The sequence below is a fragment of the Halorubrum ejinorense genome (assembly GCF_055389685.1).
In genome coordinates this window covers 2,031,194-2,918,387 of the sequence record NZ_AP043777.1, presented here as the reverse complement: position 1 = coordinate 2,918,387, position 887,194 = coordinate 2,031,194, and the positions used below count along the sequence as shown (strand labels likewise).

The window sequence follows — 887,194 nt, the reverse complement described above, 5'->3', positions numbered from 1 at the left end:
AGGTCCAGCTCCCGCCCCCCGGCGAGCACGTCCAGCGAGAGGTAGTCGCGGAACCGCGACCGACCCGGGAGGACGAACCGTTCCATCCCGGCGTCGTACGCCTGTTCCGCGTCGGCGAGGTACTGTCGGAACGCCGCTCCCGCCCCCTCCTCGTACGACTCGAACAGGTCGGCGGCCGCCGCGGGATCGGCCGGCACGTCGGCGCGGTCGCCGTCGTCCCAGAACACGCGGTAGTGCGGGTCGAGCCGCGCGAGGTCGTAGAACTCCGCCGGCGACCGCCCGAAGTCGTCGAAGAAGCGCTCGAACAGGTCCGGAAGGAGGTACCACGACGGCCCGGTGTCGAACTGGAACCCGTCTACTTCGAGTCGGCCGGCGACGCCGCCGACGCGCTCGCCGCGCTCGTACACGGTCACCTCCGCGCCGGCGGCCGCGAGGTAGGCCGCCGCGGAGAGCCCGCCGATCCCGCCGCCTACCACCCCGATCGACTGCCCTCGGAGTGCGTCATCGCCCATACGCCCAGTACGCACTCGGGCCGTGTGAGCGGTTGCCAACTTTCGACGGGGCTTTATGAGGACCGCCGACGCGGCGGGCGGACGCCTACTCGTTCGGCTCGCTTTTTTTCCGGCTCCGAACACACGATCGATGTATGGAACGGCGGTCACAGTCGTCCGACTCCGGCTCCGTGGACCGCCTGCGCTCCGGGTCGACCGGCGCCGACGCCGCCGGCCGCGCCGACCGGGTCGACGCCGCCGCGGTCGACGCCGCGACGGACGACGGGGGAACCGTGACGGACGCGAGCGCCGGGCCCTCCGAGACGCCGCGCGGCGCGTCCGGGGACGCGGGGGTCCGCGTCGAGCTCGTCGTCCGCGACCCGGCTCCCGCCCCGGTCGCGGAGGCGCTGCCGCCTGGAGCGGTCGCGGAGGACGTCGACCGCGTGCGCGTCGACGACGCGGTCGTCTCGCAGTTCCGGGCCGACAGCGCGGTCGACGCCGAACTCGTCTTCGACGGGGGCGGCGAGTTCGTCTACCGGTGTCGGAGCCGAGCGACGGGTCCGTACCCGGCCGACGCCGTCGAGTCGCTCGGCTACCCGGTCTCGACCGTCTCGGTCCGGACGGCGCCCGATCGGGTCCGGCTCGGGCTCTCGCTGCCCACCGCCGACCCCCTCGGCGACGTCGTCGACGCGCTGGAGGCGACCGGCGGGTCGGTGCGGCTCGAACGGCTCACGCGCTCCGGCGGGGCGGACACCCGGTCGGACCCCGTCGTCGTCGACCGCGCGCGGCTCACGGAGCGACAGCGCGAGGTCGTCCGCACCGCACAGCGGCTCGGCTACTTCGAACACCCCCGCGGGGCGAGCGCGACCGAGGTCGCCGACGCGATCGGTATCGCCCGGGCCACCTTCTCCGAGCACCTCGCGGCCGCGCAGCGCCGCGTCTTCGAGGAACTGGTCGGCGGCTGAGACCGACCCGCGGCCGGCGAGCACTCCTTCCCAGTCGGCGGGGGCGACCGCGATATTGAAACGGCTCAGGCCCCGAGTCATGGTATGTACCGGAGACGGTTCCTTCGACGGGCCGGCGCCGTCGGGAGCGCGGCGACGACCGTCGGTCTCGCCGGGTGCGCGGGCGTGGGCGGCGAACCGGACTACGACGTCGGCATGCTCGCCGCCGCGTACCAACCCCGACAGATCACGGTCTCGACCGGCGACACCGTCATTTGGGAGAACACGAGCGCGCGGGGGCACACCGTCACCGCCACCGAGGGCGGCATCCCGGACGCCGCCGAGTTCTTCGCCTCGGGCGGATTCGACGACTACCAGTCCGCGAAGACGGCGTGGGACGCCGACTTCGGCGGGCTACTGGAGAGCGGCGACCGGTTCGAACACACGTTCACCGTCCCGGGCGTCTACGAGTACGTCTGTATCCCGCACCGCGAGGGCGGGATGTTCGGGACGGTCGTCGTGGAGGAGTGACCGACCCGAATGACCCTCTCCGCGCTCCTCGGGGCCGACGTCCTGCTGTTCCTCGCCATCGGGCTGCTCGGCGGCGCACACTGTATCGGGATGTGCGGCCCGCTCGTCACGGTGTACGCGAGCCGGATGGACGCCGACGCCGGGCGGACCGACGGCGGCGCGAACGCCGCCGGGACCTCGGGCCGGACGGGGGCTCGCGACGGCCACCTCACCACCTACGAGGTCCGCCAGCACGCGCTGTTCAACGTCGGCCGCGCGGCGAGTTACGCCACCATCGGGACGGCCCTCGGCGCGCTCGGCGGCGCGGTCCTCGTGACCACCGCGACCCTGACCGGCGCCGCCGAGGCCGTCCGCGGCGGGGTCGGTCTCCTCGTCGGCGCGGCCGTGATCCTCGTCGGCGTCCGCTATCTCCTCGGCGGCGCCACCGGCGGCGTCCATCTCCCCGGGCTCGAACGCGTCACGGGCTGGCTCACGGGCCACGTCGACCGCTTGGCGAACGGCCCCGGGATCGTCGCGCTCGGCGCGGTCCACGGACTCCTCCCCTGTCCGATCCTCTACCCGGCGTACCTGTACGCCTTCGCGAGCGGCTCGCCGGCCGCGGGCGGCGTCGCCCTCGCCGCGCTCGGGCTCGGGACGATCCCCGCCGTCTTCGTCTACGGGACGCTGATCGAGGGCATCGACCCCGTCCACCGTCGCCGGGTCCACCGGCTGCTCGGCGTCGCGTTCGTCGCGCTCGGCTACGTGCTGTTCGCGCACGGACTGATGGCGATCGGGGTCCAGATCCCGCACCCGCGGCTCCCGTTCTGGAACCCGCTCGACGTCGCCGGCGCCGGCCACGGAGGGATGTGAGATGAGCGAGACGACAGCCGGCGAGTGTACCCTCTGTGAGCTGCCGACCGAGGGGGTCGACGTGACCGACGGCGACGGCAACCGGTTCTGCTGTACCGGCTGTCGCGACGTGTACGGCGCCCTCGGCGACGTGGACGTCGACGCCGACGCGGTCCGCGAGCGCCGGCGGGCGGATGAAGGGGCCGTCGAGACTGACGCGGGTGATCTCGACGACCGCGACGTCCCCGACGACCACGAGGCGACGTTCCTCGAAGTCGACGGGATGCACTGCGCGACCTGCGAGGCGTTCATCGAGACGGTGGCGACGGGCGCCGACGGCGTCAGCGCGGCGAGCGCGAGCTACGTCACCGACACGGTCCGGATCGACCACGACCCGACCGCGATCACCATCGACGACCTCACGGAGACGGTGAGCGGGCTGGGGTACAGCGCGTACGCCCGCGACGACGCCTTCTCGCGCCGGCAGGCGAGCAACATGGCGACAGCGCGGCTCGCGGCCGGCGTCCTCGTCGGGATGGCCGTCATGCTGCAGTACATCGTCCTCATCTATCCGACGTACTTCGCGTTCCCCTTCTACAACCAACGGACCCTCGACTACCTCAACGAGGCGATGGCCTCGACCTCGGGCACGTACTTCTTCATCGTCATCGCCGTGTTGACCACCATCGTCCTCTTCTTCACCGGGAAGCCGATCTTACGCGGGGCGTACGTCAGCGCGAAGACGCGCTCGCCGAACATGGACCTCCTCGTCGCCATCGCGGCGGTGAGCGCCTACCTCTACAGCACGCTCGCGGTGATATTTGTCGACTCCCCGTCGATCTACTACGACGTGACCGTCGCGATCATCGTCATCGTCACCGTCGGCAACCACTACGAGGACTCGGTGAAGGACCGCGCGACGGAGCTGCTCTCCGAGATCTCCGCGGTCCAAGTCGACGACGCCCGGCGGCTGACCGACGCGGGGGAGACGGAGTCGGTCGCGGTCGACGCGCTGCGGCCGGACGACCGGATCCTCGTCCGCGCCGGCGAGCGGATCCCCGTCGACGGCGAGGCGGTCGACGGCGACGCCGCGGTCGACGAGTCGGTCGTCACCGGCGAGTCGCTCGCGGTCCGGAAGGTCGCCGGGGACGCCGTGGTCGGCGGCTCCGTCGTCGCCGACGGCTCCCTCACGGTCGCGGTCGGCCCGGACGCGACCTCCAGCCTCGACCGCGTCGCCGAGCTCGTCTACGACCTCCAGAGCGGGAACCACGGCGTCCAGAAGCTCGCCGACCGGCTCGCGACGGTCTTCGTGCCCGCCGTCCTCGTCATCGCGGCCGTGGCCGCCGGCGCGTCGCTCGCGCTCGGCGGCGGCCCGACCGACGCGATGCTCGTCGGGCTCACGGTGCTCATCGTCTCGTGTCCGTGCGCGCTCGGGCTCGCGACCCCGCTCGCGGTCGCCGCCGGGATCCGCGACGCCTTGGAGCGGAACATCGTCGTCTTCGACGACACCGTCTTCGAGCGCATCCGCGACGCGGACACGGTCGTCTTCGACAAGACGGGGACGCTGACGACCGGCGAGATGCGACTCACCGCCCGCGAGGTCGACGACGACCTGCTTCGGCTCGCGGCCGCGCTCGAATCGCGCTCCGCGCACCCGGTCGGACAGGCCATCGCGGCGGCCCGGGCCGACCTCGAAGCCGCGGGCCCCGACGCGGACCCGACGGCCGGCGCGTCGCCCGCGGTCGCCGACGGCGGCACGGAGTCGGCCGAGTCGGCCGCGGCGGGCGACGCTCAGCCCGACGCGCCCGCGGTCGAGTCCTTCGAGAGCCACGCGCGGGGCGTCTCAGGCGTCGTGGACGGGACCGAAGTCGTCGTCGGTCACCCGGACCTCTTCGACGAGCGCGGGTGGGCCGTCCCCGGCGACATCCGCGAGGCGGTCGCCGACGCGCGCGACGTGGGCCGCGTCCCGGTCGCGGTCGGGCGCGACGGCGCCGCCGAGGGGTTCGTCGTCGTCGGCGACGAGCTGCGCGACGGCTGGGAGGAGACGGTGACGGCGCTCGACGAGTCGGGCGTCGAGGTTATCGTCCTCACCGGCGACGACGAGCGCGCCGCGACGGTGTTCGCCGAGCACGACGCCGTCTCGTCGGTGTTCGCCGGCGTCCCGCCGGAGGGCAAAGCCGAGACGGTCGAGCGGCTGAAGGCGCGCGGCGTCACCGTGATGGTCGGCGACGGGACCAACGACGCCCCGGCGCTCGCGGCGGCCGACCTCGGGGTCGCGCTCGGCGGCGGCACCGCGATGGCGGCCGACGCCGCCGACGTGGCCATCGTCGACGACGAGCTCGGCTCCGTGGCGACCGTCTTCGAGCTCTCGCGCGCGGCCGGCCGCCGCGTCAAGGGGAACATCGGCTGGGCGTTCTGTTACAACGCGGTCGCCATCCCGCTCGCGGCGACCGGCCTCCTCAACCCCCTCTTCGCCGCGGTCGCGATGGGGGCGTCGAGCCTGCTCGTGGTCACCAACTCCTCGCGGGCGCTGCTGGACGACTGAGGCGCGACGGCCGCCGCACCCGATCGCGACCGCCGCCCGGTCGCCCGCGCCGCTTCCGCGGCGGCCCCCGCCCCTACCGCAAACGGTTTTCGGCTCACGCGAGTAGGAGCGATCGATGACAGACCAACAGCAGCAGCCGGCGGTGCCGACCAGCAACGGGATGCCCGTGTTCGGGCTCGGCACGTGGGAGAACGACGACCCGGCCCAGTGTACCGAGTCGGTGACGAACGCGCTCGACGCCGGCTACCGCCACGTCGACACCGCACAGATCTACGGCAACGAGGCGGCCGTCGGGAAGGGAATCGCGGAGAGCGAGGTCGACCGCGACGAGATCTTCCTCGCGTCGAAGGTGTGGATCGACCAGCTCTCGCCCGCGGACGTGGCCTCGTCGACCCGCGAGAGCCTCGACAAGCTCGGCGTCGACTCGGTCGATCTCATGTACGTCCACTGGCCGGCCGGGGAGTACGAGCCCGAGGAGACGCTGCCGGCGTTCGCCGAACTGCGTGACGAGGGGCTGATCGACCGGATCGGCGTCTCGAACTTCGAGCCGCACCACCTCGACGCCGCGACCGACGCGCTCGGGGAGGCGCCGTTCGCGAACCAGGTCGAGTGTCACCCGCTGCTCCGACAGGAGGAGCTCCGCGAGTACGCGGACGCGAACGACGTCGAACTCGTGGCCTACTCGCCGCTCGCCCGCGGGAACATCCTCGACGACCCCACGGTGTCCGACATCGCCGAGAAACACGGCGTCAGCGCGGCACAGGTGAGCCTCGCGTGGCTGCGCGAGTCCGGGATCACCGCCATCCCGAAGGCGACCGGGATCGACCACATCCGCGATAACCTCGCGAGCCTCGACCTGGAACTCGACGACGAGGACGTCGAGGCCATCGACACGCTCGGCCGCACCGACCGCCAGCTGAACCCCGACTTCGGGCCCGACTGGGAGTGAAGTCGCCGGTCAGTCGCGCCGTCGCGGAAGGCTGACCGTGATCTCGTTGCCGTCGGCGGCGTCGGCGTCGACGGCGATCGATCCGTTCGAGAGCTCCACGCTCCAGTAGACGAGCCAGAACCCGAGCCCGCTGCTGTGGTACACGTCGGTCATGTCGTGATCGCCGGTGAGCACGCGTCGCTCGACGGCGGGTATCGGCGCGTGGCTGTCGCTGACGACGAGTTCGGCGTCGTCCTCGGTGCGCCGGAGGGCGACCGTCACGGTCGGGTCGTCCCCGTCCGCGTGTCGGATCGCGTTCTCGAGCAGCTCGATCACCGCCGACCGCAGCTCCGCGCGGCCGTCGACGACGGCGGCGTCGAGCGCCTCGGCCACGACCGTTCCGTCGGGATACCGCTCCCGGACGGTCTCGGCGCAGTCGGCGACCACCTCGTGGAGGGCGATCCGTTCCGTCTCCGCCTGTTCGGTGATCAGCTCGATTATCTCGCGTTCCTTCTCCGCGGTCTCGAGCAGCCGCTCCCCGACCCGTCGGATCACCGCAGTCTGTCCGTCTACGCCCGGGACCTCGGACTCGAGGACCTCGACCTGCCCGAGGACGACGTTGAGATCGTTCCGGAGGTTGTGGCGGAGGAGGTTGTCCATCACGACGAGCTGTCGTTCCCGACGGCGGCGGTCGGTGACGTCCTTCGTGAACCCCGTGATGCGGACGACCTCGCCGTCCTCGATTATCGGCTCGCCTTGGACCCACACCCACCGGTTGTAGTTCTCTTCGGGGTTCACCCGGTACTCCATGTCGACGGAGTCGCCCTCGGCGAGCCGGTCCATCGCGTCCGTGACCGCGGGCACGTCGTCGGGGTGGACCGTTTCGAGGAACGCCTTCGGGTCGCCTTCGAGCGTGTCGACGGACGACCCGTATATCTCCTCGTAGGAGGGGTTCACGAACAGGAGCTCCGACCAGTCGGCGTTGAACATCCAGAGGGCGTCACTGGAGACGGCGGCGAGCTCCTGGAGGTGCGACGCCGTCTCTCTGCGGTCGCGTTCGGCCTGAACGCGGTCGGTGACGTCCCGCGAGCTGACGACGTACCCGTCGAGTTCCTCGTCGGTGAGATTCGACATCCGGCTCTCCAGCCAGACCCACGACCCGTCCGCGGTGCGGTGGCGGTACTCGACGGTCTCCTCGGCGAACTCGTCGCTGGTGATCGCTCGCTGGAACGCCGCACGGATCGCCTCGCGGTCGTCCGGGTGCATGTACTCGAAGGAGATCTCGCCCACGAGCTCCGCCGGCGGGATGCCGAGAATCCGCTCTGAAGCCCCGTTGACGAACGTGAACCGCCCTTCGTCGTCGACCAGGGCGATCTTGTCTCGGGCCTGATCGAGAAGCAACCCGAGCGGTTCGGACCCGTTCATTCCCTCATGCTCCTCCGCGCGTGCGTATAACCGTCACGGCCGTTCGTGTCCGTCGGCGGTCACGGACGAACTACGGCACCGGAAGGGACCACGGCGTGTCGGGACGCAACCGGACGGTCCGAGTGGACTCCGTTCAGTCGTCGCTCGCCGAGAGCGCTTCTCGAATCTCTTCCAGCTTGAAATAAGACGCGAGACCGAGTATCGTCACGGGCCACAGCCCGACGAACTGCCCGCGCTGCTTGTCGCCGCGCACGTAGTAGAAGTACAGCGCGAGTGCCACCGACCCCACTGACGCGAACACCGCGGGTCCGAGTCCGTCACTACCGACCTCTTCGACAACTTCGGCCGCCGTTTCCTCTGTTGTATCGCTCACATACAACGAACGCCCCAGACGGGCATATGTGTTTCCTTGCTGTGAGCTCTACTTCGGGCCGTATCCGTCTCACGTCGCCGGCGGCGGCGTCACGATGACCGGGACCGCTCGCTCCGAAACACGAGCACGAAGATCAGGACCGACAGTACGATCATGACCGCCGCGAACACGCGCTCGTCGTCTATCACGGCGTCGACCGGATCTTGGAGCATACTTCCGGTACGGCCCCCACCCTAATGTATCTCGGTATCGGCGACGAACGCGCTTCGTCCCCGTCAACACTGGCGACTCCGCACGAGCGGACGCCGTCTCTCGACCGCCGACGGCCGGCCCACCTTCCCACGAACCGCACGAAACGATTTGAGGCCGCGGACCGTACTGTGAGCATGCGTGACATTGATCCGGACACGCTGATGTTGGTAGCGGGTGTGGCGATCTCGCTGATCGCGCTCTTGGAGCTGTATCCGCTCTGGAAAAATCGGAGAGACGAACGACGGTGACAGCCGTCCCGTCCACACCGGGCCCGCATTCGGCGGCCACGGGACGGGCGTGCCGGTCCTGAGCGCGGCGACGAGGGACCGGACGGCGACCCTTCAGACGTGTTCGGCGAGGAAGTCGACGATCCCGCGGTACGCCTCGATCCGGTTGTCGAGCTTCGCGAAGCCGTGCCCCTCGTCGTCGAAGATGAGCTTCCGGACGGGGACGCCCTGTTCCCGCGCCTTCTCGACGATCTGTTCGGCCTCGCCGACGGGCACCCGCGGGTCGTTCTCGCCGTGGAGGACGAACAGCGGGGTCTCGATCCGGTCGATGTTGTTGATCGGGGAGACGGATTCGAGGAACTCGCGGTCCGCGTCGAGCGAGCCGTACTCGGCCTCGCGGAGCGAGCGCCGCCAGTCGCCGGTGTTCTCCAAGAACGTGACGAAGTTCGCGATGCCGACGATGTCGACGCCCGCGGCCCACAGCTCCGGGTACTCGGTGAGCGACGCGAGCACCATGAACCCGCCGTAGGAGCCGCCCATCGCGACGACGCGGTCGGGATCGACCTCCGGGTGGTCGTGGAGCCACCCGACGCCCTCGCGGATGTCCTTCACCGAGTCCATCCGATTTTCCACGTCGTCGAGCCCGGAGTACGCCTTCCCGTACCCCGACGACCCGCGGACGTTCGGCTCGAAGACGGCGTACCCGTTGTTCAGCAGGTACTGCGTGACCGACGCGAAGGAGGGGCGCCGCTGCGACTCCGGGCCGCCGTGGATGTCGACGACGACCGGGTACCCCGACTCGGGCGGCTCCGTCTCCGGCACGGAGAAGAACGCCGGGATGTCCCGCCCGTCGAAGGTGGGGTAGTGGACGAGCTCGCGCTCGACGAACGAGTCCGCCGGGATCCCGGCGGTCGAGGCGCGCGTCCACCGCTCGGCCTCCCCGGTGGCGGCGTCGACGACGTAGACGTTCGCGTTGTGCGTGCTGCCCGTCGCGGTCACCGCGAACCGCTCGCCGTCCGGGCCGAAGCTCACGCCGCCCGCGACGCCCTCGGGCAGGTCGGGCGCGCGGAGCTCGTCGATCCGACCGGGACCGTCGAGTTCGCCGACGGTGAGTTCCGTGTAGCCGTCGACGTTCCGGGAGTAGACGAGCCGCCCCGAGTCCTCGTCTATCGCGATGCCGTCGACGTTCCACTCGTCGCCGTCGACGACGACGGCGAACTCGCCGGTCGCGAGGTCGAGCCGTTCCAACCGGAGCGTGTCGCTCCCCCGGTCGGTGACGAGGTAAATCCCCTCGCCGTCGGGGCCCCACTCGGGGCTGGCGTACCGCACGTCGCCCTCGTGGGGAGTGTGGTGGGTCAACTCGCCGCTCTCCAGCTCCAGGGTGTACACGTCGTGGTCGAACGAGGAGGACGCCTCGTGGACGATCAGGCGGTCGTCGCTCGGCGACCACCCGGCGACCGAGAGCCAGCCGTCGCCCTCGTGGACCAGTTCGGCGTCGTCGCCGGTCTCGTCGCGGCCCTGGACGTACACGTCGAAGACGGCCTCGTCGCGGCGGTTCGACGCGAACGCGAACCGGTCGCCCGCGGAGTCCCAGCCGCCCCACCGGTGCTTCGACTCCGGCTTCGCCGTCAGGTCGGTGATCGCCCCGGACTCGTAGTCGAGCCGGTAGAGCTGCGCGCGCTCGTTGCCGCCCTCGTCCATGCCGAAGACGGCCTCGGAGCGCTCCGGCGAGGAGTCGACGAAGGAGACGGACTCCTCGAAGAAGGTGTGCTGTTCCGGCCACGACTCGGTCTCGCGGAGCGACCACACTTGCCCCGTCCCGGTCGTGTTGAGGAGGAAGGATAGCCGTCCGTCGGGACCGAGGTCGGCGCCGCCGGCGTTCCGCACGTTGAGGTAGCGCTCGATGTCGTACTGTCGCATGTCACTCGGTTCCGCGCGTGACCGGAAACCGTTTCGGGTGGCGGTGCCCCGCTCGGTCGGTGTTCGACGCGCCGTCGACGGGCCGGCGGCACGCCGTCTCCCGCCCGGATGCCGTGTCTTTTTATCGGCGCCCGCCGTCCGGTCGGCGTATGCGCGTCGCGTTCGTCTCGCTCTTCGCTCCCGGACACGGGGAGACCCCGGCACGAACGCGAACCCTCCGGACCGCCCGGCGCCTCGCCGACCGCGGCCACGAGGTCGTCTGGCTCTGTGCCCGCTGGTGGGGCGGCGACCACGACGCCTTCGACGAGGACGGCATCGAGTATCGCTCCGTCACCGCCGAGCCCGCGCCGGGCGCCTTCTCCGCCCGGCTCCCGGGGGCGCTCCGTCGCGCCGCCCCCGACGTGGTCCACGCGGTCAACACCCCGCCGACCCCGGCGCTCGCCGCCACGGTCGGGGGAACGCTCTCGCGGACGCCGGTCGTCGTCGACTGGTGGCGCGACCACCCGGCCGACGCCCGTCGCTGGTACCGCCCGCTCGCGCGGCGCGCGGACGCGGTCACGACGCCGTCGCGGACCACGAAGACCCGCGTCCGCGAGTACGGCGCCGACGGCGACGACGTCCGCGTCGTCCCCGAGAGCATCGACTTCGGCGCGGTCGAGGACGCGTCGGTCGACGACCGGTTCGACGCCGTGTACTCGCGCCGGCTCGACCGCCACGCCAACGTCGAGACGTTCCTCCTCGGCCTCGCCGAGCTCCGCGGTCGCGACTGGACCGCGGCGGTGATCGGCGACGGCCCCGAGCGGGGTCGGATCGAGGCGACCGCCCGCGACCTCCGCATCGAGGACCGCGTGACGTTCCTCGGCGACCTGCCGACGGCGGAGCGGATACCGATATTCAAGGGGACGCACGTCGCGGTCGCCACCGCCACGTGGGAGACGTTCGCGACCGACCTGCTGTGGGCGGTCGCGTGCGGCTGCGTCGCCCTCGTCGAGTACCAGGCGGACTCCAGCGCCCACGAGCTCGTCGAGGGACGCGAGCGCGGCCGGCTCGTGACCAGTCCGGCGGAGCTGGCCGACGAGTTCGTCGCGGTCGGCGACTTGGAGCGCCGCTCCGTCGACCGCGACTTCGCCGGCTACGACCACGACGCGGTGATCGACCGCTACGTCGCGCTTTACGAGGCGCTCGCCGCCGACGACTGAGCGCGTTGCCCCCGCTCTCCGGTGTCTTCGCGACTTCGAGTCGTGGAAAACCGGAACGAGTCAGAAAACGCCCGGGCCGGAAGTCGACCCGGAGTCAAGAATCGGCCCCGAGCCAGGAATCGGCCCGGAGTCAAGAATCGGCCCCGGGTCGGGTCACACCGGGGTCGGGAGTCGAACCGGCTCGGCTACGCTTCGTCTCCCCGCCTGATCGTGCCGCCGTACTTCATGAAGACGAACGCCAGCCCCAGCGTGCTCACCATCGCGATGAACGTCGCGATACCGAGCGCGCGGGCGGCGTCCGGGACGAACACGGCGTCAGAGCTGCCGCCGCCGACCTCGACGGTGGCGATGTCGCCGCCGACGGCGATGCCGCCGTGCATGCCGACCGCGGTGTGGGGAACGCAGTGGTAGTGCGTGATGCCGGCGTCCTCGCCGGAGGTCTCGTACTCGTAGGTGGTCCCCTCCTCGCCGACGGGGTTGCCGCTGTCGAGGCTGGCCGGGCCGCCGCCCTCGACCGTCTGGACGTTGTGGCTGCCGCCGGCGCCCGTCCACTCCCAAGTGATCGTCGTCCCCTCGTCGACCCACACGAGCGTCGGGTCGAACGCGAGGCCCTGGTCCCCGGCGCCCACCGAGATGGTCACCGAGTCCTGCCCGCGAGCGTCCGTGTAGGACCCGACGTTCCCGCTTGAGGCACCGCTCGGCCAGTCGGGTTCAACTTCCTGTGCCGCCGCCGTCCCCGCCGTCGCCGTCGCCGCGCCGGCGGCGACCGTCGCACCGCCGGCCGTCCGCATGAACGCGCGCCGAGAGACGTCGTCCGAGCTCATACTGCCCGGTTCGTGATGACCCGTAGTGAATATGTTGATCCGACCGCGGAGCGGGTCATCTCACGCCCGCCCGGCGTCGGCCCGTTTCACGCGTCTCTCGCGGCCGATCTCGGTCGAGGGATCGTCAAAAGCCAACGTCGCGGAGCGACCGAGCCCCGATCACCGGCGAACGCGGTCGAGGTCGTCGAGGAACGCTCGCAGCGCGGACCGCGTCACGTGGGGCATACACACCACGCGCAGCTCGTCCGCGCCGGTCCGCGAGACCTTCCACCCGGCGTCGCGGAGCGCCGCGAACTCCGGCTCGGGGACGGCCGCGGCGACGAGCGGGAGCTCGGGCTCGACGACCTCGTACCCGCGGTCCGCGAGCCCCTCGGCGAGCCACGCGGCGTTGTCGGCCGCGCGCTCGGCGGCCTCGCGGTAGCCGGCGGGCCACAGCTCGTCCATCGCCGCGACCGCTCCCGCGACGCCCGCCCCGCTCCGGGTCCCGGTCAGCGTCGCCTGCGACCGGCTCTCGAGGTACGGCGTGTCGACCGCGAGCGCGTCGAGGGCGGCGTCGTCGCGGGCGAGCAACCCGCCGGCGGGGACCGGCGCTTGGCCGAACTTGTGGGGGTCGACGGTCAGCGTGTCGACCGCGGCGTCGCCGAACGACCACGCGTGGTCGGTGAACGGCAGGACGAAGCCGCCCCACGCGGCGTCGACGTGGAGCCGCGCGCCCGCCTCGTCCGCGATCGCGGCCAGCTCCGGGATCGGGTCGACGCGGCCGTACTCGGTGCTGCCGGCGACGCCGACGACGAGCGCGGTCGCGTCGTCGACCGCCGCCGCGACCGCCGCCGTGTCGGCCCGGTACGCGTCGTCGACGGGAACCGTCCGGAGCTCCACGCCGAGCACCTCGGCCGCCTTGGTGAACGAGAAGTGTGCGCTCTCCGGGACGACGACGTTGACGTCGCTCCGGTCGTGTCGGTTCCGCGCCGACCGCACCGCCTGAACGTTCGCCTCCGTGCCGCCGCTCGTGACGTACCCCGCGGCGTCGCTCGGGCTCGGGTGGTCCGCCAGCGTCGCGAGCCGCTCGACCGCGCGCTCCTCCAGCGACGCCACCGTCTCGTAGGTGGCCGGGTCACCGGGATTCGTCGCGAGGAACCGTTCGGCGGCCGCGCGGGCCGCCGGATGCGGCTCGGTACACATCGACGAGAGCACCCGGTCGAACGACTGCGGTCGCGGCTCCGGCTGTTGCATCCGCCCTCCCGTTACAGGGGACGGGTCTTACCCGTTCCGCTCTCTGACCCGCCGTCTCGGACCCACGTCACGTCGTCAACGGACGGAATCGAGCAGCAGGCGCTGTTCGGTCCGTTTGACCTCGTGTTGAACGTCCCGGACCGCGTCGATGTTCGCGGAGATGGAGGAGACGCCCTTCTCGACGAGGAAATCGACCATCTCGGGCTTCGAGCCGGCCTGTCCGCAGATGCTGGTGTCGACGCCGAGCTCGCGGCACGCCTCGATGGTGTCGCCGATGAGCCGCAGCACGGCCGGGTGGAGCTCGTCGAACCGGTCGGCGACGTGTTCGTTGTTGCGGTCGACCGCGAGCGTGTACTGCGTGAGGTCGTTCGTGCCGAAGGAGGCGAAGTCGATGCCGGCGGCAGCCAGCTCTTCGATCTGGAGCGCGCTGGCGGGCGTCTCGATCATCACGCCCCAGCGGTGCGTCTCGGGGTCGATCCCGGCCTCGCGCATGTGGCGCGTGATCCCCTCGACGTCGGCCGCGTCGTTGACCAGGGGGAACATCACCTCCAGGTTGTCGTACCCCATCTCGTAGAGGCGCGCGAACGCGGCCAGCTCCTGCCGGAACGGCTCCGGCTTGTCGAGGCTCCGCCGGATCCCGCGCCACCCGAGCATCGGGTTGTGTTCGGCCGGCTCGCCGTCGCCGCCCTCCAACTCGCGGAACTCGTCGGTCGGCGCGTCGATGGTCCGCACCCGGACCGGACGCGGGTAGAACTCGTCGGCCACCTGCCGGACGCCCTCGATGAGTTCGTCCTGGTAGGCGCGGGCGCCGTGGTCGGCGATGTACTTCTCGGGCGTCTTCCCGAGCGACAACACCATGTGTTCGATCCGGAGCAGGCCGACGCCGTCGGCGCCGGTCGCGGCGGCGCGCTCTCCCGCCTCCGGGATCGAGACGTTCACTTTCACCTCCGTCGCCGTCATCGGCTTGACGGGCGTCTCGGGCCGCGCGGCCTCCACCGGCTCGAACTCCTCGCCCGGTTCGGCGGACTCGTCTTCGCCCGCCCGGATCGTCCCCTTGTCGCCGTCGAGGGTGACCTGTTGCCCGTCTTCGAGGACCCGCGTCCCGTTACCGGTCCCGACGACGGCCGGGACGCCGAGCTCGCGCGAGATGATCGCCGCGTGGCTCGTCATCCCGCCCTCGTCGGTGACGATGCCGGCCGCGCGCTTCATCGCGGGCACCATGTCCGGCATCGTCATCTCCGTCACCATCACGTCGCCCTCTTGGACCTGATCGAGGTGGTCGAGCTTGTGGACGATCCGGACGGCGCCCGAGACAATTCCCGGGCTGGCGCCGAGTCCGTCGACGAGGACGTCGGCGTCGTCGGCCTCGCCGCCGTTCGGGACGCCGGTCGCGCCCGGCCGACCCGACGACGCGTCGCCGGCGGTCGACTTCTGCGGGGTCTTGCCGCCGGTGCCGGACGCGTCAGCTTCGCCCTCGCCCTCGCGGATCGTCGTGATCGGCCGCGACTGGAGCATGTAGATCTCCCCGTCGTAGATCGCCCACTCGACGTCTTGGGGGGTCTCGTAGTGCGCCTCGACCTGCTCGCCGAGCGCGACGAGGTCGCCGATCTCCGCGTCCGAGAGCACTCGCTCGCTCCGCCGGTCCTCGTCGACGTCGAGCTGGACCGTCTCGCCCGTCTCCGGGTCCTTCATCATCTCGACTTTCTTGTCCGCGATCGTGACCTCGTCGACCTCGCCCCGCCCGCGGTCGTACACGTAGTTGTCGGGCGAGACGGTGCCGGAGACCACCGCCTCGCCGAGCCCCCACGCGGCCTCGATGGTGACCTGCGGCTCGCCCGTCGAGGGGTGACTCGTGAACATGACGCCCGACTTGTCGGCGTCGACCATCCGCTGGACGACGACCGCGATGTCGACGTCGGCGTGCGGGAACCCCCGCTGTTGACGGTAGTAGATCGCTCGCTGGGTGAAAAGCGAGGCCCAACACTCCTTGACGCGCCGGAGGAGGTCGTCCTCCCGGACGTTGAGGAACGTCTCCTGTTGGCCCGCGAACGAGGAGTCGGGCAGGTCCTCGGCCGTGGCCGACGACCGGACCGCGACGAACGCCTCCGCGCCGTCCTCGCCCATCGACCGGTACCGTTCGAGGATCTCCTCACGCACCTCCTCGGGCAGCGGCGTGTCGAGGATCAGGCGTTCCGCCGTCGCCTCGGCCTCGCGGAGCGCGGCGGAGTCCTCCGGGTCGACGTCGACCGCGTCGAACAGCTCCTCGTCGATTCCGGCCTCCTCGATGAAGGTGCGATACGTGCCCGCGGTGACGACGAACCCCGGCGGCACCGGAAGCCCCGCACCGATGAGTTCGCCGAGCGACGCCGCCTTCCCGCCGACGGTACCGACGTCGTCGGCGTTGACGTCCTCCAGCAAGAGTACTGCCATTCGTGTACCCGGACGATCCGCGAGACGACGTATGAAGCTTCCGGCAGGAACAACACTGAATAAAATGTTACTCGCCGGCGAGTTGTCTCCTGACGACGCGAAGGCCGCTCGCACCGGAACGCCGTCCACAGAAACCGTGAGTGTCCTGAGAGACGCGACGCTCACGGGAACGAACGAAGGGGAGGGCCGAAGCGCGGGGACGCCGACCGAAGACGAGGGCCGAAGCGTCGGAGACAGCGAACCGCCCTGCGGTTCGTACTCTCTCTGACGGGCCGTTTCCGCCTATACTTATCCACCGTTCCACGAACAGGTCCTAACACGTGTTACAGGTGTTGTAACACATCCGCGCGGCGGCGAACGCCGCCGACACCGCCTCGCTGCGGCTACGCGTCCTCGAGCCGTCGTCGCTCGTCGCGTAGCAGTCGCTCCCAGAGGCCGAAGAGGCGGCTGTCGAGGTCGTAGGCGTCGTCGACGCGTCGAACCCACGCGTCGTCGGCGAACAGGTGGCGTTGGAACCGCCGCACCTCCGGGGAGAGTCGGTCGCGGTCGCCGCCGTAGTACGACAGCGACTCCTCGCGGGTCCGGGCGACGAGGTCGGCGGGCACGTCGATCTCGTCGGCGGCGGCGACGTGGTCGAACCACTCCAAGTGAAGCAGCGAGTCGGCGAGGAGGAACCGCCCACGGAAGCCCGAGACCCGCGACAGCGCCGGTTCGCCGTCGATGAAGACGTCGGCGGGACGCGAGAACCGGGGTGCGGTCGCGGTCACGGACGCGCCCGCGGCGACCCTACCGGCGACCTTCCGAAGCTGCCGGTCGGCGTACCGGACCGGAGCGATCAGCGCGAGCTCGTACCACGTCGGCAGCCACTCGCAGTACGGCTCCGAGAACGCGCCGTCCGCGAGCAACGTCGCCGCGACTGACCGGGCGGCCGCCGGCGTCAGTTCGTCGGGCGCCGTTCGGAGCCGCTCGACGGTCCGGTCGTCGTCGAGGGCGTCGACCCCGGAAAATCCCATGCCCTCGGCGACCTCGGTCGTGTAGGCGCGACCGGCGGCGTACCAGGCGGCGAAGTCGGCGGGCGTCGTCAGTCGCAGGAGTCGGAGGACCGTGATACCGGAGGGAGGGGTCGAGTCGAAATAACCGTTCTGGAGGGGTCGACACGCGACCCGTCTCACTCGCTCGAATCGCGCCCGAACCGGGGCGAACCGCCCCGGCCTTCGAATGGGTCATCGGTCGGGGCCGGCTCTCCCGTGTCCTCGCCGGCCCCACCGGAATCGTCGAGGGCGTCGTCGAGGCCCCACTCGGCGGCGCGGTCGCGGGCCTCCGCCCGCGCCTGTTCGCGGATCGCCTCGATCCGGTCGTCGTCCTCGAGGAACGCCGCGACCGCGTCGTCCTCGTCCGCGCCGTCCCCGAGGCGCTCGTCCGGCGCGGCCTCCCGGGTCCGCTCCGCGAGGTCGGCGGCGTCGGCCAACTCGGTCGCGGCCGCGTCGGGTGCGACCCGCAGCGCGTCCTCCTCGTGAGCCGCGGCCAGGCCGTCCGCGTCGACGGCGTACAGTTCGACGCGATACGGGCCGGGGACCGCGAGCTCCGCGAGCGCGTCCGGGCCGCCGCTGTCGGTCACCGTGTTGTAGGCCAACACCGGGACGCCGTCGGCGAAGGTGATGACGCCGCGGGCCTCGCCGGACAGGAGCAGCGTCTCCTGGGGAACGAGCGTCGCGTAGCCGGTGAGTTCCCGGTCGAGCGCGCGCGACAGCGTCGTTCCGACGTCCGAGACCACCCGCGAGCGCAGCAGCGTCCCTCTCGGGATAGTGAGCGCGGCCGGCTCCGAGGGTCGCCGCTCCGACTCGCCGCTCATGGCGTGTCGGGGACGACCGCGCTGCGGAACCGGTCGGCGACCGCGTCACCGTCGCCGTCGCGCACGTCGAGCCGGGCGGCGGCCCGACGGTAGCGCGCGGCCGCCTCGCTCTCGGGCGCGTGAGCGAGCAGCGGCTCTCCCGCCCGCCGCGCCGCTCGGACGGCGTCGCTCTCGGGGACGTTCGCGAGGACGGGGCCGCCGAAGTGGCGCTCCGCCTGCGCGGCCACGTCGTCGGCCTCGCTCCGCACCTTGTTGAACAGGACCCCGGCGGTCTCGGTGCCGTACGAGCGCGCGTACTCCTGTACCTTCAGGCCGTCCGAGAGCGCGGGTATCGTCGGCTCGACGACGACCACGACGCGGTCGGCCAACACCACCGGCAGCACGGCGGACTTCGACCCGAGCGCGGCCGGCGAATCGAGCAGGAGCACGTCGGTGTCGCGCGCGAGCTCCGCCACCACGTCGCGGAGCCGCTCCGGTTCCGCGGCCTCGAAGCCCGCCAGCGAGGTGCCACAGGGGACGACCGAGAGCCCGAACCGGTCGTAGGTGGCCTCGGTCACGTCCGTCGCGGTGCCGGCGACGAGCAGGTCGTGGAGGGTGACCGCCGCGTCGTCGAGTCCGGCGTGAAAGAGGAGGTTCGCCATGCCCGTGTCGGCGTCCACGACCGTCACGTCGTGGTCCTCGGCGAGCGCCATCCCGAGCGCGAGCGTGCTCGTCGTCTTCCCCGTGCCGCCCTTGCCGCTGGCGACCGCGAACGCCTCGACCATACGCCCGCTCTCCGGTCGGTCGGGCTAAAAGCTGTCCATCGCGCGACCGGTCTCCCGGCGCGGTAGCGTCTCTCCGCGCCCCAGACGACCGGTCCGAGCGGGAGAGCTTTCAGGGTCGGACGCGAGTCGTGTACATGGTCAGAACCGTCGACGCAGCGACGTTCCGGGACATGATCGACGCGCGACGGCGCGGCGACCGCTCGTTCGCCCTCGTCGACACGCGCCCGGAGGAGAGCTTCGCGGGGTGGCACGTGGCGGACGCGATCCACTACTTCTACAAGCCGTTCCACGAGTTCGACCTCGACGACTTCGAGCGCGAGACGGGCCTCTCGCCCGACGACAGCGTGGTCACGCTGTGTGCCAAGGGAAAGGCCTCGAACGACTTCGCCGCCGAACTCGACGCGGCGGGGTACGAGGACGTCGTCGTCGTCGCCGACGGCATGCGCGGCTGGTCCGCCGTCTACGACCGGACCGCCGTCCCCATCGCCGACGGGTCCGACGCCGCCCCGGGGCTCGACATCGTTCAGATTCAGCGTCGCGCGAAGGGGTGTCTGGGATACCTCGCCGTCGGCGGACGCGAGCGCGGGTCGGCGGACCACGTTCCGGGCGCCTCGGACTCCGACGGCTCCGGCCGCGTCGCCGTCGCTGATTCCGACGGCTCCGACCGCGTCGCCGTCGCTGATTCCGACGGCTCCGACCGCGTCGCCGTCGCTGATTCCGACGGCTCCGACCGCGTCGCCGTCGCTGATTCCGACGGCTCCGACCGCGTCGCCGTCGCTATCGACGTCTCCCGACACGGAGACGAGTGGGTCGAGGCCGCCGCCGAACGCGACGCGTCGATCGCGGCGGTCCTCGACACGCACGTCCACGCCGACCACCTCTCCGGCGGCCGGGCGCTGGCGGACGACCTCGGCGTCCCGTACTACCTGCCCGCCGCGGCGGCCGACCGCGACGTGGCCGCCGAGTTCGAACCGATCGGACGCAACGAGACGCTCGACGTCGGCGGGATCGACCTGAAGGCGCTCGCGACGCCGGGCCACACCGACGACGGCGCCAGCTACCTCGTCGGCGACGCCGCGGTGCTCACGGGCGACACGCTGTTCACCGACAGCGTCGGACGGACGGAACTCCAGTTCTCGGCCGGCGAGGACGGCGAGGACGCCGAAGAAGACGACGGCGCGTCCGACCAGGGCGCCGCGGGCGCGGCCCGCCGGCTCTACGACTCGCTCCACGGCACGCTGCTCGCCGAACCCGACGACATCGCCGTCTGTCCCGGCCACTTCGCGGTCGCGAACGACGGGACGACCGGGGACGTGGTCCCGGGCGAGCCCGTGTTCACGACGGTCGGTGACGCCCGCCGCGGGATCGAGGTCCTCGGACTCGACCGAGAGGCGTTCGTCGACCGGATCACGCGGACGCTGCCGGAGAAGCCGCCGAATTACGAGTCGGTGATCGCGGCCAACCGGGGCGTCGAGACGCCGCCCGACGAGACCGCGGCGATCGAACTCGAACTCGGGCCGAACCGCTGTGCGGCGGACTCCGGGTCGGGCTCGACGGCCGACGACGACTGAGCGCGGCGGGGTCCCACCCGGCTCAGTCCCCCTCGGCCTCCAGCGTCTCCACGCGGTCGCGGAGGTCCTCCTTCTCGCGGACGAGCGCGTTCACGGTCGCTTCGAGGTCGGCGACGCGGCTCAACAGTTCGAGGTAGGCGTATCCGGCGGACAGCCCGACGACGAGGCCGACGACGCCGCCGAGGAGGAAGCCCACGGCGGTCGTCAACAGCATGAACAGCGCGTCGGCGAGGTCGTCGAAGCCGATCGGGAGGGCGACCATGCCCCCGTTGGCGGCGGACCGCTCAAAAAACGCGGGGCTCGCGGCGTCCGAACGCCGGGGTCCCCGCCGCGGCGGACTCAGTCGTCGTGAATGAAGACGAGCCGCTTCGAGTCCGTGTTGACGAGACAGAGGTCGATCCCGTCGCGGGTCGCCCCGATCTGCTGCCAGCCGTGGTCGCTGACGAACAGCGTCTGGAAGACGCCGCGGTCGCAGTCGGGGTTCGGACAGCCGACGCCGGCCGCGTTCTTGTACACCGTCGTGCCGCCGCCGGAGCTCTGGCGCACCAACCCGTCCGTCAGCGACCGGAACTCCTCGGCGGACATCGGACTCTCCGTGTCGTCGTCTCCCATGTGTTCGCGTTCGCAGGCGATCGTCTAAAAACCGCCTGCCCGTGACAACTCATGGCACGAGCTGCGGCCGTCCGCGCTCCGGGTCGCGCGTCGGCGTCTCTCTCAACTCCGTCGACGCTTCACTCCTCGTCCCGCTTCGCGGCGTCCGCGTAGGCGTCGGCGAGCCGCGTGGGTTCGGGGAGCTTGTAGCCCGCACACAGCGCGTCGACGAGGTCGACCGCGCTCGCGGCCGAGACGCGGTGCCCCGGGCTCACGTACAGCGGATTCACCCGCTTGCTCGTCGGGTACTGCCGCGACTGGAAGGCGTGGCCGATCACGGTCCCCGTCTCGGCGGTCGTCACCGCGTCGCCGGCGCGGACCGGCGTTCGCCAGCCGGCGGGGCGCTCGTCGGTCGGTTCGTCCGGCTCGCCACAGAGGAGGCTCTTCGCGACGCCGACGCTCGGCACGTCGTGAAGGACCCCGACGTGCGTCGCGAGTCCGGCCTCCCGGAAGTGGATCCGACCGGAGCCGTCACAGACCAGCAGGTCGGGGTCGGCGTCGAGGGCGTCGAGCGCGGCCAGGATCGGCCCGCCCTCCCGGAAGGCGAGGAGTCCGGGAACGTACGGGATCGAGAGCGGGGTCGTCGCGCTCGCGTACTCGATCACGTCGCCGTCGCGGAACGCGACCGCGGCGGAGACGGCGGCGTCGGGCGCGTCGGCCCGGTCGGTGCGGAACGCCTGATCGACGCCGACGACGACCGGGGCGTCCGCGTCGTGCGCGGTCGCCGAGTCCGTACCCGCGTCGAGACACGCCTGGTCCCCGTCGCGAGCCGGGGGGAGTCCGTCCGCGAGCGAGGCGGCCTCGCTGACGGCGACGCCGGCCGGGTCGAGCGCGTGGTCGTCGTCGAACGTCGCGGCCGCCGCGATGTCGCGCTGGAGGGCCTCCATCTCGTCCCGCGAGAGCGAGGGGTCCGGCCGGAGGTCGGGCCGGGCGAGGGGCATCAGAACCGACCGCCGGGACCGCCCGGCCCGCGCGGGCCGCGAGCGCTCCCCATCGAGACACCACCTCCGCCGCCGGCGGACCGGGCGAGGCCCTCGTTTCGCTTCCCGAACCCGAGCCCGATGGCGAAGCCGATCAGGTGCGCGAGGTGGGCGATTCCGCCGGCGGCGCCGCCGCCGCCGGCCAGGAGGCTCCGGACCACGAGCACCGCCGATACCAGCGCGATTCCCCACGTGAGGTACTTGATCTTCATCGGAATCACGAAGAAGAGGAGCACCTGCATGTTCGGCCGCCAGACGGTGAGCACGCCGAGGATCGCGAACCCGGCGCCGCTGGCGCCGAGGATGCCCGCGAGGGGGGCGCTCGTCGCGATCGCGAAGAGGATGTGACCGAGGCCGGCGATGATCCCGGACGCGAAGAAGAACGCGACGAACTTCTTCGACCCCACGGCGCGCTCGACGAGCGGGCCGAAAAACAGGATCACGACGCTGTTGCCGATGATGTGGTAGAGGCTCACCGGCGAGTGCGAGAGCACGGAGGTGACCACCGTCCAGACGTTGCCGAGCGCGTCGGGCCGGAGAACGAACAGGGTGTTGTGGAGCGTCGGGCTGATCCCCCAGAACACGATCAGCTGTGCGACGAAGGTGGCCCAGATCGCCGCGAGGATCGCGTACGTCGCGTTGTTGCGGAAGAAGCTCACGAACCCCCCGGTGCTGGTTTCGCGGTCGATACGGCGCTTGACCCGGTCGATTACGCCGCCGGCACTGCCGGTTCTCACGGTACGGCCGCCGCCACCTCTCGCGCCCCCACCGTCGTTCCCTTCGACGCTCTCGTCGAACCCGCTGTCGAAGACGCCGCCGGGGTCGTCCCACTCGGCGAGGCCGGGACAGTCGTGGTTCTCGGGGAGCCGGTGCTCGGCGCAGAACGTCTTCCCGCACCGCTTACACTGGTACGGGAGGTTCTCGTACTCCCCGCACACGTCGCACGTCGCCATTGGCGTCACTTACGCGGGCGGTCGTAAAGCGGTTTGGCTCTCGTACGAGGCGCTCGGATTCCTCTCGGGCGCCGTCGCGTGCTCCGGTACCTGATTGGGATCGATATCCGATTCGAATGCCACCGAAGCCCCAGCCGCGAGGCGGGCGCACGCTCGCTGTCGTTCGAGACGCCTCCGGCGTCTCGTGACGACGAAACGGCGGAGCCGTTTCGAACCATGCTCCTCGCTCAGTCGCTATCGCTTCCTCGCTGCGGTGCTTGCGTCCCCTGCGCCCGCCTCGCGGCTGCCCCTCCGAGTCCCGCCCCGCACGGCACCGCAGCCTCACGCCTCCCCAGCCTCGTCGGCCTCCCTTCGGTCGGCCGACTCCCTCGCGCGTGCTGTCTCGCGCCCTCCGGGCGCTCACAGGCACGCGCCACCGCGGGTGAGAGAATCAGTCCCCGCTCGGATCTCCTGCCTCGCTCGCCCGCAGGTCGTCGACGAGTCGCCGGAGCGTCGCGAGCGAGTACTGGCCGGGGGCGGTCGCGTCCGCGGCCTCCACCGGCGCGTAGCCGATCTTCGAGCCGTAGACCGGCGCGACGGCGCGGGTGTGGCGCCCCGCCTCGCCCATACACATCGTCGCGACGCGGTGGCCCGCGGCGGTCGCCTCGTGAGTGGCCTCCAGCATCGCCAGCGCGTCGGCCGGGGCGGTCGCGGTCGTCGCCAGCTTTCCCACGTCGCCCTCGCTCGCGGCGTCCGCGAGCAGGTCGACGAGCGCGGCGGGTTCGGGGGTCGACTCGAAGTCGTGGACCGACGCGACCACGTCGACGCCCGCCTCGCGGGCGGTCTCGCGCAAGGCGACCGCGTGCGACTCCTCGGCGTCGTCCGGTCGCGTGCCGCGCAGCGCCGCGAGTTCGACGTCCACGGCCGCGACCGCGTCGTGATCGACCGCGGTCGAGAGCGCGTCGTACCGCGCGGTCCCGTCGGCCTCGCCGCCCTCCCACGACGCGCGGTTCGTGACGAGAAGCGGGAGGGCGCCGTCGTAGCTCGCCAGCTGGTCGAGCGGGGAGTTTGCCAGGTCCATTCGGAACTCCACCGCGTCCGCGTGGGCACGGGCCGCCGGCTCCTCGCCCAGGTCGGCCGTGCTCGCGGCGAGAACGAACTCTTCGAACATGGCTCGCGGTTCACTCGCCGGGGTCTTAGCTGGTCGGGGTCGGGGCGATCCGACAGAAACGTTCGGACCGCGGAGTCGGTCGTGCGGTTACGCGACGAGTCCGTCCTCGGCTTCGAGGAGCTCGTGGTACCGGTTCCGGATGGTGACCTCGGAGATGTCGGCGACCTCGGAGACCGCGGCCTGCGTCGTCTTCTCGTTCGTGAGGAGGGCGGCGGCGTAGACGGCGGCCGCGGCGAGGCCCACGGGCGACTTGCCGGAGTGGACGCCCTTCTCCTTGGCGTTGCGGAGGAGGCTCTTCGCGCGCATCTCGGACTCCTCCGAGAGCTCCAGGTCGGAGGCGAAGCGGGGGACGTACTGCTCGGGGTCGGCCGGCTTCACTTCGAGCTTGAGCTCGCGGACGACGTAGCGGTACGTCCGCGCGATCTCGGCCTTCTCGACGCGCGACACGTCGGCGATCTCGTCGAGCGAGCGGGGGACGCCGGCCATCCGCGCGGCGGCGTACACACAGGAGGTGGAGACGCCCTCGATGGAGCGGCCGGGGAGCAGGTCCTCGTCGAGCGCGCGACGGTAGATGACCGAGGCCGTCTCGCGGACGTTGTCCGGGAGCCCCTGCGCCGAGGCCATGCGGTCGATCTCGCCGAGCGCCTGCTTGAGGTTGCGCTCCTTGGAGTCGCGGGTGCGGAACCGCTCGTTCCACTTGCGGAGCCGCTGCATCTTCTGGCGCTGGCGCGCGCCGAGCGAGCGACCGTACGCGTCCTTGTCGCGCCAGTCGATGTTCGTCGAGAGCCCCTTGTCGTGCATCGTGTTCGTGGTCGGGGCGCCGACGCGGCTCTTCTCGTCTTTCTCGCGGGAGTCGAACGCGCGCCACTCGGGGCCGCGGTCGACCGAGTCCGCCTCGACGACGAGCCCGCAGTCGCTACAGACCGTCTCGCCGTGTTCCTCGTCGTTGACGACGTGTCCGCCACACTCCGGGCAGCTCAGCGTCTCGTCAGTCTGTTCCGATTCTTCCTCGTTCGTCTCCGTTCGGGAGCGACTCCCCCGCGTGTGTATTCGTTCACTCATAGCTCGGTTGCCCCCGGAAACTGAAACTGCCCGGAAGCGATCTTAGTTTACCGTCGACGGAACACAACTTAAAACGACCGGAACGTGTCGCTCGAAACCCGACGAAAGAACACGATCTATCACGCGTTTTCGTCGGTCTCTCGACGGACGGGGATCGGTGCGCCGCCGCGACCGAAACGGTTGAGCGGATCGCGGACGGAAGTGGCTCCATGACCGAGCCCCGCGTCGTCTCGCTGGCGCCGAGCGCGACCGCGACCGTCGCCGCGCTCGGGGCAGCCGACCTGCTCGTCGGCGTCACGCATCACTGCGACCCGCCCGCCGACGCCGGCGACGCGCACGGGACCGACGGCCCCGCGCCGATCGGCGGCTGGCTGAACCCCGACCTCGACCGCGTCGACTCCCTCGACCCCGACGTCGTCCTCACGAGCGACGGGCTTCAGGCCGACCTCGCGGCCGACTGCCGCGACCGCGGGTTCGACGTGGCCCACCGCGAGCCGGCGACCGTCGACGACGCCGTGGCTGGGTTCGCCGCCCGCGGCGCCGACGTGGGGCGCCACGAGGCCGGCGAGCGACTCGCGGTCGACGCCCGCGACCGCCTCGACCGCGTCGCCGACGCGGTGGCCGACCGCCCCCGTCCCACCGTCTACTGCGAGGAGTGGTCCGACCCGCCGATGGCCGCGGGCAACTGGGTCCCCGGCGCCGTCCGCGCCGCGGGCGGCCGCTACCCGTTCGTCGACCCCGGCGAGCGCTCCCGCGAGGTCGACCTCGACGCCGTCGCCGCGGCCGACCCGGATCACGTCGTCGTCCACGTCTGCGGACACGGCGACCGGATCGACCCCGAGACGGTCGAATCGCGCGACTGGGGGGTCGACGCTCCCGTCCACGTGATTGACGACTCCCTCCTGAACCAGCCGAGCCCCGCGCTCCTCGACGGGATCGAACGGCTGGCCGCGCTGTTCCATCCCGACGCGTTTTCGGTCGCCGCCGACCACCCCTCCGTATGAGCACTCTGCGAGTCGGCGTCGGCAGCGGCAACCCGGTGAAGCGGCGAGCCGTCGAACTGGCGCTCGGGTCGGCCGCGGACCTCGACCTCCCCGGCGAGCCGACCGGCGTCGCGATCGACTCGGTCGCCGTCGACTCGGGCGTGAGCGAACAGCCGACGGGCCACGTGGAGACGATCGCCGGCGCGGAGAACCGGGCCGCGGCCGTCCTCGAATCCGGGCGATCGGAGCCGGACGCGGCCGCCGACTACGACCTCGGCGTCGGGGTCGAGGGCGGCGTCGCGCGCTTCGACGGGACCGACGGCCTCTTCCTGATCATGTGGGCGGCCGTCGCCGACGGCGAACGGGTCGGCCGCGGCGCCGGCCCCAGCCTCGCGCTCCCGGCGGACGCCGCGGCTCGGGTCGACGACGGCGCGGAGCTCGGCCCCGTGATGGACGACCTCCTCGATACCGAGGGCGTCGCGAAGCGCGGGGGCGCGGCCGGCGCGCTCACCAACGGTCGCGTCGACCGCGCCGAGGCGCTCGCGGCCGCGGTGAGCGGGGCGCTCTGCCCGTTCGTCTCCGACCGCTACTGAGTCGGGCCCGCCCGGCGTCGGGGTTCGAAGACCGTACCCAAATGGAGCGTCGAGCCGCCGCTCTCGGCGGTCGTGTGGACGAAAACCGCAAGACAGCGGCGTGTTAACTCCCTCTACCAACCGCCTTATGCGGGATGTCGACGTGGTACCCGTATGAGCACTGTCCCGCCGGACGCGGCCGCGGAACTGGACGCGGTCGCAGTCGAGTCGCACGACCTCTCCGCGAAGCAGGCCCGCATCCTGGGATACCTCCGCGAGAACGCGACCGACCGGACGTACTTCAAGTCGCGGCTGATCGCCGACGACCTCGACCTCTCCGCGAAGGAGGTCGGCGCGAACATGGGTGCCGTCGCCGACGCGGCCACCGACGTCGACGTCGAGAAGTGGGGCTACTCCTCGGGGACGACGTGGATGGTCACGACCTGACTGACGCGTCGCTCGGCAGACCGGCAGTCGTCTCGACGAGTCGCTTCGTTCGTCCCTCCCGCTCCCAGCGGCGCTTTCAGGGGTCGTACCTGACCAGCGACGCGGCGTCGTCGGCGAGCGCGACCGCCTCGGCGTCGAAGGAGTCCGCGTACCGGACCACGAGCGTGAGCAGCCGCTCCGGCTCGGTCAGCGCGTAGCCGTCGGTCCGGTCGAGCAGGCCGGCGCGCTCCAAGTCCGCGGCCGCGGCGCTTATTGTCGGCCGGGAGACGCCGAGAGCGTTCGCCAGGTCGGCCCCGGTCGCGTCGGGGTCGCGCAACAGCGCGAGGATCATCCCGCGCGGGGTGTCCCGGCGGAGGTAGCCGAGCGCCCGTTTGTCGGTCTCGTCGAACCGGCCAGCCGGGAAGAACCGGCGGTAATCGGCGTCTTTCACCGACTCGATCGCTCCCGACTCCTCCAGCTTCCGGAGATGGTACTGCGCCTCGCCGGTCCCGAGTCGGAGGTCGTCGCGGAGTTTGGAGAAGTGCGCGCCGGGGGTCGTCGGCACGTAGCCGCGGATCGCTTCCCGCGTCTCGTTGGTGTCCGCGTCCCCGTCGGCCGCGCTCGCCGTGCCGACGAACGGCGCGGCGGCTCCGACCGCGGCGAACCGGCGGAGCGTCTCCCGTTTCCGTCCGTCGAACCCCTCTGTCACGAGCGTATTAGTCTACGCCTCGACAAAAGCACTTCGCTCGGGGACCGGTTCGGTGCTGAATATCGGAGCGTCGGCGGCGTCTCGCGCCGCTTTAGCTCTCCTTTTCGACTTCCTCGCCCTCGATGTCGGCGCTCACCTCTTCTTCATCCATCTCTTGGATGACCTCGTTCGCGGACTTGATGCTCGCGCCGGAGTCGCCCGCCTTCACGGCCTCGGCCTCTTTCTCGAGCTCCTCGACGTCCATCTCCGCGGACTCTTCGATCTGGCCGAGGATCTCGTCGATGTCGTCGAGCCCGAGCATCTTGCGAGTGTCGGCGTCGAACTCCTTGCCGTCGAGCCCCTCCATCTGCTGGACGTCGGAGCCGGAGAGGGCCTTGCCGTAGCGGCCGACCAGACTCGTCAGCTCCTGCGGGAGGACGAAGGTCGTGGACTCGCCTTTCCCGATCTCTTCGAGCGTTTCCATGCCGCGCTCGATGATGGCGCGTTCGCCCATCGACTCGGCGGAGCGGGCGCGGAGGACGGTCGAAATCGCGTCACCCTGCGCTTCGAGGATCTGCGACTGCTTTTCACCCTGCGCGCGGATGATGTTGGACTGCTTGTCACCCTCGGCCTGCTCGACCGCGGAGCGGCGTTCACCCTGCGCTTCGAGGATCATCGCGCGGCGGCGGCGCTCGGCGGAGGTCTGCTGCTCCATCGCCTGCTGGACGTCCTTCGAGGGGTTGACCTCGCGGACCTCGACGCTCTCGACGCGGATCCCCCACTCGTCGGTGGGTTCGTCGAGCTCCTTGCGGATCTTCGCGTTGATCTCCTGGCGCTTGTTCAGCGTGTCGTCGAGTTCCATGTCGCCGAGGACGGCCCGGAGGGTGGTCTGTGCGAGGTTGGAGACGGCCTTCTTGTAGTCGTCGACCTCGAGGAACGCCTTCTTGGCGTCCATCACTTTGATGTAGACGACGGCGTCGGCGGTCACCGGCGAGTTGTCCCGCGTGATCGCTTCCTGGCGGGGCACGTCCAGCGTCTGCGTCCGCATGTCGAACGGGTACGTTCGGGAGACGAACGGCGGGATGAGGTTGATACCCGGTTCGAGCAGCTTTCGGTACTCACCGAAGACGGTGAGGGTCTTCTTCTCGTAGGCGTCGACGATCTCGAACGACTGCCAGAGCGTGACGACCACGAGCAGGAGCGCGAGCAGCCCGACGCTCACGAGCCCGAAACCGAGTTGGAGGGGGATCAGATCCATACCTCTCACTTAGCGCATCGCACGCTTAATAGTTCGCCCGCCACCCCGTCAGCTCGCGGTCTCCCGGCCGCGCAGTCGCAGACTCCGTCGCCCCTCCGCGGGGTCGCAGCGCGCGGTCGCCTCCCCTCAGCCGCTCCCGTCGAACCGCGCCGCGACGTTCTCTAACGCCGCGCGGAGCTGTCGCTCGTTGAACCGGCGGATCACCGGTGCGCCGGCCTTCGTGATCGCGTTCTCCGGCAGGCCGTACGTCGCGGCGTACGTCAGCTCCGTCCCCCCGTCGACGGGCGCGAGCCGGAGGTCGATGGTCCCGGAGAGTCGCCCGCGGAGTTCGAACGCGTGGCGCTCGGGTGGCTCGTGGACGGTCTGGACGATCTCGCCGTCGATGCCGACGCCCGCCATCCGGTAGGTGTACGCGAGGCGCTTCCCGCCGTTCGCCAGCGGTTCGACGTCCCGCACGTCGGTGAGTCCCGGCGTGATCGCCGCGTGGTTCGCCGGATCGTCGAGGAACGCGAACACGGTCTCGGGGTCGGCCGCCACGCGGATCGAGTCGCTCGCGGCGAACGGGTCGTCGCTCATCGCTCGCCGCGGCCTCCCGCCGCTCTCCGAGTCATTCGTCCGACCGCGGGTCGACGTACGCCTCGACCAGCTTCCGCTCGGCCGCGCGGAGATGCTGGTGGAACGTCTGCCGGGTGATCCCCATGCGCTCTGCGATCTCCGACCCGTCGACCGGGCGCGGCCACTCGAAGTAGCCGTTCAGCTCGGCGGTCTTCAGCGCCGCGCGCTGCCGGTCGGTGAGCCGCTCGTCGACCGCCGCGGCGAACTCCGCGACGGTCCGGTCTCTGCTCTCGCGCTCGACGCGCGACCGGAGCTCGACGCCCTCGTACTCCGCGCGGAACACGTCGAGGATCGACCGCACGTCGCGCTCGGGCGGCGTCTCGATCGTGAGCGTCGCCGCGTCTGCCGTCGCGGTCGCGCCGACGAGGACGCAGCCGTGGTCGGCCAGCTGCGTGAGCGGCGGCGACTCGGTGACGGTGACGGCGAAACTGACGCCGCCGTTCGTCTCGGAGACCAGCCGCATCGACTCGACCATCGGCAGGTCCTCAACGTCTTCGAGGCTCACGTCGCTGCTGTCGACGCGGAAGTACAGCTCGCCGGCGTCGTCGTCGAGGCGCGTCGTCCCGAGGTGTTCGATCTGCCCGCCGACCGCGTCGGCGATCCGGGTGAGCACCGCCGTCGGATCGCGGATCTCGACGACGATCTCACAGACCCGGTCCGTGGTGAGGATCCGGGTCGTCTCGACCGAGTGGAGGCCGTTGGCGATCATCTTGCCGACCGACTCGCACACCTTCCGCTCCCGGCGGTCGAGGACGTTCGCGCCGTTGCCGTATATCCCCAACACTCCGTACCGCCGTTTCCCGTACGTGAGCGGGACGACGAGCAGCCGCGTCCCGCCGACGGACTCCGGCGCGAGCGGCCCGTCGCCGCCGCCCTGGACCGAGCCGCCTCGAAGCTCCTCCGCCTCGATCGCCTCCTGTACCTCGACCGGCGTCTCCTCGACGGCGAGGGTCGTCCCCGGCTCGACCGCCACTCCGCTCGCGGCGTCGATCTCGAAGCGCCCCGTCGCCGAGGAGACCTCGCCGATCCAGGCGCCGGCGTAGTCCGGCTCGTCGGCGACGACCTCACAGACCCGCTTCGGGATGACCTCGGGGTCCCAGTTCTCGACGAGGATCCGGCTGATCTCGCTGAGGAGCCCGTTCACCCGACCGAGTACCCTGTCGAGCGCGCGCCGCTCCGTCGCGAGCTTCTCGGCCCGCTCCTCGGCGAGCCGCTCCGCGGCCTTCCGGTCGCTGACGTCGTTCTGGAACCCGACGTAGTGCGCCAGCTCCCCGCCGTCGTCGTAGACCGGTGCCACCGTCAGCTCGTTCCAGAAGGGGGTCCCGTCCCGCCTGTAGTTGCGTATCTCGACGGTGACCTCCTCCTCGTTCCGGATCGCGTCCGATATCTCCTCGACGGTCTCCGGGTCCGTTCCCGGTCCCTGGAGGAACCGCGGATTGCGGCCGAGCGCCTCTTCGACCGAGTAGCCCGTGTGGTCCTTCCAGGCGTCGTTGACGTACACGAGCGGGTAGTCCGGCAGATCGGGGTCGCTGATGCTGATCCCGATCGGCGCGTCCTCGACGGCCCGCGTGACCTCGCCGGCCGTCGGCTCGTGATCGGAGATGTCCTGCCGCGGCTCGGAGTCCGCGACCCCCGAGGAGACGGCGGACACGTCGGCCACGAGCCGTTCGATCGACGCCGACCCGTTCTTCTGGAGGAACCTGTCGACGCCGTTCTCGAAGGCGGCCTCCGTCACCGCGTCCTCGTCCGTCTCGGTGAACATCACGACCGGCACGCCGGTGTCGGACTCCTCGATCGCGGTCGCCAGCGTCACCCCGTCGTCGCCCGACAGCGCGTACTCACTGACGACGCAGTCGTACTCGCCGGTCGTCGCCTTCGCGACCGCGGACGCCGCGGTGTCCGTCCGAGTCACGTCGAAACCCGCAGCGTCGAGCGCCGTCTCGATCCGATCGCTCCCCTCGTCCGGATGGACGAGCAGAGCCCGAGCGTTCGCCATGCCCGACCGTTCGAACCGGTACGGGTTAATGGTTGCCAGTCTTCCTACGCGCCGGCTCGTCGCGGTTCGATCGCTCCGCGGTCTCCGCCGTCGCCCGATTCTCGTCGGTCCGACCGCGCCTCGACCGCTCTGCGGACGGGGATCGCCGGGCCCCGACCACGGTCAGTCAGGCCATGACTACTTTGTGCTCGCTGAGCGTAGCGATCGCCGTATGCTGTCGACGACCGTCGCCGGCGGGCCATCCCGCGATCGAATCCGAGAGCAATGACCGTGCGCCTCCCGGTTCAGAAGCCGCCAGCGTCGCTTCCCGAGGGCCGCGTCGGACTCTCTGCGGCAGCCCTCGCCGACCTCGGCGTCGCACCGGGCGACTCGGTCGGCGTCGAGGGCGTACACACCGTCGTCGCGCCGGTCGACGCGGTCGACGAGACGGACGGAGCCGTCTTCCTGTCCGAGCGGCTCCGCGAGACCGCCGGCGTCGAACCGGGCGACACCGCGGCCGTGGCTGCCGCGGACCTCCCGGCGGCGTCGTCGGTCACGCTACGGCTCCGGCAGTCCGTCGACCTGGCCCGCGGCGAGGACGCCATCCGCCGCCGGCTGCACCGCCGGGCGATCGCCGTCGGCGACGAGGTCGAGGTCACTCGCCTCGGCGGCGCCCTCACGCTCCGGTTCGACGTGCTGGACGTGGCCCCCTCCTCGCCGGCGGTCGTCGGCGAGGAGACCGACATCGTCGTCAGGGCGGACGACGGCACGACCGAGGTCGTCGCCGAACGGCCGAGCGAGGACGGGCCGAACGTCGTGCAGACGGCGACGTTCGAACGGCTCCGCGACGCCGTCTCGACCCGGTTCGAGGCGGCCGAGGCCTTCGAGTCGGCCGGCTACCCGACGCTGGGAATCCTCCTTCACGGCCCGCGCGGCTCGGGGAAGACGACGCTAGTCGAGGCCGTCGCGGCCGCGACCGACGCGACGCTCGTCCGCGCCTCGGCGGCGCGGCTCCGCGGCGAGCGGACCGGCGACCGGACCGAGCGACTCGACCGGCTCGTCGAGGCCGTTCCTCCGGGCGAGCCGACCGTGGTCCTCCTCGACGACCTCGAAGCGCTCGGGGCCGAAGACGGCGGATCGGCGCTCGCCGACCGGCTCCGCTCCACGGTCGACGAACTCCGCGACGGGGACCGAACGGTCGTCGTCGGCGCGACGACCGACCCGAGCGGCGTGCCGTCGGCGCTTCGGCGCGGCGGCCGGTTCGACCGCGAACTGGAGGTCGAACCCCTGACGACCGCGGAGCGCCGCGACGCCCTCGAATCGCTCTGTGAGGGCGCGCCGCTCGCGATGGACGTGGACTTCGAGTCGGTGGCCGAGCGGCTCAACGGCTACGTGTTCGCCGACCTGGTCGTCCTCGCGGACACGGCGCTGGAGCGCGCGATCCGTCGCGACGGTCGGACCGCCATCCGGATGGCCGACTTCGAGGCCGCGCTCGACGAGGTCGAACCCACCGGACTCCGCGAGGTCACGGTGGAGTTTCCCGCCGTCGGCTGGGACGAGGTCGGCGGGCTCGACGCGGCCAAGCGGGAACTGGTGCGGGCGGTGTACTGGCCCCTCGAGTACGCCGACCGCTTCGCGGAGCTGGGGATCGACCCGCCGTCCGGCGTGCTGCTGTACGGGCCGCCGGGCACCGGGAAGACGCTGCTCGCGCGGGCCGCGGCGAGCCTCAGCGACGCGAATTTCATCCCGGTTAACGGCCCCGAGCTGCTCGACAAGTACGTCGGCGCGAGCGAGAAGGCGGTCCGAGACCTGTTCGCCACGGCGCGCGACAACTCGCCCGCCGTGATCTTCTTCGACGAGGTCGACGCGATCTCGCCGAAGCGCCGCGGCGACGACACGGGCGCGGGCGAGCGCGTGGTGTCGCAGCTGCTGACCGAACTCGACGGGCTGGAGCCGCTGACCGACGTCGTGGTGATCGCGGCGACGAACCGGCCGGACAACATCGACGAGGCGCTGCTCCGGCCGGGCCGGATCGAGAAGGCGGTCGAGACGCCGCTCCCGGACCGGGACGCGCGTCGCGAAATACTCGCCATTCACGCCGGGAAGACGCCGACGGCGGTCGACGTCGACCTCGACGCGCTCGCCGACCGCACCGCCGGGTACAGCGGCGGCGACATCGCGGCGCTGGTCCGTGAGGCCGGACTGCTCGCGATCGAGGACGCGATCGTCGACGACGGCCCGGCCTCCGACTCGATCATCGGGCGCGATCACTTCGAACGCGCGCTGGCCGAGACGTCGCCCTCGACCCGCGACGGGCGCGGCGACGCCGAGCCGCCCGCGGAGTAAGGGTTCGTAGCTGCGCCGGAACTACTCCTCGTGGAGGTTGAGTACGAAGTAGGCGACGCCGAGCATAGCGATCAGCTCGACCGCCGCCATCGTCCAGAACGTCACGCTAAACCCCGCTCGCGACTCGAAGGTCGGAATCAGGAAGATCCCGGCGAGCGCGATCACGAGGCAGACGGCGAGTCCGACGACGGACCGTTTGTTCATCGCTGGCGGCTGTTCGGTGTCGGTGTCAGTCATATGGAAAAATGAATGGTGAAAGTCGGTTGGTGCGGTGCGATACGGTCACGGAACGGTCGACGGGTCGACCGTTAGTCCGCGGCCTGGGCGTCGGCGCCCGCGGAGGGCTCCGGCGCCTCGGTGTCGCCGAGGATGGCGCGGCTGCGGAGCAGGACGAACCCGAATCCGACCTTCGCCGTCACGTCGAGCACCATGAACAGGAGCGTCTCGACGCCGAGGCCGACGACGCCGGCTCCCTCGGTCCCGACGATCCACAGGATCGGGTACGCCGTCCAGAGGACGGCGACCAGTGCGGTCAGCGTGTTGAAGGTGGTCTGTACGTCCTCAGAGAGCTCCGAAGCCGCGCTCCGGAGGCTCGTGAGGAGGTAGTAGAGCACGAAGATGAACGCGATCGTGCTGAACAGCCACCAGGTGTACCGCGCGAGCGGCGTCTTCGACAGTGCACCGATGAGACCGGTGACGATCATCAGCGCGTCGACGCCGATGAGCGTGCCGATGGTCACGCGGTCGACCTTCGCGAGGAGCGCGAGGTCGAGCAGCAGCAGCGGCGTCGTGAACAGCCAGTCAGCGTACCGGGCGTAGTAGATGTCGAGCACCTGCCCGCTGGCGAGCTCGACTTCCGTCAGGCCGATACCGAAGAACATCGCAAGGTACGCGGCCGACGCGATCCCCGGCACCAGGATCGTGATGGCGTAGTACTCACGGGCCTCCTTGTTCGTCACGCCCCAACCGCGGGCGATGAAGTAGAAGGTGCCGATGAGCATTAGTATCGTGCCGATTCCCAGCCAGAGTGTCTCAGGCCGACCGTCCCCAAGGAGGTCAGCCCCAGCCTGTAGCGCTATCGGGTCCATACCCACTTCCTGATACTGTATATACTCTATTGAGACCGATGCCAACCCAGTCAGGTATCGGCGGCCACAGCGGGTCAATCGCGAGGGGGTCTCGGCGGTCGTTGTCCCGACCGCGTCCCCGCTCGGGGGGAACCTTGTCGGGCTGAAAGTAATGACCCTGGGGCACGTTAGGTGGCACATGGCCGAAGACGAAGCCGAAACGGAGACCGAATCGATCGAGACCACCGCCGAAGCGGAGGCGGAGGAGACCGACGACGTCACCATCGATGTCGAGGCGATCGACGCCTACGAACAGCGCATCGACGAGCTGTCCACCGCGGTCGAAGAGCGCGAGGAGACGATCGAGGACCTCCAGTCGGTCGTCGAGGAACAGTCCGAGCAGATCGACAAGCTCGAAGACCAGTTCCTCGACCTCTCCGCCCGCGTCGCCGACGGGCGCAACCTCGGCGTCTGCCCCGAGTGTAACGGGCCGACCGAGAAGAAGGAACGACTGTTCCGCTCGGACACGATCGAGTGCGTGCGTTGCGGCGAAGTGATCCACACGTACTGACAGCGATCGCGGCTCCCGTGGCAACGAGCCGCACGCACCGAGCGATTTTGCGGTCCCGCGACGTTCGCACCGACCGTCCCCGTCGAAACGCTCCGGAGGGCGTCCTCGCCGCGACGAGGGGAATATAAAATACCCAATAATGACGACGAGGCCCTAACCCCGTACCGACCGTACGTCCGTCCATGTCGACATCGACGGTGAGCCCGGTGCGGCGGCTCCTCGGTGAACCGGAACGGACGGCCATCGGTGCGTCTCGCGCGTCGCTGCTCCTGCTCGCGGTCGGCTTCGGCGCGCTGTCCGCGGCGGGCACCGACGTGTCGCTCCGAACCCAGATGATCGCGTACCTCGTCGGGATGGTCGCGTTGAACCTCCCGCACGGCGGCTACGAACACTTCTCGAACCTCCGACGGCGAGGGGTCCCGTTCGGCGCGCGGTACGTCGGGCTCTACGTCGGCTTCGTCGCCTCGTTCGTGGCGCTGTTCGTGGTCGCGCCGCTGCCCGCGCTCGCGCTCGCGTTCGGGACGGCCGTCGCGAAGGGCGGCCACGGGGACCTCCGCGTGATGGACGCCTTGGTCGGCACCGACCACCTCCGGACCCGTTCCCAGCGGGCGCTGGCGGCGCTGGTCCGCGGCGGGGCCGTGATGCTCGTCCCCGCCGTCTTCTGGACGGAGACCTTCTACGGCTTCACCGGCATCATGCTCGGCGTCTTCGACGGCCAGTTGGCGGGTCCCGCCGCCTCCTCGCCGGAGGCGTTCACCACGGCGATCGGCGCCGCGTACGGGCTCGCGGTGCTCGTCCACCTCGGCGGCGGGCTCGCGACCAGCTGGCGCTCGACCGGCGGCGTGAGTCGGTCGTGGCTCCTCGACGCCGCCGAGACGCTGCTGCTCGTCGCGTACTTCGCGCTCGTGCCCGTGGTCGTCGCCATCGGTCTCTACTTCCCGCTTTGGTACTCCATGCGGCAGTCGGCGCGGAGCATGATCGTCGAGCGCGAGCGGCCCAGCCGGACCGAGGGCGTCTCGCTCGTCGTGGCGTGGGGCGTCCTCGTCGTCGGCGCGCTGGCCACGGCGGGCGTCGCGACGGCCCTGTGGACCGTCGCGCCCAACCCGCTCTCCGGCGGTTCGCTGCTGTCTGGCGCCGTCGCCTTCTACACCATCTTCGTCTGTGTCATCGCGATGCCGCACGTCGTGGTCGGCGAGTGGCTCGACTTCGGCCGCGGCATCTGGCACGTGCCCTGACGGCCGGTCTCCGTTCTGTCCGGTCTCGTTCTCACGGCGCCGCGGCCGTCGCCGGCGCGTGAATCCCCGGCGGTCGGCCCGCAGTCGACGAGATAACAAGCCCTAAAACCCGCCTCGTCGACCGATACGGTATGCCTCTGCGGTTCGTTCGGCGCCTCGGGCTCGCGGACGCGGTGACCGTCGCCAACGCCGGCGTCGGCTTCCTCGCCGTCGTCGCCGCGACGGTCGACGTCGCGCTCGCGGCCCGGTTGGTGCTCCTCGCCGCCGTCGCGGACGGGCTCGACGGGGTCGTCGCCCGCCACCGCGGTTCGACGCCGGCCGGCCCGTACCTCGACTCGCTGGCGGACGTCGCCTCCTTCGGGGTCGCGCCCGCCGTCCTCGTCGCGGCCGTCGTTCGCGACGGACGCTCGCTCGCGACGGACCCCGTTCTCGTCGCCGGCGGCGTGGGCGCCGGCGCGCTGTTCGTCGCCGCCGCGGTCGCCCGCCTCGGGCTCTACACCGCCGACGAGGACGGCGCCCGCGAGACGGTCGGCGTCCCGACGACGCTGGCGGCGACGGTGCTCGCGGCCGCCGTCATCGCCGGCTACACGGCCCCGTTCCTCCTCGTCGCGGCGACGACCGCGTTCGCGCTGCTCATGGGCACCGGCGTCACCTACCCGGACCTCCACGCGCAGGACGCGCTCGTGATGGGCGCCGTTCAGGCGGCGGTGATCCTCACGCCGGCCGGCCACATGGCGACGAACGCGCTTCCCGCGTGGATCGGGGAAGGGTTCGCGTTCGCGCTGCTTTTCCTCTCGTGTGGCTATCTCCTCTTCGGCCCGCGGTTCTACTGGGGCGACGGGATCCGCGCGCCGCCGGGACTCAAGCGGTGATCCCCGGCCGATCAGGGGATCGGTCCCGTCGGTAGCGCTTTCGGGAAAATTCGAGACAGTGTGTCGATACGGAGGGGTCCTCGACCGCGAGCCGTCCTCGACCGCTCGGCGTGACCGCTTACAGGAGGCCGTCGAAGTCCTTGTGGCGGGTGATGTCGACGCCATCGTCGGTGACGACGGCGACGTTGATCCCGTTGCCGGACGCGAGGTCGCGCTCGACCGCGGACTGGATCGCCTTCGCGGCGATGGTCTCCGCCTCGTCGATGTCGACGTCGTCGTGGTACTCCTGTTCTAAGACACCGAGCGCGTACTGCGACCCGGAGCCGGTGACGGTGTACTCCTCTTCGGTCGTGCCGCCGAGGGGGTCGATGGAGTAGATGTGCGAGCCCTCGTCGTCGACGCCGCCGAGGATCGGGCTGACGACGAAGAACGCGCCGGAGCGGAGGAGATTCCCCGTCAGAGTCGACAGCGCTTCCATCGACATGTCCTTGCCGCGGCGGGCCTCGTAGAGGCTCGTCTCGGCGCGGAGCGTGGAGATGAGATTCTGTGCCGGGGAGACGGAGCCGGCGATGGTGAGCGCGCCGCGGGGGTGGACTTCCTCAACCTTCTGGACGTCCTTCGAGGAGACCATGCCGCCGAGCGAGGCTCGCATGTCGGTCGCGAGAACGACGCCGTCGGCCGTCTTGATCCCGACGGTCGTCGTCCCCGTCTTCATGCCCTCGCCGTCGCCTCCGGCGGCGGCGCGCTGCTCGCTCTGGTCGAACTCGCCGAGCTCCGGTCCGAAGACCGGCTGGTCGCGGCCGAGTTCGACGGACGGGCCGTCCGAGAGGTTGTCAGTCGGTGTTCGCATTAGCCATCTGTAAGCCCGGCGCGCTGATAAAAGCAACCCTTCGGGGGCCGCCGACCGGTTCCGACGAGCCTATCCGTCGCCGCGGAGCGATCGCCCGACGGGACCGGGTTCGAACCGTCCGTCGCGATCGACGACGCCGGCGCTCCGGACCGGTTCGGAACGAAGTCTGACGCGAAAAAGGCGGCCGAGCGCCGGCGATCACTCCTCGCTGACGGTCTCGTACGCCTGACCCGTCGTCTCGACGAGTCGGCCGAGGGGAACGTTGATACCGAGTCGCTGGCGCGCGAAGACGGCCACCGGGAAAAGCGAGATCCCGGCGGCGACGGTCGCTTGGTGGAGCCCGAAGAGGGCCGCCGTGCGGATGCGGTCGAACATTGGACTTCTGGCCTACCCGAACGGAGGGATATATAAATACCTTCCGTGCCGACCGCCGAGTCGATCCCGACGCTGTCGTGCGGTTTTCGATCATAAATTAACGATCCTGAAACATCTTCCGCACTCCGGCGATCGAGGCGTATCCCAAGCGGGTCGGACCGCGTTCTTCTCTGTAAGTTATGTGAATCCAAGGCGGCTCGTGCGCCTCGCATCGGGGCCGCTCGCCCGGTGTCGCGGCGGGACCGGTCCGCCGCGGTCCGCGCCGGACCGAACGAGATTTAACTCGACCCGCGCCTACCTCGTCGCGTGCAGAACGTCACGGACCGGATCCGGAATCCCTTCGGGATGCGCCCCGACTGCCCCTCGTTCGTTCCCGGCTACGGCGACGCCAACGCCGAGTTCCACGTCGTCGGCGACCGGCCGGGGGTCCACGGCGGGACCGCGGCGGGCGTCCCCTTCACCGGCGAACCGTGGTCACCGGCGTTCCTGTCGGCGCTGACCGAGGCCGGACTGATCGCGGGGCTCGCCGAGGGCGTCGACGCCGACGGGGTCGCGATCGACGGCGATCCGACCGCGCTCGACCCGATCCGGACCGACCGGACGTTCCTCTCGTACCTCCACATGTGCGGGGGCGACGAGGCCCCGGACGAGGGGTCGTACGCGGACATGGAGCGCTTCTTCGACGCGGAACTCCGCGCCATCGCGGCCCACGTCCTGCTCCCGGTGGGCGCGCGAGCGACCGGTCACGTGTTAGAGGCCTACACCGCGCGAGCCTGGAAGACGGAGGTCGACATGGACGCGCTCCACGGCGAGGAGCTGCTCGGCGCCGGCTGGCTCGTCGTCCCGATCAAAGACCCGGCCGACTGGTCGGACGGAGACGCCGAGCGACTCGTCGCGGCGCTCCGAGAGCTCCGATCGACCGACTTCCGTCGCGAGAGCGACCTCGGCCGGTTCGTCGCCGGGAACGACCCGTATCTGGTCCGCTGACGAGGATCGAGAGACGCCGTCCGATCACGGTTCGACCGGAAGGCGTGAATTTTCACCGGCAAATGGCGTTTCCGATACAGAGATACGACAGTAATTGCTGAGATAGTTGCCCGTTCGTTTTTGATTCTTCCCTTACGGGCGTCATATTTGTCGGTACTACCCGTATTTTATACCTATCCGCCCGATTTTCGAACAGACGCCCGACGAAACGGGCGTCGGCCGCAGGACTGGTACTCCGTGCGGCGACTTGGTCAGTTCCGGCCCTCACCGGCCGGTTTTTCCTCGGCGCACAGCGCCTCGATGTACCGCCCGACGTGGTCGTCCATCCGCCGCTTGTACCCCGCCTGTCGGGCGAGCCGATCGAGCTCCCGGGAGACGTACGTCCCGTACTGGACCGCCTTCTTGTCCGCGGTGCCGACCGACGCCGGCACGCGTCCCGCCGCGACCCGCCGAAGTCCCACCTTCCGCTCGTCGCCGTCGACGAGCAGGTCGCCCGGCAGCGCCAGCGCGGCCGCGATCACCCCGTCGTCCAGCAGCGGCGTCACGGGTTCGACGCCGGCCGCCCGGAGCGCGAGCACGTCGCGCTCCAGTTGGCCGGGGAGGCTCCGGACCGTCTCGGTCCGCGCCCCGCGGACGGTGTCGGCGTCGACGCGGGCGTCCTCGGCGGGGTCGACGACCTTACTGTAGCCGCCGAACAGCTCGTCGGCGCCCTGGCCGACGGCGAGTCGGTCGATTCCGTCGGCCGCGGCCGCCTCGGCCGTCAGGAACAGCGGCACCGCGATGGCGACGTCCATCGGGTTCCGTCGCCCGGTGGCGGCCGCGACCGCGCGGACGGCGCGCGTGAGGTCGTCGTGCGTGATCTCGACGACCCGCAGGTCGCGGTCCATCTCGACCGCCGCCTCGCGAGCGGCTGAGACGTCGTGACACCCCTCGAAGCCGGCGACGTAGCAGGGCGCGTCCGGGACCGCGGCGGCGACGAGCCCGGAGTCGACGCCGCCGGAGAAGGCGACAGCGAGGTCGCCGCCGTCGGGTCCCTCGGACGCCGCAGCGGCGGCGAGGTCGTCGAGCGCGGCGGTCACCGCGTCGTCGACCGCGGACTGCGCGGCCGCTCGGTCGGTCGTCGGGCCGGCGTCGGGGAGTCGCCAGACGCGCTCGGTGCCGGCCGTCGACACGACGCTTCCGGCCGGTACCGGCTCCGGGTCGTCGAGCGCACGCCGGTCGAAGCCCCACGCGTCGGCCGCCGTCGGTCGGCGGTCGCGTTTCGGGTCGAGCGCGTCGCGCTCGACGAACAGCGGCTGGCGGCCGAGGACGTCCCGAACGAGTACCGGTTCGCTTCGGTCCGCGGGCTCGGTCAGAAGACCGGCGAATCCGCGTCCGCCGGGAAGGGGGTCCGCGTCGCGGAGGGCGGCTCGGACGCGTTCGGCGCCGGCGCCCCGGAGCGCCGCGTCTTCGGAGGAGGTCGGCGGCATCGCGGTCACCGCAAGGCGTCTATCGCGCGGAGCGCGCGGCGTTTCGCGCCCCCGCCGAACTGTCTGAGCGACACCCGCCACGGGGTGCGCTTCCCGACGACGCTCGTCCGGCCGTCCGCGATGCCGTCGAGGATCGCGGCGGCGGAGCGGTCGTCGGCGCCCACCTCCGTCACGGCCTGTCCGACCATCTCGGAGATGTGGGCGTCGCTGCCGGCGGTCATCGGGAGCCCGTTGCGGACCGCGAACTTCTCGGCCTGTCGGTTCGAGCGCCCGGTGAACAGCCGGGAGTTGTACACCTCGATCGCGTCGGCGCTCGCCAGCTGCTCGTCGGTGACGTGCGCGGCGACGCCGTGGCGGGACTTCTGGAAGGGGTGGGGGACGACCGCGATCCCGCCCTGATCGCGGATCCGGTCGAGCGTCTCGTCGAAGGGAAGCCCGCTCTCGACGCGCTCCTCGATGCCGAACGCGAGGACGTGGCCGACCGCGCTCGTCACCTCCATGCCGACGATACCGACGAGGCCGTAGTCGGGGGCCTTCTCGGCCGCCTCGATGCTGGCGTCGATCTCGTCGTGGTCGGTGACGGCGAGCGCGTCGAGGCCGACCGCGGCCGCCTGCTCTAAGAGGAGGTCGACCGGGTCGCGCCCGTCGTACGACAGCGCGGAGTGCGCGTGTAGCTCGACCGATAGCACGCGTACGATTTCGAGCGTGGTCTTCAAAAGCGCCCCGGTCCGCGCCGCTCCACGTCGATTCGCGGCGGCTGAACACCGCTCCGGCGATATGTTATTTAAAATAACACGGTGGCGCGTGCCTGCGAGGCCGCCCCGCGGCCGAGCCCCGAGGGACCTCCGGTCCCTCTGGAAGCCGGCGCTTTGCGCTGGCGACAGCACGCGCGAGGTCGCCGGCGCGAAGCGGAGGCGACTGACGGGGCGAGACCAAAGCTCTCGCTTACAGCCGGACGTAGTCCGCCGACGAGGCTGGGGCTTTGGAAGAGTTCGTCACTGCCTCGTTGCTCCCCATCCATACGTGATCGACGGAATCGATCGAAAAGTAAACCGAACCGTCGACCGCCGATCAGAACGCGCTCTCGCCGACCGTCTCGCGGTAGGTCGCTCGCCCGGCGTGGGCCGACTCGTCCCACGACTCCACGTCGACGAGCACGCGGGTGTTCACGGCGTCCGCGGGCGCTCCCTCGATCCGCAGCGTCGAGTCGCCGATGCGGGCGACGGCGGTCCTGCCGCCGTCCTCGACGCCGGTCACCATGACTTCGAGCGCGTCGCCGGCCGCGTAATCGGGGGTCGACCCGCGGAACGACCACCCCGCGAGGAACTTGTCGAAGACGCTCATGCGCGCGACACCTCCTCGGAGGTGCGGTCGGGGATGTACTCCCGACCGAAGCCGGTCACCGCGGCGATCAGGAACACCGCCACGAGGAACCAGCCGTGGAAGACGAAGGGCACGACCTCGATCGGGTTGACCACCATCTCGGGGCCGTACTCGGCGCCGAGGCCGTCCGGCCCGACCATCACCTGGTAGCCGACGAGGACGCCGCCCGCCCACGGGAAGATGTAGCCGAGCGCGGAGGTGTTGGCGTCTAAGATGTTCGCGCGCCGGTAGCCGTTGATGTTGAATTTCTCACCGATGCGGGCGATGTACGGAGCGATCGCGATCTCGGCCGCGGTGTTGATCGTGATCATCCCGTTGACCGCCGCGGTGCCGAGGACCATCGTCAACTCGGCCCGGCGGACGGTCGTCGCGACGCGGTTCAGGAGGAACGTCTGGATCGCCTCGAAGCCGCCGCCGCGGATCATGATCTGCGCCATCGCGACGATGAGCAGCGTGAGGACGATGAGCGGGAAGAAGCCGACGGCGCCGGAGTAGAGGCTCCCGCCGACGCCGGCGGTCTCGCCGACTTCGACGACCGGAAGCCCGGAGAGCGACCCGGCCTCCGTGACGGTGAAGACCACGATGTCGCTCGCGCTCGCCAGGCCGAACAGGAGGTTGAAGACGACGGCGACGACGAGCCCCCACGAGATCGCCTCGACGATGTGGCGGCCCGCGACCGCCGTGACGATGACGACGCCCATCGAGAGCAGGTGAACCAGCCCGAGGGCGTTCGCGGACTCGCGGAGCGCGACGGCGCCCTCAAGCTCCACGCCGGACATGATCGAGCCCGCGATCAGGTACGCGGCGAACGCCGGCACCGCCGCCGTGATCGCGTACTTGAACCGCGAGGCGACGACGCCGCCGATGTCGGCGTCTTGGGTCACCGCGCTCACGATCGTCGTGTCGCTGACGGGCGCGAGGTTGTCGCCGAAGACGGCGCCCGAGAGGATGGCCGCGAACAGCAGCACCGGATTCGCGCCGATGAGGACCCCGGCCGGGAAAAAGAGGGTCACGAACGCCACGGTGGCGCCGTACCCCGTCCCGATCCCGGTCGCGAGGAGGCCACAGAGGACGAACGCGGCCGCGGGGAACGACGCCGCCCCGATCGCGAGGGCGTCGGCGGCGAAGATGAGTCCCTCGACGAACCCGCCGACCTGGAGCGTCTCGGCGAACATCCCGGCCCACAGCCACGCGACGATGGCGGTCGCGGCCACGCGCTGGGTCATCCCCTCGAAGATGGTGTCCGCGTACGCCTTCCAGTCGCCCCGGACGAGGAACATCCCGAGGGTCGTTCCGATAAGCGCGCCCACCACGAGGCCGTTGGTGTCGCCGATACCGAGGACGCCGCTCTGGAGGATCGCCCACCCGATGAAGAAGACGAGCGGGACCGTGCTCGCCCACTTCCCGCCGCGGAACTCGATCCGCGGGCCGTCGTCGCCCCCGTCGTCGATACCGAACTCGCCGCCGTCGGGTTGCCCCCCGCCGTCGGTCGCGGACGGAGCGCCGTCTGCTGTTTCGGTCATCTCTTTCTCACACGCCCCCGCATGCCGACGACCTACCTAAATCCCCGTGTCCGCTCCGTCTGACGGACCCGACGCGAAACACGGCGACGGAAGCCCCGTCAGGGGCCGTGTGCGGCCCGAAACGGGTGGCGTCCGGGCCGACAAGAACACCCTTAAGACCCCCGACGGCGACCGTCGGAACGGGAACAGCACAGCTGCAGATCCGACTCGCCGGGGCTCTTTCGCCCGCGGCTTGGGAATGTAGCAGTGCGCCGACGCCTCCGGCGTCGCGGTCGGACCGTCCGCTCGCGCGGGCCGTCCGGTCGGACCGCTCGATCGGGAGTGGTTCGTAGCCGCGCCGCGCGGAGTCGCGGTCACGTTGCGGTTGTGCCGTTCCAACCAGACAGACAATGGCACGAATGCACACGCGCCGTCGCGGTTCGTCCGGTTCGGACAAACCGGCGACGGACGAGACCCCGGAGTGGAGCGACGTCGACGCCGAGGACATCGAGTCCCGCGTCGTCGAACTGGCGGAACAGGGCCACGACCCCAGCGTCATCGGCCTCAAGCTGCGCGACGAGGGCGTCAAGGGCGTCCCGGTCCCCGACGTGAAGCTGGCGACCGGCAAGAAGGTCACCGAGATCCTCGACGAACACGACGCCGACGCCGACATCCCCGAGGACCTCCGTAACCTCATGTCGCAGGCGATCGGCCTGCGCGAGCACATGGAGGAGAACGGGCAGGACCACCAGAACAAGCGCGCGCTCCAGAACACGGAGTCGAAGATCCGTCGCCTCGCGAACTACTACCGCGGCGACGAGATCGACGAGGAGTTCACGTACACCTACGAGAACGCCGTCGAGTACCTCGAGGAGTAACGCGGCCCGAGCGGTAGCCACCACGCCGACCACCTCACCCACATGACCGAAGCGACGTCCGCCACGCCCGCCCCCGACGCGCTCGCCGGCGTCCTCGCAGACGCGCCGTTCGTTCGGCTCGTCGCGACCGACGACGGCGACGCGCTGGCAGCCGCGGGGCTGCTCGCGCGAGCGCTCCGAGCGGCCGGCACGCCGTTCCAGGCGCGGATCGGCCGCGACCCGGTGCCCGGCGACGTCGACGACGGCGTCGCGGTAGCCGTCGGCGTCGATCGCGGACCGCACGCGGTCCACGCGGACGGACGACCGACGAGCGCGGCGGCCTTCGCGGTCGCCAGCGCGCTCGGCGCCGAGCCCGACCCCGTGGTCGCGCTCGCCGGCGTCGTCGCGGCCGGGTCGATCCCGGGCGCCGACGGCTCCGGCGACGCGCTCGACGCCGCGGAGCGAGCCGGTCGCGTCGAGCGGCGCCCCGGCGTCGCGCTTCCGGTCTCCGGCGGCTCCGAAGCGGCTCCGTCGCGATTCGAGGCCCTCGCGGCCTCGACGCTCGCGTCGACGCGGTACTCCGGCGACCCCGAGGCGGCGCGCGACGCGCTCGCCCCCCTGGAACTGCCGGCCGAGCCGACCGCGGACGACCGCCGGCGACTCGCGTCGCTGGTCGCGGTCGACGCCGTCGACGGCGACGGCGTGAGCGCCCGCGCGGCCTCGTCGGTCGAGCGCGCGCTCCGCCCGTACGCGACGGACGGCCCCTTCGAGACGGTCGGCGGCTACGCCGACGTGCTCGACGCCCTCGCCCGGGAAGCGCCCGGAACGGGGGTCGCGCTCGCGCTCGCCGGCGACCCGGACGAGTCGCTCCTGACGGCCGCGCTCGACGCGTGGCGCCGCCACGGACTGGCGGCCCACCGCGCGGTCGACGCCGCGACGATCGGCCGATACGACGGCTGCGTCGTCGCTCGCGTCGACGCCGCGGCGGCCGACGGGTCGCCCGCGATCCTCCCGACGGTCGCTCGGCTGGTCCGCGACTTCCGGTCGCCGGAGCCGGTCGCGGTCGCGCTCGACGAGAGCGCGGGGCGACTCGCGGCCGCGGCCGCCGATCCGATCGGACTCGGCGACGCCTGCCGGACCGCCGCCGGCGAAGTCGGCGGCACCGGCTGGGGGACCGCCGCACGCGGCGGGGTCTCCGTCGGCGACGCAGACGAGACGGGTGCGAACCAGACCGGCGCGACCGACGCCGGCGGCGACGTGACGGCGGCGCTGGCCGCGCTCAGGGAGGCGATCTGAGATGGCCGACGACGCCGACCGGACCGCGACGGTCCGCACGACGCACGCCGACGCCGCGACCGTCGCGGCCGCGCTCGGCCCGGACGAGACCAACTCGATGCGCACGCGGGTCGACGGCGACACCGTCGCCTGTACCGTCGCGCGACCGACGACCGGGGGGCTCCAGTCCACGCTGGACGACCACCTCGTGAACCTCCGCGTCGCCGACCGCGTGATCGAGCGCGCCGGCGAGCACGCCCGGGACGCGCCGCCGGCCGACGGCGCCGCCGACCGGTCGGCCGACACCGCGGACGAGCCGCCGGGCGGCACCGCAGCCGAACTCCACTCCGACTCCACAGACGAACCGCAGACGACCGACACCGACACACTACCCGACACATGAGCGAACGATCCGTATCCAAGAGCAGAGAACAGAAGCGCTGGTACAACGTGCTGGCGCCCGAACAGTTCGACCGACAGCAGCTCGGCGAGACCCTCGCCGAGGAGCCCCAGCAGGTCGTCGGGCGCACCATCACGACGACGCTCGACCAGCTGACGGGCGACTCCAACGCGAACAACACGAAGCTGACCTTCAAGATCACCGACGTGGGCAGCGACTCGGCGTACACCGAGTTCATCAAGTACGAGCTGACGCGCGACTACCTGCGCTCGCTCGTCCGCCGCGGCGCCTCGAAGGTCGAGGCGTCGATCACGGTGCTGACGACTGACGACTACCGTATCCGCGTCCAGCCCGTCGCGCTGACGACCAAGAAGGCGGACCGCTCCCAGGAGAAGGCGATCCGCCGCGTCATGATCGACAAGGTCCACGCCGCCGCCGAGGAGCGCACCTTTGAGGCGTTCGTCGACGCGATCGTCGACGGGAACCTCTCGTCGGCCATCTACGGCGACGCCAAGGAGATCTACCCGCTCCGCCGCGTCGAGGTCCAGAAGCTGACCCTCGAAGCGCGACCGCGCGAGGTCGCCGCCGAAGAGGAGGCCGCCGTCGACGTCGACGCCGACGAAGTGGCGGTCGACGCCGACGAGTAGGCTCGTCGACAGCGGACAGGCGTTTTTCGTTTATTCTCGCCCCTAGCCGCGGCGCCGGATGCGTTCACTCCCCATCGCGAGTTCGGTCGGTCATGCGGTGACGCGCGACCGCGAACCCCCGCTTCTCGTAGAACGCACGCGCTCGCTCGTTGGCGACGTCCACGTCGAGGGTCACGCGCTCGCAGTCCCGGGCCGCGGCCGTCTCGTCGACTCGGTCGAGCAGGGCGCCGGCGACGCCCTCGCCGCGGTACGGCTCGCGGACGTACAGTTCGCCGAGGTGGAGCCGGTCGCCCGCGGCGAACACGGGCGGCGGTGACTCGACGCTCGCGGCCGCGTAGCCGACGAGGTCGCCGCCGTCGACGGCGACCCACGTCACCGCCCCGTCGGCGGCGAGGCGGCCTTCCCGGTGCTCGACGCCCCTCTCGACGAGGTCGACGTCGTCGGCGAGGCGGTTGCGGTCGGCGACCGACTCCATCTCGCGGGCGAACGGCAGCCACAGGTCCTCGACCAGCGGCCGCACGTCGCCCTCGCGGAGCCGCCTGACCGTCGCGCTCAAGCCCGCCCGACCCCCATCGTGAGATCCTTCCGGTACGTCTCGAACCCCCTCCGATCGTAGAACGCCGCGGCGCGCCCGTTGTCGACGTCCACGTCGAGCCGGAGCTGGCCGCAGCCGCGGTCACTGGCGTCGGCGACCGCGCGGTCCAGTGGCCGGTCGGCGAGCCCGCTCCCGCGGAACGGGGGCGCGACGCAGAGGTCCCCGACGAACAACCGGTCGGGCCGGTCGGCGAGGGCGTGGGCCTCGACCGCGGCCGCGAGGTCGCGGTGGTAGGGGAGCCACAGCTCCCTCGCGTGGCGTTCGACCGCGGCCTCGGTGGCCGGCAGCCGTCGGATCTCCATACGGCGGCCACCGGCGGGGCCGACAAACCGTTTCGGGTCGTGTGCGACCGGTCCGCATCCGGCGAGAACCCGGAGACGAAAGCTTGAAACGCCGCTCGCCCGACCTCTCGGGTATGGAACTGCGGGTCATCGAGAAGACCGACACGGAACTCCACATCGAGATCGCGGGCGAGGACCACACGTTCATGAACGTGCTGAAGGGCGCCCTGCTGGAGTCGGACGACGTCGCGGCCGCGACCTACGACGTGAACCCCGAGCAGTCCGGCGGCCAGACCGAGCCGGTCCTCACCGTCAAGGCCGCGGAGGGCGACCCGCTCGACGTGCTCGCCGACGCCGCCGAGTCGATCACCGAACGCACGGACACGCTGCGCGACGCGGTCCACGCGGCCTGACCGGACGTACTTCCCGAGCGGACTCGCGGTCTCGTTTTACGCGGTCGTCGACGCCCTCGCCGTTCGCACCCGAGGGGCATACCTAAGTGGTGACTCCCGAAACGGGGGAGTATGCCGCCGAGCGTACTCATGCTGGGATGGGGGTTTCCGCCGAACATCACCGGCGGGCTCGACGTCCACGTGGGCGAACTGTTCACCGGACTGCGCGACGACCTCGGCGTCGACGTCACGCTCGTGTTACCGGCGGAGTTCGCTCCCGACGACAGGCCCGGACTCGAACCGGTCGCGACCGGCGACGGCGACATCGCCGCGCGAATCGGCGAGCTCTCAGACCGTTTCGCCGAACTCGCGACCGACCACGACGTGATCCACACGCACGACTGGTTCGGCTACGGTCCCGGCCGCGCCGCCGCCCGCGAGTCGGACGCCACGTGGATCTCGTCGTTCCACTCGCTCGCGAGCGACCGCAACATCGACCCGCCGAGCCGAGAGGTCGAGACCGAGCGACGGCTCGCGAACGCCGCCGACACGAACATCGCCGTCAGCGAACTCGTCCGCGAGGACATCCAAGAGCTGTACGACGCCGACTCGCGGGTCGTGTACAACGGGTTCTCGACGCCGCAGTTCTCGGGCAAGGACGTGCGCGCCGACCTCGGAATCGACGGAGAGATGCTGTTCTTCGTCGGCCGCCACACCGACCAGAAAGGGATCTCGCACCTGCTGTACGCGATGAAGAAGCTCCGCGGTCGCGACACGACGCTCGTCGTCGGCGGATCGGGTCACCAGACCGAACAGCTGAAGCGGTTCGCCGAGCTGCTCGGAATCGACGACCGCGTCGAGTTCGTGGGGTACGTTCCCGAGTCGGAGCTCGGCGACTACTACGCCGCCTCGGACGCGTTCGTCTCGCCCTCGTACGCGGAGCCGTTCGGGATCACGATCACGGAGGCGCTGGAGGCGGGGACGCAGGTCGTCGCGACGCCGTCCGGCGTCGCGGAGGTGCTTCCCGACGGCTGTCTCGTCGAGGTCGAGACCGACTCGGAGTCCATCGTCGACGGGCTCATCGAGGCGCTCGACCGCGAGGAGCTGCCGGAGTACGAGCGCCGCGAGTGGTCCGCGGTCGCCGAGGACACGCTCGCGGTGTACGAAGACGTCGCGTAGTCGGCCGCACGCGTTTCCCACCTCGCCGTCCTCCCGGCGGCTCGCTCCGGACGGCCGTTCTCCCGACTCACTCCGCGCCGCGGTAGACGTCGAACTCGCTCGCCGCCTCCGGGTGCGTGACCCGGAAGCCGTCCGCGGTCTCGATCACGCCGCGGGTGCTGCCGCTCGCGCCGCCGTACGGGCTCTCTTCGCCGCCCGCGCCGGCCCCCTGATACGGCGAGGTGTACGGCGAGCCCGAGACGGGGTCGTCGAACCCCTCCGGCGGGAGGTAGATCCGTTCCCCGTCGTTCGAGCGCACGACGACGGCCACGTCACGCGTGCCGGTCACGTCGATCACGGTCCGCTCGTCGGTGACGCGCGCGTCGATCTCGATGTCGGAGTCGTCCATGGGGCCTCCTGCGAACGGGAGCCGTTTAGCTGTGCCGGCGTGTCGCGGCCACGGGCGAGCGGGACCGACGCGCCGCCCGGTCGAACGGTGGTGAATCCTTTTGTGCGGCCGCGCCGAATCCGATTCCGATGGACGTCAACAGCCATGCCGAGGAGCTCGCCTCCGACCTCGGCGTCGACAAAGAGGAGGTCAAAGCCGACCTAGAGAACCTGCTGGAGTACAGCGTCCCGGTCGACGAGGCGAAACAGAGCGTCCGGCGGAAACACGGCGGCGGTGGCGGCGGGTCGACGCCCACGCCCGACGCCGTGAACGTCGGCGAGATCACGACCGACAACGACGGCGTGACCGTGACGGTCCGCGTGCTCACGCAGGGGACGCGCACCATCCGCTATCAGGGCGACGACCTCACGATCCGCGAGGGGGAGATCGCCGACGAGACGGGCGTCATCTCCTACACCGCGTGGCAGGACTTCGGGTTCGAGCCGGGCGACTCGCTGACGATCGGCAACGCCGGCGTCCGCGAGTGGGAGGGGGAGCCGGAGCTCAACCTCAACGACTCGACGACCGTCGCGATCGCCGACGAGCCGGTCGAGGTGGACCACGAGGTCGGCGGCGACCGGCGCCTCGTCGACATCGCGGCCGGCGACCGCGGGCGCAACGTGGAGGTCCGCGTGCTGGAGGTCGACGAGAAGACCATCTCCGGACGGGACGGAGAGACGGAGATCTTAGAGGGCGTCGTCGGCGACGAGACGGCGAAGCTCCCGTTCACCGACTGGCAGCCCCGCTCCGAACTGGAACCGGGCGCCGACCTCCGGATCGAGGACGTGTACGTCCGCGAGTTCCGCGGCGTCCCCTCGCTCAACCTCACCGAGTTCTCGACCGTGACCCCGCTGCCCGACCCGGTGGAGGTCGCCGAGGACGCCCCGCGGCTGTCGGTCGCCGACGCGGTCGGCTCCGGCGGCATGTTCGACGTCGAGGTCGTCGGGAACGTCTTGGAGATCCGGGACGGTTCCGGGCTCATCGAGCGCTGTCCCGAGTGCGGCCGCGTCGTTCAGAACGGGCAGTGCCGAAGCCACGGCGACGTCGACGGCGAGGACGACCTGCGGGTGAAGGCCATCCTCGACGACGGGACCGACACCGTCACCGTCGTCTTGGACGACGAACTGACCGCCGAGGTGTACGGCGGCGGCCTCGACGACGCCCTCGCCGCGGCGAAGGACGCGATGGACAAGGAGGTCGTCGCCGACGCCATCGCGGACGACCTCGTGGGCTGTGCCTACCGCGTCCGCGGGAACCTCTCGGTCGACGACTACGGCGCCAACCTCGACGCGGCCGAATTCGAACTCGCGACGGACGACCCCGCCGACGCGGCTCGCGCCGCGCTCGCGGAGGTGGGCGAATGAGCGACGACGGTCCCGGCGCGCGGGAGGTCGCCTACCGGCTGTTCGCCGCCGAGTTCGACGACGCGTCGCTGTCGTACTCCGAGAGCGACGAGGAGCGCGCCCCCAACTACGTCGTGACGCCGACCGGCGCGCGGGTGAACCGCCTGTTCGTCGCGGGCGTGCTCACCGAGATAGAGCGCGTGAACGACGAGACGCGACGCGGCCGGGTCGTCGACCCCTCCGGCGCGTTCGTCACCTACGCGGGCCAGTACCAGCCCGAGGCGCAGACGTTCCTCGAACGCGCCGAACCGCCCGAGTTCGTCGCGCTCACGGGCAAGGCACGCACCTTCGAGCCCGAGGACTCCGACCGCGTCTTCACCTCCGTTCGCCCGGAGAGTCTCAACGAGGTCGACGCCGACACCCGCAACCGGTGGGTCGTCACCGCGGCGGAGGCGACGCTCGACCGCCTCGCGGTGTTCGCGGTCGCGCTCGACTCCGACCTGCGCGGCGACGACCTCCGCGCCGCGCTGGAGGCAGGCGGGGCTCCGGCACCCCTCGCCGCCGGCATCCCGAAGGCGCTCGATCACTACGGGACGACCGCGGCCTACGCCGAGGCGGTCCGCCGACTCGCGGTCGACGCCCTCGAACTGGTCGCTGGCGACCGCGACGAGGTGCGTCCCCTCGACATCGCCCCCGACGAGGGCGAGCAGACGGCGCTCGGACCCCTCCCCGAGACGGACGTGACCATCGCGGAACCGGCGGCGGTCGACGCCGAGCCGATCACCGACTCTGACGCGGCCGACGCCGATGACCTCGAAGGGACCGTCGATGACTCCGAAGAGGGCGGCCCCGACTCTGACCTCGAACCGACGGTCGACTCGGAGTCGACCGCGGACGTCGAACCGACCGCGGGCAGGGAATCGACCGCCGACGCCGGGTCGGCGACTGACTCGGGTTCGACCGCGGACGCCGAATCTGTCTCCGAGCCCGAGGCGGCGACGAACGAATCGGCCGAGACGGCGGTCGGCGCCGCGACCGACTCGGAACCGGCCGTCGAGGAGTCAGAGCCGCTCGCGGACGCGGACGCTCCCGATTCCGCGACTGACGACGGCGGCGGGCTCGGCGACTTCGACGCCGGCGCCGACGAGGGAGGTCCCTCCGGCGCGGACGCGGGGGCTGACTCCGACGGCGACGACATGTACCAACTCGACGACGAGGAACGCGAGGAGATCGAGTCCGAGTTCGGCACCGACTTCTCGACCGGGACCGAGGTCGACGAGCCCGGCGAGGCCGACATCGACGTGCCCGAGCCGGAGGAGATGGCCGAGGAACCGGACCGCGGGGCCGATCCGACCGCGAGCGACGCGGCCGACCCCGCGGGCGACGAGGAGGCGGCCGAACCCGCAGCGGAGACCGCCGACGCGTCCGACGACGCGGAGGCCGAGGCGGACGGCGAGGACGTCGACCTCGAGGCCGCGTCTGTCGAGGCGATGTCCGACCTCGACGACGGTGACGGTGCGCCCCGTCAGGCCGTCGTCGAGCGCGTCGCGGACGACCACGGCGTCGACCCCGAGGCGGTGGAAGACGCCATTCAGGACGCCCTGATGAGCGGCCAGTGTTACGAGCCCGGCGACGGGCTGCTCAAGCCGATCTGATGGCGCGCGTCGAGCCGGTCGTCGGCGAGCCGGCGGCCGTGGCCGACCTCGGAAGCGAGCGCGCGCTGCTCGTGGCGGACGTCCACGCCGGCATCGAGGTCGGCCTGCGCTACGAGCGCGGCGTCGAGTTGGAATCCCGGGCCGACGCGCGCCGAGAGCGGCTCTGCGGCCTGATCGACGAGACGGACGCCGACCGGCTCGTCGTCCTCGGCGACCTCGCACACCGGATCGCCGCGCCCGAGGGCGACGAGCGCGAGGAGCTGGGTACCCTGATCCGCTCCGTGACCGACCGCGTCCCGATGACGCTCGTCGAGGGGAACCACGACGCGGGCGTCGCGGAGGCGTTCGCGGCCGACCTGGACGTGATCGACCCCGCCGGCAGCGTGATCGGGGGCGGGTCCGTCGAGGAGAGCGAGGGAGCCGTCGGCGTCGTCCACGGTCACACGTGGCCGGACCCGGCCCTCCTCGGCGCCGACGTGGTGTGTATGGGCCACGAACACCCGCAGGTCCGACTGGAGGACCCGGTCGGCGGATCCCGTGTGGAGCGCGCGTGGCTCCGCGGACGGGTCGATCCGGCGGCCTTCGTCGGGGACGACGAGCCGAACCCCGCGGCCGTCGACGACCCGCCCGAACTCGTGATCTTCCCGGCGTTCAACGAGCGCTCCGGCGGGACGTGGGTCAACGTCGAGGGCCAGTCGTTCCTCGCGCCCTTCCTCCCCGACGCGTTACCGGCCGGCGACGCCTACCTGTTGGACGGGACGCGACTCGGCGGGTTCCGGGGGATCTGAACGCGGCGCGAGCGCGTCGACCGCGCCGGGAGCGTTTTCTCTCGCCGGCCGGAACGGACCCCATGGTGGTCGACCGCGCTCCGACCGAGATCGACGACCCCGGCCGGCACTGGCTCCGGGCGAAAGACGTGACCGGGTTCCCGAGAAACGCCCGCGACGGCTACTTCCCGGCCCACGACGTGACGCGACCGGCGGCGACGACGGCGGCGGACCTGCCGCCGGTGGACGGGGCGACTCCGGGGGTGTTGCCGACCGACGCGGAGGCCGTCGTCGACGCGGCGACCGTCGCTGACGCGGATCGACTCGCTCTCGACTCGACGTATCTGAGCGGCAAGTGGCTCGTCGAGCGCCCGCCGGAGGCGGTGACCGACCTCTGGGAGGGCGTGGTCGCGGACGTTGAGGCCGGCCGCTTCTGGGACGCGAAGGTCTCGACCCGGGCAGGCTGCGAGGCGTTCGGAGAGACCGACCACGCGGTGCTCGTGTTCACGCCGAACTACTTCGACCGGGCGGACGTCGACCGAGTGCGCCGCCGACTCAGGGAGGCGCACGGCGTGACCGAGGAGATACGGTACCGCCCCGACGTGTACACGCTCGACGGGGTTCACGAGGAGACGCTCGGACCGCTCACGGACTCGGCGGCGGCCCGTTTCAGGGCGTGAAGGAGGGACGACGGCGGCCGGGGCGGCGGCAGCGGTGCCGTCGGCCGATCGCGGACTGCCCGACTACTCGACCGGGCGGAACCGGAAGCCGTCCCAGTCTTGGCTCTCCGGTTCGCGGATCCCCGCGCCCGGCTCCCTGAGTTCGTCGGCGTAGACGGGTTCGACGCGGTCGCCGATGTCGACGTCGTACTGCTCGGCGTCCTCGGAGTCGGCGCTCGCGCCCTCGTCGCGCGCCGCGATCTGTCCGAGCGCGCGGACCGGGGGTCCGTCGTACCCGTCGCCCATGTCGAACTCGACTATCGCGAGGGTGTTCGGCTCCCGGACGCCCGGCGGGGTCGCGGTCGAGGTCGTCCAGGTGACGACGCGGCCCTCGTACTCGCGGAGGTCGACCGTTCCGACGCGCTCGGCGCCGTTCGGGCCCACGGTGTGGGGCGGGTAGGTGACGGTCCCGTCGGCGTACTCGGCGGCCTCGAAGGTCGGTTCGGCGCCCTGTTCCGTCTCGCCGCTATCGTTGTCGCTCATTGGCTTCCCTCCAGGACCGTCGTGGTCACGCAGTTCCCGAACCCGCCGACGTTACAGGCGAGCCCCGTGTCGGCCTCGACCTGTCGCGGTCCGGCGTCGCCGGTGACCTGCTTGAATATCTCGTACACCTGTGCGACGCCGCTGGCGCCGAGCGGGTGTCCCTTCGATTTGAGGCCGCCGGAGGTGTTGATCGGGAGGTCGCCGTCGCGGTCGGTGACGCCCTCCTCGACAGCCTTCCACCCCCCGCCCTTCTCGAAGAAGCCGAGGTCCTCGCTCTGGAGGAACTCTAGGATGGTGAACATGTCGTGGAGCTCCGCCACGTCCACGTCGTCCGGGCCGATCCCGGCCATCTCGTAGGCGATATCGGAGGAGTCGACGACGCCGCCCATCGTCGTCGGGTCGGTGCGCTCGTGGACGACGTGGGTGTCCGTCGCGCCGCCGATCCCCGAGACGACGGCGTAGTTGCCGTCGGGGGCGTACTCCTCTGCGACGGACTCGGGACAGAATACGAGCGCCGCGGAGCCGTCGGTGATCGGACAGAAGTCGTACAGCCGGAGGGGGTCGGCGACGATCGGCGAGTCCAGCACCGTGTCGAGGTCGACCTCCTTCCGGAACTGGGCGTGGGGGTTGTCCACGCCGTTCCTGTGGTTCTTCACCGCGACCCTCCCGAGGCTCTCGCGGGGCGCGTCGTACTCGTCGAGGTAGAGGCGCGCGGTGAGCCCCGCGAACGAGGGGAGCGTCACGCCGTGTTTGTACTCGACCGGGTGGGTGAGCGACGCGATCACGTCGGTCGCCTCCGAGGTCGTCCGGTGGGTCATCTTCTCGCCGCCGACCAACATCGTGAGGTCGCTCGCGCCGGAGGCGACCGACTGCCACGCCGCGTACACGCCCGCGCCGCCAGACGAGGAGGTCTGGTCGATCCGGGCGGTGTAGGCCGGCTGCGCCGCCAGGTCGTGAGCGAGCGCGTTGGGGACGCCGGTCTGTCCCTCGAACTCGCCGCTGGCCATGTTCGAGACGTACAGGTGATCGAGGCCGTCGCCGTCGACGCCGGCGTCGTCGAGCGCGGCCGCGCCCGCCTCCGCCAGCAGCTCGCGGACCCAGGCGTCGCGCTGCCCGAACGGGGTCATCGACGCGCCGACGATCGCTACGCGTTCCATACCGGTGGGTCCACCGCTGTCGCCTAAAACGTACCTCTCTGCGGTCGCCGCTCGGTCTCCCCCTGTCGAGCGCGGCGAGACGCGCCCGCCGACTCAGTCGGCCGCCGTCGGGGCGTCGTCGCCTATCGCAGCGGGGTCGCTCTCGGCCCCCGCCGTCGATGACGCCGTCACGTCGGTGAACGCCTGCCGCCGAGTGTAGAAGAAGTAGACGTACGGGACCTTCGCCAGCACGTCGAGGAAGGCGTACGTCAGCGCGGCGCTCACCGCGCCGGTGAATCCGATGCCGGCCGGGCCCATCAGCCAGACGAACGGGTACGCCAACCACAGGAGTCCGACGTGGTTCTTCAGCAGGCTGAACAGTCCCCGCTGCATCGGGTCGTCGGGAACCGCCCGCGGGAAGATCACGTACAGGTACGCGAACAGCGAGAGGTGGAACACCGCTGAGACGCCGAACAACGCCCACTTGAGCGTCCCGCCGGCGACGACGGCGCCGGCGCCGAACGCGATCATCAGCGCGTCGGCGAGCATTACGCCCGCGATTGCGCGGCGCGACGCGCCGGCGACGTACCCGATGAACCCGACCAGAAGCGGCGTGGTGACGATCCAGTCGACGTAGCGGAGGCCGACGAACTCGGAGCCGTTGACGGTGACCGTCCCGATCCCGAGCGCCATCCCGACGTAACAGATTCCGGCGAAGCCGGGGATCACCGCCAGGGCGGCGAGCCGACCCCGCCGCTCCGACTCGCTCAGTTTCGCGTACAGCGCCGCCGTGATCCCGAGCCCGACGAGGAACCCGAGCGCCGCCACCCAGTAGGCGACGCTGACGGCGCCCGTCATCGGGCACCCCCGTCAGTCGTCGCCCGCGAACGACCCGTCCCGGCCTCGGCCGTCGGGCCGGAATCGGACTCGCCGTCGGCGACGGTGAAGGCCGCGACTCGGTCTTGGAGCGTCCTCACGGCGTCGGTCTGGAACTCGCGAAGCGAGTCGGACACGTCCTCGACGACGGACTGACCCTCCTCTACCTCGGTCGCGGTCCGCTCCGCCGTCTCGGCGGTCTCCGTGCTGAGTTCCGTTATCGAGTCGACGGAGCCGGCGGTCTCTTGCACCGTGTCGGCCTGGTCCGAGGTCGTCCGTCGGATCTCGTCGAGCGACCGGCTGATCTCGTCGACGGAGTCGGCGATCGTCTCGATGTCGCTCAGCGTCGATTCCACCGTGTCGGTTCCGGTCTGAACGCGCTCCTGTGTCGACCGGATCGACACCGTCACCTCCTCGGTCTGGTCGGCGATGTCGTCTATCATCGTGTCGATCTCGTTCGCGCGCGACTGCGTCTCCTCGGCGAGCGACTTCACCTCCTCGGCGACCACGCTGAACCCGTCGCCGGAGCCGTCCGCCCGGGCCGCCTCGATCGAGGCGTTCAGCGCGAGCATGTTGGTCTGTTCCGCGATCTCGCCGATGATGTCGACGATCTCGGTGATCTCGTCCATCCCCTCTTCGAGCTGCTCGACCCGGTCGACGGCGCGTTCCGCCTCGGACTCGACTTCCGCCATCTCGTCTAGCGCGCTCTGTGAGGACTGGCGGGCGTCGTCGCTCGTCGTCGCCACCGTCTCGCTCCGGTCGGACAGGTCGTCGACGGTCGCCGCGATCTCCTCGGCGGACGCGCTGACGTTCTCGATGTCGGACGCGATGGATTCGAGCTCCGCGCGCTGGTCGCTCGCCTGCCCTCGGATCGTCGTCGCGCTGCCCGTCGCGCTGGCGACGCGCTGTTCGACCTCGTTGCTCATCTCGGCCATCTCGCCGGCGTCGGCCTCGATCCGGTCGGCCATCTCCCGGACCGTCTCCACCGTCCCCTGGAGGTCGTCCATCATCCGGTTGAACGACTCGCCGACGGTCGCGAGGCTCTCGTCGGTCTCGTCGACGTCGACGCGCCGGGTGAGGTCGCCGGTCGCCGCCTCCTCCATGACCTCCGCGTAGCGGTCGGCGGTCCGTCGATACCGGTCCGCCATCTCGGTAGCTTCCGTTCGCGCCTCCTCGAGTTCGTCTCGCGTCCGTTCCATCTCCGCGAGGCGCTCTTTCAGCGAGAGACGCATCTTTTCGATCGAGCCGGCGAGCTGTCCGAACTCGTCGGTCCGGGTGGACTGGACCTCTTGGTTGATGTCGCCGTTTGCGACGCGTTGCGTCTGCGCGCCGATCTCCGCGACGCTGGCGATCGTTTCGGCCGCGTTGATCGACCCGAGCGTCAACAGTCCGGCGACGGCCGCGACGATGGTCGCATTCGCGTCGTCGGTGACGAGACCGACGGCGACGATGAACGCGCCCGTCGCGACGTATCCGACGCCCAGTTTCGCTCCATAGCTGTTTTTCACCGCTGCTATCGGCATGTAAGCGATCAAGGACACCGGCCTGTTAAACGACCTCCCCCACGTATCAGAATCGATACTCACCGGCCGGATCGATCGCCGCGGGCGCTCCGACCCTCCGGCCAGCGACCGACGACGCACGCGGCCTCACTCGGCGCGTCGGCCGCCGTGACCGGGGTAGTCGCGCTCGAAGCGCGCGCCGATCTCCTCGCCGTCGAACCGTATCACGACCGGCCGCCCGTGCGGACAGGCGTACGGGTTCTCGCAGCCGTCGAGCCGGTCGAGGAGGTCGACCACCCGCCCCTCGGTCAGCGAAGTGTTCCCCGTCACCGAGGGGTAACACGCGAGGTCGGCGAGCAGTTCGTCGACGACGTCCGCGACCGGCGCGTCGCCCGCGGCGGCGTCGTCGACCAGCGCGGACAGCACGTCTCGGAGGAGGTCCGGGTCGAGCGCGGCGTCGAAGACGGCCGGGACCGCGGTGACCGCCACCTCGCGGTCGCCCGCCCGCTCGGCCCGGAACCCGATCCCCGAGAGGTCGTCGACGAACTCCTCGAACAGCGCCGCCTCGCGCGCGGTCAACTTGATGCGGACCGGCTCCGCGAGCGCCTGCGCGTCCGCGCCGTCCGCGAAGACGGCCCGGAGCCGCTCGTAGTTCACGCGCTCGTCGGCCGCGTGCTGGTCGATCAACACGAGCCCGTCGGGCGCCTCGGCGACGACGTACGTGTCGTGAAGTTGGCCGAGCACTCGCAGGGCGGGCAGCGAGTCGAACTCGCGTTCGGCCTCGGTCGCCTCGCCGTCCAGCGTCCGCTGTCGCGCCGCGGCGCGCGCCGAGGGAGTCGGTCGCGGCGCCGTCGAGTCCGAGGCGGACTCGACGCCGGCGTCCGGTCCGGTCTCGCCCGTTCCCGGGGCTCGGCGGTCGCGTTCGTTCCCGTCGACTCCGGCCGCCCGGTCGGTCGATCCGTCCGCGCCCGGAGCCGGTTCGACCGACGCGCCGGCATCTGAAGAGCCGGCACCTGCCGAGTCGGCGCCGGAGTCGATGCGCTCCGTTCCGCTCTCGGCCGATGCCTCGCCCGGTTCCTCCGTCGAACCGCCCCCGCCCAGGTCGTCGACGGCCCACGCCGCGTCGTCCGTCGGATCCAACTCGGACGGCGCTTCCGGGTTCCCGGAGTCGCCGTCCGCGTTCCCGGAGTCGCTGCCCGACTCTTCGGCGGCGTCCGAACCGGCGTCGAAGTCGGCCTCCGAGCCCGCGTCGGTGGCTGCCCCGGAGTCCGCGGAGAAGCTCTCCACGGAGGCGTCCTCGGTGTCCTCCGAGTTGCCCGTCGTCGCGGGCCCGCGCCCTTCGCGCGCGGCGCGTTCGTGGCCCGTGTTCGCCCCGCCGACGGCCTCGGAGTCGGGCGTCTCCGGGCTGACGACGGTCTCGTCTGGCGCCGACTGGCCGCGGGGCGCCGTCGACCGGATCAGCCCGTGGTCGAGCAGGGCGTCCTCGACGGCCGTCTCGACGGCAGACCGGACCGCGGACTCCTCGTCGAAGCGCACCTCTAGCTTCCTCGGGTGGACGTTCACGTCGACGTCCCCGGACGGCACCTCGACGAAGAGGACGGCGAAGGGGTACCGGTCGGGGGCCAACTGTCCGCCGTAGGCGTTGAGCGTCGCCTCGCGGAGCGCGCTCGCGGTGACGTACCGGCCGTTGACATACGTCGAGAGGTAATCGCGCGTCGAACGGGTCGTCTCGGGGTGAGAGACCAGTCCGGCCACTCGCCCGACGGGCGCGTCGGCTTCGGCGCTGTCCCCCGCGGCGCCGTCCGCGCCGGCGCCATCTCCCGCCGGCGTCCACTCGACGTCGATCATCGACTCGGCGACCTCGCGGCCGTAAACGGCGAGGACGGCCGACCGGAGGTCGCCGTTCCCCTCGGTCGCGAACGTCTCGCGGCCGTCGTGTTCCAACGAGACCGCGACGCCCGGGTTCGCCAGCGCGTAGCCGGTCACCACCGCGTTCACGCGGTCGAACTCGGTGGCGGTCCGCTTGAGGAACTTCTCGCGGGCGGGGGTGTTATAGAAGAGGTCCTCGACCTCGACGGTCGTCCCCTCGGGACAGCCCGCGGGGCGGACGTCGCCGACGTTCCCGCCGTCGACGGTGATCTCGGCGCCGGCGTCGGCGTCCGGGGGCCGCGACCGGACGGTGAGTCTGGAGACGGCGCCGACCGTGTACAGGGCCTCGCCGCGGAACCCGAGCGTCGCGACGCCGCGGTCGAGGTCCTCGATGTCGCCGATCTTCGAGGTGGCGTGTTCCGCGACGGCCGCCTCCAACTGGTCCGCGGGGATGCCCACGCCGTCGTCGCGGACGCGGATCCCCTCGGTGCCGCCGGCCTCGACCGAGACGGCGACGCGGCTCGCGCCCGCGTCGAGGCTGTTCTCGATCAACTCCTTCACGACGCTCGCGGGGCGCTCGACGACCTCGCCGGCCGCGATCCGCTGGACGGTGCGCTCGTCCAACCGCTCGATGTCTGGCGGCTCCATTCGTACGCTCCGTCTGACGAGCGCGCACTTCAAGCCGTTGTCGGCCGCGCCGACGCCAGACGGACTGAAGCCCAGCGAATTTGCCATTGATAAACAAAACTGCGGTGGCGCGTGCCGACGAGCGGCCGGAGGCCGCGAGTCGCACGCGCGAGGTCGTCGGCGCGTAGCGGAGGCGACTGACGAGGCTGGGGAGGTGTGAGGTGCGGGGCGGTGCTGTGCGGGGTGGGACTCAAAGGGGCAGCCGCGAGGACTCGATGCGCTCGTTGCGCTCCTCGCTCAGTCGCTATCGCTCCTTCGCTGCGGTGCTTACGTCGCGCGTCTTCGTCCTCGCGGCTGGGGCTTTGGCGGTGTTCACCGCGATGGCAGCGGTTTCCGATCTCGTGAACGATGTTCTGATGTTTCCCGATCCGATGAGAAAGTACGAACGATCGATTCACACACCGGGGCAGTCTCCGAGACTCGACCCTTCTTAAGCGACCGCGGCCGCGATCTCCTCGTCGGTGAGGAACACGTCCTCGCCGGTCTCAGCGTCGAACAGGTGGAGGTCCGTCTCCTCGAAGACGACGCCGACCTCGTCGCCCGCCTCGGGCTGGACGTTCGCGGGCGCCCGAGCGAGGAAGTCGCCGTTCACGTCGAGGTGCACGTAGTTGTCGGAGCCGATCGGTTCGACGACCTCGACGGTCGCGGTCAGCGTCTCCCCGCCGGTCGGGTCCTCGACGATCCCGATGTTCTCGGGGCGGATCCCGAGCGTGTACGGGCCGCTTTCGAGGTCGTGACCCGCGACGTAGTCGCGGCTGAGCGCGAACGCGAGCCCCGAGGACTCGTCGCGGATCGTCGCCGTCGTCCCGTCCGTCTCCACGCCGACGTCGAGGAAGTTCATCGACGGCGAGCCGATGAAGCCGGCGACGAACTTGTTCACGGGGTTCTGGTACACCTCGGTCGGCGCGCCGACCTGCTGGAGTTCGCCGTCGTTCAGGATGGCGAGGCGGTCGCCCATCGTCATCGCCTCCTCCTGGTCGTGGGTGACGTACATCGCGGTGACGCCGAACTCCTTTTGCAGCTTCTGAATCTCCGCGCGCATCTCCGTGCGGAGCTTCGCGTCGAGGTTCGAGAGCGGCTCGTCGAAGAGGAACACCTCGGGCTCGCGTGCGATGGCGCGGCCGAGCGCGACGCGCTGCTTCTGCCCGCCCGAGAGCTCGTCGGGCTTGTCGTCGAGGAGGTCCTCGATGCCCATCATCTCCGCCATCTCGCGGACGCGCTCGTGGCGCTCCTCCGTCGTCATGTCGGTGCTCATCTTGAGCCCGAACGCCATGTTCTCACGGACCGTCTTGTGCGGGTACAGCGCGTAGTTCTGGAACACCATCGCGACCGGGCGCTCCTTCGCGTGGATGTCGGTGACGTCCTCGTCGTCGAACTCGACGGTCCCGGAGGTCGGCTCCTCCAGGCCCGCGACCATCCTGAGGGTCGTCGTCTTCCCGCAGCCCGACGGCCCGACCACGGTCACGAACTCCCCGTCGTCGATCTCCAGGTCCAAGTCGTCGACGGCGACGATGGTTCCTCGGTCGAACTCCTTCCGGAGCGTATCGAGCGTGACGCGTGCCATTTCCCTGATGACGGTCCCCCTCGCATATGAGTTCTTTGCTGTTTTCTTGATATGTGGTAAACAATCTCTTCTCAGATATTTGCCCGGCCGGGCCGCCCTCAGTGACGGGCCGGTGGCCGCGATCGACGACGAATCGATCCGGATCGATCGGAACATACCCCAAACACTAAATGTATGAAAATATAATTCATCATTTGTTCTAGCCACATGAACGAGAAACGTAGAACGCTGCTCAAGGCGATGGGGGGATCGACTGCGCTCGCGGGGCTCGCGGGCTGCATCAGCACTGGCGGCGACGGTGGGGACGGCAGTGACGGCTCGGACGGTTCGGACGGTTCGGACGGCAGTGACGGCTCCGACGGCGGCACCACCGGCTCCGCACGCCTGTGGGCCGACCTCGCCGACGCCGAGGACGAGGCGATCTCGGAGTACATCGACCAGTACGAGTCCGACACGGGCAACACCATCAACAAGGAGGCGCCCGGCGGCGAGCTCGACCAGCAGCTCGAAACCGCGATCCCGGCCGGTGACGGCCCCGACTCGTGGATCTGGGCGCACGACTGGGTCGGCCGGTTCGCGGTCCGCGAGGAGCCGCCGTTCCTCTACGACGCGAGCGACGACGTCGACGTCTCGCTCGACAGCTACACGCAGGCGGCGCGGGAGGCGGCGCAGTTCAACGGCGGCCTCTACGGGCTCCCGTTCGCCTCCGAGACCGTCGCGCTGTTCTACAACGAGGACATGGTCGACGAGCCCCCGGAGACGATGGAGGAGATGGTCTCGATCATGGACGAGTACCACGACCCGGAGAACGGGGAGTACGGCCTCTCGTACCCCGTGACGGACCCGTACTTCGTCAGCGGGTTCCTCCAGGCGTACGGCGGCGACATCTTCGACGAGAGCAACCTCGAAGTCGGCGTCGACAGCGACGCGTGTAAGCGCGGGTTCGACGCGCTCGAGACCCTGTCGGGGTACGTCCCGGCCGACCCCGGCTACGAGTCGCAGATCGTCGCGTTCGCGGACGGGCTCGCGCCGTTCGCGATCAACGGTCCGTGGGAGCTCGGCAACCTCAGCGGCGAGATCGAGAACCTCGGCGTCACGACCCTGCCGACCGTCGACGGCAACCACCCGCGCTCGTACTCCGGCATCCAGCTGTTCTACTTCTCGTCGATGCTGGCCGACGCGGAACAGCCGACGGTCGACGCCGCGACCGGCCTCGCCGAGTGGTACACGACGAACGAGGAGATCATCCAGACCAACGCCGAAGAGCAGGGGTACATCCCCGTGCTGGCCGACGTGGTGGGCAACGACGACCTCTCCAGCGAGGTCCAGGCGTTCGCCCAGCAGGTCGACCACGGCGTCCCCATCCCGACGCATCCGGACATGGACAGCGTCTGGACGCCCGTGACGGAGGCCCTCGAGCGCGTCTTCAACGACGAGCAGGACAGCGACGCCGCGCTCGACCAGGCCGCCTCCGAGATCCGGGAGGCGCTGTAACTCCCGCCCGGAGCGATGGCCTCTTCGCAACCCGGAACCGCCGCGAGCGGACTGGCGCGCCTCCGATCGGCGCTGCCGTTCTCCAGTCGCGACTGGGGGTTGCTGCTCGTCGCGCCCGGCGTGCTGCTGTTTTCGAGTTTCATGCTGTACCCCATCTTCTACCTCTTTTATATCTCCCTGACCAACGCGACGTTCGCCGGGTCGGTCATCGGCGGCGGCGCCGAGCTGATCGGGCTGGCGAACTACGTTCAGCTGATCTCCGACTCGCAGTTCTGGACGTCGATGACGACGACGTGGCTGTTCGTCGCCGTCTCCCTCGTGCTCAAGGTGATCCTCGCCGTGGGGATCGCGCTCCTGTTGAACCACGTCCGGGTCGCCGGGAAGCGGTACATGCGTGCGGCGGTGATCGTCCCGCTGGGCTTCCCCGGCATCTTCACGATCACCGTCTGGCGCGGCATGTTCAGCGACGCGCGCTACGGCGTGTTCAACACCATCCTCGGCCGGTACAACGACGTTATGGCGTCGCTGTCGGCCCCGCAGGCGCTCCTGTTCGACGTTCCGATCGGCTTCCTCAGCGGTCGTTGGGAGGCGTTCTTCGCGTATGTCACCACGGAGGTGTGGCTGGCGTATCCGTTCATGGTGATCATCATCGTGAGCGCCTTACAGGACGTTCCCCGGTCGCTCCACGAGGCCGCGATGGTCGACGGCGCGGGGGCGCTCCAGCGGTTCCGCACCGTGACGCTGCCCGCGATCAAGGGGCCGGTGCTGTTCGCGTCGATTCTCACGGCCGCGACCTCCTTCCAGCAGTTCCTGATCCCGTGGGTGTTCAATCAGGGCGGCCCGTCGCGACAGAACGAGCTGATCATCGTGTACGGCTACCGCGAGGCGATCACGTTCAACCAGTTCGGCCTGTCGGCGGCGATACTGATCGTCGGCATCTCCGTCGTCGGGCTGTTCATGTACGCCGCCGTGCGCTACGGCGGCCTCGCCGAGGGGGTGGGTGACGAATGAGCGCGCTCCGTTCGTTCGCGTCGCTCGTCGCCGCGAAACTGGTCGCGCTCGCGACCGCGCCGAAGCGGTTCGTCGTCATGATCCAGCGGGCCATCTACGACGTTCGGACCGGCAAACGCAGCGCGTGGGACGTCACGAAGAGCGTCTTATTCACGCTGTTCGGACTCGCGATGGTGCTGGTGCTGCTGTTTCCGCTGTTCTGGATCACCACCGCGTCGCTCGCGGAGGGCTCGCGGTTGTTCAACACCAGCGGCATCTTCCCGGACCCGTCGACGTACAACCTCGGCGCGTACCGGTGGGTGATCTTCGAGTCCGACTTCTTCTTCGTCGACGGCGACTGGGGGTACCCGCAGCTCGTCCTCGGCGGCGCGGACGGGCTCGTCAGCTTCCGGTGGGCCGGCACCGAGACCGGTCCCGGCGCGCTGTTCAACAGCCTCTACATCGTCAGCGTGACGCTCGCCGCCGGGTTCGGCATGATCGTCCCGGCCGCGTACGCGTTCTCTCGGCGACAGTTCGTGGGTCGCAAGCGCATTCTCTACGGCTACGTCCTCTTCACGCAGATCGGCGCCGGGCTGTCGATCGCGACGCTCGTGGCGTTGTACTCGCTGTTCAGCAGCTACGGGCTCACGAACAACCTGTTCGTCCTCGGGCTGTTCTACGCCGCGTCGGCGATCCCGTTCAACACGTGGCTGTTGAAGACGTACATGGACAACATCCCCGTCTCCTACGAGGAGGCGGCGATGGTCGACGGCGCGAGCTTCTTGGAGACGATCCGAGAGATCATCATCCCGCTGACGAAGCCGGGGCTCGCCGTCGTCCTCATCTTCGTCTGGCTGGCCGGCTGGAACGAGTTCATCATCGCGCAGACGCTGCTCCGCCCGGAGAACTATCCGCTGTCGGTGGAGCTGTACAACATCGCGACGCAGGGGCGGTTCTCCACGCCGTGGACCCAGTTCGCGGCGTTCGCGAACCTGTTCGCGCTGCCGGTCGCGATCGTCTACTTCGCGGCGCAGCGCTCCGTCGAGGACGGCCTCTCGTTCGGCGGGATGGAAGGGTAGTCCCGCCGTCCGCGGCCGCGCGTTTCACGTCTCGTTTTTGCCGGTCCCGGTCGAGTGGCTCGGGTCGGTTTCCGTCGTGCGACGGTCGGTCTTGGACGCCCGACGGTCGGTCTCCGTCGTTTGATGATCTCCGGACCGCCCGGTAAATGCGAGGTCATACCACACGTGTTGTGTACTCGGTCGCGCACAGCCGCCGTCCCCTTATCTGCCTGACTCCGGTACCGAACGGTGATGGCTGACGACCCGCTCTTCGACGAGTTCGAACTGAACGGTGACATCCTCGACGGCCGCGTCGGCCTCGCGCCGATGACGCGGACGAGCGCGACGGACGAAGGTCGTCCCACGGACCGGATGGCCCGGTACTACGCCTCCTTCGCCCGCGGTGGCTTCTCCTTCCTCGTCACCGAGGGCGTTCACCCGGACGCGACCCACAGCCAGGGCTACCACAACCAACCCGGCCTCGCGACCGACGAACAGGCGGCGGCGTGGGAACCGGTCGTCGACGCCGTCCACGAGGCGGGCAGTCCGATCTTCGCGCAGTTGATGCACGCCGGGGCACAGTCGCAGGGCAACCGCTACGGCTTCGGCCCCGTCGCCCCCTCGTCGTACCGCCCGCCGGGCGAGATGGCGGAGCTGTACGGCGGTTCGGGCGAGTTCCCCGAGGCGGACGGGCTCGACGACGAAGGGCTCGACGACGTGAAAGCGGGCTTCGTCGCCGCGGCGGAGCGCGCGCGCGACGCCGGCTTCGACGGCATCGAGGTCCACGCCGCCAACGGCTACCTGCTCCACGAGTTCGTCGACCCGCTGGTCAACGACCGCGACGACGAGTACGGCGGCTCGCCGGCGAACCGGGCGCGGTTCCCCGCAGAAGTGACCGCGGCCATCGACGAGGCCACGCCCGACGAGTTCGTCGTCGGAGTCCGCGCCTCGCAGGCGGCGGTGACCGACGAGGAGCGGGCCTGGCCCGACGGCGAGGCGACCGCCGCCGCGCTGTTCGGCGCCCTCTCCGAGGCCGGCGCCGACTACGTCCACGTCACCGGCGGCGACGCGACCGCTCCCGAAGTGCCCGACACCGACCGCACGCTCGCGGAGCTCGCGGTCGAGCACGTCGACGACGCGGCCGTGATCGCCAACGGGAGTCTCGGAGACCCCGACAAGGCCCGGGCGGCGTTGGCGGACGGGGCCGACCTGATCACGCTCGGGACCGGCGCCCTCGCCAACCACGACTGGCCCAACCGGGTCTGGGCGGGCGAACCGCTCGACGACCTCGACCCGGGCGTCGTCTTCCAGCCCGACGCATCGCTCAGCGACGCCGAGGTTCCCGGCGACGACTGACGACGCGACTGCTCGAACCCACACGGGCGAAAAAAGCGGCCCCGAACGAAACGGTCCGCATCCGCTCAGTCCGCGGCGTCGGGCGTCGGCGCTTCGCCGGCGAACCGGTCGCGGTCGTGGCTCGCCTCGAAGTCGAGGTCGGGACCGCGCGCGATGATCCCGGTCGGTGTCACGTCGGGGTGCGTGGTGTAGTAGTGCTCTTTGATGTGTGCCATGTTCACCGTCTCGGTGACGCCCTCCGTCTGGTAGAGGTCACGCAGGTACGGCCAGAGGTCGTCGTACTGGTGGACGAACTGCCGGTTACACATGAAGTGCGTGTGGTACACCTGATCGAAGCGGACCAGGGTGGTGAACATGCAGATGTCCGCCTCGGTCAGCGAGTCGCCGACGAGGTAGCGCTGGTCCGCGAGGTGGTCGTCGTAGCGGTCGAGCGCGTCGAACAGCTCGTCGATCGCGTCGTCGTAGGCCGCCTGCGAGGTGGCGAAGCCGGCGCGGTAGACGCCGTTGTTGATCGGCTCGTAGATGTCCGTGATCACTTCGTCGACGTCCCCGACGGTCGCGTCGTCGTCGTCGGCCGGCAGGAGGGACGTACCGTTGCCGAGGTCCGCGAACGCGGTCGAGAGCATCCGCAGGATCTCGCGGGACTCGTTGTTGACGACGGTGTCCTCTTCGGTGTCCCACAGCACGGGCACGGTCACCCGGCAGGTTGCGTCGGGGTCGGCCTCGACGTACAGCTCGCGGAGGTAGTCGCTGTCGCGGAGGTGATCGCGGGTACAGCCCTCCTTTTCGGGGGTGAACTGCCAGCCGTCCTCGTCGCGGTACGGGTCGACGACCGAGACGCTGATCGCGTCCTCGAGGCCCAAGAGCGAGCGGGCGAGGAGCGTGCGGTGCGCCCACGGACAGGCGTATGAGACGTACAGGTGATACCGGCCGGCCTCCGGCTGGAAGCGCTCGTCGGGCTCGGCGTCGACGTGGGCGGGGACGTCGCTGCCGGCGATCCAGTTCCGGAAGGTGGTCTCGCCGCGCTCGAAGGCTCCCTCCTCGTTCGTCGTCTCGTACGTGTCAGTGCGCCACTCGCCGTTCACGAGCTGATTCATAGCTCACGGTAGGGTTTCTACCCCTATAGTGTGGGTGGGGACACACGTGTCACCGGCTACACTCGGTCGCTGATCGGTTCCCGCGTATCGCGGAGCCCGGCGAATCCGTGTGTCGGGGGGAGCCCGCCGAACGTCGGGTCGCACGGCCGTACGCGGTTGCTGGTCGTCTCTCAGTTGCCGACACGAACACCACCGAAGCCCCAGCCGCGAGGCGGGCGGGCGCTCGGAGGCACGCGCCACCGCGATCACTTCCCCGTCCGCGTCGCCCCGGTGGTTTTTCGGTACCTTCCGCGCTCTGTCGCGACATGAACGAACGAGCCGAGCCCGCGCCGACGGTCGCGGTCGTCGGCGGCGGCGCTGTCGGCGTCACCGCGGCCCACGACCTCGCGGCCCGCGGCGCGGACGTGACGCTGTACGAGCGCGGGAATCTGGCGGGCGGTAGCTCCGGGCGCGCGGCCGGACTCCTCTACGACGCCTACGCCGAGGACGTCGACGCCACGGTCGGCGCCAGAGCGATGGAGCGCTTCCGCGCGTTCGACCGGTCGCTGCCGGGGTTCTCCTTTACGCCGTGTCCGTACGTGATCGCGGTCCGCGAGGGCGACCCCGACGCCGACGCCGTCCCGGCGATGGTCGAGCGCATGCGCGACCACGGCCGCGAGGTGCGCACCCTCGACCCCGACGCCCTCGGCGAGCGCTTCTCCGCCCTCTGGACCGATGACCTCGCCGTCGCGGCGGTCGCGGAGGGGGCCGGCTGGACCGACCCGCCGAGCTACGTCCGAGCGCTCGGTGACCGAGCCGCCCGCGAGGGGGTCGCGATCGAGACCGAGACGGCGGTCCGTCTCGGTCCGCGAACCGACGGAAAACGGAAAGTCCACCCATCTAACGGCGGCGCGGAGGCAGAGGGCCGCGCCTTCGACGCCGTCGCCGTCGCGGCCGGAGCGCACACGCGGTCGCTGCTCGCGGCCGCCGACGTTCCGGTCCCTGTCGTTCCGTACCGCGTTCAGGCGCTCGTCGCCCCCGTCGCCTACGACGGTCCGATGGTGTACGACGCCACCGCGGACGCGTACCTCCGGCCGCACCCGGACGGCCTGCTCGCAGGCGACGGGACGGAGCCGGTGCCGGCGGACCCCGACGACTACCGGCGCGAGGCGGACGACTGGTTCCGCGAGGACGTCGCCGCGGTCCTCCGCGAGCGGCTCGCCGGCGGTGATGCCCCCGCCGGCGTCGACCGCGATCCGGCTGCCGACGCGCGTGCGTGGGCCGGACTCTGTACCGCGACGCCCGACGGCGACCCGCTCGTCGGTCCGGTGGACGCGAGCGGGGAGGCCGCCGACCGCGGCTCGACCGCCGGGCCCGCTCCGACGCTCTTCGTCGCGGCCGGCTGGCAGGGGCACGGGTTCATGCGCGCGCCGGCGATCGGCGAGACGGTCGCCGAGGGCGTGCTCGCGTCGCTCGCGGGCGTCGCGTTCGAGGACCCGGACTCCCCGTGGATCGTCGCGTTCGACCCGACCCGGTTCGACGGCGACGAGACGTTCGAGATCGCAGAGGGGATGTCGCTGTCGAGTCGGACGGATGAGGAGTGATCGGAGCGCGAACGGAAAACGGGGACCGGAACGGGGAGAAGTAGGTCCTCACGGATCAGAGCGCCGCAACGAAGAGGGCGCGGCCTCAGTCGTCTTCCTCGACGACGTCGACGTCGCTGCTGCCCCCGCGTTTGGGGATCTCGACGTGGAGGGTCCCGTTCCGCGTGAGCGTCGCGTTCGCGCCCTCGGGCGTCACGTCGGCGTCGTTGGGGAGGTCGACGCTGCCGGACAGCGAGACGCCGCGGCCCGGGAAGACGAGGTCGTAGCCGTCGTAGAAGTCGCGGAACCGCTCGAGGTTCACCTCGACGGTGCGGTCGAGGAACGTCACGTCGACGTCCTCGCCGCGGACGCCGGGGGCGTCGAACACCACGAGGTAGGCGTCGTCGCTCTCGAGGAGGTCGTACGAGAGGGGGCGCCGCTCCTGGACGCGGCCCCAGCCGCGACCGACGCGTTCGAGCGCGCTCCGGAGCGCGGACCGGCCGGTCTCGACGAGTCCACCCACCGGCTACACCCCGATTTCGACGAGGTCGCTCCCGCCGCAGTACGGACAGGAGAGGTCCTCGACCGCGTGGTCGTCGGGCACGTCGTACGTGTAGTGGTTCTCGAACATGTCGAGCTCGCAGTCGTCGCTGACGCACTTGACCTCCATCGTCGATGGCATATGCGAACACGTTGTGTCGGCGAGGGCTTAAACGGCGTGGCGGCGGCGGTCGCGTCGGACGAATCGAGCGTCCCGGCGATCAGGCGGTCGCGTCGGACGAATCGAGCGTCCCGGCGATCAGATGCCCGCGCTGCACAGCCGATCGGGAACGACCGCGCGCTCGGCGACGACGACGACTGCGGTGCCGAACGCCACGCCGGCGAGGAAGCCGGGACCGTACGGGTAATACGGGACACCGAACGCGAGCGCGGCTCCCAGCCCGGCGGAGATGGCGAGGACCGCGGCGCCGAAGGCGACGTAGGTCAGCGTCTCGTAGCGGTCCGGCGAGAGGCGGTCGCGGGCGAGCCACGCGATCGGTCCCAGGCCGACCGCGGTCGCCGCGGCCCAGCCGGCCGCGAGTCCCCACGGCCGGGGATTGGCACCGAGGAACTCCATCGCGGCGAGCGCGCAGAGCGCGGCGAACGACACGTAGTTTCCGACCCGCTGCCAGCGAGAGGACTCGTCTGCGGCTGGGGGCGCACCGCCGCCCGAACGCGTCTCACCGGTGGTGGGCGTCTCGGAGGGCATGGCCGGCGCTTCCGCGCGTTCCGACATAAGCGATCCGGCGTCGCTCCCGGCGGACCTTCCGCACGCTTTTCCCCTCTCGGCCGCCTACTCCGGGTAACATGAGCGATCCTTCGGCGGCCGGTCGCGGCTCTCTCCCGGCCGATCCGGCCGACCTCTCCGTCACCATCGTCGACGGCTACGTCGACGAGCCGGCCCACTTCGGCGTCCCGCCGTACCTCTCGACGTACCCGCGGTACACGGCGGGCGCGCTCGTCGACGCGGGGGTTCCGGAGTCGCGGATCACCTACCACACCATCGACGAGCTCCGCGACGACCGGTCGAAACACGCCGACGTGGCCGACGCGGACCTCATGGTGTACGTCGGCGGGATGACGGTGCCCGGGAAGTACGTCGGCGGGACTCCCGCCGAGCCGGACGAGGTGCGCGAACTCGGCTGGACCGCAGACGGCGTGACGCTGCTCGGCGGGCCCGTGCGGTTCGGCGTCGGCGAGGAGAACGCCGGCGCACAGGAGACGAAACGGGACGACCTCGACTACGACTTCGTCGCGATGGGGGACGTCGAGGCCGCGGCCCACGACCTCGTCCGCGAGGGGTTAGAGGGGTACGGCAACCGGATGCGGACGAACGACGAGGTCGGTCGCTGGGCCCGGCAGGGGGCGTTCGTCGTCGAGCAACATCCGAACCACCCGGACTACCTCATCTGCGAGATGGAGACCTCTCGCGGCTGCGCCTACCGGTGTTCGTTCTGTACCGAGCCGCTGTACGGCGACCCGGCGTTCCGGGACCCCGACTCGGTCGTCGGCGAGGTGGACGCGCTCTCCGACCGCGGCGTCGCGCACTTCCGGCTCGGTCGCCAGGCCGACATCCTCGCGTACGGCGGGGACGGCGAGGCGCCGAACCCGGACGCGCTGCGCGAGCTGTACGGCGGCATCCGCGAGGTGGCCCCGGACCTGCGGACGCTCCACCTCGACAACATGAACCCGGTGACGATCACCGACTACCCGGAGGCGTCCCGCGAGGCCATCCGAGTGATCGCCGAGCACAACACGCCCGGCGACACGGCCGCGTTCGGTCTCGAATCCGCCGATCCGGTCGTCAGAGAGGAGAACAACCTGCTCGTCTCCGCCGAGGAGTGTCTGGAGGCCGTCCGGGTCGTCAACGAGGAGGGCGGCTGGCGCCCGGGCGACACACCCGAGACGACCCCCGGGGACCCGACGCGCGTCACCGGTCCGTCGACCGGGCCGGACGCATCGCCGCGGCTGCCGAAGCTGCTCCCCGGGATCAACCTCGTTCACGGGCTGACCGGCGAGCGCCCCGAGACGTACGAGCACAACAAGCGGTTCCTCCAGACCGTCTACGACGAGGGGCTGATGCTCCGACGGATCAACATCCGGCAGGTGATGGCGTTCGCCGGGACCGAGATGGCCGAGACGGGCGCCGAGATCGCACAGGAGCACAAAGACCAGTTCCAGGCGTACAAGCGAGAGGTGCGCGAGACCATCGACAACCCGATGCTCGACCGCGTGGTCCCGCCGGGGACCGTCCTCCCGGACGTCTACCTCGAGTACCACCAGGACGGCAAGACGTTCGGCCGCCAGCTGGGCACGTACGCGCTCCTCGTCGCGGTTCCGGGCGAGCGCGAACTGGGAACGAGCATCGACGTGGCGATCACCGATCACGGCTACCGCTCCGTGACGGGGGTTCCGTACCCGATCGACGTGAATTCGGCCTCGATGGACGAGCTGACCGCCATCCCGGGCATCAACCGGAACACGGCCGGCGACGTCGTCGTCGGGCGCCCCTACGAGTCGGTCGACGCGGTCGACGCGGGCGTCGCCGACCTCTCGGCGTACGCGGTCGCCGACGACACCGACGTACCGATCCCCGGCCGCGACCGCGCAGGCTCCGGACCCGGGCCGGCCGCGCGGTCGTCGCTCGGGCGCGGGGACTGAAGCGTGTCGGGCGACGACGCCGCGGTCACCCGGATCGAGGTCCCGGTCGACACGCGCGCTCCCGGCGGGACCACCAACGCGTACCTCCTCGACGGGGTCCTCGTCGACCCGGCGGCCCGGACCGACGCGCTCGACGCCGCCGTCGCGGAGCGCGGGTCGGGCGACCGTGACGACCCCGGCGTCGAGGCGGTCGCGGTCACCCACGCGCACCCCGACCACGTCGGCGCCGTCGCCGGCTACGCCGACATGACGGGTGCGACCGTCGTCGCCCGCGAGGGGCACGTCGACCGGTTCGTCGACGCGGCCGGCGTCGAGCCCGACCGGACGGTCGCGCCGGGCGAGACGGTCGCCGACACCGCGGTCCGCGTCGTCGACACTCCAGGGCACGCGCCCGATCACGTCGCGTTCGGTGTCGGTGAACCGGGGGAGCAGTCGGGGCGCTCCGCGCTGTGTTGCGGCGACCTGGCGGTCGCCGAGGGGAGCGTCGCGGTCGCCGCTCCGGAGGGCGACCTCGCCGCCTACCTCGCGAGCCTCGAGCGCGTGCGCGACGCGGGGTACGACCGGCTGCTCCCCGGACACGGACCGGCCATCGGCGATCCGGCCGCCGCGTGTGACCGGCTGATCGACCACCGGCTCGACCGCGAGCGGGACGTGATCGCCGCGATCGACGACGGCGCGGCCGATCTCGACGCGGTCGTCGACGGCGCCTACGAGAAGGACGTCTCCGGCGTCCGCGACCTCGCGCGGGCGACGGTCGCCGCCCACGTCGCGAAGCTGGTCGCCGAGGGGCGGATCGACGCCGCGTGGCGCGCGCGGTTGTCGAAACACGGGCTTGACTGACCCCGGACGAGGGGGTGACCGCTTCCGGACGCGCGGCTCGCGGTTGTCGACGACTCGCCGTTCGCGGTCGATGTCGCGCCCGCAACAGATCCCTCTCCCGTCCGCTCGACTACTGCTCCGCTTCGAGCTCCGCCACGACCTCTGACAGCGGCGTCTCCGTCACGTCGACGAAGCGCCCGCCGACGGCGACGATTCCCCCGTCGGTCTCCGGGTCGTCACCGACGTGGGTGAGCGCTGGCGTGGAGCTGCCCAGCGCCTCCGCGGCGGCCTCGAACGCCGAGGGGTGCGGTTTGCGCCAGCCGCAGCCGACGCTCGTCGTCACCGCGTCGAACTCGCCGCGGAGCCCCGCCCGGATCAGCGTCCGGGGGACCAGCTCCGGGACGGCGCAGTTCGAGAGCAACCCCACGGGACCGCGCTCTCCCGCGCCGCGGACCGCTTCGACCGCCCCGTCGCGCCGCGTCACGTCCGGGTCGAACGCAGCGACGACGGCGTGTCTGGCGACGTTCTGCGTCACGTCGACGCCCCGCGAGTCGAGCGCGCGGGCGACGTGGGCCGGGAGGGGGACCTCCGCGCCGGCCGGCGCCTCGACGTGTCGCTCGCCGTACGCGACGTGCCAGTCGTCCGGGACCGCCACGTCTCGGGACTCCAGTTCGCGCGCGACCGCTTCCGCCGGGTCGGACGGATACTCGACGTCGACGAGGGTCCCGAAGAGATCGAAGGTGACTGCCACGATACTCCCCTTAGGGGCAAACTCGGATTGAACCTGTCGGTCGGCGCGACCCGTTCCGGTCAGAACATCGAGACGAGATGAAGCGTGACGAGGCGGTATATCCCCGTCACCCACGCGCACAGCCACAGGATCATGAACCCGGCGACGCCGGCGCGCAGGCGCTTCCGCCAGTGGCCCATGTCCTCGTGGATCTCGTCGATGTCGACGTCGAGGTCCTCGTAGGCGTCCGCGTTCCGCTTCGCCTGGAATATCCGCACGATTCCGGTGAGCGCGAACGCGAGCAGGGCGTACGCCTGGACGCCGAAGAACGCGTGGAGGATCGCCATCCCGCTCACCTGATCGAGGACGCGCGGGACCATCCACGTGACGATGGGGACCGTGGTGAGCACCAGTCCGACGACGATGTACCGCAGGTGCCGCATCAGCACGTTCCACGACACCGTCTCCGCGTCGATCATGATCCAGGCCCCGTACAGGAGGAACGGGAAACTCGCCGTCACGGACAGCCCGGCGACCGCCGCGATGACCGACTCGTCGACCATATCGATGCGTACGGTCTCCGGCGCGTAAAGCCCCCCGATCCGCCTCCGTCGACGCTGCCGCCCGACGCGCGGTGTCCGATTTCCCGAGGCCCGGACGCGGACGAAAACAGTTAGCGTCAGGAGCACGTACGAACGAGCTGATGGACGACACCTCGACGCGGTCGGAGCCGGACTCGCCGCCGGAGGAGTCGGCCGACCCGGCACCCGACGGGCCGGACGAGTCCGACCCGAAGAGCGAAGCTCGGGGCGATGACGGCGGTCCTTTGGCCGCCGCCGGGACAAACGGCGGCGCCTCGGGAGACGACGACATCGAGGCGCTCCGCGAACGGGTCGAGTCGGAGTACGACTTCGACGACTTCGGCCCGTCCGACATGGCCCGGATGAGCGCCGACGAGTGGGACGCCGCCTTCGATCCGGACACGTGGATCACCGGCGACCGGCTCCTCGACCGCGTCGACGCGGAACTGAAGTCCCGGATCGCGACGCGCGACGTGTTCGGCGTCTTGGAGCGCGTCCGCGAGGACGGCGAAGAGCGGATCCTCGTCTACTCCGACGAGGGGTACGCGATCATCCGCCCCACCGGCGAAGTCAGCGGCGAGGGGACGGTCCTCAGGGACATCGAGCCCGTCGTCGCGCTGGCGGCGATGGACTCGTACGACGTACCCGAGCCGCCGGACGACTGGTCGCTGCCGCACCCGGACACGGTCCCGGAGGGGTCCGGCGAGTTCGGCAACCTCGTGATACAGGCCGTCGCGGCGGTTCAGGTGCTCGCCGGCGTCGCCCTCCTCGTCGCGAGCGCCGTGGCCGACCTCAACACCATCGTCGCGCCGACGATGGGCGTCGTCTTCCTCCTGGTCGGCGTGTTCCTGTTCGCGATGGTGGCCAACGCGCGGCTCTCCGACCGGTTCCGTTCGGAGGAGTATCGGGACCGACTGCGCGCGCTCCGCGAGGCGAAGGAGCGCCCCGAGTTCGTGCCCGTGGAGGACGGCGTGGTGACCGACACGGACGCCGCCGCAGCCGACTCCGAGCGAGAGGAGTAATCCGCCGATTTCGGCGGTCTCAGGCCCCGAAACCTCCTCCACGTTGGCGGTTTCAGTCGGTGGGTTTAAGCGCACGCCGTCCTGAGTGAGGCTGTATGAAAAGGCGGGACTTCGTGCGGACGGCCGGCGGCGCGACCGCCGCCGTTGCGGCCTCCGCCGGGGCGACCGGAACGGCGGCTGCACAAGAGGTACAGCCCGACTGGCCGAGCGGCGCGGCCGGCGGAAACGTCGGGTCCTATACGGACGCCCGCGGCCAAGACGAGGTGACCATCTCGGTCGGCGCCGGCAGCAACGGGCTCGCGTTCGACCCGACCCTCGTGTGGGTCGACGAGGGGACGACGATCGTCTGGGAGTGGACCGGCGCCGGCGGCGACCACAACGTCCAGACGGTCGAGGACGGCGGCCCCGCCAGCCTCGACAGCGGTAGTGCGGTCGGCGAGGAAGGCTACACCTACGAGTACGAGACGTCCAGCGAGGACGCCGGCATCACCCACTACCAGTGTGTGCCCCACGCGGCCGTCGGCATGCACGGCGGCATCGCCGTCGGTGAGGACGTCGCCACCGTCGAGGTCGGCGGAGCGAACACCGGGTGGCCGGAGGACATCGCGAAGGTCGGCGTCCCGCTTCACGCCCACTGGGTCGGTATCTCCGCCATCCTCGGTATCGGGATGACGTTCGTGTTCACGTTCTACATGCTCAAGTACGGCGAGTCGGCCCACACCGGGCACGGGGGTGCGAGATGAGCTCCGGCAACTCCTCGTACGGTGACATCCACCGCTACGAGCCCGCCCGCGAGAGCACTGCGGCCGCGATCGCGATCGTTCTCCTGACGGTCATCGAGGTCGTCTTCGTCTCGCTTTTCACCTACGGACTGATGTCCGCGTGGGCGACGACGGAGGCCGGGAACATGTACGTCGGCGCGCTGCTGGCGCTCATCTTCATCGACCTCGCGTTCATCCTCCTGCTCTACCGGAAGGAGTTCCTGCCCGACGTGATGATCGTCAAGAAACGCCGTCGCAAGTGGGAAGACCTGTACATCAGCGAGGAGGACAAAGACGGGAAGACCATCGACACCGGCGGTCTCGCGGACACGCTGAAACGGGCCGTCTACCCGTACTACAAGAAGTGATTCGACAATGAGTCTGAAGAAACAAGACGACATGGACCACAACGCGTGGCTCAAGAGTCAGGACCTCACCGCCATCGAGACGGCGTTCCTGACCACGCTCATCTGGCTCGACAAGCGGCTCCGCATCGTCGACTACCTCGAACTGCTGGAGACGATGTACTACCGCGCGAACCTCCAGATGCCGAAGAGCCACACCGAACAGTACGACCTCGACAACAAGTTCTGGTACTGGTACCCGCTGTACTCGCTCGGGTCCCTTTCGATAATCGCGTACCTACTCGCGGCCGTCTCGGGCGCGTTGCTCGGGTTCTACTACGCGCCGTCGACCGCCGGTGCGGTTGCGCAAGGCGATCCCACCGCCGCGTACGACTCGATGGTGATGATCATGAAAGACGTCCAGTTCGGCTTCATGCTCCGGTCGATCCACCGTTGGTCGGCGCAGTTCATGGTGGCGGCGGTGTTCCTCCACATGCTGCGCGTCTACTTCACCGGGGCGTACAAGGAGCCGCGCGAGGTCAACTGGATCCTCGGCGTCGTGCTCATCGCCCTGACGCTGCTGTTCGGGTTCTCGGGCTACGTTCTCCCGTGGAAGCAGCTGTCCTTCTGGGCGGCACAGATCGGCGTCGAACTGGCGCTCGCGACCCCCATCGTGGGCGAGTGGGCGGCCCAGCTGCTGTTCGGCGGGTTCACCCTCGGACAGGCGACGCTCGTGAGAATGTACATCCTGCACGTCTTCGTGTTGCCGTTCGTGGTCACCGCGCTCATCGCGATCCACGTCGGCATCGTCTGGGTGCAGGGCATCGCGGAACCGCACTAATCCAATGACCGACGACACAACCCCCGAAACCGACGGCCGCACCGACGAGCGAGCGCGCACGGACGGCGGGACCGACGGCGAAGCGCGCGCCGACGGCGGCCCGCCGGCGACGGTCCCGCCGGACGACGAGACGCCGACCTGGTCCGAGCGCAAGGAGCGCAGCCAGGGACTCGCACAGCTCACCTACCAGTACTTCGAGCGCTCGCGGCGCGAGGACGAAGACCTGCGCGCGGAGTCGACGTACGTCGAGCGCGACGTGCTCGGCTTCCCGACGTGGCCCCACGAGACGATCCGTAACCTCGCGATCACCTCGTTCTTCCTGGGGATCATCCTGCTCGTGGCCTCGATCATCCCGTCGCACTTCGGTGACCCGGCGAATCCCGGTTCCACGCCGGCCATCATCCTCCCCGACTGGTACCTCTACTGGTCGTTCGGCCTGCTGAAGCTCGCTCCGATCAACCCCGAACTCGCGGTGCTCGGCGGTGACATCGTCATGTCCAACGAGCTGTACGGGCTCGTCGCACACGGGATCATCTTCGGCGTCATCACGCTCGTTCCCTTCCTCAACAAGGGGAACGCGCGGCGTCCCGTCGAGGAGCCCGGATGGGCCGCGCTCGGCGTGGCCGGGGTCATCCTCGCGTTCACGCTGGCGGTGCTGGCCATTCAGAACTTCATCCCGTTCCAACAGGAGCTGTTGCTCACGCTCGTGTTCATGCTCCCGGTCGCGGGGGCCATCCTCACCTACGCGGTGTTGAAGACGATGCGTGAGGGGTACATGTACGACCTCAACCGCCGGTACTTCATGCTGCGCCCGCCGAAGTAACGGCCGGAAAACGCCCGCTCCCGCGACCACACCGCGGTCGCGGTCCCCTCGTGCCGTTCCGCGGCTTCCTTACCCATGTCATCCTCAACAGACGGCGACTCCGCGCAGGCGTTCGACGAGACCGGCGACCCGATCGCCCGCGACGGCGACGCGGACGACGACCCGCGCAGCGAGCCGACCGGCCCGCGCGACGGACCGAGCGGTCGCGAGATCGTCGTCCCGTTCAGGCTGTACAAGGCGGTCACCGTCTTCTCGACGCTGGCCGCGGTCGTCACCTACTTCATCGGCTTCACCCTGATCGACGCCGCGACGCTCCAGATCAGCTTCATCCGCACGACCATCGTCTACCTGCTCGACAGCGCCGGTCTCCTCCCGCCGGAAGACGTGCTCGTAGCGATCTTGGCGATCACGGGCGTGGGCTTCATCCTCCTCGGAACCGCCGTGTACGTGCTCGGGACCCGATTCCGCGGACAGGGGATGGGAAAGTCTCAAGACGACGCCAGCTAAGAGTCAGGTAATGGCAGACGAGTTCATGAAGGGCTTCGCCCTCTTCACGATCGGCGGCCTCGGGTGGATCACCTTCGGCGGCTGGTACCGGACCCCGTCGTACTATCAGGTGGTTCAGCTCGTGAACCCGGCGGAAGGAGTGAACACGGCCTACGGCGAGGTCGGACTGCTCGCGGGCGACGCGTTCTTCTGGCTGATGATTCTCGGTGCGCTGACGTTCTGGGTACTCATCCCCGTCAGCCGTCAGATCCGCGATTCCCTCGGCGGCGACGACGACGCGGCCGCGAACTGAGCGCGCCGTCCGTCTCCTCCTTCTCCCGCGACGAGAGCGCGACCGCGCGCTGCGACGAACCGGGAGCTTTTCACCCCCGCTGGCCCCACCCCTGCGCATGAGCGAGCCGACGCGCCGCCTCGCGGTTCTCGGCGACGGCGACTCGGTAGCGACGACACGGTCCGCAGCGACCGCTGCCGGCGCGCGCCTCGTCGACCGGTCCGACGCCGACGCGATCGTCGCCGTGGGAGAGGCGGCGCTGCGGGACGCGGTGCGCGCGGTCGCGGACGGTGACGCGCCGTCGGTTCCGATCCTTCCGGTCGGAGCCGGTCGTCACGCGGTCGGCGCCGATCACGCCGGCGACTGGATCGACACCCTCGTCGAGGGTATCGGCGGGTCAGAGCCGGCGTTCGACGGCCTCTCTCGGGTCGCGCATCCCGTCCTGTCGGTGGACGGAGCGGGCGACGACCGCCGGCGGTTCGCGGCCGCGGACGTCGCGTTCGTGACCGGGAAACCCGCCCGGATCTCCGAGTACGGGATCGACTTCCCGGACGGCGAGTCGGTCTCGGTGCGCGCGGACGGTGCCGTGGTCGCGACGCCGCTCGGCAGCGACGGGTACGCGGCCGCGGCCGGAGGGCCCGTGGTGTCGCCGGGGGGCGGACTCGCGGTCGTCCCGGTCGCCCCGTTCACCACCAGTCCCGACACGTGGGTCGCGACGGGCGGCGTTCGCGTCACGGTGAAACGCGAGGAAGAGCCCGTCGCGCTCGTCGTCGACGGGAGCCGACTGGGGACCGTCGAACCGCACCACGTGGTCCGGATCGAAGTTGCGACGACGGTCGATCTCCTCTCACCGACCGCGGAGTGACGCCTCGTCCGCGAGCGCGTCGATCGGAAACACTCTAATAGGTCGTGAACGGAAATGGTGGATATGGACCCACTGCAGTTCCTCGTTCCCCTCGGCTGGCTGTCGGCCGTCGGACCGGTGCTGCCGTACGCGATCTTCGTGATGACCGTCGGCAACCTCGCCACGCGACACCTCGCGCACAGACAGCACGTCGCCCAGGGACGGGACGCCGACAGCGTGGAACCGTACACGCCGCACGTCTTCACCAACGTCGGGCTCGTCCTCCTCTGTTTCCTGTTCATCCTCGACGCACCGGTCAGTGGGACGATCCTCTCCGTCCTCGTCCTCGCGATGTTCATCGCCGACCTCTTCGAACTGGAGGCGCGCAACGTCGAGGCACGCAACGACATGACGATCGAAGCGCCCAAGAGCTCGATCGCCGCGTCGGTCATCGTGCTGGTGTGGTCGTCGTACTACGCGCTGTTCTTCATCGTCGAAGGGATCTGGAACCAGTTCGTCATCGCCTGAGACGCGCTCCGGCGCCGGATTGGATCGCGGTCGACCGCGGCGGCGGACGTTCCCGCCCGGTTTTCTCCCCTGTCGATTCGCTAAAACGGCCAGTCGCCGGTGAGTTTCATCCCGGTCGCCTTCCCTTCCGCTTCGAGCGCGGCGGCGATGTCGTCGTGGTCCCGCCGCGGGATCGACGCGTCCGCTCCCGCGAGGTCGACGACGAGCTCGGTCAGGAGGATCGCCTGCTCCCTGAGGTTCCGCGACTCCAGTTTGTCGAGCGTGTCGGCGTGGGTGTGACCCCACCCGCGGCCGCGCCCGTCGGTCTCGCCGGAGACCATGTAGCCGGGGATCCCGCGCTTCACGAACGGCCAGTGGTCGCTGTGGGGCACCAACTCCCCGCCGGTCGAAATCGGGTGATCGAAGCGGTCGCTCACTCGGTCGGCGGCCGCCGCCAGCGCGTCGAACTCGTGGTGGTCGAGGCGGAGCGTCCGCCCGAACACGTTGCTGTCGACGTTGACGACCGCGCGGACCGCGTCTCGGTCGGCCGCCTCGGCGGCCACCGACGACCCCACGAGACCGACCTCCTCGGCACCGAACGCGGCGAACCGGACCCGAACGTCGAGCTCGTCTTCCCGCGCCGCGAGCGCCCGCGCGACCTCGACGATGGTCGCCGTCCCGGCCCCGTTGTCCATCGCGCCCTCGGCGAGGTCGTGGGCGTCGACGTGCGAGGAGACGATCAGGTGTTCGTCGGTGTCGGGGCCCAGCTCCGCGACCGCGTTACCGCTCGTCGCCGCGGGCGTCTCGCAGTCGACCGCGACGGTCAGGTCGTCGCCCTCGTTCCGCCGCGAGAGGCGGGCGCCGGTCTCCTTCGAGACGCCGACGGCCGGAACGTCGCCGATCGGCGCGTCGGCGGTTCCGACGCTGCCGGTCGGTGGAAGCGTCCCCTCGACGTGATTGGCGAAGACGAACGCGGCCGCGCCGGCCTCGACGGCGCGGTAGTACTTCTCACGCCGGTGGATGAACCGGTCGACGGACTCCGGCGTGTCCGACGAGACCATCACGACCGCCCCTTCGAGGTCGGCCTCGAAGTCCGCGGGGACGCCGTGACCGAGGTCGACGAGCTCGCCCGTCGCCTCGCCGCTCGGACTCCGCGGGAGCGCGATACAGGCGTTCGGGCCGAGCGCGAGCGGGTCGCCGGTCGCCGCGTCCCGCACCGCGCTGTCGCCGCGCTCCCAGCCTTGGATCTCGAACTCCTCTATCGCCGCGTTCCGCGCGCCGGCCTCGGCGAACGCGTCGCGGGTCAGCTCCAGCGCCTCGCGCTCGCCGGCCGAGCCCGCCATTCGGTCGTCGAGGTCGACGAGGTCGATCAGGTGGTTCCAGCCGGCGTCGCTCGTGAACGTCTCTCCGATCCAATCGGTCATGAACGTGGGTGTCACGCCCCCGAGTCAAGCGTTTCGATGGCGGCGGGCGCGGCCGGGACGCGTCCTCGGGGCGCGCGGCGCTCAGACCGGCAGCGCCGGCAGGAGGACCGCCGCGGCCTCCGCGGCCGCGAACGTCGAGTCGTACAGGTGGTTCAAGAGGAGGTACGTGACGACGCCGAGCGCGAGCGAGAGGATCCACGCGCTCGCGGCGATCCGACCGACGCGGCGGTGAGGCGTCTCGTTTCGGAGCTCCTCCTCGGTGTGCGTGAGTCCGAGGACGATGGCGTAGAGCACGACCGGCACGGAGACGACTGAGAGGATGATGTGGATCGCGAGCATGACGAGGTACGCCGGGTACACCCAGTCCCACAGCGGCACCCAGGCGTACGACGAGTCGAGGACGAACTCCTTCGTGCCGCCGCCGGCGACCTTCGGGAGGTACATCCCGAGGAAGAGGAGGATGAGGACGAACGACGTCGTCATCGCCGCGGCGTGTTTCTTCACCTCGCCGTTGCGGATCCAGTACCACCCGAGCGAGAGGGTGACGACCGTGACCGTGTTGACGGCGGCGATGCCGTGCGCGAGCAGGTCGACGGTCCCCTTCGTGAGCGTCGGGAACAGCGCCTGAAACTGTGGGACGAGGAACACGCCGCCGACGGCACCGTAGCCGACGATCGTGAGGAGGACGGTGACGGCACCGGCCCGTTCTTTGGCCCTGTCGCGAACGCTGGCGGTGGACATACCGGACCTACTTCCGGCAGCGTTATTGGCCTTTCGAGGTCGGACCGAGCCGCCCGCCTCGGGCGACGCCGTCGCTCCCGCGGCGAGCCGAACTCACCCGTCGATGACGCCCGTCGCGGTCGCGACTTCCACGGCCGCCTCCTCGTTGATCCCGCCTTGAAGGATGGTGTAGCGGTCGCGGATCTCGTGGGCGCTCGTGAGCGCGGCGAGCAGCTCCGCGTCGTCGACCCCCAGTTCGCCCGCGGTCGTCGGAGCGTCCAACTCGGCGAGCGCGTCGCGGATGGCGTCCCACCGACCGTTTTCGCCGCTGTGGAGGTACTCCGTCATGATCGACGCCACGCCGACCTGGTGGCCGTGGAGCGCCTTCCCCGGCGCGATCCGGTCGAGTTGGTGGGAGATGAGGTGTTCCGCACCGGAGGCGGGCCGCGACGATCCGGCGATGGACATCGCCACGCCGGAGGAGACGAGCGCCTTCACGACCACCCACGACGACTCCTCGAGGCCGGGGCGGATCATGTCGGCGTTCTCGACGAGCAGCTCCGCCGTCATCTCCGAGAGCGCGCCCGCGTACTCGCTGTACTCGACGTTCCGCAGCCGGCGGGCCAGCCGCCAGTCCTTCACGGCGGTGTAGTTGGAGATGATGTCCGCGCAGCCGGCGGTGGTGAGCCGCCACGGCGCGTCAGCGAGCAGCGTCGTGTCCGCGACGACGGCGAGCGGCGGGTCCGCCGCGACGGAGTGGCGCGTGTCCCCCTCTGGGATCGACGAGCGCCCGGAGACGATACCGTCGTGCGAGGCGACCGTCGGGACGGAGACGAAGCCGACGTCGAGGTGGTCGGCGGCCATCTTCGCGATGTCGATCGGCTTCCCGCCGCCGAGGGCGATCAGGTAGCCGGGATCGACCGCCTCGGCCGTCTCGATCAGGTTCTCGACGGCCGCGAACGAGGCCTCCTCGACGACGGCGGTCGCGGGGTCGTCGAACTGCGCCCGGACGCGGTCGCCGGCGATGTCGTTCGGCGTCGGGCTCGTCACGATCAGCGGGCGCCCGGTGAGGTAGAGCTCGCCGACCGCGTCGCCGAGGTCGTCGAGGACGTCGTGTCCCACGAGGACGTTTCGCGGGAGCTTGATCCACGTCGTCTTCTCGAACATACGGGACGGTCGCGCCGACGGGTCAAAGCCGTTGTCCATGTCAGTCGCGGTCGCGGGTGTCGGTCGCTGCGAGCCGGTCACGGGTGTCGGTCGCTGCGAGGCGGTAGCGGGGGCTGGGCTCAGGCGACTAGCGGCGACAGCGTCGTCGCCGCGTCGTAGAGGAAGTAGACGCCGAACCCGGCGAGGACGACGGCGGAGACGACGGCGACGATCGGCGCGAACGTCTCGATCCGCCGCTCGGCCGCGACGAGTCCGGTCGGGAAGCCGACGATCCACGTCAACACGCCGAGGAAGAACCCGCCGATGAGCGCCGGCGAACCGGTGGCGACCACGAGGGTTCCGGCGAGGTCCGCGCCGACGACGGGGAGGCGAGCGAGCACGTCGAGCTCGCCAGGCCGGAGCAGTCCGACGCCGATCGTCAGCCAGAAGAGCACCTGATACGGGTTCGTCAGGGCGAGCACCAGCGCCTTGCGGAACCCCTTCCCCTCCTCGACGACCGGCTCCTCCCCCTCGGTCGGGCGGAACGACGCTCGCGCCCCCTTCGCCGCGCCGACGGCGAAGTACAGCATCAGGACGCCGCCGACGGCGACCATGACGCCCTGTAACAGCGGGAACGATTCGACGACGGCGACGACGCCGACGTACGCGAGGACGAAGAAGATCGCGTCCGCGGTGGCCGCGCCGAGACCGGCTCGGAATCCGGCCAGCCGCCCTCGGAGAACGGACTCTTCGGCGATCACCGCGTTCATCGGCCCCGGCGGCGCCGCGAGCGCCAGCCCGAAGACGACGCCTGCGCCGAGAGTGACGAGGGAGCTCACACCGCTCGAAACGCCCGTTTTCGTGAAAAAGCCCGCGACAGAGAGGCGTTCGGTGACGCCCGACACCGGGACGTGTGGTCGGAATCGGCGCATCGACGGACGGAATCGCACACGGTGGTCGGGCGGAGCGAGGAGATGAGATCGGTTGCCGGGGGTCGGCTACGCGTCTTGGAGCTCCGCGTCGCGGAGCGCCTCGTTGAGGTCCTCGCGGACGCGCTCGCCGGTCTCGCGGTCCATCGCCGTCGTGACGATACGGTTCTCTTGGACGCTGGAGCCGTCTCGCAGCAGGAGCCGGACGTTGCCGTTGGTTCCGGCGCGGGTCGCCTTCGCCCGGAGCCCGGTCCGCGACCCGGTTCCACCGGCGTCGATGGGGCCGGGAACGATCTTCTTCACGTGCGGGTGTTCCGCGACGGTCTGGACGGCCTTTCGCCCCTTGCGGCCGCCGATGAGCGTCGAGTGTGACCCGCCGATCTTCTCGCGCGGCGGCGTCTCGACCACCGCCAGCGACCGGTCGCCGCGTCGGTCGAGGACCCACGCGACGACCGGGCTCTCGGTCTCGCCGTTCCCGCCGCTCCCCCGACTCCGCTCTCGTCGGTCGCGCCCGCCCGCTCCGGCGTCGGGGACGCGGTAGAACTCGTGGTGGAGCTGCGCGCGAGTCTCGCGGAGGGGCTCGCGCTCGCCGGCGGCGTAGACGGTCTCGGGGCGTTTCCGACGGATCTCGTCGGCGACGCGGCCGGCGAAGTTTCGGAGTTGGACCTCGCTCAGGCGCTCGCCCTCTTCCGGGCGCGTCGTCACCGTCGTCTCGCCGACCACCGCGTCCTCGTCGAGCACGGTCAGGTGCGCGCGGTCGGTCTCGAACTCGGCGACGACCGCGTCGGCGTTGGCGGTGTTACAGGTGAGACAGAAGTCCCCCGGCTTCTCGATCGGGGTGCCACACCGCCGACAGTTCATACGTATTCAACGGCTGTACGGAATAAAAGGGCGTCCGTTCGGTGGTCGGTTCCGTCTCCGACCTGGGCTCGGAGCGACTCCTTATTACCCTCCCGGGCGTCCGTACCGGACATGGATGGAGATCGACGTCGCGCCGACGGGGGCGACGCCGAGGCGGAGACCGTAGAGGATCGCTTGGCGCGGTTGGTCCGTGACGGACGGCTTAACGCGCTCGTCGCGTGGGCGATGATCGCGGCTCTCGCTGGGGTGCTCGTCGAGAGCGCCCTCGACTACGACCTGCTCTCCGCGGCGATCGTCGTCGGACTGGGGGCGGTCGTCCTCGCGCCCACCGTCGCGGCGCGGGACTGGCGGGCAATGCTCCCGGCGGAGTTGGTCACCCTCGCGCTGTTGCCGGTCCTCGTGCGGGCGGTCTTCGGCGGCGAACTGGGGACGTTCGCGACGTACGTCGCCATCGCCGCGCTGGCGCTCGTGATCACCGTCGACCTCCACATGTTCACCACGCTGCGGGTGACCCACTGGTTCGCGGTCCTCTTCGTCGTGTTAGCGACGCTGGCGACGGCGGCGGTGTGGACGGTGCTCCGGTGGAACCTCGACCAGCGCGTCGGCACCGAGTTCCTCACGACGAACGACGCGCTGATGCTCGAGTGGATGTACGTCACGCTGGCGGGGCTCGCGGCGGGGATCCTCTTCGACGGCTACTTCCGGCGCCGAGGCCGGCAGCTCCGCCGCGTCATTCGGCGGGTGGTGCGGCGATGAGGCTGCTTCCGCGCCCCTCCCTCGAATCGCAGCGGCGCCTCACCGGCGCGATGCAGGTCCTCCTGATCGGCATCGTCGCCTACGGCTTCGTCGCGGGCGAACAGAAGGCGATAAGCAACGGGATCATCGCCTTCCTCGTCACGCTGATCCCGGCGACGCTGGAACGTCGGTACGACCTCCCGCTCGACCCGTGGCTCGCCCTGTGGATCACGATGGCGGTGTTCCTCCACACGGTCGGGTCGGCCGGGTTCTACCAACGCGTCGAGTGGTGGGACCACATGACGCACGCGCTGTCGGCCTCGCTGGTCGCCGCGGTCGGGTACACGACGATGCGGGCGGTCGACCTCCACAGCGACGGGATCCGGATCCCGCCGCGGTTCGCGTTCGTCTTCATCGTCGTCATCGTCCTCGCGTTCGGCGTGCTCTGGGAGCTGTTCGAGTTCGGGCTCGACATCGTCGCGACCGAGACGGGCATCGACATGCCGCTCGCGCAGCACGGCCTCGACGACACGGTGCTCGATCTCATGTACAACACGGCGGGAGCGATTCTCGTCGGACTGTTCGGACAGGCGCACCTCACCGGCATCGCGGAGACGGTCCGGGACCGACTGCTCGGGAGCGCGGCCGAGTAGCGACCCGGCCGCGGGCCGGAGACGACAGGTCGCTCAGTTCAGGCAGGCGGCGACGACCCGCAGCGCCGCCTCGCCACGAACCTCGTTCGCGAGCAGCGGCACGCGCTTCACCTCGCGGCCGCGGAACAGGTCCGTCGCCTGCCGGAGCGCGTTCTGTTGGACGTCCCACCGTCGCGCGCAGAACTCGCAGCTGTCGGGGTTCGGCTCGACCACCCACTCGGGGTCGATGCCCGACCCGTCCCCGCCCGTCACGTCACCGACGCCCTCCATCACGCGGTTGACGATCAGCGTGTTCACCGGAATCTCGAACTCGTCGAGGCGCGCGACGAGCCGCTCGGACTCGACGACGCTCATCTCCTCCGGGATCATCACGGCGCGGAAGTCCGTCTTTGCGGGGTCGCGGAGGACGGCCCGCAGCCGCTCGATGCGCTCGCGCAGTTCCTCCAGGTCCGCGGAGGGGTCGGGGTCGTCGTCGCCCCCGCCGAACATCCCCTTGATCCCGTCCATCATGCCGGAGAAGCGCTGGCGGAGCTTCATCACGCGGCCGAGCATCGAGTCCATGATCTCCGGCAGTTGGAGGAGCCGGAGGGTGTGACCCGTCGGCGCGGTGTCGACGACGACGCGGTCGAACCGCGGGTCGTCGAGGTACTCCAGCAGCTGTCGCATCGCCGCGGCCTCGTCGGCGCCGGGCATCGTCCCCCCGAGGAGTCCGCCGAGTCCCTCCCCGTCCTCGCCCTCGGGGCCTCCCATCCCGCCCATCGCGTCGCCCATCTCGCCGAGGCCGCCGAGGGGGTCGGCGTCGGCGCCGAACATCCCCTCCTCGACCGCGGCGTCCGGGTCTATCTCGGCGGCGTAGAGGGGCATGTCCTCCCGTATCTGTGCCGGCTCGGCGGGGATGTCGGTCTCGTAGGTGTCCGACAGCGAGTGCGCGGGGTCGGTCGAGACGACGAGCGTCCGGACGCCGCCGGCCGCCGAGGCGAGCCCCGTCGCGGCCGCCATCGTCGTCTTCCCGACGCCGCCTTTCCCGCCGTACAGCACGTAGTCGGGCGCGTCGACGCCCGCCGGGAGGTCGGCGAGGTCGTCGTCGACGGCGAGGGAACTGTCCGTCTCTGCGGGTTCGACGGCACCATCGCCTTCGGGCTCGTCGACGCGGTCGACCGGCTCGACGTCGATGTCGTCCATACCGACGTGTCGTTCCGGCGGGCTTGTGTACTCGTCGGTCCCGATAAGCTATCAACGTCGTTTCCGCGGCGAACTCACCCGAATGCTCAGTCGATCGCTTATGAATGGCTGCGTGTGCACCGACGGCGAACACGCCCGAAGCCCTAGCAATCTACTTATAAATAGTCGGTTGCGGATCGGCAGAGAACTCCTCCAAAGCCCCAGCCGCGAGGGCGCCGTACGCTCGCTGCGCGCTTCACTCGGTCGCTCACTGCGTTCGCTTCCTCGTTCCAGTGCTTGCGTCGCCTACGGCGCCCTCGCGGCTGCCCCTTTGAGTCCCGCCCCGCCCAGCACAGCAACCGCGCCTCACGCCTCCCCAGCCTCGCCGCTCACGCCCTGCGGGCGTTCGCGGCGTCCCTCGCGCGTGCTCCTCGCGCCCTGCGGGCGCTCGGAGGCACGCGCCGCCGCAATGCCGTTTGTTTATAAATGGTTATTCGATCGCGCCGTCGGGCTCGACGTCCATCCCGAGGTCGGCCATCGCGTCGAAGAAGCCGGGGAAGGAGACGTCGACGTGCTCGGCGCCGCGGATCGTCGTGGTGCCCTCGGCAGCGAGCGCGGCGACCGCGAGCGCCATCACGATCCGGTGGTCCGCGCGGCCGTCGACGGTAGCTCCCTTGAGACTGCTCTCGTCGCCGTGGATCGTGAGGACGTCCGGCTCTTCGGTCGTCTCCGCGCCCATGGCCGACAGCTCCTCCGCCATCGCCGACACGCGGTCGGTCTCCTTGTAGCGGACGTGTTCGCAGTTCTCGATCCGGGTGTCGCCGTCCGCGACCGCGCCGAGCGCGGCGATCGTCGGGAGCAGGTCGGGGGTGTCGCCCACGTCGACGGTGACGCCGGTCAGGTCGGCGCGTTCGACCCCGATCTCGCCGGCCTCGCGGTCCCAGTCGACGCTGGCACCCATGCGGTCGACGATCTCGACGATGGCGGCGTCGCCCTGCGCGCTGGGCCGCGCGCCCTCGATCCGGAGCGACTCGCCCGGTTCGGCCGCGACCGCGCCGGCGCCGAGCAGGTACGAGATAGAGGAGAAGTCGCCGGGGACGGCGTAGGTCCCGTCGCTCGGCGCGTACGTCTGTCCGCCCGGAACCGAGAAGCCGGCGGCCCCCGCGGCGCCGTCGAGGGCGTCACCGGCCTCGTCGAGCGGCGTCGCCTCCACGCCGAAGTCCGCGAGCAGTTCGAGCGTGATGTCGACGTACGGCGCGGACTTCAGCGGCGTCGTGAGGTCGACGGCGATCCCCTCGTCGGTGACGGCGCCGGCCATGAGCAGGGCGGTGACGTACTGCGAGGAGACGTCGCCCGGGATCGCGACCTCGCCGCCGGCGAGCGGCCCGCTGACGACGAGCGGCGCCCGCCCGTTCGCCCGCGTCGACTCCGCGCGCACGCCGAGGTCGCCGAGCGCGTCGAGGAGCGGGCCCTGCGGGCGCGAGCGCAGCGACTCGTCGCCGGTGAGCACTGTGGCGCCGTCCGCGAGCGCGGCCGCGGCGGTGACGAGCCGCATCGTCGTCCCCGAGTTCGCGCAGTCGATCACGTCGTCGGGGACGCCGGGCCGCCCGGCGAACCCCTCGACTGCGAGCGCGTCGGCGTCGGTGAGGTCGGACCCGGCGTCGGCGCCCGCCCCCTCGGCGTCCGCGGGCGCGACCGCCCCCCCGAACGCGCCCACGGCTCGGGCGGTCGCCCGCGTGTCGGCCGAGATCAGCGGCGATTCGACGGTCGCGCCGTCGCTGTAGCCCGCCGCGAGCAGCGCGCGGTGGGTGTAGCTCTTCGACGGCGGCGCGCGGGCGGTCCCTCGGAGGTCTGAGTGCGTGACGCGGACGTCCATACACCCCCTGCCGGCCGCGGCGACAAGTCGGTACCGACCGCGGCACGATTGCGACGGGCGGGGCATCGAAACGCGAACGGCGTCGACGCGACGCCGCGGCACACCCTTTATACCACCGGGAGCGTTAGCGTCGCGTATGCCCCAGTGTGAGATGTGTGGCGCCGAGGAGGCCTCGCTGACGACGACGAAGGTCGAAGGCGCCGAACTGGAGCTCTGTAGCTCGTGTACGGACTTCGGGACCGAGGTCCGCGACGAGTCGACGAGCTCCGGCGGCGGCAAGTACTCCACCAGCTCCAGCACCGGGAAGTCGTCCTCGTCGTCCGGCTCGTCGAGCAGCTCGGGCAGCTCCGGCGGCTCGACCCGCCCACGCGACATGTTCGACGACATGGACGAGATCGCCACCGACTACGACGATCGGATCCGGAACGCGCGCGAGTCCCGCGGACTGAGCCAAGAGGAGCTGGCGGATCAGCTCAACGAGAAGGCGAGTCTCATCCGCAAGCTCGAACGCGGCGACACCCTCCCGACCGACGACGTCCAGCGCAAGCTCGAAGGCGCGCTCGACATCTCGCTCGTCGAGGGGCAGTCGTCCGACGACGCCGACTGGGAGACCGACGACCCCGGAACGATGACGCTCGGCGACGTCGTCAAACGGAAGGACTGAGCGGCCGTCGTCTCGGCCCGTTCCGCCGCGATCGAACTACCGCTTTTCGTCCGCGCTCGCACCGCTCTCCGCGCCGCCGTCCGTCGACTGGACGCCGTACTGACCGGTGAGGTAGTCGATGATGTAGTCGACCGTCTCGGGGTCGTAGCTCCAGAACCCGTAGAACTCGCCCGGCGCGCGCTCCTCCGCGAGCAGGGCGCACTTGGCGCCGTCGTACCCGCCGCCGTCGTAGGCGACGAACCAGGTCTCGCGTATCTCGGCGGTCCGACCCGTGTGGACGGTGTAGTGTTCCACGTCGGGCGCGTCGCCCTCTGCGGCCGCGTACGCGTGAACGTCGAGGTCCGACTTCTCGCCGAGCAGGTCGTAGGTGTCGGACTCGCCGCTGAGCACGTCGAGCGTCTGGAACCCCGCGTGGAGCTCCCCGTCGCCGACCCGCCACGCGCGGTCCTCGATCTCCCGCGACGCGGCGACCATGTCGCCGCGCGAGTAGGAGGTGAACATCGTCTCGTCGAGGTGGTCGAGGATCGGCTTGCCGATTCGCGCGTCGTCCGGGGGACCGAGCGCTCCCTCGCCGTTCCCGGTCGACTCGGTGTCTCCGGGTGCCCCACCGTCGCCGTCGGCGTCCGCCGTGCCCCCGAGGCCCGGCAGGAGGTCGGTGACCGCCGCCGCGGTGACGAACTCCCCGTCGCGCGAGAGGACGGCGTAGCCGTCCGGTCCGGCCTCGCTCCGCTCGTCGACGATCCGGATGTTGCGGTCGGCGAAGTGTTCGCGGAGCGCCGTCGTGACCTCCGGATCGGCGTTGAACACGGCCAACGTGGCCTTGCGAGCCTCCACGCCGGCGATGAGCTCGATGAGGGACATCTCCTTGTCGCACCCACAGTACGGCGGTATAAGGGCGTTTATGCTCCGGCCACCTTGGACGTCGGGGGCATCGGGGCCGACAGCCGCCGGAGTATGAAGCTATTTGCGCCCGCGGCCCGCGAGTAGGGGTATGTTCATCCTGGTGAACCTCAAGGCGTACCCGTGTGACCCGATCGAGGTAGCGACCGCGGCCCGCGACGTCGCCGAGGCGTCCGGCGCGCGCATCGCCGTCTCGCCGCAGGCCGCCGACCTCGCTCGCGTCGCCGACACCGGCGTCGAGACGTGGGCCCAACACGTCTCGCCGAACGCGCACGGGTCGCACACCGGCTCGACGCTCGCCGAGGCGGCCGCCGAAAACGGCGCCGAGGGAACCCTCATCAACCACTCCGAGAAGCGGCTGAAACTCGCCGACATCGACGGCTCGGTGGCGGCCGCCGAGCGCGCGGACCTCGAGACGGTCGTCTGCGCGAACAACCCCGCGCAGATCGGCGCCGCCGCCGCGCTCGGTCCCGACGCGGTCGCCGTCGAACCGCCGGAACTCATCGGCGGCGACGTCTCCGTCTCCACCGCCGACCCCGGGATCGTGGAGGACGCGGTCGCGGCCGCGGAGGCGGTCGACTCCGGCGTCGACGTGTTCTGCGGCGCCGGCGTCTCGACCGGCGAGGACGTCGCCGCCGCCGGCGACCTCGGTGCCGCCGGCGTCCTGTTGGCCTCCGGGGTCGCGAAGGCCGACGACCCGGAAGCCGTCCTCGAAGACCTCGTCTCCGGGATCTGAGGCGGAAGCCCCCGACTGAGAGCCGTCGAATCGGACGATCCCGGCCCACGCTCGTTTTTCCGTAGCGATCGACTCGCGAGCGACCCCCTACCGGCCCCTGACCGACGAGCCGTGGCTGCTGCGTTTGCGGATCTGTATAAAGACATCGATGTGAGCGACTCACACGATCGAGAAACCGCACGACGGCAGCGACTTCGTCTGTCCGGCTGGATCGTCGCGTCTAGTAACCTTTAACCGAAACAAGCCGCTACCTGTGACCAAGATGGCGAGCAACAAGATTCTCGGTATCGACCTCGGTACCACCAACTCCGCGTTCGCGGTGATGGAGGGCGACGAGCCCGAGATCATCGCGAACGCCGAGGGCGACCGGACGACGCCCTCGGTCGTCGCGTTCGCCGACGACGGCGAGCGGCTCGTCGGCAAGCCGGCGAAGAACCAGGCCGTCCAGAACCCAGACCGCACGATCCAGTCGATCAAGCGGCACATGGGCGACGCCGACTACACCGTCGAGATCGGCGACGAGGACTACACGCCCGAGCAGGTCTCGGCGATGATCCTCCAGAAGATCAAACGCGACGCCGAGGAGTACCTCGGCGACGACGTCGAGAAGGCGGTCATCACGGTCCCCGCGTACTTCAACGACAAGCAGCGACAGGCGACGAAGGACGCCGGCGAGATCGCCGGCTTCGAGGTCGAGCGCATCGTCAACGAGCCGACGGCCGCCTCCATGGCGTACGGCCTCGACGACGAGTCCGACCAGACCGTCCTCGTGTACGACCTCGGGGGCGGCACGTTCGACGTGTCGGTCCTCGATCTGGGCGGCGGCGTCTACGAGGTCGTCGCCACGAACGGCGACAACGACCTCGGCGGCGACGACTGGGACGAGGCGCTCATCGACCACCTCGCCGACGAGTTCCAGAACAACCACGGTATCGACCTCCGCGACGACCGGCAGGCGCTCCAGCGACTGAAAGACGCCGCCGAGGAGGCGAAGATCGAGCTGTCGAACAAAAAGGAGACGACGGTCAACCTCCCGTTCGTCACCGCGACCGACAGCGGTCCGGTCCACCTCGAACAGTCCGTGACGCGTGCGACGTTCGAGAACCTCACCTCCGACCTCATCGAGCGCACCGTCGAGCCGACCGAACAGGCGCTCTCCGACGCCGACTACTCCAAGTCGGACATCGACGAGGTCATCCTCGTCGGCGGGTCGACCCGGATGCCGCAGGTCCAAGACAAAGTCGAGGAGCTCGTCGGCCAGGAGCCGAAGAAGAACGTCAACCCCGACGAGGCGGTCGCGCTCGGCGCGGCGGTCCAGGGCGGCGTGCTCTCCGGCGACGTCGACGACATCGTGCTGCTCGACGTGACCCCCCTCTCGCTCGGTATCGAGGTGAAGGGCGGTCTCTTCGAGCGGCTCATCGAGAAGAACACCACGATCCCCACCGAGGAGTCGAAGGTGTTCACCACGGCCGCGGACAACCAGACCTCGGTCAACGTCCGCGTCTTCCAGGGCGAACGCGAGATCGCCGAGGAGAACGAGCTGCTCGGCGCCTTCCAGCTCTCCGGTATCCCGCCGGCGCCCGCGGGAACCCCGCAGATCGAGGTCTCGTTCAACATCGACGAGAACGGCATCGTCAACGTCGAGGCCGAGGATCAGGGCTCGGGCAACGCCGAGTCGATCACCATCGAGGGGGGCGTCGGCCTCTCCGACGAGGAGATCGACCAGATGCAAGAGGAGGCCGAGAAGCACAAAGAGGAGGATGAGGCCCGCCGCGAGCGGATCGAGGCCCGTAACGAGGCCGAGACGACGATACAGCGCGCCGAGACCCTCTTAGAAGAGAACGAGGAGGAGCTCGACGACGACGAGCTCGTCGCCGACATCGAGGCGGCCATCGAGGACGTCGAGGACGTCCTCGAAGACGAGGACGCCGAGACCGACGAGATCGAGTCCGCCACCGAGGCCCTCACCGAAGAGCTTCAGGAGATCGGCAAGCAGATGTACGAGGGACAGGCCGCACAGGCCGGTCCGGGCGGCGCGGGCGGCGCCGGTCCCGGCGGCATGGGCGGCATGGGCGGCATGGGCGGCGGTGCCGGTCCGGGCGGTGCTGCCGGCCCCGGCGGCGCCGGTCCCGGCGGCGACGGCGACGACGAGGAGTACGTCGACGCCGACTTCGAAGACGTAGACGACGACGAGGAGTAACCCGCTCCGACCCGATCCTCGACGCCTCGACCCCGTCGTTTAAATCGACCGGCAGATCAACACCAATCAACGAACGCAACGAATGAGCGAAGACTTCTACGACGTCTTGGGCGTGTCGCGGGACGCCAGCGAAGACGACATCAAACAGGCGTACCGCAAGAAGGCCGCCGAACACCACCCGGACGTCAGCGACGACGAGAACGCCGAGGAGCGGTTCAAGAAGATACAGAAGGCCAAGGAGGTGCTCACCGACGAGCAGAAGCGCCAGCAGTACGACCAGATGGGCCACGACCGGTTCACCGAGGCCGACAAGCGCGGCGCGACCGGGGGCGGCGGTCCGGGCGGCGCGGGCGGCCCCTTCGGCGGCGCCGGCGGCGCCGGCGGTGCCGGGGGGTTCGAGGACATATTCAACCAGTTCTTCGGCGGCGGCCGCGGCGGCGGCGGTGGCGGCCGCGGCGGGGGCAACCGGCCGCGGCAGGGCCGCGACCTCAAGACGGGACTGACGATCGACCTCGAGGAGGCGTTCGACGGCGCCACCAAGGAGGTCACGCTCACGCGACCGACCGAGTGTGACACCTGCGACGGCGCCGGTCACCCGCCCGACGCCGACGTCGAGACGTGTTCGCAGTGTAACGGGCGCGGACAGGTCCAACAGGTCCAGCAGACCCCGCTCGGGAGAGTTCAGCAGACCTCGACCTGTCCCCGCTGTGAGGGCGAGGGCGAACTGTACAGCGAGGACTGCGAGGACTGCGGCGGCGACGGCGTCGTCCGCGAGGACGCGACGCTCTCGGTCGAGATTCCTCCGGGGATCCGCTCCGGACAGAGCCTGCGGATGGAACGCGAGGGCGCGCCGGGCGAGAACGGCGGCCCGAACGGCGACCTCCTCATCGAGGTCGACGTCGACGTCGGCGAGCGGTTCGAGCGCGACGGCGACGACCTCCGCGTCAACGAGGCGGTCTCGTTCCCGCAGGCCGTCTTCGGCGACACCGTCGAGGTCGAGACGGTCGACGGCACCGTCGAGATGGACGTTCCGGCCGGGACGCAGAGCGGCGAGACGTTCCGGCTCAAGGGGAAGGGAATGCCCCGGCTCCGTCGCCGCGGACGCGGGGACCTGTACGTTCAGGTCGCCGTCGTCGTCCCCGAGTCGCTCAACGACGAGCAGCGCGAGGCGCTGGAGGCGTTCGCCGAAGCGGGCGGCGAGGACATCGACGTCGGCGGCGGCTTCTTCGAGAAACTGAAGAGCTCCTTCTGAGCGGTCTCCCGCCCCCTGCCGCTGGAGCGGCGTCTCGACGGCCGCGGCCCGTGGCTTTTCGAGCCTTCGGACCGTCCGTCGACGCATGGGCTACGACACGACGGCCTACGACGACGTCGAACCGCGCGCCCCCGGCATGTACTTCCTCCGCGACGCGCTCGACTGTGAGCAGCTCGGCGTGACCGTCGTCGAGGCCGACGACGGCTGGGAGGGGATGGAACACGACCACGGCGACGCCGACCACGAGGAGGTGTACGTCCTGCTTCACGGCGAGGCGACGCTCACCGTCGACGGAGACGCCGTCGACCTCGCGCCCGGCGACGCGGTCCGCGTCGACCCCGGGTCGACCCGCGATCTCACCTTCTCCGCGGACGGCTCGAAGATGGTCATCGCCGGCGCACCCTGACGCCGGCTCGAAGACGGTCATCGCCGGCGCGCCCTGACGCCGGCTCGATGATAGTCATCGCCGGCGCGCCCTGACCGTCCGTCCGGGTCGGCGATCCGGCTCTGTCGGCCGACGCCGCAGCGTTAAGGCGCGCCCGCCCCCACGTCCGCGTATGAACCTCGTCGGCGACCTGCTCGCGCGCGACCGACGCACCCGCGAGACGGCGCTCGTCACGCCGGACGGACGGGAGCGGACCCACCACGACCTGATCACGAACGGATACAAGGCGGCGAACGTGCTCAGGTACCTCGGCGTCCGGGCGGGCGCCACCGTCGCCGTCGACCCGACGCCCGGTTTTCACACCACCCTCGCGTTCCTCGGCGCCGCGGCCGTCGGCGCGCCGGTCCGGTTCGATCCGGATGCGGGGATCGACGCCGGCGATCGGGTCGTGCTCGCCTCGGTCGCGACCGCGTCCGGCTTCGACCCGGCACCCGGGACGAACCTGGCGGCGTTCGGCGGCCCGCCGGAGCGACCCGAGACCACGCACTGGGAACAGGAGCTCTGGAGCGAGAACCCGGGGATGCCGCCCAGCGATGTCGGTCCCGACGACGACGCGATCCTCGGTTCGGACCGCTCGTTCAGCCACCGCGACCTGTGTTCGCTCGCCGCGGCCGCCGTCGAGGCGGCCGAGATGGGCGAGGAGACGCGCGTCGTCCTCCGGCGCTCCTTCACCGACTCGCCCGCGCTCGCGGCCGGGCTCGTCGCCCCGCTCTCCGTCGGCGGGACGGCGGTCCTCGCACCGCCGGCTCCCGAGTCGGAAGCGGCCGCCGCACCCGGCGAATCGCGAGGCGACGTGGCGGTGGCCCCGGATGGGGTCGACGTGCCGGAGCCGCGACGGATCGCTCCGGCGTCGCTCGCGTCGGCGATCGAGTGAGCGCCGTCGTCCCGGTCAGTCGCCAGTCTGGTCGGCTCTCACTCGCCCGGCCGCTCCGGTCCGGCGACCCGACTCGACTCGCCGCCGTTGTCTCCCTCGCCTGCGTCCGACCGCGTCTCTCGGCTCTCGTTCGTCTCGGCCGTTAGAGGGCCCTGGCCGATCTCGTCACCGACCGCCGACCGGCCACCGCTCTCTCGGTCGAGCGCGCGCTCGTACCACGCGATCTGCTCGCGGTGGAGCGAGTGGATCATGTCGGCCAACACGCCGAACACGAGTAGCTGGATACCGAGGATGACCGCCCCCACGGCGCCGACCGCGATGACCTCGTGGCTGATACCGAACGCGAGGTACCGATAGAGCACGAACCCACCCATTGCCAGCCCCGCCGCGGTCGACGCCGCGCCCGCGCTCCCGAAGTAGAACAGCGGGTTGTTGGTCTTCGCCTTCCGGTACAGCTCTAAGAAGATCACCCCGCCGTCTCGGATCGGGTGGAGGTTCGTCGCCGAGCCGCCGGGTCGCTCCCGGTACGTGACAGGCACCACGGTGACCGAGAGTCGGTTTTTCACGCACTCGACGGCCATCTCCGTCTCGATGCCGAACCCGTCGGCGGTGAGGTGGAGACGAAGGAACGACTCGCGCGTGAACGCCCGATAGCCGGAGAGGATGTCGCGGTACCCCTCGCGGTGGATCGCCCGGAAGGCGAGGTTTATCAAGCGGTTCCCGATCCGGTTCAGGCGCGTCATCGCGCCCGGCCGCATGTCGGCGAAGCGATCGCCGATGACGTGGTCGACGTCGCCCCGGAGAAGCGGGTCGAGCATCGCCGACGCGTCGTCGGCGTCGTAGGTGGCGTCGGCGTCGGCCATCAGCACGTACCGCGCGTCCACGTGGTCCCGAACCGCCTCCCTGACCGCCTGCCCCTTCCCCCGTCCCGACTGCTCGACGACGCGCGCACCCGTCTCGCGGGCGATCGACTGCGTCTCGTCCGCCGACCCGCCGTCGATTACGAGGACGTTCTCGAAACCGGCGTCACGGAAGTCTCCGACGACGCGTGCGACCGTCTCGGCCTCGTTCATCGTCGGCAGCAGGACGCAGACGTCGTCGTACTCGCTCATCAGTCGTAGCGATCACGGGGGAGTCGCTAAACTCTGTCCCTCTCGGGACCCGCGGGGACCCAGTTCGCGGCGACCGGCCGGCGACATTCGTGTGACCACCCATACGCTCATGTGTGTGAGCATTGATCGTGGTCGTATGTCGCAGCCACCGACCGACCACGTCGACGAGCTCCTCAGCGCCGCCCGTACCGCGACGGGCGACGAACTCCGGAGCCTCACCTACTTCACCGAGGCCGACATCGACCAGCTGTACCTCCGTAGCGACCTGAGCAGGACAGCGGACTTGGTCGGATTCGCGGAGAACGAGCGACAGGGGTTCCGCGCGCAGTCGCTGTACGCGGACACCCAGCTCGGCGACTACCACTTCACGGTGCGGGTGTTCGAGAACGGCTACCTCACGCGCGTCATCGCCAACGGCCACGGCGTGTGGCTGACGACCGACTCCATGGAGATAGATCGGTTCGAGGAGCTGGCGAACGCGCTCGCGACGATCCTGCGGTCGTTCGACCCGGCCTGAGTCGGCGCCGACTCAGCCGAGGTGACTCTCCAACTCGCCGACCAGCTCCGCCTCGTCGACGGGCTTCGTCACGTAGCCGTCGGCGCCCGCCTTCACCGCCTCCATCATCTTCTCCTGCTGGTCGACGCTCGTACACATCACGATCACCGCGTCCGGCCACCGGTCTTTGATCGCGGCGGTCGCCTCGATCCCGGTCATCTCCGGCATCACGACGTCCATCGACACGGCGTCCGGCTCGTACGCCTCGAAGAGTTCGACCGCCTCTGCGCCGTTTTCCGCCTCGTCGACGACTTCGAACCGGTCTGACAGCGCGTCCCGAACGACGGTCCGCTGGAAGGAGGAGTCGTCGACCACGAGTACCCGCTCGGTCATACCCGTTTTCCTATCCAGACCGACATAAGCGCGCGGATCGGTCGCCGGAGACGGGGGCGTCCGGTCGCTTCGTCGTCGACGCGCCGGCGCACGCCGGCCCCGCTCGACTCGCTGAATCCTTGCATATTCGATGAAGCGTATAATGAACATGGGAACAACGTTAAGGTCTATCCCACGATACGTTCGCGTATGGAAACGCGGAAGGTCCAACGGCTAGGGCCGTCGACGCTGGCGATGACGCTCCCGGCTGAGTGGGCACAGGAACACGGCGTGAACAAAGGCGACGAGGTGTCGCTGCGGATGGGCGGCAAGGGAACGCTCACGGTGCTTCCCGAGTCGGTGAGCACGGAGGAGTCGGAGGCGGTGATCAATGCCGACGCGCTCGACGCGCGCTCGCTGGAGCGAGCGATCGTCGCGCAGTACGTGCTGGGACGGCGCGTGATCCACGTCCGGAGCGAGGGGGCGCTCGACAGCGAACACATCAACGCGGTGTACAAAGCCGAGACGCAACTGATGGGGCTCGGCGTCATCGAGGAGACGCCGGAGGACATCTCGATCCGCTGTTCCGTCGACCCCGAGGACTTCACCCTCGATAACCTGCTCGAACGGCTGGAGAACACGGGATCGACGATGCGCGGCGAGGGCGTGAAGGCGCTCGCGCACGGCAACCCCGACCTCGCGCAGCGCGCGCTAAACCGCGAGCGGCAGGCGAACAAGATATTCGTCCTGCTGCTCCGGCTCATCTTCACCGCCTACCAGAACCCGAACCTCGCCCGCGCGGTCGGTCTCGAAGAGGGATTCCCGCTCATCGGGTACCGCTCCGTCGCGAAGAACCTCGAACTCACCGCCGACAACGCGGAGGACATCGCGGAGATCGTGATGGAAGCCGATGGGCACACCCTCGACGTCGACAGCGCGACGATGCGACAGATCCGCGAGTTCACCGACCAGGTGGACGAGCTGACCGCGCTTGCGGTCCGGGCGGTCGTCGAGCGCGACTACGACCTCACCGTCGAGTGTCGGGATCTGTTCTCGCGCCTGGAGGACCGCGAACAGGAGATCCTCGACGAGCTGCCGAGCGACTTGGACAACGAGACGCTGCTCATGACCCGCGAAGTGCTCGTCAGCCTGCAGCACACCGCGGAGTACGCCATGCGGAACGCCGAGATCGCGGCGAACCTCGCGCTCAACGAGGCGTCAGAGCACGTCGAGATCATCTAAGTCGGTCGCAAACCGACCCGCGCCTGCGGCCGTCGGGCGCGACCGCGTCGCGCGGTTCGCATGAACTAAGTGGTCCCCCGCGAAGCGGTCCGTATGAGCGAGGGTTCCATCGAATCGGACAAGGAGGTCGGCGTCGCGCTCGCACTCGGCGCCATCGCCGTCGTCGGCGCCATGGTGATGTTCGCGTACCCGGGTCAGCTCGGGAAAGCGTGGGGATTCGCGGGCGCGTTCGTCTTCGCGACGCTCGCCGTCGGCGCGGTTCAGCTGTTCGACTGACCGGTCGACGCGCGTCTCGATCGGCCTTCATTTTCCGTCGGTCCGGTCCGTTCGGTCGGCCGGCGCACGAAAACGAGAAACCGTTAAGGACGTCAGACGCGTACATCCGGTAATGAGCGAGTACACCGAGGAGGAACAGCGGATCCTCGCGTACCTCACGGACAGCGTCACCCGTGGTGAGCGGTACGTTCGCTCGAAGACGATCGCCGACGCGATCGGCCTCACCGCCAAGCAGGTCGGCTCGCGGCTCCCCCGTCTGGCCGAGAAGTCGGACGACGTCGACATCGAGAAGTGGGGCCGCGCCAAGTCGACGACGTGGCGCGTGACGCCGGACGGGTGACGACACGGCCCGGACCGTGACGATCCGGCGCGTTCCTTCCGTTCTCCCCGATCGTGCCGGCGCGTTCTCCGTACTCGGCTCCGCCAACGCGCATTTTTAACCCCCGTAGCCCCAAACGGGATCGTATGACCGTTCGAGTCTCCCGGACGTTCGAGTTCGACGCGCCGCCGGCCGACGTGTGGGCGTTCATCTCGGACGCGAAGCAGCGCGCGGGCGCCATCAGCGTGGTCGACTCCTTCGACGTTCACGACGACGGCACCGCGACTTGGCACGTCGCGCTGCCGATACCGATGATCCGCTCGACGATCGACGTCGAAACGGAGGAGGTGGAGCGCGACGCCCCGAACCGAGTGAAGTTCGTCGGGAAGTCGCGGGCGTTCCGCGTGACCGGCGAACACGTGATCACGGAGACCGACGACGGCGGATGTCGGCTCGCGAACGAGTTCGTGGTCGACGGCCGCCTCCCGGGCGTCGAGTCCTTCTTCAAGCGCAACTTCGACGCCGAGCTCGACAACCTCGAAGACGCGCTCCGCGCCTCCCTGGCCTCTCCGGCATGAGGCTCGCGGGCGTCCAACTGGCGGTCGACGGCGGCGCCGTCGAGGACAACGTCGACCGGGCGCTCGACCGTGTCCGCGAGGCCGCGGCCGACGGCGCCGACCTCGTGGTTCTCCCCGAACTGTTCGACGTCGGCTACTTCGCGTTCGACTCGTACGCCCGCGCGGCCGAGAGCCTCGACGGCGACCGGCTCGCTCGGTTCGCCGCCGCGGCCGACGAGCACGACGTGGCGGTCCTCGCCGGGACCGTCGTCGAGGACCTGTCGGCGTCGGCGGCCGACGGGCTCGACGTCCCCGCGGAGTCCGGCCTGGCCAACGCGGCGGTGCTGTTCGACGCCTCGGGCGAGCGCCGGCTCGTCTACCGGAAGCGGCACCTGTTCGGATACGGGTCCGAGGAGACGGACCGGATGGTCCCCGGCGAGCGGACGCCGGTGACGGAGGTCGCGGGCGTCACGGTCGCCGTGACGACGTGTTACGACCTCCGGTTCCCGGAGCAGTTCCGCGCGATGGTCGACGCGGGCGTCGAGTGCGTCCTGGTCCCGAGCGCGTGGCCGTATCCCCGGGTCGAACACTGGCGGACGCTCGGCCGCGCGCGAGCCATCGAGAACCTCGCGTACGTCGCCGCGATCAACGGCAGCGGCCGGTTCGACGACGACGACACGCTCTGCGGCCGGAGCGCGGTGTACGACCCCTGGGGGACCACGCTCGCCTCGGTCGGCGACGACCCCGGCGTCGTGACGGCGACGGTGGACCCCGACCGCGTCGCCGCGGTCCGCGAGGAGTTTCCCGCGCTCCGCGACCGCCGCTGAACCGCTCGCAACCCGTTCGAAGCGGTGCGCTATCGACCGTCCGACGGGTCGATCTGTGACCGTCGCTCGCCTCGCCCGATCGAGATGCCGATTCGGACATGTTTATACGCGTGAGACACATACGTCCGATCGCCGAAGTCCGACGCTTTTCTCGTTGGAGTTCGGCGCTAACGATCCGCGCACCCGTCCCGGCCGCCCGGGCGGCGATGCCGTCGACAGCTTGGGGGTCCGCTGTTCGGCCGCCGCCCGCCCGTCCGCCTCTCTCCCCACCTTCCCACTCGCCTTTCGCCCGCTCCGTTCCGGCTGCCACCCCTTCGCGACTTCCTCTCCACCTCGAGTTCCTCCCCACCTCGAGCTCCTCTCCACCCCGACTTCCTTGCTTGGTCCGGCCTCCGCCGCGTCTCGGCTCTCGGTACCGTCCACCGTCGGACCGAGCGTCGATCCCGGGACGACCCGGGGAAGGGTCGCTCGTCGCCCCGCGAGTATCTGCTGTGATAACTCGGGCGATAGCTACTTACGTGACTCGGCAGAGGTGGTAAACGCCGCGGACGAATCCGGCCGGCCCCATCCCGCTTCGGGCCGGCCGGCCACTCGCTTCCACCGTCCGTCGTCCGCCGGCGTGGGTTCGGGCCCACCCGCTCCCACACCGAGCCCGAACCCCTTTCTGTACGCGTTCTCCGCTCCGGGCAGCGGCCGATGTCGCCCGCGGTCCCGCGTCCGAAGCGCAAGGACGAAACCCTCGGCCGACGAACCGGCGGTCGAATGTTCCCCCGCGAGTATCGCGGCGTCGCCTTCGTGATCGGACTGTTCCTAGTCGTCCAAGTGGGCGCGCTGGCGCTGGTCCCCGAGTTCGCCGAGAGCGGGTACCAGGCGGTCGAGAACCCCGACAACCCGGCGAACAGCCTGCTGTACGTCGTCGCCATCGTCGCGATGACCGGGGTGATGCTGGCGGCGTTCCGGTACGACTTCGACTGGGCGATCCGGCTGCTGATCGTCGGCACCTCCGCGTGGCTCTCGTGGTACGTCTTCTCGGCGCTCGTCTCGCCGCTCGCGGCCGTGGTGCCGGCGGTCGCGGTCGGCGTCGGGCTGCTCGTTCACCCGGAGTGGTACGTGATCGACACTGCCGGCGTGTTGATGGGGGCTGGCGCGGCCGGGCTGTTCGGCATCTCCTTCGGCCTGTTGCCGGCGCTCATCCTGCTCGCGGTCCTCGCCGTCTACGACGCGGTCTCGGTGTACGGCACCGAACACATGCTGTCGCTCGCGGAGGGCGTGATGGACCTCAACATCCCGGTCGTGTTGGTGATCCCGCTGTCGCTGTCGTACTCGCTGCTCGATTCGGGCCCCGCCAGCGAGGAGGCCGCAGGGGTCGGTGAGGACGCGGACGGCGAGGGGGACGCGGCCGACGCGGCGTCGGCGGAAGACGGGGCGGCGAAAGACGCAGAAGCGGACGGTTCGACGGCGGCCTCGAACGAGGGAAGCGGCAAGAACGACGACGACGCGGGCGAACGCGACGCCTTCTTCATCGGACTCGGCGACGCCGTCATCCCGGCGGTGTTGGTCGCGAGCGCGGCGACGTTCTCGTCGGCGCCGAACCTGTCGGTGCCCCTCGTGGGCGTCAACCTCCCGGCGCTGCTCGCGATGGTCGGGAGCCTCGCGGGGTTGGTCGTGCTCATGCGCTGGGTGATCCGCGGCCGGGCCCACGCCGGACTGCCGCTGTTGAACGGCGGGGCGATAGGCGGCTACCTGATCGGGTCGCTGATCGCGGGTGTGCCCCTGATCGAAGCGCTGGGGCTCGCGGCGTTCTTCTAGGCCGATCCGGGCGTAACATTACGGTCGGCGGCGGCCACCGGCATCGAAACTGCTCGGGTATCCGCGGTCGGAGCCGACGAGGGCTCTCCGGCTACCGAGACCCCCGAAGCCCCAGTCGCGAGGGGTCGCGCGGCTCGCTGTGCGCTTCAGTCACTCACTTCGTTCGTTCCCTCCAGTGCTTGCTTCGCCGTGCTTCGCCCTCGCGACTGCCCCTTCGAGTCCCGCCCCGCACCGCAACAGCACCGCGCCTCACGCCTCCCCAGCCTCGTCGGGCGCGTCCGTCGGACTCCCCTCGGTCGTCCTCGGCGCGCCCGACTCCCTCGCGCGTGCTGTTCGGCCGCGGAGCGGCCTCTCAGGCACGCGCCACCGCACGTGTACGTCGTCAGTCGTCGTCGCTCGGATTCCCGTCCCGCATCTTGACGGCGACGCCGGAGCCGAGCGCCTCCGCTTCGGCGCCGGAGAGTTCGGCGCGGCCGACCCCGAAGACCGCGTCGCCCTCGTCGACGACGACGACCTCGTCGCCCGGGCGGATCCCGTCGTCGGCCGCGGTGACGAACTTGGCGAACGCGTCGCGGCCCTCGCGCACGAACGGCTCGCTCTCCTCGCCGACGACCATCCGATGTCGCGGGGCGTCGAAGGCGTCGTAGAGTCGCTTTCCGCCGGCGATACCGAGCGTGAAGCGGCCGTCGGTGCCGTACGAGACGAGGCGGTCGCCCTCGCTGCTGCCGGGGGTGTCGTCGACGTCGCCGTCGATCACCTGTCGCGGGCGGCCGCCGCTCGATCGGCGGACCGTGAGCGGGTCGCCCGGGGGGAACAGCGCGTCGCCCGCGCCCGCCCCGAACTGGTAGTCGGCGGCGGTCCGCAGGTCCGCGAGGACGTCGGCGTCGGTCATGGCCGGGCTTTCGCGGCCGCGCGGAAATCGGTTGCGACACGCTCGGCGCGCCGCTCCTCGGATTCGGCGGGTCTCGGCGACCGCGCTGAGCGCGTCACTCGACGGACGGGAACGGCGCGGTGACCTCGTCGCCGTCGACGCGCCAGCGCTCGGCGAGGCGTCGGTACGTCGCCGGGTCGGCCGCCGGCTCCGACCCGACGGCCTCCGGCGGCGACTCGCGAAGGGCGGCGGACAGCGCCTCGCGATCCAGTCGCTCCCCGTCGCCGTCCGCGAGCGCGTCGGCGAGCGTTCCGGCCGCCGAGGCGATCACCTTCGCGCTCTCGATCCGGTGGCCGAGGTCGAGCGCCGCGGTCAGTCGCTCCGCGGTCGCCGCCGCGTCGCCGCGCTCGGCCGCGACCGCACCGAAGGCCGCGCGCGACTCCGCCTCGACCAGCGTGAACCCCCCCGCCAGCGCGGCGTCGATCGCGTCTCGCAGCGCCGCCTCCGCCGTCTCGGTGTCGCCGCGTTCGAGCGCGAGCAACCCGCGAAGCCGGTTCAGCGCCGCCACCCGTTTTCGCCCCGGGTGGTCGCCGATCAGCGACTCGGTCCGCTCGATCAGTCGCGCCGCCGCCTCGTCGTCGCCGCGGTCGAGCGCGACCTCGGCCAGCATCGTGGTCGCCATGGCGCTCCGACTGTCGGCGCCCAACGCCTCCAGCGACGCGAGCGCGTCCCGCAGGTACCGCTCGGCGCGGTCGAGGTCACCGGAGAGGTGCGCCGCGTCGCCGAACTGACACACCGCGAACGCTTCGTAGAGGTCGGAGCCGATCCGGCCGGCGATCGCGCGCGCCTCGGACGCGCGGGCGACCGCCTCGTCGACGTCTCCGCGCTGTTGTGCGACCCCCGAGAGGTTCAGGTGGGAGATCGCTTCCCGGTGTTCGTCGCCGACCGTCCGGTAGCCGTCGAGCGCGCGCTTCCCGGTCCGTTCGGCGCGGTCGAGGTCGCCGCGACGCCGCAGCGTGACCGCGAGGTTCGTCCGGACGTTCGCCTCTCCGTGAGTGTCGTCGTGCCGCCGGAACAGGTCGCCCGCGACCCGGTAGTGATCGAGGACGGCGTCGGTCCCGTCGAGGGCGTCGAGCGCGTTCCCGACGTCCATCAGCGCCTTCGCCGTCGCGATCGGGTCGCCGATCTCGGCGGCGATGGCGTACGCCCGCGAGGCCGCCTCGTACGCGACCTCGTAGTCCCCGGCGAAGTGGGCCGCCTGCGCCCGTCCCCGGATCGCCGCCGCGAGTCCGGCGCGGTCGCCCGCGGCCGCGAAGCGCCCTTCGGCCCGCTCGAACCGCTCGCGCGCCGCGTCGTACTCCCCGCGGCGGCGCGCCACGTCGCCGTAGCCGCGCTCCCGCTCGGCCGCGCCCGCCTCGTCCGTCGGCCGCCACGCGTCCAGCGCGTCGGTCGCGCCGTCGAGGTCGCCGGCGTCGATATACATCCGCGCCACCCACTCCGCCGGTCGGTCGCGCAGGTCGTCGGGGCACGCGTCCGGGAGGTCGATCCACGCGTAGCGGACCCGGCCGTACAGCGCCGCAAGCCGCGGGTAGCGTCGGCCGACGCCGTACACCGCCCGCACCGTCTCGGCCGCCCACGCGCTCGGGTCGCGCTCGATCCGGTCCACGGTCGGCGCGTCACCGCCGACGGCGCGTCGAACGCGGGAGCGGCGCGCGGGGTCGTCGGCGAGCGCCAGCACCCGCGACGCCGCCCGCCCCACGCGCCTCGCGACGACCGGCTCCGGCTCCCGCTCCACGAGGCGCTCCAAGAACAGCACCGACCACTCGTCGTGTACGGTGCGCCCCTCGCCGTCGCCCGACCCGACGAGCGCCGTCCCGACCAGCCGGTCGAGCGCCCGGCGAACCCCGTCGGCGGTCGGCGACGACTCCCCGCCGATCTCCGCGTCGGAACCCCTCTCAGGGCCGCCGACGAGCGCGTACGCCAGCGTCCGGCCGTCGCCCACGCCGGCGACGTTGAGCAGGTTCACCAACACCGCCACGTCCGCGGTCGGCGGCGGCCGGTTCCGGACCTCCCGGACCGCCTCGGCGACCGACCGCTCCAGCGCGGAGGTCGGGCCCGAGTCGCTCTCGTCGCTCGTCGCCGTCACCGCGTGGTCGGCGGTCCCGTTCGGGCCGTCGGCTCCCGCGACCCCGTCGCCGGTCGCCCGAACGAGGCGGTGAACGAGGCAGAGCAGCTCTCCGACTCGCTCGTCGTCGGTTCGTCGCACGTCGGCGAGCAGGGAACTCGGGTCGGCGGCCGGGGTCGACCCGGTGCAGTCGGCGGCGTGACGAACGAACCGCTCGACCTCGCGCTCGTCGAGCCGCGGCATCCGAACGGTCTCGATCGCCCGCCGGTAGCGGAGGTCAGCGGGCGACAGCGGGAGCCCGTCGGGGTCGTCGTACGGCCCCTCGCGCGCGTCGAACAGGAACGAGACGTCGTCGCGGTCGGCCAACTCGCGGGCGACGCCGACCGCCTCCGCGGCCGCCGGGTCGACCGCGTCCTCGACGACCACGAGGTGGTGGCCGTCGCCCTCGGCGACTCGTTCCCGCAGCCGCTCCGTCGCGGTGAACGGCTCGCCGCCGCCGCTCGACCGGTACGTCACCGGGCCGCGACCGGACCGATACCACGCGACTGCGACGCTCCGACACACGGTGCTCTTGCCGCTCCCCGGCGGCCCGACCACCGCGTGATCGGTCCCCGCCGCGAGTCCCTCGACGAGCAGGTCGGCGACCGAGCGCCGCTCGCCGTCGAAGGTCCCCGTCCTGTCGAGGACGAACCCGGCGTCGACCTCGGGGAACGACGCGGTGGCCCGGAGCGGTCCGTACGGCACCGGCTCCCCGGCCAGCCGGTCCTCGTCGACCGCATGGAAGCCCTGCGCGGCGAGCGGGTCGCGACCCCGCCGGTCCGACTCGACCCGTCCCAGCAGGCCGGCCGAGCCGCTGCCCCGCCCCGTCGCCTCGGACGCGCCCGCGTCCCGGTCGCCGGATGAACCGTCCGAGTCGTCGCCGGAGGAGCCGTCCGAGTCGTCGCCGGAGGAGCCGTCCGAGTCGTCGCCGGAGGAGCTGTCCGAGTCGTCGCCGGAGGAGCTGTCCGAGTCGTCGCCGGAGGAGCGCCCGTTTCGGGGGTCGCCGGTCCTCCGGTCCGACGCAGCGTCTTTCACCGCCGCGAGCGCCTCGCCGCCGTCTCGCCCCCGGTCGATCAGGTCGCGAACCGCGCGTTCCGCCCACGCGACCGCCTCGGGATCGGTCGACACCGCCGCGCCGTGGAGGGTACCGTCGGCGTCGAACGTGAGGAGGAGCGCGGTGTCGTCGGCCGCGACGACGCCCGCGTCGACGGCGTCGACCGCCGCGACCCGACAGCCCTCCCGCCGCGCGACCGTTCCGAGGTCGTCCGCGAACCGTTCGACCGCGTGTCGGTACGCCCCCGCTGCCAGCGCGAGGTCGACGGTTCCGCCGCCGACCGCCGTGCGCCGGAACCGCTCGGCGATCCGGGGATAGGGGAACGCCGGGAGCGCGGCCGCGACCGCGTCGGCGTCGGCGAGCGCCTCGTCGAGCACCTCCAGCGGCCGATAGGGGTCGGGCGTCGCGGCCCGGTACGTCTCCGCTTCGCGCAGTATCACCGGGGAGACGTCGACCGCGGCGTCCAGGGGGTCGAGCACGTCGCCGGCGGCCGCGAGGTCGTCGGCGACGGTCAGGAGGTCGCGGTAGCCCTCGGCGAGCAGTCGCCCGGAGAGCGTCGTCCGGTAGCCGTCCGTCTCGCCGGCGACGAGCCCGGCCGCCTCCAGTTCGTCTATCGCGCGGTTCACCGTCGACCGCGAGTGGTCGAGCGCGTCGACGAGCTCGTGTTTCCGCAGCGGCTCCGCCGCGAGCCGTTCGAGGAAGTCGAGGCGCCGTTCGACGACGCCGACGAGCTCCGACGGCTCGGTCATACGTCCCCTGAACCGTACCACCGGTATAACTGTTTCTTCGGTGACGACTCTCCGCGGGGTGACACAGTGGTTCACGGGGTGAGAATAAGTCGGTTCGATTCGCACGCGAACGCATGAACGGGGACCGGGCGGACGAGACGGACGGGCCGGGAACGGCCGCCGAGCCCGGCGAATCGGTCTCGACCGGCGAGCGCGAAGGGTCGGGACCGGAGAGCGGGGTCGACGAGTCGCGACCGACGCGCGGGCTCAGCGAGCCGGGGGCGACGGGCGGCTCCTCCGCTTCGAGTCCGGACGGACTACCGAGCCGCCCGGCGCGGACCGTGGCGTCGGCGCGGACCGCGGCCGACGAGCTCGAAACGTGGGCGCCGGGCGACGTGAAGGGCCTCGTGCGGGCGGTCGGCGAGCGGTTGGCGGACAGGGAGACCGTCAGCCGACTCGCGCGGTCGGCGGCCAACGAGACGGGGCGGGGCCACCCGGGGACGAAGACCGAGAAGATAGCGACCGCGCTCGACGGCGCCCGACGGTCGGTCCGGGGCGCGCCGACCGCCGGCGTGGTCGAGCGCGACGGCGCGGCGGGCACCGTGACCGTCGCCGGGCCGCACGGCGTGGTCGGCGCGGCGGTCCCCGCGACGCACCCCGTCGTGGTCCCCGCGGTCCTCTCGCTGTACGGCCTCGCCGCCCGGAACGCGGTCGTGTTCGCGCCCTCGCCCTCGACCGTGGAGACGTGCGACGTCGTCGTCGAGACCGTCCGCCGGGCGCTGTCGGGCGCCGGGGCGCCGACCGACGCGGTCTCGATGCTGCCCGCCCCGGCATCGAAACCCGGGACCGACGCGCTGTTCGAGCGGGCGGACTTCGTCGTCGCGGCCGGCTCCGAGGCGACGGTCGCGGCCGGACAGCGGTGCGGGACGCCGAACGTCGCCGCGAGCGCGGACGGCGTCGTCGCCGTCGCCGACGGGTCGGTCCCGCCCGAGGCGGTGGCCACGCGGGTCGCCGTCGGCGCGACGTACGACTTCGGGGCCCACCCCGCCGGCGACGCCGCGGTCGTGACGGTGACGCCCGCCGTGGCCGACCTGTGTGCCGCGCTCGAGGCCGAGGGCGGGTACGTCCTCGACTTCGACGAGCGAGAGCGGTTCCGAGCGCTCCTCGGCGACTCGGTCGCCGGAAGCGGTCGCGGCGCGGACGAACGGAGCCGAGAGAGCGACGAGGCGACCGGTACCGAGTCCGACCCGCGGGGGAACTCGCCGCGGTGGCTGGCGGCCGCACTGGACCTCCCGAGCGCGGCCCGCGAGGCGGCCTTCCTCGTCGCCGAGCCGGAGGGGGCCGACGACCCGCTCGCGACGCTGCCCGGCGTTCCCGCGGTCGCCGTCCACGGCCGCGACGGGTTCGACGCCGCGACCGGGCTCGCGGCCGAGATCGGTTCCCCGCACGCCGCGGCGGTCCACACCACCCAACAGCGCCGGGCTCGCCGGGTCGCGGAGCGGCTCGCGCCGGGCCGTCTCGTGGTCAACCAGCCGGGGATCGCGGCGACGGGCACGCGGTCGAACGGGTTCGCGACGGCGCCCGTCCTCGGCGGCGGGGCCGCCGAGGGAAGCCAACTGTACGGCGGACTCACCCCGGAGCGTCTCGCGCAGACGGCGACGGTGGCCGCGACGAGCGTCGTCGACGAGGCCTCCCACCGGAACGGCGCCGGCGAGACGCTCCGCGGTCCCTGAGCGACGGGAAGAGCGAATTAGCACGCGACGGGTGCCGACCCGGACCGCGGCCCCTCAGAGCTCGATCCGGTCGACTATCGTGCCGTTCCCGTCCGCGCCGTCGCTGTGGGTGTTGATCGCGACGGTTCGGATCCGATCTCCCAGCAGCGACCCGTCGATTTTCGCCTTCAACAGGGAGTCGACCTGATAGACGCCGGCGGCGTTGTTCATGCGGATCACGACCTGAACGGGGGTCTCGTCCCCCCCGCGGAGCGAGACGCGTTCGATCGCCTGCGAGGAGACGGTGTTGATCCCGCGACCCCCTTCCTCGTAGGGGACCCGCGAGCGGCCGCGCTCCATGTCGAGCCCGTCAGCGATCCGGACGACGCCGGCCTCCAGCGTGAGCGGTTGCTCCTCGGTGTGGTGACAGAGGATGGCGTGGAGCACCTCCGCCTTCACGCGGACGCAGTCGCCGACGTCGTAGAAGCTCGGCAGGAGGTCGTCTAAGAGGTCCGCGGCGAGCGGGATCGAGTAGTACGGGTGATCGTGGCGGTGGACGACGTGGCCGATGTCGTGGAGCGTCGCCGCCAGCGCGACGATCACCGGCTCGTCCGCCTCGTCGAGCCCCTGCTGGCGGGCGCCGTTGAACTCCACGCCGCCCGTCTTCAGCAGGTCGTAGAGTCGTAGCGCGCGGTCGCGGACGATCTCGACGTGTTTGGCGCCGTGGTCGTTGTACCCCTTGCGGGCGACGGGGTTGACGTTCTGCGCCTCCAGGTAGGCGACGACCTCTTCGTCCGATTCCAGCCGGGCGAGGACCTCGTTGAGCCGTTCGTCCGGGAACGCGTGCTCGGCGTCCGGGTCGTACTCGTGGCGGCCGGCGTCGGTGTCGCCGTCGACTTCCCTGGCCGGGGCCGGCGCGTCCTCCGCTGTCGGGTCGTGGACGCCGTCGCCGTCGGCCGGGTCGGACGCGTCGTCGGAAGGGTCGCTCATGCGTCCTCCAGAGTCGCCGGCCGGGGATAAATGTGCGAGGCCCGAGGCTCGGCGATGTTAAGTTAAGAACGAGGCGGTTGGTATTTCGAATGCTCTATGTCCGAATCCAACCGCCTCGACGTCTGTACTGATTGGATCGACTTGGAGTTTGTGGAGCGAGAGCGGACACCCCACGAGATCATTGAAACCGGTATTCAGCTCCACCTTGCTGGCCTATCACTTTCGAATACCAAACAGTATCTTGAGAGGTTGGGTGTCGAGCGAAGTCGAACAGCAATTCACAACTGGATTCAAAAGGCCGATCTACAGCCAGCTGACGGTGCGAGCCCGAATCGCGTTGCGGTCGACGAGACTGCGATTCAGATCGACTCAGACCGATTCTGGCTGTATGCCGCCGTAGATCCTCGTACAAACGAATTCCTCCACGTTGACGTATTTCCCGTTCAAAACCAACAATTTACTTTGGTGTTTCTCCGCGATCTCAGAGAGAAACACCACGTTGACGACGCGCTCTTTCTGGTTGATGCTGGCGGACATCTCACGGCTGCGCTCTCACGTACCTCGCTCCGATTTCAAATTACTCGTCATGGAAATCGGAATGCTGTCGAACGTATCTTTAGAGAAGTAAAACGCAGAACCTCTTCATTTTCAAATACATTCAGAAATGCGGAGCCGACGGCGGCAGAATCATGGCTCCGAGCCTTCGCCGTCTGCTGGAACCGATGCTTAAGTTAACACGACCCCGAGGCTCCCGGTCCGGCCCCTCGTGCCGCCGGCGGCCGCGGCCCCGCCCCTGCCGCTCGACGCCGACCGCGTCTCGACGGTGAGGTTCGACTCGGACAGTCACGCTCGTGTACGTGGAGGCCGCGCGGGTGGACCGGAAGGGCCCGCCGTGGGAACCGTTCGGCGGCGATCCGGACGCGACCGTCGAGACGCTCCACGGCCCCGCCGACCTGCTCGGGGCGTGACCGAGTCGGCAGTTTCGGCGCGAGGCGCAATCTATAAGCGGACCACTCCGGTATCGAACGGTGTGACCCGACCCGCGTCCACGCTCGGCTCGCCGACGCCACCAGCGACGCGGCTCTTCTCGAAGAAACGGGCGTGAGCCGTCCGCCGGCGGGAGTGGCGACCCCGTCCCGGACGACCCCCGACCCGCGGCCCGCTCGGGGTCGCGCGACCGCTCCGCTCGACGACCGACCCGACTACCAGACCACACCATGACGGACACGACGACGACCACCCCGTACGCGACGGCAGAACCGACAGACAGCAACGCGACCGACGCGCCGTTCGAGGGCGTCTACCCGGCGATGACGACCCCGTTCACAGACGGCGACGCGGTCGACCACGATCAGCTCGCCGCGAACGCGCGGTTCCTCGAACGCGCCGGCGTCGACGGGGTCGTCCCCGTCGGCTCCACCGGCGAGTCCGCGACGATGAGCCACGACGAACACGTCGCGGTGATCGAGACGGTCCGCGACGCGCTCGACGACATCCCCGTGATCGCGGGCACCGGCTCGAACAACACCGCGGAGGCGCTCTCGCTGTCCGAGCGCGCGGCCGACGCCGGCGCCGACGGCCTCCTCCTCATCTCGCCGTACTACAACAGGCCCGAGCCCGCGGGCTTTCTGAAGCACTACCGAACCATCGCCGACGCGGTCGACATCCCGCAGATCGTCTACAACGTCCCGAGCCGCACGGGGCAGTCGATCCCGGTCGACGTCGCGGTCGAACTCGCGGAACACCCGAACATTCAGGGCTACAAGGCGGCCTCGGGCGACCTGAACCGGATCAGCGAGGTGATCGAGCGGACGCGCGACGAGTCGTTCGCGGTGCTGTCGGGCGACGACGGGCTCACCCTGCCCGTGCTGTCGGTCGGCGGCACGGGGACGATAAGCGTGGTCGCCAACGTCGAGCCCGAGCGTACCTGCGCGATGGTCGGCGCCGCGCTCTCGGGCGACTACGACCGCGCGCGGGCGCTCCACCACGAGCTCTCGCCGCTCGTCCGCGAACTGTTCGCCGAGACGAACCCCATCCCGGTGAAGGAGGCGATGCACATCCGCGGGCGGGGCGGACCGCGCGTCCGCCCGCCGCTCTCGCGGCTCTCCGAGGAGCGACGCGAGTCGCTGCGCGACCTGCTAGCGGAGTACGAACGCGGCGCCCCGGGCGCGGTCGACCCCGCGGCGACGGGGGGCGCGGAATGAGCGCGGACTCGCCGCTCTCCGTCGCCGTCACCGGCGCCGGCGGTCGCATGGGCCGCGAGGTGATCGCGGCCGCCGCCGACCGCGAGGGCGTCACGGTCGCGGTCGCGGTCAATCGGAGTCCGGTCGATCCCGTGGCCGGCGTCGCGGTCGAGGACGCCGACCGACTCGACGACCTGCTCGCGAGCGAGCGGCCCGACGTGCTGATCGACTTCACCGGCCCGGACTCGGCGGTCGCGTACGCCGAGGCCTGCGCGGGCGCCGGCGTCCCCCTCGTGACCGGGACGACCGGCTTCGCGGACGGACAGATAGAGGGCCTCCGCGCCGCGAGCGACGCGGTTCCGGTCCTCAAAGCGTCGAACTTCGCGCGCGGCGTCGCCGCGCTCCGCCGGGCCGTGCGCGAGGCGGCCGCGGCGCTGCCCGGCTACGACGTGGAACTGACCGAGACGCACCACAACGCGAAGCGCGACGCCCCCTCCGGCACCGCGGGGTCCATCCTCGACGACGTGGAGGAAGTCCGCGAAGACCTCGACGAGCGCGTCCACGGTCGCGAGGGCGACGCGCCGCGGAGCGCCGGCGAGATCGGCGTCCACGCCCGTCGAGCGGGCGACGTAACCGGCGAGCACGAGGTCCTCCTGGCGGGGAACCGCGAGACGCTCGAACTCACGCACCGCGCCGGCGACCGCGGGGTGTTCGCCGAGGGCGCGCTCGACGCCGCCGCGTGGCTCGCCGGCCGCGACGCCGGCTGGTACGGGTTCGCCGACGTGCTTGACGCGGGCGCTGCCGCCGACGGAGCCGCGAATGAATGACCTTCAGACATCCGGACATCGACGAGTAAATACCGCCACTCAGCCATACACCAGCCAATGAGCCTCGAATCCGACGTCGCCGATCTGTGGGACCGCTATCAGGACGGACTGACCGCCGCCGACGCGACCGACGACGACGCGGCCGTGATCGACGCGTTCCTCGCCGCGCTGGAGGCCGGCGAGGTGCGCGCCGCCGAGAAGACCGGCGACGACGTCACCTCGTGGGAGGCCAACGAGTGGGTCAAGCGAGGCATCCTGCTCAACTTCGGCCTGCGCGAGACCGAGCCGCGCCAGTACGGCGGCGTCACCTACCACGACGTGCTGCCGCTGCGCGACACGGCCGACCTCGCCGAGCGCGGCACGCGGAACACGCCCGACGGGACGGCGATCCGCCGCGGCGCGTACCTCGGCAGCGACTGTATCATGATGAGCCCCTCGTTCGTCAACATGGGCGCGTACGTCGGCGACGGCACCCTCGTCGACTCCTGTGACACCGTCGGCTCGTGCGCACAGCTCGGCGAGAACGTCAAGCTCGGGGCCAACACGCTGATCGGCGGGGTCCTCGAACCGGTCGAGGACGCCCCCGTCATCGTCGAGGACGGCGTCTCGCTCGGCGCGGGCTGCCGGGTCACGAGCGGGTTCCGCGTCGGCGAGAACTCCGTCGTCGGCGAGAACACGCTCCTGACGCCCCGCATCCCCGTCTACGACCTCGTCGAGGAGGACGTGATCTACGGTCACCTCCCGGCCGAGCGCCGCGCGTTCACCCGGATGGTGGAGTCGTCCGTCGGCGACCACGACCTCTTCGAGGGCGGCGCGTACAAGCCCGCCGTCGTCGCGACGCACGTCGAGGAGGAGACCCTAGAAGCGACGCGACGGGAGGACGCGCTCCGCGAATGAGCGACCGCGACGCGGGCGCGGAGGCGACGAGCGAACCCGCCGCCGACAACCCCTCGGTCCGCCGCGTGAGCGACTGGGACGCCAAGCGCCTGCGCGGCCTCGCGGCCGAGTATGAGACCCCGCTATACGTCCAGGACCTCGACCGCGTCCGCGAGAACTGCGAGCGGCTGCTCGGGGCGTTCCCCGACGCGGACGTGCGATACGCGGTCAAGGCGCACACCGGACGCGCCGTCCTGGAGGCGGTCCGCGACGCCGGCCTCGACGCCGAGTGCGCGTCGGCCGGCGAGGTCGACCGCGCGCTCGCGGCCGGCTTCGACGGCTCCCGGCTCCACTACACCGCGGTGAACCCGCCGGCCCGCGACCTCGACTACGTCGTCGGCGTCGCCGCGGCCGAGCCCGACCTCACCGTGACGGTCGGCGCGCTCGACACCCTCGACCGGCTGGCCGAGCGCGGCTACGACGGGCGGGTCTGCGTCCGCGTCAACCCCGGCGTCGGCGCGGGCCACCACGAGAAGGTGACCACCGGCGGCGCCGCGAAGTTCGGCGTCCCCTACGACCGCGCCGCGGAGGCGGCTCGGGAGGCGGCGGAGCGGTTCGACGTGGTCGGCGTCCACGCCCACGCCGGCTCCGGCATCGACCCCGAACAGCTGGACAGCCACCGCGAACTGGTCGCGCGGATGGGCGACCTAGCGCGGGAGCTGATCGACCCCGACGACGGCTCCGCCGACCCCCTCGATCTGGAGTACGTCGACGTCGGCGGCGGGTTCGGCGTCCCCTACGAGGAGGACGCGCCGCCGCTCGACCTGCCGGCGGTGGCCGCGGCCACTCGCGAGGCGGTCGCGCCCCTGCCCGCGAGCGTGGACCTCGCCGTCGAGCCCGGTCGGTACGTCGTCGCCGACGCCGGCGTCCTCCTGACGCGGGTGAACACGGTGAAGCCGACGCCGGACGAGACCGTCGTCGGCGTCGACGCCGGGATGACGGACCTGCTTCGCCCGGCGATGTACGACGCGTACCACCCGATCGCCAACCTCGGCGGCGGGCTGGAGCGCGACGGCAACGACTCGCCGGCCCCGGAAGACCGGGAGGCAACCCCTGTCACGGTCGCCGGACCTATCTGTGAGACCGGCGATACGCTCTGTAGGAACCGGGCGCTCGGCGACCCGACCCGCGGGGACCTCCTCGCCGTCGGCGTCGCGGGCGCCTACGGATACGAGATGGCGAGCCAATACAACTCACGGCCGCGACCCGCGGAGGTCGCGCTCGACGACGGAACCGCGACGGTCGCCCGGCGCCGCGAGACGCTCGGCGACCTGACGGCGGCCGAACGGGACGCGAACCGGCACCGAGCCGAGGGCACGGAGGGCGTCAGATGAACGCCCACGCCGTCCCGGTCGAGAAGTACCACGGCACGGGCAACGACTTCCTCGTCGTCGACGCGGACAACGCTAACGTCGGCGACCGCGGGGCGTTCGCGCGGACGCACTGCGACCGCGAGACGGGCGTCGACCGGGCCGACTTCGACGCCGGGTCGGCGGGCGACGCTCGGCGCGGCGCCGACGGCGTCCTCTTTTTGAGCATCGAGGAGCGGTTCGCGCCGACGCGCGTGGTGATGACGCTGGTCCAGCCCGACGGCTCCACCGCGACGATGTGCGGCAACGGCGCTCGGGTCGTCGCGCGGTGGGCGCACGACCGGACCGGAGACCGCGAGTTCATGATCGACACGCAGGCCGGGACGCGGCGCGCCACCGTGAACGCGGACGCGTCCGAGGCCACCATCGAGATGGGCGAGCCGACGTTCGGCCCGACCCGCGTCCCGGTCGCCCGCGAGGGCGCGGCCGCCGGGGAACCGCTGGTCGACGAGCGAGTCGAGGGACTGCGCGTCACCGCCGTGAACACGGGCGTTCCGCACGCCGTCGCGTTCGTCGACGGCGGCCGCGACGACGCCGACGGGATCGACGCGGTCGACCTCGACGCGGTCGACCTCGACGCGGTCGCGCCGCCGGTCCGCCACGCCGACGTCTTCCCCGAGGGCGCGAACGTGAACCTCGCCGCGGTCGTCGACGACGGGAGCGGGGAGGGACCTGCCGTCCTCGACCAGCGAACCTTCGAGCGCGGCGTCGAAGGCGAGACGCGCTCCTGTGGCACCGGCGCGGTCGCGGTCGTCGCGGTCGCCCGTCGGCTGGGACTGATCGAAGGCGAGTCCGCGGTGAGCCGGCCGCCGGGCGGCGAACTGTCGATCACCGTCCCCGACGAGGGTCACGCCACGCTGACCGGGCCGGTCGCCCACGAGTTCTCGGGGACGCTTCCGTTCGACCCCCGATGAGCGACGCCGCGTTCGACCCGGTCTCGTTCCTCGAGGACGCCGTTCGGATCCCCTCCCACGAGTCGGTCGACGAGATGCGCGAGCTCGTCGTGGAGACCCTCGACCGGTTCGGGGTCGAGACCGAGGTCGTCGAGGGCTGCGTGGTCGCCGAGAAGCGCTCCGACGCGCCCGGCCGCGGGCCGCATCTCGTGTTGAACACGCACCTCGACGCGGTGACGCCGCACGTCCCGTTCGAACGCGGGCCCGCCCGGGACGACGAGCGCGGCGGCGACTCCGCGTCGGTCGAGGCGGGCGAGACGGGGCGGCAGGCGGTCGTTCGCGGACGCGGCGCGTGCGACGCGAAGGGACCGCTCGCGGCGCTGCTGTCGGGCTTTCTGACGACCGACCCCGACCGCGGCCGGATCACGCTCGCGCTCACGCCCGACGAGGAGGCCCTCTCGCTCGGCGCGGCGGCGCTGACGGGGCAGCTTTCGGACACCGAGGACCGCCTCGACGGCGACCTGTTTCTGGTCGGCGAGCCGACCGGCCTCGACGCGTGTACCGCCGCGAAGGGACGGTTTCAGGCGACCGTCGAACTGTCCGGGACGGCCGCTCACGCCGCGGAGTTCGCGGGGGCGAACGCGGTGGCGGCCGCGGAGGACGCGCTCGCCGCGATCCGGACCTTCGACGACGACGCGACCGAACACCCGCAACTCGGCCCGCCGAAGCTCACCCCGACCGTGATCGGGGGCGGCGACGCGACGAACCAGGTGCCGGCCGACTGCGAGATAACGGTCGACCGCCGGAGCGTTCCGCCCGAGTCCGCCGCGGCGTTCCGGTCGGCGCTCGCGGCCGCGGTCAGCGAGTCGCTCGCGGCGGACCGCGGCGTCGACGTCGCGGTCGCGCTCACCGACCGCGAGTCGCCGTTCCTCGAGGCGTTCGCGACCGACCCGGACCACGAACTCGTGAGCGCGGTGGCCGCCGGCGCGCGGGACGCCGGCGAGGCGGTCGGCCTCCCGAGCGACCGAGGCGGCGACGTACGCCCGTTCGGCGCGGCGACCGAGGCGTCGTACTTCGCGCCGGCGCCGACGGTCGTGTTCGGTCCCGGCGACATCGCCGACGAGTCCGGCGCGGTCGCTCACGCCGAGCGCGAGTACGTCCGGGTGCGTGAGGTGGAGGCGGCCGCGACGGCCGTGGAACGCGCGGTCGCGGCGCTGCTCGGCGACGGCGACGTGGGCCTGTAAAGAGGCACGTGACGGCGGCGGCACCGACGCCGCCGCGAGTCAGAGCAGGAACGTCTCCTTCTCGTCGGCGAGGTCGACGAACTCGTCGGCGGCCTCGATCAGTTCGTCCGCGGCGGAGTTGCCGAACCCCATCGCCTCGACGCGGACCCCCTCGTGGCGGAGGTGCGAACAGAGCCGGGCGAAGTCGCCGTCGCCGGTACAGAGGACGACCGTGTCGACGTGGCTCGCGAGCGAGACGGCGTCGAGGCTCATCCCGAGGTCCCAGTCGGCCTTCTTCGAGCCGTCCGCGAACGTCTTGATCTCCTTGATCTTCGTCTCGAAGCCGATGTCGCGGAGCGCCTCGAAGAAGCTCTCCTCCTCCGGGGAGTCGGCGCGGATCACGTACGCGATGGCGCGGACGAGCGACCGGTCCGCGACGGCCGACTCCAGCAGGCCGGAGTAGTCGATGTTCCGCGAGTAGACGCTCTGTGCGGAGTGGTACAGGTTCTGTGAGTCCGCCAGCACCGCGACGCGCTGATCCGGATGGATCTCGTTCATGCGTCCCCGTTCACCCCCGACCGTTAGGGGCTTTGGGATCGGCGCGACCGCCGTCCGCCGGGCCCTCAGCGACCACCATGGTTTATGTCCGGCGGTGGTGACCCTGGCCCATGGACGAAAAGCGGTTCGTCGTCGCCCTCTTCGGCCTCGCGGTCGCGGTCGTCGCCGGCTTCGTGGCCTTTCGGTTCGTCGCCCCGCTCACCGTCGCCGTCTTCCTCTACTACTCCACGCGGCGGTTCTACCACCGGCTCGAACGCTTCCGGCTGCCGACCAGGGTCCGCGCGGTGGTGTCGCTGTCCGTCATCGGCATCCCCCTCATCGGCCTCGTGAGCTACACGTTGGTGCTGCTGGTCTTAGAGGCGCGGCGGTTCATCGAGACGTACCCGGTGGCCGACACCATCGGCGCCGAGAACTCGGTCATCGGCGATCTCGCGGCGCTGTCGAACCCGACGATGGACGAGCTGCTCGCGGCGTACCGCTCCGGCCAGTTCGACCCGCTCATCGACCTCGTCTCCGAGCAGGCGTCGCTGCTGGCGAGTACGGCGTCCGGACTCGCCCTGAACCTGCTCATCACCATCGTCGTCACGTACTACCTGCTCATCGACGGGTCGAAGTTCCACGACTGGCTGCTCACCTTCGACGACGACGCGATCGTCCGCGAGTACCTCGAAACGGCGGACGACGAGCTTGAAGCCGTCCTGTACGGCAACCTGCTCAACGTCATCGCCATCTCGATCATCGCCGTCGTCACGTACCTCGCGTACAACGTGGTCGCGCCCGCCGCGGTCGAGATCCCGTACCCGACGCTCGCCGGCGCGCTCACCGGCGTCGCCAGCCTGATCCCCGTGATCGGGATGAAGATCGTCTACATTCCGCTGGTGGCGGCGATGTCGATACCGATCGCGCTCGACGGCGAACTCGGACTGCTCGCGTACGTCGCCGGGTTCCTCGTCGTCACGGTCGTGGTCGTCGACACCATCCCCGACATCGTCCTCCGCCCGTACTTCAGCGGCGAGACGACGCACGTCGGGCTCCTCATGCTCGCGTACATCTTCGGCCCGGTCGTGTTCGGGTTCCACGGCCTCTTCCTCGCGCCGATCATCCTCGTGTTGGCGCTGACGTTCGCCGACACCGCGCTGTTGCGCCTCCTCGGCGTGGAGCCGGACCCGGGCCCCGAAATCCCCGACGGCCAACGCCGGCTCGAAGAGTTCTGAGCCGGTCCCCGGTCGCCCCTGTTCGCGGCGAGCCGAAGTCATATATCCCCGCTCGACGACCGGGGCACGTATGCGACTACACGTGATCGGCCTCGGGGGGGCCGGGGGGCGGATCGCCGACCGACTCGCGGCCGACCACGACGGCGACCCGTTCCTCGCGGGCGTCAACGGCTTCGACACCGACATGGACGCGCTGAGCGCGCTGAACGCGCTCGGCGAGGAGCGCCGGTACCGGTTCGGCGACGCCGCGGGCGGCGACGGACTCGGCGGGGACCTCCACGCCGGGCGCCGCCTCGGCGACGCGCACGCGAGCGAACTCGGCAGGGAGATGGACGACCAGCGGCCCTCGACCGCGGAGGCGTTCCTGATAATCACTGGCCTCGGCGGCGCGGCCGGCGCGGGCGCGGCGCCGGCGCTCGCCGAGGAGCTCTCCCGGCTCTACGACACGCCCGTGTACGCCTTCGGTCTTCTCCCCACGGCGAGCGAGACCGAAGAGGAGGACGACGACCCGAGATCGGCGGCCTCCGGGGGGTCCGCGGGGTCCCCGAGCGAGGCCGCCACGGAGACGCCGCACCGCCCGCTGGCCGAGCGGAACGCCGCGCGGACCCTCGAGGCGCTCTCCGAGGGCTGTGCGGCGGTCTTCCCGTTCGACAACGCGGCGTGGCTCCGACCCGGCGAGACGCTCGGCGGGGCCCGGGACCGACTCAACGGGATCGCCGCCGACCGGATCGCGGCGCTGTTCGGCGCCGGCGAGGCGCCCGAGGGGACGGCGACGCCACAGCAGGTGCTCGACGCGAGCGACGTGGCTCGGGCGGTGGGGAGCGACGGCGAGGTCGCGGCGATCGGCCACGCGACCCAGCCGGTCGATTCGCCCGAGCAGGGGTCGCGGTTCGGGCTCGGGCTGTTCGGCTCCTCCGAACCGGCCGAGGTCGACATCGGCGCCGCGGTGTCGGCCATCGAGACGGTCATCCGGAAGGCGGCCCGCGGCAAGAACACGGTCGAAGTCCCCGGGGGGCGGGCCGACCGAACCCTGCTGATCGTCGGCGGGCCGCCGGAGTGGCTCAACCGAGAGGCGATCGCAGACGGGCGGCGGTGGCTCGCCGAGGAGACCGGCTCGGACGCGATACTGAGCGGCGACGCGCCGGTCCCCGACGGCGACGCCGTCTCCGCTGTCGTCGTCCGGTCGGGCGTCGACGAGCCCGAGCGAATCCGCGAGATCCGCGAGACGATCCGGTGACGCCGACTCGAACGACCGGGGGTACCGCGGTCGATCGACCCGAACCGGTTAACCGCGTGGCGCGCCCAGTGACCCCGTGACGACGCAGGCAGACCTCGGGATCGACGTCGACGTTCGCGACGCCGCGGCCGTCGCGGAGCGCCGCGACGACCTCGTCGCCGCAGTCCGGGACCACGCCGGGCGGATCGCCTACCAGCTGGCGCTGCTTCAGGGGGGCGACTACGGGCGGGAGACGCTCTCGACCCCCGGCGGCGAGTGGACCGTAAAACACGAGGCGGGCGAACTGGAGTTCCTCCTGTTCTCGCCGAAATCGGGGTCCGACACGTACGTCGTCTCGACGAAACAGCCGCCGGAGCCCGCCGCGCTGGCGACCGCGCTCGACGACTACGCGGCGTTCGTGGCGGCGTGGAACGACTACGTCGCCTCCCTGTCCGGCGTCCTCGACGACGTGAGCGCGGAGTTCCCCGAGCCGACGACCACCGACGGCGTGGTGGCGGAGCGCGACCGGGTCCTCGACGCGATACGCGACACCTGTGCGATCATCGCGGGCGAAGTCCACCGGTACGAGAGCGACGACTACGGGACGTTCACCGCCCGCGTCGACGGCGACCGCTGGGAGCTGAAGTACGACGAGGGCACGGTCTCGTACCTCCGGATCGGCGGCTCCAGCGGCCTCTACCTCCTGTCGCAGTACGGGGCGCCCTCGGCGGCCGACGTGCGGGCGCACGCGGAGGGGTTCCGCGGGTTCGTCGGGGCGTACAACGAGTTCGTCGACGAGCTCGAAGCCGACCTCCGAAACGTCTCGCTCTGACACACCGGTTCGGTCCGTTCGCCCCCGGGTTCGCAGACGCACGACCGATCGATCCGCGTTCGTGGATATTTCTTTCGCACATTGGCAATACTTATTCACTACCGTACAGTACCGACTCGCACATGTCGATCACCCTGCCGGGGCCGACGCTCGGCGTCGTCGGCGGCGGACAGCTGGCCCGAATGCTGGCCGAGGCCGCCGCGCCGCTCGGCGTCGACCTCGTCGTCTTGGATCCGACGCCCGACTGTCCGGCGGCGCCCGTCGTCAGCGACCAGATCGTCGCCGACTTCGACGACGCGGCGGCCGTCGACGAGCTCGCGCGCCGCGTCGACGCCGTGACCTTCGAGATCGAACTCGCCGACCCGGACGTGCTCGCGGCCGCCGGCGACGACCACGGCGTGCCGGTCCACCCCGCTCCGGGCACGCTCGAGACGATTCAGGACAAGCTGGTCCAGAAGGAGGCGCTCGCGGACGCCGGAATCCCCGTCCCCGAGTTCGTCGCGGTCGCGACCGCCGAGGGGCTCGAACGCGTCGTCGAGGAGTTCGGCGGCGTCATGCTGAAGGCGCGGGAGGGCGGGTACGACGGCCGCGGGAACGTCCCGGTCGAGGCCCCCGCCGACGCGGCCGACGCGCTCGCCGAGATCGGCGGCGCCGCGATGGCCGAGGAGTTCCTCGACTTCGAGCGCGAGATCGCCGTGATGGGGCTGAAGGGCGCCGACGGCGAGACGCGGACCTACCCCGTCACGGAGACGGTCCACCGCGAGGAGATCCTCCGCGAGAGCGTCGCCCCCGCCCGCGCGAGCGACGAGATCGTCGACGAGGCGCAGTCGGTCGCCCGCGACGTGCTCGACGTGCTCGACGGCCGCGGCGTCTTCGGGATCGAACTGTTCGAGACGCGCGAGGGCGACGTGCTGGTCAACGAGATCGCGCCGCGCCCCCACAACTCCGGCCACTGGACGATCGAGGGCGCGCGTACCTCGCAGTTCGAGAACCACGTCCGCGCGGTCCTCGGCTGGCCGCTCGGCCCCGCCGACCTCGTCGCGCCCGCCGTCACCGCGAACGTGCTCGGCGACGTGGACGAGACCGAACCGGCCACGCTCCGGAACGTCGAGACGGTCCTCGGCGCACCCGACGCCGACCTCCACTGGTACGGCAAAGACGACGTCTACCCGCTTCGGAAGATGGGCCACCTGACAGCGACGGACGCCGACGCGGACCCGGACGCGGTCTCGCTCGACGAGCGCGCCGCGCTGCTCGACCGGGCGCGGGAACTGCGAGACGGGCTGACGTTCCGTGACGAGTAGGCGACGACTCGTCACGCCGCGGTGGCCGCCCGGACCCGGAACCGCTCCGGAACCGCTCCGGCGGCACGCGGACTCCGTGCGGGCGGTCGCCGCATCCGGGAGTTCCTTGTAGCCGTCCGCCGAACCACCGACCATGACCACGGTGGACGACCTGATCGAGCGGCTCGAAGCGGAGGCCGACGCGGACGCCGACCCGGCGACTACCCCGGACGTGGGGATCATCATGGGCTCGGACTCGGACCTCCCCGTCATGGAGGACGCCTACGCGGCGCTCGACGACCTCGGGTTCGCGGAGCAGACCGACTTCGACGAGGCGCCGGACGCGCGGTTCACCTACGAGAGCTACGTCGTCTCGGCACACCGGACGCCGGAGCTCATGTACGCGTACGGGGGGACGGCGACGGACCGCGGGCTCGATGTCATCATCGCGGGTGCGGGCGGGAAGTCGGCGGACCTGCCGAACATGACCGCGTCGATCGCGTATCCGGTGCCCGTGATCGGGGTGCCCGTTCAGGAGAAGTCGGTCGACTCGGTGATCGGGATGCCGACGGGCGCGCCGATCGTCGCCGTCGACGCCGGGAAGTCGTACAACGCCGCCCTGTCGGCGGCGCAGGTTCTCGCTCGCGAACACGAAACCGTCGCGGAGCGGCTGGTCGACCTCCACGATGACCAGAAGGCGGGGGTCGCGGACGACTCGGCGGCGCTTCACGACCTCGGTCTCGATGGGTTCCGTAACCGGTAACGGAACGTGTTCGGTCCCACTTCTGTCCGCGGCCACCGCCGTACTTCGGTTTTTCCCCGCTAACGGCCGATACCGGCCCGCACGCCCGTGGACGCACAAGACTCAACGCTTATGAGGGGGCGGTCCAAACCCCAGCACGTTACGGAGACCTATATGAGCGATTGGATAGCGATTGGCGCCTTGGCGGTCGTCGGCCTGCTCATCCCGATAGCGATGATGACAGTGTCGGCGCTGCTCCGTCCGAGCGTGCCTGAGACCGGCAAAAGTACCACCTACGAGTCCGGCGAGACCCCGACGGGCGGGACGCGGATCCGGTTCAACATCCAGTACTACATGGTCGCGCTGTTGTTCGTCGTGTTCGACATCGAGACCGTGTTGCTGTTCCCGTGGGCGGCCATCTACCGCCCGGCCATCGAGGCCGGCGTCCCGATGACCGCCTTGTTGTGGCCGATGTTGGCGTTCGTCGGAGTCCTCGCGGTCGGACTCGTCTGGGCGTGGCGGTCGGGGGCGATCAGCTGGGCCCGCAGTCCGCGCGCGACCAGCAGAAAGACGACGGAGGACATCAACTAATGAGCAGCGATCAACCATTTATCACCGACGAATCGCAAGTCGTAACCGAAACCCGCGACGCGCGGATGACCGGGCAGGGAGACCGGTTCAACTCCCGCCTCCGTGAGGCGTTCGGCTCCTCGCCGTTCATCCTCACCAAGTTCGACAAGTTCCTGAACTGGTGTCGCGGCTCCTCGATGTTCATGCTGCAGTTCGGTATCGCCTGCTGTAGCATCGAAATGATGCACACCTACGCGGTGAAACACGACCTCGACCGCTTCGGGTCGGGCGTCCCCCGCGCGTCGCCGCGGCAGGCCGACGTGATGATCGTCCCCGGGACGATCGTCTCGAAGTTCGCGCCGCGGATGAAGCGCGTGTACGACCAGATGCCCGAGCCGAAGTTCGTCGTCGGCATGGGCTCGTGTACCATCTCCGGCGGCCCGTTCCAGGAGGGGTACAACGTGATCAAAGGCGCCGAGGAGGTCATCCCGATCGACATCCACGTCCCCGGCTGCCCGCCCCGTCCCGAGGCGCTCGTCTACGGCGTCGTGAAGCTGCAAGAGCGCGTCGCCAACGGCGAGGCGGCGCCCGTCACGGTCAAGCCGTACGAGCTGGAGGAGTTCTCGGACCTCGAACGCGACGAGCTCGTCGACAAACTGACCGACCAGATCGACGACGACGAACTCGTCATGCGGTACAACTTCGCTGATTCGCCATGAGCCTCGAACGACCAGACCCCGTCGACGACGCGGCCGTCGAGCGCACCCCCGACGAGCTGGAGGCGCTGCTCGGCGACCTCGTCGTCGACCGCGACGACCATCTGAACGCGCCCGGCTTCGTGATCCGGCCGGACACCGTTCAGGAAACGCTCTCGACTCTGAAGGAGCAGGCGGGGTACGACCACCTCTCCGTCGTCTCCGCGCAGGAATACGAGAACCGCTACGAGTCGATCTACCACCTGAAGAAGTACGACGACCCGACGCAGGAGGTCAGCATCGTCGTCCCCGCCGACAAGGACGACCCCGTCTCCGAATCGGCGGAGCCCGTCTTCCGGACGGCCGACTGGCACGAGCGTGAGGCGTACGACCTCATCGGCATCGACTACGAGGGCCACCCCGACATGCGTCGGATCCTCCTGCCCGAGACCTGGCAGGGGCACCCGCTGTCGATGGACTACGACAAGGACCGGCCCCAGATCGCGACGCTGCCGGAGCACGCGAACCCGCTTCAGGACCATCACAAAGACTCCGAGTCCGACACGATGTTCCTCAACATCGGGCCGCACCACCCGGCGACGCACGGCGTCCTCCACCTGAAGACGACGCTCGACGGCGAGCAGGTCATGGACGTCGAGCCCGACATCGGCTACCTCCACCGGAGCGAGGAGCAGATGGCCCAGTCCGGAACGTACCGCCACCAGATCATGCCGTACCCGGACCGCTGGGACTACATCTCGGCGGGCCTGCTCAACGAGTGGGCGTACGCCCGCGCGGCCGAGGACCTCGCGGACATCGAGGTGCCCGAGTACGCGCAGGTCATCCGGACGATGGGGGCGGAGATGTGCCGGATCGCCGCGCACATGCTCGCGCTCGCGACGTTCGCGCTCGACGTGAACGGCGACTTCACGGCGACGTTCATGTACGCCATCAACGACCGCGAGCGCGTTCAGGACCTTCTCGAGGACCTGACCGGCCAGCGGCTGATGTTCAACTACTTCCGGCTCGGGGGGGTCGTCTGGGACCTGCCGAAGCCGCGCGAGGAGTTCTTCTCGAAGACCCGGGACTTCCTTGACCAGCTCCCGGAGTCCATCGAGGAGTACCACAACCTGATCACCTCGAACGAGATCTTCCAGATGCGGACGATCAACACCGGCATCCTCCCGGAAGACATCGCGAAGAACTACGGCGCCACCGGCCCCGTCGCCCGCGGGTCGGGAATCGACTACGACCTGCGCCGCGACGACCCGTACGGGTACTACGACGAACTCGACTGGGACGTCGTCACCGAGGACGGCGGCGACAACTTCAGCCGGCTGCTCGTGCGGATGCGCGAGGTCGAGGAGTCCGCGAAGATCATCGAGCAGTGCGTCGACCTGCTCGAAGACTGGCCCGAAGACGAGCGGAACATTCAGGCCAACGTCCCCCGCACGCTGCGCCCGGACGACGACACGGAGATCTACCGCGCCGTCGAGGGCGCCAAGGGCGAACTCGGCATCTACATCCGCGCCGACGGGACGGACAAGCCCGCTCGGTTCAAGATCCGATCGCCGTGCTTCTCGAACCTCCAGACGCTCCCGGAGATGGCGAACGGGGAGTACATCCCCGACGTCATCGCCGCCCTCGGTAGCCTCGACATCGTTCTCGGGGAGGTGGACCGCTGATGGGCGCGGCGCCCGCACAGCTGTTCCCCGAGTTCATCGTCGACACGCTCGGGCTCGATAGCGTCATCGGCGAGGTCGCGGCGTCGCTCGTCGCGGCCTTCGTCGTCGGGAACATCATCCTCGCGTTCACGGGCGTCGCGGGCCCGTGGGCCAAACGGAAGATCACGGCCGCGTTCACCGACCGCATCGCGGTCGATCGGATCGGTCCCTACGGCCTGCTCATCATCCCGGCGGCCGCGGTGCAGCTGCTCGCGAAGGAGCTCATCATCCCGGAGGGCGTCGACCGCCCCTCGTGGGACATCGCGCCCATTCTGCTGCCCGCGTCCGCGCTGCTCGGCTTCTCCGTCATCCCGATGGGGCAGCTCGGGCCGATCAACCTCCAGCTCGCGGACCCCGAGGTCGGGTTCGCGCTGGTGTTCGCGTTCGCGTCGATCGCGTCGGTCTCGCTGGTGATGGCGGGGTACGCGTCGAACAACAAGTACTCGCTGCTCGGCGGGCTCCGCGCCGTCGCGCAGAACCTGGCGTACGAGATCCCGCTCATCGTCACGGGGATGTCGGTCGTGATCTTCTCCGGCACGCTCCAGATGAGCGGCATCGTCGGCGCGCAGACGGAGACGCTCGTGTCGATAGGCGGCATCGCCATCCCGTCGTGGTACGCGTTCGTGAACCCGTTCGCGTTCGTGCTGTTCCTCACGGCGAACATGGCGGAGATCGGACGGAACCCGTTCGACATCCCCGAGGCGCCGACGGAGATCGTCGCGGGGTACCAGACGGAGTACTCCTCGGCGTACTTCGTCCTCTTTTACCTCGGCGAGTTCGTCCACATCTTCCTCGGCGGGGCCATCCTCGCCGTGACGTTCCTCGGCGGCGCCTCCGGGCCCGGCCCGGAGAGCATCGGCTTCATCTGGTTCGTGGTGAAGATCTGGGGCTTCTTCCTGTTCACGCAGTGGGCCCGCGCGGCGCTGCCGCGCGTCCGCATCGACCAGCTGATCGAGATCGGCTGGAAAGGAATGCTCGTGCTGTCGTTCGCGAACCTGGTGCTCACGGCCGTAATCGTGGGGGTGATCGCGTAATATGATCGGACTCATGAAATCCATGGCGACGACGATGAAACACGCGCTGGACGGGACGACGTTCACGGTGGAATACCCGGAGGACGCGCCCGAAGTGAGCCCGCGGTTCCGCGGGGTCCACAAGTTCAGCCAGGAGCGGTGTATCTGGTGCCGCCAGTGCGAGAACGTCTGTCCCAACGACACGATTCAGATCGTTCAAGACGACCAGCGCAACGGCGAGCAGTACAACCTCCACATCGGGCAGTGTATCTACTGCCGGCTCTGTGAGGAGGTCTGTCCCGTCGACGCCATCCTGCTGACGCAGAACTTCGAGTTCACCGCGGACACGAAAGACGACTTCGTGTTCAACAAAGAACAGCTCAAGAACGTCCCGTGGTACAAGGGAATCGATCCGCTGGAGTCCCGGAACCCCGATCGCGGCGCGTGGATCGGGGAGGGCGACGGCGAGATCGACTACCAGTAACGGGCTCGTCTCGAAATCTTCAAAGGGGTTCTCATAGGAGACACACACAATGGTTTACGCTACCATCGCGTTTGGGCTGTTCGCCGCGGTTACGCTGGCGTTCGCCCTCGGGGTCGTCCTCGCGCGCGACGTGTTCCACGCCGCGCTGCTTCTGGGCGGAGCCCTCACGAGCGTCGCGGTGCACTACGTGATGCTGCGGGCGGAGTTCATCGCCGCCATGCAGATCCTCGTCTACGTGGGCGGGGTTCTCATCTTGGTCACGTTCGCCGTGATGCTCACGCGATCGGATTCTGAAACGGAGGTGAGTCGCGCGTGAGCAACGACGAGAGCCGCGGGTCGCGAATCGCGCCCGCGATCGCCGTCGGCGCCCTGTTCGCTCTGATCGCCGCAACGGTCAACGCGGCGGCGTTCGAAGCCGCGCCCGCCGGGTTCCCGGCGGACGCCTCGGTCGTCCACAACATCGGGTACGCGCTGTTCGACCTGGGCGCGTACGACGTCGCGACGATCCCCGCCGAAGGGTTCCTCGCGGCGTTCCTGATCGCCGCCGTCGCGCTCGACGTCGCGGTCGACGGGGCCGTCTACCTCGCGAAGCGCGAGGAGGACGGGTCCATCGTCTCCGCGGTCGGGCAGGCGCTTACCGACGGTGGCCGCGACGGAGGTGACGGCCGATGACCGCCGTCGCCGGTTCGATCCCGCCGTCGTGGTACCTGCTGTTGGCGGCGGGCATCTTCTGTATCGGACTGTTCGGCGTGCTCACGCGACGGAGCGCCCTGTACTTCCTCATGAGCGTCGAGCTCATGATGAACGCGGCCAACATCAACTTCGTCGCGTTCGCGCTGTACTACGGTGACCTCACGGGGCAGGTGTTCGCGCTGTTCGTCATCGCGCTCGCCGCCGCCGAGGTCGCCATCGGCATCGGCATCATACTCGTGTTATACCGCAACTTCGGCACGACAGACGTGACTGTTCCCGCGGAGATGAGGTGGTAAGATGGTGAACGCATTCGCATACGTTCCGGCGATAGTTCTCCTCCCGTTCTTCTCGTTCCTGATCGCGCTCGGCGCGGGCAGGTACCTCCCGAAGGGCGGTGCCTTCGGCGGCATCGCGGCGACGGCGGGGTCGTTCCTGCTGTCGATCTGGGTCGCGGTGACCGTCGCGGGCGGGAACGCGTACAACGAAACGCTGTACTACTGGGCGGGCGAGGGCGGCGCGGGTATCGGTCCGACGAACGTCGAACTCTCGTTCGGCGTCCTGATCGACCCGCTGTCGGCGCTAATGTTAGTCATCGTGACGCTCGTCGCGCTGCTCGTCCACGTGTTCTCGCTCGGGTACATGAACGACGAGGGCGAGACCGGGCTGCCGCGGTACTACGCCGGACTCGGCCTCTTCACGGCGTCGATGCTCGGCTTCGTCGTCGCCGACAACCTGCTGATGGCGTTCATGTTCTTCGAGCTGGTCGGTCTCTGTTCGTACCTGCTCATCGGCTTCCACTTCCGGGAGCCCGGTCCCCCGTCGGCCGCGAAGAAGGCGTTCCTCGTCACCCGCTTCGGTGACTACTTCTTCCTCGTCGGCGTCGTCGCGGTGTTCGCGACGTTCGGCACCGCGGCGTTCGCGGGCGCCGAGTCGTTCCCGGCGCTCGCGGAGGCCGCGCTCGCGGGCGAACAGGCCGTGTGGACGCCGTTCGGACTCGACGTCATGACGTGGTTCACCGTCGTCGGCCTGCTCGTTCTGGGCGGCGTCGTCGGGAAGTCGGCGCAGTTCCCGCTCCACACGTGGCTCCCGGACGCGATGGAGGGCCCGACGCCCGTCTCCGCGCTGATCCACGCCGCGACGATGGTGGCGGCTGGCGTCTACCTCGTCGCGCGGATGTACGGCTTCTACGCGCTCACGCCGACGACGCTCGCGGTCATCGCCTTCATCGGCGGCTTCACCGCGCTGTTCGCGGCGACGATGGGGCTCGTGAAGGACGAACTGAAGCAGGTGCTCGCGTACTCGACCATCTCGCAGTACGGGTACATGATGCTCGCGCTCGGTTCGGGCGGGTACGTGGCCGCGGTCTTCCACCTGACGACGCACGCGTTCTTCAAGGCCCTCCTGTTCCTCGGCGCCGGTTCGGTCATCATCGCGATGCACCACAACGAGGACATGTGGGACATGGGCGGGCTGCGGTCGAAGATGCCCGTCACCTACTACACGTTCCTCGCCGGATCGCTGGCGCTCGCGGGAATCTTCCCGTTCGCCGGCTTCTGGTCGAAAGACGAGATCCTCTACGAGGCGCTCGTCCACGCCCCCGGCGAGCCGCTCCTGTTCGGGGCCTACCTGATGGGGCTGCTCGCGGTGCCGGTCACGGCCTTCTACACCTTCCGCATGGTGTTCCTGACCTTCCACGGCGAGCCACGGAGCGAGACCGCTCGCGACCCGGAACCCGTTCGCTGGAACGTCAAGGGGCCGCTGACGGTCCTCGGGTCGCTCGCGGTCGTCACCGGCTTCATCAACATGGTGCCGGTCCAGAAGGTGCTCGGCCTGGAGGGAATCGACCTGCTCCACCGCTGGCTCGACAACGAGTGGGGCGGCATCGACGGGCTCTCCTCGCACCACTACGGCGACATCGGACCGTACAGCAGCCAGTACGTCGTTGGCGGTGAGGTCGGTACGGTCCTCGCCGGCGCGGCCGTGTCGCTCGGCCTCGCGCTGCTCGGTCTCGGACTCGCCTGGCGGCTCTATAACGTCCCCTCCCCGACGGAACACACCGCCAAGCTCGGCGGCATCAAAGACGTGCTGTACAACAACTACTACCTCGACGAACTACAGGTCTGGCTCGCGTATCGGACGGAAGACATCGCGGGCGTCGCGAACACCTTCGATCAGGGGATCATCGACGGCGCCGTCGACGGCGTCTCGTCGGTGAGCCTGACCGGTGGCGGCCGGATCCGGAAGCTCCAGTCGGGGGTCGTCTCGCAGTACGCCGCGCTGCTCACCTTCGGACTCGTCGCGCTGTTGCTCGTGCTCGGCGCGACCGGGGGGTGGTTCCTGTGATACTCGAAGCGCTCATGGCGGCCGCGTTCGTCGGCGCGCTGACGGTGTTCCTCGCGCCCGACGAGTGGGCGGGACGGCTGGCGTTCGCGATCAGCCTCGTCCCGTTCGTCGGGAGCCTCTACCTGTGGTCCGGCTTCGAGGCCGGCGGTAACGCGCTCACCGGCGGCGATATCGCGTACACGACGCAGATCGAGTGGCTCGAGGTCGGCGGTCGCAGCGTCTCGTGGTTCGTGGGACTCGACGGGATCAGCCTCCCGCTTTTCGTGCTCACGACGTTCCTCGTGCCGCTGGCGATCGTCAGCGCGTGGACGCCCATCGACAGCCGGCAGAGCCAGTTCTACGGGCTCATGCTGTTCATGGAGGCGAACCTGCTGGGCGTGTTCACCGCGCTCGACTTCTTCCTCTGGTTCGTCTTCTGGGAGGCCGTGCTGGTGCCGATGTACTTCCTCATCGGCGTCTGGGGCGGTAACGACCGCAAGTACGCCGCGATCAAGTTCTTCGTATACACGAACGCGGCGTCGCTTCTGATGTTCATCGGCTTCATGAGCCTCGTGTTCGCGCTCGGCGACTCGGTGTCGTCGTTCGCCCTGCCCGAGATCGCGCAGGCGATCGCCGCGGGCGGGCTCGACACCTGGTTCGGTATCCCGCCGGACCGGATCGCGATGGTCGCGTTCCTCGCGATGTTCCTCGGGTTCGCGGTGAAGGTCCCGATCGTTCCGTTCCACACGTGGCTGCCGGACGCCCACGTTCAGGCCCCGACGCCCGCGTCGGTGCTCCTTGCCGGCGTCCTCCTGAAGATGGGGACGTACGCCCTGCTCCGATTCAACTTCACGATGCTGCCGAACCAGGCGTCCGCGCTCGCGATCCCGATCGCGGCCATCGCCGTCATCAGCGTCATCTACGGCGCGATCCTGGCCTTGGGACAGAGCGACCTCAAGCGGATCGTGGCGTACTCGTCGGTCTCGTCGATGGGGTACGTCATCCTCGGACTCATCGCGTTCACCGAGTACGGGGTCGGCGGCGCGACCTTCCAGATGGTCGCGCACGGCCTCATCTCCGGGCTGATGTTCATGGCGGTCGGCGTCATCTACAACACGACCCACACGCGGGAGGTCGACGAGATGGCCGGCATGGCCGACCGGATGCCGGTCACCGTCGGTATCCTCGTCGCCGGCGCCTTCGGCTACATGGGGCTGCCGCTGATGGCCGGCTTCGCCGGCGAGTTCTTCATCTTCGTGGGCTCGCTGTCCGCGCCGGCGCTCCCGTACGCGCCGGTGTTCACGGCGCTCGCCATGTTCGGTATCGTCATCGTCGCCGGCTACCTACTGTCGGCGATGCAGAGCACGCTGTTCGGGCCCTTCGAGCTCGACACCGACTACGAGGTCGGGCCAGCGCCGTTCCACGATGTCGCCCCGCTCGCGGTGCTTCTGGTGGCGATCATCGTCCTCGGCGTCGCGCCCGACATCTTCTTCGAGATGATCCGTGACGCTGCCGTTCCCGTCGTCGAGGGGGTGACGATCGATGGTTAACGGTCTGCCGGCCGTGACCGCCCTGCTGCCGGCGCTGCTGCTGGCGGCGACCGGTCTCGTCTTGCTGTTGGTCGACACGGTTCGCCCGGACGCTCGGTCGAACACGTCGATGGCGGTCGTGGGGGCGCTCGGTTCGCTCGTCGCGCTCGCGGCCACCGTCTGGCTCACCGCGACCGGCGTGGGGAGCGCGGACGCCGGCGCGGTCTACCTGTTCGCGGACGCGGTGAAGGTCGACACCATGGCGTTGTTCTTCACCGCCATCTTCGCGTCGGTGACCGCGCTGGTCCTCGTCGCCGCGCACGACTACTTCGACGACCACGCCAACCCGGCGGCGTTCTACTCGCTGGTGACGTTCGCCGCGACGGGGATGGCGCTGCTCGCGGTCGCGAACTCGCTCGCGGTCGTGTTCGTCGCCCTGGAGATGGTGTCGCTGCCGTCGTACGTGCTCGTCGCGTACCTCAAACAGGACCGCGGGAGCGTCGAGGCGGGGATGAAGTACTTCCTCGTCGGCGCGCTTTCGTCGGCCATCTTCCTGTTCGGCATCTCGCTCGTCTACGCCGCGACCGGGTCGCTGATACTCGCCGACATCGCGTCGGCCTCCATCGAGGGGCTCGCCGGCGTGCTCGGTATCGGCGTCGTGATGATGATCGGCGGCGTCGCGTTCAAGACGGCCTCCGTCCCGTTCCACTTCTGGGCGCCGGAGGCGTACGAGGGCGCGCCCGCACCCGTGAGCGCGTTCCTCTCGTCGGCCTCGAAGGCGGCCGGGTTCGTCGTCGCGTTCCGCGTGTTCACCGAGGCGTTCCCGGTGGGCACGTCGCTCGGCGCCGGCATCGACTGGGTGCTCGCCTTCGGCGTCCTCGCAGCCGTGACGATGACGCTCGGTAACTTCGCGGCCGCGGTCCAAGAGGAGGTCAAGCGGATGCTCGCGTACTCCTCTATCGGCCACGCGGGCTACGCGCTCATCGGCGTCGCCGCGCTCACGGTCGACGGGCCCGCCAACGGCACCGTCATGGGCGCGGCGATGGCGCACCTGCTCGTCTACGGGTTCATGAACACCGGCGCGTTCCTCTTCGTCGCGATGGCGGAGAAGTGGGGCGTCGGTCGCACCTTCGAGGACTACGCCGGACTCTGGCGGCGCGCGCCGGTCGCCTCCGTGGCGATGGCCGTGTTCATGTTCTCGCTGGCCGGGCTGCCGCCCTTCGCCGGGTTCTTCTCGAAGTACTTCCTGTTCCAGGCGGCCATCGACAACGGCGTCGTGTGGCTGGCCGGACTCGGCGCGGTCAACAGCGTCGTCTCGCTGTACTACTACAGCCGGGTCGTGAAGGCGCTGTTCTTAGACGACCCCGCGTCGCCGAGCGCGCTCGACGCGATCGACGTGCGCCCGACGGCGCTGTACGCCGCGGTCGTCTTCGCGGCGGTCGTGACGGTGCTGCTCCTGCCCGGCTTCGGTCCGGTCATCGAGACCGCCGAGGCGGCGGCCTCAGCGCTGTTCTGACCGGGCACCGCGTCCGGTCGTTTCGAGTCCGTTCTCACTCCGTCCGCGCTCGCGGCGGGCACTCTGTGCGTTTTGCTCGCCGAGCCGCCCGCCGGCGACCACAGATACTCCTTCGTGCGGCCCGTCCGTTCGTTGTGTCCCGGACGCACACCTACCGGTGTCTGAACTGCTTGGATCACGCCGTCACCCGGTCGTTCGACACGTCACACCTGTCGCGGACCTGCCCGGAGTGCGGATCGTTCGAGCGCTTCGCCAACGAGGCGGTGATCGATCGGTTCGAGACGCTGGACGCGTCCCCGCCGGCGGCGCTCGACTGGGAGCGACTGGAGCGCCGCGAGAAGCTGATCGTCGCGGAACGGCTCGCGCGGACCGACAAGACGCTGGACGACTTCGACGTGGTCGTCGACGAGATAGACGACGCTGACAAAACGGACGACGCTACGGCGAGCGACGACGCTACGGCGAGCGACGACGCTACGGCGAGCGACGACGCTGCCGCGAGCGACGACGCGGAGACCGTCGACGGGGAGCGGGCCGACGGGGCCGACGCGACCGGCGCGTAGCTACCGCGCGTACAGCTTTCCGCCGACGAGGTCTGCGAGCGCGACGCCGCCGCCGGGCGTGACGGCCACGTAGGGGCGCTCGACCGGCCCGAACACGTCGACCACGCGCCCGACGGTAGAGAGCGACTCGTCGACGACGCTCGCGCCGATCCGCGGCGGGTCCTCGCCCGGGTCCCCCCGGGCGATCGCGAGTCCGCCGGCGGTTCGGACGACTGTCCCGACGCGCCGCACGGTTACTCTCGCAGGACGCCGAGGTACGCGGCGATCGCCTGTACGAGATCGTTCTTCGCGGTGTCTTCGGTGCCCTTGACGACCACGGAGCCGCGGGCCTCGTACTCCCGCGAGTACGTGGCGTCGCGCTCGACGGCGGCGTCGTAACCGACCTGTTGGACGGCCTTCGCGATCTCGTCGACGGTCGGCGCTTCGACCGCCAGATCCATCGGGACGCGGCGCCCGTCCGAGCGCGACAGCTCGGCGTCGAAGTAGGCGGGGTAGACGACGTTCTCGACCATACCGTGATCCCCTCGCGCGCGGCGTAAGGTCGTTTCGGACCGCCGCGGGGCGGACTCCCTAGCTCGTCCGGAACTCGAAGCGGGCGCCGCCGTCCTCGCCGGCGCGTGCGGTGACGGTCCAGTCGTGCGCCTCCGCGATGCGTTCGCTGATGGCGAGCCCGAGTCCAGTGCCCGACTCCTCCGTGGTGAACCCGCTCTCGAACACCCGGTCGAGCTCGTCGTCCGGGAGGCCGGTCCCGTCGTCTTCGACGTAGAATCCGTCCGTCTCGGCGCCGCTCTCGTCGCGGAACGTCGTCGTCCCCACTCGGACCGAGAGCGGGTCTTCGGGGGAGTCGCGCCCGTGTTCCGCGCTGTTCCGGAAGACGTTCTCGAACAGCGCGCGGAGCCGAGTCGGGTTCGCCTCGAAGCCCGTGTCCGACTCGACGGTCAGGGTCGCGTTGCCGGTGTCGACGCTCTCCCACGCGTCGCGCGCGATGTCGGACAGCGAGACGGACTCCGTTTCACCGACGGACTGGCCCTGTCTGGCCAGGGACAGGAGGTCGGCCACGAGTTCGTCCATCCGCGAGATCGCGTCCGCGGCCCTGTCGAGGTGGTCGAGCTCGCCGGTCTCGCGGACGAGGTCGACGTACCCCTCCGCGACGGACAACGGGTTCCGGAGGTCGTGGGAGACGATCGAGGCGAACTCGTCGAGGCGCTCGTTCTGTCGGCGGAGGGTCTCCTCGCGCTCTCGCCGGTCGGTGACGTCGGTGTAGATCGCGTAGCCCGCCGCGTTCGCCGCGTCGAGTCGGATCGGGATGACGTGGAGGATGAAGTGGCGGTGGCCGTCCGCGGTCGTCCGCGTCACCTCGCGCCGGACGTTCTCTCCGCTCTGAAGCCGGTCGTTGAGCTCTTCGGCCTCCGACCCGGAATCGGTGGGGACGATGTAGTCGTCGATAGACTCTCCGGTCACCGTCTCGGCGTCGTAGCCGAACGTCGACTCGAACGCGTCGTTGACCTGTCGAACGATCGGCTCCCCGTCCACGTAGTCGTACGCGATGGCGGGGTCCGGAACGTTCGTGAACAGCGCGAGGAGGCGGTCGTGTTCGGCTCGAAGCGTCTCGTTGACGGCGATCCGGTCGAGCGTCTCTTCCAAGTGCGAGGCGAGCAGTTCGGCGAGCCGGCGGTCGTCGTCGTCGAACTCGTCGGCGCCCTCGGTGCCGGCGGTCGCCAGCTGGAACACCACGTCGTCGCCGACCGGCACGGTGAGCAGCGTGGCGTACCGGCTGTCGGGGTTCGGGTTCGGTGCGATGGACGCGTCGCCGGTCCGAACCGCTCTGCCGGCGACCCCGCTGCCGACGCGGACTCGGTTACAGTCCTCGACCGGGACGCCCGACGAGGCGGCGACGGGTTCGACCCACTCCTCGTCGCCGACGGCGACCACCGCCTGGTGTTCCGGGAAGACCGTCTCGGCGACGGCGATCGCGGCCCGGTACGCCTCGTCGACCGACCTGACGGCGGCCAACTCAGTCATTCCGGCGTTGAGCTGCTCGATCCGCGACGGCGTGTGCGTCGGATCGGCCCGGCTTCCGCACCGCTGGTCGCGAGCGAGCAGCCACGACACCGTTTCCGCGAGCGCGTCCGGCGTCGTCGCGACGGCGTCCACGAGGGGGTCGGTGGCGGTCTCGCCCGTCGGATCGCCGACGAACGCGACCACGGCGCCGCTGCGGTCGACGGACCGGAGCCGTTCGAGGCCCGGCCCGTCGACGACGACCGTCACGTCGGCGTCGGTGATCCGCTCGTCGCCGACCGCGTCGGGTACGGCGGCGTGCGTCTCCACCGCGCGGGCCTCGTCGTCCCCGTCGGCATCGATCGGCGTGTCGAGCCGGGTGGCGAGTTCGTGGTCCTCATCGAGCACGAGGACCGTCGCACGCTCGCTCAACGCGGAAGTCACAATGGTAAATTGTAGCACAGGCTGCGGTGATAAACCTTCTCACCGGCCGTCGCGGGCGGGAGACCTCGGACGGCCGCGTTCCGCTCGCGTTCGGCCTGACGCCGACGCTGACGACCGACCCCGGAACCCTTTTGGAGCAACACCGGCCACGTTCGTGTAATGAGCGATCTCGAAGCGGAGTACCGTCTCGACTACTTCGAGGAGGAGGGGTTCACCCGGAAGGAGTGTACCTCCTGTGGCGCGCACTTCTGGACCCGCGACGACGACAGGGAGCTGTGCGGCGAGCCGCCGTGTGAGGACTACAGTTTCATCGACGACCCGGGATTTCCCGAGTCGCACTCGCTGTCGGAGATGCGGGAGGCGTTCCTCTCCTTCTTCGAGGACAACGACCACGAGCGGATCGAGCCGTACCCCGTCGCCGCGAACCGGTGGCGCGACGACGTCCTGCTGACGCAGGCGTCGATCTACGACTTCCAGCCGCTCGTCACCTCCGGGGCGACGCCGCCGCCGGCGAACCCCCTCACCATCTCGCAGCCGTGTATCCGGATGCAAGACATCGACAACGTCGGCAAGACGGGCCGGCACACGATGGCGTTCGAGATGATGGCCCACCACGCGTTCAACACGCGCGAGGAGGTCGACGAGGAGGAGTACGCCTATCACGGCGAGGTGTACTGGAAAGACGAGACGGTCCAGTACTGCGACGAGCTGTTCGAGAGTCTCGGCGCGGACTTAGAGGAGATAACCTACATCGAGGACCCGTGGGTCGGCGGCGGCAACGCCGGCCCCGCCATCGAGGTCATCTACAAGGGCGCCGAGCTGGCGACGCTTGTCTTCATGTGTATGGAGTTAGACCCCGACGGCGACTACGAGATGAAAGACGGGAACACGTACTCGTTCATGGACACGTACATCGTCGACACCGGGTACGGGCTCGAACGCTGGACGTGGATGAGCCAGGGGACCGCGACGGTGTACGAGGCGATCTATCCCGACGCCATCGACTTCCTGAAGGACAACGCGGGCATCGAACACACCGAGGCGGAACGCGAGATCGTCCACCGCGCGGCGAAGCTCTCGGGGCGCCTCGACATCGACGACGTCGACGACGTGGAGGCGGCTCGCGGCGAGATAGCCGACCGACTCGACGTCGACGTCGACCGGCTGCGCGAGCTGGTGGAGCCGCTCGAATCGATCTACGCGATCGCCGACCACTCGCGGACGCTCGCGTACATGTTCGGCGACGGGATCGTTCCCTCGAACGTCGGCACGGGATATCTCACGCGGATGGTCCTGCGACGCACGAAGCGGCTCGTGGACGAGGTCGGCGTCGACGCGCCGCTCGACGAACTCGTCGACATGCAGGCCGAGCGGCTCGGCTACCGGAACCGCGACACGATCCGCGAGATCGTTCGCAGCGAGGAGCGGAAGTACGAGGAGACGCTGGAACGTGGCGCTCGCAAGGTCGAACAGCTCGCCGACGAGTACGCCGGCACCGGCGAACCCATCCCGACCGCGGAGCTGTTGGAGCTGTACGACTCACACGGGATCCAGCCCGACATGGTCGCCGACATCGCCGACGACCGGGGGGCGACCGTCGACGTGCCCGACGACTTCTACTCGCTCGTCGCCGACCGACACGAGGAGGGAGACGCCGCGGCCGCGAGCGACGAGCGCGACGAGCGTCTCGCCGACCTCCCCGAGACGGAGAAACTGTTCTACGACGACCAGGGCCGCACGGAGTTCGAGGCGGTCGTCCTCGACGTGTTAGACGCCGACGAGGGGTACGACGTCGTGTTGGACCAGACGATGTTCTACCCCGAGGGCGGCGGGCAGCCGGCCGACAGGGGACAGCTCACGGTCGGTGAGACAACCGTCGACGTGACCGACGTCCAGGAGGTCGACGGGGTCGTCCTCCACCGTGCGGACGCGGACCCCGGGAAAGGGGAGTTCGTCCGCGGGCAGGTGGACGGCGACCGCCGCGACCGACTCCGCGCGCACCACACCGCGACGCACCTCATCGGCCACGCGGCCCGCGAGGTGCTCGGCGATCACGTCCGGCAGGCGGGCGCCCAGAAGGGGATCGACTCCTCGCGGCTCGACGTGCGTCACTTCGAACGCATCACCCGCGAGGAGGTCAAGGCGATCGAACGCGTCGCCAACGAGCTGATCCGCGACGACGTTCCCGTCCGTCAGGAGTGGCCCGACCGCAACGAGGCCGAGGCCGAACACGGCTTCGACCTGTATCAGGGGGGCGTCCCGCCGGGAACGAACGTCCGGCTGATCCACGTCGGCGACGCCGACGTTCAGGCCTGCGCGGGGACCCACGTCGACAGGACCGGTGCCATTGGCACGGTGAAGGTGTTGAAAACGGAGCCGGTTCAGGACGGCGTCGAGCGCATCGTGTTCGCGGCCGGCGCCGCCGCGGTCGAGGCGACCCAGCGCACCGAGGACGCGCTGTACGACGCGGCCGCGGTCTTAGACGTCGACCCGCTCGACGTTCCCGACACCGCCGAGCGCTTCTTCGAGGAGTGGAAGGCGCGCGGCAAGGAGATCGAATCGCTCAAAGAGGAGCTCGCGACCGCGCGCGCTTCCGGCGGCGCAGACGCCGAGGAGGTCGAGGTCGACGGGACGGTCGCGGTGATCCAGCGGCTCGACGGCGACGCTGACGAGCTGCGCGCGACCGCGAACGCCCACGTCGACGACGGGAAGGTGGCGGTGATCGGCAGCGGCGCCGACGGCTCCGCGAGCTTCGTCGTCGGCGTCCCCGACGGCGTCGACGTGAACGCCGGGCAGGTCGTCGCCGAACTCGCCGGCCGCGTCGGCGGCGGCGGCGGCGGGCCGCCGGACTTCGCACAGGGCGGTGGTCCCGACGCCGAGGCGCTCGACGGCGCCCTCGACGACGCGCCGGACGTGCTCCGGGCCGTCCGCGAGGCCTGAGAGGGCACCATGCCGGTCGCCGAGAACGCCCGCGACGGCGCCGCGATCCGATACGAGGTCGACGCGAGGGGCGTCGGGCCCGACGACGAGGCGGTCGTGTTCTGTGGCGACGTCGGCCTCGGCGCGTGGCAGTTCGGGTGGCAACACGCCGCGCTGGCGGGACCGCACACGGTCGTCACGCCGGAGACGCGCGGCGTCGGGCGGTCGGACGCTCCGCCCGGCCCCTACCGGGTCGAGACGCTCGCGGCCGATATCGAGGCCGTCTGTGCGGCAGAGGGGATCCGGAACGCCCACCTCGTCGGCTACGGCCTCGGCGGGATGGTCGCGCTGACCGCGGCGCTGAGCTCCTCGCGCCCGGCCAGTCTCGCCGTGGTCGGGACGCCGCCCGCCGGCGACGCGTACCACGCTGACGGGGTCTGGGCCGACCCGGCCGACCCGTCGGCGGTCGAGGGGGTCCTCTCCGGGCTGCTCTCGGTCGACTTCCGGGAAGCGCACCCGGACGCGCTCGAACGGATCGCGGAGTGGCGCCTCGCGGAGGACGCCGACCGCGAGACGTACGAGGCACACCGCGCCGCGGTCGAGGGGTTCGACCTCGTCGACCGACTGTTCGAGGTCACGACGCCGACCGTGGTCGTCCACGGGAGCGACGACGCGGTCTGTCCGATCACGGCCGGCGAGACGCTGGCCGAGGGGCTTCCCCGCGGCGAGTTCGTCTCCGTCGACGGCGCTCGCCACCTCGTCGGCGTCGAGGCCTCGGCCGCGGTCAACGACCACCTCGTCGGGTGGCTCGCTGAGCATGCGACCGGCGAGTTCGAGTAGCTCACCGTCAGCGCAACCGTTTTGAGGCTCTCGCCTCTCCGTCCACTCGATGACTCGCCTCCGGTTCGCCCTGTTGAACGCCGCCCACGACGGCGCGAACACCCGTCGGAACTTCCGGCGGGAGATCGACGCCGACCTCGTCGAGTTCGACGCCACCGCGGGGGACCTCCCCGACCACACCGACTTCGACGGCGTCGTGGTGACGGGGTCGCGGTCGTCCGTCTACTGGGACGAGGAGTGGATACCGGCGCTCGTCGACTACGTCGCCGAGGCCGTCGCGGCCGGCTGCCCGGTCCTCGGCGTCTGTTACGGCCATCAGGTGCTCGCGGAGGCGCTCGGCGGCCGCGTCGCCGGGATGGACGGGTTCGAGATCGGCTACAACGAGATCAGCCGCCTGCGCGAGGACCCGCTTTTCGACGGACTCGGCGACTCCTTCACCGCCTTCACGACTCACGGCGACGCGGTGGTCGAACTCCCGCCGTCCGCGACGCTGCTGGCCGAGAACGAACACGGCGTCCACGCGTTCCGCGACGGCCACTGCTGGGGCGTCCAGTTCCACCCCGAGTACGACATCGAGACCGCTCGCGACGTGACGGACGGCAAGCGAGACCAGATCGGTGACGCGCGCGTCGACACGGTCCTCGAGTCGATCACCCCCGCGGCGTACGACGCCGCCTGCGAGGCGAAGGCGCTGTTCGAGAACTTCACGGCGTACGCGGAACGGCTCGCGGCCGACGAGACGGAGCCGGCGGCCGCGGACGACTGAGCGAGGCGGGCGGCCGCGGACGACCCACCGGCGCCGTCGACGCGGCCCCCGGTCGAACACCCTTATACGGTTCCCGTACCGAACCTCGGTATGAACGTAGTACCGGACACGAGCGCGGTCGTCGACGGCCGCGTGTCCGAACGCGTCGCGGACGGGACCTACGAGTCGGTCTCCGTGTTCGTCCCGGAGGCGGTCGTCGGCGAACTGGAGTCGCAGGCGAACGACGGGCTCGAATCCGGCTGGGACGGGCTGAGCGAACTCAAGCGACTCGCCGACTACGCCGACGACGGGACGATCGACCTGCGGTACGTCGGCGAGCGCGCCAGCGGCGACGCCAAGTCGAACGCCCACGAGGGCGACGTCGACGCGCTGATCCGCGATCTCGCCGCCGATCACGACGCGACGCTGCTCTCCAGCGACGTGGTCCAGGCCGAGGTCGCCCGCGCGAAGGGACTCGACGTGGAGTACGTCGAACCCGTCGCCCGAGGCGTCGTCGACGACCTCCCGATTCAGGACTTTTTCACCGACGAGACGATGTCGGTCCACCTCAAGACCGGCACCGTTCCGAAGGCGAAGCGCGGGACGCTCGGCGAGATGCGCTACGTCGAGATCGACGACGAGGAGACCGACGAGGAACAGATGCGCGAGTGGGCCAACTCGATCGTCGACCTCGCCCGCCAGTCCAACGAGGGTTTCATCGAACTGTCGAACGACGGGATAGACATCGTCCAGTTCCGGAACTACCGGATCGCGGTCGCGCGACCCCCGTTCGCGGACGGGATCGAGATCACCGCGGTGCGGCCCATCGCGAAGACGACGCTCGACGACTACGAGTTCGCCGACGAGCTTCGCGAGCGGTTCCGCGAGCGGAAACGCGGCGTGCTCATCTCGGGATCGCCCGGCGCCGGCAAGTCGACGTTCGCGCAGGCGGTCGCCGAGTTCTTAAACGACAGCGACTACGCGGTGAAGACGATGGAGAAGCCGCGCGACCTCCAGGTGGGGCCGGAGATCACCCAGTACGGCGCGCTCGGCGGCGAGATGGAGAACACCGCGGACTCCCTCCTCTTGGTCCGGCCCGACTACACCATCTACGACGAGGTGCGGAAGACGAACGACTTCGAGGTGTTCTCGGACATGCGGATGGCCGGCGTCGGCATGGTCGGCGTCGTCCACGCCTCCCGCGCCATCGACGCGCTCCAGCGGCTCGTCGGTCGCGTCGAACTCGGGATGATCCCCCAGATCGTCGACACCGTGGTCTACATCGAGGCGGGCGAGGTCCACACCGTCTACGACGTGACCACCGAGGTGAAGGTGCCCGCCGGACTCACGGCGGAGGACCTCGCGCGTCCGGTCATCCAGGTGTCGAACTTCGAGACGGGGACGCCGGAGTTCGAGATATACACGTTCAACCGGCAGGTCGTCACCGTCCCGCTGAACGACGACGAAGAGGCCGAAAGCGAGAGCGGCGTCGGTCGCATCGCCAAAAAGGAGATCGAACGCGAGATCCGCTCGGTCGCGCACGGCCACGTCGACGTGTCGCTGAACGGCGACGACGAGGCGGTCGTCTACGTCACCGAGGGAGACATCGGCACCGTGATAGGGAAGGGAGGCGGTCGCATCGCCGACATCGAGAACCGGCTCGGGATCGACATCGACGTTCGCACGCACGACGAGAAGCCGGGCGGCGCGGGCGCCGGCGCCTCCGGCGGCGAGAGCGGCGCCAGCGGTCACGGTGACGGGCAGGTCGGCGCCGAGCGAGGGACCGTGGTCGCGCCGGAGATCACCTCGCGACACGTCGTCATCGACGTCGACGACGGCGTCGGCGAGACGGTCGAAGTGCGCGCCGACGGCGAGTACCTCTTCACCGCCACCGTCGGCCGCGGCGGCGAGGTTCAGGTCTCTCGCGGCTCCGCCATCGCGGAGGAACTGGAAGACGCGATCGACCGGAACCGGACGGTGACCGTCGTTCCGGCCCGCTGAGACGAACGGGTGCGGTCGGGTCCGCCGCGGCAGAGAGCGGGGGGTTCAGACCGGGCCGACGGCGTCCGGTCACCCGAGAGCCGTCTCTCGATCGCCGGGTACGCGTCGTCCGACGCAGAAACGTACCACGATCGTCGTAACCTATCCCTCCTGAAAGATAACGCTTTTTTGACGGTGTAGACAACTCGGGGTATGGCTGATGAGTTAAAACGCGGGCTCGAGGGCGTCCTCGTCGCGGAGTCGGATCTGAGCTACGTCGACGGCGAGGTCGGAAAGCTCGTGTATCGCGGGTACGACATCGAAGACCTCGCTCGCGGCGCGAGCTACGAGGAGGTGCTGTACCTGCTGTGGCACGGCTCGCTCCCCACTGCCGCGGAACTCGACGCGTTCACCGCCGACCTCGTGGCCGAGCGCGACGTCGATGACGACGTCATCGAGACGGTCCGCGCGCTCGCCGACGCCGGCGAGCGACCGATGGCCGCCCTCCGGACCGCGACGTCGATGCTCTCGGCGTACGACCCCGACGACGGCGACAGCGAGGAAACGACCCTCACGCAGGGCCGCCGGATCACGGCGAAGATCCCGACGGTCCTCGCCGCGTTCGAACGCGTCCGTCAGGGGAACGAGCCGGTCGCGCCCGATCCGGACCTCTCGCACGCCGGGAACTTCCTCTACATGCTCACGGGCACGGAGCCCGATCCGGTGAGCGAGGAGACGTTCGACATGGCGCTCACCCTCCACGCCGACCACGGCCTCAACGCCTCGACGTTCACCGCGATGGTGATCGGCTCGACGATGGCCGACGTCTACTCCGGCGTCACCGGCGGTATCGGGGCGCTCTCCGGGCCCCTCCACGGCGGCGCCAACCAGGACGTGATGGAGGTGCTCCACGAGATCGACGCCTCCTCGAAGGACCCCGTTCAGTGGGTGAAAGATACCCGCGACGACGGCGGACGCATCCCCGGGTTCGGCCACCGCGTCTACAAGGTGAAAGACCCCCGCGCGAAGATCCTCGAGGAGAAGCTCCGCGACCTCTCCGAGTCGTCTGGCGACACCAAGTGGCTCGATTACACCACCGCCATCGAGGAGCACCTCACCGATCAGGGGCTCGTCGAGAAGGGGATCGCCCCGAACGTGGACTTCTACTCCGGCTCCGTCTACGACTCGCTCGGCATTCCGGTCGACATGTACACCCCCATCTTCGCGATGAGCCGCGCCGGCGGCTGGATCGCCCACGTCGCCGAGTACCAGGAGGATAACCGCCTCATCCGCCCGCGCGCCCGGTACACGGGCCCCGAGAACGCCGAGTTCGTCCCGATCGACGAGCGGTAAGCGGTCGCGACCCGTTTCTGTCGGTTGTCTGCCTCCGTCACTCGAACGCAGAGACTTTCGTTTGACGTCCCGGAACCGACGCCGACCAGCCTCGCGCGCGTTCCGGGGACTCCCCGACTCCAGGCCACGGAGCCGTTCCGAAGTCAGGTCTCGTCGGTGGTCGGCGTCCGCGAGAATCGTTCGCCGTCGTGCGTCGCGTTCAGGCGTTGAGGCGCTCGCGAGCGTACTTCGCGAGCAGCGGGACGTCGTCGAGATGGAGGAGCCGCGCCATCCCCGCCTTCTCGCCGCGGTTCGCCTTCGCTAAGATGTCGTCGTCCGTCCGCTGGAGGTCTCGGAGGAGTCGGTCGTACCGCTCGTTCGGGGCGAGATACAGCAACTCCGTGAGCGCCAGCCGGGACTTCGCGCGCGGCGCCACGTCGCGGTGCCAGAGCGTCTCGTACACGGCGAGGCTCTCCGCGTCGACGCGGCGCTCGGAGTCGGTGAGACAGCGGTCGACCGTCGCCGCGGCGGCGCGGGCGGACTTCATCCCCTTGTGGATCCCCTCGCCCCACAGCGGGTCGATGGTCGGCACGGTGTCGCCGATGGCGATGAACCGGTCCGTGTGCATCTGTCCCGGGCGCTGGATGTGTGCGGAGCCGCGGTGGACCTTGCCGTCGAGCTTCGTTGCGTCGGCGAACCGGGGGTCCCGGTCGACCCAGTCGTCGAGGTAGCCGTCGACGGTCTTGCCCGCCTCGGCGAACTCGCGGTGGCGGTCGTTCTGGATGTAACAGATGCCGACCTTCGCGGTGTCTTCGCCGGTCGCGAAGATCCACGAGTAGCCGCCGGGCGCGATTTCGTGGTCCAGACGGAGCATCATTGCGCGCCGGAGGTCCGCGTACTCCGGGTGGTTCATCTCGACGCCTTCCATCTCGTACTCGATGCCGATCGCCTGGTTCTCGCGTTCGAGGTCGACGACGTCGAGGGCGCTCGCGATCGGCGCGGCGGGACCGGTCGCGTCGATCACGATGTCGGCGTACACCTCCTCGTCGCCGTTGTACCGCACGCCTTCGATGACGTCGTCGTCGTCGAGGATCGGTCGGGAGACCCGCGCGTCGAAGCGGTACTCCGCGCCGTTCTCCCGGCCGTCGGCGACGAGGAACTGCTTGAACTCCGCGAACTCCAACACCGCGCCCGGCTGGTAGCTCTCGTAGTACTCGTTGGGAGACTCCAACACGACGTCGTCTGTGTACGACATCACGACGCCGTCGGGAATTCCGAACGAGGACATCATCGACGGGAACGTGCCCGCCGTCGACTTGTTGCTCTGTCGCGGGAACTCGTCTTCCGACTCGGTCTCGAGAACGACGACGTCGTAGCCGCGCGTCGCCAGGTCGCGGGCGCACTGCGCGCCCGCCGGACCGGCGCCGGCGATCGCGACGTCGTAGCGGTCAACCATACACAACGGTTGCGGACCCACCTAATTAGACTTGCTGAAACCCGACGAGAACTCCGCGCAAACGGGCTCGTTCGCCCGTTTTTGGCCGTCGCGAGAGGACGGAATACCGCCCGTCGTTCGCGACCGTTTCAGTAGAACTCGCGGACGAGATCGGTCGCGCTCTCCGGAGCGCCGTCCGGGATCACCGACATGTCCTCGTCGACGCCGTGCTGTTCGTGGTACGGCACCGACGACTCGTCTTTGTAGAAGACGCCCTGGTGTTCCTTCTCGTTGTCGAGGATGACGTCTTTCGCGTCCTCGCGGTTGGTCGGGTCGTGGTCCGACTCCTTCAGGTCGACCAGCGAGTCGCGGAAGTAGTCGTACGTGTCGACGTCGTTGAAGGTGACGCACGGCGAGTAGACGTTCACGAAGCCGAACCCGTCGTGTTCGATGGCCTCCTGAATGATCTCTTGGTGTCGGAGCGCGTCCGAGGAGAACGACTGCGCGATGAACGTCGCGCCCGAGGCGAGCGCCAGCGCGTGCGGGTTGACCGGGGGCTGTTTGGGGCCGTCGGGGCTCGTCGACGTCTCGAAGTCCTCACGGGAGGTCGGCGACGCCTGTCCCTTCGTCAGGCCGTAGATGCGGTTGTCCATCACGACGTACGTCATGTCGACGTTCCGCCGGACGGCGTGGACGAAGTGGCCCGCGCCGATGGAGTAGCCGTCGCCGTCGCCGCCGGCGACCATCACTTCGATGTCGGGCCGAGCCATCTTGACGCCCGTGCCGACGGGGAGCGCGCGTCCGTGAACGCCGTGGAGCGCGTAGCTGTGCATGTAGGTGCCGATCTTCCCGGAACAACCGATGCCGGCGACGACGAAGGTGTTGTCGGGGTCGTTCCCCGTCTCCGCGAGTCCCTTCATCATCCCGTTCATCGTGCCGAAGTCGCCGCATCCCGGGCACCACGTCGGCTGCTTGTCGGACTTGAAGTCCGTGAATCGAATATCTGAGCTCATTGGTTACGCCTCCACCCCCGCTTCGAGGGTCGCTTTGATCTCGTCTGCGAGTTCGTCGGCCTTGAATCGCACGCCAGTGTACTTGTTCACGCGGTCGACGCGTTCGAGCACGTCGTGTTCGACGATATTCGCGAACTGTCCGGTCTCGTTACACTCGACGACGACGACGTTCTCGGCCGCCTCGACCGCTTCGGTAAGGTCCGGTCGCGGGAAGATGTACGGGACCGAGAGGACCCGCACGTCGGGCCCGTCGTCCCCGAGCAGATCGAGCGCCTCGACGAGCGCGCCCTCGTTCGACCCCCACGTGATGACGAGGTTCTCCGCGTCGGCGTCGCCGAACTCGCGCGGGCTCCAGTCTTCGCGCTCGCGGGCGGTGTCGACCTTCCGGTTGCGCTTGTCGACCTGCTCGACACGCATCTCGGTGTCCTCGGTCCGTCGACCCTGCTCGTCGTGTTCGAGGCCGGTGGACATGTGCGCGCCGTCGGCGGTGCCGGGGAACGCCCGCGGCGAGATGCCGTCGTCGGTGATCTCGTGGGGCTGGAAGCCGCCGGACTCGCTCATGTGGTCGTCGATCGTCGTCTCGTCGACGACGTTGCCGCGGTCGATCTCGACTTCGTCCATGTCGAAGGTGTCCGGGGAGAACGTCTCCTCGGTGACCGCCATCGAGAGGTCGGCGGTGAGGTAGACGGGGAGCTGGTACTTCTCGGCGAGGTTGAACGCCTCGACGGTCTTCCAGAAACACTCCGAAATCGTCGTGGGCGCGAGCACGAACCGGGGGACCTCGCCGTGCCCGCCGTACAGCATGTGGTTGAGATCGCCCTGCTCCTGTTTCGTCGGCATCCCGGTCGAGGGGCCCGAGCGCATCACGTTACAGATGACGAGCGGCGTCTCCGAGGTGGCGATGAGGCCGAACGTCTCGGTCATCAGGTCGATCCCGGGGCCCGAGGTCGCCGTCATCGCGCGGGCGCCGCCGCGGGCCGCTCCCAGCGCCATGTTGACGGCGGAGAGCTCGTCTTCCGCCTGAACGACGTGGCCGCCGTACCGCTCGATGCGGCCGGTGAGGTACGTCATCACGTCGGTCGCGGGCGTGATCGGATAGCCGGCGTAGAAGCGGCAGCCGGCCGCGATTGCGCCCATCCCGATGGCCTCGTCGCCGTTGAGGAGGACGTAGTCCTCGTCGGTGGTCTCCAGGTCGTAGTCGAACTCGTGGTCGTACTCCTCGGCGACGTACGACTGACCGGCGCGGGCGGCCTCCTTGTTGTTGTCGACCAGCTTCTGTCCCTTGTCCTTGAACCGCTTTTCGAGCGCCGAGTCGAGGTTCTCGATGGGGAACTCCGCCACCTCGCAGGCGGCGCCGAGCGCGACGACGTTCCGCATGATCGCCCCGCCGGCGTCTTCGGCCAGGCTCTTGAGCGGGACGTCGAGTCCGATCATCTCCTCGGGGATCTCGACGTCTTGCATCGTCGTCCGCTCGCCGTCGTAGATGATCACCGACCCCTCGTGGAGCTCGTCGAGGTTCTCCTCGATCGTCCGGGGGGTCAACGCGATGAGCACGTCGAGTCGGTCCACGACGCTCTGTACCTTGTCGACGGAGGTCCGCACCTTGTAGGCGGTGTACCCGCCTCGGATCCGCGATGCGAAGTCCTTCGACGTGAACACGTGTCGACCCGCGCGGGAAAGCGCCTGTGCGAAGATCTTTCCCGTCGAGTCGATGCCGTCGCCGGCCTCTCCGCCGACAGCCCAGTTGAAATCCGCGGCCATGTGCTATGGGCAAGGTTCCGGCGGACTCATCAAAAGGCTTCTGGAAGGAGTCACCGACACATTTCTGAACGAACGTGTTCCTTCTCGCGAATATTGTCGTTTATTGGGGCCGAATTCGCGAATACACTCAAGATAATTGACCATGCGTTCACCGCTTTCCTCACGATCGTCCCTTCGCGTCGGACCCGTTTTCGACGTTCGTCGAACGATTTCGGCCGACCCTCGGCCTAGGTCGGACGCTTCGTGGCACGGCGTGCGCGAGCGAACCGGTTTCGACACGGGCAGGACCGACGCCGACGGGAACACGTTTGTGTCTCCCCCGCCGATACGGCCTATGGACACGACAGCGACGGTCGAGTCGGTCGAGTCGGTCGGCCCCGACACGTACGCCCTCCGCTTTCGCGCCCCCGAGGGGTTCGCGGCCGAACCCGGACAGTTCGTGAAGCTCGGCACCGACATCGACGGCGAGTCGGTCGCACGCTTTTACACGCTCTCGTCGCCGCACGTCGGCGACAGCTTCGAGGTCACGATCGGTATCGACCCCGACGAGGGCGGCGAGTTCTCCGCGTTCCTCGCCGACGCCGAGGCCGGCACCGAGATGACCCTCTCCGGCCCGTACGGCGACCAGCACTACGACGGCGAGCCGCGCGCGGTCGTGATCGCGGGCGGACCCGGGATCGGCCCCGCGGTCGCCATCGCGGAGCGCGCGCTCGACGAGGGGGCCGCGGCCGCCATCGTCTACCGCGCCGACGACGCGGCCCACGCCGACCGGATCGAGGCGCTCCGCGAGCGCGGCGTGTCGGTCCACCTCCTCGACGGCGACGACGCGCTGACGACGGCCGTCGACGACGTGCTCACGGGCGCGGCCGACGAGACGGTCTTCGTCTACGGGTTCGCCGACCTCGTCGCGGACGCGGAGGCCGCCGTCGACGCGGCCGGCGGCGACGCTGACGCCGCGAAAGTCGAGAACTTCGGGTAGCCACCGACCCCTGACGGGCGACGCGCTCTCAGGTCCCGACCGCCGGTGCCGCCACGCTTTACAGACCGGCACCGAGAGGGGTGAGTATGGACTACCGACGACTCGGCAACACCGGGCTCAGCGTTTCGGAACTCTGTCTCGGGACGTGGCGGTTCGGTCGCGAGACGAACGGCGTCGTCGAGACGGGCCGCGAGGAGGCCCACGAACTGCTCGACGCGGCCGCGGACCGCGGGATCAACTTCATCGACACGGCCAACGTGTACGGGACGCCGAACGGGAAGAGCGAGACGTACATCGGCGAGTGGCTCGACGAGCGCGACCGCGAGGACTACGTGATCGCCTCGAAGGTGTACTTCCCGTTCGACGGGCGCGGCGAGCCCGGCCCGAACGACTCGGGGCTCGGCCGCAAACACATCCGGGCGCAGATCGAGGGGACCCTCGACCGGCTCGACACCGACTACCTCGACGTCTACTATATCCACCGCTGGGACGAGGACACCCCGATAGAGGAGACGATGCGCGCGCTCGACGAGCTGGTCGCGGCGGGGAAGGTCCACCACCTCGGCGCGTCGACGATGGCGGCCTGGCGGCTGACGAAGGCCCAGTGGACCGCCGACGTCAACGACTACGCGAGCTTCGACGTGGTCCAGCCGCTCCACCACGCGGGCTACTACGAGGACGTGAAGGAGTACCTCGACGTCTGTGTCGACCAGGATCTGGCCGTCTGTCCGTACTCCCCGCTCGCGGGCGGGTTCCTCACCGGGAAGTACGAGCGCGCCGACCCGGACGACCCCGAGCGGGTGATCGCGCCCGACGGGTCGCGCGCGAGCTTCGACGACCGGTTCGAGCGCTTCTACCTGTCCGAACGCGGCTGGAAGGTGCTCGACGCCGTCCGCGAGGTCGCCGACGAGTCGGACGCCACGCCCGCGCAGGTCGCGCTCGCGTGGCTCACCGAGTGGGACGAGTTCACCTGCGTCCCCATCGTCGGCGCGCGGACGGTCGAACAGCTCGACGAGAACGTCGCGGCCACCGACGTCGACCTGTCCGACGAGCAGTGGGACCGGATCATGGACGCGCGCTACGCGCCGGACGGCACCCTTTGGGGGCACTGAGCGCCCCGCGGTCTCGGTCGGGCCGCCGTCGACGGACGCGTCGACGCCGCGTCACTCGTCGAAGTCCGGGAGGTCGTCCGGCGCGTCGAAGTCGGCCTCCCAGTCGATGTACTCCGCTTTCAGCGTCTCGCAGACGATCTGTCCGAGCTCCGTGAGCCCCGCGTTGATCGCGGAGACGGTCCCCCACGAGTCCAAGTCCGGGTGGAGGTCGCGCTCCTTCCAGTCCTCGGGCAGCCCCGGCGCGTGGTAGCCGACGCGGTCAGCGAAGTCGTCCCAGAAGAAGTCGAACCGGGAGACGAGATCGAGGTCGAGCGCGATCCGCCAGTCTTCCTCGTCCATGTCGCTGCCGGCGGCCCACTCCGCGAACGCCTCCTCCCACGCGCCCTCGCGGAGGAAGCTCCCCAGTTCGTCGCGGCGGTACTCGCCGCCGGACACCTCGGCGTCCTCGTACTCGTTCGGGTCGACGGCGGCGAGTTCGGGAGGGGCCGGCGGGTCGACGTCGAGTGACATGGTCGGACGTGGGGGCCGCCGAGGCAAAACGCTACGGGAACGGGTCGGCCCGCGCCCCGCGGTGCGTCCGATCCGGTCCTTTTACCGCGGCGCCGTTCCGAGAGCGAGTATGGACTTCCGCGCCCTCTCGCGCCGGGTCGGGATCGTCGCCGCCGTCGCCACCGTGATCGCGCTCGTCGCGCCGTACGCGCTCGTCTCGGGGTACGCGACCGAACTCGCGGGGTACTACTCCTCCGGCGCCGTCGGCTGGGGCGGGATCGCGCTGTTCGCGCTGTTGAGCGCGGTCGTCATCGCCTCCGTCGAGCGGGGCAACCTCGACCCGGGGACGCTCGCCGGGGTCGCCGTCGTCCTCGGGGTCGCCACGACCGCGAGCGCGGCCCTGTGGGCGACCGCGATAGAGCCGACCTCGGTGTTCGCTGAGTACCGCTGGCTGGTGTGGCACGCGCCCGCGGTCGTCGCCGTCTCGGTCCCCGTGCCGCTCTCCGCCGCGGTGTACGCCCGCGCGCTGTTGTCGTGAGGGCGGGCGGCGGGTGAGTTCGTACGGTTCACCTCCGGCGTCTCGCCGAACGAAAGGCCCTTAAGTTGGTGCCCTGTACAGCGAAGTGGACTAGGTCGGGCGGTTAGGCCCCGCTCGTCACCCGTGAGGTAGTCTTTAGCGGGGACCGAACAGCGGGCACGTCCGGTCAGACCGGCACGGGCCCCGAGAGCCAACGTGGAAGCCTCGTCCGCCGGGGACAGCGGTCCGTGGCGCCCGCTCGCAGGAGCGGTCCGTCGCGGTTCGTCGGCGACACTGGGTCAGGCGCGGAAGCGAGCAGCCCACCGCCGGACGCCAGTCGCTCGTCGGGTCGCGGGGTGGAGGAGGCAATCGGGATACCCCGTGACGGAACGCCGGGCTCCCCCGCCTGTCCGTCATTCATACGCGTTTTCACTCGGCGAGCGGCGCCCCTTTTTTCCACACCGCCACCGCGGCGTCACTCGTTCTGGATGAACTCGCCGGAGCAGTCGTACTCGATCAGCGCGAACTCGCCGGCGGCCTCGACGGTTCCGTTGCCGGGGGTGGTTCGCTCGTACGCCTGGTAGACGGTCACGTTCTCGACGGCCGTCTGGTGGGTCCGGTTCCAATCGCTACAGAGGTAGTTCGCGAGGTACGAGCGGTGGTTCTCGTTGTCGGCCCCGTAGACGTTCGCGAAGTACTTCCGCCACCGAGCGGTCGGATAGGTAGTCTCCACCCGCGACGGCCGTTCGAAGTCGGCCGCCGAGCCGTGTAACAGGTCCCGCTCGCTGCCGTCTTCGAGGGTCCCGGCGGCGACGTACCACCGGGTCGTGTCGATGGGGTCCGGCGCGAACATCTGCCACGACTGTTCCATCTCGACGGCGTCTAAGACCTCCTCGGCGGGGTCGGGGGTGTCGGCGTAGCCGACGGACGACGCGCTCGAGAGGACGATCAACACGAGGAACGCGTACGGCAGCACCGTCGTGAAGAGCACCTGCCCGCGGGCGAGACCGGCGGAGAGCCTCGAAGTATCGGAGCCGTCGGCGCGGTCCGAGGCGGTCCATCGAGGGGCCCACGCGCCGAGCGCGGGCACGGACCGCGCCCGTGATTCGAGACGAGCCCGCCACCGCGCGAGCGACCCCGAGCGATCCAGACTGGCGACGACGCGCTCGGCGGCGTCCCAGACGGGCGTCTGGACGAACAGGAGGAAGCCGACGACGACGACGACGGGGAAGAGGCCGACTCGGATCGTGACCGCCATCCCGAGGTGCATCCCGACGAACAGCGACCCGAGCACCGCGCGTGGGAAGCCGGTGAGCAGGAGCAACAGCGGCGACGCGACCAGGAGCACGACCCACAGGACCGTGAACGCGCGGAGGAGTCCGTGGAGCTCGGCGAGGTAGTTGCCGAACAGGTAGGTCAGCTGGTCGGCCTGGGTGATGTACGCGACCGCGTCGCCGCCCATCCACTGCTCGCTTTCGAACTTGTGGACCGCGTTCGTCACGTACATCAACAGCATCTGTATCAGGACCGCCATCGTGGCGACCGTCGCGATCGAAGCGTCGCTCACCCCCGCCGGTGCCGAGTTCGGTTCCGGTTCGGAGTCGGCCGATCGGTCGGCGCGTCTGGCGGCGTCGACCGACCAGCGCGCGCCGAGCGGGAGGAAGGCGCTCCAGAACAGCAGCATGAGAAGCAGGCTGTCGCCCGCGTTCAACACCATCGGGTTCCGCCCGTGTAACGAGAACAGCAGGACCCACGAGACGACGGTCACGGCTCGCGTTCGATACCCGACGGCCAACGCGAGGGCGAACGCGCCCGCGACGGCGAAAAGCAGCGCCACGGCCCACGGCTCCCCGACGAACCCGTACAGCGACTGGGTCGCCGAGTAGTCGGAGAAGAGCGCCCGTCGCGGAAGGACGCCGTAGTCGGTGTAGAAGGCGGTCAGCGACCGCGACCGCAACGCGAGGTCCGCGATCAGTACCGCTCCGAGCCCGATCCGGAAGGCGGCGAGCGCGCGCAAGTCGATCGCGACCCGCGCCGCGAACGCCGCGGACAGCCTGTCGACGGCGCCGGCGATCCGCGACCGCGCGGTCTGCGTGGAAGAGGTTCGGTCCATGGTGTCGCGGTGCGTCGTTGGACTGCCCTCCAAGACCGACCGGTATAAGCTTGGTGTAGCGACGCCCCGGAGGCCTCCGGTCGGCGGACGCGCGCAGACCGATCGGCGGCCCGCGAGAGGCCCTCAGCGACCGGTGTCGTACTTGTAGGTCGCCGAGTCGGGGTCGATCCCGAAGTCCTCCGCCGACTCGGTCGGCTCGTCGTCGCCGGTCGGCTCGGCGTCCTTGAACGCCCCGCGGAGCGGGCTCGGCATCTCGAAGTCGTCGACCGCGAGTTCGAGCCCGACGACGTCGCCGCCGAGGAACTCGCGTTTCTCCGTCAGGCGGTCGGAGAGCGCCGGCGGGAGGTCGGCCGTGTCGACGCGTTCGAACCCGAACTGCGTCAGGTACTCCGGCTGGTCGGTGAGCACGTACACGGTGTCGAACCGGTCCGCGGCCGCGGTGTCGACGAGGCGCTCGACGACGTGCGCCCCGACGCCGCGGTCGCGCCACTCGGGGAGGACGCCGATCCCGGTGAGTTCGATCCGGTTCTCTTCGCCCTCGTCGCCGCGGTGGAGCCGAAGCCGGCCGAATCCGGCCCGGTCGCCTGACTCCTCGTCGACCGCGATCACGTAGTCCCGTGACCGGAAGGCGACGTCGTCGAGCCCCAGGCGCTCGATCGCGTCCAGTAACCACGCCTCGTCACGGTTTTTGGCGTCGCGGACGTACATGGGAGGCCGTAGGAGGGCGGAAGTGAAAAACTGTTCCCCGGCCGGGCCGCCGGTCGCGGCGTCGAGAATCGGCCGCGTCGTGCGCTCGCGTCGGGTCGTTTTTGCCGGCCGCGCAACGCGCGTCGGGTCGCTATTGCCCGACGCACAACGCGCATCGCGTCGCTTTTGCCCGCCGGTCGCCGACTCGACGCATATGGAGTTCGCCGCGCTGGCGGAACGGGCGGAACGGGTGGCCGCGAACGACGGCGACATCGAGACGACCCTCGCCGTCGCCGACCTGCTCGCGGACGCCGGGGTCGGAGGAAGCGACGGGAGTGACGAGACCGACCGAAGCGCCGAGACCGGCGACGGCCCCACCGACGACCTCCCCGTCGTCGTCCGGTTCCTGCTCGGTCGCGTCTTCCCCGCCCACGACACCCGGACGCTCGACGTCGGGCCCGCGCTCTGCCGCGAGGCCGTCGCCCGCGCCGCGGGCCCGAACGTCTCCGCGGACGACGTCGAGGACCGACTGGCGGAACGCGGAGAGATCGGCGCCGTCGCGGCCGAGTACGACTTCGGCGGCCAGCAGGGGCTCGTCGCCTTCGGCGCCGGGCGCGACGCGCTCACGGTCGCCGCGGTGGACGAGCGCCTGCGCGAACTCGCGGCCGAGAGCGGCGACGGGAGCGAGTCCCGCAAGCGAGACACGCTGTTCGGACTGTTCACCCGGTGTTCCCCGAGCGAGGCGGCGTTCCTCGCCAGGCTGGTCCTCGGCGAGATGCGACTGGGCGTCGGCGAGGGGACGGTCCGAGACGCGATAGCGGAGGCGTTCCTCGCCCCGGAACCTCGGTCCGAGGACGGCGACTCGGAACCGGACGGTCCGGAACCCGAGGCGTCCACCGACTCGGACGCGACCGACGAGCCCGAACTCGACGCGCCGGCGGACGCGGTCGCGGCCGTCGAGCGCGCCCTCCAAGTGACGAACGACTACGGTCGCGTCGCGGTGCGCGCCCGCGACGAGGGGCTCGACGGCCTCGGCGAGGAGTCGCTGCGGGTCGGCCGACCGGTCCAGGCGATGCTCGCGCAGGCGGGCACCGCCACCGACGCGGTCGACTCGTTCGGTGAGGTCGCCGTCGAGACGAAGTTCGACGGCGCGCGCGTTCAGGTCCACTACGCCCCGGCCGGCACCGCCCCGGCCGGCACCGCTCAGATGAACGGCGACGGGGAGGACCGACCGGACGACGGGTCGGCGCTCGGACCGCGGCTCTACTCGCGGAACATGGACGACGTGACCGAGGCGCTCCCGGAGATAGCCGAGTACGTCGCGGCGCGCGTCGACGTCCCGGTCATCTTGGACGGCGAGGTCGTCGCGGTCGACGACGCCGGGGATCCCCTCCCGTTTCAGGAGGTGCTCAGGCGGTTCCGCCGAAAACACGACGTCGACCGCATGCGCGAGACGGTCTCGCTCCGTCTCCACGCGTTCGACTGCCTCCACGCGGACGGCGCCGACCTGCTCGACGACCCTCTCCTGACGCGCCACGAGCGACTCCGAGCGGTCCTGCCCGACGCGGCGGAGGACCTCACGCTCGCCGACGACGCGGACACCGTCGCGGCCGCGGAGCGGGCCGCCCTCGACGCCGGCCACGAGGGCGTCATGCTGAAGAACCCCGAGGCGGCGTACACGCCCGGCGACCGCGGGCGCGACTGGCTGAAGCGCAAGCCCGACGTGGAGACGCTCGACGCCGTCGTCGTCGGCGCCGAGTGGGGCGAGGGGCGCCGCGCGGAGCTGTTCGGGACGTTCCTGCTCGCCGTTCGCGACGCGGACGGGGGCGCCCGGTCGGCCGGTGCGGTCGACTCAGGCGACGCGGTCGACCCGAACGGCGTGACGGACGGCGACGGGTCGGGCCGCCTCGACGGCGACGACCTCGCACCTCCGGGGTACGCCACGGTGGGCAAGGTCGCCACGGGGATCACGGACGAGGCGCTCGCTGACCTCACGGAGCGACTGGAGCCCCACGTCGTCGGCGAGGCGGGCACCACGGTCGCGTTCGACCCGGAACTGGTGGTCGAGGTCGGCTACGAGGAGATACAGCGCTCGCCGACCTACTCGGCCGGCTACGCCCTCCGGTTCCCCCGCTTCGTCGGCGTCCGCGAGGACAAAGGCGTCGCCGACGCCGACTCGCTCGCCCGCGTCCGGCGGCTCGTCGGCGACGACTGAGCCGGGCGGCGAGGGACGCGCCCGCCAGCCTGACGACCCGCGTTCCGCCACGCGAAACCCCTTCACGTTCGGGCCCGTACGGTCGCCTATGCCAGGCCCGCTCGGCGACGCGACGCGGCGCGACCTCACCGACGCGGCCGTCGACCGGCTCGCGGCCGCGGGGTACGAGATCACCCGCCCCGAATCGGGCGCCGAGCCGCCGGCGATCGCGACCCGCGGCGACGACCGCGTCGCGGTGGAGCCGCTCGCGGCGGACGACGCGACGCCCATCGTGATCACCTCACGGCTCGGTCACGCGCTCGACCGCGACCGCCGCGCCCTGTTCGTCGCCCGCGACGCCGCCACCGCCGACGCGGTCCGGGACCTCCTCGCCGAGCCGCCGCTGCTCGCAGCGCGACGCGACGGCCGACGGACGTTCCATCTCGGCCCCGACCGGATCCCGGTCTCCGGGGGCGGGTACGCCTGCGTCCGTACGGAGGGACTCGGCGAGCCGACCTTCGACTGGCGCGAGACGGACACCCCGGCGGGTCCGGTCACGGCGCACCCCGACGTCGACGCCGCCGCCTCCGACGACGCCGGGCGCCCGGTCGTCCCGCGACTCGTCTGCGAGGTCGACGGCGATCCGGTCGCGGTCCTCGGGGGCGTCGAGAGCCTCCGGACGCCGCCGGACGAGGCGTTCCCCTTCGCGTACCGGCGCGACCCGGCGGACAAGCGCTTCCGCGTTCGCCGCGGGGACGACGGGACCGTCGTCGAGACCCTCGGCGGGTTCGCCGCGTTGCGCGACGCCGGCTACGTCCCGGTCCCGATGCCGCTCGTCCCCGAACACCTCCTCGGGCGGGCGGTCGACGACGACGCGCTCGCCGCGGCGTGGGAGCTGTCCGTGATCGACGGCGACCGGGAGCGGGACCGGAATCGATAGCCACGCTCAAGACGACCGCGACCGGATCCGGGGACATGACGGTCCGCTACGATGAGCTCGCGGTGGAGTGGCTCGGCTACGCGACTGCGCGGTTGGCGACCGACGGGGGACCGGTCGTCTACACCGACCCCGGCCGGTACGGCGTCCTCGACGACTACTGGGCGCGCGACGGCGACCTCGTCGTCGTCACTCACGACCACCACTACGACAGCGACGGGATCCGGTCGGTCGCGAGCGAGGACGCGACGATCGCGATCTACGACGCCGTCGACCCCGCCGGGATCGATCGCGACGTGGAGCCGATCGACGCGCTCGCCGACGACTACGAGGTGGTCCGCGTCGGCGAGGAGGAGCGCGTCGACGTCGACACGCCCGCCGGTGCCGTCACGGCGTGGTCCGTCCCCGCCCACAACGACCCCGAGGGGCCGAACGCCGACGCCGACGGCTCGGTGCCGCACCCGCCCGGCTTCGGCTGCGGCTTCCTGCTGTCGCTCGGCGGACACACCGTGTTCTGGCCCGGCGACTCCGACGCGCTCGACGGGTTCGCCGAGCTCGACGTCTCCGTCTTCCTCGCGAACATCGGCGGGGGCGGCATCGTCGCTGACCGACGCGAGGCCGCCGAGCTGGCCGAGACGATGGCGCCGGACCTCGTCGTCCCGATCCATTACGACACGTTCCCCCAGCTCGAGGCCGACGGCGAGGCGTTCGCCGGCGACGTCGCGAGCCGCTCGATCCCGGTCGCTCTCGACGCGCGCTCCGCGAACCAGTAACAGGAGCCGCGTCGCGGGCGGTGACCTTTTTATCCCGCCGCGTCGTTGGGCGGTCGCATGACCACCGAGTCCGCGCTGGCCGACGGGGTCCGGGAGGCGCTTTCGGTCGACGCCGAGGCGTTCGCCGAGCGCGCGGCCGAGGAGGCCGAGATCGTCAAACAGGAGCTCCACGACGGCTCCTTCGACAACCACCAGTCGATCGTCGGCTTCGAGTACGAGTTCTACGCGGTCGGCGACGGGCGGTGGAGCGAGGAGTCGCGGGCCGGCGAGTACGCGCTGATGCGCGTCCCGCGCCGCATGCTGGAGCTGATGGGGTTCGAGAAGGAGCTCGGACTCCACAACGCGGAGATGTCGACGAGCCCGCAGCCCCTCTCCGACCACGGGCTCCGCGCGCAGCTCGCCGAGGTTCGCGCGCGCCTGGAGGCCGCGGAGAACACCGCCGGCGTCGAGGGGATGCGGCTCGTCTCGGACGGCCTCTGGACCATCCCGCCGGCGGGCGAGACCGTCCGCGAGTACCTCACCGACAGCGTGGAGGTCGACGGCGTCGTCGTCGCGGTCAACATGAGCGACGCGGTCCGGTACCACGCGATGGCCAACTCGGGCCGCAACGACGCGGGCGAGGCGGAGGAGGGGCCCGCCGTCGTCCTCGAGGCGCCGGGCGTGTCGCTGCCGGCGGAGACGGTGATGCCGGAGAGCCTGATCACGTCGGTCCAGCCGCACTACCAGGTGGGCCGCGCCGAGACGCTGCCGCGGCACTTCCGGTACGCCCTCCGGATCGCCGGCCCGCTCTTAGCGCTCGGCGCCAACTCGCCGTTCTTCCCGCCGGAGCTGTACGACGACGACTGGGACGGCGAACGCGTCCTGAGCGAGGGGGCGACCTCGAACCGCATCCACGTCTTCGAGTCCGTCCTCAACGCCCGGACCGACGCCGACAAGGTCCGGTTCCCGCGCGACTTCCACGACGTCGAGACCGCCGTGGACCGCATCGCGAGCGACGAGACGCTGATACCGATGCCCGAACCCGACGGCAGCGACCGGTTCGACGACGCCTTCGCGACGTTCCGGACGAAACACGGCAGCTACTGGCGGTGGGTCCGCCCCGTCTTCGAGGGGGCCAGCCGCTCGGCGGCCAACGCCCGCATCGAGTTCCGGCCGATCCCGGGTCAGCCGACCGTCCGCGACTCCATCGCGTTCCAGGCCGCGTTCGCCGGGCTGATGCAGTCGCTCGCACAGCGGGAACACCCCGTCATCGGCCTCGACTGGGAGACCGCCCGCGACAACTTCTACGCGGCGGTCGCGGACGGGCTGGCGGCCGACTTGGAATGGGTGGGACTCGACGGCGAGCGCACGACCGACACCGACGCGCTGTACGCAGACCTCCTCGACCACGCCGAGGCCGGACTACGCACCGCCGGCTGCGCCGACGACGAGGCCGCCGCGTGGATCGCCCCGCTCCGGTGGCGCGTCGCGAACCGGACGACGCCCGCGAGCTGGAAGCGCGACCGCGTCCGCGACCGCCTCGACGGCGGCGACGACTTCGAGACCGCCGTCTACGAGACGCAACGGGAGTACATCGATCGGCAGTCGGAGACGCTCATCGAGGGCGGCTTCTCCGCGTGGACGGACGGGGCGTGACTCGGGTTACGATCCGGAACGGTCCCGGATCCGACGGCGACACAGTACAGTTAACGGTCGCCCGACCGAGGCTCGGGTATGGACGAGCTGATCGCCGCCGCGCGCGACGCCCTCGACGACGCCCACGTCCCGTACTCCGAGTACCGCGTCGGCGCCGCGCTTCGAACGGTCGACGGCACCGTGTTCACCGGCTGTAACATCGAGAACGCGAACTACTCCAACAGCCTCCACGCCGAGGAGGTCGCGCTCGCGGAGGCGGTGAAGAACGGTCACCGCGAGTTCGACCGGATCGCCGTCTCCTCCGGCGTCCGCGACGGCGTCACCCCCTGCGGGATGTGTCGGCAGAGCCTCGCGGAGTTCGCGGCCGACGACCTCGTCGTCGCCTGCGACGAGGGCGGCGACGCGGTGACGGAGTACACCCTCGGCGAACTCCTCCCGAACACCATCTCCGAGGGAACGCTCGACGACGCGAGCGAAGCGGGCGACGGTCGGGACGCCGGCGGCGACTGACTCGGGCGCTGCTCGCCGCGCCTTCACCGGTCCGAGCCGGAAGCCCTTTTGAATCACTCGTCGAAACGGGGGGACATGACCGACGAGACCGACGCCTCCGCCGCCGACGCTCCCGCCGCGGACGCCGAGAGCGAGGACCCCAACGACGAGGCCGGCTACCACGTCGAGGCCGCGCCCGAGGACGTTGCCAACGCCGTCCTCCTCCCGGGTAACCCCGAGCGAGTCGACAAGATCACGGCGCTGTGGGACGACCACGAGGAGGTCGCGCGCCACCGCGAGTACCGCACCGCGACCGGCAGCTACGACGGGGCGCCGATCTCCGTCACCTCGACCGGGATCGGGTCCCCGTCGGCGGCCATCGCCGTCGAGGAGCTCGCCCGGGTCGGCGTCGACACGTTCATTCGAGTCGGCTCCTGCGGCGCGATCCAGCCCGAGATGGACGTGGGCGACCTGGTGATCACGACCGGCGGCGTCCGGCAGGAGGGGACGAGCGACGAGTACGTGCGGGAGGACTACCCCGCGACCGCCGACGGCGAGGTCGTCTCCGCCTTGGTCGCCGCCGCGGAACGCCTCGGTCACGACTACCACACCGGCGTCACGATGAGCGCCGACTCCTTCTACGCGGGCCAGGGGCGCCCCGGGTTCGACGGGTTCGAGGCGGCCGGCTCGGACGAGTTGGTCGCGGAGCTACGGGACGCGAACGTGAAGAACATCGAGATGGAGGCGTCCGCGATCCTCACGATCGCGGGCGTGTACGGCCTCCGGGCGGGAGCGGTCTGCTCCGTCTACGCCAACCGCGTGACCGGCGAGTTCCGAACGGAGGGCGAGTCGCGCGCGGCGGAGACGGCCAGCCTCGCGGTGAAGCTGCTCGCGCGCATGGACGAGGTGAAACGGGAGGCCGGTGCCGACCGCTGGCACGCCGGACTCTCGCTGTAGCGGTCACGCGTCTCCGCTTCGAGCGCGTTATCGCCCCGCGAACGTTCCAAAGCGACTTTACCCGCGGACCGCGGACCCACAGACATGAGCACACAGGTCGTGGTCGTCGGTTCCGGGTACGCCGGCGCAGGGGCGGTGAAGGCGTTCGAAGACGAGGTCGGTGAGGGCGAGGCGGAGCTCACGTGGATCTCCGAGCACGACTACCACCTCGTCTTGCACGAGGTCCACCGCGCGATCCGCAACCCCGCGGTCGAGGACAAGATCACGATCCCCGTCGACGAGATCAAGTCGTCCGAGTCCGACTTCGTTCAGGGCCGCGTCGTCGACGTCGACACCGACGGCCAGGTCGTCGAGACCGACGACGGGACGACCGTCGACTACGACTACCTCCTGCTCGGCGTCGGCTCCACGACGGCCTTCTTCGGCATCGAGGGGCTGAAGGAGAACGCCCACCAGCTGAAGGGACTCGACGACGCGAAGGCGATCCACGAGGACGTTCGCGAGGCGGCCGCGGACGCGACCCGCTCGGACCCCGCGCAGGTCATCGTCGGCGGCGCCGGTCTCTCCGGCATCCAGACGGCCGGCGAGATCGCGGAGTACCGCGACAAACACCGCGCGCCGATCGAGATCAAGCTGGTCGAGGGGCTCGACGAGGTCTTCCCCGGTAACGACCCGCAGATCCAGGGCGCGCTCCGCCAGCGGTTGGAGGACGCCGACGTCGAGATTCTCACCGGCGACTTCATCTCCGAGGCCGACGATGAGGCCGTCTACCTCGGCGGCGGCGAAGACGAGGTGCCGGAGGAGCTCGCACACGACGTGCTGATCTGGACCGGCGGCATCACCGGCCAGCCGGAGATCGAGGACGTCGACGTCGACAAGGACGACCGGTCGAACCGCGTCCACGCCGGCGCCGACTTCACCACCAGCGACGACCGCGTGTTCGCCATCGGCGACACCGCCCTCGTCGAGCAGGGCGAGGAAGTGGCGCCGCCGACGGCGCAGGCCGCTTGGCAGGCCGCCGAGGTCGCGGGCGCCAACCTGGCGCGCGCCGCCCGCGGCGCGCCGCTCCGCTCGTGGACCCACGAGGACAAGGGGACGGTCATCTCCGTCGGCGAGGAGGCGGTCGCTCACGACGTGGTGGGGATGCCGATCAAGACGTTCGGCGGGACGCCGGCGAAGCTGCTGAAGAAGGCCATCGCCACGCGCTGGATCGCCAAGGTCTCCTCGGCCGGCCGCGGTTTCAGTGCGTTCGGCGACATGTGAACGCGGGCGACTCGCGGTAGCGACTCGACTGGGCGTTCGGTTCGTTTCTCGGGAAACCGCTCTTTCGGGACAGAGGAATCAGCGACTCACTCGACGCGAGAATCCGAGTCCCGCCGTCAGTGTTCGGCCGGCTCGTCGGGCGCTCGCATGTCGTCGATCCGGAGGATGAGGACGTTCGCGGTGTCGTCTTTGCCGTCGACGGTCCCGTCGATGACGAGCTTCGAGAGCGGCGTCGGACCGACGGTGACGGAGTCGCCCTCGTGGAAGTCGCGGACCGAGCCCTGAACGTGGATCTCGGCGCGGCACAGCTCGGGGTGGTGGACGCTGGAGAGGTCGATCCCGTCGACGTTGAGCTCCGCTACCTCCTCGCCCTCGTGGTAGATCGGAACGTTGGCCGGCTCGTCCATGCGCTGGATGTCGAGGGCCTCGTAGGCGTTGGAGGTGGGCTTGTAGCCGCCCTTCGGACCGGGGACGCCCTCGACCAGCTGGAGGGCCTTGAGGCTCTGCATCTGGTTGCGGATCGTCCCCGGGTTGCGGTCGACCTCGTCGGCGATCTCCTCGCCTTTCACCGCGTCCTCCTGTTCCCCGAACAGGTTGATCAGGGCCGTGAGGATGCTTTTCTGGCTCGATGTGAGCTCGATCGATGACATGGAATCAAATACATAGCGGGCCCGCTTAAATGCGATGGAACCTCCTTATAAACGATCGTGAGGGACCCGCTCGGGACCGTCCCTTCGGGCGTCTCACCCGAACCGCGTCCCGTCGTTCACTCCCCCCGGAGCCGCTTCATCCGGACGTACGCGATCGGGCTCACCAGCGCGATCACCACCCCGACGCCGATCAGCGTGAGCCCGAAGTCGGGGGCGACAAACGAGACCGCGGCGCCGGCGAGCCCGATCGCAGCCCCGGTGAACGCGACGGCGATGGTCGCGCCGACCGGCTCGACGTCGCTGGGATCGACCGAACGGGGATCGGAGCTGCCCATGGACGCCCTGTGGCTTCCCGGGCGCAAAACGGTGTCCGATCCGGCGAGCGGGTCGCAGTGCGGTCACGGGCGGCTCGGTCGCCTTCGAGCGCGTCGATCACCACCATTCAAGCGGCGTCGCGTCGCGTAGCCGGTATGACTACGGTCAAGATCATCGGCGCGCCGACGGACTACGGAGCGAACCGACGCGGGGTCGACATGGGGCCGTCGGCGATCCGGTACGGCGGGCTCGCCGACCAACTCGCCGGCGCGGGAGTCGAGACGGTCGACGCGGGCGACCTCCACGTCCCGCGGGCGGAGGAGCGCGACCCGGACACCGACGCCCCGAGCGAGGGGAAAGCGAAGTTCCTCCGCGAGACGGCCGACGTCTGTCGACGGCTCGGCGACGAGGTCGCCGGGACGCTCGCCGACGGCCGGATACCGCTCGCGCTCGGGGGCGACCACTCCATCGGCATCGGGAGCCTCGTCGGGTCCGCTCGCGACGCCGACATCGGCGCGGTGTGGTTCGACGCGCACGCCGACCTGAACACGCCGGCGACGAGCCCGTCGGGGAACGTCCACGGGATGCCACTGGCGGCGGCGCTCGGTATCGGCGAGTTCGCGGACACCGAGTGGGCGAACGCGCAGGGACTCGCTCCCGAGAACGTCGCGCTCGTCGGTCTCCGGTCGGTCGACGAACCGGAGGTGGAGCTAATCAAAGATCGCGGCTTCGCGGCGTACACGATGTCGGACATCGACGAGCGGGGGATCACGGACGTCACCGAGGAGGCGCTCTCGGTCGCGTCCGCCGGCGTCGACGGGCTTCACGTCAGCCTCGATCTGGACTGGCTCGACCCCAACGCGGCCCCCGGCGTCGGGACGCCCGTCCGCGGCGGCGTCACGTACCGCGAGGCTCACAGTGCGATGGAAATCGTCGACGAAAGCGACGCGCTCCGGTCGATGGAGCTCGTGGAGGTGAACCCGACGCTCGACCAGCACAACGAGACGGCGGAACTGGCGACGGAACTGGCGGCGAGCGCGTTCGGCAAGCGCGTGCTGTAAGCGGCGACCGAACGGCCGCGACCGCGGGCGGCGTACGGTGGCGGATCCCGGCGACTCCGCCTCAGACGCCGCGGTCGAGCTCTTCGACTACCCGCTGGAGGTCCGCTTCGGACTCGATGTCGCCTTTGATCTCTTCCCGGCGGCGGACCGCCGCCGAGTCGGCGTCGTACGCGCGGACGAACTCGGCGCGGGTGTGTTCGTCGAACGCGTGCCGGATCGCGAAGTAGCCGTCGGGGACGATGGTGCCACACACCTTGCACTCGTGGCGCTGGTGCTCGTTCGTCTGGTGGACGATCGCCGACTCCACGTCGTCGAAGGCGGCGTCGCAGTCGCCGATGCCGCACGTCCAGCGAGGGGCCATACCCGAACTCTCGCCCGAGGGGGATTAACGGTTTCCCACGCCGGCGCGTCGAAACGGGTCACCGTCTCGTCGCCCCGTTCGTGACCGTCCCGATCGGACCTGCGGTCGCGGCACCGTCGTCGTCGAACGATACGCATTTGCGCGGGCGCGACGACCGTCCGACCGTGACCCGATCGAGAACGCGCGTCGACGGCCACGTCAAGGTGCTCGACGACGAGGTCGTCGCCCGCGCGAAGGAGCGCGGGATCGACGCGCTCGTGTACGCTCCGCACTTCACGCGCCTTCCGACGGTCCGCGAGCGCGCCGCTCGATACTCCGACGACGAGCTCCAGGTCGTCCCCGCCCGCGAGGTGTTCACCGGCGACTGGGGGAACCGGCGGCACCTCCTCGTGCTCGGGCTCTCCGAACCGGTCCCCGACTACATCACGTTCGAGGGCGCGATGGCCGAGTTCGAGCGGCAGGACGCGGCCGTCCTCGTTCCCCACCCCGGGTTCGCAACCATCTCGCTCACGCGGCCAGAGATCGACGCGCACGCCGGTCGGATCGACGCCGTCGAGACGTACAACACAAAGCTGCTCCCCCACCAGAACGCCCGAGCGCGTCGGACCGCGGAAGAGACCGGCTGCGCGGGCTTCGGCTCCTCGTACGCGCACCTCACGGGCACCGTCGGGGAGGCGTGGACCGCGTTCGAGGGCGCGCTCGACGACGCCGAGGCGGTCGTGGAGGCGTTCCGCGAGCGCCGACCGCGGACGGTGATCCACCGGGGCGGGATCGGCCACCAGCTGCGCGGGCTCGTCGAGTTCGCCCACCTCGGGTACGAGAACACGTGGGCGAAACTCGACCGCATGTTCCTCTCCGGCAACGAGCCGACCCTCCCGTCGAACGTCGCCTATGAGGGGCGGTTCGACGACGTGAGCGTCTACGAGTAGACGGCGTCGAATCGCGCCGCGAGAACTCGCGAGTAGCCGACGCTGTCGCGACTCGTTCGCCTCCGGTGTCGGCGTCAGAGACCGAACCCGGCCGCGGCCTCCGAGGCCGTCCGTGCGGCCGCAGAGAGGTCGAGTTCGAGATTGACGACGTATTTGTTGATCGCCCAGAAGGCGGCGATCTCGACCGCGGTGATGACCACCGTGACGAGGTCCGCGTACTTGCTGCTCGTCGTTACGCCCGTCGGCATTCCGTACTCCCGATCCGACAGCGGGTGGAAGAGGGCGATCCCTCGCCGGCTCCCGACCACGTCGAGCAGGTAGTGGGTCAACACGCCGATCCACACGTACTGGAGGTTGCCGAAGACGATCGGGTACGCGATGAAGACCGCCAGCACCGGGAGGCTGTGGAGCGTCTTCCGGTGGCGTCCGAAGGCGGTGTCGACGTCGGGGAACAGCGCTCCCAACACGACGGGAACGGTGATCTGCGCGATCATCTCGGCGGTCGCCGCGTTGAGCCCCGGTTCGAGCACGAATCCGAGGCCCAACGAGAGCAGCAGACCGTTGAGCACGTGGCCGCGTTTGTTCATGTCTGTCCCTGCGTAGGGGAGGTGGTCAAACCACCGGATCGCGGCGACGGCCGTAAGGCCTGCCTACCTCGATCGGAGACCGCCGCTCCCCGGCCGAAAGAGCCACGGCGACCGCGGCCGACCCGACCGTATGGAGTACGAGGAGCCGAAGTTCTTCCACGTCATGCAGTACGCCGCGGCCGCCGACGGCGACGTCATCGACATGGTGAGCGGCAACCCCGACTGGGAGCCGCCCGCCGCGCTCCGCGCCGCGCTCCGCGAGTACGCCGACCTGCCGCCGGCCGACTTCCAGTACCCGCCGAGCGACGGGCTCCGCGAGCTGCGGGAGCGGATCGCGGCGCGCCGCGAGGTCGACGCCGAGCGCGTGGTCGTCACCAACGGCACCGGCGAGGCGAACTACCTCGCGATGGCGCGCGCCCTCGACCGCGGCGCCGGCGACGAGGCGTTGCTCATGGACCCGGTGTACCCGTACTACCCCGGGAAGACGCACCTCCTCGGCGGGGAGCCGACCCTCGTTCCGACCGCCCGCGACGGGGGACTCGACGTCGGGGCGGTGCGCGAGGCCGCGAGCGAGGACACCGCGCTCATCGTGTTGAACACCCCGAACAACCCGACCGGCGCGGTGTACGATCTCGATGCGGTACGCGAGGTCGTCGCGATTGCCGAGAGTGTCGACGCCTTGGTCGTCGCCGACGAGGTGTACGACCGGTTCGACCTGACGGGCTCGTTCGAGTCGGCCCTGACGCTCGACTCCGACCGCGTGATCGCCACGAGCGGCTTCTCGAAGTCGATGGCGATCACCGGGTTCCGGGTCGGCTACGCCGTCTTCCCCGAGGCGCACGTCGGCGACGCGCGGACGCGGCACATGCTCGTGAACGTCGCCGGGGCGCGGCCCTCCCAGTACGCGGTCCTCCACGCGCTCGCGGAGACCCCGCCGAGCTACTACGCCGACGCGCGCGACCTGCTCGCGGACCGCGTCGACGCGTTCACGGCCGCCCTCGACGCGGCCGGCGCCGAGTACAGCCGCCCGGAGGGTGCCTTCTACGTGCTCGCGCGCTTCGACGGGTTCCCCGGCACGATGGCGAACGTCAAGCGCCTGATCGACGAGGCCGGCGTCGCGGGGATGCCGGGCGAGGCGTTCGGTACCGCCCGCGACGAGTGGATCCGGTTCGCCCTCGTGACGCCCCGCGCCGAGGCGGCCGCCGAGCGACTCGCCGACTACTTCTGAGAGTCCCGGCGACGACCGACGACGGCCGCCGCCGCGAGTAACGCGATGACCGCGGCGACGACGCCGAAGCCGGGTATGCCGTCGTCGGTGGTCTCCGAGCCGCCGTCACCGTCCGCGTCCGATCCATTCTCCCCGTCCGCGTCCGAATCCGCCTCCTCCGCGGTCTCGACCCCTTCCACGGTCACCGGGTCGGACTCGGCGTCGTCGCTCCGTGCGACGATCGTCCGGCTTCCGGTGCTCGATATCTCTACGCCGATCTCCCCGCGGTCGTCGGTCTCGCCGACCGACTCGCCGTCGACCACGACCGTGACCCCGGTGGCCGGTTCGTCGTACGCGTTCCGAACCGTCACGCGAGTCGTCTCACCGACCAAGACGCGCTCGTTCGCCGGGACGACCGTCAGCGCCGGGGTCCGCTGTGCCGTGACGTTCGTCGCCGCCGCCGACTCTCGGACTCTGACCCGCTCCGGCGACCCGCCGTACCCGTCCTTGACGACCTCGACCGTGTAGAGGGCGTTCACGGGAACGGTGAGCGAGGCCGTCCCGTCGGTCACCGACACTCGTCCGTCGAACACCGACGACGACACCCGAACGGACCCCGTTTCGATCGCGGTCGGCGGGTCGAAGTGGTCGTCGAACACGCGGACGTCGAGGGTCGCGGTCCCCCGTTCGATCGTGACCGTCGCCTCCGAGTTCGCCGACACCGTCACCTCGCGGCTCCCCTCGAAGTAGCCCGGCTTCACGACCTCGATTTCGTAGGTTCCCCGCTCCAGGCGAGCCGTCTCGTAGGTCCCGTCTGACCCGGTCGTGCCGCGGTCGATCGATCGGCCGTCCTCGCGGACGGTCACCGTCGCGTCGGCCAGCGTCCGGTTTTCGGCGTCGAGAACCGACACCGTGGCGGTCCCGCTGCGCGACACGCCGAGCGCGACGTCCCCCTCGCTGGCGTTGTCGATCCGGAGCGGCCTGTTCCGGACGTACCTGTCGTCGTCGACGTCGAGTTCGACGCTCGCGTTCGCGGGGGCGTCGAGGAGGACGTTCCCGTTGCTCGCCGTCGTCCCCGTCGCGGTCCCCGTCTCACCCGATTCGGTCTCCCACGCCGCCTCGACGGTCACGCCGCCGACGGCGTCTCCCTGTTGGTCGGTGACCGAGACGGTGAGCGTCACCTGTTCCTGACCGACCGCGCCGCCGGTCGCGACGACCGCGACCGCCAGTACCGCCACTGCGACGACGGCCGCACGTGGGACGTTCATACCCGCGACCGAGGCAGTCCAACGGTATTGGTATGGGCCGACTATCCGGGTAAGCGCCGCCTTCCCTCCGTCGGCGAGCGAAACTCGTTCCGGGGCCCGCCGTCGTTCCGGGCCCGCCGTCGTTCGAAGCCCACCCCGACTCGCGGGACCCCCCGTCGAACGACGGATCGACGCTCCGAACTGCGGACCGTCGGCCCCGACTCCGCCGTATTCAAATACGCGCGCGCAGACCAACGCGTATGGAGCAGATCGACGACCAGTACGCGCCCGCCGACGTCGAGTCGGCGGTCGACGACTACTGGGAAGACAACGACGCCTACGAGGCGGCGAAGGAGGCCCACGCCGACGACCCGCCGTTCTTCTTCGTCGACGGCCCGCCGTACACCTCCGGGCAGATGCACCTCGGGACGGCCTGGAACAAGACGCTGAAAGACGCCGTCATCCGGCACAAGCGGATGACCGGGCACCGCGTCACCGACCGCCCCGGCTACGACATGCACGGGCTCCCGATCGAGGTCAAAGTCGAGGAGGAGCTCGGCTTCGAGAACAAGCGGGACATCGAGGAGTACGGCATGGAGTCGTTCATCGAGAAGTGCAAGGAGTTCGCCCTGGAGAACCGGGCGGCGATGGACGAGGACTTCAAGTCCATCGGCGTCTGGATGGACTGGGAGAACCCGTACGAGACCATCTCACCGGAGTACATGGAGGCCGCCTGGTGGGCGTTCTCCGAGGTCGCCGACAACGGGCTCGTCGAGCAGGGGAAGCGGTCCATCTCGCAGTGTCCGCGCTGTGAGACCGGGCTCGCCAACAACGAGGTCGAGTACGAGGACGTCGAGGACCCCTCCGTCTACGTGAAGTTCCCGCTCGCCGACCGCGAGGGGAGCCTCGTCATCTGGACGACGACGCCGTGGACCATCCCCGCGAACACCTTCGTCGCCGTCGACGAGGCGCTCACCTACAACGCGGTCCGCGCGGAGAAGGACGGCGAGAGCGAACTCATCTACGTCGCCGCCGACTGCGTCGAGGACGTGTTACAGGAGGGCCGCTACGAGGACTACGAGGTCGAAGCGGAGCTGACCGGCGAGGAGCTCGTCGGCTGGGCGTACGACCACCCGCTCGCCGACCGCGTCGCCGAGTACCCCGACTTCGAGGGCGCCGGGCAGGTGTACGCCGCCGACTACGTCGAGGCCGACCGGACCGGGCTCGTCCACTCCGCCCCCGGCCACGGTGAGGAGGACTTCCACCGCGGCACGGAGCTCGGGCTCGACATCCACTGCCCCGTCGGGCCGAACGGCGAGTTCACCGAGGCCGCCGGCGAGTACGCCGGGCAGTTCGTCCGCGACGCCAACGACGACATCATCGACGACCTCGTCGCCGACGGTCACATGCTCGCGCACGGCACCGTCGACCACAGCTACGGCCACTGTTGGCGCTGTGACACCGGGATCATCCAGCTGGTCACCGACCAGTGGTTCATCTCGATCACGGACGTGAAAGACGACCTCCTCGACAACATGGAGGACTCCGAGTGGCACCCGGGGTGGGCCCGCGACAACCGCTTCCGCGACTTCATCGAGGACGCGCCCGACTGGAACGTCTCCCGGCAGCGCTACTGGGGCGTCCCGATCCCGATCTGGGTGCCGGAGGACGCGGAGGCGGGGAACCTCGACGAGGACATGATCGTGGTCGGCACCCGCGAGGAGCTCGCCGAGCGCGTCGAGGAGGACGTCGACCCCGCCTCCATCGACCTCCACCGCCCCTCCGTCGACGGTCTCACCATCGTCGAGGACGGCACCACCTACCGCCGCGTCGAGGACGTCTTCGACGTGTGGCTCGACTCCTCGGTCGCCTCGTGGGGCACCCTCGGTTACCCGAGCGACGAGGACGCTCACGACGAGCTGTGGCCGGCCGACCTCATCATCGAGGCGCACGACCAGACCCGCGGGTGGTTCTGGTCGCAGCTCGGGATGGGGACCGCCGCCGTCGGCCAGATCCCCTACGACGAGGTGCTGATGCACGGCTTCGCCAACGACGAGGACGGGCGAAAGATGTCGAAGTCGGTCGGCAACATCGTCACGCCCGAGGAGGCGATCGACCGCGCCGGTCGCGACCCGCTCCGCACGTATCTCCTCTCGCACGACCAGCAGGGCGTCGACCTCGCGTTCGAGTGGGACGGGCTCGGCGAGATCCAGGGGAAGCTCAACATCCTCTGGAACGTGTTCCGGTTCCCGCTGGAGTACATGGAGCTCGACGGCTACGACCCGGCCGCGGCCGACCTCTCCGACGGCGAGCTCGAACTCGTCGACGAGTGGGTGCTCTCCCGGCTCCAGTCCGTGGAGGCGGAGGTCGCCGAGGCCTGGGACGACTACCAGGTCAGCGACGCCGTCAACGCCGTGATCGAGTTCGTCACGCAGGACGTCTCGCGCTTCTACGTGAAGGCGGTTCGCGACCGGATGTGGGAGGAGGCCGACTCCGCCTCGAAGCGCGGCGCCTACGCGACGCTCGCGACCGTCCTCGACGAGGTGATCCGCATGCTCGCGCCGATCGCGCCGTACCTGACCGAGCGGATGTACCAGCGGCTCGACGGCGAGGCGACGACGGTCCACGCGCTGTCGTACCCCGAGCCCGACGCGGCCCTGCGCGACCCCGACCTCGAACGCGACGTGGCGGTGTTCCGCGACGTCGAGGAGTCGGCGGCCAACGCGCGCCAGCAGGCCGGTCGCAAGCTCCGCTGGCCGGTCCCGCGCGTCGTCGTCGAGACCGACGACGAGGCGGTCGCGGCCGCGGTCGAGCGGCTCTCCGACCTGATCGCCGACCGCGTCAACGCCCGCGAGGTCGTCGTCACCGACGCCTTCGACGAACTGGTCGAGACCGCCGAGCCGCAGATGGCCGCCATCGGCCCGGCGTTCGGCGGCGACGCCCAAAAGGTGATGGAGGCGGTTCAGGGCGCGACCCGCGCGGCGGTCGAGGGCGGCGAGATCACCGTCGACGGCGAGCCGGTCGCCCTCGACGACGAGATGGTCGAGTACGTCGCCGAGCCGCCCGAGAACGTCTCCGGCGCGGAGTTCGAGGGCGGGACCGTCTACGTCGACACGTCGCTCACCGACGACATCGAGTCCGAGGGCTACGCCCGCGACGTGATCCGGCGGATCCAAGAGATGCGTAAGGAACTCGACTTAGACGTGGAGGCCCGCGTCCGCGTCGGCGTCGCCGTCGACGACGAACGCGTCGCCGGCTTCGTCGACGAGCACGCCGACCTGATCGCCGGCGAGGTGCGCGCCGACGCGTGGATCGACGACCCGGCCGACGCCGCGGACGCGGACGGCGGGCTCGTCGAGGAGTGGTCGGTCGAAGACGTCGCGATCACGATCGGCGTCGAACCGGTCGCGTAAGGCTCTCTCGGGCTCACGACCCCGCGTCAGCGCTCGAACTTCCGGCCGGCTCGGGTCGCGCCGTGCGCCCGATTTCGACCGCGAATCGCGCCGCCGCCGAAACCTATAGGTGCGTTCTTTACTGACGGTCGATCATGTATGTCCGGGCGGCCCGGCCCGACGACGCGGAGGCGCTGCGGACCGCCGTCTCCCGAGCGCGCGAGGAGACGGTGTTCGACGACATCGGCGCTCCCTTACTGGACGTGTCCGCCGCCGGCGTCCGAGAGGCCGCCGCCGAGGCCGAGTGGTCGTTCCTGATGGAGAGCGACGAGGCGGGCCCCGTCGGGCTGGCGATCGCACACCCGGACCCGGACGGAGCCGAGGCCGAGCTGTTGGCGCTGTGGGTCCATCCGAACCGCGCGGGCGAGGGCGTGGCCGACGAACTTCTCGCTCGCGTGGGCGACGCCCTCGCCGGTCGCGGGGTCGAAACGCTCCGCGCGACGGTCCCGCCGGACCGGCCAAGCGCCGAGGAGTTCTTCAGCGCACACGGGTTCGCGTCGCGCGGGAGCCGCCGTAGCCCCGCGGGCGACGAAACCGTCGTCGTCGCGGATCCGCACGCGCTCGCCTGAGGCGGAGCGGGGTCCGTCCCACCGCCGTCGGATTCAACGGCCCGAACGCCGACTACTTCAGTCGCTCTTGGAGGAACGAGGGGTGGGCCGCGGTCACGCCCTCGACCCCGAGCAGCTTCTCGGAGATGACGTCGCCGAGTTCGTCGCCGTCGCCGGCGCGCACCTCCGCCATCAGCATGTGGTCGCCCGAAGAGGTGTACAGCGCCTGGACCTCATCGAGGGACTTCAGTTCCCGCGTGGCCTCGACGTACCGGCCCGAGTCCACGTCCATTCCGACCATGGCGATCGACTGCGAAGAGAGTTTCTTCGGGTCGACCTCCGCGGAGTAGCCGACGATCACGCCCCGGTCTTCGAGGCGGTCGATGTACTTGCGGACCGTCGGCTTCGACACGTCCGCTCGCTCCGCGATCTCTCCGCAGGACGCCTGCGCGTCCTCTTCTAACACAGAGAGGATGCGTTCCTCTGTCGATACCGTGCTCATACTACTCCGTTTACCGCCAATGAAAAAATACCTTGCGAATCGATAAACGATTCCGCCACGCCGTGAACGGCCGGCTCGCCGGCTCAGGCGTGCTTGTCGAGGAACATGTCGTGGGAGCGCTCCCACTCGTAGTCGTCGTCCCAGTAGCGCTCGGCGAGCGGCTCCTCGGGCATCTCGCCGATCGCCTGCTTCTCGGCGCCGTAGGAGGGGCGATCCTCGTCGACGTAGAAGCGGCCGGTGAGGACCTCGCCCTCGTACAGCGACTGCTCGGTCTCGCGCATCATCTCGGCGGCCTCGACGCGGTCCGTCTTGTCGAACTCGTAGTCGTCGGAGTCGTTGACGTCGATGTACGGCACGTACTGGCGCGCGTCCTTGTTCCAGGTCGGACACTGGGTGAGGAAGTCGACGTGCGCGAACCCGTCGTGCTCGATCGCCTCGGTGATGATCTCCTTGGCCTGGTTCGGGTTGACGGCGGCCGTGCGGGCGACGTAGGAGGCGCCGGCGTTCAGCGACATCGAGAGCGGCTTGATCGGCTCCTTGGCGCTGCCGTGGGGCTGCGTCTTCGACTTGTGGCCCTTCGGGCTAGTCGGGGAGGTCTGTCCCTTCGTGAGCCCGAAGATCTCGTTGTTGAAGACGATGTACGTCATGTCGTGGTTCTCCCGGGCCGTGTGGATGAAGTGGTTCCCGCCGATCCCGTAGCCGTCGCCGTCACCGCCGGCGGCGATCACTTCGAGGTCGGGGTTCGCGAGCTTCGCGGCGCGGGCCACGGGCAGCGAGCGCCCGTGGATCGTGTGGAACCCGTACGTGTCGAGGTAGCTGTTCAGCTTGCCCGAACAGCCGATACCGGTACACAGGAGCGTTTCCTCGGGCGTGCGCCCGACTTCCGGAAGCGCCTGCTTGAGCGCCTTCAGGACGCTGAAGTCACCGCAGCCCGGACACCAGGTCGGCTGCGGTTCGACACCGGGCGTGTACTCGTCGCGGTCGATCTCTCGCTCCTCTCCGATTGCTGAAAACGTGCTCATTGGTTAGTCACCTGCGGCTGGGACGAAGGTGGTCTGATGGCCGGACGCGTCGCCGTCGCCTTCGATGATCGCGGCCTCGAACCCGTCGACGACCTCGGCGGGCTCGAACGGGTTCCCGTTGTACTTCAACAGGCTCGACAGCCGCTCGCCGTAGCGGCCGAGGTTCTTCTGGACGAGCCCGCGGAACTGTCCGGACGCCGTCATCTCGACGACGAGGACCTCGTCGACGCTCTCGACGAACGCCTCGACCTGCTCGGTCGGGAACGGGAGCATGTCGGAGACGCCGTACGACTTCACCGAGACGCCGGCCTCGTTGAGGCGACCGACGGCCTCCTCGACGGTTCCCTGCTGACTGCCGAACGTGAGGATGCCGTACTGGGCGTCCTCGGGGCCGGCGTACGAGCCCGTGTCCTCCCCGTCGAGGTCGTCGCGGATCGCCGCCAGCTTCTGGGCCCGCCGGTCGATCTGCGCCACGCGGTTGTCCGGGGACTCGCTGATGTGTCCCGTCGGGTCGTGTTCGTTGCCCGTCGCGAGGAAGCGCCCGCCCTTCTGGCCGGGGACCGACCGCGGCGAGACGCCGTCGTCGACGTCGTGCTGGAAGCGGTGGAACTTCCCGTCGGCCGAGTGGGGCTCGTCGTCGAGCGCGTCCTCCGAGAGCGTCTTCCCGAGCGTCGGGTTCGGCTCGCGGTCGAAGTGGCTCTTCGGGACGTTGACGAGTTCGCCGCCGAGCTTCTGGTCGTACAGGAGGATCGACGGGATCTGGTACTCGTAGGCGAGCCGGAAGGCGAGCCGCGACTGCTCGTAGGCCTCCTCGACGGTCCCGGGCGCCAGCACGACGCGCTGGGAGTCGCCCTGCGAGGTGTAGAGGACGTGTTCGAGGTCGGACTGCTCGGGCTTCGTCGGCATCCCGGTCGAGGGACCGGCGCGCATCGCCTCGACGAGGACGACGGGTGTCTCCGTCATCTCGGCGAGCCCGAGCGGCTCGGACATCAGTGCGAACCCGCCGCCCGAGGAGCCGGACATCGCTTTGACGCCGGCGTGGGAGGCGCCGACCGCGAGCGCCGCGGCCGCGATCTCGTCTTCGACCTGCTCGGAGATCCCCCCGAGCTTCGGGAGGTTCTGCGTCATGATGGTGAACACTTCGGTCCACGGGGTCATCGGGTAGCCGGCGATGAACCGGCATCCCTCGTCGATGGCCCCGTAGGCGATGGCGTCCGACCCGGACATGAGCAGCTGCGTCTCGGCGTGCTCGCCCGTGGGAACGCTGACATCTGACGCGTCGACGTCGTACTCCTCTTGAACCTGCTCGTAGGCGGTTTCGAGGATCTCGATGTTCGGTTCGAGGATCTTCTCCGGCATCGCGTCGCGCATCAGGTCCTCGACGTGGTCGAGTTCCATGCCGGTCAGCGCGCAGGTCGCGCCGACGCCGGCGGTGTTGCGCATGACCTCACGACCCATGTCGCGGGCGAGCCCGCGGAGGTCGAGGGGGTAGACGTGCCAGTTGTTCTCTTCGACGCGCTCGTCGAAGTTCGGGATCTCCGAGGCGTCCAAGAGCCCCTCGTCGTAGACGATGACGCCGCCCTCGCGGAGCTCGTCTAAGTTCTCCGAGAGGGGTTTGATCTCCTCGTTACCGTAGACGGCCTCCTCCTGCGGGTTGCGGGCGAACGAGTCGCCGAGCGCCAGCAGGAAGTTGTAGCCGTCTCCGCGGGACTTGACCGGGTCCCCCGACGCGCGGACCTCGGTGTACGTGTGGCCGCCGCGGATCCGCGACGGATAGTGCCGATGCGTGAAGACGTTGAGCCCCGATCGCATCAAGGCCTTTGCGAAGTTCTGGCTGGTCGAAGCGATCCCGTCACCGGATCCCCCCGATATCCGCCAGATGAGTTCTTCGTCAGTCATAATGGTATGTGAGCCCGTATGGGCGTCGTGACTGGACGTTATACAGGTTCCCTCTTAGGGCTTGCTATGGAATCACAAGGAACAATCATGAAGGTCTATTAGGGCGTCGCATGTCACCACTCCACACTCAACTGCGTCGGCGTCGATCCCGGAGGCCGCCGGCGCGTCAGCGACCCCTTCCGCGCCCTTTTAGGCCGGCGCGCGCCGAGCGCCGGCATGCTCACGTTCATCGGACTCGGCCTCTACGACGAGCGCTCCGTCACCGTCGAGGGGCGCGAGGCGTTGCGCGCGGCCGATCGGGTCTTTGCCGAGTTCTACACTAGCCGACTGGTCGGCGCCGACGCGTCGGAACTGGCGGCCCACCACGGCGTCGACATCGAGGTCCGGGACCGCGCGGGCGTCGAGCAGGATCCGGAGCCGATCCTCGACGCGGCCGCCGACGGCGACGCCGCGTTCCTCACCGCCGGCGACACCATGATATCGACGACCCACACCGACCTCCGACTCCGCGCCGAGGAACGCGGGATCGACACGCGAGTGGTCCACGGCGTGACCGCGCAGTCGGCGGCGTCGAGCCTGACCGGCCTCCAGAACTACCGGTTCGGCAAGGCGACGACGCTCCCGTTCCCGTACGCCCACGGCGGCGGTGACGTGCCCGCGAGCGTGGTCGAGACCATCGAGGCGAACCGAGAGCGCGGGCTCCACACCGTCGTCTACCTCGACATCAAGGTCGGAACGGGGCCGACCGGGCCCGACCCCGACCACGAGGAGTACATGACCGCCGACGTCGCCGCCGGCCTGCTCGCCGAGGAGTGGGAGGACGCGCTCGCCGTGGTCGTCGCTCGCGCCGGCTCTCCTGACGCCGTCGTCGCGGCCGACAGACTGAGCGCCCTCGCCGACCGCGAGTTCGGCGACCCCCTCCACCTGCTCGTCGTTCCCGGCGACCTCCACCACGTCGAGGCGGACGCCCTCGTCGGACTCGCTGACGCTCCCCGCTCGCTCGTCGAGGAGTGAACCGCCCGTCGATGGCCTCCCCTCCGGGCCGATTCCGTGTCCCTCGGGTCGCGCTCTCGCCGACGCCGTGCCGACCGGACGTTTGATTACCGTGCCGCGCGTTACCGTACCTCATGAACGACACCCCCGTCGAGCGGCTCATGTCGACTGACCTCACCACGATCGAGCGCGGGGCCACCGCGGTCGACGCGGCGAAGGAGATGCTCGCGACCGGCGTCGGCTCGATCCTTGTCGTCGACCCTGACGGGGCGCTTGCCGGACTGATCACCACGACGGACTTCGTCGGGCTCGTCCGCGACAACGACCCGAAAGACCGGACGCCGGTCGAGGCGTTCATGACGACCGACGTGGTCACCGTGAGCCGCGACGACACCGTCGCGGAGCTGGCGGAGCCGACCGCGCACGGATACACTCACCTTCCCGTGACCGACGACGACGGCAGACCGATCGGGATGGTGTCGACGACGGACCTCACGGCGCACCTCTCTCGGGTAGGGTGATTGACCGTCCGCGGTTGCGTATTCCGGAAGAGTAATCAGACGTGGTAGCACACATCATGATATGGATCTCGACGACAGAACGCGCGTCGCGGACGTCATGTCGGCGCCACTGGAGACGATCGGGGTGGACGCGCCGCTCCGAGAGGCCGCCCGTCGGATGCGCGACAAGGACATCAGCGCCCTCGTCGTGACGACCGGCGGCGGATGTATCGTCACGCAGAGCGACGTCGTCGGGGCGGTCGCCGACGGCCACGACCCCGACGAGACGACGGTCCGCGACGTGATGACCGAGGACGTGGAAACGGTGACCCCCGACCTCATGATGCAGGAGGTCGCGGCGATGATGACGATGTACGGCGTGAAACACCTCCCCGTCGTCGACGGTGACCACGTCGGGATGGTCTCCTCGACGGACATCACCGAACACCTCTCCTGACTCCGGTGTCGAGCTCCGGGGCGCCGTCCCCGGGCTCCGGTCCCGCGGCGCGACTCCCGCGCCGTCAGAGCAGTAACAGCGGGAGCCCGACGACCGCTCCCACGACGATCAAAAGCAGGTTCCAGAGGAACACCGGCCGGATCAGTTCGCGCGCGATGCTCGCCGCGAAGACCGTCTTCACCGCGATGCTCGCGGCGGTGCCGGCGACGACCCCGGCCACCGCCGTGTCGACGCCGATCTGTCCCGTGCCGAGCAGCGAGACCGCCGTGGTCGTCGAGCTCCCCGACGACACCAGTCCGGCGAGGAACGACGTGGCGATGAACCCGCTCGCGCCGAACGTCCGCTCGGCGACCGCGGAGACGAGCAACACGAGCAGGAAGATCCCGCCGAACGTCAGGGCGCTCCGCAGACTGAACGGGGAGGTGAGTTCGGTCTCCACCCTCGTCCGCCAGTCGCTGCGCCACAGGGCGACGACGACCCCCACGACGGTGATCGCGCCGAGCGGCGCGCCGACGACCAGCGCCGCCTCCGGAACGAAGACGGCCACCACCGCGGCGTTCCGGAACGCCATGGCCGCGTTCGCGAGGAGGATCGACCCCACCGCGATACTGCTGAGGTCCGCCCGCCCCTTCGCGCGCTTCGCCATCTCGGCGACGACGGCCGTCGAGTTGACGAGCCCGCCGAAAAAGCCCGTGACGGCGTAGCCGCGTCCCTGATACCGTTTCACCAAGACGTAGTTGACGAAGCCGATGGCGCTGACGGCGACCACCAGCGACCAGACGAGCCGCGGCTGGACCGCGTCCCACGGGTCGATCGTCTCCGCGGGCAACAGGGGGAACACGACGAACGCGAGGATGGTGAACTCCACGGCGCTGCGGACCTCCTCGCGGGAGAGCCCCCACGCGAACTCGTGGAGCTCCCGTTTCAACACGAGCAGCAGCGACGAGAGCACCGCCACCGTCACCGACTCGATGAACAGCCCCTCCGCGGCGAGGACCCCGACGCCGTAGGCGACGAGCATCGACGCGGACGTGGTCAGGGAGAGTCCGTCGACCTCGGCGTCGACGAAGCTGCGAGCCGCTAAGAGCACGGCGCTGGTGACGACCAGCACGCCGCCGACGACGAGCAGCCCCGGCTCGTCGAGCAGCGAGAACACGGCCGCCACGAGGCTGATGAGGCCGAACGTCCTGATCCCCGCGGACTTCTGTGACCACTCGCGCTCCAGTCCGAGGAACATCCCGAGCGCGGTCGCGACGACCAGCTTAGCGACGTTCGTCTCAAGGTAAACGAACAGGTCGACCGCGCTCGTCACCGTTTCTCACCCCGTCGCGGCCCGGCTCCCGCGCCGCGGCCTGGCGGCCCGTCTCGCGTCCTCGAAGTCATGAACGTCCGTACCCGCCACCCACGTCTATAGCTTGCTATATAGGGATATTTATTCCGGGCGGGCGTCGAAAACCGGTCCCGGCCCTTACCGGTTCGTCGGCTCCCGCGGGAGGTCCAGCGCCTCCGTCAGGTCGTGTTCCTCGCCCGTGAGGAGGTAGAGCACGTCCTCGAGGATGACCGCGAGTTCGGGCAGTTCGCGCACCGCGAGGAAGGTGATCGCGATGAGCGCCACGACGGCCAACAGCTGGCTCATGATCCGGTCGGAGATGAGGAACGACACCCGGTACGGGTCGGTCGCGCCGAACATGGTCAACACCACGTCCGGATACCACTGCATGTACTGATTGCCCGCCACCACCGAGATGAACGTCGTCCGGAGGATGTTGAGCACGTAGATGAGCGGGAGCGACACCGCGAGCGCGCGCAGCTTGCGGGAGAGCGGCGCCTTCACGGCGGCCACGAGACCGCCGAAGATGGCCATGCTCCCGAGTCCGGTACACGCCAGCACGATGTGGATGATGACGGTGTGGCCGTCCGCCAGCGTCCACGAGTACGCCGCGTCGTACCCCTCGCTGCTCACCACTCGCTCGGGCGCGTAGCCCAGCAGGTCGATCAGCATCCCCGTCTGCGTCGCGACGGCTTCGATGAGGACCTTCCGGGGCTCCGGGAACGAGGCTCCTGCGACGGTGAACGCCGGTATCGTCTCGAACGGGAGGTAGATGAATAACATGAATGCGATAGCCCGCGTGAGGGTGAAAAGCGACGCGCGGCCGTCGTACAGGAGATAGCCCGCGTACACGCTGGCGGGAAAGCCGACGAGCGCGAGGATCGATTCGACGTAGCTCTGGTGTTCGAACGCGAAGTACGGCACCGTCGACAGCCAGAAGAGCCCGAACAACGCCCACGTCGCCGCCGCGAGGGTCCGCCCCGCGGCCAGTCCGCGGCTGTCCAGCAGCCACGCCGTCGCGAAGAGGATCGCGACGACCCACGCGAACGTGAACGTGTCGGGGATCACGCTCAACACCGCCGGCACGCCGTGGCCGAACATGTCGCTACGGTCCGTGGTCGTCGAATAAAGCCCTTGTCGTTGCGTGCGGTTCCGCCGTCAGATCGCCGGCAGGCTCTCTCCGAACGTCAGCCGTCGCCAGCCCCGCCCCTCGAGCGGAGGGACTACCGCTCCTCGCTGTCGGTTCGCGGCGTGTCACGCCGCTCGCTCAATATGAGGAGCTACCGCTCCTCACTGTCGAGGACGCGGATCTGGTCGCCCCGGACGGTCACCGGGATCGGGACGGTCGCCTCGTACAGCTCGACGGTCACCTGGTCTTTGCCCTCGTCGATCCGCTGGACGCGCGCCTTCTCGCCCTTGAACGGCCCGGCGATCAGCTCGACGATGTCTCCCTCGGCGATCCCCTCCACGTCCGGGGTCGGCGAGAGGAAGTGCTCGACCTCCGAGAACGGGCTCTCGGCGGGGCCGTCGCCGCTCTGGATCACGCCGCGAGCGTGCGGGATCTCGTCGAGGATCCGGCCGAACGCGGTGCCGTCGGTGGCCTCGACCATCACGTAGCTCGTGAGCTGATCGGGGGCGATGACGGCCTGGATCTCCGGCGCCTCCTTCTCGGCGATCATGTCGGCGACGGTCCGCTCTTGGCTCGCGGTCGTCTTGACCGAGTAGATCGGCATTACGCGCCGACCCCCGGGAGGAGGCTCATGATCGCGAAGATCAGGAAGCCCATGAACCCGACCAGCAGAATCCCGGCACCGGCGATCTTCGACACCTGAAGGAACTCGTCGTTGCTCGGCGTGCTCGCCAGCTTCAGCACCCGAATGTAACTGTTGATATCGTACGGAACGTCCATCTTACGAGCGGATTCGAGACGAGACGGTTTTTACCTTTTGATGCGGTCCGGGGAGGGAGGTCGCACGGGCCACGCGCCGGCCGTCGCCGCGCCGTTCACGCGCCGCGGCTCACTCCACGTAGTCGATGTCTTCGACGTCGGCGTTGGTCCCCTCTGGCGGCTCGCCGTTGCCGCCGTAGATCTGCGGCGACTCGACGCCGGTCACGACGATCATCGTCCGCATCTCGCCTTCGAGCTCGTCGTCGACCGAGGTCCCCCAGATGATCCGGGCGTCGGGGTCGATCCGGTCGTATATCTCCTCGACGACGCCCTCCGCCTCCTCGATGGACATGTCGGTGCCGCCGGTGACGTTGACGAGCGCGGAGTTCGCGCCGGAGATGTCCACGTCGAGCAGCGGCGAGCGTAGCGCCGACTTCACGGAGTCTTGGGCCTTCGAGTCGGAGTCGGACTCGCCGAGGCCGATCATCGCGACGCCGCCCTTTTCCATGACCGTCCGAACGTCGGCGAAGTCGAGGTTGACCAGCCCGGGCATGGTGATGAGCTCCGTGATACCCTTCACCGAGCGCATCAGCACCTCGTCGGACACCTTGAACGCCTGCCGCACGGGGAGCTTCCCGACCGCGTCGAGCAGGCGGTCGTTGGGGACGACGATGACCGTGTCGCTCACGTCGCGGAGCCGTTCGAGGCCGGCCTCGGCGTTCGTCCGCCGCACCTCGCCCTCGGCGGTGAAGGGGGTCGTGACGATGGCGATGGTCAGCGCGCCCGACTCGCGCGCGGCCTTCGCGACGACCGGCGCGGAGCCGGTTCCCGTCCCGCCGCCGAGTCCCGCGGTGACGAACACCATGTCGGAGCCGTCGATGGCGTCTTGGATCTCCTCTTGGGACTCGATTGCCGCCTCCTCGCCGACCTGCGGGAGCGACCCGGCACCGCGGCCCTGCGTTTTCTGCTGGCCCATGAGGATCTTCGTGTCGGCCTCGATGTTGACGAGGTGTTGAACGTCGGTGTTCGCGGCCACGAGCTTCGCCCCGTGAATCCCCTCTTCGGTCATCCGATTGACCGTGTTACCGCCCGCGCCGCCGCACCCGACCACCGTGATGTTCGTCTGGAGGTCTTGGAGGACGTCCTGTAGCTCGTCGTCGGTCATCGTCCCGGTCTGTGGCGGCGCGCCGGCGCTCCCTCCGGCGGCGCTCTCGCCGGCTCCCCCGGCGTCGTCTGCGGGGGCCTCTTCGGCTTCGTCGATGGCGTCCTCTACGATGGAGTCCATTATGTGGTGTCGTTGCGACCCGGACGTATTTATTTTTGCCCGATCGTCTGACGCAGGTCCGACGGCGAGATCGACGGCGTTCGCCGCCGACCCTCGCGAGTACGGGCGTCGCGCCCGAAACCGGCGGGTTCGACGCCGTTTATAAATCAGTCGAGCGCGGCACCGTCGATCGGGAACCGATCCGTCCGCGCCCGCGACACGTCAGCAGGCTCGACGGTCTCGCCGTCGACCTCGACCGACTCGCCGTCGGCCAGCCGCCCGAACGCCGGTCCCTCCGGAACGCCGCGTTCGGCGGCCAGCGACGGGTCGAACGCGGTCTCGCGAGCGGCGACCGCGTTGCCGTCCGCGTCGACCTCGACCGCGTCGTACCCCGTCTCCAGTACCGCCGCCAGCCCCTCGACGAGGTCGGCGTACCCCGGCGCTTCGGGGGCGGTCGCGAACGCGACGCGACCGGCCGCGCGGGTGCCTCCCTGCTCCGTGTCGAAGGCGACCGCGACGCGTTCGACCGCCTCCCGCGCCGCCGCGGCGTCGAGTCCCTGCGCTCGCGCGAGCAGATCCCCCGGGAGCTCGCGGAGGTCGACCGCGGTCGGGTCGGACGCGTCGACCGCACCGAACCGCAACCCCTCGTCGACCGGGCCGATCGCCGTCTCCAGGCGGTCGACGAGCGGGAGCGGCGCGTCGCCCACTTCACGAACCCACGTCTCACTCACGACCCGGTAGCCCAGGTCGTCGACGACCGCGGCGAGATCGGGCCGGTCGCCGTCGATCACGGCGTGTTCGGCCCGACTCCGCGTGAAGGCGGCGTCGATCACGTCGCGGTTCGACGCCGGCGCGCCCATGTCGGCGAGCGCCCAGTCGGCGCCCACGTGGCCTACCGCCCACTCGGTCTCGCGAGCGATCCGCGTGAACCGCGGCGCGTAGTGACCGCCGTCGAACCCGACGACGTGACGGGGCCTGTCATCGGTGTCGGACCGGCCGTCGGACGCGGTTCCGGCGTTCGAACCGCCGGACCCGCCGAGCAGGTCCGCTCCCGTCCCCCGGAGATCCAACACCGCACGCGCGACCGCCTCGGCCGCCTCGGCGTCGGTCCACTGCGGCTCGTCGGAGCCCAGTTCGACGAACAGCGAGGGTACCGAGACCGCGGTCGGGCCGTGGTGCGTACACTCGATGCCCACCTCGTAGCCGTCCGGTGCGTGCGCGGCCAGCGCTTCGACGACGCGCTTCTCCGCGCCGGGCGCGGCCCGCGCCAGCGACTCGGGGTCGCCGCCGTACTCGGCGCCGCCGAAGTTCCCGGTGACGTGCGCGGTCAGGAGCTTTCCGGTCTCGCCCGAGTGTCGCGAGACGAACGCCAGGAACGCCGGGTCGCAGTCGAACGCCGCGACCGGGTCCGACAGGCGGATGTGGAGGTCGTCGAACTCGCGGAGTTCGAACCCCTCGGTCCGATAGTAGGTCTCGCCGCCCTCGCCGTCGGGCAGCGAGTCGTCCTCGCGGGCCTCCCAGTCGCCGACCGCCAAGAGCCGCTCGCCGATGTGTGCCGAGGCGCTATCGGCCCGGCTGACGACGATCGCTATCACGCCACCGTCTCCGGCGGCCGCGACCGAATACCCGTCGGTTCTCGGTGGGGCCGCTCTCGGTCCTTCGTCCTCGTCTCCTCGCATCCCTCCGAACCGTCTCGAGACCGGTCACGGAAGCAGCAGGTAGAGGAAGGCGCCGTACCCGGCGGTGAGCACGAGGCCGTCCACGCGGGTGACGCGGTCGCCGTACGACATCAGGGCGACGGCGCCGGCCGTGAACGCGAGCAGCGCGGGGAACTCGAAGCCGCGGACGCCCGGGGCGACCCCGATGGGAGTCACCAGCGTCACGACGCCGATGACCGCGAGAACGTTGTAGATGTTAGAGCCGACGACGTTGCCCACGCTGAACTCCGACTCGCCGCGGTACGCGGAGACGACGCTGGCGGCCAACTCGGGCAGCGACGTGCCGAGCGCCAACACCGTGAGCCCGATGAACAGATCGGAGAAGCCGGCGGCCGACAGCAGCGACTCGCCGCCGTCGATCAGCCACCGCGAGCCCAACACGAGCGCGACGATGCCCCCCACCACGGTGGCGACGTCGCGCGCCTTCACGTCGGGCATCTCGTCGCGCTCCGCGTCGCTGATCGCAGACTGGTTCTGGCTGACGCGGCGGAGGACCGTGACGGTGAAGACGACGAGCGCGGTCAGGAGGACGAGGCCGTCGACGAACCCGACCCGCCCGTCCCACCCGAGGCCGACGAGCAGCAGCGCGGCGAGCACCATGAACGGCATGTGTCGGCGTAACACCGTGTCGGAGACGTCGAGCGGTCGGATAATCGCGGAGACGCCCAAGACGAGGCCGATGTTGGCGATGTTAGAGCCCACGATCGCGCCGAGTCCGATGTCGGTCGACACCGTGACCGCGCCGAGCAGCGAGACGAACAGCTCCGGCGCGGTGGTCGCGAACGCCACGACGGTGACGCCCACGGTCGAGGCCTTGAGCCCGACGGCGAGCGCGAGGTCGCCGGCGCCGGAGACGAGCAGTTCGGCGCCGGCGTAGAGAAGGGCGACGCCACCGACGATCAACAGCAGTTCGACGAGCGGCGACCCAGACAGCACGGCTCCGGGTTCTCCGCGCCGTCTCAAAAGAGTCGTGATTCCGCGTCGGCGTCCCCGTCGCCGCCGACCGCGACCTCGGATTCCGGGTCACCCTCGGGATCTCGGCGTTCGCGGCCGGCTCACGCCTCGATGATCCCGTCGTCGCCCTCGTCCGCCGGAACCCGCAGTTCCCCGTCGAGCGAGACCGTCGCTCGCCCGCCGACCCGGACGCCGTCCGACTCCACGTCGACGCGGACGATCCCCGGTCGGTCGAGGAAGTGGCCCTGTTCGAAGCGGAGCTCCGCGGGTACGTCCCCGTCGAAGGCGTCGACGCGGTGGAGGTACCCGGCGACCGCCCCGCTCGCGGTGCCGGTCACGGGGTCCTCGGAGACGCCGAGCGCGGGCACGAACGCCCGCCCGTGGAGCGTCGAGTCGCCTTCGAGCGTGTCGAAGGTGAACGCGTACACCCCGGCGACGTCGAACTCCTCCGACAGGCGCTCGATCGCGTCGTCGTCGGGATCCGCCTCACCGAGGCGCTCTAAGAAGTTCACGGGGACGACGAGGAACGGCAGCCCGGTCGACGCGACCGCGACGGGGAGGTCCGCGCCCACGTCGCGCAACGCGGCGGGATCGATCCCGAGCGCCGACCCGAGCCGGTCGGCGTCGACCTCGACGGTCTCGACGCTCGGGGCCTGTTGGCGCATCCAGACGGTGCCGTCGTCGTCGACCGCGACGGAGAGATCGCCGACGTTCGTGCGGAGCGTTCGTTCGCCGCCGTCGACTCCGCCCTCGGCGAACAGGGCGCCGTAGGTCGCGATGGTGGCGTGCCCGCAGAGGTCGACCTCCGTGGTCGGCGAGAAGTACCGAATTCGGTCGGCGGCGTCCCCGTCACCCCCGGTCAGGAACGCGGTCTCTGAGGCGCCGAGTTCGGCGGCGATGGCGCCCATCTGGTCGTCAGTCAGTCCCTCTGCGTCCGGGACGACGCCGGCGACGTTCCCGGCCAGCGGCTCTGCGGCGAAGGCGTCGACGAGCAGCGCGCGTCGCGTTTCCATGTCGATCCCCTCCGGGAGTCACTGACAAAAAGCCTCCCGAGCGGTCCCGGTCGCCCCCGCGACAGCGGCTTCTCCTCGCGAGCGAGCCGAATACGGACCGCGGGTCATCGTCCAGACCTCCGCGCCCGCTACTCCCGTGTGGATCGTTTGGCCCGACAGGCCGATCGGAGCCGACCCGGTTCGGACCGACACGCCGATCGGGAGCGACTCGGACGGCTGTCACAGCGCCGTTTCCCACCGCGCCGATGTCAATCCTTTTGCCTTCGACCACGGATGGGTGTGTATGGGCCTCTTCGACCGGCTGCGAGGGAACGACACTCCCCGCGTGGCGTTCATCGGGATCGACGGCCTCTCGTACCGGCTCGTCGCCGACAACCCGGGAACGTTCCCGACGCTGTCGGCGATCGCTGACGACGGCGAGGGAGAGCGGATCGACAGCATCGTTCCCGCGGAGTCGAGCGCGTGTTGGCCGAGCCTCACGACCGGCAAGAACCCCGGAGAAACCGGCGTGTACGGGTTCCAAGACCGTGAGATCGGCTCCTACGACACGTACGTTCCGATGGGACGGGACGTCCAGACCCCGCGGGTCTGGGACCGCGCGACCGACGCGGGACTCGACGCGACGGTGCTGAACGTGCCCGTCACGTTCCCGCCGCAGCGAACCGTTCAGCGGATGGTCTCCGGCTACCTCTCGCCCGACCTCGACGCGGCCGCCACCCCCGATGAGCTGCGCGAGTACCTCACCGGCAGCGACTATCGACTGTCGGTCAACGCGAAGCTCGGCCACAAAGCGGACAAGACGGCGTTCTTAGAGCACGCCCGCGAGACCCTCGACGCTCGTGCCGCGGCCTTCGAGCGGTACGTCGAACGCGACGACTGGGACCTCTTCGTCGGCGTCTTCACCGCCCCCGACCGCGTCAACCACTTCCTGTGGGGCGACTACGAGGACGCCGGGACCCACCGCGAGGACCTGCTCTCCTTCCACGCTGCGCTCGACGATCACATCGGGACGATCCGCGAGGCGCTCCCGAGCGACGTCACCCTCGTCGTCGGCTCCACGCACGGGTTCACGCGGCTTCGATACGACGTCTACTGTAACGAGTGGCTCGAACGGGAAGGGTGGCTCTCCTACGGGGACGACGACCACGACGCGCTGTCCGACATCGACGACGACGCCCGCGCGTACTCGCTCGTTCCCGGCCGGTTCTACCTCAACGTGGAGGGTCGCGAGCCGAACGGCGTCGTCCCCGAGTCCGAGTACGAGGAGACGCGCGCGGAACTCCGCGACGCGCTGGAGTCGTGGACCGGCCCCGACGGGAATCCGGTCGCCGACCGCGTCATCGAGCGCGAGACGGTGTTCCGCGGCGACCACGCCGCCATCGCACCCGATCTCGTCGTCGTCCCGAACGACGGGTTCGACCTCAAGTCCGGTTTCCGCCCCCACGACGGGGTCTTCGACGCCGACGGGCCGCGAACCGGGATGCACGCCTTCGACGACGCCGCGCTGTTCGTCGACCACCCGGACACGACCGTCGAGGACGCCGACCTCCTCGACGTCACACCGACCATCCTCCGGCTGCTCGACGTCGATTACGGCCGTACCGACTTCGACGGCGCCAGCCTCGTCTGAGCGGGCGACCGTCCCCGCCCCTCGATCGCTTTCCTCGACCCGTGCGGTCGTATTGAAGTGCTTCCGCCCCTAGCGACCCGCATGGAGCGCACACCCGACGGGACCCCCGTCGGCGTCGACGACCCGTACGCGGTCGCCGGCGTCTGCGATCACCTCACCGACGACGGTCGGTGTCGGTTCGCGCTGACGAGATCGGGAGACGACCCCGGGTTCGCGGCCGACCGGCGCGCCGACGGGTACGACTGTCACGTCGGTGCCGACGGCGAGTGGAGCGCGTGCCCGCACTACCGGTCGACGACGGACGCGAAGACCTGCGTTCGGTGCGACCTCGACGACGTGCGCTTGGCCCACGACGAGGCCCGGCCACTCGTTGAGGAACATCACCTCTCGTACGGCGGCGACGGCTCGCACGAGATCACCGTCGGGCTGTGTCGATGGTGTCACGCGAAGGTTCACGGCTCCATCGCGCGCATCGACGACGACGCGAGTCCCGACCCCGAAGCCATCGCCGAACGCGAGCGGCGACGCGAGGCGGAGCGCTCGGCGTCGGCCTTCGAAACGGCGGGCGAGAGATACGATCCCGAGGAGTGAGTCGGCGAGGCGCAGCAGCTAGACGCCCGAAGAATTGCGTCACGGCGCCGACCGAACGGCGCGCCCGACGCCGGCCGGATCAGCTGTCCGACGCCGGCCGGATCAGGCGTCCGGCGTCGGTCGGACAACGTTCGCCAGCGCGACGAGCAGTCCGAGGAACCAGCCGAGCGGCACCGAGATACCGATCCACATCAGGACGTATCCCAGCCCGGGCAGCCCCCACTGCTCGCCGAACGTCTCCAAGTCGAACGCGCCGCGGAGTATCTCGTTGATCCCACCGACCGCGAGGAACGTGTCGAGAATCCACCGCGCGAGGTCGTAGCTCGGCGGGAGGATTAGCTCCTCCAGCGTCGGCGTGACGAGCGCGGCGACGACGGGCGGAAGGAACAGCGCCGTCATCGCGAACGGGTACGCGAGCAGGACGCTGACGAACCGCCCGCCCAGCTTCGAGAAGCCCGCGGCGAAGGCGGACGACACGACCGCTACCGCGCTGGCGGCGCCGACCGCGATCACGGCGCTGAACGGCAGCTGGAGGTGCGTTATCACCGTGAGCCCGCCCCACACGACCGCGGCGACGAGCACGATGCCCGCGACGCCGATCCGGGTGACCGCCGAGTCGAGCTTCGCCGCGTAGTAGCGCGTGGCGAACCCGACGAGCAACAGCGGGTACGCGACCGCGACGAGCGGCGCTCCCAGTACCGCCCACAGGTAGTACCCGACCGACTGAACGCCGGTCTCGGGCTTCCACTTCCCCAAGACTGCGCTCGGGTCGAGCTGTCGCGGGAACACCACCTCCATCCACGTCTCGTGGAGGCGGACCACGTCCAAGAAGAGCGCTTCCACCAGCCCAATTTGTCCTCGACGTTCCATTTGCCTCCCCTCGCGTGCGCCTCAACGTGAACTTTGTGCCTTTGGCTGTGAAATCTGTGCCTTTGGCTACGCGTTCTCGCGACCGATATCCGCGCCGATAGGCTTAAAGAATAACGCCTGCCTACTGTCGGTTATGAAACGACGTGAACTGCTCGCGGCGCTCGCGGCGTCAGGAACCGTTGCCGCCGCCGGATGCGCCGGCGAAGACGGCAACTACGAATTCGACGCCGAACCAGCGCGGGTCCCGGAGAGCGCGTACACGGCGGCCGAATACACCGGGCAGGAGCCGGAGTCGTTCACCATCGAACAGGAGTTCAACGTGACCGGCGCGAACGCGGAGGTGTCGGCGACGACGTGGATCGCCCGGTACACCAACCAGACCGTCGGCTCGGCGCTGTTCGTCGCGAGTACCCCGAACGCGTCCGTGGTCGGACAGTCCGTCAACCCGCTGGTCAGAGTGGAAGGTGCGGAGCTCATCCGGCGCCTCCTCGAACAGGTGAACCAGCAGGGGGTCGGGGGTGACGGGACCGAGATCCAGGCCGACGACATCGAAAGCCGAGGGGAGGAGACGCGGACGATACTCGACGCGGAGACCACCGTGTCGATCTTCGAAACCACGGTCAGCGCGGATGTCAACGGCAGTAACGGTCAAGGCGGAGAGGTCGACGACATTCCGGTCCTCGTATACATCGCTACCGTCGAACACGGCGAGGACGTGATCGCCGCGTTGGGCGTTCACCCGGTCGAGGTCGACCAGTCCGAGCAGTTGCTCTCGATGATGGAAGCGATCGAACACTGATCAGCCCCGCCGTCACTACGCTTTTGCGACCGAGCCCGTGCCTCGTTCCTCGAACGTTCTCACGCGCTTTCCGCGAGATAATTCTCTCAAAAGCGCCGCAGTCATGCGATTATTTTCTCGAACGGAAGCTTTCACGTCCGTAATCCATATATAATCGATCGGCCCGAGTCAGATATCCCGCGGCGTGACAGGAAGCGGTTCGCGGGCATCGGAGCTTGACACCGCGCGGCCCCTAGCGACTGCTCTGTCATCCGTGGCCCATTCGATATGACCCAGACGCGATCGCTTCGTCGGCTGTTGGTCGGTGTCAGTGTATGCTTACTGATTGGTACTGGTTTATTAATAATATCTGGAACAATTGTGGCTTCTGGACAACTATGGGACGTGGACGGTGCGAGTGATATCCAAATTGGGAGTCAGCAGGAGCAGGTAATTACCAATATTGAGGTTTTTAGCTCTAACAAGCCCGTCAGAGTCCATGTTGGAAATCTAGTTGATGCCGGGGCCAATATGAATCGTAGTTCGACATCATACCGAATAAACTCCGAAAACAGCGAAAATAGAAGTTCAGGAGTATACTTGGAAAATCCAAATAGCTCAAATGCGACCGTAGTCATATCTGCCTCAGCAATCCCTAACTCTCGAAGGTTTGATCTCTACCTTAGTGATATCGACACGACAAATGTCACCAGGTACAACCGAAAGGGATCAAAGACTAACGACGATATCTTATACACCGCTCAACAGGGCAAAGGGAGAGCGGATGTCAAGTTTAGCATATCTTCACCGGGTACTGTCGAACTCGAACCAGGTCCTAACAACAAATCTACACGGTTCGTTCGATATAATTATTCTATTAATCGAGATCTGAGACATAATGCCTCAATAACCATTTGGGAACAAGGACAGAATGGAGAAATCGGACAGAAAATCAAGACTACAAACTCAATTAATAATCCTATTTATATAAATAACACGACATTAGTGGGTGAAACACAAATCACTATTGGACTTCACTCATCACCAGATGAACATGGATTAGATTCAATTTATGATTTGGATACAACGACACTCAACATTTCCGAACCTATCCAATTTGAGGGTGAGCCACTATATTACAATAATCTGAATGGCGAATACAGCAATAATAGTGTACTAGTATTCGAACTGAATTCAAACATATCTGGGATCCAAGGCCGTATTACCGTTGATTTTTCAGCGAATAAAACAGCGCAAATCCGTTTTGACGACCACCCACAACGATATGATGTAGACGGTGAGTTCCTGTACGTATACCCACTCATTGGGTCTAATTTTACTGCCCACAGTGTTCTACCACAAATTGATAACATCCGTATTAGCAGAATCGCTACAGAATCAAACGTTTCTTTAATCGAAAATAAATCTATGTCGGAGGTACGTTTGGATAAGTTAGTAACTACCACTGGAAAGTACACGGCTAATCGTGGATCAAAAATTGGCTTACGTTTAGAACGAGAAGGCAGGTACAATATTTCGAAACCAAGTGGTAATACAACCAGAGAGATACATACTAACAACTCGGATACAATTCACACAATTGGCACAAATAATCTCACGACTGGCTATTATTACCTAACATCTGAGTCTGGAAATGAAAATGTCACAATCAGACTAAATAATTCGACCACACGAGTCAGCGCAAGTGATTCCGTGGCAGGTTCTCAAATTCCAATCCGTATAAGAGCGACTGGGAACAAAAGAAGTGCTTTGCTTACTGTATCGAAATCAGATTCTGGGAAAGTATATGAAGAAGAGCTGAATTTGGTTGCTTCGTCTAATATTAGTAGATTCGTCCCGGCCGCTCAGTCTGGCACATACACTGTGAAAATACACGATTTGACTACTAGTACAACTACGGCTCAAGAGGTAACAGTTTCTGAACGCAAAAAGGCAGATTTACAATTAAATAAAAACAACTATACTATTGCTGGAAATAATATCGAACTAGCAGTCAATTCTACTTATAAACAATCCTCTGTGGCTCTTGTCGGTCAAAACAATACTACCACACTCAACCTCACAACCACTGACACAGGTCCGTCGCCCATTAGCATCAATACGTACGCGTCGCCGGCATCACCGTCGGAGTTCGTTACGACCGGTTCCGGAATCTCCGTGGATTCGGTATCCGGAAATCTCACTCCGCTCTCGCCGGGAACGTATACCCTCACGCTGCGGTCGGAACACGGCACCGCAGTCACCAACGACACCGCCACGGTCACCGTGGTGCCCCGCTCGACGACCGACCTGACCGCTTACACCACGCGCGCAGTCTCACCGGACGGCTTCGAGAACGCGACCGCCGTCCGCGAGGCGATGACCGACGGGACGCTCACCCCCGCGACGACCGCGACCGAGAACGACACGGTCGTGTACGCCGCGAACGCGACCGGACTCACCGGACTCACGGCAGCTACGAACGCGTCCCTGGATCGCGGCGCGGACCTCGACCGACTCGACGGTCTCTCGTTCGGAGTAGCGCCGGTCGGTACGAACGACTCCGGCGCCGCAGCCGGTACCGCACTCGGGCCGACGCCGAACGAGTCGGCAGTCCACCTCGACCGTCGCGGCCTGTTCCTCGTCACCGACGGTGAGGCCGCGTTCGGGACTGAGACGTCGCCCGCCCCGGGCGAGACGTTCGAGGCGACGTTCCGGGTCGACGACGAGCGACTGCGCCGGACCGCGGCGAACGACCGCCACCGCGTGACGACGCGGTTGACTCCGGGCGGCGCCGACTCCCCCGCGGAACACGCCGACAACGAGACGCAGAGCGTCACGACCGCCGCATCGCCGACAGACAACGGGCCGACCGAGCCGACGGAGTCGTCCGGACCGAATCGATCGGTCGGAGCGGAGGGACAGACCGAACCGGGCCCGTCGGGCCGGTCCGATACGCCTGGCGGTTCCGGCACGTCCGCCGGCCCGAAAGGCGTTTCTACCGATTCAGCTGGCCCACCCGACTCGGCAGGGGGAACCGGCTCAGCCGGCGCGTCCGGTTCTGCTGGGAGCACCGGTTCCGCCGGGCGAACCGGTGCTCCCAGCGGAACCGGTTCGGGCGGTGGCCCCACCGGAGGCGGGGACTCTCCCGGTCGCGACACCCCGGTCGAAGTCGATAACGTCACCGGCGGTGGTGGTCCGGCACCGTCCGACTCTGGCGTTAATCTGTCGACGGTTCCTCCCGTGATCGGCGTCACCGCCGGTCCGAACGGTTCCGAGGCCCCGCTGTTCGTGGGACCGCCCGGTCTCTTCGGGACCGGTCGCAGTGATCTCGGTGGGTCCCGTTCCGCAGCGGGAATAGCAGAGACCTCCGGAGAACGGTCGGACGGTCGGAGAGACGGCGACGACTCGCGGTCGACCGGCCGAACCGAGTCCACGTCGTCGTCCGCGGAGCGCGATCCGTCCTCGGGTGGTGCCACTGCGACCGACATCGGCTACGAAGAGGCGCCGATCCGGTCGACCGTGTACGACCTCCCCGGCTTCGGTGCCGTCCCGTCGCTCACGGCGCTAACGGGCGCGTCGCTGCTCGCAAGGCGGCGTGTGCGTGGATCGTAGACTCGTCTCGAGGGTCGATCGCGACGTGTCCCAAGGGCCGATCGCGACTTCAGGGCAGAACCGGACGACGCGACGGTGGCTCGTCAGGTCGTTTTCCCCTGCCCGCCGACCGTCGATATCCTTTTGCGCCGCGGTGCCGTCGGTCCGGACATGGGCGTTACCATCACACCGCCGAAAGAGCGCACGTGCGAACTCTGCGGGCGCGAGGAACGGTGGGACGAGGAGGCCGACGGGTGGCGGATCACGGGGACTCCCGGCAACGTCTACTGTATCCACGAGTGGGACATCAACGGCTCGTTCGTCCCGCTCGAGGAGTAGCTCTCGACTGGACGCTCCGCCAGTCTTCTCTGGATATGTGAAACGTTCACGGATCGATATCGGACGAATCTCGTCTTTGCCGCGTCGCAACCGGTAGGCAGTGGCCGATCCTAAACCGTGTGATCTGTACACCACCCGTGATGAATAATTACCTTATATTCCCTAATGTGTGTACGATGGATACCACCCCTATCAGGGTCATACCTTTAACTGTTCATCCGTGAGCGGGCGTATGACCAAGTCACGTAGTACCACCCGTGGCGTACGCGACTCGGACTCCTCGGGCCGAGAGGAAGGGCTCGCGGCGCCGACGGACGACCGGTCGAACTGCGGTATCGGAGGCGTCGTCGACCTCGACGGGGCGCCGGCACACGACACCGTCGCGGACGCGGTCACGCTGCTCGAGAACCTCGAACATCGCGGGACGACGGGAGCCGAAGAGAACACCGGAGACGGGGCGGGCATCATGGTCGCCCGGCCCGACGAGTTCTTCCGCGAGGTCGTCGACGCCGACCTCCCGGACGAGTACGCGGTCGGCTCCGTGTTCATGCCGCCGGAGCCGGGCGTTCAGGCGGAGATACACGACGTCATCGCCGAGGTGTGTGCCGTCTACGGGCTCGAAGTGCTGGCGTGGCGCTCGGTCCCGACCGACAACGCCGACCTCGGCACGACGGCGCTCGAGTCCGAGCCGGAAGTGTCGCAGGTGTTCGTCGCGCCCGTCGAGGGCGCGGGGCTCGCCCAGCGATTCACCTCCGAGGAGACCCGCGAGGACGACGCCGACCCCGACCTAGTCGGCTTCGACCGCGCGTTGTACGCCGCGCGCCGCGAGATCGAGAACGCGGTGTCGGAGGTGGACGGCGCCGGTCGGTTTTACGTCTGTTCGCTCGACCGCCAGCGCGTCGTCTACAAGGGCCTGCTGAAGGGCTCACAGCTCGCCGACTACTACCCCGACCTGACCGACGAGCGGTTCGCGAGCCACGTCGCCTTGGTCCACGCGCGGTTCTCGACGAACACGCTGGGCGCGTGGCATCTCGCGCACCCGTATCGGAACATCGTCCACAACGGCGAGTTCAACACGATCCGCGGCAACGTCAACTGGATGCGGGCCCGCGAAAACGACCTCGAACACCCGGCGTTCGGGGCCGAACTCGACACGATCAAGCCGGTGATCGACGACCCGAACCAGTCCGACACCGCCAGCGTCGACAACGCGCTCGAACTCCTCCTCCAGACCGACCGCGACCTCCCGCACGCCATGCGGATGCTGATCCCGGAGGCGTTCCGCGACGACGACCTGATGGACGACGACCGGGCGGACTTCTACGACTACCACGCCTCGCTGGTCGAGCCGTGGGACGGCCCCGCGCTGGTCATCGGTTTCGACGGCGAGCGCGTCGCCGGAGTCCTCGACCGCAACGGCCTGCGACCGTGCCGTTACGAGGTAACGACCGACGACCGGCTCGTCGTCGGCAGCGAGGTCGGCGCCCTCCCGACCGACCCCGCGGACGTCCGCCGGCGCGGTCGACTCCAGCCCGGCGAGATCTTCGTCGCGGACCCCGAGGCGGGCCGGATCGTCCCCGACGACGAGGTGTTCGAGGACCTCACCGACGAGCGCTACGGCGAGTGGGTCGACCGCGGTCAGGTCGACTTGGAGTCGCTCACAGACGAGGACGACGGCGCGGCCGGAATCGGCGCGGCCGACGGTGTCGACTCCGGGTCGGGTGTCGATCCCGTCGGCGCCACGGGCGACGACGGCGAAGGCTCGGACGGGGCCGACCCTGACGAGACCGAGCCGACGGTCCGCGCGCACCAGGCCGCCTTCGGCTACACGACCGACTCGCTGAACCACCTCGTCGAGCCGATGGCCGAGGACGGGAAGGACCCGGTCGGTTCGATGGGCGACGACACGCCGCTGTCGGTCTTGGCCGACGTGGACCGACCGCTTTTCACCTACTTCAAACAGCTGTTCGCGCAGGTGTCGAACCCCCCGATCGACTACATCCGCGAGGAGCTCGTCACCTCGCTGGAGACCCGGATCGGGAACCAGCGAAACCTGCTCGACGAGACGCCCGAACACGCCGAGCAGATCGTCGCCGACTCCGCGGTTCTGACCGACAGCGAGACCGCCACCCTCCGAGCGCTCCCCGGGCCGGGCGAACGCTCGCCGAGCGACGGCGACTCCGACGCCCCGGCGTTCACCTCGGTGACCGTCGACGTCACCTACGACCGAGAGGGGTCGCTCGTCGACGCCGTGAGCCGCGTCCGAGAGGACGCCGCGGCCGCCATCGAGGACGGGGCCGACGTCGTCGTCCTCTCCGACCGCGCCGTCGGGCCGAACCGGCTCGCGGTGCCGAGCCTGCTCGCCACGGGCGCAGTCCATCACCACCTCGTCCGCAACGGGCTCCGCAACCGCGCGGGGCTCGTCGTCGAGTCCGGTGAGCCACACGAGGTCCACCACCTCGCGACGCTCGTCGGCTACGGCGCGGACGCGGTCGACCCGTACCTCGCGTACGCCTCCATCGCCGACGTGGTCGCCGGCCCGGACGGGGCCGAAGAGACGGAGGCGCTCGCGGCGTACCGTCACGCGCTGGAGGACGGCCTCCTCAAGACGATGGCGAAGATGGGCATCTCGACGATGGAGTCGTATCAGGGCGCACAGATCTTCGAGGCGGTCGGGCTCGACTCTGGCTTCGTCGCCGAGTACTTCGAAGGGACCGAGATCCGCACCGAGGGGATCGGGATCGAACAGATCGAAGACGACCTCCGCACCCGCCACGCGATGGCGTTCGGCGCCGACCCGCAGTTGGAGACCATCGGCGAGTACGAACACCGCTCGTCGGGCGTGAAACACGGCTGGAACCCCCAGACGGTCGGCACGCTCCAGCAGGCGGTCCGCGGCGGCGACTACGAGCAGTACCAGGAGTTCGCGGACCTGGTGAACGACCAGACCGAGGAGCTCCAATCGCTGCGCGGTCTGCTCGAGTTCGACTCCGACCGCGACCCGGTCCCGGTCGAGCAGGTCGAGCCGGTCGAGTCGGTCGTCGAGCGCTTCTCGACGGCCGCGATGAGCCTCGGGAGCCTCTCGCCGGAGGCCCACGAGAACAACGCCATCGCGATGAACCGGCTGGGCGCGAAGTCCAACACCGGCGAGGGCGGCGAGCCGCCGGAGCGGTTCGACACCGAAAAGGAGTGTACCGTCAAGCAGGTCGCTTCCGGCCGCTTCGGCGTGACCTCGGAGTACCTCGCGAACGCGGAGGAGCTCCAGATCAAGATGGCCCAGGGGTCGAAGCCCGGCGAGGGCGGTCACCTCCCCGGCGAGAAGGTCAACGAGATGATCGCGCACGTCCGGTGTTCGACGCCCGGCGTCGGGCTCATCTCCCCGCCGCCCCAACACGACATCTACTCGATCGAGGACCTCAAACAGCTCATCTTCGACCTGAAGGCCGCGAGCCCCGAGGCCGATGTCAACGTGAAGCTGGTCTCCGAGGCCGGCATCGGCACCATCGCGGCGGGCGTCGCGAAGGCGAACGCCGACGTGGTCCACGTCTCCGGTCACGACGGCGGGACCGGCGCGTCGCCGAAGACGTCGATCAAAAACGCCGGCCTGCCGTGGGAGCTCGGGCTCGCGGAGGCGAATCAGATGCTCCGCGCCACCGGCCTGCGCGATCGCATTCGCGTGTCGGCCGACGGCGGGCTCCGGACGGGGCGCGACGTCGCTGTCGCGGCCGCGCTCGGCGCTGAGGAGTACATCTTCGGCACCGCCTCGCTCGTCACCTCCGGCTGCGTGATGGCCCGGCAGTGCCACGAGAACACCTGTCCGGTCGGCGTCGCCACGCAGCGCGAGGACCTCCGGCAGCGGTTCCCCGGCCAGCCGGACCACGTCGTCAACTACATGACGTTCATCGCACAGGAGCTGCGCGAGATCATGGCCGAACAGGGGTACACCGAACTGGAGGAGTTCATCGGTCGCCCCGAGCTGCTCACCCAGCGCGAGACCGACCACGAGAAGGCGAAACACCTCGACCTCTCGGCGGTCATCGCCGAGCCCGCGGGCGAGTCTCGTACGAAGGTCCGCGAACAGGCCCACTCCGGCATCGACGAACTGCTCGACTGGGACCTCATCGACGAGGCCGCACCCGCCATCGAGGACGGCGCGCCGGTCGCGCTCACCCGCGACGTGCGGAACGTCGACCGCGCGATCGGCGCGACGCTCTCGAACCGCGTCGTCTCCGAACACGGCGGCGAGGGGCTCCCCGACGACACCATCTCCTGCCGGTTCGACGGCGAGGCCGGCCAGAGCTTCGGGGCGTTCCTCGCGTCCGGGATCACGATGGAGCTGTCGGGCGCCGCTAACGACTACGTTGGCAAGGGGCTCTCCGGCGGTCGGATCATCATCGACACTCCGGCCGAGGCGGCGTACGACCCGGCCGACAACGTCGTCGCCGGCAACGTCTGTCTGTACGGCGCCACGTCCGGAGAGATGTACGTCAACGGCGTCGCGGGCGAGCGGTTCGGCGTCCGCAACTCCGGCGTCCGGGCGGTCGTCGAGGGCGTCGGCGACCACGGCTGCGAGTACATGACCGGCGGCGTCGTCGCCGTCCTCGGCGACACGGGCCGCAACTTCGCGGCCGGGATGTCCGGCGGCATCGCGTACGTGTACGACCCGGACGACCGACTTGATGACCGCGTGAACCGCGGGATGGTCTCCGTCTCCGAGAGCCTCGACGAGTCCGACGAGCGCATGCTCCGCCGGCTCGTCGAGAACCACCGCGCGTACACCGGGAGCGAGCGCGCGGCCGACCTCCTCGACGACTGGGGAACCGCGCTCGACGACTTCGTCCGCGTCTTCCCTGACGCGTACGCCGACGTCATCGCCGAGGGAATCGGCGACGACGTTCGGGAGGAGCCGCCCGCGCCCGCCGCCGCGGTGCCGGACGCCGGCGCGGACGCGGCCGAGCAGGTCTCGGGCGACGACTGATTCGGGCCGCGTCTCCCGGCTCCGTTGAACCCCGCAGCCGGTGATGGACTTCGACGGCCTCTAAGGGTACAGAACGCGTCTCTCGCACGGAACGATGTTCGGATTCGATCAGCGCAGTCGCCACAAGGTTATTTACTACTGAGTTACAGGTCAGACGCGTATCTGTGGACGAACACACGAGAAACGGCACCGAGTGTTGGCTGTCTCTCGATACCATCTACGACGGGTTCAGAGTATGACCGCAAACTGGCAGAGCCGGCTGTCCGGACTCGTACTGGTGACGCTTTTCACCGCGCTCGCAGGTGACCTCCTCGGAGTACCGCTCCTCGTCAAGGTCGCCGTACCCACTTTCTTCCTCGCCGCGGTGAGTCTGCTCGCGCTCATCGCCGTTAAGACGATCCGATCATCGGAACCGGACATGCACGACCCGACCCGAACTGACGAGACGAAGTGATCGACGGCGCCGGGTTAACCCACTCGTCCGTCTCGACGGGACGCCCGCGAACGTTCGACGGGGCCATCGGGGCCGATTTCCCGATCAGCCGTCGAGCGGCTCCGAGTCGTCCTCGCTCTCGGTCGCCCGCTCGACCGCGCGGTCGACGTGTCGCTCGCGGGCCCGCTCGACGAACTCCTCTGGTAGCTCGTCTATCTCACCGGCCTGAACGCCCCAGAGCTTCGCGTAGAGGCCGTCCGCGTCGAGCAGGTCCTCGTGACTGCCGCGCTCGACGACCGCCCCGTCCTCCAAGACGAGCGCGGTGTCGGCGTCGGTCACCGTCGAGAGGCGGTGTGCGATGACGAACGTCGTGCGGTCGGCTGCGAGCCGGTCGAGCGAGCGCTGGATCAGCATCTCCGTCTCCGTGTCGACCGCGGAGGTCGCCTCGTCGAGAATGAGTATCGCGGGGTCCTGGAGCACGACGCGCGCGATGGCGAGCCGCTGGCGCTGACCGCCGGAGAGCTTCACGCCCCGCTCGCCGATCCGCGTCTCGTAGCCGTTCGGCAGCGAGTCGATGAACTCGTGGGCCTCCGCGGCCTTCGCGGCCTCGACCACGCGCTCGCGGATCGACTCCTCGTCGCCCTCGGCCTCGTCGATCCGCGTGAACCGACCGTACCGGATGTTCTCGGCGATGGTCCCGTCGAACAGCGTGGTGTCCTGCGCCACGTAGCCCACGGACGAGCGCAGGCTCTCGACGGTCACGTCCCGGACGTCGTGGCCGTCGACGTAGATCGCGCCGTCGGTCACGTCGTAGAGCCGGAGGAGCAGCTTGAGCAGCGTCGACTTCCCGGCGCCGGTCGGTCCGACCAGCGCGACGGTGTCGCCCGGGTCGGCCGAAAAGGAGACGCCACTGAGGACCTCCTCCTCGGCGTCTTCGGGGTCGACGAGGGCGTTCTCGGGGTACGCGAACGAGACGTCGTCGTACTCCACGGCGCCGGCGACCCCGCCGCGGGCGCCACGCTCGGCCTGCGCGCCGCTGCTGCCCTCGGAGACGCCACCGTCGGCGGCCGGTCCGCCGCCGTTGCCGCCGAGTTCGACCGCGTCGTCGTCGTCCTCGATGCGGATCGGGATGTCACGGAGGCCGAACACGCGCTCGCAGGAGGCCTTCGCGTTCTCGTACTGGTCGATGATGTTCGACACCTCGGCTAGCGGCGCGACGAACTGCTGGGTGAGGAGGACGAAGGTGACGAACGTCCCGACCGTCAGCTCGGTGCTGAACGGACCCGGCGGGCCGTTCGCGAGCCAGTAGCCGCCGACCGCGAAGGTGGCGGCGAACGCCAGCCCGGCGAGCAGCTCCATCCCCGGCCGGTAGACGTAGTTGAGCCGGAGGATGGACATGGTGCGCCGGAAGTACGAGTAGGAGGCGTCCTCGACGCGCTCGCTCTCGTGGGCCTCCGTGTTGGAGGTCTTTACCAGTTCGACGCCCGAGAGCGCGTTTTCGAGGGCCGTGTTGAGGTCGCCGACGACGGAACGTTGGGCGACGTACCGCGGCTCGACCGCGCGCATGAACCAGAGCGTGAAGAGGAACATGAGCGGGACGGCCGCCAGCGTGACGACGGCGAGTTCGTAGTTGTAGTAGACGAGGACGCCCGCAATGCCGACTACCATCACGCCTAGACGCGCGGAGTTCTGTAAGGCGTTGTCCAAGAACACCTCCAGGTTCGAGGCGTCGTTGTTGAGGACGGACATGACCTCGCCGGTCTGTTTGTCGTCGAAGAAGGTCATGTCGAGCCGCTGCATCTGGTCGAAGGAGTCGGTGCGGACCGCGTGCATCACGCGGTGGGCGAAGTTGTTCGCGGCGATGCCGTAGACGTACGTGAACACGCCCGTCACGAGGAACGACCCGAAGATGAGGATCACCGAGAGGCGGAACTGCGCGGGCTCCGCGGTCGGGAGCCACCCGTCGGGCACGAGCGGGAGCGTGTAGGGGCCGGTCCCCGTGAACACGGCGTCGATGGCGACGCCGAGGACGACCGGCGGGATCAGTCCCGCGACGCGGGCGACCACGTTGGCGACCATCCCGATCACGAGCCAGTGGGCCTCGGACGCCCCGTACTCGCGGAACAGCCGACCGAGCGGGCGGTCGACCCGGTCGCGGTACACTTCGAAGGCGTTGCGGTCGTCGGCGGCCATGGGCGTACGAGCGCCGGCAGCCCCATGTATCCGACGACCTCGGCGTCCCGTTCCGGGTTCTGGTCATCACCATCGCTGCGCCACCGATCGTTGATACTGACCTCACAGAGTGCGGTGGCGCGTGCCTGTGAGGCCGCCCCGCGGCCGAACAGCGCGCGCGAGGTCGCCGGCGCTACGCGCCGGCTGCCAGAGGATCTTCGATTCTCGCTGGACGCGGTGAGCGCTCGAAGAGCGCGAACCGCGAGGCTGGGGAGGCGTGAGGCTGCGGTGCTGTGCGGGGCGGGACTCAAAGGGGCAGTCGCGAGGACGAAGCACACCGACGTTAGCACCGCAGCGAGTGAGCGGAGCGAACGAGCGAGGAGCGCAACGAGGTGCGCGAGTCCTCGCGACTGGGGCTTTGGAAGTGTTCACCGTCGGGAAGCCAACTTCGCATTACTGAGCAGTTGGGGCTTTAGCGGTGCTCGCTGCCGGTCCACTAGCAATCGATTATAAACGGCGTCCCTCGACGACTGAAGCGGCGGCCGGTTCCCTTCAGCGGGGGTGATCTGGTCGCCGGTCCGTTTAATAAGCGCCGCTCGAACTCCAGTACGTGGACGAACTCGTCGTGAGCACGGAGGTGTACGCCGACCCCGAGGAGGTGTACGCGTTCCTGCTCGACTTCCCGCGGTACGCGAACTACTCCGAGTACCTCAGCGAGGTCCGGACGATCACGGGCGACGGCGGTCCGGGGACCCGCTACGCGCTCCGGTTCGCGTGGTGGAAGATATCTTACACCGCAAACTCGAAGGTTACCGGCGTCGAGCCGCCCGAGCGGATCGACTGGGAGATCACCAAGGACATCGACGCCGGCGGCTGCTGGCGGGTGACCCCCCCGGAGACGGACGACGGCGACGGGGAGACGGGCGACGGGAACTCGACCGACGACGCGCCCTGCGAGGTCGCGCTCGAAGTCGAGTTCGACCCCAGCTCCGCCAGCCCCGACGCGCTCGACCTGCCGCGGCTGGTCTCGTTCGACTGGGTGTTGAAGAAGGCCATCCCGCTCATCAAGGGGGAGGCCGAGCGCGTCGTCGAGCGCGCCGTCCAGGACTTAGAGGGGTCGACAAGAGACGTCGACCTCGACGTGTACGTCGATTCCAACCGCATCTGAGTGAGTCGGTGCGCGACGCCCGCCGCGTCGCCGAGTCGAAGGCCTTAATATATCCAGCGGGGAACGAACGAATGCGTTCGAGGGCTCGTAGATCAGTGGTAGATCATCCCCCTGGCACGGGGAAGGCCCGGGGTTCAAATCCCCGCGAGTCCATGATTTTGTGCCGCGAGCAACGTCGCGAGCTGCGCACATCTGTAACGAGTGGGGATTTGAACCCTACCAGTCGCGCGCAGCGAGCGAAGCGAGCGAGCACGTCTGGTTTTGGTTCAAATCCCCGCGAGTCCATTCCTTCGCTCACTTCGTTCGCTCAGTCGTTCCCTCGCGTGGTCCCACTCGCTCACTGCGTTCGCTCGTGGGACCCCCGCGAGTCCACTTGTACAACTCTCATCTACTGTTTGCTTCTTTAAATAAGATGACTGCCCGTTAATTTTATCAATTAGATAAATATTCTCTACTATGCCGGAGGTTACTGAGCCAGATCTAACTCGTTGGGAAACATACGTACGAGACTATCTTCTTGTGCTACTTCCAAGTAGATTCGAACAACCCGACGACACTAGTGATGAAGAATTGGAAGTCACAAGAAGCATTCTAGCTCAGCAATACGTTGAACATACGAATATTGGCCCGCTTTGGAAGAGCACTCTAATATTGCTAATATATGATTTCGGATTTGAGTTGGATGCAGTTGTATACGGCCTTGTGATTGGTGCTCTTGGCAGTGTAGAGCTCGCTGTATCAAACTTCTACACCCCCGAAATCCTTGCAGAAGAAGTCATTCTACGCTCCGATAATCTAAAATCAGAAATTGAGACCAAGGCAAAACGTACTGTAAAGACCAATGTAGGCGTAACTGGGCTCGTGGTTGGGTTTGTCTGGCAAATACTTACAATCTCAGGTCCAATTCCTGACGAGTTGTTAGCCCAAGGCTATCTCCGCGAAACTTTGCCTAGCTGGCTTGGGTTCGTTATCTGTTTTTCTGGTGTCCTTCTGGTTGTTAGTGTTATATCAAAAATAACAGACTACTTCTAGTTATAATTCGCTCATTGCTGGTTCCGTGCTAAACAGGACTTGAATTGCTATTTCGAAAACATTCTATTAGCCCAGTTTACGCTATTGTGGCCACGCCTCCCGCTCACGCCGCTCCGCATCGCCCGTCAGCTCCGGCGGGACCTCCTCCAGCAACACCGGCGCCAGCGACGCGCCGACGTGCCACGCGACGACCGCCTCGTCTAACTCCTCTAGGCGCACGTCCTGCTGGCCGTAGTACTCGCCCTCGACTGTACAGGAGCCGCCGCCGTCGGCGAAGCAGACGTCGCCGCGCTCGTCGTAGGTGATCTGGACGTGCGCCTCCCGCGCGCTATCGACGAACTTCCACGAGAAGCCGTCGCTCCCCGCGATATCGTCGCGGGCCGCGAAATGGTCGAGCGCCGCGGCCACCTCGTCCTCGACGGGACCCGTGACCGCGCCGTCGTCGGCGCGCACGTGGACCTTCAGCGGGCGGTGGGTCGCGAGCGTGCTCGTCGCGTTCATCAGCCCGGCGGGCTCTTCGCCGTGTTCGAGCCCCTGAACGTGGCCGAGCTCGTGGATGATCGTCGCGTTCATCTCCGCGTCGGAGATCCGGGGATCGACGGTCGCGGTCATCGGCGTCCGCGGCTCGTCGACGAGGAGGTCCGCGCAGCCGAAGTAGCGCGTGTCGTTGCCCTCCACGCCGCACCGATCGACGCGGTCGAACCGGAGGACCACGTCGGCGTCGTCCGCGTCGTCGACGCGCTCGTACGCGACCGGGTAGCCGAGGTAGCGCTCGTCGGTCCGCTCCCAGTAGCCCGTCGCGGCCGCGACGACCTCCGAGACGTTCCGGTCGACGGCGTCGTCGTCGACGTAGAGCCCGAGCGTCGTCTTCCGGTACGGGCTCGGGTGGTCGAGCGCGACGGTCCGCTCGCGCGTTCGGTTCGCGGTCGTCACGACGACCGGGTAATCGCCGCCGTCGAGCCGCACGTCCGTGAACGTGACGGACACCCGGGCCTCCGCGCCGCCGTCGAGCGCGACCGTCCGGTTCGCGCTCGCGCCGGTCCCGTACCGGATCCGGACGGTCTGGTTGCCCGCTAGGTCGCCGGCGTTGGTCACGGTCGCCGCGACGGAGAGGTTCTCGCCGTACGCGACGCCCTCCGGGGCCTCGACGTCAGAGACGGTGAACGTCGCCGGCCGCGCCTCTTCGACGACCAGCGTCCGGGTCGCCGTCGCCTCGCCGACGGTCACCCTGAGTTCGTGTTCGCCCGGTTCGAGCGCCGCGGCGTCGACCGCGGCCGCCACCGTCATCGTCCCGTTCGCGGGGACCGACCGGTTCTCCGAGAGCAGCGTCGCGTCGCCGACCCGAACCGCGACCCGGACCGGATCGAGCGTCGCGTTCGAACTCGCCGACCCCCCGCTCCCGCCCCCGCCGTCGCTCGCGAGACCCTCCCACCGCACGGTCGCCTCGACCGTCGCCCGCTCGTCGTGGACGAGCGACTCGGGCGCGTCGACGGATTCGATCGACGGCGACGGCGCTCCAAAGAGTCCGCCAGCGGTGTCGCCGCCGAGCCCGCCACAGCCGGCGAGCGTGACGAGGAGCGCGACGGCGACGACGGCGCTTGCTTTGCGCATCGGTTACCGGGGGCTCGGAGACGGAGATATATAACATTCGTTTCAACCAGCGATTAGGTGTGACGTGGCGGAGCCCGACCCAACCTCACCTCGTCGCTTTCAGCCCGGATCGACTCGCCGCCGACCGCGGAGACCGGTGTTCGCCGCCGAACGACACTGGCTTGTCGCCCGGTCGCCAACGTATCGTGTGACGCTCCGATGCGACGTTCTCGCGGCGGTCGACGCCGACCGCGGCACGTTTCGGACTCGCCTCTCGAAGCTCGTCGACGAACACGGCCTCGACGGGGAGCTGGTTCCGCCCCGGTCGGCGCACCCGGACGACCGCGCGGAGCGCGAGGCGATGCTGGTCGACCGCGTCCGGGCGCTCGATGACCTCCCGCTCGGTCTCACCCTCACCGGGCCGGCGTACCGCGACACGCCGATCGTCTACGTCAACCGCTGGTTCCGCGACTGGACCGGATACGCGATGGAGGACCTCCGCGGGCGGAACCCCCGCCTGTTCCAGGCACCGGACCCGGACGCCGAGGTCCGCGCCGACTTCCGCGACGCCCGCGCAGACTTCCGGGAGGCCCTGTCGACGTGGTCGCGGGTCACGGTCGAGATCCGAAACCGCCGCTCGGACGGAACCCCGTTCACCGCCCTCGTTTCGCTGCGGCCGCTGTTCGGTGACGCGGGGACGGTCACGCACTGGGTCGCCGCCCAGGAGCCGAAGTCGACCGAAACCCGAGAAGCCGGCGGGAACGCTCCGGAGTGACGCGTTCCCCGAACCAAGCGGCGGACGCCGAACCGGCCCTCACCGCAGCGTCGACGTGGGCACGACCGACGGGAGCACGCCGCCGCCGGTCGCGTCCGCGACGACCGCCTCGGCGACGTGTTCCCCGCTGAGCAGGCACATCGGCATCCCGATGCCGGGATTGGTGTACGCACCGACGTAGTAGAGCCCGTCGACGCCGGGCGCGCGGTGGGCCGGGCGGAGCGGTCCCGTCTGTTCGAGGGTGTGCGACAGCGCCAGCGCGGTGCCGCGGGGCGCGTTGAACCGCTGCCGGAAGTCGGAGACGCAGGCGGTCTCCTCGAAGACGATCCGGTCGCGGAAGTCGACGCCGGCGTGTTCGGCGAGGTCGTCGAACACGCGCTCGCGGAACCGCTCGCGGGTCTCCGGGTCGTCCTCCAGTCCCGCCGCGAGCGGGACGAGCAGGAAGACCGCCTCGTGGCCGTCCGGCGCCGCCTCAGGGTCCGTCTTCGAGGGGACGTGGACGTAGTACGCGGGGTCGTCGGGCCACCCCGGCTCGTCGAAGATGTCGTCGAAGTGGGGCCGCCAGTCGGTCGGGAACACGAGCGTGTGGTGCTCCAAGTCGACGTCGCCCTCGACCCCGATGTACGAGAGGTACGCGGAGGGCGCGTACGTCCGCGACTCCCAGTACGACTCGCGGTCGACGGTCCCGGTCGGCAGGAGGTCGCGCTCGACGTGCGGCGGCGGCGCGTTCGCCACGACGCGGTCGAAGCGTCCGCCCCCGGACGCGGAGTTCTCGCTTCCCCCGCGCCGCTCCGTCTCTACGGTGAACGTCGGCTTCGAGGCCGGAATCGACGGCTCGACCGCGGTCACCGGCTCGTTCGTCCGGATCTCGACGCCGAGTTCGCCGGCGAGGTCGGCCATCGCGTCGACGACGCTCGCGATCCCGCCGCTCGGGTGGTAGACGCCGAGGTTCATGTCGACGTGGCTCATCAGCGTGTAGATGGCGGGCGTGTTGTACGGCGACCCGCCGAGGAAGACGAGCTTGTACTCCGCGATCTGGCGCAGCTTCTCGCTGTCGAAGTAGTCGCCGACGTAGTCGTCCATCTCGCGGAGCTTCGGGAGCGCCCGACCCGACCGGAGGACGTCGGTGTCGACCATGTCGCGGAGCCGCGACCGGCTCGGGTAGACGAACCGGTCCATCCCCAGTTCGTACGCCTCCGCGGCGTCGGCGAGGTAGTCGTCGAGCACGTCGCCCGCGCCCGGCTCGTACGACTCGAACAGCGCCTTCTGCCCCTCGCGGTCGGCCGGCATCGAGGCGCGGTCGCCGTCCTTCCAGACCACGTCGTAGAGCGGGTCCAACTCGATCAGGTCGTAGTAGTCGTCCGTCGAGCGGCCGAAGGACTCGAAGAACCGGTCGAACACCTCGGGCATCAGGTACCACGACGGGCCGGTGTCGATCCGGAACCCGTCGCGCTCGATCCGGCCGGCGTACCCGCCGGGGTGTTCGTTCCGCTCGAACACCGTCACGTCCGCCCCCGCGTCGGCGAGGTAGGCGGCGGCCGAGAGCCCCCCGAATCCGGCGCCGACGACCGCGATCGACTCCCCGGCGAGCGGCTCGTCCGCCTCCGACAGGTCCGCGTCCGGTTGTGTAGTCATCGGGATCCCGTACGGCTCAGGGAGGGTTTACCCTGCGGTCATACCATGTTGGGGGCGCCGTCCTCTCCCGGTTTCGGGCCCCGTTACTCCTCGCTCGTCACTCCCCGCTCGTCGGGCCGTCGCCCTGTAGCCGACGAGCGACGAGAGCGAACAGGCCGAGGCCGATCAGGTAGAGCCGCCGGCCGCCGTTCGCGACCGGGAAGCGGCGTTCGACGGGCTCCTCGATCTCCACGTCCGGGTCGCGGGGCTGGACCGGGTTGCTGACGTGGACGGACTCGCTGGTGCCCCCGGCGCCCGCGTCGACGGTCCGCGTCCCGGTCTCCGGGTCGATCCGGACGTCGACGAACGTCTGGACGAACCCGTCGGCCGTCGAGTAGAACGCCTCGCCGCCCAGGTGGAAGAACCGGTCTCGGAGGGGCCAAAGCGCGTTCACGCCGTCGAGGTGAGTCCAGTCGAGCGAAATGTGCGCGAAGACGTGGACGAAGATGGCCGCCCACGCCACCGCGACCCACCGGTCAGAGAGCCGGTCGCGGACCAGCGACCGACCCCGAACGCGGGTGTCGTAGTACAGCGCCGACGCGGCGACCGCGGGGATCACGAAGTTGTGGCCGACCGTGCGATGCGCGCCGGGCATGATCGGGCCGAGGAAGCTGTCCACCTCGGGGAGCACGACGACGATCAAGAGGACCGCGAGCACCCGCCGGTCGAGGTCGTCGCGCAACAGCGCGGCCGCGAGCAGCAGCGCGAACCCGGCGTGGACGACGGTGGAGGGCATTTACCGGGTCACCTCCGCGTCGGCGTCGGTCGGGTCCGTCTCGGTCGACCCCTCGGTCCCGCGCCCCTCCCCACGGCACCGGACCGCGAGCGTCGCGGCCGCGGCGGCGACGACGACCAGTTGCCACCCGTTCTCGACGAAGTCGAACCGCCGGTCTGCGCCCGGGTCGAGCCCGGGGCGCCCGTCGGGGTTGATCCACGAGGCGACCGGCTCCGCGGTCGCGGCGTCCACGCTCCCGAGCGGCAACAGGCCGGGGCCGTCGGCGCCGAGCGCGACGAACGTCTGGACGACCCCCTCCTGCGTCGAGAAGAGGAGCCGCCCCCGCACGGCGTATCGAGCCTCCTCGAACGGGTACAGCAGGACCGCCCCCTTTCCGGCGAACAGCGCCGAACCGATCCCCGCGACGACGAGCGACGCGAGCGCGACCCACGCGACCCGGACGGCGCGCCAGCCGCCGCGCGCTCGGAGCGTCGACTCCGCGCGGGCGGTCGTGTCCCAGTACAGCAGTCCGCCGGCGAGAAGCGGCGCCCAGACGGCGTGGAAGAGCGCGTTCGTCGCGCCCGGCACGACGAGGCTCGCGGCCGCGTCGAGGCTCGGGAGGAGCGCGGCCGCGACGACGACCGCGACCGACCGTCGGTCGAACGCGTCTCCGAGCAGCGCGGCCGCGAGCAGCGCGCCCACGGCCGCGCTCACGAGCGGCGGTGCCATACCATCGCTGACGCTCGGAGGCGAATAAGCGCACCGGGCGGGCCGGGGTAGATCGGGGCGCTTCCGGACGGACCGATGGCGGTCGGGGAGTCAGTCCCCGCTCGGCTCGCCGTCGACCGTCACGCGCTCGCTCTCGCCCGCGGGGCCGTTCCGCGTCGGTCCGTCCAGCAGGGCGACCGCCATCCGGCGGGCGGCGTACGCGACCGCGTTCGCGAGGTGACAGGCGGCGAGAACTGCGGCGACGCCGAGCGGGACCGCCGCCAGCGCCTCCGGCAGCGTCTCGATCGCCCACGTCGCGGGCTCGCCGTTGACCTCGCCGAACTGGATCGTGACGGGATACCGGGCCGGCGCGGCGACGAGCGGGAGCCCCCTCGTGAGCAGGAGCAGCGGAACGAGGCCGAACAGGGCGACCGAGAACTTCGCCGAGAGGAACCCGACCCCCCGCCACGTCGAGGCGGCGTCCACGTACTTCCGCGCGCCGGTGACCGCGCCGTCGGCCTCGCCGAGGTCGTCCGGTCTCGCGAGGTCGGTCCCGAGGAGCCCGTCCGCGAGCCGGCGCTCGAAGGCCGCGAGCAGCCGAGCGGCGACGAGCGTCGCGAGCAGGACCACGAGCCCGACCAGCACCGGCGCGAGGAGGGCCCCGAAGACGACGCCGAACGAGAACACGCCGGAGTGGACGAAGGCGATCGGCAGCGCGACCAGCAGGTACAGCAGGTGACGATACGTGCGGCCGTCGGCGAGGACGCCGACGACCGGGAGGGCGGCGAGCGGTCGGAGGGAGACCATACCGTGACAGGTCTCTCGTCCAACAAAAATCGGTCGCTCCGCGCCGCGGGATCGGCTGTACGGGCTCGGCGGCCGCGTCCCTCGAATCAGCCGAGGAAGAAGTCGATCGCGTTCCCGGACGACTGGCCCTTGTACAGCTCGGAGTAGCCGCAGTTCGCACAGGAGACGACGAGGAAACTGCGGTTCTGAACGTCGAACATCTTGGTGAGTCCCGTCCCGCTGGTCGCGATCTCGTCGGTCTCGGCCTCGGTTCCGCCGCACTTGGGGCACCCCTCGTCGTCGCCGCCGAGCGAGGCGGGTCGGCCGTCGCCCCGAGCGGCGCGGTCGTTCGGAGCGTCGCGGCCGCCGCCGGCGCCGCTCGCACGGTCCGCGCCGCCGCTGTCGGTATCGGTCTCGTTCGGTTCGTCGTCGCCGAACACGGAATACTTCGAGTCGTCGGTCTCGGAGGGCATCGGCCTCGATTTCAGCGGCGAGCGATAAACTTCTTGTGTCGCTTACTCGTCGATCTCGTCGACGAGTTCGTCCGCGAACCCGGTGTAACCGGCGGGCGACAGCGCCTTCAGCTCCTCGCGAACGTCGTCGTCGACGTCGAGTTCGTCGAACAGCTCGCGGAAGTCGTCGAGCGTCACCGACCGCCCGCGAGAGAGTTCCTTCACGCGCTCGTACGCCTCGGTGTCGCCCTCGCGCCGCAGGATCGTCTGGACCGCCTCGCCGATCACCTCGGGTGTCGCGTCCAACTCCTCGCGCATGACGGCCTCGTTCGGGACGACCTTCCCGAGCCCGTCGCCGGCCTTCGAGTAGCCGATGAGGCAGTGCGCCAGCGCGGCGCCGACGTTGCGCTTGACCGTGGAGTCCGAGAGGTCGCGCTGGAGCCGCGAGCTCGTCACGTAGTCGGTGAGGAAGGTGAGGTCCGAGTTCGCCTTCGAGAGGTTCCCCTCGCTGTTCTCGAAGTCGATCGGGTTCACCTTGTGGGGCATCGTCGACGACCCCGTCTCGCCCTCGACGGTCTGCTGGCCCAGGTAGCGGTCGGAGACGTACAGCCACGCGTCCAGATCCAGATCGAGGAGCACGTTGTTGACGCCTCGCAGCGCGTCGAAAAGCGCCGCGAGGTCGTCGCAGGGGTTCACCTGCGTCGCGAGCGGGGTGTACTCCAACTCGAGGCCGCGCACGAACGACGCGGAAAAGGACCGCCAGTCGACCTCCGGGTAGGCTGCGCGGTGCGCCGCGAAGGTGCCCGACGCGCCCGCGAGCTTCCCGGAGAGGTCCTCGTTCGCGACCACGACGCGGCCCAGCGCGCGGCCGAGCCGCGCGGCGTACACCGCCATCTCCTTGCCGAAGGTGGTCGGCGTCGCGGGCTGGCCGTGGGTCCGGGCCAACATCGGCGTGTCGCGGTGGCCGTGGGCCAACTCGACGAGGGCGTCGCGAACCTCGCGGACCGCGGGAACGATCACGTCGCTCACCGCGGGCTTGACGAGGAGCCGGTGCGCGAGGTTGTTCACGTCCTCGCTCGTGAGCCCGAAGTGGATCCACGGGTACAGCGACTCGGCGTCGGCGAGGGGGGCGTCGGGCGCGTCGGCGAGTTCCGCCAGCCGGACCCGGAGGAAGTACTCGACCGCTTTCACGTCGTGGTTGGTCGCGGCGTACCCCGCGGCGCCGTCGACTTCCAGGTCCTTGATCAGCCGCGCGTCCTCGGCCGAGAACTCCTCGTAGACGCCGCGGAGCGACGCTTCGGCCGCCTCGTCGAAGGCGACGGGCGTCGCGTCGAGCGCGCCCAGCGCGAGCAGGTACTCGACCTCGACGCGGGTCCGGGCCCGCATCAGCGCGGCCTCGCTCGCGTACGACGACAGCGGCGCGGTCCGCGAGGCGTACCGGCCGTCGAGCGGCGAGACGGCCGCGAGCGGGTCCGACCGGGACAGCCCCGAGATGGCATCGTCTGTCACGTCCGCGACTGCCGCCGGAGCCAGCAAAAGCGTGTCGATGGGGCGACGGCACGGATGTGGATCCGTTCTCGTCTCTCGGCGCCGTCAAACCCACATCCGATCCGCAATCGTGGGTATCGACGCGACACGGACCGCAATCGATATACCCGATCGGTCGGACCCACGGGTATGAAGATCGCCGGACTCGCGAGCAACCGGGGACGGAACCTCAGACACATCGCCGACGCCGCGCCGGGCGGCGCCGAGCTGTCGGTCGTCCTGACGAACCGCGAGCAGGCGCCCGTGCTGGAGGCCGCGACGGAGCGCCGGGTTCCGACGGAAGTCGTCGAGCGCGACGAGGGGGAGTCGCGGGAGTCACACGAGCGACGGATCGTCGAGCGACTCTCGGATTACGACGTGGACCTCGTCTGTCTCGACGGCTACATGCGCGTGCTGACCGACGCGTTCCTCGACTCGATGCCGACGACGCTGAACGTCCACCCCTCGCTGCTCCCGTCGTTCCCCGGCACGGACGCCCACGAGCAGGTGTTGGACGCGGGCGTCCGGACCACCGGCTGCACGGTCCACGTCGTCACCGAGGAGGTCGACGCCGGCCCCGTCGTCACCCAGGAGCCGATCCCGGTGTACGAGGACGACGACGCCGACTCGCTGAAGGCCCGCGTCCTGCGTGAGGCCGAGTTCACGGCGTACCCGCGGGCGGTCCGCTGGTTCGCCGAGGACCGGGTGACCGTCGACCGGGACGCCGACGGCCGCCCCGCGAACGTCGCGGTCGAGGGCGACGTGGGCGGCGACTTCCCGGAGCGCCGGTTCGTCTCCGAGGAGCGGTCCGCCTCGCTGCGCTACGGCGAGAATCCGCACCAAGACGCCGCCTTATACGTCGACGACGGCTGCGAGGAGGCGAGCGTCGTCGGGGCCGACCAGCTGAACCCCGGCGCGAAGGGGATGGGGTACAACAACTACAACGACGCGGACGCCGCCCTCGATCTGGTCAAGGAGTTCGACGACCCCGCCGCCGCGGTGATCAAACACACCAACCCCGCGGGCTGTGCGGTCGGCTCGGACCTCGCCGACGCGTACGACCGCGCGCTGCGGACGGACGCGAAGTCGGCGTTCGGCGGCATCGTCGCCCTCAACCGCGAGTGCGACGCCGACACCGCCACCGCGGTCGCCGACTCGTTCAAGGAGGTCGTCGTCGCGCCCGGCTACACCGACAGCGCGCTCGACGTGCTCCGCGAGAAGAAGAACCTCCGCGTGCTCGACGTGGGCCCGCTCGGCGAGGGCGAGGACCGGTTCTCCGAGCGGTTCACCGAGAAGCCCATCGTCGGCGGCCGACTCGTTCAGGAGCGCGACCGCCGGTCGCCCACCGCCGACGACTTAGAGGTCGTCACCGAGCGGGCGCCGACCGACGAGCAGGTCGAGACGATGCTGTTCGCGTGGAAGACCCTGAAACACGTCAAGTCCAACGGCATCCTGTTCGCGACCGGCACCGAGACGGTCGGCGTCGGGATGGGGCAGGTGTCCCGCGTCGACGCGGTCACGCTCGCGGCGATGAAAGCCGAGAAGGACGCGGAGGGCAAGTCCGCCGAGGGCGCCGTGATGGCCTCGGACGCCTTCTTCCCGTTCCCGGACGCGGTCGAGGAGGCGGCCGACGCGGGGATCGAGGCCGTGATCCAGCCCGGCGGCTCCGTCAACGACGAGGACGTGATCGCCGCGGCCGACGAGCGAGACGTCGCGATGGCGTTCACCGGCTCGCGCTGCTTCCGACACGACTGACGGGCGCGGTCGCGTCCGCCGTCCCCGTCGGCGACGAGGGCTCACGCCGACCGGCCGCCGTCGGGGTACCACACCGCGCGCCCCGGCGTGTGGTGGTGCCAGAGGTCGTCCTCGCGAAGGATCCGCCGGTCTCGCCACCGGAACCGAGCGTTGGCCACGTACGAGAACGGATCGAGCGTCTCTGTCGCCGTCACGAGCGAGCGCTGACACGCCGTGAACTCCGGACGCACCCCGTCGCCCGACCGCGTGAACCGATGGTCGACGGCGTCGCCGGTCTCCTCCGCGACACGGCGAACCTCCAGCCCCGCGGTCTCGCCCGCGGGCGGGGCGGTCGAACGCACGTCGCCGTCGAACGAGGCCACGAGTCGCACCTGATCGGCGGCGTACGCCCCGTCGCAGCCGGCGGATTCGCCCCCGCGTATCGTCCCTCGCAGTTCCAGTTCGACGTGCGTCCGGTCCGCGTCGCTGGCGACTCGAACCGCGTCCCGGCGGGTGAAGGCGGCCACGTCGTTGCGACCGTGGACGTACGAGGGGCCGAGCGTCCTCGCCCCGTCGTCGAGCCCGGGCGGGCGGTCCGACAGTTCCGCGTCGACCGGGCACGCGGTCCGCGGCGGGTCCAAGACGCGGGCGACCGCTCCGGCGAGACCGCTCGGGACTTCGACCCCCTCGAACACGTGCGTGACCAGCCCGTCGTCCGACGGGACGGCGGCCGCGACGCGTGTCGTCGGTCCCCAACTGTTGCTGGCGAAGCCGTACGGCCGGCCGTCGGCCGCGCAGAGGTCCATGAGCGTCGCTTGGGCGCTGCGGCCGACGACCGCCACGGGAGTCGCACCCCGCAACGCGGACAGCGCGGCCTCTCTGTCCGTCCCGTCGGACGGGAACAGCGCGACGCGGCCGCCCGTGGGGTCCTCGACGGTCCGGGGCCCGGCGCCGTCCGGGAGCCGGACGCCGTCGGCGACGTAGACCGGACCCACGTCGAAATCGTTCGGATCGGTCTGTGCCGTCGACAAGTCCCCGATGCGGGCGCTACAGCCCGCGAGACCGCCGGCGAATCCGGTACCGGCTGCCGCGAGGAGGGCGCGACGAGAGCGGGAGGGCATGCGGCCGGCGGTACTCGGTTCCGACACCTCAAACCTGTGGTTCGACCCGCGGTCATCGCCGCTGACCACCGGACTCGACCGGCGGCGACCGACGCTGCGAGGGTCTCTCGGACGGGGCCGTCCGCTCGTCAGGTGAGCTCCCGGTGACGGGATCTACCGTCGCTCGTCGTATCGGATCGGGAGCGATTCGACGCCGTAGACGAACGAGCTTCGGGTCGGCTGGAGCGACGTCTCCGCGAGTCGCACGTTCTCGACGCGGTCGAGTAGCTCAGACAGCCCGACCTTGGCTTCGAGCCGGGCGAGCGGGGCGCCCAGACAGTAGTGCGTCCCGTGACCGAACCCGAGGTGCTGGGCGGGCGATCGGTCCGGACGGAACTCGTCGGCCGCCTCGAACTTGCGTTCGTCTCGGTTCGCGGAGCCGAGCCAGACGATGATGCGGTCGCCCGCTTCGACGGTCTCACCGCGCATCGTCACGTCCTCGGTGGCGACCCGACTCATGGCCTGGACCGGCGACCGGTATCGGACCACCTCCTCGACGGCACCCGTGAGCGCGCGGTCGTCTCCGCGGAGGTCGTCGAACAGGTCCCCGTCCGCCTCGGCGAAACACCGCACCGCGTTCGTGATGAGGTTGGTCGTCGTGATGTTCCCCGCGACGAGCAGCAGGATACACATCCCGAGCGCCTCCTCGCGCGAGAGCGTTTCCCCCTCGCTGGACTCCGCGGTGACGATGACGGAGAGCAGGTCGTCTCGGGGGTCCTCGCGACGGTCTTCTATCATCTCGAGGAAGTACTGGCCCATCTCCATCTGGGTCCGCTGTTGACGATCCGCGAACGCGTCCGCGCTCTCCCCGTCGCTCGCGGCCTCCACGAGCGTGTCCGACCACGTCTTGAACCGGTCGTGGTCCGACGACGGGACGCCGAGCAGTTCGCCGATTACCGTCACCGGGAACGGGTACGCGAGGTCCCCGACGACGTCCATCTCTCCGCCCGGTCCGACGGCGTCGTCGAGCAGCTCCCCCGCCAGCTCCCGGAAGTGGGGCTCGCGGTCGGCGAGCGTCCGGGGCTGGAACCACTCGTCTACCACGTTCCGGAGTTCGTCGTGACGGGGCGGGTCCTCGAACAGCATCGTGTCTAAGATCAGTCCCTCTCCCGGCCCTTCGGGCTCGACGAAGTCGGACGCCTCCCCCGGGTCCGCCGAGAACGTGTCGTCGTCGTCCAAGACGCGTTTCACGTCCTCGTACCGGAAGACGTCCCACGTCCGACGCTCGGGGTCGTAGCGGACCGGCGCCTCGTCACGCATCCGCTCGTACCAGTCGAACGGGTCGAGCCACGACTCGCGATCCTGTAGCTCCTCGGGAACGGCTTGGAGTCCTTGGGGACCTGCTGAACTCATGTTTCAACTATCGGAAACGAATGGGATAAAATTACTGGACAGCTCGCTTAAATAGTGTTCACCGGTGTTTCGGACGTTCTCAGTTATCGATGCGTTTCCGCCGTCGTCGGAGGTTTCCGAGCGCAGCGGGCAGCCCCTCTCGGTACCCGCGGATCTCGACGGGGTCACCAGGCCCGAATACTGACCGAACGAAACGATAACCCCACCCGGACCGCCGGATCTGCGACCCTTTTTTCTCGGGGTGACCTTGGTTCCGATCAGAGACGACCGTGGCGCAGTTCGGAAACTCGGTACGGCTGCTCGGCGACCGCGAGTTCGCGGCCCTCGCGGGGACCGCGTTCGCGCGCAGTCAGGCGTACTCGACGATCCTGATCGCCCTCGCGCTGTACGCGGACCTGTTCGGCACCACCGGGTTCATCGAGGGACTCTTCGGCACCGCGTTCGCGATCGTTCAACTCGTCATCGTCCTGCCGCTGGGGCGAAAGGTCGACACCGGGAACGCGAAGCGGTGGCTGCTCGGCGGCTTCCTGATCAACGTCGCCGTCTTCGTCGGCTTCGCGCTGGTCGACAGCTCCGTCCACATCATCCTCGTGCGGATGGTCCAGGGGCTCGGCGCGAGCGTCCTCTGGATCACCGGCGCGACGGTCATCGGCGAGATCAGCCCGGACGACGAGCAGGGGCGCTGGCTCGGCTCGTACAACCAGTTCGCCTCCTTCTCGTCGCTCGCCGGCGACCTCGTCGGCGGCTACCTCCTGTACGCCTACGGCTTCACCGAGACGTACGTCGTGTTGTCCGTCGTCACGCTCGCCGCGTTCGCGCTCGTGATCGCCTTCCTCCGCGACAACCCCGGCGGCCGGAAGGACCCCGAGGACGCGGGCGGGATCGAGACCTTCCGGTCGCTGCTCGGCCTCCCGATGGTGCGCGCGCTCGTCTTCTTCCGGTTCACGTTCAGCGTCGGCAAGATGGCGGTGATCATCTTCCTCCCCATCTACGCGCGGACGACGTTCGGCATCTCGGCGTTCGCCATCGGCTGGATCATGGCCGGCGGGAAGCTGACGAAGGCGCTCACGCAGGGGTTCGTCGGCGACCTCACGGACCGCTACGAGCGCACCTACCTGTTCGTCGCGGTCGGCGCGCTCCTCTACGGCGTCGGCACCGCGATGGTCCCGCTGGCGGCGTACTTCGAGGGGACGCTGTCGCCGGTCACCGTCTCGTACCTCGGCGACTCCCAGACGCTCGGCGGGGCGTTCTTCGCGCTGTTCGGCGCGTACTCGCTGCTCGGCGTCGCCGACTCGATCCGGCTGCCGGCGAGCATGTCGCTGTTCGTCAGCGAGGGCGAGGCGTACGACTCAGTCGCCAGCGCGATGAGCCTGCGCTCCGTCTCGTGGAAGGTCGGACAGGTCGTCGGCCCGGTGCTCGTCGGCGTCACGATGGACGGGACGACCACCGAGACGGGGTTCCTGCTCGCGGCCGGGTTCATCGCGTTCGCGACGACCGGCTTCGCGTGGCAGGCGCGTGGCGCTCACCGCGCCGACCGGGAGCCGGGCGCCGCCGTCCCCGGCGACGACTGAGACCGGTCGGCGGGGAACCCCGTTAGAGGGTGTAGTCGTGCTCGCCCGTCTCGGACTCCAAGAAGGCGGTCAGGAGGTCGATCGTCGCTTCCACGTCGCCGCCGTCGGCGGTCTCGGTGACGGTGTGGAGGTACCGCGTCGGGATCGAGATAGCGCCGACCGGCTTCGCGCCGGCGGTGTGCTGGAACCCCGCGGTGTCGGTGCCGCCCGCGGGCAGCACCTCGTGCTGGTGGTCGATCCCCTCGCCTTCGGCGACGTCGGTGAGGCGGCCGTGGACCTTCGGGCTGGTGATCACCGACGAGTCCTTCAGCTTGACCGCGGTCCCCGCGCCGAGTTCGGTGACGGCGTCGGCCGGCTCCCCGATCTGCGGGACGTCGTTGGCGACGGTCACGTCCAGCGCGATCGCGAGGTCCGGGTCGATATCGACCCCGAGCGCCTTCGCGCCCCGGAGGCCGACCTCCTCTTGGACCGTCGCCGCGAAGTGGATCGTCACGTCCGGGTCCTCGATCCGGCGGGCGGCCTCGATGGCCGCGAACAGGCAGATCCGGTCGTCGAGGGCCTTCCCGGTGACTCGATCGCCCATCCGCGTCGTCGTCTGGTCGAGCGTCACGAGGTCGCCGACCGAGACCAGTTCCTCGACCGCCTCGGCGTCGCGGCCGAGGTCGATGAAGACGTCTTTCACCTCGTCGTCTTTCTCCTGTTGCTCCTTCGTGAGCGTGTGCGGCGGGACCGAGCCGATGACGCCTGTCAGGTCCTCGTCGCCGTGGACCGTGACGCGCTGTGCGCGCAACACCCGCGCGTCGAAGCCGCCGAGGGGGTCGACCTGGACGAAGCCGTCGTCGGTGACGTGACGGACCATGAACCCGATCTCGTCCATGTGGGCCGCCACGGCGACCGAGTAGTCGGCGTCGCCCTCGATCGTCCCGACGACGTTGCCCATCGCGTCGGTGCGAACGCGGTCGACGCTGTCGGCGAACTCGCGCCGGACGATGTCTCGGACGTCGTCCTCGTAGCCCGGGACGCCGCGGGCCTCGGTCAGTTCGCGCAGCAGGTCGAAGTCGAAGTCGAACTCGCGTGCCATACTCGGACTGGTCGTCCCAGCGACAAAGTCTCGGAGGTTCCGGCACGACCGTCGGGCTTCGGTGCGCTCGCGGCGGCGGCCCTCGCTCGGGCACCGACCGTCTTCGCCGCGCTCGTCTCGGCGACGCCTCCCGTCGACAACCCTAAATGCGTTTACCGTTGTTCCGCAACCCTTTTGCGGGCGCTCGCGGGATGGAGTGTGTATGAGCGACGTGAGAGCGGAACTCCGCGAACAGTTCCTGGACGCGTTCGGCGACGCCGACTTCCCCGTCAGCAACCAGATGGACCTCGTCCCGGCGCTGCCGGACGGCCCGGCGACGAAGTTCGAGGCCGGCGACGTGAGCTTCACCGCCATGGAGATGGCGGCGAAGCTCGGCAGCGAACAGGAGTTCCCCTACGACTCCGCCGAGGCCCTCGTCGACGACATCCTCGACGGGCTGGAGTCGAAGGGAATGATCTGACCGCCCGACGACCCGCACGCGAACGTTCTGCCGTCGAACCGCAGGCTCGACCTCCGAGCCGTCGGTCCGTCCCGCACCTCCGTCGCCGCCGCGCCCGTCACGGCGGGAGGTTGATTACCACGGAACCGTTACGGCGGGTGTGACCGCCGATCTTACGGGGCTGTTGCCGCGGTGGGTGCTCTGGGGGATCGTCCTCGGAGCGGTCGCCACCGTGGCGGTCGCGCTCGTGTTCTACCTCGGGGACCGGTTCGCTCCGTCCCGGGTCGCCGAGGCCGGCGACCGTGGCGCCGCCGGCGACGAGCGCCGCCGCCGCGAGATCCGGACGTACTTGCAGGCGGCCGGCGAGCGCTTCAGCGAGGACCACGGGTTCGACGACGTGGTCGTCCCCTTCTACCTCCCCGAGCGCGGCGTCGCCATCACGTTCAACGCACACGACTACTTCCGGCTGGAGGGTGAGGGCGTCTACACGGTCCTCTGTGAACACGAGATGCCGGGCCGAGGGCTCGGCCGCCGGCTGCCGTTCGACGTCGACGAGCCGGACTGGGCGACCGGGAACGGTTCGGAGGCCGGCCGTTCCGGCTCGAGCGGGTTCGGACCCGGTCGCTTCGGCGGCGACCGGGCGACCGGGCGCTCGCCGCGGGGCCGCCCCGCCGGTCGAGCCGACCCCGTCGGGGACGCCTTCGACGAGCTCGGCGTCTCCCGCGACGCCGACCTCGACGCGGTGAAGGGCGCCTATCGGGAGCGCGTCATGGAGACGCACCCCGACCAAGGCGGCGACGAGGAGTCGTTCCGGCGCGTCCGCGAGGCGTACGCCACCGCGCGGAATCACGTCGACGGGGGGGAGGGCGCCGGGGCGCCGGACGGGGAGCGCGTCGAGGCCCGCCGCGACGGCGGCCGACGCCGGGAGCCGTCCACCGGGTTCGGCCGGTGACCGGTCCGCCCCACGCCCCAGACGCCGAGTTCGCCGAGCGGGCGGTCTACCTGGCCGGCCCCGACGCGCTCGTCGTCGCCGACCTCCACGTCGGCCGCGGGGAGGCCTCCGCCGTCTCGCTCCCGCTCGGCGAGCGCGCCGATCTCACCGACCGACTCGCCGCGCTGCTCGACCGGTTCGAGCCGGCGACGCTCGTCGTCGCCGGCGACGTCGTCCACACCTTCGACCGCGTCAGCGACCGCGCGGCCGAGACGTTGCGCGCGGTCCGCGAGGCGTGTTCGGCCCGCGGCGCGGAGCTCCGACTCGTCGCCGGCAACCACGACACCGCGCTCGCGGCGGCGTGGGACGGCCCCGTCTCGGACTCCGTCGTCCTCGAGGCGGGAGCGAGCCGACCCGAAGGCCCCGAATCTGACGGCCCGTCGCGGACCACGGTCGTCTGTCACGGCCACGAGCCGCCGTCCGCCCCGGCCGACCGGTACGTGTTCGGCCACGTCCACCCGACGATCGAGATCGAGGGCGACCGCCGGCCGTGCTTCCTCTCCGGTGCCGGCGCGTACCGTGGCGCGGACGTGCTGCTGGTACCGGCGTTCACCCGGCTCGCGGCGGGGGTCGCGGTCAACCGCCTGCGCGCCGACGGGTTCGATTCCCCGCTCGTCACCGACGCCGCCGACCTCGCCCCGATCGTGTACGACGGCGGGAGCGAGGAGGCGCTCCTGTTCCCGCCGCTCGGCGAGTTCCGCGAGCTGTTGTGAACGCTTTTGTCGCCCCGCGAGCAGTGTGACCTATGAACACAGACACCGGCTGTCTCGGCTGCGGCGAACCGTTCGACTGGGGCGACGGCGAGTGCCCCGAGTGCGGCTGGGACCGCGAGGAGTGGGCCGCGAACGGCCGTCACGGGCTGGAGAAGGAGGGCCACGGCGAGCCCGAGGAGGACGGCGGCTCGGGGGGCGGCGGGCTCGGCGGCCTGGGGCCGATCCGCTGAGCTCGGTCGCTCCGGGGAGCGCTGCCGGCCCGACGGAACGGGGACCCGCGGCCGAACAGACGGGGACGCGTGGCCGCCCTCGACGGCGGCCGCCGCCCGCGGCTCAGTCGTCGTCGCCGAGCGTCCACGTGGAGGTGAACTCGTCGACCTCGCCGTCGTACGCCGACCCGTCGAACGACGGGTTCGCCGAGCCGTCCGGGCCGTCGGGGCCGTGACGCGCGCGGTGGAGCGCGTCGCAGACGGCGCCCTGCCCGCCCATGTTGACGGTCGCGAGCCGGGACCGCTTCTGGACCACGTCCAACTCTTCGGCCGGGATCGGTCCGCCCTCGGGCGTCAGGAACAGCGTGTCGTCGGCCGCCGTCACGTGGCCGCTCGTCGTGACCCGGTCGAGGTAGTCAGCGATCGGCTCGGCGTCGACGACGAGCGACAGCCCGCCCACGTCGACGTGGGCCTCCTCCTCGGCGACCGTCAGGTCGCCGCGAACGAGCGAGACGACCTGCGCCGGTTCGGCGCCGGCGTCGAGCAGGACCCTGACCGCCTCGCGCTGCCTGGAGACCCGCGCCTTGTCGGCGATGGCGGCCCGGACCGCCGCGACGTCGCCGTCGGCGTCCGGGAACGTCTCGCCGAAGCCGTCGCGGGCGTTCACCCCGGTCGTGATCTCCGCGCTGTGCATGTGGTCGCACAGCTCGATCCGCGCCGTGTGGACCCAGTCGAGCGCCTCGACCTCGTCGCGGGCGTCGGTCGCCATCATCCACGCGAAAGCGGGCGAACACCACGCCGTCGGCAGCGTGAACCTGACCACGACGCGGCCGCCGTCGACCTCGATCGCGTCGATGTAGTCGAGTTCGACGATGGAGCGGGCGAGCTCCGGGTCCTCGACGCGGTCCAGCCGCTCCCTGACCGCCGGCGTCCCGCGCGGGTCGCCGCCGGCGTCGCTACGGCTCCCCGACATCAGTCCGCCGCGGCCCCCGCGTCGCCGCCGTAGTGGGCCTCGAGGTCGAACCGCTCGGTGATGTCGTCGTCGCGGAACTGCCGCTTCTTCTCCTCGATGTCGATGTCGTACAGCTCCGCGACGTTCTCGCCCATGATCTTCTTCATGGTGTCGACGTCGAGTTCGACCCCGTACTCGTCTTTCTGCTCGTCGGTGAGCTCCGCGTTCATCACCTGATCGACGAGCCAGTCCGGGTTCCACAGCGCGTAGTCGGAGCCGAACAGGACTCGGTCTTCACCCAGCCAGAACAGCAGTTCGCCCATGATCTCGCCGAACTTCCGCTCCCGGTGGGTCGACATCGCGGACGCGACGGCGAGCCCGCCGTACACGTTGGGCTCTTGGGCGGCGATCCAACAGAAGTCGTCGAGCCGCGGGAGCCCGACGTGGTTGACGATGAAGTTGAGCTCCGGGAACGACGAGGCCGCGTCGTCGACGTCTTTCACGTCGAACGCGTCGCGGTTGAGCGGGCGGATCGTCGGCCCCTTGTGCGCGTTGATGTTCTCGATGCCGAGGTCCGAGCACTTCTCTAAGAACTCGAAGGCCTCGTCGCTGTCGAGCCGCCACCCCTTCGACTCGCCGCGCCACTCGGCGGTGTACAGCTTCACCCCGGGGATGTCGTACTCCTCTTTGAGGTGTTCGAGGTAGCGCAGCCCCTCCTCGCCGTCGCGCGGGTCGAAGCTCCCGTTCAAGACGAAGCGCTCCGGGTACTCCTCGGCGAGTTCGGCGTTCTGCTCGGTCGTGTTGAACCCCTCGTCGTAGAAGTCGTCGAGGTACGTCGGCTGGAAGATCGCCATGTCGGCGGCCGCGTTCCCGAACAGGTCCTCCGTCATCTTGTCCGCGCCGTAGTGCCGGTACGTGTCGATGTCCCACTGCTCTTCCTCCGGCGTGAAGCCGGTGTGGTAGTCGTAGAAACACTGGAGGAACTGCTCGCCCCCCTCGTGAATGATGTTCTCTTTTCGCGCGTCCCACATTTGGACGTGCCCGTCGATAACGAATATCTCCTCGCCGTCTTTCTCGTACATACAGGTATCTCTGCGGATTGTTCACACATAACTATAAGGATCGTTCAGGTAAATTACGGCTCAGTTGTCCGTTTACGCGTCGACACGTCGGAACGGCGGTCGGAGCACTGCGGGTCCGGGGCAGGCCACCCCAACATAACGAATATTTATGAGGGTGCTGTGAGACAGTATAGCACATGGAAGCCGCGAGACTCCACGAGTACACCGACGACATGAGCGAGGGACTGACGATAGACGAGGTCGACCGCCCGGCGGTAACGGGGGCGGACGACGTCGTCGTCGAGGTCGAGGGCGCGGGTTGGTGCCAGACGGACAACCACATCATCGAGGGGATGTGGACGGAGTACGTGCCACAGGAGTTGCCGCTGACGCTGGGCCACGAGAACGCGGGGACGGTCGTCGAAACGGGCGAGGACGTCGAGATCGTCTCGGCCGGCGACCCGGTGATCTGCCACCCGGTCCAGACCTGTGGGACCTGTCGTCCCTGCCGGCTCGGCGAGACGATGCACTGCGAGAACAGCGCGTTCAACGGGCTCACACACGACGGCGGCTTCGCCGAGTACCTCCACACCAGCGAGCGGGCGGTCATCCCCCTGCCGAGCGGGGTCGAACCGATCGACATCGCACCGCACGCCGACGCCGGCATCACCGCGTACCACGCGGCCAAGAAGGCGGTCGGGGAACTGAACCCGGGCGATCACGCCGTGGTCATCGGTGTCGGCGGGCTCGGCCACATCGGGCTCCAGTGCCTGAACGCGATGAGCGCGGCACAGATCACCGCCGTCGACCTCAAGGAGTCGGCGCTGAACCTGGCCGACAGCTACGGCGCCGACCACCTGATCAACCCGGGCGAGGCGGACGTTCGCGCCGAGATCGAGGGGATCACCGACGGGACGGGCGCCGCGCAGGTGCTCGACTTCGTCGGCGCGGACGTGACGACGGGATACGCGCCCGACATCACCGCCGGCGGCGGCGACCACCACATCATCGGCTACGGCGGGCACGTCCACGAACCGTCGCAGTCGCTGGTGAACGGCGAGTTCTCCTTCGTCGGCAACATCGTCGGCCGGTACGCCGAGCTACAGGAACTCGTCGCGCTCGTCGAGCAGGGCGACGTCGACCTCCACACCAGCCGGTACGAACTCGGCGACGTGAACACGGTCGCCGAGAAGCTCGAACACGGTGAGATCGACGGGCGCGCCGTCATCACGCCCTGAGCCGGGCGTCGACACCAGCGGACCGCCGACCCGCAGAAAATTTTTCACGGTGGCCGTGAACCCGTCGCCAATGGACCGGAGAGCCCTCCTCACCGGTGTCGGCGGCTCCCTCGTCGCACTCTCGGGGTGCGTCGGGAGCGACGTCGGCTCCGATCCGGCGACGAACGGGACCGAAGACGAATCGACGAGCGACGGCGGCGACCCGACCGCGTCCCTCGACGTCGAACTCCGGACGGTGCCGCACGTCGTCACTGCCTACGAGCCGTCGCCCAGCCGCGGGATCGACCCGGAGCACGTCGTCCCCGAATCCGAGATCCCGAGCGCGCTGCGCGAGCCGCTCGCCGAGGCGCGCGCCGGACGGTTCGAGACGGACGACCCCGGCGACGCCCTGTTGGCCGCGGTCGACGAGTTCCGCGTCTACGATCGCGGCCAGCTGAAGCCGTACGTCGAGCTGGACGGGACGCGCCACGCGTTCGGCCCCACCCTCCCGACGTTCACCGCGGAACTCCTCGACGAGCCGGCCGACGAGTACGACGAGGACCGGGTTTTCCGAGAGGCGACACAGCGCGACGACCTCGACTCGACGGCGGTCGAGACGTTCGTCAAGGCGTTGACCGCGTACGGCGCAAGCGTGGCGCGCGGCGAGTACCGGCGCTGTGACCGCCCCGACGCCGTCGCGGCGTTCCTCGACGAGTACGACTATCTGGAGGACCAGTTCGGCGTCTGCCGGATCCGAACGGCGGTCGAGAACGAGGACCCGCCGTACGCGATCACGGCCCGCGAGTTGACCGAGGGCGACATATGGGACCGGCCGATACTCGACGAGTCGGCGCTCGACGACGAGGTGGTCGCCTTCTTCGAGCGCGCGCTGGCGTCGCCCCACCGGAAGCCGGCGCTGTCGACGCCGGACCGCAGCCAACTGTTCACAGACGACGTGCCGGACGCTTACGATCGGCTCGCCGCCGAGTACGACGAGCAGCCGTACTACCGCATCGACGGGGCGGTGTACGACATCGGCGTGGGCGAGTCGCTGTACGACCGGCTCCCGGTGTCGGTCTCGGTCGCGGCGAGCGAGGATGCGACCCGCCAGTTCGCGCTCACGGTCGCGATAACCCCGGAGAGCGCCGACGCCGACGTCACGGGACCGTACACGTTCACGAGCCGGGGGGCGCTGCCGAGCGCCCTCTGGGTGCTTCACGACGGCGAGCGATGGCCCTTGGAAGTCACCGAAACCGACGGTATCGAGGGGCCGCAGCCGAGTCGTTCGGACGCCCAGGGGCTGGAGTCGCTCGACGCGGGCGACGAGATGGTCGCGACGTACGCGGTCCCGGAGTCGCTCCCCGCGGGGACGTACGTGAGCCGCGGACTGTTCGGGATCTCTTGGGGCGTCCCGAATCAGACACCGGACGAACACGGGGCGTATCCGTTCGAGTTGGCGGTCACGATCGGCTGAGCGGGACCGGAACCTCGCGGTCGACGGGGGGAACTCCGACGGCCACGCCAGTCCGGACAACCCCGCGAGACGGACGCCGTCGCGGCGGAGACTCAAATCGACGCTTCACCCACGAAAAGAGATTTATCACGCGTTCGTGATCAACGAGTATGGATGACTCCCTCTCGCCCGAGTCGGCGCTCTCGGCTCCGCAGCGCTGGTCGCTGCTCGCCGGCGTTTACGCGTTCGCCTGTGCCGCGCTCACCGCCCTCTCCCTCTCGACCGTCCTCGACCTGTTCGCCGAGGTGATCGGCCTTCCGACCGCCTTCGCGACGCCGATCCTCGCGGCCCCGGCACTCCTCGCCGGCGCGTTCGTCTGGTGGGCGCTCGTCGAACGGCGGGGCACCGTCACGTACCTCCGGGGGGCCGCGTTCGGCCTGGTCACCGCGCTCGCCACCGGACTCGTCTGGACCGTTCGGTTCGTCTCCGTCTGGAGCACGGAGATGCTCGCCGCCGAGCCCGTGCGGGTGCTCATCGGATTCGTGTTCGCCGCGGTCGCCGTCGCGGGAGTCGTCGTCGGTATCCCGATCACGTACGTCCGCCGGCGGAACCGCGAGCCGGCCGACGGCCCCGCGACCGCTAAATCCTTGTGACCGGCCCGCACACTGATCGCCAATGGACGAGAACGGCGCCGACGCGCCCGGCTCCACCGACCCGAGGACCGACCCGCTCGCGGACGAGGACTGCTATCGCGTGCTCGGGCCGGACGGGTCGCCCCTACCGGACGCGACGGTCCCCGACCTGTCGGACGAGCAGTTCCGCGCGATCTACCGCGACCTGGTGACCACGCGTCGGTTCGACGAGCGCGCGGTCAGCCTCCAGCGCCAGGGACGGATCGGCACCTACGCGCCCTGCGCGGGTCAGGAGGGGTCGGCGGTCGGGTCGACCCACGCGCTCACCGACGACGACCTGATCTCCTACCAGTACCGCGAACACGGCGCGGTCGTCGTCCGCGACCTCCTCCCGGAGTACCTCCCCTACTGGATGGGCCACGAGTCCGGGACCGAGGCGATCGCCGACGGGAACGTCTTTCCGCTGAACATCGGGATCGCGGCGCACCTCCCGCACGCGGTCGGCGCGTCGTGGGCGTTCGACCACCGCGGCGAGGACCGGGTCGTCGCCTGCCACTTCGGGGACGGCGCGACCAGCGAGGGCGACTTCCACGAGGCGATGAACTTCGCGGGCGTGTTCGACACGCCGACGCTCTTCTGTTGTCACAACAACGGCTGGGCCATCTCGATCCCGGAGTCGCGCCAGACCGCGACCGACACCTTCGCGCAGAAGGCGACCGCCTACGGCTTCGACGGCGTCCGCGTCGACGGGATGGACCCGCTCGCGAGCTACGCGGTCACGCGGGAGGCCGCGGAGCGGGCCCGTGGTGAGGGCGGAGGCGGTGACGGTGACGGCGCGAGCGACTCGGAGGGCGACTCCGCCGACGCTTCCCGCCCCGTCCTGATCGAGTTCCTCGAGTACCGGTTCGGCGCGCACACCACCGCCGACGACCCGAGCGCCTACCGCGACCCCGACGACGTGGACCCGTGGCGCGCGCTCGACCCGGTCGACCGCATGGAAGGGTTCCTCAGAGAGACCGGCCGGATCGACGACGCGGGCGTCGCCGCGGCCCGCGAGGAGGCCGACGAGGTCGTCGCCGCCGCGATCGACTTCGCCGAGTCCGTCGACGGCGCGCCGAGCGACATGTTCGACCACGCGTACGCCGAGCTACCGCCGGAGATCCGTCGCCAGCGCGACGACCTGCTCGCGGCGGTCGACGAGCACGGGGAGGAGGCCTTCCTGCGCGAGGAGTAGCGCCGACCGCGAGGGACCGCCGGCCGCGGTCCGACGAACGCCAAGCCTATTACCCCGCCACCGCCCGCGTTTCCATGGACGACGCCGCCCTCCGAACCCGTCTCGACGCGATCCTCCTCGTGCTGGCGACGAACGCCCTCCTCCTGTTCGGGATCGGACTCCGGTACTCCAGGGAGTTCACGGTCGGGGTGGGCGTCCTCGCGGCGCTGATCGGATACGGCCTCGTTCGAGAGCGACGGTCCGACGCGGCGCAGTGAGGCGCCGCCGCGCGGACTGCCGCGTCGACGGCGGGCGTTACAGGTGTCTCGTCGCCGCCTTCGCCGCCGTCCGTCCGCTCTCGAGGGCGCCCTGAATCGACGACCACTCCGTGTAGTCGCCGGCGAGGACCACCGGCCCTTCTGGGTCGTCCGGGTCGGGGAGGTCGGCGTGGACGCCCGGCGGCTGCGCGAACTGCGCGAAGCGGATCCGGTGGACGTCGAGGGTCTCGAGGCCGGCGAAGTCGCGGTCGGGGTACCACGACTCCAGCGCGTCGCGCACGTCCTCGCGGATGTCCTCGTCGTCGCGCTCCAGCGACTCCTCGCCGAGGAACGTCGCGGCGAGCAGCGCGCGGTCGTCGGGCGCGTACTCGGGGGCGACCTCGGACATCGGGACCACGGCGTTCGGCGACTCGCTCGCGGCGTTGAGCAGGATCCGCCCGCCCGTCTCGAACGAGTCGCCCGCCGGGAGCGCGTACCACCCGGTGACGTTCGGCACGCCCTCCGTCGGGACCGACGCCACGCCCGTCAGCCGGCGGGCCTCCGGCGGCGAGGCCGCGACGACGACCGCGTCCGTCTCCCGCGTCGACCCGTCCGACAGTTCGACGGTCGCGCCCTCCGCGTCGCCGCTCCCTTTCCGGAACGGGATACGACCGCCGCCCGCGATCCGGACCGACTCGACGGACTCGCCGGTCCGGATCTCGACGCCCGCCTCGCGGGCGCGGTCCGCGAGCGCGGCGGGGAGCGCGGTCATCCCCTCGTCGGGGACGCCGATCGATCCGTGGCCCATCGCCCGGAACGTGTACTCGAAGACGTGCTTCGAGGTCGAGAGGCTCCGATCGAGCGTTATGCCGCCGTAGAAGGGTTCCACGAAGTTAGTCACGTAGTCGTCGGCGAACCCCCAGTCGCGGAGGTACTCGCGGATCGGCGCGTCGGGGCCGACGAAGAAGTCGCCCTCGTCACGCTTCGAGAGGTCGTACCGGAGCGCGAGCGTCCGCGCCTTGTCCGAGAAGGAGACCTCGTCGTTCAGAAGCGAGGGGAGCGCGGACAGCGGGTCGCGGAGGGGGTCCCCGAGCACCGACCGCGACCCCGGCCGGCAGATCGTCGCGCCGGGCGCGAACGTCCGGAGGTCGAGGTCGTCGAGGCCGTCGGCGCCCAGTTCGCGCTCGACGGCCGGGTAACTCGAGAACAGCACCTGGAAGCCGCGGTCGAGCGTGAAGCCGTCGACCGTCTCGGTCCGTACGCGGCCGCCGACCTCGGGCCGTCGCTCGTACAGCGTCACGTCCGCGCCGGCCTCGGCGAGCCGGGACGCGGCGACGAGGCCGCTCAGCCCGCCGCCGACCACGGTGGCGTCTCCGTTCATACGTCGACTGTCGGGTTATAGGTTTATAAGCGATCGACACCGGAGCGACGGTGAAATCCTCCAAACCCCCAGCCGCGAGGCGGGCGCTTTGAGTCCCACCCCGCACCGCAACCGCGCCTCACACCTCCCCAGCCTCGTCGGCCTCTCCGCGGTCGGCCGACTCCCTCGCGCGTGCGGCTCGCGCCTTTCGGGCGCTCGTCGGAACGCGCCACCGCACGGTTGGACCCTCTGTGGGGTAGCGGTCCAGTTCCGAGTGCGAAGCGATTAGTCGCGGCCGCCGCAACGATCGGTATGGAGAACATCGAGACCACGCCGGCGTTCCGCGGGCTGGAGAGTCGCGCGTCGGGACGCGTTCACGAGACCGCCGACGCGACGGCCGTCGACCCCGACGAGCGGGCGCGCGGCCTCGACCCAGTGTACGACTACGACGCGGTCGACCCGGACGCGCTGTTCGACCCGGCGGCCCGCGGCGCGAGCGGCGACGCACGGACCGCGCCCGCGACCGCCCGCGGTCACTGGCGCTTCGACGCGCTGTTACCGTTCCCCGCAGCAGACGCGCTCACCGCTGGCGAGGGCGGCACGCCGCTCGTGGCCACCGACCGACTCGCCGACGAGCTCGACGTCGACGCCGTGTACGTCAAAGACGAGGGGCGGAACCCCACGGGGACCGTCCTCGACCGCGGCCTCTCGCTCGCGATGACCGCGGTGGCGAAGCGGGTCGCGGAGGGCGCCGAGGTCGAACCGCTCGTCTGTGCGAGCCCCGGCAACGCCGGGCAGTCGATGGCGGCGTACGCCGGCCGGGCGGACCTGCGCTCGTACGCGTTCGTCCCCTCTCGTTGCGCCTTCTCGAACAAGTCCATGACGAACGTCCACGGCGGCGAGATGCGCGTGGTCGGCGGGCGCTTCCCGGACGCGGCCGCCGCGGTCGACGAGCAGTTAGCGACGGAGTACACCGACCTCGGCGAGTTCGTCACGCCGTACCGCCACGAGGGCGCGAAGACGATCGCCTTCGAGCTGGTGGCCGACCTCGGCGCGGCGCCGGACGTCGTCGTCGTCCCGACCGGCTCCGGCGAGGTGATCGCCGGCGTCCACAAGGGGTTCGTCGAACTCGACCGGATCGGCGCTATCGACGACGCGCCGCGCGTCGTCGCCGCGCAGGCGGCCGGCTGCGCCCCGATCGCCGCCGCGGTCGAGCGCGGGCTCTCGGAGCCCGAACCGTGGGAGACGCCGGACACCATCTGCGGCGAGCTGGAGATTCCGGACCCCGCCGGCGGCGCGGCCGCCGTCGAGGCGGTCGAGGAAAGCGACGGGGCCGCGGTCGGCGTCGACGACGACGACATCCTCGCGAGCGCGGTCGCCGTCGCGCAAAACGAGGTCGTCGAGATGGGCGCCACGGGCGGCGCGGCCCCCGCCGCCGCGTGGGCGCTCGGCGAGGACGACTTCTTCGACGGCGACGAGACCGTCGTCCTGCTCAACAGCGACGCCGGGCTGAAGACCCCCGACATCCTCCGGAGCCACCTGATGGGTCAGGGGATTTAGGAAATCTCGTCCGTCTGCGACTGAGTCAGTTCACTCGCGCCGCGCGAGCAACCCGGTCGCGATCAGTGCGAGGGCGGCCGCGACGACGCCGAAGCCGGGCGCCTCGTCGCCCGTGCCTCCGCTCTCGTCCGTGGAGTTCATCGAATCGTCTTCGGACGAGTCGCCGTCAGCAGTGTCCTCCGACGAGCCGTCGTCGCCGTCGCTCGACGAGCCGTCGTCTGCGTCGTCACCGGACCCGTCGGTCGACTCGCTCTCCTCGCTCTGGAACGCCACCACCGCGGTCGAGAGCGTCTCCGACGACTCGATCACGCTTCGCGGCGCGGGCTGGTTGAGGTAGTTCACGTTCATCACCACGTAGTTGCCCTCGGTGCCCGCGGTCGTACTGGCGTAGGGTTCCTGGTCGAGGATCGACGCCTCGGAGTCCGTGACCAAGACCAGTTCGGGGTTCGTTTCGAGGATGACCTCGTCGGAGAGCTGCGGGTACGCCTCGTACTCGGCGGCGACGTTGTCGGTGCCGCCGACGGTCATGATCGCGTCGATGAAGGTGTTGTTCGCGGCGACGTAGCCGCCGCCGAGCGGGTACAGCGCGGCCGGTCGGTCGAGGCCGGCGGTCCGGTTCTCGGCGTCTTCGACCGCGTCGTACATCTCCTCGTTGGTCTCGGCGGCCGCGTCGCACGCGCCGACGAGCCGGCCGATCGTCTCCGTCTTCTCGGCGATGTCGTCGATGGAGGTCGCCGCGGGGAAGTGGTACACCGTCAGCCCCTGCTCGCGGAGCGGCTCCACGTCCGCCGCCGAGGAGTTCGGCGCCAGCACGAGGTCGGGCTCGGTGTCGACGACGCGCTCGACGCTCGCGCCGAACTCGGCCGAGACGTTCGCTCGTTCCCCGGCGCCGTCGAGGTAGGACGCGAACTGACTCACGCCGACGACGCGGTCCTGCTCGCCGAGCTCCCACAGCGTCTGCGCGGCCGAGGGGTTGATCGTCGTGATCCGGTCGGGCGACTCGTCGAGCGTCACCGTGGTCCCGGTCGCGTCGGTCACCTCGACGGGGAACCCGCAGGCGTCGTCCGTCTGCGCGGGGCCGACGCCCGTCCCGGTGGCGTCCACCGCACCCACCGCCGGCCCGGCGCCCGCGGTCGGTGCGTCCGTCGATATCGTCGGCTGTGCGCCAGCGGCCGGCCCGGCGACGCCGCCGAGGAGGGCGGTCGTCACCAGCACGGCCATCGCGATCGCGAAGCTGTTTCGCATCGACTCAACGACCGGACTCGTCCAATAAGTATTTACCTACTACAAGTTGTGTTGGAATACACATGCGACCGTGGCTCCGGTCGGCGGTCTGGTCCGCGGCGGTAGCCGCGCTGTTGGCGGTCGTGATCGTCGTCAGCGCCGCGATCGGACCCGTTCGGATCCCGCCGGAGACGGTCGTCAAGTCCGTGTTGGACGCGCTCGCGGTGCCGGCCGGGATCGAGGCGAACGCGGGCGGCGTCGGTCCCCTGCCGCTCCCCGGCGTGGGGCCGCTCACGCTCCCCGGCCTCGACCTCGCGTTCGCGTCGCCGTTCGCGTTCCCCGTCGACTCGGTCCACCAGCGGATCGTCGTGGGCGTGCGGCTCCCGCGGATCCTGCTCGGCGCGCTCGTCGGGTTCGCGCTCGCGGCCGCCGGCACGGTGATGCAGGGCTTCTTCCGGAACCCGATGGCGGACCCGTCGATCATCGGCGTCTCCTCCGGGGCGGCGGTCGGCGCGGTCGCGTTCATCGTGTTCCCGCTGGCCTTCTCCGCGACGGTCGCCGTTCCCCTCCTCGGGCCCGTCGACGTCGCGCTCTCGCGCGGCGCGGGAACCAGCCTCGCCGCGTTCGCCGGCGCGCTCGTGGCCGCCTTCGGCGTGTACGCCATCGCGACCCGTCACGGGCGGACGCCCGTCGCGACCCTCCTTCTGGCCGGCGTCGCGGTCCAGACGTTCCTCGGCGCCGTCGTCTCGTACCTCCAGCTACAGGCCGGCGAGTCGCTGCGGCAGGTCGTCGCGTGGCTGATGGGTCACCTCTCGGGCGCCGCGTGGAGCGAGGTCGCCATCACTGCCGTCGTCGTTCCGCCGCTGTTCTTCGTGTTGCTCGCGTACGCCCGCGACCTCAACGTCCTCCTGCTCGGCGAGGAGGAGGCCCGCGGGCTCGGGATCGCGGTGGAGCGCACGAAGCGCGTGCTGCTCGCCGCCTCGGCGCTCGTCACGGCCGCCGGCGTCGCGTTCGCCGGCGTGATCGGCTTCGTCGGCCTCATCGTCCCGCACATGCTCCGGCTCGTCGTCGGCCCCGACCACCGGGTGCTGCTCCCGACCGCGGCGCTCGCCGGCGGCACCTTCCTCGTCGCGGCCGACACGGTCGCGCGCTCGGGGGCCGCGGAGTACCCGGTCGGTATCGTCACGGCCGCGGTCGGCGCCCCCTTCTTCGTCTACCTGCTCGTGACCCGAGAGGTGACCGAGCTGTGAGCGCCGACCGGACCGAGACCGACTCGCCGCCCGGAACGGCGCTGTCGTTCGGCGACGAACCCCTCCTGTCGGTGTCGGACGTGGCCGTCTCGTTCGGCGACCTCGACGTCGTCTCCGGCGTCGACCTCCGGGTCGAACCCGGCTCGCTCGTCGGGCTGGTCGGGCCGAACGGCGCCGGCAAGACGACGGTGTTGCGCGCGGTGACCGGCGCGGTCGAGCCGGACGCGGGGACCGTGCGGATCGGCGGCGAGCCGGCGTCGTCGCTGTCGGCCCGCGAGGTCGGGCGCCGCGTAGCGAGCGTCCCGCAGGCGACGGACCTCGCGTTCGACTTCCGAGTCCGCCACGTCGTCGAGATGGGGCGGACGCCGCACCTCGGCCGCTTCGACGCGCACGGCCCCGACGACGACGACGCGGTCGACGCCGCGATGGCGGCCGCGGACGTCGAGCGCTTCGCCGGCCGGTCGATCACCGAGGTCTCTGGCGGCGAGCGCCAGCGCGTCCTGCTCGCCCGGGCACTCGCGCAGGCGGCCCCCCTCCTCCTCTTAGACGAGCCGACCGCCAGCCTCGACGTGAACCACGCCGTCGAGACGCTCGAACTGGTCCGGGCGTTCGTCGACGACGGCGAGCGCGGAGCGATCGCGGCCATCCACGACCTCGACGCGGCCGCGCGGTACTGCGACGAGGTCGTCGTCCTCGCGAACGGCGGCGTTCAGGCCGCCGGCCAGCCCGAGTCGGTGCTCTCGGCGTCCACCGTCGGGGACGCCTTCGACGCCGAGGCGTTCGTCGGGCGCAACCCCGCGACCGGGACCCCGGCGGTCACCGCGTTCCCGCCGCACGACGCCGCGCCGCACCGCGTCCACGTGATCGGCACGGGACGCCCGGCCGCGCGCGTCGTCGCGAGGCTGGCCGCCGCGGGCCACGAGCCGTCCGTCGGCGTGGTCCCCGCGGGCGACGCGGCCGCCGGCGCCGCCGCGGACGCCGACGCGACCGCCGTGACGGCGCCCCCCTTCGAGGGGCCAGATTCCGAGGCGGTCGCGGCGGCACGGGAGCTCGCGGCCGACGCGGACGCGACCGTCGCAGTCGGCCGCGGAAACGATAGCGAGAGCCGCGTCTCCGGCCCGAACGCCGACGTGGCCGCGGCCGCGGACCCGCTCGTTGCGGTCTCCGCCGACGTCGGCGACGCGGCGCTGCTCGACGCGGTCGCGGCCGCGACCGCCGAGGAGTGAGCGGGCGTTCCCGGGGTGACCGGATATCCCGCACGCGACCGGCGAAGCGTCACCGTTTATTCGCTCGCCCGCCTCCTCCCGACGATGAGCGTTCCCTGCGTCGCCGTCGCCCGCGAGCGCGGCGAGACCGTTCGGAGCCGGCTCGCCGACGCCGGCGCGCTCGACGGCGACCACCAGATCGCCGTCGACGGCGACACGATCTACATCCCCGTGGCGGCCCGCGACCGGGTCCCCGCCGACTTGGCGGACCGGATCGTCGAGCGCGACGCGGCCGCCCGGGACCGACCGACGACGCCCGCGGAGGTCCTCGGCTACGAACCGTCGCTCGAGCGACTGGGCGGCATCGTCATCGTCGACGAGGACGACGACGAGCGGGCCCGCGAGATCGCCGAGGCCGTGATGGCGGCCGACCTCCCCTGCGACACCGTCCTCAACCGCGCCTCGCCGATCGAGGGCGAACTTCGGGTCCGCGAGTGGGACGTGCTGGCCGGGAACGGCACCGAGACGGTCCACCGGGAGTACGGCCACGAGTTCGCGCTCGACGTCGCGGCCGTCTACTTCTCGCCCCGCCTCGCGACCGAGCGCCACCGCGTCGTCGAGCAGGTGGCGGCCGGCGAGTCGGTGATCGACATGTTCGCCGGGGTGGGCCCGTACGCCGTGCCGATGGCGGCCCGCGGCGCCGACGTGGTCGCCTGCGACCTCAACGAGCGCGCGATCGAGTACCTCCGCGAGAACGCCGAGCGGAACGGCGTGGCCGACCGCGTCACCGCGGTCGCGGGCGACGTGCGCGACTTGGCCGACTCCCACGCCGACACCGCCGAGCGGCTGGTGATGAACCTCCCGCACTCCGCGGACGAGTTCCTCGATACCGCCGTCGCGCTCGCCGGCGACGACTGCGTGATCCACTACTACGACATCCAGCACGAGGACGACCCGTTCGGGCCGGGTCGTCGTGCCATCGAGGCGGCCGCGGGCGACGCCTACGCGGTCGACGTGGAGACCGAGCGCGTCGTCCGGTCGTACGCTCCCCACGAGTACAACGTCTGTCTCGACGTTCGACTGACGCGTCCCGAGGACTGACGGCCGGGTCGCCTGCTTCTCGCGACCGCTTTCTCGGACGCTCGGTCTCTTCTCTCACCCTCTCGCAACCGAACCGACACGTCAGCCCGTTCACTTATGTGTGTTAAACACTATCGTGTACCCGTATGAGCGACTCCGCAGATCCCGAAGAGCGAATCGACGAGACGACCACGTGGCCGGACCTAGCGATCGGTCTGTACGACCGGCTTACGGGCCGAAACGCCGAAATTCACTACGAGTTCGAGGACCTCACCGTCCAGGTGCCGAGCGGCACGGGCGACGACGTCGAACACGCCGAGTGGCACGTCGACGGCGGGGTTCGAGTCACGACGAGTGAATCGGAGTAACTCGGGACGGCAGCTCTCGGTCGCGACCGACGACCTGACGCTGTCGGTAGACGGGGTCGACGCCGCGGTCCGGGCGACCGGGCAACGGCTGTTCGTCGAGGTGGACAGCGTCCGCGACGCCCTCCGCATCGCCCGGCACCTTCCGGACGAGTCCGCGTCGAACCTCGCGGTCGGAGAGCTGGTGCGCGGCGGTCTCACGGCCGAGATCAGGGTTCGCGGTCGGACGGTCGCGCTCGTGGGCGCGGACGCCCGGCCGGGCCCGCTCTCGCACCGCCTCGGCGTCGCACCCGCGGAGGTTCGGCTCGCGGGGGTCGTCGGCGCCGGCTACGGCGGACTCTCCGCGGCGGTGCGCCGGGTCCAGCGCCTGTTTTCCTAGCCGGCCCGGCGGCGCCGCTCGCGAGCGGATCGAGACAGCGAAAACGCCCCTCCGCCCCGAGGGGACAGGGCGGAGCGGCTGGGGGCCCGTCACATGACAAGTGGTCGCGGCGGCTGGCGTCGGACCAGAGGCGATTGTGCGCTTGGCACGTCGGAGACGTTCTTCACACGGTAGCCGCGACGAACGCTGATGGGGATGACGGCCGCGCCGAGTCGCCGTGGGGGTGACGACCGACGAGACCCGTCGCCGCCCGGTACGGGCTCCGACCGGGCACGCACCGCCGAGGGAGTCGATCCCCGCCGTCTCGGCACGCGGGCGGTGTCATCACAAATAGATTAAAGTCCGAACACGTATTTAGTCTTTTTCCTTATATCCCTGTATCATGTTCGGATTCTACTTGTGTATCAGTGGTGAATAAGCGAAATATCGTGACGTGCGTGTGTTATTTCTCGGAGAATCTCACCGGTTCTCGGTCGCCCCCGGAGCCGGTCGATCGCCGTCCCGTCGCCGTTTCGGAACCCTTATTTTTCCGTCGGGGAATTATCCAGTGCGCCGGGGTAGCTCAGCTGGCAGAGCGATTCCTTCGTAAGGAATAGGTCGAGGGTTCAAATCCCTCCTCCGGCTCTTCTGACGGAACGACGTGAAGTCGAAGCGTAGTAGCCGCGGTGCGCTCGGCTTACCTTCTGTGCGGCTGATCCCCTCGGCGAGTGGCATCCCCCGGTCTCCCGGTTCTCGTCGGGACGACTGACAGACCGACCGGTACGAGGGCACAGTTCCGCGCCCCTACGCCTGACTCCCCACAGGATTAACCGAGGAGAAACCGTACGCGATCCATGGGAGAAGAACGGGGGAGCGAGTTTCTGGCCGAGTCCAACGAGCGGATCGCGCGCCTCCCGGAGTCGGTCGACCGAGCGGCGGTCAAGCGCGTGCTGATCGTCGCGTACGTTCTCGACGAGGGCGTCCGCGTTCCGTTCATCGGGTATCGCATCGGTATCGATCCGCTCCTCGGTATCCTTCCCGGGGCCGGAGACGTACTCAGCGGCGGGCTCTCGCTGTATATCGTGGTCGAGGCGGCCCGCCTCGGTGTGTCCGTCACGACGCTGCTCAGGATGATCGCGAACATCTCCTTGGACGTGGTCGCGGGAACGATCCCAGTCGTCGGTGACCTCTTCGACGTCGTCTGGAAGGCCAACACGCGTAACTTCGAGCTGGTGGTGGAGGAGCTCACGGCCGAGACGTAGGATCTCACCGGGACCTCCGGTCCGAGGCCCCGGAGCTTGTGATTTCGATCGTTCGGTCACCGTCGCGCGCCGACCGATTTATATTATTCAAAGAATATTAGGTGTGTGGTTATTTGTCACGGGAACGGATAGACGTATATGCGACCAAAATACGACTGCGACACCGAAGAAGTGTACGAGTGTTTTAAATGCGGTCGGCGTACAGACTCGGCCGGCGAGTGTGAGTGCGGGGGTGAACTGTGTCACATCGGCCGTTCGCGGGACCTGTGACCCGGGCCGGACCGAGCCCGACGCGGACCGTCGTCGGTCCGTTCAGTCGCCGCCGGTAGCGCCGCCCTCGTCGCCTCTGTCCGTCCCCCCGCTATCCTCACTTCCGTCGTCGCCGCTCGTCCCGTCATCGCCGCCCTCGTCGTCGTCCTCGGACTCCTCCGGGTCGAAGTCGGGCAGCGAGAGGACGTTCTCGCGACCCAGCCGGAACCCGTCGAGGTCGTCCTCGTCGCGGAGCCCCGTGACCACCTGACTCGTCTTCGCGGCGGTCCAGTCAAGCTCCTCGGCCACCTCCTTCTGTTTCATCCGCCCGCCCTGCGACTCGATCAGCCGAAGGACCTGTTCCTCGTTGCTCAACAGCTCGCTGTCGACCGGGGGCGCCTCGTCCGAGTCCGCCGAGTCCTCCGACGTGGCCGCGTCGTCGCCGTCGGACGCCGCCTCGTCGCTCGCCTCGGGCTCGGCGGCCGCCGCGCTCGCTCCTGTGGCGGCGGCCGCGTCGCCGTCGCTCGCATCCCCGCCGCCCTCGTCGGTCGGGGTCGCGTCCCTCGTCGTCGTAGTCGCGGCTGTCCCGGCCCCACCGCTCGCTCCGGGGGCGCCGGCGCTTCGTCGCCGGTAGACGACGGCCCCACCGGCGACGACGAGTGCGCCGACGAGCGCGGCGAGCGCGCCGGTCGGGAGCCCGGAGAGCGGCCCGGCGGGGGCGACACTGATCCGCGGCTGGCCGGCCGAGAAGTCGACCGGTCCGGTCCAGACGACCGAGCGCTCGCGGACCTCCGTCGGCTCCGGCGTCGTCTCCGCGAGGCGGTACCCCTCCGGCCACGAGACGATGAACGACGAGGAGCCGTCGAGGAACAGCCCGTCGACCGCGTCGCCGACGCGCAGCCGTTCCCCGTCGACTTCGGCGAAGTTCGTCCACTCGAACCGGTAGGTCAACACGCCGTACGTCTGCGGGAGCTCACGCCGCTCCGCGGTCACCGTCGCGTTCGACACCGTCATGTTGCGGCCCGTCGCGGACTCGGCGGTGGCCGCGGTCGAGGCCATCCGCTCGCGGAACCGGCTCGTGTACGCCTCGGTGTCGTTTTCCACGTCAGCGCGGAGCTCCTCGAACGCCTGCCCCTCCTCGTCGGTAGCGAGTTGGATCCGGTACTCCACGGTCCACTCCGCGTCGCCGTCCGGCTCGACGGCGACTGCTATCGATACGTCGTCCGGCTCGACGTCCATCTGTTCGAAGCCGCCGTCGAACGGGACCGCGCCGGCGCTGCCGGCCAGCGCGAAGCCGACGGCTCCGAGCAAGGCGACGACGACCAGAAGGACCGACGCTCGCTTCACGAGAGTATTCACAGAAAGAGCGAATAAATCACTTCGCATCCACGCCGCGCCGCGTCCCACCGGACCCGCGGACCGTCGCCCGGTCTCCCGGTCTCGTCACGCATACCGACCCGTGACGAACCGAACGACCGCCTCCGCGACGTCGACCGGTCCACTCATCGAGCCGCTTCCCGCGTTCCCGCTCGGGGCGTCAGACGACTCGCCGGGATCGGTCGGACCGGCGGAGCCGTTCTCGCTCGGACCGCCCTCGCCTCCGCTGCGATCGTCCGCCCCGGAGCCGTCAGCGCGGTCGGTCCCGGACCCGTCGCCGGCCGCCTCGTCGCTCGCGTTCCCGCCCGAACCGGGCGCGTCCCCGTCGGGGGCGCCGGGCGTCTCGCCGTCGGTGGCGTTGGGCGCGCCGTCCGCTGACCCGCGCTCGGTGTCGTTTTCCGGCGGCCCGCGCTCGGTGCCGTTCTCGGGCGGTCCGCGCTCGGCGTCTCCGTCCGGCGGTCCGCGGTCGCTGTCGTTGCCCGGCGGACCGCGCCGGTCCGGCGCCATCGGCCCGCCGACGCCGTTCCCGGCCACGCCGCGAGCGATGGCGGCGACCTCGGGGCCGCGGAGTTCGTCGGCCCGCTCGCGCAGTTCGGACAGGCGCTCGTCGTCGATCCCGCGCTCGCCGCGCGCCGCTTCCGGGAGCTCCGCGGCCGCGTCGGCGCTCTGGTTCAGCCCTCGCGCGACCGACTCGACTTGAGCGGTCGTCGTCGCCGTCCGGGCGGCGTACTCCCCCTTGCTCAGCTCCCCGGCGTCGCGGCGCTCCCGCAGTTCGCGTTGCCGCTCTCTCAGCTCTGCGAGCCGCTCTTCGGTCCGATTCAGTCGCTCCGCGACCACTCGGGCGCGCTCGGTCTCGTTGTCGGCGCGGCGTAGCGCCACGTCGAAGGCCCGCGACTCGACCTCGCCTTCGACCTCGGCGCCCTGAACCCCGACGACGCCGATGAGTTGCTCGCCCGGGCTGATGTCGGTCGTTCCGTTCGCCGCGTCCGTCTCGTTCCCGCCGTCGCTCTCGTTCGGGGCGTCCTGGGCGACGACCGTCCCCACCGGAGCGGCGCCGACCGCCCCGGCGACGACCGCCCCGGCGACGAGCGCGACGACGAGAGTCGCAGTCCATCGGTTCATCACCAGGGCGTATGTGTCCCTCCCGTATATACCCGAAACTCCGTTAAGACGGATCAACTCGGATTAATCGCCCGACGAGAGCGGCATCGGCGGTTCGGGGTCGCGATACCGACGCAGACCGCGAACGCGACACCGCCCCGGCGCTCAGTACGTCTTCGCGAAGTAGGCGGTCCGCTCGGCGTCGTCGTCACACATCGCGCACGTCTCGTCGCCGTCGCCGTCGACGCGGGGATCGTCGTCCTCGAACGGGACCATCACGATCTCGGCGGCTAGCGGCTCCTTGATCGGCTCCTCGCAGGCCTCGTCGCCGCACCACGGCGCCTTCACGTAGCCGCCGTGCTGGCCGAGCGTGCCGAGGATGTCCGCGCGGTCGCCCGCCTCGCGCACGCCGTCGTCGAGGGTCTCTTCGGCGGTCGCGTACAGCTTGGCGTATATCTCGTCGAACTGCTCGCGGACGGTCTCGGCGACGCCGTCGCGGTCGACCTCGACGCTCTCGCCGTCGGGGCGGTGGACGAGGGTGAGCTCCTCGTCGTCGACCTCGTGGGGACCGATCTCGATCCGGAGCGGGATCCCGTTGAGCTCGTGTTCGTTGAACTTGAAGCCGGGGTTGCGCTCGTCGCGGTCGTCGAGTTCGACGCGGATCCCCGCGTCGTCGAGGTCGTCGGCCACGCCCTCGGCGTACGCGAGCACGTCGTCTTTCGTGTCCTCCTGCCAGATGGGGACGACGACGACCTGCGTGGGCGCGACCGTGTGGGGCAGGACGAGCCCCTGCTCGTCGGAGTGGGTCATGATCAGCGCGCCCAGCGCGCGCCACGAGAGTCCCCACGAGGTGGTGTGGGCGGTCCGCTCCTCCTCGTCCTCGTCCGAGTAGGTGATGTCGAACGCCTCCGCGAACGACTGGCCGAGGTGGTGAGAGGTGCCGGCCTGTACCGACTTCCCGTCGGGCATCAGCGCCTCGACGGTCGTCGTGGTGTCCGCGCCGGGGAACTTGTCGTGGTCGGGCTTCTGTCCCTTCAGGACCGGCAGCGCCAGCAGGTCCTCGTAGACCGACTCGTACTGGTCGAGCCGCGTCATCGTCTCCGCCCACGCGTCCTCGCTCGTCGCGTGCGCGGTGTGGCCCTCCTGCCAGAGGAACTCCTTCGTGCGGAAGAACGGCTTCGTCTCGGTCGCCTCCCACCGCACGACCGAGCACCACTGGTTCACGCGCAGGGGGAGGTCGCGGTGGCTGCGGACCCACTGGCTGATGTACGGGGTGATGATCGACTCGGAGGTCGGCCGGACCGCGAGCCGCTCTTCGAGCTCCTTGTTGCCCGCCTCGTCGACCCACGCGACCTCGGGGTCGAACCCCTCCACGATGTCCTTCTCGCGTTCGAGGTACGACTCGGGGATGAACAGCGGGAAGTAGGCGTTCTGGACGCCCGTGTCCTTGAACTTCGCGTCGAGGAACCCCTGGAGCCGCTCCCAGACGGCGTAGGCCCGCGGTCGGGTGACGATGAAGCCGCTCATCCCCTCGGGGCCGTAGTCCGCCAGCCCCGCCTTCCGTACGACCTCGGCGTACCACTCGCCCGTGTTGTGCGTCTTGGACTCGGTGATGCCGAGCTCCTGGTCGTCGTCGCTCATTACTCTCGAAAGCGGGTGTCGCCGGCTTAAAAGGTCCGAACCCGACCGCCCCGTCGGGGCGGCGCGCGCCCGCTCCCGGACGCATCGCGTTCGCGGTCCCGGTCGAACTGGTCGCTCTCACGGACCGCCGGCCGCCCCGGTTGATACCGATTACTCGACATGGACGCCGCCGGTAAGGGCGGCTTTCGACGTAAAACGACCGAAATTCGCTGTGACGGTCGCCAGGGTACTTGAGCGGTCCGGCCGTGAGATCGCCCATGGCGTTCCCGCCGAAGCGGACGGTGTTACTCGTCGCGGCGATCGTCCTGCTGTCGGCGTTCGCGGCGACGGTCGTCCAGCAGGCCCTCCCGGTGTGAGCGAAGCAAGGGGGGACGACGGCCCGCCAGAGCCTCTCCCCGGACCCCCCGTCGGACCGACGCGTCCGGATCCGCCCAAACGCGTCACACGTTACCGTTTATCGGTACCGCCGTCGGGGAAACGTTAACCGCCTCGCGTCGCCTATCTCGACCATGGACCTGTCGGGGCTGCGCCGCCACACGCCGCGGTCGCTCGCCGGGCGGCGGGAGGCGGCGGTGCTGGCGCCCGTCATCGAGCGCGGCGGCGACGCCCACCTGCTTTTTACCAAACGCGCCGCGCACCTCGGCGAGCACCCCGGGCAGATGAGTTTCCCGGGCGGCGGCCGCGAGCCGATCGACCGCACGCTGACGGACACCGCCCTTCGCGAGGCCGACGAGGAGGTCGGGATGCGCTCCGACGAGGTGGACGTGGTCGGGCGGATCGACGACACGCGCACGTCGAGCAAGTACGCGGTCCGCCCGTTCGTCGGCGTCGCGCCCGACCGCGAGTACGTCCCGGACGAGTCGGAGGTCGCGGAGGTCGCGATCCTCCCGGTCGACGCGCTCACCGACCCCGCGAACTACGAGTCGGAGCGGCGCGTCGGCCACCCGGAGTACGGCGACCACCGCGTCCACTTCTTCCACGTCGGCGGCTACACGGTCTGGGGCGTGACGGGGGGCATGGTCGTCCAACTCTTGGAGCGGACCACCGACTGGCGCGCTCCCGAGGAGCCGGACCGCGTCGTCGGCGCTGACGCGGAGCTACCGATCTGACTGTTCGGACTTCCGGCATCCTCGGCCCCGACCGATCACCCGTTTAGCCGACTCCGTCGAAATCTCAGCGACCCGTAGGAACTAGCTGCTGACTACAGTGCGCGTGGTTAACAGAGGGGCGTCCCGATCTGTACTGAAAATAAGATGTCCCGATCTGTACTGAGGGGACACAGCCTTTCGGTCATCGACCCGTTAATCGTTAGTCTGCTGTGTCGTTCATCGGGGAAAGCGAGCACGGCCGGTGCGTTCGGAGTGATCACGGCCGCTACCATCTGTCTCGGCACGCGAACGCTTCGTGTCCGTGTGTAGCGCCGAACGTGAACTGACAGTCGGAACTGCTGTCAAAGCTACTAAACCGGCGTCTGGCAATATCTATCCACTTACGATGGTGATGCTCCTGACCGCCGTCGGTATCGTCGTCGCCGCATTCGTCGGGTTCAACATCGGCGGGTCGTCCACAGGGGTCGCGTTCGGCCCTGCGGTCGGCTCGCGCCTCGTTCGAAAGGTGACTGCGGGGGCGCTGTTCGTTAGCTTCGCCTTCCTCGGGGCGTGGACCGTCGGTCGGAACGTCATCGAAACGATGAGCAGCAGCATCGTGCCGGCGGTCCAGTTCACGCCCGTTGCCAGCGTCGTCGTTCTGTTTTTCACCGGGGCGTCGCTGTTGATATCGAACCTCTACGGGGTCCCGGCGTCGACTTCGATGACCGCCGTGGGCGCCATCGTCGGCTTGGGGCTCGCGACCGGTACTCTCAATCAGGCCTTGATGTTCGTTATCGTCTCCGCCTGGATCGTCTCCCCACTGCTTTGTCTGACTCTCGGCGTCGTTATCGGTCGCTACCTCTATCCGTATCTCGACCGCTACGTCGCGTTCACCACGTTTAACCTCCAGTTCATCCAATTCGACCGGTCGAGCACGATCCCACGACCGTTCATCAATCCGAACGCGTCGCTCCAGGACATCGTCGGATCGCTTTTGGTCGTGATCATCGGCTGTTACATGGCGTTCTCGGCCGGGGCGTCGAACGCTGCCAACGCCGTCGCTCCCCTCGTCGGTTCGGGCGGCTCGCTCACCGTGAATCAGGGCGTCCTGCTCGCGGTGGGTGCCTTCGGGGTGGGTAGTTTCACCATCGCCCGCCGCACGCTCGAAACGGTCGGGGACGATATCACGGAGCTCCCCATTCTCGCCTCACTGATCGTTTCCGTGATCGGTGGAACGGTCATCACCGCTCTCTCGTCTTTCGGGATCCCGGCGAGTCTCGCCGTCAGCACGACCTCGACGATCATCGGCCTCGGATGGGGTCGGGCGAGTCGGGTCTCGTCGCTGGCGGAGTTAGCGACGCCGTCGCCTGAGCGTCCGGACGTGGCGGTCTCGACCGGCGCACTGGTCACTTCACGTTCCGAAGACGTCCCTGCCGGCCCGACTATCGGGGACGTCGCCCGAAGCGAGGAATCGGCCGAAAAGCCGGACGAGACTCCGGAAGTTCCGGACATCGGCGCCGAGGGGCCGGCGGACATCGACCAGCGAAGCCTCTTCGACCCGGCGGCGGCCAAGCGTATCGTGACGATGTGGGTTTTGACGCCGTCGCTGGCGATCCTCGGCTCATACCCGGTGTTCGCATTCCTGCTGTGAGCCACACGCGCCGCGTACTCAGCACGGCCCCGAAGACGTCTCGTCGTCGGAGGAGTTCAACGGAGTTCATCTACAGGTCGACGTTACCGGGGCCGACCCGGCCGAGCACGCGACCCCGTAACCGCCAGCCGGTGACGTCGCGGTGACTTCCGGCGCCAGTCACTCCGCGGGGTCGACTTCGAGCCGGAGCGTCAGGGCCGCGCCGTCGGCCAGCGCCGCCACGAGGTCGCGGTCGAGGTCGGCGGCCGCGCCGTCGCCGTCGACGAGGACCGTCCGCTCGTCGTCGGTGTAGTCGCTCGTGCGCCCGACCATCGAACGGTCGTCGCGGAGCGCGAGGTCCGGGTCGCCGCGCCCCTCGATCGTCTCCCGGTACTCGTCGTCGCCGTCGTCGACGACGAACGTCGCCTCGATGGTCGCGCCCGCGTCCTGACACGCCTCGCGGAACTCGGCGGCGAAGTCCCGCGGGGTACGGTCCGCCTCGACGCCGACGATACAGTCGCCGGCCGGGGTGAGCCAGTCGTCGGTCGTGAGTTCGACGGTGCTCGCGTGCTCGGCGGTGACGTGCTCGTGGCCGACCGCGCGGACGACCTCGACGTGCGGATCGTCGGCGCCCGCGACGGACTCGCTTCGGGCGTCTGCGTCGCTCATGTCCGTTGGTCGGCGGCGGCGCGACAAGTGCGCGTCGCTTCGGCGTCGGGGGCGGGGCCGGCTCAGACGTCCGCGCCCTCGGCGAGCGCGGGCACGAGGCGGGCGGGGTTCTTGGCGAAGACGCGGCGCATCAGGTCCTCGGAGACGTCGAGGGTGAGCACCTCCATGACGCCGACGTTGGGGTGGACGTCGGGCGCGCCGGAGCCGAAGAGGACGCGGTCGGGGTGTTCCAACACGCCGCGTTCGAGCACCTCGCGGTACCGGACCGCGCTCGTGTCGACGTACACGCGGTCGTACTCGTCCAGCAGGTCGAGCGTCCCGTTCATCAGTTCGGCGTCCAGCGGGTACCCGCCGAAGCTCCCGAGGACGACCGGGAAGTCGTAGCCGAGCAGCTCCGCCTCGACCGCGTCCGGCGGGAACTCGCGGCCCGCGTGGACGAACAGCGGGAGGTCCGCCGCCTCGAGCCGGGACAGCACCTCCTCGTCGGGGAGCCCGTCGACGTGGGGCGCCAGCGTGAAGCCGTGGAAGCGGTCGTCGTAGGAGTACTGCTCGACGTCGTCAGGCCGGGTGTGGTGGTCCCCGCGCTCGGCGCGCAGGTTCCGGACCACCGACGCGGGCCCTGTCCCCGGGTCGCGGGGGCCGTTGAGGCGGGCGAACGCGACGAACGGCCGGTCGATCGAGAGGCGGGCGACGGCGTTGTTCGCGCGGAGGTAGCTCCGTCCGGCAGCGCGCTGGCCGGGGCTCGCGACCGCGCGGACGATCCCCGCCTGGAGCATCTCGCGTTCCAATCGCTCCGGCGAGATGTCCCGCCCGTGAGTGGCGACCGACGACTCGTCGGGGTCGAGGGTCGCGCGGGTGTCGACGATGCGGAAGTCGTGTTCGAGCCCAAGCATGGCCGCTCTCTACCGGCCCGTCTCGGGCGACCCGCATGTGCCTGTCGGTCGCACGACGGGGCGCGGGCGACTCGAGCGCCCGAAGCCGGTCACGGTCCCGCGGTCGAGACGATCTTCACCACGTCGCCCTCGCTCAGCTCTCGGTCCTCGCCGATCCGGCGCGAGGCGCGCGCGTCGACCGCGTGGAGGTACCCCTCGCCGATGTCCGAGTGGACCGCGTACGCGAGGTCCGGCGGCGTCGACCCGGCGGGCAGGAGGAACGCGTCCGGGAGGACGTTCCCGGTCCCGTCGGTCCACTTGCCAGCGTCCTGAACCGGGTACGCCGTGATGCGGTCGAGTAAGTCGTAGACGGCCGCGTTCAGCGCCGCCTGAACGCCGGTGCCCTCGTACTCGGCCATCGACCCGCGGAGCGCGTCGAGGCCGGCGCGCTGGTCGTCGGAGACGTCGCCGACGATCTCGAACGACTCGTCGCCCGGGTCGTAGTCGACGACGCCGGCCTCGGCGGCGCGGCGCAGGGCGAGTTCGCCGTCCGCGGTGGCCGCGATCACGGGCTTGTCGGTCCCCTCGCGGATTCGGTCGACCGCGCCGTCGGGCGCCGCGTCGACCTTGTTCGCGACGACGACGATCGGTTTGGTGCGGCGGCGGACGGCCCGCGCGAGCGCCTCGCGGTCGTCGTCGGTCCACGCCTTCGGGTCGTCGGGGTACTCCAAGCCGCGGAGCACCCTCGCCACGTCGTACTCGGTCGCTCCGAACCCGGTGAGCATGTCGGACAGTGCGGCTTCGAGGTCGAAGTCCGGCGAGCGCGACTTCCGCTCGACGCTCTCCCAGTTGCGATCGACGATGCCCGCGAGCCACAGGTCCATCTCCTCCTCGATGAAGTCCACGTCGCCGAGCGGGTCGTGGCTCCCGACCTCGACCGGTTCGCCCTCGGCGTTCGTCGCGCCGGAGGCGTCGACGACGTTCACCACGACGTCCGCGTTCGTCAGCTCGTCGAGGAACTGGTTGCCGAGGCCCTTGCCCTCGTGTGCGCCCGGCACCAGCCCGGCGACGTCGAGGAGTTCGATCGGGACGTAGCGTTTCCCGTCGCGGCAGTTCTCGTTGCCGCAGCGCTCCTCGCGGTCGAGACACGGGCAGCGCGTCCGGACGTGGGTCACCCCGCGGTTGGCGTCGATGGTCGTGAACGGGTAGTTCGCGACGTCGACGTCGGCCATCGTGGCGGCGGTGTAGAAGGTGGACTTGCCGGCGTTCGGCTTGCCCGCGAGCGCGACCGTGAGCATACTCGATGGTCGCGGCCCCGCGAAAAGCGCCTTTCGGTCGGGCGGGGCGACAGATGCGACACTCGGCGCAAGGAACGGGAGGAAACCAAGACGGCGCGGTGGCGCGCGCCTCTGAGCGGCCGTTTTCGGACGGCCGCGAGGAGCGCGTGCGAGGGAGCGGTGAGCGAGGGGCGACCGGAGGGAGCTCCGAGCGAACCGCGAGGCTGGGGAGGCGTGAGGTGCGTTTGCGGTGCGGGGAGGGACTCAAAGGGGCAGCCGTGAGGACGAAGACGCGCGACGTAAGGACCGCAGGCGCGAACGAAGTGAGCGCCGAGGACCACAACGAGCGCATCGAGTCCTCACGGCTGGGGTTTTGGCGGTGTTCGCCGCCGATCCACTGTCTGGTATTTACAAATGAACGGCGGGGGCGCCTGATGCGATAGCGCTGCCAACGCTCAATTAAAAGTCTACTTCCGCGCGATGATCCGGAGCACGTCCTCGTCGGCCAGCTCGTGGCCCTTCCCGACCTGCTGGTCGTCGTGTTTCGCGCTTTTCCCCGAAACCCGCGCAAATTTGAATCGCTCGTCGAACTCGCCGCCGATCTTCGTACAGGCGTCGCCGACGGTGTCGCCCTCGAAGAGGATGAGCGGCTCCTCGTAGTCGACGCCGCGACCCGGCTTATCCATGTAAATGCGAATAACGCCCAGCTCCTCCCAGAGGCGCTCCTTGAGCCCGTCGAGGCCGAGCCCCTTCTCCGCGGAGATGAAGAGCACGTCGTCGGGGTCCAGATCCCGCTCGCGGAGCTCCGCTTTCACGGTCGGGAGGTAGCTCTTGTCGATGAGGTCGGCCTTGTTGACGCTGACCATCGAGGGGAGGTACTCGCGGTTGTCCATCACGGCGTCGACGAGTTCGTCGATCGTCAGGTCGTGGGGGATGGTGACCTTCGCGTTGACGTAGCCGTACTCGCGGAGGACCTGTTTTATCGTCTCCTCCTCCAGACTCACGTCGTCGCTCATCGTCACGCCGAGCCCGTCTTTGTGCGTCTTCCGGATGTTGATGTTCGGCGGCTCGGTGTCGAGCCGGATGTTCGTCGCGTACAGCTCCTCGCGGAGCCGGTCGTACTGCTCGATCTCGAAGACCGAGAGCATGAACACGACCAGATCCGCGGTCCGGACGACGGAGAGCACTTCCTTGCCGCCGCCGCGACCGCCCGCGGCGCCCTCGATCAACCCCGGCACGTCGAGGATCTGGATGTTCGCGCCGCGGTACTTCAGCATCCCCGGGTTGACGTCGAGGGTGGTGAACTCGTAGGAGCCGACCTCGCTGTCGGCGTTGGTGAGGGCGTTGATGAGGGTGGACTTCCCGACGCTCGGGAACCCGACCAACGCGACCGTGGCGTCGCCGTGCTTCTCGACCGCGTAGCCGTGGCCGCCGCCGGCGGAGGACTGGTTCTCCAGCTTCTCTTTTTTCTCCGCGAGCTTCGCCTTCAGGCGCCCGATGTGTGCCTCCGTGGACTTGTTGTAGGGCGTCTCGGCGATCTCCTCGCGGAGGTCTTCGATCTCCTCCTCCAGTCCCATTACCTCACCCTCGGCCGGTCGGCTCGTTAAAGGTGTTCCTTCGGGTCGCCGGGACGCTGACGCGGTCCGGCCTCGCGACGCCTGTCGCCCGAAGGTCCGCCCCGACACCGCCGCTCCGAGCCCCGGCACCCGGCTCCGAACCGCGGTGTCGCGTACGGGCTAACCGGCCGATCGTCGGCCGCAGAGTGGTTGGCGCGACGATACTTCGACACGGTTATATTACCGACGCGTAATCCTCAGACACGCCGAATGCCAGATCCGTCGAGCCTCCGAGACAGCACACAGATCGTCCTCCCGCACCGCGCGCTCGACGGGCATCGGGAGTGTCTCGAAGAACGGTTCACCGTCACCGTCGTCGAGGGTCCCGAGCAGTACCGCATCATCGGGAGCCCGGTCGAGATCAAGTCCGTGAGCGACTACCTCACGCGCAACGGCGTCGCGGTCGCCTGACCCGACGCCGCGAATTTCCCGGTTCGGCTCTCGCACCTCGCTTTCCTCGGCTTCGCTCACACCGGTCGCCTCGCCAGTCGGTCCTCTCAACGCCCCGTTCGAAGCGGTCGACGGCGACCGCCCGGACGGTCGACTGACGGTCCCGCTGGGCGGCGGGTAGTCCGCCGCGGGTTCCGAATCCCCCCGACGGCTGCTGGGGACCAAACCCTATTCACCCGCGTCGCCCAACGCCGGCCGTGACGAACACCAACCGAGAGTGGCTTCTCGCCGAGCGACCGGCGGGCGAGCCCGACATGGACTGCTTCGAGCTGCGCGAGACGGACGTGCCGACGCCGGACCCGGGCGAACTCCTCGTTCGCGTCCGGTTCCTCTCCGTCGACCCCTACATGCGCGGTCGGATGCGCGACGCCGAGTCGTACGCGGAGCCGTGGGACGTGGGCGACGCGCTCAAGGGCGGCGTCGTCGGCGAAGTGGTCGAAAGCGAGAGCGACGCGTACGAGGTCGGCGACCTCGTGACCGGCGAGGGGTCGTGGGCGGACTACGCGACCCTGGACGCCGACGACGTCGCGCCGGTCGACCCGACGGTCGCCGACCCCGAGGCGTACCTCGGCGTCCTCGGCATGCCCGGCCGGACCGCCTACTTCGGCCTGCTGGAGGTCGGTCAGCCCAAGCCCGGGGACACGGTCGTCGTCTCCGGCGCGGCGGGCGCGGTCGGCTCCGTCGTCGGCCAGATCGCGAAGCGGAACGGCTGTCGCGTGGTCGGCTTCGCCGGCAGCGACGAGAAGACCGACTGGCTCACCGAGGACCTCGGCTTCGACGCGGCGATCAACTACAAGACGACCGACGACTACCGCGCCGCGCTCGCTGCGGCCGCGCCCGACGGCGTCGACGTGTACTTCGACAACGTCGGCGGCCCCATCACCGACGCCGTGTTCACGCAGTTGAACCTCGACGCCCGGGTCGCCGTCTGCGGACAGATCGCCCACTACAACGACGAGTCGGTCCCGACCGGCCCGCGGAAGCTCCCGCAGATCATCCCCGTGCGAGCCAAAATCGAGGGGCTGCTCGTCGGCGACTTCGCGACCCGGTTCGGCGAGGCGAGCGAACAGCTGGGTCAGTGGGTCGCGACCGGCGACCTCCGGCACCGCGAGACGGTCGTCGAGGGACTGGACAACGCGCCCGACGCGTTCCTCGGACTGTTCTCCGGCGACAACATCGGCAAGCAGGTGGTGCGGGTGTCGGCGGGGGAGCCGTAGCCGCGGTCCCCTCGAACGCGTCACTCGGGAGACGCGGCTCGGCGGCCGGGTGAGTCGTCACCGCTCCTCGCTCCCGCCGGTAGGGCTAAACGACGCTGCGATGTATCAACGCGTATGAACGTATTCCGCGTGGCCATGATCGCACTCGTCGGGGCCGTCGTCGTCGTCGTCGCCGCGTACGCGGTGTTCTCGGGCGTCCTGATCGGGTCCGACGTGGCGTCGTACTCGTCGGACGGCGTCACCGTGTCGGACCTCGCGTACGAGGACACGCTTGACCGAGCGGGCGCGGCCGGGTACGCGGTCGAGCGCGTCGGGTCGAGCGGCTTCCACCCGGAGGGCATCGACGAGCTCGACGCCGAACTCGGCCCGGGGTACGAGGCGTTCCGGGTCACGTTCGACCACTCGGAGACGAAGCGGCTGTGGGCCACCTTCTACGCGGACGAGGGCGTCACCGTCGTGACCGTCTTCGCGGACGACAACCGCGGCGAGTTCACCGTCGACGACCTCCCGCCGGAGGAGTGGCTCGTCGATCGGCTCGCGCTGCTGTTCGAGATGGACGAGGCGACAGCGGAGGGGTACGTCGAGGAACTCCGGGCGGACGTCCGCGCCGCCGACCCCGGCGAGCCCGGAGCGGGCACCCCCGAGATGCGGGTCGACGAGCCGGTCGCGTTCCGCGCGACGTACGACGAGCTGACCGCTCGCGCGACGACGGTCACCGAGCGTTCCTTCCCGGGCACCGGCCAGCACGCTCGCGAGTACTACGCGGGCGAAGAGCGGCTCGGCGGGATCGACTTCGTCCTCCCGCGGGCGACCGTCACGCACGAAGCGGACGGGTACACCTACCGCGTACACATCGATTACCACGGCGGGCTCGAGGTCGACGCGCAGACGCGCGCTTCCCGATCCTTCGAGGAAGACGACGTTCGCGCGGTCTTCCGGCGGATGTTCGAGGAGATGGGGATCCCGCCGGAGACGGCCGACCACCTACGGCTCGAGTACCGGGGGAGCGTGTGGTGAACGGGTTCGCCCCGCTCCTGCTCCCTCACTCTAGCCGACTCGCGTCGCTCGTCGGCTTCCGTTCAGTGCGCGGGACCGGATTCGAACCGGCGGACCCCTACGGGATAGCGTCCTAAGCGCTACGCCTTTGGCCTGGCTCGGCAACCCGCGCGCAAACCAGCGTACGCGAAACCGACTCAAGAACCTAACGAACCGACAGCAGCGGAGGGATTTGTGACCGCGGTGGCGCGTCCCTGCGAGCGGCCGACAGGCCGCGAGTCAGCACGCGCGAGGGAGTCGCGAGCGAAGAGGGACCGGAGGTCCCTCCGGCAGTCGGCGCGTAGCGCCGGCGACGAAGCGAGCGACGAGGTTGGGGAGGTGTGAGGTGCCGTGTGGGGCGGGACTCAAAGGGGCGTCCGGGAGGCGGGCGTAGGCGACGCAAGCACCGGAACGAGGGAGCGAACGAAGTGAGCGACCGAGTGAGGAGCCCAGCGAGCGTACGCCCGCCTCCCGGCCGGGGCTTTGGCGGTGTCCGCTACCGATCTAGTGTCACCGCTCGCTTACAAACCAGCCCCAACCGATCCCGATCCACCGTATCAGCAGTGCTCGCAGTCGCAGTACGCCTCGCAGACGGGGTTGTCGCAGTCCGCGCCACGGGCCGAGCAGTGCTCCCGGCCGTGTCGAATCAACAGGACGTGAAGCGGGTAGATCAGCTCGTCGGGCACCTGATCGTCTAAGAGGTCGTGGGCGCGCTCGTTCGACGCCGACTCCGGGACGAGCCCGAACCGCTTCGAGACCCGCTCGACGTGCGTGTCGACCGCCATCGTCGGCTTGCCGAAGTGGAAGTTCAAGACGACGCTCGCGGTCTTCGGGCCGACGCCTTTGATCTCCGTGAGCCACGCCTTCGCGTCGTCGGTCGCCATCGCGTCGAGGAACGCCAGCGAGTACGCCCCGCCCGTCTCCTCGCGGATCGCGGTCAGCGCGCGCTGGATCCGGGCGGCCTTCTGGTCCGGCAGCCCGGCCACTCGGATCGTCTCGCGCAACTCCTCGTGGTCGGCGGCCTCGATCGCCGCGAAGTCGGCGTAGCGCTCGAACAGCGCCTCGGCGGCCCGCCGCGTGTTCTCGTCGGCGACGTTCTGCGAGAGGATCGTCGTCACCAGTTGGCGGACGCCCTCGCCGGGCTCGGCCGTCGGGTCGGCGCCGTGCTCCGCCACTCGGTCGACCGGCTCGTACAGCGACACGAGGTCGTCGTGAAGCGCCCGGACCCGAGTCTCGTCCCAAGTCTGCGTCGACATACGCGCGCTACGTGCGCCGGTGACTTGAGACCGGCGACCCGACCGAACGCGACCCGACCGAACGCGACCCGACCGAACGCGGTCCGAGCAACGCCGCCGTTTATATGTCGCCCTCGACTACCCGGACGCGTGTACCGGGCGAGCGACCGAGTCGACAACGAGGCGTGGATCGAACTGCTCGAGGAGGCCTGCGACTCGCTCGATCTCGACGAGGAGACGCGCTCGACTGCGGTCGACCTGTTCCTCTCCCGCGCCCCGGAAGACGACCAGGGAAAACGCGTCGCGGCCGCCGGGAGCCTCTACGTCGCCGGGCTGATCCGCGGCGAGGAGCGCTCGCAGTCCGCCGTCGCCGACGCGATGGACGTCTCGCGGCTCTCGGTCCAGAAGCGCTGGAAGCCGATCCTCGAAGACGCCGGCTTCTCGCCGCCGTCGTGGTAGAAACCTGAAAACCCGCGCACGAACGGCTCTCACGCGATCCTCTATCAGAGACCTCGACGGCGATAGTTTTATCATCTAACGTAAAATCTCCTTTACTGTAAAGCGAGCTTTACACCTTGTCCCGCTCCGCTCGCTTTACCCTCCATCATGAGCGAACACACCGCCTCCGCGACGACTCGGCCCTCCACCCGAAAACGCTACAAACGAATCGCCTACGGACTGCTCGGCGCCGGCATCCTCGCGCTGTGGATCTCGATCGCGCTCGACCGGTTCGTCCTCGGCGTCGCTCTCTACTGGGCCGGCGGCCTCGGCATGGGGCTCGTCCAGCGGTTCAGCCCGGTCGAGCTGTACGACGAGCGCGACAACGCCATCGAGCGCAAGGCCAGTCAGAACACGCTGAACGTCTTCGCGTACCTCTTCATCCTTGGGACGCCAGGCGGGCTCGCCTTACAGGAGAGCGGCGCGCTCACGTTACCGGGCGAGTTCTACGGTGCGACCCTGGCCCTCTTCGCGATCTTCGTCGTGTTCGGCGTCTCTCTCCTCTACTACAAGCGGAACGCATGAGAAACGACATCAGCGACCGACGCGCCGAGACCGGGGAGAGTCAGGCCGACCTCGCCGCCGCCGTCGGGGTCACTCGCCAGACGATCAACGCGATCGAACGCGAGCGCTACGACCCCTCGCTGGAGCTCGCCTTCGAGCTCGCCGACCACTTCGGCTGTCGGATCGAGGAGATCTTCGAGCCGACCGAGTGATCACTTCGGCGTCGCCACGACGCCGAGGTGGTCCTCGTGGAACCGGTCGAGCCGCCGCGTCTCGATCACCTCGTACCCCTCCCTGAGTCGGTCGAGCGCGCCCTCGAACACCGCTTCCGGCGCCGCGGTCACGTCCTCGCTGCGCGCCTTGATCGCGAGCAGCAGCCGCCCGTCGTCGGCGAGGAACCGCGCGTTGCGGACGGCCACCTCGGCCTGTCCGCGGGTCGCGACGTCCTGAACGATCGCGTCGACCTCGGACTCGACGACGTGCGCGTACGTCTCCGGCTTCCGCGCGTCCTTGAGCAGCGGGAAGAGGCGGTCGCGCGGCTCGGCGGCGTCGAGCAGGTCGCGCGCCGGGCGCGGCGCGAACTCGACCGCGTACGTGGGGCCGGCGAAGTCGGCGACGTGGCTCACCGTGGTCCCGCTCGCCGCGCCGAGGTAGAGGACGGTCTCGCCGCCCGCGAGCCCCGTCTCCAGGCCGAGTTCGAGCATCCCACCGAGCTTCGACCGGTTCGGGTCCCACGCGCGCCAGCCGTCCGCGGTCGGCTCGCCGTAGACGGGCTCGCCGCGGGTCGCGAGCCGTCGCTCGCCGCCGAACTCGCGGCGCTCGACGCCCGCCGGCAGGGCCGGCTCACTCACCGTCGGTCACCTCCTCGGTCTCCGCGCTACCCGACCCGTCTGGGCCGGCCCCGTCGTCAGCCCGGGCGCGGATCGTCGCCATCCGCTCGCGGAGGTCGTCGTGGAGCCGCTCGCGGCGCTCCCCGCCGTAGTGGTCCGCGCGGGCGGCGAGCGTCAGCTTCCCGGCGAGCGCTCGCGCCGCGGAGCCGCGGTCTTCGGAGCGCGTTCCCCGGACGAACTCGTGCGTGTAGATGATCCCGTGTTTCGGCGACGGCGCGCGTCCCGAGAGATGTGCGAACAGCGCGTCCTCGGCGCCGAGCACCTGGACCGTCCCGGAGGGTTTCTTGGCGAGCGACTCCAGCCCGCCGGCAAGCGCGATCAGCCGCGCGGCGAGCTCCGGCCCGGCCATCTCGGTGAGGTTGGGGGCGACCGCGGGCGCGATCCGACCGATCGTCTCGGCGAGCGCCGCGCGCTCGTCGTCGAGCTCGGCTGCGCGTTCGGCGAGGGAGACCGCCCGTCGCTCGACCTCGCTTTCCGGTTCGCGGGCCGCGATCGCTCGGGCGCCGCTCACTCCGGAGCCGACGTCGTCGAAGAGGCTCCCGGCCCACTCGACGGCGCGCTCCGCGAGCTCGTTGGCGACGCGCTCGCTGTCGTCCATCGCCCGGATCGCGTGAATCAGCTGTGCGTCGTCAGCCCGCTCCCGCTCGCGGACCGCCTCGCGGGTCGCGCGCGTCGTGGCAGCCTTCAGCCGGTCGTAGTACTCGTCGGCGTCGTCCGCGAACCCGGACTCGACGGCGCGCGCAGGCCAGTCGGCGGGCGACCCGGCGCTCCCGTCGCGAACCCGTGTCGCGGCCGCCGCGGTCGCGTCGTCGCTCCCCGCCTCGACGTCGTCGCCGGCCGCGTCGCTGTCGGCCGCGCCGGTCGGCAGCGCCTCGAACCAGCCGTCTCCGCCGTCGGACGCGGCACTCGCGACCGGTTCGGCGTCGGTGTCGGTCATTGCGGGCGGCTACTCGCCCCGCCGGTATAGACGTTCCCGATGCGGCCGGCGGCCTCGCGGCCCGCTCCCGATGCGGGTTCTACCGGATCGCCGCGGTCACGCCGCCGCGTCTGTCTCCGCCTCGTCCGTAACTTCCTCCTCGCCGTCGTCTTCGTCGGCGAACACGCCGCCCGCGTCCGACCGCAGCTCCGCGAGGCTCGCGCCCGCTAGTGCGCCCAATCCCCCGCCCGTGCTGGCCGCGTTTCGACTCCACAGTCCACCGACCGCAGCGCCCACTGCGGCGCCGACGGCCGCGTACTTCGCCCTGCTCAACGCTGTTCGGATTCGTGATCCCATACGCTTCCTTTCCTGTCGTCTCATAAAAATGTGTCTGCGAGAGCCACGGATTCACCCCGCCGGCAGGCAGGAGTCGGTCCCGGTTCCTCACTGGAGCCGTTTCGTGGTCTCCACGAGCGGATGCCGCGCGTAGTCGACGATCTCGATGTCCTCGACGACGCGGAGCCCCTCCTTCTCCGCGGTCTTCGCCATCCCCAGTTCGACGGGGGTCCGGGGGACGATCACGTACGCGTCCATCGTCTCGATGCCGGCCTTGCGAGCGGCCATGGCCCGATGGTGGCCGTCCGCGAGGTAGAGGGTGCCGCCGTTGTCGATGACGACGAGCGGCTCGGCGAGCCCGTGTTCGAGCTCGTACTGCCGTCCCTCCAGTTCGTCGGCGTACACTCGTGCCTGCGTCGGGGTCAGCGCCGCTATCTCGACCTCGCGCCGCTCCTCGTCGAGGTCGACGCCGTGAATCTGCGCGAGGGTGCGCATCAGTTTCCCGACCTTGCCGGGCGTCGCGCGCTCGATCTGCGAGCGGACCACGTCGGTGTTCGAGATGATCCCGACGAGGTTGTCGGCGTCGTCGACGACGGGGAGCCGCTGGATGCCGGAGCGTAAGATTACGCGGGCGGCGTCTGTCACCTTCATGTCGGGGTGCGCGACGATCAGGTTCTCCGTCATCACGGTGAACACCGGGGCGTCGTCGTCCGCGAGCAGCAGGTCCCCGGCCGAGACGAACCCCTCCACGGTGCGGCCCTGCGTCACCGGGAACCCGTTGTGGCCGTCGCTGTCGGCCATGCGACGCGCGACGGTCGCCACCGTCTCGTCCGGGCTGACCGTCTCCACCTCGCGGGTCATGTACTCCCCGACCGTCGGTTTGCCGCTCATCGTCCGCCGTAAACGCTCCCGGGATAAAAAGAGGGCGGGGCGACGGGGGCCCGATCCGGTGGCTCGCCGCGTTCGCCCTCCGGAGGGCCTGCGCGAGCGGCCCCAGCCACACGCCAACGGCGGGCGGTCCCGCGGTTCCCTGACGACCGTCGGTTGGGGGCGGCGTTACCTCGCGGTCGGCCCCCAAGTCACCGCTTCGTCGGGCTCGCCGTTCGGGCGTTCGACGCGAGTTCTGAGTCGCCCGCGCTCGTCGACGGCGATCGAGACCCGGCTCACGTTCCGCTCGTAGCGTCGATACCGCCCCCTTTCGGCGTCTATCGAAACGTGTTCCGTCACCAGGTCCAACTCGTTGAGCGTGTCCAAGCGCCGGTACACCGTCGACGTCGGGATACCGCACTCCTCGACGAGTTCGGCGACCGAAGTCGGCTCGTCGAGCGCGGACAAGATCGTCCGGTTCGTCTCCTCGCTCAGGGCGTCGAGGAGCCGCTGGACGAACTGCGACTCGTCGTCTTCCGAGCCGGCGTCACTCATCGCGAACGACCGGTGATGGTGGCTCGCTTCGTCGGGCTCCGTCCCCCCCTCCTGTGCGCTTCGCCTTCGACTCGACGTGAGAACCGCTCATTATCAGAGATTGCGCGCACAGCGGCTAGTGTGTCCGTTTGGCACACGACAAGTCCGGCGTCGCCGCCGCTTCGAGGCGGCTAGCTGTCACCGTCCGGCTCGCCGACTTCGATCGGGACGCCGATCATGTTTCCCCACTCGGTCCAGGAGCCGTCGTAGTGTCGCACGTGTTCGTATCCGAGCAGCTCCTCGAGAACGAACCACGTGACCGACGACCGTTCCCCGATCCGGCAGTAGACGATCACGTCGTCGTCGGGGGTGACTCCCCGGGACTCGTACACGTCCGCGAGCTCCTCGCGCGACTTGAACAGGCCGTCGGGGCGGACGTTCTCGGCCCAGAACACGTTCGTCGCCCCGGGGATGTGCCCGCCCCGCATCGCTCCCTCGTCGCTGCCGGGCGGCTTCGTGACGTCGCCGCGGAACTCCTCGGGCAGACGGACGTCGACGAACTTCGCGTCGGTACCGATCGCCGCCCGCACGTCCGTGCGGGCGGCCCGCACCTCCGGCCTGGTCGGCGCGTCGGGCGCGTCTCCGTACGTCACGTCGGGGGGCGCGACCGACTCCGTCGTGGTCGGGTAGCCGTGTTCCGTCCAGTACTCGCGACCGCCGTCCATGATCCTGACGTCCGAATGGCCGTAGTGAGCGAGCTGCCAGTACAGGTGCGCCGCGAACCAGTTCCTGTTGTCCCCGTAGATGACGACGGTCGTCTCCTCGGTGATCCCCCGCGATTCGAGGAAGGCGGTCATCTCCGCCGGCGAGAGGATGTCGTGTACCTCCGCCGACCGGAGGTCGGTCCGCCAGTCGACGCCGACGGCGCCGGGCGCGTGACCCTCCTCGTAAAACGAGGCGTTGACGTCGACCTCGAGCAGCCGCATGTCGGTCGCGTCGGAGCCGAACCGGTCGTGCCGGGCGTGCACCCAGTCGGCGCTGACGAGTACGTCCGTCGGGTAGCGATCGCCAGTCGACGCGTCTGTCGGCCCTCGCTGATCTTCGTCGGTGGGGGTTTCGGCGGTCATGTTCGTTGGTCCGCGAATCGTTTCGCCAGCTCAGCGGTCGCGCGTCGGAGCCGGTACGACACCGTCGAGCGCGGCTCTTCGAGCTCCGTCGCGAGCTCGTCGAGCGTCACGGCCCGCGGCGTCTCGAAGTACCCCCGCTCGACCGCGAGCAGCAGGGTCTCGCGCTGCTTGGCGGGGACGTCCGGCCGGGAGAGCAGCTCGCTCTCCCAGTGGTCGACCTCGGTCAGGTGTTCGAACGAGAACGACAGCCCGTCGCCGAGCTTCGCGGACAGCGTGTCGTACAGCAGCCCGATCTTCGAGTCGTCCTGTACCAACACGCGCCACCGGACCGTATCGCCGGACCGCGTCTGCTCGAAGAGGACGCCCCCGTCGACGTACTTCGCCGCGATCAGCGGCACGGACTCGCAGTAGTCCACGTCGGAGACGTACGTGTACGTCACTCGCCGCCGCTGCTCGCGGGTCAACAGGCTCGTCGCGCGGTTCGAGCGACACTCCCGAGCGCTGATCGACTCGCGGTCGACGGACTCGTCCAAGAGCAGCTCGTCGACGGCGTCGAGGTCGGCCGCCTCGCCGGTCACCGATTCGAGCTTCCACAGCTCCGTGGGGTCGAGACACGAGTAAGTTGCCTCCGACTGGAGGGACTCCCGGTCGATGAACAGGTCGACGTACTCGTCGGCGCCGGGTTCGTACGTTATTGTAAACGTGAAGTCGTACATCTGACGGTGAACTCGTTCGTTGCTTCTGTCTCGGTTCGCGGTCTCCGCCTCGCGGTCGGGTTCGGCCGAGCGGTCGGGGCCGACCGCATTTCGCCGGGAAGTTGGCCCTCGACAACGCGTTTCATATGCGCCCGACGCACTTACGTTGTCTCGTATGGCACGGTCACGTTCGACTCGGGGAATCCCCACCGCGCTCCGAAGCCGTCTCCTGATACCCGCGCTCGTCGCGCTCGTCGCCGGAGTCGGGGGAGTCGCTTTCGGACTCGCCCACGACGACGCGGTCACCGCGCTGGGCGCGCTGTTGTTCCTGCCGAGCGCCGCGCTGCTGTTCGGTATCGTCGCCAAGCGCCACGGAATCGGACCGTTCAGCCCGTCCCGTCGGCGAGCGAGCTGACTCCCGGCGCGTCGCCGCCCGGTTGCTCCCGGTCCGCGGACCAGGGCGGGACGCCCTCCGGTCGTCTCCGTCCGTCCCCGCCTGAGCCACTTGGGGAGCGCTCGGCTCACGTCGCCTCCCGAACGCGCGCGGCGACGAGCCGGTCGACGTTGTACATGAACACGGCGACCGCGGCCAGTATCGTCGCGAAGTAGACGACGAGCTGGGGCGGACCGGACGCGGCGCCGCCCGCGACGGCCCCGCCGAACCCGACGGCGAGGAGCTCCGCCCACGTGATGAGCACGCGCGAGAGCAGCAGCGTTCCGACCGGCGACCGGCGACTCGGCGCGTTCGCCGCTGAGCCGTCGCTCATCTCAGTACGCCTCCTCGGCCGATACCGGTCCGCTGAACGCCGAGTACAGGACGGCGAAGTACGCGGCGATCAGCGGTAACAGCAGGGCCGCGCCGATCGACATGAGGTTCAGCGGTAACGTCGAGACGACGGCGTCACTCACCGTCGCCCCCGTCGCCGGGTCGATACGCGGGTACATGAGTGTCGCGACCACCGCGATCAGCCCGTACGTCAGTCCCGCGGCCGCCGCGAGCGCGGCGACGTTCGCCCCCCGTCGAAGCGCGACGGCGTAGCCCACGCCGAGCGCGACGGAGGCGGCGACCAGCGCGAGCACCGGGGGCGACAGCAGCGCGTCGACGCCGGCCGGGAGTCGGGTCACCAGGGCGCCGAGGGTCGCGACGACGGCGAGGAGGTACGCCGCGACGGCCCCGACTCCGATCCGCGTCACCGTTTCGGGAAGCGCGTCTCGGGCCTTCAGCCGGAGGAACGCGGCGCCGGAAACGACGGTCAGCGCCGTGACGGTGGCGCCCGCGACGACGCCGACGAGCGTGAACGACCGGGGAGTCCCGACGAGCCAGTTGCCCGCGAACGCGCCGAGGAGGAACGGCGCGAGGACGCTGCCGGCGACGAACGACCGTCCCCACCACCGCTGCCACCGCTCGTCGTGGCGCTGTTCGTACATCTCGGGCGCCAGCCCCCGGAGGATGAGGGCGCCGAGGATGCCGAACATCAGCAGGTAGTGCCGGCTGAACAGCCCCGCGTACACCGACGGGAAGGCGGCGAACAGCGCGCCGCCGAAGACGACGAGCCACACCTCGTTCCCGTCCCAAAACGGGCCGATCGCCGACAGCACCGCCTCGCGCGCCTCGTCTTCGCGAAGCGTCGCGAAGATCGCGCCGGCGCCGAAGTCGAAGCCGTCGAGGAACAGGAACGTCCCCAGGATCGCGAACACCAGCGCGAACCACAGATCCGGGAGCGGCAGGCCGAAAAGCGGGCCCGCCGCGAGCGCGTCGACGGCGTTAGTCATCGCCGGGCACCCCCGCGGGTTCGGCGTCGCGCTCGTCGGTAGCCCTCAGCGCGCTCGCGCTCGGCGGACCCTCTCGGATCACCCGCGCGACGACGTACGTGTACAGCGCGAGGATACCGGCGTAGACCCCGACGAACCCCGCGAGCGTGACCATCGCTTCCGTACCGGTGAGACCCGGAGAGACTCCCTCGCTCGTCTTCATCACGCCCTGGATCACCCAGGGCTGGCGGCCGACCTCCGTGACGACCCACCCGAGTTCGACCGCGACGATCCCGAGCAGACTGGACGCCATCAGCGACTTGTGGAGCAGTCCGTCCTCGAACAGCTCGCCCGTGTACCATCGGTAGCCGCCCCAGAACGCCAGGAGGATGAACCAAAAGCCCATTCCGACCATCGCGCGGAACGACCAGAACACGACGGCGACCGGCGGCGCCTCCGTGTCGAACGTGTTCAGTCCGCGTATCTCCGCGGTCGCGTCGCCCCCGCTGGCGAGCCAAGACGCGCCGCCCGGGATGCCGATGCCGAACAGCTCCTTCGCGCGGGGGTCGGTGAACTGGCTCAGGTCGGTCGGAATCGCGAAGATGTACTCCGGGACGTACGCCTCGGTGTCCCAGACCGCCTCCATGGCGGCGAACTTCTGTGGTTGCGTCTCGTAGACGTGACGCGCGTACAGGTCGCCCTGGAGCACCTGTAGCGGGGCCGTGATGAGCAGCGCGACCAGCGCGATCTTGAGCGTCTTCTGCCAGAAGACGACGTTCTCGGTCTGGTGCCCCCAGACGTGGTGTCGGTAGACGTAGTACGCGGAGACGCCGGCCATGAACAGCGCCACCGACTCGACGGCGGCGTTTTGCATGTGGACGTACATGTACCCGAACCGCGGGGTCAGGTACGCCGCGACCGGGTCGACGAGGTGGACCACCTGCTGTCCGTCCTCGGTGACGAGCTCGTAGCCGCGCGGCATCTGCATCCACGAGTTCGCGATGAGGATCCAGACGGCGGACAGCCACGTTCCGACGCCCACGGCGAGGCTGGACACCACGTACAGCCGGTCGGAGACGCGCTCGCGACCGAACACGAAGATGCCGAGGAACGTCGCCTCCAGCATGAACGCCATCATCCCCTCGATAGCGAGCGGGCCGCCGAACAGCTCTCCGGCGGTCGTCGAGAACGCCGCGAAGTTGGTTCCGAACTCGAACTCGAGGACGATCCCGGTGACCGTCCCGACGACGAACGAGATAGCGAAGATCTTGGTCCAGAAGCGCCGCAACTGCTCGTACACCGGATCGCCGCCCCGGACGTCCTTCCACGTGAAGTAGATCAGGAACGGAGCCAGCCCCATGCTCATCACCGGGAAGATGATGTGGACGATCGTCGTCAGGGCGAACTGGAATCGGCTTGCGAGTACTGGATCGATCATGTGGTGGTGAGTGGCCGGATCGGCGAGTCCCTTCGACGCGCGCCGCGGTCGATCGCTTCATCCGGTGCTGGGTACTCCTCCTCTATAACCCCGGAGTTGGCACAGGACAAGCGCCGCCGTCGCCCGGCCTCGAGCCGTCGAGGCCTCGACGAGGCGCCGCGGAAATTGTCCTGTGCCAACCCATTCCTTTGGGGGGCGAAGCGGTTACGGCCGCTCATGGGGACACGGCACGCCGTGCTGACGCTCGTCGCGCTCGTCACGCTGATAATGGCCGTCAGAGCGGTTATCGCCGGCCTCGCCGGCGACTTCGGGACGGTCGGTCGGCAGGTCGGCGTCGGCGGGATCGTCTTCGCGTTCGGCGTGGCGCTGTACCGGAACTGGGAGTCGGTCGGCTGACCCGGCGGCCGTCAGGACTCCTCCGCGGACTCGTCGCGTCCGTCTCCGTCGTCGGCCCGGCTCCCGCCGCGCAGCCGTTCGGCGACCCCGTGCCGAAGGCGATCGAGAGGCCGCGAACAGGCGCCGCACTCGGCGCAGCTAACGTCCGAGCAGGACGGCGAGACGCCACACCGCGGACACGAGAGCCCGTTTGCCGGGTCGAACTCGTACTCGCAGCGCGGACAGATCACGCGACCACCTCCAGCGCGGCGGCGACGACGCCGCCGACCGTGAACGCCGTGACCCAGGATCCGACCCACACGAGGAGTGCGCTCCGCGCGTCGCGCTCCCTGAGTATCACCGCCATCGTGAGGATACACGGGACGAACAGCGTGACGACGATCAGCCCAACGAAGGTCTGTGAGGCCGACAGCGCCGCGTCGGTCATTCCGGCGGCGGCGAAGTCTCGCCGGATCAGCCCCAAGACGAGCACCTGACCGAACGACGCCGGTAAGCCGAGCGCCGCGGTCAGCGGCCGAAGGACCTCGACTATCGCGTCCAGCGCCCCGACGTAGTCGAGCGTCGACACCGCCGCCGCGGTCGCTCCGAACAGGGGGGCCGCCTCCCCGAGGAACGCGGCGCTCCGGTTTGCCGTCTTCCGAGCGACGTTCCTCGGACGAGGGACGCGCAGTCGCGGCAACTGCTCGATCAGCGGGTCCTGTCGGCCGGGGAGCGCCCGGTCAAGGAAGACGCCGGCGACGCCGAGGACCCCGAGCAGCACCGCGAGGTAGCCGCCCCACCAGGCGACTCCGAGTCCGGCCAGCAGCCCGATGATGACGCCGATCTGCGCCGAGCAGGGGATCGCGAGCCCCAGCAGCGCCGTCGTGATGAGCCGCTCCCGACGCGACCCCACCATCCGTGTCGAGATGACCGCCATCGTCACGCATCCCACGCCGACGATAAGCGGGACGACCGCGCGGCCGTTGAGCCCGATCCGGTTGAGCCCCCTGTCGGTCAAGACGGCCAGCCGCGGCAGGACGCCGGCGTCCTCGAGCGTCCCGACCACGAGGTAGAACGCGATCACGAGCGGGAGCAGGACGCCGAGAACGTACTGGACGGTGATGGTCAGCAGCCCCAAGTTGTCGTTGACGAGCAGGAACTCGACGGGGGCGGCCCACTGGCTTGCCGGGAGAAGGTCCGCGACGGCCGCCTCGACCGCGGGGTTGTAGTACCGACCGAACAGTACCTCCTCCGCGTAGCCGACGACCCGCTGCGCGACGACCACCCCCATGAAATAGAATACCGCGACGAGGAGTCCGACCGCGATCGGGACCCCGGTCACCGGCCGCATCAACAGATCGCCGATCCGCTGCCCGGCGACCCGCCCGGAGCCGGCGTCCCGTTCCACCGAGTCGACGATCGACCGGACCCGGTTCCGGCGCTCGCGGTACACCGCCTCTCGATCTCCGACGCCGCTGAGCGGCCCGTCTCCCCCGTCGGCCACGAGGTCGCAGGCACCGACGCGACGGGCCGTTGGCTCGTCTCCCTCGACGAGGAGTGTCTTCTCCGCCCGGCCGGCCTCGACCGCGTCGGGGAGCGCGTCGTAGTGCGAGTCGACGGGCGTCGACTCGGGGGCGGACGCCTCCGGGACCCGCTCCCGGAGTTCGTCGACGCCCGACCCGGTGACGGCGACGGTCGGCACGACCGGGACGCCGAGGGCCGCCTCCAAGGAGCCGACGTCGACCTCGACGCCGTCCGCCTCGAGTTCGTCCATCATGTTCAACGCGACGACCGTCGGAACGCCCATGTCCAGCAGCTGTAGGGTCACGAACAGGTCCCGGTCGAGCTGCGTGGCGTCGACGACGTTCACGACCGCGTCCGCCTCGAGGACGGCCTCTCGGGTGACCCGCTCCGCCTCGGAGAACGACGAGATACCGTGGACCCCGGGGGTGTCGATCAGGCGAGTCGAGCCGACGGTCACCGCGGCCGTCTCGACCGTGGTGCCGGGGTAGTTCGAGACGTCGGCGTACTCGGCCGTGAGACTGCCGAAAAGCACGCTCTTTCCCGCGTTCGGGGCCCCCCACTAGCGCTACGTTCGCCTCGGTGTCGCCGGGACCGAACTCGTCTCCCGTCTCGCCGTTCGCCCCCTCCTCGTTCGCCGGCCCTCCGTTCGCCGTCATCGTTGTTCGCCGTGGCGCCCCGCTCGCTCGACGGTGACCTCCCGGGCGAGCGGCCGCCCCAGCGCAACCTCCGTCCCGCGACGCCGCACGACGACCGGCCCGTTACGGATCCGTCGGTGACACTTGACGCGGCCGTCGAGGAGGCCCAGCCGCAGCAATCGGGCGCGCGACTCGTCGTCCGGTACGTCGATCAGTTCGATCCACTCGTTCGCCGGGACGTCGACCAGCGCGGCCACCATTTAGGCGTACCTAAAACCACGCCCGTATTGGGCGACACGCCGCATTATGTGGATTTATATAAGCGTCTCGCGGCTGGTAACCTCCCGTCAAGCAAGCCGTGAGTCCAGCTCGTCGTGGCCGCCGCCTTCGCACCGCGGAGCGCTTCGAGAGAGCTGACGGCCGCCGGCGCCCACCGCGACGAACGGCCCGTCGACCGACATCTCGTCGCCGTCCCGCGTGACGACGGTCTCGAGGATATCATCGCCGGCGAGACGGTCGAGGTCGTCGGAGGCACCCGGAGTCTCCGCGCACGCTGCCCGCTCGCGGTGCGGAGGCTCTCGGGGACGGAGCGAGAGCGAAAAAGCGGACGGCGACGCGCCGACCCGCCTACTGCGGGCTCGGGCTGGACGGGCCGGAGACGTTGCCGTCCTTCAGCGCAGAGCCGGTGATCGACTTCAGACGGGCGACGAGCGAGTCCTTCTCGGGCTCGCCCTCCAGGGCGATGTCGAGGACCTCGCTGATGTGCGAGACCGGGATGATCTCGATCATCTCCTTGTACTCGTCTTCGATCATCACGTCCTGCTCGTTGGCCGCCGGGATGATGACCCGGTCGCAGCCGGCCTTCGCGGCCGCCTCGATCTTGTGGGTCACCCCGCCGACGGGGAGCACGTCGCCGCGGACCGACAGCGAGCCGGTCATCGCGAGGCTCTGGTCGACGCCGACGTTCTCCAGCGCGGAGATGACGGCGGTCGCGACCGTGATGGACGCGGAGTCGCCGTCGACGCCCTGCTGACCGGTCTGGATGAACTGGATGTGGATGTCCTTCTCAGAGATGTTCTCGTCGGAGAACTTCTTGATGATCGCCGAGACGTTCTGGACGGACTCCTCGGCCATCTCCTTGAGCTGGCCGGTGGCGATCACCTGGCCGCCGCCCTGCGTCGGCGTCACCTCGGCCATCACCGGGAGCATGATCCCGGAGTCTTCGCCCATCACGGCGAGGCCGTTGACCCGACCGGTGACGTAGCCGTCGGAGACCTGAAGCTCGTAGTCCTTCCGGCGCTCGATGTAGTCGTCGGCGAGCTGCTGCTCGATGGACCGCGAGCGGCCCTTCGCCTGAAGGACGTGCTCGCGGGTCGTGACGTCGGCGTCCTCGCCGCGGGCGATGTCGCCCGCGACCCGGACCATCCCGCCGAGGTTCCGCATCTTCAGCGTGAGGTGGCCCTTCCGGCCGGAGCGCCGCTTGGCCTCGAGGATTATCTCCTCGACGGCCTCGGCGGAGAACTCCGGCAGGCGCCCGTCCTTCGCGACCTCCTGGGCGATGAAGCGCACGTACTTCCGGCGCATCTCCGGGGTGTCCTCGATGGTGTCCTCCATGTACACCTCGTAGCCGTACCCCTTGATACGGCTCCGGAGCGCCGGGTGCATGTTCTCCATCGCGTCGAGGTTCCCGGCCGCGATCATGACGAAGTCGGTCGGGACGGGCTCGGTCTGGACCATCGCGCCCGAGGAGCGCTCGGACTGGCCCGTGATCGAGAACTCGCCCTCCTGGATCGCCGTCATGAGGTGCTGCTGGCTGCGGATGTCCAGCGTGTTGATCTCGTCGATGAACAGCACGCCCTTGTTCGCCTTGTGGATGGCCCCGGCCTCGACGCGGTCGTGGCTGGGCGTCTCCATCCCGCCGGACTGGAACGGGTCGTGCCGGACGTCGCCGAGCAGTGCGCCGGCGTGCGCGCCGGTCGCGTCGCGGAACGGCGCGGTCTTCGTGTCGCCGTTGTTCACCAGCAGGTTCGGGATCATCGCGTCCGACCCGCGGTTCAGGTAGCGGAAGACGAGGTAGACCACGCCGGCCGCGATGATGCCCACGAGGATCTGGCCGACGATGATGAGCGCGTAGCCCAACACGACGGCGATGATGATCCACATGAGGAGCGACCGCATCTGGTTGCGCTTGCGCGCCTCCTCGCGGTGCGCCTCGACGATCTGGTCGCCCTTGCCGGCCGGCACGGTGCGGACCTTCGGCTTGTTGCCGTCGTCGGGGTTGTGATACACCAGCACGTCCTGAAGCTCCTCTTTGGGGAGGAGTTCGGACATCGCCTTCGCGAGCATCGACTTCCCGGTCCCGGGCGAGCCGATCATCATCACGTGGCGGCGCTGTTTGGCCGCCTTGATGATCACGTCGCGGGCGTGTTCCTGCCCGATGACCTGGTCGACGAGCCGGTCGGGGATCTCGATTTCGGCGGTCGTGTCGACGTTGAGTCCGCCGAGCAGGTCGTCTTCGTCCGGGTCTTCGTCTATTTCGGCGCCCTCGACCTCGACGGTGCTGCCGAGATCGTCTATCCCGCCGTCGTCGGCGGGGCCGGCCCCGTCGCCGTTCCGGTCCCCCTCGGGACCGTCGACGATCTCGGTCTCGTCGAACCCGTCGCCCTCGTCGACGACGATACCGTCGTCCCAGGGGTCGTCCGCGTCGTCGGGGTCGTCGGCCGACTCCCCGCCGGAGTCCGCGGCCGTGTCCCCCTCGACGCCGGGCTCTCTCGCCGAACCGTCGTCGGGCTCGGGGTCGCCGCGCGTGGCGTCCTCGCCGTTCCCCGTCGGGCTCGAGTCGTCGACGTCGCCGTGAGGCGGGTCGTCGGGGTCGTCGGCCGTCGGGTCGTTCGTGTCCTTCTCGTTGCTCATAGAATCGGGTGTCGCTGTTGAAAACGACGGGTCGGCTACTGATATACTTTCTCCCCCCGGACCCCTCAGCATGGGCGCAGTAAAACCCATCTAGAAGGCTTTTACCCCCAGATATCGGCGTCAGGCCGTTCCCGCGGGGTTTATAAATGGCGGCCACGCTACGTGAACTCATGCGGGGGTTCTACATCGGCCGGTATCAGCCCTTCCACCACGGCCACCGGCACATGATCGAAGAGATCGCGGCGGAGGTCGACGAGCTCGTCTTGGGGATCGGCTCCGCCGGCGACTCTCACACCACGAGAAACCCCTTCACGGCCGGCGAGCGCGTGATGATGGTGACGAAGGCCGTCGAGGGGCTCGACGCCACCACCTACGTCGTCCCCATCGAGGACCTCGACCGCAACTCCGTCTGGGTGAGCCACGTCCAGAGCATGACCCCGCGGTTCGACGTGGCGTACTCGAACAACCCCCTCGTGGTCCGGCTGTTCGAGGAGGCCGGCGTCGAGGTGCGCCAGTCGCCGATGTTCCGGCGCGACGTGTTGGAAGGGACCGAGCTCCGCGAGCGGATGATCCGCGGCCGCGACTGGACCGACCTCGTCCCTGACGCCGTCGTCGACGTGATCCGCGAGGTCGACGGCGTCAAGCGCATCCGCCGGATCGCCGAGACCGACGCGAACGGCGACGAGCCCTCCGACGCCTGAGCCGCCCGTCGTGACGCCCGCCGCGACGACCGGCCCGTTCGTTTTAACCGATCCCCGCCCGCGGGTACGGATATGATCACGCTCACCTCTGACTTCGGTTCGCCGTATCCCGCCGCGATGAAGGGAGTGATCCGCCGCCACACGCGCGCCGAACTGATCGACGTCGCCCACGACCTGCCCCGCGGCGACCCGCGTGCGGCCGCCTTCTGGCTCCGGTTCGTGCTCCCGGAGTTCCCGCCGGCGGTCCACTGCGCCGTCGTCGACCCCGGCGTCGGCACCGATCGCGACGCGCTCGTCGTCCGGGCCGGCGCCCACGTCATCGTCGCGCCGGACAACGGCCTCGCCATGCCGCCGGCCCGGGCGCTGGCGGGCGACGACGAGGACGTCGAAGTCCGGACGATAGCGGTCGACGACCCGGCGAGCGCGACGTTCCACGGCCGCGACGTGTTCGCCCCGACGGCGGCCCGCGTCCGCGTGGCGCTCGACGAGGCCGGAGCGGCCGAGACGGGGCCCGCCACGGACCCCGAGGCGGTCGCCGACGCGCTCGCGTCGATGGACGACCTCTCGCCCGCGAGCGACCCCGTCGACATCGTCTTCCCGGAGCCGTCCGTCGAGCGCGAGAACGGCGACGTGGTCGCCGTCGACGGCGAGGTACTCGCGATCGATCGGTTCGGGAACGTCGTCACCAACGTCCCCGGCGACCTGGTCCGCGGCCGGGACTGGGTCCGCGTCGACGGCGACCTGACGCCGGTCGCGGAGACGTTCGGCGCCGTCGACCCCGGGGAGCGGCTCGTCACGGTCGGGAGCCACGGCTACGTGGAGTGCGACGTAAACGACGGCCGCGGGGACGGCGCCTTCGACCTGCGGCCCGGCGACTCGGTGCGGCTCGTCCCCGACAACGTCAGCCTGTGAGCGTCGGGGGGCCAGCCGGCCTCACAGCTCGACGCCGGACGGGATGAGGCTCTCGCTGCGGAGGAGGTTCCCCTCGTGGTCGTACACGAGGAACGTGTCTTTGTCGTAGTCGACGAGGCGGTCGCCGTCGATGTCGATCTCGATCCGGTACCGAGCGTCCCCGTCGTCGGTGGCGTTGCGCGCGGCGTGGATGAAGGGGAGCACGTCCGTCGCCGTCTCGTTGAGTTCGAGGACGAAGTCGCCGGTGTACCGGTTGGTGACCCCGACGACGCCCTCCGGGTCGTCCGCCTCGCCCAGCGGCTCTCGAAGCCGGAACGCGACGTCTATCTGGTCGGCGCCGAGCAGGTCGTCGTCCCCGACTGCGCCGTCGCTCTCGCCGCCCGAGAGCCGGTCGCGGAGCAGTTCCTCCGGTCCGTGGAAGTCGATCCGCACCAGCGGAGGCGACCGGGAACCGGCGCCGTCGGCGACGCCCTCAACGGTCAGATCGAAGTAGTCACGCCGCATTTCCTGTCGGTTGCTTTGCGGCCCGGCCGTATCAACGTAACGGGCGGATCAGCGCCACAGGCTCGCCGCGACCGGACGTTCGCACCGAGTGGGCCCCGGCGGAGCCGCCGGCCTCGCCGCGACCGCGCTCCGCTGCCGGCGGTCGCCTCCGATGTCGTGCGTGATAATCGCTGGGGGTAATTTAAACTCCCCCGGCCTCTAGGACCTCGTATCAATGGCGAGTGACGCCGGCGGAAGCGACCTCGGCGACCGCATCGAGGCCTTCCAGCGGCGCCTCTCACGCACGTGGGAGGTGATCCGGGGATCCACGCTCGACGTCCGGCCGTTCCGGCCGGGCGAGGACGGCCCGCTCGCGTCGTTCGTGGTCCCCGAGGACGAACGCGAGGTGGACCGGTACTGGGTGAACGCCCCGTACGCCTACGTCGTCATCACCTACGACGAGGCCGAGAGCGAACACCGCTACTACGCGGTCGAACCCGAACTCGACGCCGTCGAGCGCGACCTGCTCGACCGCGTCGTCGACGACATCCGCGACCCCCTCCTGTACCGCGAGGGGACCGGCAAGACCGACGAGGAGACGCTCCGCTCGGAGTTGAAGGCGCTGTTGGAGGGATACGGCTTCGAGGCCGGGATGGACACCTTCCACGCGCTCGCGTACTACCTCTACCGCGACTTCCGCGGCTACGGCAAGGTCGACCCGCTCCTCAACGACCGCCACATCGAGGACGTCTCCTGTGACGGGTACGACCTCCCCATCTTCGTCTACCACGACGACTACACCGACATCGAGACGAACGTCTCGTTCGGCCAGGAGGCGCTCGACAGCTACGTGATCCGCCTCGCCCAGCAGTCCGGCCGCCACGTCTCCGTCGGCGACCCCATCGTCGAGACCACCCTTCCCGACGGGTCGCGCGCGGAGCTCGCGCTCGGCGAGGAGGTGACTCCCCGCGGTTCGGCGTTCACCATCCGCCAGTACGCCGAGGACCCGTTCACGCCGGTCGACCTCGTGGAGTACGGGACCTTCTCCGTCGAGCAGATGGCGTACTTCTGGCTCTGTATCGAGCACAACAAGAGCCTCATCTTCGCCGGCGGCACCGCCTCCGGGAAGACCACCTCGATGAACGCGGTGTCGATGTTCGTCCCGCCGCGCGCGAAGGTGCTGACCATCGAGGACACCCGCGAGCTCTCCTTATACCACGACAACTGGCTCTCGGCGGTCACCCGCGAGCGCCGGTACGAGGGGACGGACATCGACATGTACGACCTCCTGCGCTCCGCGCTGCGCCACCGGCCGGAGTACATCATCGTCGGCGAGGTGCGCGGCGAGGAGGCGATCACACTGTTCCAGGCGATGAACACGGGCCACACCACCTTCTCGACGATGCACGCGGACTCGATCGAGACGGTGATCAACCGGCTCGAGAACGAGCCGATCAACGTCCCGCGCGCCATGGTCCAGTCGCTGGACATGCTCTCGGTCCAGACGCTCACCCGCTCCGGGGACGAGCGCGTGCGCCGGGCCAAGACGATCGGCGAGATCGGTGGCATCGACCAGCGAACCGGCGAGCTCGACTACTCCTCGGCGTTCGAGTGGCGGCCGGAGTCGGACACGTTCCGCCGGAACGACTCGTCGCTGATGGAGGAGATCGCCGACGAGCGCGGCTGGTCGCGGTCGGAGCTGCTCCGCGAGGTCCGCCGCCGCGAGCGCTTCCTCGAACTGCTCTCGGGGCTGGGAATCAACGACTACCGCACGTTCACCGCCCTCGTCAACGAGTACTACGCCGACCCGGAGACGGTGATGGACCGGCTCGACGAGCGCGCCGCCGCGGCCGAGGGCGTCGACGCCGACGAACTCGCCGCGGACGACGACCTCGCCGCGGGCGGGCGAGCGGCCGACCCCACGGGCGGATGATCGAGTACCTCCCGCTCGCCGCCGCGGTCGCGGCCTGTCTCGCGCTCGCGCTGCCGCTCGTCGACGAGCGCGCCGACCTGCTCGTCACCCGCGCCGCGCTGTTGGCGTTCGGCGACTACGTCGGCGAGGACGAGAGCCGGCGGCGGGCCCAGCGCGACCGGATGCGCGCGGCCCACGTCGCCGGCACCACCCACCGCGTGTACGCGTCGCGGACCCTGCTGTACGCCGCCGTCCTCGGGGTCGCCGGCAGCGTCATCGGCGTGTACGGGGCCGCGGGACTGCTCGCCGCGCTCGACGTCGGCGAGGCCGCGATCCGCGCGGCGCTCCCGCCCCAACTCGGGTTCGTCGCGGTCGTGGCGCGGCTCGCGGACCTCGGGCTCGGCCGACTGTTCCTCCTGCTCGCGACGGTGTCCGCGACGGTCGGGTCGGGGCTCGCGATCGGCGCGTACCTCGCGCGGTGGGAGCTGCTCGACCAGCGCGCCCACGCTCGCGCGGCCGAGATAGACGCCACCCTGCCGCGGACGGTCGCGTTCATGTACGCGCTCTCGCGGTCGGGCATGGCGTTCCCGCGGGTGATGGACACGCTCGCGGAGAACGAGGCAGTGTACGGCGAGGCGGCGACCGAGCTGTCGGTCGCGGTCCGCGATATGAACGCCTTCGGAACCGACGCGCTCACCGCGCTCCAGCGGATCGCTCGCCGGACGCCGAGCGACGACGTGGCCGACTTCGCCGAGAACCTCGCCTCGGTGCTCGGCACCGGACAGCCGGTCTCGACGTTCCTCAACGAGCAGTACGAGCGGTACCAACAGGAGGCGGAGGCGAAACAGGAGCAGTACTTGGAACTGCTCTCGACGTTCGCCGAGGCGTACGTCACGGCGCTGGTCGCCGGACCGCTGTTTTTCATCACGATCCTCGTCGTCATCGGGCTCGTCTTGGAGGACACGCTGCCGCTGTTGCGCGTCGTGGTCTACGTCGGAGTGCCGCTGGCGACGTTCGGGTTCGTCGTCTACGTCGACAGCGTCACGCAGGGCGTCGGCGGGACCGAGACGGTCGCGGAGTCGTCGCTGGCGGACCCGAACACGCCGTCCGTCGACGGGGTGCGCCACGCGAGCGACGAGCCCGGCGACCGCGGCGCGTCCCCGCGCTTCGACGGCGGGACGGCGACCGGAGGCGGCTCGGACCCCGCGGACCGCTGGGCCGAGAGCCGCGAGCGCCTCCGGATTTACGACAGCCTCCGGCGCGCCCGGGGGTTGATCGAGTCGCCGGTCGAGACCGTGCTTGCCTCGCCGCGCACGGTGCTGCTCGTCGCGCTGCCGGCCGCGGTCGTCGGGCTGCTCGTGTTCGCGTTCCCGATCACCCTCGGGACGCCGGTCGAGATGGTCGACCAGATCGACGGCCCCGTCGTCACCGCGACCGCGTTCGTCCTCGCGACCTACGCGGTCGCCTACGAGTTCCGGAAGCGGCGTGTCCGGCGCATCGAGTCCGCCGTGCCCGACTTCCTCGACCGGTTCGCCAGCGTCAACGAGGCGGGGACCTCGGTGATCGGCAGCGTCCGCCGGGTCGCCGACTCGAACCTGGAGGCGCTGACGGCGGACCTCGGTCGAACCCGTCGCGACATCGAGTGGGGCGCGGACGTCTCGACCGCGCTGCGCCGTCTCGAACGGCGGGTCCGGTCGCCGATGATGTCCCGGGCGGTCGCGCTCGTCACCAACGCGGTCCGGGCGAGCGGCGACATCGGGCCCGTCCTCCGGATCGCCGCCGACGAGTCGCGAGCGACGTGGGCGCTCCGGCGAGAGCGCAGACAAGTGATGCTGACGTACCTCATCGTCATCTACATCTCCTTTCTGGTCTTCCTCGGGATCATCGCGGCGCTCTCGGTGTCGTTCATCCCGGCCATCGAGGCGGCCGGCGTCCCGGGTACCGGCGGCGGCCTGCCGGAAACCGGCGGCAGCGTCCCCTCCGCTCCCGGCGGGATCACCGACGGGATCGGCGACATCGACGTGGCGGCCTACGAGCAGCTGTTCTTCCACGCCGCGTCGATTCAGGCGATCTGCTCCGGGCTCGTCGCGGGACAGCTCGGCGAGGGGTCGGTGCGCGACGGCGCGAAACACGTCGTGGTGCTGCTCTCGCTCACGCTCGTCGCGTTCGTCGCGATCGGACTGGTGTGAGTCGCTCGGCGCGCTGCTCGACGAGGCGGTCGCCCGCGCTCGCGAGATCGGTTTTCGGCGTGAGATCAGGAGTCGCGGCCCGAGGCCGCACGAGCTAAACCCGTCGCGGTCGAGCGATGCGTATGAGCCCGGAACCGACGGAACATTCCGACACGACGGGCGATCCACAGGCGACCTACGACCGCATCGCGGCGCACTTCTCGAAGACGCGGGAGTACGCGTGGCCCGAGGTCGAGTCGTTTCTGGAGGGGCGCTCGGCCGACCGCGCTCTCGATCTGGGCTGCGGGAACGGTCGGCACACGGAGGCGCTCGCGGAGCGCGCCGAGAGCGTCGTCGGCGTCGACCTCAGTCGCGGGCTGCTCGACGAGGCGGTCGCCCGCGCTCGCGAGCGGGGATTCGCGGACGCGGCCGGCTTCGTCCACGGCGACGCGTCGGCGCTGCCGGTCCGCGATAACGCGGCCGGACTGGCTGTGTACGTCGCCACCCTCCACCACCTCGCGCCCCGGAGCGCCCGCGTCGAGAGCCTCGACGAACTGGCTCGGGTCCTCGCTCCGGGCGGAGTCGCGCTCGTCAGCGCGTGGAGCACGGCACACGACCGCTTCGACCGCGACGAGGGGTTCGACACGACCGTCGACTGGACGCTGCCGGGCGGGGAGACGGTTCCGCGGTACTATCACATCTACTCGCCCGGCGAGTTCGAGTCGGATCTCGCCGAAAGCGCACTCGAAACGTGCCAGATAGACGTTTCGAGCGGGAACTGCTACGCGACGGTGTCCGTCCCGAACCACTGATTATCAGATCCGATACCGACGTGCATGGATTAAAGAACCCGTGCCGACCGCGTTGTGGTAATGGCCGACACTTTCCTCGAACGAACCCTCCGCCGGATAGCCCCCGGCGCGGTGACGCGGAGCTACCTCGCGAAGTTCATCGTCGCTCTCGTCGTCGTCGTGCTCGCCATCGGCGCCGTCGGTGCCGTCACGTACGCGGAGACGACGGACCAGCTCGAATCCAACGCGCAAAACGAGTACTCGGCCACGGCCGAGCTGAGCGCCCTCGAACTCGACGGCTGGTCGACGGAGCGCCGCGCGGCCGCCGCCGACATCGCCGACAACAACGTGTACACGCGCGACTCCTCCGACCCGGTCTCCGTCTATCTCTCCTCTCAGTTCTCCCGCACGAACTCCGAGACGGTCGCGCTCCACCACGTCGATCGGAAGACGGGAACCGTCTTGGCCTCGGCGTTCGACGACGACCGGGAAGCCGCGAACGAGACCGACGGCGGCGAGACCGTCACCGAGCAGCCGTGGTTCGACGACGGACTGTTGTTCGGCGATCAGGTGTACGTCTCGCCCGCCTACGAGGTCGACGGCGAGCGTCGGGTCGCGTACGTGGCCGGAACGCCGCGGCGCGACTACCTCGTCATGGAGGTCGCGCTCGCGCCGGTCGTCGAAGACCTCCGCCAGCCGACCGCGGGCTCGTTCACCACCATCGTCCAGCCGAACGGTGAGATCGCGGCCAGCGACAACGACCAGATCGCCGGCGAACGGTACGACAACGAGACGCGGGCGGCCCTGTTCGGCGAGGAACGCTCCGTCGGCTTCCTCTCGTCCGCGACGTTCGGCTTCGCCGGCGACGGCGAGTACCTCGTCGCGTACGCGCCGACGGAGACCGAAGACTGGTACGTGGCGACGCACGTCCCGCTCTCGGAGGCGTACGCGCTCTCCGGGATGATCGGCCGGAACCTCCTCCTCATCATCGGGGTCGCGATCGTCGGGCTCGGCGTGATCGGCGCGACGCTCGGCCGCGGCACCGTCGCCGAACTGAACCAGCTCCGGTCGCGGGCGTCGGCGCTGGCCGACGGCGACCTCGACGTCGACTTCGACACGAACCGGCGCGACGAGTTCGGCGACCTCTCGGACGCGTTCGCGACCATGCGCGACTCCCTCCGCGACCAGATCCAGTCGGCCGAGACCCAGCGGGAGCGCGCCGAGGCGGCGAAAGCGGAGAGCGAGGCCTTCGCCGACCAGTTAGAGGCGCGCGCGAACGACTTCGGCGAGACGATGGCCGCCTGCGCCGACGGCGACCTGACCGCCCGGCTCCACGCCGAGCCCGACGACCCCGACGCGCTCCACTCGATCGCCGAGGAGTTCAACGCCGCCATGGACGAGCTGGAGGCCGCGATCGCCGAGGTCGACGCGTTCGCCGTCGAGGTGGCAGACCGGAGCGACGCGGTGACCGACGGCACCGACGAGGCCGCGGCCGCCGGCCGCGAGACGAGCGACGCGGTCGACGAGATATCCTCCGGCGCGGAGCGACAGAGCCGCCAGCTGGCCGAGGTGGCCGGCGAGATGGAGGACATGTCGGCGACCGTCGAGGAGGTCGCCGCGTCGGCCGACGAGGTCGCGACCACCTCTCAGCAGGCCGACGCGCTCACCGCCGACGGCCGCGAGGCCGCGGTCGACGCCGTCGAGGAACTCCACGCGATCGAGGAGCGCTCCGAGTCCGCCGCCGAGACGATCGAGCGCCTCGAAGCCGAGATGGCGGAGGTCGACGAGATCGTCGAGACGATCTCGGAGATCGCCGACCAGACGAACCTGCTCGCCCTGAACGCCTCGATCGAGGCCGCTCGCGCCGGCGAGGCGGGCTCCGGCTTCGCGGTCGTCGCGGAGGAGGTCAAGTCGCTCGCCGAGGAGACACAGGAGTCCGCCGCCGAGGTGGAGTCGCTAATCGACGGCCTCCGCGAGCGCACCGACGAGAGCGTCGACGAGATGACCGCCATCCGCGAGGGAGTCGACGACGGCGTCGCGGTCGTCGAGGACGCGGAGGACGCGCTCGCGGAGGTCGCCGACCGCGTGAGCGAGGCCGACGACGGCGTTCAGGAGATCTCCGGCGCGATGGACGCGCAGGCGGCGTCGGTCAACGAGGTGACCGGTGCGGTCGACGACCTCGCGGGCGTGAGCCAACAGACGACCGCCGAGGCGACGACCGTCGCCTCCGCGGCCGAGCAGCAGGCCGCAACGCTCGGCGAGGTCTCCGAGCAGGCCCACGACCTCCACGAGCGCGCCCGGGACCTGCGGGAGATGACCGAGGGGTTCGAGGTCGACGTCGACGGGGGCGGAGCGATCGAGTCCGGCACCGCGGACGCCGGTTCGGCGACTGACACGGTCGCCGACGGGACACCGGCGGTGAGCGATTCGGCGGCGACGAGCGACGCGAGCGAAGCGACCGAGGAGAGCGACTCGACAGACCCGGTCGAAACGACTGACGGGGGCGACTCAACTGACTCGGCCGAAGTGACCGCCGAGACCGAGTCGGCGTTCTCGTTCGGTGACGACGAGGAGTCGTCCGACGCCGCCCCCGCCAGCACCGACGGCGGCACCGCTCACGGAGCTGGAGAGTCAGGCGAGCCGCACGCCGACGACTCGGCGTAGCCGGAGACGGCTCTCAGCGAACGTCAGAACGAAGGAAAGTGGTCGTCGTCGCCCGCGGCGACGAGCACTACTGGTCGCGTCGCGGCTGGATACCTCGCTTCTCAGTCCGCCATCGTCTCGTGGCTGACGCCCCGTTCCTCCGGGAGCGGCGCCACGAACCGGTAGGCCGCGTACAGCCCGAGCACCGCGAGGCCGGCCAGCACGAAGCCGGTCCGGATCTCCGGGCTGATCAGCGGCATCGCGGTCACCTCGCCCGCCTCGTTCGTTATCGGGGCCGGGGCGAACGGTTTGCCGGTGAACGTCTCGACTAGTCCGAGGACCACGATGCCGAACAGCATCAGTCCCGCGCTCAACGCCCGTGCCGCCTTGTCAATGGTGTCTGTCATACTGAATCACCTCTTAACCGAGCAGGTACCGCAGCTTGGGGTTCTGCTTGACGAGCGCCGTCTGTTCGATGAGCGCGTCGAGACCGTAGTACCGACCGGCCGCGAGCACGATCACGGTCAGGAACAACAGCAGACCCATCAGGTCGCTGTTGACGACGCCGTGACCGAAGCCTGCGTTCCCGACCCAGAACAGGCTCATGAAGATGACCCCGCCGAACGCGGCCAGCCGGGTGAACGCACCCGCGATCAGCGCGAGGCCGATGAGCGTCTCGAACAGCGGCACGCCGGGCTCGATGAGCCACGCGAGGTTGTTTCCCATCCAGACGGGGATGCCGCCCAGCGCGGTGCCGGTCATGCCCTTCATGTACGCCGGCCCGTAGGTGAACGCGAACCCGTTCTCGATGATCTTGGTGACTCCGGCGTGGAAGAACCACCACCCGGTGACGACGCGCAGGAACGCGATCCAGTAGGTCGCCCAGGGGCCTTCCAGCGCGAACTCGGTCTCGCCGACCAGCGGATTGCTTGTTTGGTATGACATCGGTCTCACCTCACGGGTGTAGGTTGAATGGCTATACACATATGTACCGAACACGCTTCCTAGCCGCTGAAAAGCCTTCTAAGGCGCTGGGAGACGCCCGCAGTATCGTGGTTCTTTAAGTGCGATCCAGCCAGCGTGACCGCTCACGGCCGATCGAGTCGGCTGAACACGGAACGCTTATGAAAGTCGTTCCGCCTACGTGTAGGTGCGTCATCGACCGACGCGAGCGCCGGTGGTCTAGTGGTAGGACCTGAGCCTTCCAAGCTCATGGCCCGGGTTCAAATCCCGGCCGGCGCACTCCCTACGGTCGTGCGCCGGCCGTACTCCCACTCGCTCGCTGCGCTCGCTTGCGGGAGTCCCGGCCGGCGCTTATCTGAATGATCTAGCGGATTAGAGGAATCTTCACCACTCTCCGTGAAATTCAACAGTGAAATCGTAATGGGCGATGAGACGGCTAATCTCTCGTTGCTTCTGTGTCGAACTCAGATTAGTCTCTAAGTAGTATCCACCTGCTACTTTCCGAGGTTGAACCATTTCTGACTCACTAGTCGAGGTTTCATCATGTATAATCGGTCGCGTTCGACCGGGAATATACGGAAGTTCGCTGAGCTTCGAAATTAGTGAATACTCGCTCGCTAGGTAATCGACTGCTTTTACGAATGCCTCGGTCTGTCTGTCGCCATAGAATTCAGCGATTGGACTGTTCCCGTCCAAGAACACGATCCGATACGCAGCATTACTGGAATCTTCTAGCTCGGTATGTGATTTTCCTACTGTCTCTTCTGACTCCGGGTCGTGGGATTCACTATTACCCGTATCAATCTCATGTTCTATATCTGCGATCAGTCGGTCAATGAGCTCTTTTGATTGCGACTCGGCCAGCGGCGCGATCGATCCGAACACGCTCTGAGTGAGGACTTCGACCAAATTTCCTGCGAGGTTATCTTTCTGTGTCTTGAGTTTGTCCTGAGCCTGCCGAAGCTCGTTTATCCGTTCGAGTTTCTCCCGCCCCTCTCCGGATTCAATATCATCTTTCGTGTATGCTTCGAGTAACGTAGATCGCTCAGTCAGCATCTCCAAGTCAGCAATTCCGACACGGCTGATACTCACTTCGGAACCCAAGACCCGCCGTTGAAAAAACCGATACTCCTCCGCATTCGTGAGAATACCGTAGTTGACGTTCTTATTGGACATATACGACGACAGTTGTTCCTCATGATCGTCGTTTAGCGGTGTGTCGACTCCCTTTGCTTCTAGGAATGCAACCGGCGTTCCCTCCAAAACGAGGGCATAATCGACCTTATACGTTTGACCAAATGCTTCAACCGAATACTCTAGCTGTGTATTCTCCGGAATTTCCCAACCAAGGAGTGTGAGAAAATTCTGAAGGATCGCGGCTTTCGTATTGGCTTCGTCCATCTGCGGCGCCGCCTCGATAGTCGACCGAGTGTCGTCTACGTATTCGGCTACCGCGTCGTCATCCATGTATACAAAAGAGTTCACACGAAAGTCATATCAAGCTTTACCAGTCGCTCGATGGACAAATCCCGGGATAAGACGAGTAACCTCGTGTGAGTCTCTTCCGTTAACTCGAAACAAATCCCATGATAAACTGAGTTTATCAGTCGTCGTCCGCGGCCGGGGTCTCGGCGGCCTCCTCGCGCGGCCCGCCCGCGTGCCCCTCGTGGGCGACGGCGGTCGCCATGAGGTGCGGCGGGATGGCGGGCACCTCGTCGGCCCCGACGGGGCCGTTCGCCTCGATGTCCTCGGGGGAGCGCGGGAACTCGCGGAGGCTCTTGTGGATCGCGATGCCCGCCTTCGCGCCCTGTCCCATCGCGACCGGGACCTGATTGTGGCCCGGCGTCACGTCGCCGACGGCGAACACGCCGTCGACGCTGGTGCGGCCGTGGTCGTCGACGTCGACCTCGCCGCCGTCGGTGAGGTCACAGCCGAGCCCCTCCGCGAGGGAGGTGTTGTAGTCGGAGCCGTACATCGGGAAGCCGCCGCGGTACTCGCGACGAGTCCCGTCTTCGAACTCCATCGCCTCCAGCCACCCGGAGTCGGGATCGTTCTCGACGCCCGCAACGTCCTCGTGGACGATTTCGACCGGGTGTGCGCGAAGTTGCTCGTCGGTCTCCTCGCTCCACGTGGGCTCCGCGCCGCGGGTGAGCAGGTCCACCTCGTCGGTCATGTTCAGCATGATCATCGCGACGTGGGCGGCGGCCTCGCCGTGTCCCATCACGTACACCGGCTCGTCGACGAACATGTACGCGTCGCAGTGGAGACACCAGTGGAGCCCCTTCGCGTTCCGCGGGAGCGGCGGGTCCGGGCGCTCGTCGGAGAACCCGGTCGCGAGAACGACGTGGTCGGCGACGATCTCGGCGTCGTTCGTCGAGAGCCGGAACCGACCGTCGTCGGTCTCGACCGCGTCGGTAACGAAGTCCCGGACGAAGGTGCCGCCGTACGACTGGACCTGTTCGCGGCCGGTCGCGAGCAGCTCGTTGCCGGACACCTCCTCGGTGACGCCGATCACGTTGTGCGTGTCGGCCATCATCGCCGCGCGCCCGCCGCCGCGGTCGATGAGCACCGTCTCGTGGCCCAGTCGAGCCCCGTACAGGGCGGTCGTCAGCCCGGCGGGCCCGCCGCCGATCACCGCGATCTCGTACTCGTCGTCGGACGAACTCATTACCGGTCGTACGCGTCGCGGCGGTTTAAATGACGCCGTGCTGTGCGCGGGCGGTGGCCAGCCCCGGCGCTCGCCCCCGGCGCCCTGATCCCGGGCCGTGGGGGTCGGCGACTCCGCGTCGGCCTGCCGGATTTCGGTCGATTCCGCCTTCGCTCCCCGTCTGAGAGGGCTCGATTCGATACGTCGACACCTCTCACGGCGTCGACCGTGCGCCTGCCCGGAGATTTATTGGTCCGTACCGCGTTCGCTAGGCCAGTGGTTTCCCGTCTCGCGCTCGCGGTCTGTCTCCTGTTCGTCGGCGCCGCCGCCGACGTAGGGACCACCTACCTCGCCCTCTCGGGGACCGAGTACGTCGAGGGGTCGCCCGTCGGCCGCCTGTTCATCTCCCGCTTCGGCCTCCTCCGCGGCATGCTCCTCACGAAGGTCGCCGGGATGGCGCTCATCGGCGTGCCGGTCGCGGTCGCCGGCGGCACGCGCCGGCTCGTCGCGACCGTGATGTGCGCGGGCGTCGGCGCGCTCTCGCTGGCGGTCGCCGCGCGGAACCTCCTCCTCGTCGTCGGCCTCTGGCCGTGACCCCAGCCGTTTTGCGTCGGCGGCGACACCGAATCGTATGTCACGACACTCCGCTTCGACCCGGTCTCCGCCGGAGACCAAGCGCGAGACCGTCACGGAGACGCTCCACGGCGTCGAGGTAACAGACCCGTATCGGTGGCTCGAAGCCGACGACGAGGCGGTAGCCGAGTGGGTCGACGAACAGAACGCCCACGTCGACGCCGCGCTCGACGACGGGATCCGCGACCGCCTGCGCCCCCGGTTCGAGGACCTCGTCGAGGTGGCGGACTACGGGCCGATCACCGTCCGCGAGGGCCGGTACTTCGCGACGGTCCGCGAGCCCGGAGCCGACCACGCTCGGCTCGTCGTCCGCGACGCGGCCGACGGCGACGACCGAGTCGTCGTTGACCCGAACGCCTGGGCGGCCAACCGCGGCGGCGAGGGGCCGCCCCGGTCGATGGCGTGGTACGTCCCGGCCCACGACGGCGAGCGCGTCGCGGTCGGCGTCACCGAGGGCGGCGACGAGAACTACGACGTGCGAGTCCTCTCCGTGCCCGACCCGGAAGCAGACGAGTCAACTGAAGACGAGGCGTCGGAGGCTGACTCGGAGTCGGACGCGTCGGAGGCTGACTCGGAGTCGGACGCGTCGAGCGGCTACGGGGCGGGCGTCGAGGAGGTCGCGGTCCTCCCCGAGCGGGGACGCGTCAACGCCGGGAGCTTCGCGTGGGACGCCGACTGCGAGGGGTTCGTCTACGTCGCCACCGGCGGCGCGGCCGACGGCGCGCAGATGGACAAGGAGGTCCGCCGGTTCCGGTTCGCCGGCGGCGCCGCCGACGAGACCGTCCTGCTCGAACACGACGACCAGCACGTCTGGCCGCGGGTCACCGTCGACTCCGACTCGGGGCTGCTCGCGGTCGCCTTCTCGGAGATGGTCGGGGGGACCGAGTGGTACGTCCACGTCGACGGCGACCTCCGTCCGGTCCTGACCGACACCGACGCCGAGACCTCGGTCCGGTTCCACGACGGGACCGCGTTCGTCTCGACCGACCACGATGCGCCTCGGCGACGGCTCCTCGCCTGCTCGGTCGAGCGGTTCCGCGAGGGCGACCTCTCCTTCGAGGAGTGCCGCGAGGTCATCTCCGAGGGCGAGGGGATCCTCCAGTCGGCGGTGCCGACCGCCGACAGCCTCCTCGTCCACCGCCAGCGCGACGCCCACTCGCGGCTCTCGGTCCACGACCGCGACGGGACGCACCGCCGCGACGTGTCGCTGCCGGAGTACTGTTCCGTGACGTGGCTCTCCGCGGCCCGCGACGCGCCCGAGGCGTACTTCGGCGTCACCGGCTTCGACCGACCGCCGGCCGTTCAGGGGCTCGATCTGACCGTCGGGTCCGGCGACGACGCTGGTGTGAACGACGCCGACGCGGACGAATCCGGCGCGGCCGACGCCGACGCGAGCGAAGCCGCCGCACCGACCGAGATCGATTCGGTCGACCTGTCGGTTCCCGACGACCTCGTCGTCGAGCAGCGCTTCGTCGACTCGACGGACGGCGCCGAGGTCCCCGTGTTCGTCTGCTACCGCGAGGACGTCGACGTCGACGGCCCGCGACCGACCCAGCTGTACGGGTACGGCGGGTTCCGTAACAGCGTCACGCCCTCGTTCGGCCGGTTCCGGCTGCCGTTCCTCGCCGACGGCGGCGCGTTCGCGGCGGTGTGCGCGCGCGGCGGGTACGAGTACGGCGAGCCGTGGCACGAGGCGGGGATGCTGGCGGAGAAACAGCACACCTTCGACGACTTCGTCGCGGCCGGCGAGGCGCTCTGTGCGTCCGGCCTCACCGACTCGGATCGGCTCGCGGTCGCGGGCGGGTCGAACGGCGGGCTCTCTGTCGGCGCGGTCGTCACCCAGCGCCCGGACCTGTGGGCGGCCGCGCGGTGTGCGGTCCCGCTCCTGGACATGCTGCGGTTCCACCGCTTCCTGCTCGGCGAGTCGTGGACGACGGAGTACGGGCACCCGGAGGACCCGGAGGCGTTCGAGTATCTCCGGGCGTACTCGCCGTACCACAACGTCGACCCCGACGCGACCCACCCGCCGGTGTACTTCACCACGGCCGCGAGCGACACGCGCGTCCACCCCTCGCACGCCCGGAAGATGACCGCCCGCCTCCAGAGCGAGGCCGACGGCGGTCCTTTCCTGTTGCGCACCAAGCCGGAGACCGGCCACGGCGTCGGCAAGCCCGCGTCGATGGTCGTCGACGAGCAGACGGACTCGTGGGCGTTCTGCTACGAGCAGTTGGGGATCGAAGTCGGCGACGACGCCGAGTGAGCTACGCGCCGTCGTAGAGGCGCTCCGCGGTCCGCTCCGGGAGGTCGGCCTCGTGAACGGCCGCGGCGACGCGGTCGATGTCGTAGCTCACGCGGCGCGTCTCGACCGCGTCGGTCCCGGCGGCCGTCGTGTCCAAGACCGCGTAGCCGGCGCGCGGGTCGCCGTCGCGCGGCTGGCCGACGCTGCCGGGATTACAGACGAAGCCGCCCGCGACATCGCGGACCCCCTGAACGTGGGTGTGTCCGAGGAAGATTCCGTCGTACTCGCCCATGTGTCGGTCGAGATTCGGGAACTCCTCCGGGTAGACGTAGGCGTCCTCGCGCTCGGCCGCGGGGTGTGAGTGGACCAGCAGATACCGGTCGCCGGCGAACGTCTCGGCGCGCGGGAGGCCGCCGATCCACTCGCGCTGCTCGGCCGACAGCGACGCCTTCGCGTGTTCGAGGCCCGCCTCGGCCATCCGGTTGGCGCGGTAGCGCTCCGGGCTCTCGACGGTGCGGTCGTGGTTCCCGCGCACCGTCGCGGCCGCGACTTCGCGCACGCGCTCGACGCACTCGGCCGGCCACGGGTTGTACCCGACCACGTCGCCCGCGCAGTAGATCCGGTCGACCGCGGGCATGTCGTCCAGTACGGTCTCCAGCGCCGGGAGGTTCGCGTGAACGTCGGAAATGAGGCCGACCTTCATCGGGATGGGGTACGATCGGCGGGAGGGAATAGGTTGCGGCGAGCGGCGTGTCGCGGAACGGGTAGCACGCGGGCGCCGTCCCGCGGCAGCCGGCCGGCCCGGGGGACTCAACGCGGCTCCGCCTCGCTCCGGTTCGTAAATCGGAGACCGTCGAATAGACGTCCTTCCGGCCGCGTCTCCACGCGTCATTAATACGTCTCCGACGCCAACGCGTGTACATGACAGATCAGCTCGAAACCGCGACGCTCGGCGGCGGCTGCTTCTGGTGTACCGAGGCGGCCCTCGAACTGCTTGCCGGCGTCGAGTCGGTCACGTCCGGCTACGCGGGCGGCCACGTCGAGGACCCCACGTACAAACAGGTCTGCTCGGGCAACACCGGGCACGCGGAGGTCGTCCAGGTCGAGTTCGACCCCGACGCGATCGCCTACGACGAGGTGCTGGAGGCGTTCTTCGAGGTCCACGACCCCACGCAGCTGAACCGACAGGGCCCCGACGTGGGGAGCCAGTACCGCTCCATCGTCCTCTACCACGACGAGGAACAGCGGAAGACCGCCGCGGCCTACATCGAGGCGCTCGACGAGGAGTACGACGACGACGTGGTGACGGAGCTCGAGCGGTTGGAGACGTTCTACCGCGCCGAGGAACACCACCAGGACTACTTCGCGAAGAACCCGAACGACGCCTACTGTAGCTTCCACGCCCAGCCGAAGATGGAGAAGGTGCGCGAGAAGTTCGAGGCGAAGGTCGCGAAGTAGATACCATCGGCACTTCAGCCGCGTTGGGCGACTTCATCCCCGCGTTCGCTCACGAGGTCGCTCCACCGAGATCGATCGCTCCGTCATCGTGTGAACCGTCGCTCTGTAGGCGAATATCTTCTCCCGAGACGTCGAGCGCCACGCTCGGCGCCCGCTGACCCAAGCCGTGAACTCGATAGAAGATCGAACCCGAGGAAGCTGGGTTAGATACCCGTCCTCAGGTGTTTACGGCTGCTCGCCGTCGGTCGCGTTTCCACCGGAGTCGCCGTCGGTCGCGTTTCCACCGGCGCCTCCATCAGTTCCGTCGTCTCCGTCTGTTCCGTCCTCTCCGTCTGTACCATCTTCTCCGTCCTCGCCGCCTGCGTCACCTCCGTCATCTCCGTCTGCGTCATCTCCGTCGTCTCCGTCAGCCGGAGGCCCTTGGCCGGGCGTCTCGACGGTGATGATCGCGTCCTGACCGAAGTCGTTCGTGAAGACGCTGTGGATGTACGTGCCCGGCGGGCCCGTGGCCCGTACCTCGAACTCAACGGTCGTGGAGCTCTCGCCGTCGAGCTCGACGTTCCGGGTCTCCACGAGGTCGCCGTCGAACCGGAACTGGACCGGCTGTTCGACGGCGAAGTCGTTGGGGTTCGAGACGGTGGCGCTCACCGTGACCTCGTCGCCCACGTTCGCCGACTCGGGCGCGCTGAGATCCGAGACGCCGAAGGAGACGACTTCGTCGGCGATCCGGACCTGAGCCGGCTGCCCGTCCCCACGGGTGTAGACGCCGTGGATGTACGCGCCGGAAGCGACTTCAGACGTGTTGACCGTCGCCGTGAAGTTCACCGATTCGCCGGCGTCGAGGCTGATATCCTCGCGGGCCGTCACGTTCCCGTCGAAGCGGTACTCCACGCTCTGCGTGTCCGACACGTCGTTGGGGTTCTCGATCGTTGCGGTGACCTCCAGCGTCTCGCCCCGTTCGATCGCCTCGGGGGCAGCCAGATCGCTCACGACGAACGATTCACCGGTGGTCTGTGTCGCTTCCACGGTGACGTTCGCGGAGTCGGTTACGGCCGACCCGTTCGCGACGTACGGGCCGTCGGCCGACCCGTTAGTCGCCACGAAGTCGTAGGTGTCGTTGGCGTTCGTGTCGCGGTGCGGCATCGCGATCAGCGTCTCGTTCTCGGTGAGTTCGGTCTGGTTGAACGAAGCGCCCGGAACGCCGTCGAACAGCGTGACGGCGACGTCCTCGTTCTCTCCGGGTTCGAGGTACTCCGAGACGCCGATCACGCTCCCGGTGACCTCCCCGTCGAGCAGACTGTCGTCGTGGATCACCACGAACCCGCCGTCGGACGTGTTCACCGAATCGACGGTGACGGACGTGCCGTCCGTCGTCTGATCGGAGAACGCCACCGTGGCGTTGGCCTCCGTCGGCGGGTCGACCGGTGCGGTCTCGACGGTGACGTTCGCGGAGTCGGTTACGGCCGACCCGTTGTCGACGTACGGACCGTCGTCGGACCCGTTACTCGCGACGAAGTCGTAGGTCTCGCTGGCGTTCGTGTCGAGGTGCGGCATCGCGATCAGCGTCTCGTTCTCGGTGAGTTCGGTCTGGTTGAACGAAGCGCCCGGAACGCCGTCGAACAGCGTGACCGTGACGTTCTCGTTCTCCCCGGGTTCGAGGTACTCCGAGACGCCGATCACGCTCCCGGTGACGTCTCCCTCGAGCAGGCTGTCGTCGTGGATCACCACGAACCCGCCCTCGGACGTGTTCACCGAATCGACGGTCACGGACGTGCCGTTAGTCGTCTGATCGGAGAACGCCACCGTGGCGCTCGCGTTCGTCGGCGAGGCGGCCTGTGGCCGTACCTCCTGTGCCCCGACCATCCCCACGACGGAGCCCATCATCACCGCCGCGAGTGCGATCGCGATGACTTTCTTCGTTGAATTGTTCATGTGTGTTATCACTCTGAGCTACGTCTCGTTTCGCCTGTCACGTCGTCACTCGACGAAACTGTCCGCCCGTCACTCGACGCAATATTCAGCCCGTCACTGTCCCCCGCTCGTTCGTCCGCGACGCTCGTGTAAACCACAACGAAACGTCAGCATCCGGACTCGCTTTGTTATGCGTTGTCTTGGTCAGAATTCGACCGGCTTACTCTCGACCCGTGTGTCTCCGGATTCGCCGGGACCACGCCGTGACCGATAAGAGCGGCTTAGTCGCAGGCACCGACGGAATCGTCGTCAGATCACCCCGGTGAGTAATGACGCTCCCAAGATCGCTGACACGAGCGGTAATCCCGACCAACTGACCCGCTGGCGCGGTCCCGCGTCGGCGGCGGCGCCAGCGGGAGACGGCGAGGGGTCCGACGGACCGATCGACACGCGAACCTCCCGTCCCGGGCGAAGTCGGACCGAAACGAGCTGTTCGGGCGGTTCAACTGAGTCGTTGAACGCCGCCCCGACACACCAGAGACAGCCGCCGCCGTCCGTCGCGGTCTCGGTGTCGGTCACACCGTCCGTTGGCGTCGGAGCCGCGATTACCGGCCCGCGGAGCGACGCGGGTGACCCGCCTTCGACGGGACGGCGACCCGAAGACACATCTCCGTGGCGCAGCGACTCCCGCCCGATGATAGCGTGGTTCGGTGGTGAGGGGAACTCGATCTCGCTTTTGATCCCGCTCTTCGGGATCTGTATCCTCTTGATCGCCGGCAGAGTGACAGAGACCAACCGCGCGAGACGGTACTTCCTCCCCGGGTTCGTCCTCTGGTTCGGCTACCGATTCGCGCTCGGCCTCCAAGCGGGGACCCTGATCTCGTTCCCTCGGCCGATCGGGCTCGTCGGCGCACTCTCGCTGTTGGTCGGGTTCCTGTCTCTGACGTTCTACGGGTTCTACGTCGTGTGGAAGGGACGCGACCCGATCGCGTCGCGGGCGTGACGCCCCCGTGAGTACGGCTCCGCGGGGGTTCCGTCCCGAACGCGTTCGCCCGGCAACCCTGCGGTCGAACGGTAGACCTTTGCCGTCGCCCGCATCAGGTCAGGTATGGTCTCGTTGGGACTGGTGGTGGCGCGGTTCAACGACTCCGTCACGGAGCCGATGGCCGAGGCCGCCCGCGAGGCGGCCGCCGACCGCGACGCCGTCGTCGTCGACGAAGTGAGCGTGCCGGGGGCGTACGACAGCCCGCTGGCCGCCGATCGACTCGCGCGCCGAGACGACGTCGACGCGGTCGCGGTCGTCGGCGCCATCGTCACCGGCGACACCGAACACGACCGCGTCATCGCGAACGCGACCGCAGAGAAGCTCACCGACGTGAGCCTCGACCGCGACACGCCGGTCGCCTTCGGCGTGAGCGGCCCCGGGATGTCGGGGGCGGAGGCGCGCGAGCGGATCGACAAGGGCGCGGAGGCCGCGCGCGGTGCCATCGACCTCGCCGAGGAACTGGACTAACGGAGACGACTACACACACACATGAGCGACGCATACGACTTCTCGGAGCGGATCGGACGCGTAGAACCCAGCGCGACGCTGGCGATATCGAACCTCGCGGCGGAGAAGGAGGCGGAGGGCGCCGACATCGTCGACCTCTCGGTCGGCGAACCAGACTTCGCTACCCCGGCGAACGTCGTCGAGGCCGGAAAGGAGGCGCTCGATGCGGGCCACACGGGCTACACCTCCTCGAACGGGGTCCCCGCGCTGAAGGAGGCGATCGCGGACAAGCTCCGCGGGACCGGTATCGACGCCGACGCCGACGAGGTGATCGTCACTCCCGGCGGCAAGCAGGCGTTATACGAGACCTTCCAGACGCTGATCGACGAGGGCGACGAGGTCGTCCTGCTCGACCCGGCGTGGGTCTCCTACGAGGCGATGGCGAAGCTCGCGGGCGGCGACCTCTCGCGGGTCGACCTCGCGCCCCACGGCTTCCAGCTGGAGCCGGCGCTCGACGACCTCGCGGAGACGGTCTCCGACGACACGGAGCTGCTCGTCGTCAACTCCCCGTCGAACCCCACGGGCGCGGTCTTCTCCGAGACCGCGCTGGAGGGCGTCCGCGACCTCGCCGTCGAACACGACATCGCGGTCATCTCCGACGAGATATACGAGCGCATCGTCTACGACGCCGACCACGTCTCGCTCGCGAGCCTCGACGGGATGGCCGACCGCACCGTGACGATCAACGGCTTCTCGAAGGCGTACTCGATGACGGGCTGGCGGCTCGGCTACCTCCACGCGACCGACGAGTTCGTCGGCGAGGCGGGCAAGCTCCACTCCCACTCTGTCTCCTGTGCGACGAACTTCGTCCAACGCGCGGGGATCGAGGCGTTAGAGAACACCGACGAGTCCGTCGAGGAGATGCGGCAGGCGTTCGCGGCCCGCCGCGACCTCCTCGTCGACCTGTTCGACGAACACGGGGTCGACGTCGACGTCGGCGACGGCGCCTTCTACATGATGATCCCGGTCGCGGACGACGACCAGGCGTGGTGTGAACGCGCCATCGAGCAGGCCTCGGTCGCCTGCGTGCCCGGCGGCGCGTTCAACGCGCCCGGCTACGCCCGCATCTCCTACGCCGCGAGCGAGGAGCGCCTGCGCGAGGCGGTCGACCGGCTCGTCTCGAACGATCTCTTATAGATAAGACCGACTTCCCGGCCGTCCCATCGGCCGGGTTCGTCGCCGACCTGTCGGCTGTCCCGCCGTCATCTCGCCAGCCGTGCGACCGGACCGGTCGGTGGCGCGAACCTGCGGTACGTTTTTGTCACTGCCTCAAGAAATTTCAAACTGGTGAAACGATGTACGACAACATACTGTACCCGACTGATGGGAGCCCCGGATCGGAGGCGGCGGCGGCGCACGTCCGCGAGCTCGCGACGGCGTTCGACGCGACCGTACACGTGCTACACGTCGCCGATTCACGCAAGGGCGGACTCGGTACGAGCGGGGCGTTCTTCGACGAGCCGAGCCAAGCGATGAGCGGGGAGTCGCCCGACGAGGGGTACATCGGCGGACACGAGAATCGACCGGACCCCGACGAGATCAACGAGGCCCTGTCCGAGCATACGCTTGAACTCCTCGGCGCATCGGCCGATTCGACCGACGGGATCGACGTGAAGACGGCGGTCAAGACGGGGAATCCGCACTCGGTGATCCTGCGGTACGCCGACGAGAACGACATCGACCTCGTGGTGATGGGGACTCACGGCCGGACCGGCGTCGAGCGCTACCTGCTCGGCAGCGTCACCGAGAAGGTGGTGCGGCTCGCGGACCCGCCTGTGGTGACGGTCCGCGCCGACGAGACCGAGTGACGTCGCGGGTCGACGGCGACCGGCGCTCCCCCGGACCCGCGGAGGGGGCGCCGACCGCAGCCCATTTTCGCGGCGCGGCCCAACCGACGGACATGGACGAGTCCCTGCGCGAGGAGCTGCTCGAACGCGTCAACAGCCGCACCGCGACGGTCGGGGCGTCGGTCCCCGACACGGTCACCATCGACGGTGTCGAGCTCGACCTCTCCGAGTTCATCGTCGAGACGCGCGCCATCGAGACGGTCCCGCCAGCGGTGGACCGGAAGCTGGCGTCGGTGAAAACGACCCTCCGCGAGGAGCGGCGGCGGCGACTGGATCGACTCGAGGGGGCTGCGGACGCGGCCGAAGCAGGCGACGGCGGCGCGAGCCAAACGGGCGAGGAGAACCGAGCGGCGGCCCCCGACGGCCTCGACCGCGAGGACGCCGAGCGGCTCGCCGACGAGATCATCGGCATCGACCGCGCGCTGAACGCCTTGGAGACCATCCGCCACCCCGACTTCGCCGACGAGCATCGATCCGCCACGCTCGACGGGCACGAGCGCTGGCTGGCGTTCGTCGACGAGGTGTAGCGAGCCGCGGTGCGGTCCGGCCGAGGCGAGGATCGGAGGACGTTCGGCGCGCCGGCGATGCGACGTTCCGAAACCCTTACTCCCGGTCCGGAACACCTCGACGTATGAGCGATACGTCCGAGTCGACGGATGGCGCGGGTGCGGACGCGGACGGCGAGGCCGACGCGGCCGCCGTCGACGCCGAGGAGGTCAGACACGTCGCGGAGCTGGCGCGGGTGCGGCTCGCCGACGACGAGGTCGACGAGTTCGCGGCGCAGTTCGGCGACATCCTGGAGTACTTCGACGCGCTCGACGAGGTCCCCGAAGTCGAACGCGAGGAGGAGCTCGTCAACGTGATGCGCCCCGACGAGGTCCACGAGGGGCTCTCGCAGGAGGAGGCCCTGTCGAACGCCGAGGAGACGGAGGACGGCTTCTTCGTCGGGCCGAAGGTGTCGTAGATGGCGGCCGACATCAACGCCTTCGTCACGGAGGCGACGATCGAGGGCGACGCGGACGCCGACGGCCCCCTCGCGGACGCGACCGTCGCGGTGAAGGACAACATCTCGACCGCGGGGATCCGGACCACCTGCGGCTCGGAGATGCTGGCCGACTACGTCCCGCCCTACTCGGCGACCGTCGTCGATCGGCTGACCGAGGCGGGCGCGACGGTCGTCGGCAAGACGAACATGGACGAGTTCGGGATGGGGACGACCACCGAGACCTCCGCGTTCGGCCCCACGCGGAATCCGGTCGACACCGACCGGGTTCCCGGGGGCTCCTCCGGCGGCTCCGCGGCCGCGGTCGCGGCCGGCGAGGCCGACGTGGCGCTCGGCTCCGACACGGGCGGCTCGGTGCGCTGTCCGGCCGCCTTCTGCGGCGTCGTCGGGATCAAGCCCACCTACGGGCTCGTCTCCCGGTACGGCCTCATCGCGTACGCGAACTCGCTCGAACAGATCGGGCCGATCGCGGGCACCGTCGAGGAGGCGGCCGCCGCGCTCGACGTCATCGCCGGCGACGACCCCAACGACGGGACGACCCGCGACCTCGCCGACGTCGCGGGCGCCGACGCGGACGCGAGCTACGCCGCGGCCGCGGACGGCGACGTCGAGGGGCTGACCGTCGGGATTCCGACGGAGCTGTTCGAGGGCGCGGACGACCGCGTCGTCGAGACGGTCGAAGCGGCGATCGCCGACCTCGAGGCGCAGGGGGCGGAGACGACCGAGATTTCGCTCCCGTCGGTCGAACACGCGGTCCAGGCCTACTACGTGATCGCGATGGCCGAGGCCTCCTCGAACCTCGCGCGGTTCGACGGGGTGCGGTACGGCCACCGGAGCGAGTCGGACGGCAACTGGAACGAGTCGTTCGCCGAGACCCGCGAGGAGGGGTTCGGTCCGGAGGTCAAACGCCGGATCCTCCTCGGCACGTACGCGCTCTCGGCCGGCTACCACGACAAGTACTACGACAAGGCGCAGGACGCCCGCGCGTGGGTCAGGCGGGACTTCGAGGAGGCGTTCGACGACGTCGACGTGATCGCCTCGCCGACGATGCCGGTCCTCCCCTTCGAACTGGGCGAGAGCCTCGACGACCCGCTGCGGATGTACCTCGCGGACGCGAACACGACCCCGGTGAACCTCGCGAACCTCCCCGCGATATCGGTGCCGGCCGGGGAGGCCGACGGGCTCCCGGTCGGGCTCCAGCTCGTCGGCCCGAAGTTCGGTGAGGAGACGATCGTCCGCGCCGCGAGCGCGGTCGAGGACCGATGAGCCTCACGGACGAGGAGCGCGAGCGGCTCGCGGACGTGGTCCGCCTCCAGCCGACGAAGAACGGCGAGCTACAGGACGCCTGGGAGATGGAGAGCGGCAGCGAGGTCCACGGCTACCTCGAAGGCCACCTGAAGGAGTACTACTACCGCGACGACGACAGCCTGATACGGACGACCGCCGAGGCGAACGACCTCGTCGACGTCGAGCCCGGCGTCGAACCCGACGCGGTCGCGAAGGGCAGCGTCCCGGAGACGATCCGCGTCCCGGAGCTGGAGGCGCGGGTCGTCGACGTGCTCGCCGGCCCGGACGAGCGCTCGCAGTCGGTCGTCAGCGTGCTCAACGCGCTCCGCGAGGCGTTCGACGGCGACCCCGAGGTCGACGCGGTGCGCCGGGCGCTCCGCAGCCTCGAACGCAAGAACGTCGTCGAGGTCGTCTACCGAACCGTGCCGACGTTCCGACTGGCGGTCGCGCGCGACGAGATCACGGTCGAGACCGAGGAGTAAGCGGTCGCCCGTGGTCGAGACCGAGGAGTAAGCGGTCGCCCGTGGTCGAGACCGAGGAGTAGGCGGCCGCCGCGCGGTGCGGTCGGCGACGTCTCCGCCTGCCGACACGATTTTGTACTCCGACGGAGACCGTCACGCTGATGGCCGACGACGAGACCCTCCGCGAGCGGTTCCGCCGCAACGCCAGCGGCATCGCCGCGACGACGGTCACCGGGACGTGGCTCGGGGCCTTACTCGCCGGGTTCGACTGGTGGCTCGGGTTCATGCTGTTCGGGTACGTCGTGATCGTCCCCGTCGTCTCGATGCTGTTCGACGAGGGGGAGTCCGAGTCGGCCCACGTCGACTCGGAGCCCGGTTCGGTCCGCGTCGAACGAGACGAGGGGGCGCGCGACGACGCGACCGGCGACACCACGGACGCCCTCGAACGACTGCGGACCCGGTACGCGAACGGCGACCTCACCGACGAACAGTTCGAACGGAAGCTCGATCGGCTCTTGGAGACCGAGACGCCCGAGGACGCGGCCGAGTGGACGGAACGGAACCGAGACGCACGGCGGGACGGCGAGACCGAACGCGAGCGCTGAGCCCGGAGCGGGCCGCGCGCTCCCGCAGCTGACGGGCCGGAATCTCAAGCTTCAATGCGTGCGGGCGACTCGACCGCGTATGAGCGACCACGAACTCCGGAAAGAGGCGCACGACCTCGACGTCACCGTCTGGGTCGGGAAACACGGCATCGACTCGGTCGTCGACGAGCTCGACGACCAGCTCGACGACCGCAAGCTCGTGAAGGTGAAGTTCCTTCGGGCGGCCCGCGGCGGGACCTCGACCGACGAGCTCGCCGACGAACTCGCCGAGGCGGTCGGCGCCGACCTGATCGAAACGCGCGGGAACACGGCGGTGCTCCACTGATGGGCGCCCTCGCGGGACCGCCCGGGATCGTCGCGGTCGCGGGGACGCTGGAGCCGTACCTCGGGCCGGTGACCGGTATCGTCGTCGACGCCGTGATATTCATCGCCGTCGTCGCCGCGACCTACGTCATCTACAAGTCGGTCGTCACGTCGCTCCTCCGACGGGTGTTCGACAGGCAGGGGTTCGACGAGCACGCGCGGCGCCCGCTGCAGAAGATCGTGGCGTTCCTCGTGCTGTTCGCCGGCGTCACGGTCGCGTTCGGCGCGGCGGGCTATCAGGGGTTCCTGCGCTCGCTGGCGACGATCGCGGCGGCGGCGACGCTCGCGGTCGGCTTCGCCTTACAGGACGTGATCAAGAACTTCGTCGCCGGCGTGTTCATCTACACTGACAAGCCGTTCCGCATCGGCGACTGGATCGAGTGGAACGACAACTCGGGGGTCGTCGAGGACATCTCGTTCCGCGTCACCCGCGTCCGCACGTTCGACAACGAACTGCTCACGGTGCCGAACCACGCCCTGACGAGCGACGTGGTGAAGAATCCGGTCGCGAAGAAGACGCTGCGGCTGAAGTTCGTCTTCGGGATCGACTACGAGGACGACGTGGAGCGGGCGAGCGAGATCATCGTCGAGGAGGCCGAGAAGAGCGACGCCATCCTCGACGACCCCGCGCCGTCGGTCCGGCTGACCGAACTGGCCGACTCCTACGTCGGCCTCCAGTCCCGGATCTGGATCGACGACCCCTCGCGGGCCGACTTCGTGAAGGCGCGCGCCGACTACGTGAAGGCGGTCAAGGCGCGCTTCGACGAGGAGGGCATCTCGATCCCCTTCCCGCAGCGGACCGTCTCGGGACGCAACGAGTGGACGGACCCCTCGTCGTTCGGCGGGGCGGCGCGCGGCGGCGCCGACGGCGGGTCGAAAGCCTAAGCGTCCGCGGCTCCGCCGCGCGTGCGCCGCTGAGCCCCTTCTTCCCCGAGTCGACGCGCAGGAGACGCCGAGAGTAGCGATAGTAACGAACTTGAGGGCTCGGTATCTCGTTGTGTCCATGCATGTGGTCGTCATCGGGGCCGGCGAGGTCGGCACGAGCATCGCTTCGAGCCTCGCGTCGGACCACGAGGTCGTCGTCGTCGACGTCGACCCCGACCGGGCGGAACAGCTCAAGTACGAACTCGACGTGCTCACGATCGCCGGCGACGGGACGACCTCGGAGATCCAGACCGCCGCGGAGGTCGGCCGCGCCGACATGGTCATCGCCTGTACCGACGACGACCAGACGAACCTCGTCGCCTGCGGCACCGCGAAGACGCTCGGCGGCGGGTTCACCATCGCCCGCGTGAAGAGCACCGACTTCCTCCGCACGTGGCAGGGGAGCGAGGGGGCGTTCGGCGTCGACTTCATGGTGTGTACGGACCTGCTGACCGCGGAGAACATCGTCCGAGTCATCGGGCTCCCGGCAGCCATCGACGTCGACCCGTTCGCCGGCGGCCTCGTCCAGATGGCGGAGTTCGAGATCGCCGAGGGGAGCCCCGTGGCCGGACAGACCGTCTCGGAGGCCGACCGGTTCGAGTCGCTCACGTTCGTCGGCCTGTTCCGCGACGGCGAGATGATCATCCCCCGCGGAGACACCGACATCACCGTCGGCGACCGCGCGGTGGTGATCGGGAGCCCCGAGAGCGTCCAGTCGTTCGCGACCGACGTGGCGCCCGAGACGACGCCGGACGACGCGGACGACATCGTCGTCGTCGGCGGCAGCGAGATCGGCTACCAGACCGCACGGCTCCTCGAGGAGCGCGAACTCCATCCCCGGCTGATCGAGAAGGATCGAGACCGCGCGCGGTGGCTCGCCGAGCAGCTTCCGAAATCCGTCGTGATGGAACACGACGCGACCGACGCGGAGTTCCTCACGCGGGAGAACGTCGACGACGCCGACATCGTCGTCACCGCGCTCGGGTCGGACGAGCAGAACCTCCTCGTGTCGGTCCTCGTCAAGCGGCTCGGCGTCGACCGCGTGATCGCCGTCGTCGACAGCCCCGATTACGTCACCGTCTTCGAGGAGATCGGCATCGACATCGCGATCAACCCCCGCACCGTCACCGCCGAGGAGATCACGCGGTTCACCTACGAGAGCGTCGCGGAGAACATCGCCGTGCTGGAGAACGACCAGGCGGAGGTCCTCGAACTGGAACTCACCGAGGGCTGCGGGCTCGTCGGCCGACCCATCTCGGAGATCGTCGCCGACAGCGACATCCGGTTCGTCATCGGCGCGATCACCAGGGACCACCAGCTCGTGACACCGCGCGGGGATACGGTCCTCCAGCCGGGCGATCACGTGATCCTCCTCGTGGAGTCCGACTCCGTGAGCGAGATCGCGTCGATGGCGTGACCGGTCCGTGAACACCAGCATCCGGGTCGGGTGGCGAGCCAGCGTGGGGCTCACCGGAGACGTGCTCGTCGCCCTCCCGGTCCCGTTGGCGTTCCCCCTCCTCATCGCGTTCTACTACGGCGAGTCGCCGCTGCCGTTCGTCGCGGCGATCGCCGTCTCGCTCGCGCTGGGCGCGGCGTTCCGCTCGCTCGGGGACTCGACGGCGGACCTCGGGCCGCGCGAGGCGTTCCTCGCGGTGGCGACGATCTGGTTCCTCGTCGCCGCGGTCGGTGCGATCCCCTTCGTCGTCGCGGGCGTCGGCACGGTCGCGCACCCGGTGAACGCGATGTTCGAGGCGATGAGCGGGCTGACGACGACCGGGGCGACGGTCCTCGTCGACTTCTCCGTCCACTCGAAATCCGTCATGATGTGGCGGCAGGTGATCCAGTGGCTCGGGGGGCTGGGGATCCTCATCCTGGCGACCGCGGTCCTCTCGGAGATCGGCGTCGGCGGGGCGCAGCTGATGGAGTCGGAGTCACAGACCCAAGACGTCAACAAGCTCACGCCGAAGATCTCGCGGACGGCGCAGCTGATCTGGGGGATCTACTTCGGGCTCACGGGGCTCGCGATCGCGGTCTACTTCCTGCTCGGACTCGCCGTCGACCCGCGGATGGACCTGTACAACGCTATCGCGCACGCGTTCACGTCGGTCGCGACCGCCGGGTTCTCGCCGGAGCCGCTGAGCGTGGGCGCGTTCCACCCCCTGATCCAGTGGGCGGTGGTCCCGTTCATGGTCATCGGCTCGACCAGCTTCGTCCTCATCTACTTCGCCATCAACGGCGAGCCGATGCGCCTGCTGAAAAACGAGGAGTTCCACTTCTACCTCGGCGCGATGGGGACGCTCGCGTCGATCGTCGCGCTCTCGCTGTTCCTCGATCCGGGCGTCGCGTTCGGCGCCGAGGGGACGATACGCCACGCCATCTTCAACGTCGCCTCAATCGTGACCACGACGGGGTACGCCAGCACCGACTACGTGCTGTGGGCGCCCGCGGCGAAGCACATGCTGTTCATGGGGATGTTCATCGGCGGGATGGTCGGGTCGACCACCTGTTCGATCAAGTCGCTGCGGTGGCTGGTGGCGCTGAAGTCGTTCAGGCGAGACCTCTACACCGCGATCCATCCCGAGTCCGTCCGGCCGGTCAGGATCACGGGGAAGCCGGTCGACGAGGGCGCGATCCGCGACATCTACGCGTACCTCCTCCTCAGCATCGTGATCTTCTTCCTGCTAGCCGTGGTCATCGTCGTCGACGCCGAGCGCGCGGGCGTCCGCGTCACCGAGTTCGAGGCGCTCGGGGCCGCGGCGACGACGTTCCTGAACATCGGCCCGGCGTTCGGCGCGGCGGGCCCGTACGGAACGTTCGCGACGTTCCCGCTGAGCACCCGGGCCGTGATGATCGTGCTGATGTGGATCGGCCGGATCGAGATCATCCCGGTCCTCGTGCTGTTCACGAAGGCGTTCTGGACGTCGTGACCGGCCGCTGACGGGCCCGTGCGCGCCGTCGACATCGACGCCGCCGCCGTCACCCCTTCGACAGTTTAATACAGCGAACGGGCGACTCCCATATCGATCGAGTAACTATGTCTGTGGGCGTCAACTGGAAGGCGAGCGTCGGGCTTCTCGGGGTCGGGATCAAATACCTCGCGCTCACGATGTTGGTCCCGCTGGTCGTCGCAGTCGTGTACGGCGAAGACATCTGGGTGTTCCTGGCGTCGATGGCGCTCGTCGCGGCGCTCGGGTTCGCGGTCGAACGGGTCGACCCCGATCCGGACCTCGGACCGCGGGAGGCGCTGCTCTTCGTCTCGCTCGCCTGGCTCGCGGCGGCGGCGATCGGCACGATCCCGTACCTGATCGCCGGGTACGGGACGGCGTCGACGATCGGACTCCAGACCGGGTCGGTCGGGGCGTTCACCGAGTCGATCGCCAACGCCCTCTTCGAGTCGATGAGCGGGTTCACCACCACGGGCGCGACCGTCCTCGGCGAGATCAGCACGGACCGCCACTCCCACGCCGTGATGATGTGGCGACAGCTCACGCAGTGGCTCGGCGGGATGGGGATCATCGTCCTGATGATCGCCATCCTGCCCGAGGTCGCAGTCAACGGCGCGCAGCTGATGGAGTCGGAGGCGCCCGGACCGGAGCTCCAGAAGCTCACGCCGAAGATCGCGGAGACGGCGCGCGCGCTCTGGCTCATCTACTTCGGGTTCACCGTCGTCTACATCGCGATCCTCTACGGGCTCCACCTCGGCGGGATGGCGCCGAAGATGAACCTCTTCAACGCGGTCGCGCACGGGTTTACGACCCTGCCGACCGGCGGGTTCTCGCCGAAGGCCGACAGCATCGCCGCGTTCTCTGCGATCGTCCAGTGGGTCGTCATCCCGTTCATGCTCGTCGCCGGGGTCAACTTCGCGCTGTTCTGGCACGTGCTGCGCGGCGAGTTCAAGCTGATGCTAGAAAACGCCGAGTTCCGCGCGTACGCCGGCGCCGTCGCGGCCGTGACCGCCGTCCTCGCCGTGCTTCTGTTCCGCGGCGCGGCGCCCGCCATCGAACTCGGCGGGGCGACGCAGGGGGTCGCCGAGAACTCGCTCCGGCAGGCGGCGTTCCAGATCGGGTCGCTCCTGAACTCCACCGGGTACGCGACCGCCGACTTCGCGCAGTGGGACACCGACGCGCAGATCCTGTTGATGTTCGCCATGTTCATCGGCGGCTCCGCCGGGTCGACCGGCGGCGGCGTCAAGATCGTTCGGTGGCTCATCGTCGGGAAGGCCATCCGACGGGAGCTTTTCACCTCGGCGCACCCCGACGTGGTCCAACCGATCCGACTCAGCGGGAGCGTGGTCGACGAGGACGCGATCCGCAGTATCATGGCATTTACCGTCCTCTACGTCGTCCTGTTCGCGGTCTCGGCGGTGTTCCTCTCACTCGACGCGGCGCGGATCGGCACCCAGCTGACGATGCTGGAGTCGACGAGCGCGTCGCTCGCGACGATCGGCAACATCGGTCCGGGGTTCGGCCGGCTCGGGCCGTTCGGGAGCTACCTCTTCTTCCCCGACACCTCGAAGCTGCTGATGGTGTTCCTGATGTGGATCGGCCGGCTGGAGATCGTCCCGGTGCTGGCGGTGTTCATCTCGGCGGTCGACGGTCGGTGATCGGTCCGGCCTCGGCGTTCGAACGAGGTGCCCTCGTCGGCTTACGTCCGCCTGACCGCTGCTCGTTCGATCCGGGAGAACGTATCTTCTTAACTGGAGAGAATAGTGGTGTTGGTATGACGAGTTCCAACGACGGTCAGGACCTGCTCGGTCACGTCCTCCTCCCGGTCGCACACGAGGATGACGCGCTGGCGACGGCGCGGGCGCTCGAACCGTACGACCCGGAGCGCGTGACCGCGCTCCACGTCGTCGAGAAGGGCGGGGGCGTACCGGACAAGACGCCCGTCGAGCAGTCCGAGGAACTGGCCGACGAGTCGTACGCGGCGGTCCGGACGGTGTTCCCGGACGCCGACGACCACACCGCGTACGCCAGAGACGTCGTCGAAGCGATCTTCGACGCGGCCGACGAGGTCGGCGCGAGTGCCGTCGCCTACCGCTCGCGCGGGGGGAACCGGCTCATGCAGTTCCTCTCCGGCGACGTCTCGCTGAGGCTGGTGACCGACGCCCCGCTCCCCGTGGTCGCGCTCCCGGGGGCCGACCGCGAGGACTGAGCCGGCTCTCCGGTCGCCGTTCACCGGATCGCGCGGTCGCCGCCCGCTAAGCGGTAGGCTTTCGGCGGTCGATCCTGAAAGAGCGGCATATGTATCTGATCGTCGTGGGCGCCGGCGACATCGGCACCCCGCTCGTCGACCTCGCGACCGCCGGCGGCAACGAGGTCGTCGTCATCGAGCGCGACGAGGAACGGGCGGAACGCGCGTCGAGGCAGTACGACTGTCTCGTGATCAACGACGACGCGACGTCGAAGGAGACGCTGCGCGACGCCGGCGCCGAGCGCGCCGACGCGCTCATCTCGACGACGGACCAGGACGCGACGAACATCATGGTCTGTCTGTTGTCTCAGGAGCTGTCGATCCCGAACATCGTCTCGGTCGTGCACAACCCCGAACACATGAGCGTGTTCGAGCAGATCGGCGTCAACACGATGCAGAACCCCCAGAGCCTGATCGCCGAGTACCTCTACCGGGCCGTGAGCCGGCCGTCCGTGGTCGACTTCATGCACATCGGCGAGGAGGCCGAGGTGTTCGAGATCGCCGTCGGCCCGGACGCGCCGATCGCCGGCAAGACGCTGCGGGAGGCGGACGAGGCCGACCTCATCGGCGGGCAGACGCTGATCGTCGCCGTCGAGCGCGACGGCGAGGGCACGCCGATAACGCCGCGCGGGAATACCCGCATCGAGGCCGGCGACATGCTCACGGTGTACTCGGGGCACGGCGTGACCCCAGAGGTGACGGACGTGTTCGGGCACACCGGGGACGGCGATTGAGATGAGCGACCGATCCGACGGGCCGCTTCCGACCGACCTGCGGATCATCGCTCGCGACGTCGGCTCCCTCGTCCTGATGGAGGCCGGGCTGATGACCTTCTCCGTGGTCGTCGCGCTCGGCTTCGGCGAGCTCCGCGCCGCGCTCGCGTTCCTGACCGCCGGCGGCGCCACGGCGCTCGTCGGCGGCCTCGCGAACCGCCGGTTCGCCGACGCCCCGGAGCCGAAGGCGAAACACGGGATGGTGATCGCCGCCGGCGGGTGGCTCACCGTCGCCCTCTTCGGGGCCCTCCCGCTGTTCCTCACCGCGTGGCTGACGCCGCCGGCCGTCATGGAGACGTTCGTCCCGGCCGCGGCCGACACCGCCTCGTGGGAGCCGGTCGCGGTCGGCGGGTCGACGACGCTCTCCAGTCTGGCGTACTTCCGGGACCCGCTCCACGCGGTCTTCGAGAGCATGAGCGGGTGGACCGGGAGCGGTCTGACGATGGCGGTCCACGAGCCGTCGCTGCCCCGAGCGGTGCAGTGGTGGCGGTCGTTCATCCAGTGGGTGGGCGGCGTCGGCGTCATCGTCCTCACCGTCTCCATCCTCTCGCGGCCGGGGAGCGGGAGCTACGCCCTCTACCGGAGCGAGGCCCGCGAGGAGAAGATCCACCCGAGCGTCGTCTCGACGGTGCGGACGGTCTGGAAGCTCGTGGTCGGGTACACGCTGTTGTCCGTCGCGATACTGTTCGCCGCGATCCGCGCGAGCGAGAGCGCGTACGCCGAGTCGCTGTCGCTCGTGGAGGCGGCCTGGCAGGCGCTCAACCACGCCATGACCGGGCTGACGACGGGCGGATTCTCCGTCACGGACAACTCGATCGCGACGTACGGCTCGCCGCTCGTCGAGACCGCGCTGCTGCCGGTCATGGTCCTCGGCGCCGTCGCGTTCCCCGTCCACTACGTCGTCCTCCGGAACCGCAGCCTCCGCGAGCTGGCGGGCGACCTCCAGACGCGGTGGCTGTTCCTCCTGCTCGCCGGGGGGGTCGCCGTCCTCACCGCGCAGAACCTCGCGTCGGTCCCGGCCACCTCCGGCGCGTTCGCGACCGAGTCGTTCCTCTCGTTCCCGGTCCCGCTGCTCGACGGGGCGGGGCTCGACGCGGTCCGCGACTCGACGTTTCAGTGGGTCAGCGCGATGACCGCCACCGGCTTCCAGTCGGCCCCGATCGGGAACTGGCTCGCCGGCGCGAAGGTGCTGGTCGTCGTCGCGATGGTGCTCGGCGGCGCGGCCGGCTCCACCGTCGGGGGCATCAAGATCGTCCGGGCGTACACGGTGGCCCGGGGGATCGCCTGGCAGTTCTCGCGCGTGTTCCTGCCGAAGAACGCGGTCGTCACCGCGCGCATCGGCGACCGCACGCTGGACCGGGAGACGATGGAGCGGGAGTTCGGCGAGGCCGCCATCGTCACCCTGCTGTGGGTCGTCGGCCTCGCGGTCGGCAGCCTCGTCCTCGTCAACCTCGCCGGCCCCGAGTTCACCTACGCCGACGCGCTGTTCGAGGTCGCCAGCGCGCAGGGGAACGTTGGGCTCTCCTCGGGGATCACCGGCCCCTCGATGCCGCCGCTGGCGGAGGCGATGTTCCTCTTCAACATGTGGATCGGGCGGCTGGAGATCATCCCGGTGTTGGTGTTCCTGCGCGCGGGGATTCGGGGTCTGAACCCCTGAGCGGCGCGGCGCCTACCGGAGCCGACGGCCCGCGGCCGCCGGAACGCTCACTTCCCGTCTCGCACGGTCCCCATGAACGACCAGTGGACCTTGTGACTCCCGTCGGGCTGCGGCTCCTCCGTGACGTGATAGAGGTACGGCCCGTGCGGGCAGTCGTCGCAGCCGTCCGCACAGCGGAACTGCTTCACGACCTCCGTGTACCCGTCGTGTTCCGTGACCCGGAGGATGTCTTCGCGGTCCTCCGCGTCGACCGGTAGCTCCGCCTCACCGTGGTAGTGGAGCAGCTCCTGCGCGTGAACGATCGCCTTGCGGAGCGCTTCGGGCGAGCAGTCGCTCAGGGCCTCAGCGACCCTCGGCGGGAGCCCTTCCGGGGGCGTCGGACGCTCTGCGGAGTCGGTCATGGTCGGTGATTGACTCCGGCCTCATATAATTCATCCGCGGGAGGAGACCGGAGCGAGGGGGACGACCACCCCTCCGTTTCAAAATATAATGAATATTTATACGCAACCGGCGGATAACGGGCGGTATGTACGACGACGAGGAGCTCTCCGAGATCCGCGAGGCGAAGGAGTCGTGGGAGGCGGAGACGCTCGACCCCACTCTGGACCGCCACGGGGAGCGGAAAGACCGGTTCGCGACCGTCTCGAACCGCGAGGTCGACCGGATCTACACGCCCGCGGACGTGGCCGACACCGACTACGACGAGGACCTCGGCTTCCCGGGCGAGGAGCCGTACACCCGCGGCGTGTACCCGACGATGTACCGCGGCCGGACGTGGACCATGCGGCAGTTCGCGGGGTTCGGCACCGCCGAGGAGACGAACGAGCGGTTCCACTACCTGATCGACGAGGGGCAGACGGGGCTCTCGACGGCCTTCGACATGCCCTCGCTGATGGGGATCGACTCGGACGACCAGATGTCGCTCGGCGAGGTCGGAAAGGAGGGCGTCGCGGTCGACACGCTGCGGGACATGGAGATTCTCTTCGACGGGATCGACCTGACGGAGGTGTCGACCTCCTTCACGATCAACCCGAGCGCGCCGGTGATCTACGCGATGTACGTCGCCCTCGCCGACGAGCGGGGTATCCCCCGCGAGGAGCTCCGGGGGACCCTCCAGAACGACATGCTCAAGGAGTTCATCGCGCAGAAGGAGTGGGTGATCCCGCCGGCGCCGTCGCTCGATCTGGTGACGGACACGATCGAGTTCGCGGTCGCGGAGACGCCCAAGTTCAAGCCCATCTCGGTGTCGGGCTATCACATCCGCGAGGCGGGGTCGACGGCGGTCCAAGAGCTAGCCTTCACCCTCGCCGACGGGTTCGCCTACGTCGAGGCGTGTCTCGACCGCGGGCTCGACGTCGACGAGTTCGCGCCGCAGCTCTCCTTCTTTTTCAACTCGCACAACTCCCTGTTCGAGGAGGTCGCGAAGTTCCGCGCCGCCCGCCGGATCTACGCCACCGTCATGGACGAGTGGTACGACGCCGAGGCCGACGCGTCGAAGCAGCTGAAGTTCCACACCCAGACCGCGGGCCAGTCGCTGACGGCCCAGCAGCCGCTCAACAACGTCGCTCGCGTGACGATTCAGGCGCTGGCGGGCGTGTTGGGCGGGACACAGAGCCTCCACACCAACTCCTTCGACGAGGCGCTCGCGCTCCCCTCGGAGCAGGCGGTGCGGGTCGCGCTCAGGACCCAACAGGTCATCGCCGACGAGTCGGGCGCGGCCGACATCGTCGACCCGCTCGGCGGCTCGTTCGCGGTCGAGTCGCTCACCGACGAGACGGAAGCCGACGCGATGGCGTACATCGAGGAGATCAGAGAGATGGGCGACGGCTCCGTCCGCGACGGCGTCCTGCGCGGCATCGAACAGGGGTACTTCCACCGCGAGATCCAGGAGTCCGCCTACGAGTACCAAGAGCGCGTCGACGAGGGCGAGGAGACGGTCGTCGGCGTCAACGCCTACGAGATCGAAGAGGACACCCGGCCGGACCTGCTCCGAGTCGACGAGACGACCCGCGACCGACAGCTCGACCGGCTGGAGTCGGTGAAAGCCGAGCGCGACGACGACGCGGTCGAGGCCGCCTTGGAGGACCTGCGCGACGCCGTCGACGACGGCGAGAACGTGATGCCCGCGATCGTCACGGCGGTGAAGGAGTACGCGACGATGTGCGAGGTCATGGCGGTGTTCGAGGCGGAGTACGGCACCTACCGCGAGCGGATCGGCGTCGCCTGACGGGACCCGACCGAAAGAAGAGATCGGCCGCGACGGGTGGCGACCGGCCCGCGTCGGTCACCCGGTTTCGACCGCCCGAGCGGACTCCGCGCACCACGCGTTGCCTCGGCGGCCCGCACGCCGCAGGTCGAGCTCGACGACGGAGCCGACCTCCAGTTCCGACAGCGCCGACTCCACGTCGGGATCGTCGTACTCGACGACGTACAGCGTCCCGTTGCGGGGATATTCACGGAGCGTGATCGCCCCGTGGTCGTTACACGCGTCGACGACGGTGTATTTGCCGGTACGGTCCATCACACGCGGTTGTTACTGATCTCAAACCCTTAGTTATGCCATTCCTACTGGCGTGAACGGCCGGATCGTCCACCCGAAGACCGCGGTCCGGAGCCGCGAGCGAACGGTCCACTTTAATCGGCGCGCCGCCTCGCTCGGGTATGACGGAGACGGAGATCCCCGAGGACCACCCGCGCTACGCGTCGCTCGTGACGCGCCACCGGATCGAGGCGGGCGTCGAGCAGGGGATCACCTCGAAACAGGGGCTGATCGCGCAGGGGCGCGGCGAGGCGTTCGATTACCTCCTCGGCGAGCGAACGATCCCGAGCGCCGACGACGCGGCGCGCGCGGCGGCCGCGACGCTCCTCCTCGCCGACCGGCCGGTCATCTCGGTGAACGGGAACGTCGCGGCGCTCGCGCCGAGCGAGACGGTCGATCTCGCGGGGGCGGTCGACGCCGACCTCGAGGTGAACCTCTTCAATCACACCGACGAGCGCGCCCGTCGGATCGCGGACCACCTCCGCGACCACGGCGCGAGCGAGGTGAAGGGGCTCGCCGGCGACGGCGAGATCCCCGGTCTCGACCACGCTCGCGGCGTCGTCGACGCGGACGGGATCGAGGCGGCCGACGTGGTCGTGGTCCCCTTAGAGGACGGCGACCGCGCCGCCGCCCTCGACGCGATGGGGAAAACGGAGATCGTCGTCGATCTCAACCCCGGGAGCCGGTCCCCCCGGACCGCCGACGTGCCGATCATCGACAACCTGCTCCGGGCGGTGCCGAACGTGACGGCTCACGCGCGAGACCTCGCCGACGCGACGCCCGCGGAGTTAGCGGGGATCGCCTCGTCGTTCGACTCCGAGAACGCGCTCGACGCGGCCGAGGAGACGATCCGCGGCGGGTCCTTCGAGAGCCGGGACGACGCCGAGTAGGGGCGAGAGCGCGGCGAAACGAGGCGCGCGGCGCTCGCGGACGCCTCCGTGCGGCCGGAAGTGAAAAGACTGCTCCGACCGTACCGGCCGGTATGGAACTCGACGAGACGGACCGGGCGATCCTGCGAATCCTCCAGGAGGACGCACGGACCCCGTTCTCGGAGGTCGCACGCCGGATCGACATGTCCAGCGCGACCGTCCACGACCGGGTCAGTCGCCTCGAAGACGCCGGCGTCATCAGGGGATACCACGCCGACATCGACCCGAAAGCGGTCGGGTACGGCGTCGGTGCCCTCGTCGGTCTGCGCGTCGAGCAGGGCCGCGAGGAGGACGCGCTCGACCGGCTCCGCGGGATCGACGGGGTCCGCGAGATCCACCTGACCACCGGCGAGTGGGACGTCATGCTTCGGGTCGTCGCGGCCGACACCGACCGGCTCCGAGAGCTGATGTTCGACCAGATCGCGGATATCGAGGGGTTCTCGCGGTCGCAGACGATGGTGATCCTCGACACCGACTACGAGCAGCCCGGGCCGCCGCTGTAAGTCGCCGCGACACCGCTCGACGGCGGCGCTCCGCGCTCGCTCGGGACCGGAACGCTCAACTCGCGACCTCCCCGATCGGTGATCATGAGTACAGCGGTCGCGGATCGGTTCGACCTCTCGCCGGAGCGGGCCTGGGCCGCCGTCGTCGGCGGAGCGACGGCGCTGTTGGCGCTCGGCTCCGTCGTCTTCCCGCGCCTCGTCTACGACCGGTTCCTCTGGCGGTACTTCTGGGGGCCGGTCGTCGCCGACGGCGAGGGCGCGCAGTGCGCGGTCCGCGACGGCGGGGTCACGGAACTGCTCGGCTCCAGCGGGGCGTGTCAGTCCGCGGTCGCCGCCGGCGAGGTCGTCGCGTTCCCGGGGTACACCACCGTCTCGACGCTGAGCTACGTGGTCATCCTCCTCGGCATGCTGATCGGCGTCGTCTTCCTCCTCCGCCGGCTCGACATCGGGACCGAACTCCGCTTCTTTTTCGCCCTGTTCCCGTTCATGCTGCTTGGCGGCGCGATGCGGACGGTGGAGGACGCGGGCGTCGCCGCGACCGCCGCCGGCGTCGAGCCGCTGATCCCCTTCCCGGCGAGCGCGGTCCTGATCAGCCCGTTCATCTACTTCACGGTGTTCGCGTTCACGCTCGCCTGCGTGATGGCCGCGTACGGACTCGACCGGCGCGGGATCGTCGACGACTACGCGCGCCCGCTGTTCGCGTCGGGCGCGGTCGGACTCGCGGCCGCGGTCGGCTACCTCTCGTACCTCGCCGCGACGACCGACTACGTCGAGTTCTACCCGCAGGTGCTCGTGCCGACGCTCGTCATCGCGACCGTCGCGACCGCGGTCACGTGGGCGATAGCGACGCGGGAGATACCGACGATCCGACAGGGGACCGGCGCCGCGGGGATCGTCATCATCTGGGGGCACGCGATCGACGGCGTCGCCAACGTGATCGGCCTCAACTGGATGCCGGCGCTGACCGGGACCGCGAACCTCGTCCCGAAACACGTCGTCAACAGGCTGATCGTCGACTGGACCGCCCGGCTCCTGCCCGACTCCGTCCTCGCCGTCACCGGCGACGCGTGGCCCTTCCTCCTCGTGAAACTCGCGGCCGCCACGTTCGTCGTCTGGGTGTTCAACGGCGAGATGAAAGACGAGTCGCCCCGGTACACGATCCTCCTCCTCATCACCGTCCTCGCGGTCGGCCTCGGTCCCGGCACCCGCGACATGCTACGCGCGACGTTCGGCGTCTGAGCCGCCTCCCAGAGGCTCGCCTCGTCATCCCCCCTGGCGACCGTGGGAACCCTCCCCGAGGCGTAACGCGATGTTATAAATCGCCCCGGACCGAGCGTTTCGGTAATGCTGGATGGGGTCAACGTCGCGCTCGGCGTCTCCGGGAGCATCGCGGCGGTGAAGGTCGTCGAACTCGCCCACGAACTCCGCCGACACGGCGCGAGCGTCCGCGCCGTCATGTCCCCGGCGGCGACGAACATCGTCCATCCGTGGGCCGTCGACTTCGCCACCGACGAGCCCGTCGTCACCGAGATCACCGGCAGCGTGGAACACGTGGAACTCTGCGGCCGAGAGGGGTGGGCCGACGTGCTCCTGTTGGCGCCCGCGACCGCGAACACCGCGGGGAAGGTGGCGGCCGCGGTCGACGACACCCCCGTTACCACCTGCGCGACGACCGCCCTCGGCGCCGACGTGCCGGTCGTGATGGCGCCCGCGATGCACGAGCCGATGTACGACCACCCGGGCGTCCTCGACGCGCTCGACCGCCTGGAGTCGTGGGGCGTCCGCTTCGCCGACCCGCGGATCGAGGAGGGGAAAGCGAAGATCGCCGCCGAGGAGGACGTCGTGACGGAGGTCGCGCGGGCGACGACGCCGCAGACGCTCTCCGGGACGCACGTCGTCGTCACCGCCGGCGCGACGAAAGAGCGGATCGACCCGATCCGGATCTTAACGAACCGCGCCTCGGGGAAGACCGGGCGCGCGGTCGCCCGAGCGCTCTACGTCCGCGGCGCCAAGGTGACGCTCGTCCACGACGGTCCCGACGTGCCGTACGCCGACGTCGCGGCGGTCGAGACGGCCGACGAGATGATCGAGGCGTGTCGGCGGACCGCCGCGACCGCCGACGCGCTGATCTCCGCGGCCGCTATCTCCGATTTCACCGCCGACGCCGTCGACCAGAAGATCCGGTCGGGGTCGCCGCTGTCGGTCGACCTGCGGCCGACGCCGAAGCTCATCGACTCGGTGCGCGAGGCGTACCCGGATCTCCCCATCGTCGGATTCAAGGCCGAGACCTCCGGCGACGACGAGGCGATGGTGGCCGAGGCCGAGCGGATCCGCGACCGGGTGGGCCTCTCTTTCGTCGTCGCCAACGACGCGAGCGTGATGGGCCGCGAGGAGACGCGAGCGCTGCTCGTCGGTCGGGACGACCCCGACGAGTTCGTCGGCGACAAGGACGGCCTCGGCGGGCGCGTCGCCGACGAACTCGCCGACGTACTCGGGGAATCCGGGGCCTCGACCGAGGTATAGCGAAATAGTTTTGGGCGTCCCATCGCTTGAACTCGGTGGATAGTCTCGCCGTTTTCACGCGAAGACGCGAGAGATAGTTTACACATGTCAGACACAGACGCCCACCGCATACTCGTCCCCGTCGGCGACTCGGACACGCTCCGAGACACGGTCTCGTACGCCGTCGAGCAGGCGAGTGCGGCGGCACCGAACCGACCGGTCGAGCTCCACTTCGTCGTGGCGGCGCAGACGCAGTCGGTCAACCCGGATGCGCCCGAGGAACTCGGCTCAGCGCGCGAACAGTTAGAGCGCGTCCCGCTCTGGATCGAAGAGGACACGGGCACCGAGAGCGACGGGAGCGACGCGGCCGACGGCCTGTCGGACCGGGTGACCGTCGTCACCGAAATCGTCGGCACCGACCGGTACCTGTTCAGTCCGGGCGACTTCGCCGACGCGCTCCTCGAGTACGCGGCTGAGGCGGGGATCGACCAGATCGTCGTCGATCCGGGGTACAACCCCGCCGGCACCGCGTCGATGCTGCGGCCGATGTCGGTGGAGCTGGGCCGCGGCGACGTGCCGGTCGAGACGGCTCCGGACGACCGGCCGACTCAGAGCGCGGCGCTCGCCCGCGCGGCGTCGCTGTCGAAGTACCTCTCCGTGTTCGTCGTCTCGTACCTGTTTTACATGTCGCTGAGCGCGTGGAAGCCGCTCGATTTCCTGACCGGCTTCGTGACGGCGTCTATCGTGTCCGCCGTCCTCGCGCCGGTCGTCGCGAACCGGTCGGCGCCGCTCGGACTGACGCTCCGGCGGCTCGCCCGCCTGGTGGTGTACGCGCCGTACCTCGTCAAGGAGATCGCGGTCGCGAACCTCCAGGTCGCGTACGTCGTGCTCCATCCCGACATGCCGATCGACCCGGAGGTCGTTCAGCTCCGGGCCGCGGTGTGGGGCGACGGCGCGGTGACGACGCTCGCGAACAGCATCACGCTCACGCCGGGCACCCTGACCGTCAACGTCTCCGAGCGCTCGTTCGACATTCACTCGCTGACCGCCGACTCCCGCGAGGACCTCTTCGACGGCGGGTTAGAGCGTGCGGTCCGGTTCGTCTTCTACGGTCGCGCTGCGGCGCGGATACCGACGCCGCGCGAGCGCGGTGACGACGGGGAGGGCCGGGATGGTTGAGTTCGAAGCGGCGCTTTTGGCCATCGCTGCGGCCTTCGTCCTGTTCGCCGTGGTCGCGCTGTACCGGGTGTACGCCGGACCGACGACGCATGACCGCGTCATCGCGGTGAACGTCGCCGGGACGAACACCGTCATCGCCATCACGCTCGTCGCGGCGGCGTACCAGGAGTCGACGTTCCTCGACGTGGCGCTCGTGTACGCACTGTTGAACTTCCTGCTGTCGATAGCGTTCTCCAAATTCAACGTCGAGCGCGGGGGTGTGCTGTGACGCCGGCCGAGTGGGGCATCGTCGCCCTCGCGCTCGCCGGCGCCTTCTTCGGCGGCGTCGCGGCGGTCGGTCTCGTCCGACTCCCGGACGTCTACACCCGGTCGCACGCGGCCTCGAAGAGCGACACGCTGGGTGCCATTCTCGCGGTCGCCGCCGCCGCGCTCGCGCTCCAATCGGGGCTCTCGACGGCGAAGTCGGTGTTCCTCCTGTTGTTCATGTTCATCACGAATCCGACGGCCGCACACGCCGTCGCCCGCGCCGCACAGGACCAGGGAATCGAACCGTGGACCGCCGACGAGGGGGACGACTGATGTCGTTCACACTCATCGAGGCGGCGCTGTTGGCGTTCGCTCTCGGCTGCGCCCTCGGCTCGGCCCTGCTGGAGGACACGCTGGCGGCCGTGATGGCGTTCGCGGCGTACAGCCTGGGCGTCTCGGTGCTCTGGCTCGTGCTTCAGGCGCCGGACGTCGGCCTCACCGAGGCGGCGGTCGGCGCCGGCATCATGACGATACTGTTCCTGTTGGCGCTGTCGAACACCGCCTCGCCCGACGCGGACCGGCTGTTCGAGCCGATCCGGTGGCGGACGGTGGCGCTGGTCGGCGGGTTCGTCCTGCTGATCGGCGCCACGGTCCCCGCGCTGCCGGCCATCGGCGACCCCGACTCGGCGGTCGTCGGCGGCGAGGTGACCCAGTACTACCTCGAGAACGCGTACGCCCAGACGGAGGTCAAAAACGCCGTGACAGCGGTGCTGGCGGCCTACCGCGGCTTCGACACGCTCGGCGAGGGCGTGGTCGTCTTCTCCGCGGTGGTCGTCACGCTGTCCGTCCTCCGCCGCGAGGTGGTGGCATGAGCGCCGCGGACGCGGACTCGAACGCCGGCGACGCGGACGACGCGGAGGCCGGCGCAGCGTCCGGCACGACCGACGAGGCGCCCGGACTGTACGTCGAGTCGACGATCATCATGACGACGGTCCGGGTCGTCGCCCCGTTCATCCTCACGTTCGCGCTGTTCATCATGTTCCACGGCGCGGACACCCCGGGCGGCGGGTTTCAGGGCGGCGTCATCGCCGGGTCGGTCGTGATGATGCTCGCGTTCGCCTACGGTATCGATTCGACCCGACAGTGGCTCGACGTCCGCGTCGTCGCGGCGCTCGCCTCCGGCGGCGTGTTCGTGTTCGCCGGGATCGGCCTCGGCACGATGGCGCTCGGTGGCCAGTTCCTCGAGTACGCGGAGTACGATGCGCTGTTCGGTCACGCGATCAAGTACGCGATCGAACTCGTCGAACTCGGCATCGGCGCCATCGTCGCGGCCGTCGCGATCGGGCTCTTCTTCCTGCTCGCGAGCGGCTTCGACCAGACCGCCGAGGAGGACCCGTCATGACGCTGGACCTGCTCACGACCCACTACAACTACTACGCGGTCGCCCTGCTGCTCGGTATCGGCCTGTACACCGTCATCGAGTCGCCGAACCTCGTGAAGAAGGTCATCGGGATGAACGTGTTCCAGACCGGGATATTCCTGTTTTTCATCACGCTCGCGTTCCGCAACGGCGGGAATCCCCCGGTCATCTCCGAGGGCGCTGGCCCGTACGTCAGCCCGCTCCCGCACGTGCTCATCCTGACCGCCATCGTCGTCGGGGTGAGCCTGACGGCGGTGGCGCTCGCGCTGGTCGTGCGCGTCTACTCCGAGTACGGCACGCTCGACGAAGAAACCTTAGAGCAACTCTACCATGATTGATCACCTCATCGTCCTGTTGGTCGTCCTGCCGATCGTCGGCGCCGCGGTCCCGCCGCTGGCCAGCCTGCGCTACGACCGCGTCGGCTGGGCGGTCGCGACCGCGACGACGCTCGGCCACGCCGCGCTCGCCGCCGCGCTCGCGTGGACCGTCTGGACCGACGGCATCGTGCGGTACGCGGTCGGCGGCTTCGTCGCCCCGTACGGGATCGAACTCGTCGCCGACGGGCTGACGATCCTGCTCGTCGTCCTCATCAGCGCCGTCTCGCTCGGGGTGCTCGCGTACGCCCGTCACGCCGGCCCGCACGCGAACACCTTCTACTCGCAGTTCCTCCTGCTCGTCGCCGGCCTGTCCGGGATGACGGTGACCGGAGACGTGTTCAACCTGTACGTCTTCCTCGAAATCACGGGACTGGCGGCGTACGGGCTCGTCGCGAGCGGCCCGGGTGCGCGCTCGGCCGTCGCGGCCCTGAAGTACCTCGTCATCGGGACCATCGGCGCGTCGCTGTACCTGCTCGGCGTCGGCTACGCCCTCGCGGCCACGGGCACGCTGAACATGGCCGACCTCAGCGGCAAACTCGCAGAGGTCGGCTACGACTCGACGCTCGTCTTGACCGCGTTCGGACTGATAGTCGCCGGCCTGACGGTGAAGGTCGCGCTGTTCCCGCTTCACACCTGGCAGCCCGACGCGTACGCGGACTCGCCCGACAGCGTGAGCGCGTTCATCTCGGCGCTCGTCTCGACGGTGTCGGCGTACGCACTCGCACACGTGCTGTTCTCGGTGTTCACGGTCGACTTCCTCGAGGCCGTCCCCCTCGCGCGCTGGGCGCTGGTGGGCGTCGCTTGCGTCAGTATCGTCGCCGGAAGCGCGCTCGCGGTCGCGCAGTCGGACGTCCGGCGGATGTTGGCGTACTCGTCGGTGTCGCAGTTCGGCCTCGTGATCGCCGGGTTCGCGATCGCGACGCCGCTGGCCGTCGTCGGTGCGACCGTCCACCTCGTCGGCCACGCGGTCATGAAGGGCGGGCTCTTCGCCGTCACCGGGATCATCGAGCGGAAGACGGGCGCGACGACGGTCGGCGGCTACGCCGGGATGGGCGGCCGCGTGCCGGTCGCAGCCGGCGTCTTCACCCTCTTGGCGCTCGGAATGGTCGGCGTCCCGCCGGCCATCGGGTTCGTCGGGAAGTGGTACATCGTCCTCGGCGCCGTCGAGGCCGGTATCTGGCCAGTGGTCGTCGTCCTGCTGGCGAGTACGCTGCTGACGCTGGCGTACTTTGCGCGGTTGGGCGAACGGCTCTTCTTCGCCGAACCGACGATCACGTCGGAGTCGACCGCCGCCACTGACGGCGGCGAGAGCGTCTCGACGGGCATGATCGTCACCGTCGTCGTCGCCGCGCTCCTCGCCGTCGGACTCACGGCCGCCGTGCCCGTGATCGACCAGCTGATCGACCAGACCGTCTTCGAGCTGATACGCCAATGACTGACGTCGCCTCCCTTCGACCGTTGTTCGCCGTGCTCGTGTCGGCCGTAGCCATCCCGATCATCCTCTCGCTTCGGTCGCGGCCGAACGTCCGCGAGGGGGTCACCCTCGCCGTCGCCGCGACGAAGTTCGGCCTCGTGGCGAGTATGGTGCCGGGCGTGCTCGCGGGCACCACTTACGTCACCCGGCTCGGCGATTTCGGCAACGGGATCTCGCTCGCGCTCCGCGCTGACCCCCTCGGAATCCTCTTCGCGCTGCTCGCGAGCCTCCTGTGGATCGTCACGAGCTTCTACTCCATCGGGTACATGCGGGGTCTGAGCGAACACGCGCAGACCCGGTACTTCGCCTCCTTCGCCGCCAGCCTCGCGTGCGCCGTCGGCGTCGCGTTCGGGGCGAACCTCGTCACCCTGTTCGTCTTCTACGAGCTGCTGACGGTGTCGACGTACCCGCTGGTGACGCACGACGAGACGGACGAGGCCCGCGCGGCCGGCCGGAAGTACCTCACGTACACCTTCGGCGGCGGCGTCGCCGTCCTCGGCGGGACGGCGCTCGTCTACGTGCTGACGGGCACCACGGCGTTCACGCCGGGCGGCATCGAGGCGCTCGCGACCGCGGACCCGACGCTGGCCCGGGCGGCGTTCGCCCTCCTCGCCGGCGGGTTCGGCGTCAAGGCGGCCCTGATGCCCGTCCACTCGTGGCTCCCCGACGCGATGGTCGCGCCGACCCCCGTCTCGGGGCTGCTCCACGCGGTCGCGGTCGTCAAGAGCGGGATATTCGGCATCGCCCGCGTCGCCCTCGACGTGTTCGGGACGGAGACGATGGCTGAGCTGGGCGTGGCGTTACCGCTCGCGGCGGTCGCGGCGATCACGCTTCTGACCGCGAGCGTCATCGCGCTCAGACAGGACAACCTCAAGCGCCGGCTGGCGTACTCGACGATCAGCCAGCTCTCGTACATCGTTCTCGGGCTCGCGCTGTTGGAGGGCGACGCGCTGATCGGCGGGCTGCTCCACATCCCGGCGCACGCGTTCATGAAGCTCACCCTGTTCTTCTGTGCGGGGGCCATCCACGTCGAGACCCACACGGACGACATCAGCGACATGGCCGGCATCGGCGACCGGATGCCCCTCACGATGGCCGCGTTCGCCGTCGCCGCCGCGGGGATGGCCGGAATTCCGCTGATAGCCGGATTCGTCAGCAAGTGGTACATCGTCATCGGTGCGTTAGAGGGCGGCGGCCTCGTCTTCGCCGCCGCGCTGCTGGTCTCCGGCGTCCTCAACATCGCGTACTTCTGGCCCATCGTCTACCAGGCGTACTTCGAGTCGCCCGAGGAACACGACGAGAAGCCGCTCCTGTCCGCTCCGCTCGGCGGCCGCGGCGGCCCCCGAGCCGATGGGGGTCACGAGACCGAAACGGCGGGTCACAACGGCGCTCACGAAACGGACGGCCACGCCGACGCTCACGACGCCGAAAGCCACGACGACGCTCACGATGCCTCTCATGACGGACACCACGGCGGCCCGCCGGCGGGCGGCTGGGACGTCCGCGGCTGGCGGGGCGCGGAGAGCACGTGGTTCATGCTCGGCCCGATCCTGACGGCCGCGAGCCTGTCGGTCCTCCTCGGGGTCGTCCCGCGGACCGCCGTCTTCCTCAGGATCGTCGAGACGGTCGTCGGCTCGCTCCCGGGGGTGGTGGTCTGATGACGAGCGCGCTCACCGCGCTGCCGCCCGGACCGGTCCTGCTCGGCGTCGCCGTACTGATCGGCTTAACGTCCCGTCGGGTCGGCCACGCGCTGGGGGTCGCCGCCTCGGGCGTGGCGGTCGCCTGGGCGTGGACCGTCCCGGCCGGCCCGCACCTCCAGGCCACGTTCCTCGGCTTCGACGCCGTGCTGCTCAACGTCGACGAGTTCTCGCGGCTGATGGGACTGATATTCGGGATCATCGGCGTCGTCGCCGTCCTGTATTCGTACGCGAGCGAGGCCGAGAGCGTCCAGACAGCCTTCGCGTTCTCGTACGTCGCGACCAGCTTCGGCGCGGTGTTCGCCGGCGACTGGCTCACGCTGCTGTTCTTCTGGGAGCTGATGGCCGTCACCAGCACGCTGCTCGTCTGGCACTACCGGGGCGAGGCGGTCCGGGCCGGCTTCCGATACGCCCTGCTCCACGGGCTCGGCGGCACGCTGCTGATGGCCGCCGTCCTCGGCAACTACGTCGCGAAGGGGACCTTCCTGTTCGCGACCGTTCCGGGCGGTCCCGAGACCGCGGGGATCGTGGCCGGGCTGCCGGCCGCGCTCGCGGCGATCGGGATCGGCGTCAACGTCGGGTTCATCGGTCTCCACGCGTGGCTCCCCGACACCTACCCGCGCCCCCATATCGCGGCCAGCGTCTTCCTCTGCGTGTTCACCACGAAGACCGGCGTTTACGGGATGTACCGGGCGTTCCCCGACGGCCACGTCGCCATCGCGTACATGGGCGGCGGGATGGCCGTCTTCGGGGCGACGTTCGCGCTGTTCCAGAACGACATGCGGCGGCTGCTCTCGTACCACATCCAGTCGCAGGTCGGCTACATGATCGCCGGCGTCGGCATCGGGTCGGCGCTGTCGCAGGCCGGCGCGTTCGCCCACGTGTTCAACCACATCCTCTACAAGGGGCTCCTCTTCATGACCGCCGGCGTCGTCGTCTACCGGACCGGCGAGGAGAGTCTGAAGAAGCTGGGCGGGCTCGCCCGCGACATGCCGGTCACGGCCGGCGCGTTCACGATCGCCGCGCTGTCTATCGCCGGGTTCCCCGGGTTCAACGGCTTCGTCAGCAAGGGGATCATCATCTCCGGGAGCCACTACACCTTCCCGAAGGGGCCGCTCCCGATCGGCGACTTCCACACGCTCGAATGGCTGCTCCTGCTCGGCGGAATCGGGACGTTCATGTCGTTCATCAAGTTCGGCTACTACGCCTTCTTCCACGGGAGCTACGACGGCGACGTGCGCGACGCGAACCGCGGACAGACCGTCGCGATGGGTGCGGTCGCGGTGCTTTGCGTCGCATACGGCGTCCTCGTTCCCACCTCACCGCTCGCGGCCGTCGTCCCCGCCGACGTCGGACTGTTCGGGATACTCCCGTTCGACGTGACGAGCGAGGCCGTCGTCGAGAAGGTGTACGAGACGTACACCGTCGACCACCTCGTCGAGGGGGTGGCACTCGCCGTCCTCGGACTGATCGGCTTCGCGCTCACGAAGAAACCGCTCTCGAAGCTCGGCCGCGTCCCGGACGTCGACTCGCTGTACAACCCCGCGTTCTTCTACGGGACTCGCGGGCTCGTCGTCGGCGTCACGGAGCTTTACGCCGCCGTCGACCGGGCCGCGGTCGGGCTCACCCGACTGACGATCCGGACGGTCACCGACCCGCAGGCGGCGGTCCAGCGAGCCGGGGCGGATGTCGACATCAAGTCCGGAATCGGTCGCAGCGTACTGGTCTTGACGCTCACGGTCGGCGTCGCGCTCCTCGCGATCCTGCTGTTCTGAGCGGGCGCCGAGACTCCTGCGTCGTGCGGCCTGTCGGACCCGGTCGCTCCGGCGTCGGGCCGTTCACTCGACTCGGTCGTTCCGGCGCCGTGCCTGTTCGCTGAGCGAGAGGAATCCGACCGCGCCGAAGAACGCGACCGCGAACCCGACCGTCGCGGCGTCGTTTCCCGCGGTGTGGGCGAAAAACAGCGGCGTCACGCTGACTCCGAAGAGCCCGACGCCGTAGCCGAGTCCGTCGATGCGGTCGTCGAACCGCCGAGAGTGCGCGAGCAGCGAGACGTCGAACGCGAACCAGACGTACGCCGCTCCGACGTAGATAGCGGCCGTTCCGGCCGACAGCGGGACGGACGGAACGAGTCGGTGAACGCCGAGACCGATCAGGAGGCCGACGCCGACCGCGAGCGGGAGGGCACGTTTCACGGACGGCTCGTTCGTCGTTCGGTGAGAAAAAGCCGCCGGCGGAACGGAACGAGAAGGAAACGGACGCGACCGGTCGAACGCGGGTCCAGTGGCCTCAGTAGTCCTCGTACGCGAGATTCATCATCCACTGCGAGAAGGCGTCCGCCTGCGCGTCGACCTCCTCCTCGCCGATGAACGGCGAGAGCATGTCGTCGGCCATCAACAGCGAGAAGTCCAGATCGCGCGGCGCGGGCTCCAGATAGTAGGTGTTGTGGCCGTCGTAGACGGTGTCCTCTCGCTGGATGAGTCCCGACTCCTCCAGCGCCTCGGCGATGCGGCTTCCCTTCCGCGAGGAGACGTCGAGGTTCTTCCAGAAGTCGCTCTGGTGGATCCCGCCGGTCTCGCGGATGAGTTCGAGGCCGGCGCGCTCGTCCGCCGACAGATCGGACTCGATTTCGGACGCGCTCATAGTCTCACACGCCTCCCGAATCGCTTAAAACTGGCTTTCCGGTCGGACGAACCGCGAGCACCGCGCCGTCTCACTCGTCGGAGAGCGTGAACTCCGTCGGCAGCGACACCGTCTCCGCGGGCGTCTCGCAGGGCGGCCCGTCGGCGTACGCGACCTCGGGGTCACGGCCGGTTCGAATCCGAGTGAACGACCGGGTCCCGAACCCGTCTCCGTGGAGACAGGCGCCGTACTCGTGGTCGGCGAGAACGCCGCTCGCGCGGTCGAGCCACGTTGCCCCCGACTCGCCCGGCTGAGGAAGGAGCGCGCTCGCAATCCGCCTGGCGCTGTCGGCTCGCTCCCCGCCGAACTCGCGGCGTCGCTCCGGGATCGCGAACCGTTCCGCGCCGTTGACCACGCCCCCCACGTTCCCCACGACGTGGACGCCCGGATCGAGTCGCGTCACCGTGAGGCCGCCGTCGTACGCCAGTAGGAACGCCGCCCGGTCGTCGGCGAGGACGAGATTGAACCCGTCGTACTCGCGCGCGTCGAGTTCGCCCTCGACCGCTCGCACCGCGTCCTCCGCGGAGGCGGCCGTCAGGCAGTCGCGGACGAGCAGTCCCCGAGAGCGCTCGCCCTCACGGTCGGCGTCGAGCCACCGGTTCGTGACGGCCACGACGAGCCCGCTCTCCGAGGCGCCGATCCACGTGCCGCCGGCCTCGGCGTCGCGCGGGGCGACGTAGCGGACCCCGGCGTCTCCGGTGTCGTCGTCTCTCCCGTCCACGTCGTCTCCGCCGCCGAAGCGCACCGCCGGCGGTTCGCTCGGGCGGTCGAGCGCCTCGTCGCGGGTGGCCGCGAGCGCGACCGGGACGTCACCGAACGTTCGCCACGCGAGAGTCAGGGTACACACGGGCACGGATACGCTCGAGCGACTGAAAACTCCACGGTCGATACGGGATCGGTGTTTACTCATAATAAAAGAAATCTTTTGGTGACTGGCCGCGTGAGTGGAGACATGAACGCGATCGCCGTCTACGAAGGGGCCGACAAACCGGTCGTGACAGAGAAGCCGCGACCGGAACCGTCGGCCGGCGAGGCGCTGGTCCGGACGCTCCGGGTCGGCGTCGACGGGACGGACCACGAGGTCATCGCCGGCGGCCACGGCGCCACGCCGGCCGGCGACGACCACCTCGTGTTAGGCCACGAGGCGGTCGGCGTGGTCGAGGACCCGAACGACACGCCGTTCGAGGTCGGAGACGTCGTCGTTCCGACGGTGCGGCGCCCGCCGAACGGCGCGAACGAGTACTTCGCGCGCGGCGAGCCCGACATGGCGCCGGACGGCCAGTACCACGAGCGAGGCATCGTCGGGGCCCACGGCTTCATGGCGGAGTATTTCACCAGCCCGGCGGAGTTCCTCGTCGAGATCCCCCCGGCGCTCGCCGAGTGGGGGTTCCTCGTCGAGCCGATCTCGATCGCCGAGAAGGCCATCGAACACGCCTACGCCAGCCGGTCGGCGTTCAACTGGGACCCCGAGTCGGCGCTCGTGTTGGGTAACGGCTCGCTCGGCCTGTTGACGGTCGCGACCCTCGACGAGGACTTCGAACGCATCTACTGTCTCGGCCGGCGCGAGCGGCCAGACCCGACGATCGACATCATCGAGTCGCTGGGGGCGACGTACGTGAACTCCAACGACACCGCCATCCCCGACGTCCCCGAGGCGTACGAGCCGGCGGACTTCGTCTTCGAGGCGACCGGATACGCGCCCCACGCCTTCGAGACGATCGAGGCGCTCGCGCCCAACGGGGTCGGCGCGCTCCTCGGCGTCCCGGGCGACTGGGAGTTCGAGATCGACGGCGGGCGACTCCACCGGGAACTGGTCCTCCACAACAAGGCGCTCGTCGGCAGCGTCAACTCCGGGTACAGCCACTTCGAGGCGGCCGTCGAATCGCTCGCGGCCCTCTCGGAGGCGTTCCTCGGCGATCTCGTGACCGGCGTCTACGGGCTCGACGACTTCGAGGCCGCGTTCGCGGATGACGACACGACTATTAAAACGGCGGTCGAATTTGCCGCGTATGAAGAACGTTGACGACCTGATAGAAAGCGCTGCCGAGCTAGCGGAACGCGGGCTCTCGAAGGGTGAGATCGCGGACGAACTGAACGTCTCCCGGGAGACGGCGAGCTGGCTGGTCGAGCGCGGCGGCGGCTCGGACGAGAGCGAGGCGTCCGCGGGGACGACCGCGTCCGCCGACATCCACGTCGACTGGTCGGCGCTCGGTCGGGACTCGACTCGGCTCGGCTACGCGGCGAGCGCGATGGCCGACCTGCTCGCCAAACAGGGCGAAGAAGTCGACCTCACCGTCGGCATCGAGAAGGCCGGTGCGCCGCTCGCGACGGCGGTCGCGGACCGTCTCGACACCGACCTCGGCACGTACGCGCCCGCGAAACACCAGTGGGACGAGGGGGACATCGACGAACACGGCGGCGGCTTCTCGCGGAACTTCGCGGCGATCCGCAACCGCGACTGCTACGTCGTCGACGACATCATCACCTCCGGCACCACGATGCGCGAGTCGATCGACGCGATCCGAGAACAGGGCGGCGAGCCGGCCGCGTGCGTCGTGTTGGTCGACAAGATGGGCTACGACGCCATCGACGGGGTCCCGGTGTACTCGCTCGTCGACGTCGTCCGCGTCGACCGCGACGAGTAAGCGAGCGGCCGCTCCGGAACCCGTCGCGCGCGCCATCCCGTGCGGAACCCATTTGCCTCGCCGGCGCGTACCGGACGCCATGACGTTCAGCCCCGAAACCGACGCCGAACCGGACGAGATCAACCAGCGCGTCGAGTCGGTCATCGCCGAAAACGACGTAGTGCTGTTCATGAAGGGGAACCGTCTGATGCCGCAGTGCGGCTACTCGAAACGGGCCGTCGAACTGATCTCCGGCCACGTCGAGGAGTTCGAGACGGTCGACGTGCTGCCCGCGCTCCCCCAGTACCGCGAGGCGCTGGAGTCGGAGAGCGGCTGGGAGACGATCCCGCAGACGTTCGTCGACGGGGAGTTCGTCGGCGGCAGCGACGTGCTCGCCGAACTGGAGGAACGCGGCGAGCTCGCGGCCGAACTCGGCGCCGAGTGAGGGCCCCTGCCGAGGGAAGAGCGCGCTCGACCGGACGACTGCGGACCGAGCGTCTCGACAGTCGCTCCGATCCGAACACGTCGAAGGGCAGTCCATATAAACCTACGGTGCCTACGTGGGGTAGGTGCAGCCACCGGCGCTGCCGCAGTGACCACCGGTTCGACCCCACCGCATTCCACAAACAATGACAGGCCGCGTGTTCCGACTTCATTCGACGCTCGAACTGCCACTCGAAGACGTAGAGACGTACTTCGACGAAGATCCCGACCTCCCGCCGGAGATCGACGACATCGACATCACGCGTCGAAACAACACACTCATCATCAAGGCCCTGTCCGACGACGAGAGCATCAGCAAATACACGCCCACCGCCCAGCTGAAGGCGTCGGTCACGGAGACCCGCGTCTGGGAGGAGGAGCCGCCCCGCGCCGGCGGCCCCCAGTGGATGGACGACGAGGAAGAGGAGATCCCGTCGGAGCTCGTCGAGTTCGCCTGCTTCAAGGGCGACCGCGAGACCGTCCTCCAGAACTCCGCGCTCCAGTATCCCATGTTCCTGGTGCTGCGTGAGATCGCGACCCTCTCCGAGAAGGGGACGCTGACGGCGATCACCGAGGAGGACGAGGAGCTCGAAGCGACCCGGATCGTCGAGGGCGAGCGACGCCCCGCCAGCATCGAGGTCGTCGAGAGCCCCCAGGGCGCCGGCGACGGCGACGGCGGCGTCAACTGGCGCGACAACGAGTTCATCTCGGACTGAGTTCGGCCTCCGCGCGGTCTCCTCCGTTCGACCGTCGGTCCGCACTACTTCGAACGCTCTCCTCGACGGTGACCCGCCGGGACCGGCGAGCCTCGGCCGACCGCCGACCCTTTATCGACTCGACTCCCTCTGTCGCGTATGAACGACTGGGTGAGCCTCTTTTCCGGCGGAAAAGACTCCTCATGGGCGTTATACCGCGCCTTAGAGGAGGGAATCGACGTCTCCCGACTCCTGACCGTCCATCCCGCCGGCGACTCGTACATGTACCACACGCCGGCGACGGAACTCGCCGCGCTCGCCGCCGAGAGCGTCGGGATCGACCTCGTCGAGGTGTCGCCGGACGACTTCGGAGCCGACGACGTCGACGACGCGGGCGCGCAGGGCGACGCAGAGCTGGAGCCGATGGAAGCTGCGCTCCGAGAGATCGCCGCCGAAGACGACGTCGACCTCGCGGGCGTCACGGCTGGCGCGGTCGAAAGCGAGTTCCAGACGAACAGGATTCAGGCCATGTGCGACCGCCTCGGAATCGACCTGTTTGCTCCACTGTGGCAGCGCGATCCCGTCGAGCTCGCAGGGGAGATGTTCGACGCCGGCTTCGAGATCCGAATCGTTCAGGTGGCGGCCTACGGGCTCGACGAGTCGTGGCTCGGGCGCACCTTCGACGCGGCCGCCCTCGACGATCTGCTCGCGCTCCGCGAGGAGTACGGCGTCCACCCGCTCGGCGAGGGCGGAGAGTTCGAGACGTACGTCGTCGACGGCCCCCACATGGACCGCCGTATCGACCTCACGTACGACACCGTCTGGGAGGGCGACCGAGGCCACATCGAAGTCCGGGACGCGGCGCTGGAGTAGGTCGGACTCGTCTCACCAACCGCGATCGCCGCACCAACCGCAAAACCGACCGCGGTCGCGCGATCCTAACCGCCCGACCGATCCTGACCGATCGGTCTACGGCCAGTTGCCGGCCTGATCGTAGGCGTCCACGATACGACCGATCCCGACGACGTACGCCGCGGTCCGCATGTCGTCCACTTCGTTCGACTCGTAGGTGTCGACCAGCGTGTCGAACGCTCCGGTGATCACGCGCTCGAGTTCCTCGTTGACGCGCTCCTCGGTCCAACTGAACCGCTGTCGGTTCTGGACCCACTCGAAGTACGAGACGGTGACGCCGCCCGCGTTCGCGAGGATGTCGGGGATGACGTGGATGTCACGTCCGGCGAGCACGTCGTCCGCGTCGGGGGTAAGTGGTCCGTTCGCGGCCTCGACGATGAGGTCGGCGGCGACGTCCGGCGCGAGGTCGCCGTCGACCGCGTTCTCCAGTGCGGCCGGGACGAGGCAGTCGACGTCGAGCGTGAGCAGCTCGTCGTTCGTGATCGATTCGGCGCCGGGATAGCCGGTCACCGAACCGGTCTCGGACTTGTGAGCCTTCACGTCGCGGGCGTCGAGTCCGTCGCGGTCGAGGATACCGCCCGAGGAGTCGGAGACCGCGACGACGTCCGCGCCGAGATCGCCGAGCAGCTTCGCGGCGACCGAGCCGGCGTTGCCGTATCCCTGGACCGCGACCGACGCGCCCGAGAGGTCGCGGCCGAGCCAGTCGAACGCCTCGCGGGTCGAGAGCGCCACCGACCGGCCGGTCGCCTCGACGCGCCCCTCGCTGCCGCCCGAGTCGATCGCCTTCCCCGTGATAACGCCCGGAGCGGTGGTGTTCTCGAGGGTCTCGTAGGTGTCTTTGATCCAGTTCATCTCCTGTTGACCCGTGTTGACGTCCGGCGCCGGGATGTCGCGATCCTCGCCGATCATCGGGCGCAGTTCGGTCGCGAACGCGCGGGTGATCCGCTCTAGCTCGCTCTCGGAGTAGTCGGCGGGATCGATCGCGATCCCCCCCTTTCCGCCGCCGTACGGCACGTCGACGACGGCGCACTTGTAGGCCATCCAGCCGGACAGCGCCTTCACCTCGTCGCGGGTGACGCCCGGGTGATACCGAATCCCGCCCTTGTAGGGCCCTCGGTCGCCGTTGAACTGCGAGCGGTACGCGCGCACGGTCTCCAACGACCCGTCGTCGCGCTCGAACGTCAGGTTCGTCTCTAACACCCGCTCGGGGTTCTTCAGGCGCTCGATGACGCCCGGGTCCGCGTCGACGACCGCCGCGGCCTCGTCCACCTGTTCTCGCAGGCTCTCGAACGGGTTTGCCTCAGAAGACATACGATCACGTGCTGTTGGCCGGAGGTTAACTGTGGCGACCGGAACGGGTATTGTTCGTGCCGACACCGCCCGCGGCCGCCGGCGGCGGAACCGCCCGTCCACGCGGACTCAGCGGTCGGCGTCCGCTGCGCGGTCGAGGAGCCGCTCCGCCTGCGCGATCAGCGGCGCGTCGATCATCTCGCCGTCGACCTGGAAGACGGCTCGCCCCTCGCGTTCCGCTTCGTCGCGGGCGTCCACGACCCTCCGGGCCCACTCGACCTCCTCCGAGTCCGGCGTGAACGCCTCCGTGATCGGCGCGACCTGTGCCGGGTGGATCGCGAGCTTGCCGTCGTAGCCGAGTCGCCGCGCGAACGCCGCGTCCTCGCGCAGCCCCGCGTCGTCTGAGAAGTCCGTGTACACCGTGTCGATCGCGTCGATATCGGCCGCGCTCGCCGCGAGGACGACGTGTTCGCGGGCGTACAGGACCTCCGTCCCCTCGTCGGTCCGCGTCGCGCCCACGTCGGCCGCGAGGTCCTCCGCGCCGAACACGAGCGCGTCGGTCGGGCCAGCGGCCGCGATCGACTGCGCCGACAACACGCCCGCCGCGGTCTCGACGAGGGCGAACACGGCCGGGTCGCGGCCGCGCTCGGCACACAGCGACGCGACGGACTCGACTCGCTCGGGGCCCGTCACCTTCGGGAGCATCACGGCGTCGAGGCGGACGCCGCCGGCCTCTCCCCCGCCGTTCGTTCCCAACACGCCGTCGAGGTCGGCCGCCGGTGACTCGGCGCTCAGTCGCACGCACACCTCCGCGTCCGGGTCGAACGCGGGATCTTCGAGCACCTCGCGGACGGCGCGTCTCGCCTCCGCCTTCCGGTCCGGGGCGACGGCGTCCTCGAGGTCGAAACAGATCACGTCGGCGCCGGACGCGGGGGCCTTCCGCATGAGTTCGGGGCTGTCGCCGGGCGAGAACAGCAGGCTTCGGCGTGGCATGTGCCGAGGTCCGCGGGCGGGCGAGTAAAAACCGCCGGAGCGGGGCGTGCGTCGTCCCGCGCACGGGAGGCGGCGTGGTCTCCCCCGCCCGAGAGCGGTACCGATTTCACGCGGCCGGCCGACCGCGAGTCCATGCCCGGACGTTACTACGAGGAGTTCACTGTCGGAGAGACCATCGAACACGCGACGCGACGGACAATAACCGAGGCCGACAACCAGCGCTTCTGTGACATGACCATGAACCAGCAGCCGCTCCACCTCGACGCCGACTTCGCCGCGGAGACGCAGTTCGGCGAACGGCTGGTGAACGGGCTCTACACCATGTCGCTGGCGGTCGGGATCTCGATCCCCGAGACGACGGACGGAACCATCGTCGCGAACCTCTCGTACGACGACGTCGAGCATCCGAATCCGGTGTTCCACGGCGACACGATCCGGGCGCAGTCGACGGTCACCGACAAGCGGGAGACGAGCGACGGCGAGCGCGGGGTCGTCACGATGCGCGTCGAGGCGTTCACGGTCGCCGGCGGGGACGACGAGGACCTCGTCTGCGAGTTCGAGCGGACGGTGCTCTCCGAGAAGCGACCGCCGGACGACAGGAACGACGGGGCGGACCCGGGCGGAGCGGAGGCGTAACTCACGCGTCAGTCCTCTTCGCCGGCCAACAGCAGTCCGAGATAGGAGGTTCGGACCTGCTCGTCCGCGTCGAGGCCGAGCCGGTCGAGGGCGTCGACAGCCGCCTCGCGCGCCGCGTCGACCTCGCTTTCTCCCTCCACGGCGCGTTCGATCTCGACGTATTCGTCGAGCCCGGTGACGGCGTCGAGCGTGACGGTGAATCCGTCGTACGACCAGAACTCGCGTCGCTTGTCGACCGTCGCGGCCGGTTCGAAGCCGAGTCCGGAGAGAACGGCGGCGAGCGCCTCGCCGTCGTCGACGCCCGTCTCGTGTTCGGCGCGCGTCTTCGAGGCCGCCTCGAGGAGCGGGCCCTTGTACGTCACCGTCGCGTCGGCCGCCCCGTCGTCGGCCTCTCGATCTTCCGCTCCGTCGTCTATCGGCGTTTCGCGCCGGATCCGGAGCGCCTCGTCGGTCTCGGCGAAGTCCCGGTGCGGGGCGTCGTAGTAGGTGTCGCGCTGCCGCCGAGCGTCGACGCGCTCGGCGCCGGCCTCCCGAAGCCGCTCTCGAACCGTCGCCAGCGCCGCCGGGACCTTGATCTCGACCTCGTACATGACACAGGGTGCGGTCGGGCCGTTCATAAGCGACGCGGGACCCAGCGTGCGGCGGCGCCGACATGGTCCGCTCTCGGGCCGTCCCCGGCGGTTCGCCGCTCGGCGGCGGCCTCCGGGCCGAACCGTGCTTCTTAAGGGTGTAACAGGTGACCTTCTGGTATGAGCGATCAGGAGCAAGCGGACGCGGCCGACGAGGCCGAAGAGACCGAAACCGACGCCGGCGGCCTCGAAGACGGCGACTTCGTCCGCGTCGCGTACACGATCCGAACGGCCGACGACGACCGTGTCATCGACACGACCGACAAGGAAACGGCCGAGGACGCCGAGATCGACGTCGACGAGTACGACTTCGAGCCGCGCATCATCGCGCTCGGCGCCGGCCACGTGTTCCCCTCCGTCGAGGAGGCGTTCCTCGGTGCCGCCGTCGGCGACGAAGGGACGGTCGATGTCCCCGCCGACGACGCCTTCGGCGAGTACGACCCCGACGAGGTCGAGACGGTCAAGGCCGACAAGATCCCCGAGGACAGCCGCTATCCCGGCGCGCAGGTCCAGATCGACAACCAGCAGGGCCACCTCGAAACGATCATCGGCGGCCGCGCCCGCGTCGACTTCAACCACCCCCTCGCCGGCGAGGACCTCGAGTACGAGTACGAGATCCTCGAGGCCATCGACGACCGCGAGGAGCAGGCGTCGGGCATGCTCGGAATGTACCTCCAGGAGGCGCCCGAAGTCCGCATCGAGACGGTCACCGAGGAGGAGGAGACCGTCACCGAGGACGACGACGGCGAGGAGACCGTCGAGACCGAGGAGGTCGAGAAGGACGTTCTCTACGTCACCGCGACGCAGGCGATGCAGATGAACCAGCAGTGGATGTTCCAGAAACAGCAGATCGCACAGGACCTCATGGACCGTCTCGATCTCGACCGCGTCGTGATCGAGGAGGTCATCGAGGGCGGCGGCATGGGCGGTCTCGGCGGCATGATGGGCGGCATGGGCGGCGGCGCCGGCGACGTCGACATCGAGGAGGCGCTCGAAGACGTCGACGTCGACGCCGACGAGATCGTCGACGAGATCGACGAAGAGTAACCGCGCGCTGGGGCCCGACCCCGCTGTGACGCCCGTTTTCGGCATTTTCGGTACGACGAGAGCGATCAGTGGCCGACCAGTCGACGCGACACTCCGGCCCTCGATCGACCCGGCTTCCTCTCGACTCCTCGCTTGCCGCGCGCGTCGAACCGATCCCTTTTGAGCGACGGCCGACCCACACCGAACATGGAGATCGAACGGGCACGAGAGGACGCCCTCGTCGCCGGGGTCGCGGGCGCGGCGACGGTCGCGATCGCGTTGCTGTCGAGTTTCACGGCGGTCGCCTCGGTCGCGACGCTGCCGACGCTGGCACCGCTCGCCGTCTACGCGCTGTACCTCTTCTCGCGGAAGGGCGGCCCGTACGGCCCCTACGACACGGCACGGAACTGGGCGGTCGCCGCGGCGCTCGTCGGCGTCGCCGTCCTCTCCGTCTCGGTCGTGGCCTGACGCGGCCGCCGGCCGTCCACGCTTTTGCCCCCGCTCGCCCGTAGCGCCGCGAATCGGTAGTTCTCCGCCCGACGCTCAGGCGATATCGCGGCTCGTGTCGACGCTGACCGCGTCGGTGAGTTTCAGCTTCAACGGCTCTTCGAGGGCGGCTCCGCCCCGGAACTTCGGAACGATGAGCCGGTTCGCGATCTCGGTGCCGGTGACGGTGGTGCGGAGGTCGAAGACGACGTCTGCGACCTGCTCGGTGACCCGGCGGGTCCGCGGGTCCTCACCGCCCCGAAGGGCGTGAAGCACCGCGACACCGCCGGCGTCGTCGACCCGGGTTCGGACGCCGTCGAGGAAGTCGGCGTAGGCCGCCGGCCCGGCGTTCGCCTCCAGCGGCTCCACGGAGTCGACGATCAGCGCGCCGCCCTCGGGGAGGTCCTCGGTCCGCGACGCCGTCCCGTCGAGGTCGCCGCCGTCCACGGCCTCGACGGTCGTCTCCTCGTCCCCGTCGAGGCTGAGCGCCGCCTCGACCGAGCCGGGCGAGCGGACGGTCGTAAGGTAGCGGCACCGGCGGACCCGGGCGAAGTGGTCCAGAATGAGTTCGGACTGACTGTCCGGGTCCGCCTCCAACACGACGACGCTACCGCTCGGGATCCCACCGCCGAACTGCCGGTCCAGGGCCGAAATCCCAGTCGGGAGCGTCTCCATACGATCGCTGCCGCCCGTGGAGTCTTGGGTCTGTCGATGGTCGATCCCTTGGCCGCCAGTCGTCTCCGCGTCCGCCGCTCCGAGGTCGCCGGTGCCCGCGATCCTCACGCGACCTGCCACCCCGTCGCCGCCGCCGTCTCGCCGAGCCGTCGGGCGAGGTCACCGTACGCCTTCCGGACCGCCTCGTCGGCGAGCGGTGCGGCTCCGCCGTCCGGGACCCGTCCGAGAACCGGGCAGTTCAGCAGCGCTGCCACCCGCTCGGGCACGTCCGTCTCGCCGATCACGACCGCTCCGAGCGGCGGGCAGCCGAGCCGCTCGGCGAGCGCCGCCGTCTTCGCCGCGTCACGCAGCGCGGCGCGCCTGAGCGGCGTCGCGATCAGGGCGCCGTCCGACGCTCGCAGCGGCGCGGCCACGTCCGGCGACGCGCCAGCCGGACAGTCGAGTAGCACCGGTGCGCCGTCGGGCGTCGCCCCGTCGAGCGCCTCGAACGTCGCGAGCGCGTCGACGGACCGCGGCGCGTCCGGCGCCGCGAGGACCGTCGGCGCGGAACGGTCGGGGCGCACCGCATCGCCTTCGCGGACCGCATCGAGGACGGTCCGTGCCGCTGCGTCGTCGGTCCGGTGGCTCCTTTCGCCGTTCCGACGAGAGACGTGTCCGCGTCCACCGACGCTCGACGCGGCCTCGGCGACCGCCGGAGTCTCGGCCGCGAGTCGGTGGAGGTTCGGGAGGTCCCAGTCGGCGTCGGCGGCGACCACGGGCGCGCCGCGCCGCGAGAGGGCGCGCGCGAGTCCGAGGGTCGTCGTCGTCTTTCCGCTTCCGCCCTTGCCGCCGGCGACGGCTATCACGGTGGCTGTGGCTCGCTACTCGGGATAAACTGTTGGGGGCGCGGCGCGGTCAGTCCTGACAGCAGCCGCCGGCCTCGCCGCCGAAGTCGACGGCCAGCGGCTCGGAAATGGCCTCGTTGACCGTTTCGAGCGTGTCCGTGAGCTCGTCTTGCGCGTCGAGGTACTCGCTCATCACCGGCATCGCGTGGAGCTCGTCTTGCGCCTCCTGGACGCGCTGAAGCTCCTCGTTCGTCGCTTGGCCGGTCTGTCGCGCCTGCATGAACTCCGCGCGAAGCTGCTCGAACTCGTCGATTCGGCTCTGGACCTCCTCGTCTCGCTGGACGGCCGCCCTCGCCTCTTCGAACCGCTCGTACTCCGTGGTTTCGGCGATCCGCTCGCCCAGTTCTCGACCGAGGTCCTCGATGGAAACCTGTTCGACGCTCATGTTCGTTCGTCGTGGCCGAGCGGTTTGAACCTGCCGGAGCCGGGCGTCGAGGGCGTGTTTCGACCGCCGTCAGCGCCCCTGTGCCTCGACGAACTCGACGACGGCGTCGAACTCCTGTGGCCCGATGCCGTGCCCGCCCGGGAAGCTCCCGCGCTCGACGGCCGCGCCGACGGCTTCGAGGCGTTCGACGGCCGCGCTCGTTCGCGACTCGGGGATCACGCGGTCGCCGGCGCCGGCGCCGACGAAGACCGGCTTCCCCTCGATTCCGTCCGGGTCGAGGTCGGCGTGCGACTCCGGGAGGTACCCGTGGAGCGCGACGACCCACGCGTAGCGGTCGGGCTCTTCCAACAGGAGCGAGAGGCTCGTGATCGCGCCCTGACTGAAGCCGAGCAGCCCGATCTGGTCGGCGTCGAGCCCGTAGGCGTCGACCGCGGCCTCGACGCTCTCGACGATCAGGTCGAGGCTCCGGCGGAAGTCGGCCGCGTCGGGCTGGCTCGATTCGAGCCCGCCGGCCGAGAGGTCCAGCTCGTACCACGTGTACCCGCCCTGAAGCGGATCCGGCGCGCGGAGGCTGACGACGTGGTGTCCCTCCGGCAGCTCGGCCGCGACCGGCAGCAGGTCTTCCTCGTCCGCGCCGCGGCCGTGAAGGACGAAGACGGCGGGCGCTGACTCGCCGTCTGGGCTGTCGTCGGGCGCGACGTGGACGTGCTCGAGCGGAATGTCGGTCATTGGATCCCGGTTGGCGGGGACGGCCGTTAGGTCCGTCGGCCGCGGCAGGCACACGAGTACGCTCGGCGAGAGCGCACACCGGTCGACGCCGTCGACCCGGAATTAGTAACTGGGACCGGTTACACCATCCGTCGCCGAACGCGCCGTTTAACCGTCCTGCCGCACAAATCGTCCGATATGAGCGGCTCCACGGAGGGCGACCTCACGAAGACGGGGATGGCCCTGAAACACGACCGCGAGTGGGACTACGAGCTCGATCGGATACTCGAGGCCATCGAAGAGCGCGACGCTTCGAAGGTCGGCCTCCAGTTCCCGGAGGGGCTGAAACGCCGCGGTCCGAAGGTCGCCGACGACCTCCGCGAGGTCGCGCCCGACGACGTCACGTTCATGCTGTCGGGGCAGCCGTGTTACGGCGCCTGCGACCTCGACACGTACCTGATGCGGCGGACGGACGTGTTCGTCCACTTCGGCCACACGCCGATGAAGGAGTCCGACAGCATCGTCTACGTCCCCCTGTTCTCGAACGTCGACCCGTTCCCGATCATGGAGGACGCGCTGGCGGAGGAGCTGACGCCGCCGGAGGAGGACCCCGACGTGGGGCTCGTCACGACGGCCCAGCACATGAACCGCTTCGAGGAGATGACCGACTGGCTCGAGGAGCGCGGCTACGAGGTCCACACCCGGCGGGGCGACGACCGGCTCACCAAGGAGGGGCAGGTGCTCGGCTGTAACTACGCCTCGGCGGACATCCCCGCCGACCAGGTCCTGTACGTCGGCGGCGGGAAGTTCCACCCGGTCGGGCTCGCGATGGAGCACCCCGAGAAGCGCGTCGTCATCGCCGACCCGGTCAACAACGCGGTGTCCGTCGCCGAACACGACCAGTTCCTCAAGCAGCGCTACGCCTCGGTCCACAAGGCGATGGACGCCGAGAAGTGGGGCGTCATCTTCTGTACGAAGATCGGACAGGGGCGCTGGGAGAAGGCCCAAGAGATCGTCGACAACAACGAGAACGCCTACCTGATCACGATGGACGAGGTGACGCCCGACCGCCTGCGGAACTTCGACATGGACGCGTTCGTCAACACGGGCTGCCCGCGGATCACGACCGACGACGGGCCGCGCTTCCACAAGCCCATGCTGACGCCGGGCGAGTACGAGGCCGCCATCGGCGAGAAACCGCTCGACTCGATCGAGTTCGACACCTTCCACGACACCTGGTAGTCCGCCGCGAAGGAGACGGAGTACTCGTTTTCACCGGTCCGTTTCGCGTCCCGTCCGAGGTCGCCGTCGCGCCCCGTCCCGCGGGTGCTAGAAGACGGCGTCGACGGACGCGGTGTCGGCGCGAGCGACCGAATCACTTTATGATCCGTTCGCGACCGCGTTCTCGACGAACTCGACCGCCGCCGCGGGCGTGTCGACGGCCTCGACGCCGTCGACCTCGTGCGTGTCGAGTCCCGCCACCGCGCGTCCCTGCGCCAGCGCGAGCCCGATCTCAGAGAGCGTCCCGCTGCCCCCGTCGACGGCGACCGCGGCGTCGCCGTTCATCACGACGAGCGCGTTGCGCGCGTGACCCAGCCCGGTCGCGATCGGCGTCGTGACGTGCGGGTTCGCGTCCGCGAGCCGGTCGGTCGGGAGGATGCCGATCGTCTCGCCGCCCGCGTCGCGAGCGCCGCGACAGACCGCCTCCATGACGCCGCCGAGACCACCGCAGACGACGACGTGTCCGCGCTCCGCGAGCCGCCCGCCGAGCGCTTCGGCGACCCGCGCCGTCTCCGGACCGATCGAACTCCCGCCGATGACACTCACTCGCATGAGCCGACCACGCCCCGCCGGGTGGTAAAGGCGACTGCTGGCCCCCTCATCGGCGCCAGCGCGGGTTCGCGGCGATTCTCGTCGCCGAGAAGGCCACTGAAACGCTTATCCCTGCCGGCCGTGAATGGGGGCTATGACGTACGATACCGTCGTGTTCGACAACGACGGTGTCCTCGTGGGCCGCACGCGCTTCGACGTGCTCCGGGATGCGACCCGGAACGCGTTCGAGGAGTGCGGCGTCGAGGAGCCCGATCCGGACGACGTAGAGCGAATGACCATCGGCGCCACCCCCGGCAGCGTCGGCACCGTCTGTCAGACGTACGACCTCGATCCGGGGTCGTTCTGGCGCACGCGTGACGACGTGGTGTCGCGGGCCCAACAACAGGAGGCCCGCGAGGGGCGCAAGACCCCGTACGACGACCTCGACGAGCTACAGGACCTCGACGTCGAGATGGGGATCGTCTCGTCGAACCAGCAGGCGACCGTCGACTTCCTCGTCGATCACTTCGACGGCTTCGAGCGGATGGGCGCCGCGTACGGCCGCGAGCCGACGATCCACTCGCTTCAGCTACGCAAGCCGAACCCGCACTACATCGAGCAGGCGCTCGGCGACCTCGACGCGGGCAACGCCCTGTTCGTCGGGGACAACGAGTCCGACGTTCGCGCGGCCGAGAACGCCGGCATCGACTCGGCGTTCATCCGCCGCCCCCACCGCCGAGACTGGGAGCTGAACGTCTGGCCGACCTGGGAGATCGACGACCTGGCCGACCTCCACGACATCGTGGAGTGACCGGGGCGGGGCGGTCCGCGTGGCGCAGCCGCGGTCGCGGAGCCGCGCGACCTCGCAGACGCGTCTGTCGCCCGCCGATGAAGCGTTTAAATCGGATGGCGCGTAACTCGCGTCCGTGACCGATTCGCCCCCGTGGGCCGACTTCTTCGGCCACCCCGAACCCTACCCTGAACAGGCGGACGGCATCGACGCCGCCGTCGACGCCGCCGCGGACGGCGGCTTCCTCGCGCTGGAGGGCGCCTGCGGGACGGGGAAGACGATGCTCGCGCTCACCGCCGGGCTCGACCGCGTCCGCGACCCCGGCTCCGACTTCGAGCGCATTTTCGTCCTCACGAGCGTCAAACAGCAACTGCGCCAGTTCGAGACGGATCTCCGGACGATAAACGAGAACCTCCCGAGCGACTACGACCCCGTCTCGGGACTCACGCTGGTCGGCAAGGCGGACGTCTGTCCGTACGCCCGGGAGAACCGCGGCGGCATCGACCGCGAGAACGTGTACGAGCGCTGCGAGGGGCTCCGCGAGCGCACCCGGAACCTCGTCGGCGACGGCGGCGCGACGACGACGTCGAACCTCGTGAGCGAGGCGCGGAGCCGGCAGGTCGGCCTGCTGGACTCCGGCTCCGCCGCGAGCGGCGCGTCCGGTCCGAGCGAAGCGTCCGGTCCGAGCGAAGCGTCCGACGGGAGCGGTGCGCCCGACGCGGACTACCTCTCCGTCGACGGCGAGCCGACGCCGTACCGCCCCGACACCGAGGAGTACGACGGGACCGAGTTCTGCCCCTTTTACGCCGGGTTCCTCGATGACCTCCCCGACGACGGCGACCCGGCCGAGGCGGTCCCGTTCGACGTGACCGAACTCGGCCACGTCGACGCCGACGAACTCGTCCGGCTCGCGGCCGGTCACGGTTCGTGTCCCCACTCGGTCATGGGCGCGCTCGTGCCCGAGGTCGAGGTCGTCATCGGCAACTACTATCACGCCTTCGACCCGGTGACGACCGGGACGTTCACCGGCGCGCTCCTCGACGACTCGACGTTCGTCGTCTGCGACGAGGCGCACATGCTGGAGCCGCGCGTGCGCGACCTCGTGAGCGACGCGGTCGCGGACGCGAGCCTGCGCGACGCGGAGAACGAGCTCACTCGCGTCGTCCAGCCGCTGTCGTTCGAGAGCGCGGGCGCGGAGTCGGACGACGCCGCACTCGTCCGCGGCGAGCTGGACGACGCCGACGTGACCGTCGAGGAGATAGAGGCCGTCCGGGCGTTCTACGCGGACCTCCGCGGCGAACTCGACCGGCGCGTGACCGCGTACCTCGACCGCGAGCGGCCGGACTGGCGGGCGTCGATGCGCGACCTCGACGACGGCGAGATACCGCTCCGCGACCCCGAGGAACCGGGCGAAGACGAGATCACGGCGTGGGCGGACCGCGGGGGACACGACGAGCGCGTCTGGGCGCGCGCAGAGCAGGTGGGTGCGGTCGTCAAGCGCGTCCTCGACTCGCTCGAAGACGAGGACAAACAGCGGGCCGCGCCCGGCGTCGGTCGCACCCTCAACGCGTGGTACCGCGAGGGCCACACCGACTTCTTCCGCGCGATCGAACTCGAACGCACGTTCGACGAGGCCGAGCCGCCGGACTCGTGGCGACGCGCGTACAACGCGCGGCTCGCGCTCCACAACTGCCTGCCGAGCGAGCCGATCGGCGACCGGCTGGCGTCGTTCGGCGGCGGCGTCCTCATGAGCGCGACGCTGGAGCCGATGGACCTGTTCCGCGAGGTCACCGGGCTCGACCACTTGGAGGAGCGCGGCCGCCCGGTCGTCGAGCGGACCTACGGGCTCTCCTTCCCCGAAGAGAACCGTACGAGCCTCGCGGTCGACGCGCCGAAGTTCACCCACCAGAACCGAGGCGCCCCCGGCGAGGAGAACCCGACCCGGCTCGCGCACGTCGACGCGACGGCCGCCGTCGCGCGCCGCGGGGGGAACGTGCTGGTCGGCACCCCGAACTACGCGGAGGCGACGTGGATGGCCGAGGCGCTCGCCGACCGGCTCGAGAAGCCGGTCCTCTTAGACGAGTCCTCCGGCGACCGCGAGACGGAGTCGCTGAAGGACGACTTCTTCGCCGGCGAGGGCAAGGTGCTGGTGACGAGTCTCCGCGGGACGCTCACCGAGGGTGTCGACTACCGCGGTGACCGGCTCGCCGCCGCCGTCGTCTGCGGCGTCCCGATAATCAACACCGCCCAACCGCGGACGCGGGCGGTGATCGCCGCCTACGACCGCCGGTTCGAGTCCGGCTTCGAGACGGCGCTCACCGTTCCCGCCGTCCGGAAGGCCCGACAGGCGGTCGGGCGCGTCATCCGCGGCCCCGACGAGCGCGGCGTCCGCGTGCTGCTCGACGCCCGGTACGCTCGCGACTCGTGGAACGGGGTCCGAGAGTACCTCCCTGACCACGAGCGCGAGGAGTTCCAGCCGGTGAGTCCGGACATGGTGGAGGTCGCGCTCGACCGGTTCGAATCGCGGCTCCCGGGCGCGAGCGAGTGACGAGCGGACTCGACCGCCGGTACGGCTTGATTACCCGTCCGTAGGTGGCTCGTAACTATGCCATCGAAAGCGGTGAATGAGGTATGAGCACATCCGCCCCGAGCGAGCTACACCACCTCGTCTGTCGTGAGTGCGCCTTCGAATGCCTGCTGGACGCCGCCAGCGACGCGGACGCGCTCAGACGCGACCACGCCGTTGAAACCGGTCATAAGGTAGTCACCAGCCGGGTCGCGTAGCGGGCGGGCAGCGGCGGCCGCGCTTCAGACGACGTTCGAATCGATGTCCCGCGGGAAGTTGGTGAGCTGCTCCGTTCCCGATTCGGTGATCGCCACCGTGTCGGAGTGGCGGTAGCCGTACTCGTCGGTGTAGAGTCCGGGCTCGATGGTGTACACGTGCCCGGGTCGCATCACGGCGTCGTCGCCGTCGTACCGGTCGTCCCAGCCGCGGTCGATGTACGGCGGCTCGTGGCCGCCAAGCCCGATGTTGTGGCCGACGTGGTGTTGCGCCAGCCTCGTCACGCCCTGCTCGTCGAAGTAGTCCCACACGACTTGGTCGACTTCGGCCACGGGGACGCCCGGGCCGAGCGCGTCGATGGCGAGCGTCTGCGCCTCCAGCATGAGTTCGAAGTAGTGTTCCTGTTCGTCGGAGTAGTCGCCGACGAACATCGTCCGTTCGAGCTCCGAGCGGTAGCCGTCGACGTTCGCGGTCGCGCCCGTGACGAGCACGTCGCCCTCGGAGAGCCGCTCGTTCGGGGTGTGACCGTGCGGGAGCGCGGTCTCCTCTCCCGAGATGTAGCCGGCGTGGACCGGGCCGTCGCCGCGGACGCGGACGCTGTAGTCGTCACCGAGCGTGTCGAGCATGGCGCGGGACGCGTCGGTCGACGCGCGCTGCGAGACGGTCGCGGGGTGCGCGCCCGGCTCGGAGTAGTCGGCGAGGTAGCGGTGCCCGAGGTTCGCCCACTTCGCCGACTCGCGGATCAGGTCGACCTCGCCGTCGGACTTCGCCCAGCGCATCCGGTCGACCCACGACTGCGACTCGACGTCGACCGAGTCGGAGAACGCGGGCCCTTCGTACCCCATCACGCCCAGCGGTCCGTCCGCGTCGGCGGCGACGGCGTCGACGCCGAGGCCGTTCAGCATCTCGACGGCGACCTCGACGGGGGCGCCGCCGGGGTAGTCGAAGTAGTCGTGGACGGCGTCGATCCGCGGGTTCGGCGAGACGCGCTCGACCTCCAGCCGCGGGACGGTTATCTCCACCCGGTCGTCGGTGACCGCGAGGACGACCGGGCGCTCCGTCTGGATGTGATGGAAGCCGGTGAGGTACTCGATCGCCGTCGCGCCGACCCACGTCGCGGCGTCGGCGTCCGTCTCGGCGAGCCGGTCTCGGACCGCGGCGAGCCGGTCCTCGAAGGCCGACTCGGGGAGTCGCGTGGCCATGGATGACGATACGCGAACGGCCGCATAAACGGTCGGGTAGCGGAACGCCGGTCACCGGGGCCCGGCGGTCGTCGTCGCGAAACGAACGGCGCGACGGCGGCGTCCGCTCAGTTCTCTCGGCGGGCGAACGCGAGGTTGCCGGAGACGTTCTTGATGTAGGCGGTCACGGTCTCGCCCTCCTGTGCGCCGGGGACGAAGATGGTGTACTCGCCGCGCTCGGCGACGCCGTCGCCCTTGCGGCCGGTGCCGACGATCTCGAGTTCGTACGTGTTCCCGGACTCGACGGCGTCCTCCTGTCGCTGAGTGTTGGAGGTGTTCTGTTTCGCGACCGGCCGGAACGCGCCGCAGGCCTCACAGCGGAGCATCGGGGTCCGGTTTTCGGTCTCCAGTCGGGTGTCGGGGAGGCCACACTCCGAACAGGTGACGAACGACTCGATGTACGAGTCGATCGCGGCCTGGAAGTCGCGCTCGCGGAAGTTCCCGCTGTAGCGGGCGCGCCCGTCCTCGTACTGTCCGGCCGTGCCGAGCTCCTGTTGGATCTTCGAGTGGACGTGTTCGGGGTCGCGGCTCAACGCGTCGGCGATCCCGGAGAGGTTCGTCAGGCGGGTGAACGCCCCGTCCTTCTGCCATTCGGGGTCGGGCACTGACAGTCGCTCGTCGGAACCGCCCAGATCCGGTACCTCCTCCATCGCGCGGTCGAGGCTCGATTCGTAATCCATACGAGGAGGAACGACAGGCCGACGGAAATCGCTTCCGGGTTTCGGAGAGCGGCTTCGTCCGCCCTCGTCGCCCGCGCTCACAGGGCCGCCCAGAGCAGTCCTGCGGCGAAGAAACAGGCGAAGAGGTACGCGAGGGCGACGAGGACGTTCCGCTTGGGAGCGTTCGCGGCCGCCCCGGGAACGCGCCTCGCGAGTGAGCCGAGCGGGACCGGACGACTCGCGGAGGTGTGACTCGCGTCGTCGTCCGTGTTTTCGTCGATCACGATCATGTAGTCCCGCCCGCGACGCTTAGTTATATTCGGATGTACGTCGGCCTAAGCCGGTATTACCGACTCTTACGCGTTTGTCTCGAACGGCTCGTTTCGCACTCTGTCCTCGAACGAGAGCGAGTATGTCGGCCGTCCTGTCGGACGGACGATTACGATCGGCTTACGGGAAATCCGTCTGGCGTTTCTGGGGTCGGAATCCTCGCTTACCGTTTCGTACGCTGACCCGGACGAGAAACAGCCTCGGACTGGTGGCGCAACAGGCTGCTCAGACTAGTAACGGTCCCTTCCCTCGTGTTTCGTGAGTGCTCGGGGCCGACGCGGTGGATCGACGGTTCGGATATCGATCCGCGTGTCGCCCCCGCGCACCAGACAGGTGACAACACTATGCAACGACGCAAGATATTGGCCGGACTTGGATCGCTCGCCGCCGGTGGGGCGGCTGCACTAGGAAGTGGTGCGTTTAGCAGCGTTACTGCTTCGCGTAGTGTCGCAGTTACTGTTACGGGAGACGCACAAGCATATCTTAGCTTGGAATCGCAGGACACACGTGCCTCTCAGGCTAGCAATGGAGAATTAGAACTTGATTTTTCAAGTTCAAATAATGGATCTTCCGGATTAAATCCTAATGCAAGGACGGCATTCTTGAATGTTTTCTCTATAGAAAATCAGGGTGATGATGATGTTGTTATTGGTATTGTCAAATCAGATTCTGCGTATGAAGATCCAAGTAGCGCTCCAAATCTAATTGCTGATATAAACGGGATCGACACCGCGTATATTTATAATGAACCAGAAACCGGGCCCGGAACCGGAGGGTCGGGACTTTCAGCGTCTGGTGGAGGAACTGGTGTCATTAATATTGACTCTGGAGGAAGACCAATTCTTAAATCACGAGGGAATGTCTTTGATGCAATTCGTCTGAGCCCAGGTGAAGGTATATACGTTGACTTTACATTTATCACTAATAATCAGTTGGGTAATTTCTCTGCTCAGATGCCTATTGTTGCTGTTCAACCCGGTTCTAGTCGAGATGAAACCACATAAGTACTAATACTCCGATTTACAATTTATCGGTATTTGACTATATTTTCTAACCGAGAAATTCCTATTCAGAATGTTCATTTAAAACCAAATCTGATAATTAAATATGTTGATAACTCTGTGGCAGTCGTAAAGCACAATCTGATATATTCCAATCGGATTATGATTACCAATCTCTCACGCCTCTTTGCCAGAATTTCGACACTGCTCAATTAGATCTATAGGAAGATTGAATAATTCATGTGTTATTATATTTATTTCTATCGTATTAGTAATATATTACGCTGATCCAGTCGGCCGCCGAGTCCTGTGAAATATCACTAAGCATCGATTCAAGCTGGTGTGGTGGTTTGCCTTCTATCCCGGCCAATAATGCACGAGCCGTGTACTTGGATCCACAATTAAGAGTGACTAATTCTGACCATCTTCAGCGGGATTACACCTCAATTTCGGACTTGTACTCCGCAGTCGGCAGCCTCATCCGAACCCATACGGAATCCAATATCTCCGACAACGTGATGTTCTCCATCGGTCCCGTCTCGGGCAATAGATTGTCGCAGAGAATCAGCTCGTTCTCCCGCATGATCGACCGGTTATTATCAGATACCTACCGGTACGAGGTCGTCGATGGCAACCTCCTTCTCACAGTTGTCGTCGGGATAGCCGAAGGAAACCCCTTGAGGGGTCACGTGTCGAGAACCGCCTCGACGAGGCGCATGTACCACCGGAAGATAAAGAGTTTGCCCTTATCGCCGGAGACGAAACGAATACATCTATTTCGGCCACGTGCGACGGGCAGTCCTGACCCTCGTGTTCAGATAAGCTGATTCCATGCGAAAGCGAACGATCTCAGCCACTCGTCAGCAGTTTCTGCTTGAGCGTTGCTGAAACAATTTGAGAAACAGATAGTTCTACGCTTTACCTCACGAAAGACACGTTCGACACTATTCCGATTTCCATGTCGTTCGTATCTGAAATCCAGATCGTGTTTGCGACAAGCTCGCTGAAGTGAAGATGCGCCATCAACGAGAAAAACTGCGTCATCTACGTCGTGTTTTTCACAGAGTTCAGCAAAAGATAGATCTGCAAAAGCATTATTTCTCGTGGATTCAAGCTTTGTGTGTAGTAGATCGTTCGACTTTGGATCGACGGCAGCGTACAGCCAATACTGTTCACCGTCAAGCTGAATCACAATCTCATCAACCGCAACGTGATTAGGGCTCCGACTGTTTCTGGCTGTAAATCGGCTTTATCACCCCAGTTATGAACGGTAGATCGAACCCGATCAACACCGAATATCTCAAGAAACGAAACAGTATTCGAAAGCGATAATCCAGCAAGATGAAGCTGAATACTGAGCTTCATCAACAGCTTCGGTGTTGCTTCTCGCTCCACAAACTCTAAGTTGATCTCGTCTAAACAGCCGCTGAGGCGGTCGTTTTTGGGCATGAACCACTTTGAAAACGCACCGCCTCACCTTTCAATTCTTATCTGAACACCACCGGCGCAGGCGGCCTCATATATATGAGTGTTCGTATAATTTGGCTTGAACACATCAGATGTTTATTCCGGCGAGTAATACCACATATGTTCTAATATCCGGAATAACCTGTTGCGGCCTTATCCCGCAAGCCCAAGTTGTCAAGATATAAGCTAAAGCTATCTCAAACAAATTTCAGCTTATTAATTAAACGGGTGACATAACAATATACACCCAGTATAGACACCCTCCTGAATAGGACGACTCGGTACAATCGATGCGACGACGAGACGGTTTGTCGCCGACGAATCCTACCGGTCGAAACAGCGATCTGGATCAGTGACGGAGGGGAGGGGGAGACGACGTGAGTCAGGAGAGACGGAGCCAACAACCGGACGACCCCGATACGACACCTGATCGGGACACGACGAGTGGAACAGCGCAGGGAACCGAACTCGACCGCGACGATATCTTCGACGTACTGAGCAACGGGCGGCGGCGATACGCGATCGAGTATCTCAAAGGCCACGACGAGGGGGAGACGATCGAGCTCTCCGACCTCGTGGACTACATCGCCGCCCGCGAGAACGACACCACAGTCGGGCAGGTGGACTACAAGCAGCGGAAGCGGGTGTACTCCTCGCTGCGCCAGACGCACCTCCCGAAGCTGAGCGACTGCGGACTGATCGAGTACGACCGAGACCGAGGCACGATCGGGCTCGCCGAGGGAGTCAGAGAGGTCCAGATGCACTTGGAGTACGTCCCGGCGAACGACATCCCGTGGTGTTATCACTACCTCGGACTGGCGGCCGTTCTGGGGGGCGTCGTCGGCCTCGTGTGGTTCGGCGTGTACCCGTTCAGTGACCTGACGACCGTCGGATTCGGGACGGTCCTCGTCTCGGCGTTCGGCATCTCGGCCGTGGTCCACACGGTTCACACGAAGCGGAACGAGCTGGGATCGGACTTGGAGGTCGAACGATGAGCCGGCGGCCGAGCAGCCGCCGTTCGACGTCATGACCGGCGTTCTCCGAGCGCTCGCTACCGGGCTGCTCGCGGGCGGGCTAGTGCTCGCCCTCGCCGGCACCGCCGGGTTCTCCTCGGCGACGACGGACCGCGAACTGACGGTCGCGACCGCTCCCGACGAGCGCGCGTACGTCGGCTACGACTCGCCCGACGAGATCGTGATCGACGCCGGCGGCGACGCGACTAACGGAAGCGTAGCAAACGAGAGCGAGACCGTGACGCTCGTCACCTTGACGAATCGGTTCGGCGTCGACATCGACGTCACCGGTATCGAGATCGATCGGAAGCCAGACGGTCTCAACGTCACCGTCCGGACCTTACCGTCGGGCATCTCACCGGGCGAATCGAGATCCGAAGCGATCGTGGCAGAAGCCGGGTGCGAGGACGCCTTCGAGGCCGAGCAGTTGTCCGTGACGGTCGAGGTCCGGGGGAACGACGTCGAGGCGGTCGTCTTCGGCGGCACGGGGAATCGAACGATCTCGGTCACCTGTCGGGCGGGGTCCTGAAACCCCGTCCGGGCCATACCGCCCGGCTCCGGATCGCTTTCGCCGTGCTCGTCGTCTCGGACTGACTCTTTAAGCCGAGAGTACATCGCGGCCGACGACGACGGCGGTGTCGGAGAGAAGTAGCGGGAGGTAGATTTGAACTACCGATCTCCGGGTTATGAGCCCGGCGGAATCTCCTGGCTATCCCATCCCGCTATCGTAGCACAATTGCGTGCGACTGTTAAGGGTTCTGATCCCGACGCCGGTATGCGATTCGTCCACGCGTTCGCGACGGTCGGCCACCCGCGCCGGGGCACGAATCCTCCGGACCTCCGCTTCACGGCCGCTTCGTTCACGAGCGTCCGCGTTCCCGAGCGCGTCAGCCGGTCACTCCTCGCCCGCGTCGTCGGACCCGTTCGCTTCCCGCGCCGCCACGGCCTTGGTACGGATCCGCAGCGCGAGGAGGGAGATGGCGCCGAAGCCCACGGGGACGGCGACGTCGGCCGGGTCTCCCGAGAGCGCGCGCCCCGCGGTCAACCCCGCCATCAGCGCGAACATGAACGCCACGAGTCCCGCGATCGGGACCACGTACCCCTCGGTGACCGCCGACCCGCCGGACTCGTCGCTCATCCTCTCACGATCGACGGGCGACGGTAAAAGGGTCCCGCGCCTGCCCGGTCCCTTGCGCCGGCCGCAAACGATTTCACACATCATCGATAGTGATAGACGATGCACAAGCCGCTGCTGACGACGGACTTCTTGGACCGGGCGCGTCGACACTACGGCGACGAGGAAGCCGTCCTCGCGGTCGACGGGACGCGATACACCTACGCGGAACTCGGCGAACGCGCCGATCGATTCTCGGCCGCGCTCCAGGAACGCGGTATCGAGAAGGGCGACCGCGTCGCGGTGTTGGACCCGAACACCCACTACCACTTGGAGGCCGCCTACGGCGCCATGCAGGTCGGGGCGATCCACACGCCGCTGAACTACCGGCTCACGCCGGACGACTTCGCGTACATGCTCTCGGACGCCGGCGTCGACGCCATTTACGCCGACGCCGAGTACGCCGCGAACGTCGAGGCGGTCCGCGACGAGGTGCCGACCGAGACGTTCCTCACGAACGACGCCGACGCCGTCGACGGCGACTGGGAGTCGTTCGACGCGGCGCTCGACGACGCCGACCCGGACGCGTACGAGCGTCCGGAGATGGACGAAGACGAGGTGATAACGATCAACTACACCTCTGGGACGACGGGCGACCCGAAAGGCGTCTGTCGCACGCACCGCGCCGAGACGCTCCACGCGTACCTCATCGCGATCCATCAGGAGATCACCGACGACGACGTGTACCTCTGGACGCTCCCGATGTTCCACGTCAACGGCTGGGGACACATCTACGCGATCACGGGCATGGGCGCCCGCCACGTCTGTACCCGCGGCGTCGACGTCGAGAGCGTCTTCGACCGGGTCCGGACCGAGGACGTCTCGTACTTCTGTGCGGCGCCGACCGTGCTCAACATGCTCGGCGACCACTACGCCGACCGCGGCGGCGCGACGACCGGCGCCAACGACGTGCGGGTCGCCACCGCGGGCGCCGCCCCGCCGGAAGCGACGATCCGGACCGTCGAGGAGGAGTTCGGCTGGGACCTCAAACACGTGTACGGCGCGACCGAGACGGGGCCGCTCGTGACGACCTCTGACGCGAAGCGCTACTACGAGGACGACGCCGCCGACCGGTTCTCGGTCAAGAAGACGCAGGGGATCGGCTACCTCGGCACCAACGTGCGCGTCGTCGACGAGAACGGCGAGGACGTGGCCCGCGACGGCGAGACGATCGGCGAGATCGTCGTCCGCGGCAACCAGGTGATGGACCGCTACTGGAACAAGCCCGAGGCCACCGAGGCCGCCTTCTCGGAGCGGCTGGAGGGGTACTACCACATGGGCGATCTGGCCGTCGTCGACGAGAACGGCTTCGTCTCGATCCAGGACCGCAAGAAGGACATCATCATCTCCGGCGGGGAGAACATCTCCTCGATCGAACTGGAGGACACCCTCTTCGAACACGACGTGGTCTCCGACGTCGCCGTCATCCCCGCGCCCGACGAGCGGTGGGGCGAGACCCCGAAGGCGTTCGTCGTCCCGGAGAGCGGCGACCCCGACGACGCGGGCGCGACGCCCGAGGATCTCAGGTCGTTCGTCCGCGACCGCGTCGCCGACTACAAGACCCCCGGCGAGGTGGAGTTCGTCGAGGAGCTGCCGACGACCGCGACCGGCAAGATCCAGAAGTACGAACTGCGAGAACGCGAGTGGGAGGAGGAAGACCGGATGGTCGGCGAGGGGTAACCGGAGCCGACCGCGCGGTGAGCCGTATCGAGCCGCCGAGGCGGCCGCTCAGTTCTCGCCGGTGTCCGCGCTGTCGTCCCCGTCGTTCGCCGTCTCGTCGCCCCCTGATTCACCGTTTTCGACGCCGTTGCCGTCGGCCTCCTCACCGTCGGTCTCCTCACCGTCGGTCTCGCCGGCGTCTCCCCCGTCTCCGCCGGGACCGTTCGCGTCACCGCGAGAGCCGCTCAGCCGATCGGTGTCGATGTTCACGCCGGGCGGCGTCACGACGAGGAAGCCGCGGAAGTGCATCAGGTCGCCGTCCATGTCCTTCACGTCGCGCGCGAAGCCCGCGGCGAGCTCGTTGAGGTCGCCGTCGATCGACAAGACGAGCGTGTTGCCGTAGTCGACGCTACGGACCCACTCCTCCGGGTCGGTCGTGCCGTCCAAGACGCCGAGGACGACGTCGCCGGCGCCAGCGAACGCCTCGTCCATCCGGCCCTCGGCGTCCCGCAGGTCGAGGTCCCAGTCGCTCATACGTGGGGGTCGACAGGCGACGGCAAAAGCGTTCGGGAGCCGGGCGACCGCCGTGCGAGGATATCGCTGCCCTCGACGGGTGCCCGCGCGGCAGTCACGGTGTGGTTAAGTGCGTTCCCGACCGATCGAGACTATGGAACGCACGCGGCGGTCACTGCTCGCGGCTGGTGCGACGATCGGCGTCGTCGGCGCCGCCGGCTGTCTCGGCGGTGGTGACGGCGGTGACGGTGGTGGCGGCGTTGACGGTGGTAGCGACGGCGGCGACGGCGGTGACGCCGAAACCGATCTCAGCCTCGATACGGGATCGTACGACTGTTCACTCTCCGATCCGGCCGATCCCGACCTCGACTACCGGCCGACGCTCGGGGATCCCGACGCCGACGTGACCGTACAGGTGTTCGAGGACTTCACCTGCGGCCACTGCGCGAGCTACACCCTCAACCACTTCCCGACGATCCGCGAGGAGTACGTCGACACCGGCGATGTCCACTACCAGCACTGGGACTTCCCGATCCCGGTCAACGAGACGTGGGCGGTCCCGGTGGCCAGCGCGGCCCGCGGCGTGGGCGCTCGAAACGGCGACGAGGCCTTCTTCGAGTTCGCCGGCGCGGCCTACGAGTCGCAGGGGAACTACAGCGGCGAGGCGCTCGGCGCGGCGGCCGAAGCGGCGGGCGTCGACCCCTGCGCGGCGATGACCGACGCGAAGTTCGCGACGTACGAGGAGGCCACCCAGAGCGACCGCTCCGAGGGCAGGTCGATGGGGGTCTCGGGAACTCCGGCCGTCTTCGTGAACGGGAACGTGGTCCAGGGGGGGTACGGGTCCGAGACGATCGCGGAAGCGATCGAGTCCGAGCTCTGAACGCGGGCCGGCTTTCGAGTGCGTCCGAGTCGGCGTCGGAAACGCACGCCTCGGAGCGTCGATCTTTTGCCCGTTCGCCGCCTTTTATAAGCCGATGAGCGACGACCGGCACGCCGACCCGTCCGCCGACGGAGCCGCGGCCGACGCCGCGGACCGCCGGCGACTCGGCGCGGTCGTCCTCGCGGTGCTGATCTCGCAGGTCCTCCTCTACCCGGGCGTGCCGGACCTCGTCGTCGCGCTCGGCGCGCCCGCCGGCATCGACGCCGGGATGTGGTTTCTCGTCGCCGAGTTCGGCGCGTTCGTGACGTTCGCCGTCGTCTGGGGCGCGCTCTCGGACGCGCTCGGAGAGCGGGTCCCCCTGATCGTCGTGGGCGCGTTCGGCGGCGCGGCCTCGTACGTCGCGCTCGCCTCGCTGCCCGGGCTCGGGCTCGGCTTCGAGGCCGCGCTCCTCGTCCGAGCGGTCGGCGGCGCGCTCACCATCGCCGCGTTCTCGCTGTCGATCACGCTGCTGATGGACCTGCGCGGCGGCAACGGCCGGAACATGGGCGCCGCCGGGCTCGCGATCGGGCTCGGCGCGGCGGTCGGGTCGGTCGTCGGCGGGTTTCTCGCCGATCTGGGTCCGCTGTACCCGGTGTACGCCGGCGCGGTCGTGCTGGCCGCGGCGGGGCTGCTCGCCGCGACCGTCGACGACCGGCGGCCCGCGTCGGCCGACGCGACGAGCGCCAGCGGCGCCGCGGAGACGGCAGGCTTCCGCGACGTGCTCGCCCGCGTGCGGACGACCCCCGGCCTCCTCGTTCCGCTCGCGTTCGGCTTCGTCGACCGCCTCACGGCCGGCTTCTTCGCCTTGGTCGGCGTGTACTACTTCCAGGACCCGGCGACGTTCGGCCTGTCGGCGGCCGGCGCGGGCGCGACGCTCGCGCTCTTTTTCGTCCCCTTCGCGCTGCTTCAGTCGCCGTTCGGCGCGCTCTCGGACCGGATCGGGCGCTTCCTCCCCGTGGTGGCCGGGTCGCTCGCGTACGGCGTCGTCACCGTCGGCGTCGGTGTGGCGCCCGTCTATCCGATCGCCGCGGGGCTGATGGTGCTCGTCGGGGTCTGCGGCGCGCTGATGGCCCCGGCCACGATGGCGCTCGTCACCGACCTCGTCGCCCCCGAGGTCCGGGGCGCGGCGATGGGCCTGTTCAACGTGTTCGGCTCGCTCGGCTTCCTGACCGGTTTCCTCATCGGCGGGAGCGCGACCGACGCGTTCGGCTACACGCCGGCGTTCCTCGCCGTCGGGGGGCTGGAGTTCGGGATCGCGCTCGCGCTGCTCCCGGCGGTCCGGTCTCTCTCTCCCGGCCCCGGCGTCCTCGGCCGACTCGGCGCGGAGAGCTGAGCGCGCCGCGCGTGCGATCCCGTCGCCGTTCCCGTCCGCGCCGAGGCGAGTCCTTTTACCGGGCGCGTCACCTGCGTTCGCGTAACCGATGGACCTCCTCGTCGTCGGCGCCGGTGAGATCGGGCGCTGGGTCGCCGACACCGTCTCGGCCGACGCCGCGCCCGCCGACGTGAGCGTCGCGTTCGCCGACCGCGACACGGCCGTCGCGGCCGACGCCGCCGACGGACGCGACGCGCGAACGGTTGCCGCCGACGGGGACACCGTCCACGACGTCGTCTGTCTCGCGGTGCCGATGTCGGCGGTCCCGGCCGCGGTCGAGGCGTACGCGCCCCGCGCGGAGCGGGCGATCGTCGACGTCTCCGGCGAGATGACCGACGCGATCGACGCGATGGGAGCACACGCCCCCGGGCTCGAACGCGCGAGCTACCACCCGCTGTTCGCGCCGCCGCGCGTTCCGGGGAACGTCGCGGTCGTCGTCGACGCCGGCGGCCCCGCGGTCGAGGCGATCACCGAGTCGATCGAGGCCGGCGGCAACGAGGTCTTCGAGACGACCGCGACCGAACACGACGAGGCGATGGAGACGGTTCAGGCGGGGGCACACGCCGCGGTGCTGGCGTGGCGACTCGCCGGGAGCGAGGTCCGCGAGGAGTTCCACACGCCCGTGTCGGCCGCGCTCGACGACGTCGCCGACACCGTCACCGAGGGGTCGCCCGCGGTGTACGCCGAGATACAGCGCGCCTTCGACGGCGCCGACGAGCTGGCCGACGCCGCGGCCGAGATCGCCGCGGCGGACGAGGCGGCGTTCACCGCCCTCTACGAGCGCGCCCGCGGCGACGGCGACGCGCGAGACCGACACGAGTAACCCATGATCGACAGAACAGCGGTCCGGAACAACGCGAACTACCTGCGAAACGTCAGACCGATCGACCCCGAGGAGATCGCCGAGTACATCGAGGGGACGCCGCACCCGGCGGTCGTCCGCGAGACCCTCCGCGAGGAGGCGTTCGACCTCCGGCTCCGCGAGCGCGAGGACGGGCGGTTCGTCCCGATCGAAGCGGGGCCGATCGACCCGCCGAACTGGGAGCCCGAAGCGCTCCCGGAGCGGTATTCGTTCGCGCTCGAGGACCTCCTCGTCGCGGAGTACGGCGCCAACTGGCACCGCGGGGACTCCGGCGAGGCGCTCCGCGAGCGCGTCCGCCAGCTGAAGGCCGACTACCTCTACGAGAACGACGTGGAGTACGACCGGGTCGCGGCGCTCGGCTACGCCATCTACCACCTCCCGGCCTACTACGCGACCGTCGGATACGTCCTCGACGACCTCGCCGAGAACGGGCTGCTCGACCGGACGCTCCGCGTCCTCGACGTCGGCGCGGGCGTCGGCGGCCCCGCCCTCGGCCTCCACGACTACCTCCCGGACGACGCCGCCGTCGAGTACCACGCCGTCGAGCCGAGCGACGCGACGGGCGTCCTCGACCGACTGCTGGAGGAGACTGGCCCCAACTTCCGCGCGACGGTCCACGAGACGACCGCCGAGGCGTTCCTCGGGACGGAGAAGGGCGACGCGGCCGACTCCGCGACGGAGGAGCCCTTCGATCTCGTGTTCTTCGGGAACGTGCTCTCCGAGCTCGACGACGCGGTCGCGGTCGCGGACGCGGCGCTCGACGCGCTCGCGTCCGACGGGAGTCTCGTCGCCTTCGCGCCCGCCGACCGCAACACCGCCATCGGGCTCCGTCAGATCGAGCGCGAAGTCGTCGCCTCCGGCGGCGATCCGGGACGCGACGCCGAGATCTACTCCCCGACCTTGCGGCTGTGGCCGGACGCGATACCGAGCGACCCGGGCTGGTCGTTCGACATCGCGCCAGACCTCGCGGTCCCGCCGTTCCAGCGGCGGCTCGACGAGGCCGCTGCCCGCGGCACGACCGACGAGCCGGGTGAGTTCGTCAACGTCGACGTCCAGTTCGCCTACTCGATCCTCCGCCCCGACGGGAAACGTCGGGTGGACATCGAGGCGAGCGCGGAGCGATGCGCGCGCATGGCCGAGTCGGAGCGCCACGTCACCGACCGGGTGAACCTGCTCGCGGTGAAGCTGAGTCACGACCTGAGCGAGGGCGACAACGCGCTCTACCGCGTCGGCGACGGCTCGCAGGCGACCGACCACTACCTCGTCTGTACGCGGGAGACCGCGCTGAACCGCGACCTACGGGAGGCCGGCTACGGCGCGGTCGTCTTCGTCGAGAACGGGCTCGTCCTCTGGAACGAGGACGAGGGCGCGTACAACGTCGTCGTCGACGACGAGACGGTCGTCGATCTGGTCGCGTCCTGAACCGGCCGCGGCGCTCGGTTGCGGAACGCGTCTCTCACAGCTTCACCGCCCCGAATTGCCGAATAACGTGACGTTCTCGGCGCCCACCGCGATGCTAGATCTGTTCGCACCGTCAGCGTCGGTGCCAACCTCGTCCGAACGACGCGCATAGGTATAAGCACCTCATGGATAAACGGCGTGTAATGGCGTTTGGACTCACCGAGACGTTCGTCCGTGTCGTCGGGACATCACCAGTGGTGCAGGCGCTCGCCGGCGGTATCGTCATCGCTTTCTTGAACCTCTTCGGCGCGTCGCTTATCCTCGTCTGGCGGGACCCGTCCGAACGGGCCCTCAACGGGTTGCTCGGGTTCGCGGCCGGCGTGATGCTCGCGGCGGCCTTCACCAGCCTCATAATCCCCGGTATCGAGGAGTACTCCGGCGGAAACCCCATTCCAACGCTTGTCGGCGTGGGCATCGGCGCGCTGTTTCTCGACCGGGCGGACGCACTCGTCCCCCACGCACACTATCTGTTGACCGGGGCCCGTCGAACGGACGCGGCGAAGCCGAGCGAGACGCTTCCGGTCTCCGACCAGCGGGTGGCCGGAGTGGTCCTGTTCATCTTGGCTATCACGCTACACAACATGCCCGAGGGGTTAGCCGTCGGCGTCGGGTTCGGCGCGGCCGCGGGGGATCCGGCGCAGCTCGGGAGCGCGCTGTCGTTGATGCTCGCGATCGGCTTCCAGAACGTCCCCGAGGGGTTGGCCGTCTCCGTGGCCGCGATAAACGCCGGCCTCGACCGTCGGCTGTACGCCGCCGTCGCCGGGATTCGGGCGGGCGTCGTCGAGATACCGTTAGCGGTCCTCGGGGCCGTCGCCGTCGCGACGATCGAACCGCTGCTCCCGTACGCAATGGGGTTCGCCGCGGGGGCGATGTTGTTCGTGATCTCGGACGAAATCATCCCCGAGACGCACAGGAGCGGGTTCGAGCGCACGTCGACGCTCGGGCTCATGGCAGGCGTCATCATCATGCTGTACCTGGACATCTCGCTGGCCGCCTGAGCCCCTTTCAAACCGACCGCGCCGGACTCGGCCACCGCGTCCACGAGGCGGCCGTGACCGACACCGCCGCGTTCTCAGGGCTGTTCGATCAGCTCGGGCCCGTCGACGCTCGGCGAGTTCACTCGCGTCGACACCGGGTGCGCCGTGAGGTCGTCGCTCGGGTACGGGTCGAGGAGGGCGGCCGCTTCGTCCGCGTCACCTCGGAGCCACGCCGCCTCCTCGCCCGCGTCGGGATCGAGGATCACCGCCATGCGGTGATGGAGGTCGGCGACGAGGTCGTTCGGCTCGGTGGTCACGATCGCGAACGACTCGACGACCTCCGGGTCGTCGGTGTCCTCGTCGCCCTCGCTCCCGCCGCCGAAGGCGTCGAGTCCGGTCTGGGTCGTCTCCGGCGTCGGCGGCTCCCACCGCTCGTAGAGACCGGCCATCGCGAACGGCCGGTCGTCGTCGAAGGCGACGCGGTAGGGCGTCTTTCCCGAGCCGCGGTCCCCGCCGACCCACTCGTAGAACCCGTCGGCCGGGACGAGACAGCGCCGCCGCTCGAAGGCGTCGGCGAAGCTCCGCTTCTCGCGGACCGTCTCGGCGCGGGCGTTGATGAGGTCGAACGACTCGTCGGCCCACGACGGGGTCAGCCCCCACGTCATCCGCGACGCCTCGTCCGGGTCCTCGTCGGTGATCACGGGAAGCGACTGTCCCGGCGCGCAGTTGTAGCTCGGCTCGCGGGCGCCGAAGTCGGCGTCGAACCGCGCCGCGAGGTCGGCGGCGGGGGTGAAGAGGGTGTAGCGGCCACACATGAGACGACGGTAGGGCGGCGGACAGTTAAATTCGTGACGCGGCACGACGCTTTCGCGGCCGGTCACCGCCAGGCGGGTCGCCCGTTCTGCCGCGTGTGACTCGGCCTCTCAGTGAGCCGGAGTGAGTCGGGACCGAGGCCCTTCGCCTTCATTGCCTCTGTCGCGGTACGGCGGCCCTCTCGGGTCGGTTAATCCGGGGAGCGTCCGTTTCGCCCACCTTTTTATATAATTAATATTCATGATTAACCTACGGTTGTCGATAAAGATGAACAAGAGAACGCTCGTACTGTTTGGCGCAGCGATCGGGTTGGTTCTCGTCGGCGGCGTCGTGGGGTGGTGGGGTCACACCGCCGGCGGCGACGTGACGATCCAAGAGACACAGATCGAGACGGAACAGGGAACGATCGACGGGTACCTCTACGTCCCGCCCGAGGCCGCGGCGGACGACCTGGCCCCGGGAGTGCTCGCGATCCACGGGTACATCAACAGCAAGGAGACGCAGGCCCCGTTCGCGATCGAACTGGCCAGACGAGGTCACGTCGTGTTGGCCATCGACCAGACGGGGCACGGCTACTCCGACCCGCCGGCGTTCTCGCAGGGCTGGGGCGGTCCGCCCGCGCTCGAGTACCTCTCGGAACACGAACTCGTCGACCCCGACCGGATCGCGATCGAAGGCCACTCGATGGGCGGGTGGGCGTCGGTCGCGGCGGCCGCCGCGCATCCGGACTCGTACGAGTCGATGGTTCTCGCCGGGTCCGCTACCGGGTCGTCCGGCGCGCCGACCGGTAACGCGACCTTCCCGCGGAACCTCGGCGTGGTGTACGCCGAGTACGACGAGTTCCACCGACTGATGTGGGGAACCGAGTCCGCGCCGGCCACGCCGGGAAGCGAGAAGCTTCAGAACGTCTTCGGCACGGACGAGCGGATCGAGACCGGCCGGATCTACGGCGACTTCGAGGCGGGGACCGCCAGGGCCCTCTACCAGCCCTCGACGACCCACCCCGGAACGCACCACTCGCCCACCGCCGTCGCCCACGTCGTGGAGTGGATCCAGCGGACCACGGGCGGTGACACGACGCTCGACCCGGACGACCAGATATGGCACTGGAAGGAACTCGGCACCGCCGTCTCGCTCTTCGGCGGCTTCCTGTTCCTCTTCCCGGTGATCGGGACGCTGTCCGGAACGGGGCCCCTCGCGTCGGCGACGCGGCCCCTCCCGGAACCGGTCGCGGAGCGTGATCGCGGCTGGGGGCTCTCGGTCGCCCTGACCGCGCTCCTCCCGGTGGTGACCTACTACCCGCTGATGCTCCTCGGGAGACAGGGGCTCCCGGTGACCGCGCTGACGCCGCAAAACGAGACGAACGGGATCGCCGTGTGGATGCTGGGGAACGCGGCGATCATCGCCGCCCTCGTCGGCGTCTGGCACCTCCGTAGCGACCGGACGCTCGCCGACGCGCGAGCCCGATACGGGCTCGACACCGGCGACGGCGTCGGGACGCTGGCCAGGTCGGCCGCGATCGCCGGCGGCGTCGCGCTCGCGCTGCTCGCGCTGCTTTTCGCGTTCGACGCGGTCTTCCGGCTCGACTTCCGGGCGTGGCTCCTCGCGTTGAAGCTCCCGAGCGCGCTCCACCTGCGAGTCGGTCTCGGCTACTTCCCGGCGTTCCTCGCCTTTTTCGTGGCGCTGGAGGTCCTGCTCCACGGCCGACTCCGGACCGCGGCGACGACCGAGTCGCTCCGGCGGGCGCTCGCCGAGAACGTCGCGCTACTCGCCGGTCCCTTCGTCGCCTTCCTCGGCGTCCAGTACGGGTACCTGTTCGCGACCGGCGCCCTCCCGGTGCCGCTCACCGCGCTCCAGACCATCATCGCCTTCCAGTTCGTCGGCGTGCTGGTCGGCGTGGGCGCGGTCTCGACGTACAGTTTCCACCGGACCGGCCGCGCGTGGGTGGGGGCCGTCCTCAACGCCCTGCTCGTGACGTGGCTCGTGGTCGCCTCGCAGGCGACTCACCTGCCCCTCTGACGGGGCGACCGACCGCCGGCCGCCTCAGTCTCGGTCCCCGAACACGTCCCACCGGTCGGCGATAACCCCGTCGACGCCGGCCCGGAGGAGCCGCGCCGCGTCCGCGCCGTCGACCGCGGTCCACGCGTTCACCGCCAGTCCGGCCTCGTGTGCCGCCTCGACGTAGCCCGGCTCGGTCGCGAGGTCGATGGCGGGGTGAACCGCGACGCAGCCGAGGTCGACCGCGCGACCGACCGCGCGCTCCGGACCGCTGTCGGCGACGAGCAGCGCCCGGTCGGTCTCCGGAGCGCGCTCCCGAAGCGACTCCAGTGCCCCCGAGAGAAACGACGAGAACCACACCGCCGCGTCCGCGCCGCGAGCGACTTCGAGCGCGTCGGCGGCGACCGCCGCCTCCTTGAGTTCGACGTTGACCGCGGTCCCGTCCGGCACGGCGGCCAGCGCCTCGCCGAGCCGCGGGATCGGTTCGTCCGAGTCGAGGACCGTCAGCTCGCGGAGTTCGTCCCAGTCGGTGTCGGCGACGCGACCGGTGACCCCGGTCAGCCGGTCGAGTTCGGCGTCGTGGCAGACGACGAGTTCGCCGCTCCCGCAGCGCCGGACGTCGACCTCGACGGCGTCGACGTGCGGCGACGCGCGCGCTATCGCCGCCACCGTGTTCTCCGGGTACTGGGCGGCGCAGCCGCGGTGGCCGATCAGCGCCACGCCGTCCGCGCCGCGCCCCGTCCGGTCGTCCTCGCTCATCCCTCGGTCCCCGTCGGTCACGTCCTCGCTCATCTCTCGGTCCCCATCGGTCACGCTTCGTCTCGGGCTTGGACCGTGTTAGCCTTTCCCGTCGGTGACCGCGCCGACGCTCCCGTCGACTTTTTCACCGCGCGTCGCTCCGGAACGGACATGCGCATCGAGAACAGCTTCATCCCCGTCGAGGGGGTGGGCGAGACGACCGAACGACGCCTCTGGGAGCGAGGGGTCACGACGTGGGACGCGTTCGACTCCGGCGTCGACGTGCCCGGACTCGGCTCGACGACCGCGGACCGGATCGAGTCGTTCATCGCGGAGGCGCTCGCGCGCCTCGACGACGGCGACGCCGCTTACTTCGACCGAGAGTTCCCCTCGGGGGAGCGCTGGCGGCTCTACGAGAACTTCCGCGAGGAGACCTGCTTCTTCGACATCGAGACGACCGGCCTCGACGAGCGGCGCGACCGGGTCACCACGGTGAGCTTTCATCAGGGCGGCGAGACGACGACGCTCGTCGCGGGCGACGACCTCACCGCGCGGCGGCTCCGCGAGCAGTTCGCGGACGCCAGTCTGCTCGCGACGTTCAACGGCGCGCGCTTCGACGTGCCGTTCCTGGAGACCTCCTTCGACCTCGACGTCGACACGCCGCACCTCGACCTGATGTACCCCGCGAAGCGAGTCGGCCTCTCGGGCGGACTGAAACCGATCGAGAAGGAGCTCGGCATCGACCGCGACCGTCCCGACATCTCCGGGCGCGACGCGGTCCGGCTCTGGCGGGAGTACGAGCGCGGCGACGAGGACGCCCTGTCGACGCTCGTCTCGTACAACCGCGAGGACGCGGTCAACCTCCGAGCGCTCGCGGACGCCGTCTGCGAGGCGCTCGACGACGAGGTGTTCGTCGCCGGCCCCGATGGACCCGAAAGCTGAGGCGGCGACGGACCGCGCGGCGGAGCGTCGCTACCGGCTTCGAACGATTCCGCTGGACCCGACGACGGCGGCGTCTCCGTCGACCGCGTTGAGGTTCTCGCCGGTCGGCGTTTCGAGGACGAACCGTTCGTCGGGCGTCAGCTCCTGAACGACGCCGCCGCTGCCGACGACGTACCCGGCCTCGCCGTCCGTCCGGGTCAGGACTCGTCCGCGGCGGTCCCGGCCGCGTCCGCTCCGGCGTCGGGCTTCACCGTCGCGGTCTCGTCCGCCGACGCGTCCGCGGTCTCGTCGCCCGCCTCACCGTCGTCGGAATCTACGGATTCGACGTCGTCTGCCTCGGTATCGGCCGCCTCGTTGGCCTCGGAGCTCCCTGACTCGGCACTCTCGGTGTCGTCCGCGTCCTCGGCCTCGGCGTCGCCCGACTGGTCGTCCTCGTCGGCCGTCTCCTGGACTAGTTTCATTTCCCCGCGCGCCCGGAGGGTACCCTGAATCTCCGCGCCGTCGTACACCACGAGGTCGCCGGCGGACACGTCGCCGAGTACGCGCGCGCCGGCCTCGACGGTCACGGTCCCGCCGCGGGTGGTCACGTCGCCGTGGATCACGGTGCCCGCGCCGACGGTAACGTCGTCACGGGCGCGCAGCGAACCGAACACCTCGTTGCGCTCGCCGACGCGGATCGACTCCGCGCGGAGGTTGCCGTGGAGCCGGCAGTCGTCGCCGACCGTCGCCGGGGTCGACACGCGCCAGGCGTCGTCGGATATCTCGGCGCTCCGCGGGACCAACAGTGGGTCGCGGACGTCGTCGCCGTCCGCGAGCGCCTCCGCCAGTTCGCCGGCGGCGTCGGTCTCGCCGACGCGCAGCAGCTGCGAGAGGACGATGAAGTAGAAGACGATGGTCGGTACGGGGTTCCGGATGACGATCCAGCCGTTGGCCTCGAACCCCTCCTCGATCGTCACGTCGTCGCCGATGTCCAAGTCGCCAGAGACCATCAGACGACCGGTGACGGTGACGCGTTCGCCGAGGTAGGCGTCCTCGCCGACCAACACGTTCCCGTCGACGGAACACCAAGTGTCGAGCCGGCAGTCGCCCTCGGCCTCGATGTCGTTGGCGACGCTCACGCGCTCGCCGATCGCGACGTTGCGGCCGCGAACGCCGAGCTCGACCGTCGACTGCCCGCCCACGAGCACGTCGCCGTCGACGACGAGGTCGTGCTCCTCGACGGTCGTCCCCGAAGGGATCGCGAGCTCGTCTATCGGTCCGTCTCCTCGCAGCGACACACCGGGGAGCAGTCGCCCCGCGGGTATAAACGGTACGGGGCGTCGGACGAGCGTCGGACGCGTCCGGGTTCGGTCGTCAACGACTCCCGCACGCCCCGGATGCCGCTGCGCTTTTCAGTGCGCCCCCGAAGAGACGCGTATGGGATTTGGATCGTACGACGAGAGCGAACAGAAAGACCAAGACGTCGACACCGACGAGGACGACGCGGTGAACGTCCACGAGAACGACCACGACGGCGAGGTGTCGATCGAGGGCGACGCCGACACCGACGACCTCGTCGGCCGCCTCTCCGAGATGCGCGACGGCGACGACGACTGAAACGTCCGCTTGCGGCCGCTAACGCGCTCAAAAAGCCGGAACACGGACAACGCTAACTGACCGTGGGTGTGCGTATCGGTCGCACACTCGGTTCGGATTTATTTTCCGCCACCCGCTTTGATACTGTATGGCACGGAAACGCAACCGAACCCCTCGATCCGGCCGTCGAACGCGCTCCCGTCGTCGGAGCCGCGGACGCCCCGGTGGTCGATTCGACAGAACCGATGACGCCGCGGCAGACGACCGCGGCGAGGACGCCTCCGCCGCGACGGTCGCGCTCGCGCGCCGGCTCTGCGCGAGCGGGAACGGACAGGCCTGCGAGATGCTCGAACGACTCTGCGAGTCCGGCTACGACGCCGCCTGCGACGCGACCTGAGGCCCTCGGCGCGCGGGACAGGGCCGGCACCGGAGTCCGACACCCGGCGGCCGCCCCCGACAGTGCGTGTTCCTTATCACCTCGTGTAAACTACTCGGAACCATGAGCACCGACCTGACGTTCACCGACCGCGGCGTCGACGTCGTTTATCGGGGAACCGAGTTCGAACTAGAGAAGACGCTGATAGAGGAGGCGACCGGGAAGTCGTACCGCGACGTCACCGACCACGAAGTCCTGACCATCGTCGCCGAGGACCCGGAGTTGGACGGCGAGCCGGTCCGGATCGGCGACGTGCTTTGACACCCTCCCCGCGCTGAAGCGCGAGGATTCCCACGGCACCGCACCGCTGGGTTGGGATATTGTGGTTTACGACGTGATCTGTTCTTGAGGTGCGAACGCACCAGTTTCCTTGTCAAACAAGAACGTCGATGGCTGTGCCAACCAGCCGTTACTCCTATCACCGCCATCCGTGGCGGGACTTGGAGATACTTTCTGCCGAATGTTCTCAGCCCCGTTCACATCTGCGTTCGCTACTGTCCCGCACTCATCGCAGACATACAGTCCGCGTTCAACACGGTTGGCTTCACGCTTCCGACCACAGCACGAACACGACTTCGAGGTATCCTGCTCAGACACTTGTTCAACCGTGATACCTTCCATTTCGGCTTTGTATTCGAGAAGGTCTGTGAAACGGTCGAACGCCCACGAGTGTAGATCAAGATTTCCGTGCTTGCCCCAGTCCTTCGACCTGTCGTTCTCCTCATCCTCACGGATGCCGGAGAGATCTCCCACCACGATAGTTCCAACCTCCTCGTCAACACACCGCTGGACGATATGTTTCGAGAGTGTGTGGAAGTAGTGGGTACGGCGAGCCGACTTCTTCTGGTTCAGCCGGGTGGCCTGCTCGGAATTCGAGTCGTCGCACCGAGCGATTCGCTTGCTGAAGTAGTAGTCGTCCTGTTTCAAGCAGTTCAGCGGGTACAGCTCGCTGTGACCGTCTTCATACGCGAGCGCGGCAAAGTTGTTAATACCGAGATCAACACCCACCGTCTTCTCACCGGGGCCATCACCCACGTCGATCTTGACCTTACAGACGAAATGTAGTTCCCACTCGTTGCCTGTCCAGACAATCTTGGCTTGTTGGACGTTCTCCACGGCGGAGAGGTCAACGTCGGGGCGAGTCCGGTACTTACACAGGACAAAATCCGACCAGTACTCTTTCAAGTTCGATCCTTTTGAGAGTCGGACGCGGTTGTACTGGGTGTCGAGTTTGAAGCCAGCGGCTTTGAACGTGACTGTGGAACGCGGGTGTTCGTCGCCGCGTTTACGGTAGCCGGGCGGGTTCGCTCTCGTGTCTCCGTTACGTCGTTTGCCGTACCAGCCGTTGAACGCCTCAGCGAGTTCTTGAAGGACTCGCTGACTTGACTGCGAATGCAGGTCATCATAGCGTTCGTGGGTTTTGAGGTACGTGGTGAGTTCGTTGTGGTTCGGGATGTGATCGATTTTATCCCAGATCCGACTACACGTCCACCGTCCGACGTTCCAGAGCTTACTGGCTGCGAACCCGAGCGAATCAAGGTCGTCTTGCACCCGAGACTGGTCCCGTATGGAAGCAGTATAGGTGCGGGTAACGACCTGTTTCGCCATACGTAATCTATGTAGACTAACTTACTTGAAGCTGTGTATTTGCTCAGCGTGGAATATCCAGCCGTGCCATCGAACGGTGGACTGTGAAGGGTAGTGTCGGATTCATCCCCGCGCTAAAGCGCGAGGCTTTCTCCTCGATTCTCCGTAAGCGTGCGAGCAGCCCGGACGCTTTTCCACTCGCCTCGCGGCCGGTCGCTTTAGTGTGGCGACCGGGTCGACCGCTGGCGCCCTCTTGCGGTCCGACCGGACCACTTTTTCCGATCGTGGCCGAAGCCACCTACATGAACATCGGATTCGACCTCGGGGCGAACGCCCCGTCCGCCGTGTTCGCGCTCCACACCGCCGTCGCCGTGGTGTTCCTGTACTTAGCAGGGCTTAACGCCGCCAACGGCGAGACGATCGGACTCGCGCTGTACCTCGCCATGGCGGGGATGATCGCCGCCGTCGGCGTTCTGGCCGCACGGATCGTCTCGCGTCGATAACGCGCTCTGATCCGAGTCAATTCTCGACGCGACGCCGCCGCTCTAGGTGTCGTTCGCCGTGGCAGAAAATGGGGCCGGAGGGATTTGAACCCCCGATCGACTGATATCTCCGGTACGCCTCGGAACTCCAGAGGGTCGTCAACACGACCGATGATCAGTCGGCCGCTCGGTATATCAGTCTGGAGTGTCGTCCCGGGCGTGGCCTCTGGAGTCAGTCGCCATGCCTGGCTTGGCCACAGCCCCGCGTGATCTCGCATTCAACGGTTGCCGAAACGCGGATAAAGGGGTTTCGATCGAACGCGATCGGGAGACGGCGGCACGCTCCCCGTGACGCCGAAAGCGAGCGCCTCTGCCCCTCATCGAGACGCCGACGACGTGATCACTCCCGGTCGTCGGCGCTCCAATCGCACTCTTGACACTTGTAACCGGTGACGAACTCCGTCACGCTCGGCATGTAGCCGACGGAGATGACGTCGCCGCCGCACTCCGGGCAGTCGCGGTCGGCGTCGGCGATCGATTCGGCCTCGAGCACGGAGTCGCCCTCGACCAGCTCTGCGAGCTTCTCGGGCGTCACCATCCGCCCCTGAACGACGCGGTTCGACATACACGTCGTTCGGCGTCGAGTACCTAAACCCCGGCGACACGCGCGGCCGGCGAAACGAGACGGACGAGACGCACCGCGACCGACGAGGGGTCGGAACTGTACACGAGGACCGACCTACCGCTCACGGCCCCAGCTCACAGCCACGGCGCCCGGGAGTCGTCGTCCGTGAAGGGATCCGACCCCTCGTCGTCGGTCCCGCGTTCCTCGCCGCCGTTGGCCAAGACGGCCACGTCGTCGTCGACGATGGGAGTCGGTCCCTCGGGCGGAGCGTCGAGCGGGGGATCGCTCGGCGACTCCTCGACGGAACCGTCGTCGCTGCCGTCCGACGCTCCGCCGGCCGAATCGCCAGATTCGGCCGCCGGCTCGTCGTCGTCGCCGTCGTCCGGCGCGTCGTCTTCGCCTGCCGACTCCGTCCCGCCCGCGTTCGGGTCGTACGCGAACAGGGTCGTCACCGCGAGGACCGCGAGCGCGATCGGCGCCTCGGTCTGCATGAGGTTGAACGGGCCGAGCAGGATCGGCAGCGCCAGCACGCCCAGGGCGACCGCCGAGCCGAACCGGAACCGATCGATGTCGACGCGGCCGCGGAGGTGCGGCGAGAGCAGCGCGATCGACAGCGCGAACGCCACGCCGACCGCGGCGGCCGCGGTGCCGTTGACCACGTACTCCGTCGACGTCTCCAGCATGAAACCGGACGGCTTGAAGCTCGCGACGAACCCGAGCCCGATGATCACGCCCGGACTCGGCAGGTGCTCGCCGATCTCCGAGCTGGCGGTCTTGGCGGCGATAGTCAGGATGACCAGTCCGGCGAACCGCTCGAAGACGGGCAGATCGAGGACGCTTTCCAGCGTGGGCGCGAGCGCGGCCTCGACGGCGGCGAGGGGGATGATGACCGCGCCGATGATCAACACGGAGGCGACCATCTCCCGGCGCGAGCCGTCCATCTCCGCGAGGATCACCGCGGCGGTCGCCGACCCGCCGAAGATCAGGATCCCGGTCTCGACGACCCCCGACGCCGATCCGAGTACGCCGGCCACGACTAACGCGGGGAAGATGCCGTCGACGAGCGGCAGCACCATGACGGTCGCGAGCAGCTTCGTCGCGCTCCCGACCTGCTCTTCTAATCGGAGGGCAACCGGATGGCGTGAAACGCTCATTTAGGGGCGATAGCCCTGACCAGCGGGGAGACGGTGGGACGCGTGCGACTCGCGATGACTGAGGGACCAGCACGCGGAGTCCACGCCGCGGGTCCGACGAGCCCATGTAAAGCGTTTGCGCGAATTGCCGGCTGTAAAGCGGACGCCGAGGTCGGCGTTCGACTGGCCGGCGATACCCGCGTTCACGGGACTGTCGGAGTCCATACCAGATATACGTGTTTCGGTCGCGTTAAAGGTTGTGTGAGACGTGTCCGCACGACACGAAGGATCAACGGAAAAACGGACGTTCGAACGACGATACGTCAACTCGCTCCGCTCTTCTTCGATCATCTCTCGGCGTCCCCCCTCGTCTCGGTCGGCCGGCCGCCCCCGCCGGTCCCCGACCGACCGCTTCCGTCCCGATCGCGTTTCGCCCCGATAAATGCCCACTATCGTGTACACAACGACGATTCGATTGTAATCAAACTCCACGTCTGTGCCGTCTCGCAACGCTTTTTATCGGGCGTTCATGACGACTTATATGGCGACAGATTCTGGCCGATTCTCAGAGAAACTCGAGGTTCCGGAAGCGCTGACGTTCGACGACGTGTTGCTCCGTCCGAAGGAGAGTCGGGTCGAGCCCGACGACGCCGACCTGAGCACCCGCGTGTCGAAGAACGTCGAACTCACCGTCCCCGTGTTGTCGGCCGCGATGGACACCGTCACCGAGAGCGACCTCGCCATCGCGATGTCCCGCGAGGGCGGCCTCGGCGTCCTCCACCGCAACATGACCGTCGAGGAGACGGCCGCAGAGGTCGAGCGCGTCAAGCGCGCGCACGAACTCGTCATCCGCCGCGAGAACGTCGTCACCGTCTCGCCGGACGACACCGTCCGTGAGGCCGACGCGCTGATGGAGCGCGAGGGCGTCTCCGGCGCGCCGGTCGTGGCCGACGACGACACCGTCCTGGGAATCATCTCCGGTACCGACATCCGTCCGTACCTGGAGGTCGGCGAGGACGACGCGGTCCGCGAGGCGATGACCGACGAGGTCATCACGGCCCCGGAGGAGGTCGACGCGCGCGAGGCGCTCGAACTGATGTACGACCACAAGATAGAGCGAGTCCCCATCGTCGACGACGACCGCCTCGTCGGGCTCGTCACCATGCAGGGCGTCCTGCAGCGTCGCGAACACGAGGAGGCCGCCCGCGACGAGGACGGGCGCCTGCTGGCCGGGGTCGCCGTCGGCCCCTTCGAGGAGGAACGCGCGGTCGCGGCCGACGAGGCCGGCGTCGACGTCATTTTCATCGACTGCGCACACGCGCACAATCTCAACGTCTTGGACTCCGCGGAGGCGATCAAAGCGACCGTCGACGCCGACGTCGTCGTCGGCAACGTCGGGACCCGGGAGGCGGCCGAGGCCGCGGTCGACTTCGCCGACGGGCTGAAGGTCGGCATCGGGCCGGGCTCGATCTGTACCACGCGCGTCGTCAGCGGCGCCGGGATGCCTCAGATGACCGCGGTCGCGGAGGTCGCGGACGTCGCCGCCGAGCACGACGTGCCCGTCATCGCCGACGGCGGCATCCGCTACTCCGGCGACGCCATCAAGGCGCTCGCGGCGGGCGCCGACGCCGTGATGCTCGGCTCGTACTTCGCCGGGACCGACGAGGCGCCGGGCCGCGTCATCACGATGCAGGGGAAAAAGTACAAGCAGTACCGCGGGATGGGCTCGGTCGGCGCGATGAAGTCCGGCGGCGGCGACCGCTACCTCAAAGAGGAGAGCGAAGACGAGGAGTTCGTCCCCGAGGGCGTCGAGGCTGCGACCCCCTACAAGGGGAGCCTCGCCTCCGAGCTCCACCAGCTCACGGGCGGGATGCGCTCTGGGATGGGCTACGTGGGCGCGGAGACGGTCCCCGATATCCACGAGCGCGCGGAGTTCGTCCGCGTCTCCACCGCGGGCCAGAGCGAGAGCCACCCGCACGACGTGATGATCACGGACGAGGCGCCCAACTACAGCCCGAACGAGTGAGGCCGTCCGAGTGTCGCCCGAACGCGGCGACGGACGGGCCGTCCGGGCGGCGCGTCGAAGAGGTATTTTAATATAGCCAGCGGAGAGACGAAACGTGTGAGCGAACACCCCCTCGCTCCCGTCATCCATGAGTGAGCAACCGCCGCTGGTCCTCGTGGTCGAGGACGAACCCGACCTGGCCGATCTGTACGCCGCTTGGCTCGGCGACGAGTACCGCGTTCGAACCGCGTACGGCGGCCACGAGGCCCTCGATCAGCTCGACGAGGTCGACGACGAAGTCGACGCGATCCTGCTTGACCGACGGATGCCCGGCCTCTCCGGCGACGAGGTCCTCACCGCCGTACGCGACCGCGGGATCGACTGCCGGGTCGCGATGGTAACGGCCGTCGAGCCCGACTTCGACATCCTCGAGATGGGGTTCGACGACTATCTCGTCAAACCGGTCACCAGCGACACCCTCAGAGAGACCGTGGAGGGGCTGTTGCGGCGCAGTGAGTACGACTCGGAGGTTCAAGACCTGTTCTCGCTGACCTCGAAGAAGGCGATGCTGGAGTCGGAGAAAAGCGCCACCGACCTCGCAGACAACGAGGAGTATCAGCGACTCACCGACCGGATCGAGACCCTCCGCGAGCAGGCGGACGAGTCGCGCGACGCGGTCGCAGACGACGAGGAAGACTACGAGAAGCTCTTTCAGGACTTCGACACCGAGGAGTAGCCGCGTCGCTCGTGCGGTCTGGACCACACGACCAACCCGACGACCGTCGTCCGCTGGGTGCGGGGGATCGCCGCCGACTCTTTATGCCCGATCCGGCCGAAGTGAAGTCACATGCGCGTCCGGGACCTACCGCTCTCCCAGTCCGTCGTCGACCACTTCGCCGAGCGCGGCGTGCGCGAGCTGTACCCGCCACAGCGCGCGGCGGTCGACGCGGGCGTCTGCGACGGGGCCGACGTCGTCGCGGCGGTGCCGACCGCGTCGGGGAAGACGCTCGTCGCGCAGCTCGCGCTGCTGACCGCGGACGGCCCCGGGCTGTACGTCTGTCCGCTCCGCGCGCTCGCGCGCGAGAAGTACGAGACGTTCGCGGCGCTGCCCGGCGTCGACGTTGGCATTTCCACGGGCGACTTCGACGCGACCGGTGAGGCGCTCGCGGGCAACGACGTCGTCGTCGCCACGAGCGAGAAGGTCGACTCGGCGATCCGAAACGGCGCCTCGTGGGTCGACGAACTCGCCTGCGTCGTCGTCGACGAGGTCCACCTCCTCGGCGCGAAGCGGCGCGGGCCGACCCTCGAAGTGACGCTCGCGACGCTCCGGCGCCGGAACCCCGACCTCCAGACGGTGGCGCTGTCCGCAACCGTGGACAACCCCGAGGCTATCGCGGACTGGCTCGACGCCGCCCTCGTCGAGTCCGAGTGGCGACCGGTCGACCTCCGGACCGGCGTCGCGGTCGGCGGCGAGGTCTCCTTCGACGACGGCACGACACACGCGGTTGACGTCGCCGCCGTGACCGACTCCGACGGCGAGGTGGGCGACGGCGAGGTGAGCGACGGCGAGGTGGGCGACGGCGGAGCGGGAGACGAGTCGGGTCCCGACTCGACGGACGTCACGGCCGCGCTGGTGGCCGACGCGGTCGCGGACGGCGGTCAGTGTCTCGCCTTCGTCCGCTCCCGTCGCGAGGCGGTCGACCTCGCCGAACGGCTCGCGGACGCCGGGCTCGCCGACGCGCTCGGCATCGAGGACGCGGCCGCTGCGGCGGCGGACGACGCCACCGACGTGGACGGAACGCTCCCGGGCCAGCAGCTCGCGGACTGCCTGCGGGCCGGCGTCGCGTTCCACCACGCCGGGCTCCGGTCGGGCCACCGAGCGGTCGTCGAGTCGGCGTTCCGCGAGCGGAACGTCGCCTGTATCTGCGCCACGCCCACGCTGGCGGCCGGCGTCAACGTCCCCGCGCGCCGCGTCGTCGTCCGCGATCAGCGCCGGTACTCGGAGGGCGGCATGTCGTGGATCCCGACCCTCGAAGTCCACCAGATGTGCGGCCGCGCCGGTCGCCCCGGACTCGATCCGCACGGCGAGGCCGTTCTCGTGGCCGACGCCGACACGCGAGCCGAGGTGCACGAGCGGTACGTCGAGGGCGAGCCCGAGGCCGTCGAGTCGCAGCTCGCCGATCCCGGCGCGCTCCGGACGCACGTCCTCGCGGCGGTCGCGACGGGGTTTGCGGCGACCGAAAGCGAGATCTTAGACGTCTTCGAGGGGACGTTCTACGCGCGAGAGACGGGCGCCGGCGGACTCGCCGACGCGGTCGCGGTCGCGGTCGACGACCTGGTCGCGGCCGGGATGGTCGAGCGGGAGACGGGCGGCGTCGAGTCCTACCGGCTCGTCGCGACGCCCGTCGGTGCGACGACCTCCAAGCAGTACGTCCGCCCCGAGACAGGCGAGCGGATCGTCGCCGGACTCCGGGCCGCGGCCGACCTGCCGGACGCGACGACGCTCACCGCCTTCGAGGTGATCTGCGACACGCCGGACATGCAAGACACCTACCTCGGGAACGCCGAACGCGCCGACATCTACCGGTTCGCCCGGAACAACGCTGCCCACCTGACCACGGACATGACCGAGCCGGACGACTTCGAGGGGTGGCTGGAGTCGGTGAAGACGGCGCGCATCCTGAACGAGTGGATCGGCGGCGCGACCGTCGAGGAGCTCGTCGAGCGCTACCGGATCGGCCCCGGTGACCTCGACTCCCGCGTCGAGCGCGCGGAGTGGCTGTTGAGCGCGGCCGAGGCGCTCGGCGAGACGACGGGTGTGCGCGTCCCGGCGGTGTCGCGGGCGCGGTCGCGGCTGTGAGGCGCCGAGAGCAGTCGACGATCGGCTTCCGAAAAACGGCGGTCAGTCGGCCGACCCGACCGCACGGTGGAAGGGGGTCCGCGCGATCGTCTGCCGGAGCTCGGCGAGCGAGTCGCGGCCGACGTCGCTGGCGGCGGACATCACCGCGAACACCTCTTGTCTGGACACCTTCACGCCGGTCTCGGTGAGCGCGTCCTCGGGGCGGGCGCCCAGCTCGCGGAGGGTGCCGACGGCGAGCAGGTACGGAACGGTCCACGCCTCCATCGTGTTCCCGTTCGAGAGCGGCATCGTCTCCAGGTACGCCTGCGCGTCGTCGAGGAACGACCGGGCGTACTCGGCGGTGCGGCCGACGACCCGCGCGGACGACTCGCGGTTCTCGGGGTCGACGACGCGCTCTTGGTCGACGCCCTCCGCTTCGAGCCACTCCGCGGGAAGGTAGACGTTGTTCTCCTCTGTGTAGTCGTCGTACACGTCCTTCGAGACGTTCACCAGCTGGAGGAGGAGACCGAACTCCTCGGCCGTCTCCCGCAGCCGATTCGCGCGCTCCTCGGAGATGTCGCCTCGGGTGAGGAGGTTCGTGATGAGGTTGCCGACCGTCCCGGCCGCGTAGTAGCAGTACTGCTCTAACTCGTCGCGGTCGTCGATTCGGAGTCCGCCTCTGGTCGCGTGGCGGTCGACGAACATCGCCATCCCGTCGACCATCTCCAACACCGGGGGGACGATGGCGTCCTGTGCCTCCGGGTCGAGCTCCGAGAACGTCGCCGCGATCGTCGGCGCCTCGGCGACGACGGTCCAGTCCTCGTCGCGCTCCTCGGGCAGCCACTCGTCGACCGCCTCGCGGAACGCCGCGATGTCGGTCTCGTCGTCGGGGTCGATCGCTCGCCGGTACGTCCGTAGCACGTCGCTCTGGGCGTCCGGGGGGATGTGGCCGGCGTCCTCGACCGTGTCGGCGACGCGACAGAGGAGGTACCCGACACAGATCTGCGAGGCCATCGGCTCCTCTAACACGTCGACGGTCAGCGCGAAAGTCCGCGAGACCCCTTGGACCGCCTCGTGACACCACGCGAGGTCGGCCTCGTCGGAGCCGTGTTCTCGTCCGCTCATTCAGTTAGCTGTGTTTACGGCACAACGCATAAAAAGTCTCGTGGAACGGCGGCCGGGTCTCCTGCGTCTGTCCGGACGCCGGAACCGCACGACTGCGTCTCCGCTCGACTCGACGAACGGGACGCCCGTGTACAACCGTGTGGAAACGGCTAAGTCCGCCCGGCCGAAGAGGCGACTATGGAGTTCACGCTCACCGAAGAGCAGCGCCAGATCCGCGACACGGTCGCGAAGTTCGTCGACGAGGAGGTCGTCCCGCGGGCGGCCGAGATCGACGAGACCGACGAGTTCCCCGCCGACCTGATCGACGAGATGGCGGACCTCGGGCTCATGGGAATGCCCTTCCCGGTCGAGTACGAGGGCGCCGGGCTCGACTACCACAGCTACGCGATCGGGCTCGAAGAGATCTCCCGCGGCTCCGGCGGACTCGGCACCGTGGTCGCCGCCCACACGTCGCTGGCCGGGAACATGCTCTACGAGTTCGGCGACGAGGAACAGAAACGGGAGTACCTCACCGCCTTGAACACCGGCGAGGACATCGGCGCCTTCGCGCTCTCGGAGGCCGAGGCCGGCTCCGACGTGCCCGCCATGTCGACCACCGCGGAGCGCGACGGCGACGGCTACCTGGTGAACGGCGGGAAGCTCTGGATCTCGAACGGCTCCGTCGCGGACACGGTCACCCTGTTCGCGAAGACCGACCCCGACGCGGGCCGGAAGGGAATCACCTCGTTCGTTGTTCGCCCGGAGGAGGACGACGGGTTCATCGTCGAGGGCACGGAGGACAAACTCGGTGACAAGGGCTGCCCGACCGCCGAACTCCGCTTCGACGACATGTGGATTCCCGAAGAGCGCCGGCTCGGCGAGGAGGGCGAAGGGTTCGTCCACGCGCTGAAGACGCTGAACGGCGGGCGCATCACGATCGCCGCGCGGTCGGTCGGGATCGCCCGGGCCGCGCTCGACGAGGCGCTGTCGTACGCACAGCAGCGCGAGCAGTTCGACCGCCCCATCGCGGACTTCCAGGCGATCCAACACAAGCTGGCGGACATGGACACGAAGGCGCGGTCGGCCGAGCTGCTGATGCACGAGGCCGCCGACCTGAAGATGCGCGACGAGGACTACATCAAGGAGGCCGCGCAGGCGAAGCTGTACGCCTCCGAGATCGCCCGCGAGGTCGCCAACGAGGGGATCCAGATCCACGGCGGCTACGGGTACACGAAGGACTTCCCCGCGGAGCGCTTCTACCGCGACGCGAAGCTCTCGGAGATCTACGAGGGCACCAGCGAGGTGCTTCGGAACACGATCGCACAGCAGCTGCTCGACGAGTAGACTCGCCGGCGACGGTCAGGGCCGAGACGCGTCTTCGTCCGTTTCGTCGCCGTCTTCGTCCGTTTCGTCGCCGTCTTCGCCCGGACTACCGCTGTTGTCCGTACCGTTTTCCGCTCCGGTTTCGACGCCATCCAGCTGATCGCTGTCTCGCCCGTCACCACTCGGTTCGTCGCTCGTCTCGCCGTCGTCGACTCCTCCGTCCGTTCCGTCCGAGTTGCTCTCCCCCTCGACGCCGGGGCCGTGCGCGACGTCCGCGTCCGACGGGTTGCGGTCGACCGCGTACCCGCCAGTGTCGATCCGCTCCGCCGGCTCCGAGTAGTCCCGGTCGCTCGGCGAGAAGTCCGGGCGGACGACCCCGTCGTCGGGGATGTCGAAGCCGTCGTCGGAGCCGTCGTCACTCGACTGCTCGGCAGTCGCGTCGTCCCCGGCGGCGTCGTCGCTCGACCCCTCGACCGTGGGGATCTCAGTGACGGGATCGTCCTCGTCAGCCGGCGCGTCCCGACCGGTCTCGTCGTCGGACTCGTCTCCGACTTCGGTCTGTTCGGCGGCGGTCCTCGGTCGCGAGCCGTCCCGATCCGTGTCGGCGGTCTCGGCGTTCTCGCCGGTCTCCGCTCCCGTTTGGCTCTCGTCACCGTCGTCGCCCTCGACCCACTCGAACGGGGCCGAATCGCTCCGTCGCTCCGCGACGGCGGTCGCGAGACGCTCCGTGAGCGACTCCCTCAGCGCCTCCGCCTCGTCGGTCTCGAAGTCGACCGCGGCCGCGTCGCTCCCGGTCAGCGACCCGCTCCCGGCCGTGTCGGCGACTATCGTCGCGACACCCCACCGGCGCTGGAACACGGTCCGGCTGTCGATCACGTTCTGGATCCGGTAGTACGGCACGACGGCGACCGTCCGGCTCCAGAACCCGTTGCGCGTGAGGAGGTGGTCCTCGCCCATCCAGTAGCCGCGGTGTTTCCACTTCAGGTGCGCCGCCGGCGGCACGACGGCGAGCAGCGCGGCGACGCCGTACCACGGGAGCGACCGCGGGAAGTACCAGTTCACGCCGTACCCGATCCCCGTCAGGACCCCGACGACGACCACGTACCGGAAGGCGTACCGCCACCGGATCCGCTTCGGCGGCCGGTTGAACTCGGGCGTGCCGAACGACTCGATCTCGTGTGCGAGCCGGTAGACGCGGTCGGTCGTGGCTATCGGGACGGCGGACTGGTTTCCCGATTCGGACCCCTGCCCCGGCGCGTAGCCCGCGGTCTCGATAGAGAGGCTGGCGTAGCCGAGCGCGCGCTTGGCCGGGTTGTCCGTGATCCGTAGCGTCTGTATCTTCTCCGTGGGGATCGAACCGCTGTACCGGCGGAACAGCCCGCGCTCGTAGCGCAGTTCGTCGCCGGCGCGCGAGAGCCGGAACCCGTAGTAGTTCGAGAAGGCGAGGCCGGCGCCGATGATCCACGACGCGAAAAACAGCGCCGCGATCCCGACGATCGCGGTCGCGGTGACCGCCGCGGCCGACGTTTGCGGCAGGAAACTCGACAGCACCGGGAACGACCCGGAGCTCAGGAACGCCAGCAGGCCGATCAGGCGCCCGTCGAACGAGAGCGCGCCGACCAGCGCGAGCTCGCCGGGCGAGATGGCGAACAGCTCCTCTTCGTCCGGGGCGAACGCGTCGTCGCGCCCGCGCTCGACCGCGTCGGCCTCGGTCGCCTCTCCCGTCTGACGGGCGCCGGAATCGGACGTTCGGGATTTCCGACGCTGGACCTCCCGCTGGAGTCTGGTCGCCTCCTCGGGAGTGACGAACCGGATCGACCCCTCCGTGCTGGAGCCGCCGGCCGTCTCCAGGTCGACCGCGGCGACGCCGATCGCTCGCTGGATCACGCTGCGGCTCACGTCGACGTTCTGGATCCGCCGGTACGGGATCTCCCGCTCGCGACGGGAGATGACGCCGGAAGAGATGTCGAGCGTGTCTCCGGTGAGCACGTACTCGAAGCGTCGGTAGTACGCGATCTCGTAGGCGAACGCCACGACGAGGATCGCGGCGCCGCCGGCGATCGCCGCCGGGAGTCCGAACCCGCCTCCGTTCACGATGACGAACAGCGCGACGACGGTCCCAAGCGCCTTCTGGAGCGCGCGGTACGGGACCGACTGCGGCGCCAGTTTCACACCGCGTCCTCCCCGTCGGCGCGGATCGCCAGCCGCTTCAGCTCCTCGCGGAGGTCGCTCGCGCCGTCCGGCGTCAGACCGGGGATCCGAACGTCCGCACCGCGCGATCCGGCGGTGTACACCACGCAGGAGGCGAGGCCGACCGTCCGCTCGACCGGGCCGCGCCGGGAGTCGACGTGTTGAATCCGCACCAGCGGGACCGTCGTTCGCACCTGCGTGACCACGCCGCGGTCGAGGTAGAGCGCGTCCTCGCGGATCTCGTAGCTCCAGCGCCGGTAGCGCAGTAGCGCGTGTGTGACGGAAAGCGTCAGGACGGCCGCGCCGACGGCCACCGGCACCCACTGCGGGAGGTACTCGAAGTACACGCCGCCGACGAACGGGGCGGTGACGAGCGCCGACAGCAGCACCGCACGGAGGACCCACACGATCTGGATTCGGGGGTGAAGCGTCTGTGTCGTCATCGGCGTTCCCCCGTCGCGTGTCCGTGTGTCATGGTCGCCGCTTGAGTGCCCCGACGTATAAGTCCGGTCGGAAGCGCCCGACCGGACCTCCCGCGAAAATACATGCGAGAGATTCACTTACGAAGGAGATACTTGCCGAAACCGATATCACGTGCGATCGAGTCGTGCCGGCCATGGCCGACGACCCGTTCGAGAACATGCTCGCCCAGATGGACCGCGCCGAAGAGTACGCAGACGTAGACCACGGGGTGTTCGAGCGCCTCAAACACCCGGAACGCACGCTGAAGGTGACGCTCCCGGTCAGGCTGGAGTCCGGGGAGGTCGAGGTGTTCGAGGGGTACCGCTGCCAGTTCGACAGCGCCCGCGGCCCGTTCAAGGGCGGCGTCCGGTTCCACCCCTCGGTCACCCAGCGCGAGGTCGAGGCGCTCGCCGGGTGGATGACCTGGAAGACGGCGCTCGTTGACCTCCCCTACGGCGGCGCGAAGGGCGGCGTGATCTGCGAGCCGAAGGACCTCACCGAGCAGGACCTCGAGCGGCTCACCCGGCGGTACACCGAGGGGATCCGCCGGATGATCGGCCCCGAGACCGACGTGCCCGCGCCGGACATGAACACGAACCCGCAGACGATGGCGTGGATGATGGACACCTACTCGATGTACGAGGGCCACTCGATACCGCAGGTCGTCACGGGCAAGCCGCTGGAGATCGGCGGGACGCCGGGCCGCGTGGAGGCGACCGGCCGCGGCGTCTCGCTCGTGACCGAGCGGCTCTTCGAGTACCTCGACCGCGACCTCTCCGACGCCTCCGTCGCGATCCAGGGATTCGGAAACGTCGGGTCGAACGCGGCCCGACTCCTCGACGAGGCCGGCGCCAACGTGGTCGCGACATCGGACGTGTCGGGCGCGGCGTACGACCCCGACGGGCTCGACGTGTCGGCGCTCGGCGCCCACGTCGACGCCGGCGGGCTGATCTCCGAGTACGTCGAGGGCGACCTCCGCGGGGCCGCCGCGTCCGGCGACTCCCGCTGGGACGACCCGGGGGCGATCACCAACGAGCAGCTCCTGACCCTCGACGTCGACGTGCTCATCCCGGCCGCCGTCGAGGGCGTGATTACCGCCGAAAACGTCCACGACCTCCGCGCGTCCGCGATCGTCGAGGCCGCCAACGGGCCGACGACGGTCGCCGCCGACGAGGTCCTCACCGAGCGCGACGTTCAGGTCGTGCCGGACATCCTCGCGAACGCCGGCGGCGTCATCGTCTCCTACCTGGAATGGGTCCAGAACGCCCAAGAGTTCTCCTGGCCGCTGGAGACGGTCAACGCCGAGCTGGAGCGCCGCATCGGCGGCGCGTTCGACGAGACCATCGAGCAGTACGACACGAAAGACCTCCCCGACCTGCGGACCGCCGCGTACACGCTCGCGCTGGAACGCACCGCGAAGGCCCACGAGTACCGCGGGCTGTTCCCGTGAGTCGACGGTCGCCCCCCGTCCCGATCCGTCGCCGTTAGACCCGCCGGAGCCGGTCCGCCGTGACCGCGAGCGGCTCGCCGTAGTGGAGTATCGGGTCGCCGTCCGGCGCCGTAAAGCCGTTCGCCGCGAACAGCGTGTTCGCCCGGATCTCGGCCGTCGCCGGACGCAGCGTCCACGGCTCGTGGTCTATCTCGCCGACGTACAGTCGCCCGCTCTCGCCGGCGGTGTAGAAGCGGTAGTTCTCTAGGAGGAACGCCGGCAGCGACCCCGGGTCGGGCGTGAACGCCTCGCCCGCCGGCGCGTACGTCGCGTCGAAGCGGGCGTGCGGGACTCCCCGGTGGACGCGGCGACTGCTGAACCGCACGGAGCGGTCGTCGCCGCCGGCGTTGTTCGCGTCCCCGCCGCGCCGACGGACGTCGGTCTCGGCGCGGTAGTACGGGAGTCGGAACAGCCCGCGGGCGACCGCGACGCCGAGGCGGTCGTCGGCGTCGAGGCTGTGGAAGTAGACGCCGGGGCCGTTCGGCCCCTCGACGTAGGTCCGGAGGTTGAGTTCGGGGAACGACAGCCCGACCGGCAGCCCTCGCGGACGGATGTCGTCCATGACGAACGGGACGACGCCGAGGTAGGCGTCGCCGTCGTGAGTCGCTACCGAGAGGTCGTCGGGCAGCGTCGCGGCGACGGTCTCCGGGTCGACGGGCCAGTGGGCGAACAGTCCGTCGCGCCACGTCATCTCCAACCAGCGGCGACCGGGCATATCGGACGTAGGGGTTCGGTCGACATAACCCGCACGCCGCCGGCGGTTTAGCGTCGTTCCGCGGTCACTCCTCGGACGGGCCGGTCGTTTCCGGCGCCTCCTTCCACTCGCCGAGGCCGGACGGGTCGAGGTGGACGTGGACGTCGCCGACGTCCTCCAGCGCGCGGAGGCCCCTGACGAGTTCCGTCTCGACGTCGTGGGCCTCTCGGAGCGTCATCGTCCCGTCGACCTCGACGTGGACCTCGACCTCCAAGTCCGTTCCGTCGTAGAACACGGTGAGGTCGTGGACCCCCTCGACGGCGCCGTGGTCGCGGAGCGCGGCGACGACGCGTTCGCGGTCGCCCGCCGGTGGCGCCGCGCCGACGAGGTAGGTAACGTTCTCGCGGCCGATCTCGACCCCCTGATACACGACGAGGGCGCTGACGAACGCCCCGGCGATCGGATCGAGGATCGGGAAGTCCAGAAACACGCCGAAGACGCCCACCAAGGCGGCGATCGTGGTGTAGATGTCGTTGAGGCAGTCGACCGCGAGGGCGTCGAGCGCCGTCGACCCGAGGTCGGCGTTCACCAGCTCCGTGTACCGGTACAGCAGGTACATGTCCGCCATCGCGAACAGCAGCGCCCCGACGAGGAGCGGGCTCGCCCGCACCTCGACCGGCCCGACGAATCCGAGCACCGACTCGCGCAACAGGAGCAGTCCGAGGATCGCCACCGTCGCGCCGACGAACAGCGCCGTCAGGGGTTCGATCCGTTGGTGGCCGTGCGGGTGCGTCTCGTCCGCGCTCTCGTACCGCGAACCCCCCCAGACGAACACCACCGCACTGGCGACGAGGTCGGCCACCGAGTGGGCGGCGTCGGCTAAGAGCGCGACACTGCCGAACACGAGCCCCGTCGACCCGACGACCGCGATCTTCACCGCGTTGCCGACGACGTTGACCGCCGCCGCCCGCTGGAACCGGGCGCGGTCGTCGTTCCCCCAGGGGCGCAACATGAACGCCGATGCGACCGCGACCCTGTTAAGCGTCTCGCGTCGCGGCGGCCGTTCGATCCGGGTCGGGGCACCCGCTCGGTCGCCGCCGTCTCCGGCCGAAGACTCCGTCGTAACGCCTAAGACCGAAACGCTCCTCGGTGACGGTAATGAATCACGATCTTTTCGCCCGAGGTGGTCCCGGTGGGCGTCGAAATTAAGGAAACGGAGGTGAGCGACGAGGATTTCGAAGAGATGAAGCGGTTCGTCCGCGATTACCTCGCGGCCAGCGTCGAGAGCGAGGACGACGGCGGACGGATGCGCTGGTACCCGTGGCACTCGTCGTCGTACCGGTTCAACCACATCCTCAACGTCGTCGACCTCGCGACCGAGATCGCCGACGCGGAGGGCGCGGACGTCGACGTGGTTCGGGTGGCGGCCGTCTTCCACGACGTCGCCAAGCTGGAGGCCGAACAGGACGTTCACGCCGAAGCCGGCGCGCGGGTGGCCCGCGAGTACCTCCAGAGCCGCGGCAACTACCCAGAGTCGTTCATCGAGGAGGTGTGCGGGGCGGTCGTCGACCACTCGTACACCGGCGATCTGGCGGACGTGCCCTTAGAGAGCCGCTGTCTGATCGAGGCCGACGTCCTCGATAAGGTCGGCGCCAACGGCGCCGTTCTCATGCTGTTACGGATGGGCTACGAGTCGCGGACCCACATGGACGCCGCGAAGATGGTCGACCGCGTGCTCCAGCGGGCCCACGATCACACCGACCGCGTCGTCTCCGACAGCGCGGAGAGCATCGCGCACCAGCGCATCAAGCGCGTGAAGTGGCTCCGCGAGTGGCTCGAAGAGGAGGTCTCTCGGATGGACTCCGAGGGCGTCACGGACCGCTGACCGCGCCGCGACGGCAGTTCCGGCAGTCCGGCATCACGTCTCGTTCTCCAGTCCGGCGTCCGGGTCGACGAGCGGTAACACCGATTCGAGATACCGGTCGATCCCCGCCCGAGCGCCGTCGACCCACTCCGCCTCCGCGGTCGTCGTCAGCCGGAACGTGCTCCCGGTCGCGAACGTCTGGAGCGTCGCGGCGACCTCCGCGGGGTCGACCGTCTCGGCCTCCGGGTCGGGACCCGTCGATCCGTCGGCCGCGTCCTCGGCGGCGACCTCGGCCGCCGCCTCGCGGACGATCCCTTCGAGGTACTCGCTGAACACGCGGTCGCTGCGGTCGAAGTGGTCGCGGTAGGCCTCGTTGTTCGCGGCCTGTGACCTGAGTTCGGTCATCACCGTGAAGAACCGCGCGCCCGGCGCGTACTCGTCGTCGAGCGCCGACGGGTCGGTCGTCGCGGTCAGGTAGGCGTCGAGCTGCTCGCGAGCGGACCGGTTGAAGGCATCGGACGGGTCCACCGCGGAGCCGGCCTCTCCCGCTTCCGATCGCCGCTCGCCTGCGATCGACGCCTCGAACTCCGCTAAGAGGAACTCGAGAAGGTCGATCAACAGCTCGTCTTTCCCGTCGTAGTGGTGATAGACGAGCGACGGACTCTTGTCGAACTCGTCGCCGATCCGCTTGATCGTGACGTTCGCGTACCCGTGTTCACAGAGCGCGCGGAACGCCGCCCCCAAGATAGCCTGTCGGGTGTCTGACGGCTCCGCGAACGGGTGATCCATGGGACCGCTACGCGGATGCGGTATATATGGCCCCTGATTGAACGTTCATTCAGCACGCTTATGCGTCAAGCGCCCAACCGAACCGTATGACCCGTTCCGACGCGCCGCGGTCCGACCGGTCGCCGCGGGCGACCAGACTCGCCCAGAGAATCGCCGGAGGGAACATATGAGTCGGTCGGCGCGGTTCGCGACGGCCGCGCTCGCCGTCGTCGCGGTGAGCGCGCTGCTCGTCGCCGTCTCGCTCAGCGGGGCCGCGGCGCCCGCGATCGGAGGGGCGTCCGGGAGCGGTTACGCCGCGCTCTCGACCGCGGACGGCGCCGTCGCCCAGACGGACCCGACTCCGAGACAGGTTCGGGGATCGCCCGTGCTCGACCTCTTCGTGTCGCAAGCCTCGGTGCCGGCCGGCGCCGAGTCAACCGTCACGGTCGACATCGTCAACACCGGGGAGATGGAGATCGGCAACCAGCTCGATCCGGATGTTACCACCGCCCGCGGACTCACGCTGGAGATCGACGACGGCGACGTGCCGATCGACGTCGAGGACGGACCGATCCCGGTCGGCGACGTCAGGACCGCCGCCAGCCCGGTCTCCGTCCCGCTCGACGTGACCGTGCCCGACGACGTGCCGGACGGCAGGTACGAGGTGGAGGCGACCGCCCGCTACCGGTACACCTTCGAGATCATCCCCGAGTTCAACGACCACAAGGACCGCCGCGGGATCGAGGACTTCGATCTCACGATCGTCGTCGACGACGGCGCGCGGTTCGCCGTGCTCGAGACGGACACCGACGCGCAGGTCGGCGGCAGCGGCGACGTGACCGTCACGCTGGCGAACGTCGGCGAGGAGATCGCCCGCGACGCGGTCGTCTCCGGAACCACGACGGCGCCCGGCGTCCGCCTCGGCGAGGGCGGCGGTCAGTCCTTCGTCGGCGACTGGGCGCCCGGCGAGAACCGAACGGTGACGTTCGACTCGAGTGTCGGCACCTCGTTCGGCGGCGGCGCGTACGCGCTCTCCTCGACGGTCGACTACCGCGACTCGAACGGGATCGAAGAGACCGCGGCGCCCGCTCGCGCCGGCGTCGTCCCGGTCCCGGAACAGTCGTTCTCGCTCAGTAACGTCTCCGGGACGCTCGAAGTGGGTTACTCCGGAACGGTCTCCGGCACGCTCACCAACGAGGGACCGGTCGACGTGGAGAACGCGGTCCTCGTGGCCGACTCCGGGAGCAACCGCGTGAGCCTCGGTGAGAGCCGATACGCGCTCCCGACGATCCCGGCCGGCGAGTCCGCCGACTTCTCGTTCGACGCCGACGTGAGCGGGAGCGCGGACCCCGGGCCGCGACAGTTCAGGTTCACCACCGAGTACGACAGCGGCGAGGCGACGCTCACCGTCGAGAAGACGCGCCGCGTCGAGGTGGCGCCCAGGCAGCCCGAGTTCGACCTCGCGGTCGAGAACGCGACGGTCTCCGCCGGCGAGACCCGGCGGATCGACGTCGAGATCACCAACCGGCGGCCGGAGACCCTGTCGTCTATCAACGCCGGCCTCTACGCTGACAGCCCGCTGACGGCGGTCAACGACGAAGCGTTCGTCGAGGAGCTCGAACCGGGCGAGTCCGCGAACATCTGGTTCGAGGTCTCCGCCGCGCAGAGCGCGAGCGTCGAGGAACACCCGATCGAACTCGACTTCCGCTACGACGACGAGCGGGGCAACGACCGCATCTCGGACATCACGCAGGTCCCGGTGACGGTGACCCCCGCCACCGACGACGGCGGCACGCCCGTCGGCCTGATCGCCGTCGGCGTCCTGCTCGTCGTCGCCGCGGTCGGCGGCGCCGTCTGGTACCGTCGGCGGTGATCGGATGACTGGATACGCATCCCCCGAGAGAGGACCCCCGCGACGCGACGGATCGCCCCCGCTGGATCCCGACCGGCGGCCAGCGGGGCACCGGTGACCGCAGTCGACCGGCTGATCGAGGAGATAGACCGCGTCGTCACCGAGCGCCCGCTGGCGGTCATCGCGGTGTTCCTGCTCGTCACCGTCGCCTTCGGCGGCGGCGTGACCGGCATCGAGACCAGCGCGGGCGCCGGCCAGTTCACGCAGGACATCCCCGCACAGCGCGCGCTCGACGACATCAACGAGGAGTTCGAGACCTCGATCGGCGGCTCCGCGACGTCGGCGCAGGTGATCGTCTCCGACGACAACGTGCTCTCTCGGGACGCGCTGGTCAGGACGTTAGAGACCCAACACCGGTTGGAGTCGCGGTCGACGCTCCGGGTCGCCTCGACGTCGAGCCACGCGGACGCGATCGCCCGACAGCTGGACCCCGACGCGGCGAACGCGGCCGAGCGACGCGACGCGGTCGCCGAGGCGACGCCGGCCGAACTGCGCCGGGCCATCGCCGACGCCGACGCGGCGGGCGTCGTCGCCCCGCAGGTGTCCGTCGACTACAACCCGACCGCACAGGCGGCCGGAACCGCCATCGTGGGCATCAGCTACGACCTCCCGGAGGCGGCCACGACCGCGCGGGTGACGGAGCTCCAGACTCGCAGCGTCGAGGTCGTCGACTCGGTCCCGGGCAACGAGGCCGGCGAGAACGTCATCCTCTTCGGCGACGGCGTCCTCCAGTCGGAGATCACCGCCCTGTTGACCGACACCGCGATCATCGTGTTCCCCGCCGCGCTGATCCTGATCGTCGGGTTCCTGATCTTCTCATACCGCGACCCGATCGACATGGCGATCGGGATCACCGCGCTGTTGATGTCGCTACTGTGGACGTTCGGCTTCATGGGATACGCCGGAATCCCCTTCTCGGACTCGCTGGTGACGGTCTTCCCGCTCCTGCTCGCGGTCGGGATCGACTTCGGGATACACATCGTCAACCGCTACCGCGAGGAGCGGGCCACCGGCGCGGGGATCGAGACGTCGATGCGGACGACGACCGACCAACTGCTCATCGCATTCCTGCTCGTGACTATCACGACGGTGTTCGGGCTCGCCTCGAACCTGGTGAGCCCGTTCGACCCGAACCGCGACTTCGGCCTCGTCGCGGGCGCCGGGATCACGTTCACGCTGATCGTCTTCGGCGTCTTCCTCCCCGCGGCGAAGGTGTTCGCCGACCGGTGGCGCGAGCGGCTCCCGATCCCGACGTTCGGGACGTCCGCCCTGGGTGCCGGCGGCTCGCGGCTCGCGCGGGTCCTCCACGTCGGCGTCGACCTCTCTCGGATCGCACCGATCGCCGTCGTCGCCGTTCTCCTCGTCGGCGGCGCCGCCGGCGGCGCCTACGGGACCGGCGTGAACACGGAGTTCTCCGAGGAGGCCTTCTTCCCAGATCAGGACCGGCTGGAAACGTACTCGGAGCTTCCGGAGCCGTTCGCGCCGACGGAGTACACGTTCCTCGACGTGTTGAACATCTTCGAAGAGGAGTTCGAACAGGACTTCGTCGGGTCGGTGACGCTGTACATCGACCAGTCGGTGAGAGACGACGACGCCTTGGAGCTGATCGACCGGACCACCCGGAACCCGCCGGACACCTTCGCGACGACCGACCAGCGGCGGGCCGCCTCGACGAGCATCGTCACGGTGATCGACGACCACGCGGAACGCGACCCCCAGTTCGCGGCGCTGGTCGAGCGGAACGACCGCCTCGGCAACGGCGTGCCGGACCGGAACGTCGACGAGGTGTACGACGCGCTCCTCGACTCGCCCGCGGAGCAGCGCGCGCGCGGCTACGTGGCGGCCGACCGCGGGAGCGCACGGATCGACTACACGATCCGACCGGGCGTCGACAACTCGGAGGCGGTCGCGGACGTGCGCCAGCTGGCCGAGCGGACGCCGCTCGAAGCCGTCCCGACCGGAGACCTCGTCGTCAACGAGGCGGTGATCGACCTGCTGACGGAGTCGGCGATCCGGAGCCTCTTCACCGCTTTCGGCCTCACGGCGTTGTTCCTGGCCCTCTCGTACGCCTACCTCGAGGGGAAGGCCGTCTACGGCCTGTTGAACCTCGTTCCGGTCCTCGTCACTGTCGGGCTGCTCGTCGGGTCGATGCGGCTGTTTTCGATTCCGCTGACGCCGATCAACGCGCCGATCCTCTCCGTCTCCATCGGGCTCGGGGTCGACTACACCGTCCACTTCGTCCACCGGTTCGTCGACGAGTACCAGGCCGGGCTCCCGATCGACGAGGCCCTCGACGTCACCATCGCCGGGACGGGCGGCGCGCTCACCGGCAGCATGCTCACGACCGTCTCCGGGCTCGGCGTGCTGTGGCTCGCGGTGATCCCGCTGTTGCGCGACTTCGGCGTGCTGCTCGCGCTGGGCGTGTTCTACGCGTACCTCTGTTCGATCCTACTCGTCCCGTCGCTCGTCGTCGTGTGGGCGCGGTACGGGGATCGAGTCGGTCTCGGCCTCGACGACGGACTCAGAGACTCGGGCGTCAGGAGTAGCGACTGACGAGCGCGTTTTCACACACTGAGACGAGAAACGCGACGACTTCGGACCGAATCAACCGAGAACGCCGACGACCAGTTGGACGGTGACCAAGACGAGGAACGCGGCGCCCGTCGCCAGCGTCCCGGCGGCGACGCCGTGTGCGTTCCCGAGTCCGCGGCTCCGGGTCGCGAAGTACGCGCCGAGGAAGACGAAGCCGACGAGGAGGAGTCCGACGAGGAGGTACGCCACGGTCACCAGCGTACCGGCCAGCCCCTCGGAGATACCGAAGCTGCCGACGCCGAGGAGGATGCTCCCGCCGATGAGGGCGGTGATGCCGACGAACGAGATCGCCCACACGACGGGCGTCCGGACGACCTCGCTGAGCGACGCCACGATGGCCTCGTACTGACCGCCCGTCTCGTCGCGGCCGGGAGCGGTCCGCTTTCCGCCGATCTCGGCGATTGCGACGAACGTGGCGACGACGAGTAGGCCCATCAGACCCGTGCTCAAGAGGCTGAGTGATGTCATGGATATCCGTTATTAGGGCCTCCGTTCGCGCGTACAAATACCCTTCGACGCGTTCGTTCCGCCCCGGTGCGCGGGTCCGCTCCGGGCGCTCACTCGACCTTCGCGAGCGCCGTTCCCGTAGGACGGTCGAGGTGTTACGGGCGAGTCGAGGAGGGAAACCGGGCCTCGAACCCCCGTCCCCCCGCCCTGCTACACAAGAGATAAGTGTACCATCGCCAAGGGTGATACAAGAGCAGACAGACGAACATGATAGATCCAGTTATCCTACAACAGGGGAGCGACTGGCGCGCACAGGCGGAGGTCTTCGACGAGATCTTCTTCGTCTTCCTCGCGCTCGGTACCCTCGTCGGCACCATCGTCGTCGCGTACACGCTGTGGAACGTGTACAAGTACCGCGACGACGGCGACCGGTCGGACGAGGACTTCGACGCACCGGTCGTCGGCGAGCTCCCGACGGGACAGGGCGGTCCGAAAGCGAAGAAGCTCTTCCTCTCGTTCGGGTTGAGCGCGATCGTCGTGATCAGTCTCGTCGTGTACGCGTACGGGCTGCTCCTCTACGTGGAGGAGGGACCGGACGCCGGCGGCGAGGGCGACATCGAGATCATGGTCGAAGGCTATCAGTACGGCTGGGCGTACGAGTATCCCAACGGTCACACGGAGCGTGACGAGCTCATTGTGCCCGCGGACCAGCGGATCGATCTCAACGTCACTTCGAGGGACGTTTGGCACAATTTCGGGTCACCAGACTTACGAATCAAAACCGACGCCATCCCCGGTGACTACAACGAGATCTGGTTCAAAGTGAGCTCCGAGGACGTCCAGGCCCAGGGCGGCGAGGCGACCTTCGACGTCCAGTGCTTCGAGCTGTGTGGTCCGGGTCACTCGGCGATGAAGGGACAGGTCACGGTCATGCCGCAAGACGAGTGGGAAGAGTGGTACGCGTCGACCGGGAACAGCTCCGAGAGCGCGAGCATCGATAGCTCTCGGGTCGGACTCGCGACGCCGAGCGGGGTGAGCGCATGAGCGAACTCCCGCCGACGACCTCCGTCAAGCGGTGGCTCGTCACGACCAACCACAAGGACATCGGTATCCTCTACACGATCACCGCGCTGTTCTTCCTGCTGTTCGGCGGCGTGATGGCGCTTCTCATCCGCCTCCAACTGTGGGACCCGACGAGCCAGATCCTCTCCGGACTCGCGTACAACGAGGCCGTCACCGCGCACGGGTTGATCATGGTGTTCTGGTTCCTCTCGCCGTTCGCGTTCGGCTTCGCGAACTACTTCGTGCCGCTTCAGATCGGCGCTGACGACCTCGCGTTCCCGCGGCTCAACGCGGTGTCCTACTGGCTGTACCTGTTCTCGGGCGTCCTGCTCGCGATCAGCTTCTTCCAGGGCGGCACGCTCTCCGCGGGGTGGACGATATACGCCCCGCTCAACGTGCCGATGTACACGCCGAGCATCGGGTCGACCGGCGCGGTGCTCGCGCTCGCGATGTTCGTCACCGGCACCACGACGTCGACGGTGAACTTCCTCACGTCCATCCATCACTCCCGCGCGGAAGGGATGGGCATCATGGACATGCCGATGTTCACCTGGTCGATGCTCGCGACCGTGTGGATGATGCTGTTCGCGTTCGCCGCGCTGCTCGCGGTCGGACTCATCCTGGCGGCGGACCGGGTCCTCGGGAGCGTCTACTTCTCGGCGACCGAAGGCGGCTCCCTGCTGTGGGGACACCTGTTCTGGTTCTTCGGCCACCCCGAGGTGTACATCGTCTTCTTCCCGGCGCTCGGCGTCATGCTGGAGCTGTTCCAGACGTTCTCCGGCCGCCGGCTCGTCGGACGGAAGTGGGTGATCATCTCCATCTGTCTGATCTCCGTCCAGTCGTTCCTCGTGTGGATGCACCACATGTTCCTGACGACGATCAACCTGGAGATCAAGACGCTGATGATGGCCACGACCATCGGGATCTCACTCCCCTTCGACCTGGTCGTGTTCTCGCTGATCTACACGCTGATCAAGGGGCGGATCCAGTTCACGACGCCGTTCCTGTTCGCGTTCGGCGCGCTGCTGCTGTTCATCCTCGGTGGCATCACGGGGGTGTTCCTCGGCGCCATCGTGCTCGACTACGAGTTCCGCGGCACCTACTGGGTGGTCGCGCACTTCCACTACGTGATGTTCGGCGGGGCGACGGCGCTGTTCGGCGGGGCCTACTACTGGTTCCCGAAAATAACGGGGAAGATGTACGACGAGTTCCTCGGGAAGGTCCACTTCGTGGCGTTCTTCATCGGGTTCAACGCCGTCTACTTCTCGATGTTCCTCGGCTGGGAGACCCCCCGCCGCGTGTTCGAGTACAACCCTGAGTTCCAGATCTACCACCAGTTCGGGACCATCGGAGCGTTCGTGCTCGGGTTGTCCTTCTTCATCATGTTCTACAACTTCGCGAAGTCCTACGTCTCCGGCGAACCGGCCGGCGACAACCCGTGGGACTACTCGCGGACCGCGGAGTGGGCGGTCTCCTCGCCCCCGCCGCTGGAGAACTGGCCGAACCGGCCGTCGTACGCCTCCGGGAAACTGGAGTTCGTGAAAGACTTCGTGCCGGACGGCGGTCCCGCGATGAAGACCGACGACAACGGTGACGTCGCCACGGACGGCGGTGACAGCCACTCGGCACACATCTCCGAGTACCCCTACTGGGATCGGCACGCCAGCCACGCCAGCATCTGGCCGTTCGCGCTCGCGCTCGCGCTCGGCGTCACGCTCTTCGGCTTCTCCGGGTTCGCGGACTCGGTCACCGTCCAGCTGGGCGAGACCGCCATGCAGAGCGACATCGTAATCTCGAACGCGATGTATCCGACCGCCATCGTGGCCGGGATGCTCGGGCTCCTCTACACGGGCGTGAAGTGGGGCTTGGAGGACTTCTACGCGCCGCCGACCGAGTTCGCCGAACGCTGGCCGTTCGGGGGCGTCGAGAAGGTGAAGCTCGGGATGTGGTTCTTCCTGGCTTCCGACGTGATCGTCTTCGGCGCGTTCCTCTCCGCGGCGATCTTCGTCCGCTACAACGCGGGCTGGATGACGTGGGAGCCGTTGACCGAGTCGCTACCGGGGCTCATCAACACCTTCGTGCTGATCACGTCCTCGTTCACCGTGATCTTGGCACTGGTCGCGGCACGCCGGAAGAGCCGGCAGGGGCTCCTCGCGATGCTGGGGACGACGATCCTGCTCGGGTTCACGTTCATGAGCATCAAGCTGTGGGAGTGGAACCACGAGATCTTCGACCGCGGCGTCACCATCTCGGCGAACGCCCACGGTGACCCGATCCAGGCGTCGATCTACTACGTCACGACCGGACTCCACGGCATCCACGTGCTGCTCGGCCTCGTGGTCGCCATCTTCCTGTTCGTCAGGGTGTACCAGGGTCACTACCTCGACGACGAACGGCCGATCGAGTACTTCGGCCTCTACTGGCACTTCGTGGACATCGTCTGGGTGTTCATCTTCCCGCTGTTCTACCTCTTCTGAGGCGGTTCGCGGCCCGCGGTTTTCCTTCTCGGTTTCGCTGTCAGGGAGCGTCCCGCTCGAGGGGCTCCGCGCACCACTGACAGAAGTCGACCGTCGCGTCGCTCTCGCGACCGCACTCCGGACAGCGGACCGTTTCCGCGGACGGCGCGTCGGCGTCGTCAGTCGTTCCGTCTGCGGCCGTCGCGCCGGCGCTCGTCCGGCTCGCGTCGCGTTCTCGCTCGTACTCTCGGTTGTTCCGGTGCGCCACGACGTACGCGTCGATCACGCTCGCGGCGACGACCGCCGCGGCGGGCGCGACATCGCGGACCGGCGGCGGATCGCCGGCGAGGACGCCGTCGATGGCGGACTCGGGGACGAACAGGAAGACGGCCGCGGTGACGGCCACGTACCAGCCGAACGCGCGAGCCCACCGGCGGAGGTACGCGTGGCCGAGTCCGGAGACGACGAGCGCGAGCAGGGCAGCGAGCCAGGGTCGACGCAGCGTGCGGTCCGACATGGCCGCCCGTACGAGCTTGGTGCCCGAGAACCTATCCCTCTCTCGGAGCGTTTATGTGCCGGACGCGCCGAACTCCGGTATGTTCGGTGTGCCGCTCGGTGAGTTCCTCTACGGGGCCGCGTTCGCGGTGTTCGGCGTCGCGACCTGGGGAATCGGACTCGGCGTCGCGTACCTCCTGTACCGCCGGTGGCGCGGCGACGGTCCGCCCGGCGGCGACGAGGAGTAGACGCCGGCGAGACGAGCGGACGGCGACGCTGTTCGCCTTCCCGCCGTCAGTACGCGCTGCCGATTCGGGCACGTTTTTCACCCTACTCGTTCGAGCTACGGTATGACAGACACCGCGCTCGTTATCGGTGGGACGCGTTTCATCGGCCGACACACGGTCGGGGAGCTGCTGGCACACGACTACGAGGTCGCGATATTCAACCGCGGCAACCACGAGGATCCCTTCGCTGACGACGACCGCGTGACCCGCGTCGAGGGCGACCGGAAGGACGACACCGCCCTCCGCGCGGCGAAGCTGTCGGTCGAGCCGGACATCGTGATCGACTGCGTCGCCTACCACCCGGCCGACGTTGAGACCGCCACCGAGATATTCGCCGACGTCGACGGATACGTGTACATCTCGTCGGGGTCCAGCTACGCGGCCGAGGAGATTCCGAAACGAGAGGGCGAGACCCCGCTGGAGCCGTGTTCGCCCGAACAGGCGACCGACGACGACCACGAGACGTACGGCAACCGCAAGGCCGAGGGAGACCGCGCGGTGTTCGCGGCCGCCGAGGAGGGCGTCGCCGCGACCGCGGTTCGTCCGTGTATCGTCTACGGGCCGCACGACTACACTGAGCGGCTCGACTACTGGATCGACCGCGTGCTCACGCACGACCGCGTGGTGATCCCCGGCGACGGACAGAACCTCTGGCACCGGGCGTACGTCGAGGACGTGGCGAGCGCGCTCCGGATCGTCGCAGAGCGCGGGGAGCCCGGCGCGGCGTACAACGTCGGGGACCGACGCGCGCTCACGCTGCGTGAGACCCTCGAGACGGTCGCCGACGCCGCGGAGGTCGACTGCGAAATCGTCGCCGCGAGCGACGACGCGCTCGCGGCCGGGGGCCTCGAACCCGACGACTTCGTCCTCTACCGGGAGTATCCGCACCTGCTTGACACCTGCGCGCTCGCCGACCTCGGCTGGGAGTCGACGCCCGTCGACGAGGCGATGGAGCGGACCGTGCGCGAACACCGCGAGTCGGACCGCGACGGGAGCGAGTGGGACCCCGGCCGCGACGCGGAGGAGCGAGTCCTCGGCGTCAAGGATACGCTCTGAAAAGGGGGTCGAGATCTCGCCGCTCTCGGTCGGTGCTGAGAACTGAACGACTGGCGGCAGCGAAACCGGCGAGCGACGGCGTCAGTAGGCCGCGTCCCACCGCGTCGGCTTCCGGCGGTTCCCGCAGTCGAGACACTCCACGCGGTCCATCGTGTCGATCGCGATGTCGGTGCCCTCGCAGTTGCCACAGAGGTAGCCGTACCGACTTTCGTGGCCCGGATCGGCGTACGCGACGTAGAACGGGGCTCGCGACCCGCGCTCGCTCTCGTCGAAGGCGACGTGGACCGTCTCGCCGTCGTCCGTCTCGTAGGTCGCGTCGGAAATGCCCGTGAGGCGACCCACCTGCTTCCGGTACTCCCGCTCCGCGAACGTCTCGCCGCCGATGTTGATGTCGCGCTCGCCGACGACCTCGTACCCCTCTCGCTCGTAGAACTCCGTGCCCGCCTCGTTGTCCGCGAGGACGCGCGCCTCGATCCGGTCCACCTCGGCCGAGCGGAGGGCGGACTCGACCCGCTCCAAGAGCGCGGAGCCGATGCCGGACTCCCGGTGGTCGGGGTGGACGTGGAGCCAGTCGATCTCGCCGACGCGCTCGCGCCGTCCGACGACGTAGCTCTCCGCGAAGCCGACGACGACCCCGTCCTCGACGGCGACGGGGAACACCGCGTCGTCGTCGCTGACGTCGTCACCGAGGTCGCCGGCGTCGTACCACTCTTCGACGGCTTCGTCTAACAGCCCCTCGTCGACGGCGTGTCCGTACGACGCCACGAGCGATTCGCGGGCGACCGACCGGACCGCGTCGATGTCTTCGGCGGTTGCTTCGCGTAGGTCCATACGGTCGGATCGCTCCGTGGCTACAAAAAACTCGGTCGCGATCTCACGCCGTGACGCAGGTTCGACGGTGACCCGCTACACGGGCCACCGTTCTCGAGAGTACGCCATCTCCCAGAAGGCGTGTTCGAGCCGGGCGCTCCGGAGGAACGCCGCCCGCATCGCGTCCCGCTCGCCGGGGCGCTCCTCGGCGTACCGGTCCACGAGGTCGCGCATCCACGCGACGGTCTCGCGGAACGCGTCGCTCGTGTACTTCTCAATAAAGGGGGTGTACCGGTGCTCCTCGGTCGCGAGTGCCGCCATGTGGTCGGCGACGTCGAGATAGCCCTGTCCGCACGGGTAGACGGCGGCGCTGATCTCCGCGATCGACCCCTCGTGAGCCGTCCGGACGAGGAAGTCCGTGTAGGCGGCACACGTCGGGGCCTTCTCGACGGCTTCGAGCTCCGCCGCGGAGAGACCGTACTCGGACGCGAACGACCGGTGAAGGTCCATCTCGTCGTCGAGGGTGGCGTGAGCGGTCGCCGCCAGCCGCCGCGTCGTCGCCTCGTCGTCCGCCTTCGCACCCGCGAGCGCGAAGACTCGCGCGTAGTCGAGCAGGTAGCGGTAGTCCTGTTTCACCCAGTGGCGGAACGCCTCGCGGTCCAACGTGCCGTCAGCGAGTTCGACGACGAACGGGTGTTCCTTCTGCGCCTCCCAGACGTCCGCGCCCGCGTCGAGCAGTCTGTCACTGAACGCCATCTCCGCGAGAGTCGGAGTGCGACCGTGATATAACTAACTAATACTACTTAGTGATACAAACGTAGAGTCGAGACACTCGACTGTCAGCGATCGCGTCGATTTCGGCGAGAACGTAGGAACGGAGCGCCGAGGCCGTCGACGGTCTGCGGCGGTTCACGCGCGTCGCGGCCCGACGGTCTGCGGCGGGCGGGGCGCCCGAGGCGGTTTACGAGATGGAGTACGTCGCCGCCGCCATGAGCAGCATGGTGAGCGCGAGCGCGAGTCCCATCACGTAGGTTAGCGAGCGGTTCTCCCACCGGAGGTGCATGAAGTACGCGACGATGAGCAGCGTCTTGACGGACGCGATCACCAGCGTCCCGACGATCGCCTGGACGTACGTGAACTCGATGAACGACGTCTCGAAGAGCGCGAAGTTCAGCGTCGCCGCGACGAGGAGGGCGACGTATATCGCCGAATACAGTTTCACGGAGTCGTGCGCCATCTTACACTCCACTTCGTCCCTGCGCTTAAAGAATTAACCATCGGGGGTCGCTCGCCGGGCCGTAGTCGGGAGCGCGGCCGGTGCCGGTCTCGGGCGCGTCGGCGTCGGGAGCCCGAAACGCCTATGAGCGCGACGGCCGGACCTGCCGCTGGTCGCAGCCCCGACCGACATTCGCCGTGACTCCCCTCGAACCGACGGACGACCTGCTCGAATCGCTGTACGTCGTCAACAAGGTCGCAAAGCAGTTCGCCGACGAGGCGACCGCCGCCTACGAGCGCGGCGACGTCACCGAGAGCAACGTCCGGTCGGCGCGAAAGGACGCGCTCTATCGGCTCAAGACCGACGTGCTCGCGCGGATCGTCGCCTACGACGCCAACCGCGTCACGGGCGAGTACCACGCCATCAACGGCGACGTGTGGCTCTTTCTCACGATCGGTGACTGGCACTTCCACCAGCCGCCGCACGCGATCGGGAGCGATCTCACCGACGCGATCGCGGTCTCGAACTCTCGTGCGAATCCCATCGACGCCCCGTACGAACGCGACTCGGCGGTGGACCGCTCGGACCGCTCGCTCGAAGCGGCGCTGACCCGGCTGGCGGACGCGGGCGTCAACGCCAACGACCACCTCGCGCGACCGACGGTCACCACGGAGGACGACCGGATCGTCGACGTCCGCTGGTCGTTCCTCTCCTGAGGTCCGTCTCGGTCGCAAAAAACGGTTTCCGCGCGTGACCGACCCGCGAAGGGCGAATCAGGCTTCGACGACTTCGATCGCGCCGAGCATCCCGTTAGCCGAGTGCGGGGTGCACTCGTACAGCTGGACTCCGGTGTTGTCGAACGACTGCTCGAAGGTGTACCCCTCCTCGGTGACCGTCTCCCCGTTGTCAAAGTCGGATTCGGAGCCCTCGACCGAGGCCACGTTGTGCCCGCCGCCCGCGCCGGTCCACTCCCAGACGACGGTCGTGCTGGAGTCGATGCGGACCGCCGGCGGCGAGAAGGCGTACCCGATGTCGCCGGCGCCGACCTCGATGGTCACCTCGTCTTGTCCCGTCGCGTCGACCATCGTCCCCTCGTACAGGCTCGCGTCCGAGAGGTAGTCGTCGATCGCGCTCGGAACGTCCTCGATGGTGGAACCGCTCCCACCGTCGGACCCGTCGCTCCCGTCGGACCCGTCACCGCCGTCGCCGCCGCCGGAACAGCCGGCGAGCGTTCCGATGGTCAACGCGGCTCCGGTCCCGGCGAGATACCGCCGTCTGGACAGTTTATCAGACATCATCACACGTAGGGGTCGAAGCCTTACAAACCCCGTGATGGCTTCCGGTTCGTGAGAACCTTCGGTACCGAATTCCGACTCCGGCGGTCGGCGCGTGCCCGTTCTCCCCGCGGACGCCGAGAGCGGGGTTTATCGCCCTCCGTCGCCTCGCGAGAGGCATGCGCGAAGACGCGCTGGCGACCCGACTCGTCGACCACTACGAGGCGACGAGCGACGCGCCGGCGATCCGGCTCGAAGAGCCGTACGACGCCGACGGGCGGCGGGGGGTCGTGGACCTCTTCGTCCGGACGCGGACGCCGGCCCCCGTCGACCGCGTGATCGAACTCAAGTCTGACGCCGCGGTCCGCCGGGCCACCGGTGCCAACGAGATACTCCGCCAGTACCGCCGGATGGAGCGGTACTTCCACGCCGACGAGAGCCACGCGCTCCGTCCCAAACTCGGCCGCACGGAGCCGGGCGCCCGCTACCTGCTGTGTTTCGCGCCGACGCCGACCTGCGTCCACCACGTCGCGGTCAACCGCACCCTGTACGGCACCGTCGACCCGCGCTCGCAGGCGGGCGACGTTCCCGCCGTCCGGACCGTCGCCTTCCTGACCGGGCTCGACGGCGACCCCGCCGACCTCGGCATGGTGTCCGTGAACGGTGACGCGCGGTTCGGCTCGGAGCCGTTCCGGCGGGCGGTCCCGACGGACTCGCGGCTCGCCGAGAGTCTCCGTGCCGTCGACGACGACCTCATGGAGTTCGAGTAGCGTCGGGCGTCGCGGCCGCGACGATCCGTCGCTCGGGCGGCGAAACGAAACCGCTTACAGGGCCAGTTCGAGCCGGTTACAGGCCCAGTTCGCGGCCGATCACGACGTGTTGGATCTCGCTCGTCCCCTCGCCGATCTCCATCAGCTTCGCGTCGCGGTAGAAGCGCTGCGGGGCGAAGTCGGTGGTGTAGCCGTACCCGCCGAGCGTCTGGACGGCCTCCTCGGCGACCTCGCGGGCCGCCTCGCTGGCGTCGAGCTTCGCGAGCGCCGACTCGCGGGTGACGGACTCGCCCGCGTCGTACCTCGCGGCCGCCTTGTGCGTCAGCAGGCGCGCGCGCTCGGTCTGGCGGTGCATGTGGACCACCTTGTCGCGGACCGCGTCGAACTTCGAGATCGGCTTCCCGAACTGCTCGCGCTCGCCCGAGTAGTCCTTGGCGGCCTCGTAGGCGCCCTGCGCGAGCCCCACCGAGAGCGCGGCGATGGAGATCCGTCCGCCGTCAAGCGTCTTCATCGTCTGCGTCCACCCCTCGCCCTCCTCGCCGAGCAGTCGGTCGGCCGGGAGGCGCACGTCGTCGAAGGTGATCTCGCAGGTCGGCGAGCAGTTGAGTCCCATCTTGTCCCAGACGGTCGTGACCTCGAACCCGTCGTCGCGCTCCGGGTCGACGATGAACGTCGAGATGCCGTCGTAGCCCGCGCCGGGGTCGGTGACAGCTTTCACCAGCACCGAGTTCGCGACGCTGGCGTTCGTGATGAACTGCTTCGTCCCGTTCAAGACGTACTCGTCGGCGTCGGCGTCGTACTCGGCGGTCGTGTCCATGTCGGAGGCGTCCGAACCGCTTCCGGGCTCAGTGAGCGCCCACGCGCCGATCCCCTCGCCCTCGGCGAGCGGGCGGAGCCACTCCTCCTTCTGTGCGTCGGTGCCGAACAGGTCGATCGGCTTCGCGCCCAGCGACGTGTGCGCGGCGTACGAGAGCCCGATGCCCCCGGAGACGCGCCCCAACTCCTCCGTGACCAGCGCGTACATGAGCTGGTCGCCGCCGAGCCCGCCGTACTCCTCGGAGACCGGAACCCCCATCATGTCGAGGTCCGCGAGGGCCTCGAACACCTCGTCGGGGAAGCGGTGTTCGTCCTCGATCTCCTGGGCGATGGGCGCGATCTCCTCCTCGCAGAACTCCCGGACGGTATCGCGTATCATCCGGTGTTCGGCAGGTACCTCGAAGTCCATGGGCAAGAATTGCGACCCGCGGACATAAACGATGCGAACGACCGTGATAGACCGCGTCGCGTTCCGATCGGGTGCGGTGCCGAGCCGACGACTTATCACGCACCGCCGCGTTCCGCCGGTATGGAGTTCCGGGAGCTCGTCCGCGGCCGCGTCGACTGGCCCGACCTCGAACGGGTCGCGCGCGAGCTCGCGGACCGGTACGACCGCGACGGGATGCGGGTCCGGTTCCTCGACGCGGACAACTGGCTGTCGACCCCGATGGTCGTCGACGACGACCTCTTCGTGAAGGTGATCACCCGCCAGAACACGCTCGTCCACGCGCTTTTCACCACCGGTCGGAACATCGGGGCCGTCTCGGCCGGCACCGCGAGGTTCTTCGAGCGCCACGAGACCCCTTACGAGATGGCGCGCCACGAGTTCGAGGCCACGCGGCGGGTCCGCGAACTCGGCGTCAACGCCCCGGAGCCCGTCGAGGCCTTCGAGGTCGACGGGTTCGGCGTCCTCGTGTTGGAGTACCTCCCCGAGTTCCGAACGCTCGGGGAACTCGACGCCGCTCGCGTCGCCGAACTCGCCCCGGACCTGTTCGCGACGCTCCGAACGATCCACGACGCCGGCCTCGCGCACGGCGACCTCCGCGCCGAGAACGTCTTGGTCCACGAGGGGGAGCTCTACGTCATCGACGCGACCCGCGTGAGCGAGGACGGCCGCGAGGAGGCGCGGGTGTACGACCTCGCGAGCGCGCTCGCCGCGTTGGAGCCCCTCGTCGGCGCGGCGACCGCCGTCGACGCGGCGCTGTCGAGCTACGAGCTCGACGACGTGGCGTCCGCCGAACGGTTCCTCGACTTCGTCGCCGCCCGGCCGGACCACGGGTTCGACCGGCCGGCGCTGAAAGCGGAGATAGACGACGGGGAAGGGACGTAGCGGTCGGGTTTCGTCCGGTTCAATCGGTCCGATCCCCAGAGGGCTCGCCTCCCGGCTCGGCCCGTTCTCGGCTCACGACCCAGATGCCGGCGGCCATCAACCCACCCCCGGCGAGGAACCCCGGCCCCAGCGACTCGCCGAGAACGGCCGCGCCGAGGGTCACCCCGACGACCGGCTGAGCGAAGAAGAAGACGGCGACGGTCCCCGCCGAGACGTACTCCAGCCCCTTGTACCAGAGGTACCAGGCGGCCGCGGTCGACGCCACTCCGAGGTACAGCACCGCGAGCGTCGACTCCGCCGTCACCGGGAGCGTCGCGGGCGAGCGGCCGAGATACCACAGCTCGCCCGCCGCGAGCAGCCCCAAAAGCGGCGTGGCCGCGAGCGAGGAGTACGTCGCCGCGCGGAGCGCGCCGTGGCGCCTGACGGCGCCCAGCCCCCAGACGGTGTAGCCGGCCCACGCCGCGCTCGCGACGAGGAGGAGGCCCACGCCGAGGAGGTTGTCCGCGGCGACCGACGCGGGGTCGTGTCGCCCGGCGAGGACGACCGCCGTTCCGACGCCGGCGAGGGCCATCCCGCTCGCCTTCCTCGCCGTGACGCGCTCGCCGAGGACCGCCGCGCCGAGGATCACCGTGAACACGGGCGTCGACACCGTCAGCAGCGAGCCTTGGCTCGCGTTCGTCAGTTCGGTCCCGAGAAACTGCGCCGCGACGGTCAGCGTCACCCACCCGCCCAGCCCGACGAACGTCGGCCACTCCCCGCGCGACGGCGGCGACTCCCCGCGGGAGGTGACGACGAGCGCGAGCGTCCCCGCGCCGAGTCCGACGCGGAGGAACCCGAGTGTCACCGGCGGGATCATCGCGAATCCCCACTTGCTGACGACGTACATCCCGCCCCACAACGCGGCGGCCGCGAGGGGAGCGGCGGCGAACGCGTACCGCCCGACTCCGGCCGTCATTCGGGCTGGAGGGCCCGCGACGGCGACGGGGTCATCCCCCGAGGTACAGCTGCGAGACCTCGTCGTCCGCGAGGAGTTCCTCGGGCGCCCCCTCGAATCGGACCGTGCCTTGGTCGAGCACGTACCCTCGGTCGGAGATGCCGAGCCCCTTCGTCACGTTCTGCTCGACCATCAGGATCGCCGTGTCCATGTCGTTGACGGCCTGAACGTCCTCGAACACGTCGTCAGCGGTGTTCGGCGCGAGCCCCGCGGACGGCTCGTCGATGAGCAGCACGTCCGGCTCCATCACGAGGGCCCGCGCGAACGCCAACACCTGACGCTGTCCGCCCGAGAGCGTTCGCGCCTTCGCGTTCCGCTTCTCGTCGACGATCGGGAAGCGGTCGTACAGCTCGGCGATCACCTCGTCGAGCCCGCCCTCGCGGGCGACGCCGCCCATCCGGAGGTTCTCCTCTATCGTCAGCGAGCCGAACACGTTGTCGGTCTGGGGGACGTAGCCGATCCCCTCGCGGACGATCTCTTCGGGCGCCATCCCGCCGATGTCGCGGCCGTGGTACTCGACGGTCCCCGTCCACGGCGACAGCATGCCGAACGCGGTCTTGAGGACCGTCGACTTGCCGGCGCCGTTCGGGCCGACCAGGCAGACGATCTCGCCGGGGTCGAGCCGGACCGAGCAGTCGTCGAGCACCTGTACCTCCCCGTAGCCGCTGTCGACGCCCGACAGCGAGAGCACGGGATCGGTTCCGCCGTGAGGCCCGTCCGCGGCCCCGGTTGCGTCGTCTGTCATACCGTCGCTCATGCGCCGCCTCCGAGGTACGCGTCGATGACGCGCTGGTCGTTGCGGACCGAGTGCGGCGTCCCCTCGGTCAGGACGCTCCCCTGATCTAAGACGACGATCGGGTCCGCCAGGTCCATCACGAACTCCATGTCGTGTTCGATGAGCAGGAACGTCGTTCCGCGGTCGTTGAGCCGCCGAATCTGGGACTTGAGTTTCTTCGCGAGCGTCGGGTTCACCCCCGCGACCGGCTCGTCTAAGAGGAGCACTTCGGGCTCGGCGAGCATCGCTCGCGCGAGCTCGACGAGCTTCATCTGCCCGCCGGAGATGTCCGTCGCGGGCTGTTCCGCGAGGTGGTCGATCTCGAAGTCCTCCAGTATCCGCTCCGCGTCGGCGAGGTTTCTCGACTCGCTCTCGGCGACCGTCCCCGGCGAGGTGAACAGGCGGACGAACGACTCGCCGGGCTGGTTCCGCGGCCCCACCAACATCGCCTCGCGCACCGTCATCCCCTCCAGCTTCCGGGGGGTCTGGAACGTCCTGACGAGCCCGCGCTCGGCGACCTCGTACGGCTCCATGCCGGTCACGTCGGTCCCGTTCACCTCGACGGTCCCGCCGTCCGGCTCGTAGAAGCCGGAGATGAGGTTGAAGATGGTCGACTTGCCGGCCCCGTTCGGCCCGATGAGGCCGGTGATCGTCCCGCGCTCGACGTCGAAGGTCGCGTGGTCGGTCGCGGTGAGCCCGCCGAACGACTTCTGGAGGTCGTCGACGCTGAGGACGACGTTCTCGGCGGCGGCGTCACTCATCGCCGCCACCCCCCTTCCGCTCGCGGACGCCGCTGTCCGGCGTCTCCGGCGCGCCGCCCCCGTCGACCGCGCTCGGCCAGATGAGCTCCCGCTGCGGCGGGAGCACTCCCTGCGGCCGGTAGCGCATGACGGCGACGATCACGACGCCGATCAACAGCAGGCGCAGCGGCGCGGGGTCGATCGGGAGCGCCACGTCGTTGAGGAAGCGCGTCCCCTCGCGGATCGTGACGATGACGATGCCGCCGAACAGCGCCCCGCGGTTGGAGCCGCTGCCGCCTAAGATCACGGCGACCCACGCGTAGAACGTCGTGATGGGGTCCAGATCGCCCGGCCCGACGTAGAGGTTGAGGTGCGTGTAGAACACGCCCGCGAGCGCCATGATCAGGCTGCCGAGGACGAACGACTGCATCTTGAACGAGTAGGTGTTCTTCCCCAGCGCCCGCGCGAGGTCCTCGTCGGACCGGATCGTCCGCAGCACCCTCCCCCACGGGGAGCGGTGGGCGCGCCGGAGGACGAAGTACGACGCCCCCACGAACCCGAGGACCAACAGGACGTTCAACAACGCCTGCCAGAACGCCGTCTCGAGGAGTATCGGCGAGCCGGGGATCACCACCAGCCGCAGTCCCGGCATCGCTTCCGGAAAGGTCGACAGCACGGGCCATCCCTGGAAGAAGCCGGGGATCCCGCGGACGCCGGCGCTGCCGTTCGTCAGCCAGCGCTCGTTGAGCACGACCAGGCGGACGACCTCCGCTAGTCCGAGCGAGGCGATAGCGAGGTAGTCGGCCCGGAGCCGGAGCGTCGGGATCCCGATCAGGACCGCCAACACGAAGGCGACGGCGAGCCCGACGACGAGCCCGACGATCGGGAGACCGAGCACCGAGTCGACGAGGGGGACGCCGTCGAGCAGGTCGCCGACCGGCGAGCCGCTCGCGGTGATCAGCGCCGAGCCGTACGCGCCGATGCCGAAGAACGCGGCGACGCTGAAGTTGATCAGCCCGGTGTACCCCCACTGGGCGTTGAGGCCGAACGACAGCAGCGCGTACATCCCGGCAAGCCCGACGAGGAACAGGAAGTACGACGGGCCGAGCGCGCCGGTGAGCAGCGCGACGAACAGGAACAGCATGAACGCGACGCTGACGCCGAGGACCCACCCCTCGGGCCGGGTCAGCTCGGAGACTGCCTCCTTCGGTGCGTCGAGCAGGCTCATGACGCACTCTCCCCGGCGATCCCGTTAGGCCGGACCAGCAGCACGACGACCATGATCAGGAACGCGATGGCGTTCGCGTACTCGATGCTGATCAGGCCGCGAATGACCGCCGCGAGCCACCCGGGCCAGATCGGGATCGCTTCGACCACGTTCGAGAAGAACGGCGTCAGTTGGTTTATCATGCCGATGAGGAAGCCGCCCGCCATCGCGCCGTAGACGGAGCCGATCCCGCCGAGGATCACCGCCGCGAAGATCACGAGGAGGAGGTTAAAGCCCATCCGCGGCGAGAGCTGGTTGAACAGGCCGAGGAACACGCCGCCCGCTCCGGCGAGGCCGGCGCCGATGACCCACGTCCACAGCGTGACCCGCCGGGTTCGGATGCCGCTGATGCGAGCGAGGTCCGGGTTGTCGGCCATCGCCCGCATCTTTCGACCGAGGTCGGTGTACTGGAGGAGGACGTGGAGGCCGACGACGAGGACGGCCGCCGAGGCGACGATCGCGACGTCGTGGAGCGTCACCCGGATCCCGTACGGGAGCAGCGCCTCGATCGGTCGCAGCGGCTGGATGTCGAACCGGGTGAAGTCGGAGCCGAACCGGATCTGGATCACCGACCGGTAGATGAAGGCGATCCCGATAGACGTGATCAGCAGGCCGATCGAGTCGATGTCGAGCGGCTCGTAGATGAGCTTCTCGGTCCCGACCGCGACGACCGCCGCGACGGCGATCCCGACGACGAGCGCGACGAAGAAGCCGTACGGGAGCCCCAACACCGCGCCGCCCAGTCCGCCGACGGCCCCGAAGGTCACGAGCGCGGAGTACGCGCCGATGGTCATCGTGTCGCCGTGGGCGAAGTTCGCGAAGTCCGCGATGCTGTACACGAGCGACAGCCCGATGCTCCCGAGGACGATGATACTGCTGAAGACCAGCCCGTCAGCCAGGTATCCGAGAACGGTCATCGGAGGTGATTAGCCTTCGATGAAGTCGATGCCTTCGTACGCGTGGTCTTGAACCTCTAAGACCTGAAGGAACCCGACCGGGTCGCCGTCCTCGTTGAAGTCGATGGGACCGCTGACTCCCTGGTAGTCGACGTCGTCCGGGCCGCCCCCGTCCGCGAGGATCTGGCTTGCGGCCTCGAAGGAGGTCACCGCCTCGCCGTCGGGGCCGGAGACGCGCCGGACGGTGTCCTGGAGCGCCGCGCCGGTGAACTCGTCCGCGGCCTGAATCGCGAGCGCGGCGTTGATCACGCAGTCGTACGCGTACGCCGCCCACGAGGTCGGCTGCTGGCCGTACTCGGCCTCAAAGTCCTCGGCGAACGACTGGTAGTTCTCCTCCTCGACCGGCGCGGAGGGGGTGACGATCTTCATCCCGTCCATGCTCCCCTCGGGGGTGTTCTCGAGGACGTTGTCGCCGGAGACGGAGTCGGCGCCGTAGAACTGCGCCTCGTAACCCGACGAGAACACCTCGTTGACCATCGTCGCGAACTCCGCCTGGTAGGTGATGAACAGCCACGCCTCCGCGCCGGAGCTGTTCATCTCCGAGATGACGCCGGAGTACGACTGCTGTTCCTGGTCGTGCGGGCTGTTGTAGACAACTTCACCGTCGTACGCGTTCACGAACGCGTCGGTGAGGCTCTGCCCGTAGTCGTTGTTGACGTAGGTGATCGCGACCTCGTCGTAGCCGTCGTCGGTGATGATGTTCGACAGCGCGAGCGACTGGCTGCGCCCGGACGGCGACATCCGGAGCAGTCCGGGGAAGTTCGTGAGGTTGAGTCCGGTGGAGTTCTGGCTCAGCTGGACGACGTCGGTCCCCTCGACGACGCTCTCGTAGATCGCGAGCGAGACGCCGGAGCCGACCGCGCCGATGAGGAACGGCACGCCGTCCTGATTGACCAGCTTCTGTGCGGCGGCGATCCCGCCCTGGTTCTCGCTTTCGGAGTCCTCTACGACGATGTCGAGTTCCCGGCCGCCGATCCCGACCTCGTTGACGCGGCTCAGCGCGAGGTTGACGCCGCGCTGGTTCCGCTCGCCGAACGCCGACAGCGACCCGGTCTGGGAGTCGACCATCCCGATCTCGTACGGGCCGGACGAGTCTCCCCCGTCGCCGCCGTCGCTGCCGTCGTCTCCGTCGCTCCCGTCGCTTCCGTCGCTTCCGTCGCTTCCATCGCCTCCGTCTCCGCCGTCGTCAGTCGTACTGAGGCAGCCTGAGAGGGCGATCACGCCCGCTCCGCCGGTCAGTTTCAGCAGCCTTCTCCGGTCCGCGTCGTCCATGGTATCTCGTGACATATGCGTTCGGTAGAGTCCAGCCTATCAGAGTATCTCAATCCCGACCCGTCCATGGTCGGATTCCGGGTCGATCCGGGGCGAACGCGGCAATATTTCACCGGCGTGTTTATTTCAAAGAGAGTAGCTCAAACTAATTGGTCGGGTGCCCATATATATCCGTTCCGGCCCGCAGTGGGATCGTGATACCGCCGATCGCGAGCAACTTCGTCGCCGGGGAGACGCCTGAGGCGGCGCTCGCTCACGTCGAGACGCTCAACGACCGCGGCGTGGCCGGCATCCTGAACCTCTTGGGCGAACACTACGAGGAACGACCGCCCGCCGACGCCGACGCCGACGCGTACGTCGACCTCGTCGAGCAGATAGCCGAGCGCGACGTCGACGCCTGCGTCTCGGTGAAGTCGAGCCAGATCGGCCTCGACATCGGCGACGCCGTCTTCGAGGAGAACCTCGCGCGGATCGTCGCGGCGGCGAACGGGACCGCGGAGGGCGCGCCCGACGACGCGGACACGTTCGTCTGGATCGACATGGAAGACCACGAGACCACGGACGTCACGCTCGACGCGTTCGAGCGTCACACCGTCGAGACCGACGGCAACGTCGGCGTCTGCGTCCAGGCGAACCTCAAGCGGACGCGCGACGACCTCGAGCGGCTCGCCGAACTTCCGGGGAAGGTCCGGCTGGTCAAGGGCGCGTACGACGAGCCGGCCGAGCTGTCGTACAAGGAGAAGGCCCGCGTCGACGAGTCGTACCGCGACTGCCTCGCGTACATGTTCGAGGCGTTCGACGGCGGGATCGGCGTCGGGAGCCACGACCCGGCGATGATCGACTACGCCGCGGAGCTCCACGCGGAACACGGGACGCCCTACGAGGTCCAGATGCTGACCGGCGTCCGCGAGTCGGCGCAGTTCGACCTCGCCGCCGAAGACGACGTGGAAGTCTACCAGTACATCCCGTACGGCTCCAAGTGGTTCTCCTACTTCTACCGCCGGATCCGGGAGCGCAAGTCGAACGCGCTGTTCGCGCTGCGAGCCATCATCGGCAACTGAGCCGGCGTTCGCTCGCGAGCGTGAGCGGGCCGCTCCTGGCGGTCACGGGTCCAGCAGCTTCGATTCGGCCTTCCGGAGGTGTTCGAGCAGCGTGGTCTTCGAGACGTCCATCGCCTCGGCGAGCTCGCGCGTCGACGCCTCACGGGGCCACTCGTAGTAGCCCGCCTCCCGGGCGTGTTCGTACACGTCGCGTTGGGTCGGCGTCAGCGTGTCGAGCCGCTGGCCGCGGGCGGTCCGTCCGGCGTACCCGGTCGAGGACATGGACTCGACGGAGACCTCGGCGCCGGCGTCGGCCTGGACCGCGTCGAGCGAGTCGCGGATCTCCGTCCGTTCGCCGACGAAACACACCTGCCACTCCTCGCGACCGTCCTCGATCTTGACCGGCGCGCTGTGGACGAAGCCGTGTTCTAACAGCGTCGGGCACACCATGTCAGCCGGGTCGTACTCCAAGAAGAACTCGCGGACGACGTTGCCGGGCGTGTCCCGGGCGCGGCCGAACCGCTCTTTCAGCTCCAACAGCTCGCCCGCGCGGTCCGACTCGCGGATCGCGTCCAGCAGCGCCTCGACTTCCTCGTTCGTGTCCGCGAACGCGGTGAACAGCCCGTTGACCGAGTTCGGCGCGTCGCCGTCCGTCTTCGGGGTGTTGTAGATCGCGTGAGCCAACACGCCCCCGCTCGTGCGCTCGGTCGCCTCTATCGCCCAGCAGTTCGGATGCCACAGGTCCAGCGTCAGCCGAGTGCCCGACCACTCCCCCTCCGAATTCGCGTCTGAGATCGCCATGAGACTTCACATTTGGTACCGTGCCACAAAAACACTTCCGACCATGGTCGGGTGGGTTATTTGGCCGTCCGCACGGAAACGACGATTATGGCAGACGCCTACAACCACTACATCGACGGCGAGTGGGTCTCGGGCGAGGGCTCGGAGACCTTCGAAAGCGAGAATCCCGCCACGGGAGAGACGCTTGGCGAGTTTCAGCAGGGGACCCCCGGCGACGTCGACCGCGCGGTCGACGCCGCGGACGAGGCGTTCGAAGAGTGGCGCGAGCTCTCGCGGATCCAGCGCGCGGAGTATCTCTGGGACGTGTACCACGAGCTCCGCGAGCGCACCGACGAGCTCGGCGAGATCGTCAGCAAGGAGTGCGGCAAGGAGATCTCTGAGGGCAAAGCCGACGTCGTCGAGGCCGCGCACATGGTCGAGTGGGCCGCGGGCGACGCCCGCCACCCGAAAGGCGACATCGTCCCCTCGGAGATCCCCTCGAAGGACGCGTACATGCGACGGAAGCCACGCGGCGTCACCGGCTGTATCACGCCGTGGAACTTCCCGGTCGCCATCCCCTACTGGCACATGGCCATCGCGCTGGTCGAGGGCAACACCGTCGTGTTCAAGCCCGCGGAACAGACCCCGTGGTGCGCGCAGATCGTCGCGGAGATGTTCGACGACGCGGGCATCCCGGACGGCGTGTTCAACATGGTCCAAGGGTTCGGCGACACCGGGAACGCGATCGTCGAAAACGACGACGTCGAGACGGTCATCTTCACCGGGTCGGCCGAGGTCGGCCACCTCATTCAGGACAAACTCGGCGGCGTCGCCGGCAAGCGCGCCGCCTGCGAGATGGGCGGGAAGAACGCCGTCGTGGTCACCGAGGAGGCCGACCTCGACGTCGCGGTCCACTCCGCGGTGATGTCCTCGTTCAAGACGACGGGCCAGCGCTGCGTCTCCGCCGAGCGCCTGATCGTCCACACCGACGTGTACGACGAGTTCAAAGAGCGGTTCGTCGAGGTCGCGGAGTCGGTCGCGGTCGGCGACCCGCTCGACGAGGACACGTTCATGGGGCCGCTCATCGAGGACGAGCACCTCGAGAAGGTGACCGAGTACAACGAACTGGCCCGCGAGGAGGACGTGAACGTCCTCGTCGACCGGACCGAACTCGCCCCCGAGGAGATCCCCGACGGCCACGAGGGCGGTCACTGGATCGGACCGTTCGTCTACGAGGCGGACCCCGACGCCGACCTGCGGTGTACCCACGAGGAAGTGTTCGGTCCGCACGTCGCCCTCCTGGAGTACGAGGGCGGCATCGAGCGCGCCGTGGAGATCCAGAACGACGTGGACTACGGGCTCGCCGGCGCGGTGATCTCGGAGGACTACCGGCAGATAAACTACTACCGCGACCGCGCCGAGTTGGGGCTCGCGTACGGGAACCTCCCGTGTATCGGCGCCGAGGTTCAGTTGCCCTTCGGCGGCGTGAAGAAGTCCGGCAACGGCTACCCCTCGGCCCGGGAAGCGATCGAGGCGGTCACCGACCGCACCGCGTGGACGCTGAACAACTCCAAGGATATCGAGATGGCGCAGGGCCTCTCCGCGGACATCAAGACGACGGACGACTGAGGCGCTCGCTCGCACCGAGCCGACGGCCGAGCGCTTCTGTCGCTTCGGTTCCCCCTCCGGTTTTCTCCCTTTCAGTCTCCGACACCGCGAACGGCCGCGACGGTCTCCGCCGGCGTCTCTGCGGCCGCGAGCGCCCCGCGGGCCGCGAGCCGGTCCCGCGGCCGCCCCACGGGCTGTGACTCCGACACCGTCTCGATCAGCTCCGCCTCGCGCAGGAGCCGTTTCACCCGCGTGAACGTGGACGGACTCCCCAGTCCCGCGTCCTCGCAGGCCCGCCGGAGCGTCCGGTCGAGGACGCCCTCGCGGGCCCCGGCCGCGTAGGCGCGGATGCGGGTGCTCTCGGGCCCGGGACCGTCGCCGCCCCCCGTCGAATGCGCCGCGTCGTCGCCTCCGGACGCCGCGGCCGCCGGCGCGTCGAGCGTCCGCACCACCGCCGCGGCGACCGACTCGTCACAGCGCGTCGCGAACCCCTCGTACACCCGCCGGCGACTCGGCGTTCGGAGGCGGTACGGCTCGGCGTCCGCGAACCGCGATGCGTACCGCTCGCGGAGCGATCCGTCGTCGCCGACGCGGTACCACCCGGCCGTCCCGGCCTTGTCGTTCACTTTTCCTTCGACCAGTGCGAACCCGGTCCGGACTCCCGCCAGCACCGGGTTCGGCTGTGGCGCGTCGATAACTCGGAGGTCCACGACGCCGGCGTCGAGCAGCGCCGCGAGCCGCGCCGCGGACCGGAATCCCTCGGTCGCGGCGTCGATCGCGCTCTCACCGGCGAATACCGAGAGCGTCGGGAGGTCCGGGGACGGCGCGGCCTCGCCGTCGCCGCTCGCGAGGTCCGACACGGTCGGGGCCACGAGCGTCGGCGCGGCCTCGCGGTACGCCTCGACGACGGCTCCGAGCAGTCGCGGCCCCGGGTCGACCAACAGGGGGCCGGAGAACTGCTCAAGCGGGAGCGGCTCCGGGAGCAGGGGGAAAGCGGGGCCGGTCGGCATCGGGCGATCCTACGAGCGCGACGGGGTAAGTGTGCGGGACGGCTTTCCGGCTCGCGCGCCTTTTTGCCGCCGCGCTCGGAACCCCTGAGCGTGCCACCACTCGACCTCTCGATCGGACTCGGAACCTCCGGGCTCGACGACCCCGAGACGTGTACCGAAACCGTCGTCGCGGCGCTGGAGGCCGGCTACCGCCACGTCGACACCGCACAGATGTACGACAACGAGGCGGCCGTCGGCGCGGGTCTCGCCGAGAGCGACGTCGACCGCGACGAGGTCGTCGTCGCCACGAAGGTCCACCCCGAGAACCTCGCGCCCGAGGACGTCCGCGAGACGGCGCGGGCGAGCTTAGACCGGCTCGGGCTCGACCGCGTCGACCTCCTGTACGTCCACTGGCCGATCCGAGCGTACGACGCGGAACGGACCCTGCCCGTCTTCGACGAACTCCGCGACGCCGGCCTCACGGACCACGTCGGCGTCTCGAATTTTACCCCCGACCTGCTGCGCGAGGCGCGCGAGATCCTCGAGGCGCCGATCGCGGCCCATCAGGTCGAGTGTCACCCGCGGTTCCGGCAGTCGGAACTGCGCGAACTCGCCGATTCGTTCGACCACCGCCTCGTCGGTTACTCGCCGCTCGGCCGCGGCGAAATCCTCGACGACCCGGAGGTCGCGGCGATCGCCGAGCGCAACGACGCCTCGCCCGCGGTCGTCGCGCTCGCGTGGGCGCTCGACCGCGGGATCGTTCCCATCCCGAAGGCGCGAGGCGACCACGTGCGGGAGAACCTTCGTGCGATCGACCTCGATCTGCCGGCGTCGGACCTCGACGCGCTCGACGCGCTCGAGCCCGGCGACCGTCAGATCGACCCCGACGACGCGGCCTGGAACCGCTGAGCCGGCCGCGCGGAATCGGATCACCGAGTCGCCCCGGGTCGTCGCGGCCGCCTCCGACTCAACCTCAGACCGCGTCGAGACGCCGCCGGAGTTCCGCGCCCGCGCGCTCGGCTAGGGCGTCGACGGGCTCGTCGAGATACGTCGCCCACTGGTCGATGAAGCCCGACCGGCCGAGCATCCTGACGACCTCGTACACCGGGCGGCGCCGTTCGAAGCCGGTCGGAAGCGACCCGGCCCGCTCGCGGTAGCCCTCGCGGAGGGCCGCGGCGAACCGCTCATCTCCCGTCGAGTCGAAGCCGTTGAGCAGTTGGTCCTCGGCTCGCACGAGGTCTCGCGCCGGATCGCCGACGTGGGACAGCTCCCAGTCGATGGGCGCGACGCCCGTGTCGCGAGCCCCGACCGGACCCCGCGTTTCGGCCGCACCGGCCGCCTCCCGCTCGCTCGTCACGAAGAGGTTCGGCTTGGTGACGTCGCCGTGAACCAACGCGGCCGGCGCGCCGTCGAGCGCGGCGCGGTTCTCCCGAACGCAGTCGACGACGATGTCGTAGTGGTCCGCGAGCCGCTCCGTCGTTCCGATCTCGCGGGTCCGCTCGATCGTCGCGAGGAGGACGTCCGTCCACGACGCGGGCTCGACCGCGAGCCCGACCGACTGCGATCCGCGGTCGTCCGCGTCACCGTCCGCGGACGTTCCCCTCTCGCCTCCCGCCCCAACGATCTCGCCGTGGCTCCAGAACCGGTCGGCGTGGAGCGCGGCGAGCGCGGCGCCGACGCGGCCGAGCAGGCGCTCGCGCTCCGGGTCGCCCGCCGCCTCGTACACGTCGAGCAGTCCGCGGCCGGGCGCCGGCGCCGTCGCGAGGTAGGGGGGGTCGCCGTCGGGGTCGGCCGCCAACACCGTCGGGACCGACAGCGGCCCGTTCGCTCGGAGGTACAGGAGCACGGCACACTCCCGAGCGATCCGACGGCTCTCGTCGGCCAGCGCGACCTTGAGGAACGCCCGGCCGCCGTCGGCGAAGACGACGCCGACCGTCTCGTTGGCGCCGTTCCACGAGGGGCCGACCTCCGTCAACCGCCTCGGTTCCCGGTCCGGGAAGGCTTCGGAGAGGGCCCGCTCAATCACCCCCGAGTCGGCGCCGTCCATGTTATTTTGTCCGGACCGAGTCATGTTAAGATTGTTGTCAGTGCCGCTCGAAGCGTTCACCTAAATGTGAGTTACAGGCGCCAGAAACGAAGAAATCGGCCGAAATCGACATCCTCATGTGCGTCGGCGGATCAGGAGTAGTCCAGTGGAAGACGAGTCACCTGACGGACGTGTCGCCTTCGAAGTCGAAGGCGAGACCCTCACCGTCCACGACGTCATCGAGGGCCAGCGGCTCCGCATGACCGCGGACCGCGAGCCGACGCTCTCGCCGGCGCTCCCGGAGCTGTTTCCGTTCCCGGTGGACGACGCGGTCAGCTTCGAGGCCGAGAGTATCGCCGTTCCGGAGTACGCCTCGGTTTTCGTTCGAGACGCTGACGGCGACTTTCTTTCGCGGCTAGACGAAGCCGCAGAGTTCCCGCGCGGTTCGTACTATATCGAGATCAACGGTAGTGTCAAGACGCTCGTCCGAGTGGCCGACGTGAGCATATCGGCTACCGGGGCCGTCGGGTCAGACCCCGTCGAACTCGCCCTCGATCGCACGACGACGGTGACGGTCGGCGGTCGGTCGTTCCACACGCGGCCCGAGGCGACGATAACGGTCCCCGACGATCCGGCAGCACTGACGGAAGCGGTGTCGGTGTTGGGGTCGTCGATCAAGGAGTTCTCCCCCGAACGGTCGTGGCCGACCCTTCGCGGGTATCCGCCACGGATCGAGCGTGGCGATTCGCTTGACGTCCCGAGCCCCCTGACCGTTCCCGATACCGGCGTCGAGGTCGTCGTGCGACCGACGTACGCCGACGTGTACCGCCTCTCGACGCTGTCGTACTACCTCGGCGCACGGATGACCGTGGGAGACGCGCCCGCGATCCGCTTGGAGAACGGGTACGAGGAGCGACTCCCGACCGAGGGGCCGGCGCTCGAACGACGAGTCGAGGAGCTGCTCCGGACGTGGTTCTTCCTCGACACGCTCGCACGGACAGAGGGATACGTCCCGTCGGACCGGTACGAATACGACCAGATCGGCGGCAAGCTCCCGTTTTATCCACCGAACCTCGCGGAAAAGTCGATGAGTGAGCGACTGATGGAGTATCTCGAAGTCGGCGCGGAAACCGTCGCGCCGTATGCCCCGGTCTGGGCGACCGAAGCCGTTCTGCGGCCTGCTCCCGAAGCGGCAGAGTTGCTCCCGCATCTCGCGCACGTCCTCGCACCCGTCCGAGTCCGTGGGGAGTCAGATCCGCTCGCACCTGACGCTCCCGTTGCGCTCGCGACGTCCCCGCAGGTGCCCATCGGCCCGTCGAAGTTCGGTTCGCCCGGTGATGTGGTTCCACCCCGCGACGCGGCATCCGTCTCCTCCGGGACGTCGCTCATGACTCCCGCGGCGTACGAGAATCGACTGGACGGGGAGGTGGCAGAACACGGCGAGGTCACGGTGGCGTTCCTCCTTGCGGACGCGGAGCGAGCTCGCTCCGTCCGAGAGTCGCTGCCGGACTCTGCGGCGCCAGCCGGGGTCGAGTCGTGGTCGGTACATCAGAGACCGGACCGCGAGGCGGTCACGGAAGTGCTGTCGGACAGCACTCTCGACATCGTCTTCTGTGGGCTGCCTGTGACGGAGGGACGCATCGATACAACCGACGGATCGGTCGACACCGCAAGGATCTCCGCCGAGAGCGGCCCGAGCGGACCTACCCTGTCCGTCTTCGAGAACGACCGAAACCTCTCGGCCTCCCTCTCCGCCGTCGATCGGGGTAGCACGAGCAGCGTCGCTCTCGGTGGTGCCCCCCGCTCGACCTCGATCGCGGAGTTCGTCGCGTTGCTGGCGAAAGGTTCTCCGATCGCTCTCGCGGTGAGTTTGGCCTTCGGCGAGGACGACGTAGACGCCCGCTTCGTCGGTGATCCGGCCACGGGCATCGCGACCGATCGAGGGAACGTGCCTCAACTGTACTCGTTTCGTGTCGCCGGCTCTGACTCGTTTCGAGTCCTGCTCAGGTCGTATCTTACGACCGAATTCCGTCTGGGGAGAGAGATCGGTCTTATTATTGACCCTCTCGACTCGAAAAAATCTCTCGTGGGCGCTCCGGAACGCGAAGTGGGGCAGGTTGACAGTTCCGGGATTCGCGCTATTCACGACGAGAAGGCCCCAGTTCTACGGTTCTCCGACGACCTCGTCTTCTGGAGCGACGACCTCACCGACGAAGACGTGGCGAAGTTCGCCGAACGGTCCCTCTCCGAAGGGGCGGTGTCGGAATCCGGCGACGAATCTCGATTCTGACAGTGAGTCTGGACCGGTGCCGTCGAGTCGAACTCCGTCACCGCACCCGCCGACGTTTTTACCTCCCGACCACGAACCGCCACGCATGCCGCAGATCCACCTCGACGAGGAGACGGTCGAACGGCTCGACGCGCTCCGGGTCGACGACGAGGAGTACGACGCGATCGTGACCGAACTCATCAACATCTACGAGGCCGAGGAGCTGACGCTGTTCCGCGGCGGCGACTTGGAGTAACCCGGCCGTCGCCCGCGGGACCGCTTCGCTACTCTTGATACGCGACGCGGACCTGGTCCCACTTGCCGACCTCTTCGAGGTGGGCCTGTAGCTCGTCGGCGTACTCCTGAACGAGCCGCTCCGCCGCCTCCATCTCCTCGTCCGAGGGACCGTCGCTACCGCCCCCGAGTCCGAGCGCGCCCTTGATCGAGTCGACGAGCCCGTCGCCGGAGCCCTCGTTCCCGCCGCCGCCGGGGGCGCCGCCCATCGCACCCATCTGCGACCGGAGGTTCTCCAGTTCGGGCATGATCGCCGGGAGGCTCGACGTGTCCGCCACCACGCGAGCGGCCTCGGGGTCGTCGGCGTTCTCGATCTCGAACTCGGTCGCCGTCATGATCAGTCCCCACTCCTGGCTGGAGAAGCGCGACGCCGCGACGCGCTCGTTGAACTGGTTGTCGACGGTCATTCGCTCGCCGACGATGGCGTCGGTCCACTCGCTCATGCGCTCCCGTTCGACGGTCGCAGTGAAAAGTCCGTCCCCCCGCGGTGACCGCCCGCTCGCGACCGGCTCAGCGGAGCGCGACACGGAGGGGTTTAGACGACGGAGCGCCTCTATCCGACCATGACCGACAGCAGCCGCCGCGCCCTCCTCGCCGCGGGCTCCGCGACCGTCGCCGCGCTCGCTGGCTGCGCCGGCGCGGTGCTTCCCGGCGGCGGAGGCGAGGCGGCGACGAGCGAGGACGAGCGCGCCGACCGGACCGGCGAGGCGACCGTCTCGGTCGCCGTCGGCGCGGACGGCGGGTTCTCGTTCGCGCCGGCACACGTCCGGATCGACGCCGGAACGACCGTCGTGTGGGAGTGGACCGGAAAGGGCGGCGGCCATAACGTGTACGCCGCCGACGAGTCGTTCGTCTCGGAGCTCGTCGCCGCCGAGGGCCACACCTTCGAGCACACCTTCGAGAGACCGAGAACGGTCGAATACGTCTGTACGCCCCACCAGACCCGCGGAATGCGAGGCAGCGTCGAGGTCGTCTCCGGCGACGACTGACCCCCGGCACTACCCCCGCGGCCTCACGGTCGCCGCAGTTCGTCGAACGCGCCGCCGGCGAGCCCCGGCCCCGTCGGAACGCGGACGGCCCCGTCCGTGACCGGGCACGGATCGGGGGCCAAGTCCTCGTCGAGCAGCGACCCGGTGGCGAGCCCGCAGGGCGACACGTCCGGGACCGCGGCCGCGACGTGGACGGCGGCGGTCCGCGCGACGACCGCGTCGATGGTGGTCGTGACGACCGGGTCGACGCCGGCCGACCACGCCCGCAGGGCGGCCGCCAGCGCCCGGTCGGGCCCCCCGAGCGCCATCGGCTTGAGAATCACCGCGTCGGCGGCGTCCGCGTCCACCACCGCCTCGATCCCGTGACGACCGACCGACTCGTCGGCCGCGACCGGGACGCCCGGATCGCGCCCGTCGGCGCGGAGCGCCGCCAACCCGTCGACGTCGTCCGCCGGAAGCGGCTGCTCGACGTACGCGAGGTCGAACGGCGCCAACGCGTCGAGCGCGCGACGCGCGGTCTCCCGGTCCCACGCGCCGTTCGCGTCGGCCCGGAGCGCGACCCCCTCACCGACCGCCTCGCGGACGGCGCGGACGCGCTCGACGTCTTCGTTGACCTCGCGGGCGCCGACCTTCAGCTTGAGACAGTCGAACCCCGCGGCGACGGCGCGTTCGGCCTCCGCGGCGGCCTCGCTCGGAGTTCCGTCGCCGATCGTCGCGTTGACCGGGACCGCGGCGGCGGGGTCCGCGTCGATTCCGGCTTCCTCGGCGACGTGCGACGCGAGCGACCGGTCCGCGTCGCGAGCCGCGGCGTCGGCGACCGCGAGCGCGACGCCGTGGCGGGCCGCCGGGGTCGACTCGGCGTCGAGGCCGGCCGTGAGCGACTCGCGCGAGTGTCCCTCGTCGCGACCGCCGCCTTCGTCGAGTTCGTCGAGGCCGTCCAAGGCCGTCTCGCAGGCCTCGTACGACTCGGTCCACCCGGGGAGCGGCGTCGCCTCGCCGAGGCCGACCGCGGTCGAGTCGTCTCGCTCTGAGCCGACGGTGATCACGAACCCCTCCCGGCGACGGATCTCGCCGTTGGCGGTGCCGAGCGGGCGAGTCAGGTCGAGCGCGAACGAGCGGTGTCGCATGGCGTGAGAGGTCTCTCCTGTGCGTCGGTCTCCGCTCACACCGCGAGTCCGACTGCGAACGCGACGGCGTACGCCGCGAGCAGTTTCCCGGTCGATTCGAGCGCGGGGTTGAGCGCCTCGCCGGACGTCTCGGTCAGCACCGTTCGCGCGACGGCCGCCGCCAGCGGCAGGGTGACGAGCGGGAGGAGCGTCGCGAGGCCGCCGCCGCGCGCGACGAACCACAGCGGGGCGAGGTACGCGACCGCGAGCATCGCGAGGTACTCGGCGCGGGCGAACCGGTATCCGAAGCGGACGGCCAGCGTGCGCTTTCCGGTCGAGGCGTCCTCCTCGCGGTCGCGGAGGTTGTTGACGACGAGGATGTTCGTCGAGAGCGCGGCGATCGGGAGGCTGGCGACCGCCGCCGCGATCGTGACGGTCCCCGCCGGGACGCCCACCGGGAACCAGCCGGAGAGGAGCGCCGCGGCCTGAACGTAGTAGGTCCCGGTCACGGCGATCACGCCGAAGAAGACGAAGACGAAGACGTCGCCGAGCCCGTGGTAGCCGAGGGGATAGGGGCCGCCGGTGTACGCGATCCCGGCCGCGACGGAGGCGAGCCCGATCACGAGTATCGGGACGCCGCCGACCGCGACGAGATAGGTGCCGACCCCGATCGCGGCCGCGAAGGTGAGCCACATCGCCCGCTTCACCTCGGCCGGTTCGATGAGGCCGCTGGCGACGACCCGGGTGAACCCCTGCCGGTCGTCCGTGTCGGCCCCCTGAATGGCGTCGTAGTAGTCGTTCGCGAAGTTCGTGCCGACCTGGATCAGCGCCGCGCCGACGAGCGCCGCCAGCGCGGGCAGCGGGGCGAACACGCCGGCGTCGATCGCGAGTCCGACCCCGACGATCACCGGCGCGGCCGCGGCGGGGAGCGTCTGGGGACGAGCGGCGATCACCCACGCCCGCCGACGGGTCACCTCGGTACTCATTGCCGTCGATTGGTGCGTGGCGTCCCTTAACCTTGCCATCGCGGACGGATGGCGATGTTAAGTTAAGAACGAGGCGGTTGGTATTTCGAATGCTCTATGTCCGAATCCAACCGCCTCGACGTCTGTACTGATTGGATCGACTTGGAGTTTGTGGAGCGAGAGCGGACACCCCACGAGATCATTGAAACCGGTATTCAGCTCCACCTTGCTGGCCTATCACTTTCGAATACCAAACAGTATCTTGAGAGGTTGGGTGTCGAGCGAAGTCGAACAGCAATTCACAACTGGATTCAAAAGGCCGATCTACAGCCAGCTGACGGTGCGAGCCCGAATCGCGTTGCGGTCGACGAGACTGCGATTCAGATCGACTCAGACCGATTCTGGCTGTATGCCGCCGTAGATCCTCGTACAAACGAATTCCTCCACGTTGACGTATTTCCCGTTCAAAACCAACAATTTACTTTGGTGTTTCTCCGCGATCTCAGAGAGAAACACCACGTTGACGACGCGCTCTTTCTGGTTGATGCTGGCGGACATCTCACGGCTGCGCTCTCACGTACCTCGCTCCGATTTCAAATTACTCGTCATGGAAATCGGAATGCTGTCGAACGTATCTTTAGAGAAGTAAAACGCAGAACCTCTTCATTTTCAAATACATTCAGAAATGCGGAGCCGACGGCGGCAGAATCATGGCTCCGAGCCTTCGCCGTCTGCTGGAACCGATGCTTAAGTTAACACGACCACGCGGACGCCGCCGACGCGGACGACGGGATGGACCGTCGCCCTCGGGAGCGACCGACGCCGGCACCAACCGTTAGGTGCCCCGAGGCGAACGTGAGGACATGACCGACGCGAACGCGGGCGACGACGTCGACGAGGTCCGCGACCTCGACGACCTGCCGGACGACCCGACCGACCGGGAGTACGTTGAGCGAACGATCCGACTCGCCGAGGCGGCCGTCGAGGCCGGGAACACGCCGTTCGGCGCGTTACTCGTCGTCGACGGCGAGGTGGTCCGCGAGGCGCGCAACGAGACGCGGACCGGCGACGACATCGCGGCGCACCCCGAGCTCGCGCTCGCCCGGTGGGCCGCGCGCGAACTCGACGACGACGAGCGGGCGGCCTGTACGATGTACGCCAGCACCGAGCCGTGCCCGATGTGCGCGACCGGCGTCCACTACGCCGGGCTCGGCCGGGTCGTCTTCGGCGTCGACGGCGGGACCCTCGGCGAGCTCACCGGCGGCGTGGTGCCGATTCCCTGCGAGGAGGTGATCCGGCGCGCCGGCGGCGAGACGACGGTCGAGGGACCGATCGCCGTCGACGCGGCGACGGCGGTCCACGAGTCGTTCTACGGGGAGCCGTGACCGCGGACGGGTCGCCGGCGGTCCTCGCCGTCGGCGCCGCGGCCATCGACGAGTGGTACGCCGTCAGCAACCTCCCGGAGCCGGACGGCGGCGCGTTCGCGAACGAGGTCACGACCGCGTTCGGCGGCGTCGGCGCGAACGTCGCGGTCGCACTTGACCGGCTCGGCCGCGACGCGGGGCTCGTCAGCCGCGTCGGCGACGACGAGTACGGGCGACGGGCCCGCGAGTACCTCGCCGACACCGGCGTCGACGCCACGCACGTCGCGGTCTGTGACGACTCCCACACCCGGTCGCTCATCCTCCGCGACCCGGACGGCGAACGGGCCATCGTGACCGCCGGCGAGAGCTTCCGCGGGCTCAGATTGGACGGCGACGCGCTCGCCGCGATGGCCGACGCCGACGCGGTCTTCCTCACCGCGTACACCCCCGACCGCGCGACGCGTCAGGTGCTCGACCGGGTCGAGTCCCTCCGCGCGGCCGCCGCCGGCGAACCGTCGAGCGCTCCCGCGCTCGTCTTCGACCTCTCGGGTCCGGTCGAGGAGCTGGTCGGTCGCGGGACGGAACCGGAGACCATCCACCGGATCCTCCACGCCGCCGACCTGTTCGTCGCCGGCGGCGTCGCCGCCCCCGCGTTCTTCGGCTCCGCGGCCGGCGCGGTCGACAGGATCGCCGCCGCACACGTCTCGGCGACCGGGTCACGACGAGGGCCGAGGGGCGGGCGGACCTGGCCTCGGGCCGTCCTCACGCACGGTGCCGACGGAATGACGGCGATCACGGGCGGTGAAGTCGAGGAGTTCGACGCGTTCGACGTCGAGACCGTCGACGCGACCGGCGCGGGCGACGCGTTCACCGCCGGCCTGATCGACCGGTGGATCGCGGGTGGCTCCGGTGTGAAAGGATCCGAGGGGCGCGACCCCGAAGAGCGCGACGACGTCGCGACGGGCGTCAGGTTCGCGGCCGCCGTCGCCGCGATCAACTGTACCGCGCGGTTCACGCAGCCGGGGCTGCCGAGTCGGAGCGACGTCGAGGCGTTCCTGGCCGAACGCGACGCGGCCGGTCGGGAGTGAGTCGAGAGTACAGGCCCGTCACCGCACCGCGTCGGCGGCCGCGACGAGGTCCGCGACGCGGTCGGCGTCGACGGGGCCCGTCGTCTCGCCGTCGCGCTTGAGCGCGGTGCCCACGATGGCGCCGTCGGCGACCGAGAGCAGGTCGGCGACCGTCTTGGCCGTGACGCCGCTGCCGACGAGGACAGGCGTGTCGAGGCCGTGTGACTCCCGCTCGGCGACGACGGACTCCAGGGCGTCGCGGTCGACCGCGTGGCCAGTTCCGGAGCCGGAGGCGATCACGGCGTCGGCGAGGCCGCGCTCGGCGGTGTCCGCGAACGACTCGGCCGTGTAGCCCGCCGGCGTCAGCGGCGCGGAGTGTTTCACGTCTGTGTCGGCGAAGACGCCGACGTCGACGCCCAGGCGGTCGCGCAGCCGGAGGGTCTCGTGGGCTCGCCCCTGTACGATCCCCTGATCCGTCACGCGGGCGCCGGTGTGGACGTTCACGCGGACGAAGTCGGCGTCGACCGCGGCGGCGACCGAGAGGGCCGCCTCGGCGTCGTTCCGGAGGACGTTGATCCCGAGCGGGAGGTCCGTCTCGGCAGCGACCGCGGTCGCGGCGCGGGTCACGGCGGCGACGACGTGGGGCGGGACCTCGTCGGGGTAGAACGGCGCGTCGCCGAAGTTCTCGATCACGATACCGTCGACGCCGCCGCGGTCGAGCGCCCGCGCGTCGCTCGCCGCCCGGTCGACCGCCGCCCGCATCGCCTCGCGGCCGTCGTCCGGCGCGCGCGGCGCGCCCGGCAGCGGCGGGAGGTGGACCATGCCGAGGAGCGGCTCGGCCGTGCCGAAGGTGGATTCGAACTCCATCGTCGGGCCCGACGAGTCGACCGGGCATAAGCCTCCCCACAGCGTTTAGGCCGCGGGTCGTGTGGGTTCGGTCGAGATGGGAATCGACGTGACGGAGCCCGGAGACGGAGAGGTGACGCTCGTCTTCTCGCTCGGCGCCGCGCGGTCGCTCGCCGACCCGGCCGCGGCGTTCGCCGACGCGCGCCGGTGGAGCCGTCACGTCGGGATCGTCGCGAACGAGGCCGACGCGGTCGCCGAGTTCGCTCGGTCATACGGGGTCGACAACGACTACGCGCTCACGAGTTGGGACAAGTGGGGGACGCTCGCGGACGTCCGCGACGAGAGCGACGCCCCGCGACGAGTGTTCGTCGGCACGACGCGCGCCGACGAGCGCGTCGCGACCGACACGGGCTACGAGTTCCTCACCGTCGACGAGGCCGCCGAGAAGGCGGACTGGACGCTCACCGAGCCGGGGACGCCCGGGGGGACGACGCGAAGCGGCTCGGGGGGACGGCTCGCGAGGCTGCGGCGGGCGCTTCGGGAGGCGCTCTCTCGGTTCCGGTGACTCCGCTCGCCGGTCGGCCGCGGAACGACCGGCCGCCGGACGCTCCTCGCCCACCGAAAGTACAAACCGCTCGTCGCCCAACGTGAGGTATGTCCTCACCGCTCGCGGACGAGCCGGTCGAGCCGGCCGGCGACGACGCGGAGCCGCTCACCGAAGACGAGTACGCCGACCACTTCGCCGAACTCGGCGACGCGTGGGAGGTAATCGACGGCCATCACCTGGAGGCGAGCTACGAGTTTCCCGACTTCGAGAGCGCGTTGGCGTTCACGAACGAGGTCGGGGAACTCGCCGAACGGGAGTGGCACCACCCGGACATCGCGCTGTCTTGGGGGGAGGTCGGAGTCGAGCTGTGGAGCCACGAGGTGGGCGGGCTCACCCGCGCCGACTTCGTGATGGCGGCGAAGATGGACCGACTGTACGCGGACGCCGAGGAGTGATCTGACACATCAACGAACGAGTTTAAACCCCTCCCGGCGAAACGAAGGGTAATGAGCGAGAACGTCTTCCTGGTCCCGATCGACCCGGAGAACTTCGACCGAACGGTCCGGTCCGCCGTCGATCTGACCAACTACGCGGACCGTCCCGAACCCCTCGCGGACCTCGACGAGGCCCGTCTGTGGGCCGTCGACGACGACAGCGGCAACGGGTCGACGTTCGAGAAGATGGAATCCGGCGACCTCCTGTTGTTCTACACGGACGACGAGTACATCGCGACCGCGCGCGTCGGCGAGACGTTCGAAGACGACGACCGCTGGGCGAGCGGGACGTTCTGGACCGCCTTCCCGACCACGCGCGTCTACACGGTCACCGACTACAACCCCGTCTCCGCGCCCAAGCGCGCCGTCAACCGGATCTTCGACTACTCGTCGACGTACACGCCCGGCTTCATGCGCGTCGCGGACAGCCGGGTCACCGCCGACCTCTCGTCGATCGAGTCCGCGCTGAACCACTACACGAAGCGGAACGCCTGAACCGGCGGTCGCGGACTCCTTCTTACCGCTCGTCGACCGCGGTCGTGAGCGACTCGTACGCCTGTTCGTACCGCGCCGCGATCCGGTCGGGATCCCCGCGAACGTCGCCGGGCAGCGCCGGGAGCGCGACCGTCGAGAGCGGTTCGATCATCTCCGTGACCGCGTCGACGTGCTCCTCGCGACTCCCCTCGCGCGGGCTCCCGGCGGCGACCGCTCGCGCCTTCGCGTACCGGTCGCCCGCGTAGAGACGGGCGCGGCCGGGGTCGACGACGGCGACCGCGTCGGGCGCGACCGGGCCGTCGCGGGGGAGCGTCCCCGCGACGTCGGCGTACGACTCGACAACGACCGGGACCGGCGTCCGCGCCACGCGCGCGGCGAGGCGTTCGATCGCGGGGAGGTGCGCCTCGGCCATCGCCTCGTTGAACGCCGGCACGTCGCGCACGCGAGTCGCGTCCGCGAGGGGGAGCCGCTCCGTGAGCGCCTCGGGAAGCAGCCCCGTCTCCTCGGCCGCCCCGTTGACGACGAACCGCGACCCGGAGTCGGTCGTCACGCGGTCACAGAGGAAGGTGCGGTCGGCGTCGCCCAGCATTCCCGTTCGGCCCGGGGTCGGTCGCCAGAGACGGTGAACGGGATTGACCGACTCGGGGGTGACCGTCGAGGGCGACGGCGACGAGTCGTCGACCGCCGTCAGGGCGCGGGTGTTCGCGGCCGCGAGGGTCCGGGCGTCCTTGCCGTAGAGGCGTCCGCGGTCGGTCGCGACTCGGTAGTCGTCGTGATCGAACCAGTAGTCGTTGCCGGCGCGGGGTTTGACGCCGACCGCGTCGCCCGCGCGCTCGGCGAGGTGTGCGACCAGTCCCGCGGAGAACGTCGTCTTCCCGGCGTCGACGCGCGAGCCGCCGGCGACGAGGTACACCGGCGGTTCCGAGGCGCCCCCGGTCACGCTCACTCGTCGGCGGCGGCGTCGGTCGCCGCCTCCGCCGCGTCCTCGGCCTCGGGTGCGAGTCCGTAGTACCCCGGGCCGTCCTCCTCCAGCGGCTCGGCGACGACCATGCCGTCGGCGTGGACCATCACCCACGGGACGGCCCAGTCGACCAACACCGCCTCGGTGTCGGGGTCGACCTCGGCGTCCGGTTCGAGCCCCTGAAGGAGGCGACCGATCTCGGGCACGGTGTACATCTGGTCCGGGTCGAACAGCTCTGCCGGTTCGTAGAAGTCGCACGGGTAGGTGGCGTCGAACGCCGACTTCGGTTCGGGCATGCGCGGGTGTACGCGACGGCGTCCGTAAACGCTGCCGATACGGTTCGAATCGATCCGACACCACTCGATCCGATGCGGTGGCGCGTGCCTGCGAGCGGCCGACAGGTCTCGATCAGCACGCGCGAGGGGATCGCGCCCGCTTTTAACCGGCCGCGACGAGGCTGGGGAGGTGAGAGGTGCTGTGCGGAACGGTGCGGGGTGGGACTCAAAGGGGCAGTCGCGAGGCGACTGGGGCTTTAGAGGTGTTCACCGCCAATTGCGGTCTGGTATTTATCAGCGAGCAGCTGGGATTTCGTGGTGTTCTCAGCCGTTCGATCGGCGACCCCAGTTATAAATCACCAACCGGAACGGACCCATCGCTCACCGGGCGACGTACTGCGAAAAAATGCGGATCTCGACGCGCGTAACGCGCCCTCTCGGACGCGCTTACTCGAACAGCTCGACGGCCTGCTCGTAGCGAGCGACCGGCTCCTCCCAGTCGACGACCTCGAAGAAGTTGTCGACGAACTCGCCGCGAGCCGGACCGTAGTCGTGGTAGTAGGAGTGCTCCCAGACGTCCAGCGCGAGGACGGGGTGACCGCCCCAGACCGCGCCCTGGTCGTGCTTGTCGACCACGACGTTGCGGAGCTGATTCGAGAACGTGTCGTACACCAGCAGCGCCCATCCGCTCGCCGCGCCCGCCGCGGCTTCGAACTCGCCCTTCCAGGCCTCGTAGGAGCCGAAGTCCTCGGCGATGCGGTCGGCGAGCGCACCCTCGGGCTCGTCGCCGCCCTCCGGCGACATGTTCTGCCAGAACAGGTCGTGGAGGATGTGACCCGAGGAGTTGTGGGTCACGTTGCGGATGGCGCCGGCCGACGAAGAGAAGTCGTGCGACTCACGGTTCTCTTCGAGCGTCTCTTCGGCGGAATTCCAGCCGTTTACGTACCCCTGATGATGGGTGTCGTGATGCCATTCGAGCACCTGCTCGGAGATGTGCGGTTCCAGCGCGTCGTAATCGTACGGTAGCGGATCGAGTTCGTAGCTCATGCTTGTATCACCTATCACGAACATGTGTCGGAACGCTGTTAAAGATAATGCGGCACGTGATAGCACGCGTCACCAGACGTGAGTGTTACCGGATGGTTCGTGCCGGCAGCGGTGTCGTTGCGGTTCCGGCCGGAATCAGCGGCCCGCGGAGCGACACCCGGAGTAAAGCCGTGTAACTGATTTCGGTTTCTACCGGTCGAGATGCGCAGACAGCGATGCCTTCGGATCGCAGTCTCGGGGGCGAGCCGAAGGGGGACCGACTCCGACCGGAGTTCCGAACGAAAAGTGATGTCACCGTCCGCCGCGGCGACCGCAACCGGGGAGTTCGGCCCGGAAGCAGGAAGGGGTCAGTTCGACGTTTCGCTCAACAGGCTCCGTACGCCGTCGACGAAGGTATCGAGGATGTCGAGCAGCTGCGTGAGGAACTCGATTTCGCTGTCCGTGGGTACGATGCCCGTTTCGGCGCTGGCAACGCCGGTAAACAGCAGCAACACGGTCCCGAAGGCGATCGATAACCAGAGTGTCCGATTCATGTACAACTGAATGAACCCACAATGGAAGTAGCTTTGGACGTGCCCGCAGTATTCGGCGCGGTCGCCGGCAGAACTCGAGTTTTCGTACAGAACACAGGCGCGAAAGTGCGCGGCGCTCGACACGGTGGGACTGGGATTTGAACCACGGTCGCTCCCTTCCAGTCGCTCTCTGATTCAAATCCCGCACGAATCGCGTCCGGCGCGGAGTTGCGCCGGACGCATCACGGTGGGACTGGGATTTGAACCGGTGCCAGACGGTCGCCCTCGCTGCTCGCGGCTCCGCCGCTCGCTTCCGCTCGGGCGCTGCGACTGGCAGGGCTCAAATCCACGCACGGAACTCGCGCGGCGCGAAAGTGCGCGGCGCTCGACACGGTGGGACTGGGATTTGAACCCAGGAAGCCGTGAGGCTACCTGCTTTCAAGGCAGGCGCAATGGGCCGCTCTGCCATCCCACCACACTTCGACGCTCGGGAGCGTCCGACTAATGAATATCGGTGTTCGTCCGGGCCGACCGCGCGACGGCTGAGGACCGTCAGTCCCGGACGATCTGCTGTTCGCCGTCCTCGACCGTCACGTCGAGGCCGTGTTCGTGGACGAACGCCGCGGTGTAGTCGGGAACCACGCGCTCGGCGGCGAACCGCGCCCGCAACATCGGCACCACGTCGAAGAGGTCCGCGCCGGTCTCCAGCGACGGGGACGGCTCCACGAAGTCGACGGAGCGGTCCGCGTCGCGGCCGCGCTCAGCGAGCGTCGGCAGGGCCGGCGCCTCGAACGCCCCGTCGAAGTCGATCGGTTCGGTGAAGCCGGCGAAGTACGCCCGCCCGTCCGAGGAGGGGCCGATCACGACTTCGGTGGTCCGGAGCTTCATCGCCGCGGAGTCGACGATAGTCCGTGACAGCAGCGGCGCGGTCGGCGTGACGACCGCGACCGAGTCGGCGCCCTCCTCGCGCAGGAGGTGGGTGACGGTGTTCCCGGCGCGCGCGCCGAACGAGGAGCCGACCTGTCGCTCGAAGCGGACGCCGTCCGTGCCGCCGAGGGTGTCGGCGACGAGCGTGCGCAGTTCGGCCTCGGGCTTCGTGTCGGTCCGGTGGGCCGCGGGGAGGTCCTCTTCGTCGGGGTAGTTGACGAGGAGTTCGCCGCCGGAGCGCTCGACCGCGAGGACGGCGTCGCGGAACTGGGCCTCGTAGAGGTCGGCGGCCTCGGCGGTCGAAAGCGGCGTCGACTCGGCGAGCGCGGTTCCGACGAGCCCCTCGCGGGGCGGGTTCGCCAGCAGGGCGACGACGGTCATACCTGATGGCGGCTCGGGAGCGCCTTCAACTCGCCGCTTCGATCCGGCGAGCGCGACCGAGAGAAGGAACCGCGAGACGGGCGGAGATCGGGTCCCGAGACCGGTCAGGCGAAGTCGCGCCGCATCGCGATCTCGAACCACGGACAGAGTCGGAGCTGGCGGTACAGCTCGGGGTGCTCGTGGAGGTGTTCGTAGTCGGCCCACAGCATGCCGCCGATCTCGTCGTCGTCGGGGTCGAGCGAGGTGTCGTCGAGGGTGACTTTCAGCACCGCACAGACCTCCCATTCGACGCCCTCGTTGGGGTAGTACCGCTTGTACTCGAACTTGTCCGTCACGCGGAGGTCGTCGTACTGGTCGGGCGAGATCCCGAGCTCCTCCTCGAGGCGCTGTTCGGTCGCGTCCTCCTGCGACTGCCCCTCGACCGGGTGGGAGGCGACGGTGCCGTCCCAGTGGCCGTCCCACAGGCGCTTGTTCGGCGCGCGCTGGGCCAGGAGAATTCGACCCTCGGTGTCGAAGACGAGACACGTGAACGCGCGGTGACGGATCCCGTCGCCGGTGTGCGCGTCGAGCCGGTTCACCGTGCCCTGCGCGACGTCGTCCGGGTCGACGGCGATGACGTCCTGAAGCGCGTTCTCGTGGTCGGTCTCGCTCGCGCCGCCGCCGGGGTCTCCCGCCGCAGTCGCGTCTTCGGAACTCATGCGCGTTACGTCGCGCACCAGGGCTAATAAGGGTTCGATACGCCGCCCGGCGGTCGACCCCGCCGGCGCTTCGACGGTCTTAACCGCATCCCGGCGCTACTAGACCCGGATGAGTGACCCGGCGCTCGACGTCGTCGAGTTCGTGTTGACGACGCACTTCTACACGGAGGACCGCGACCTCGACGAGAACGATCTCCCACCTCGCTTTCGGCAGGTGTTCTGGTCGGCCGACGCCGCCGAGGACGCTCCCGGCGGCGTGGAGCGACCGCTGAAAGCGACGGACGAGACGACCCGCACCGCGACCGGTGTCGAGCGACCGTGGGACGCCGTCTCAGACCTCCTTTTCACCCAACGGACGGAGTTCTCGGGCGAGATATCGCTGACACAGCCGGCGATGGGGCTGGAGTGGTACCGCGACCGCGCGGACGACGAGCGGATCGCGGGCAACCCCACGATCGTCGCCGCCCTGGAGGACGCGGGCGACCTCAGCCCCCCGGTGACCCACGAGGAGGCGAGATCGGACGTGCGGCCGATCCAGGCCGACCGCGTCTGGATCGACGCGCTGCTCGGGGAGTACTTCGACGAGGACGACGACGCGGAGATGCTCGACCTCGTCAACGTCCGCGCGCCCGAGGAGATCGAGACCACGCTCGCCGACCTCGTGTTGACCGGCGATCAGGAGGGCGAGATACAGAAGATCGTCAAGGCGATCGAACACCGCGAGTACCTCGCGAGCATCGGGCTCCGCGAGATCGGGAAGCTGCTGTTCGTCGGCCCGCCGGGGACCGGGAAGACGACCGTCTCGCGCGCGCTCGCTCACGAACTCGGACTCCCGTTCGTCGAGGTCAAACTCTCGATGATCACGAGCCAGTACCTCGGCGAGACGTCGAAGAACGTCGAGAAGACCTTCGAGGTCGCCAAGCGGCTCTCTCCGTGTATCCTCTTCATCGACGAGTTCGACTCCGTGGCGAAGACCCGCCGCTCGGACGAACACGCCGCCCTGAAGCGCGCGGTCAACACCCTCCTCAAGTCGATCGACGAGGTGTCGCTGGTCCGCGACGAGGTCCTCCTCATCGGCGCGACGAACCACCCCGACCAGCTCGACGCCGCCGCGTGGCGCCGGTTCGACGAGATCGTCAACTTCCCCAAGCCGGACCGCGACATGCGCGCCGACATCCTCCGCGTGGTCACCAAGGAGATGAAGATCGCCGACTTCGACCCCGAGGAGGTCGCAGACCGCACGAGCGGGCTCACCGGATCCGACCTCCGGATGGTGCTCCGGGAGGCCGTCCTCGGCGCGCTCACCGAGGACCGGATGACGATCACCCAAGCGGACGTGATGGCGGCGGTCGAGGACTTCGAGGAGCGCGACAACCTCAAGAACATGGACATGATCGACGGCGAGGGCGCCGAAGTCCTCGGCGAGACCGGCGCGAACGACGCCCACGACCACGGCGACCACGACCACGCCCACGGCGAGGAGGGCGGACACGGGGAAGGGTCGGCAGACGCGAGCCCCGGCGCCGAACCGCACGGACGAACGCAGGACTGAGGCCGCTGTTTTTCCGATCGGGACCGTCTCCAGCACGGAGGGCGTCTCTCCCGCTACCGCCGAACGCCGACGACCGTGTAGCCGAAGCCGCGGTCGACGATCCGGGGATCGAGGTCGACGGCGTCCATCGCGTCCGCGAGCGCCGCCGGCGTGTAGAACCGAGAGCCCATCCCGATCGCGTGCTCGCCGGCGACTAGCACCCGCCCGAGGAGGGTTTCGGGGTCGAACTCGCGGACGACGAGCGCGCCGCCGGGCGCGAGCACGCGCGCCGCCTCCGCGAGCGCGGCCTCTCGGTCCGGCAGGTGATGGAGCGCGTCGACGACCGTGACCGCGTCGACGCTCCCGTCGCGGAACGGGAGTCGTCCGGCGTCGACGGCGACCCCGTCGAGGCCGCGGACGCGCCGCGCCCGCGAGAGCATTCCGAGGGAGGCGTCGGCGACCGTGATCTCCGGGCCGATCAGCGCGGCCGCCGCTCGGCCCGACCCGCCGCCCACGTCGATGAGACGCTCGATCGGGCGCGCGGCGTGATCGAGGCCGGCGGCGAGCGCCGCGCCGTCCGCCGAGGGCATCACGAGGTCGTACAGGGGGGCTATCCGGTCGAAGAAGTCCACGTCGCCGAGGCCGTACATACGCGGAGCGAGCGCCCGGACGGGCAAAGAGCCACCGACCCCATTTATCCGCTCGACGCCGTATGAGACCCATGGAGTACGCGCTCGTCTGTCGTCCCGGCGAGGGGGCGACCCTGCGACTGGACTACCGAGCGTTCGCGTACGCCGGGAAGTTCGTCGTCGGCGCGCCGGGGAAGTCGGTGATCCGAACGGCGGACGGGAGCCCGGCGGCGCCCGGCTGGCAGCCCGACGAGCCGCTGCCGGACACGGTCGACCCCGAGGCGTTCGACGACGAGGTCGTCGCGGCCGTCTCCTTCTCGCCCGACCGCACCGACCCCGACTGCTGTCGGCTCCGATACGTCACGGTCCACGCGGCGCGGCGGGGCGAGGAGGTGGGCCCGCGGCTGATCTGCGAGACCGCCGCCGACCTCGCCGCCGACGGCTTCGATCGCGTGAAGATCGCCGTGAACAACCCGTTCGCCTACGAGGCGTGTCACAAGTGCGGCTTCGCCTACACGGGAGAGCGGACGGGCATCGCCGAGTTGGAGCTTGAACGGCCGACCGCGACGGCCGCGCCCGTCGAGCCCGAGCGGTACCGCGAGGGGCTGGCGGCGTTCCGCGAGACCGACGGGGAACTGACCCGCGCGGAGCGCCGGTTCGTCGCGGAGCGGCTGGAGCGCGGGCCGCCGGCGGTCGACGATGACGGGAGCGAGGGGTGAACTAGTTGAGCGCCCAGATGCCGTAGTTGAGCGCGGTCGCGAAACAGACCCACGCGAGGTACGGGACGAGCAGCGCCGCAGCCCGGCGGTCGATCCGGTCGAAGAGGGCGATGGTCGCGACGACCAGCGGAAGGAGGGCGACGAGGACGACGAGCCCGAGGCCGGGGCGTTCGAGCCCCCAGAAGACGGGCGACCACGCGACGTTGACCGCGAGCTGGACGCCGAACAGCGCGAGCGCGGTCCGGACGCGTCCCGCCGACGCCGCGCCGTCGCGGCCGGCGAAGTACACGATGGCGGCGGCGGTGCCGAGCAGGGCGTACAGGGTCGGCCAGACGACGCCGAACGCCCAGCTCGGCGGGTAGAAGCCGGGGAGTTCCAGCGCCGCGAACCAGGCGCTCCCGGTCGCGGTGAAGGGGACGCCCACCGCTCCGATCAGGTTGACCGCGACCGCCGCGGCCGCGATGATCAGCGCGTCTCGTCGGTCCGGAAGTCGTCCGGAGGTGGTCGTCGCCATATCGGCGGTACGTTCCGTACCCGGTTAAAGCCGAGTCGGCTCCGCGGGCGTCAGATCGCGTCGTAGTCCTCTCGAAACGTCTCCAGCGTGGCCGCGAGCACGCCGATCACGATAGGGCCCACGAAGAGCCCGGTGAACCCGACCGAGTAGATCCCGCCGAACACGCCGAGCAGGATGATCGCCGGGTTCAGGTGCGCCTGCTGGTCGATGACGAGCGGCCGCGCGTAGTTGTCGACCATCGCGATCACCGCGACGCCGTACACGGCGAGGAACACTCCGGCGGTCACCTGGTCGATGACCACGAGGTAGGCGGCCGCCGGTCCCCACACGAAGAAGGCGCCGATGAGCGGGAGGAGCGCCAGAACCGCCATCACGAACGTCCAGAACACCACGTTAGGGATGCCGGCGACCCACAGCCCGAGCCCGGCCACGAGGGCCTGAAGCAGCGCGACGACGATGTGACCGATGACGACGCCGCGAGTCATCACGTTCACGCGGTCGACGAGGTCCGCGGTGACGCCCGACGGCAGCGGGCTCGTCGCCCGGACCCACTTGACGAACGCCGGGCCGTCGATGAGCGTGTAGTACACTAAAAAGAGCGCGAGCGACAGCCCGACCGACGCTCGAATCGTCGTGGTGAACACGCCGCTCAAGCCGCCGAAAAGCGTCTGGACGAGGAGCTCGCCGATCATCTGGAGCGCGTCGCCGATCTCCGGGTCCTGTCCGGTGAGCGCCGCTATCTCCGCTTCGATCGCCGCGACGTCGATCGACGATTCACCGGCGGCGATCGCGGTCAGGTCACGGATGAAAACCCACGTGATGTACGCGACCGGGAGGATTACGGCGACGATAGAGGAGAGGATGAGCAGAAGCGCCGAGAGCGTCTCGCCGAACCGTGTCGAGAACCGAGCCCGGAGCCAGCGGGTGAGCCGCCGGTGGAACGGGTAGAGGATGAACGCGAGGATCGCCGAGGCGATCACGTATTCGACGAACGGGAGGATGACGAAGAGCGTCAGGAGCGCGACCGCGCCCATCAGGAGCAGGAGGAACGATTGCCCGCGGTTCATGCAGGTCCGTCTTCCCGGTAGGTTATAAACGTGGCCGGAGGGCGACCGCGAGCGCGTCGAGGGGGCGAAGGCGAGAGGCGAGACCGCGAGACGAGTGGTGAAGCGGGGCGCCGTCGTCTCGGCCCGACGGCGTCAGGCGCTCGCTTCGTCCTCGTCGAGGCCGGGCGCCGCCGCGGCGTCGACCTCGTCGGGCTCCTCGGTGTCGCCGCCGACGACCGTCTCGCCCTCGTCGGTCTCGACGTACACGTCGTCGGCGAAGCCGGCCAGCGCGTTCTCGTACTCGGGCGAGGCGAGCCTCTCGGGCGTTTCGGGCGCGTCGACGACGCCGTCGACCGGGCGGAACTCGCCGAGCGGGTCGTCGATCGTGATCCCGTAGTCGGCGAAGAAGGACTCGTACCGGCGGTAGTGCGCCTCCAGTTCGTCGCCCGGGATTTCCATCATCTCCGTCCAGCCGTGGTTGAAGAAGTCGAAGTTCGCCTGGACGTGCGTGATCTCGCGGGCCTCCGCCTCCGGGAACCCGTCCTCCAGCGCGGCGACGTACGTGTCCATCGTCGCGTCGAAGAAGCTGTCGAGGTGGTCGCGACGCTCCTCGCGGCGGTCCTCGTCGGCCTTGTTGAGGAAGATGCTCGTGTGGAGGTCGACCAGTTTGTCGTTGGCGACGTCGCCGACGACCGGCGTGGTCAACGCCTTCTTCGCGGCCCAGTGGCGGATGTTCTGCCGGATTTTCATACGCGTCGTTGGGACGGGACGCTCTTGAATCTGTGGCGTCGCGGTCGCCTCGGCCCGGCTCGCGAGGCCGTCTCGACGTGCCCTCGTGACCGACGCGAGCGCCGTGGTCGTGCGCGAAACCGACCGGACCGCGGAAGTATTACTGTTCGCAGGGACCGACACCGAGACAACGATGTCACCGAGCGAGGCCGACGACTGGGCGGGACAGGTCGAGGCACAGCGACGGGCGAAACGCGAACACTTCCGCGACTCGCCGCGGTCGCCGCTGCCGGCGTCGATGCGGGGCGACGCGTTCCCCGGCCTCGACTACTACGAGGCCGATCCCGCGTATCGGTTCGTCCTCCCGCTCCACGAACACGACGAGGCGGAGACGGTCACCGTCGAGACGACGGCGGACGGCGAGCAGACCTACAGCCGACTGGGCGAGTTCCGGTTCGCGGTCGACGGCGAGGAGGTGACGGTTCAGGCGTACCGACCCGTCGGCGGCGAGGACCGCCTCTGGGTGCCGTTCCGCGACGCGACCAGCGGCGAGGAGACGTACGGCGCGGGTCGATACCTCGATCTGGAGCCCGAACGCGACCGCGTCGACGGCGAGTGGGTGCTGGATTTCAACCTCGCGTACAACCCCACCTGCGCGTACAACCACGCGTACGAGTGCCCGCTCGTGCCGTCGGAGAACTGGCTCGACGTCGCGATCGAGGCCGGGGAGAAGGAGTTCCCCGCGGAGCCCGCCGGCGCGGATCACTGAGGGCGCCGACGGGGGCGTCGGGCGCCGGCCCGCGGAACGCGGTCGGTTGCGAGAGGCGTCCGAATCGGCGTTTTTCGCAGGCAGTGTGTGTGTTTGTCACGGTTTCGGACGCGGATGACAACCCACATTAACCATGAATCCGAACGCCGGGACATGAGCGATTCGTACGTGATCATCGGTGACGGTATCGCGGGCGCGTCCGCGGCCGAGACGCTCCGCGAGGAAGCGCCGGACGCCGATATCACGGTTCTCACGGACGAGGGTGAGTCCCTCTACAACCGGATCCTGATCAAAGAGTACGCGAAGGGGAAGCTCCCCGAGGCGCCCATCTCGATCCATCAGGAAGACTGGTACGACGACCACGACGTGGACCTCCGCCTCAACACGGTCGTCGTCGACATCGACGTCGAGAACGACGCGGTCCACACTCACGAGGGCGAGACCTTCGAGTACGACAGCCTCCTGCTCGCCATCGGCGGCACCCCCCAGCAGCTCCCGGTCGAGAACGCGGACGCTGACGGGATCCACCACTTCTGGACGTTCCAAGACGCCCGGAAGATCAAAGAGAGCGTCGAGGGGGCCGAGAGGGGCGTCATCGTCGGCGCGGGCCTGCTTGGTATCGACTTCGCGGCCATCTGCGGCGCGCAGGGCGTCGAGGCGAAGTATCTCATGCGCGGCGACAACTGGTGGCGCTACGCGCTCTCGGAGGAGGGCGCGAAGATCATGCACGACGCGATGCGCGAGCGCGGCGTCGAGCCCGTGTTCGGTTCCGGCGTCGACCACTTCGAGGTCGACGACGACGGCCACGTCGAGGCCGCCGTCGACCCGAACGGCGAGCGCTACGAGTGCGACTTCGCGGGCGTCGCCATCGGCCTGAATTTCAACACCGAACTCGTCGAGGACACGCCCTTAGCGCTCGACGACGGCATCGTCGTCGACGAGTTCATGCGCACCAACGTCGACAACGTGTACGCCGCGGGCGACATCACGAAATTCAACGACCTCATCCTCGGCGAGCACGCGAAGAACGGCTCGTGGGGGTCCGCGAAAGAGCAGGGATCGATCGCGGCGCGCAACATGATCGACTACGGCAGCGAGGAGTTCAAGTGGGTCTCCTCGTACTCGATCACTCACTTCGACTTCCCGTTCCTCTCGTTCGGCCACCCGACGCTCGGCGACGAGTCGGTGGAGGCGACCACCGCCGAGGGCGAGTGGCGCCGCGTCGCGCTGAAGGACGGAAAGGTCGTCGGCGGCGTGCTCATCGGCGACCTCTCGCCGCAGTCCGCGTTCAAACAGCTGATGCGCGAGGGACGCGACGTGAGCGGCCAGACCGACCGCCTCATGGAGCCCGGCTTCTCGGTCGACGACCTGCCGGCGTCGGCCGAGCAGTAGTCGCGGACCGCCCGTTCGGGGTCGGTGCCTGTGGCGCCGCGGCGCCACCCGCCCCGACTGCGCCGACCTCCGGACGACGGTTCAGACCGCTTTTCACGCTGTGTGCGTTAGACGTGCGTATATGACTCTGGGATCGTCACGCCCTCCCGACGACTTCTTCGCCTCCTTCGTCGAGGAGTGTTCTGACCCGGTCGTCTCTCTCGACCGCGAGGGGACGATCGTGTACGCGAATCCCGCCACCGATGCGGTTCTCGGCTACGATCCGGCCGACCTCCGCGGCCGGACCCTCGCCTCTTTCGTCGCGTCCGAGACGCCGGACGAACGGACACAGTCGGTCAGAGAGCGACTCGGGCAGGTCGAAGGGCTGGAGGGCCACGGGACCCTCTCGGTCCCGGTCCGGCACGCGGACGGCCACACCGTTACATTCTCGGTACGGTTTCACGAGCACGCACCCGGCAGCGAAGCCCCGAACCACGGGAGAGGGGACGGCCCCGAGGCGGCGGGGGACGACCCCGAGGCGGAGGGAGACGGGTCAGACGCCGTCTACACGGGCGTCTTCCGAGACGGCGTCGAGGAGGTCGGTGGGGCGGTGACCGAGACGTTCCGCAACCTCGTCGAACACGCCGGCCACGCCATCTACGTCACCGACGTCGACGGGACGATCCAGTACGTCAATCCGGCGTTCACCGACCATACCGGCTACGACGCCGACGAGGCGCTGGGCGAGACGCCGGCGATCCTCAACTCCGGCGAGATGCCCGGCGAGTACTTCGACGCGCTGTGGTCGACGCTGCTGGACGGCGAGGTGTGGGAAGAGGAGATCATCGACCGGCGGGACGACGGCGAGCTGTACCACGCCCATCAGACCATCGCCCCCGTCGTCGGCGAGGACGGCGAGGTCTCGCGGTTCGTGGCCATCCAGACGGATATCACCGAGCGGAAGGCGGCGATGGGACGGCTGAAACAGTACCGCGACATCGTCGAGCGACTCGACGACCCCGTCCTCCTCCAGAACCGCGACGGCGAGTTCGAACTGTTGAACGAGGCGGTGAGCGATTTCGCCGGCGTCGACCGCGAGGCGCTGTACGGCACCGACGAGTTCGCGTTCATGGGCCCGGAGGCGGCGGCGACCATCGACGAGCGGCGGCGGGCGGTGCTCGACACAGAGGAGGTGGCCGAATACGAGATCACGCCGACGTTTCCGAAGAGCGGTCGCGAGGCGACGTTCAGCACGCAGCGGTACCCCTACTACGACGCCGACGGCGACCTCGCGGGCACCTTCGCGATCTGTCGGAACATCACCGACCGCAAGGAGCGCGAACGCGACCTAGAACGGTACGAACGCGCGATCAACGGGGCGACCGACCTCATCGCTGCGGTGGACCGGAACGGCCGGCTCCTGTTCGCGAACCCGCAGTACCGCGCGTACCACGGGATCGAGGGCCGCGACGTGACCGACCTCACCCTCGCCGACGTCGTTCCCGAGGGGAGCTACGACCGTGTCGAGCGAGAGGTCGAACGCGCGCTCCGGGGCGAGACGGTCGAGTATCGGACGACTCGCACGCACCCGACCCGCGGGAGGCGGACGTTCGACGTGAGGTACTACCCGCTCGAAAGCCCCGGCGAAGAGAGCCCCGCCGGCGTCGTCGGCGTGCTGCGAGACATCACCGACAGCGAACACCGCGCCCGCCAGCTCCGGGTCGTCGACCGCGTTCTCCAACACAACCTCCGAAACGCCCTGACGGTGGTCCGGGGGCGGGCAGAGCAGATCGCGGCGGGGAACGCCGACCCCGCCGCCGCCGAGTACATCGTCTCGCGGGCCGACGACCTGCTGGAGACGAGCGAGAAGGCACACCACATCACCGAGATACTGAGCGACTCGCCGGAGACCGAGCCGGTCGACGTCGCACGGGTGGCTCGACAGGTCGTCGCCACCGCGGCCGAGGAGTTCCCGGACGCGGCGATAGAGGCGTCCGGACCGGACGACGGCGTCGCGAGGGCGTCGGCGACGACGTGGCTCTCGCGGGCGGTGGACGAGTTGGTCCGGAACGCGGTCCTTCACAGCGACCGGGACCGGCCGACCGTCGAGGTGTCTGTGGAGGCGAGCGCCGACTCGGTCGAACTCCGCGTCGCCGACGACGGTCCGGGGTTGACGGGGATGAACCGAGACGTGCTCGTCGACGGGACGGCGATCGACGCGCTGTACCACGGCAGCGGTCTCGGGCTCTGGCTCGTCTACTGGGTCATCCAGCAGTCCGGCGGCTCGGCGGCGGTCGAGACCGCGGACCCGCGCGGGACCGTCGTCACGCTCACGTTCCCCCGATCTGACGGCTGAAACGCCAGTCACCGCAGTTCCCGAACGGGAGACGAGCGTCGGCGCCGGCGTTCGCCGCGTAACGTTTATGATTAATCGTGGCATACGGTATCACATGTCACTCAGAGATACCGGGCGACAAGTACGGCTCCGCCGCACCGGCCGCGTTCCGTCCGACGCGTGCGTGCGCCACTACGACGAACTGGACGACGACGAACAGGGCGTGGTCCGGGAGCTGGCAGGCAAGCCGTGGACGGCGCCGGAGATCGGAGATCTCGACGACGGCGACGTGGTGAAATTCACCGATTACTACCAGGTTCGGTCGCGGTGAGGCCGGGCGCCTCGCTCGACGCGTGACCTCCCCGGAAACGAAGTTGTTTTCGCCGGTGGGGAGCAAGCGGTTCCATGGACAGCGGTGGATCCACGGACATGACGCTGGCGTTCGAGTTGGAGGCGCTGAAAGCGCTCGCGGACCCCAACGCGGTGTTCAACAACGCCCGCCAGTGGACCGAGTACGTCGGCGTCGTCAGCGAGAAGCCCACCTACGTCGTCACGAACTTCACGCGGAAACACCGCGTGCGACAGGACTTCTTCTCGGGACCGCGCGGCGTCGAAGAGAGCTTAGAGAACATCAGCCAGCAGTTCGACACCGACCGTCACGTCTTCGTGGGAGTCGACGCCGACGACGAGGCGGTCGCCGACGCGACCGGGTGGGAGTTCCTCCACGTCGAGGACGCCGCCGACGCCGCGGGATGGACCCTCGCGACGGGCGAGCAGGGAGACGAGGAGCCCGACGAGCAGGCCCGCGACGACTGGCCCTGATCGGCGGTCGCGGCGCGGTCGCGCGAGGGGTTCGCGAGGCGACTCGGCTCCGACGACCGGGAGGTGTTTTGGCGAGGGCGACGAACGCGGAGTCATGAGCGACCACGACCGCCACGGCCACGGCGGCGACCACGACCACCACACCCACGACGACGACCACGACCACCACACCCACGACGCGGAGGCGGTCTCCGTCGCGGTCGTCACCGTCTCCTCGTCACGCAGCGCGGAGGAGGACCCCGCGGGCGACTACGTCGCGGCCGCGTTCGAGGAGGCGGGCCACGAGGTCGCCGTCCGGGAGCTGATCCCCGACGACTACGACAGCGTTCAGGGGACCGTCGACCGACTCGCTCGCCGGAAGGACACGGACGCGGTAGTGACCACCGGCGGGACGGGCGTCACGCCGGACGACGTCACGCCGGAAGCGGTCCGCGGGCTCTTCGCGAAGCCGCTCCCCGGGTTCGGCGAGCTGTTCCGCCGACTCTCGTACGACGAGGTCGGGACGCGAACGATCGGGTCGCGCGCGACCGCCGGAGTCGTCACCACGACGCCGGTGTTCTGTCTCCCCGGCTCGGAGAACGCGGTCCGGCTCGGCGTCGACGAGGTGATCCTCCCCGAAGTCGGTCACCTCGTCGGCCTCGCCGGGCGAGGGGTCGATGACGACGAAGGAGACGAGGTGGGCGACGAAGAGAGCGGCGCGGGCGACGAAGAGAGCGGCGCGGACGACGAAGAGAGCGGCGCGGGCGACGATGAGATCGAGGCCGACGGCAACGAAGAGACCGAGGCCGAAGACGACGCCTGAGGCGCCGCTCCCTCAGACTCCCGTGAGGAAGTTCCGGATGAGGTCGTGGCCGGACGCGGTCAACACGCTCTCCGGGTGGAACTGGACCGCCTCGATCGGGTGTTCTCGGTGGCGGATCCCCATCACGATCGACTCGCCGTCGTGGTCCGTGGTCGCCGTCACCGAGAACGCCTCGGGCACCTCCGTGGCCGCGAGCGAGTGGTAGCGGCCGGCGCGGAACCCCTGGTCGAGCCCGCGGAACACGCCCGTCCCGTCGTGGTCGACGCCGAACGCCTTCCCGTGGACTGGCTCGGGGGCGTGACCGACGGTCCCGCCGTACTCGTAGACCGCGGCCTCCAAGCCGAGACAGACGCCGAGCGTCGGCACCGTCGGCGAGAGATCGCGCAAAACCGCGGTCGTCACGCCCACGTCGCGCTCGTTCTTCGGATGGCCCGGCCCGGGGCTGATGATCACCGCGTCCGGCTCGGCCGCTTCGATGTCCGCGAGCGACGCGGTGTTTTTGAACACCTCGACGGCGACCGGTTCGCCGTCGATCGTCTGGTCGGAGACGTACTCGACGAGGTTGTAGGTGAACGAGTCGAAGTTGTCGACGACGACGACCTTCATCGGTCGGCCTCCGAACCGGTGGCGAGCGGTTCACCGTCGTCCGCGCCGCCGTGCTCGTTCGCGTCGGCTGACTCGTCCGATCCGGCCGCTTCCGCGTTACCGTCGCGGATCCGGTCGATGGCGGTCAACACGCCGTCCATCTTCTGTTCGGTCTCCTCGTACTCCGCGGCCGGGTCGGAGTCCGCGACGAGCCCGGCTCCGGCGCGCACGCCGACGACCGACTCGTCGCCGCTCTCGTCGAGCGTCGCCGTCCGGATCACGATGGCGAAGTCTGCGTCGCCGGTCCACGCGTAGTAGCCGACGCCGCCGCCGTACGCCTCTCGCGGGGTGGTTTCGAGATCGTCGATGATCTCCATCGCCCGCACCTTCGGCGCGCCGGTGAGCGTGCCCGCGGGGAACGTCGCGCGCGTCGCGTCGAACGCGTCCGCGTCGGCCGCGAGCGTTCCCGTCACGGTCGATTCGATGTGCTGGACGTGGCTGTACTTCAGCACGTTCATGAACTCCTCGACGCGGACGGAGCCCGGCTCCGAGACGCGCCGCACGTCGTTGCGCGCGAGGTCGACGAGCATCGTGTGCTCGGCGCGCTCCTTCCCGTCGGCGAGCATCTCGCCGGCGAGCCGGCGGTCCTCGACCGGGCTCGTCCCCCGCGGGCAGGTGCCGGCGATCGGGTTCGAGACGACGCGGTCGCCTTTCACCGACACGAGCGTCTCCGGGCTGGCCCCGACGACACTCCGGTCGTCGTGGCGCAGGACGTACATGTACGGCGAGGGGTTCACGTCCCGGAGGGCCGCGTAGAGCCCGAGCGAGTCGACCTCGCCGCGGAGCTCGCGGCTGCGCGAGATCACGCCCTGGTAGATGTCGCCGTCGAGGACGTGCCGTTTCGCCGTCCGAACGGCGTCCTCGTACGTCTCTCGGGGGTCCGCGGACTCCTCACGCACGCGGACGCCGTCCGGGTCCGGAGCCGGCGCCGCGCGGAGTTCGGTCGCGACGCGCTCGGCCTCCGCGACCAAGTCGTCGTACACCGCGGCCGGGTCGTCGTCGACGCCGATCACCGGCGTGAACACGACCTCGGCGCTGTCGTCCTTCTCGTCGAAGACGACGGTGCGGGTCGTCAGTGCGAACTCCGCGTCCGGGAACTCGGTCTCGGGGCGATCGACGCCGACCTCCTCCAGCCAGAGGTCGTACACCGCCTCGTACGCGAGGAATCCGACGAAGCCGCCGGAGAGTATCTGCCGGTCGGTGTCGGGGAACCCGCGCAGGCTCACGTCGGGGAACGCGGCCCGGATGCGGTCGACCGCGTCGCCCGCGTCGGGACCGATCGCCTCGTCGCCGCCGACGAACTCGGCGGCCGGGCCGAGCTCGGTCACGTCGGTGCGGTCGGGGTGGACGGAGACGATCGCTTCCGGGTCGTAGCCGACGAACGAGTAGCGGGCGTGCTTGTCGGCCTTCCCGCTGGCGGTGAACGCGCCGTCGGGGTCGCTGGAGGCGACCTTCTCGCCGGACTCCAGGAGGAACCCGTACGGCCCGTCGCCGACCAGCGTCGCGTACGCCGCGAGCGGGGACACGTCGGCGTCGAGCGAGGCCGACGCGCGGACCACGACCGGCCTGTCGGCGTCGCTGGCGAGGTCGACGAACGCCTCCTTCGAGCGGTCGAGGGCGGGCGCGGGACCGTCGGGAGCCGTGTCGCGGTCGGTCATGCCAGCTCCATCTCCCGGCCCGCGTTGGCGACGAACCGGGCCACCGCGTTGTGGTCCTTCCGGCCGCCCTCGATCTCGACCCCGGAGGCCACGTCGACCGCGAAGGGGTCGGCGACGCGGACCGCCTCGGCGACCGTGTCGGCCGTGAGGCCGCCCGCGAGGACGACGGGCGTGGTGAGTCGCTCGGCGAGCTCTCCGGTCGCGCGCCAGTCGTGCGTCTCGCCGGTGCCGCCCGCGCCCGAGTCGTCCGTGGAGTCGACGACGAGCGCGTCGACCGCGCCGTCGAACTCCTCCGCTCGGGCCGGGTCGTCGGCGTCCACCGTGAGCAGCACCTTCCGCTCCGTCTCCGCGCGGATGTACCGCAGCTCGTCGAGCGTCCACTCGCCGTGGAGCTGGATCGCGTCGGGGGCGACCGTCCGGACGAGCTCGACCGCGTGCTCGGCCGAATCGGGCATCGTCACGAGCGTCGCGGTGACGAACGGCGGCACGTCGGCCAGCAGTTCGGCCGCCGTCGCCGGGTCGACCTCGCGGGGAGAGTCGACCGGGACCTCGGTGATGACGCCCACCGCGTCGGCGCCGGCCTCGACCGCTGCGCGGAGGTCGGCCTCGCTCGTGATGCCGCAGATCTTCACGCGAGCCATCAGTCGTCGTCCTCCGCGGTCGCGGTCTCGACACCGTCACCGGCGGACTCGCCGTCGCCGCAAAGCGCCGCGAACTTCTCTGCGGCCGCGCCGGAGTCGATCGCCTCGGCCGCGCGGTCGACGCCCGCCGCGAGCGTGTCGGCCTCGCCGGCGACGTAGATCGCTGCGCCCGCGTTCGCGAGGATCAGGTCGCGTTTGGGTCCCGTCACGGAGCCGTCGACGATCCCGCGCAGGTCGGCGGCGTTCTCCTCGGGGCTCCCGCCCGCGACGGCCTCGATGGGCGCGCGGTCGAGTCCCAGGTCCTCGGGCGAGACGGAGAACTCCGTCACGTCCTCGCCGTCGACCTCGGCGGCGACCGTCTCGTCGTGGATCCCGATCTCGTCCATGCCCGCGCCGTGGACGACGAGCGCGCGCTCGACGGGCATGTGCGCGAGCGACCGCGCGATCACCGGAACGAGGTCGGGATCGTAGACGCCGAGCACCTGCGCGTCGGCGCCCGCGGGGTTGGTGAGCGGACCGAGGACGTTGAATATCGTCCGCATCCCGAGTTCCTTCCGCGGGCCGATGACGGCCTTCATCGCCGGGTGGAAGACGGGCGCGAGCATGAAGCCGATCCCGTCCGTCTCGATCGCGTCCTCGACGGCCGGGGGTTCGGCCTCGACGTCGGCGCCCGCGACCTCCAGCACGTCCGCGCTCCCCGAGGAGGAGGAGACCGAGTAGTTGCCGTGCTTGGCGATCGGCACGCCGGCGCCGGCGGCGACGATGGCAGCGGTCGTCGACACGTTGATCGTGTCGTAGTCGTCGCCGCCGGTCCCGCAGGTGTCGACGAGCGGTTCGCCGTCGGGGTCGATGGTGCGCGCGGCGTCGCGCATCCCCTGCGCGAAGCCCGCGATCTCCGCCTCGGTCTCGCCCTTCGCGCGGAGCGCGGCGAGCAGCGCCCCGATCTGGGCCTCCGTCGCCTCCTCGAAGACCAGTCGCGCGGCCTCGCGCGCCTCCTCGAGGGTCAGATCCGTCCCGTCCGTCACGCGCTCGACCGTGTCGTTGAGATTCATTGTGTCCACCGATGTAGTATTCCGCGTTGTGATGTACAAGTATGTACACTAATTTAACGCTGTCGCCGCGACGCGGATCGGTAACACGCGGCGAGAACCGGGTGGCGAGAGCGACGAGACGGGCGCGCAACGGGCGAGAAGTCGAGGGGGTCTACGCCGCGTCGAGCGCGGTCGACCCGTCGGCCTCGACGACGACGACGGGTACCTCGGCGTCCCCGACGACGGTGTCGGTGGTGGAGCCGAAGACGAAGCGGCCGACGGTCCCGGTCGTCGGCGCGCCGACGACGACCAGGTCGTAGTACGCCGACTGCTCGACGATGGCGCCCGCCGCGGTCCGGTCCTCGACGAGCCAGCGGTCCGCGCGGTCGAAGCCGCCGAGCCGCTTCTCGGCCGCATCGAGGAGCCGCTCCCCGGCCGAGGCGTAGTCGGTGGCGTCCGGGTCGCCCGCGTCGACGGCGGTCCCGGAGGCGTCCTCGCCCGGGCCGGCGTCGGCGAGCGCCGCGTCCGAGGGGACGACGTGGAACAGTTCGAGCCACGCGTCGGTCGCCGCCGCGATCTCTCGCGCGACGTCGACGGTCGCCCCCGAGTGCGGGCCGGGGCCCACGGCGACGAGGACCGACGAGACGCGGTCGGGGCGCTCCGCGCGGTCGGCGCCGTTCAGCGACGCGTCGGCGACGGCCGGAACCTCGGCCGCGTCGTCGACCGCGGGGCGGATCACGGTGTCACCGACCGCGGGCGAGCCGGCGTGACCGGCGCCTCCGGTCCCGGCCGAACCGCCCGACTCGCCGCGGGCGCCGCCGTTTCGCGTCCCGCCCTCTCGGGCGTTTCCGCCGTCGGCGTCGCTCCCGTTCATACGCGAACGTCTGACGCTCGTCAGATAAATCCCGTTGGTTCCCGGTTCGAGACGTGTGCCGAGAGGCCGGACCCGGAGTCCGGAGCGCGCTACTCCCGGAAGAACTCGTCGCGCTCGAACGGTTCGTCCTCGCCCTCCACGGCGAGCACGTCGAGCGCGGTCACCTCGGCGCCGACGCCGAGCAGGCCGGCGAGGCTCGGCTCGGTGCGGCCCTCGTCGCTCGATATCAGCTCCTTGATATAGAGACCGCCCTCGCCGCGGATCTCGACCGTGGCGTGGCGGGGATCCGCGGCGTCCAGTTCGGCGGTCGCCTCGTACACGTCGCGTTCGCGGGTCATGCTCGCGCGCCGATGGTCGACCCGGTTCGGGGTGTACTGCTCGACGGTCCGCCCCTCCAGTTCCGCCACGGCCGCGGCGAGCGCGTCGGCGTCGACGTCGGCGTCGAACGCGACCTGCGCGCGGTAGCGCTTGGCGGCGTCGTGTTCCTTCACGCGCTCGACGGTGTCGTAGGTGGCGAGCCGGAGCCCCTCGACCTCGACCGCGCCGTCGGCGAAGGCGTTGATGTCCGACTGGAGGCGGTCGGTGTCGACCCGGCGGCGACGCGGCTCCTCGACCTCGATCACGAACGGGCGGCCGGTGCCGAGCATGAGCGCGTCGACGTCCTCGCGGCCCGCGCCGTGGAACGTCGCCTCCGTCCCGTCCATCACGTCCTCGACGATCGGCGCGGTGTACTCCTCGACGCTGTCGTCGTAGAGGTAGCCGGAGCCGCCGCAGTGGTCACAGGGGTCCGGACCCTGTCGCCCGGAGCCCTTACACTCGCGGCAGGGCCACTCGGTCTGCGGGATGTCGCGCTCCAGTTTCCGGTATCGCCCGTACACGAACGTGGAGTTCACCTTCGCGTCGATCGCGTCTTCGGCCAGATCGATCGTGAACTGCACGTCCGGGCGGTCGAAGGAGACCTCGGCGCCCGCTGCCCGCCCGAACCGCTTGCCGACCTCGCGGTTGAACTCCGATTTGAACGGCTCCCCGGCGTCCTCGTCGAGGCCCGCCTCCGCGCGCAACAGCGCCTCGTTCTCCTCGATCAGCGGCGGCGGCCGGGTGCCCACGTTGTAGGTGGCGAACTCGACGCCGTCGACGGCTTCGGCGGCGCGACCGGCCCACTCGTCGAAGTCGGCACAGCGCCCCTCACAGACCCAACACTCCGCCGTTTCGACCGGCTCGTGGTCCTCGTCGTCGCGCAGCGAGAGCGACACCCGGAGCGCCGAGCCGCGCTCGGCGTTCGACAGTCCGAAGCTGCGGTCGGCGACGAGCCGACCGAGACAGGCGTCGCACACCGGCCCGGTCGCGGTCGCGCGCGCCGCGACGTCGAGTACGTCCATACCTCCACCAGCGCGCCGCGTGGTAACTGTCTTACTACTCGGTGGGAGGGGAGCGCGCCTCCGGCCCGGGCGGCCGGGACGGTCCCAGTCGGATCGTTCAATGTCGCCCGGACGGAGGGTGTCACATGGGCACGTCACTCGACACGCGCGAAGGGCAGGTCGCCGAGGTCCTCGACCGGCTGTACGAGGAGTACCCCGACTCCACCATCTCGCTCAACTACTCGAACCGGCTGGAGCTGCTCATCGCCGTGATCCTCTCCGCGCAGTGTACCGACGAACGCGTGAACAAGGTGTGCGCCGACTTATTCGAGACGTACGAGACGCCCGAAGACTACGCGAACGCGCCACAGGAGGAGCTCGCGGAGGCGATCAACTCGATCACCTACTACAACAACAAAGCGAAGTACATCCGCTCCGCGTGCGGCGACATCGCCGCGGAACACGACGGCGAAGTGCCCGACACGATGTCGGAGCTGACGGACCTGGCCGGCGTCGGCCGCAAGACCGCCAACGTCGTCCTCCAGCACGGCCACGACGTCGTCGAGGGAATCGTCGTCGACACGCACGTCCAGCGGCTCACCCGTCGACTCGGAATCACGGAGGAGGAGCGCCCGGAGGCGATAGAGCAGGACCTCCTGGACGTCGTTCCCGAGAGCGATTGGCAGCAGTTCACGCACCTGATGATAGACCACGGTCGCGCCACGTGTACCGCGATCAACCCCGACTGCGCCGACTGCGTGCTGGCGGACGTCTGCCCCTCGGAGAAGGGCGACGCCGAGGTCGACTTAGCGAGCGGCGAGGCGTGGTAGGCCGGCCGCGCCCGGAGACACCGGGAGACGGCGAGGCACGGTCCGTGACGCCTGGCGCGAGTCGAACTCCTTCGGCGAGCCGTATAAAAAGACCCGCCCCACCGTGGGAGTCGGTGAAATCCGTCTCGCCGAGAGAGAACCCGCTGTCCGGTTTATGCCCTACTCCGGCGTATCTGTAAGTGAGGAGAGACACTATGTCCACAACAGACACAAACGAGTTCGGCGGGGAGTTCGGCGGCGTCACGCTCTTGGGGAAGGCGCACTCGCTGTCGGCGCTGTTCATCGTCCTGCTCCGGGCGACCATCGGCGGAATGATCCTGTTCGCGGGGCTCGGCAAGGTCTCCGAGTGGCCGTTCGACGCCGCCGGATACCTGGCGAACATCAACCCCGCGAGTCCGGTCAGCGGGATCTACGCCGCCATGGCGTCGAACGCGGCGCTGATGGAGTTCGTCAACGTCGTCGTCCCGGTGACGCAGCTGCTCATCGGCCTCGCCCTCATCGCCGGCGCGTTCGTCCGGCTGGCCGCGCTCGGCGGCGCCATGCAGATGATGCTGTTCTACCTCGGCGGGTGGAGCGGCGAGGCGCTGGCGCTGTTCGACTCGACGCTGGTGTACGCGGTCGTGTTCCTGACGGTCGCGGCGTTCGGTGCGGGCCGCGTCCTCGGACTCGACGCCTACGTCGAGCAGATTCAGGTCGGCGGGCAGGCGCTCATCGAGAAGTTCCCGGCGCTCCGGTACGTCCTCGGCTGAACCGGACGCCTCGGTGTGACAGGGGTGTGACCCACCCGTCCGACTCGTTTTCCGATCGATTGACGGCGGATTTCCGTTCCGGACGCCGCAGCTTCCGGCTTCCAATCCATATAAGACCGAGCGACCGGTACGGGGCGGTAATGGAACTCGGTTCGCGGGACGCGTTCTCCCGGATGGGGACGCTCGGCATCGAGGAGGAGTTCTACATCGTCGACGCCGAGGGCCGCCCGACGTCCGGGACCGACGATCTCGTGTACGGCCGCGACCCGCCGGCGGCCGTGCCGGAGGGGTTCGACCACGAGCTGTTCGAGTGTACGATCGAAGCGCAGACGGAGCTGATCGAAGACCCCGCGAACGCCGACGAGGCGCTCGCGACCGTCCGCGAGGCGCTCGTCGAACACGCCGCCGCCGACGGGTATCAGATCGCGTCCGCCGGCCTCCACCCGGCCGCGAAGTGGCGCGAGCTCGACCACGTTCAGAAGCCGCGGTATCAGGCGCAGTTGGACCGGATCCAGTACCCGCAACACCGGAACACCACCGCGGGGCTCCACGTCCACGTCGGCGTCGACGACGCGGACAAGGCCGTGTGGGTCGCGAACCGGCTACGGTGGCACTGCCCCGTGTTGCTCGCGCTGTCGGCGAACTCCCCGTTCTGGAACGGGTTCGACACCGGGCTCGCCTCGGCCCGCGCGAAGGTCTTCGAGAACCTCCCGAACACGGGGATCCCCTCCGCGTTCGACGACTTCGACGCCTTCCAGCGGTACGAGCGCCGGATGGTCGAGACGGACTCCATCGCGGACCGCGGCGAGTTGTGGTTCGACGTGCGCCCGCACACCGGCCACGGTACCGTGGAAGTGCGCGCGCCAGACGCCCAGCGCGACCCCGAAGTCACCCTCGCCTTAGTCGAGTACGTCCGGGCCCTCGTCGTCGACTACGCGGAGCGCTACGAGGACGGCGAGTCCCCGCCGACGCTGCGCCGCGAACTGTTAGACGAGAACAAGTGGCGGGCGATCCGTCGCGGCCACGACGCCGCGTTCGTCGACCGAAACGGCGAGGAGACGAGTTCGCTCGGCGAAGTCGTCGAGCGGGAGTGTGACCGGCTCGGCGTTTCCGGGATTCGCGACGTGTACGAGGCGGAGAGCGGCGCAACGCGGCAGCGCCGCCTCCGCGAGGAGTCCGGCCTCGACGCGCTGTGTGCCGACCTCCTCGTCGGCGCCTGACGCCGGGCCCGGTCGGGCCCACCCGCGCCGGATCTTTCGTCGGAACGAAAGCGACGAGAAACTCTTTTGCCCGCGTAGCCCCCAGATTTCGGTATGACAACGGACGAGACGCCCTCCGGTTCGAGCGACGACGCGGAGGAGTCGCCGACGGAGCGCACCCGCGAAGAGCTTCGGAAGACGAAGGAACGACTCGGCGAGGGCGCCGACCGCGCGGTGAAGGGGTTCGACGACAACGTCGTCGACCTCCTCGCGTGGGTGCTCGACACGGAGACGCGGGCGCGAATCTACGTCTACCTCCGGGACAACCCGCAGAGCACGAGCGACGAGGTCGCCGACGGCACCGGGCTCTACCCCAGTACCGTCCGCGAGGCGCTCGCCGAGCTCCACGACGAAGAGACCGTCGAGCGCGACAAACGGAAGTCCGAGGGGGCGGGCAACAACCCCTACGAGTACGAGGCCATCGCGCCGAGCGACCTCGTCCGCGGCGTCGTCGGCGACGTTCAGGCGGAGCTGAACGCGGTGTTCAACCTCGACCGGCGCCTCGGGGGCGAGTCGCCCGACGGCGACACCGAGCCCGTCCAGATATCCGTCGGCGGAGAGGACGACGAGAACGGCCACGACGAGACGGACGACGCGGGTACAGAGGCGGAGACGACCGCCGACGAGGACGGAGCGGAGCCGGAAGACGCGGGCGACCGGGAAGCCACGAACTGATCGGCGTCGGCGACCGGGACGCGACCTCCCGTCGACGCGACCGCGGTTCGGGACGTTTTAAGTTCGACCCGGGCAACGGAGAGGCATGAACGTCGCGCTGGGGGGTACGTTCGACCCCGTTCACGACGGCCACCGAAAGCTGTTCGAACGGGCGTTCGAACTGGGTGACGTCACCGTCGGACTCACCACCGACGAGCTGGCGCCGAAGACCCGACACGTCGAGCGGTACGTCCGTCCCTACGAGCAGCGCGAGCGCGACCTGGAGGCGGAGTTGGCCCCGCGCGCCGAGGCCCACGGCCGCGAGTACGCGATACGGGAGCTGACGGAGCCGACCGGCATCGCGGTCGAGCCGCAGTTCGACGCGCTCGTGGTCTCGCCGGAGACGCGCGACGGCGGCGAACGCATCAACGAGATCCGCGCCGACCGCGGCCACGACCCGCTCGATCTGATCGTGGTCGGCCACGTCGAAGCGGAGGACGGCGAGCGCATCTCCTCGACCCGGATCGTCGCGGGCGAGATCGACGAACACGGCAACCGCACCCCCGACCGCGAGGGGCGGGGCGCGACGCGCCCGGAATGACGAGCGGCGAGTCGGCGGACGGCGAGAGCGCGTTCCGCTCGATCCTCCTCGGTGAGACCGGCTTCGAGCGCGCCGCGGTCTGGAGCGCGGTCGGGCTGGCGCTGTCGTACGTGGCCTTCGACGCGACCGGCGCGATCGGCGTCGGCGCCCCGGAGACCGCCCTCGCGCTCGCCGCCGTCACGGCGGTCGGCGCGCTCGCGTTCGCCGCGACCGGCGGCGGCGCCCTCCCGACGGCGGTCCTCGCGTACGGGCCCTTCGCGGGGACGTTACTCCGGGGCATCGGGCCGGCGCCGTACGTCAGCCCCTTCGCCGCCGGCGGACCGTCAGCGCTCGCGGTCGCCGAACCGCTCGGCCTCGCGGTCGCCGTCGCCGTCGCGGTCGGGTTCGCCGCCGCGGTGATCGGCTTCCTCGTCGGGCGGGCTCGGGCCTGACCCCTCGGTTCACTCGTCTAACGTCCCGTTCAACACCTTCGCAGCGACGAGTACGGGGTCCCACACGGGGCTGAACGGCGGCGCGTACGCGAGGTCCAGCCGCTCGACCTCGGCGACGGTCATGTCCGCCTCGATCGCGGTCGCGAGCGTGTCTATCCGGATCGCGGCGCGGTCGGTGCCGGCGATGCTCCCGCCGAGCAGGCGCCCCGTGTCGCGGTCGGCCACGAGCGTCACGTCCGTCTCGGCCGCGCCCGGGTAGTAGCCCGAGCGCGATCCCGCGGTCACCGTCTCGCTGACCGGGTCGAACCCGGCGTCGACGGCGGCGTCGCGGTCGAGGATCCCGACGCGCGCGGCCTCCGTGTCGAACGCCTTGACCGCGGCCGTGCCCGCGATGTCGCCCACGGGAGTCGGGTCGCCGGCGATCGTCGTCCCGATGGCGCGCCCGGCCCGGTTGGCGGTGAGCCCGAGCGGCGTCCAGTCCGGCTCGCCGGTCACCGCGTGACGCGCCGTCGCGCAGTCGCCGGCGGCGTACACGTCCGGGAGGCTCGTCCGGCCGTGGTCGTCGACGCGGATCGCGCCGCCCGGGCCGAGATCGACCCCGGTCCCGTCGAGGAGGTCGGTGTTCGGGCGGATGCCGACGCCGACGACGGCCATGTCGACGGGGACCGTCTCGGCGTCGTCGCCCCCGACTTCGACCGCCTCGATCCGGTCGTCGCCGACGAGCGCGTCGACCGGCGCGTCGGTGTGGACCGTGACGCCCTCGGCGTCGAGCGCGTCCTCGACGCGGTTCCCGACCGTTTCGCCGAACGGCGAGAGGAGGTGGCCGGACCGGTGGAACACGTGGACCGAGAGCGCCCGCTCCGTGAGCGCCTCCGCCACCTCGACGCCGACGTACCCGCCGCCGACGACCGCGACGCTCTCCGGCGCCGGCATCGCCCTGTTGCGTTCGACGCGCTCGCGGTCGACCGCGCTCACGTCGGCGCGGTCCGGGTCGTAGGCGTCCGGGTCGGCGACGTAGGCGTCGATGGCGGCCGCCGCGTCCATGTCGTGGAGGGTGAAGGCGCCGTCGAGGCCGCGCACGTCGAAGGGGCCGGTGGTCGCCCGCGCGCCGGTGGCGACGAGCAGGTCGTCGTACGCCTGCTCGGTCCGGTTTCCGTCGGCGGTCTCGACGGTGACGCGTTTCGCGTCGGGGTCGACCCCGACGACCTCGCTACCCCGACGGAGGTCGATGCCCCGCTCGTCGACGTCGCTCGGCGACAGCGAGAGGAGGTCGGACATGCGGTCGACGTAGCCGGCGATGAAGTACGGCATCCCGCAGTAGGCGTAGGAGATCCACTGACCCTTCTCGAAGACGACGACCTCGCGGTCGGGCGCCTCGCGGCGGAACTTGCTGGCCGCGCTCAACCCCGCCGCGTCGGCGCCGACGACCACGAACGGATCGCTCATGGTCGGTAGTCAGCGGGTGCGGTGAAAAAGGCATCCCGGGGATGCGGGCGGGGCACGCGACCGGCGAAACGCGCCCCGACCGCCGGTCAGTCGTCGTCAGCTAGCCGCGAGAGCGTCTCGCGGGCGTTCGCGACGGCCTTCTCCTTTTTCGCCGGGTACGCCTCGACCTTCGTGCGGACGGTGAGCCCGGGGCCGAGCCGTACCTCGTCGCGGAACGCGGCCTGCTTGTCGAGGCGTAAGAACAGCGCGCAGTTGTCGTCGATCCGGTCGTCGAGTTCGTCGAGGACGCGGTCGAGGTCGTCCAACTCGGAGAGGCGGTCGAGCACGTGTCGCATCTCGTCGGCGGTCTCGACCCGCGCCGAGAGGACGACGATCCGGTCCCCGTGATGGCCCACGTTCTCGTTGCGCTCGAGCTCGACGTCCTCGGGGAGGAGCGCGTACAGCGCCTGTTCGACGCGTTTCACGTCTTCCGTCGCGTACGAGAACGCGCGGAGATCGACGTAGTGGAAGGGGACTTTCGGCATGCGAAACGAGTGGGGGCGGCGTTACTCCTCGCTCTCGACGGCGTCGAGCGCGTCCTCGGGGACGCCCGTCTCCTGACCGTCCTCGAAGCTGACCGTGTACGTCGCGTCGCCGAACATCGTCTCCATCACCTGCGTGATCGTGCCCGACTCGCCGTCGTACTCGCTGTGTTTGTCGTGGAGCACGACCTCGTCTTCCTTCTCGAAGCTCATGGTGCGACATTCTGCCGGGACGGTTAAAAGCGCGCGGATACGGGCCGAGCGGGGTGGCGATCGAGCGGGGTGGCGATCGAGCGGGGTGGCGATCGAGCGGGGTGGCGATCGAGCGGGGTGGCGATCGAGCGGGGTGGCGATCGAGCGGGGTGGCGATCGGACGAGATGGAGCGAGCCACGCCGGCCGCGGTCCGCGCGCCGCGACCGGCGTCGGGCGCCGTCGCGTCAGCTCACCGCGATCAGCGCCGCTCCGAGGGTGACCGTCAGCGCGACGGCCACCACCACCCAGACGACCGCGCTGTCGACGGCGAGCGCGAGCGCGACCCCGGCTGCGACCGCGAGGAACCCGAAGACGGCGCCCGCGATCCCGCCGCGTCTGACCAGTCGGTCCACCGCGTTCGCCACCTGCCGTCCGGGCGGGACGTCCGGCGTGCGCTCCGGGGGCGCCGAGAGCTCCTCGTCGACGGCGACGGGCTCGCTCGGCTCGTCCGGCGAGGGGTCGATCCGCACGTCGACGTAGCGGGTGTTCGACCCGTAGCCGGTGACGATCTTCAGCTTCCCGCGGACCGGCTCGTCGACGTCGGCGGTCGAGACGTGGACCCGGCGCGTAGCCTCGTCGGCGACGTAGTGGTTTACCTCGTCGACCGCGGCCACCCGATCGAGTTCGTCGTCGAAGTGGAGGTGAACGTGCGTCGAGCGCCCGTCGTTATCGAACGCGATCGGGAACGGGCCGTCCGTGACGAACGCGTCCGGCGCGTCGATGTCGTGGACGGCCTCCCCGTTCAGTTCGACGTCGAGTGTCGGCACAGTCGAGACCACGACCCCGCACTAAAAAAAGATTCACACCACTGAGGGGTCCGTCGGCGCTCTCGGCGGGGTCGAGACCGCCGACGAGCCGAAAGCGATCGGTTCGAGCCGGTTACGCCGTCGCCTCCTCGCGCATGTCCGGCGGGAGGAGGTTCGGGATCCCGTCTTCGATCGGGTAGGTCTCGCCGCACTCCGTACACGTGAGCGTGCCGGCGAGAACCTCCTCGTCGTCCTCGTCGTCGACGTCGAGTTCGAGGGTCGCCTTGTCGAGCGGACAGCAGATCACGTCCATCAGAGACTCTTTCATACCGTTCGGTTGGATCGGACCGATAAAAAAGCGTGCGGGTCGCGGACGCCGCGTCCCTCTCGGGGACGCACGGATCGAAGGGACGCCGCGACCGGTCGGGATGGTAACGTCTTTGCCGGCGCGCCCCCGCCGTCGTGACATGGGAATTCCGGCGGAGCGGATCGAGCGACTGTTCGCGCTCGCCCGCGAGGCGGTCGTCGACGACGAGTACGACCGCGCCCGGGAGTACGTCGCCCGCGCCCGCCGGATCGCGGAGCGGAACCGGTGTGGGATCCCGACCGAACTCTCCAGACGCGCCTGCGACGACTGCGCCGTCTACCTCCGGCCGGCGAGGACGAGTCGCGTCCGGACGCGACCCGGGCGCGTCGTCGTCCGCTGTCTGGAGTGCGGCGCGACGGCGCGGTATCCGTACGGCGAGGAGTGATCGCCGCGGTCGCCGGTCTACGACGCCACCCGCTCGACGCGGCCATCGTGTCGCCGGGCGGACCGGGACACCGAAACGATTAATCCGGGTTTTGGGAAACACCGAGGCCGTGACCGGATACGACGCGATTCTCTTCGACAACGACGGCGTCTTAGTCGAGCCGCCGGCCCACGAGACGGCGGTCGAAGCGACGCGAGAAGCGTTCGAGGAGGTGGGCGTTCGAGACCCGAACCAAGCACACGTCGACGACGTCGTACGCGGGACGACCGTCGACAGACTGCGTGAGATGTGTGCCGCCTACGGCGTCGACGTGGAGGCGTTCTGGCGAGCCCGCGAGCGGCTGGACGAGCAGTCTCAGTTCGAGAAGTTCGAGTCGGGGTCACGCACGCTCTACGACGACGTTCAGAGCGTCACGAACCTCGATCGACCCCGCGGCGTCGTGAGCAACAACCACCACAGCACGGTCGAGTTCGTGTTGGACTTCTTCGGCCTGCGGCACGCGTTCGACACCTATCACGGCCGGGAGAAGACGGTCGAGAGCCTGGACCTGAAGAAACCGAACACGCACTATCTCGACCGGGCGGTCGCGGAGCTCGGCGCCGAGTCGGCGCTCTACGTCGGCGACAGCGAGAGCGACGTGAGAGCGGCCCACCGGGCCGGGTTGGACTCGGCGTTCGTCCGACGGCCACACTGCCGCGAGACGACCCTCTCCGTCACGCCCACCCACGAAATCGGCTCGCTCCGCGAACTCGCGGCCGTGACGGACGCGTGAGCGGGATCCTGACCACGAGGGCGATTCCCTCCGAATCGAGCTGATGACCCGTGCGCGTCCCCCCGGAGTCGCCGGGACGAGCTGAGCAGAGTGGACGCGCTCCGCCGTCGGGTACGGACTATCGAGCGCGCTCGCGCAGCGAAGCCAACACCGCGGCGGTGCCGTCCATGTACCCCTCCGCCACCACCTCGTCGGCCGCCTCGCGGGCCGCGTCGTCCGCGTTGGCGACCGCGTACGACTCGCCGGCGACGCCGAACGTCGAGACGTCGTTCTCGCTGTCGCCGACCGCGACGAACGACTCGGGGTCGATATCGAGCGCGGCGGCGACGCGTTCGAGCGCCCGACCCTTGCTCACGCCGGCGGACTTGACGTGGAAGGCGTACCCGGTGTCCACGACCTCCACGTCGCCGCCCGCGGCGGCCGCGACCTCGCGTAAGAGCGCCTCGTCGGCGTCGGGCGAGACCGCAACCTCAGTCTCGCGCCAGCGGTTCACCGTGTCGCCGTCGCCCCAGCCGACCGCCCCGCCGCGCTCGCGGAACGCCTCGACGACGGCCCACGCCGCGTCCGGGTCGCCGACGATCGTCGTCTCGCCGTCGACGTACGCGACGCCGCCGTTCTCAGCGATCACGGTCTCCTCGCGGCCGAGGAAGTGCGCCAGCGCGACCGGGTAGGGGAACGCCTTCCCGGTGGCGAACACGACCGGCGCGTCCCACGCGGGCAACAGCTCGAAGACGCGGGGGTCGACGCGGCCGGTCGGCGTCGTCAACGTCCCGTCGATGTCGAGCGCCAGGGGCGGAACCATATATCCAGAGTCGGAGACTCGGCGACAACTGTCTTCCGTTCGAGAAGGGGCGCCCGCGCGGTGGCCGTCCGCGCGGCGGCTATCCGGCCCGGACGCGCCGGTCGAACAGCTCGCGGAAGACGACCGTCGGGAATAGCGGCACCAGTCGGCTCGGCGGGCGGCCCTTCCCGTCGCTCTGATGGACGGTGACGCGTTCGAGCAGGCCGCCGTCGGCCAGCTCGTAGAGCACGCGCCGCACCGTCGACGCCGAGAGGTCGACGCCCGGACGCGCCGCGATCGCTTCCGTCGCCTCTCCGACCGTGGAGCGCTCCGACTCGGAGAGGCCGGCGAGCTCGTAGAGGAGTCGCTGGCGGCTCTCCGGGAGCGCGAGGACGCGGCCCAGCGCCACGCACGGGCGGGGTACCCCTTCGATTCCGGCGTCGACGTCCCGCGACCGGACGGTGGACGCGCCCGCGCGCTCCGCGCTGACGGCCGCGCCCATCACGGCGGCGAGCGCGTCGTGGGCGTCGCCCGCGGCCCACTCGACGATCTCTCGGATCTGGTCGTGAGAGAGCGCGTCCCGGCCGAGACCCGTCGAACACCGGCTCGTCAACAGCTCGACGAGCACGTGGCGGCGGTACTTCGAGAACTCGACGGTCGTCTCCGGCATCCAGTCGATCGAGTCGGGCGGGTCGCGGCCGAGACACACCGACGTGAGTCGCTCCCCGACGTCGGTGAGCCAGTCGATCAGCGTCGTCGGCGTGGGCGTCTCGGGCTCGTTCGTGTGGTCGACGGCGACGACGAGCTCCGGACCGGTACGCATCGCGTCGCGCAGCGACTCCGCCAGGTCGTCGGTGCCGATCCCGTGGTCCGGAACGGGCTCGTCGCTCATCGCGGCCAGCATCGCGTGGTACAGCCGGAAGCGGGTCGACGCCTCGCGGGCGTCGACGTAGACGAACCCGGGGATCGTCGGCTCGACCGCCCGCGTCGTCGTCTGAATGGCTCGCCGCGGGCCGCTGTGGCTCGCGAGCCGGTCGAAGAGCGCGGAGACGACCGCGGACTTCCCGCTCCCCTTCGGACCGTACACGTAGGCCGTCGGCGGGAGCGACCCGGAAAAGGCGGGCGCGAACACGTCGAGGAGACGCTCTATCGCCGGGCCGCGACCGATCGGCGACTCCGCGTGAGAGACCGGCGACACGGCCTCGAAGTCGACGAGCACGCTCATGCCCGCGTCGTAGCCGAGCCGACGCTCGATCCGGTCGTCGATGTTCACGGCCGCCCCTCCGGAGTTCGTCGCCGGGAGCGCGGCTCGTGACCGTCTCGAGCCGCTCCCGCTCGGTTCCGCCGCGGTAGGTGCCGGCCGGCGATCACCAGTGTGCGGGCTTGTAGCGGTTGATGACCACCGTCGAGACCACGAAGACCGACCCGCTGATGAGGCCGGCTATCAGTCCGACGACGAGCCGAACGAGGGGCGTCCCCGACGAGACGACCGCCATCACGGTCGCCACGACCGCCATCACGACGAGGAGGTTCCGTCGGTCCTTCCGCTCGAACCCGAGCCGATCCAACATAGCTCCCCATCCCGCTCGCGGCGGATAAATACCCACCGTTCGATCCGAAACCGCGGTGCGGCGGGGCGGCGGCGCGCGCGGCCGACGCCGGCGCGGGGGAGGAGCCGGACCGATGGAAACCTATACCACCGTCGGGCGAACTACGGCCCGTATGTCGAACGACCCGGCCGTGAAAACGCTGCACACGGTCGACGACCGAAGCAAGGTGGTCGCCGTCCTGACGACGCTGGTCGCGTTCGGTGCCGGAATACTTACGATCGGCGAGATCGAGTTCGTCTCGATCGCCGCGGCCGCGTTCGGGATCGGCGTCCGCTTCGCGTCCGTCTGGTGGGGCGTCCGCGTCTTCGTCGACGACGACGCGGTGACGATCGCCGACCAGCCGACCGCCGGGAGTTTCCACCACGGCGCGATCGGCGTCGCGCTCGCGGCGGCCGGCGCGGTCGCGCTGATCGGCCGGTACCTCGGCGGCGAGATCGTCACCGTCGCCGTCGCCGCGACGGGCGTCGGCGTGGTCGGATTTCTCGGGCTCTCGGTGCTGCTCCCCGACTGAGTGGCGTACACGCTCGGCTGTGGTCGCGTGCGGAACGCTCTCCGACTGATTCCGAGCGACCGCGGATGAGCGACGTTCCATGATAAAAGGATACTGCCGGGGGTGAGGCTGCGTTAGATTCCCGTGCCGGGGATCCAGACGCCCCAGTTGAGCAGGCCGGCGATGACCAGCAGCCCGATCGTCAGCGTCCAGACCACGATGGCGGCCGCCGGCGGGTCGAAGTGGGTGTCGGAGTGCGCGTAGAACACGCGCTGACTCGCCTCACCGACGAGGGCCGAGAACAGGCCGAACACCGCGCCGAAGAGCAGCGCCGGCGCGGCGCCGAACGCCAGCGGCGCGGTCAGGTCCGCGGCCGACAGGTCGGTGAGCATGAGGATTCCCTCTTCCCACGTCGAGAGGAAGGCGGTCGCGCCCGCCAGCGTCATGTGGTGCGTGACGGGGATGCGGTCGACGCCGAGGTTCAAGAACAGCAGCGACGCCGCGCTGATCCCGAAGCCGGCGAACACGGCGATGAGACCGTGGCCGCCGCTGATCATGTTGTACGTGATGACGCCCGCTCCGAGACCGGTGAAGAAGCCGATCGCGGCGACGTGCGACCACTTGTACATGTTGGGCAGCCACGGCTCGACGGCGAGGCGGTCCTCGCTCGCCTTGCCGCCGTCGCCTTTGACCTCTCCGGGCTCGCGCATCTCCTCGCGCTCGAACGGCCCCATGTCGAAGTAGCCGTTCGCCTTGTCGCTGACCGTGCCGATGATGCTGTAGCCGAAGACGGCCCTGACGACGATGGCGCTGATCACGATGCTCACCGGGATCGGGTCGACCGGGAGCGCGAGCTGTCGGGAGAGCTGCTCGATGAGGACGCCGAAGATCCCGAAGACGGCGCCCACGGCGAGGACGTCCGGTTTACTCCCCAACGCGAAGCCGATGTCCTTCGCGTTGTGGTAGTCGAATCCGGACTCCATATAGCCCTTGTTTGCCGCGTAGCCGGCGGCCGCGACACCGCCCGCGAAGGAGATGTGCGGCCCGAAGACGGGACCGAAGCCGACGTCGACACCGAAGCCGCCGCCGCCGAGCGACCCGCCGATCACGAGGAAGCCGGTGAAGATGAACGCCGGTAGCGCGCCGAGCGCCGCACCGAACGCGCCTCCCGCGAGCGCGCCGAGGAGTATCCCCGGACTGGTGAGACTCTGGATGACGTCGGTAGGTGCACCCGGTTCGTAGCCGACCTGAAGCAGCGTGTCGGCCGCGACGGTCAGCTCCGGGAGCAGTTCGACGCTCATCTACTCCTCCTCCTCGTCGTCCTGCGCCCAGTCGCGGGAGCGGTCGACCGCGTCGTCCCAGCGGCTGTAGAGCTTGTCGACCTCTTTTTGGCTCTTCTCCGGACTGAACTCGCGGTCGATCTGCCAGTTGTCGCGAAGTTCGTCGACGTTGTCCCAGTAACCGACGGCGAGGCCGGCCGCGTACGCCGAGCCGAGCGCGGTGGTCTCGTCGACCTCCGGCCGGGCGATGTCCGTCTGGATGATGTCGGACTGAAGCTGACAGAGGAAGTTGTTCTTGACCGCGCCGCCGTCGACGCGCAGGCTCGTCGTCTCCACGCCGGAGTCGGCCTCCATCGCCTCGGCGATGTCGCGGGTCTGGTAGGCGATGCTCTCGAGCGTCGCCCGAACGATGTGTTCCTTGCTCGTGCCGCGGGTCATCCCGACGATGGTACCGCGTGCGCGTCCGTCCCAGTGCGGCGCGCCGAGCCCGGTGAACGCCGGGACCATGTAGACGCCGTCGGTCGAGTCGACCGAGCGGGCGAGCTCCGCGGTCTGTGCCGCGTTGTTGATCAGGTCGACGTCTTCGAGCCACTCGATCGCGGCGCCGGTGATGAAGATGGAGCCTTCCAGCGCGTACTGGACGGGCTCGCCGGACATCTGGAACCCGATGGTCGTCAGGAGTCCGTGGTCGGACTTGACGGCCTCGTTGCCCGTGTTCATCAGGTAGAACGAACCGGTGCCGTACGTGTTCTTCGCGTCGCCCTCGTCGAAGCAGGTCTGGCCGAACAGCGCGGCCTGCTGGTCGCCGAGCGCGCCGGCGACCGGGACCTCGGCGCCGAGGAAGCCGTCGGCGTCGGTGTGCCCGTAGTAGTCCTCGTCGGACGAGGGGCGTACCTCGGGGACCATCTCCTTCGGCACGTCGAACTCGTCTAGGAGCTCGTCGTCCCACTCCATCTCCCGGATGTTGTACAGCATCGTCCGGGAGGCGTTCGTGACGTCCGTGATGTGGTTGCCCGTCAAGTTGTAGATGAGCCACGCGTCGATCGTTCCCATGATGAGCTCGCCCTCGCGAGCCCGGTCGCGGAGGTCGCCGCCGCGGGAACTCTGCATCTTGAGCGGCTCGGCGTTGTCGAGAATCCACTCGGTCTTCGTCGCGGAGAAGTACGCGTCACACTCCAGACCGGTCTTCTCGCGGATCTCCTCGACCTTGCCCGCCTCCTGGATCTCCTCGACGCGGTCCGTCGTCCGCCGGTCCTGCCACACGAGGGCGTTGTGGACCGGCTTCCCGGAGTCTTTGTCCCACACGATGGTCGTCTCGCGCTGGTTCGTGATGCCGATCGCGTCGAGCTGTTCGGCTTCGAGCCCCGCGTCCGCGAGCCCGTCAAGAACGACCTGCTGCGTGTTCTCCCAGATCTCGATCGGGTCGTGTTCGACCCAACCCGGGTTCGGGTAGATCTGTTCGTGCTGTTCGTACGCGTTCGCGACGACTTGGCCCTCATGGTCGAACACCATGAATCGGGTGCCGGTCGTGCCTTGGTCTATCGCACCGACGTATTGTGTCATGTTGTGGATCCCTCCTGTGGCGCTGGTCCGTGCGCGGTGGTGACGAGGTCGCGCTCACCGCCGAGAGCGACCCCGTAACCGCGTTCGTCACCGCGTCGCGCGGCGACCGGACACGGTCCGTCCGGAGCCGGTCCGGGTCGGCCGCACCGCGTATCGCCGCCGCGGCATATCTTCACGGAAGCTACCACGCCGGTCGTGAACATAATGTACTACCATAATAAACTTCCTGTTGAAATCCGAACATCGGCCCGAATCATAAAGTCTAGTATATAATTCTGACGGCAAAGGCAGCCGCTACACTACTTGAATGTCCCTGATAGTTATGGGTAGGGCGCGCCGGGAGGTAAAGTAAAGTGGTCGGGGTCCAAGTGGCGAGCATGGACAGACAAGTGGACGTCGTCGTCGTCGGTGGGGGGTCGACGGGATGCGGCGTCGTCAGGGACCTGGCTCGACGCGGGCTCGACGCGGTACTCGTCGAGAAGGGGAACCTGACGCACGGCACGACCGGGCGGATGCACGGCCTCCTGCACAGCGGGGGCCGGTACGCGGTCTCGGACCAGAAGAGCGCGACGGAGTGTATCGAGGAGAATCGGGTGCTCCGCGACATCGCGGGCCACTGCGTCGAGGAGACCGGCGGCCTGTTCGTCAAGCGGCCGGAGGACTCAGAGGAGTACTTCCAAGAGAAACTGGAGGGCTGTCGGGCCTGCGACATCCCCGCCGAGGTGATCGACGGCGAGGAGGCGCGCCGCCGCGAGCCCTACCTCGCGCGTGACGTGGAGAAGGCCATCGCGCTGCCGGACGGCGCGGTCGACCCGTTCCGGCTCTGCGTGTCGAACGCCGCGGACGCCCGCGAGCACGGCGCCCGGATCGAGACCCACGCCCCGGTGACGGACGTGCTCGTCGAGGGCGGCGAGGTCGTCGGCGTCGAGATCGAACACGAGACCGGCCCGGGCAAGCGCGTCCACCGGGAGCCGGGGGCGACCGAGGAGATACGCGCGCGCCACGTGATCAACGCAACCGGCGCGTGGGCGGGTAACGTCGGCGAGATGGCCGGCGTCGACGTCGAGGTGCGCCCCTCGAAGGGCGTGATGACGGTGATGAACACCCGGCAGGTCGACACGGTGATCAACCGCTGTCGGCCGAAGGGCGACGCCGACATCATCGTCCCCCACGAGACGGCCTGTATCCTCGGGACGACCGACGAGGAGGTCGACGACCCCGAGGACTACCCCGAGGAGGACTGGGAGGTCGACCTGATGATCGAGACGCTCTCCGAGCTGGTGCCCGCGCTCGAAGACGCCCGGACGCTCCGCTCCTTCTGGGGCGTCAGACCGCTGTATGAACCCCCGGGAACCGGCACCGAGGACCCGACGGACATCACGCGCGACTACTTCCTCTTAGACCACGGCGACCGCGACGACCTCCCGGGGATGACGACCATCGTCGGCGGGAAGCTCACCACCTACCGGATGATGGCCGAGTCCATCTCCGACCACGTCTGCGAGACGCTCGGCCACGAGGCGACCTGCGACACCGCCGAAGCACCGCTGCCGGGCTCGGAGAGCGACGCGCGGATGGAGGAGCTGATGGACGAGTTCGGGCTGCGCTCGCCCGTCGCGCGGCGTTCGGGACAGCGGCTCGGGTCGCGCGCGGACGACGTGCTCGACACCGCCGACCCGAACCCGATCGTCTGTAACTGCGAGAGCGTGACCCGCGCGGAGGTCCAAGACGCCATCGACGACGCCGGCTCCGACCTCAACGCGGTCCGACTGCGGACCCGCGCCTCGATGGGGAACTGCCAGGGCGGCTTCTGTACGCATCGGATCGCGTCGGAGCTCGCACAGGAGTACCCCGAACCGGTGGTCCGCGACGCGGAAGACGAGCTGTATCAGGAGCGCTGGAAGGGCCAGCGACACGCCCTCTGGGGCGAACAGCTCTCGCAGGCGATGTTGAACCACATGCTTCACGCGACGACCATGAACCGCGACGGCGACCCGGCGAACTTAGACGAGTCGGTCGACTTCGGCGCGTTCGACGCCGGCGCCGGGTCGGGCCCGGCCGGCACCGACGAGTCCGGGTCGCCGGGGACCGCGGCGGCGGACGGTGGTCGCGCAACGGACGACGTGAGCACCGACGGTGGTCGCGCAACGGACGACGTGAGCACCGACGGTGGTCGCGCAGCGGACGATACGACCGCCGACGGTGGTCGCGCAGCGGACGATACGACCGCCGACGGAGGGCGCTGATGGCGATCAACAGCGACGTCCTCGTGATCGGGGGCGGCCTCGCCGCGGTCTCGGCCGCCGTCTCCGCGGCCCGCGAGGGCGCGGACGTGCGACTCGTCTCGCACAAGGCGAGCACGCTCCGGCAGGCGTCGGGGCTGATCGACGCGCTCGGCTACGTCCCGGCGACCGAGCCGGCGAAACCGCTCCGCGACGGGCCGCCGACCGCGGGCCGCGAACTCGACCGCGACGAGTGGCCCGACCCGGAGGGACCGCTCGCCGACCCCTTCGAAGGTATCGACAGGCTGCCCGAGTCGCACCCGTACCGAGTCGTCGGCGCCGACGCCTTACGCGACGGGTTGGCGCTGTTCGACGACCTCGCCGGCGACGCGTACCGCGGCGGCCACACCGACAGCAACGCCCTCGTCCCGACGTTCGGCGGGGCGGTGAAGCCGACCGCGCGCTACCCCGCGGCCGCCGAGGCGGGCCTCGCGAGCGACGACCGGCCGATGCTCGTCGTCGGGTTCCGCTCGCTGACCGAGTACGACGCCCGCGCCTTCGCCGGCCGGCTGGAGGCGGCGGGCGTTCCCTTCGACGTGGCGGGCGTCGAGGTCGAGTTCGCGGAGGCGTTCCGGGCCGACGCGAAGATCACCCGGGTCGCGAAGGCGCTCGACCACGACGAGGACATCGAGGGCGTCCCCGCCCGCGAGGCGCTCGCGAAGGCGGTCGCGCCCCACCTCCACGACGTGGTCGACGAGTCGGGCGGCGTCGACCGCGTCGAGCGCGTTGGCTTCCCGGCGTTCCTCGGCGACGACCGCGGCGAGGAGGTCCGCGCAGAGTTGGCCGACCGACTCGGCGCCGACGTCTTCGAGATCCCGACCGGGCCACCGAGCCTCCCCGGACTCCGACTGGAGGACCGGCTGTTCGACGCGCTCGACGCCGAGGGCGTCCGGTTCGAGACCGGCAACCCCGTGGTCGGCGTCGAGTCGGCGACCGACGGCCGCGTCGAGACGATCGCCGTCGATCGGAAGGGACGAACGGCGCCGTACGGGGCGGACGCGTTCGTGCTGGCGACCGGCGGGCTCGTCGGGAAGGGGCTGGACTCGGACCGCGAGGGCGTTCGCGAGCCCGTGTTCGACTGCCACGTCGACCAGCCCGACGACCGCTACGAGTGGTTCGTCGACGACGCGTTCGGCGACCAGCCGTACGCGCGGTTCGGGGTCCGACCCGACGAGCGGACCAGACCGCTGGACGCGGACGGCGAGGTACAGTACGAGAACGTCTTCGCGGCCGGCGGCGTCGTCGGCGGCGCTGACGCGGCGAGAGAGAAGTCCGCGAGCGGGGTGTCGCTCGCGACCGGCCTGACGGCCGGACGGCAGGCGGCCATGGAGGCAAACCGATGACACGAGACACGGACGACGGCGACGGCGGAGAGTCGTGTGGCGACAACTGCGGCTGCGGAGCGCCGAGCCCCGGCGTCCCGGAGGCGGGCCGCGACGAGCAGCCGTCGATATTCGTCCCCGACGAGGGGGAGACGGACGCGGGTGAGGGGCGGAGAGCCGGGACCGCGGATGACTCCGCCGCGGACCGCGCCGCGACCGACGGCGGCGTCGAGAGCGCGACCGGCGGGACCGACTCGACCGACCTCGACCCCGACGCGTACGACCCCGTCGACGTGTTCCCGGGCGGCGACCTCGACCTCCGTGAAGGGGCCGACTCCTGTTACAAGTGTACCAGCTGTGACACCTCCTGTCCGGTGGCGGAGGTCGACGACGAGTTCCCCGGGCCGAAGTTCCAGGGCCCCGAGCAGTGGCGGCTCAAGCGGAAGGACGACCACGACATCGACGAGTCGATCACCTCCTGTTCGAACTGTATGCGCTGTGACGACGCGTGCCCCTCTTCGGTGCCGCTCTCGCAGATGCACAACGAGGCCCGCGGGCAGTTCGTCGAACGGCAGATGGAGAAGCTCTCGGTCGAGTACGTCCGGAACCGAATCCTCGCCAACTACCGCACGTCGGCGAGCCTCGCGAGCATGTTCCCGCGGACGGCGTCGTTCGCGATGAACTTCGGACCGGCGCGGTGGGCGATGGAGAAGGTGATGGGGATCCCCAAGGAGCGCGACTTCCCCGAGTTCGCCACGGAGACCTTCCGCGAGTGGTGGAAGGCGCGCGGCGGCGCACAGGTGGAGAACCCGGACAAGCGCGTGGCGTACTTCCACGGCTGCTACTCCAACTACAACACCCCCGAGGTCGGCAAGGCGATGGTCCGCGTCTACGAGCACTTCGGATACGAGGTGATGGTCCCGCCTCAGAAGTGCTCGGGGACGCCGATGTTCGCGAACGGGATGCTGAAGGACGCGCGACGGCACGCCGAGACGAACGTCGAGAACCTCGTCGAGGCCATCGGCGAGGGCGCCGACGTGATCGCCTCCTGTACCTCCTGTTCGATGTCGCTGCGACAGGAGTACCCCGAGCTGTTCGACCTCCACGGGATCGAGGACCTCGCGGAGCACACCTTCGAGGCGCTGGAGTACCTCCGGATCCACGAGGACTTAGAGGGCGAACTCGAGGCCCAAGGCGGGCTCGACGACGAGCGCGCGTTCGCGTACCACGCGCCGTGTCACGCGCGCAACCAGGGGCTCTCGCGGCAGGCCGTCGAGACGTTCCGCGACGTCGACGGCGTCCGGATGGAGGACGTCGGCGACTCCTGTTCGGGGATCTCCGGCACCTACGGTTGGAAGGAGGAGAAGTACGAGAAGTCGATGGAGATCGGCGAGGAGATGTTCGAGCACATGGAAGACGCCGAGGGCGAGGTCGGGATGACGGAGTGTCCGACCTGCGCGATGCAGATGGAACACGGGACGGGCTACGAGATCGAACACCCGCTCCAGCTGTTAGAGGACACGCTGGGCGCGTAGCCGATCCCGGAGTCTCATCGCCGGGTCGCCGAGCGTGAGACGCGGAAGTCGCGTAACCGAATCCCGGGACGCGACCGGTGAACCGGCAGCCGATTCGCGCTCGTTCTCAGCCCCGATAACTGCGCGAGAACGCTTAACATTCGAACTCGCTCACTGTGGGGCACGTGACTCTCGAACAGTTTCTCGATCGCTTCGACGGGCCCGAGCGCTCCGTGGTCGTCGTCAACCGCACCGACCCGGACCCGGTTTTGAACATGCTCGTGGACACGTTCGGCGACGACGTAGTACGGGTGGCCGACGCCAGCGCGGTTCCGGACCCGAGCGACCGCCCCGCGACCGACGGGGCGGGACCGATCGGCGCCGACCGGGACGTGGGACTGACCGCCCGAGACCTGACCGCGGCGGACGGGGACGTCGAGGAGGGCGACGTTTCGCTCGACGTGGACGTACTCCGGCGCCGCGAGGACATTCCGTTCGACGGCGGCGACCCGGCCGATATCGAGAACCTCGTGCTGCTCATGGAAGGCGACGATGTGGTGGCCGGATCGACGCTCGCCGAACTCGGCGACGCGGTGTTGTTCGTCAACTCCGACCTGTACGTCACCGGGAGTCGGTCGCTCGGCGACGTTGACCTCCCCTCCGTGATAAGCGGCCTCAACGACGCGACGTTCACGCTCCGGGGGTATCCCGAGTCGAACCGGCAGAAGCTGCTTCTCATCACCATCTCGCGGTTCATCGAGCGGGCGGCGTGGCTGTCGGGCGACGGGACCCTGCGGTCGTCGTTCCAGCGGCTCTCGCGGATCGACGACGAGGTCGGCACGCGGAACGTGTACGAGCGCGTGACCGGAACCGGCGTCGACACGCACCTCTACGGCGTCGCGGACGAACTGCCGAGGGACCTCGACGCGGTGATCCACGCCGGCGACGACCGCGACTTCACGGACAGTTGGTTCGTGGTGTATCGCCCGTCTGAGGGGCCGAAGCGAGTCGAAAGCGATCCGGACAGCGACCTCGAACGGGGAATCGAGGGCGGCGTCGCGCTCCTCGCGGTCGAGACGGACCCCCGGACGTGGCGCGGCCTGTGGACGTTCGACGCGGAGCGCATCTCCCGAGTGAACCGCTACATCGAGCGGAACCTGTAGCCGACTTTCCGCCGACGTGTTCTTCAGCCATCATTTCTCTCGGCGAGTTTCGTCCGTATCCAACCCGTGCGTTCATATCCTCGGAGCGGTGACGGACGGCCATGTTCACCGAGCGGTCCGCGCTGGTCGACGACGGACGCCCGATGCGCGGATACGGGGTCGCGGTGACGCCCGGCCGCGACGGTCCGCTCGTCTTCGTCGCCGGCTACGGCGAGCCGAACCGGCTCTACGCCCGGGACGGAGACCGCTTCACCGACACCGCCTGCGGCATCGTCGCCGACGGGACGCGCCACGGGATGGGCGTCTGCGCGGCCGACCTCGACGCCGACGGCTGCGAGGAGGTGTACGTTCACAACTGCGCGCGCGGCGTCGACGGCGGCGACCCGGACCTCCTCTTGAGCCGACTGGAGCCCGACCGGTACCGCTGGACCGACGTGTTCGCCCGCGAGGTGAACGCGGATCGACTCGACGTCCGCGCCGGGCGGTCCGTGGCCGCGCTCGACCGGCTCGGGACCGGGCGATACGGGGTCGCCGTCTCCGGATACGCCGCGCCGCTCGCGTTCTACGAACTCGGCGACGACGGCGAGGTCACCGACATGGCGGCGGCGGTCGGGCTGGAGGTCGAGGGCGGCTGTCGGTCGCTGCTCGCGGTCCCGTACCGCTCCCGCGAGGGCGACCTGTTCGCGGGGGTCGAGAGCGGTCCGAACCGACTGTTCAGCAACCGCGACGGCCACTACACGCGGACTGACGGGGGGCCGGAGCTCTCGGACCCCGGCGGCGACACGCGCGGCGCCGCGCTCGTCGACGAGGGAGGGACGTTCGCGCTCGCGGTCGGCAACGAGGCGGCGCCGAGCCGACTCCTGCGCTGTTCGCCCGACGGCGGGTACGAGGACGTGGCCCCGTCCGCGCTCCGCGACATCGGGGCGGTCCGGACCGTGGTCGCCGCCGACTTCGACAACGACGGCCGCGAGGAGCTGTTCTTCAACGTCTGCGACGCCGAGAACCGACTGTTCGAGCGGGTCGACCGGACCGACGAGTCGCCGCGCTGGGAGCCCGCGTCGCTCGGGGCGGCCGCGGAGCCGGACGGGTTCGGGACGGGCGCGGTCGCGGCCGACCTCGACGGCGACGGCGCGCTCGAACTCGTCGTCGTTCACGGGGAGGTGGCCGCGCAGCCGGTGACGGTGTACGGCGATCCGGACGCGGCGGACGACGGGTGGCTCCGCGTGCGGCCGACGACGCGCCACGGCGCGCCGGCCCGGGGCGCCGTCGTCACCCTGGAGACGGTCGACGGGGTTCAGCGGCGGACGATAGATGCCGGCGGCGGCTGTCTCTGCCAGACGGAGCCGGTCGCGCACTTCGGGCTCGCGAACGCGGAGCCGCTGCGCGTGGACGTGCGGTGGCCGGACGGGCGCGAGCGCACCGTCGTCGGGCCGAGCGCGGACCGAGAGATCACCGTCAAACACCCGTCGCGTAAGGCGACCGACCGCGACGCCCGGACGACGCGCTAGGGCGCGGCCGTCACGCGCGAGAGACCGCAGACGGCGTCGGCCTCGGCTGTGCGGGCGACCGCGCGAGGTCGCGTCGGTCCGGCGGCCGCGACGGCCGTGGCCAGAACTGCCGCCCTTCCCGGATTCAAGTGCCCCCGGGCGAACGCACTGGTATGGTAGATCCGACCTCGGACCTCGAGGAAGACGTCGACGAGGAGTCCGCGCCCGGGTGCGCGGCGTGTGGGGACCCGGCGCTGGGCGCCGGGCACCGGACGATCACGTGGGTCGACGGCACCGACGTCGTCCACCGCCACTTCTGCTCGGAGGCGTGTCGCGCGGCGTGGGACGACGAGCGACCGTCGGCGGACGACTGACCGACGCGGCGGGAGGCTTTTTGCCCGCGGGGGTGGTAGCTCTCGGTATGATATCGCTCGACGAGGCCGTAACGGCCCGACTGGAGTCACACGGGGAGCGCTTCGAAGTCCTGATCGACCCCGACGCCGCGCTCGCGATCAGGCGCGGCGAGTTCGAAGGCGAGTTAGCGGACGTCATCGCGGCCGAGGACGTCTTCGAGAACGCCTCGCGCGGTGACCGCCCAGCGGAGGAGGACTTAGAGACCGTCTTCGGCACCACGGACCCGATGGCGATCATCCCCGAGATAGTCGAGCGGGGAGAGATACAGATCACCGCCGAGCAGCGCGAGGAGATGCAAGCGCGGAAGCACAACCAGCTCGTCAACACCATCACGCGCAACGCGGTGAACCCGCAGATGGACGACTCGCCGCACCCGCCCGAGCGGATCGAGCGCGCGCTGGAGGAGGCCGGCTTTCAGGTCGACCCGATGGAGCCGGTGGAAAGCCAAGTCGACGACGCGCTCGACGCGCTCCGTCCGGTGATCCCGATCCGGTTCGAGGAGGTGACGATGGCGGTCCAGCTCCCGGCCGACGACGCGGGGTCCGGCCAGGCGCGCATTCGTGAGTTCGGCGACCTCGAACGCGAGGAGTGGCAGAACGACGGCTCGTGGGTCGGCGTGCTCACCTTCCCCGCCGGGCTTCAAAACGACCTCTATGACCTCGTCAACGAGGTCACGTCAGGCGAGGGCGACGTCCGCGTGATCAAGGACAAAGACGAGCTTCGAACCCGCTGACGCCGTTCCCGGGAGGACTTACGGCGCAGTTTCACCGGCTCCGGGGGCTTTATACCGGCGGGACGCGGCTCGGTGAGTATGCATCCACGCGCCGCGGAGTTCGCGGAGCGAGCGAGGGAACGTCACGGCCTCGAGCCCGACGTGGTAGAGTTCGAGGCGGGCACGGAGACGGCGGCCGCGGCGGCCGACGCTGTCGGCTGTGAAACGGCCGCGATCGCGTCGACGATCGTCGTGTCGCTCTCCGGCGGTCAGGATTCTTCCGACGGTCTCGTCGCCGCGATCACGAGCGGCGCAAATCGGCTCGACCTGGACGCGGTCGCGGCCCACTTCGAAGCGGCCGAGGTCGAGATGGCCGACCCGGCGCGGATCCGCGAGGTCGTCGGGTGGAGCATCGGTGGCGTTCCGCCGCTGTGTCACGACGCCGCGCTCCCGACCGTCTTCGACCCGACGCTCACCGAGTGCGACACCGTCTACGGCGCCGCGGGAACGCCGAGCGCGGTGTTCGCGGTCGACCCTGAGACGCTCGCCGAGCTCGCGGACGCGACCGTCGTCGACCTCACCGAGTGATCCGGAGGCGGCGGCCCCGGTTCCGGAGCCGAGTTGTTAATCCGCCCCGCTTTCGAGCAGCCTATTATTAATCTGTAGTTGTGAAATAATAACTTTTTTCTATTAACCGGCGGTAGAGGGAGGTATGACTCACTCACGGCGGTCGGTACTGAAGCGCGGGGCCGGACTGGTGGCCGCCGGGGCGGCGGCTTCGCTCGCCGGGTGTTCGAGCGCCCCGGACGGCGGTTCCGCGGGGTTCGACGGCGGGTACACCGCCTTCTTCACGCTCACCGACTGGGCGAACGAGGTCGCGGCCGACCGCGCGAGCTTCGAGGACCCGGTCGAGGTCGGTCGGCTGGGACACGGCTGGACGCCGGACGGGACCCTCGCCGCGGAGGTCGCCTCGACGGACGCGTTCGTCTACCTCGACAGTCCCGAGTTCGCGTGGGCCCAGGACCTCGCCGAGACGCTCGAGGCCGACTACGACTCCGTCGCGGTGGTCGACGCGCTCGCCGGCGTCGAGGACGACCTCCTCGACTGGGACCACTCGCACGACGAAGAGAGCGGCGAAGACGGTCACGACGAGGAGAGCGGCGAAGACGGTCACGACGACGACCGCCAGCACGACCCGCACGTCTGGGTCGATCCGGTCTTCGCGGCGACGATGGTCGAGACCATCGCGACCGGGCTCGGCGAGGCCGACCCCGAAAACGCCGACGCCTACGCCGACAACGCGGCCGCGTACGCCGAGGAGCTCGACGCGGTCGACTCCGCATTTCAGTCGATCGCCGAGAGCGCGGACCGGGACGTGGCGGTCATCGCGGGCCACAACTCCTTCCAGTACCTGGAGGCGCGCTACGGGTTCCGGCTCCACTCGCCGGTCGGCGTCTCCCCGCAGAACGAGCCGAGCCAGAGCGAGATCGCAGACACCATCGAACTGGTGAACTCCGAGGGGATCGACACGGTCCTCTACGACCGGTTCGAGTCGACGACGCTCGCCGAGACGATAGTCGAGAACAGCGACGCGACGGAGACGAGGGCGGTCACTCCGGCCGGCGGAACGACCGAGGAGTGGAACGACGCAGACTACGGCTACCTCGAACAGATGACCGAGATCAACGTGCCCGCCTTCGAGCGGGCGTTCGGCCTCAAGTGATCGGAGCACCGAACGCGTCGACGGCGAGCCGTGCGGCGCCGCGCCGGCAACGTGGCGGGCGGGGCGACGGCGGACTAAAAGAGCTAAACGTGCGGGCGACCCACGTCGGGCACACGCAGTGAGCGCAGTTGTCGACCTCGACGGTGTGACGTTCGCCTACGGCGACACGGTCGCCGTGAGCGACGTCTCTCTGACGGTCGAGGAGGGCGATTTCCTCGGCCTCGTCGGCCCGAACGGCTCCGGGAAGACGACGCTGCTTCACCTCATGCTCGGCCTCCACGAACCGGACGCCGGGACGGTCGAGCTGTTCGGTCGGCCGATCGACGACTTCGACGACGGCGGTCGGATCGGCTACGTCTCCCAGAAGGCGACGAGCCGGGGCGGTGCCATGCCGGTCACGGTTCGCGAGTGCGTCACCATGGGTCGGTTCGCGCACGCCGGCCGGGGGCGGCTCTCCGAGGCGGACCGCGCCGCCGTCGCCGACGCGATCCGGACGGTCGGTATCGGCGACCTCGCCGACCGCCTCGTCTCCGAGCTGTCGGGCGGGCAGAAGCAGCGGGCGTACATCGCCCGCGCCCTCGCGAGCGACGCGGACCTGCTCGCGCTCGACGAGCCGACCGTCGGCGTCGACGCCGAGTCGCGCGACGCCTTCTACGCCCTCCTCGACGAGCTCAACGACGACGGTATCACCATCATCCTCATCGAACACGACATCGGCGTCGTCACCGACCGCGCGGACCGTATCGCCTGTATCAACACCGAACTGTACCACCACGGTGACACCGAGTCGTTCGTCGAGAGCGACGCCCTCGCGGAGGCGTACGGCACCACCGGACAGGTCGTCCACCACCACCACTGATGAGCGGGACCACGACAACGGACGGGGACGGGGGAAACTCCGCCGAGGGGCCGGCGCTCGACCGCCCCGACCGCGGGACCCGCCGACGGATCGAGCTCGCCGGGATCGGACTCACGGGAGTCGTCGCGGCCGGAATGATCGGCTTCCTCCTGCTCTACTGGGCGCAGGATCTCCCGGTCGCGAGCGGTCTGTACGACGCGTTCCGGTCGCTCGGGCGGGGGATGGACGCCGCGTTCGGGACGAACGTGTTCCGGCACCCGGTCATGTGGCAGTCGATGGCGGTCGGCGTGCTCGTCGGCGTCGTCGCGCCGCTCGTCGGTTCGTTCCTCGTTCACCGAGAGATGGCGCTGATCGGGGAGACGCTCGCGCACACGGCGTTCGCCGGGGTCGCGATCGGCATCCTCGTCAACGCGTCGACCGGGTGGGACAGCTCGCTTCTGCTCGTCGCGCTCGTCGTCGCGATCGCCGGGGCGCTCGCCGTCCAGTGGCTCACCGAGCGCACCGACGCCTACGGCGACGTCCCCATCGCGATCATGCTCAGCGGGAGCTTCGCGGTCGGCACCCTGATCGTCAGCTACGGGCGCGGGCTGACGGCGATCAACATCGAGGGGTACCTGTTCGGGAACCTCGCGGTGGTCACGGCGGAGGGGGCTCGCCTGATGGGCGCGCTCTCGATCCTCGTCGTCGCGGGCGTGGCGATGACGTACAAACAGCTGCTGTTCATCACGTTCGACGAACAGGCGGCGCGGGTCGCACAGCTGAACGTCACCGGCTACAACACCCTGCTCGTGGTGTTGACCGCGGTCGTCGTCGTCGGCGCGATGCAGGTGCTCGGCGTCATCCTCGTCGCCGCGATGTTGGTCGTGCCCGTCGCAGCCGCGTCGCAGCTCGCCCGCAGCTTCCGCGAGACGATGTACCTCGCGGTGATCTTCGGACAGCTGGCGGTGATCGGCGGCTTCGTCGTCTCGATCGGTCTCGGGCTCCCCTCCGGCGGATCGATCGTGGTCACGGCCATCGCGGTGTACCTCGCGAGCATCGCCGTCTCCGGGTTCTCGGTGAACGCCGTCTCCGCGCACGGATAGCCACGGGAACCTCCGAACTGGGTCCCGAGGCGCCCGCGGAGCCGCGTCTCGCGTCCGGTTTCCACAGACCCTTATGTCGCGGCCGCGACTGACGCGTATGGGAGACACAGAGACCTACACGGTCACCGGTCCCGACGGTGACGAAGAGTCCTTCGAACTGCCCGCCGGCCTCGTCGACGTGCTCAGCGAACAGGGAGAGCCGTCGACCGCCGTCGTCTCCGACGTGGTCGTCCAGGCGATGGCACAGCAGGCGCACGTGATCGTTCACCACAGCGAGGGCGACGTGCCCGAGGACATCGAGGAGATGAGCGAGACGGCCGCGGAGCTGTTCGAGGAGCGCTTCGGGCAGTCGCTGGAGGACGCGCTCGGCCACTCGCACTGACGCGGCCGCTCGCGCTGATTCGGCCACTCGCACTGACGCGGCCGCTCGAACTAGTTCGACATCGGCACCCGTACTGAGCGGATCCCGCCTTTCGAACTACTCCTCGGCCGGCCGCTTAAGCCGATGGGGACCGTATTGTTCGACATGACTACCGACCCGGACGGGGCGGACGCTCCGGTGTTGATATTCGACGGCGACTGCCCGTACTGCTCGATGGCGGCGGTCGCGCTCCGGAAGCTCGACGGGGTCGTCGCGGTCCCGTGGGAGGCCGACCCGGTCGGGCCGTTCCTCGACGCGCAGTTCGGCTCGCGCCCGTTCGCGATGGTGTTCGTCGACCCCGTCGAGCGGCGGGTGTACGCCGGCCGGTCGGCCGCCGAGGAGCTGGCTGACCGCGCCGGAACCCCTGGGATCGTCGGCGGGCTCGTCCGCGAGAACTACGACGCGATCGCCGGCGTCGTCGGCGCGCTGTCCGGCCGCGGCCGCGACCCGGCCGACGTCCACGACACCTACCGGCTCGACGACGAGGCGGGCGAGCTCGTGGCGTCGCTGCGGTCGGCCGCGTCCGAGGCGCCGACCGCGCTGTCGTGAAGGGAGCGGTGAGCCGACCGGTGATCGACCGATGAGCGACGCCCCGGGCGGGAGCTACACGCTCGTCGTCGACCTCGCTTCGGACGCGAGCCTGTCGGTCGGCGCGCTCGGCGACCGCGACCTGCCGGCGGGCGCGTACGCGTACACCGGGAGCGCGCTCGGCGCCGGCGGCTTCTCGCGGGTCGACAGACACCGACGGACCGCCCGCGGTGAGCACGACGTCCGCCACTGGCACGTCGACTACCTGCTCGGCCACCCCGACGCGCGGATCGACCGCGTCGTGCGGAGCGTCGGGGTCGACGTGGAGTGTGCGGTCGCGGAGCGGCTCCCGGCCGGACCGGTCGCCGGCTTCGGCGCCTCCGACTGCGGCTGTCCGAGCCACCTCGCCGCCGGCGACGACCGCGACGAGTTGGCCGCGCGTGCGGAGGCGGCGCACGAGGCGGCGGTCGCGGCGTCGGCGGCGCCCGAGGCGACCGTCGAGGTCGTCGCCGGGTCCGAGGAGTGACGGTCCGTTCTCCGGTCAGAGGTCGTACCGGTCGACGACCTGTCGCAGTTGGTCCTCGCGGCCGTCGAGGGCGTCGTCGCGGAGCACCCGCTCGTCCTCGGTCGGGCACTCGAGCCCGGGGACCGGCGTCGGGCGGCCGTCGTCGTCGAGCGCGACGAACGTGAAGTACGACGTGGTCGTGCGACGCGTCTCGTCGGTGCGGGGGTTTTCGGCGCGCACGTCGACTTTCACGTCGACGCTCGTCCGGCCGGTGTTGAACACGTACCCCTCGATGATGGCGACTTCGCCCATCTCGATGGGGGCGATGAAATCGACGTGGTCCATCGAGGCGGTGACCACCTGCCGGTTCGAGAAGCGCATTCCGGCGATGGCGCCGCAGATGTCCATCCAGTGTAACACGGCGCCCCCGAGCGCGCGGCCGAGGTTGTTCGTGTCGTTCGGGAGGAGCATCTCCGTCATCTCGGTGTGCGAGGAGGCGAGCGTGGCCGTCTCGTCCATGCCCCTCGTGGGCGGCGCGACGACTTGAACGGCCGGCTTCGTTACCGCCGGCTCAGCGCCCTTCGGGGTCGTCGTTGAACCGGACCGAGTCCGGCGGGCGACCCGCCTCGTCTATCACTTCGTCGGTCACGACGATGGGGCAGTCGACGCGCACCGCGAGCGCGAGCGCGTCGGAGGGGCGGGCGTCGAAGACGAACTGATCCGGCTCGCCGTCCTCGTACCGCTCGGCGTCGACCTTCGCGTAGAAGGTGCCGTCCCGGAGGTCGTCGACGCGGACGCGGTCGATGGCGCCGCCGAACTCGGTCAGGATGTCCACGAGGAGGTCGTGGGTGAGCGGTCGGTCGAACGGCTCGCCCTCTAAGGCCATGCCGATCGACCGGGCCTGGTCGCCGCTGACGAAGATCGGGACGTACTCGCCGCGCGCCGAGAGGATCACCGCCGGGACCTCGCCGCTCGGCGCTGAACCCGCACCGACCCCGACGACCTCGGCTTCGTGTTCCATACGTGGACGTGGTGACGGCGGCTTGAATAGCTGTCCCACGCCCGCCGCGAGCGACCGCTCGACCCCCGGGCGACGCGCCCGCTACCCGCTCGACGACCGGTACCAGTACGCCCACGCGACGGTGAACACGAGCGCGGCGCCGAGGAAGAAGACGACGCCGGGCTCGACCAGCGAGACGGCGTACTCCGCGAGGGGGTCGCCGACGAGTTCGACCGCGCCGTCGGCCGCGTCGCCGGCGCCCCCTGTGCTCTCGGTCGTGGGCCCCTCCGTGCTCGCCGCGCCGACGTCGCCGCCGCCGCCGCGCTGGGCGAGCGAGCCGACGGAGAGGAGCCGCTGCGCCGCGACCGCGGCGAGTCCGATGATCCCGTAGCCGCCGAGCAGCCGCATGAGCGCGGTCTTGATCCCGGTCGACTCCTCGGAGCCGCCCGCGAATAACACGAGCGGTTCGTCCGCCGCGGCGTACACGTCCATCTCGCGGCCCTTCTCGGAGTAGGCGGTGTCGACGACGTCGACGAGGTCGGCCTCGTCGAGCCGCGAGAGGTGGTACTGAACGTTCTGGAGCGAGGTGTCGACCTCGTCGGCGATCTCGGACTTCGTCGCCGGGCGGTCGTGGAGCGTCGAGAGGATGTCGCGCGACGTCTCGGATCCGAGGGCGGCGATGAGGTCGTCGGCCTCGTCGTCGTCGACGCCGACGACCCGCGGCTCGCGCTCCTCGGGGCTCGCGTCCGGCAGGGAGGGCAACAGCCGGGACATACGAGCCGATGGGTCGCGTGAGAATACAAACCTGTTGGATCGCTGGGAACGTGCGTCGGTCGCGCCGCGGGAGCGGTTTCGACACCGACTCACAAACCCTAAACGCGGTGACCGAGTACGTCGGGTGATGACAGAGACGTCACGGGGGAGCGACGACGAGGCACCCCCGTCGACCGACCGATCCCGGCGGACCGACGGCGGCGTCGCCGAGGAGCCGCGTCGGAACCCCGACGACGGCGACGGGAGCGTCACGGTCGTCGGGACCGCGCACGTGTCGGAGGACTCCGTCGACGAGGTCGAGGAGACGATCGAGCGGGAACGGCCCGACGTCGTCGCCGTCGAACTCGACGAGGGGCGCTACAGACAGCTCAACGGCGAGACTCCGGACGACCTCGACGCGGGCGACCTGCTCAAGGGGAACACCGTGTTCCAGTTCCTCGCGTACTGGATGCTCTCGTACGTCCAGACTCAACTCGGCGAGCGGTTCGACATCGAGCCCGGCGCCGACATGAAAGCCGCCGTCGACGTCGCCGAGTCGCTCGGCATCGACGTGGCCTTGGTCGACCGCGACATCCAGACCACGATCCAGCGGTTCTGGGCGCGCATGACGATCACCGAGAAGCTCCGGCTCGTTGGCGGACTGGCGTTCGGCGTCAGCGACCCGCGGGTCGCCGGCGTGATCGGCGGGCTCATCGTCGGTATCCTCGCGGGGCCGGCGATCGGGCTCTTCGGCGGGGCCGTCGGGATCACGAGCGCCGTACTGACGAGCGTCGCCAGCGGCGTTCTCGTCGCGCTCGTCACCGGCATCCTCGTCGATCAGGTCGGGACGCTCGTGCTCTCCCCGGACCAGCGCCTCTACGCGGCGAGCGGAACCGGCCTAGCCCTCGGCGTCGCCGCCGCGGTCACGGGCGCCGTCGACGGACTCGTCTCGACGTACCTCGGCGGCTTCGCCGTGACGGCAATCGGCGGCTTCGGGCTCGGGATCGGGCTCGGACTGGTCGTCGGCGCCGTCCTCGCGGTCGCGGTGGGCGCGCTCACCGGCGGCGAGGTGGACGTCGAGGCCGGCGGGATCGAGGAGCTCGACGCCGCCGACCTCACCGACACCGACGTGGTGACGATGATGATGGAGGAGTTCCGGCAGTTCTCTCCCGGCGGCGCGGAGGCGCTCATCGACGAGCGCGACGCGTTCATCGCGCACCGGCTCGTCGCCCTCCGCGACGCCGGCTACGACGTGGTCGCCGTCGTCGGCGCCGGACACCGGGCCGGGATCGAAGGGTACCTCGCGGACCCCGCGACCCTCCCGGCGATGGACGACCTCGTCGGCGAGGAGTCCGGGCGCGGGCTCCCGTGGAAGAAGGCCATCGGCTACGCGATCACGGTCGGGTTCGTCGGCTTCTTCCTCCTGCTGGCGCTCGGCGGGGCCGGCGACGCGTTCCTGCTCCGGCTGTTCGGCGCGTGGTTCCTCATCAACGGCGTCTTCGCGTTCGCGTTCGCGAAGGTCGCCGGCGCCCGCTGGCTCTCGGCCGGCGTCGGCGGCGCCGTCGCGTGGATGACCTCGATCAACCCGCTGCTCGCTCCGGGGTGGTTCACCGGCTACGTCGAACTCCGCACCCTGACCGTGAACGTCGCCGACATCGGTGCGCTCAACGAGCTCCTCGCCGACGAGAGCCGGTCGGTCACGGACCTCGTGTCCGCGATGCTCGACGTGCCCCTGTTCCGGCTCATCGTCGTCGTCGCGATGACGAACGTCGGGAGCATCGTCGCGAGCTTCCTCTTCGCGGCGTACGTCATCCCGGCGATGTTCGGCGCCGAGGTGGGCGGCGTCGAGGACGTCGGCCGACTGCTCGTCGACGGCGCCGCTAACGGTGCCCGACTTATTCGCGGCGTCGTAGGTGGGATCGCATGAGCGCGGACTCGGCGTTCAGCGGCCGGCGGATCGCGGGGCTGTACTTCAGCGGCACCGAGATCAGGGACCTCCTCGTCGCGTGGCTCGCGCTCGGCGTGGCGTTCATGCTGTTCTTCGTCAACGGCGCGAGCGGCATCGGCCGGATCGTCGACGCGGGCGTGGTCGCCCCGCTGTTCGTCGCGCTCGCGACCGCCGGGGTCGCTTTCCTCCTCCACGAGGTCGCACACAAGGTCGTCGCGGTCCACTACGACCAGGTCGCCGAGTTCCGGGCGGACAACAGCATGCTGTTCCTCGCCGTGATGAGCTCGCTTTTAGGCTTCATCTTCGCCGCGCCCGGCGCCGTCCACCACCGCGGCCGCCTGACGCCGCGCGAGCACGGCCACATCGCGCTGGCCGGACCGGCGGTGAACCTCGGGCTGATGGTCGCGTTCGCCCCGCTGTTCGTCCTCGGCGGCGTCGTCGGCAGCGACCTCGTGACGGTCCTCGGCTCGCGCGGCATCGCGATCAACGCCTTCCTCGCCGCGTTCAATCTGATCCCGTACGGCCCCCTCGACGGGCAGACGGTGATGGACTGGAACAAGGCGGTGTGGGCCGCCGTCTTCGTCCCCTCGCTGGTGCTCGCCGTCGGCCTCGTCTTCGTCCTCGGGCTCGGCTTCGGCGGCCCGTTCTGAGGGCGACCGAGCGCGGGCCGCCGCGGCGACGACGGGCGCGACGAGACCCGCCTCGCCGCCGCGGCGAACGGTGCGTTTTTGCTCCGCGGGCGTGGCTCCACACACATGACCGAGGGCGACGGGGGCGACGACGGTGGACCGGCCGACGACGACGAACTCACCTACGCGGACGCGGGCGTCGACATCGACGCGAGCGAGGCCGCGACCGCGGCGCTGATCGGCGCGGTCGGTGCGGACACCGAGGCGGAGGGCTCCGGGAGCGAGTACGCCGGCCTGCTCGACATCGGCGACCGGTACCTCGCGCTCGCGACGGACGGGGTCGGGACCAAGCTCCTCGTCGCGGAGGCGCTCGGCGACTACTCCACCGTCGGGATCGACTGCATCGCGATGAACGTCAACGACCTCGTCGCGGCCGGGGTCCGCCCCGTCGCGTTCGTCGACTACCTCGCGGTCGACGAGCCGGACGAGCGGTTCGCCGAGCAGGTCGGCGAGGGGCTCGCCCGCGGCGCCGAACTCGCCGACATGGAGCTCGTCGGCGGCGAGACCGCGGTGATGCCCGACGTAATCCGCGGGCTCGACCTGGCGGGGACCTGCGCCGGACTCGCCCGGAAGGACGGCGTGTTCGACGGGCGGGCCGAACCGGGCGACGCGCTGGTCGGCTGGCGCTCGTCGGGCATTCACTCGAACGGACTCACGCTGGCGCGCGAGGCCGCCACGCGCGACCACGAGTACACCGATCCGTGCCCGTTCGACGGGTACGAGACGGTCGGCGAGGCGCTGCTCGAACCGACCGCGATATACACGGACCTGCTCGACCCGATGCGGGAGCACGGCGTTCGCGGCGCGGCTCACGTGACGGGCGGCGGCTGGACGAACCTCGAACGGCTCGGCGCCCACCGCTACGTGATCGACGACGCGTTCGACCCCCAGCCTGTCTTCGAGTTCGTTCAGACGGAGGGGAACGTCTCCGACGAGGAGATGTACCGCACGTTCAACATGGGGACCGGCTTCGTCGCCGCCGTCGACCCCGACCGCGCGGCCGCCCTCGCCGAGGCCACCGACGGGCGCGTCATCGGGCGCGTCGAGGCGTCCGAGGGGAGCGGCGGAGACGACGGCGAAGCGACGGTCGCGATCCGCGGACTGGCGCTTTGAGCCCGCGTCCGCGATAGCGGAGAGACTCGCGTCCATCGGGGAGCCCCGGAGAGACGCGCAGTCGTGCGGCCGCTTAATGCCGACGACCGCTTCTTTCCTATCGATGACCGACTCGGAGACGCCGACGGCCGGAGACGACCCCGCCGGGGGCGGCGGCTCCGCGGACGGCGACGACGCGGAGCGAGACTGTCCGGAACAGGACGACGCGGAGCGAGACGGAGAGGCGGCGGAACGCGACGAGGACACCGCTCACCTCGACGGTGTCCGAGACGGCGCGGGCTGTACGGAGATCTGGGAGCGGCTCTCCGAGTCGCGGAAGGAGTAGTCGAACGGAGCTGGGACCGCCGTACCGTTCGATCGCGCTCGGTCGCGTGCCCGATTTACGACACGTGGGCCGCGATGTCCGCCTCCGTGATGATCCCGACGGTCTCCCCGCCGTCGGTGACCATCACGGCCTTGTAGTGGTCGAGGAGGTTGCGGACCTCGTCGACCGTCGCCGACGGCGCGACCGTCGGGAACGACTCGCTCATCACCTCGCTCACGGGGTGGTTTCCGACGTTCTCGCCGGCGTGGATGACGTCACCCTGACTGATCGAGCCGACCGGCACGCCGTTCTGGAGGACGGGCAGTTGTGAGTACGCCTCGGCCTCCATCAGTTCGACCGCCTCGCTCACGGCGTCGTCCGGCGCGACGCTGATCACGGTCTCGTTCATCAGGTCGGTCGCGCGGACGACCTTCCCCTCGGCCTCCTGGAGGGCGTTGACGATCCGACGGAGCGTGGAGAGCCGCGGGTCGACGTCGCCGCCCTCGATGCGCGCGATGAGTGGCTGCGAGACGTCTGCGGCGTCGGCGAGCTCGCTCTGCGTCAGGTCCAACCCGGTCCGGCGCTCGCGGAGGTCCTGTGGCGTCGGCAGTTCCATACCGGCTCATTACCTTGGGTTATTAGAAAAGGTTTCGACGCCGTCCGGGCGCTTCCGCCGAGCGACACGGAGTGACTCGGGTGAGAGGCAGAAGGAGAGAGGTCGCGCTTATCGCTCCGCGTCCTCGTCCTCGTCGGCCTCCGTCTCGATGATCTCGATGACTTCGAGCGGCACGTCGCGGAGCGCGCCGCCGACCTCGCTTTTCGCGATCCGCTCCGCGTGCTCCTCGCTGTCGGCGTTGAAGATATCGATCTCCAAGAGGAGCCCCACGAGCGCCGTGTTCGCCGCGAGGAACGCGGCGTCGAACGGCTCGCCGCAGGCCGGACAGCCGGTGACGCCGGGTTCTACCTCGACGTACTGCTTGTCCGTCTCGTTGAGTCGCTTGCCGGCTTCGCTGACCGCGACGCCGATGGCGTCGTCGGTCTCCTCGACGTCTCGAACCAACCAGGCGGCTTCCATCGCGACCGAGTAGTTGCTCATACCCGGCCCGAGGGGACGCAGGGTTTCTTGTCTTGTGATCCGCTCGCGGTCGCGGACGGACCGTCGGTCGGGGAGAAGTCGGGCGAGAAGGCGCCTTACAGCCGGTCGACGACGGCCGCGGTGACCTCCTCGGTCGTCGCCTCGCCGCCGAGGTCGCCGGTGCGCGGTCCCTCTGCGAGGACGGTTTCCACCGCCTCGCGGACGCGGTCGGCCGCCCCGGCGTGACCGAGGTACTCCAACAGCATGGCCGCCGAGAGGATGGCGGCCGTGGGGTTCGCGACCCCCTCGCCCGCGATGTCGGGCGCGGTGCCGTGTACCGGCTCGAACAGCGCGTTGTCGTGGCCGACGTTCGCGGAGGGGAGCAGTCCGAGCCCGCCGACGAGACCGGCGGCCAGGTCGGAGAGCACGTCGCCCGCGAGGTTCGGACAGACGACCACGCCGTACTGGGTCGGGTCGAGCGGGAGCTTCGTCGCGAAGGCGTCCATCAGCTCCTCGTCGGCGTCGACGCCCCGCTCGTCGGCGACAGCCAGCACCTCCTCGCGGAAGCGGCCGTCCGTCTCGCGCATCACGTTCGCCTTGTGGGCCACGGTGAACCCCTCGTCGGGGTCACCCGCCGGCCCCCGGCCGTCCTCGACGAACTCGCAGGCGTACTCCGCGAGCTCTCTCGACGCCGACGAGGTGACGACGCGCGTCAGCGTCGAGAGGTCGTCGCTGAGCCGGTCCTCGTGGCCCGAGTAGACGCCCTCGGTGTTCTCGCGGAGGAAGACCACGTCCGTCTCCGGCCGGAGCGCGTCGACGCCGGGGTACGCCGTCGCGGGCCGGACGTTGACGAACGAGTCGACCGCCTTGCGGAGCGGCAAGATCACGTCGGCGGCCGTCTCGCCGGCCGCGCCGAACAGCGTCGCGTCCGCGTCGGCGACGCGCTCGTACGTCGCGTCCGGGAGCGCGTCGCCGGTCGCGTCCCTCGTCGCGTCGCCGGCCTCGGCCGTGACGAACTCGAAGTCGAACTCGAACGCCGACAGGACCTCGACGGCCGCCGGCACGACCTCTCGGCCGATACCGTCGCCCTCGATGACGACGATCTCGTCGGTCATCCGGGTCAGTCGTCCCCCTCGACGTACGGCAGGTCGGCGACCGTCTCGTCGACCTTGCTCCGGTTCGAGTACATCAGGGCGGTGGTGTCCCAGATCCCCTCGACTAAGGCCTCCCGCATCGCGTCGTCGACGTCGACGTCGATGACCGTGTCGCCGTAGGTGACGGTCTCGCCCTCGACGTCGACCTCGATGTCGCCGTCGGGGTTGGCCTCGATCCACTCCTGGAGTTCGACGACCGCCTCGTGGTCCGTCGTGACCGCCGGGATGCCGAGCGACTTACAGTTGTCGCGGAAGATCTCGGCGTAGGACTCGCCGACGACGCCGTCGATGCCCCAGCGCATCATCGCCTGTGGCGCGTGCTCCCGGGAAGAGCCGCAGCCGAAGTTGGAGTTGACGACCGCGATCGACGCGCCCTCGAAGCGGTTGAGGGGGTGGTCGTTGAACTCGCCGTCGTCGTCCCGCCGGGCGTCGTAGAAGAGGTAGTCCGCCATGTTGTCGAACGTGACCTCCTTCATGAACTTCGCCGGCAGGATCTGGTCGGTGTCGACGTCGTCGCCGGGGATCGGCACGCCCGTGCCGGAGACGTCGGTGATGTGCTGATCGGCGCCCGGGTCGGCGTCGGGAGCCATCAGTCCGCCACCTCCTCGACGCCGCCGGCGCCGCCGGTCGGCCCGTCTTCGAGGTACTCGCGCGCGTCGGCGACCTCGCCCTCGACGGCCGCGGCCGCGACCATCGCGGGGCTCATCAGGACGGTGCGGCCGTCCTTCGACCCCTGTCGGCCGATGAAGTTCCGGTTCGACGACGAGGCGCAGACCTCGTCGCCCTCCAGGGCGTCGTCGTTCATGGCGAGGCACATCGAGCAGCCGGCGCGGCGCCACTGGAAGCCGGCGTTGATGAACGTCTCGTCGATGCCGCGCTCCTCGCACTGCTGGCGCACGGTCTCGGAGCCGGGAACGGCCAGCGCGCGGACGCCCTCGTCGACCGTGTTCCCCTCCAGGATCTTCGCCGCCTCCTCGAAGTCCGAGAGGCGGCCGTTCGTACAGGTGCCGAGGAACGCCACGTCGACGTCGTAGCCGAGCATCGACTGGCCGGCCTCGATCTCCATGTGATCGAGCGCCTGCTCGGCCGCCTCGCGGTCGGTCCGCGCCTCGAAGTCGTCCGGGTGCGGGACCGGCTCCGAGATCTCGATCACCTGTCCGGGGTTGATCCCCCAGGTGACGAGCGGGTCGAGCCCGTCGGCGTCGACGGTGACCACGTCGTCGTACTCGGCGTCCGCGTCGGAGCTGATCGACTCCCAGTACGCCTTCCGCTCCTCGAACGCCTCGCCCTCGGGGACGTACTCGCGGCCTCGCAGGTACTCGTAGGTGGTCTCGTCGGGGTTGATGTAGCCGGCGCGGGCGCCGCCCTCGATGGACATGTTACACACCGCGAGCCGACCCTCCATGTCGAGCGCCTCGATGGCGGGGCCGCCGTACTCGTAGACGTGCCCGACGCCGCCGTCGACGCCGAGGTCCTGAATCACTTTCAGGATCACGTCCTTCGCGTAGACGCCCTCGCCGAGTTCGCCCTCGACGTCGACCCGGCGGACCTTCTGTTTGTCCGCCGCGATACAGCCGGTCGCGAGCACGTCGCGGATCTGGCTGGTCCCGATGCCGACGCCGATGGAGCCGAACGCGCCGTGGGTCGCGGTGTGGCTGTCCCCGCAGGCGACGGTCATCCCGGGCTGAGAGAGCCCCAGCTCGGGCGCGACGACGTGGGTGATCCCCTGCTTGCCGGACTCGAAGCCGAAGAACGTGATCCCGCTGTCGCTCACGTTGCGTTCGAGCGCGGAGAGCATCTCCTCGGCCTGGTCGTCGGCGAGGGGGCGCTCGCGCTTGTCGGCCTCGGTGGGCGCGATGTGGTCCGTCGTCGCGAACGTCTGGTCCGGGTACGCCACGTCGAGTTCGCGCTCGCGCAGCATGCCGAACGCCTGCGGACTCGTCACCTCGTGGACGAGGTGGAGCCCGATGAACAGCTGGTCCTGCCCGTTCGGCAGCTCCGTCACCTTGTGTCGGTCCCACACCTTGTCGTACAGCGTCCCCTCGCTCATCAGGCGGTCACCTCTGCCGACTCTTCCTCGTCGTCTTCGGCCGACTCCTCCCACGCGAACAGGCCGCGCAGCTCGTCGCCGACGGCCTCGATCTCGTGGTTCTTCTCGGCGTTCCGGAGCTGCGTGTAGGAGGGCCGCCCCGCCTGGTTCTCGGCGATCCACTCGCGGGCGAACTGCCCGTTCTGAACCTTCTCTAAGACTTCTTCCATGTTCTCGCGGGCGTGTTCGTCGACGACGACGTCGCCCTGCGTGAGCCCGCCGTACTCCGCGGTGTCGGAGACGGAGTCCCACATCTCGCCGAGCCCGCCCTCGTACATCAGGTCGACGATGAGCTTGAGCTCGTTGAGACACTCGAAGTACGCCATCTCCGGGGAGTAGCCGGCGTCGACGAGCGTCTCGTACCCCTGTTTCACGAGCGAGGTGACGCCCCCGCAGAGGACGGCCTGCTCGCCGAACAGGTCTGTCTCGGTCTCCTCGCGGAACGACGTCTCGACGACGCCGGCGCGGGTACAGCCGATCGCGGCCGCGTACGCGAGCCCCTGGTCGCGTGCGTCGCCGGTCGCGTCCTGGTACACCGCGAGCAGGCCGGGCGTCCCCTGGTCGTTCTCGTAGTTCCGGCGGACGAGGTGGCCCGGCGACTTCGGCGCGACCATCGTCACGTCGACGTCCTCGGGCGGCTGGATCTGGTTGTAGTGGATGTTGAACCCGTGGGCGAACTGCAGCGTGTCGCCCGCGTCGAGGTTCGGTTCCACCGCGTTCTCGTACACGTCCGGCTGGACGGTGTCGGGCACGAGCACGCTCACGATGTCGGCCTCGGCCGCCGCGTCGGCGGGGGTCTCGACGCGGAGCCCGTCGCTCTCGGCGGCGGCCCGCGAGGAGCTGTCCTCGCGGAGGCCGACGATCACGTCGACCCCGCTGTCCGAGAGGTTCTGCGCGTGAGCGTGGCCCTGCGAGCCGTAGCCGAGGACGGCGACCGTCTCGTGGGCGATCGCCTCCTCGTCCGCGTCGTCGTCGTAGTATACTGTCGAATCGAACGTCTGCGTGTCGTCTTCGGTCATGGTGATTGTTGTGTCGTGAAACCGCGTCAGTCGTCGTGCGTGGTCGGTTCGCCGGCCGTTCCGGGTTTCTCTCCGGGCGCCGTGGGGGTGTTGCCGCGCGCGAGGGCGGTCGGCCCCGTCCGCGCGATCTCGACGATCCCGAACCGGTCGAAGGCGCCGATCGCGTTGTCGATGCTGGTCTTGTCGCCGGTGAGTTCGACCGTGATCGTCTCCGGACCGGCGTCGACGGTCTCGCCGTCGTACATGTCCGTGACCGCGTGGACCGCGGCCGGGTCGTCCGCCTCGACCTTCAACAGGACCAGCTCGGAGGTGACGGCGTCGCCGGCGACCTCGCCGACCGAGATGACCGGCTTCAGCTTCGCCATCTGCTTTTCGATCTGGTCGATGCCGGGGTCCGTCTCCTCGACGACCATCGTGATCCGCGAGTGGCCCTCGACGGTCGTCGGCCCGACGGTCAGGCTCTCGATGTTGAACTGGCGCCGCGAGACGAGCCCGGAGACGCGCGCGAGCACGCCCGGTTCGTCCTCGACCAGCGCCGAGATGACCGCGCGTCGCGACTCGTGTTCGGCCTCGACGACGGGGTCGATCCGGATCCCTTCGAGGTTCCGGCGCCCCGCGGGGTGATCGCGCTCGCCGGGGCCCGGCTGTTCGCCCGGGAGGGGGCGAGGGTCCGCGTCGGGCACGCCGGTCCGCTCGTCGCCGGAGGCTGGCGAATCGCCGCTCATAGCTGGTCCTCCGCGGTGGCGAACTTCCCGTTCGCGCCGCCGCTCGGCACCATGGGCAGGACGTTCTCCGCGGGGTCGACGTGGAAGTCGATCACCGCGGGCCCGTCGTAGTCGAGCGCCTCCTCGACCGCGGGCGCGACCTCGTCGTAGTCGTCGACGCGCAGGCCGAGCGCGCCGAACGCCTCGGCGAGCTTGTCGAACTCGGGCATCCAGCCGTACTCGGAGGCCATGTGTCGGCCCTCGTAGAAGGCGTCCTGCCACTGTCGCACCATCCCGATGTACTCGTTGTTGAGCACTGCGATCGTGACGTCGAGCTCCTCGCGGACCGCGACGGACAGCTCCTGCATCGTCATCAGGAAGGAGCCGTCGCCGTCGAAACACACCACGTCGCGGTCGGGCTCGCCCATCGTGTCGGCGGCGACGCGCGCGCCGACCGCGGCCGGCACGCCGTAGCCCATCGTTCCGAGCCCGTGAGAGGAGACCCACGTGCGCGGCTCCGTGTACGTCCAGAACTGGGAGGCCCACATCTGGTGTTGGCCGACGCCGGTCGTCACGATGGTGTCGTCGTCGGTCGCCTCGTCGAACGCCTCGACGACGAACTGCGGTTTCAGCGGCTCGTCGTCCGGCGTCGCGTACGTGAGCGGGTACGTCTCCTTCCACTCCGCGCACCGCTCGCGCCACGCCTCGGTGTCGGGGCCCGAGCGGACGGCGGCGGTCAGCTGGTCTAACACGCGGCCGGCGTCGCCGATGAGCGGGTAGTCGGCGTGGACGTTCTTGCTGATCTCCGCGGGGTCGATGTCGACGTGGATGACCTCCGCCTCCGGCGCGAACGTGTCGATCCCCCCGGTGAGCCGGTCGTCGAACCGGGTGCCGACGGCGATCAGACAGTCGGTGTGGGTGATCGCCAGGTTCGCGTAGCCGGTGCCGTGCATCCCGCCCCACGACAGACACAGGTCGTCGTCTTCGGGGAACGAGCCGATTCCCGGCATCGTCGTCGTCACCGGGATGTCGTAGCTCCGGGCGAACGTCCGCGCCTCGTCGCTCGCGTCGGCCTTGACGACGCCGCCGCCGAACAGGCAGACGGGTCGTTCGGCGGACTCGATGGCGCGCGCCGCCGCCTCGACGGCCTCGGCGTCGGCGTTCGGATCGGGGTCGCTCCCCGCCGGCGGCGACGCGGGCCCGGGCGTCCGGTCGGTCTCGTCTTGCGTGACGTCCTTCGGGAGGTCGACGAGCGTCGGTCCGGGGCGTCCGGCCCGCGATAGCTCGAACGCCTCGCCGACGGTGTCGCCGACGGTGTCCGCGCCGCCGGCGAAGTAGTTGTGCTTCGTGATGGGGCGGGTGACGCCGACCGTGTCCGTCTCCTGGAACGCGTCGTTGCCGACGAACTCCGTGGGGACCTGTCCGGTGAGCGCCAACATCGCGTCCGAGTCCATGTCGGCGTCGGCGATGCCGGTGACGAGGTTCGTCGCCCCCGGCCCGGACGTGGCCATACAGAGCCCCGGCTCGCCGGCGACGACGCCGTACGCGTCGGCGGCGTGGGCCGCGCCCTGCTCGTGGGCCATCGTCACGTGGCGGATCGAAGAGTCGTACAGGGCGTCGTAGACCGGCATGATCGCGCCGCCCTGGACGCCGAAGGCGGTCTTCGCGCCCGCGGCTTCGAGGGCGGCGACGACCGACTCGGCGCCGGTCGAGACGGGGTCGGTGGCCCGTCCGTCCTCCTGTTCGGACCGGTCGTCCGTCGCGGTCGCGTCGGTCGACGAGCCGTCCGATTCCTCGGCGTCGGATCGGGGCGGTGCTGCTGTGTCGCTCATTGTCGTGGGTGTGTGCGGTGTGGCATCTGGGGAGTCGTGGTGTCGGTCGCTGTGAACGCCGGACGGGCGGGACCGACGATCTCGCGTCGGAAGCGGTACTCCCGTCGGCGGGAACGGTCCGGCCGCCGGCGTTCGGCGGTGCGTCGCGTCGGTGGAGAAGGGGTGATGTAGGGGGTTAGACCCCTACAATAATCGGCGCGACGGCTACGGAAACGTCCGCGGACGCCGCGACCGTGACGTGCCGTCGCATCTCTGTCTTGACATCGCAGCCAGGGTATAAATTCCTGTCGGGGAACGCGGCACGTCCCCCACCGACGGCTACCGCGCCGCCGGAGGGACCGGCGGTCGTCGCCCTCCCGCGACCGCCCGCGCGGTCGCTCGGCGGGCCCCCCGGTCGAGGCGAGCGCCATCAGACCCTGACCTCCTCCTCACGCGCGATGCCCGCCTCCTCGGCGAACCGCTCGACGTCGCCGGCGGTGACCTGCCGCTTGCCGGCGCCGTACTCCTTGACCCGCTTGGTGATGCGCCGGACCTCGCTGTCCGTCGGGTCGAAGCCGGCCTCCACCAGGTGCTTGCGCACGCTGTGAGTGCCGGTGTGTTTGCCCAGCACGAACTCGCGTTCGGCGCCCACCATCTCCGGGGTCATCACGCCCGTCTCGAAGGTGTCCGCGTTCTCGATGACGCCGGCGGCGTGGATGCCCGACTCGTGGGCGAACGCGTTCCGCCCGGTGACGGGCTTGTTCGCCGGGACCGGGATGTCCGACGCCTCCTCGACGATCCGGGCCAGCTTGGTGATCTGGGTCGTGTCGATGCCGGTGTCGACGCCGTACACCGACTCGACGGCCATCACGACCTCCTCGTAGGCGGCGTTGCCGGCGCGCTCGCCGATCCCGTTGACCGACACCTGCGCCTGCTCGGCGCCGTTCTCGAAGCCCATGACGGCGTTGGCCGCGGCCATGCCGAAGTCGTCGTGCGTGTGGACGTCGACGCGGGCGTCGGTCGCCTCGACGACGGCGTTCACCGTCTGTCCGAAGCTGGTCGGCATCCCGACGCCGCAGGTGTCCGGGATGTTGATCCAGTCGGTGCCGGCGTCGCTGACCGCCTCGACGATGTCGATCAGGTACTCCGGGTCCGTCCGCGTGGCGTCCATCGGCGAGAACATGCACTCGACGCCGGCGTCTTTCACCTGCTCGACGGCGTCGACGGCGCGCTGTTTCGCCTCCTGCCGGGTCGCGTGCATCGAGTCCTCCAGCTGAACGTCGCTGGTGGAGACGAACACGTGGACCATCTCGACGCCGGAGTCGATGGCGGCGTCGATGTCGCCCTCGACGACGCGGGCGAGCCCGCAGACCGTGGTGTCCGTCGCGGCGGCGATGTCGCTGACGGCCTCGAACTCCGCGTCCGAGTTGACCGGGAACCCCGCCTCGATGACGTGGGTGTTCATGTCGTCCAGCGTCGCCGCTATGCGGCGTTTCTCGTCGTAGCTGAACGAAGTCCGTGGTGACTGTTCTCCGTCTCGCAGGGTCGTGTCGAAGATCCTGACAGGACCTATATCGACGTTAGAAGCTATTGTGCCCTGGAAGAACTCGATCCGCCGGGGTGTCCGACGAAGCCTCCGTGATGTCTGTCATCGATTGTCGACAAGTCGGTCGAGTACTTAATGGTTTGGACGATCGCAAAATCGGGGCGGACCGGCAGTTCGGAGCGGGGAAGAGATCGAGCAGTAAATCGCACTACTGCGCCGGTGTCAATACACCTTAAGGAGGTAATACACACACCGGGGATCCGGCGAGTATTCCGATTCGGAAGTCAGTTAATAAGTGGCCTCGACGTTCGTTTCGTTCGGACTGCGGGCGGCAGGCGGTTCACGCGCGGGGCGAGTCAGCGGTCCGCACGGTGACGCACACCCGCGGCGGTCCGGCCCCACGGTGGTCTGGTTCCGGTCCGCACCGAGAGCCCCGTCGGCGGGGGGAGGCGTCGCTACCGACCGAGCGCGTCGGTCACCTCGCGTCGGAGCGCGACGAGGTCCGAGTCCGCCCGCTCGCGGGGGCGCTCGATGTCGACGCCGACGACCGTCTCCACCGTCCCCGGCTGCCCGCCGAGCACGACGACTCGGTCCGCGAGGTAGACGGCCTCCTCCACGTCGTGCGTGACGAGGACGACGGTCGTCCCGCGCGCCTCCCAGACGTCGAGCAGGTGGTCCTGCTGGTCGGCCTTCGTCAGCCGGTCGAGCGCCGAGAACGGCTCGTCGAGCAGCAGCACCGAGGGGTCGTACGCCAGCCCCCGAGCGAGCGACACGCGCTGGGCCATCCCGCCGGAGAGTTCGTTCGGGCGGCTCTCCGCGAACCCGTCGAGTCCGACGGTCTCTATCAGGTCGTCGACGCGCTCGCGGGCCGCCGGGCTCTCCGGGTCGACGCCTGCCGGGAGCCCGACCGCGACGTTCTCGCGGACGTCGGCCCAGTCGAGCAGCCGCGGCTCCTGGAACACCATCCCGACGGCGTCGCTCCCGCCGTCGCGGACGTCGGTCCCGTCGACGTCGACGCGGCCGGCGAACTCGGCTTCGAGCCCGGAGAGGACGCGGAGCAGCGTCGACTTCCCGCAGCCGGAGGGGCCGACGACGGCGACGAACTCCCCGTCCGCGACCGAGAGGTCGACGCCGTCGAGCGCGACCGTGTCGTCGTAGCGCTTCCGCAGGTCGTCGACGGCGAGGACCGAGTCAGCGTCCGACGACACGGTCTCTCACCTCCTTCACGGCGACGTCGGAGCAGTTACCGAGGAAGGCGAAAAGCAGGATCGACGCCACGATGATGTCGGGGCGTGCGAGGGTCCGGCCGTCGCTCAACAGGAACCCGACGCCCTGACTCGCCGCGATCAGTTCGGCGGCGACGACGAACATCCACGCCAGTCCGACGCCGCCGCGGATCCCGACGAGGAGGCTCGGGAGCGCGGCCGGGAAGACGACCCGGCGCAGCGACTCGACGCGGCCGAGGTCGTACACCTCGGCGACCTCCAACAGCTCCTCGTCGACCGCCGCGATGCCCGTCGAGAGGTTGAGGTACACCGGGAAGAAGGCGCCGACCGCGATGAGCAGGACCTTCGCGCTCTCACCGATACCGAACCAGAGGAGGAACAGCGGGACCCACGCCAGCGAGGGGATGTTCTTCAGGCTCTGTAACAGCGGGTCGAGCAGGTCGCTCGCCGTTCGCGACAGTCCCGTGGCGGTCCCGAGGACGGTGCCGACCGCGATACCGAGCCCGGCGCCGAAGATCACGCGCTGGAGCGTGATCGCGACGTGGCCCCACAGCTCGCCCGAGGCGGCCAGCCCGTAGAGGGTCTCGCCCACCCGCACCGGGGTCGGAAGCTGGTACGCGGCGATGGTGCCGCTCGCGACGAGGAGGTGCCAGACGACGACGAGCGCCGACGGGACGACGAGCCCGAGCAGCGGCCGGAAGCGCTCCGCCGAGGGGAGCGCGACCGGACCGACCGTTCGCGACTCGGTCCGCGCGTCGGTCGCCATCTCAGACGACCTCGCTCGCGAACTCGGAGTCGATCAGCTCGTCGACGTTGTCGGCGGGGTCGGCGTCGTCGGTCACGAGTCCCTCGCTCTCGAGGATCGGCGAGAGGTTTGCGAGTAGTTCGCGGTGCGGCTCGCCCGGGATCGGCTGGGAGAGGTCGGTCCGCCGGGTGAACACGCGCTCGGCGACCGGCGCCGACATCTCGGAGGCGTCCGCGAGGATCCCCGCGGTCTCCTCGGGGTTCTCGATCGCCCACTCGCGGCCGCGCTCGTACGCCTCGATCACGCGCCGCGCGTCCTCGGTGCGGTCCGCGAGGAACCCGTCGAGGAAGTTGAGGAAGCCGTACGTGTTGTACCGGGGCTCGCGGAAGAACAGCTCCGCGCCGTCGTGTTCGAGCTCCAGCTCCGCCATGTGGGGGTCGAGCCCGGCCCACGCGTCCACCTGCCCCTGGACGAGCGCCGACTGGCCCTCGGGGTGTTGGAGGTTGACGACCTCGACGTCCGCCTCGCTCAGCCCGGCGTCTTCGAGCGCTTGGAGCAGGAAGAAGTACGGGTCGGTGCCGCGGGTCGCGGCGACGCTCCGCCCTTCGAGGTCGGCCACCGACTCGATCCCGGTCTCCTCGAACGTGACGAGCGCGGTCCACTCGGGCTCCGAGTAGACGTACGGCGTCGTGATCGGCACGCCGTTCGTCCGAGCCATCAGCGCCGCGATGCCGGCCGTCGAGGAGACGTCCGCCTCGCCGCTCTGTGCGTACTCGTTGGCCTGGTTGCTCCCGAGGCTCAACACCCACTCCACGTCGGTGCCGGTGTCGGCGAACGCCTCTTCGAGCCAGCCCTTCTCCCGTAACACGAGGCTGACCGGGTTGTAGTACGCGTAGTCGACCGTCACGGTCTCCGATTCGCCCCCGCCCCCGACGCAGCCGGCGAGCAGCGATCCGCCGATCGCCGCCCCGGTGCCGCGGAGAACCTGTCTTCGTTCCATCGTGACTCCACGTACCGGTCCCGTTCATAAGTCGATATGGCTATGGAGAATATTCAGCTACGGCTATGATGCTTTGTAGTTATTTATTTTCGGCAGCGGGCGTCCGTCACACGACCTTCGATCGGCGCGTGACGACCGCTACCGCTCGGAGACGTGCTCGTAGTGGGAGCCCCGCGTACCGCCGAAGCGGTTCGGTTCGCGTTCCGGGTACCGGGTTTCGTTGCCGGTACCGGCTCGCGGCGAGGGGCCGCCTCGCGATTCCGCAGCGGTCGGGAGGTCAGTTCCCGCGCGGATTCCGGCCGGGGTTCCGGTTACATTCCCATGTCGGCGGCCCCGTCCGGCACCGGCAGGTCGGGGACGGTCACGCCGAGCAGTTCGGCGGCGTGGTCGAGGGCCATGTCGAACCCGTAGTACCGCTCCAGTTCGTCGCCGTTCGGTCCGGATCGGACCTTCAGCATGGCGTACCCCTCGACGTTCTGCGCGACGGTCGCCTCGCGGCCGTCCAGCGAGAAGGTGAGCAGGCGCTCGCCGTCGGTCTCCTCGTACCGCGCCGCGATGCCGTTCGCCGACGCGGTCTCCGTGTCGGTCATACGCGCGATACGGGCCGGGGCGTGTCGAATCTGTCGGTCCTCCGGGCGGCCCGGCGGGTGGTCGGCGCCCCGCTACCGCGGGTCCCACCCGAGGAACTCCGTCCCCGCTTCGAGTTCGAGATCGGAGGCGTGATCGCCCCGCCGAGCGCGTCGCATCCCGCCGCGGCCGACGCGGGCGCCGATCCGTCCGGGTCGTGTTAACTTAAGCATCGGTTCCAGCAGACGGCGAAGGCTCGGAGCCATGATTCTGCCGCCGTCGGCTCCGCATTTCTGAATGTATTTGAAAATGAAGAGGTTCTGCGTTTTACTTCTCTAAAGATACGTTCGACAGCATTCCGATTTCCATGACGAGTAATTTGAAATCGGAGCGAGGTACGTGAGAGCGCAGCCGTGAGATGTCCGCCAGCATCAACCAGAAAGAGCGCGTCGTCAACGTGGTGTTTCTCTCTGAGATCGCGGAGAAACACCAAAGTAAATTGTTGGTTTTGAACGGGAAATACGTCAACGTAGAGGAATTCGTTTGTACGAGGATCTACGGCGGCATACAGCCAGAATCGGTCTGAGTCGATCTGAATCGCAGTCTCGTCGACCGCAACGCGATTCGGGCTCGCACCGTCAGCTGGCTGTAGATCGGCCTTTTGAATCCAGTTGTGAATTGCTGTTCGACTTCGCTCGACACCCAACCTCTCAAGATACTGTTTGGTATTCGAAAGTGATAGGCCAGCAAGGTGGAGCTGAATACCGGTTTCAATGATCTCGTGGGGTGTCCGCTCTCGCTCCACAAACTCCAAGTCGATCCAATCAGTACAGACGTCGAGGCGGTTGGATTCGGACATAGAGCATTCGAAATACCAACCGCCTCGTTCTTAACTTAACATCGCCCGTCCGCGGTCGCGTTAAGTTTGGCGTGAATTGTGGTAGACGGCGAAGGCTTCGAGCCAGTTTTGAGCTGTCTCTAACGCGACATTGCTGAAACTATTCGCAAACGATGATGTTCGGCGTTCTATTTCCCAAAAGACACGTTCGATGACATTCCGATTTCCATGTTGAATGACTTGAAATCGATAGCCGTCTTCAGCGAGAACTGATCCGAGATAGTCTGCGTCATCGACGAGAAATTCCACGCTATCGAGCTGATAGCGCCGGTGGAGCTCGGTGAGAAACCATCGCGTCGTCTGTTTATTTGCGGTCGGATAGAGACTCACGTGAAGGATCGCGTTCGTCTGCGGATCAACCGCGCCGTACAGCCAGAACTGCTGGCCGTGGAGGCGGATCATCTTTTCGTCAACCGCGAGTTGATCCTCGGAGACGGTCGAGATCGGCTGTAGTTCGGCCTTATGAACCCAGTTATGGATCGCGACGTGACTCCGCTTGATCCCAAACAGTTCAAGATGCTTACTTACCTCTCGCAGTGACATACCGGCCAAGTGACAGCGGATCCCTACTTCAATCGCCCATCGCGGCGTTCGATCTCGCTCCACAAACGACAAGTCTATCCACGCGATACGTTCGCTGAGGCGCTCGGTTTCGGCCATAGACACTCTGAAGTCGAGCGCCTCATCCTCTAACTTAACGCGACGCCGTCCGCGTCCCTCGCGCATTTATATACGAGCCGCCGCGTAGTCGGGACGTGTCTCGCGTCACCGTCAGCATCGATCCCCACGTCCACTCGGAGGGCAGTTACGACGGCCACGAGCCCGTGGACCTGATACTCGAGCACGCGGCCGAGATCGGGCTCGACGCGGTCGTCATCACCGACCACGACGTGATCCGCGAGTCGAAGCGAGCCGCCGAGATCGCCGCCGAGTTCGGCCTGATCGGCATCCCCGGCGTGGAGGTGTCGACCGCGCACGGCCACCTCCTCGCGATCGGCGTCGAGCGGATGCCGCCGCGCGGGCGCCCGTACGCCGAGACGGTGGAGTGGATCCACGAGCGCGGCGGCGTCGCGATCGTTCCGCACCCGTTCCAGCGCTCGCGACACGGGGTCCGCCAGCGTCACATCCCGACCCCCGAAGCGGCCGAGGAAGCGCCCGCGGAGGGCGCCGTGCTGGAGTCGGACGCGGAGCCCGCCGCGTCGGTCACCGGGGACGGCGGCTCGCCCGTCGCGGCCGCCGACATCGACGTCGTCAACGAGCCCGCGCCGGCTCGCGAGTCCGCACCGGTCCACGAGGTCGACGCGATCGAGGTGTTCAACGCGTGGCTGTTCACGGGGTACCGCAACCGTCGCGCCCGGCGGTTCGCGGCGACGCACGGCTACCCCGGCGTCGCCGCCAGCGACGCGCACCACCTCCAGTACGTCGGCCGGGCGTTCACCGAACTGACGATCGAGGGGTGCGAGTCGGTTCACGGGGTCACCGCGGACGACGTGCTGTCGGCGATCCGCCGCGGGACGACGACCGTCAGCGGCCGCCGCGCCCCCATCCGGATGGCGGCGAAACACTACGTGGGCGCCGCGAGTCGGCGGTCGGCGTACTACGCGCGGACCGGCGCCGCCCGCGGCGCGCGGGCCACCAAGCGGACCGCCGCCGACGGGCTCTCGGCCGCGAAGGTCGCGACCCTCCAATCGATCCACCGCACCCGTCGGATCCTCTCCTGGTTCGCTTGACGGGCCGTCTCGGCGAGCGCGCCGGAACCCGTTGATTCCGGCGACGCCGCCCGCGGAGAACGGGGTTTTTGCCCGCGGCCGCGAAATGGACATCCATGAGCCACGACAGACGCGAGTCCGGATTCAAGCGGCGGACCCGGGTCGCGGACGCGAGGGCGACGCTGCTCGACGCGGTCACGCCGCACGACCGGCGGGAGACGGTCCCGGTCGGGGCCGCCGACGGCCGCGTCGTCGCCGAGCCGATCGACGCGCCGGCGCCGGTGCCGGGGTACGACCGGGCCGCGATGGACGGCTACGCGGTCCGCGCGAGCGACACCTTCGGCGCCGGCGACCGCTCCCCCGCGGTCCTCGCCGCCAAGCCGGTCGAGTCGGAGCGCGTCGCGCCCGGCGAGGCCGTCCGCGTCCACACCGGCAGCGCGGTCCCGGAGGGCGCCGACGCGGTCGTGATGATCGAACGGGTCGAGGCGGTCGGCGACGACCTCGAAGTGTTCGACGCGGTCGCGACCGGCGAGAACGTCGGCGAGGCCGGCGAGGACGTGGCGGCCGGACAGCGCCTGTACGAGCCCGGGCACGCCCTCCGCCCCTCCGACATCGGCCTGCTGCGCTCCGTGGGCCTCGACGAGGTCGCGGTCCGGGAGCCGCCCGAGGTCGCCGTGATCCCGACCGGCGAGGAACTGGTCGAGTCCGACCCCGGCCCCGGCGAAGTGATCGAGACGAACGGGCTCACGGTCTCGCGGCTCGTCGAGCGGTGGGGCGGCGAGGCGCGCTACCGCGACGTCGTCACCGACGACCCGGACGCGCTCCGCGAGGCGGTCGCGGCCGACCTCGACGCCGACGTGGTGGTCACCACCGGCGGCTCCTCGGTGGGCGAGCGGGACCTGATCCCGGAGGTCGTCGACGGTATCGGCGAGGTGCTGGTCCACGGCGTCGCCCTGAAGCCCGGCCACCCGGTGTGTCTCGGCCGCGCGGAGGGGACGCCGGTCGTCTCGCTGCCCGGGTACCCGGTGGCGTGTATCGTCAACGCGGCCCAGTTCCTCCGGCCCGCGATGAAGCGGTCGGCCGGAGCGACCGCCGACCCGTTCCCCACGCGGCGGGCGACGCTCGGTCGGAAGGTCGCGAGCGAGCCCGGCGTGCGGACGTTCGCGCGGGTGTCGCTCTCTGAGCCGGACGCCGCCGACGGCGACGACGCTGCCGCCAACGGCGACGACGCTGCTAGCAACGGCGACGACGCTGCCGCCAACGGCGACGGACCCGCCGACGCGCTCCCGACCGCGACGCCGACGCGCGCCAGCGGTTCCGGGATCCTCTCCAGCGTCGCGCTCGCGGACGGCTGGGTCGTCGTGCCGGAGCCCCGCGAGGGGCTCGACGCGGGCGAGCCGGTCGACGTCGAACTGTGGGAGGTGACCCAATGAGCGACCGCAAGGAGTTCCGCGACCTCGCCACCCCGCAGGCCGCCCGCGACGCCGTCGCGTCGCTCGACCTGTCGCCGGCGCCGGAGGCGGTCCCGCTGCGGGAGGCCCGCGGCCGCGTGCTGGCCGAGCGGGTCGACGCCGCTATCGACGTGCCGGGATTCGACCGCGCCTCGATGGACGGCTACGCCGTGCGAGCGCGCGACACCTTCGGCGCGGACGAGGCCGACCCCGCGACGCTCGACCTCGTCGGCACGGTCCACGCGGGCGCCGCTCCCGACGTGACAGTCGAGCCCGGTACCTGCGCCGAGATATCCACGGGCGCGGTGATGCCCGACGGCGCCGACGCGGTCGTGATGGTCGAGCGGACGGACGAGGTGGGCGAGAGCGACGGGGCCAGCGGGGGCGCCGAAGCCGCCGACGAACCCTCGCGGATCGCGGTCCGAACCTCGGTCGCGCCCGGCGATCACGTGATGACGGCGGGGACGGACATCGCGGCGGGAGCGCGCGCGCTCGGCCCGGGCACTCGGCTGACGCCGCGAGAGATCGGGCTGCTGTCGGCGCTCGGCGTCGACGAGGTTCCGGTCCGCGGCCGCCCGCGGGTCGGGATCGTCTCGACCGGCGACGAGCTCGTCCGGCCGGGCGAGGAACTGGACCCCGGCCGCGGCGAGATATACGACGTGAACTCGACGACGATCGCCGCGGGCGTCGAGGAGGCGGGCGGCGAACCTGTCCTCTATCCGCACGCCGGCGACGACTACGAGGAGATGGAGCGACTCCTGCGGCGGGCGGCAGACGAGTGCGACCTCGTGCTCTCTTCCGGGTCGACCTCTGCGAGCGCGGTCGACGTCATCTACCGCGTGATCGAGGCGCGCGGCGAGCTCCTCCTCCACGGCGTCGCGGTCAAGCCCGGCAAGCCGATGCTCGTCGGGCGGCTGGACCGAACCGACGAGGCGGACGACTCGCGCGGCAGCGAGTCCGCATACGTCGGCCTCCCCGGTTACCCGGTGTCCGCGCTTACCATCTTCCGGACGTTCGTCGCGCCGGCGATCCGAGAGGCCGCCGGCCAGCCCGAGCCCGCGACGGCGACGGTCGAGGGCCGGATGGGCGTGAGCGAGCGCTACGGCGAGGGACGCCTGCGTCTGATGCCGGTCGGCCTGCTCGACCTGAGCGACGGCGGCGCCGTCGGCGACGCGGACGACCGCCCGCTCGTCTACCCGGTCGACAAGGGCTCCGGCGCGACGACGAGCCTCGTCGAGGCGGACGGCGTCGTCGCGGTCGACCCGGACACCGAGTACCTCGACGTCGGCGAGTCCGTTTCGGTCGACCTGTTCTCGCCCGACGTGCGGCCGCCGACGCTCCTCGGCGTCGGCGAGGACGACCCCGCGCTCAACCGGCTGCTCGACCGGCTCGCGAGCCCGCGCTACCTCGCCGTCGGCTCCCGCGAGGGCCTCCGACGCCTCCGCGACGGCGTCCCCGACGTGGCCGTGACCGCGGGGCCGACCGACCGCGAGGTCGACGGCGTCGACCTCGGGGGCTGGACCCGCGAGTGGGGCCTCGTCGTCCCCGACGGCAACCCCGACGACGTGACCGGGATCGCGGACCTGATCGACCGCGACCTGCGGTTCCGGAACCGGCCGACGGTCTCCGGGCTCCGGCGGAGCCTCGACGCGGCGCTCGACGCCCTCGCGAGCGGGCGCGACGCCGACCGCCGCGAACTCGCCGAGCGGATCGACGGGTACGAGCGGACGGTGAAAGCGTTCGAGAGCCCGGTCCGGGCGGTCGCCGCCGGCGACGCGGACGCCGGGCTCGGGCTCCGCGAGACGGCGACGCGACTCGGCTGCGAGTTCGTTCCGCTCGGCGAGCAGTCCGTGGTCGTCCGCGCCGCTCCGGACCGGGCCGACCGCGATCCGGTCGCGGCGCTGGCGGCGGAGCTGTCGGGCGAGGGCTCTGGTGAAGCCACGGCCGAGCGTCCCGACCTCGACGCGATCCTCGACTCCCTCCCCGGCTACTCGCGGAACAGCCGGAACGACCCCTGACCGGTGACGACCTCGGAGCTGTCCCCGTTGGTCGCAGCGGTGACGGTCATGTCGCTGACGCCGATCGACCCGCCGGCTCGAACGATCTCGGCCTCGGCGCGCAGGTCGCCGGTCGCGGGCCGGAGGTAGTTCGCGTTGAGGTTCACTGTCGCCACGCCGCCCGCGAGCGGGTCCTCGAACGCCGTGCGCTGTACCACGCCGCCGGCCGTGTCGATGAGCGTCGCCGCGACGCCGCCGTGTATCGTCCGTCCGTCGGCGTTCGTGAGCTTGTCGTCGAACGGGATCGAGAGCACGACGCGGCCGCGCTCGATGACCTCGACCGACGTGTTCAGCCACGAGAGGTAGCCGTGTTCGTCCTCTAGCTTCCGCTGGACGAACGACTTCGCCTCGTCAGGGAGCGGGTCCATCTCCGCGACGTCCGTGCGGTCCATGTTCCCGGGTCGCTCTCGGGCGGCTTGTAGCCCCCGGAAACGCGAGACAACGGGCCGTCAATTGGACCGGCCGGCCCCGCGGCGGGTCACCCGACCCCGAGCCGGATCGGGTCGTCGCTGGGGACGACGTCGAGCGTCACGGACTCGCCGACCGCGAACTCCCGGTCGGGACAGACGACCTTCACCCCGAACCGCTCGCCGCGGTCGGCGAAAAGCGAGAGGCCGACCACCCGCTCGCCGTTCGCGCGCACGTCGACGGGCGCCCACTCGACGCGGCCGACCTCCGGCTCGCCGGGGCGCTCGATCCGGGTTCCGACCGTCGTCCCGAACAGCGACACGCACGCGCCGTCCGCCGCGCGGTCGTGACGGGCCGCCTCGCCGGTCGGGTCCGGCGCCGCGAACGTCCCGCCGCCGGCGTAGTGCGTGAGGCCGCCGTCCAGCGGGGCTCCCTCGTCGCTCGCGAGCGCCGCGAAGTCCGGACCCGACTTCGCGCGCCGAGGCCCCGCGACGACGACGTGGGTCGGCCCGCGCTCGACGACGGGACCGGTTCCGTCCCACTCGACCGGCTCGACGGGCACGTCCGCCCTGACCGGAAGCGATCCGCTCGCCCGGAGCGGGTCCGCGTCCGGCGGTCGGAAGCCGAGGTGGACGTGGTCGGCGACCCACTGCCCGAAGAACCCCGACCGGGTCGTCGGGCCGAGCGCGTCGCCGACGGCCACCCGGTCGCCGGGTGAGACCTCGGGGATCACGTGGAGGATGCGCGCGGCGGTGCCGGGCGGGGCCCCGGCGCGCGCACACCAGTCGTCGGTCAGATCGACGACGATCAGGTGGTCCTCGGCGGCCGCGTACGAGCGGTCCGGACAGCCGACGGTCCGAACGTCGCGGACGACGCCCGCGACCGGCGATCGGCCGACGCCGTCGCCGGGATACAGGTCGACGGCGCGGCCGCGGTCGTGGGCGGGATACGGGGAGTTGAACCGCGAGAAACGTCGGTAGCGCTCGATCACCCCGGGGGGGATCCGGACCGCTTCCTCGACCGGCTCGCCGTCGGTGGGCGCTCCCGGCATCAGTCCGCGGCCTCCATCCCCTCGATCACGAACCGGGCGCCGCCGGCGTCGGAGGCCGACACCGAGAGCGTCCAGCCGTGGGCCTCGACGATGTCGCCGACGATCGCGAGCCCCAGTCCCGTCCCCCCGCCGAGCGACACGCCCCGCTCGGTGACGCGCTCTCGGTCTTCCGGGGGGATTCCCTGGCCGTCGTCCCCGACCGCGAGCGTCACCTCGTCGCCGTCGGACGCGACCGAGACGGTGATCGCCACGTCTTCGCCGGCGTGGTCGACGGCGTTGCGAAACAGGTTCGAGACCAGCTGTTCGAGGCGGTCGCCGTCGGCCGACACGGTCGCGTCGCCCTCGACGGCGAGCGTCGCGTCCGCGGTCTCCAGCCGGGACCAGACGCGCCTGACCGTCGCGTCGAGCGAGACGCGGTCGAGTTCGTCGACCGTCTCGCCAGCCGTCGCCAGCGCGAGCAGCCCCTCGATCATGTCGTCCATCCGCTCGTGGGCGTTCGCCGCCCGGTCCAGCGAGCCGTCGGGGTCGTCGGCGCGCTGTCGCGCCAGTTCGACCGCCGCCGAGGCGGCCGCGAGTGGGTTCCGCAGGTCGTGAGAGACGACGCCGGCGAACTCCTCTAACCGTTCGTTCTGGCGTTCGAGTTCGGCTTCGCGCTGTTCGAGTTCCGCCTGTCGCCGCTCCCGCGCGGTCACGTCGCGGAGGAGGAAGACGTGGCCGCGGTCGGTCCCGCGCGGGTCGGTTATCGGGTCCTCCTGAATGTCGAACTGGCGGTCGCCGATGGTTATCGGGTGCTCGACGCCGGTCTCCAGCCGCGGGAACGCCTCGCCCAGTTCGGAACCGACCGCGTCGGGCGGGAGGATCGACTCCGCGGCGGGGTTCAGGTCCCGGATCTGTCCGTCCGAACCCGCGACGATCACGGGGTCTTGGATCACTTCGACGGCGGTGTCACGGGCGACGACGGCGGCGTCGAGGGTCCCGAGCCAGAAGACGGTGCCGTACAGGAAGACGCCGTGGATCACGAACGCCGTCGGGAGCCACGAGAGGTGCGCGTAGCTCCCGACGTCTACCACCGTCGCGCCCCCCGCGAGGAACGGGAACAGCGTGCCGAGGAGGATGACGAACGTCTGGAGCCGGTATCGGTTCCCCGTCCGCTCGTAGAGGTCGACGACGAGGAGCGCGCCGGCGATACAGAGGGCGTACGAGAAGAGGACGAACACGCCGCCGGCGGGACCCAGCCCGTATCCGAGCAGCGTGAACGGCCCGTCGACGACGGGGGTCACCGAGCGCCGAGCCAGCCCGTGCGTCCCGCTCGACCACGCGAGTAGCACCCAGACGAACGCCGGCGTCACGAGCGCGACGATCCGGTTTTCCGTCCGCCAGTTGTCGTGGCCGGTGAACGCCAGCGCGAACGCCATCCAGAGGACCGGGAGCGCGCCCAGGAGCGGCGTCGACAGGTTGAGCGCGACCGTCATCGCGACCTCTCCCGGTGCGGCGACGCGGAGGGCGTACAGGACGGAGACGGCCCCGCCACAGAGGAGATAGAGCGAGACCTCGAGCCCCCCGGGTTCGTCTCGGTCCCGCCACGCGACCCGGCCGAGCCAGAGTCCGATACCCCCCGCCAGCAGGCAGGCGGTGAGGTACGCTTGGACCGGCAGGGCGCCGAGGTCGCTCATCGATATCGGTACCACTCTCAGGGCCGACAAAACTGTTGTGTCACGCGACGACGCTCGCGACGCGTGAGGGCGGCGCCCTCGCGCGACCCGACCGAGCGCAAGGGGCTTGTGCGGTCCGCCCGTCAGTTGCGTCGTATGCGCGTGTACAGGGGAGAACTCGAGACGCCGGCCGCCGACCGGAGCCCGACGGCCGACCTGCTCGCGTCGGCCGCGGACGGCGTGCCGGCCGTTCGCGTCACCCCGCCGCCGCGGCAGGTGGCGTTCGGTCGCCGCGACGCCCGCGAGGACGGGTTCGATCGGGCGAAGCGCGCGGCCCGAGGCGCCGACTTCCCGGTCGTCGAGCGCGACGTCGGCGGCCGCGCGGTCGCGTACACCGGCTCGACCCTCTCGTTCGGGGTCGCGGTGCCGACCGGCGAGGGTCGCGGGTCGATCGAGTCGCGGTACGACGCCGCGACCGCGACCCTCCGGGAGGCGCTCCGCGACCTCGGCGCCGACGTGGTCCGCGGCGAGCCGCCGGCCGCGTTCTGTCCCGGCGACCACTCCCTGCGGGCCGCGGGGGGCGGTAAGGTCGCGGGCCTCGCCCAGCGGGTCAGGGCGGACGCGGCGCTCGTCGCCGGAGTCCTCGTCGTCTCGGCGGCCGATCCGGACCCGATCGCGAGGGTGACGGAGCCCGTCTACGAGGCGCTCGGGGTCCCGTTCGACCCGGAGTCGGTCGGGAGCGTCGCCGACGCCGGCGGCCCGGGCGACCCGGACGCCGTTGCCCGCGCGGTCGAGGACGCGTTCGTCGACGGTCCCTGGGGCGACGGCGAGCGGCGGATCGTCCGCGTCGACGGGACAGACGCCTGAGCGCGTCGCGGCTCGCGGTTCCGACGTTTCGACGTGCTTTTTATGCGCGGGAGTTTTGGTTCGCGCATGGCCGAATTCAAAGTCGTCGTCGCCGACCCCGAGACCGGCGAGACGTTCCAGCGAGAGGTCGACGGACAGGACGCCAACCGGTTCCTCGGTCGCGAACTCGGCGACGAGATCGGCGGCGACGCCGTCGGGCTGTCCGACTACACGATCGAACTCACCGGCGGCTCGGACGAGACCGGTCGTCCGATGCGCGAGGACGTCTCCGGCACCCGCCTGAAGGAGCTGCTCCTCGAAGGCGGCGTCGGGTTCAAGCCGTCCCGCGAGGGCGAGCGCAAGCGGATCACCGTCCGCGGCCGCGAAATCGACGACGACATCGCACAGATCAACGTGAGCGTCGTCGACGGCGACGGCGACGTGGCGGACGCGTTCGGCGAGGGCGACGCCGAAGACGACGAGTAAGCCGGGCCGATGCCTCGCGTCCCCTCCGACGGCGAGGACGTTTCCTCCGTTCGCGTCTCGCTCGCGCGGAGCGGCGGCACTCGCCGCCCCTGCGTCAGACTCCCCGACGACGACGCGCTCGACGGCCGCGTCGAGTCAGGCGACTGTGACGCGCTCGGCGTGAGCGCGGGCGACGTCGTCCGCGTCGCGTTCGACCGCGAAGAGTACCACGCGCGGGTCGCCGGCGACTCCGAGGGCCGCCTCCTCCGCGGGGCCTTCGACAACCGCCGGCTCGCGCGCGACCCCGGCGAGGGCGAGAACCGGCTGGTCGAGTGGCTCGACGCGAACGGTCGAGAGCCGGGCGACAGCGTCGTCCTCGACGTGGTCGTCCCCGGCGAACTGTACGGGCTGCGGGTTCCGGGCGAACGGACCGTCTACGACGCCAACCGGGAGCCTCGGTCGTCGCTCGCGGACATCGCCCGCGACGTGGACGGCTGACCGCGCCGCGAAGGCCGACCGCCGAGACGACGGCTACGGTCCGCCGTTCCGGCGGCAGGTCGGATCGCTTATTCTCGCTCGGCCCCGACGAAGTATCATGCAGGAGGTCGACGCGGACCTGACGACGCTCGACCGCGCGATCATCAACGCGTTCCAAGGGGGGTTCCCGGTGACGGAACGGCCTTTCGACGCGGCGGCGGCCGCGCTCCGGGAGCGCGGCGTCGACGTCACGGGGCCGGAACTGTGCGAGCGCGTCCGCGAACTCGACGAGGCGGGCACGCTCTCGCGGTTCGGCGCCCTCGTCAACGCCGAGGAGATCGGCGGCGCCGCGTCGCTCGTGGCGATGCACGCGCCCGAGGAGCGCTACGAGGAGATCGCGGACGTGGTCAACGAGTTCACCGCCGTCGCGCACAACTACGAACGCGAACACCCGCACCTCAACATGTGGTTCGTGGTGAGCGTCGCCGACCACTCGGACCCGGACAAGGACGGCAACGACCGGGTCGAGGAGGTGCTCGCCGACATCGAGGCGGCGACGGGCCAGGAGACGTACAACCTCCCGAAGCTCCGCGAGTTCCACGTGGGCGCGAAGTTCCTCGTCGACGGGCCGGTCCCCGACGGCGACGTCGACTTATCGCACCTCGGTCCGGCGGTCACGCCGAGCGACCGGGGGACGCTCACCCCCGACGAGCGCGACCTCGTCGTCGAGATTCAGGGCGGGTTGCCCGTGACGGAGACGCCGTACGCCGACGTGGCGGCGGCGCTCGGCGCCGACGTGGAGTGGGTGATCGAGACGATCAAGCGGTTCGACGCCGAGGGGAAGGTGCGGCGCGTCGGCGTCATCCCGAACCACTACGCGCTCGGCTACACGGAGAACGGGATGACGGTGTGGAACGTGCCGGAGAGTGCACTCGACGAGGTGGGCCCCGCCGTGGCGGACCTCGGCTTCGTCACGCACTGTTACGAGCGTCCGCGCCACGAGGGCGTCTGGGAGTACAACTTCTTCGCGATGACCCACGGGCGCACCGAGGCCGAAAGCGAGCGCCGGATCGCGGAGGTCCGGGACCTGATGTCGGAGTTCTGGGACGTCGGCAGCGACGATTGGGACACGCTGTTCTCGACGCGAATCCTGAAGAAGACCGGCATCCGTATCGCCGACCGCGCGGACAGCAACACGGCGTGACCCGCCGCACGACCGACTTCGGAGGTCCGACGTGACGCCGCTGTACCACGACTTCGCGGGCGAGACGGTCCTCGTCTTCGGCGGGGGCGCCGTCGGCTCGCGGAAAGCCGGCGGGTTCGACGACGCGGCGCGCATCGTCGTCGTCAGCCCGCAGTTCACCGACCGCGTGGTGTCGCTCGCGGCCGACGACGAGCGGGTCGAACTCGTCCGAGCGGCGCCGGACCCCGACGCGGTCGCCGGCTGGGTCGAACGGATCGACCCGGCGCTGGCGGTCGCGGCGACGGACGACGCGGCGGTCAACGCCGCGGTCGAGGCCGCCGCCCTCGATCGGGGGCTCCTCGTCAACCGGACCGACGTCTCCGGCGACCGCGACCCGGGGAGCGTCGTGGTCCCCGCGACGATCGAGGACGACCCGGTGGCCGTGGCGCTCTCGACGGGGGGAACCAGCCCCGCGCTCGCGAAGGCGCTGCGCGAGCGGATCGAAGCCGAGATCGACGGTGCGGGCGAGATGGCGAGGCTCTCAGGGGAGATCCGCGAGGAGCTGAAAGCCGACGGCGTCGCTCCGGAGAAACGCCGGGAAGCGGTCCGGCGCGTTGTCAGATCCCGGGGGGTTTGGAAGGGTTTACAAAAGGGGAGATCTTACGGACGGCAAGAGGCTGACACCGTGATCGAGGAGGTACTCAACCGATGAGAGAGACGGGTGCGATCGCCGGCGTGAGCGTCGCCCACTCCGGCGCGACGGTCGACGAGATCGAGGCCGCCGGCGGCGACGGCGTCCGCGCGACCGTCTCTGACCTGCTCGCACGCGAAGGGGTCGAGGAGGCGTTCGCGATTCAGACGTGTAACCGGTCCGAGGCGTACGTCGTCACCGACCGGACCGTCGACGGGACCACGGCGCTCGCGACGTTCGCCCCCGACGTCCGCGGCGGCGCGGTCCGCCGCCTCGGCCACGAGGAGAGCTTGGAACACCTGATGCGCGTCGCGTCGGGACTGGAGTCGCTCGTCCTCGGCGAAGACCAGATCATCGGGCAGCTGCGGGAGGCCTACGAGGAGTCGAAGTCCGCCGGCGGGATCGGTCCGGTGTTGAAAGACGCGGTGACGAAGGCGCTCCACGTCGGCGAGCGCGCCCGGACGGAGACTGAGATCAACGAGGGCGTCGTCTCGCTCGGCTCCGCGGCGGTCCGGCTCGCGGCGAGCGAGATCGACCTGACCGACGGGTCGGCGGTCGTCGTCGGCGCCGGCGAGATGGGCACGCTGGCGGCCCGCACGCTCGACGACACCCCGGTCTCGGAGATAATCGTCGCGAACCGCACCGTCCCGCACGCGGAGTTCGTCACCGAGGAGGTGGACACCCCGGCCGAGGCGGTCCCGCTCGCGGACCTGCCCGCGGTGATCCCGGACGCCGACCTCGTGGTCACCGCGACCGGCAGCCCCGACTTCGTCGTCCACCCCTCCTACGTCGACGCCGCCGGCCGGGTCGTCTGTATCGACATCGCACAGCCCCGCGACATCGACCCGGCGGCCGGCGCCCGCGAGGGCGTAACGGTCTACGACATCGACGACCTCGAAGACGTGACCCAGCGGACCAGAGAGAGCCGCGCCGAGGAGGCGCGCGAGGTCGAGTCGATCATCGACGACGAGCTCGACCGCATCCTCGAGGCGTACAAGCGCAAGCGGGCCGACGACGCCATCTCCGCGATGTACGCCGGCGCGGACCGGGTGAAGGCGCGAGAGCTCGACCGCGCGATGTCGAAGCTGGAGGCGCAAGGCGACCTCAACGACGAGCAGCGCGAGACGGTCGAGGACTTGGCGGACGCGCTGGTCGGACAGCTGCTCGCGGCGCCGACGCGCTCGCTCCGGGACGCGGCCGGCGAGGACGACTGGGAGACCATCCGGACGGCGCTCCGGCTGTTCGACCCCGATTTCACACCCAAGACGGATGCCCCTGAGAACGCCGACCCCGCAGGCGCCGGCACCGGCCGGCCGGACGCGGTCCCGGACTCCGTCGCCGAAGAGCTGGACGACTGAGCGGCGCGGTCGACCGAGACCGCCTCCGCGTCCTTTACTTTCCGACGCGCGTACGGACCGGTGTGAAACTCTCCGAGTACGTCGACCGACTCGACGACCGACTCGACACGGCCGCGTACGCCGACGTGGACGCGAGCGCGAACGGGCTCCAAGTGGGCCCGGGCGGCGAGACGGCGTCGGCCGATACCACCGCCGAAGACCCCGAGATCGACCGCGTCGCGTTCGCGGTCGACGCTGCGGTCGAGACGATCGACGCCGCGGCGGACGCGGGGGCGGACGCCCTCGTCGTCCACCACGGCCTCTCGTGGGGCGGGATCGAGCGCGTCACCGGCCGGACGCACGACCGGATCGCGGCGCTCGTCGAGAACGACCTCGCGCTGTACGTCTCGCACCTCCCGCTCGACGGGCATCGGGAACTGGGCAACGCGGCCGGCGTCGCCGACGCGGTCGGACTCTCCGACCGGGAGCCGTTCGGCGAGATCGGTCCGGTGACGATCGGGACGATCGGCGAGGCGGCGTCGCCGCTGTCGGCGGACGCGGTCCGGGAGACGCTCGACGGGTTCGAGGGGCAACCCGACGGCGAGACGGCCCCGACCCGGGTGCTCGAGTTCGGTCCGGACCGGATCGAGCGCGTCGCGGTCGTCACCGGCTCCGGGGTCGACTGGCTCGACGAGGCGGTCGCGGCCGGCGCGGACGCGTTGATCACCGGCGAGGGGAAACAGCAGGTGTACCACGACGCTCGGGAGGCGGGCGTCACCGTCTTCCTCGGCGGCCACTACGCTACGGAGACGTTCGGCGTCCGGGCGCTGGAGTCGCTGTCGGCCGAGTGGGGCGTCGAGACGACGTACGTCTCGCACCCGACCGGGCTCTGAGCCGGGTCGCCCGGGCCTCGCCCCACGCCTCGCTCGTCACCGAACGCAACGCTTACCGCTCGCGTCCGCACAGTCGAGGTATGCGCGATCACTTCGAGATCCGGGACCACGACGCGGCCGGTCGGATCGGTCGGCTGGAGGTCCCCCGCGCCGACGTCACGGTCGAGACGCCGGCGCTCCTGCCCGTCGTCAACCCCAACGTCCTCACGATCGAGCCGGAGCGGCTCCGCGAGGAGTTCGGCGCGGAGATGCTGATCACGAACTCCTACATCATCCGGAGCACGGACCGCATCCGCGACCGCGTGGTCGAGCGGGGGCTCCACGACTTCCTCGGGTTCGACGGGGCGATCATGACCGACTCCGGCTCGTTCCAACTGGCCGAGTACGGCGACATCGACGTGACCACCGAGGAGATAATCGAGTTCCAGCGCGAGATCGGCAGCGACGTGGCGACGCCCGTCGACGTGCCGACCCCGCCGGACGCCGACCGCGAGCGCGCCGAACGCGACCTGGCGACGACGCGGCAGGCGCTCGCCGACGCCGAGTCGGCCGAGACGGGCGAGATGCTGATCAACGCCCCGGTTCAGGGGTCGACCTTCGGCGACCTCCGGGAGGAAGCGGGGAGCCACGCGGCGGCGACCGACCTCGACATCTTCCCGGTCGGTGCGATGGTGCCGCTGCTCAACTCCTACCGCTACGCCGAGGTGGTCGAGGCCGTCCGCGCCGCGAAGCGCGGGCTCGGCCCGGGCGCGCCGGTCCACCTGTTCGGCGCCGGCCACCCGATGATGTTAGCGCTCGCGGTGGCGGCCGGCTGCGACCTGTTCGACTCGGCCGCGTACGCCCTGATGGCGCGCGACGGTCGCTACCTGACGGTCTCGGGCACGGAACACCTCGAAGACCTGGACTACTTCCCCTGTTCGTGTCCGGTCTGTGCGGACCACACGCCGGCGGACCTCCGCGGCCTCGACGACGACGACTCGGAGCGGCTGCTCGCCGAGCACAACCTCCACGTCACCTTCGAGGAGCTCCGCCGGGTCAAGGAGGCGATCCGGTCGGGCTCGCTGCTCGAACTGGTCGACCGCCGCGCCCGCGGTCACCCGGCGATGCTCGACGGGTACCGGGCGCTCCTCGACCACGCCGACGAACTGGAGCGGACCGACCCCGGATCCAAGGACGCGTTCTTCTACACCTCACACGAGGCCGCCCGTCGCCCGGAGGTACAGCGGCATCACGACCGCCTCGCGCGGCTCGCGGCGCCAGACCGCCTCCTGCTCACCGAGTCGAAAGCCCCCTCGGATCACGCGTACGACGCCGTATGGCGGGTGAAGCCGCCGCTCGGTCCGTACCCGCCCGCGCTCTCGGAGACGTATCCACTCACCGCGGAGGTGCCGGAGCGAACCGACGAGGCCGCCGAACTCGCGGCCGCGAGGGGGGTTGCCGCGCTCGCGGCGGCCAACCCGGAGACGGAACTCACGCTCGGGCACGACGCGTGGGCCGAGTCCGCCCTCGACCGGTTGCCGGACCGCGTCGAGACGGAAGACCTGCGGAATCTCCGCTGAGAAGCGCCTCCGCTAACGAAGCGTTCTGACGCGACAGGTCGCGTCGGCGAACCGCAGAAACCGCAGCCGTGACCGGATCGACTGCCGCCCGGGTGTCGGGCGCTCAGTCGCGACGGTGTCCGAGCGGCTTCTTCTGATCGACCTCGACCTCGACGTGGATCGAGTCGGGGAAGTCGCGCGCGACGACGCCGCGGGCGATGTCGTCGGCGCCGTGGATCTCCATCGAGCGTCGGTACACGTCGTAACGCCACGGCGGGAACTCGTCGCCGGGCGCGAGGTCCTTGTACAGCGGGACGGTGACGCTCTCCGACGGCGTGGCGTGTGGGCCCTTACACTCGGCGCCTTTGCGTTCGAGCGTCTCTTTGAGCTCTTGAACCGTCTCGACGAGCACGTCGCGGTCGCCGGACGTGAACTCGAGTTTCGTGACGAAGGTCATGGCTGGGGGTCGTGCGTGAATGGCCTCCCGAGCGGTAAAAACGCATCTACCTGCGGGCTACGCGTGAGACGGGCATCAGATCCGCCCGGTCGGCCGATTCCCCCGGTGGGCCCGATCTGTTCGGGAGTCCGACACGCTCTTTAGGGGTGATCGCTTACCTTCGGCTAATGACGGTCGAAGCGACCAGCTCCGGAGCCATCCTCTTCCGCGATACCCGCGGCGAACGGGAGTACTTACTCCTGAAGAGCCGGCCGGGGGACTGGGAGTTCCCCAAAGGCGGGGTCGAGGGGGACGAGGAGCTCCAGCAGACGGCGATACGAGAAGTCGGTGAGGAGGCCGGGATCGAGGATTTCCGGCTGATAGACGGGTTCCGAGAGGAGTACGACTACGTGTTCGAGGCGAACGGCAAGACCATCCACAAGACGGTCCACCTGTTCATCGCCCGTTCGTTCGAGGCGAGCGCCGAGATCTCGACGGAACACCGCGACCTCCAGTGGCGCGACTACGATCAGGCGATCAACACGATCACCCAGGACGGTCCCCGCGAGATACTGGAGGAGGCCCACGAGTACCTCGACGAGCGGAAAGACGAGGAGGAAGGGAAGTACGTCTGAGACGCGTCCGACCGGACTCACTCCCCCGCGGCGGCTCGTAGCTCCGGGAAGTACCGACCGTGGAAGTCGAAGGGGGTCGCGTGCGGCAGCGTCACCCGCGCCCGCTCGGTGAACGTCTCCCCGTCGATTACGAGCAGCCGCGACCGCTCCTCGTCGACGTCGAGCGCGACGGTGAGGACGACGCCGTCGTCTTCGGCGTCACCGTCGGGGTCGGGGACGAACAGCGGCTCTCCGAAGTAGTCCCCGCCGTCGTCGAACGTTTCGGCGGAACCGGTCGTCGCGTCGATCTTCACGACCCGACGGGCCCACTCCGTGACGGGAGTGTCCATCCCCATCGCGTACACGTACCGGTGGCGCCGGCACCACCGGGCCGGCGACGACGTCGGGAGGGCCGTGCCGCCGTCGAAGAGCGTCTCCCGCGACACCGATCCCTTCCCGCCGCCGTAACGGCCGGCGCCGCCGGAGCCCCCGAGATCGACGGTGAACCGGTCCACCCGGCCGACGATCGCGCCCATCTCGCCGGCCCGGACGTTCTCCAGGTACAGCGAGTCGATCGTCGTCGCGTCCGGGACCGTCTCGAGGTCGAAGACGATCTCGGTTCCGCCGTCCCGCTCGAAGGCGTTCACGTGGTGAAAGCCGAACACCGCGTCGGTCTCCGGCTCGGCGACCACCGACCCGGTGGTCCGGTCGACGACGACGATCCGCGTGCCCCGATCGGGCTCCCAGTCGAACTGCTCGATGAACGCCGACTGCCGCCCCGGCCTGAGGAACCGGAGCGGGTCGAGCCGGAGCGGGAACTCGGTCAGGACGACGTATCGGGGCGTGAGCGCGAAGCTGTGCATGTACGCCGGCTTCTCCGTGGGGACGGTGGCGACGTGCCGGCGGTCCCCGTCGGGCGTCCACGCCGTGACGTGGTACCGGCTGGTCCGACCGAACTCCGTGTCCACCGTGAGGAGCGCGCCGGTCGCCGGGTCGCGCTTGAAGTGCGCACACGACAGCTGCCCGCTCGGGGCGTCGCCCTCGCGGTCGACGTGGCCGGTCGTCGCCAGCGTGTCCGGGTCGAACGAGACGCCCCGCGGCGACTCGGTCAGCGCGACGTACCGGTCGCCGACCCGCTCGGCGACGATGTTCGCGTTGTCGTACGGCGCCGTGAGGAACCCCGCCAGCCGCGAGCGGAGCGTGGTCTCGCCGGTCGCGAACCCGCCCTCGAACTCGCCCGCTCGGGCCGCCTCGTGGGCCGCCGACCGGAGGAAGCGATTCCGGTAGTGGACCGCGCCGCCGTCGGAGCGCCCCGCGCCGTCGTCCGGGTCGAAGGTGAACCGGTACAGCATCGCCAGCCCGTCGAACCAGTGGTCGACGGCGCTCCCGTCTGGGAACGAGAACGCCCCGGGCCCGTTCCGCACGAGGCTCCCGCGGAGCCAGTCCGGGAGGGCACCGGTCACGGGGAGCGAGACCGCGGTCTCCTCGTGGAGGGAGTGAAATCCGGAGTGCGATTCCATACCACGGAGACGGGTCCCCACCGGTTAAGACCTGTCGCGGACGCGGGCCCGACGGCGGACCCGCGGCTCGGCCGCGAGCCGAGCGGTCCGCTTTTGTCCGCCGCCGCCGACCGTTCGAGCAGTGACGCCCGACGCCGAGTTCGGTTACGAGCTGCTCGTCTGCCGGTACGCCGAGCTGGCGTGGCACCCGAGCGAGGGGCCGCGTCCCGCCCTCGTCTCCCGACAGCTCGGCACCCAGCGGCGGCGCTGGGACACGGTCGTGATCGAGGTCGACCCGACGGCGTTCGAACGGCGCCGCGCCCTCGGCGACCGGACCATCGGCTCGGACCAGCTCCACGTCGTCCGCGGCGCGCCCGCCGAGTGGACGTGGTACCGCGACGCGCTGCCCGATCCCGGCTACCCGTGGCGCTACGTGCGCCAGGCGGTCCACCGCGCGGCGGGCCGCGACCTGATTGAGGAGCGCCGCGACGGCAACCGTATCCAGATCCGCCGGAAGCGACCGTACCCCGACTGGGTCGAGCGGATCGTCGCGGTCGAGAACAAGCCGGACTTGGACCGTTCGGCCGCCGACCGGCTGGCGGACCAGCTGGAACACGACGTCGACGCCGGGCTCGCCGACGAGGTGTGGCTGGCGACCGAGACGACCGGCGAGCGCGTCGAACCGGCGCTGCTCCGCGAGATGCCGGTCGAGGCCGGGATCCTCGCCACCGACTTCGCGGACGGGGTCGACGCCGACGCGGCCGACGTGGCGTGGCACCCGAGCGATCTCTCGCCCGCGGACGGCGAGCGCCGCGACCCGGAGACCGAGACGCTGCGGCTGGAGATCGCCGAGCGCGCCTACGGCAAGGGGTGGCGCTCGTTCCACGACACGATGCGTCCCGACTGCCGCCACTTCGAACTCCGGCGCGAGGGCCGGGCGCTCGTTCCCTACTGCGCCGCGAAAGAGCAGGTCCCCACCGCGCGCGAGTGTTCGGGCTCCTGTTCCGAGTTCTCGCCGGAACCCCCGCAGTGGCGGACGAAGGGGTGGCCCATCGAGGGCGGGCCGGGAAAGGGGCTCAAACGGGTGTTGGCTCGGCGGCGGGACCGCGAGCGAGACCGCGTCGAAAGCGTTGAGTGAGCGGCGGTGTCTCCCGTCCGTATGCGGTTCCCCACTCCCCCGCTCTCCGAGTACGCGATCAACACGGCGCTCGTGGTCCTCACGCTGGCCGTCCTCCAGTACACCGGCTGGCTCTCCGACGGTCCCGCCGGCCTCGACCCGGCGTTCCTCGTCGTGGTCGCGGTGACCTTCCCGGCGTTCTCGTACCTGATCGCCGTCGCCGTCGCGAACGTCCGCTCGAACGCGGAGTGAGTCCCCACGGGAGGCGCCCGGACCGGAGACCCCGTCAGCGACCGTCGCGGACCCGCTCGACCGCCTCCCTGTCCGGAAGCGCGGTCATCGCGCCCTCGAAGCGGGTCGACGCCGCGGCGACGGCGTTCGCGAACCCGAGGAGCTCCTCGGGCGCGGTGCCGTCGACCAGTCCCGCGACGACGCCCGCGGTGAAGGCGTCGCCCGCGCCCGTCGTGTCGGCGACGTCGTCGACGCGGTAGCCGCCGTGGTGCCACTCGCCGCGTCCCCAGGGGGAGCCCTCGGCGGCGATCAGGCGCGCCCCGGCGTCGCCCTCCGTCAGGAACACCGCGTCCGGTCCGGCGTCGAGCAACTCGTCGGGCTCCGTCGGGAGCGTGTCGCCGCCGAGGTCCTCCCGGGAGCCCTTGAGAACGTCCGTCATCGAGAGCATCCGACGCATCGTCGGCGCGGGGTCGACCTCCCAGAGCTCCGGCCGGACGTTCGGGTCGAAGAGGACCCGACAGCCCGCAGCCCGTGCGCGCTCGACGAGGTCGAACGTCGCCGAGCGGGCCGGCTCGACGGTCAGCGTCACCCCGCCGACGACCACGACGTCGACCGACTCGAGGACGTCGTCCGGGACGCCGCTCGCATCGAACCGCCTGTCGGCCGTCCCCTGGCGGTAGAACGTGAACTCCCGGTCCGCGTCCCGGCTGTGCGAGACGAACGCCAGCGCGGTCTGAGCGTCCGGCTCGCGGCTCACGAACCGGTCCGGGATCCCCTCGCGGTCGAGCACGCTCGCGAGGTGGTCGCCGAAGGCGTCGGTCGCGAGGGTCGTACAGAACCAGGGCGTCCGACCGAGCCTGGCGAGCCCGACCGCGACGTTGGCCGGCGCGCCGCCCGCCTGTCGAGAGAACGACTCGACCGCCGCCAGCGCCCCGTGTCTGTCCGGAATGAAGTCGATCAGCGCCTCGCCGGCGACGAGCGTCTCACGCGTCATGGCGTGCCCCGGCGGGTCCGTCGTGGTGGCCGTGCCGTTGCGCCGCGGTCGTCGCCGCTCGTTGCCGACGGGACATCTCTCGACTGTGCCGACGCGTGTGCCGATAATAAATTCACGGGACGGCGACGGGTCGTCCTCGACCCCGTCCCGTCACCGAGATCGGTCCGCCCGCGTCGCCCGACGCTTGGCCTCAGCGTGACTCGGCGTACAGCCGGGACTCGTACGGACGCAGGTCGAACGGCTCGCCGGGCGCTTCCGGCACCGACTCGTAGTTTCCGAGGAGGAGGGAGGCCGACGCGGCGACCGGATCGACGTCGGCCGACCGGGGTTCAGAAGAGAGGTTGAGCACGACCACGACCCGCTCGTCGTTCAGGCTCCGCTCGTAGACGTACAGCTGCTCTTCGTCGGGGTAGTGGAGCTCGTAGGAGCCGTACCGGAGCGGTTCCGAGCTCCCTCGCACGTCGATCAGCGTCCGGTAGTACGACAGCACCGACGGCGTCCGCTCGCGCTCGCGAGCGGCGTTGACGGCCTCGTAGTCGTCGTTGACCGGCAGCCACGGATCGCCCTCGGTGAAGCCCGCGTGCCGCCCGTCGGTCCACTGCATCGGCGTCCGGGCGTTGTCACGCGACCGTGCCTCGACGACGTGTCTGACGTCTTCGTACCCGTCGTACGCCCCGTCCGCCAGCAGCTCCCGGACGTTCCGGACGGTGTCGACGTCGGCCACGTCGTCGAGGGTCTCGAAGGTCGTGTTCGTCATCCCGAGCTCCTGTCCCTGATAGACGAACGGCGTTCCGCGCAGCGTCAGGAGGACCGTCGCGAGCGCGGTCGCGGACTCGTAGTGATACGCCTCGTCGTCGCCGAACCGGGAGACGCTGCGCGGCTGGTCGTGGTTCTCGAAGAAGAGGGTCGTCCACCACTCGTCGTCGAGGCCGTGCTGCCACCTGTCGAGGACGGATTTGAGCTCCGACAGCGTCCACTCGCCGACGTCCCAGCGACCGTTCGGACCGAAGTCGACCTGGACGTGTTCGAAGGGGAAGACCAGATCGAGCGGCCCGTCCTCGCCGGTGTACTCGCGGGCGGAATCGAGCGTGAGCTCCGGCATCTCGCCGACGGTGACGATGTCTCTCCCGGCGAACACCGCCTCGCGCATCTCGTCGAGGTACTCGTGGATCCGCGGCCCGTCGACGAAGTGTTCGCTCCCGACGAGGTCTCGACTGGGGTCGCCGTCGGGCAGCCCCTCCGGCTTCGAGATGAGGTTGAGGACGTCGAGCCGGAAGCCGTCGATCCCCTTGTCGAGCCACCAGTTCATCACGTCGTACAGGTCCCGTCGAACGTCCGGATTGCGCCAGTTGAGGTCGGGCTGTGTCGTGTCGAAGAGGCTGAGATACCACGCCTCGCGCTCCTCGTCGTACGTCCACGCGGAGCCGCCGAAGAACGACTTCCAGTTGTTCGGGGGGTCGGCCGGGTCGCCCTCGCGCCACACGTAGTAGTCGCCGTACTCCCCGTCCGGGTCCGCGCGGGACCGCCGGAACCAGTCGTGTTCCGACGAGGTGTGGTTCGCGACCATGTCCATCACCAGCCTGATGTCCCGGTCGTGGAGCCCGGCCAGCAGCGACTCCCAGTCGTCCATCGTCCCGTACTCCGAGTGGATCGAGCGGTAGTCGCTGACGTCGTACCCGTTGTCGTTCTGGGGCGACTCGTACACCGGGCTGAGCCAGACGACGTCGACGCCGAGCTCGTCGACGTAGTCGAGCTTCTCGACGATCCCCGGGATGTCGCCGACGCCGTCGCCGTTCGAGTCGTTGAAACTCCGCGGATAGATCTGATACGCCACCGCCTCCTTCCACCATTCGTGCGCTGTCATTTTTGCGTGGGACCCGGCCGACGCGACACGCCATCGCCCGCGACGTGCCGCCGGTCCAGAGCGTACTGCGTCCACATTGGTCCCGCGTCTGTTAGCACTGTCGGAACGGTCCCGTGTGCCCGCAGTCACTCGGTTCGAGCGGCGGGCGGTGAGCGAGCGACCGCCGCCGACTCGCCGCCGGATGGATCGCGTTTTTACTTCGGGACGCGATAGCCGACCCATGACAGCCACGCCGGTTCGCGTCGGGCTCCTCGTCGACGGGCGCCCGAGCGACCGACAGGAGGCGGCGCGCGAGTGGGCGGACGCCAGGTACGACGTCGAGGCGGTCGACCCGGCTCAGGTCGACCCGTCGACGCCGCACGACGTCCTCTGGTGGCACCGCGAGGAGCCGCCGACGGCGCTCGACGACCGGACCGCGTCGGCGCTCGCCGCGTACGTCCGAGACGGCGGCGGCCTCCTCTTGAGCCTCCGCGCCGTGGGGGCGGTGACGTCGCTCGGCGTCGAGCCGGTCGCTCCCGACGCCGTCGGGACGAGGACCGTCACGGCCCCGACCGGGCCCCTCTGGCGCTCGGTGTACGACGACCACCCCGCGGTCGACGCGTTCGAGGGGCTCCGGACCCCCGTCGCGGACCGCGGGGCGGTCCCGTACGCCCGCTACGAGGAGCAGCTCCCGGCCGAGGGCGAAGTCCTCGCGTCGACCGTCGAGGGCGAACACGACCGCCCGGAACAGACCAGCGTGATCTGGTGGCACCCGGGCGAGGGCGCGGTGCTCGGCGCCAGCGAGCTGGCGTTCGCCTCGGCGGCCGGGGAGCCGTACGGCGCGAACCGGGACCGTCTCGCGGAGGGACTGATCGACTCGCTGGCGAGCGGCCCGGATTCGCGCTTCGACCGCCCCGCCAGCGGCGAGGAGTTCCGGCGCCTCCGAGGGAAACTCGACGACGACCGCCAGCGCCCCCGATACCACGTCACGCCGCCGGCGAACTGGCTCAACGACCCGAACGGGCTGATCGAACGCGACGGCACCTACCACCTGTTCTATCAGTACAACCCGGGCGGGCCGTACCACAACTCGATCCACTGGGGCCACGCCACGAGCGAGGACCTCGTCCACTGGCGAGACGAACCCGTCGCGCTGGCGCCCTCGCCCGACGGCCCGGACCGCGACGGCTGCTGGTCGGGCTGTGCGGTCGAGTTCGACGGCGAGCCGACGATACTGTACACGGGCGGGCGCGACCGGCGGCAGCTCCCCTGCCTGGCGACCGCCGCCGACTCGACGCTCCGGTCGTGGACCAAAGAGCGGTCGAACCCGGTCATCGAGGCGCCGCCGGACGACGTCGACGTGCTGGAGACCGAACACTGGCAGGCCGAGTTCCGGGACCACTGCGTCTGGCACGAGGACGGCCGGTGGCACCAGCTCATCGGCTCCGGCCTCGCCGACGTCGGCGGAACGGTCTTCCGGTACAGCTCCGAGGACCTCCGCGACTGGCGCTACGAGGGCCAGCTCCTGACCGCCGACCGGCCGGACGCCGGGGCCGTCTGGGAGTGCCCCGAGCTGCTCCGCTTCGACGAGTGGGACCTCCTCCACGTCTCGGACTACGAGACCGTCCCGTACTTCATCGGCACCCGGCGCGACGGGGAGTTCGACGTCGCCGCCCGGGGGGTCCTCGACCACGGCGACTTCTACGCGCCGCAGTCGATGGCCGTCGACGACGGCTACCTGACGTGGGGGTGGCTCCCCGAGGCCCGCGACACGGAGGCGCAGTGGGACGCCGGGTGGTCCGGTTCGCTGTCGGTACCGCGCCGGATCGAGGTGGACGACGCGGGGGGTCTCACGCAGCGTCCGGCGCCGCAACTGACCGCGCTCAGGGAGACGACGCAGGTCGACGGGGCGTCGGTCTCGCTCGACGACGAACGGTGGACCCCTCCCGCCGGCGGCCGGGCGCTCGAACTGTCGGCGACGATCGCGCTCGACGACGCCGACGCCGTGACGCTCTCCGTCTTCGAGTCGCCGGACCGGCGAGAGCGCACCGAGATCCGGTACAGCTCGACGAACGAACTGGTCGTCGACCGCTCGGCCGCGAGCGACGACCCCCGCGTTCGGAGCGACGACCAGCGGATGACCGTGACGCCGTACGACGGACCGCTCGCGCTCCGGGCGTTCCTCGACGGCTCCACGGTGGAGCTATTCGCCAACGAGCGGCACTGCCTGACGAGCCGCGTGTACCCGACGCGGGCGGACAGCACGGGGATCTCGTTCGCGGCGTCGGGCGGCCGCGCCGACGTCGAGGACGTGACCGTCTGGGAACTCGGAGACGCGTATCCGGACTCGGCGACCCCGCGGACCGACTGACCCGGCGGACACCGAGGCGACGCCGGGAGTCGTCGCCCGCCCGACTCGGGACTCGTTTCACCGCGAGCGACGGCTGTGCCGTTTTCCGGAGCGTCGGCCGGAGGAAAGCGACGTCACCGGGCCCTAGGGTGAAAGCGGCGTCACCGAGCCCCGTCGACGCCGCCCTCACGGGTGCGCTTCCCCGACGGTCAGCGAGCACGCCCTCGAAGCGCGCCTGCCGCGATGTACATGAATATTAACTCAACTACGAATTAACTTTGCGAAGATATAAGTTCCTTCGTCGCCTACGTGTAATCGAGATGAGCATGAACACCGTCCTTCTGGCTATCGGATCGGAAGACGAGAGCCGACTCGAAGAGCTCGCAGAGACCGCCGCGTCCGTCGTCGACCCGAACGGTCGCATCGTCCTCCTCCACGTGTTCGACCGCCAGCGGTACGACACGATCGAGACGCAGCTGAACATCGACCCCGACTCGGAGGTCACGCCCGACGACGTCTCTCAGCGGTCGCGGATCGTCACCGACGTCGCCGAGCGCCTCGAACGCGCGGGCGTCGACTACGAGATCCGCGGCGCGCTCGGCGAGACCGCCGACAGCATCCTCGGGGAGGCCGAGACCCTCGACGCGGACCTCGTCGTCGTCGGCGGGCGAACCCGCTCGGCGGCCGGCAAGGCCCTGTTCGGCTCGACCTCTCAGCGCGTGCTGCTCGAGGCCGACTGCCCGGTGACGTTCGTCAAAGAGCGGTCCGAGGAGCGGACGGAAGCGGCCGTCCCCGCGTAAATCGTCGTCTTTCTTCTGCCGCGCCGGCTCACCCGGAACCCAGCCGCCGGCCCCTCCGCGGTTCCACGCGCCGCAGACGCCGCGAAACCCCCTCGCGAGCTACGGCAACGGTTCGTCGTACTCCGACTCTGACGGCGCGTCGCCGTAGCCGTCGCGGACGCCGCCCTCGAGGACCCTCCCGTCGAAGTCGTCGTCCGGCAGTTCGGACTCGTCGACCGGCGGGAGCGCCTCGTCCGGCGTGGGGATCCGCCACGCGTCGAGCGCTCCGAGCAGCCGGGTCTCGTCGCCGTCGACCCCGAGCCGGAGCGTCGGCGCGAGCGTGCCGCCGAACCGCGCGCGCTGTTCGGCCTCGGAGAACTCGGCTACCGCGTCGAGCGAGTCGCCCGCGAAGTCGTGGTAGTTGAGGAAGCTCTGGAGTAACACCTCCCCGTCGTGAGCGAACGCCATCCACGAGTACGCTTGGAACCGCGCTTCCGGCGGGTTCGTCGCGACTAGCCCGCTCCCGTTCAGGGGCCGGTAGGGCCCGTCGAACCGGTCCGCGGCGAACCCGTACAGGCCGTCGGGGCCGCTCACGCCGGGCGCGAACGTGTGGACGTGGCTGCAGACGAACAGGTAGTACCGGCCGTCGGCGACGACGACGTGCGGGCGTTCGAGCTCTTGGTTCACCTCGACGGCCTCGACGAGCGGCGGCCGGAGCTCCCACGAGAGCGGGTCGCCGGACGCGGAGCGAGCGACGCCGACGCAGCCGTTGAACTCCCGTCGACGCGAGGTCTCGGCGCCGTCGCCCTCGCGCTCGGGCGCCGGGGCGTTGCCCTCGAAGAGGAGGTGGGTCTCGCCGGTCGCGGGGTCCTCGAAGAACCACGGGTCGCGGAAGGTGTAGGTCATCCCGCGCGACTGCGCCTCCGTCTCGTACCACTCCCCGTCGGGTTCGAGGAGCGTCTCGTGGGTCCACGGCCCGGCGAGTTCGACGCCGGAATCGTCCGCGGTCACGGTTCCGCCGTGTGCGACCGCGACCCGCTGGGTGTAGGTCAGTTCGTCGGCCTCGTCGCGGCCGGCCGCGGTGTAGTAGAGGTAACAGTCCCCGTCGTCGTACAGCGCGGAGCCGGCCCACTGCCGCTGTCCGAGCGCGTCGCCGCCGAAGACCGGACCGGCGTCGCGCCACTCGCTCCCGTTACGCGAGTAGAAACAGCGGATCTCGGCCACGTCGTGGCGCGTCCCGGGGAGGAGGTCCGCCGGCGCGGTCAGCGAGAACGCCAGCCGCCAGCCGTTCACCTCGGCGATCTCCCCGTGGCGGTCGCGCAGCAGCCACGTGTCCCAGACGTGGAGGTCCGGGAAGGGGTCGACCGTCGGCGGCCCCGCGACCGGCGCGACGTTCCCGCGGCGACGCTCGACCGACGCCGCCTGCTCTCGCGTCCACCGCGACCGGGGTGGACGGTCGTCTCGGCCGGGCGAGTCGTTCATGAACGTTGTCGACGACGGACCGAATAAAGCCTTTTCAGTCGGAACGGCCCCGTTTAGCCGGATCGCGTTCACACCGGGGGGACCCGGCGGATGACAGGTGACCGCAAAATAAAATGTTTTATCACTTCCGTGGTAGTCGAAAGCATGGCTAACCGACTCGGCAGACGCGTGGCCTCGACGCGCGGGCGCGGCGCCGGCAGACCGGACGGTCCGCGCCGGGTGACGACGGTCCGCGTCGGGCGCGCCGCCCTCCTGAAGCGACGTGTGACGGGTGGTGACGGTGGAGCGTGACGAGCTCACCGGAGTCTTAGAGGACGCCGGGCTCTCGCCGTACCAGGCGGACGCGTACGTGACGGTCCTCGAACTGGGTTCGGCACCGGTGACCCGCATCGCGGACGCCAGCGGGGTTCCCGATCCGCGGATCTACGACGTGTTGCGGGACCTAGAGAGCAACGGGTACATCGAGATGTACGACCAGGAGTCGCTGTACGCCCGCGCGAACAGCCTCGACGAGATCACCGACGACCTCCAGTCGCGGGCGAACCGGTTCACCACCGCGACCGAGGAGATCGAACGCCGCTGGAACGAGCCGTCGGTCGAGCGGTCGACGGTGAGCATCGTCACCCGCTTCGAGACGGTGATCAAGAACGCCGACGAGTTCATCCGCGAGGCGGAATCGCAGGTGAACGTCTCGCTCGGCGTCGAGCACTTCGAACGGCTCCGACCGGCCCTCCGCGAGGCGACCGGACGCGGAATTCGGGTCAACCTCTCGATCCACACGCCGGACGCCGGCCGGGAGGCCCTCCCCGACGCAGAGGAACTCAGCGAGGTCTGCTCCGAGGCGCGGCACCGCCGGCTCCCCTCGCCGTTCGCGGTGATCGTCGACCGGACGAAGACGTGTTTCGCGCCGCACGCAGGCTCGATGAACGAGTACGGCGTGCTCGTCGACGACCGCACGCACACCTACGTGTTCCACTGGTACTTCCTGACCACGCAGTGGGACATGTGGGAGCCGATCTACTCGTCGCTCAGCGACGAACCGCCCATAGAGTACGTCGACATCCGGTACTGCGTCCGGGACGTCGCCCCGCTGCTCCGAGACGGCGCGACGGTGAAGGTCCGCATCGAGGGAGCGGACACGGAGACCGGCGCGGACCGAGTGGTCGAGGGGCGGCTCTCGGGGGTCACCACGACGGGATTCGAAGACGCGGCCGACGCCCAGGCGATCGCCAGCTTCGGCGGTCAGGTCGCGCTCGTCGTCGAGACAGACGACGGACCGGTGGAGGTCGGCGGCTGGGGCGCGATGGTCGAGGCCGTCGAGGCCCATCGGATCTCCGTCCTCAGCGTGGAATCGGGGACTGCCGACTGAGGCTCACGGAACCCGGTGTCGGAACGACGGCCCGCGGTCGCGCCCCCGAAACGTCGTCCGCGAGAAAACGCGACCGCCCGCTCAGTCTGCCTGAGCGCTTTCGCCGTCGGCCTCGACGCCGGCGCCGGCCACGATCCCGTGCGAGATCGCGTCGCCGGTGGCGTCGTCGAACAGGTGGAGGTGCGAGCGGTCTAAGACGATCTCGACGTCCTCCTCCTCGGCGATGTCGCTCGAGGGATCGATGCTCATCAACAGCCCCTGCCGTTCCTCGAAGTCCGCCTGCTCGCTGGACGTGTCGAGGATCGGCTTCAGGTAGACGAAGATCTCGTCGCCCATCGGTTCGAGCACGTCCGTCGTGACCGAGAACGTCCGGCTCGGGTCCTTGGCCTCGGCGCTGTTGCTCTCGAGGTAGATGTCCTCCGGCCGGATGCCGAACTCCACCGCGTCGCCGTTTCCGACGCCGTCTATCGCCGAGGTGTCGAAGGAGATGGAGTAGCCGTTCGCGTCGAGGGTGCCGTCGCCGACGGTGGCGTCGGCGAAGTTCATCGAGGGCGACCCGATGAAGCCGGCGACGAACCGGTTGGCCGGCTCGTTGTAACAGGTCAGCGGCGGCGCGATCTGCTGGAGCTGGCCCTTGTCGAGCACGGCGATCCGGTCCGACATGGTCATCGCCTCGGCCTGGTTGTGCGTGACGTAGATGATCGTCGTGTCCAACTGCTTGTGGAGCCGCTGGAGCTCCGTTCGCATGTTGACGCGCAGCTTGGCGTCGAGGTTCGCCAGCGGCTCGTCCATCAGGAACACGTCCGGGTCGCGGACGATCGCTCGCGCGATCGCGACGCGCTGCCGCTGCCCGCCGGACATCTCGCTCGGCATCCGGTCGAGCATCCCCTTCATGCGGACCACACGGGCGGCCTCGTCGACGCGCTCGTCCATCTCGTCTTGCGGGAAGTCGCGGAGCCGCAGGCCGAAGGAGATGTTGTCGTACACGTCCATGTGCGGGAACAGCGCGATGTTCTGGAACACCATCGCGATCCCGCGGTCCTTCGGCGGGAGGTTCGTCACCTCCTTGTCGCCGATCAGGATCTCGCCCGACGTCGGCTTGGTGAGGCCGGCGATCGTCTCGAGCGTCGTGGACTTCCCACACCCGGACGGACCGACGAGGCAGATGAACTCGCCGTCTTTCAGGTCGAGGTTCATGTTGTCAACCGCCGTTACGTCGTCGTACTGCTTCGTTACGTCAGTGAGTTGTACTCGTGCCATGTGTGGTCACTCCTTGAGTGCTCCTTGGGTGAGCCCGCTGATGATCTTGTCCTGTGCGACGACGACGAGGATCGCCACCGGAACGATGGCGATCAGGCTCGCCGCCGCCTGAAGGTCGTACCGAACGGTGTACTGCGTCTGGAACGCGATGACGCCGTCGACGACCGGCGCCCACTCCGCCGCGCTGTTGCCGGTCATCAGGAACGAGAAGAAGAACTCGGTGTACACCGTGATGAAGGTGAGAATCCCGGCGGTCGCGACGCCGGGCGCCGAGAGCGGCATGATCACGCGGAACAGCGCGCCGAGACGGGTCGTCCCCTCGACTCTGGCGGCGTCTTCGAGGCCGTCGGGGATCTGGCCGTAGAACGTCGTCAGTATGAAGATCGCCAGCGGCATCGTGAACGCGCTGAGCGGCGTGACGACCGCGGCGGGCGTCCCGTAGATCTCCACCGGGAGGGTGAAGAGCCCGAGCATCGGCACCTGTTGGTTGAACGCGCGGAACAGCGGGATGAACAGCGTCGCCGGCGGGAAGAAGCTGAGCACCAAAAGCGAGAATAAAAGCGGCGTCTTCCCGCGGAACTCCAGGCGCCCGAACGCGTAGCCGGCGAGGCTCCCGACGAGGAGCACGAACACCGTCACGGTGAACGCGTAAAACAGGCTGTTGAACATGAACCGCGCGAACGGCACCTGCTGGAACACCTGAATGAACACCGACAGGTCGAACGTCGCCGGGACGAGCGGGATGTCGGTCTGGCCGGGCGGCGCCATCGAGACGTTGAACAGCCAGTACAGCGGGAACAGCGAGGTCGTCAACAGCACCCCGCCGAGGAACACCAACATGACGGCGTACGCCTTCTCGGGGTTTTTGATCCAGTCGTCGGCCCACCGAGCGATGCGGGACTTGTTCTCCTCGTCGCCGGTCTCCTCGCCGGAGCCGTCGAACGTTTCGGCGTCGTCGTGGTTGCGTGCGTCGATGCTCATGTTAGGCTAACCCCAGGCTCTGGTTGCTCCGTCGGATGAATCCGAGGTACACCATGATGAACAGTCCGACCACGATGGCGATCAGGACGCTCACGGCGGCCGCGGAGCCGTACAGCGACGCGGACCCGAACATGAACTGCGTCACGAGACAGGTCATCGACGGGACGGTCGAACAGCCGACCGTGGTCGACTCGATGATGCCGTACACCCGGAGCGCGCCCATCGTCCGGAACAGCATCGCGACCATCAACACCGGGAACACCAGCGGGAACGTGATGTAGCGGAAGCGCTGCCACCGCGAGGCGCCCATCACGTCCGCCACCTCGTACAAGTCCTGATTGACGCTCTCTAACCCCGCCAAGATCAGCAGGGCCATGAACGCCGAGGTCTTCCAGATGTCCGCCACCGTCACGATGACGAAGCTGTCGAACGTCGTGTTGAGCGGGAGACTGGAGAAGAGGCCGAGCTGCTGGAGCGGCTCGGTCAAGAGCCCGTACCCGGGCCGGAACAGGAGGAAGAAGATCATCCCCTGGATGACGATCGGGATCGCCCACGGCAGGATGATGAGGAGCCGAACGAGCCGGCGGCCCCTGTACTCGGCTTTCATCAGCATGGCGTAGAGGAACCCGAGCAGCGTCTCGCCGGTGACGCTCAACACGGCGAACAGGATCGTCATGAAAAGCGCCTGTTCTAAGATCGGCGTTTGGAACGAGGGGTCGACGAACGCCGCCGGCGCGAGCGCGTTGGTGTTCGTGAGCAGCTGGACGTAGTTCGTCAGCCCGGTGAACTCGCCGAGCTGCCCGCCGGTGATCACGTCGGCGAAAAACGACATCCTGATCGCCGACGCCAGCGGCCAGAACGCGAACAGCAACAGCACGGTGAACGCCGGCACCAACAGCATGTACGCGTACGCCTGCTCGCTCAGGTTCTCCGTCCGCGTCGCGAGCCCCGCCAGGACGCCGTCGGGACTGCTCGCCGTCTCCGTTCTGCCCTGTTCAACTGCCACGGCGCTCGACACCCCCCGTGACTGCCCGCCGTTGTGGTACGAGCATCGCCCGCCTGTTTTTCGTGCGAATATTTATCATTATTGTCTGTTTGAGACCCTCGTTCGATTTCCGTCCCCCTGAAACGCCGCCGGACGGGGAGCCGCTCACCCGGGCGCCTTCACCCCGACTGCTCTTCGATGGCGGCGATCTGCTCTTGCATCGCGCTCGCCGCTTCCTCCGGCGACTTCTCCTTCCGGAGCGCCGCGTTGACCTCGTTGGCCACGATGCTCCGCTGGTTCGGCCACACCGAGGTCGTCGGCCGCGGCATCAGGTTCTGCGCCGAGTACTGGAGCGCCTCGAAGTACGGACCGACCGCCTCGCTCTCTTGGACGTAGCTGAACAGCTCGGGCTTCGGCGGCATGTAGCTCGCCTCGTCGAACTGTAGCTGGAGGACCGGGTCCTCCCACCACGCCTTGATCACTTCCTTCGCGGACGCCATGTTGTCCGTGTGCGGGTTCATGGACATGATCCACCCGCCCTGCGCGTGTGCGGACCCGTTGGGGCCCTGCGGCAGCGGCATCACGCCGAGTTCCATGTCCGTGCCCTCGAAGGAGCTCACAGCGCCGCCGATGGAGTAGGTCCAGTTCCGCTGCGTGACGGCGCTGCCGGCCTCGAAGGTGCTCTTCGTGTCGGGCTCGATCCAGCCGGCCACTTCTTGGGGCGAGACGCCCTCGATGTCCATCGGCGAGAGCCCCTCGCCGTGGATGATGTCCACCGCGGCCTCGATCCCGTCGATCGACTCCTCCGTGTCGAGGGTGACGGGACGGTCGCCGACCGGCCCGAAGAGGTTGTCCTCGCCGCCGAAGAAGGCGCCCCCCATGCTGGTGAGGAACTCGTTGAACGTACAGCAGGCGAGCCCGACGTAGTTGTTCCCCTGCCAGAGGTGGCCGTACTGGACGTCCGACCCGCTCTGGGCCTCGGCGACGATCTGGGTGAACTCGGCCCACGTCGGCGGGTCGGTCCGCCACGACTCGAAGTCCGAGTCGCCGTACCCGGCGTCCCGGAGCAGGTCTTTCCGGTAGGTGATGACCGGGTAGTCCGGGAACACCGGCACCGAGTACAGGTCGCCGGTCTCGGGGTGGGTCCCCGTGTCGATCATCGACTGGACGCCCTCCTCTCTGACGCGGGCGATGAACTCGTCGTCCATCTCCTCTTCGAGGTTGACCAGGTCGTCGCGGACGATGAACGGGATCGTCCACCCGTTGTCGGTTAAGACCAGGTCCGGGTCCGCCTCCTCAGCGTTGATCGCGGTCCGCAGCTGCTGTTGCTTGCTTCCGGAGTCCTGCGGCGGCACGACCATCTCGATGTCGATTGAGTCGGGAACGCCGGCGTCGTGGAGCGCCTCTTCCATCCCGATGTCGACGAACGCCGACCCCGAGAAGACCGTGACCGTCCCGCCTATCTCGTCGCCCGATCCGCCGTCGCCGCTGTCCCCCCCGCCGGAACAGCCCGCGAGACCAGCGGCCCCCACCGCTCCGGTCGCCGCGAGGTACTGTCGCCGCGAGACCCCCTCTGGTGTGCTATCGTCTGGCATCGCTGGGACATAAGGAACAATCATTAATATAACTATGGTCTTTACAACAGGAGGTGTTAATAACCTCACACCGACAGATGCGTCTTTTAGAGCGACCGAGAGCGAGTATCCGGCCCACTCGTCGATGAACGCTGCCCGCGCCGAGAGGGTAACCTTGATGATGCGCTGGAGGCATTCGTCGTGTATGAGTCTCTCTCCCGAGATCGGGCTCCGGCGCCCGGAGTACACCGGTTCGAACCGGTGTTGGCCGTGTACGGTGGTCAACGTGGTGCTGGTCGCGGCCGGCGCCGCGGCGGTGGCGCTAGCCGGCTGGCCCGGCGTCGGCGCCGGCCTCGGGCTCGCCGGCCTCGCGCTCGTCTGGCTCCGCGGGTACGTCGTGCCGGGGACGCCTCGGTTCGCGCCGCGGCTCGTGGCGCCGATCCCGGGAAGCGACGCGCTCTTCCACGGGACGGACGGCGGCGGGGCGGCCACGCCCGACGGCGGGACCGGCTCGCTCGACCCGGCCGAGATCGGCGGCGAGGAGCTGCTCGACCGGCTCGTCGAGAGCGGCGTCCTCGAGGTCGACGGCGACGCCATCGTGCCCACCGCGGCGTACGACGAGCGGTGGCAGGCGGAGATCGACCGCCTCCGGGACCGCGACACCGAGGAGTTGGCCGAGATCGCCCGCGAACTCTCTCCGGCGACCACGTCACAGGTGCGACGAGACGGCGACGACGAGTGGGTCGCGCTCGCCGCGGACGACGCGACAGTCATGCAGGAGACGTGGCTCAGGCGACCCGTCGCGATCGCCGAGATCGCCGGCTACCGCGCCGCAGAGCCGTTCCTCGACGACGAGGCGGTCCGGCTCGCGGCCGCGCGGACGAACCGGATGTTCCTCGACGCCTGCCCGGACTGCGGGACCGAGTTGGAGCGCGGGACCGACATGTCCTGTTGCGGCGGTCACACCGGTCCCGGCGACGAGCCGCCCGAGACGCTGGAGTGTCCGGCCTGCGAGGGCCGACTGTTCACCTTCGGCCCCGCGTAGTCGCCTCGTCGCCGCCGCGGTCCGCGGGACGCGCCCGCCGTCGCCACTACCTATTTTACCCGGAGCGAAAGTAGCGCAGCCATGGGACGCGACAGCGATCCGGACCGTCGGTGGTGGAAGGAGGCGGTGGTGTACCAGATCTATCCTCGCAGCTTCAACGACAGCGACGGCGACGGCGTCGGTGACATCCGCGGGATCGTCGACCGGGTGGACTACCTCGACGACCTCGGCGTCGACGTGGTGTGGCTCTGTCCCGTCTACGACTCGCCGAACGCCGACAACGGCTACGACATCCGCGACTACCGCGCGATCACGGACCAGTTCGGCACCCTCGACGACTGGAACGCGCTCCGTGACGCCCTCCACGACCGCGGCATCAGGCTTATCATGGACCTCGTGGTCAACCACACTTCCGACGAACACGACTGGTTCCGGCGGTCTCGACGAGAGGAGGGGGAGTACGCGGACTACTACTGGTGGCGCGAGGGCCGCGAAGCCGACGCCGTCGACTGGGAGTCGGACCGGGGGCCGGACGGCGAGGCGCCGCCCACCGCCTGGCAGTCGTTCTTCGGCGGGCCGGCCTGGAGCTACGACGAGCGGCGGGGCGAGTGGTACCTCCACCTGTTCGACCCCAAACAGCCGGACCTGAACTGGGAGAACCCGCGGGTCCGCGAGGAGGTGTTCGACCTCATGGACTGGTGGCTCGACCGGGGGATCGACGGGTTCCGGATGGACGTGATCAACCTCGTGTCGAAGCCCGACGGGCTCCCGAGCGACCCGGACGCCCCCCTCGGCGGCACGATGAACGCGGCGAACGGCCCGCGCGTCCACGAGTACCTCTCGGAGATGAACGACCGGGTCCTCGACCGCGACCTCCTCACGGTCGGCGAGATGGTCGGCCCGGAGCTACCGATGGAACACGCTCGGCGATACCTCGACCCCGACGGGGACGGGCTCTCGATGCTGTTCCACTTCGAGCACATGCTACTGGACCGCGGCGAGGACGTCTGGGAGCGAGAAGAGTGGGACCTCTCGGAGCTCAAGGCGGTGTTCAACCGCTGGGACGAGGGGCTGGAGACGGGCGGGTGGAACGCGCTGTACCTCAACAACCACGACCAGCCGCGAATGGTCTCGCGGTTCGGCGACGACGGGCGCTACCGGCGCGAGTCGGCGACGCTGCTCGCGACGCTCCTCCACACGCTCCGCGGGACGCCGTACGTCTACCAGGGCGAGGAGCTGGGGATGACGAACTACCCGTTCGACTCGCTCGAAGAGCTCCGCGACGTCGACACGCTCAATCCACTCCGAACCGCCATCGAGGCGGGAGAGGTGGCGTCGTTCGAGGCCGTCAAGGAGGGGGTCCGTGCGAACAGCCGCGACAACGCCCGGACGCCGATGCAGTGGTCCGCGGGAGAGCACGCCGGGTTCACCGACGGGGAGCCGTGGATCGGCGTCAACCCGAACCACGACGCGATCAACGTCGAGCGCGAGCGCGCGACCGACGGCTCGGTGTTACGGTACTACCGCGACCTCGTCGCGCTGCGCGAGGAACACGACGTCGTCGTCTACGGCGACTACGAGCCGCTGTTCCCGGACGACGACGAGGTGTGGGCGTACACCAGAACGCTCGACGGGGACGACGGCACCGAGCGGCTCGTCGTCGCGCTGAATTTCACCGGCGAGGAGACCGAGGTCCGGCTCCCGAGCGACGTCGCGACCGAGGGCGGCTCGTACCTCCTCGGGAACTACGACGTCGACGAGGCGGCCGCGACGCGAGCGCTCGCGGCCGGCGACCTCCGCCTGCGCCCGTGGGAGGCCCGCGTGTACCGCGTCGTCGAGTGAGCAAGTCGCTTCACCGACCCCGCGACCGCCTACGCTAAGGCGGCCGCCAGCTTCTCGATCGGGTGGTCCGGCTCCGGAACCTCGCCGGGGCCCTCCTCCAACTGCGTCCGGCAGGAGGTGCCGGGCGCGACGATGGCGTCGCCGTCGCTCGCGTCGACCTGCTCGAATAAGTTCTCGCCGATCGCCTTGCTCATCGCGTAGTGTTCCGCTTCGTAGCCGAAGGAGCCCGCCATCCCGCAACACGAGGAGTCGAGCGGGTCGACCCCGTAGCCGGCGCGACGGAGCACGCCGACCGCGTGGTGGTCCTTCTTCGTCGCCTTCTGGTGGCAGTGACCGTGGTACGTGAGCCGCTCGCCGGGCGCGTCGAGCGCGAGGTCGTCGTCGAGCCGGTGGGCGTCGACGTACTCCATGACGCCGTAGGTGTGCTCGGAGACGGCCGCCACGTCGGCGTCCGGCACGTCGCTGGCGTCGCCGTCGAGCAGGTCGTGGTAATCGGACTGGAGCATGACGGCGTCGGAGGGCTCGACGACGACGACCTCCCAGCCGTCGCGGACGTCGGGCGCGAGCGTCTCCACCGCGTCTCTCGCGGTCGCTCGCGACACGTCGAGGAGTCCCTTCGAGTGGGGCGGACGCCCGCTCCCGTCGACGTCCGGAATCCGCACGTGGCAGTTCGCGGCCTCCAGCACGCGCACCGCGGCCTTCCCCGCGCCGGGGTTCGTGTAGGTGGTGTACACGTCGGGGAAGAGCAGCACGTCGCGGTCGGCCGCCTCGCGGGAGACCTGGGCGCCGCCGCGGGCCGCGAACCAGTCGGTGAGCGACTCGGACCGGAACGTCGGGAGGTCGCGCTCGCGGGCGACGCCGAGGAGCTTCTCAGCGACGAGCCCGCTCCCCGGGATCTTGTTCGGCAGGTTCGAGAGCGGGGCGAACTTCGAGCCGAGCGGCGCGAGCGACTCGAAGCGGCCGAGGAGCCGCGTGCGGAGGTCGGCGCCGTGTTCCTCGTGGTGGGCGTGTTCCACCTCCGCCTTCAGCTTCGCCATGTCGACGCCGCTCGGGCAGTCGACCTTACACCCCTTACAGCCGACACAGAGGTCCATCACCTCGGTGACGAACTCGTCGTCGGTCGGGTCGTCGGGGAGTTCGCCGGAGATGGCGCCCCGGAGCATGTTCGCCCGCCCGCGGGTCGACTGGATCTCCTCGTCGGCGGCGCGGTAGGTCGGGCACATCACGCCGCCGGTGGTGTCCTGGGGCCCGCGACAGCCGCCGCAGCCGTGACAGAGCTCGACCATCCCCTGCATCCCGTTGTCGACCGCCCACTCCATCGCGGGGTCGAAGCCGGCGTCGTACTCGTAGTCGCTGTCGAACCGGAGGTTCTCGCGCATGTCCACCTCGCCACAGACGTTGCCGGGGTTGAGCAGCCAGTCGGGGTCGAACGCGGTCTTCAGCTCGCGGAACGACTCCCAGAGGTCGTCGCCGTACAGCTTCCGGTTCCACTGGGTCCGCGCGCGGCCGTCGCCGTGCTCGCCCGAAACGGAGCCGCCGAGCCGGACCACGGCGTCGGTGACGCGGTCGGCGATGTCGAGCATCGCCTCCACGTCGTCGACCTCCTTCGTGTTGATCAGCGGGCGGACGTGGAGCACGCCGGGTCCGGCGTGGGCGTAGAAGGTGGCGAACGTGTCGTTGTCCTCGAGGATCTGCTGGAACTCGCGGGTGTACTCGGGGAGGTGTTCCGGCGGGATGGCGCAGTCCTCGATGAAGGAGATGTGCTTCTCGTCGGTGGTGCGGGAGAGGAGGATCGGGAGCCCCGCCTTGCGCATCTTCCAGAAGCGGTCGCGCTTCGCGGGATCGTGCGCCTCCATCGCGTGGGCGGCCCGGCGGGGGTGACTCGTCGTCTCGGCGGCGCCGGCCCGCGGTTCGGTCGCGGTGTCGACGGCCGGGCCGTCCGCGCCCTCCTCGCCGCCGACGCGGTCCGCGATCAGGTCCGCGACCTTCTGTTCGCCCGCCGCGTCGTCGTCCGCGTAGAACTCGACGAGCAGCACGGAGTCCGTCCCGTCCGGGAGCATCCCGACGACGTCCGCGAACTCCGGCGTGTCGGCGGCGAGCCCCAAGAGGACGTCGTCCATCACCTCGACGGCGGCGGGGTCGTGTTCGAGACACGCCGCCACGTCCTCCATCGCGTCGAGGAGGTCGTCGTAGGTGAGCAGCGCGACCGCCTTCGTCTCGGGGATCTCGACGAGCGAGACGGTCGCCTCGGTGACCGTCGCGAGCGTCCCCTCGCTGCCGGCCATGAGGCGGCCGAGGTTGACGACCCCTTCCTCGCCGTACTCGCCGCGGTACTCGGCGAGCAACCGGTCGAGGTTGTAGCCGGAGACGTTCCGCTTCAGCTCCGGGAAGCGCTCGTCGATCGCGCCGGCCTCCTCGTCGAGGATCCGGACGATCTCCGCGTGAATTCGGGGGAGGAGCTCGTCGGCGTCGGGGTCGGCCGACTCGCGGAGCTCCTCGACGGAGACATCGCCGAACGCGGCGATCGTGCCGTCAGCGAGGACGACCTCCAGCTCCTCGACGTAGTGGTCCGTCTTGCCGTACTTCAGCGAATGGGCGCCGGTGGAGTTGTTGCCGATCGCGCCGCCGACCGCGGACTTGTCGCGCCACGCCGGGTCGGGCGCGAACTTCAGGCCGTCGGGCTCGACCGCGGCGTTGAGGTCCCCGACGTACGCGCCCGCCTGAACGCGGGCGGTCTCCGCGTCCGGGTCGGTCTCGATCACCGAGTCCATCTCGCCGGTCAGATCGAGGACGACCGCCTCGTTGACGGTCTGGCCGGCGAGCGAGGTCCCGCCGCCCCGCGGGAGGACGGGGATCCCCTCCGCGAAGCAGTACTCGTGGACGGCCGCGACGTCCGCCGTCGACTCCGGGATCACGACGCCGATGGGCGTCACCTCGTACGCCGAGGCGTCGGTCGCGTACAGCCGCTTCGAGTAGTCGTCGAACCGCACGTCGCCCGCGACGCGCCGGTCGAGCTCCTCGACGAGGTCGGGTCGCTCCACCGCCCCGCCAGTGTAGTCGAAGTCCCCGCCGTCAGCCGGGTCCGGGTCCGGGGTGTGTGTCGCCATGCGAAACTCTCACGGTCGAACGGTCAAAAAGGCACCTCCGTCCGCCGAGGGCGTGAGAACGGACCTCGGAAGGAGCTGAGAACCGCCGTAACACCCAACACACCGGCCGTCGAACGGTCGACCATGTCATTCATCGACACGTCGACGTTCACCGGTCGGCTCGACGACCTCGGCGTCGCGCTCTCCGAGGGGCCCGCGCGGGAGTGCGCGGCGATGGTCGACGCCGCCGCGGGCGACCCGGCGGTCGGAGTGCCGCTCGGCCGTTCGGGGCCCGACGCGCTCGCCGACGGCCCGGCGTCGCTTCCGGACCGAATCGACACCGACCCGACCACCGCCGACCTGCGCGCCGCGCACACCGGCGTCACCGCGTCGCCGCTCGGCGTCGCCGCGTACGGCAGCGTCGCGCTGGAGTCGGACGCCGCAGGGACGGAGCCCGTGAGCCTCTTCGTCGACCGGCACGTCGTCGTCCTCCGGGAGGCCGACCTCGTGCCCGACATGCCCGACGCCTTCGACTGGCTCGGCCCGCGGACGCGCGACGAGTCGGTCGACGTGGTGTTCGCGACCGGCCCGAGCGCCACCGCGGACATGGGCGGCCTCGTCCACGGCGCGCACGGGCCGAAGGAGGTCCACGTCGTCCTGTTACGAGACGACGACGTGAACGGCTCCGAGGGCGGCGCACGGAGTCCCGACGCCGACGCGGGGGGAAGTCATGAGTAGCGACGCGAACGCCGCCGCCGACGCCGAGGCGGCGACCGAGCCCGAGCGGGAGGCGAAGGCCGACCGGATCCGCGAACTGCTGGCGACGGAGGGTGACGCGGTCGCGGCGAACACCCGCGGCTTCAACGCCGGCCGCTACGAGTCGACCGGCCGCCTCGACGACTACGAGGCCCTGAAAGACGAGGCGCGGGCGATAAAGGAGGACGCGATCGAGCGACTCCCCGACCTCATCGAGGAGGTCCGCGAGACGGTGGAAGCGAACGGGGGCACCGTCTACCTCGCCGACGACGCCGCCGACGCGAACCGGTACGTCCGCGAGGTCGCGGCCGAGCGAGACGCGGCGCGCGCGGTGAAGTCGAAGTCGATGACCTCCGAGGAGATCGAGGTCAACGAGGCGCTCGAAGCCGACGGCGTCGAGGTCGTCGAGACCGACCTCGGCGAGTGGGTGCTCCAGCTGGCCGACGAGGAGCCCTCGCATATCGTTGCCCCCGCGATCCACAAGTCCCGAGAGGGGATCGCGGAGCTGTTCGCCGAGCGGTTCGACCCGGACGAGCCGCCCGAGACGGCCGAGGAGCTCACGATGTTCGCCCGCGAGCGACTCGGAGAGCTGATCGAGGACGCCGACCTCGGGCTGACCGGCGCGAACTTCATCGCGGCCGACTCGGGCACCATGCTCTTAGTCACCAGCGAGGGGAACGCCCGGAAGACGGTGACCGCGACGGACACTCACGTCGCCGTCGCGGGCGTCGAGAAGCTCGTCCCGACGGTCGAGGAGTTCTCGCCGTTCGTCGAGCTGATCGGCCGCTCGGGGACCGGGCAGGACGTGACCTCGTACATCTCGACGCTCACGCCGCCGGTCGACTCGCCGGTCCCGGAGTTCGCGGCGGACGCCGAGCCGCTCGCGGACGGCTCCGGTGACGACCGCGAGTTCCACCTCGTCTTGATCGACAACGGCCGGCTGGCGATGCGCGACGACGAGACGCTGAAGGAGACGCTGTACTGCATCCGCTGTTCGGCCTGCTCGAACGCCTGCGGGAACTTCCAGAGCGTCGGCGGCCACGCGTTCGGCGGCGAGACGTACTCCGGCGGCATCGCCACGGGCTGGGAGGCCGGCATCGAGGGGCTCGACACCGCGGCCGAGTTCAACGACCTCTGTACCGGCTGCTCGCGCTGCGTGCCCGCGTGTCCGGTCGGCATCGACATCCCGTGGATCAACACCGCGGTCCGGGACCGGATCAACCGCGGCGAGGCCGACGCGAGCCAGCTCGACTGGGCGTTCGAGGAGCTCGTCCCCGACGAGGAGCCCGGGGGCCTCGATCTGAGTACGCGGTTGGTCGGCAACTACGCGACGCTCGCGGAGTGGGGCCACAAGACCGCGCCGGTCGCCAACCGCCTCGCGAACGCGGGGCCGGTCCGCGCGCTCGCCGAACGAGTGGCCGGGATCGACCGGCGCCGCGAGCTCCCCGAGTTCGCGCGCGAGTCGCTCGTCGAGTGGTTCGCGGCCCGCGGCGGCGCCGCGGTCGCCCCCGAGGACGCCGTGCGCGAGGCCGTCGTCTACCCGGACACCGCGACGAACTACGTCGACGTCGAGCGCGGGAAGGCGACGGTCCGCGCGCTGGAGGCGCTCGGCGTTCGCGTCCGGGTGCCCGACCTCCCCGGCAGCGGGCGACCCCCGCTCTCGCAGGGGATGATCGCGACCGCCGAGTCGGCCGCCGAGGACCTCTACGCCGGCCTCGCGCCCCACGTCGACGCCGGGCGCGACGTGGTCGTGATCGAGCCGAGCGACCTCGCGACGTTCCGCCGTGAGTACGAGCGGTTCCTCCCGGCCGACTCGCACGAACGGCTCGCGGACGCGAGCTACGACGTCATGGAGTACGTGTTCGGCCTGCTCGAGAACGGCGGCGACCCGGCGGCCCTGCGCGCGCCGGTCGCGGGCACCGGTCCGGTCGCCTCGGGCCGGCGGCTCGCGTACCACCCGCACTGTCAGGCCCGCACGGTGGAGGCCGGCGAGTACGCGACCGCGGTGTTCGAGCGACTGGGCTACGACGTGCGCGTCTCCGAGACGGAGTGTTGCGGCATGGCCGGCTCGTTCGGCTACAAGACGGACTACTACGAGCTGAGCATGGACGTCGGCGAGCCGCTCCGCGAGCAGTTCGGCGACACCGACCGCACCGTGGTCGCGCCCGGCACCTCCTGTACCGAACAGCTCGACGCGCTGTTGGACACGGCGCCGAGCCACCCGGTGGAAGTGATCGCGCCGCGGGAGTGACCTTCGGCCACGGCGGCAGGGCCCCGGCTGCGTCCGACGCGCGTCGTTCGACAACGAACGCTTAATAGGCGCGCTCGTGACCGTATCGTGTATGAACGCAGCCCCCGAAGAGATCACGTCGCTCGTCGGCCGCGAGGTGTACTCCAGCAACGGCGTCTTCGTCGGCGAAATCGAAGACATCCAGCTCGATCTGGACGCCCGCTCCGTGACCGGCCTCGCGCTCGCGGAACTCAACCACGAGCTGTTCGCCGGACAGGTGAGCGGCTCGACCGGCGTCATCGTCCCGTACCGCTGGGTCCGCGCGGTCGGCGACGTCGTCCTCATCAACGACGTCATCGAGCGATACGACGCCGCGGAGTCGGACGAGGAGGCGACCGAGATCGAGGCCCGCTCAGAGTCACGGTAGGTCGGCCGGCGAACTCAGTCGGTCTCTGATCAGGATATCGGCCGCTCAGAAGGGAAGGACGTCGCGTAAACTGGCGATCACGCCGCGCTCCTCGCGGCGCGCCTGGTCGAACACCGGGTACAGCGCGTCGAGGAACTCCGTCTCGTTCTCGAACCGCTGTTGCGGGGTGCGGTCGAGCGCCTCGCTGACCGCGAGCGAGCGCCCCTGTGCGTCGTAGGGAATCTCCTGATCGCCGAGGGCCTCGCCTAGCTCCGCGGCCGTCGCGGGAAACGACACGTCCGCCTCGTCGAGCCGGGCGTCGAGCGCGGCGATGCCGAACTCGATCGCCTCCGGTTCGCTCGTATCGCCGCCGCCGGGTGGCCGTGCTGCCATCGCCGACCGCTACTCCCTCCGGCGGCTTGAAACCCCTGTTCTCCGCGCTCGACTCACTCCGGAACGGACTCGGTCGGCGGGGCCGCGTCGACGACGGCGAGTTCGACCCCCTCGCCCGACCGGTCGAACGCCGCGACCGAATCGCCGTCGTACGGCGGGACGGCGACGAGGACGACGGCCGCGAGGTCGTCGGTCCGCGAGACGCCGAGGAACCCGTCCGGGTGCGAGAGGAACCGAGCGCCCCCCTCGCCGGCGGGCGTTCCGAGGTCGACGCCGAAGACGGAGCTGACGGACCCGCCGACGCTCGACAGCGTGAAATGCGTCAACACCGGCGTCTCGGGGTCGAGGCCGGTGTCGCTCTCGAAGTCGCCGGCCGGCGTCGCGGAGAGCCGGAGGTTCACCTCGTCCGGGTCCTCGCTCGCCGCGCGCTCGCGGAGCACGGTCAACAGGTCGCGGGTGACGTAAATCACTGTTCGCACGCCGCTACGGGCCGGGCCGGCAAAAGGGCACGTGCGAGTCGCGGGACCCGTCGCGGTCGTCGCCTCCCGGCTCTTCGGTTGGCCCGTCAGAACGGCAGCGCGCCGGTGATCGTTTTCGCGTAGAGCCCGGGCGCCTTCCGCCGGGAGTCGCTGAGCGCGTCCTCGACGGCGACGGCGGCGCGCTCGTGGACGCCGACGCCGTGACCGACGAGGACGCGCTCGGGGTTCAGTCCGGAGAGGGCAGTCGTCGGGGGCGTGAGCCGCAACATCGGGTGAACGCCGAGGCGCTCGCGGTCCCCGCGGAAGTACGAGCCGGTGCCGAGCGACTCGGGGACGATCAGCGTCTCGCCGTCGAAGAGCCCGACCTCCTGCCACGGCGGGATCGACGAGTCGCGGATCCGGATCGCCTCGAAGCCGGTGTCGGCCAGCCGCGAGCCGAACCGCTCGATTTCGACCGCCGGGCCGAGGTCGTCGGCGACGCCGGTCATCCACTCGGGGACATAGACGGGCACGTCGTGCCGCTCGGCGATCTCGGCGCAGTCGCGCTTGTGACGGTCGAGCCCGACCACGACGCCGGCGACGGTGCCCAGTTCGTCGAGCAGGTCGTCGACGCCCGGCGCGTCGACCGGGTCGACCACCCAGACTTCGTCTTGGTCCGTCTCCTCGTTGTGGACCGCGAACGCGTGGCTCGCGCGCTCCATCGTCTCGTCGGGGTACGCGATCCACCCGACGCCGCCGTCGTACCGATCGATCTCGTGGAGATCCGGCTCGCCGCCTTTCATGCTCATACCGCTCGTTCGGCCCCCATCCTTGTTAACCCGTCCTCGGCGGCACCGCGATCCGGAGCCGCCCTACTCCTCGGGCCATTTGATCGAGCAGCCCCGAGACGGACGGTCGAGGATCTCGACTTCCTCACCCGCGAGGACGGCGTCGACCGCGTCGCGGACGTAGAACTCGGTCGGCTCGTCGTCGGGGTTGAGCGCGTCGTCGAGTCGGCCGTGGTACCGAAGCCGCCACGCGCCGTCCTCGCGGCCGAAGAGGAACGGGTCGGGGGTACACACCGCGTCGTAGGCGGCCGCGACCTCGGCGGTCTCGTCGCGGAGGTACGCGTCGTACGCGATCGTCCCGTCCGCGACGCGCTCGCGCATCGCCTCGAAGGAGTCCTCGGGGTACGCCTCGGCGTCGTTGGGGTTGATCCCGACGACGGCGAGGTCGTCGTACTCGGCCGCGAGGTCGTTGAGCAGTCCGAACTTCGCTTTCGCGTACGGGCAGTGGTTACAGGTAAAGACGACGAGCAGCGCGTCCGCCTCGAATTCGTCGAGTCGGTGCGTCTCGCCGTCCGTTCCGGGGAGTTCGAAGTCGGGAGCGGCGTCGCCGCGGTCGAGCGCCGAGTCGGATTCCGTCTGAACCATAGCCGTGCGTAGGGTTGGGAGCCGAAAAGGGGTTGCGCGCTCAGTACTCGATCGCGGCGGAGTAGCGGTCCAGCACAAGCACCGTCGCGGCGCCGACGAGCGCGGCCAGCGCGAACCGCGGCGCCGCGGCGCGCCACGATTCGCCGCTCTCGGCCAAGATGCCCGTCGTCTCGACGAGCGGCGCGCGGAGCGCGCCGACGATCAGGCTCACGAGGAACGCCAGCGTCGCGGCGCGGGCGCGGGCGAGGGCGTATCGAACCGCGTGTGCGATCGTGAAGAGACCGCCGAGGCCGCCGAGGAGGAACGCCGCGACGGGCGGGAGCGTCTCGACGATCACGCCCCCACCGTCGCCCACCGCGAGCGCGGCCACCCCGTCGACGAACCGGCTCACGACCCCGGACATGTACTCGTACTGCCCGAGGACCACGAGCAACAGCGAGCCGGAGACGCCCGGCAGGACCATCGCGCTGACCGCGACCGCGCCCGCGACGAACACGAGCGGCAGCGGGCTTCCGAGCGCGTTCGAGGCGACGCCGGAGGCGAGGAACGCGAGCGCGAACCCGCCGACCGCGGCCGCCTTCCGCCGCGGCGTGTCGAGGTCGACGTCGCCGAGAAGCACCGCCGCGCTCGCGGCGATCAGCCCGAAAAAGAACCCGTACGTCGCGACCGGTCGGGTTTCGAGCAGGTAGTTCACCCCGCTCAACACGGTGACGACCGCCGTCCCGATCCCGGTGCCGAGCACGAGCAGGAACGCCCCGTCGACCTCGCGGAACGCCGCCCGCGCGTCCGCGAGGTTCCGCGGTCGGACCCCCGCGAGCACGCGCCGAATCCGGTCGGCGTCGACCGCGGTGACCGCCGCGATCAGTCGCTCGTAGATGCCGACGATGAGCGCGATGGTGCCCCCGGAGACGCCGGGAACCGCGTCCGCGCTTCCCATGGCGACGCCTTTCAGATACAGCGCCAGCCACTCGCGGCGGTCACCCATACGTCGCAAAATACGGCGGCGGTAGTTAACGGCCCGGGATCAGGCGGCCGCGTCTCGACTTCCGATATCGCCCGGCACGATCGACTCTGCCGAGACCAGTGCGTCCGAGGCGTCGACGGCGTTCGTCGTGTTACCGCCGTCGCTCCCGCCGTCGCTGTCGACCGGACAGTCGGGGTCGCCGCTCGGACAGTCGACGATCTCCTCTTCGAGTTCGACGGTGGCCGCCGAGTCGTCGGCGCCGACGACCTGGCCTTCCGTCACCTCGACCTGCCCGACCAGTTGCGTGGTGTACAGGTCGTCACCCGTCGTCTGCTCGGTGGTGACGTTGTACGGCCCGGTCGCGCGGACGCTCGTGTTCGTGTACCCGTTCTCGGGGCCGAACTCGTCGTACCCCGTCGTGGAGTACGGGAGCGTCAGTTCGAACTCGCCGCTCTCGTCGGCGGTCGCGTACTGGGTGTACTCGAACGTCTGCCCGTTCGGCTTCTCGAGTTCGACGGTCGCTTCGACCTCTTGGCCTGGCTCGGCGCCCGAGCCCTCGACGGTCGCGCCCGGAACCCGCTCGAACGTCTTCACGAAGTCGTCGCTGAACGCGCCGAACAGCGACTCGCCGAACGTCGCCTGAAGATCGACCCCGAACCGCTGGGCGAGGATCTGCGCCTGCTGGGCGTACGGCGACCGGCCGGGCGCCTCCGTGGAGTGGACCAGCCGGTAGTGTTCGAGCGCGTCGAGACGCTCGGAGGGGACGCCCATGACGCCGCCGATCTGTGCGGAGCCGTCCTCCTCGACGTACGACCGCGCGGCCGAGAGGTTCTCGAAGCGTTGGACCGGCTGCCGGTCGTTCGGCAGGACGCGGATCTCGACCTGTTCGCCCGACGCGGTCTGGGCCGTCTGCGGCTCCCAGTCGAGGACGACCGGCTGCGGCTCGACCGCGCTCCCGTAGTGCTGGTAGAGCCGGATCATCTGGCTCTCGTGGTAGCGCTGGGTGCGCGTCCGGAGCGCGGCCTGGAGGCCGCCCTGCTGGCCGTTCTGGCCCTCGACGCGCTGGTAGAGCACGCCGGTGAAGTCGCGCACCGTCTCGTTGCCGCCGTAGAACGTGACCGGGGCGGTGAACTTGGAGTTGACCGACGCCATCTGCCAGTCGACCATCACGTACCGGGTGTCGTTGCCCTCGGTACTCTGGCTCGCGAGCACCTCCGCGGCCTCCTCCTCGCTCGGTGCGAGCAGGTAATCGGCCGCTTCGCCCGCGTTCTGCTGGAACGGATTGGCGTTCGGGATGCGCTCGGCTCGGGTGGTGATCCAGTGCCCGTAGTCCCACCACGACTGGACGCCGTACGCGCCCTCCGGGTACTCGAAGTCGCCGTCAGCGGGGCGCTCGTAGGTCCCGTACAGCTCCATCGGGTTGTCCGCGCCCTCGAGCTCGCCCGGCTGGGGCGTCTCGTCGTTCATCCACTGGAGGCTCTCGTCCCACTGGACCACGCTGCCCGGCTGGCTGGAGTTGCCCGCCTGCCAGACGGGCGTGGCGACGCCGACGAGCGGGACGATGAGGACCGCGAGGACGGCGGCGACGGTGAGTATCTGCCACCCCTCGATCTCGCGGAGCGCGTCGAACGAGGTGAGATCGAGCGCGTCGAACGCGACCTGGAGGAAGTACGCTGTCCCCACTGCGACGACGACGGCGAGGTAGTAGTTGAACCGGCCCTGCGTGAACGCGGCGCTCCCGATGAACGCCGCCCACACGACGAAATACAGCTCCTCGGCGTCGTACTCGACGAGCAGCGTTGCGCCGACGAGGAACGCCGCAGCGAGGAGCAGGCCGATCACCTGCCAGTCGACGCCGACGAGGCCGCCGACCGCGCTGTACGCCTGCGGAACCGCGTAGACGGTGCCGATGACGGCGAGCGCAGTCGGGATGTACAGCGTGTGGTTGACGTCGTCGGAGCGGTAGAGCGGGCGCGCGAGGATGTAGAGGACCGCAGCGAGTGCGAGGAAGAACGCGAGGCCGTACTGCGAGAGCACGAAGTTCGAGAACGAGGCCTCCTGGAGGGGCGGTTGGGCCTCGCCGATGGTGCGGGCGCCGGCGCTCGCGGAGAAGGCGACGGTGTTCAGGAGGTTGTTGATAACGGTCGACCACAGCGACGGAATCGCCAGCCAGACGACGCCTGCGGACGCGAGGATGAGGCCGCCCACGGCCGCGGGGTAGGCGTCGGTGTCGAGGTCGCGCGCCTCCCACTGGCGGGCGAGCCACGCGAGGAAGACAGCGCCGAGCGCGACGCCGAGCGGCGTGACGATCTGGAGCAGCGAGTAGTCAGTCGGATTGAACGAGAAGGTATCGAGTGGAATAATCTGCATTAATCCCGCAACGGTCATCGCGATCGCCCCTACAAACGCGACCGGCTCGGGGCTTTTGCTGTGGTAGGTATCGCTCGTGAGTTTGACCGCGAGGAAGATTCCCGTAAAGCCGACCATCAGGATGCCCGGCTGCCACGTCCACATGTAGAGGCCGAGCGCGACGCCGGCCGCGGCGGCGTAAGCGACAGGTCGGCGGAGCGCGTCCCAGTCCTGATCGACGATGAGCTCCCACACCGGTTTCTCGCGTTCCGCTACGCCGAGCGCGACGAGGAACGCGAGGACCGCCGTACTCTGGAAGAGGACTTCGGCCGCGCTGTGGTCGGGGAAGCCGACGAGCGTGTACCGGAGGAAGGTGCCGGAGAACAGCGCCAGCGTCGCCGCACCCGCGAGTGCGGGCACGCGGTCGACGAACCGGCGGGCGATGAAGTACGTCGGTATCGCGACGAGTGCGCCCACGATCGGCGCCATGACGAGCATGACTTCCTCGGTACTGCCCATGATCGGCCGGGCGATCCAGATCCCGACGGCCATGATGTGGTCCCAGAGCGTCCCGAACTGGCCGGCGTTCGTCCCGAGGGGGAAGCCGGTCCAGACGTCGTACGGAAGCGTGCTCGGATAGTTCTTGAGGAGGTACTTCGTCGTGCGAAGGTGATACCAGGCGTCGTTGCCGCGGAAGTACACCTCGCCGTTCTGGATGAAGTTCCCGTACGAGCGCAGCCGCGTCCACAGCATGAACGCGAACACCCCGAGAAGGACGGGAACGTGGTACCACCGCGCGAGGAGATCGGACGGGGACGAGTCCGATTCGTCCGGCGGATCGTTCGAATCGCTCATTACCGCAAGGGACTGTCAAAACGCGCATAAGGCTTGTCATCTTGCTACAACAGCCGAGCTGAATGGGACTCTCGTACTATATGTTTTCTTGACATGAGTAGCAAGTTCCGAGGTCGCCGTTGGCTCGGCTCAGTAACTCTTATTCGACCGTATTTCGAACCTCATCTTGGATGAAGGTCTCCGTTATCGTCTGTACGTACGCGATGAATCGCTATTCCGACTTCGCGGAGGCCGTACGGAGTGCGCTAGATCAGACGTACGAGCCGATCGAGGTAGTCCTCGTGAGCGACGGGAACGAGCGCGTCGCCGACCGGATGCGCGAGGACTTCGGCGACAGGGCCAACGTCCGCGTCCACAATAACGATGAGAACCGCGGAATATCGTACAGTCGGACCAAGGGAGCCGAGCTGGCCGACGGCGACCTCATCGCGTTCCTCGACGACGACGCGATCGCGACGCCAGAGTGGATCAAAACGCTGGTCGAGACCTACGAGTCGACCGACGCCTACGTGGTGGGCGGCCGCTTGGCCCCGCAATGGGTCGCAGGCGAGCCGTCGTTCCTCCCGGAGGAGTTCCACTGGCTCATCGGGTGTACAGAAAAGGGTTTCGCAGAGCACCTCGAAGAGGTCCGGAACACGTACGGATCGAACATCGCGTTCAACCGAGGGGTGTTTCTCGACGTCGGTGGGTACGACGAAGAGACCGGACGGAAAGGCGACAGCCACGTTCAGGCACACGAAGCGCCCGCTTGTATCCGCGTCCGTGAGCAGTCCGGCCGCGGTGTCGTGTACAACGAGGAGGCGGTTGTTTTTCACAAGATATTTGAGTACCGGACCGACTTCCGGTGGCTCGTCGGCCGGGCGTTCTGGCAGGGGTATTCGAAGCGGGTGATGAACCTGCGGTATCCCGAAGACGAGGGGAACGAAAGGGAGTACCTGCGCGACCTCACGACGAGGTACGTTCCGGGTCGGCTTCGGAGTTTTCTCGCCGATCCGACGAGCGCGAAACTGGCGCAACTGCTCGCGATTTTCGTGTTTACCGCCGCGGTCGGATTCGGATACCTCTACGGGGTCGCTACGTACCGTAACAGTAGTCAAGAAGGCTTATCATCGGGATAAGACTACAAGGCGCACATGAATCGCGATCGGGACACTGTAGGGGTCGTCGGATTAGGATACGTCGGTCTACCATTAGCGCTCGCTTACGAACAAGCTGGGTATGACGTTGTCGGTGTTGACGTCGACGCTAATCGAGTCGCCGAACTCAATGACGGCACATCGTACGTCACGGACATAGCAGACAGTACGGTTCAAGAAGCGATCGACGCCGGATTCTCTCCAACGACGGACTACGCCGAGCTGGCCGATGTAACCGGTATCTCAGTTTGTGTTCCGACGCCACTCCGCAAGACCGGTCAGCCGGACCTGTCATACGTCGCAGACGCTGTCGATCGGTTAGCGTCCGTTATTCCTCTAGAGTGTGTAGTCGTTCTCGAAAGTACCGTATATCCCGGTGCGACGGAAGAACTGGTCGCGCCCACCTTGGCTGAGAACGGGCTTTCCGTCGGAGAAGACGTATACGTCGCGTTCTCTCCGGAGCGGATTGACCCGGGGCGGGAAGAGATCGGACTTACAGAGATTCCGAAAGTCTTGGGCGGTGTAACCGCTGCTTGTGGTGATCGCGCCGAAGCGCTATACACCACCGTCTTCGACGAAGTCGTTCGAGTCGACTCCGCGACTGAAGCGGAACTGGTGAAGCTCTTGGAAAACACGTTTCGATCGGTAAATATCGGTCTCATCAACGAGACCGCTATGATCGCCCACGAACTTGAGGTGGATATTTGGAACGTCGTTGACGCGGCCGCTACCAAGCCGTACGGATTCATGCCGTTTTATCCCGGTCCTGGTCTCGGTGGTCACTGTATCCCGATCGATCCGCTGTACCTCTCTTGGAAAGCGGGACAACAGGGAATCGAGACGAAATTCATCGACCTCGCCGACGAGGTAAACCGAGAGATGCCCAAGCACGTCGTCCAGCGTGTTACGAAGCTTTTGAACGACCGGGGAACGGCGCTCTCAAAGTCGTCGATCCTCGTCGTCGGTGTCGCGTACAAACCCGATGTTTCCGATGTCCGCGAATCCCCGGCGTACGACGTGATCGGACTGCTCGACGAGTGGAACGCGAACATCTCCTACCACGACCCTCACGTTCCGGATTTCGAGGTTCAAGGCGAGCAGTTCCAATCGGTCAGTTTGACTCCGGAGGAACTCGGCAGACACGACTGTGCGATCATCGTAACCGATCACGATGATCTCGACATCGAGTCGGTCGTTGAGAACAGTCAACTCGTCTTCGACACGAGGAACGCGACAGTTGACGAACCGAACGTGAGAAAGTTATAATGCGACAGAAAGTCGGGAAGGTCACCGAGATCGCTGATTCAAACCCGCTAGGTCCAACCCACTGAAGTATAATGGATGTACTTTGGCTCCGCCCCGATACCGGCGACAACGTGAGCGTTAGACGCGAGCGAATCTCCGAACACCTCGCCGAGATGGACGTTGACGTAACGCTTGTTGATGCGACCGGAACCAGCGCATTTCCCGCCACTTATGCGGCTATCACCGGCGATTACGACGTAATTGTCGGAACGGTACGGATGGGACTGTACGTCGGGTATCCACTCTCCATCGCACTTCGGAAGCCCTTCGTCGGAGATGTTACGGATCCGCTATCGCAGATACGGGACCTTCCACGGGCTCTATTCAGCATGTTGGAGCGGTATGAGTGGTTCGTTCTCCGACGATCGGACAAATCGGTGTTCGTCTACGAATCATCTTATCAAGAGGCGATCGATCGAGGGGTTTCAGATCCGGTTCGACTCCCGAACGCCGTGGATTACGACCGTTTCGCGGAGCCAGCGGAGTGGGCGGTGAACGAAAGTAGAACCATCCTTGAGGAGCATGGAATCGATCCCGACAGCCGGATCGCCATCTACACCGGTAGCATGGTCGAACGATATCATCTTGGGGAAATTGGTGAGGCGTCGGAACGGCTCCCTGATTGGGAGTTCGTTTTCATCGGCAAAGATCGGGGCGCGGACATCAACAGTATCGTATCGAACAGATCCAACGCCCACTTCCTCGGCTCGTTCGATTACGATTTAGTTCCGGGATTCTTGGCGCACGCTGATCTCGGTCTGTGCCTCATCGACGCTGAGCAACCACTGAAGCTCAAGGAGTACACGGCCGCAGGAATTTCAACTCTTGTTATTCCCGCGATGAAGCAGTGGTACGACTACGATAACCTAATATTCACAGAACCGAAACCAGAAACGATTGCGTCCGAAATTGACAAGATCGGGGGGAACTCTCCTGCGGCTCACAGAGCGATGATAAACGAAAACGAGTTGGAGAGCTGGCACGATATCTCGCGGTCGTATCTTAAGCTGTTCGAGAGTGTGTTGAAATGATTACTGAGATTGATCTATCTCGGTAGCCGGCGAACCAACTACGGTTGTATCGGGGCAAACATCGTTAAGAACCACTGAATTCGCACCAATTCTGGCATCTTCTCCGACCGAAACATCACCTAAGACTGTCGAACCAGTACCGATGACCACGCCGTCACCTACTTTTGGATACCCTGCGGACCTTTCAGGAATGGGGCGCCCCAGCGTTACGTGCTGTTGAATACGGACGTTCGCTCCGACTTTGGCCTCGTGTCCGATAACGATTCCAATTGGGTGTGGTATCTCTGTACTCTTGGGAAGGACCATAGAGATATCGCACGAAGTGACGATTCGGTGTTCTCGGAAACGAATCGCGTTGTACAAGTTTATGATATTTATTCCTACCAGATGTCGTAGTACTAAGTGAAGGGAAAAGAGTAGTCCCTCGGATCTTAACCGGCTAACAAATCGGTCTGTAAGACTCATTTAATAGGCATCTTGTCTTTCAGAATAAATATTTATTGACGCCCTGAGAGGCGGTGTTCAGATGGGAAGAGAAACAAGGAAAATATCAGATACACACGCTATCGGCGCACAGTATACTAGCCTATACTGTTCAGATCGTCTGAACATCTCTTTGCTATGAGTGCGCCTGTCGGAGGAGTTTGTTCTCCCGATCCAACGTTTCTTGTCGGAGATTCTCGAAAGGGCACCCAGAATGAATCTCTCTATCATCGGCAGCGGTTACGTCGGCACGACGGTCGCCGCCTGCTTCGCGGACCTCGGCCACGACGTCGTCAACATCGACATCGACGAGTCCGTCGTCGAAACGATCAACGCCGGCGACGCGCCGATTCACGAGGAGGGCCTCTCGGAGCTCATCGCCGAGCACGCCGGTCCGAACGGCAGCGGCCGGCTCCGGGCGACAACCGACTACGCGGCCGTCCGCGACACCGAGGTGACGTTCCTCTGTCTCCCGACCCCGCAGAACGACGACGGCAGCATCGACCTGTCGATCATGGAGGCCGGCGCGAGCCAACTGGGGGAGACGCTCGCCGACGCGCCCGGCTGGCACACCGTCGTCGTCAAGAGCACGGTCGTCCCCGGCTCGACGGCAGACACGATCACGCCGATCTTAGAACGGGAGAGCGGCAAGACCGCCGGGGAGGACTTCGGCGTCGGGATGAACCCGGAATTTCTCCGAGAAGGGACGGCGGTCCACGACTTCCTGAGTCCGGACAAGGTCGTCCTCGGCGCGGACGACGACCGCGCGCTGGAGGACATGCGCGCGGTGTTCGACCCGCTCGTCCAGGCGGCCGACGCGCCGGTCGTCGAGACCGACACGCGCACCGCCGAGATGATCAAGTACGCCAACAACGGCTTCCTCGCGGCGAAGGTCAGCCTCATCAACGACCTCGGAAACATCTGTAAGGAGCTCGGCGTCGACGCCTACGAGGTCGCCGACGCGATCGGGCTCGACGACCGGATCAGCGCACAGTTCCTCCAGAGCGGCGTGGGGTGGGGAGGCTCATGTTTTCCGAAAGACACCCGCGCAATTATCTCGGCGGCGGAGGCGACCGGCTACGAGCCGGCCGTACTCAACGCCGCGGTCGAGGTCAACGACCGCCAGCCGGCGCGGCTGGTCGCTCTGCTAGCCGAACATCTCGAGGGCGAGTTCGAGGGCGCCGAGATCGCCGTCCTCGGCCTCGCGTTCAAGCCCGGGACCGACGACATGCGGAACTCCCGCGCGATTCCGGTGATCGACGACCTCCAAGAACGCGGCGCGACGGTCACCGCCTACGACCCGGTCGCGGCCGACAACGCCCCGAACTACGTCGACGACGTGACGTACGCCGACTCGGCCGCGGGGGCGCTCGACGGCGCCGACGGCGCGGTCGTCGTCACCGACTGGGACGAGTTCGCCGCGCTCGACGCGGAGTTCGACGCGATGGCGACCCCGATCGTCGTCGACGGGCGACGTGTCATCGAGCGACGCGACGGGATTACGTACGAAGGGCTGACCTGGTAGGACCGAAGCGGAGGGCAGACTACTCGACCGTCACGCTCTTCGCGAGGTTCCGCGGCTTGTCGATCGACCGGCCCTTGTCGTTCGCCACGTGGTACGCGAACAGCTGGAGGTAGACGTTCGCGACGAGCGGCTCGACGAGTCCCACGTCCGGAACCGGGAGCGACACGTCCAGCGTGGCGTACTCCTCGCCCGCGGAGACGCAGCCGATGGCGGGCGCGCCGCGCGTCTGCGCCTCGGTGACGTTGTTCATCGTCTCGTCGGCGCGCGACCCGTCGGTCAAGACGGCTAACACCGGCGTGTCGGGCGTCACCAGCGCGAGCGGGCCGTGTTTCAGCTCGCCGGCGGCGAACCCCTCGGCGTGGTCGTAGGAGATCTCCTTGAGCTTCAACGCGCCCTCCAGCGCCACCGGCACGCCGAGCTGCCGCCCGACGAAGAAGAACGCCTCGCTGTCGCCGTACTCGGTCGCGGCCTCCCGCACCGTCGGTTCTGCGTCGAGCACCTGCTGGACCGCGCCAGGGAGGTCGCGGAGCCCCTCTAACACGGGCCGCGCGTCGGCCGCGGCCAGTGCGCCGCGCTCGCGGCCGATCGCCACCGCGAGCATCGTCAGCGTCGCCACCTGCGAGGCGAACGTCTTCGTCGCCGCGACGCCGATCTCGGGGCCGGCGCGGATGAACGCGGTGTCGTCCACCTCGCGCGTGACGGTGCTCCCGAGCGTGTTCGTCACGGCGAACGTCCGTGCGCCGGCGGCGTTCGCGCGGCGAACCGCGCCGAGCGTGTCGGCGGTCTCGCCGCTCTGTGTCACCGCCACCACGAGCGTCCGGTCCGGACTGCGGCCGGCGCCGAACTCGTACTCGCTGGCGATCTCGACGGTCGCGCGTACCCCTGAGAGTTCCTCGAACAGCTGCGCGGCGTATCGCCCCGCGTAGTTGGAGGTACCGCAGGCGACGATCTGGATCTCCTCCAGATCGGCGAGAAAGCCCGGCGGGAACGAGACGTCGAGGTCGACGTCGCCGCCGTCGACGTCGAGCCGCCCCGCGATGGTCTGGCGGAGCGACTCGGGCTGCTCGTGGATCTCCTTGCGCATGTAGTGGTCGTAGCCGCCCTTCTCGGCGGCGTCGGCCTCCCAGGTGACCGTCTCGACGCCGCGGTCGACCGACTCGCCGTCGGCGTAGACCTCGACCCCGTCGGCTGACAGGGCCGCCACGTCGCCGTCCTCGAGGTAGGTCACGTCGCGGGTGTGTTCGAGGAACGCCGTCACGTCGCTGGCGACGAACGTCGCGTCGTCGCCGCGGCCCAACACGAGCGGGCTCCCGCGGCGCGCGACGACAATTTCGTCCTCCCCTTCGCGGACCGCACAGATCGCGTAGCTCCCCTCCAAGCGGTCCTCGACGGCCCGGACCGCGTCGAGGAGGGTCGTTTCAGAATCCGCGTCGAGTTCCTCCTCGATCAGGTGCGGGATGACCTCGGTGTCGGTGTCGCTCGTGAACTCGTGGTCGGCCAGATCCCGTTTGAGCGCCTCGTGGTTCTCGACGATCCCGTTGTGGACGACCGCGACCTCGCCGACGCAGTCGGTGTGCGGGTGGGCGTTCGCGTCCGTCGGCGGCCCGTGCGTGCTCCAGCGCGTGTGGCCGACCCCGAGCGACGCGTCGGGCACGTCGGGCACGGTGAGGTTGTTGACCTCGCCCGACCGCTTCGCGACGGTGAGCCCGCTCGCCTCGCCGACGAGCGCGACGCCCGCCGAGTCGTAGCCGCGGTACTCCAAGTTGCGGAGCCCCTCGTGGACGATGTCGCCCACGCCGGCGAACCCGCCGTCGCCCGCGGCGCCGCCCTCGTCGCCGTCCGGTACGCTGCCGTCGCTATCTCCGTCGTCCAGTGCGATCCCGTCGCCGACGTAGCCGGTGATGCCGCACATGATTACCCCCTCCGCACGACCGCGCCCGATTCGACGCGGTCGTCGATCACGACCCCCGCGTCGGCCGTCACGTCGTCGCCGACGACCGCGCCGTCGGTGAGCGTCGCGCCGGCGCCCACGGTCGCGTTGTCCCCGACCACGCCGGCGAGTTCGACGCCGTGATGGACCGCGTCGCCGACGACGACCGTCGCCGGCTCGCCGGCGATCGTCGCGTTGGGGCCGACCCGCGCGTTACCGGCGACGACCGCGTCCCGGACCACGGCCCCCGCGCCGATCACGGCGTCGGGGAAGACCACCGCGTTCTCGACGACCGCGCCCGCCTCGACCGTCGCGTTGCTGCCGATCGCGGTGCTGCCGCCGAGCGTGACGTTCGGCCCGACGCGCACGTTGCCCGCGAGCGCCACGTCGTCGGCGACGCTCACCGAGTCGCCGAGGCTCGCGCCCGCGGACTCGGGCGTCGAGGCCTCCTCGACCAGCCCCGCGTTGACGGCCAGCAGGTCCCAGAGGTTCGACACGTCGAGCCAGCGCCCGTCGTAGCGGACCGCCGACAGCCGCTCGCGCCCGGCGAGGTCGTTGAGCGTCGCCGTGATCGCCAGCTCGCCGGTCGCGTGCGTCTCGCGGATCGCGTCGAACACGTCGGTCGAGAACCCGTAGACGCCGGCGTTGATCCGATTGGTCTCGACCGGGCCTTCCGGCTTCTCGTCGATGGCCGTCACGCGGTCGCCGTCGAGGGTGACGACGCCGTACTCTCGGGGACTCGCCGCGGTCGTGACCGCCATCGCGGGGAGGTCGCCGTCGCGTGCCCTGTCGCGCATCTGCGAGACGATCGAGGGGTCGACGATCCGGTCGCCGTTGAGCACGACGAAGGGGCCGTCGACGACCGGCTCGGCCTGGAGGACGGCGTGGCCGGTGCCGAGCTGGGTGGTCTGTTCGACGTACTCGATCGTGACGCCCCAGTCGTCGCCGTCGCCGAAGTGGTTCCGGATGCGCTCCTGTTCGTAGCCGACGACGAGGACGATCCGGTCGACGTCGGTCGCCGTCACGGCCTCGACGACGTGTTCCAGCAGGGGTCGGTTCGCCACGGGGACCATCGGCTTCGGGCGTCGGTTCGTCAGCGGCGCTAACCGTCGTCCCTCACCCGCGGCGAGGATCACCGCGGTCACGGAGTCGGTAGCCATACCGTACACCTCGCCCGTCCGGGTGTTAAATCGTTCGCGCGACGGCGGGCCGTTGGAGAAGAGTCAAGTAGAGCAGCGTGTCTATACTTTATGTGTCGAAATCGGCCGTCATCGCTGACGACGACGAGACGATCCGGTCGATCCTCCAGTACAAGCTGTCGAACGCGGGCTACGACCTGACGGTGTGTCACGACGGCGAGGAGTGTCGGCAGGCGCTGGACGGCGGCGTCACGCCCGACGTCGTCGTCCTCGACGTGATGATGCCCCGAATGAAGGGAACCCAGGTGCTGCGGACGATCCGACGCGGCGAGCTCGCCGTCGACCCCGACGTGCCCGTCGTGATGCTCACCTCGCGCGGTCAGGAGGCCGACGTGTTAGAGGGGCTCGACTCCGGCGCCGACGAGTACCTCACGAAGCCGTTCAGCCCGAACGAGCTGCTGGCCCGCATCGACCGACTGGTCGGGAGGTAAGCGTGCTGTTCGCGGCCCCGACCACGGCGTCGTCCGTCTACGGCCCCCTCGCTGGCTCGCAGTCGCGGGTGCTCGCGTTCGGCGTCGTCGTGCTCGGTTCGCTGCTGGTCGCGGCGGCGGTCGTCACGATCGGCTACTCGGTCGTGGCCGCCCGTCGAAGCCGGCGCCGGGAGCCGATGCGGGCCGCGCTGCGGTCCGAACTGCTCGACCGGCTCTACGGGCGCGACGACCCGGCGTGGGACGCGTGGGTCGCCGGCCTCTCGGCGACCGAGCAGGCGGTGCTGGAGTCGCTTCTCGACGTGTACCTCCGCGAACTCGACGGCCGCGACGCCGAGTCGTTGGCCGGGCTCGGGCGGGCGCTCGGCATCGGAGAGCGGTCGCGCCGCCACATCGCCGACGGCGACTACTGGGACCGTATTCACGCCTTAGTCTGGCTCGCGCTGCTCCGTGACGCCCCTGACCGCGACCTGCTCAGGGCGCACTGTACCGAGACGGCGCGCGAGCGCGCCGCGGCCGCCAAGGTGCTGTACGCCGCCGGGGCGGACGACTGCGCGGCGACCGGCGTGGACCTCCTGCTCCGCGACGACCCCGACTCGTTCTCGGTGTTCGGCGTGGACACCCTCTACCGCGTCGCCGAGGGCGATCCGAGCCCGTTCTTCGAGCGGGCGGCCGCCGACTTCGCGGCGTGGCCGCCTGCGCTCCAGCGACAGGCGCTGCTCGTCGTCCGCCACCTCACCACCGTGATCGGCGACGCCGACCTCTCGTGGGTCGTCGCGGCGCTGTCGAGCTCGGAGCCGAGCGTACGCGGGGCCGCGTGGCGGGCGCTTGGCGCCTACGGGTGGAACCCCCGGGTTCGCGACGCGGTCGACCTCGGCGCGATTCCCGACGAGCCGGCGCCGGCGGTCCGCGCCGACGCCTACCGGGCGCTCGGGGTGTGGGGCGATGCGACTGCGCTCGCGGCGATCGACGCCGCCGGAAGGGCCGACCCGGCGCCGCGCTCCCGAGTCGCCGCGGCCGCAACGCTGATCGCCCAGCGGGGCCCGGACGCAACGCCCGCGCCGCGCGAATCGCCACGGCCCGGCGGCGAGGCGACGTACGCTTCGACGGCTACCGGCGCCGAGCCGTCCGCGACCGGGCCCGAGCCGCCCGCTCCCGACGCGGCTCCGTTCGATGTCGCGTGGATATGGGCGGCCGAACACGCCCGCTTCGACCGGCTTGCGCGCGACATCTCCCGGGACCGCGAGCGCCTCTACGACGAGGTGCGCGGATGACGACCTTGGAGAGCATCGGGACGACGCTCGTCGTCGGGTCGGGCGTGTTCATCGTCACGTACTACCTGCTGATCAACGTCGGCTACCTGCTGATCCACGTGCTCGCGCTGTTCCAACTCCGCGACAGCGTCCGCGAGTCGGAGTGGAAGCCCTCGTTCCGCGCGTTCGACAGCCCGTTTTACCCGGGCGTCGCGATGGTCGTGCCGGCGTACAACGAGGCGGCCAACATCGTCGAGAGCGTGCGCTCGATGCTCGCGCTCAACTACCCCGACCAAGAGATCGTCGTCGTCAACGACGGCTCGTCGGACGCCACCCTCGACCGGCTCAAGGAGGCGTTCGGGCTGCGGCCCGTCGACGCCGAGGTCCCGTACGACGTGCCCTCGGAGCCGATCCGCGGTGTGTACCGCTCGGCGACCCACGAGAACCTGTTGGTCGTCGACAAGGAGAACGGCGGCAAAAGCGACGCGCTCAACGCCGGCGTCTGGCTCACCGACCAGGAGCTGTTCTGCGCGGTCGACGCCGACACCGTGATCGACCGCGACGCGCTGCTCGACGTCGTCTCGCCGTTCCTCGAGGAGCCCTCGCGGACGGTCGCCAGCGGCGGCACCATCCGAGTGGCCAACAACTGCGTCGTTCAGGACGGCCAGGTGAAAGAAACCAACCTCCCGAAGACCGGACTCGCCGGGGTCCAGGTGATGGAGTACTTGCGGGCCTTCTACTCCGGGCGGCTCGGGCTCGCCCGGCTCAAGGGGCTGATCCTCATCTCCGGCGCGTTCGGCGTGTTCCGGACGGACCGCGTGCGCGAGATCGGCGGCTACCGCCACGACACGATCACGGAGGACTTCGACGTGGTCGTCCGCCTCCACGAACACCTCTCGGACAACGACGTCGACTACCGGATCGAGTTCGTCCCCGAGCCAGTCGCGTGGACGGAGGTGCCGGAGTCGCTCCGGTCGCTGGGCCGTCAGCGGCGCCGCTGGTACCGCGGGATGTTAGAGACGGTCGTCGCCAGCCGCGGGCTCTTCTTCCGCCGCCGCTACGGTCGCGTCGGGACGGTCGTCCTCCCCTTCTTCACCGCCGCGGAGGCGATCGGCCCGCTCATCGAGGGGTTCGGCTACGTGCTGCTCCCGCTCGGCTGGTATCTCGGCATCCTCAACGTCGAGTTCTTCCTCACCTTCCTGCTGCTCACCGTCGGCGCGGGCGTGTTCCTCTCGTGGTTCGGCGTGTTCAGCGAGGTGTGGAGCTACAACCGCTACGAGTCGCCGTGGGACGCAGCCCGGCTGCTCTGGTACGGCGTCTTGGAGAATTTCGGCTACCGTCAGTGGAAGACGGTCGTCGCCTGGCACGGCCTGATCGAGTTCCTCCGCGGCGAGCAGTCGTGGGGCGTGATGGAGCGGAGGGGCTTCGGCGGTGAGGAGGCCGGCGGCGCGGCGGCCGGAACCGTCGCGGGAGCCGCCGCTGCCGGTGGCGTCGCGGCGGCCGACAGCGGCGAGCCCGCGGCAGTGAACGACGATGTCGCGGACGGCGACGCCGGAGACGAGACCGCGACCGCGGAGCCGACGCCCGCCTCGGACGACGGCGAGTCCGTCTGGGCGACCCGGCTTGCCGACGAGTCCGGTACCGACGGGCTCCGGTGGCTCGACCGCATCGCGAGCGACGGTCATCCCGGCGCGTTCGCGTCCGTCGTGGACCTGACCGTCGGCGTCGGCGAGGGCGGGTTCGTCTGGACCTCCGACTTCTCGGCCGGCGACGGTGGGTTCGTCTGGACGACCGACCCGACGCTCGGTGCGGGTGAGGGCGGCTACGTCCTCGCGGTCGACGACGCCGGGAGCGTGCGGCTCGCCGCGACGACGGACTTCTCCGAGGGCCTCGGCGACGGCGGCTTCGTCTGGACGACCGACCCGGCGCTCGGCGCGGGCGACGGCGGCTTCGTGTGGGTTCGCGACGCCGCGGTCGGCGCCGGCGACGAGGGGTTCGTCTGGGTGGTCGACGCGGTCGACGTGCGCGAGTAGTCCGCGACCGATCAGCCCGCGGTCAGGCCCTCGTGAACCGGCTCCGCGGTGTTGAGGTTGGTCACGGCGAAGCGCGTCCCGCCGCCGTCGCTGTCGACGGCGAGGTCCCAGCCGTGCCCCGAGACCACGCGCTGGACGACCAACAGCCCGAGCCCGAACGACCTGATGTTCTCCGCGTCGGCCGCGGTGAGCGCGCGTTCGACGTCCGCGGGGAGCCCCGGGCCGTCGTCGCTGACGGTGAAGCCGTCGTCGTCGCCGGTGACCGTCACCGCGACGTCCGGCCCGCCGTGTTCGACGCAGTTGCGAAACAGATTCTCGAGAAGCCGCCGGAGCCGCATCTCGTCGGCGCTGACGGTCGTGCCGGCGGCGACCTCGACCGACAGCGTCGCGTTTCGCGTCCGCACCGAGTCCCACGCGTCGCGGACGACCCCTTCGAGGTCGACCCGCGTCCGCTCGCCGACGTCCGTTCCCTCCTTCGCCAACATGAGACACTCGGCGATCATCGTCTCCATGCGGTCGAGCGCGCCCCGGACGCGGTCGAGGAACTCGGCCGCCTGGCCGCTGACGTGATCCTGTGCGAGCTCGGTGAACCCGATCGCGCCCGCGAGCGGGTTCCGGAGGTCGTGAGCGACGATGCCCGCGAACTCGTCGAGGCGCTCGTTCTGCTCCCGCAGCTCCGCGTAGTGTTTCTGCCGTTCCAGCTCGGAGCTCACCCACTCGGCGAGGACGGAAATGAAGTCTCGCTCGCGATCGGAGATCGGGTCCGAGCGCGGCTCCTCGTCGGAGAAACACAGGGTTCCGTACGTCTCGCCGTCGACCTCTACCGCGGCGCCCACGTAACAGTGAAGCCCCGTCGTGTCGAGCGCGTCGTCGCCGCGGTAGGACGTCTTCCGGGCGTCGGCGAACCCGAGCGTCCGCCCGCCGTCGACCACGTGGCGGCACCACGTGCCCTCGAGGTCGACCGACCCGCCCTTCGCGTACGGGCCGCTCTCGATGTTGGTCTCGACGACCTCGTACCGGCCCCCGCCCGTGTACGAGAGGACGCCGTTGTCGACGCCGAGGTACTCACGGCCGACGTCGAGCGCCTTCCGGATTCGCTCTTCGGTCGTGAGGTCGGCCGCGGTAAGCTGTAGCAGGCTCCTGAACGGATCCCGGCGTATCGTGTTGGATGACATGCTGAGTAAGCGGTCCTTACCGACGCTACGGGGCGGGATTTGATAAAAGCGCGAGTTCCGCCCGCCCGTCGCTCAGTCCGGCAGGTAGGCTTAACATTCGCCACCCGTACTGACGTGTGTGCGCAGACGCCGGTTTCTCGGTCGCGTCGGGGTGGCGGGAGCGGTCGGGACCGCCGGCTGCGGCTTCCGCGGCGACGCCGACGCGTCGGAGGGCGACGGTTCCGGCGCGGGCAAGGGCCCCTCCCGCCGGTTTCGTGTCGGCGACGACGGCTTCGAGGTCGCAGTCGACGGCGGGCCCTTCGGGCCCGTGTCCGTCCGCGGCGTGAACCTCGGGATGGCGAAGCCCGGGCGGTTCCCCGGAGAAGCGGCGATCACCCGTGCGGAGTACGACCGCTGGCTCGAGATGATGGGCGAGCTGAACGTCAACGTCGTCCGCGTGTACACCGTCCATCCCCCGGCGTTCTACCGGGCGCTCGCCGCGTACAACCGCTCGCACGCCGACCCCGTCTACGTCCTCCACGGGAACTGGATCGGCGAGGAGACGCTCCGGGAGGCCGGCGACGCGACGTCGCTGTCGGCCTCGTTCGACCGCTCGATGCGGCAGGTCGTCGACGCCGTCCACGGCGCGACGACGGTCGAGCCCGAGCCGGGGTACGCGAGCGGCACCTACGACGTCGACGTGAGCGACGCCGTCCTCGGCTACGTCGCCGGCATCGAGTGGCCGCCCGCGGTCGTCCGCGAGACGAACCGAGTGAACGAGGCGACCGGCTACGACGGCGAGTTCGTCACCGCGCCCGACGGGTCCCCGTTCGAGGCGTGGCTTGCCGCCCGCCTCGACGCCGCGGTCGCGTACGAGGACCGCGCGTACGGCGCGCGTCGCCCCGCGGCGTTCACGAACTGGGTGACGACCGACCCGCTCGAACACCCGTACGAGCCGTTCGTCAACGAGGACGCCGTCTCCGTCGACCCCGACGCGCTCGCCGCGACGGACGCGTACGACGCCGGGACGTTCGCCGCCTACCACGTCTACCCGTACTACCCGCCGCTGCTGAACGAGACGCCCGCGTACGCCGACTACGTCGACCACCGCGGCGAGCCGAACAGCTACGCGGGCTACCTGAACGACCTCGTCGGCGCCACCGACCACCCGCTGCTCGTCGCGGAGTTCGGCGTCCCCTCCTCGCGCGGGATCGCCCAGCGAGACGTCCACGGCCGCGATCAGGGACGCCTCACCGAGAGCGAACAGGGCGAGATACTCGCCGCGATGTACGCGGACATCCGCGAGGCCGGGACCGCCGGCGGGGTCGTGTTCAGCTGGCACGACGAGTGGTTCAAGCGGACGTGGAACCTCGCGCCCTTCTCGGACCCGAACCGCCGGCCGTTCTGGTCGAACGTCCAGACGCCGGAACAGCGGTTCGGGCTGCTCGCCTTCGACCCGGCCGACGCCGTCCCGCTCGACGGCTCGCTCGAGGCGTGGGCGGACGCGACGGCCGCGACGCCGGAGCGCGAGCCCGTCCGGATCGATGACGGCGCCGACGCGGCGCGCGAACTGACGGCGGTCCGCGTCGCGAGCGACGCGGCGTACCTCAACGTGCGGCTCGAGCTCGCGGGACTCGACGGGGGGCCGGACTGGGACGCGACCAACTACCTCATCGCGCTCGGGACCACCGACACCGGCGCGCGGGCGCTCCCGTACGGGGCGGACGCGACGGCGCCCGCCGACTTCGTCGTCCGGCTCGGCGGCCCCGACGCCTCCCGGATGACGGTCTACCCCCGCTACGACGCCTTCGCGTACGAGTACGGGGCCGAAGCCGGCCTCGACCTCGACCGGTACCGGGACCCCGATCCCGGCGATTTCACGCCGCTGCGGCTGGTTATCAACCGCGGCTACACCGTCCCGGTGACCGACGAGCGCGTCCCCTTCCGGTCCGTGGAGACGGGGCGGCTGCGCTACGGGAACGGCAACCCGGAGTCGCCCGAGTACGACTCGTTGGCGGACGTTCACGTCGCCCCGTCGGCCGACGCGATCGAGCTCCGGCTCCCGTGGCAACTGCTCAACGTCGCCGACCCAAGCCGGCGGCGACGCCTCGGAGACCTCTGGACCGACGGGCTCGACGCCTACGAGACGTTCGAGTCGATCGACGTCGCCGCGGCCTCGTACGTCCCCGCCGGCGCCGACGGGACGGCGCGGCCGCTCGACGCCGACACGAACCTCACGCACGCGGCCCCGGGCGTCGCGGACGGCACCTTACGCTCCGTCTCGTTCGCGCCGCCGACGTGGGACCGCCCGGCGTACACCGAGCGGCTCAAGGAGTCGGCCACCGCGGTCGGCGACGTCTTCGGTCGGTACGCGCGGAGAGGGGAGTGAGCCGGCCTCGCGTCGACCCGGCGCTACTCCGACTGGCGGTCGCGCGTCAGCGCCTCGCCGGGCCCGGTCGTCTCGCCGGCGCCCAGCACGACGCCCGCGTTCAGCGCGGTGTTGATCCCCGTCTTCGCGCCGTCGCCGACGATCGCGCCCAGCTTCCGTCGGCCGGTGTCGACGCGGTCTCCCTTGACCGTCATCCGGACGTTCTCGCCGTCGTGACGGAGGTTCGCGACGTTCGTCCCCGCGCCGAAGTTGACCCCGCGGCCCAGCACCGAGTCGCCGACGTACGAGAGGTGCCCGACCGAGGCGTCGGCCATCAGCACCGAGTTCTTCACCTCGACCGAGTGGCCGACGTGGGCACCGGGCCCCACCACGGTCGCGCCGCGGACGTAGGCGTTCGGTCCCACGTCGGCGCCCTCGCGGATCAGCGCCGGCCCCTCGACGTAGGCGCCCGAGCGGACCCGCGCGCCGTCCTCGACGACGACGGGGCCGTGGAGGTGGACGTCCTCCTCGACGGTGCCGGAAATCGCGCGCTCGTCTTCGAGTTCGGCGAGCGCCAGCTCGTTCGCTTCGAGGAGCTCCCACGGGCGACCCACGTCGAGCCACGCGCCGTCGTACGCCGCCACGTCGATCCGACGGCCGTCGCCGAGCAGGAGATCGATCGTCGTCGTGATCTCGTACTCGCCGCGCTCGCTTTCGGGCGTGCGTTCGATGTAGTCGAACACCTCCGGCTCGAACGCGTAACAGCCGACGTTCGCGAGGGTCGTCGGCGGGTCCTCGGGCTTCTCGACGATCCCCGCGAGCGACCCGTCCTCGGCGGTCGAGAGCACGCCGTACGCCCGCGGGTCCGGAACCTCGGTGGCGGCGATCGCCGGAGCGCCCGCGTCGGAGAGGGCCCGGGGGAGCGACGCGTCCACGACCACGTCGCCGTTGAGCACGAGGAAGTCGTCGTCGACGACCTGCTCGGCCTGCGCCACGGCGTGGGCGGTCCCGAGCGCCTCCGCCTGCTCAACGTAGTGGACCGGTCGGCCGCGGTACGACTCGCCGACGCCGTCGCGGATCGCCTCGCCGCGATACCCCGTCACGACGACGAACTCGTCGACGACGTCGCGGGCGGTGTCGAACACTCGTTCGAGCAGCGAGCGGTCCCCGACCGGGAGGAGCGGTTTCGGACGGCGGTCAGTCAGCGGTCGCATCCGAGTCCCTCGGCCGGCCGCGAGCACGACTCCGTACATGTACGCGCCCGACGCGGGGGGACGGTTTATGGGCTGCGGTCGGTCTTCCCGCCCCCCACCGGACGCCGCTGTTCCGTCTCGTCACGCGCCCTCGGCGGCGCGGTCGACGAGGCCTCGCGCGGTCTCGAAGAGCGCGTCGGCGTCGTCCGCCTCGCGCGCTTCGGCCGTGATCCGCACCAGGGGCTCGGTCCCGCTCGCGCGGACGAGGAACCACCCGGTCTCCGTCTCCACGCGGATCCCGTCGAGCGTCGAGACGTCGTCGTACTCCTCGTCGGCGACCTCGCCGACGCGCTCGACGATCGCCGACTTGGCGTCCGTCCGCACCGAGTCGCGGCGGATCGGATACTCGGGGAGGTCGTCGACGAGCGCGGCGAGCGGGCCCTCGGCGCCGACGAGCGCGGTGAGAATACACGCCGCGAGCGGGCCGTCGGGGCACGGCGTCCGGTCGGGCCAGATCCACGCGCCGCTCGGCTCGCCGCCGAAGACGACGCCCGGCTGCTCCGCTTCCGCGGCGACGTACGCGTCGCCGACGGGCGTGTACGTCACCTCCGCGTCGACCGCCGCGAGCGCGTCGGCCACGAGGAGGCTCGTGTCGACCGGGACCGCCACGCGGTCGTCCGCGCCGGCCTCGCGCCGCGCGAACAGCGCCAGCAGCGCGTCGCCGCCGACGAACCGGCCGCGCTCGTCGATGGCCATCAGCCGGTCGGCGTCGCCGTCGTGGACGAGGCCGAGGTCCGCGTCGGTCGCCGCCACGACCTCGCAGGCGGTCTCGCAGTTCGCCGCGGTCGGCTCGCTCGGACGGCCGGGGAACCGCCCGTCTCGCTGGCCGTTGAGCGTCTCCACGTCGCAGCCGGCCGCGTGGAGCGCGTCGGCCGTGACGCGGCCGACCCCGTTTCCGAGGTCGACGACGACCGAGAGGTCGTCGGGCAGGGAGACGCTCTCGCGGAGGGCGCGCTCGTGGAGCCGTCGGGCGTCGCCACCAGCGACCACGTCCCGGGCTTCGACCGCACCGATCGCGTCGGCCGCCGCGAGGTCGAACGACTCCGCCTCGACGATTTCGGCGATCCGATCGTTGCCCGCGTCGTCGAACGCGCGCCCCGACTCGGTCCAGAGCTTGATCCCGTTATCGGGCGCCGGATTGTGCGACGCGGTGACGACCACTCCAGCGTCCGCCTCCTCGCGGACGACCGCGCGGGCGACCGTGGGCGTCGCCTCGACGCCGACGTCGACGACGTCGGTCCCGCACTCGGTGAGCCCCGCGGTGAGCGCACGCACGAGCATCGCGCCGCTGTCGCGTGCGTCGCGGCCGATCACGACGGTCTCCGCGCCGTCGGTCGCGAGCGCGCGCCCCACGTCGAGCGCGAGGGCGGCCGTGATCTCGTCGCCGACCGGGCCGCGGACGCCGCTTGTCCCGAACATATCCCGCCGTTCGCCGGCCATCGAAAAGACGGTTCTGGCTGGGCGGCGGCGGACGACGTCACCGTCGCCGTCGACGACCCGGCCGCGTTCTCTCCACCGCCCTCTCGCGGCGCCGCTCACCGCCGTCGTCTTTTTCTGCCTGCTGGCCCTGTCGAGAGTGATGAACCGGCACGAAAATCGACGCTCGCCAGAGGCGTAGCGTGGACCGACTTCCCACGGGCACGCTCTCCCCGCTCGCCACTCGCGTCGACGAGGTCCTCGCGCGGTACGACTACGAGATCGGCCCCGCGATAGCGGCCATCGACGGTGCCGTCCCGGGGTACGGGGGACTGTTCGACCCGGAGACCACCGACGGGGAGATCCGAAGCGCCGCCGAGGACGTGCTCGCCGGCGACCCGCCGGCCCCGCCCGAGCGCCGGACGACTCCGACCGACGACGCCGTGGTCCTCTACGTCGACGGGAGTTCGCGGGGGAACCCCGGACCGGCCGGCGCGGGCGCGGTGCTCGAAGTCGCCGACGGACCGACCGTCCGTCTCGGTCGACCGGTCGGCGCGCGCTCCGAGAACAACACCGCGGAGTACGCGGCCCTCCATCTCGGCCTCGAAGCGCTGGCGGCGCGGTGTGAGCCGGCGACCGTCGAGGTTCGCATCGACTCGCGGACGGTCATCGACGACGTCTGGGGGGACGCGGAGGGGCTCGCCGCGGCGGCTCCCTACAAGCCCGGAATCCGCGACCGGCTCGCGGCGCTTCCGGCCTGCGAGTGGACCCACCTCGCCGACAGCGACCCGAACCCGGCGGACGCCCGCGCCGCCGTCGGCGCGGACATCGCCGCGCTCGGGCCGTGACCGGTCCGAGAGTTCGGAGCGCGACGGGGGCGATCGAGGCCACGCCTCCGGAGCGGCCGCGTCAGAGCCGGTCGAGCGCCTCGTCGAGGTCGAACTGCTCCGTCGTGTCCTCGAACGCCTCGTCCCGTCCGCTCGTCGCGTCGGGCGTGGCGTCCCCGTCCGACGAGTCCGACGACGGCCGCACCCGAACGAGCTCGTCGTCGACCGACTCCTTCGTTACCGTCGCCGCGAAGCGTTCGCGCTCGGAGGCCGGCCCCTCGAACGGCTCGACGCGCTCGACCCCGTCGACGCCGCACGCCACCGCGAGACAGACGGCCTCACGGAGCCGGTCGACGCTCCCCCATCCCGACGGCGGGACGCGCGGGAGGTCCCGCTCGCGGACGCGCCACGTCTCGATCACCAGTTCCGCGTCACGGGGCGACATTTCGTACGCTTCGTAGCGGGACCGCGAGCAAATGGCTTTCGTCGGGCCGTCCGCTGTCCCCGCCGAGCCGACGCGACCGAAGCGCTAAACACCCGCCTCGGAGAAGGCGTATCCATGCAGGACAAACGCGTCCTCGTCACGGGCGGCGCGGGCTTCATCGGCTCGAACCTCGCGAACCGCCTCGCGGCCGACAACGACGTGATCGCGGTCGACGACACCTACCTCGGCACCCCGGAGAACCTCGACGACTCGGTCGAGTTCGTCGAGGCCTCGGTCGTCGACGGCGACTTCCCCGCCGACGTCGACGTCGTCTTCCACCTCGCCGCGCTCTCCTCGCGGAACATGCACGAGTCAGACCCCCAGCGCGGCTGCCGCGTCAACGTCGAGGGGTTCGTCAACACCGTCGAGCGCGCCCGGCAGCACGGCTGTGACACCGTCGTCTACGCCTCGACCTCATCGATTTACGGGAGCCGAACCGAGCCCTCGCCGGTCGACATGGACGTCGAGGCCCGCACCGCCTACGAGGCGTCGAAGCTCGCGCGCGAGCGCTACGCCGAGTACTACGCGAACCACCACGAGATGAACGTGGCCGGACTCCGCTTCTTCTCCGTGTACCAGGGCTTCGGCGGCAACGAGGAACACAAAGGCGAGTACGCGAACACGGTCGCGCAGTTCGCCGACGCCATCGCGTCGGGCGAGGCGCCCGAACTCTTCGGCGACGGGTCGCAGACGCGCGACTTCACGCACGTCTCCGACGTGGCCCGCGCCTGCGAGCTCGCCGCCGACCACGAGCTGACGGGCGTGTACAACGTCGGCACCCAGGAGGCGTACACGTTCAACGAGATGGTCGGGCTGATCAACGACGCGCTCGGCACGGACGTCGACCCCGAGTACATCGAGTGCCCCTTCGACGGCTACGTCCACGACACGATGGCGGACTACTCGAAATTCCACGAGGCCACCGGCTGGGAGCCGGAAGTCAGCTTCGAGGAGGGGGTCGAACTGGTCTGTGCGCCGTACGTCGCCGACGGCGCCGAGACGGCGCGTTAGTGCCCTTCGACCGCGCTGCCGGCCGCGATGATGAAGCCGATGATCGCGGTGATCAGCGCGACGGTCCCGATCGCCACGGCGCCGATTCGGAACGTGTCGCCGGACAGCCGGTTCGCGATGAGGAACAGGAACACCGTCGTCACGAACCCGATCAGGACGAGCGTTCGCCCGAGTCGGCCGCCGTCGATCCCCGGCTCGCTAGACACGATCTAACAGCTCTTTGAGAACGCCCTGGTAGTCGTCTTCGGTGGCGGCGTTGCCGAGCGAGTGGATCGACTGCGAGATCCACAGCCCGGCGGTGAAGTTGATGAACGCCGCCATCGAAATGGTGCCTATCTGTCCTTCGACGAACAGTCCCGAGACGACGGCCCCGACGAACCCCAGCGCCATGAGGCTGTGCGTGACGAGCGAGCGGGTGCCGAAGTCGGCGAGCTGTAATGACAACCGGGTGCCAACGGCCATGGTGCGAGTAACGGCTGGCGAGGTAAAGAGTTAGCGCGTGCCGAGACCCCCGTCAGTTTACCGCCGTCGGCCCGTACGTCCGCGCAGATGACGGACACCGATCGAACACACGACGTCGTCCTCTGGGGAGCCACGGGGGTCGCCGGCCGGTTCGTCGCGGAGTACCTCACCGAGCGGTACGCGCCCGAGGACCTCTCGCTGGCCGTCGGCGGCCGGAGCCCCGACCGACTCGACTCGCTCGTCGACGAACTCACCCGCCGCAGCGACGCGTGGGACGACGTCCCCGTCGTGGTCGGCGACGCGACGGACCCCGAGAGCCTCCGCGCGATCGCTCGCGACGCGCGGGTCGTCTGTACGACGGTCGGCCCGTACACGACGTACGGCTCGCCCCTCGTCGAGGCCTGCGTCGAGGCCGGCACGGACTACTGCGACCTCACCGGCGAGGTGAACTGGGTGCGGGAGACGGTCGACCGGTTCCACGAGGCCGCGGTCGACGCCGAGGCCCGGATCGTCCACAGCTGCGGGTTCGACTCGGTGCCGGCGGATATCGGCACCCTTCTCGTCCAGTCGTTCGCGGCGGAGACGTTCGACGCGCACTGCGAAACGGTCCGGATCTACCTCGAAGGCGGGAGCGGGAGCGTCAGCGGCGGCACGCTGGCGAGCTTCGTCGCGCTGTTCGACGCGGCCGCGGACGACCCGCTCGCCCGCGAGGCGATCCGGAACCCCTACTCGCTCGCTCCCGCCGGCGAGCGGAGCGGCGTCGACCCGGGCGAACAGCGGTTCCCCCGCAGGGACGCGCTCCGCTCGGCGTGGACCGCCCCGTCGCCGATGGCGTCGGTGAACGAACGGGTCATCCGGCGGAGCAACGCGCTGCTCGGCTACCCGTGGAGCCGCGAGTTCCGGTGTAGCGAGGTCGTCACGACGGGGACGGGCCCCAGAGGTGCGGCCGCCGCCGGCCTCGTCGCCGGCGGGCTCGGACTGTTCAAGACGGCCATGTCCGTCGGGCCGGTGCGGTCGGCGCTCAGCCGCTACGTCTTCCCCGAGCCCGGCGAGGGGCCCACCAGAGCCGAGGCCGAGGCCGGCAGCTTCGAGATACGGGTCATCGGGCGGGGCACGGCGCCGGACGGCTCGTTCACCGTCGAGGCCGAGTTCGGCGCCGACCGCGACCCCGGCTACGGCGCGACCGCGCGGATGCTCGGCGAGTCGGCGGTGTGTCTGGCGCGCGACGACGTCGACTCCCCGCTCGACGGCGGCGTGTTGACGCCCGCGTCGGGCATCGGGCTCCCGCTCGCGGAGCGGCTCCGCGAGGTGGGGTTCACCGCGTCGGTCGGCGAGGCGGCCGAGGGCGGGCGCTGAGCGTCGGTCGGCGAGGCGGCCGAGGGCGGGCGCCGTTCGGGAGCGGATCGCGAAAAGAACGCGGCGGTGAAAAGTCAGTTCCCGGCGGCTATCACATATAGCCGAGGTCGCGCAGGCGCTCCATCAGGTCCTCCTTGTCCTGGGCGCGGCCGGCGCGCTCGGTCGTTCCCTCGAGGTCCTGAAGCCACGCGGGCTCCTCGGTCGTCTTGTCCGTCGAGACCTCGCTGCCGAGCGAGCGGAACCCGGCGAAGTACTTCGGCGAGATGGGGATGTCCTCCTGCGTGACACCCTCCGGCAGGTCGTCGTCGGCCTGCGGGACGTACCCCTCGTCGGGGAACGCCTCGACGGAGTCGGGCACGACGTAGTTCCAGAACGTCTCCCACACGTCGGCCTCGGCGAACTGGAGGATGGGCTGGATGCGGTCGTGCGGCGGGAAGAGGTCCGGATCGTGACGCGGCGAGAAGAACGTCTCGTCGGCGCGCGCCTCCTGTTCGTCCCACCGGACGCCGGAGATGACGCCGTCGATGTCGTACTCTTCGAGGGCGTCGTTGAGCGCGACCGTCTTCAGCAGGTGGTTCCCGACGTAGGTGTCGAGGAGGAACGGGAACGTCTCCTCCTCGTACTCTAAGATCTCCCGGATGTGGTGCTGATTGTGCTCCGAGAGCGCGTCGACCGGGATGTCGTCGCCCGGCTCCAGCCCGTGTTCGTCGACGTACGCGCCGACGTCGTCGTTGCGGGCGTACACCAGCTCGATGTCCCACTCGTCGGCCCAGTGCTCGACGAAGTCGGTGATCGAATCGAAGTGCTGGAAGTGGTCGATGAAGACGGCGGTCGGCTTCTCGTAGCCGAACTCCTCGGCCACCTGGTTGATGAAGTACAGCGTCAGCGTGGAGTCTTTGCCTCCGGTCCACATCACCGCGGGGTTGTCGTACTGTTCGAGTCCGCGGCGGGTGACCTCCACCGCTTTCTCGACTTTGTGCTGGATCGACGGGTAGTCCGCCGGGTCCTCACCCTCGCCGTCGGTGTAGTCGACGTCGACGCTCGCCGGGAAGTCGTCGCTCATACGCCAGATACGTCCGCGCGAAAGAAAATAGGCTTTCTGACTCGCGTCCGACGGCCGGGCCGCGCGCTCCGGCCGCTCAGACGACTGTGACACGGCGTCTCGCACTGACCGATCGCGCAGTCGCGTCTCGCGGAACACAAGGGATATGCCGGCCGCCTCGGAACCACACGACATGGGTCTGTTCGACCGGCTCCGCGGCGACGACGCCGGGCGCGTCGTCTTCCTCGGAATCGACGGCGTACCGCTCGACCTCGTCGAGGACCACCCCGACGTCTTCGAGAACCTGACCGACATCGCGGAGACGGGCTCCGGCGGGCGCTTGGAGAGCATCGTCCCGCCGGAGTCGAGCGCCTGCTGGCCGAGTCTCACGACCGGCGTGAACCCCGGCGAGACCGGCGTGTACGGCTTCCAGGACCGCGAGGTCGACTCCTACGAGACGTACGTCCCGCTCGGGCGCCACGTGAAGGCGACCCGGCTGTGGGACCGCGTCACCGACGCCGGCCGCGACGCGACCGTCCTCAACGTCCCGGTCACGTTCCCGCCGTCGACGCGCGTCCAGCGGATGGTCTCCGGATTCCTCTCGCCCGATCTGGAGTCGGCCGCGAGCGACGAGTCGCTGCGCGCGACGCTCGACGACTTCGACTACCGGATCGACGTCAACGCCAAACTCGGCCACGACGACGACAAGACCGACTTCATCGAGAACGCCCACGCGACGCTCGACGCGCGGTACGACGCGTTCTCGCACTACCTCGCACAGGACGACTGGGACCTCTTTTTCGGCGTCTTCATGAGCACCGACCGGGTGAACCACTTCCTGTTCGGCGACTACGCGAACGACGGCGAGTACGCCGAGGAGTTCCTGGAGTTCTACCGCACGCTCGACGAGTACGTCGGCGAGATTCGCGACTCACTCGACGAGGACACGACGCTGATCGTCGCCTCCGACCACGGGTTCACGGAGCTGACCCACGAGGTGAACTGTAACGAGTTCCTCGCCGAGGAGGGGTGGCTCTCCTACGAGGACGACGACCACGACTCGCTTTCCGACATCGACGACGACGCCCGCGCGTACTCGCTCATTCCGGGCCGATTCTACCTCAACGTGGAGGGCCGCGAGCCGAACGGCGTCGTCTCCGAGTCCGAGTACGAGGCGGTCCGCGAGGAGCTCATCTCGGACCTCGAGTCGCTCACCGGCCCCGACGGCCGGCAGGTGTGCCGGCGGATCGTGAAAGGCGAGACCGTCTTCGACGGCGCCCACGACGAGATAGCCCCCGACTTGGTCGTCATCCCCGCGGACGGGTTCGACCTCAAGTCCGGCTTCGGCGGCAAGGACGCGGTGTTCACGCAGGGCCCCCGCAACGGGATGCACAAGTTCGAGAACTCGCTTCTGTACTCGACCGAGGCGGACCTCGACCTGTCCGACGCGAACCTCTTCGACGTGACGCCGACGGTCCTCGACCTGCTGGACGTCGACGTCGACGTCGACTTCGACGGCGAGAGCCTCCTCGCGGAGTGAGCGTCGTCGCCTGAGCGCCGACCGAGGCGGCGGCGTGCCGATCGAACGCGGACGTAACGGTCCCTCGAGGCCGCCTTTCCCGAAACAATTTTATCGAACCTCATCGTTTACCATATACGACATTTAACCGAGTCAGCGAACAACGTTCACTGTCGCCTCTGATGACAAATGGCCGAACGGGACACGAGTGGTTCAGTCGTGAGCGTGGTCCTCCCCACGTATAACAGGGCACACACCATCGACGCGGTCGTCGAAAGCGTCCTCCGACAGACGTACGACCGGTTCGAACTGCTCGTCGTCGACGACGGGTCGACGGACGACACCCCCGCCGTCGTCGAGGACTTCGACGACCGCCGGATACGGTACGTTCGGTTCCGGCGAAACAGGGGAGCCAACGTCGCGCGGAACGCGGGTATCCGGCACGCGGACGGTGATTTCCTCGCCTTCGTCGACAGCGACGACAGGTGGCACCCGGAGAAGCTCGAACGACAGGTGCGCGCTATGCGGAACGCGTCCGACCGCACCGGCGTGGTTTACACGGGCTACTGGCTCGAGTACCCTTCCGGTCGCCAGTACGGCCCCGACCCTGACCGGGACGCGCACGAGGGGAGTATCCATGAGGAGTTGCTGAAGGGGAACGGCCGCTTCATCCCGACGTCGACCGCGCTCGTCAGACGAGCGTGTTTCGAGGAGGTCGGTCTGTTCGACGAGGGGCTCCCGCGCCAACAGGACTGGGAGATGTGGCTACGTATCTCCCAGCAGTTCGAGTTCGGACACGATCCGGAGCCGCTGGTCGTCAAATCGATGGACCACGACGAAGTCAGCATCAGCTCCGACGAGGAGGCTCAGATCGACGCCATCGAACACGTGTTAGAGAAGCACGCGGAGAAGTTCCGGAGCCGGTCCGAACTGCTGTCCAGACACCAGTGGCAACTGGGACAGACGTGCCTGCTCAACGGTCAGCCGCGGAGAGGCCGGGCGGAGCTGCTGGCGGCGTGTAAGCGCAATCCGCGGTTGCTCTACCTCCTCGGATTCGGCGTCAGTATACTCGGTCCGAGAGCGTACGGCTTCGCGTTTAGAGCCCTCGAAAAGCTGCCGATCGACTGAACGCGTCCGTCGACGTCGCCTCGAAGACCGACGGAACCCCGACCGGTACGCGCCCGTTCTCAACGGCTCTCCCGCCGTTCGGAAGGCGGCGGCCGGGGGACGCTCGTCTTCCGTCGGGGCCGGTTCCGCGTCCGGCGATCGGAGCCGGGTCAGTGCGGTCGCACGCCCGCGCTGACGAGTCGGCTCGCCGCCGGCGTGTACTGCCCGTTGTCATCGCCGTCCGGGGCGAGGCCGCCGGTCGTCGTCGAGTCGGTTCGACGGGGCGCGCGGATCGAGCGGACGACGACGGTCACCGGGGGCGACGTCGCTTTCGCCGGACGCCTCCGGTCGGCGTCGGATCAACCCTGTTCGGTCGGCGTCGAACACCGCAGACAGAGGATCCCGGTGCCGGCCCAGTTGACGTGGCTCGACCCGCAGCTCGGACACTCGTGGGTCTCGTTGTTGTACTCAGTGGTCCCCCGCGGCGCCGCGAGGTGGCCGTCCGCGACCGCACGCTCGAGCAGGCTCGGGAACCGCTGCTTCTTGAACCGGGCCCGGTGCGCGAGGAAGTCGCCGGCGCGGCTCGGGTCGGATCCGTGGAGGTCCTCCCACTTGATCGCGATCTCGCCGTCCGCCTGCCCGCGGGCGACCTGTTTGACCGTCGCGGCCGCGGCCTCGAAGAGCGGGGTCGTCGCCAGCGCCTGCGGGGAATCGACCGCGTCGCTCGCGGCCTCGTATCGGTCCGCCGCCACGTCGTAGGCCGCTCCGGCGTCGCCGAGGTCGCCCGCCACCCGGAAGTCGGCGACGAACTCCGCGAGACAGGCCGCCTGTCCCGGCGTCTCCAACACCGTCTCGAAGTCGCGCGCCGCGGCGATCCCCTCGACCGCGCGCTGCGTGGCTCGGCGGTCCGTGCCCGCGACGCGGTACGCGACGGTCGCCGCGAGCAGCTGCTGGAGCCCCTGGCCGATCCACCCCTTCTCGTCCGGATCGAAGGGGTCGAGTCCGTCGCGCGGGTCGGCGAGCACGCGCCGCCCGCCCCGCGTGTACCGGTTCCCCGCCCGCTCGTACTCGCGAGCCGCCAGCGCGTCGACCGCCGCGTCGTGATGGCCGCCGTCGTTCGTGTTCACGCGTGAACGGTACGGGCGGCGACCGCTTACGCCTGACGGGGGAGGGGGGTCGGGCACTCGTTCGACCGCGTCCCCCGACGATACTTACTTTCGGGGATCGAACCGAGGGCATGGAGAAACCGGAGGGCGCTTCGGGACCGGCGTCGCCGCCCGGAACCGAATCGCGCTCGGCGGCGGAGTCACGGTCGCCGCGGACCAGCGGCCGCGTCGAGTGGCTCCTCGTCGTCACGCTGCTCGCGGTACCGATGGCGGTCGTCCCCGGCGGGGGCGACCCGACGCTGGTGAGTCTCTGGGGGTTCGTGACGCTCGGCGGCGACGGCGGCGCCCTCGGGGGGTACCCGGTGTGGGCGTACTTCCTCGACCAGCCCCGCCCGTTCGCGAGCCTGCCACCGTCGATCCGAGCGTGGCCGCTCGCGGTCGGGTTCCACCTGCTCGCGGCCGGCAGCGCCACGTGCGGGATCGCAGTCGGCCGCGAGGACCGTCGGGTCACGGGCGGACTGCTCCTGCTCGCGTCGGCCGCGACGCTGTGGGTCGCCGCGGGGCTGGGCGTGCGCTTCGGCGTCGGCGCGACCGCGGGCTGGCTGGCGGTCCTCCCGATTGGCGCGGTCGCGACGGCCGGCGTCGCCGTCCTCGCGTACGGAGGCGACCTCCGGCGAGTCGTCGTCCGGTGACCGGCGGGACGGGGTTCACGAGCGCGCGTCGACGCCGGTTTCCACCAAGGATTAATTGGCCCGGCGGCGTTGAGGGGCGCGATGACACGAATCCGGTCCCCGCGCTCACCCTCCGACGGCGGCCGCTCCCGGTCGAACCGACGCGGACGTGCCCGCGGGCCGAGCGGCTCGCGACCGCCGACACGAGGCACCGACGCGACGCGCCGGTCCGGTCCGAGGGAGCACACCGGCGTGACCACCGCCGCGCGCGAGGCTGGACGATGACGCTGTACGCCGTCGACGCGATCGACGACGCGGTCGAGGCGACGCGATCGCTGCTCTGGCCGTTCGACGCGGGGCGGTGGCTCCGGCTGATGGTCGTCGTCTTCTTCGTCGGCGGCGCCGGGGGCTCCGCGCCGTCGCAGCTCGGGGGGAGCGCCTCCACCGGAACCGGCTCTCAGCCGGGGTCGTTCCCGCAGCTGCCCGCCCCGGAAACGGTCCTCCCGAGCGGCGGCGAGCTGCTCGTGATCGGTGTCGTCCTCGGGGCCGTCGCCGCGGTCGTGATCGGGCTCCTGTTCGTCGGGTCTGTCATGGAGTTCGTCTTCGTCGAGTCGCTTCGCCGCGAGGCGGTCTCGATCCGGCGGTACTGGCGCGACCGCTGGCGGGCCGGCGTCCGCCTCTTCGGCTTCCGACTCGTCCTCGGCGTCGTCACGCTGACGCTCGTCGCCGCGGCCCTCGCGCCAGCCCTGTTGCCGGCGCTCTCCGGCGACGCGTCCGTCGCCGTCGGGGTGTTGCTTCTCGCGGTTCCCGTGTTGGTCGGCCTCGCCGCCGTCAGCGGCCTCGTCGGAGGCCTCACCACGAACTTCGTCGTGCCCGTGATGCTGGTCGAGGGGGGGTCGCTGCTCTCCGCGTGGCGACGGTTCTGGCCCGTGCTGACGGGGCAGTGGAAGCAGTACGCCGCGTACGTCGCCCTCGCGTTCGTGATCCGGATCGCGACCGGGGTCGTCTCGGGCGTCGCGGTCGTCTTCGGCGTGATCGTGGCCGCGGTCCCGTTCGGGATCACCGGGATCGTCGGCGTCGCGCTCCTCTCGGTCGCCACCCCCGTCGGCGCGGCCCTGATCGCCGTCTCGGTCCTGCTGTTCGTGCTCGCGGTCGCGGCGGTCGCCCTGCTCGTCTCGGTGCCGATCCGGACCTACCTCCGGTACTACGCGCTGTTCGTGTTGGGCGACACCGACGCCGGGCTCGACCTCATCGCCGAGCGGCGACGCGCGGTCAGGGAGTGATTCCGCGAGCTGCCCGGCGGACGAGTCGGGCGGCCGCTCAGGCTACTCGTTGTCCGGGCTGCTCGGGTGGTACTCGGTGTCGTACTCGCCCGGCTGACCGTCCACGCGGTCGGGATTGATCCGGCCGCCGAGCAGCATGAAGTCGAGGACGGTACAGTACAGCATCGCCTCGACGACGGGCACGGCCCGCGGCGGGAGGACGGGGTCGTGGCGGCCGACGACCTGAACGTCCTTCTCCTCGCTCGTCTCCCAGTCGGCCGAGCGCTGCTTCTTGGGGATCGAAGTCGGCGCGTGCCACGTCGCCTCGCCGTAGATGGGCTCGCCGGTGGTGATCCCGCCCTGGAGCCCGCCGTGGTCGTTGCCGACGGGGACGGGGTCGCCCTCGTCGCTTTCGACGTGGTCGAACGACTCGCCGTCGTCGAACGTCCAGTCCTCGTTGCGGTCGCTGCCGGCGACGTCGGTGGCGTCCTTTCCGAGCCCGTACTCGACGCCGGTCGTCGCCGGGATGGCGAACATCGCCTGCCCGAGCCGGGCGGGGAAGCTGTCGAAGCGCGGGGCGCCGAGCCCGCGGGGGACGCCGCGGCACTCGAAGTAGATGGAGCCGCCGATGGAGTCGCCGCGCTCCTGGTACTCCTCGATCAGCTCCTGCATCTCGGCGGCCGCCTCGGGGTCGGCACAGCGCACGTCGTTCTCCTCGCTGTGGTCGAGCAGCTGTTCGAAGCTCACCGGGTCGGCCTCGACGTCGCCGATGCGGTTGACGTGGGCTTTGATCTCGACGTCGTGGTCGGAGGCGTCGAGGACCTGCTCGGCGACCGCGCCGGCCGCGACCCAGTTCACCGTCTCGCGCGCCGAGGAGCGCCCGCCGCCGCCCCAGTTGCGCGTGCCGAACTTCGCCGAGTAGGTGTAGTCGCCGTGCGAGGGGCGCGGCGCCGTGACGTACGGCTCGTACTTCCCCGAGCGGGCGTCCTTGTTCTGGATCACCATGCCGATCGGGGTGCCGGTGGTGTAGCCGTCCTGGACGCCGGAGTTGAGGACGACCTCGTCGGGCTCGCCCCGGGAGGTGGTGATCATCGACTGCCCCGGCTTGCGCCGGTCGAGCTGCGCCTGGATGGCCTCCTCGTCGAGCTCGACGCCCGCGGGCACGCCCGAGACGGTGACGCCCATCGCGTCGCCGTGGCTCTCGCCGTAGGTCGTCAGCTGGAAGAGTCGGCCGAACCGGTTCCCGTTCATACCCGAACGTGTGGCCGCGGGCATATAGGGGTTGCAATCCGCGCAACCGCTCCGCGCCCGATCGGCGGTGAGCAACCGATGGGGGTATGTAACCGGACCGAGTTAGTGGGGGCGTGCGCGAACGCCTTACCTCGGACCTCGGCGTGTACGCTCTCTCCGGGCTGTTCTCGCTCGTCGTCTTCGTGTTCGCCCTCTGGCTCCTCTCGCGGACGGTCCCCGGCGGGCTCGCGAGCCGACAGCTGGGCGGGCTCGTCGTCGGCTACCTGCTGTTCGTCGGCGTCTACACGACGGCCTGGTTCATTTACACCGGGATCGACAGCCGCGAGAAGGTCTGACGGTCGAGACGGTCGACGAGAGGGGTTCCGCCTGCCGAATCGTTTTCAGCGTGCCCCGTGAGGGTGGACCATGAGCAGAGAGACGATCACCTTCGACGTCGACGACCGCGGCGTCGCGACGATCACCGTCGACCGACCGGAACAGCTCAACGCGCTCACCGCCGAGACGCTCGAAGCGATCGAGGACGCGCTCGACGAGGCCGCCGACCGCGACGCGCGGGCTCTCGTCATCGCCGGCGCGGGCGACGACGCGTTCGTCGCCGGGGCGGACATCAGCCACATGGTCGACCTGTCGACGCCCGAGGCGCAGGCGTACGCCGAGCTCGGCCACCGCGTCGCGGAGGCCATCGAGACGTTCCCCGCGCCGACGGTCGCCGCCGTCGACGGGTACGCCTTCGGCGGCGGCTGCGAGCTCGCTTTGGCCTGTGACCTGCGGGTCGCCGCCGAGAGCGCGGTGCTCGGCCAGACGGAGATCGATCTGGGGATCATCCCCGGGTGGGGCGGGACGCAGCGGCTCCCGGCGCTCGTCGGCGACGAGGTCGCGCGGCGGCTGATCTTCCTCGGCGAGCGGATCGACGCGGCCGAGGCGGCCGAGGTCGGATTCGTCGGCGAGGTCGTCGCGGACGAGGAGTTCGACGACAGGATCGACGAGCTGGCCGGCGAACTGGCCGCGAAGCCGGCGACCGCGCTCCGGGCCGCGAAGGAGGCGTTGAACGCGGCCGGCGACGGCTCGGCGGCGACCGGGCTCGCCCTCGAACGACGGGCGTGGGCCGGCCTGTTCGGCACCCGCGACCAGCGAGAGGGGATGGCGGCGTTCTTAGAGAAGCGCGAGCCGGAGTTCGAGTAGGCGAGGCGGTCCGTTCGCGTCACGCCAGCCTGGTCATCCACGCGTCGACCGCCGCCGGGAACAGCACCGTCGCTGCCGCGCTGACGACGGACGCTCCCAGCAGGCCGGCGGCGACCGAGCCCGTCGCGGCGACGACCACGGCACCGCCGCCGAGGATCGCCGCGAGGAGCGTCCCGTTGAAGTAGACGAGTCTGAGGAGGACCAACGTCGGGAACAGGCGCGCCCACCCCGGCGCGTCCGTGAACGGCGGCGACGCGATCAGGCCGTTCCTGACCAGCGTGCCGACGGCGACCATCGTCGCCAGGCCCACGAGCCACGTCTCGAAGAGCGCCGGCGACGCCCGAGCCCCGACGAAGGGCAGGACCAGCATCACCGGCAGGGTAAGGAGCCCGACTTCGCCGGCGATCCGTCCGAAGTCGGTGAGGAGGGCCCCGAGCCGGTCCTTCTCGGTCCCGCTCCGGTTCCCGATGGCCAGGAACTCGTTGCGGTACGTCGACGTGGCCGCACGCGTCTCTCGGCCCGGCGGGCCGTGTCGCGGGCTGCGCGCCTGGCCCCGGTGCGCCCGGGTCCTGTTCGGCAGCCCGTCGCCCGTGCCCGGCTGCGTCGAGTCGCTCATCCGTTCAACAACGAGACACGAGGAACATACGTTTTCGGGTGGGTTCCGACGGGCGTTCCGCGGCGTCGCGAGGGTGCTGTAGACGCCGTCGCGGAGAACGTCGTCGCGGCGGGCCTCCCGACCGACGCCGTCCGCGACGAGGGCGTCGCGTCGCGGTGTATGGAGTCGGCGGCGCCGTGGCCGACGGAGCGGGGGCTCCCCGAGATGCTCGGTCCCGCGGCGGACGCCCCGGAGCGACACGTGGCCGGCCGGTAGCTCCCGTCACGCCGCTTCGGGCGGCGAGCGAACTCGACCGTGTCAGTGCGGTTCACGGAACCCGGGGATCGCCACGCTTTATTAATCCGCCCGAGTACCCGCGACATGGACCAGTTGCGGCAGTCGCTCCTCGACGCGCCGATCATCGAGAAAGGCGAGTACCAGTACTTCGTCCACCCGATCAGCGACGGCGTTCCCATGCTCGAACCGGAGCTGCTCCGGGAGATAGTCATCCGGATCATCCGGAAGGCGGAGCTGGAGAACGTCGACAAGATCGTCACGCCCGCCGCGATGGGGATCCACATCTCCACCGCGCTCTCCCTGATGACCGACATCCCGCTCGTCGTCATCCGCAAGCGCCAGTACGGCCTCGACGGCGAGGTCCCGCTGTTCCAGGAGACCGGCTACTCCGAGTCGGAGATGTACATCAACGACGTCGAGGAGGGCGACCGCGTCCTCGTCCTCGACGACGTGCTCTCGACGGGCGGCACGATGAAGGCCATCCTCGACGCGCTCACCGACGAGGTCGGCGCGGACGTCGTCGACGTCGTCGCCGTGATCAAGAAGGCCGGCCCCAACGAGCTCGACGAGACCGACTACAACGTGAAGACGCTGATCAACGTCACCGTCGAGGACGGCGAGGTCGTGATCGTCGACGCGCAGGGCGACGAATAGGGACCGAGCGGCCCGCTCGGGTGTCTCGGTTCACCCGGTCCGCGGGTCTCAGATCCTCCCCGAACGCGAGTTACGACCCGTCCCGGTCCACACCCTGATACCCGTGGCGCCCAGACCTGTGGCATGAGCGACCGGGGGCCGGACGGCGCCCTCCGTACGGGCAACGTCGTCTGGCGGCTGTACACCGACTACGCCGACGGGAGCCGCCGCTACGCCGTCTTGGGAACGGTCGCGACGCTGATCGGGCGGGCGCTGGGCCTGTTACCGGCGCTGGTGATCGGCCTCGCGGTCGACGCGGTGTTCCTCGGTGAGCGGGCGTACGCGCTCCCGCTCGTTCCCGCCGAGCTGATTCCGTCCACGCCGACCGGGCAGCTCTACTTCTCTATCACGGTGCTGCTCGCAGCGACGGTCGGCGGCGCGGTCCTCTCGTGGATCGAGGACTGGGGGTGGAGCGTGTTCGCGCAGCGGGTCCAGCGGTCGCTTCGCGTCGACGCCTACGCCGCGCTTCAAGACCAGGAACTGGCTTACTTCACCCGACGGCGCACGGGCGACCTGATGTCCGTGCTGAACAACGACGTCAACGCTCTCCAGACGTTCTTAGAGGACGGCCTGAGCGCGACGGTGTGGATCCTCGCGACCGTCGGGGGTATCGGCCTCATCCTCGTCGGGCTCAACCCGACGCTGACCGCGGTCGCGCTGCTGCCGATCCCCGCGCTAGCGCTGTTTACGCTGTTGTTCACTCGGGTCGTCGAGCCGCGCTACCTCGCCGTCCGCGAGGAGATCGGCGACCTGAACGCCCGGCTGGAGAACAGCGTCTCCGGCATCGAGGTGATCAAGACGCAGGGCGCCGAGCGCTTCGAGACGGATCGCGTACGGGCGGCCTCCGACAGCTACCTCCGTGCCAGCCTGGCCGCGATCCGGGTCCGGATCACGTACTTCCCGGGGCTGAACCTCATCTCGGGGCTCGGCTTCGCGGCGACGTTCCTGCTCGGCGGGCTGTGGGTGCTCGGCGCGACCCCGCTGGGGCTGGCCGGGTCGCTCACGCCCGGGGCGTTCGTCACGTTCGTCATCTACGCGCAGCAGTTCATCTGGCCGATCATCAGGCTCGGCGACGTCGTCGACGACTACGAGCGCGCGAAGACCGCGGGCCTCCGCGTCGACGAGCTCCTCTCGCGGGAACCGGCCGTCGCCGACAGCCCCGATGCGACGGCGCTGACTGTCACCGACGGGACCGTCGACTTCGAGAGCGTCACGTTCGCCTACGGCGACGACGCCGTGATCCGCGACGTCGACGTCGCGGTCGATGGGGGCGCGACCGTGGGCGTCGTCGGGCCGACCGGCGCGGGCAAGTCTACGCTGTTGAAGCTGCTCCCGCGGCTGTACGACGCCGACGAGGGCGCGGTCCGCGTTGACGGGCGAGACGTCCGCGACGTGACCCTGCGGAGCCTCCGGACCGCGATCGGGTACGTCAGTCAGGACCCGTTCCTGTTCTACGGGACGGTCGCGGAGAACATCCGCTACGGCACCTTCGACGCCACCGACGCTGAGGTCCGGGCGGCCGCCGAGCGCGCCCAGGCCGGCGAGTTCATCCGGAACCTCCCCGACGGCTACGACACGCTGGTTGGCGAGCGCGGCGTGAAGCTCTCCGGCGGTCAGCGCCAGCGGCTCGCGATCGCTCGCACGATGCTCAAAGACCCCGAGATCCTGATCCTCGACGAGGCCACGAGCGCCGTCGACACGGAGACGGAGGCGCTGATACAGGCGAGCCTCCAGGCGTTCGCCGCCGACCGTACCACCTTCGTGATCGCTCACCGGCTGTCGACGATCCGCAACGCCGACCGCGTCCTCGTGCTGGACGACGGCCGAGTCGTGGAGGACGGCACGCATCGGGGCCTGCTCGCCGAAGACGGGCTCTACGCGAACCTGTGGCGCGTTCAGGTCGGCGACATCGGCTCGCTGCCCGCGGCCTTCCTCGAACGGGCCTTGGAGCGTCAGTCGGTGATCGCCCGGGACGACGAGGACGGGTAGGCGGTCGGCCTCGGTTCGAACCCGAGGGCCGTCCGAGTCACCGCAGTTTATAAACCCCGCGCCCACCCCGCGTCGCTGCCGGGCGCGGGCGCCTTTTGTGTCGGGGGCGTGAACGGGAGCGTACACATGACTAGCGCGTTATTCGTCGTGAGCGAGGAAGGGTACTGGGCCGAGGAGTGTATCGAGCCGCTGACGACGCTCGAAAGCGAGGGCGTCGACGTGACGGTCGCGACGCCGTCCGGGTCGCCGCCGGTCGTCGACGAGCGGTCGCTCGACCCGGAGGCCGCGGGCGGCGAGGAGCGAGTCGCGGAGCTCCGCGAGGTCGACGAGACGCACCCCGAACTCAACGACCCGGAACCGATCGCGACGGTCGAGGCCGACGGCTACGACGCGGTCGTCTTCCCCGGCGGCCACGGCACCGTCTGGGACGTGAACCAGGACCGCCACGCCCGCCAGCTGCTGCTCGACGCGGTGGCGGGCGAGGAGAGCGTCGCCCTCGTCGTCTGTCACGCGGTCGGCATCCTCGGGTTCACTCGCGAGGCGGACGGGACGCCGCTCGTCGAAGGCCGATCGGTGACCGGGTTCCCGAACGCGTGGGAGGAAGACATCGTCGACGACCACGACGTGATGCCGGACGGTCGGAAGCTCCCGTACTGGGTCGAAGACGAGGTCGTCCTCGCGGGCGCCGACTGGGACGCCGAACTCGACGCCGACACGAGCGTCACGGTCGACGGCGACCTGATCACCGCGCGCGGCCCGGGCTCCTCGGCCGACGCGGCGGCGACGCTGCTGGACGAGCTGTAGGCGCCCGACCGGCTTTCGGGCCTTCTCACCGGATCACGAACGCGGGTTCCTCGATCCGCTCACACTTACACTTCGGACACCGCGACGGCTCGTTGACCGGGTCGTCGAACCTGTCGAACCCGCACTCCGGGCAGGTCGGCGGCGCGACGAGGAACTCCTCGCCGCCGCCCCCGTCGGCCTCGGTGATCGACTGCGAGACGTGTTCGAGGTGTTCGTAGACTGTCGGCGTCGGCAGCGACAGCGTCGCCGCGAGGTCGCTCGCGGTCCGCGGCCCTTCGCGGAGGGCGTCGGCGATGCGCTGGCGAGTCGTCTCCATACCACCGGTTCGCGGTGCGGCGAGTAAAACCGTCCGGGGTTCCGCCGCGGGTCCGCGTCGCGTCGACCTCCGGTCTCGGCTGTCGTTCGGTCCGGGGGTCGCGCGCTCACCGCTGCCGGGCACAAAAGGTATGTCACCGGGGTGAGAGAGGGTCGGTATGAAAGCCGTCGTACTCGCGGGTGGCTACGCGACCAGACTCTGGCCGATCACCGAACACCGGCCGAAGATGTTCCTCCCGGTCGGCGAGAACACCGTCATCGACGAGATATTCGAGGACTTGGAGGCGGACGACCGCGTCGACGAGGTGTTCGTCTCGACGAACGAGCGCTTCGCCGACACGTTCGCGGAGTACCTCGCCGACAGTCCCTTCGAGAAGCCGACGCTCTCCGTCGAGGAGACCGTCGAGGAAGACGAGAAGTTCGGCGTCGTGGGGGCGCTCGAACAGCTCGTCGAGCGCGAGGGCGTCGAGGACGACCTGATCGTCGTCGCCGGCGACAACATGATCAGCTTCGATCTGGCCGACTTCGCCGACTTCTTCCAAGACAAGGGGACGCCGACGCTGGCCGCCTACGACGTTGGCGACCGCGAGCGCGCGAAGTCGTACGGGCTCGTCCAGTTGGAGGGCGACGAGGTGATCGACTTCCAGGAGAAACCCGAGGACCCGCAGTCCACGCTCGTCTCCATCGCCTGTTACGCCTTCCCGGCCGAGACGCTTCCGAAGCTCACGACGTACCTCGAAGACGACAACAACCCGGACGAGCCGGGCTGGTTCCTCCAGTGGCTCCAGCAGCGCGGGTCCGTCCACGCGTACACCTTCGACGGCGCGTGGTTCGACATCGGTACCGCGGAGAGCTACCTCGACGCGGTCGAGTACGCGCTCGACGGCGGCACGCTCGTCGCCGACGACGCGGCCGTCGAGGGCAGCGACTTCGGCGACGTGGTCCACGTGATGAGCGGCGCGACGGTGACGGACTCGACGCTCGACCGAACCGTGGTCTTCGAGGACGCGACTATCACCGACTCCGAGATCCGGAACTCCGTGATCGACACGGGCGCCACCCTGGAGGGCGTCGACCTCTCGGGCGCGCTGATCGGATCGTACACCTCGATCACCGACGGCGACGAGTTCTGACTGCGACCCACAGAGCGCGGCCGCTCTCAGTCGCTGCTTCCCGTTCCCTCGGCGTCGGTCCGCCCGCCGGTTCCGGCCTGCGCGTGCGTGTGGTGATAACAGTCGAACGCGGGTTCGCCGCCGTCGCTCGCGGGGTAGAAACACACCCGCTGGTAGCGCTCGTTGTCGATCAGGTTCGCCACGAACCCGTCGGTGTGCCGGGAGACCGAGTCGTACGGGGCGCCGCAGGCGGGGCAGTCCGGCGGCGCGTCCTCGGGAACGTACATGCGGCGTGGCGTCCGAGTGTACGGCCCCGAGCCGGAAAACGACCCCGCCGAGACGCGGCGATCGGAGGGTCGGGCGCGGGAGAGTTCAAGACCCGTTCGAACCGTCACCGCTGCCGCCCTCGACGCCGAGCGCGTCGAAGAGCTTCCGCCGGACCGCCTCCTCGGTGAGGTGGAGGAGCGTGTCGCGGTTCTCGCCGCTCGCCTCGATGCCGGTGAAGATGCCGAGCGGAATTTCGAGCGACCCCTGCGTCGAGTGGCCGGCCGCGTCGCCCATCTCGGAGAACGCCTCGTCGAGGACGTTGCCGATGTTCAGCCGGATGTCCTTCGAGCGGGCCGCGAGGTAGATCTTCTCGTCGGCGATGCCCAACACCGCCGTCGTCGTGATTCCCTCCAGGTTGAGGAGGTGTTGTGCGGCCTGCGCGAGCGCCTCGCGGTCGCGGATGAACCCGGCCGTCGAGAAGAGGTGGCTCCCCTGGACCTCGCGGTTCTGGATCGCCTCCGCGAGCACGTCGAGCGTCTCCGGGCTCATCGACGGCGACTCCACCTGTTCGAGCGTGTCGTGGTTCGCGAACGGGTGGAGGTACGCCGCCGCGGTCAAGTCAGCGGGCGTCGTGTCCCGCTTGAAGTCGAGCGTCTCGGCGCGGATCCCGTAGAGGAGCGCGGTCGCGACCGCCTCCGAGGGCGACTGGTCGAACTCCTGGAGGTACTTCGTGAGGATCGTCGACGTCGAGGAGACGTTCGTCCGCACGTCGACGAACCGGGCGTCGAACGGCACCTCGGCCTCCAAGTGGTCGAGGTAAATGTCGATCGGAACGTCGAGCGCGAGGTCCTCGGCGGCCGCCTTCGCGAGGTCGACGGCCGCGATCGTCTCGTACTCGCTCAGGGGCGGCGCCTCGCTCCGTTCGAGGAGGTCGATCCCGAGCAGGTTGACGAACGCCCGGTTCTCCTGGTGGCCGACGTCGCCGGAGTAGACGATGTCGGCGTCGACGCCGAACGCCTCCGCGATGGCCTGAAGCGCGGTCGCGGACGCGATCGAGTCGGGCTCCGGGTTGTCGTGCGTGAGGATGGCCATCCGGCCGCCGCCCTCCTCGATGATCTCCGCGAGCTGGCGGGCCATGTACTCCAGTTCGCCCGTCTCCAGCGACTGGAGCGCGCTGTCGGCGATCACGGTCGAGGGGTTGATCACCACGTCGGCGCCCCGATCGCGCAGTTCGTCTTCGCTGACGGGGTCGGAGGCCCGGACGACGACGTAGTGGTCGCCGCCCGTCTCCCTGACCGCGGAGACGGCCGCCTTGTTCGCCTCCACGTCGCTTGCGAGGATCAAGACGATGTCGCGGTCGGCGAGTTCGTCGACGAGATCGGGATCGGCGATGTCCTGGACGCGCGCGTTGAGGTCCTGGTCGCGGAGCGCCTCGACTCGGCTCTCGTCGCGGTCGAGGATGAGGACGTCCTTGCCGCGTCCGGTCAGTTCCTCCGCGACGGCGTGACCGACGCTTCCACAGCCGAGGATGGCGTATCGGGTCCGCGCGGATCCGGATGCCCCACTACTCATTAGAGGGATTTCCGCGGCACGACACTTAACGAGTGCGCTCTCCCGGTCGCGGGGCGTCGCGGCCGCCGTCGCGGCCGTCCGAGTCGTCCCGGTACGTCCCGGTCGACGTGACTCGTGGCCCTCCGCTTTCGGGCGATTCGCCGCCGACGAGCGGCGCGGCGACGGGGGCGAATGAAAAGGCCTTTTACCGTCACCCCGATACGGACTTGTGAGGGCCGGTAGCTCAGTTAGGGAGAGCGACGGACTCTTAATCCGTCGGTCGCGTGTTCAAATCGCGCCCGGCCCGTACACTGAACCGCAGAGCGACAGCGATGCGGCGAGGGACCCGGACGGAAGCGATTTGAAGGAGAGAAGTCGCAGCGCGAGCGAAGCGAGCGACCGTCTTCTCGTCGTTCAAAATCGCGCCCGGCCCGCTCCCTTAATAAACTTTAGAGGCCTCACGGACACATTTTCGCTCGATTCGGGGATCTCTCGGAGGTGGTGTCCGAACGTTGATTCACCTAGCCACCGTACGAGAGCCATGGTGGAAGTTTCAGACGAACGACAGCTCGTGCTCGAGGCGCGTTCCCAGTTAGACCAGTGGACGAAAAGCGCCCGGAGGGAAGCGTACGTCGAACTGTTCGAAGGCGACGATCCGATCCTTTCCGCCGAAGAAGTACAACTGCTTGACGCACTCGATTCCGAACTGGAGCGAGAGGGTGGCGATGGCGTCTGGGGAACCGATCAGTACGGCGTCCACGCGGCGGGGGCCTCGAATTCCGACGCGTCGCTCGGCGTGGTCTGCGTGTACCACCCACAGATCACCAGCGACTCGGTCTTCCGCGGGATCGACGATCTCGACGACGCGACCGAAGAGCGGCTCAACGCAGCCCTCTGGACGTACAGCGAGCGCGTCGCAACGCTCATCGAAGCCGAACTCAACGAGTTCGTCCGTCGGTAGTAGACGTCGCCACTGAGACCGGGTTCGACCCGGTTGCGCTCCGTCCGGCACCCGTCACCGAAGTCGCGAAAGAATCTCGCTAACGCCGCCCGGTTCCCTGACCGGTCGGGAGGAGGGGATGTGCTCGTACTCGACCGTACGACGTCGCTCCCCCACAGGAGGGACGCGCCGAGCGACCGGGGCGCCGTCGGCGGGGGCCAGCGAGGTACGGGGCCTGTGTGGCACTCACGAAGCGAGCCGCCCGAACGCACGGACAGAGCACCTACGGCCGGCCACGGGTATCACTCCGAAATCGGGTGTTCCCAGAGCAGAATCGCTCCCGACCCACCGATCAGGACTATGCCCGCAACAGCTAGCGCGAAGAGCGGAGAGACGAGATCCGAGATGACCCCACTCCCGAGCTGGAATGGGATGACGGTCAGACCACTAACCATCGCCATCGCGCTCAGGACCGTCGCCCGCCCGACCGTCTCGATGCGGTCGTTTACGTACTGACCCGCGAAGGTCTGTGTCACGTCGGCAAGTCCCCGGGCGAGGAGGAACGTCGGCAACGCGAGCAGCGGGACGAAATACATCCCGACCAGTGCTCCCCCGACGAGAAACGGGAGGAGGAGGAACCATACTCGCATCCCGACGCGTTCTTTGATAACACCAGTGTAGTAGCTCAGTGCCGCGCCGACGAGACTGTACGCGGCGTAGAACACGCCCAGAAGGGACTCGATCGCCGTCGGAGGAACGCCGATGTCAGTGACTACCGTCTCGAACACCGGCTGAAGAAAGACGAACACGAGGTACGTGACGGCCGCGTACAGCACGTAGTAGTAGAGAACGAGTGCCCGGATATGGGACCGAGAGAGGACGTCACGGATGATTCCGAGTGACTGCCGGAAGCCGAGCGTGGTGTCGCTTCCCTCGTACGTCTCTGGATCCTCGACGGTGAGCAAGACCGGAACACCGAGCGCGGTCACGCCGGCCGCGACGAACCACGGGAGCGAGAGGTCGAGGCTCCCGAGGTACCCGCCCGTGACGGCGGCACCCGCCCCAATTGCGAGCGCGACGGCGTCGCCGCGTCCGCGAACGTGCGCGAACTGATCCGCAGAGAGGTCGTCGGTGAGCGTGTCGTACAACCACGCGTCCTCGCTCCCGGATCGGAAGTTGTAGCCCATCGACCAGCAGACGTACAGTCCGGCGAAGGCGAGAAAGGACCCGGCGAGTCCGATCCCGAGCAGCGTTACCGCGATGAGCGCGGTCCCGATGAGGAGACTGTTTCTGCGCCCGAGCCGGTCCCCCACGTATCCCGTCGGAATCTCGCCGAGAACCGTCGTGAGATTGTATATCGATTCGAGAACGACGATCTGCGTGAATGAGAGGTCCTGAGCGAGAAAGAAGAGATACATTATCGGCCGATAGAACTCGACCGCTTTCGTTCCCTTGTAGAGATAGTATTTGAGGATGCTGGCGGGGACGGACGGCCGCCGTGACAGCCCATAGCTCCCCGTCATTGTGGTGGCATTCAAACGATTGCGTCAATACCGTTCCGCATTCGAGCGACGACCCCTGTGATCCATGGTAGAGTGTGGAACTGGACGAACGACAGTCCGAGTGCCCTCCCCTCAATCCGGCGCGTAGTCCGCCCCCTCCTCGGCGTCGAGGAAGGCCGCGAGGAGGTCGACGGCGGCTTCGATATCGCGCGAATCGGCCGTTTCGACCGCGGAGTGGTGGTAGCGGACGGGGATCGAGAGCGCGCCGACCGGTCGCGCGCCGCCGGCGTGCTGGAGACCGCCGGTGTCGGTCCCGATGTTCCAAGACACCTCGCGCTGGAAGGGGACGCCGTGAGTTTCGGCGAGGCACTCGAACCGTTCCGCGACACCGGGGGTCGGGATGACGCTCGCGTCCTTCCGTTTGATACCGACGCCGTCGCCGAGTTTCGAGATCGCGTCAGACGGGTCGACGCCGGGGTAGGACTGTTCGAGCGTCCCGTCGAGCGCGACGACGAGGTCCGGGTCGACGTCCGCGCCGAGGGCGGTCGCGCCCCGCAGTCCGACCTCCTCTTGGACCGTCGCGGCGTAGTGGACGGTCACCGCGGGATCCGCGAGGCGGGCGGCCTCCAGCAGCACGTAGACCCCCGCGCGGTCGTCTAGCGAGGAGCCGGCGACGCACTCGCTGAGCTCGCGGAGGTCGCTGTCGAGCGTCACCACGTCACCGACGCCGAACGCCTCGGCCGCGTGCGTCGGGTCGAGGCCGGTGAACACGTGCGCGTCGTCGAGGGTCCACTCCTCGGGGGCCTCCTCGGCGGCCGTGTGCGCGGCGGTGATCTCGACCACCCCGTCGTAGTCGCCGTCGTCGGTGTGGACGGTGACCGGGTGTCCGCGGAGCGCGTCCGGGTTCCAGCCGCCGAGGGGCTCCACGGAGCAGAAGCCGTCGTCGTCGACGTCGCTCACGACGAGCCCGATCTCGTCCATGTGCGCGGCGACGAGCACCTCGTAGTCCGGGTTCGCGGAGCCCTCGACGGTCGCGACGAGGTTCCCCATCGCGTCGGTCCGCACGGCGTCGACGGGCGGGAGTTCGTCGCGAATCACGTCGCGCACGCGGTCCTCGTGGCCGACCGGACCGGGTGCGTCCGCCAGGCGTGCCAGCAGGTCGAAGTCGAACGTCGCGTTCGCGGTCACGTTCGGACGCTGGCGGGTCGCGCCTGAAAGCGCGGGGGTTCCGGCAGAACGGGTGCGAGTGCGGTCGGCCGCTCTAACTCCCCGCCCGAGAGTCACTCGACCGCTTCCCGCGCCTGCCAGCCCACTTCGCCGTCGGCACCGGGAATGTGTAGCCGCGCGTACTGCGGCGGCGCGTCGCTCTCGGGACCGCCGCCACCCGGGGTGAACGAGAACGACAGCCACCCATCGGCGAACGACTCGACGGACGCCCGCAGCGTCACGGTCGTTCCGGCCGGGGCCGGCGCGAACTCCCGTCGGATCGCGGTCTGTCCCGACTCCACCACGCGCTCGAAGCTCGCCGCGGGCGAGCGGTCGACGGTTTCGACCGTTACAGAGAGGTCAGACCTTGCCGTGTTGTAAACCCAGAGCGTCCCGGCCGGATACTCCGGGCCGGGAACGCCGTCCTTGCCGGACATCGGAGCGTCGAGACAGCCGCCGGTCACGCCGAGGGCACTGGCACCGACCGTCGTCAGAAACCGCCGTCGGGAGGGCATGGCCCTCGATTCGGACCGGTCGATAAAAAGGTCGGTTGAGAGGGTGTCACGCGCCACACCGTCGGGACGGCGGGCCGGTACCGCCCGGTCGAACTCCCACCGAACGTCCGACGAATACTTGTACATGCGAGAGGCAAAGCGTCGAGTATGACAGGACGGTACGGCGACATCGACTACTCGCGGGCGACGAAACGCGCCTTCGCGGTCGGCGCCGTGTTGTTCGCGTTCGGGCTGATCGGTGACCTGTACCTGCGGACCACGGGCGCCGCGGTCCCGGCGTGGGAACAGACGCTGCTCGTCGACGCCGAGCTGCTCGGCGTGTTGGTGATGCTGCTCGCGCCGTTCGTGTTCGGGGTCGTCCTCCCGCTCACCGAGTGACTCAGTCCGCTCCGAGCGGGGCCTCGGTCCGGGCGAGCCAACGTTTATCCTCGCGGTCGTCGACAGTCGGTCCGGGATGCCACTCGAAAACGCGACTGCGTTGGTGACCGGTGCGAGCTCCGGAATCGGCGAGGCGACGGTCCACGCCCTCGCGGCGCGCGGCGCGGACCTCGTCCTCGTCGCCAGACGGCGCGAGGCGCTCGAATCGATCGCGAGCGACGTGGAACGCGAACACGGCGTCGAAGCGGTCGTCGCCGACGGCGACGTCCGCGACCGGGCGACCTCGGAGGCGGCGGTGGAGGCCGCCGTCGACCGGCTCGGCGGGCTGGACGTTGTCGTCGCCAACGCCGGGATCGGGCGCGGCGGCGACGTCGAGGCGATGACGGACGAGGAGTACGCCGCGATGCAGGGGACGAACGTCGACGGAACGTTCTTCCTCACCCGCGCGGCGCTCCCGCGCCTCAGGGAGAGCGAGGGGACCCTCGTCGTCGTCGGGAGCTTCGCCGGGCGGTTCCCGCGCTCGTTCAACCCCGTCTACGCCGCGACGAAGTGGTGGGTGCGCGGGTTCGCGCACAGCGTCGCGGCGCAGGTCGGCGACGACGGCGTCGCCGTGAGCGTGATCAACCCCTCGGAGGTCCGCACCGAGTTCGGCAGCGAGGAGGGCGAGCCCTTCGAGGAGCGGTTCGAGCCGGGGACGGTCACCGAGCCGGAGGAGGTCGCGGAAGCGATCGCCTTCGCGGCGGAACGACCCGGGTCGTCGGCACAGGAGATCGACCTCTTCCGGCGCGACAAGTACGCCGAGTCGTTCTGAGGTCGCCTCCCACGATAGGGCGGAGTCGAACAGCCGCGGTAGGTTCCGGCGACGCCGCGCCCGTCCGTCGAATCGTAACTGCTTTTGAACCGACCGACCGCGTCTCCGTGTGAGCAACGCCGACCGCCGCACGCAGTTCTGGGCGCTCTACCTCACGCGCTTCGCCGAGGGGTTCGGGTTCATCACCCTGATCACCCTGTTGGGGACGTACATCAACACGCTCGACCCGCAGGCGACGACGGTGCTCGGCGTCACCGTCTCGGCCGGGTTCATCATCGGGATGTACACCACGGGGTTCACGCTCGCCCAGACCGTCGCCGTGGTCCCGCTGGCGTGGGCCGGCGACCGGTTCGACAAGCGGACCGTCCTGTTGGGCGTGCTCGCGGTCGGTGCCGGCGTCTACGCGCTGTTCCCGCTCGTCGATTCCTCCGCCTCGTTCATCCTCGTCCGCGCCCTCCAAGGGCTCGTGGTCACCGGCGCGGGGCTGATGACGCTGTCGCTGGTCGGACAGATAGCCGACGTCGGGACGCGCGCCGACAAGATCGGCAAGGCGAACGCCGCCTCCTTCGCGGCCTCGATCCTCGGGTCGCTGTCGGCCGGGGCGATATACGACGCGGTCGGCTTCGACCCTATCTTCACCGTCATCGCGCTGCTGATGGTCGCCGCGTGGGTCGTCACGTGGCTCTTCCTCGACGACGACGACACCCGGATCGAGGGGTTCCCGTTCTCCGATCTCGCCGTGAACCGACGGATCCTCACGATGACCAGCTTCCGCGCCCAGTACGCCTTCGCCGTGACGATGGTGCGGACGTGGGTCCCGATCTACGCCAGCACGACGATGGCCACCGGCGGCCTCGGCGTCACCGGGATCGCCATCGGCGTCACCGTCACCGCCGAGAAGGCGACGAACATGGTCGGACAGCTGTTCACCGGCCGGCTCTCGGACGCCTACGGCCGGTCGCTGTTCGTCTTCGCGGGGGGCGGCGCCTACGGCGCGATCGCGATGGCGATCCCGTTCTCCGCGGCGATCGGGACCGCGCTCGGCGCCGACGTGACCCTGCCGCTGCTCGGTGACCTCCCCGCCGCGTACCTGCCCCTCGTCGCCTTCTCCGGGCTACTCGGCGTCGCCGACTCCTTCCGCGAGCCGGCCAGCATGGCGCTGTTCGCTGACGAGGGCACCGACGACGGCGGCGTCGCGTCCAGCTTCGGGATCCGCGAACTGGTCTGGCGGCCGGGCTCCGTCGCCGGCCCCCTGATCGCCGGCTGGCTGATGGTGGAAGTGAGCATGGCCTCCGTCTTCTACGTCGGCGGCGCGTTCGCGATCACGGGCGTCGCCTCCTTCCTCGCGATCCTCGCGAACGACCACGGTCGGGCGGCGCTGACGGCGTGGTAGCGCGGCTAAGTCCGGAGGCGAGGCGACCTCACCGCTTTTCGAGGGCCGCGCGGTAGTGCGGCCCGTCCCCGGTTCCCTCGCGGTCGACCGCTTCGACCGACCATCCGGTTCCGATCGTCGCCTCCCGGAGTCGATCGGGAGAGAATAGTCGAAACCGGAGCGTCGGGTCCCGCTCGCCCTCGTAGGCGAACCACACGACGCGGCCCGCGAGCCCCGGCGTCGGGTCGTCGCGGTACCCGAGGAGGTCGGCGGCCCCGGGATGGTCCGGGTCGTAACAGTCGATCACGGCGGTCGCGTCGGGGGTCGTCACGAACGCGAGGTCGCCGAGGAACGCCGAGAGCCCTCGCATCGACCCCGTCAGGCCGACCTGCGTCCCGATCGCGAGCACCGACTCGAACCGGTCGCGCCCGAACGCGTCCCGGAGCGCGAACATGTCTCCCTCCACTGCGTCTTCGACCCCGCGGTCGCGCATCGTCTCGACGAGGGCGGAACTCGTCTCGACGGCGACCGTCTCGAACCGCTCTTGAAACCGGAGCGCGTGGCGCCCCGCGCCGGCGCCGAGGTCGACGAGCGGCCCTCGGAGCCGCGACGCGAGCCACGATCCGGCGTCGCTCTCCGGATCGAACTCGTCGAAGTAGAACGACTCGATCGGGTGCGCTCGCGTCTCCTCGCCGTCTCCCTGAGCGAGCGGCTCCGTTCGCTCGCCGCGGTGGTGGTCGCGGATCGCGCGTCCGAAGGCGTCGGCCATGTGCCGACCCCGTCCGCCGGACGACAAAAGCTGTCCGTGAGTTCGCCTCGCAGTGACACACCGGATCGGACGCCGCATCCGGGCGGGACGCCGCATTCGGGCGGGACGCCGCATCCGGCCGGGACGTGTTCCGTCGAACACGCCGCCGAGCCTGTCGTTCACCCGTCGAAATCGGTCCCGAATCGGCCGTTCAGTCGTCGCCCTCGGCCGCCGGTCCTGCTGACGAGTTGGCGACGCGCTTCGTCTCGCTGTCCACGCTGATCCCCTCCCAGTCGTCGTCGGTGTGGAACCCCTCGCGCTCCTTCGCCCCGGGGGCGACGCGGATGAACTCCGCCTTCTCGCGGGCGCCCTCGATCGTGTGCCCGCCACAGTAGGAGAGCCCGGAGCGGATCCCCTGACAGAACTCCTCGGCGACCGTCGCGACCGGACCCTTGTACGGCGTCAGCGCCTCGACGCCCTCGTCTGCGCCCACGTCCGCGCCCTTGTCGCCGCGGGCCTCGGCGGCCGCGGTCGTCGCCATCCCGCGCGACCGCTTGTATCGCGTCCCGTCGACCTCGACGACGGCGCCCGGCGCCTCCTCAGTCCCGGCGAAGAGGCTCCCGAGCATCACGCTGTCGGCGCCCGCCATCAGCGCCTTCACCGCGTCCCCGGAGGTGCGGATCCCGCCGTCGGCACAGATCGTGGCGTCCAGGTCCTCGGCCGCGGCCGCGCAGTCGTCGACCGCGGTCAGCTGCGGGACGCCCGCCCCGGCGACCTTCCGGGTGGTACAGTGCGACCCCGGGCCGATGCCGACCTTCACGCAGTCGGCGCCCGCGGCCGCGAGGTCCTCGACGCCGGCGGGCGTGGCGACGTTGCCGGCGATCAGGTCCGTCTCCGGGAACGCCCCGGCGATCTCCTCGACCGCCGCGACGGCCCGGTCCAAGTGCCCGTGCGCGACGTCGACCACGAGCGCGTCCACGTCGGCCTCGACCAGCGCCGCGCTCCGAGCGATGTAGTCCTCGTTGATGCCGACCGCGGCGGCGACCCGCTCGCCGGCCGCGACCACGCGCTCGACCTGCGCCGCCTGCTCGTCGACGGTGAGGAACCGGTGGAGGACGCCGATCCCGCCGGCCCGGGAGAGGCCGATCGCCAACGCCGCCTCCGTGACGGTGTCCATCGCGGCCGAGACGAGCGGCGTCTCCAGTTCGACGTTCGGCGTGAGCGGCGTCGAGAGGTCGACGTCGCTCCGGCTGTCGACCGGCGACCGCTGGGGGACCAACAGCACGTCCCCGTAACTCAGTCCGGTTCGTAGATCGTTCATACCCTTACCGAGGAGAGAGACGCACGGTGAAAAACCCCGCGCCGGACGGTCGACGGTCGGCTGCGCCGTTTCCGGCGGCGCTCGCGGCCGCTCAGAACCCCTGTTCCGCCAGCGCGTCCGCCAGCGCCGCGAGGACGTACTCGACGTTCTTCGGCCGGGCGGAGTACCCCATACAGCCGATCCGCCAGACGTCGCCCTCCAGGTCGCCGAGCCCGGAGGCGATCTCCAGGTCGTACTCGGCGAGGAGGTGGTCGATGACGGCCCCGTCGTCGACCCCCTCGGGCACCCGCACCGCGTTCAGGCTCGGGAGCCAGTACTCGTCGGGGGCGTTCATCTCCAGCCCCAGCTCCTGGAGCCCCGCCTTCAGGTCGCCGGCGACCTCGCGGTGGCGCTCCCACCGGCTCTCGATCCCCTCCTCGGCGACCAAGCGGAGCGCCTCGCGTAGCGCGTAGACGTTCGTGATCGGCGCGGTGTGGTGATACGAGCGGTCGTCGCCCCAGTACCCCTCCAACAGCGAGAGGTCGAGGTACCACGACCGCGGCCGCTCCTCGCGGTCGAGCACCTTGTCCATCGCGCGGTCGTTGAGGGTGAGCGGGCTCGCGCCGGGCGGACACGAGAGACACTTCTGCGGGCCGGAGTAGGCCACGTCGACGCCCCACTCGTCGACCCGCATCTCGACGCCGCCGAGCGAGGTGACGCAGTCGGCGATCACGAGGGCGTCGTGGGCGTGCGCGATGTCGGTCAGCTCCGAGACGTTCGGCTGGAGGACGCCCGTCGAAGTCTCGGCGTGGACGAACCCGAACACGTCCGGCTGGTGTTCGTCGAACGCGCGCTCCACGTCGACGGGGTCGAGGGGTTCGCCCCACGGCGCCGACACCTCGACGACCTCGCCGCCGGCGCGCTCGGCCATCGACTTCATCCGGCCGCCGAAGTAGCCGTTCGTCGGCACCAACATCGTGTCGCCCGGCTCGACGAGGTTCCCGACCGCGGCCTCCATCGACGCCGAGCCGGTCCCGGAGACCGGAATCGTCCACCGGTTGTCCGTCCGGAACGTGTACCGCAGCAGCTCCTGTACCTCGTCCATGATCTCGACGAACGAGGGGTCGAGGTGGCCGACCAGCGGCGTGCTCATCCCCTTCAGGACGCGCGGGTGTACGTCGCTCGGACCGGGCCCCATCAGCGTGCGGTCCGGCGGCGTCAGCTCTCCGACATCCGGTGCTCTCTCGTCTGCGGTGGCCATCACCGATCGGTCGCTCATACCTGACGCTCCCGCGGCGACAATAAAAACGCGGTGGAAGCCGAACCGAGCGCGCCGACGCGCGGAGACGACCCTGCGGCCGCTCGCCCGATCGGGGGTCTATCACCGGTGATCCCCGGGAGTGAAGTGGCAGGGACACGGCCTGTAGGTATGAACGACGCGCCCGAAGCTTCGGCGCCCGACGCCGACCTCCGGGCGGTTCTCGATCGGATGGCGGACGGGTTCTTCGCGGTCGACGCCGGCTGGCGGATCACCTACACGAACGAGACGGGCGCGGCGATCCTCCGGGACGCGATGGCCGACGACGTCATTGAGTCCCGTGACTCCGTTGAGGGAGCGCACCTCTGGGAGTCGATCCCGGACGCCGTCGAAACGGAGTTCTACGACCGGTACCACGAGGCGATGGAGACGCAGGAAGCGGTGTCGTTCGACTCGTACTACGAACCGCTCGACACGTGGTTCGACGTGCGCGTCTCGCCCTCCGAGTCGGGCCTCTCGGTCCACCTCCGCGACATCACCGAACAGCGCGAGTTGGAACGGCAGCGCGAGCGGGCCCTCCATGCGGTCCAACGGCTGTACGTCGTCTCCTCCGACCGGAACCGGCCGTTCGACGAGAAGCTCGGCTCGCTGTTCGAACTGGGCTGTGAGTACCTCGACGTGCCCAACGGGTTCCTCACTCGCATCGACGAGGGGACACAGCACATCGAGGCGTCACACGCGACACACGAGGCGCTCCAGGCCGGCGAGAGCTGCCCGCTGGACGAGGCGTACTGTAAGCGAACCGTCCAAGTCGACGACCTCCTGACGGTCGTCGACGCGGCCGAGGAGGGATGGGGCGACGACCCCGCGTTCCACCGGTTCAACCTCGGAACGTACGTCGGCGGCCGAGTCGAGGTCGACGGCGAGCTGTACGGAACGCTCTGTTTCGCCGACACCGCGGCCAGATCGAAGCCGTTCACCGAACTCCAGCAGACCTTCGTTCGACTGCTCACCCGCTGGGTCAGCTACGAACTGGAGCGCGAGCGGGCGGAATCGCAGGTCCAACGCGAGCGCGACCGGCTGGACGAGTTCGCGAGCGTCGTCAGCCACGACCTCCGGAACCCGCTGAACACCGCGATGGGCCACGTCGACCTCGTCGCGGTCGACGGCGACGACGACGACCACCTCGAAGCCGCCGAGGACTCGCTGTCGCGGATGGCGACGCTCATCGACGACCTGTTGACGCTGGCCCGGGACGGCGCGCAGGTCGAGGACCTGACCGCGGTCACTCTCGCCGACCTGAGCCGCGAGGCGTGGGGGACCGCCGAGACGAGGGACGCCGACCTCACCGTCACCGTCGACCGCGCCGTGATCCGCGCCGACAGGTCGCGGCTCCGCCAACTCCTCGAAAATCTGTTCCGAAACGCGGTCGACCACGGGGGAGCCGACGTGACGGTTCGCGTCGGGGCCCTCGCCGACGGGAACGGGTTCTTCCTGGAGGACGACGGACCCGGAATCCCTGCCTCGGAGCGCGATCAGGTGTTCGAGTCGGGCTTCACGACCAGCGACAAGGGGACCGGGTTCGGCCTGCGCATCGTCGACGAGATAGCATCTGCTCATGAGTGGACGGTGGCGGTGTGCGAGGGGACGGAGGGCGGGGCCCGCTTCGAGATCGAGGGCGTGGAGTTCGTCGACGACTGAACGCGGCCAACAGGGGACCGTTCGGACCGGCTACTCGTCGACGAAGTCCGGCTCCGTCCGCTTCTCGTCGCGCTCCGCGACGAGGTGGCCGACGAAGTCGTCGAGGTCGACGTCGCCGCGCTGGTTCTCGAAGCGGTCGCGCACGGAGACGGTGCCGGCCTCCTGCTCGTCGTCGCCGACGATCACCATGTAGGGGAGCCGGTCGTCGTGGCCGGCGCGGATCTTCCGGCCGACCGTCCAGTCGCGGTCCTCGACCTCGACGCGGAACCCCTCCTCTTCTAAGGCGTTCTTCACGCGGTGGGCGTAGCCGAGCGTCTCGTCGGAGACCGGCAGGATCCGGACCTGCTCCGGCGCGAGCCACAGCGGGAAGTTCCCGTCGAAGTGCTCGATGAGCACCATGAAGAAGCGCTCGTAGCTGCCGTACAGCGCGCGGTGGATCATCACGGGCTGGTGGTCCTCGTTGTCCTCGCCCGTGTAGGTGAGATCGAACCGCTCGGGCATGTTGAAGTCGAGTTGGACCGTCGGGCCGTCCCAGACGCGACCGAGGGCGTCCTCGAAGCCGAAGTCGATCTTCGGGCCGTAGAAGGCGCCGTCGCCGGGCTCGACGTCGTAGTCGTAGCCGCCGGAGTCGAGGACGTCGCGGAGCTGTTCCTCGGCGGACTCCCAGATCTCGTCGCTGCCGACGGACTTGTCGGGGCGGGTCGCCAGCGCGACCTCGACCTCCAGGTCGAGCGTCTCGACGACCTCGAAGATCATCTCGATCACCGACTCGATCTCCTGCCGGATCTGGTCGGGGCGAGCGAACAGGTGGCCGTCGTCGATGGTGAACGACCAGACGCGCGAGAGCCCGGAGAGCTCGCCGCGCTGCTCCTTGCGGTACACCTTCCCGTTCTCGAAGTAGCGCTGCGGGAGGTCGCGGTACGACCACGACTGCTGGTCGAAGATAGTCGCGTGGCCCGGGCAGTTCATCGGCTTCAGGCCGTACTCCTCGTCGTTGACGTCGAGGAGGAACATGTCGTCTTTGTAGTTCTCGTAGTGGCCGGACTGCTTCCACAGCTCCGTCCGGAACACGTGGGGCGTCTCCACCTCCTCGTAGCCGTGGTCGCGGTTGAGCTCGTTCGCGAAGTCCGACAGCTCGCGGAGCACGGTCTTGCCCGGCGGGTGGTACAGCGGGAGGCCCGGCCCGGTCACCGTCGGGATCGAGAAGAGGTTCATCTCCTGACCGATCTTCCGGTGGTCGCGCTCTAAGGCCTCCTCGCGGAGTTCGAGGTGTTCTTCGAGGTCGGACTCCGAGGCGAACGCCGTGCCGTAGACGCGCGTGAGCGTGTCGTTGTCCTCGTCGCCGCGCCAGTAGGCGGCCGACACCTCGAGCAGCGTCGCGGCGCCGACCTCGCCGGTCGACTCGACGTGCGGTCCCTGACAGAGGTCGCGCCAGCCGTCTTGAACGTAGAAGGTGACTTCCTCGTCGTCGGCCTCCTCGTCTAAGATCTGCCGTTTGTACTCGTTGTCGGCGTAGATCTCTTTCGCCTCCTCGCGCGACCGGACCTCGCGCTCGATGTCGTAGTCGGCCGCGATGATCGCGTCCATCTCCTCTTCGATGGCGGCCAGATCGTCCTCGTCGACGTCGACGTCGGTCACGTCGTAGTAGAAGCCGTCGTCGGTCGGCGGACCGATCGTCAGCGTCGCCTCGGGGTGGAGCCGCTGAAGGGCCTGCGCGAACACGTGCGCCGCGGAGTGGCGCAACACCGTGAGGTACTCGTCCGACTGATCGGTGACGATCTCGATCCGCGCGCCGTCGTGGACCGCGGCGTGTTTCTCGACGAGTTCGCCGTCGATCTTCCCCGCGACGGTGTCGCGACCGAGCCCGGGGCCGATCTCGAAGGCGACGTCTTCGACTGTCGACCCTGCCGGAACGCTCAGCTCTGATCCGTCCGGCAGGACGACCGTCACCTCGGCCTCCGCATCGGTCTCGCTCATACAGTGTCGCAGCCGGACGACGGTCATAAGTGTGTTCGATCCGCGGCGTCGGATCACACGCCCGACCGGCTTCGGGGCCCTGTCGCGGCGGTCGCTGGAAGCATGCCGTGACGGTCGCCGAGCAGGCTGTGGCGGTCATCGAGAGCGGGCCACGGCGGTCAGGGCGACCCGATCCCGGCAAGCCACGCCGCTGCCGGGGAGTTCCGGAGCCGGACGGAGCGATGACAACACACAAATCAGGCGGCAACCTTTGCCGGGCTATGACCACTCACGCGGAGCCCCTCTCGTCGGTGTTGGAGACGGTCGGGGAGACGCCGCTCGTCCGCGTCCACGATTCCCCGGACGGCGTGCCGGTGTACGCCAAGCTGGAGTCGTTCAACCCCGGCGCGAGCATCAAGGACCGCATCGGGAAGTACATGCTCGAACGGATGCTGGAGCGCGGCGACGTGAGCGAGGGCGGCACCGTGATCGAGCCGACCGCGGGCAACACCGGCATCGGGATCGCGGTCGCGGCGGGACAGCTCGGACTGGACGCTATCTTCGTCGTTCCCGAGCGCTTCTCGGTGGAGAAACAGCAGCTCATGCGCGCGCTCGGCGCCGAGGTCGTGAACACCCCGAGCAAGGACGGGATGGAGCTCGCCATCGAGCGCGCCCACGAGATCGCCGACGAGCTCGACGACGCCGTCGTCCCCCAGCAGTTCTCGAACCCCCTCAACGCCGAGGCGCACTACGAGACGACCGCCCCCGAGATCGACGAGGCGCTCGACGGCGCGGTCGGCGCGGTCGTCGCCGGCTGCGGCACCGCCGGGACGCTGATGGGCATGGCCCGCTACTTCCGCGAGCGAGACGCGGAGACGCACGTCACCGCGGTCGAACCCGCCGGCTCCGCGTACCGGGAGTTCTTCGGCGAGGAGGTCGAACACGAGGAGTACAAGACCGAGGGGATCGGCACTCACGACATCGACACGAACGAGCTGTTCGACCCCGCGCTCGTCGACGAGGTCCAGGCGATACCCGACCGCGAGGTCCACGAGGAGATGGGGCGGCTCGCGGCCGAGGAGGGGCAGCTGGTCGCCTCGTCGGCGGCCGCGAACTCGCTCGCCGCCAAGCGCGTCGCCCGCCACATCCGCGACGGCGAGATCGACGCCCCGCACGACGCCGTCGTCACCGTGTTCTGTGACTCCTCCGAGCGCTACCTCTCGAAGGGCGTCTACCGCAGCTTCGAGGAGTGGGAAGGGTAGCTCAGACCGGTTTCCCTCCCAGCTACCCGCGCAGCCGTCCGTGCTCGACCTTGAGACACCGGTCTTGGACCACGTCGATCCCGTCGGCCTCGGCGCTCGCGGCCGCCTCGTCGTGGCTGATCCCGAGCTGGAGCCACACCGCTCCGGCGTCGCCGCGCGCCGCGTGGCGCTCGCGGACGGCCTCGACGATGTCCGGCACCTCGTCGCTCGGCCGGAACACGTCGACCAGGTCGATCGCCTCTTCGACGTCGCCGACGGCGTCGTACGCGGGCTCGCCCAGCACCTCGTCGGCGTACGGGTTCACCGGGATAACCCGGTATCCCCGTCGCTGGAGGTACGCTGGCACGTCGTGAGCGGCCTTTCCGGGCGTCGTCGAGCAGCCGACGACGGCGATCGTCTCCGCGTCGAGCAGACGGTCGAGTCCGGCGTCGTCAGTGATAGGCATGCCCGTCCGTTCGGTCGCGATCCGATTAAGTCGATCCCCCGGTCGTGCGCCGGCCGGCGGCCGGGGGACTCGTCAGGCGAGCCGGATCTCGGGTTCGCCGTCCTCGGGGACGGTGATGATCCCGTCGAACAGCTGTTTGATCGTGTTCATCGCCTGGTCTTCGTGGGCCGTCGAGTCGATGCTGAACAGGCCGAGCCCGTTGACGCTCTGGACCCGGCCGGTGAACACGTGGAGGAAGCGGAACACGGTCTGGAGGTCGGAGTACATCAGCAGCGTCGACAGCGAGTGGACCATCACGCGGTTCCGTTCGATGCCGCGGTCGCCGAACGCCTGGAGGAACTCCGAGAGCTTGATCCCGATACCGGTCATATCGACCGGCGAGGAGGCGTACTTGATCCGGTCGGACTCGCGCGTGTCGCCGCCCTGCTGGCGGGTGACGCAGTCCACGACCGCGACGGGCTTGCCCTCGTAGGCGACTCGCTTCTCGTAGTCGCGAAGGACTCGGTCGGCGCCGTCCTTGGTGGTGACGACGATGGCGCCCTCGTCGCGTTCGGTCCCGGCGGCGAGGATGTCCATCATTATCGACCGCTTTCCGCTGAGCGGCGGGCCGGTCAACAGGATGTTGGTCCCGGGATCGACCTCGGCGTCGAAGTGCGGCGTCAACTCATACATGGACGCACCTCGAGGGCGACGACGTCGGCGCGGGCCACTCGTTCGGCGGCGAGGCCGTACGACCAGGACACATCTACTACCGAAACATGCCCGCTCCGAATAATATTCTTTTTGATCGGCCCCTGTCAGCCCGCGGTCCCCCTCTCAGTCCGTGTGAAGTTCCCACAGGTCGCGGTGTCCGCTCTCTCGATCGGTGCCGATCGCTCCCGAGACGGCTGACGTGTCACGTTCGCGAATCGACCGAGGACCCGTCGAGGCGACGCGGATCGGGCGACCGCGCGACGTCGATTTCGGATCGCGGGACTTAACACGCTCACGGCGAACAGTGAGAGTACGGGCGCTTAGCTCAGTTTGGACAGAGTGCTTGGCTTCGGACCAAGTTGCCACGGGTTCAAATCCTGTAGCGCCCACTTACTCACCGACCGTTTCACGACTAATGCCGATTCCACTGTAGCGACTCGCTACGCCGTGGAATCGGTCGAAGCTGTTCCTCACGAACCCGCCCCCGAAATCGGGTTCAATACGTCACCGATCGCGGCCCCTTCTCGTCGGTCGATCGACCCGACCAACGTCGGGGTGATCTCCGGATGATGGATCTCCGGGTCGAGCCGGACGCGTCCGGAGTCTGCTTGGAGTGCGGGTCGCACCTCCCGCCGCGGTTCGGTCGGGTTCACGGCGACGACGACGATCGCGCGCACCGCTGTCCCGAGTGCGACTCGTGGGTGCGGATCTGCGAAGGAAGCGCGGCCGGGAAAGACGTCGACACGCCGGACCCGCAGACGAGCCCCGCTCGCAACGCGGGCGAGCCGTGGAACGGAGGGGTGTCGGGATGAGCCCGTTTGTCCGCGCGAGTCAGCTGTACGACCCGGCAGAGGGTCCACAGGCTCACATCCGTGACGCCGCCCGGCTCCGCTGGCAGCGCGACGCCGAACGGGGGCGATCGGCGTGAGTCCTGACCGCTCCCGAGCGGGGGAGACTGTGGCGATCTTCACGTCGCACGGGGTGCTCGACGCAGCGACGACGGTCCTTGCGTCCCGAGCTATTGGTGTTGAGGCGGAAGCGAACCCGATCGTCCGCGAGCTGCTCGCGATGGGCGAGCTGCCCGCGGCGGTCGCGATGCTCGCGGCCGTCGGCTTGTGTTGCGGTGCGTGGCCGGTCGCGGCTGACGCCCTGAAGACGCCGGAGTGGGTCGGGCTCGGAGTCGCGACGATCGGCGCCGCCGTCGCCGCGGTGAACCTGGTGGTGGTGTTCGCATGAGGCGCGCCTGCGAGACGTGCGGGTGCGAGCGCCCGTCGGTCCGTGTCCGAATCGACGGCCGGACGGAGTGCGCCGGCTGCTACCTCAACCGCGCTGGGTACTCGCGATGAAGGCCGTCGAGACGGCCCCGCACGAGTACATGGCGAACTACGTGTACTCGGGGCTCGGGGCGTGGTTCGGAGCCGCGCGGCTCGTCGACGCGACCGGGAGCCGGCGCGGGAGCTTCACGCTCGACGGCGAGAAGTGGCGGGTGACGCTCTCCTATCAGGAGTCCGGGCTCGCGCCGCCGGACGGCGGTGAGACGCCGGACGGGACGCGCGTCGACTTCGACACGCTCCGGGAGTTCCGGCTGAACGCGGTCGTCGACGACGAGGTCGGCGAGCGGAAGGTGAAGGCCCTCATTCAGCCACGGTGGCACGGGCTCGAATCCACCGAGGGGAAATCGGTCGCCCGGCCGATGTGGGATCTCGGCGACGCGGTGAACGTCCGGGTGAACGCGTCGAACGTCGAGTTCGACCAGGTGGAGTCGGTCATCCAGCGAGCCGCGGGCGCGGTGACGCTCGACCCGATGTACTTCGAGAGCCGCAACGACGAGTACAGCGTCGTGATCGACGCGGCGCGGTACGTCCGGCTCGATCGGGACGTGTCTGGATCCGTCCACGCTCGTGAGGGACCGCTCGCTCGGATGGGCCACCTGCTCGAAAGCGATCGCTCGGGGTACCGGAAGCTCGTTCAAGACGACACCGAGCGCGCCGGCTACTACCACACGGTGACGCTCGGGCCGAAGCGGATCCGCGAGGCGTTTCCTGACCACCGGATCCCGAAGGAGTTCAAGCACTACTACGCGCGAAACGCCGAATCGCTCCCCGACGAACACCCGCTCGCGCACCCGAAGCTCGAAGCGTCGTATCAGTCGAGTCGGTGGAACGAGACCCTGCGGCCGGTCGACCACGCGGAGATCGTCGACGAGCTCGAAGAGGCGATCCTCGCGACGCTGAACGAGTCGGGGCTTCCGACGCAACCGCTCGACGACGACGGCCCGAGCGGCGGTCGCACGTTCGTCGAAGATACGTACTTCGAGGCGGAGACTGTCGACCGCTCGCGCGTGCTCCCGCTGAACTTAGAGCGCGTCGAGAGCGATCAGCGGAACGTGGTCGTCCGGCAGCTCGCCGACGGGCTCTCGCCGGTCGAGTGGGACTCGCTGAAGACGCTCGTCGCGGACGGGGGCGACGTGTCGCCGGCGGAGATCGCGGACGAACACGACTGGCATCCCGATAGCGTCCGCCGGGGACTCCGACGGATCGAGGACATGGTCGTTCGCGAGAAGGGAACCGTCGCGTTGCGGTCGCACCACGTCGCGGAGCAGGTCGTTGAGGCTCTCGACGCGGCGCGTGAGGGCGTCCGGAACGCGATGGGGGCCGCGGCGAACGCGGTTCAAAACGCCGAGCGTGCGTCTCTCGACGAGCGTACGGACGAACTGATCGCGTTCTGCCAAGCGAACGGGATTCACATCGACGAGCGCGAGGCGCACCTCCGGGTACGGATGGGGAACCTCGCGGGCGAGTCGTGGTCGGAGCTGGTGACGCGGCTCAAACGGTACTGGGTCGGTGCGGGTCGCGATCCGGAGCGACTGAAAGAAGCGGTCTCGCACTACCGCGACGCATCTGGTCCGAAAATCCGGCCGGTGCGGAGTGCGTGGGGGAAGGGTCAGACGCTCCGGTAGCGCGGCCCCTCGTGAGTGGCAACACTACCCTGACCCTCTTTTTGCGGCCGTTTTCGCCTCGATCGACCCCTCCGACTGGTGAGTTCGCGACGATCTCGACCGCAACCCAAGCGAGGATCCGAGCTCGACGAGCTGCTCGTCGACGCTGAACCGACACCGGGGGGTCGGTTGGCGGTTAGGGGTGTGGCTAAGGCCACAGATTCTAAGGTACCACACTCCCTCTGCGAAGCCAAACGCAGATCGCGGTAGGACCGCTCAAAAAATTCATATCGACCTGGCTTGATTTTGATCCATGGTTGACATCATCTCTAATTTGGTGGCATATGGTGCTGGTGTAGTATCCGTGTTTATATTTAGAGATGTCTTACCATTTGAATACAAAAGATGGAGAAGAAATCAGATTGAGAAAGAAAATGATCGTCAGAAATGGTTCCAACAAGTGAATAATGCTGCTAGTGATATCGAATCTACATGGGACCATGAGTTTAGCCAAGTAGTTGAGAAGGACAACCCACAGCCCGATCATTCTAAGATTCAGAGAGAACTTGGCCGCCAAGCAGGGGTTCTCATTAAACTTGAGGGACGAATAGAAGCGGGTGATAATGTTGATGAAGAGCTACAGGCAGCCATGACCGACCTCATCTCTGCCTGCCAAGAAATTGAAAATCTTCCCTTACACATGAATTCACAGTCGGACTTCAAAGAACGAGAGGAAGAGATACTTAATCTGTCCCAGAAGGTGAGGAAACTGAGCAAAAAAGAAATTTGAATTGTGTCATATTCTTCAATCGTCTTGTGGTATAATTTGTACGTTGGAACTGTTTATGAGCCTATCAATTAGGCCTCTCTCATGATGTCCGCCGACGATCGCGCAGGCATTTCCCGAGTGTGTTTGTGCGTGTTGTTCGATGTCGAGTGCCATCTGTGCGTCCCGTCCATACAGCGTAGCAGCTAGGTACGACAGGAATGCCACCGCGGTAACGTAGATGAAAGCAATTAGAGTAAATATTGGATTTCCAAACGCTGCCTGCGTTACAAATACGATGAATAAGAGGGCAAAGTTCGATAGAAACCAAAAATACGGTGAGGAATTAATTGTTGGGTGAAAACTCCCATCAACTTCTATTATCTCCACGTCATATTCATTAGCAATCTGTTGTTTCAACTGCTCGTCTCCTTTTCCTATCGCGTTCGCAATGGACTCTGCGGCTAAGACTAATATCGCACCCAGAACGATAAGAGGCGCTATAACACTGGTTTTTGCTTTTGTATATGCTGATTCATCATCAGTGACACATTCGATGAAAACAAAATCTACCGTGTCAAACTTTTGTTTAGTTAATTCGAACCGGTCGCTTGAATCTCCGATATGTGATCCACCCAAAAGAAGCAGGGATAACTGTTTGTCTGACATATCGGCATAGTGGTCCGTGAAGTAATTAATTCATTCTCTACTACCGTCCAAGGAATATTTCTATGATGACCCTCCTCTCATCCAGTGTTTTGTAATGATCCACGCGGGATATGTTCATTGAAGATTTTTCATTAGCCTGACTGCTGATAGCTGAGCCTCCTTCGAATGACTCCGGTAGTGTGTCTCGCCTGGATTCGTCCAGTTCGTGATCTCTAGGTCCCGAGCGCGGACCGTCCGCGACGATACGACTGTTACCTCTCTCCCTTCCGCTCGGTACCACACAAGCGCGTACCCGCCGTCAGCGCCCGCGAGCGTCTCGTGCTGGTCCTCCCAGAACTTGAACGTCGGTCGCACGCCGTTGATCATCGACCCCTTCACGTCCCACGGACGGCCGTCCTCGTCGGTCGCGTCGAATTTGAGTCCGTCCACGACCGGATAGTCGAGCGTGAGCGGGTAGCGGTCCGTCGCCCACAGCTCGACGAGCTTCCCGTACCGACCGACGATCGCCGGGTCGTAGCTCACGACGATCCTCGTTTGGGTTGCGGTTGGTCGCCGCGCCGATCGCCGTCGACGAACGAATTTCGACCGAACCCCGGCCGCGCGGCCCCCCGCGGATTCGGACTCCCCGCCGCGATCGCACGCGTATAAACAGAGGTATGCGCCGGGGCGGGCGGCTGAATGAACGCATGAATCCCCACCGCGTCTATCGATTCACGCGACCGCATCGTTCACTACCTCGCCGTGGTCGCCGTTCCTGTATTCAGCCATCCTGTCGGAGACCCACGCCGCGGAGTAGCCGACGAGGTCGCCCGCCTCGGCGTACGTCATGCCGTGATTCTCGACCGCGCGGATCGCCTTGCTCACCGCTTCCTCGCGCCGGACCGAGTCGGCGTCGACGCCCTCGCTCTCGTCGTCCTCGTCGACGAGCTCGATCGCGAACTCGCTCGGCTCGTGTTCCGGGTAGTTCGCGGCCGTGTCGGTCAGTCCCTTGTAGTCGCTCCCCTCTTCCCAGTCGTCTTTACCGCCCTCGCTCTCCAAGAGGCGAGCGCGACCCGGGTCGGACCGCGAGGGCTTCTCGATCGCGAGCGACGCGACCCGGCGGATCGACTTCGCGGTTTTCGTGCGCGTGTGCCCGACGAGCAGGACGCTCCCGCGCTTCGGGTGCGGCCCGTGTTTGGACTCCTTCTTGCGGATGAAGAGCAGCGAGTCCGAGAACTGCTCGGCCGCCTTGTTCCCCGACCCGAACCCAGAGAGTTCCTGCGCGATCTCGTCGAGGACCGCCAGCACCGGGCCCTCGATCTCCGCCATCGCTTCGAGCATCTCCCGGTCGGAGCGCACCACGCGGTCGAAGCCGTCCCACGACGTGTTTCCGATGAGTGCGCCGCCGGTCCGGATCCGCCACGCCATCGCCACGTCCAGCGTCGTCGCGGTCTTGCCCGAGCCGGGGGCGCCGAAGACGAGTCCGATCGCGCCCTCGTGCGCGAGCTCGCCGGCAGCGTCGCGATACAGGTCGCCGCCCTCGCGTTCCTGTCCGGTAAGCCCGGTCGCGCTCTTCATCTGCGAGACCGATCCGTGTCGCACCGCCTCGTCGATCGTCTCGGTCGCGGCGTTGGAAATGATGAGCTGACCGATCCGCGTCTCTTCGATCGGCTCGTCGAGCAGCCCGTCATAGTAGTTGAGGACCGCGAGCGTGCGGCGGTCGTCGACGAGCCCGGCGTACCCGCGGACGTGCTTGCCGGGATCCTCGCCCCGGAGCGCGCTCGCGAGTTCGGCCGCCGCGTACGCGCCGGTCTTATCGCTCATCGTCCACCTCCAGCGCCTCGGTTTCGTCGAGCAGCTCGAAGCCGATTGTGTCTCCGTGTCCGTTCCGCTCGGTGTCGATGTCGTCTCCCTTCATGCTCTGTGGTTTCAGATCGTCCGGTAGTTCCTCGTCGAGAATCGCCGAGACGGTCGCGCCCTCGTCGTCGAACGACGGGGTGAGCGTCGGGTCTAGGATCGCCTCCTGGTCCTTGAGCCGACGCTTGTCGAGCGTCCGCGCGATCGACCGGAGCCGACGCTTGAGGCGCCGCGCCTCTTGGGCGTCGGGCTCGAACTCCTCGCGGAGTTCCGCGACCGCTTCGAGCGCGTCGACGACCTGGACGTTGCCCGCGAGCTCCGACCCGGCGACTGACTCCCGCCAGTTGGCGACGGCGACGTTGTCTTCGGGGCGGTACTCGCGCACCTCGTAGACGCGCTTCGCGACGGGCCACTCGAAGAGGCTGCCCGCGTGAACGTCCATGTCCGCGAACTGGTCTTCGCTGAGCTCGTAGACGGCGCCGCCGGTGTCGTCGTTCGCCTCGAACGCGACGAGATAGATCCCCTCCTCCTCGGGGAGCAGGTCGACGACGTAGCCGCCGGCGACGTACCCGCCGATCGCTATCGCGACCGCGGCGGTCGCGACGACGCCGGCACCGTCGATCTCCCACGGGTACGGATACCGCCCGCTCTCGGCGCCGGCGATGAACAGCAACACAAGCCCGCCGGCGAGGATCGGTCGCTCGCGGGCCGCGGCGACCGGATTCATAGTACCCTCTCGACGGATTTCTCTTCGTCTTCGCGGCGGTTCTTGACGACGCGGAACGTGAGCCCGGCGCCGCCGATCCCCGATAGGAGGATGAGGATCTGGGCCCGCTCATAGCTGATCGGTGGCCGGTCCGGCGTCGTCTGTCCCGTCGAGACGTACGCGAACCGGTTGTTCGCGATGCTGCCCGGCGTGGTCATAGTGACGGCCGCCTGCCCGGCGCGGAGCGGCACTGAGACGAACAACTCTGTCTGCCCCTGCGGGAGCCGATGCTGGTAGATTCGGCCGGAGCCGGACCCCTCACCGAACTGGACCGCCTCGGTGAGCGTGATACTCGTCGACTCGTCGGTCTCGAAGAGCAGCCTGAACCCTCCGCGCTCGCGGTCGTATTCCCACTCGACGAGTCGGGTATCGGCGTCGATTTCCTGGGCGTACGTCTCGGGCTCGCCGACGTCGACGGACGCGTTCGTTTCGAGACCCGGTCCGCTCCCGTCGCTCTGCCCGGCGACGCCGCCAACCGCAACACAAGCTGCGATGCTCACCGCAACACAAAAAATCAGGATACGGCGCACGGCTAGATCCCCGGGATGAACGACCGGATGGTCGTCTCTATCCAGTTCACGGTGAGCCCGACCGGGTCGTAGCCGAGGGCGATCATCACGATCCCGATCGCGACGAGAGCGAAGCCGAGCTTTAGAATCGGCTCGACGGCGAAACTGATGATCGACAGGTACGGCGCAAGTGGGTTGACCATGCTACGACCCGCCTCCTGTCGCGAGTGCGTACACCACGCCGACCGCGCCGACGACCGCGGCGATCGCTCCCACGTTCAGCGACTCACCGCCGAAGAAGCCGGCGCCTGCCCCTCCGCTCGGTGGCTGTGTCGTTTCCAGCAGCCGCTGCTGTTCCTCTCTGATGCTGGCTAACTCCTCTTCGATTGATGATATATCTGCCGTCTGAGCCGTCCGGCTCGTCGGCGTTACTTCCTCTACGTCATTACCTTCGGAGTCGGTCGCCTCTAGAACCGTGAACGGATTGACGATCTGCGTGAAGTCCGTGGATCGCTCTCCTGTATCCGGGTCGATATACTCATATGAGACGTATATCGGTGCCTCGAAGTTGCTGGGATCATAGGTTTGTCCGACTGCGAACCCGGCCGGATTTCCATCGCTGTCGTTCGGTTGGGCGTTCGTATAGATTTCGCCGTCTACCTCATACGTCTCGCCCGAGTCATCCTGTAGCTCCAGCCGAAGTGCGAACCCCGCCGACGTGGGTATTCCCATCATCCCCGCGGCCGCGGCCTGCGACGAGAGCCCGGTATTCTGCCCCAGTTCGGTCGCTGCGGTTATCGGATCTAGGATATCCTCTGTCGGAATATCTCCCTGTTCATACTGCGCGTAGATATCCGACACCAGACCCGTGAGATTGGCGTTAACCTCGTCTCTGGACGCGATTATATCGCTCCAAATCGTCTCCAGTTGCTTGTATCCGTAATCAACAGATCCCCCATCAGGGGAGGCAAAACGCCACTTTTCGACTTGGATCGTGTTCCCATCGCCGTCCGTCGTGGTCGGGGTCGGCGGGTTCGGGGGTGCGATGCTGAAGTTGTTAGAGGTTGTTTGTCCGCTTCCGGTGTCAAAGGCGTACCCGGGCTTCGACAATTCAGCAGTCGACCCGTCTAAGAGATTCACCGACTCTACCCCCTGCTCATACACGTTTTTGAGGGACTGATATGACCCACTGAGGTAGAGTTGTATCGTGTCTACGTTCGCGTCTATTTTGCTCTGTACTGACTGCCCCGCCGAGATTATTTTGTCAATCTGTGCGTCGAAGTGGGTGATCAGGTTTTCTTGAATTGTAGAATAATACGAGTTAACCGCCTCTGTCGACGCCGTAGCCGCCTCCGACTCAGTGCCCCCATTATTCATCACCGTCAGTGCCGCCGCTTTGCCTTTCGCCAGTGCGACATTCTCCGAGTTTTTGACGTTGTTGGAGATCGACGTAAGCACCCTCTCGTTTGCCGAGACTGTCGATAAAGCGTCCTCGTAAATTCCACGCTTTAGTGCCTCGCTACCTGTGAAATTCGAGTAATCTTGTTCTTGACCAGTCTCTTTCTCGGCGTTCCGGTACATCAAGTAGCCGAGCCCAATCGCCCCCGCGTACCCGGCCGCTACAAGCGGTGCGATAGCGGACGCGGATCCGACCGGTGACAGTCCGACCTTTGATGCGCCGCCGATCGTCGCCACCGAGCCGACGCCCACGGCGGTCGTTTTCAGTACCCCCCGCCGCGTGAGTGTCCGCTCTTTGTCTGGTTGTGTTGCGGTCATGCTAGTCCTCGCGCCCGAAGTAGATCGCCCCGACGACGACGATCACTGCCACGATCACCCCAGTCGAGGTACCTGCCCCACCGAGTCCGCCGCTGCCACCACCGGAGACGCGCTTAATCGTCCCCCAGTCGACCGACTCGATGAGCGACCCGTCGCCCGAGCTCGTCACCGAGATATGAACCCGAGTGTAGCTACCCCGCTCTGTGTCGTTGAGTGCGTACTCGAAGGATTCGACGGACCCACTCGATAGCGTACGGGTTTCGTTCAGCAGCTCGGTTCCGTTCCCGACATCGGTCCCGTTGGGCACCCCTTCGACGACGACCGTCACATTCGGCGCGGGGGCACCGCTGTAGAGCGTGACTGCCGACACGTCGGCGTACGCGCTTTCCGTGTCGTTCGTCACTTCTACCGTGCCGTTGTCGACTGCCGTATCGGCTGCGACGCCGCCGGCCGCGATCCCGGCGAGCAACACGACGACCGCGAGAACGAGCCCGGAGGCAGCGATTGTGTTGCGGTTCATGAATCGTCCCCGCGAATCGAGTCGACGACATCCGTCACATCGTAGACGCCCAGGTGGTCGGCGAGCGTGATCACGCCAGCGACGGCGACGGCGCCGTAGACGGCGGTCGCGACGGCCGGCGACGAGAGCGCCGAGCTGAGCTTGGCGACCGCGTTATACTGGAAGAACTCGACGAGCCCCCAGTTCAGGGAGCCGATCGAGGTGAGTATCCAGATGATCCCCGCGATCGTGTCCTCCCCGTCCCAGATGGAGCTCATAGCATCCACCCCAGAGCGAACTGCCCAGCTGTAACACCGACGACGTACAGGAGACCCCAGAGATCAGAGCTCTGGAAGAAGCTACCAATCGTGTTGGGGAGCGCGACGAACGCGATCGGGAGCACGAGCGTCCCCACGGCCGCGGCCATATACCAGCCCTGTAGTCCCTTGATGTCCTCCGAGAGAGACTGAAACTCGGTGTTGTCGTTCGTGAGGATTGTCAGGACGATCGACCCGTAGCCGAGGACCCACGCCGTCGAGAGCCCGATCCCCGCGACGGTGAACTGGGTCGCGCCGAATTGGACATCGAAGAGTTGGAACGATGCGATACCGACGAGCATGAACGCCGAAGCGAGGCCCGTCACTACGAGGGCGGCGTCGACGGCGTCGAATTCCATTTTCGCCATGCGAGCGGCCGGGCTACGGTGGCCCCCATATACTCCCGCATTCAGTATGGTCTACGGCCGTCACGTGTCACCTTGAGGTATCTTTAAGTGAACCACCGTGCCCGCGAGGGTCGATGGGATTCAAAAGTCTCGTCGACCGCGACGGTAGCGGAACCGTAACGATCGACAAACAGCACCTCGAACTCGACGGATTAGTCGCAGAGGACGGCTCGATCAAGGAAGCCGACGCTCACACGCAGCGCGTCGGCGAGCGCGCGTACCTAGTGCGCTTCCCCGAGGACGGTGAAGTACCGACGCTGCTAGAACTCGTGGGGCGAGCGTGAAACCCCGTGGAAGGGGGTTCTCGACGCGACCCCGTGGGTCTAGAAGTAGATGTATTCACGATCCGCGATCTATGCACCTCGGTCAGCGCGATCAGCGTACAAGGTACATAGAAATCAGTCGTGTTGCGAGTGGGGACCACCGAAATTTCGGCCGATCCGGCGGACCCACTTCAACAGAGTACGGTCAGTCACTCCAAAACGACGGAAACGCGACCCCCGTACATACGATGTGGTATAAATGAGCCGTCGAACCAGTCTCAAGCTCACCGACAAGCGTGAACGTCAGTTCGAAAAAGCAAGTAAGATCGTTGCGAGTGGTCCCAACGATGATCCACCGATGAGCGTGGTGATCGACGCTGCGCTTGCGCACCTCATTCAGTCTGAGGCAAACATTCGCGACGCACGCGACGAGCTAGATCCGGCGACAATCCAGAAGTTCAACACTGATGTGCTTGGACTGAGGTATCGGACAGAGGTCCAAAGTCGGTGGCGATAAAATAATCTCAGATTGCTCCTGCCAATAGCATCAACCCGATTTGATCAGTTCCGCAACAATGCGTTCTGGTATTCATCAAGCAGTGTTAATAGAGAAATTCAAATGTAGCATTGAGGATCGGTAAAAAGAATCAGCCGTTCGGGCTGAGCGTTGGTTTACGAGTTTGCGACGGTGAACGAACGGACAACTGAAGCTTCTCCGTTCGGTCCGATCGCGACCACATTGTACCTCGTGCTACTACTAATCGAACTATTGTCGAGTGTGACGCTCTGTCCTGTGGAGTTCAGGGTCCGAACCGGCGAACCACTGGTTGAGTTCCTGACTTCCACAGTCTCAGCGGTTCCAGTGTTAGTGAGAGTCACAGTAACTTCTGTCGTATTGTCCCCGTCAATTGTAACACCGGCAGTGGCAGACCCACCAATCTGATCGCCGAGTCCGAGTACGAACGTCCCGATGACGGCGGCCAGAATGACAGTGATCGCGACCATCAGTATGACCCCGATTACGGGACTCACACCACGATCGTCCTCGTTGAATAGTTTACCTAGTTTCATAGTTGAACCCAGCAGGGTCCGACGAGCGTGATCCGGCTCAGTCGCGGGTCACGTCTCTCGGGTCGCTGGCTACTGAAAAGTAAGTAGATCCTGTATATATACTTGATGGACCACCTCTCAATCGTGAAAATTAGTCCGGCACGTTCAAGCCGTAAGTGTCCATTACTCAAGGTATGAGCCCCACGGCCCAAGCCCTCGCCCGGACCTACAGTGACCGGGAATATCTAGACCCGTGGGAGAAAGTCCTCGACTACCGACGTGTTCAGGAATACACAGCCGAACACCCGAACCACGGCCGCACGCGCGTTGGCAAAGCTCTCGATCTTCCCCCGGGTCGTGTGCGCGGATGGATTAGCGATGGAATGCCCGACTCGGTCCGCGGAATCCAAACCGCGATCGATCATGGATGGCTCAATCCTGACCCCGGAGGTGAGATCGCGGCTGCGCTCGTCGAGCTGCTCGCACACGTCCTCGCCGGCGGTAGTATCAAAGCGCAGACCTACGTTCCGTCTGTGACTGTCGGTCGGCGGGTCGAAGCGGATGATCTCCGAGAAGCCTTCGACCGAGTCGGCGTCGAGACCGTCGTCCGTCGGGCCAACGAGGACGGACGCGCAACTGAGGTACTACCCGAGTCTGACGGATCGGTCCTCGGTCGGTGTCTCGTCACAATGGGTGCCCCTGCGGGCGAAAAGGTGGATCTCGATGCCTTCCCATCGGTCGCGTGGGACGTACCGGAGTCAACTCGGGCGTCTTTCGCGCGGATCTATATCGATCACCGAGCAACAGAGTTCGCAGACAAACGAACGATGGTGATCCAAGAGAATCGACCGTCGGCGTATCTGGAGGGGCTTCGGGACTTCTTTGCGGCCGTCACTGGTGGCTCAGTGACAGTCGGTGACAGAAAAGTGATCATCTCAGCGGACGCGGCTCGGGAGTTCTGTCCCGCGTAGCTATTCGAGTTCGTCGGCGTCGATCTCCCCCGAGAGATACGCGCGACCGCGCTCCGTGATCCGGTAGTACCCTGAGTCCACCGGCTCGACGAGGGAGGCGTCTTCGAGCTTACTGATTCGTCGAGAGACCCAGTTGCGGGTGTATTCGAGGTTCTTCCCGATCACGGCAGGTGTCAAGATGAGGTCGGACTCAGCGAGGAGTTCGAGGATCCGATCGTCCGTCTGATTCATCCACTCCACCCGGGGGCGCATACCATCGCCTCATACGGATTCATATAACAGATATCGGTTCGGTTCTGTACAAATATCTATCCGTGTTGGTTACTACACGATTTGATGGGTTAAAGTTAAGTTGTCAGTGTTCTTCGGAGCGTCTAACGGAAGCGCTCTCGCGGACCCGTCGCTCCCGATGGGTCCTATCGTTCGCAAAAGCGGACCCCGCTGCTGGAGACAGCGGGTCCGCGTGGGCTTCCGTATCTGAGGTACGAAAGCCATGCCAGACCACTACGCGCCGGGGTTTGAAATCCCCGGTCGACCGCGGTACCGCAACACAAGCACCCCACGCGACTACTTTCAGTTTCACTGCCCGCGTCTGGATCTTCTCTTTTTAACCCCGTCCCTTCGGTCGGAATCGATGCCTCCGAAAGAAGTTGTGCGGATCGAAGACCGGCAGGATAGGTGGCGGTACGTGTGTCCCCGCGGCCACCGTTCGTGGGAACCAACGAATCACCACTTTTGGTGCCAGAAATGCGCCGCGAGCGACGACCACGACGGCGTGTTTCAGACCCTCCGCGACCGCAAGACTGGCGCGGAGTTGGCCCGCGACCGCGTGCGGCTAGTGACGCCGGTCGGTCCCTACGACCGAGATCTCGACGGAAAGGAGGGGTCCGCGTGAGCGACGAGAGCGGACACGCCAGCCGGATCGCCGACCAGCTCGCGATGTACGACGACGGAGACGACGAGGACGAAGCGGAGGATTCCGATGAGTGACGACTTGGAACCGATTCCACCGGAGCGCGCGGTAGAGATGCACCTCGACCGGATGAAAGAGGATCGCGCGGAGTGGACTCGAACGACCCACCAGAGCGAGCTTCGGCCATTCGTCGAGTGGTGCCGCGAAGAGGGCTCGATCGACAATCTGAACGAGCTTTCCGGCCGGGACCTGTACGAATACCGGATCTGGCGTCGCGAAGGCGGGTACAGCAACAGCAAGGTCGACGAGCTCGCGAAGAAGACGCTTCACTCGAACCTCTCGACGTTGCGGTCGTTCCTCAAGTTCTGCGGGGAGATCGAAGCTGTCCCGTCGGACCTGTTCGAGAAGGTGCCGCTGGTGAAGCTCACCCGCGACGACGAGGTGAGCGACTCGTACCTTCGACCGGAGCGGGCGGCCGACATCGTTGAATACCTCTCCCGATACGAGTACGCGAGCCGCGACCACGTCGTCTGGGCGCTGATTTGGCACACCGGCGCACGTCTCGGTGCGGTTCGGGCGCTGGACCTCCGAGACCTCGACTTGGAAGGAAACAAGCCCTCGGTCGAGTTCGTTCACCGCCCGGAGACGGGAACCCCGCTCAAGAATGATACCGGAAGCGAGCGGGTAAACCGTGTCAGCCGCCGAGTCGCGCAGATCCTCCGGGACTATGTCGAGGGTCCGCGGACGGATTCCGTCGACGACCACGGCCGAACCCCGCTCGTCACCACCGACGCGGGCCGGATCGCGGCCGGGACCATCCGGAAAGCGTTCTACCGGTGGACTCGCCCGTGTTTCGTCGGCAAAGAGTGCCCGCACGACGAGGATCCGGAGTCGTGTAAGTTCGCGACGTTCCGGCACGTGAGCGGGTGTCCGTCCGCTCGGTCACCGCACGACGCCCGAAAGGCACGGGTGACGAAATACCGGAACGACGGCGTCCCGCGCGGTGTCGTCTCGGATCAACTCAACGCGAGCGAGGACGTTCTCGATAAGCACTATGACCGCGCTTCAGAGCGCGAGAAAGCAGACCGCCGCTGGCAAATTATACAACAATGAGTACCACACAAATTCAAGCCGAATACAACGGGATAACTACGGGACTCAAGTCCTGTAGCGCCCATCCGATTTACACACTCCTCGGAGCGACCGCGGTATCTTTCGCAGATCGGACGTTCGCCTCGGTAGTCGTCGTGGCCCGACGCCGATCTCCGGCCGGACGAACCGCCTCCTGAACCGTTTAGTACCGTCCCGGTGAATCCGGTACCATGTACGCGCTCGTCGGCGGGACCGTCCACACGGCAACGGAGCGGGGAACGATCGACGCGACCGTCGTCATCGACGACGGCGAGATCGTCTCCCTCGACGACGGTGAGCCGCCAGAGGAGGCGACCGTGATCGACGTCTCGGGCCACCACGTCACGCCGGGACTCGTCGACGCCCACAGCCACGCCGGCATGGCCGAGTGGGGCGAACCGGAGGACGGCGACATCAACGAGGGGACCTCGGCGGTCACGCCGCACGTCAACGCGCTCGACGGGTTCCACCCGCGCGACGAGGAGCTGAAACACGCGTTCCAGAACGGCGTGACCTCCGTCTCGGCGCGGATGGGGTCCGGCAACGTGATCGGCGGGATCATCTGCTCGATGAAGACCCACGGGCTTACGGCCGACGACATGCTGATCCGCGAAGACGGGATGAAGGCCGCGATGGGCGAGAACCCGAAGCGCTTCCACGGCGAGGAGCAGAACCGCCAGCCGTCGACGCGTCCCGGCGTCGCGGCCACCCTCCGCGAGTCGCTGATGGAGGCCGAAGACTACGTCGACCGGAGCGAACACGCCCGCAACGAGGGCGAGCCGTTCGAGCGCGACCTCGGCATGGAGAACCTCTCGCGCGTGCTCACCGAGGGGCTTCCGCTCCGCGTTCACGCCCACCGCTCCGACGACATCATGACCGTCTTCCGGATCGCCGAGGAGTTCGGGATCGAGTCGCTCTCGATCGAACACGCGACGGAGGGCCACCTGATCGCCGAGGAGTTCGCGGAGCGGGACGTGCCCGCGATCGTCGGCCCATCGCTGTACTCGGGCGCGAAGTACGAACTCCGGAACATCACCTTCGAGACGCCGGCGATCCTCCGCGAGGCCGGCGTGAAGGTCGCGATCCAGACAGACGCGCCCGTACTCCCCCAACAGCACCTCGACGTCTGCGTCGGGCTCGCGGTCCGCGAGGGCTTCCCGGCGGACGAGGCGCTGGAGGCGGTCACGCGCTATCCGGCGGAGATCCTCGGCATCGACGACAGCGTCGGCACGCTGGAGGTCGGCACGGACGCCGACGTGGCGGTCTGGGACGGCGTCTTCTACGAGAACGACAGCCGGACGCGACACGTCTTCGTCGACGGCGAGCACGTGTTCGACCGCGAGCGCGACGCGGTCGACCCCCGCGACGAGTACGACTGGTAAGCCGGCGCGTCGGCGACGGGCGTCGGTTCGCCGAATCGATCTGGCGCCGTCCCCCGCTATCTTTTAGTCGCCCGTCCGTCTCTCGCGTATTCGTGCCCATCCGCCGCGCGAACCCCGTCGACTCACTCTACGCGGACCTCGCCGAGTACGACCTCGTCGTCACCCCGGACGCCCCGCTGGCGAGGGCCATCGACCGCCGGCTCGACCGCCCGCACTTCGGGACGTTCGCGACCACGCCCCGCCTGCTCGCGGCCGGCCGGCGCGAGCGGGCCGAGGACCGCCTCGCCTTCCTCGAACTCGTCGAGGAGACGGACCACGACTGGAAGGCGATCGCGTACGCCGTCGGGAACGTCCTCCAGTGTTGGGAACACCGAGGGAGCCTCGACGCTATCCTCGAGTACGACGCCTACGTCGACGACGTGACCCGCGAGGTCGTCGAACGGCTGCGGACCCTCCCCACGACCTCGAAGCGGCTCACGGAGTACGAGATCGACGGCGATCGGTCCGTCGCCGTCGTCGGCTACGACCGACTGACGGCGCTGGAGCGCAGCGTCCTCCCGGACGCGTTCGACCGCGTCGACCTGTTCACCGACGGCGCCTTCGACCACCCGCCGTTTCAGGTGTTCGAGTCGACGACCGACATCGTCACGGCGCTCCTCGACGCGGTCTCGGAACGCAACGCCGGGCGCGTCGCCGTCGTCCTCGACGGCGGGAGCCGGTACTCCTCGCTCGCCGAGTCCGCGCTCGAAGCGGCCGACGTGCCGTTCTACGGCGGCCCGGGGTTCGCCGACGACCCGCATCACAGGGCGTTCGTCCGGCTCCTCCGACTCGGTTCCCGGGGCTCCGACGTGACCGTCGGCGAGGTGGAGCCGCTGCTCTCCCGGCTGGACGTCGACGTGCCCGTCGACGACCGAGAGAAGCGACTCGCGGCGGTCGAGAGCCCGGAACTGGCGTGGGTGCGGGCGTTCCGCGACGCGGTCGCGGACCGGACGTTCTCCGAGGCGCTCGACGCATACGAGCGCGAGACGGGCGTCGAACTGGCGCGCTTCGACGAGGAGCTACGGGCCCTCGGGATCGCCGACGAACTCGTGACCGACCAGGGGGTCGACCGACTCGCCTACTACCTCCGGACCTACGAGGTTCCGGTCGACAGGGAGAACGAGGGCGTCCTGCTCGCCGACGCGAAGTCCTCCGCGTACGTGGACCGCCCCGTCGTCTTCCACCTCGGAATGGAGGAGGGGTGGACCCACTCGGCGCCGCGGCGGCCGTGGGTCGACGCCGAGACGCAGTTCGAGCGCTACGTCGCGGACTTCCAGCGGCTGCTCCAGAGCGGCGACCGGCAGTACTACCTGGTCCGCGACACCGCCGGCGGGGAGCCGGTCACGCCCTGTCTGTACCTCGGTGACCTCCTCGACGCGGAGTTCGACCGGTTCAGCGACCTCGACTCGGTGGAACACCGCCGACGCGCGCGAGCGACGGGAACGGGCTTCGACCGCGAACCCCTCGGCGTCGACCCGGAGACCGTCGAGACCGTCAGCCAGTCCTCGCTCAACAGCTACGTCAACAGTCCGCGCGACTACTTCTTCGGGCGCCTCCTCGACAGCCCCGATCAGGAGCGGTTCGTCGAGGGGAATCTCTTCCACGACTTCGCGGAGTTCTACGTGAACCACCCCGACGCCGTCGCGGCCGCCGACACGGCGGAACTCGTCGACCTCATGCTCGATGCGGCCGCGCCGTTCGGGTCGGCCGACGACGAGACGCTCCGCCGCCGGAAGTACCGCATCGGGATGGAGCTGATCGCGTCGTACCTCGACGAGAACGGCCCGCAGTCCGACGAGTTCCTCACGCCCTCGTCGGGCCGGGGCACCAACCGCTTCGCCGAGCACTTCGACGAGCCGGTCGACTCGCCGCTGACCGAGCGCTGGTTCGAGGACTCCTCGCTCGGCGTCAAGGGGAAGATCGACCTCGTTCGGGGGCCGACCCGACTGCTCGACTACAAGAGCGGGAGCCGGAAGCGACCGTCTCGGGTCGTTGCGAGCTCGGCGGTGGACCCGCCCACGGACACGCCGAACTTCCAGGCCGCGCTGTACCTGACGTACTACCGGACCCTCCGGCCCGACGAGCAGTTGGAGTTCACCTTCTTCCACTTCCTCGAACCGATGGCCGACGTGATCGCCGGCGACGCCGACCTGGACGACGCGCTCGCGACCGTCACCTACCACCCGAGAACCTTCGACGAGTACGTCGCCTCGCGGGACGCCTACGAGGCGCTGCTCGACGGCTACACCGACTGTCGCGAGACGTTCGACGACCTCGGCTACGCGGCCTACCGCGAGGCCGTGGCGGAGCTGTCCTTCCCCGACACGAGGGAGAAGGACGAACTGCGAGCCTCCGAGTTCGCCGCGGCGTTCACGGCCGCCGTCGACGCCGGCACGTCCTCGGACGTCGACGCTGAGAAGGGGTCAGACCAGGCGATCCGGGAACTCAACGGCGTCCGCAAGCGGGCCTTCTTCCGCGAGGACTTGGACGCGTTCGAGTCCTTCGTCGACGAGCGCCTCGGGGAGCTCAACGAGCGGCGAGCCGGCGCGGAGCGCTTCCCGGTCGCGGGACGCGAGGGCGGGCCGAACTACCGACGGGTGGACCACCGAGACCTCCTCCTGGAGGGAAGCCGATGACCGATCCGACGCCGAACGAGCGGCAACGGGAGCTGATCGAGAACACCGAGGGCGCCTACCTCGTCGACGCCGGGCCGGGGACGGGCAAGACGTTCGCGATCACCCGTCGCTACGGGGCGATCGTCGACCGCGACGGCGTCGAACCGGAGGACGTGCTGCTGGCGACGTTCACGCGGAGCGCGGCGACGGAGATGAAAGAGCGGATCGTCGACCACAGCGCGTACGGACTGAGAGAGCTGGCCGACGCGCCGATCCGGACGTTCCACTCGCACTGCCACGAACTCCTCGGGGAACACGGCTACGCCGCGCCGACGCACCTCGGCATCGACGAGCGGATCACGGGCTCGACGGAGATCGTCGACGACGACCTGATCGAGGCCGAGCGGTTCCGCGAGTTCTTCGGGGCCTTCCGCGACGATCACCCCGAACACGCCGACTTCTACCGCGTGCTCTCCGAGCCGGGCGAGCTGCTCGGCCTGATCGAGGAGCTCGCGGCGAAGGGCGTGTTCCCCACGACCGACGGGTGGTACCGCGACGGCGAGGCGCACCTCGACGGCGACTTCGAGGCGTTCGAGGAGCTGTTCGACGCCGCGAACCGACCGCGGAACGACGGGCGAAAGCAGTCGCCGCTCCGCGAGGACCTGAGCCGCTTCGGCCGTGACAAGGCGTACACCCCGAACGCGCCGTCGAAGTCGGAACTCCGCGGCGGCCGCGGGACGAAGCGCCTCGACGACGGCGTGGCCCGGATGGTCTTCGACGAGGAGCGCGAGGGGCTCAAGTCGTTCGTCCACGACGTCTACGTCGAATACCTCCGGTTCGCGCTGGGCCGGAACTACCTCAACTTCAGCTTCCTCCAGCTGTTCGCGTTCGTGCTGCTCTGTGAGGACCGACGCGCCCGGGAGGCGGCGCAGTTCGAGTACGTCATGGTCGACGAGTTTCAGGACACCAGCGAGATACAGTTCAAGCTCGCGCTCCTCCTTTCCGGGACGGACAACTTCTGTGTCGTCGGCGACTGGAAACAGAGCATCTACTCGTTCCAGTACGCCGACGTGCGCAACATACTGGCGTTCGAGGAGCGACTGGAGCGGTTCACCGCCGACCTCGACCGCGAGGCCGATCGGGTCTCGTTCGACGCGGTCGATCCGACCCGGATCGAACTGCGCGAGAACTACCGGTCGACGGAGTCGGTCATCGACCTCTCCGAGCGAGCCATCGTGACGCCCGCGTCGAGCGGCGAGACGGCCGACGCCACGCTCGAGGACGTGGTCGAGCTCTCGTCGAACGCCGCCTTCGACAACACGGTCGTCGAGGGCGTCACCCACGAGGACGAACACGAGGCCGTCCTCTCGACGGTCCAAGACGTCGTCGGCAACGACGGCTACGCGGTCGAGGGCGATGACGGCGAGCCGCGGCCCCCGGAATACGGGGACGTAGCGGTGTTCACGCGGACGCGGGACTACGGTCGGGAGCTGCTCGACGTCGCCGCCGAGTACGACTTCCCGATGGCCTACGACGGCGGGATCGAACTCTTCCGGACCGACCCGGCGAAGCTCCTGCTCGCGTGGCTCCGGATCGCCGAGTCGGACGCCGACCGCGGCTGGGCCGTGGTCCTCGAACGGGCCGGCTACGCGTTCGACGAGGTGGACCACGCCTTGGAGACGGACTCGTACCCGGACGAGCCGGCCGCGTTCCGCGACGAACTCCGCGAACTGGAGTCGGTCGGTGCGCTCGCGCGTCGCGTGTTCGACCGGTACGGGTTCGCGGGCGACACCGCGGACGTGCTCTTAGACACGGTCCAGTCCGTTCACGACTCGACGACGGCGACCCGCGGCGAGCTGATCCGACACATCGAGCGCGGGATCGAGACCGGCCACACGGTCGACGCTCGCGCGGCCGCGGGCGACGACGCGGTGACCGTTCAGACGATCCACGCGGCGAAGGGGTTAGAGTATCCGATCGTCGTGCTCGCCAATATGAACGAGGGCCGGTTCCCGCCGCGGTCCCGCGGTTCGAGCGTCATCGAGTACCGGGACCCCGTCGGGCTCCGACAGCGAAAGCGCTACTCGGAGGACGGTGCCTATCCGCACGTCTACGACAGCTGGCGCCACGACGTCCGCCGTCGCTGTCTGCCGCAGGGGTACGACGAGGAGCGGCGACTGCTCTACGTCGCGGTCACCCGCGCCGAGAGCCACGTCCTGTTCGCGGCCGGCGAGGACCCGAACGCGTTCCTCGACGGACTCCCGGTCGGCGTCGAGGAGGTCGACCCCACCGTCGAGCCGTTCGACCGCGGCGAGCCGGCCGACGCGGAGCTCCCGTTCGCGGTGACGACGCCGGAGGGACCGATCGGTCACACCCCCCACTCGCTCATGGACGAGTCGGTGTTCGAGGAGGCGGGCGAACGGACGGAGGCCGAGCCCGAGACGCGGGGGATGGAATTCGGGTCGCGCGTCCACGACTTCGCCGAGGCGTACGCGCTCGACGGGGACGACGCGACGCCGTCGAACGGGGACGAGGAGCGGGTCGCCGCGTTCCTCGACTCCCTGCCCGGCGAGCTCCACGTCGAGGAGCCGATCACGCTCCCGATAGACGTGGACGGGCGGCGGGTCACCGTCTCCGGGATCGCGGACCTCGTCCACGAGACCGCGGATCGCGTCGAGGTCGTCGACTACAAGACGGACGCGACGCGACGCGCCGAGTCGGAGTACCGGAAGCAGCTCACCGTCTACTACCACGTCCTCGACGAATGGTTCGGCGAGAAGCGCGTCGAGGCGAGCCTGTTCTACACCACCGACGGGCACCGGGAGCGGATCGACCCGCTCGCGCTCGACGAGCTGCGGTCGCTCGTTCGATCCGCCGAGGCGGCGGGCGACTGACGCCGCCCCAACGGGGTGATTTTTTGCCGACGGGAACGGGACGACTCGTATGGCACCGCCCGCCGTACCGGTACCTCCAGCCCGAGTCGACGACCAGAACCGGCCGCGGACGCCGGGTGGTCGGCCGTGAGCGACGGCGACGAGGCGGACGGCGACGCGGTCGACGACCAGAGCGCCGACCCGCTCGACGCGTTCCGACGGTTCTTCGCGTTAGAGCGAGACGTGCTCGTCCTCTCGGCGGCGATGTTCGCGTTCAGCCTCGGCTTTCAGATGACGAGTCGGTTCCTCCCCGAGTACATGGTCGCGCTCGGCGCGTCCGGCTTCGTCGTCGGGCTCTTCGGCACGTTCGGGAACGTCATCTCCGCGCTGTACCCGTACCCCGGCGGCGCCGTCTCGGACCGCATCGGCTCGCGGAACGCGCTGACGCTCTTCGGACTGGTCTCGACGGCCGGCTTCGGCGTCTGGCTGGTCGCGCCTCGACTCGGCGCGCTCTCGTTCGGCGGCGTGACGGTCCCGGCGTGGGCGTGGATCTTCGTCGGCCTGATCTTAGCGCAGGCGTGGAAGTCGTTCGGCCTCGGCGCGACGTTCGCGGTGGTCAAGCAGGCGACGGACCCCTCGCGGCTGGCCGCCGGGTTCGCCAGCACGGAGACGTTCCGACGGACGGCGTTCCTGATCGGCCCCGTGCTGGCGGCCGTCCTCATCGGCCTGCGCTCGGAGTTCACGGTGAGCTTCCGGTTCGTCCTCGCGGTCGCGGTCGCGTTCGGCGCGCTCGGCACCCTCGTCCAGCACCGCCTCTACGACGCGAGCGACGACTCCTTCGGCGACTCCTTCGCGGGCCTCGACCGGATACGGGAGGACCTCCGCGAGATGCCGGCGCCGCTCCGCCCGCTGCTCGTCGGCGACACCCTCGTGCGATTCGCCAACGGGATGGTGTACGTGTTCTTCGTGCTGGTGGTCACGCAGTTCTTCCGGGTCGGCCTCGACGCCACCGTCGCGCTCGGCGGCTTCGCGTACGACGTGAGCCTCTCCCCGCAGGCCTTTTTCGGCTACCTCCTCGGCGTCGAGATGCTCGTCGCGCTGTTGATCATGGTCCCCGCCTCGAAGCTCGCGGAGCGCGTCGGGCTCAAGCCGGTCGTCGCGGTCGGCTTCGCGGTGTACGCGGTCTTTCCCGTCGTGTTGATCTACGCGCCGACGCTCGCGGGGTCGGCCCTGCCGCTGTCGGCGGTGATGGTCGCGGTGTTCGCCTTCTCGGGGCTCCGATTCGCGGGGCTGCCGTCGCACAAGGCGCTGATCGTCGGCCCGGCGGAAAGCGGCGCCGGCGGCCGCGTCACCGGGACGTACTACCTGCTCCGGAACACGATCGTGATCCCGAGCGCCGCCGTCGGCGGCTACCTGTGGGACTTCGTCAGCCCCGAGGTCGCGTTCGCCGTCGCGGCCGTCGTCGGCGTCGTCGGCACGGGCTACTTCCTCGCGTTCGGCGAGGAGTTCGAGGCGTACGCCTGAGTTCGAGTCCGGCTTCGACCCGCCGGTGCGCCGCTCAGTCCGCCGGCTCGGAACGCTCGCCGTCGTCGCCCGCGCCGCGCTGCCGCTCGGGGAGCGGCCCGTCGTACCCCTCCGGAACGTACGGGCAGAGCGGGTCGCTGCCGGTCGGGTCGCCGGTGGCGGCGTACGCCCGAGAGCGGCTCCCCCCGCAGACGTGGCGGAACTCGCACGCGCCGCACTTCCCCGCGAAACCGTCGGGGTCCCGGAGCGACTCGAAGAGGTCGGCGTTCCGGTAGACGTCGACGACGGATCGCTCGCGCACGTCGCCGGCCGACTCGGGGAGGAAGCCGGACGGGTACACCTCGCCGGTGTGGCTGACGAACGCGAACCCGCGCCCGGCGGTGACCCCGCCGCGGCGCTCTGCGGCGCCGTCGGGCGCGCCCGCCTCGGCCCGCTGGATCCCCACGCGACGATAGAAGGGCGCCTCGGTCGTCTTCACGCCGAAGCGCTCCTCGTCGGACACCTCGTGGAGCCACGCCATCGCGGCCTCGGCGCGCTCGGGCGAGATAGGGTCGAGGACGCGGCCGCGACCGACCGGGACGAGGAAGAAGACGCTCCAGAGGACCGCGCCGAGATCGCGGACGCGGTCGCGGATCGCGGGGAGGTCCTCGACCGTGTCCGCGCAGACCGTGGTGTTGATCTGGAGCGGGACGCCGGCGTCGCGGGCGGCTCGGGCGGCCGCGACCGTGTCGGCGTAGCTCTCCTCGCCGCGGAACGCGTCGTGGCGTTCGCGGGTCGAGCCGTCGAGGCTGAGCGCCAGTCGCGCGACCCCGGCGTCGGCGAGGTCGCGGACGCGCTCGGGCGTGAGCGACCGCGTGCCGCTCGGCGTGATCGTCATCCGGAGCCCGAGGTCGTCGCCGTGCGCGACCAGCTCCGTGAGGTCGTCGCGCGCGAGCGGGTCGCCGCCGGAGAGGACGACGAGCTGCCCGTCGCCGAACGCGGCGGCGTCCCTCAACAGTCGCTTCCCCTCCGCGGTCGTCAGTTCGTCCGGGTGTCGCTGCGGCCGGGCGTCGGCCCGGCAGTGCCGACACGCGAGCCCGCAGGCCTGCGTGACCTCCCAGACGAGGACCAGCGGCCGCCGGTCCGTGTCGAGGTCGTCGAACATCGGTCGCACGTGGATACGATCCCGATCCGTTTGGGGCCGTCCCCGAACGTGTTCCCCCGAAACAGCGGTGAGCGATCGCCGGGGCGGTTCGACGGGTACTTCGCCGTCGGCGGCGACCTCCCCGTGAATGAGTCGCTACCGGACGGCCGGCCGCTTCTTGTTGCTGTGTGCGGTCTGGGGAACGGCGTTCATGGCGACGGACGTGGGCCTCGCAGACCTCCCCGCGGTACCGTTCGCGGCCGTGCGCTTCGACGTCGCCGCCGTGCTGCTGTTCGCCGCCGTCCTCGGCTCCGGTGTGGAGCTCCGCCCTCGGACTCGCGACGACTACGTCTACGTGCTCGTCGGCGGCGCCCTCATCATCGGCGCCCATCACGCGTTCCTGTTCGCCGGGCAGCGGTACGTCACCGGCGGCGTCGCGGCCGTTCTGTTGGGCCTCGTCCCCGTGGTGACGCCGGCGCTCACGCGGCTCGTTTCCACCGACGAGGAGTTCACCGCCGCCACCGCGCTCGGCGTCGCGCTCGGGTTCGTCGGCGTCGTCGTCATCGCCGACCCCGACCCCGCGAACCTCGCGGACAGCATCCTCGGCGTCGCGCTCGTGCTCGCGTCCGCCCTCGCGTTCGCCGTCGCCGCGGTCGTGACCCACAGTCGATCGCCGTCGATGCCGTTCCTCTCCACGCAGGCGTGGATGATGGCCGTCGGCGCGGCGGTCCTCCACGCCGCCGTGCTCGCGCTGCCCGGTCAGTCGTTCGCGACCGCCACGTGGACCCCGTCCGCGCTCGGCGCCGTCGCGTACCTCTCCGCGGTCGCCGGCGTCGGCGGCTTCCTGCTGTACTTCACGTTGTTAGACGATCTCGGCCCCATCGAGATGAGCTTCATCGAGTACGTGATCCCCGTGTTCGCGGCGCTGGCGGGCTGGCTCGTGCTCGGACAGGAAGTGACGCCCGCGACCGTCGTCGGGTTCGCGTTCATCCTGGCGGGGTTCGTCGCCGCGAAGTGGCGGGCGCTGCGCCGGACGTAGCCGGGCGCGGTGGACCCGCCGGTTCTCACCCGGTCCCGAGCGTGACACCGGGGGAACTGCGTTGGTACTGGCTGATTCAACACGCCGAGTGGCTACGTCGCGGTCGCGTCGCCGGCGGTCGCGTCGCCGTCGTCGGCCCGCTCGCCGCGCCGGCTTACCCGCGGCCCGCCGGCCGGATCGCCGTGACGACGGCGTCGGTCTCGTCGGTCTCGACCGCGGCGTACGCGAACCCGCGGTCGTCGAGTCGCGGGAAGGGGAACTGCGGAGTCCGGTCGTTGTACCGGATCAACACGTCGTCGTCGCCGAGCGTCTCGACGCGTTCGAGCGTCTCACGTAGCAGCTTCGGCGGCCCCAGTTCGCGCACGTTGAGGGATACCGTTCCCCACGGGTCTGCGCGCCGGTCCGTTCGGTCACCGCCCGTTCGACCGCCGGGATCGTCGGGTTCGGAGCGCATACGCGACGGTACGGACCCCGTCCCCGCACCGTTTGTGACGAACATGTTCCGGCGAGCGCGGAGCCGAAGGGACTTTTCACCGCGGCGCCGAACCCACGCGCATGGCACAGGCACGCCTCAGCGTGACCGTTCCGGAGGGGCCGTGGGTCGGCGACGTCTCCCGGGCGTTCCCGGACGCGCGGTTTCAGGTACTCACCGCGACGCCCGACGACGGCGCCGGGTTCGCCCTGGTCCGGACCTCCGCCGACGACCTCGACCCGATACTCGACGCGGTCGAGGACCACGACGTGGTCACCCACTGCTCGGTGATGGCCGAAGACGACGGCATGGTCACCGTACAGGTCGAGGCGCTCGTCCCGCTCCTCCAGACGGTGGCGCGCCGCGCCGGCGTCCCCATCGAGATGCCGGTCGAGATACGGGACGGCGTCGCGCGCATCGACATTACCGGCGACCACGAGCGCGTCGCGAAGTTCGGCGACGCGCTCCGCGACGTGGGCGCCGACTTCGAGGTCGAGTACGTCCAACAGCGGGTGAACCCGGGCGGATCGCTCACCGACCGCCAGCGCGAGGTCCTCTTCGAGGCCGTCGACCGCGGCTACTACGACGTGCCCCGGGAGTGTACGCTCACCGAGGTGGCCGACCACGTCGGCATCGCCAAGTCGACCTGTAGCGAGGTGCTCCAGCGCGTCGAGCGCACCGTCGTCCGCGAGTTCGTCGACGACCTCCCGCGGCGGCCGGTCGGCTTCGAGTCGCCGGACGACGCCGAGGGCGTCGAGCGGATCGAGTAAGCGCCTCGTTCGCGGGTGCGATCGCCCGGCCTCGTCGATATCCACGGAACCGACGTCGTCCGTCCCCCTGAGCAGGCGATCCACGAGCGCAGATCGGTCGGTATCGCGGTCTCGTTCAGCCGTCGTTCCGTCTCATAACCCGTTAGACAGATCCGACACCTACGATACTCGCGTCACACGAATCCATTTACATATGCGAACGAAACGGAACGCATGGATTCAGTCTCTCGACGTCGACTCCTCGAACTCGCGTCGACCGGAACGGTCGTCGGAGCGGCGGGATGTTCGGACGACTCGAACGGTTCGAGAGCGTCGACGTCGCCTCCGTCCAACTCCTCCGAAGCGACGAAGGCGGAGCTACGAAACCGCATCTCGGAGTTACGGGGCGAGATAAGCGCTCTTCAGGAGGAACTGTCGACGAAAGACGAGCGGATCGAAGCACTCGAAGGGAGGTCCGGGGAGCATCAGTACAGCGAGGAGGTCAGACAGGCCGCGACTGCTGCCGGTCGAACGCTCAGGGAGGCTGTCGTCGCGTTCGAGTTCGAGTACGCCGGGAACTACGGATCGGGCGGAACGGGCTGGTTCATCGATCAGAACCACGTCATTACGAACGCGCACGTCGTCCGTGACGCGGTAAACGGCGACACTGAGTCGGCGACCGGATACCTCCTCGACGGCACGGAGTTCGACTTCTCGGTCACTGACGTCGCCGAGGACGACGACGTGGCGCTGGTCGAGACCGAGACGGCGGCCCCGTACGTCCCGCCGCGAGGAACGGCGTCCTCGCTGACTGCCGGCCAACCGCTCGTCCAGGTCGGACACCCTTCGTTCATCGGTAATTGGGTCATCGGTCTCGGCGAGTACGCGAAGGACGGATACGGTGATTCCTTCAACACGGAGATGCCCTCGACGACCGGGAACAGCGGCTCTCCGGTCATCACGCTCGACGGGACTGTCGTCGGACTCACGTACGCCGGGACCCCTCGCGAGGAAAGCAGCGGACCGCCGACACCGAGTGAAGAGGGGGCGCTCGAAGAGTACCCGTATCAGACGTCACAGTACGGACTACACGTGACTATCGACGCCGTCGAGGAGTACTACGAGCGCTGGACGAAGTAGCGCCCCGAGCGAATTCGATCGCCCCAGTGACCCCGGAGAGCGGTCGGCCGGCCCCGCTCAGAGCCGCCGCCGGACCAACCGCGCGGCGATCGCGACGGGGACGACACACCATGCGGCGAGCGCGAGCGACAGCGAGAGCCGGACCGTCTTCGGTTCGCGGCCGGGGAACGCACGGGCGTGGGGCTCGCCGTCGAGGTCGGCGAGGCTGACAGCCTCCGGATCGGCTCCGGTCGCCGCCTTCGGCAGTTCGGCGACGAACCGCTCCGGCCCTTCGCGCCCGACCGCGTACGCCTCGTCGTCGAACGCGGGGACCTCCGCCGACAGCTCGTAGTACAGCGGCTTCGGGTCGTGGTCGTTGACTATCGTGAGCGACTCGCCCGGCTCCAGCGCCGCGAACGCGTCGTGGATCCGGTCGTGTCGCTCGTTCGGCGGTATGGATCTGACGTCGAGTTCGGATATCGGCGTCTCACCGTCGACGACGCTCCCGCATGTCCTCCGGCGCGAACCCGTTCGGAACTCGGCCGTGTGGCGGCGGGCCGGGGAGTCGCGCGAGCCCCCAGGACACCCGAGCCCGGCCGCGAGTCAGTCGTCGTCGAGGAGGTCGCCGATGCGCTCGCCGATCCGTTCCATCGTCGCGTCGGAGAGCCCGTGGCCGTCGCCCGGGTCGATCCGGCACTCGACCGCGGCGCCGGCGCGCTCGAAGACGCGCCCGGTCGCCCGGACTCGGTCGGCGGGCACGTACGGGTCGTCCTCGCTGCTGTCGAGCGCGACCGGCGTCCCGTGGAGGGGGCCGGGCGGTTCCTCGTCGCTGCGACCTCCTTCGCCCGATTCCGCCGCCGCGTCCACCTCGCGCGAATCGAGTTCCTCCCCCGGCAGCGCGGCCGAGACGACGAACGCGCCGCCGAACCGACGGGGGCGACGCCGGAGGTACTCCGCGACGACCGACCCGCCCTGCGAGACGCCGACGAGGACGACGCGCTCGGGCGGGACGCCGGCGTCGCGAGCGACCTCGACCGCGCTGGCGACGCAGTCGACCGCCGAGGCCAGCGCGGGTTCGTTGGCCGCTATCGCAGCGTCGTGCGGGGCCGGGAACCACGTCGACCGGACCGCGCCGGGCGCGAGGAGGGTCGCCCCCGAGCGGTAGAACTCGTCGGCGAGGCGGACGAGCCCCTCGGGCGTCCCGCCTCGACCGTGGACCAACACGACCGCGACTTCCGCGGCCGCGACCGGCGCGCCGCCGGTCACGAGCGTCGCCTCCGCGTGCGGGCCGGAGACCCCGGGAAGTCGGCGAGTCATCGCTGCGAGTCGGCGGCGTCTCCCTCGCTCGCCTCGGTGGCACCCGGTCCGTCGAACGCGGGGAGCTGCGACTCGATCAGCTCGCGGTCCGGCTCGAACCGCGGCGGGAGGTAGAGGTCCGCGGCGTGACCCGTCGCGTCGGGGTCCGCGAGCCCCGGTCCCGCCGGCCCGTCGGGGGTCGGCGCCTCGGTCGCGAGTTCGACGAGGAGCCCGCCGGGACCGCGGACGTACAGCGAGTGGTAGAAGTGGCGGTCCTTCACGCGCGACACGTCGTACCCGCGGTCGCGGAACAGGTCGTGCCACTCCAGTAGGGCCTCGCGGTCGGCGACGCGGACCGCGGCGTGGTGGAGCGTCCCCGGCCCCTCCCGGAGGTACGCCGCGTCGCGGTCGAGGAGGTCGACGACCGTCGCGCGGTCGCCCGGCGCACGGTACCGAATCCGGTCGGCCGACTCCGCCTCGTACTCGAAGCCGAGGGTCTCCAGCACGCTTGCGGTCCCGTACGGGTCGGCGGGGAGCGCGGTCACCCCGTGAAGCCCCCGGATCGCGTTCGCCGCCGAGACGGGACCGTCGGTCCACGGATCGGCGCCGGCCTCCCCGCCGGGGGTCGCGACCAGTTCGATCCGGGTACCGGAGGGGTCCGCCAGGGACAGGCCGCGGTCGCCGAAGCGCGCGTCCGCGTCGAGCGGGTCGGCCTCGACGTCGCGGTCGGCGAGCCGGTCGCGCCAGTATCCGAGCGAGTCCGGCGGCACCGCGAACGCGACCGCCTCGTACCCGGGTTTCCCGGGCCTCCCGGGGTCTGCGTTCGGGTCCGGAAAGACGGTGACCACGGAGCCCGGCGAGCCGGTCGCGTCACCGAAGTAGAGGTGGTACTGGAGCCGCTCCTCGTAGTTCACCGTCCGGCGGAGCAACCGGAGCCCGAGCGTCTCGCCGTAGAAGTCGGCGTTGGCCGTCGGCTCGCCGACGATCCCCGTGACGTGATGGAGGCCGGGGGTGTCAGAGATCATGCCGATCCGTTCGCCGCGCGCGGGAAAGTCGGTGTCGGTAGTGGGGTTTCCGCCGGGTACTCGGTCGCTGGACGCCGGTCCGAGGATCGGCCGCGCGCGAGCGTTGCCGTCGGCTGAGAGCGTCTCCGGCTTCAGGAGAGCCACAGCAGTCGCACGTTGCTCGCGGTGAGGTACGTCCCGGTCGCCGTGAGCAGCACCGGCGGGAAGTAGTACAACAGTTTGTCGCCCTCGCGCGCTCCCTCGACGCTGATCCAGAGCATGATCAGGTAGACGACGAACTTCAGCGCCACGAGCCCCGCGAACCCGAACGAGTCGAGCGCGAAGGCGACCACGGGGTTCGCCTCGGTTATCGCCGGGACGTACCGGAGGAAGGCGATAGTCGAGACGATGTCGCCGACGCCGTACGTCGCGGTCGCCGCGATCCACAGCCAGTAGAACTCGTTCGGGCGCCGGCGGTACGCGGGGCGGCGCCGGGACCGGTCGCGGGATCGAACCACGGATCGAACTGTCGACAGACGAAGGTGAATCTGCCGGTTCTCGCGGTTCCGGCGCCGGACCGGCATCCCGCCGACTTAAGACGACCCGCGCCGTTTCGCCGGCCGTGACGGAGCCGTCGACCCGCGAGGAGAAGCTGGAGCTCGGCGTCGAGCTGCTCGCGCACCTCGAACGCGAGGAGCTCGACCTCGCCGACGCGGTCGACCGGATCGAGACGATCACGACGAGCCCCGCGCTCACCCGGGACATCCTCGACGCCGCCGAGAAGCGCGGCGTCGTCGACCGCGAGGGCGCTCTGCTTCGGATCCGCCGCGGTGGGACCTACGTCGAGTACGAGAGTCAGGTCGCCGTTCGCGAGGGCGAGTTCACCTGCCGGCGGTGCGGCGCGAGCGTCACGACCGGGCACTTCGTGAAACTGGACGCGGGCGAGCTCGGTCCGTTCGGCTCCTCGTGCGTACGGAAGGTGACAGGGCGGGAGTCCGAGTAGCGAGGGGTCGGTGCGCCGCTCGGTCGTCGCCGGGACCGCCCCGTCGACCGAACCCGCCGGAGTATTTACCTCGGAGGTCGAACGGCGGGTAATGACCGCGCCGAACCGGAACGTCCTGTGGGCGAACGCGCTCGTCGACGAGCTCGTCGCCGCGGGCGTCGACGCCGTCGTCGCCTCGCCCGGCAGTCGCTCGACGCCGCTGACCGTCGCCGCCGCGAGCCACGAGGAGATCCGCGTTTACTCGCAGCTCGACGAGCGCTCCGCGGCGTACTTCGCGCTCGGTCGGGCCCGCAGGACCGGCCGCGTGACGCCGCTGATCTGTACCTCCGGCACCGCCGCCGCCAACTACCACCCGGCCGTGATGGAGGCGAGCAACGCCCGCGTCCCCCTGTTGGCGCTCACCGCCGACCGACCGCCCGAACTGCGCGACTCCGGCGCGAACCAGACCGCGGACCAGGAGAAGCTGTACGGCGACGCCGTCAGGTTCTACAAGGACCTCCCCGAGCCGGCCGCCGAGGACCGGGCGCTCCGGTCGCTGCGCACCACCGTCGCCCGCGCCGTCGCGACCGCGGAGGGCGCCGACCAGGGACCGGTCCACCTCAACGTCCCGTTCGCGAAGCCCCTGGAGCCGACACCGGTTCCGGGCGACGTGCCCGACGACCTCCCGGAACTGGCCGAATACGGACGCGACGGCCCCTACGTCGACGTGACTCCCGGGGCCCCCGAACCGGGCGACGACGAGGTGCGAGCGCTCGCGACCGCCCTCGGCGAGGCGGAGCGCGGCCTGATCGTCGCCGGCCCCGCCGACCCGCCGGGCATCGACCCCGAGTCGGTCACGGCGCTCGCGCACGCGACCGGGTTCCCCGTGCTGGCCGACCCGCTCTCGGGGCTCCGGTACGGCGGCCACACGCGCGTCGCGCCCGTCGTCGGCGCCTACGACGCGTACCTCTCCGCCGACCTCGCGGGCGACGGCGAGGGGTCGGAAGACTGGCGTGACCCCGACGCGGTCCTCCGGCTCGGCGCCTCGCCGACCTCGAAGCGGCTCCGGAAGTACCTCGCCGAGACGGGCGCCGACCAGTACCAGGTCGACCCCGCGGGACGGTGGCGCGAGGCCGAGTTCGCCGCGACCGACCTCGTCGTCGCCGAGCCGAGTCGGCTCTGCGCACGGCTCTCCCGGCACGTCCGCGGCGGCAGCGGCGACCCCGGCTGGCGCGAACAGTGGGAGGAAGCGGACCGGACCGCGGCGGCCGTTCACGCCCGTGACGCCGACGTGGAGGGCGACGGGAATGGCGACGCGGAGTCGACCGCGGCCGACGCCGGGTTTCACGAGGGCGACGCCCTGCGTGCGGTCGCGGACGCGCTCCCCGACCCGGCGACGCTCTTCGTCTCCAACTCGATGCCCGTCCGCGACCTCGACCGGTTCGTCGGGCCGACGACCGCGAACGTCACCGCGCTCGGCAACCGGGGCGTCTCAGGCATCGACGGGATCGTCTCCAGCGCGCTCGGCGCGGGCGTCGGGACGACCGACGATCTCACGCTCGTCCTCGGCGACCTCGCCTTGTACCACGACGCCAACGGCCTGCTCGCTATCGACCGCTGCGATGCGGACGCGACGGTCGTGACGATCAACAACGACGGCGGCGGCATCTTTCACAAACTACCGATCGAGGCGTTCGATCCGCCGTTCACCGACTCGTTCAAGACCCCGCACGGGCTGGCGTTCGAGCCGCTCTCCGAGTTCCACGGGCTGGAGTACGCCCGGATCGACGCGCGTCCCGAGGCGCTCGCGGAGCGCGGTGAAACGCCGGCGGAGCGCGCCGACGCGGTCGCCGCGGACGTGACCGCCGCGGTCTCCCGCGCTCACGAGGCGGCGGGGTCGCACCTGATCGAGGTCGAGACGGCGGCCGAGGCCAGCCATCGGACGCGGGAGCGGCTGGCGGCCGCGGTCGAGCGCGCGGTCCACGGCGACGAGCCGGCCGAGTAGGACTCAGGCGGCCATCGGATTCGGCTCGTCGCGGCGCCCCTCGCCGATCGAGACCCCCGCGTACGCGACGACGGCGAATTGGATCCCGACGCCGAGGCTCGCGCCGAGCGAGAAGACGGCGGTGAGGACCGCTCCGCTGCTCGGGGCGAGATACCAGAGGACGGCGGCCGAACCGACGAGGAACGCGACCGTCGCGCTCGCGCCCGTCGCCAGCGCGGTCGACGTCGGGGAGACGTCCGCGTCTCGCAGGCCGGACCCGAGTGCGACGCCGAAGACCAGGCCGTATATCAGTACGAAAGCCACGAACTGAGCGCTCATGAGGTACATCGTGAACCGCTCGGACGGCGGAAGCGACACGGGTGATTGGAGGAGGAGGGCCGAGAACCGTCTGATTCCGCTGACCGCGAGCGCAACGACCGCGGCGACGATCGGTGGGAGGGCTGCCGTACGCATGACTGAAGGCCGGACCGCGCGGCACTTATAGATTCATCACTCCAGGGAAACGACCGCCTCCGAGCGCACGTCGCGGTCCGTCGTGGTCTCTCGCCGCCGACTCGATAGGTACCGGCGGCTCCGTTGAAAGCTTCAACAACTGATAGAAACGGCGTGCTGAATACGGACGCGTATCTCGCAGAGAGCTGGTTCAGACCGAACTCCGTTCGTTGTCGATCTCGGGCACAGGCAATGGATCTGGAACAGGAAGCGCGTGCACAAATTTGATGACTATTTATAATCTAATTTATATGTTTAAAGCACGTTCGTAGTTCAGATATGGATAGCAACTCGAACGAGACGAGAAGCCGTACCGAGCGGAGCCCCTCCGGGTGGGGAATCACGAGGCGAACGATGCTCGCTGCCGGCGGAGCGGCCGTACTCGGTGGGCTCGCGGGATGTTCCGCCGTCGACGGACTCATCGACCGCGGTGCCCAGCAGCTGGTCGGGACGACGGCCTCCGCCCCGGCGGCGTTCTACCCCGGGCAAGCGCCGCCGAACCAGGGCCCTGACAGCGACGGTGACGGGCTGGCGTTCTCTCTCGCTGGTACTACCGAGGTTCGGGCGGTGCCGGCAACGGTCCGGGCTGATTCTCGTGAGATCGACCTTGAGGGCTGGTCGACGAGCGCGCAACAGAAGGCGAGGGGACCGGGATACCGCCGCAAGGCCCTCGCGGGCAGACCACCACGGAATAGGCCACGGACGCAGAGTGCCGACGACGATACGGACACTGAGACCGCGGATGACGACGCTCTCAGGGAGTACCTGGAGAACGAGCCGACTATCGGAGAGCGGTTCGTCGTCTGTCTGCCCGACGCGAAGCTGCCGGGTGACCGTGGCTCGCTGGCCGAGCAACTCACGCTGGATCGGGTGCTCGCGTACTTCGCCCCCTCACGCGAACCGGACGGTGTCCGCGCACCGTTCCACGACCAGTACGGGAGCCAGGGAATCGAGTACGACGACGACGGGTGTATCCGGACCGTCGGCTCCGTGTCGCTCCACGAGGACCTCGCCTGTCAGAACATTCTCTCGGCGGAACTGGACACCTACCGCACCGCAGGCCGGGGCATCGTCGGCCACGGAATGGAGGGGGCCGCTGTCGTCAGTGGTGCGCCGATATCGGCTGGCACCATCGGAACACGCGTCTTCCTCACGACCGACGGCACCGGCGAAATCATCCTCGGCGAGGACAGAGATATGGTGATGCCGGGCGACAACGTCGAATACGACAACGGCGGATCAGGCTCGCAGACGCTGGTCTGTCCCGTGGCCGTGACGCCGGTGGATGCACCGACGGCGTTGCCCGGGCTGTTCTACGTCCGGCGGGTCATCCACGACGATCAAATCATCTTGGCCGGCGGGTGGATACTCGACGAGGGCGCACTCTTCGAGGAGTCGGTGACGCTCCTGTTCGACGAGGGTCTGACCGAGGTCGCGAGCGTCACCCCGGATGATATCGAGAGCGACGAGTACGGGGACCGTATCGTCGAGCAGTTCGTCCGCGACCGGAGCCGATTGGGCTCGTTGGTCGGTACCACTCTGGCAGAGAGCACCGAGATGAATAACGCAGAACTGATCGAGCAGATGGCATCGCAAGCATTCCAGACCGACGAGGGGCGGAAAGGACTCAACGCCGTGAACGTGAAAGTCCTCGGTGAACGGGGGGACGACGACGATGACGACGACGGCAGCGATGAGATCTGGCTGAGCGCGACGGCGCTGGACGCTCCGCTCGTCCATCTGGCCGGGGCCCAAGAACTATCGGAGGAAGAAAAGTTCGAAGCGGCGGGCAGTGGCGAGGAAGTCGATATCTTGGGCATGGGAGCCGAAAAGTTATGAATTTCGGATGGCACGTTGGGAGTCAGTTCCATTCCGATACTATGCTGTATATATGCTCTGTATTCAGCACGACTGTAAAAAAATGTCATCCTCTATATACTTTGACAAGGCCGTCTCGGCGGGCGGGTGGCGCCACGTCCGCTCGTAGGCGACCGACTCGCCGGGGGCGATGGTCTCGCTGCCGAGCGCCTGCGTGAACGTCCGGGCCGCGCCGTACCGCCAGATCGGGTCGGCGGAGTCGCCGCCAGTCGGACTAGCTCCCCTCTCTCGTCGTCGAGCGCGCCCGGCGGATACGCGGTGAACTCCGCGCGCTGGCCGGTCTGAAATTCGAGCGTGGCCGGCTCCGACCCGTCGGTTTCGATCCCCAGCGAGAGCGCCACCCCGTCGTCGGTCTCCGTCGCCGCCGAGCGCCGCGACGACGGCTATAAGCATCGGCTGCCCGTACCTCGGGGCGTGCAGGTCGTCGGCTACGAGACGGACGGCGCGAGCGACTCCCCGGAGACGGAGAGCGGCTCGGCCGCGGACGACGCTCCGACCGCGGCGACCGACGGGCCGGTTGGAGGCGGGCTCTACGTCGCCGACGGCGGGAGCGTCGACTACGTCGACGCGAGTCCGGGGACCGAGCTGTCCTTCGGGCTCGGGGAGCGCCGCTGTGCCGGGACGGTTCACGAGGGAGACCACGTCGCCTGCGACGCCGGCGACGCGCCGTACTGCGACGACCACAGTCACGTCTGGGTGTGCGCCCGGTGTACCGGGACGTGCCTGAAAGACGAGATGGACTGCCACGAGACCCACGCGATGTACCTCGCCGCGTTCGCGCCGGACGTGCTGAAGGTCGGCGTCACCCGCGAGTGGCGGCTCGGCACCCGCCTCCGCGAGCAGGGGGCCGACCGCGCGGCGCATATTCGGACGTTCGAGAACGGTCGGATCGCCCGCGAAGTGGAGTCCGAGCTGGCGGCCGGCGACGACCTCGTCGACCGCGTGCGCGTCCCGACGAAGCTCGACGGGTTCGGTCGCTCGGTCGACGGCGACGCGTGGGAGGCGCTTCTCGCGCGGTTCGATCCGATAGAGCGGTTCTCGTTCGATTACGGGCTCGGCCTCGACGAGCGACCGGTCGCCGAGACGATGGCCGCCGGGACCGTCCGCGGCTGGAAGGGGCGAGTCCTGGTGCTCGACCGCGGCGGTTCGACGTACGCGGTCGACGCCCGCGACCTCGTCGGCTACGAACTGACCGACGCCGTGCCGGAGCGGGAGCTCCAGTCGAGCCTCGGCGCGTTCGGCGGGTGAGCCGGAGCGCTCAAAACGGCCGAGCGCCTACGATCGAGCAGTGACACAGGGCGTCCTGACGACCCTCTTCGGCGATCCGTTCGCCGTCATGAACACGGTCGGACTCGTCGCGTTCGCGCTGGTCGGCGCGAGCAAGGCCGTCCGCGAGGAGTTCGACCTGTTCGGCGTCGCGGTCGTCGGGCTGGCGATGGCGTTCGCGGGCGGCGTCACGCGCGACCTCCTCGTCGCTCGCGTGCCGCTGGCGCTGCGCTCGCCGGTCGAGATCTTCTTGGGGTTCGTCGGGGTCACGCTCGCCGTGGGACTGAGCGCGCGGCTCGCCTCGCCGGACGAACACCCGATCACGGTCGCCGCCGACGCCGTCGGGCTCGCGGCGTTCGCCACCACCGGCGCCATCGTCGCGACCGGCGCGGGGGTGTCCGCCTTCGGCGTGGTTGCGGTCGCGACGATCAACGCGGTCGGCGGCGGCGCGCTGGCGGACATTCTGCTCGACCGACCGCCGTTCATCCTCTTCGAGGACTTCTACGCGAGCTGCGCGGTGGCGGGCGGCGTCGCCTACTGGCTGGCCGGGGCGCTCGGCGCGCCCTCCGGTCTCGCGGCCGCGACGTGCGCGGCGGTGACCGTCGGCGTCCGGCTCCTCGCCGTCGCGTACGGGTGGCGACTCCCGACCGCGGCGGAGCTCGACGAGCGGATCAGCGGCCGGTCGTAGACGTTCGACGGAACGAGTCGCCGGCTCAGCGGCCGAACCCCTCGGCGGCGACGACGCGCCGGACGCCGAGGTAGGCGGCCGCCGCGATGGCTGCGTACGCGACCACGAGGACCCCGGTCGTCGCGTCCGCGCTGTCGATCGCCAGCCGCGCCACCGCGTTGGCCGGGCCGCCCGCCATCGCCGTCGCGCCGCCGAACAGCACGAGGACCGCGACGGAGTAGAGTAGCTGTGCCGCCTGCCGGTCGGGGGCGACCGCCGAGATACCGACCGCGACCGAGACGACGAGCGTCGTCAACGCGGTCATCAGCGCGAGTATCGGGCCGACGTTCGCGACCGACGTGCCGTTCGCCTCGAGGAGCAGCAGCCACAGCAACGCCTGTCCGGGGGCGATCCCGATCGCCGCGGCCGCCTTCCCGTCGACGATATCGGCGACCGTGACGGGCGCGACGCGAAGTAGCTCCAGCGTGCCCTGATCGATCTCTTCGGTGATCGAGTCGACGACGAGTGACCCCGAGATGAAGACGGGAAGGAACACCAACACCGGGATCAGGACGGTGTATGTGAACGAGAAGTACGGGCTGGTCTCGCCGCGGTCCGGGAGCGGCAGCGGCGACTCCTCCAGATACGAGGCGCGCGCGTCGCGCTCGTTCAGCTCGTAGGCACGGAGGAGATCCCGGAGCTGTACCACGATCACCGTCGTCTCCACGGTCGCGTCCGGGGCGGTGACGACGGTCGACACCCGCCCCGACTCCGTGCGAGTCGCGATCACCACCGCGTCGGCCGCGTTCCGCTCGAAGGCGCTCCGCGCGTCGGCCGGGTCGGCGTACGGCGTGACCGACGCCCCCGGGACCTCGGCCGCCGCGCGCTCTAAGTCGTCGACCGCGTCGCCCGCGCCCGCGACCTCGATCTCCGCGCCGTCGAGCGCGCCCGGGTCGTACATCGAGACGAGCCCGACGACGAGGAACGACGAGAACGCCGCGATGAACAGCTGGATCGCGATCGCCAGCAGGATCGTCTTCTCTGCGCGCAACCCGGCGAGTTCGCGCCCGGCTATCGTCAGGCGGCTATCCAAGGCTCACCACCCCCGCGTTGTAGGCGGCGTGACCGAGCGTCGCCACCACGAGCGCGACCGCGTAGGCCGTCCGACCGCGGCTCGCTCCCACGGCGGCGACGGTCGTCGTGACCCCGTGGAGGACCAGCGGGGCGAAGAACAGCGCCGCCAGCGCGACCGGCGGGAGCCCGGAGAGCCCGGCCACGTCGCCAAACGCGGCGCGGCCTAGGAACAGCTCCGTGAGCCCGACCGCCTGAACGACCGCGGTTGCCTTCTCCGCGAGGAAGAAGCCGACCGCCGAGGCGAGCCCGACCGCGAGCGCGACGCGGAGCGCGCCGCCGACGGGGCCGTCGTCGGTCGGCGACTCGGAGGCGTCTCGCCTCGACCGTCCGAAGACGCCGCGCTCGAAGCCGGCGTACAGGCCGATAGACTTCGCGACCTCCTCGATGAACGCGATGGTAACGAGCAACACCGGGACCGACACCGTGATCGGCAGCGCGAACAGCACCGCGACGGCCAACAGCTCGGCGACGAACACGAAGGGGATCGTACAGGCCGTGAGGAACGCGACCGACACGAGCGCGCGCAGCTGGCCGCGCCCGAGGAGCGATCCGCCGGCGGACACGGGTGCGAGCCGCACCGCGAGCGCGTCGAGGAACTTCCGGCCCACCGGCTTCTGTGAGAACATGTCCTCCTCGCGGTAGACGCCGAGCCCGAGGCCGAAAAGCAGCGTCGCGCCGACCGCCATCGGCACCGTCGAGAACAGCGCCTCGCCGACGGAGACGGCCTCGCCCTGGAGGTCGAAGACGACGAGCGTGAGCGGGGAGACGAGCGCCACCGGCGTCACGTTCGTGAAGATGGCAGGGACGAACGCGTACGTCGTCAACAGGACGCTCACGCCCACCGTGACGAAGGTGAGCTCCTTGAACGAGCGCGCGAACATCGCGCCGACGAACGTGGCCCCGAGGAACGTCGCTGCCACCGGTGCGACCGCGAACACCGACAGCGGCCCGCCGCCGACCGCGAGCGCGATGAGGGACGTGACGGCCGCGGCGCCCGCGGCGTACGGCAGCGTCTTGCCGGCGACGATCTCCGCCGGCGACAGCGGCGTGACGAGGAGCGGCTCCCCGCGGCGGTTCGTCCGCTCGTCGAGGATCGACGAGCCGTACGCCTGAATTAGGAAGTTCATCGGCACGAGGAAGACGAACGCGAGGAGTAGCGAGGTGAACGGGAACGGCGGCGTGATCGACCCCGGCGAGCCGACCGTGTCCGCGCCGAACGCGCCGCCGCCGATCGACGGCACCGCGAACCCGCCGTCGTCCGAGCCGCCGTCCGCGTCGACGGAACCGGCGCCGTCCGGCCCGCTCCCGTCGGTCGCGTCGCCGCCGTCCGAACCGCCGGCGGAGCCGCCGCCCGTCGCGTCGCCTCCGCCGGATCCGCCGCCGTCGGTCGCGTCGCCGCCGCTCCCGCCGAGGGTCGCGCCCTCGTCGAACCCGGTCGTCCGACCGGCGTACCGAAGCGTGACGGTGATCGGGAACGCGGCCGTCCGGTTCGGCTCGGCCCGCATCAGCCGTTCGTTGTGCGCCTCGACCGCCTCGCGGACCGACGCGGCCGCGGCCTCGCCCTTCCGCGTGTCGCTGGCGCGGACGACCACCTCCGTCACCTCGGCGGCGTCTATCGCGCCGTCGTCCTCGGCCCCCGCGGCCACGACCGTCACCACGACGGCGTCGGCGGAGTCACCGAGTGACTCGGGGCCCGCCGAGACGGGGCGGAGCGACGGGTTCGCCTCGACGGCGTCCGCGTACGGAGAGTCCGCGTCGACGCCGACGCGGTAGATGTCGCGGTCGACGTCGAGGCCGGCGACGCCCGTCGCCACGCCGACGCCGACGACGCCTCCAGCGACGAGGAGGAGGGCGAGCCCCGCCGTGAGCGTCCGTCGGTCGACGCCGCCGGTCGCGCGCGACGACTCCCACTTCGCGACTCGGAGGACGCGGCGGACGCCGACCGCGAGCCGCTGGGCGACCCGGCGCAGCCGATCGATCACTCGACGGCCTCCGTCGGCGTCTCGGCGTCCGTCTCGTCTTCTGACCCCCCGTCCGACCCGGCCTTCGCGTCGGCCGCGTCGCCCTCCGTTGCGTCCGCGTCTGGGTCGCCGGTGTACCGGCCCGGCATCGGGCGGCCGACGATGTCGAGGAACACGTCCTCGAGGCTCGGCTCTCGGCTCCGGATGTCGACGACCTCGCCCCCGGCGTCGGCGACGGCCTCGCGGACCGCCGCGATCGCGTCCATGCTCGGGACGGTCGTTCGGAAGCGGTCCCCGACGGCCTCCGTCGGCGCGTCGAGGTCGGCGAGCGCGCCGGTCGCGGTCGGCTCGACGTCGGTGAACACGCGGTAGGTCGTCTCGCCGTGGCGCTCGCGGATCCCGTCGACGCTCCCGCGGGCGACGATCCGCCCCTCGTTCATGACCACGACGCGGTCACAGACCGACTCGACGTGATAGAGGTTGTGCGCCGAGAAGACGACGGTCTTCCCCGTCTCGCGGAGCTCTCGGGTGAACGCCAGCACGGAGTTCGTCGTCACCGGGTCGAGCCCGGAGGCCGGCTCGTCGTACACCAGCACGTCCGGGTCGTTGACGAGCGAGCGCGCGATTGCGACCTTGCGTTTCATGCCCTTCGAGACGTCGCCGAGCCGCCGCTCGCGGTGGTCGAGTTCGAGGCGGTCGAGCGCGGCCTCGATCCGCTCGTCGGCCACGTCGCGGGGCACGTCGTAGAGGTCGGCGAAAAAGCGGAGGTACGACAGCGCGGTCATCTCCTCGTACAGCGGCGACTCCTCCGGCAGGAACCCGAGGTGCCGGCGCATCTCGGGGTCCGACGCGTCGAACCCGGCGACGGTCACCTCCCCGTCCGTCGGCTCGACGAGTCCGGCGATCACCTTGAGCGTCGTCGTCTTGCCCGCCCCGTTCGGGCCCACGATCCCGAACACCTCGCCGTCGTCGACGCTGAAGTCGCTGTCGACGACGGCCGCGAAGTCGCCGTAGGTCTTCCGCAGCCCCGACACCTCGATCATGCGTGCGCCTCCGCCGGGGTTCGGGTTAAAGCCACGCCCTCGGTTATCGGCGGCGAGAACGGACGGACGGACCGGGCGCGACGCCGGGGTTCGCGAGCGACCACCGTCGGGACGACGTCAGTGAGATCGCCCCGGGAGAGCGCGCTCTCGGGTGAGAGCCGAGCCGTCGGCTCCGCGTCGTCGAAAGCGAAAAACGGACCGAAAAAGACCGCGTTACTCCTCTTCTTCCTCTTCTTCGACCGGCCCTCGGCCTCGTTCCCAGACCGCGTCGGCGGACGTGCCGTTCGGTGCCGTGTGAGAGACGTCTTTCATGGTGTCGTTGTCGTTTGCCATCTTGTTCCCTCCTACCGCTAAACCCCGTATTAACCCTTCGTGGAAAGAGATAATGAGTCCTGATACCATATAAGGAATATATATGCTACGTCGCGAGCGCACCTCGATCGGTAGACGAACTTCGGGAAACAGCCCCTTCAGGTGTGCGGAACCGAACGCACGTTCGGATCCATCGGCGATGGCACCGCGATGACCCGCGCGGGTTCGGAGGAAAGCGATCGCGACGATCGAACGTCGGTGGTCCGCGAGGGAACGACGCTGGCGGTCGGCCGCGACGTCGCAGCGCCGCCGGAGGCGACCGCGGAGACGCTCCGCGACACGCGGCGGTGGCCGGAGTGGAGCCCTTCCGTCCGCGCCGTCGAGAGCACGGACCGGTACGTCGAGACCGGAACGACCGGGCGGGTCCGCGTCGCGGGCGCTTGGGTCCCGTTCCGGGTGACGGCCGCGACGCGGCTCCGCTGGGACTGGCGGGTCGCCGGCGTGCCAGCGACCGGTCACCGCGTCGAGCGCTACCCCCGGCGTCCCGATCGGTGCCGAGTCGTCATCGAAGTGCCGCTGCTCGCGGCGCCGTACGTCCCGATCTGTCGCCGCGCGCTCGACCGGTTCGCGGCGCTCGTCGAAGGGGACGAATGAGGGTCCGAAGGGGCCGGCGTCTGCCCGGTCAGTTTTCGTAGCCGCGTTCGAACGGGTCGATCGCCTCGCTCCCGGGGTCGTCCTCGTCGCGGGTGAACCCCGGCCCCTGCGTCGCCAGCTCGAAGACGAGTCCGTCGGGGTCGGTGAAGTAGATGCTCTTGAAGTAGGTTCGGTCCTTCACCTCGGAGACCCGCACGTCCCGCTCGCGCAGGTGCGCCTGCCACTCCCGGAGCGTCGCCTCGTCTTCGACGCCGAACGCGAAGTGGTGGCTCGCGCCCGGCCCGGGCGTCCCCCGCGAGTCCGGGTACTCGAAGTAGGTGACGGTGGTCCCGGGCTCGCCGTCGGGCGTCGACGAGAAGTAGTAGTGGGGCGTTCCCGGGTCGTCGTAGTTCTGGGTCCGCTTGACCGTGTGCCAGCCGAGCACGTCCTCGTAGAACGACTGCGTCTCCTCGATGTCGGTACAGATGTTCGTGACGTGGTGGAGCCCGGTCGTCGGCGGCGGGTCGCTCATGCGTCCGGCCTCGCCGCCGAGACGGTTAGCCGTTCCGGCGGTCACGGTCCGGGAGCGGCCGGCAGTGACGAGAGCGGGGCCCAAGCGCGCCTCAGAACAGCCCGACGCCGACCGCGTACGGCCACGCGGTGCCGCCGACGGCGAGCAGCGCCAGCGCCGCGCCGGCGCCGTAGACGTTCTTCAGGAAGCTCGTCATCTCGTTCTGTCTCTCCTCGGGGTCGTCGACCGACCAGAAGTCGTGCATCGTCACGGCGGAGGCGAGGAGGAAGACGGCGAGACCGCCGGCCGCGACGACGGGGAACGCGCCCGCCGCGACCCCGAGACCGCCGAGAACGAGGACCGCGCCGGACGCGATCACCGAGAACGCCGGCGCCGGGAGTCCCTTGAACTCGGCGTAGCCGGCCATCGTTTCGAGGTCCATGAAGTGGTTGAGCCCCATGAACGCGAGCGTCGCGCCGAACAGGATCCGGCCGAGCAGGAACAGCTCGCCGGCGAGGGCGGTGTCGAACTGGAGCGGTAGCGTCGTGAATTCAGCTAACATCGTGTAACCTGCTATACGGACGTAACCTATTTATCGCTTCCCGGACAATACGGTTAGTAGGTAACACCGATGTCATCGCAGGATCTCGCCGGGACGGAATCGGCGGAAACGACGGCAGGAGAGGCAGAACCGGCCGCGACCGGATCGGAGACCGACGGGAGCGAGTCGGCGACGGGAGCGGAGGCGGCGACCGCGCCGGAGACGCCCTGTCCGGTGATCGACTCGCTCGAGCAGATCGGCTCGAAGTGGCGGCTCGTCGTCCTCCACGAACTGCTCAGCGGCGAGGTGCGGTTCAACGAGCTCAAACGCGAGACCGACGCCAACGCCCGCACCCTCTCGCGCGTGCTCGACGACCTCCAGGAGACCGGCTTCGTCGACCGGAGGCTGGAAGAGGACTCGCCGGTGGCGACGTACTACAGTTTAACTGACAAAGGCGAGTCGCTCGCGCCCGTCTTCGAGGAGATCGACGACTGGGCCAACGAGTGGCTGGCCGAATGTGAAGCGTAAGATCTGGTTAAATATACTGTTGGTCATTTATAAGTGACACTCTGCCTCGTGGCTGTTTGTTTATAAATCGGTACTGGCGAATTGACGGCTAACACCTCCAAAGCCCCAGCCGCGAGGGCGGCGCACGCTCGTTGCGCTCCTCGGTCGCTCGTTTCACTCGCTCCCTGCGGTGCTTCCGTCGCCTGCGCCGCCCTCGCGGCTGCCCCTTTGAGTCCCGCCCCGCACAGCATCGCACCTCTCACCTCCCCAGCCTCGTCAGTCGCCTCCGCTTCGCTCCGGCGACTGACTCCCTCGCGCGTGCTACTCGGCCGCGAGGCGGCCTCGCAGGCACGCGCCACCGCACCAGACCTCGTCCGAATCAGTGGATCGCTGGGAGACACGTACCGACCGATCCGTGACGATTACCCGTTCACCACCTGCCGCTTATAAACAAGATACGCTAAGGGAGCCATCAGAAGGAAGATGACGGCGGTTAGGGCTGAGAATAGCTCGGCGGAATCTATCGCGAAACTGTAGAACATCCCGAATCCGGCGAGAACGTACGCTACAGCGAGTGCCCAAATTACTTTACTCACATGACATAACTGCCATCTAACAATATAAGAATTGTGGAAATATAGGTTGCTAACAGCCACAGATGGGTTAATGTACGGTGATTATGGTTACGCTTTCCGACCGTCAGTTTAGTTATATAAGGTATTGCCGACGGTGGGGTCTCGCCCGTGGGCTTCTCCGCGCCGAAACGCACACCCCTTTCCGACCCGTATGAATGGACGTGTACGCCGGACTGAAGAACACCCCCTGTTGCCTGTGCGGCCGGGACGACACCCACACCCGGATAGCGGTGCCGCCGCGGGCGCTCCGGCTCATGGAGAACGGAGGACCGATCGCGTGGCGCGACGTGGTCGGGACGGTCACGCTCCGCTTTTGCGCCGACGACTGGGACCTCGTAAGCGACCTCGCCATCGAGATGGACGCGCATCCGCTCTCGCGGTGTAACGCGGCGCACGTCTCCCTGGACCTCCGCGAGGACCACGAGGCCCTGCTGTCGGCGACGAAGGCCGAGACGGACCAGACCGAGTTGGAGGCGCGACTGACGCGCGAGGCCGAGGCGACGCTCGACGCGGTCGACGACGCCTACACCGAGGAGCGCGACGTCGTCGAGGCGATAGTGGTGTTGCGCGCGTTAGAGGAACTGGGCGTGCGAGACAGCTCCGGCGACGCCGCGACGGTCGGCGACGACTGACGCCGGACGCCACCTCCGTCGACCCCGGCCCGGCGGTCACCTCTCACCGCCTCCGTCGACCCCGGCCCGGCGGTCGCTCCTCACCACCTGACTTCGAACCCGTCCTCGCCCTCCGGCTCGACGTACTCCGCGTCGACGTCGTCGACGTCCGCCGCCTTGCTCCCCGTCTCGCACCACGCGACCATGTCGCGAACGTCTCCCTCCGGTCCCTCGAAGACGGCCTCGACGCGGCCGTCGTCGAGGTTCCGTACCCACCCGTCGACCCCCGCCTCCCGGGCGGTGTCGCGGGTGGTCGCCCGGTAGTAGACGCCCTGAACGCGACCCGAGACGAACACGTGCGCACGAACGCGGTCGGTCATCGGTGGGTCGTGCGCCCGCCGTCCTGTTAAACGGCCCGCCCGCGAGCGACCGAACCGCGGCGTGACCGTCCGGCCCGCGAGCGACCGGTCCTCGACCGACCGGCCCGCGCGCAACCGACGCCTACTAACTCCCGGGCGCCGAGGTGGCCGACATGGACCTGTTCGGAACCGCCGGTATCCGCGGCGGCGTCGAGGACCGCGTCACGCCGGCGCTCGCGCTCGCAGTGGGGCGAGCCGTGAGCGCCGAGATCCGCTCGCGAGCCGACGAGACGGACGCCGAGTCGACCGTCGTTCTCGCCCGCGACGGGCGAGTGACGGGGCCCGCGCTCGCGGCCGCGATGGAGGCCGGTCTGGCAGCCGGGGGCGTTACCGTCCGCCGCGCCGGTCAACTCCCGACGCCGGCGCTCGCGCACGCCTCTCGCGGGCGGTACGGCGTGATGCTCACCGCCTCGCACAACCCGCCGACGGACAACGGGATCAAACTGTTCCGCGACGGCTCCGAGTTCGACCGCGAACTGGAGCGCGCCGTCGAGGCCGGGGTCGCCGACGAGGAGCCGGTCGCCCCGTGGGACGAGTGGACGGAGGCGGTCCGGACCGATCCCCTCGGCGACTACCTCGACGACGTGCGCGAGTACGCCGCGGGGTTCGGCGCCGACCTCGACGGGCTCAGGGTCGCGGTCGACTGCGGCAACGGGATGAGCGCCCCGGCGACGCCGACCGTCCTCCGCGAACTGGGCGCCGACGTCGTCACGCTCAACGGGAACGTCGACGGCCACTTCCCCGGCCGCGGAAGCAAGCCGACCCCGGAGACGCTCGCGGACCTGCGCGCGTTCGTCGCCGACGCCAACGAGGGGGTCTCGGACCCGGGACGCCCGACCGATGAGGGCGACGGCGAGGCCGAGGGGTTCGCCTTCGGCATCGGCCACGACGGCGACGCCGACCGGATCGTGATCGTCGACGCCGACGGCGAAGTCGTCCACGAGGACACGGTCCTCGCCGTCCTCGCGGAGCGCTACACCCGCGCGAGCGATGCGGCCGACCCGGTCGTCGTCACGACGCCCAACGCCTCCGGGCGGATCGACGAGCGCGTCCGCGAAGCCGGGGGGCGCGTCGAACGAGTGCGCCTCGGCGCGCTTCACGAGGGAATCGCGACGGTCCGGGAGGCGGCCGCGGCCGCCGGGAACGACGCCGGTACCCGCGTCGTCTTCGCGGCCGAACCGTGGAAGCACATCCACGTCGGCTTCGGCGGGTGGATCGACGGGGTGACTTCCGCGGCGGTGATCGCCCGCCTCGTCGCCGCTGACGGACTCGGCGCGCTCCGAGAACCCGTCACCGAACGCCCGTATCGCAAGGCGAGCGTCTCGTGTCCCGACGAGGCGAAGGAGTCGGTGATGGACCGACTGGAGACGGCGCTGCCGGCGGCGTTCCCCGACGCCGCGGTCGACACCGACCACGGCGTCCGGCTGGAGTTCGCCGACGCCTCGTGGACGCTGGTGCGACCGTCCGGCACGGAGCCGTACGTTCGGGTGTACGCCGAGAGCGACGACGTCGACGACCTCGTCGCGGACGTCGAAGCCGTGGTCGAGGACGCCGTCGCGGCGTCGTAGCCCGCCTTCCGGGTCGGGCCTCCCGCCGAGCCGACGCCGCGGGGTTAATCGTTCACAACCGTGGGGAATTCGGATTCGTGGATCGAAATGCGGTGAACGGTCGCTCATTCGGGTCGAATTCGGCGTGCTCTCCTCACGAACGTGCTCCCGCGCCGCGGAGGGAACGGTGAATTTATGCCGCGTTCCGACGGGGTTACGTACGAGATGGCATCCGACTTCGAGCGGCGGCGGTTCATCAAGGCGGCAAGCGCAGCGGGCCTCATCGGCCTCGCCGGGTGTAGCGGCGGCCCGAGCGACGGTGAGGACGGCTCCGACGGCTCTGACGGGTCAGACGGAATGGACGGCGACGACGGTGGGGACGGCGACGACGGGTCCGACGGCTCCGACGGTGGGGACGGCCCGGCGGCGAACATCGGCATGGTCTACGCGACCGGCGGCCTCGGCGACGGGTCGTTCAACGACCAGGCCCAGCAGGGCGCCATTCAAGCCGAAGAGGAACTGGGGATCGCGTTCCGCGAGTCCCAGCCCGACGAGGTGGCGCAGTTCAGCACGTTCCAGCAGCAGTTCGCGGGATCGGACGACCCGGACTACGACCTGGTCTGCTGTATCGGCTTCCTCCAGGCGGACTCCCTCGCGGAGTCGGCCTCGTCGTACCCCGACCAGGACTTCATGATCGTCGACTCGGCGGTCGACGCCGACAACGTCGCGAGCTACGTCTTCCAAGAGCACGAGGGGTCGTACCTCGCCGGGCTGATGGCGAGCCTGCTCACGACGCGCTCGTTCTCCGCCGGCGCGGGCTCGACCGCGGGCGACTCGACGAACCTCGGGTTCGTCGGCGGCGTCGAGTCCGACCTGATCCAGAAGTTCCAGGCCGGCTTCGAGGCGGGCGCCTCCGCGGGCAGCGACGACGTGGACGTCAGCGTCAACTACACCGGGAGCTTCAACGACCCGGCGGCGGGCCGCGAGGCGGCGAACGCGATGTACAACAGCGGGGCCGACATCGTCTACCACGCCGCGGGTAACACCGGCACGGGCGTCTTCCAGGCCGCCCAAGAGCAGGAGCGGTTCGCGATCGGCGTCGACCGCGACCAGTCCGTCACGCGCCCCGAGTACTCCGACGTCATCCTCGGGAGCATGGTCAAGCGGGTCGACACCGCCGTGTTCAATTCGATCGAGGCGACGGTCAACGACGAGTTCCCCGGCGGCTCGAACGTCGCGCTCGGCCTCGAAAGCGACGGCGTCGAGCTCGTCTACGGCGACCAGCTCGGCTCGGAGATCCCCCAGGAGATCCGCGATCAGGTCGCGACCGCCCGCGACGACATCATCGCCGGCGACATCGACGTTCCCTCGGAGCCGTAACGGTCACCGAACCGACGCGACCCCTTCTCGCGTTCCGCGGTAACGGGCAGTCGTCCGGTGGCTTCCGCGGACGTATCCAAACATATTCAGCCCCCCTCGAACCAGAGATAATCAGACCAATGGCCTCAGCCGTCCACCTCGACGGGATCACGAAGCGGTTCCCCGGGGTCGTGGCGAACGACGACGTCGACCTCGAAGTCGAGCGCGGCACCGTTCACGCACTCTTAGGCGAGAACGGGGCCGGCAAGACGACGCTGATGAACGTTCTCTACGGCCTCTACGAACCGACGTCGGGGACGGTCCGGCTCGACGGCGAACCGCAGGCGTTCCGCTCGCCGCGGGACGCGATCGACGCCGGAATCGGGATGATCCACCAGCACTTCATGCTCGTGGACCCGATGACCGTCACCGAGAACATCACGCTCGGCAACGAGCCGCGGAAGTGGGGCGGACTCGCGGTTGACCGAGCCGGCGCCCGCGAGGCCGTCGTCGATCTCGCCGACCGCTACGGGTTCGACGTGGACCCGGACGCGCGTATCGAGGACGTCTCCGTCGGCGAGCAACAGCGCGTCGAGATTCTGAAGGCGCTGTACCGCGGCGCCGACACGCTCATCCTCGACGAGCCGACCGCCGTCCTGACGCCCCAAGAGGTCGAGGAGCTGTTCGACGTGCTCGACGAACTCACGGCGCAGGGGAAGACGATCATCTTCATCACGCACAAGCTCGGCGAGGCGATGCGCGCGGCCGACGAGATCACCGTCCTCCGCGACGGGAAGAAGGTCGGCGCCGTCGACGCGAACGCGACCAGCCAGGAGGAGCTCGCGGAGCTGATGGTCGGCCGCGAGGTCCTCTTAGACGTCGATCACGGCGCCGCGGAGACGGGCGATGTCGTCGCGTCGGTCTCGGACATCGTCGTCGAGGACGACCGCGGCGTCCGCGCCGTCGACGGCGTCTCCTTCGACGTCCGGGCCGGCGAGGTGTTCGGGATCGCGGGCGTGGACGGCAACGGCCAGTCCGAACTCGTCGAGGCCGTCACCGGGCTTCAGGACGCCGACGCGGGCGAGATCCGCTTCCTCGGCGAGGACGTCACGACGGCCTCCCGACGCCACCGGATCGACTCCGGAATGGCGTACATCCCAGAGGACCGTCAGGAGCGCGGGCTCGTGATGGAGTTCGACTTAGTCGAGAACGGGCTGTTGGGCAGTCAACACGGACGCGAGCTCGCGCCGAACGGCCGGATAAACTGGGACGACACGCGGGACCACGCCGACGCCATAATCGACGAGTACGACGTGCGACCGCCGGACGCGGACGCCGAGGCGCACTCGCTGTCGGGCGGCAACCAACAGAAGTTCATCGTCGGCCGGGAGTTCGAGCGCGACCCCGAGCTGGTGGTCGCCTCGCATCCGACGCGGGGCGTCGACGTCGGCTCGATCGAGTTCATCCACGAGCGACTGCTCGAACTCCGGGAACAGGGCGTTGCGATCGTCCTCGTTTCCTCGAAGCTCGAAGAGGTTCAAGGGCTCTCCGACCGGCTGGCGGTCGTCTACGAGGGGGAGTTCATCGACGTGGTCGACCCCGACGAGACGACGGAAGAGGAGCTCGGCCTGCTGATGGCCGGGGAGCGTCCGGGCGACGACGGCGGGGGCGGTGACCCGGAGGCGACGACGAGCGAGGCGGAGCCGAACGCAGCGGCCGACACCGACGCCGCGGACGGTGAGCGCGCGTGAGCGCCGCCGACCGCGCGCGCGGCGCGCTCGAACGGCTCGTCGAGGCGTCGGCGACCGAACGCATCCTGATCAGCTCGGCGGCGCTCGTCCTCTCCGTCCTCATCGGTGCGGTGCTGGTGCTGGTGGCCGGCCGGATGACGAGCTGTACCGCCGGCGAGGCGGTGTACTACTTCGGCACCGGGTTCTGTTACGACCCCGTCGTCGTCTTCGATCGGCTGTTCCTCGGGGCGCTCGGCGACCCGTTCAGCGGGGGCTGGTCGCCGGAGGGGCAGTTCTCTGTGACGCTCAGGGAGACCACGCTCCTGATCTTCACCGGGCTCTCGGTCGCGCTGGCGTTCCGCGCCGGGATATTCAACATCGGGACCCAAGGGCAGATGGTCGTCGGCGCGCTGGCGACCGCCCTCGGCGTCCTCTGGGCGTCGGCGTTCGTCTCCGGCGTCGTCGGCACCGTCGTGTTGATCCCGTTCGGGCTCCTCGTCGGTGGCGTGGGCGGCGGCCTCTACGGGTCGATTCCGGGTCTGCTGAAGGCGTACGCCGACGCCAACGAGGTGATCACGACGATCATGCTCAACTTCATCGCGACCGGCGTGGCGCTGTACCTGGTCAGCGGGATCTTCAAAGACCCCAACAGCGCCGCGAACCAGACCGTCCCGCTGCCGGAGTTCGCGCAGTTCCCCGCCGTGCTGTTCGGCGCTCGCCAGGACTTCTCGCTCGTCGCGCTCCTGTTCGGGCTCCTCGCCGTCGGCGCGCTGTACTACGTCCTCGAACACACGGCCTTCGGGTACGACGTCCGCACGAGCGGTGTCCAGCCCGAGGCGGCCGAGTACGGGGGCGTCGACTCCAAACGCACCATCGTCGCGAGCCTGACGCTCTCGGGCGCGCTCGGCGGCGTCGCGGGCGCGATGTACGTGATGATGATCCTCGGGACGTTCCAGACGGGGATTCCGGCCTACGGCTTCGACGGGATCACGGTCTCGATCCTCGCCGGCAACAATCCCCTCGGGGTCGGCGTCGCCGCGCTGCTTTTCGGCGTGTTGAAAAGCGGGACCACGGTGGTCCAGTTCGCGACCGACGTGCCGCCGCAGCTCGTGGGCGTCCTCCGCGGGCTCATCATCCTCTTCGTGGCGATGCCGGAGTTCTTCCGGCTGCTGGCCAAGGGGCTCCCGGGCGTGGGGTCGAAACCGGAGGCGGTCGCGACCGACGGCGGCACCGTCGTCGAGGAGGGGGGTGAGTCCGATGAGTAACGTCGACGCCGAGGGCGCGGCCGTTGACGAGGACGGTCTCCTCGACCGGTACTCGACGCGCGCGCTGTTCGCCGGAACGACGATCGGAGCCGTCGTCGCGCTGCTCGTCGCGGGCCTGCTGTTCCCGGACTCGCTCGCTGGGACGCTCGCCGCCGTCCTCACGAGCGAGAACACGCTGGCCGCGGCGCTGCGGCTCTCCGTGCCGATCGCGTTCGCCGCGCTCGGCGGCATCTTCGCGGAGAAGTCGGGCGTGATCAACATCGGGCTGGAGGGGCTCCTGATCATCTCGGCGTTCGGCGCCGTCTACGTCACCGAGGTCACCGGCGGCGTCTGGATCGGCTTCGTCAGCGGCGTGATCGCGAGCACGCTGCTCGCGGCGCTTTTCGCCGTGGTGACGATCAAGTTCCGCGCGGACCAGATCATCGCCGGGCTCGCGGTCTGGCTCATCGCGCTCGGGCTCGCGCCGTTCGCCTCGCAGGTGATCTACAGCAGCCCGAACACGCCGATCGTCGCGACCATGGGGTCGATCACCGTGCCGGTGCTCGCCGACCTGCCGTTCTTCGGGGCGCTGTTCTCGGCGTCGCCGTCGGTGTACCTGCTGTTCCTCGCCGTCTTCGCCTCGTGGTACGTCTTCGAGCGGACGGCGTTCGGTCGGTGGATCCGCGCAAGCGGAGAGAATCCGAAGGCGCTCGACACCGCCGGCGTGAGCGTCACCCGCGTCCGGTACGCGGCGGTTATCATCTCCGGCGTGCTCGCGGGGATGGGCGGCGCGGCGCTGTCGCTCGACCTCGGGCAGTTCACGGGGAACGGGCCGACGATGGTCAACGGGAAGGGGTTCATCGCCATCGTGGCGTACCTGTTCGGTAACTACAACCCGATCGGGGCGTTCCTCTCGACGATGCTGTTCGCGGGCCTGGACGCGGTACAGACCGTCCTCCAGCTACAGGGGATCGGCGTCCCCCGCCAGCTGATCCGGATCACCCCGTTCGTGGTGGTCATCATCGTGCTCGCGCTGGTCGGTCGGACGCAGCTCCCGGAGGCGGCCGGCGAGCACTACGACACCGAGGAGTGAGCCGACGGCGGCGCGGCCGTCGCGGCCGGGTGTCGGACTATTCTCGCGGTCAGTCGGACGCGCCGGCGTCGTCCGCCGGCGACGGCAGCCGGAGGTCGGCGAAGGCGTCCGTGTCGCCGACGCCGGTCACCAACTTGACCTCGTCGGTGATCGGCACGCCGACGCAGGAGAGCCGGGCGTTCGCCTCTCGGATCTGCTCGTCCGAGAGCACTGACTGTCCCGGCATCGCCACGTCGCCTTCGACGACGGTCACGGCGCAGTTCGAGCAGGCGCCGCCGCGGCAGGCGTACGGCCACGACCGACCGCCGCGCTCCGCGGCCTCGAGGATCGACTCGCCGGGCTCGACGAGGAAGCGCCCGTACTCCGGCAGGTCGAGGTCCGCCTCCGACGCCTTCTCGAAGAGGTCCTCGTCGTCGATCGACCAGCCGCGTTCGGTCAGCGCGCCGCGGTCGAGGTGGTAGACGGTCGACGGCGACCCGGTGCGAACCGGCTCGACCGACCCCTCGGCGTACCGCCGGACCACGTCGGCCGCCTCGGCGACCGGCTCGCCGTCGAGCGCGTCGAACCAGCCGCGGACGGTCGCGGGCGCGAGGTTCGACTCGTCGGCGACCGCCTCGATGTCGACCCCTTCGAGCCGGGCGACCGTCGAGGCGAACCCGGGCGAGTCGAGCGCCTCGATCGTCTCCACGATCCACTCCTCGGACCGGCCGTACCACGAGGCGAGCTCCGCCGTGCCGATCCCCCTGTCGTACGCCACGGCGATCATCAGCGCCGCGGTCGTCTCGGCCGACCGGACCTCCGGGAGCCACGCCCGAAGCCGATCTGCGTCGACCTGCTCCAGTTGACCCATAGACATGAAGCCGGTCTGGACGTTGTTAATAAGCGAGCCTGAACAGTTAGGTTTCCGCACGGAGCCCGGCGACCTCGGGGTGAGCCCGGAAATCCGTCCCCTCACTCCCGACCGAAACGGGAGCAAAGAGTTTTGCCGGACGCACGACACGCTTCGGTAATGGATATCGACGAGTACGACGTGGTCGTGGCGGGCGCCGGCACCGCCGGCTGCTACGCCGCAGCGACGATCGCGAACGAGGGGCTCGATGTCGTCATCGTCGAGCGGAAGGACGAACAGGAGGCCGGCCACATCGCCTGCGGCGACGCACTGAAGGGCGCCGACGCCTTCCCCGAGGCGATCCCGAAGGACCGACTCGAACCCGCGTTCACGAACACGGGCGTCGACCACGGCCGCTTCGAGATCCCGCAGGAGGACACGATCTTGGAGATCCCCGTCCCCGGCGAGCTCGCCGTCATCGACCGCTGGGAGTACGGTCGACAGGTCATCGCCGGCGCCGAGGACGCGGGCGTCGACTTCCACTACGACACGGTGATCAGCGACGTGATCCAAGACGGCACGGGTCGCGTCACCGGGCTGCGAGCCAAGCGCAAAGGCGACCCGGTCACCTACGCGTCCGACCTCGTGATCGACGGCCTGGGCTCGCTCTCGCTGCTCCAGGACAAGGCCGACTTCGAGGACGCGACCTTCGACACGAACGTGCGCTACTCGCAGTTCTGCTCGGCGTACCGCGAGATCGTCGAGGTGCCCGAGCCGGTCGAGTGGGACGACGCCTTGGTGTTCAAAGCGACCGACCGCGCGGCGGGTTACCTCTGGTACTTCCCGCGGACCTCGACCGAGATCAACGCCGGGCTCGGCTTCCAGATGAACGAGGAGCCGATGCAGCTGGTCGAGGCGCTGAAACGCGACCTCCGGAACCGCCCCGAGTTCGAGGGCGCGGAGGTCAAGGACAAACTCGGCGCCGCGCTGCCCACCCGACGCCCCTACGACTCGGCGGTCGCGCCGGGCTACATGGCGGTCGGCGACGCCGCGGGCCACGTCAACCCCACGACCGGCGGCGGCATCGCCGGCGCGGCGTACGCGGGCAAGTACGCCGGCGAACAGGCGGTGAAGGCCATCTCCGACGGCGACGTGACCGAGGAGAACCTCTGGCGCTACAACACCAGAGTAATGGACCACTTCGGCGGTCGCTACGCCGGCCTCGACGTGTACAACGTCCTCTCGACCGCGGTCGACGTCGACGACCTGATGGGCCTGCTCGCGTCGCTGCCCGGTGAGAAGCTCGCGGAGGCGCTCTACGAGGGCTCGACCTCGATGTCCTTCGGGCTGAAGGTGAAGGCCGCGATCAAGAGCTTCGGCTACTGGGGAACGATCCGGAACTTCTACCAGACGAAGTCGCTGGCCGACGAGCTGCTCGCCCACTACGAGGAGTACCCGACGAGCCCCGCCGCGATGGCCAACTGGACCAGCGAGCGCGACGCCATCATGGACCGGGTGTACGAGACGACCGGCGCCGACGCGAAGTACTGAGACGCCGGCCGATCGACCGCGACTCACCCAATGAGCGACTACCGACTCACGACGGTCGAGACCGTTCGCGAGCGGGGATCGTGGGCGTTCACCGCCCGCGAGGGCGACGCGGACCGCGAGGTGTTCCTCGTGCCGTGCGCCGACGAGCCGGACGGCGGAGTGGACCCCGAGGATTCAGACGGCGAAGGGCAACCGGTCCGCGCGTGGATCAACCGCTGTACTCACGAGGACCAGCGGCTCTACCGCGAGGAAATCGGTGCGGTCACGCGGGGCGGCTCCGTCGTCTGCCCGAAGCACGGCTCGGCGTTCGACGCCTGCGAGGGCTCCTGTGACGACGGCGAGGCCGCGGGGACGACGCTCCGCTCGATCGACGTCGACGTGCGCGACGGGGCGGTGTTCCTCACCGACGACGACCTCGCGTACCTCTACGAGGGGCTGCCGGACGACGACGGCGACGACGAGGGGCCGTCGTCGAGCTCGCACTTGACTTTCTGACCGCGCCCGCCGACGCCGACCTCGACCGGCTACGGCCGCGTCTCGGCCACGCGCCGGATGGCGCCCGCGAGCACGTCGACGCCGACCGAGATGTCGTCTTCGACCGTGTCGAACGTGCTCGTGTGGTGGCCGCCGGGGTGGTCGGTCCCGACGCCGACGTAACAGGCCAGCCCGCCCTGCTCTTGGACGCGGTTCATCAGGAACGTGGCGTCCTCGGAGCCGCCCAGCTCGTCGCTGTCGACGATGTTCGTGACGCCCGCGACGTCGCCCGCGGACTCTCGGACGTGCCCGGCGAGGGCGTCGTCGCTCGTCGCGCTCGGCGCCTCGCCCAGCGTCGACACGTCGACCTCGCAGTCGTGCATCTCGGCGGCCGAGTCGAGGATGCGGTCGGCGTGGTCGGACATGTACTCGGCCAGCTCGGTCGAACCGCCGCGCAGTTCGCCCTCGATGTGTGACTCCTCGGGGATGATGTTCGTCGCCGTGCCGCCGCCGACGAGCCCGGCGTTCACCCGCGTTGGGCCGTCGGCGTGGCGCGGGATGGAGTAGAGGTTCTGGACCGCCGCCGCCATCGCCTGAACCGCGTTGCGTCCGGCCTCCGGGCGGGCGCCGGCGTGGGCCGGCGCGCCGGTGAACTCCGCGAGGAAGTGTCGCACCGCGAGGAACCCCTCGACCCCGCAGACGACCTCGCCGGAGGGGTGATCTAACCCGACGTGGACCGCGTAGAGGTAGTCGACGTCGTCGAGGTGGCCCGACTCGGCCATCGGTTTCCCGCCCGCGACCTGCTCTTCGCCCGGCTGGAAGAACACCTTGAGGGTGCCCGAGAAGTCGGAGTCGAGGACGGCGTCGAGCGTGGCGAGCCCGATGGTCGCGTGAGCGTCGTGGCCGCAGGCGTGCATGAACCCCTCGTTCTCGGAGCGGAACCCCTCGGCGGCCGGGACGTGCTCGTCCGACTCCGACTCGGTGATCGGGAGGGCGTCGATGTCGACGCGGAGTCCCACGACCGGCCCCTCGCCGCGCTCGGCGACCGCGACGCAGCCGGTGTAGCCGCCGGAGAGCCGGTCGAGGATCTCCGGGTCGGCGCCCGCCTCGCGGGCCCGCGTCTCCCACTCCGCGAGCTCGTCGTCGTCGGGGACGTTCAGGCGCTCGTCGGTCGCCAGCGCGTCGGGCCCGACGTGGAGCGCCGTCAGGTCGCGGTCCCGAAGGGCCTCGACGATGCGGGCGGTGGTGTAGAACTCGCGCCACGCGGGCTCGGGGTGGCGGTGGAGGTCGCGGCGGAACGTCCGGTACTCGTCTGCGTCGAGAACGCTCATACCGGTCGGTGGCTCGGCGACCGCTTAAACGATCGCCCCGCGGACAGCGACGGGGGTCGCGCGGCCCTCGCCTCACTCGTCGGCCGAGCCCATCCGGCCCGAGTAGTCCCACGTGTGGAGCCGCTCGGGCCGGATCCGGATCTCGACCTCCTCGCGTTCGGGGCGTAGGAGTCGCTCGCCGGTCGGGTTGTCGACGCCGCCGAGGTACTTCTCCAGCAGCGACCGGAGCAGGTCTTTGTCGTCGTCGGGGAGGACCGTCGCGCGGCCGCGGCCGCGGACTCCCATGTACGGCGGGTCGTTCGTCGACACGTCGAAGGAGACCTCGTCGTCGTGGCCGACGAACTCGACGAGGTCCGCGTCCGCGCTGGTCGCACAGCGGATCGCGTCGCTCGGACCGTCGGGGTCGTCACCGGGGTCGGGGTCCCACGCGAACCACAGCGAGACGATCCACGGGCGGTCGCTCGGCGTCCGGCAGCCGAGACGGACCGGGACGCGCGCCGCGGAGAGGTAGTCGTCGACGCGGTCGCGGTCCCACGGGCCGGTCGGTTCCATGTGATCGCAACGGTCGCTCGCCGCCTAACAGTTGCGGCGGGCGCGTCGAGGCGGGCCGGCGGGTCCCGCTCGGCGACCGCGGAACACAAGAGAATTGACCGTCCCCGCGCGAGTGGAGGTATGACCGACTACTTCGAGGTCCACGAGCGCGACGGCGCCGCTCGCCTCGGCGAACTCCGCCTCGCCGAGTCCGTGTCGACGCCGGCGCTCGCGGACCCGTTCCTCGACGACCCCGGCAGCCTCTGGGCCGCCGAGCAGGGGGTGCCCGAGGGCGACGAGGCCGCGCTGACGGTGTTGCCGCACCGGTCGTTCCCCGCCGGCACCCGCGACGAGGTGCGCGAGTCGTTCGCGGTCGACCACCCCGACGTCGAGTTCCCCTCGGCGGCGGTCGTCGACAGCCGCGGCGCCGCCGACCTCGGTGCGGACGCCTACCTCCTGTCCGACGCGCAGGGGTTCGTCGGCCACGGCGAGGCGTTCCGCGACGCGATCGTTCGGGCGAAGGCGGCGCTACCGCCGGACGCGGCCCTCGGGCTCTCCGGGGTCGCGACGCCGCGGAACGTCGCCGTGCTCGCGTACGCCGGCGTCGACCTCGTCGACGCGACGCTCGCGCGGACGAAGGGGACGCAGGGGCGATACCTCACCGCCGACGCGGCCCACTTCCTCGAAGACCTCACGGAGCTGCCGTGCGCCTGCCCGGCCTGCGCGAAACCCCGCGGCGAGTTCACGCGCGCCGACTGCGCCGAGCACAACGTGAACGCGCTCCGCGCCGAACTCCGTCGGGTCCGCGAACGGATCCGAAGCGGCCGCCTGCGCGACTACGTCGAGGGACAGGCGCGTCACGAGGGCTGGCTCACGGCGACGCTCCGCGAGTTCGACGACCAGTGGGGATACCTCGAGGAGCGGACGCCGCTCATGCGCGACGCCGAGGTGACCGCGGCCTCGGCGGAGACGCTCGACCGCGTCGAGATCCGGCGGTTCGCCGACCGCGTGACGAGCCGCTACCGGAACCGGTTCACCGACCAGCCGCTCGTCTTGGTCCCCTGCTCGGCGACGAAGCCGTACAGCGACTCCCAGAGCCACCGCCAGTTCCACGACGCGGTCAAGTGGCGCGGCCACACCGTCTCGATGACCTCGCCGATCGGCGTGGTCCCCCAGGAGCTGGAGACGACCTACCCCGCACAACACTACGACTCGGTGGTCACCGGCGACTGGAGCGAAGACGAGATCGAGTTCGTCGCCGAGGTCCTCCGACGATACCTCGAACGCAACGACTACTCCCGCGTGATCGCGCACGTCCCCGAGGACGGCTACCGCGAGATCTGCGAGCGCGTCGAGCGCGACCCCGCGGTCGACCTCGACTTCGAGTACACCTGCGTCGACCACCCGACGACCGACGAGTCGCTCGGCGAGCTGAACGCCGCGCTCCAGGGCGAGCCGGCCTACAGCAAGCGGGAGCGCGAGCACAACACCGTCCGCGCGCTCGCGGACTACCTGCTCGGCGACGGCGCCGGCGACGACCTGTTCGGGGGCGACGCGGGAGCGAGCGCCGATATCCGCACCACCGGACGCTACCCGAAGCTCCAGGTGTGGGGCGACGACCCCGACGCGGGCCGCGAGGGGGAACCTGGCGAGCAGTTAGCGACGATGGTTCCGCAGTACGGCACCCTCTCATTCACCCTCGACGGCGCGCGCCGCTGGGTCGAGAGCGACGCGCCGACGAAACGCGTCGAGATCGACGCGTTCGTCCCGCACGGTTCCGTCCTCGCGCCCGGCGTCGTCGACGCGGACGACAGGATCCGAGTCGGCGACGAGGTCGTCGTCGAGGGGCCGAAGGCGTTCGCTGTCGGCCGCGCGGCGATGTCCGGCCCGGAGATGGCGGGCTCGACGCGCGGGGTCGCCGTGGAGGTCCGGCACGCCGACGAGAACTGACTGGGCCGGAGAGCGGTAGGTCGGCCGATCGGGCCGATCGGGCCGGACGGGTCGGCCGCACCACCGAGGCACTCTCCCGTCTCGTCCGAGAGGGGCGACGGACGACGCGGTGAGGGCTCTACGCGCCGTTCCCCTCGACGTACTCGCGGGCCGCCTCTCGGATGACGTCCTCCGGGCCTTCGACGCACTCGCGTCGGAGGTCGGGGTACTGCGCGTCGAGCGTACGGGTGACGTACCCGTCGAGGTCGGCGACCTCCCCGACGGACATCCCGACGAGGTGCTCCGAGAGGAGGCTGGCGACGGCGCGGCTGACCGCACAGCTCCGGCTTTCGAAGGCGATCTCCTCGATGCGGCCGTCGGCGATCGCGACGTGGAACTCGCCGTCGTCGCCGCAGGTCGTCTCTTCGGAGGACTTCGCGAACGTCGGATCGGTGAGCGGGCCCGAGTTACGTGGGCGATGGTAGTGTTCGCTGATGAGGTCGTGGTAGCGGTCGGAGGCGAGGTACGCGTCCAGATTGTCGCGCGCGGAGTCGACGACGTCGAGGAGGCGGTCGACGTCCGCACGGGTGTTGTAGACGTAGAACGACGCCCGCGCGGAGCCGGGGATGTCGAGTCGATCGTGGAGCGGCTGCGTACAGTGGTCGCCGGCGCGGATCGCGATGCCGCGGTCGTTGAGGAGGCTGGAGAGGTCGTGGCCGTGGACGCCGTCGACGTTGAACGAGACGAGGCCGGTGCGCTCCTCGCCGACGCCGGGACCGTACGTCCGGACGAACTCCCTCTCGGCGAGTTCCCGGAGGAGATACTGTGCGAGCTCGTTCTCGTGGTCGCGGACGGCGTCCATCCCCAGCTCCGCGAGATAGTCGACGGCCGCGCCGAGCGCGATGCCCTCCGCGATGGGCGGCGTGCCGGCCTCGAACTTCCAGGGGAGCTCGTTCCACGTCGAGTCGGTGAGCGTGACGTTCCGGATCATCTCCCCGCCGAACAGGAACGGGTCCAGCTCCGCTAGGACCTCCCGTTTCCCGTACAGTCCACCGATGCCGGTGGGGCCGGCGAGCTTGTGGCCGCTGAACGCGAAGAAGTCCGCGTCCATCGCCCCCACGTCGACGGGCCGCGTCGGGGCGGACTGGGCGCCGTCGACGACCGCGTACGCGTCGTGGTCGTGCGCGAGGGCCGCGAGGTCCGCGACGGGGTTGACCGTTCCGAGCACGTTCGAGACGTGCGGCGCGCAGACGACCGCGGTGTCGTCGGTGACGAGGTCGCGGGCGGCGTCCATGTCGAGGTGGCCGTCGGCCGTGACGGGGACGTGGCGGACGGTCGCGCCCGTGCGCTTGGCGATCTGCTGCCAGGTGACCAGCGAGGCGTGGTGGTCCATCTCCGTCGCGACGATCTCGTCGACCTCGTCGAGGTGTCGGCTGAGCCCGTACGCGACGAGGTTGATGCTCTCGGTGGTGTTCTTGGTGAAGACGATCTCCTCGCGGCCGTCCGCGCCGATGAAGTCCGCGACGCGGTCGTGTGCCTCTTCGTAGGCGAGCGAGGCCTCGTGGCTGAGCTCGTGGATCCCCCGGTGGACGTTCGCGTTGTACCCCGCGTAGAACTCCTCGAAAACGTCGTACACTTGGCGGGGAGTGTGCGTGGTCGCGGCGTTATCGAGGTAGGTGAGCGGATGCCCGTTCACGCGCCGGTCGAGCACGGGGAAATCCGAACGGACCGCCTCGGCATCGAAACTCATGTAGCTACCAAGAGTGCAACTCATCTTAAATAAACCCCAGATGATATTGGTACTCGATAACGCGGTCGACGGCGGGTACATGGCCGACGAGGTAGTCCGCTTCCTCCCCGACGCCCGGGCGTACCGCTACCCGCACGAGGACGGCGACCCGAGCCTCGAGGCCGTGGACGGCGTCGTCATCGGCGGAAGCGAGGCCGGCGTGCACGACGAGCCCGACCGGCCGTGGATCACGGCCCAGAAGCGCTTCGCGCGCCGGCTCGTCGAGGAGGGCGTCCCGACGCTCGGCATCTGTTTCGGTCATCAGATTCTGAACGCCGCCCTCGGCGGCGCGGTCGCGGACAGCGGGACGTCCCGCCTCCGGCTCCACGACGCCGAACTCGACGCCGACGAGCCGCTGTTCGACGGCGTCGAACCGAGCGTGCCAGTGCTCCACTCCGACGTCGTGACGGAACTCGGCGACGGGATGGAGGTCATCGGGCGTGCGGATTACTACGAGTACTTCGCCACTCGACACCGCGACCGGCCGGTCTGGTCGGTCCAGTATCACCCCGAATTCACCCACCGAATCGCGGACGAGTACGACGGCTGGGATGCGGCCGACGGCTCCTTCGAGGACTCCACCGCCACCCGAACGCTCGCCAACTTCGCGGAGCTCGTCGAGTCGTCCGGGAGCGAATCGTAGCGGTTGCGGGTTCACCCTCGGAGCGGCGACGAGGCGCCGGCCACGCGCGGTATCGCCTCCGCTGACCGCACCCTGGGACCGCGGCGGTCACCGCGACAGTGGGGTCCTCTCGCGCCGGCCGGCCGCTCGGGGGCCCGGCGCGTCGGTCGGGCGTCACGCTCGCCGGTCCGGGAACACCATCACGGGAACGTCCGCCTCTCGGATGAGGCGGCCTCCGGGGTCACCGGTGATCGTCCGCTTCCACGCGTCGATGTCACGGGGGGTGAACGCGACGAGGGTCGCCTCGGTCATGCCGATGGCGTCGACGAGCGCCGTCGCGACCTCCTGCGCGTCGAGCGTCACCCATTCGAACTGGAGGTCGTCTCGGTGGAGGATGTCGAAAAACGTCTCGTAGGTCGCTCCCGCGAACTCGTCGCGGCCCGTCTTGATCGTCGTCTCGCCGCTCTCGCCCCGCGTCACGTGCGTCACGATGAGCGTCGTACCCGGGTCGAGGTGCGGCCGAACCGCCCGCGCCGTGGCCTCGGCGTCGTCCGGGCCCGCGATCGGTATCAGGATGCGTTCGAATAGCTCGTCGTTCACGAGCGTACCCTCCGAGGGGGCGAACAAAAGCGTGCGGGGCGTTCTCGGCAGCCGACCGAGCGTCTCGGAACGCCGGTCGGCGGGCGGTGTCGAACGCCGCGCGGAGTGACTCCTCCCACTTCTCTCGTCGTTCTCGAACGAGTGACGCGAGTCAGGGCCCGCGGAGTCCGACTCGAAACCGTTCGTCGGCCGGTCTCCCGGGAGCCCGTGCCCGAGATACCTTCACTCGTCGTCTTCGGTCCCCGCCGCGTCGGCGAGCCCGGAGGGTTCGGCCTCCAACTCCTCCGTATCCTCGAGGAGGAGCCCCGTCCCGCCCGCGGCGATCATGCCCACGCCGATCGCGCGCAGCTGCCGGACGTACGCCGGCTTCGCTTCGAGATCCGAGGCGTTGTCGAAGTTCTTCCCTATCATCTTCTTCGTGAGCCGGACGCTCGCCTGTGGGAACAGCGCCGTCACGACTCCCTGTAACAGTATCAGCGCCGACCCGAACAGCCGGCCTTTCTCGCAGTCTTTCACGTCGATCCGTCGGTGTCGCTGGCGCATAAATACTGCCCACATTCTCCAATACTGGATACACTATCTCGTCCAAATTCGGTCCCTCGTTCCATCTAGCATAGAAAATTGTTTTCTTGATACAATACTATCTCGCCGGTACGGTATCCGCATACGACTCGCGTCGCGAAACGGCGGATCGACTCTTCGCCCGACTCAGTCGTCCGCGGTCGCCTCCGGGCGGTACGCCTCGCTGATCGCCTTCCATTTCCCGGAGCGGAACCGCAGGTAGTTGATCGCGGCGGGGATCGTCGTCTCGGCCATGAACGCGAGGTACAGCCCCCACAGCCCGATCGCGGGGAGCGCGACCTCCGAGACGGTGAATCCGACGAGCGGGAGGTCGATCGCCGGCGTCGCGTCGTACGCGCCGACGTACGCGAGCGGGATCGACACGCAGAACATCCCGAGGAACTGGCTCGCGAACGGAATTTTCGTGTCGCCGGCAGCGTCGAGGGGGCCCGCGGCGCCGCCGGAGACGCCCTGGAATATCACCGCGGCGCAGGCCGCGTACACGAGGTTGACGGCGATCGGTATCTCCGGGCTGTCGGGCGACTGGGCGAAAAGCGAGACGATGTCGGTCGCGAACACCGCGATCAGCACCGCGGAGACCGCGTACGTCGCCACCGAGTGGCGGATGATGTCGCGGGCGTACGCCTCGGCCTCGTCGGGCCGCTCGACGCCGAGCTCCTGCCCGACCAGGCTGGAGGAGGCGAGGCCGAACCCCCAGCCGGGCGTGTTCATGATCCCCCAGATGCGGCGGGCGATGACGAACGCGGCCACCGTGTTCTCGCCGAACACGTCGAGGATGGCGAGCATGGGGAACTCGGCGGCGGTCCACACGAGGTTGCGCGCGCCGACGGGCACGCCGATCTCGACGAGGTCGCGTAACATTCCGGGGTTGAGGTAGGAGCCGGCCGGGTCGATCGCGACCGGGAACTCGCCGATCAGCGGGGCGCTCCCGCGAACGAGTCCGACCGTGAACCCTCCCACCGCGAGGACGTTCGAGAGGACGGTGCCGACCGCGGCGCCCTCGACGCCCCAGCCGAACCCGAAGATGAACAGCGCGCTGAGGACGATGTTCGCGACCGCGCCGCCCGCCCGCACCTGCATCGCGGTGTAGGCGTCGTCGCAGCCGACCAGCACGCGGCTGCCGACGAGGTTGAGCGCGGCGAACGGTACGCCGAGCCCGACGATCCGGAGGTAGTCGGCGCCGAACGCGATCGCCCGTTCGTTGCCGCTCAACACGTCGATGAACGAGGGGGCGAACAGCCAGAACGCCGCGCTGACGGGGATCGTGATCGCGACCGCGAGGAGGACGCTCGACCGGACGGCGTCGCCGAGTTCGACGAACGCCTCGGCGCTGTATCGCTGGGAGACTAAGGCGATGGTGCCGCCGGCGACGCCGCCGCCGAGCGCGAACGCGAGCCCCCAGTACGGGCCCGCGAACCCGACGCCGGCGACGGCGCTCGTGCCGACCGCGACGCCGACCATCGCCACGTCGACCGCGTTCTTGGACATCCGAGCGATGCCCGTGACGATCCGCGGCCACGCGAGGTCGGTGGTCCGAACCACGCGGTGTCGGTCGATCAGCCCGACCTTCGCGAGGGCGAACCCGATGTAGAGGATGAGCGCGCGGAACGGGTTCGGGAGGTTCGACAGGCGGGACACTGCGGGTGCGCTCCTTTTCCGCTGCCGGCTAAAGGGGTTTCGTCACGCGGCAGCGGGTGCCGGATCGACGGGCGGACTCCCGGTCGCGGCGGCGGGGCCCGTACGGCCTGAAAATCGGTTTCGGGGCCGTTACGCGCCCGAGACGAGGTAGACGGAGGCGGCGGCGAAGACGATCCCGAGCCCCTTGCGAAGGGTGAACGACTCGCCGAGGAACAGGAAGCCGATCACCGAAGAGAAGACGAGGAACATCGCGAAGATGGGCGTCACGACGCTCACCGGACCGAGCGACAGCGACCGGTACAGCGCGAGGATCCCGACGCCGAGGAAGAACCCGGCGGCGAGGACGTGCGCCAACTTCGGCGAGGCGAGGTGCGTCGTGAACCCCTGGCCGGTGTAGGCGATCACTCCGACCGCCATCACGATGAGCAGCGTGTTCGACACGACGACCGCGACGTCGCTCGGTATCGCGTTCGGGCCGGTCGTGGCGACGCGCATCAGTGGAGAGACGAGCGCGTACGCGCCCATCGCGAGCAGCGCGTACGGGAGGTACGTAGTGGCCGTGGCGTCCATACCTCGCGGTCGCCCGCCGGCGACAAGTGCCTATCGACCCGCGTTCGGGGGCGGCCCCCGGTGCCCCGGTTTGTCGCCGGCCGACCGGTCGCCGTCGGTCGGCTCACGGCCGATCCACTGGGAGCCGCCCGCCCCGTCGCGGTCGACCGGAACGCTCACCGTGACCGTCGTGCCTCGGGGGTCCCGTGCGTCGAACGAGATCCGTCCGCCGAGGTGGTCGACGCCCCACTTGACGATCCACAGCCCGATCCCGCTCCCGTGTCGGAGCGGCGTCTCCGTGCCGCGCTTCAACACGTCGTACTCGGTGGGCTCGATGCCGGGACCGTCGTCGGCGACGGTGACCTCGATCCACCCGTCCGCGACGGCCGCGTCGATCCCCACCCACGGCGTCTCCGCGTCGTTGTGGCGGACCGCGTTCGAACAGAGGTTCTCCAAGACGACCGCAAGACGACCGGCACCCGAACGGTGGGAACCGACCCGACCTCGATCCGCGCGTCGGCGTCGAGCGAGCGCGCGTCCGCGGCCGCCTCGTCGATGACGTCCTCGAGGGGGACCGACGTGGACTTCTCGGTCGGGTCGAACAGCTCGCCGGCGGTCCGGGTGCGCTCGCTGAGCTCGAGCATGCGCGACGCGCTCTCCTCGACGACGGAGAGGGCGCGTTCGTCGGCCGGGTCCGCCCGCAGCTGTTCGGCGTACCCCTGAATGAGGTTGGTCTCCGTCCGCACGTCGTGGCGGAACACGCGGTTGAGCACGTTGAGACGTTGCTGTTGGCCGAGGTACGCTCCGACGTCGTGGTAGGCTATCACGCGGGCGGTCGTGCGGTCGTGGTCGTCCGTCACGTCCCTGACGGTCACCTCGTACGGGCGCTGCCCGTCCCGACCGACGATCGGGATCGCACGCGGCGCGTCCCCGTCGTCGTCGGGGTCGCGGACCGTGTCGTACTTCGGAACGACCGTCGCGGCGTCCCTACCGATCGCCTCCCGGCGGTCGATGCCGAACGTCTCGACCGCGCTCTCGTTCAGATCGACGAGCAACCCCTCGGTGCCGACGACGAAGACCGGGTCGTGGAGCTGCTCGAAGACGAGCTGTCGCGCCCGGCGGCGCGGGGCGGGCGCGAGCGTCAGCAGCCGGAACCGCGAGAGCGCGAGGAGGTACGCGACTCCGGAGACGGCGAACACCAGCGGCGTCGGGTCGAGTCCGGGGATCGGAGTCGAGCCGGTGAGGTACGCGATGCTACCGGCCCACGGCGCTGCGGTCCCGACCAGCAGGGCCGCGCTCTGTCCCCGGAACGAGCGGGCGTCGTCGCGGATCAGCTGCAGCAGGGGGACCGACCCGACCGCGCCGAGGAGGTACGTGTACGCCGCGATGATGTAGTACAGCGGTCCCGGAGTGGCGTCGAGGAACGTGCCGACCGCGGTCTCGCGCACGGTGTAGTCGACGGTGAGCAGGCCCCCGGGGTCGCCGAGGGCGGCGACGAGGACGGTGGCGACGGGGAGGATGGAGACCAACGACACAGAGAAGGGGGTCACGTAGCGGTCGTACCCGGTGTACGCCAGCGCGAAGAACAGCCACCCGATCGGGATCGCGACGACGCCGACCCACTGGATGTCGTACCACAGGGCCTTCGCCGGGAGCGTGGCGGCCTCCAGTTCGAAGACGAGAAACGTCGCCCACCAGACCTGCCCGGTGAGCAGCACCGCGAGCCAGGTCGCGCCCGGCTCGGGGCGCTCCCGCCACGCGAGGATCGCCGCCGCCAACCCGACCGTCACCGAGACGAGCAGAAAGGGAGAAAGTGTGCTCAGCGCGGCCATAGGGTTTTTTACACACATTGTGTTTATAACTCATCGGGTCTAATTTTCTCACTCAAAAATCGGGCGTTCCGAGCCGCCACGGCCGCGACCTCCGTTCTCGGTCGGTCGGCGCGATGAAGACGCGATCTCAGCCGGCAAGCGCCAACAGGACCCCGGCCGCGACGAGGTAGCTACAGTCGGGTGCGGCACCGAGGATCCCGCCGTCGAGCCGGTGGGACGCCGCGGTGACGACCAGCGAGACGGCGAGGCCGGCACCGAGCGCTACCAGCGCCGGGGTCGACACCGTTCCGACCGCGGCGACGGTCACCAGCAGCCCGGCGGCGACCGCGTCGACGCCGAGCAGCGCCCGGCGCGTTCGGGCGACCCCGTACACGACCGGCAGCGTCGCCACGCCGTGTGCGGCGTCGGCGGCGACGTCCCTGACGTTCGGCACCTCGACGTCGACGAACGAACGGACGGCGACGTACGCGAAAAGCAGCGCGACCGTGGGTCTCCCGGCCGACTCGATACCGGTCCCGGCGAACGCGAGCGGGGCACCGACGACGGCGACCGCCCAGGCGAGCGCGACCGCAGCGGAGTTGAGGAGGAAGACCTCCTTCAGCCGCGGAAGCGTGATTCTGCCGAGCCGCGTGTCACGGCCGCCGACGGCCGGCAACCAGTCGGCGGCGTAGCCGACCCACACCGCGCCCGGAACGAGGACGAGCCCGAGCGCCGCGGGGCCGGCGGTGACCGCGAGCGCGACCGCGAGCGCGTAGCTCACCGCCGCGGCGGTCATCAACTGGTCGCTGTAGCGCAGCGCGAAGCGGGCCCGGGAGGGAATCGACCCCGCGTCGGTGCCGGCGTCGGCGACGTGGTCCGCGGCGTACACCGCGAACGCGACGAGCCCCACCGCGACCGGCGCGGTCGACCACGAGACGCCGAGCGCCACCGTCGCGATGGCGACTTCGAGCGCGGCGACGACCGCCGTGAAGGGCGCGCCCGCGGCGAACGCGGCCGCCTGTCTGATCCCGCTCGCCTCGCGGGGCGTTGTCTGTGAGCGATGCTGCTCCGCTGTGCCGTCCGGGGTGGACGGTCTGGTCGGTTCGTTTGCCATAGTGGCGTCCGCCGCCGTCTGGCGGCGAACGTCCGGTATCGGCACGGAAGCCATATCTATCCACGCCGTACGGCGTTAATAAAACTCGAATGAGGCTGTTATCTGCTCGGCCGCTCCCGCGCCGCGTGCCTGCTTCGGGCTTCAGTACGCTTTTGACCCGAGCGACCGATCTCACACCCATGGACGGAACCTTCGATCACGTGATGATCCGCGTCGAGGACCTCGAAGAGAGCCTCGACTGGTATCAGACGCACCTGAACTACGAGGAGAAGGGCCGCTGGGAGGCCGACACGTTCACCAACGTCTTCCTCGGCCCAGAGGACGTACACGAGGACGGCGCGCTCCTCGAACTCACGTACAACCACGACGACCGCACCTACGACGTCGGCGACGCGTGGGGCCACATCGCGGTCCGCGTCCCCGAAGACGCGCTTCAGGAGTCGTACGACCAGCTGATGGCCGAGGGCGTCGACGACTACCGCGACCCCGAGTCCTGCGGGAACCGCTACGCGTTCGTGAAAGATCCCGACGGTCACGAGATCGAGATCGTCAAGCGCGACTACGGTGCGAAGTGGAGCATCGACCACACGATGATCCGCGCCGAGGACGCCGACGAGGCGCTCGGCTACTGGACCCGCAAGTTCGAGTACGCGGAGCAGCCGTCCGGTCGCTGGGAGGCGGACTCCTTCTCGAACTACTTCATGGCGCCCGAAGGCGCCGCCGAGGAGGCGATGAAGCTGGAGCTCACCTACAACTACGACGGCCGCGAGTACACCATGGGCGACGGCTGGGGCCACGTCGCGGTGCGCGTCGACGACCTCGACGACGCGTGGGACGCGTTGATGACCCGCGAGGCGCCCGACTACCGCGACCCAGAGTCCTGTGGCCACAGCTACGCGTTCACGAAAGACCAGGACGGCCACGAGGTCGAACTGGTCACGCGCGACTGACCGAGCGCGCCCCTCCCGTAGCGCCGATCACGCGGCGGACTCGACGCCCGTGATCTCGAAGCGCGCACCGCCTTCCTCGCTTTCGGTGGCCCGGACCGACCAGCCGTGAGCGTCGGCCACCTGTTCGACGATCCGCAGCCCGAACCCGGTCCCCGACTGCGAGGTGGAGTAGCCGGCGTCGAACACCTCCTCGCGCTGCTCCGGGTCGATCCCCGGCCCGTCGTCGGCCACGTAGAACCCGTCCGGCAGCGACCCGACCGTGATCGTCACGTCATCGCCCCCGTGTTCGACGGCGTTGCGCATCAGGTTCTCCAACAGCTGTTTAAGTCGTCCCTCGTCGGCGAGGATCATCTCCTCGGCGTCGGCACGCAGCGTCGCCTCGCCCGTGTCGACGGTCCGCCAACAGGAACCGATCACTTGCCCCAGGTCCACCGGCTCGGCGTCGGTCACGGGCTCGCCCTCGCGCGCGAGCGTGAGCAGGTCGTCTATCAGCGCGGTCATCCGGTCGTGCGCGCGCTCGACCGCGTCCAGGTGGTCGCTGTCGCACTCCTCGCGCGCGAGTTCGGTCCGACCCCGGGCGACTTCGAGGGGGTTCCGGAGGTCGTGTGACACGACGCCCGCGAACTCCTCCAAGCGGTCGTTCTGCCGCTCCAGATCCGCGGTCCGTTCGGCCAGCCGACGGGTGCGCGCCTCGGCCTGAAACGCCGTCTCCGCGGCGGTCGCGAGGATCCCGGCGAGGTACTCGTCGCCGCCGCCGAACACCCCAACTTCCGTCTCGCCGATCGCGATCGTCCCGTACTCGCCGATCGGGACGATGAGCAGGCTCCGGAGCGCCGTGTCGGTGTCGAGCGCGTCGGCCGTCCGGATGTCATCGTACATCCTGGTCTCGCCCGCCTCGAACGCCGCCCAGTTGAGGCTCCCGCCCTCGGGGTCGTACGTCTCGCGGTCCGGCAGCAGTTCGACCGCCTCGGGCGAGACCGCCATCGGCACCAGCCCGCCGGCTTCCTCGTCGTGGATCCGGACGGTGACGATCGAAAAGCCCAGGACGTCGGTGGCGGCCTCGACCGCCCGTTCGGCGATCTCCTCCCGCGACGCCGCCCCGACGAGGGTTCGAGTCGCGCCGTGGAGCCGCTCGACGCGGCTCTCCCGCTCGATCCGGTCGAACGCCGCTTCGAGGTGGCTAGAGAGGATCTCGGCCACGAGCACGTCTGTGTCGCTGAACTCCTGGGGGTCCGGCGAGGACACGACGAACAGCCCGTGGTCGCCGATCGGACGCAACACCAAACTCTCCGCGGGCGAGTCCTCGTCGAGGTCACCGTACGTGGAGAGCCGGTCGATCACCGACGACTCCTCGCCCCGAAAGGCGTCCCACGCCAGCGCCGCCCGGGTCCCAGCCGGGGCATCCCGTTCGTACGACGGTGACGATTCGAACAGCGACGACACGGAGTCGCCGAGCGCGGCCGGTTGGAGGCTCTCTCCGTCCGCGCTCAGTAGATGGATCCCGCTCAGGCCGGCGTCTATCAGGTCGTCGACGGCGTCGACGGCGAGCTCTGCGGCCTCTTCGGTGGTCCGGGTGTAGTTGAGTTCCCGCGTCCACTCCCGGAGTCGACCGAGCGTCCGCTGGCGCTCCTTCCGCGTGGAGATGTCGCGCGTGGTGACGACGTACCCCTCGATCCCGTCGGCGTCGATTCGCTCGCTCCCGACGGACTCGAGCCAGCGGTACTCGCCGTCGGCCGTCCGGAAGCGGTACTCCGCCGTCGGAGCGTCGCGGGCGTCGAGGCTGCCGAACGCCGCCTCGACCGCCTCCCGGTCGTCCGGGTGGATGTAATCGAGCGACCGCTCGCCGAGCAGCTCGGACGGCGTGTGGCCGGTAACGCGCTCGCAGGAGGGGCTCAGATACCGGAACCGCCAGTCGCGCGACAGCACCGCGACCACGTCGCTGGCGTGCTCGACGAACGTCCGGTGTCTGTCGCGCTCCGTCTCGTCCCGTACCACGGCGACGACTCGGGACTCGCCCCCGACCGTGAGTTCGCCCAGCGACGCCGAGACCGGCACTTCGCTCCCGTCGGGTCGCCGTACCCGACTTCGGACCTCGTGCTCGGCGGTCGGTCCGCCGTTTGCCGACAGCCAGCGATCGACCGGCGCCCCTTCCGGGAGCAGCGCGCTCAGCGGTTCGCCTTCCAACTCCGTCGCCTCGTATCCGAACACCGACTCGACGGCCGGGTTCGCGAAGCGGACCGTCCCGTCGGCGTCGAGCGACAGGATCGCGTCGGTCGTGCCCTCGGCGACCGCGTGGAACTGATCGACGACCCGCTCGACCGCTCGCTCGGCCCGGCGCTTCTCGACGGCCTCGACGATCCGGTTCGCGAGCCGCTCGTACCGCTCCGTTCCGCCGCGCTTCCGGAGGTAGTCCGTGACGCCGGCAGAGATAGCCTCGCTCGCGACCGCCTCGCTCCCCGTCCCGGTGTAGAGGATGAAGGGGAGGTCCGGGTCGCGCTCGCGGACCGCGTCGAGGAAGTCGAGCCCGTTCCGCCCGGGCATGTCGTAGTCGGAGACGACGCACTCGACGTCGCGTTCCGCCAGTAGTTCGAGGCCGGCAGTCGGGTCAGCGGCGGTTTCGACCGTGATCCGGTCGGTCTCGCGTTCCAAGAACGAGGCGGTGACCGCGAGCAGATCCGGGTCGTCGTCGACCAGGAGCACCGGAATGCGGTCGGTCATACGTCTCACGTATCAACGACCGGAACATAACCGTTGTGGCGGGAACCACCCCGATCGCGGCCGCTCCGGTCTCCCTTCCTCACTCCTCGGTCGCGGGCCGGAAGACGACGAGTCGCTCGCCGTCGGTGGCGCGCTCGCCGACGGCGACCGTGACCGCGTCCCCGATGGCGACCTCCGGCGGTGCGTCCGCGTCGCCGTCTCCGGAGCCGCCGCGGACGATGCCGGTCAGTCGCGTCGGGCCGAAGTCGACCACGGCGGTCGCGTACGGCGCGTCGGCCGCGAACCGCGGCGACGGGACGTGGACGACGCTGTACGTCTCGACGGTCCCGGTCTCTCGGAGGGGCTCCGTCGAGAGGTCGGTGGACCCGCAGTCGGGACACACCCGCCGCGGGGGGAGCGACCCGTGGCCGTCCGGACAGACGAGCGCGAACCCACTGCCGTCGGCGAGCGCGGCGAGCCACTCGGCGTAGTCGGCGTCCACCGGGACCGCGCCCTCCGCCCCGTCTCCGTCGCTCATTCCGCCACCTCCAGGACGTGGACGACCGCGCTGGCGACGGTGCCGCCCGCGTTGTGTGCGACGCCCACCTCGGCGTCGGCGACGTGATCGCTGTTCGGATGGTCGCCGCGGAGCAGTCGGGTCAGCTCCGCGATCTGTGAGCCGCCGGTCGCGCCCACCGGATGCCCCTTCGCTTTCAGCCCGCCCGAGAGGTTCACCGGGAGGTCGCCGTCGGCGGTCGTCACCCCCTCGCGGGCCGCCGCGATCCCCTCGCCGGGTTCGAACAGTCCGAGCGACTCCAGCGCCAGCACCTCGGCGATGGTGAAACAGTCGTGAACCTCTGCGAGGTCGACGTCGGCCGCCTCGACGCCGGCGTCGTCGTAGGCGGCGGCCGCTGCGTCGTCGGCGGCCGGCGTCCGCGCCAGGTGCTCGCGGTCGCCGAGCGCCATCCGGTCGGTCCCCTGACCGGTGCCCGTCACCGCGACGGGGGCGTCGACGTCGTGTTCTGCCGCGTACTCCTCGGAGACGATCACGAGCGCGCTCGCGCCGTCGGTGATCGGGCAGGCGTCGTAGAGGTGGAGCGGCTCCGCGACGGGCGGCGCGTCCATCGCCTCGTCGACGGACACCTCCTTGCGGTACTGCGCGTACTCGTTCGGGACGGCGTTGGCGTGGTTCTTCGAGGCGACGTGCGCGAGGTCCTCGCGGCTCCCGCCGTACGCGTCGAAGTACGCGTTCGCCATGAGCGCGTAGGCGCCCGGGAACGTCACCCCCGCCCGAACCTCGAAGAGGTCGTCGGCGGCGATGGCGAGGCCCTCCGTCACCTCGTCGGTCGGGAGGTTCGTCATCCGCTCCATCCCGCCCGCGAGGGCGACGTCGGCGTCGCCCGCGGCGACCGTTCGGACCGCCTCTCGGACCGCCACGCCGGCGGAGGCGCAGGCCGACTCGTAGCGGGTCGCCGGGCAGCGGACCCCGGCGGCCTCGGCCATGAGCGGCGCCTGGTGGCCCTGGTGTTCCGCGAGCGCTCCCATGAAGTTCCCGTAGTTCAGCTCCTCAACGTCCGATCTCGGGACGTCGGCGTCCTCGAACGCCCGCAACGCGGCTTCGCCGAACAGGTCGCGGCCGGTCCGCTCCGGGTGGCTGCCGAAGCGAGTGAGCCCGACCCCGGCGACGCGTACGTCGGTCATACACGAACGATGATCGGGGATCCGGTTTAGCTCTGCCGGAAGCGGGGGTTCCGGTCGGCGGGTCGGAGGGGAGACGGCGTCGGTCGGCGACCCCCGAGGTCGGCGGCCGCGTGCGCGGTCAGCCGATGTACCGCAGGTCGTCGTCGGGCACGGCGGGCCCCTCCTGCATCTCGCGGATCTTCCCGACGACTTCCTCCATCTCCTCGGCGCGGTCCTCGAGGCTCTCGTAGTCGACGGACAGGCCGAGGACGGCCTCGAGCGTCTCCAACACGGCGCGGGCGCTCTTGGGGTCGACGAGGTAGCCGCTCGTCTCGCCCATCAGGCAGGCCGCGTCGAAGCCGCGGCGCCCGCCGAGACCCAACACGAGCCCGGAGACGCCGACGATGCCGCCAGCGGGTTCGTCCGCCCGGAACTCCACGCCGGCGTCCTTCAGGTCGTCGAGGAGGGCGGCGTCGGAGACCGCGCCCAGCACCGTGTACTCCTCGACGAGTTCGCCCGTCGGCACGCCGCCGAGGGCGAAGGCCCGCGTCGCGCCGAACTCCTCGGCGATGTCGAGGAACGTCGAGGTGAGTCGGTAGTGACCCGCGTTCGACCCGGCCTGGTGGTCGCCGGTCAACACGAGCAGGTCGGCGCCGTCGGTCTCGACGGCGTGGAACTCGGCGCAGGTCAGCTCGGCGACCCCCTCCTCGTCGACGCCCACCTGCGGCGGGAACTCCGTGGCGTACACGCGGCGGACGAGTTCGCTGTCGAACTCCTCGAGTAAGTGTTCGGCCGCGAGCTTCCCCACGTGTCCGACGCCCGGCAACCCTTCGATCAACACCGGGTCGTCGAGCTCCGGCGTCGCGACCGCGTCGATCTCGATGTCTTCCATACCGTGCCCGTCCGGGCGGCGGTCACAAGAGCGTGGCTATTCCGGTGGCTCGCAGGGCCGATCGCGTCCGGCAGTCACTCCGACTGCGACGCCGCGTCCGACGACTCCTCGGGGCCGCGCCGCCGCGCCCGACGCCGGTACTCGCCGTACGGGTCTTCGGGGCCGAACGGTGCCGGCGCGCTGTTCTCGGTCGGGCCGTCGCAGGCCGGACAGCGGTCGCCGAGCGCGTACACCGGTCGGTCGTGGGCGGTCTCCCAGTTCGCGCAGACGCGGATGTCGGATTTCACGGGAAAAGACGCCTCAACGGTGGTGGACTACTCGTCGTCTTCGCGGCGTTCGCGGTGGAACTCGCCGACCCCGCCTGCGGCCTCGATCGACTCGCGGGCGCGTTCGGCGGCCGACTCGAGTTGGTCCTCGGCCGTCTTGTAGTTGGGGGCGCGGACCTTGATGCGGTACTCGGGCGAGCCGACGTAGCCGACGTCGAGTTCGACGCCGTCCGGGACCTCGCCGTTCCCCTCGGCGGCGGCGAGCGCGTCGCGCACGTCGTCGACGCCGTCGGGAGCCGCCGACTCGAGGTCGACGTACCCCGTCACGTCGACGTACGGCACGGAAACGTTGTCGCGGGCGGTCGTGACGACCGCGTCGGCCGTCTCCGCGTCGAGGTCGACGTCTTCGAGCGCCTCGTCGCCGCTGATCGCGGCGGCCTCGAAGGCGTCGTACAAGCTCTCGTACGCCGCGAGGAGGGCGTTCGCGACGCCGGTGTAGCGGTCGTCGTCGACGTCCTCGCCGAGCGCGATCTCCATCCAGTTGTCGGCCTTCTGGGCGTTCTTCCAGTCTTGGATCGTCTCCTTGCGCTGGTGCTCGTTGACGTCTTTGATCGAGAGGTCGATCTGGCTCGACGACTCGTCGACCTCCAAGACCTTCGCGACGACCGTCTGTCCCTCGCGGACGTGGTCGCGGACGTTCTTGATCCAGCCGGAGGCGACCTCGCTGATGTGACAGAGGCCGCGCTTGTCCTCGTACTCGTCGAGGTCGACGAACACGCCGAAGTCGGCGATCTCGTCGACGTCACCGACAACCAACTCGCCGGGTTCGGGCCAGCCGCTGTACTTCATGACGGGGTGACGAGGCGGTTACCGCGCCTCAACGGTTTCGACGATCTCGCCGTGAAGCTCTGCCTCTCCGCCGGTGGGGGTCGCGAGGGTCGTGCCGCAGACCGCACACGACACCGTCGAGGAGGCCTTGCCGAAGACGACCTGTTCGTTCTCGCAGTCGCCGCAGGCGACGCGGTGGAAGTCTCCCGCCATACTTACTCCTGGAACGTGAGACGGCCGGCGCGCCATCCCTCGCGCATGTGGGCCTTCCCGCAGTCGCCGCAGCGGTACTTCAGGTGGGTCTTCTTCGTCGGCTTGTCGCCACCGGGCACCTTCGAGTACCCGCCGGCGTTGCCGATCGTCGCGAGCGCGCGGCGTCGCTGCCGAGCGTCGCGTTTCATTCCGGTCGCGCGACCCGATCGAACCTTCTCCACCTCGTGCTCCTGATGGGAGTCACAGTTGGGGCAGTACGTGTTGAAGCGGCGTGGCATTTCCATGGATATCGACCTTGAAACGCGGTTCGTCGCCGACGCTTAAAACGGGTTTGGTCTCGGGCGCCCGCGGACGGCGCGGTCGCCTCACGGCACCGCTGCCGGGAGAACGCTCGCCGTCACTCTTCCCACTCGGCCACCGCGCGCACCGGCGATCCGTCCCCGTCGCGCAGTCGGAGCGGGAAGGCGAACAGCCGGAACCGCGCCGGGAGGCCGTCGAGCCCGCACAGGTTCTCGACGATCGGAAGCGAGTCGGCCAAGAGGACGTCGTGGGCGGGCGTCCCGTCGGGTTCGTCGTCGATCGACGCCCCGTCGCGGCGTCCGTCCGCCGTCGGCGTCGGGTCCGGACCGAAGGTGTCGAGTCCGACGCCGACGCCGGCCTCCCGACAGCGCTCGGCGGCCGCCGCGGTCAGGTACGGGTGATCGCGGTAGCGGTCGGTGCCCCAGTGTGAGGCCCATCCGGTCCGAACCACGAGCAGGTCGACGTCGGGGGCTAGGGCCTCCGGGTCTGGCAACTGCGCGTCCGTGATCGGCTCCCGAGGCCCTAGCGGCCGGCGGTCGACGAGGCGAGCCTCGAACGCGAAAGACTCGGGGTCGAGCCCGTCGACAGTTTCGCCTTCGGCGAGCGTGTGCCGCGGCGCGTCCACGTGCGTTCCCGCGTGCGTCCCGGCGCGGAGTTCGCTCGTCGCGTAGCCGTCGGCCTCGTGGGTCGCGTCGGGGGAGAGCGTCACCTCGGGGTCGCCCGGGTAGGTCGGCATCCCCGTCTCGATCGGTCGCGAGAGGTCGCGGAACACGGTCCGCGGTCGGTCCGCGGCGCGGTTAAGTCGGTCGGCGTTCGGTCGCCGGAGCACCGCTGTCGGGTTCCGCTGCCCGAACGTATTTCCTCCGCCCGTCGTTGGACGTGTTCATGTCGGAACTCCCGTTGGACGCCTACTACGACCTGACGCAGATCGGCGAGGTCGCCGTCTCGCCGACCGGCGACCGCGTCGCCTTCACCGCGACCGAGTACGATCAGGCCGCCGACGAGGCGGTCTCCTCGCTGTTCGTCGCCCCCACGGACGGCTCCCGCGACCCGCACCGGCTCACGAGCGCGTCGGGCGCCTCCGCGCCGACGTGGGGGCCCGACGGCGACCGCCTCGCGTTCGTCGCCGCCCGCGAGCGCGACGCCGAGCGACGGGTCGGCAGGCGAGACCGAGACGGGGAGGACGCGGGGAGCGACGACGCCGAGGACGCGGACGCGGAGGAGCAAGCGGACGGGGACGCCGAACCGCTCGGCGACGGCGACGAGGAGCCAAAACCGCAGGTGTGGCTGTTCGACCTCGCGCTCGGCGGCGACGCGCGGCAGGTCACGGACCGCGACGAGGGCGTCGCCGGGTTCGACTGGTCGCCCGACGGGGACCGACTGGTGATCGAGTCCCGCGATCCGACCGACGAGGAGTCCGAGTACCTCGATCAGGTTCGCGAGGAGGGCGGACCGATCGAGACGACGCGGCTCCAGCACAAGGTCGACGGCGCGGGGTGGACCGACGACGTGACGCGGTACCTCTTCGTGGTCGACCTCGACGCCCCCGAGAGCGACCCCCGCAGGCTCGACGACGCGTACGGCGGCGGCGCGTTCGAGGACCTCTCCGGCATGAGTCCCGCGTGGGGCGACGACGGCCGGATCGCGTTCACGTCCTGCCGGCTGGACCGCCCCGACGACACCACCATCCGCGACCTCTACGTCGTCTCGCCCGAGGGGGGCGACGCGGAACGCCTCACGGACGGCGACCTCGCACACGGCGTCCCGGCGTGGCGGCCCGAGGCGGAGGCGATCGCGACCGTCGCGAGCGACCCGGACGACCCGCCCGCTCCGGCCGAGGTGTACCTCGTCGACGCCGCCGAGGACGGGCCTGACCGCGACGATCCCGTCTCGCTGACTGCCGACCTCGATCGGACGGTCGCTCGCGGCGGCGAGATCGACTGGGTCGACGGCGCGCTCTACACGCGGATCGCGGACGAGAGCCGGACGCGGCTGGTCCGCGTCGAGCCCGACGGGACCGCGGCGCGCGTCTTCGAGGCGCAGGGCGACGACCGCGCCATGGCCGCGTTCGACGCCGCGGCCGACGGGGCGACCGCGGTAACTGTCCTCTCGCACCCGACGGACGGGACCGACCTCTACGCGATCGACGTCGCCGACCTCGACGCGGCGAGCGACGGGGGCCGCGCAGGTGGCGACGCGGCGAGCGACGGGAGCCGCGCAGGTGGCGACGCGGCGAGCGACGGGAGCCGCGCAGGTGGCGACGCGGCGAGCGACGGGGGCCGCGCAGGTGACGACGCGGCCACCGAGCCCGACTCTTTCCGGCGACTCACCCGCGTCAACGAGTCGCTCATCGACGAGTTCGCCATGCCGACGGCCCGCCGCGTCGAGTGGGAGTCCGACGGCTGGACGATCGACGGCGTGTGCTACCACGACCCCGATGTGGATCCCGCGGACGGCGACCACCCCCTCGTGGTGGCGATCCACGGCGGCCCGATGTCGTACGACGAGCCCGTCTTCAGCTTCGCGCACGCGGCACTGACGAGCCGGGGCTACCTCGTTCTCCGGCCGAACTACCGCGGCGGCACCTCCCGCGGCCGGGCGTTCACCGCGGAGTTGTCCGGCGCGTGGGGGACCGCCGAGGTCGACGACATCGCGGCGGGCGTCGAGGCGCTCGCCGACCGCGGCTGGGCGGATCCCGACCGCGTGTTCGGCTACGGCTTCTCCTACGGCGGCATCGCGCAGGGGTTCCTCGTCACGCAGGAGCCGGACCTGTTCACCGCCGCCGCGCCCGAACACGGCATCTACGACCTCCGGTCGGCGTTCGGCACGGACGACACCCACGTCTGGCTGGAGGCGGAGTTCGGGCTCCCGTGGGAGGACCCCGAGGCGTACGACGCGTCGACGGCGGTCCTCGACGCCGGGAACATCGAGACCCCGCTGCTGGTGATGGCCGGCGGCGAGGACTGGCGGTGCCCCTCCTCGCAGTCCGAGCAGCTGTACGTCGCGGCGCGGAAGCAGGGGGTCGACGCGGAGCTGGTCGTCTACCCGGACGAACACCACAACATCGGCGACCCCGACCGCGCGATCCACCGGTTCGAGAAGATCCTCGGCTGGTACGAGTCTCACGACCCGGCGGTCGAGGCCGAGTCCGCCGAGGAGTGAACCGGTAGGTTCCGGGGCGCGCCGACGGCTTCAGTGCTCGACGAACTCGACGAGCACGCCGCCCGTCGACCGCGGGTGACAGAAGGCGACCTCGTGGCCCCACGCGCCGGGGCGCGGCTCCTCGTCGACAAGGTCGATGCCGAGGTCGCGGGCGTCGTCGAGCGCGGTCGGGAGGTCGTCGACCGCGAGCGCGACGTGGTGAACGCCCGGGCCCTCGCGGTCGAGGTAGTCCGCGATCGTTCCGCCGCCGTCCGGTTCGAGCAGTTCGAAGTAGCCGCCGCCCTCCAGTTCGAGGAAGACGATCCGCATGTCGTGGAACGTCTCCTCGTGGGCGACGGGCGCGTCCAGCAGGCCGCCGAACAGGTCGGCGAGAGCGGTGGCGTCTCGCGTCGCGACGCCGACGTGGTCGAAGCGCATACGCCCCGGTTCCATCGCCGGCGACTTATAACGACCGAGCGCTGACCCCCGCCCTCCCCAGCCCGCCGGGATCCAAAGGTTTGGGTACGGGCCGGACGAAGCATGCGGGACCCTACTCGTGAGCGACTCAGAGACCGACGCGGCGACGGAACAGATGACCTCGCGGAACATCCTCGGCTCGCTGCTGGACAGCGGGCTCCACGAGATGAATCGAGAGCGCTCCGGACTCCTCCTCTCGGGGCTGTCGGCGGGGCTCGACATCGGCTTCGGGCCGCTGATGATGGCGGTCGTGTTGACCCTCTCTCCGGGGACCTTCGGCGACCTCGGGACCGAGCTCCTGCTGGCGAGCGTCTACTCCATCGGCTTCATGTTCGTCATCCTGGGGCGCTCGGAGCTGTTCACCGAGCACACGACGCTGGCCGTGATCCCGGTCCTCGACCGGCAGGCCTCGGTCCGTCAGCTCGGTCGGCTCTGGGGGCTGGTGTACGCCGGGAACATCGTCGGCGGGCTGCTGTTCACGCTGCTCGTGACCCTGCTGATGCCCGAGCTCGGCGTCGTCGACCCGGCGGCGTTCGAGACCATCGCCCTGAAGCTCGTCGACCACGGCCTCCCGTGGCTGTTCGTCGGCGGCGTCTTCGCCGGGTGGCTGATGGGACTGCTGGCGTGGCTCGTAACGGCGGCCCAAGACACGACGGCCCGGATCCTCCTCGTGTTGATCGTCACCGGAACGATCGGGCTCCTCCACCTCCCGCACTCGATCGCGGGCAACGTCGAGGTGCTGTTCGGGCTGATCGTCTCGGACGCCATCACGCTGACCGACTACGCCGAGTTCCTCGTGCTGGCGACGGTCGGCAACGCCTTCGGCGGCGGCGTGTTCGTCGCGCTGCTGAAGTACGGGCACGTCGTCCGCGGCGCGGACTGAGCGGGCACCGCGAACGCCCCTTTCCGGCTTATCTCCCCGGCTTGTACTCGCCGAACTCGTCGCGGAGCACGTCCGATATCTCCTGGACCGTCGCGTACGCCTTCACCGCGTCGACGATGTGCGGCATCACGTTCTCGGTCCCCCGTGCCGCATCGCGGAGCCCCGAGAGGGCGTCCTCGACCGCGTCGTCGTCCCGGTCGGCCTTCACTTCCGCCAGGCGCTCGCGCTGGTTCTGCTCCTGGTCGGGGTCGACCTCTTCGAGGTCCATCTCGGGCTCCTCGTCGACCTCGAACTCGTTGACGCCGACGATGACCCGCTCGCCCGCCTCGATCTCCTCCTGACGCTCGAAGGCGACGTCCTGGATTTGCCGCTGGACCCAGCCGCTCTCGACGGCCTCCAACATGCCGCCGCGACGGTCGACCTCCTCGATGATCTCGAACGCGTCCTCCTCGATCCCGTCGGTGAGGTTCTCGACGTAGTACGAGCCCGCGAGCGGGTCGATCGTGTCGGCGGCGCCCGACTCGTGGGCGAGGATCTGCTGGGTGCGGAGCGCGGTCCGGACGGACTTCTCAGTCGGGAGCGCGAGCGCCTCGTCTTTCCCGTTCGTGTGGAGGCTCTGCGTCCCGCCGAGCACCGCCGCGAGCGCCTGATACGAGACCCGGACGACGTTGTTCTCGATCTGCTGGGCGGTGAGCGTCGAGCCGCCGGTCTGGGTGTGGAACTTCAGCTGCTTCGACTTGGGGTCCTCCGCGTCGAACCGCTCGTCCATGATCTTGGCCCACATCCGACGGGCGGCGCGGAACTTCGCGGCCTCCTCGAAGATGTTGTTGTGGGCGTTGAAGAAGAAGGAGAGCTGCGGCGCGAACTCGTCGACGTCGAGCCCCGCGTCGAGGGCGGCCTCGACGTACTCGATGCCGTCGCCGAGGGTGAAGGCGATCTCCTGAGCCGCGGTCGACCCCGCCTCGCGGATGTGGTATCCCGAGATGGAGATGGTGTTGAACGAGGGGGCCTCCGTCGCGCAGAACTCGAAGATGTCGGTGATGAGCCGCATCGACTCCTTCGGCGGGTAGATGTAGAGGTTCCGCGCGATGTACTCCTTCATGATGTCGTTCTGGATCGTCCCCCGGAGCTCCTCCCGCGGGACGCCCTGCTTGTCGCCCATCGCGACGTACATCGCGAGCAGCACCCCGGCCGGGGCGTTGATCGTCATCGACGTGGACACCTCGTCGAGCGGGATCGAGTCGAAGACCGTCTCGAAGTCGTCGAGGGTGTCGATGGCGACGCCGGACCGGCCGACTTCGCCCTCCGCCATCGCGGCGTCGGAGTCGTATCCCATCTGGGTCGGGAGGTCGAACGCCATCGAGAGACCCGACGAGCCCTCGTCGATGAGGTACTGGAATCGCTCGTTCGTCTCCGCGGCGGTGCCCATCCCGGCGTACTGGCGCATCGTCCAGAGCCGCCCGCGGTGCATCGTCGAGTAGACGCCGCGGGTGTACGGCTCCTCGCCGGGGTAGCCGATGTCCTCGCGGTAGTCGGCCTCGACGTCCGCCGGGGTGTAGAGCGGGTCGACCTCCTGGCCGCCGGTGTCGGTGGTGAACGTCTCCTCGCGCTCGCCGAACCGGTCGACCGTCTCCCCGTAGGTGCCCTCCTCCCACGACGATTTGGCGTCGCGGATCGCCTCGAGTTCCTCAGGGTCGTACATTATTGAATCGGTCGGCCGACCGGGACTTAACGCTTTTCAGGACCGGGCGTTCGCCGGGCTTCGGGCCGCCGAACCGTCGACCCGGCCGCCCCGTCAATCCGGCCGAACCGTCGACCCGGCCGCCCCGCCGATCCGGCCGAACCGTCGACCCGGCCGCCCCGCCGATCCGGCCGAACCGTCGGCTCGTCCGTCCCCGCTGACCCCGCCGACTCGATTTAAGTGTGAGGCGTCCGACGCGAACGTATGGACGTGCTCACGGACGCCGGGCGGCGGTTCCTCGCCGCGACCGCGCCGGAACACACCCCGGTCCAAGCGGAGATGGCCGACCTCGCCGACGAGTGGGGGTTCCCGATCATCGGCCCCGAGTCGGGGGCGGTTCTCCGCCTGCTCGCGCGGCTCACGGACGCGAGCCGCGTCTTCGAGTTCGGCTCGGGGTTCGGCTACTCCGCCACGTGGTTCCTGCGCGGCGGCGCCGACGGCGTGGTCTGTACCGAGTTCGACGCCGACGAGGCCGAGCGCGGGGTGGCGTTCGCCGCCGACCACGGTTACGCCGACAGCGTGACCTTCGAGGTCGGCGACGCGATGGAGACGGTCGAGCGCTACGACGGCCCCTTCGACGTCGTGCTCATCGACCACCAGAAGGGGCGGTACGCCGACGCCTACCGGACGGTACTCCCGAAGGTCCGGTCGGGGGGCGTCATCGTCGCCGACAACATCACCCGGGGACCGATCGACTTCGACGACCTCGTCGCGCACTTCGAGGCGGGCGAACCGCTCCCCGACTCGGCGGTCGACGAGGAGACGCGCGGCATCGGCGAGTACCTCGGGACCGTCCGCTCCGACGACGCCGTCGAGACGGCCGTCCTCCCGGTCGGCTCCGGCATCGCCGTCTCGACCGTCGTCCGGTGAGCCCGAGCGAAATAGTTATCATGTCAAATATAAAACAACTGTCCGGATGACCGGACGGAACGACACCGACGGGTCGGTCGACGCGCGAGACGCGTCCCCGGTCCGCGTGCTCATCGTCGACGACGAAGCGGGACACGCGGAGCAGGCGGCCTCGACGCTGGAGCGACGCGGCGACCGGATCGACGCGACCCCCGTCGACGGCCCGACGGCGGCGCTTGACGCGCTGTCCGCGTCGTCGTTCGACTGCGTGGTTTCGTCCTACGACCTGCCCGGCTCGGACGGGGTCGAACTGCTCGAAACCGTCCGCGACCGACACGGCGATGTCCCGTTCGTGCTGTTCACCGGGGAGGGGTCGGAGGCCGTCGCCAGCGCCGCGATCTCCGCGGGCGTCGACGAGTATCTCCGGAAGGATGCGGTGTCGGACCAACACGACCGGCTCGCGGGCGTCGTCGACGGGCTCGTCTCGGAAAGCCGGAGCGAGAGCCGAGTCACCGAGCACCTCGAACGGATCTCCGACGCGTTCTGCGAGCTCGACGACGAGTGGCGGGTGCGGTACCTCAACGAGCAGGCGGTGAAGATAATCGACCTCGACGCCGACGAGCTCGTCGGCGAGCGGATCTGGGACCTGTTCCCGGAGACCGTCGACACCGACGGCGAGGCGACGCTCCGCGAGGCCGTCGAGACCGGCGAACCGGTGCGGTTCGAACAGCACCTCGACCGGCTCGACGCCGACCTCGTCGTGAACGCCTACCCGATCGACGAAGGGGTATCGCTGTACCTCCAAGACGTGACCGAACGGCGGGAGCGCGAGCGCGAGCTCCGCGAGCTCTCCGAGCGCCTTCAGCTGGCCGTCGAGGGGGCCGACGTGGGGGTCTGGGACTGGAACGTCCAGACCGACGAGGTCCGGTTCGACGAGCGCTGGGCCGGGATGCTCGGCCACGACGCCGAGGAACTCGCCTTCGACCTGTCGACGTGGGAAGACCGCGTTCACCCCGACGACATCGCCGACGCGTGGAGCGCCATCGAGGCGCATTTCGCCGGCGAGACCGACCTCTACCAGAGCGATTTCAGAATGCGGTCGAAGTCGGGCGACTGGAAGTGGATCCGCGACCGCGGTCGGGTCGTCGAGTGGACCGACGACGGTGAGCCCCGCCGCGCGGTCGGCATCCACATCGACGTGACCGAGGAGAAGGCCCGCGAGCGGGAGCTCGAGCGGTATCGCCGCATGGTCGACGAGCTCCCGAACTCCGTCTGCGTCTACGACGCGGACGGGCGGTTCGAACTCGTCAACGAGCACGTCGCCGACCTCTACGAGAGCGACGCGGACGCGCTCGTCGGCCGGGAGAGTCGCCTCGTCGAGCGGATCCGTGCCACGAGTGACGGCGACCCGTTCGGCGCGCTCGTCGCCGGCGACCGAGACTCGCTGAGCGGGTCGCTGGAGATGGACCTCCCGGCGAAGCCCGAGACCATCGCAGACTACACGCTGACGCGGCTCGTCATCGACGGCGAGTTCGACGGGGTGCTCTCTATCTCTCGGGACGTGACCGACGAGCGGCGGCGGCGGCGACGGCTCGAACGCACCTCGGCTCGGCTGGAGGCGCTGTTCGAGGGGTCGCCGGACATGGTCGACATCCACGACGTGGACGGCGAGATCGTCGACGTGAACCGCGCGATGGTAGCGGAACTGGGGTACGATCGCGACGAGATGGAGGGCATGGACGTCTGGGACGTCGACACGGATCTCGATCCGGACGAGGCCATTCCGCTCTGGGAGAGCCTCGAGGTGAACGAGACGTTCCGGCTGGAGACGACGTTCTCCCGTGCCGACGGCTCGACGTTCCCGGCCGAGGTCCACGTCAGGCGGGTCGACGTCCAGGGGGAAGACCGGTTCCTCGCGAGCAGCCGCGACATCTCGGATCGGAAGGCGTACGAGCGCCGTATCGAACGCGAGAACGAGCGGCTCGACGAGTTCGCCTCCATCGTCTCGCACGACCTCCGGAATCCGCTCAACGTCCTCTCCGGGTACCTCCGATTGGCCCGTGAGACGGGGACCGACTCGTACTTCGACCGCTGTGAGCGTGCGCTCGACGAGATGGAACGGCTGATCGAGGACGTGCTCACGCTGGCCAAGCAGGGCGAAGCGGTCGGCTCCTTCGAGCGCGTCCACCTCGGCGAGCTGGCCGCCAGATACGGCGACGAGACGTTCGGTTCGGCCGACCGTGAGGACGCCTTCGGCGGCGATGGCGACGAGGAGGAGACCGTCTCAGTCGAGATCGACGTCGAGGCCGACGGCGAGATCCTCGCCGACCCCGGTCGCGTCCGACAGCTCCTCGGGAACCTGTTCCGGAACGCCGACGAACACGGCGGCGAGCGCGTCGTGGTCGGCGACCGTCCGGACGGGTTCTACGTCGCGGACGACGGTCCCGGGATCGACCCGGACGAACGCGATAAGGTGCTCGAGAGCGGCTACACCACCTCCGAGACGGGGACCGGATTCGGGCTCTCCATCGTTCAGCGCATCGCCGAGGCGCACGGCTGGGACGTGACCGTCACTGAAGGCGAGCGAGGCGGCGCGCGCTTCGAGTTCGCCGAGGTCGACCGCCCGGAGCCGGGAGGCGATCGGTCGGGGGCAACTGAGGACCGAGTCGAGTCGGGCGACTGATCGGACGGAACGCGGGCGAAAAAACGGTGGAAACGCGCGGCTCAGAACGCGCCGGGGTAGACGCTGATGTCGGCGTGGAGCTCGTCGCGGAGCGCGCTGTGGACGTGACAGATGCCCTCGGCGCGCTCGGCGATGTCGGCGGCGGTCTCGTCGTCGAGGTCGGCCTCGACGTGGACGTCGAAGGCGATCGACTCGAGGTCGTCGTCGCCGTCGAGCTCGGCGCTCGCGTCGATCTGGATCGTGCCGAGGTCCTCCTCGCCGCGCTGGCTTCCGCCGACGCGGAGCGCCGGGAGGTAACAGGAGGCGTACGTCGCGACGAGCGTCGCGTTCGGGTTCGGCCCCGTCTCGTCGGTCGCGTCGATCTGGAGGTCGAACTCGCCGACCTGGCTGGTGCTTGCGTACCCTTCCTCGGAAACCGTGGACGTCTCGATGTCTGCCATAGTCGATTTCCCGTTCGTCCCCCCGCCGCTAAAGGCTGCCGACACTGGTTGTCGGTGCCGGAGAGCGGCCCGCGGTCACCGGACCGCGGTCGCGTCGCTACGCGGTCGCGCTGAGAAAAATCGCGGAACCACCGGTGGCCCGCCCGCCCCGAGCGTCACTCCAGCACGTAGGTCTCGTCCCCGTCGAGGACGACCGGTTCGGCGGCCGCTCCCGCGGCCTTGACCTCGTTGACGAACTCCTGTGTCTCGATCTCGATCGGCCCGAAGGAGTCGTAGTGCATCGGGAAGACGACGTCGGCGCCGACCCAGTCGGCGGCGATGCCGGCGCCGGCGGGCCCCATGGTGAAGTGGTCGCCGGCGGGCAGCGCGGCCGCGTCGGGTTCGAGGTACGGCGCGATCACGTCGACCATCTCGGACATGAGTCCGGTGTCGCCGGCGTGGTAGAAGGTCGTACAGTCGGCGTCCGACTCCTGGGTCGGCTTCTTGTCGCCGATGACGAACCCGGTCGGCATCCCGCCAGAGGCGCCGTACCCGTTGTCGATGCCGTTCGAGTGGTCCGCGCGCACCATCGTCACCCACGCGTCGCCGCACTCGACGGTGCCGCCGATGTTCATCCCGCCGGCCGGGAGCGTGTGCTCGTGACCGAAATTCTCCTGAACGTAGCCGGTCAGCTCCGGGGTGGCGACCACGGTGGCGCCCTCGAACCGGTCCGCGTCGGCGATGTGGTCGCTGTGGCCGTGAGTCAGGAGGAGGTAGTCGGGGTCGAGCTCCTCGGGGTCGACGTCCGTCTTCGGGTTGTCGAAGAACGGGTCGATGAGCAGCTCCGTGTCGTCGACGACGACGTGCCACGTGGAGTGGCCGTGCCAAGTGAGTTCCATGGTTCGAACGTAACGTCTCGGCGAGCCGTAATAAAACTCGACGCCGCGGAACCCGATTCCCCTTCCGACGGCCGCCACCGACCGGGGGAACCCACGGCCGGACTCCGTCCGAATCCCCGTTTCCGACCCCGCCGATCGGCTACGCGGGCCTTTTTCTTCCACGTCTGTCGCCAGAGAGGTATCGTTCGATCAGTTTTCTCGCCTCGCCGGCAAAATATTCTCGCGAATACAGCCTTACCTTCTCGGTGCGTGTATTCGACATCGTGATCACGGAGTGCCGACATGGCTCGTGACCTGACCGGGCGCCGGGACGACGGGAGCGGCGACCGGTACCGCCACCTGATCGAACACGTCCAGGACGCGGTCGTGGAGTTCGAACTGGTCGACGGGGAGCCGCTCGTCAGGGACGTGAACGACTCCTTCGTCGAGATATTCGGATACGACGCGGACGATATCCGGGGCGAGTCGCTCAACGACTGGGTCGTCCCCGAGTGGAAGCTCGAGGAGGCCAGAGCGCTGGACGCGAACACCGGCGCCGGCGAGGTGAACTACCGGAACGTCACTCGGAAGACGGCCACCGGGCTCCGGGAGTTCCTCTATCGCGGGGTCCCGTACGGCACCGACGGACCGTCGACGAACGGGTTCGCCGTCTACACGGACCTCACCGAACTGTCTCGCAACGAGCGGCGACTGGAGGTGTTGAACCGCATCCTCCGGCACAACATCCGCAACAGCGCGAACGTCGTGGCCGGCCACACTGCGCGGCTGCTGAACGAGTTGGACCGACAGGACGAGGAGACGACGGACGTGGCCGCCACCATCGAGCGCGCGGCCCACGAGCTCGAACGGCTCGCCGAGGAGGCCGGACACATCCGCCACGTCCTCAACCACCGCCCCGACGAGGCGGCCGACGTGGACCTCGCGTCTGTCGTCCGGTCGGTCGCCGACGAGTACCGACAGGGGTCGCCGAGCGCCGAGGTAACGCTCGACCTCGGCGGGTCCGAGCCGGTGATCGCCGACAGCCGACTCCGGTACGCCGTCGACGCGCTCGTCGACAACGCGATCACGCACAACCCCAGCCCGAAGCCGCGCGTCCGGGTTCGCGTCGATCCCGAGCGAGACGCCGACGGCGACGGGCGCGCCGGGGAGTGGGTGGTCGTCCACGTCGAGGACGACGGACCGCTGATCCCGCCGGACGAGCGGAACGTCGTCCTCGACGAGGCGGAGATCACGCAGACCCGCCACGGGAGCGGGCTCGGTCTCTGGCTGGCCGAACTGACCGTCGAGACGTTCGGGGGCGAACTCTCCTTCGGCACGAGCGACCTCGGCGGCAACGACGTTCGGATACGCCTGCGCCGTCGCTGACCGAGGAAAGCGATTAATTGGTCGGGTCGCCAACACCGAGCAGATGCCCTCCACGAGCGACGACCCGCAGCCGGCGTGCCCGGACTGCGGCGAGGCCGTCCCGCCCGACGCGAGCTTCTGTCCGGACTGCGGCGCCGACCTCGACGACGCGTCCGATCCCGCGTACTGCGCCGACTGCGGCGAGCCGTTCGCGGCCGACGATCGGTTCTGCTCGAACTGCGGCGCGTCGCGCTCGGGCGACGCACCGACCGCGTCCGAGCGGTCCGACGACGCGGACTCGCCTGCTCCCGGCTCGTCGTCCGCGCGAGAAGAGACCACGGGCGCCTTCCGCCGCCGCGTTCAGGACCACCTCGACGCCGGGTGGGAGATCGAGCGAGACGACGGCGAGCGCGTCGTCCTCGTCGACCGGGGGATCGGCTCCGTCGGCGTTCACATCCTCCTTTTCATCTTCACCAGCGGTATCGGGAACCTGTTGTACGGCTGGTGGCATTACTCGAAGCTGGCCGACCGTCGTCGGCTCGTCCGCGGGGACGAGACGCCGGTCCGCGCGCCGTCGCGGTCGGAGGGCGGGCAGCGGACGGAGACTATCACCGCGTACATGATGAGCGCCCTACTGGTGTTGATCGGCGGCTTCATCTGTTTCTTCGCGGTCCAGTCTGCGGCGCCGCCCGCGGCGCTGATCGGCCTCGCGTTCGCCCTGCTCGGCGTCGGATCGGTCCCGCCGGTGAAGCGTCGGTTGGGTCGCCGCCACGGGCTCACCGACTTCGGCCGCCAGAAGACGGTCGATCACCGGGTGGTCCGCCCGCCCGAGTCGGTCGACGACCCCTGCGTCGTCTGCGGCGAGGCGTTCGACCGCGGCCTCGTCAGGCGGCGTCGCGACGAGACGGTCGTCGCCGGCGTCCCGGTTCGTACCCACTCGATCCGCCACAACCACTACTGCGTCGACTGCGCGCAGTCGGAGCTGTTCAGCGATCCGCTCGGCGCGGATCGACTGGCGGACGTGGACTCGTCGTTCGGTGGCGAGGAGGAGACGGACCGAGAGGAGCCGCCCTCGGATCGGGGGGAGTCGGCGTCCGAAGGAGAGGCGTCGATACCCGATCAAGAGGCGTCGATACCGGACGAGCCGGACCCGACCGACGGGGAGCAGGCGGTCGGCCGGAACGAGTAGCCCCGCTCCGCTTGCCTCTCCGCGAACCCTTTTCGGGTACCCGCACGTTCGCTCGCGTATGTACCGCGCACGGTTCCGCGACCCGGCCGGATCGATCCGCGAGGGCGAGTACGACCCCGACAGCGACACCGTCGCCTTCGGCGGCGAGGAGTACGCCCTCGACGACCCCGACATCGACGTGCTCGCCCCCACGGACCCGTCGAAGATCGTCTGTATCGGACGCAACTACGCGGACCACGCCGCCGAGCTCGGCAACGACGTGCCCGACCGGCCGCTCCTCTTCTTGAAGCCGCCGAACGCGGTGGCGAGCCACGGCGACACCGTGACCGTGCCCGCCGGGAAAGAGCGGATCGACTGGGAGGCCGAGTTCGCGGTCGTGATCGGCGAGCAGTGCAAGTCGGTCGACGCCGCGGACGCGATGGACGTCGTCGCGGGGTTCACCTGTATGAACGACGTCTCGAACCGCGACGACCAGAACAGAGAACAGAACTGGGTGCGCGGGAAGGCGTTCGACGGCGCCGCCCCGCTCGGGCCCGTCCTCGCGACGCCCGACGAGGTGCCCGACGACGCGAGCGTCGAACTCCGCGTCAACGGCGAGACGAAGCAGTCGAGCGACCGGGAGCACATGATCTTCGACGTGCCGACGCTGATCGAGGAGATCACGACGTACCTCACGCTCGAACCCGGTGACGTCATCGCGACGGGCACCCCCGAGGGAGTCGGCGCGCTCGCCGACGGCGACGCCGTCGAGGTGGAGATCGAGGGCGTCGGCACCCTCGAACACGACGTTCGCGTTCCCTGAGCCGGCCGCCCGACAGCGCCGGGACCGGTCTCGTCTCGATCGCTCACCGTCGGTCGGTCCGTTCTTTCCCTTGTGACCGCGCCACACGCTCGGTGAACGCTTATGCTGCTCCCGCCGAACCCGGAAGGTATGGAGACCAGTTCGTTCGTCGCCGACGCTTGACCCGACCGACGCGGCGCGACCACGCCGGACGCGCCGACGAGGCCGCACCCGGAGCGAGACGCTCCCCTCCGCGGGCCGACGCGAGCGCCCGACCGAATGTCACGAGACGACGCCACGATGAACGAACGCGACGAATCGACCGACCTCGACTCCCCTGCCGCCGACGCGACGCCCGCCGTCGTCGCGGCGCGGACCGCCGACGAACCCCCGGACACGACGGAGATCCGCGAACTGGCCGCCGCGGCCGGCTACGCGGTCGTCGGTTCGGTCACGCAGCGACGCGAGGAGGACCCGACCTACGACCTCGGCCGCGGGAAGGCCGAGGAACTGATGCGGCTCGCCGCCGACACCGACGCGGAAGCGGTGATATACGACGGGTCGCTGTCGCCGGGACAGACGTTCTCGCTCGGTGACCTCCTGCCGACCGGGACCGCGGTGATCGACCGGCCGAGACTGGTCTTAGAGCTGTTCGCCGACGCGGCGGACTCCCGCGCCGCCGACCGACAGCTGGAGCTGGCGCGGCTCCGCTACGAGCTCCCGCGGCTCCGCGAGGCCGTCGCCCGAGACGCCGCCGAGGACGTGCGGCTCCAGCCGGAGGGCGACAGCCGCGTCCTCGACGTCGAGAAGCGCATCGAGTCGGCGGAGCGCGCCCTCGACGAGATCAGCGGCGACCGCGCGGCGCGCCGAACCGAGCGGCGGGACGCCGGGTTCGACCTCGTCGCGCTCGCGGGCTACACCAACGCCGGGAAGTCCACGCTGGCCCGACGGCTCGCCGACGACGTGGCCGACGCGGAGCCGGAAGACGCCCCGACAGATCTCGCCGCCGCTCTCTCCGTGGGGGGCCGCCCCTTCGAGACGCTCTCGACGACGACGCGGCGGGCGACGCTCGGCGGCCGGCGCGCGCTGCTCACCGACACCGTCGGCTTCCTCGACGGGCTGCCCCACGAGTCGCTGCGATCCTTCCGGACGACCACCGAGGCGGTCCGGCGCGCCGACTGCGCGCTGCTCGTCGTCGACGCGAGCGACGAGCCAGACGCCCTGCGCCGGAAGCTCCGGGCGTCGCTGACCGCGGTCGAAGCGACCGACGGCCCGGTTATCCCCGTGTTCTCCAAGTCCGACGAGGTCAGCGCGGACGGGCTCGCGGCCGCGGTCGAGGCGTACGAGGCCGCCGTCGCCGAACTCGACGCCGGAGACGCGCCCGTGGTCGACTCGCTGCTGTCGCCGATTCCGGTCAGCGCCCGCGACGAATCGGGGCTGGCCGATCTGACGGAGGCGGTGGCCGACGCGCTCCCGACCGCGACGGCGACCGTCGAAGCGTCGAACGGCGGCGACGCGCAGGCCGCGCTCTCGTGGGCGTACGACCGCGGCGTCGTCGCCGCGGTCGACTACGACGGCGAGACGGTCACCGTCGACCTCGCGGGACGCCCCGAAGTCGTCGCCGAGGCGGAGCGCCGCTTGACTGGTGCGGTCGGTGAGGCCGCCGACGGAGGCGAGTGACCGCTCCCGCGGCGATCCGCTCGGCCGTCAAGACCACGCTTAAGCCCGACGCCCCCGGACCACTGTACATGCAACCACGTGATCTCTCCGATCACTCGCCGTACGTGCCCGGGCGGGGCGTCGAGGAGGTCGCCCGCGAGCGCGGGATGGACCCCGACGACCTCATCAAGCTCTCGTCGAACGAGAACCCCCACGGGCCGAGCCCGGCCGCGGTCGAGGCGATCCACGACCACGCCGACCGGGTGAACGAGTACCCCAAGTCCTCGCACACGGACCTCACCGCGAAGATCGCGGAGCGATGGGACGTCGAGCCCGAACAGGTGTGGGTCTCGCCCGGCGCCGACGGCTCGATCGACTACCTCTCGCGGGCCGCCTTGGAGCCGGGCGACGCGACGCTCGTCCCCGAGCCGGGGTTCGCCTACTACGCGATGTCGTCGCGCTACCACCACGGCGAGGTCGAGACCTACGCGCTCGACACGGCCGACGGCTTCGCGCAGGACGCCGAGACGGTGCTGTCGGCCTACGGCGGCGAGCGGATCGTCTACGTCACCTCGCCGCACAACCCCTCGGGCTCGACGATGCCCCTCGACGAGGTGGAGGCGATCGCGGACGCGACCGCGCCGGAGACGCTCGTCGTCGTCGACGAGGCGTACGGCGAGTTCACCGAGGTCGACAGCGCGATTCCCCTCGTCGACGAGCGCGACGACGTGGCCGTCCTCCGCACGTTCTCGAAGGCGTACGGGCTCGCCGGCCTCCGGATCGGCTACAGCGTCGTCCCCGAGGCGTGGGGCGAGGCGTACGCCCGCGTCAACACGCCGTTCGCGGCCAACGAGCTGGCCTGCCGGGCCGCGCTCGCCGCCCTCGACGACGAAGAGCACGTCGAGATGACGGTCGAGACCTCCCGCTGGGCCCGCGAGTACATCGCCGACGAACTCGACGCGCCGACCGTCGACTCCGGCGGGAACTTCGTCCTCGCCGCGGTCGGCGACGGCGAGCGCGTCGCCGAGGCGGCACAAGAGCGCGGCGTGATCATCCGCGACTGTACCTCGTTCGGGCTCCCGGAGCACGTCCGGATCTCGACGGGCACCCGCGAGGAGACCCGCGAGGCGGTCGCGCTGCTCAACGAGACGCTGGCGGACCTCGAACTCGGTGTCCGCGCGTGAGCGGAGAGCGAAGCGAGTCCGACGACAGCTCCCGCGACGGCCCCGCGGGCCGCGCCGATCGCGTCGCCGTGACGGGGACGCCCGGAACGGGCAAGACGACGGCAACGACGCTGCTCGAAGCCGAGTACGACGTGATCCACCTCAACGAGCGGATCAAGTCGGACGACGACCTGTGGACCGAGCGCGACGCCGACCGCGACACGCTCGTCGCCGACCTCGACGCGGTTCGGACCGAACTCGGCGACTGGTCGGGCGTCCTCGACTCGCATCTCGCCCACCGGTTCGACGCCGACCGCGTCGTCGTGTTGCGCTGTCACCCCGAAACGATCGAGTCCCGGCTCGAAGCCCGGAGCGAATCCCCCGAGACCGCCGCCGAGAACGCCGAGTCGGACGAGCCGTCTCGAGCCCTCGCTCGCAAGGCTCGCGAGAACGCCGAGTCGGATGAGCCGTCTCGAGCCCTCGCTCGCAAGGCTCGCGAGAACGCCGAGTCGGATGAGCCGTCTCGAGCCCTCGCTCGCAAGGCTCGCGAGAACGCCGAGTCGGATGAGCCGTCTCGAGCCCTCGCTCGCAAGGCTCGCGAGAACGCCGAGTCGGATGAGCCGTCTCGAGCCCTCGCTCGCAAGGCTCGCGAGAACGCCGAGTCGGATGAGCCGTCTCGAGCCCTCGCTCGCAAGGCTCGCGAGAACGCCGAGAGCGAGGCGCTCGACGTGATCCTCTCCGAAGCGGTCGCCGAACACGGCGCGGAGAACGTCTACGAGGTCGACGCCACCGACCGCGACCCGGAGGCGGTCGCCGACGCGATACGCGAGGCGGTCGAGGGCGAGCGCGAGCCGAGCGCCGGCACCGTGGACTTCATCGATTATATATGAGCCCGCCGCGAGCGTCGGGACGTTAGATGACCCTCGACCAGTACCGCTCCGTGGCGGACCGCCTGCTCGGCCCGTGGGTGTCGGCCGCCGACAGGCTGGGGCTCTCGCCCGACCAGGTGAGCGTGATCGCGTTCCTCGTCGCGGTGGGGGCCGCCGCCGCCTTCGCCGGCGGGTCGGCCGTCCTCTACGCCGTCGGCGCGCTGTTCGTCCTCCTCAACGGCTGGCTGGACCTCGTCGACGGGGCGCTCGCCCGTCACCAGGGGATCGCCTCGGACGGCGGCGACTTCCTCGACCACGTCCTCGACCGGTACGCCGACGTGGCGGTGATCGCGGGGCTCACCGCCGGGGTCGAGGCGTACGCGCTCGGCTTCGCCGCCGTCACCGGTGTCCTCCTCACCTCCTACCTCGGGACGCAGATCCAGGCGGTCGGCATCGGACGGGAGTACGGCGGCCTGCTCGGGCGGGCCGACCGGCTCGCCTTGATCGGTATCGTCGGCGTCGTCGCCGCAGTGTACTCGGCGCCGGTCGTCGCCGGACTGAACGTCGTCGGCCTCCTGCTCGCGCTGTTCGCCGTCGTCGGCCACCTGACGGCGGTCCAGCGGTTCCTCGGGGCCTGGCGCGACCTGTAGCGGCCGACCGGCGACGCGGCCGTCCCGGTGTGACTCGTCGAGTGACGCGCGGGCACCGACTCGACCGGCGGCGCTCCCGCGGGCTTCTCTTTCGCGTCCGACTCGTTCACAGCCGCGTGCTGGTCGATCCGCGGCCCTCCCCGTCGCGCACGTCGCAGCCGTCGAACGGATCGCCGTCGTCGCCAAACCGGGACGGGAAGCCGATCACGTGGGCCGCTCGCCGGTCCGGCGGGGCACTCCTGACCCCGCAGACGTTCGGGACTCGTCGATTCTCCCGCCGCCGCCCGCGACGGGCGAACGCGTCGCGACGAGGGAACGATTTAAAAGTGTCCGGTCGGAACGGAAGGTATGCCCACTTTCGAGCTGAACCTCTCGGACGACGTGTACGCGGAGTTTCAGCAGCTGGCGGAACAGGAGTTCGTCTCGGAGGAGCAGGCCGCAGAGGACCTCATCGCCTCCGGCATCGAGGCGTACAACGTGAGCGTCGTGGACGAAGAACCCCGCGACGAGATGCTCGACGGCGCCGAGAACAACATGTTCGACACCGCACAGGACCCCGGCAGCCTCGAAGACGACCGGCTGTAGTCGGTGACGAACGGTTCCACGGTTCCTTTTCGACGGCCTCTATCCGGTTCGACGCGCGGTCAGTAGCCCAGCCCGAACAGTCGGTTCGCCGTCAGCGTCGCCAATCCGAGACCCATCACGCCGGCGAGGAGGGCGAACGCGACCGGCCAGCCGGCCGTGTCGGAGACGGCGCCGACGACGACGCTGCCCGAGGCGCCCGTGACCATGTACGCGGTGCGGACGAGCCCGAAGCCGGCGCCGCGCTCGGCGTCCGAGAGGAGGTCCATGAACCGCGACTGGACGGGTGCTCCCCACGACATCGCGAGCCCGACGAGGCCGACGCCCGGGACCACGGCGAGGAGACCCAGGTCGAGCGTCGCGGCCGCGACGAGCGTCCCGTAGCCGATGACGCCGGCGCTCATCGTCACCATCGCGGTGGCGTCGCGACCGATCCGGTCGGATATCGACCCCGTCAGCGGTTGGGTGGAGCCGTGGACGAGGAAGTACACCGAGAACAGAAGCGCCGACAGCGCGCTCGACAGGCCGCTCCCTATCTCTAAGAACGTCGGCAGGAAGGAGGCTGTCGCCTGCCACGTGAACGCGCCCATCGTCGCCAGCGCGGTCGTGTACAAGATTCGCGGCCGCGAGAGCAGTTCGACGAGGGGGCCCAGCGCGAACCGCTCTCCCATCGGCTGGTCGGGGCGGAGCGGTTCCGTCGGTCGGACCTTCCACGCGAACAGGGCGAACACGGGGACCGCGACGGCGGCGCCGAGGAGGACGCCCGCCCGCCAGCCGTAGCGCGACCCGACGAGCGCGGCGGCGGGCGGCGCGGCGAGCCCGGCCAGCGGGCCGCCGGCGACGTGGACGCCGATGGCGCGGCCGGTGTCGTCGAACTGCCGCGTGAGGAACGTCGTCGCGACCGAGTAGTGGAGCCCCGCCCCGATGCCGAGTGCGGCCGCGAACAGCCCGAACGCGAGGATCGAGGGCGACGCGGCGAGGAGGACCGACGCGACGGCGGTGGCCCCGACCGCGGTGAGGATGACGCGGCGCTCGCCGAAGCGGTCGCCGAGGACGCCTGAGGGGAACTGCGCCAGCGCGTAGGTGAGCCACATCCCGCTGAGCGCGAGCCCGACGGTTCCGTTCGTCACGCCGAACCGCGTCGTGATCTCCGGGACCAGCGGACTGACGACGAGCCGCGCCACCATCGTCCCGGTGAACGCGAGCGTACAGAGCGCGAGCGCCGTGTGGTCGTACCGCCAGTTCACGCTCGGCGTTCCCGGCACGGGTCAAAGCGACTTCCGATCGCGGTCAGACGGGCCGGCTGTCGCGGTCGAGGGACCCGCCCTCTGGAGTCACTCCGCCGCGAACCGGACCGGGTACTCGGTGAGGTTCTCGTAGCCGTCCGCGGTGACGACGACGAGGTCCTCGATCCGGACGCCGCCGACCTCGGGGTCGTAGAGGCCCGGTTCGACGGTGATCACGTGACCCGGCTCCAGCTCTTCGCCCCCGCTCGCGAGCCGCGGCGACTCGTGGACGTCGAGACCGATGCCGTGGCCGGTCGAGTGGATGAATCCGGTCTCCGTCTCGGGATCGGTTCGGAACGTCGGCTCGCCCGCCTCCTCGTACACCTCGCAGGCGGCGGTGTGGACCTCTTCCCCGGTCGCGCCCGGCTCGACCGCGTCGAGCGCGGCCTCCAGCGCGCGCTCGGTGAGGTCGTACCACTCGCGGAGCGCCTCGCTCGGCTCGCCGACGCAGAACGTCCGCGTCATGTCGGCGTTGTACTTCGTCGCCTTCGAGCGCGGGAAGATGTCGACGATGATCGCCTCGTTCGCGCGGAGAGGACCGGAGCCGCGGTCGTGCGGGTCCGCGGCCTGCGCGCCGCCGGCGACGATCGTCTCGTCGAGCGCGCAGCCGTGTCGCAGGAGGGTCACCTCGATCTCCTCCGCGACGCGCTCGCTCGTGAGCGGCTCGCCCTCGTGAAGCAGGACGCCCGGTTCGACGTCGCCGGCGGCGTCCTCGCCAGCCACGTCGGCGCCGGCGATCAGGTCCTCGGCGGCGCCCATGGCTGCCTCGTTCGCCTTCTGGGCCTCCCGGATCGCGTCGACCTCCTCTTCGGTCTTCACCGCGCGGACCTCTTGGAGCCGGTCGCCGGTGTCGACGGAGACGTCGATACCCCGCTCGCGGAGGGCGTCGGCGGTGCCGACCGGGCCGCGCGGCGGCATCGAGACGGACTCGACGCCCTTGTCGCGGACGAACTTTGCGTACATATCGCTGCGGGCCTCGCGGCCACCGTACTCGTAGTCGTAGTCGGCGTGGCGTTCGACGGTGTCGGCCGTCGCTTCGGACTTCGCGCGTCCGTACTCCAGCCCGCTGACGAGGACGTGGACCTCGCCGTCGGCGTACAGCGTGAGGAACGGGTCCGGCCCGGTGAACCCGGAGAGGTACAGCTGGTTGGCGTCCTCCTGCGACGCGTCAAGGAGGTAGCCGTCCGCGTCGAGGTCGGCGAAGTGCTCGTCGAGCCGCGTTCGGTTCATACACCCGCTGCTCGCGCGACGCCCAAAGCGGTTGTCCTCGCGGAACCGGTCGGAGCCCACCCCGTGAGAAAGCATATACCGCTCGCTCGGGAACCGCGGGCCGGAGATGCCGACGGAAGAGCGAACCACCCTCCGCTCGCTCGTGTCGCTCCCGTCGCGCTGGCTCCCCGTCACCGTCGCGTGCGGGGCCGGCGCGGCCCTCCTGGGACTGGGCCTGACGTGGGTCGGACTCGCGGCCGCCGGCGTGTCGCCCGGGAACTCGGAAGTCGCTCACTGGACGGTCGGCGGACCGATATCCGCGGTCGAAGGGTCGATCTGGTTCCTCTTCGACGCGCACTGGATCCGGACCCGGACGGGCCCCGATCTGTCTAACCTCGTCACTTTCGGGCACCCGCTGATACAGTCGGACGCCGCGCTGTGGCCGCTCCGTCTCGTTCCCCTCACGTTCGGTCTCGGCGTCGCGACCGCCGTCCGGTACCTCGGTATCGACGACCCGCTCGTCGGCGCCGTGACCGGCGCGGGCGCGACGCTGGGGTACCTCCCGGCGATGCTCGCGCTGCGGGCGGTCTCCCGCGTGCCGCTCACGCGTCACGCCTCCGGCGCAACGGTGCCCATCTCCGACGCCGACGGGATCCCGGTGTCGGAGGCGGACGGCGTCACCGCTGGCCCCGACCTCGCCGTGACCCTCGCGCTGGTGACCGGACTGGGCGTGGTCCTCGGCTCCTTCGCCGGCGCGGTCGCGGCGGCCGCGACCGGAGACTGACCGACCGAGCGGCCGCCTCGATGGCCGCACGCCGCTCACGAAACGTATATATACTAAATCCCGTCCTCTCGGCGTCGGTTTCGCTCTCGACGCGGCTCCGATATTATCCTCGAGAATTCCGAATTGTACAGGGTTGTACACGTTGTTTTCGGCAGTGTCTCTGAGACGCCAAACACGCAAACATTTAAATATTCGGGGGCCTTACCAAAGGGTGAGGAAAATACCGAGATCCGTCTCTCGGTTTTGTCTTTCCCTCCACGCACCAAACCAATGAGCGAGAACCTTCGAACGTACACGACAGAGCAGGTCGACGACGAGAGCGAGACCGAGTCGGAATCCGAGGACGAAGAGCTTCACTGCCCCGAGTGTGGCGGCCAGCTCGCGACCGACACCGAACACGGCGAGACCGTCTGTGTCGACTGCGGGCTCGTCGTCGAAGAGGACGAGATCGACCGCGGCCCCGAGTGGCGCGCGTTCGATTCCAAGGAGAAAGACAACAAGTCCCGCGTCGGCGCGCCGACGACGAACATGATGCACGACAAGGGGCTCTCGACGAACATCGGCTGGCAGGACAAAGACGCCTACGGCAAGTCGCTGTCCAGCCGCCAGCGCGAGAAGATGCAGCGGCTGCGGACCTGGAACGAGCGCTTCCGCACCCGCGACTCCAAGGAGCGCAACCTCAAGCAGGCGCTCGGCGAGATCGACCGCATGGCCAGCGCGCTCGGCCTCCCGGACAACGTCCGCGAGACGGCCTCGGTCATCTACCGCCGCGCGCTCGACGAGGACCTCCTCCCCGGCCGCTCCATCGAGGGGGTATCGACTGCCTCGCTGTACGCCGCCGCTCGGCAGGCGGGCACGCCGCGCAGCCTCGACGAGATCGCCGGCGTCTCCCGGGTCGAGAAAGACGAGATCGCCCGGACGTACCGCTACGTCGTCCGCGAGCTCAAGCTGGAGATCCAGCCCGCAGACCCCGAGAGCTACGTGCCCCGGTTCGCCTCCGACCTCGGTCTCTCCGACGAGGCCGAGCGCCGCGCCCGCAGCCTCCTGAACACCGCGAAAGAACAGGGGATCCACTCGGGCAAGTCGCCGGTCGGGCTCGCCGCGGCCGCCGTCTACGCCGCGTCGCTGCTCGTCAACGAGAAGGTGACCCAGAGCGAGGTCAGCGAGGTCGCGAACATCAGCGAGGTCACCATCCGCAACCGCTACCACGAGCTCCTCGAAGCCGAGGACTCGGTCGCGCTGAACTGACTCGCTCTCCGACTCGCTGCGCGTCGTGACGCCGACGGTTCCGCTCGCGTCTCACCCTTCGTTTTCGCCCTCCCAGTAGTCTACGCCGTCGTCCACGCGGTAGTACCCCTCCAGCGACCGCGACTCGCGGCCGCCGGGCGGCGAGCCGACGTAGACGCCGAACTTCTCGGAGTCCGGATAGACGGTCACGTCCGGCTCGCGCATCGTCGAGACGACGAGATACCTGAGGACCGCGTCGCCGTCGTTCACGACTCGATGCGCTCCCGACGCGTCGGCCGGGAAGGCGGCGTACTCGCCGGGACGGAGCGGGTGCTCGTCGCCGTCGAGACGCAACGTGCCCTCACCCGAGAGGACGTACAGGGCCTCCTCGTTGGCGGTGTGGTAGTGGTACGGCCACGACCGGTCTCCCGGGGGGAGCTCGTAGAGGCTACAGCCGAGGTCGTCACCGCCGGCCGCCTCGCTCAGCTGTTTCCGGCGCCACGTCGCGTCCACTGCCTCGCTCGTCGTCCACGAGAGGTCGTCCGCGTTGATCGGCGGCATGGGCCGAGGTCGGTCCCCCGGGCAAAAGCCGTTTGCGTCCCCTCGGTGAGGCCGCGCGCCGGCGTCGGGGCGACTGGCCCGCCAGTCGGTACGACGGTCTCGCCGGTCGTCGCCGCCAGTCGAAACGGCGAAAGGGGCGTGTCCCGAGCCGATCACATGGAGACGACGCGCCACTTCACGGCGACGACCTACATCGTCAACGACGGGGCGACCGCGCTTCACGAACACGAGCGACTCGGGATACGGCTCCCGCCCGGCGGCCACGTCGACCGCGACGAACTCCCCCACGAGTCGGCGCTGCGCGAGGTCCGCGAGGAGACCGGGCTGACAGCCGAACTGGTCGCGACCGAGTCGTCGATCACGGGCCCCAACACGCGCGGCATCCCCGAGCCGGCCCACCTCATGCTCCACGACATCAACGTCTACGAGGACGGGTCGGTGGGTCACCAGCACATCGACCACCTCTACTACGCGCGAGTCGAGTCTCGGGCGATCGACCCCGACGGCGACGACGAGGTCGACCCGGACCGCTGGGACTGGTACACCCCCGCCGACCTCGCGGCGAGCGACCTCGCCGACGACGTCGTCAACCTCGGGCGGGAAGCGATCGCCGCCGTCGACGGCCGGTGAATCGAGCGGCCCGATCGACCGCTGAGCGAGGCGTCAGACGGCCGTCTCACGCTCCGGAAGGTATTTGAGTCGCTGTTGGCGACGTAAACGCAAGGATGGACGCACAGCGACGGGAAGCGATCACCGAGTGGGACGACCGCTCGTTCTCCGACGGGTTCGCGGGGCTCCGCCGGATCGTCACCGACGGGTTCTCCGGCGCGGCGACGGACGGCGTCGGCTGGCTGTTCCTCGTCGACGGGCGGGTCGTGGGGGCGGTGGACGCGACGGTCGACGACTTCGCCGACGCCTCGGGGACCGTCTACAAGGCCCCGGACGAGGCGCTCCCCGTGCTCTTCGCGATGCAGGAACTCGGCGGCGAGCCGCGGGCGAAATACTACACGAACGACACGCCCCTGACCGAGGCCGACCGCAAGCTCTCGCAGGGCGGGTTCACCGGCTACATCGAGCTGTCCGAGAACGTCCTCTCGGGCGACTACTACGTCGCGTACACCGGCGGCGAGTCGATGGCGGCAGCGTACGTCGGCAACGCGAGGCGGCTGGAGACCGGCGACGAGGCGTTCGACCTCGCCGCCGACGAGGTGGGCATCTACACGGTGTACGAGGTCGACCTTGACGTCCGGCCGCTCCCGAGCGGCGGCGCGTCAGGATCGACCGCCGCGTCCGGATCGGCCGCCGCGACCGACGCGGACGCGACCGAGACGGAGGCAGACGCCGACGCGAACTCGGCGGCCGCCGCGTCGCCGTCCGGTTCTCCCGAGTCGAGCGACGGCTCCGAGACGGTCGAAGGGGGTTCGGCCGGCGACGACGAGGCGGACGCGACGGACGAGACGGTGGGAGACGACGACGAAACTCCCGAGAGCGCCGGCCGAGACGACGGTCCGTCGGTATCTCCCCGACACCGCTCGCCGGCGGATCGGAACCGATCGGTCGGCGGCGCCGACGAGCCCGCCGGCGACGACGGCGCGGAAGCGACCGGAGCGGGTTCGGAGGCCGCGTCCGGACCGAACGCGGTTCAGATCGGCGATCGGTCCGCCGGCGACGAGGAGGCCGACGGATCGTCGGGACCCGGCCGCGGTTCGACGGGAGCCGGCCGCGGCTCGGCGGCCGGTTCCGACGCCGCGGCCCCGGACGCGGCCGGCGAGGCGCCCGGGTCTGAGGACGTGTTCTCCGAGGAGGCCGAATGGCGGGAACAGAAGTCGATCCCGGCGCTCGACCCCTCGGAGTCCGCGGACATCGAGGCGCGACAGCAGGGGGACCGGCGCCCGGACTCGCCCCAGCGCACCCGGTCGACCGACGAGCGCGGCCGGTCCGAGCGGAGCGAGTCGAGCCCGAACGGCGGCTCGCCGTCGCCGCGGTCGACCGCACAGTCGAGTTCGACGCCGTCCGCGGTCTCGAAGCGCGACGCGGCGAGCGGCGCGGACCCCGACCGGCTCCGGAAGCTCGAAGCGGCGCTGGAGGAGGCGGAGACGGAGCGGCGGTCGCTCGCGAACGAACGCGACGAGGTCGCGTCGGAGCGAGACGAACTCGCCGACGAGGTCGGGCGGCTCGAAGACGAGGTGGCGGAGCTCAAAGACGAGCGCGACCGCCTCCGCCGCGAACTCTCCGAAGCGAAAGAGCGGCTCCCCGACGCGGAGCGCACGCTCACGCCCGCCGAGGCGCGCGACGGGACGAACCTGTTCATCAGGTACGACTCGAAGGAGGGCGCGACGCTGGCCGACGCCCACGAGGGGAACGTCGACCGCGAGGCGCTCCGGGAGAACCTCCGGGTGGAACACCACACGAGCTTCGAGACCGACGGGCTCGCCGTGGACGGCCAGCCGTTCGCGGAGTTCTTAGAGGACACCATCGAGTACGGGTTCGCCCGCTGGCTCGTCGAGGACCTCCCGTTCGAGGTCCGCGGGACCGGCAACGAGGGCGCGCTGCGCGACCTCTACGACGCCCTCCCCGAGGTGGACCGCGCGGAGATCGGCGGCACCGTGTCGATCGCACTCCGCGAGGGCGGCAAGGAGACGCGCGAACAGCGCGCGTTCGACCTCGTGCTCCGCGACCGGATGGGTCACCCGCTGTTCGTCGCCGACCTCAACGACAGCCGCGACCCGACGCCCGAGGCGACGCTGGAGTCGCTCGTGGAGAACGGCCGCGACATCGCAGGGTCGAACGAGACGTTCGCCGGTGCGTTCGCGGTGACGGAGAGCTTCTTCGAGCCGGGCGCCCTCGAGACCGCGAGCGACGCGGTCGGCGGCGGCCTGTTCGGGTCGAAGCGGGCGAGCTTCGTGAAGCTCTCCCGCAAGCAGGGCTATCACCTGTGTCTCGTCGAGGCGCGGGACGGCGGGTTCCACATGACGGTCCCCGACCTCTAGGGACAGGGAGCCGCCGTTCGACCGTGCTGTCGCTCGCGAACACGTAACTGTCTAAGAGAACGGCTAGTTCGGTCGTTGCTGGACGGGAGCGAAACGCGGTGCCGGCGTCGCGGGCGAAATCGAAAGCGCAGTCAGTTCTCGAGTTCCGCGGCGTCGTCGATACGCATGGAGCCGAGCTTGTCGACGGTCTCGTCGAGCTTCTCGTCGAGCTCGTCGACGAACTCGTGGGTCCGCTCGGTGGTGATCGCACCCTGACTGGACGGCTCGATGAGGTTCTCCTCTTCGAGGACGCGCAGCGAGTACCGGACCTTGTGATGCGGGTAGCCCGTCTCGTTCGACATCTTGACGATGCCGATCGGCTCGTTTTCGATGACCATCCGCAGGACTTGGAGGTGACGTTCTAGCATGTCTACCTCTTTTTCTAGTCGGTCTATCATGGCACATGTTAACTTGTCATGCCCCGGTTTAAAAGTTGCTGTCGCCGCCTGCGCCGCGGTCGTCAGATTTGACACTTTTACGTGACAGTAGTTAACGTGTTCGATCGCGGCACGGCGGACAGGGCAGTCCGTCTCCGGTGAGCGTAGGGGCCGAGGGTGCGTCCACTGCGATCGAGACAATACACGAACGAGCGTATTCGTCACGATGCCGTCGTGCGGTGATCCACGCCCGTGGTGGTCTCGCGGTCGCAGACCGTAATCGGTTTTACCCCCCGCCCGGAATCGGCAGGTCGTATGACACTCACCATCGTCGGCTCCCAACTCGGTGACGAGGGCAAAGGCGCCCTCGTCGACCGGTGGGGAGGGGACGCGGATGTCGTAGTCCGTTATCAGGGCGGCGACAACGCCGGCCACACCGTCGTCGAAGGCGGCGCGGAGTACAAGCTCTCACTGGTTCCGAGCGGCGCGGTCCGCGGGACCGTCGGAATCTTAGGAAACGGCTGCGTCGTCAATCCGGAGACCCTGTTCACCGAGATCGACGAGCTACGCGAGCGCGGCCTCGACCCGGACGTTCGCGTCGCTCGCCGCGCACACGTCATCATGCCGTACCACCGCGTGCTGGACGGGATCGAAGAGGAAGTCAAAGCCGACGACGACGCGGGCGAGAAAGTCGGCACCACCGGCCGGGGGATCGGCCCGACCTACGAGGACAAGGCGGGCCGGCGCGGGATCCGGATCGCCGACCTGCTGGACCCCGACGCGCTCCGCGAGAAACTGGAGTACGTCGTCCCGCAGAAGCGCGCGCTCGTCGAGGACGTGTACGGGCTCGACCTCGATGAAGACCGCGCCGACGCGTTCGACGTCGACGCCCTCCACGAGGAGTACGCCGCGATCGGCGAACGCCTCGCCGACGAGGGGATGACCGTCAACTGCTCCGACTACCTCCACCGCCGTCACGAGGCGGGCGACGAGATCCTCTTCGAGGGCGCACAGGGGACCCACATCGACGTCGACCACGGGAACTACCCGTTCGTCACTTCCTCGAACCCGACCGCGGGCGCGGCGGCCGTCGGCTCCGGCGTCGGCGTCACGACGGTCGGCGACGGCGAGGTCGTCGGCATCGTGAAGGCGTACCTCTCGCGGGTCGGCGAGGGACCGCTCCCGACGGAGCTGGACGGCGACGCCGACGAGGAGGCGCTCGCCGACGACATCCGCGAGAAGGGCGGCGAGTTCGGGACCGTCACGGGACGGCCGCGCCGCATCGGTTGGCTCGACCTGCCCATGCTCCGCCACGCCGCGCGCGTCTCCGGGTTCACCGGCGTCGCGGTCAACCACGTCGACGTGCTCGCCGGCCTCGACGAACTGAAGGTGTGTACGGGGTACGAGCTCGATGGGGAAGAAATCGACACCGTTCCCACCACCACCGGGCGGTGGAAGCGTTGCGAGCCCGTCTACGAGACGCTCGACACGTGGGAGCCGTTCGACTCGGCGGCGGTCGCCGAAGCCGGCTTCGACGCGCTCCCCGAGGCGGCCCGCGAGTACCTGGAGTTCATCGCCGACGAGATCGACACCCCGATCTACGCGGTCGGCGTCGGCCCCGACCGCGAGGAGACGGTCGAGCTGACGAACCCGTTCGACGAGTAGGACCGCGAGGAGCGGCCGTGGCAGTCAGTCGGGCGCTCCCTCCGTGCCGAACCATCGACCCGGTCGGCTGACGCTTTTGAGGACGGAACGTGAAGCGCCGGTATGAGCAGGCCCTCCAGCGGTCCCCCGGACACCGACGGCGGCCCGACGGAACCGATCGCCGAGCGGACCCTCTCTCACCTCGGGCGGCTGCTCCCGCTCGCGCTCGTCCCGCTGGCGACGGCGCTGTTTCGGGCGCGGGAGCTGCTCGCCACGGGGAACGCGGACGGCGTCTCGCTCCGCGCGTCGTTCCCCGTCTACCGGTACGACCTCTGGAACTTCGTCGACCCCCCTCGCGGTGGCGGCGCGTCGGTGTCGCTCCCGTTCGGATCTCTGGAGCCGCTGCCGCTTCTCGCCCCCGCGATCGGCGCGTACGTCGTCGTCTCGGGTGCGCTGAGCGCGGGCTACTTCGGGAGCATCGCGGACGGGATCACGACCGGCCGGTTCGACTTCGTCGCGGCGGTCCGCCGGTTCGGCGTTCGGCTGATCCTCTTGGAAGCGCTCGTCGTCGTCGCGCTCGCCGCCCTTTTCCTCCCGCTGATCGTCGTCCCGCCGCTGTTCGTGGTCGCGATCGTCGCGGCGCTCGTGGTCTCGTACCTGTACTTTCCGACGGTCTACGTCCTCGCCTTGGAGGACCGCGGCATCCGGTCCGCGGCGGTGCGCGCACGCGAACTCGTCGATCGGGACCGACCGCTCGGCTTCTTCCTCGCCGTCGCGGTCGTCACGGCGCTCTGTTCGGTCCCCGTGAGCCTCCTCGCTCACGCCGGTCCGGCGGGGGCGGTCGCGGCCGCGGTCGTCGCCGCGCCGCTCGGGCTCGCGTTCAACGTCGCGACCGCGCTGAAGGTCGCCGAGATGGCCGGCGTCGAGACCGTCGAGTGAGGGTCGGCGGTCGGGGGAGTCCGGCGCTTACTGCGGGTCGACGCCGTTCAGTCTCGTCAGGTCCTCTTCAGTCAGCGACAGGTCCGCAGCCGCGAGGTTGGATTCGAGGTGGTCGACGCTCGACGTGCCGGGGATCGGGAGCGTCACGTCCGAGTGGTCGAGCAGCCACGCGAGCGAGACCTGCTGCGGCGTCGCGTCCCGGCGTTCGGCGACCTCGGCGAGCACCTCGCCCGCGTCCTCGTCGTCGACCGCGTACATCGGCCCCCATGGAATGAAGCCCACGTCGTGGCGCTCACAGGCGGCCAACACGTCCTCGTCGTCGCGGTGACCGACGTTGTATCGGTTCTGGACCGTGGCGACGTCGACGATCTCCATCGCGGTCTCCAGCTGTTCGACGGTGACGTTCGAGAGACCGACGTGCGCGATCTGCCCGGCGTCTCTCATCTCCGCGAACGCGTGGACGGAGTCCTCGAAGTCGGTGTCGGGGTCCGGCCGGTGGTACTGGTAGAGGTCGATCCGGTCGGTGCCGAGCCGGTCGAGGCTACAGAGGACCTGATTTCTCAGGAAGTCCGGGTCGCCGTGGGGGAGCCACTCGCCGTCCCGGTTGCGGAGCAGGCCGGCCTTCGACGCGACGACCACGTCCTCCGGGTCGCCGAGCGCCTCGCCGATGAGTCGCTCCGAGACGCCCGGGCCGTAGGAGTCGGCGGTGTCGACGAAGTCGACGCCCAGGTCGACCGCGCGTTCGAGGACGGCCTTCGCGTCCGCTTCGTCCTCCGGGCGGCCGACGATGTCCTCGCCGGTGATCCGCATCGCGCCGAAGCCGAGCCGGTTGACGGTCAGTTCGCCGCCGATGTCGAACGTGTCGCTCGCCGTTAGTGAGTCGGATGGCATGTCCGTCCGATTGCGGTGCCGCGCGGAAAGCCGTGCGGGTGGCGGAAGCGACGGCCGCTGCTCGCCGCGGCGGGGGACATCGACCTGTCCTCGACGCGTCGCCCACACGTCGCCGGTGTTGCGCGCGTCGCTACCCATAAACCGCCCCCGCGCGATCGTGACGTATGGACGCCGAGCGCGAGGTACTCGACGTGTTGGCGCGGAACGCTCGCGAGAACATCGACGACATCGCGGCCCAGACGGGCCTCGACGCGGCGGCGGTCGCGGACGCGATCGACGCGCTGGAAGCGGATAACGTGGTCCACGGCTACCAGGCGGTCGTCGACTGGGACCGCGTCGACGAGGGGAAGATCCGCGCTGTCGTCGAGATCAACGTCGAACTCGACCGCGAGACCGGCTACGAGCAGGTCGCCGACCGGATCGCGAAGTTCCCCGCGGTCGACGCCTTACATCTCGTCTCCGGCGACTACGACTTCGCCGTCGAGGTGCTCGGCGAGAACATGCAAGACGTCTCCGAGTTCATCTCCGAGCAGGTCGCGCCCATGCCCGAGGTCACCCAGACCGTGACCCACTACATCATGGAGACGTACAAGGACGGCGGGATCCGGTTCGAGGACGGCGACGACGACGACCGCCTCTCCGTGTCGCCATGAGGCTGTCCGACCGCGCTCGCACCCTCCCGGAGTCGGGGATCCGGAAGTTCTTCGAACTCGCCGAGGCCCGCGACGACGTGATATCGCTGGGGGTCGGCGAGCCGGACTTCTCGGCGCCGTGGGCCGCTCGCACCGCCGCGATCGACTCGCTCGAACGCGGGAAGACCTCCTACACCGCGAACCGCGGGATGGCCGCGCTCCGCGAGCGGATCGCCGACCACCACGAGCGCTACGACCAGTCGTACGACCCGGCAGCGGAGATTCTCGTCACCACCGGCGCGAGCGAGGCGGTCGACCTGGCGTTCCGGGCCTTGGTCGACCCCGGCGACACGGTGGCGGTCCACGAGCCGACGTACATCTCCTACGGCCCGGGGATCGAGCTCGCGGGCGGCGAGCAGCTGACGGTCCCGACCAGAGCCAAGGACGACTTCGTGCTCACCCGCGAGGCGCTGGAGACCGCCGGCGCGGCCGACGCCGACCTGCTCGTGCTCTGTTACCCGAACAACCCCACGGGCGCGACGATGACCGACGAGGAGCTCGCCGAGGTCGCCGCGTTCTGCCGCGAGAACGACCTCCGCGTCGTGGCCGACGAGATATACGCCGCGCTCACCTACGAGACCGACCACGCGTCGATCGCGACGCAGCCGGGGATGCGGGAGCGCACGGTCGTCGTCAACGGCTTCTCGAAGGCGTACGCGATGACGGGGCTGCGGCTCGGGTACGCGTTGGGCCCCGTCGACGCCGTCGACGCGATGAACCGGATCCACCAGTACACGATGCTGTCGGCGCCGACGACGCCGCAGTACGCCGCGATCGAGGCGCTGGACGGCTGCGACGGCGAGGTCGCGGAGATGGTCGACGAGTACGACCGCCGCCGCCGGCTCGTCGTCTCCCGGTTCAACGAGATGGGCCTCGACACCTTCGAGCCGGGCGGCGCCTTCTACGCCTTCCCCGACTGCGGCGGCGACGACGAGGCGTTCGCGGAGGAGCTACTGGAGGCGCAGGGCGTCGCGGTCGTCCCGGGGTCCGTCTTCGGCGCGGGCGGCGAGGGCCACCTCCGGGTGTCGTACGCCACCTCGATGCGGGACCTGAAGGAGGCGACCGACCGGATCGCGACGTTCGTCGAGAACCGCTGAGGCGGCGACCGGCGAGCCACCGGGGGCGCGCGATCTCCCCGCCCGGTTTGTGACGGACAACTCGTTTCCAATTGTTCAGCGTTCGCTAACGATTATCACGTTCGATCCGGATCGTTCCCTCATGGAGTTCCAGCTAACGGACGAGCAACGACAGCTACGCGAGGAGGTACGGAAGTTCGCCGACGAGGAGATCAAGCCGGTCGCCACGGAGTACGACGTCGAGGAGGAGTACCCGTACGAGATCATGGACAAGGCGGCCGACATGGGCCTGTTGGCGCCGCACGTCCCGGTCGAGTACGGCGGCATCGGCTACTCGTCGCTGGAGAACGCCATCCTCACGGAGGAGTTGTTCGCGGCCGACCCCGGGATCGGCCTCTGTATCTCGAGCGCCGGCTTCGGCGCGGAGGCGCTGATGGAGTTCGGCACGGAGGCACAGAAGGAGCGCGTCCTGCCCGAGGTGACCGCCGGCGACGCGGTGATGGGGTCGGCCATCTCGGAGCCGCAGGCCGGCTCGGACGTGACGAGCGTGGCGACTCGCGCCGAGAAGGACGGCGACGAGTGGGTGATAAACGGCTCGAAGATGTGGATCACGAACGGCACCGTCGCCGACTACTTCGTCGTGGTCTGCGAGACCGACCCCGACATCGACGACCGCTACTCCGGCTACTCGCAGATCCTCGTCGAGGGCGACCGCGACGGGCTCACGCGCGACAAGATCACCGGGAAGCTCGGCATCCGCGCGAGCGACACGGCAGAACTGCGCTTCGACGACGTTCGGGTCCCGGAGGAAAACCTGATCGGCCAGCGCGGCATGGGGTTCCTCCAGCTCATGCAGTTCTTCGACGAGACCCGGACCGCGGTCGCCGCGCAGGGCGTCGGGATCGCCCGCGGCGCCGCCGAGCGCGCGCTGGAGTACGCCGAGGAGCGCGAGCAGTTCGGTCGGTCCATCTCCGATTTCCAGGCGATCAAACACAAGCTCTCGGAGATGCACACGAACACCGAGGCCGCCCGCTGGCTCACCTACCGCTCCGCGTGGGCGGTCGACAACGAGGCCGGCGACCTCACCGCGCTCGCGTCGATGGCCAAGGAGTTCGCCTCGCGGACCGCGGTCGAGGTCGCCGACGAGGCGGTCCAGGTTCACGGCGGCGCCGGCTTCGTCAACGACCACGACGTCGAACGGCTCTACCGCGACGCCAAGATCACGCAGATATACGAGGGGACCACCGAGATCCAGAAGAACATCATCGCGCGAGAGCTGCTCGACGAGGGGGTCTGAGCCGCCTCTCGTCGGGGCGCCCTCGTCCGCTTCGACCGATATGTAAAAGCGAGCGGCCGACGTATCGCCCGGTCATGAGCGACGACCCGGACACCCGACCGGCCGCCGACGGGGACCTGACACGCCGGCCGGCGGAGGAGGCCGACCCGGAGGAGCGTCTCAAACGCCAGCGCGACGACTTACAGCTGTTGAATCAGGTGATGCGCCATGACATCCGCAACGACCTCCAGCTCGTCGGCGCGTACGCCGAACTGCTCGACGACCACGTCGACGAGGAGGGTAAAGAGTACCTCGACGTGATCAAGCGGAACACCCAGAGCGCCGTCTCGCTCACCACGACGGTCAGGGACCTCGCCGAAGTGATGCTCCGTGAGGACGCCGAACCGAGCCGGCTCTCGCTCGACCGGGTGCTCTCCCAGCAGATCGAAGAGGTCCGGTCTGGGTACTCGGAGGCCGTCTTCACGGTCGAGGGCTCGTTCCCCGAAGACGAGGTCGTCGCCGACGAGATGCTGAGTTCGGTGTTCCGGAACGTCCTCCGAAACGCGGTCCAACACAACGACGAGACCCCGCCGAAGGTGACGGTGTCGGCGACCGTCGACGAGGCCGACGGCGCCGCCGAGGTCCGGATCGCCGACAACGGGCCGGGGATCCCCGCGGACCAGCGCGACGAGATATTCGGCAAGGGAGAGAAGGGGCTCGACAGCCCGGGCGCCGGGATCGGGCTGTACCTGGTTCGGTCGCTCGTGGAGATCTACGGCGGCGACGTGTGGATCGAGGACAACGAACCGAAGGGGGCGGTGTTCGTCGTCAGGCTGCCGCTGTGTGACGAGTGACGCCTCGGGGCCTCGAACGGCCTCGGACTACTCGTCGTCGTACTCCATCGCGACCGAGTTGATACAGAAGCGCTTCCCGGTCGGCTCGGGGCCGTCGTCGAAGACGTGGCCGAGGTGCGAGTCGCAGTTCGCACACCGGACCTCGGTGCGGCGCATCCCGTGGCTGGTGTCGACGTTAGTCGTCACCGACTCCTCCTCGGCGGCGTAGAAGGCGGGCCAGCCGCAGCCGGACTCGTACTTCGTCTCGGCCTCGAAGAGGACGGTCCCGCAGCCCCGACAGCGGTACTCGCCGTCGTCGGGGTGGTGGTCGACGTACTCGCCGGAGAACTTCGCCTCCGTGCCGCTCTCGCGGAGCACGCGGTACTCCTCCTCGGAGAGTCGCTCGCGCCACTCCTCGTCGGTCAACTCGGCGGGGTCGACGTCGTCGGTCGGGTCGCTCGTCTCGCTCATACCACCGGTACGCGCCCCACGGGCAAGGGGGTTGCGGCGGCCGGCGTCGCAAGCGGTATGCGGGTCGCGTGCGACGCCCGAACCATGACTCGGGAAGTGACGCACGAGGCGGACGGCCCGGCGATACTCGACGCGTCCGACACCGGCGACGACGGGAAGATATTCGTCTGTCGATGCGGTCTCTCGGACTCGAAGCCGCTCTGTGACGGCTCACACAAGGCGGCCGAAGACGAGGCGGACGGGGTCGTGTACAAATACGAGGGCGACGATCCCGAGGGGGAACGCCGCGAGATCGACGAGATCGCCTACGTCGACGAGTGAGAAGCGTCGGCTAGCGGGTCAAAGCACGCCCATCTCGTTCAGCCGCTCGGGGAGGTACGTGTCCGTGACGAAGTCGAGCCCGCGGCTCGCGAGCGACTGCTGTTCGGACTTCTTGCCGATGTCGAGTTGGAGTTCGATCTGCTCTTCCCAGTAGTCGGTCTGGAACCGCGGGTCCTCCAACTCCGACTCCAGCGCGTTGATGTCGGAGTCGGCGAGCGGGTCGCTCGGCAGGTCGTACTCGACGATGTCCTTGGGCTGGATACCGATGAACCGCGCCTCCGGCGTCGCGAGGTACTTCGAGAGGTGCGCGGACTTGATCGAGCCGTACGCGACGGAGCCGTAGATGCGGTACGACCACGGGTCGCCGTCGGTGAACACCACCACGGGGAGGTCGAGTTCGTCGCGGAAGCGCTTGGTCAGCCGCCGCGTGGCGCGCGCCGGCTGCCCGCCGAGGTGGACGACCAGGGCGTTGTGCGCCTCGTCGAAGCCGTTCTCGACGAGCCGGTCGCGCATCCCGCCGGTCTCCACGCAGAGCACGAAGTCGGCGTCGTTGTCGAGGAACTCGATCGTGTCCGGGTTGTTGGGGATCTGGTAGCCGCCCTGGCCAACGTCTAGCTGACAGTGGATCTCGCGGTCCCCGCGGTTCGTCTGCTCGCGGAGGCGGAGCGGGCCCATCACCTTCGCGCCCGACTCCTCCGGTCGCATGTGGAAGTCCTCGCGGGTGACGCCCGTGACGATCTCCAAGTCCTCCACGAGGTCGTTCGACTCGTCCTGCGATTTGAACTGCGCCTCGTCGTTGTCCCACGACTCCGAGAGGTAGTACAGCTCACGCAGGGTCGACGACCGCTCGTCGTCGAGCTGGTCCGCGAGGAACTCGATCGTGTACGCCGCCTTCAGCAGCTTGCGCGCGCCGCGAACCGAGTTGGCGCTGCGCGTCGAGGTGCGGTCGCCGTAGGTCCAGACGCCGCTCTCCTCGTCGTACTCGATGTTGCTCTTCGTCCGCGTGGGAAGCGTCATCTCCGGGATCTTCCCGTCGGCGAACTGGTCGTAGAAGTCCGCCGCCAGGTCGATCAGCTCGTCTCGTGCGTCGCTTTCTGTCGTCATTTATTCGTTCACCGTGAGTTTCTCGGTCTCGACGCCGCCGACGCTGACCTCGAACTCCGCGTCGCCGTCGATCGCGTACGTCAGTTCCCGCTCGTCGCCCGACGGCACCTCGGGCTTCCACTGGACGAACCACTCGCCGTCCATGTCCACCACCGTCCCGTCCGACAGGTCCGTCGGCTCCGTCGAGACGATGTCCGTGATGTCGAGCTCCTCGTTCACGTCGGAGTGGTTCTCGACGACGAGCCTCACCGTGTCGTCGTCCACCTCCCGCTCGACGCTGACGTTGTTCATGATCCGCGCGAGCGCCCCGTCGATGTCGGGCCGCGGCCGCCCCGTCACCTCCGAGACCTTGTCGGCCATCTCCGGGAGGATGCGGCCGAGCACGTCCTGTTTCTCCCGGCGCTGTTGCATCGAGCGCCGCTTGTTGAGGTACGACTTCAGCTCGCGGGCCGCCTCGCGGACCGCGAGTTCGATCTCGTCTTCGATCGCCGGGACGTTCGCGAGGGCGTCCTTCGACTCGCTCGTGAACGGAACGTTCGTCGAGGCGACGTGGATGCTGATGACGGCCGGGCCGTTCGGCATCCCCGAGCCGCCGGGCTGGTCGAGCCCGTAGTTGCGCCAGCCGATCGACTTTATCACGTCCGTCGTCGCGCAGGCGCCGCGCTGGTAGACGAGCGGGACGCGGTTCGCGAACCGGAGCAGCTCCACGGACCCCTCCGCCGGGATCGACCCGCCGTAGGCGATGCCGGCCTCGACGATGAACGGGTCGCCGCCGTGGACGTCGGCGTCGCGGGTGGCGGCCGCGTAGAAGTCGGCGTCGTACTCCTTCCGCAGGCCGGCCTCGACCAGCTCGGCCGTGATCGGCGCGAGGCAGTCGGTCGGGGGCGCGAGGATGTCGGTCGTCCGCATCGCGTCGAGCAGGTCGGCGGCGGCGTCGCGGTCGCCCGCGATCGCTTTCACCTTCGGCGGGTCGTCCGGGACGGTCCGCGCCCGCGACCAGAGCGCCTCGACGACGTTCTCGCGGGCGGTCTCGCCGAAGGTCGCGTCGCGCTGCTCGGCGACGAACGACGCCGCGTCCGCGACGAGGCGCTCGAGGTCGTCGCGGGCGATTCGGAACGCCTCGCCGTCGAGCCCCTCGAACCGGCGCGCGAGCGCCTCGGCCATCGCCTGGACCGCGGCGTCGTCCTTCCGCGTCGAGGTGGCGTCGTCGACGAGCGCGTAGGTGTCGGGGACGAGGGGCGACTCGTCGACGGCGTCGCCGTCACTCTCACCCGCGTCGGCCGCCGCCTCCTCCCGGCCGACGCCCGTGATCGCCTGCCACGCGGCGTCGACCGCGTTCTCGCGGACGGTCCCGCCGAAGGTCTTGCCCGTGTCGTTCGCCACCGTCTCGGCGACGTTGTCGACGATAGTCGCGACCTCGGACCGGGAGACGCGGTCGTTGCCCGCGACCGTCTCGGCGACGCCCTCGGCGAAGGCCCTCGTCGCCGTCTCGCCTTTGTTCGCGACGGCGTCGCTCACCGCGGCCGCGACGTCGCGGTCGTCGTGAGTTCGGGGCGGCGACCACGACAGCTCCCGGCCGTAGTACACGTCGCGGAAGTTGTCGATCACGCTGTCCGCGGTCTTCTTGCCGACCCGCGTGAACTCCTCCTGGAGGAACCCGGAGACCGAGTAGGACTCGGTCGCCTCAAGCATCTTGATCAGCGCGCCCAGCTCGACTCCGTGGGGGTGCGGGCGGATCTCCTTCGTCTCCGCCGGCAGCTCGTCGGTCGCGCGCTCGAACTTCATCGGCTCGTCGAGCCCCGGCTCGCGCAGCTCGATCCGGGCGTGCGGGTTGACGACCGCGGTGTGTTTCACGTAGTCGTGGAGCTGGCCGCGGGCGCGCATGTTCGCCTCCATCTCCAGCTCGATCCGCGTGCCGTGCGGTCGGTCCCACGTCGTCTCCTCGTCCGCCTTGATCTCCGGCTCGTTCGTGTCGGTGTCGATGATCAGCTCGAAGTACTGCGCCCGCGACTGCCCCTTCGGCCGCGAGGTGATCTTCGCGGGCTGGCCGGAGGTCAACTGCGAGTACAGCACGGCCGCTGAAATCCCGATCCCCTGTTGACCGCGAGACTGCTCGCGGGCGTGGAACCGACTCCCGTACAGGAGCTTCCCGAACACCTTCGGCAGCTGTTCTTTGGTGATGCCCGGGCCGTTGTCCTCGATCACGACCCGGTAGTAGTCGCCCACCTCCTCGATCTCGATGTAGATGTCGGGGAGGTAACCGGCCTCCTCGGTCGCGTCTAAGGCGTTGTCGACCGCCTCCTTGACGGCGGTGACGAGCCCGCGGGCGCCCGAGTCGAACCCGAGCATGTGTTTGTTCTTCTCGAAGAACTCGGCGATGGAGATCTCGCGCTGGCCCTCGGCCAGCTCCTCCGCGATCCCCTCCTCGTCGCCGATCGTCGACTGGAAGGACGTCATTCGGTACACTTCCCTTCCGCCGAGGCAGGTAAAAACGCACCGGCGGCGCGGCGGAAGTGGATCTCCGCGTCAGACGCCGTCTCGACCCCTCCTCGCGGACGTGTCACACGGGCGACGCTCGGCGAACCGCCATCGGGCCACGACGCTCGACGCGGCCCGACGACTGTCCTTCCCGCCGACAGGTTTCTTGCCGTGACGCCCCACCGTTCTCCCATGACCGACTGGACGGCCGACGAGATGCCGAGATTGGACGGGAAGACGGTGGTCGTCACGGGAGCGAACAGCGGGCTCGGGTTCGCGGGGACCCGCGAGTTCGCCGCGAAGGGGGCGACCGTCGTGATGGCGTGCCGCAGCGTCGAGCGCGCCGAGGACGCGGCCGACGAGATCCGCGTCGACGCGGGCGGCGAGGTCGACGGCGCGCTCGACGTCCGCGAGTGCGACCTCGCCTCGCTCGACTCGGTGGCCGCGTTCGCCGAGGGGCTCGACGACGACTACGACGCGGTCGACATTCTCTGTAACAACGCCGGCGTGATGGCGATCCCGCGCAGCGAGACCGAGGACGGCTTCGAGACGCAGTTCGGCGTCAACCACCTCGGCCACTTCGCGCTCACCGGGCGGCTGTTCCCTCTCCTCGATGCCTCCGACGGGATCGAGGGCGACGGGGCGGCGCGAAGCGCCGACGGCGGCCGGACGGAGTCCGGCGACGCGCGGATCGTCACGCAGTCCTCGGGCGCCCACGAGCAGGGAGAGATGGACTTCTCCGATCTCAACTGGGAGCGCTCGTACGGCAAGTGGAAGGCGTACGGCCGGAGCAAGCTGTCGAACCTGCTGTTCGCCTACGAGCTCCAGCGGCGCCTCGACGCGTCCGACGAGGTCACCGGCGTCCGCAGCGTCGCCTGCCACCCCGGCTACACCGACACGAACCTCCAGATGCGGACCGCGGCGGAGAGCGGGAACCCGCTGATGAAGGTCGGGATGAAGGCCGCGAACGCGGTGTTGGGGCAGTCGCCGGAGATCGGCGTGTTGCCGATGCTGTACGCGGCGACGACCGACGTCGACGGCGGCGCGTACGTCGAGCCGGGCGGCCTGATGAACATGCGCGGCCACCCGACGGTCGGCCGGTCGAACGACGCCTCCTACGACCGCGACGACGCCCGGAAGCTCTGGGAGTACTCGACCGAGGCCACGGGCGTCGAGTACCCGGTGTAAGCCGCCTGCGAGCGGCGCCGCCCGGTCAGTGGAGCGTCCCCTCGCGGACGTGCGCGTCCGACGCGAACAGCGCGTAGCCCACGTCGACCGCGCGGAAGCCGGTCTCGTCTGCGATTCCGCGGATCGGCTCGATCATGGTCACGTAGTCGGCGGCGTCGAACGACTCCTTCCGACCGTCGACCGCGCCCAGCCGCTCCAGCGACGCCCAGACGCGGGTGTCGACGACGGCGTGACGGTCGCCGTCGAGCGCGGCGAGCACGCAGGACGCCGTCGCGGCCTTGAATCCGGAGAGTCCGGTGAGAAGCTGGATCGCCGAGAAGTCGCCCTCGACCGCGCGAGCGTTGCGGGTCACCTCTCGGCAGCGTGCCCCGGGGTTCTTCTCGACGTGGTAGGCGCTCCGCGTCGACGACTCGTAGGCGATCTCGTACAGCTGCTCGCGCGTCAGGTGCCCCTGCGACCGGTACGTTTCGCCGTACGCTTCGAGCTCCGCGGGCAGGATGCCCTGCGTCTCCGCGTAGCGGTCGAGGTTCTCGGCGACGAACGCGCCGAGGTCGTCGGCGTCGAACGGATCGAGGTCGGCGGTGGTCACGGAGACACCTCCTCGCTCGCCGAGTAAAACGTCGGCGCCGTCGCTCAGCGGAATAATATACGCGGAACGCGTTTTGAGAGCTGTCCGATCTCGCCTAACGGATGCCGTCGGACGAGCTACAGCCGAGTGAGGTTCGTCGCGCGCGGACCCTTGTCCGCCTCCTCGATCTCGAACTCTACCTCCTGTCCTTCCTCGAGGTCCGGGCCGCCGACGTCTTCCATGTGGAAGAACACGTCCTCGTCAGCGTCGTCAGTCTCGATGAATCCGTAGCCGCCAGTGTCGTTGAAGAAGTCGACCTTGCCTGTCGCCATCGCACCCTAACAGTCACCCGACGCCGTGATAAGTGTTGTGTGCCCCCGCCTGCGAGCGTCACCGGCCCCGCCGTGTCGACTGTGCCCCGGCCGAGACGCCCGATCTGCTTTGGATTCCAAGATACCGGCGCGGGTATTCTTTGGTTTCGAAGTGGAAAGGACACTAAGGGAGGGGCCCGTAGGAGAACACAGCATGAGTACCAGAACCGCCCACCTCGACGTCACGGGGATGAGTTGCGCCAACTGCTCGGGCACGGTCGGTGACGCCGTCGAGTCGCTCGACGGTGTCGTCCGGGCGGACGCGAACTTCGCCACGGACGAGGCGACCGTGGAGTACGACCCGGAGACGGCCTCGCTCGCGGCGATCTACGACGCGATAGCGGACGCCGGCTACGGCGCCGTCTCGGAGACGGCGACCGTCGCGATCACGGACATGACCTGTGCGAACTGCGCCGACGCGAACCGCGACGCGCTCGAAGCCGTCCCGGGCGTCGTGGACGCGGACGTGAACTACGCGACCGACGAGGCGCAGGTGCGGTACAACCCCGCAGACACCTCGCTTTCGGCGCTGTACGACGCCGTCGAGGACGCGGGTTACTCGCCGGTCCGCGAGGACGGCGACGACGCCGACGGCTCGGGCGAGAGCGCGCGCGACGAGGCGCGGAACGCCGAGATCCGGAAACAGCTCCGGCTGACGCTGTTCGGCGCCGCGCTGGCCGCGCCGCTCCTGTTCTTCATGGTCGACAAGCTCCTGCTCGGCGGCGCGGTCATCCCCGAGTCGGTCTTCGGCGTGGAGATCGGATGGCTCCAGTTCGCGCTCGCGACGCCGGTCCAGGTGGCGCTCGGGCGCCCCTTCTACGTGAACTCCTACAAGGCGATCGTCAAGAACGGCCGCGCCAACATGGACGTCCTGATCGCGCTGGGTTCGACGACGGCGTACGTGTACTCCGTCGCGGTCCTGCTCGACGCGGTCGCCGGGAGCGTCTACTTCGACACGGCCGCGCTCATCCTCGTCTTCATCACGCTCGGCAACTACCTCGAGGCCCGCTCGAAGGGGCAGGCCGGCGAGGCGCTCCGGAAGCTCCTGGAGATGGAGGCCGACACGGCCACCGTCGTCGACGAGGACGGGGTCGAACGCGAGGTCCCGATCGACGAGGTGGAAGTCGGCGACTGCATGAAGGTCCGCCCGGGCGAGCAGATCCCGACCGACGGGACGGTCGTCGAGGGCCAGTCCGCCGTCGACGAGTCGATGGTGACGGGCGAGTCCGTCCCGGTCGAGAAGACGGAGGGCGACGAGGTCGTCGGGTCGACGATCAACGAGAACGGACTCCTCGTCGTCGAGGCGACGAAGGTCGGCGCGGACACCGCGCTCCAGCAGATCGTTCGGACGGTGAAGGAGGCGCAGTCCCGCCAGCCCGACATCCAGAACCTCGCGGACCGGATCTCGGCGTACTTCGTGCCGGCCGTCATCGTCAACGCCCTGCTGTGGGGCGCCGTCTGGTTCCTCTTCCCCGAGACGCTCGCCGCGTTCGTCGACCGGCTCCCGCTGTGGGGCCAGGTCGCGGGCGGCCCCGTCGTCGCCGGCGGAACCGTCTCGACATTCGAGTTCGCGCTCGTCGTGTTCGCTTCCTCGGTCCTCATCGCCTGCCCCTGCGCGCTCGGGCTCGCGACGCCGGCCGCGACGATGGTGGGGACGACCATCGGCGCTCAACACGGCGTCCTGTTCAAGGGCGGTGACATCCTCGAACGCGCGAAAGACGTCGACACCGTGGTGTTCGACAAGACGGGCACGCTCACGCGGGGCGAGATGGAGCTCACGGACGTGGTCGCGTTCGACGGCGAGACGACCACCGACGGCGGTGAGACGGTCCCGGACGGCGGCGCGCTCGCAGAGGACGACGCGACGGCGACGGACGACGCTCCGACGGCGGACGACGCTCCGACGGCGGACGACGCTCCGACGGCGGACGAGACCGACGGCTCGGCGACGCGCGAGGACGAAGTCCTCCGGCTCGCCGCGAGCGCCGAACGAGGCAGCGAACACCCCTTGGCCCGGGCGATCGTCGACGGCGCGGAAGAGCGCGGCCTCGACCTCTCCGATCCCGAGTCGTTCGAGAACGTCCCCGGCCACGGCGTCAGAGCGACCGTGGAGGGCGACGAGGTCCTCGTCGGGAACCGGAAGCTGCTTCGAGACGCCGGCGTCGACCCCTCTCCCGCCGCGGAGACGATGGAGCGGCTCGAACGCGAGGGGAAGACCGCGATGCTCGTCGCGCGAGTCCGCGCCGGCGCCGACGGCGGGGAGCTCCTCGGCGTCGTCGCCGACGCCGACACGGTGAAACCGAGCGCGAAGGAGGCGGTGAGCCAGCTCCGCGAGCGCGGCGTCGACGTGATGATGATCACGGGGGACAACGAGCGGACGGCCCGCGCGGTCGCCGAACAGGTCGGGATCGACCCAGAAAACGTCCGCGCCGGCGTCCTCCCGGAGGACAAGTCCGACGCGGTCGAGTCGATCCAGTCGGACGGCAGCCGGGCGATGATGGTCGGCGACGGCGTCAACGACGCGCCGGCGCTCGCCGTCGCGTACGTCGGCACCGCCATCGGCTCCGGGACCGACGTGGCCATCGAGGCCGCCGACGTGACGCTGATGCGGGACGACCCGCTCGACGTGGTGAAGGCGATCCGCGTCTCGGACGCGACGCTCCAGAAGATCAAACAGAACCTCGTCTGGGCGCTCGGCTACAACACGGCGATGATACCGCTGGCGTCCCTCGGGCTGCTCCAGCCCGTCCTCGCGGCCGGCGCGATGGCGTTCTCGTCGGTGTCGGTGCTGACGAACAGCCTCCTCTTCCGCCGGTACGACCCCGACGACGACTACGCGCTCTTCGGGTTCCTGCGGCGCTGATCGACGCCGACGGTTCGCCGACGCCTCCTCGTCGGCCCCCTCCCGAAACCACAAGACGGGGCGGGGCGTATTCGGTCGTATGTCGACCCTCCTCGTCGTCGGCGGCAGCGGATTCGTCGGGCGCAACGTCTGCCGGTTCGGGGTCCGCGACGACCACGAGGTCCGCAGCGTCTCGCGTCGCGGCCGGCCCGACACCGACGACGACTGGGCCGACGCCGTCTCGTGGACGAGCGCCGACCTCTTCCGACCGAACGCGTGGCGCGACCGGCTCGACGGCGTCGACGCCGTCGTCCACTCGGTCGGGACGCTCACCGAGTCCCCGACCGACGGCGTCACCTTCGAGCGCGTCAACGGCGACGCGGCGATCCTCACGGCGCTGGAGGCCGAACGCGCCGGCGCCGACACCTTCGTCTTCCTCTCGGCGGCCGCGAAACCGCCCGGCGTCCGGAACGCGTACCTGACGGCTAAACGGCGCGCCGAGACGTCCATCGCCGACCTCGACCTCAACGCCGTCACCCTCCGACCGGGACCGGTGTACGGCGAGGGGCAGCCCCACCTTCCCGGCGTCGCCGACCGCGTGCTCCGGTTCGCCGCGAGCGCGCCGCCGATCGCGTCTCGGCTCGGCGAGTCGCGGCCGCTCTCCGTCGACACCGTTGCCCGGGCGACCTACCGGGCGGCGATGGACCCGGGAGAGCGGCTGCTCGACGTGTCCGACATCCGCGATCTCGCCCGATAAGAGCGGCGAGCGGGACGTTTGAAATAGACTGGACAGTGCGGAGCGCCGGCGCCGGCGTCAGCGTCGGCTCCGCTCTCTGGCCATCTCCAGCGAGATGAAGAAGCCGAAGTACGCGGGAATGCCGGCGAGCATGAACATGTACAGCACCCACCGCGGCGCCGTCGGGAAACCGAAGTCGTACAGCAGCGACGCGAGCCCCACCCACGCGAACGCGAAGAGCAGGTCCTGTACCATCCCGGTGCCGTTCTCGCTGAGCACGTCGCGGGCGCGGTCGGCGACGCTCGGATCGGTCGGTTCGTCGGCGGGCGTCTCAGCGGAATCAGAGTCGGACATGGCGTGAGTGTGTGAGGGAGGTACGTCGGTGTTGCGGAAGTGTGAAACGTCGATCTCGAAGGGAGAGCGGGATCCGACCGGGGTGCTCAGTCCTCGTCGAGGTAGTCGACGACGAGGACGGGGACGTGCGTCGAGCGCAGGGTGCGCTCAGTGACGCTCCCGAGCAGCGCGCGCCGGACTCCGGCGCGGCCGTGGCTCCCCATCACGATCAGGCCGATGTCGTGGTCCTCTGCGTACTCGGCGATCAGCTTGTGCGGCCGACCGCCCGAGACGTGTTCGACGACCTCGACGCCGCGCTCCGCGGCGCGCGCCGCGACGGCGCCGGTGGCCTCGTCGGCCTTCGCTTTCACCTCCTCCATTTCGTCGAACCGGCCCTGCTTGAGCCGGTCGACCTGCTCCGTACCGAGGCCCAGGTTGATCGAGTCGATGTCGACCACGTACAGCGCGTGGACCTCGGCGTCGTACTTCTCGGCGAGGTCGAGCGCGTGGTCGACGGCCGCTTCCGCGACGTCGCTGCCGTCCGTGGGGACGAGGATGCGTTCGTACATGATCACTCCTCCGTGGACGCGTTGTCGTCGTCTGTGCGACCGCCGACGCCCGCGTCGTCCGTTATGCGGCCGCCATCGACACCCGCGTCGTTCGGTGCGCGGCCGCCATCAGTCACCACGTCCTCGCCGCCGTCCGCGGCGACGACGTCCTCGGCGCTCTCCTGTTGTGCCATCGGTTCGGGGCTGTGACACTGCCGCACGACCCGCTTCGTCTCCAGCGACGGTTCGTCGGTCGCCATCGAGACGACGATGGTGACGGCGAACACGACCGGAAGCGTGATCAGCGCCGAGCCGATGGCGGGCATCCACGTCGCGAGCCCGGTCGACAGCGGCGCCTCCAGCGAGCCGATGTACGTCGGGACGATCTGGTTGATCATCGGGATCGACCAGAGCGTGAGCCCGGTCGACATGCCGGCGAGCGCGCCCTGCCGGTTGGCGTTCTCCCACCACATGCCGAGGAAGAACATCGGGAACAGGACGGAGCCGGCCAGCGAGAACGCGTACCCGACGAGCGCGGCGATCGAGGACGCGGGGTTCAGCGCGGCCAACGTGGTCAACACACCGAGCGCGACGATCGAGAGGCGCCCGACGAGGATCTGCTGGCGCTGCGTCGCGTCCTCGTTGATGATGTTCGTGTAGATGTCGTGGCTGATCGCCGACGACCCGGCGATGAAGAGGCCGGCGACCGTCGCGATGGCCGCCGCGATACCGCCGGCGGCGACGAGGCCGACGAACCACTGCGGCAGTTCCGCCAGCTGCGCCGCGAGCACGACGATGACCTCGCTGGCCGCGCTGGCCATGCCGGGATCGCCGTACGTCGCGCCGACGTTCTGCGAGTACAGGTCCGTTCCGAACGCCGCGAACGCCGGGGCGCTCCAGTACAGGATACAGATGAAGAACAGCCCCCAGACCGTCGACCAGCGGGCCGTCCGTTCGCTTTCCACCGTGTAGAACCGGACGAGCACGTGCGGCAGCCCACAGGTGCCGACGATCAGCGAGAACGTCGTCGCGACCCAGAGGTAGTAGCTCGACGAGGCGAACGGTTCGCTGAACTCGGTGCCGAGCTGACTGATCAACGCGCCGTACTCGAGCTGCGGCAACACCGTGGAGTAGCCCTGCGTCCAGCCGACCGCGTACAGACCGGCGACGAACGCGATGATGAGGATCGTGTACTGAACCGCCTGATTCTTCGTCGCCCCCATCATGCCCGACAGCGTCAGGTAACCGACGGTGATCGTCATCATGAAGACGACCATCACCTGGTAGCCGTCGAGGCCGGGGATGAGCCCGCCGTAATCACCGAAGATGTACAGGGAGACGAGCGCCATCCCCTTCGCCTGACCGATCGCGTAGACGAAGCCGATGAGGAACGTCGTCACCGCCGCGATGGCGCGCGCGGTGTCGGAGTTGAATCGGTCGCCGACGAAGTCCGCCGCCGTGTACTTCCCGAACCGGCGCAGCTGCGCGGCCAGGAAGATGAGCAGGATGAAATAGCCCGTCGTCCAGCCGACGACGAACACGAGCCCGTAGAACCCGGCGAGCGCGATGGAGGCCGCCATACCGAGGTACGATGCGGCAGACATCCAGTTCGCCCCGATCGCCATCCCGTTCTCGAGGTTGCCGATAGACCGCCCGGCGACCCACATGTTGTCGGTGTCGGCGACGCGGAAGACGAAGCCGATAGTGAGGAACAGCCCCAACATCGCGAGCACGAGGATAGCCGGTACCAGCTTGAACGAGATGTCGAGGGCCTCCGGGAGGAGGTCGCTCTGGAGGGGGATCGAACTCGCCGTCATTCCTCGGTCCCTCCGTCGGCCGCCGCGGCCGCGGCACCGCTGCTGCTCTCGACGACGCTGGCGTGATCGATGCCGTACTTCTCGTCGAGCGCGTCCCGCTTACGCGAGTACCAGAACGCTAAGATGAGCGCGCTGGTCGGCGCGCCGAACGCGACGAGGAAGTAGTGGAGCGGGAAGCCCAAGATCGGCATCTGACTCGTCATCGGACCGGGCGCGAGCCGCGTCAGCGTCACCGGGCCCCAGACGGCGAGAACCCATATCGCGAACCCGGTCCAGACGATCCGGAGGTGATCGCGCATGTACGGCGTGCTCGGATTCAGAATGTTCACCTCCGCGCCGAGGTAGTCGGTGTCGTTGTGCGTCTGCGCCGCGCCCGTGGCGACGCCGCCGTCGGTGGCCGCATCGTCAGCTGTGCGGCCACCATCGGTCGCCGCATCGTCAGCTGTGCGGCCACCGTCGGTCGCCGCATCGTCAGCTGTGCGGCCACCGTCGGTCGCGACGTCGTCCGAACTTCGTGAGTTATCGTGTGACATGTGCTGTGGTATGTAGTGTCGTGGTGTGTTTGTGTGGTTTTATCGTGATGTTTATTCGCGGTGTCGCCGCGTCGTCGCTCGGCTGTCGTTCGGAAAACGGAGCCGTCGCTCGGCTACTCGCCGTCGGCCTTCTGCTGGATCTGCTCGACGATCTCCGGATTTCGGAGCGTGCTCGTGTTCCCGAGTTCCTTCCCGTCGGCGATGTTCTCCAACAGGCGGCGCATGATCTTGCCCGAGCGGGTCTTCGGCAGGTCGGGCGTGAACACGACCTGCTCCGGCCGGGCGATCGGGCCGATTGCGTCCTCGACGCCCGCGATGATCGCGTCGCGGAGTTCGTCGTCGCCCTCGTAGCCGTCCTCGGTCGTCACGTAGGCGTACACCGCCTCGCCTTTGATGTCGTGGTCTCCGCCCACAACCGCCGCCTCGGCGACGCCCTCGACGCCGACGATGGCGGACTCGATCTCCATCGTCCCCAGCCGGTGGCCGGAGACGTTGAGCACGTCGTCCACCCGGCCGAGGACGGTGATGTAGCCGTCGTCGTCGATCTTCGCCCCGTCTTCCGGGAAGTACACCCAGTCGTCGGGGTCGTCGCTGTCCGTGTCGGAGTACTCCGCCCAGTACTCCTCGATGTACCGCTCGTCGTTGTTGTACAGCGTCCGGAGCATGCCGGGCCACGGCTTCTGTACGGTGAGGTAGCCGGCCTTCCCGGGTTCGACCTCCTCGCCGAGCGTGTCGAGGATCTGGACGTCGAGGCCCGGCAGCGGCGGCCCCGCGGCGCCGGGTTTCATGTCCTTGACCCCGGGTAGCGTCGTTATCATCATTCCGCCCGTCTCGGTCTGCCACCACGTGTCGACGACGGGGCACTCCTCGTCGCCGACGTGGGTGTAGTACCACTTCCAGGCGCGCGGGTTGATCGGCTCGCCGACCGTGCCGAGCAGCCGCAGCGAGGAGAGGTCGTGGCGGTCGGGATACTCCTTCCCCCACTTCATGAACGCCCGGATCGCCGTGGGCGCGGTGTACAGCTGGGTCGCCTCGTGCTCCTCGACTATCTCCCAGAGCCGGTCCTGTTCGGGGTGGTCGGGCGTGCCCTCGTACATCATCGTCGTCGTGCCGAGCGCGAGCGGCCCGTAGACGATGTAGGAGTGACCCGTGATCCAGCCGATGTCGGCCGAACAGAAGTACGTGTCATCCGGCTTGATGTCGAGGACCGACTGCGAGGTCCACGACACCCACGAGAGGTAGCCGCCGGTCGTGTGTTTCACGCCCTTCGGCTCCCCCGTCGTCCCCGAGGTGTACATCAGGAAGAGCATGTCCTCGGCGTCGCGGGTGACCGGCTCCACCTCGGCGCCCTCGTGTTCCGCGACGAGGTCGCCGTAGTCGAGCTGGTCGTCGCCGAGGTCGTGGCCGAAGTCGTCGCCGTTCGGCCCGAGCCGGTCGACGACGACGGTCGTGGTGTCGTGGTCGACGCCCGCGAGCCCCTCGTTCGCCTTGTCGAGGTGGTCGAGCGGGTCGCCGCGCCGGTAGTAGCCGTCGCAGGTGACGAGGTACTCCGACTCCGCGGAGTTCATCCGCGTCGCGAGCGCGTCGGCCGAGAACCCGGCGAACACGACGCTGTGGGGCGCGCCGATGCGCGCACAGGCCAGCATCGCGATCGGCAGCTCCGGGATCATCGGCATGTACATCGTGACGACGTCGTCCTCCTCGACGCCCTGCTCCCGGAGGGCGGCGGCGAACTCGTTTACCTCGCGGTGGAGTTCCGCGTAGGTGTACGAGCGGTCGTCCTCGTCGACGGGCTCGCCGACCCACTCGATGGCGACCTCGTCGCCGCGCTCGTCGAGGTGTCGGTCGAGGCAGTTGGCCGACGCGTTCAGCTCACCGCCGGTGAACCACTCGTAGAACGGCGGGTCGCTGTCGTCGAGCACCTGGTCGTAGTCGGTTTCCCACTCCAGCAGGTCGGCGGCCGACTCCCAGCACTCAGGCCAGTTTTCCTCGAACTCCTCGTACACGTCCGGATCGGAGACGTTCGCCTGTTCGACGAACGACTCCGGTGGCTCGAACACCTCTTGCTCCGCTAATCTCGCTTCCAGTTGGCCGTCTCCCTCTGTCATGGTACGGTCGTACCCAACCGATATCACCATATAAACGCTGACGCTAAATAGGAAAAACCGTGATAGATACCCCCGTCTCGCGGGGGAACGAGTCGGGACCGCCGGCCCGGCCTCGCCCGCTCAGTCCTCTATCCGGGCCGTCGGCTCGTCGCCGGCTCGGATCGGTCGCTCGCTGCCGTCCTCGAAGAGCCCGTCGAGCAGCGCGCGCTGGGCCTTCCGGAGGTGGTTGTGGAACGTCGGCGAGGAGACGCCCATCGCGTCGGCGACCTCTTCGGCCGTGCTCCCGCGCGGCCAGTCGAAGTAGCCGCCGTGGTACGCCGCGGACAGCGCCGCCCACTGGCGGTCGGTGAACCGGTCCGCGACCCCGTCCCGAAGCGACGACTCCGTGCGCGGCGAGCGCGCGACGGACTCCTTGCTGGCGAGCCGAACGTCCGCGAACCGGTCGCGGAGCCCATCCGCGACGGGCCTGACGTTCGTCCCCTCCGGGAAGTCCGCGACGACGCGGACTCGCCCGTCGGCGCCCGACGCGTCGCGGACCGTCGCCCCGTGGTCGATGAGCCCCCGCACCAGCGACCCGTCCGCGAGCCGAACCGACGCCGAACAGCCCTCCTCGCGTGTCTCTATCACCCGGAAGTCGGAGACGCCCGGGGCGTCCTCGACGACGACCGCGACGTCCTGCGGCCGAGCGCCGTCGACGGAGAGGTACGCCCGGGAGGCGTCCTCGTCGACGTCGACGGTCGACGCCACCTCGATCCGGCAGTCCAGCCGGTCGCTCGCGCGGGCGAGGAACGCGCCCTCGTCGGTCGCGTGGAACTCGACTTCCGTGACCGCGTCCGAGTGGAGCAGCTCTCGCCACCGGTCCGCGGTGACGGCTCGCCCGAGACAGCGCCCGAGGGCGACGAGCGCCCGTCGCTCGCTCTCGTCGACCCGACCCTCGTCGGCCGCGACGACGCAGAGCGCGCCGTGAGTCACGCCCTCGTGTGCCGCCGGCACCGCGACCGCGGGTCGCCCGTCGGTCTCCTGCCGGCCGTCGGTCGCCGCGGGCGCGCCCTCGGTTATCGCGTCCAGCCACGGCCCGCCGGCGGTCACGCCGCGGTTCGAGAGGCGCTCCGCGTCGACGCCCGCCGCCGCGGCCACGTCGGCTCCGTCCCCGCCGACCGCCCGACGGACGACCCACGCCTCGTCCCAGCGATCGGCCTCCGCGAGCCCCGCCGCGACGGCGGCGGCGGGGTCCGACGAGCCGGAGTCCGCGAGCGCCTCGAACCCCGGTAAGGCGACGGGCTCCACCCGCTCCGCGCGGTCGTCGCCGCGACCCCCGTCACCGGCGACGGCGGCAGCGAGCGCTTCGCCGTCGAGCGCGTCGAGGTGTGAGTCGAGCGTCGCGAGCGACTCCCACCCGCCGGCGTCCCGGACGGCTCGCGGGTCGACGTCGCGCTCGACGAGCAGCCGCCGGGCGAACGTCTGTCGCAGCACGCTCGGGGTGACCCGGTCGTCCGGGACGGCGTCGCTGAGGTCGGCCGCCCGCGCCGCGGTCTCGCGCACGATCATCTGGACGCGGCGGGGCGAGAGGTCGACGTACGGCTCGTCGTCGCCGATCCCCTCGCTCGTCGCGTATCGTCCGAGGTCCGCAGCCAGCGACGCCGGGACGACCGTCTCGCGGTCGACCGTCTCGTCGGGCGCGCCCGGCTCCCCGTCGGCGTCCGTCGCGGGGACCGCGAGGAGGTGCGCGCCCGCGACGGACTCGGCCTCGCGGAGGTGCCGGGGCTCGACGCGGGTGATCTCGTCGGTCCTGAGTCCGGCCTCGCCGGCCAGCCTGACCACCAATGCCGACCGATACGTCTCCGCGGCGGTGACCAGCGCGTCGTAGGCGTCCGGGCCGAGGTGGTCGACCATCCGTTTCGCATCCCAACGTGGAACCGAAAGTAAAGTGTTCCGGGAGACGGTGCGTCGCCGTCGAGACTCGTCGGAACAGGAAACGGGTCGTGTTCGCGGTCGCGATAGCCCCTCGATCAGTTTCGGCTCTCGTCTGAGTTCCGAAACAGGCGCTAGCAGTCGGCCTGAAATGCCGACGCCGCACGCGACGTGGCCCCACAGGCGCTCGTGGGCTTAGTACGTGACCGGCTTTACTCCTCGTCACGAACGGTGGACTCGATCTCGCCCACCACTTCCGGGTTCCGGAGCGCGCTCACGTCGCCGAACTCCTCGCCGCGGGCGATGTCTTCCAAGAGGCGTCGCATGATCTTCCCCGAGCGCGTCTTGGGGAGGTCGGGCGTGAACACGACTCGGTCGGCCCGGGCCGCGTCACCGACCGCACCGACCGCGCTCGCGAGCCGGTCCGCGATGGCGTCGCGGAGCGCTTCGTCGGGCTCGACGCCGCTCTTCGTCGTCACGTACGCCACGACCCGGCCGTCGTCGTCGCCGACGACCGCGGCCTCGGTCACGCCGGCGGCGTCGACGATGGCAGACTCCAATTCGCCGGTGTTGAACCGCTGGGCGCGGACGTTGATCACGTCGTCGACGCGCCCGAGGATCGTGACGTAGCCGTCCTCGTCGACGGTCGCGCCGTCGCCGGTCCGGTAGCGCCACTCGTCTTCGCCCTCGAGCCAGTACTCCCGTCGGTAGCGCTCGTCGCCCTCGCGGAGCCCCCGCAGCATGCCGGGCCACGGGGACGCGAGCGTGAGGTAGCCGGACTCGCCGGGCTCGACCGGCTCGCCGTCCTCGTCGACGACGCGGGCGTCGATCCCCGGGAGCGGCGGGCCGACCTTCCCGGGTTTCATCGGCGTGATCCCGGGCAGCGTCGCGAGCGCGATGGCCCCGGTTTCGGTCTGCCACCACGTGTCCACGACCGGGGCGTCGCCGCCGCCGACGTGGTCGCGGTACCAGCGCCACGCCTTCGGCGTGATCGACTCGCCGACCGTCCCGAGCAGGCGGATCGAAGAGAGGTCGTGGGCCTCGGGGTACTCCTTCCCCCACTTCATGAACGACCGGATCGCCGTCGGCGAGGTGTAGAAGACGCTGACGGCGTTGCGCTCGATCAGGTCCCAGACGCGGTCGCGGTCCGGGTAATCGGGCGACCCCTCGTATAGCACCGTCGTCGTCCCTGTCGCGAGTGGGCCGTACACGCCGTAGGAGTGCCCGGTGATCCAGCCGATGTCGGCCGCGCACCAGTAGGTGTCCTCGGGCCGCACGTCCAAGACGTTCTGCGTCGTCCACGCGACGTGCGCGAGGTAGCCGCCGGTCGCGTGCTCGACCCCCTTCGGTCGCCCGGTCGTCCCGGAGGTGTACATCACGAAGAGGAGGTCGGTCGCGTCGCGGGCGACCGGTTCGACCGTGTCGCCGTCGTGCGCGTCGACGAGCGCGCCGTACTCGTGTTCGTCGTCTCCCAGCGAGACGGCGAGTTCGTCGCCGAGGCGGTCGACGACGACCGCGGCCGACAGCTTCTGGTCGGCGCGGATCCGAGCGTTATCGGCCTTCGACTTCTGGTTGAACGCGTCCTCCCGACGGTAGTAGCCGTCGCAGGTGATCAGGTACTCGGAGTCGGCCGCGTCGATGCGGGTCGCGAGCGCCTCGGCGGACAGCCCCGCGAACACGACGTTGTGCGGCGCGCCGATGCGCGCGCACGCCAGCATCGCGATCGGTAGCTCCGGGATCATCGGGAGGTAGAGCGTGACGACGTCGTCCTCCTCGACGCCGAGGTCGCGGAGCCCGGCCGCGACCGCGTTCACCTCGCGGTGGAGGTCGAGGTAGGTGTACGACCGGCGCTCGCCGCGCTTGCCGAACCACCGGATCGCGAGCTGGTTCCGGCGGTCGTCGAGGTGTCTGTCGACGCAGTTCGCCGCGGCGTTGAGCCGCCCGTCGGGGAACCACTCGTAAAACGGCGGGTCGCCGTCGTCGAGGACTGTCTCGTACTCGCGGTCCCACGTCAGGAGGTCGGCGGCCGCGCGCCACGCCTCGGGCCCATCGCGCGCGAACCGCTCGTACACTCCCGGATCGCTCGCGGCGGCCCGCTGACGGAACTCGGCCGGCGGCGGGACGGCGTCCCCGTCGCCGTCGACGAGCCGACCGCCGTCCGCGAAGTCGTCCATACCGTGTCATGGCCTGCGGAGAACCGTATACTTTGTCCGATTCCCCGTCGGTCGGAAGCGGTCGAAAAACGGGGCCGATCCGCGCCTTCGAGTCGATACCGCCGTGGTCAGGCCGACTCCTCGGTCGGGGGCGCCGCGATGTCGGCCGCTCGGGCGCGGGCGCGGGAGACGATAGACGGCTTCGCCTCGAAGTCGAGCGTCACCTGCTCGCCCGCGTACGTCTCCTCCGCCACGTGGCCGTGGTCGTGAACCCACGAGACGAGGCTCATCGCGTCGTCGGAGACGGGGAGGACGAGTCGCTCGCGCTCCCACTCGGGGAGTTCGCCCTCGACGCGGTCGCGGAGCTCCGCCACGCCCGCTCCCGTCTTCGCCGACACGGCGACCGGATCGGGGGCCACCCCGGAGAGCGCGGCGCGCTTGTCGGCCAACTCGCCGGGCGCCAGCCGATCGATCTTGTTGAACACGGTGACGATCGGCGCCTCGTTGCGCTCGTAGAGCGTGTCGTGGCTGGTGACGAGCTTCTCGCGCATCTCCTCGACCGACTCGCTCGCGTCGACGACGAGCAACACGAGGTCCGCGCGGTACACCGAATCGAGCGTGGACTCGAACGACTCGACGAGCCAGTGGGGCAGGTCGGCGATGAATCCCACCGTGTCCGTCAGGAGGACGTCGCGCTTCTCCATCTCGGCGCGGCGGGTCGTGGTGCCGAGCGTCGTGAACAGCATGTCCTGTGACTCGGCGGTGGTGTCGAGGTCGCGGTGGCGCTCGTCGTTCTCGTCGACGGCCAGCTCGTCCGCGAGCTGGCGCATCAGCGTCGACTTCCCCGCGTTGGTGTAGCCCGCGAGCGCGACGAGGTCGAACCCGGAGTCGCGGCGCTGCTCGCGGCGCGCCTCCTCCTTTTCCGCTATCGAGTCGAGCTCGTCGCGGATCTCGGATATCTGGCGTTTGATGTCGCGCTCGACGCTCTCGTCGTACTCGCCGAGCCCCATGAACCCCGGCCGCTCGTCGCGTTTCGCGAGGCTCGCCTTCGCCTCGGCCCGCGGGAGTTCGTACCGTAGCTCCGCGAGTTCGACCTGGAGCTGCGCCTTGCGGGTGTTCGCGCGCTGGCCGAATATCTCGAGGATGAGCGTGAACCGGTCGACGACCTCGACGCCCTCGGGGAGCTCCCCGCCGATGTTGAACGTCTGGTACGGGCCCACGTCGTTGTCGATGATCACCGTTCCGGCGCCGGTCCGGCGGACCAGATCGCGGAGTTCGGCGACCTTCCCCTCGCCGAACATGAACGCGGCGTCCTCCGTCCGGGTCTGCGTGAGTTCGCCGGCGACCTCGTAGCCCGCCGCGGCCGCGAGCTGGCGGATCTCGGTGAGGTCGGCCGCGCCGCTGTCGACGCGCTTGGCGACGACCGCCCGGCGCGCCGCGGTGTCGGCCTCGCTCGGGTCGGCGTCCCCGCTCATAGGAGGAGGTCGCGAGCGGCGTACGCCGCGTGGTGTGCTGCCTGCACTGTTTCGCGCTCGCCTATGCTCTCGACGTATTTAAACTCGGGCTGGAAGCTGAGCCCGACGCGCTCGGCCGGCTCCTCGTAGTACTCGCCCGCCTCCGCGACGACCGGTCCGTCGGGCGGCTCCGGGAGGTGACCGACCGCCTCCGCGGTGAGCGCCACGGTCGCCTCCAGCGTCGGTCCCTCACGGACGGCGGCGAAACCCATCCCCTCGACCGACCGGATGCGCGCCGAGTCGACCCGCGCGTGGACCGCGGCCGCGACCATCAGGTACTCGCCGTCCTCCTCGTGGCGGCCGCTGATGTCGACGCCGACGACTTCAGGGGCGGGCGCCGTTCACCTCGGTTCGCTCGGACCGGACCGCGACGATCGTCCTCGCCTCGTCCATGTGTCACCGTAGGTCGGCCGGCGAATTGAACGTTTCCGTGGGGCGGACGGGACGAGTCGACCCGCTCACGCCCGCAGTTCGTCGACGACGCCCGCGATCCGATCGATCGCGTCGTCGACCTCGTCGGCGTCGACGTCGAGGTGCGTGGTGAACCGCGTCGCGTACTCGTCGAACTCGACGCAGCCGACGCCCGCGTCCTTACAGGCCGCGTAGAGCGACTCGGCCGGGATGCCGGCGTCCTCGGTGTGCGCCACGACGATGTTGGTGTCGGGCGCCGGGGCGTCGACGCCGTCGAGCGCGTCCAGCCCGGTCGCGAGCCGCTCCGCGTTGGCGTGGTCGTCGGCGAGGCGGTCGACGTTGTCCAACGCGCGGAGCGCGGGCGCGGCGATCATCCCGGCCTGCCGCATGCCGCCGCCGAACAGCTTGCGGACCCGGCGGGCGTCCTCGACGAACGCCTCGTCGCCGGCGAGGATCGAGCCGACGGGAGCGCCGAGCCCCTTCGAGAGACAGAACGTGACGCTGTCGACCGGGTCGACGAGTTCGCTCGCGTCGACGCCCAGCGCGACCGCGGCGTTGAACACGCGCGCGCCGTCGAGGTGGACCGGCACGTCGCGCTCGCGGGCGACCGAAGCGGCTGCCGCGATCCGGTCGACCGGGACCGCGACGCCGCCTCGGTAGTTGTGGGTGTTCTCCACGGCGAGGAGGCCGGTTCCGGGACGATGGAGGTCCTCGTCGACGAGGCCTTCACGGACCGCGTCCGGGGTCGGGACGCAGCGCTCGCCGGCGTCGATCGTCCGCGTCTGGACGCCGGAGAGCTTGGCCGCGCCGGCCAGCTCCCAGCGGTAGATGTGCGACTCGCGCTCCAAGAGGAGCTCTTGGCCGGGATCGGTGTGGACGTGGACCGCGATCTGGTTCGCCATCGTCCCCGAGGGGACGTACAGGGCGGCCCCGGTGCCGACCGCCTCGGCGGCCCGACGCTCCAGTTCGTTGACGCTCGGGTCGTCGCGGTACACGTCGTCGCCGACCTCGGCGGTCGCGGCCGCGTCGCGCATCGCGTCCGAGGGCGTCGTCACGGTGTCCGAGCGCAGGTCGATGTCGAGTTCGTCGGCTTCGGGCATCGGTTGGCTATCGTTCCGCGGCGGCGCGGATATATCCCGCGCTCGGCGCGGCCGCTACCGGCCGTAAACGCCGGTTCCGAGTTCGGTTCCTTCTTAACGACGGGGATCGATTCGAAACACATGGCTACGGAAGCCGCGACCGACGACACGGCCGACGCACCGGACGCCTACGACGCGCTCCTCGACCGCGCCCGACGGTGGAACGCGGTCGGCAGCGCTTCCGGCGTCCTCGGCTGGGACCAGCAGGTGATGATGCCCGAAGGCGGTACCCCCGCCCGTTCGAAGCAGCTCTCCGCGCTGTCCTCCGTCCACCACGACATGGTGACCGACGACGAGACGGGCGAGCTGCTCGAGGAGCTCGCCGACGCCGACCTCACCGACGAGCAGGCGGCCGTCGTCCGCGAGATCCGCCGCGAGTACGAGCGATCCGACGCCGTCCCCGTCGAACTCGTCGAGGAGATATCGGAGACGGGCTCCGAGGCGCTCCAGGCGTGGGAGGAGGCCAAAGCGGAGGACGACTTCGACGAGTTCGCGCCCTACCTGGAGAAACACGTCGAGCTGAAACGCGAGTACGCCGAGCACATCGACCCAGACCGGGACCCCTACGAGGTCCTGTTCGAGGAGTTCGAGCCGTGCCTCTCGATGGAGCGCGCCGAGTCGATCCTCACGGAGCTCCGCGAGGCCCTCGTGCCGATGATCGACGACATCCGCGAGTCGGACGTCGAACTCGCGGTCGACACCTTCGAGGGGACCTTCCCCGAGGACGACCAGGAAGCGCTCTCCCGCGAGGCGCTCGAACTGGTCGGCTACGACTTCGACCGCGGCCGCCTCGACGTCTCCTCGCACCCGTTCACCTCGGGCAACCAGTTCGACTGCCGCGTGACGACCCGGTTCGACGAGACCGACCCGCTCGGCGCGGTCGGCTCGACGATCCACGAGTACGGACACGCGCAGTACAACCTCGGGCTCCCGCAGGAGCACTTCGGCACGCCGCTCGGCACGTCGCGTGACCTCTCGGTCCACGAGTCGCAGTCGCGCCTCTGGGAGAACCACGTCGGCCGGAGCAAGGCGTTCTGGCAGGAGTTCCTCCCCGTCTTCCAGGAGCACTTCCCGCAGACGGAGGAGGCGACCGTTCAGGACGCCTACGAGGCGTTCAATCAGGTGTACGAGGACAACCTCATCCGCGTCGAGGCCGACGAACTCACCTACCACCTCCACATCGTCGTCCGGTTCGAGATCGAGCGCGACCTGGTCCGCGGCGACCTCGCGGTCGAGGACGTGCCGGAGGTCTGGAACGACAAGTACGAGGAGTACCTCGGCATCCGGCCCGACAACGACGCGGTCGGCTGCCTCCAGGACATCCACTGGAGCCACGGCAACTTCGGCTACTTCCCCACCTACTCGCTCGGCTCCGTGATGGCCGCCCAGCTGTTCGCGGCCGCCGAGGCGGAGATCGACGACCTCGACGGGAAGATCGCGGCGGGCGACTTCGAGGACCTCCAGGACTGGCTCGGCGAGAACGTCCACCAACACGGCGCCCGCTACGAGACGAACGAGCTGGTGAAACAGGCGACCGGCGAGGACTTCTCGGCGGACGCCTTCCTCGACTACGTCGACGAGAAGTACGGCGAGCTGTACGGGATCTGAGGCGGGACGACCCGCTCGGCGGCCCCAAAACCCCGCGTGTTCTCCCGCGACCTACCCGAGCCGGAACCCGGTCATCAACGCGACGATCGCGAGCATCACGGCGCCCTCGAACAGTCCGACGACGAGGTTCTTCTTCTCGATCGATTCGAGCCGCGAGGCGTCGGGGTCCGGCGAGCGCGTCTCGTAGTACGCGCTGAGGTGGAGCCGGTGGGGCACCGCCAGTCCGAACGCGAACAGCCCCCAGCCGACGCCGAGCGAGAGCGTCGACCACGTCCCGGAGAAGCCGTAGCCGAGTCCCAGCGCGGGCGTCAGGAGAACGGTCCCCGACAGCACGGTCGTCAGCGAGAAGCCGACGAGGAAGAACACGACCTTCGGGACGAGCGTTCCCGTCACCGCCGCCGACGCCTCCTCGTCGAGCCCGCCGAGCGTCGGGCCGACGACCGCCGGGAAGATCAGCGCGAAGCCGAACCAGACCGCGCCCGCTCCGACGTGCGTGTAAAAGAGCAGTTCCGTGCTTCCGATCGCGACGCTCGCCCCGAGGAACGCCAGCGGGACGAGAACGCTTCCGGCCGCGAACGCCGGGTTCGCCGCGTCCGCGAGGTGGCGGACGCGGTCGAGGAAGCCGAGCTCTCGCACCCGGCGATCGGCCTCGTTAGCGAATGCCATGTCAGAAGATAGCAATTGTCGATAATATTCGTTTTGATAGACACGAATACGGCGCGTTTCGGGAGCGCGATGCGTGGGACCGTCCCCGAGAGAAAACGCGTCGATGCGCGGCCTGCGGTCCCGCCGGCTGGAGTCCTACTTCTCGATGATGCTCTCCTCGACGGCCTCGCCGAAGTGGCGCGCGACGTCCTCGTAGTAGACGAGCGCCTCGTCGCCCGCCTCCACGTCGGTGACGGCCTTCCGACCCTCGCTCGTGGCGATCTTCACGGTCTCGGCGTTCTGGATGAGCGTCTCGATGCGGTCGGTGCCGTCTTCGGTCTCGATCTCGGCCTGGATCCGGAACATCGGACGCTTCTCGATCTTCACGCGCCCGACCACCGCCTCGCGGGTGTGTCCGTCGGTGTCGACGACTTGGACCTCGTCGCCGCTCGACAGCTCCGCGAGGTAGTTGGTGCCGCCCTCGGCGTTGCGGACGTACGCGTGGACCGCGCCGGCGTTCACCCGGAACGGGCGCGAGGCGACGTACGGCGACTCCGCCGTCTCGGCGTGGACGAAGAAGAGCCCGCGCGACATCGAGCCGACTAACATTCCCTCGCTGTCGTCCATCAGCGACCCGGTGTCGATACAGACGCGGTCGGCCATCCCGGTCTGTTCGATCTCCGTCACCTCGGCGTGGCGGAGGTCCAGCGTCTCGCGGTCGGCCGCGTCGCGGGCCTCGACCGCGCCGCGGATCTCGTCGGGCGAGTCGGAATCGAGGAGGACGCCGTCCGCGCCGATCTCCAGCGTCTCGAAGGCGGTCTTCGCCTCCGCCGCCGTCGTCGCGCCCGCGACGAGGTGCGTCTCGTCGCCCACCCGCGCGATCAGGTTCTCCAGCGGGATGATCGACCAGTCCTCGCCGATGACGATCGTGAACTCGGCGTCAGCGGCCGCCTCCTCCGCGAAGCGCTCGTACTCGGTGCCGAGGACGCGGACGTACGCCCCCTGTGCGCGGTCGTCCCGACGGCGGACCGTCGTGAGGTCCGCGGAGCCGGAGAAGTCGTCCGGCAGGTCGATCGTCCCGTCGCCCTCCCCGTCTTTCCCGACGAAGTAGGCGTCGGCCTCGGCGTCGCTCTCGGCGTCGTCGATCACGTCGGCTTCGGAGCGGAAGGCGGCGACGCTCACGTCGCCCAGCTCCCGCACGCGGCCGACGTCCTGCTCGTCGACGAGCACCCAGTCCGCACCGGCCTCGATGGCGGCCGTGATCCGTCGCTTGCGCGCCTCCCAGTCGCCGACCGCGCTGTCGGCTTTGACCCAGACCGTGCGTGTCATTACCGACACGTCGCGGCGCGCCGGCTTGAAAACTGCGGAAGGGTCGGGCGTTGCACGCGACCGCGGCGCCGCGGAGACGACAAAGCACTTATCGCTGAGATCGTATCGTAGGACGCACACTTCCGAATGACGACACAACGGCAGCGGTCCTCGGACGCCAGCTCTCGGTACGCGGCGGTCCGCGAGTCGCTCCGCGAGCGCGCCGCACCGCATCTCGGGATCGATCCGCGGGCGCTCGGCGCGTTTCGGATCGCGCTGGCGCTCCTCCTCCTCGCCGACCTGCTGCTCTATCGGCTCCCGGGGGTACGCCCGTTCTACACGGACGCGGGCGTACTCCCGCGGTCGACCCTCGGCGAGACGTATCCGCTGTTGGAGGCCGTCTCGCTCCACGCGTTGTCCGGATCGGCGTGGGTACAGACCGGACTGATCGCCGTCGCGGTCGGCGCGGCCGTCTGCCTCCTCGTCGGTTACCGCACGCGGGCGTCGACCGCCGTGTCCCTCGTCCTGCTCGCGTCGCTGTACGCACGGAACCCGTACGCGCTCAACGGCGGGAACACGATTCTGGCCGCGTTCCTCTTTTTGAGTCTCTTCCTCCCGCTCGACGCTCGCTGGTCGCTCGGGGGGAGCCGTTACCGCGACGGTCACGGTCGGGAGCCGGCTGGTCGGAGGGCGGACGCCGGGAGCGAGGCCGGGAGCGACTGGCGAGTCTGTTCGGTCAGCACGGCCGTCGCGCTGCTGACGCTCGTGTCGATATACGCGGCGAACGCGGTCTCGAAGTACCGGAGCGACGCGTGGATGTCCGGCGTCGCGGTCCCTCGGATCTTCCAGTTGGGGGAGTTCACCGTCCGCCTCGGACCGCTCGTCTCCGAGTACACCGCGGTCCTCGCGGCGATCAACTGGCTCTGGGTCGCGCTCCTCTCGGCGGCCGTCCTGCTGGTCGTCGCGACCGGACGGCTCAGGACGGGAGTCGCCCTCGCGTTCGTCTCCGCGCACCTCGGCATGGCCGCGACGATGCGGCTCGCCGTCTTCCCCTTCGTCATGATCTCGGTGTTACTCCTGTTCCTCCCGCCCGGAGCGTGGAACGCCCTCGAGGCCGTCGCGCCGGAGCTCCCCGTTCCCACTCGGGACGCGACGCGCGCGCCCCGAAGCGACGGCGGAAGCGGTGACGACGGAGGCGCGAAGTCGACCGCCCCCTCCGGTCGGTGGCGGGTTCGGCGCGGGCTTCGAGTGGGGGCCACCCTGCTGCTCGTCGGGTTCTTCGTCGCGCTGGTGTGGTGGCAGGCCGCGGGGGTCGGGCTCGTCGACCTCCCGGCGTCGGAGTCGGCTGGCGAGCTCTCTGAGGTGAGCTGGTCGTTCTTCGCACCGAACCCGCCGGACGCCTCCGGTTGGTACGTCGTTCGCGGAACGCTGGAGTCGGGCGACACGATCGACGTACGTGACGGGGGCGCGGTCACGTACGACCGGCCGCCGGACGCCGCGGAGACGTATCCGACGACGCTCTGGCACCAGTTCGGATTCCGGATGAGAAACGCCGGCGAGTCCCAGTACCGGCCGGTGGCGTCGTACGCCTGTGACCGATCGGACCGCGATCTGTCGTCCGTGACCGTCTTCCGGGCGGAGCAGCCGGTGGGCCCGGACGGACCGGTCGGAGAGCCGCAGGTAGAAGAGCTGGCCCGCGCCGCCTGCTGATCGCGTCGACGCCCGTCGTCGCGGGCCGTACCTCGCCGGAGGCCGGCCCGGCCCGATCGTATTAGTGGCGATGACGCGTCGTGTGGAGCATGTCCGACTCACCACGCGTCGTCGGCGTCGTCGGCAGCCTTCGAGACGGGAGCTACACTCGACTCGGGGTCCGCCGGGCGCTCGACGGGTCTCGGCGTGCGGGGGGTACCGCCGAACTGATCGACCTCCGCGAGTACGACCTCCCGGCGTACGACGCCGACCGCGGCGAAGCGGGAGACGCCAGCTCGCTGACGGCGGCGATACGCGACGCCGACGCGGTCATCCTGGGGACGCCGATGTATCACGGGTCGTACTCCTCGCCGCTGAAGACCGCGCTCGACTACTGTGGCTTCGAGGAGTTCGAGGACAAGACCGTCGGGCTCGTCGCGGTCGCCGGCGGCGGCTTCCCCGTGACGGCGCTCGAACATCTCCGTTCCGTCTGTCGGGCGCTCAACGCGTGGGTAATCCCTCATCAGGTGGCGATCCCGCGGGCCAGCACGCAGTTCGAGGACGGCGACGTCGTCGACGCGGGACTCGACGAGCGGACGCTCACACTCGGCCGGCGCGCCGTCCAGTACGCCGACATCGAGCCGGACCCGGACTCGTTCGAAGGGACGCAGAACGTCGGCGCGAACTGACCCTCAGGCCTCGACGAAGCCGCCAGCCCGCAGCGCCTCCTCGACCGACGCGTCGTCGTGGACGACGGCGGAGACCGCTCGGGCGATCCCCTCGGGGTCCTCGTGCTGGAATATCGACCGCCCCATCGACACGCCGGCCGCGTCGCCGTCCATCGCGCCGCGGACCATCTCCACCGTCTCGCGGTCGGTCCCCTTCGACCCGCCGGCGATGACGACCGGGAGCCGGGTCGATTCGGTCACGCGCTCGAACGAGTCGCCGTCGCCGGAGTAGCCCGTCTTCACCACGTCGGCTCCGAGTTCCTCGGCGAGCCTGACGGCGTGACCGAGCGCCTCGGGGTCTGACCCGTCGACGCCCGGGCCGCGTGCGTACGCCATCGCGAGGACCGGCAGCCCGAGCCGTTCCGCGTCCGCGGTCAGCTCGGCGAGGTCCTCGATCTGTTTCGGCTCGTGTTCCGAGCCGACGTTGATGTGGAAGGAGACGGCGTCGGCGCCGGCGCGGACCGCGTCCTCCGCGGTGCCGGTGACGCGCTTGTCGCTCTCGTCGGGGCCGATCGTCGTCGACCCGTTGAGGTGGACGATGTAGCCCGCGTCGTTTTTGTTCGCGTGGACCCGCTCGGCGATCCCGCGCTGCGTGAGCACCGCGTCCGCGCCGCCGCTGGTGACGCCGTCTATCGTCGACTCGATGTCGACGAGCCCCTGGACGGCGCCCATCGTGATCCCGTGGTCCATCGGGACGACGAGGTATCGGTCGTTCGTGGAGATGCGGTCGAGTCGTGCCGAGAGTCCTGCTGTCATGATGTCGTGGGTCGTTGTGAGAGAGTGTGTCAATCGAAGGTAAGTGGGTTTCGTTCGGGGACGTATTGCCTCCCTTCCCGACTCACTGCGTGCTCGCCGCTTCGGTCCGGGAGCGGTAGCCGCGCTCGGCGCCCTGCTTCAGTTCCCGGGAGAGCGCCTCCAGCCGGTCGGCGACCGCCCCCGTCGAGCGGTCTTCCTCGACGCCCTCGGCGACCAGGTCCACGAGCGCCGAGCCGACGATGATCCCGTCGGCGCCGCCCGCGACGATCCGTTCGGCCTGCTCGCCGGTGGAGATGCCGAATCCGACCGCCTTCGGCACGTCGTACTCGCGGAGCCGGTCGAGGCTCTCGGTCGTCTGGTCGGACACGTCGTCGCGGGCGCCCGTGGTCCCGAGCCGCGCTTGGACGTAGACGTAGCCGGAGACGTTCTCCATCATGCGGTCCAGTCGGTCACCGCGCGTCGTCGGTGCGACGATGAAGACCAGATCGAGCCCGAACTCGTCGCACGCTTCGCGCAGCGGGTCCGCCTCCTCAGCCGGCAGGTCGGGGACGACGAGCCCTTGGATGCCGGCCGCGGCGGCGCGCTCGACGAAGGGTCGCGGGCCGGTGCTCGCGGCTTCGCCGCTCGCGTTCGAGGCGCTTCGCGCCTCGCTACCCCCGTACTGGTAGATCAGGTTGTAGTACGTCATACAGACCAGCGCGGCGTCGACGTCGAGGTCCTCCGCGAACGCGAAGAAGCGGTCGGGGGTCATCCCCGCGTCGAGCGAGCGGACGAGCGCCTCCTGGATCGTCGACCCCTCGGCGATCGGTTCGGAGAAGGGTAAGCCGAGTTCGATCACGTCGGCGCCGCCGCGGTCGAGCGCCTCGACGTACGCCTTCGAGGATTCGTAATCCGGATCGCCGACGACCAGGTACGGGACGTAGGCGGGACCGTCGGCGAACGCGGCGTCGATCGCGTCGGAGTTGCCCATCTACATCCCCTCCGTGAACATCGACATGTCCGGCGCCTCGTCGATGTCGCGTTTGTCCGTCTCCTCGATGGCGGCGTCGAGGTCCTTGTCGCCGCGCCCGGAGACGTTCACGACCACGCGCTCGCCGAGTTCCTCGTGGTGCTCCTCGAGGTAGCCGAAGGCGTGCGCCGTCTCCAGCGCCGGGATGATCCCCTCGGTGTTCGAGAGCCGGTGGAACCCCTCCAGCGCGGCGTCGTCGCCGACGGCGACCGGGTCCACGCGCCCCTCGTCGACGAGGTACGCGAGCTCCGGCCCGACGCCCGCGTAGTCGAGCCCGGAGGACACGGAGTGGCTCTCCATGATCTGCCCGTCCGAGTCCTGAAGCAGCTTCGTCCGCGCGCCGTGGAGGACGCCCTCCTCGCCGGTGTACAGCGAGGCGGAGTTGGGCGCCACGCCCGCCTCCTCGTCGACTTCGAGCGTGGAGCCGCCGGCCTCGACGGCGTGGAGCGCGACGGACTCGTCGTCGACGAAGTCGGCGAACGTCCCCATCGTGTTCGAGCCGCCGCCCGCGCAGGCGACCACGTCGGTCGGGAGCCCGCCGGTCTTCTCGACGGCCTGCTCGCGGGCCTCCTCGGAGATGATCGCCTGGAAGTCGCGGACCATCACCGGGAACGGGTGCGGGCCGACGATAGAGCCGATCACGTAGTGGGTGTCCTCGACCGTCTCGGCCCAGTCGCGCATCGTCTCCGAGATGGCCTCTTTCAGCGTCCCGCGGCCCGTGGTGACCGGCTTCACCTCGGAGCCGTTGAGCTTCATCCGGAAGACGTTGGGGCGCTGGCGGTTGATGTCGCGTTCGCCCATGTAGATCGTACAGGGCATGTCGAGGTGGGCGGCCGCCATCGCGGTCGCGGTGCCGTGCTGGCCGGCGCCCGTCTCGGCGATGATCCGCTCTTTGCCCATGTACTTCGCGAGCAGGACCTGCCCGAGCGCGTTGTTCAGCTTGTGGGCGCCGCCGTGGAGGAGGTCCTCCCGCTTGAGGTACACCTCCGTGTCGTAGCGCTCCGAGAGCCGGTCGGCCCGCTGGAGCGGCGTCGGCCGACCGCCGAAGTCGGCGAGCCGCTCGCGGAACTCGTCCATGAAGCCGTCCTCGTTGCCGAGGACGTAGCGCTCGTAGGCGTCCGCCAGTTCCTCTATCGCCGGCATCAGCGCCTCCGGGACGTACTGGCCGCCGTAGCGGCCGAACTTCCCGTCGTCGCGGCCGCGCTCGCGCCCGGGGCGTCGCGAAAGCTCTCCAACCTCGCTCGTCGATGATTCGGTTTCGCTCATGTGGGTGTCTCCGTGGTGTCGGTCGTGTCGTCGGCTGTCGGGTCCGCGTCGTCGTCCTCGTCCGCTTCCGCCCGCGTCAGCGCTCGGGTGTTCGCCTCGACGTCGCCGTCCATGATGGCGCTCCCGACGAGCAGTGCGTCCGCTCCGGCCGCCCGCATCCGGCGAGCGTCCGCCGGCGACCCGATGCCGCTCTCCGCGATCAGCGTCACGTCATCAGGGACGTGGGGCGCCACGGACTCGAAGGTTCCGAGGTCGACGACGAGTTCGGCCAGGTCGCGGTTGTTGACGCCGACCGTCGTCGCGCCCGCGTCGATGGCGGCCGCCAGCTCGTCGCGGTCGTGGACCTCCACGAGGACTTGGAAGCCGCGCTCGCGGGCGGCGGCGAGGAGGTCCGGGAGGTCGTCGCCGACGAACCGGGCTATCAGCAGGACCACGTCGCTCTCGACGGCGTCCAACTGCGCCTCGTCGACGACGAAGTCCTTCCGGAGGACCGGCACGTCGACGGCGTCGCGCACGCGGGCGACCGTCTCGACGTTCCCACCGAAGTGCTCCGGCTCGGTGAGCACGCTCAGCGCGGCCGCGCCGCCCGCGACCATCTCCTCCGCGAGCGCGACGGGGTCGTCCTCGCGGGTGCCCTCCGTCGTCGGACTCGTCGGTTTCACCTCGGCGATCACCGGAACGCGCCCGTCGGCCTCGGCGCGCTCGAACGCGGCAGCGAGGTCGCGGGGAGCCACCGAGACGGCCTCGGTCGCCGCCGCGTCGGCCCGGTCGCGAGCGGCGGACAGGATCGATCTGACCGCCGGTGCCAGCTCATCTGGATCGTCCATTACTATACACTAATGTACTTATCTGTTCATAAGGCTTGCGGGCCGCGTACCGCGACCGCAACGGGTCACGCTCCCGCGTTCGTCGCTCTCGTCACCTCTCCCGGGTCGGTTCCCCGCCGGCGGTGAGGGTCGTCCGAGGCCGGCGTCAATCGGTCTCGCGGCCGACGTTTTAAGTGAACGACCCTTCCAATGAAGGTCATGAGTATCGGCAGCACCTCCGGGGTCTTCGCCCGAGAGTTCGACGAGATCGGCCGCACCGTCCAGGTGGGGTTCGCGGGCGGTCGCGTCATCGCCGTGTCGTTCCCGGCCGAGCCGCCGGCGGACGCCGACACCGACCACGACCTGCTCGACCGGATCGGCGCGTACCTCCGCGGCGAGCGCGACGAGTTCGCCGAAGTGGCGATCGGTCTCACGGTGCCGACCCCCCAGCGAGACGTGCTGGAGTCGCTCCGCACGCTGCCGTACGGCGAGGAGGTGACCGTGAGCCGACTCGCGAGGCTCGGCGGGTTCGACCCCGACGACCCCGACGACCTCGAAGCGGTCACCGATGCGCTCGCGGACAACCCGATCCCGGTCCTGTTGCCCGACCATCGCGTGAGCGGCGGGCCGTACGCGACGCCGGGCGACACCCGGGCGGCGCTGCGCTCGATCGAAGGGATCGAGTCCTGACGGCGACCCCTCGGGCGAGGCGTCGCCTTTCCGCGCCCGTCACGGCTCCGTCCCAACGACCTCACCCCGCTGCGCTCGTACCTGCGACCCTCCTCTCCCGGCGATCCCCGCTCGCTCCGGCCACCCTCCTCGCTGCGGCCGTCGCCGTCACGAGCCACGACGGCTACTCAGTCGCGTCTCGAACGCTTCTCACTCGACCGTTTTGCGACCGATGACGGTCTCCATCTCGAGCGCATACAACGAGAACTCGACGTTCGCCACCGCTTCGTCGAACAGTCGGAACGGCGGAAACCACTCGTTCAACGTCGCTTCGCCGACGTCCGACTCCCACTCCCGTACCGGGCCGCGAACGTGGATACTCCACGACTCGTTCGTTGACGCTTCATAGCACACGAACGCCGCGGTGTCGGTGGTCCCGAGGAACCGCCCTTTCTCGCTTTCGTCGTCGTGTCGGCTCACACGGAGGAGCAATCGGTCGCCGTCGTAGTGATAGCTCAGGGGAACCGCGTACGCGTCGTCGCCGTCCGCCAGTCCGAGAATGCCGTGCTCGCCCGCCCGCAGGTACTCGTCGATGTCGGACTCGGTCATTCCACTCGTGTACACGTATTCGGCGTGATCCATGGGGAATCCCACGGAACGTGTGCTGATATAGACTCCCCGCGAACGCGCCGCCGACACGGAAAGCGGTCTGAGCGGTCGGTTAATGACCGCCGGCGACGAACGCGTCGTATGAGAACGATCACGAAGACCCTGCTCGTCGGCGCGGGCGTGGCGTTCGCCGGCTGGGTCGGGTGGGGCGTCTACTCGACGAGGAACACGGAGTCGGTGCCGTACGAACGGCTCCGAGCGCTGGACGGTGCCGAACTCCGCCGCTACCCCGAAACGATCGCCGTCGAGACGACGGCGCCGGACGGGCGCGTCGCCTTCCAGCGACTCTTCGGATACATCTCGGGAGCCAACAGGGCGGAGGAGTCGATCTCGATGACCGCTCCCGTCGAGACGGAGACCGGAGAATCGATATCGATGACGGCACCGGTTCGAACGGAGACGGCCGGGGACGACGCCGGCACGGTCCGTATGGCGTTCTATCTCCCGTCGGAGTACGGCCCCGAAACCGCCCCGGAGCCGACGGAATCGGACGTCGCGCTCGTGACCGAGCCACGGAGGGCGGTGGCCGTGGATCGGTTCTCCTGGTACGCCCCGAACTGGCGGGTCGAACGCCGCGCAAGGAAGCTCCGTTCCACGCTCGAAGCCGAAGGCATCGAACCGATAGGGGACCCCTCCCTCCTCCGGTACAACGACCCGTGGACGCCGCCGTTCATGCGGCGCAACGAACTGGCGGTCGAAGTGGCCGGAGCGGACTGACCCCGACTGGACGCGGCCCGTGGGCCGGACTTATCGGGTAAGCCCCCGTCGGTACGGTCGTGATCGAGTTCCCCAGGGCGGTCTACGACGAGGTCGTCTCCCGGGCGTCCGACGGCGAGGAGGCGGAGGTGTGCGGCGTGCTGGCCGGGACCCGCGGCGACGGGGACGAGCCGAGCGTCGTCGCGCGGGCTCACGAGGCCGAGAACGTCGCGGAGACGCCGCGGACTCGGTACCGGATCGATCCGGCGGAACTGCTCGAACTGATCGACGGGATAGAGGCCGCGGGGCGCGACGTGGTCGGGTTCTACCACTCGCACCCGGCGGGACCGCCCCGGCCGAGCGAGACGGACGCCGAGCGCGCGACGTGGCCGGACCGCTCGTACGTCATCTGCGCGCTGGACGGCCACCCGTTCGTGGGGTCGTGGCGCTGGCGCGCGGGGGATGAGACGTTCGAACAGGAGACGGTCGCCGTGCGGGAGGACGACTGATCCGAAGCGGACTCCCGGAGGAGGGGGGCCGTGCGGGACCGCTCAGATCTCGAAGTCGGGCGTGTCGAACGCGCCCTCGTCGGCCTCGACGTCGTACCCTTCGATGCCCGTGAGCGCCAGGTCGAGCGTCGCCTCGGCGTCCCAGCGGCCGGTGTTGATCGCGAGGTCGTAGATCGAGCGGTCGGACAGGTCGATCCCGTAGTAGGACTTGTAGCGCTGCTCCTCGATGACCTCGCGGACCTGCATCTCGGAGGTCATCTCCTCGCGGTCGGCGGTCCGGTCCGCGCGGACCTCCTCGGGCGCGTCGAGCCAGATCCGAACGTCGGCGCGGTTGCCGGCGATCCAGCCCGCGAGCCGCGACTCCAGCACGAACGCCTTGTTCGCGGCGCCCCACTTCTCGGCGATCCGGCGGAGCCGCCGGTCGAGCGCGCGGTCGATCTCCTCGGACTCGCCGGTCTCGGCGATCAGCTGTGAGAGGCTCATGCCGCGTTCGGCAGCGATCTCGCGGAACAGTTCGCCCCCGGAGACGTAGCCGCAGTCGAGCGCCTCGGCGACGCCCTCGACGAGCGTCGTGGCGCCACAGCCCGGCGGTCCGGAGACGGTGACGAACAGGTTGCGGTCTATCCGTCGCTCGGGCTCCGGCGAGGTTCCGCTCATGCGTCTTGCGGCACGGAAGGCCGTCGGATAAACGGGTCGGTTCCGCGAGATCCGCGGCGCCGACGGACGACGGGTCGGTTCCGCGAGATCCGCGGAGCCGACGGACGACGGGTCGGTTCCGCGAACGTCCGCGGAGCTGACGGACGACGGGTCGGTTCCGAGCGCTCTCGCGGGGGAGCGATCCGCACCGACGCAACCGATTTCCCTCCCCGACCCCACCGATCGGACGTGAGCGAGTCCACGGACCGCGGCGACGAGGCGGCCGCGCGGTCCCTCCTCCGGGACGCCGTCGACCGCGGGGCGGTCGAGAACCCCGACTTCGATCCGGAGACGGTGCCGATAGCCGACGCCGACGTGCTCGCGCGGCTCTCGCCGCCGGTCCGGCGCTGGTGGGTCGAGCGGTTCGGTGAGTACGTCGGGGAGAATGGCGGTTTCTTCACGCCGCCACAGCGCGAGGCGATCCCCCACGTCGACGACGGAGAGAACTGCCTCGTCGCCGCGCCGACGGGCAGCGGGAAGACGCTCGCCTCCTTCCTCTCGGTCCTCGACGACCTCTTCGAGCGAGACCGCGCCGGCGACCTCGACAACTCCGTCTACTGCCTGTACGTCTCGCCGCTGAAGTCGCTCGCGAACGACATCGAGCGTAACCTGGCGACCCCGATCGACGGGATCGGTGAGGCGGTCGCGGCGGTGGAAGCGGGAGGCGAGGAGGCCTCAGGGGACGAGGCCGACGCCTACGAACCCGGCGTCAGGCAGGCGATCCGCCACGGGGACACCTCGAAGGCCGACAGGCAGGCGATGCTCTCGGAGACGCCCCACGTGCTCAACACCACGCCCGAGACGCTCGCGATCCTGCTCAACTCGCCGAAGTTCAAGGAGAAGCTCCGCACCGTCGAGTACGTGATCGTCGACGAGATCCACTCGCTGGCCGCGAACAAGCGCGGGACGCACCTCTCCGTGTCACTGGAGCGACTGACGGAACTGACGCGGACGAGCCCTGAGAGGGACGAGGGAGACGACGAGAAGTCGACAGCGACCGCGCCCCCGGACGCGACCGACGACATCACGCGGATCGGCTGCTCGGCGACCGTCGAACCGCTCGACGGGATCGCCTCGTTCCTCGTCGGCCGCGACCGAGTCTCGGGTGCGCCGGGCGACGCCGACGGCCTCGAAACGCGCCCCTGTGAGGTGGTCGACGCGCGGTTCTCGCGGGAGTTCGACCTCGAACTCAAAACGCCCGCCGCCGACCTGATCCACACCCCGCGGTCGGCGGTGACCGACCGGTTCTACGAGTCGCTCCGCGACCTGATCGAGAGCCACGAGAACACGCTCGTGTTCACGAACTCCCGGTCGGGCGCCGAGCGCACGCTCCAGGAGCTCCGCGAGCGGTTCGACTACGACGAGTCCGACTCGGGCGTCCACCACGGGAGCCTCGGCGAGACCCAGCGGACCCGCGTCGAGGAGGGGCTGAAGGCGGGCGAGCTCGACGTGGTCACCACCTCGACGAGCCTCGAACTCGGCATCGACATGCCACACCTCGACCTGGTGGTCCAGGTCGGGTCGCCGAAGTCCGTCGCGGCGCTGCTCCAGCGCGTCGGCCGCGCGGGCCACAGCCCGGGCGAGACCGTCGAAGGGCGGGTGTTCGCCTTGGACCGCGACGAGCTGATCGAGTGCGCCGCGCTGCTCGCGCGCGCCGAGGAGGGGTTCGTCGACCGGGTGTTCCCGCCCGAGGGCGCCTACGACGTCGCCGCCCAGCAGGTGTACGGGATGGCGATCAACCGGATCCGACCCGACCGCGAGATCCGAGAGGTGCTGCGCCGGGCCCACCCGTACCGCGACTTCGACGAGGGCGACTACGAGCGGCTCATGCGGTACCTCACGGCCGACTACGAGGGACTGGAGTCGAAGAACGTCTACCCGAAGGTGTGGCGCGACGCCAACGACCCGCCGGACGGCGAGCACCACCACCCGGAGTTCCCGGTCGGCGAGACGCTCGTCGGGAAGCGCGGCCGGCTCGCGCGGGTCATCTACATGACGAACGTGGGGACGATACCCGACTCGTTCACCTGCGACGTGTTCACGCGCGACGACGAGTGGGTCGGCACCCTCGACGAGTCGTACCTCGACACCCTGGAGTCCGGCGACGTGTTCGCGCTCGGCGGCGAGCGGTTCGCCTTCCGCTACCGCCGCGGCTCAAAGGTGTACGCCGACCGCACGAGCGAACGGCCCACCGTCCCGTCGTGGTTCGCCGAGCGCCTGCCCCTCTCCGCGGACCTCGCCCGCGAGGTGTTGGCGTTCCAGGCCGAACTCCTTGATCGCCTGACCGGCGACGAGTCGAGTGCTGGCCCCGCCGCGGTCCGCGCGTGGCTCCGCCGGTTCCCCCTCGACGAGAACGCGGTCCGAGCGCTCGCCCGCATGTACGACGAGCAGGTCAAGTACGCGGGGGCGACGGCCGTCTCGACTCCCGACCGCCTCGTCGTCGAGGAGGAGCTCGACCGCAACGAGTACAAGCGGCGGTTCTACGTCCACTCGACGTACGGCCGGCGGTTCAACGACGGGCTCTCGCGGCTCGTCGCCGCCGCGGTCGCGAACCGGACGGACGCCAACGTCGCCGTCGCGGTCGCGGACCGCGGGTTCAGCCTCGCGCTCCCGCTGAACCGCAAGGTCGACGTGGCACGGATTCTGGCCGACCTCGACCCGCTGACGGTCCGGGAGGACCTGCGCGAGGCGGTCCAAGGGACCGACCTCCTCCAGCGGTACTTCCGGATCGACGCCGGGCGTTCGCTGATGATCCTGAAGCGGTACAAGGGGTACGAGAAGTCGGCCGCCGAACAGCAGGTCTCCGCCGAGATGCTCCTGTCGTTCGCGGCCGACCTCGACGAGTTCGCGGTGTTAGAGGAGACGTACCGCGAACTGTTAGAGGACCGGCTCGACGTCGAGGGGATCCGCGAGGTCGTCGGCCGGATCGCCGCGGGCGACCTCGCGGTCGAGCACCGCGTCGTCGACTCGCCGAGCCCGCTCGCGTTCGGGCTGGCGACGCTCGTCGATTCCGACACCGTCATCGCCGACGACGAGTCCGCCGTCCTCCGCGAGTTCCACGCCCGCGTGATGGAGGAGATCGGCGAGACTCCACGGAGCGCAGAGGAGCGGCCCGACCCGACCGATCGAGAAACCGGGTAACCCCGTGATCCGCTGATCCCGAGTCCGATCGCCCGCCGCCGTCGCGGCGCTCGACCGCAACACCGAACACGACGCGGTCCGACGGCCAGAGACATGACGCGCTCGGAGGACTCCGCGAGGGTGCCGTCCCGGCTCCGCCTGCGGTTCGTCGCGGGCGTGGCTCTCGGCGTCCTCGGCCTCGCCGCGCTCTGGCGCCCGTTCGGCACCGAGTGGGTCCTCGCCGCCGTGCCGCCCGGAACGTACCTCACGGCGTACGCGTGGACCAACCTCCCGGCGAACCACCCGCCGGGCGGCGGCGACCCCGGCTCACGGCTCGGCCCGGCGAACGCGGTCACGCTGTTCCGCGGCTCGCTCGCGGCGGTCCTCGCCGGCGCGCTGGTCGCTCCGCCGCCGAACCCGTGGGTGCCGCTCGGACTCTTCGCCGGCGCCGTCGGCCTCGACGCGGTGGACGGAGCGGTCGCCCGCCGCACCCGTGAGACCGTGTTCGGCGCGCGCCTCGACGGCGCGACGGACGCGCTGGCCGTCCTCGTCGGCGCCGCGGTCGCCGTCGCGGTCGGCGCCCTCCCCGCGTGGTATCTCGTCGCCGGCGGCGTCTGGTACGCCTACGCCGGGTCCCTGTGGCGACGGCGACGGAGCGGGGCGCCCGTGTACGAACTCCCGCCGAGCCGGGTCCGCCCGTTCGTCGGGAGCGCGCAGTTCGGCGTCGTCGCGCTCGCGCTGCTCCCGACGGTCGGATCGACGACGCCGGCGTGGCTCGCCGCCGTCGCGGCGCTCGCGCTCGCGACGCTGTTGGCGAGTTTCGCCCGCGACTGGGCCGCCGCGACCGGCCGACTCGGCCGCGACGACCCGCCGATCGCGGCCGGTCGCGGCGCCGACTGACGGAGGCTGCGGCGGATCTCAGTGGTCAGTTCGATACGGGTTCCGTTCTCGGCGGTACGGCTACGACTCCCTGTACAGCAGCACCGCGAGGACGGCGATCAACACGACCTGCGCGACCTTGTCGACCGCGTGGCTCGTCGGGATCGGCGGCACGTCGTTGAGGACCCACCACATGACGATCTGCCCTGCCGTGAAGGGGATTCCCAACGCGTACACCAGGCGTCGGCGGTACCCGGCGAGGACCGCCGCGATGCCGGCCCCGAATCCGATCGCCGCGAAGATGAACAGGATCATGAACGTCCCGCCGAACTGAACGCCGAGGACGACGTGGGCGATAGCGGTCACCGTCGCGGCGAGGATTCCGATCCAGTGGAGGGGAGTCACTCGCGCGCCGGCGGCGCCGGAATCGGAGTATGACATGGACACCCGTAACACGGCCCCGGTCGACTTAGGTCTATTCGTCGCCCGGGCGCCGACCCCGCCGACGGCGGTTCGACCCGTCGGTCTCGCCGGTCGGGCGACCGGCGTCGGTCCTCGCGGGGCTTTATGTCCGATCGGTCCCTGTGATCGGTAATGCCACACCGTCTCAGTCGCCGACCGCGGACGGGTGAGTCGCCGTGAGCGAGGGCGACGCCGGGCACGCGGTGGAGTTCACAGGACCGGAACGAGTCGACGTGGTCCCGATCGACGACCCGGTTCCAGACCCCGACGAGGTGGTCGTGGAGGCGACCGTCTCGGCCGTGAGCGCCGGCTCGGAGCTGCTCGCTTACCGGGGCGACCTCGACCCCGAAACCGTCGCGGACGAGGAACTGTCCGCGCTCGAAGGCGACCTCTCGTACCCGCTCCGGTACGGCTACGCGGTCGTCGGGCGCGTGACCGCGGTCGGCGACGCGGTCGACCCCGAATGGCGCGGCCGCACCGTCTTCGCGTTCAACCCCCACGAGAGCCGGTTCGCCGTCTCCCCGGACGGGCTCCGCCCGGTCCCGGAGGGGTTCGACCCGAAGACGGCGACCCTGTTCGCGAACGCCGAGACCGCGGTCACTCTCGCCGTCGACACCGCTCCTCGACTCGGCGAGCGCGTGGCGGTGTTCGGTCAGGGCGTCGTCGGACTGCTCACGACGGCGCTGCTGGCTCGGAGCGGCGCCGAGACAGTCGTCGCGGTCGAGCCCCGAGACGACCGCCGGGCGCTCGCGAGCGAGTTCGGCGCCGACGCGACCGTCGACCCGAGCCGACACGACGCGCGGGCGGGCGTCGTCGAGGCGGTCCGCGACCGAACCGGGGGCGTCGACCTCGCGGTCGAGGTCTCCGGCCGGCCCGAGACACTGGAGACCGCGGTCGAGAGCGTCCGCTTCGACGGCGACGTGGTCGTGGGATCGTGGTACGGCACGAAGCGCGCCGACCTCGGCTTCGGCGACCACTTCCACCGCGGCCGGGTGACCGTCCGGAGCAGTCAGGTCACCACCATCGCCCCGGAGCTACGCGGGCGCTGGGACCGAGAGCGCCGCCGCGAGACGGCCTGGCGCGAACTCCGCCGACTCGACGACGACCTCGACGTCACCGACCGCCTCGTCACCGACCGCGTCCCCGTGGCCGACGCGCCGACCGCGTATCGGCGGCTCGCCGACGAGCGCGAACCCACCATCCAACTCCTCTTCACCTACTGATGTACGAACTCACCGTCAGCGAGACGTTCGTCGCACAGCACTTCCTCACCGTGCCGAACCCGCCCGCCGACGAGGCGACGCTCCACTCCCACACCTTCACCGCGGAGGCGACGTTCAGCGGACCGGAACTCGGCGAGTACGGCTATCTGCTCGACATCGACCTCGCGCGCGAAACCCTGGCCGACGCGGCCGACGACTACCGCGACGAGACCCTCAACGACCGGCTCGACGGCAATCCGAGCACCGAGCGGCTGGCGCGCGCGCTGTTCGAGGCGCTCGCCGACATCGACGCCCCGGCCGCGACGGAGCTGACCGTTACGGTCCGTGAAGACGACGTCGCGAGCGTCTCGTACGCCGGCGAGCTGCGGTGACCGCGGGATGCGCGTCGCCCTCGTGCTCGCCGGCGACATCGAGTCCGAGTCCGGCGGCTTCTACTACGACCGCCGGCTCCGCGACCGGCTCCGCGAGCGCGGTCACGCGGTTGAAGTATTCTCGCTGCCGCGCGGATCGTACCGCCGACGCCTCGCGGCGAACGTCGGCGCTCGTCGACTCGCGGACCCGCTCTCCGCGTTCGACGTGGTCGTGGAGGACGGGCTGGCACACCCCTCGGTGCTCGCCCTCAACCGCCGGCTCCGGGTCCCGGCCGTCGCGCTCGTCCACATGATCGCCGAGCGCGCGCGGGCGGCGCGGAGCGGGGTAGCGCGAAGCGGGGCAGCGGGCGGCGGCGTCCGGGCCGAGTTGGGTCGTCGCGGCGTCGCGGCGATCGAACGCCGGTTCTTCCGCGGGGTCGACGCCGCGGCGTACAACGCTGAGACGACGCGGCGGGACGCGGCCGCCCTCGGGGGGCCGGAGCGGAGCGTGGTCGCGCCGCCCGCGGGCGACCGATTCGAGCCGACGGTCACGGAGGCGGAGATCCGAGAGCGAGCGCGCTCGGGGCCGCTGGAGGTGACGTTCCTCGGCAACGTCGTCCCCCGCAAGGGCCTCGACGCGCTCGTCGACGGCGCGGCGCGACTCGGCGGCGGCGAGGTCGACTGGCGCCTGACGGTCGTCGGCGACAGGACCGTTGCCCCCGGTCACGCGGAGGCCGCTTCCGAGGCGGTGACCGCCGCGGGCGTCGACGACCGAGTCCGCTTCGCCGGTCGACTCGACGACGCGGCGGTCGCGAAGCGGCTCCGCGAGAGCCACGTGCTGGCGGTGCCCTCGCGGTACGAGCCGTTCGGAATGGTGTACTTAGAGGCGATGGGCTTCGGCTGCGTCCCGATCGCGACGACCGCGGGCGGGGCCGGAGAGTTCGTCCGCGACGGCGAGTCGGGGGTCCTCGTCCCGCCCGGCGACCCCGCGGCCGTCGCTCGGGCGCTCCGGGATCTCGACGACCGCGATCGGCTCGCCGAGATGGGTGCCGCCGCGCGCCGCGACTACGAGGCGTGGCCGAGCTGGCCCGAGACGTTGGACCGCGTCGTCGACTTCCTGAAGCGAGTGGCCGGCGGCGAGGAGGCCGGGGGTGAACACGCGTGACGGACCACGCGACCTACCTCGACGCGAAGCGCGCGCTCGACGACCGCTCGCTGAACCGCGAGGTGCTCGACCGGTTCGCGAGCGAGCTCCCGCCCGAGCCGGAGATACTCGAAGTCGGCGCCGGCACGGCGACGATGGTCGAGCGCTTCGGCGAGTGGGACGTGATCGAGGGCGGTCGGTGGGTCGCCGTCGACGCCCACGAGGAGGCGCTCGCCGCGGGGGAGGCACGCGTCGGCGACGCGGTCGGCGATATCGACGTCGAGTACCGAGTCGCCGACGCCTTCGAGTTCGCGAGCGACGCGGCGGCCGGGGGGCGACGGTTCGACGCCGTGGTCGGCTGCGCGTTCTTCGACGTGGTCGACGCGGCTCCGGCGGTCGACGCCCTCGCCGAAGTTGCCCCGCTCGCGTACGCGCCGATCACCTACGACGGCGAGACCCGCTTCGCCCCGCCGGACCCCGACGAGGAGGCGGTCGTCGACCGCTACCACCGACACATGCGCGAGTACCGCCCCGGCGGCCCGGACGGCGCGGCGGCGCTGGCGCGGGAGGCGACGGTGATCGCGCAGGGCCCGTCTCCGTGGGTGATCGAACCGCCGTACGAGTCCGGTGAGCGAACGGTGCTCGCACACCTGCTCGACACGGTCGAGGGCGCGGTCGGCGAGACGGGCTTCGACGCGAGCGACTGGGCGGCGCGGCGGCGACGGGCGCTGGAGGCGGGCCGGCTCCGCTACGAGGCGGCGAACCGCGACCTGCTGGTTCGGTTGGACTGACGGCGGCGCGTGGGGCGGTCGACGTCGCGGCTCACGGGAGGACCGGATCGGTCGGGATCGGCTCCGGCAGTCCCTCCAAGACGAGCGTCGTGTAGTGGAGGAACACCGCCAGCGCCGCGACGGAGAGTAACAGGAGGAAGAACAGCACCAGTCGCTCGTCGCTCCGGACGATGGCGGCGGTGTCCGCGACGAACTGCGTCCGCGTGCGACGATCGGTCATCGGACCGACGGTGGGGCCGCAGTCGATTAAAAGTAGTCGATGGCGGGGTCGTGACCGACGCTCAGTCGTCCGAGGGCGACGGTCGGGACCGGCCGAGGGGCTCGCCGTCGACGGGCTCGTCGGGGTTCGCGTCGACGGCGGCGTCTGAGAGGCCGAGCTGCGCGTCGACGTCGACGTCCTCGCGCACGTGGACGGTGCCGCGGTGGACCGCGATGGCGTCCGCGAGGTGGAGCCGGACCGCGTCGAGTAACACCTCGGCCTCCAGCGGCTGCCCGCGGCGCTTGATCTCGTCGACGTCGGCGTTCGGCGGCACGTCGAAGGCGCGCTGGGCGATGACCGGCCCCTGATCGAGGTCGGTCGTGACGTAGTGGGCCGTGACGCCCGCGATACGGACGCCGGCGTCCTTCGCCTGCCGGTACGCCTCGGCGCCCGGGAACGCCGGGAGCAGCGAGGGGTGGACGTTGACGATCCGCCCCTCGTACCGGAAGACGACCTCCGGCGAGAGGATGCGCATGTACCGGGCCAGAGCGATCAGGTCCACCTCGTACTCGGCGAGGAGGTCGAGGAGCCGGCCCTCGTCGGTGTTGCCGTTGCCGTCGCCGACGTCGTAGAAGGGCTTGTCGTAGCGTTCCGCGAGCGACCGCAGGTCGCCGCGGTTCCCGATGACGACCGGGATCTCCGCGTCCTCGCCGTCGTCGGCGAGTTCGTCGTTGGCCTCGGCCTCCAGGAGGGCCTCCGGCGCGTGGGTCTCCTTCGTCACGAGCAGCGCGACGCGGCGCGCGTCGCGGTCGCTCGGGAACCGCACCTGGATGTCGACGTCGAGTTCGCGCCCGAGCTCGGCGAGCGCGCGGCGGAGTTCGCCGCGGGACGTTTCCATCTCGGACGCGTCTACGCGCATCGTCATCCGGAAGACGCCCTCGCGGACCGCCTGATCGAGGTCCTCGATGTTGATTCCCCGCTCGAACAGCAGGGAGGTGACCCGCGCGATGAGTCCGGTCTTGTCTCCTCCGACGACCGTGATCTCGGTCAGTTCGCGGGTCATGCGACGATCACCTCCGCGGGTTCGACGGGCTGCATACACCCATCAGAGCAGTCGGAGGGTTTTGCCCCTTTCGTTCCGCGCGGTCCCTGCCTCCCGCACGGTCGACCGATCTATATCCACGAACGTGGGCATAAACGCCGTTCCAAAACGGTTTTTACACACGACTCCGCACCACAATCCATGACCGCATACACGGCGACGGTGACGGTCCGACTGAAGCGGGGCGTCCTCGACCCGGAAGCCGAGACGACCCAGCAGGCCCTCGAACGGCTCGGGTTCGATCTGTCCGACCTCCGCTCGGCGGACCGCTTCGAGGTGGACCTCGACGCCGCCGACGCCGACGAGGCGGCCGCGCGCGCCGACGAGATGGCCGAGCGGCTGCTCGCGAACCCGACGATCCACGACTACGACGTGGCGGTCGCGGAGCGATGACGGTATCCGTCGTCCAATTCGGCGGCTCGAACTGCGATCGCGACGCGGTCCGAGCGTTGAACCACCTCGGCGTCGACGCCGAGCGCGTCTGGCACGCGGACGGCCTCCCGGACGACGCCGACGGGATCGTGCTTCCCGGCGGCTTCTCCTACGGCGACTACCTGCGGGCCGGCGCGATGGCGGCCCGCGACCCGATCATGGAGGAGGTGCGCGAGGCGGCCGACGACGGCGTCCCCGTGATCGGGGTCTGTAACGGCGCGCAGATCGGCTCTGAGTCCGGTCTGACGCCCGGCGCGTTCACCACGAACGCCTCCGCGCGCTTCCAGTGTGAGCCGGTTCACCTGCGCGTCGAGCGCGCCGACACCCCGTGGACCGCCGCCTACGACGAGGGCGACGTGATCGAGATCCCGATCGCCCACGGCGAGGGGCGCTTCGAGATCGGCGCGGACGCACACGACGACCTCCTCGACGACGACAGGGTCCTCTTCCGCTACTGCGACGCCGAGGGGAACGTCACCGACGCCGCGAACCCGAACGGCTCCACGGACAACGTCGCCGGCGTCCTCGGCGAGCGCGAGACGGTCGCCGTGTTGATGCCCCACCCCGAGCGCGCCACCCTCACCGACCTCGGCCGGAGCACGGACGGCGCGGGGATCCTCGAAGCGTTCGCCTGACCGATCCGGTAGCCCGTCGCCCGCGGCCCTCCGGATCGCCGCGTCACCGCTCGCGTGCCGGCTCGGAGCGCGCACGGCGGTCCGACCCGACCTCGCCGAGCCCGCTCTCCGTCCCGCCCGTCTCCTCCGAGAGTTCGCGTTCCAGCGCCCGTTCGAACTCGGCTTCCGTGAGTTCGCCCTCGGCGTACCGTCGCTTCAGCCGTTCGACCGGGTCCTCGTCGGACTCGGCGTCCGCCGTCTCGTCGCTCGCGTCCTCGGCGAGCGCGCGGATCCCGAAGGCGCCGAACACGAGCAGCGCCGCGACGGCGAAGAGCGCGAGCAGCGGGAAGAGGAACGTCCAGACGCCCATCCCGCCCATCATCCCGGCGCCGCCCATCATCGCCCCACCCCTCCGTTCCCGCCTCGGGGCCTACCGATACCGAACTCGTCGCCGGCGAACCCGTCACCGGCGAACCCGTCGCCGACCCGGTTCGGTCTCGTAAACACAGTCATGGGAAGTAGTTACACGTCTACACATAAGTACGCACGGCTCGTTCGCGGGCGGTGAGAGGTCCCGTCGACCCGGGCGACTTTTTCCGCCGGCGCCCGTCGGTACGAGTATGCAGGCGCGCCACATCGACCACGTGAACCTTCGGATACCCGAGGACGGCGTCGGCGAGGCCCGCGAGTTCTACGGCGAGAAACTCGGCTTCGGCATCGAGGACGCGCTGTACGCGGCCGACGAGAAGCCCTTCTTCGACGTGCGGCTCTCGGCGACCGCGGTGATCCACCTGTGGCCGACCGAGTCGTTCGAGGCGCCGTCGAAGACGAACTACGACCACGTCGCGGTCGTCGTCGAGGAGTCCGTCGACGAGGTGGCGGCCGAACTCGCCGACGCCGGCGTCGAGGTCGAGAAGACGCTCGAGTCGCCGCTGGGCGCCACCGGGGAGGCCGGAGCGGTGTACGTCCGCGACCCGTTCGGCTATCGGGTGGAACTGAAAGCGCGGGTGTGAACGGAGGCCGAATCGGCTGCGACCGGCCTCAGTCGTCGGTGCTGTCGCTCCCCGTCACCGCCTGCTCCTCGGCGGCTCGCAGCCGGCGTTCGGCGCGGTCGCGGTCCTCGGGATAGCCGACGTCGATCCGCCAGCCGTCCATGGGGATCGCGTCGATGGTCCGACCGGACTCCAACAGGAGGTCGATGGTGTCCGGCAGTTCGTACTCGCCGCGGTCGGACGGCTGGACGAGGTGACAGGCGTGGAAGATCGCGGGCGAGAACGTGTAAAATCCCGTCATCACTAGGTTCGAGGGCGGGTCGTCCGGCTTCTCGACCACCTCGACGATCTCTCCGTCCTCGGTGGTCTCACAGACGCCGTACCGGGAGGCCTCCTCGATGGGCACCTCCTCGACGAGGAAGGCCGCGTCCACGTCGCCGCGACGCTGTCGGTCGATGACGTCCCCGAGGTTGGCGTCGAAGACGTTGTCACCGAGCATCAGGGCGAACTCTTCGTCGACGTACGGCTCGGCCTGTAAGAGCGCGTGTGCGAGGCCCAGCTGCTCGGGCTGGTGGGCGTACGTGATCGACGCGCCTCGGAACCCGTCCCCGTAGCGGTCGATGATCTGGTGTTTCCGGTGGCCGACGACCACGACGAACTCCGAGATACCGACCTCGAGAAGCTGTTCGAAGACGTGCTCCAACAGCGGACGCCCGGCCACCTCGACGAGCGCCTTGGGGCGGTCGTCCGTCAGCGGCTTGAGACGCGTGCCTTTCCCGGCCGCGAGGATGACTGCTTTCATACGCCTCACTGGCCGGAACACGACCTAAAGTATGAGCGGCTTATTCGACCGTAGCGGCGGTATACCGCCGGATTACCTCGAACACGAACGGACGAGCTACAGCCGCACCCGCGGCGGGTCCCCGGTGTGCGATCCGTCGCGGCGACCGTCTCGCTCTCCCCTTCGTCTCGGCGACCGGTGTCTCGGCTCCCGCTAGTCTGTCGGGACGGAGTCGTGTCGGCGCATCCCGCGAACGCGGCCGGCGGCCCGCGCCAGCGTTCCGGCGCCGTTTAGCAGGGCCGACCGCACCGGGAACCCGAGGTAGTTCGTCGGCGTGATCGCGTCGCCGAGGATCGTCAACCACTGCTCCCGGTCGCTGCGTCCCTGCTTGGCCCACAGGTACGGTTGCTCGACCTCCTGTCGGTACGTCTTCCGCAGGTAGTCCGACACCGAGTCGGCGTACGGGTGATCGACCACCAACTCCGGATCGTAGTAGATCGGCGAGACCGTGAGCACCCGCTCCGCGAGCTCGACCTCCTCGTGACCCCACGGGATCGCCTCGTCCCACCCGCCGATCTCGTCGAACACCGATCGGTGGACCCCCATGTTACAGCCCCAAAAGCGCGTGACGTAGCGCGGCTCGTCGCCGAAGTCGTAGTGGTTGGTGAGCTTCCCGGCGAAGATGTCGTCGCGGGGATGGACCGTCCTGCCCGCGACGGCGGACTCCGTCTCGAACACCTCGGACATCCGGGAGAGATAGCCGTCGCGCGGCCGCGAGTCGTCGTCGAGAAAGACCAGTTTGCCGGACTCCGCGCGCTCGATACCGGCGTTCCGCGCCGACGTGGCCGTCGGTTCGTTCTGGAGACAGACCTCGTAGTCCGAAAAGGAGTTGGAGGCCAAGTGGTCGAGACATTCGACCTCGTCCGGCGGTTTCAGCGTGGGGATAATGACACTGATGTCCGTCATGTCCCACGGAACGGGGGTCCGCGGTTTCGTTATAGATCACTTACCTTCCGGGTCACTCTCTCTTCCGGGCCGCCAGTTCCCGGACCCGTCGAGCGGACCGCCGCCGAATCGGGCGACGCAACGCCGACCGTCGTCGGCTCATGCGGTCGGACCCCCGGTATCGCGTCGCGGTCGACGCCGAGTCGCGTCGCGGTCGACGCCGAGTCGCGTCGCGGTCGACGCCGAGTCGCGTCCGAAGCGACGCCGAGTCGCGTCCGAAGACGACGCCGAGTCGCGTCCGAAGTGACGCCGAGTCGCACGGCGGCGCCGCGACGACCGAGGCGGTGTGACCCCCGAAACAGCCGCCGTACGGGGGTCCGCGCGGCGTCGTCACCGGTAGTCGACGGATAACAAAACTGATCTCGGTGGAGGGGACGGACATGGACAACGAAGCCCCGTTCAGTCGGCCGCTCGCCGGCTCGGGCGGTGCCTGCGACGACGGTGATCGACAGTACGGCCGTGCGTCCGAGGCGGACGCCCCACGGGGGCGGTCGGCGCCAGATCGAGGGCCGCAATGAGCCTCGTCGGCGGGGTCGACGCCGACGCCGACGGCGACGAGGAAGCGGTCTCGGCGTCGAGTTCGACCGAGCCGACGGTCGCGTCTTCGACGGCGGTGCTCGTCGTCGGTCCGGCGGGATACCGGACGGAGGGGACGGGAGGAATTAGCCGCTACATCGCGGAACAGCGGCGCTACCTCGAGGACCGCGTGTCGCTCGACGTCGTCGACACCGCCGTGCGAACCCCCGAGCGACCGCTCGAGTACCTCCGGGCCGCGGTGACCGCCCTCCTGACGTGGCTCGGGTTCCTCGCGCGCCGGCGGCCCGACGTCGTCCACGTCCATACCTCCCACTCGTTCTCGTTTTACATCTCGGCGCCGTACGTGCTCGTCGCCGGGCTGTTGTGGCGGCGACCGGTGATCCTCCACGTCCACGGATCGTCGTTCGACGCGTTCATCGAGGACGCCTCGGCGCCGGCCGCCCGCTTCCAACAGACGGTGTTCGACGCCTGTACCGCGGTCGTCGCCCTCTCTGAGCACTGGCGAGAGGTCCTCTCGGCCCGCGTCCCGCCGGAGCGTATCGTCGTGCTCCCCAACGCCGTCGACCCGGAGGAGTACGACCCCGATCCCGTCGCCGACCCGCCACACCTCGTCTTCGTCTCTAACCATATCGAGCGGAAAGGGATCGTCGAGGTGACGCGGGCCATCGACGAACTCCAGGACGCCGGGGTCCGGTTCCGGGCGACGATCGCCGGGAGCGGTCCGCTTTCGGACCACGCCGAGGCCGTCGCCGACGCGCACGACGGGGTCGAGTACGCGGGGTTCGTGTCCGAGGCGCGGAAGCGCGACCTCCTCAGCGAGGGGAGCGTCTACGTCCTCCCGACGCGCGCGGAGGGACTGCCGATAGCCGTCCTGGAGGCGATGGCCGGGGCGAACGCGATCGTCTCGACCGACGTCGGGGGGATCCCATCCATCGTCGACGACGCGAACGGCGCCCTCGTCTCTCCCGGGGACGAGCCCGCGCTGACCGACGCCCTCGAGGAGCTGCTCGCGGACCCGGAGAGGACGGAGCGGATGGGCCGGGTCAGTCGCCGTCGCATCGAGGAGTCGTACGCGTGGCCCGACGTCGTCGACGAGCTCCTCTCGCTGTACGCACGGGCGCTCGACGACGACGGCGGCGAGTGATCGCGAACCCCCGCCGAGGGCGCCGCGTCCGTCGGACCGTCGGCGAGAAGGGTGGTCCTGTGTGGAGGTATGAGCCGTATAATAATCAACACGGGTCCTGTCGGTGAGAGGTATGCGAAACCACCCTTCCGATGGCGTCGTCCGGCGGGTACGCGATGAGCGAGGGGCCGCGTCCGTCCCTCCGAACGTGTCGGAGGGTGAACCCGAGCGGCGGGCGCTCCGGTTCGGAGCGAAGGCCCTCGTCACGAGCGACGGTCGGGTCCTCCTCATCAAGGAACGCCACGAGGACGGCTCGCCGTTCTGGACCCTCCCGGGCGGCGGCGTCGAGTCCGGAGAGTCGTTCACGGCGTGTCTCGACCGCGAGATCCGCGAGGAGATCCGGTGTCGCGCGTCCGTCGGCGAACGCGTCGGCGGCTGTGTCTACCACCACACGAGCCGGCCGGCCACGACCGTCTACGCCGTGTTCGACGCGTCGCTTCGATCCGAGCCCGAACCTAACCCGGCTGAGAGCATTCTCGACTACGCCTGGCTGGAGCCGACCGACCTCCTGTCGACGACGCTCGACCCCGTCCGGCGGTTCGTCGAGCGAACGGTGGCGGAGACGGACGGAGAACGGTGACGCCGCCACCGACCGACAAAATGACAGAAACTCGGGAAAACGGATTGAGTCAGGACGAGCTGTTCAGTCTCCTCAGCAATCCGCGACGACGATTCATTCTCCAGTACCTGAACAGGAACAGGGAGGGCATCCGGCTGCAGGCCCTCGCCACTGAGGTCGCGGCCTGGGAGAACGAGACGGACCCGGACGACCTGACCGACAAGCAGGAGAAACGGCTGTACGTCTCCCTCCACCAGACGCACATACCGAAGCTCGAAGAGGCGGGCATCGTCGAGTACGACGGTGACTCGGGGGAGATCCGGCTCACCGACCGGGGCACCGACGTCAACCGCTACCTCGACGCGGACGCCCCCGGAGGCGAAGAACCCCGCCAGTGGGGGCGGTACTACCTCTTGATCGCGCTGTTCGGAGTCGTCGTGTTCGGGCTGGTCACGCTCGGCGACGGGTCGGTCGGCCAGACCGGAGTGATAGTGATCGGCGTCGCGTGGGCGCTCCTGGTCGCGCTCGCACTCTACCAGTACGTCGGAACCGAGCGCGGCGGGAATTGAGCCGGACCGCCCGCGAGTTCGCCGGCCGCTTCGGCCGGTCGAGGCTCCGAGGGCCCTCCTCACTTCGATCGATCGACCGACCGAGGCAGCGGTAAGCCGGGCTTTCCGTCGCGAAGCCAGAGCGCCACGGTCCCACAGAGGAGGAGCCCTTCGAGCAGGAAATACGTCCGGCCCATCTCCCCGCCGAGGAGGGCCCGGCTGTCCAACAGCAGCTGCCACGTCTTCGCGCCGAGCCCCGGCGCTGGCGACACGGGCCTCGTGTAGAGCGGCCAGAGGAACGACGGGAGGATCGGCGGACGGCTGAACAGGGAGGCGAAGAGGAGGTCTCCGAAGACGTGGCTGCCGTAGCCGACCGCGACGCCGGCACCCAGCTCCGGCCGACCCTTGTATCGGAGTGCGACGCCGACGACGAGCGCCGCGGGAACGCCGACGAGCAGGGAATGCGCGACGCCGATACCGTTACTCAAGAGCCCGAACTGCCACGCCAGCGGCTTGTCGATGAGGTCGGGGAGCTGCGTGGCGACCGCGAGCGCGATCGCTGCCCTGTCGCTCGGCGGACGGCGAAACACGACCCGGACGAACGCCGAGAACGCGACGTACCCGACCGCGAGGTGACCCCACGGCCACATCTCACTCACCGCCCGCCGACGAGGGTTGGACGTCGAACCAGACGTACGTCGTCCGGTAGGCCGTGTCCGCGGTCGGGTTCTCGGGCGGATCGCCCCGATAGAGGTGTGTCACGAAACGGACGTTCTCACCGGTGAACGACGCCTGGAACTCCTCGGACTCGCGCCAGCTCTCCCCCTGTCCCAGCTCGAAGGCGTACTGGTCTATCCGGCGCTTGTCGGTGACGACGACGGAGCGACCGTCGACCTGAACGCGTTGGAGCTCCGTGACGACCGTGTACTCGACCGTCCGGTGCTCGTCGTTCGTCACCCCGACGGTGATGGCCGCCGACTCACCTTCGGTCAGCGAGTCGGGATACTCGTTCGCGACGAGTCGTCCGTCCTGTTCGGTCAACAGGTGGAGGTCCGTCGCCGTCTCCCCGTCCGCGGGAACGGTCACCGCCACGCCGAGCGTCGCGACCGCGATGACCACACTCACCGCGAGGATAGCGGTCGTCGGAGTCAGCTCTCCGAAGAGGCGCCTCGACGACGCCGTGGTCCCGGCGCGACTTCCGGCCGCTCCGCTCCGGTGTCCGCTGACCCCTCCGGAGCGACGGGCGCGACGGACGAGCGTGGCCGCGGCGCCGACGACGACGTACCCGGCGACGAGCCCGACGAGCCCCCACGCGGACAGCGCCCCGGCCGCGAGGTAGACGACGATGGCGAGCAGCGGCAGGACCGCCAGACTGCCCCCCACCGAGAGCGCGAACCGCTCGACGACGGTGGCGAACGTCCACGGCTCGCGCTCTCGCTCGGCGTACGCGAACGTCGCCGTCACGTACCCGGGAAGCACGAAGAGGAGGAGCACGGCGGGCGGGAGTCGGACCACGCCGGTCGTTCCGATCGCGATCGCCACGACCGAGACCGCGACCAGCCCGCCGACCGCGAGGAGGTCGCGGCTCTCGAAGAGCTCGTCGGCTATCGAACTCATCGCTGTCCGGAGCCCGAGCGGTCGGCCCTGAGACGCGAGTCGTCGACGTCGACCGATCCGACCGCGTCGGGCCGCTCCGTCCGCGCCGAGCGACTGCGTCGCGACGCGACCGGTGCGGGATGGCGATCACTCATTCGTGGGTACCTCTCTCGAGTCGGTATATCGTTATGGAGGGCATATCCCGGCCGTCGGGTTCGGGCTCCGGAGGCTGCTCGAGTCGGTAAGTTCGAGTTACCGCCGGACGCCGCGCGGATCCGCGTCGTCCGGAGCGGAGCGTCCGCGTCGCCGTGGAGGCGCTCCGACCGGAATAAACGATCTCCACGCCTTATGCCCGTACGACCGATAGGGAGTCCGATGGAGAACGAGCGGAACGAAGACCCAACCGACGACTGGGACCAGATCGGGTTCATAATCAGTTCGAAGTACCGAACGGCGGTGCTCGAACAGCTCGTCGACGGCCCGTCGATCCCCTCGTCTATCGCGTCCCGAACCGGTCTCCCGATCACTCACGTCTCGCGGGCGCTGCGCTCCCTGCGCGAACGCTCGCTCGTCGAACTGCTCGTCTCGAAGGACAAACGCAAGGGCCGCATCTACGGCGTCACGGAGAAGGGGAAGCGGCTCTGGAACCGGATCGAGGCCGAAGGGCTAGTCGAGTGACCGCGTCGCCGGCCCGACCGCGCTCGCCGTCCGCTCCGTACCCCCCGTCCGCTCATTACTCCCCGTTGGCCTCTTATCCGCCGCCCGGCGGGTCCGCCTCCCGGTCGTCGAGGTCGTTCGCGGACGCCTCGTCCGAGATGTCGACGAAGTAGACGGTCAGTTCGCCGTTGTCCCTGACTTTGCCCACGTCGGGCTGGGCCGCGACGGCCTCGAAACTCAGCGCGGAGTACCGAAGTTCCCGGTAGGCGGTCACCTCCCGTTGCCTGTCGGCCTCGGCCACCATGAAGTAGTGGTCGCGCCTGACGATCTCTTCGGGATGGTTCGCGTAGAACCCGGGCAAGTCGTCAAGCATCGCCTCTTCCGGTACCGGAGCGCTCTTTTTCACGGCGGGGTTCACCTGCCGTTCCCACGGCGCCGAGGCCGCACCGTACAGTGCGACCTCGTACCGGTCGGACGTGCTGCGCACCCCGCCGAACCACACCGGCGACCCGCTCGACTGGCTCGCGAACGCCTGTTCGTAGCCGTCCATCTCGCCCTCAGAGACGTGCGAGCCCGGGAGGTAGATGAACGGTGACGGGAAGAACGTCGCCAGCGACAGCGACAGGACGAGCACGACGACCGCGACCGCCGCGATCGTCTTGCCGTCGGGGAGGACTGCCGCGATCCGCCGTCCGGCCGACCGGCCTCCGGGCTCGACCCACGGGTAGTTGACGTCGCCGACGGGCGACTCGTCGTCGAGCAGGTACCGGACGCCGACCGCCCCGAAGATCGTGGCGAGCACCATCAGGAACCCGACGTGGCGGAACAGGTACGTCGAGATGGACCCCACGAAGTGCGCCGCGAAGAAGGGGAACAACAGCAGACACCCGCCGAAGAACAACACGATGACGTCCTTCGCGGTGTCGGGCGTCGACCGCATCGACCCGCCCGCGTCCAAGGGACCGAGGTAGCCGGTCAGCCGCCCCACTACGACCCCCGCCGCGAGCAGCGAGTAGACGGCCGCGACGCCGAACAGCTTGACGAACAGCTCCTGGACGCTCACTCCGATCGACGAGGCGGACTCGCTTTGCCGCTCCACGCGCGGCGTCGTGCTGCCGTCGCCGGTGACGAAGTCGCTCACCGACTCTATCATCGCCTCCGCCGTGTTGATGAACTGCCAGTCGTGCGTGGCGACCCAAACCGTGAACACCACCACGAGAAGCACCGTCTGGAGCGTGAGCAGCCGGTACCCGGCCAGCGGATTGTTCGGGCGGAACCGCCGGTACCCGTGTTGTGCGACCGACATCCCGGTGAGGAGGAACAGGACGTTCAACGCGACCTGGGGGTGAAACAACAAGAGGCTGATCAGGACCGGTGGCAGGAGGTAGCTCGTCGGCACCGGTTGCCGCACCCCAACGCCGAGCGCGGCGGTGTCGTCGAATCCGAACCCGGCCCGATCGACCGTGCCGCGTCCGTCGGCGACGCGCTCGACGAGCCGCTCGCGTCCGTCGCCGCCGACCAGGTGCGAGAACACCAGATACAGCACGAAGGGAACGAACAGCATTCCGATCGAGTACGTGTGGAAGTGGAGGTGAGTGCTGACGTTGTTTATCGGCAGGAGGAGGAACGCGGAGAACGCGCCGACCCCGAGCGCACGGCGGTCGGGGATCAGAAACCAGACGCAAAGCGCGACGCCGGCGAAGAACATCAGCGTGTACGTCCACATGACGAACATCATGGCCCTCGTGACCTCCACGGCGGCGACCTTCGCGAGCCCCGCGGCGATGAGGTGGCTCCCGGGGTAAAACAGCTGAAGCGGGTCGTTCCCGACGCTGATCGACCGCGCGAGTCCGAGGTGGACCAGCGAGTCCGCCCGGCCGTAGAAGTGGTAGCCGCGGATCAGCGGGAGTCCGGCGACCGTCGCGGCCCCGAGTCCCGCGAGCGACACCGCGGGGACGAGGTACCCCTCGCGGGACAGGAAGACGGCGACAGAGACCACGGCCACGACCGCGAGCGCCGCCCAGGTCGCCACCGGCGTCGCCGCGTACACCGATATCTCGTAGCCCGTCGCCGGCGCGGCGTAAGCGGCCGCGACCGCCGCCGCGAGCGCGAGGTAACCGACCGCGAGCGCCGCTTCGGTGACCTGTCCGTCATCTCGATGGGCGGGCGTCCTCACGCCGTCTCACTCCGTGTGGGGTCTCGCGGTCCGCGGGCCGCCCGCAGACCGACGGACCCGACGCGCTGTCGAACGAACACTACCCTATCGTGCCCCCTGCCGGCTTTTGTTATACATCGGTTACCGGCCCCGGAGACGGCAACCGCCCCCGACCGCCGGTCGCAGGCGCGGTAAGCGAGCCATTACAATCGGATCGGCGCCCCACTCGACCGTACATGCGTTTCGTCTTCTTCGCCAACACACCCGCCCACGTTCACCTGTACAAACACGCCGTCGACCGGCTCGAACGGGCCGGTCACGACGTGCTCGTCATGGGTCGGGACTACGGCTGTACGGTGGCGCTGCTCGACCGGTACGAGCTCCCGTACCGCCTCTACGGCTCCTGCGGAACGACGAAGGGGTCGCTGTTCCGCAATCTCCCGGGACACTACGCCCGTATCGTTCCCGCGGTCCGGGCCTTCGATCCGGACGTGATCTTCGGGGTCGGCGCGTACGCGGCCCACGCCGGGGTGGTCACCGGGGCCCCGGCGGTGCTGGTCCTCGACTCGGAGCCCACGTCGCTCGATCACGCGGTCTCTCGGCCGTTCGCCTCGGCGTTCCTCACTCCCCACACCTTCGGGAAGGACCTCGGGGAGAACCACTACCAGTTCCACGGCTTCTGTGAGACGGCGTACCTCCACCCGGACACCTTCCGGCCGAATCCGGGCATCCGCGAGCCCCTCGGCCTCGAGCCCGACGAGGAGTTCGTCCTGCTGCGGTTCAACGCGTTCGGCTCGCACCACGACGTCGGCCAGTCCGGGTTCTCTCCCGACCAGCGGCGGCGACTGATCGAGACGTTCGCCGACCACGCCGCGGTGTTCGTCTCCGACGAGGGCGGGACGCTGGACCTCGATTCGCTCCCCGCCCGCGAGTTCGACGTTCACCCCGCGCTGCTTCACGACGCGCTGTCCGCGGCGCGGCTCGTCGTCACCGACACGCAGACGGTGTGTACCGAGGCCGCCCTGCTCGGGACGCCGGTCGTCCGATCGAACTCCTTCGTCGGGGACGGCGACATGGGGAACTTCACCGAGCTGGAGCGACAGGACCTGGTCGTCAACACCGCGGACTTCGAGACGGTGATCTCCACGGGCGTCGACGTCCTCCTCGACGAGTCGATCGGCGAGGCGTGGCGGCGGCGGCGGAACGAGTACGTCGGCGGCCTCGTTGACCTCACGGACGTGATCGTCGCGGTCGCCCAGGCGGGCGGCGGGACGGCCGTCGCGGGGCTCGAACGGTGGCGCGGCGAGACCGAGCGACGGCGGTCCGACCGGTCGACGCCCCTCACGGAGGAGTCGACGTGACGGCGTCCGACATCGGACCGGTCGGCGACGACGGTCTCGACCGCGGAGCGGAATTCGACGCCCGCACCGGACGCCCCGGGAGCGAGGGCGGTCCTCCCGCGCCGATAGAGACCGGCAGACGCCGCGACGACGCGCACCGCGTCACCGACGACGCGGTCGCGGACGTGCTGTCGGAGACGCTGAGGTACGCGAGAGAGCGCGACTACACCGGTTGGGACTACTTCGACGGGATGAGCAGTCGCGTCAGGCGGGCGCTCCCGTTCGAGACCAAGTGGACGAACATCCTGATTCAGGAGGGGATCAAGCGGGCGCCGGTCAACCTCCGGCCGCTCATGCTGGTGGAACAGCGGCAGAGCTTCAAGGGGACCGCGCTGTTCGTGCTGGCCAACCGGAGCGCGCGCGACCACCTCGGCGACGACCTGTACCGCCGCGAGGCCGACCGGCTGTCGACGTGGCTCGTCGAGAATCAGAGCCGCGGGTACGAGGGGTTCTGTGGCGGTCACCAGCACGCGACGCAGGGGCTCGACGACCGGTTGGCCGCGAAACACCCCGGGGTCGTCTCGACCGGCTACGCGGTGCGGGCGCTGCTGTCCGCGAGCGAGACCGATGTCGACTTGGCCGACGGCGAGTCCGAGGCCGACTTCGACGACGGCGAGTCCGAGGCCGACTTCGACGACGGCGCCGCCGGCGGGAGCTTCGCGTCGGTCGCCGAGTCCGCCCTCCCGTTCGTGCTCGACGAGCTCAATTACCGTGAGTCGGACGGCACGGCGAGGATCGACTACCACGCGAGCGTCGAGGCGGGCGAGACGCCGATCATCAACTCGAACGCGCTCGGCGCACGGCTTCTCATGGACCTCCACGAGCGTCGCCCCCGACCGGAACTCCGCGACCGGGCGGAGCGCATCCTCGACTACGTGGCGGGCCTCCAGGCCGACATCGGCGGGTGGTACTACACCGACCCGCCGTCGGCGTCACACCTCTCGATGGACAACCACCACAACGGCTTCATCGTGGAATCGTTCCTCCGATACCGGGAGGTGACGGGCTCGACCCGGTACGACGACACGCTGCGGCGCGGCCTCGAGTTCTATCGCGAGACGCTGTTCGAGCCGTCCGGGGCGCCGAACTGGGACGAGACGAGCGCCTACCCGAAGGACATCCACGCCGCGGCGGAGGGGATCGCGCTGTTCAGCGCGGCCGGCGACACGGCGTTCGCGTCCCGTATCATCGACTGGACGCTCTCGAACCTCTACGCCGGTGACGGCCGGTTCTACTACCAGAAGCGCCGGTTCTACACCAAACGGTTCACGCTGATGCGGTGGTGTCAGGCGTGGATGGCCTTCGCGCTCGGCGAGTACCTAGACGCCCGTGAGCGAGGGCGCGAACGGGACGAGCGATAGCGGTCGACGGCGCGACCGCGCTTCGCCGCCGCTCAGTCGTCCGCCGCGTCGGCGAGCTTCGCCTCGATGGCCGAGACGGTCAGATCGGCCGCGTCGCCGCCGCCGTACAACTCGGGCTTCGGCGGGAGTTCCGACCGGTCGAACAGCGCGCGGGAGATCCGGTCGGGGTTGCCCCCGACCAGCGCGTTCCAGCCGGCCTCGACGGTCTCGATCCACTCCGTCTCGTCGCGGAGCGTGACGCAGGGCGTGTCGAGGTAGAACGCCTCCTTCTGGACGCCGCCGGAGTCGGTTGCGACCTTCGACGCGTTCGAGAGCAGTTGGAGGAACTCGACGTAGCCGACCGGGTCGACGAGGCGTATCTCCTCCGCGGCGCGGTCGTACAGCCCGTGCTCCCGGAGCGCGTTCTCCGTCCGCGGGTGAAGCGGCAGGACGACCGGGATGTCGACCCCGGTCAGGCCGTCGAGGATGCCCGCCAACCGGTCCGGGTCGTCGGTGTTCGACGCCCGGTGGACCGTCGCCAACACGTACTCGTCCGGGCGGAGTCCCGAGATCGGTAGGGGGGTCGACTCGTCGAGCACTCGGTCCCGAACGGCGAGGACCGCGTCGTACATCACGTCGCCGGTCACGACGACCTCGCCTCTGGCGTTGTCCTCGCGGAGGGTCTCCGCGGCGTTCTCGCCCGGAGTCAAAAGGAGGTCGGAGCAGTGGTCGGTGAGGACGCGGTTCACCTCCTCCGGCATCGACCACTTCCCGCTGCGGAGGCCCGCCTCGACGTGCGCGAGCATCGGCTCGCGCTTGGCCGCGACCAGCGCGGCCGCGAGCGTCGAGTTCGTGTCCCCGTAGACGAGCACGACGTCGGGCGACTCCGCGTCGAGCACCTCGTCTATCAGGCGCATCATCTCGGCGGTCTGCGGGGCGTGGTCCCCCGAGCCGACGCCGAGGTTGTACTCCGGTTCGGGGATGTCCAACTCCTCGAAGAAGACGCCCGAGAGCTCCTCGTCGTAGTGTTGGCCCGTGTGGATCAGCACCTCCTCGTGGTCCGCGCGCAGCCGTCGGGAGACCGGGAACGCCTTGACGAACTGCGGTCGCGCGCCGACCACCGAACAGACCCGCACGGGTCAGTCCTCCCTCGCGGTCGACTCGTCCGTCGTCGGGGCGATCCCCGACCGCTCGTCCCCGGACGAGCCCTCGGACGCGGCGAAGTCGAACTCCCCCGAGAGGTCGGCGGGCCCGACGCGGACCTCCATGTCGGTGTCGGCCCGTCGCTCGGCGGCGATCCCCGCGACGAACGAGGCGAGCCCGAACAGCGCGAAGAGGCCGCCGGCGACCGCCGTCCCGGTCGCGCCCGCGACGGCCGACCCGACCCCGAGCGCAGTCCCGCCGAGGAGGAGCCCCAACCCGAGAAGCTGTGCGACGGACGGTGGCGAGCCGACCCCGCGGTCGCCGTCCGCGAGCAGGCGACCGAGGTAGCTTCTAAACAGCAGCGCCGAGAGCCTCGGCACGAAGGAACTGTACCTGATGTTGCTGGTCTCGTCGCCGTACACCGCGCGCATCGGAACGTCAGCGATGCGAATCCCCTGCTTGTTCAGGCGGACGAGCAGGTGGTTACAGAACCCGTAGTCCTCGTACAGCGACTCGTACTCGACGCGGTCGAGCGCCCGACGGGAGATTGCGGTGTACCCGTTCTGCGGGTCCGTCATCCGCCAATACCCGCTGGCGATCCGGGTGAGTCCCGTGAGCAGGACGTTGCCGAACGTCCGCCAGGTCGACATCTGCCGCCGGTACTCCGCGTGTCGCAGGCGGTTCCCCTTCGCGTAGTCGGCCTCGTCGCGGACGACGGGACCGATGATCCGGTCGAGTATCGCCGGGTCCATCTGCCCGTCGCCGCTCATCACCGCCACCACGTCGACGTCGGCGTCGTCGGCCATCGCGTTGCGGTACCCCGTCTTTATCGCGCCGCCGACCCCGGTGTTCTCGCGGTGCCGGAGCGCGACGACCAGACGGTCCGGAAGCGCCGTTCCGCTGCGCGCGTCCCGAGCGACGATCCGGTCCCGCCAGGCCGGTCCGGCACCGCCGGGGAGGTCTCCGGTAGCGTCGGGGACGGCGCCGGAACCGTCCGCGATCGGATCCGAACCGCCGGCGACCGAGCCCGAACCGTCGGCGCCCGACTCCGATTTCCCCGGAGCGGACGGTGAGTCGTCGGCGATCGGACGGAGCCTCCCGCCCGGTCGTTCCGACCCTTCGAGCCCGTCGAGCGTCCGGCGGATCTCTCCCCACGTGTCGTCGGTCGAGCAGTCGTCGACGACGTACACGCGGTCGACGTACCCGGGGACGGTCTCGATCACGTCGCCGACGAACCCCACCTCGTTGTAGGCGGGGATCACGACGGCGACGGTCGCCTCCTGGTACATCAGTGCCACCCCCGGCCGACGGTGTAGACGGTGTGTGCCGTCTCCGAGAGGTCGAGCGCCTGTCGCCCGTCGACGACGGTGATGCCGCGTCGAATCCCGTCCGACCCCTCGCGTTCGAAGGCGTGCCAGTCGACGTCGCCGAACTCCTCGTGGGCGGTGATGAGGGCGGCCGCGTCGACGTCACGGTCCGTTATCTCGTCGAGCGCGACGTCCTCGGCGGGCATTTCTGGCAGCTCGTCGAGGATCGGGTCGACCGCGAGGACGGTCGCTCCCAGCCGGTCCAGCCGGTGAGCGACGTCGATCGCGGGCGAGGCCCGCGTCTCGGGAACGCCCGCGCGGTAGGCCACGCCGAACAGCGCGACCGTCGCGCCCTCGACCGAGCGGTCGGTCGAGAGCCCGTCGACCAGCGTCTCGACGACGAATCCCGGCATCCGCTCGTTGACGGATCTGCCCGTCTCGATCATCGGAGCGGGGTCCGTGATCGCATCGAGGAGGAAGTGCGAGTAGTAGGGGATACAGTGGCCGCCGACGCCCGCTCCGGGCGTGAGAATGTCGCAGTACGGCTGGGTGTTCGCGGCCTCGATGGTGTCGATCACGTCGACGCCGAACGCGTCGGTCAGCGTCGCCAGCTCGTTGGCGAGCGCGATGTTGACGTCGCGGTAGACGCCCTCGAAGAGCTTGACGCACTCCGCGGTCCTCGCGTCGCTGGTCCGGATGACCTCGTTGTCGGTCAGCTCGTCGTAGACGAGCGCCGCGACCCGGCCGCTCTCGCCGTCGACCCCGCCGACGATCTTCGGGTACGACCCGCGGATGTCGCGGAGCGCGCGGCCGCTAGCGGTCCGCTCCGGCGTGTGCGCGAGCCCGAACTCGCCCGGCGACCGCTCGCCGGCCGTGAGGACCGGCTCGATCACGTCCTCGCAGGTCCCCGGCGGTACGGTCGACTCCACGAACACCGCGTCGCCCGGGTCGAGACCGGACCGGACCGTCTCGGCGGCCGCCTCCAGCGACGAGAGGTCGGGGTCGTCGTCGGCGTCGATCACGGTCGGAACGACGATCACGTGAACGCGGGCCGTCGACGCCGCCGCTTCGCCGTCGGTCGTACAGGCGAAGCGGTCCTCGGCGACCAGCTCCGACAGCAGCGCGGACACGCCCGGCTCGTGGTCGAGCGGGTTGGTCCCGTCGGCTAGGGCCGCGACGCGTCCGGGATCGATGTCGACGCCGGTCACGGCGCCCGTCGTCTCGCCGTACACCAGCGACAGCGGCAGCCCGATCTTCCCCATCCCGTACACCGCGACGGGGACGCGACCCTCCCGGAATGCGGCCCGCTGTTCGTCCGGGGACGCGTCGGCGCCGTACAGTCCGACGGTCTCCGTCGCGGGGGCGTTCGCGGTCATCGCCCACCCGTCTGCGCGATCGTCGCCTCGGGGTCGTCGACCGCATCGCTGATCTCGCGGACCAGCTCGATCGCCCGGAGCCCGTCGTGGCCGGTGACCTCGGGGGCGGTTCCCTCGGTCACGGACGAGACGAACGACTCGATCTCGCCGCGGAGCGGCTCGCCGCTGTTGACCTGCGGCCGCTCGACGACGCTCTCGGACCGGTACCGCAGGTCGCCGTTCGACTCGACGTAGCCGGGCAGCGAGTGGCGGTGGATCTTCACCGACTGCGTCAGGTAATTCACCGTCACCCGACACTCCCGCCCGGTGACCGCGAGTTCGCGGACCTTCTGGTGGGTGATCCGGCTCGCGGTCAGCGTTCCCAACACGCCGTTGTCGAGCTGGAGCGTCGCCGTGACGTGGGGCTCGCCGTCGATCCCCGCGGCGTACGTCTCGTCGACCTCGGCGTCGAAGAGCGACAGGAGGATGTCGAGGTCGTGGATCATCAGGTCCTCGACCACGCCGTCGGTGTTCTCGCGGTCCACCGGCGGACCGAGCCGGCGGGCGTCGACCGCGAGGACGTCCATCTCCGGGAGCACGTCCACGAGGGCCCGCACCGCCGGATTGAACCGCTCGATGTGGCCGACCTGGAGCCGGAGGTCCCGCCGGTCGGCGAGCGCGATCAGCTCGCGTCCCGCCGCCGGGTCGTCGACGAACGGCTTCTCGACTAAGACGCTGGTGTCGGCCTCCAGCGCCTCCCGCACGATCGACGCGTGGAACTGCGTCGGAACGACGACCGAGACGGCGTCGACCGCCTGAAGCAGCGTGCCCCGATTGAGCGCTCGCGTCCCGTGTTTCTCGGCGATCTCCTTCGCTCGGTCCCAGTCGGTGTCGGCGACCCCGACCAGGTCCACCGCGGCCGAGCTGGCGTACACGCGGGCGTGGTGTGCGCCCATGCTCCCGACGCCGATGACGCCGACGCGGAGCGCCCCGTCGTCAGTCATCGGCGGTCACCTCCGCCTGCGGCAGGCCGTAGTGATCGCGGACGGCGTCGGCGATCCGATCGAGGTCCTCGTCGACGAGCCCGGGGTGGACCGGCAGCGACACGACCTCGTCGACGAGCCGACGAGCCGTCGAGACGGACGCCTCGTAGCCGTCGTACGCGGGTTGGTCCGGGATCAACGTCGGGTAGTAGACGGCCGTGTCCACCCCCCGCTCGTCGAGGTGGTCCCGCAGCGCCGCCCGGTCCGGACAGCGGACCGTGTACTGGTGGTAGACGTGGCGCCGCTCCGGCGGCTCCACCGGCAGCGTCAGCTCCGAGACGTCCTCCAGCGCCGCGGAGAGCCGCCTCGCGTTCTCGCGGCGTCGCGCGTTGTACGCCGGGAGTTTGCGGAGCTGTTCGACGCCGATCGCGGCCGAGAGGCTGGTCAACCGGAGGTTGTGCCCGACGGACACGTGGTCGTAGCCGCGGTCGGCCGCGTCCGACCGGCCGTGGTTGACGAAGCGGGCGGCGCGGTCGGCGACCCCCTCGTCGTCCGTGACGACCATCCCGCCCTCGCCGGTCGTCATGTTCTTCGTGGGGTAAAACGAGAAGCAGGCGGCGTCGCCGAACGTGCCGACGGTCGTCCCCTCGTATGCCGCCCCGTGTGCCTGTGCCGCGTCCTCTATCAGCGCGACCTCGTGGTCCGCCGCGATCTCGGTCAACCGGTCCATCTCCGCGGGCAGCCCGTACAGGTGGACCGGGAGGATCGCGGCCACGTCGTCGGTCGCCTCCAGGGTCGCCTCGACCGCGTCGGGGTCCAGCGTGTACGTCTCCGGGTCGACGTCGGCGAACACCGGTCGCGCGCCACAGAGCCTGACCGCGTTCGCGCTCGCGACGAACGAGAACGGCGTCGTGACGACCGCGTCGCCCTCGCCGATCCCGACCGCTTCGAACGCGGTCTGGAGGGCGGCGGTCCCGTTCGCGACCGCGACCCCGTGGTCGGCGCCGCAGAACGCCGCGAACTCGCGCTCGAACTCGCGGACGACGGGCCCGTCCGCCAGCCGACCGCTCGTCAACACCTCGCGGACCCGTTCGAGTTCCCGTTCGCCGACGTCTGGGTCGGCGATGGCGATCCGGCTCATGCTATCGTGTTCGAGCCGTCGAGCGGTTCCGGCAGATCGCGGGGCTCTGCCGGGACGCCCGCGGCGAGCGTCTCCGGGGGAACGTCGTCCGTGACGACCGCCCCGGCGGCCACGAACGCCCGTTCGCCGACGGTGACGCCGGGAAGGACGGTCGCGTTGGCCCCGATGGAGGCCGAGTCGGCGATCGTCGGCCCCTCCAGGTCGACGTCCTGACGGACGGGATAGGGGTCGTTCGTCAACACCGCGCCCGGACCGACGAACACGTCGTCGCCGATCACGGTCTCGCGCGGGACGTACACGTTCGTCTGGAGGCTCACGTGCGAGCCGACCGTCGTCCGGCCGTCGATGACGGTGTTGGTCCCGACGAGCACGTCGTCGCCGAACTCGGTGTGTTCCCTGACGAGGGCGTTGTGTCCGGTGGTGAAGCCGTCGCCCGCTCGCACGTCCGCGTAGACGATCGAGCCGGCTCGGACCGTCGCGTCGGCGCCGAGGACGGTCGCACCGGCGTCTGCGGCGTACTCGTAGCCGAGCGTCGCGCGATCGCTGATCGCCGATCGCGCGCCGAGCTCAATGTCCGCGACCGCCGACGCCGGGTCGTTCCGTTGTGAGTCTCCCATGACTGATTCGTGTAGCGGTCCGGTCGGTCCGGGCATTGTTATGGAGAGGCTTGCCGAGGTACGCTGGACATACTCCACCGCCGCCGCCAGTTGAACCGCACTCGACGCGTGCTCTCTCGTCGGTCGGTTCGCGACGGAGTCGGGGCCGTCTGCGGAATCTCGAGGCGACGCCCGAACCACCGAGCGGGAGGGGCTTACGAGTCACCGAAGGGACGGACCGGTGAACGCGAGCGGTGAGCGGGTCCGCGAGAGGAGCGGAGTAAGGAGCGAACATCTGCCCGACGTGTCACGTTACTCGGCTCAAGTCCGTCGTTACTCGACTCGCGTCCGCGACGGGTCGCTCTCGGTCCTCTCGGGTCGATCGCCCCGCTGCGGGGGCTCTCCACCGGAGTATGCCCATCGTAACAAAGACGATATTCGCGAACGTCCCCGTATGGAGATCACCGGAATACACGCGGTCGTCGCGGTGCTGCTCGTCGTCGGTGCGGGCGTCGGTGCCGCGTCCGTCGCCGACCTCGGGAGCGGTGCGTCGGTAACCGTCGAAGGTGCGGAGGCGGTCAAACCGGGCGCCGGCGACGCCGCCTTCGAGGTTCGGACCACGATCAACAACACCGACGCCGCGAACGCGACGCGGTCCTACGAGCTGGTCGTCGAAGACGAGGAAGGCTCATCGGTCACCGTCGACGAGCGAACGGTCACGCTCTCCGCGGGAGAGACGCGGGAGCTCACGCTGTCGGCCCCGAGAGACGCGCTGACGGCCGGACGGTACAACTACACGCTCGGCGACGAGTCGGGAGCGCTGGAGACGGGCACCGTCTCCCTCGATCCACCCGCGTTCGTCGTCTCCGACGCCCGGGCTGACCGGGTGGTTCGCGGCGACACCGGGAGCGTCGCCGTGACCGTCCGCAACGACGGCGACTTCCGCGGGCTCAGGAACGTCGACCTCCGCCTCGACCGGAACGCAGACGGCGACTTCGACGGCGACGAGACCGTCGCCGCGAAGGCCCCGATGGTCCGCGCCGGGAGCGAGGCCGCCGTGAGCTTCTCGGTCGAGACCGGCGGGCTCGAACCGGGGACCTACCCGTACCGGGTCGAGGCGTCGGGGAGCTCGCGGGAGGGGACGCTTGTCGTCCTCCGACCGGCGACCGTCCGCGTCGCGGGCGCGACGATGACCGCCGACGCGGTCAGGGGCGACCGGTTCAACGGGTCGGTGACGCTGACGAACGCGGGCGACGTTCCCGGCACGGAGGAGGTCTGGCTCGACGGGCCGGCCGAGTCGTTCGACTGGAACCGCTCCGTGACGCTCGACGGGAACGAGACGAAGACGTTCGAGTTCGAGGCGGCGACGGCGAACCTCACCCGCGGGAACTACTCGGTCGCCGTCGCGACGCCGAACGACGCGACCACGGCGACGCTCCGCGTCCGCGAGAGCTTCCTCAAGGTAGACGAGGTCGACGGGCCGCGGTCGGCCGACGTGGACGACGACGTCGCGTTCACCGCGAAGGTGTCGAACATCGGCGACGCGGCCGCGAACGAGACCGTCGAACACCGCATCGACCTGGACGGCGACGACGACCCGGAGACGGTGACGGCGAACTCGACGGTCGACCTCGCGCCGGGCGAGCGGACGACCGTCGAGTTCGCGATCGCCGCCGACGACCGCGACCGGTTCAGCGACCGTGACCTGCTCGGCACGCACGTCTACGGCGTCTACAGCGGGGACGCCAACGCGACCGGTGTCGTGGTCATCGAGGACTACTACTCCGGCGGTGGCGGCTCGTCGTCCTCGGACTCCGACAACGGCGAGTCGGAGACCGTCTCGAAGGACGCGATCACCCAAGAGAAGTACGGGCTCGACTACGACGAGGTCAGCGCCGAGACGCAGTCGCAGGTCGACGAGATCCACGAGCGACAGCCGTTCGCGGGTGACCTCGTGATCACCGAGGTCCTGACCCGCGAGGAGATAGCGCGACAGGAGTTCGGGCTCGACGTCGAGCGGAACGACGAGTTCGACTTCACCAGCATCGACGTCGAGACCCAACAGGAGATCGAGGCCGCCTTCGACGACCAGTTCGAGTCCGACGACGGCGACCGGATCGACTCGTGGGACGAACTGGCCAGAGAGCGGTTCGACAGCGAGTACGAGGCGCTCGACGAGACGCAGAAAGAGACGATCCGCGAGCAGTACAGGGCCCAGTTCGACTCCTAAAACCGCACGTCGGTGCGGGCGCGACCGCCGCGCCCGCCGCCGGCTACGGCGGGCCGTCGACGAACTGTGCGCGGTAGCAGCTCGTTATATCCCCGCTCGTCTCCTTGCTCCCCCCGACAAGCCAACGTTGTGTCGCGTCCGCGTGAGCTCGTCGTTCGTGAGTTCGGCTTCCGCGTCCTGCCGGAACGCGCTCCGGGTTGCGTCGGGGGCGTCGGAGACGCCTCACCGGTCGGCTGACGGCGCGTCGCCGGACCCGTTCGCGGGGGTGTCGGCGGCGGACGCCGCGCGGTCGGCCGCGGGACCGAGCCACCCGTCGTCGATCATCGCGACGAGCGGGTTGTCCTCGATCTCGAGCGGGAGGTCGATCCGCCCGCGCCGTCTGGCCGACTCCCACGCGGCGAAGACCACCTCCGTCGCCCGGAGCGCGTTCCGCCCGGACAGTTCGGGCTCCGACCCCGTCTTCAGTCCCTCGACCGCGTCGGCGATCGCGCGCTCGATGAACACCGGCGCCTCGCGGTCCTCGGCCGAGAGCAGCGGCAGCCGCGCCCGGACACCGCGCAGCGCTGCGCCGAGGTACCCCGGGGAACCGAGGCCGTGGAGGTTCTCGCCGTCCGTCCCGACCGACTGCCACTTCCCGCCGTCGGTCCGGTAGCGGAGCGTCGGTCCGCCGTCGACGCCGAGTTCGATGGCGCCGTCCGTGCCGACCAGTCGGAAGTAACACGCTCCCGCGGGCGCCGACTCGCCGGTGGTGGCGAGCCCGACCGTCCCGTCGGCGTACCGCCACTGGACGAGCGCCTGCGTGGCGTTCGGGGTGCCGAACCACCGGTTCTCTTCGCGGTAGTCGACCTGTGCTATCACCCACTCCACGTCGGCGCCGTCGGTGAAGTATCGGGAGAGGTCGACCTGGTGGATCCCGGCGTCGAAGAGCGTCTCGTCCGCGAACTCGATCTTGGCGAGCTCCCCGATCGCGCCGTCGTCGAGGAGTTCCTTGGCCTTGCGGAAGGGCGCGCCGAACCGGCGCTGGTGATTGATCGTGAGCTGGACGCGGTTCCGGTCGCAGGTCCGGACCATCGACTTACAGTCGCCCCAGGTGTCGGCCATCGGCTTCTCGCAGTGGATCGCCGCGACGTTCCCGCTCTCGGCGCAGTCCTCGACGATCGCGGCGTGGATCCCCGGCGGCACGCAGACGCTCACGAGGTCCGGCTCGACCGCGGCGAGCATCGCCTCGTAGTCCTCGTAGGCGGTGCCCTCGCGCAGGTCGAACTCGCGGGCGAACGCCCGCCCGTTTTCCAAGACGATGTCCGCGCACGCGACGAGCTCGCAGTCCTCGTTGTTCTCGTAGGCGTGTCCGTGCCGATACCCCATCGCGTACCCGTCTCGATCGGGGTCCGAGGGGTCAGGGCCCGTGCCGATGACCGCGACGTCGTAGACCATTCCGGACTGAGAACGCCGTCCCCGACCAAAGAGTATAGACCGCCTACCTCGCGCGCCCGGACCGCACCGCGACGCGGCGAGCCGATCCACCCGGCGGCCCCCGACCCGTCGGCGACTCGAGTCGGCGGTACGATTCGTATAACAATACCGTCGCTCGCGGAACCCCCGTTCGTGACTCCCGACCCCGGCCCGTCGACCGCCGATCGCAGCTCCGCCGAGGCGAGTGACGGCACCGACGCCGCTGGGGAGGGACTCCCGTTCGTCTCGGTGGTGATCCCGGTGTACAACGACCCGGCCGGGATCGAGGCGACGCTCGACTCGCTCCGGCGACAGACCGCGACCACCGACCGGTACGAGGTGATCGTCGTGGACAACGGGTCGACGGACGGGACGCGCGACGTCGTCCGCGAGTACCTCGGGGACGAGGCGTTCGACGGGATCCGGCTGTTCGTCGAAGACGACGTTCGGGGCTCGTACGCCGCGCGGAACGCGGGCATCTCCGCCGCGACGGGCTCCGTGATCGCCTTCGTCGACGCCGACATGGTCGTCGATCCCGGGTGGGTCGAGGCCGTCGCGCGGGAGATGGCCGTGACGGGCGCCGACTACCTCGCCTGCGACGTGCGGCTGTTCACGACCGGCGACGAGGGGACGGTGGCCGAGTACAACCGACTGAACGACCTCCACGTCGAGCGGTTCATCGAGGAGCTCTCGTTCGCGCCGACCTGCTGTCTGGTCGTCACGCGAGCACTGATCGAAGGGGTCGGCGGGTTCGACGCCCGACTCCAGTCGAGCGGGGACCTGGAGTTCGGGAACCGCGTGGCGGCGAGCGGGCGCGACCTCCGATACGCGCCGGACGTCGTCATGTACCATCCCACCCGGACGACGCTCGGCGCGCTGCTCCGGAAGTCCAGACGGGTCGGCCGCGGGAAGACCCAGCTCCGGCGGTACTACCCGGAGCGGTACGGGTCGCCGATCCTCGCCGCGCTCAACCCCGCCGCGTTTCTCCCGCCGCGGCCGAGTTTCATGCGCCGGTCCGTGCGCGACTGGGCTGAACTGCCCGCCCGGCGGAAGCTCGCGTTCCTCGTCGTGGCCTACGTCACGTCGCTCGCGAAGGCGTACGGACAACTGCTCGAACTGGCGTCGCCGACCGACACCGACGCCGAGGGACCCGGCCGTCCCTGACGCGCACGGAGCCGGTCAGAACGACGCGTACTCGGCGGGCGCGGACGACGCGGACTCGACCGACCCGAGCCGCACCGTCCCTCTCGCCGCCGGGTCAGGAGTCGTCGGTCTCCTGGAACGCCTCGACACCCGGCAGGTCGGAGACGCCCTCGTGTTGGCCGACGTACGCCGCCGACTCCGTCACCGTCTCGAACGTCTCCTCGTCCGGGTATTCGCGGACGGTCAGGACGCGACCGTCGTCGACGGCGAACACGATCTCCACGGACCCGTCGTCGTGTCGATACTCCGCGGCCTTCCTCGCCGAGTCGGCAGGCTCTCCCATCGGAAATAATTCGAGAGTCAACGGCTTGACCGTTTCGGCCGCGATCGGTCCGCGGACCGGTCTGTGACACCGGACTGGACCGCCGGCGGGTCTGGCACCGCACTGGACCGGTCAGCCGGCGGGCCTACCTGTTGTCGAGCAGGTCCACGACGGCCGCCGGCGCGGCCACGACGAACGCCTCCTCGCGGAGCAGTTCCTCGTCCTCCGGCAGGTAGAGGAACTTCTCGGAGTCGACCCCCGACGCCCGTATCCGCTCCCAGTCGTCGAGGTCGTAGCCGAGGTCCTCGCTGTCGGGGTCGTCCGGCTGGGCCTCCCACTCCACTTCGAGCGCACTCCGGCTCATGCTCCCACCCCGCGGCAGTCGGCCGCGGTCACGGCGCTCGCGGCGGAGCGGCGTCGACGCCGACCGGCCGACGGCTCCTCGGGGTTCGAGGCCATCAGATCACCTCCGGAACGTGAGGGAGGCGTCGCCGTCGATCTGGAGCCGAGCGACGTCGCCGGAGAAGCCGAACGTGTCGCGGTCGTCCGCGACGGTCCCGCTGGCGACGCCGCCCGTCGCCGCGTCCGACGCCTCGGCGCCCCAGCCGCCGGCGCGCTTCGCGACCGAACCGGTCGTCTCGACGAGGTAGCTCGCCTCCGCGCCGTCGCCGTCGACGACCAGCTCGTGCGGCAGGTCGTGGCCCCCGTCGAGCGTCGCCGGGTCGACGGGCTCGCCGTCCACGCGGACGACGAGGTCGCCCTCGACCTGGAAGTTCGTGAACTCGCCGGTGACCTGGAAGGCGCTGGCGTCGCCCTGGACGCGTCCGGTGACGGTGCCGTCGGTCACGTCCGCGGCGGCCGCGCCGTCGCCGGGCGTCACGCTCCCGTCGACGCTGAACGTGTACGCGAGCGGGTCGGTCGAGTCGGTGCCGTCGACCTCGACCGTGCGACCGTCGTCGACGACCAGATCCGCTGGATCGACGGTCTGGCCGTTCAGGCGAACGGGCACGTCCGCATCGATCTGGAAGTCGGTGAACTCCCCGCTGACGAGGAACGAGTCGAACCCGCCCTCGACGTGGCCGGTGACGGTCGACCCGTCGATCACGTCGCTGTCGTTGGCGTACTGACCCGGCGCGACGCTCCCGTCGACCGTGAACGCGTACTCGACGCGGTCGTAGATGCCGCTCCCGTCGATGACGAGTTCGCGCTCCTCCGTCGTCTCCGCCGTCGAGTCGTCCGTCGTCGAGTCGGTGCCGTCGGTCGAATCGTTCGTCTCCTCGGTCGAGTCGGAGACGACCAGATCCGACGGGGCGACCGTCTCGCCGTCGAGGCGGACCTCGGCGTCGCCGTCGAGTTGGAAGTCGGTGAACTCTCCGGACACCCAGAAGGAGTCGCTCCCGCCCTCGACCTGACCGGAGACGGTCGTCCCGTCTATCACGTCGTCTGGGTTCGCACGGGGACCGGGCTCGACGCCACCGTCCACGGTGAACGTGTACGTGAGCTTGTCGGAGGTGTGGCCGCCGTCGATGACGAGCTCCTGCTGGCCGTCGTCGGGGGTCGAGTCGTCCGTGGAGCCGCCGGACGTGGAGTCGCCGGTCGAGTCCGAAGACGCCGGCTCCGGGTTCGGGAACGGGCACGACCCGTCCTTGGTTATCGACGAGCTCGACGCGGTGGAGTTCTCTAGGGTGATCTCCCTCCCGGTCACGTCGACTGTCGAGTCCTCGACGACGCCGCCGGTCGAGTCGACGAAGTTGATGCCGTCACGGCTCGATCCCGACTGGTGGACACAGCAGTTCCGGACCACCGAGTCGTCGGCCTCGACGAGACGGACCGCCTCCCGGCCGGACGCCGACCCCGTGATGCTGACGTTATCCATCCGGATCCAATGCGGTTTCGGCGGCGTCCGCTGCCACTCGCGCCACGGGATAGCGCCGGGGCGTCCCCGGCGGACGGCCCACATGTTGTCGATGTCGACCCGGACGCGAGTGTTCTCGACGCGCAGGCTCCGCCCCTGCGGCGAGAGGTTGATCATGGCGAGGCCGTTCGGAGCGTCGGCGCCGATGAGCTCGCAGTCGCGGACCTCCGCGCCCGCCGGGATCGTCTCCGCGCCCTCGAGTTGGACGCCCTGATCGACGTGGATCCCGCGCATCCCGAACCCGGTCGAGATGTCGCCGAGCTCCGGGCCGGTGTACTTCCCGAAGTCGATCTCGACCGTACAGTTCTCGATGTAGCTCCCGTCTCCGCCGATGCGGATGTTCGCCGCGTTGTTGTTGAGGAAATAGGAGTCGACTATCTCCACCTGACCGGGCGTCCGGGAGGTGTACGTCCCGTTGTTGCCGAACTCGCGGAAGTCACAGCCCTCGATGCGGACGGTCCCCTTGTTCGACCAGCCCACCCACACGCCGATCCGGCCGTTACCGCGCGCGTACCCGTCGACGCGGGACCCCTTCTTCGCCACCGCGTTCCGCAGGACACCGCGCCCGCTCTCGTTCGTGATCCCGAGCAGGAAGGCGCTGATCTGGCCGGAGTTGTCCGTGAGCCCCCGGCCGAGAAACTCGACGTCCTCGATGTGGAAGTGGTTCCGACACAGGAGCCGGATGCCCGTGGTGGTGTCGTTCGCCCGCATGTCGATGTCGATGCCCTCGATGAGCACGTCGTCGGGGTTGGGGTAGTAGTCGAACAGCAGTCCCGAGTACCCCGTCGGCGGGAGGAACCGCACGTCGCCCTCGCCGAGCATGCCGACGCGGTCGGCGTCGATCTCGATCTCACCGTCGAAGCGGTACTCGCCCTCGGGGAACCGCACCAGCGTCCCCTCCGAGAGCGCGTCGTCCAACCGGGCGTTGACCGGGTCGTTCCCGCCCGCGTCCAGTCCGAGGTCGTCGACCGCGTCGAGCACTCGGTCGAACTCGATCCCGCGACGGGTCGTTCCGCTCGCGGCGGCGCCGCCGGCCGAGGCGGTGGCGACCGTGGCGGCGGCCACGCCGGCCATCTTCAGGTACCCGCGTCGTTCGAGCAGCGGGGTGTCGTCACCCCCCTCCGTCTCGCCGGCAGACCCGTCTTCGTCCCCCGTCTCGACCTCGTAGTCGGTGCTTACTGTCCCGTCAGCACCATAACTGCCTCCTACTCTCTCGTCGTCGGGTGTCCGTTCTTTGGACATGGCCGGGCATATCCGGCTTACTATGATATTCGTTTTCGCCAGTAACTGACCGGATGCGTCCGGTTGGAATCGCTTGGTTACCAGATGGGTCCCGGTTGCTGGCGGCACGGTTTACTCCGCCGTAGGAACCCCCTACTAACGCCGTGTCCGGCCGGGCTTTCCGTAACCGGCGAATACCGGGTCGTAGGGGGTTCCTACTAATCGAAACCGCGACCGGATCGACCCGATCCGCGAGCCACCGGTTCGTCGGGCGCGCGGATCGCTGGGGTCGGACGAGCGTCACGGCCGATCCAGCACTCGTCCGAACGGTACGTCTCCCTCCAGCGCGTCGACGCTGATCCGGAGGGAGCTCGAGACCGACCCGGCGTCCGGCAGCGACGGCACCGCGTCGAGCCCGAGACAGACGCGCTCGGTCCCGGCGCTCTGAGCGAGCGCGCGCAACAGGGGTACGTCCGAGGTGAGCTCGACGCCCAAGCCCGCGTCGCCGAACCGCTCTAGGACCGTGTCGACGCCGAGACACACGACGTGTTCGTCGGGCGGCGTCGTCAGGTCGACGTCGACGACGATCGGGTGCCCGTCGGTGCGGATCTCGCCCCCGCTCACTTCGCTCCGCGGGGAATGATCGAAGAACACGCCGTCCCGCCCTTCCCCTCGACAGCGGATGTCGCAGTCTATCACCGCCGACTCGGGCGCGAACCTGAGGTCGACCGCGACGCCCCCGGCCGCGTTCCCACCGACGGTGACGTTGCGCAACTCCGTCCAGTGCGGCGGCGGAGGCTCCCGCCGGTCCGGACGGTAGGGGAGCGACCCCACGGGGCCGCGGCGGACCGCCGGCGTCCCGTCGATGTCACACCGGATCTCCGTGTCGCGGACGACGAGGCTCCGCGCAACGGGCGACTGTTCGACGACGGCCTGTGACCGCGGCGACGAGCGGGCGCGGAGCGTACAGCCGCGGATCTCCGCACCCGCGGGCAACGGCGGCGCACCCGCCCGTTGGACGCCCTGTTCGACGACGATCGCCCGCGTGTTGAACTCCGTCGACGTGTCCACTGCCCCGCCGGTGTACCGGTCGAGGTCGATCTCGACCGTACAGTCCTCGACGTAACTTCCCTCGCCCGCGATGCGGGCGCTCGCCGCGTTGTTGTTGAGGAAATAACAGTCGACGATCTCGACGTTTCCGGGGGTCCGAGAGCCGTACACGCCGTTATTGCCGAACTCGCGGAGGTCACAGCCCTCGATGCGGACGGTCCCCTTGTTCGACCAGCCCACCCACACGCCGATCCGGCCGTTACCGCGCTTGTACCCGTCGATTCGAGAGCCCTTCTTCGCCACCGCGTTCCGCAGGACGCCCCGACCGTCCTCGTTGTCGATCGCGAGGACGAACGCGCTCGGCGTTCCGGCAGGCGACTCGCTGGTTCCACGACCGAGGAACTCGACGTCTTGGATGTGAAACCGGTTCCGACATTCGAGCCGGATCCCCGTCGTCGTGTCGTCGGCGCTGACGTCCACGTCGACGTTTTCGATGAGGACGTCGTCCGGCACCGAGTCGGAGTCGAACAGGGGTCGCGTGTAGCCGACCGGCGGGAGGAACCGCACGTCGCCGTCGCCGAACACGCCGACCCGGTCCGCGCTGACGACGACCTCGCCGAGGAACCGGTACTCGCCCTCGGGGAACCGCACCAGCGTCCCCTCCGTGAGCGCGTCCTCCAGCCGGTCGTTTGCCGGCGCGCTGCCGGTCGGGTCGAGGCCGAGGTCGTCGACGGCGTCGAGCACTCGGTCGAACTCGATCCCGTGGCGCGTTCCCAGGTCCTCGTCGTCGGATCCGTCCCCCGGCCCGTCTGGCCCGTCTCCCGACGGTCCGTCTCCATCGTCCGGATCTGCGGGCGGGTCTTTCGACGCGTCACCCCGCGCGAACCCGAGACAGCCGGCCGCCGAGGCCACCGCGGCACCGATGGCGCCGAGATACGGGCGCCTCCCGCGGGCTCCGGCCGCGTCGCCGACGCCGCGAGAGTCGTCGCCGGAGCGGTGGCCGCTGCCCGCACCGGCTTCGTCGCCGGAGCGGTGGCCGCTGCCCGCACCGGCGGTCATAGGTAACCCAGCCCGCGCAGCCGCTCTTCGACGGCCTCGTCGCTTCCGGGCCCGCCGGCCGTCGCGTCCGACGAGCCGCGGTCCACCTCGACCGCTTCCCGCTCCGCCGGCGGCGATCCGGGTTCGAACAGCTCCGTCAACACGCGGCCGTGAGCGGCCGCGGGAACGGGTTCGCCGAGCCCGTGGAGCAGGGTCGGCGCCACGTCGACGACCGCGGCGCCCTCGACCGCGACGTCGGCCGCTATCGAGGGGCCACGGGCGAAGATGACGCCCTCCGGCCGGTGGTAGCCGGCGATGCCGTCGGCGTCGACGACGGCCTCGTCCGCGAGCCCGGGCTTGACGTGATACCCTTCGACGGCCTCGACGACCACGTCGGGGGCGAACTCGTCTTCGGGGTTGAGGTCGTCGCCGTCGTGGACCGAGAGCACCCGTTCGCCGGTCTCGGGGTCGGTCAGCTCCGAGAGCGCGGTCATCACCTCGGCTTTCACCTCCGCTCGCTCCGCGGGGTCGACGGCCCCGTCGTCGAACCGGACGGTGTCGTTGACGTAGACGCTGCCCAGCCCGTGGAGGAACGCCCGGGTCCGCTCGGAGTCGACGTCGTAGAGGGCGTGGTCGCCGGGCACCGCTCGCGCGACGCTGTCGACGAGCGCCGCCGGAAGCCGATCGACGAGCACCTCGTCGTCGATGCCGATCCGTTCTAACGCGTTCAACACGGACGACTTCGACACGCCTGCGCGAGAGAGCACGCCCCGGGTACCGGTCGAGTCCTTCGGCGTCAACAGGCCCGCGTCCGCCAGCGCCCGGTTGAGGTTAACGACCCGCGAGATCGGCCCGAACCCGTGGTCTGAGACGACGTACAGCGTCGCGCCCAGTCGGTCGCAGTAGGTCATCACCTCGGCGAGGACCGCGTCCAGCTCGCGGTAGTGGTCCAACAGCACGCCCTCGTCCCAGATCAGGTGCTGGAGCCTGTCAGGCGCGGTGAAGGTGAAGAAGAACAGCCGCCAGTCCTCCCGCTCCATGAGCGACTCCAACAGCTCGCGGCGCGCCTCGAGCAGCGACGCGAAGTCAGCGAGGAACTCCTCGCGTCGGTCCTCGCCGTACTCGTGCCACTTGAGACCGACCCGATAGTCGGGGATCTCCTCGCGGATCTCCTCGCCGAGCTCGGGCGGATCAGTGAACCCCGCCGCGTCGGTCGAGCTCGTCATCATCCCGGCGACCATCGCCCCGTCATCGCCGACGCCGCCGGCGGGGTACGTCATCGGCACGTTCGCGACGACGGCCGGCGAGAGCAGCTCCCAGAGCGGCGGCTGCCGGAGGTCGTTCCGGTTGTACGGCCGCTGGCTGTAGTCGCTTTCCAGTTTCATGAACTCGTAGAGGCCGTGTCGGTCGGGCCAGGTGCCGGTCGCGATGGAGGGCCACGCGACCGGCGTGTTCGCTGGCGTCGTGCTCCGGAGGGGACCGGACGCCCCGGTATCGACCAGCTCGGCGAACGCCGGGAGCTCGCCGTCGTCGATCCACGGCCGAATGAGCGGCCACGGGACGCCGTCGAGCCCCAGTACGAACGCGCGGTCGCCGTCGTCGCTCACCGCGACCGCCCCCGTCGACGCCGCTCGGTCCGAATCATTGCGCCCCGCTTGGGGAAGGACGCCGTTTGTTATGCCTTTCGTACCCGAGTAAGGCGGCGTTACCGGTCGGAGACGCGGTTCGCGACCGGTCTCAGTCGACGTCGAGTTCGAAGCGGTCGGCGTGCGTCAGCGTCGTCCACCCGAGGATACGTCGGTCGTACAGCGGTCGACCGATCGACTCGACGACGCCCTCGAACGCGGGGCGGTCCCACCGCGAGTGCGCGAGTTCGTACACCGAGCCGGCAGCCGTTCGGTCCCCGTCGGTGTATCCGTTCTCTCCGGTTCCGTACTCCCACTCCGCGGCGTCGGTGACGTACGGACACAGGCCCTCGAAGGCCCGCAGGAGCGCGCTCGCGTCGTCGTCGGGGAGCGTGTGCCCGTAGAGGTCGACGTCGTAGTGCCGGGCTATCTCCGCGGTGAACGCGAGCGCCTTGAGCCCGTACACCGAGTACTCCAGCCCGTCGACCCGCTGCCGCTCGTGCCGCAGGAGGCCGTTCGGTTCGAGTTGGTCGAAGCCGTGCTCGCGCCAGTCGTCGAACGCGCGCGTCAGCGCGTCGCGGTCGTCGAGGTACGCCGCCGCGGTCGCTCTCGCGAGGATCCACCAGGCGTAGATGTTGTTCTTGACCGCACCGGTGTAGCGCTGCTTCCCCCGTCCGTCCTCGAGGTCCGCGAGGTACGTCTCGATCCACCCGCGAAGGGCCTCTCGGTCCGCTCCGACGGCCGACCACCGCGGGGAGTCCCGGACGAGCGCCGCGCCGTAGATGAGCGTCGGGAGCGTGACGTGGAGTTCGATGGAGAAGTACGTCTCGCCGAAGTTCCGGCCGGAGGGGTACATCCGCGTCTCGGGGTCGAGAAACCAGTGGTCGAGCAGCCGGATCGCCTTGCGAGCGAACCGCTCCCGCCCGGTGAACACGTACCCTATCCCGAGATCACGGACCCACGTTCCCATCTCGACCGCGGCCCGGTAGTCGGGCCGCTCCTCGCCCGTGGCGAACCGGTGCTCGTCCACGCCGTCCGGTGAGCCGTCGTCGACGACGCTCGACGGGGTCGCCGTCACGGCCCGGTCCGCGTCCCGGATCTGGGCGTCGTAGGCCGCCTTCCACGGCCGCTCGTCGTCTTCCACGCGATCGCGGATCGCGACGACCTCGTTGCCGTCGAGGAACCCGGCGTACACGGCGGGGTCGTCCCGGCTCTCGGTCGGTACCCCGGATCCCGACCCGCCGGAACCGGATCCCGACCGATCGGAACCGGAGCCGCAGCCGGCGAGGACCCCGGCGAGCCCGAGCGACGCGGCGCCGCGCAGCAGGTCGCGGCGCCGCGTCCCGTCAGCGTCGCGTTCGGTCACGCTCCGCGCTCGGCGTCCGTCACCGACCGCTCGGTCCCCCGGACCGCTCGGCGCCGTATCACCGGTCGGCGCCTCCCTCGTTGTGCCAGACGTCGACGTGGTGGTCCGGCGTGTACGACTTCCCGACGACGTCCGGGAGGCCGTTCCCCGAGAGGTCGACGGCCTTCGCCTCGTGGGTCTCGACCCCCTCCGCGACGACGGACTCCTCGAACCGACCGTCCCCCTCGTTCCTGAACAGGTAGTGTCGCGGGACCTCGTTCTCGCCGAGGCTCATCTCCGCCGCGTACACGTCGAGTCGGCCGTTCCCGTCGAAGTCGGCGAGCTGTAGCGTGTGGGGACAGAACAGGTCCTCTGCGATCACGGTCTCCGCCCAGCCGTCGTCCCGGCGGTCGAACCACCCGACCCGTCCGGGGTGGGTGCCGTAGGTAGGCGAGTCGCCCTCCGCGAGCACGACCTCGGGCTCGCCGTCGCCGTCCACGTCGCCGACCGCGACGCGGACGTCGTCCCAGCCGGTGGCGATCGGCTCGCGGTCCCACTCGTGGGTCCCCTCGCGGCGGCGGTAGAGGTCGGTGCCGACGACGAGCTCCGTCCGACCGTCCCCGTCGACGTCGCCGATCCACACGCCCTCCGCGTCGCTGTCGCCGTCCACGACGTGACAGTTCCGTTCCGGCCACGGCCCGCCCGTCGGGTCGTCGGGAACGTCGTAGTAGAACACCGCGCCGGAGCGCTGTGACAGCCCGACCACCTCCGGGTCGCCGTCGTCGTCCACGTCGCCGAACGCGAGGTCGTGGTACTTCTCGAAGCGGTCGGTCACCAGGTGTCTCTCCCACCGCGACCGGGGGTCCGCCGGCTGTTCGAACCAGTAGACCGCGTTGTAATGGATTCCCTGACCGGCGAGGACGTCGACCCGGCCGTCGCCGTTCACGTCGCCGAGCGAACAGCCGACCCCGAGTTGCGGCACGTCGGCGATGGCGTGCCGCTCCCAACCGGGGTTCTCGTACCAGAACAGCGTCGGCCCGGCGAGTCCCGTCGCCTGCTTGATCCCCTCCACGCTCGGCAGGCGGGTCCGGCCGCCGGCCACGAACAGCTTCGTTTCCGGCCCCGTCCCCCCGACGATGACGTCCGGGCGGCCGTTGCCGGTGAGGTCGGTCGTCAGACAGATCCCGAGCTTCGTCGTCGGAGGCGCGGGGTCGATGACCTCGTGGCGAAAGCGGGGTCGCTGTGTCTGCATGGATTCCCGCTGGACCGCGGTCGGCTTTGTTATCGATCGCTTACGCGGCCGGCTCGGGTGTCAGATCGCCCCCGCGAAGTTCCGGAGCGTCTCCCGGAGCTCCCAATTCAGTTGCGTCTCGAGCAGCAGTACCGCGACCCCGTACACCGCGGCGCCGGCCGCGACGAGGACGACCAGCTCGAGGAACACCCACGGGAGCGTCAGCGTCGCCTGTAACCAGAGGACGACGCCGCCCATGAGGAGGCTCGCGAGCGCCGGGTACGACATCTCCCGGAGCAGTCGGCCGAGGCTCGTCTCGACCGAGTCGATGACGAGGTACACGTCGATGGGCATCACCGGGAAGACGTAGACGCCGAGGACGGCCGCGGCGGCCCCGACGATCCCGAACTCGCGGGTGGCGGGAATGATGATGATCGCGGTCAACACGAGCCGGAAGGCGCCGAGTTTCGCCATGTAGTCGGGTCGGCCGAGGGCCTTCCAGACCGGGGAGTAGGCGGAACCGAGCGCGATGAGCAGTCCGTACACCGCGACGAGTTGCATCACCGGCACCATCGGCAGCCAGTCGGGGCCGAAGACCGCCTCGACGAACGTCGGGGCGACCGTCGCGATGCCGACGGAGGCGGGAAAGGAGATCACCATCGTCACCTGAAGCGTCCGGTAGAACGCCGACCGGAGGGCCGGAATGTCGTCTTGAAGCTTCGAGTAGGCCGGGAACGCGACGCTCGAAATGATCTGTGAGATCTCCGTCGCCGGCGCCTTGGCGAACTGGTAGGCGACCTGATACAGCCCGAGCGACGCGGCCGACAGCAGCCACCCGATGACCGCGTCGTCGCCCTGGTTGATGAGGAAGTAGATGCTCTCAGAGCCGGTGATCCACTTCCCGAACCCGAACAGGTCGCGGGCGATCTCAACGTCGAAGTCCGGCCACGGGCGGTAGCCGTGGACCGCGTACGACGTCAGCATGCGAGCGGCGTCGGAGGCGACGTAGCCGAGCACGAGCGCCCAGACGCTCTGGGTCGCGAGCGCGACGGCGAGCGCGACGACGAAGTTCGTCAGCGAGCCGCTCATCGTGTAGAGGAACTCCTTGTGGAACTCGAGGTTCTTCCTGAAGTAGACGATGCCGGGGTTCCGGAGACCGAGGAGCAGCGGCGTGAGCGCGATGACTCGGAGGATCGGGGTGGCCCGCGGTTCGTCGAAGAACCCGGCGACGAAGGGCGCGATGACCACGAGGATCCCGGCGAGCAGGAGGCCGCGGAGGATCTCGATGCTCCAGTACGTGTTGAGGTAGTCGTCGACGTTCCCGGACGCCTTCTGGATGAGCGCCTGGTCGAACCCGATGTTGGAGAAGCGCTTGAACGCCGTCAGCGTCAACAGGGCGATCCCGAGCAGCCCGAAGTCGGCCGGCGTGAGCATCCGGGCGAGGATCGCGATCATCAGCAGTTGGAGGCCGCGATCGAGGACGTTCGTGATCGTGGCCCAGATGCCGCTCTTGACCGTCTGTTCGGTGAGGTCGCCGCCCGGAGTGAGCCGCGTGAGGAGTCGACGAACCGAGGAGAGAACTGACATGGTGCGGTGAGTTGGTCCGTCTCCGCAGACCCGTGTTTCGGGCATTGTTATGTACGCGTTACCGGCCCGTCGAGGGGACGCCGGACCGCGTCGCGTGGTGTCGAACCCGGGGTCACGCCGGGCGCCGTGACGAGCGGCCCGCGGTAACGACCGTCCTAACAATACGGTTCCCGGGGCACGTCCATCCAATGGAGACACCGGACCGACCGTTGGTCAGCGCGATCGTGATAACCCGCGATCGGCCGGCGAAACTCGAGGACGCCGTCGCCAGCGTCCGGGCGCAGACGTACCCGAACATTGAACTCGTCGTCGTCGACGGGTCCAGCGAGCCGGTCGAGTCGCTCGCGCGCCGCCGCGCCGGTGACCGGCCGGTCACGTACCGGCGCGACGACGGCCGGGGACCGGGCGCCGCCCGGAACGTCGGGATTCGCGCCGCTGACGGGGAGTACGTCGCGTTCCTCGACGACGACGACAGGTGGCTCCCCGAGAAGATCGAGCGGCAGGTGTCGGCGTTCGAGCCCGGCGTCGTCGCCGTGTACACGGGGCAGTTCGCCGTGCGCGACGGCGAACGCGTCGGCGGCCGCTCCCCGTCGCTGTCCGGGGACGTCACCGAGGCGCTGCTCCGCGGGGCCCCGTGCGTTCCGACCTCGGCGTTCATGGTGCGCCGGGCGGCCATCGACGACGCCGGTGCCTTCGACGAGGCGCTCCCGATCTGGGAGGACCGCGAGTGGTACGTCCGGCTCTCCGAACACGGGCAGTTCCGGTCGGTCCCAGAGGAGCTGGTCCGGCGCGGGTTGGGGGAGTACGACCAGCTCACCGACGACTTCGAGGCCGCCCGTGACGTGGCCTACCCGCGGTTCCTCGACGCACACCGGGCGTCGGCCGCCGAGTACGGCGCCGGCTGCGAGCGGATGCTCGTCGCGTCGCTCTCGCGGAAGCTCGGCGCGACCGCGCTGGAGAACGGGCGCTACGGGGAGGCGCGCCGCTGGCTGGCGCGCTCGGTGCGTCACGACCCCGGACAGCGGCAGACGTGGGTCTACCTGTTGGTGGCGCTCGGCGGGGCCCCGGCGTGGCGGGGCGTGCGAGGGCTGCGACGGGCCTACGAGTCGCTCGCGGGCCGGTGGACGACGGCGGCGGTGTCGTGGCGGGGTCGCGGTGACGCCGACCGGTCGGGCGAGGAAGGGAACGGCTGACGGCGCCGCCTTCAGACCGTGACGCTCTTCGCGAGGTTGCGCGGCTTGTCGATGGAGCGGCCGCGGCGTCTGGCGGCGTGATAGGCGACGAGCTGGAGCTGGACGTTGGCGAGCACGCCCACGAGTTCCGGGTGGGTGGACGGGACCGACAGGACGTGGTCGGCGATCCCCTCGAGGTCGGGGGTGTCCCCGCTCGCCACGGCGATGACCGGACCGCCGCGGGCCCGGATCTCCTTGACGTTGCCGAGCGTCTCCGTGTCGTCGGAGCCGCCGTTGAACACCGCGAACACCGGCGTGTCCTCGGTGACGAGCGCCAGCGGGCCGTGTTTCAGCTCGGCGGCGGTGAACCCCTCGGCGTGCTCGTAGGTGATCTCCTTGAATTTCAGTGCCCCCTCCAGCGCGACCGCGTGGCCCGGCCCGCGACCGATGAAGAAGTACGCCTCGGAGTCGGTGAACGCGTCGGCGATCTCCTCGGCGGCGGGGCTCTCGACGACCTGTCGAACCTGGTCGGGCAGTCGCGTCAGTGCGGACAGGAACGCCTCCGCGTCCGGCGACGGCGTGCCGACCACGTCCCGACGGATCCGCTCGGAGAGCAGCGACAGCGTCGCGACCTGCGAGGAGAAGGACTTCGTCGCGGCGACGCCGATCTCCGGGCCGGCACGGACCAAGAGGGCGTCGTCGCACTCCCTCGTCAGCGACGACCCGACGACGTTCGTGACCACCAGCGTCCGCTCCGCCCGGGCCGCCCTGACGGCCGCGATGGTGTCCGCGGTCTCGCCGCTCTGTGAGATCGCTATCACGAGCGTGCCGTCCTCCGCGGGCGGCGGGGACGACGCGTACTCCGAGGACATGAAGGCGCGCGCCGGAACGCCCCGGCGCGCCAGCAGCGCTTCGGTGTACATCGCCGCGTGGTAGGAGGTCCCCATCGCGACCAGATGGACCCGGTCGACCCCCTCGAACTCGCCCGCCGGGAACCCGTCGAGGTCGACCGTGCTCCCGGCCGAGTCGGTCCGGCCGCTGACGGACCGTCCGAGGGCGGTCGGCTGCTCGTTGATCTCTTTGAGCATGTAGTGGTCGTACCCTCCCTTGCCGGTGTCCTTCGGGTCCCAGTCGACGGTCTCGGTCGCGCGGCGGACGCGCTCGCCGTCCGCGTCGGTGACCGTGAAGCCGCTCGGGGTGACCCGGACCACGTCGCCGTCCTCGAGGTACGCGACGCGGTCGGTGAACTCCAGGAACGCGGGCACGTCGCTGGCGAGGTACTGCGTCGAGTCGCCCGCGCCGACCACCAGCGGTGAGTCGTTCCGCGCCGCGTACACCGCCTTCCGACCGCCGATGACGGCGGCGACGGCGTAGCTCCCATCGATCCGATCGACGGCAGCGCGGAACGCCGCCGCGGGGGCCGCTCCGTCCGCGAGCGCCGACTCGATCAGGTGCGGGATGACCTCGGTGTCCGTGTCGCTCTCGAAGACGTGTCCCGCCCGGGAGAGCTCCTGACGGAGCCGCTGGTAGTTCTCGATGATCCCGTTGTGGACGACGGCGACGTCGTCGAGACAGTCGGTGTGCGGGTGTGCGTTCGCGTCGGTCGGCGGCCCGTGGGTGCTCCACCGGGTGTGACCGATGCCGACGGCCCCGCCCGACGGGGCCGCCGCGAGCGCGTTCCGGAGCGTGTCGATGCCGCCCGCACGTTTGCGAACGTCCACGCCGCAGTCCCGCTGGACGGCGATGCCCGCCGAGTCGTAGCCGCGGTACTCGAGGTTGTCCAGTCCGGCGAGCAGCTCGTCGACCGCCTCGTCGCTCTCGCCGATCCGAGCCACGATGCCGCACATTACCTCGTCACCCCGTCGGCCTCGCCGCCCGCACACGCCGTCTCGGGTAGTCGGCGCGCACCGTTCGTGTTCGTACAGGGACCGATTTCCATGCCGTCACATACCCAGAGATGTACTTTGTTATGGACCGGATTTCGCTCCGGACCGCGAGTATGTGGCTGATACCCCGTCCAGCGCTCCGCCGTTCTCCGTGGGTTTTAACGTCTCTTTCGGCCGTCCTCGCGCGAGCGAGGTCGCGCGATTTCCGGGTGAAGCGGACGGTCCGAGCGGCCGGACCCGACACGTCGGTGTCCTCCGGCGCGTCGCGACGAGGACCGGATTCTCTCGTTTATTCAGTACACAAACAGTCTGTGAAAATATAGAAGAGTTAAGTAAGAAACATGAAATTACCCGGTAAGGCCCCTCACACGTAGACTCGTCACCAACGTAGCAAGATAACAAATATCCCGACAATGATGAACGAAAAGACAACAAAGACGCATAGTTCTGTGACAAATTGGAACAGAGGTGTGAAATGAACGCCGATCCAGAAGCCGAAACTCGCCCGGAGAGTCAGGCCGATCCGGAGTCGTCGGGACCGGAAGCCGCCGGTTCGAGCGTCGAGCCGTTGAACATCGAGCAGGCGCCGATCGGGTTCGATCAGCTGTTCGAGATCCTGAAGAACCAACGGCGCCGACGGGTGCTGCGATACCTGATCGAAGACGAGAACGAGGGGGTGACACTGGACGAGTTGGCCGAGGAGATCGCCGCGCGCGAGACGGGCAAAGACATCAGACAGATCACCTCACAGGAACGCAAGCGCGTCTACGTCGGGCTCTACCAGTGCCACCTGCCGAAGATGGACGACTACGGCGCGATCGCGTACAACAAACCGCGCGGCCATATCGAGACCGCGGACAACACTGACCTCTTCGAGCGGTATCTCTCCGTCGACGAAGACGCCGACGACTCGGGGTGGACCGAGTACCACTCGACGCTGTCGCTCGTCGCCGCCGTCGTCCTCGCCGTCCCCGTCGTCCTCGGCGCGATCGGATCGAACACCGTGTTCCAAGTGACGACGGCGCTCCTCGTCGGGGCGCTCGTCGGCGTGTCGGCGTTCCGGTACTTCGAGTAACGCGACACCGGTCTTCCGGGTTCCTACCGCCCGGATAGCGCTCGCGTCAGGGGAAGTGACTGCGACGAAAACGCCCGTTAGGAGCGTCCTACGAGGAGATAATCCGGTCCATAACTATGTCCCGTTTGGGAAAGAGACGGGACATGAACGGAGACGGAACCGACGAACGGGACCGGTACGCCTGGCGATGAGTTCCGCCGAGACGGAGCCGTTGACGCCGGACGGCGTGTTCGAACTACTGAGCAACCACCGGCGTCGGATGGTGCTGTACTACCTCCGGACGAACGGCGGGTCGGTCGACATGCAGGAGCTCGCCACGGAGATCGCGTCGATGGAGAACGACGTTCCCGTAGACGAACTGACGAGCCAACAGCGCAAGCGCGTCTACGTCTCCCTGTACCAGACGCACCTCCCGAAGATGGCGGAGATGAACACCATCGAGTACGACAAAGACAGCGGGGTCGTCCGGCTCGCCGAACGGGCAGACGACATCGACGAGTACCTCACGACGGACGACCGGACGACGTACCCGTGGCGATTCCATTACTTCCTCCTCACGGTGGTCGGGGCGACCGCGCTGTCGCTGTCGGCGCTGAACGTCGCCGTCTTCGGGGCCGTCTCGCTACTGGTAGTAGGTGTCGCCACCCTCGTCGCGCTCGTCGCGTCGATCGTCGGGCAGTACTGGCGGATGCAAAACGACACCGAGCAGGTTCCGGTCGAACTGAGCCAGTACGACCAGTGACCCGCCCGAGAGCGGTCACGGGTTCCGTTCCGGCCGTCGGAGGGCGAGGTGCGGTCGTTCCCGACTTCCACCCCAGTAATTTTCAAACCGCGTAGGTGTAAGCATAGGAACACGAAAAGCGCGGTTCGAGTAAGCACGAGGGAGGATCGAATATGTTCTTTATTATTAATTACTAAGGGCGTCTCCACCGTTGTATGAGCAGCGTTCACAAGGAGATCTGTGTCACCGTGAGCGAAACCGTCTCCGACGCGCTCGGGGAGCCGGTGGACGCGCTCCCACCGCTCTCGGAGGCGATCGACACCGACGGACTCGACGCGGTGGTGACGGAGGACCGTTCACACGACGTGACGATCGCCTTCTCGTACGCCGGAATGTCCGTGTTCGTCTGTGCCGACTCCACGGTGTACGTCCGGCCGCAACGGACTCCGGGCGAGCGCTCGCCGGACACGAGCGCGTGAGCGCCCCCGGAGTAAACGTGTCACCTAGATACTCACAACAAAGTTATACACCCGCGTCGAAAGGTAGGGGCATGGAACAGGACAGGGTGTCGGAGCGCGGAGCGATCGAGGCACGCGAACGATACGATTGGTCGGACACGAGGCCGTCGGACGCGGTCGTGGAGGTCGTCGCAGACGTCGTGGCCGGCGGGCCCGTCTCGTTCGGCCCGCTGTACGATCGCATCGATCCCGACGCGCTGGACGACATCTTCCGGTCTGACGGCGACGACCGACCGGCGGCCGGAACCCGCGTCTCGTTTCCCCTCGCCGAGCGGACCGTCGTCGTCCACGGCAGCGGAACGGTCGTCGTCCGCACGGCGGCCCGGGACGACGCCGACGAGTGACGAGCGGCGTTGCGCCGCCCGGACCGTATATCAATCTGACATGTCGCGCGTGACGCGACGCGGTCGACCTCCCCGGATCGGCGGCCGGTCCCCGAAAACCGATGAATTGAGTCGCCTCCCGACCGACCCGCTGGAATTCATAAGAGTTAGTAGTGGGTTCGCCCGAGTAATATGTATCTGAATGAACGAAGTGGATCGAGATGTCTCCGAGTTCGGCGCGGCGGGGACGGACGAATTTCGGACAGCGTACGACTGGGAGTCGACGGCACCGAGCACCGGTGTGGTCGAGGCGGTGTCGGAGGCGACGAACCGCGAACAGCTGGACCTGCCGCAGCTCTACGGCGCTCTCGACCCGGACGCGCTGGATTCGCTGGTTCGTTCGAGCGACGGCCCGATGTCGCTCGCGTTCTCGTTCGCCCGCTGCGAGGTGACCGTCCTGAACGACGGTGAAGTCGCCGTGAAACACAGTTCTACTGACCCTCAAAGCGAGTAACTCGGCGATATCGTCGTCCGTTTCCGTCGCTACCCCGCTAGCGCCTGCCTCGTCGAGCGCCCCCCGCTTCAGACTCGCCGCAGTCGGTTTCCCCGTCGAGTCCGTCGGTCGTCGCGGTCGTGTAAGCCGTCTATAACAATCAGTTCGGCGGTGGTCTCGCCGATATCCGATGGATCGGGACTCACCGACCCCGAGATACGAGGCGTACGAAGCGGCCGTCGTCAGCGACGACGGGCGGTCGACCGAGTGTACGATATTCCCGAGGGACGTCGACGACGAACGCCGAACGACCGCGTGGATCACCGCCCGCGAGGAGGCCTACTGCTCTGCGGCCACCATGCGGTGACGCGCTCTCGACTCCCGCCCTCCGAACCGGTTCCCCGCTCCGCGTACTGACCCGTGAAACGCCGTTTGATCGGTCGCGGAGACCGGTCTGACGCCAGCCGTGAGACCGGCGGTGTGACCGCGTCTCCGGCCCGCGTCCGTCCGGCCGTTCGGCACGCGAGTCCGCGAAGCCGTCGCCTCCCGCGATCGGTGCCGAGTATCGACGGACTACCGACCGGAACGGACTTATTACTCAAGTTACCTCGGCTTAATGGGTGGGTATGGAAAGCTCCATCACGGAAGCCGACAAGCGGCGGATCGCGACGTTCGTGTCGACCCCGAAGTACGAACGCGACCCCGAGATGCTCGTCCCCGACGACGAGTGAACTCGTCGTCCGGCGTCCGGCGGGCCGCGTTCAGCGAGGGGATCGGACCTGTTCGCCGTCGACGAGGATCTGTTCGGTCCCCGTGACCTCGACGACGTGGTTCGGCGTTTCGAACCGGAGGCGCCACGAGTCGCTGTCGTGGCTCACGAGGTCGCGGATCGCGTCGGTGGAGACGTGGTCCTCGATGGAGACGTCGAGTTCGTGTGGCTCCACCGATTCGACGTCGGCGAGGGCTCTTGCTACCTCCTCGATGAGGGCTTGAGTCACGACCGTTAATTCCCTTATTTATAATCATAAGGTTGTCCATTCGGACCGCCGTCAGGGATGCGGGACGGAGAACGACCGGTCGTCGGCCGACCGTTACTCTGTTAATGAAAAAAAGTCCGGGCGTGAGGAACTGGTCACTTGATACCCGTGGGCACCGACCGCTCTGTCGTGAGTGAATCACGTCTCGACGCCGCGCTGTCTCTCGTCGCTGACCGCCAGCGAAGACGGGTCATTCGGCGGTTGCGAACCGACTCGGACGGGGAGACGACGTTCGAGGAACTCGTCGACGACCTCCACGACGCGGACGCGACTGAGTCGCTCCCGGCTGATACGGACCGAGAGGGACTCGAGATCCGACTGATCCACAGCCACCTGCCCAAACTGGCCGACCACGGCCTCATCGAACACAGACGAGACGAGGGCGTGATCCGGTACCGACCCGACGAACGCGTCGAAGCGGTGTTAGACGCCCTTCCGACCGAGCACGAGCCGACGCCTTACGGCACGTGATCGAGGGTGTCGACCCGATCGAGCGCGTCGCTCAGATCGCGTCCTCGCGCTCTAACCGGTAGGTGAACATCGCCTTCAACACGACCGAGAGACTGTTCGCTTCGCCTTCGCCCCAGATGGCCGTCTCCGACCGCGGGTCTGACCTGGACGCGTCCGCGCCGTTGACGAGCGCGCTGACGAGCGTCTTGCGGCGGTCGATCATCAGCAGTCGTCCCGCCGACGTGTCCGACCAGACCCACAGGGACTCGAACATCGTCGCCCCGGGGATGTCGTCTCGAATGCGCTCTTGAACGGCCGGCGAGACGCCGCCGAGCTTGACCGAGACGCCGCGTCCCGCGGCCTCGCTCAGTCCGTCGATCACCTCGTCGGTGAGCAGGTCCTCGACGGTCATGTACACTATCTCCTCGTCCGCGCTCGCGAAGAACTCGAGGACGCGCTCCGTGACCGGCTGCCGGCCGTCGACCGTCCAGACGCCGCGCTGTTCGGTCCGGTGGTCCACGGGTTCGAGTTCGCTCAGGGCCGCCCGGAGGACGCCCGCCCGATGTCGGAGCTCGTGTTCGAACGTCCGACTCGCGGTCTCGGCCGAGGTGGCGCGGAACTGCTTCGGCGACGACTGGAGCACGTCGACGAGTCCCCTCTCGTGGAGTTCGTCGATGGCGTCGTACACCCGCGTCCGCGGGACCTCCGACGCGCGACTCACGTCCTTGGCCGTCCCGGACTCCAGCGCCGAGAGCGCGACGAAGGTCCGCGCGGCGTACGCGCTCAGCCCGAACTGTTCGAGCTGTTCGACGGCTGCCGACTGCGGGTCTTCGATCGGCTCGTCGTTCATCGGTAGTGTCGAGTGTTGAGAACCCGGTCACCCCGAAACGAGGTGACCGGACCGGGCACGCAGCAGTAGGGTGGTTGGGACACTCGACTGGACTGCGTGCGAGTAATGACCCGTGCCCCACGTAGTTATCCTTTTTGTGATTAACTGAGTTATTCCGGGGGAATATACCTGTGGGCGTATTTCGAGCTGACACGGAGCGTCACGGGTTTAGTCACTATGAACGTGACAACCTCTCTGGGCCGGATATCGTTCAGGCACGCGCCGTGCCGAGAGCTGGGGCGAAGAGCGCGCAAAACGGACTCGTTCGTCACTCCGATAGTGACAATGCCTATCCCTTCCCGGGGGTAATCCTCATGCGAATCTCGGGGGGATCCCGAGAGGTTGGGACACATGGATACGTCAAAAAACGTGGAGGAAGCGATCGAGATCCTCCAGCAACTCGGTCTGAAGGAGTACGAGGCCCGATGCTTCGTCGGGCTCGCTCGGCTCAACACCGGCACCGCGAAGAAGCTCAGCGAGATCACGGAGGTCCCGCGGACCCGCGTGTACGACGCGATACGAGTGCTGGAGGCGCAGGGATTAGTCGAGATCCAACACTCGAGCCCGCAGCGGTTCCGCGCCGTTTCGCTGGAGGAGGCGACGGAGACGCTCCGCGGCCAGTACGAGGAGCGCGTGGGGCGGCTCCGGAACGCGCTCGACACCATCGAGACCGTCGAGGACGACGAGGAGTCCCCGGTACAGGAGATCTGGGCGATGACCGGTCGGGACGCGATCGAGAGCAGGGCGGACCAGCTCATCGGCGCGGCGGAAGAGGAGATCGTCCTCGTCGTGGGCGACGGTTCGCTTCTCACCGACGACCTCATCGAGACGCTCAACGGCGTCGACGACGACATCGATCTGGTCGTCGGGGCCCTGTCCGAGCCGCTTCGGGAAGAGATCGAAACGGCCGTTCCGAACGCCACGACGTTCGTTTCGGGGCTCGAATGGTTACGGGACCAAGACTTGCCGGCCGACGAGACGGCGATCGGGCGGCTCCTCTTGGTCGACCGCTCGACGATCCTCGTCAGCACGATCATTCCCGACAACAAAGAGGAGCAGGCGATCTTCGGCGAGGGGTTCGGGAACGGCCTCGTCGTGATCTCCCGGCGGCTCATGGCCCAGGGGCTGATCCCCGCTCGCGACCCGCAGTAGCGGTCCGACACGTCGACGTCGGCCGACCCCCTCACCGCCGGGCCGAACTGGTTCGCCCCGCCGAGCAACCCTCGCCCCGACGCGGCGGTTTAAGAGCCCCGAGCGACAGGGGCGAGTATGAGCGAACAGCAGTCGCAATCTGACGACGACGAGCGGCGGCGCCGCCGGGAGGACACCGACCGATTCGCCGGCGGAAAGGACGAAGACCTCCGGAGCAGAGACGTGACCGAGGGACCGGACAAGGCGCCACACCGGGCGATGTTCCGCGCGATGGGGTTCGACGACGAGGACCTCTCGTCGCCCATCGTCGGCGTGCCGAACCCGGCGGCCGACATCACCCCGTGTAACGTCCACCTCGACGACGTGGCCGACGCCGCGCTCGACGGGGTCGACGCGGCGGGCGGGATGCCCATCGAGTTCGGGACGATCACCATCTCCGACGCCATCTCGATGGGTACCGAGGGGATGAAGGCGAGCCTGATCTCGCGGGAAGTGATCGCCGACAGCGTCGAACTCGTCTCCTTCGGCGAGCGCATGGACGCCCTCGTGACGGTCGGCGGCTGCGACAAGAACCTCCCCGGGATGATGATGGCCGCCATCCGCACCGACCTCCCCAGCGTGTTCCTCTACGGCGGCTCGATCATGCCCGGCCAACACGACGGGCGCGACGTGACGATCGTCCAGGTGTTCGAGGGGGTCGGGACGTACGCGCAAGGGGACATGGACGCGGACGAACTCGACGATCTAGAGCGCCACGCCTGCCCCGGCGCGGGCTCTTGCGGCGGGATGTTCACCGCGAACACGATGGCCTCCATCGCCGAGGCGCTCGGGCTGGCGCCGCTCGGCTCCGCCTCGGCGCCCGCCGAGGACCCCGAGCGCTACGCCGTCGCCGAGCGCGCGGGCGAACTCGTCATGGACTGCATCGAGAACGACCGCCGCCCCTCCGACATCCTCTCGCGGGAGTCCTTCGAGAACGCGATCGCGCTCCAGACCGCCATCGGCGGCTCCACGAACGGCGTCCTCCACCTCCTCGCGCTCGCCGCCGAGGCCGACGTCGACCTCTCAATCGACGACTTCGACGAGATCTCGCGGCGGACCCCGAAGGTCGCGAACCTCCAGCCCGGCGGCACCCGCGTGATGAACGACCTCCACGAGATCGGCGGCGTGCCGGTCGTGCTCCGGCGGCTGCTGGAGGCCGACCTGCTCCACGGCGACGCGATGACCGTGACCGGTCGGACGCTCGCCGAGGAGATCGCGGAACTGGAAGAGCGAGGGGACCTCCCCGAAGATTCGGAGATCGAGGCCGACTTTCTCTACACCGTCGACGAGCCGAAAGAGCCCGAGGGCGCGATCAAGGTCCTCGACGGCAACCTCGCGCCCGACGGCGCGGTGCTGAAGGTGACCGGCGACGACGAGTTCTACCACGAGGGTCCGGCCCGAGTGTTCGAAGACGAGGAGGAGGCGATGGAGTACGTCCAGTCCGGCGGGATCGAGTCCGGAGATGTGATCGTCATCCGCAACGAGGGGCCCCGCGGCGGGCCCGGGATGCGCGAGATGCTCGGCGTCACCGCCGCCGTCGTGGGCGCGGGCCACGAGGACGACGTGGCGCTGCTCACCGACGGCCGCTTCTCGGGCGGCACCCGCGGCCCGATGATCGGCCACGTCGCACCCGAGGCCGCCGTCGGCGGCCCGATCGGACTCATCGAGGACGGCGACCACGTCACGGTCGACATCCCCGAGCGCGACCTCGAAGTCGACCTCTCCGAGGAGGAACTGGCCGCCCGCCGCGACGAGTGGGAGACGCCCGAACCCCCCTACGAGGGCGGCGTCCTCGCGAAGTACGCGCGCGACTTCGCGTCGGCGGACCTCGGCGCGGTGACGAACCCCCGGCTCACGCGCGAGCGCTGAGCGGACACGGAGTTCCGGCGCCCGTTCCGTAGCCGTGCCGCGTTGCCGGCGTCACGCCGCGTCCGAGACGGTCGCGTCGCCGGGCACGTCCGACGCGTCACCCGTCGCGTGCTGCGTCCACTTCTTCTCCACGTCCTTGTTGGCGAGTACGATCGTTTTCCCGTCCCCAGAGCGGATCCGCGTCTTTCGCAGCCCGATCCCGATGATGGTCCCGGTGACCGAGGCCGTCTCGACGACGTCTCCGTGGTTGAAATCCTCGTCGCGCAGGAGGTACACGCCGGCGACGGTGTCGGCGATCATGTCCTTGAGCGCGAACGCGACGCCCAAGCCGATAAAGCCCGCCGCGGACCCGAGGCTGGTCGCCACCTCGCCCATACCGACGATCTTCAAGAGCGCGAGCGCCGCCCCGAACCAGAGGAAGATGCCGACGATGGCGACCGAGAGGTCGACGACGAGCTCCTCTTCGACGGGGTAGACCCGCCGGAACGCGGCCTGCGTGACGAGGAGGATGACTTTGATAACGACGTACGCGAGCGCGAGGAAGACGATCCCCGAGATGATCCGCGGGATCGCGCCCACGACGCCGGTGATGAACTCGTCGAACACCGCCTGAACGGTCTGTTCGGCGATCGGCTGTGTCGGTTCGGTTCCCATTTCCATCGTATCGGCGGTGGCTCGGGGGAAACCGTTTGGGGTCGGCGCGAGGGTCGCCGAACGCATGGTGGCAAACCGGGGAGGAATTCGGACCGGCGGTCGGACGCCCCGTCAGCGGACGAGCACGACCGGCGCGGGAGCGCGCTTCGAGACGGCCTCGGCCATCGCCTCGTCGCACTGTCATCTGTGGTAACTTGTGCGTAATCGGTGACGAGACCGTCTGAGACTCGCCGCTCGGGATCGAGCAACGAGCGGAAACGAGGAGGAACGCGGCGAATCGAACGGGGAACGGAGGCGGACTCCGAGAAAGCGACCGATGGACCCGAAACGGACTCCGGCGAGGCGGGCGAGGGACGCGGAACGGTCTCCCGCGGCCGCCCGCGGAGCGGACCCAGCGCTACTGCCGCTCGCCCCCGTCGGTCTCGGCGGTCCGGACCGAGTCGGCACACCAGACGTTGCTCCGGCGACCGGCGCGCGAGAGCTCCATGCGTACCACCGAACCGACCGGCAGGTCGGCGACGCGCTCGCGCGCGTCCTCGTCGGCGTACTCGACGACGTGGTACGTCTCGTTCCGCGGATGTGCACGGACCGTGGTACATTCATGATCGTTCTGCTCGGAAATGACGGTGTACGCGTTTGGTTGCGACATCTTACTTCCAGATAATTGGACATCCTACTTTAACTCTCCGTATATTCACTACGGTCGTGAGGGAGGTGGTTATACGAATATAAGGTGTCCAAGTGCCGAAACGATCAGTCTCGACGCGGCGCCCGTGGCGCGTGCGGCACCGCCGCTCGGCGGTCGGGGGACCGGACGCCGCACTCCGCCTCGGTCGAGCGCGGATCACCACGCCTATCTCCGGCGGTCTCGGATCGCGGCCATGGAGCAAGGCGACGAGGCGAGCGGCGAGACGGACCCGGACGCGGGCGGCGTGGCGCTGTTCGTCGACGGCCCGAACGTGTTGCGCGACGAGTTCGACGTCGACCTCGACGACGTGCGGCTGGCGGCCGAGGCGGAGGGGCCGCTCGTGACGACCCGGCTGTACCTCGACGAACACGCGACGCCGGGGCTGATCCAAGCCGCCGAGGCCCGCGGCTTCGAGGTCGTGATCACGAGCGGCGACGTGGACGTGCGGCTCGCGGTCGACGCCGCCCGGTTCGCCGCCGAGGGGCGGATGGAGACGCTCGCGATCGCCTCGCGCGACACCGACTTCAAGCCGGTCGTCGAGACGGCGAACGGCTACGGGATCCGGACGCTCGCGATCGCGCCCGGCGAGTTCGGCCGCTCGGACGCGCTCCGGAACGCGGCCAACGGCTCGGTGACGCTCGACGGCGACACCGACGCGGACGCCTCCCCGTCCGCCTCGCGGTAGGTCCGCCCGCCACACCGCCGACCTACCGTCGTTTTCCGTGCCGTACTCTCCCGACGACCAGCGCGCCGACCCCGCCGGCGAGCCCCGCGATGCCGACGACGACGACGGCGGTCGCCACGCCCCCGTACCGCGCGGCCGCCGCGTCGACCCCCACCCGCGCCCAGCCGAGGTTCGGCACCGCGAACAGCGCTTTCCCCGCGATCCACTCCTCGCGGACGACGGGGGCGATCCCGGCGCTCTGGTCGTACAGCTCGTTCGCGTCGCCGTGCGTGACGTAGCCGTCGTACGGCGCCGGGCAGGTCGTCAACTCCGCGCAGTCGCCGCTGAGGAGGTCCTGATCGGCCCGCTCCGTCCAGTCCTCGCCGGCGTCGACGTGGAACGCCAACCGGTGGAACACCGGTCGTCCCCCGGCGCCCGGCACCGCGTACACGACCACGTCGCCGGCGCCGCCGAGGCGCTCGGGGGCGTCGGGGTCGGTGGCCGCCGCGAGGTCGCCCCACGGGGCTCGGTCGGTCGCGGTGACGACGACGAGGTCGCCGCGCTCGACGGCCGGGGTCATGCTGCCGCTCTCGACCGCGACGAACGGGGGCCACGTCCCGACGAGCGCGCCGATCACCACCGCGACGAGGAGGACGGCGACCGCCGGCGCGACCGCGGCGGTGCGGTCGGAGCGAGGGCTGCTCACGGCCGATAGGGGGGCCGGCGACCGCTTGAGCCTGTCGCCCGAGGTTCGCGTGACCCCGCTCGGCCGGGGGCCGCTCTGGCCGCGATTCCCCGATGTCACAAAAGCTTAGGTTCGGCCGAGAGAGGGTCAGGTATGACCGATCGGTACCCCCCGCTCCACGAGGCCCACGACGCGCGCGGCGCGAAGTTCACCGACTTCGGCGGCTGGCAGATGCCCGTCGAGTTCGACTCGATCCGCGAGGAACACGCCGCGGTCCGCGGGTCGCTCGGCGTCTTCGACGTCTCGCACATGGGCGAAATCGAGGTGGCCGGCCCGGACGCGACCGAGCTGATGAACCGGCTCACGACGAACGACGTGAGCGCGCTCGGCCCGGGCGACTCCCAGTACGCCGCGATCACCGACGGGGAGGGCGTGATGCTCGACGACACGGTCGTCTACCGGCTCCCCGACGGGACCGAGGCCGGCGAAGCGGCCCCGTCGCTCGCCGAGCGATCGGGGACCGACGTCGTCGACCTCGACGCGCCCGACGGCGACCCGGCGTACCTCTTCGTGCCCAACGCGGGCCACGACGCGGACACCGCCGAGCGATGGGTCGACCACCGCGACGAGTGGGGGCTCGACGCGACCGTCGCCAACGTCACCGACGACTGGGCGATGCTCGCGGTCCAAGGCCCCGACGCCGCCGACGCCCTCGACGAAGGGACGCCGACCGACCGCGTCGTCGGCCTCTCGAAGTTCGAGGCGACCGTCGCGCATGTAGCGGGCGTCGAGAGCTGGGTCGCTCGCACCGGCTACACCGGTGAGGACGGCTTCGAGGTGATGTGTCCCGCCGACGCGGTCGAGCCGGTCTGGGACGCGTTCGTCGGGGAACCGCGCGACGCACAGCCGTGCGGACTGGGCGCGCGCGACACGCTCCGCACCGAGATGGGGTTCCTCCTCTCCGGTCAGGACTTCGACCCGGAGAACGAGCCCCGCACGCCCTATGAGGCGGATATCGGGTTCGTGGTGGACCTCGACACGGAGTTCGTCGGCCGCGACGCGCTGGCGGCGCAGAAGGAGGAGGGCGTCACCGAACGGTTCGTCGGGGTCCGGCTCACGGAGCGCGGCGTCCCCCGCGGCGGCTACGCCGTGACCGACGGGGACCTCACGCGCGTCGGAAAGCTGACCTCGGGGACGATGAGCCCCACGCTCGATCAACCGATCGGACTGGGCTACCTCCACGAGTCCTACGCCGAGGCCGGGACCGAGGTCAGCGTCGTCGTCCGCGGCGACGAGAAGCGCGCCGAGGTCGTGATCCCGCCGTTCCTCGACCGCTAGCTCGCTCGCTCACTCCGCCGACTCGACCCGCCGCTTCCGCTTCTCGACGACCTCGACGTCGGCGATACGGGTGTCCGGGTAGCCGCCGTCGGCGTCCTTCTCCGCCGCCTTCACCATGTCCCAGATGGTGTTGAGTCCGGTCGTGACCCCCTCTAACGCCTCCATCTCACAGCCCGTCTTCCCGGTGGTCTCGACCGCGACGGACAGCTCGATCCGGTCGTCGCCGACGGCGAACTCGGTGTCGACGTTGGTGATCGGTATCTGGTGACACATGGGGATCGTCTCCCAGGTGTGTTTCACGGCCTGAACCGCCCCGATACGCGCGGTCGCGAGCACGTCGCCCTTCTCGACCGCGTCCGCCTCGACCGCGGCGACCGTCGACTGCGTCAGTCGGATCTCGCCGCGCGCGACGGCCCGGCGGCTCGAATCGGGCTTGTCGCCCACGTCGACCATCTGAACGTCGCCGTCGTCGTCGGTGTGGGTCAGCGAGTCAGCGTCGCCCGCTCCGGACCCCGCCTCGTCCCGTTCATTCGCCATTACGCATCGCCTCCGGCAGCCGGTCGGGTAAGTCCGTCGCCACCAGTCCGGCGCCGTTCGCGTCGGCGGCGGCGTCACCGGCTCGCCCCACTGCGTACGCGGCGGCCGCGGCCGCGCCGAACGAGTCGGTGACGGCCGCCAGCGCGCCGACGGTCCCCGCTAACACGTCGCCGGTCCCGCCGACGGTCATGCCCGGGTTCCCGGTGCGGTTCAGTCGGACCGCCGCCCCGTCGGAGACGACGTCGACCGCTCCCTTCACGAGCAGCGTCCCCCCTATCTCGGTCGCGAACGCGCGGACCAACTCGGCGCGTTCGTCCGGGTCCGACGCCGTCTCGCCGCCCATGCCGACGAGTTCGCCTTGGTGGGGCGTACAGATCAGGCCGGCGTCGGTGTCGACCTCGGGGACCACCCGGAGCGCGTCGGCGTCGACGACGGCGCGTCCCGCGTACTCCGTCAGGAACTCGTGGACGAACTCGCGGGTCCCGTCGTCGGTCCCGAGGCCGGGGCCGACAACCGTCACGTCGTTGTCGGCCGCGAGCGACGCGACCCGGTCGACGTGCGACGGGCCGAGGCGGTCCCCGGGGAGCGCCCGGACGATGACGTTCGGCGAGAACCCCTGAACCGCGCTCGCGACCGACTCGGGGCACGCCACGCGGACGAGGTCCGCGCCCGCTCGGAGGGCGGCGAGCGCCGAGAGGGTCGGCGCACCGGTGTACGGCCCGCCGCCGACGACGAGCACCTCGCCGTTGTCCCCCTTGTGCGAGTCGGGGTCGCGGTCCAGACCGAGGAGGTCGCCGGGCCCGGTGAACCGCTCGGCCGCGGCCGGGATGCCGATGTCCGCGACCGTGACGGCGGCGTCGAGCGCGGCCAGCCCCGGCTTCTCGTCGTGGAACGTCACCACGCGGTCGGCGTCGACGGCGACCGAATCGCCCTCCCCCGTCGGGTCGCCCGTGTCGGCGTCGATACCGGAGGGAACGTCGACCGCTATCACCGTCGCGTCGGTGGCGTTGATCGCGGTCGCCGCCGTGCGTTCCGGCTCGCGGAGCCCGCCGGAGACGCCGGACCCGAGCATCGCGTCGACGACGACCTCGGGGTCGCGACCGCCGGGATCGGTCACGTCGAACTCGCTCGCGTCGGTGACGGCCTCGGTCGGTATCTCGGCGCTCGCGAGCGCGTCCCAGTTCTCCCGGGCGATGTCGGTCCGGATCGTCTCCGGTCGCCCGAGCAGGTGGACGGTGACGTCGTACGCCGACAGGAACCGCGCCGCGACGAGCGCGTCGCCGCCGTTGTTCCCGCGGCCGCAGACCAGCGCAACGGCCGCGCCCGGGTCCGCGACGGCTCGAACCTCGCTGGCGACGGCGTTGCCGGACGACTCCATCAACTGTTTGCGGGGCACGCCGAGCGCGGCCGCGTTGGCGTCGACGGCCGCCATTCGGTCGGTCGTGATCATGGGGGTCGGTTCGGGCGCCCGACGATTAAGCGGGCGGGTCGCGGTCGGTGCGCCCGCCGGCGAACCGGTCGTCTCGGGAAATGAAAATGTTGAAGCGGTCCGGTGGAGAACCCGCGATCAACTGTGGTATCGGCACTATCGGTCGACGCGCCGACCCCGGCAACGGCCCCTTCGACGGCCCTCACCGGCGCGTTCCCTCCACTCCGAGTCCGCCGCGACGAGCGCGGCCGACCGCGACCCCTCCACCACCAGACGCCATCATGAAAATCGGCTTCTTCACCGACAGCTACTTTCCCGGGATCGACGGCGTCACGTACACCATTCAGGCGTGGCGGGAGCGCCTCGAGGCGCGGGGCCACGACGTGTACGTCGTGTACCCCGCGAGCAGCCACGACCCGGACGATCACGAGATACCGGTCCCGTCGCTGCCGAACCCATTCTACCGCCAGTACCGCTTCCCGACCTACAGCCGCCTGTCGTCGCTGCCGGACCTCGACGTCGTCCACTGTCACGGGCCGGCCTCGACGGGCCTGATGGGGATCCGGTACGCGAAGCGGCACGGTGCCACGTCGGTGTACACCCACCACACGCCGATCGAGGACTACTTCATTCAGGGCCTCAAGTCCGAGCGGCTCGCCTCGCTCGCCGGCAAGGCGTACGTCGCCTACGAGAACCGCTTTCTGAACGCGTTCGACTGCGTCACGGCCTCGACCTCTCGGATCCGCCGCGACGTGGAGCCGTACCGACTGCCGGTCGGCATCGAGATGGACCGGTTCCGGCCCCGACGGAACGCCCGCGTCGACGCGCTCGCGACCGACGGCGGCCCGACGGCGGCCGACGCCCCGGTGGTCGGGTACAGCGGCCGGATGACCCGCAAGAAGAACGTCGACGAGATCCTTCGGCTCGCGGAGCGACTGCCGGAGCTCCGGTTCGAACTCGTCGGGGAGGGGCCCGTCCGCGCGGAGTTGGAGGCCGACGCGCCCGCGAACGTCCGGTTCCACGACTTCCTGCCGCGAGCGGACCTCCCCGACTTCTACGCCGCCCTCGACGTCTTCGTCACGGCGTCGACCTGCGACACCCTCGGCCTCTCGACGCTGGAAGCGAACGCCTGCGGCACCCCCGTCGCCGCCGCGGACGTCGCGCCGTTCGACGAGACGATCGGCCCCGAGAACGGGGCCCGTTTCGCGCTGGACGACCTCGACGACATGGAGCGCGCGGTCCGAGACTGCCTCGACCGCGACAGGGACACTCGCAGCGCGGTCGAGCGGTTCTCCGTGTCACAGACGATAGACGAGCTCGAATCGATCTACGGGGTGACCGCCTAGATGGGCGCGGACAACGTCGACGCCTTCCAGCGGCTCGTGTTCTCCGTCCCGGGGGTACGGGTTCAGGCGGCGGCGCTCGTCGGCCTCAGCGGGGTGTACGGGCTCGCGACGTTCGCGTCGATCTGGCTCTTCACCCCGTTCGCGCCGGACCCCTCCCGGATCGTTCCGGTGGCGGTGCTCATCTTCCTGCTCCCCTTCGCCGTCGCCGCGGAACTGTTCCCGCGCGTCCTCGACGGCTACCCGCGGTCGTGGAGCTACTTCCTCGCGCTCACCTCGCAGTCCGTCCTGTTCGTGTACGCGCTCGTGCTCTCGGGCGCGAACAACGTCGGGAACGCCTGGAGTATCATCTGGCTCAGCTTCATCACGCTGTACCTGATCAACATCCTCGTCCTCGTCGTCTCGACGGGCATCGACCGCTCCGACCGGATCCTCCTCCTGTCGCTCGTCGAGCCGGCCGCCCTGATCGGCGCGTTCTACGCGCTGGGCGGCAGCGACTTCGGTTTCACGACGTACCGACACGTGTTCGCGTTCGCCTCGCTGCTCATCGCCGCGGGCTTTCTCGTCTTGGTCCTCGTCGTCGTCGACTACCTCATCAAGAGCAACACCGACGTCTCCGCGTTCGAACTCACCTCCGGCCTCCTCCGGAACGACCGTGAATCGCTCGACCTCGGCGTCGAGGCCCGCCCGTTCGTGGAGACGTTCGCCGTCGACAACGGCGACCGGCTCACGCTCGCCGCGCCGTGGGTCCACCCCGGTCCCCTCGGCGGGTTCGGCGGGGGGCAGTTGAGCGGAAACGTGATCGACGCGCTGAACGCCGACCGCGGCGAGCGGAGCGACGGCGGCGGAGACGACGGCAGGCGCGGCGACGGCGGCGACGGCGGCGACCGCGTCGGCGCGGACCCGCCGGAGGGCTCGGCCGGCTTCTTCTTTCACGTCCCGTGTACGCACAAGGAGGACCTCTCGAACCCGGCGGACGCGGAGCGGATCCTCGACGCGGTCGCGGAGCCGGACCGCACCGACCGCGCCTCGCGGCTCGTGACCGAGTCGTACGGCGAGCGTGAGGGGTACGCGGACATCCGATTCCACGGGCGTCGGATCGGCGACAAGGAAGTGATCGTCCTCCACGGTGAGGGGATAGACGACTACGACACCGGGGTGTTCATGCGCGACGTCGACCACGACGAGGTGCTCCTCGTCGACCAGCACAGACACGACATCCAGAACGGTCCCGACGTGGAGATCCAGTACGGCACGGACCGGGCGGACCGGCTGAAGCGCGCGTTCGACGACTTCCGCGACACGCTCGCTGACGCCCCGCTCGGCGACTACGCCGCCGGCTTCGCGCTGGCGGACGCGGACCAGCACGCGCTGGCGTTCGTCGAGTCGGTCGACGGCGAGGAGACGCTGTGGATCGGCGTCGACACGAACGGGCTCACGCCCGACGTGCGCGCGACCGCCGACCGCTACCGCGACGAGTTCGACGCGGTGATCCCCTTCTCGACGGACACCCACGCCTCGATCCACGAACTGGCGAACATGCGCGAGTCAGACACCGACGCCATCGAACGCGCGATCGACCGCGCCGTCGACGACGTCGCCCCCGCGACCGTCGGGCTCGCGAGCCGCCGGACGGGGCCGGTGAAGCTCCTCAAGAACGACTACAACGGACTCGTGTTCAGCGTCAACATCCTCATCCGCCTGACGGTAATCTCCCTCGTGACGCTGTACGCGCTGCTCGTGTTGTGGCTGTTCTTCTGAGGGCGGTACGGAAGTTGTTGCTGCGAAAAGCTGTTGTCGAATGATCATTAATATTCACTATGGCCGGTCCGCCGATAGATCGGTGTGGGTACACATGGCCAGAGGACCACGAAGTAGGGACGCCGCCGGACCAGCAGAGTTGCTGTTGGAGGGAGACGGCGTCGACAGAAGCGGCGCGGTGTGTATGGCATACGACCGATGTAGAGGCGGGGTCGATAGACGGCCGAACGAGCCGGATCAGGTTTCCCGAGACGGTAGAGAGCGCTCGGTTCGAAGTGCTACTCGACGGCGCGTGTATGTCCGGCGTCGAACTTCAGGACTCTGTCAACCTCGACAAGGTGGCGTTGCGAGAGAGCGACCTTTCGAACGCGGAACTCGAGGAGGTATCTCTCTCCGAAGCGGATCTGTCCTTCGCTGACCTATCCGGGGCAAACCTGTCGGGAGTCGACCTCACGAAGACGGAATTACAAGGTGCTGACCTGCCCGGAGCTGACCTCAGCGACGCCGATCTGTCTTCGGCGAATCTTGACGGTGCTTTTCTACCGGAGGCGATTTTAAAACGAACGCGGCTCAACAGGTCGGTTCTGTCGGAAGCCGATCTCTTTGGAGCGAACCTTTCGTACGCCAGAATGTTTTACACCGACCTCTCAGAAGCACACTTGCTTGAAGCTGAGCTCCAAGAGGCGAGGGTGATCCGAGCCGACGCGGGGAGCGCAGAGTTCGGCGACGCTGATCTCTCTGGGGCGTCTCTCATCGACTCGGACCTGTCCGAAGCCACGTTCGGTGGTGCGACCCTGTCGGAAGCCAATTTCAGTCAGGCAGACCTGTCTAGGGCGGACTTATCCGGTACCGATCCGTCGGGGACACGTTTTAAACAGACTAGGTTCGCCGAAGCGGACCTGCGGGGGGTTGACTTCTCCACGACGAACCTACGAGGCGCCGACCTCTTGCGAGCGGACATCCGTGGAGTCAGCGTTGACGACGCGGATATCGACCGTGAGGCCGTCGTCGGGGGCGTGCCGCCGGCTCTTGACGACGCTGATCATTATGACGCGCTTGCGAAAGCGTACCACCATCTTAAGTCAGTGTTCAGCGATAAGGGGATCGACCGACTCGCCCGCAGCGCCCGTTTTTCGGAGAAAAAGGCACGGACGATGGAGGCATTCCATCGTCGGCAGCTGGTCGCTTGGGTCGGGATGACACTATCCAGGCTATTGACCGGGTACGGAACCAGAGCCTCCCGAGTCCTCGGACTGACGGCGCTGTTGTTTGCCCTGACGACCGCTTGGTACGCCGTCGTTCCGACCGTTGGCGGCGGCTGGGAGGGCGGAAGTGTTTACTACAGCGTGGTTACGCTAGTCACATCGCCGCCCCATCCGCCGCAGGTAGCCGGGATCGTCTTCGGCGCGCTCACGGAGGCAGTAGTTTTCGTCGAGACGTATCTGGGGACGGCACTCATCATCTTGCTCGGTTACGTACTCAGCAATAGGGATCGCATCTGATACCGAGACGCTCTGCGCGCTACTCGAAAGCCTTGACGCCCAGCGCCGACGCCGACGCGCCCCCGATGACCATCGGGATCCAGTAGACGGCGCCGCGGAAGACTAAGACGGCGGCGGTGATCGACGAGGCGGCGACGCCGGTCGTCGGGACGAGCAGGCCGACGAGCGCGGCCTCGATGCCGCCGAGCCCGCCGGGGAGCGGCGTCGCGCCCGCGACGTACGACAGCGGGACGACGAACACTGCGATTAGCGGGGAGATCGGGTGGCCGATCGCGGCGAACGCGACCGTGAGCGCGGCCGCCTGAAAGAGCCAGCCGACCAGCGACAGCGCGACGATCCCGACGAGTCGCCGCCTGTCGGTGCCGACGCGCTCGATGTCGGCGAAGAAGTTCCCCAGCCGGTCGGCGAGGCCGGCCTCGATCGTCTCGGCGTCGAACCGGTCGAGGCGCCCGAGCAGGGGACCGACGGCGCCGGGAACGCGGTCGACGACCGCCACGCGGTAGCGCCAGACGACGGCGATGGTCGTCACGATCGCGGCGATCAGCGCGACCGCGCTCGCGACGGCGACGACGACGCGGTCGCCCACGGCCGTGGTGGCCGCGTACGACCCGACGCCGAGGAACACGAGCGACACCGAGGGGACCACGTTGAGCACGTCGACGCTCGCGATACCGACGAGCCCCGTCTCGTAGCGCGCCTCGCCCACCTTCGAGATGAGCGCGGCGGCGACCGGCTCGCCGCCCGCCTGTCCGAACGGGGTGACGTTGTTCGCGAAGGCCGCCCCGCTGTAGACGAGGAACGCGGTCCAGGGCGACATGGGGACGTCGAGCGCGCCCAACACGGCGCGCAGCATGAGGCTCCACGCGGCGAGCCAGCAGAGCCCGAGTCCGGCGGTCGCGACGACGAGGGGCGGGTCCGCGGCCGCGAGCGCGTCGACGACCCGATCGACCCCGACGACGACGAAGAGCAGGGCGAGGAGCGCCACCGCCCCGGCGCCGCCGAGGATCAGCGCCCGCCGCTGTGGGCCTTCCATAGACGTGGTGACGCGGTAGCGAACTTGAAACGTCTGCTTCGCGCCGGCGGGACGGGGCGATCCGGTCCGGTGGGTTCGGTCGGTCGTGCCCGCCGCGCACGCGGAAACCGAATGAGAATACATACGTACCGGCGGGCCGACGGCCCACCTAATGGAAGATCAGCGGTTCCTCGAGTCGGAGTGGGATTACTGTCTGGTGCTCGACGCGTGCCGGTACGACGTGTTCGCCGACGTGTACGACGAGTACCTCGACGGGACGCTCGAAAAGCGGAAGAGCGTCGGCTCCTCGACGCCGGAGTGGGCCTACCGCACGTTCACCGGCGACCACGACATCGCGTACTTCTCCGGGAACCCCTTCATCAACGACCTCGGGATCCCGCTGAACGAGCTGAAGTGGGGCGCGAGCTGCGACTACGAGTGGACGGCCTCCGAGCACATCAGCGACATCCACGACGTCTGGAAGAGCGACTGGGACGACGACCTCGGGACCGTCCCGCCGGAGGGGCTCGCGGACGCGTTCCACCGCAATCAGGACGCCGTCGAGCGCGCCGACCGCACCGTCCTCCACTACATGCAACCGCACGCGCCCTACCTCTCTCGCGGGAAGGGCCAGAAGCTCAAGCAGATCCAGAAGGGGATCAGAGAGCAGGGAGAGGAGGACGGCGGAAGCGACGACGACGGCGGGCTGCTCTCCTCGCTCAGCGACACGGTTCGGCCGAAGATCGAGAGCCGACTGGACGACAGCGAGTTCGCCCAGAAGGCGGGACTCTGGCTCGAACTCGACCCGAAGGACCTCGTGAAGGACGGCACCCGCGTCACGGCCCTGAGCATGTACGAGGAGAACCTCCGAATTGCCTTAGAGAGCGTGTCGGAGCTCGTCGAGGAGCTCGACGGCGACGTGGTCGTCACCGCCGACCACGGCGAGGCGTTCGGCGAGGAGGGCGTCTGGGAACACCACATCGAGACGTACATCCCCGCGCTGATGGAGGTCCCGTGGCTGGAAGTCGAGTAAGCGCGCGGCCCGGACACGCTCGCACCCGCCTCCGCCGATGAAGGTCAGCCACTACTTCGAGTTCGAGGAGCACGTCACCGGCGGCATCGCCGCCTCCGTCGACCACCAGCGGAAGATGCTCGACCGGGTGGGGGTCGAGTACACGACGGAGCCGACCCTCGACGCCGACGTCCTCCACCTCAACGTGATGGGCCCGCGATCGGTCTGGCACGCGCGCCGCGCCCGGCAGGCCGGCGTGCCCGTCGTGGCGCACACCCACGTCACCGCCGAGGACTTCGGTGACAGCTTCCGCTTTACCAACGCCCTCGCGAAACCGCTGAAGCCGTACCTCCGGCGCGCGTACGGGCTCGCCGACCTGCTCGTCTGTCCCTCCGAGTACAATCAGGACCTCATCCGCGGGTACGCGGACGTGCCGACGACGGTCGTCTCGAACGGCGTCGACCGCGAGAAGCTGGCGGGGTTCGAGTCGCTCGAAGCCGAGTACCGCGAGCGCTACGACCTCTCCCCGCCGACGGTGTTCCTCGTCGGCCACGTCATCAAGCGCAAGGGGTTGGAGACGTTCGTCGAGACCGCCCACCGGATGCCCGACGTCGACTTCGTCTGGTTCGGCCACATGGACCGCTCGCTGAAGGGTCGAGAGACGAGGCGACTCGTCGACGAAGCGCCGAAGAACTGTACGTTCACCGGGTTCGTCGACGACGTCCGGGGCGCGTACGCCGCGGGCGACGTGTTCTGTTTCCCGACCCACGAAGAGAACGAGGGCATCGCGTTGCTGGAGGCGATGGCGGCCGGGAAACCGGTCGTCGTCCGCGACATCGAGACGTTCTCGTGGCTCGAAGACGGCGAGGACTGCCTGAAAGTGGGCGGCGGGGACGACGGGCCGGGCGACGACGTGGACAACGACGCCAGTGGCGTCGACGACGGGCCGGGCGACGACGTGGACGGGTTCGTCGCGGCCATCGACGAACTGCGCGACGCCGACCGGCGAGCGGAACTCGGCGCGAACGCCGCCGCGCGCAGCGAGGCGTTCTCGCTCGATTCGATCGCGGAGCGGTACCGGTCGCTGTACGCGGAGTTGGCGTAGGAGACGCGGAACGGTCGTCTAACGGCGCCGATCGGAAATTTGCGAAAACCGCAGTTGGTATGTCGGGCTACCGTCTCCGTAGAGGCAAATGACTCGAGTCAGCGTAATCGGTTGTGGGAACATGGGCGGGGCCCTGCTCAAGGGGCTCGCCCGCGCGGAGGGGTATCACCTCACGGCGATCGACCTCGACCCCGAGGCGCTCGCCGCGGTCGAGGACGCGGCCGACGAGACGACCGACGACGTGGCGGTCGCGCGCGACGCGGACATCGTCGTCCTCGCGGTGAAGCCCGACGTGGCACCGGCCGTGCTCGACGACCTCGACCTCCGGGCCGACCAGCAGATCGTGACGCTGGCCGCTGGGCTCCCCCGCGAGTTCGTCGCCGACCGGACCGACGCGTCCGTCGTCCGGATCATGCCCAACCTCGCGGCCGAGACGGGTGACATGGCCGCGGCCGCGACGAACGTCGGCCTCACCGACGAGGTCCGGGCGATGCTCGACGACGTCGGCGAGTTCGTCGAGGTCGACGAGTCGCTGATGCACGTCTCGACGGCGGTCAACGGCAGCGGCCCCGCCTTCGCCTTCTACCTGATCGACGCGATGAAACAGGGCGGGATCGACGGCGGGCTCGACCCGGAGCAGGCGGAGACGCTCGCCGCCCAGACGTTCAAGGGCGCCGCGGAGACCGTGCTGCGAGACGACCGGAGCGTCGACGAGCTGATCGACGCGGTCTGCTCGCCGAACGGGACGACGATAGAGGGGATGGACGTGCTGTGGGACAGCGACGCGGACGCGGCGGTCGAGGCCGCCGTCGCGGCGGCCGAGCGCCGGTCCCGCGAACTCGCCGAGGCGTTCGACGATGGCTGAAGACGTGAGCGTCGAACGCGTCGGGTCGGCGGACCCCGAGGGGGTCGCGACCGCTCGGGAGCGGGCGGCGGCCGCCGACCGGGTGATCGTCAAGGCCGGGACGAACTCGCTGACCGACGCGGACTCGCGGCTCGACCGCGTGAAGCTGGACAAACTCGTCGCCGACGTGATGGACCTCCGCGAGCGGGGAACGGAGGTCGTGTTGGTCTCGTCGGGGGCGGTCGGCGCCGGGACGGGGCGGCTCGACGTGGGGCCGGAGTCGCGCGACGGCGTCGACTCCATCGCGGAGAGTCAGGCCCTCTCGACGGTCGGTCAGGGGCTCCTGATGCGCCACTACACGCAGAGCTTCGAGCGGTTCGACCAGGACGTGGCACAGATCCTCGTGACCGGGACCGACCTCGACGCCCCCGAGCGGTTCGACAACTTCACCAACACCGTCGAGACGCTGCTGTCGTGGGGCGTCGTCCCGGTCGTCAACGAGAACGACGCCGTGGCGACCGACGAGCTGCGGATCGGCGACAACGACATGCTGTCGGCGTCGGTCGCCATCGGGCTCGACGCCGACCTCCTCGTGACGCTCACCGACGTCGACGGCGTCTACACCGGGAATCCGAAGCGCGACGCCGACGCGGAGCTGATCGAAGCGGTCGACGACGGCTACGACCGCTTACGGGAGATCGTCGGGGACGGCACCGAGACCGACTTCGGCGGGATTCGAACGAAAGTCGAGGGCGCCCACGACGTGAGCCGCCACGGCATCCCTGCGATCATCGCCGGGTCGGCGGAGCGCGACGTGTTAGCGCGGATCGCAGCGGGTAAGCCGACGGGCACGCTATTCGTGCCCCAGACGGGTGACGACGATGAGTGAGACCGACACCGACCTCGAACGAGGCACCGACGAACTGGCGCGGCGGGCGGAGCGCGCCGCCCTGCGGCTCGCGAACGTCGACGAAGCGACCCGGAACGAGATGCTCCGGTCGATCGCCGACGCGATCCGCGAGCGGGAGGAAGCGATCCTGGCGGCGAACGCCACCGACGTCGAGGCGGCCGAGGCGATGCTCGCCGACGGCGAGTACACGCAGGCCCTAGTCGACCGCCTGAAGCTCGACGAGACGAAGGTCGAGTCGATCGCGTCGATGGTCGAGTCGGTCGCCGAACAGGACGACCCCCTCGGCGAGACGCTCGCGGCGCGCGAACTCGACGAGGACCTGGAGCTGTACCGCGTGTCGGTACCGATCGGCGTCGTCGCGACCGTCTTCGAGTCGCGGCCGGACGCCCTGGTCCAGATCGCCGCGCTCGCCCTGAAGTCCGGCAACGCGGTCGTCCTCAAGGGCGGCAGCGAGGCCAGCGAGTCGAACCGAGCCCTGTACGAGGCCATCGTCGATGCGACCGCCGACCTGCCCGACGGCTGGGCCGCGCACATCGAGGCCCACGAGGAGGTCGACCGGCTGCTCGAACTCGACGACCGAGTCGATCTGGTCATGCCGCGCGGCTCCTCGGAGTTCGTCTCCTACATCCAGGAGAACACGCAGATTCCGGTCCTCGGTCACACCGAGGGGATCTGTCACGTGTACGTCGACGCGGACGCCGACCTGGAGACGGCGGCGGACGTGGCCTTCGACGCGAAGGTCCAGTATCCGGCGGTGTGTAACGCGGTCGAGACGCTGCTCGTGAACGAGTCGGTCGCCGCCGAGTTCCTCCCAGAGATCGTCGACCGCTACGAGGCGGCCGGGGTCGAACTGCGCGGCGACGAGCGCACCCGCGAGGTCGTCGACGTCGACCCCGCGACCGCCGACGACTGGGACACGGAGTACGGGGACCTCGAACTGTCGATCACGGTCGTCGACGACGTGTACGACGCGGTCGAGCACGTCAACGAGCACGGCTCGAAACACACCGAGTCGATCCTCACCGAGGACTCCGACACGGCCGAGACGTTCATGACCGGCGTCGACGCCGCGAGCGTCTTCCACAACGCCTCGACCCGGTTCGCCGACGGCTACCGGTACGGGCTGGGCGCGGAGGTCGGCATCTCGACGGGCAAGATCCACGCCCGCGGTCCGGTCGGTCTGGCGGGACTCACGACCTACAAGTACTACCTCGAGGGCGACGGCCACCTCGTCGCGAGCTACAGCGGCGAGGACGCGGCCCCGTTCACGCACCGCGAACTCGACGGCGCGGAGTGGACGCCCGGGCGGCTGTCGGACCGGTAACTCGTTCTCTCTCCAGCCGTCTCGACGTCGCTCGCGCCGGTGCGAGCGCTCCGCGACGACGCGGGAAGTGTCGGAGTCCGGGAGCAGCACCGATGCTACTAGGGCGTCTCGGGCGTATTGTCAGGTGTGACCACGCCTGACGATTACCGAGCGGGCTTCCGCACGCAGCGCGAGGAGGTCGACGACGCCCGATTACCGGTCGACGGCTCGTTCCCGGACTGGCTCACCGGTGACCTCGTCGGCAACGGTCCGGGGCGGTTCGAGGCCGGCGACACGTCGCTGCGCCACTGGTTCGACCCGCTGGCGATGATACGCCGGTTCCGGATCGACGACGGCGACGTGACGTACGCGAACCGGTTCGTTCGTAGTCGCGACTACGAGTTCGCGGAGGACGGCGGCGGCGTCCGCACGCCGTTCCCCGGGACGCCGCCGGACCGGCCCGTCTGGACGCGACTCCGACAGGTCCTCGACGGGACGTTCCCCGACAACCCCGTCATCGGCGTCCAGCGCCTGGGCGACGAGGTCGCCGCCGTCACCGAGTCCCCGACCGCGCTGACGATCGACCTCGACACGCTCGAGACGACCGGCCGCACGGACCTCACGGCGGGGCTCGACAGCGACCTCACGCTCGCGCACGTCCACTACGACCGCGAGGAGGACGCGTTCTACAACCTCGGCGTCTCCTACGGTCGCGAGACCGTCTACACGCTGTTCCGTCGGCCCGGTGACGGCGGCGAACCGACTCCCCTGACGCGGCTCCGGTTCGAGGCGGCACCGTACATCCACTCGTTCGCGCTGACCGAGCGGTACGCCGTAGTCACGGTGAACGCGTTCGGACTCGACACGGCTCGCCTCCTGCGCGGCGCAGTGACCAAGGAGACGTTCCTCGACGCGTTCGAAGCCTTAGACGCCCCGCTTCGCTTCCTCGTCCTCGACCGCGAGACGGGCGCCCGCGAGGCGACGGTGACGGCACCTCCGGCGTTCGTCTACCACCACGCGAACGCCTACGAGCGCGACGGCGAGGTCGTCGTCGACCTCGTCGCGTTCGAGGACGAGCGCGCCGTCTCCGGGCTCGAACTGTCGAACCTACGGAGCGGCGATCCGGACCTACCGAGGGGCGACCTCTACCGCTACACGCTCCCCCTCGACGGCGGCGACGCCGAGCGCGAGCGGCTCCACCGCGGACCGGTCGAGTTCCCAGTCATCAACTACCGAGCCGTGAACGGCGAGCCGCACCGGTACGTCTACCTCGCGGAGACGGACGGGGGGTCGAGCCTGCCGACGGACGTCACGAAGGTCGACGTCGAGCGCGGCACGGTCCGCCGCTGGCGCGAGACGGGCGCGCACCCGGGCGAACCGCTGTTCGTGCCGGCCCCCGACTCGGCCGGCGAGGACGACGGCGTGTTGCTCTCGGTGGTGCTCAAGCCTGACGCGAACCGTTCGGACCTCGTGTGTCTCGACGCCGAGACCCTCAGCGAACGCGGACGGGCACGGCTCCCGCACCGACTTCCGTACGGGTTCCACGGCCAGTTCTACGGCCCGTCTTTCCCCGGTCGGAGCATGAACTGAGCGGTGTTTTCGCCGCCGGCCGCGGGCAGCAGTTATCCGCGCCGAACCCCTAGCCGCGTCCGTGCCCACGACGTGTGCCCTCTGTCGACGCGTCGTCCGCGACGAGCGGATCCCGGACCCGCAGGTCGTTCAAGAACACCACCTGCGGCCGGAGGAGCGCGCCACGAGCCCGACGGTACTGCTCTGTCGGCCGTGTCACGATCAGGTCCACGCCGTCTTCACGAACGCGGAGCTCAGGGCCGATTACGACACGATCGACGCGCTCCGTTCCGCCGACCGCCTCGACGGCTACCTCGAGTGGATCCGGGGGACCGACAAGCTACGGATCAGTGTCGACACGAGCACCGACGTGCGCGACCGCCCTTGAGCTGATCGCCGTCAGCGACCGGACAGCGGACTCAGCGACGGCCGCAACCGACGGAGCGACGCGTCGGCGAGCGCTCGGCTCCGAGCGAGCGTTCGGCTCGGCGCGCTGGTCGCCGTCCGACCTCGCCCTCGAATAGGGGCGGAACCCGTCCGAGAACCACGTCCTCGGCTCCGGCACGAGACCAGACAGTATCCCGACCAGCAGCCCGAAATACCCCGCCAGCCCGCCGAGCGTCAACGGGTGGGCCGTCCCGGGGCCGCGACGGTCTAAGAGGAGCGTCCCGACGACGAGCGCGAGCGGCGAGGCGACGCGAACCGCCGGCCGCCGCCACAGCCGTCCCAGGCGCTCCGGCCACCGGGCGAAGGCGATTTCGACGCCGATCGCGCTCGCGACGCCGACGGCGAACGGAGCGGGACGCAACAGCGTACGCGGCGTGCGCCCGCTCCGTCGCCCGCTCAGCCAGACGGCCGCCGCTGCGAGCCCGGCCGAGACCGAGTCGGTGAGGCGCGTCGACATACGTGGTGACAGATCACGTGGACCCGCTCGGCTCTCAAGAAGTTCACGGTCGTCGCGCTCGCGGTCGCCCCACCGCCACGGGGTCACCGCGTTTTTTTATTATTCACGCGTCTGTATCGAATATGGCGACACCCGGTGAGTTCGGTGAGTTCGGTGGTCGACACGTTCCGGAACCGCTCGAAGAGCCGCTGGACGAGTTAGCGGCGGCCTATGAGGCCGCGGTCTCGGATCCGGAGTTCATGGCCGAGTTCCGCGACCTGTTGGAACACTTCGCGGGACGCCCGACGCCGGTGTTCCACGCGGAAACGCTGAGCGAGCGGTACGGCGCCGACATTTACCTGAAACACGAGGACCTGCTCCACGGCGGCGCCCACAAGCTCAACAACACGCTCGGGCAGGGACTGTTGGCCAAACGGGCGGGCAAAGAGCGGCTCATCGCCGAGACGGGCGCCGGGCAACACGGCACGGCGACGGCGATGGTCGGCGCGCTGCTGGACATGGAGACGACCGTCTACATGGGCCGGCACGACATGCGGCGACAGGAGATGAACGTGTTCCGGATGCGGCTGATGGGCGCCGACGTCGAGCCGGTCGACCGCGGGAACGAGGGGCTCGCCGAGGCCGTCGACGCCGCGCTGGAGGACTTCGCCGAGAACGTCGACTCGACGCATTACCTCGTCGGGAGCGTCGTCGGTCCCGACCCGTTCCCCCGGATGGTGCGCGAGTTCCAGTCCGTCATCGGCGAGGAGGCGCGCGAACAGATTCAGGAGCTCCACGGCGACCTCCCCGACGCCTGCGTCGCCTGCGTCGGCGGCGGTTCGAACTCGATCGGCCTCTGGCACGCGTTCAAAGACGACGACGTGGCCTTCTACGGGGCCGAGCCGGGCGGCAAAGACGAGTCGAACCACTCCGCCCCGCTGTCCCGCACGGCGCAGGACGAGCCGCAGATCTTCCAGGGGATGAAGACGAAGACCATCGGCGAGGACACCCGCAACCACTCGATATCGGCGGGGCTCGACTACCCGGCGATCGGCCCGGAGCACGCCGCGCTCCAGGAGATGGGGCGCGCCGAGTACCACGCCGTCTCCGACGAGGAGGCGCTGGCCGCCTTCCGCGAACTGAGCGAGGCCGAGGGCATCATCCCGGCGCTGGAACCGGCGCACGCGCTCGCGCTCGCCGCCAAGCTCGCCGAGGCCGACCGGCACGACACGATATTGGTCAACCTCTGTGGCCGCGGGGACAAGGACATGCAGACGGCGGCCGAGCACTTCGACCTCGGGGACTGAGACCGCCCCGGAGCTAGCGGCCCGTCACCCCCAGCCGCCTCACAGCCGTTTCTCGTAGTGGACGAGTTCGTACGCCCCGGCCGTGGAGCGGCCGACCTCCTCGTACCCGTTGTCGGGATAAAACGAGGTGGCCGCCGACTGCCGCGTCGACGTCGTCGCCAGCAGCGACTCGAACTCGGCGGCCGCCGCGCGGCGCTCCAACTCTCCGATGAGGGCCCGACCGATTCCTCGTCGCTGGCACGGCGGCGCGACTCGCATCCGGTGGAGCTCCGCCGCCCCGGGGCGGTCGCGCTCGTCCGCGTGGCCCTCGCCGTTGGGCAGGAAGCCGCCCATCGCGACGACGACGCCGTCGTGCGTGGTCAGCGCCTCACCCGCCGTCTCGCCGGCCCAGTCCGCCGGCGCGGCCGCTCCCGCGTCCTCTTCCGGCGACGAGTCGGCGACGCCGACGACGAACGCCCCGCCGGAATCGAGGTACGACGATCTGACGGACCGGAGGTCGTCCGTCCCGGGGACGTCGTCTGGGTCGACGCCGGTCTCGCGCATCGCCCACCGGTGGAGTTCCCAGATCGCGTCGTCGTCCGGCGGCTTGTACGACCGGAACCCTAGGCCAGTCGGTTCCATCTCATAGACCGTCGCGTCGGTTCACACATACCGATACCGATCGATCCAGCGGCCGGTCGTCTCGACGGAGCGAACCGGCCCCGGGCGGGCCGGGGTCGGATCTCTCGGTCCCGCGACTACGGGTCCGCCTCGCGGCGGTCGAGCGACCGCCGGTTCAGTTCGTCCACCAGCGGTCGCCCCGCTTCGAGCATCCGCTCCGCGGTCTCGACGGCCTCGCGGAGCTCCGACGCGGAGAGGTGTTCGTACGCCGGCCGGCCCGCCACGTGGTCGTACCAGACGTCGTCGAACAGGTCGTCGAGAACGATCCTCGCGAAGCAGTGGTCCTCGCTGACCGGCCAGTCGCCGCGGGCCCGGGCCGCCCGCGGTAGTTCCGTCTCGACGAGCGCTCGGTACCGCCGACGTAACTCGGACAGGTCGTCCCCGCCGAGGGTCCGCTGTCCCATGCCGACTACTTGATTCCCGGACCTTTGAACCTGTCTCGGAGCGGGTCGTCGGACAGCGGACGGAGACGCGTCACGACCGGTGGCTCCGGCGAGACCGGCGTCTCGGTCACACGAGCAACCCCGAGGCGAACTCCGCTGGGCGGCGGTTTTTTCTGGTATCCGAGGCGCCGATCAGCGATTTCGAGTGCCGGACAGCGCCTGTTCGGCCGCTTCAGCGGCGATCGACGGCTCGCGAGCGAGAAGCCGGCGTCTTCGTCACCGGCCATAAGCCCACTAACTGGCCGTCTTAACCGCGTTCGGCGGGTATGTGTGGCCATGAGCGATTCGGACACGACACAGCGGATGCGCGTGCGCGGAACGAGTGACGGCGAGTCGAGGTTCGTCGCGGAGGCTCGCGGCCACAGCCTGGTGATGGACGACCCGGAGGCGATGGGCGGCGACGACACGGGCGCGATGCCCGTCGAGTACCTGCTCGCCGCGTGGACCGGCTGCCTCAACGCCACCGTCCGAGCGGTCGCGCCCGACTTCGACCTCGAAGTGGAGGGCGTCGACGTCGAGGTCGCCGGCGAGTTCGACCCGCGGAAACACCTCGGGCAGGCAGACGACCCCCGTGCTGGCTACCAGGGCGTGGAGGCGTCGGTCGACGTAGCGTTCGCGGACACCGTCCCGGACGAGACGCTCGCCGAGTTCAGGGCCGCCGTCGAGGAGCGGTGTCCGGTGAGCGACAACCTCGCGGCCGAGACGCCGACCGACGTCACGCTCGATAGAGCGTAACCCGTAGCCAGCGCGGGGAGCGCTCACGTCCCCCGCGACCGCTCGTGTCGGTTATCGATCCGGCCGACGGGAATCGAGACGGACCGTCCGCCCGGCGAGACACCTGTCAGTCCCACGAGTGAGGCGGCGTATCAGGATCCGAGCGCGGACGACGGAGACCGCGGTGGTTCGGTCGGAGACACCGGGAATCGCTGAACGGCCGGGTCGGCGGCGTCTCGCCGGACGGCTCACGACCCGATCCGCACGCCCCAGTTCCGGACGGCGCGCTTGAGCGAGTCGGACGCGCCGGGCGGGACCCCGCTGACGAGGAGGAACCCGACGAATATCACGGCGAATCCGGCGAGCGAGAGGGGAGCTATCGTCTCGCCGAGCAGCGCCCAGCCGGCGACCGCAGAGACGACGGGGACGAAGTAAAACAGGAGGTTGGCCTGACTCGCGCCCGCCTCGTCGATCAGCGCGAAGTAGGCGAGGTACGCGACCGCGCCCGAACAGACGCCCACGTACAGCAGCGCCGCGAGCGCCACCGGCGGCAGCGTGAGGCCGGTGACCGATTCGCCGGCGGACAGGCTGAGCGCGTGCGAGAGGACGGCCGCTATCGGGACGCCCCAGACGGTCCGGGCGGTGCTTGACATCGTCGCCTTCGCGCGCCGGATCACCACGGCGCCGAGCGCGCTGGTCACCGCGGCACCGAACAGCAGCGGGACGCCCAGTCCGCCCGCGGCCAGCGCGGACGGGTCGGGATTCGCGACCAGCCCGACGCCGACGAGACCGAGGACCGTCCCGGCCGCACCTCGGGCCGAGAGCCGGCCCTCGGACAGCAGGAGTGCGGCGAACACCGGCGTCAGGATCGGATTCAGGCTGAACACGACGGCGGCCACGCCGCTGGTGACGTACTGTTGCCCGACGAACAGCAGCGCGTTCGTGAGTCCGATGACGAGCACGCCGGTCGCGAGTATGCCGAGAACGTCGCCGGCCGTCCGCGGCCGCAGGTCCGACCGCGACAGCTTCGTCGCGGCGAAGACGCCGAGCACGACCGCGCCGATGTCGAACCGGACCGCGACGAAAAACAGCGGCGGGAGGTGTGCGAGGCCGGCCTTCGCGGCGACGAACGTCCCGCCGAAGAGGAGCGCAGAGACGGCGAGCAACAGACCGCTGCGTCGCGTGAACACGCTTAGGCCACCGCGACGGGTTTCTCGCTGATCTGTTCGGGGCACTCGGAGGGGGACATCACAGTAGATCGGAGGGTCTCGGGCCGTATAACGGATCTCGGAAAGGATTCCGAAGCGAGAAACTCACCGCGGTCGTGAGAGGCGATCACGGCGTGAAAGGGTTTCTCGTCGGGGAGAACCGACCCGCCGCGACCGCGGCGGCGAGCGAAGTCTGTTTCCCGTCGCGCCCGTTACGCGTGGTATGGACGCGCCGATCGAGGAGATAGAGTTCCTCGCCCGTTCGAAAAACCGGGTCGAAGTGTTGCGGTTGGTGGCGGCGGAGCCGCACACCCGTGCGAGCCTCGCTCGCACCACCGGCGCGTCGCAGGCGACGCTCGGGCGCATTCTGGAGGACTTCGCCGACCGGTCGTGGGTCAGACGCGACCCCGACGGGTACGTCGCGACGGCCACCGGCGAACTCGTCGCCGACGCCGTCGCCGACCTGCTGTCGGTACTCGAGACCGAGAACCTGCTGCGGGACGTGGTCGGCTACCTCCCGGAGTCGGAGTTGGGATTCGACCTGCGCGAACTCGCCGACGCGACCGTCGCGGTTCCGACGCCGACGCACCCGAGCGCCCCGCTTCAACGAGTCATTGACGCGATGGAGCGCGCCGGCACGCTTCGAGCGTTCTCGCACGCGCTCAACGAACAGAGCCTGTCGACCGCGCTGTCACGGGTTCAGTCCGGCGGGCTGGTGTTCAAGACCGTCCTCTCGGAGAGCGCCATCGAAGCGCTCGCGGCCGAGGACGCGCTCTGGAGTCGCCTCCGCGATCTGGCCGCCGAGGACGGCGCCGAGATCCGCGTCCGCCGGGCCGACATCCCGCTCGCCGTCACCGTGGCCGACGGGACCGTCTCGATACTCGTGCGCGACGCGGACGGCGTGTTACGAGCCTCGCTCCACACCGACGCGGAAGCGGTGCGGGCGTGGGCCGACGACCGCTTCGAACGCTACTGGGAGGAAGCAGTGCCCTTCGATCCCGCGACGTTCGAGCGGTGAGCTGACGCTTCGCGTTCGGCGACTGCGCGGACGCACTGGTTCGCCCTTTCCGTTACCTACGCAGTCGGGCTCTCACCGATCCGATCTCAATGCGCGTGTAGCCCCGGAACTGCCTTTCTCCATAATCTCGGAGGATAGATCTGATGGGTGCCTTCTATTTTCTACTTAAATATATGGAGTAATACACCCACTCTAGCTTCGCCTTCTATTTTTCATTGAATCCGCAGAGTGTGTTAGGACTAGGTGAAGACAAGACCGGCACTGTGTCGCTTTCGGGGGCTTCTGAAACACACATTTGGAAGAGAAGTAAGACAGCAGATGTCGTAGGAAGTTGATCTAAGCTGCCGACGGCGAAAGATGATTTTCCGCCTTTTGTGATATCTTGGTCCGGACACAGTTATGCGATCCAACGGAGCAAAACAATCCTTGATCGATACTGTCCAACTCGAACCTACTCAAGCACAAGTCAACTACTCACTGTGCCTATTCATCCTCGGTATCTGTTGCGGCCAAAATCTCAGGATACCGGTTCCGTATCGTCATCTCGCTTACGTCTGCAGCACGGGCGATATCTGCTTGTCGGAGAGACTCATCGCACTGTTTGGCAGCCGCGTACAGTGCTCCCGCGGCGATGCCTACCGGATGTTTCCCGCTGTGTACGCCGTTTTCAACCGCTATTCCGGCGAGACGTCGTGCCTCTCGCTCTGTCGCGTCAGTACACTCCACGTCAGACGCGATCCGTCCGATGAACGAACGGGGGTCTGTCGGGGCAATTTCCAACCCCAGTTCGCGTGAGACGTGTCGGTATGCCCGCTCAACGCGAATCTGTTCGACGCGGCTCACTGTTGAGACCTCGTCGATAGAGCGCGGCACACCGTCCATGCGACTCGCCGCGTACAGCGCCGCAGTGGCGACGCTTTCAACGGCTCGACCCGTAACGAGTCCGTCCGCAAGCGCGCGACGATAGATGACGCCTGCTGTCTCTCGGGTGCTGTCGGGCACGCCAAGCGCGGAAGCCATGCGATTGATCTCACCGAGTGCATGCATGAGATTCCGATCCGCAGATGAGCGTCGTCGGAAGCGCTCATCCCACCGTCGGAGGCGACGCATCTGTTGTCGCCGTTCTCCTGACAGCGCGTTCCCCTTCGCATCGGTGTCTTGCCACCCGATCATCGTTGACAACCCCTTATCGTGTAAGAGGTTCGTGCTCGATGGCCCGACGCGAGAGTCCTGACCGCCGGCGCCGTTCGGCGTGTATAGTTTGATGTTCGTATCAAGCGTCGCGTCTGAAACGACGAGTCCACAGTCGTCACAGACCGCATCCACGTCATCATCGGCTCGACGAAGTCGCCCGTGACACTCCGGACACGTGGTCCGACTGTGCTGTCCGTCCCTATTCTCCTCCGAAACGGAGTCGGTAACAGACTGTCCGTCGCCGGTTTCGCTCGACGAGGCCCTGTCGGTCCCGTCTCTGCGAGAAACTGTGTCCGGTTGCCCTCCGTCAGTGTGCTCGCTCATCACGTGGCATCACTCTCGTGACCGGGATAGCGCAGACGCGACCGACCGCGTGTCTGGCCTGTACTGGTCATCACGCGCCTTGAGCAGGTGTCGAGTCGCTGATTCTGATACCATGCGCGGTCACTCTCGTGGCGACGGCAGACGGAACCGACCACACCGTATCAGTGGGTACCGTCATCCCATCGATCGCGAGACAGACGAGTTTCCCTCGCCCGCGACGCGCCGCAACGACAAACTCGAAGCGACGAGAGCGGGCGTCGACCGCCGTCACGTGGATCGTCGAGGGCCCGTTCGCACTCTCCCACGTCGTTGTGTCGACGATATTGAGGTCGCCTGCCGGCGTAACGACCGATGAGCCGCAGGCTGGACAGGAGCCTTCGTGCGGCGTCGTTCCAAGGTACCCATAGTCGGTGTCACACGCGAAGCAGTGTTCCATAGTTCGCTGTTAGCGACGGGCTCGCACTGTCTCTGCGATGTTCGCCTTATTGGAACACCCCGGGCAAGCGACTACGTCACCGCCGTCTAACCCGAACACGGTCACAAACTGCTGGGAGACGTGTGCTCCGCAGTGGGCGCACTCCGGCATCGAATTACCCCAACGAGCCCTCCATCTCCAGCTCGACGAGCCGGTTCAGCTCGACGGCGTACTCGATCGGCAGTTCCTCCGTGATCGGCTCGATGAACCCGGAGACGATCATCTGTTTCGCGTCGTCGTCGTCGAGGCCGCGCGATTGGAGGTAGAAGATGTCCTCGTCGCCGATCTTCCCGACGGTCGCCTCGTGGGCGACGTCGACCTTCGACTCGTTGATCTCCATGTACGGCATCGTGTCCGAGGTCGACTCGTTGTCGAACATCAGCGCGTCACACTCCACGGCGGTCGAGGAGTTCTCGGCGCCGTCGGCGATGTGGACGAGCCCGCGGTAGTTGGTGCGGCCGCCGTCCTTCGCGATCGACTTCGACTCGACGGTGGACTTGGTGTCCGGCGCGTTGTGGTACACCTTCGCGCCGGTGTCGATGTCCTGGCCCTCGCCGGCGAAGGCGATGGTGATGTGGTTGTCGGAGGCGCCGCGGCCCTTCAGGATCGTCGACGGGTACAGCATCGTCGCCTTCGACCCCATCGACCCCGAGATCCACTCCATGCGCCCGCCCTTCTCAGCGATGGCGCGCTTGGTGTTCAGGTTGTACGTGTTCTTCGACCAGTTCTGCACCGTGGAGTACTGGACGTGGGCGTCCTCGCCGACGAACACCTCGACGCCGCCCGAGTGGAGGTTGAACGCCGAGTACTTCGGCGCGGAGCAGCCCTCGATGTAGTGGACCTCCGAGCCCTCCTCGGCGATGATGAGCGTGTGCTCGAACTGGCCCATTCCCTCGGAGTTCATCCGGAAGTACGCCTGGACCGGCATGTCGACGGTGGTGTTTTCGGGGACGTAGACGAACGAGCCGCCGGACCAGATGGCGCCGTGAAGCGCCGCGAACTTGTTGTCACTCGGGGGGACGCACTTCGTCATGAAGTGCTCGCGGACGAGCTCTTCGTGCTCCTGGACGGCCTCGTCCATGTTACAGAAGATGACGCCCTTCTCCTCCCAGCGCTCCTGCATGTTCTGGTAGACGACCTCGGACTCGTACTGGGCGCCGACGCCGGAGAGCGCGTTCTTCTCGGCCTCGGGGATGCCCAGTTTGTCGAAGGTGTCTTTGATCTCGTCGGGGAGTTCGGTCCAGTCGTCGACGCCGGCGCGGACGTCGACGTCCGGCCGGATGTACGGGATGATCTCGTCGACGTCGACCTCGCTCAGGTCCGGCTGGCCGGGCCAGTCGGTCGGCATCGGCATCTGCTGGAACTGTTCGAGCGCGCGCAGTCGGCGCTCCAACATCCACTCCGGCTCGTCTTTGTCCTCCGAGATGACGCGGACCGTCTCCTCGGTGAGACCCTTCTCGCTTTTGAAGGCGGACTTCTCCTCCTTCTTGAATTCGAAGCGGGCCTCGGTGTTCGTCTCTTTGAGATCGTCTTGTTTTGAACTCATCAAAGTATTCTTCAGAGACTACGAATATAAGTGTGGTGCGCTGGAACACACGTTAGTAACTTATAATGGTTGCTTTAACGAAACTGAATAACTTTGCGTAGTTTAATTTGGTTTCTATAGTTAGTAGAATTTAATATGTGGAGAGAGTTATTCCGTACAGACAGGATCACATCCACTCGTTAGCGAGAACGACTCGACAGCACTCGATCGCCGCTTCGATGTGGCGGTCAGCGACCACGTCGCCCGTTTCGTCAGCCGACTCAAGCAGTGTAGCAACCTGCCGAACCCGTTTCTGTCTGGTTTGCGTGTCAAGATCGTCACTGGTAGCATCGCGGGCGACGGCTTCAGCCTCCCCGAGCCATCGGTTCGTCGCTGGCGGTACTGGGCGATCTGCGGTCGCGGTTAGATGGGTCGCCAGCGCGTCGACCGCGGCCCGCGGCTCGGTTGGGATGTCGATTTCGTCCGTCATCGTTGGCGTATAGGCATCCACTATGAAGAATTGTTGCCCCAAGCTACACTCCAGATGCTTGAGGACGTCTCCAGCCTAGCAAGACCCCTTGTTAGCCGGTAGTAACGTGTCCTCGATATCTGTCCGGTCTCGTTCGATAAACACAACAGACGACGCGAACTCATACGCAGCCGAAAACGACTGTGATCGAGTCGCTCCTCCGGATTGACGTCATGCTCTTCGTCCTCCTCGGCGTGCTGGACGGCGCACACTGTATCGTGATGTGTTGGACCGTTGGTGAGATGTACGCGAAGCAGATGACGCCACAGCCTGACGGCGGGACGGTGACAGCCAACGACGGACGTGCCGGACATCTCACGGCCTCCGAGGTTCGCCGGCGCTTCCTGTTCGTTCTCGCGGGGACGACGGAACCGGTTCGACGACGCGACCCACGAATATGTCCACGCCGCTGCCCACTTCGTTGTCAGCGTTGATTCCACACGACTGACCGGCTGAGCCCTCGCTCCCACGGAGGAGTTATTTTGTATAGCGCTATTCAGTTTATTCGTCGCGTCCGCAACAGCTATCTGTTGCTAAGATAGCAATAGAATACTCCTCGACCTCGCCGGACTCCGGAATAATTACCCTCGGCGCTCACGCAGCGACAGCTATGGTCGACTCCGACTGGGGTGACTGGCTGCCGCGCGCGGTGGCCGACGCCGACCCCGACACCGTGGCGCTGTGGTACCTGGGCTGTAACGGCTTCGCGATCAAGGGGAGCGAGGGGACGGTCCTCTGGATCGATCCCTACGTCGGCACGGGAGACCCGCCGCGAACGGTCCGGATGATCCCGATTCCGTTCGATCCGGAAGACGTCGACATCGCGGACGCGGTGCTGGCGACCCACGAACACACCGATCACGTCCACGGTCCGTCGCAGGCGCCGATTCTGGCGAATACGGACGCCGACCTCGTCGCGCCCGACGACTCGCTCGCGGTCGCGCGCGAGGAGGAGCAATGGACCGACGAGTACGCGGTGAGCGAGGCCGCCTTCACCGAAGTGACCGAGGGCGACGAGCTGCGGATCGGGGAGTTCACCGTCCACGTCGTCGCGACCCACGACCCGGACGCGACGCATCCGGTCGGCTACCTGATCAAACACGACGCCGGCACCGTGTTCCACGCCGGCGACAGCAAGCCCGCGCCCTCGTTTTCCGGGCTCGCCGAGCGGTTCGACATCGACCTCGGAATCTTGGCGTTCGGGTCCGCGGGGACGATTCCGGACAAGGAGACGGGGGAACCGGTCCGTACCAAGTGGTACAGCGACGAGAACGAGATCGCCGAGGCGGCCGCGGACCTCGGGCTCGATCGGCTGGTTCCGACCCACTGGGACATGTGGAAGGGACTGACCGCGGACCCGACCGCGCTTCACGACCACGTCCGGAGCTACGACGCGCCGAATCGACTAGAGATCGTGGAGATCGGCGACCGGATCGACCTCTAATCGGGAGTCGAGCGGCCGTTTTCGCGGCGTTTCGGTTATCAACCACGAAACGCGGCCCGTGGAATTTAAGCCCTTGCTCCGGGACGTGCGGGTATGAGCGAACGGACGGCGGAAGCGGCCACGACCGTCGACGAAGACGGGATTCGCGTCGAGAAGTCCTTCACGGACGACGCGTTCCCCGTACCCGCTGTGAGGTACTCCCTCTCCTCGCACCGCGAGGACCCCGTACGGGTGCGGATCGTCGACCGGATTCCCGAGTCGTTCCCGATGGACCGCGTCGGGTTCCACCCGGAGTACGAAAGCGAGAACTGGACGGCGTACAAAGACCACCGGGTCGAGTTCGAACGGGTGATAGACCCCGACGAGACCGTCGAAACGGTGTTCGGGATCCGCGACGAGGACCCAGACCTCGACGGGTTCCTCGGCACGCCGGTGATCGAGCACGTCCCCGTCGGCGAGGAGATCGAAGACGTCCTCGGCGCCGGTGAGACGGACGCGGTCAGGGAGGTCCTCTCCGGGGACCGCGCGACGCTCCCCGGGATGGCCGAAGATGACGAACTACTGCCCGAAGACCCGGCCGAAGGCGAGGAGCCGGCCGAAGAGCGGACTCCGGAGTCTGCCGACACGGAGGCCGAACCCGAGGGAGTTGACGAAGAGAGCGAACCCGAGGGAGCTGGCGAGGAGAGCGAACCCGCCACACCAAAGCCGCGGACGGTTTCCGACGAGGGCACGGCCGCCGTGACCGCACACGAGGGGGAACCCCTCGGCTCCGAGCCCGAGGCGGAGTCCGAGGACGCAGACGAGGCGGCTGAGGCGGCCGGTACCGACGCTGACGACGTCGAAGAACACGTCGGCGACGAAGCCGCGGAAGGAGACGCGCACGACGACGAGGCGCCGGAGAGCGACGGTGCGCCGGAAAGCGACGAAGCGCCCGACGAAGAGCCGGACGACAGCGCCGCTCCGCGGCTGCCCGGCGAGGGCGGCATCGCCGCCGCGCTCGCGGCCGAGATACGGTCCGGCGCCGCCGACGAGGAGGACATCGACGCCATCGAGGAGGCGTTCGACGCGGCCGTGCCCCGCAGCGTCGACGTGCGTATCGCCCGACTCCAGTCGAGCGTCGCCGACATCGAGGCGTACGCGGACGCCCTCGCGGAGTTCATCGACGAGGAGGGCACCGCCAGAGAGATACTCGACGGGATCGACGAGCGCGTCGACGCGGTGGAGTCCGAGGTGGAGGCGCTCGACGACCGTCTCGAAGACGCCGACGCAGAGCGCGATGCGATCGATTCCGACGTGGCCCGCGTCGAAGACACCGCCGCCGCTGCTTCGGAAACGGCGAACGCCGTCCAAGAGCGCGTGGACACGGTCGAAACGGACGTCGAGGCGGTCGAAGGCGACGTCCGCGACGTTGAGGCCTCCGTCGAGGACGTCGAGGGCGACCTCGAAGCGGTCGAAGTGGAGGTCGCTGCCGTCGACGAGTCGGTCGAGTCCGTCCGGGACGCCGTTTCGGCCGTCGAGAGCGACATCGACGGACTCACCGCCGACGTCGACCGGATCGACGACGAGTCCGACGCCGTCGCGGAGTCGGTCGACGACCTGGGCGACGACGTCGAGACGCTGTACGAGGAGGTCGACAAGGCGGCCGAGCGCGCCGAAAACGCCGAATCGCAGGCCGAAGAAGCGGTCGATCAGGCAGACGTCGCCACGGACCGCGTCGACGACGTGGAGTCCGACTTGGAACGGTTCGACGAGGAGTTCGACGACCTGTGGGACGACCTCGCGGAGGTCGACTCGCGGCTCACCGACATCGAGGACCGGCTCGGCGAGGACCTCGACGACGTGGCCGCCGAGTTGGACGACATCAACGACCACCTCGACGAGCTCGACGAGTTCCGCAAGCGGCTGAACGAAGCGTTCGGCCCCTGAGAGAGGTTCTCGGCGCCGAACCGCCCGCCCGAAGACGAGGGCGTTGGAACGGCCCGAAAACGCAACCCGTTTTACGCGCCCGACCGCACATCGGTCAATGACTGACCCGGTTCCGGTCGCCGTCCCCCGGAAGGGACGCCCGCTCGAGGCCGTCTTAGAGCGGTTCGCGGCCGTCGCGGAAGCCGACCGCCTCGACCGCCTCGCGGACGGCGTGAGCAACACGCTCCGGTACGAGAAGGCCGTCACGAAGGGATCGGTCGACGCCGACGACGGACCGTACGAGCGACTCGCGGAGTACTCGGACCCCGCGACACCGGCGGAACCGGAGTTCACCCTGATGCGCGACGACCGGAACGGGAAACCGCGCAGAATCGTCTTCGACGCGGCGACGGTCGATCTGGGCGACGTGACCGTCAAGCTCGTCGGTCGCGAGGAACCGTTCCGGGCGCTTCGAACCCACGAGTTCGCGCTGGGATTCGACTCGGCCGACCTCGTCTTAGAGGAGGTCGTCGGAATCAGAGGCGCCGGCCTCGGCGACATTGCCGACATCAACGACCGGATCGACCCCGTCGACACCGACGTGCGCGTCGTCACCGGGCTCGGCGACACGGTGTATCACACCCTGATGGGGCGGGAAGACCGGCGAGCACCGAACACGACGTTCGACCGGGAGTACCTCGCCGACTACGAGGGACCGCTGTGTATCTCGCCGCGATACGAACGCCTCGTCACGGCCGTGCTGGGGACCGACGCGCTCGACGGCGTCGAGTTCGTCTATCCCGACCCGGACGAGGAGGAGGAGGCCGCCATCGCTCGGGTGGGCCTCGGCGTCTACCTCACGGTGACGGGGACGACGGCTCGCGAACACGGGCTGGCGGTCGGTGAACACCTCTTCCCCAGTGAGACGGTCTTGATGCGTAACGCGGCCGAGACGGACGAATCGGTCTCCACCGTCCTCCGAGCCCTCGAACGGGAGACCACCGACTCAGAAATTCGCGTCTGACTCGGAGAGCGTATAGCGGAATAAGATATACTCGTCGGCACTGTGGTACGCTCGGTACGGACGAGTTCCGGGAGCCGAGTCGACAGGAAGCGACTTCGTCGGTTCGGACGGATCTCTGCTCCCGTCTATCACCTCCCCGACTCGATGACGGGCGCTCGCGATCGCGACTCAGAGTTGAGCGAGTCGCGCGGACCGATATCGATTCCGACCCCCTAGATGCGACGCGAACAGGTATGTATTATATCTGGATTTCTAGTACCCGTTTGCCTCAACTGAGGCCCCATAAATAGAGATAAATATTCGATGCGGCGGCTTCTGCGGCACCTTACACGAAGATAAGTGACCTTATCCCGAAATCTGGGATACATTGAAGTCGGACCCGCAAGAACCGTTGACCAAGACAGATGGGAGGCGATCGACAGTCGGTGAAAACCTACGTGCCGGCGGAACAGAAGGAAGTGTGGCGCGACCACGCAGACGAGCTCGGCATGTCACTCAGCGAGTTCGTCAGGACGATGGTCCAAGGCGGACGCAGGGGGTTCGCCCCGGGCGAAACGGAGTCGGAAACGGAACCCACATCCGAGGGCTCTACCCCCGGGGGTCGCGACCTCGAAAGACGTGTCCGCGCGGCTCTCGAATCCGGCCCTCGTTCGTGGGACGAACTCGTCCAGGCGGTCGTCGGAGACGTGGAAGACGATTTGGAGCAGACGCTCGACGACCTCCAGGATCGAAACCGCGTTCGGTACAGCGGCCGAGACGGGGGGTACGTGTTGACCGATGAGTAGCGCGAGGGCGGATCCCGATCCCGACGACCCGGTCGGCTACTTCCTCGAAGACCTCACCTACCACGGGAAAACGGATCGGACCAGAGAGGCGTACGAACGCGTCCTCCGGCGGTTCGAGAGGTTCCTAGAGACCACGGAACCGAGCGGTGCGACCCACCGGGACTGTATGTCGTTCGTCCACTCCTTGCGAGGAGAGGTCGCCGACAGCACCGTTGCCACGTACGCGGCGTATCTCCACCGGTTCTACGGGTACATGACGGAGGTGGGCGCGTTCGAGGGGAATCCGATGACGCTCGTGATGGAGGAGATGGACGAGACCGTCGACAAGGACCCGGCCCGCCGCGACGTCTCGATTCCGGCGATGCGGTCGTTCGTCGGCGACATTCGACATCCGCTTCACCGTGCGCTCGTGGTGACGCTTTTGAAGACCGGCATGCGGGTCGGCGAGCTGTGTAATCTCGACTTGCGGGACGTATCGGTCGCCGACTCGGAACTCGAAGCCGCGTACCCGCTCGGCGGGCGCCCGGCGCTGTCCGAGCGACCGGACTCCCTCTTCGTGACCGCCGAGGCGACCGTCGGGGAGGAACTGAACGGCGAGGTCCGCACGGCAGCCAACAAGCGCAAGCGCGGGACGGTGATCCCGGTCGACGACGAACTGCGCCGGACCCTGAAGGCGTGGCTCGCGGTCCGACCGGACGTACCGTCACCGGCAGAGCCGCTGTTCGTCGGTACCGCGGACGGGTGGGGTGAGCGCTTGGAACCGCAGGCGGTCAGACACGTCGTCGAGCGGTACGCGCGCGACGAGGGGTGGTATCGGACGGGTGGCGGCGCCGACGAGAACGTCACCCCACACTACTTTCGCCACTTCTTCACGACACACCTCCGCGACCGAACCGGTGACCGCGGCGTGGTGAAATACCTCCGGGGCGACGTCGCGGACGACGTGATCGACACGTATACACACAACTGGGGGGACCAAGTCCGAGAGACCTACGAGGCGAACGTCTACCGGCTCGGGGTGTGAGGTCGACGAGTAGCGCGAGTGATGAGATAATTTACCATAATTATCGGATAGGAGGTCGTCGGATAGCGAACGCGTAAACTGTATGCCGCTATATAGAGTTGGCGGGCCCTCCGAACGCGACGGCCGGGTCCTCAAAGGGGGTGACGAGGCCCGGCTCTTCGGTTTCGTTTCGGACGGCGACCCGAGTCGGTACTTCGCACGGAGAGCGCCTTCGCGGATACTCGCCGTAAGCCGGGATGGTAGAACCGTCCGGCCGATTGCTCAGGCGGAGTTGTGGTGAAGAGGCCGACCTACTCCATCCCTGTCATTTGGATGCCCTCGACCAGTGACCTGTCGATGTCGTCGTACTCGAGCGTTCGCCCACCGTGATCGTCCGCGAACGTTTCAGCCTCACCGTCGTCGGAGAACGGCAGAAGCTCCGGTCCCATCCCTCCCATCACGTCCGTTTCGACGGCGTAGGTGAGCCCGGTCGCATCGGCGAAGGTCTCCGGTGCGGTCGGCGCCGGCATCTTCTTCCGTTCCGTTCCGTCGGGGATCTTCCAGTCGACGCGAGAGTAGTCCGTGACGTAGATCGCGGTCGCCTCCGCACCGTCGGCCACCATGTCGAAGTGATACGGAAAGAGCCCGTGCGCGAGCGTGTGGAACCAAGCGAGGTGTGCGGTGTCCTCACCGTCTTCGGCGGGTCCCTGTCTGGGTTCCGGGCGTGCGTCGGCGTAGAAGACCTGGCCGTTCGGTCCGCCGTGGTCTCCGATCACCATTCCCCCCTGGTAGTCCGTCTTTTGACCCGACAGATCCACGGGTTCGGGAGCCGAGTCGGGAGAGCCGCCGAGACAACCGGCGAGACCTATCGCGACTCCGGTACCGATCGCGTGAACGGTGTGTCGACGCGATACCGAGCGCTGGCCGAACTCGAGACCCATACGCGACAGTTCGACCACGCACCGAATACCATTCTGGTGCGGCCGTCGAACGCCGTCCGCGTATCGAGGCGAGCGACCCGCGTGTCAGTGGCCCATCCCGCCGAGCGGCTGGTAGTGCGGGAACATCGGATGCGGGAGGTGTACGCCGAGCGCCATCAGTCCGTGCGCGAACAGTACGTACCCCAGTATGACGAACGCGACACCGAGCAGCCGGTGGACGCGACGCCGGTGCGCGACGTCGACCGACTGGATGACCGTTCCGTAGAGGAAGACGGCGGGAATCGTCCCGATGCCGAGGGCGCCGAGAGCGACCCCGCCGGTGATCGGGGAGCCGCTCGCGAAGGCGAACAGGTACGCGGGGTACAGCATCGGGCAGGGAAGAAGCGCGTGAACGGCGCCGAGGCCGACGATGCCCGGGCTGTTCACGTGACGGTGAACCCTCGCCGCGAGCCACGACGTTACGCGCTGGACGCCGGGGATTCGGATATCGCCCCCGCTTCCCCCGATGACGTACCGAGCCCCGGTCAGTACGATAAATCCGCCCACCGCGAGGCCGACGGTACCTCGCAGGAGGTCGGCGATCGGCGTCAGCTGGTCGGCGGTGACGAACACGGCGCTCCCGACCGCGCCGAAAACGGACCCGAGAACGGCGTACGTCGTCGCCCGTCCGACGTTGAACAGGAAGTGTTGTCGAACTTCGTAGGTCGTGAGATGACCGGCACGCCCGTCGGTGACCGACGCGGTTCCGCCGTCTGGCTGCGGCGTCATCTGTTTCGAGTACAGCGTGACGAGCGGGCCGCACATCCCGATACAGTGTGCGCCCCCGAGGACGCCGATGACGACGAACAACACGACGTCGATCCGGAAGATCGATTCGATCATAGGTAGTATCGACCCCTGTTCGGTTTCTGTCGTCTGGTGCGATCTTCGACGGACGAACCCGGTCACGCCTCGCGACGAGTGCCGGGGTGCGGCACTCCGTGAACCCCGGAATCACGCGCGTTCGAGAGTCACACCAGATTCGATAAGTCATCGCGGAGCGACGCGACCGTGTGGCAGTTTTCGCACGCGACGACGACCGGTCACGGCGCGTTCGGCTCGCGGTCGCCGCGGTCATGGCCCTCGGCGTGGTCGCGACCGCGGGCGCGTTCGTCGCCGATCCTGCCGAGTCGGCCCCCGATCCGGTGGCGTACGACGACACCACGGAGCTCGGACTCTCCGCAGAGGGCGACGAGGTAATGGCCGGAAACGCGACGATCCCGCGGACGCAGGTGTTCTACTCGCAGCTACAGTACGTCGTCGGATACAACGGGATCGGCTCGTTCACGGCGTCGCTGTCGGACGGGCGGACCGAGCGTCAGTTCGGCTATCCGCTCGTCGCGTACGTCGAGACCTTCGATCACCGAAACCCCGAAACGACCGATGACGGGCTGTTCGCGGCGACCGGAGCCGGCGGATGGACCCCGGTCGATGCGGCGTACTACGTCGTCGGCAGCGACGCCCACACGCCGGCCGGCGAGGCCGTGATTCCCTTTCGAAGCCGAGCGGCCGCCGAGTCGTTCGCCGACGCTCACGGCGGGGGAGTGGTCGGGTGGGAGTCGGTCCGCGACCGCTCGTTCGACGTCGACTCGGCGGCGGCGGTGCGCTCGCTCGCACCGGGCCGGTGGCGGGCGGCCGACGATCGGATCGCCGAGGCGGAACGAACCGCCGACCGCCCGGTTTCGGTGATCGTCGGCGAGGACGCGCCGTCGATCGACGCGGCGGTCGCGGCGGCACCGTCGAACTCGACGGTCGTCGTCCCGGAGGGCGTGTATCACGAGACGGTAACGGTCAACGAGTCCGTGACCATCACCGGGGACGGCGCACGGATCAGCGGCGACGGCAACGGATCGGTCATCACCGTTCGCGCGGCTAATGTCGCTATTCAGGGACTCCGGATCGACGGTGTCGGAAACCGGACGCGAGATCCGGAGGCGGCGGGCGACTCCGGAGACGGGGAGAGCGAGGCGTGGGACGCGTACATCCAGAGCGGATACGGTGGCGGTGACGCCGGGATCAAAGCGATCGACGCGCCGGGGCTCGTCGTCGACGACGTCGCGATCGAAACGAACGCGAGCGGGCTCCTGTTGCGAGAGGGATCGCACGCGGTCGTCCGTGACCTCCGCGTCGACGGATCTGACACGTGGCAAGACGGGTTCATGGGGCTTACCGGGATGGAGTCGCGTGTAACCGTGACCGACAGCCGATTCGAGGGCGGTCGCGACGGGATCTACCTCCACCGCGCGGACGGCTCGATCGTCCGGAACTCGACGTTCACGAACAACCGGTACGGCGTCCATCTCATGTACACCGGCGACGCGCTGGTCGCGGACAACACCGTTCGCAACGAGCTGTTCGCGGGGGTCACGGTGATGACCCGGCCCTCGGGGAACGCGATCGTCGGCAACGACGTGCGCGACTCCGGTGCGGGGATTCAGTCCTCGGGGACGCGGACGTACGTCGCGTACAACACGCTCGTCGACAACGAACTCGGCTTCTCGACGAGCGCGCGCGGGTCCCTGTACGAACGCAACGTGGTCGTCGGAAACGAGCTCGGCGCGCGTGCGACGACGATCGTCCCGTCGAGTCGCGTCGTCGCGAACGACTTCGTCGGAAACGACGACCACGCCGCCGCCGGTGCGGGCGCGCTCCGCGTCTGGGCGGACGGTGATCGCGGTAACTACTGGGAGGGGGCGAACGTCGGGCCGCGCTCGTCCGACGAGCGAGCGTACCGTCCGACGTCACCGGTCGACGCCGCGCTCCACCGCGAGGCCGCGGCCGTCACCCTGCGAGAGTCGCCCGCAGCGGTCCTGCTCGACCGACTCCGCGGTACCGTTCCCGGTGCCCGCTCCGGGAGTATTATCGACCCGGCGCCCGCGTCTGAGCCGTACGCCCCCGAACGAATCGACGCGGTGACGGGCCCCGGCTCCGAACGCGCAGGGCCGCTCCACGCGGACTGGCGCGCCGAACTCGGACCGCCAGATGAACGAGAGGCGGCTCACTCGAACACGACCGTCCGAGAGTCGACGAATCAGGGGACTACCGCGGAGTCGAGAGGGCACCGATGACAGAGAGCGCGCTCGCCGAAGTCGTCGGCGTGACCCGGACCTACGGCGGGATCCCGGTTCTCGACGACGTCTCGCTTTCGATCGGTTCAGGCATCACCGCCGTCGTCGGGCCGAACGGCTCCGGGAAATCCACCCTGCTCGGCGTTCTCGCGGGAGCGGTCGAACCGACCGCCGGGGCGGTGCGGTACGCCCACGGGGGCGGAGGTGGCGCTGACACCGGCAAGCGGATCGGCTACCTTCCGCAGGGGGTACCGCTCCGCGGCGAGTTAACGGCCCGCGAAACGCTCGGCTTCTACGCGGCGCTCGTCGGTGACGAACCCGACGCGGCGCTGGCGGACGTCGGACTGGCCGACGCGGGCGACAGACGCGTCTCGGCGCTTTCGGGCGGGATGCGGCGTCTACTCGGGGTCGCGCAGGCGACGCTCGGCGAACCGGCGGTCGCGGTGCTCGACGAGCCGACGAGCGGGCTCGACCCGGAGATGCGCGAGCGGACGTTCCGGGCGGCGGCGACTCGCGCGAGCGACGACACCGCCGTCGTCGTCAGCTCCCACGACCTCGACCTCGTCGACGCGTACGCCGACGACCTCGTCGTTCTCGATCGCGGCCGAGTGGCCGCCGCGGGGGCCCGCGATCGCTTGCTTATCGACCACGGGGTCGACGACGTGGAGAGCCTGTACCGCGTCGTCGTCGGTGACGGATCTGGCGCCGAAAGCGACGGCGAAACCGGTGGCACAGACGGCGACCGTGGTGTCGCCCACACGGACGAGACCGCTTCGGAGTCGCTCCACGTCACGGGGGTGTCGGACCGATGAGTCGGTTCCTCGCGGGCGTCGGGACCGTGTTTCGTCGCGAACTGGTAACCGTTCGCAGGACTCCCGGCTACGCCGTGCTCGCGGTCGGACTTCTCGTCGTACTCGGTGGTCTCGTCGCGGTCGGCGGAGGCGGGGAGACCGGTTTCGTGCCGGCCGTGGTCGACCTGCTGCTCCCGTCGGAGGTGCTCGTCCCGCTTCTCGGTGTGGCGCTCGGGTACCGTGCCCTGCTCACCGACGGCGCAAGCGGTGAGTTCGTCGTTATCCGGACCTACCCCGTAAGCACCACCGGCTACGTTCTCGGCGTGGTACTGGCGCGGACGGCCGCGCTCGTGGCGGTCGTCGGTCTCCCGTTCGCCCTCATCGGGCTGTTCGTCTGGCTGACCGCGGCGCCGGAAACGGGAATATTCGCGACCCACAGCGGAGTGGACTCGCCGCTCCTGTTCGTGCGGTTCGTCGCGTTCGTTCTCCTCCTCGGGGCAGCGTACCTGTCGCTGTCGGCGGCGGTATCGGCGCTGGCGTCGAGCCGCCGGAGCGCGGTCGCGATCGGTCTCCTCACGCTGCTCGCCGGCGTCATCGGTGGTGACCTCGCGATCCTCCGGTCGCTGGCGGGCGGCGCCTCCCCGGGCGGCATCGCCGAATCGCTCGCTTTGACCCCGAACGGGGCGTTCCGCGGACTGGTCTTCGAACACGTCATCGGTGTCGCCTTCGCCCCCGACGAGCGGTTCATCGGGACGGGCCGCGCGCTCGGCTCACTACTCGGCTGGATCCTCGCCGGGACCGCAACCGCAGTGGCGACGTTCGCGTACGCCCCGCAGATCGATGTCGTCGCCGAGCGAGTCCACGAGCGGTTCAGCGGCTAGGCGAGCGAGACGAAACGCGACCGTTCGCCCGACGACCACCGCCCGTTCAGTCAGAGGCAGCGTCGTTGCCGACCGATCCCGGCGCATGCGTGTACACCGTGTAGAGGACGATCGCCGCGATCAGGAAATCGAGGCTATGCCCCACGAAATGGTGGATCGGCATCGGTACGATACCGAAGATCGTTCCGGCGCCCACGACCGATCGGAACAACAGCACGCCGACCGCGACGGCGATCAATCGGTACTGCGTTTCTCGCCGTCGACGATACGCGACGACGCTGACGGCGAAGAGGATCCCCGTGCCCACTCCGGCGACGAGCGCGATCGTGAGAAGCAGTAGCGACCCCTCTACGGACCACCCATCGATCACGGACAGCAGGAGGCCGATCGGCCGCGTCACAACGGCTATTGAACCCGGACGAATAAGAAAACGACCCTTCGACCGGGCCGTGGGGTTCCGAACCGGTCTCTCGGCCGAGATCGCGGTTTCGCCGGTTCCCAAGCAGGGATAACGAACGCGTACGCTTTATTCGGGTACCGGTTACGGCCACCGATCACAGATGTCGGACACCCGGACCCAGATTCGACGCCACGTTCGCGACACTCCCGGTGTCCACTTCAACCAGGTCGGCCGCGATCTCGATATCGCGACCGGACAAGTACAGTACCACCTCCGCCGTCTCGTGCGTAACGACGAACTCGCGGTCGAGCGGATCGGCGGCCGCACGCACTACTTCGACCCGTCGTTTGACCCGTGGGAACGACGGGCGCTCGCGTTCCTCAGACGCGAGACGCCCCGCGAGATCATCGTCCGGCTTCACGCCGACGGCCCGAAGCGACCGAAGGCGCTCGCGAGCGATCTCGACCTCGCACGGAGCACGATCTCTTGGCACGTCTCGACGCTCGCCGAGAACGGAATCGTCGAGAAGTCCGACGATCGCCCGATGACGCTCGCGTTGAACCGTCCGGACCGCACGGCCGAACTGCTGGGAGTAGTGTCGCCGTCGCTACCGGACCGCCTCGTCGATCGGTTCGTCCGGACCGTCGACGAGCTCTTCGACTGACCGCCGTCTCGGCAGGTCGAACACACGCGCAGATCGGACACAGCGTGCGCATTCGGGGGTCACACCAGACGCCTCAAGTCCTCAGATCTACCACGGTAGCACATGGACCGACGGACGTTCTGTAAATCGGCCGGAGCCCTAGGCGCGACCATCGGTACCGCCGGTTGTCTCGGCGTGCTCGGTGACGGCGGTGCCGACGGAACCGTTCTCAGTCCGCCCGAACAGGATCTGAGCGAGGCCGTACACCCGAGCTACGGCGACGAGATGCCTCAGTTCACCGTTCCGGACCCGATCACGAACGAAGAGATTTCGAGCGGCGAATATGAGGGCGAGCGGGCCGTCCTGTGGACGTCGTTTTACACGAACTGCCCGGACGGCGTCTGTCCCGCGCTCATTCTCCGGCTCCGTCGCGCACAGGCGGCCGCCGCCGAGGGTGGATACGCCAACGAGACCGCGTTCTTCGCGCAGACGTTCGATCCCGAGCGCGATACCGCGGGCGTGCTCCGTGAGTACGCCGGCCGGCAGGGTGTGAACCTCGATGCGGGCAATTGGCACTTCCTCCGCCCCGAGAGCTACGAACGAGGCCAAGAGCTGCTAGACGAGAACTTCGGGCTCGTGATCGAGAAGGCGCCGGCCGATCAGTCTGACGACCTCGAGTACCGGTTCCCGCACTACGGGCTGATCCTCCTCGCAAACAAGCAGGGAATCGTTGAGCGCGCGTACCCGAGAGGCCCGCGGACGGACATCGAACGCCTCGTCGCCGATGTCGAACGTGTAGCCACCGCATGAGATCCGCTCTGCGCCGAACGGTAGTCGCCGAACGTATCCTTCTGAGCCGTTCCCGACGAGCAGGCACAGACTAGATAGATCCGTCGAAGCGGTGCCGAACCGCTTTCGGGGCCTGAGGAGCCTGGGCGAATCACCCCGCAGTCGGACGGCGTGTCGGAGCGGCATGCGCCCCGTTCGACCGCAACCACCGATTTCACGCCGGACAGATAGGAGTGTGACGCCGGTATCCCGTCTCTCGTCGGGGAGACCGTGTCACTCATGTCGCCGCAGCGACATCGGCTAGACGACGAATGGCGCTCCTCGAAGTGACCGCCCTCACCGGCCTTTCGGTCATCGCCGGAACGGCGGTCGTCGCCCTCCTCTGTATCGGGCCCCGACAGCTGTCTCGCGCGATGACTGACGTGGACGACCGGCTCCGAGACATCGCCCCGTACCTCGGAGCGGCGCTCGCGCTGCTCGCGGTCAAGCAGATCACACAGGGGTATCGAATCCGCCTCTCACGCGCGCTCGATTGGAACATCACCGACGAACTGTACGCCCTCGAAGGCGAGTTCGTGGCGACGCTCCAGGGGCTGACTCCGGAGGCGACGCTGGAGTTCTTCACGGTGAGCTACATGGTCGGGTTCGCGTTCCTCCTCGTCGCGGCACCGGTGACGTACCTCCTCTCGGCCGGGAGCGGACAGCGGCGTCTGAAGGAACTGCTCGTCGCGTACATGCTCAACTACGCGGTCGGGACGGTCTGTTACACGCTGTTCGTCTCGTACGGCCCGCGGAACTACTTGGAGACGGTGTCGGGGTTGATGTACAGCGTCTACCCGCAGACGCAGGACCTCACCGCGGCGGTCGCCTCCAACACGAACGTCTTCCCGTCGCTTCACACGTCCCTCTCCGTGGCGGTCCTGACCGTCGCGTGGCGCTCGCGACGGACGCACCCCCGGTGGACGCCCGTGGCCGCGGTCGTCGCGGCCGCCGTGGTGTTCTCGACCATGTACCTCGGTATCCACTGGCTGGTGGACGTGGTCGCCGGCGTCGCACTGGGCGTCGGATCGGTGTCCGCCGCGGTACGGATCGTGAGCCGAGTGGAGGCGTCGCAGTCGACGCCGACTCGCGGCGGGGGCGATCCGGCCGGCCAGATCGGCGGCGACGACTGAGCGCCGTCCCGGCGTCGGCCGACGCACGGCCCTGAATCACCGATTCGACCACACCGAAAACGCTAGTCGACTGGCCGGACGCTCGTCTCCGGAACTACCACGAAAAGGCCGACGCTGGGAGGCGCGGTGACCGCGGCGGAAACGGGAAACAGCGGGCCCCGACGGGCCTGCGATCACTCCTCGTCGAGGAGGCTCTCGACGAGGTCCTCGGGGTCGAACCGAGTGATGTCGTCGTACCCCTGTCCGGTCCCGAGGAAGAGAATCGGCTTGCCGGTGACGTACGCGACGGAAATGGCGGCACCGCCCGAGGAGTCGGCGTCCGCCTTCGTGAGTATCGCGCCGTCGATAGCGGCGGCGTCGTCGAACTCCTTCGCGCGGTTGACCGCGTCCTGTCCCGCGACCGCCTCGTCGACGAACAGCGTCATATCCGGGGCGACGACGCGGTCGATCTTCTCCAGTTGCGACATCAGGTCGTCGCTCGTGTGGAGCCGTCCCGCCGTGTCGCCCAAGACGACGTCGACGTCGTTCGCCTCGGCGTACTCGACGGCGTCGTAGATGACCGCCGCCGGGTCGCCGCCCTGGTCGTGGCTGATCAGGTCGCGGCCGAGCCGGTCGGCGTGTTCGCGGATCTGTTCGTTCGCGCCCGCCCGGTAGGTGTCACCGTTCGCGAGCACGGTGGAGTAGCCGCGGTCCCCGAGCCACTCGGAGAGCTTCGCGATGCTCGTCGTCTTCCCGACGCCGTTGACGCCGGTGAAGACGATGGTGACCGGCTTGTCCGCCTCGGCGATCCGCCCTTCGAAGTCGAACTGCCCGACCGCGATGACGTCCAAGAGCGCGTCGTGGAGCGCCGACTCGACGAGTTCGCCGGTCGTTTCGACCTGCTTGCGGGACTCGCCGAGCATGCTCTCGCGGACGCTATCGAGGATCTCCTCGGCGACGCTCATCTCCACGTCGCTCTCGAGGAGCGCCATCTCGAGGTTCCACAGCGGCTCCTCTAGGTCCTCCTCCTCGATGATGATCCGACCGGTCGCGAACGCCTTGGCCCGCTGGAACGTGCTCGGCTCGTCGGATTCGGCGTCGCTTTCGCCGTCGGAATCGTCGCTTTCGGCGGCCGCGACGGCGTCGCCGCCCGAGGACGAGTCGTCGGTTGCGGCGTCGCTCTCGGAGGGCGCCGATTCGGCCGGCGCCTCGTCGTCGGCCTCGGTCGACTCTTCGACGTCCTCGCGGAAGCCGGAGAGCTTGTCTTTCAGTCCGTCGAACACGGTCTGATCCCCGTCTTACTCCTCTTCGTCCTGAGCCTGCTGCATCTGCTGCATCTGCTGTTGTTGCATCTGCTGTTGCATCTGCTGGGCCTGCTGTTCGAGCTCGCTGCTCTCGGTTTCGAGCTCGTCGACTTCCCCTTCCGTCTCCTCGATGCGCTCGTCGAGCGCCTCCTGTTTGCTTCGGAGGACGTCGATCGCGTCGTCTTGCTCCTGCTCCGCGGAGTAGTTCCCGCCGAGCGAGACGATGACCTCGTCGATGTCCTGAACTTCCGCGCGGAGGTACGCGCCGCCGCCGAGCGGAACCTGAACCGTCGAGCCGGTCTCGAGGGTCTCGATGGCCTCGATGGCGTCGTCGATGTCCGCCTGCTCCTCGCGGAGGTCAGCGATCTCGGCTTCGAGCTCTTCGATCTCCTCGTCGAGGGCCTGAAGCTCCTGGGAAAGCTGCTGGAGCTGCTGTTGTCCGCCACCCATCATGCTTCGGACACCTCCTCGATATCGATCTGGGTGCGCTTGCGGTTGTGCTGGCTCCCGACCGTGGTGTAGATCCGCTCGCGGGCGAGGTCCTCGTTTTCCGCCTCAACGTCCTTCGTGAACGGCTGGTCGCCGTCTCGGCTCTGGAACCGTCCACTCACCGTGTAGGTACTCATGTTCCCCGATCCGGCAGGCACAGGGAAGTATCTTCCTAAAAAGCGACAGCCCCCTCTGTCGCCGCAGACGCCGCTCTCAGCCTGTCACCGACGTGAGGCTCACCCCGTGAGGTCGGCGCGACGGAAGCGAACGACGGAGAGCGCGACGAGGCCGACCGCCGCCGCGAGGAGGACCGCCGCACCCGTCGCGTCGTACTCGCCCGTGACGAGGACGGCGGAGGGGTCGTAGTGCGCCGTCGGGCTGAGGTCCCCGAACCCTGCGTAGTCGGTGCTCGCGACGAGCGACTCGAACATGAACAGGCCGAACAGCGCGCCGAGCGCGACGCGCTGGGCGACTCCCGGCCGCGAGACGAACGTCGACACCGCGAGGCCGAGCGCGACGCACGTCAGGTGGTACGGCACCGCGAGCGCGTGGACCGCGACGAGCCGTTCGACCGCGATCGTCTCACCGACCGCGAGGACGCCGACGTACGCGACGACAGGGAGGACGACGTTCAACAGCGCGACGAGCGGTACCAGTCCGAGGAACCGCCCGATCACGACGTCGCGGCGCGCGACCGGCGCCGACAGTGTGAGATCCATCCGCCCGGACGCGACATCGGCGGAGATGGTCCCACCAGCGAGGTACGCGAGGTAGAGGCCGACCAACAGCAGCCACGCGAACTGGTAGAACTCCACCGCGAGGAACCCCTCGATAGAGGAGAAGGCGACGATCCCGAACGCCTCCCGAAACGCCGGCGGCAGCGCCTCGACGTAGGCGTCGAGGTCGATGCCCGCGGTCGACAGCGACGGGTAGAAGGCGAGGAACAGGAGGAGGAACGCGGAGAGCAGCCCCGTCAACACAAGGGACCCACGGGCGCGTCCCGCCGCGTCGTACCGGGCGATGGCGAGCCACGGCGCCGGTCGGTCGCTCATCGCTCGTCACCTCCGGAGTCCGCGACCGCGTCCGCGGGCGCCGCGTTCGAGGGCGCGTCGCCGCCGCCCGTCCCGCCGCCTCGGTTGCCTCCGCCGCGACCGGTCGGCCCCGGAACGTCGCCGTCGTAGAACGTCATGAACGCCTCTTCGAGCGGGGCGTCGACGACGTCGAGGTCGCGCACGGTGTACCCCGAGAGCAGGTCGATCAACGCGTCGTACTCGCCGGTCCACGTGAACGAGACGGTCTCGCCGACGCGGAGGTTCATGATGCCGCGACGCTCGAAGTCGGCGTGCTCGACGTCCTCGGCGACCCGGAGGCGAACCTGCTTGCCGCCGCGCGACCGGAGTTCGGAGACGGACTCGACCGCGACGAGGTGGCCCTCGCGGAGGACGCCGACGCGGTCACAGAGCGCGGCCACCTCGCCGAGGACGTGCGAGGAGAGGAGCACGCTCGCCCCGTCGTCGACGCGTTCGCGCACCAAGGCGGCGAACTCCTCTTGGAGCAGCGGGTCGAGCCCGGAAGTCGGTTCGTCGAGCAACAGCAGGTCCGGGTCGTGCATGAACGCCGCCACGAGCGCCACCTTCTGACGGTTTCCCCGCGAGAGGTCGGCGATGCGCCGCGACTCGTCGAGACCGAACCGGTCGACGAGGTCGGCGCGACTCGACTCGCCCCGGAGCGCCGCCTGATGGTCGAGGAACGCCCCAGCGGTGCGGTCGCGGTCGAGTCCCGGATCGCCGGGGAGGAACCCGATCCGCTCGCGGGCGCGACGCGACGCGACCGGGTCCGTCACGTCGTGGTCCAGCAGCGTTCCGCCGCCGCTCGTCGGCGACAGGAACCCCAACAGCGTGCGGATCGCGGTCGTCTTGCCCGCGCCGTTCGGGCCGAGAAACCCGAAGACTTCGCCGCGTTCGACGGTGAACGAGACGTCTTCGATCCCCCGGACGTCGCCGTAGTACTTGGAGAGCTTCCGACACTCGATGGCGGGCATACCGCCCACAACTCCGGTTCGGCTCTTAAAAACAGGCGATGACTGCGAGGAACGGCTCAGCGGTCGAGGCGCAGCGAACCGCCTCGAACCGGACGGAGACGGAGCGGCGGTGTGTCAGTCGATGAAGCCGAGCGTCTCCTCGATCCGGCCGAGTTCGGGGCCGGTCGTGTCCTCGCCGACGACGTACCCCTCGTCGGTGGCGACGAGGCCGGAGCCGACGAGCGGCGCGCCGTAGTTGATGGTGCCGAGGTCGGCGCGAACGTCGAGCGCCTCCTCGACGGCCTGGAGTTCGTCCTCTGTCGACTGGGGGTGACAGAGCACGCCCGTGTTGTTGGCGACCGCGGCGGTGCCGACGGTTCGAACGCCGCCGAGGTCGCCGCGAGTCACGGGGACGTCGAGGGCGTCTTTGATCGTCTGGATCGCATCGCGTGAGAGGTCCGGGTGGACGTACGCGCCGTAGTCGTTCGCGAGCACGACGTTTCCGGCGGCGTTGATCTCGCCGGGCAGCTCGCGCACCGGGACGCCGGCCGCGTCCGCGATCCGGTCCTTCTCGCGTTCGGTCGCGCGGGCGGAGACGAGGACGCCCTCCTCGTTGCCCGTCGCGAGCGAACCGACGGTGTTGGACCTCCCGACCGTCGTCAGCAGCGGCTCGGCGCCGAGTTCCGCCCCGAGGTCATCGGCGAGGGCCTCGTCGACGTCCGGCCGGATCAACAGGAGGTCGTCGACGGCGCGGGCGAACACGCCCACGTACGACGAGCCGGTGAAGGTCGCCCGTAACACGTTACTCTGCGTGCTCGGCCTCGACGACCGGTTCGCCGTCCTCGACGAACCGAGCCGCGCGGACCCGCACCGTGCTGGGCGGGTTCTGCCGCCCGTTCGTCCAGACCGCCTCGTTGACGGAGCCGTCGATGATGACCGCGTCCTCGTCGACGGAGAAGTGCTTCGCGAGGTGCTGGCGCGTGATCTTCATGGCGTAGTCGGCGCGCTGCTGGACGGGCTTCTCCTTGGCGTCGCGGAGCGGGACGGTGACGACGCGCTCCTCGAAGTCGTTCGTGGACATTTACTCGTCCAGGTCGTTCCGGCGCCAGTTGCGCCGCTTGGGGTTTCGCGTCACGTTCATGTCCGTCTTCATCATGACCCACGCGGGGACGCGGGTGTTCTGGCGCTCCGCCTTCGCCAGACGCTTCTTTTGAGCCTTCGACTTGTCTCCCATAGTGGCGCACACTTTCCACGGGGCGCATAAAACCCCTTCCATACGGGTCGCGCCCGAGCCGCCTGAATCGGACCGGAACGCCGCCGGAGACCGCTACAGTTCCCGCTCTGCGATCCCCGCGTATATCTCGTAACAGCGGTCGAGGACGTCCACGCTCGCGCTCTCGGTGTCGGTGTGCGCCTCGCCCGGCTCGGAGGCGCCACAGACCAGACACTCCGTGCCGGCCCCAGCGAGCCACCCCGCGTCGGTCGCATGCGGCTTGGTGACGTGTTCCGGCGCGTCGAGGCCGCGCTCCTCGTGGACCGAGCGGGCGACGTCGAGCGCGGCGTCCGCGAAGGCGGCGTCGCCGCAGGCCATCGGCGGGAGGTCCTGATCGACGACGAGTTCGACGCCCGGCGTCGCGTCGGCGACGCCCGCGAGGTCGGCGCGGCCGCCCGGGACCGTGCGCTCGTCGACCGTCGCCTCGCAGCGCTCGGGGATCACGTTCCACGTCTCGCCGCCGTCGACGATCGTGACCGCGAGCGACCCCGACACGTCGTTGCCGAGGACCGTCGTTTCCGGCGTGTCGAGCCCGCGGACCCCGTCGATCGCGTCGCAGGCGCGGTAGATCGCGTTCTCGCCGGCCTCGGGCTCCGAGGCGTGGGCGGCCTCGCCGCGCGCGACGAGCCGCGACCCCCGCCGTCCGCGGTGGGCCACGACCACGTCCGTGACGCCCGGCTTCGAGTAGTTCGTCGACCCCTCCGCGACGAGCGCGCGGTCGGGCGCGAACCCGGCATCGATGGCGTGACGCGCCCCCTCGCCGCCGACCTCCTCGCCGACGAAGGAAGCGAAGACCAGTTCTCGGCCCGCGGGCGGCGTCGCGTCCCGGAACGCGCACATCGCGGCCGCGACCGACCCCTTCATGTCGGCGGTCCCGCGGCCGTAGATACGGCCGTCCCGGCGCTCGACCGCGTACTCGCCGTCGAGCCCCTCGCCCGTCGTCTGTCCCGGCGCCGGCGGGACCACGTCGTGGTGACCGACGAGCGCGAGCGAGTCGGCGTCGGGGTCGTCGGTCGCGCCCGCGAACGCGAGCACGTTTCCCGCGTCGTCGCGCTCGACGGTCGCGTCCGTCTCCGCGCGCAGCCAGTCCTCGATGGCGTCGCCCGCGGCCGTCTCGTCCTCGTGTGAGGGGATCGAGACGAGCCGTTCGGTCAGGTCGGCGAGTTCGTCCATGCGGCCTCTGGAGGCCGTCGGCGCATAAGCGCGTCCCTCGCGGCGGTCGTCGCCGGCGCGCTCTCCGCCGGCAGGACAGCGCGTCAGGTGGTGAACAGCTCGGTGTCGTCGGGCACCGCGAACAGCCCGAGCCGGACCCCGGCGTCGAGCCAGCCGTACCCGTACGAGTACGACGCGAGCGCGTTCACCGGGTCGCCGTCCTCGCGGAAGTGCCGGCCGTCGTCGAGGTACGACTCGGCCATCTCGGCCACGTCCGCGGCGGCCTCCCCGAGCGGGGTGTCGGCCGGCGGGCGCGGCTCGGCGACGGCCAGCGCGTCCGCGAGCATCCGCTCGTACCGGTCCGTCTTCTCCTCTAGGTCGGCGGGCATACGCGGTGATTCCCGCGAGCGGACAAAAAGGGCGTCGGGGTGGTGAAATTTATGTTCGACGCGAACCGGGCGTGACACGATGCCCTCCGACGGCTCGCCGAAGCCCGACCGCGACCCGTCGCCCCCGCTCAACCCCGCCGGTCGCGGGGGTCTGGCGCTCGTGATAGCGACGAACCTCCTCCCGCTCGCCGGCGTCGTGGGGTTCGGCTGGCGCGTCGGGGAGCTGCTCGCGGTGTACTGGATCGAGGTCGCCGTCCTGGTGGTGGCCTACGCCGCCGCCGCGATGTTCGCGGAGCGGCCGATCCGGCTGGAGGACCGCTCGTTCTACATCACCGGCTACGACGAGGACGCCGAGCGAGACGAGGTGTGGGAACGCGAACCGAGGCCGATTCACCTCGTCTCGTGGCTACCGCCGGTATACCGTCGAAACGCGCGCGTCGTCAGCCGCTCGCTCGGCATCTTCGCGTTCCTCCTCTTTCCCCTGGTCCCCGTCGGCTGGGACGCTCTCTCGTATCTCACGCCCACCGTCGGGCTGGCGGCGCTCGGCGTCTGCGGCGCGCAGGTCGCGGAGGTCAGGAGGGAGTTCTTCGCGGAACGCGCTTACGAGAGGCGGTCGCCGTACATGGTCGTCGAGGCGGCACAGCGCGTCGTCTTCTTCTACTTCGTCGTCGGAGTGGCGACGGTGATCCCGGTCACCGCCGGCATCGCCGTGATCGAGGCGGCGCTCGCCCCGGGGCTGCTAGACGGCCTCGCCGACGCGTTCGGCGTCGAGGTCGTCCTGCTCCCGTACCTCCTGCCGATCGCGCTCGGGAAGGCGACGGTCGAGTGGAGTCGGCGCCGTGCCGTCCGTGAGGACGACCCCGACGGGATCGCGACGTGGTTCACGGGCGAGGACCCGCGGCGGGAGTGGAGAACGGAGGAGGACACCACCGGCGACTGGTGACGGAACGGCGCGGAGCGCGGCGTCGAAAGCGCAACGCCGATACGCACGGCCGCGAAACGGCGCCTCATGTACGAGGCCGTTCACGCCCACCCCGACGGCGAGGCGACCGTCGCGCGCCACGCCGCCACCGCCGCTCGCCACGGCTACGACGGGATCGTGGTGCGATCGCGCGACGCGCTGGCGGCGGCCGGCGACGGGGGCGGCGCCGTCGCGACCGGCGGCGACGGGAGTCCCGTCCGCGACCCCGAGGCCGTCCGGGAGGAGTACGGCGTCGACGTCGTCGACGCGGTGGAGATCGACGCCTCCGACCCGACGAGCGCGTCGGGCGCGGTCGGGAACTACCGCTCGGACCGGACCGTGGTCTGCGTCGTCGGCGGCGACGACGCCCTGAACCGGTTCGCGGTCGAACAGGAACGCGTCGACGCGCTGGTCCGCCCGATGGCCGGGGGCGGCGACTTCAACCACGTGCTCGCGAAGGCCGCGCGCGACAACGGCGTCCACGTCGAGTTCGACTTCGGGCCGGCGCTCCGCGCGACCGGCGGGAAGCGGGTCCGGGCGCTCGCCGACCTCCGGAAGCTCCGCGAGATCGTCGACCACTACGACGCGCCCTACGTCGTGAGCGCGAACGCCCGCTCGCACCTCCAACTGCGAGCGCCCCGGGAGCTCGTCGCCGTCGGGGAGGCGGTCGGGTTCGACGCCGAGGCCGTCCGCGAGGGGCTCCGGGCGTGGGGCGACCTCGTCGAGCGGAACCGGGAGCGCCGCTCCGAGGGCTTCATAGAGCCGGGGGTCCGACTCGGTAGGTATGAAGAAGACGGTTGAAGAACACGCCGAGCGGTTCTCCGAGAAGGCGGGCGAGTACGACGAGTCGAAGAGCGACGAGTACCACGCCTGCGCGGGGCTCGTGATCGACCACGCGGCGCCCGAGCCGGACGACGTGGTGCTCGACCTGGGGGCCGGAACCGGCGCCATCGCGCTCGCGCTCGCCGAGGACGCCGAGCGCGTCCTTGCTCGCGACATCAGCGAGGGAATGATGGAGGAGGGGCGCCGGAAGGCCGAGGCGCGCGGGCTCGACAACGTCGAGTTCGCGTACGGCGAGTTCCGCGAGCCGAACCTCGACCCCGACCAGCGGGTCGACGTGGTCACCTCGAACTTCGCGCTCCACCACCTCGCGGACGACGAGAAGCGCGAGGCGATCGGCGTGATGGCCGAGACGGGCGCGCGCCGGATCGTGCTCGGCGACGTCGCCTTGTTCGAGGAGCCCGACCCGGACGCGCCGTTCTACAGCCCCGAGGTCGACGACCCCGCGACGGTCGGGACGCTCGTCGAGGCGTTCACCGACGAGGGGTACGCGGTGACGACCGTCGAGCGCGTCCACGATCAGGTTGCGGTGATCGTCGCCGATCGACTCCGGGATCTCTCGGCGTGATCCGGGTCCGATGAAACACCTCCCGAAACACCTCCGGCCGCGGTGGCGGTACCTCGCCGTCGGCGTCGAGACGTGGCCGGACGCGGAGATCGGCCGCCGCGCGTTCCAGCGCGCGCTGTGGTACAGCGCCGGCAACCTCCTCGGCGACGCCGGCAGCGCGGACGCCGACCTCACGCTGCTGTCGTTCGCACACGCGGCGGGGACCGGCGAGGCGGTCGTCCGGGTCAGACACGGCCACGTCGACGACGCGCGCGCCGCGGTCGCCTGCGTGAGTGAGGTCGACGGCGAACCCGTCGGGATCCGCGTTCGCGGGATTTCGGGGACGGTGCGTGCCTGTGAGGAAAGATATATGGGTCGTGCGGCCCCCAATTCGACACAGCGAGACGTCGCGTTCGAGGGCGCCGAACGGACCGCGACCGTGCGCGGCGACGCGTGCGACCTCCGGGTCGACTCGGGTCACGTCGGCGCGACGACCTTCGACATCGAGTGATATCATGCAGGGCCAATCCCAACAACAGGCGTACGACCGCGGCATCACCATCTTCTCTCCGGACGGCCGACTCTACCAGGTCGAGTACGCCCGGGAGGCGGTGAAACGAGGAACGGCGAGCGTCGGCGTCCGCGCCGAGGACGGCGTCGTCATCGCGGCCGACAAGCGAGCCCGCTCCCCGCTGATGGAGCCGGAGAGCATCGAGAAGCTCCACAAGGCCGACGACCACGTCGGCGTCGCGAGCGCCGGCCACGTCGCCGACGCCCGCCAGCTCATCGACTTCGCGCGCCGGCAGGCGCAGGTGAACCGACTGCGCTACGGCGAGGCGGTCGGCATCGAGACGCTGACGAAGAACATCACCGACCACATCCAGCAGTACACGCAGGTCGGCGGCGCGCGCCCCTTCGGCGTCGCGCTCATCGTCGGCGGCATCGAGAACGGCGAGCCGCGCCTGTTCGAGACCGACCCGTCCGGCACCCCCTACGAGTGGCAGGCGCTGTCGATCGGGTCGGACCGGAGCGACCTCCGCGACTACCTCGAGGAGGAGTACGAGGAGGGGATCGGGATAGACGAGGCGGTGGGCCTCGCGCTCGACACCCTCGCGCAGTCCAACGACGGCGAGCTGTCGCCCGACGGCGTCGGGGTCGCCACGATCACCGTCGACGATCCGGAGTACACCGAACATCCGGCCGACGAGATCGAGGAGATTCTGGAGGAGCGCGGCCTACTCGCGAGCGACGAAGCGGAGGAGGAGTCGGCCGACGAGGCCGCGGACGACGAGCGTAGCGACGCGGACGGCGACGAGGAGTAAGGCGCCCCCGCACCGAGTTGTTATTCAGAGGTTCGGACGAACCGCGAGCGACGCGGTCGGTCGGGAGAGTTATGCCGACGGAGGCAGACCGGAAACGCGTGCAGAAGACGGCACTCATCACCGGCTGTTCCTCGGGCATCGGCCGCGCCGCGGCGCACGCGTTCCTCGACGAGGGATGGACCGTGTACGCCACCGCGCGGAACCCGGCGGACATCGAGGCGCTCGGCGAGGCGGGGTGTGAGCTCGCCACGCTCGACGTCACCGACCAGGACGACATCGACCGCGTCGTCGAACGCGTCTTAGACGAGGAGGGCGCGGTCGACGCGCTGATCAACAACGCCGGCTACGGGCAGTTCGGGCCGGTCGAAGACGTATCGACCGAACGGGTCCACGACCAGTTCGACGTGAACGTGTACGGCCCGCATCGACTGATCCGGGCGGTGCTCCCCGCGATGCGTCGCGAGCGCGACGGCACCATCGTCAACGTCTCGTCGGTCGCCGGGCGGGTTTCGATCCCCGGCGGCGGCGTGTACAGCGGGTCGAAATTCGCCCTGGAGGCGATGTCGGACGCGTTGCGAAGCGAGGTCGCAGACCTCGGCATCGACGTGGTCGTCGTCGAGCCCGGCCCGGTGAAGACGGAGTTCTCTGCCCGCGCGGAACGGGAGGCCGATCCCGAGGAGAGCGACGGAATCGAACGGACGGAGGCCTACGAGGAGTTCTACGCGATGTTCGAGGACGCGAAGCTGATCGGCGGTGACGGCCCCGGGTCGGTCGAGCCGGCGGTCGTCGCGAACGCCATCTACGACGCCGCGAGCGCGACCCAGCCCCCGGCGCGGGTCCAGCCCGGTACGGTCGCTCGCGTCGGCGTCCTCGCGCGGTTCCTCCCCGACGCCGTGCTCGACCGCGCGTACGGCCTCGTCAGGAACTTCACCTCGTAGTCGCCGGCGGTTCGGTCGGGGTCCGACCGGCCGTCACCCGTCTGACCCGTCATCGTTCGGGGCGTCGACCGCGAACGGACTCTCTCCCTCCCGCCAGTCCCAGCCGGGGAGCCGCGTCTGGAACCCCGCGGCGAGCGCCGCGTCGAGGTCGTCGGCGCCCGCGGTCCCAGCCCCTTCCGCTTCCGGCGCGGTCGCGTCCTCGGTCACGTAGAGGTCAGCGACGTGGAACGTCGCCTGCGCGAGCAGCGAGAGCGGTCGCCCGCCGGCGATCGTCGCCGCGAGCTCCCGCCCGAGCACCTCGTCGACGACGAACCCGGGGTAGTCGCCCGCCACGTCGAGGTCGCGGAGGAGCGCGACGCAGGCCGCGACGTTGACCGCGACTTCGCCGTCGGCGAAGACGGCGTCGACCTCTCGCCGGTACGCCTCCGGAGCGACCGCGTCGACGTGCGTGTCGAAGCGTCGGCCGAGTCGGTCTCGGGTGTCGTTGAGGATCGGAACGACCGTGTCGGCGCGGTCGCGGACCCACGCGTGTTCGTCGCGGACCGTCTGCGGGGTGACGCGCATACGTCGGGGTGCGGCCGCCTGTGGCTTGCCTTTTGCGAAGAGTTTTATAACGGCGGGGCAGTAGCGTGAGTTAAGCGGGTTTTCGCTGGCTGTTCCCGCACGGAACAACTACGGATAGTACTTCCACTATGCCTACCCCGTCACGGTCGACCGATCGGCGACGAGTCAGGTGCGACTCGACGACGGCGGCGGCCCCGACGACCCGCAGTGAGATATGAGTCAAGTCGACAAGCAACTCGATACGTTGAAATCAGAGATCGAACAGGAAATTCCGAACGACATCACGGTCACCGATGTCAAGTACGAGGGGCCGGAGCTCGTCGTCTACACCCGCGACCCCAAACGCTTCGCCGGCGACGGCGATCTGATCCGACGGCTCGCGTCCAAGCTCAGAAAGCGGATCACGGTCCGCCCGGACCCCAGCGCCCTCTCTCCCCCGGCGCGAGCCGAGGACAAGGTCCGCGACGTGATCCCCGAGGAGGCCGGCGTGACCGACCTCGACTTCCACGAGGACACCGGTGAGGTCGTCATCGAGGCCGAAAAGCCCGGGATGGTGATCGGCCGCCGCGGCTCGACGCTCCGGGAGATCACCCAAGAGGTCGGCTGGACCCCCGAGGTCGTTCGGACCCCGCCGATCGAGTCCTCCACGGTCTCGAACGTCCGCGGCTTCCTGAAGAACGAGCGCGAGGAGCGCCGCGACATCCTCGAACGCGTCGGCCGCCAGATCCACCGCGAGGAGATGTCCGACGACGAGTGGGTGCGGATCACGACGCTCGGCTGCTGTCGCGAGGTCGGCCGCGCGGCCTTCATCCTCTCGACGCCCGAGACCCGGATCCTCATCGACTGCGGCGACAAGCCCGGTGCGGAAGGCGAGGTGCCCTACCTCCAAGTGCCCGAGGCGCTGGGCGCCGGCGCGGCGACGCTCGACGCGGTCGTGTTGACCCACGCCCACCTCGACCACTCCGCGCTGGTCCCCCTCCTCTTCAAGTACGGCTACGACGGCCCGATCTACACCACCGAGCCGAGCCGCGACCTGATGGGCCTGCTCACGCTGGACTACCTCGACGTCGCGGCGAAGGACGGTCGCACGCCGCCGTACGAGTCCGCACAGGTCCGCGACGCGATCAAACACACCATCCCCCTAGAGTACGGCGACGTGACCGACGTGGCGCCGGACGTGAAGCTCACGTTCCACAACGCGGGCCACATCCTCGGCAGCGCTGTCACTCACTTCCACATCGGCGACGGCCTCTACAACGTCGCGTTCTCGGGCGACATCCACTACGAGGACACCCGCCTGTTCAACGGCGCGGTCAACGACTTCCCGCGCGTCGAGACGCTCGTCTTGGAGTCCACCTACGGCGGCCGCAACGACTACCAGACCGACCAGGAGGACTCCGAGGAGGCGCTCAAGGAGGTCATCAACGAGACGTACGAGCAGGGCGGCAAGGTCGTCATCCCGGCGTTCGCCGTGGGGCGCTCGCAGGAGATCATGCTCGTCTTGGAGGAGGCGATGCGGGAAGGCGAGATCCCGGAGATGCCCGTCCACCTCGACGGGATGATCTGGGAGGCGACCGCGATCCACACCACCTACCCCGAGTACCTCCGCGACGACCTCCGCGACCGCATCTTCCACGAGGACGAGAACCCGTTCCTCGCCGACCAGTTCAACCACATCGACGCCGGCGAGGAGGAGCGACAGGAGGTCGCCGACGGCGAGGAGTGTATCATCATCTCCACGTCGGGGATGATCGAGGGCGGCCCGATCATGTCGTGGCTCCGCCACATCGGGCCCGACCCGGACTCGAACCTCGTCTTCGTCGGCTACCAGGCGCAGGGGACGCTCGGCCGCCGGATCCAGAACGGCTGGGACGAGATCCCGGTCGACGGCTGGGGCGGCGGGAGCCGCGGGGACACCCTCACGCTGGAGATGGGCGTCGACGTCGTCGACGGATTCTCCGGTCACGCCGACCGGCAGGGGTTAGAGAACTTCGTGAAGACGATGAACCCGCGCCCCGAGAAGGTGCTCTGCGTCCACGGCGACGAGAGCTCCGTTCAGGACCTCTCCTCGTCGCTGTACCACGACTACAACATGCGGACGTTCGCCCCGAAGAACCTGGAGACGTTCCGGTTCAAGTAAGTCCGCGGGGTCGCCCGCGGAGCGAGCGGTCAGTCTTCGCTCTTCTCGACGCGCTCGGCCACTTTCCCGTCCCGTCGGTCCCGTTCCCGCGCGGCCGGGTCGCGCTCGTCGGGGTCGCCGTGACCGCCGCCGCCGGGCGTCCGGATCGAGACGGTCGCGCCGGCCGCGACGTCGACCGAGGTCTTCGCCGGGACGGGGTCGCCGTCGACCAGGTTCCTCCCGGTCGCGCCGTCCTCGCCGCCCGCCAGCCCGGGCGGACCGGTTCGCCGCCGCTCGGTCAGTACGGACACGGTGGCGTCCGTCTCGACCGTGACGGTTCGTTCGATTCCGAGGCCGCCGCGGAACCGGCCGTCGCCGCCGCTCGACGGGCGCAGCGCGTACCGCTCGACGCGGAGCGGGTAGGCCGTCTCCATCGCTTCGACCGGCGTGTTGAGCGTGTTCGTCATCCCGACTTGGACGCCGTCCATCCCGTCCTTGCTCGGCCGGCCGCCGAACCCGCCGGCGATGGTCTCGTAGTAGGTGAACTCGCCGGCGCGGTCGCCGATGATCAGGTTGTTCATCGTCCCCTGTCCGGCGGCGGGGATTTCGTCGGGAACCGCCTCGGCGAGCGCGGCGAGAGTCACGTCGGTGACGCGCTGGCTCGTCTCGACGTTCCCGCCGACGACCGCGGCCGGCGGCTCGGGGTCGAGCAGCGATCCCTCGGGCGCGGAGACGGACACGGGCTCGTAACAGCCGTGGTTCGGCGGGATCTCCGGGTCGGTGATCGCGCGGACGACGAAGTAGACCGCGCTCTTCGCGACCGAGAACGGGGCGTTCAGGTTGCCGGGGACCTGGTCGGCAGTCCCGGCGAAGTCGACGTCGATCGTCTCGCCGTCGACGGTGACGGCGGCTTCGATCGGGATCGGCGCGTCGGTGATCCCGTCGCCTTCGAGCGCGTCTCGCGCCCGGTACGTGCCGTCCGGGAGGTCCGCGATCTCGGCCTCGACTCGCTCGCGGGAGTAGTCGATAACGGCGTCGAACGCGTCTAAGAGCGTCTCCCCGTGTTCGTCCAGCAGCTCGCCGACCCGCTCCTCGGCGCGGGCGTTGGCGGCGCGCTGGGCCCGGAGGTCCGCCTCGCGTTCGTCAGGGGTACGGACGTTGGCGAGGATCAGGTCGCGGACGGCCTCGTTCGGCTCGCCGCCGTCGACGAGTCGGACCGCCGGGAGCCGGAGTCCCTCCTCGTATATCTCTCGGGCTCCGGGCGGCATGCTTCCCGGTGCGGCGCCGCCGACGTCGGCGTGGTGCGCGCGCGACACCGCGAAGCCGACTACCTCGTCGTCCGGTGCGACCGTCGAGACCAGCGTCACGTCTGGGAGGTGGGTGCCGCCGGTGAACGGGTCGTTGACGATGAACACGTCGCCGGGCTTCGGGTCGCGCTCGCGGACGGCCGCCACCGCGTCCGGCATCGCGCCGAGGTGGACCGGGATGTGCTCCGCCTGCGCGACCATGCGGCCCGACGCGTCGAAAAGCGCCGTCGAGCAGTCCTGTCGCTCCTTGATGTTCGGCGAGTACGCCCCGCGGATCAGCACGTGGCCCATCTCGGTCGCCACGCTCTCCAGTTGGTTACGGAGGATCTCGAGCGAGACGGGGTCGATGTCGGGGCCGCTCACGCGTCTCCCACCTCCGCGATCAGCGCGCCGTCGCCGCGGCGTCGCACGGACCAGTCCGGCGGAACGACGACCGTGCTCTCGTCGCCCTCGACCACGACCGGCCCCGCGACGGGATCGCCGCCCGGGAACCGCTCGCGGTCGTACACCGCGGCGTCGTGCGTACCGCTCGGGAACACCGCCTCGCGAGTGGTCCGCGGGGCGGCGTCGTCCGGCGCGTCGACCTCGACAGCCGGCGCGCTCCGGGGAACGGTCGCCGTCGCGCGGCAGTTGACGAGTTCGATCGGCTCGTCGGCCCGGTAGCCGTACGCCGACTCGTGGGCCGCCGCGAACCGCTCGGCGACGGCCGCCGGGTCGAAGGGGGGATCGACGTCGACCGTGAGTTCGAAGCTCTGTCCGGCGTACCGGAGGTCCGCGGCGTACCCCACGCGCGCCGCGTCCGCGTCGCTGACCTCGCTCGACAGCCGGTCCGTCAGCTCCTCGTAGCGCGCGTCGAGCGCCTCCGCGTCGGCCTCGCCGAGCGGTCGCTGGTGCGTCCGCACCGCGTCCCGCGTCTCGTCGGCCGCGAGCAGGCCGTACGCCGACAGGACCCCGGAGGCGTGCGGGACGACGACGCGCTCGACGTCGAGGCCGTCCGCGATCGCGACCGCGTGCATCGGCCCCGCCCCGCCGAACGCGACGATGCCGAACGCCCGCGGGTCGTACCCGCGCTCGACGGTGACGGAGCGGATGGCCCGCGTCATGTCCGCGTTCGCGACGCGGTGGACGCCCAGCGCGGCCTCGACCGGGCCGTCCATCCCCGCCTCGTCGGCGAGGTCGGCGAGGGCCTCGCGGGCGGCCGCCGCGTCGAGCGAGAGGTCGCCGCCGAGGTCGGTGTCCGCGCCCACGTAGCCCAACACGAGGTCGGCGTCCGTGACGGTCGGCTCCGTGCCGCCTTTACCGTAACAGGCGGGTCCCGGATCCGCGCCGGCCGAGCGCGGCCCGATCCGGAGCGCGCCGCCGGCGTCGACCCACGCGATCGACCCGCCGCCGGCGCCCACGGTCTCGACGTCGACCATCGGCGTCCGGATCGGTCGGTCCGCGATCACCGAGTCCGTGGTCCGTTCGACCGCCCCGTCGCGGACGAGGCTCACGTCGCTGGAGGTGCCGCCCATGTCGAAGGTTATCAGCCCGTCGCGCTCGGGGCCGTCGCCCGCTGCGGTCGCGCTCGCGCCCACGACGCCCGCGGCGGGCCCCGAGAGCACCGTCGTCACCGCGTTCCGCCGCACCGTGTCGGCGTCGGTGACGCCGCCGTTGGCCTGCATGATCTGCGGCCGCGGGAGGCCGAGGGCTCGCGCTCGCTCGGTGAGGCGACCGACGTAGCCGTCGATCGCCGGTCGGACGTAGGCGTCGACGGCCGTGGTCGACGTGCGCTCGTACTCGCGGAACTCCGGCAGTACCTCGTGGGAGGCCGAGACGGGGACATCGAGCCGCTTGCGCAGTCCCTCCGCGACTCGGCGCTCGTTCTCCGGGGTGACGTAGGCGTGAAGCAGACACACCGCGACGGACTCGACCTCCGTCTCGCGGAGGTCGGCCGCGAGCGACTCTATCGCGTCGTCGTCGACGGGGCGTTCGACCCCCTCGGGCGTCGCCCGCTCGGCGACCTCGAATCGGCGGCGACGGGGGACGAGCGGCGTCGGTTTCTCGGCGTCGAGGTCGTACAGCGACGGGCGCGTCTGCCGACCGATCTCCAGCACGTCCCGGAACCCCTCGGTCGTCACGAGCGCCGTTCGCGCGCCGTCGCCCTCCAGCAGCGCGTTGACTGAGACGGTCATCGCGTGGGAGAACTCGGAGACGGTCTCGGGGTCGATCCCGGCCGCCTCGCACGCCTTCTCGATGCCGGCCACGACGCCCTCGCTCTGGTCGTCGGTGCTCGGCACCTTCGCCGTGACGAGTTCGCCGTCGAGCGAGAGCGCGACGTCGGTGAACGTCCCGCCCACGTCGACGCCGACGGCCCGCCCGTCCATCTACGACACCCCCGCGGCGTCGGAGCGGATCCGGACGCCGAGAGTCGCGGTGTCTCGGTCGCGTAGCATGGGGGGACTCGTTACCGGACGGACTTAACACCGTGCCGTCCGCGGTCGTGCCCGCGAACATCTTCGGGGACAGACGGAGGGGGAACGCGTCCAGGTCTCTTGTTATGGGTGCCGTTCCGGGCGGTCTCGGCACGGTGAGTCAGCCACCATTGACCCTGCCGCTCCGCCGCTTCCTCGCGGGGCTCGGCCTCCTCGGCGCGGCCCTGATCGTCGGCGTCGGCGAGGAGGGAGAGGAGGCCGTGCCGGCCGAATGAGTCACGGTACGGCGTCGACGCCCCACGCCGCCCGAGGCCAGTTTTAAGCGACGGCGGGGTGACTGCGTCGTATGCGCATCGCGCTCATCGCACACGACGAGCTGAAAGACGAGATGGTCGCGTTCGTCGAGGGCCACACCGACGTGCTCGACGGGTGCGAGCTCGTGACCACTGGAACGACCGGGAAACGCATCAACGACGCGACCGGCCTGTCGGTCAACCGGCAGGCGTCGGGACCCTTCGGCGGCGACCTCCAGATCGGTGCGATGATCGCGAGCGACCGGATAGACGGGGTCGTCTTCCTCCGCGATCCGCTGACGGCGCAGGCACACGAGCCCGACATCTCGGCGCTGCTCCGCGTCTGCGACGTGAAGGACGTGCCGCTGGCGACGAACGTCGCCTCCGCGGAGCTGCTCGTCGAAGGGCTGCTCGGCCGCGATTCTCCGGATTGATACCGGTGCCCGCGACGATATAAGTGCGGCTCCCGAAGACGCCAGCAATGCCACGTCGCCCGCGACTCCGTACCGTCGCCGTCGCGCTGTCGCTGCTGCTCGTCGCAGCGACCGCCGGCGTCGGCGTCGGTGGGGCGGCCGGCCACCCCGAGAGCCACGGTGCGGCCCTCGTCGAGCCCGCTGGCGGCACTCTCGCGAGCGTCGGGTCCGCCGACCCCGGGCCTGCGACGGTCGGACCGGGAGGCGACGCGAGCCGGAGCGAAGTCGGTCGGCTCACGCGGTGTTTCAGCGGCGACGGGTATCCGATCTCGATCGGCGGCGAGGGCGGCGCGACGATGGCGACTGTGATCCACCTCTCCGTGTTGACCGACCCCGGCGCGGGCAACGAGTTCGGTATCGAGACCGCCGGCGAACTCGACGGCGAACCGATCGTGACGCTCGCGGCGGGCGTCAGGCTGACCGGTCGGGAGGCGATCGCGAACGGTTTCGACCCCTTCGCGGCGTTCGACGTGTTGTACGCCTACGACCTGCGACTGCCGATGTTCGAGGGATCGATCGGAGACGCGGGCTACGAGGACGACGGCTCGCCGATCGATTCGAGCGCCGGCGCGGTCGCCTGCTGACGGTCGAGCGGCGCCGCTGATCGATTCCGGACGCCGTCGAACTCCTATCGCTCGCGAGCGTCGTCGCCGCCGTCGACGCCCGGCGGTCGAACGCCGCGAACGAGCGCCAACACCGACTGCCGCGTCGCCTCGAAGCCGTCTCCGGTCGGGTACGCGCCGCCCGCGAGCAGGTACTCGCCGCGCTCCCACACCGCCAGCAGCGCCTCTATCGGAACGCGGTCGCCGTCGACCTCGCAGTTGGCGTGGAACACGGAGAGGGTCGCGCGGGACGCTCCCGGGTCGTCGACGGCGAGGTCCCGGTCGTCGCGGCGTCCGACGTCGACGATGCCGCGGTCGGCGAGCCGGTCGCGGAACCCCTCTCGGGCCCGCGACTCGACGAGGCGAGTGAGCGCGGGGTTCGGGCGAGTATCGGGGGAAATGCGGAGTCGGCTCGCGAAGAAGAACGGTCGCGGCGGCGGCGTCTCGCGCTCGTACCGTACCGTTCCCGCGGTGACCGAGACCGGCCCCGCGGCGAACGGGTGCTCCGTCGTCTCGTCGACGAGAGTCCAGTCGTCGAGGCGGTCACGCGAGACGACCGGTGGCTCCATGGGCGCACCACTGTGCCGACGGAAATAAAACGGAGGGGCGGTGGTGAGGCGTCACTCGTCGTGACGGGATCGGAGCGAGGGAGGGCCTGAATCGGAGCGACGGAGGGCTCAATCTGAGCGACGGAGGGCTCAGTCGCCGGTCAGTGGTCGTCTTCGCGCCACTTGTGTTCGCACTCGGTACAGACGAAAAAGCGGGTCTCTGACTCGTCGGCCGAGCGGATCTGTTGCATGTACCAGTACGCCTGGTCGTTGTCGCACTCGGGGCACTGGGCGGTCGTCGTCGGGAGTCCCTTGTCCTCGGCGTCGCTCACGTCGACGATCTCGGACTCGACCTGCGACTGGGTCGTCCACTCGTCGTCGTCCGCTTCGCGTCCGCTCTCGTAGCCGCAGGAGTCACACACCCAGTGGTCCTCGCCCGCGCCGGATTTCATCATGGATCCGCACTCGTCGCAGAACTTCATGCCCGAACCTACCGCGGATCGTATATAAACGACGGGATCGCGAACGAGCGACGCGCGCGACCGTGACCGCGTCACTCGCCGCCGTCGACGTGCTCGGCGAGCGCGAAGCGGACCCGCTCCTCGTCGGGGCCCTTCGTCTCCCGCCCGGTGACGACGACCTCGCCGATATCGCTCGTGTCGCCCACGTGAGTGCCCGCGCAGGCCGTCCGATCGTAGGGCTCGTCAGCCCCGTCCGCTCCCCCGATCTCGACGATCCGGAGCTCGTCGATCGAGTCGGGAAGGAGGTCGATCCGCGTCCGGTCGGTGTCGAGGGTCGCCTCGGCGGTCTCGCGGTCCATCGTGTAGCTCGACACCGGCCGCCCGTCCGCGACGAGCCCGTTGAGCCGCGTCTCGATCCGGTCGAGGTCCGCGTCGGTGAACCGGTCGTGGGCGGCGTCGAGGCGCGCGCGGTCCCGGTACAGCTGATTTCCGGTCGTCGGCGCGTCGAACTCCGCGAGCAACAGCGCCGACAGCAGGTGCTGGGCGGTGTGGTACCGCGAGTGTGCCGCGCGCCGCTCGGCGTCGACCTCGCCGCGGAGCGACGTGCCGGACCCCGGCAGTTCAGGCGCGTCACCCTCGCTCCCCTCGACCGGTCCGAGCTCGTGATACACCGTGTCCCGTTTCTCGACGCCGACCACGTCCCAAACCCGGTCGTCGTCGGCCGCTCGCAGCGTGCCCGTGTCGTGCGGCTGGCCGCCGCCGGTCGGGTAGAAGTGCGTCCGGTCGAGGACCACTCGGGGCGGGTCCGAGAGGGCCCGCTCGACGGTCGCTTCGAACGTCGTCACGGAGTCGTCGTCGAGGTGTAGTTGCTCGGTCACGGCTCCCGAGAGGGGCGCCGCGAGGTTATATCGATCGGCCGCGTCGCACGGCCAGATCTCAACCGCGATAGACGGGTGTCCACGTTTATCAGCGCACCCGACGTATCATTCGCCATGTTCGGGGGTGAACGCGCGCAAAGCGAGGTGCTCGGCACGGTGCTACTCTTGGGCCTGACGGTGGCGGTCGTCGGCACCACGGTGGCGCTGGGCGGCGCCGCGCTCGACGACTCCCAACAGAGAGCGGACCTCCAGCGCGTCGAGGGAGCGATGACGCAGGTGGACTCCAAGGCGAGCCTCGTCGCGCACGGCGAGTCGCCCTCACAGCGCGTGCGGATGGGTCTCGGTCGCGGCGCGGACTTCCGCGTGAACGGGGACGCGGGCTGGATGCGGATCGAGGTGACGACGAGCGAGAACCCGAACGCCACGAACAAGACCGTGCCGCTCGGCGCCGTCGTCTACGAGCGCGGCGATGAAACCGTCGCCTATCAGGGCGGCGGGGTCTGGCGGTCGAGGGGCGAGAGTTCGGAGATGGTTTCCCCGCCCGAGTTCCACTACCGCGGCGGGGGCGGGACGGAGACGCTCACCCTCCCGCTCGTGCGGATCGAGAACGGCTCCGGGTCGCTCGGCGACGAGGTCCGCATCACCGAGACCGCCGGTCGGTCGGAGCGCGTGTTCCCCTCGCCGAACGGGTCGAACCCGCTCCTCGGCGGCAACGTCACGATCACCGTCGAGAGCGACTACGCCGACGCGTGGGGGCAGTTCTTCGAGACGCGGACGAGCGCGACGGTGACGGACGTCTCCGACCGGCGCGTGGAGGTGCGGCTCCGGACCACCACGGTCCACCCCACGCTGAGCGCCGGCGTCTCCGCGACCGGGCGGTCGACGTTCGACACCGGCGGGGTCGACCGGCTGGACGCCGACAGCTACGACTCGACCGTCGGGTCCTACGACGATCAGACGCCGGCAGACGGGGCGGTCATCCAGACGCGGGACCAGTTCCGCCTCACCGCCGGCGGCGGCGGGAACACCCAGTCGATCACGATCCGCGGGGACCTGATCGCCGAGTCGTACAACATTCCGCCCGGACAGGAGGACAAACTCAACGTGACCGGCGAGCGCCGTACTGAGACCGCGTTCGACGAGCCCGCTCCCGTCGACGGAGCGATCACTCAGCGCATCGAGAGCGTGAGAGACCGGGACCTCGCCACGACCGGGGATTACCGCGGCAGCGGTATCGACCTCTCGGGCACCGAATCCGAGACGATAGACGTGGACACGTACGTCGACGGCGACGTGACCGTCGCCGACCGAGCGACCCTGACCGTCACGGACGGGGCGACGCTACACGTCGCGGGGGGTCTGACGCTGGCTGGTGACGAGGGGCGCGTCGCCGTCGACACGGGGAGCGGTGACGTCGAGGTGCTCGTCGAGGGCTCGATGAACGTCACCGAGAACGCGACCGTCAGGGCGGCCGGCGGGGGACAGGCCTTCGTGTACGTCGACGACTCGCTGACCGTTCGGGACAGGGCCTCGGTGACGAGCGCCGCCGACACCCGCTTCGAGCTGCAAAACACCGCCAGGATCGACCTGAAGGACCGCGCCGTGGTGGCCGCCGACGAGGACGTGGCGAGCAACCTCTGGCTGTACTCCAGCGGCGATCAGATAGACGTCGAAGCGAACGACACCGGCGGGGTTCAGTTCGGCGGCGTCTTCTACGCCCCCCAGAGCGACGCGGAACTCGACGGCAACATGACGATCAAGGGGTCGTTCACCTTCGAGCTGTTCGAGTTCGACGACGCCGAGATCGACATCCACTACGACGAGTCGCTGGAGACGGAACAGCCGTTCAAGGGGAACTCGGTGCCCGTGGTGAGCCATCTCCACGTCTCAGTCCACGGCGTGAAGATCGAGTCCGACTGAGGCGAACGCGCTCTTTTGACCGGTCTGAAGGCGTCTTTCAGTCGGAGAAGTCGATCCGCGTCGAGGTTCGGTGGATCACGAACCGCTCGTAGTGGTCGGCGTCGAACGTCACGGTGAGGTCGGGACCGCCGCCGGTCGATACCGAGACGTGCTCGTGCTCCGACGCGAGTCCGCTGTAGTACCGTTCCCAGACGGTCGCCTGCGTCGAGTTGATCGCCAGCGTGACGTTGTCTGTCGGCGTCCGGTCGTCGAGCGCGGTCTCGCGGACGCCCCGCTGACCGACCACGAGGACCGTCTGGTCACCGGCCGTGGACTGCGCCGGCCCGCCGAGCCCGTACAGCGAGTAGACGACGGTGTCGCCGACCAAGAGGTCGGGCGGTTTGATCATGACGCCGTCGTCTCCCTCCATCCTGAACACGGCGCCGTTCTCGTAGACGATGCGCGTGTCGCCCGCGCCGCGGTAGGTGAGCGACCCCGTCTCGACGATACTCCCCGCCGTCGCGGTGTCGTTGAGTCGGAACGTCGACTCCTGCTCCAGCCGGAGTTCGCCGCCGCCCAGTTGGACCTCGGTCGCGCGACTCGGCACGCCGTCCCGGCTGATGTCGTCGAGGTTGTCCTGAAGCACGTCGAACGCGCGCTCGACGTTGTTGTCGCGTTCGGCCACCTGCGCGTCCTCTAAGCCGCCGAGCCCGACGGTGAAGGTGACCGCTATCGTCGACGTGATCAGCGCGAACACCAACACGAACCCGATCGTCTCGCTGACGCCGCGGTCGTCGGCGCACAGCCCGGCGAACGGGTCGCTCCGGGTCACGCCGCTTTCACCACCACTTCGCCGTCGCTCCCGGCGTCGGGGTCCCAGTAGATCAGCAGGTCGCCCCCGTCGACGGTCGCGTTCCGAACGGTGACGTTCCTGCTCGTGGGGAACGGGACCGTCACCGCAGTGCCCGGCCGGTCGCTCTCCAGTGTGATCGTCCCGCCGGGACCCGTCGCCGTCACGTCGATCCGATAGCCGGTGCCGGCCGCCCGCCTGGGAAGTGCTACCGACCGGTTGACGGTGAGGTTGGAGCGAGGCGTCGTGCTCGCGACGAGTCTGTCGACCGTCCCGACATCGGCCGCGACGCGCTCGCCGATGACGGTGAGTTCCCCCTGTGCGGCGCGCTCGCGCTGCGTGTCGACGAACGACCCGCCCGCGACGAACAGCCCCGAGAGCAGCAGCGTCGAGATCGCGAGCGTCATGACGTAGCCGACGGTGACCGACACCGCGCGGTCGGTGCCGCCGGGGCGCTCACGCATCGCGCTCACCCGGCGCGAGCCGGATCACGTCGCCGTACTCCAGTTCCGGCGTCCGGTAGGTGATCTCGACGTAGACGCTGTATATCGCCTCGGTCACGTACGGGCGGGAGGGGCGACCGGGGTTCGTTCCGCCGTCGCGCTCGTCGACGACGAGGTGGTACGTCCCGCGCGCCGCGTCGCCGTTCTCGTAGCGGAGGTCGAACCGGTCGTCGCCGGTCTGGACCCCCTGAGCCCACACCAGCGCGTCGAACCGCTCGCCGTTGACCGTTCCGCCGGTGAGGTCGACGGTGTGGTTCCCGTCGGGCCGCGGGTCAAACGTCTCGGACACCGCCGTCGTCCCGTTGTCCACCGTCACGGTGAGGTTGTCGCCGCTCGGGTTCGACAGCGCCGCCGACCAAGTCTCGTTGGTCCCCCCGGTCGAGCCGTCGGCCACGACGGTGAACGCCGTGCCGGCCGAGCTCGACAGCGAACTGGGCTTGACGGTCAGCCGGTAGTTCCGCGCCCGGGTAGCGTTGCCCGCGACCGTCCAGTCCGTCGTCGTTCCGTCCGGTGCGGTCATGTTGCGGAACCCGCTGTCGGTCTCGTTTTGCGCGATGAAATACCCGGAGACGACGGTGGAGTTGTTCACTCGCACCTCCCCGACCGCACCGTCGCGCGCCCGGAGGTCGGCCACGGTGCGGCCGTATCGCCTCGCGCTCGCGTTGAAGTTATCCGTCAGGTTACCGGTGCTGTTCCGGTGTTCGCGGTGGAGGATCCCCGCGAGGTCGTCGACCGCCCCGTCGCGGAACTCGATCGCTTCCGCCCCGCCCGCGTCGACTCCCCGAGTCGCGAGGTTCTCGGTGTAGATCACGGTGTTCAACAGGAGGACGACGGCGACGAAGAGGACCGCGAGCGTCAGCCCGGTGATCAGGATGATCTGCGCTCGGTCCTCGTCGCGGTCGGCCTCGCCGTCCTCGCGGTCGGATCTGCGGTGGACGTTCACATCTGCCATGCGGTAATGCGCACCTCCGCGACCGTGTACAGCGTGTCGCCACCGCCGACCGGCGCGGCGAAGTACCGGCGGGAGCCGTTCTCCGCGAGCGTGTACTCGCCGCCCGCGCCGAACCGGTCGTCGCCGTACAGCGCCACCTGCGTGCTCGCGGTCGCCGCGTTGTCGCTCGGCGTTCCCATGTCGATCAGCCGCGTCCGGTCGACCCCGTCGCCGTCCGCGGCCGGGTAATACACGTCGACGTCGAACGCGATCCGCCTCGCGTCGAACGCCTCGCGAAGCGGGTCGTGAAGCGGGTGCGACGCGTTCGGTAGCCCGGTGTAGTAGCGGTTCTCCGCGCCCACGAACCCGTCGTCGTAGTACAGCAGCGCCGACTTGAGATCGCCGCTCGCCTCGGTCGTCGTCAACACGTCCTGTGCGGCGATCGCCGCCTGATTCTCGACGTGCTGGTTCGACGTGCTCGCCGAGAGCGGCGTCACCGCCGTCGCCTGCGTCGCGAAGATGAGGCCGGTGACCAAGAGCAGCGCGGCCGTGAACGCCTCTAAGGTGTGCGCCTGCCCGCGGTCGTCCGGAAGGTGTTCGACGAACATCTCACCACACCCGGAGCGTGAGCCGATGCGTTTCTCTCCCGACGTCGTCGCGCGGATCGACGTCGACGGTGACGATGCGACTCGCGGCCGCGACGCTCTCGCCTCGGGGCGGCGCGGGACCGGCGCGCATCTCGACGGCGTCGCCGCCCGGATCGAGCTCCGCGACGGTGCCGTTCCGCGTCACCGTGAGGTTGAGCCCGCGGAAGTCGTCGACCCCGAGTTCGGCGTGGAGGTCGTCCGCGTTCGCCGTCCAGTCGCAGCCGGACTCGTTCGCCGCCGTCGCCGGGTCCGTCCCGTCGAAGAAGGCGAGCGTACAGGCGTGTGACAGCGTCGCCGTCGACCCGGCGCCGACGAGCGACGACTCCGCGAGGCGCGCGGCGCCGCGCTCGGCGACGATGACGGTCGCGCCCTCGCCGACGGCGTACGGCTCCAGAAGCGACGGGACGAACGCGAAGGTGAACCCGACCGCGACGAGGAACACCGACATCCCGACGATGAAGTCGAGGACCGTCTGCGCGCGGTCGTCGGCGCCGAGCGGCCGCCGCCGACCGCCGGAGCGCTCACCCGACATAGATCCACACCCCCAGCGCCAGCGTCATCAGGATCACGGCGTACTTGACGCCGGACGCCAACTCAGCGTCGCGGATGTAGCCGCTGATGAACCCCGAGAGGATCGCTTGGATCGTCACGGCGTGGAAGAACAGCATCGAGAGCACGTCCGGGTCGATGCTGCCGCCGCCGCCGCCGAGCCCCGCACCCCCCGTCCCGCCGCCGCTGCCGCTCTGCGCGACCAGATCGCCCATCACACTGATGAACTGCGTCTGGAGGATGGCCATCACGCCCAGCAGCGTGATGTACGTCATCACGATGATCGCCACCTGCATCCGAGTTCGGGACTTGCGCTCGCGCTCGATGTCGTCTTGGTTCTCCGAGGCCTGTGCCGCCGTCGTCAACACGTCGGTGATCTGTGAGGAGGCCTCCTGGGCCTCGGTGATCAGCTTCACCGTCCGGGCGAGCCGCGGCACCGCGTACGCGTTGTTGAACTCGACGAGCGCGTCGCGCAGGCTCATCCCGTAGTTCACCTTCGCGTGGATCACCTCGAACTCCTCGGAGAGCTTCCCGGTCGACGTCGACGAGACCGTGCGCACGGATTCGAGCAGCGTCTGTCCGGTGTCGTTCGCGGACGAGAGCTTCCGGAGCGTCTCGGAGAGCTTCCCGGTCACCGCTCGCCGCGAGCGCTGGTGCCACTCGTAGAAGAATCCGAGCGGCACCAACACGACGTACGTCGGCACGTACACCCATATGAACGCCGACCAGACGGGACGACCGACCCAGCCGTCGACGGTCGTCGGGGCCGCGCCGGCCGCGGCCGTGACGCCGACGAGCGCGAGCGCCGCCGGGACGGTCAACGCGAGGGTGTAGAACGGGTTCTCGCGCAAGAAGAGGTGCGGCGCGGAGAGGATTTCCTTCGTCTTGTAGGTCCCCTCGCGGTCGCGGATGCGGTCGAAGACGCCGAAGCCCCCGACGAACGATTCGATGAGCCCGAAGTGGAACAGTCCCTCCTTGCTCGTCTGTCGGAGCCGCTCGCTCCCGCCGTCGGGCTGGAGGTAGCCGTCGCCGGGGTCGTCCTGTTTCACCGTCGAGACCAACACGAGGAAGCCGGCGCCGACCAGCGGGATGAGCAGGTACACCGTCGCGTACAGGAGGCGGTCGTCGGCCTCGCCCATCATCCCCATGATGACGAGGATGATGATGAGAAGCAGCGGGAACAGAGAGAGCGTCATGTACATCTCCCCGAACAGCTCCAGGGTCTCCAGGGTCATCTCGCGCTCCTGTTTCGACGTGCGCAGGTGTTTCTCCTTTTTGTCCTTCAGGAACCCCTCCATGTCGCCGCCGGAGTTGACGATGGAGAGCATGTCGGCGAGGAACTGCGAGAGCTCGTCGGAGGGCGTCTCCACCGACTGCTGGCGGATGGCGTTCCGGTAGTCCGTCCCGAAGTACTCCGTCTCGTTGACGATGCTCTGGAACTCGCGAGACACCTCGCCGTAGGTGTCCTCTGCGGTCGCCATCGCCCGCAGGATTTCGAGTTGGTTGAGCCCGCCGACCGACAGCGCGTACATGAACGAGACCGAGTCGGCGAGCAGGAGGTTGATCTCCCGCTTCCGCGACGACGACCGCGAGTACGGGACCGCGACGACGCCGCCGAACCCGAGCGCGAATCCGATGGAGCCGAAGATGAGCCCGCTGAGAAGCACCGCCGACGGCACGACGAGCGACCGAAGCAGCGACCGGATCGCAGACGTCGGCGCGGGGAGCCCGAGCGAGAGCATCTCGGGTTCGATCAGTCCGAGCGAGAACACGCCGTAGCCGACCAGAGTCCCCAGCGCCCACAGCGACCCACCGACGAACAGCCCGACGGCAAGCGCCAGCGAGACGTACATCTCGACCTGATCGGGCATCCGCGCCTCGACGAGCTTGCGCTCGACGTCGCCCACGAAGTCGCCCTCGGGGTCGAAGAGCCGCTCGAAAATCGGGTAACACAGCTCCGCGAAGACGTTCGCGTCGACTCCGCCCTCGCCCGTGTCGACGTCGAGACTCACGGCTGGACCCTCACGACGGACATGGTGTCACCCGTCCTCCGCGGGTTCGACGGCGCCGAACCCCCAGTCGTCGATGTCGTCGGCCGCCTCTTCTCCGTCCGCGTCCGGGCCGTCCGTCTCGTCGTCGGCCGAGCCGTCGGAATCGTCCGCAACCTCGTCACCGCTCTCCGCGTCGCCCTCGTTCGGCGCCGCTTCTCCCTCGCCCGTGCCCGTTGCGTCCGCCGGTCCGGCCGCGCCATCGTCACGGGCGTCGGCGCTCGGAGTTCCCTCATCGGTGGGGTCCTCGGCGACGCCGAATCCCTCGCTCACGTCGGGCGTCGCGTCCGCTCTCGACGGCTTTCCGGGAGACGACAGCACGTCGACCCCCTCCTCGAACGGCTCGTCGAAGTCGATCGCGCTCGGCGCGCCCGAACCGTCTCCGGCGGCGGTCGGCGCCGTCTCGGAACCGTCTCCCGAGTCGTCGCGGGCGCCCTCCGGCGACGATGCCTCCGGACCGGCCGTTCCGGTCGCCGCATCCGCATCGGTCGACCCGGTTACGGTGTCCGGGTCCATGGCCCCCGAGTCCATCGGATCCGAGCCCATCGGAGCCGGTCCGGCCTCGGCAGCGTCGCGGGCGTCCGAGTCCGCCGCGTCCGAGTTCGCCGCATCCGCCGCGTCCGCCTCCCGAGCGGTCTCGGCGAGCGCCTCGCGGTCCGCCGTCGGGGTCGCCTCGACGTCGCGGGCGGTGTTCATCTCCAAGAGCGCGTCGGCGACCGAGTCGGGCACCTCGCCGCGGTAGGTCTCGAACAGGTCCTGGGCCGATTCGAGGATCGCTTCGACCTCCGCTTTCCCGTCCTCGTCCGGCGTCGGCCGGGGCACCAGCTCCTCCTTGTCGCGGTCGACGTTGATCAGCACGGACTCCATCTCGCGGAGGTCCTCCAGCGACCGTTCCAGTTCGTCGTTGGCCATCAGCGCCAACACCGTCTCGGGGTCGTTGATGAACGCCTGGAACGTCGCCGCCACCTGCGCGTAGCTGTTGAGTCCGCGGTCGATGAGGTACGCCAACACGACGCGCCGCTTGCGAAGCTCCGCGTCGAGGGTGGCTCGGCTCCAGCCGCGGTCGAACATGATGTCTTCGAGGGTGTTCGAGTCGCCCATCTGGAGGAACTCGTCCGTCTCCGCCTGCCACTGGAACACGTCCTGAACGTTGATCTCGTCGTTTTCGGCGTCGTAGTGGTTGATCTCGGTGATCGACTTGTTGCGTCGGACCTTCTTGCCCTGAACCCGCGTCGACGTCTGGATGGAGACCAGATCGAGGGCGGTGAACATGGTCTTCGAGACGTTGATCGGATCGGTGGTGAACCGCTTGAGCACCTCGCCGACGGAGTCGGCGTGGAACGTGGTGTAGGTGGTGTGGCCGGTCGACATCACCTGGAAGGCGGTCCGGCCCTCCTCGCCGCGGATCTCGCCCATCACGATGTAGTCGGGGCGCTGGCGGAGCGCGGCCTCCAGCAGGTCGAACTCGTCGATGTCGCCCTTGTCGTCGTCGGAGAAGGAGGGGCGCGTGACCGAGGCGATCCAGTTGCGCTGGGGCAGTTCGACCTCGCGGGTGTCCTCGATGGAGACGATCTTCGCGTTGGAGGGGATAAAGAGGGAGACCGCGTTCAGGCTCGTCGTCTTCCCGGAGGCGGTCCCGCCCGCGAAGATCAGGCTCTTGTGGTTCTCGATCGAGAGCCAGAGGAACGCCATCTCGTCGAGCGAGAACGTCTTCCAGTTGATCAGGTCGATCGGGGTGAACGGCACGTCGTTGAACTGCCGGATCGTGTAGTTGGTCCCGTGGTCGGAGACCTCGCGGCCGAGCGTGAGCTGGGCGCGCGAGCCGTCCGGCAGCGTGGCGTCCACCTGCGGTCTACGCTTGGAGATCCCCTTTCCGGACCGTTGTGCGAGCTTCACGACGAAATCGTCGAGTTCGTCGGTGCCGTGGTGGATGTTCGTGATGATCTGCTCGTACTCGGAGTGGTAGACGAAGACGGGTGAGTTGTATCCGTCACAGGAGATGTCCTCGACGTTGATGTCGTACTTGACCGGGTCGATCCGCTCGTAGCCGACGAAGTCGCGTTTGAGGTAGTACAGCAACTTCTCGACCTGGTGTGTGGAGAGCGTCTCGGCGTCCTCCGCGAGGACGGCCGGCTCCGGGCGGGCGCTGATCGAAGGCGGATCGGCCGGCGACTCGACGGAGAGCTCGTACCCCAGTGACTCCGCTATCCGCCCGGCGATCCCCTCGGTCGGGTCGATGCCGAAGCGGTCGACCAGCGTGTCAGCGATCCCGCGCTCGTCGTCGCTCTCGTAGAGGCCGTACCGGTCGAGTAGCGTGTGCGCCTCCTCGACTATCACCTCCTCGCGGAACGCCTCGTCGCCGCCCGCGATCGACTCGTCGGCGTACTTGATCGCCGTCCGGAGCTTCCCGGTGAGGAACTCCGTGAGGTCGGCCTCAATTTCGGTCCGGTACGGCTGAACGGCGTAGTACTTCGCCTCGTTCTCCTTGGTCGACCGGAAGACGATGACGAACGCGTACGGCTTGTTGACCCAGTAACGCTCCTCCTCGCGGAAATGCGTCTTCTTCGGCATCGGAACCGCCTTCTCCAGGTCGTAGCGGTTCGCCAGCGTGGTGTGACCGTCCGCGGTCGAGAAGAACGCGTCCTCGTCGATGTCGGGGTTCACGTCCACGGTCCGCTCGTCGACGAGGTCGGCGAGTTCGTCGGCCGCGTTCCCGCCCGCTCCGAGTAGTTCCTCGGTACGGTCAGGGTCGAAGCCGAGCGCCTCGGTCTTGTCTTCGTGGGTGAACGACAGCGGCACCTCCTCCCCCTCCTCGTTCTCTTCGGTCGGCGGGTTGCCCTCCTCGTCGAGGAAGTACTCGTCGCGGTAGTCGTCCCAGGTGTAGTACCCCTTCAGGACGGGGACCGAGTAGAGGTCGTAGCGAGCGGCACACAGGTCCCAGAGGACGTCCCCCACGGCCGCGGCCGCCCGGAACCGGTAGTCGGTCTCGTCCGGGGCGAACCCGAGGAGGTCCGCGGGGTCGAGGTCGACCCGGTCCCACTCCTCGTCGGTCGGCGCTCGCGAGGGCACCGATTCGACGCGGTCGCCGGGGGCAACGACGAGTCCGGACACGCCTCCGCGTCCGACCGCGTCGGCGAACACGGTGTCCGGGCCGTCATCGGCTGGGATACCCGCTCCGTCCGGTTCGTGCTCGTTGTCGTCGCCCGCGGTCGCGTCGGAGTCGTCAGGTCCTGCCGCGGTCGCGTCGGAGTCGTCAGGTCCTGCCGCGGTCGCGTCGTCGGCGGCAGGGTCCGCCGCGGTCGCGTCGTCGGGTCCGGACTCCGGCACGTCGCGCTCGGCGGCATCGGCGTCGTCTTCCACGCCGCCTGCGGCCTCCTCGGCCGTGTCACCGGGCACAGCGTCGTCCTCCCCGCCGGACTCGGAGTCACCGTCGACACCGTCATCGGCACCTTCCGCATCAGTGTCGGTCGCGGTCGTCGGCCGCGCGGCCCGTCGCTCGCCGGTGGGGACGACGGCGGCACCGCCGAGGACGACGGCGTCGGAACCGACCACGAGCGCCCCCCGTTCGGGAGTACCGTGACCGGGGACCGGTGTCTCCCCGTCAGCCTCGAAGGGTTCGTCGACGCCCGCGGCCCGGATCACCTCGTCAGCCCCGTTCGGGAGGTGGAGCGCGACCGCGTCCGCCGGGACCGCCGGCGCGTCGGGCACGTCCGCGTACACTCGTTTCGCGGCGTCTCCGTGCCCTCGCTGCGAGAGCAGGGACCGCCAGCTGTACCGGTCGGTGACGACCGGCGGACCGAGGTCCGCCGGCGCGTCCTCGTCGCCTCGCGATCGACCGTTCGCTTCGTCCTCCGGACTCTCGGTCCCGGCTCCGTTCGACGGGTCCGTGCCCTCGTCCACCGTCTCTACACCCCCATCTGCCGCTCCCGCGTCCGCGTCCGTCACATCCGCCGCTGCCGCGTCCGGTTCCTCGCCGTCAGTCGTGGGCGGGTCGGACGCCGAGCTGTCGCCCTCCGCGTCGGATTGTTGGGCGGATCGCTCAGCGTCCTCGTCAGCCATGTGCGTCTCTCCATCGCTTCCGTTGAAAAAGCTGTCTGGCAAAACACCGTGTTTGATAATCGACCGGGACGAGCGGTTTTAATCCCTCGCGGACCGACCGGCCCGTGTGTCACGCACCGAGCGTCTCGGAAGGCTCCGGCGACTCCGGCGCGCCGAGGTCAGACGCCGAGTTCGGGCGGCGGTGGCCGAGGAGCTGCTCGGTGTTCCGCGGAGCCTCGCCGTCGTCTGCGCGTTCACCGCGTTCATGCTCGCGGTCGGTGCCGGCTACTACGCGCCCACCGCCGACACCGTGCCGCGGCTCCTCTGGCCGCTGTACGCGGACTCGGCGGTCGCGGTCGCGCTCGGCGGCGTCGTTCTCGGCGCCATCGTACCGACCGTCCGACGCGGGGGCAACGTCACGGTCGACGCCCCGACCTCCCGGGCGCTGGCGTACCTCCAGACGCTCGCGTTCGTCTGGCTCGTTCAGTTCGGAGTCTGGCCGCTCGTCTCGCTCAACCTCGCGTTCGGCGAGTACGTCGCGGCGCCGGACGCGTGGATCTACTACTGGGGCGTGATCGGAACGCATCTGCTGTTCGTCGGCCTCGCCCTGCTGTTTCCGGCGTTCGGTCGGACGACGCGGGGCGCGCTCGCGGCGGCGCTCGCGCTCGGCGTCGTGAACGTCGTCGTCGACTACGGGTTCGGGTACCACCCGCCGCTGCTGTACGAGCCCGGTCTCGGACTCGCGCTCGCGACGCTCGCGATCGCGGTCGGGTCGGTCGCGCTCGCCTCGCGTTCCTTCCGGCGGTTGGACGGGTGATAGTCGAGTCGCCGACGGACCGATTCGGCCCGATTCCCAACCGATTCGGCCCGATACCCATCCGATTCGGCCCGACAGCTATCGGACTTCGACCGGCGTACCGGTCGACGCGCTCTCCGCGAGCGCGTCGATGATTCGCATGTTCTCGACCGCCGCGTGGCCGTCGGTGAGCGGTGCCGACCCGTCGCCGACGCGATCGGCGAAGTGTTCGACCTCCAAGCGATACTGGTCGATCGGATCGAACGTCTCGACCCCGTGGCGGCCGTCGATCTCGTATTCGATCGTCGTCGGCTCGTCTTCCGGCGCGTCGAACGCCTCCTTGACTTCGATCCAGCCGTTCGTGGCGTCGATCCGGTAGCGTTGGATCAGCTGCGTGTCGAATCCGGAGGCGACGCGCGCGGACCGACCGTCCTCGTACTCCAAGACGGCGGCGAGCTCCGTGTCGACCCCGGCGTCGCGCGTGTCGCCGGCGTGGGCGTACGCTCGGTCGGGCACGCCGAGGACGGCCTTCGCGAGCGACACCGGGTAACAGCCCACGTCCATCAGCGACCCGCCCGCGAGGCCGGGGTCGAGCCGCACGTCGTTCGGGCGACCGTACAGCGGGAAGCGGAACGTCGACGTCACCGTTCGCACGTCGTCTAGCTCCCGCTCGACCAGTTCGAGGACGCGTTCGGTTCGCGGATGGTACCGGTACATGAACGCCTCCATGAGCGTGACCCCCCGGTCCGCGCAGTGATCGACGACCTCGCGCGCCTCGGCGGCGTCGACCGAGAGGGGCTTCTCGCAGAGCACGTCGAGACCGGCGTCCGCGGCGCGTTTCGTCCACTCGGCGTGGAGTCCGTTCGGCAACGGGATATACACCGCGTCGAGGCCGTCGTCCGCGAGCAGCGCCTCGTAGGAGCCGTGGCTCCGCGGGACCGACTCCGCCGCCGCGAACTCCTCCGCACGGCTCCGGTCGCGTGAGGCGACCGCCCCCACCTCGTGGTCACTCGCTCGGATCCCGGGGATCACGGCCTTCCGGGCGATGTTCGCGGTCCCGAGTACGCCGAAGGAGAGTCCGCCGGTCGACCGGCTCACGCCGCGACCACCGCCGCGTCGCGGATCGATCGGTTCACACTCGCCGCTTCGGTGGCGCCGTCGGTCCGCGGACAGGATGCGTCCATGGGTGTCGTCCCAACGTCGTCGACCGCTCCTCTTAGTCGTAGCGGGACGAACGATCGGCGCGCTGATCGGGAACACGCTCTCGGAGAATTCGCAGGAACGGGCACGGCGGGATCCACGCAAGCGAGCGAAGTGAGCGAGCGCGGAGTCAGTCGCGCCCGGGATGAGCGGAGAACGGGCGCGGCGGGATTCGAACCCGCGATCGAGAGGTTAGGAACCTCTCGCCCTGTCCGCTAGGCCACGCGCCCAAAACGGGTGGAGAAAACGATACAGCAGTGGTCGGCGTCAGAGAGAGTCAGGCGCTGGTTTCCTTGTCGGTCTCGGTCTCGAGCTCGTCGAGGTCGTCGTCCTCCTCGTCGAGCGTCGAGTCCGCCTTCTCGCCGTCCTGCATGTCCTTCAGCTCCTCTTCGACCTGCTCGCGCCCCTTCCGGAACTCGCCCATCGCCTGGCCGGTCGACCGGGCGAGCTTCGGAATCTTGTTCGCACCGAACAAGAGGACCAGAACGAGCAGGATGATGAGGAGCTCCGGCCCCGCCGGAATGCCGCCGATCAGTGGAATCGAACTTACCATGTCTATCCCGCAGTAGCCCTGTGTCGACTATAGTCTTTTTGCCTCGATCGGACCGCCGCCGCCGAAACGGTGATACGCCCGGCCGACGACCCTGAGATATGCCAGCTGTCGGCGACGACGCCCCCGACTTCACCGGATCGCTCGTGAACGGCGACATCGCGCCGTTCGAACTCTCGGACCACCTCGGCGAGGAACCGATCGTGCTCGCCTTCTTCCCGGCCGCCTTCTCGAACACCTGTACCGACGAGATGGAGGCGCTGCGGGACGAGTTCGACCGCGACGACTGTACCCTGTTCGGCGTGAGCACGGACCTGCCGCACGCGCTCGGCGCGTACCGCGCACAGTACGACCTGCCGTTCGCGCTCGTCGGCGACTCCGACCACCACGCGATCGAGGCGTACGACGTGATCGAGGACTTCGAACACTACGGCGTCGAGACGGTCGCTCAGCGGGCCGTGTTCGTGATCGACGCGGACGGGACCGTGACGTACCGGTGGCTCGCGGACAACGCCGGACAGGAGCCGGACTACGAGGCGCTCGACGAGGCGGTGGCGGACGCCGCGGCCTGATTCGGCGTCACCGGACCGAACCGCACCCGCGCTCAGGCCGGGTCGCGCAGGGCTTCGAGCGCCTCGGGGTTCTCCATCGACGAGAGGTCGCCGGGGTCTTCGCCCCTGTACACCGACCCGATGGCGCGACGGATGATCTTCCCCGACTGCGTCTTCGGGAAGGCGTCGACGAACAGCAGCTCTCGCGGGCGGAACGGTTTGCCGTGTTCGTCGCCGACCAACTCGCGCAGCTCCTCGCGCAGCGCGTCGCTCGGGTCGGCGTCCGGTTCGAGCACGACGTACGCGACGACCGCGGTTCCGGTGGTGTCGTCCGGGACGCCGACCGCCGCCGCCTGGTTGACGGCGTCGTGGTCGATGAGGACGCCCTCTATCTCGGCCGGCCCGACCTTCCGCCCCGCGACGTTGAGGGCGTCGTCGGCCCGGCCGTGGAGGAACCAGAAGCCGTCCGAGTCCTTCTGCGCGAAGTCGCCGTGATCCCACAGATCGGGCCACGTCGACCAGTACTCGTCGAGGTAGCGCTCGTCGCCTGACCACAGCGACTTCGTCATCGAGGGACAGGAGTCGCGCGCGACGAGGTAGCCGCGCTCGCCCGACTCCCTGACCGACTCGCCGCTCTCGTCGACGATGTCGATGTCCATTCCGAGCCCCGGGCCACCGAGCGTACAGGGCTTCAGCGGTTGGTTCGGCATCGGCATGAGGAAGCAGCCGCAGATCTCCGTCCCCCCGGAGATGTTGATGATCGGGCAGTCGCCGCCGCCGACGGCGTCGTAGAACCAGCGCCACGACTCGGGGTCCCACGGCTCCCCCGTGGAGCCGAGGATTCGGAGCGAGGAGAGGTCGTAACCTTCGACCCACTCATCTCCGTGCTTCCGGAGCGCGCGGATCGCGGTCGGCGAGATGCCGAACTGCGTGATCCCGTGGCGGTCGATCATCTCCCAGAAGCGGTCCGGCTGGGGGTGGTCGGGCGCGCCCTCGTACATCACCACGGTCCCCCCGAACGCGTGGTTGCCGATCAGCGTCCACGGCCCCATCATCCAGCCGATGTCGGAGACCCAGAAGAACCGGTCCGCGGGCTTCTGGTCGAAGCCGAAGTGGATCTCCTTCGCGCACTGCGTGAGGACGCCCGCGTGGGTGTGAACGATGCCCTTCGGCGTCCCGGTCGTCCCGGACGAGTACAGCAACATCGACTCCTGATCGCTCGGCAGCCGCTTCGTCTCGTAGGTCGACGACTGTGAACCGACGGCCTCGTCCCACGTCCGGTCGCGGTCGTCGTCCCACGGGACGGGGTCGACGGCCGACGCCTCGGACCCCTCGGGGCCGCGTCCCGCCGGCGTCGCGCCGAGGCGGTCGTAGACGACGACCTCCTCGACGTGGCCGGCGTCCGCGATCGCTTCGTCGGCGGTCGCCTTCAGCCGCACCTCGTTTCCGCGGCGATAGAACCCGTCACCCGTGAACAGCACGTCGGGCTCCGCGTCGTCGATCCGGGTGGCGGTCGCCTCGCGGCCGAACCCGGAGAAGATCGGCACCGCGATCGCACCGATCTTCAGGCAGCCGTAGAGGATCGAGACGACCTCCGGGACCATCGGCATGTAGAGCCCGACGGTGTCCCCGGTCTCGACGCCGGCCGACGCGAGGTAGTTCGCGACGCGGTCGGTCTGACGGCGGAGCTCGTGGTAGGTGATCTCGCGGACGTCGCCGGGTTCGCCCTCCCAGATCAGCGCGACGCGGTTGCGGTTCGGCGAGTCGACCGCGGCGTGGCGGTCGACGACGTTGTGCGCGACGTTGACCTCGGCGCCGGGGTACCAGTCGGAGAACTGCGGGCCCTCCGCGTCGTCACGGACGGCGTCGTAGTCGGTGTAGAACTCGATGTCGAGGTAGTCGACAATCTCGTCCCAGAACCAGTCGACGCCGGACGCGGGTTCGCCCGCGATCTCCGAGGTGGTACGCTCGATCAGCGCCTCGTAGTCGTCGATCCCGTACTCGCGCATGAACGCGGCGACGTTCGTCGACTCGGCGAACGCCTCGCTCGGTTCGTGTACGACCTCGTCTGTCCCCTCGTACTCGTCCATCTCGTCCGAGGGTTTTCCCGGCGACAGTAAGTAACTTTCCTGAAAGACCTACCGCGGGTCCGCGCACTCGCCCGCGACCGAGACCGTCTCCGCGTCGACGGCGACCGTGGCGTCGTAGCGCAGACAGGTCCCGGCGTCCCACGCCAGTCGCCCCCCCCCAGTCCGGTCCCGTCACCGCGACCTCGTGACGGCCCGTCGCGCCCGCGACCACCTCGTACGCCCGGGCGACGCCGGGGTCGATCCGGTCCGAATCGTCTTCGTAGGCCGTTCCGTCGTCGCCCTCGACGACCACGTCGACGTCGACGGGGTCGTCGCCGTCGTTGCGGACCGTCAGGTCGAGTCGACTCGGGTCGGGGTCGCCGGAACCGAGACAGCCGGCGACCGCGCCGGCGACGGCTCCGGCGCCCGCGGCGAGGAGTCGGCGTCGTTCCATGGCTGTCACTCGTCGTCGCGTGACTTCAATCCCCAACGCGGTACACGGCGAGCGAGGTGCGAGAGGCGACCGTCGGAGCGGGGCGAAAAGCGGTCACCGCGGCGAAGACGAGCCGTCGCGAGCGGCTTACTCGGCGTCGACCGCGGCGTCGAGGTCGGCCGAGCTGTCGTCTGACTCCGCCTCGGACGCGTCGGTCTCGGACGCGTCGGACTCGACGGCGGCGTGCGTCGCCTCCGGAACGATGTCGACGGAGGCGACCTCGTCGTCGGGGTCGAGGTTCATCACGATGACGCCCTTCGTGTTGCGGCTCACCGTCGATATCTCCTCGACGCGCGTCCGCATGATCTGGCCGTCCGCGCTCATCGCGATCAGGTGGTCGCCGTGGGTGACCGCCTCGATGGCGACGACCTCGCCGTTGCGATCGCCGGTCTTGATGTCGACGAGGCCCTTGCCGTTCCGCGACTGCGGCCGGTACTCGTCGAGGTCCGAGCGCTTCCCGTACCCGTTCTCGGTCACGGTGAGCACCCAGTTGTGGTACCCCTCGTCGATGGCGGCGACGCCGGCGACGGCGTCGCCCTCGCGGAGGTCGATCCCGATCACGCCGCGGGCGGTGCGGCCCATCGCGCGGGCTTCCGACTCCTCGAACCGGATCGCCATCCCGTGTTGACTCCCGATGACGATGTGGGTGTCCCCGTCCGTGACCTCGACGTCGACGAGTTCGTCGCCGTCCTCGAGCCGGATGGCGCGGATACCGGTGGACCTGATGTTACCGAACTCGTCGACGGCGGTCCGCTTGATGTAGCCGTCGCGGGTGACCATCGTGAGGAACTCGTCGTCGTCGAGGTCCTCGGTGTTGACCACCGACTCGATCTCCTCGCCGTCGTCCAGATCGAGGAGGTTGACCGCGGACTTCCCGCGGGCCGTGCGGGACATCTCCGGGATCTCGTAGGTCTTCAGCTCGTAGATCTGCCCGTGGTTCGTGAACACGAGGAGGTAGTCGTGAGAGTTGGCCGCGAACACGGAGGAGACGCGGTCGCCCTCCTTGAGCCCCGTGCCGATGATCCCCTTCCCGCCGCGGTTCTGCGCGCGGAACTCGTCGAGGGGCATCCGCTTGATGTAGTCGTCCTCGCTCATCACGACGACCTGCTCCTCTTCCGGGATGAGGTCCTCGTGAGTCACGTCGCCCACGTCCTCGATGAAGCTCGTGCGGCGCTCGTCGTCGTACTCGGCTTTGATCTCTTCGAGCTCGTCGACGATCACCTGATCGAGCTCGCCGGGGTTCGCGAGGATCGTCTCCAGCCGCTCGATCCGGGCGGTCACGTCCTCGTACTCGGACTCGATCTCCGCGGTCTCCATCGACGTGAGCGAACCGAGCTGCATCCGGACGATGTGTGCCGCCTGCGCCTCGGTGAACTCGAACGCCGACTCGAGGGCCGCCTTCGCGGCGTCGCGGTCGTCGGAGTCCTGTATCGTCTCGACGACGCTGTCGACGTTGTCGAGCGCCTTCAGCCGACCTTCGAGGATGTGCGCGCGGTCCTCGCGCTCCGCGAGTTCGTGTTCGGAGCGCCGCCGGACCACGTCGCGCCGGTGCTCGACGTAGTGTTCCAGGGTCTCCTTGAGGTCCAACACCCGCGGCGAGCCGTCGACCAGCGCGAGGTTAATGACGCCGAACGTGCGTTCGAGGTGGCTCTCCAACAGCTGGTTTTTCACCACTTCCGCCATCGCGTCGCGCTTGAGCTCGACGACGATCCGGATGCCGTCGCGGTCGGACTCGTCGCGGAGGTCGCGGATCCCCTCGATCGAACCCTCGTTGACGTCGTCCGCGATCCGCTCGACGAGTCGGGACTTGTTCTGCTGGAAGGGGAGCTCGCTGATGACGATCCGGCCCTCCTCCTCGTCGACCTCGAACTCGGCGCGGACGCGAATGCGGCCGCGGCCGGTCTTGTACGCCTTGTGGACCGCGTTCCGGCCGACGATGTTCGCGCCGGTCGGGAAGTCGGGCCCCTTGACGTGTTCCATCAGGTCCTCGACGGTACAGTCGGGGTCCTCGATCAGCGCGACGGTCGCGTCGATCACTTCGCCCAGGTTGTGGGGCGGGATGTTCGTCGACATCCCGACCGCGATGCCCGAGGAGCCGTTGACGAGCAGGTTCGGGAACGCCGCCGGCAGCACTTCGGGCTCCTCCAGCCGGTCGTCGTAGTTGGCCTGGAAGTCGACGGTGTCGCGCTCGATGTCCGCCATCAGCTCCTCGGCGATGGGGGCCATCCGGGCCTCCGTGTACCGCATCGCGGCCGGCGGGTCGCCGTCGACGGAACCGAAGTTCCCCTGGCCGTCGACGAGCGGGTAGCGCATCGAGAAGTCCTGCGCCATGCGCGCGAGGGTGTCGTAGATGGCGCTGTCCCCGTGCGGGTGGTAGTCGCCCATCGTCTCGCCGACGACGGACGAGGACTTGCGGTGCGCGGAGTTGCTGGTCACGCCCGCCTCGTTCATCGCGAAGAGGATGCGGCGGTGGACCGGCTTGAGCCCGTCGCGAACGTCCGGCAGCGCGCGTCCCGCGATGACCGACATCGCGTAGTCGATGTACGACTGCTCCATCTCGTCTTCGATGCGCGCGTTCGTCACCTGCGCGGCGGGAACGCCCTCGGGGTCAGTGTCGGGTACGTCGGAGCTCATATGTCCACCCACTCCGCTTCGGTCGCGTGCTCTTTGATGAACTGCTTCCGCGGTTCGACCGCGTCACCCATCAGCACGTTGAACATCCGGTCCGCCGCGGCGGCGTCGTCGATGGTGATCCGCTTGAGCCGACGGTTCTCCGGGTCCATCGTGGTGTCCCACAGCTGGTCGGGGTTCATCTCGCCGAGGCCCTTGAACCGCTGGACCTGCGTGGGGTTGCCGTCGCACTTCTCCTCGACGATGCGGTCGCGTTCCGCCTCGGTCATCGCGTCGTACGTCTCGCCGCGGTAGCGGACGCGGTAGAGCGGCGGCTGGGCCGCGTACACGTAGCCGGCCTCCAGGAGCGGCTTCATGTGTCGGTAGAGGAGCGTCAGAAGGAGCGTCCGGATGTGGGCGCCGTCGACGTCGGCGTCCGTCATCAGGATGATCTTGTTGTAGCGCACGTCGTCGATGTCGAACTCCTCGCCGACGCCCGCGCCGATCGCGGTGATGAGCGCGCGGATCTCGTCGTTCTCCAGGATGCGGTCGAGGCGGTGTTTCTCGACGTTGAGTATCTTGCCTTTGAGGGGGAGAATCGCCTGGTTCTCGCGGTTCCGTCCCTGCTTCGCGCTGCCGCCCGCGCTGTCGCCCTCGACCACGAACAGCTCAGCCTCGGTCGGGTCGCGGGTCTGACAGTCGGCCAGCTTTCCGGGGAGCGCCGTCGACTCCAGGGCGGACTTCCGGCGGGTCAGCTCCTCGGCCTTCTTCGCGGCCTTCCGGGCGCGCGCCGCCTCGGCGGCCTTGTGAACGACCTTCTCGGCGGTGTCGGGGTTCTCCTCGAAGAAGGTCCCGAGCTTCTCGTGGGTCGCGGACTCGACGATGCCGCGGACCTCGCTGTTGCCGAGCTTCGTCTTCGTCTGTCCCTCGAACTGCGGGTCCGGGTGTTTCACCGAGACGACGGCCGTGAGCCCCTCGCGGACGTCTTCGCCCTTGAGGTTGGCGTCGAGGTCGTTGACGAGCCCGCGGTCGTTGGCGTAGTCGTTGACCGTCCGGGTCAGGGCCGTCTTGAAGCCGGTGAGGTGGGTCCCTCCCTCGCGGGTGTTGATGTTGTTCGCGAACGCGTGGACGGAGCCCTGAAGCTCCTCGGTGGCCTGCATCGCGACCTCGACGTGGACGCCGTCTGACTCGTCCTCGAAGTAGATGACGTCCTCGTGGATCGGCGAGCGCGTCTCGTTGAGGTACTCGACGAACTCGCGGATGCCGCCGTCGTACTGGAATGTCTCCTCGGTGTCGTCGCGGTCGTCGACGAGCCGGATCTTGACGCCGGAGTTGAGGAAGGCCAGTTCGCGGAGGCGGTTGGCCAGCGTCGACGTCTGGAAGTCGGTCGTCTCGAAGATGTCCTCGTCGGGCCAAAAGCGGATCCGGGTCCCGGTCGACTCGTCGGCGTCCATGTCGCGGACGCGCTCGAAGCCGTCCTCGGCGGGTTCGCCGCCAGCGAAGCGGTGGCGAAAGACGCCGCCGTCGCGTTTGACTTCGACCTCTAGTCGCTCGGAGAGGGCGTTGACGACGCTGACGCCGACGCCGTGGAGCCCCCCCGAGACCTGGTACGACTTGGAGTCGAACTTCCCGCCGGCGTGGAGGACGGTGAGGATGACCTCCAGCGCGGGGCGGTCGTACTCTTCGTGGGTGTCGACGGGGATGCCGCGCCCGTCGTCGCGGACCGAGACGGACCCGTCGTCGTGAATGCGCACCTCTATCCCCTCGCAGTAGCCCGCGAGGGCCTCGTCGATGGAGTTGTCGACGACCTCGTAGACGAGATGGTGGAGCCCCCGACCGTCCGTGGACCCGATGTACATCGCCGGTCGCTTACGGACGGCCTGTAGGCCTTCGAGGACCTGTATCTGGCCGGCTCCGTATTCGCTCTGCTCTGACATAGGAACTTACTCCAGCTAATTGCTGTCGGCTTATAAAGCCGGCGCACGCGCGCGGGCGTGAGAGGCCCCGAAGCTTCGCGAACGGTAAACTGTGGGGCGTAGCGCCCGCCGTCGCACGGTCGAGCCCGTGTGCCGATCGCTCCCACAGCTACAAGCCCGGGCCGCGAGTAGCTGTCGTCGATGCTACCGATCGCGGACTCCTTCGAACACGTTCACCGCGGCTGCGAGATCCGGTACGGACGGGGCCGAATCGCCGGTCTCGGCGACTGGCTCGCCGATCGCGGCCTCGACGACGCGCTCGTCGTCTGCGGCTCGAACACGGGCGCGAACGACGCGCTGATGGACCCGGTCCGAGTGGGACTCGGCGAGCGGCTCGCCGGCGTCTTCGACGGGACCTCGCCGGACAAGCGGGTCGAGACCGCCTACGACCTGCTCGACGCGCGGGCCGAGGTCGGGGCGAACGTCCTCGTCGCGGTCGGCGGCGGCGCCAGCCTCGACATCGCGAGGCAGGCGACGCTCCTCGCGGCCGACGGCCGCGACCTCGGCGACCTCCGCGCCGACGCTGAGGCGGGGAACGACGCGCTCGGCGACCTCGCGCCCGGGAGCGGCCCCGCCTTCCCGTCCGTCGTCGTGCCGACGACCTTCGCGGGGGCGGACATCTCCACCGGCGGGTCGCTGGAGGTGTTCTCGGCCGAGGAGTCGCCGACCGGGCAGCCGATCAGCGTCAGCGGGGGCGGCGCGTGGCCGATCGCGGACGTCGCGGACCCGGACCTGTTCGAGACCACGCCGACCTCGGTGCTGGCGGGGTCGGCGATGAACGGCTTCGACAAGGGGATCGAGACGCCGTACGCCCGCGACGCCTCACCGGTGAGCGACGCGGCCGCGGTCCACGGGCTCCGGCTCCTCGCCGACGCACTCCCCCGCGTCGCCGGCGACAGGCCGGACGGCGAGGCGACCGTGGACCGCGCGGTCGTGGGGTCGCTGCTCGTCCAACTCGACCGGAAGATTAGCGTGATCCACGCGTTCGGCCACGGGTTCGCCCGCCGCTACGACGTCCAGCAGGGCGCGATCCACGCGGTCGTCGCGCCCCACGCGCTGGCGTACCTCTTCGACGAGGTCGACGGGAGTCGCCGGGCGCTCGCGACCGGGTTAGGGGTCCGGACCGACGGCCGCGGCGACGACGCGATCGCGGAGGACGTCGTGGAGGCGGTCGCCGACGTGCGCGACGCGCTCGACGTCCCCGCTCGGCTCCGAGACCTGCCCGAGACCGACGAGGCGGACCTGCCGGCGATCGCGGAGTTCGTCGCCGATGACCCGCCGATGGAGCGCGCGCCGGGGGAGTTCGACGCGACGGTCGAGGGGGTTCTCGGCGTGTTGCGCGCGGCTTGGTAGGCGGCTCGTACCGCGCTCACGCGGCTCCGTTCTACGACTCGGCCGCGTACGTCTCCAGCGCGGTCAGGCGACCCTCCGCGACGTCGAACACGTCGACGAACGCGAACAGCTCCTCGCCGTCGGCGTCGAGCAGTCGGCCGTGGACCGCCACGCCCGGACCGGACGGATAGACGCGCTCGACGGCGTGCGTCGTGTCCGTGTTCGGTCGGTCGTCGCGCATGAACGCGACGAACCGGTCGCGCCCCTCGAAGGTCCGGTCCGGGCGTCGCTGGACGAAGTCGGGAGCGAGGACGGACGCGAGTCGGTCGTAGTCCCCGGCGTCGAGCGCGTCGTAGTACGCCCGAGCGAGGGCGCCGGGGTCCGACGCTTGTGGCGCCGGACCCGAGTCCGGGACCGCCGGGTCCGGGTCTCCGGCCGGCTCGTCGCCGCCCGCCCCCGAGCCGGGAGCGGACGGGTCAGGCGGCGAGGGCATCGAACTCCGCGGCCGAGGTGCGGGTTCCCTTCGAGATGACCACGTCGCCGCCCCGGAGGGTGGTGTCGATGTCGGGAGCCAGCAGCCACCCGTCTTCGGGGCGTCGGATCGCGAGCACGCTCGTGGAGACGTCCGTCGCGGGCACGCCGTCGGTGATCGCCGTCCCGTCGAGGTCGCTCCCTTCCGTGACGACGGTCCGCGTGATGATCTCGTCGGACTCCTGGACCGCCATCTCGACGACGGGATGGACGTCGAGGTCGCGACGGACGCCCTCGGTGATCGCCAGCGCGGCGTCGGATATCTCCTCGGTCGCGACGCCGAGGTGGATGAGTCCGCGCAGCGAGACGGGGTCGTCGGCCTCGCGGGCGGCTCGGAGGGTCCACGCCTCGAACCGCGACTGGAGCGCGTCCACCTCTATCTCGAGGTTGCTCACCTCCTCTGCCAGCTCCTCGTTGTCGAAGAGGACGGAGCCGTACGCCAGGTCGACCGCGAGTTCGGAGAGGTTCTTCATCAACACGATCGAGTCGACCGCGCGCTCCAAGTCGTCGATCGCGGGTTCGGCCGGCGGGTTCGGCTCGAACGGCTCCCCGCTCAGTTCGGGGAAGACGTCCGCGACGCCCGCCTCGGGGCCGCGAAGCAGTGTCACGTCGCCCGCCTCCAACCGGGTTGTCGGCCCGGGGTTGAGTATCCAGTCGTCGTCCCGGCGGATCGCGATGACACGGACGCCCGTCTCCGAT

General features: G+C 69.3%; 870 protein-coding genes, 10 tRNA genes, 1 other RNA gene and 7 pseudogenes (2 of these 888 cut by a window edge). 461 read left to right on the top strand and 427 right to left on the bottom strand.

The window, feature by feature from the left end; genetic code table 11:
- Nucleotides 1-512, bottom strand: the beginning of a protein-coding gene (locus tag ACZ5KW_RS15975) for a phytoene desaturase family protein (protein WP_343777218.1). Its footprint begins 1,021 nt before the window's first position; the window shows 512 of its 1,533 coding nt (coding positions 1-512); the start codon lies at nt 510-512; the stop codon falls past the left edge of the window.
- 134 nt (nt 513-646) lie between these two features.
- Here ACZ5KW_RS15975 and ACZ5KW_RS15970 point away from each other — a divergent pair, with 134 nt between their 5' ends.
- The 5 genes from ACZ5KW_RS15970 (at nt 647) to ACZ5KW_RS15950 (ending at nt 6,288) form a co-directional block, all read left to right on the top strand.
- A complete protein-coding gene (locus ACZ5KW_RS15970; protein WP_343777219.1) occupies nt 647-1,456 on the top strand; it encodes a helix-turn-helix domain-containing protein in 810 nt (269 codons plus the stop codon).
- An 84-nt stretch (nt 1,457-1,540) separates the two neighbouring features.
- Nucleotides 1,541-1,966: a plastocyanin/azurin family copper-binding protein gene (locus tag ACZ5KW_RS15965; RefSeq protein WP_343777220.1), complete on the top strand. Its 426-nt coding sequence runs from the start codon at nt 1,541-1,543 to the stop codon at nt 1,964-1,966.
- Between the two features lie 9 nt (nt 1,967-1,975).
- Nucleotides 1,976-2,815 carry a sulfite exporter TauE/SafE family protein gene (locus ACZ5KW_RS15960; protein ID WP_343777221.1) on the top strand — a complete coding sequence of 280 codons (840 nt, stop codon included), beginning with the start codon at nt 1,976-1,978 and terminating at the stop codon, nt 2,813-2,815.
- A 1-nt stretch (nt 2,816) separates the two neighbouring features.
- The gene (locus ACZ5KW_RS15955) at nt 2,817-5,339 is read left to right on the top strand and encodes a heavy metal translocating P-type ATPase (protein WP_343777223.1); all 2,523 of its coding nucleotides are present in this window, start codon (nt 2,817-2,819) and stop codon (nt 5,337-5,339) included.
- Nucleotides 5,340-5,499: 160 nt separating this feature from the next.
- Nucleotides 5,500-6,288: an aldo/keto reductase gene (locus tag ACZ5KW_RS15950; protein ID WP_343777387.1), complete on the top strand. Its 789-nt coding sequence runs from the start codon at nt 5,500-5,502 to the stop codon at nt 6,286-6,288.
- A gap of 9 nt (nt 6,289-6,297) precedes the next feature.
- On the opposite strand, the gene ACZ5KW_RS15945 is transcribed toward ACZ5KW_RS15950, so the two are convergent.
- The 4 genes from ACZ5KW_RS15945 to ACZ5KW_RS15930 form a co-directional block, all read right to left on the bottom strand.
- Nucleotides 6,298-7,692 (bottom strand): PAS domain-containing sensor histidine kinase, encoded by a 1,395-nt coding sequence (locus tag ACZ5KW_RS15945; RefSeq protein ID WP_343777224.1) that lies wholly within the window; start codon nt 7,690-7,692, stop codon nt 6,298-6,300.
- Nucleotides 7,693-7,825: 133 nt separating this feature from the next.
- Nucleotides 7,826-8,065 carry a hypothetical protein gene (locus ACZ5KW_RS15940; protein WP_049932464.1) on the bottom strand — a complete coding sequence of 80 codons (240 nt, stop codon included), beginning with the start codon at nt 8,063-8,065 and terminating at the stop codon, nt 7,826-7,828.
- 89 nt (nt 8,066-8,154) lie between these two features.
- Nucleotides 8,155-8,277 (bottom strand): hypothetical protein, encoded by a 123-nt coding sequence (locus tag ACZ5KW_RS15935; protein ID WP_343777225.1) that lies wholly within the window; start codon nt 8,275-8,277, stop codon nt 8,155-8,157.
- A gap of 381 nt (nt 8,278-8,658) precedes the next feature.
- A complete protein-coding gene (locus ACZ5KW_RS15930) occupies nt 8,659-10,464 on the bottom strand; it encodes a S9 family peptidase (protein WP_343777227.1) in 1,806 nt (601 codons plus the stop codon).
- Nucleotides 10,465-10,613: 149 nt separating this feature from the next.
- Between ACZ5KW_RS15930 and ACZ5KW_RS15925 the strand changes: the two genes are divergently transcribed.
- Complete coding sequence (locus tag ACZ5KW_RS15925; RefSeq protein ID WP_343777228.1) at nt 10,614-11,663, top strand: glycosyltransferase; 1,050 nt, start codon at nt 10,614-10,616, stop codon at nt 11,661-11,663.
- A 185-nt stretch (nt 11,664-11,848) separates the two neighbouring features.
- On the opposite strand, the gene ACZ5KW_RS15920 is transcribed toward ACZ5KW_RS15925, so the two are convergent.
- The 6 genes from ACZ5KW_RS15920 to ACZ5KW_RS15895 form a co-directional block, all read right to left on the bottom strand.
- A complete protein-coding gene (locus ACZ5KW_RS15920) occupies nt 11,849-12,487 on the bottom strand; it encodes a halocyanin domain-containing protein (RefSeq protein WP_343777230.1) in 639 nt (212 codons plus the stop codon).
- Between the two features lie 159 nt (nt 12,488-12,646).
- Nucleotides 12,647-13,720 carry a tyrosine decarboxylase MfnA gene (gene mfnA / locus ACZ5KW_RS15915; RefSeq protein WP_343777231.1) on the bottom strand — a complete coding sequence of 358 codons (1,074 nt, stop codon included), beginning with the start codon at nt 13,718-13,720 and terminating at the stop codon, nt 12,647-12,649.
- A gap of 75 nt (nt 13,721-13,795) precedes the next feature.
- Nucleotides 13,796-16,150 (bottom strand): phosphoenolpyruvate synthase, encoded by a 2,355-nt coding sequence (ppsA, locus tag ACZ5KW_RS15910; RefSeq protein WP_343777233.1) that lies wholly within the window; start codon nt 16,148-16,150, stop codon nt 13,796-13,798.
- A 383-nt stretch (nt 16,151-16,533) separates the two neighbouring features.
- Nucleotides 16,534-17,259, bottom strand: a complete 726-nt coding sequence (locus ACZ5KW_RS15905; RefSeq protein ID WP_464388591.1) for a hypothetical protein — start codon at nt 17,257-17,259, stop codon at nt 16,534-16,536.
- 59 nt (nt 17,260-17,318) lie between these two features.
- Nucleotides 17,319-18,002, bottom strand: a complete 684-nt coding sequence (locus ACZ5KW_RS15900) for a DUF8054 family protein (RefSeq protein ID WP_343777234.1) — start codon at nt 18,000-18,002, stop codon at nt 17,319-17,321.
- Nucleotides 17,999-18,766 carry a nucleotide-binding protein gene (locus ACZ5KW_RS15895; RefSeq protein WP_343777235.1) on the bottom strand — a complete coding sequence of 256 codons (768 nt, stop codon included), beginning with the start codon at nt 18,764-18,766 and terminating at the stop codon, nt 17,999-18,001. The genes ACZ5KW_RS15900 and ACZ5KW_RS15895 overlap by 4 nt, the downstream gene beginning before the upstream one ends.
- A 134-nt stretch (nt 18,767-18,900) precedes the next feature.
- Here ACZ5KW_RS15895 and ACZ5KW_RS15890 point away from each other — a divergent pair, with 134 nt between their 5' ends.
- Entirely contained in the window at nt 18,901-20,337 is a 1,437-nt protein-coding gene (locus ACZ5KW_RS15890; protein WP_343777237.1) for an MBL fold metallo-hydrolase, read from the top strand.
- A gap of 22 nt (nt 20,338-20,359) precedes the next feature.
- Here ACZ5KW_RS15890 and ACZ5KW_RS15885 read toward each other — a convergent pair whose 3' ends face one another.
- From ACZ5KW_RS15885 to ACZ5KW_RS15860, 6 genes are all read right to left on the bottom strand, one after another.
- The gene (locus ACZ5KW_RS15885) at nt 20,360-20,599 is read right to left on the bottom strand and encodes a hypothetical protein (protein WP_343777239.1); all 240 of its coding nucleotides are present in this window, start codon (nt 20,597-20,599) and stop codon (nt 20,360-20,362) included.
- A 77-nt stretch (nt 20,600-20,676) separates the two neighbouring features.
- Nucleotides 20,677-20,949, bottom strand: a complete 273-nt coding sequence (locus tag ACZ5KW_RS15880; RefSeq protein WP_017342530.1) for a DUF7385 family protein — start codon at nt 20,947-20,949, stop codon at nt 20,677-20,679.
- 119 nt (nt 20,950-21,068) lie between these two features.
- A complete protein-coding gene (locus ACZ5KW_RS15875) occupies nt 21,069-21,929 on the bottom strand; it encodes an endonuclease V (protein ID WP_343777241.1) in 861 nt (286 codons plus the stop codon).
- Nucleotides 21,929-22,921 (bottom strand): rhomboid family intramembrane serine protease, encoded by a 993-nt coding sequence (locus ACZ5KW_RS15870; protein ID WP_343777242.1) that lies wholly within the window; start codon nt 22,919-22,921, stop codon nt 21,929-21,931. The genes ACZ5KW_RS15875 and ACZ5KW_RS15870 overlap by 1 nt, the downstream gene beginning before the upstream one ends.
- 430 nt (nt 22,922-23,351) lie before the next feature.
- A complete protein-coding gene (locus tag ACZ5KW_RS15865; RefSeq protein WP_343777243.1) occupies nt 23,352-24,071 on the bottom strand; it encodes a type I 3-dehydroquinate dehydratase in 720 nt (239 codons plus the stop codon).
- Between the two features lie 87 nt (nt 24,072-24,158).
- Nucleotides 24,159-25,133, bottom strand: a complete 975-nt coding sequence (locus ACZ5KW_RS15860; RefSeq protein WP_343777245.1) for a transcription initiation factor IIB — start codon at nt 25,131-25,133, stop codon at nt 24,159-24,161.
- A 209-nt stretch (nt 25,134-25,342) separates the two neighbouring features.
- On the opposite strand from ACZ5KW_RS15860, the gene ACZ5KW_RS15855 reads away from it, so the two are divergent.
- The 3 genes from ACZ5KW_RS15855 (at nt 25,343) to ACZ5KW_RS15845 (ending at nt 27,135) form a co-directional block, all read left to right on the top strand.
- Nucleotides 25,343-26,137 (top strand): cobalamin-binding protein, encoded by a 795-nt coding sequence (locus tag ACZ5KW_RS15855; RefSeq protein WP_343777247.1) that lies wholly within the window; start codon nt 25,343-25,345, stop codon nt 26,135-26,137.
- A complete protein-coding gene (locus ACZ5KW_RS15850; protein ID WP_343777249.1) occupies nt 26,134-26,709 on the top strand; it encodes an inosine/xanthosine triphosphatase in 576 nt (191 codons plus the stop codon). Before ACZ5KW_RS15855 ends, ACZ5KW_RS15850 begins: the two co-directional genes overlap by 4 nt.
- Before the next feature lie 153 nt (nt 26,710-26,862).
- A complete protein-coding gene (locus tag ACZ5KW_RS15845; RefSeq protein ID WP_343777250.1) occupies nt 26,863-27,135 on the top strand; it encodes a DUF7123 family protein in 273 nt (90 codons plus the stop codon).
- Nucleotides 27,136-27,211: 76 nt separating this feature from the next.
- Here the strand turns inward: ACZ5KW_RS15845 and ACZ5KW_RS15840 are convergent, their stop codons facing one another.
- The 4 genes from ACZ5KW_RS15840 to ACZ5KW_RS15825 all read right to left on the bottom strand — a co-directional run bounded on the left by ACZ5KW_RS15840 (nt 27,212) and on the right by ACZ5KW_RS15825 (nt 31,671).
- Nucleotides 27,212-27,823, bottom strand: a complete 612-nt coding sequence (locus ACZ5KW_RS15840; protein ID WP_343777252.1) for a winged helix-turn-helix transcriptional regulator — start codon at nt 27,821-27,823, stop codon at nt 27,212-27,214.
- 91 nt (nt 27,824-27,914) lie between these two features.
- Nucleotides 27,915-29,060, bottom strand: coding sequence for an SPFH domain-containing protein (locus ACZ5KW_RS15835; RefSeq protein ID WP_343777254.1), 1,146 nt, complete (start codon nt 29,058-29,060; stop codon nt 27,915-27,917).
- A gap of 126 nt (nt 29,061-29,186) precedes the next feature.
- A complete protein-coding gene (locus ACZ5KW_RS15830) occupies nt 29,187-29,636 on the bottom strand; it encodes an SRPBCC family protein (RefSeq protein WP_343777255.1) in 450 nt (149 codons plus the stop codon).
- A 31-nt stretch (nt 29,637-29,667) separates the two neighbouring features.
- A complete protein-coding gene (locus tag ACZ5KW_RS15825) occupies nt 29,668-31,671 on the bottom strand; it encodes a bacterio-opsin activator domain-containing protein (protein ID WP_343777256.1) in 2,004 nt (667 codons plus the stop codon).
- A 264-nt stretch (nt 31,672-31,935) separates the two neighbouring features.
- Between ACZ5KW_RS15825 and ACZ5KW_RS15820 the strand changes: the two genes are divergently transcribed.
- The gene (locus ACZ5KW_RS15820; RefSeq protein ID WP_343777257.1) at nt 31,936-33,996 is read left to right on the top strand and encodes an AAA family ATPase; all 2,061 of its coding nucleotides are present in this window, start codon (nt 31,936-31,938) and stop codon (nt 33,994-33,996) included.
- A gap of 21 nt (nt 33,997-34,017) precedes the next feature.
- On the opposite strand, the gene ACZ5KW_RS15815 is transcribed toward ACZ5KW_RS15820, so the two are convergent.
- Nucleotides 34,018-34,233 carry a hypothetical protein gene (locus ACZ5KW_RS15815; RefSeq protein WP_343777258.1) on the bottom strand — a complete coding sequence of 72 codons (216 nt, stop codon included), beginning with the start codon at nt 34,231-34,233 and terminating at the stop codon, nt 34,018-34,020.
- Between the two features lie 71 nt (nt 34,234-34,304).
- Nucleotides 34,305-34,997, bottom strand: a complete 693-nt coding sequence (locus ACZ5KW_RS15810; RefSeq protein WP_464388590.1) for a bacteriorhodopsin — start codon at nt 34,995-34,997, stop codon at nt 34,305-34,307.
- Nucleotides 34,998-35,262: 265 nt separating this feature from the next.
- Here ACZ5KW_RS15810 and ACZ5KW_RS15805 point away from each other — a divergent pair, with 265 nt between their 5' ends.
- From ACZ5KW_RS15805 to ACZ5KW_RS15795, 3 genes are all read left to right on the top strand, one after another.
- Nucleotides 35,263-35,634 carry a SlyX family protein gene (locus tag ACZ5KW_RS15805; protein ID WP_343777260.1) on the top strand — a complete coding sequence of 124 codons (372 nt, stop codon included), beginning with the start codon at nt 35,263-35,265 and terminating at the stop codon, nt 35,632-35,634.
- A gap of 182 nt (nt 35,635-35,816) precedes the next feature.
- Nucleotides 35,817-36,869, top strand: a complete 1,053-nt coding sequence (locus tag ACZ5KW_RS15800; RefSeq protein WP_343777261.1) for a Brp/Blh family beta-carotene 15,15'-dioxygenase — start codon at nt 35,817-35,819, stop codon at nt 36,867-36,869.
- A 131-nt stretch (nt 36,870-37,000) separates the two neighbouring features.
- A complete protein-coding gene (locus ACZ5KW_RS15795; RefSeq protein WP_343777262.1) occupies nt 37,001-37,741 on the top strand; it encodes a protein sorting system archaetidylserine synthase in 741 nt (246 codons plus the stop codon).
- A gap of 118 nt (nt 37,742-37,859) precedes the next feature.
- Here the strand turns inward: ACZ5KW_RS15795 and psmB are convergent, their stop codons facing one another.
- Both psmB and ACZ5KW_RS15785 read right to left on the bottom strand, forming a co-directional pair.
- The gene (psmB, locus tag ACZ5KW_RS15790) at nt 37,860-38,591 is read right to left on the bottom strand and encodes an archaeal proteasome endopeptidase complex subunit beta (protein WP_343777264.1); all 732 of its coding nucleotides are present in this window, start codon (nt 38,589-38,591) and stop codon (nt 37,860-37,862) included.
- A 198-nt stretch (nt 38,592-38,789) separates the two neighbouring features.
- Nucleotides 38,790-38,966, bottom strand: a complete 177-nt coding sequence (locus tag ACZ5KW_RS15785; RefSeq protein WP_343777266.1) for a hypothetical protein — start codon at nt 38,964-38,966, stop codon at nt 38,790-38,792.
- A 306-nt stretch (nt 38,967-39,272) separates the two neighbouring features.
- Here ACZ5KW_RS15785 and ACZ5KW_RS15780 point away from each other — a divergent pair, with 306 nt between their 5' ends.
- The gene (locus tag ACZ5KW_RS15780; protein WP_343777268.1) at nt 39,273-39,953 is read left to right on the top strand and encodes a uracil-DNA glycosylase family protein; all 681 of its coding nucleotides are present in this window, start codon (nt 39,273-39,275) and stop codon (nt 39,951-39,953) included.
- A 251-nt stretch (nt 39,954-40,204) separates the two neighbouring features.
- Here ACZ5KW_RS15780 and ACZ5KW_RS15775 read toward each other — a convergent pair whose 3' ends face one another.
- From ACZ5KW_RS15775 to ACZ5KW_RS15760, 4 genes are all read right to left on the bottom strand, one after another.
- Complete coding sequence (locus ACZ5KW_RS15775) at nt 40,205-41,422, bottom strand: asparagine synthase C-terminal domain-containing protein (RefSeq protein ID WP_343777270.1); 1,218 nt, start codon at nt 41,420-41,422, stop codon at nt 40,205-40,207.
- A 5-nt stretch (nt 41,423-41,427) separates the two neighbouring features.
- Nucleotides 41,428-42,111, bottom strand: a complete 684-nt coding sequence (locus ACZ5KW_RS15770) for a PHP domain-containing protein (RefSeq protein ID WP_343777272.1) — start codon at nt 42,109-42,111, stop codon at nt 41,428-41,430.
- 382 nt (nt 42,112-42,493) lie between these two features.
- The gene (locus ACZ5KW_RS15765; RefSeq protein ID WP_343777273.1) at nt 42,494-42,766 is read right to left on the bottom strand and encodes a DUF7513 family protein; all 273 of its coding nucleotides are present in this window, start codon (nt 42,764-42,766) and stop codon (nt 42,494-42,496) included.
- Nucleotides 42,763-44,328 carry a Na+/H+ antiporter NhaC family protein gene (locus tag ACZ5KW_RS15760; RefSeq protein WP_343777274.1) on the bottom strand — a complete coding sequence of 522 codons (1,566 nt, stop codon included), beginning with the start codon at nt 44,326-44,328 and terminating at the stop codon, nt 42,763-42,765. Before ACZ5KW_RS15760 ends, ACZ5KW_RS15765 begins: the two co-directional genes overlap by 4 nt.
- Before the next feature lie 389 nt (nt 44,329-44,717).
- On the opposite strand from ACZ5KW_RS15760, the gene ACZ5KW_RS15755 reads away from it, so the two are divergent.
- The 4 genes from ACZ5KW_RS15755 to ACZ5KW_RS15740 are packed head-to-tail and all read left to right on the top strand — an operon-like array spanning nt 44,718 to nt 47,486.
- Nucleotides 44,718-45,185 (top strand): 30S ribosomal protein S15, encoded by a 468-nt coding sequence (locus ACZ5KW_RS15755; protein ID WP_343777275.1) that lies wholly within the window; start codon nt 44,718-44,720, stop codon nt 45,183-45,185.
- Nucleotides 45,186-45,227: 42 nt separating this feature from the next.
- Nucleotides 45,228-46,460 carry an exonuclease RecJ gene (locus tag ACZ5KW_RS15750; RefSeq protein WP_343777277.1) on the top strand — a complete coding sequence of 411 codons (1,233 nt, stop codon included), beginning with the start codon at nt 45,228-45,230 and terminating at the stop codon, nt 46,458-46,460.
- Between the two features lies 1 nt (nt 46,461).
- Nucleotides 46,462-46,842: a KEOPS complex subunit Pcc1 gene (locus tag ACZ5KW_RS15745; RefSeq protein ID WP_343777279.1), complete on the top strand. Its 381-nt coding sequence runs from the start codon at nt 46,462-46,464 to the stop codon at nt 46,840-46,842.
- Nucleotides 46,839-47,486: a 30S ribosomal protein S3ae gene (locus ACZ5KW_RS15740; protein WP_343777281.1), complete on the top strand. Its 648-nt coding sequence runs from the start codon at nt 46,839-46,841 to the stop codon at nt 47,484-47,486. Before ACZ5KW_RS15745 ends, ACZ5KW_RS15740 begins: the two co-directional genes overlap by 4 nt.
- 64 nt (nt 47,487-47,550) lie before the next feature.
- Here the strand turns inward: ACZ5KW_RS15740 and ACZ5KW_RS15735 are convergent, their stop codons facing one another.
- Nucleotides 47,551-48,042 (bottom strand): GNAT family N-acetyltransferase, encoded by a 492-nt coding sequence (locus tag ACZ5KW_RS15735; protein WP_343777282.1) that lies wholly within the window; start codon nt 48,040-48,042, stop codon nt 47,551-47,553.
- A complete protein-coding gene (locus ACZ5KW_RS15730; RefSeq protein WP_343777283.1) occupies nt 48,039-48,383 on the bottom strand; it encodes a GNAT family N-acetyltransferase in 345 nt (114 codons plus the stop codon). Before ACZ5KW_RS15730 ends, ACZ5KW_RS15735 begins: the two co-directional genes overlap by 4 nt.
- A gap of 113 nt (nt 48,384-48,496) precedes the next feature.
- On the opposite strand from ACZ5KW_RS15730, the gene ACZ5KW_RS15725 reads away from it, so the two are divergent.
- Together ACZ5KW_RS15725 and ACZ5KW_RS15720 are read left to right on the top strand one after the other, a co-directional pair.
- A complete protein-coding gene (locus ACZ5KW_RS15725) occupies nt 48,497-48,775 on the top strand; it encodes a DNA-directed RNA polymerase subunit L (RefSeq protein ID WP_343777284.1) in 279 nt (92 codons plus the stop codon).
- Nucleotides 48,776-48,904: 129 nt separating this feature from the next.
- On the top strand, nt 48,905-49,933 hold the full coding sequence (locus ACZ5KW_RS15720) for a glycosyltransferase family 4 protein (protein ID WP_343777391.1): 1,029 nt from the start codon (nt 48,905-48,907) through the stop codon (nt 49,931-49,933).
- A 67-nt stretch (nt 49,934-50,000) separates the two neighbouring features.
- Here ACZ5KW_RS15720 and ACZ5KW_RS15715 read toward each other — a convergent pair whose 3' ends face one another.
- A complete protein-coding gene (locus ACZ5KW_RS15715) occupies nt 50,001-50,321 on the bottom strand; it encodes a DUF7510 family protein (protein WP_343777285.1) in 321 nt (106 codons plus the stop codon).
- A 128-nt stretch (nt 50,322-50,449) separates the two neighbouring features.
- Between ACZ5KW_RS15715 and ACZ5KW_RS15710 the strand changes: the two genes are divergently transcribed.
- The 4 genes from ACZ5KW_RS15710 (at nt 50,450) to ACZ5KW_RS15695 (ending at nt 54,805) form a co-directional block, all read left to right on the top strand.
- Nucleotides 50,450-51,724 (top strand): Single-stranded DNA binding protein, encoded by a 1,275-nt coding sequence (locus tag ACZ5KW_RS15710; protein ID WP_343777286.1) that lies wholly within the window; start codon nt 50,450-50,452, stop codon nt 51,722-51,724.
- Entirely contained in the window at nt 51,721-53,358 is a 1,638-nt protein-coding gene (locus ACZ5KW_RS15705) for a hypothetical protein (RefSeq protein ID WP_343777287.1), read from the top strand. The genes ACZ5KW_RS15710 and ACZ5KW_RS15705 overlap by 4 nt, the downstream gene beginning before the upstream one ends.
- The gene (locus ACZ5KW_RS15700) at nt 53,358-54,146 is read left to right on the top strand and encodes a metallophosphoesterase (protein WP_343777288.1); all 789 of its coding nucleotides are present in this window, start codon (nt 53,358-53,360) and stop codon (nt 54,144-54,146) included. The genes ACZ5KW_RS15705 and ACZ5KW_RS15700 overlap by 1 nt, the downstream gene beginning before the upstream one ends.
- 62 nt (nt 54,147-54,208) lie before the next feature.
- On the top strand, nt 54,209-54,805 hold the full coding sequence (locus tag ACZ5KW_RS15695) for a putative phosphothreonine lyase domain-containing protein (RefSeq protein ID WP_343777289.1): 597 nt from the start codon (nt 54,209-54,211) through the stop codon (nt 54,803-54,805).
- Between the two features lie 63 nt (nt 54,806-54,868).
- On the opposite strand, the gene ACZ5KW_RS15690 is transcribed toward ACZ5KW_RS15695, so the two are convergent.
- The 6 genes from ACZ5KW_RS15690 to ACZ5KW_RS15665 form a co-directional block, all read right to left on the bottom strand.
- Nucleotides 54,869-55,327, bottom strand: a complete 459-nt coding sequence (locus ACZ5KW_RS15690; protein ID WP_343777290.1) for a Zn-ribbon domain-containing OB-fold protein — start codon at nt 55,325-55,327, stop codon at nt 54,869-54,871.
- The gene (locus ACZ5KW_RS15685) at nt 55,324-56,484 is read right to left on the bottom strand and encodes a thiolase family protein (protein WP_343777291.1); all 1,161 of its coding nucleotides are present in this window, start codon (nt 56,482-56,484) and stop codon (nt 55,324-55,326) included. Before ACZ5KW_RS15685 ends, ACZ5KW_RS15690 begins: the two co-directional genes overlap by 4 nt.
- Before the next feature lie 93 nt (nt 56,485-56,577).
- Nucleotides 56,578-57,321 carry a bacteriorhodopsin gene (locus ACZ5KW_RS15680; RefSeq protein WP_343777292.1) on the bottom strand — a complete coding sequence of 248 codons (744 nt, stop codon included), beginning with the start codon at nt 57,319-57,321 and terminating at the stop codon, nt 56,578-56,580.
- On the bottom strand, nt 57,318-58,862 hold the full coding sequence (locus ACZ5KW_RS15675) for a methyl-accepting chemotaxis protein (protein ID WP_343777293.1): 1,545 nt from the start codon (nt 58,860-58,862) through the stop codon (nt 57,318-57,320). The genes ACZ5KW_RS15680 and ACZ5KW_RS15675 overlap by 4 nt, the downstream gene beginning before the upstream one ends.
- Nucleotides 58,863-58,988: 126 nt before the next feature.
- On the bottom strand, nt 58,989-61,358 hold the full coding sequence (mutL, locus tag ACZ5KW_RS15670; RefSeq protein ID WP_343777294.1) for a DNA mismatch repair endonuclease MutL: 2,370 nt from the start codon (nt 61,356-61,358) through the stop codon (nt 58,989-58,991).
- Nucleotides 61,359-61,827: 469 nt separating this feature from the next.
- Nucleotides 61,828-62,961: an ABC transporter ATP-binding protein gene (locus ACZ5KW_RS15665; protein ID WP_343777296.1), complete on the bottom strand. Its 1,134-nt coding sequence runs from the start codon at nt 62,959-62,961 to the stop codon at nt 61,828-61,830.
- Between the two features lie 207 nt (nt 62,962-63,168).
- On the opposite strand from ACZ5KW_RS15665, the gene ACZ5KW_RS15660 reads away from it, so the two are divergent.
- From ACZ5KW_RS15660 to ACZ5KW_RS15645, 4 genes are all read left to right on the top strand, one after another.
- Nucleotides 63,169-64,455, top strand: coding sequence for an extracellular solute-binding protein (locus tag ACZ5KW_RS15660; RefSeq protein WP_343777298.1), 1,287 nt, complete (start codon nt 63,169-63,171; stop codon nt 64,453-64,455).
- 15 nt (nt 64,456-64,470) lie between these two features.
- Nucleotides 64,471-65,466, top strand: coding sequence for a carbohydrate ABC transporter permease (locus tag ACZ5KW_RS15655; RefSeq protein WP_343777300.1), 996 nt, complete (start codon nt 64,471-64,473; stop codon nt 65,464-65,466).
- A complete protein-coding gene (locus tag ACZ5KW_RS15650; protein WP_343777301.1) occupies nt 65,463-66,524 on the top strand; it encodes a sugar ABC transporter permease in 1,062 nt (353 codons plus the stop codon). The genes ACZ5KW_RS15655 and ACZ5KW_RS15650 overlap by 4 nt, the downstream gene beginning before the upstream one ends.
- Nucleotides 66,525-66,755: 231 nt before the next feature.
- Entirely contained in the window at nt 66,756-67,859 is a 1,104-nt protein-coding gene (locus ACZ5KW_RS15645) for an NADH:flavin oxidoreductase (RefSeq protein ID WP_343777303.1), read from the top strand.
- 65 nt (nt 67,860-67,924) lie between these two features.
- Here the strand turns inward: ACZ5KW_RS15645 and ACZ5KW_RS15640 are convergent, their stop codons facing one another.
- Entirely contained in the window at nt 67,925-68,956 is a 1,032-nt protein-coding gene (locus ACZ5KW_RS15640) for a glutathione S-transferase family protein (protein ID WP_343777305.1), read from the bottom strand.
- 305 nt (nt 68,957-69,261) lie between these two features.
- Between ACZ5KW_RS15640 and ACZ5KW_RS15635 the strand changes: the two genes are divergently transcribed.
- Complete coding sequence (locus tag ACZ5KW_RS15635) at nt 69,262-70,539, top strand: NAD(P)/FAD-dependent oxidoreductase (protein WP_343777307.1); 1,278 nt, start codon at nt 69,262-69,264, stop codon at nt 70,537-70,539.
- Nucleotides 70,540-70,624: 85 nt separating this feature from the next.
- Here ACZ5KW_RS15635 and ACZ5KW_RS15630 read toward each other — a convergent pair whose 3' ends face one another.
- The 3 genes from ACZ5KW_RS15630 to ACZ5KW_RS15620 form a co-directional block, all read right to left on the bottom strand.
- Entirely contained in the window at nt 70,625-71,041 is a 417-nt protein-coding gene (locus ACZ5KW_RS15630) for an Hsp20/alpha crystallin family protein (RefSeq protein WP_343777309.1), read from the bottom strand.
- Between the two features lie 3 nt (nt 71,042-71,044).
- The gene (locus ACZ5KW_RS15625) at nt 71,045-71,200 is read right to left on the bottom strand and encodes a DUF7559 family protein (protein ID WP_343777311.1); all 156 of its coding nucleotides are present in this window, start codon (nt 71,198-71,200) and stop codon (nt 71,045-71,047) included.
- Between the two features lie 117 nt (nt 71,201-71,317).
- The gene (locus ACZ5KW_RS15620; RefSeq protein WP_343777312.1) at nt 71,318-71,767 is read right to left on the bottom strand and encodes a hypothetical protein; all 450 of its coding nucleotides are present in this window, start codon (nt 71,765-71,767) and stop codon (nt 71,318-71,320) included.
- 98 nt (nt 71,768-71,865) lie between these two features.
- On the opposite strand from ACZ5KW_RS15620, the gene ACZ5KW_RS15615 reads away from it, so the two are divergent.
- Entirely contained in the window at nt 71,866-73,719 is a 1,854-nt protein-coding gene (locus tag ACZ5KW_RS15615) for a radical SAM protein (protein WP_343777314.1), read from the top strand.
- A gap of 3 nt (nt 73,720-73,722) precedes the next feature.
- Nucleotides 73,723-74,559: an MBL fold metallo-hydrolase gene (locus ACZ5KW_RS15610; RefSeq protein ID WP_343777316.1), complete on the top strand. Its 837-nt coding sequence runs from the start codon at nt 73,723-73,725 to the stop codon at nt 74,557-74,559.
- Between the two features lie 109 nt (nt 74,560-74,668).
- Here the strand turns inward: ACZ5KW_RS15610 and ACZ5KW_RS15605 are convergent, their stop codons facing one another.
- Complete coding sequence (locus tag ACZ5KW_RS15605; protein WP_343777317.1) at nt 74,669-75,289, bottom strand: HAD family hydrolase; 621 nt, start codon at nt 75,287-75,289, stop codon at nt 74,669-74,671.
- Nucleotides 75,290-75,348: 59 nt separating this feature from the next.
- Nucleotides 75,349-75,831: a DUF7321 family protein gene (locus tag ACZ5KW_RS15600; RefSeq protein WP_343777319.1), complete on the bottom strand. Its 483-nt coding sequence runs from the start codon at nt 75,829-75,831 to the stop codon at nt 75,349-75,351.
- 140 nt (nt 75,832-75,971) lie between these two features.
- Here ACZ5KW_RS15600 and ACZ5KW_RS15595 point away from each other — a divergent pair, with 140 nt between their 5' ends.
- From ACZ5KW_RS15595 to ACZ5KW_RS15555, 9 genes are all read left to right on the top strand, one after another.
- Complete coding sequence (locus tag ACZ5KW_RS15595; RefSeq protein ID WP_343777321.1) at nt 75,972-76,871, top strand: DUF7319 domain-containing protein; 900 nt, start codon at nt 75,972-75,974, stop codon at nt 76,869-76,871.
- Nucleotides 76,872-76,966: 95 nt separating this feature from the next.
- A complete protein-coding gene (locus ACZ5KW_RS15590; RefSeq protein ID WP_343777323.1) occupies nt 76,967-77,614 on the top strand; it encodes a halocyanin domain-containing protein in 648 nt (215 codons plus the stop codon).
- The gene (locus tag ACZ5KW_RS15585; protein ID WP_343777325.1) at nt 77,611-78,000 is read left to right on the top strand and encodes a DUF7318 family protein; all 390 of its coding nucleotides are present in this window, start codon (nt 77,611-77,613) and stop codon (nt 77,998-78,000) included. The genes ACZ5KW_RS15590 and ACZ5KW_RS15585 overlap by 4 nt, the downstream gene beginning before the upstream one ends.
- 7 nt (nt 78,001-78,007) lie before the next feature.
- Complete coding sequence (locus tag ACZ5KW_RS15580; protein WP_343777327.1) at nt 78,008-78,817, top strand: cytochrome b; 810 nt, start codon at nt 78,008-78,010, stop codon at nt 78,815-78,817.
- 4 nt (nt 78,818-78,821) lie between these two features.
- Nucleotides 78,822-79,640: a cytochrome b family protein gene (locus tag ACZ5KW_RS15575; RefSeq protein WP_343777328.1), complete on the top strand. Its 819-nt coding sequence runs from the start codon at nt 78,822-78,824 to the stop codon at nt 79,638-79,640.
- Between the two features lie 75 nt (nt 79,641-79,715).
- Nucleotides 79,716-80,147 (top strand): DUF7315 family membrane protein, encoded by a 432-nt coding sequence (locus tag ACZ5KW_RS15570; protein ID WP_343777330.1) that lies wholly within the window; start codon nt 79,716-79,718, stop codon nt 80,145-80,147.
- Between the two features lie 10 nt (nt 80,148-80,157).
- Nucleotides 80,158-80,439, top strand: coding sequence for a DUF7314 family protein (locus tag ACZ5KW_RS15565; protein ID WP_343777332.1), 282 nt, complete (start codon nt 80,158-80,160; stop codon nt 80,437-80,439).
- 97 nt (nt 80,440-80,536) lie between these two features.
- Nucleotides 80,537-81,283 carry an NAD(+)/NADH kinase gene (locus ACZ5KW_RS15560; protein WP_343777334.1) on the top strand — a complete coding sequence of 249 codons (747 nt, stop codon included), beginning with the start codon at nt 80,537-80,539 and terminating at the stop codon, nt 81,281-81,283.
- A 63-nt stretch (nt 81,284-81,346) separates the two neighbouring features.
- Complete coding sequence (locus tag ACZ5KW_RS15555) at nt 81,347-81,790, top strand: DUF7313 family protein (RefSeq protein ID WP_343777335.1); 444 nt, start codon at nt 81,347-81,349, stop codon at nt 81,788-81,790.
- 80 nt (nt 81,791-81,870) lie between these two features.
- Here ACZ5KW_RS15555 and ACZ5KW_RS15550 read toward each other — a convergent pair whose 3' ends face one another.
- The 5 genes from ACZ5KW_RS15550 to ACZ5KW_RS15530 all read right to left on the bottom strand — a co-directional run bounded on the left by ACZ5KW_RS15550 (nt 81,871) and on the right by ACZ5KW_RS15530 (nt 86,849).
- Nucleotides 81,871-83,193 carry a M28 family peptidase gene (locus tag ACZ5KW_RS15550; RefSeq protein ID WP_343777337.1) on the bottom strand — a complete coding sequence of 441 codons (1,323 nt, stop codon included), beginning with the start codon at nt 83,191-83,193 and terminating at the stop codon, nt 81,871-81,873.
- Between the two features lie 81 nt (nt 83,194-83,274).
- On the bottom strand, nt 83,275-83,934 hold the full coding sequence (locus tag ACZ5KW_RS15545; RefSeq protein ID WP_343777339.1) for a DUF420 domain-containing protein: 660 nt from the start codon (nt 83,932-83,934) through the stop codon (nt 83,275-83,277).
- A 93-nt stretch (nt 83,935-84,027) separates the two neighbouring features.
- Nucleotides 84,028-85,080 carry an NAD(P)-dependent glycerol-1-phosphate dehydrogenase gene (locus ACZ5KW_RS15540; RefSeq protein ID WP_343777341.1) on the bottom strand — a complete coding sequence of 351 codons (1,053 nt, stop codon included), beginning with the start codon at nt 85,078-85,080 and terminating at the stop codon, nt 84,028-84,030.
- Between the two features lie 119 nt (nt 85,081-85,199).
- Nucleotides 85,200-85,898 (bottom strand): LysE family translocator, encoded by a 699-nt coding sequence (locus ACZ5KW_RS15535; protein WP_343777342.1) that lies wholly within the window; start codon nt 85,896-85,898, stop codon nt 85,200-85,202.
- Nucleotides 85,899-86,057: 159 nt separating this feature from the next.
- Nucleotides 86,058-86,849, bottom strand: a complete 792-nt coding sequence (locus ACZ5KW_RS15530) for a DUF2103 domain-containing protein (RefSeq protein WP_343777343.1) — start codon at nt 86,847-86,849, stop codon at nt 86,058-86,060.
- A gap of 111 nt (nt 86,850-86,960) precedes the next feature.
- Here ACZ5KW_RS15530 and ACZ5KW_RS15525 point away from each other — a divergent pair, with 111 nt between their 5' ends.
- A complete protein-coding gene (locus tag ACZ5KW_RS15525) occupies nt 86,961-87,605 on the top strand; it encodes a hypothetical protein (RefSeq protein ID WP_343777345.1) in 645 nt (214 codons plus the stop codon).
- Nucleotides 87,602-88,237 (top strand): DUF2238 domain-containing protein, encoded by a 636-nt coding sequence (locus ACZ5KW_RS15520; protein ID WP_343777346.1) that lies wholly within the window; start codon nt 87,602-87,604, stop codon nt 88,235-88,237. The genes ACZ5KW_RS15525 and ACZ5KW_RS15520 overlap by 4 nt, the downstream gene beginning before the upstream one ends.
- A gap of 33 nt (nt 88,238-88,270) precedes the next feature.
- On the opposite strand, the gene ACZ5KW_RS15515 is transcribed toward ACZ5KW_RS15520, so the two are convergent.
- Both ACZ5KW_RS15515 and aroA read right to left on the bottom strand, forming a co-directional pair.
- On the bottom strand, nt 88,271-89,419 hold the full coding sequence (locus ACZ5KW_RS15515; protein WP_343777347.1) for an ArsA family ATPase: 1,149 nt from the start codon (nt 89,417-89,419) through the stop codon (nt 88,271-88,273).
- Between the two features lie 469 nt (nt 89,420-89,888).
- Entirely contained in the window at nt 89,889-91,274 is a 1,386-nt protein-coding gene (gene aroA, locus ACZ5KW_RS15510) for a 3-phosphoshikimate 1-carboxyvinyltransferase (protein ID WP_343777348.1), read from the bottom strand.
- Nucleotides 91,275-91,410: 136 nt separating this feature from the next.
- Between aroA and ACZ5KW_RS15505 the strand changes: the two genes are divergently transcribed.
- Nucleotides 91,411-91,938 carry a multiprotein bridging factor aMBF1 gene (locus tag ACZ5KW_RS15505; protein ID WP_343777349.1) on the top strand — a complete coding sequence of 176 codons (528 nt, stop codon included), beginning with the start codon at nt 91,411-91,413 and terminating at the stop codon, nt 91,936-91,938.
- A gap of 36 nt (nt 91,939-91,974) precedes the next feature.
- Here the strand turns inward: ACZ5KW_RS15505 and ACZ5KW_RS15500 are convergent, their stop codons facing one another.
- Nucleotides 91,975-92,799 (bottom strand): DICT sensory domain-containing protein, encoded by an 825-nt coding sequence (locus tag ACZ5KW_RS15500; protein WP_343777351.1) that lies wholly within the window; start codon nt 92,797-92,799, stop codon nt 91,975-91,977.
- A 130-nt stretch (nt 92,800-92,929) separates the two neighbouring features.
- Between ACZ5KW_RS15500 and tpiA the strand changes: the two genes are divergently transcribed.
- The 5 genes from tpiA to ACZ5KW_RS15475 all read left to right on the top strand — a co-directional run bounded on the left by tpiA (nt 92,930) and on the right by ACZ5KW_RS15475 (nt 98,345).
- Nucleotides 92,930-93,574, top strand: coding sequence for a triose-phosphate isomerase (tpiA, locus tag ACZ5KW_RS15495; RefSeq protein WP_343777353.1), 645 nt, complete (start codon nt 92,930-92,932; stop codon nt 93,572-93,574).
- A 262-nt stretch (nt 93,575-93,836) separates the two neighbouring features.
- A complete protein-coding gene (gene dnaK, locus ACZ5KW_RS15490; protein ID WP_343777355.1) occupies nt 93,837-95,774 on the top strand; it encodes a molecular chaperone DnaK in 1,938 nt (645 codons plus the stop codon).
- Nucleotides 95,775-95,856: 82 nt separating this feature from the next.
- A complete protein-coding gene (gene dnaJ / locus ACZ5KW_RS15485) occupies nt 95,857-97,026 on the top strand; it encodes a molecular chaperone DnaJ (protein WP_343777356.1) in 1,170 nt (389 codons plus the stop codon).
- A gap of 85 nt (nt 97,027-97,111) precedes the next feature.
- On the top strand, nt 97,112-97,432 hold the full coding sequence (locus ACZ5KW_RS15480; protein WP_343777357.1) for a cupin domain-containing protein: 321 nt from the start codon (nt 97,112-97,114) through the stop codon (nt 97,430-97,432).
- Between the two features lie 151 nt (nt 97,433-97,583).
- Nucleotides 97,584-98,345, top strand: coding sequence for a hypothetical protein (locus ACZ5KW_RS15475; protein WP_343777358.1), 762 nt, complete (start codon nt 97,584-97,586; stop codon nt 98,343-98,345).
- A 38-nt stretch (nt 98,346-98,383) separates the two neighbouring features.
- On the opposite strand, the gene aglJ is transcribed toward ACZ5KW_RS15475, so the two are convergent.
- Nucleotides 98,384-99,457, bottom strand: coding sequence for an S-layer glycoprotein N-glycosyltransferase AglJ (gene aglJ, locus ACZ5KW_RS15470; protein ID WP_343777360.1), 1,074 nt, complete (start codon nt 99,455-99,457; stop codon nt 98,384-98,386).
- Between the two features lie 136 nt (nt 99,458-99,593).
- Between aglJ and ACZ5KW_RS15465 the strand changes: the two genes are divergently transcribed.
- Complete coding sequence (locus ACZ5KW_RS15465) at nt 99,594-99,974, top strand: DUF7522 family protein (protein ID WP_343777362.1); 381 nt, start codon at nt 99,594-99,596, stop codon at nt 99,972-99,974.
- A gap of 12 nt (nt 99,975-99,986) precedes the next feature.
- On the opposite strand, the gene ACZ5KW_RS15460 is transcribed toward ACZ5KW_RS15465, so the two are convergent.
- Nucleotides 99,987-100,346 (bottom strand): response regulator, encoded by a 360-nt coding sequence (locus tag ACZ5KW_RS15460; RefSeq protein WP_343777364.1) that lies wholly within the window; start codon nt 100,344-100,346, stop codon nt 99,987-99,989.
- 189 nt (nt 100,347-100,535) lie between these two features.
- Between ACZ5KW_RS15460 and ACZ5KW_RS15455 the strand changes: the two genes are divergently transcribed.
- The 6 genes from ACZ5KW_RS15455 (at nt 100,536) to ACZ5KW_RS15430 (ending at nt 105,355) form a co-directional block, all read left to right on the top strand.
- Nucleotides 100,536-101,567 (top strand): phosphate uptake regulator PhoU, encoded by a 1,032-nt coding sequence (locus ACZ5KW_RS15455; RefSeq protein ID WP_343777365.1) that lies wholly within the window; start codon nt 100,536-100,538, stop codon nt 101,565-101,567.
- A gap of 93 nt (nt 101,568-101,660) precedes the next feature.
- Complete coding sequence (locus ACZ5KW_RS15450; protein WP_343777366.1) at nt 101,661-101,843, top strand: DUF7525 family protein; 183 nt, start codon at nt 101,661-101,663, stop codon at nt 101,841-101,843.
- Nucleotides 101,844-101,955: 112 nt separating this feature from the next.
- Complete coding sequence (locus ACZ5KW_RS15445; protein WP_004598402.1) at nt 101,956-102,183, top strand: DUF7123 family protein; 228 nt, start codon at nt 101,956-101,958, stop codon at nt 102,181-102,183.
- 125 nt (nt 102,184-102,308) lie between these two features.
- A complete protein-coding gene (locus ACZ5KW_RS15440) occupies nt 102,309-102,740 on the top strand; it encodes a CoxG family protein (RefSeq protein ID WP_343777368.1) in 432 nt (143 codons plus the stop codon).
- On the top strand, nt 102,737-103,546 hold the full coding sequence (locus ACZ5KW_RS15435) for a carbon-nitrogen family hydrolase (RefSeq protein ID WP_343777369.1): 810 nt from the start codon (nt 102,737-102,739) through the stop codon (nt 103,544-103,546). The genes ACZ5KW_RS15440 and ACZ5KW_RS15435 overlap by 4 nt, the downstream gene beginning before the upstream one ends.
- A gap of 762 nt (nt 103,547-104,308) precedes the next feature.
- Nucleotides 104,309-105,355 carry a presenilin family intramembrane aspartyl protease PSH gene (locus tag ACZ5KW_RS15430; RefSeq protein ID WP_343777371.1) on the top strand — a complete coding sequence of 349 codons (1,047 nt, stop codon included), beginning with the start codon at nt 104,309-104,311 and terminating at the stop codon, nt 105,353-105,355.
- 382 nt (nt 105,356-105,737) lie between these two features.
- Here ACZ5KW_RS15430 and ACZ5KW_RS15425 read toward each other — a convergent pair whose 3' ends face one another.
- Both ACZ5KW_RS15425 and ACZ5KW_RS15420 read right to left on the bottom strand, forming a co-directional pair.
- Nucleotides 105,738-106,247, bottom strand: a complete 510-nt coding sequence (locus tag ACZ5KW_RS15425) for a PUA domain-containing protein (RefSeq protein WP_343777373.1) — start codon at nt 106,245-106,247, stop codon at nt 105,738-105,740.
- A 94-nt stretch (nt 106,248-106,341) separates the two neighbouring features.
- On the bottom strand, nt 106,342-110,193 hold the full coding sequence (locus tag ACZ5KW_RS15420) for a tetratricopeptide repeat protein (RefSeq protein WP_343777375.1): 3,852 nt from the start codon (nt 110,191-110,193) through the stop codon (nt 106,342-106,344).
- Between the two features lie 113 nt (nt 110,194-110,306).
- On the opposite strand from ACZ5KW_RS15420, the gene ACZ5KW_RS15415 reads away from it, so the two are divergent.
- A complete protein-coding gene (locus ACZ5KW_RS15415) occupies nt 110,307-111,905 on the top strand; it encodes an aldehyde dehydrogenase family protein (protein ID WP_343777377.1) in 1,599 nt (532 codons plus the stop codon).
- A gap of 54 nt (nt 111,906-111,959) precedes the next feature.
- On the opposite strand, the gene ACZ5KW_RS15410 is transcribed toward ACZ5KW_RS15415, so the two are convergent.
- Complete coding sequence (locus ACZ5KW_RS15410) at nt 111,960-112,874, bottom strand: HD domain-containing protein (RefSeq protein WP_343777379.1); 915 nt, start codon at nt 112,872-112,874, stop codon at nt 111,960-111,962.
- A gap of 96 nt (nt 112,875-112,970) precedes the next feature.
- Between ACZ5KW_RS15410 and ACZ5KW_RS15405 the strand changes: the two genes are divergently transcribed.
- The 8 genes and pseudogenes from ACZ5KW_RS15405 to ACZ5KW_RS15370 all read left to right on the top strand — a co-directional run bounded on the left by ACZ5KW_RS15405 (nt 112,971) and on the right by ACZ5KW_RS15370 (nt 120,327).
- A complete protein-coding gene (locus ACZ5KW_RS15405) occupies nt 112,971-113,609 on the top strand; it encodes an IS6 family transposase (RefSeq protein WP_004595436.1) in 639 nt (212 codons plus the stop codon).
- Nucleotides 113,610-113,731: 122 nt separating this feature from the next.
- A pseudogene (locus tag ACZ5KW_RS15400) lies at nt 113,732-113,842 on the top strand (haloacid dehalogenase type II); the annotation flags it as partial.
- Nucleotides 113,843-114,091: 249 nt separating this feature from the next.
- Nucleotides 114,092-115,078 (top strand): 4-hydroxy-tetrahydrodipicolinate synthase, encoded by a 987-nt coding sequence (gene dapA / locus ACZ5KW_RS15395; RefSeq protein ID WP_343780530.1) that lies wholly within the window; start codon nt 114,092-114,094, stop codon nt 115,076-115,078.
- Entirely contained in the window at nt 115,075-115,884 is an 810-nt protein-coding gene (dapB, locus tag ACZ5KW_RS15390) for a 4-hydroxy-tetrahydrodipicolinate reductase (RefSeq protein WP_343780531.1), read from the top strand. Before dapA ends, dapB begins: the two co-directional genes overlap by 4 nt.
- A gap of 57 nt (nt 115,885-115,941) precedes the next feature.
- On the top strand, nt 115,942-116,781 hold the full coding sequence (locus ACZ5KW_RS15385; RefSeq protein ID WP_343780533.1) for a 2,3,4,5-tetrahydropyridine-2,6-dicarboxylate N-succinyltransferase: 840 nt from the start codon (nt 115,942-115,944) through the stop codon (nt 116,779-116,781).
- Nucleotides 116,778-118,154, top strand: coding sequence for a diaminopimelate decarboxylase (gene lysA / locus ACZ5KW_RS15380; protein ID WP_343780535.1), 1,377 nt, complete (start codon nt 116,778-116,780; stop codon nt 118,152-118,154). The genes ACZ5KW_RS15385 and lysA overlap by 4 nt, the downstream gene beginning before the upstream one ends.
- A complete protein-coding gene (dapF, locus tag ACZ5KW_RS15375; RefSeq protein WP_343780536.1) occupies nt 118,151-119,104 on the top strand; it encodes a diaminopimelate epimerase in 954 nt (317 codons plus the stop codon). Before lysA ends, dapF begins: the two co-directional genes overlap by 4 nt.
- Complete coding sequence (locus ACZ5KW_RS15370; RefSeq protein ID WP_343780537.1) at nt 119,101-120,327, top strand: M20/M25/M40 family metallo-hydrolase; 1,227 nt, start codon at nt 119,101-119,103, stop codon at nt 120,325-120,327. The genes dapF and ACZ5KW_RS15370 overlap by 4 nt, the downstream gene beginning before the upstream one ends.
- 39 nt (nt 120,328-120,366) lie before the next feature.
- Here the strand turns inward: ACZ5KW_RS15370 and ACZ5KW_RS15365 are convergent, their stop codons facing one another.
- A complete protein-coding gene (locus ACZ5KW_RS15365) occupies nt 120,367-120,864 on the bottom strand; it encodes a LabA-like NYN domain-containing protein (protein WP_343780538.1) in 498 nt (165 codons plus the stop codon).
- Nucleotides 120,865-120,974: 110 nt separating this feature from the next.
- Here ACZ5KW_RS15365 and ACZ5KW_RS15360 point away from each other — a divergent pair, with 110 nt between their 5' ends.
- The 17 genes from ACZ5KW_RS15360 (at nt 120,975) to ACZ5KW_RS15280 (ending at nt 137,260) form a co-directional block, all read left to right on the top strand.
- Nucleotides 120,975-122,078: an AI-2E family transporter gene (locus tag ACZ5KW_RS15360; RefSeq protein ID WP_343780540.1), complete on the top strand. Its 1,104-nt coding sequence runs from the start codon at nt 120,975-120,977 to the stop codon at nt 122,076-122,078.
- 70 nt (nt 122,079-122,148) lie between these two features.
- Nucleotides 122,149-123,315 carry an FtsZ/tubulin family protein gene (locus ACZ5KW_RS15355; RefSeq protein WP_343780541.1) on the top strand — a complete coding sequence of 389 codons (1,167 nt, stop codon included), beginning with the start codon at nt 122,149-122,151 and terminating at the stop codon, nt 123,313-123,315.
- Between the two features lie 76 nt (nt 123,316-123,391).
- A complete protein-coding gene (locus tag ACZ5KW_RS15350) occupies nt 123,392-124,126 on the top strand; it encodes a hypothetical protein (protein WP_343780543.1) in 735 nt (244 codons plus the stop codon).
- A 122-nt stretch (nt 124,127-124,248) separates the two neighbouring features.
- Nucleotides 124,249-125,430, top strand: a complete 1,182-nt coding sequence (locus ACZ5KW_RS15345) for a 5-(carboxyamino)imidazole ribonucleotide synthase (RefSeq protein WP_343780544.1) — start codon at nt 124,249-124,251, stop codon at nt 125,428-125,430.
- Between the two features lie 133 nt (nt 125,431-125,563).
- Nucleotides 125,564-126,172, top strand: coding sequence for a 5-(carboxyamino)imidazole ribonucleotide mutase (purE, locus tag ACZ5KW_RS15340; protein ID WP_343780545.1), 609 nt, complete (start codon nt 125,564-125,566; stop codon nt 126,170-126,172).
- Nucleotides 126,173-126,325: 153 nt separating this feature from the next.
- Nucleotides 126,326-126,742, top strand: a complete 417-nt coding sequence (locus tag ACZ5KW_RS15335) for an NADH-quinone oxidoreductase subunit A (protein ID WP_343780546.1) — start codon at nt 126,326-126,328, stop codon at nt 126,740-126,742.
- Nucleotides 126,742-127,440, top strand: a complete 699-nt coding sequence (locus ACZ5KW_RS15330) for an NADH-quinone oxidoreductase subunit B (RefSeq protein WP_006629677.1) — start codon at nt 126,742-126,744, stop codon at nt 127,438-127,440. Before ACZ5KW_RS15335 ends, ACZ5KW_RS15330 begins: the two co-directional genes overlap by 1 nt.
- On the top strand, nt 127,437-129,101 hold the full coding sequence (locus ACZ5KW_RS15325; protein WP_343780547.1) for an NADH-quinone oxidoreductase subunit D: 1,665 nt from the start codon (nt 127,437-127,439) through the stop codon (nt 129,099-129,101). Before ACZ5KW_RS15330 ends, ACZ5KW_RS15325 begins: the two co-directional genes overlap by 4 nt.
- On the top strand, nt 129,101-130,174 hold the full coding sequence (locus tag ACZ5KW_RS15320; protein ID WP_343780548.1) for a complex I subunit 1/NuoH family protein: 1,074 nt from the start codon (nt 129,101-129,103) through the stop codon (nt 130,172-130,174). Before ACZ5KW_RS15325 ends, ACZ5KW_RS15320 begins: the two co-directional genes overlap by 1 nt.
- A 1-nt stretch (nt 130,175) precedes the next feature.
- Entirely contained in the window at nt 130,176-130,637 is a 462-nt protein-coding gene (locus ACZ5KW_RS15315) for a NuoI/complex I 23 kDa subunit family protein (protein ID WP_343780549.1), read from the top strand.
- A 49-nt stretch (nt 130,638-130,686) separates the two neighbouring features.
- The gene (locus tag ACZ5KW_RS15310) at nt 130,687-130,953 is read left to right on the top strand and encodes an NADH-quinone oxidoreductase subunit J (RefSeq protein ID WP_343780551.1); all 267 of its coding nucleotides are present in this window, start codon (nt 130,687-130,689) and stop codon (nt 130,951-130,953) included.
- Nucleotides 130,950-131,309, top strand: a complete 360-nt coding sequence (locus ACZ5KW_RS15305) for a hypothetical protein (protein WP_343780553.1) — start codon at nt 130,950-130,952, stop codon at nt 131,307-131,309. The genes ACZ5KW_RS15310 and ACZ5KW_RS15305 overlap by 4 nt, the downstream gene beginning before the upstream one ends.
- Nucleotides 131,306-131,626, top strand: a complete 321-nt coding sequence (gene nuoK, locus ACZ5KW_RS15300) for an NADH-quinone oxidoreductase subunit NuoK (RefSeq protein ID WP_343780554.1) — start codon at nt 131,306-131,308, stop codon at nt 131,624-131,626. The genes ACZ5KW_RS15305 and nuoK overlap by 4 nt, the downstream gene beginning before the upstream one ends.
- A 1-nt stretch (nt 131,627) precedes the next feature.
- Complete coding sequence (gene nuoL / locus ACZ5KW_RS15295; protein WP_343780555.1) at nt 131,628-133,673, top strand: NADH-quinone oxidoreductase subunit L; 2,046 nt, start codon at nt 131,628-131,630, stop codon at nt 133,671-133,673.
- Nucleotides 133,674-133,687: 14 nt separating this feature from the next.
- On the top strand, nt 133,688-135,202 hold the full coding sequence (locus ACZ5KW_RS15290; protein WP_343780991.1) for a complex I subunit 4 family protein: 1,515 nt from the start codon (nt 133,688-133,690) through the stop codon (nt 135,200-135,202).
- Entirely contained in the window at nt 135,195-136,697 is a 1,503-nt protein-coding gene (locus ACZ5KW_RS15285) for an NADH-quinone oxidoreductase subunit N (RefSeq protein WP_343780557.1), read from the top strand. Before ACZ5KW_RS15290 ends, ACZ5KW_RS15285 begins: the two co-directional genes overlap by 8 nt.
- A 134-nt stretch (nt 136,698-136,831) precedes the next feature.
- Nucleotides 136,832-137,260: a hypothetical protein gene (locus ACZ5KW_RS15280; protein WP_371153024.1), complete on the top strand. Its 429-nt coding sequence runs from the start codon at nt 136,832-136,834 to the stop codon at nt 137,258-137,260.
- On the opposite strand, the gene ACZ5KW_RS15275 is transcribed toward ACZ5KW_RS15280, so the two are convergent.
- From ACZ5KW_RS15275 to ACZ5KW_RS15265, 3 genes are read right to left on the bottom strand one after another with little or no spacing between them, the layout of a single operon-like run.
- Entirely contained in the window at nt 137,261-137,491 is a 231-nt protein-coding gene (locus ACZ5KW_RS15275; protein ID WP_343780559.1) for an H/ACA ribonucleoprotein complex subunit GAR1, read from the bottom strand.
- 2 nt (nt 137,492-137,493) lie between these two features.
- Nucleotides 137,494-137,772 carry a signal recognition particle subunit SRP19 gene (srp19, locus tag ACZ5KW_RS15270; protein ID WP_343780560.1) on the bottom strand — a complete coding sequence of 93 codons (279 nt, stop codon included), beginning with the start codon at nt 137,770-137,772 and terminating at the stop codon, nt 137,494-137,496.
- 58 nt (nt 137,773-137,830) lie between these two features.
- Nucleotides 137,831-139,702: an ATP-binding protein gene (locus tag ACZ5KW_RS15265; protein ID WP_343780561.1), complete on the bottom strand. Its 1,872-nt coding sequence runs from the start codon at nt 139,700-139,702 to the stop codon at nt 137,831-137,833.
- Nucleotides 139,703-139,861: 159 nt separating this feature from the next.
- On the opposite strand from ACZ5KW_RS15265, the gene alaS reads away from it, so the two are divergent.
- The 5 genes from alaS to citZ all read left to right on the top strand — a co-directional run bounded on the left by alaS (nt 139,862) and on the right by citZ (nt 147,539).
- Nucleotides 139,862-142,642 (top strand): alanine--tRNA ligase, encoded by a 2,781-nt coding sequence (gene alaS / locus ACZ5KW_RS15260; protein ID WP_343780562.1) that lies wholly within the window; start codon nt 139,862-139,864, stop codon nt 142,640-142,642.
- Nucleotides 142,643-142,651: 9 nt separating this feature from the next.
- Nucleotides 142,652-143,461 (top strand): alpha/beta fold hydrolase, encoded by an 810-nt coding sequence (locus tag ACZ5KW_RS15255; protein WP_343780564.1) that lies wholly within the window; start codon nt 142,652-142,654, stop codon nt 143,459-143,461.
- Between the two features lie 49 nt (nt 143,462-143,510).
- Nucleotides 143,511-144,227 carry a type 1 glutamine amidotransferase gene (locus ACZ5KW_RS15250; RefSeq protein WP_343780565.1) on the top strand — a complete coding sequence of 239 codons (717 nt, stop codon included), beginning with the start codon at nt 143,511-143,513 and terminating at the stop codon, nt 144,225-144,227.
- Nucleotides 144,228-144,317: 90 nt separating this feature from the next.
- A complete protein-coding gene (locus ACZ5KW_RS15245; RefSeq protein ID WP_343780566.1) occupies nt 144,318-146,207 on the top strand; it encodes a PINc/VapC family ATPase in 1,890 nt (629 codons plus the stop codon).
- 192 nt (nt 146,208-146,399) lie between these two features.
- Complete coding sequence (gene citZ, locus ACZ5KW_RS15240) at nt 146,400-147,539, top strand: citrate synthase (protein WP_343780567.1); 1,140 nt, start codon at nt 146,400-146,402, stop codon at nt 147,537-147,539.
- A gap of 199 nt (nt 147,540-147,738) precedes the next feature.
- Here the strand turns inward: citZ and ACZ5KW_RS15235 are convergent, their stop codons facing one another.
- The 3 genes from ACZ5KW_RS15235 to ACZ5KW_RS15225 all read right to left on the bottom strand — a co-directional run bounded on the left by ACZ5KW_RS15235 (nt 147,739) and on the right by ACZ5KW_RS15225 (nt 151,727).
- Nucleotides 147,739-148,974 carry a digeranylgeranylglycerophospholipid reductase gene (locus ACZ5KW_RS15235; protein ID WP_343780568.1) on the bottom strand — a complete coding sequence of 412 codons (1,236 nt, stop codon included), beginning with the start codon at nt 148,972-148,974 and terminating at the stop codon, nt 147,739-147,741.
- A gap of 128 nt (nt 148,975-149,102) precedes the next feature.
- Nucleotides 149,103-149,966, bottom strand: a complete 864-nt coding sequence (locus ACZ5KW_RS15230) for a 2-oxoacid:ferredoxin oxidoreductase subunit beta (protein ID WP_343780570.1) — start codon at nt 149,964-149,966, stop codon at nt 149,103-149,105.
- 3 nt (nt 149,967-149,969) lie between these two features.
- On the bottom strand, nt 149,970-151,727 hold the full coding sequence (locus ACZ5KW_RS15225; protein WP_343780571.1) for a 2-oxoacid:acceptor oxidoreductase subunit alpha: 1,758 nt from the start codon (nt 151,725-151,727) through the stop codon (nt 149,970-149,972).
- Nucleotides 151,728-152,061: 334 nt separating this feature from the next.
- Between ACZ5KW_RS15225 and ACZ5KW_RS15220 the strand changes: the two genes are divergently transcribed.
- Nucleotides 152,062-152,706 carry an FAD-dependent oxidoreductase gene (locus ACZ5KW_RS15220; RefSeq protein ID WP_343780572.1) on the top strand — a complete coding sequence of 215 codons (645 nt, stop codon included), beginning with the start codon at nt 152,062-152,064 and terminating at the stop codon, nt 152,704-152,706.
- A gap of 86 nt (nt 152,707-152,792) precedes the next feature.
- Nucleotides 152,793-153,818: an aldo/keto reductase gene (locus ACZ5KW_RS15215; protein ID WP_343780574.1), complete on the top strand. Its 1,026-nt coding sequence runs from the start codon at nt 152,793-152,795 to the stop codon at nt 153,816-153,818.
- 51 nt (nt 153,819-153,869) lie between these two features.
- On the opposite strand, the gene ACZ5KW_RS15210 is transcribed toward ACZ5KW_RS15215, so the two are convergent.
- Nucleotides 153,870-154,328: a hypothetical protein gene (locus ACZ5KW_RS15210; protein WP_343780575.1), complete on the bottom strand. Its 459-nt coding sequence runs from the start codon at nt 154,326-154,328 to the stop codon at nt 153,870-153,872.
- Between the two features lie 109 nt (nt 154,329-154,437).
- Between ACZ5KW_RS15210 and ACZ5KW_RS15205 the strand changes: the two genes are divergently transcribed.
- Nucleotides 154,438-154,845 (top strand): DUF7548 family protein, encoded by a 408-nt coding sequence (locus ACZ5KW_RS15205; protein WP_343780576.1) that lies wholly within the window; start codon nt 154,438-154,440, stop codon nt 154,843-154,845.
- An 83-nt stretch (nt 154,846-154,928) separates the two neighbouring features.
- Nucleotides 154,929-155,240, top strand: an RNA gene (ffs, locus tag ACZ5KW_RS15200) — signal recognition particle sRNA.
- A 59-nt stretch (nt 155,241-155,299) separates the two neighbouring features.
- On the opposite strand, the gene ACZ5KW_RS15195 is transcribed toward ffs, so the two are convergent.
- Nucleotides 155,300-156,937: an HTTM domain-containing protein gene (locus tag ACZ5KW_RS15195; protein WP_343780578.1), complete on the bottom strand. Its 1,638-nt coding sequence runs from the start codon at nt 156,935-156,937 to the stop codon at nt 155,300-155,302.
- A gap of 123 nt (nt 156,938-157,060) precedes the next feature.
- Nucleotides 157,061-157,645, bottom strand: coding sequence for a GNAT family N-acetyltransferase (locus ACZ5KW_RS15190; protein WP_343780579.1), 585 nt, complete (start codon nt 157,643-157,645; stop codon nt 157,061-157,063).
- 193 nt (nt 157,646-157,838) lie between these two features.
- Here ACZ5KW_RS15190 and ACZ5KW_RS15185 point away from each other — a divergent pair, with 193 nt between their 5' ends.
- The 7 genes from ACZ5KW_RS15185 to ACZ5KW_RS15155 all read left to right on the top strand — a co-directional run bounded on the left by ACZ5KW_RS15185 (nt 157,839) and on the right by ACZ5KW_RS15155 (nt 165,872).
- Nucleotides 157,839-159,839 (top strand): ATP-dependent DNA ligase, encoded by a 2,001-nt coding sequence (locus ACZ5KW_RS15185; RefSeq protein ID WP_343780580.1) that lies wholly within the window; start codon nt 157,839-157,841, stop codon nt 159,837-159,839.
- Between the two features lie 88 nt (nt 159,840-159,927).
- Nucleotides 159,928-160,758, top strand: a complete 831-nt coding sequence (locus tag ACZ5KW_RS15180; protein ID WP_343780582.1) for a hypothetical protein — start codon at nt 159,928-159,930, stop codon at nt 160,756-160,758.
- Between the two features lie 35 nt (nt 160,759-160,793).
- Nucleotides 160,794-161,528: an MBL fold metallo-hydrolase gene (locus tag ACZ5KW_RS15175; protein WP_343780583.1), complete on the top strand. Its 735-nt coding sequence runs from the start codon at nt 160,794-160,796 to the stop codon at nt 161,526-161,528.
- A gap of 57 nt (nt 161,529-161,585) precedes the next feature.
- Nucleotides 161,586-163,163, top strand: coding sequence for a glutamate-cysteine ligase family protein (locus ACZ5KW_RS15170; protein WP_343780584.1), 1,578 nt, complete (start codon nt 161,586-161,588; stop codon nt 163,161-163,163).
- A 78-nt stretch (nt 163,164-163,241) separates the two neighbouring features.
- The gene (gene cdd, locus ACZ5KW_RS15165) at nt 163,242-163,673 is read left to right on the top strand and encodes a cytidine deaminase (protein WP_343780585.1); all 432 of its coding nucleotides are present in this window, start codon (nt 163,242-163,244) and stop codon (nt 163,671-163,673) included.
- A 75-nt stretch (nt 163,674-163,748) separates the two neighbouring features.
- Entirely contained in the window at nt 163,749-164,609 is an 861-nt protein-coding gene (locus tag ACZ5KW_RS15160) for a nucleoside phosphorylase (protein ID WP_343780587.1), read from the top strand.
- An 84-nt stretch (nt 164,610-164,693) separates the two neighbouring features.
- On the top strand, nt 164,694-165,872 hold the full coding sequence (locus tag ACZ5KW_RS15155; RefSeq protein WP_343780589.1) for an NAD(P)/FAD-dependent oxidoreductase: 1,179 nt from the start codon (nt 164,694-164,696) through the stop codon (nt 165,870-165,872).
- 116 nt (nt 165,873-165,988) lie between these two features.
- Here ACZ5KW_RS15155 and ACZ5KW_RS15150 read toward each other — a convergent pair whose 3' ends face one another.
- Both ACZ5KW_RS15150 and ACZ5KW_RS15145 read right to left on the bottom strand, forming a co-directional pair.
- A complete protein-coding gene (locus ACZ5KW_RS15150; RefSeq protein ID WP_343780590.1) occupies nt 165,989-166,522 on the bottom strand; it encodes an Rrf2 family transcriptional regulator in 534 nt (177 codons plus the stop codon).
- 116 nt (nt 166,523-166,638) lie between these two features.
- Nucleotides 166,639-166,857: a hypothetical protein gene (locus tag ACZ5KW_RS15145; RefSeq protein ID WP_343780591.1), complete on the bottom strand. Its 219-nt coding sequence runs from the start codon at nt 166,855-166,857 to the stop codon at nt 166,639-166,641.
- Between the two features lie 135 nt (nt 166,858-166,992).
- On the opposite strand from ACZ5KW_RS15145, the gene rocF reads away from it, so the two are divergent.
- Nucleotides 166,993-167,898, top strand: coding sequence for an arginase (gene rocF / locus ACZ5KW_RS15140; protein ID WP_343780592.1), 906 nt, complete (start codon nt 166,993-166,995; stop codon nt 167,896-167,898).
- A 61-nt stretch (nt 167,899-167,959) separates the two neighbouring features.
- Here the strand turns inward: rocF and ACZ5KW_RS15135 are convergent, their stop codons facing one another.
- Complete coding sequence (locus tag ACZ5KW_RS15135; RefSeq protein ID WP_343780593.1) at nt 167,960-168,259, bottom strand: DUF7565 family protein; 300 nt, start codon at nt 168,257-168,259, stop codon at nt 167,960-167,962.
- Nucleotides 168,260-168,396: 137 nt separating this feature from the next.
- Between ACZ5KW_RS15135 and ACZ5KW_RS15130 the strand changes: the two genes are divergently transcribed.
- A complete protein-coding gene (locus ACZ5KW_RS15130) occupies nt 168,397-169,188 on the top strand; it encodes a PHP-associated domain-containing protein (protein WP_343780595.1) in 792 nt (263 codons plus the stop codon).
- A gap of 74 nt (nt 169,189-169,262) precedes the next feature.
- Here the strand turns inward: ACZ5KW_RS15130 and ACZ5KW_RS15125 are convergent, their stop codons facing one another.
- Nucleotides 169,263-169,775 carry a metal-dependent hydrolase gene (locus ACZ5KW_RS15125; protein WP_343780596.1) on the bottom strand — a complete coding sequence of 171 codons (513 nt, stop codon included), beginning with the start codon at nt 169,773-169,775 and terminating at the stop codon, nt 169,263-169,265.
- Nucleotides 169,776-169,905: 130 nt separating this feature from the next.
- Here ACZ5KW_RS15125 and ACZ5KW_RS15120 point away from each other — a divergent pair, with 130 nt between their 5' ends.
- A complete protein-coding gene (locus ACZ5KW_RS15120; protein ID WP_343780597.1) occupies nt 169,906-171,003 on the top strand; it encodes a pyridoxal phosphate-dependent aminotransferase in 1,098 nt (365 codons plus the stop codon).
- On the opposite strand, the gene ACZ5KW_RS15115 is transcribed toward ACZ5KW_RS15120, so the two are convergent.
- Nucleotides 170,994-172,250 (bottom strand): carboxypeptidase-like regulatory domain-containing protein, encoded by a 1,257-nt coding sequence (locus ACZ5KW_RS15115; RefSeq protein WP_343780598.1) that lies wholly within the window; start codon nt 172,248-172,250, stop codon nt 170,994-170,996. The genes ACZ5KW_RS15120 and ACZ5KW_RS15115 overlap by 10 nt on opposite strands.
- A gap of 239 nt (nt 172,251-172,489) precedes the next feature.
- On the opposite strand from ACZ5KW_RS15115, the gene ileS reads away from it, so the two are divergent.
- Complete coding sequence (gene ileS, locus ACZ5KW_RS15110) at nt 172,490-175,642, top strand: isoleucine--tRNA ligase (protein ID WP_343780599.1); 3,153 nt, start codon at nt 172,490-172,492, stop codon at nt 175,640-175,642.
- A gap of 134 nt (nt 175,643-175,776) precedes the next feature.
- Nucleotides 175,777-176,250 carry a GNAT family N-acetyltransferase gene (locus tag ACZ5KW_RS15105; RefSeq protein ID WP_343780601.1) on the top strand — a complete coding sequence of 158 codons (474 nt, stop codon included), beginning with the start codon at nt 175,777-175,779 and terminating at the stop codon, nt 176,248-176,250.
- Between the two features lie 52 nt (nt 176,251-176,302).
- Here ACZ5KW_RS15105 and lrpA1 read toward each other — a convergent pair whose 3' ends face one another.
- From lrpA1 to ACZ5KW_RS15090, 3 genes are all read right to left on the bottom strand, one after another.
- A complete protein-coding gene (lrpA1, locus tag ACZ5KW_RS15100) occupies nt 176,303-176,731 on the bottom strand; it encodes an HTH-type transcriptional regulator LrpA1 (RefSeq protein ID WP_343780603.1) in 429 nt (142 codons plus the stop codon).
- A gap of 83 nt (nt 176,732-176,814) precedes the next feature.
- On the bottom strand, nt 176,815-177,753 hold the full coding sequence (locus tag ACZ5KW_RS15095) for a thiamine pyrophosphate-dependent enzyme (RefSeq protein ID WP_343780605.1): 939 nt from the start codon (nt 177,751-177,753) through the stop codon (nt 176,815-176,817).
- 3 nt (nt 177,754-177,756) lie between these two features.
- The gene (locus tag ACZ5KW_RS15090; protein ID WP_343780606.1) at nt 177,757-179,652 is read right to left on the bottom strand and encodes a 2-oxoacid:acceptor oxidoreductase subunit alpha; all 1,896 of its coding nucleotides are present in this window, start codon (nt 179,650-179,652) and stop codon (nt 177,757-177,759) included.
- A gap of 216 nt (nt 179,653-179,868) precedes the next feature.
- Between ACZ5KW_RS15090 and dph5 the strand changes: the two genes are divergently transcribed.
- From dph5 to ACZ5KW_RS15075, 3 genes are all read left to right on the top strand, one after another.
- Complete coding sequence (dph5, locus tag ACZ5KW_RS15085; protein ID WP_343780608.1) at nt 179,869-180,666, top strand: diphthine synthase; 798 nt, start codon at nt 179,869-179,871, stop codon at nt 180,664-180,666.
- A gap of 113 nt (nt 180,667-180,779) precedes the next feature.
- Entirely contained in the window at nt 180,780-181,166 is a 387-nt protein-coding gene (locus tag ACZ5KW_RS15080; protein WP_343780610.1) for a CBS domain-containing protein, read from the top strand.
- Nucleotides 181,167-181,227: 61 nt separating this feature from the next.
- Nucleotides 181,228-181,602 (top strand): CBS domain-containing protein, encoded by a 375-nt coding sequence (locus ACZ5KW_RS15075; RefSeq protein ID WP_343780611.1) that lies wholly within the window; start codon nt 181,228-181,230, stop codon nt 181,600-181,602.
- Between the two features lie 64 nt (nt 181,603-181,666).
- Here ACZ5KW_RS15075 and ACZ5KW_RS15070 read toward each other — a convergent pair whose 3' ends face one another.
- The 8 genes from ACZ5KW_RS15070 to ACZ5KW_RS15035 form a co-directional block, all read right to left on the bottom strand.
- Nucleotides 181,667-182,914, bottom strand: coding sequence for an MgtC/SapB family protein (locus tag ACZ5KW_RS15070; protein ID WP_343780612.1), 1,248 nt, complete (start codon nt 182,912-182,914; stop codon nt 181,667-181,669).
- A gap of 156 nt (nt 182,915-183,070) precedes the next feature.
- Entirely contained in the window at nt 183,071-184,033 is a 963-nt protein-coding gene (gene artA / locus ACZ5KW_RS15065; RefSeq protein ID WP_343780613.1) for an archaeosortase A, read from the bottom strand.
- A gap of 179 nt (nt 184,034-184,212) precedes the next feature.
- Entirely contained in the window at nt 184,213-184,665 is a 453-nt protein-coding gene (locus tag ACZ5KW_RS15060; RefSeq protein WP_343780616.1) for a transcription elongation factor Spt5, read from the bottom strand.
- Entirely contained in the window at nt 184,665-184,841 is a 177-nt protein-coding gene (locus ACZ5KW_RS15055) for a protein translocase SEC61 complex subunit gamma (protein WP_343780618.1), read from the bottom strand. The genes ACZ5KW_RS15060 and ACZ5KW_RS15055 overlap by 1 nt, the downstream gene beginning before the upstream one ends.
- Before the next feature lie 109 nt (nt 184,842-184,950).
- On the bottom strand, nt 184,951-186,105 hold the full coding sequence (gene ftsZ / locus ACZ5KW_RS15050) for a cell division protein FtsZ (protein ID WP_343780619.1): 1,155 nt from the start codon (nt 186,103-186,105) through the stop codon (nt 184,951-184,953).
- A 146-nt stretch (nt 186,106-186,251) separates the two neighbouring features.
- Nucleotides 186,252-187,679, bottom strand: coding sequence for a D-aminoacyl-tRNA deacylase (locus ACZ5KW_RS15045; protein WP_343780620.1), 1,428 nt, complete (start codon nt 187,677-187,679; stop codon nt 186,252-186,254).
- 108 nt (nt 187,680-187,787) lie between these two features.
- The gene (locus tag ACZ5KW_RS15040; protein WP_343780621.1) at nt 187,788-188,738 is read right to left on the bottom strand and encodes a calcium/sodium antiporter; all 951 of its coding nucleotides are present in this window, start codon (nt 188,736-188,738) and stop codon (nt 187,788-187,790) included.
- Nucleotides 188,739-188,857: 119 nt separating this feature from the next.
- Nucleotides 188,858-189,769, bottom strand: coding sequence for a PhzF family phenazine biosynthesis protein (locus ACZ5KW_RS15035; protein ID WP_343780622.1), 912 nt, complete (start codon nt 189,767-189,769; stop codon nt 188,858-188,860).
- Nucleotides 189,770-190,052: 283 nt separating this feature from the next.
- On the opposite strand from ACZ5KW_RS15035, the gene ACZ5KW_RS15030 reads away from it, so the two are divergent.
- Together ACZ5KW_RS15030 and ACZ5KW_RS15025 are read left to right on the top strand one after the other, a co-directional pair.
- The gene (locus tag ACZ5KW_RS15030; RefSeq protein WP_343780623.1) at nt 190,053-191,399 is read left to right on the top strand and encodes an alkaline phosphatase family protein; all 1,347 of its coding nucleotides are present in this window, start codon (nt 190,053-190,055) and stop codon (nt 191,397-191,399) included.
- 81 nt (nt 191,400-191,480) lie between these two features.
- Entirely contained in the window at nt 191,481-191,990 is a 510-nt protein-coding gene (locus ACZ5KW_RS15025) for a DUF7097 family protein (RefSeq protein WP_343780624.1), read from the top strand.
- Between the two features lie 102 nt (nt 191,991-192,092).
- On the opposite strand, the gene ACZ5KW_RS15020 is transcribed toward ACZ5KW_RS15025, so the two are convergent.
- Nucleotides 192,093-192,833: a hypothetical protein gene (locus ACZ5KW_RS15020; protein ID WP_343780994.1), complete on the bottom strand. Its 741-nt coding sequence runs from the start codon at nt 192,831-192,833 to the stop codon at nt 192,093-192,095.
- 160 nt (nt 192,834-192,993) lie between these two features.
- Between ACZ5KW_RS15020 and ACZ5KW_RS15015 the strand changes: the two genes are divergently transcribed.
- From ACZ5KW_RS15015 to ACZ5KW_RS14995, 5 genes are all read left to right on the top strand, one after another.
- Nucleotides 192,994-193,659 carry a DUF6517 family protein gene (locus ACZ5KW_RS15015; RefSeq protein ID WP_343780625.1) on the top strand — a complete coding sequence of 222 codons (666 nt, stop codon included), beginning with the start codon at nt 192,994-192,996 and terminating at the stop codon, nt 193,657-193,659.
- Between the two features lie 1,749 nt (nt 193,660-195,408).
- Nucleotides 195,409-197,253, top strand: coding sequence for a PGF-CTERM sorting domain-containing protein (locus ACZ5KW_RS15010; RefSeq protein WP_343780627.1), 1,845 nt, complete (start codon nt 195,409-195,411; stop codon nt 197,251-197,253).
- Between the two features lie 150 nt (nt 197,254-197,403).
- Nucleotides 197,404-197,571 carry an HEWD family protein gene (locus ACZ5KW_RS15005; RefSeq protein ID WP_343780629.1) on the top strand — a complete coding sequence of 56 codons (168 nt, stop codon included), beginning with the start codon at nt 197,404-197,406 and terminating at the stop codon, nt 197,569-197,571.
- 232 nt (nt 197,572-197,803) lie between these two features.
- Nucleotides 197,804-202,549: a glutamate synthase large subunit gene (gene gltB, locus ACZ5KW_RS15000; protein WP_343780631.1), complete on the top strand. Its 4,746-nt coding sequence runs from the start codon at nt 197,804-197,806 to the stop codon at nt 202,547-202,549.
- Nucleotides 202,550-202,784: 235 nt separating this feature from the next.
- A complete protein-coding gene (locus ACZ5KW_RS14995; RefSeq protein WP_343780632.1) occupies nt 202,785-203,003 on the top strand; it encodes a hypothetical protein in 219 nt (72 codons plus the stop codon).
- Between the two features lie 84 nt (nt 203,004-203,087).
- Here the strand turns inward: ACZ5KW_RS14995 and ACZ5KW_RS14990 are convergent, their stop codons facing one another.
- Complete coding sequence (locus ACZ5KW_RS14990) at nt 203,088-205,175, bottom strand: ABC transporter ATP-binding protein (protein WP_343780633.1); 2,088 nt, start codon at nt 205,173-205,175, stop codon at nt 203,088-203,090.
- 589 nt (nt 205,176-205,764) lie between these two features.
- Between ACZ5KW_RS14990 and ACZ5KW_RS14985 the strand changes: the two genes are divergently transcribed.
- From ACZ5KW_RS14985 to ACZ5KW_RS14975, 3 genes are all read left to right on the top strand, one after another.
- Nucleotides 205,765-206,322 (top strand): type II toxin-antitoxin system RatA family toxin, encoded by a 558-nt coding sequence (locus tag ACZ5KW_RS14985; protein WP_343780634.1) that lies wholly within the window; start codon nt 205,765-205,767, stop codon nt 206,320-206,322.
- Nucleotides 206,323-206,403: 81 nt separating this feature from the next.
- Nucleotides 206,404-206,475, top strand: a tRNA-Ala gene (locus tag ACZ5KW_RS14980).
- A 303-nt stretch (nt 206,476-206,778) separates the two neighbouring features.
- Nucleotides 206,779-207,354: a hypothetical protein gene (locus tag ACZ5KW_RS14975; protein WP_343780636.1), complete on the top strand. Its 576-nt coding sequence runs from the start codon at nt 206,779-206,781 to the stop codon at nt 207,352-207,354.
- Between the two features lie 81 nt (nt 207,355-207,435).
- Here ACZ5KW_RS14975 and ACZ5KW_RS14970 read toward each other — a convergent pair whose 3' ends face one another.
- On the bottom strand, nt 207,436-208,965 hold the full coding sequence (locus ACZ5KW_RS14970; protein ID WP_343780637.1) for an Ig-like domain repeat protein: 1,530 nt from the start codon (nt 208,963-208,965) through the stop codon (nt 207,436-207,438).
- Between the two features lie 187 nt (nt 208,966-209,152).
- On the opposite strand from ACZ5KW_RS14970, the gene ACZ5KW_RS14965 reads away from it, so the two are divergent.
- Nucleotides 209,153-209,719, top strand: coding sequence for a PAS domain-containing protein (locus ACZ5KW_RS14965; protein ID WP_343780638.1), 567 nt, complete (start codon nt 209,153-209,155; stop codon nt 209,717-209,719).
- A 39-nt stretch (nt 209,720-209,758) separates the two neighbouring features.
- Here the strand turns inward: ACZ5KW_RS14965 and ACZ5KW_RS14960 are convergent, their stop codons facing one another.
- From ACZ5KW_RS14960 to purB, 6 genes are all read right to left on the bottom strand, one after another.
- Nucleotides 209,759-211,354, bottom strand: coding sequence for a phytoene desaturase family protein (locus ACZ5KW_RS14960; protein ID WP_343780639.1), 1,596 nt, complete (start codon nt 211,352-211,354; stop codon nt 209,759-209,761).
- Nucleotides 211,355-211,451: 97 nt separating this feature from the next.
- Complete coding sequence (locus tag ACZ5KW_RS14955; RefSeq protein WP_343780640.1) at nt 211,452-212,129, bottom strand: metal-dependent hydrolase; 678 nt, start codon at nt 212,127-212,129, stop codon at nt 211,452-211,454.
- Nucleotides 212,130-212,837 carry a hypothetical protein gene (locus ACZ5KW_RS14950; RefSeq protein WP_343780641.1) on the bottom strand — a complete coding sequence of 236 codons (708 nt, stop codon included), beginning with the start codon at nt 212,835-212,837 and terminating at the stop codon, nt 212,130-212,132. It abuts the gene before it with no gap.
- A 90-nt stretch (nt 212,838-212,927) separates the two neighbouring features.
- Entirely contained in the window at nt 212,928-213,623 is a 696-nt protein-coding gene (locus ACZ5KW_RS14945; protein WP_343780642.1) for a sensor domain-containing protein, read from the bottom strand.
- An 86-nt stretch (nt 213,624-213,709) separates the two neighbouring features.
- Nucleotides 213,710-214,075: a zinc ribbon domain-containing protein gene (locus ACZ5KW_RS14940; RefSeq protein ID WP_343780643.1), complete on the bottom strand. Its 366-nt coding sequence runs from the start codon at nt 214,073-214,075 to the stop codon at nt 213,710-213,712.
- 42 nt (nt 214,076-214,117) lie between these two features.
- Nucleotides 214,118-215,563 carry an adenylosuccinate lyase gene (gene purB / locus ACZ5KW_RS14935; protein WP_343780645.1) on the bottom strand — a complete coding sequence of 482 codons (1,446 nt, stop codon included), beginning with the start codon at nt 215,561-215,563 and terminating at the stop codon, nt 214,118-214,120.
- Between the two features lie 168 nt (nt 215,564-215,731).
- Between purB and purN the strand changes: the two genes are divergently transcribed.
- Nucleotides 215,732-217,336, top strand: coding sequence for a phosphoribosylglycinamide formyltransferase (gene purN / locus ACZ5KW_RS14930; RefSeq protein ID WP_343780646.1), 1,605 nt, complete (start codon nt 215,732-215,734; stop codon nt 217,334-217,336).
- 41 nt (nt 217,337-217,377) lie between these two features.
- Here purN and ACZ5KW_RS14925 read toward each other — a convergent pair whose 3' ends face one another.
- Both ACZ5KW_RS14925 and ACZ5KW_RS14920 read right to left on the bottom strand, forming a co-directional pair.
- Nucleotides 217,378-218,436 carry a hypothetical protein gene (locus tag ACZ5KW_RS14925; protein WP_343780647.1) on the bottom strand — a complete coding sequence of 353 codons (1,059 nt, stop codon included), beginning with the start codon at nt 218,434-218,436 and terminating at the stop codon, nt 217,378-217,380.
- Between the two features lie 153 nt (nt 218,437-218,589).
- Entirely contained in the window at nt 218,590-219,828 is a 1,239-nt protein-coding gene (locus tag ACZ5KW_RS14920) for a cytochrome P450 (RefSeq protein ID WP_343780649.1), read from the bottom strand.
- Between the two features lie 269 nt (nt 219,829-220,097).
- Here ACZ5KW_RS14920 and ACZ5KW_RS14915 point away from each other — a divergent pair, with 269 nt between their 5' ends.
- Nucleotides 220,098-221,399 carry an MFS transporter gene (locus tag ACZ5KW_RS14915; RefSeq protein ID WP_343780650.1) on the top strand — a complete coding sequence of 434 codons (1,302 nt, stop codon included), beginning with the start codon at nt 220,098-220,100 and terminating at the stop codon, nt 221,397-221,399.
- A gap of 22 nt (nt 221,400-221,421) precedes the next feature.
- On the opposite strand, the gene ACZ5KW_RS14910 is transcribed toward ACZ5KW_RS14915, so the two are convergent.
- A complete protein-coding gene (locus ACZ5KW_RS14910; RefSeq protein ID WP_343780651.1) occupies nt 221,422-222,480 on the bottom strand; it encodes a M42 family metallopeptidase in 1,059 nt (352 codons plus the stop codon).
- A 202-nt stretch (nt 222,481-222,682) separates the two neighbouring features.
- Between ACZ5KW_RS14910 and ACZ5KW_RS14905 the strand changes: the two genes are divergently transcribed.
- The 4 genes from ACZ5KW_RS14905 to ACZ5KW_RS14890 all read left to right on the top strand — a co-directional run bounded on the left by ACZ5KW_RS14905 (nt 222,683) and on the right by ACZ5KW_RS14890 (nt 224,853).
- Nucleotides 222,683-222,940, top strand: a complete 258-nt coding sequence (locus tag ACZ5KW_RS14905) for an MTH865 family protein (RefSeq protein WP_343780652.1) — start codon at nt 222,683-222,685, stop codon at nt 222,938-222,940.
- Between the two features lie 139 nt (nt 222,941-223,079).
- Nucleotides 223,080-223,871, top strand: a complete 792-nt coding sequence (locus ACZ5KW_RS14900; RefSeq protein WP_343780653.1) for a DnaJ domain-containing protein — start codon at nt 223,080-223,082, stop codon at nt 223,869-223,871.
- On the top strand, nt 223,868-224,623 hold the full coding sequence (locus tag ACZ5KW_RS14895; RefSeq protein ID WP_343780654.1) for a metallophosphoesterase: 756 nt from the start codon (nt 223,868-223,870) through the stop codon (nt 224,621-224,623). Before ACZ5KW_RS14900 ends, ACZ5KW_RS14895 begins: the two co-directional genes overlap by 4 nt.
- A 32-nt stretch (nt 224,624-224,655) precedes the next feature.
- A complete protein-coding gene (locus ACZ5KW_RS14890; RefSeq protein ID WP_343780655.1) occupies nt 224,656-224,853 on the top strand; it encodes a hypothetical protein in 198 nt (65 codons plus the stop codon).
- A 103-nt stretch (nt 224,854-224,956) separates the two neighbouring features.
- Here ACZ5KW_RS14890 and ACZ5KW_RS14885 read toward each other — a convergent pair whose 3' ends face one another.
- Nucleotides 224,957-225,805: a metal-sulfur cluster assembly factor gene (locus ACZ5KW_RS14885; RefSeq protein WP_343780656.1), complete on the bottom strand. Its 849-nt coding sequence runs from the start codon at nt 225,803-225,805 to the stop codon at nt 224,957-224,959.
- The gene (locus ACZ5KW_RS14880; protein WP_343780658.1) at nt 225,805-226,866 is read right to left on the bottom strand and encodes an amidohydrolase family protein; all 1,062 of its coding nucleotides are present in this window, start codon (nt 226,864-226,866) and stop codon (nt 225,805-225,807) included. Before ACZ5KW_RS14880 ends, ACZ5KW_RS14885 begins: the two co-directional genes overlap by 1 nt.
- Before the next feature lie 176 nt (nt 226,867-227,042).
- On the opposite strand from ACZ5KW_RS14880, the gene ACZ5KW_RS14875 reads away from it, so the two are divergent.
- From ACZ5KW_RS14875 to ACZ5KW_RS14855, 5 genes are all read left to right on the top strand, one after another.
- Complete coding sequence (locus ACZ5KW_RS14875) at nt 227,043-228,083, top strand: NAD(P)-dependent alcohol dehydrogenase (protein ID WP_343780659.1); 1,041 nt, start codon at nt 227,043-227,045, stop codon at nt 228,081-228,083.
- A gap of 70 nt (nt 228,084-228,153) precedes the next feature.
- Nucleotides 228,154-229,536 carry a hypothetical protein gene (locus ACZ5KW_RS14870; RefSeq protein ID WP_343780661.1) on the top strand — a complete coding sequence of 461 codons (1,383 nt, stop codon included), beginning with the start codon at nt 228,154-228,156 and terminating at the stop codon, nt 229,534-229,536.
- Nucleotides 229,537-229,685: 149 nt separating this feature from the next.
- Nucleotides 229,686-230,168, top strand: a complete 483-nt coding sequence (locus ACZ5KW_RS14865) for a hypothetical protein (protein WP_343780662.1) — start codon at nt 229,686-229,688, stop codon at nt 230,166-230,168.
- Nucleotides 230,169-230,190: 22 nt separating this feature from the next.
- The gene (locus ACZ5KW_RS14860; protein ID WP_343780663.1) at nt 230,191-231,381 is read left to right on the top strand and encodes a thiamine pyrophosphate-dependent enzyme; all 1,191 of its coding nucleotides are present in this window, start codon (nt 230,191-230,193) and stop codon (nt 231,379-231,381) included.
- Between the two features lie 74 nt (nt 231,382-231,455).
- On the top strand, nt 231,456-231,638 hold the full coding sequence (locus tag ACZ5KW_RS14855) for a hypothetical protein (RefSeq protein ID WP_343780664.1): 183 nt from the start codon (nt 231,456-231,458) through the stop codon (nt 231,636-231,638).
- A 37-nt stretch (nt 231,639-231,675) separates the two neighbouring features.
- Here ACZ5KW_RS14855 and ACZ5KW_RS14850 read toward each other — a convergent pair whose 3' ends face one another.
- The gene (locus tag ACZ5KW_RS14850) at nt 231,676-232,998 is read right to left on the bottom strand and encodes an NAD(P)/FAD-dependent oxidoreductase (RefSeq protein ID WP_343780665.1); all 1,323 of its coding nucleotides are present in this window, start codon (nt 232,996-232,998) and stop codon (nt 231,676-231,678) included.
- A gap of 291 nt (nt 232,999-233,289) precedes the next feature.
- Between ACZ5KW_RS14850 and ACZ5KW_RS14845 the strand changes: the two genes are divergently transcribed.
- Nucleotides 233,290-234,537, top strand: coding sequence for a pyridoxal-phosphate dependent enzyme (locus ACZ5KW_RS14845; protein WP_343780666.1), 1,248 nt, complete (start codon nt 233,290-233,292; stop codon nt 234,535-234,537).
- Nucleotides 234,538-234,567: 30 nt separating this feature from the next.
- On the opposite strand, the gene ACZ5KW_RS14840 is transcribed toward ACZ5KW_RS14845, so the two are convergent.
- On the bottom strand, nt 234,568-235,782 hold the full coding sequence (locus tag ACZ5KW_RS14840; RefSeq protein ID WP_343780667.1) for a PGF-CTERM-anchored ABC transporter substrate-binding protein: 1,215 nt from the start codon (nt 235,780-235,782) through the stop codon (nt 234,568-234,570).
- Nucleotides 235,783-235,844: 62 nt separating this feature from the next.
- Between ACZ5KW_RS14840 and btuC the strand changes: the two genes are divergently transcribed.
- The 7 genes from btuC (at nt 235,845) to ACZ5KW_RS14805 (ending at nt 241,281) form a co-directional block, all read left to right on the top strand.
- Nucleotides 235,845-237,011 carry a vitamin B12 ABC transporter permease BtuC gene (gene btuC / locus ACZ5KW_RS14835; protein ID WP_343780668.1) on the top strand — a complete coding sequence of 389 codons (1,167 nt, stop codon included), beginning with the start codon at nt 235,845-235,847 and terminating at the stop codon, nt 237,009-237,011.
- Nucleotides 237,008-238,237: an ATP-binding cassette domain-containing protein gene (locus ACZ5KW_RS14830; RefSeq protein ID WP_371153034.1), complete on the top strand. Its 1,230-nt coding sequence runs from the start codon at nt 237,008-237,010 to the stop codon at nt 238,235-238,237. Before btuC ends, ACZ5KW_RS14830 begins: the two co-directional genes overlap by 4 nt.
- Nucleotides 238,238-238,321: 84 nt before the next feature.
- Entirely contained in the window at nt 238,322-239,317 is a 996-nt protein-coding gene (locus ACZ5KW_RS14825) for a class I SAM-dependent methyltransferase (protein WP_343780671.1), read from the top strand.
- 125 nt (nt 239,318-239,442) lie between these two features.
- A complete protein-coding gene (locus ACZ5KW_RS14820; protein WP_343780672.1) occupies nt 239,443-239,664 on the top strand; it encodes a hypothetical protein in 222 nt (73 codons plus the stop codon).
- Nucleotides 239,651-240,040, top strand: coding sequence for a peptide ABC transporter ATP-binding protein (locus ACZ5KW_RS14815; protein ID WP_343780674.1), 390 nt, complete (start codon nt 239,651-239,653; stop codon nt 240,038-240,040). Before ACZ5KW_RS14820 ends, ACZ5KW_RS14815 begins: the two co-directional genes overlap by 14 nt.
- Nucleotides 240,041-240,591: 551 nt before the next feature.
- A tRNA-Thr gene (locus ACZ5KW_RS14810) sits at nt 240,592-240,664 on the top strand.
- Nucleotides 240,665-240,873: 209 nt separating this feature from the next.
- Nucleotides 240,874-241,281 (top strand): DUF4112 domain-containing protein, encoded by a 408-nt coding sequence (locus tag ACZ5KW_RS14805; RefSeq protein WP_343780675.1) that lies wholly within the window; start codon nt 240,874-240,876, stop codon nt 241,279-241,281.
- 312 nt (nt 241,282-241,593) lie between these two features.
- Here the strand turns inward: ACZ5KW_RS14805 and ACZ5KW_RS14800 are convergent, their stop codons facing one another.
- The 3 genes from ACZ5KW_RS14800 to proS form a co-directional block, all read right to left on the bottom strand.
- Nucleotides 241,594-242,877, bottom strand: a complete 1,284-nt coding sequence (locus ACZ5KW_RS14800) for a helix-turn-helix transcriptional regulator (RefSeq protein ID WP_343780676.1) — start codon at nt 242,875-242,877, stop codon at nt 241,594-241,596.
- Between the two features lie 96 nt (nt 242,878-242,973).
- Nucleotides 242,974-244,029, bottom strand: coding sequence for a hypothetical protein (locus ACZ5KW_RS14795; RefSeq protein WP_343780677.1), 1,056 nt, complete (start codon nt 244,027-244,029; stop codon nt 242,974-242,976).
- A gap of 144 nt (nt 244,030-244,173) precedes the next feature.
- On the bottom strand, nt 244,174-245,649 hold the full coding sequence (proS, locus tag ACZ5KW_RS14790) for a proline--tRNA ligase (protein ID WP_343780678.1): 1,476 nt from the start codon (nt 245,647-245,649) through the stop codon (nt 244,174-244,176).
- Between the two features lie 509 nt (nt 245,650-246,158).
- On the opposite strand from proS, the gene ACZ5KW_RS14785 reads away from it, so the two are divergent.
- Complete coding sequence (locus tag ACZ5KW_RS14785) at nt 246,159-246,758, top strand: NUDIX hydrolase (RefSeq protein WP_343780679.1); 600 nt, start codon at nt 246,159-246,161, stop codon at nt 246,756-246,758.
- Nucleotides 246,759-247,143: 385 nt separating this feature from the next.
- Nucleotides 247,144-248,388 carry an inorganic phosphate transporter gene (locus tag ACZ5KW_RS14780; RefSeq protein WP_343780680.1) on the top strand — a complete coding sequence of 415 codons (1,245 nt, stop codon included), beginning with the start codon at nt 247,144-247,146 and terminating at the stop codon, nt 248,386-248,388.
- A 159-nt stretch (nt 248,389-248,547) separates the two neighbouring features.
- Here ACZ5KW_RS14780 and ACZ5KW_RS14775 read toward each other — a convergent pair whose 3' ends face one another.
- The 4 genes from ACZ5KW_RS14775 to ACZ5KW_RS14760 form a co-directional block, all read right to left on the bottom strand.
- Nucleotides 248,548-249,036, bottom strand: coding sequence for a DUF371 domain-containing protein (locus tag ACZ5KW_RS14775; RefSeq protein WP_343780682.1), 489 nt, complete (start codon nt 249,034-249,036; stop codon nt 248,548-248,550).
- 62 nt (nt 249,037-249,098) lie between these two features.
- On the bottom strand, nt 249,099-249,929 hold the full coding sequence (locus ACZ5KW_RS14770) for an amidohydrolase family protein (RefSeq protein ID WP_343780683.1): 831 nt from the start codon (nt 249,927-249,929) through the stop codon (nt 249,099-249,101).
- A gap of 89 nt (nt 249,930-250,018) precedes the next feature.
- Nucleotides 250,019-251,206: a redox-regulated ATPase YchF gene (locus tag ACZ5KW_RS14765; protein WP_343780684.1), complete on the bottom strand. Its 1,188-nt coding sequence runs from the start codon at nt 251,204-251,206 to the stop codon at nt 250,019-250,021.
- A gap of 446 nt (nt 251,207-251,652) precedes the next feature.
- Nucleotides 251,653-252,762 carry an OBG GTPase family GTP-binding protein gene (locus tag ACZ5KW_RS14760; protein ID WP_343780686.1) on the bottom strand — a complete coding sequence of 370 codons (1,110 nt, stop codon included), beginning with the start codon at nt 252,760-252,762 and terminating at the stop codon, nt 251,653-251,655.
- Between the two features lie 249 nt (nt 252,763-253,011).
- On the opposite strand from ACZ5KW_RS14760, the gene ACZ5KW_RS14755 reads away from it, so the two are divergent.
- The 3 genes from ACZ5KW_RS14755 (at nt 253,012) to ACZ5KW_RS14745 (ending at nt 255,485) form a co-directional block, all read left to right on the top strand.
- Nucleotides 253,012-253,212, top strand: coding sequence for a VNG_1110C family protein (locus ACZ5KW_RS14755; RefSeq protein ID WP_343780687.1), 201 nt, complete (start codon nt 253,012-253,014; stop codon nt 253,210-253,212).
- 236 nt (nt 253,213-253,448) lie between these two features.
- A complete protein-coding gene (locus ACZ5KW_RS14750; RefSeq protein WP_343780689.1) occupies nt 253,449-254,468 on the top strand; it encodes an NADP-dependent oxidoreductase in 1,020 nt (339 codons plus the stop codon).
- Between the two features lie 114 nt (nt 254,469-254,582).
- The gene (locus ACZ5KW_RS14745) at nt 254,583-255,485 is read left to right on the top strand and encodes a hypothetical protein (RefSeq protein ID WP_343780690.1); all 903 of its coding nucleotides are present in this window, start codon (nt 254,583-254,585) and stop codon (nt 255,483-255,485) included.
- A 66-nt stretch (nt 255,486-255,551) separates the two neighbouring features.
- Here the strand turns inward: ACZ5KW_RS14745 and ACZ5KW_RS14740 are convergent.
- Both ACZ5KW_RS14740 and ACZ5KW_RS14735 read right to left on the bottom strand, forming a co-directional pair.
- A tRNA-Leu gene (locus ACZ5KW_RS14740) sits at nt 255,552-255,636 on the bottom strand.
- A gap of 424 nt (nt 255,637-256,060) precedes the next feature.
- On the bottom strand, nt 256,061-256,759 hold the full coding sequence (locus tag ACZ5KW_RS14735) for an endonuclease III domain-containing protein (protein WP_343780691.1): 699 nt from the start codon (nt 256,757-256,759) through the stop codon (nt 256,061-256,063).
- A 129-nt stretch (nt 256,760-256,888) separates the two neighbouring features.
- Here ACZ5KW_RS14735 and ACZ5KW_RS14730 point away from each other — a divergent pair, with 129 nt between their 5' ends.
- The 3 genes from ACZ5KW_RS14730 (at nt 256,889) to ACZ5KW_RS14720 (ending at nt 257,952) form a co-directional block, all read left to right on the top strand.
- Nucleotides 256,889-257,197, top strand: a complete 309-nt coding sequence (locus ACZ5KW_RS14730; RefSeq protein ID WP_343780692.1) for a transcription initiation factor IIB family protein — start codon at nt 256,889-256,891, stop codon at nt 257,195-257,197.
- A gap of 147 nt (nt 257,198-257,344) precedes the next feature.
- Entirely contained in the window at nt 257,345-257,761 is a 417-nt protein-coding gene (locus ACZ5KW_RS14725; protein WP_343780694.1) for a DUF2178 domain-containing protein, read from the top strand.
- Nucleotides 257,758-257,952: a helix-turn-helix transcriptional regulator gene (locus ACZ5KW_RS14720; protein ID WP_343780695.1), complete on the top strand. Its 195-nt coding sequence runs from the start codon at nt 257,758-257,760 to the stop codon at nt 257,950-257,952. Before ACZ5KW_RS14725 ends, ACZ5KW_RS14720 begins: the two co-directional genes overlap by 4 nt.
- On the opposite strand, the gene ACZ5KW_RS14715 is transcribed toward ACZ5KW_RS14720, so the two are convergent.
- From ACZ5KW_RS14715 to ACZ5KW_RS14685, 7 genes are all read right to left on the bottom strand, one after another.
- Entirely contained in the window at nt 257,953-258,591 is a 639-nt protein-coding gene (locus tag ACZ5KW_RS14715) for a fibrillarin-like rRNA/tRNA 2'-O-methyltransferase (RefSeq protein WP_343780696.1), read from the bottom strand.
- Nucleotides 258,584-259,567: an NOP5/NOP56 family protein gene (locus ACZ5KW_RS14710; RefSeq protein WP_343780697.1), complete on the bottom strand. Its 984-nt coding sequence runs from the start codon at nt 259,565-259,567 to the stop codon at nt 258,584-258,586. Before ACZ5KW_RS14710 ends, ACZ5KW_RS14715 begins: the two co-directional genes overlap by 8 nt.
- 96 nt (nt 259,568-259,663) lie before the next feature.
- Nucleotides 259,664-259,903 carry a hypothetical protein gene (locus ACZ5KW_RS14705; protein ID WP_343780698.1) on the bottom strand — a complete coding sequence of 80 codons (240 nt, stop codon included), beginning with the start codon at nt 259,901-259,903 and terminating at the stop codon, nt 259,664-259,666.
- Between the two features lie 87 nt (nt 259,904-259,990).
- Nucleotides 259,991-260,773 (bottom strand): CBS domain-containing protein, encoded by a 783-nt coding sequence (locus ACZ5KW_RS14700; protein WP_343780699.1) that lies wholly within the window; start codon nt 260,771-260,773, stop codon nt 259,991-259,993.
- A 165-nt stretch (nt 260,774-260,938) separates the two neighbouring features.
- Entirely contained in the window at nt 260,939-261,304 is a 366-nt protein-coding gene (locus ACZ5KW_RS14695) for a winged helix-turn-helix domain-containing protein (RefSeq protein ID WP_343780700.1), read from the bottom strand.
- Nucleotides 261,305-261,474: 170 nt separating this feature from the next.
- The gene (locus tag ACZ5KW_RS14690) at nt 261,475-262,410 is read right to left on the bottom strand and encodes a sulfurtransferase (RefSeq protein WP_343780701.1); all 936 of its coding nucleotides are present in this window, start codon (nt 262,408-262,410) and stop codon (nt 261,475-261,477) included.
- On the bottom strand, nt 262,407-263,126 hold the full coding sequence (locus tag ACZ5KW_RS14685; protein WP_343780702.1) for a helix-turn-helix domain-containing protein: 720 nt from the start codon (nt 263,124-263,126) through the stop codon (nt 262,407-262,409). The genes ACZ5KW_RS14690 and ACZ5KW_RS14685 overlap by 4 nt, the downstream gene beginning before the upstream one ends.
- A 154-nt stretch (nt 263,127-263,280) precedes the next feature.
- On the opposite strand from ACZ5KW_RS14685, the gene ACZ5KW_RS14680 reads away from it, so the two are divergent.
- Nucleotides 263,281-263,520: a hypothetical protein gene (locus ACZ5KW_RS14680; RefSeq protein ID WP_343780703.1), complete on the top strand. Its 240-nt coding sequence runs from the start codon at nt 263,281-263,283 to the stop codon at nt 263,518-263,520.
- Nucleotides 263,521-263,626: 106 nt separating this feature from the next.
- On the opposite strand, the gene ACZ5KW_RS14675 is transcribed toward ACZ5KW_RS14680, so the two are convergent.
- The 3 genes from ACZ5KW_RS14675 to ACZ5KW_RS14665 are packed head-to-tail and all read right to left on the bottom strand — an operon-like array spanning nt 263,627 to nt 266,295.
- The gene (locus ACZ5KW_RS14675) at nt 263,627-263,872 is read right to left on the bottom strand and encodes a hypothetical protein (RefSeq protein ID WP_343780705.1); all 246 of its coding nucleotides are present in this window, start codon (nt 263,870-263,872) and stop codon (nt 263,627-263,629) included.
- 1 nt (nt 263,873) lies between these two features.
- A complete protein-coding gene (locus ACZ5KW_RS14670; protein ID WP_343780706.1) occupies nt 263,874-264,878 on the bottom strand; it encodes a cytochrome d ubiquinol oxidase subunit II in 1,005 nt (334 codons plus the stop codon).
- On the bottom strand, nt 264,871-266,295 hold the full coding sequence (locus tag ACZ5KW_RS14665; RefSeq protein WP_343780707.1) for a cytochrome ubiquinol oxidase subunit I: 1,425 nt from the start codon (nt 266,293-266,295) through the stop codon (nt 264,871-264,873). Before ACZ5KW_RS14665 ends, ACZ5KW_RS14670 begins: the two co-directional genes overlap by 8 nt.
- Before the next feature lie 216 nt (nt 266,296-266,511).
- On the opposite strand from ACZ5KW_RS14665, the gene ACZ5KW_RS14660 reads away from it, so the two are divergent.
- A complete protein-coding gene (locus tag ACZ5KW_RS14660; RefSeq protein ID WP_343780708.1) occupies nt 266,512-266,691 on the top strand; it encodes a DUF8073 family membrane protein in 180 nt (59 codons plus the stop codon).
- 226 nt (nt 266,692-266,917) lie between these two features.
- On the opposite strand, the gene feoB is transcribed toward ACZ5KW_RS14660, so the two are convergent.
- The 3 genes from feoB to lonB all read right to left on the bottom strand — a co-directional run bounded on the left by feoB (nt 266,918) and on the right by lonB (nt 271,742).
- A complete protein-coding gene (feoB, locus tag ACZ5KW_RS14655) occupies nt 266,918-268,726 on the bottom strand; it encodes a ferrous iron transport protein B (RefSeq protein ID WP_343780709.1) in 1,809 nt (602 codons plus the stop codon).
- Nucleotides 268,727-268,846: 120 nt separating this feature from the next.
- Complete coding sequence (locus tag ACZ5KW_RS14650; protein WP_343780710.1) at nt 268,847-269,089, bottom strand: FeoA domain-containing protein; 243 nt, start codon at nt 269,087-269,089, stop codon at nt 268,847-268,849.
- A 367-nt stretch (nt 269,090-269,456) separates the two neighbouring features.
- Entirely contained in the window at nt 269,457-271,742 is a 2,286-nt protein-coding gene (lonB, locus tag ACZ5KW_RS14645; protein WP_343780711.1) for an ATP-dependent protease LonB, read from the bottom strand.
- A gap of 170 nt (nt 271,743-271,912) precedes the next feature.
- Here lonB and ACZ5KW_RS14640 point away from each other — a divergent pair, with 170 nt between their 5' ends.
- Both ACZ5KW_RS14640 and ACZ5KW_RS14635 read left to right on the top strand, forming a co-directional pair.
- Nucleotides 271,913-272,443, top strand: a complete 531-nt coding sequence (locus ACZ5KW_RS14640) for a nicotinamide-nucleotide adenylyltransferase (RefSeq protein WP_343780712.1) — start codon at nt 271,913-271,915, stop codon at nt 272,441-272,443.
- A gap of 72 nt (nt 272,444-272,515) precedes the next feature.
- Complete coding sequence (locus tag ACZ5KW_RS14635; RefSeq protein WP_343780714.1) at nt 272,516-273,355, top strand: SAM hydrolase/SAM-dependent halogenase family protein; 840 nt, start codon at nt 272,516-272,518, stop codon at nt 273,353-273,355.
- A gap of 21 nt (nt 273,356-273,376) precedes the next feature.
- On the opposite strand, the gene ACZ5KW_RS14630 is transcribed toward ACZ5KW_RS14635, so the two are convergent.
- Nucleotides 273,377-273,859: a DUF5793 family protein gene (locus ACZ5KW_RS14630; RefSeq protein WP_343780715.1), complete on the bottom strand. Its 483-nt coding sequence runs from the start codon at nt 273,857-273,859 to the stop codon at nt 273,377-273,379.
- A gap of 214 nt (nt 273,860-274,073) precedes the next feature.
- Here ACZ5KW_RS14630 and ACZ5KW_RS14625 point away from each other — a divergent pair, with 214 nt between their 5' ends.
- The 4 genes from ACZ5KW_RS14625 to ACZ5KW_RS14610 all read left to right on the top strand — a co-directional run bounded on the left by ACZ5KW_RS14625 (nt 274,074) and on the right by ACZ5KW_RS14610 (nt 281,373).
- Nucleotides 274,074-275,771 carry a type II/IV secretion system ATPase subunit gene (locus ACZ5KW_RS14625; RefSeq protein WP_343780716.1) on the top strand — a complete coding sequence of 566 codons (1,698 nt, stop codon included), beginning with the start codon at nt 274,074-274,076 and terminating at the stop codon, nt 275,769-275,771.
- On the top strand, nt 275,768-277,939 hold the full coding sequence (locus ACZ5KW_RS14620) for a type II secretion system F family protein (protein WP_343780717.1): 2,172 nt from the start codon (nt 275,768-275,770) through the stop codon (nt 277,937-277,939). Before ACZ5KW_RS14625 ends, ACZ5KW_RS14620 begins: the two co-directional genes overlap by 4 nt.
- A 122-nt stretch (nt 277,940-278,061) precedes the next feature.
- Entirely contained in the window at nt 278,062-278,730 is a 669-nt protein-coding gene (locus ACZ5KW_RS14615) for a class I SAM-dependent methyltransferase (protein ID WP_343780719.1), read from the top strand.
- A 60-nt stretch (nt 278,731-278,790) separates the two neighbouring features.
- Nucleotides 278,791-281,373: a methyl-accepting chemotaxis protein gene (locus tag ACZ5KW_RS14610; protein WP_343780720.1), complete on the top strand. Its 2,583-nt coding sequence runs from the start codon at nt 278,791-278,793 to the stop codon at nt 281,371-281,373.
- Between the two features lie 101 nt (nt 281,374-281,474).
- On the opposite strand, the gene ACZ5KW_RS14605 is transcribed toward ACZ5KW_RS14610, so the two are convergent.
- Nucleotides 281,475-281,759, bottom strand: a complete 285-nt coding sequence (locus ACZ5KW_RS14605) for a hypothetical protein (RefSeq protein WP_343780721.1) — start codon at nt 281,757-281,759, stop codon at nt 281,475-281,477.
- Between the two features lie 13 nt (nt 281,760-281,772).
- Nucleotides 281,773-282,297 (bottom strand): DoxX family protein, encoded by a 525-nt coding sequence (locus tag ACZ5KW_RS14600; protein ID WP_343780722.1) that lies wholly within the window; start codon nt 282,295-282,297, stop codon nt 281,773-281,775.
- A 226-nt stretch (nt 282,298-282,523) separates the two neighbouring features.
- Between ACZ5KW_RS14600 and ACZ5KW_RS14595 the strand changes: the two genes are divergently transcribed.
- Nucleotides 282,524-282,594: transfer RNA gene (locus ACZ5KW_RS14595), tRNA-Gly, on the top strand.
- 105 nt (nt 282,595-282,699) lie between these two features.
- Here ACZ5KW_RS14595 and ACZ5KW_RS14590 read toward each other — a convergent pair.
- The gene (locus tag ACZ5KW_RS14590; protein ID WP_343780724.1) at nt 282,700-283,782 is read right to left on the bottom strand and encodes a type I restriction enzyme HsdR N-terminal domain-containing protein; all 1,083 of its coding nucleotides are present in this window, start codon (nt 283,780-283,782) and stop codon (nt 282,700-282,702) included.
- A 136-nt stretch (nt 283,783-283,918) separates the two neighbouring features.
- Entirely contained in the window at nt 283,919-284,983 is a 1,065-nt protein-coding gene (locus tag ACZ5KW_RS14585) for an NAD(P)/FAD-dependent oxidoreductase (protein WP_343780725.1), read from the bottom strand.
- A gap of 255 nt (nt 284,984-285,238) precedes the next feature.
- On the opposite strand from ACZ5KW_RS14585, the gene ACZ5KW_RS14580 reads away from it, so the two are divergent.
- Nucleotides 285,239-285,556 (top strand): hypothetical protein, encoded by a 318-nt coding sequence (locus ACZ5KW_RS14580; protein WP_343780726.1) that lies wholly within the window; start codon nt 285,239-285,241, stop codon nt 285,554-285,556.
- Nucleotides 285,557-285,593: 37 nt separating this feature from the next.
- Nucleotides 285,594-287,855: a prolyl oligopeptidase family serine peptidase gene (locus tag ACZ5KW_RS14575; protein WP_343780727.1), complete on the top strand. Its 2,262-nt coding sequence runs from the start codon at nt 285,594-285,596 to the stop codon at nt 287,853-287,855.
- Nucleotide 287,856: 1 nt separating this feature from the next.
- Here ACZ5KW_RS14575 and ACZ5KW_RS14570 read toward each other — a convergent pair whose 3' ends face one another.
- Nucleotides 287,857-288,537, bottom strand: coding sequence for a metallophosphoesterase family protein (locus ACZ5KW_RS14570; protein ID WP_343780729.1), 681 nt, complete (start codon nt 288,535-288,537; stop codon nt 287,857-287,859).
- A 218-nt stretch (nt 288,538-288,755) separates the two neighbouring features.
- Here ACZ5KW_RS14570 and msrA point away from each other — a divergent pair, with 218 nt between their 5' ends.
- Complete coding sequence (msrA, locus tag ACZ5KW_RS14565; RefSeq protein WP_343780731.1) at nt 288,756-289,292, top strand: peptide-methionine (S)-S-oxide reductase MsrA; 537 nt, start codon at nt 288,756-288,758, stop codon at nt 289,290-289,292.
- 225 nt (nt 289,293-289,517) lie between these two features.
- On the opposite strand, the gene ACZ5KW_RS14560 is transcribed toward msrA, so the two are convergent.
- Nucleotides 289,518-291,224, bottom strand: coding sequence for a DUF7282 domain-containing protein (locus ACZ5KW_RS14560; protein ID WP_343780733.1), 1,707 nt, complete (start codon nt 291,222-291,224; stop codon nt 289,518-289,520).
- A 673-nt stretch (nt 291,225-291,897) separates the two neighbouring features.
- Here ACZ5KW_RS14560 and ACZ5KW_RS14555 point away from each other — a divergent pair.
- From ACZ5KW_RS14555 to ACZ5KW_RS14475, 17 genes are all read left to right on the top strand, one after another.
- Nucleotides 291,898-292,206, top strand: coding sequence for a hypothetical protein (locus tag ACZ5KW_RS14555; RefSeq protein ID WP_343780735.1), 309 nt, complete (start codon nt 291,898-291,900; stop codon nt 292,204-292,206).
- 105 nt (nt 292,207-292,311) lie between these two features.
- Nucleotides 292,312-292,716, top strand: a complete 405-nt coding sequence (gene ribH / locus ACZ5KW_RS14550) for a 6,7-dimethyl-8-ribityllumazine synthase (RefSeq protein WP_343780736.1) — start codon at nt 292,312-292,314, stop codon at nt 292,714-292,716.
- Between the two features lie 21 nt (nt 292,717-292,737).
- Nucleotides 292,738-293,892, top strand: coding sequence for a pyridoxal phosphate-dependent aminotransferase (locus tag ACZ5KW_RS14545; RefSeq protein WP_343780738.1), 1,155 nt, complete (start codon nt 292,738-292,740; stop codon nt 293,890-293,892).
- Between the two features lie 158 nt (nt 293,893-294,050).
- Nucleotides 294,051-294,563, top strand: coding sequence for a universal stress protein (locus ACZ5KW_RS14540; protein WP_343780740.1), 513 nt, complete (start codon nt 294,051-294,053; stop codon nt 294,561-294,563).
- Between the two features lie 92 nt (nt 294,564-294,655).
- The gene (locus ACZ5KW_RS14535) at nt 294,656-295,129 is read left to right on the top strand and encodes a DUF5788 family protein (RefSeq protein ID WP_343780741.1); all 474 of its coding nucleotides are present in this window, start codon (nt 294,656-294,658) and stop codon (nt 295,127-295,129) included.
- 104 nt (nt 295,130-295,233) lie between these two features.
- The gene (gatC, locus tag ACZ5KW_RS14530; RefSeq protein WP_343780742.1) at nt 295,234-295,566 is read left to right on the top strand and encodes an Asp-tRNA(Asn)/Glu-tRNA(Gln) amidotransferase subunit GatC; all 333 of its coding nucleotides are present in this window, start codon (nt 295,234-295,236) and stop codon (nt 295,564-295,566) included.
- Nucleotides 295,567-296,871, top strand: coding sequence for an Asp-tRNA(Asn)/Glu-tRNA(Gln) amidotransferase subunit GatA (gene gatA, locus ACZ5KW_RS14525; protein WP_343780744.1), 1,305 nt, complete (start codon nt 295,567-295,569; stop codon nt 296,869-296,871).
- Complete coding sequence (locus ACZ5KW_RS14520) at nt 296,868-297,374, top strand: DUF5797 family protein (protein ID WP_343780745.1); 507 nt, start codon at nt 296,868-296,870, stop codon at nt 297,372-297,374. The genes gatA and ACZ5KW_RS14520 overlap by 4 nt, the downstream gene beginning before the upstream one ends.
- A 140-nt stretch (nt 297,375-297,514) precedes the next feature.
- Complete coding sequence (locus ACZ5KW_RS14515) at nt 297,515-297,958, top strand: SHOCT domain-containing protein (protein ID WP_343780746.1); 444 nt, start codon at nt 297,515-297,517, stop codon at nt 297,956-297,958.
- A 79-nt stretch (nt 297,959-298,037) separates the two neighbouring features.
- On the top strand, nt 298,038-298,283 hold the full coding sequence (locus ACZ5KW_RS14510; RefSeq protein ID WP_343780747.1) for a YhbY family RNA-binding protein: 246 nt from the start codon (nt 298,038-298,040) through the stop codon (nt 298,281-298,283).
- Complete coding sequence (locus ACZ5KW_RS14505; protein ID WP_343780749.1) at nt 298,283-299,206, top strand: mechanosensitive ion channel family protein; 924 nt, start codon at nt 298,283-298,285, stop codon at nt 299,204-299,206. Before ACZ5KW_RS14510 ends, ACZ5KW_RS14505 begins: the two co-directional genes overlap by 1 nt.
- 118 nt (nt 299,207-299,324) lie before the next feature.
- Nucleotides 299,325-300,662 carry a Trk system potassium transporter TrkA gene (gene trkA, locus ACZ5KW_RS14500; RefSeq protein WP_343780751.1) on the top strand — a complete coding sequence of 446 codons (1,338 nt, stop codon included), beginning with the start codon at nt 299,325-299,327 and terminating at the stop codon, nt 300,660-300,662.
- Between the two features lie 7 nt (nt 300,663-300,669).
- The gene (locus ACZ5KW_RS14495; protein ID WP_343780752.1) at nt 300,670-302,172 is read left to right on the top strand and encodes a TrkH family potassium uptake protein; all 1,503 of its coding nucleotides are present in this window, start codon (nt 300,670-300,672) and stop codon (nt 302,170-302,172) included.
- A 107-nt stretch (nt 302,173-302,279) separates the two neighbouring features.
- Nucleotides 302,280-303,848 (top strand): TrkH family potassium uptake protein, encoded by a 1,569-nt coding sequence (locus ACZ5KW_RS14490; protein ID WP_343780753.1) that lies wholly within the window; start codon nt 302,280-302,282, stop codon nt 303,846-303,848.
- A 116-nt stretch (nt 303,849-303,964) separates the two neighbouring features.
- Nucleotides 303,965-304,399, top strand: coding sequence for a universal stress protein (locus ACZ5KW_RS14485; protein ID WP_343780754.1), 435 nt, complete (start codon nt 303,965-303,967; stop codon nt 304,397-304,399).
- 89 nt (nt 304,400-304,488) lie between these two features.
- A complete protein-coding gene (locus ACZ5KW_RS14480) occupies nt 304,489-305,172 on the top strand; it encodes a potassium channel family protein (protein ID WP_343780755.1) in 684 nt (227 codons plus the stop codon).
- A 1-nt stretch (nt 305,173) separates the two neighbouring features.
- Nucleotides 305,174-306,868, top strand: a complete 1,695-nt coding sequence (locus tag ACZ5KW_RS14475) for a potassium transporter TrkG (RefSeq protein WP_343780756.1) — start codon at nt 305,174-305,176, stop codon at nt 306,866-306,868.
- A 47-nt stretch (nt 306,869-306,915) separates the two neighbouring features.
- Here the strand turns inward: ACZ5KW_RS14475 and ACZ5KW_RS14470 are convergent, their stop codons facing one another.
- Nucleotides 306,916-307,269: a hypothetical protein gene (locus tag ACZ5KW_RS14470; protein WP_343780757.1), complete on the bottom strand. Its 354-nt coding sequence runs from the start codon at nt 307,267-307,269 to the stop codon at nt 306,916-306,918.
- Nucleotides 307,270-307,394: 125 nt separating this feature from the next.
- Here ACZ5KW_RS14470 and ACZ5KW_RS14465 point away from each other — a divergent pair, with 125 nt between their 5' ends.
- Entirely contained in the window at nt 307,395-309,095 is a 1,701-nt protein-coding gene (locus ACZ5KW_RS14465) for an acyl-CoA mutase large subunit family protein (protein WP_343780758.1), read from the top strand.
- Nucleotides 309,096-309,152: 57 nt separating this feature from the next.
- On the opposite strand, the gene ACZ5KW_RS14460 is transcribed toward ACZ5KW_RS14465, so the two are convergent.
- Nucleotides 309,153-309,389, bottom strand: coding sequence for a hypothetical protein (locus tag ACZ5KW_RS14460; RefSeq protein ID WP_343780997.1), 237 nt, complete (start codon nt 309,387-309,389; stop codon nt 309,153-309,155).
- Between the two features lie 140 nt (nt 309,390-309,529).
- Between ACZ5KW_RS14460 and ACZ5KW_RS14455 the strand changes: the two genes are divergently transcribed.
- The 13 genes from ACZ5KW_RS14455 to ACZ5KW_RS14395 all read left to right on the top strand — a co-directional run bounded on the left by ACZ5KW_RS14455 (nt 309,530) and on the right by ACZ5KW_RS14395 (nt 321,509).
- Nucleotides 309,530-310,297, top strand: coding sequence for a phosphopantothenate/pantothenate synthetase (locus ACZ5KW_RS14455; RefSeq protein WP_343780759.1), 768 nt, complete (start codon nt 309,530-309,532; stop codon nt 310,295-310,297).
- Nucleotides 310,298-310,389: 92 nt separating this feature from the next.
- Nucleotides 310,390-310,839 carry an Lrp/AsnC family transcriptional regulator gene (locus tag ACZ5KW_RS14450; protein WP_343780760.1) on the top strand — a complete coding sequence of 150 codons (450 nt, stop codon included), beginning with the start codon at nt 310,390-310,392 and terminating at the stop codon, nt 310,837-310,839.
- 84 nt (nt 310,840-310,923) lie between these two features.
- Nucleotides 310,924-312,078, top strand: a complete 1,155-nt coding sequence (locus ACZ5KW_RS14445) for a DUF63 family protein (RefSeq protein ID WP_343780761.1) — start codon at nt 310,924-310,926, stop codon at nt 312,076-312,078.
- Between the two features lie 105 nt (nt 312,079-312,183).
- Nucleotides 312,184-313,362, top strand: coding sequence for a bifunctional phosphopantothenoylcysteine decarboxylase/phosphopantothenate--cysteine ligase CoaBC (gene coaBC / locus ACZ5KW_RS14440; protein WP_343780762.1), 1,179 nt, complete (start codon nt 312,184-312,186; stop codon nt 313,360-313,362).
- Between the two features lie 84 nt (nt 313,363-313,446).
- Nucleotides 313,447-314,520: a monovalent cation/H+ antiporter subunit E gene (locus tag ACZ5KW_RS14435; protein ID WP_343780763.1), complete on the top strand. Its 1,074-nt coding sequence runs from the start codon at nt 313,447-313,449 to the stop codon at nt 314,518-314,520.
- Nucleotides 314,513-314,788 (top strand): cation:proton antiporter, encoded by a 276-nt coding sequence (locus tag ACZ5KW_RS14430; RefSeq protein ID WP_343780764.1) that lies wholly within the window; start codon nt 314,513-314,515, stop codon nt 314,786-314,788. The genes ACZ5KW_RS14435 and ACZ5KW_RS14430 overlap by 8 nt, the downstream gene beginning before the upstream one ends.
- Nucleotides 314,785-315,099 carry a monovalent cation/H(+) antiporter subunit G gene (gene mnhG, locus ACZ5KW_RS14425; RefSeq protein ID WP_343780765.1) on the top strand — a complete coding sequence of 105 codons (315 nt, stop codon included), beginning with the start codon at nt 314,785-314,787 and terminating at the stop codon, nt 315,097-315,099. Before ACZ5KW_RS14430 ends, mnhG begins: the two co-directional genes overlap by 4 nt.
- Nucleotides 315,099-315,638: a DUF4040 domain-containing protein gene (locus ACZ5KW_RS14420; RefSeq protein ID WP_343780766.1), complete on the top strand. Its 540-nt coding sequence runs from the start codon at nt 315,099-315,101 to the stop codon at nt 315,636-315,638. Before mnhG ends, ACZ5KW_RS14420 begins: the two co-directional genes overlap by 1 nt.
- Entirely contained in the window at nt 315,635-316,168 is a 534-nt protein-coding gene (locus tag ACZ5KW_RS14415) for a Na(+)/H(+) antiporter subunit B (RefSeq protein ID WP_343780767.1), read from the top strand. Before ACZ5KW_RS14420 ends, ACZ5KW_RS14415 begins: the two co-directional genes overlap by 4 nt.
- Nucleotides 316,165-316,524 (top strand): cation:proton antiporter subunit C, encoded by a 360-nt coding sequence (locus tag ACZ5KW_RS14410; RefSeq protein ID WP_343780768.1) that lies wholly within the window; start codon nt 316,165-316,167, stop codon nt 316,522-316,524. Before ACZ5KW_RS14415 ends, ACZ5KW_RS14410 begins: the two co-directional genes overlap by 4 nt.
- On the top strand, nt 316,517-317,998 hold the full coding sequence (locus ACZ5KW_RS14405) for a monovalent cation/H+ antiporter subunit D family protein (protein ID WP_343780769.1): 1,482 nt from the start codon (nt 316,517-316,519) through the stop codon (nt 317,996-317,998). The genes ACZ5KW_RS14410 and ACZ5KW_RS14405 overlap by 8 nt, the downstream gene beginning before the upstream one ends.
- The gene (locus ACZ5KW_RS14400; RefSeq protein ID WP_343780770.1) at nt 317,995-319,695 is read left to right on the top strand and encodes a cation:proton antiporter; all 1,701 of its coding nucleotides are present in this window, start codon (nt 317,995-317,997) and stop codon (nt 319,693-319,695) included. The genes ACZ5KW_RS14405 and ACZ5KW_RS14400 overlap by 4 nt, the downstream gene beginning before the upstream one ends.
- Complete coding sequence (locus ACZ5KW_RS14395) at nt 319,695-321,509, top strand: Na(+)/H(+) antiporter subunit D (protein WP_343780771.1); 1,815 nt, start codon at nt 319,695-319,697, stop codon at nt 321,507-321,509. The genes ACZ5KW_RS14400 and ACZ5KW_RS14395 overlap by 1 nt, the downstream gene beginning before the upstream one ends.
- Nucleotides 321,510-321,572: 63 nt before the next feature.
- On the opposite strand, the gene ACZ5KW_RS14390 is transcribed toward ACZ5KW_RS14395, so the two are convergent.
- From ACZ5KW_RS14390 to ACZ5KW_RS14380, 3 genes are all read right to left on the bottom strand, one after another.
- Nucleotides 321,573-321,929 (bottom strand): hypothetical protein, encoded by a 357-nt coding sequence (locus ACZ5KW_RS14390; protein ID WP_343780773.1) that lies wholly within the window; start codon nt 321,927-321,929, stop codon nt 321,573-321,575.
- Nucleotides 321,930-322,023: 94 nt separating this feature from the next.
- Nucleotides 322,024-322,377 (bottom strand): helix-turn-helix transcriptional regulator, encoded by a 354-nt coding sequence (locus ACZ5KW_RS14385; RefSeq protein ID WP_343780775.1) that lies wholly within the window; start codon nt 322,375-322,377, stop codon nt 322,024-322,026.
- Between the two features lie 70 nt (nt 322,378-322,447).
- Nucleotides 322,448-323,263, bottom strand: a complete 816-nt coding sequence (locus ACZ5KW_RS14380) for an NRDE family protein (protein ID WP_343780777.1) — start codon at nt 323,261-323,263, stop codon at nt 322,448-322,450.
- 105 nt (nt 323,264-323,368) lie between these two features.
- Between ACZ5KW_RS14380 and ACZ5KW_RS14375 the strand changes: the two genes are divergently transcribed.
- From ACZ5KW_RS14375 to ACZ5KW_RS14355, 5 genes are all read left to right on the top strand, one after another.
- On the top strand, nt 323,369-324,439 hold the full coding sequence (locus ACZ5KW_RS14375) for a glucose 1-dehydrogenase (RefSeq protein WP_343780779.1): 1,071 nt from the start codon (nt 323,369-323,371) through the stop codon (nt 324,437-324,439).
- Entirely contained in the window at nt 324,426-325,061 is a 636-nt protein-coding gene (gene gfcR / locus ACZ5KW_RS14370; protein WP_343780782.1) for a transcriptional regulator GfcR, read from the top strand. The genes ACZ5KW_RS14375 and gfcR overlap by 14 nt, the downstream gene beginning before the upstream one ends.
- 79 nt (nt 325,062-325,140) lie before the next feature.
- Nucleotides 325,141-325,485, top strand: a complete 345-nt coding sequence (locus ACZ5KW_RS14365) for a glutaredoxin family protein (RefSeq protein WP_343780784.1) — start codon at nt 325,141-325,143, stop codon at nt 325,483-325,485.
- Nucleotides 325,486-325,669: 184 nt separating this feature from the next.
- A complete protein-coding gene (locus tag ACZ5KW_RS14360) occupies nt 325,670-326,239 on the top strand; it encodes a DUF7110 family protein (protein ID WP_343780786.1) in 570 nt (189 codons plus the stop codon).
- Between the two features lie 138 nt (nt 326,240-326,377).
- Nucleotides 326,378-327,091, top strand: coding sequence for a diphthine--ammonia ligase (locus ACZ5KW_RS14355; RefSeq protein ID WP_343780789.1), 714 nt, complete (start codon nt 326,378-326,380; stop codon nt 327,089-327,091).
- 96 nt (nt 327,092-327,187) lie between these two features.
- Here ACZ5KW_RS14355 and ACZ5KW_RS14350 read toward each other — a convergent pair whose 3' ends face one another.
- Together ACZ5KW_RS14350 and ACZ5KW_RS14345 are read right to left on the bottom strand one after the other, a co-directional pair.
- Nucleotides 327,188-328,441 (bottom strand): Glu/Leu/Phe/Val family dehydrogenase, encoded by a 1,254-nt coding sequence (locus tag ACZ5KW_RS14350; RefSeq protein WP_343780792.1) that lies wholly within the window; start codon nt 328,439-328,441, stop codon nt 327,188-327,190.
- A 108-nt stretch (nt 328,442-328,549) separates the two neighbouring features.
- Nucleotides 328,550-329,413, bottom strand: coding sequence for an HpcH/HpaI aldolase/citrate lyase family protein (locus ACZ5KW_RS14345; RefSeq protein ID WP_343780794.1), 864 nt, complete (start codon nt 329,411-329,413; stop codon nt 328,550-328,552).
- 132 nt (nt 329,414-329,545) lie between these two features.
- Here ACZ5KW_RS14345 and ACZ5KW_RS14340 point away from each other — a divergent pair, with 132 nt between their 5' ends.
- Nucleotides 329,546-330,049, top strand: coding sequence for a MaoC family dehydratase (locus tag ACZ5KW_RS14340; protein WP_343780797.1), 504 nt, complete (start codon nt 329,546-329,548; stop codon nt 330,047-330,049).
- Nucleotides 330,050-330,057: 8 nt separating this feature from the next.
- On the opposite strand, the gene cyaB is transcribed toward ACZ5KW_RS14340, so the two are convergent.
- Entirely contained in the window at nt 330,058-330,639 is a 582-nt protein-coding gene (gene cyaB / locus ACZ5KW_RS14335; protein WP_343780799.1) for a class IV adenylate cyclase, read from the bottom strand.
- Between the two features lie 159 nt (nt 330,640-330,798).
- On the opposite strand from cyaB, the gene ACZ5KW_RS14330 reads away from it, so the two are divergent.
- Together ACZ5KW_RS14330 and ACZ5KW_RS14325 are read left to right on the top strand one after the other, a co-directional pair.
- On the top strand, nt 330,799-331,725 hold the full coding sequence (locus tag ACZ5KW_RS14330; protein ID WP_343780801.1) for an FKBP-type peptidyl-prolyl cis-trans isomerase: 927 nt from the start codon (nt 330,799-330,801) through the stop codon (nt 331,723-331,725).
- Nucleotides 331,726-331,911: 186 nt separating this feature from the next.
- Nucleotides 331,912-332,172 (top strand): hypothetical protein, encoded by a 261-nt coding sequence (locus ACZ5KW_RS14325; RefSeq protein WP_343780803.1) that lies wholly within the window; start codon nt 331,912-331,914, stop codon nt 332,170-332,172.
- Between the two features lie 75 nt (nt 332,173-332,247).
- On the opposite strand, the gene ACZ5KW_RS14320 is transcribed toward ACZ5KW_RS14325, so the two are convergent.
- The 4 genes from ACZ5KW_RS14320 to ACZ5KW_RS14305 form a co-directional block, all read right to left on the bottom strand.
- Nucleotides 332,248-332,865 carry an RAD55 family ATPase gene (locus tag ACZ5KW_RS14320; protein WP_343780999.1) on the bottom strand — a complete coding sequence of 206 codons (618 nt, stop codon included), beginning with the start codon at nt 332,863-332,865 and terminating at the stop codon, nt 332,248-332,250.
- A gap of 104 nt (nt 332,866-332,969) precedes the next feature.
- Nucleotides 332,970-333,710 (bottom strand): MinD/ParA family ATP-binding protein, encoded by a 741-nt coding sequence (locus ACZ5KW_RS14315; protein WP_343780805.1) that lies wholly within the window; start codon nt 333,708-333,710, stop codon nt 332,970-332,972.
- Nucleotides 333,711-333,759: 49 nt separating this feature from the next.
- Complete coding sequence (locus tag ACZ5KW_RS14310; protein ID WP_343780807.1) at nt 333,760-334,134, bottom strand: YlbF/YmcA family competence regulator; 375 nt, start codon at nt 334,132-334,134, stop codon at nt 333,760-333,762.
- Nucleotides 334,135-334,203: 69 nt separating this feature from the next.
- Nucleotides 334,204-334,863, bottom strand: a complete 660-nt coding sequence (locus ACZ5KW_RS14305) for an alpha/beta hydrolase (RefSeq protein ID WP_343780810.1) — start codon at nt 334,861-334,863, stop codon at nt 334,204-334,206.
- A gap of 177 nt (nt 334,864-335,040) precedes the next feature.
- Between ACZ5KW_RS14305 and dph2 the strand changes: the two genes are divergently transcribed.
- Complete coding sequence (dph2, locus tag ACZ5KW_RS14300) at nt 335,041-336,084, top strand: diphthamide biosynthesis enzyme Dph2 (RefSeq protein WP_343780813.1); 1,044 nt, start codon at nt 335,041-335,043, stop codon at nt 336,082-336,084.
- A 138-nt stretch (nt 336,085-336,222) separates the two neighbouring features.
- Here dph2 and ACZ5KW_RS14295 read toward each other — a convergent pair whose 3' ends face one another.
- On the bottom strand, nt 336,223-336,675 hold the full coding sequence (locus ACZ5KW_RS14295; RefSeq protein WP_343780815.1) for a TIGR00725 family protein: 453 nt from the start codon (nt 336,673-336,675) through the stop codon (nt 336,223-336,225).
- A 133-nt stretch (nt 336,676-336,808) separates the two neighbouring features.
- Here ACZ5KW_RS14295 and ACZ5KW_RS14290 point away from each other — a divergent pair, with 133 nt between their 5' ends.
- From ACZ5KW_RS14290 to ACZ5KW_RS14280, 3 genes are all read left to right on the top strand, one after another.
- A complete protein-coding gene (locus ACZ5KW_RS14290) occupies nt 336,809-337,465 on the top strand; it encodes an HAD family hydrolase (protein WP_343780817.1) in 657 nt (218 codons plus the stop codon).
- A gap of 115 nt (nt 337,466-337,580) precedes the next feature.
- A complete protein-coding gene (locus ACZ5KW_RS14285; protein ID WP_343780819.1) occupies nt 337,581-339,992 on the top strand; it encodes an ATP-dependent DNA helicase in 2,412 nt (803 codons plus the stop codon).
- Between the two features lie 83 nt (nt 339,993-340,075).
- Complete coding sequence (locus ACZ5KW_RS14280) at nt 340,076-340,228, top strand: hypothetical protein (RefSeq protein ID WP_343780821.1); 153 nt, start codon at nt 340,076-340,078, stop codon at nt 340,226-340,228.
- Nucleotides 340,229-340,252: 24 nt separating this feature from the next.
- Here the strand turns inward: ACZ5KW_RS14280 and ACZ5KW_RS14275 are convergent, their stop codons facing one another.
- The 3 genes from ACZ5KW_RS14275 to ACZ5KW_RS14265 form a co-directional block, all read right to left on the bottom strand.
- Nucleotides 340,253-341,428 carry a M24 family metallopeptidase gene (locus ACZ5KW_RS14275; RefSeq protein ID WP_343780823.1) on the bottom strand — a complete coding sequence of 392 codons (1,176 nt, stop codon included), beginning with the start codon at nt 341,426-341,428 and terminating at the stop codon, nt 340,253-340,255.
- A gap of 107 nt (nt 341,429-341,535) precedes the next feature.
- On the bottom strand, nt 341,536-342,147 hold the full coding sequence (locus tag ACZ5KW_RS14270) for a translation initiation factor IF-2 subunit beta (RefSeq protein WP_343780826.1): 612 nt from the start codon (nt 342,145-342,147) through the stop codon (nt 341,536-341,538).
- Nucleotides 342,148-342,224: 77 nt separating this feature from the next.
- Nucleotides 342,225-342,416: a hypothetical protein gene (locus tag ACZ5KW_RS14265; RefSeq protein ID WP_343780830.1), complete on the bottom strand. Its 192-nt coding sequence runs from the start codon at nt 342,414-342,416 to the stop codon at nt 342,225-342,227.
- Between the two features lie 384 nt (nt 342,417-342,800).
- Between ACZ5KW_RS14265 and ACZ5KW_RS14260 the strand changes: the two genes are divergently transcribed.
- Nucleotides 342,801-343,460 carry a hypothetical protein gene (locus ACZ5KW_RS14260; protein ID WP_343780832.1) on the top strand — a complete coding sequence of 220 codons (660 nt, stop codon included), beginning with the start codon at nt 342,801-342,803 and terminating at the stop codon, nt 343,458-343,460.
- Nucleotides 343,461-344,271: 811 nt separating this feature from the next.
- On the opposite strand, the pseudogene ACZ5KW_RS14255 reads toward ACZ5KW_RS14260, so the two are convergent.
- A pseudogene (locus ACZ5KW_RS14255) lies at nt 344,272-344,906 on the bottom strand (IS6 family transposase).
- A 395-nt stretch (nt 344,907-345,301) separates the two neighbouring features.
- Here ACZ5KW_RS14255 and ACZ5KW_RS14250 point away from each other — a divergent pair.
- The gene (locus tag ACZ5KW_RS14250) at nt 345,302-345,919 is read left to right on the top strand and encodes a DUF7344 domain-containing protein (protein WP_343780834.1); all 618 of its coding nucleotides are present in this window, start codon (nt 345,302-345,304) and stop codon (nt 345,917-345,919) included.
- A 31-nt stretch (nt 345,920-345,950) separates the two neighbouring features.
- A complete protein-coding gene (locus ACZ5KW_RS14245) occupies nt 345,951-346,466 on the top strand; it encodes a hypothetical protein (RefSeq protein WP_343780836.1) in 516 nt (171 codons plus the stop codon).
- 120 nt (nt 346,467-346,586) lie between these two features.
- Here ACZ5KW_RS14245 and ACZ5KW_RS14240 read toward each other — a convergent pair.
- Together ACZ5KW_RS14240 and ACZ5KW_RS14235 are read right to left on the bottom strand one after the other, a co-directional pair.
- Nucleotides 346,587-346,661 (bottom strand) — tRNA-Met (locus ACZ5KW_RS14240).
- Between the two features lie 171 nt (nt 346,662-346,832).
- Complete coding sequence (locus tag ACZ5KW_RS14235) at nt 346,833-347,075, bottom strand: hypothetical protein (protein WP_343780838.1); 243 nt, start codon at nt 347,073-347,075, stop codon at nt 346,833-346,835.
- 99 nt (nt 347,076-347,174) lie between these two features.
- Between ACZ5KW_RS14235 and ACZ5KW_RS14230 the strand changes: the two genes are divergently transcribed.
- Entirely contained in the window at nt 347,175-348,791 is a 1,617-nt protein-coding gene (locus ACZ5KW_RS14230; protein ID WP_343780841.1) for a long-chain-fatty-acid--CoA ligase, read from the top strand.
- A gap of 135 nt (nt 348,792-348,926) precedes the next feature.
- Here ACZ5KW_RS14230 and ACZ5KW_RS14225 read toward each other — a convergent pair.
- Nucleotides 348,927-349,304: pseudogene (locus ACZ5KW_RS14225) on the bottom strand (DUF5779 family protein); the annotation flags it as partial.
- Nucleotides 349,305-349,437: 133 nt separating this feature from the next.
- Here ACZ5KW_RS14225 and ACZ5KW_RS14220 point away from each other — a divergent pair.
- The 5 genes from ACZ5KW_RS14220 (at nt 349,438) to ACZ5KW_RS14200 (ending at nt 354,895) form a co-directional block, all read left to right on the top strand.
- Nucleotides 349,438-350,163, top strand: coding sequence for a DsbA family protein (locus ACZ5KW_RS14220; RefSeq protein WP_343780846.1), 726 nt, complete (start codon nt 349,438-349,440; stop codon nt 350,161-350,163).
- 94 nt (nt 350,164-350,257) lie between these two features.
- A complete protein-coding gene (locus ACZ5KW_RS14215) occupies nt 350,258-351,535 on the top strand; it encodes an MFS transporter (protein WP_343780848.1) in 1,278 nt (425 codons plus the stop codon).
- Between the two features lie 88 nt (nt 351,536-351,623).
- Nucleotides 351,624-352,397 (top strand): prephenate dehydrogenase, encoded by a 774-nt coding sequence (locus ACZ5KW_RS14210; RefSeq protein WP_343780850.1) that lies wholly within the window; start codon nt 351,624-351,626, stop codon nt 352,395-352,397.
- A gap of 3 nt (nt 352,398-352,400) precedes the next feature.
- The gene (locus tag ACZ5KW_RS14205) at nt 352,401-353,858 is read left to right on the top strand and encodes a small ribosomal subunit Rsm22 family protein (protein ID WP_343780852.1); all 1,458 of its coding nucleotides are present in this window, start codon (nt 352,401-352,403) and stop codon (nt 353,856-353,858) included.
- Between the two features lie 182 nt (nt 353,859-354,040).
- Nucleotides 354,041-354,895, top strand: a complete 855-nt coding sequence (locus tag ACZ5KW_RS14200) for a ZIP family metal transporter (protein WP_343780854.1) — start codon at nt 354,041-354,043, stop codon at nt 354,893-354,895.
- Nucleotides 354,896-354,969: 74 nt separating this feature from the next.
- On the opposite strand, the gene ACZ5KW_RS14195 is transcribed toward ACZ5KW_RS14200, so the two are convergent.
- Entirely contained in the window at nt 354,970-355,689 is a 720-nt protein-coding gene (locus ACZ5KW_RS14195) for an SOS response-associated peptidase (protein ID WP_343780856.1), read from the bottom strand.
- Nucleotides 355,690-355,954: 265 nt separating this feature from the next.
- Here ACZ5KW_RS14195 and ACZ5KW_RS14190 point away from each other — a divergent pair, with 265 nt between their 5' ends.
- Entirely contained in the window at nt 355,955-357,706 is a 1,752-nt protein-coding gene (locus ACZ5KW_RS14190; RefSeq protein ID WP_343780859.1) for an alpha/beta hydrolase family protein, read from the top strand.
- A gap of 24 nt (nt 357,707-357,730) precedes the next feature.
- Here the strand turns inward: ACZ5KW_RS14190 and ACZ5KW_RS14185 are convergent, their stop codons facing one another.
- Nucleotides 357,731-358,444 (bottom strand): glycerophosphodiester phosphodiesterase, encoded by a 714-nt coding sequence (locus tag ACZ5KW_RS14185; RefSeq protein WP_343781001.1) that lies wholly within the window; start codon nt 358,442-358,444, stop codon nt 357,731-357,733.
- Nucleotides 358,445-358,594: 150 nt separating this feature from the next.
- Between ACZ5KW_RS14185 and ACZ5KW_RS14180 the strand changes: the two genes are divergently transcribed.
- Nucleotides 358,595-359,365 (top strand): ribonuclease H-like domain-containing protein, encoded by a 771-nt coding sequence (locus tag ACZ5KW_RS14180; protein WP_343780861.1) that lies wholly within the window; start codon nt 358,595-358,597, stop codon nt 359,363-359,365.
- Nucleotides 359,366-359,562: 197 nt separating this feature from the next.
- Here the strand turns inward: ACZ5KW_RS14180 and ACZ5KW_RS14175 are convergent, their stop codons facing one another.
- A complete protein-coding gene (locus ACZ5KW_RS14175; RefSeq protein WP_343780863.1) occupies nt 359,563-360,642 on the bottom strand; it encodes a polymer-forming cytoskeletal protein in 1,080 nt (359 codons plus the stop codon).
- Between the two features lie 139 nt (nt 360,643-360,781).
- On the opposite strand from ACZ5KW_RS14175, the gene ACZ5KW_RS14170 reads away from it, so the two are divergent.
- From ACZ5KW_RS14170 to ACZ5KW_RS14160, 3 genes are all read left to right on the top strand, one after another.
- Nucleotides 360,782-360,961 carry a DUF5786 family protein gene (locus ACZ5KW_RS14170; protein WP_343780865.1) on the top strand — a complete coding sequence of 60 codons (180 nt, stop codon included), beginning with the start codon at nt 360,782-360,784 and terminating at the stop codon, nt 360,959-360,961.
- Between the two features lie 127 nt (nt 360,962-361,088).
- Nucleotides 361,089-361,337, top strand: a complete 249-nt coding sequence (locus ACZ5KW_RS14165; protein WP_343780867.1) for a hypothetical protein — start codon at nt 361,089-361,091, stop codon at nt 361,335-361,337.
- A 102-nt stretch (nt 361,338-361,439) separates the two neighbouring features.
- On the top strand, nt 361,440-361,637 hold the full coding sequence (locus tag ACZ5KW_RS14160) for a DUF5800 family protein (protein ID WP_343780870.1): 198 nt from the start codon (nt 361,440-361,442) through the stop codon (nt 361,635-361,637).
- A gap of 66 nt (nt 361,638-361,703) precedes the next feature.
- Here the strand turns inward: ACZ5KW_RS14160 and ACZ5KW_RS14155 are convergent, their stop codons facing one another.
- The gene (locus tag ACZ5KW_RS14155; RefSeq protein ID WP_343780872.1) at nt 361,704-362,984 is read right to left on the bottom strand and encodes an RNA-guided endonuclease InsQ/TnpB family protein; all 1,281 of its coding nucleotides are present in this window, start codon (nt 362,982-362,984) and stop codon (nt 361,704-361,706) included.
- 281 nt (nt 362,985-363,265) lie between these two features.
- Here ACZ5KW_RS14155 and ACZ5KW_RS14150 point away from each other — a divergent pair, with 281 nt between their 5' ends.
- A complete protein-coding gene (locus tag ACZ5KW_RS14150) occupies nt 363,266-363,466 on the top strand; it encodes a hypothetical protein (protein ID WP_343780874.1) in 201 nt (66 codons plus the stop codon).
- 69 nt (nt 363,467-363,535) lie between these two features.
- Here the strand turns inward: ACZ5KW_RS14150 and ACZ5KW_RS14145 are convergent.
- From ACZ5KW_RS14145 to ACZ5KW_RS14130, 4 genes are all read right to left on the bottom strand, one after another.
- Nucleotides 363,536-363,709 (bottom strand) — tRNA-Trp (locus ACZ5KW_RS14145).
- 136 nt (nt 363,710-363,845) lie between these two features.
- Complete coding sequence (locus tag ACZ5KW_RS14140) at nt 363,846-364,070, bottom strand: DUF5795 family protein (RefSeq protein ID WP_343780877.1); 225 nt, start codon at nt 364,068-364,070, stop codon at nt 363,846-363,848.
- A 134-nt stretch (nt 364,071-364,204) separates the two neighbouring features.
- Complete coding sequence (locus tag ACZ5KW_RS14135) at nt 364,205-365,224, bottom strand: DUF5794 domain-containing protein (RefSeq protein ID WP_343780879.1); 1,020 nt, start codon at nt 365,222-365,224, stop codon at nt 364,205-364,207.
- A complete protein-coding gene (locus tag ACZ5KW_RS14130; RefSeq protein ID WP_464388574.1) occupies nt 365,225-365,428 on the bottom strand; it encodes a DUF8099 family protein in 204 nt (67 codons plus the stop codon). It lies immediately after the preceding gene.
- Between the two features lie 316 nt (nt 365,429-365,744).
- Between ACZ5KW_RS14130 and guaB the strand changes: the two genes are divergently transcribed.
- The 3 genes from guaB to ACZ5KW_RS14115 all read left to right on the top strand — a co-directional run bounded on the left by guaB (nt 365,745) and on the right by ACZ5KW_RS14115 (nt 370,068).
- Nucleotides 365,745-367,229 (top strand): IMP dehydrogenase, encoded by a 1,485-nt coding sequence (gene guaB, locus ACZ5KW_RS14125; RefSeq protein ID WP_343780881.1) that lies wholly within the window; start codon nt 365,745-365,747, stop codon nt 367,227-367,229.
- A 127-nt stretch (nt 367,230-367,356) separates the two neighbouring features.
- Nucleotides 367,357-367,944: a HalX domain-containing protein gene (locus ACZ5KW_RS14120; RefSeq protein WP_343780882.1), complete on the top strand. Its 588-nt coding sequence runs from the start codon at nt 367,357-367,359 to the stop codon at nt 367,942-367,944.
- A 111-nt stretch (nt 367,945-368,055) separates the two neighbouring features.
- On the top strand, nt 368,056-370,068 hold the full coding sequence (locus ACZ5KW_RS14115) for a DEAD/DEAH box helicase (RefSeq protein ID WP_343780884.1): 2,013 nt from the start codon (nt 368,056-368,058) through the stop codon (nt 370,066-370,068).
- 42 nt (nt 370,069-370,110) lie between these two features.
- Here ACZ5KW_RS14115 and ACZ5KW_RS14110 read toward each other — a convergent pair whose 3' ends face one another.
- Nucleotides 370,111-371,172 carry a phytoene/squalene synthase family protein gene (locus tag ACZ5KW_RS14110; RefSeq protein ID WP_343780887.1) on the bottom strand — a complete coding sequence of 354 codons (1,062 nt, stop codon included), beginning with the start codon at nt 371,170-371,172 and terminating at the stop codon, nt 370,111-370,113.
- A 177-nt stretch (nt 371,173-371,349) separates the two neighbouring features.
- Here ACZ5KW_RS14110 and ACZ5KW_RS14105 point away from each other — a divergent pair, with 177 nt between their 5' ends.
- Nucleotides 371,350-372,495 carry an acyl-CoA dehydrogenase family protein gene (locus tag ACZ5KW_RS14105; protein ID WP_343780890.1) on the top strand — a complete coding sequence of 382 codons (1,146 nt, stop codon included), beginning with the start codon at nt 371,350-371,352 and terminating at the stop codon, nt 372,493-372,495.
- A 15-nt stretch (nt 372,496-372,510) separates the two neighbouring features.
- On the opposite strand, the gene ACZ5KW_RS14100 is transcribed toward ACZ5KW_RS14105, so the two are convergent.
- Nucleotides 372,511-374,646 (bottom strand): PH domain-containing protein, encoded by a 2,136-nt coding sequence (locus ACZ5KW_RS14100; protein WP_343780892.1) that lies wholly within the window; start codon nt 374,644-374,646, stop codon nt 372,511-372,513.
- Nucleotides 374,643-375,107: a PH domain-containing protein gene (locus ACZ5KW_RS14095; protein ID WP_343780895.1), complete on the bottom strand. Its 465-nt coding sequence runs from the start codon at nt 375,105-375,107 to the stop codon at nt 374,643-374,645. Before ACZ5KW_RS14095 ends, ACZ5KW_RS14100 begins: the two co-directional genes overlap by 4 nt.
- A gap of 173 nt (nt 375,108-375,280) precedes the next feature.
- Between ACZ5KW_RS14095 and ACZ5KW_RS14090 the strand changes: the two genes are divergently transcribed.
- Entirely contained in the window at nt 375,281-376,576 is a 1,296-nt protein-coding gene (locus ACZ5KW_RS14090) for a Glu/Leu/Phe/Val family dehydrogenase (protein ID WP_343780898.1), read from the top strand.
- A 34-nt stretch (nt 376,577-376,610) separates the two neighbouring features.
- Here the strand turns inward: ACZ5KW_RS14090 and ACZ5KW_RS14085 are convergent, their stop codons facing one another.
- Nucleotides 376,611-377,330 (bottom strand): YqjF family protein, encoded by a 720-nt coding sequence (locus ACZ5KW_RS14085; protein WP_343780900.1) that lies wholly within the window; start codon nt 377,328-377,330, stop codon nt 376,611-376,613.
- Nucleotides 377,331-377,394: 64 nt separating this feature from the next.
- Nucleotides 377,395-378,321, bottom strand: a complete 927-nt coding sequence (locus ACZ5KW_RS14080; RefSeq protein WP_343780902.1) for a cation diffusion facilitator family transporter — start codon at nt 378,319-378,321, stop codon at nt 377,395-377,397.
- A 171-nt stretch (nt 378,322-378,492) separates the two neighbouring features.
- Here ACZ5KW_RS14080 and ACZ5KW_RS14075 point away from each other — a divergent pair, with 171 nt between their 5' ends.
- Entirely contained in the window at nt 378,493-379,194 is a 702-nt protein-coding gene (locus tag ACZ5KW_RS14075) for an HD domain-containing protein (protein ID WP_343780904.1), read from the top strand.
- A 33-nt stretch (nt 379,195-379,227) separates the two neighbouring features.
- On the opposite strand, the gene ACZ5KW_RS14070 is transcribed toward ACZ5KW_RS14075, so the two are convergent.
- Nucleotides 379,228-379,962, bottom strand: a complete 735-nt coding sequence (locus tag ACZ5KW_RS14070; RefSeq protein WP_343780906.1) for a TetR/AcrR family transcriptional regulator — start codon at nt 379,960-379,962, stop codon at nt 379,228-379,230.
- Nucleotides 379,963-380,128: 166 nt separating this feature from the next.
- On the opposite strand from ACZ5KW_RS14070, the gene ACZ5KW_RS14065 reads away from it, so the two are divergent.
- On the top strand, nt 380,129-381,814 hold the full coding sequence (locus tag ACZ5KW_RS14065) for a COG1361 S-layer family protein (RefSeq protein WP_343780909.1): 1,686 nt from the start codon (nt 380,129-380,131) through the stop codon (nt 381,812-381,814).
- Nucleotides 381,815-381,907: 93 nt separating this feature from the next.
- The gene (locus ACZ5KW_RS14060) at nt 381,908-384,406 is read left to right on the top strand and encodes an efflux RND transporter permease subunit (RefSeq protein ID WP_343780911.1); all 2,499 of its coding nucleotides are present in this window, start codon (nt 381,908-381,910) and stop codon (nt 384,404-384,406) included.
- Nucleotides 384,407-384,457: 51 nt separating this feature from the next.
- Here ACZ5KW_RS14060 and ACZ5KW_RS14055 read toward each other — a convergent pair whose 3' ends face one another.
- Nucleotides 384,458-384,880, bottom strand: coding sequence for a hypothetical protein (locus ACZ5KW_RS14055; protein ID WP_343781004.1), 423 nt, complete (start codon nt 384,878-384,880; stop codon nt 384,458-384,460).
- Nucleotides 384,881-385,159: 279 nt separating this feature from the next.
- On the opposite strand from ACZ5KW_RS14055, the gene coxB reads away from it, so the two are divergent.
- Complete coding sequence (gene coxB, locus ACZ5KW_RS14050) at nt 385,160-385,936, top strand: cytochrome c oxidase subunit II (RefSeq protein WP_343780914.1); 777 nt, start codon at nt 385,160-385,162, stop codon at nt 385,934-385,936.
- The gene (locus tag ACZ5KW_RS14045) at nt 385,933-388,431 is read left to right on the top strand and encodes a cbb3-type cytochrome c oxidase subunit I (RefSeq protein ID WP_343780918.1); all 2,499 of its coding nucleotides are present in this window, start codon (nt 385,933-385,935) and stop codon (nt 388,429-388,431) included. Before coxB ends, ACZ5KW_RS14045 begins: the two co-directional genes overlap by 4 nt.
- A 40-nt stretch (nt 388,432-388,471) precedes the next feature.
- Here the strand turns inward: ACZ5KW_RS14045 and ACZ5KW_RS14040 are convergent, their stop codons facing one another.
- On the bottom strand, nt 388,472-388,927 hold the full coding sequence (locus ACZ5KW_RS14040) for a DUF7575 domain-containing protein (RefSeq protein ID WP_343780920.1): 456 nt from the start codon (nt 388,925-388,927) through the stop codon (nt 388,472-388,474).
- A 79-nt stretch (nt 388,928-389,006) separates the two neighbouring features.
- Between ACZ5KW_RS14040 and ACZ5KW_RS14035 the strand changes: the two genes are divergently transcribed.
- Complete coding sequence (locus ACZ5KW_RS14035; protein ID WP_343780922.1) at nt 389,007-389,153, top strand: hypothetical protein; 147 nt, start codon at nt 389,007-389,009, stop codon at nt 389,151-389,153.
- A 102-nt stretch (nt 389,154-389,255) separates the two neighbouring features.
- Nucleotides 389,256-390,248, top strand: coding sequence for an NAD-dependent epimerase/dehydratase family protein (locus ACZ5KW_RS14030; protein ID WP_343780924.1), 993 nt, complete (start codon nt 389,256-389,258; stop codon nt 390,246-390,248).
- An 81-nt stretch (nt 390,249-390,329) separates the two neighbouring features.
- Here ACZ5KW_RS14030 and ACZ5KW_RS14025 read toward each other — a convergent pair whose 3' ends face one another.
- The 3 genes from ACZ5KW_RS14025 to ACZ5KW_RS14015 form a co-directional block, all read right to left on the bottom strand.
- Nucleotides 390,330-391,079: a GNAT family N-acetyltransferase gene (locus ACZ5KW_RS14025; protein WP_343780927.1), complete on the bottom strand. Its 750-nt coding sequence runs from the start codon at nt 391,077-391,079 to the stop codon at nt 390,330-390,332.
- Nucleotides 391,080-391,154: 75 nt separating this feature from the next.
- Nucleotides 391,155-391,814 (bottom strand): thiaminase II, encoded by a 660-nt coding sequence (gene tenA, locus ACZ5KW_RS14020; protein WP_343780929.1) that lies wholly within the window; start codon nt 391,812-391,814, stop codon nt 391,155-391,157.
- Between the two features lie 205 nt (nt 391,815-392,019).
- Entirely contained in the window at nt 392,020-392,295 is a 276-nt protein-coding gene (locus ACZ5KW_RS14015) for a cytochrome C oxidase subunit IV family protein (protein WP_343780932.1), read from the bottom strand.
- A gap of 176 nt (nt 392,296-392,471) precedes the next feature.
- On the opposite strand from ACZ5KW_RS14015, the gene ACZ5KW_RS14010 reads away from it, so the two are divergent.
- On the top strand, nt 392,472-392,990 hold the full coding sequence (locus ACZ5KW_RS14010) for a hypothetical protein (protein ID WP_343780934.1): 519 nt from the start codon (nt 392,472-392,474) through the stop codon (nt 392,988-392,990).
- A 57-nt stretch (nt 392,991-393,047) separates the two neighbouring features.
- Here ACZ5KW_RS14010 and ACZ5KW_RS14005 read toward each other — a convergent pair whose 3' ends face one another.
- A complete protein-coding gene (locus tag ACZ5KW_RS14005; RefSeq protein ID WP_343780937.1) occupies nt 393,048-393,569 on the bottom strand; it encodes a halocyanin domain-containing protein in 522 nt (173 codons plus the stop codon).
- Between the two features lie 158 nt (nt 393,570-393,727).
- On the opposite strand from ACZ5KW_RS14005, the gene ACZ5KW_RS14000 reads away from it, so the two are divergent.
- Complete coding sequence (locus ACZ5KW_RS14000) at nt 393,728-394,318, top strand: hypothetical protein (protein ID WP_343780939.1); 591 nt, start codon at nt 393,728-393,730, stop codon at nt 394,316-394,318.
- Between the two features lie 76 nt (nt 394,319-394,394).
- Here the strand turns inward: ACZ5KW_RS14000 and ACZ5KW_RS13995 are convergent, their stop codons facing one another.
- Nucleotides 394,395-395,543: an acyl-CoA dehydrogenase family protein gene (locus ACZ5KW_RS13995; RefSeq protein WP_343780941.1), complete on the bottom strand. Its 1,149-nt coding sequence runs from the start codon at nt 395,541-395,543 to the stop codon at nt 394,395-394,397.
- 120 nt (nt 395,544-395,663) lie between these two features.
- On the opposite strand from ACZ5KW_RS13995, the gene ACZ5KW_RS13990 reads away from it, so the two are divergent.
- Entirely contained in the window at nt 395,664-396,464 is an 801-nt protein-coding gene (locus ACZ5KW_RS13990; RefSeq protein WP_343780943.1) for an RIO1 family regulatory kinase/ATPase domain-containing protein, read from the top strand.
- Nucleotides 396,465-396,483: 19 nt separating this feature from the next.
- Here ACZ5KW_RS13990 and ACZ5KW_RS13985 read toward each other — a convergent pair whose 3' ends face one another.
- The 6 genes from ACZ5KW_RS13985 to ACZ5KW_RS13960 are packed head-to-tail and all read right to left on the bottom strand — an operon-like array spanning nt 396,484 to nt 402,483.
- Nucleotides 396,484-397,419, bottom strand: coding sequence for a DMT family transporter (locus ACZ5KW_RS13985; protein WP_343780945.1), 936 nt, complete (start codon nt 397,417-397,419; stop codon nt 396,484-396,486).
- Nucleotides 397,420-397,450: 31 nt separating this feature from the next.
- A complete protein-coding gene (locus tag ACZ5KW_RS13980; RefSeq protein WP_343780947.1) occupies nt 397,451-398,215 on the bottom strand; it encodes an ABC transporter ATP-binding protein in 765 nt (254 codons plus the stop codon).
- Nucleotides 398,212-398,994, bottom strand: a complete 783-nt coding sequence (locus ACZ5KW_RS13975; RefSeq protein ID WP_343780950.1) for an ABC transporter ATP-binding protein — start codon at nt 398,992-398,994, stop codon at nt 398,212-398,214. Before ACZ5KW_RS13975 ends, ACZ5KW_RS13980 begins: the two co-directional genes overlap by 4 nt.
- The gene (locus tag ACZ5KW_RS13970; RefSeq protein WP_343780953.1) at nt 398,987-400,201 is read right to left on the bottom strand and encodes a branched-chain amino acid ABC transporter permease; all 1,215 of its coding nucleotides are present in this window, start codon (nt 400,199-400,201) and stop codon (nt 398,987-398,989) included. The genes ACZ5KW_RS13975 and ACZ5KW_RS13970 overlap by 8 nt, the downstream gene beginning before the upstream one ends.
- Nucleotides 400,198-401,157, bottom strand: coding sequence for a branched-chain amino acid ABC transporter permease (locus ACZ5KW_RS13965; protein WP_343780956.1), 960 nt, complete (start codon nt 401,155-401,157; stop codon nt 400,198-400,200). The genes ACZ5KW_RS13970 and ACZ5KW_RS13965 overlap by 4 nt, the downstream gene beginning before the upstream one ends.
- 9 nt (nt 401,158-401,166) lie before the next feature.
- The gene (locus ACZ5KW_RS13960; protein WP_343780959.1) at nt 401,167-402,483 is read right to left on the bottom strand and encodes an ABC transporter substrate-binding protein; all 1,317 of its coding nucleotides are present in this window, start codon (nt 402,481-402,483) and stop codon (nt 401,167-401,169) included.
- 179 nt (nt 402,484-402,662) lie between these two features.
- Between ACZ5KW_RS13960 and ACZ5KW_RS13955 the strand changes: the two genes are divergently transcribed.
- Entirely contained in the window at nt 402,663-403,529 is an 867-nt protein-coding gene (locus tag ACZ5KW_RS13955) for a proline dehydrogenase family protein (protein ID WP_343780961.1), read from the top strand.
- Nucleotides 403,530-403,571: 42 nt separating this feature from the next.
- On the opposite strand, the gene ACZ5KW_RS13950 is transcribed toward ACZ5KW_RS13955, so the two are convergent.
- On the bottom strand, nt 403,572-404,309 hold the full coding sequence (locus tag ACZ5KW_RS13950; protein WP_343780963.1) for a helix-turn-helix domain-containing protein: 738 nt from the start codon (nt 404,307-404,309) through the stop codon (nt 403,572-403,574).
- 87 nt (nt 404,310-404,396) lie between these two features.
- Here ACZ5KW_RS13950 and ACZ5KW_RS13945 point away from each other — a divergent pair, with 87 nt between their 5' ends.
- Nucleotides 404,397-405,917, top strand: a complete 1,521-nt coding sequence (locus ACZ5KW_RS13945) for an aldehyde dehydrogenase family protein (protein WP_343780966.1) — start codon at nt 404,397-404,399, stop codon at nt 405,915-405,917.
- A gap of 71 nt (nt 405,918-405,988) precedes the next feature.
- Here the strand turns inward: ACZ5KW_RS13945 and ACZ5KW_RS13940 are convergent, their stop codons facing one another.
- The gene (locus tag ACZ5KW_RS13940) at nt 405,989-406,906 is read right to left on the bottom strand and encodes a transcriptional regulator TbsP domain-containing protein (protein ID WP_343780968.1); all 918 of its coding nucleotides are present in this window, start codon (nt 406,904-406,906) and stop codon (nt 405,989-405,991) included.
- 90 nt (nt 406,907-406,996) lie between these two features.
- On the opposite strand from ACZ5KW_RS13940, the gene ACZ5KW_RS13935 reads away from it, so the two are divergent.
- Complete coding sequence (locus tag ACZ5KW_RS13935) at nt 406,997-407,794, top strand: aldo/keto reductase (RefSeq protein ID WP_343780971.1); 798 nt, start codon at nt 406,997-406,999, stop codon at nt 407,792-407,794.
- Nucleotides 407,795-407,858: 64 nt separating this feature from the next.
- Here ACZ5KW_RS13935 and ACZ5KW_RS13930 read toward each other — a convergent pair whose 3' ends face one another.
- Nucleotides 407,859-408,932, bottom strand: coding sequence for a phosphotransferase family protein (locus ACZ5KW_RS13930; protein WP_343780974.1), 1,074 nt, complete (start codon nt 408,930-408,932; stop codon nt 407,859-407,861).
- Nucleotides 408,933-409,077: 145 nt separating this feature from the next.
- On the opposite strand from ACZ5KW_RS13930, the gene ACZ5KW_RS13925 reads away from it, so the two are divergent.
- Nucleotides 409,078-411,201, top strand: coding sequence for a hypothetical protein (locus tag ACZ5KW_RS13925; protein ID WP_343780977.1), 2,124 nt, complete (start codon nt 409,078-409,080; stop codon nt 411,199-411,201).
- A gap of 85 nt (nt 411,202-411,286) precedes the next feature.
- Nucleotides 411,287-411,436 (top strand): DUF7557 family protein, encoded by a 150-nt coding sequence (locus ACZ5KW_RS13920; RefSeq protein WP_343780979.1) that lies wholly within the window; start codon nt 411,287-411,289, stop codon nt 411,434-411,436.
- Nucleotides 411,437-411,464: 28 nt separating this feature from the next.
- Here the strand turns inward: ACZ5KW_RS13920 and ACZ5KW_RS13915 are convergent, their stop codons facing one another.
- Nucleotides 411,465-411,917 carry a DUF5799 family protein gene (locus ACZ5KW_RS13915; protein ID WP_343780981.1) on the bottom strand — a complete coding sequence of 151 codons (453 nt, stop codon included), beginning with the start codon at nt 411,915-411,917 and terminating at the stop codon, nt 411,465-411,467.
- 120 nt (nt 411,918-412,037) lie between these two features.
- Here ACZ5KW_RS13915 and ACZ5KW_RS13910 point away from each other — a divergent pair, with 120 nt between their 5' ends.
- Nucleotides 412,038-412,463 carry a halocyanin domain-containing protein gene (locus tag ACZ5KW_RS13910; protein ID WP_343780984.1) on the top strand — a complete coding sequence of 142 codons (426 nt, stop codon included), beginning with the start codon at nt 412,038-412,040 and terminating at the stop codon, nt 412,461-412,463.
- Nucleotides 412,464-412,486: 23 nt separating this feature from the next.
- On the opposite strand, the gene ACZ5KW_RS13905 is transcribed toward ACZ5KW_RS13910, so the two are convergent.
- Both ACZ5KW_RS13905 and ACZ5KW_RS13900 read right to left on the bottom strand, forming a co-directional pair.
- Nucleotides 412,487-413,590 (bottom strand): enolase C-terminal domain-like protein, encoded by a 1,104-nt coding sequence (locus ACZ5KW_RS13905; RefSeq protein WP_343780986.1) that lies wholly within the window; start codon nt 413,588-413,590, stop codon nt 412,487-412,489.
- A gap of 35 nt (nt 413,591-413,625) precedes the next feature.
- Complete coding sequence (locus tag ACZ5KW_RS13900; protein ID WP_343780989.1) at nt 413,626-414,555, bottom strand: 1,4-dihydroxy-2-naphthoate polyprenyltransferase; 930 nt, start codon at nt 414,553-414,555, stop codon at nt 413,626-413,628.
- Between the two features lie 96 nt (nt 414,556-414,651).
- Between ACZ5KW_RS13900 and ACZ5KW_RS13895 the strand changes: the two genes are divergently transcribed.
- The 3 genes from ACZ5KW_RS13895 (at nt 414,652) to ACZ5KW_RS13885 (ending at nt 416,986) form a co-directional block, all read left to right on the top strand.
- On the top strand, nt 414,652-415,290 hold the full coding sequence (locus ACZ5KW_RS13895) for an IS6 family transposase (RefSeq protein WP_004595436.1): 639 nt from the start codon (nt 414,652-414,654) through the stop codon (nt 415,288-415,290).
- A gap of 107 nt (nt 415,291-415,397) precedes the next feature.
- Nucleotides 415,398-415,919, top strand: coding sequence for a nucleoside deaminase (locus tag ACZ5KW_RS13890; protein WP_343778263.1), 522 nt, complete (start codon nt 415,398-415,400; stop codon nt 415,917-415,919).
- Nucleotides 415,916-416,986 (top strand): carbohydrate kinase family protein, encoded by a 1,071-nt coding sequence (locus tag ACZ5KW_RS13885; RefSeq protein ID WP_343778264.1) that lies wholly within the window; start codon nt 415,916-415,918, stop codon nt 416,984-416,986. The genes ACZ5KW_RS13890 and ACZ5KW_RS13885 overlap by 4 nt, the downstream gene beginning before the upstream one ends.
- Before the next feature lie 18 nt (nt 416,987-417,004).
- On the opposite strand, the gene ACZ5KW_RS13880 is transcribed toward ACZ5KW_RS13885, so the two are convergent.
- On the bottom strand, nt 417,005-417,832 hold the full coding sequence (locus ACZ5KW_RS13880; RefSeq protein ID WP_343778265.1) for a BtpA/SgcQ family protein: 828 nt from the start codon (nt 417,830-417,832) through the stop codon (nt 417,005-417,007).
- Nucleotides 417,833-417,908: 76 nt separating this feature from the next.
- Here ACZ5KW_RS13880 and ACZ5KW_RS13875 point away from each other — a divergent pair, with 76 nt between their 5' ends.
- The 3 genes from ACZ5KW_RS13875 (at nt 417,909) to ACZ5KW_RS13865 (ending at nt 419,347) form a co-directional block, all read left to right on the top strand.
- Nucleotides 417,909-418,376: a DUF7124 domain-containing protein gene (locus ACZ5KW_RS13875; protein WP_343778266.1), complete on the top strand. Its 468-nt coding sequence runs from the start codon at nt 417,909-417,911 to the stop codon at nt 418,374-418,376.
- 89 nt (nt 418,377-418,465) lie between these two features.
- A complete protein-coding gene (locus ACZ5KW_RS13870; RefSeq protein ID WP_343778267.1) occupies nt 418,466-418,813 on the top strand; it encodes a 4a-hydroxytetrahydrobiopterin dehydratase in 348 nt (115 codons plus the stop codon).
- Between the two features lie 51 nt (nt 418,814-418,864).
- Nucleotides 418,865-419,347, top strand: coding sequence for a hypothetical protein (locus tag ACZ5KW_RS13865; protein WP_343778268.1), 483 nt, complete (start codon nt 418,865-418,867; stop codon nt 419,345-419,347).
- Between the two features lie 22 nt (nt 419,348-419,369).
- Here the strand turns inward: ACZ5KW_RS13865 and ACZ5KW_RS13860 are convergent, their stop codons facing one another.
- The 7 genes from ACZ5KW_RS13860 to idi all read right to left on the bottom strand — a co-directional run bounded on the left by ACZ5KW_RS13860 (nt 419,370) and on the right by idi (nt 424,148).
- A complete protein-coding gene (locus ACZ5KW_RS13860; protein ID WP_343778269.1) occupies nt 419,370-420,287 on the bottom strand; it encodes an ATPase in 918 nt (305 codons plus the stop codon).
- 2 nt (nt 420,288-420,289) lie between these two features.
- Nucleotides 420,290-420,604, bottom strand: coding sequence for a DUF5827 family protein (locus tag ACZ5KW_RS13855; protein ID WP_343778270.1), 315 nt, complete (start codon nt 420,602-420,604; stop codon nt 420,290-420,292).
- 426 nt (nt 420,605-421,030) lie between these two features.
- On the bottom strand, nt 421,031-421,630 hold the full coding sequence (sod, locus tag ACZ5KW_RS13850; protein ID WP_343778272.1) for a superoxide dismutase: 600 nt from the start codon (nt 421,628-421,630) through the stop codon (nt 421,031-421,033).
- Between the two features lie 347 nt (nt 421,631-421,977).
- Nucleotides 421,978-422,163, bottom strand: coding sequence for a hypothetical protein (locus tag ACZ5KW_RS13845; protein WP_343778273.1), 186 nt, complete (start codon nt 422,161-422,163; stop codon nt 421,978-421,980).
- Nucleotides 422,164-422,533: 370 nt separating this feature from the next.
- A tRNA-Ser gene (locus tag ACZ5KW_RS13840) sits at nt 422,534-422,617 on the bottom strand.
- Nucleotides 422,618-422,694: 77 nt separating this feature from the next.
- Nucleotides 422,695-423,450, bottom strand: coding sequence for a DUF2064 domain-containing protein (locus ACZ5KW_RS13835; RefSeq protein ID WP_343778274.1), 756 nt, complete (start codon nt 423,448-423,450; stop codon nt 422,695-422,697).
- Nucleotides 423,451-423,554: 104 nt separating this feature from the next.
- Nucleotides 423,555-424,148 carry an isopentenyl-diphosphate Delta-isomerase gene (gene idi, locus ACZ5KW_RS13830; protein WP_343778275.1) on the bottom strand — a complete coding sequence of 198 codons (594 nt, stop codon included), beginning with the start codon at nt 424,146-424,148 and terminating at the stop codon, nt 423,555-423,557.
- Between the two features lie 109 nt (nt 424,149-424,257).
- On the opposite strand from idi, the gene ACZ5KW_RS13825 reads away from it, so the two are divergent.
- Nucleotides 424,258-425,700 carry an ATP-binding protein gene (locus ACZ5KW_RS13825; RefSeq protein WP_343778277.1) on the top strand — a complete coding sequence of 481 codons (1,443 nt, stop codon included), beginning with the start codon at nt 424,258-424,260 and terminating at the stop codon, nt 425,698-425,700.
- A gap of 53 nt (nt 425,701-425,753) precedes the next feature.
- On the opposite strand, the gene ACZ5KW_RS13820 is transcribed toward ACZ5KW_RS13825, so the two are convergent.
- Nucleotides 425,754-426,329 (bottom strand): class I SAM-dependent methyltransferase, encoded by a 576-nt coding sequence (locus ACZ5KW_RS13820; RefSeq protein WP_343778279.1) that lies wholly within the window; start codon nt 426,327-426,329, stop codon nt 425,754-425,756.
- A gap of 71 nt (nt 426,330-426,400) precedes the next feature.
- Here ACZ5KW_RS13820 and ACZ5KW_RS13815 point away from each other — a divergent pair, with 71 nt between their 5' ends.
- Entirely contained in the window at nt 426,401-427,027 is a 627-nt protein-coding gene (locus ACZ5KW_RS13815; RefSeq protein ID WP_343778280.1) for a GNAT family N-acetyltransferase, read from the top strand.
- Nucleotide 427,028: 1 nt separating this feature from the next.
- On the opposite strand, the gene ACZ5KW_RS13810 is transcribed toward ACZ5KW_RS13815, so the two are convergent.
- The 3 genes from ACZ5KW_RS13810 to ACZ5KW_RS13800 form a co-directional block, all read right to left on the bottom strand.
- Nucleotides 427,029-427,541: a TspO/MBR family protein gene (locus ACZ5KW_RS13810; RefSeq protein ID WP_343778281.1), complete on the bottom strand. Its 513-nt coding sequence runs from the start codon at nt 427,539-427,541 to the stop codon at nt 427,029-427,031.
- A 50-nt stretch (nt 427,542-427,591) separates the two neighbouring features.
- On the bottom strand, nt 427,592-428,608 hold the full coding sequence (locus tag ACZ5KW_RS13805; protein ID WP_343778282.1) for an AI-2E family transporter: 1,017 nt from the start codon (nt 428,606-428,608) through the stop codon (nt 427,592-427,594).
- 132 nt (nt 428,609-428,740) lie between these two features.
- A complete protein-coding gene (locus ACZ5KW_RS13800) occupies nt 428,741-429,337 on the bottom strand; it encodes a DUF6149 family protein (protein WP_343778283.1) in 597 nt (198 codons plus the stop codon).
- 172 nt (nt 429,338-429,509) lie between these two features.
- On the opposite strand from ACZ5KW_RS13800, the gene ACZ5KW_RS13795 reads away from it, so the two are divergent.
- From ACZ5KW_RS13795 to ACZ5KW_RS13770, 6 genes are all read left to right on the top strand, one after another.
- Nucleotides 429,510-430,085, top strand: a complete 576-nt coding sequence (locus ACZ5KW_RS13795) for a DUF1684 domain-containing protein (protein WP_343778369.1) — start codon at nt 429,510-429,512, stop codon at nt 430,083-430,085.
- 153 nt (nt 430,086-430,238) lie between these two features.
- On the top strand, nt 430,239-431,477 hold the full coding sequence (locus tag ACZ5KW_RS13790; RefSeq protein WP_343778284.1) for an NAD(P)/FAD-dependent oxidoreductase: 1,239 nt from the start codon (nt 430,239-430,241) through the stop codon (nt 431,475-431,477).
- Between the two features lie 121 nt (nt 431,478-431,598).
- Nucleotides 431,599-433,812: a PAS domain S-box protein gene (locus ACZ5KW_RS13785; RefSeq protein ID WP_343778285.1), complete on the top strand. Its 2,214-nt coding sequence runs from the start codon at nt 431,599-431,601 to the stop codon at nt 433,810-433,812.
- Nucleotides 433,813-433,906: 94 nt separating this feature from the next.
- The gene (locus ACZ5KW_RS13780) at nt 433,907-434,122 is read left to right on the top strand and encodes a DUF7979 domain-containing protein (RefSeq protein ID WP_343778286.1); all 216 of its coding nucleotides are present in this window, start codon (nt 433,907-433,909) and stop codon (nt 434,120-434,122) included.
- 74 nt (nt 434,123-434,196) lie between these two features.
- Nucleotides 434,197-434,613 (top strand): DUF7124 domain-containing protein, encoded by a 417-nt coding sequence (locus ACZ5KW_RS13775; protein WP_343778288.1) that lies wholly within the window; start codon nt 434,197-434,199, stop codon nt 434,611-434,613.
- 94 nt (nt 434,614-434,707) lie between these two features.
- The gene (locus ACZ5KW_RS13770) at nt 434,708-435,415 is read left to right on the top strand and encodes a MogA/MoaB family molybdenum cofactor biosynthesis protein (RefSeq protein WP_343778289.1); all 708 of its coding nucleotides are present in this window, start codon (nt 434,708-434,710) and stop codon (nt 435,413-435,415) included.
- 12 nt (nt 435,416-435,427) lie between these two features.
- Here the strand turns inward: ACZ5KW_RS13770 and trpG are convergent, their stop codons facing one another.
- The 6 genes from trpG to ACZ5KW_RS13740 all read right to left on the bottom strand — a co-directional run bounded on the left by trpG (nt 435,428) and on the right by ACZ5KW_RS13740 (nt 441,643).
- On the bottom strand, nt 435,428-436,021 hold the full coding sequence (trpG, locus tag ACZ5KW_RS13765) for an anthranilate synthase component II (protein ID WP_343778291.1): 594 nt from the start codon (nt 436,019-436,021) through the stop codon (nt 435,428-435,430).
- On the bottom strand, nt 436,018-437,718 hold the full coding sequence (trpE, locus tag ACZ5KW_RS13760) for an anthranilate synthase component I (protein ID WP_343778292.1): 1,701 nt from the start codon (nt 437,716-437,718) through the stop codon (nt 436,018-436,020). The genes trpG and trpE overlap by 4 nt, the downstream gene beginning before the upstream one ends.
- A complete protein-coding gene (locus ACZ5KW_RS13755) occupies nt 437,715-438,359 on the bottom strand; it encodes a phosphoribosylanthranilate isomerase (RefSeq protein WP_343778293.1) in 645 nt (214 codons plus the stop codon). The genes trpE and ACZ5KW_RS13755 overlap by 4 nt, the downstream gene beginning before the upstream one ends.
- Nucleotides 438,359-439,411 carry an anthranilate phosphoribosyltransferase gene (trpD, locus tag ACZ5KW_RS13750; RefSeq protein WP_343778294.1) on the bottom strand — a complete coding sequence of 351 codons (1,053 nt, stop codon included), beginning with the start codon at nt 439,409-439,411 and terminating at the stop codon, nt 438,359-438,361. The genes ACZ5KW_RS13755 and trpD overlap by 1 nt, the downstream gene beginning before the upstream one ends.
- 151 nt (nt 439,412-439,562) lie before the next feature.
- On the bottom strand, nt 439,563-440,264 hold the full coding sequence (locus ACZ5KW_RS13745) for a universal stress protein (RefSeq protein ID WP_343778296.1): 702 nt from the start codon (nt 440,262-440,264) through the stop codon (nt 439,563-439,565).
- A gap of 89 nt (nt 440,265-440,353) precedes the next feature.
- On the bottom strand, nt 440,354-441,643 hold the full coding sequence (locus tag ACZ5KW_RS13740) for a tRNA pseudouridine(54/55) synthase Pus10 (protein ID WP_343778297.1): 1,290 nt from the start codon (nt 441,641-441,643) through the stop codon (nt 440,354-440,356).
- Between the two features lie 125 nt (nt 441,644-441,768).
- On the opposite strand from ACZ5KW_RS13740, the gene nth reads away from it, so the two are divergent.
- The 6 genes from nth (at nt 441,769) to ACZ5KW_RS13710 (ending at nt 446,146) form a co-directional block, all read left to right on the top strand.
- Nucleotides 441,769-442,452 (top strand): endonuclease III, encoded by a 684-nt coding sequence (nth, locus tag ACZ5KW_RS13735; RefSeq protein WP_343778298.1) that lies wholly within the window; start codon nt 441,769-441,771, stop codon nt 442,450-442,452.
- A 194-nt stretch (nt 442,453-442,646) separates the two neighbouring features.
- Nucleotides 442,647-443,201: a DoxX family protein gene (locus tag ACZ5KW_RS13730; protein WP_343778299.1), complete on the top strand. Its 555-nt coding sequence runs from the start codon at nt 442,647-442,649 to the stop codon at nt 443,199-443,201.
- 140 nt (nt 443,202-443,341) lie between these two features.
- Entirely contained in the window at nt 443,342-444,421 is a 1,080-nt protein-coding gene (locus tag ACZ5KW_RS13725) for a glutamate--cysteine ligase (protein ID WP_343778301.1), read from the top strand.
- A gap of 93 nt (nt 444,422-444,514) precedes the next feature.
- Nucleotides 444,515-445,135, top strand: a complete 621-nt coding sequence (locus ACZ5KW_RS13720; RefSeq protein WP_343778302.1) for a helix-turn-helix domain-containing protein — start codon at nt 444,515-444,517, stop codon at nt 445,133-445,135.
- Between the two features lie 85 nt (nt 445,136-445,220).
- Nucleotides 445,221-445,715 carry a phosphopantetheine adenylyltransferase gene (locus tag ACZ5KW_RS13715; RefSeq protein ID WP_343778303.1) on the top strand — a complete coding sequence of 165 codons (495 nt, stop codon included), beginning with the start codon at nt 445,221-445,223 and terminating at the stop codon, nt 445,713-445,715.
- Nucleotides 445,712-446,146, top strand: coding sequence for a hypothetical protein (locus ACZ5KW_RS13710; protein ID WP_343778304.1), 435 nt, complete (start codon nt 445,712-445,714; stop codon nt 446,144-446,146). The genes ACZ5KW_RS13715 and ACZ5KW_RS13710 overlap by 4 nt, the downstream gene beginning before the upstream one ends.
- A gap of 9 nt (nt 446,147-446,155) precedes the next feature.
- Here ACZ5KW_RS13710 and ACZ5KW_RS13705 read toward each other — a convergent pair whose 3' ends face one another.
- From ACZ5KW_RS13705 to ACZ5KW_RS13685, 5 genes are all read right to left on the bottom strand, one after another.
- A complete protein-coding gene (locus ACZ5KW_RS13705) occupies nt 446,156-447,592 on the bottom strand; it encodes an FAD-dependent oxidoreductase (protein ID WP_343778305.1) in 1,437 nt (478 codons plus the stop codon).
- Between the two features lie 86 nt (nt 447,593-447,678).
- Nucleotides 447,679-448,116, bottom strand: a complete 438-nt coding sequence (locus ACZ5KW_RS13700) for an RNA-binding protein (RefSeq protein WP_343778306.1) — start codon at nt 448,114-448,116, stop codon at nt 447,679-447,681.
- Nucleotides 448,117-448,137: 21 nt separating this feature from the next.
- The gene (locus tag ACZ5KW_RS13695; RefSeq protein WP_006113388.1) at nt 448,138-448,326 is read right to left on the bottom strand and encodes a hypothetical protein; all 189 of its coding nucleotides are present in this window, start codon (nt 448,324-448,326) and stop codon (nt 448,138-448,140) included.
- Nucleotides 448,327-448,551: 225 nt separating this feature from the next.
- Entirely contained in the window at nt 448,552-449,133 is a 582-nt protein-coding gene (locus ACZ5KW_RS13690; RefSeq protein ID WP_343778308.1) for a DUF7524 family protein, read from the bottom strand.
- 112 nt (nt 449,134-449,245) lie between these two features.
- Nucleotides 449,246-449,440 (bottom strand): methytransferase partner Trm112, encoded by a 195-nt coding sequence (locus ACZ5KW_RS13685; RefSeq protein ID WP_343778309.1) that lies wholly within the window; start codon nt 449,438-449,440, stop codon nt 449,246-449,248.
- A 139-nt stretch (nt 449,441-449,579) separates the two neighbouring features.
- Between ACZ5KW_RS13685 and ACZ5KW_RS13680 the strand changes: the two genes are divergently transcribed.
- Together ACZ5KW_RS13680 and ACZ5KW_RS13675 are read left to right on the top strand one after the other, a co-directional pair.
- Nucleotides 449,580-449,864: a ribonuclease P protein component 4 gene (locus ACZ5KW_RS13680; protein WP_343778310.1), complete on the top strand. Its 285-nt coding sequence runs from the start codon at nt 449,580-449,582 to the stop codon at nt 449,862-449,864.
- Nucleotides 449,865-449,973: 109 nt separating this feature from the next.
- Nucleotides 449,974-450,636, top strand: a complete 663-nt coding sequence (locus tag ACZ5KW_RS13675; protein ID WP_343778312.1) for an HAD family hydrolase — start codon at nt 449,974-449,976, stop codon at nt 450,634-450,636.
- Nucleotides 450,637-450,754: 118 nt separating this feature from the next.
- On the opposite strand, the gene ACZ5KW_RS13670 is transcribed toward ACZ5KW_RS13675, so the two are convergent.
- The 3 genes from ACZ5KW_RS13670 to ACZ5KW_RS13660 form a co-directional block, all read right to left on the bottom strand.
- Nucleotides 450,755-451,438 (bottom strand): HAD-IIB family hydrolase, encoded by a 684-nt coding sequence (locus ACZ5KW_RS13670; RefSeq protein ID WP_343778313.1) that lies wholly within the window; start codon nt 451,436-451,438, stop codon nt 450,755-450,757.
- Nucleotides 451,439-451,517: 79 nt separating this feature from the next.
- A complete protein-coding gene (locus tag ACZ5KW_RS13665; RefSeq protein ID WP_343778314.1) occupies nt 451,518-452,690 on the bottom strand; it encodes a Cdc6/Cdc18 family protein in 1,173 nt (390 codons plus the stop codon).
- Nucleotides 452,691-452,784: 94 nt separating this feature from the next.
- Nucleotides 452,785-452,988: a hypothetical protein gene (locus ACZ5KW_RS13660; RefSeq protein ID WP_343778315.1), complete on the bottom strand. Its 204-nt coding sequence runs from the start codon at nt 452,986-452,988 to the stop codon at nt 452,785-452,787.
- 151 nt (nt 452,989-453,139) lie between these two features.
- Here ACZ5KW_RS13660 and ACZ5KW_RS13655 point away from each other — a divergent pair, with 151 nt between their 5' ends.
- Nucleotides 453,140-453,538 (top strand): hypothetical protein, encoded by a 399-nt coding sequence (locus ACZ5KW_RS13655; RefSeq protein ID WP_343778316.1) that lies wholly within the window; start codon nt 453,140-453,142, stop codon nt 453,536-453,538.
- A 113-nt stretch (nt 453,539-453,651) separates the two neighbouring features.
- On the opposite strand, the gene ACZ5KW_RS13650 is transcribed toward ACZ5KW_RS13655, so the two are convergent.
- Entirely contained in the window at nt 453,652-454,818 is a 1,167-nt protein-coding gene (locus ACZ5KW_RS13650; protein WP_343778317.1) for a DUF7973 family transport facilitator, read from the bottom strand.
- Nucleotides 454,819-456,360, bottom strand: coding sequence for a glycerol kinase GlpK (gene glpK / locus ACZ5KW_RS13645; RefSeq protein ID WP_343778318.1), 1,542 nt, complete (start codon nt 456,358-456,360; stop codon nt 454,819-454,821).
- 377 nt (nt 456,361-456,737) lie between these two features.
- Here glpK and glpA point away from each other — a divergent pair, with 377 nt between their 5' ends.
- The 14 genes from glpA to ACZ5KW_RS13575 all read left to right on the top strand — a co-directional run bounded on the left by glpA (nt 456,738) and on the right by ACZ5KW_RS13575 (nt 470,393).
- On the top strand, nt 456,738-458,606 hold the full coding sequence (gene glpA / locus ACZ5KW_RS13640) for an anaerobic glycerol-3-phosphate dehydrogenase subunit GlpA (RefSeq protein WP_343778319.1): 1,869 nt from the start codon (nt 456,738-456,740) through the stop codon (nt 458,604-458,606).
- The gene (gene glpB / locus ACZ5KW_RS13635; RefSeq protein ID WP_343778320.1) at nt 458,606-459,985 is read left to right on the top strand and encodes a glycerol-3-phosphate dehydrogenase subunit GlpB; all 1,380 of its coding nucleotides are present in this window, start codon (nt 458,606-458,608) and stop codon (nt 459,983-459,985) included. The genes glpA and glpB overlap by 1 nt, the downstream gene beginning before the upstream one ends.
- Entirely contained in the window at nt 459,982-461,499 is a 1,518-nt protein-coding gene (locus ACZ5KW_RS13630; protein ID WP_343778321.1) for an anaerobic glycerol-3-phosphate dehydrogenase subunit C, read from the top strand. Before glpB ends, ACZ5KW_RS13630 begins: the two co-directional genes overlap by 4 nt.
- Nucleotides 461,500-461,663: 164 nt before the next feature.
- Nucleotides 461,664-462,641, top strand: coding sequence for a hypothetical protein (locus ACZ5KW_RS13625; protein WP_343778322.1), 978 nt, complete (start codon nt 461,664-461,666; stop codon nt 462,639-462,641).
- A gap of 101 nt (nt 462,642-462,742) precedes the next feature.
- Nucleotides 462,743-464,149 (top strand): CRTAC1 family protein, encoded by a 1,407-nt coding sequence (locus ACZ5KW_RS13620; protein WP_343778323.1) that lies wholly within the window; start codon nt 462,743-462,745, stop codon nt 464,147-464,149.
- A 152-nt stretch (nt 464,150-464,301) separates the two neighbouring features.
- The gene (locus ACZ5KW_RS13615) at nt 464,302-464,502 is read left to right on the top strand and encodes a DUF7576 family protein (RefSeq protein ID WP_343778324.1); all 201 of its coding nucleotides are present in this window, start codon (nt 464,302-464,304) and stop codon (nt 464,500-464,502) included.
- A 47-nt stretch (nt 464,503-464,549) separates the two neighbouring features.
- Nucleotides 464,550-465,275 carry a ribosome assembly factor SBDS gene (locus tag ACZ5KW_RS13610; RefSeq protein ID WP_343778326.1) on the top strand — a complete coding sequence of 242 codons (726 nt, stop codon included), beginning with the start codon at nt 464,550-464,552 and terminating at the stop codon, nt 465,273-465,275.
- Between the two features lie 78 nt (nt 465,276-465,353).
- The gene (locus tag ACZ5KW_RS13605; RefSeq protein WP_343778328.1) at nt 465,354-465,842 is read left to right on the top strand and encodes a YbaK/EbsC family protein; all 489 of its coding nucleotides are present in this window, start codon (nt 465,354-465,356) and stop codon (nt 465,840-465,842) included.
- 124 nt (nt 465,843-465,966) lie between these two features.
- Nucleotides 465,967-466,977, top strand: coding sequence for a metal ABC transporter solute-binding protein, Zn/Mn family (locus tag ACZ5KW_RS13600; RefSeq protein WP_343778329.1), 1,011 nt, complete (start codon nt 465,967-465,969; stop codon nt 466,975-466,977).
- A 118-nt stretch (nt 466,978-467,095) separates the two neighbouring features.
- The gene (locus tag ACZ5KW_RS13595) at nt 467,096-467,836 is read left to right on the top strand and encodes a metal ABC transporter ATP-binding protein (RefSeq protein ID WP_343778330.1); all 741 of its coding nucleotides are present in this window, start codon (nt 467,096-467,098) and stop codon (nt 467,834-467,836) included.
- Entirely contained in the window at nt 467,836-468,918 is a 1,083-nt protein-coding gene (locus tag ACZ5KW_RS13590) for a metal ABC transporter permease (RefSeq protein ID WP_343778332.1), read from the top strand. The genes ACZ5KW_RS13595 and ACZ5KW_RS13590 overlap by 1 nt, the downstream gene beginning before the upstream one ends.
- A 97-nt stretch (nt 468,919-469,015) precedes the next feature.
- Nucleotides 469,016-469,300, top strand: a complete 285-nt coding sequence (locus tag ACZ5KW_RS13585; RefSeq protein ID WP_343778333.1) for a DUF7545 family protein — start codon at nt 469,016-469,018, stop codon at nt 469,298-469,300.
- A gap of 144 nt (nt 469,301-469,444) precedes the next feature.
- On the top strand, nt 469,445-469,888 hold the full coding sequence (locus ACZ5KW_RS13580; RefSeq protein ID WP_343778334.1) for a thiol-disulfide oxidoreductase DCC family protein: 444 nt from the start codon (nt 469,445-469,447) through the stop codon (nt 469,886-469,888).
- A 31-nt stretch (nt 469,889-469,919) separates the two neighbouring features.
- On the top strand, nt 469,920-470,393 hold the full coding sequence (locus ACZ5KW_RS13575; protein WP_343778335.1) for a GIY-YIG nuclease family protein: 474 nt from the start codon (nt 469,920-469,922) through the stop codon (nt 470,391-470,393).
- A 15-nt stretch (nt 470,394-470,408) separates the two neighbouring features.
- Here the strand turns inward: ACZ5KW_RS13575 and ACZ5KW_RS13570 are convergent, their stop codons facing one another.
- The 3 genes from ACZ5KW_RS13570 to ACZ5KW_RS13560 all read right to left on the bottom strand — a co-directional run bounded on the left by ACZ5KW_RS13570 (nt 470,409) and on the right by ACZ5KW_RS13560 (nt 472,146).
- Nucleotides 470,409-470,891: an acyl-CoA thioesterase gene (locus ACZ5KW_RS13570; protein ID WP_343778336.1), complete on the bottom strand. Its 483-nt coding sequence runs from the start codon at nt 470,889-470,891 to the stop codon at nt 470,409-470,411.
- Nucleotides 470,892-470,943: 52 nt separating this feature from the next.
- Nucleotides 470,944-471,393, bottom strand: coding sequence for a bifunctional nuclease family protein (locus ACZ5KW_RS13565; protein WP_343778338.1), 450 nt, complete (start codon nt 471,391-471,393; stop codon nt 470,944-470,946).
- 81 nt (nt 471,394-471,474) lie between these two features.
- The gene (locus tag ACZ5KW_RS13560) at nt 471,475-472,146 is read right to left on the bottom strand and encodes an ArsR/SmtB family transcription factor (RefSeq protein ID WP_343778339.1); all 672 of its coding nucleotides are present in this window, start codon (nt 472,144-472,146) and stop codon (nt 471,475-471,477) included.
- Between the two features lie 127 nt (nt 472,147-472,273).
- Here ACZ5KW_RS13560 and ACZ5KW_RS13555 point away from each other — a divergent pair, with 127 nt between their 5' ends.
- From ACZ5KW_RS13555 to ACZ5KW_RS13540, 4 genes are all read left to right on the top strand, one after another.
- Nucleotides 472,274-474,052, top strand: a complete 1,779-nt coding sequence (locus tag ACZ5KW_RS13555) for a TraB/GumN family protein (RefSeq protein ID WP_343778341.1) — start codon at nt 472,274-472,276, stop codon at nt 474,050-474,052.
- Nucleotides 474,049-474,723 carry a metalloprotease gene (locus ACZ5KW_RS13550; protein ID WP_343778342.1) on the top strand — a complete coding sequence of 225 codons (675 nt, stop codon included), beginning with the start codon at nt 474,049-474,051 and terminating at the stop codon, nt 474,721-474,723. The genes ACZ5KW_RS13555 and ACZ5KW_RS13550 overlap by 4 nt, the downstream gene beginning before the upstream one ends.
- A 105-nt stretch (nt 474,724-474,828) precedes the next feature.
- Nucleotides 474,829-475,875 carry a phosphoribosylformylglycinamidine cyclo-ligase gene (gene purM / locus ACZ5KW_RS13545; protein ID WP_343778343.1) on the top strand — a complete coding sequence of 349 codons (1,047 nt, stop codon included), beginning with the start codon at nt 474,829-474,831 and terminating at the stop codon, nt 475,873-475,875.
- A 103-nt stretch (nt 475,876-475,978) separates the two neighbouring features.
- Nucleotides 475,979-476,200: a hypothetical protein gene (locus ACZ5KW_RS13540; protein ID WP_343778345.1), complete on the top strand. Its 222-nt coding sequence runs from the start codon at nt 475,979-475,981 to the stop codon at nt 476,198-476,200.
- Nucleotides 476,201-476,255: 55 nt separating this feature from the next.
- Here ACZ5KW_RS13540 and ACZ5KW_RS13535 read toward each other — a convergent pair whose 3' ends face one another.
- The 16 genes from ACZ5KW_RS13535 to ACZ5KW_RS13460 all read right to left on the bottom strand — a co-directional run bounded on the left by ACZ5KW_RS13535 (nt 476,256) and on the right by ACZ5KW_RS13460 (nt 490,673).
- Entirely contained in the window at nt 476,256-476,795 is a 540-nt protein-coding gene (locus tag ACZ5KW_RS13535; RefSeq protein ID WP_343778346.1) for a CBS domain-containing protein, read from the bottom strand.
- Nucleotides 476,796-476,903: 108 nt separating this feature from the next.
- Nucleotides 476,904-477,275, bottom strand: a complete 372-nt coding sequence (locus tag ACZ5KW_RS13530) for a DUF555 domain-containing protein (protein WP_343778348.1) — start codon at nt 477,273-477,275, stop codon at nt 476,904-476,906.
- Nucleotides 477,276-477,370: 95 nt separating this feature from the next.
- Complete coding sequence (locus ACZ5KW_RS13525; RefSeq protein WP_343778350.1) at nt 477,371-478,369, bottom strand: isocitrate/isopropylmalate dehydrogenase family protein; 999 nt, start codon at nt 478,367-478,369, stop codon at nt 477,371-477,373.
- Nucleotides 478,370-478,374: 5 nt separating this feature from the next.
- A complete protein-coding gene (leuD, locus tag ACZ5KW_RS13520) occupies nt 478,375-478,998 on the bottom strand; it encodes a 3-isopropylmalate dehydratase small subunit (protein ID WP_343778352.1) in 624 nt (207 codons plus the stop codon).
- Nucleotides 478,998-480,458: a 3-isopropylmalate dehydratase large subunit gene (gene leuC / locus ACZ5KW_RS13515; RefSeq protein ID WP_343778353.1), complete on the bottom strand. Its 1,461-nt coding sequence runs from the start codon at nt 480,456-480,458 to the stop codon at nt 478,998-479,000. Before leuC ends, leuD begins: the two co-directional genes overlap by 1 nt.
- A complete protein-coding gene (gene ilvC / locus ACZ5KW_RS13510; RefSeq protein ID WP_343778355.1) occupies nt 480,458-481,516 on the bottom strand; it encodes a ketol-acid reductoisomerase in 1,059 nt (352 codons plus the stop codon). Before ilvC ends, leuC begins: the two co-directional genes overlap by 1 nt.
- A gap of 26 nt (nt 481,517-481,542) precedes the next feature.
- Complete coding sequence (ilvN, locus tag ACZ5KW_RS13505) at nt 481,543-482,241, bottom strand: acetolactate synthase small subunit (RefSeq protein WP_343778356.1); 699 nt, start codon at nt 482,239-482,241, stop codon at nt 481,543-481,545.
- Entirely contained in the window at nt 482,238-484,052 is a 1,815-nt protein-coding gene (ilvB, locus tag ACZ5KW_RS13500) for a biosynthetic-type acetolactate synthase large subunit (protein ID WP_343778358.1), read from the bottom strand. Before ilvB ends, ilvN begins: the two co-directional genes overlap by 4 nt.
- A gap of 409 nt (nt 484,053-484,461) precedes the next feature.
- Nucleotides 484,462-485,643, bottom strand: a complete 1,182-nt coding sequence (locus ACZ5KW_RS13495) for a LeuA family protein (protein WP_425544608.1) — start codon at nt 485,641-485,643, stop codon at nt 484,462-484,464.
- Nucleotides 485,644-486,032: 389 nt separating this feature from the next.
- Nucleotides 486,033-486,785, bottom strand: a complete 753-nt coding sequence (locus ACZ5KW_RS13490; RefSeq protein ID WP_343778360.1) for an ABC transporter ATP-binding protein — start codon at nt 486,783-486,785, stop codon at nt 486,033-486,035.
- Nucleotides 486,769-487,569: an ABC transporter permease gene (locus ACZ5KW_RS13485; protein ID WP_343778362.1), complete on the bottom strand. Its 801-nt coding sequence runs from the start codon at nt 487,567-487,569 to the stop codon at nt 486,769-486,771. Before ACZ5KW_RS13485 ends, ACZ5KW_RS13490 begins: the two co-directional genes overlap by 17 nt.
- A gap of 1 nt (nt 487,570) precedes the next feature.
- Nucleotides 487,571-488,548 carry an aliphatic sulfonate ABC transporter substrate-binding protein gene (locus tag ACZ5KW_RS13480; protein WP_343778363.1) on the bottom strand — a complete coding sequence of 326 codons (978 nt, stop codon included), beginning with the start codon at nt 488,546-488,548 and terminating at the stop codon, nt 487,571-487,573.
- Nucleotides 488,549-488,859: 311 nt separating this feature from the next.
- On the bottom strand, nt 488,860-489,138 hold the full coding sequence (locus ACZ5KW_RS13475) for a DUF7111 family protein (RefSeq protein WP_343778365.1): 279 nt from the start codon (nt 489,136-489,138) through the stop codon (nt 488,860-488,862).
- Between the two features lie 72 nt (nt 489,139-489,210).
- Entirely contained in the window at nt 489,211-489,348 is a 138-nt protein-coding gene (locus ACZ5KW_RS13470; RefSeq protein ID WP_371153060.1) for a hypothetical protein, read from the bottom strand.
- The gene (locus tag ACZ5KW_RS13465) at nt 489,336-489,974 is read right to left on the bottom strand and encodes an IS6 family transposase (protein ID WP_464388573.1); all 639 of its coding nucleotides are present in this window, start codon (nt 489,972-489,974) and stop codon (nt 489,336-489,338) included. The genes ACZ5KW_RS13470 and ACZ5KW_RS13465 overlap by 13 nt, the downstream gene beginning before the upstream one ends.
- Before the next feature lie 60 nt (nt 489,975-490,034).
- Nucleotides 490,035-490,673: an IS6 family transposase gene (locus ACZ5KW_RS13460; RefSeq protein ID WP_371153062.1), complete on the bottom strand. Its 639-nt coding sequence runs from the start codon at nt 490,671-490,673 to the stop codon at nt 490,035-490,037.
- A gap of 95 nt (nt 490,674-490,768) precedes the next feature.
- Here ACZ5KW_RS13460 and ACZ5KW_RS13455 point away from each other — a divergent pair, with 95 nt between their 5' ends.
- From ACZ5KW_RS13455 to ACZ5KW_RS13445, 3 genes are all read left to right on the top strand, one after another.
- Nucleotides 490,769-491,743 (top strand): CehA/McbA family metallohydrolase, encoded by a 975-nt coding sequence (locus tag ACZ5KW_RS13455; protein WP_343778257.1) that lies wholly within the window; start codon nt 490,769-490,771, stop codon nt 491,741-491,743.
- Nucleotides 491,744-491,838: 95 nt separating this feature from the next.
- On the top strand, nt 491,839-493,155 hold the full coding sequence (locus tag ACZ5KW_RS13450; RefSeq protein WP_343778256.1) for a molybdopterin molybdotransferase MoeA: 1,317 nt from the start codon (nt 491,839-491,841) through the stop codon (nt 493,153-493,155).
- On the top strand, nt 493,152-495,191 hold the full coding sequence (locus ACZ5KW_RS13445; RefSeq protein ID WP_343778255.1) for a molybdopterin biosynthesis protein: 2,040 nt from the start codon (nt 493,152-493,154) through the stop codon (nt 495,189-495,191). The genes ACZ5KW_RS13450 and ACZ5KW_RS13445 overlap by 4 nt, the downstream gene beginning before the upstream one ends.
- Here ACZ5KW_RS13445 and ACZ5KW_RS13440 read toward each other — a convergent pair.
- The 3 genes from ACZ5KW_RS13440 to ACZ5KW_RS13430 all read right to left on the bottom strand — a co-directional run bounded on the left by ACZ5KW_RS13440 (nt 495,161) and on the right by ACZ5KW_RS13430 (nt 498,362).
- Complete coding sequence (locus tag ACZ5KW_RS13440) at nt 495,161-495,622, bottom strand: PaaI family thioesterase (RefSeq protein WP_343778254.1); 462 nt, start codon at nt 495,620-495,622, stop codon at nt 495,161-495,163. The two genes, ACZ5KW_RS13445 and ACZ5KW_RS13440, sit on opposite strands and share 31 nt — an antisense overlap.
- A gap of 86 nt (nt 495,623-495,708) precedes the next feature.
- Complete coding sequence (locus ACZ5KW_RS13435) at nt 495,709-496,689, bottom strand: DUF8155 domain-containing protein (protein ID WP_343778253.1); 981 nt, start codon at nt 496,687-496,689, stop codon at nt 495,709-495,711.
- Nucleotides 496,689-498,362: a sensor histidine kinase gene (locus ACZ5KW_RS13430; RefSeq protein WP_343778252.1), complete on the bottom strand. Its 1,674-nt coding sequence runs from the start codon at nt 498,360-498,362 to the stop codon at nt 496,689-496,691. The genes ACZ5KW_RS13435 and ACZ5KW_RS13430 overlap by 1 nt, the downstream gene beginning before the upstream one ends.
- 135 nt (nt 498,363-498,497) lie before the next feature.
- Here ACZ5KW_RS13430 and ACZ5KW_RS13425 point away from each other — a divergent pair, with 135 nt between their 5' ends.
- The 8 genes from ACZ5KW_RS13425 (at nt 498,498) to tgtA (ending at nt 505,792) form a co-directional block, all read left to right on the top strand.
- Nucleotides 498,498-499,208, top strand: a complete 711-nt coding sequence (locus ACZ5KW_RS13425) for a lipoate--protein ligase family protein (protein WP_343778251.1) — start codon at nt 498,498-498,500, stop codon at nt 499,206-499,208.
- A gap of 66 nt (nt 499,209-499,274) precedes the next feature.
- Nucleotides 499,275-499,673, top strand: coding sequence for a 30S ribosomal protein S6e (locus tag ACZ5KW_RS13420; protein ID WP_343778250.1), 399 nt, complete (start codon nt 499,275-499,277; stop codon nt 499,671-499,673).
- 9 nt (nt 499,674-499,682) lie between these two features.
- Nucleotides 499,683-500,150, top strand: a complete 468-nt coding sequence (locus ACZ5KW_RS13415; protein WP_343778248.1) for a DUF7112 family protein — start codon at nt 499,683-499,685, stop codon at nt 500,148-500,150.
- 97 nt (nt 500,151-500,247) lie between these two features.
- Nucleotides 500,248-501,333 (top strand): siroheme decarboxylase subunit beta, encoded by a 1,086-nt coding sequence (ahbB, locus tag ACZ5KW_RS13410; RefSeq protein WP_343778246.1) that lies wholly within the window; start codon nt 500,248-500,250, stop codon nt 501,331-501,333.
- Nucleotides 501,334-501,364: 31 nt separating this feature from the next.
- Nucleotides 501,365-502,024, top strand: a complete 660-nt coding sequence (locus tag ACZ5KW_RS13405) for a precorrin-2 dehydrogenase/sirohydrochlorin ferrochelatase family protein (RefSeq protein ID WP_343778244.1) — start codon at nt 501,365-501,367, stop codon at nt 502,022-502,024.
- Complete coding sequence (gene hemA / locus ACZ5KW_RS13400) at nt 502,021-503,361, top strand: glutamyl-tRNA reductase (RefSeq protein WP_343778242.1); 1,341 nt, start codon at nt 502,021-502,023, stop codon at nt 503,359-503,361. The genes ACZ5KW_RS13405 and hemA overlap by 4 nt, the downstream gene beginning before the upstream one ends.
- Nucleotides 503,362-503,423: 62 nt before the next feature.
- Nucleotides 503,424-504,233: a Nif3-like dinuclear metal center hexameric protein gene (locus ACZ5KW_RS13395; protein WP_343778240.1), complete on the top strand. Its 810-nt coding sequence runs from the start codon at nt 503,424-503,426 to the stop codon at nt 504,231-504,233.
- Between the two features lie 80 nt (nt 504,234-504,313).
- Nucleotides 504,314-505,792 carry a tRNA guanosine(15) transglycosylase TgtA gene (gene tgtA / locus ACZ5KW_RS13390; RefSeq protein ID WP_343778238.1) on the top strand — a complete coding sequence of 493 codons (1,479 nt, stop codon included), beginning with the start codon at nt 504,314-504,316 and terminating at the stop codon, nt 505,790-505,792.
- Between the two features lie 103 nt (nt 505,793-505,895).
- On the opposite strand, the gene ACZ5KW_RS13385 is transcribed toward tgtA, so the two are convergent.
- A complete protein-coding gene (locus tag ACZ5KW_RS13385; protein WP_343778236.1) occupies nt 505,896-506,228 on the bottom strand; it encodes an uS10/mL48 family ribosomal protein in 333 nt (110 codons plus the stop codon).
- A gap of 167 nt (nt 506,229-506,395) precedes the next feature.
- Here ACZ5KW_RS13385 and ACZ5KW_RS13380 point away from each other — a divergent pair, with 167 nt between their 5' ends.
- Complete coding sequence (locus ACZ5KW_RS13380; RefSeq protein WP_343778235.1) at nt 506,396-506,842, top strand: bis(5'-nucleosyl)-tetraphosphatase; 447 nt, start codon at nt 506,396-506,398, stop codon at nt 506,840-506,842.
- Nucleotides 506,843-506,859: 17 nt separating this feature from the next.
- Here the strand turns inward: ACZ5KW_RS13380 and ACZ5KW_RS13375 are convergent, their stop codons facing one another.
- Nucleotides 506,860-508,341 (bottom strand): carotenoid oxygenase family protein, encoded by a 1,482-nt coding sequence (locus ACZ5KW_RS13375; RefSeq protein ID WP_343778233.1) that lies wholly within the window; start codon nt 508,339-508,341, stop codon nt 506,860-506,862.
- 121 nt (nt 508,342-508,462) lie between these two features.
- On the opposite strand from ACZ5KW_RS13375, the gene ACZ5KW_RS13370 reads away from it, so the two are divergent.
- The gene (locus tag ACZ5KW_RS13370; RefSeq protein WP_343778231.1) at nt 508,463-509,458 is read left to right on the top strand and encodes a DUF5787 family protein; all 996 of its coding nucleotides are present in this window, start codon (nt 508,463-508,465) and stop codon (nt 509,456-509,458) included.
- Between the two features lie 21 nt (nt 509,459-509,479).
- The gene (locus ACZ5KW_RS13365) at nt 509,480-509,689 is read left to right on the top strand and encodes a hypothetical protein (RefSeq protein ID WP_343778230.1); all 210 of its coding nucleotides are present in this window, start codon (nt 509,480-509,482) and stop codon (nt 509,687-509,689) included.
- A 34-nt stretch (nt 509,690-509,723) separates the two neighbouring features.
- Here the strand turns inward: ACZ5KW_RS13365 and ACZ5KW_RS13360 are convergent, their stop codons facing one another.
- Both ACZ5KW_RS13360 and ACZ5KW_RS13355 read right to left on the bottom strand, forming a co-directional pair.
- Entirely contained in the window at nt 509,724-510,662 is a 939-nt protein-coding gene (locus ACZ5KW_RS13360) for a carbohydrate kinase family protein (protein WP_343778228.1), read from the bottom strand.
- 190 nt (nt 510,663-510,852) lie between these two features.
- Nucleotides 510,853-512,526 carry a glycoside hydrolase family 13 protein gene (locus ACZ5KW_RS13355; protein ID WP_343778226.1) on the bottom strand — a complete coding sequence of 558 codons (1,674 nt, stop codon included), beginning with the start codon at nt 512,524-512,526 and terminating at the stop codon, nt 510,853-510,855.
- A 220-nt stretch (nt 512,527-512,746) separates the two neighbouring features.
- On the opposite strand from ACZ5KW_RS13355, the gene ACZ5KW_RS13350 reads away from it, so the two are divergent.
- Together ACZ5KW_RS13350 and ACZ5KW_RS13345 are read left to right on the top strand one after the other, a co-directional pair.
- A complete protein-coding gene (locus ACZ5KW_RS13350) occupies nt 512,747-514,876 on the top strand; it encodes a glycoside hydrolase family 32 protein (RefSeq protein WP_343778224.1) in 2,130 nt (709 codons plus the stop codon).
- A gap of 299 nt (nt 514,877-515,175) precedes the next feature.
- Complete coding sequence (locus ACZ5KW_RS13345; RefSeq protein ID WP_343778222.1) at nt 515,176-515,655, top strand: universal stress protein; 480 nt, start codon at nt 515,176-515,178, stop codon at nt 515,653-515,655.
- A 99-nt stretch (nt 515,656-515,754) separates the two neighbouring features.
- Here ACZ5KW_RS13345 and ACZ5KW_RS13340 read toward each other — a convergent pair whose 3' ends face one another.
- Complete coding sequence (locus ACZ5KW_RS13340; protein ID WP_343778221.1) at nt 515,755-517,116, bottom strand: glycoside hydrolase family 68 protein; 1,362 nt, start codon at nt 517,114-517,116, stop codon at nt 515,755-515,757.
- A gap of 144 nt (nt 517,117-517,260) precedes the next feature.
- On the opposite strand from ACZ5KW_RS13340, the gene ACZ5KW_RS13335 reads away from it, so the two are divergent.
- Together ACZ5KW_RS13335 and ACZ5KW_RS13330 are read left to right on the top strand one after the other, a co-directional pair.
- Nucleotides 517,261-517,407, top strand: a complete 147-nt coding sequence (locus ACZ5KW_RS13335) for a hypothetical protein (protein WP_343778220.1) — start codon at nt 517,261-517,263, stop codon at nt 517,405-517,407.
- The gene (locus tag ACZ5KW_RS13330; protein WP_343778218.1) at nt 517,391-518,485 is read left to right on the top strand and encodes a TrmB family transcriptional regulator; all 1,095 of its coding nucleotides are present in this window, start codon (nt 517,391-517,393) and stop codon (nt 518,483-518,485) included. The genes ACZ5KW_RS13335 and ACZ5KW_RS13330 overlap by 17 nt, the downstream gene beginning before the upstream one ends.
- Nucleotides 518,486-518,566: 81 nt before the next feature.
- Here ACZ5KW_RS13330 and ACZ5KW_RS13325 read toward each other — a convergent pair whose 3' ends face one another.
- The 4 genes from ACZ5KW_RS13325 to ACZ5KW_RS13310 all read right to left on the bottom strand — a co-directional run bounded on the left by ACZ5KW_RS13325 (nt 518,567) and on the right by ACZ5KW_RS13310 (nt 523,306).
- Complete coding sequence (locus ACZ5KW_RS13325) at nt 518,567-519,745, bottom strand: ABC transporter ATP-binding protein (RefSeq protein WP_343778216.1); 1,179 nt, start codon at nt 519,743-519,745, stop codon at nt 518,567-518,569.
- A gap of 6 nt (nt 519,746-519,751) precedes the next feature.
- A complete protein-coding gene (locus ACZ5KW_RS13320; RefSeq protein WP_343778215.1) occupies nt 519,752-520,726 on the bottom strand; it encodes a carbohydrate ABC transporter permease in 975 nt (324 codons plus the stop codon).
- A 1-nt stretch (nt 520,727) separates the two neighbouring features.
- Entirely contained in the window at nt 520,728-521,732 is a 1,005-nt protein-coding gene (locus tag ACZ5KW_RS13315) for a carbohydrate ABC transporter permease (RefSeq protein WP_343778213.1), read from the bottom strand.
- Nucleotides 521,733-521,890: 158 nt separating this feature from the next.
- Nucleotides 521,891-523,306: an extracellular solute-binding protein gene (locus ACZ5KW_RS13310; protein ID WP_343778211.1), complete on the bottom strand. Its 1,416-nt coding sequence runs from the start codon at nt 523,304-523,306 to the stop codon at nt 521,891-521,893.
- 184 nt (nt 523,307-523,490) lie between these two features.
- Here ACZ5KW_RS13310 and ACZ5KW_RS13305 point away from each other — a divergent pair, with 184 nt between their 5' ends.
- The gene (locus ACZ5KW_RS13305; RefSeq protein WP_343778209.1) at nt 523,491-524,330 is read left to right on the top strand and encodes a DUF8054 domain-containing protein; all 840 of its coding nucleotides are present in this window, start codon (nt 523,491-523,493) and stop codon (nt 524,328-524,330) included.
- 81 nt (nt 524,331-524,411) lie between these two features.
- Nucleotides 524,412-526,172 (top strand): glycoside hydrolase family 13 protein, encoded by a 1,761-nt coding sequence (locus ACZ5KW_RS13300; protein ID WP_343778207.1) that lies wholly within the window; start codon nt 524,412-524,414, stop codon nt 526,170-526,172.
- 29 nt (nt 526,173-526,201) lie between these two features.
- On the opposite strand, the gene ACZ5KW_RS13295 is transcribed toward ACZ5KW_RS13300, so the two are convergent.
- Complete coding sequence (locus ACZ5KW_RS13295) at nt 526,202-529,279, bottom strand: FAD-binding and (Fe-S)-binding domain-containing protein (protein WP_343778205.1); 3,078 nt, start codon at nt 529,277-529,279, stop codon at nt 526,202-526,204.
- A 123-nt stretch (nt 529,280-529,402) separates the two neighbouring features.
- Here ACZ5KW_RS13295 and ACZ5KW_RS13290 point away from each other — a divergent pair, with 123 nt between their 5' ends.
- From ACZ5KW_RS13290 to ACZ5KW_RS13280, 3 genes are all read left to right on the top strand, one after another.
- A complete protein-coding gene (locus ACZ5KW_RS13290) occupies nt 529,403-529,996 on the top strand; it encodes an LUD domain-containing protein (protein ID WP_343778203.1) in 594 nt (197 codons plus the stop codon).
- A complete protein-coding gene (locus ACZ5KW_RS13285) occupies nt 529,989-532,265 on the top strand; it encodes an LUD domain-containing protein (protein ID WP_343778201.1) in 2,277 nt (758 codons plus the stop codon). Before ACZ5KW_RS13290 ends, ACZ5KW_RS13285 begins: the two co-directional genes overlap by 8 nt.
- A gap of 91 nt (nt 532,266-532,356) precedes the next feature.
- Nucleotides 532,357-532,671, top strand: coding sequence for a PRC-barrel domain-containing protein (locus ACZ5KW_RS13280; protein ID WP_343778199.1), 315 nt, complete (start codon nt 532,357-532,359; stop codon nt 532,669-532,671).
- Nucleotides 532,672-532,716: 45 nt separating this feature from the next.
- Here the strand turns inward: ACZ5KW_RS13280 and ACZ5KW_RS13275 are convergent, their stop codons facing one another.
- From ACZ5KW_RS13275 to ACZ5KW_RS13250, 6 genes are all read right to left on the bottom strand, one after another.
- Nucleotides 532,717-533,043: a DUF5789 family protein gene (locus tag ACZ5KW_RS13275; RefSeq protein WP_343778197.1), complete on the bottom strand. Its 327-nt coding sequence runs from the start codon at nt 533,041-533,043 to the stop codon at nt 532,717-532,719.
- A gap of 53 nt (nt 533,044-533,096) precedes the next feature.
- A complete protein-coding gene (locus ACZ5KW_RS13270; protein ID WP_343778262.1) occupies nt 533,097-533,513 on the bottom strand; it encodes an MPN domain-containing protein in 417 nt (138 codons plus the stop codon).
- 95 nt (nt 533,514-533,608) lie between these two features.
- Nucleotides 533,609-534,304 (bottom strand): hypothetical protein, encoded by a 696-nt coding sequence (locus ACZ5KW_RS13265; RefSeq protein WP_343778261.1) that lies wholly within the window; start codon nt 534,302-534,304, stop codon nt 533,609-533,611.
- A gap of 69 nt (nt 534,305-534,373) precedes the next feature.
- On the bottom strand, nt 534,374-534,934 hold the full coding sequence (locus tag ACZ5KW_RS13260) for a thioredoxin family protein (RefSeq protein ID WP_343778195.1): 561 nt from the start codon (nt 534,932-534,934) through the stop codon (nt 534,374-534,376).
- Nucleotides 534,935-534,974: 40 nt separating this feature from the next.
- Nucleotides 534,975-535,919: a DUF368 domain-containing protein gene (locus ACZ5KW_RS13255; RefSeq protein WP_343778194.1), complete on the bottom strand. Its 945-nt coding sequence runs from the start codon at nt 535,917-535,919 to the stop codon at nt 534,975-534,977.
- 39 nt (nt 535,920-535,958) lie between these two features.
- Entirely contained in the window at nt 535,959-539,102 is a 3,144-nt protein-coding gene (locus ACZ5KW_RS13250) for an oligosaccharyl transferase, archaeosortase A system-associated (protein ID WP_343778192.1), read from the bottom strand.
- 170 nt (nt 539,103-539,272) lie between these two features.
- Here ACZ5KW_RS13250 and aglG point away from each other — a divergent pair, with 170 nt between their 5' ends.
- The 3 genes from aglG (at nt 539,273) to ACZ5KW_RS13235 (ending at nt 542,574) form a co-directional block, all read left to right on the top strand.
- Nucleotides 539,273-540,220, top strand: a complete 948-nt coding sequence (gene aglG / locus ACZ5KW_RS13245; protein WP_343778190.1) for a glucosyl-dolichyl phosphate glucuronosyltransferase — start codon at nt 539,273-539,275, stop codon at nt 540,218-540,220.
- Nucleotides 540,221-540,235: 15 nt separating this feature from the next.
- Nucleotides 540,236-541,504: a nucleotide sugar dehydrogenase gene (locus ACZ5KW_RS13240; protein WP_343778188.1), complete on the top strand. Its 1,269-nt coding sequence runs from the start codon at nt 540,236-540,238 to the stop codon at nt 541,502-541,504.
- A 71-nt stretch (nt 541,505-541,575) separates the two neighbouring features.
- Complete coding sequence (locus ACZ5KW_RS13235; RefSeq protein ID WP_371153037.1) at nt 541,576-542,574, top strand: glycosyltransferase family protein; 999 nt, start codon at nt 541,576-541,578, stop codon at nt 542,572-542,574.
- On the opposite strand, the gene ACZ5KW_RS13230 is transcribed toward ACZ5KW_RS13235, so the two are convergent.
- A complete protein-coding gene (locus ACZ5KW_RS13230; protein WP_343778260.1) occupies nt 542,575-542,880 on the bottom strand; it encodes a serine O-acetyltransferase in 306 nt (101 codons plus the stop codon).
- Nucleotides 542,881-543,271: 391 nt separating this feature from the next.
- On the opposite strand from ACZ5KW_RS13230, the gene aglM reads away from it, so the two are divergent.
- Nucleotides 543,272-544,582, top strand: coding sequence for a UDP-glucose 6-dehydrogenase AglM (gene aglM, locus ACZ5KW_RS13225; RefSeq protein ID WP_343778184.1), 1,311 nt, complete (start codon nt 543,272-543,274; stop codon nt 544,580-544,582).
- A 19-nt stretch (nt 544,583-544,601) separates the two neighbouring features.
- Here aglM and glmS (ACZ5KW_RS13220) read toward each other — a convergent pair whose 3' ends face one another.
- Entirely contained in the window at nt 544,602-546,494 is a 1,893-nt protein-coding gene (gene glmS / locus ACZ5KW_RS13220; RefSeq protein WP_343778182.1) for a glutamine--fructose-6-phosphate transaminase (isomerizing), read from the bottom strand.
- Nucleotides 546,495-546,496: 2 nt separating this feature from the next.
- Nucleotides 546,497-547,672 (bottom strand): sugar phosphate nucleotidyltransferase, encoded by a 1,176-nt coding sequence (locus ACZ5KW_RS13215; RefSeq protein WP_343778180.1) that lies wholly within the window; start codon nt 547,670-547,672, stop codon nt 546,497-546,499.
- 92 nt (nt 547,673-547,764) lie between these two features.
- On the opposite strand from ACZ5KW_RS13215, the gene ACZ5KW_RS13210 reads away from it, so the two are divergent.
- The 3 genes from ACZ5KW_RS13210 to ACZ5KW_RS13200 all read left to right on the top strand — a co-directional run bounded on the left by ACZ5KW_RS13210 (nt 547,765) and on the right by ACZ5KW_RS13200 (nt 551,425).
- Nucleotides 547,765-548,142: a response regulator transcription factor gene (locus ACZ5KW_RS13210; protein WP_343778178.1), complete on the top strand. Its 378-nt coding sequence runs from the start codon at nt 547,765-547,767 to the stop codon at nt 548,140-548,142.
- Between the two features lie 176 nt (nt 548,143-548,318).
- Entirely contained in the window at nt 548,319-549,413 is a 1,095-nt protein-coding gene (locus tag ACZ5KW_RS13205) for a HEAT repeat domain-containing protein (protein ID WP_371153041.1), read from the top strand.
- Entirely contained in the window at nt 549,410-551,425 is a 2,016-nt protein-coding gene (locus ACZ5KW_RS13200) for a glycosyltransferase family 2 protein (RefSeq protein ID WP_343778174.1), read from the top strand. The genes ACZ5KW_RS13205 and ACZ5KW_RS13200 overlap by 4 nt, the downstream gene beginning before the upstream one ends.
- A gap of 11 nt (nt 551,426-551,436) precedes the next feature.
- On the opposite strand, the gene ACZ5KW_RS13195 is transcribed toward ACZ5KW_RS13200, so the two are convergent.
- Nucleotides 551,437-552,600: a sensor histidine kinase gene (locus ACZ5KW_RS13195; RefSeq protein WP_343778172.1), complete on the bottom strand. Its 1,164-nt coding sequence runs from the start codon at nt 552,598-552,600 to the stop codon at nt 551,437-551,439.
- 151 nt (nt 552,601-552,751) lie between these two features.
- On the opposite strand from ACZ5KW_RS13195, the gene ACZ5KW_RS13190 reads away from it, so the two are divergent.
- Entirely contained in the window at nt 552,752-554,968 is a 2,217-nt protein-coding gene (locus ACZ5KW_RS13190; RefSeq protein WP_343778259.1) for a hypothetical protein, read from the top strand.
- Between the two features lie 23 nt (nt 554,969-554,991).
- Here ACZ5KW_RS13190 and glmU read toward each other — a convergent pair whose 3' ends face one another.
- Entirely contained in the window at nt 554,992-556,200 is a 1,209-nt protein-coding gene (gene glmU, locus ACZ5KW_RS13185) for a bifunctional sugar-1-phosphate nucleotidylyltransferase/acetyltransferase (RefSeq protein ID WP_343778170.1), read from the bottom strand.
- Nucleotides 556,201-556,281: 81 nt separating this feature from the next.
- Nucleotides 556,282-557,619 (bottom strand): phosphoglucosamine mutase, encoded by a 1,338-nt coding sequence (gene glmM, locus ACZ5KW_RS13180; RefSeq protein ID WP_343778168.1) that lies wholly within the window; start codon nt 557,617-557,619, stop codon nt 556,282-556,284.
- Nucleotides 557,620-557,819: 200 nt separating this feature from the next.
- Here glmM and ACZ5KW_RS13175 point away from each other — a divergent pair, with 200 nt between their 5' ends.
- Entirely contained in the window at nt 557,820-558,464 is a 645-nt protein-coding gene (locus ACZ5KW_RS13175; RefSeq protein WP_343778166.1) for a ribonuclease HI family protein, read from the top strand.
- A gap of 61 nt (nt 558,465-558,525) precedes the next feature.
- On the opposite strand, the gene ACZ5KW_RS13170 is transcribed toward ACZ5KW_RS13175, so the two are convergent.
- Nucleotides 558,526-558,888, bottom strand: a complete 363-nt coding sequence (locus ACZ5KW_RS13170) for a hypothetical protein (protein ID WP_343778164.1) — start codon at nt 558,886-558,888, stop codon at nt 558,526-558,528.
- A 114-nt stretch (nt 558,889-559,002) separates the two neighbouring features.
- Here ACZ5KW_RS13170 and ACZ5KW_RS13165 point away from each other — a divergent pair, with 114 nt between their 5' ends.
- Nucleotides 559,003-559,938: an NAD-dependent epimerase/dehydratase family protein gene (locus ACZ5KW_RS13165; RefSeq protein WP_343778162.1), complete on the top strand. Its 936-nt coding sequence runs from the start codon at nt 559,003-559,005 to the stop codon at nt 559,936-559,938.
- Here the strand turns inward: ACZ5KW_RS13165 and ACZ5KW_RS13160 are convergent.
- Both ACZ5KW_RS13160 and ACZ5KW_RS13155 read right to left on the bottom strand, forming a co-directional pair.
- Nucleotides 559,935-560,144, bottom strand: a complete 210-nt coding sequence (locus tag ACZ5KW_RS13160; RefSeq protein ID WP_343778161.1) for a hypothetical protein — start codon at nt 560,142-560,144, stop codon at nt 559,935-559,937. The two genes, ACZ5KW_RS13165 and ACZ5KW_RS13160, sit on opposite strands and share 4 nt — an antisense overlap.
- Nucleotides 560,137-560,400: a hypothetical protein gene (locus ACZ5KW_RS13155; RefSeq protein WP_343778160.1), complete on the bottom strand. Its 264-nt coding sequence runs from the start codon at nt 560,398-560,400 to the stop codon at nt 560,137-560,139. Before ACZ5KW_RS13155 ends, ACZ5KW_RS13160 begins: the two co-directional genes overlap by 8 nt.
- 87 nt (nt 560,401-560,487) lie before the next feature.
- On the opposite strand from ACZ5KW_RS13155, the gene ACZ5KW_RS13150 reads away from it, so the two are divergent.
- The gene (locus tag ACZ5KW_RS13150; protein ID WP_343778158.1) at nt 560,488-561,756 is read left to right on the top strand and encodes a saccharopine dehydrogenase family protein; all 1,269 of its coding nucleotides are present in this window, start codon (nt 560,488-560,490) and stop codon (nt 561,754-561,756) included.
- A 91-nt stretch (nt 561,757-561,847) separates the two neighbouring features.
- Here ACZ5KW_RS13150 and ACZ5KW_RS13145 read toward each other — a convergent pair whose 3' ends face one another.
- A complete protein-coding gene (locus ACZ5KW_RS13145; RefSeq protein WP_343778156.1) occupies nt 561,848-562,819 on the bottom strand; it encodes a phosphoadenosine phosphosulfate reductase family protein in 972 nt (323 codons plus the stop codon).
- 172 nt (nt 562,820-562,991) lie between these two features.
- Here ACZ5KW_RS13145 and ACZ5KW_RS13140 point away from each other — a divergent pair, with 172 nt between their 5' ends.
- On the top strand, nt 562,992-564,338 hold the full coding sequence (locus ACZ5KW_RS13140; RefSeq protein WP_343778154.1) for an alkaline phosphatase family protein: 1,347 nt from the start codon (nt 562,992-562,994) through the stop codon (nt 564,336-564,338).
- A gap of 168 nt (nt 564,339-564,506) precedes the next feature.
- Nucleotides 564,507-565,445, top strand: a complete 939-nt coding sequence (locus ACZ5KW_RS13135) for a glycosyltransferase family 2 protein (RefSeq protein ID WP_464388572.1) — start codon at nt 564,507-564,509, stop codon at nt 565,443-565,445.
- 149 nt (nt 565,446-565,594) lie between these two features.
- Here the strand turns inward: ACZ5KW_RS13135 and ACZ5KW_RS13130 are convergent, their stop codons facing one another.
- On the bottom strand, nt 565,595-565,738 hold the full coding sequence (locus ACZ5KW_RS13130) for a hypothetical protein (protein ID WP_343778151.1): 144 nt from the start codon (nt 565,736-565,738) through the stop codon (nt 565,595-565,597).
- 45 nt (nt 565,739-565,783) lie between these two features.
- Nucleotides 565,784-566,551 carry a hypothetical protein gene (locus tag ACZ5KW_RS13125; protein ID WP_343778149.1) on the bottom strand — a complete coding sequence of 256 codons (768 nt, stop codon included), beginning with the start codon at nt 566,549-566,551 and terminating at the stop codon, nt 565,784-565,786.
- 110 nt (nt 566,552-566,661) lie between these two features.
- Between ACZ5KW_RS13125 and ACZ5KW_RS13120 the strand changes: the two genes are divergently transcribed.
- Entirely contained in the window at nt 566,662-567,222 is a 561-nt protein-coding gene (locus ACZ5KW_RS13120) for a TIGR04206 family protein (protein WP_343778147.1), read from the top strand.
- A 260-nt stretch (nt 567,223-567,482) separates the two neighbouring features.
- The gene (locus ACZ5KW_RS13115; RefSeq protein ID WP_343778146.1) at nt 567,483-568,484 is read left to right on the top strand and encodes a DUF7544 domain-containing protein; all 1,002 of its coding nucleotides are present in this window, start codon (nt 567,483-567,485) and stop codon (nt 568,482-568,484) included.
- 42 nt (nt 568,485-568,526) lie between these two features.
- Here the strand turns inward: ACZ5KW_RS13115 and aroC are convergent, their stop codons facing one another.
- Entirely contained in the window at nt 568,527-569,714 is a 1,188-nt protein-coding gene (gene aroC / locus ACZ5KW_RS13110) for a chorismate synthase (protein ID WP_343778144.1), read from the bottom strand.
- A 113-nt stretch (nt 569,715-569,827) separates the two neighbouring features.
- Between aroC and ACZ5KW_RS13105 the strand changes: the two genes are divergently transcribed.
- Nucleotides 569,828-570,049: a hypothetical protein gene (locus tag ACZ5KW_RS13105; RefSeq protein WP_343778143.1), complete on the top strand. Its 222-nt coding sequence runs from the start codon at nt 569,828-569,830 to the stop codon at nt 570,047-570,049.
- A 70-nt stretch (nt 570,050-570,119) separates the two neighbouring features.
- Complete coding sequence (locus ACZ5KW_RS13100; RefSeq protein WP_343778141.1) at nt 570,120-570,896, top strand: enoyl-CoA hydratase/isomerase family protein; 777 nt, start codon at nt 570,120-570,122, stop codon at nt 570,894-570,896.
- Between the two features lie 19 nt (nt 570,897-570,915).
- On the opposite strand, the gene ACZ5KW_RS13095 is transcribed toward ACZ5KW_RS13100, so the two are convergent.
- Nucleotides 570,916-571,512: a hypothetical protein gene (locus ACZ5KW_RS13095; RefSeq protein ID WP_343778139.1), complete on the bottom strand. Its 597-nt coding sequence runs from the start codon at nt 571,510-571,512 to the stop codon at nt 570,916-570,918.
- A 360-nt stretch (nt 571,513-571,872) separates the two neighbouring features.
- Between ACZ5KW_RS13095 and hpt the strand changes: the two genes are divergently transcribed.
- From hpt to ACZ5KW_RS13080, 3 genes are all read left to right on the top strand, one after another.
- Complete coding sequence (hpt, locus tag ACZ5KW_RS13090) at nt 571,873-572,442, top strand: hypoxanthine/guanine phosphoribosyltransferase (protein ID WP_343778137.1); 570 nt, start codon at nt 571,873-571,875, stop codon at nt 572,440-572,442.
- A 123-nt stretch (nt 572,443-572,565) separates the two neighbouring features.
- Nucleotides 572,566-574,470: an ABC transporter ATP-binding protein gene (locus tag ACZ5KW_RS13085; RefSeq protein ID WP_343778135.1), complete on the top strand. Its 1,905-nt coding sequence runs from the start codon at nt 572,566-572,568 to the stop codon at nt 574,468-574,470.
- A 126-nt stretch (nt 574,471-574,596) separates the two neighbouring features.
- Nucleotides 574,597-575,274, top strand: coding sequence for a type 1 glutamine amidotransferase domain-containing protein (locus tag ACZ5KW_RS13080; RefSeq protein WP_343778134.1), 678 nt, complete (start codon nt 574,597-574,599; stop codon nt 575,272-575,274).
- A gap of 25 nt (nt 575,275-575,299) precedes the next feature.
- On the opposite strand, the gene ACZ5KW_RS13075 is transcribed toward ACZ5KW_RS13080, so the two are convergent.
- Nucleotides 575,300-575,590 (bottom strand): transcriptional regulator, encoded by a 291-nt coding sequence (locus tag ACZ5KW_RS13075; RefSeq protein ID WP_343778132.1) that lies wholly within the window; start codon nt 575,588-575,590, stop codon nt 575,300-575,302.
- A gap of 157 nt (nt 575,591-575,747) precedes the next feature.
- Here ACZ5KW_RS13075 and ACZ5KW_RS13070 point away from each other — a divergent pair, with 157 nt between their 5' ends.
- Nucleotides 575,748-576,722: an NDP-sugar synthase gene (locus ACZ5KW_RS13070; RefSeq protein WP_343778131.1), complete on the top strand. Its 975-nt coding sequence runs from the start codon at nt 575,748-575,750 to the stop codon at nt 576,720-576,722.
- Nucleotides 576,723-576,748: 26 nt separating this feature from the next.
- On the opposite strand, the gene ACZ5KW_RS13065 is transcribed toward ACZ5KW_RS13070, so the two are convergent.
- Nucleotides 576,749-576,988: a hypothetical protein gene (locus tag ACZ5KW_RS13065; RefSeq protein WP_343778129.1), complete on the bottom strand. Its 240-nt coding sequence runs from the start codon at nt 576,986-576,988 to the stop codon at nt 576,749-576,751.
- 85 nt (nt 576,989-577,073) lie between these two features.
- On the bottom strand, nt 577,074-578,540 hold the full coding sequence (locus ACZ5KW_RS13060; RefSeq protein ID WP_343778127.1) for a DHH family phosphoesterase: 1,467 nt from the start codon (nt 578,538-578,540) through the stop codon (nt 577,074-577,076).
- Between the two features lie 212 nt (nt 578,541-578,752).
- On the opposite strand from ACZ5KW_RS13060, the gene ACZ5KW_RS13055 reads away from it, so the two are divergent.
- Together ACZ5KW_RS13055 and ACZ5KW_RS13050 are read left to right on the top strand one after the other, a co-directional pair.
- A tRNA-Lys gene (locus tag ACZ5KW_RS13055) sits at nt 578,753-578,826 on the top strand.
- 234 nt (nt 578,827-579,060) lie between these two features.
- Nucleotides 579,061-579,480 carry a DUF7539 family protein gene (locus ACZ5KW_RS13050; RefSeq protein ID WP_343778126.1) on the top strand — a complete coding sequence of 140 codons (420 nt, stop codon included), beginning with the start codon at nt 579,061-579,063 and terminating at the stop codon, nt 579,478-579,480.
- Nucleotides 579,481-579,761: 281 nt separating this feature from the next.
- Here ACZ5KW_RS13050 and ACZ5KW_RS13045 read toward each other — a convergent pair whose 3' ends face one another.
- The 3 genes from ACZ5KW_RS13045 to ACZ5KW_RS13035 form a co-directional block, all read right to left on the bottom strand.
- Nucleotides 579,762-580,982 carry an MFS transporter gene (locus tag ACZ5KW_RS13045; RefSeq protein WP_371153039.1) on the bottom strand — a complete coding sequence of 407 codons (1,221 nt, stop codon included), beginning with the start codon at nt 580,980-580,982 and terminating at the stop codon, nt 579,762-579,764.
- 111 nt (nt 580,983-581,093) lie between these two features.
- The gene (locus tag ACZ5KW_RS13040; protein ID WP_343778124.1) at nt 581,094-582,149 is read right to left on the bottom strand and encodes a M42 family metallopeptidase; all 1,056 of its coding nucleotides are present in this window, start codon (nt 582,147-582,149) and stop codon (nt 581,094-581,096) included.
- A gap of 92 nt (nt 582,150-582,241) precedes the next feature.
- Nucleotides 582,242-582,682, bottom strand: coding sequence for a hypothetical protein (locus tag ACZ5KW_RS13035; protein ID WP_343778121.1), 441 nt, complete (start codon nt 582,680-582,682; stop codon nt 582,242-582,244).
- 147 nt (nt 582,683-582,829) lie between these two features.
- Here ACZ5KW_RS13035 and ACZ5KW_RS13030 point away from each other — a divergent pair, with 147 nt between their 5' ends.
- The 3 genes from ACZ5KW_RS13030 to ACZ5KW_RS13020 all read left to right on the top strand — a co-directional run bounded on the left by ACZ5KW_RS13030 (nt 582,830) and on the right by ACZ5KW_RS13020 (nt 585,264).
- Nucleotides 582,830-583,060, top strand: a complete 231-nt coding sequence (locus ACZ5KW_RS13030; protein ID WP_343778119.1) for a DUF7860 family protein — start codon at nt 582,830-582,832, stop codon at nt 583,058-583,060.
- A gap of 76 nt (nt 583,061-583,136) precedes the next feature.
- A complete protein-coding gene (locus ACZ5KW_RS13025; RefSeq protein ID WP_343778117.1) occupies nt 583,137-583,871 on the top strand; it encodes an SDR family oxidoreductase in 735 nt (244 codons plus the stop codon).
- A gap of 109 nt (nt 583,872-583,980) precedes the next feature.
- A complete protein-coding gene (locus tag ACZ5KW_RS13020; protein ID WP_343778116.1) occupies nt 583,981-585,264 on the top strand; it encodes an MFS transporter in 1,284 nt (427 codons plus the stop codon).
- A gap of 28 nt (nt 585,265-585,292) precedes the next feature.
- Here the strand turns inward: ACZ5KW_RS13020 and ACZ5KW_RS13015 are convergent, their stop codons facing one another.
- From ACZ5KW_RS13015 to ACZ5KW_RS13005, 3 genes are all read right to left on the bottom strand, one after another.
- Nucleotides 585,293-586,012, bottom strand: coding sequence for a methyltransferase domain-containing protein (locus ACZ5KW_RS13015; protein WP_343778114.1), 720 nt, complete (start codon nt 586,010-586,012; stop codon nt 585,293-585,295).
- 190 nt (nt 586,013-586,202) lie between these two features.
- Nucleotides 586,203-587,312: a guanosine monophosphate reductase gene (locus ACZ5KW_RS13010; protein WP_343778112.1), complete on the bottom strand. Its 1,110-nt coding sequence runs from the start codon at nt 587,310-587,312 to the stop codon at nt 586,203-586,205.
- Between the two features lie 91 nt (nt 587,313-587,403).
- Nucleotides 587,404-588,570: a pyridoxal-phosphate-dependent aminotransferase family protein gene (locus ACZ5KW_RS13005; protein ID WP_343778110.1), complete on the bottom strand. Its 1,167-nt coding sequence runs from the start codon at nt 588,568-588,570 to the stop codon at nt 587,404-587,406.
- 150 nt (nt 588,571-588,720) lie between these two features.
- On the opposite strand from ACZ5KW_RS13005, the gene ACZ5KW_RS13000 reads away from it, so the two are divergent.
- On the top strand, nt 588,721-590,250 hold the full coding sequence (locus tag ACZ5KW_RS13000) for an ATP-binding protein (RefSeq protein ID WP_343778108.1): 1,530 nt from the start codon (nt 588,721-588,723) through the stop codon (nt 590,248-590,250).
- 30 nt (nt 590,251-590,280) lie between these two features.
- Here ACZ5KW_RS13000 and thrS read toward each other — a convergent pair whose 3' ends face one another.
- Nucleotides 590,281-592,254 (bottom strand): threonine--tRNA ligase, encoded by a 1,974-nt coding sequence (thrS, locus tag ACZ5KW_RS12995; RefSeq protein ID WP_343778106.1) that lies wholly within the window; start codon nt 592,252-592,254, stop codon nt 590,281-590,283.
- Between the two features lie 233 nt (nt 592,255-592,487).
- Here thrS and ACZ5KW_RS12990 point away from each other — a divergent pair, with 233 nt between their 5' ends.
- A complete protein-coding gene (locus tag ACZ5KW_RS12990; protein ID WP_343778104.1) occupies nt 592,488-593,468 on the top strand; it encodes a PLP-dependent cysteine synthase family protein in 981 nt (326 codons plus the stop codon).
- 22 nt (nt 593,469-593,490) lie between these two features.
- Here the strand turns inward: ACZ5KW_RS12990 and ACZ5KW_RS12985 are convergent, their stop codons facing one another.
- A complete protein-coding gene (locus tag ACZ5KW_RS12985) occupies nt 593,491-593,913 on the bottom strand; it encodes a CoA-binding protein (RefSeq protein ID WP_343778102.1) in 423 nt (140 codons plus the stop codon).
- Nucleotides 593,914-593,985: 72 nt separating this feature from the next.
- Complete coding sequence (locus ACZ5KW_RS12980) at nt 593,986-594,585, bottom strand: RAD55 family ATPase (protein ID WP_343778100.1); 600 nt, start codon at nt 594,583-594,585, stop codon at nt 593,986-593,988.
- Nucleotides 594,586-594,920: 335 nt separating this feature from the next.
- On the opposite strand from ACZ5KW_RS12980, the gene ACZ5KW_RS12975 reads away from it, so the two are divergent.
- The 5 genes from ACZ5KW_RS12975 to ACZ5KW_RS12955 all read left to right on the top strand — a co-directional run bounded on the left by ACZ5KW_RS12975 (nt 594,921) and on the right by ACZ5KW_RS12955 (nt 598,334).
- Nucleotides 594,921-594,995: transfer RNA gene (locus tag ACZ5KW_RS12975), tRNA-Arg, on the top strand.
- 180 nt (nt 594,996-595,175) lie between these two features.
- Nucleotides 595,176-595,418 carry a DUF7563 family protein gene (locus ACZ5KW_RS12970; RefSeq protein WP_343781068.1) on the top strand — a complete coding sequence of 81 codons (243 nt, stop codon included), beginning with the start codon at nt 595,176-595,178 and terminating at the stop codon, nt 595,416-595,418.
- A 112-nt stretch (nt 595,419-595,530) separates the two neighbouring features.
- The gene (locus ACZ5KW_RS12965; protein ID WP_343781065.1) at nt 595,531-595,842 is read left to right on the top strand and encodes a DUF5658 family protein; all 312 of its coding nucleotides are present in this window, start codon (nt 595,531-595,533) and stop codon (nt 595,840-595,842) included.
- A gap of 106 nt (nt 595,843-595,948) precedes the next feature.
- On the top strand, nt 595,949-597,565 hold the full coding sequence (locus tag ACZ5KW_RS12960; RefSeq protein WP_343781062.1) for a DUF7845 domain-containing protein: 1,617 nt from the start codon (nt 595,949-595,951) through the stop codon (nt 597,563-597,565).
- A gap of 292 nt (nt 597,566-597,857) precedes the next feature.
- A complete protein-coding gene (locus ACZ5KW_RS12955; RefSeq protein WP_343781059.1) occupies nt 597,858-598,334 on the top strand; it encodes a hypothetical protein in 477 nt (158 codons plus the stop codon).
- Between the two features lie 15 nt (nt 598,335-598,349).
- Here the strand turns inward: ACZ5KW_RS12955 and ACZ5KW_RS12950 are convergent, their stop codons facing one another.
- The 10 genes from ACZ5KW_RS12950 to ACZ5KW_RS12905 form a co-directional block, all read right to left on the bottom strand.
- Nucleotides 598,350-598,979 carry a hypothetical protein gene (locus tag ACZ5KW_RS12950; protein WP_137711084.1) on the bottom strand — a complete coding sequence of 210 codons (630 nt, stop codon included), beginning with the start codon at nt 598,977-598,979 and terminating at the stop codon, nt 598,350-598,352.
- A gap of 114 nt (nt 598,980-599,093) precedes the next feature.
- A complete protein-coding gene (locus ACZ5KW_RS12945) occupies nt 599,094-599,501 on the bottom strand; it encodes a hypothetical protein (RefSeq protein ID WP_343781053.1) in 408 nt (135 codons plus the stop codon).
- Nucleotides 599,502-599,690: 189 nt separating this feature from the next.
- Nucleotides 599,691-600,782, bottom strand: coding sequence for a hypothetical protein (locus ACZ5KW_RS12940; protein ID WP_343781050.1), 1,092 nt, complete (start codon nt 600,780-600,782; stop codon nt 599,691-599,693).
- The gene (locus ACZ5KW_RS12935; protein WP_343781048.1) at nt 600,772-601,542 is read right to left on the bottom strand and encodes a DUF8125 domain-containing protein; all 771 of its coding nucleotides are present in this window, start codon (nt 601,540-601,542) and stop codon (nt 600,772-600,774) included. The genes ACZ5KW_RS12940 and ACZ5KW_RS12935 overlap by 11 nt, the downstream gene beginning before the upstream one ends.
- A complete protein-coding gene (locus ACZ5KW_RS12930; RefSeq protein WP_343781045.1) occupies nt 601,539-602,081 on the bottom strand; it encodes a hypothetical protein in 543 nt (180 codons plus the stop codon). The genes ACZ5KW_RS12935 and ACZ5KW_RS12930 overlap by 4 nt, the downstream gene beginning before the upstream one ends.
- Before the next feature lie 32 nt (nt 602,082-602,113).
- The gene (locus tag ACZ5KW_RS12925) at nt 602,114-602,293 is read right to left on the bottom strand and encodes a hypothetical protein (protein ID WP_343781042.1); all 180 of its coding nucleotides are present in this window, start codon (nt 602,291-602,293) and stop codon (nt 602,114-602,116) included.
- Nucleotide 602,294: 1 nt separating this feature from the next.
- Nucleotides 602,295-603,866, bottom strand: a complete 1,572-nt coding sequence (locus ACZ5KW_RS12920; RefSeq protein ID WP_343781039.1) for a hypothetical protein — start codon at nt 603,864-603,866, stop codon at nt 602,295-602,297.
- Between the two features lies 1 nt (nt 603,867).
- A complete protein-coding gene (locus tag ACZ5KW_RS12915; RefSeq protein ID WP_343781036.1) occupies nt 603,868-604,386 on the bottom strand; it encodes a hypothetical protein in 519 nt (172 codons plus the stop codon).
- Nucleotides 604,383-604,643: a DUF378 domain-containing protein gene (locus ACZ5KW_RS12910; protein WP_343781033.1), complete on the bottom strand. Its 261-nt coding sequence runs from the start codon at nt 604,641-604,643 to the stop codon at nt 604,383-604,385. The genes ACZ5KW_RS12915 and ACZ5KW_RS12910 overlap by 4 nt, the downstream gene beginning before the upstream one ends.
- On the bottom strand, nt 604,640-605,041 hold the full coding sequence (locus ACZ5KW_RS12905) for a hypothetical protein (protein ID WP_343781030.1): 402 nt from the start codon (nt 605,039-605,041) through the stop codon (nt 604,640-604,642). The genes ACZ5KW_RS12910 and ACZ5KW_RS12905 overlap by 4 nt, the downstream gene beginning before the upstream one ends.
- 122 nt (nt 605,042-605,163) lie before the next feature.
- Here ACZ5KW_RS12905 and ACZ5KW_RS12900 point away from each other — a divergent pair, with 122 nt between their 5' ends.
- Nucleotides 605,164-605,373 (top strand): hypothetical protein, encoded by a 210-nt coding sequence (locus tag ACZ5KW_RS12900; protein WP_006113927.1) that lies wholly within the window; start codon nt 605,164-605,166, stop codon nt 605,371-605,373.
- Between the two features lie 238 nt (nt 605,374-605,611).
- A complete protein-coding gene (locus tag ACZ5KW_RS12895) occupies nt 605,612-605,869 on the top strand; it encodes a DUF7386 family protein (RefSeq protein WP_343781026.1) in 258 nt (85 codons plus the stop codon).
- 155 nt (nt 605,870-606,024) lie between these two features.
- Here the strand turns inward: ACZ5KW_RS12895 and ACZ5KW_RS12890 are convergent, their stop codons facing one another.
- Nucleotides 606,025-606,357: a type IV pilin domain-containing protein gene (locus ACZ5KW_RS12890; RefSeq protein ID WP_464388571.1), complete on the bottom strand. Its 333-nt coding sequence runs from the start codon at nt 606,355-606,357 to the stop codon at nt 606,025-606,027.
- A gap of 239 nt (nt 606,358-606,596) precedes the next feature.
- Between ACZ5KW_RS12890 and ACZ5KW_RS12885 the strand changes: the two genes are divergently transcribed.
- On the top strand, nt 606,597-607,373 hold the full coding sequence (locus ACZ5KW_RS12885) for a hypothetical protein (protein WP_343781020.1): 777 nt from the start codon (nt 606,597-606,599) through the stop codon (nt 607,371-607,373).
- Here the strand turns inward: ACZ5KW_RS12885 and ACZ5KW_RS12880 are convergent, their stop codons facing one another.
- Complete coding sequence (locus tag ACZ5KW_RS12880; protein WP_343781017.1) at nt 607,374-607,625, bottom strand: MarR family transcriptional regulator; 252 nt, start codon at nt 607,623-607,625, stop codon at nt 607,374-607,376.
- Between the two features lie 382 nt (nt 607,626-608,007).
- Between ACZ5KW_RS12880 and ACZ5KW_RS12875 the strand changes: the two genes are divergently transcribed.
- The 6 genes from ACZ5KW_RS12875 (at nt 608,008) to ACZ5KW_RS12850 (ending at nt 617,850) form a co-directional block, all read left to right on the top strand.
- Nucleotides 608,008-608,268, top strand: coding sequence for a hypothetical protein (locus ACZ5KW_RS12875; RefSeq protein WP_343781071.1), 261 nt, complete (start codon nt 608,008-608,010; stop codon nt 608,266-608,268).
- A gap of 87 nt (nt 608,269-608,355) precedes the next feature.
- On the top strand, nt 608,356-609,399 hold the full coding sequence (locus tag ACZ5KW_RS12870) for a tyrosine-type recombinase/integrase (RefSeq protein WP_343781015.1): 1,044 nt from the start codon (nt 608,356-608,358) through the stop codon (nt 609,397-609,399).
- 209 nt (nt 609,400-609,608) lie between these two features.
- Nucleotides 609,609-610,799, top strand: a complete 1,191-nt coding sequence (locus ACZ5KW_RS12865) for an amidohydrolase family protein (RefSeq protein WP_343776977.1) — start codon at nt 609,609-609,611, stop codon at nt 610,797-610,799.
- Nucleotides 610,800-610,891: 92 nt separating this feature from the next.
- Nucleotides 610,892-613,474 (top strand): PD-(D/E)XK nuclease family protein, encoded by a 2,583-nt coding sequence (locus tag ACZ5KW_RS12860; RefSeq protein WP_343776975.1) that lies wholly within the window; start codon nt 610,892-610,894, stop codon nt 613,472-613,474.
- Nucleotides 613,471-616,347 (top strand): UvrD-helicase domain-containing protein, encoded by a 2,877-nt coding sequence (locus ACZ5KW_RS12855; protein ID WP_343776974.1) that lies wholly within the window; start codon nt 613,471-613,473, stop codon nt 616,345-616,347. The genes ACZ5KW_RS12860 and ACZ5KW_RS12855 overlap by 4 nt, the downstream gene beginning before the upstream one ends.
- Before the next feature lie 126 nt (nt 616,348-616,473).
- The gene (locus tag ACZ5KW_RS12850; protein ID WP_343776972.1) at nt 616,474-617,850 is read left to right on the top strand and encodes an MFS transporter; all 1,377 of its coding nucleotides are present in this window, start codon (nt 616,474-616,476) and stop codon (nt 617,848-617,850) included.
- A 34-nt stretch (nt 617,851-617,884) separates the two neighbouring features.
- Here ACZ5KW_RS12850 and ACZ5KW_RS12845 read toward each other — a convergent pair whose 3' ends face one another.
- A complete protein-coding gene (locus ACZ5KW_RS12845) occupies nt 617,885-618,994 on the bottom strand; it encodes a radical SAM protein (protein ID WP_343776971.1) in 1,110 nt (369 codons plus the stop codon).
- Between the two features lie 127 nt (nt 618,995-619,121).
- Between ACZ5KW_RS12845 and ACZ5KW_RS12840 the strand changes: the two genes are divergently transcribed.
- A complete protein-coding gene (locus ACZ5KW_RS12840; RefSeq protein ID WP_343776970.1) occupies nt 619,122-620,012 on the top strand; it encodes a DMT family transporter in 891 nt (296 codons plus the stop codon).
- 154 nt (nt 620,013-620,166) lie between these two features.
- On the opposite strand, the gene ACZ5KW_RS12835 is transcribed toward ACZ5KW_RS12840, so the two are convergent.
- Complete coding sequence (locus tag ACZ5KW_RS12835) at nt 620,167-620,466, bottom strand: DUF2249 domain-containing protein (protein ID WP_343776969.1); 300 nt, start codon at nt 620,464-620,466, stop codon at nt 620,167-620,169.
- A gap of 101 nt (nt 620,467-620,567) precedes the next feature.
- Between ACZ5KW_RS12835 and ACZ5KW_RS12830 the strand changes: the two genes are divergently transcribed.
- Nucleotides 620,568-621,254 (top strand): helix-turn-helix domain-containing protein, encoded by a 687-nt coding sequence (locus ACZ5KW_RS12830; RefSeq protein ID WP_343776968.1) that lies wholly within the window; start codon nt 620,568-620,570, stop codon nt 621,252-621,254.
- 213 nt (nt 621,255-621,467) lie between these two features.
- Nucleotides 621,468-622,373: a S1 family peptidase gene (locus tag ACZ5KW_RS12825; RefSeq protein WP_343776966.1), complete on the top strand. Its 906-nt coding sequence runs from the start codon at nt 621,468-621,470 to the stop codon at nt 622,371-622,373.
- Nucleotides 622,374-622,499: 126 nt separating this feature from the next.
- Here the strand turns inward: ACZ5KW_RS12825 and ACZ5KW_RS12820 are convergent.
- The 4 genes and pseudogenes from ACZ5KW_RS12820 to ACZ5KW_RS12805 all read right to left on the bottom strand — a co-directional run.
- Nucleotides 622,500-622,832, bottom strand: a pseudogene (locus ACZ5KW_RS12820) (DUF2249 domain-containing protein); the annotation flags it as partial.
- 123 nt (nt 622,833-622,955) lie between these two features.
- A complete protein-coding gene (locus ACZ5KW_RS12815; protein WP_343776964.1) occupies nt 622,956-623,669 on the bottom strand; it encodes an alpha/beta hydrolase in 714 nt (237 codons plus the stop codon).
- Nucleotides 623,666-624,673 (bottom strand): VOC family protein, encoded by a 1,008-nt coding sequence (locus ACZ5KW_RS12810; RefSeq protein ID WP_343776962.1) that lies wholly within the window; start codon nt 624,671-624,673, stop codon nt 623,666-623,668. The genes ACZ5KW_RS12815 and ACZ5KW_RS12810 overlap by 4 nt, the downstream gene beginning before the upstream one ends.
- A 131-nt stretch (nt 624,674-624,804) precedes the next feature.
- Entirely contained in the window at nt 624,805-625,170 is a 366-nt protein-coding gene (locus ACZ5KW_RS12805; RefSeq protein ID WP_343776961.1) for a DUF5658 family protein, read from the bottom strand.
- 104 nt (nt 625,171-625,274) lie between these two features.
- Between ACZ5KW_RS12805 and ACZ5KW_RS12800 the strand changes: the two genes are divergently transcribed.
- Complete coding sequence (locus tag ACZ5KW_RS12800; protein WP_343776960.1) at nt 625,275-625,655, top strand: DUF5830 family protein; 381 nt, start codon at nt 625,275-625,277, stop codon at nt 625,653-625,655.
- Nucleotides 625,656-625,746: 91 nt separating this feature from the next.
- The gene (gene menD, locus ACZ5KW_RS12795) at nt 625,747-627,639 is read left to right on the top strand and encodes a 2-succinyl-5-enolpyruvyl-6-hydroxy-3-cyclohexene-1-carboxylic-acid synthase (RefSeq protein WP_343776958.1); all 1,893 of its coding nucleotides are present in this window, start codon (nt 625,747-625,749) and stop codon (nt 627,637-627,639) included.
- Between the two features lie 3 nt (nt 627,640-627,642).
- Here menD and ACZ5KW_RS12790 read toward each other — a convergent pair whose 3' ends face one another.
- Nucleotides 627,643-628,092: a hypothetical protein gene (locus ACZ5KW_RS12790; RefSeq protein WP_343776957.1), complete on the bottom strand. Its 450-nt coding sequence runs from the start codon at nt 628,090-628,092 to the stop codon at nt 627,643-627,645.
- A gap of 318 nt (nt 628,093-628,410) precedes the next feature.
- Here ACZ5KW_RS12790 and ACZ5KW_RS12785 point away from each other — a divergent pair, with 318 nt between their 5' ends.
- Complete coding sequence (locus ACZ5KW_RS12785; RefSeq protein WP_343776955.1) at nt 628,411-629,970, top strand: hypothetical protein; 1,560 nt, start codon at nt 628,411-628,413, stop codon at nt 629,968-629,970.
- A 63-nt stretch (nt 629,971-630,033) separates the two neighbouring features.
- Here the strand turns inward: ACZ5KW_RS12785 and ACZ5KW_RS12780 are convergent, their stop codons facing one another.
- The gene (locus ACZ5KW_RS12780; protein WP_343776953.1) at nt 630,034-630,402 is read right to left on the bottom strand and encodes a BsuPI-related putative proteinase inhibitor; all 369 of its coding nucleotides are present in this window, start codon (nt 630,400-630,402) and stop codon (nt 630,034-630,036) included.
- A 21-nt stretch (nt 630,403-630,423) separates the two neighbouring features.
- Here ACZ5KW_RS12780 and ACZ5KW_RS12775 point away from each other — a divergent pair, with 21 nt between their 5' ends.
- Nucleotides 630,424-631,257 (top strand): DUF2797 domain-containing protein, encoded by an 834-nt coding sequence (locus tag ACZ5KW_RS12775; RefSeq protein WP_343776952.1) that lies wholly within the window; start codon nt 630,424-630,426, stop codon nt 631,255-631,257.
- Nucleotides 631,258-631,297: 40 nt separating this feature from the next.
- Nucleotides 631,298-631,963, top strand: coding sequence for a trimeric intracellular cation channel family protein (locus tag ACZ5KW_RS12770; RefSeq protein ID WP_343776951.1), 666 nt, complete (start codon nt 631,298-631,300; stop codon nt 631,961-631,963).
- 25 nt (nt 631,964-631,988) lie between these two features.
- Here ACZ5KW_RS12770 and ACZ5KW_RS12765 read toward each other — a convergent pair whose 3' ends face one another.
- The 4 genes from ACZ5KW_RS12765 to ACZ5KW_RS12750 all read right to left on the bottom strand — a co-directional run bounded on the left by ACZ5KW_RS12765 (nt 631,989) and on the right by ACZ5KW_RS12750 (nt 636,413).
- Nucleotides 631,989-633,035, bottom strand: a complete 1,047-nt coding sequence (locus ACZ5KW_RS12765) for an ABC transporter permease (RefSeq protein WP_343776950.1) — start codon at nt 633,033-633,035, stop codon at nt 631,989-631,991.
- Entirely contained in the window at nt 633,028-635,058 is a 2,031-nt protein-coding gene (locus ACZ5KW_RS12760; RefSeq protein ID WP_343776949.1) for an ABC transporter permease family protein, read from the bottom strand. Before ACZ5KW_RS12760 ends, ACZ5KW_RS12765 begins: the two co-directional genes overlap by 8 nt.
- Nucleotides 635,055-636,080 carry an ABC transporter ATP-binding protein gene (locus tag ACZ5KW_RS12755; RefSeq protein WP_343776948.1) on the bottom strand — a complete coding sequence of 342 codons (1,026 nt, stop codon included), beginning with the start codon at nt 636,078-636,080 and terminating at the stop codon, nt 635,055-635,057. The genes ACZ5KW_RS12760 and ACZ5KW_RS12755 overlap by 4 nt, the downstream gene beginning before the upstream one ends.
- A gap of 213 nt (nt 636,081-636,293) precedes the next feature.
- Complete coding sequence (locus ACZ5KW_RS12750) at nt 636,294-636,413, bottom strand: hypothetical protein (protein ID WP_464388570.1); 120 nt, start codon at nt 636,411-636,413, stop codon at nt 636,294-636,296.
- A gap of 189 nt (nt 636,414-636,602) precedes the next feature.
- Here ACZ5KW_RS12750 and ACZ5KW_RS12745 point away from each other — a divergent pair, with 189 nt between their 5' ends.
- On the top strand, nt 636,603-637,046 hold the full coding sequence (locus ACZ5KW_RS12745; protein WP_343776947.1) for an SRPBCC family protein: 444 nt from the start codon (nt 636,603-636,605) through the stop codon (nt 637,044-637,046).
- 28 nt (nt 637,047-637,074) lie between these two features.
- On the opposite strand, the gene ACZ5KW_RS12740 is transcribed toward ACZ5KW_RS12745, so the two are convergent.
- Together ACZ5KW_RS12740 and ACZ5KW_RS12735 are read right to left on the bottom strand one after the other, a co-directional pair.
- Nucleotides 637,075-637,557, bottom strand: a complete 483-nt coding sequence (locus ACZ5KW_RS12740) for a VOC family protein (RefSeq protein WP_343776946.1) — start codon at nt 637,555-637,557, stop codon at nt 637,075-637,077.
- Between the two features lie 91 nt (nt 637,558-637,648).
- Nucleotides 637,649-638,098: a DoxX family protein gene (locus ACZ5KW_RS12735; RefSeq protein ID WP_343776945.1), complete on the bottom strand. Its 450-nt coding sequence runs from the start codon at nt 638,096-638,098 to the stop codon at nt 637,649-637,651.
- Between the two features lie 69 nt (nt 638,099-638,167).
- Here ACZ5KW_RS12735 and ACZ5KW_RS12730 point away from each other — a divergent pair, with 69 nt between their 5' ends.
- On the top strand, nt 638,168-638,605 hold the full coding sequence (locus ACZ5KW_RS12730) for a winged helix-turn-helix transcriptional regulator (RefSeq protein ID WP_343776943.1): 438 nt from the start codon (nt 638,168-638,170) through the stop codon (nt 638,603-638,605).
- Nucleotides 638,606-639,380: 775 nt separating this feature from the next.
- Nucleotides 639,381-639,851: a hypothetical protein gene (locus tag ACZ5KW_RS12725; RefSeq protein WP_343776997.1), complete on the top strand. Its 471-nt coding sequence runs from the start codon at nt 639,381-639,383 to the stop codon at nt 639,849-639,851.
- A gap of 80 nt (nt 639,852-639,931) precedes the next feature.
- Here ACZ5KW_RS12725 and ACZ5KW_RS12720 read toward each other — a convergent pair whose 3' ends face one another.
- Nucleotides 639,932-640,210, bottom strand: coding sequence for an acylphosphatase (locus ACZ5KW_RS12720; RefSeq protein WP_343776942.1), 279 nt, complete (start codon nt 640,208-640,210; stop codon nt 639,932-639,934).
- A 152-nt stretch (nt 640,211-640,362) separates the two neighbouring features.
- Here ACZ5KW_RS12720 and ACZ5KW_RS12715 point away from each other — a divergent pair, with 152 nt between their 5' ends.
- The 5 genes from ACZ5KW_RS12715 (at nt 640,363) to ACZ5KW_RS12695 (ending at nt 647,222) form a co-directional block, all read left to right on the top strand.
- The gene (locus ACZ5KW_RS12715) at nt 640,363-641,817 is read left to right on the top strand and encodes a phosphohexomutase domain-containing protein (protein ID WP_343776941.1); all 1,455 of its coding nucleotides are present in this window, start codon (nt 640,363-640,365) and stop codon (nt 641,815-641,817) included.
- A 204-nt stretch (nt 641,818-642,021) separates the two neighbouring features.
- Nucleotides 642,022-643,176: a BMP family lipoprotein gene (locus ACZ5KW_RS12710; RefSeq protein WP_343776939.1), complete on the top strand. Its 1,155-nt coding sequence runs from the start codon at nt 642,022-642,024 to the stop codon at nt 643,174-643,176.
- Between the two features lie 119 nt (nt 643,177-643,295).
- A complete protein-coding gene (locus ACZ5KW_RS12705) occupies nt 643,296-644,906 on the top strand; it encodes an ABC transporter ATP-binding protein (RefSeq protein WP_343776937.1) in 1,611 nt (536 codons plus the stop codon).
- Nucleotides 644,903-646,150: an ABC transporter permease gene (locus tag ACZ5KW_RS12700; RefSeq protein WP_343776935.1), complete on the top strand. Its 1,248-nt coding sequence runs from the start codon at nt 644,903-644,905 to the stop codon at nt 646,148-646,150. Before ACZ5KW_RS12705 ends, ACZ5KW_RS12700 begins: the two co-directional genes overlap by 4 nt.
- Nucleotides 646,143-647,222 (top strand): ABC transporter permease, encoded by a 1,080-nt coding sequence (locus ACZ5KW_RS12695; protein WP_343776933.1) that lies wholly within the window; start codon nt 646,143-646,145, stop codon nt 647,220-647,222. The genes ACZ5KW_RS12700 and ACZ5KW_RS12695 overlap by 8 nt, the downstream gene beginning before the upstream one ends.
- Before the next feature lie 49 nt (nt 647,223-647,271).
- On the opposite strand, the gene fer is transcribed toward ACZ5KW_RS12695, so the two are convergent.
- Nucleotides 647,272-648,072 (bottom strand): ferredoxin Fer, encoded by an 801-nt coding sequence (gene fer / locus ACZ5KW_RS12690; protein ID WP_343776931.1) that lies wholly within the window; start codon nt 648,070-648,072, stop codon nt 647,272-647,274.
- Between the two features lie 159 nt (nt 648,073-648,231).
- Between fer and ACZ5KW_RS12685 the strand changes: the two genes are divergently transcribed.
- Together ACZ5KW_RS12685 and ACZ5KW_RS12680 are read left to right on the top strand one after the other, a co-directional pair.
- Nucleotides 648,232-649,602, top strand: a complete 1,371-nt coding sequence (locus ACZ5KW_RS12685; protein ID WP_343776929.1) for a geranylgeranyl reductase family protein — start codon at nt 648,232-648,234, stop codon at nt 649,600-649,602.
- 30 nt (nt 649,603-649,632) lie between these two features.
- The gene (locus tag ACZ5KW_RS12680) at nt 649,633-650,097 is read left to right on the top strand and encodes a Rieske (2Fe-2S) protein (RefSeq protein ID WP_343776927.1); all 465 of its coding nucleotides are present in this window, start codon (nt 649,633-649,635) and stop codon (nt 650,095-650,097) included.
- A gap of 29 nt (nt 650,098-650,126) precedes the next feature.
- On the opposite strand, the gene ACZ5KW_RS12675 is transcribed toward ACZ5KW_RS12680, so the two are convergent.
- Together ACZ5KW_RS12675 and ACZ5KW_RS12670 are read right to left on the bottom strand one after the other, a co-directional pair.
- Complete coding sequence (locus tag ACZ5KW_RS12675) at nt 650,127-651,407, bottom strand: amidohydrolase (protein ID WP_343776925.1); 1,281 nt, start codon at nt 651,405-651,407, stop codon at nt 650,127-650,129.
- A gap of 72 nt (nt 651,408-651,479) precedes the next feature.
- The gene (locus tag ACZ5KW_RS12670) at nt 651,480-651,959 is read right to left on the bottom strand and encodes a pyridoxamine 5'-phosphate oxidase family protein (RefSeq protein WP_343776923.1); all 480 of its coding nucleotides are present in this window, start codon (nt 651,957-651,959) and stop codon (nt 651,480-651,482) included.
- A 120-nt stretch (nt 651,960-652,079) separates the two neighbouring features.
- Between ACZ5KW_RS12670 and arcS the strand changes: the two genes are divergently transcribed.
- Entirely contained in the window at nt 652,080-653,888 is a 1,809-nt protein-coding gene (gene arcS, locus ACZ5KW_RS12665; protein ID WP_343776921.1) for an archaeosine synthase subunit alpha, read from the top strand.
- A 118-nt stretch (nt 653,889-654,006) separates the two neighbouring features.
- Here the strand turns inward: arcS and ACZ5KW_RS12660 are convergent, their stop codons facing one another.
- Entirely contained in the window at nt 654,007-655,617 is a 1,611-nt protein-coding gene (locus ACZ5KW_RS12660; RefSeq protein ID WP_343776920.1) for a SufS family cysteine desulfurase, read from the bottom strand.
- A 40-nt stretch (nt 655,618-655,657) separates the two neighbouring features.
- Here ACZ5KW_RS12660 and ACZ5KW_RS12655 point away from each other — a divergent pair, with 40 nt between their 5' ends.
- Nucleotides 655,658-656,299, top strand: a complete 642-nt coding sequence (locus ACZ5KW_RS12655) for a type 1 glutamine amidotransferase (RefSeq protein WP_343776919.1) — start codon at nt 655,658-655,660, stop codon at nt 656,297-656,299.
- A gap of 153 nt (nt 656,300-656,452) precedes the next feature.
- Here the strand turns inward: ACZ5KW_RS12655 and ACZ5KW_RS12650 are convergent, their stop codons facing one another.
- The 6 genes and pseudogenes from ACZ5KW_RS12650 to ACZ5KW_RS12625 all read right to left on the bottom strand — a co-directional run bounded on the left by ACZ5KW_RS12650 (nt 656,453) and on the right by ACZ5KW_RS12625 (nt 662,572).
- Nucleotides 656,453-656,878: a universal stress protein gene (locus ACZ5KW_RS12650; RefSeq protein ID WP_343776917.1), complete on the bottom strand. Its 426-nt coding sequence runs from the start codon at nt 656,876-656,878 to the stop codon at nt 656,453-656,455.
- A gap of 222 nt (nt 656,879-657,100) precedes the next feature.
- Nucleotides 657,101-657,394, bottom strand: a complete 294-nt coding sequence (locus ACZ5KW_RS12645) for a DUF6199 family natural product biosynthesis protein (RefSeq protein WP_343776916.1) — start codon at nt 657,392-657,394, stop codon at nt 657,101-657,103.
- Between the two features lie 192 nt (nt 657,395-657,586).
- Nucleotides 657,587-659,089, bottom strand: a complete 1,503-nt coding sequence (locus ACZ5KW_RS12640) for an MATE family efflux transporter (RefSeq protein WP_343776995.1) — start codon at nt 659,087-659,089, stop codon at nt 657,587-657,589.
- A gap of 138 nt (nt 659,090-659,227) precedes the next feature.
- Nucleotides 659,228-659,668: an EamA family transporter gene (locus tag ACZ5KW_RS12635; RefSeq protein WP_343776915.1), complete on the bottom strand. Its 441-nt coding sequence runs from the start codon at nt 659,666-659,668 to the stop codon at nt 659,228-659,230.
- Nucleotides 659,669-659,698: 30 nt separating this feature from the next.
- Nucleotides 659,699-661,479 (bottom strand): annotated as a pseudogene (locus ACZ5KW_RS12630) (histidine kinase N-terminal 7TM domain-containing protein).
- A 127-nt stretch (nt 661,480-661,606) separates the two neighbouring features.
- Entirely contained in the window at nt 661,607-662,572 is a 966-nt protein-coding gene (locus tag ACZ5KW_RS12625) for a UbiA family prenyltransferase (RefSeq protein ID WP_343776914.1), read from the bottom strand.
- Between the two features lie 179 nt (nt 662,573-662,751).
- Between ACZ5KW_RS12625 and ACZ5KW_RS12620 the strand changes: the two genes are divergently transcribed.
- Nucleotides 662,752-663,522, top strand: a complete 771-nt coding sequence (locus tag ACZ5KW_RS12620) for a VOC family protein (RefSeq protein WP_343776912.1) — start codon at nt 662,752-662,754, stop codon at nt 663,520-663,522.
- A gap of 27 nt (nt 663,523-663,549) precedes the next feature.
- On the opposite strand, the gene ACZ5KW_RS12615 is transcribed toward ACZ5KW_RS12620, so the two are convergent.
- The 9 genes from ACZ5KW_RS12615 to ACZ5KW_RS12575 form a co-directional block, all read right to left on the bottom strand.
- The gene (locus ACZ5KW_RS12615) at nt 663,550-666,240 is read right to left on the bottom strand and encodes a hybrid sensor histidine kinase/response regulator (RefSeq protein WP_343776909.1); all 2,691 of its coding nucleotides are present in this window, start codon (nt 666,238-666,240) and stop codon (nt 663,550-663,552) included.
- Nucleotides 666,241-666,319: 79 nt separating this feature from the next.
- Nucleotides 666,320-666,757, bottom strand: coding sequence for a Zn-ribbon domain-containing OB-fold protein (locus ACZ5KW_RS12610; RefSeq protein ID WP_343776907.1), 438 nt, complete (start codon nt 666,755-666,757; stop codon nt 666,320-666,322).
- On the bottom strand, nt 666,754-667,920 hold the full coding sequence (locus ACZ5KW_RS12605) for a thiolase domain-containing protein (protein ID WP_343776905.1): 1,167 nt from the start codon (nt 667,918-667,920) through the stop codon (nt 666,754-666,756). Before ACZ5KW_RS12605 ends, ACZ5KW_RS12610 begins: the two co-directional genes overlap by 4 nt.
- Nucleotides 667,921-668,038: 118 nt before the next feature.
- Nucleotides 668,039-668,791: a proteasome assembly chaperone family protein gene (locus ACZ5KW_RS12600; RefSeq protein WP_343776903.1), complete on the bottom strand. Its 753-nt coding sequence runs from the start codon at nt 668,789-668,791 to the stop codon at nt 668,039-668,041.
- Nucleotides 668,792-668,865: 74 nt separating this feature from the next.
- Nucleotides 668,866-669,078 (bottom strand): RNA-protein complex protein Nop10, encoded by a 213-nt coding sequence (locus ACZ5KW_RS12595; RefSeq protein WP_343776901.1) that lies wholly within the window; start codon nt 669,076-669,078, stop codon nt 668,866-668,868.
- 27 nt (nt 669,079-669,105) lie between these two features.
- The gene (locus ACZ5KW_RS12590) at nt 669,106-669,906 is read right to left on the bottom strand and encodes a translation initiation factor IF-2 subunit alpha (RefSeq protein ID WP_343776899.1); all 801 of its coding nucleotides are present in this window, start codon (nt 669,904-669,906) and stop codon (nt 669,106-669,108) included.
- An 18-nt stretch (nt 669,907-669,924) separates the two neighbouring features.
- Nucleotides 669,925-670,098, bottom strand: coding sequence for a 30S ribosomal protein S27e (locus ACZ5KW_RS12585; protein ID WP_004595868.1), 174 nt, complete (start codon nt 670,096-670,098; stop codon nt 669,925-669,927).
- 2 nt (nt 670,099-670,100) lie between these two features.
- Nucleotides 670,101-670,382: a 50S ribosomal protein L44e gene (locus ACZ5KW_RS12580; RefSeq protein WP_008004085.1), complete on the bottom strand. Its 282-nt coding sequence runs from the start codon at nt 670,380-670,382 to the stop codon at nt 670,101-670,103.
- A gap of 113 nt (nt 670,383-670,495) precedes the next feature.
- Nucleotides 670,496-671,170: a cyclase family protein gene (locus tag ACZ5KW_RS12575; RefSeq protein ID WP_343776993.1), complete on the bottom strand. Its 675-nt coding sequence runs from the start codon at nt 671,168-671,170 to the stop codon at nt 670,496-670,498.
- Between the two features lie 113 nt (nt 671,171-671,283).
- Here ACZ5KW_RS12575 and ACZ5KW_RS12570 point away from each other — a divergent pair, with 113 nt between their 5' ends.
- Complete coding sequence (locus ACZ5KW_RS12570) at nt 671,284-673,560, top strand: S9 family peptidase (RefSeq protein WP_343776896.1); 2,277 nt, start codon at nt 671,284-671,286, stop codon at nt 673,558-673,560.
- Nucleotides 673,561-673,590: 30 nt separating this feature from the next.
- Here the strand turns inward: ACZ5KW_RS12570 and mce are convergent, their stop codons facing one another.
- The gene (gene mce / locus ACZ5KW_RS12565) at nt 673,591-673,977 is read right to left on the bottom strand and encodes a methylmalonyl-CoA epimerase (RefSeq protein ID WP_343776894.1); all 387 of its coding nucleotides are present in this window, start codon (nt 673,975-673,977) and stop codon (nt 673,591-673,593) included.
- 118 nt (nt 673,978-674,095) lie between these two features.
- Here mce and ACZ5KW_RS12560 point away from each other — a divergent pair, with 118 nt between their 5' ends.
- The gene (locus ACZ5KW_RS12560) at nt 674,096-674,899 is read left to right on the top strand and encodes a formate/nitrite transporter family protein (protein ID WP_343776892.1); all 804 of its coding nucleotides are present in this window, start codon (nt 674,096-674,098) and stop codon (nt 674,897-674,899) included.
- A 28-nt stretch (nt 674,900-674,927) separates the two neighbouring features.
- Here ACZ5KW_RS12560 and ACZ5KW_RS12555 read toward each other — a convergent pair whose 3' ends face one another.
- A complete protein-coding gene (locus tag ACZ5KW_RS12555) occupies nt 674,928-676,601 on the bottom strand; it encodes an acyl-CoA mutase large subunit family protein (protein WP_343776889.1) in 1,674 nt (557 codons plus the stop codon).
- Nucleotides 676,602-676,844: 243 nt separating this feature from the next.
- Here ACZ5KW_RS12555 and ACZ5KW_RS12550 point away from each other — a divergent pair, with 243 nt between their 5' ends.
- Both ACZ5KW_RS12550 and ACZ5KW_RS12545 read left to right on the top strand, forming a co-directional pair.
- Nucleotides 676,845-677,510 carry an O-methyltransferase gene (locus ACZ5KW_RS12550; protein WP_343776887.1) on the top strand — a complete coding sequence of 222 codons (666 nt, stop codon included), beginning with the start codon at nt 676,845-676,847 and terminating at the stop codon, nt 677,508-677,510.
- A 46-nt stretch (nt 677,511-677,556) separates the two neighbouring features.
- Nucleotides 677,557-680,172, top strand: a complete 2,616-nt coding sequence (locus tag ACZ5KW_RS12545) for a hybrid sensor histidine kinase/response regulator (protein WP_343776885.1) — start codon at nt 677,557-677,559, stop codon at nt 680,170-680,172.
- Nucleotides 680,173-680,213: 41 nt separating this feature from the next.
- On the opposite strand, the gene ACZ5KW_RS12540 is transcribed toward ACZ5KW_RS12545, so the two are convergent.
- Nucleotides 680,214-680,612, bottom strand: a complete 399-nt coding sequence (locus tag ACZ5KW_RS12540; RefSeq protein ID WP_343776883.1) for an OsmC family protein — start codon at nt 680,610-680,612, stop codon at nt 680,214-680,216.
- 155 nt (nt 680,613-680,767) lie between these two features.
- Entirely contained in the window at nt 680,768-681,490 is a 723-nt protein-coding gene (locus ACZ5KW_RS12535; protein WP_343776881.1) for a metal-dependent hydrolase, read from the bottom strand.
- 282 nt (nt 681,491-681,772) lie between these two features.
- Between ACZ5KW_RS12535 and ACZ5KW_RS12530 the strand changes: the two genes are divergently transcribed.
- The 9 genes and pseudogenes from ACZ5KW_RS12530 to ACZ5KW_RS12490 all read left to right on the top strand — a co-directional run bounded on the left by ACZ5KW_RS12530 (nt 681,773) and on the right by ACZ5KW_RS12490 (nt 689,730).
- A complete protein-coding gene (locus ACZ5KW_RS12530; protein ID WP_343776879.1) occupies nt 681,773-682,855 on the top strand; it encodes a PAS domain-containing sensor histidine kinase in 1,083 nt (360 codons plus the stop codon).
- Between the two features lie 43 nt (nt 682,856-682,898).
- Nucleotides 682,899-684,023 carry a DUF8108 domain-containing protein gene (locus ACZ5KW_RS12525; RefSeq protein WP_343776877.1) on the top strand — a complete coding sequence of 375 codons (1,125 nt, stop codon included), beginning with the start codon at nt 682,899-682,901 and terminating at the stop codon, nt 684,021-684,023.
- Nucleotides 684,024-684,081: 58 nt separating this feature from the next.
- Nucleotides 684,082-684,825 carry a fumarylacetoacetate hydrolase family protein gene (locus ACZ5KW_RS12520; RefSeq protein WP_343776875.1) on the top strand — a complete coding sequence of 248 codons (744 nt, stop codon included), beginning with the start codon at nt 684,082-684,084 and terminating at the stop codon, nt 684,823-684,825.
- A 258-nt stretch (nt 684,826-685,083) separates the two neighbouring features.
- Nucleotides 685,084-686,484 carry an HflX-like GTP-binding protein gene (locus tag ACZ5KW_RS12515; protein WP_343776873.1) on the top strand — a complete coding sequence of 467 codons (1,401 nt, stop codon included), beginning with the start codon at nt 685,084-685,086 and terminating at the stop codon, nt 686,482-686,484.
- Nucleotides 686,485-686,552: 68 nt separating this feature from the next.
- Nucleotides 686,553-687,647 (top strand): histidinol-phosphate transaminase, encoded by a 1,095-nt coding sequence (gene hisC / locus ACZ5KW_RS12510; protein ID WP_343776871.1) that lies wholly within the window; start codon nt 686,553-686,555, stop codon nt 687,645-687,647.
- Nucleotides 687,644-688,090: pseudogene (locus tag ACZ5KW_RS12505) on the top strand (AAA family ATPase); the annotation flags it as partial. The gene hisC and the pseudogene ACZ5KW_RS12505, both read left to right, overlap by 4 nt.
- Nucleotides 688,091-688,327: 237 nt before the next feature.
- Nucleotides 688,328-688,516: pseudogene (locus tag ACZ5KW_RS12500) on the top strand (adenylate kinase family protein); the annotation flags it as partial.
- Nucleotides 688,517-688,542: 26 nt separating this feature from the next.
- Nucleotides 688,543-689,145: a CDP-alcohol phosphatidyltransferase family protein gene (locus tag ACZ5KW_RS12495; RefSeq protein WP_343776869.1), complete on the top strand. Its 603-nt coding sequence runs from the start codon at nt 688,543-688,545 to the stop codon at nt 689,143-689,145.
- A gap of 348 nt (nt 689,146-689,493) precedes the next feature.
- Entirely contained in the window at nt 689,494-689,730 is a 237-nt protein-coding gene (locus ACZ5KW_RS12490) for a DUF7120 family protein (protein ID WP_343776867.1), read from the top strand.
- 59 nt (nt 689,731-689,789) lie between these two features.
- Here ACZ5KW_RS12490 and ACZ5KW_RS12485 read toward each other — a convergent pair whose 3' ends face one another.
- On the bottom strand, nt 689,790-690,974 hold the full coding sequence (locus tag ACZ5KW_RS12485; protein ID WP_343776990.1) for an MFS transporter: 1,185 nt from the start codon (nt 690,972-690,974) through the stop codon (nt 689,790-689,792).
- Between the two features lie 87 nt (nt 690,975-691,061).
- Nucleotides 691,062-692,243 carry a M24 family metallopeptidase gene (locus tag ACZ5KW_RS12480; protein ID WP_343776865.1) on the bottom strand — a complete coding sequence of 394 codons (1,182 nt, stop codon included), beginning with the start codon at nt 692,241-692,243 and terminating at the stop codon, nt 691,062-691,064.
- Between the two features lie 106 nt (nt 692,244-692,349).
- On the opposite strand from ACZ5KW_RS12480, the gene ACZ5KW_RS12475 reads away from it, so the two are divergent.
- Together ACZ5KW_RS12475 and ACZ5KW_RS12470 are read left to right on the top strand one after the other, a co-directional pair.
- The gene (locus ACZ5KW_RS12475) at nt 692,350-693,006 is read left to right on the top strand and encodes a DUF7978 family protein (protein ID WP_343776863.1); all 657 of its coding nucleotides are present in this window, start codon (nt 692,350-692,352) and stop codon (nt 693,004-693,006) included.
- Nucleotides 693,007-693,276: 270 nt separating this feature from the next.
- Nucleotides 693,277-694,254 carry a transcription initiation factor IIB gene (locus tag ACZ5KW_RS12470; protein ID WP_343776861.1) on the top strand — a complete coding sequence of 326 codons (978 nt, stop codon included), beginning with the start codon at nt 693,277-693,279 and terminating at the stop codon, nt 694,252-694,254.
- A 51-nt stretch (nt 694,255-694,305) separates the two neighbouring features.
- Here the strand turns inward: ACZ5KW_RS12470 and ACZ5KW_RS12465 are convergent, their stop codons facing one another.
- Nucleotides 694,306-694,794 carry a cupin domain-containing protein gene (locus tag ACZ5KW_RS12465; RefSeq protein WP_343776859.1) on the bottom strand — a complete coding sequence of 163 codons (489 nt, stop codon included), beginning with the start codon at nt 694,792-694,794 and terminating at the stop codon, nt 694,306-694,308.
- 156 nt (nt 694,795-694,950) lie between these two features.
- Between ACZ5KW_RS12465 and ACZ5KW_RS12460 the strand changes: the two genes are divergently transcribed.
- Together ACZ5KW_RS12460 and ACZ5KW_RS12455 are read left to right on the top strand one after the other, a co-directional pair.
- On the top strand, nt 694,951-695,424 hold the full coding sequence (locus tag ACZ5KW_RS12460) for an NUDIX hydrolase (protein ID WP_343776857.1): 474 nt from the start codon (nt 694,951-694,953) through the stop codon (nt 695,422-695,424).
- 95 nt (nt 695,425-695,519) lie between these two features.
- Nucleotides 695,520-697,784: a DUF7527 domain-containing protein gene (locus ACZ5KW_RS12455; protein ID WP_343776855.1), complete on the top strand. Its 2,265-nt coding sequence runs from the start codon at nt 695,520-695,522 to the stop codon at nt 697,782-697,784.
- 131 nt (nt 697,785-697,915) lie between these two features.
- On the opposite strand, the gene ACZ5KW_RS12450 is transcribed toward ACZ5KW_RS12455, so the two are convergent.
- Complete coding sequence (locus ACZ5KW_RS12450; RefSeq protein ID WP_004045854.1) at nt 697,916-698,221, bottom strand: hypothetical protein; 306 nt, start codon at nt 698,219-698,221, stop codon at nt 697,916-697,918.
- Nucleotides 698,222-698,515: 294 nt separating this feature from the next.
- Here ACZ5KW_RS12450 and ACZ5KW_RS12445 point away from each other — a divergent pair, with 294 nt between their 5' ends.
- The gene (locus ACZ5KW_RS12445) at nt 698,516-699,865 is read left to right on the top strand and encodes an adenylosuccinate synthase (RefSeq protein ID WP_343776851.1); all 1,350 of its coding nucleotides are present in this window, start codon (nt 698,516-698,518) and stop codon (nt 699,863-699,865) included.
- Nucleotides 699,866-699,967: 102 nt separating this feature from the next.
- Complete coding sequence (locus tag ACZ5KW_RS12440; protein ID WP_343776849.1) at nt 699,968-700,783, top strand: hypothetical protein; 816 nt, start codon at nt 699,968-699,970, stop codon at nt 700,781-700,783.
- A gap of 27 nt (nt 700,784-700,810) precedes the next feature.
- Here the strand turns inward: ACZ5KW_RS12440 and ACZ5KW_RS12435 are convergent, their stop codons facing one another.
- Complete coding sequence (locus ACZ5KW_RS12435) at nt 700,811-701,674, bottom strand: aldo/keto reductase (RefSeq protein WP_343776847.1); 864 nt, start codon at nt 701,672-701,674, stop codon at nt 700,811-700,813.
- A 164-nt stretch (nt 701,675-701,838) separates the two neighbouring features.
- Here ACZ5KW_RS12435 and ACZ5KW_RS12430 point away from each other — a divergent pair, with 164 nt between their 5' ends.
- The 4 genes from ACZ5KW_RS12430 (at nt 701,839) to ACZ5KW_RS12415 (ending at nt 705,572) form a co-directional block, all read left to right on the top strand.
- The gene (locus tag ACZ5KW_RS12430; protein ID WP_343776845.1) at nt 701,839-702,327 is read left to right on the top strand and encodes an Lrp/AsnC family transcriptional regulator; all 489 of its coding nucleotides are present in this window, start codon (nt 701,839-701,841) and stop codon (nt 702,325-702,327) included.
- On the top strand, nt 702,324-703,463 hold the full coding sequence (locus ACZ5KW_RS12425) for a pyridoxal phosphate-dependent aminotransferase (protein ID WP_343776843.1): 1,140 nt from the start codon (nt 702,324-702,326) through the stop codon (nt 703,461-703,463). Before ACZ5KW_RS12430 ends, ACZ5KW_RS12425 begins: the two co-directional genes overlap by 4 nt.
- A 121-nt stretch (nt 703,464-703,584) precedes the next feature.
- Complete coding sequence (locus tag ACZ5KW_RS12420) at nt 703,585-704,739, top strand: acyl-CoA dehydrogenase family protein (RefSeq protein ID WP_343776841.1); 1,155 nt, start codon at nt 703,585-703,587, stop codon at nt 704,737-704,739.
- A 74-nt stretch (nt 704,740-704,813) separates the two neighbouring features.
- Complete coding sequence (locus ACZ5KW_RS12415) at nt 704,814-705,572, top strand: sensor histidine kinase (protein ID WP_343776839.1); 759 nt, start codon at nt 704,814-704,816, stop codon at nt 705,570-705,572.
- A 27-nt stretch (nt 705,573-705,599) separates the two neighbouring features.
- Here the strand turns inward: ACZ5KW_RS12415 and msrB are convergent, their stop codons facing one another.
- A complete protein-coding gene (gene msrB / locus ACZ5KW_RS12410) occupies nt 705,600-706,022 on the bottom strand; it encodes a peptide-methionine (R)-S-oxide reductase MsrB (protein ID WP_343776837.1) in 423 nt (140 codons plus the stop codon).
- Nucleotides 706,023-706,106: 84 nt separating this feature from the next.
- On the opposite strand from msrB, the gene ACZ5KW_RS12405 reads away from it, so the two are divergent.
- Nucleotides 706,107-706,343: a CDGSH iron-sulfur domain-containing protein gene (locus tag ACZ5KW_RS12405; protein WP_343776835.1), complete on the top strand. Its 237-nt coding sequence runs from the start codon at nt 706,107-706,109 to the stop codon at nt 706,341-706,343.
- A gap of 18 nt (nt 706,344-706,361) precedes the next feature.
- On the opposite strand, the gene ACZ5KW_RS12400 is transcribed toward ACZ5KW_RS12405, so the two are convergent.
- Both ACZ5KW_RS12400 and ACZ5KW_RS12395 read right to left on the bottom strand, forming a co-directional pair.
- A complete protein-coding gene (locus ACZ5KW_RS12400) occupies nt 706,362-707,447 on the bottom strand; it encodes a DNA topoisomerase IV subunit A (RefSeq protein ID WP_343776833.1) in 1,086 nt (361 codons plus the stop codon).
- Complete coding sequence (locus ACZ5KW_RS12395; protein ID WP_343776831.1) at nt 707,448-709,904, bottom strand: DNA topoisomerase VI subunit B; 2,457 nt, start codon at nt 709,902-709,904, stop codon at nt 707,448-707,450.
- Nucleotides 709,905-710,117: 213 nt separating this feature from the next.
- On the opposite strand from ACZ5KW_RS12395, the gene ACZ5KW_RS12390 reads away from it, so the two are divergent.
- Complete coding sequence (locus tag ACZ5KW_RS12390) at nt 710,118-711,113, top strand: SDR family NAD(P)-dependent oxidoreductase (protein ID WP_343776829.1); 996 nt, start codon at nt 710,118-710,120, stop codon at nt 711,111-711,113.
- A gap of 25 nt (nt 711,114-711,138) precedes the next feature.
- On the opposite strand, the gene ACZ5KW_RS12385 is transcribed toward ACZ5KW_RS12390, so the two are convergent.
- A complete protein-coding gene (locus ACZ5KW_RS12385) occupies nt 711,139-711,702 on the bottom strand; it encodes a hypothetical protein (protein ID WP_343776827.1) in 564 nt (187 codons plus the stop codon).
- 116 nt (nt 711,703-711,818) lie between these two features.
- Nucleotides 711,819-712,013 carry a cold-shock protein gene (locus ACZ5KW_RS12380; RefSeq protein WP_004045866.1) on the bottom strand — a complete coding sequence of 65 codons (195 nt, stop codon included), beginning with the start codon at nt 712,011-712,013 and terminating at the stop codon, nt 711,819-711,821.
- A 193-nt stretch (nt 712,014-712,206) separates the two neighbouring features.
- On the opposite strand from ACZ5KW_RS12380, the gene ACZ5KW_RS12375 reads away from it, so the two are divergent.
- Both ACZ5KW_RS12375 and ACZ5KW_RS12370 read left to right on the top strand, forming a co-directional pair.
- Nucleotides 712,207-714,915 (top strand): heavy metal translocating P-type ATPase, encoded by a 2,709-nt coding sequence (locus ACZ5KW_RS12375; protein ID WP_343776825.1) that lies wholly within the window; start codon nt 712,207-712,209, stop codon nt 714,913-714,915.
- Between the two features lie 79 nt (nt 714,916-714,994).
- Complete coding sequence (locus ACZ5KW_RS12370) at nt 714,995-715,651, top strand: NAD-dependent epimerase/dehydratase family protein (protein ID WP_343776823.1); 657 nt, start codon at nt 714,995-714,997, stop codon at nt 715,649-715,651.
- A gap of 57 nt (nt 715,652-715,708) precedes the next feature.
- Here ACZ5KW_RS12370 and ACZ5KW_RS12365 read toward each other — a convergent pair whose 3' ends face one another.
- The 10 genes from ACZ5KW_RS12365 to ACZ5KW_RS12320 all read right to left on the bottom strand — a co-directional run bounded on the left by ACZ5KW_RS12365 (nt 715,709) and on the right by ACZ5KW_RS12320 (nt 728,058).
- Nucleotides 715,709-715,984, bottom strand: coding sequence for a hypothetical protein (locus ACZ5KW_RS12365; RefSeq protein WP_343776821.1), 276 nt, complete (start codon nt 715,982-715,984; stop codon nt 715,709-715,711).
- An 86-nt stretch (nt 715,985-716,070) separates the two neighbouring features.
- Nucleotides 716,071-716,532 carry a universal stress protein gene (locus ACZ5KW_RS12360; RefSeq protein WP_343776819.1) on the bottom strand — a complete coding sequence of 154 codons (462 nt, stop codon included), beginning with the start codon at nt 716,530-716,532 and terminating at the stop codon, nt 716,071-716,073.
- Between the two features lie 2 nt (nt 716,533-716,534).
- A complete protein-coding gene (locus tag ACZ5KW_RS12355; protein ID WP_343776817.1) occupies nt 716,535-718,328 on the bottom strand; it encodes a sodium:solute symporter family transporter in 1,794 nt (597 codons plus the stop codon).
- The gene (locus ACZ5KW_RS12350; protein WP_343776815.1) at nt 718,325-718,861 is read right to left on the bottom strand and encodes a DUF4212 domain-containing protein; all 537 of its coding nucleotides are present in this window, start codon (nt 718,859-718,861) and stop codon (nt 718,325-718,327) included. The genes ACZ5KW_RS12355 and ACZ5KW_RS12350 overlap by 4 nt, the downstream gene beginning before the upstream one ends.
- 113 nt (nt 718,862-718,974) lie before the next feature.
- Nucleotides 718,975-720,969: an acetate--CoA ligase gene (gene acs / locus ACZ5KW_RS12345; protein WP_343776814.1), complete on the bottom strand. Its 1,995-nt coding sequence runs from the start codon at nt 720,967-720,969 to the stop codon at nt 718,975-718,977.
- A gap of 120 nt (nt 720,970-721,089) precedes the next feature.
- Nucleotides 721,090-722,862 carry a bacterio-opsin activator domain-containing protein gene (locus ACZ5KW_RS12340; RefSeq protein WP_343776813.1) on the bottom strand — a complete coding sequence of 591 codons (1,773 nt, stop codon included), beginning with the start codon at nt 722,860-722,862 and terminating at the stop codon, nt 721,090-721,092.
- 230 nt (nt 722,863-723,092) lie between these two features.
- Entirely contained in the window at nt 723,093-725,054 is a 1,962-nt protein-coding gene (gene acs, locus ACZ5KW_RS12335) for an acetate--CoA ligase (protein ID WP_343776812.1), read from the bottom strand.
- Nucleotides 725,055-725,161: 107 nt separating this feature from the next.
- Nucleotides 725,162-726,508: a GTPase HflX gene (gene hflX, locus ACZ5KW_RS12330; protein WP_343776810.1), complete on the bottom strand. Its 1,347-nt coding sequence runs from the start codon at nt 726,506-726,508 to the stop codon at nt 725,162-725,164.
- Nucleotides 726,505-726,819, bottom strand: a complete 315-nt coding sequence (locus ACZ5KW_RS12325) for a DUF2209 family protein (protein ID WP_464388569.1) — start codon at nt 726,817-726,819, stop codon at nt 726,505-726,507. Before ACZ5KW_RS12325 ends, hflX begins: the two co-directional genes overlap by 4 nt.
- A gap of 186 nt (nt 726,820-727,005) precedes the next feature.
- Entirely contained in the window at nt 727,006-728,058 is a 1,053-nt protein-coding gene (locus ACZ5KW_RS12320) for a threonine aldolase family protein (protein ID WP_343776808.1), read from the bottom strand.
- 120 nt (nt 728,059-728,178) lie between these two features.
- Between ACZ5KW_RS12320 and ACZ5KW_RS12315 the strand changes: the two genes are divergently transcribed.
- On the top strand, nt 728,179-729,705 hold the full coding sequence (locus ACZ5KW_RS12315) for a carboxypeptidase M32 (RefSeq protein ID WP_343776806.1): 1,527 nt from the start codon (nt 728,179-728,181) through the stop codon (nt 729,703-729,705).
- A gap of 51 nt (nt 729,706-729,756) precedes the next feature.
- Here the strand turns inward: ACZ5KW_RS12315 and ACZ5KW_RS12310 are convergent, their stop codons facing one another.
- Nucleotides 729,757-730,371 carry a hypothetical protein gene (locus ACZ5KW_RS12310; RefSeq protein ID WP_343776805.1) on the bottom strand — a complete coding sequence of 205 codons (615 nt, stop codon included), beginning with the start codon at nt 730,369-730,371 and terminating at the stop codon, nt 729,757-729,759.
- A gap of 135 nt (nt 730,372-730,506) precedes the next feature.
- Nucleotides 730,507-731,679 (bottom strand): 3-dehydroquinate synthase II, encoded by a 1,173-nt coding sequence (locus tag ACZ5KW_RS12305; protein ID WP_343776804.1) that lies wholly within the window; start codon nt 731,677-731,679, stop codon nt 730,507-730,509.
- A gap of 126 nt (nt 731,680-731,805) precedes the next feature.
- On the opposite strand from ACZ5KW_RS12305, the gene ACZ5KW_RS12300 reads away from it, so the two are divergent.
- Together ACZ5KW_RS12300 and ACZ5KW_RS12295 are read left to right on the top strand one after the other, a co-directional pair.
- On the top strand, nt 731,806-733,368 hold the full coding sequence (locus ACZ5KW_RS12300) for an HTTM domain-containing protein (RefSeq protein WP_343776802.1): 1,563 nt from the start codon (nt 731,806-731,808) through the stop codon (nt 733,366-733,368).
- 89 nt (nt 733,369-733,457) lie between these two features.
- Nucleotides 733,458-734,036 carry an NADPH-dependent FMN reductase gene (locus ACZ5KW_RS12295; RefSeq protein WP_343776800.1) on the top strand — a complete coding sequence of 193 codons (579 nt, stop codon included), beginning with the start codon at nt 733,458-733,460 and terminating at the stop codon, nt 734,034-734,036.
- A 3-nt stretch (nt 734,037-734,039) separates the two neighbouring features.
- Here ACZ5KW_RS12295 and ACZ5KW_RS12290 read toward each other — a convergent pair whose 3' ends face one another.
- The 4 genes from ACZ5KW_RS12290 to trpC all read right to left on the bottom strand — a co-directional run bounded on the left by ACZ5KW_RS12290 (nt 734,040) and on the right by trpC (nt 737,933).
- Nucleotides 734,040-734,831, bottom strand: a complete 792-nt coding sequence (locus ACZ5KW_RS12290; RefSeq protein WP_343776798.1) for a 2-amino-3,7-dideoxy-D-threo-hept-6-ulosonate synthase — start codon at nt 734,829-734,831, stop codon at nt 734,040-734,042.
- A gap of 82 nt (nt 734,832-734,913) precedes the next feature.
- A complete protein-coding gene (gene trpA / locus ACZ5KW_RS12285; protein ID WP_343776796.1) occupies nt 734,914-735,801 on the bottom strand; it encodes a tryptophan synthase subunit alpha in 888 nt (295 codons plus the stop codon).
- The gene (gene trpB, locus ACZ5KW_RS12280) at nt 735,802-737,106 is read right to left on the bottom strand and encodes a tryptophan synthase subunit beta (RefSeq protein WP_343776794.1); all 1,305 of its coding nucleotides are present in this window, start codon (nt 737,104-737,106) and stop codon (nt 735,802-735,804) included. It abuts the gene before it with no gap.
- Nucleotides 737,103-737,933 (bottom strand): indole-3-glycerol phosphate synthase, encoded by an 831-nt coding sequence (trpC, locus tag ACZ5KW_RS12275; protein ID WP_343776792.1) that lies wholly within the window; start codon nt 737,931-737,933, stop codon nt 737,103-737,105. Before trpC ends, trpB (ACZ5KW_RS12280) begins: the two co-directional genes overlap by 4 nt.
- 198 nt (nt 737,934-738,131) lie before the next feature.
- Between trpC and ACZ5KW_RS12270 the strand changes: the two genes are divergently transcribed.
- Entirely contained in the window at nt 738,132-738,602 is a 471-nt protein-coding gene (locus tag ACZ5KW_RS12270; RefSeq protein ID WP_343776791.1) for an MGMT family protein, read from the top strand.
- 189 nt (nt 738,603-738,791) lie between these two features.
- On the opposite strand, the gene ACZ5KW_RS12265 is transcribed toward ACZ5KW_RS12270, so the two are convergent.
- Nucleotides 738,792-739,223 carry a pyridoxamine 5'-phosphate oxidase family protein gene (locus ACZ5KW_RS12265; protein ID WP_343776789.1) on the bottom strand — a complete coding sequence of 144 codons (432 nt, stop codon included), beginning with the start codon at nt 739,221-739,223 and terminating at the stop codon, nt 738,792-738,794.
- Between the two features lie 108 nt (nt 739,224-739,331).
- On the opposite strand from ACZ5KW_RS12265, the gene ACZ5KW_RS12260 reads away from it, so the two are divergent.
- A complete protein-coding gene (locus tag ACZ5KW_RS12260; RefSeq protein ID WP_343776788.1) occupies nt 739,332-739,967 on the top strand; it encodes an SOUL family heme-binding protein in 636 nt (211 codons plus the stop codon).
- Between the two features lie 59 nt (nt 739,968-740,026).
- Nucleotides 740,027-740,455, top strand: coding sequence for a desampylase (locus ACZ5KW_RS12255; RefSeq protein WP_343776786.1), 429 nt, complete (start codon nt 740,027-740,029; stop codon nt 740,453-740,455).
- Between the two features lie 42 nt (nt 740,456-740,497).
- Here ACZ5KW_RS12255 and cmk read toward each other — a convergent pair whose 3' ends face one another.
- A complete protein-coding gene (gene cmk / locus ACZ5KW_RS12250; RefSeq protein ID WP_343776784.1) occupies nt 740,498-741,112 on the bottom strand; it encodes a (d)CMP kinase in 615 nt (204 codons plus the stop codon).
- A gap of 228 nt (nt 741,113-741,340) precedes the next feature.
- On the opposite strand from cmk, the gene ACZ5KW_RS12245 reads away from it, so the two are divergent.
- On the top strand, nt 741,341-744,292 hold the full coding sequence (locus ACZ5KW_RS12245; protein WP_343776783.1) for an ATP-dependent helicase: 2,952 nt from the start codon (nt 741,341-741,343) through the stop codon (nt 744,290-744,292).
- A 93-nt stretch (nt 744,293-744,385) separates the two neighbouring features.
- Nucleotides 744,386-745,171, top strand: a complete 786-nt coding sequence (locus ACZ5KW_RS12240) for a CDP-alcohol phosphatidyltransferase family protein (RefSeq protein ID WP_343776781.1) — start codon at nt 744,386-744,388, stop codon at nt 745,169-745,171.
- A gap of 60 nt (nt 745,172-745,231) precedes the next feature.
- Here the strand turns inward: ACZ5KW_RS12240 and ACZ5KW_RS12235 are convergent, their stop codons facing one another.
- Nucleotides 745,232-745,591, bottom strand: coding sequence for a DUF7475 family protein (locus ACZ5KW_RS12235; RefSeq protein ID WP_343776780.1), 360 nt, complete (start codon nt 745,589-745,591; stop codon nt 745,232-745,234).
- 197 nt (nt 745,592-745,788) lie between these two features.
- Between ACZ5KW_RS12235 and ACZ5KW_RS12230 the strand changes: the two genes are divergently transcribed.
- Genes ACZ5KW_RS12230 through ACZ5KW_RS12215 form a run of 4 tightly spaced genes read left to right on the top strand, consistent with a single transcriptional unit; the run spans nt 745,789 to nt 749,120 of the window.
- The gene (locus tag ACZ5KW_RS12230) at nt 745,789-746,835 is read left to right on the top strand and encodes a zinc-dependent alcohol dehydrogenase (protein ID WP_343776778.1); all 1,047 of its coding nucleotides are present in this window, start codon (nt 745,789-745,791) and stop codon (nt 746,833-746,835) included.
- A complete protein-coding gene (locus ACZ5KW_RS12225) occupies nt 746,835-747,206 on the top strand; it encodes a 6-pyruvoyl trahydropterin synthase family protein (protein ID WP_343776776.1) in 372 nt (123 codons plus the stop codon). Before ACZ5KW_RS12230 ends, ACZ5KW_RS12225 begins: the two co-directional genes overlap by 1 nt.
- Nucleotides 747,207-747,213: 7 nt before the next feature.
- Entirely contained in the window at nt 747,214-748,350 is a 1,137-nt protein-coding gene (locus tag ACZ5KW_RS12220) for a glycosyltransferase family 4 protein (protein ID WP_343776774.1), read from the top strand.
- Nucleotides 748,347-749,120: a class I SAM-dependent methyltransferase gene (locus tag ACZ5KW_RS12215; protein WP_343776772.1), complete on the top strand. Its 774-nt coding sequence runs from the start codon at nt 748,347-748,349 to the stop codon at nt 749,118-749,120. Before ACZ5KW_RS12220 ends, ACZ5KW_RS12215 begins: the two co-directional genes overlap by 4 nt.
- A 31-nt stretch (nt 749,121-749,151) precedes the next feature.
- Here ACZ5KW_RS12215 and ACZ5KW_RS12210 read toward each other — a convergent pair whose 3' ends face one another.
- A complete protein-coding gene (locus ACZ5KW_RS12210) occupies nt 749,152-749,340 on the bottom strand; it encodes a hypothetical protein (RefSeq protein ID WP_343776770.1) in 189 nt (62 codons plus the stop codon).
- 61 nt (nt 749,341-749,401) lie between these two features.
- Entirely contained in the window at nt 749,402-750,382 is a 981-nt protein-coding gene (locus ACZ5KW_RS12205; protein ID WP_343776768.1) for a formyltetrahydrofolate deformylase, read from the bottom strand.
- A 180-nt stretch (nt 750,383-750,562) separates the two neighbouring features.
- On the opposite strand from ACZ5KW_RS12205, the gene purS reads away from it, so the two are divergent.
- Together purS and purQ are read left to right on the top strand one after the other, a co-directional pair.
- A complete protein-coding gene (purS, locus tag ACZ5KW_RS12200; RefSeq protein WP_343776766.1) occupies nt 750,563-750,814 on the top strand; it encodes a phosphoribosylformylglycinamidine synthase subunit PurS in 252 nt (83 codons plus the stop codon).
- On the top strand, nt 750,811-751,488 hold the full coding sequence (gene purQ, locus ACZ5KW_RS12195; protein ID WP_343776764.1) for a phosphoribosylformylglycinamidine synthase I: 678 nt from the start codon (nt 750,811-750,813) through the stop codon (nt 751,486-751,488). The genes purS and purQ overlap by 4 nt, the downstream gene beginning before the upstream one ends.
- Before the next feature lie 43 nt (nt 751,489-751,531).
- Here purQ and ACZ5KW_RS12190 read toward each other — a convergent pair whose 3' ends face one another.
- A complete protein-coding gene (locus ACZ5KW_RS12190) occupies nt 751,532-751,867 on the bottom strand; it encodes an SHOCT domain-containing protein (protein ID WP_343776762.1) in 336 nt (111 codons plus the stop codon).
- Between the two features lie 220 nt (nt 751,868-752,087).
- Here ACZ5KW_RS12190 and ACZ5KW_RS12185 point away from each other — a divergent pair, with 220 nt between their 5' ends.
- On the top strand, nt 752,088-752,480 hold the full coding sequence (locus ACZ5KW_RS12185) for a VOC family protein (RefSeq protein WP_343776760.1): 393 nt from the start codon (nt 752,088-752,090) through the stop codon (nt 752,478-752,480).
- A 28-nt stretch (nt 752,481-752,508) separates the two neighbouring features.
- Here the strand turns inward: ACZ5KW_RS12185 and aglF are convergent, their stop codons facing one another.
- Nucleotides 752,509-753,261 (bottom strand): UTP--glucose-1-phosphate uridylyltransferase AglF, encoded by a 753-nt coding sequence (aglF, locus tag ACZ5KW_RS12180; protein WP_343776758.1) that lies wholly within the window; start codon nt 753,259-753,261, stop codon nt 752,509-752,511.
- A 192-nt stretch (nt 753,262-753,453) separates the two neighbouring features.
- Complete coding sequence (locus ACZ5KW_RS12175; protein WP_343776756.1) at nt 753,454-754,206, bottom strand: glycosyltransferase family 2 protein; 753 nt, start codon at nt 754,204-754,206, stop codon at nt 753,454-753,456.
- 553 nt (nt 754,207-754,759) lie between these two features.
- Between ACZ5KW_RS12175 and ACZ5KW_RS12170 the strand changes: the two genes are divergently transcribed.
- From ACZ5KW_RS12170 to ACZ5KW_RS12160, 3 genes are all read left to right on the top strand, one after another.
- Nucleotides 754,760-755,926, top strand: a complete 1,167-nt coding sequence (locus ACZ5KW_RS12170; RefSeq protein ID WP_343776754.1) for a glycosyltransferase family 4 protein — start codon at nt 754,760-754,762, stop codon at nt 755,924-755,926.
- A gap of 187 nt (nt 755,927-756,113) precedes the next feature.
- The gene (locus ACZ5KW_RS12165) at nt 756,114-756,545 is read left to right on the top strand and encodes an NUDIX hydrolase (RefSeq protein ID WP_371152868.1); all 432 of its coding nucleotides are present in this window, start codon (nt 756,114-756,116) and stop codon (nt 756,543-756,545) included.
- Nucleotides 756,546-756,589: 44 nt separating this feature from the next.
- Entirely contained in the window at nt 756,590-757,093 is a 504-nt protein-coding gene (locus ACZ5KW_RS12160) for a DUF7344 domain-containing protein (RefSeq protein ID WP_343776751.1), read from the top strand.
- 59 nt (nt 757,094-757,152) lie between these two features.
- Here the strand turns inward: ACZ5KW_RS12160 and ACZ5KW_RS12155 are convergent, their stop codons facing one another.
- The 3 genes from ACZ5KW_RS12155 to ACZ5KW_RS12145 are packed head-to-tail and all read right to left on the bottom strand — an operon-like array spanning nt 757,153 to nt 758,823.
- Entirely contained in the window at nt 757,153-757,722 is a 570-nt protein-coding gene (locus ACZ5KW_RS12155; RefSeq protein WP_343776986.1) for a metal-dependent hydrolase, read from the bottom strand.
- 1 nt (nt 757,723) lies between these two features.
- Nucleotides 757,724-758,689: a DUF1616 domain-containing protein gene (locus ACZ5KW_RS12150; protein WP_343776749.1), complete on the bottom strand. Its 966-nt coding sequence runs from the start codon at nt 758,687-758,689 to the stop codon at nt 757,724-757,726.
- On the bottom strand, nt 758,686-758,823 hold the full coding sequence (locus ACZ5KW_RS12145; RefSeq protein WP_343776747.1) for a hypothetical protein: 138 nt from the start codon (nt 758,821-758,823) through the stop codon (nt 758,686-758,688). The genes ACZ5KW_RS12150 and ACZ5KW_RS12145 overlap by 4 nt, the downstream gene beginning before the upstream one ends.
- Before the next feature lie 220 nt (nt 758,824-759,043).
- Between ACZ5KW_RS12145 and ACZ5KW_RS12140 the strand changes: the two genes are divergently transcribed.
- Complete coding sequence (locus tag ACZ5KW_RS12140) at nt 759,044-759,346, top strand: winged helix-turn-helix domain-containing protein (RefSeq protein WP_343776745.1); 303 nt, start codon at nt 759,044-759,046, stop codon at nt 759,344-759,346.
- Between the two features lie 73 nt (nt 759,347-759,419).
- On the opposite strand, the gene ACZ5KW_RS12135 is transcribed toward ACZ5KW_RS12140, so the two are convergent.
- Nucleotides 759,420-761,501 carry a hypothetical protein gene (locus ACZ5KW_RS12135; protein ID WP_343776743.1) on the bottom strand — a complete coding sequence of 694 codons (2,082 nt, stop codon included), beginning with the start codon at nt 761,499-761,501 and terminating at the stop codon, nt 759,420-759,422.
- 215 nt (nt 761,502-761,716) lie between these two features.
- Between ACZ5KW_RS12135 and ACZ5KW_RS12130 the strand changes: the two genes are divergently transcribed.
- Together ACZ5KW_RS12130 and ACZ5KW_RS12125 are read left to right on the top strand one after the other, a co-directional pair.
- Entirely contained in the window at nt 761,717-762,841 is a 1,125-nt protein-coding gene (locus tag ACZ5KW_RS12130; protein WP_343776741.1) for a DUF354 domain-containing protein, read from the top strand.
- On the top strand, nt 762,838-764,241 hold the full coding sequence (locus ACZ5KW_RS12125; RefSeq protein WP_343776739.1) for an antibiotic ABC transporter permease: 1,404 nt from the start codon (nt 762,838-762,840) through the stop codon (nt 764,239-764,241). Before ACZ5KW_RS12130 ends, ACZ5KW_RS12125 begins: the two co-directional genes overlap by 4 nt.
- Before the next feature lie 32 nt (nt 764,242-764,273).
- Here the strand turns inward: ACZ5KW_RS12125 and wecB are convergent, their stop codons facing one another.
- The 6 genes from wecB to ACZ5KW_RS12095 are packed head-to-tail and all read right to left on the bottom strand — an operon-like array spanning nt 764,274 to nt 770,766.
- The gene (gene wecB, locus ACZ5KW_RS12120; protein ID WP_343776737.1) at nt 764,274-765,356 is read right to left on the bottom strand and encodes a non-hydrolyzing UDP-N-acetylglucosamine 2-epimerase; all 1,083 of its coding nucleotides are present in this window, start codon (nt 765,354-765,356) and stop codon (nt 764,274-764,276) included.
- Between the two features lie 3 nt (nt 765,357-765,359).
- Entirely contained in the window at nt 765,360-766,652 is a 1,293-nt protein-coding gene (locus ACZ5KW_RS12115; protein WP_343776735.1) for a glycosyltransferase family 2 protein, read from the bottom strand.
- The gene (locus ACZ5KW_RS12110) at nt 766,652-768,046 is read right to left on the bottom strand and encodes a nucleotide sugar dehydrogenase (protein ID WP_343776733.1); all 1,395 of its coding nucleotides are present in this window, start codon (nt 768,044-768,046) and stop codon (nt 766,652-766,654) included. Before ACZ5KW_RS12110 ends, ACZ5KW_RS12115 begins: the two co-directional genes overlap by 1 nt.
- Nucleotides 768,043-769,029, bottom strand: a complete 987-nt coding sequence (locus ACZ5KW_RS12105) for a Gfo/Idh/MocA family oxidoreductase (RefSeq protein WP_343776732.1) — start codon at nt 769,027-769,029, stop codon at nt 768,043-768,045. Before ACZ5KW_RS12105 ends, ACZ5KW_RS12110 begins: the two co-directional genes overlap by 4 nt.
- Nucleotides 769,022-770,149, bottom strand: a complete 1,128-nt coding sequence (locus ACZ5KW_RS12100) for a DegT/DnrJ/EryC1/StrS family aminotransferase (protein ID WP_343776731.1) — start codon at nt 770,147-770,149, stop codon at nt 769,022-769,024. The genes ACZ5KW_RS12105 and ACZ5KW_RS12100 overlap by 8 nt, the downstream gene beginning before the upstream one ends.
- On the bottom strand, nt 770,146-770,766 hold the full coding sequence (locus ACZ5KW_RS12095) for an acyltransferase (protein ID WP_343776729.1): 621 nt from the start codon (nt 770,764-770,766) through the stop codon (nt 770,146-770,148). The genes ACZ5KW_RS12100 and ACZ5KW_RS12095 overlap by 4 nt, the downstream gene beginning before the upstream one ends.
- Nucleotides 770,767-771,199: 433 nt before the next feature.
- Between ACZ5KW_RS12095 and ACZ5KW_RS12090 the strand changes: the two genes are divergently transcribed.
- Nucleotides 771,200-772,975: a COG1361 family protein gene (locus ACZ5KW_RS12090; protein ID WP_343776728.1), complete on the top strand. Its 1,776-nt coding sequence runs from the start codon at nt 771,200-771,202 to the stop codon at nt 772,973-772,975.
- 222 nt (nt 772,976-773,197) lie between these two features.
- Here the strand turns inward: ACZ5KW_RS12090 and ACZ5KW_RS12085 are convergent, their stop codons facing one another.
- Complete coding sequence (locus tag ACZ5KW_RS12085; protein ID WP_343776726.1) at nt 773,198-774,409, bottom strand: Gfo/Idh/MocA family protein; 1,212 nt, start codon at nt 774,407-774,409, stop codon at nt 773,198-773,200.
- A gap of 171 nt (nt 774,410-774,580) precedes the next feature.
- Between ACZ5KW_RS12085 and ACZ5KW_RS12080 the strand changes: the two genes are divergently transcribed.
- Nucleotides 774,581-775,591 (top strand): glycosyltransferase family 2 protein, encoded by a 1,011-nt coding sequence (locus tag ACZ5KW_RS12080; RefSeq protein WP_343776724.1) that lies wholly within the window; start codon nt 774,581-774,583, stop codon nt 775,589-775,591.
- A gap of 94 nt (nt 775,592-775,685) precedes the next feature.
- Here ACZ5KW_RS12080 and ACZ5KW_RS12075 read toward each other — a convergent pair whose 3' ends face one another.
- From ACZ5KW_RS12075 to ACZ5KW_RS12040, 8 genes are all read right to left on the bottom strand, one after another.
- The gene (locus tag ACZ5KW_RS12075) at nt 775,686-775,913 is read right to left on the bottom strand and encodes a hypothetical protein (protein ID WP_343776722.1); all 228 of its coding nucleotides are present in this window, start codon (nt 775,911-775,913) and stop codon (nt 775,686-775,688) included.
- A gap of 124 nt (nt 775,914-776,037) precedes the next feature.
- A complete protein-coding gene (locus ACZ5KW_RS12070; protein ID WP_343776720.1) occupies nt 776,038-776,256 on the bottom strand; it encodes a hypothetical protein in 219 nt (72 codons plus the stop codon).
- Nucleotides 776,257-776,355: 99 nt separating this feature from the next.
- The gene (locus ACZ5KW_RS12065) at nt 776,356-779,049 is read right to left on the bottom strand and encodes a hypothetical protein (protein WP_343776718.1); all 2,694 of its coding nucleotides are present in this window, start codon (nt 779,047-779,049) and stop codon (nt 776,356-776,358) included.
- 279 nt (nt 779,050-779,328) lie between these two features.
- Complete coding sequence (locus tag ACZ5KW_RS12060) at nt 779,329-781,137, bottom strand: hypothetical protein (protein ID WP_343776716.1); 1,809 nt, start codon at nt 781,135-781,137, stop codon at nt 779,329-779,331.
- Entirely contained in the window at nt 781,134-782,723 is a 1,590-nt protein-coding gene (locus ACZ5KW_RS12055; RefSeq protein ID WP_343776714.1) for an alkaline phosphatase family protein, read from the bottom strand. The genes ACZ5KW_RS12060 and ACZ5KW_RS12055 overlap by 4 nt, the downstream gene beginning before the upstream one ends.
- A gap of 130 nt (nt 782,724-782,853) precedes the next feature.
- Nucleotides 782,854-784,107, bottom strand: a complete 1,254-nt coding sequence (locus tag ACZ5KW_RS12050) for an alginate lyase family protein (RefSeq protein WP_343776712.1) — start codon at nt 784,105-784,107, stop codon at nt 782,854-782,856.
- Nucleotides 784,108-784,165: 58 nt separating this feature from the next.
- Nucleotides 784,166-785,338: an FG-GAP repeat domain-containing protein gene (locus ACZ5KW_RS12045; RefSeq protein ID WP_343776710.1), complete on the bottom strand. Its 1,173-nt coding sequence runs from the start codon at nt 785,336-785,338 to the stop codon at nt 784,166-784,168.
- 60 nt (nt 785,339-785,398) lie between these two features.
- Nucleotides 785,399-786,904 (bottom strand): lipopolysaccharide biosynthesis protein, encoded by a 1,506-nt coding sequence (locus ACZ5KW_RS12040; RefSeq protein ID WP_343776708.1) that lies wholly within the window; start codon nt 786,902-786,904, stop codon nt 785,399-785,401.
- A 188-nt stretch (nt 786,905-787,092) separates the two neighbouring features.
- Here ACZ5KW_RS12040 and ACZ5KW_RS12035 point away from each other — a divergent pair, with 188 nt between their 5' ends.
- A complete protein-coding gene (locus ACZ5KW_RS12035; RefSeq protein ID WP_343776706.1) occupies nt 787,093-788,097 on the top strand; it encodes a glycosyltransferase family 2 protein in 1,005 nt (334 codons plus the stop codon).
- A gap of 11 nt (nt 788,098-788,108) precedes the next feature.
- On the opposite strand, the gene glmS (ACZ5KW_RS12030) is transcribed toward ACZ5KW_RS12035, so the two are convergent.
- Nucleotides 788,109-789,923, bottom strand: a complete 1,815-nt coding sequence (gene glmS, locus ACZ5KW_RS12030; protein WP_343776704.1) for a glutamine--fructose-6-phosphate transaminase (isomerizing) — start codon at nt 789,921-789,923, stop codon at nt 788,109-788,111.
- Between the two features lie 514 nt (nt 789,924-790,437).
- On the opposite strand from glmS (ACZ5KW_RS12030), the gene ACZ5KW_RS12025 reads away from it, so the two are divergent.
- The 6 genes from ACZ5KW_RS12025 (at nt 790,438) to ACZ5KW_RS12000 (ending at nt 793,459) form a co-directional block, all read left to right on the top strand.
- Nucleotides 790,438-791,037, top strand: coding sequence for a DUF7344 domain-containing protein (locus tag ACZ5KW_RS12025; protein WP_343776702.1), 600 nt, complete (start codon nt 790,438-790,440; stop codon nt 791,035-791,037).
- A 187-nt stretch (nt 791,038-791,224) separates the two neighbouring features.
- Nucleotides 791,225-791,779, top strand: coding sequence for a DUF7344 domain-containing protein (locus ACZ5KW_RS12020; protein ID WP_343776700.1), 555 nt, complete (start codon nt 791,225-791,227; stop codon nt 791,777-791,779).
- A gap of 194 nt (nt 791,780-791,973) precedes the next feature.
- Nucleotides 791,974-792,237 carry a HalOD1 output domain-containing protein gene (locus ACZ5KW_RS12015; protein WP_343776698.1) on the top strand — a complete coding sequence of 88 codons (264 nt, stop codon included), beginning with the start codon at nt 791,974-791,976 and terminating at the stop codon, nt 792,235-792,237.
- 71 nt (nt 792,238-792,308) lie between these two features.
- Nucleotides 792,309-792,620 (top strand): HalOD1 output domain-containing protein, encoded by a 312-nt coding sequence (locus tag ACZ5KW_RS12010; protein ID WP_343776696.1) that lies wholly within the window; start codon nt 792,309-792,311, stop codon nt 792,618-792,620.
- A 181-nt stretch (nt 792,621-792,801) separates the two neighbouring features.
- Nucleotides 792,802-793,113 (top strand): HalOD1 output domain-containing protein, encoded by a 312-nt coding sequence (locus ACZ5KW_RS12005; RefSeq protein WP_343776694.1) that lies wholly within the window; start codon nt 792,802-792,804, stop codon nt 793,111-793,113.
- 169 nt (nt 793,114-793,282) lie between these two features.
- On the top strand, nt 793,283-793,459 hold the full coding sequence (locus ACZ5KW_RS12000) for a DUF7511 domain-containing protein (RefSeq protein ID WP_343776692.1): 177 nt from the start codon (nt 793,283-793,285) through the stop codon (nt 793,457-793,459).
- A gap of 394 nt (nt 793,460-793,853) precedes the next feature.
- Here the strand turns inward: ACZ5KW_RS12000 and ACZ5KW_RS11995 are convergent, their stop codons facing one another.
- Nucleotides 793,854-794,090: a HalOD1 output domain-containing protein gene (locus ACZ5KW_RS11995; RefSeq protein WP_343776690.1), complete on the bottom strand. Its 237-nt coding sequence runs from the start codon at nt 794,088-794,090 to the stop codon at nt 793,854-793,856.
- A 168-nt stretch (nt 794,091-794,258) separates the two neighbouring features.
- On the opposite strand from ACZ5KW_RS11995, the gene ACZ5KW_RS11990 reads away from it, so the two are divergent.
- Nucleotides 794,259-794,600, top strand: a complete 342-nt coding sequence (locus ACZ5KW_RS11990) for a DUF7344 domain-containing protein (protein WP_343776688.1) — start codon at nt 794,259-794,261, stop codon at nt 794,598-794,600.
- 31 nt (nt 794,601-794,631) lie between these two features.
- On the opposite strand, the gene ACZ5KW_RS11985 is transcribed toward ACZ5KW_RS11990, so the two are convergent.
- A complete protein-coding gene (locus ACZ5KW_RS11985) occupies nt 794,632-795,429 on the bottom strand; it encodes a TrmB family transcriptional regulator (RefSeq protein ID WP_343776687.1) in 798 nt (265 codons plus the stop codon).
- 390 nt (nt 795,430-795,819) lie between these two features.
- Between ACZ5KW_RS11985 and ACZ5KW_RS11980 the strand changes: the two genes are divergently transcribed.
- Complete coding sequence (locus tag ACZ5KW_RS11980; protein ID WP_343776686.1) at nt 795,820-796,620, top strand: TrmB family transcriptional regulator; 801 nt, start codon at nt 795,820-795,822, stop codon at nt 796,618-796,620.
- A 117-nt stretch (nt 796,621-796,737) separates the two neighbouring features.
- Entirely contained in the window at nt 796,738-798,528 is a 1,791-nt protein-coding gene (ilvD, locus tag ACZ5KW_RS11975; RefSeq protein WP_343776684.1) for a dihydroxy-acid dehydratase, read from the top strand.
- A gap of 51 nt (nt 798,529-798,579) precedes the next feature.
- Here ilvD and ACZ5KW_RS11970 read toward each other — a convergent pair whose 3' ends face one another.
- Both ACZ5KW_RS11970 and ACZ5KW_RS11965 read right to left on the bottom strand, forming a co-directional pair.
- On the bottom strand, nt 798,580-799,188 hold the full coding sequence (locus tag ACZ5KW_RS11970; protein WP_371152885.1) for a mechanosensitive ion channel family protein: 609 nt from the start codon (nt 799,186-799,188) through the stop codon (nt 798,580-798,582).
- Nucleotides 799,189-799,579: 391 nt separating this feature from the next.
- Entirely contained in the window at nt 799,580-799,831 is a 252-nt protein-coding gene (locus tag ACZ5KW_RS11965; RefSeq protein WP_343776680.1) for a hypothetical protein, read from the bottom strand.
- A gap of 232 nt (nt 799,832-800,063) precedes the next feature.
- Between ACZ5KW_RS11965 and ACZ5KW_RS11960 the strand changes: the two genes are divergently transcribed.
- Nucleotides 800,064-800,555, top strand: coding sequence for an NYN domain-containing protein (locus ACZ5KW_RS11960; RefSeq protein ID WP_343776678.1), 492 nt, complete (start codon nt 800,064-800,066; stop codon nt 800,553-800,555).
- A 22-nt stretch (nt 800,556-800,577) separates the two neighbouring features.
- Here the strand turns inward: ACZ5KW_RS11960 and ACZ5KW_RS11955 are convergent, their stop codons facing one another.
- Nucleotides 800,578-801,240, bottom strand: coding sequence for a S26 family signal peptidase (locus ACZ5KW_RS11955; RefSeq protein ID WP_343776676.1), 663 nt, complete (start codon nt 801,238-801,240; stop codon nt 800,578-800,580).
- 132 nt (nt 801,241-801,372) lie between these two features.
- Here ACZ5KW_RS11955 and ACZ5KW_RS11950 point away from each other — a divergent pair, with 132 nt between their 5' ends.
- Nucleotides 801,373-802,557, top strand: a complete 1,185-nt coding sequence (locus ACZ5KW_RS11950; RefSeq protein ID WP_343776674.1) for a glycine cleavage system aminomethyltransferase GcvT — start codon at nt 801,373-801,375, stop codon at nt 802,555-802,557.
- A gap of 9 nt (nt 802,558-802,566) precedes the next feature.
- Here ACZ5KW_RS11950 and moaC read toward each other — a convergent pair whose 3' ends face one another.
- Nucleotides 802,567-803,094, bottom strand: a complete 528-nt coding sequence (gene moaC / locus ACZ5KW_RS11945; RefSeq protein WP_343776672.1) for a cyclic pyranopterin monophosphate synthase MoaC — start codon at nt 803,092-803,094, stop codon at nt 802,567-802,569.
- On the bottom strand, nt 803,084-804,544 hold the full coding sequence (locus ACZ5KW_RS11940; protein WP_343776670.1) for an NAD(P)H-hydrate dehydratase: 1,461 nt from the start codon (nt 804,542-804,544) through the stop codon (nt 803,084-803,086). The genes moaC and ACZ5KW_RS11940 overlap by 11 nt, the downstream gene beginning before the upstream one ends.
- Nucleotides 804,545-804,804: 260 nt before the next feature.
- Here ACZ5KW_RS11940 and ACZ5KW_RS11935 point away from each other — a divergent pair, with 260 nt between their 5' ends.
- From ACZ5KW_RS11935 to ACZ5KW_RS11925, 3 genes are read left to right on the top strand one after another with little or no spacing between them, the layout of a single operon-like run.
- On the top strand, nt 804,805-805,869 hold the full coding sequence (locus ACZ5KW_RS11935) for a glycosyltransferase (protein ID WP_343776668.1): 1,065 nt from the start codon (nt 804,805-804,807) through the stop codon (nt 805,867-805,869).
- Nucleotides 805,870-807,627, top strand: coding sequence for a DUF2070 family protein (locus tag ACZ5KW_RS11930; RefSeq protein ID WP_343776666.1), 1,758 nt, complete (start codon nt 805,870-805,872; stop codon nt 807,625-807,627).
- Nucleotides 807,628-807,686: 59 nt separating this feature from the next.
- Entirely contained in the window at nt 807,687-809,129 is a 1,443-nt protein-coding gene (locus ACZ5KW_RS11925) for a pentapeptide repeat-containing protein (RefSeq protein ID WP_343776664.1), read from the top strand.
- A gap of 19 nt (nt 809,130-809,148) precedes the next feature.
- Here ACZ5KW_RS11925 and ACZ5KW_RS11920 read toward each other — a convergent pair whose 3' ends face one another.
- Nucleotides 809,149-810,162, bottom strand: a complete 1,014-nt coding sequence (locus tag ACZ5KW_RS11920; protein ID WP_343776662.1) for a lysylphosphatidylglycerol synthase transmembrane domain-containing protein — start codon at nt 810,160-810,162, stop codon at nt 809,149-809,151.
- Nucleotides 810,163-810,313: 151 nt separating this feature from the next.
- Here ACZ5KW_RS11920 and ACZ5KW_RS11915 point away from each other — a divergent pair, with 151 nt between their 5' ends.
- From ACZ5KW_RS11915 to ACZ5KW_RS11885, 7 genes are all read left to right on the top strand, one after another.
- Nucleotides 810,314-811,174 carry a hypothetical protein gene (locus ACZ5KW_RS11915; protein ID WP_343776660.1) on the top strand — a complete coding sequence of 287 codons (861 nt, stop codon included), beginning with the start codon at nt 810,314-810,316 and terminating at the stop codon, nt 811,172-811,174.
- Between the two features lie 37 nt (nt 811,175-811,211).
- On the top strand, nt 811,212-812,258 hold the full coding sequence (locus ACZ5KW_RS11910) for a glycosyltransferase family 4 protein (RefSeq protein WP_343776658.1): 1,047 nt from the start codon (nt 811,212-811,214) through the stop codon (nt 812,256-812,258).
- Between the two features lie 121 nt (nt 812,259-812,379).
- Entirely contained in the window at nt 812,380-813,123 is a 744-nt protein-coding gene (gene proC / locus ACZ5KW_RS11905; RefSeq protein WP_464388589.1) for a pyrroline-5-carboxylate reductase, read from the top strand.
- Nucleotides 813,116-813,991, top strand: coding sequence for a glutamate 5-kinase (proB, locus tag ACZ5KW_RS11900; RefSeq protein ID WP_343776654.1), 876 nt, complete (start codon nt 813,116-813,118; stop codon nt 813,989-813,991). The genes proC and proB overlap by 8 nt, the downstream gene beginning before the upstream one ends.
- Nucleotides 813,984-815,336, top strand: coding sequence for a glutamate-5-semialdehyde dehydrogenase (locus tag ACZ5KW_RS11895; protein WP_343776652.1), 1,353 nt, complete (start codon nt 813,984-813,986; stop codon nt 815,334-815,336). The genes proB and ACZ5KW_RS11895 overlap by 8 nt, the downstream gene beginning before the upstream one ends.
- 126 nt (nt 815,337-815,462) lie before the next feature.
- Entirely contained in the window at nt 815,463-816,905 is a 1,443-nt protein-coding gene (locus ACZ5KW_RS11890; protein ID WP_343776650.1) for a carotenoid oxygenase family protein, read from the top strand.
- Between the two features lie 61 nt (nt 816,906-816,966).
- Nucleotides 816,967-817,272 (top strand): hypothetical protein, encoded by a 306-nt coding sequence (locus tag ACZ5KW_RS11885; protein ID WP_343776648.1) that lies wholly within the window; start codon nt 816,967-816,969, stop codon nt 817,270-817,272.
- On the opposite strand, the gene ACZ5KW_RS11880 is transcribed toward ACZ5KW_RS11885, so the two are convergent.
- A complete protein-coding gene (locus tag ACZ5KW_RS11880) occupies nt 817,225-817,788 on the bottom strand; it encodes a hypothetical protein (RefSeq protein ID WP_343776646.1) in 564 nt (187 codons plus the stop codon). The genes ACZ5KW_RS11885 and ACZ5KW_RS11880 overlap by 48 nt on opposite strands.
- Nucleotides 817,789-817,910: 122 nt before the next feature.
- Between ACZ5KW_RS11880 and trpB (ACZ5KW_RS11875) the strand changes: the two genes are divergently transcribed.
- Nucleotides 817,911-819,074, top strand: a complete 1,164-nt coding sequence (gene trpB / locus ACZ5KW_RS11875; protein ID WP_343776644.1) for a tryptophan synthase subunit beta — start codon at nt 817,911-817,913, stop codon at nt 819,072-819,074.
- Nucleotides 819,075-819,113: 39 nt separating this feature from the next.
- On the opposite strand, the gene ACZ5KW_RS11870 is transcribed toward trpB (ACZ5KW_RS11875), so the two are convergent.
- Together ACZ5KW_RS11870 and ACZ5KW_RS11865 are read right to left on the bottom strand one after the other, a co-directional pair.
- Nucleotides 819,114-819,695, bottom strand: coding sequence for a GNAT family N-acetyltransferase (locus tag ACZ5KW_RS11870; protein ID WP_343776642.1), 582 nt, complete (start codon nt 819,693-819,695; stop codon nt 819,114-819,116).
- A gap of 116 nt (nt 819,696-819,811) precedes the next feature.
- Nucleotides 819,812-820,138 (bottom strand): hypothetical protein, encoded by a 327-nt coding sequence (locus ACZ5KW_RS11865; RefSeq protein ID WP_343776640.1) that lies wholly within the window; start codon nt 820,136-820,138, stop codon nt 819,812-819,814.
- A 315-nt stretch (nt 820,139-820,453) separates the two neighbouring features.
- Between ACZ5KW_RS11865 and ACZ5KW_RS11860 the strand changes: the two genes are divergently transcribed.
- Nucleotides 820,454-820,912: an OsmC family protein gene (locus ACZ5KW_RS11860; RefSeq protein WP_343776638.1), complete on the top strand. Its 459-nt coding sequence runs from the start codon at nt 820,454-820,456 to the stop codon at nt 820,910-820,912.
- A 227-nt stretch (nt 820,913-821,139) separates the two neighbouring features.
- Here the strand turns inward: ACZ5KW_RS11860 and ACZ5KW_RS11855 are convergent, their stop codons facing one another.
- A complete protein-coding gene (locus ACZ5KW_RS11855) occupies nt 821,140-822,081 on the bottom strand; it encodes a DMT family transporter (protein WP_343776636.1) in 942 nt (313 codons plus the stop codon).
- Between the two features lie 241 nt (nt 822,082-822,322).
- Here ACZ5KW_RS11855 and ACZ5KW_RS11850 point away from each other — a divergent pair, with 241 nt between their 5' ends.
- On the top strand, nt 822,323-823,117 hold the full coding sequence (locus ACZ5KW_RS11850; RefSeq protein WP_343776634.1) for a helix-turn-helix transcriptional regulator: 795 nt from the start codon (nt 822,323-822,325) through the stop codon (nt 823,115-823,117).
- Nucleotides 823,118-823,600: 483 nt separating this feature from the next.
- Here ACZ5KW_RS11850 and ACZ5KW_RS11845 read toward each other — a convergent pair whose 3' ends face one another.
- From ACZ5KW_RS11845 to ACZ5KW_RS11830, 4 genes are all read right to left on the bottom strand, one after another.
- Entirely contained in the window at nt 823,601-824,635 is a 1,035-nt protein-coding gene (locus tag ACZ5KW_RS11845) for a transcription initiation factor IIB (RefSeq protein WP_371152896.1), read from the bottom strand.
- A gap of 445 nt (nt 824,636-825,080) precedes the next feature.
- Nucleotides 825,081-825,221 carry a DUF7563 family protein gene (locus ACZ5KW_RS11840; RefSeq protein ID WP_425544602.1) on the bottom strand — a complete coding sequence of 47 codons (141 nt, stop codon included), beginning with the start codon at nt 825,219-825,221 and terminating at the stop codon, nt 825,081-825,083.
- Nucleotides 825,222-825,225: 4 nt separating this feature from the next.
- A complete protein-coding gene (gene sufB / locus ACZ5KW_RS11835; RefSeq protein WP_343776631.1) occupies nt 825,226-826,656 on the bottom strand; it encodes a Fe-S cluster assembly protein SufB in 1,431 nt (476 codons plus the stop codon).
- A gap of 166 nt (nt 826,657-826,822) precedes the next feature.
- A complete protein-coding gene (locus ACZ5KW_RS11830) occupies nt 826,823-827,125 on the bottom strand; it encodes a hypothetical protein (protein ID WP_343776629.1) in 303 nt (100 codons plus the stop codon).
- 649 nt (nt 827,126-827,774) lie between these two features.
- Between ACZ5KW_RS11830 and ACZ5KW_RS11825 the strand changes: the two genes are divergently transcribed.
- From ACZ5KW_RS11825 to ACZ5KW_RS11805, 5 genes are all read left to right on the top strand, one after another.
- Nucleotides 827,775-828,608: an MBL fold metallo-hydrolase gene (locus ACZ5KW_RS11825; protein ID WP_343776627.1), complete on the top strand. Its 834-nt coding sequence runs from the start codon at nt 827,775-827,777 to the stop codon at nt 828,606-828,608.
- A gap of 93 nt (nt 828,609-828,701) precedes the next feature.
- Nucleotides 828,702-830,534 (top strand): hypothetical protein, encoded by a 1,833-nt coding sequence (locus tag ACZ5KW_RS11820; RefSeq protein WP_343776625.1) that lies wholly within the window; start codon nt 828,702-828,704, stop codon nt 830,532-830,534.
- Between the two features lie 97 nt (nt 830,535-830,631).
- Complete coding sequence (locus ACZ5KW_RS11815) at nt 830,632-831,537, top strand: hypothetical protein (protein ID WP_343776623.1); 906 nt, start codon at nt 830,632-830,634, stop codon at nt 831,535-831,537.
- A 404-nt stretch (nt 831,538-831,941) separates the two neighbouring features.
- Complete coding sequence (locus ACZ5KW_RS11810) at nt 831,942-832,322, top strand: DUF5805 domain-containing protein (RefSeq protein ID WP_343776621.1); 381 nt, start codon at nt 831,942-831,944, stop codon at nt 832,320-832,322.
- Nucleotides 832,315-833,346 (top strand): tyrosine-type recombinase/integrase, encoded by a 1,032-nt coding sequence (locus tag ACZ5KW_RS11805; RefSeq protein WP_343776619.1) that lies wholly within the window; start codon nt 832,315-832,317, stop codon nt 833,344-833,346. Before ACZ5KW_RS11810 ends, ACZ5KW_RS11805 begins: the two co-directional genes overlap by 8 nt.
- A 290-nt stretch (nt 833,347-833,636) precedes the next feature.
- Here the strand turns inward: ACZ5KW_RS11805 and ACZ5KW_RS11800 are convergent, their stop codons facing one another.
- Together ACZ5KW_RS11800 and ACZ5KW_RS11795 are read right to left on the bottom strand one after the other, a co-directional pair.
- The gene (locus ACZ5KW_RS11800; RefSeq protein ID WP_371152901.1) at nt 833,637-834,143 is read right to left on the bottom strand and encodes a nitrous oxide reductase accessory protein NosL; all 507 of its coding nucleotides are present in this window, start codon (nt 834,141-834,143) and stop codon (nt 833,637-833,639) included.
- Nucleotides 834,144-834,350: 207 nt separating this feature from the next.
- Nucleotides 834,351-835,148 (bottom strand): sulfite exporter TauE/SafE family protein, encoded by a 798-nt coding sequence (locus ACZ5KW_RS11795; RefSeq protein ID WP_343776615.1) that lies wholly within the window; start codon nt 835,146-835,148, stop codon nt 834,351-834,353.
- Between the two features lie 170 nt (nt 835,149-835,318).
- Here ACZ5KW_RS11795 and ACZ5KW_RS11790 point away from each other — a divergent pair, with 170 nt between their 5' ends.
- The 3 genes from ACZ5KW_RS11790 to ACZ5KW_RS11780 are packed head-to-tail and all read left to right on the top strand — an operon-like array spanning nt 835,319 to nt 839,045.
- Nucleotides 835,319-837,373 (top strand): right-handed parallel beta-helix repeat-containing protein, encoded by a 2,055-nt coding sequence (locus ACZ5KW_RS11790; protein ID WP_343776613.1) that lies wholly within the window; start codon nt 835,319-835,321, stop codon nt 837,371-837,373.
- Nucleotides 837,370-838,185 carry an ABC transporter ATP-binding protein gene (locus ACZ5KW_RS11785; RefSeq protein ID WP_343776611.1) on the top strand — a complete coding sequence of 272 codons (816 nt, stop codon included), beginning with the start codon at nt 837,370-837,372 and terminating at the stop codon, nt 838,183-838,185. Before ACZ5KW_RS11790 ends, ACZ5KW_RS11785 begins: the two co-directional genes overlap by 4 nt.
- Nucleotides 838,182-839,045, top strand: a complete 864-nt coding sequence (locus ACZ5KW_RS11780) for a copper ABC transporter permease (RefSeq protein ID WP_343776609.1) — start codon at nt 838,182-838,184, stop codon at nt 839,043-839,045. Before ACZ5KW_RS11785 ends, ACZ5KW_RS11780 begins: the two co-directional genes overlap by 4 nt.
- Before the next feature lie 46 nt (nt 839,046-839,091).
- Here the strand turns inward: ACZ5KW_RS11780 and ACZ5KW_RS11775 are convergent, their stop codons facing one another.
- Nucleotides 839,092-839,445 carry a DUF7471 family protein gene (locus ACZ5KW_RS11775; RefSeq protein ID WP_343776607.1) on the bottom strand — a complete coding sequence of 118 codons (354 nt, stop codon included), beginning with the start codon at nt 839,443-839,445 and terminating at the stop codon, nt 839,092-839,094.
- A gap of 160 nt (nt 839,446-839,605) precedes the next feature.
- On the opposite strand from ACZ5KW_RS11775, the gene ACZ5KW_RS11770 reads away from it, so the two are divergent.
- The 3 genes from ACZ5KW_RS11770 to ACZ5KW_RS11760 all read left to right on the top strand — a co-directional run bounded on the left by ACZ5KW_RS11770 (nt 839,606) and on the right by ACZ5KW_RS11760 (nt 842,049).
- Nucleotides 839,606-840,109, top strand: coding sequence for a winged helix-turn-helix transcriptional regulator (locus tag ACZ5KW_RS11770; protein WP_343776605.1), 504 nt, complete (start codon nt 839,606-839,608; stop codon nt 840,107-840,109).
- A 102-nt stretch (nt 840,110-840,211) separates the two neighbouring features.
- The gene (locus ACZ5KW_RS11765) at nt 840,212-840,898 is read left to right on the top strand and encodes an SCO family protein (RefSeq protein WP_343776603.1); all 687 of its coding nucleotides are present in this window, start codon (nt 840,212-840,214) and stop codon (nt 840,896-840,898) included.
- Between the two features lie 290 nt (nt 840,899-841,188).
- Complete coding sequence (locus ACZ5KW_RS11760; RefSeq protein WP_343776601.1) at nt 841,189-842,049, top strand: phosphatase PAP2 family protein; 861 nt, start codon at nt 841,189-841,191, stop codon at nt 842,047-842,049.
- A gap of 173 nt (nt 842,050-842,222) precedes the next feature.
- Here ACZ5KW_RS11760 and ftsY read toward each other — a convergent pair whose 3' ends face one another.
- The 10 genes from ftsY to ACZ5KW_RS11710 form a co-directional block, all read right to left on the bottom strand.
- The gene (ftsY, locus tag ACZ5KW_RS11755; protein ID WP_343776600.1) at nt 842,223-843,311 is read right to left on the bottom strand and encodes a signal recognition particle-docking protein FtsY; all 1,089 of its coding nucleotides are present in this window, start codon (nt 843,309-843,311) and stop codon (nt 842,223-842,225) included.
- Between the two features lie 15 nt (nt 843,312-843,326).
- Complete coding sequence (gene pfdA, locus ACZ5KW_RS11750; RefSeq protein WP_343776984.1) at nt 843,327-843,782, bottom strand: prefoldin subunit alpha; 456 nt, start codon at nt 843,780-843,782, stop codon at nt 843,327-843,329.
- On the bottom strand, nt 843,782-843,958 hold the full coding sequence (gene rpl18a, locus ACZ5KW_RS11745; protein WP_004595730.1) for a 50S ribosomal protein L18Ae: 177 nt from the start codon (nt 843,956-843,958) through the stop codon (nt 843,782-843,784). Before rpl18a ends, pfdA begins: the two co-directional genes overlap by 1 nt.
- Nucleotides 843,959-844,057: 99 nt before the next feature.
- On the bottom strand, nt 844,058-844,873 hold the full coding sequence (locus tag ACZ5KW_RS11740; RefSeq protein WP_343776596.1) for an ABC transporter permease: 816 nt from the start codon (nt 844,871-844,873) through the stop codon (nt 844,058-844,060).
- Nucleotides 844,870-845,862 carry an ABC transporter ATP-binding protein gene (locus ACZ5KW_RS11735; RefSeq protein WP_343776594.1) on the bottom strand — a complete coding sequence of 331 codons (993 nt, stop codon included), beginning with the start codon at nt 845,860-845,862 and terminating at the stop codon, nt 844,870-844,872. Before ACZ5KW_RS11735 ends, ACZ5KW_RS11740 begins: the two co-directional genes overlap by 4 nt.
- Before the next feature lie 114 nt (nt 845,863-845,976).
- Nucleotides 845,977-846,642 (bottom strand): translation initiation factor IF-6, encoded by a 666-nt coding sequence (locus ACZ5KW_RS11730; protein WP_343776592.1) that lies wholly within the window; start codon nt 846,640-846,642, stop codon nt 845,977-845,979.
- Nucleotide 846,643: 1 nt separating this feature from the next.
- Entirely contained in the window at nt 846,644-846,922 is a 279-nt protein-coding gene (locus tag ACZ5KW_RS11725) for a 50S ribosomal protein L31e (protein WP_343776590.1), read from the bottom strand.
- Nucleotides 846,923-847,075, bottom strand: coding sequence for a 50S ribosomal protein L39e (locus ACZ5KW_RS11720; protein ID WP_004050128.1), 153 nt, complete (start codon nt 847,073-847,075; stop codon nt 846,923-846,925).
- Between the two features lie 93 nt (nt 847,076-847,168).
- Nucleotides 847,169-848,287: a M20 family metallopeptidase gene (locus tag ACZ5KW_RS11715; protein ID WP_343776586.1), complete on the bottom strand. Its 1,119-nt coding sequence runs from the start codon at nt 848,285-848,287 to the stop codon at nt 847,169-847,171.
- Nucleotides 848,288-848,370: 83 nt separating this feature from the next.
- On the bottom strand, nt 848,371-848,655 hold the full coding sequence (locus ACZ5KW_RS11710; protein WP_343776584.1) for a DUF357 domain-containing protein: 285 nt from the start codon (nt 848,653-848,655) through the stop codon (nt 848,371-848,373).
- Nucleotides 848,656-848,734: 79 nt separating this feature from the next.
- On the opposite strand from ACZ5KW_RS11710, the gene ACZ5KW_RS11705 reads away from it, so the two are divergent.
- The 6 genes from ACZ5KW_RS11705 (at nt 848,735) to ACZ5KW_RS11680 (ending at nt 853,263) form a co-directional block, all read left to right on the top strand.
- Nucleotides 848,735-849,598 (top strand): DUF6498-containing protein, encoded by an 864-nt coding sequence (locus tag ACZ5KW_RS11705; RefSeq protein WP_343776582.1) that lies wholly within the window; start codon nt 848,735-848,737, stop codon nt 849,596-849,598.
- A 66-nt stretch (nt 849,599-849,664) separates the two neighbouring features.
- The gene (locus ACZ5KW_RS11700; RefSeq protein WP_343776580.1) at nt 849,665-850,417 is read left to right on the top strand and encodes an RNase P subunit p30 family protein; all 753 of its coding nucleotides are present in this window, start codon (nt 849,665-849,667) and stop codon (nt 850,415-850,417) included.
- The gene (locus tag ACZ5KW_RS11695; protein WP_343776579.1) at nt 850,401-851,024 is read left to right on the top strand and encodes a class I SAM-dependent methyltransferase; all 624 of its coding nucleotides are present in this window, start codon (nt 850,401-850,403) and stop codon (nt 851,022-851,024) included. Before ACZ5KW_RS11700 ends, ACZ5KW_RS11695 begins: the two co-directional genes overlap by 17 nt.
- Before the next feature lie 10 nt (nt 851,025-851,034).
- Entirely contained in the window at nt 851,035-851,514 is a 480-nt protein-coding gene (locus ACZ5KW_RS11690; protein ID WP_343776578.1) for an Rpp14/Pop5 family protein, read from the top strand.
- Nucleotides 851,515-851,518: 4 nt separating this feature from the next.
- Nucleotides 851,519-852,325 carry an archaeal proteasome endopeptidase complex subunit alpha gene (psmA, locus tag ACZ5KW_RS11685; protein WP_343776577.1) on the top strand — a complete coding sequence of 269 codons (807 nt, stop codon included), beginning with the start codon at nt 851,519-851,521 and terminating at the stop codon, nt 852,323-852,325.
- A gap of 71 nt (nt 852,326-852,396) precedes the next feature.
- Complete coding sequence (locus ACZ5KW_RS11680) at nt 852,397-853,263, top strand: SDR family oxidoreductase (RefSeq protein ID WP_343776575.1); 867 nt, start codon at nt 852,397-852,399, stop codon at nt 853,261-853,263.
- Nucleotides 853,264-853,296: 33 nt separating this feature from the next.
- Here ACZ5KW_RS11680 and ACZ5KW_RS11675 read toward each other — a convergent pair whose 3' ends face one another.
- Entirely contained in the window at nt 853,297-853,827 is a 531-nt protein-coding gene (locus ACZ5KW_RS11675) for a hypothetical protein (RefSeq protein WP_343776573.1), read from the bottom strand.
- 214 nt (nt 853,828-854,041) lie between these two features.
- Here ACZ5KW_RS11675 and ACZ5KW_RS11670 point away from each other — a divergent pair, with 214 nt between their 5' ends.
- Nucleotides 854,042-855,967, top strand: a complete 1,926-nt coding sequence (locus tag ACZ5KW_RS11670; protein ID WP_343776571.1) for a beta-CASP ribonuclease aCPSF1 — start codon at nt 854,042-854,044, stop codon at nt 855,965-855,967.
- A 29-nt stretch (nt 855,968-855,996) separates the two neighbouring features.
- Here ACZ5KW_RS11670 and ACZ5KW_RS11665 read toward each other — a convergent pair whose 3' ends face one another.
- Nucleotides 855,997-857,616, bottom strand: a complete 1,620-nt coding sequence (locus tag ACZ5KW_RS11665; RefSeq protein ID WP_343776569.1) for a hydantoinase B/oxoprolinase family protein — start codon at nt 857,614-857,616, stop codon at nt 855,997-855,999.
- Complete coding sequence (locus ACZ5KW_RS11660; protein ID WP_343776568.1) at nt 857,613-859,619, bottom strand: hydantoinase/oxoprolinase family protein; 2,007 nt, start codon at nt 859,617-859,619, stop codon at nt 857,613-857,615. The genes ACZ5KW_RS11665 and ACZ5KW_RS11660 overlap by 4 nt, the downstream gene beginning before the upstream one ends.
- Nucleotides 859,620-860,013: 394 nt before the next feature.
- Between ACZ5KW_RS11660 and ACZ5KW_RS11655 the strand changes: the two genes are divergently transcribed.
- Nucleotides 860,014-860,394 (top strand): methylglyoxal synthase, encoded by a 381-nt coding sequence (locus ACZ5KW_RS11655; RefSeq protein WP_343776566.1) that lies wholly within the window; start codon nt 860,014-860,016, stop codon nt 860,392-860,394.
- Between the two features lie 47 nt (nt 860,395-860,441).
- The gene (locus ACZ5KW_RS11650; RefSeq protein ID WP_343776564.1) at nt 860,442-861,017 is read left to right on the top strand and encodes a DUF7332 family protein; all 576 of its coding nucleotides are present in this window, start codon (nt 860,442-860,444) and stop codon (nt 861,015-861,017) included.
- A 44-nt stretch (nt 861,018-861,061) separates the two neighbouring features.
- On the opposite strand, the gene ACZ5KW_RS11645 is transcribed toward ACZ5KW_RS11650, so the two are convergent.
- The 3 genes from ACZ5KW_RS11645 to ACZ5KW_RS11635 all read right to left on the bottom strand — a co-directional run bounded on the left by ACZ5KW_RS11645 (nt 861,062) and on the right by ACZ5KW_RS11635 (nt 862,922).
- Nucleotides 861,062-861,604: a DUF6517 family protein gene (locus ACZ5KW_RS11645; protein ID WP_343776562.1), complete on the bottom strand. Its 543-nt coding sequence runs from the start codon at nt 861,602-861,604 to the stop codon at nt 861,062-861,064.
- Between the two features lie 140 nt (nt 861,605-861,744).
- Complete coding sequence (locus tag ACZ5KW_RS11640; RefSeq protein ID WP_343776560.1) at nt 861,745-862,065, bottom strand: transcription factor S; 321 nt, start codon at nt 862,063-862,065, stop codon at nt 861,745-861,747.
- Nucleotides 862,066-862,136: 71 nt separating this feature from the next.
- Nucleotides 862,137-862,922, bottom strand: coding sequence for an alanyl-tRNA editing protein (locus ACZ5KW_RS11635; RefSeq protein ID WP_343776558.1), 786 nt, complete (start codon nt 862,920-862,922; stop codon nt 862,137-862,139).
- A 114-nt stretch (nt 862,923-863,036) separates the two neighbouring features.
- Here ACZ5KW_RS11635 and ACZ5KW_RS11630 point away from each other — a divergent pair, with 114 nt between their 5' ends.
- Nucleotides 863,037-864,842, top strand: a complete 1,806-nt coding sequence (locus ACZ5KW_RS11630) for a DUF7289 family protein (protein WP_343776556.1) — start codon at nt 863,037-863,039, stop codon at nt 864,840-864,842.
- 37 nt (nt 864,843-864,879) lie between these two features.
- Here ACZ5KW_RS11630 and ACZ5KW_RS11625 read toward each other — a convergent pair whose 3' ends face one another.
- The 7 genes from ACZ5KW_RS11625 to ACZ5KW_RS11595 are packed head-to-tail and all read right to left on the bottom strand — an operon-like array spanning nt 864,880 to nt 874,408.
- Nucleotides 864,880-865,653 (bottom strand): DUF7289 family protein, encoded by a 774-nt coding sequence (locus tag ACZ5KW_RS11625; RefSeq protein ID WP_343776554.1) that lies wholly within the window; start codon nt 865,651-865,653, stop codon nt 864,880-864,882.
- Complete coding sequence (locus ACZ5KW_RS11620) at nt 865,650-866,135, bottom strand: DUF7266 family protein (protein ID WP_343776552.1); 486 nt, start codon at nt 866,133-866,135, stop codon at nt 865,650-865,652. The genes ACZ5KW_RS11625 and ACZ5KW_RS11620 overlap by 4 nt, the downstream gene beginning before the upstream one ends.
- Nucleotides 866,128-867,126, bottom strand: coding sequence for a DUF7261 family protein (locus ACZ5KW_RS11615; protein WP_343776550.1), 999 nt, complete (start codon nt 867,124-867,126; stop codon nt 866,128-866,130). The genes ACZ5KW_RS11620 and ACZ5KW_RS11615 overlap by 8 nt, the downstream gene beginning before the upstream one ends.
- Nucleotides 867,114-867,713 (bottom strand): DUF7288 family protein, encoded by a 600-nt coding sequence (locus tag ACZ5KW_RS11610; RefSeq protein ID WP_343776548.1) that lies wholly within the window; start codon nt 867,711-867,713, stop codon nt 867,114-867,116. Before ACZ5KW_RS11610 ends, ACZ5KW_RS11615 begins: the two co-directional genes overlap by 13 nt.
- 1 nt (nt 867,714) lies before the next feature.
- Nucleotides 867,715-868,284, bottom strand: a complete 570-nt coding sequence (locus ACZ5KW_RS11605) for a DUF7287 family protein (RefSeq protein ID WP_343776546.1) — start codon at nt 868,282-868,284, stop codon at nt 867,715-867,717.
- Nucleotides 868,274-870,313 (bottom strand): type II secretion system F family protein, encoded by a 2,040-nt coding sequence (locus ACZ5KW_RS11600; RefSeq protein WP_343776544.1) that lies wholly within the window; start codon nt 870,311-870,313, stop codon nt 868,274-868,276. The genes ACZ5KW_RS11605 and ACZ5KW_RS11600 overlap by 11 nt, the downstream gene beginning before the upstream one ends.
- 27 nt (nt 870,314-870,340) lie before the next feature.
- Complete coding sequence (locus ACZ5KW_RS11595) at nt 870,341-874,408, bottom strand: ATPase, T2SS/T4P/T4SS family (RefSeq protein ID WP_343776542.1); 4,068 nt, start codon at nt 874,406-874,408, stop codon at nt 870,341-870,343.
- Nucleotides 874,409-874,514: 106 nt separating this feature from the next.
- On the opposite strand from ACZ5KW_RS11595, the gene ACZ5KW_RS11590 reads away from it, so the two are divergent.
- Complete coding sequence (locus ACZ5KW_RS11590; protein ID WP_343776540.1) at nt 874,515-875,204, top strand: DUF1405 domain-containing protein; 690 nt, start codon at nt 874,515-874,517, stop codon at nt 875,202-875,204.
- A 78-nt stretch (nt 875,205-875,282) separates the two neighbouring features.
- Here ACZ5KW_RS11590 and ACZ5KW_RS11585 read toward each other — a convergent pair whose 3' ends face one another.
- The 3 genes from ACZ5KW_RS11585 to ACZ5KW_RS11575 all read right to left on the bottom strand — a co-directional run bounded on the left by ACZ5KW_RS11585 (nt 875,283) and on the right by ACZ5KW_RS11575 (nt 876,936).
- Entirely contained in the window at nt 875,283-876,281 is a 999-nt protein-coding gene (locus ACZ5KW_RS11585) for a Gfo/Idh/MocA family protein (protein ID WP_343776538.1), read from the bottom strand.
- A gap of 259 nt (nt 876,282-876,540) precedes the next feature.
- Nucleotides 876,541-876,613 (bottom strand) — tRNA-Arg (locus tag ACZ5KW_RS11580).
- A gap of 47 nt (nt 876,614-876,660) precedes the next feature.
- A complete protein-coding gene (locus ACZ5KW_RS11575) occupies nt 876,661-876,936 on the bottom strand; it encodes a Sec-independent protein translocase subunit TatA/TatB (protein ID WP_343776536.1) in 276 nt (91 codons plus the stop codon).
- Nucleotides 876,937-877,034: 98 nt separating this feature from the next.
- On the opposite strand from ACZ5KW_RS11575, the gene ACZ5KW_RS11570 reads away from it, so the two are divergent.
- A complete protein-coding gene (locus ACZ5KW_RS11570) occupies nt 877,035-877,505 on the top strand; it encodes a redoxin domain-containing protein (protein WP_343776535.1) in 471 nt (156 codons plus the stop codon).
- A gap of 32 nt (nt 877,506-877,537) precedes the next feature.
- On the opposite strand, the gene ACZ5KW_RS11565 is transcribed toward ACZ5KW_RS11570, so the two are convergent.
- The 3 genes from ACZ5KW_RS11565 to gyrB form a co-directional block, all read right to left on the bottom strand.
- The gene (locus ACZ5KW_RS11565; protein WP_343776533.1) at nt 877,538-879,574 is read right to left on the bottom strand and encodes an AMP-binding protein; all 2,037 of its coding nucleotides are present in this window, start codon (nt 879,572-879,574) and stop codon (nt 877,538-877,540) included.
- A 559-nt stretch (nt 879,575-880,133) separates the two neighbouring features.
- Nucleotides 880,134-882,680 (bottom strand): DNA gyrase subunit A, encoded by a 2,547-nt coding sequence (gene gyrA / locus ACZ5KW_RS11560; RefSeq protein WP_343776531.1) that lies wholly within the window; start codon nt 882,678-882,680, stop codon nt 880,134-880,136.
- Nucleotides 882,677-884,593, bottom strand: coding sequence for a DNA topoisomerase (ATP-hydrolyzing) subunit B (gene gyrB / locus ACZ5KW_RS11555; protein ID WP_343776529.1), 1,917 nt, complete (start codon nt 884,591-884,593; stop codon nt 882,677-882,679). The genes gyrA and gyrB overlap by 4 nt, the downstream gene beginning before the upstream one ends.
- Before the next feature lie 180 nt (nt 884,594-884,773).
- Between gyrB and ACZ5KW_RS11550 the strand changes: the two genes are divergently transcribed.
- Nucleotides 884,774-885,985 carry an iron-containing alcohol dehydrogenase family protein gene (locus ACZ5KW_RS11550; RefSeq protein WP_343776527.1) on the top strand — a complete coding sequence of 404 codons (1,212 nt, stop codon included), beginning with the start codon at nt 884,774-884,776 and terminating at the stop codon, nt 885,983-885,985.
- A 31-nt stretch (nt 885,986-886,016) separates the two neighbouring features.
- Here ACZ5KW_RS11550 and ACZ5KW_RS11545 read toward each other — a convergent pair whose 3' ends face one another.
- On the bottom strand, nt 886,017-886,457 hold the full coding sequence (locus ACZ5KW_RS11545; RefSeq protein WP_343776525.1) for a nuclear transport factor 2 family protein: 441 nt from the start codon (nt 886,455-886,457) through the stop codon (nt 886,017-886,019).
- A protein-coding gene (locus ACZ5KW_RS11540) for a potassium channel family protein (protein ID WP_343776523.1) crosses the window boundary here: on the bottom strand, nt 886,441-887,194 show its 3' portion. It continues 440 nt past the right edge of the window; the window shows 754 of its 1,194 coding nt (coding positions 441-1,194); the start codon falls outside the window, past its right edge; it ends in the stop codon at nt 886,441-886,443. Before ACZ5KW_RS11540 ends, ACZ5KW_RS11545 begins: the two co-directional genes overlap by 17 nt.

Excerpts from the sequence above, each read along its gene's own strand:
- ACZ5KW_RS15330 (WP_006629677.1), top strand. The coding sequence starts at position 126,742 with ATGAGCAGCGATCAACCATTTATCACCGACGAATCGCAAGTCGTAACC.
- ACZ5KW_RS12095 (WP_343776729.1), bottom strand. The coding sequence starts at position 770,766 with ATGGGAGACTCACAACGGAACGACCCGGCGTCGGCGGTCGCGGACATT.
- ACZ5KW_RS15870 (WP_343777242.1), bottom strand. The coding sequence starts at position 22,921 with ATGGCGACGTGCGACGTGTGCGGGGAGTACGAGAACCTCCCGTACCAG.
- ACZ5KW_RS14990 (WP_343780633.1), bottom strand. The coding sequence starts at position 205,175 with ATGGCCGCCGACGACCGCAACGCCTTCGAAGTGTACCGCGACCGGGTC.
- ACZ5KW_RS14110 (WP_343780887.1), bottom strand. The coding sequence starts at position 371,172 with ATGAGCGGACGAGAACACGGCTCCGACGAGGCCGACCTCGCGTGGTGT.
- ACZ5KW_RS14695 (WP_343780700.1), bottom strand. The coding sequence starts at position 261,304 with ATGAGTGACGCCGGCTCGGAAGACGACGAGTCGCAGTTCGTCCAGCGG.
- ACZ5KW_RS12585 (WP_004595868.1), bottom strand. The coding sequence starts at position 670,098 with ATGGCGGGAGACTTCCACCGCGTCGCCTGCGGCGACTGCGAGAACGAA.
- dapF (WP_343780536.1), top strand. The coding sequence starts at position 118,151 with ATGAACGCCCACGCCGTCCCGGTCGAGAAGTACCACGGCACGGGCAAC.
- ACZ5KW_RS13165 (WP_343778162.1), top strand. The coding sequence starts at position 559,003 with ATGCAGGACAAACGCGTCCTCGTCACGGGCGGCGCGGGCTTCATCGGC.
- ACZ5KW_RS14115 (WP_343780884.1), top strand. The coding sequence starts at position 368,056 with ATGCGCGTCCGGGACCTACCGCTCTCCCAGTCCGTCGTCGACCACTTC.
- ACZ5KW_RS12550 (WP_343776887.1), top strand. The coding sequence starts at position 676,845 with ATGGACGTGCTCACGGACGCCGGGCGGCGGTTCCTCGCCGCGACCGCG.
- ACZ5KW_RS13685 (WP_343778309.1), bottom strand. The coding sequence starts at position 449,440 with ATGAAAGAGTCTCTGATGGACGTGATCTGCTGTCCGCTCGACAAGGCG.
- aglF (WP_343776758.1), bottom strand. The coding sequence starts at position 753,261 with ATGAAAGCAGTCATCCTCGCGGCCGGGAAAGGCACGCGTCTCAAGCCG.
- dapA (WP_343780530.1), top strand. The coding sequence starts at position 114,092 with ATGACGGACACGACGACGACCACCCCGTACGCGACGGCAGAACCGACA.
- ACZ5KW_RS11595 (WP_343776542.1), bottom strand. The coding sequence starts at position 874,408 with ATGGCTGACGAGGACGCTGAGCGATCCGCCCAACAATCCGACGCGGAG.
- ACZ5KW_RS13655 (WP_343778316.1), top strand. The coding sequence starts at position 453,140 with ATGTCGAACGACCCGGCCGTGAAAACGCTGCACACGGTCGACGACCGA.
- ACZ5KW_RS12140 (WP_343776745.1), top strand. The coding sequence starts at position 759,044 with ATGGAGAACGAGCGGAACGAAGACCCAACCGACGACTGGGACCAGATC.
- ACZ5KW_RS12950 (WP_137711084.1), bottom strand. The coding sequence starts at position 598,979 with ATGTCAGACAAACAGTTATCCCTGCTTCTTTTGGGTGGATCACATATC.
- ACZ5KW_RS14165 (WP_343780867.1), top strand. The coding sequence starts at position 361,089 with ATGGCACGGAAACGCAACCGAACCCCTCGATCCGGCCGTCGAACGCGC.
- ACZ5KW_RS15600 (WP_343777319.1), bottom strand. The coding sequence starts at position 75,831 with ATGGTCGACGAGTCGGTCATCGCGGCGGTCGCCGGGCTGTCCGTGACG.
- ACZ5KW_RS14970 (WP_343780637.1), bottom strand. The coding sequence starts at position 208,965 with ATGCGCAAAGCAAGCGCCGTCGTCGCCGTCGCGCTCCTCGTCACGCTC.
- ACZ5KW_RS11805 (WP_343776619.1), top strand. The coding sequence starts at position 832,315 with ATGAGTAGCGCGAGGGCGGATCCCGATCCCGACGACCCGGTCGGCTAC.
- ACZ5KW_RS12940 (WP_343781050.1), bottom strand. The coding sequence starts at position 600,782 with ATGAGCGATAAGACCGGCGCGTACGCGGCGGCCGAACTCGCGAGCGCG.
- ACZ5KW_RS14310 (WP_343780807.1), bottom strand. The coding sequence starts at position 334,134 with ATGAGCGTCGAACAGGTTTCCATCGAGGACCTCGGTCGAGAACTGGGC.
- ACZ5KW_RS13930 (WP_343780974.1), bottom strand. The coding sequence starts at position 408,932 with ATGGACGGCGCCGACTCGGGGGTGATTGAGCGGGCCCTCTCCGAAGCC.
- ACZ5KW_RS12840 (WP_343776970.1), top strand. The coding sequence starts at position 619,122 with ATGAGTCGCTACCGGACGGCCGGCCGCTTCTTGTTGCTGTGTGCGGTC.
- ACZ5KW_RS11630 (WP_343776556.1), top strand. The coding sequence starts at position 863,037 with ATGTTCGGGGGTGAACGCGCGCAAAGCGAGGTGCTCGGCACGGTGCTA.
- ACZ5KW_RS14960 (WP_343780639.1), bottom strand. The coding sequence starts at position 211,354 with ATGACTACACAACCGGACGCGGACCTGTCGGAGGCGGACGAGCCGCTC.
- ACZ5KW_RS13670 (WP_343778313.1), bottom strand. The coding sequence starts at position 451,438 with ATGGTTCCGCCCCTGGCGCTCGACATCGACGGGACGTTGACGACGCCG.
- trkA (WP_343780751.1), top strand. The coding sequence starts at position 299,325 with ATGCATGTGGTCGTCATCGGGGCCGGCGAGGTCGGCACGAGCATCGCT.
- ACZ5KW_RS12520 (WP_343776875.1), top strand. The coding sequence starts at position 684,082 with ATGTACCGCGCACGGTTCCGCGACCCGGCCGGATCGATCCGCGAGGGC.
- ACZ5KW_RS14620 (WP_343780717.1), top strand. The coding sequence starts at position 275,768 with ATGATCGAGTACCTCCCGCTCGCCGCCGCGGTCGCGGCCTGTCTCGCG.
- ACZ5KW_RS15385 (WP_343780533.1), top strand. The coding sequence starts at position 115,942 with ATGAGCCTCGAATCCGACGTCGCCGATCTGTGGGACCGCTATCAGGAC.
- ACZ5KW_RS11870 (WP_343776642.1), bottom strand. The coding sequence starts at position 819,695 with ATGGAACCGACTGGCCTAGGGTTCCGGTCGTACAAGCCGCCGGACGAC.
- ACZ5KW_RS13915 (WP_343780981.1), bottom strand. The coding sequence starts at position 411,917 with ATGAGCGAGTGGACCGACGCCATCGTCGGCGAGCGAATGACCGTCGAC.
- ACZ5KW_RS12530 (WP_343776879.1), top strand. The coding sequence starts at position 681,773 with ATGGCTCGTGACCTGACCGGGCGCCGGGACGACGGGAGCGGCGACCGG.
- ACZ5KW_RS14180 (WP_343780861.1), top strand. The coding sequence starts at position 358,595 with ATGCGCATCGAGAACAGCTTCATCCCCGTCGAGGGGGTGGGCGAGACG.
- ACZ5KW_RS11710 (WP_343776584.1), bottom strand. The coding sequence starts at position 848,655 with ATGCCCGCCGACCTAGAGGAGAAGACGGACCGGTACGAGCGGATGCTC.
- ACZ5KW_RS13985 (WP_343780945.1), bottom strand. The coding sequence starts at position 397,419 with ATGACGGCCGGAGTCGGGCGGTACGCGTTCGCCGCCGCTCCCCTCGCG.
- ACZ5KW_RS13550 (WP_343778342.1), top strand. The coding sequence starts at position 474,049 with ATGAGCGCGGACTCGGCGTTCAGCGGCCGGCGGATCGCGGGGCTGTAC.
- ACZ5KW_RS12750 (WP_464388570.1), bottom strand. The coding sequence starts at position 636,413 with ATGGCAAACGACAACGACACCATGAAAGACGTCTCTCACACGGCACCG.
- ACZ5KW_RS12460 (WP_343776857.1), top strand. The coding sequence starts at position 694,951 with ATGGAGACGACGCGCCACTTCACGGCGACGACCTACATCGTCAACGAC.
- psmB (WP_343777264.1), bottom strand. The coding sequence starts at position 38,591 with ATGCGAACACCGACTGACAACCTCTCGGACGGCCCGTCCGTCGAACTC.
- ACZ5KW_RS15950 (WP_343777387.1), top strand. The coding sequence starts at position 5,500 with ATGCCCGTGTTCGGGCTCGGCACGTGGGAGAACGACGACCCGGCCCAG.
- ACZ5KW_RS14070 (WP_343780906.1), bottom strand. The coding sequence starts at position 379,962 with ATGGATCACCCGTTCGCGGAGCCGTCAGACACCCGACAGGCTATCTTG.
- gfcR (WP_343780782.1), top strand. The coding sequence starts at position 324,426 with ATGAAGAACGTTGACGACCTGATAGAAAGCGCTGCCGAGCTAGCGGAA.
- ACZ5KW_RS14420 (WP_343780766.1), top strand. The coding sequence starts at position 315,099 with ATGTCGTTCACACTCATCGAGGCGGCGCTGTTGGCGTTCGCTCTCGGC.
- ACZ5KW_RS13435 (WP_343778253.1), bottom strand. The coding sequence starts at position 496,689 with ATGCCGGGAGCGCCCACCGACGGCGAGCCGGTCGAGGAAGCGGTCCGG.
- ACZ5KW_RS14910 (WP_343780651.1), bottom strand. The coding sequence starts at position 222,480 with ATGGCACGCGAGTTCGACTTCGACTTCGACCTGCTGCGCGAACTGACC.
- ACZ5KW_RS14975 (WP_343780636.1), top strand. The coding sequence starts at position 206,779 with ATGCCGGAGGTTACTGAGCCAGATCTAACTCGTTGGGAAACATACGTA.
- ACZ5KW_RS14085 (WP_343780900.1), bottom strand. The coding sequence starts at position 377,330 with ATGCCCGGTCGCCGCTGGTTGGAGATGACGTGGCGCGACGGACTGTTC.
- ACZ5KW_RS12955 (WP_343781059.1), top strand. The coding sequence starts at position 597,858 with ATGGTTGACATCATCTCTAATTTGGTGGCATATGGTGCTGGTGTAGTA.
- ACZ5KW_RS11550 (WP_343776527.1), top strand. The coding sequence starts at position 884,774 with ATGCTACCGATCGCGGACTCCTTCGAACACGTTCACCGCGGCTGCGAG.
- ACZ5KW_RS12615 (WP_343776909.1), bottom strand. The coding sequence starts at position 666,240 with ATGACCGACCGCATTCCGGTGCTCCTGGTCGACGACGACCCGGATCTG.
- ACZ5KW_RS13005 (WP_343778110.1), bottom strand. The coding sequence starts at position 588,570 with ATGAGCGACCGATCGGTGATGGCCACCGCAGACGAGAGAGCACCGGAT.
- ACZ5KW_RS15500 (WP_343777351.1), bottom strand. The coding sequence starts at position 92,799 with ATGTCCCTCATCGAGCTCATCGCCGGCGTGGAGGCTCGCAAGGCCACG.
- ACZ5KW_RS15115 (WP_343780598.1), bottom strand. The coding sequence starts at position 172,250 with ATGAACGTCCCACGTGCGGCCGTCGTCGCAGTGGCGGTACTGGCGGTC.
- ACZ5KW_RS12005 (WP_343776694.1), top strand. The coding sequence starts at position 792,802 with ATGAACGAAGTGGATCGAGATGTCTCCGAGTTCGGCGCGGCGGGGACG.
- ACZ5KW_RS12830 (WP_343776968.1), top strand. The coding sequence starts at position 620,568 with ATGGCACAGGCACGCCTCAGCGTGACCGTTCCGGAGGGGCCGTGGGTC.
- ACZ5KW_RS12150 (WP_343776749.1), bottom strand. The coding sequence starts at position 758,689 with ATGAGTTCGATAGCCGACGAGCTCTTCGAGAGCCGCGACCTCCTCGCG.
- ACZ5KW_RS15430 (WP_343777371.1), top strand. The coding sequence starts at position 104,309 with ATGTTCCCCCGCGAGTATCGCGGCGTCGCCTTCGTGATCGGACTGTTC.
- ACZ5KW_RS12545 (WP_343776885.1), top strand. The coding sequence starts at position 677,557 with ATGACCGGACGGAACGACACCGACGGGTCGGTCGACGCGCGAGACGCG.
- ACZ5KW_RS14065 (WP_343780909.1), top strand. The coding sequence starts at position 380,129 with ATGAGTCGGTCGGCGCGGTTCGCGACGGCCGCGCTCGCCGTCGTCGCG.
- ACZ5KW_RS13695 (WP_006113388.1), bottom strand. The coding sequence starts at position 448,326 with ATGAGCTTCGAGAAGGAAGACGAGGTCGTGCTCCACGACAAACACAGC.
- ACZ5KW_RS14355 (WP_343780789.1), top strand. The coding sequence starts at position 326,378 with ATGAACGACTGGGTGAGCCTCTTTTCCGGCGGAAAAGACTCCTCATGG.
- ACZ5KW_RS15325 (WP_343780547.1), top strand. The coding sequence starts at position 127,437 with ATGAGCCTCGAACGACCAGACCCCGTCGACGACGCGGCCGTCGAGCGC.
- ACZ5KW_RS13300 (WP_343778207.1), top strand. The coding sequence starts at position 524,412 with ATGGGACGCGACAGCGATCCGGACCGTCGGTGGTGGAAGGAGGCGGTG.
- ACZ5KW_RS12025 (WP_343776702.1), top strand. The coding sequence starts at position 790,438 with ATGAACGCCGATCCAGAAGCCGAAACTCGCCCGGAGAGTCAGGCCGAT.
- ACZ5KW_RS13445 (WP_343778255.1), top strand. The coding sequence starts at position 493,152 with ATGAGCGACCGCAAGGAGTTCCGCGACCTCGCCACCCCGCAGGCCGCC.
- sufB (WP_343776631.1), bottom strand. The coding sequence starts at position 826,656 with ATGAGTTCAAAACAAGACGATCTCAAAGAGACGAACACCGAGGCCCGC.
- hemA (WP_343778242.1), top strand. The coding sequence starts at position 502,021 with ATGAGAGAGACGGGTGCGATCGCCGGCGTGAGCGTCGCCCACTCCGGC.
- ACZ5KW_RS14555 (WP_343780735.1), top strand. The coding sequence starts at position 291,898 with ATGATAGCGTGGTTCGGTGGTGAGGGGAACTCGATCTCGCTTTTGATC.
- ACZ5KW_RS15930 (WP_343777227.1), bottom strand. The coding sequence starts at position 10,464 with ATGCGACAGTACGACATCGAGCGCTACCTCAACGTGCGGAACGCCGGC.
- ACZ5KW_RS11575 (WP_343776536.1), bottom strand. The coding sequence starts at position 876,936 with ATGGTAAGTTCGATTCCACTGATCGGCGGCATTCCGGCGGGGCCGGAG.
- ACZ5KW_RS11670 (WP_343776571.1), top strand. The coding sequence starts at position 854,042 with ATGAGTCAAGTCGACAAGCAACTCGATACGTTGAAATCAGAGATCGAA.
- ACZ5KW_RS15970 (WP_343777219.1), top strand. The coding sequence starts at position 647 with ATGGAACGGCGGTCACAGTCGTCCGACTCCGGCTCCGTGGACCGCCTG.
- ACZ5KW_RS13430 (WP_343778252.1), bottom strand. The coding sequence starts at position 498,362 with ATGAGCGACCTCGGCGCCCTGCCGGTCCAAGCGTACCTCACCGCCTGC.
- ACZ5KW_RS14000 (WP_343780939.1), top strand. The coding sequence starts at position 393,728 with ATGCGCGAAGACGCGCTGGCGACCCGACTCGTCGACCACTACGAGGCG.
- ACZ5KW_RS11830 (WP_343776629.1), bottom strand. The coding sequence starts at position 827,125 with ATGACGGACGAAATCGACATCCCAACCGAGCCGCGGGCCGCGGTCGAC.
- ACZ5KW_RS11760 (WP_343776601.1), top strand. The coding sequence starts at position 841,189 with ATGGCGCTCCTCGAAGTGACCGCCCTCACCGGCCTTTCGGTCATCGCC.
- ACZ5KW_RS15620 (WP_343777312.1), bottom strand. The coding sequence starts at position 71,767 with ATGCCCTCCGAGACGCCCACCACCGGTGAGACGCGTTCGGGCGGCGGT.
- ACZ5KW_RS12130 (WP_343776741.1), top strand. The coding sequence starts at position 761,717 with ATGCGTTTCGTCTTCTTCGCCAACACACCCGCCCACGTTCACCTGTAC.
- ACZ5KW_RS15645 (WP_343777303.1), top strand. The coding sequence starts at position 66,756 with ATGGCTGACGACCCGCTCTTCGACGAGTTCGAACTGAACGGTGACATC.
- msrA (WP_343780731.1), top strand. The coding sequence starts at position 288,756 with ATGACAGATCAGCTCGAAACCGCGACGCTCGGCGGCGGCTGCTTCTGG.
- ACZ5KW_RS11570 (WP_343776535.1), top strand. The coding sequence starts at position 877,035 with ATGCCAGCTGTCGGCGACGACGCCCCCGACTTCACCGGATCGCTCGTG.
- ACZ5KW_RS12900 (WP_006113927.1), top strand. The coding sequence starts at position 605,164 with ATGGGATTCAAAAGTCTCGTCGACCGCGACGGTAGCGGAACCGTAACG.
- ACZ5KW_RS14995 (WP_343780632.1), top strand. The coding sequence starts at position 202,785 with ATGACCGCAAACTGGCAGAGCCGGCTGTCCGGACTCGTACTGGTGACG.
- ACZ5KW_RS11620 (WP_343776552.1), bottom strand. The coding sequence starts at position 866,135 with ATGCGTGAGCGCCCCGGCGGCACCGACCGCGCGGTGTCGGTCACCGTC.
- ACZ5KW_RS15195 (WP_343780578.1), bottom strand. The coding sequence starts at position 156,937 with ATGGACCGAACCTCTTCCACGCAGACCGCGCGGTCGCGGATCGCCGGC.
- ACZ5KW_RS12670 (WP_343776923.1), bottom strand. The coding sequence starts at position 651,959 with ATGGAACCGACCGGCCCGTGGGACCGCGACCGCGTCGACGACTACCTC.
- ACZ5KW_RS11810 (WP_343776621.1), top strand. The coding sequence starts at position 831,942 with ATGGGAGGCGATCGACAGTCGGTGAAAACCTACGTGCCGGCGGAACAG.
- ACZ5KW_RS12035 (WP_343776706.1), top strand. The coding sequence starts at position 787,093 with ATGGAGACACCGGACCGACCGTTGGTCAGCGCGATCGTGATAACCCGC.
- glmU (WP_343778170.1), bottom strand. The coding sequence starts at position 556,200 with ATGTACGGAGTCGTGCTCGCGGCCGGCCGAGGGACTCGGATGCGACCG.
- ACZ5KW_RS13425 (WP_343778251.1), top strand. The coding sequence starts at position 498,498 with ATGCGCGTGTACAGGGGAGAACTCGAGACGCCGGCCGCCGACCGGAGC.
- hflX (WP_343776810.1), bottom strand. The coding sequence starts at position 726,508 with ATGAGCGGGGACGCCGACCCGAGCGAGGCCGACACCGCGGCGCGCCGG.
- purQ (WP_343776764.1), top strand. The coding sequence starts at position 750,811 with ATGACGGTATCCGTCGTCCAATTCGGCGGCTCGAACTGCGATCGCGAC.
- ACZ5KW_RS12660 (WP_343776920.1), bottom strand. The coding sequence starts at position 655,617 with ATGAGTTTCGATGCCGAGGCGGTCCGTTCGGATTTCCCCGTGCTCGAC.
- ACZ5KW_RS11565 (WP_343776533.1), bottom strand. The coding sequence starts at position 879,574 with ATGGACGAGTACGAGGGGACAGACGAGGTCGTACACGAACCGAGCGAG.
- ACZ5KW_RS14520 (WP_343780745.1), top strand. The coding sequence starts at position 296,868 with ATGAGCCTCACGGACGAGGAGCGCGAGCGGCTCGCGGACGTGGTCCGC.
- proS (WP_343780678.1), bottom strand. The coding sequence starts at position 245,649 with ATGAGCGACGACGACCAGGAGCTCGGCATCACCGAGTCCAAGACGCAC.
- ACZ5KW_RS14710 (WP_343780697.1), bottom strand. The coding sequence starts at position 259,567 with ATGACCGACACCGACGCCGAACCGGTCGCGAGTGCCGCGTCCGACGGC.
- ACZ5KW_RS12115 (WP_343776735.1), bottom strand. The coding sequence starts at position 766,652 with ATGTACCAGGAGGCGACCGTCGCCGTCGTGATCCCCGCCTACAACGAG.
- ACZ5KW_RS13610 (WP_343778326.1), top strand. The coding sequence starts at position 464,550 with ATGATATCGCTCGACGAGGCCGTAACGGCCCGACTGGAGTCACACGGG.
- ACZ5KW_RS15055 (WP_343780618.1), bottom strand. The coding sequence starts at position 184,841 with ATGGACGTTCCGTACGATATCAACAGTTACATTCGGGTGCTGAAGCTG.
- trpB (WP_343776644.1), top strand. The coding sequence starts at position 817,911 with ATGGCGACACCCGGTGAGTTCGGTGAGTTCGGTGGTCGACACGTTCCG.
- ACZ5KW_RS13865 (WP_343778268.1), top strand. The coding sequence starts at position 418,865 with ATGAGCGAGAACGTCTTCCTGGTCCCGATCGACCCGGAGAACTTCGAC.
- ACZ5KW_RS12100 (WP_343776731.1), bottom strand. The coding sequence starts at position 770,149 with ATGAGCCGGATCGCCATCGCCGACCCAGACGTCGGCGAACGGGAACTC.
- ACZ5KW_RS12225 (WP_343776776.1), top strand. The coding sequence starts at position 746,835 with ATGTACGAACTCACCGTCAGCGAGACGTTCGTCGCACAGCACTTCCTC.
- ACZ5KW_RS15865 (WP_343777243.1), bottom strand. The coding sequence starts at position 24,071 with ATGTTCGAAGAGTTCGTTCTCGCCGCGAGCACGGCCGACCTGGGCGAG.
- ACZ5KW_RS14735 (WP_343780691.1), bottom strand. The coding sequence starts at position 256,759 with ATGTCGACGCAGACTTGGGACGAGACTCGGGTCCGGGCGCTTCACGAC.
- ACZ5KW_RS12310 (WP_343776805.1), bottom strand. The coding sequence starts at position 730,371 with ATGGCATTCGCTAACGAGGCCGATCGCCGGGTGCGAGAGCTCGGCTTC.
- ACZ5KW_RS12435 (WP_343776847.1), bottom strand. The coding sequence starts at position 701,674 with ATGCCATCCGACTCACTAACGGCGAGCGACACGTTCGACATCGGCGGC.
- ACZ5KW_RS13975 (WP_343780950.1), bottom strand. The coding sequence starts at position 398,994 with ATGAGTGACGCCGCCGCCGAGAACGTCGTCCTCAGCGTCGACGACCTC.
- ACZ5KW_RS15675 (WP_343777293.1), bottom strand. The coding sequence starts at position 58,862 with ATGCCGATAGCAGCGGTGAAAAACAGCTATGGAGCGAAACTGGGCGTC.
- ACZ5KW_RS15150 (WP_343780590.1), bottom strand. The coding sequence starts at position 166,522 with ATGTCATCGATCGAGCTCACATCGAGCCAGAAAAGCATCCTCACGGCC.
- ACZ5KW_RS12685 (WP_343776929.1), top strand. The coding sequence starts at position 648,232 with ATGGATATCGACGAGTACGACGTGGTCGTGGCGGGCGCCGGCACCGCC.
- ACZ5KW_RS11895 (WP_343776652.1), top strand. The coding sequence starts at position 813,984 with ATGAGTGAGACCGACACCGACCTCGAACGAGGCACCGACGAACTGGCG.
- ACZ5KW_RS13475 (WP_343778365.1), bottom strand. The coding sequence starts at position 489,138 with ATGACCGACACGGAGACCGCGTCGGCGAACGGCATCGCGGCGCGGTAC.
- ACZ5KW_RS13230 (WP_343778260.1), bottom strand. The coding sequence starts at position 542,880 with ATGGTCCTTCCCAAGAGTACAGAGATACCACACCCAATTGGAATCGTT.
- ACZ5KW_RS13200 (WP_343778174.1), top strand. The coding sequence starts at position 549,410 with ATGACGACCTTGGAGAGCATCGGGACGACGCTCGTCGTCGGGTCGGGC.
- glpB (WP_343778320.1), top strand. The coding sequence starts at position 458,606 with ATGGCGATCAACAGCGACGTCCTCGTGATCGGGGGCGGCCTCGCCGCG.
- dnaK (WP_343777355.1), top strand. The coding sequence starts at position 93,837 with ATGGCGAGCAACAAGATTCTCGGTATCGACCTCGGTACCACCAACTCC.
- ACZ5KW_RS11930 (WP_343776666.1), top strand. The coding sequence starts at position 805,870 with ATGGGCGCGGACAACGTCGACGCCTTCCAGCGGCTCGTGTTCTCCGTC.
- ACZ5KW_RS13810 (WP_343778281.1), bottom strand. The coding sequence starts at position 427,541 with ATGGCGACGACCACCTCCGGACGACTTCCGGACCGACGAGACGCGCTG.
- ACZ5KW_RS14305 (WP_343780810.1), bottom strand. The coding sequence starts at position 334,863 with ATGACCGACATTCCGCTCGAGCACGTCCACGTCGCGCCCGACGACAGC.
- ACZ5KW_RS15695 (WP_343777289.1), top strand. The coding sequence starts at position 54,209 with ATGGTGGTCGACCGCGCTCCGACCGAGATCGACGACCCCGGCCGGCAC.
- ACZ5KW_RS14860 (WP_343780663.1), top strand. The coding sequence starts at position 230,191 with ATGGACGAGAACGGCGCCGACGCGCCCGGCTCCACCGACCCGAGGACC.
- ACZ5KW_RS14610 (WP_343780720.1), top strand. The coding sequence starts at position 278,791 with ATGGCCGACACTTTCCTCGAACGAACCCTCCGCCGGATAGCCCCCGGC.
- ACZ5KW_RS14385 (WP_343780775.1), bottom strand. The coding sequence starts at position 322,377 with ATGAGCGCGTCCGAAATCGAGTCCGATCTGTCGGCGGACGAGCGCGCC.
- ACZ5KW_RS12875 (WP_343781071.1), top strand. The coding sequence starts at position 608,008 with ATGCCTCCGAAAGAAGTTGTGCGGATCGAAGACCGGCAGGATAGGTGG.
- ACZ5KW_RS15445 (WP_004598402.1), top strand. The coding sequence starts at position 101,956 with ATGAGCGAGTACACCGAGGAGGAACAGCGGATCCTCGCGTACCTCACG.
- ACZ5KW_RS13195 (WP_343778172.1), bottom strand. The coding sequence starts at position 552,600 with ATGTCATCCAACACGATACGCCGGGATCCGTTCAGGAGCCTGCTACAG.
- ACZ5KW_RS14150 (WP_343780874.1), top strand. The coding sequence starts at position 363,266 with ATGAACATCGGATTCGACCTCGGGGCGAACGCCCCGTCCGCCGTGTTC.
- ACZ5KW_RS12885 (WP_343781020.1), top strand. The coding sequence starts at position 606,597 with ATGAGCCCCACGGCCCAAGCCCTCGCCCGGACCTACAGTGACCGGGAA.
- ACZ5KW_RS11865 (WP_343776640.1), bottom strand. The coding sequence starts at position 820,138 with ATGGGACAGCGGACCCTCGGCGGGGACGACCTGTCCGAGTTACGTCGG.
- ACZ5KW_RS15680 (WP_343777292.1), bottom strand. The coding sequence starts at position 57,321 with ATGACGGGCGCCGTCAGCGTCGCCTACTGGGTGGCGGCGCTCGGGTTC.
- ACZ5KW_RS12265 (WP_343776789.1), bottom strand. The coding sequence starts at position 739,223 with ATGGATCACGCCGAATACGTGTACACGAGTGGAATGACCGAGTCCGAC.
- ACZ5KW_RS11610 (WP_343776548.1), bottom strand. The coding sequence starts at position 867,713 with ATGTTCGTCGAACACCTTCCGGACGACCGCGGGCAGGCGCACACCTTA.
- ACZ5KW_RS11935 (WP_343776668.1), top strand. The coding sequence starts at position 804,805 with ATGAAAATCGGCTTCTTCACCGACAGCTACTTTCCCGGGATCGACGGC.
- ACZ5KW_RS15335 (WP_343780546.1), top strand. The coding sequence starts at position 126,326 with ATGAGCGATTGGATAGCGATTGGCGCCTTGGCGGTCGTCGGCCTGCTC.
- glpK (WP_343778318.1), bottom strand. The coding sequence starts at position 456,360 with ATGACACAATACGTCGGTGCGATAGACCAAGGCACGACCGGCACCCGA.
- ACZ5KW_RS15540 (WP_343777341.1), bottom strand. The coding sequence starts at position 85,080 with ATGTTCGAGAAGACGACGTGGATCAAGCTCCCGCGAAACGTCCTCGTG.
- ACZ5KW_RS14035 (WP_343780922.1), top strand. The coding sequence starts at position 389,007 with ATGTTCGGTGTGCCGCTCGGTGAGTTCCTCTACGGGGCCGCGTTCGCG.
- ACZ5KW_RS15960 (WP_343777221.1), top strand. The coding sequence starts at position 1,976 with ATGACCCTCTCCGCGCTCCTCGGGGCCGACGTCCTGCTGTTCCTCGCC.
- ACZ5KW_RS13615 (WP_343778324.1), top strand. The coding sequence starts at position 464,302 with ATGGTAGATCCGACCTCGGACCTCGAGGAAGACGTCGACGAGGAGTCC.
- ACZ5KW_RS15060 (WP_343780616.1), bottom strand. The coding sequence starts at position 184,665 with ATGCCGATCTACTCGGTCAAGACGACCGCGAGCCAAGAGCGGACCGTC.
- ACZ5KW_RS14365 (WP_343780784.1), top strand. The coding sequence starts at position 325,141 with ATGACGTTCAGCCCCGAAACCGACGCCGAACCGGACGAGATCAACCAG.
- ACZ5KW_RS11715 (WP_343776586.1), bottom strand. The coding sequence starts at position 848,287 with ATGGACGAACTCGCCGACCTGACCGAACGGCTCGTCTCGATCCCCTCA.
- ACZ5KW_RS15665 (WP_343777296.1), bottom strand. The coding sequence starts at position 62,961 with ATGGCACGCGTCACGCTCGATACGCTCCGGAAGGAGTTCGACCGAGGA.
- ACZ5KW_RS12425 (WP_343776843.1), top strand. The coding sequence starts at position 702,324 with ATGAGGCTGTCCGACCGCGCTCGCACCCTCCCGGAGTCGGGGATCCGG.
- ACZ5KW_RS12740 (WP_343776946.1), bottom strand. The coding sequence starts at position 637,557 with ATGAGCGACCCGCCGCCGACGACCGGGCTCCACCACGTCACGAACATC.
- tpiA (WP_343777353.1), top strand. The coding sequence starts at position 92,930 with ATGTTCATCCTGGTGAACCTCAAGGCGTACCCGTGTGACCCGATCGAG.
- ACZ5KW_RS15615 (WP_343777314.1), top strand. The coding sequence starts at position 71,866 with ATGAGCGATCCTTCGGCGGCCGGTCGCGGCTCTCTCCCGGCCGATCCG.
- ACZ5KW_RS13045 (WP_371153039.1), bottom strand. The coding sequence starts at position 580,982 with ATGACGGGGAGCTATGGGCTGTCACGGCGGCCGTCCGTCCCCGCCAGC.
- ACZ5KW_RS14825 (WP_343780671.1), top strand. The coding sequence starts at position 238,322 with ATGAGCGTTCCCTGCGTCGCCGTCGCCCGCGAGCGCGGCGAGACCGTT.
- ACZ5KW_RS12870 (WP_343781015.1), top strand. The coding sequence starts at position 608,356 with ATGAGTGACGACTTGGAACCGATTCCACCGGAGCGCGCGGTAGAGATG.
- ACZ5KW_RS13895 (WP_004595436.1), top strand. The coding sequence starts at position 414,652 with ATGTCCGAATCCAACCGCCTCGACGTCTGTACTGATTGGATCGACTTG.
- ACZ5KW_RS14415 (WP_343780767.1), top strand. The coding sequence starts at position 315,635 with ATGAGCGCCGCGGACGCGGACTCGAACGCCGGCGACGCGGACGACGCG.
- ACZ5KW_RS12730 (WP_343776943.1), top strand. The coding sequence starts at position 638,168 with ATGTCATCGCAGGATCTCGCCGGGACGGAATCGGCGGAAACGACGGCA.
- ACZ5KW_RS14230 (WP_343780841.1), top strand. The coding sequence starts at position 347,175 with ATGCACAAGCCGCTGCTGACGACGGACTTCTTGGACCGGGCGCGTCGA.
- ACZ5KW_RS14450 (WP_343780760.1), top strand. The coding sequence starts at position 310,390 with ATGGAACTCGACGAGACGGACCGGGCGATCCTGCGAATCCTCCAGGAG.
- ACZ5KW_RS12370 (WP_343776823.1), top strand. The coding sequence starts at position 714,995 with ATGTCGACCCTCCTCGTCGTCGGCGGCAGCGGATTCGTCGGGCGCAAC.
- ACZ5KW_RS14870 (WP_343780661.1), top strand. The coding sequence starts at position 228,154 with ATGGACCGGAGAGCCCTCCTCACCGGTGTCGGCGGCTCCCTCGTCGCA.
- ACZ5KW_RS14685 (WP_343780702.1), bottom strand. The coding sequence starts at position 263,126 with ATGTACGACTTCACGTTTACAATAACGTACGAACCCGGCGCCGACGAG.
- ACZ5KW_RS12085 (WP_343776726.1), bottom strand. The coding sequence starts at position 774,409 with ATGGTCTACGACGTCGCGGTCATCGGCACGGGCCCTGACCCCTCGGAC.
- ACZ5KW_RS12015 (WP_343776698.1), top strand. The coding sequence starts at position 791,974 with ATGAGCAGCGTTCACAAGGAGATCTGTGTCACCGTGAGCGAAACCGTC.
- ACZ5KW_RS12920 (WP_343781039.1), bottom strand. The coding sequence starts at position 603,866 with ATGACCGCAACACAACCAGACAAAGAGCGGACACTCACGCGGCGGGGG.
- trpC (WP_343776792.1), bottom strand. The coding sequence starts at position 737,933 with ATGGACGATCCAGATGAGCTGGCACCGGCGGTCAGATCGATCCTGTCC.
- nuoL (WP_343780555.1), top strand. The coding sequence starts at position 131,628 with ATGGTGAACGCATTCGCATACGTTCCGGCGATAGTTCTCCTCCCGTTC.
- ACZ5KW_RS12835 (WP_343776969.1), bottom strand. The coding sequence starts at position 620,466 with ATGCGCTCCGAACCCGACGATCCCGGCGGTCGAACGGGCGGTGACCGA.
- ACZ5KW_RS14340 (WP_343780797.1), top strand. The coding sequence starts at position 329,546 with ATGCCCGGACGTTACTACGAGGAGTTCACTGTCGGAGAGACCATCGAA.
- ACZ5KW_RS15965 (WP_343777220.1), top strand. The coding sequence starts at position 1,541 with ATGTACCGGAGACGGTTCCTTCGACGGGCCGGCGCCGTCGGGAGCGCG.
- ACZ5KW_RS15290 (WP_343780991.1), top strand. The coding sequence starts at position 133,688 with ATGGCGGCCGCGTTCGTCGGCGCGCTGACGGTGTTCCTCGCGCCCGAC.
- ACZ5KW_RS14290 (WP_343780817.1), top strand. The coding sequence starts at position 336,809 with ATGACGTACGATACCGTCGTGTTCGACAACGACGGTGTCCTCGTGGGC.
- ACZ5KW_RS12780 (WP_343776953.1), bottom strand. The coding sequence starts at position 630,402 with ATGCTTATAGCCGTCGTCGCGGCGCTCGGCGGCGACGGAGACCGACGA.
- ACZ5KW_RS13100 (WP_343778141.1), top strand. The coding sequence starts at position 570,120 with ATGAGCAGAGAGACGATCACCTTCGACGTCGACGACCGCGGCGTCGCG.
- ACZ5KW_RS14760 (WP_343780686.1), bottom strand. The coding sequence starts at position 252,762 with ATGGGACTGGAGGAGGAGATCGAAGACCTCCGCGAGGAGATCGCCGAG.
- ACZ5KW_RS14480 (WP_343780755.1), top strand. The coding sequence starts at position 304,489 with ATGTATCTGATCGTCGTGGGCGCCGGCGACATCGGCACCCCGCTCGTC.
- ACZ5KW_RS13470 (WP_371153060.1), bottom strand. The coding sequence starts at position 489,348 with ATGCTTAAGTTAACACGACCCGGACGGATCGGCGCCCGCGTCGGCCGC.
- cyaB (WP_343780799.1), bottom strand. The coding sequence starts at position 330,639 with ATGTACGAGGTCGAGATCAAGGTCCCGGCGGCGCTGGCGACGGTTCGA.
- ACZ5KW_RS14040 (WP_343780920.1), bottom strand. The coding sequence starts at position 388,927 with ATGTCGGACCGCACGCTGCGTCGACCCTGGCTCGCTGCCCTGCTCGCG.
- ACZ5KW_RS12535 (WP_343776881.1), bottom strand. The coding sequence starts at position 681,490 with ATGGAACTCACTTGGCACGGCCACTCCACGTGGCACGTCGTCGTCGAC.
- ACZ5KW_RS12785 (WP_343776955.1), top strand. The coding sequence starts at position 628,411 with ATGGATAGCAACTCGAACGAGACGAGAAGCCGTACCGAGCGGAGCCCC.
- ACZ5KW_RS14325 (WP_343780803.1), top strand. The coding sequence starts at position 331,912 with ATGGAGATCGAACGGGCACGAGAGGACGCCCTCGTCGCCGGGGTCGCG.
- ACZ5KW_RS14005 (WP_343780937.1), bottom strand. The coding sequence starts at position 393,569 with ATGTCTGATAAACTGTCCAGACGGCGGTATCTCGCCGGGACCGGAGCC.
- ACZ5KW_RS14465 (WP_343780758.1), top strand. The coding sequence starts at position 307,395 with ATGTACGACGACGAGGAGCTCTCCGAGATCCGCGAGGCGAAGGAGTCG.
- ACZ5KW_RS15075 (WP_343780611.1), top strand. The coding sequence starts at position 181,228 with ATGGATCTCGACGACAGAACGCGCGTCGCGGACGTCATGTCGGCGCCA.
- ACZ5KW_RS14670 (WP_343780706.1), bottom strand. The coding sequence starts at position 264,878 with ATGACTAACGCCGTCGACGCGCTCGCGGCGGGCCCGCTTTTCGGCCTG.
- ACZ5KW_RS15365 (WP_343780538.1), bottom strand. The coding sequence starts at position 120,864 with ATGAACGAGATCCATCCGGATCAGCGCGTCGCGGTGCTGGCGGACTCA.
- ACZ5KW_RS15095 (WP_343780605.1), bottom strand. The coding sequence starts at position 177,753 with ATGAGCACGTTTTCAGCAATCGGAGAGGAGCGAGAGATCGACCGCGAC.
- ACZ5KW_RS12105 (WP_343776732.1), bottom strand. The coding sequence starts at position 769,029 with ATGACTGACGACGGGGCGCTCCGCGTCGGCGTCATCGGCGTCGGGAGC.
- ACZ5KW_RS14220 (WP_343780846.1), top strand. The coding sequence starts at position 349,438 with ATGGAACGCACGCGGCGGTCACTGCTCGCGGCTGGTGCGACGATCGGC.
- ACZ5KW_RS14745 (WP_343780690.1), top strand. The coding sequence starts at position 254,583 with ATGAACGTATTCCGCGTGGCCATGATCGCACTCGTCGGGGCCGTCGTC.
- ACZ5KW_RS12895 (WP_343781026.1), top strand. The coding sequence starts at position 605,612 with ATGAGCCGTCGAACCAGTCTCAAGCTCACCGACAAGCGTGAACGTCAG.
- ACZ5KW_RS14890 (WP_343780655.1), top strand. The coding sequence starts at position 224,656 with ATGAACACAGACACCGGCTGTCTCGGCTGCGGCGAACCGTTCGACTGG.
- ACZ5KW_RS12185 (WP_343776760.1), top strand. The coding sequence starts at position 752,088 with ATGCAGGCGCGCCACATCGACCACGTGAACCTTCGGATACCCGAGGAC.
- purS (WP_343776766.1), top strand. The coding sequence starts at position 750,563 with ATGACCGCATACACGGCGACGGTGACGGTCCGACTGAAGCGGGGCGTC.
- idi (WP_343778275.1), bottom strand. The coding sequence starts at position 424,148 with ATGAGTTCCGAAGACGCGACTGCGGCGGGAGACCCCGGCGGCGGCGCG.
- ACZ5KW_RS15595 (WP_343777321.1), top strand. The coding sequence starts at position 75,972 with ATGGACGACACCTCGACGCGGTCGGAGCCGGACTCGCCGCCGGAGGAG.
- nuoK (WP_343780554.1), top strand. The coding sequence starts at position 131,306 with ATGACCGCCGTCGCCGGTTCGATCCCGCCGTCGTGGTACCTGCTGTTG.
- ACZ5KW_RS11680 (WP_343776575.1), top strand. The coding sequence starts at position 852,397 with ATGCCGACGGAGGCAGACCGGAAACGCGTGCAGAAGACGGCACTCATC.
- ACZ5KW_RS12910 (WP_343781033.1), bottom strand. The coding sequence starts at position 604,643 with ATGAGCTCCATCTGGGACGGGGAGGACACGATCGCGGGGATCATCTGG.
- ACZ5KW_RS11910 (WP_343776658.1), top strand. The coding sequence starts at position 811,212 with ATGAAGGTCAGCCACTACTTCGAGTTCGAGGAGCACGTCACCGGCGGC.
- ACZ5KW_RS12600 (WP_343776903.1), bottom strand. The coding sequence starts at position 668,791 with ATGGAAGACATCGAGATCGACGCGGTCGCGACGCCGGAGCTCGACGAC.
- ACZ5KW_RS13725 (WP_343778301.1), top strand. The coding sequence starts at position 443,342 with ATGGAACTCGGTTCGCGGGACGCGTTCTCCCGGATGGGGACGCTCGGC.
- ACZ5KW_RS13320 (WP_343778215.1), bottom strand. The coding sequence starts at position 520,726 with ATGAGCATCGACGCACGCAACCACGACGACGCCGAAACGTTCGACGGC.
- ACZ5KW_RS14805 (WP_343780675.1), top strand. The coding sequence starts at position 240,874 with ATGGGAGAAGAACGGGGGAGCGAGTTTCTGGCCGAGTCCAACGAGCGG.
- ACZ5KW_RS11615 (WP_343776550.1), bottom strand. The coding sequence starts at position 867,126 with ATGGCAGATGTGAACGTCCACCGCAGATCCGACCGCGAGGACGGCGAG.
- ACZ5KW_RS12315 (WP_343776806.1), top strand. The coding sequence starts at position 728,179 with ATGGCTACGGAAGCCGCGACCGACGACACGGCCGACGCACCGGACGCC.
- ACZ5KW_RS13730 (WP_343778299.1), top strand. The coding sequence starts at position 442,647 with ATGTCCACAACAGACACAAACGAGTTCGGCGGGGAGTTCGGCGGCGTC.
- ACZ5KW_RS12635 (WP_343776915.1), bottom strand. The coding sequence starts at position 659,668 with ATGGACGCCACGGCCACTACGTACCTCCCGTACGCGCTGCTCGCGATG.
- ACZ5KW_RS14840 (WP_343780667.1), bottom strand. The coding sequence starts at position 235,782 with ATGCGAAACAGCTTCGCGATCGCGATGGCCGTGCTGGTGACGACCGCC.
- ACZ5KW_RS15370 (WP_343780537.1), top strand. The coding sequence starts at position 119,101 with ATGAGCGACGCCGCGTTCGACCCGGTCTCGTTCCTCGAGGACGCCGTT.
- ACZ5KW_RS14725 (WP_343780694.1), top strand. The coding sequence starts at position 257,345 with ATGAGCGAACACACCGCCTCCGCGACGACTCGGCCCTCCACCCGAAAA.
- ACZ5KW_RS14675 (WP_343780705.1), bottom strand. The coding sequence starts at position 263,872 with ATGAGCGACGGCTCAGCGGCGAACGCGCCGAGTCGCCGGTCGCCGGTC.
- coxB (WP_343780914.1), top strand. The coding sequence starts at position 385,160 with ATGATAGATCCAGTTATCCTACAACAGGGGAGCGACTGGCGCGCACAG.
- ACZ5KW_RS14785 (WP_343780679.1), top strand. The coding sequence starts at position 246,159 with ATGGACCTGTCGGGGCTGCGCCGCCACACGCCGCGGTCGCTCGCCGGG.
- ACZ5KW_RS15730 (WP_343777283.1), bottom strand. The coding sequence starts at position 48,383 with ATGGAGATCCGACGGCTGCCGGCCACCGAGGCCGCGGTCGAACGCCAC.
- ACZ5KW_RS15855 (WP_343777247.1), top strand. The coding sequence starts at position 25,343 with ATGACCGAGCCCCGCGTCGTCTCGCTGGCGCCGAGCGCGACCGCGACC.
- ACZ5KW_RS13360 (WP_343778228.1), bottom strand. The coding sequence starts at position 510,662 with ATGACGCGTGAGACGCTCGTCGCCGGCGAGGCGCTGATCGACTTCATT.
- ACZ5KW_RS12605 (WP_343776905.1), bottom strand. The coding sequence starts at position 667,920 with ATGACCGACGTACGCGTCGCCGGGGTCGGGCTCACTCGCTTCGGCAGC.
- ACZ5KW_RS13565 (WP_343778338.1), bottom strand. The coding sequence starts at position 471,393 with ATGGAACACGAAGCCGAGGTCGTCGGGGTCGGTGCGGGTTCAGCGCCG.
- ACZ5KW_RS15580 (WP_343777327.1), top strand. The coding sequence starts at position 78,008 with ATGAGTCTGAAGAAACAAGACGACATGGACCACAACGCGTGGCTCAAG.
- ACZ5KW_RS12190 (WP_343776762.1), bottom strand. The coding sequence starts at position 751,867 with ATGATGGGCGGCGCCGGGATGATGGGCGGGATGGGCGTCTGGACGTTC.
- ACZ5KW_RS15025 (WP_343780624.1), top strand. The coding sequence starts at position 191,481 with ATGGAGCGCACACCCGACGGGACCCCCGTCGGCGTCGACGACCCGTAC.
- ACZ5KW_RS14545 (WP_343780738.1), top strand. The coding sequence starts at position 292,738 with ATGAGCGACGCATACGACTTCTCGGAGCGGATCGGACGCGTAGAACCC.
- ACZ5KW_RS15935 (WP_343777225.1), bottom strand. The coding sequence starts at position 8,277 with ATGCTCCAAGATCCGGTCGACGCCGTGATAGACGACGAGCGCGTGTTC.
- ACZ5KW_RS11985 (WP_343776687.1), bottom strand. The coding sequence starts at position 795,429 with ATGAACGACGAGCCGATCGAAGACCCGCAGTCGGCAGCCGTCGAACAG.
- ACZ5KW_RS14540 (WP_343780740.1), top strand. The coding sequence starts at position 294,051 with ATGTACGACAACATACTGTACCCGACTGATGGGAGCCCCGGATCGGAG.
- ACZ5KW_RS12405 (WP_343776835.1), top strand. The coding sequence starts at position 706,107 with ATGACTCGGGAAGTGACGCACGAGGCGGACGGCCCGGCGATACTCGAC.
- gyrB (WP_343776529.1), bottom strand. The coding sequence starts at position 884,593 with ATGTCAGAGCAGAGCGAATACGGAGCCGGCCAGATACAGGTCCTCGAA.
- ACZ5KW_RS12620 (WP_343776912.1), top strand. The coding sequence starts at position 662,752 with ATGGACGGAACCTTCGATCACGTGATGATCCGCGTCGAGGACCTCGAA.
- ACZ5KW_RS12465 (WP_343776859.1), bottom strand. The coding sequence starts at position 694,794 with ATGCCGCCGATCAACGCGGACGACCTCTCGTGGACGACGAGCGAGGCA.
- ACZ5KW_RS12695 (WP_343776933.1), top strand. The coding sequence starts at position 646,143 with ATGAGTAACGTCGACGCCGAGGGCGCGGCCGTTGACGAGGACGGTCTC.
- rpl18a (WP_004595730.1), bottom strand. The coding sequence starts at position 843,958 with ATGAGTACCTACACGGTGAGTGGACGGTTCCAGAGCCGAGACGGCGAC.
- glpA (WP_343778319.1), top strand. The coding sequence starts at position 456,738 with ATGGACAGACAAGTGGACGTCGTCGTCGTCGGTGGGGGGTCGACGGGA.
- ACZ5KW_RS15725 (WP_343777284.1), top strand. The coding sequence starts at position 48,497 with ATGGAACTGCGGGTCATCGAGAAGACCGACACGGAACTCCACATCGAG.
- purM (WP_343778343.1), top strand. The coding sequence starts at position 474,829 with ATGACCGAGGGCGACGGGGGCGACGACGGTGGACCGGCCGACGACGAC.
- ACZ5KW_RS14460 (WP_343780997.1), bottom strand. The coding sequence starts at position 309,389 with ATGGACCGTACCGGCAAATACACCGTCGTCGACGCGTGTAACGACCAC.
- ACZ5KW_RS12375 (WP_343776825.1), top strand. The coding sequence starts at position 712,207 with ATGAGTACCAGAACCGCCCACCTCGACGTCACGGGGATGAGTTGCGCC.
- ACZ5KW_RS13680 (WP_343778310.1), top strand. The coding sequence starts at position 449,580 with ATGGGAATTCCGGCGGAGCGGATCGAGCGACTGTTCGCGCTCGCCCGC.
- ACZ5KW_RS12040 (WP_343776708.1), bottom strand. The coding sequence starts at position 786,904 with ATGTCAGTTCTCTCCTCGGTTCGTCGACTCCTCACGCGGCTCACTCCG.
- ACZ5KW_RS12430 (WP_343776845.1), top strand. The coding sequence starts at position 701,839 with ATGGACGCCGAGCGCGAGGTACTCGACGTGTTGGCGCGGAACGCTCGC.
- ACZ5KW_RS13080 (WP_343778134.1), top strand. The coding sequence starts at position 574,597 with ATGACTAGCGCGTTATTCGTCGTGAGCGAGGAAGGGTACTGGGCCGAG.
- ACZ5KW_RS11850 (WP_343776634.1), top strand. The coding sequence starts at position 822,323 with ATGGACGCGCCGATCGAGGAGATAGAGTTCCTCGCCCGTTCGAAAAAC.
- ACZ5KW_RS13015 (WP_343778114.1), bottom strand. The coding sequence starts at position 586,012 with ATGGCCGACGCCTTCGGACGCGCGATCCGCGACCACCACCGCGGCGAG.
- ACZ5KW_RS13755 (WP_343778293.1), bottom strand. The coding sequence starts at position 438,359 with ATGGCTCGCGTGAAGATCTGCGGCATCACGAGCGAGGCCGACCTCCGC.
- ACZ5KW_RS11700 (WP_343776580.1), top strand. The coding sequence starts at position 849,665 with ATGTACGAGGCCGTTCACGCCCACCCCGACGGCGAGGCGACCGTCGCG.
- ACZ5KW_RS12295 (WP_343776800.1), top strand. The coding sequence starts at position 733,458 with ATGTCCGACTCACCACGCGTCGTCGGCGTCGTCGGCAGCCTTCGAGAC.
- ACZ5KW_RS12090 (WP_343776728.1), top strand. The coding sequence starts at position 771,200 with ATGGAGATCACCGGAATACACGCGGTCGTCGCGGTGCTGCTCGTCGTC.
- ACZ5KW_RS13260 (WP_343778195.1), bottom strand. The coding sequence starts at position 534,934 with ATGGTTCAGACGGAATCCGACTCGGCGCTCGACCGCGGCGACGCCGCT.
- ACZ5KW_RS12340 (WP_343776813.1), bottom strand. The coding sequence starts at position 722,862 with ATGGTCGACCACCTCGGCCCGGACGCCTACGACGCGCTGGTCACCGCC.
- ACZ5KW_RS15320 (WP_343780548.1), top strand. The coding sequence starts at position 129,101 with ATGGGCGCGGCGCCCGCACAGCTGTTCCCCGAGTTCATCGTCGACACG.
- mfnA (WP_343777231.1), bottom strand. The coding sequence starts at position 13,720 with ATGCAACAGCCGGAGCCGCGACCGCAGTCGTTCGACCGGGTGCTCTCG.
- ACZ5KW_RS13940 (WP_343780968.1), bottom strand. The coding sequence starts at position 406,906 with ATGCCGACCGGCCCCGCTTTCCCCCTGCTCCCGGAGCCGCTCCCGCTT.
- ACZ5KW_RS14945 (WP_343780642.1), bottom strand. The coding sequence starts at position 213,623 with ATGGTCTCCCTCCGACCGCTCGCCGCCCTCCCGGTCGTCGGCGTCCTC.
- ACZ5KW_RS15090 (WP_343780606.1), bottom strand. The coding sequence starts at position 179,652 with ATGACTGACGAAGAACTCATCTGGCGGATATCGGGGGGATCCGGTGAC.
- ACZ5KW_RS15355 (WP_343780541.1), top strand. The coding sequence starts at position 122,149 with ATGCGACTACACGTGATCGGCCTCGGGGGGGCCGGGGGGCGGATCGCC.
- ACZ5KW_RS11795 (WP_343776615.1), bottom strand. The coding sequence starts at position 835,148 with ATGATCGAATCGATCTTCCGGATCGACGTCGTGTTGTTCGTCGTCATC.
- ACZ5KW_RS12880 (WP_343781017.1), bottom strand. The coding sequence starts at position 607,625 with ATGCGCCCCCGGGTGGAGTGGATGAATCAGACGGACGATCGGATCCTC.
- ACZ5KW_RS11920 (WP_343776662.1), bottom strand. The coding sequence starts at position 810,162 with ATGGAAGGCCCACAGCGGCGGGCGCTGATCCTCGGCGGCGCCGGGGCG.
- ACZ5KW_RS13030 (WP_343778119.1), top strand. The coding sequence starts at position 582,830 with ATGACAGGACGGTACGGCGACATCGACTACTCGCGGGCGACGAAACGC.
- ACZ5KW_RS12020 (WP_343776700.1), top strand. The coding sequence starts at position 791,225 with ATGAGTTCCGCCGAGACGGAGCCGTTGACGCCGGACGGCGTGTTCGAA.
- leuC (WP_343778353.1), bottom strand. The coding sequence starts at position 480,458 with ATGAGCGAGGGGACGCTGTACGACAAGGTGTGGGACCGACACAAGGTG.
- ACZ5KW_RS14535 (WP_343780741.1), top strand. The coding sequence starts at position 294,656 with ATGGACGAGTCCCTGCGCGAGGAGCTGCTCGAACGCGTCAACAGCCGC.
- ACZ5KW_RS15575 (WP_343777328.1), top strand. The coding sequence starts at position 78,822 with ATGACCGACGACACAACCCCCGAAACCGACGGCCGCACCGACGAGCGA.
- ACZ5KW_RS12985 (WP_343778102.1), bottom strand. The coding sequence starts at position 593,913 with ATGCCTATCACTGACGACGCCGGACTCGACCGTCTGCTCGACGCGGAG.
- psmA (WP_343776577.1), top strand. The coding sequence starts at position 851,519 with ATGCAGGGCCAATCCCAACAACAGGCGTACGACCGCGGCATCACCATC.
- ACZ5KW_RS15245 (WP_343780566.1), top strand. The coding sequence starts at position 144,318 with ATGAACGTAGTACCGGACACGAGCGCGGTCGTCGACGGCCGCGTGTCC.
- ACZ5KW_RS13070 (WP_343778131.1), top strand. The coding sequence starts at position 575,748 with ATGAAAGCCGTCGTACTCGCGGGTGGCTACGCGACCAGACTCTGGCCG.
- ACZ5KW_RS14405 (WP_343780769.1), top strand. The coding sequence starts at position 316,517 with ATGATTGATCACCTCATCGTCCTGTTGGTCGTCCTGCCGATCGTCGGC.
- ACZ5KW_RS12365 (WP_343776821.1), bottom strand. The coding sequence starts at position 715,984 with ATGTCCGACTCTGATTCCGCTGAGACGCCCGCCGACGAACCGACCGAT.
- ACZ5KW_RS13660 (WP_343778315.1), bottom strand. The coding sequence starts at position 452,988 with ATGTTGGATCGGCTCGGGTTCGAGCGGAAGGACCGACGGAACCTCCTC.
- ACZ5KW_RS14770 (WP_343780683.1), bottom strand. The coding sequence starts at position 249,929 with ATGCTTGGGCTCGAACACGACTTCCGCATCGTCGACACCCGCGCGACC.
- ACZ5KW_RS15415 (WP_343777377.1), top strand. The coding sequence starts at position 110,307 with ATGAACGGGGACCGGGCGGACGAGACGGACGGGCCGGGAACGGCCGCC.
- ilvD (WP_343776684.1), top strand. The coding sequence starts at position 796,738 with ATGAGCGAACAGCAGTCGCAATCTGACGACGACGAGCGGCGGCGCCGC.
- ACZ5KW_RS11645 (WP_343776562.1), bottom strand. The coding sequence starts at position 861,604 with ATGGAGCCACCGGTCGTCTCGCGTGACCGCCTCGACGACTGGACTCTC.
- ACZ5KW_RS13890 (WP_343778263.1), top strand. The coding sequence starts at position 415,398 with ATGACCGACGCGAACGCGGGCGACGACGTCGACGAGGTCCGCGACCTC.
- ACZ5KW_RS15775 (WP_343777270.1), bottom strand. The coding sequence starts at position 41,422 with ATGCCGCCGACCTCCTCCGAAGACGCGGCGCTCCGGGGCGCCGGCGCC.
- ACZ5KW_RS13120 (WP_343778147.1), top strand. The coding sequence starts at position 566,662 with ATGGAGAAACCGGAGGGCGCTTCGGGACCGGCGTCGCCGCCCGGAACC.
- ACZ5KW_RS15800 (WP_343777261.1), top strand. The coding sequence starts at position 35,817 with ATGTCGACATCGACGGTGAGCCCGGTGCGGCGGCTCCTCGGTGAACCG.
- ACZ5KW_RS12070 (WP_343776720.1), bottom strand. The coding sequence starts at position 776,256 with ATGAGCCGGAGTGCGCTCGAAGTGGAGTGGGAGGCCCAGCCGGACGAC.
- aglJ (WP_343777360.1), bottom strand. The coding sequence starts at position 99,457 with ATGAGCGAGTACGACGACGTCTGCGTCCTGCTGCCGACGATGAACGAG.
- ACZ5KW_RS13785 (WP_343778285.1), top strand. The coding sequence starts at position 431,599 with ATGACTCTGGGATCGTCACGCCCTCCCGACGACTTCTTCGCCTCCTTC.
- ACZ5KW_RS13340 (WP_343778221.1), bottom strand. The coding sequence starts at position 517,116 with ATGAACGACTCGCCCGGCCGAGACGACCGTCCACCCCGGTCGCGGTGG.
- ACZ5KW_RS14245 (WP_343780836.1), top strand. The coding sequence starts at position 345,951 with ATGACCGGCGTTCTCCGAGCGCTCGCTACCGGGCTGCTCGCGGGCGGG.
- ACZ5KW_RS15530 (WP_343777343.1), bottom strand. The coding sequence starts at position 86,849 with ATGAACTGTCGGCGGTGTGGCACCCCGATCGAGAAGCCGGGGGACTTC.
- ACZ5KW_RS15760 (WP_343777274.1), bottom strand. The coding sequence starts at position 44,328 with ATGACCGAAACAGCAGACGGCGCTCCGTCCGCGACCGACGGCGGGGGG.
- ACZ5KW_RS13355 (WP_343778226.1), bottom strand. The coding sequence starts at position 512,526 with ATGACAGCGCACGAATGGTGGAAGGAGGCGGTGGCGTATCAGATCTAT.
- ACZ5KW_RS15825 (WP_343777256.1), bottom strand. The coding sequence starts at position 31,671 with ATGGCGAACGCTCGGGCTCTGCTCGTCCATCCGGACGAGGGGAGCGAT.
- ACZ5KW_RS15345 (WP_343780544.1), top strand. The coding sequence starts at position 124,249 with ATGTCGATCACCCTGCCGGGGCCGACGCTCGGCGTCGTCGGCGGCGGA.
- ACZ5KW_RS12625 (WP_343776914.1), bottom strand. The coding sequence starts at position 662,572 with ATGGCAAACGAACCGACCAGACCGTCCACCCCGGACGGCACAGCGGAG.
- ACZ5KW_RS14055 (WP_343781004.1), bottom strand. The coding sequence starts at position 384,880 with ATGGGCCTACTCGTCGTCGCCACGTTCGTCGCAATCGCCGAGATCGGC.
- ACZ5KW_RS15860 (WP_343777245.1), bottom strand. The coding sequence starts at position 25,133 with ATGAGTGAACGAATACACACGCGGGGGAGTCGCTCCCGAACGGAGACG.
- aroC (WP_343778144.1), bottom strand. The coding sequence starts at position 569,714 with ATGAACGGGAACCGGTTCGGCCGACTCTTCCAGCTGACGACCTACGGC.
- ACZ5KW_RS14185 (WP_343781001.1), bottom strand. The coding sequence starts at position 358,444 with ATGAGCGAGGACGACCGGACGGGGCGCGGCGCGGACGGCGTGGCGCTG.
- ACZ5KW_RS15190 (WP_343780579.1), bottom strand. The coding sequence starts at position 157,645 with ATGTACGTCCGCGACGCCAAAAACCGTGACGAGGCGTGGTTACTGGAC.
- ACZ5KW_RS14015 (WP_343780932.1), bottom strand. The coding sequence starts at position 392,295 with ATGGCGCACGACTCCGTGAAACTGTATTCGGCGATATACGTCGCCCTC.
- ACZ5KW_RS15765 (WP_343777273.1), bottom strand. The coding sequence starts at position 42,766 with ATGAGCGTCTTCGACAAGTTCCTCGCGGGGTGGTCGTTCCGCGGGTCG.
- ACZ5KW_RS12580 (WP_008004085.1), bottom strand. The coding sequence starts at position 670,382 with ATGGAAATGCCACGCCGCTTCAACACGTACTGCCCCAACTGTGACTCC.
- ACZ5KW_RS14410 (WP_343780768.1), top strand. The coding sequence starts at position 316,165 with ATGACGCTGGACCTGCTCACGACCCACTACAACTACTACGCGGTCGCC.
- ACZ5KW_RS13305 (WP_343778209.1), top strand. The coding sequence starts at position 523,491 with ATGAGTCTCTCTCCCGAGATCGGGCTCCGGCGCCCGGAGTACACCGGT.
- ACZ5KW_RS15920 (WP_343777230.1), bottom strand. The coding sequence starts at position 12,487 with ATGAGCTCGGACGACGTCTCTCGGCGCGCGTTCATGCGGACGGCCGGC.
- purN (WP_343780646.1), top strand. The coding sequence starts at position 215,732 with ATGAAGATCGCCGGACTCGCGAGCAACCGGGGACGGAACCTCAGACAC.
- ACZ5KW_RS14360 (WP_343780786.1), top strand. The coding sequence starts at position 325,670 with ATGACAGGCCGCGTGTTCCGACTTCATTCGACGCTCGAACTGCCACTC.
- aglM (WP_343778184.1), top strand. The coding sequence starts at position 543,272 with ATGAATCTCTCTATCATCGGCAGCGGTTACGTCGGCACGACGGTCGCC.
- ACZ5KW_RS14270 (WP_343780826.1), bottom strand. The coding sequence starts at position 342,147 with ATGGATTACGAATCGAGCCTCGACCGCGCGATGGAGGAGGTACCGGAT.
- ACZ5KW_RS12475 (WP_343776863.1), top strand. The coding sequence starts at position 692,350 with ATGCCGACGGAAGAGCGAACCACCCTCCGCTCGCTCGTGTCGCTCCCG.
- ACZ5KW_RS13950 (WP_343780963.1), bottom strand. The coding sequence starts at position 404,309 with ATGGCGATCTCAGACGCGAATTCGGAGGGGGAGTGGTCGGGCACTCGG.
- ftsZ (WP_343780619.1), bottom strand. The coding sequence starts at position 186,105 with ATGGACTCCATCGTAGAGGACGCCATCGACGAAGCCGAAGAGGCCCCC.
- ACZ5KW_RS14345 (WP_343780794.1), bottom strand. The coding sequence starts at position 329,413 with ATGCCACGCCGAAGCCTGCTGTTCTCGCCCGGCGACAGCCCCGAACTC.
- ACZ5KW_RS13880 (WP_343778265.1), bottom strand. The coding sequence starts at position 417,832 with ATGGAGTTCGAATCCACCTTCGGCACGGCCGAGCCGCTCCTCGGCATG.
- ACZ5KW_RS14920 (WP_343780649.1), bottom strand. The coding sequence starts at position 219,828 with ATGAGTTCAGCAGGTCCCCAAGGACTCCAAGCCGTTCCCGAGGAGCTA.
- ACZ5KW_RS11675 (WP_343776573.1), bottom strand. The coding sequence starts at position 853,827 with ATGCGCGTCACCCCGCAGACGGTCCGCGACGAACACGCGTGGGTCCGC.
- ACZ5KW_RS13140 (WP_343778154.1), top strand. The coding sequence starts at position 562,992 with ATGGGTCTGTTCGACCGGCTCCGCGGCGACGACGCCGGGCGCGTCGTC.
- ACZ5KW_RS13170 (WP_343778164.1), bottom strand. The coding sequence starts at position 558,888 with ATGTCGCCCCGTGACGCGGAACTGGTGATCGAGACGTGGCGCGTCCGC.
- ACZ5KW_RS15030 (WP_343780623.1), top strand. The coding sequence starts at position 190,053 with ATGGGCCTCTTCGACCGGCTGCGAGGGAACGACACTCCCCGCGTGGCG.
- trpB (WP_343776794.1), bottom strand. The coding sequence starts at position 737,106 with ATGAGCGAAACCGAATCATCGACGAGCGAGGTTGGAGAGCTTTCGCGA.
- ACZ5KW_RS11660 (WP_343776568.1), bottom strand. The coding sequence starts at position 859,619 with ATGGACGGGCGGGCCGTCGGCGTCGACGTGGGCGGGACGTTCACCGAC.
- ACZ5KW_RS14590 (WP_343780724.1), bottom strand. The coding sequence starts at position 283,782 with ATGGATGACGACGCGGTAGCCGAATACGTAGACGACACTCGGTCGACT.
- ACZ5KW_RS13335 (WP_343778220.1), top strand. The coding sequence starts at position 517,261 with ATGGCTAACCGACTCGGCAGACGCGTGGCCTCGACGCGCGGGCGCGGC.
- ACZ5KW_RS14660 (WP_343780708.1), top strand. The coding sequence starts at position 266,512 with ATGGGGACACGGCACGCCGTGCTGACGCTCGTCGCGCTCGTCACGCTG.
- ACZ5KW_RS15080 (WP_343780610.1), top strand. The coding sequence starts at position 180,780 with ATGAACGACACCCCCGTCGAGCGGCTCATGTCGACTGACCTCACCACG.
- ACZ5KW_RS13870 (WP_343778267.1), top strand. The coding sequence starts at position 418,466 with ATGTCCTCACCGCTCGCGGACGAGCCGGTCGAGCCGGCCGGCGACGAC.
- ACZ5KW_RS12400 (WP_343776833.1), bottom strand. The coding sequence starts at position 707,447 with ATGACGACAGAAAGCGACGCACGAGACGAGCTGATCGACCTGGCGGCG.
- ACZ5KW_RS15210 (WP_343780575.1), bottom strand. The coding sequence starts at position 154,328 with ATGTCACTCGACGTCGACCCGCCGGCCCCTCCCGAACTCGCCGCCGTC.
- ACZ5KW_RS13855 (WP_343778270.1), bottom strand. The coding sequence starts at position 420,604 with ATGCCCGAACCGAAGTCGGCGTTCGACGCCACCTACCCGTGCGACTTC.
- ACZ5KW_RS12175 (WP_343776756.1), bottom strand. The coding sequence starts at position 754,206 with ATGACGGACATCAGTGTCATTATCCCCACGCTGAAACCGCCGGACGAG.
- ACZ5KW_RS13580 (WP_343778334.1), top strand. The coding sequence starts at position 469,445 with ATGACTACCGACCCGGACGGGGCGGACGCTCCGGTGTTGATATTCGAC.
- ACZ5KW_RS13710 (WP_343778304.1), top strand. The coding sequence starts at position 445,712 with ATGACGAGCGGCGAGTCGGCGGACGGCGAGAGCGCGTTCCGCTCGATC.
- ACZ5KW_RS12205 (WP_343776768.1), bottom strand. The coding sequence starts at position 750,382 with ATGACCCGCGAACTGACCGAGATCACGGTCGTCGGAGGAGACAAGACC.
- hisC (WP_343776871.1), top strand. The coding sequence starts at position 686,553 with ATGCAACCACGTGATCTCTCCGATCACTCGCCGTACGTGCCCGGGCGG.
- ACZ5KW_RS15170 (WP_343780584.1), top strand. The coding sequence starts at position 161,586 with ATGACCACCGAGTCCGCGCTGGCCGACGGGGTCCGGGAGGCGCTTTCG.
- ACZ5KW_RS13590 (WP_343778332.1), top strand. The coding sequence starts at position 467,836 with ATGAGCGGGACCACGACAACGGACGGGGACGGGGGAAACTCCGCCGAG.
- ilvC (WP_343778355.1), bottom strand. The coding sequence starts at position 481,516 with ATGACCGAAGACGACACGCAGACGTTCGATTCGACAGTATACTACGAC.
- ACZ5KW_RS12570 (WP_343776896.1), top strand. The coding sequence starts at position 671,284 with ATGTCGGAACTCCCGTTGGACGCCTACTACGACCTGACGCAGATCGGC.
- ACZ5KW_RS12845 (WP_343776971.1), bottom strand. The coding sequence starts at position 618,994 with ATGTTCGACGACCTCGACACGGACCGGCGGCCGCTGGTCCTCGTCTGG.
- ACZ5KW_RS14260 (WP_343780832.1), top strand. The coding sequence starts at position 342,801 with ATGCAACGACGCAAGATATTGGCCGGACTTGGATCGCTCGCCGCCGGT.
- ACZ5KW_RS13000 (WP_343778108.1), top strand. The coding sequence starts at position 588,721 with ATGAACGACGCGCCCGAAGCTTCGGCGCCCGACGCCGACCTCCGGGCG.
- ACZ5KW_RS11765 (WP_343776603.1), top strand. The coding sequence starts at position 840,212 with ATGGACCGACGGACGTTCTGTAAATCGGCCGGAGCCCTAGGCGCGACC.
- ACZ5KW_RS15590 (WP_343777323.1), top strand. The coding sequence starts at position 76,967 with ATGAAAAGGCGGGACTTCGTGCGGACGGCCGGCGGCGCGACCGCCGCC.
- ACZ5KW_RS11780 (WP_343776609.1), top strand. The coding sequence starts at position 838,182 with ATGAGTCGGTTCCTCGCGGGCGTCGGGACCGTGTTTCGTCGCGAACTG.
- ACZ5KW_RS12855 (WP_343776974.1), top strand. The coding sequence starts at position 613,471 with ATGACCGATCCGACGCCGAACGAGCGGCAACGGGAGCTGATCGAGAAC.
- ACZ5KW_RS12390 (WP_343776829.1), top strand. The coding sequence starts at position 710,118 with ATGACCGACTGGACGGCCGACGAGATGCCGAGATTGGACGGGAAGACG.
- ACZ5KW_RS12540 (WP_343776883.1), bottom strand. The coding sequence starts at position 680,612 with ATGGCAGACATCGAGACGTCCACGGTTTCCGAGGAAGGGTACGCAAGC.
- ACZ5KW_RS13700 (WP_343778306.1), bottom strand. The coding sequence starts at position 448,116 with ATGCCGAAAGTCCCCTTCCACTACGTCGATCTCCGCGCGTTCTCGTAC.
- ACZ5KW_RS14080 (WP_343780902.1), bottom strand. The coding sequence starts at position 378,321 with ATGTTGCGCCCCTGGGGGAACGACGACCGCGCCCGGTTCCAGCGGGCG.
- ACZ5KW_RS11545 (WP_343776525.1), bottom strand. The coding sequence starts at position 886,457 with ATGCCCTCGCCGCCTGACCCGTCCGCTCCCGGCTCGGGGGCGGGCGGC.
- ACZ5KW_RS14775 (WP_343780682.1), bottom strand. The coding sequence starts at position 249,036 with ATGAGCGACGCAGACGCCCGAAGCGAGTCCGTCGCGGGCGCCGACGAT.
- ACZ5KW_RS15285 (WP_343780557.1), top strand. The coding sequence starts at position 135,195 with ATGGTTAACGGTCTGCCGGCCGTGACCGCCCTGCTGCCGGCGCTGCTG.
- ACZ5KW_RS15755 (WP_343777275.1), top strand. The coding sequence starts at position 44,718 with ATGGCACGAATGCACACGCGCCGTCGCGGTTCGTCCGGTTCGGACAAA.
- glmS (WP_343776704.1), bottom strand. The coding sequence starts at position 789,923 with ATGTGCGGCATCGTGGCTCGGATCGGCGAGAGCGACGAGGCGGTCGAC.
- ACZ5KW_RS14585 (WP_343780725.1), bottom strand. The coding sequence starts at position 284,983 with ATGAGTTCGTCCGACGACGAGTACGAGATCGCGGTGATCGGCGGCGGG.
- ACZ5KW_RS12210 (WP_343776770.1), bottom strand. The coding sequence starts at position 749,340 with ATGACCGATCGTCGCACGCGGACGCAGTTCGTCGCGGACACCGCCGCC.
- ACZ5KW_RS15660 (WP_343777298.1), top strand. The coding sequence starts at position 63,169 with ATGAACGAGAAACGTAGAACGCTGCTCAAGGCGATGGGGGGATCGACT.
- ACZ5KW_RS13460 (WP_371153062.1), bottom strand. The coding sequence starts at position 490,673 with ATGGCCGAAACCGAGCGCCTCAGCGAACGTATCGCGTGGATAGACTTG.
- ACZ5KW_RS15585 (WP_343777325.1), top strand. The coding sequence starts at position 77,611 with ATGAGCTCCGGCAACTCCTCGTACGGTGACATCCACCGCTACGAGCCC.
- ACZ5KW_RS12320 (WP_343776808.1), bottom strand. The coding sequence starts at position 728,058 with ATGCCCGAAGCCGACGAACTCGACATCGACCTGCGCTCGGACACCGTG.
- ACZ5KW_RS15545 (WP_343777339.1), bottom strand. The coding sequence starts at position 83,934 with ATGTCCACCGCCAGCGTTCGCGACAGGGCCAAAGAACGGGCCGGTGCC.
- ACZ5KW_RS11970 (WP_371152885.1), bottom strand. The coding sequence starts at position 799,188 with ATGGAAATGGGAACCGAACCGACACAGCCGATCGCCGAACAGACCGTT.
- ACZ5KW_RS15475 (WP_343777358.1), top strand. The coding sequence starts at position 97,584 with ATGAACCTCGTCGGCGACCTGCTCGCGCGCGACCGACGCACCCGCGAG.
- ACZ5KW_RS14375 (WP_343780779.1), top strand. The coding sequence starts at position 323,369 with ATGAACGCGATCGCCGTCTACGAAGGGGCCGACAAACCGGTCGTGACA.
- ACZ5KW_RS15700 (WP_343777288.1), top strand. The coding sequence starts at position 53,358 with ATGGCGCGCGTCGAGCCGGTCGTCGGCGAGCCGGCGGCCGTGGCCGAC.
- ACZ5KW_RS12515 (WP_343776873.1), top strand. The coding sequence starts at position 685,084 with ATGTCACGAGACGACGCCACGATGAACGAACGCGACGAATCGACCGAC.
- ACZ5KW_RS15185 (WP_343780580.1), top strand. The coding sequence starts at position 157,839 with ATGGAGTTCGCCGCGCTGGCGGAACGGGCGGAACGGGTGGCCGCGAAC.
- ACZ5KW_RS14680 (WP_343780703.1), top strand. The coding sequence starts at position 263,281 with ATGGCACGGTCACGTTCGACTCGGGGAATCCCCACCGCGCTCCGAAGC.
- ACZ5KW_RS11650 (WP_343776564.1), top strand. The coding sequence starts at position 860,442 with ATGCCACGTCGCCCGCGACTCCGTACCGTCGCCGTCGCGCTGTCGCTG.
- ACZ5KW_RS12590 (WP_343776899.1), bottom strand. The coding sequence starts at position 669,906 with ATGAAGTACAGCGGCTGGCCCGAACCCGGCGAGTTGGTTGTCGGTGAC.
- ACZ5KW_RS15420 (WP_343777375.1), bottom strand. The coding sequence starts at position 110,193 with ATGACCGAGCCGTCGGAGCTCGTCGGCGTCGTCGAACGGCGCCTCGAC.
- ACZ5KW_RS12045 (WP_343776710.1), bottom strand. The coding sequence starts at position 785,338 with ATGCAGACACAGCGACCCCGCTTTCGCCACGAGGTCATCGACCCCGCG.
- ACZ5KW_RS13600 (WP_343778329.1), top strand. The coding sequence starts at position 465,967 with ATGACTCACTCACGGCGGTCGGTACTGAAGCGCGGGGCCGGACTGGTG.
- ACZ5KW_RS15460 (WP_343777364.1), bottom strand. The coding sequence starts at position 100,346 with ATGACCGAGCGGGTACTCGTGGTCGACGACTCCTCCTTCCAGCGGACC.
- ACZ5KW_RS11980 (WP_343776686.1), top strand. The coding sequence starts at position 795,820 with ATGGATACGTCAAAAAACGTGGAGGAAGCGATCGAGATCCTCCAGCAA.
- ACZ5KW_RS13205 (WP_371153041.1), top strand. The coding sequence starts at position 548,319 with ATGCGGGCCGCGCTGCGGTCCGAACTGCTCGACCGGCTCTACGGGCGC.
- ACZ5KW_RS12755 (WP_343776948.1), bottom strand. The coding sequence starts at position 636,080 with ATGATCGAGGTGTCGGGGCTGCGGAAGACCTACGGCGACTTCGCGGCC.
- ACZ5KW_RS13990 (WP_343780943.1), top strand. The coding sequence starts at position 395,664 with ATGGAGTTCCGGGAGCTCGTCCGCGGCCGCGTCGACTGGCCCGACCTC.
- ACZ5KW_RS13530 (WP_343778348.1), bottom strand. The coding sequence starts at position 477,275 with ATGAGCAACTACTCGGTCGCGATGGAAGCCGCCTGGTTGGTTCGAGAC.
- ACZ5KW_RS15450 (WP_343777366.1), top strand. The coding sequence starts at position 101,661 with ATGAGCGAGGGTTCCATCGAATCGGACAAGGAGGTCGGCGTCGCGCTC.
- ACZ5KW_RS11785 (WP_343776611.1), top strand. The coding sequence starts at position 837,370 with ATGACAGAGAGCGCGCTCGCCGAAGTCGTCGGCGTGACCCGGACCTAC.
- fer (WP_343776931.1), bottom strand. The coding sequence starts at position 648,072 with ATGGGTCAACTGGAGCAGGTCGACGCAGATCGGCTTCGGGCGTGGCTC.
- ACZ5KW_RS14205 (WP_343780852.1), top strand. The coding sequence starts at position 352,401 with ATGATCGACAGAACAGCGGTCCGGAACAACGCGAACTACCTGCGAAAC.
- ACZ5KW_RS15650 (WP_343777301.1), top strand. The coding sequence starts at position 65,463 with ATGAGCGCGCTCCGTTCGTTCGCGTCGCTCGTCGCCGCGAAACTGGTC.
- ACZ5KW_RS14265 (WP_343780830.1), bottom strand. The coding sequence starts at position 342,416 with ATGATCGTGATCGACGAAAACACGGACGACGACGCGAGTCACACCTCC.
- ACZ5KW_RS14350 (WP_343780792.1), bottom strand. The coding sequence starts at position 328,441 with ATGTCTTCTGAGGCAAACCCGTTCGAGAGCCTGCGAGAACAGGTGGAC.
- ACZ5KW_RS12525 (WP_343776877.1), top strand. The coding sequence starts at position 682,899 with ATGCCCTCCACGAGCGACGACCCGCAGCCGGCGTGCCCGGACTGCGGC.
- ACZ5KW_RS15525 (WP_343777345.1), top strand. The coding sequence starts at position 86,961 with ATGGATGGAGATCGACGTCGCGCCGACGGGGGCGACGCCGAGGCGGAG.
- ACZ5KW_RS14570 (WP_343780729.1), bottom strand. The coding sequence starts at position 288,537 with ATGAAGGTCGGCCTCATTTCCGACGTTCACGCGAACCTCCCGGCGCTG.
- ACZ5KW_RS14280 (WP_343780821.1), top strand. The coding sequence starts at position 340,076 with ATGAGCACATCCGCCCCGAGCGAGCTACACCACCTCGTCTGTCGTGAG.
- ACZ5KW_RS13900 (WP_343780989.1), bottom strand. The coding sequence starts at position 414,555 with ATGAGTACCGAGGTGACCCGTCGGCGGGCGTGGGTGATCGCCGCTCGT.
- ACZ5KW_RS12260 (WP_343776788.1), top strand. The coding sequence starts at position 739,332 with ATGAGAACGATCACGAAGACCCTGCTCGTCGGCGCGGGCGTGGCGTTC.
- ACZ5KW_RS14795 (WP_343780677.1), bottom strand. The coding sequence starts at position 244,029 with ATGAACCGATGGACTGCGACTCTCGTCGTCGCGCTCGTCGCCGGGGCG.
- ACZ5KW_RS14850 (WP_343780665.1), bottom strand. The coding sequence starts at position 232,998 with ATGAACGGAGACGCCACCGTGGTCGGCGGCGGGCTGAGCGGCCTCGTC.
- ACZ5KW_RS12010 (WP_343776696.1), top strand. The coding sequence starts at position 792,309 with ATGGAACAGGACAGGGTGTCGGAGCGCGGAGCGATCGAGGCACGCGAA.
- aglG (WP_343778190.1), top strand. The coding sequence starts at position 539,273 with ATGAAGGTCTCCGTTATCGTCTGTACGTACGCGATGAATCGCTATTCC.
- lonB (WP_343780711.1), bottom strand. The coding sequence starts at position 271,742 with ATGAGCAACGAGAAGGACACGAACGACCCGACGGCCGACGACCCCGAC.
- ACZ5KW_RS15720 (WP_343777391.1), top strand. The coding sequence starts at position 48,905 with ATGCTGGGATGGGGGTTTCCGCCGAACATCACCGGCGGGCTCGACGTC.
- ACZ5KW_RS12060 (WP_343776716.1), bottom strand. The coding sequence starts at position 781,137 with ATGACCGCCGGTGCGGGCAGCGGCCACCGCTCCGGCGACGAAGCCGGT.
- ACZ5KW_RS15945 (WP_343777224.1), bottom strand. The coding sequence starts at position 7,692 with ATGAACGGGTCCGAACCGCTCGGGTTGCTTCTCGATCAGGCCCGAGAC.
- pfdA (WP_343776984.1), bottom strand. The coding sequence starts at position 843,782 with ATGGGTGGCGGACAACAGCAGCTCCAGCAGCTTTCCCAGGAGCTTCAG.
- ACZ5KW_RS13650 (WP_343778317.1), bottom strand. The coding sequence starts at position 454,818 with ATGAGCGTCGAACTGCTCCCGGAGCTGACCGTCGCGGCCGACACGCTG.
- ACZ5KW_RS14330 (WP_343780801.1), top strand. The coding sequence starts at position 330,799 with ATGAGCGATCAGGAGCAAGCGGACGCGGCCGACGAGGCCGAAGAGACC.
- ACZ5KW_RS13740 (WP_343778297.1), bottom strand. The coding sequence starts at position 441,643 with ATGGACGTACTCGACGTCGCGGCGCGCGCGACCGCGACCGGGCCGGTG.
- ACZ5KW_RS14435 (WP_343780763.1), top strand. The coding sequence starts at position 313,447 with ATGTCAGACACAGACGCCCACCGCATACTCGTCCCCGTCGGCGACTCG.
- ACZ5KW_RS15230 (WP_343780570.1), bottom strand. The coding sequence starts at position 149,966 with ATGAGCTCAGATATTCGATTCACGGACTTCAAGTCCGACAAGCAGCCG.
- ACZ5KW_RS15625 (WP_343777311.1), bottom strand. The coding sequence starts at position 71,200 with ATGCCATCGACGATGGAGGTCAAGTGCGTCAGCGACGACTGCGAGCTC.
- ACZ5KW_RS12745 (WP_343776947.1), top strand. The coding sequence starts at position 636,603 with ATGACCCGCGCGGGTTCGGAGGAAAGCGATCGCGACGATCGAACGTCG.
- ACZ5KW_RS12865 (WP_343776977.1), top strand. The coding sequence starts at position 609,609 with ATGTACGCGCTCGTCGGCGGGACCGTCCACACGGCAACGGAGCGGGGA.
- ACZ5KW_RS13715 (WP_343778303.1), top strand. The coding sequence starts at position 445,221 with ATGAACGTCGCGCTGGGGGGTACGTTCGACCCCGTTCACGACGGCCAC.
- ACZ5KW_RS12655 (WP_343776919.1), top strand. The coding sequence starts at position 655,658 with ATGATATTGGTACTCGATAACGCGGTCGACGGCGGGTACATGGCCGAC.
- lrpA1 (WP_343780603.1), bottom strand. The coding sequence starts at position 176,731 with ATGAGCACGGTATCGACAGAGGAACGCATCCTCTCTGTGTTAGAAGAG.
- ACZ5KW_RS15255 (WP_343780564.1), top strand. The coding sequence starts at position 142,652 with ATGCCGGTCGCCGAGAACGCCCGCGACGGCGCCGCGATCCGATACGAG.
- ACZ5KW_RS15105 (WP_343780601.1), top strand. The coding sequence starts at position 175,777 with ATGTATGTCCGGGCGGCCCGGCCCGACGACGCGGAGGCGCTGCGGACC.
- ileS (WP_343780599.1), top strand. The coding sequence starts at position 172,490 with ATGGAGCAGATCGACGACCAGTACGCGCCCGCCGACGTCGAGTCGGCG.
- ACZ5KW_RS14625 (WP_343780716.1), top strand. The coding sequence starts at position 274,074 with ATGGCGAGTGACGCCGGCGGAAGCGACCTCGGCGACCGCATCGAGGCC.
- ACZ5KW_RS12555 (WP_343776889.1), bottom strand. The coding sequence starts at position 676,601 with ATGTACGACCCTGAGGAACTCGAGGCGATCCGCGACGCCAAATCGTCG.
- ACZ5KW_RS11735 (WP_343776594.1), bottom strand. The coding sequence starts at position 845,862 with ATGCCCGCCATCGAGTGTCGGAAGCTCTCCAAGTACTACGGCGACGTC.
- ACZ5KW_RS13800 (WP_343778283.1), bottom strand. The coding sequence starts at position 429,337 with ATGAAAATCCGGCAGAACATCCGCCACTGGGCCGCGAAGAAGGCGTTG.
- ACZ5KW_RS12960 (WP_343781062.1), top strand. The coding sequence starts at position 595,949 with ATGAAGGCCGTCGAGACGGCCCCGCACGAGTACATGGCGAACTACGTG.
- ACZ5KW_RS13420 (WP_343778250.1), top strand. The coding sequence starts at position 499,275 with ATGGCCGAATTCAAAGTCGTCGTCGCCGACCCCGAGACCGGCGAGACG.
- ACZ5KW_RS12490 (WP_343776867.1), top strand. The coding sequence starts at position 689,494 with ATGCCCACTTTCGAGCTGAACCTCTCGGACGACGTGTACGCGGAGTTT.
- ACZ5KW_RS15785 (WP_343777266.1), bottom strand. The coding sequence starts at position 38,966 with ATGTTCGACCGCATCCGCACGGCGGCCCTCTTCGGGCTCCACCAAGCG.
- ACZ5KW_RS13280 (WP_343778199.1), top strand. The coding sequence starts at position 532,357 with ATGAACGCAGCCCCCGAAGAGATCACGTCGCTCGTCGGCCGCGAGGTG.
- ACZ5KW_RS12480 (WP_343776865.1), bottom strand. The coding sequence starts at position 692,243 with ATGAACCGAACGCGGCTCGACGAGCACTTCGCCGACCTCGACGCGGAC.
- gltB (WP_343780631.1), top strand. The coding sequence starts at position 197,804 with ATGACCAAGTCACGTAGTACCACCCGTGGCGTACGCGACTCGGACTCC.
- ACZ5KW_RS13560 (WP_343778339.1), bottom strand. The coding sequence starts at position 472,146 with ATGTCCCGGCTGTTGCCCTCCCTGCCGGACGCGAGCCCCGAGGAGCGC.
- ACZ5KW_RS14485 (WP_343780754.1), top strand. The coding sequence starts at position 303,965 with ATGACGAGTTCCAACGACGGTCAGGACCTGCTCGGTCACGTCCTCCTC.
- ACZ5KW_RS12290 (WP_343776798.1), bottom strand. The coding sequence starts at position 734,831 with ATGACAGCAGGACTCTCGGCACGACTCGACCGCATCTCCACGAACGAC.
- ACZ5KW_RS11720 (WP_004050128.1), bottom strand. The coding sequence starts at position 847,075 with ATGGGAGACAAGTCGAAGGCTCAAAAGAAGCGTCTGGCGAAGGCGGAG.
- ACZ5KW_RS14445 (WP_343780761.1), top strand. The coding sequence starts at position 310,924 with ATGAGTACAGCGGTCGCGGATCGGTTCGACCTCTCGCCGGAGCGGGCC.
- ACZ5KW_RS14490 (WP_343780753.1), top strand. The coding sequence starts at position 302,280 with ATGTCTGTGGGCGTCAACTGGAAGGCGAGCGTCGGGCTTCTCGGGGTC.
- ACZ5KW_RS13035 (WP_343778121.1), bottom strand. The coding sequence starts at position 582,682 with ATGCCCTCCCGACGGCGGTTTCTGACGACGGTCGGTGCCAGTGCCCTC.
- ACZ5KW_RS13995 (WP_343780941.1), bottom strand. The coding sequence starts at position 395,543 with ATGGACTTCGAGGTACCTGCCGAACACCGGATGATACGCGATACCGTC.
- trpG (WP_343778291.1), bottom strand. The coding sequence starts at position 436,021 with ATGAAGGTCGTCGTCGTCGACAACTTCGACTCGTTCACCTACAACCTC.
- ACZ5KW_RS13845 (WP_343778273.1), bottom strand. The coding sequence starts at position 422,163 with ATGAATCGGACACTCTGGTTATCGATCGCCTTCGGGACCGTGTTGCTG.
- ACZ5KW_RS11655 (WP_343776566.1), top strand. The coding sequence starts at position 860,014 with ATGCGCATCGCGCTCATCGCACACGACGAGCTGAAAGACGAGATGGTC.
- coaBC (WP_343780762.1), top strand. The coding sequence starts at position 312,184 with ATGCTGGATGGGGTCAACGTCGCGCTCGGCGTCTCCGGGAGCATCGCG.
- ACZ5KW_RS13630 (WP_343778321.1), top strand. The coding sequence starts at position 459,982 with ATGACACGAGACACGGACGACGGCGACGGCGGAGAGTCGTGTGGCGAC.
- ACZ5KW_RS14045 (WP_343780918.1), top strand. The coding sequence starts at position 385,933 with ATGAGCGAACTCCCGCCGACGACCTCCGTCAAGCGGTGGCTCGTCACG.
- ACZ5KW_RS14875 (WP_343780659.1), top strand. The coding sequence starts at position 227,043 with ATGGAAGCCGCGAGACTCCACGAGTACACCGACGACATGAGCGAGGGA.
- ACZ5KW_RS12790 (WP_343776957.1), bottom strand. The coding sequence starts at position 628,092 with ATGCGTACGGCAGCCCTCCCACCGATCGTCGCCGCGGTCGTTGCGCTC.
- ACZ5KW_RS14705 (WP_343780698.1), bottom strand. The coding sequence starts at position 259,903 with ATGGGATCACGAATCCGAACAGCGTTGAGCAGGGCGAAGTACGCGGCC.
- gatA (WP_343780744.1), top strand. The coding sequence starts at position 295,567 with ATGGCGGCCGACATCAACGCCTTCGTCACGGAGGCGACGATCGAGGGC.
- ACZ5KW_RS15465 (WP_343777362.1), top strand. The coding sequence starts at position 99,594 with ATGTCGCAGCCACCGACCGACCACGTCGACGAGCTCCTCAGCGCCGCC.
- ACZ5KW_RS13415 (WP_343778248.1), top strand. The coding sequence starts at position 499,683 with ATGCCTCGCGTCCCCTCCGACGGCGAGGACGTTTCCTCCGTTCGCGTC.
- ACZ5KW_RS15820 (WP_343777257.1), top strand. The coding sequence starts at position 31,936 with ATGACCGTGCGCCTCCCGGTTCAGAAGCCGCCAGCGTCGCTTCCCGAG.
- tgtA (WP_343778238.1), top strand. The coding sequence starts at position 504,314 with ATGCGCGATCACTTCGAGATCCGGGACCACGACGCGGCCGGTCGGATC.
- ACZ5KW_RS11965 (WP_343776680.1), bottom strand. The coding sequence starts at position 799,831 with ATGTCGCAACCAAACGCGTACACCGTCATTTCCGAGCAGAACGATCAT.
- ACZ5KW_RS15635 (WP_343777307.1), top strand. The coding sequence starts at position 69,262 with ATGAACGAACGAGCCGAGCCCGCGCCGACGGTCGCGGTCGTCGGCGGC.
- ACZ5KW_RS13385 (WP_343778236.1), bottom strand. The coding sequence starts at position 506,228 with ATGACCTTCGTCACGAAACTCGAGTTCACGTCCGGCGACCGCGACGTG.
- ACZ5KW_RS13145 (WP_343778156.1), bottom strand. The coding sequence starts at position 562,819 with ATGAGCGACGACTTCCCGGCGAGCGTCGACGTCGACTACACCGACGGC.
- ACZ5KW_RS14210 (WP_343780850.1), top strand. The coding sequence starts at position 351,624 with ATGGACCTCCTCGTCGTCGGCGCCGGTGAGATCGGGCGCTGGGTCGCC.
- ACZ5KW_RS11860 (WP_343776638.1), top strand. The coding sequence starts at position 820,454 with ATGAGCGATTCGGACACGACACAGCGGATGCGCGTGCGCGGAACGAGT.
- tenA (WP_343780929.1), bottom strand. The coding sequence starts at position 391,814 with ATGGCGTTCAGTGACAGACTGCTCGACGCGGGCGCGGACGTCTGGGAG.
- ACZ5KW_RS14855 (WP_343780664.1), top strand. The coding sequence starts at position 231,456 with ATGGACGACGCCGCCCTCCGAACCCGTCTCGACGCGATCCTCCTCGTG.
- ACZ5KW_RS13960 (WP_343780959.1), bottom strand. The coding sequence starts at position 402,483 with ATGTCACGAGATACCATGGACGACGCGGACCGGAGAAGGCTGCTGAAA.
- ACZ5KW_RS15505 (WP_343777349.1), top strand. The coding sequence starts at position 91,411 with ATGCCCCAGTGTGAGATGTGTGGCGCCGAGGAGGCCTCGCTGACGACG.
- ACZ5KW_RS14905 (WP_343780652.1), top strand. The coding sequence starts at position 222,683 with ATGAGCGACGTGAGAGCGGAACTCCGCGAACAGTTCCTGGACGCGTTC.
- ACZ5KW_RS11925 (WP_343776664.1), top strand. The coding sequence starts at position 807,687 with ATGGCCGGTCCGCCGATAGATCGGTGTGGGTACACATGGCCAGAGGAC.
- ACZ5KW_RS15125 (WP_343780596.1), bottom strand. The coding sequence starts at position 169,775 with ATGAACAAACGCGGCCACGTGCTCAACGGTCTGCTGCTCTCGTTGGGC.
- ACZ5KW_RS15315 (WP_343780549.1), top strand. The coding sequence starts at position 130,176 with ATGATCGGACTCATGAAATCCATGGCGACGACGATGAAACACGCGCTG.
- ACZ5KW_RS12350 (WP_343776815.1), bottom strand. The coding sequence starts at position 718,861 with ATGTCACACGATAACTCACGAAGTTCGGACGACGTCGCGACCGACGGT.
- ACZ5KW_RS13480 (WP_343778363.1), bottom strand. The coding sequence starts at position 488,548 with ATGGAACGAAGACAGGTTCTCCGCGGCACCGGGGCGGCGATCGGCGGA.
- ACZ5KW_RS14140 (WP_343780877.1), bottom strand. The coding sequence starts at position 364,070 with ATGTCGAACCGCGTCGTTCAGGGGCGGATGGTGACGCCCGAGAAGCTC.
- alaS (WP_343780562.1), top strand. The coding sequence starts at position 139,862 with ATGAGCGATCTCGAAGCGGAGTACCGTCTCGACTACTTCGAGGAGGAG.
- ACZ5KW_RS12355 (WP_343776817.1), bottom strand. The coding sequence starts at position 718,328 with ATGACGGCGAGTTCGATCCCCCTCCAGAGCGACCTCCTCCCGGAGGCC.
- ACZ5KW_RS11820 (WP_343776625.1), top strand. The coding sequence starts at position 828,702 with ATGAGCGAACGGACGGCGGAAGCGGCCACGACCGTCGACGAAGACGGG.
- ACZ5KW_RS12705 (WP_343776937.1), top strand. The coding sequence starts at position 643,296 with ATGGCCTCAGCCGTCCACCTCGACGGGATCACGAAGCGGTTCCCCGGG.
- ACZ5KW_RS15880 (WP_017342530.1), bottom strand. The coding sequence starts at position 20,949 with ATGGGAGACGACGACACGGAGAGTCCGATGTCCGCCGAGGAGTTCCGG.
- ACZ5KW_RS14765 (WP_343780684.1), bottom strand. The coding sequence starts at position 251,206 with ATGCTCACGGTCGCGCTCGCGGGCAAGCCGAACGCCGGCAAGTCCACC.
- ACZ5KW_RS13620 (WP_343778323.1), top strand. The coding sequence starts at position 462,743 with ATGTTCACCGAGCGGTCCGCGCTGGTCGACGACGGACGCCCGATGCGC.
- ACZ5KW_RS12675 (WP_343776925.1), bottom strand. The coding sequence starts at position 651,407 with ATGAGCGTTCTCGACGCAGACGAGTACCGGACGTTCCGCCGCGACCTC.
- ACZ5KW_RS15480 (WP_343777357.1), top strand. The coding sequence starts at position 97,112 with ATGGGCTACGACACGACGGCCTACGACGACGTCGAACCGCGCGCCCCC.
- ACZ5KW_RS14170 (WP_343780865.1), top strand. The coding sequence starts at position 360,782 with ATGGGATTTGGATCGTACGACGAGAGCGAACAGAAAGACCAAGACGTC.
- ACZ5KW_RS15740 (WP_343777281.1), top strand. The coding sequence starts at position 46,839 with ATGAGCGAACGATCCGTATCCAAGAGCAGAGAACAGAAGCGCTGGTAC.
- ACZ5KW_RS15235 (WP_343780568.1), bottom strand. The coding sequence starts at position 148,974 with ATGGTTGACCGCTACGACGTCGCGATCGCCGGCGCCGGTCCGGCGGGC.
- ACZ5KW_RS14650 (WP_343780710.1), bottom strand. The coding sequence starts at position 269,089 with ATGGTGGCCGCGCTGGTCGACGTCCCGGCGAACGAGTGGATCGAACTG.
- ACZ5KW_RS13970 (WP_343780953.1), bottom strand. The coding sequence starts at position 400,201 with ATGAGCCTGCTCGACGCACCGAAGGAGGCAGTCTCCGAGCTGACCCGG.
- artA (WP_343780613.1), bottom strand. The coding sequence starts at position 184,033 with ATGTTCGGCCACGGCGTGCCGGCGGTGTTGAGCGTGATCCCCGACACG.
- ACZ5KW_RS13575 (WP_343778335.1), top strand. The coding sequence starts at position 469,920 with ATGAGCGACGCCCCGGGCGGGAGCTACACGCTCGTCGTCGACCTCGCT.
- ACZ5KW_RS14395 (WP_343780771.1), top strand. The coding sequence starts at position 319,695 with ATGACGAGCGCGCTCACCGCGCTGCCGCCCGGACCGGTCCTGCTCGGC.
- ACZ5KW_RS15710 (WP_343777286.1), top strand. The coding sequence starts at position 50,450 with ATGGACGTCAACAGCCATGCCGAGGAGCTCGCCTCCGACCTCGGCGTC.
- ACZ5KW_RS14755 (WP_343780687.1), top strand. The coding sequence starts at position 253,012 with ATGCCAGATCCGTCGAGCCTCCGAGACAGCACACAGATCGTCCTCCCG.
- ACZ5KW_RS12935 (WP_343781048.1), bottom strand. The coding sequence starts at position 601,542 with ATGAATCCGGTCGCCGCGGCCCGCGAGCGACCGATCCTCGCCGGCGGG.
- ACZ5KW_RS13350 (WP_343778224.1), top strand. The coding sequence starts at position 512,747 with ATGACAGCCACGCCGGTTCGCGTCGGGCTCCTCGTCGACGGGCGCCCG.
- ACZ5KW_RS13820 (WP_343778279.1), bottom strand. The coding sequence starts at position 426,329 with ATGTACGGCCTCGGCGACGTGGACTTCTTCGACCGGATAGCCCCCCTG.
- ACZ5KW_RS14135 (WP_343780879.1), bottom strand. The coding sequence starts at position 365,224 with ATGAGCGTTTCACGCCATCCGGTTGCCCTCCGATTAGAAGAGCAGGTC.
- ACZ5KW_RS11725 (WP_343776590.1), bottom strand. The coding sequence starts at position 846,922 with ATGTCCACGAACGACTTCGAGGAGCGCGTCGTCACCGTCCCGCTCCGC.
- ACZ5KW_RS14275 (WP_343780823.1), bottom strand. The coding sequence starts at position 341,428 with ATGGCCACGCGACTCCCCGAGTCGGCCTTCGAGGACCGGCTCGCCGCG.
- ACZ5KW_RS15405 (WP_004595436.1), top strand. The coding sequence starts at position 112,971 with ATGTCCGAATCCAACCGCCTCGACGTCTGTACTGATTGGATCGACTTG.
- ACZ5KW_RS14200 (WP_343780854.1), top strand. The coding sequence starts at position 354,041 with ATGGCGTTTGGACTCACCGAGACGTTCGTCCGTGTCGTCGGGACATCA.
- ACZ5KW_RS14475 (WP_343780756.1), top strand. The coding sequence starts at position 305,174 with ATGAGCGACCGATCCGACGGGCCGCTTCCGACCGACCTGCGGATCATC.
- ACZ5KW_RS14455 (WP_343780759.1), top strand. The coding sequence starts at position 309,530 with ATGACGGAGACGGAGATCCCCGAGGACCACCCGCGCTACGCGTCGCTC.
- ACZ5KW_RS12110 (WP_343776733.1), bottom strand. The coding sequence starts at position 768,046 with ATGACCGCGAACGCCCCCGCGACGGAGACCGTCGGACTGTACGGCGCC.
- ACZ5KW_RS14630 (WP_343780715.1), bottom strand. The coding sequence starts at position 273,859 with ATGCGGCGTGACTACTTCGATCTGACCGTTGAGGGCGTCGCCGACGGC.
- ACZ5KW_RS13875 (WP_343778266.1), top strand. The coding sequence starts at position 417,909 with ATGGGAATCGACGTGACGGAGCCCGGAGACGGAGAGGTGACGCTCGTC.
- ACZ5KW_RS15885 (WP_343777239.1), bottom strand. The coding sequence starts at position 20,599 with ATGGTCGCCCTCCCGATCGGCTTCGACGACCTCGCCGACGCGCTGTTC.
- ACZ5KW_RS15925 (WP_343777228.1), top strand. The coding sequence starts at position 10,614 with ATGCGCGTCGCGTTCGTCTCGCTCTTCGCTCCCGGACACGGGGAGACC.
- ACZ5KW_RS12495 (WP_343776869.1), top strand. The coding sequence starts at position 688,543 with ATGACCCTCGACCAGTACCGCTCCGTGGCGGACCGCCTGCTCGGCCCG.
- ACZ5KW_RS13215 (WP_343778180.1), bottom strand. The coding sequence starts at position 547,672 with ATGGCTACCGACTCCGTGACCGCGGTGATCCTCGCCGCGGGTGAGGGA.
- ACZ5KW_RS12170 (WP_343776754.1), top strand. The coding sequence starts at position 754,760 with ATGAGCCTCGTCGGCGGGGTCGACGCCGACGCCGACGGCGACGAGGAA.
- ACZ5KW_RS14925 (WP_343780647.1), bottom strand. The coding sequence starts at position 218,436 with ATGCCCTCCCGCTCTCGTCGCGCCCTCCTCGCGGCAGCCGGTACCGGA.
- ilvN (WP_343778356.1), bottom strand. The coding sequence starts at position 482,241 with ATGAGCGGCGATTCGCCAGCCTCCGGCGACGAGCGGACCGGCGTGCCC.
- ACZ5KW_RS12735 (WP_343776945.1), bottom strand. The coding sequence starts at position 638,098 with ATGTTAGCTGAATTCACGACGCTACCGCTCCAGTTCGACACCGCCCTC.
- ACZ5KW_RS13060 (WP_343778127.1), bottom strand. The coding sequence starts at position 578,540 with ATGAGTAGTGGGGCATCCGGATCCGCGCGGACCCGATACGCCATCCTC.
- ACZ5KW_RS13980 (WP_343780947.1), bottom strand. The coding sequence starts at position 398,215 with ATGAGCGACGGTATGACAGACGACGCAACCGGGGCCGCGGACGGGCCT.
- ACZ5KW_RS15795 (WP_343777262.1), top strand. The coding sequence starts at position 37,001 with ATGCCTCTGCGGTTCGTTCGGCGCCTCGGGCTCGCGGACGCGGTGACC.
- ACZ5KW_RS13295 (WP_343778205.1), bottom strand. The coding sequence starts at position 529,279 with ATGGCGACACACACCCCGGACCCGGACCCGGCTGACGGCGGGGACTTC.
- ACZ5KW_RS12905 (WP_343781030.1), bottom strand. The coding sequence starts at position 605,041 with ATGGAATTCGACGCCGTCGACGCCGCCCTCGTAGTGACGGGCCTCGCT.
- rocF (WP_343780592.1), top strand. The coding sequence starts at position 166,993 with ATGACTACGGTCAAGATCATCGGCGCGCCGACGGACTACGGAGCGAAC.
- ACZ5KW_RS13605 (WP_343778328.1), top strand. The coding sequence starts at position 465,354 with ATGCATCCACGCGCCGCGGAGTTCGCGGAGCGAGCGAGGGAACGTCAC.
- ACZ5KW_RS15180 (WP_343780582.1), top strand. The coding sequence starts at position 159,928 with ATGCCAGGCCCGCTCGGCGACGCGACGCGGCGCGACCTCACCGACGCG.
- ACZ5KW_RS11950 (WP_343776674.1), top strand. The coding sequence starts at position 801,373 with ATGACCGATCGGTACCCCCCGCTCCACGAGGCCCACGACGCGCGCGGC.
- ACZ5KW_RS14575 (WP_343780727.1), top strand. The coding sequence starts at position 285,594 with ATGTCACGACACTCCGCTTCGACCCGGTCTCCGCCGGAGACCAAGCGC.
- guaB (WP_343780881.1), top strand. The coding sequence starts at position 365,745 with ATGGCGACAGATTCTGGCCGATTCTCAGAGAAACTCGAGGTTCCGGAA.
- ACZ5KW_RS12305 (WP_343776804.1), bottom strand. The coding sequence starts at position 731,679 with ATGACACGCACGGTCTGGGTCAAAGCCGACAGCGCGGTCGGCGACTGG.
- ACZ5KW_RS12415 (WP_343776839.1), top strand. The coding sequence starts at position 704,814 with ATGAGCGACGACCCGGACACCCGACCGGCCGCCGACGGGGACCTGACA.
- ACZ5KW_RS11690 (WP_343776578.1), top strand. The coding sequence starts at position 851,035 with ATGAAACACCTCCCGAAACACCTCCGGCCGCGGTGGCGGTACCTCGCC.
- mutL (WP_343777294.1), bottom strand. The coding sequence starts at position 61,358 with ATGGAGCCGCCAGACATCGAGCGGTTGGACGAGCGCACCGTCCAGCGG.
- ACZ5KW_RS12815 (WP_343776964.1), bottom strand. The coding sequence starts at position 623,669 with ATGACTCGCCGACTTCCCGGGGTCTCCGGCCCGCACGCGGAGGCGACG.
- ACZ5KW_RS13525 (WP_343778350.1), bottom strand. The coding sequence starts at position 478,369 with ATGACCGACGAGATCGTCGTCATCGAGGGCGACGGTATCGGCCGAGAG.
- ACZ5KW_RS13240 (WP_343778188.1), top strand. The coding sequence starts at position 540,236 with ATGAATCGCGATCGGGACACTGTAGGGGTCGTCGGATTAGGATACGTC.
- ACZ5KW_RS14430 (WP_343780764.1), top strand. The coding sequence starts at position 314,513 with ATGGTTGAGTTCGAAGCGGCGCTTTTGGCCATCGCTGCGGCCTTCGTC.
- ACZ5KW_RS15120 (WP_343780597.1), top strand. The coding sequence starts at position 169,906 with ATGGAGTACGAGGAGCCGAAGTTCTTCCACGTCATGCAGTACGCCGCG.
- ACZ5KW_RS14095 (WP_343780895.1), bottom strand. The coding sequence starts at position 375,107 with ATGACGACACAGACGCTTCACCCCCGAATCCAGATCGTGTGGGTCCTC.
- ACZ5KW_RS13345 (WP_343778222.1), top strand. The coding sequence starts at position 515,176 with ATGAGCATGAACACCGTCCTTCTGGCTATCGGATCGGAAGACGAGAGC.
- ACZ5KW_RS13790 (WP_343778284.1), top strand. The coding sequence starts at position 430,239 with ATGAGCGATTCGTACGTGATCATCGGTGACGGTATCGCGGGCGCGTCC.
- ACZ5KW_RS12980 (WP_343778100.1), bottom strand. The coding sequence starts at position 594,585 with ATGTATGAGTTGACGCCGCACTTCGACGCCGAGGTCGATCCCGGGACC.
- ribH (WP_343780736.1), top strand. The coding sequence starts at position 292,312 with ATGGTCTCGTTGGGACTGGTGGTGGCGCGGTTCAACGACTCCGTCACG.
- ACZ5KW_RS13255 (WP_343778194.1), bottom strand. The coding sequence starts at position 535,919 with ATGGGTGACCGCCGCGAGTGGCTGGCGCTGTATCTGAAAGGCGTCGCC.
- trpA (WP_343776796.1), bottom strand. The coding sequence starts at position 735,801 with ATGGGCAACTCCGACGCGATCGACGCCGCGTTCGCCGACGGTCCCGCC.
- ACZ5KW_RS14820 (WP_343780672.1), top strand. The coding sequence starts at position 239,443 with ATGAGCGACTCCGCAGATCCCGAAGAGCGAATCGACGAGACGACCACG.
- ACZ5KW_RS15850 (WP_343777249.1), top strand. The coding sequence starts at position 26,134 with ATGAGCACTCTGCGAGTCGGCGTCGGCAGCGGCAACCCGGTGAAGCGG.
- gatC (WP_343780742.1), top strand. The coding sequence starts at position 295,234 with ATGAGCGATACGTCCGAGTCGACGGATGGCGCGGGTGCGGACGCGGAC.
- sod (WP_343778272.1), bottom strand. The coding sequence starts at position 421,630 with ATGAGCTACGAACTCGATCCGCTACCGTACGATTACGACGCGCTGGAA.
- ACZ5KW_RS13380 (WP_343778235.1), top strand. The coding sequence starts at position 506,396 with ATGACGGTCGAAGCGACCAGCTCCGGAGCCATCCTCTTCCGCGATACC.
- ACZ5KW_RS15810 (WP_464388590.1), bottom strand. The coding sequence starts at position 34,997 with ATGCTCATCGGCACCTTCTACTTCATCGCCCGCGGTTGGGGCGTGACG.
- purE (WP_343780545.1), top strand. The coding sequence starts at position 125,564 with ATGACCACGGTGGACGACCTGATCGAGCGGCTCGAAGCGGAGGCCGAC.
- ACZ5KW_RS14090 (WP_343780898.1), top strand. The coding sequence starts at position 375,281 with ATGGCCGACGACCCGTTCGAGAACATGCTCGCCCAGATGGACCGCGCC.
- thrS (WP_343778106.1), bottom strand. The coding sequence starts at position 592,254 with ATGACCGTCGTCCGGCTGCGACACTGTATGAGCGAGACCGATGCGGAG.
- ACZ5KW_RS15410 (WP_343777379.1), bottom strand. The coding sequence starts at position 112,874 with ATGAGCGACCCTTCCGACGACGCGTCCGACCCGGCCGACGGCGACGGC.
- ACZ5KW_RS13450 (WP_343778256.1), top strand. The coding sequence starts at position 491,839 with ATGAGCCACGACAGACGCGAGTCCGGATTCAAGCGGCGGACCCGGGTC.
- ACZ5KW_RS13250 (WP_343778192.1), bottom strand. The coding sequence starts at position 539,102 with ATGAGCGATTCGAACGATCCGCCGGACGAATCGGACTCGTCCCCGTCC.
- ACZ5KW_RS14400 (WP_343780770.1), top strand. The coding sequence starts at position 317,995 with ATGACTGACGTCGCCTCCCTTCGACCGTTGTTCGCCGTGCTCGTGTCG.
- ACZ5KW_RS15685 (WP_343777291.1), bottom strand. The coding sequence starts at position 56,484 with ATGGAACGCGTAGCGATCGTCGGCGCGTCGATGACCCCGTTCGGGCAG.
- ACZ5KW_RS13945 (WP_343780966.1), top strand. The coding sequence starts at position 404,397 with ATGGCAGACGCCTACAACCACTACATCGACGGCGAGTGGGTCTCGGGC.
- ACZ5KW_RS12915 (WP_343781036.1), bottom strand. The coding sequence starts at position 604,386 with ATGAACCGCAACACAATCGCTGCCTCCGGGCTCGTTCTCGCGGTCGTC.
- ACZ5KW_RS12470 (WP_343776861.1), top strand. The coding sequence starts at position 693,277 with ATGAGCGAGAACCTTCGAACGTACACGACAGAGCAGGTCGACGACGAG.
- ACZ5KW_RS15015 (WP_343780625.1), top strand. The coding sequence starts at position 192,994 with ATGAAACGACGTGAACTGCTCGCGGCGCTCGCGGCGTCAGGAACCGTT.
- trpE (WP_343778292.1), bottom strand. The coding sequence starts at position 437,718 with ATGACCGACCGCGACACGGCTCCCGACGGTCCCGCGCCCGCCCTCGAC.
- ACZ5KW_RS15570 (WP_343777330.1), top strand. The coding sequence starts at position 79,716 with ATGTCATCCTCAACAGACGGCGACTCCGCGCAGGCGTTCGACGAGACC.
- ACZ5KW_RS11940 (WP_343776670.1), bottom strand. The coding sequence starts at position 804,544 with ATGATCACGACCGACCGAATGGCGGCCGTCGACGCCAACGCGGCCGCG.
- ACZ5KW_RS14190 (WP_343780859.1), top strand. The coding sequence starts at position 355,955 with ATGAACAAGAGAACGCTCGTACTGTTTGGCGCAGCGATCGGGTTGGTT.
- cmk (WP_343776784.1), bottom strand. The coding sequence starts at position 741,112 with ATGAGCGGAACCTCGCCGGAGCCCGAGCGACGGATAGACCGCAACCTG.
- ACZ5KW_RS13115 (WP_343778146.1), top strand. The coding sequence starts at position 567,483 with ATGACGCTGTACGCCGTCGACGCGATCGACGACGCGGTCGAGGCGACG.
- ACZ5KW_RS14295 (WP_343780815.1), bottom strand. The coding sequence starts at position 336,675 with ATGCGAGTGAGTGTCATCGGCGGGAGTTCGATCGGTCCGGAGACGGCG.
- ACZ5KW_RS14950 (WP_343780641.1), bottom strand. The coding sequence starts at position 212,837 with ATGGCACCGCCGCTCGTGAGCGCGGCCGTGGGCGCGCTGCTCGCGGCC.
- ACZ5KW_RS13325 (WP_343778216.1), bottom strand. The coding sequence starts at position 519,745 with ATGGCACGAGTACAACTCACTGACGTAACGAAGCAGTACGACGACGTA.
- ahbB (WP_343778246.1), top strand. The coding sequence starts at position 500,248 with ATGCAGGAGGTCGACGCGGACCTGACGACGCTCGACCGCGCGATCATC.
- ACZ5KW_RS13905 (WP_343780986.1), bottom strand. The coding sequence starts at position 413,590 with ATGCGACACCGCTCGTTCGCGCTCGACCTGACTCGCCCGCTCGGCACC.
- ACZ5KW_RS14885 (WP_343780656.1), bottom strand. The coding sequence starts at position 225,805 with ATGTCGGGGAGCCGTAGCGACGCCGGCGGCGACCCGCGCGGGACGCCG.
- ACZ5KW_RS13705 (WP_343778305.1), bottom strand. The coding sequence starts at position 447,592 with ATGAGCGATCCGTTCGTGGTCGTCGGCGCCGACGCGGCGGGGTTGAGC.
- moaC (WP_343776672.1), bottom strand. The coding sequence starts at position 803,094 with ATGGCGAATGAACGGGACGAGGCGGGGTCCGGAGCGGGCGACGCTGAC.
- ACZ5KW_RS11840 (WP_425544602.1), bottom strand. The coding sequence starts at position 825,221 with ATGCCGGAGTGCGCCCACTGCGGAGCACACGTCTCCCAGCAGTTTGTG.
- ACZ5KW_RS13585 (WP_343778333.1), top strand. The coding sequence starts at position 469,016 with ATGGGAGACACAGAGACCTACACGGTCACCGGTCCCGACGGTGACGAA.
- acs (WP_343776812.1), bottom strand. The coding sequence starts at position 725,054 with ATGGACGACTTCGCGGACGGCGGTCGGCTCGTCGACGGCGACGGGGAC.
- ACZ5KW_RS15160 (WP_343780587.1), top strand. The coding sequence starts at position 163,749 with ATGACCGACGAGACCGACGCCTCCGCCGCCGACGCTCCCGCCGCGGAC.
- ACZ5KW_RS13815 (WP_343778280.1), top strand. The coding sequence starts at position 426,401 with ATGGAGTACGCGCTCGTCTGTCGTCCCGGCGAGGGGGCGACCCTGCGA.
- ACZ5KW_RS15555 (WP_343777335.1), top strand. The coding sequence starts at position 81,347 with ATGGACCCACTGCAGTTCCTCGTTCCCCTCGGCTGGCTGTCGGCCGTC.
- ACZ5KW_RS15145 (WP_343780591.1), bottom strand. The coding sequence starts at position 166,857 with ATGGGCAGCTCCGATCCCCGTTCGGTCGATCCCAGCGACGTCGAGCCG.
- glmM (WP_343778168.1), bottom strand. The coding sequence starts at position 557,619 with ATGTTCGGGACAAGCGGCGTCCGCGGCCCGGTCGGCGACGAGATCACG.
- proC (WP_464388589.1), top strand. The coding sequence starts at position 812,380 with ATGGGCGGGGCCCTGCTCAAGGGGCTCGCCCGCGCGGAGGGGTATCAC.
- ACZ5KW_RS15815 (WP_343777258.1), bottom strand. The coding sequence starts at position 34,233 with ATGACTGACACCGACACCGAACAGCCGCCAGCGATGAACAAACGGTCC.
- ACZ5KW_RS13095 (WP_343778139.1), bottom strand. The coding sequence starts at position 571,512 with ATGAGCGACTCGACGCAGCCGGGCACGGGCGACGGGCTGCCGAACAGG.
- ACZ5KW_RS15360 (WP_343780540.1), top strand. The coding sequence starts at position 120,975 with ATGGACGAAAAGCGGTTCGTCGTCGCCCTCTTCGGCCTCGCGGTCGCG.
- ACZ5KW_RS13920 (WP_343780979.1), top strand. The coding sequence starts at position 411,287 with ATGCCGCAGATCCACCTCGACGAGGAGACGGTCGAACGGCTCGACGCG.
- ACZ5KW_RS12810 (WP_343776962.1), bottom strand. The coding sequence starts at position 624,673 with ATGATCTCTGACACCCCCGGCCTCCATCACGTCACGGGGATCGTCGGC.
- ACZ5KW_RS11705 (WP_343776582.1), top strand. The coding sequence starts at position 848,735 with ATGCCCTCCGACGGCTCGCCGAAGCCCGACCGCGACCCGTCGCCCCCG.
- ACZ5KW_RS13465 (WP_464388573.1), bottom strand. The coding sequence starts at position 489,974 with ATGTCCGAATCCAACCGCCTCGACGTCTGTACTGATTGGATCGACTTG.
- ACZ5KW_RS13540 (WP_343778345.1), top strand. The coding sequence starts at position 475,979 with ATGACCGACTCGGAGACGCCGACGGCCGGAGACGACCCCGCCGGGGGC.
- ACZ5KW_RS15690 (WP_343777290.1), bottom strand. The coding sequence starts at position 55,327 with ATGAGCGACAACGATAGCGGCGAGACGGAACAGGGCGCCGAACCGACC.
- ACZ5KW_RS14845 (WP_343780666.1), top strand. The coding sequence starts at position 233,290 with ATGGAGAACATCGAGACCACGCCGGCGTTCCGCGGGCTGGAGAGTCGC.
- ACZ5KW_RS11640 (WP_343776560.1), bottom strand. The coding sequence starts at position 862,065 with ATGAAGTTCTGCGACGAGTGCGGATCCATGATGAAATCCGGCGCGGGC.
- citZ (WP_343780567.1), top strand. The coding sequence starts at position 146,400 with ATGGCTGATGAGTTAAAACGCGGGCTCGAGGGCGTCCTCGTCGCGGAG.
- ACZ5KW_RS11825 (WP_343776627.1), top strand. The coding sequence starts at position 827,775 with ATGGTCGACTCCGACTGGGGTGACTGGCTGCCGCGCGCGGTGGCCGAC.
- ACZ5KW_RS15310 (WP_343780551.1), top strand. The coding sequence starts at position 130,687 with ATGGTTTACGCTACCATCGCGTTTGGGCTGTTCGCCGCGGTTACGCTG.
- trpD (WP_343778294.1), bottom strand. The coding sequence starts at position 439,411 with ATGAATCTCAACGACACGGTCGAGCGCGTGACGGACGGGACGGATCTG.
- dph2 (WP_343780813.1), top strand. The coding sequence starts at position 335,041 with ATGAGCGGCTCCACGGAGGGCGACCTCACGAAGACGGGGATGGCCCTG.
- ACZ5KW_RS13285 (WP_343778201.1), top strand. The coding sequence starts at position 529,989 with ATGAGTAGCGACGCGAACGCCGCCGCCGACGCCGAGGCGGCGACCGAG.
- dnaJ (WP_343777356.1), top strand. The coding sequence starts at position 95,857 with ATGAGCGAAGACTTCTACGACGTCTTGGGCGTGTCGCGGGACGCCAGC.
- ACZ5KW_RS15215 (WP_343780574.1), top strand. The coding sequence starts at position 152,793 with ATGGACTACCGACGACTCGGCAACACCGGGCTCAGCGTTTCGGAACTC.
- ACZ5KW_RS14615 (WP_343780719.1), top strand. The coding sequence starts at position 278,062 with ATGAGCCCGGAACCGACGGAACATTCCGACACGACGGGCGATCCACAG.
- ACZ5KW_RS13010 (WP_343778112.1), bottom strand. The coding sequence starts at position 587,312 with ATGAACGATCTACGAACCGGACTGAGTTACGGGGACGTGCTGTTGGTC.
- ACZ5KW_RS11740 (WP_343776596.1), bottom strand. The coding sequence starts at position 844,873 with ATGAGCGACCGACCGGCGCCGTGGCTCGCCATCGCCCGGTACGACGCG.
- ACZ5KW_RS14665 (WP_343780707.1), bottom strand. The coding sequence starts at position 266,295 with ATGATCGATCCAGTACTCGCAAGCCGATTCCAGTTCGCCCTGACGACG.
- ACZ5KW_RS12715 (WP_343776941.1), top strand. The coding sequence starts at position 640,363 with ATGGACCTGTTCGGAACCGCCGGTATCCGCGGCGGCGTCGAGGACCGC.
- ACZ5KW_RS11815 (WP_343776623.1), top strand. The coding sequence starts at position 830,632 with ATGACTGACCCGGTTCCGGTCGCCGTCCCCCGGAAGGGACGCCCGCTC.
- ACZ5KW_RS14955 (WP_343780640.1), bottom strand. The coding sequence starts at position 212,129 with ATGCCCTCCACCGTCGTCCACGCCGGGTTCGCGCTGCTGCTCGCGGCC.
- ACZ5KW_RS15565 (WP_343777332.1), top strand. The coding sequence starts at position 80,158 with ATGGCAGACGAGTTCATGAAGGGCTTCGCCCTCTTCACGATCGGCGGC.
- ACZ5KW_RS12925 (WP_343781042.1), bottom strand. The coding sequence starts at position 602,293 with ATGGTCAACCCACTTGCGCCGTACCTGTCGATCATCAGTTTCGCCGTC.
- ACZ5KW_RS12970 (WP_343781068.1), top strand. The coding sequence starts at position 595,176 with ATGGATCTCCGGGTCGAGCCGGACGCGTCCGGAGTCTGCTTGGAGTGC.
- ACZ5KW_RS13910 (WP_343780984.1), top strand. The coding sequence starts at position 412,038 with ATGACCGACAGCAGCCGCCGCGCCCTCCTCGCCGCGGGCTCCGCGACC.
- leuD (WP_343778352.1), bottom strand. The coding sequence starts at position 478,998 with ATGGCTCCCGACGCCGACCCGGGCGCCGATCAGCACATCACCGACGTC.
- ACZ5KW_RS15560 (WP_343777334.1), top strand. The coding sequence starts at position 80,537 with ATGAGCGAGCCGACGCGCCGCCTCGCGGTTCTCGGCGACGGCGACTCG.
- ACZ5KW_RS13835 (WP_343778274.1), bottom strand. The coding sequence starts at position 423,450 with ATGACCGTCGTCGCCCTGCTGGCGAACCCGCCCCGCGAGGGGCTCGTC.
- ACZ5KW_RS13290 (WP_343778203.1), top strand. The coding sequence starts at position 529,403 with ATGTCATTCATCGACACGTCGACGTTCACCGGTCGGCTCGACGACCTC.
- ACZ5KW_RS15550 (WP_343777337.1), bottom strand. The coding sequence starts at position 83,193 with ATGACCGATTGGATCGGAGAGACGTTCACGAGCGACGCCGGCTGGAAC.
- cdd (WP_343780585.1), top strand. The coding sequence starts at position 163,242 with ATGGACGAGCTGATCGCCGCCGCGCGCGACGCCCTCGACGACGCCCAC.
- ACZ5KW_RS13235 (WP_371153037.1), top strand. The coding sequence starts at position 541,576 with ATGGATGTACTTTGGCTCCGCCCCGATACCGGCGACAACGTGAGCGTT.
- ACZ5KW_RS14780 (WP_343780680.1), top strand. The coding sequence starts at position 247,144 with ATGGTGATGCTCCTGACCGCCGTCGGTATCGTCGTCGCCGCATTCGTC.
- ACZ5KW_RS12270 (WP_343776791.1), top strand. The coding sequence starts at position 738,132 with ATGAGTATCGGCAGCACCTCCGGGGTCTTCGCCCGAGAGTTCGACGAG.
- ACZ5KW_RS13275 (WP_343778197.1), bottom strand. The coding sequence starts at position 533,043 with ATGGCAGCACGGCCACCCGGCGGCGGCGATACGAGCGAACCGGAGGCG.
- ACZ5KW_RS12890 (WP_464388571.1), bottom strand. The coding sequence starts at position 606,357 with ATGGTCGCGATCACTGTCATTCTGGCCGCCGTCATCGGGACGTTCGTA.
- ACZ5KW_RS13065 (WP_343778129.1), bottom strand. The coding sequence starts at position 576,988 with ATGTACGTTCCCGAGGACGCGCCGCCGGACTGCCCCGCCTGCGGCGCC.
- glmS (WP_343778182.1), bottom strand. The coding sequence starts at position 546,494 with ATGTGCGGCATCACCGGCTACGTCGGCGACGGGATCGCACTGGACGAC.
- ACZ5KW_RS13025 (WP_343778117.1), top strand. The coding sequence starts at position 583,137 with ATGCCACTCGAAAACGCGACTGCGTTGGTGACCGGTGCGAGCTCCGGA.
- mce (WP_343776894.1), bottom strand. The coding sequence starts at position 673,977 with ATGCGCTTCGACCACGTCGGCGTCGCGACGCGAGACGCCACCGCTCTC.
- ACZ5KW_RS12450 (WP_004045854.1), bottom strand. The coding sequence starts at position 698,221 with ATGATAGACCGACTAGAAAAAGAGGTAGACATGCTAGAACGTCACCTC.
- ACZ5KW_RS12825 (WP_343776966.1), top strand. The coding sequence starts at position 621,468 with ATGGATTCAGTCTCTCGACGTCGACTCCTCGAACTCGCGTCGACCGGA.
- ACZ5KW_RS15005 (WP_343780629.1), top strand. The coding sequence starts at position 197,404 with ATGGGCGTTACCATCACACCGCCGAAAGAGCGCACGTGCGAACTCTGC.
- ACZ5KW_RS11845 (WP_371152896.1), bottom strand. The coding sequence starts at position 824,635 with ATGAGCGAGCACACTGACGGAGGGCAACCGGACACAGTTTCTCGCAGA.
- ACZ5KW_RS14155 (WP_343780872.1), bottom strand. The coding sequence starts at position 362,984 with ATGGCGAAACAGGTCGTTACCCGCACCTATACTGCTTCCATACGGGAC.
- ACZ5KW_RS12240 (WP_343776781.1), top strand. The coding sequence starts at position 744,386 with ATGACGCGCTCGGAGGACTCCGCGAGGGTGCCGTCCCGGCTCCGCCTG.
- ACZ5KW_RS12300 (WP_343776802.1), top strand. The coding sequence starts at position 731,806 with ATGACGACACAACGGCAGCGGTCCTCGGACGCCAGCTCTCGGTACGCG.
- ACZ5KW_RS15835 (WP_343777254.1), bottom strand. The coding sequence starts at position 29,060 with ATGGATCTGATCCCCCTCCAACTCGGTTTCGGGCTCGTGAGCGTCGGG.
- ACZ5KW_RS15955 (WP_343777223.1), top strand. The coding sequence starts at position 2,817 with ATGAGCGAGACGACAGCCGGCGAGTGTACCCTCTGTGAGCTGCCGACC.
- ACZ5KW_RS14720 (WP_343780695.1), top strand. The coding sequence starts at position 257,758 with ATGAGAAACGACATCAGCGACCGACGCGCCGAGACCGGGGAGAGTCAG.
- ACZ5KW_RS15250 (WP_343780565.1), top strand. The coding sequence starts at position 143,511 with ATGACTCGCCTCCGGTTCGCCCTGTTGAACGCCGCCCACGACGGCGCG.
- ACZ5KW_RS11770 (WP_343776605.1), top strand. The coding sequence starts at position 839,606 with ATGTCGGACACCCGGACCCAGATTCGACGCCACGTTCGCGACACTCCC.
- dapB (WP_343780531.1), top strand. The coding sequence starts at position 115,075 with ATGAGCGCGGACTCGCCGCTCTCCGTCGCCGTCACCGGCGCCGGCGGT.
- ACZ5KW_RS15830 (WP_343777255.1), bottom strand. The coding sequence starts at position 29,636 with ATGAGCGACGACCCGTTCGCCGCGAGCGACTCGATCCGCGTGGCGGCC.
- ACZ5KW_RS13795 (WP_343778369.1), top strand. The coding sequence starts at position 429,510 with ATGTCACCGAGCGAGGCCGACGACTGGGCGGGACAGGTCGAGGCACAG.
- ACZ5KW_RS12610 (WP_343776907.1), bottom strand. The coding sequence starts at position 666,757 with ATGAGCGACGGAGACGGGGCGGAGGGCGCGGTCCCGGTGGACGCCGAC.
- ACZ5KW_RS15135 (WP_343780593.1), bottom strand. The coding sequence starts at position 168,259 with ATGGCCCCTCGCTGGACGTGCGGCATCGGCGACTGCGACGCCGCCTTC.
- ACZ5KW_RS13050 (WP_343778126.1), top strand. The coding sequence starts at position 579,061 with ATGGTGGAAGTTTCAGACGAACGACAGCTCGTGCTCGAGGCGCGTTCC.
- arcS (WP_343776921.1), top strand. The coding sequence starts at position 652,080 with ATGACCGACTACTTCGAGGTCCACGAGCGCGACGGCGCCGCTCGCCTC.
- ACZ5KW_RS12065 (WP_343776718.1), bottom strand. The coding sequence starts at position 779,049 with ATGTCCAAAGAACGGACACCCGACGACGAGAGAGTAGGAGGCAGTTAT.
- ACZ5KW_RS15425 (WP_343777373.1), bottom strand. The coding sequence starts at position 106,247 with ATGACCGACGCCGACGTCCTCGCGGACCTGCGGACCGCCGCCGACTAC.
- ACZ5KW_RS14470 (WP_343780757.1), bottom strand. The coding sequence starts at position 307,269 with ATGACCGACTCCGCAGAGCGTCCGACGCCCCCGGAAGGGCTCCCGCCG.
- ACZ5KW_RS12720 (WP_343776942.1), bottom strand. The coding sequence starts at position 640,210 with ATGACCGACCGCGTTCGTGCGCACGTGTTCGTCTCGGGTCGCGTTCAG.
- ACZ5KW_RS15715 (WP_343777285.1), bottom strand. The coding sequence starts at position 50,321 with ATGGACGACTCCGACATCGAGATCGACGCGCGCGTCACCGACGAGCGG.
- ACZ5KW_RS14025 (WP_343780927.1), bottom strand. The coding sequence starts at position 391,079 with ATGGACCTACGCGAAGCAACCGCCGAAGACATCGACGCGGTCCGGTCG.
- ACZ5KW_RS11605 (WP_343776546.1), bottom strand. The coding sequence starts at position 868,284 with ATGTCGGGTGAGCGCTCCGGCGGTCGGCGGCGGCCGCTCGGCGCCGAC.
- ACZ5KW_RS12325 (WP_464388569.1), bottom strand. The coding sequence starts at position 726,819 with ATGGTCGCGGCCGCGGTCCACGCGCGGGTCGACTCGGCGCGCATCCGG.
- ACZ5KW_RS14640 (WP_343780712.1), top strand. The coding sequence starts at position 271,913 with ATGCGGGGGTTCTACATCGGCCGGTATCAGCCCTTCCACCACGGCCAC.
- ACZ5KW_RS15205 (WP_343780576.1), top strand. The coding sequence starts at position 154,438 with ATGGACTTCCGCGCCCTCTCGCGCCGGGTCGGGATCGTCGCCGCCGTC.
- ACZ5KW_RS13135 (WP_464388572.1), top strand. The coding sequence starts at position 564,507 with ATGGCCGAACGGGACACGAGTGGTTCAGTCGTGAGCGTGGTCCTCCCC.
- ACZ5KW_RS13365 (WP_343778230.1), top strand. The coding sequence starts at position 509,480 with ATGCGGTTCCCCACTCCCCCGCTCTCCGAGTACGCGATCAACACGGCG.
- ACZ5KW_RS13155 (WP_343778160.1), bottom strand. The coding sequence starts at position 560,400 with ATGGCCGTTGGCACCCGGTTGTCATTACAGCTCGCCGACTTCGGCACC.
- ACZ5KW_RS14160 (WP_343780870.1), top strand. The coding sequence starts at position 361,440 with ATGAGCACCGACCTGACGTTCACCGACCGCGGCGTCGACGTCGTTTAT.
- ACZ5KW_RS15640 (WP_343777305.1), bottom strand. The coding sequence starts at position 68,956 with ATGAATCAGCTCGTGAACGGCGAGTGGCGCACTGACACGTACGAGACG.
- ACZ5KW_RS12220 (WP_343776774.1), top strand. The coding sequence starts at position 747,214 with ATGCGCGTCGCCCTCGTGCTCGCCGGCGACATCGAGTCCGAGTCCGGC.
- ACZ5KW_RS12710 (WP_343776939.1), top strand. The coding sequence starts at position 642,022 with ATGGCATCCGACTTCGAGCGGCGGCGGTTCATCAAGGCGGCAAGCGCA.
- ACZ5KW_RS14700 (WP_343780699.1), bottom strand. The coding sequence starts at position 260,773 with ATGAGCGGCAAACCGACGGTCGGGGAGTACATGACCCGCGAGGTGGAG.
- ACZ5KW_RS15440 (WP_343777368.1), top strand. The coding sequence starts at position 102,309 with ATGACCGTTCGAGTCTCCCGGACGTTCGAGTTCGACGCGCCGCCGGCC.
- ACZ5KW_RS11880 (WP_343776646.1), bottom strand. The coding sequence starts at position 817,788 with ATGTCGACGCGCCTCACCGACTCGGTCTCGGCCGGGCTCGCAGCGGCG.
- ACZ5KW_RS15845 (WP_343777250.1), top strand. The coding sequence starts at position 26,863 with ATGAGCACTGTCCCGCCGGACGCGGCCGCGGAACTGGACGCGGTCGCA.
- gyrA (WP_343776531.1), bottom strand. The coding sequence starts at position 882,680 with ATGAGCTCCGACGTACCCGACACTGACCCCGAGGGCGTTCCCGCCGCG.
- ACZ5KW_RS12680 (WP_343776927.1), top strand. The coding sequence starts at position 649,633 with ATGAGCGACTACCGACTCACGACGGTCGAGACCGTTCGCGAGCGGGGA.
- ACZ5KW_RS14600 (WP_343780722.1), bottom strand. The coding sequence starts at position 282,297 with ATGTCATACCAAACAAGCAATCCGCTGGTCGGCGAGACCGAGTTCGCG.
- nth (WP_343778298.1), top strand. The coding sequence starts at position 441,769 with ATGGGCACGTCACTCGACACGCGCGAAGGGCAGGTCGCCGAGGTCCTC.
- ACZ5KW_RS15745 (WP_343777279.1), top strand. The coding sequence starts at position 46,462 with ATGGCCGACGACGCCGACCGGACCGCGACGGTCCGCACGACGCACGCC.
- ACZ5KW_RS13770 (WP_343778289.1), top strand. The coding sequence starts at position 434,708 with ATGAGCGACCACGACCGCCACGGCCACGGCGGCGACCACGACCACCAC.
- ACZ5KW_RS15875 (WP_343777241.1), bottom strand. The coding sequence starts at position 21,929 with ATGCCCCTCGCCCGGCCCGACCTCCGGCCGGACCCCTCGCTCTCGCGG.
- ACZ5KW_RS12380 (WP_004045866.1), bottom strand. The coding sequence starts at position 712,013 with ATGGCGACAGGCAAGGTCGACTTCTTCAACGACACTGGCGGCTACGGA.
- ACZ5KW_RS15520 (WP_343777346.1), top strand. The coding sequence starts at position 87,602 with ATGAGGCTGCTTCCGCGCCCCTCCCTCGAATCGCAGCGGCGCCTCACC.
- ACZ5KW_RS13535 (WP_343778346.1), bottom strand. The coding sequence starts at position 476,795 with ATGGAACTGCCGACGCCACAGGACCTCCGCGAGCGCCGGACCGGGTTG.
- ACZ5KW_RS13965 (WP_343780956.1), bottom strand. The coding sequence starts at position 401,157 with ATGACCGTTCTCGGATACCTGGCTGACGGGCTGGTCTTCAGCAGTATC.
- ACZ5KW_RS12145 (WP_343776747.1), bottom strand. The coding sequence starts at position 758,823 with ATGAGTGATCGCCATCCCGCACCGGTCGCGTCGCGACGCAGTCGCTCG.
- menD (WP_343776958.1), top strand. The coding sequence starts at position 625,747 with ATGACCGCGCCGAACCGGAACGTCCTGTGGGCGAACGCGCTCGTCGAC.
- ACZ5KW_RS15655 (WP_343777300.1), top strand. The coding sequence starts at position 64,471 with ATGGCCTCTTCGCAACCCGGAACCGCCGCGAGCGGACTGGCGCGCCTC.
- ACZ5KW_RS14030 (WP_343780924.1), top strand. The coding sequence starts at position 389,256 with ATGACAGACACCGCGCTCGTTATCGGTGGGACGCGTTTCATCGGCCGA.
- ACZ5KW_RS11960 (WP_343776678.1), top strand. The coding sequence starts at position 800,064 with ATGGAGCAAGGCGACGAGGCGAGCGGCGAGACGGACCCGGACGCGGGC.
- ACZ5KW_RS14195 (WP_343780856.1), bottom strand. The coding sequence starts at position 355,689 with ATGTGTGGCCGCTACACCCTCTTCACCCCCGCCGCCGACCTCGCGGCG.
- ACZ5KW_RS14690 (WP_343780701.1), bottom strand. The coding sequence starts at position 262,410 with ATGACCGCCGAAACCCCCACCGACGAAGATCAGCGAGGGCCGACAGAC.
- ACZ5KW_RS14510 (WP_343780747.1), top strand. The coding sequence starts at position 298,038 with ATGAGCGACCACGAACTCCGGAAAGAGGCGCACGACCTCGACGTCACC.
- ACZ5KW_RS14605 (WP_343780721.1), bottom strand. The coding sequence starts at position 281,759 with ATGACAGACACCATTGACAAGGCGGCACGGGCGTTGAGCGCGGGACTG.
- ACZ5KW_RS13085 (WP_343778135.1), top strand. The coding sequence starts at position 572,566 with ATGAGCGACCGGGGGCCGGACGGCGCCCTCCGTACGGGCAACGTCGTC.
- ACZ5KW_RS12075 (WP_343776722.1), bottom strand. The coding sequence starts at position 775,913 with ATGGGAGAGCCTGCCGACTCGGCGAGGAAGGCCGCGGAGTATCGACAC.
- ACZ5KW_RS13375 (WP_343778233.1), bottom strand. The coding sequence starts at position 508,341 with ATGGAATCGCACTCCGGATTTCACTCCCTCCACGAGGAGACCGCGGTC.
- ACZ5KW_RS11915 (WP_343776660.1), top strand. The coding sequence starts at position 810,314 with ATGGAAGATCAGCGGTTCCTCGAGTCGGAGTGGGATTACTGTCTGGTG.
- ACZ5KW_RS12360 (WP_343776819.1), bottom strand. The coding sequence starts at position 716,532 with ATGTACGAACGCATCCTCGTCCCCACGGACGGCAGCGACGTCGCGGAA.
- ACZ5KW_RS12155 (WP_343776986.1), bottom strand. The coding sequence starts at position 757,722 with ATGTGGCCGTGGGGTCACCTCGCGGTCGGGTACGTCGCGTTCTCGGCG.
- ACZ5KW_RS15455 (WP_343777365.1), top strand. The coding sequence starts at position 100,536 with ATGGAAACGCGGAAGGTCCAACGGCTAGGGCCGTCGACGCTGGCGATG.
- ACZ5KW_RS12420 (WP_343776841.1), top strand. The coding sequence starts at position 703,585 with ATGGAGTTCCAGCTAACGGACGAGCAACGACAGCTACGCGAGGAGGTA.
- ACZ5KW_RS13265 (WP_343778261.1), bottom strand. The coding sequence starts at position 534,304 with ATGAAAGGCGGCGAGCCGGATCTCCACGAGATCGATCGGTACGACGGC.
- proB (WP_343776654.1), top strand. The coding sequence starts at position 813,116 with ATGGCTGAAGACGTGAGCGTCGAACGCGTCGGGTCGGCGGACCCCGAG.
- ACZ5KW_RS15035 (WP_343780622.1), bottom strand. The coding sequence starts at position 189,769 with ATGGAAACGCGACGCGCGCTGCTCGTCGACGCCTTCGCCGCAGAGCCG.
- dph5 (WP_343780608.1), top strand. The coding sequence starts at position 179,869 with ATGCTCACGTTCATCGGACTCGGCCTCTACGACGAGCGCTCCGTCACC.
- ACZ5KW_RS13440 (WP_343778254.1), bottom strand. The coding sequence starts at position 495,622 with ATGGACCGCACGGACGTCGCGGAGATGGACCCGCTCCCTGACGAGGCG.
- msrB (WP_343776837.1), bottom strand. The coding sequence starts at position 706,022 with ATGAGCGAGACGAGCGACCCGACCGACGACGTCGACCCCGCCGAGTTG.
- ACZ5KW_RS14320 (WP_343780999.1), bottom strand. The coding sequence starts at position 332,865 with ATGGAGACGCTCCCGACTGGGATTTCGGCCCTGGACCGGCAGTTCGGC.
- ACZ5KW_RS12445 (WP_343776851.1), top strand. The coding sequence starts at position 698,516 with ATGACACTCACCATCGTCGGCTCCCAACTCGGTGACGAGGGCAAAGGC.
- acs (WP_343776814.1), bottom strand. The coding sequence starts at position 720,969 with ATGACAGAGGGAGACGGCCAACTGGAAGCGAGATTAGCGGAGCAAGAG.
- ACZ5KW_RS13075 (WP_343778132.1), bottom strand. The coding sequence starts at position 575,590 with ATGGAGACGACTCGCCAGCGCATCGCCGACGCCCTCCGCGAAGGGCCG.
- hpt (WP_343778137.1), top strand. The coding sequence starts at position 571,873 with ATGGACCAGTTGCGGCAGTCGCTCCTCGACGCGCCGATCATCGAGAAA.
- ACZ5KW_RS15805 (WP_343777260.1), top strand. The coding sequence starts at position 35,263 with ATGGCCGAAGACGAAGCCGAAACGGAGACCGAATCGATCGAGACCACC.
- ACZ5KW_RS15515 (WP_343777347.1), bottom strand. The coding sequence starts at position 89,419 with ATGGACGACATCGACGTCGAGCCGGTCGACCGCGTCGACGAGCCCGAA.
- ACZ5KW_RS13555 (WP_343778341.1), top strand. The coding sequence starts at position 472,274 with ATGACAGAGACGTCACGGGGGAGCGACGACGAGGCACCCCCGTCGACC.
- ACZ5KW_RS15155 (WP_343780589.1), top strand. The coding sequence starts at position 164,694 with ATGAGCACACAGGTCGTGGTCGTCGGTTCCGGGTACGCCGGCGCAGGG.
- ACZ5KW_RS14865 (WP_343780662.1), top strand. The coding sequence starts at position 229,686 with ATGGATGACTCCCTCTCGCCCGAGTCGGCGCTCTCGGCTCCGCAGCGC.
- ACZ5KW_RS14105 (WP_343780890.1), top strand. The coding sequence starts at position 371,350 with ATGGAGTTCACGCTCACCGAAGAGCAGCGCCAGATCCGCGACACGGTC.
- ACZ5KW_RS12990 (WP_343778104.1), top strand. The coding sequence starts at position 592,488 with ATGACCACTCACGCGGAGCCCCTCTCGTCGGTGTTGGAGACGGTCGGG.
- ACZ5KW_RS15220 (WP_343780572.1), top strand. The coding sequence starts at position 152,062 with ATGGACACGACAGCGACGGTCGAGTCGGTCGAGTCGGTCGGCCCCGAC.
- ACZ5KW_RS11695 (WP_343776579.1), top strand. The coding sequence starts at position 850,401 with ATGAAGAAGACGGTTGAAGAACACGCCGAGCGGTTCTCCGAGAAGGCG.
- ACZ5KW_RS14120 (WP_343780882.1), top strand. The coding sequence starts at position 367,357 with ATGAGTGAGCAACCGCCGCTGGTCCTCGTGGTCGAGGACGAACCCGAC.
- ACZ5KW_RS14130 (WP_464388574.1), bottom strand. The coding sequence starts at position 365,428 with ATGGACTCCGACAGTCCCGTGAACGCGGGTATCGCCGGCCAGTCGAAC.
- btuC (WP_343780668.1), top strand. The coding sequence starts at position 235,845 with ATGCGACCGTGGCTCCGGTCGGCGGTCTGGTCCGCGGCGGTAGCCGCG.
- ACZ5KW_RS14940 (WP_343780643.1), bottom strand. The coding sequence starts at position 214,075 with ATGCCCTCCGAGACCGACGACTCGAAGTATTCCGTGTTCGGCGACGAC.
- ACZ5KW_RS12455 (WP_343776855.1), top strand. The coding sequence starts at position 695,520 with ATGGACGCACAGCGACGGGAAGCGATCACCGAGTGGGACGACCGCTCG.
- ACZ5KW_RS15435 (WP_343777369.1), top strand. The coding sequence starts at position 102,737 with ATGAGGCTCGCGGGCGTCCAACTGGCGGTCGACGGCGGCGCCGTCGAG.
- ACZ5KW_RS13780 (WP_343778286.1), top strand. The coding sequence starts at position 433,907 with ATGTCACTCAGAGATACCGGGCGACAAGTACGGCTCCGCCGCACCGGC.
- ACZ5KW_RS15895 (WP_343777235.1), bottom strand. The coding sequence starts at position 18,766 with ATGGTCGAGGCGTTCGCGGTCGCCAGCGGCAAGGGCGGCACGGGGAAG.
- ACZ5KW_RS15225 (WP_343780571.1), bottom strand. The coding sequence starts at position 151,727 with ATGGCCGCGGATTTCAACTGGGCTGTCGGCGGAGAGGCCGGCGACGGC.
- ACZ5KW_RS14880 (WP_343780658.1), bottom strand. The coding sequence starts at position 226,866 with ATGTACGAGAAAGACGGCGAGGAGATATTCGTTATCGACGGGCACGTC.
- ACZ5KW_RS13825 (WP_343778277.1), top strand. The coding sequence starts at position 424,258 with ATGAGTGACCCGGCGCTCGACGTCGTCGAGTTCGTGTTGACGACGCAC.
- ACZ5KW_RS14235 (WP_343780838.1), bottom strand. The coding sequence starts at position 347,075 with ATGAGCGACGAGTCCGGCGGGTCGGCGGTCACCGAGGGGTACGTGGTC.
- ACZ5KW_RS12235 (WP_343776780.1), bottom strand. The coding sequence starts at position 745,591 with ATGTCATACTCCGATTCCGGCGCCGCCGGCGCGCGAGTGACTCCCCTC.
- ACZ5KW_RS13570 (WP_343778336.1), bottom strand. The coding sequence starts at position 470,891 with ATGGACGAGACGGCCACGCTCGCCTCCTCGCACACCGAGATGACGGAG.
- ACZ5KW_RS14505 (WP_343780749.1), top strand. The coding sequence starts at position 298,283 with ATGGGCGCCCTCGCGGGACCGCCCGGGATCGTCGCGGTCGCGGGGACG.
- ACZ5KW_RS13745 (WP_343778296.1), bottom strand. The coding sequence starts at position 440,264 with ATGAACGGGAGCGACGCCGACGGCGGAAACGCCCGAGAGGGCGGGACG.
- ACZ5KW_RS13310 (WP_343778211.1), bottom strand. The coding sequence starts at position 523,306 with ATGCCAGACGATAGCACACCAGAGGGGGTCTCGCGGCGACAGTACCTC.
- ACZ5KW_RS13775 (WP_343778288.1), top strand. The coding sequence starts at position 434,197 with ATGGACAGCGGTGGATCCACGGACATGACGCTGGCGTTCGAGTTGGAG.
- ACZ5KW_RS15900 (WP_343777234.1), bottom strand. The coding sequence starts at position 18,002 with ATGAGCGGCGAGTCGGAGCGGCGACCCTCGGAGCCGGCCGCGCTCACT.
- ACZ5KW_RS14515 (WP_343780746.1), top strand. The coding sequence starts at position 297,515 with ATGGCCGACGACGAGACCCTCCGCGAGCGGTTCCGCCGCAACGCCAGC.
- srp19 (WP_343780560.1), bottom strand. The coding sequence starts at position 137,772 with ATGGTCGAGAACGTCGTCTACCCCGCCTACTTCGACGCCGAGCTGTCG.
- ilvB (WP_343778358.1), bottom strand. The coding sequence starts at position 484,052 with ATGAGCGACACAGCAGCACCGCCCCGATCCGACGCCGAGGAATCGGAC.
- ACZ5KW_RS15175 (WP_343780583.1), top strand. The coding sequence starts at position 160,794 with ATGACGGTCCGCTACGATGAGCTCGCGGTGGAGTGGCTCGGCTACGCG.
- ACZ5KW_RS13720 (WP_343778302.1), top strand. The coding sequence starts at position 444,515 with ATGACAACGGACGAGACGCCCTCCGGTTCGAGCGACGACGCGGAGGAG.
- ACZ5KW_RS14560 (WP_343780733.1), bottom strand. The coding sequence starts at position 291,224 with ATGAACAATTCAACGAAGAAAGTCATCGCGATCGCACTCGCGGCGGTG.
- ACZ5KW_RS15750 (WP_343777277.1), top strand. The coding sequence starts at position 45,228 with ATGACCGAAGCGACGTCCGCCACGCCCGCCCCCGACGCGCTCGCCGGC.
- ACZ5KW_RS12395 (WP_343776831.1), bottom strand. The coding sequence starts at position 709,904 with ATGACGTCCTTCCAGTCGACGATCGGCGACGAGGAGGGGATCGCGGAG.
- lysA (WP_343780535.1), top strand. The coding sequence starts at position 116,778 with ATGAGCGACCGCGACGCGGGCGCGGAGGCGACGAGCGAACCCGCCGCC.
- aroA (WP_343777348.1), bottom strand. The coding sequence starts at position 91,274 with ATGGACGTCCGCGTCACGCACTCAGACCTCCGAGGGACCGCCCGCGCG.
- ACZ5KW_RS15705 (WP_343777287.1), top strand. The coding sequence starts at position 51,721 with ATGAGCGACGACGGTCCCGGCGCGCGGGAGGTCGCCTACCGGCTGTTC.
- ACZ5KW_RS15890 (WP_343777237.1), top strand. The coding sequence starts at position 18,901 with ATGGTCAGAACCGTCGACGCAGCGACGTTCCGGGACATGATCGACGCG.
- ACZ5KW_RS12440 (WP_343776849.1), top strand. The coding sequence starts at position 699,968 with ATGAGCAGGCCCTCCAGCGGTCCCCCGGACACCGACGGCGGCCCGACG.
- ACZ5KW_RS12000 (WP_343776692.1), top strand. The coding sequence starts at position 793,283 with ATGGATCGGGACTCACCGACCCCGAGATACGAGGCGTACGAAGCGGCC.
- ACZ5KW_RS14635 (WP_343780714.1), top strand. The coding sequence starts at position 272,516 with ATGATCACGCTCACCTCTGACTTCGGTTCGCCGTATCCCGCCGCGATG.
- ppsA (WP_343777233.1), bottom strand. The coding sequence starts at position 16,150 with ATGGCAGTACTCTTGCTGGAGGACGTCAACGCCGACGACGTCGGTACC.
- ACZ5KW_RS14215 (WP_343780848.1), top strand. The coding sequence starts at position 350,258 with ATGAGCGACGACCGGCACGCCGACCCGTCCGCCGACGGAGCCGCGGCC.
- ACZ5KW_RS13150 (WP_343778158.1), top strand. The coding sequence starts at position 560,488 with ATGACGGACACCGATCGAACACACGACGTCGTCCTCTGGGGAGCCACG.
- ACZ5KW_RS13485 (WP_343778362.1), bottom strand. The coding sequence starts at position 487,569 with ATGGCGACCGACGCGCGGACCGAGTCGCGAACGGTCGGTCCGGTCGCG.
- ACZ5KW_RS13805 (WP_343778282.1), bottom strand. The coding sequence starts at position 428,608 with ATGAACCGCGGGCAATCGTTCCTCCTGCTCCTGATGGGCGCGGTCGCG.